At 43.4% G+C, this 922,746-nt stretch carries 815 protein-coding genes, 7 tRNA genes, 1 other RNA gene, 17 pseudogenes, 1 riboswitch and 1 other annotated feature (1 of these 842 only partly in view); of the genes and pseudogenes, 490 read left to right on the top strand and 350 right to left on the bottom strand.

The window, feature by feature from the left end:
• The 21 genes from flhF to SJY39_RS25825 form a co-directional block, all read left to right on the top strand.
• A protein-coding gene (gene flhF / locus SJY39_RS25925) for a flagellar biosynthesis protein FlhF (RefSeq protein WP_010439374.1) crosses the window boundary here: on the top strand, positions 1-307 show its end. 1,214 nt of this gene lie to the left of the window's left edge; 307 of the gene's 1,521 nt are visible here — the last part of the coding sequence; the start codon falls outside the window, past its left edge; it ends in the stop codon at positions 305-307.
• A gap of 13 nt (positions 308-320) precedes the next feature.
• The gene (locus tag SJY39_RS25920) at positions 321-1,208 is read left to right on the top strand and encodes a MinD/ParA family protein (protein WP_016767061.1); all 888 of its coding nucleotides are present in this window, start codon (positions 321-323) and stop codon (positions 1,206-1,208) included.
• Positions 1,201-1,935, top strand: coding sequence for an RNA polymerase sigma factor FliA (locus tag SJY39_RS25915; RefSeq protein WP_010439379.1), 735 nt, complete (start codon positions 1,201-1,203; stop codon positions 1,933-1,935). The genes SJY39_RS25920 and SJY39_RS25915 overlap by 8 nt, the downstream gene beginning before the upstream one ends.
• A 42-nt stretch (positions 1,936-1,977) precedes the next feature.
• Positions 1,978-2,346 (top strand): chemotaxis response regulator CheY, encoded by a 369-nt coding sequence (gene cheY / locus SJY39_RS25910; RefSeq protein ID WP_016767062.1) that lies wholly within the window; start codon positions 1,978-1,980, stop codon positions 2,344-2,346.
• Positions 2,347-2,452: 106 nt separating this feature from the next.
• Entirely contained in the window at positions 2,453-3,184 is a 732-nt protein-coding gene (locus SJY39_RS25905) for a protein phosphatase CheZ (protein ID WP_010439383.1), read from the top strand.
• Positions 3,185-3,193: 9 nt separating this feature from the next.
• Positions 3,194-5,371, top strand: coding sequence for a chemotaxis protein CheA (locus SJY39_RS25900; RefSeq protein ID WP_016784725.1), 2,178 nt, complete (start codon positions 3,194-3,196; stop codon positions 5,369-5,371).
• Positions 5,372-5,384: 13 nt separating this feature from the next.
• Positions 5,385-6,506: a chemotaxis response regulator protein-glutamate methylesterase gene (locus SJY39_RS25895; protein WP_016788647.1), complete on the top strand. Its 1,122-nt coding sequence runs from the start codon at positions 5,385-5,387 to the stop codon at positions 6,504-6,506.
• Between the two features lie 10 nt (positions 6,507-6,516).
• Positions 6,517-7,299 carry a ParA family protein gene (locus SJY39_RS25890; protein ID WP_010439391.1) on the top strand — a complete coding sequence of 261 codons (783 nt, stop codon included), beginning with the start codon at positions 6,517-6,519 and terminating at the stop codon, positions 7,297-7,299.
• Positions 7,286-8,428, top strand: a complete 1,143-nt coding sequence (locus SJY39_RS25885) for a chemotaxis protein CheW (protein ID WP_102265469.1) — start codon at positions 7,286-7,288, stop codon at positions 8,426-8,428. Before SJY39_RS25890 ends, SJY39_RS25885 begins: the two co-directional genes overlap by 14 nt.
• A 54-nt stretch (positions 8,429-8,482) precedes the next feature.
• On the top strand, positions 8,483-8,977 hold the full coding sequence (locus SJY39_RS25880) for a chemotaxis protein CheW (protein ID WP_009848530.1): 495 nt from the start codon (positions 8,483-8,485) through the stop codon (positions 8,975-8,977).
• Entirely contained in the window at positions 8,977-9,489 is a 513-nt protein-coding gene (locus SJY39_RS25875) for a DUF2802 domain-containing protein (RefSeq protein WP_010439397.1), read from the top strand. Before SJY39_RS25880 ends, SJY39_RS25875 begins: the two co-directional genes overlap by 1 nt.
• A gap of 278 nt (positions 9,490-9,767) precedes the next feature.
• The gene (gene ccmA, locus SJY39_RS25870; RefSeq protein WP_010439401.1) at positions 9,768-10,385 is read left to right on the top strand and encodes a cytochrome c biogenesis heme-transporting ATPase CcmA; all 618 of its coding nucleotides are present in this window, start codon (positions 9,768-9,770) and stop codon (positions 10,383-10,385) included.
• Between the two features lies 1 nt (position 10,386).
• The gene (ccmB, locus tag SJY39_RS25865) at positions 10,387-11,055 is read left to right on the top strand and encodes a heme exporter protein CcmB (RefSeq protein WP_004736228.1); all 669 of its coding nucleotides are present in this window, start codon (positions 10,387-10,389) and stop codon (positions 11,053-11,055) included.
• A gap of 146 nt (positions 11,056-11,201) precedes the next feature.
• Positions 11,202-11,942 (top strand): heme ABC transporter permease, encoded by a 741-nt coding sequence (locus tag SJY39_RS25860; protein WP_010439410.1) that lies wholly within the window; start codon positions 11,202-11,204, stop codon positions 11,940-11,942.
• Positions 11,943-11,956: 14 nt separating this feature from the next.
• Complete coding sequence (gene ccmD / locus SJY39_RS25855; protein ID WP_010439411.1) at positions 11,957-12,163, top strand: heme exporter protein CcmD; 207 nt, start codon at positions 11,957-11,959, stop codon at positions 12,161-12,163.
• Positions 12,160-12,642 (top strand): cytochrome c maturation protein CcmE, encoded by a 483-nt coding sequence (ccmE, locus tag SJY39_RS25850; RefSeq protein ID WP_009848524.1) that lies wholly within the window; start codon positions 12,160-12,162, stop codon positions 12,640-12,642. Before ccmD ends, ccmE begins: the two co-directional genes overlap by 4 nt.
• Complete coding sequence (locus SJY39_RS25845) at positions 12,639-14,609, top strand: heme lyase CcmF/NrfE family subunit (protein ID WP_016767066.1); 1,971 nt, start codon at positions 12,639-12,641, stop codon at positions 14,607-14,609. Before ccmE ends, SJY39_RS25845 begins: the two co-directional genes overlap by 4 nt.
• 5 nt (positions 14,610-14,614) lie before the next feature.
• Positions 14,615-15,166, top strand: a complete 552-nt coding sequence (locus SJY39_RS25840; protein WP_010439416.1) for a DsbE family thiol:disulfide interchange protein — start codon at positions 14,615-14,617, stop codon at positions 15,164-15,166.
• Positions 15,163-15,651: a cytochrome c-type biogenesis protein gene (locus SJY39_RS25835; RefSeq protein WP_010439418.1), complete on the top strand. Its 489-nt coding sequence runs from the start codon at positions 15,163-15,165 to the stop codon at positions 15,649-15,651. The genes SJY39_RS25840 and SJY39_RS25835 overlap by 4 nt, the downstream gene beginning before the upstream one ends.
• Positions 15,651-16,871, top strand: coding sequence for a c-type cytochrome biogenesis protein CcmI (gene ccmI, locus SJY39_RS25830; protein WP_010439419.1), 1,221 nt, complete (start codon positions 15,651-15,653; stop codon positions 16,869-16,871). The genes SJY39_RS25835 and ccmI overlap by 1 nt, the downstream gene beginning before the upstream one ends.
• Before the next feature lie 118 nt (positions 16,872-16,989).
• Complete coding sequence (locus SJY39_RS25825; RefSeq protein WP_010439421.1) at positions 16,990-17,775, top strand: VacJ family lipoprotein; 786 nt, start codon at positions 16,990-16,992, stop codon at positions 17,773-17,775.
• A 94-nt stretch (positions 17,776-17,869) separates the two neighbouring features.
• On the opposite strand, the gene SJY39_RS25820 is transcribed toward SJY39_RS25825, so the two are convergent.
• The 4 genes from SJY39_RS25820 to SJY39_RS25805 all read right to left on the bottom strand — a co-directional run bounded on the left by SJY39_RS25820 (position 17,870) and on the right by SJY39_RS25805 (position 22,280).
• Positions 17,870-19,192 carry an outer membrane protein transport protein gene (locus SJY39_RS25820; protein ID WP_016796968.1) on the bottom strand — a complete coding sequence of 441 codons (1,323 nt, stop codon included), beginning with the start codon at positions 19,190-19,192 and terminating at the stop codon, positions 17,870-17,872.
• Positions 19,193-19,488: 296 nt separating this feature from the next.
• Positions 19,489-20,712, bottom strand: a complete 1,224-nt coding sequence (locus tag SJY39_RS25815; protein WP_016796969.1) for an outer membrane protein transport protein — start codon at positions 20,710-20,712, stop codon at positions 19,489-19,491.
• Positions 20,713-21,010: 298 nt separating this feature from the next.
• Positions 21,011-21,739, bottom strand: coding sequence for a DUF3379 domain-containing protein (locus SJY39_RS25810; protein WP_010439428.1), 729 nt, complete (start codon positions 21,737-21,739; stop codon positions 21,011-21,013).
• Positions 21,732-22,280: a sigma-70 family RNA polymerase sigma factor gene (locus SJY39_RS25805; RefSeq protein WP_010439430.1), complete on the bottom strand. Its 549-nt coding sequence runs from the start codon at positions 22,278-22,280 to the stop codon at positions 21,732-21,734. Before SJY39_RS25805 ends, SJY39_RS25810 begins: the two co-directional genes overlap by 8 nt.
• 565 nt (positions 22,281-22,845) lie before the next feature.
• Between SJY39_RS25805 and fadI the strand changes: the two genes are divergently transcribed.
• Together fadI and fadJ are read left to right on the top strand one after the other, a co-directional pair.
• On the top strand, positions 22,846-24,153 hold the full coding sequence (fadI, locus tag SJY39_RS25800) for an acetyl-CoA C-acyltransferase FadI (RefSeq protein ID WP_010439432.1): 1,308 nt from the start codon (positions 22,846-22,848) through the stop codon (positions 24,151-24,153).
• Positions 24,153-26,381 carry a fatty acid oxidation complex subunit alpha FadJ gene (gene fadJ / locus SJY39_RS25795; protein WP_016792935.1) on the top strand — a complete coding sequence of 743 codons (2,229 nt, stop codon included), beginning with the start codon at positions 24,153-24,155 and terminating at the stop codon, positions 26,379-26,381. The genes fadI and fadJ overlap by 1 nt, the downstream gene beginning before the upstream one ends.
• 295 nt (positions 26,382-26,676) lie before the next feature.
• Here the strand turns inward: fadJ and SJY39_RS25790 are convergent, their stop codons facing one another.
• Complete coding sequence (locus SJY39_RS25790; protein ID WP_029189366.1) at positions 26,677-29,454, bottom strand: insulinase family protein; 2,778 nt, start codon at positions 29,452-29,454, stop codon at positions 26,677-26,679.
• A gap of 304 nt (positions 29,455-29,758) precedes the next feature.
• Here SJY39_RS25790 and sixA point away from each other — a divergent pair, with 304 nt between their 5' ends.
• Positions 29,759-30,223: a phosphohistidine phosphatase SixA gene (sixA, locus tag SJY39_RS25785; RefSeq protein WP_010439440.1), complete on the top strand. Its 465-nt coding sequence runs from the start codon at positions 29,759-29,761 to the stop codon at positions 30,221-30,223.
• Between the two features lie 148 nt (positions 30,224-30,371).
• Here the strand turns inward: sixA and smrB are convergent, their stop codons facing one another.
• Positions 30,372-30,902, bottom strand: a complete 531-nt coding sequence (smrB, locus tag SJY39_RS25780) for an endonuclease SmrB (RefSeq protein ID WP_010439442.1) — start codon at positions 30,900-30,902, stop codon at positions 30,372-30,374.
• A 62-nt stretch (positions 30,903-30,964) separates the two neighbouring features.
• Between smrB and prmB the strand changes: the two genes are divergently transcribed.
• From prmB to hflX, 10 genes are all read left to right on the top strand, one after another.
• Positions 30,965-31,897, top strand: coding sequence for a 50S ribosomal protein L3 N(5)-glutamine methyltransferase (prmB, locus tag SJY39_RS25775; protein WP_010439444.1), 933 nt, complete (start codon positions 30,965-30,967; stop codon positions 31,895-31,897).
• A gap of 223 nt (positions 31,898-32,120) precedes the next feature.
• Entirely contained in the window at positions 32,121-32,762 is a 642-nt protein-coding gene (locus SJY39_RS25770) for a LysE family translocator (protein WP_010439447.1), read from the top strand.
• Positions 32,763-33,241: 479 nt separating this feature from the next.
• Positions 33,242-34,699, top strand: a complete 1,458-nt coding sequence (locus SJY39_RS25765) for a protein adenylyltransferase SelO (RefSeq protein WP_010439449.1) — start codon at positions 33,242-33,244, stop codon at positions 34,697-34,699.
• Between the two features lie 159 nt (positions 34,700-34,858).
• Positions 34,859-35,587 carry a response regulator gene (locus SJY39_RS25760; RefSeq protein WP_102297401.1) on the top strand — a complete coding sequence of 243 codons (729 nt, stop codon included), beginning with the start codon at positions 34,859-34,861 and terminating at the stop codon, positions 35,585-35,587.
• Between the two features lie 73 nt (positions 35,588-35,660).
• Positions 35,661-37,106, top strand: a complete 1,446-nt coding sequence (locus SJY39_RS25755; protein ID WP_010439452.1) for an ATP-binding protein — start codon at positions 35,661-35,663, stop codon at positions 37,104-37,106.
• 110 nt (positions 37,107-37,216) lie between these two features.
• Positions 37,217-38,464, top strand: a complete 1,248-nt coding sequence (locus SJY39_RS25750; RefSeq protein WP_004736057.1) for an ABC transporter substrate-binding protein — start codon at positions 37,217-37,219, stop codon at positions 38,462-38,464.
• Positions 38,465-38,645: 181 nt separating this feature from the next.
• The gene (locus SJY39_RS25745; RefSeq protein WP_010439457.1) at positions 38,646-39,584 is read left to right on the top strand and encodes a carbohydrate ABC transporter permease; all 939 of its coding nucleotides are present in this window, start codon (positions 38,646-38,648) and stop codon (positions 39,582-39,584) included.
• A complete protein-coding gene (locus SJY39_RS25740) occupies positions 39,581-40,438 on the top strand; it encodes a carbohydrate ABC transporter permease (RefSeq protein ID WP_009848502.1) in 858 nt (285 codons plus the stop codon). The genes SJY39_RS25745 and SJY39_RS25740 overlap by 4 nt, the downstream gene beginning before the upstream one ends.
• Positions 40,439-40,444: 6 nt before the next feature.
• On the top strand, positions 40,445-41,557 hold the full coding sequence (locus SJY39_RS25735) for an ABC transporter ATP-binding protein (RefSeq protein ID WP_010439463.1): 1,113 nt from the start codon (positions 40,445-40,447) through the stop codon (positions 41,555-41,557).
• Between the two features lie 272 nt (positions 41,558-41,829).
• Entirely contained in the window at positions 41,830-43,197 is a 1,368-nt protein-coding gene (hflX, locus tag SJY39_RS25730; protein WP_010439465.1) for a GTPase HflX, read from the top strand.
• 97 nt (positions 43,198-43,294) lie between these two features.
• Here the strand turns inward: hflX and pfaD are convergent, their stop codons facing one another.
• From pfaD to SJY39_RS25705, 5 genes are read right to left on the bottom strand one after another with little or no spacing between them, the layout of a single operon-like run.
• Positions 43,295-44,932, bottom strand: a complete 1,638-nt coding sequence (pfaD, locus tag SJY39_RS25725; protein WP_016791986.1) for an eicosapentaenoate synthase subunit PfaD — start codon at positions 44,930-44,932, stop codon at positions 43,295-43,297.
• A 30-nt stretch (positions 44,933-44,962) separates the two neighbouring features.
• Positions 44,963-50,890, bottom strand: coding sequence for a beta-ketoacyl synthase N-terminal-like domain-containing protein (locus SJY39_RS25720; RefSeq protein WP_372263957.1), 5,928 nt, complete (start codon positions 50,888-50,890; stop codon positions 44,963-44,965).
• Positions 50,887-52,944 (bottom strand): PfaB family protein, encoded by a 2,058-nt coding sequence (locus SJY39_RS25715; RefSeq protein ID WP_372263959.1) that lies wholly within the window; start codon positions 52,942-52,944, stop codon positions 50,887-50,889. The genes SJY39_RS25720 and SJY39_RS25715 overlap by 4 nt, the downstream gene beginning before the upstream one ends.
• On the bottom strand, positions 52,944-60,746 hold the full coding sequence (locus SJY39_RS25710) for a phosphopantetheine-binding protein (RefSeq protein ID WP_372263962.1): 7,803 nt from the start codon (positions 60,744-60,746) through the stop codon (positions 52,944-52,946). Before SJY39_RS25710 ends, SJY39_RS25715 begins: the two co-directional genes overlap by 1 nt.
• Entirely contained in the window at positions 60,746-60,937 is a 192-nt protein-coding gene (locus SJY39_RS25705) for a hypothetical protein (protein WP_017098773.1), read from the bottom strand. The genes SJY39_RS25710 and SJY39_RS25705 overlap by 1 nt, the downstream gene beginning before the upstream one ends.
• A 529-nt stretch (positions 60,938-61,466) precedes the next feature.
• Between SJY39_RS25705 and SJY39_RS25700 the strand changes: the two genes are divergently transcribed.
• A complete protein-coding gene (locus SJY39_RS25700; RefSeq protein WP_016790898.1) occupies positions 61,467-62,300 on the top strand; it encodes a 4'-phosphopantetheinyl transferase superfamily protein in 834 nt (277 codons plus the stop codon).
• A gap of 20 nt (positions 62,301-62,320) precedes the next feature.
• Here the strand turns inward: SJY39_RS25700 and SJY39_RS25695 are convergent, their stop codons facing one another.
• The gene (locus SJY39_RS25695) at positions 62,321-62,728 is read right to left on the bottom strand and encodes a thioesterase family protein (RefSeq protein ID WP_016767075.1); all 408 of its coding nucleotides are present in this window, start codon (positions 62,726-62,728) and stop codon (positions 62,321-62,323) included.
• 356 nt (positions 62,729-63,084) lie between these two features.
• On the opposite strand from SJY39_RS25695, the gene SJY39_RS25690 reads away from it, so the two are divergent.
• The 3 genes from SJY39_RS25690 to SJY39_RS25680 all read left to right on the top strand — a co-directional run bounded on the left by SJY39_RS25690 (position 63,085) and on the right by SJY39_RS25680 (position 66,265).
• Complete coding sequence (locus tag SJY39_RS25690; protein WP_016788636.1) at positions 63,085-64,080, top strand: TRAP transporter substrate-binding protein; 996 nt, start codon at positions 63,085-63,087, stop codon at positions 64,078-64,080.
• Positions 64,081-64,145: 65 nt separating this feature from the next.
• Positions 64,146-64,901, top strand: a complete 756-nt coding sequence (locus SJY39_RS25685) for a TRAP transporter small permease (RefSeq protein ID WP_016789153.1) — start codon at positions 64,146-64,148, stop codon at positions 64,899-64,901.
• 2 nt (positions 64,902-64,903) lie between these two features.
• Positions 64,904-66,265, top strand: coding sequence for a TRAP transporter large permease (locus SJY39_RS25680; RefSeq protein WP_372263963.1), 1,362 nt, complete (start codon positions 64,904-64,906; stop codon positions 66,263-66,265).
• A gap of 33 nt (positions 66,266-66,298) precedes the next feature.
• Here the strand turns inward: SJY39_RS25680 and SJY39_RS25675 are convergent, their stop codons facing one another.
• The 3 genes from SJY39_RS25675 to SJY39_RS25665 all read right to left on the bottom strand — a co-directional run bounded on the left by SJY39_RS25675 (position 66,299) and on the right by SJY39_RS25665 (position 69,844).
• Positions 66,299-66,472: a hypothetical protein gene (locus SJY39_RS25675; RefSeq protein WP_016767079.1), complete on the bottom strand. Its 174-nt coding sequence runs from the start codon at positions 66,470-66,472 to the stop codon at positions 66,299-66,301.
• Between the two features lie 78 nt (positions 66,473-66,550).
• Entirely contained in the window at positions 66,551-67,900 is a 1,350-nt protein-coding gene (locus tag SJY39_RS25670) for a sigma-54 dependent transcriptional regulator (RefSeq protein ID WP_016784702.1), read from the bottom strand.
• A 111-nt stretch (positions 67,901-68,011) separates the two neighbouring features.
• The gene (locus SJY39_RS25665; RefSeq protein WP_016788634.1) at positions 68,012-69,844 is read right to left on the bottom strand and encodes an ATP-binding protein; all 1,833 of its coding nucleotides are present in this window, start codon (positions 69,842-69,844) and stop codon (positions 68,012-68,014) included.
• A 162-nt stretch (positions 69,845-70,006) separates the two neighbouring features.
• Here SJY39_RS25665 and SJY39_RS25660 point away from each other — a divergent pair.
• From SJY39_RS25660 to SJY39_RS25625, 8 genes and pseudogenes are all read left to right on the top strand, one after another.
• A pseudogene (locus tag SJY39_RS25660) lies at positions 70,007-70,189 on the top strand (hypothetical protein); the annotation flags it as partial.
• A 294-nt stretch (positions 70,190-70,483) separates the two neighbouring features.
• Positions 70,484-71,782 (top strand): trigger factor, encoded by a 1,299-nt coding sequence (tig, locus tag SJY39_RS25655; RefSeq protein ID WP_010439497.1) that lies wholly within the window; start codon positions 70,484-70,486, stop codon positions 71,780-71,782.
• Positions 71,783-71,887: 105 nt separating this feature from the next.
• Positions 71,888-72,514, top strand: a complete 627-nt coding sequence (gene clpP, locus SJY39_RS25650; RefSeq protein ID WP_004736080.1) for an ATP-dependent Clp endopeptidase proteolytic subunit ClpP — start codon at positions 71,888-71,890, stop codon at positions 72,512-72,514.
• An 81-nt stretch (positions 72,515-72,595) separates the two neighbouring features.
• The gene (gene clpX / locus SJY39_RS25645) at positions 72,596-73,876 is read left to right on the top strand and encodes an ATP-dependent protease ATP-binding subunit ClpX (protein WP_010439502.1); all 1,281 of its coding nucleotides are present in this window, start codon (positions 72,596-72,598) and stop codon (positions 73,874-73,876) included.
• 132 nt (positions 73,877-74,008) lie between these two features.
• Positions 74,009-76,360 carry an endopeptidase La gene (gene lon / locus SJY39_RS25640; protein ID WP_010439506.1) on the top strand — a complete coding sequence of 784 codons (2,352 nt, stop codon included), beginning with the start codon at positions 74,009-74,011 and terminating at the stop codon, positions 76,358-76,360.
• Between the two features lie 170 nt (positions 76,361-76,530).
• Positions 76,531-76,824, top strand: a complete 294-nt coding sequence (locus tag SJY39_RS25635) for an HU family DNA-binding protein (RefSeq protein WP_012604504.1) — start codon at positions 76,531-76,533, stop codon at positions 76,822-76,824.
• Between the two features lie 221 nt (positions 76,825-77,045).
• Entirely contained in the window at positions 77,046-78,911 is a 1,866-nt protein-coding gene (gene ppiD, locus SJY39_RS25630; protein WP_372036959.1) for a peptidylprolyl isomerase, read from the top strand.
• Positions 78,912-79,155: 244 nt separating this feature from the next.
• A complete protein-coding gene (locus SJY39_RS25625) occupies positions 79,156-79,455 on the top strand; it encodes a helix-hairpin-helix domain-containing protein (RefSeq protein WP_010439527.1) in 300 nt (99 codons plus the stop codon).
• A 19-nt stretch (positions 79,456-79,474) separates the two neighbouring features.
• Here SJY39_RS25625 and rrtA read toward each other — a convergent pair whose 3' ends face one another.
• Positions 79,475-80,011, bottom strand: a complete 537-nt coding sequence (gene rrtA / locus SJY39_RS25620; protein ID WP_016767082.1) for a rhombosortase — start codon at positions 80,009-80,011, stop codon at positions 79,475-79,477.
• Between the two features lie 9 nt (positions 80,012-80,020).
• Between rrtA and SJY39_RS25615 the strand changes: the two genes are divergently transcribed.
• Complete coding sequence (locus tag SJY39_RS25615; protein ID WP_010439531.1) at positions 80,021-80,620, top strand: tRNA-uridine aminocarboxypropyltransferase; 600 nt, start codon at positions 80,021-80,023, stop codon at positions 80,618-80,620.
• A gap of 31 nt (positions 80,621-80,651) precedes the next feature.
• Here SJY39_RS25615 and SJY39_RS25610 read toward each other — a convergent pair whose 3' ends face one another.
• The 3 genes from SJY39_RS25610 to SJY39_RS25600 form a co-directional block, all read right to left on the bottom strand.
• Positions 80,652-81,995 (bottom strand): anti-phage deoxyguanosine triphosphatase, encoded by a 1,344-nt coding sequence (locus tag SJY39_RS25610; protein ID WP_372263964.1) that lies wholly within the window; start codon positions 81,993-81,995, stop codon positions 80,652-80,654.
• Between the two features lie 54 nt (positions 81,996-82,049).
• On the bottom strand, positions 82,050-82,634 hold the full coding sequence (gene yfbR / locus SJY39_RS25605; protein WP_193846833.1) for a 5'-deoxynucleotidase: 585 nt from the start codon (positions 82,632-82,634) through the stop codon (positions 82,050-82,052).
• Positions 82,635-82,803: 169 nt separating this feature from the next.
• Complete coding sequence (locus SJY39_RS25600; protein ID WP_372036961.1) at positions 82,804-84,036, bottom strand: pyridoxal phosphate-dependent aminotransferase; 1,233 nt, start codon at positions 84,034-84,036, stop codon at positions 82,804-82,806.
• Positions 84,037-84,332: 296 nt separating this feature from the next.
• Here SJY39_RS25600 and SJY39_RS25595 point away from each other — a divergent pair, with 296 nt between their 5' ends.
• From SJY39_RS25595 to menE, 6 genes are all read left to right on the top strand, one after another.
• Positions 84,333-85,640: an isochorismate synthase MenF gene (locus tag SJY39_RS25595; RefSeq protein ID WP_016767086.1), complete on the top strand. Its 1,308-nt coding sequence runs from the start codon at positions 84,333-84,335 to the stop codon at positions 85,638-85,640.
• A complete protein-coding gene (gene menD, locus SJY39_RS25590) occupies positions 85,637-87,361 on the top strand; it encodes a 2-succinyl-5-enolpyruvyl-6-hydroxy-3-cyclohexene-1-carboxylic-acid synthase (RefSeq protein ID WP_016767087.1) in 1,725 nt (574 codons plus the stop codon). Before SJY39_RS25595 ends, menD begins: the two co-directional genes overlap by 4 nt.
• A gap of 9 nt (positions 87,362-87,370) precedes the next feature.
• Positions 87,371-88,171, top strand: coding sequence for a 2-succinyl-6-hydroxy-2,4-cyclohexadiene-1-carboxylate synthase (gene menH / locus SJY39_RS25585; protein WP_010439545.1), 801 nt, complete (start codon positions 87,371-87,373; stop codon positions 88,169-88,171).
• A gap of 102 nt (positions 88,172-88,273) precedes the next feature.
• Positions 88,274-89,140 carry a 1,4-dihydroxy-2-naphthoyl-CoA synthase gene (menB, locus tag SJY39_RS25580; RefSeq protein WP_010439547.1) on the top strand — a complete coding sequence of 289 codons (867 nt, stop codon included), beginning with the start codon at positions 88,274-88,276 and terminating at the stop codon, positions 89,138-89,140.
• A 72-nt stretch (positions 89,141-89,212) separates the two neighbouring features.
• The gene (gene menC / locus SJY39_RS25575) at positions 89,213-90,220 is read left to right on the top strand and encodes an o-succinylbenzoate synthase (RefSeq protein WP_016788631.1); all 1,008 of its coding nucleotides are present in this window, start codon (positions 89,213-89,215) and stop codon (positions 90,218-90,220) included.
• A gap of 89 nt (positions 90,221-90,309) precedes the next feature.
• On the top strand, positions 90,310-91,743 hold the full coding sequence (gene menE / locus SJY39_RS25570) for an o-succinylbenzoate--CoA ligase (RefSeq protein WP_016767090.1): 1,434 nt from the start codon (positions 90,310-90,312) through the stop codon (positions 91,741-91,743).
• A gap of 146 nt (positions 91,744-91,889) precedes the next feature.
• Here the strand turns inward: menE and nagE are convergent, their stop codons facing one another.
• Positions 91,890-93,335: an N-acetylglucosamine-specific PTS transporter subunit IIBC gene (nagE, locus tag SJY39_RS25565; RefSeq protein WP_016788994.1), complete on the bottom strand. Its 1,446-nt coding sequence runs from the start codon at positions 93,333-93,335 to the stop codon at positions 91,890-91,892.
• A gap of 193 nt (positions 93,336-93,528) precedes the next feature.
• Between nagE and SJY39_RS25560 the strand changes: the two genes are divergently transcribed.
• Both SJY39_RS25560 and SJY39_RS25555 read left to right on the top strand, forming a co-directional pair.
• On the top strand, positions 93,529-94,407 hold the full coding sequence (locus tag SJY39_RS25560) for a LysR substrate-binding domain-containing protein (protein WP_010439555.1): 879 nt from the start codon (positions 93,529-93,531) through the stop codon (positions 94,405-94,407).
• A gap of 106 nt (positions 94,408-94,513) precedes the next feature.
• Entirely contained in the window at positions 94,514-94,678 is a 165-nt protein-coding gene (locus SJY39_RS25555; protein ID WP_010439557.1) for a hypothetical protein, read from the top strand.
• A 214-nt stretch (positions 94,679-94,892) separates the two neighbouring features.
• Here the strand turns inward: SJY39_RS25555 and SJY39_RS25550 are convergent, their stop codons facing one another.
• From SJY39_RS25550 to SJY39_RS25540, 3 genes are all read right to left on the bottom strand, one after another.
• Complete coding sequence (locus tag SJY39_RS25550) at positions 94,893-95,813, bottom strand: YeiH family protein (protein WP_010439560.1); 921 nt, start codon at positions 95,811-95,813, stop codon at positions 94,893-94,895.
• Between the two features lie 259 nt (positions 95,814-96,072).
• Positions 96,073-97,947 carry an MFS transporter gene (locus tag SJY39_RS25545; RefSeq protein ID WP_065099487.1) on the bottom strand — a complete coding sequence of 625 codons (1,875 nt, stop codon included), beginning with the start codon at positions 97,945-97,947 and terminating at the stop codon, positions 96,073-96,075.
• A gap of 17 nt (positions 97,948-97,964) precedes the next feature.
• Complete coding sequence (locus SJY39_RS25540; RefSeq protein ID WP_010439565.1) at positions 97,965-98,555, bottom strand: TetR/AcrR family transcriptional regulator; 591 nt, start codon at positions 98,553-98,555, stop codon at positions 97,965-97,967.
• A gap of 196 nt (positions 98,556-98,751) precedes the next feature.
• Between SJY39_RS25540 and SJY39_RS25535 the strand changes: the two genes are divergently transcribed.
• Together SJY39_RS25535 and SJY39_RS25530 are read left to right on the top strand one after the other, a co-directional pair.
• The gene (locus SJY39_RS25535; protein WP_010439568.1) at positions 98,752-99,666 is read left to right on the top strand and encodes a Tim44 domain-containing protein; all 915 of its coding nucleotides are present in this window, start codon (positions 98,752-98,754) and stop codon (positions 99,664-99,666) included.
• Positions 99,667-100,004: 338 nt separating this feature from the next.
• Positions 100,005-100,145, top strand: coding sequence for a hypothetical protein (locus SJY39_RS25530; RefSeq protein ID WP_198591336.1), 141 nt, complete (start codon positions 100,005-100,007; stop codon positions 100,143-100,145).
• Positions 100,146-100,323: 178 nt separating this feature from the next.
• On the opposite strand, the gene SJY39_RS25525 is transcribed toward SJY39_RS25530, so the two are convergent.
• The 6 genes from SJY39_RS25525 to SJY39_RS25500 all read right to left on the bottom strand — a co-directional run bounded on the left by SJY39_RS25525 (position 100,324) and on the right by SJY39_RS25500 (position 101,343).
• Positions 100,324-100,408 (bottom strand) — tRNA-Tyr (locus tag SJY39_RS25525).
• A 102-nt stretch (positions 100,409-100,510) separates the two neighbouring features.
• Positions 100,511-100,595, bottom strand: a tRNA-Tyr gene (locus SJY39_RS25520).
• 102 nt (positions 100,596-100,697) lie between these two features.
• Positions 100,698-100,782, bottom strand: a tRNA-Tyr gene (locus SJY39_RS25515).
• 102 nt (positions 100,783-100,884) lie between these two features.
• Positions 100,885-100,969, bottom strand: a tRNA-Tyr gene (locus SJY39_RS25510).
• Between the two features lie 102 nt (positions 100,970-101,071).
• Positions 101,072-101,156: transfer RNA gene (locus SJY39_RS25505), tRNA-Tyr, on the bottom strand.
• A 102-nt stretch (positions 101,157-101,258) separates the two neighbouring features.
• A tRNA-Tyr gene (locus tag SJY39_RS25500) sits at positions 101,259-101,343 on the bottom strand.
• A gap of 389 nt (positions 101,344-101,732) precedes the next feature.
• On the opposite strand from SJY39_RS25500, the gene SJY39_RS25495 reads away from it, so the two are divergent.
• The 3 genes from SJY39_RS25495 (at position 101,733) to SJY39_RS25485 (ending at position 106,408) form a co-directional block, all read left to right on the top strand.
• Positions 101,733-102,830, top strand: coding sequence for an efflux RND transporter periplasmic adaptor subunit (locus SJY39_RS25495; protein WP_022570816.1), 1,098 nt, complete (start codon positions 101,733-101,735; stop codon positions 102,828-102,830).
• Complete coding sequence (gene vexH / locus SJY39_RS25490; RefSeq protein ID WP_010439574.1) at positions 102,830-105,943, top strand: vibriobactin export RND transporter permease subunit VexH; 3,114 nt, start codon at positions 102,830-102,832, stop codon at positions 105,941-105,943. Before SJY39_RS25495 ends, vexH begins: the two co-directional genes overlap by 1 nt.
• A 144-nt stretch (positions 105,944-106,087) precedes the next feature.
• Entirely contained in the window at positions 106,088-106,408 is a 321-nt protein-coding gene (locus SJY39_RS25485; protein WP_010439576.1) for a DUF1244 domain-containing protein, read from the top strand.
• Between the two features lie 422 nt (positions 106,409-106,830).
• On the opposite strand, the gene SJY39_RS25480 is transcribed toward SJY39_RS25485, so the two are convergent.
• A complete protein-coding gene (locus SJY39_RS25480; RefSeq protein WP_010439578.1) occupies positions 106,831-107,898 on the bottom strand; it encodes a PLP-dependent cysteine synthase family protein in 1,068 nt (355 codons plus the stop codon).
• 147 nt (positions 107,899-108,045) lie between these two features.
• Here SJY39_RS25480 and SJY39_RS25475 point away from each other — a divergent pair, with 147 nt between their 5' ends.
• Positions 108,046-108,501, top strand: a complete 456-nt coding sequence (locus SJY39_RS25475) for an Lrp/AsnC family transcriptional regulator (RefSeq protein WP_010439581.1) — start codon at positions 108,046-108,048, stop codon at positions 108,499-108,501.
• A 72-nt stretch (positions 108,502-108,573) separates the two neighbouring features.
• Complete coding sequence (locus tag SJY39_RS25470) at positions 108,574-109,239, top strand: hypothetical protein (protein ID WP_010439584.1); 666 nt, start codon at positions 108,574-108,576, stop codon at positions 109,237-109,239.
• 126 nt (positions 109,240-109,365) lie between these two features.
• On the opposite strand, the gene tesB is transcribed toward SJY39_RS25470, so the two are convergent.
• Positions 109,366-110,226 (bottom strand): acyl-CoA thioesterase II, encoded by an 861-nt coding sequence (tesB, locus tag SJY39_RS25465; RefSeq protein ID WP_010439587.1) that lies wholly within the window; start codon positions 110,224-110,226, stop codon positions 109,366-109,368.
• Between the two features lie 168 nt (positions 110,227-110,394).
• Between tesB and SJY39_RS25460 the strand changes: the two genes are divergently transcribed.
• Complete coding sequence (locus SJY39_RS25460) at positions 110,395-110,835, top strand: YbaY family lipoprotein (RefSeq protein ID WP_016768483.1); 441 nt, start codon at positions 110,395-110,397, stop codon at positions 110,833-110,835.
• Positions 110,836-110,854: 19 nt separating this feature from the next.
• Here the strand turns inward: SJY39_RS25460 and SJY39_RS25455 are convergent, their stop codons facing one another.
• Positions 110,855-111,157 (bottom strand): DNA base-flipping protein, encoded by a 303-nt coding sequence (locus SJY39_RS25455; protein WP_010439592.1) that lies wholly within the window; start codon positions 111,155-111,157, stop codon positions 110,855-110,857.
• Positions 111,158-111,208: 51 nt separating this feature from the next.
• Between SJY39_RS25455 and SJY39_RS25450 the strand changes: the two genes are divergently transcribed.
• The 5 genes from SJY39_RS25450 to SJY39_RS25430 all read left to right on the top strand — a co-directional run bounded on the left by SJY39_RS25450 (position 111,209) and on the right by SJY39_RS25430 (position 115,922).
• Positions 111,209-111,952: a hypothetical protein gene (locus SJY39_RS25450; RefSeq protein WP_016768484.1), complete on the top strand. Its 744-nt coding sequence runs from the start codon at positions 111,209-111,211 to the stop codon at positions 111,950-111,952.
• A gap of 197 nt (positions 111,953-112,149) precedes the next feature.
• An RNA gene (gene ffs, locus SJY39_RS25445) (signal recognition particle sRNA small type) lies at positions 112,150-112,246 on the top strand.
• 119 nt (positions 112,247-112,365) lie between these two features.
• Complete coding sequence (locus SJY39_RS25440) at positions 112,366-112,989, top strand: TnsA endonuclease N-terminal domain-containing protein (RefSeq protein ID WP_102402112.1); 624 nt, start codon at positions 112,366-112,368, stop codon at positions 112,987-112,989.
• Positions 112,990-112,992: 3 nt separating this feature from the next.
• Complete coding sequence (locus SJY39_RS25435; protein ID WP_102402113.1) at positions 112,993-114,855, top strand: Mu transposase C-terminal domain-containing protein; 1,863 nt, start codon at positions 112,993-112,995, stop codon at positions 114,853-114,855.
• Positions 114,855-115,922: a TniB family NTP-binding protein gene (locus SJY39_RS25430; protein WP_102402114.1), complete on the top strand. Its 1,068-nt coding sequence runs from the start codon at positions 114,855-114,857 to the stop codon at positions 115,920-115,922. The genes SJY39_RS25435 and SJY39_RS25430 overlap by 1 nt, the downstream gene beginning before the upstream one ends.
• A 14-nt stretch (positions 115,923-115,936) precedes the next feature.
• On the opposite strand, the gene SJY39_RS25425 is transcribed toward SJY39_RS25430, so the two are convergent.
• A complete protein-coding gene (locus SJY39_RS25425) occupies positions 115,937-116,239 on the bottom strand; it encodes a helix-turn-helix domain-containing protein (protein WP_046225064.1) in 303 nt (100 codons plus the stop codon).
• 101 nt (positions 116,240-116,340) lie between these two features.
• Here SJY39_RS25425 and SJY39_RS25420 point away from each other — a divergent pair, with 101 nt between their 5' ends.
• From SJY39_RS25420 to hsdR, 3 genes are all read left to right on the top strand, one after another.
• Positions 116,341-116,886, top strand: coding sequence for a hypothetical protein (locus SJY39_RS25420; RefSeq protein ID WP_102402115.1), 546 nt, complete (start codon positions 116,341-116,343; stop codon positions 116,884-116,886).
• Positions 116,880-118,262, top strand: coding sequence for a DEAD/DEAH box helicase (locus SJY39_RS25415; protein WP_102402116.1), 1,383 nt, complete (start codon positions 116,880-116,882; stop codon positions 118,260-118,262). The genes SJY39_RS25420 and SJY39_RS25415 overlap by 7 nt, the downstream gene beginning before the upstream one ends.
• 85 nt (positions 118,263-118,347) lie before the next feature.
• Positions 118,348-120,795: an EcoAI/FtnUII family type I restriction enzme subunit R gene (hsdR, locus tag SJY39_RS25410; RefSeq protein WP_390243045.1), complete on the top strand. Its 2,448-nt coding sequence runs from the start codon at positions 118,348-118,350 to the stop codon at positions 120,793-120,795.
• A 45-nt stretch (positions 120,796-120,840) separates the two neighbouring features.
• Here hsdR and SJY39_RS25405 read toward each other — a convergent pair whose 3' ends face one another.
• Positions 120,841-121,218, bottom strand: a complete 378-nt coding sequence (locus SJY39_RS25405) for an elongation factor Ts (protein ID WP_390243043.1) — start codon at positions 121,216-121,218, stop codon at positions 120,841-120,843.
• Positions 121,219-121,295: 77 nt separating this feature from the next.
• Here SJY39_RS25405 and SJY39_RS25400 point away from each other — a divergent pair, with 77 nt between their 5' ends.
• Positions 121,296-121,445 (top strand): hypothetical protein, encoded by a 150-nt coding sequence (locus SJY39_RS25400; protein ID WP_008220701.1) that lies wholly within the window; start codon positions 121,296-121,298, stop codon positions 121,443-121,445.
• A gap of 160 nt (positions 121,446-121,605) precedes the next feature.
• On the opposite strand, the gene SJY39_RS25395 is transcribed toward SJY39_RS25400, so the two are convergent.
• Complete coding sequence (locus SJY39_RS25395) at positions 121,606-122,004, bottom strand: hypothetical protein (protein WP_390243041.1); 399 nt, start codon at positions 122,002-122,004, stop codon at positions 121,606-121,608.
• A 154-nt stretch (positions 122,005-122,158) separates the two neighbouring features.
• On the opposite strand from SJY39_RS25395, the gene SJY39_RS25390 reads away from it, so the two are divergent.
• From SJY39_RS25390 to SJY39_RS25335, 12 genes are all read left to right on the top strand, one after another.
• Complete coding sequence (locus tag SJY39_RS25390; protein ID WP_390243039.1) at positions 122,159-123,652, top strand: N-6 DNA methylase; 1,494 nt, start codon at positions 122,159-122,161, stop codon at positions 123,650-123,652.
• Positions 123,652-125,406, top strand: coding sequence for a restriction endonuclease subunit S (locus SJY39_RS25385; protein WP_390243037.1), 1,755 nt, complete (start codon positions 123,652-123,654; stop codon positions 125,404-125,406). The genes SJY39_RS25390 and SJY39_RS25385 overlap by 1 nt, the downstream gene beginning before the upstream one ends.
• A 2-nt stretch (positions 125,407-125,408) precedes the next feature.
• Positions 125,409-127,151 (top strand): hypothetical protein, encoded by a 1,743-nt coding sequence (locus tag SJY39_RS25380; protein ID WP_390243035.1) that lies wholly within the window; start codon positions 125,409-125,411, stop codon positions 127,149-127,151.
• Positions 127,152-127,163: 12 nt separating this feature from the next.
• Positions 127,164-128,156 (top strand): hypothetical protein, encoded by a 993-nt coding sequence (locus tag SJY39_RS25375; protein ID WP_390243033.1) that lies wholly within the window; start codon positions 127,164-127,166, stop codon positions 128,154-128,156.
• Positions 128,157-128,166: 10 nt separating this feature from the next.
• Positions 128,167-128,784 carry a hypothetical protein gene (locus SJY39_RS25370; protein ID WP_390243031.1) on the top strand — a complete coding sequence of 206 codons (618 nt, stop codon included), beginning with the start codon at positions 128,167-128,169 and terminating at the stop codon, positions 128,782-128,784.
• 320 nt (positions 128,785-129,104) lie between these two features.
• On the top strand, positions 129,105-130,316 hold the full coding sequence (locus SJY39_RS25365; protein WP_390243029.1) for a TniQ family protein: 1,212 nt from the start codon (positions 129,105-129,107) through the stop codon (positions 130,314-130,316).
• A 2-nt stretch (positions 130,317-130,318) separates the two neighbouring features.
• A complete protein-coding gene (locus tag SJY39_RS25360; protein ID WP_390243027.1) occupies positions 130,319-132,406 on the top strand; it encodes a type I-F CRISPR-associated protein Csy2 in 2,088 nt (695 codons plus the stop codon).
• A 6-nt stretch (positions 132,407-132,412) separates the two neighbouring features.
• Entirely contained in the window at positions 132,413-133,462 is a 1,050-nt protein-coding gene (csy3, locus tag SJY39_RS25355; RefSeq protein ID WP_390243025.1) for a type I-F CRISPR-associated protein Csy3, read from the top strand.
• A gap of 9 nt (positions 133,463-133,471) precedes the next feature.
• Entirely contained in the window at positions 133,472-134,077 is a 606-nt protein-coding gene (cas6f, locus tag SJY39_RS25350; protein ID WP_390243024.1) for a type I-F CRISPR-associated endoribonuclease Cas6/Csy4, read from the top strand.
• A gap of 409 nt (positions 134,078-134,486) precedes the next feature.
• Complete coding sequence (locus SJY39_RS25345; RefSeq protein ID WP_102412652.1) at positions 134,487-134,795, top strand: hypothetical protein; 309 nt, start codon at positions 134,487-134,489, stop codon at positions 134,793-134,795.
• Between the two features lie 183 nt (positions 134,796-134,978).
• On the top strand, positions 134,979-135,377 hold the full coding sequence (locus SJY39_RS25340) for a hypothetical protein (protein ID WP_102412655.1): 399 nt from the start codon (positions 134,979-134,981) through the stop codon (positions 135,375-135,377).
• 325 nt (positions 135,378-135,702) lie between these two features.
• Positions 135,703-136,500 carry a hypothetical protein gene (locus SJY39_RS25335; RefSeq protein ID WP_102290437.1) on the top strand — a complete coding sequence of 266 codons (798 nt, stop codon included), beginning with the start codon at positions 135,703-135,705 and terminating at the stop codon, positions 136,498-136,500.
• 239 nt (positions 136,501-136,739) lie between these two features.
• Here SJY39_RS25335 and SJY39_RS25330 read toward each other — a convergent pair whose 3' ends face one another.
• Positions 136,740-137,066 carry a winged helix-turn-helix transcriptional regulator gene (locus SJY39_RS25330; RefSeq protein WP_390243021.1) on the bottom strand — a complete coding sequence of 109 codons (327 nt, stop codon included), beginning with the start codon at positions 137,064-137,066 and terminating at the stop codon, positions 136,740-136,742.
• A gap of 161 nt (positions 137,067-137,227) precedes the next feature.
• Between SJY39_RS25330 and SJY39_RS25325 the strand changes: the two genes are divergently transcribed.
• Positions 137,228-137,641: a DUF4440 domain-containing protein gene (locus tag SJY39_RS25325; protein WP_146493482.1), complete on the top strand. Its 414-nt coding sequence runs from the start codon at positions 137,228-137,230 to the stop codon at positions 137,639-137,641.
• Between the two features lie 51 nt (positions 137,642-137,692).
• A complete protein-coding gene (locus tag SJY39_RS25320; RefSeq protein WP_146493481.1) occupies positions 137,693-138,667 on the top strand; it encodes a zinc-binding alcohol dehydrogenase family protein in 975 nt (324 codons plus the stop codon).
• Between the two features lie 338 nt (positions 138,668-139,005).
• Here SJY39_RS25320 and SJY39_RS25315 read toward each other — a convergent pair whose 3' ends face one another.
• From SJY39_RS25315 to SJY39_RS25305, 3 genes are all read right to left on the bottom strand, one after another.
• On the bottom strand, positions 139,006-139,671 hold the full coding sequence (locus SJY39_RS25315; protein WP_017090294.1) for a GntR family transcriptional regulator: 666 nt from the start codon (positions 139,669-139,671) through the stop codon (positions 139,006-139,008).
• Between the two features lie 297 nt (positions 139,672-139,968).
• Entirely contained in the window at positions 139,969-141,483 is a 1,515-nt protein-coding gene (locus SJY39_RS25310; protein ID WP_065099938.1) for an aldehyde dehydrogenase (NADP(+)), read from the bottom strand.
• Between the two features lie 12 nt (positions 141,484-141,495).
• A complete protein-coding gene (locus SJY39_RS25305) occupies positions 141,496-142,497 on the bottom strand; it encodes a 4-hydroxyproline epimerase (protein WP_146492940.1) in 1,002 nt (333 codons plus the stop codon).
• 110 nt (positions 142,498-142,607) lie between these two features.
• Between SJY39_RS25305 and SJY39_RS25300 the strand changes: the two genes are divergently transcribed.
• From SJY39_RS25300 to SJY39_RS25265, 8 genes are all read left to right on the top strand, one after another.
• Positions 142,608-143,873: an NAD(P)/FAD-dependent oxidoreductase gene (locus SJY39_RS25300; protein WP_371967320.1), complete on the top strand. Its 1,266-nt coding sequence runs from the start codon at positions 142,608-142,610 to the stop codon at positions 143,871-143,873.
• A gap of 144 nt (positions 143,874-144,017) precedes the next feature.
• Positions 144,018-145,094 carry a polyamine ABC transporter substrate-binding protein gene (locus tag SJY39_RS25295; RefSeq protein ID WP_193846888.1) on the top strand — a complete coding sequence of 359 codons (1,077 nt, stop codon included), beginning with the start codon at positions 144,018-144,020 and terminating at the stop codon, positions 145,092-145,094.
• Positions 145,095-145,166: 72 nt separating this feature from the next.
• Positions 145,167-146,132, top strand: coding sequence for an ornithine cyclodeaminase family protein (locus SJY39_RS25290; protein WP_065099934.1), 966 nt, complete (start codon positions 145,167-145,169; stop codon positions 146,130-146,132).
• 78 nt (positions 146,133-146,210) lie between these two features.
• Positions 146,211-147,125, top strand: a complete 915-nt coding sequence (locus tag SJY39_RS25285) for a dihydrodipicolinate synthase family protein (protein WP_065099933.1) — start codon at positions 146,211-146,213, stop codon at positions 147,123-147,125.
• Between the two features lie 123 nt (positions 147,126-147,248).
• Positions 147,249-148,370: an ABC transporter ATP-binding protein gene (locus SJY39_RS25280; protein WP_065099932.1), complete on the top strand. Its 1,122-nt coding sequence runs from the start codon at positions 147,249-147,251 to the stop codon at positions 148,368-148,370.
• Complete coding sequence (locus SJY39_RS25275; RefSeq protein ID WP_390243017.1) at positions 148,367-149,647, top strand: ABC transporter permease; 1,281 nt, start codon at positions 148,367-148,369, stop codon at positions 149,645-149,647. Before SJY39_RS25280 ends, SJY39_RS25275 begins: the two co-directional genes overlap by 4 nt.
• 4 nt (positions 149,648-149,651) lie before the next feature.
• Positions 149,652-150,500, top strand: coding sequence for an ABC transporter permease (locus SJY39_RS25270; protein ID WP_016769023.1), 849 nt, complete (start codon positions 149,652-149,654; stop codon positions 150,498-150,500).
• 835 nt (positions 150,501-151,335) lie between these two features.
• Positions 151,336-151,683 carry a hypothetical protein gene (locus SJY39_RS25265; protein ID WP_146492932.1) on the top strand — a complete coding sequence of 116 codons (348 nt, stop codon included), beginning with the start codon at positions 151,336-151,338 and terminating at the stop codon, positions 151,681-151,683.
• Positions 151,684-151,945: 262 nt separating this feature from the next.
• Here the strand turns inward: SJY39_RS25265 and SJY39_RS25260 are convergent, their stop codons facing one another.
• The 3 genes and pseudogenes from SJY39_RS25260 to SJY39_RS25250 all read right to left on the bottom strand — a co-directional run bounded on the left by SJY39_RS25260 (position 151,946) and on the right by SJY39_RS25250 (position 155,027).
• Positions 151,946-152,998 (bottom strand): transposase, encoded by a 1,053-nt coding sequence (locus SJY39_RS25260; protein ID WP_390243014.1) that lies wholly within the window; start codon positions 152,996-152,998, stop codon positions 151,946-151,948.
• Positions 152,995-153,883: pseudogene (locus tag SJY39_RS25255) on the bottom strand (tyrosine-type recombinase/integrase). The gene SJY39_RS25260 and the pseudogene SJY39_RS25255 overlap by 4 nt, the downstream one beginning before the upstream one ends.
• 223 nt (positions 153,884-154,106) lie before the next feature.
• Positions 154,107-155,027, bottom strand: a complete 921-nt coding sequence (locus tag SJY39_RS25250; protein WP_390243012.1) for an IS5 family transposase — start codon at positions 155,025-155,027, stop codon at positions 154,107-154,109.
• Positions 155,028-155,519: 492 nt separating this feature from the next.
• Between SJY39_RS25250 and SJY39_RS25245 the strand changes: the two genes are divergently transcribed.
• The gene (locus SJY39_RS25245) at positions 155,520-156,284 is read left to right on the top strand and encodes a hypothetical protein (protein ID WP_390243010.1); all 765 of its coding nucleotides are present in this window, start codon (positions 155,520-155,522) and stop codon (positions 156,282-156,284) included.
• Positions 156,285-156,427: 143 nt separating this feature from the next.
• Here the strand turns inward: SJY39_RS25245 and SJY39_RS25240 are convergent, their stop codons facing one another.
• The 4 genes from SJY39_RS25240 to SJY39_RS25225 all read right to left on the bottom strand — a co-directional run bounded on the left by SJY39_RS25240 (position 156,428) and on the right by SJY39_RS25225 (position 159,767).
• Positions 156,428-157,138, bottom strand: a complete 711-nt coding sequence (locus SJY39_RS25240; protein ID WP_390243008.1) for an RES domain-containing protein — start codon at positions 157,136-157,138, stop codon at positions 156,428-156,430.
• Entirely contained in the window at positions 157,131-157,991 is an 861-nt protein-coding gene (locus SJY39_RS25235) for a hypothetical protein (RefSeq protein WP_016800229.1), read from the bottom strand. The genes SJY39_RS25240 and SJY39_RS25235 overlap by 8 nt, the downstream gene beginning before the upstream one ends.
• 498 nt (positions 157,992-158,489) lie before the next feature.
• Positions 158,490-159,251 (bottom strand): transporter substrate-binding domain-containing protein, encoded by a 762-nt coding sequence (locus SJY39_RS25230; protein WP_010439644.1) that lies wholly within the window; start codon positions 159,249-159,251, stop codon positions 158,490-158,492.
• A 171-nt stretch (positions 159,252-159,422) separates the two neighbouring features.
• The gene (locus SJY39_RS25225) at positions 159,423-159,767 is read right to left on the bottom strand and encodes a hypothetical protein (protein ID WP_010439646.1); all 345 of its coding nucleotides are present in this window, start codon (positions 159,765-159,767) and stop codon (positions 159,423-159,425) included.
• Positions 159,768-160,013: 246 nt separating this feature from the next.
• On the opposite strand from SJY39_RS25225, the gene SJY39_RS25220 reads away from it, so the two are divergent.
• From SJY39_RS25220 to SJY39_RS25200, 5 genes are all read left to right on the top strand, one after another.
• Positions 160,014-160,847 (top strand): AraC family transcriptional regulator, encoded by an 834-nt coding sequence (locus tag SJY39_RS25220; protein WP_010439648.1) that lies wholly within the window; start codon positions 160,014-160,016, stop codon positions 160,845-160,847.
• A 117-nt stretch (positions 160,848-160,964) separates the two neighbouring features.
• Positions 160,965-161,699, top strand: coding sequence for an AzlC family ABC transporter permease (locus SJY39_RS25215; RefSeq protein ID WP_016787962.1), 735 nt, complete (start codon positions 160,965-160,967; stop codon positions 161,697-161,699).
• A complete protein-coding gene (locus tag SJY39_RS25210; protein ID WP_010439654.1) occupies positions 161,696-162,025 on the top strand; it encodes an AzlD domain-containing protein in 330 nt (109 codons plus the stop codon). Before SJY39_RS25215 ends, SJY39_RS25210 begins: the two co-directional genes overlap by 4 nt.
• 286 nt (positions 162,026-162,311) lie before the next feature.
• Positions 162,312-162,803, top strand: coding sequence for a DUF2059 domain-containing protein (locus tag SJY39_RS25205; RefSeq protein ID WP_010439656.1), 492 nt, complete (start codon positions 162,312-162,314; stop codon positions 162,801-162,803).
• 194 nt (positions 162,804-162,997) lie between these two features.
• Positions 162,998-163,783, top strand: coding sequence for a ribonuclease H family protein (locus SJY39_RS25200; protein WP_010439658.1), 786 nt, complete (start codon positions 162,998-163,000; stop codon positions 163,781-163,783).
• Positions 163,784-163,962: 179 nt separating this feature from the next.
• On the opposite strand, the gene SJY39_RS25195 is transcribed toward SJY39_RS25200, so the two are convergent.
• On the bottom strand, positions 163,963-165,108 hold the full coding sequence (locus tag SJY39_RS25195; protein WP_010439660.1) for a glycosyltransferase: 1,146 nt from the start codon (positions 165,106-165,108) through the stop codon (positions 163,963-163,965).
• 293 nt (positions 165,109-165,401) lie between these two features.
• Between SJY39_RS25195 and SJY39_RS25190 the strand changes: the two genes are divergently transcribed.
• The 3 genes from SJY39_RS25190 (at position 165,402) to SJY39_RS25180 (ending at position 168,235) form a co-directional block, all read left to right on the top strand.
• The gene (locus SJY39_RS25190) at positions 165,402-166,328 is read left to right on the top strand and encodes a glycosyltransferase family 2 protein (RefSeq protein ID WP_010439661.1); all 927 of its coding nucleotides are present in this window, start codon (positions 165,402-165,404) and stop codon (positions 166,326-166,328) included.
• Between the two features lie 16 nt (positions 166,329-166,344).
• Entirely contained in the window at positions 166,345-167,781 is a 1,437-nt protein-coding gene (locus SJY39_RS25185; protein ID WP_372263966.1) for a lipopolysaccharide biosynthesis protein, read from the top strand.
• Between the two features lie 136 nt (positions 167,782-167,917).
• Positions 167,918-168,235, top strand: coding sequence for a hypothetical protein (locus tag SJY39_RS25180; protein ID WP_010439666.1), 318 nt, complete (start codon positions 167,918-167,920; stop codon positions 168,233-168,235).
• A 204-nt stretch (positions 168,236-168,439) separates the two neighbouring features.
• Here SJY39_RS25180 and SJY39_RS25175 read toward each other — a convergent pair whose 3' ends face one another.
• The 4 genes from SJY39_RS25175 to SJY39_RS25160 all read right to left on the bottom strand — a co-directional run bounded on the left by SJY39_RS25175 (position 168,440) and on the right by SJY39_RS25160 (position 171,463).
• Positions 168,440-168,907, bottom strand: a complete 468-nt coding sequence (locus tag SJY39_RS25175) for a DUF3429 domain-containing protein (RefSeq protein WP_029203076.1) — start codon at positions 168,905-168,907, stop codon at positions 168,440-168,442.
• Positions 168,904-169,449: a glutathione peroxidase gene (locus SJY39_RS25170; RefSeq protein ID WP_016791836.1), complete on the bottom strand. Its 546-nt coding sequence runs from the start codon at positions 169,447-169,449 to the stop codon at positions 168,904-168,906. The genes SJY39_RS25175 and SJY39_RS25170 overlap by 4 nt, the downstream gene beginning before the upstream one ends.
• A gap of 86 nt (positions 169,450-169,535) precedes the next feature.
• Positions 169,536-170,855: an AarF/ABC1/UbiB kinase family protein gene (locus tag SJY39_RS25165; protein WP_016784681.1), complete on the bottom strand. Its 1,320-nt coding sequence runs from the start codon at positions 170,853-170,855 to the stop codon at positions 169,536-169,538.
• Positions 170,856-171,076: 221 nt separating this feature from the next.
• A complete protein-coding gene (locus tag SJY39_RS25160) occupies positions 171,077-171,463 on the bottom strand; it encodes a thiol-disulfide oxidoreductase DCC family protein (RefSeq protein ID WP_010439678.1) in 387 nt (128 codons plus the stop codon).
• Between the two features lie 161 nt (positions 171,464-171,624).
• On the opposite strand from SJY39_RS25160, the gene SJY39_RS25155 reads away from it, so the two are divergent.
• The 4 genes from SJY39_RS25155 (at position 171,625) to SJY39_RS25140 (ending at position 173,960) form a co-directional block, all read left to right on the top strand.
• Positions 171,625-172,182 carry a DUF1439 domain-containing protein gene (locus tag SJY39_RS25155; protein WP_016784680.1) on the top strand — a complete coding sequence of 186 codons (558 nt, stop codon included), beginning with the start codon at positions 171,625-171,627 and terminating at the stop codon, positions 172,180-172,182.
• Between the two features lie 288 nt (positions 172,183-172,470).
• Positions 172,471-172,911, top strand: coding sequence for a redox-sensitive transcriptional activator SoxR (soxR, locus tag SJY39_RS25150; RefSeq protein WP_016784679.1), 441 nt, complete (start codon positions 172,471-172,473; stop codon positions 172,909-172,911).
• 141 nt (positions 172,912-173,052) lie between these two features.
• Positions 173,053-173,433 carry a VOC family protein gene (locus SJY39_RS25145; protein WP_010439683.1) on the top strand — a complete coding sequence of 127 codons (381 nt, stop codon included), beginning with the start codon at positions 173,053-173,055 and terminating at the stop codon, positions 173,431-173,433.
• A 122-nt stretch (positions 173,434-173,555) separates the two neighbouring features.
• Positions 173,556-173,960, top strand: coding sequence for a globin (locus tag SJY39_RS25140; RefSeq protein ID WP_010439685.1), 405 nt, complete (start codon positions 173,556-173,558; stop codon positions 173,958-173,960).
• A gap of 103 nt (positions 173,961-174,063) precedes the next feature.
• Here SJY39_RS25140 and SJY39_RS25135 read toward each other — a convergent pair.
• Both SJY39_RS25135 and SJY39_RS25130 read right to left on the bottom strand, forming a co-directional pair.
• Positions 174,064-174,273: pseudogene (locus tag SJY39_RS25135) on the bottom strand (hypothetical protein); the annotation flags it as partial.
• Positions 174,274-174,371: 98 nt separating this feature from the next.
• Positions 174,372-175,139: a hypothetical protein gene (locus SJY39_RS25130; protein ID WP_372263967.1), complete on the bottom strand. Its 768-nt coding sequence runs from the start codon at positions 175,137-175,139 to the stop codon at positions 174,372-174,374.
• A 140-nt stretch (positions 175,140-175,279) separates the two neighbouring features.
• Here SJY39_RS25130 and SJY39_RS25125 point away from each other — a divergent pair, with 140 nt between their 5' ends.
• Both SJY39_RS25125 and SJY39_RS25120 read left to right on the top strand, forming a co-directional pair.
• Positions 175,280-175,669: a DUF4345 domain-containing protein gene (locus tag SJY39_RS25125; RefSeq protein ID WP_010439689.1), complete on the top strand. Its 390-nt coding sequence runs from the start codon at positions 175,280-175,282 to the stop codon at positions 175,667-175,669.
• A 9-nt stretch (positions 175,670-175,678) separates the two neighbouring features.
• Positions 175,679-177,181, top strand: coding sequence for an arylsulfatase (locus SJY39_RS25120; protein WP_010439691.1), 1,503 nt, complete (start codon positions 175,679-175,681; stop codon positions 177,179-177,181).
• A gap of 161 nt (positions 177,182-177,342) precedes the next feature.
• Here the strand turns inward: SJY39_RS25120 and SJY39_RS25115 are convergent, their stop codons facing one another.
• The 4 genes from SJY39_RS25115 to SJY39_RS25100 form a co-directional block, all read right to left on the bottom strand.
• The gene (locus SJY39_RS25115) at positions 177,343-178,374 is read right to left on the bottom strand and encodes a LacI family DNA-binding transcriptional regulator (protein ID WP_010439694.1); all 1,032 of its coding nucleotides are present in this window, start codon (positions 178,372-178,374) and stop codon (positions 177,343-177,345) included.
• A 196-nt stretch (positions 178,375-178,570) separates the two neighbouring features.
• On the bottom strand, positions 178,571-179,647 hold the full coding sequence (locus tag SJY39_RS25110; RefSeq protein ID WP_016791832.1) for a porin: 1,077 nt from the start codon (positions 179,645-179,647) through the stop codon (positions 178,571-178,573).
• Between the two features lie 248 nt (positions 179,648-179,895).
• Entirely contained in the window at positions 179,896-180,912 is a 1,017-nt protein-coding gene (locus SJY39_RS25105) for a nuclear transport factor 2 family protein (protein WP_016788980.1), read from the bottom strand.
• A 143-nt stretch (positions 180,913-181,055) separates the two neighbouring features.
• Positions 181,056-182,351 carry an MFS transporter gene (locus SJY39_RS25100; RefSeq protein WP_016788979.1) on the bottom strand — a complete coding sequence of 432 codons (1,296 nt, stop codon included), beginning with the start codon at positions 182,349-182,351 and terminating at the stop codon, positions 181,056-181,058.
• Positions 182,352-182,699: 348 nt separating this feature from the next.
• Between SJY39_RS25100 and SJY39_RS25095 the strand changes: the two genes are divergently transcribed.
• The gene (locus SJY39_RS25095; RefSeq protein ID WP_016788978.1) at positions 182,700-184,241 is read left to right on the top strand and encodes a sodium/solute symporter; all 1,542 of its coding nucleotides are present in this window, start codon (positions 182,700-182,702) and stop codon (positions 184,239-184,241) included.
• Positions 184,242-184,267: 26 nt separating this feature from the next.
• Positions 184,268-185,638 carry an L-serine ammonia-lyase gene (locus SJY39_RS25090; RefSeq protein ID WP_016791830.1) on the top strand — a complete coding sequence of 457 codons (1,371 nt, stop codon included), beginning with the start codon at positions 184,268-184,270 and terminating at the stop codon, positions 185,636-185,638.
• 127 nt (positions 185,639-185,765) lie between these two features.
• Here SJY39_RS25090 and SJY39_RS25085 read toward each other — a convergent pair whose 3' ends face one another.
• Positions 185,766-186,251, bottom strand: a complete 486-nt coding sequence (locus SJY39_RS25085; protein WP_016768523.1) for an Lrp/AsnC family transcriptional regulator — start codon at positions 186,249-186,251, stop codon at positions 185,766-185,768.
• Positions 186,252-186,373: 122 nt separating this feature from the next.
• Here SJY39_RS25085 and SJY39_RS25080 point away from each other — a divergent pair, with 122 nt between their 5' ends.
• A complete protein-coding gene (locus tag SJY39_RS25080; protein ID WP_016791102.1) occupies positions 186,374-186,973 on the top strand; it encodes a LysE family translocator in 600 nt (199 codons plus the stop codon).
• 141 nt (positions 186,974-187,114) lie between these two features.
• On the opposite strand, the gene ahpF is transcribed toward SJY39_RS25080, so the two are convergent.
• The gene (gene ahpF / locus SJY39_RS25075) at positions 187,115-188,707 is read right to left on the bottom strand and encodes an alkyl hydroperoxide reductase subunit F (protein WP_016785695.1); all 1,593 of its coding nucleotides are present in this window, start codon (positions 188,705-188,707) and stop codon (positions 187,115-187,117) included.
• Between the two features lie 211 nt (positions 188,708-188,918).
• On the bottom strand, positions 188,919-189,476 hold the full coding sequence (gene ahpC, locus SJY39_RS25070) for an alkyl hydroperoxide reductase subunit C (protein ID WP_004736364.1): 558 nt from the start codon (positions 189,474-189,476) through the stop codon (positions 188,919-188,921).
• Positions 189,477-189,980: 504 nt separating this feature from the next.
• On the opposite strand from ahpC, the gene SJY39_RS25065 reads away from it, so the two are divergent.
• Together SJY39_RS25065 and SJY39_RS25060 are read left to right on the top strand one after the other, a co-directional pair.
• Positions 189,981-190,472: a VOC family protein gene (locus SJY39_RS25065; protein ID WP_010439712.1), complete on the top strand. Its 492-nt coding sequence runs from the start codon at positions 189,981-189,983 to the stop codon at positions 190,470-190,472.
• A gap of 304 nt (positions 190,473-190,776) precedes the next feature.
• Positions 190,777-192,153, top strand: a complete 1,377-nt coding sequence (locus SJY39_RS25060) for a uracil-xanthine permease family protein (RefSeq protein WP_016768525.1) — start codon at positions 190,777-190,779, stop codon at positions 192,151-192,153.
• Positions 192,154-192,432: 279 nt separating this feature from the next.
• Here the strand turns inward: SJY39_RS25060 and SJY39_RS25055 are convergent, their stop codons facing one another.
• On the bottom strand, positions 192,433-192,927 hold the full coding sequence (locus tag SJY39_RS25055; RefSeq protein WP_016768526.1) for a YcxB family protein: 495 nt from the start codon (positions 192,925-192,927) through the stop codon (positions 192,433-192,435).
• Between the two features lie 315 nt (positions 192,928-193,242).
• Between SJY39_RS25055 and SJY39_RS25050 the strand changes: the two genes are divergently transcribed.
• The 6 genes and pseudogenes from SJY39_RS25050 to SJY39_RS25025 all read left to right on the top strand — a co-directional run bounded on the left by SJY39_RS25050 (position 193,243) and on the right by SJY39_RS25025 (position 198,160).
• On the top strand, positions 193,243-193,920 hold the full coding sequence (locus SJY39_RS25050; protein ID WP_010439735.1) for a haloacid dehalogenase type II: 678 nt from the start codon (positions 193,243-193,245) through the stop codon (positions 193,918-193,920).
• A 171-nt stretch (positions 193,921-194,091) separates the two neighbouring features.
• Positions 194,092-194,368 (top strand): annotated as a pseudogene (locus SJY39_RS25045) (bifunctional metallophosphatase/5'-nucleotidase); the annotation flags it as partial.
• A gap of 250 nt (positions 194,369-194,618) precedes the next feature.
• Positions 194,619-195,071 (top strand): septal ring lytic transglycosylase RlpA family protein, encoded by a 453-nt coding sequence (locus SJY39_RS25040; RefSeq protein ID WP_010439737.1) that lies wholly within the window; start codon positions 194,619-194,621, stop codon positions 195,069-195,071.
• Positions 195,072-195,270: 199 nt separating this feature from the next.
• Positions 195,271-196,284 (top strand): manganese-dependent inorganic pyrophosphatase, encoded by a 1,014-nt coding sequence (locus tag SJY39_RS25035; RefSeq protein WP_016786075.1) that lies wholly within the window; start codon positions 195,271-195,273, stop codon positions 196,282-196,284.
• A 280-nt stretch (positions 196,285-196,564) separates the two neighbouring features.
• Positions 196,565-196,768, top strand: a complete 204-nt coding sequence (locus SJY39_RS25030) for a hypothetical protein (protein WP_004736343.1) — start codon at positions 196,565-196,567, stop codon at positions 196,766-196,768.
• Between the two features lie 471 nt (positions 196,769-197,239).
• Positions 197,240-198,160, top strand: coding sequence for an alpha/beta hydrolase (locus tag SJY39_RS25025; protein ID WP_102451449.1), 921 nt, complete (start codon positions 197,240-197,242; stop codon positions 198,158-198,160).
• A gap of 285 nt (positions 198,161-198,445) precedes the next feature.
• Here SJY39_RS25025 and SJY39_RS25020 read toward each other — a convergent pair whose 3' ends face one another.
• The 3 genes and pseudogenes from SJY39_RS25020 to SJY39_RS25010 all read right to left on the bottom strand — a co-directional run bounded on the left by SJY39_RS25020 (position 198,446) and on the right by SJY39_RS25010 (position 200,686).
• Entirely contained in the window at positions 198,446-198,748 is a 303-nt protein-coding gene (locus tag SJY39_RS25020) for a hypothetical protein (protein WP_390242995.1), read from the bottom strand.
• A 145-nt stretch (positions 198,749-198,893) separates the two neighbouring features.
• A pseudogene (locus SJY39_RS25015) lies at positions 198,894-199,497 on the bottom strand (tyrosine-type recombinase/integrase).
• A gap of 148 nt (positions 199,498-199,645) precedes the next feature.
• A complete protein-coding gene (locus tag SJY39_RS25010) occupies positions 199,646-200,686 on the bottom strand; it encodes an AraC family transcriptional regulator (RefSeq protein ID WP_016769325.1) in 1,041 nt (346 codons plus the stop codon).
• A 188-nt stretch (positions 200,687-200,874) separates the two neighbouring features.
• Here SJY39_RS25010 and SJY39_RS25005 point away from each other — a divergent pair, with 188 nt between their 5' ends.
• Complete coding sequence (locus SJY39_RS25005) at positions 200,875-201,210, top strand: DUF805 domain-containing protein (protein ID WP_029189200.1); 336 nt, start codon at positions 200,875-200,877, stop codon at positions 201,208-201,210.
• Complete coding sequence (locus SJY39_RS25000; protein ID WP_016769326.1) at positions 201,207-201,734, top strand: hypothetical protein; 528 nt, start codon at positions 201,207-201,209, stop codon at positions 201,732-201,734. The genes SJY39_RS25005 and SJY39_RS25000 overlap by 4 nt, the downstream gene beginning before the upstream one ends.
• Before the next feature lie 391 nt (positions 201,735-202,125).
• Here SJY39_RS25000 and SJY39_RS24995 read toward each other — a convergent pair.
• Positions 202,126-202,611 (bottom strand): annotated as a pseudogene (locus SJY39_RS24995) (TetR/AcrR family transcriptional regulator).
• Positions 202,612-203,042: 431 nt separating this feature from the next.
• Between SJY39_RS24995 and SJY39_RS24990 the strand changes: the two are divergent.
• On the top strand, positions 203,043-204,401 hold the full coding sequence (locus tag SJY39_RS24990; RefSeq protein WP_016786964.1) for a CAP domain-containing protein: 1,359 nt from the start codon (positions 203,043-203,045) through the stop codon (positions 204,399-204,401).
• Positions 204,402-204,594: 193 nt separating this feature from the next.
• Positions 204,595-205,083, top strand: coding sequence for a hypothetical protein (locus SJY39_RS24985; RefSeq protein ID WP_010439759.1), 489 nt, complete (start codon positions 204,595-204,597; stop codon positions 205,081-205,083).
• Between the two features lie 99 nt (positions 205,084-205,182).
• Here the strand turns inward: SJY39_RS24985 and SJY39_RS24980 are convergent, their stop codons facing one another.
• Together SJY39_RS24980 and SJY39_RS24975 are read right to left on the bottom strand one after the other, a co-directional pair.
• Positions 205,183-206,913 carry an amidohydrolase gene (locus tag SJY39_RS24980; RefSeq protein WP_016784667.1) on the bottom strand — a complete coding sequence of 577 codons (1,731 nt, stop codon included), beginning with the start codon at positions 206,911-206,913 and terminating at the stop codon, positions 205,183-205,185.
• Between the two features lie 126 nt (positions 206,914-207,039).
• Entirely contained in the window at positions 207,040-207,216 is a 177-nt protein-coding gene (locus SJY39_RS24975) for a hypothetical protein (protein WP_016768530.1), read from the bottom strand.
• Positions 207,217-207,268: 52 nt separating this feature from the next.
• Between SJY39_RS24975 and SJY39_RS24970 the strand changes: the two genes are divergently transcribed.
• The 3 genes from SJY39_RS24970 to SJY39_RS24960 all read left to right on the top strand — a co-directional run bounded on the left by SJY39_RS24970 (position 207,269) and on the right by SJY39_RS24960 (position 209,551).
• The gene (locus tag SJY39_RS24970) at positions 207,269-208,231 is read left to right on the top strand and encodes an AraC family transcriptional regulator (RefSeq protein WP_016768531.1); all 963 of its coding nucleotides are present in this window, start codon (positions 207,269-207,271) and stop codon (positions 208,229-208,231) included.
• Between the two features lie 149 nt (positions 208,232-208,380).
• Positions 208,381-208,899 (top strand): lipocalin family protein, encoded by a 519-nt coding sequence (locus SJY39_RS24965; protein WP_029189198.1) that lies wholly within the window; start codon positions 208,381-208,383, stop codon positions 208,897-208,899.
• 109 nt (positions 208,900-209,008) lie between these two features.
• Positions 209,009-209,551, top strand: a complete 543-nt coding sequence (locus SJY39_RS24960; protein ID WP_016768533.1) for a cytochrome b — start codon at positions 209,009-209,011, stop codon at positions 209,549-209,551.
• 128 nt (positions 209,552-209,679) lie between these two features.
• On the opposite strand, the gene SJY39_RS24955 is transcribed toward SJY39_RS24960, so the two are convergent.
• Both SJY39_RS24955 and SJY39_RS24950 read right to left on the bottom strand, forming a co-directional pair.
• A complete protein-coding gene (locus tag SJY39_RS24955; protein ID WP_016768534.1) occupies positions 209,680-210,054 on the bottom strand; it encodes a hypothetical protein in 375 nt (124 codons plus the stop codon).
• Positions 210,055-210,130: 76 nt separating this feature from the next.
• Positions 210,131-210,436, bottom strand: coding sequence for a monooxygenase (locus SJY39_RS24950; protein WP_016768535.1), 306 nt, complete (start codon positions 210,434-210,436; stop codon positions 210,131-210,133).
• A gap of 156 nt (positions 210,437-210,592) precedes the next feature.
• On the opposite strand from SJY39_RS24950, the gene SJY39_RS24945 reads away from it, so the two are divergent.
• Entirely contained in the window at positions 210,593-211,489 is an 897-nt protein-coding gene (locus SJY39_RS24945; protein WP_016768536.1) for a LysR family transcriptional regulator, read from the top strand.
• Positions 211,490-211,511: 22 nt separating this feature from the next.
• On the opposite strand, the gene SJY39_RS24940 is transcribed toward SJY39_RS24945, so the two are convergent.
• Positions 211,512-212,183 (bottom strand): TetR/AcrR family transcriptional regulator, encoded by a 672-nt coding sequence (locus tag SJY39_RS24940; RefSeq protein WP_016768537.1) that lies wholly within the window; start codon positions 212,181-212,183, stop codon positions 211,512-211,514.
• Positions 212,184-212,329: 146 nt separating this feature from the next.
• On the opposite strand from SJY39_RS24940, the gene SJY39_RS24935 reads away from it, so the two are divergent.
• The 7 genes from SJY39_RS24935 (at position 212,330) to cyoE (ending at position 222,068) form a co-directional block, all read left to right on the top strand.
• Complete coding sequence (locus tag SJY39_RS24935) at positions 212,330-213,445, top strand: efflux RND transporter periplasmic adaptor subunit (RefSeq protein ID WP_016768538.1); 1,116 nt, start codon at positions 212,330-212,332, stop codon at positions 213,443-213,445.
• An 8-nt stretch (positions 213,446-213,453) separates the two neighbouring features.
• On the top strand, positions 213,454-216,528 hold the full coding sequence (locus SJY39_RS24930) for an efflux RND transporter permease subunit (protein WP_016786965.1): 3,075 nt from the start codon (positions 213,454-213,456) through the stop codon (positions 216,526-216,528).
• Positions 216,529-217,294: 766 nt separating this feature from the next.
• Complete coding sequence (gene cyoA / locus SJY39_RS24925) at positions 217,295-218,191, top strand: ubiquinol oxidase subunit II (protein WP_081275277.1); 897 nt, start codon at positions 217,295-217,297, stop codon at positions 218,189-218,191.
• A 5-nt stretch (positions 218,192-218,196) separates the two neighbouring features.
• A complete protein-coding gene (gene cyoB, locus SJY39_RS24920) occupies positions 218,197-220,272 on the top strand; it encodes a cytochrome o ubiquinol oxidase subunit I (RefSeq protein WP_016768540.1) in 2,076 nt (691 codons plus the stop codon).
• Positions 220,244-220,879 carry a cytochrome o ubiquinol oxidase subunit III gene (gene cyoC / locus SJY39_RS24915; RefSeq protein WP_080967339.1) on the top strand — a complete coding sequence of 212 codons (636 nt, stop codon included), beginning with the start codon at positions 220,244-220,246 and terminating at the stop codon, positions 220,877-220,879. Before cyoB ends, cyoC begins: the two co-directional genes overlap by 29 nt.
• Positions 220,879-221,190 carry a cytochrome o ubiquinol oxidase subunit IV gene (cyoD, locus tag SJY39_RS24910; RefSeq protein WP_010439794.1) on the top strand — a complete coding sequence of 104 codons (312 nt, stop codon included), beginning with the start codon at positions 220,879-220,881 and terminating at the stop codon, positions 221,188-221,190. Before cyoC ends, cyoD begins: the two co-directional genes overlap by 1 nt.
• Before the next feature lie 8 nt (positions 221,191-221,198).
• A complete protein-coding gene (gene cyoE / locus SJY39_RS24905; RefSeq protein WP_372264013.1) occupies positions 221,199-222,068 on the top strand; it encodes a heme o synthase in 870 nt (289 codons plus the stop codon).
• A 135-nt stretch (positions 222,069-222,203) separates the two neighbouring features.
• Here the strand turns inward: cyoE and lepB are convergent, their stop codons facing one another.
• From lepB to SJY39_RS24875, 6 genes are all read right to left on the bottom strand, one after another.
• The gene (gene lepB, locus SJY39_RS24900; protein ID WP_010439815.1) at positions 222,204-222,851 is read right to left on the bottom strand and encodes a signal peptidase I; all 648 of its coding nucleotides are present in this window, start codon (positions 222,849-222,851) and stop codon (positions 222,204-222,206) included.
• A 604-nt stretch (positions 222,852-223,455) separates the two neighbouring features.
• A complete protein-coding gene (locus tag SJY39_RS24895) occupies positions 223,456-224,529 on the bottom strand; it encodes a helix-turn-helix transcriptional regulator (protein WP_372263968.1) in 1,074 nt (357 codons plus the stop codon).
• 363 nt (positions 224,530-224,892) lie between these two features.
• A complete protein-coding gene (locus SJY39_RS24890) occupies positions 224,893-225,381 on the bottom strand; it encodes a hypothetical protein (protein WP_010439824.1) in 489 nt (162 codons plus the stop codon).
• A 166-nt stretch (positions 225,382-225,547) separates the two neighbouring features.
• A complete protein-coding gene (locus tag SJY39_RS24885) occupies positions 225,548-227,524 on the bottom strand; it encodes an alkyl sulfatase dimerization domain-containing protein (RefSeq protein ID WP_010439827.1) in 1,977 nt (658 codons plus the stop codon).
• A gap of 304 nt (positions 227,525-227,828) precedes the next feature.
• Positions 227,829-228,818: an efflux RND transporter periplasmic adaptor subunit gene (locus SJY39_RS24880; protein ID WP_010439830.1), complete on the bottom strand. Its 990-nt coding sequence runs from the start codon at positions 228,816-228,818 to the stop codon at positions 227,829-227,831.
• On the bottom strand, positions 228,818-229,432 hold the full coding sequence (locus SJY39_RS24875) for a magnesium transporter (RefSeq protein WP_372263969.1): 615 nt from the start codon (positions 229,430-229,432) through the stop codon (positions 228,818-228,820). The genes SJY39_RS24880 and SJY39_RS24875 overlap by 1 nt, the downstream gene beginning before the upstream one ends.
• Positions 229,433-230,560: 1,128 nt before the next feature.
• Here SJY39_RS24875 and SJY39_RS24870 point away from each other — a divergent pair.
• The 4 genes from SJY39_RS24870 (at position 230,561) to SJY39_RS24855 (ending at position 234,210) form a co-directional block, all read left to right on the top strand.
• On the top strand, positions 230,561-231,496 hold the full coding sequence (locus tag SJY39_RS24870) for a LysR family transcriptional regulator (RefSeq protein ID WP_372263970.1): 936 nt from the start codon (positions 230,561-230,563) through the stop codon (positions 231,494-231,496).
• A 247-nt stretch (positions 231,497-231,743) separates the two neighbouring features.
• Positions 231,744-232,121, top strand: a complete 378-nt coding sequence (gene gloA, locus SJY39_RS24865; RefSeq protein WP_010439836.1) for a lactoylglutathione lyase — start codon at positions 231,744-231,746, stop codon at positions 232,119-232,121.
• Positions 232,122-232,135: 14 nt separating this feature from the next.
• Positions 232,136-233,233: an alkene reductase gene (locus SJY39_RS24860; protein ID WP_372263972.1), complete on the top strand. Its 1,098-nt coding sequence runs from the start codon at positions 232,136-232,138 to the stop codon at positions 233,231-233,233.
• 110 nt (positions 233,234-233,343) lie between these two features.
• The gene (locus tag SJY39_RS24855) at positions 233,344-234,210 is read left to right on the top strand and encodes a DMT family transporter (protein ID WP_016788961.1); all 867 of its coding nucleotides are present in this window, start codon (positions 233,344-233,346) and stop codon (positions 234,208-234,210) included.
• Between the two features lie 250 nt (positions 234,211-234,460).
• Here SJY39_RS24855 and SJY39_RS24850 read toward each other — a convergent pair whose 3' ends face one another.
• Together SJY39_RS24850 and SJY39_RS24845 are read right to left on the bottom strand one after the other, a co-directional pair.
• Positions 234,461-234,955, bottom strand: coding sequence for a peptidylprolyl isomerase (locus SJY39_RS24850; RefSeq protein ID WP_010439843.1), 495 nt, complete (start codon positions 234,953-234,955; stop codon positions 234,461-234,463).
• 123 nt (positions 234,956-235,078) lie between these two features.
• Positions 235,079-235,687 carry a TetR/AcrR family transcriptional regulator gene (locus SJY39_RS24845; protein ID WP_016768545.1) on the bottom strand — a complete coding sequence of 203 codons (609 nt, stop codon included), beginning with the start codon at positions 235,685-235,687 and terminating at the stop codon, positions 235,079-235,081.
• Between the two features lie 239 nt (positions 235,688-235,926).
• Between SJY39_RS24845 and SJY39_RS24840 the strand changes: the two genes are divergently transcribed.
• The gene (locus SJY39_RS24840) at positions 235,927-236,883 is read left to right on the top strand and encodes a glycosyl transferase family protein (RefSeq protein WP_022570806.1); all 957 of its coding nucleotides are present in this window, start codon (positions 235,927-235,929) and stop codon (positions 236,881-236,883) included.
• Between the two features lie 124 nt (positions 236,884-237,007).
• Here SJY39_RS24840 and SJY39_RS24835 read toward each other — a convergent pair whose 3' ends face one another.
• Complete coding sequence (locus SJY39_RS24835; RefSeq protein ID WP_016784654.1) at positions 237,008-237,304, bottom strand: hypothetical protein; 297 nt, start codon at positions 237,302-237,304, stop codon at positions 237,008-237,010.
• Between the two features lie 166 nt (positions 237,305-237,470).
• Positions 237,471-237,704 carry a hypothetical protein gene (locus tag SJY39_RS24830; protein ID WP_010439851.1) on the bottom strand — a complete coding sequence of 78 codons (234 nt, stop codon included), beginning with the start codon at positions 237,702-237,704 and terminating at the stop codon, positions 237,471-237,473.
• A 302-nt stretch (positions 237,705-238,006) separates the two neighbouring features.
• Between SJY39_RS24830 and SJY39_RS24825 the strand changes: the two genes are divergently transcribed.
• The 4 genes from SJY39_RS24825 (at position 238,007) to udp (ending at position 243,666) form a co-directional block, all read left to right on the top strand.
• Positions 238,007-238,423 (top strand): CBS domain-containing protein, encoded by a 417-nt coding sequence (locus tag SJY39_RS24825; RefSeq protein ID WP_010439854.1) that lies wholly within the window; start codon positions 238,007-238,009, stop codon positions 238,421-238,423.
• A 198-nt stretch (positions 238,424-238,621) separates the two neighbouring features.
• Positions 238,622-240,085 (top strand): MATE family efflux transporter, encoded by a 1,464-nt coding sequence (locus tag SJY39_RS24820; protein ID WP_010439856.1) that lies wholly within the window; start codon positions 238,622-238,624, stop codon positions 240,083-240,085.
• Between the two features lie 169 nt (positions 240,086-240,254).
• Positions 240,255-242,606, top strand: a complete 2,352-nt coding sequence (locus tag SJY39_RS24815; protein ID WP_372263973.1) for a zinc/cadmium/mercury/lead-transporting ATPase — start codon at positions 240,255-240,257, stop codon at positions 242,604-242,606.
• 301 nt (positions 242,607-242,907) lie between these two features.
• Positions 242,908-243,666, top strand: coding sequence for a uridine phosphorylase (gene udp / locus SJY39_RS24810; protein ID WP_004736272.1), 759 nt, complete (start codon positions 242,908-242,910; stop codon positions 243,664-243,666).
• A 239-nt stretch (positions 243,667-243,905) separates the two neighbouring features.
• Here udp and SJY39_RS24805 read toward each other — a convergent pair whose 3' ends face one another.
• Both SJY39_RS24805 and SJY39_RS24800 read right to left on the bottom strand, forming a co-directional pair.
• A complete protein-coding gene (locus SJY39_RS24805; RefSeq protein ID WP_010439869.1) occupies positions 243,906-245,072 on the bottom strand; it encodes a DUF1887 family protein in 1,167 nt (388 codons plus the stop codon).
• A 196-nt stretch (positions 245,073-245,268) separates the two neighbouring features.
• Complete coding sequence (locus tag SJY39_RS24800) at positions 245,269-247,260, bottom strand: methyl-accepting chemotaxis protein (protein ID WP_016784651.1); 1,992 nt, start codon at positions 247,258-247,260, stop codon at positions 245,269-245,271.
• Between the two features lie 276 nt (positions 247,261-247,536).
• Between SJY39_RS24800 and hinT the strand changes: the two genes are divergently transcribed.
• From hinT to SJY39_RS24765, 7 genes are all read left to right on the top strand, one after another.
• Entirely contained in the window at positions 247,537-247,887 is a 351-nt protein-coding gene (gene hinT, locus SJY39_RS24795) for a purine nucleoside phosphoramidase (RefSeq protein ID WP_010439874.1), read from the top strand.
• A 242-nt stretch (positions 247,888-248,129) separates the two neighbouring features.
• Complete coding sequence (locus SJY39_RS24790; RefSeq protein WP_022570804.1) at positions 248,130-249,521, top strand: COG3014 family protein; 1,392 nt, start codon at positions 248,130-248,132, stop codon at positions 249,519-249,521.
• Entirely contained in the window at positions 249,521-249,904 is a 384-nt protein-coding gene (locus SJY39_RS24785; RefSeq protein WP_010439879.1) for a YcfL family protein, read from the top strand. The genes SJY39_RS24790 and SJY39_RS24785 overlap by 1 nt, the downstream gene beginning before the upstream one ends.
• Positions 249,905-249,996: 92 nt before the next feature.
• The gene (lpoB, locus tag SJY39_RS24780) at positions 249,997-250,587 is read left to right on the top strand and encodes a penicillin-binding protein activator LpoB (RefSeq protein WP_010439883.1); all 591 of its coding nucleotides are present in this window, start codon (positions 249,997-249,999) and stop codon (positions 250,585-250,587) included.
• A gap of 170 nt (positions 250,588-250,757) precedes the next feature.
• Positions 250,758-251,612, top strand: a complete 855-nt coding sequence (locus SJY39_RS24775) for a phosphotransferase (RefSeq protein WP_010439886.1) — start codon at positions 250,758-250,760, stop codon at positions 251,610-251,612.
• A gap of 109 nt (positions 251,613-251,721) precedes the next feature.
• A complete protein-coding gene (gene ycfP, locus SJY39_RS24770) occupies positions 251,722-252,261 on the top strand; it encodes an alpha/beta hydrolase YcfP (RefSeq protein WP_010439888.1) in 540 nt (179 codons plus the stop codon).
• 484 nt (positions 252,262-252,745) lie between these two features.
• Positions 252,746-254,035 (top strand): NAD(P)/FAD-dependent oxidoreductase, encoded by a 1,290-nt coding sequence (locus SJY39_RS24765; protein ID WP_010439890.1) that lies wholly within the window; start codon positions 252,746-252,748, stop codon positions 254,033-254,035.
• A gap of 233 nt (positions 254,036-254,268) precedes the next feature.
• Here SJY39_RS24765 and SJY39_RS24760 read toward each other — a convergent pair whose 3' ends face one another.
• From SJY39_RS24760 to SJY39_RS24745, 4 genes are all read right to left on the bottom strand, one after another.
• Positions 254,269-254,814: a GNAT family N-acetyltransferase gene (locus SJY39_RS24760; RefSeq protein ID WP_016768550.1), complete on the bottom strand. Its 546-nt coding sequence runs from the start codon at positions 254,812-254,814 to the stop codon at positions 254,269-254,271.
• 186 nt (positions 254,815-255,000) lie between these two features.
• The gene (locus tag SJY39_RS24755) at positions 255,001-255,783 is read right to left on the bottom strand and encodes a peptidoglycan binding protein CsiV (RefSeq protein WP_016768551.1); all 783 of its coding nucleotides are present in this window, start codon (positions 255,781-255,783) and stop codon (positions 255,001-255,003) included.
• 63 nt (positions 255,784-255,846) lie between these two features.
• Entirely contained in the window at positions 255,847-259,308 is a 3,462-nt protein-coding gene (gene mfd / locus SJY39_RS24750; protein WP_010439896.1) for a transcription-repair coupling factor, read from the bottom strand.
• A 6-nt stretch (positions 259,309-259,314) separates the two neighbouring features.
• Positions 259,315-259,884, bottom strand: coding sequence for a hypothetical protein (locus tag SJY39_RS24745; protein ID WP_016786288.1), 570 nt, complete (start codon positions 259,882-259,884; stop codon positions 259,315-259,317).
• A 227-nt stretch (positions 259,885-260,111) separates the two neighbouring features.
• On the opposite strand from SJY39_RS24745, the gene lolC reads away from it, so the two are divergent.
• Genes lolC through lolE form a run of 3 tightly spaced genes read left to right on the top strand, consistent with a single transcriptional unit; the run spans position 260,112 to position 263,250 of the window.
• Entirely contained in the window at positions 260,112-261,320 is a 1,209-nt protein-coding gene (gene lolC, locus SJY39_RS24740; RefSeq protein ID WP_016793332.1) for a lipoprotein-releasing ABC transporter permease subunit LolC, read from the top strand.
• Positions 261,313-262,005 (top strand): lipoprotein-releasing ABC transporter ATP-binding protein LolD, encoded by a 693-nt coding sequence (gene lolD / locus SJY39_RS24735; RefSeq protein WP_010439900.1) that lies wholly within the window; start codon positions 261,313-261,315, stop codon positions 262,003-262,005. The genes lolC and lolD overlap by 8 nt, the downstream gene beginning before the upstream one ends.
• Complete coding sequence (gene lolE, locus SJY39_RS24730; protein WP_016793333.1) at positions 262,006-263,250, top strand: lipoprotein-releasing ABC transporter permease subunit LolE; 1,245 nt, start codon at positions 262,006-262,008, stop codon at positions 263,248-263,250.
• Positions 263,251-263,454: 204 nt separating this feature from the next.
• Here the strand turns inward: lolE and SJY39_RS24725 are convergent, their stop codons facing one another.
• Positions 263,455-263,967: a DUF2062 domain-containing protein gene (locus SJY39_RS24725; protein ID WP_016793334.1), complete on the bottom strand. Its 513-nt coding sequence runs from the start codon at positions 263,965-263,967 to the stop codon at positions 263,455-263,457.
• Positions 263,968-264,182: 215 nt separating this feature from the next.
• Here SJY39_RS24725 and SJY39_RS24720 point away from each other — a divergent pair, with 215 nt between their 5' ends.
• The 11 genes from SJY39_RS24720 to pyrF all read left to right on the top strand — a co-directional run bounded on the left by SJY39_RS24720 (position 264,183) and on the right by pyrF (position 275,583).
• Positions 264,183-266,336 carry a DNA internalization-related competence protein ComEC/Rec2 gene (locus SJY39_RS24720; RefSeq protein ID WP_016793335.1) on the top strand — a complete coding sequence of 718 codons (2,154 nt, stop codon included), beginning with the start codon at positions 264,183-264,185 and terminating at the stop codon, positions 266,334-266,336.
• A gap of 31 nt (positions 266,337-266,367) precedes the next feature.
• A complete protein-coding gene (gene msbA, locus SJY39_RS24715; protein ID WP_010439908.1) occupies positions 266,368-268,116 on the top strand; it encodes a lipid A ABC transporter ATP-binding protein/permease MsbA in 1,749 nt (582 codons plus the stop codon).
• A gap of 14 nt (positions 268,117-268,130) precedes the next feature.
• The gene (lpxK, locus tag SJY39_RS24710; protein ID WP_016793336.1) at positions 268,131-269,138 is read left to right on the top strand and encodes a tetraacyldisaccharide 4'-kinase; all 1,008 of its coding nucleotides are present in this window, start codon (positions 268,131-268,133) and stop codon (positions 269,136-269,138) included.
• Positions 269,119-269,298 carry a Trm112 family protein gene (locus SJY39_RS24705; RefSeq protein WP_004736429.1) on the top strand — a complete coding sequence of 60 codons (180 nt, stop codon included), beginning with the start codon at positions 269,119-269,121 and terminating at the stop codon, positions 269,296-269,298. Before lpxK ends, SJY39_RS24705 begins: the two co-directional genes overlap by 20 nt.
• Positions 269,298-270,044, top strand: a complete 747-nt coding sequence (gene kdsB, locus SJY39_RS24700; protein ID WP_010439916.1) for a 3-deoxy-manno-octulosonate cytidylyltransferase — start codon at positions 269,298-269,300, stop codon at positions 270,042-270,044. Before SJY39_RS24705 ends, kdsB begins: the two co-directional genes overlap by 1 nt.
• A gap of 259 nt (positions 270,045-270,303) precedes the next feature.
• The gene (gene cmk, locus SJY39_RS24695) at positions 270,304-270,984 is read left to right on the top strand and encodes a (d)CMP kinase (protein ID WP_010439919.1); all 681 of its coding nucleotides are present in this window, start codon (positions 270,304-270,306) and stop codon (positions 270,982-270,984) included.
• 106 nt (positions 270,985-271,090) lie between these two features.
• On the top strand, positions 271,091-272,761 hold the full coding sequence (gene rpsA, locus SJY39_RS24690) for a 30S ribosomal protein S1 (protein ID WP_010439921.1): 1,671 nt from the start codon (positions 271,091-271,093) through the stop codon (positions 272,759-272,761).
• A gap of 121 nt (positions 272,762-272,882) precedes the next feature.
• On the top strand, positions 272,883-273,167 hold the full coding sequence (ihfB, locus tag SJY39_RS24685; protein WP_010439923.1) for an integration host factor subunit beta: 285 nt from the start codon (positions 272,883-272,885) through the stop codon (positions 273,165-273,167).
• A gap of 129 nt (positions 273,168-273,296) precedes the next feature.
• Positions 273,297-273,569: a LapA family protein gene (locus SJY39_RS24680; protein ID WP_010439925.1), complete on the top strand. Its 273-nt coding sequence runs from the start codon at positions 273,297-273,299 to the stop codon at positions 273,567-273,569.
• 12 nt (positions 273,570-273,581) lie between these two features.
• The gene (lapB, locus tag SJY39_RS24675) at positions 273,582-274,757 is read left to right on the top strand and encodes a lipopolysaccharide assembly protein LapB (RefSeq protein ID WP_016769333.1); all 1,176 of its coding nucleotides are present in this window, start codon (positions 273,582-273,584) and stop codon (positions 274,755-274,757) included.
• Between the two features lie 130 nt (positions 274,758-274,887).
• Positions 274,888-275,583, top strand: a complete 696-nt coding sequence (gene pyrF / locus SJY39_RS24670) for an orotidine-5'-phosphate decarboxylase (RefSeq protein WP_010439929.1) — start codon at positions 274,888-274,890, stop codon at positions 275,581-275,583.
• Positions 275,584-275,687: 104 nt separating this feature from the next.
• On the opposite strand, the gene SJY39_RS24665 is transcribed toward pyrF, so the two are convergent.
• On the bottom strand, positions 275,688-276,482 hold the full coding sequence (locus SJY39_RS24665) for a tRNA-(ms[2]io[6]A)-hydroxylase (RefSeq protein ID WP_016788954.1): 795 nt from the start codon (positions 276,480-276,482) through the stop codon (positions 275,688-275,690).
• Between the two features lie 103 nt (positions 276,483-276,585).
• On the bottom strand, positions 276,586-277,350 hold the full coding sequence (locus SJY39_RS24660) for a hypothetical protein (RefSeq protein WP_010439937.1): 765 nt from the start codon (positions 277,348-277,350) through the stop codon (positions 276,586-276,588).
• A 322-nt stretch (positions 277,351-277,672) separates the two neighbouring features.
• On the opposite strand from SJY39_RS24660, the gene cysB reads away from it, so the two are divergent.
• Together cysB and SJY39_RS24650 are read left to right on the top strand one after the other, a co-directional pair.
• On the top strand, positions 277,673-278,647 hold the full coding sequence (cysB, locus tag SJY39_RS24655; protein WP_010439939.1) for an HTH-type transcriptional regulator CysB: 975 nt from the start codon (positions 277,673-277,675) through the stop codon (positions 278,645-278,647).
• A 214-nt stretch (positions 278,648-278,861) separates the two neighbouring features.
• Positions 278,862-280,064, top strand: coding sequence for a methyltransferase (locus tag SJY39_RS24650; RefSeq protein ID WP_016793337.1), 1,203 nt, complete (start codon positions 278,862-278,864; stop codon positions 280,062-280,064).
• Between the two features lie 171 nt (positions 280,065-280,235).
• Here the strand turns inward: SJY39_RS24650 and ald are convergent, their stop codons facing one another.
• Positions 280,236-281,360, bottom strand: a complete 1,125-nt coding sequence (gene ald / locus SJY39_RS24645; protein WP_010439944.1) for an alanine dehydrogenase — start codon at positions 281,358-281,360, stop codon at positions 280,236-280,238.
• A 156-nt stretch (positions 281,361-281,516) separates the two neighbouring features.
• On the opposite strand from ald, the gene lrp reads away from it, so the two are divergent.
• The 6 genes from lrp to SJY39_RS24615 all read left to right on the top strand — a co-directional run bounded on the left by lrp (position 281,517) and on the right by SJY39_RS24615 (position 289,612).
• On the top strand, positions 281,517-282,011 hold the full coding sequence (gene lrp / locus SJY39_RS24640) for a leucine-responsive transcriptional regulator Lrp (protein ID WP_004734558.1): 495 nt from the start codon (positions 281,517-281,519) through the stop codon (positions 282,009-282,011).
• A gap of 163 nt (positions 282,012-282,174) precedes the next feature.
• A complete protein-coding gene (locus SJY39_RS24635; RefSeq protein ID WP_016784639.1) occupies positions 282,175-285,300 on the top strand; it encodes a DNA translocase FtsK in 3,126 nt (1,041 codons plus the stop codon).
• A 368-nt stretch (positions 285,301-285,668) separates the two neighbouring features.
• Positions 285,669-286,265 carry an outer membrane lipoprotein chaperone LolA gene (gene lolA, locus SJY39_RS24630; protein WP_016768556.1) on the top strand — a complete coding sequence of 199 codons (597 nt, stop codon included), beginning with the start codon at positions 285,669-285,671 and terminating at the stop codon, positions 286,263-286,265.
• A gap of 63 nt (positions 286,266-286,328) precedes the next feature.
• Positions 286,329-287,684, top strand: a complete 1,356-nt coding sequence (locus tag SJY39_RS24625) for a replication-associated recombination protein A (protein WP_016793338.1) — start codon at positions 286,329-286,331, stop codon at positions 287,682-287,684.
• A gap of 142 nt (positions 287,685-287,826) precedes the next feature.
• Positions 287,827-289,134 carry a serine--tRNA ligase gene (gene serS / locus SJY39_RS24620; protein WP_010439959.1) on the top strand — a complete coding sequence of 436 codons (1,308 nt, stop codon included), beginning with the start codon at positions 287,827-287,829 and terminating at the stop codon, positions 289,132-289,134.
• 211 nt (positions 289,135-289,345) lie between these two features.
• The gene (locus SJY39_RS24615) at positions 289,346-289,612 is read left to right on the top strand and encodes a DksA/TraR family C4-type zinc finger protein (RefSeq protein ID WP_010439962.1); all 267 of its coding nucleotides are present in this window, start codon (positions 289,346-289,348) and stop codon (positions 289,610-289,612) included.
• A gap of 104 nt (positions 289,613-289,716) precedes the next feature.
• Here SJY39_RS24615 and bioA read toward each other — a convergent pair whose 3' ends face one another.
• Positions 289,717-290,994, bottom strand: coding sequence for an adenosylmethionine--8-amino-7-oxononanoate transaminase (gene bioA, locus SJY39_RS24610; RefSeq protein ID WP_010439964.1), 1,278 nt, complete (start codon positions 290,992-290,994; stop codon positions 289,717-289,719).
• 156 nt (positions 290,995-291,150) lie between these two features.
• On the opposite strand from bioA, the gene bioB reads away from it, so the two are divergent.
• From bioB to bioD, 4 genes are read left to right on the top strand one after another with little or no spacing between them, the layout of a single operon-like run.
• Positions 291,151-292,203, top strand: a complete 1,053-nt coding sequence (bioB, locus tag SJY39_RS24605) for a biotin synthase BioB (protein WP_010439965.1) — start codon at positions 291,151-291,153, stop codon at positions 292,201-292,203.
• Positions 292,190-293,389: an 8-amino-7-oxononanoate synthase gene (gene bioF, locus SJY39_RS24600; RefSeq protein WP_016784634.1), complete on the top strand. Its 1,200-nt coding sequence runs from the start codon at positions 292,190-292,192 to the stop codon at positions 293,387-293,389. Before bioB ends, bioF begins: the two co-directional genes overlap by 14 nt.
• Complete coding sequence (bioC, locus tag SJY39_RS24595; protein ID WP_010439970.1) at positions 293,390-294,193, top strand: malonyl-ACP O-methyltransferase BioC; 804 nt, start codon at positions 293,390-293,392, stop codon at positions 294,191-294,193.
• The gene (gene bioD / locus SJY39_RS24590) at positions 294,190-294,873 is read left to right on the top strand and encodes a dethiobiotin synthase (RefSeq protein WP_010439972.1); all 684 of its coding nucleotides are present in this window, start codon (positions 294,190-294,192) and stop codon (positions 294,871-294,873) included. The genes bioC and bioD overlap by 4 nt, the downstream gene beginning before the upstream one ends.
• A gap of 114 nt (positions 294,874-294,987) precedes the next feature.
• Here bioD and SJY39_RS24585 read toward each other — a convergent pair whose 3' ends face one another.
• Complete coding sequence (locus SJY39_RS24585) at positions 294,988-295,176, bottom strand: hypothetical protein (protein ID WP_133126295.1); 189 nt, start codon at positions 295,174-295,176, stop codon at positions 294,988-294,990.
• Positions 295,177-295,432: 256 nt separating this feature from the next.
• Here SJY39_RS24585 and htpX point away from each other — a divergent pair, with 256 nt between their 5' ends.
• Entirely contained in the window at positions 295,433-296,296 is an 864-nt protein-coding gene (htpX, locus tag SJY39_RS24580) for a protease HtpX (protein ID WP_029203061.1), read from the top strand.
• Positions 296,297-296,564: 268 nt separating this feature from the next.
• On the opposite strand, the gene purB is transcribed toward htpX, so the two are convergent.
• The 3 genes from purB to mnmA all read right to left on the bottom strand — a co-directional run bounded on the left by purB (position 296,565) and on the right by mnmA (position 299,875).
• Positions 296,565-297,935: an adenylosuccinate lyase gene (gene purB / locus SJY39_RS24575; RefSeq protein WP_016768562.1), complete on the bottom strand. Its 1,371-nt coding sequence runs from the start codon at positions 297,933-297,935 to the stop codon at positions 296,565-296,567.
• A 143-nt stretch (positions 297,936-298,078) separates the two neighbouring features.
• The gene (gene hflD, locus SJY39_RS24570) at positions 298,079-298,696 is read right to left on the bottom strand and encodes a high frequency lysogenization protein HflD (protein WP_010439981.1); all 618 of its coding nucleotides are present in this window, start codon (positions 298,694-298,696) and stop codon (positions 298,079-298,081) included.
• Between the two features lie 42 nt (positions 298,697-298,738).
• Positions 298,739-299,875, bottom strand: coding sequence for a tRNA 2-thiouridine(34) synthase MnmA (gene mnmA / locus SJY39_RS24565; RefSeq protein ID WP_010439984.1), 1,137 nt, complete (start codon positions 299,873-299,875; stop codon positions 298,739-298,741).
• Between the two features lie 204 nt (positions 299,876-300,079).
• On the opposite strand from mnmA, the gene SJY39_RS24560 reads away from it, so the two are divergent.
• Both SJY39_RS24560 and SJY39_RS24555 read left to right on the top strand, forming a co-directional pair.
• Entirely contained in the window at positions 300,080-300,349 is a 270-nt protein-coding gene (locus SJY39_RS24560; protein WP_010439986.1) for a hypothetical protein, read from the top strand.
• A gap of 102 nt (positions 300,350-300,451) precedes the next feature.
• Complete coding sequence (locus tag SJY39_RS24555) at positions 300,452-301,756, top strand: inosine/guanosine kinase (protein WP_010439988.1); 1,305 nt, start codon at positions 300,452-300,454, stop codon at positions 301,754-301,756.
• Positions 301,757-301,927: 171 nt separating this feature from the next.
• On the opposite strand, the gene SJY39_RS24550 is transcribed toward SJY39_RS24555, so the two are convergent.
• Positions 301,928-302,338, bottom strand: coding sequence for an H-NS family nucleoid-associated regulatory protein (locus SJY39_RS24550; RefSeq protein WP_010439989.1), 411 nt, complete (start codon positions 302,336-302,338; stop codon positions 301,928-301,930).
• Between the two features lie 364 nt (positions 302,339-302,702).
• Positions 302,703-302,880: riboswitch (Lysine riboswitch) on the top strand.
• 112 nt (positions 302,881-302,992) lie between these two features.
• Here SJY39_RS24550 and SJY39_RS24545 point away from each other — a divergent pair.
• From SJY39_RS24545 to hisIE, 9 genes are all read left to right on the top strand, one after another.
• On the top strand, positions 302,993-304,585 hold the full coding sequence (locus SJY39_RS24545; RefSeq protein WP_010439990.1) for a Na+/H+ antiporter NhaC family protein: 1,593 nt from the start codon (positions 302,993-302,995) through the stop codon (positions 304,583-304,585).
• Positions 304,586-304,773: 188 nt separating this feature from the next.
• Positions 304,774-304,909, top strand: a sequence feature (His leader region).
• 53 nt (positions 304,910-304,962) lie between these two features.
• Positions 304,963-305,859 (top strand): ATP phosphoribosyltransferase, encoded by an 897-nt coding sequence (gene hisG / locus SJY39_RS24540; protein ID WP_016768563.1) that lies wholly within the window; start codon positions 304,963-304,965, stop codon positions 305,857-305,859.
• Positions 305,859-307,160 (top strand): histidinol dehydrogenase, encoded by a 1,302-nt coding sequence (gene hisD, locus SJY39_RS24535; protein WP_016793112.1) that lies wholly within the window; start codon positions 305,859-305,861, stop codon positions 307,158-307,160. Before hisG ends, hisD begins: the two co-directional genes overlap by 1 nt.
• Positions 307,161-307,169: 9 nt before the next feature.
• Entirely contained in the window at positions 307,170-308,210 is a 1,041-nt protein-coding gene (hisC, locus tag SJY39_RS24530; protein WP_010439993.1) for a histidinol-phosphate transaminase, read from the top strand.
• A 127-nt stretch (positions 308,211-308,337) separates the two neighbouring features.
• Positions 308,338-309,426, top strand: coding sequence for a bifunctional histidinol-phosphatase/imidazoleglycerol-phosphate dehydratase HisB (gene hisB, locus SJY39_RS24525; RefSeq protein WP_016793113.1), 1,089 nt, complete (start codon positions 308,338-308,340; stop codon positions 309,424-309,426).
• Between the two features lie 24 nt (positions 309,427-309,450).
• Positions 309,451-310,065 carry an imidazole glycerol phosphate synthase subunit HisH gene (gene hisH, locus SJY39_RS24520; RefSeq protein ID WP_010440008.1) on the top strand — a complete coding sequence of 205 codons (615 nt, stop codon included), beginning with the start codon at positions 309,451-309,453 and terminating at the stop codon, positions 310,063-310,065.
• A gap of 43 nt (positions 310,066-310,108) precedes the next feature.
• Positions 310,109-310,846, top strand: a complete 738-nt coding sequence (gene hisA, locus SJY39_RS24515) for a 1-(5-phosphoribosyl)-5-[(5-phosphoribosylamino)methylideneamino]imidazole-4-carboxamide isomerase (protein WP_010440012.1) — start codon at positions 310,109-310,111, stop codon at positions 310,844-310,846.
• Positions 310,828-311,601 (top strand): imidazole glycerol phosphate synthase subunit HisF, encoded by a 774-nt coding sequence (gene hisF / locus SJY39_RS24510; protein ID WP_010440014.1) that lies wholly within the window; start codon positions 310,828-310,830, stop codon positions 311,599-311,601. Before hisA ends, hisF begins: the two co-directional genes overlap by 19 nt.
• Positions 311,598-312,248 (top strand): bifunctional phosphoribosyl-AMP cyclohydrolase/phosphoribosyl-ATP diphosphatase HisIE, encoded by a 651-nt coding sequence (gene hisIE / locus SJY39_RS24505; RefSeq protein ID WP_010440017.1) that lies wholly within the window; start codon positions 311,598-311,600, stop codon positions 312,246-312,248. The genes hisF and hisIE overlap by 4 nt, the downstream gene beginning before the upstream one ends.
• 183 nt (positions 312,249-312,431) lie before the next feature.
• On the opposite strand, the gene SJY39_RS24500 is transcribed toward hisIE, so the two are convergent.
• From SJY39_RS24500 to SJY39_RS24485, 4 genes are all read right to left on the bottom strand, one after another.
• The gene (locus SJY39_RS24500; protein WP_016768565.1) at positions 312,432-312,956 is read right to left on the bottom strand and encodes a YchJ family protein; all 525 of its coding nucleotides are present in this window, start codon (positions 312,954-312,956) and stop codon (positions 312,432-312,434) included.
• A 118-nt stretch (positions 312,957-313,074) separates the two neighbouring features.
• Entirely contained in the window at positions 313,075-314,292 is a 1,218-nt protein-coding gene (locus SJY39_RS24495) for an EAL and HDOD domain-containing protein (protein WP_010440023.1), read from the bottom strand.
• A 123-nt stretch (positions 314,293-314,415) separates the two neighbouring features.
• The gene (lpxH, locus tag SJY39_RS24490) at positions 314,416-315,150 is read right to left on the bottom strand and encodes a UDP-2,3-diacylglucosamine diphosphatase (RefSeq protein WP_010440026.1); all 735 of its coding nucleotides are present in this window, start codon (positions 315,148-315,150) and stop codon (positions 314,416-314,418) included.
• Between the two features lie 88 nt (positions 315,151-315,238).
• Positions 315,239-315,733 carry a peptidylprolyl isomerase gene (locus tag SJY39_RS24485; protein WP_010440028.1) on the bottom strand — a complete coding sequence of 165 codons (495 nt, stop codon included), beginning with the start codon at positions 315,731-315,733 and terminating at the stop codon, positions 315,239-315,241.
• 190 nt (positions 315,734-315,923) lie between these two features.
• On the opposite strand from SJY39_RS24485, the gene cysS reads away from it, so the two are divergent.
• Complete coding sequence (gene cysS / locus SJY39_RS24480; RefSeq protein ID WP_010440031.1) at positions 315,924-317,309, top strand: cysteine--tRNA ligase; 1,386 nt, start codon at positions 315,924-315,926, stop codon at positions 317,307-317,309.
• Positions 317,310-317,411: 102 nt separating this feature from the next.
• Positions 317,412-317,990 carry a thymidine kinase gene (locus SJY39_RS24475; protein ID WP_004734584.1) on the top strand — a complete coding sequence of 193 codons (579 nt, stop codon included), beginning with the start codon at positions 317,412-317,414 and terminating at the stop codon, positions 317,988-317,990.
• 135 nt (positions 317,991-318,125) lie between these two features.
• Here SJY39_RS24475 and SJY39_RS24470 read toward each other — a convergent pair whose 3' ends face one another.
• From SJY39_RS24470 to SJY39_RS24460, 3 genes are all read right to left on the bottom strand, one after another.
• Positions 318,126-318,716 (bottom strand): YdcF family protein, encoded by a 591-nt coding sequence (locus SJY39_RS24470; protein ID WP_016768566.1) that lies wholly within the window; start codon positions 318,714-318,716, stop codon positions 318,126-318,128.
• Between the two features lie 61 nt (positions 318,717-318,777).
• Positions 318,778-319,632: an NAD(P)H-binding protein gene (locus SJY39_RS24465; RefSeq protein ID WP_010440036.1), complete on the bottom strand. Its 855-nt coding sequence runs from the start codon at positions 319,630-319,632 to the stop codon at positions 318,778-318,780.
• Positions 319,633-319,746: 114 nt separating this feature from the next.
• Positions 319,747-319,977, bottom strand: coding sequence for a TIGR02647 family protein (locus SJY39_RS24460; protein ID WP_010440041.1), 231 nt, complete (start codon positions 319,975-319,977; stop codon positions 319,747-319,749).
• A 259-nt stretch (positions 319,978-320,236) separates the two neighbouring features.
• On the opposite strand from SJY39_RS24460, the gene SJY39_RS24455 reads away from it, so the two are divergent.
• Positions 320,237-321,541, top strand: coding sequence for a hypothetical protein (locus SJY39_RS24455; RefSeq protein WP_016793114.1), 1,305 nt, complete (start codon positions 320,237-320,239; stop codon positions 321,539-321,541).
• Between the two features lie 362 nt (positions 321,542-321,903).
• On the top strand, positions 321,904-322,746 hold the full coding sequence (gene focA / locus SJY39_RS24450; protein WP_010440048.1) for a formate transporter FocA: 843 nt from the start codon (positions 321,904-321,906) through the stop codon (positions 322,744-322,746).
• A 318-nt stretch (positions 322,747-323,064) separates the two neighbouring features.
• On the opposite strand, the gene SJY39_RS24445 is transcribed toward focA, so the two are convergent.
• A complete protein-coding gene (locus SJY39_RS24445; protein ID WP_010440050.1) occupies positions 323,065-323,859 on the bottom strand; it encodes an ABC transporter permease in 795 nt (264 codons plus the stop codon).
• 437 nt (positions 323,860-324,296) lie between these two features.
• Here SJY39_RS24445 and torE point away from each other — a divergent pair, with 437 nt between their 5' ends.
• Genes torE through torA form a run of 3 tightly spaced genes read left to right on the top strand, consistent with a single transcriptional unit; the run spans position 324,297 to position 328,198 of the window.
• Positions 324,297-324,479: a trimethylamine N-oxide reductase system protein TorE gene (torE, locus tag SJY39_RS24440; protein ID WP_010440051.1), complete on the top strand. Its 183-nt coding sequence runs from the start codon at positions 324,297-324,299 to the stop codon at positions 324,477-324,479.
• Positions 324,480-324,529: 50 nt separating this feature from the next.
• Positions 324,530-325,711, top strand: a complete 1,182-nt coding sequence (torC, locus tag SJY39_RS24435) for a pentaheme c-type cytochrome TorC (protein ID WP_010440053.1) — start codon at positions 324,530-324,532, stop codon at positions 325,709-325,711.
• A 24-nt stretch (positions 325,712-325,735) separates the two neighbouring features.
• Positions 325,736-328,198, top strand: coding sequence for a trimethylamine-N-oxide reductase TorA (torA, locus tag SJY39_RS24430; RefSeq protein ID WP_010440056.1), 2,463 nt, complete (start codon positions 325,736-325,738; stop codon positions 328,196-328,198).
• A 343-nt stretch (positions 328,199-328,541) separates the two neighbouring features.
• On the opposite strand, the gene SJY39_RS24425 is transcribed toward torA, so the two are convergent.
• On the bottom strand, positions 328,542-329,756 hold the full coding sequence (locus tag SJY39_RS24425) for a putative manganese transporter (protein WP_016793115.1): 1,215 nt from the start codon (positions 329,754-329,756) through the stop codon (positions 328,542-328,544).
• Positions 329,757-329,957: 201 nt separating this feature from the next.
• Between SJY39_RS24425 and SJY39_RS24420 the strand changes: the two genes are divergently transcribed.
• Together SJY39_RS24420 and SJY39_RS24415 are read left to right on the top strand one after the other, a co-directional pair.
• Positions 329,958-330,863 carry a manganese-dependent inorganic pyrophosphatase gene (locus SJY39_RS24420; RefSeq protein WP_010440060.1) on the top strand — a complete coding sequence of 302 codons (906 nt, stop codon included), beginning with the start codon at positions 329,958-329,960 and terminating at the stop codon, positions 330,861-330,863.
• Between the two features lie 150 nt (positions 330,864-331,013).
• A complete protein-coding gene (locus SJY39_RS24415) occupies positions 331,014-331,403 on the top strand; it encodes a DUF2750 domain-containing protein (RefSeq protein ID WP_010440063.1) in 390 nt (129 codons plus the stop codon).
• A 203-nt stretch (positions 331,404-331,606) separates the two neighbouring features.
• Here SJY39_RS24415 and SJY39_RS24410 read toward each other — a convergent pair whose 3' ends face one another.
• From SJY39_RS24410 to pspF, 7 genes are all read right to left on the bottom strand, one after another.
• Positions 331,607-332,386 (bottom strand): DUF2927 domain-containing protein, encoded by a 780-nt coding sequence (locus SJY39_RS24410; RefSeq protein ID WP_010440066.1) that lies wholly within the window; start codon positions 332,384-332,386, stop codon positions 331,607-331,609.
• Between the two features lie 35 nt (positions 332,387-332,421).
• Positions 332,422-333,204 (bottom strand): ATP-binding cassette domain-containing protein, encoded by a 783-nt coding sequence (locus SJY39_RS24405; RefSeq protein ID WP_010440070.1) that lies wholly within the window; start codon positions 333,202-333,204, stop codon positions 332,422-332,424.
• Positions 333,201-334,202: an oligopeptide/dipeptide ABC transporter ATP-binding protein gene (locus SJY39_RS24400; protein ID WP_010440073.1), complete on the bottom strand. Its 1,002-nt coding sequence runs from the start codon at positions 334,200-334,202 to the stop codon at positions 333,201-333,203. Before SJY39_RS24400 ends, SJY39_RS24405 begins: the two co-directional genes overlap by 4 nt.
• A complete protein-coding gene (locus SJY39_RS24395; RefSeq protein ID WP_010440075.1) occupies positions 334,202-335,089 on the bottom strand; it encodes an ABC transporter permease subunit in 888 nt (295 codons plus the stop codon). Before SJY39_RS24395 ends, SJY39_RS24400 begins: the two co-directional genes overlap by 1 nt.
• Complete coding sequence (locus SJY39_RS24390; protein WP_010440077.1) at positions 335,076-336,038, bottom strand: ABC transporter permease subunit; 963 nt, start codon at positions 336,036-336,038, stop codon at positions 335,076-335,078. Before SJY39_RS24390 ends, SJY39_RS24395 begins: the two co-directional genes overlap by 14 nt.
• On the bottom strand, positions 336,038-337,660 hold the full coding sequence (gene sapA, locus SJY39_RS24385) for an ABC transporter substrate-binding protein SapA (protein WP_016793116.1): 1,623 nt from the start codon (positions 337,658-337,660) through the stop codon (positions 336,038-336,040). Before sapA ends, SJY39_RS24390 begins: the two co-directional genes overlap by 1 nt.
• Positions 337,661-337,762: 102 nt before the next feature.
• Positions 337,763-338,785: a phage shock protein operon transcriptional activator gene (pspF, locus tag SJY39_RS24380; protein WP_010440089.1), complete on the bottom strand. Its 1,023-nt coding sequence runs from the start codon at positions 338,783-338,785 to the stop codon at positions 337,763-337,765.
• Positions 338,786-339,083: 298 nt separating this feature from the next.
• On the opposite strand from pspF, the gene pspA reads away from it, so the two are divergent.
• From pspA to SJY39_RS24345, 7 genes are all read left to right on the top strand, one after another.
• A complete protein-coding gene (gene pspA / locus SJY39_RS24375; RefSeq protein WP_010440091.1) occupies positions 339,084-339,755 on the top strand; it encodes a phage shock protein PspA in 672 nt (223 codons plus the stop codon).
• 15 nt (positions 339,756-339,770) lie between these two features.
• The gene (gene pspB, locus SJY39_RS24370) at positions 339,771-340,004 is read left to right on the top strand and encodes an envelope stress response membrane protein PspB (protein ID WP_004734605.1); all 234 of its coding nucleotides are present in this window, start codon (positions 339,771-339,773) and stop codon (positions 340,002-340,004) included.
• On the top strand, positions 339,997-340,383 hold the full coding sequence (gene pspC / locus SJY39_RS24365; protein WP_010440092.1) for an envelope stress response membrane protein PspC: 387 nt from the start codon (positions 339,997-339,999) through the stop codon (positions 340,381-340,383). The genes pspB and pspC overlap by 8 nt, the downstream gene beginning before the upstream one ends.
• A gap of 157 nt (positions 340,384-340,540) precedes the next feature.
• Entirely contained in the window at positions 340,541-341,575 is a 1,035-nt protein-coding gene (locus SJY39_RS24360; protein ID WP_016788785.1) for an efflux RND transporter periplasmic adaptor subunit, read from the top strand.
• A 1-nt stretch (position 341,576) separates the two neighbouring features.
• Entirely contained in the window at positions 341,577-342,662 is a 1,086-nt protein-coding gene (locus SJY39_RS24355; protein WP_016790798.1) for an efflux RND transporter periplasmic adaptor subunit, read from the top strand.
• On the top strand, positions 342,655-345,765 hold the full coding sequence (locus tag SJY39_RS24350) for an efflux RND transporter permease subunit (protein ID WP_010440101.1): 3,111 nt from the start codon (positions 342,655-342,657) through the stop codon (positions 345,763-345,765). The genes SJY39_RS24355 and SJY39_RS24350 overlap by 8 nt, the downstream gene beginning before the upstream one ends.
• Before the next feature lie 250 nt (positions 345,766-346,015).
• Positions 346,016-346,582, top strand: a complete 567-nt coding sequence (locus tag SJY39_RS24345; RefSeq protein ID WP_010440106.1) for a DNA-3-methyladenine glycosylase I — start codon at positions 346,016-346,018, stop codon at positions 346,580-346,582.
• 45 nt (positions 346,583-346,627) lie between these two features.
• Here SJY39_RS24345 and SJY39_RS24340 read toward each other — a convergent pair whose 3' ends face one another.
• From SJY39_RS24340 to cls, 3 genes are all read right to left on the bottom strand, one after another.
• Positions 346,628-346,834, bottom strand: coding sequence for a hypothetical protein (locus SJY39_RS24340; RefSeq protein WP_016784622.1), 207 nt, complete (start codon positions 346,832-346,834; stop codon positions 346,628-346,630).
• Between the two features lie 20 nt (positions 346,835-346,854).
• Positions 346,855-348,039, bottom strand: coding sequence for a cystathionine beta-lyase (locus SJY39_RS24335; protein WP_010440111.1), 1,185 nt, complete (start codon positions 348,037-348,039; stop codon positions 346,855-346,857).
• 188 nt (positions 348,040-348,227) lie between these two features.
• Complete coding sequence (gene cls, locus SJY39_RS24330) at positions 348,228-349,682, bottom strand: cardiolipin synthase (RefSeq protein WP_016768581.1); 1,455 nt, start codon at positions 349,680-349,682, stop codon at positions 348,228-348,230.
• A 366-nt stretch (positions 349,683-350,048) separates the two neighbouring features.
• Here cls and SJY39_RS24325 point away from each other — a divergent pair, with 366 nt between their 5' ends.
• The 4 genes from SJY39_RS24325 (at position 350,049) to SJY39_RS24310 (ending at position 355,091) form a co-directional block, all read left to right on the top strand.
• Positions 350,049-351,482 (top strand): sodium-dependent transporter, encoded by a 1,434-nt coding sequence (locus tag SJY39_RS24325; protein ID WP_050543975.1) that lies wholly within the window; start codon positions 350,049-350,051, stop codon positions 351,480-351,482.
• A gap of 166 nt (positions 351,483-351,648) precedes the next feature.
• Positions 351,649-353,265 (top strand): methyl-accepting chemotaxis protein, encoded by a 1,617-nt coding sequence (locus SJY39_RS24320; protein ID WP_016788787.1) that lies wholly within the window; start codon positions 351,649-351,651, stop codon positions 353,263-353,265.
• A 165-nt stretch (positions 353,266-353,430) separates the two neighbouring features.
• On the top strand, positions 353,431-354,129 hold the full coding sequence (locus SJY39_RS24315; protein ID WP_010440123.1) for a TIGR01621 family pseudouridine synthase: 699 nt from the start codon (positions 353,431-353,433) through the stop codon (positions 354,127-354,129).
• A gap of 8 nt (positions 354,130-354,137) precedes the next feature.
• Positions 354,138-355,091: a class I SAM-dependent methyltransferase gene (locus tag SJY39_RS24310; RefSeq protein ID WP_016793117.1), complete on the top strand. Its 954-nt coding sequence runs from the start codon at positions 354,138-354,140 to the stop codon at positions 355,089-355,091.
• A gap of 93 nt (positions 355,092-355,184) precedes the next feature.
• Here the strand turns inward: SJY39_RS24310 and SJY39_RS24305 are convergent, their stop codons facing one another.
• The 5 genes from SJY39_RS24305 to SJY39_RS24285 form a co-directional block, all read right to left on the bottom strand.
• Entirely contained in the window at positions 355,185-355,802 is a 618-nt protein-coding gene (locus SJY39_RS24305; protein WP_016793118.1) for a CDP-alcohol phosphatidyltransferase family protein, read from the bottom strand.
• Complete coding sequence (locus SJY39_RS24300) at positions 355,792-356,442, bottom strand: ATP-binding cassette domain-containing protein (protein WP_016786262.1); 651 nt, start codon at positions 356,440-356,442, stop codon at positions 355,792-355,794. Before SJY39_RS24300 ends, SJY39_RS24305 begins: the two co-directional genes overlap by 11 nt.
• Positions 356,408-358,108, bottom strand: coding sequence for an ABC transporter permease (locus SJY39_RS24295; RefSeq protein ID WP_016768589.1), 1,701 nt, complete (start codon positions 358,106-358,108; stop codon positions 356,408-356,410). Before SJY39_RS24295 ends, SJY39_RS24300 begins: the two co-directional genes overlap by 35 nt.
• Positions 358,109-358,113: 5 nt before the next feature.
• Positions 358,114-359,280, bottom strand: coding sequence for an ABC transporter substrate-binding protein (locus SJY39_RS24290; RefSeq protein ID WP_010440144.1), 1,167 nt, complete (start codon positions 359,278-359,280; stop codon positions 358,114-358,116).
• 315 nt (positions 359,281-359,595) lie between these two features.
• Positions 359,596-360,042, bottom strand: a complete 447-nt coding sequence (locus tag SJY39_RS24285) for an META domain-containing protein (protein WP_010440148.1) — start codon at positions 360,040-360,042, stop codon at positions 359,596-359,598.
• 197 nt (positions 360,043-360,239) lie between these two features.
• Between SJY39_RS24285 and SJY39_RS24280 the strand changes: the two genes are divergently transcribed.
• Complete coding sequence (locus SJY39_RS24280) at positions 360,240-360,545, top strand: DUF1289 domain-containing protein (protein WP_010440151.1); 306 nt, start codon at positions 360,240-360,242, stop codon at positions 360,543-360,545.
• A gap of 109 nt (positions 360,546-360,654) precedes the next feature.
• Positions 360,655-360,822, top strand: coding sequence for a hypothetical protein (locus SJY39_RS24275; RefSeq protein WP_010440154.1), 168 nt, complete (start codon positions 360,655-360,657; stop codon positions 360,820-360,822).
• An 82-nt stretch (positions 360,823-360,904) separates the two neighbouring features.
• Here the strand turns inward: SJY39_RS24275 and SJY39_RS24270 are convergent, their stop codons facing one another.
• The 3 genes from SJY39_RS24270 to SJY39_RS24260 form a co-directional block, all read right to left on the bottom strand.
• Complete coding sequence (locus tag SJY39_RS24270) at positions 360,905-361,207, bottom strand: thiamine-binding protein (protein WP_010440156.1); 303 nt, start codon at positions 361,205-361,207, stop codon at positions 360,905-360,907.
• A 172-nt stretch (positions 361,208-361,379) separates the two neighbouring features.
• Positions 361,380-361,601 (bottom strand): hypothetical protein, encoded by a 222-nt coding sequence (locus SJY39_RS24265; RefSeq protein ID WP_010440159.1) that lies wholly within the window; start codon positions 361,599-361,601, stop codon positions 361,380-361,382.
• Positions 361,602-361,883: 282 nt separating this feature from the next.
• A complete protein-coding gene (locus SJY39_RS24260; protein WP_016768594.1) occupies positions 361,884-363,122 on the bottom strand; it encodes a DEAD/DEAH box helicase in 1,239 nt (412 codons plus the stop codon).
• Positions 363,123-363,491: 369 nt separating this feature from the next.
• Here SJY39_RS24260 and SJY39_RS24255 point away from each other — a divergent pair, with 369 nt between their 5' ends.
• Positions 363,492-363,848 (top strand): hypothetical protein, encoded by a 357-nt coding sequence (locus SJY39_RS24255; RefSeq protein WP_010440166.1) that lies wholly within the window; start codon positions 363,492-363,494, stop codon positions 363,846-363,848.
• 180 nt (positions 363,849-364,028) lie between these two features.
• On the opposite strand, the gene SJY39_RS24250 is transcribed toward SJY39_RS24255, so the two are convergent.
• Both SJY39_RS24250 and SJY39_RS24245 read right to left on the bottom strand, forming a co-directional pair.
• Positions 364,029-365,153, bottom strand: coding sequence for a M14-type cytosolic carboxypeptidase (locus SJY39_RS24250; protein WP_010440171.1), 1,125 nt, complete (start codon positions 365,151-365,153; stop codon positions 364,029-364,031).
• Positions 365,154-365,290: 137 nt separating this feature from the next.
• A complete protein-coding gene (locus tag SJY39_RS24245; protein WP_010440385.1) occupies positions 365,291-365,566 on the bottom strand; it encodes a nitrogenase-stabilizing/protective protein NifW in 276 nt (91 codons plus the stop codon).
• Positions 365,567-365,735: 169 nt separating this feature from the next.
• On the opposite strand from SJY39_RS24245, the gene SJY39_RS24240 reads away from it, so the two are divergent.
• Positions 365,736-365,948 carry a TIGR02450 family Trp-rich protein gene (locus SJY39_RS24240; protein ID WP_010440387.1) on the top strand — a complete coding sequence of 71 codons (213 nt, stop codon included), beginning with the start codon at positions 365,736-365,738 and terminating at the stop codon, positions 365,946-365,948.
• An 81-nt stretch (positions 365,949-366,029) separates the two neighbouring features.
• Here SJY39_RS24240 and SJY39_RS24235 read toward each other — a convergent pair whose 3' ends face one another.
• Positions 366,030-366,773, bottom strand: coding sequence for an HAD-IIB family hydrolase (locus tag SJY39_RS24235; RefSeq protein WP_016793120.1), 744 nt, complete (start codon positions 366,771-366,773; stop codon positions 366,030-366,032).
• 660 nt (positions 366,774-367,433) lie between these two features.
• On the opposite strand from SJY39_RS24235, the gene proV reads away from it, so the two are divergent.
• The 3 genes from proV to proX are packed head-to-tail and all read left to right on the top strand — an operon-like array spanning position 367,434 to position 370,728.
• Positions 367,434-368,621, top strand: a complete 1,188-nt coding sequence (gene proV, locus SJY39_RS24230; RefSeq protein WP_010440391.1) for a glycine betaine/L-proline ABC transporter ATP-binding protein ProV — start codon at positions 367,434-367,436, stop codon at positions 368,619-368,621.
• A 3-nt stretch (positions 368,622-368,624) separates the two neighbouring features.
• Positions 368,625-369,728: a glycine betaine/L-proline ABC transporter permease ProW gene (gene proW, locus SJY39_RS24225; protein WP_010440393.1), complete on the top strand. Its 1,104-nt coding sequence runs from the start codon at positions 368,625-368,627 to the stop codon at positions 369,726-369,728.
• On the top strand, positions 369,721-370,728 hold the full coding sequence (gene proX, locus SJY39_RS24220) for a glycine betaine/L-proline ABC transporter substrate-binding protein ProX (protein ID WP_372275505.1): 1,008 nt from the start codon (positions 369,721-369,723) through the stop codon (positions 370,726-370,728). Before proW ends, proX begins: the two co-directional genes overlap by 8 nt.
• Positions 370,729-370,920: 192 nt before the next feature.
• On the opposite strand, the gene SJY39_RS24215 is transcribed toward proX, so the two are convergent.
• Complete coding sequence (locus SJY39_RS24215) at positions 370,921-371,295, bottom strand: nuclear transport factor 2 family protein (RefSeq protein ID WP_010440397.1); 375 nt, start codon at positions 371,293-371,295, stop codon at positions 370,921-370,923.
• A 140-nt stretch (positions 371,296-371,435) separates the two neighbouring features.
• On the opposite strand from SJY39_RS24215, the gene SJY39_RS24210 reads away from it, so the two are divergent.
• Positions 371,436-372,302 (top strand): LysR family transcriptional regulator, encoded by an 867-nt coding sequence (locus SJY39_RS24210; protein WP_016793121.1) that lies wholly within the window; start codon positions 371,436-371,438, stop codon positions 372,300-372,302.
• Positions 372,303-372,352: 50 nt separating this feature from the next.
• Here the strand turns inward: SJY39_RS24210 and SJY39_RS24205 are convergent, their stop codons facing one another.
• The 3 genes from SJY39_RS24205 to SJY39_RS24195 all read right to left on the bottom strand — a co-directional run bounded on the left by SJY39_RS24205 (position 372,353) and on the right by SJY39_RS24195 (position 374,184).
• On the bottom strand, positions 372,353-372,772 hold the full coding sequence (locus tag SJY39_RS24205; protein ID WP_016796603.1) for a BLUF domain-containing protein: 420 nt from the start codon (positions 372,770-372,772) through the stop codon (positions 372,353-372,355).
• Between the two features lie 207 nt (positions 372,773-372,979).
• Entirely contained in the window at positions 372,980-373,720 is a 741-nt protein-coding gene (locus SJY39_RS24200) for a hypothetical protein (RefSeq protein WP_010440403.1), read from the bottom strand.
• Positions 373,721-373,992: 272 nt separating this feature from the next.
• Entirely contained in the window at positions 373,993-374,184 is a 192-nt protein-coding gene (locus SJY39_RS24195) for a hypothetical protein (RefSeq protein WP_010440405.1), read from the bottom strand.
• A 479-nt stretch (positions 374,185-374,663) separates the two neighbouring features.
• On the opposite strand from SJY39_RS24195, the gene SJY39_RS24190 reads away from it, so the two are divergent.
• From SJY39_RS24190 to SJY39_RS24180, 3 genes are all read left to right on the top strand, one after another.
• Positions 374,664-375,092 carry a hypothetical protein gene (locus SJY39_RS24190; RefSeq protein ID WP_016768598.1) on the top strand — a complete coding sequence of 143 codons (429 nt, stop codon included), beginning with the start codon at positions 374,664-374,666 and terminating at the stop codon, positions 375,090-375,092.
• Between the two features lie 314 nt (positions 375,093-375,406).
• Complete coding sequence (locus SJY39_RS24185) at positions 375,407-375,928, top strand: GNAT family N-acetyltransferase (protein ID WP_016793124.1); 522 nt, start codon at positions 375,407-375,409, stop codon at positions 375,926-375,928.
• Between the two features lie 86 nt (positions 375,929-376,014).
• On the top strand, positions 376,015-376,266 hold the full coding sequence (locus SJY39_RS24180) for a TIGR03643 family protein (RefSeq protein ID WP_016786255.1): 252 nt from the start codon (positions 376,015-376,017) through the stop codon (positions 376,264-376,266).
• Positions 376,267-376,363: 97 nt separating this feature from the next.
• On the opposite strand, the gene SJY39_RS24175 is transcribed toward SJY39_RS24180, so the two are convergent.
• Both SJY39_RS24175 and SJY39_RS24170 read right to left on the bottom strand, forming a co-directional pair.
• On the bottom strand, positions 376,364-376,555 hold the full coding sequence (locus SJY39_RS24175) for a hypothetical protein (RefSeq protein WP_229632042.1): 192 nt from the start codon (positions 376,553-376,555) through the stop codon (positions 376,364-376,366).
• Positions 376,473-376,646 (bottom strand): hypothetical protein, encoded by a 174-nt coding sequence (locus SJY39_RS24170; protein ID WP_010440413.1) that lies wholly within the window; start codon positions 376,644-376,646, stop codon positions 376,473-376,475. The genes SJY39_RS24175 and SJY39_RS24170 overlap by 83 nt, the downstream gene beginning before the upstream one ends.
• A 387-nt stretch (positions 376,647-377,033) precedes the next feature.
• Here SJY39_RS24170 and SJY39_RS24165 point away from each other — a divergent pair, with 387 nt between their 5' ends.
• The 3 genes from SJY39_RS24165 (at position 377,034) to SJY39_RS24155 (ending at position 379,325) form a co-directional block, all read left to right on the top strand.
• The gene (locus SJY39_RS24165; protein ID WP_010440416.1) at positions 377,034-377,384 is read left to right on the top strand and encodes a hypothetical protein; all 351 of its coding nucleotides are present in this window, start codon (positions 377,034-377,036) and stop codon (positions 377,382-377,384) included.
• Positions 377,385-377,852: 468 nt separating this feature from the next.
• Entirely contained in the window at positions 377,853-378,062 is a 210-nt protein-coding gene (locus tag SJY39_RS24160) for a hypothetical protein (protein WP_010434910.1), read from the top strand.
• Positions 378,063-379,325: an integrase gene (locus tag SJY39_RS24155; RefSeq protein WP_016791377.1), complete on the top strand. Its 1,263-nt coding sequence runs from the start codon at positions 378,063-378,065 to the stop codon at positions 379,323-379,325.
• A gap of 96 nt (positions 379,326-379,421) precedes the next feature.
• On the opposite strand, the gene SJY39_RS24150 is transcribed toward SJY39_RS24155, so the two are convergent.
• Together SJY39_RS24150 and SJY39_RS24145 are read right to left on the bottom strand one after the other, a co-directional pair.
• Positions 379,422-380,381, bottom strand: a complete 960-nt coding sequence (locus SJY39_RS24150) for a nuclease-related domain-containing protein (protein WP_016768603.1) — start codon at positions 380,379-380,381, stop codon at positions 379,422-379,424.
• A 427-nt stretch (positions 380,382-380,808) separates the two neighbouring features.
• Positions 380,809-381,783, bottom strand: a complete 975-nt coding sequence (locus SJY39_RS24145) for an integron integrase (protein ID WP_016791378.1) — start codon at positions 381,781-381,783, stop codon at positions 380,809-380,811.
• A 233-nt stretch (positions 381,784-382,016) separates the two neighbouring features.
• Here SJY39_RS24145 and SJY39_RS24140 point away from each other — a divergent pair, with 233 nt between their 5' ends.
• From SJY39_RS24140 to SJY39_RS24130, 3 genes are all read left to right on the top strand, one after another.
• Positions 382,017-382,460, top strand: coding sequence for a hypothetical protein (locus SJY39_RS24140; RefSeq protein ID WP_053808682.1), 444 nt, complete (start codon positions 382,017-382,019; stop codon positions 382,458-382,460).
• Between the two features lie 170 nt (positions 382,461-382,630).
• Positions 382,631-383,737, top strand: coding sequence for a hypothetical protein (locus SJY39_RS24135; protein ID WP_016793510.1), 1,107 nt, complete (start codon positions 382,631-382,633; stop codon positions 383,735-383,737).
• A 164-nt stretch (positions 383,738-383,901) separates the two neighbouring features.
• Positions 383,902-384,459 carry a hypothetical protein gene (locus tag SJY39_RS24130; protein WP_016793511.1) on the top strand — a complete coding sequence of 186 codons (558 nt, stop codon included), beginning with the start codon at positions 383,902-383,904 and terminating at the stop codon, positions 384,457-384,459.
• Positions 384,460-384,602: 143 nt separating this feature from the next.
• Here SJY39_RS24130 and SJY39_RS24125 read toward each other — a convergent pair whose 3' ends face one another.
• Both SJY39_RS24125 and SJY39_RS24120 read right to left on the bottom strand, forming a co-directional pair.
• The gene (locus SJY39_RS24125; protein ID WP_010429015.1) at positions 384,603-384,884 is read right to left on the bottom strand and encodes a type II toxin-antitoxin system RelE/ParE family toxin; all 282 of its coding nucleotides are present in this window, start codon (positions 384,882-384,884) and stop codon (positions 384,603-384,605) included.
• Positions 384,874-385,122 carry a type II toxin-antitoxin system Phd/YefM family antitoxin gene (locus tag SJY39_RS24120; protein WP_004730320.1) on the bottom strand — a complete coding sequence of 83 codons (249 nt, stop codon included), beginning with the start codon at positions 385,120-385,122 and terminating at the stop codon, positions 384,874-384,876. Before SJY39_RS24120 ends, SJY39_RS24125 begins: the two co-directional genes overlap by 11 nt.
• A 699-nt stretch (positions 385,123-385,821) precedes the next feature.
• Between SJY39_RS24120 and SJY39_RS24115 the strand changes: the two genes are divergently transcribed.
• The 6 genes from SJY39_RS24115 (at position 385,822) to SJY39_RS24090 (ending at position 390,491) form a co-directional block, all read left to right on the top strand.
• Entirely contained in the window at positions 385,822-386,232 is a 411-nt protein-coding gene (locus tag SJY39_RS24115; RefSeq protein ID WP_016793125.1) for a hypothetical protein, read from the top strand.
• A 240-nt stretch (positions 386,233-386,472) separates the two neighbouring features.
• Positions 386,473-387,171 carry an HNH endonuclease gene (locus tag SJY39_RS24110; RefSeq protein WP_016796604.1) on the top strand — a complete coding sequence of 233 codons (699 nt, stop codon included), beginning with the start codon at positions 386,473-386,475 and terminating at the stop codon, positions 387,169-387,171.
• A gap of 1 nt (position 387,172) precedes the next feature.
• Positions 387,173-387,583: a hypothetical protein gene (locus SJY39_RS24105; protein ID WP_016793128.1), complete on the top strand. Its 411-nt coding sequence runs from the start codon at positions 387,173-387,175 to the stop codon at positions 387,581-387,583.
• On the top strand, positions 387,546-387,872 hold the full coding sequence (locus tag SJY39_RS24100) for a nucleotidyltransferase domain-containing protein (RefSeq protein WP_390242942.1): 327 nt from the start codon (positions 387,546-387,548) through the stop codon (positions 387,870-387,872). The genes SJY39_RS24105 and SJY39_RS24100 overlap by 38 nt, the downstream gene beginning before the upstream one ends.
• Positions 387,873-387,961: 89 nt before the next feature.
• Positions 387,962-389,142 (top strand): IS3 family transposase gene (locus SJY39_RS24095; protein WP_390242940.1). Its coding sequence is split into 2 segments (ribosomal slippage): positions 387,962-388,247 and positions 388,247-389,142, totalling 1,182 coding nucleotides; the frame shifts between segments, so codons are not numbered across the junction.
• Between the two features lie 575 nt (positions 389,143-389,717).
• Complete coding sequence (locus SJY39_RS24090; RefSeq protein WP_016793567.1) at positions 389,718-390,491, top strand: response regulator; 774 nt, start codon at positions 389,718-389,720, stop codon at positions 390,489-390,491.
• A gap of 140 nt (positions 390,492-390,631) precedes the next feature.
• On the opposite strand, the gene SJY39_RS24085 is transcribed toward SJY39_RS24090, so the two are convergent.
• Together SJY39_RS24085 and SJY39_RS24080 are read right to left on the bottom strand one after the other, a co-directional pair.
• Positions 390,632-391,129, bottom strand: coding sequence for a GNAT family N-acetyltransferase (locus SJY39_RS24085; RefSeq protein WP_016790029.1), 498 nt, complete (start codon positions 391,127-391,129; stop codon positions 390,632-390,634).
• Positions 391,126-391,398 carry a DUF1778 domain-containing protein gene (locus SJY39_RS24080; protein ID WP_016790030.1) on the bottom strand — a complete coding sequence of 91 codons (273 nt, stop codon included), beginning with the start codon at positions 391,396-391,398 and terminating at the stop codon, positions 391,126-391,128. Before SJY39_RS24080 ends, SJY39_RS24085 begins: the two co-directional genes overlap by 4 nt.
• Before the next feature lie 238 nt (positions 391,399-391,636).
• Between SJY39_RS24080 and SJY39_RS24075 the strand changes: the two genes are divergently transcribed.
• The 7 genes and pseudogenes from SJY39_RS24075 (at position 391,637) to SJY39_RS24045 (ending at position 397,373) form a co-directional block, all read left to right on the top strand.
• Entirely contained in the window at positions 391,637-392,089 is a 453-nt protein-coding gene (locus SJY39_RS24075; protein WP_241805171.1) for a hypothetical protein, read from the top strand.
• 171 nt (positions 392,090-392,260) lie between these two features.
• Positions 392,261-392,695: a hypothetical protein gene (locus tag SJY39_RS24070; protein ID WP_016793472.1), complete on the top strand. Its 435-nt coding sequence runs from the start codon at positions 392,261-392,263 to the stop codon at positions 392,693-392,695.
• A 168-nt stretch (positions 392,696-392,863) separates the two neighbouring features.
• Positions 392,864-393,748, top strand: a complete 885-nt coding sequence (locus SJY39_RS24065; protein ID WP_228006010.1) for a hypothetical protein — start codon at positions 392,864-392,866, stop codon at positions 393,746-393,748.
• Between the two features lie 135 nt (positions 393,749-393,883).
• Positions 393,884-394,309, top strand: a complete 426-nt coding sequence (locus tag SJY39_RS24060; RefSeq protein ID WP_016769268.1) for a hypothetical protein — start codon at positions 393,884-393,886, stop codon at positions 394,307-394,309.
• 793 nt (positions 394,310-395,102) lie between these two features.
• Positions 395,103-396,283 (top strand): annotated as a pseudogene (locus tag SJY39_RS24055) (IS3 family transposase).
• A gap of 155 nt (positions 396,284-396,438) precedes the next feature.
• Positions 396,439-396,981, top strand: coding sequence for a HEPN domain-containing protein (locus tag SJY39_RS24050; RefSeq protein ID WP_016788809.1), 543 nt, complete (start codon positions 396,439-396,441; stop codon positions 396,979-396,981).
• 65 nt (positions 396,982-397,046) lie between these two features.
• A complete protein-coding gene (locus tag SJY39_RS24045; RefSeq protein ID WP_016784583.1) occupies positions 397,047-397,373 on the top strand; it encodes a hypothetical protein in 327 nt (108 codons plus the stop codon).
• Between the two features lie 1,184 nt (positions 397,374-398,557).
• On the opposite strand, the gene rplY is transcribed toward SJY39_RS24045, so the two are convergent.
• Positions 398,558-398,836, bottom strand: coding sequence for a 50S ribosomal protein L25 (gene rplY, locus SJY39_RS24040; protein ID WP_010441516.1), 279 nt, complete (start codon positions 398,834-398,836; stop codon positions 398,558-398,560).
• A gap of 355 nt (positions 398,837-399,191) precedes the next feature.
• Here rplY and SJY39_RS24035 point away from each other — a divergent pair, with 355 nt between their 5' ends.
• The 3 genes from SJY39_RS24035 to SJY39_RS24025 all read left to right on the top strand — a co-directional run bounded on the left by SJY39_RS24035 (position 399,192) and on the right by SJY39_RS24025 (position 401,943).
• Positions 399,192-399,920 (top strand): glycosyltransferase, encoded by a 729-nt coding sequence (locus SJY39_RS24035; protein ID WP_010441514.1) that lies wholly within the window; start codon positions 399,192-399,194, stop codon positions 399,918-399,920.
• Positions 399,921-399,934: 14 nt separating this feature from the next.
• Complete coding sequence (locus SJY39_RS24030; RefSeq protein ID WP_016793751.1) at positions 399,935-401,242, top strand: LssY C-terminal domain-containing protein; 1,308 nt, start codon at positions 399,935-399,937, stop codon at positions 401,240-401,242.
• A 320-nt stretch (positions 401,243-401,562) separates the two neighbouring features.
• The gene (locus SJY39_RS24025) at positions 401,563-401,943 is read left to right on the top strand and encodes a VOC family protein (protein WP_010441510.1); all 381 of its coding nucleotides are present in this window, start codon (positions 401,563-401,565) and stop codon (positions 401,941-401,943) included.
• Between the two features lie 116 nt (positions 401,944-402,059).
• Here the strand turns inward: SJY39_RS24025 and SJY39_RS24020 are convergent, their stop codons facing one another.
• From SJY39_RS24020 to SJY39_RS24005, 4 genes are all read right to left on the bottom strand, one after another.
• The gene (locus SJY39_RS24020) at positions 402,060-403,409 is read right to left on the bottom strand and encodes an ATP-binding protein (protein ID WP_010441508.1); all 1,350 of its coding nucleotides are present in this window, start codon (positions 403,407-403,409) and stop codon (positions 402,060-402,062) included.
• Between the two features lie 118 nt (positions 403,410-403,527).
• Entirely contained in the window at positions 403,528-404,187 is a 660-nt protein-coding gene (locus SJY39_RS24015) for a response regulator transcription factor (RefSeq protein ID WP_010441506.1), read from the bottom strand.
• Between the two features lie 27 nt (positions 404,188-404,214).
• Entirely contained in the window at positions 404,215-404,613 is a 399-nt protein-coding gene (locus tag SJY39_RS24010; RefSeq protein ID WP_010441504.1) for a PepSY domain-containing protein, read from the bottom strand.
• A 104-nt stretch (positions 404,614-404,717) separates the two neighbouring features.
• Positions 404,718-406,460, bottom strand: a complete 1,743-nt coding sequence (locus tag SJY39_RS24005) for a DEAD/DEAH box helicase (RefSeq protein ID WP_016784579.1) — start codon at positions 406,458-406,460, stop codon at positions 404,718-404,720.
• A 97-nt stretch (positions 406,461-406,557) separates the two neighbouring features.
• Here SJY39_RS24005 and rsuA point away from each other — a divergent pair, with 97 nt between their 5' ends.
• The 3 genes from rsuA to SJY39_RS23990 all read left to right on the top strand — a co-directional run bounded on the left by rsuA (position 406,558) and on the right by SJY39_RS23990 (position 409,309).
• The gene (gene rsuA, locus SJY39_RS24000) at positions 406,558-407,253 is read left to right on the top strand and encodes a 16S rRNA pseudouridine(516) synthase RsuA (protein WP_010441500.1); all 696 of its coding nucleotides are present in this window, start codon (positions 406,558-406,560) and stop codon (positions 407,251-407,253) included.
• Between the two features lie 179 nt (positions 407,254-407,432).
• Positions 407,433-408,650, top strand: coding sequence for a Bcr/CflA family multidrug efflux MFS transporter (locus tag SJY39_RS23995; RefSeq protein ID WP_010441498.1), 1,218 nt, complete (start codon positions 407,433-407,435; stop codon positions 408,648-408,650).
• Complete coding sequence (locus SJY39_RS23990; RefSeq protein WP_016793752.1) at positions 408,650-409,309, top strand: DUF2913 family protein; 660 nt, start codon at positions 408,650-408,652, stop codon at positions 409,307-409,309. The genes SJY39_RS23995 and SJY39_RS23990 overlap by 1 nt, the downstream gene beginning before the upstream one ends.
• A 126-nt stretch (positions 409,310-409,435) precedes the next feature.
• Here SJY39_RS23990 and SJY39_RS23985 read toward each other — a convergent pair whose 3' ends face one another.
• On the bottom strand, positions 409,436-410,875 hold the full coding sequence (locus SJY39_RS23985) for a DUF2867 domain-containing protein (RefSeq protein ID WP_016793753.1): 1,440 nt from the start codon (positions 410,873-410,875) through the stop codon (positions 409,436-409,438).
• A 96-nt stretch (positions 410,876-410,971) separates the two neighbouring features.
• Between SJY39_RS23985 and SJY39_RS23980 the strand changes: the two genes are divergently transcribed.
• The 5 genes from SJY39_RS23980 (at position 410,972) to nhaA (ending at position 418,152) form a co-directional block, all read left to right on the top strand.
• Entirely contained in the window at positions 410,972-412,345 is a 1,374-nt protein-coding gene (locus SJY39_RS23980) for an MATE family efflux transporter (protein WP_016793754.1), read from the top strand.
• Between the two features lie 122 nt (positions 412,346-412,467).
• Complete coding sequence (locus SJY39_RS23975; RefSeq protein WP_010441489.1) at positions 412,468-413,139, top strand: ABC transporter ATP-binding protein; 672 nt, start codon at positions 412,468-412,470, stop codon at positions 413,137-413,139.
• On the top strand, positions 413,120-415,573 hold the full coding sequence (locus tag SJY39_RS23970; RefSeq protein WP_010441487.1) for an ABC transporter permease: 2,454 nt from the start codon (positions 413,120-413,122) through the stop codon (positions 415,571-415,573). The genes SJY39_RS23975 and SJY39_RS23970 overlap by 20 nt, the downstream gene beginning before the upstream one ends.
• Positions 415,563-416,711 (top strand): lipocalin-like domain-containing protein, encoded by a 1,149-nt coding sequence (locus SJY39_RS23965; protein WP_016784577.1) that lies wholly within the window; start codon positions 415,563-415,565, stop codon positions 416,709-416,711. Before SJY39_RS23970 ends, SJY39_RS23965 begins: the two co-directional genes overlap by 11 nt.
• A 274-nt stretch (positions 416,712-416,985) precedes the next feature.
• Complete coding sequence (nhaA, locus tag SJY39_RS23960; RefSeq protein WP_010441484.1) at positions 416,986-418,152, top strand: Na+/H+ antiporter NhaA; 1,167 nt, start codon at positions 416,986-416,988, stop codon at positions 418,150-418,152.
• Between the two features lie 275 nt (positions 418,153-418,427).
• On the opposite strand, the gene SJY39_RS23955 is transcribed toward nhaA, so the two are convergent.
• The gene (locus SJY39_RS23955; RefSeq protein WP_010441482.1) at positions 418,428-419,039 is read right to left on the bottom strand and encodes an OmpA family protein; all 612 of its coding nucleotides are present in this window, start codon (positions 419,037-419,039) and stop codon (positions 418,428-418,430) included.
• Entirely contained in the window at positions 419,039-420,346 is a 1,308-nt protein-coding gene (locus tag SJY39_RS23950; RefSeq protein WP_010441480.1) for a TolC family outer membrane protein, read from the bottom strand. The genes SJY39_RS23955 and SJY39_RS23950 overlap by 1 nt, the downstream gene beginning before the upstream one ends.
• Before the next feature lie 767 nt (positions 420,347-421,113).
• On the opposite strand from SJY39_RS23950, the gene SJY39_RS23945 reads away from it, so the two are divergent.
• The 3 genes from SJY39_RS23945 to fabV all read left to right on the top strand — a co-directional run bounded on the left by SJY39_RS23945 (position 421,114) and on the right by fabV (position 425,493).
• A complete protein-coding gene (locus SJY39_RS23945) occupies positions 421,114-421,743 on the top strand; it encodes a TetR/AcrR family transcriptional regulator (RefSeq protein WP_010441478.1) in 630 nt (209 codons plus the stop codon).
• Positions 421,744-421,798: 55 nt separating this feature from the next.
• The gene (locus tag SJY39_RS23940) at positions 421,799-424,081 is read left to right on the top strand and encodes an acyl-CoA dehydrogenase (protein WP_016793755.1); all 2,283 of its coding nucleotides are present in this window, start codon (positions 421,799-421,801) and stop codon (positions 424,079-424,081) included.
• 209 nt (positions 424,082-424,290) lie between these two features.
• On the top strand, positions 424,291-425,493 hold the full coding sequence (fabV, locus tag SJY39_RS23935) for an enoyl-ACP reductase FabV (RefSeq protein ID WP_010441474.1): 1,203 nt from the start codon (positions 424,291-424,293) through the stop codon (positions 425,491-425,493).
• A gap of 225 nt (positions 425,494-425,718) precedes the next feature.
• Here fabV and SJY39_RS23930 read toward each other — a convergent pair whose 3' ends face one another.
• Both SJY39_RS23930 and SJY39_RS23925 read right to left on the bottom strand, forming a co-directional pair.
• Positions 425,719-427,401 carry an aspartate:alanine antiporter gene (locus SJY39_RS23930; RefSeq protein WP_010441471.1) on the bottom strand — a complete coding sequence of 561 codons (1,683 nt, stop codon included), beginning with the start codon at positions 427,399-427,401 and terminating at the stop codon, positions 425,719-425,721.
• 249 nt (positions 427,402-427,650) lie between these two features.
• Positions 427,651-427,914 (bottom strand): GrxA family glutaredoxin, encoded by a 264-nt coding sequence (locus SJY39_RS23925; protein ID WP_009847069.1) that lies wholly within the window; start codon positions 427,912-427,914, stop codon positions 427,651-427,653.
• A gap of 469 nt (positions 427,915-428,383) precedes the next feature.
• On the opposite strand from SJY39_RS23925, the gene SJY39_RS23920 reads away from it, so the two are divergent.
• The gene (locus SJY39_RS23920) at positions 428,384-429,676 is read left to right on the top strand and encodes an iron-containing alcohol dehydrogenase (RefSeq protein ID WP_016793756.1); all 1,293 of its coding nucleotides are present in this window, start codon (positions 428,384-428,386) and stop codon (positions 429,674-429,676) included.
• A 131-nt stretch (positions 429,677-429,807) separates the two neighbouring features.
• Here SJY39_RS23920 and SJY39_RS23915 read toward each other — a convergent pair whose 3' ends face one another.
• The 5 genes from SJY39_RS23915 to SJY39_RS23895 all read right to left on the bottom strand — a co-directional run bounded on the left by SJY39_RS23915 (position 429,808) and on the right by SJY39_RS23895 (position 435,367).
• A complete protein-coding gene (locus tag SJY39_RS23915) occupies positions 429,808-430,662 on the bottom strand; it encodes a MurR/RpiR family transcriptional regulator (RefSeq protein WP_004734686.1) in 855 nt (284 codons plus the stop codon).
• Between the two features lie 359 nt (positions 430,663-431,021).
• The gene (panP, locus tag SJY39_RS23910) at positions 431,022-432,665 is read right to left on the bottom strand and encodes a pyridoxal-dependent aspartate 1-decarboxylase PanP (RefSeq protein ID WP_372275277.1); all 1,644 of its coding nucleotides are present in this window, start codon (positions 432,663-432,665) and stop codon (positions 431,022-431,024) included.
• Between the two features lie 119 nt (positions 432,666-432,784).
• Positions 432,785-433,312, bottom strand: coding sequence for a hypothetical protein (locus SJY39_RS23905; protein ID WP_010441462.1), 528 nt, complete (start codon positions 433,310-433,312; stop codon positions 432,785-432,787).
• Positions 433,313-433,486: 174 nt separating this feature from the next.
• On the bottom strand, positions 433,487-434,392 hold the full coding sequence (locus SJY39_RS23900) for a lysine exporter LysO family protein (protein WP_010441460.1): 906 nt from the start codon (positions 434,390-434,392) through the stop codon (positions 433,487-433,489).
• Positions 434,393-434,446: 54 nt separating this feature from the next.
• The gene (locus SJY39_RS23895) at positions 434,447-435,367 is read right to left on the bottom strand and encodes an HDOD domain-containing protein (protein ID WP_010441455.1); all 921 of its coding nucleotides are present in this window, start codon (positions 435,365-435,367) and stop codon (positions 434,447-434,449) included.
• 357 nt (positions 435,368-435,724) lie between these two features.
• Between SJY39_RS23895 and SJY39_RS23890 the strand changes: the two genes are divergently transcribed.
• Positions 435,725-436,306 (top strand): TfoX/Sxy family DNA transformation protein, encoded by a 582-nt coding sequence (locus tag SJY39_RS23890; RefSeq protein WP_010441453.1) that lies wholly within the window; start codon positions 435,725-435,727, stop codon positions 436,304-436,306.
• A gap of 132 nt (positions 436,307-436,438) precedes the next feature.
• Here SJY39_RS23890 and SJY39_RS23885 read toward each other — a convergent pair whose 3' ends face one another.
• From SJY39_RS23885 to SJY39_RS23875, 3 genes are all read right to left on the bottom strand, one after another.
• Positions 436,439-436,981 (bottom strand): hypothetical protein, encoded by a 543-nt coding sequence (locus SJY39_RS23885; protein WP_004734692.1) that lies wholly within the window; start codon positions 436,979-436,981, stop codon positions 436,439-436,441.
• A gap of 399 nt (positions 436,982-437,380) precedes the next feature.
• Entirely contained in the window at positions 437,381-437,878 is a 498-nt protein-coding gene (locus SJY39_RS23880; RefSeq protein ID WP_010441451.1) for a response regulator, read from the bottom strand.
• On the bottom strand, positions 437,871-439,814 hold the full coding sequence (locus SJY39_RS23875) for an ATP-binding protein (protein WP_029189644.1): 1,944 nt from the start codon (positions 439,812-439,814) through the stop codon (positions 437,871-437,873). The genes SJY39_RS23880 and SJY39_RS23875 overlap by 8 nt, the downstream gene beginning before the upstream one ends.
• 183 nt (positions 439,815-439,997) lie before the next feature.
• Between SJY39_RS23875 and SJY39_RS23870 the strand changes: the two genes are divergently transcribed.
• Both SJY39_RS23870 and serC read left to right on the top strand, forming a co-directional pair.
• Positions 439,998-441,260 (top strand): DUF945 family protein, encoded by a 1,263-nt coding sequence (locus SJY39_RS23870; RefSeq protein ID WP_010441447.1) that lies wholly within the window; start codon positions 439,998-440,000, stop codon positions 441,258-441,260.
• Between the two features lie 162 nt (positions 441,261-441,422).
• Positions 441,423-442,517, top strand: coding sequence for a 3-phosphoserine/phosphohydroxythreonine transaminase (serC, locus tag SJY39_RS23865; RefSeq protein WP_010441446.1), 1,095 nt, complete (start codon positions 441,423-441,425; stop codon positions 442,515-442,517).
• Between the two features lie 189 nt (positions 442,518-442,706).
• Here the strand turns inward: serC and SJY39_RS23860 are convergent, their stop codons facing one another.
• On the bottom strand, positions 442,707-443,522 hold the full coding sequence (locus tag SJY39_RS23860; RefSeq protein WP_016793757.1) for a helix-turn-helix transcriptional regulator: 816 nt from the start codon (positions 443,520-443,522) through the stop codon (positions 442,707-442,709).
• Between the two features lie 208 nt (positions 443,523-443,730).
• Here SJY39_RS23860 and SJY39_RS23855 point away from each other — a divergent pair, with 208 nt between their 5' ends.
• The 3 genes from SJY39_RS23855 (at position 443,731) to SJY39_RS23845 (ending at position 447,840) form a co-directional block, all read left to right on the top strand.
• Positions 443,731-444,426 carry an MOSC domain-containing protein gene (locus tag SJY39_RS23855; protein WP_010441442.1) on the top strand — a complete coding sequence of 232 codons (696 nt, stop codon included), beginning with the start codon at positions 443,731-443,733 and terminating at the stop codon, positions 444,424-444,426.
• Positions 444,427-444,655: 229 nt separating this feature from the next.
• On the top strand, positions 444,656-445,804 hold the full coding sequence (locus SJY39_RS23850; RefSeq protein ID WP_016793758.1) for an extracellular solute-binding protein: 1,149 nt from the start codon (positions 444,656-444,658) through the stop codon (positions 445,802-445,804).
• Positions 445,805-445,824: 20 nt separating this feature from the next.
• A complete protein-coding gene (locus tag SJY39_RS23845; RefSeq protein ID WP_016793759.1) occupies positions 445,825-447,840 on the top strand; it encodes a GGDEF domain-containing protein in 2,016 nt (671 codons plus the stop codon).
• A 94-nt stretch (positions 447,841-447,934) separates the two neighbouring features.
• Here SJY39_RS23845 and SJY39_RS23840 read toward each other — a convergent pair whose 3' ends face one another.
• Together SJY39_RS23840 and SJY39_RS23835 are read right to left on the bottom strand one after the other, a co-directional pair.
• A complete protein-coding gene (locus tag SJY39_RS23840; protein ID WP_010441437.1) occupies positions 447,935-448,651 on the bottom strand; it encodes a 3'-5' exonuclease in 717 nt (238 codons plus the stop codon).
• 5 nt (positions 448,652-448,656) lie between these two features.
• Positions 448,657-450,546 (bottom strand): DUF294 nucleotidyltransferase-like domain-containing protein, encoded by a 1,890-nt coding sequence (locus tag SJY39_RS23835; protein WP_010441436.1) that lies wholly within the window; start codon positions 450,544-450,546, stop codon positions 448,657-448,659.
• Between the two features lie 150 nt (positions 450,547-450,696).
• Here SJY39_RS23835 and SJY39_RS23830 point away from each other — a divergent pair, with 150 nt between their 5' ends.
• Positions 450,697-451,338, top strand: coding sequence for an outer membrane beta-barrel protein (locus SJY39_RS23830; protein WP_016767243.1), 642 nt, complete (start codon positions 450,697-450,699; stop codon positions 451,336-451,338).
• A 135-nt stretch (positions 451,339-451,473) separates the two neighbouring features.
• Here SJY39_RS23830 and SJY39_RS23825 read toward each other — a convergent pair whose 3' ends face one another.
• The 3 genes from SJY39_RS23825 to SJY39_RS23815 all read right to left on the bottom strand — a co-directional run bounded on the left by SJY39_RS23825 (position 451,474) and on the right by SJY39_RS23815 (position 455,004).
• On the bottom strand, positions 451,474-452,664 hold the full coding sequence (locus SJY39_RS23825; RefSeq protein ID WP_010441428.1) for an amino acid aminotransferase: 1,191 nt from the start codon (positions 452,662-452,664) through the stop codon (positions 451,474-451,476).
• Between the two features lie 202 nt (positions 452,665-452,866).
• Entirely contained in the window at positions 452,867-454,369 is a 1,503-nt protein-coding gene (locus SJY39_RS23820) for an HD-GYP domain-containing protein (protein WP_016793760.1), read from the bottom strand.
• Between the two features lie 335 nt (positions 454,370-454,704).
• On the bottom strand, positions 454,705-455,004 hold the full coding sequence (locus SJY39_RS23815; protein ID WP_016788028.1) for a hypothetical protein: 300 nt from the start codon (positions 455,002-455,004) through the stop codon (positions 454,705-454,707).
• 220 nt (positions 455,005-455,224) lie between these two features.
• Here SJY39_RS23815 and SJY39_RS23810 point away from each other — a divergent pair, with 220 nt between their 5' ends.
• On the top strand, positions 455,225-456,628 hold the full coding sequence (locus SJY39_RS23810) for a PLP-dependent aminotransferase family protein (RefSeq protein ID WP_010441418.1): 1,404 nt from the start codon (positions 455,225-455,227) through the stop codon (positions 456,626-456,628).
• A gap of 144 nt (positions 456,629-456,772) precedes the next feature.
• Complete coding sequence (locus tag SJY39_RS23805) at positions 456,773-456,979, top strand: hypothetical protein (RefSeq protein WP_016784568.1); 207 nt, start codon at positions 456,773-456,775, stop codon at positions 456,977-456,979.
• A gap of 147 nt (positions 456,980-457,126) precedes the next feature.
• Here the strand turns inward: SJY39_RS23805 and asnS are convergent, their stop codons facing one another.
• The gene (asnS, locus tag SJY39_RS23800) at positions 457,127-458,527 is read right to left on the bottom strand and encodes an asparagine--tRNA ligase (RefSeq protein WP_016793761.1); all 1,401 of its coding nucleotides are present in this window, start codon (positions 458,525-458,527) and stop codon (positions 457,127-457,129) included.
• A 718-nt stretch (positions 458,528-459,245) separates the two neighbouring features.
• Here asnS and SJY39_RS23795 point away from each other — a divergent pair.
• On the top strand, positions 459,246-460,736 hold the full coding sequence (locus tag SJY39_RS23795) for a SulP family inorganic anion transporter (RefSeq protein WP_372263982.1): 1,491 nt from the start codon (positions 459,246-459,248) through the stop codon (positions 460,734-460,736).
• Between the two features lie 167 nt (positions 460,737-460,903).
• On the opposite strand, the gene SJY39_RS23790 is transcribed toward SJY39_RS23795, so the two are convergent.
• Positions 460,904-462,538: a methyl-accepting chemotaxis protein gene (locus SJY39_RS23790; RefSeq protein ID WP_010441410.1), complete on the bottom strand. Its 1,635-nt coding sequence runs from the start codon at positions 462,536-462,538 to the stop codon at positions 460,904-460,906.
• Positions 462,539-462,890: 352 nt separating this feature from the next.
• Here SJY39_RS23790 and queD point away from each other — a divergent pair, with 352 nt between their 5' ends.
• The 3 genes from queD (at position 462,891) to SJY39_RS23775 (ending at position 465,140) form a co-directional block, all read left to right on the top strand.
• Complete coding sequence (gene queD, locus SJY39_RS23785; RefSeq protein WP_010441408.1) at positions 462,891-463,253, top strand: 6-carboxytetrahydropterin synthase QueD; 363 nt, start codon at positions 462,891-462,893, stop codon at positions 463,251-463,253.
• A 465-nt stretch (positions 463,254-463,718) separates the two neighbouring features.
• Entirely contained in the window at positions 463,719-463,916 is a 198-nt protein-coding gene (locus SJY39_RS23780) for a hypothetical protein (protein WP_022570769.1), read from the top strand.
• Between the two features lie 81 nt (positions 463,917-463,997).
• The gene (locus SJY39_RS23775; protein WP_016767250.1) at positions 463,998-465,140 is read left to right on the top strand and encodes an amino acid permease; all 1,143 of its coding nucleotides are present in this window, start codon (positions 463,998-464,000) and stop codon (positions 465,138-465,140) included.
• 209 nt (positions 465,141-465,349) lie between these two features.
• On the opposite strand, the gene SJY39_RS23770 is transcribed toward SJY39_RS23775, so the two are convergent.
• The 3 genes from SJY39_RS23770 to SJY39_RS23760 form a co-directional block, all read right to left on the bottom strand.
• Positions 465,350-466,711: an L-serine ammonia-lyase gene (locus SJY39_RS23770; RefSeq protein WP_010441404.1), complete on the bottom strand. Its 1,362-nt coding sequence runs from the start codon at positions 466,709-466,711 to the stop codon at positions 465,350-465,352.
• Between the two features lie 120 nt (positions 466,712-466,831).
• Positions 466,832-468,085, bottom strand: a complete 1,254-nt coding sequence (locus tag SJY39_RS23765; RefSeq protein WP_016798697.1) for an aromatic amino acid transport family protein — start codon at positions 468,083-468,085, stop codon at positions 466,832-466,834.
• 309 nt (positions 468,086-468,394) lie between these two features.
• Positions 468,395-468,994, bottom strand: coding sequence for a CoA pyrophosphatase (locus tag SJY39_RS23760; protein ID WP_016767251.1), 600 nt, complete (start codon positions 468,992-468,994; stop codon positions 468,395-468,397).
• Positions 468,995-469,363: 369 nt separating this feature from the next.
• On the opposite strand from SJY39_RS23760, the gene SJY39_RS23755 reads away from it, so the two are divergent.
• Together SJY39_RS23755 and SJY39_RS23750 are read left to right on the top strand one after the other, a co-directional pair.
• The gene (locus tag SJY39_RS23755) at positions 469,364-469,906 is read left to right on the top strand and encodes a heme NO-binding domain-containing protein (RefSeq protein ID WP_010441399.1); all 543 of its coding nucleotides are present in this window, start codon (positions 469,364-469,366) and stop codon (positions 469,904-469,906) included.
• A gap of 1 nt (position 469,907) precedes the next feature.
• The gene (locus SJY39_RS23750; RefSeq protein ID WP_010441398.1) at positions 469,908-471,626 is read left to right on the top strand and encodes an ATP-binding protein; all 1,719 of its coding nucleotides are present in this window, start codon (positions 469,908-469,910) and stop codon (positions 471,624-471,626) included.
• Between the two features lie 136 nt (positions 471,627-471,762).
• Here the strand turns inward: SJY39_RS23750 and pabB are convergent, their stop codons facing one another.
• The gene (pabB, locus tag SJY39_RS23745) at positions 471,763-473,160 is read right to left on the bottom strand and encodes an aminodeoxychorismate synthase component I (protein WP_102336939.1); all 1,398 of its coding nucleotides are present in this window, start codon (positions 473,158-473,160) and stop codon (positions 471,763-471,765) included.
• Positions 473,161-473,414: 254 nt separating this feature from the next.
• On the opposite strand from pabB, the gene SJY39_RS23740 reads away from it, so the two are divergent.
• The 8 genes from SJY39_RS23740 to SJY39_RS23705 all read left to right on the top strand — a co-directional run bounded on the left by SJY39_RS23740 (position 473,415) and on the right by SJY39_RS23705 (position 481,364).
• Entirely contained in the window at positions 473,415-474,932 is a 1,518-nt protein-coding gene (locus SJY39_RS23740) for a fumarate hydratase (RefSeq protein ID WP_372275280.1), read from the top strand.
• Positions 474,933-475,096: 164 nt separating this feature from the next.
• Entirely contained in the window at positions 475,097-475,282 is a 186-nt protein-coding gene (locus SJY39_RS23735; protein ID WP_010441392.1) for a hypothetical protein, read from the top strand.
• A gap of 207 nt (positions 475,283-475,489) precedes the next feature.
• Positions 475,490-476,863, top strand: coding sequence for a YcjX family protein (locus SJY39_RS23730; RefSeq protein WP_372014751.1), 1,374 nt, complete (start codon positions 475,490-475,492; stop codon positions 476,861-476,863).
• A 14-nt stretch (positions 476,864-476,877) separates the two neighbouring features.
• Positions 476,878-477,930 (top strand): YcjF family protein, encoded by a 1,053-nt coding sequence (locus SJY39_RS23725; RefSeq protein ID WP_050612740.1) that lies wholly within the window; start codon positions 476,878-476,880, stop codon positions 477,928-477,930.
• 123 nt (positions 477,931-478,053) lie between these two features.
• Entirely contained in the window at positions 478,054-479,598 is a 1,545-nt protein-coding gene (tyrR, locus tag SJY39_RS23720; RefSeq protein WP_010441386.1) for a transcriptional regulator TyrR, read from the top strand.
• A gap of 65 nt (positions 479,599-479,663) precedes the next feature.
• Positions 479,664-480,251, top strand: coding sequence for a ribosomal protein S5-alanine N-acetyltransferase (gene rimJ, locus SJY39_RS23715; protein ID WP_010441383.1), 588 nt, complete (start codon positions 479,664-479,666; stop codon positions 480,249-480,251).
• Positions 480,252-480,418: 167 nt separating this feature from the next.
• Complete coding sequence (locus SJY39_RS23710; RefSeq protein ID WP_010441382.1) at positions 480,419-480,892, top strand: DUF2947 domain-containing protein; 474 nt, start codon at positions 480,419-480,421, stop codon at positions 480,890-480,892.
• 256 nt (positions 480,893-481,148) lie between these two features.
• On the top strand, positions 481,149-481,364 hold the full coding sequence (locus SJY39_RS23705) for a hypothetical protein (RefSeq protein ID WP_010441378.1): 216 nt from the start codon (positions 481,149-481,151) through the stop codon (positions 481,362-481,364).
• A gap of 207 nt (positions 481,365-481,571) precedes the next feature.
• On the opposite strand, the gene SJY39_RS23700 is transcribed toward SJY39_RS23705, so the two are convergent.
• The 3 genes from SJY39_RS23700 to SJY39_RS23690 all read right to left on the bottom strand — a co-directional run bounded on the left by SJY39_RS23700 (position 481,572) and on the right by SJY39_RS23690 (position 487,278).
• On the bottom strand, positions 481,572-484,412 hold the full coding sequence (locus tag SJY39_RS23700; protein ID WP_102363154.1) for an Hsp70 family protein: 2,841 nt from the start codon (positions 484,410-484,412) through the stop codon (positions 481,572-481,574).
• Positions 484,413-484,681: 269 nt separating this feature from the next.
• Positions 484,682-486,646, bottom strand: a complete 1,965-nt coding sequence (locus tag SJY39_RS23695; RefSeq protein ID WP_016799385.1) for an Hsp70 family protein — start codon at positions 486,644-486,646, stop codon at positions 484,682-484,684.
• On the bottom strand, positions 486,646-487,278 hold the full coding sequence (locus SJY39_RS23690; RefSeq protein ID WP_010441373.1) for a DUF2760 domain-containing protein: 633 nt from the start codon (positions 487,276-487,278) through the stop codon (positions 486,646-486,648). Before SJY39_RS23690 ends, SJY39_RS23695 begins: the two co-directional genes overlap by 1 nt.
• A 350-nt stretch (positions 487,279-487,628) precedes the next feature.
• Between SJY39_RS23690 and SJY39_RS23685 the strand changes: the two genes are divergently transcribed.
• Entirely contained in the window at positions 487,629-489,167 is a 1,539-nt protein-coding gene (locus tag SJY39_RS23685; protein ID WP_010441371.1) for a sensor domain-containing diguanylate cyclase, read from the top strand.
• A gap of 87 nt (positions 489,168-489,254) precedes the next feature.
• Positions 489,255-489,785, top strand: coding sequence for a 3'-5' exonuclease (locus tag SJY39_RS23680; protein WP_016767256.1), 531 nt, complete (start codon positions 489,255-489,257; stop codon positions 489,783-489,785).
• 119 nt (positions 489,786-489,904) lie between these two features.
• Here the strand turns inward: SJY39_RS23680 and SJY39_RS23675 are convergent, their stop codons facing one another.
• Together SJY39_RS23675 and SJY39_RS23670 are read right to left on the bottom strand one after the other, a co-directional pair.
• Entirely contained in the window at positions 489,905-491,590 is a 1,686-nt protein-coding gene (locus SJY39_RS23675; RefSeq protein ID WP_016792374.1) for an LruC domain-containing protein, read from the bottom strand.
• An 11-nt stretch (positions 491,591-491,601) separates the two neighbouring features.
• Positions 491,602-492,123: a hypothetical protein gene (locus tag SJY39_RS23670; protein ID WP_016784558.1), complete on the bottom strand. Its 522-nt coding sequence runs from the start codon at positions 492,121-492,123 to the stop codon at positions 491,602-491,604.
• 835 nt (positions 492,124-492,958) lie between these two features.
• Between SJY39_RS23670 and SJY39_RS23665 the strand changes: the two genes are divergently transcribed.
• Positions 492,959-493,675, top strand: a complete 717-nt coding sequence (locus tag SJY39_RS23665) for a helix-turn-helix domain-containing protein (protein WP_241905142.1) — start codon at positions 492,959-492,961, stop codon at positions 493,673-493,675.
• Between the two features lie 5 nt (positions 493,676-493,680).
• Positions 493,681-494,117: pseudogene (locus SJY39_RS23660) on the top strand (hypothetical protein).
• 31 nt (positions 494,118-494,148) lie between these two features.
• Here the strand turns inward: SJY39_RS23660 and SJY39_RS23655 are convergent.
• From SJY39_RS23655 to SJY39_RS23645, 3 genes are all read right to left on the bottom strand, one after another.
• Entirely contained in the window at positions 494,149-494,598 is a 450-nt protein-coding gene (locus tag SJY39_RS23655; protein ID WP_010441358.1) for a TerB family tellurite resistance protein, read from the bottom strand.
• Between the two features lie 112 nt (positions 494,599-494,710).
• Positions 494,711-496,699, bottom strand: coding sequence for an alkaline phosphatase D family protein (locus tag SJY39_RS23650; protein WP_016792376.1), 1,989 nt, complete (start codon positions 496,697-496,699; stop codon positions 494,711-494,713).
• Between the two features lie 22 nt (positions 496,700-496,721).
• Positions 496,722-497,240: a hypothetical protein gene (locus SJY39_RS23645; RefSeq protein WP_016767263.1), complete on the bottom strand. Its 519-nt coding sequence runs from the start codon at positions 497,238-497,240 to the stop codon at positions 496,722-496,724.
• 135 nt (positions 497,241-497,375) lie between these two features.
• Here SJY39_RS23645 and SJY39_RS23640 point away from each other — a divergent pair, with 135 nt between their 5' ends.
• From SJY39_RS23640 to SJY39_RS23630, 3 genes are all read left to right on the top strand, one after another.
• Complete coding sequence (locus tag SJY39_RS23640; protein ID WP_010441351.1) at positions 497,376-498,692, top strand: MipA/OmpV family protein; 1,317 nt, start codon at positions 497,376-497,378, stop codon at positions 498,690-498,692.
• Between the two features lie 221 nt (positions 498,693-498,913).
• The gene (gene hrpA, locus SJY39_RS23635) at positions 498,914-502,957 is read left to right on the top strand and encodes an ATP-dependent RNA helicase HrpA (protein ID WP_016788761.1); all 4,044 of its coding nucleotides are present in this window, start codon (positions 498,914-498,916) and stop codon (positions 502,955-502,957) included.
• A gap of 143 nt (positions 502,958-503,100) precedes the next feature.
• Positions 503,101-503,595, top strand: a complete 495-nt coding sequence (locus SJY39_RS23630) for an outer membrane beta-barrel protein (protein WP_010441347.1) — start codon at positions 503,101-503,103, stop codon at positions 503,593-503,595.
• Positions 503,596-503,750: 155 nt separating this feature from the next.
• Here the strand turns inward: SJY39_RS23630 and SJY39_RS23625 are convergent, their stop codons facing one another.
• Together SJY39_RS23625 and SJY39_RS23620 are read right to left on the bottom strand one after the other, a co-directional pair.
• Positions 503,751-504,518: a hypothetical protein gene (locus SJY39_RS23625; RefSeq protein ID WP_016796395.1), complete on the bottom strand. Its 768-nt coding sequence runs from the start codon at positions 504,516-504,518 to the stop codon at positions 503,751-503,753.
• A complete protein-coding gene (locus SJY39_RS23620; RefSeq protein ID WP_390242907.1) occupies positions 504,439-505,281 on the bottom strand; it encodes a hypothetical protein in 843 nt (280 codons plus the stop codon). The genes SJY39_RS23625 and SJY39_RS23620 overlap by 80 nt, the downstream gene beginning before the upstream one ends.
• A gap of 495 nt (positions 505,282-505,776) precedes the next feature.
• Here SJY39_RS23620 and SJY39_RS23615 point away from each other — a divergent pair, with 495 nt between their 5' ends.
• The 7 genes from SJY39_RS23615 (at position 505,777) to pheT (ending at position 516,391) form a co-directional block, all read left to right on the top strand.
• Positions 505,777-506,562 (top strand): TetR/AcrR family transcriptional regulator, encoded by a 786-nt coding sequence (locus tag SJY39_RS23615; RefSeq protein ID WP_010441341.1) that lies wholly within the window; start codon positions 505,777-505,779, stop codon positions 506,560-506,562.
• A 182-nt stretch (positions 506,563-506,744) separates the two neighbouring features.
• A complete protein-coding gene (locus tag SJY39_RS23610; protein WP_371965533.1) occupies positions 506,745-509,198 on the top strand; it encodes an RND family transporter in 2,454 nt (817 codons plus the stop codon).
• Between the two features lie 65 nt (positions 509,199-509,263).
• Positions 509,264-510,049, top strand: coding sequence for an outer membrane lipoprotein-sorting protein (locus SJY39_RS23605; protein ID WP_371956733.1), 786 nt, complete (start codon positions 509,264-509,266; stop codon positions 510,047-510,049).
• A 9-nt stretch (positions 510,050-510,058) separates the two neighbouring features.
• Entirely contained in the window at positions 510,059-511,291 is a 1,233-nt protein-coding gene (locus SJY39_RS23600) for a hypothetical protein (RefSeq protein ID WP_016767269.1), read from the top strand.
• Between the two features lie 245 nt (positions 511,292-511,536).
• Entirely contained in the window at positions 511,537-512,646 is a 1,110-nt protein-coding gene (locus SJY39_RS23595) for a GGDEF domain-containing protein (RefSeq protein ID WP_010441333.1), read from the top strand.
• Positions 512,647-513,001: 355 nt separating this feature from the next.
• A complete protein-coding gene (pheS, locus tag SJY39_RS23590; protein ID WP_004734764.1) occupies positions 513,002-513,985 on the top strand; it encodes a phenylalanine--tRNA ligase subunit alpha in 984 nt (327 codons plus the stop codon).
• A gap of 18 nt (positions 513,986-514,003) precedes the next feature.
• Positions 514,004-516,391, top strand: coding sequence for a phenylalanine--tRNA ligase subunit beta (pheT, locus tag SJY39_RS23585; RefSeq protein ID WP_016786226.1), 2,388 nt, complete (start codon positions 514,004-514,006; stop codon positions 516,389-516,391).
• A gap of 105 nt (positions 516,392-516,496) precedes the next feature.
• On the opposite strand, the gene SJY39_RS23580 is transcribed toward pheT, so the two are convergent.
• Complete coding sequence (locus tag SJY39_RS23580; RefSeq protein WP_016786225.1) at positions 516,497-517,669, bottom strand: reverse transcriptase domain-containing protein; 1,173 nt, start codon at positions 517,667-517,669, stop codon at positions 516,497-516,499.
• A 136-nt stretch (positions 517,670-517,805) separates the two neighbouring features.
• Positions 517,806-520,040, bottom strand: coding sequence for a retron Eco8 family effector endonuclease (locus tag SJY39_RS23575; RefSeq protein WP_016786224.1), 2,235 nt, complete (start codon positions 520,038-520,040; stop codon positions 517,806-517,808).
• 310 nt (positions 520,041-520,350) lie between these two features.
• Here SJY39_RS23575 and SJY39_RS23570 point away from each other — a divergent pair.
• Positions 520,351-520,566 (top strand): annotated as a pseudogene (locus tag SJY39_RS23570) (alpha/beta fold hydrolase); the annotation flags it as partial.
• A gap of 586 nt (positions 520,567-521,152) precedes the next feature.
• The gene (locus SJY39_RS23565) at positions 521,153-522,079 is read left to right on the top strand and encodes a hypothetical protein (protein ID WP_016786222.1); all 927 of its coding nucleotides are present in this window, start codon (positions 521,153-521,155) and stop codon (positions 522,077-522,079) included.
• Positions 522,080-522,194: 115 nt separating this feature from the next.
• Here the strand turns inward: SJY39_RS23565 and SJY39_RS23560 are convergent, their stop codons facing one another.
• The 3 genes from SJY39_RS23560 to SJY39_RS23550 form a co-directional block, all read right to left on the bottom strand.
• Positions 522,195-522,827, bottom strand: coding sequence for a glutathione S-transferase family protein (locus tag SJY39_RS23560; protein ID WP_016786221.1), 633 nt, complete (start codon positions 522,825-522,827; stop codon positions 522,195-522,197).
• A 14-nt stretch (positions 522,828-522,841) separates the two neighbouring features.
• Positions 522,842-524,044, bottom strand: a complete 1,203-nt coding sequence (locus SJY39_RS23555; RefSeq protein ID WP_016786220.1) for a YbfB/YjiJ family MFS transporter — start codon at positions 524,042-524,044, stop codon at positions 522,842-522,844.
• A gap of 418 nt (positions 524,045-524,462) precedes the next feature.
• The gene (locus SJY39_RS23550; RefSeq protein WP_372275287.1) at positions 524,463-525,971 is read right to left on the bottom strand and encodes a DUF3360 domain-containing protein; all 1,509 of its coding nucleotides are present in this window, start codon (positions 525,969-525,971) and stop codon (positions 524,463-524,465) included.
• A 395-nt stretch (positions 525,972-526,366) separates the two neighbouring features.
• Here SJY39_RS23550 and SJY39_RS23545 point away from each other — a divergent pair, with 395 nt between their 5' ends.
• The 6 genes from SJY39_RS23545 to SJY39_RS23520 all read left to right on the top strand — a co-directional run bounded on the left by SJY39_RS23545 (position 526,367) and on the right by SJY39_RS23520 (position 530,278).
• Positions 526,367-527,353 carry a permease gene (locus SJY39_RS23545; protein WP_016786218.1) on the top strand — a complete coding sequence of 329 codons (987 nt, stop codon included), beginning with the start codon at positions 526,367-526,369 and terminating at the stop codon, positions 527,351-527,353.
• A gap of 33 nt (positions 527,354-527,386) precedes the next feature.
• Positions 527,387-527,635, top strand: a complete 249-nt coding sequence (locus tag SJY39_RS23540; RefSeq protein WP_010441308.1) for a thioredoxin family protein — start codon at positions 527,387-527,389, stop codon at positions 527,633-527,635.
• An 85-nt stretch (positions 527,636-527,720) separates the two neighbouring features.
• Positions 527,721-528,236, top strand: a complete 516-nt coding sequence (locus SJY39_RS23535; RefSeq protein WP_010441307.1) for a sigma-70 family RNA polymerase sigma factor — start codon at positions 527,721-527,723, stop codon at positions 528,234-528,236.
• A 350-nt stretch (positions 528,237-528,586) separates the two neighbouring features.
• Positions 528,587-528,925, top strand: coding sequence for a hypothetical protein (locus SJY39_RS23530; RefSeq protein ID WP_010441305.1), 339 nt, complete (start codon positions 528,587-528,589; stop codon positions 528,923-528,925).
• A gap of 83 nt (positions 528,926-529,008) precedes the next feature.
• Complete coding sequence (locus tag SJY39_RS23525; RefSeq protein ID WP_010441304.1) at positions 529,009-529,881, top strand: patatin-like phospholipase family protein; 873 nt, start codon at positions 529,009-529,011, stop codon at positions 529,879-529,881.
• A gap of 55 nt (positions 529,882-529,936) precedes the next feature.
• Positions 529,937-530,278 (top strand): hypothetical protein, encoded by a 342-nt coding sequence (locus tag SJY39_RS23520; protein WP_016767282.1) that lies wholly within the window; start codon positions 529,937-529,939, stop codon positions 530,276-530,278.
• Between the two features lie 338 nt (positions 530,279-530,616).
• On the opposite strand, the gene SJY39_RS23515 is transcribed toward SJY39_RS23520, so the two are convergent.
• The 3 genes from SJY39_RS23515 to SJY39_RS23505 all read right to left on the bottom strand — a co-directional run bounded on the left by SJY39_RS23515 (position 530,617) and on the right by SJY39_RS23505 (position 533,688).
• Complete coding sequence (locus SJY39_RS23515) at positions 530,617-531,420, bottom strand: MetQ/NlpA family ABC transporter substrate-binding protein (RefSeq protein ID WP_010441300.1); 804 nt, start codon at positions 531,418-531,420, stop codon at positions 530,617-530,619.
• A 331-nt stretch (positions 531,421-531,751) separates the two neighbouring features.
• Positions 531,752-532,867 carry a nickel/cobalt transporter gene (locus tag SJY39_RS23510; protein ID WP_016786217.1) on the bottom strand — a complete coding sequence of 372 codons (1,116 nt, stop codon included), beginning with the start codon at positions 532,865-532,867 and terminating at the stop codon, positions 531,752-531,754.
• A 98-nt stretch (positions 532,868-532,965) separates the two neighbouring features.
• A complete protein-coding gene (locus tag SJY39_RS23505) occupies positions 532,966-533,688 on the bottom strand; it encodes a DUF1007 family protein (RefSeq protein WP_016788752.1) in 723 nt (240 codons plus the stop codon).
• A 369-nt stretch (positions 533,689-534,057) separates the two neighbouring features.
• Here SJY39_RS23505 and SJY39_RS23500 point away from each other — a divergent pair, with 369 nt between their 5' ends.
• Together SJY39_RS23500 and nqrM are read left to right on the top strand one after the other, a co-directional pair.
• Positions 534,058-534,489 carry a NifB/NifX family molybdenum-iron cluster-binding protein gene (locus SJY39_RS23500; protein WP_010441294.1) on the top strand — a complete coding sequence of 144 codons (432 nt, stop codon included), beginning with the start codon at positions 534,058-534,060 and terminating at the stop codon, positions 534,487-534,489.
• Entirely contained in the window at positions 534,486-534,683 is a 198-nt protein-coding gene (gene nqrM / locus SJY39_RS23495; protein WP_016767286.1) for a (Na+)-NQR maturation NqrM, read from the top strand. The genes SJY39_RS23500 and nqrM overlap by 4 nt, the downstream gene beginning before the upstream one ends.
• 145 nt (positions 534,684-534,828) lie before the next feature.
• Here nqrM and SJY39_RS23490 read toward each other — a convergent pair whose 3' ends face one another.
• Positions 534,829-535,107 (bottom strand): DUF134 domain-containing protein, encoded by a 279-nt coding sequence (locus SJY39_RS23490; protein WP_010441291.1) that lies wholly within the window; start codon positions 535,105-535,107, stop codon positions 534,829-534,831.
• Positions 535,108-535,150: 43 nt separating this feature from the next.
• On the opposite strand from SJY39_RS23490, the gene SJY39_RS23485 reads away from it, so the two are divergent.
• Both SJY39_RS23485 and SJY39_RS23480 read left to right on the top strand, forming a co-directional pair.
• Positions 535,151-535,570: a PaaI family thioesterase gene (locus SJY39_RS23485; protein WP_010441290.1), complete on the top strand. Its 420-nt coding sequence runs from the start codon at positions 535,151-535,153 to the stop codon at positions 535,568-535,570.
• An 18-nt stretch (positions 535,571-535,588) separates the two neighbouring features.
• Positions 535,589-535,853, top strand: a pseudogene (locus SJY39_RS23480) (ABC transporter substrate-binding protein); the annotation flags it as partial.
• Between the two features lie 43 nt (positions 535,854-535,896).
• Here the strand turns inward: SJY39_RS23480 and SJY39_RS23475 are convergent.
• The 8 genes from SJY39_RS23475 to SJY39_RS23440 form a co-directional block, all read right to left on the bottom strand.
• Entirely contained in the window at positions 535,897-536,097 is a 201-nt protein-coding gene (locus SJY39_RS23475; protein WP_010441287.1) for a hypothetical protein, read from the bottom strand.
• A gap of 495 nt (positions 536,098-536,592) precedes the next feature.
• Positions 536,593-538,296, bottom strand: coding sequence for an FAD-dependent oxidoreductase (locus SJY39_RS23470; protein WP_016784533.1), 1,704 nt, complete (start codon positions 538,294-538,296; stop codon positions 536,593-536,595).
• 425 nt (positions 538,297-538,721) lie between these two features.
• Positions 538,722-539,624: a VirK/YbjX family protein gene (locus SJY39_RS23465; protein WP_133126687.1), complete on the bottom strand. Its 903-nt coding sequence runs from the start codon at positions 539,622-539,624 to the stop codon at positions 538,722-538,724.
• Positions 539,625-539,957: 333 nt separating this feature from the next.
• Positions 539,958-540,104, bottom strand: a complete 147-nt coding sequence (locus SJY39_RS23460; protein WP_016767291.1) for a hypothetical protein — start codon at positions 540,102-540,104, stop codon at positions 539,958-539,960.
• Between the two features lie 40 nt (positions 540,105-540,144).
• On the bottom strand, positions 540,145-540,420 hold the full coding sequence (locus tag SJY39_RS23455; protein ID WP_010441280.1) for an HU family DNA-binding protein: 276 nt from the start codon (positions 540,418-540,420) through the stop codon (positions 540,145-540,147).
• A gap of 382 nt (positions 540,421-540,802) precedes the next feature.
• The gene (locus tag SJY39_RS23450) at positions 540,803-541,498 is read right to left on the bottom strand and encodes a VC0807 family protein (RefSeq protein WP_016767293.1); all 696 of its coding nucleotides are present in this window, start codon (positions 541,496-541,498) and stop codon (positions 540,803-540,805) included.
• Positions 541,499-541,653: 155 nt separating this feature from the next.
• Entirely contained in the window at positions 541,654-542,898 is a 1,245-nt protein-coding gene (locus SJY39_RS23445) for an NADH:flavin oxidoreductase/NADH oxidase family protein (protein ID WP_016786213.1), read from the bottom strand.
• 217 nt (positions 542,899-543,115) lie between these two features.
• Positions 543,116-543,688 (bottom strand): YceI family protein, encoded by a 573-nt coding sequence (locus SJY39_RS23440; protein WP_010441268.1) that lies wholly within the window; start codon positions 543,686-543,688, stop codon positions 543,116-543,118.
• Between the two features lie 279 nt (positions 543,689-543,967).
• On the opposite strand from SJY39_RS23440, the gene SJY39_RS23435 reads away from it, so the two are divergent.
• From SJY39_RS23435 to SJY39_RS23425, 3 genes and pseudogenes are all read left to right on the top strand, one after another.
• A complete protein-coding gene (locus SJY39_RS23435) occupies positions 543,968-544,684 on the top strand; it encodes a DUF1826 domain-containing protein (RefSeq protein WP_102285880.1) in 717 nt (238 codons plus the stop codon).
• A 414-nt stretch (positions 544,685-545,098) separates the two neighbouring features.
• Positions 545,099-545,371 (top strand): annotated as a pseudogene (locus SJY39_RS23430) (cytochrome c); the annotation flags it as partial.
• 76 nt (positions 545,372-545,447) lie between these two features.
• Entirely contained in the window at positions 545,448-547,334 is a 1,887-nt protein-coding gene (locus SJY39_RS23425) for a methyl-accepting chemotaxis protein (protein WP_010441264.1), read from the top strand.
• Between the two features lie 104 nt (positions 547,335-547,438).
• Here SJY39_RS23425 and SJY39_RS23420 read toward each other — a convergent pair whose 3' ends face one another.
• Positions 547,439-547,840 carry an ACT domain-containing protein gene (locus SJY39_RS23420; RefSeq protein WP_010441262.1) on the bottom strand — a complete coding sequence of 134 codons (402 nt, stop codon included), beginning with the start codon at positions 547,838-547,840 and terminating at the stop codon, positions 547,439-547,441.
• A 131-nt stretch (positions 547,841-547,971) separates the two neighbouring features.
• The gene (locus tag SJY39_RS23415) at positions 547,972-548,865 is read right to left on the bottom strand and encodes a LysR family transcriptional regulator (protein WP_010441259.1); all 894 of its coding nucleotides are present in this window, start codon (positions 548,863-548,865) and stop codon (positions 547,972-547,974) included.
• 209 nt (positions 548,866-549,074) lie between these two features.
• On the opposite strand from SJY39_RS23415, the gene SJY39_RS23410 reads away from it, so the two are divergent.
• The 3 genes from SJY39_RS23410 (at position 549,075) to SJY39_RS23400 (ending at position 552,915) form a co-directional block, all read left to right on the top strand.
• Positions 549,075-549,977 (top strand): Vmh family MBL fold metallo-hydrolase, encoded by a 903-nt coding sequence (locus tag SJY39_RS23410; protein WP_016768008.1) that lies wholly within the window; start codon positions 549,075-549,077, stop codon positions 549,975-549,977.
• A 318-nt stretch (positions 549,978-550,295) separates the two neighbouring features.
• A complete protein-coding gene (locus SJY39_RS23405) occupies positions 550,296-550,511 on the top strand; it encodes a hypothetical protein (protein WP_016784527.1) in 216 nt (71 codons plus the stop codon).
• Positions 550,512-550,866: 355 nt separating this feature from the next.
• A complete protein-coding gene (locus SJY39_RS23400) occupies positions 550,867-552,915 on the top strand; it encodes a response regulator (protein ID WP_016768011.1) in 2,049 nt (682 codons plus the stop codon).
• A gap of 121 nt (positions 552,916-553,036) precedes the next feature.
• Here SJY39_RS23400 and cqsA read toward each other — a convergent pair whose 3' ends face one another.
• Both cqsA and SJY39_RS23390 read right to left on the bottom strand, forming a co-directional pair.
• Positions 553,037-554,218, bottom strand: a complete 1,182-nt coding sequence (cqsA, locus tag SJY39_RS23395; RefSeq protein WP_016768012.1) for an alpha-hydroxyketone-type quorum-sensing autoinducer synthase — start codon at positions 554,216-554,218, stop codon at positions 553,037-553,039.
• 208 nt (positions 554,219-554,426) lie between these two features.
• A complete protein-coding gene (locus tag SJY39_RS23390; protein WP_010441253.1) occupies positions 554,427-555,824 on the bottom strand; it encodes a PLP-dependent aminotransferase family protein in 1,398 nt (465 codons plus the stop codon).
• A 104-nt stretch (positions 555,825-555,928) separates the two neighbouring features.
• On the opposite strand from SJY39_RS23390, the gene SJY39_RS23385 reads away from it, so the two are divergent.
• A complete protein-coding gene (locus tag SJY39_RS23385) occupies positions 555,929-556,825 on the top strand; it encodes an EamA family transporter (protein ID WP_016768013.1) in 897 nt (298 codons plus the stop codon).
• Between the two features lie 247 nt (positions 556,826-557,072).
• Positions 557,073-558,005, top strand: a complete 933-nt coding sequence (locus SJY39_RS23380; protein ID WP_016768014.1) for an aspartoacylase — start codon at positions 557,073-557,075, stop codon at positions 558,003-558,005.
• Positions 558,006-558,133: 128 nt separating this feature from the next.
• On the opposite strand, the gene SJY39_RS23375 is transcribed toward SJY39_RS23380, so the two are convergent.
• The 4 genes from SJY39_RS23375 to SJY39_RS23360 form a co-directional block, all read right to left on the bottom strand.
• Positions 558,134-559,141 (bottom strand): GTP-binding protein, encoded by a 1,008-nt coding sequence (locus SJY39_RS23375; protein ID WP_102392903.1) that lies wholly within the window; start codon positions 559,139-559,141, stop codon positions 558,134-558,136.
• Positions 559,131-559,691 (bottom strand): carbonate dehydratase, encoded by a 561-nt coding sequence (locus SJY39_RS23370; RefSeq protein ID WP_010441247.1) that lies wholly within the window; start codon positions 559,689-559,691, stop codon positions 559,131-559,133. The genes SJY39_RS23375 and SJY39_RS23370 overlap by 11 nt, the downstream gene beginning before the upstream one ends.
• A gap of 142 nt (positions 559,692-559,833) precedes the next feature.
• A complete protein-coding gene (locus SJY39_RS23365; protein WP_372275290.1) occupies positions 559,834-561,204 on the bottom strand; it encodes a dihydroorotase in 1,371 nt (456 codons plus the stop codon).
• A gap of 60 nt (positions 561,205-561,264) precedes the next feature.
• Entirely contained in the window at positions 561,265-561,780 is a 516-nt protein-coding gene (locus SJY39_RS23360) for a Fur family transcriptional regulator (protein ID WP_016793551.1), read from the bottom strand.
• Between the two features lie 652 nt (positions 561,781-562,432).
• On the opposite strand from SJY39_RS23360, the gene ihfA reads away from it, so the two are divergent.
• On the top strand, positions 562,433-562,729 hold the full coding sequence (ihfA, locus tag SJY39_RS23355) for an integration host factor subunit alpha (RefSeq protein ID WP_004734853.1): 297 nt from the start codon (positions 562,433-562,435) through the stop codon (positions 562,727-562,729).
• A gap of 284 nt (positions 562,730-563,013) precedes the next feature.
• On the opposite strand, the gene SJY39_RS23350 is transcribed toward ihfA, so the two are convergent.
• Entirely contained in the window at positions 563,014-563,790 is a 777-nt protein-coding gene (locus SJY39_RS23350; protein ID WP_010441238.1) for a RelA/SpoT domain-containing protein, read from the bottom strand.
• Between the two features lie 324 nt (positions 563,791-564,114).
• Here SJY39_RS23350 and SJY39_RS23345 point away from each other — a divergent pair, with 324 nt between their 5' ends.
• A complete protein-coding gene (locus tag SJY39_RS23345; RefSeq protein WP_016768016.1) occupies positions 564,115-564,768 on the top strand; it encodes a thiopurine S-methyltransferase in 654 nt (217 codons plus the stop codon).
• Between the two features lie 130 nt (positions 564,769-564,898).
• Here SJY39_RS23345 and purT read toward each other — a convergent pair whose 3' ends face one another.
• From purT to sbcB, 5 genes are all read right to left on the bottom strand, one after another.
• Positions 564,899-566,074, bottom strand: coding sequence for a formate-dependent phosphoribosylglycinamide formyltransferase (gene purT, locus SJY39_RS23340; protein WP_010441234.1), 1,176 nt, complete (start codon positions 566,072-566,074; stop codon positions 564,899-564,901).
• Positions 566,075-566,240: 166 nt separating this feature from the next.
• On the bottom strand, positions 566,241-567,128 hold the full coding sequence (gene cdd, locus SJY39_RS23335) for a cytidine deaminase (RefSeq protein ID WP_010441232.1): 888 nt from the start codon (positions 567,126-567,128) through the stop codon (positions 566,241-566,243).
• Positions 567,129-567,498: 370 nt separating this feature from the next.
• Positions 567,499-568,176: an LrgB family protein gene (locus tag SJY39_RS23330; protein ID WP_010441230.1), complete on the bottom strand. Its 678-nt coding sequence runs from the start codon at positions 568,174-568,176 to the stop codon at positions 567,499-567,501.
• Between the two features lie 2 nt (positions 568,177-568,178).
• Positions 568,179-568,550, bottom strand: a complete 372-nt coding sequence (locus SJY39_RS23325) for a CidA/LrgA family protein (protein ID WP_010441228.1) — start codon at positions 568,548-568,550, stop codon at positions 568,179-568,181.
• 25 nt (positions 568,551-568,575) lie between these two features.
• On the bottom strand, positions 568,576-570,000 hold the full coding sequence (gene sbcB, locus SJY39_RS23320; RefSeq protein WP_010441226.1) for an exodeoxyribonuclease I: 1,425 nt from the start codon (positions 569,998-570,000) through the stop codon (positions 568,576-568,578).
• Between the two features lie 970 nt (positions 570,001-570,970).
• Here sbcB and SJY39_RS23315 point away from each other — a divergent pair.
• From SJY39_RS23315 to SJY39_RS23300, 4 genes are all read left to right on the top strand, one after another.
• On the top strand, positions 570,971-571,405 hold the full coding sequence (locus tag SJY39_RS23315) for a DUF4402 domain-containing protein (RefSeq protein WP_010441224.1): 435 nt from the start codon (positions 570,971-570,973) through the stop codon (positions 571,403-571,405).
• Between the two features lie 53 nt (positions 571,406-571,458).
• Entirely contained in the window at positions 571,459-571,896 is a 438-nt protein-coding gene (locus SJY39_RS23310; RefSeq protein WP_016786202.1) for a DUF4402 domain-containing protein, read from the top strand.
• Positions 571,893-572,603: a molecular chaperone gene (locus SJY39_RS23305; RefSeq protein ID WP_016788744.1), complete on the top strand. Its 711-nt coding sequence runs from the start codon at positions 571,893-571,895 to the stop codon at positions 572,601-572,603. Before SJY39_RS23310 ends, SJY39_RS23305 begins: the two co-directional genes overlap by 4 nt.
• A gap of 128 nt (positions 572,604-572,731) precedes the next feature.
• A complete protein-coding gene (locus tag SJY39_RS23300; protein ID WP_016800886.1) occupies positions 572,732-575,188 on the top strand; it encodes a carboxypeptidase-like regulatory domain-containing protein in 2,457 nt (818 codons plus the stop codon).
• A 15-nt stretch (positions 575,189-575,203) separates the two neighbouring features.
• Here the strand turns inward: SJY39_RS23300 and SJY39_RS23295 are convergent, their stop codons facing one another.
• Complete coding sequence (locus SJY39_RS23295; RefSeq protein ID WP_016784517.1) at positions 575,204-576,052, bottom strand: sterol desaturase family protein; 849 nt, start codon at positions 576,050-576,052, stop codon at positions 575,204-575,206.
• Positions 576,053-576,136: 84 nt separating this feature from the next.
• Positions 576,137-577,150 carry a DUF2804 domain-containing protein gene (locus SJY39_RS23290; RefSeq protein WP_065099414.1) on the bottom strand — a complete coding sequence of 338 codons (1,014 nt, stop codon included), beginning with the start codon at positions 577,148-577,150 and terminating at the stop codon, positions 576,137-576,139.
• A 169-nt stretch (positions 577,151-577,319) separates the two neighbouring features.
• On the opposite strand from SJY39_RS23290, the gene SJY39_RS23285 reads away from it, so the two are divergent.
• The gene (locus tag SJY39_RS23285; protein WP_016800884.1) at positions 577,320-578,354 is read left to right on the top strand and encodes an AraC family transcriptional regulator; all 1,035 of its coding nucleotides are present in this window, start codon (positions 577,320-577,322) and stop codon (positions 578,352-578,354) included.
• A gap of 4 nt (positions 578,355-578,358) precedes the next feature.
• Here the strand turns inward: SJY39_RS23285 and SJY39_RS23280 are convergent, their stop codons facing one another.
• Both SJY39_RS23280 and SJY39_RS23275 read right to left on the bottom strand, forming a co-directional pair.
• Positions 578,359-579,309, bottom strand: coding sequence for a hypothetical protein (locus tag SJY39_RS23280; protein WP_010441216.1), 951 nt, complete (start codon positions 579,307-579,309; stop codon positions 578,359-578,361).
• 39 nt (positions 579,310-579,348) lie between these two features.
• Positions 579,349-580,683 carry a sphingomyelin phosphodiesterase gene (locus SJY39_RS23275; RefSeq protein ID WP_372275292.1) on the bottom strand — a complete coding sequence of 445 codons (1,335 nt, stop codon included), beginning with the start codon at positions 580,681-580,683 and terminating at the stop codon, positions 579,349-579,351.
• Positions 580,684-581,083: 400 nt separating this feature from the next.
• Between SJY39_RS23275 and SJY39_RS23270 the strand changes: the two genes are divergently transcribed.
• Positions 581,084-581,605, top strand: coding sequence for a DUF2058 domain-containing protein (locus tag SJY39_RS23270; RefSeq protein WP_010441213.1), 522 nt, complete (start codon positions 581,084-581,086; stop codon positions 581,603-581,605).
• A 128-nt stretch (positions 581,606-581,733) separates the two neighbouring features.
• Here SJY39_RS23270 and SJY39_RS23265 read toward each other — a convergent pair whose 3' ends face one another.
• Both SJY39_RS23265 and SJY39_RS23260 read right to left on the bottom strand, forming a co-directional pair.
• Complete coding sequence (locus tag SJY39_RS23265) at positions 581,734-581,955, bottom strand: hypothetical protein (protein WP_010441212.1); 222 nt, start codon at positions 581,953-581,955, stop codon at positions 581,734-581,736.
• Positions 581,956-582,262: 307 nt separating this feature from the next.
• On the bottom strand, positions 582,263-583,147 hold the full coding sequence (locus SJY39_RS23260) for a LysR family transcriptional regulator (protein ID WP_016768025.1): 885 nt from the start codon (positions 583,145-583,147) through the stop codon (positions 582,263-582,265).
• A 142-nt stretch (positions 583,148-583,289) separates the two neighbouring features.
• On the opposite strand from SJY39_RS23260, the gene SJY39_RS23255 reads away from it, so the two are divergent.
• The gene (locus SJY39_RS23255; RefSeq protein WP_372275294.1) at positions 583,290-584,300 is read left to right on the top strand and encodes an aldo/keto reductase family oxidoreductase; all 1,011 of its coding nucleotides are present in this window, start codon (positions 583,290-583,292) and stop codon (positions 584,298-584,300) included.
• 9 nt (positions 584,301-584,309) lie between these two features.
• Positions 584,310-584,702 carry a heme-binding protein gene (locus SJY39_RS23250; protein ID WP_016768027.1) on the top strand — a complete coding sequence of 131 codons (393 nt, stop codon included), beginning with the start codon at positions 584,310-584,312 and terminating at the stop codon, positions 584,700-584,702.
• A 110-nt stretch (positions 584,703-584,812) separates the two neighbouring features.
• On the opposite strand, the gene SJY39_RS23245 is transcribed toward SJY39_RS23250, so the two are convergent.
• Positions 584,813-586,186, bottom strand: a complete 1,374-nt coding sequence (locus SJY39_RS23245) for an L-cystine transporter (protein ID WP_010441208.1) — start codon at positions 586,184-586,186, stop codon at positions 584,813-584,815.
• Between the two features lie 184 nt (positions 586,187-586,370).
• A complete protein-coding gene (locus SJY39_RS23240) occupies positions 586,371-587,066 on the bottom strand; it encodes an NAD-dependent epimerase/dehydratase family protein (protein WP_016768028.1) in 696 nt (231 codons plus the stop codon).
• A 660-nt stretch (positions 587,067-587,726) separates the two neighbouring features.
• Between SJY39_RS23240 and SJY39_RS23235 the strand changes: the two genes are divergently transcribed.
• The 18 genes from SJY39_RS23235 (at position 587,727) to SJY39_RS23150 (ending at position 605,935) form a co-directional block, all read left to right on the top strand.
• Positions 587,727-588,338, top strand: coding sequence for a flavin reductase family protein (locus SJY39_RS23235; RefSeq protein WP_010441206.1), 612 nt, complete (start codon positions 587,727-587,729; stop codon positions 588,336-588,338).
• 71 nt (positions 588,339-588,409) lie between these two features.
• A complete protein-coding gene (cobT, locus tag SJY39_RS23230; RefSeq protein ID WP_010441204.1) occupies positions 588,410-589,438 on the top strand; it encodes a nicotinate-nucleotide--dimethylbenzimidazole phosphoribosyltransferase in 1,029 nt (342 codons plus the stop codon).
• Complete coding sequence (locus SJY39_RS23225) at positions 589,438-590,244, top strand: adenosylcobinamide-GDP ribazoletransferase (RefSeq protein ID WP_016800880.1); 807 nt, start codon at positions 589,438-589,440, stop codon at positions 590,242-590,244. Before cobT ends, SJY39_RS23225 begins: the two co-directional genes overlap by 1 nt.
• Before the next feature lie 9 nt (positions 590,245-590,253).
• Positions 590,254-590,865 carry a bifunctional adenosylcobinamide kinase/adenosylcobinamide-phosphate guanylyltransferase gene (gene cobU, locus SJY39_RS23220; protein ID WP_010441201.1) on the top strand — a complete coding sequence of 204 codons (612 nt, stop codon included), beginning with the start codon at positions 590,254-590,256 and terminating at the stop codon, positions 590,863-590,865.
• Positions 590,866-590,874: 9 nt separating this feature from the next.
• Positions 590,875-591,492: a histidine phosphatase family protein gene (locus tag SJY39_RS23215; protein WP_010441200.1), complete on the top strand. Its 618-nt coding sequence runs from the start codon at positions 590,875-590,877 to the stop codon at positions 591,490-591,492.
• 98 nt (positions 591,493-591,590) lie between these two features.
• A complete protein-coding gene (locus tag SJY39_RS23210) occupies positions 591,591-593,387 on the top strand; it encodes a M3 family oligoendopeptidase (protein ID WP_372275296.1) in 1,797 nt (598 codons plus the stop codon).
• 271 nt (positions 593,388-593,658) lie between these two features.
• Positions 593,659-594,687 carry a succinylglutamate desuccinylase gene (locus tag SJY39_RS23205; protein WP_010441198.1) on the top strand — a complete coding sequence of 343 codons (1,029 nt, stop codon included), beginning with the start codon at positions 593,659-593,661 and terminating at the stop codon, positions 594,685-594,687.
• Between the two features lie 133 nt (positions 594,688-594,820).
• Entirely contained in the window at positions 594,821-595,816 is a 996-nt protein-coding gene (gene btuC / locus SJY39_RS23200; RefSeq protein ID WP_372275298.1) for a vitamin B12 ABC transporter permease BtuC, read from the top strand.
• The gene (btuD, locus tag SJY39_RS23195; protein ID WP_372275299.1) at positions 595,803-596,561 is read left to right on the top strand and encodes a vitamin B12 ABC transporter ATP-binding protein BtuD; all 759 of its coding nucleotides are present in this window, start codon (positions 595,803-595,805) and stop codon (positions 596,559-596,561) included. The genes btuC and btuD overlap by 14 nt, the downstream gene beginning before the upstream one ends.
• Before the next feature lie 322 nt (positions 596,562-596,883).
• Positions 596,884-597,171: a DUF2607 family protein gene (locus SJY39_RS23190; RefSeq protein WP_372275320.1), complete on the top strand. Its 288-nt coding sequence runs from the start codon at positions 596,884-596,886 to the stop codon at positions 597,169-597,171.
• A gap of 305 nt (positions 597,172-597,476) precedes the next feature.
• Complete coding sequence (nikA, locus tag SJY39_RS23185; RefSeq protein WP_260810844.1) at positions 597,477-599,063, top strand: nickel ABC transporter substrate-binding protein; 1,587 nt, start codon at positions 597,477-597,479, stop codon at positions 599,061-599,063.
• A gap of 110 nt (positions 599,064-599,173) precedes the next feature.
• On the top strand, positions 599,174-600,118 hold the full coding sequence (gene opp1B, locus SJY39_RS23180) for a nickel/cobalt ABC transporter permease (protein WP_176681369.1): 945 nt from the start codon (positions 599,174-599,176) through the stop codon (positions 600,116-600,118).
• Positions 600,115-600,939 (top strand): nickel/cobalt ABC transporter permease, encoded by an 825-nt coding sequence (gene opp1C, locus SJY39_RS23175; protein ID WP_372275300.1) that lies wholly within the window; start codon positions 600,115-600,117, stop codon positions 600,937-600,939. Before opp1B ends, opp1C begins: the two co-directional genes overlap by 4 nt.
• Positions 600,936-601,742 carry an ABC transporter ATP-binding protein gene (locus SJY39_RS23170; protein WP_372275301.1) on the top strand — a complete coding sequence of 269 codons (807 nt, stop codon included), beginning with the start codon at positions 600,936-600,938 and terminating at the stop codon, positions 601,740-601,742. Before opp1C ends, SJY39_RS23170 begins: the two co-directional genes overlap by 4 nt.
• Positions 601,742-602,524, top strand: a complete 783-nt coding sequence (locus SJY39_RS23165) for an ABC transporter ATP-binding protein (protein ID WP_017630514.1) — start codon at positions 601,742-601,744, stop codon at positions 602,522-602,524. Before SJY39_RS23170 ends, SJY39_RS23165 begins: the two co-directional genes overlap by 1 nt.
• 489 nt (positions 602,525-603,013) lie before the next feature.
• The gene (locus SJY39_RS23160; protein ID WP_372275322.1) at positions 603,014-604,450 is read left to right on the top strand and encodes a lytic polysaccharide monooxygenase; all 1,437 of its coding nucleotides are present in this window, start codon (positions 603,014-603,016) and stop codon (positions 604,448-604,450) included.
• A gap of 196 nt (positions 604,451-604,646) precedes the next feature.
• Complete coding sequence (locus tag SJY39_RS23155) at positions 604,647-605,198, top strand: MAPEG family protein (protein ID WP_010441193.1); 552 nt, start codon at positions 604,647-604,649, stop codon at positions 605,196-605,198.
• A gap of 248 nt (positions 605,199-605,446) precedes the next feature.
• A complete protein-coding gene (locus SJY39_RS23150) occupies positions 605,447-605,935 on the top strand; it encodes a GNAT family N-acetyltransferase (protein WP_010441191.1) in 489 nt (162 codons plus the stop codon).
• A gap of 124 nt (positions 605,936-606,059) precedes the next feature.
• On the opposite strand, the gene SJY39_RS23145 is transcribed toward SJY39_RS23150, so the two are convergent.
• On the bottom strand, positions 606,060-606,635 hold the full coding sequence (locus tag SJY39_RS23145; protein ID WP_010441189.1) for a nucleoside triphosphate pyrophosphohydrolase family protein: 576 nt from the start codon (positions 606,633-606,635) through the stop codon (positions 606,060-606,062).
• 212 nt (positions 606,636-606,847) lie between these two features.
• Between SJY39_RS23145 and SJY39_RS23140 the strand changes: the two genes are divergently transcribed.
• Entirely contained in the window at positions 606,848-607,918 is a 1,071-nt protein-coding gene (locus tag SJY39_RS23140; protein WP_010441188.1) for a diguanylate cyclase, read from the top strand.
• A gap of 49 nt (positions 607,919-607,967) precedes the next feature.
• On the opposite strand, the gene SJY39_RS23135 is transcribed toward SJY39_RS23140, so the two are convergent.
• Positions 607,968-608,534: a DUF1415 domain-containing protein gene (locus SJY39_RS23135; protein ID WP_102285891.1), complete on the bottom strand. Its 567-nt coding sequence runs from the start codon at positions 608,532-608,534 to the stop codon at positions 607,968-607,970.
• Between the two features lie 85 nt (positions 608,535-608,619).
• Positions 608,620-609,819, bottom strand: a complete 1,200-nt coding sequence (locus SJY39_RS23130) for an MFS transporter (protein WP_102285893.1) — start codon at positions 609,817-609,819, stop codon at positions 608,620-608,622.
• 110 nt (positions 609,820-609,929) lie between these two features.
• On the opposite strand from SJY39_RS23130, the gene SJY39_RS23125 reads away from it, so the two are divergent.
• A complete protein-coding gene (locus SJY39_RS23125; RefSeq protein ID WP_016788727.1) occupies positions 609,930-610,802 on the top strand; it encodes a LysR family transcriptional regulator in 873 nt (290 codons plus the stop codon).
• An 89-nt stretch (positions 610,803-610,891) separates the two neighbouring features.
• Here the strand turns inward: SJY39_RS23125 and SJY39_RS23120 are convergent, their stop codons facing one another.
• Positions 610,892-611,128: a glutaredoxin family protein gene (locus SJY39_RS23120; protein ID WP_004734934.1), complete on the bottom strand. Its 237-nt coding sequence runs from the start codon at positions 611,126-611,128 to the stop codon at positions 610,892-610,894.
• A 153-nt stretch (positions 611,129-611,281) separates the two neighbouring features.
• On the opposite strand from SJY39_RS23120, the gene SJY39_RS23115 reads away from it, so the two are divergent.
• Both SJY39_RS23115 and rlmF read left to right on the top strand, forming a co-directional pair.
• Positions 611,282-611,779, top strand: a complete 498-nt coding sequence (locus SJY39_RS23115; protein ID WP_016768041.1) for a YgjP-like metallopeptidase domain-containing protein — start codon at positions 611,282-611,284, stop codon at positions 611,777-611,779.
• Between the two features lie 4 nt (positions 611,780-611,783).
• A complete protein-coding gene (rlmF, locus tag SJY39_RS23110; protein ID WP_372275304.1) occupies positions 611,784-613,103 on the top strand; it encodes a 23S rRNA (adenine(1618)-N(6))-methyltransferase RlmF in 1,320 nt (439 codons plus the stop codon).
• Between the two features lie 88 nt (positions 613,104-613,191).
• On the opposite strand, the gene pilW is transcribed toward rlmF, so the two are convergent.
• On the bottom strand, positions 613,192-613,959 hold the full coding sequence (pilW, locus tag SJY39_RS23105; RefSeq protein ID WP_372275306.1) for a type IV pilus biogenesis/stability protein PilW: 768 nt from the start codon (positions 613,957-613,959) through the stop codon (positions 613,192-613,194).
• 169 nt (positions 613,960-614,128) lie between these two features.
• Complete coding sequence (gene metA, locus SJY39_RS23100; protein ID WP_016798585.1) at positions 614,129-615,070, bottom strand: homoserine O-succinyltransferase; 942 nt, start codon at positions 615,068-615,070, stop codon at positions 614,129-614,131.
• 275 nt (positions 615,071-615,345) lie between these two features.
• Here metA and SJY39_RS23095 point away from each other — a divergent pair, with 275 nt between their 5' ends.
• Together SJY39_RS23095 and SJY39_RS23090 are read left to right on the top strand one after the other, a co-directional pair.
• Positions 615,346-615,714 carry an ATP-binding protein gene (locus SJY39_RS23095; protein WP_016788723.1) on the top strand — a complete coding sequence of 123 codons (369 nt, stop codon included), beginning with the start codon at positions 615,346-615,348 and terminating at the stop codon, positions 615,712-615,714.
• A gap of 74 nt (positions 615,715-615,788) precedes the next feature.
• On the top strand, positions 615,789-616,211 hold the full coding sequence (locus SJY39_RS23090; protein WP_016788722.1) for a DUF3859 domain-containing protein: 423 nt from the start codon (positions 615,789-615,791) through the stop codon (positions 616,209-616,211).
• 111 nt (positions 616,212-616,322) lie between these two features.
• Here SJY39_RS23090 and SJY39_RS23085 read toward each other — a convergent pair whose 3' ends face one another.
• Complete coding sequence (locus SJY39_RS23085) at positions 616,323-617,429, bottom strand: M20/M25/M40 family metallo-hydrolase (RefSeq protein WP_372275309.1); 1,107 nt, start codon at positions 617,427-617,429, stop codon at positions 616,323-616,325.
• 258 nt (positions 617,430-617,687) lie between these two features.
• Between SJY39_RS23085 and SJY39_RS23080 the strand changes: the two genes are divergently transcribed.
• Both SJY39_RS23080 and SJY39_RS23075 read left to right on the top strand, forming a co-directional pair.
• Positions 617,688-618,296 (top strand): diguanylate cyclase, encoded by a 609-nt coding sequence (locus tag SJY39_RS23080; protein ID WP_010441168.1) that lies wholly within the window; start codon positions 617,688-617,690, stop codon positions 618,294-618,296.
• A 35-nt stretch (positions 618,297-618,331) separates the two neighbouring features.
• Positions 618,332-618,493: a GGDEF domain protein gene (locus tag SJY39_RS23075; RefSeq protein ID WP_022570743.1), complete on the top strand. Its 162-nt coding sequence runs from the start codon at positions 618,332-618,334 to the stop codon at positions 618,491-618,493.
• A 199-nt stretch (positions 618,494-618,692) separates the two neighbouring features.
• Here SJY39_RS23075 and SJY39_RS23070 read toward each other — a convergent pair whose 3' ends face one another.
• Complete coding sequence (locus tag SJY39_RS23070) at positions 618,693-618,878, bottom strand: hypothetical protein (protein ID WP_010441167.1); 186 nt, start codon at positions 618,876-618,878, stop codon at positions 618,693-618,695.
• A gap of 273 nt (positions 618,879-619,151) precedes the next feature.
• Between SJY39_RS23070 and SJY39_RS23065 the strand changes: the two genes are divergently transcribed.
• Both SJY39_RS23065 and SJY39_RS23060 read left to right on the top strand, forming a co-directional pair.
• Positions 619,152-619,820: a DUF2726 domain-containing protein gene (locus SJY39_RS23065; protein WP_010441166.1), complete on the top strand. Its 669-nt coding sequence runs from the start codon at positions 619,152-619,154 to the stop codon at positions 619,818-619,820.
• A 265-nt stretch (positions 619,821-620,085) separates the two neighbouring features.
• Positions 620,086-620,162, top strand: a tRNA-Val gene (locus SJY39_RS23060).
• 91 nt (positions 620,163-620,253) lie between these two features.
• Here SJY39_RS23060 and SJY39_RS23055 read toward each other — a convergent pair.
• A complete protein-coding gene (locus SJY39_RS23055; RefSeq protein ID WP_010441165.1) occupies positions 620,254-621,513 on the bottom strand; it encodes an adenylosuccinate synthase in 1,260 nt (419 codons plus the stop codon).
• Between the two features lie 183 nt (positions 621,514-621,696).
• Between SJY39_RS23055 and SJY39_RS23050 the strand changes: the two genes are divergently transcribed.
• The 4 genes from SJY39_RS23050 (at position 621,697) to SJY39_RS23035 (ending at position 626,545) form a co-directional block, all read left to right on the top strand.
• Positions 621,697-622,605, top strand: a complete 909-nt coding sequence (locus tag SJY39_RS23050; protein WP_010441164.1) for a LysR family transcriptional regulator — start codon at positions 621,697-621,699, stop codon at positions 622,603-622,605.
• 290 nt (positions 622,606-622,895) lie between these two features.
• Positions 622,896-623,882 (top strand): CDF family Co(II)/Ni(II) efflux transporter DmeF, encoded by a 987-nt coding sequence (gene dmeF, locus SJY39_RS23045; protein ID WP_016789535.1) that lies wholly within the window; start codon positions 622,896-622,898, stop codon positions 623,880-623,882.
• Entirely contained in the window at positions 623,860-624,276 is a 417-nt protein-coding gene (locus SJY39_RS23040) for a MarR family winged helix-turn-helix transcriptional regulator (protein ID WP_010441160.1), read from the top strand. The genes dmeF and SJY39_RS23040 overlap by 23 nt, the downstream gene beginning before the upstream one ends.
• A gap of 559 nt (positions 624,277-624,835) precedes the next feature.
• Positions 624,836-626,545 carry a methyl-accepting chemotaxis protein gene (locus tag SJY39_RS23035; RefSeq protein ID WP_016789536.1) on the top strand — a complete coding sequence of 570 codons (1,710 nt, stop codon included), beginning with the start codon at positions 624,836-624,838 and terminating at the stop codon, positions 626,543-626,545.
• 250 nt (positions 626,546-626,795) lie between these two features.
• Here the strand turns inward: SJY39_RS23035 and SJY39_RS23030 are convergent, their stop codons facing one another.
• From SJY39_RS23030 to SJY39_RS23015, 4 genes are all read right to left on the bottom strand, one after another.
• A complete protein-coding gene (locus SJY39_RS23030; protein ID WP_004733935.1) occupies positions 626,796-627,035 on the bottom strand; it encodes a PAS factor family protein in 240 nt (79 codons plus the stop codon).
• 164 nt (positions 627,036-627,199) lie between these two features.
• The gene (locus SJY39_RS23025) at positions 627,200-627,850 is read right to left on the bottom strand and encodes an HAD family phosphatase (RefSeq protein WP_016789537.1); all 651 of its coding nucleotides are present in this window, start codon (positions 627,848-627,850) and stop codon (positions 627,200-627,202) included.
• Between the two features lie 20 nt (positions 627,851-627,870).
• Positions 627,871-628,956, bottom strand: a complete 1,086-nt coding sequence (locus SJY39_RS23020) for a class I mannose-6-phosphate isomerase (protein ID WP_016789538.1) — start codon at positions 628,954-628,956, stop codon at positions 627,871-627,873.
• Positions 628,957-628,958: 2 nt separating this feature from the next.
• Positions 628,959-630,413 carry a mannitol dehydrogenase family protein gene (locus SJY39_RS23015; protein ID WP_016789539.1) on the bottom strand — a complete coding sequence of 485 codons (1,455 nt, stop codon included), beginning with the start codon at positions 630,411-630,413 and terminating at the stop codon, positions 628,959-628,961.
• A 222-nt stretch (positions 630,414-630,635) separates the two neighbouring features.
• On the opposite strand from SJY39_RS23015, the pseudogene SJY39_RS23010 reads away from it, so the two are divergent.
• From SJY39_RS23010 to SJY39_RS22995, 4 genes and pseudogenes are all read left to right on the top strand, one after another.
• Positions 630,636-632,407 (top strand): annotated as a pseudogene (locus SJY39_RS23010) (transporter).
• Positions 632,408-632,473: 66 nt separating this feature from the next.
• Positions 632,474-633,655: a mannonate dehydratase gene (gene uxuA / locus SJY39_RS23005; RefSeq protein ID WP_016789541.1), complete on the top strand. Its 1,182-nt coding sequence runs from the start codon at positions 632,474-632,476 to the stop codon at positions 633,653-633,655.
• Positions 633,656-633,797: 142 nt separating this feature from the next.
• Entirely contained in the window at positions 633,798-634,340 is a 543-nt protein-coding gene (locus SJY39_RS23000) for an acyltransferase (protein WP_016789542.1), read from the top strand.
• A gap of 11 nt (positions 634,341-634,351) precedes the next feature.
• Positions 634,352-636,631 (top strand): heparinase II/III family protein, encoded by a 2,280-nt coding sequence (locus SJY39_RS22995; RefSeq protein WP_016789543.1) that lies wholly within the window; start codon positions 634,352-634,354, stop codon positions 636,629-636,631.
• A 37-nt stretch (positions 636,632-636,668) separates the two neighbouring features.
• Here the strand turns inward: SJY39_RS22995 and SJY39_RS22990 are convergent, their stop codons facing one another.
• A complete protein-coding gene (locus tag SJY39_RS22990; protein ID WP_016793535.1) occupies positions 636,669-637,427 on the bottom strand; it encodes an FCD domain-containing protein in 759 nt (252 codons plus the stop codon).
• A 473-nt stretch (positions 637,428-637,900) separates the two neighbouring features.
• Here SJY39_RS22990 and SJY39_RS22985 point away from each other — a divergent pair, with 473 nt between their 5' ends.
• The gene (locus SJY39_RS22985) at positions 637,901-638,893 is read left to right on the top strand and encodes a hypothetical protein (RefSeq protein WP_010441154.1); all 993 of its coding nucleotides are present in this window, start codon (positions 637,901-637,903) and stop codon (positions 638,891-638,893) included.
• Between the two features lie 108 nt (positions 638,894-639,001).
• Here SJY39_RS22985 and SJY39_RS22980 read toward each other — a convergent pair whose 3' ends face one another.
• Positions 639,002-639,484: a hypothetical protein gene (locus SJY39_RS22980; RefSeq protein ID WP_010441152.1), complete on the bottom strand. Its 483-nt coding sequence runs from the start codon at positions 639,482-639,484 to the stop codon at positions 639,002-639,004.
• A 440-nt stretch (positions 639,485-639,924) separates the two neighbouring features.
• Between SJY39_RS22980 and SJY39_RS22975 the strand changes: the two genes are divergently transcribed.
• The 3 genes from SJY39_RS22975 (at position 639,925) to SJY39_RS22965 (ending at position 645,570) form a co-directional block, all read left to right on the top strand.
• Positions 639,925-642,117, top strand: a complete 2,193-nt coding sequence (locus SJY39_RS22975) for an immunoglobulin-like domain-containing protein (protein WP_016769225.1) — start codon at positions 639,925-639,927, stop codon at positions 642,115-642,117.
• 268 nt (positions 642,118-642,385) lie between these two features.
• Complete coding sequence (locus SJY39_RS22970) at positions 642,386-643,306, top strand: LysR family transcriptional regulator (RefSeq protein ID WP_372275311.1); 921 nt, start codon at positions 642,386-642,388, stop codon at positions 643,304-643,306.
• Positions 643,307-643,539: 233 nt separating this feature from the next.
• Positions 643,540-645,570 carry a TonB-dependent receptor domain-containing protein gene (locus tag SJY39_RS22965; RefSeq protein WP_016769227.1) on the top strand — a complete coding sequence of 677 codons (2,031 nt, stop codon included), beginning with the start codon at positions 643,540-643,542 and terminating at the stop codon, positions 645,568-645,570.
• Between the two features lie 169 nt (positions 645,571-645,739).
• On the opposite strand, the gene SJY39_RS22960 is transcribed toward SJY39_RS22965, so the two are convergent.
• Entirely contained in the window at positions 645,740-646,483 is a 744-nt protein-coding gene (locus SJY39_RS22960) for a class I SAM-dependent methyltransferase (protein WP_010441145.1), read from the bottom strand.
• A gap of 641 nt (positions 646,484-647,124) precedes the next feature.
• Here SJY39_RS22960 and SJY39_RS22955 point away from each other — a divergent pair.
• From SJY39_RS22955 to SJY39_RS22920, 8 genes are all read left to right on the top strand, one after another.
• Positions 647,125-647,583 (top strand): GNAT family N-acetyltransferase, encoded by a 459-nt coding sequence (locus SJY39_RS22955; RefSeq protein ID WP_010441144.1) that lies wholly within the window; start codon positions 647,125-647,127, stop codon positions 647,581-647,583.
• Between the two features lie 81 nt (positions 647,584-647,664).
• Entirely contained in the window at positions 647,665-648,261 is a 597-nt protein-coding gene (locus SJY39_RS22950; RefSeq protein WP_016793533.1) for a LysE/ArgO family amino acid transporter, read from the top strand.
• 402 nt (positions 648,262-648,663) lie between these two features.
• On the top strand, positions 648,664-649,233 hold the full coding sequence (locus tag SJY39_RS22945) for a porin family protein (RefSeq protein WP_010441142.1): 570 nt from the start codon (positions 648,664-648,666) through the stop codon (positions 649,231-649,233).
• 242 nt (positions 649,234-649,475) lie between these two features.
• Complete coding sequence (locus tag SJY39_RS22940; RefSeq protein ID WP_016769230.1) at positions 649,476-649,889, top strand: VOC family protein; 414 nt, start codon at positions 649,476-649,478, stop codon at positions 649,887-649,889.
• 218 nt (positions 649,890-650,107) lie between these two features.
• On the top strand, positions 650,108-651,361 hold the full coding sequence (sbcD, locus tag SJY39_RS22935; protein WP_016769231.1) for an exonuclease subunit SbcD: 1,254 nt from the start codon (positions 650,108-650,110) through the stop codon (positions 651,359-651,361).
• Positions 651,362-651,367: 6 nt separating this feature from the next.
• Positions 651,368-655,084, top strand: coding sequence for an AAA family ATPase (locus SJY39_RS22930; protein WP_372275313.1), 3,717 nt, complete (start codon positions 651,368-651,370; stop codon positions 655,082-655,084).
• 201 nt (positions 655,085-655,285) lie between these two features.
• Positions 655,286-655,420, top strand: coding sequence for a DUF2256 domain-containing protein (locus SJY39_RS22925; RefSeq protein ID WP_010441138.1), 135 nt, complete (start codon positions 655,286-655,288; stop codon positions 655,418-655,420).
• A 225-nt stretch (positions 655,421-655,645) separates the two neighbouring features.
• Positions 655,646-656,533, top strand: a complete 888-nt coding sequence (locus SJY39_RS22920; RefSeq protein ID WP_010441137.1) for a PA4780 family RIO1-like protein kinase — start codon at positions 655,646-655,648, stop codon at positions 656,531-656,533.
• A 295-nt stretch (positions 656,534-656,828) separates the two neighbouring features.
• Here the strand turns inward: SJY39_RS22920 and SJY39_RS22915 are convergent, their stop codons facing one another.
• The 4 genes from SJY39_RS22915 to SJY39_RS22900 all read right to left on the bottom strand — a co-directional run bounded on the left by SJY39_RS22915 (position 656,829) and on the right by SJY39_RS22900 (position 661,271).
• Positions 656,829-657,569, bottom strand: a complete 741-nt coding sequence (locus SJY39_RS22915; RefSeq protein WP_010441136.1) for an SDR family oxidoreductase — start codon at positions 657,567-657,569, stop codon at positions 656,829-656,831.
• Entirely contained in the window at positions 657,569-659,128 is a 1,560-nt protein-coding gene (locus tag SJY39_RS22910; RefSeq protein WP_016793532.1) for a cryptochrome/photolyase family protein, read from the bottom strand. The genes SJY39_RS22915 and SJY39_RS22910 overlap by 1 nt, the downstream gene beginning before the upstream one ends.
• Positions 659,125-660,594, bottom strand: a complete 1,470-nt coding sequence (locus tag SJY39_RS22905) for a DASH family cryptochrome (protein WP_016793531.1) — start codon at positions 660,592-660,594, stop codon at positions 659,125-659,127. Before SJY39_RS22905 ends, SJY39_RS22910 begins: the two co-directional genes overlap by 4 nt.
• 254 nt (positions 660,595-660,848) lie before the next feature.
• Positions 660,849-661,271 (bottom strand): universal stress protein, encoded by a 423-nt coding sequence (locus SJY39_RS22900; protein WP_010441133.1) that lies wholly within the window; start codon positions 661,269-661,271, stop codon positions 660,849-660,851.
• Between the two features lie 228 nt (positions 661,272-661,499).
• Between SJY39_RS22900 and SJY39_RS22895 the strand changes: the two genes are divergently transcribed.
• The 3 genes from SJY39_RS22895 (at position 661,500) to SJY39_RS22885 (ending at position 663,295) form a co-directional block, all read left to right on the top strand.
• Positions 661,500-662,627, top strand: coding sequence for a PcfJ domain-containing protein (locus SJY39_RS22895; RefSeq protein ID WP_010441132.1), 1,128 nt, complete (start codon positions 661,500-661,502; stop codon positions 662,625-662,627).
• A gap of 13 nt (positions 662,628-662,640) precedes the next feature.
• Positions 662,641-662,775, top strand: a complete 135-nt coding sequence (locus SJY39_RS22890; protein ID WP_016784477.1) for a hypothetical protein — start codon at positions 662,641-662,643, stop codon at positions 662,773-662,775.
• 67 nt (positions 662,776-662,842) lie between these two features.
• Positions 662,843-663,295 carry a GNAT family N-acetyltransferase gene (locus tag SJY39_RS22885; protein WP_010441129.1) on the top strand — a complete coding sequence of 151 codons (453 nt, stop codon included), beginning with the start codon at positions 662,843-662,845 and terminating at the stop codon, positions 663,293-663,295.
• Between the two features lie 19 nt (positions 663,296-663,314).
• Here SJY39_RS22885 and SJY39_RS22880 read toward each other — a convergent pair whose 3' ends face one another.
• Positions 663,315-664,115 carry a 4'-phosphopantetheinyl transferase gene (locus SJY39_RS22880; RefSeq protein ID WP_010441127.1) on the bottom strand — a complete coding sequence of 267 codons (801 nt, stop codon included), beginning with the start codon at positions 664,113-664,115 and terminating at the stop codon, positions 663,315-663,317.
• Positions 664,116-664,353: 238 nt separating this feature from the next.
• Between SJY39_RS22880 and SJY39_RS22875 the strand changes: the two genes are divergently transcribed.
• The 11 genes from SJY39_RS22875 to SJY39_RS22825 all read left to right on the top strand — a co-directional run bounded on the left by SJY39_RS22875 (position 664,354) and on the right by SJY39_RS22825 (position 692,068).
• Positions 664,354-665,133, top strand: a complete 780-nt coding sequence (locus tag SJY39_RS22875; RefSeq protein WP_010441125.1) for an ABC transporter ATP-binding protein — start codon at positions 664,354-664,356, stop codon at positions 665,131-665,133.
• Entirely contained in the window at positions 665,130-666,089 is a 960-nt protein-coding gene (locus tag SJY39_RS22870) for an ABC transporter substrate-binding protein (RefSeq protein ID WP_016769239.1), read from the top strand. The genes SJY39_RS22875 and SJY39_RS22870 overlap by 4 nt, the downstream gene beginning before the upstream one ends.
• Positions 666,086-668,062, top strand: a complete 1,977-nt coding sequence (fhuB, locus tag SJY39_RS22865) for a Fe(3+)-hydroxamate ABC transporter permease FhuB (protein WP_010441121.1) — start codon at positions 666,086-666,088, stop codon at positions 668,060-668,062. The genes SJY39_RS22870 and fhuB overlap by 4 nt, the downstream gene beginning before the upstream one ends.
• Before the next feature lie 132 nt (positions 668,063-668,194).
• Positions 668,195-669,850, top strand: coding sequence for a multidrug ABC transporter permease/ATP-binding protein (locus SJY39_RS22860; protein ID WP_016793530.1), 1,656 nt, complete (start codon positions 668,195-668,197; stop codon positions 669,848-669,850).
• A 59-nt stretch (positions 669,851-669,909) separates the two neighbouring features.
• Positions 669,910-670,122, top strand: coding sequence for an MbtH family NRPS accessory protein (locus SJY39_RS22855; RefSeq protein WP_010441117.1), 213 nt, complete (start codon positions 669,910-669,912; stop codon positions 670,120-670,122).
• 92 nt (positions 670,123-670,214) lie between these two features.
• On the top strand, positions 670,215-681,131 hold the full coding sequence (locus tag SJY39_RS22850) for an amino acid adenylation domain-containing protein (protein ID WP_372264002.1): 10,917 nt from the start codon (positions 670,215-670,217) through the stop codon (positions 681,129-681,131).
• Positions 681,128-686,743 (top strand): non-ribosomal peptide synthetase, encoded by a 5,616-nt coding sequence (locus SJY39_RS22845; protein ID WP_016793528.1) that lies wholly within the window; start codon positions 681,128-681,130, stop codon positions 686,741-686,743. The genes SJY39_RS22850 and SJY39_RS22845 overlap by 4 nt, the downstream gene beginning before the upstream one ends.
• Before the next feature lie 160 nt (positions 686,744-686,903).
• The gene (locus SJY39_RS22840; RefSeq protein ID WP_016793527.1) at positions 686,904-689,111 is read left to right on the top strand and encodes a TonB-dependent siderophore receptor; all 2,208 of its coding nucleotides are present in this window, start codon (positions 686,904-686,906) and stop codon (positions 689,109-689,111) included.
• Complete coding sequence (locus SJY39_RS22835) at positions 689,101-690,078, top strand: GNAT family N-acetyltransferase (protein ID WP_010441109.1); 978 nt, start codon at positions 689,101-689,103, stop codon at positions 690,076-690,078. The genes SJY39_RS22840 and SJY39_RS22835 overlap by 11 nt, the downstream gene beginning before the upstream one ends.
• Positions 690,079-690,156: 78 nt before the next feature.
• Positions 690,157-691,440, top strand: a complete 1,284-nt coding sequence (locus SJY39_RS22830; protein ID WP_016769245.1) for a lysine N(6)-hydroxylase/L-ornithine N(5)-oxygenase family protein — start codon at positions 690,157-690,159, stop codon at positions 691,438-691,440.
• A 373-nt stretch (positions 691,441-691,813) separates the two neighbouring features.
• Positions 691,814-692,068 (top strand): DUF3297 family protein, encoded by a 255-nt coding sequence (locus SJY39_RS22825; RefSeq protein WP_010441105.1) that lies wholly within the window; start codon positions 691,814-691,816, stop codon positions 692,066-692,068.
• Positions 692,069-692,201: 133 nt separating this feature from the next.
• On the opposite strand, the gene SJY39_RS22820 is transcribed toward SJY39_RS22825, so the two are convergent.
• Both SJY39_RS22820 and SJY39_RS22815 read right to left on the bottom strand, forming a co-directional pair.
• A complete protein-coding gene (locus SJY39_RS22820) occupies positions 692,202-692,702 on the bottom strand; it encodes a hypothetical protein (RefSeq protein WP_016784466.1) in 501 nt (166 codons plus the stop codon).
• A 200-nt stretch (positions 692,703-692,902) separates the two neighbouring features.
• Positions 692,903-693,619: a lipoprotein gene (locus SJY39_RS22815; protein WP_016769247.1), complete on the bottom strand. Its 717-nt coding sequence runs from the start codon at positions 693,617-693,619 to the stop codon at positions 692,903-692,905.
• 536 nt (positions 693,620-694,155) lie between these two features.
• Here SJY39_RS22815 and glpT point away from each other — a divergent pair.
• The 6 genes from glpT to SJY39_RS22785 all read left to right on the top strand — a co-directional run bounded on the left by glpT (position 694,156) and on the right by SJY39_RS22785 (position 699,134).
• Complete coding sequence (glpT, locus tag SJY39_RS22810) at positions 694,156-695,526, top strand: glycerol-3-phosphate transporter (protein ID WP_016769248.1); 1,371 nt, start codon at positions 694,156-694,158, stop codon at positions 695,524-695,526.
• Positions 695,527-695,610: 84 nt separating this feature from the next.
• Complete coding sequence (gene glpQ, locus SJY39_RS22805) at positions 695,611-696,666, top strand: glycerophosphodiester phosphodiesterase (RefSeq protein ID WP_390242860.1); 1,056 nt, start codon at positions 695,611-695,613, stop codon at positions 696,664-696,666.
• A gap of 213 nt (positions 696,667-696,879) precedes the next feature.
• On the top strand, positions 696,880-697,344 hold the full coding sequence (locus SJY39_RS22800; RefSeq protein ID WP_010441096.1) for an ASCH domain-containing protein: 465 nt from the start codon (positions 696,880-696,882) through the stop codon (positions 697,342-697,344).
• Between the two features lie 155 nt (positions 697,345-697,499).
• Positions 697,500-698,012 (top strand): HAD family hydrolase, encoded by a 513-nt coding sequence (locus SJY39_RS22795; RefSeq protein ID WP_016793525.1) that lies wholly within the window; start codon positions 697,500-697,502, stop codon positions 698,010-698,012.
• A 112-nt stretch (positions 698,013-698,124) separates the two neighbouring features.
• Complete coding sequence (locus SJY39_RS22790; RefSeq protein WP_010441092.1) at positions 698,125-698,505, top strand: STAS/SEC14 domain-containing protein; 381 nt, start codon at positions 698,125-698,127, stop codon at positions 698,503-698,505.
• A 227-nt stretch (positions 698,506-698,732) separates the two neighbouring features.
• Positions 698,733-699,134: an NUDIX domain-containing protein gene (locus SJY39_RS22785; protein ID WP_010441089.1), complete on the top strand. Its 402-nt coding sequence runs from the start codon at positions 698,733-698,735 to the stop codon at positions 699,132-699,134.
• Positions 699,135-699,206: 72 nt separating this feature from the next.
• Here the strand turns inward: SJY39_RS22785 and SJY39_RS22780 are convergent, their stop codons facing one another.
• Positions 699,207-699,608 (bottom strand): YkgJ family cysteine cluster protein, encoded by a 402-nt coding sequence (locus SJY39_RS22780; protein ID WP_032546017.1) that lies wholly within the window; start codon positions 699,606-699,608, stop codon positions 699,207-699,209.
• 209 nt (positions 699,609-699,817) lie between these two features.
• Between SJY39_RS22780 and SJY39_RS22775 the strand changes: the two genes are divergently transcribed.
• The 12 genes and pseudogenes from SJY39_RS22775 to SJY39_RS22720 all read left to right on the top strand — a co-directional run bounded on the left by SJY39_RS22775 (position 699,818) and on the right by SJY39_RS22720 (position 705,022).
• The gene (locus SJY39_RS22775) at positions 699,818-699,979 is read left to right on the top strand and encodes a hypothetical protein (protein WP_010441083.1); all 162 of its coding nucleotides are present in this window, start codon (positions 699,818-699,820) and stop codon (positions 699,977-699,979) included.
• Positions 699,979-700,677 carry a pseudouridine synthase gene (locus SJY39_RS22770; RefSeq protein ID WP_016784460.1) on the top strand — a complete coding sequence of 233 codons (699 nt, stop codon included), beginning with the start codon at positions 699,979-699,981 and terminating at the stop codon, positions 700,675-700,677. Before SJY39_RS22775 ends, SJY39_RS22770 begins: the two co-directional genes overlap by 1 nt.
• An 86-nt stretch (positions 700,678-700,763) precedes the next feature.
• Positions 700,764-701,063 carry a glyoxalase gene (locus SJY39_RS22765; RefSeq protein WP_016784459.1) on the top strand — a complete coding sequence of 100 codons (300 nt, stop codon included), beginning with the start codon at positions 700,764-700,766 and terminating at the stop codon, positions 701,061-701,063.
• A 37-nt stretch (positions 701,064-701,100) separates the two neighbouring features.
• Positions 701,101-701,223 (top strand): annotated as a pseudogene (locus tag SJY39_RS22760) (GNAT family N-acetyltransferase); the annotation flags it as partial.
• A 232-nt stretch (positions 701,224-701,455) separates the two neighbouring features.
• Positions 701,456-701,818 (top strand): DUF6404 family protein, encoded by a 363-nt coding sequence (locus tag SJY39_RS22755; RefSeq protein ID WP_016793523.1) that lies wholly within the window; start codon positions 701,456-701,458, stop codon positions 701,816-701,818.
• 82 nt (positions 701,819-701,900) lie between these two features.
• A complete protein-coding gene (locus tag SJY39_RS22750) occupies positions 701,901-702,212 on the top strand; it encodes a hypothetical protein (RefSeq protein WP_016793522.1) in 312 nt (103 codons plus the stop codon).
• A 232-nt stretch (positions 702,213-702,444) separates the two neighbouring features.
• A complete protein-coding gene (locus SJY39_RS22745; RefSeq protein ID WP_016793521.1) occupies positions 702,445-702,972 on the top strand; it encodes an adenylate kinase in 528 nt (175 codons plus the stop codon).
• Positions 702,969-703,130 carry a hypothetical protein gene (locus SJY39_RS22740; RefSeq protein WP_016769254.1) on the top strand — a complete coding sequence of 54 codons (162 nt, stop codon included), beginning with the start codon at positions 702,969-702,971 and terminating at the stop codon, positions 703,128-703,130. The genes SJY39_RS22745 and SJY39_RS22740 overlap by 4 nt, the downstream gene beginning before the upstream one ends.
• 141 nt (positions 703,131-703,271) lie before the next feature.
• A complete protein-coding gene (locus tag SJY39_RS22735; protein ID WP_016769255.1) occupies positions 703,272-703,514 on the top strand; it encodes a hypothetical protein in 243 nt (80 codons plus the stop codon).
• 186 nt (positions 703,515-703,700) lie between these two features.
• Positions 703,701-704,153: a DUF302 domain-containing protein gene (locus SJY39_RS22730; RefSeq protein WP_010441067.1), complete on the top strand. Its 453-nt coding sequence runs from the start codon at positions 703,701-703,703 to the stop codon at positions 704,151-704,153.
• Positions 704,154-704,304: 151 nt separating this feature from the next.
• Positions 704,305-704,712 (top strand): VOC family protein, encoded by a 408-nt coding sequence (locus tag SJY39_RS22725; protein WP_010441065.1) that lies wholly within the window; start codon positions 704,305-704,307, stop codon positions 704,710-704,712.
• 85 nt (positions 704,713-704,797) lie between these two features.
• Complete coding sequence (locus SJY39_RS22720) at positions 704,798-705,022, top strand: hypothetical protein (RefSeq protein WP_010441064.1); 225 nt, start codon at positions 704,798-704,800, stop codon at positions 705,020-705,022.
• 185 nt (positions 705,023-705,207) lie between these two features.
• On the opposite strand, the gene SJY39_RS22715 is transcribed toward SJY39_RS22720, so the two are convergent.
• The gene (locus SJY39_RS22715; protein WP_010441062.1) at positions 705,208-705,540 is read right to left on the bottom strand and encodes a PBPRA1643 family SWIM/SEC-C metal-binding motif protein; all 333 of its coding nucleotides are present in this window, start codon (positions 705,538-705,540) and stop codon (positions 705,208-705,210) included.
• 185 nt (positions 705,541-705,725) lie between these two features.
• Between SJY39_RS22715 and SJY39_RS22710 the strand changes: the two genes are divergently transcribed.
• From SJY39_RS22710 to SJY39_RS22685, 6 genes are all read left to right on the top strand, one after another.
• Positions 705,726-706,163, top strand: coding sequence for a nuclear transport factor 2 family protein (locus tag SJY39_RS22710; RefSeq protein ID WP_010441059.1), 438 nt, complete (start codon positions 705,726-705,728; stop codon positions 706,161-706,163).
• A 16-nt stretch (positions 706,164-706,179) separates the two neighbouring features.
• The gene (locus SJY39_RS22705) at positions 706,180-706,911 is read left to right on the top strand and encodes an SDR family oxidoreductase (protein WP_010441057.1); all 732 of its coding nucleotides are present in this window, start codon (positions 706,180-706,182) and stop codon (positions 706,909-706,911) included.
• A gap of 92 nt (positions 706,912-707,003) precedes the next feature.
• Positions 707,004-707,636, top strand: a complete 633-nt coding sequence (catB, locus tag SJY39_RS22700) for a type B chloramphenicol O-acetyltransferase (RefSeq protein WP_016793520.1) — start codon at positions 707,004-707,006, stop codon at positions 707,634-707,636.
• 170 nt (positions 707,637-707,806) lie between these two features.
• Positions 707,807-708,058, top strand: coding sequence for a Rho-binding antiterminator (locus SJY39_RS22695; RefSeq protein ID WP_016788695.1), 252 nt, complete (start codon positions 707,807-707,809; stop codon positions 708,056-708,058).
• A gap of 8 nt (positions 708,059-708,066) precedes the next feature.
• A complete protein-coding gene (locus tag SJY39_RS22690) occupies positions 708,067-708,300 on the top strand; it encodes a hypothetical protein (RefSeq protein ID WP_010441052.1) in 234 nt (77 codons plus the stop codon).
• Positions 708,301-708,348: 48 nt separating this feature from the next.
• Positions 708,349-708,798, top strand: coding sequence for a GyrI-like domain-containing protein (locus SJY39_RS22685; RefSeq protein WP_016793519.1), 450 nt, complete (start codon positions 708,349-708,351; stop codon positions 708,796-708,798).
• 200 nt (positions 708,799-708,998) lie between these two features.
• Here SJY39_RS22685 and SJY39_RS22680 read toward each other — a convergent pair whose 3' ends face one another.
• Positions 708,999-709,589: a glutathione S-transferase gene (locus tag SJY39_RS22680; protein WP_016793518.1), complete on the bottom strand. Its 591-nt coding sequence runs from the start codon at positions 709,587-709,589 to the stop codon at positions 708,999-709,001.
• A 173-nt stretch (positions 709,590-709,762) separates the two neighbouring features.
• Here SJY39_RS22680 and SJY39_RS22675 point away from each other — a divergent pair, with 173 nt between their 5' ends.
• The gene (locus SJY39_RS22675) at positions 709,763-712,018 is read left to right on the top strand and encodes a peptidase U32 family protein (protein WP_016793517.1); all 2,256 of its coding nucleotides are present in this window, start codon (positions 709,763-709,765) and stop codon (positions 712,016-712,018) included.
• Between the two features lie 140 nt (positions 712,019-712,158).
• On the opposite strand, the gene SJY39_RS22670 is transcribed toward SJY39_RS22675, so the two are convergent.
• Positions 712,159-712,623, bottom strand: coding sequence for a thioesterase family protein (locus SJY39_RS22670; protein WP_010441044.1), 465 nt, complete (start codon positions 712,621-712,623; stop codon positions 712,159-712,161).
• A 207-nt stretch (positions 712,624-712,830) separates the two neighbouring features.
• Complete coding sequence (locus SJY39_RS22665; protein ID WP_016793516.1) at positions 712,831-714,666, bottom strand: ABC transporter ATP-binding protein/permease; 1,836 nt, start codon at positions 714,664-714,666, stop codon at positions 712,831-712,833.
• Positions 714,667-715,243: 577 nt separating this feature from the next.
• Between SJY39_RS22665 and artP the strand changes: the two genes are divergently transcribed.
• From artP to SJY39_RS22595, 14 genes are all read left to right on the top strand, one after another.
• Positions 715,244-715,972 (top strand): arginine ABC transporter ATP-binding protein ArtP, encoded by a 729-nt coding sequence (gene artP / locus SJY39_RS22660; protein WP_032546016.1) that lies wholly within the window; start codon positions 715,244-715,246, stop codon positions 715,970-715,972.
• A gap of 106 nt (positions 715,973-716,078) precedes the next feature.
• A complete protein-coding gene (locus SJY39_RS22655; protein ID WP_016769264.1) occupies positions 716,079-716,810 on the top strand; it encodes a lysine/arginine/ornithine ABC transporter substrate-binding protein in 732 nt (243 codons plus the stop codon).
• Position 716,811: 1 nt separating this feature from the next.
• Positions 716,812-717,498 carry an arginine ABC transporter permease ArtQ gene (artQ, locus tag SJY39_RS22650; protein ID WP_010441036.1) on the top strand — a complete coding sequence of 229 codons (687 nt, stop codon included), beginning with the start codon at positions 716,812-716,814 and terminating at the stop codon, positions 717,496-717,498.
• On the top strand, positions 717,495-718,163 hold the full coding sequence (gene artM, locus SJY39_RS22645) for an arginine ABC transporter permease ArtM (protein WP_010441034.1): 669 nt from the start codon (positions 717,495-717,497) through the stop codon (positions 718,161-718,163). Before artQ ends, artM begins: the two co-directional genes overlap by 4 nt.
• A gap of 311 nt (positions 718,164-718,474) precedes the next feature.
• A complete protein-coding gene (locus SJY39_RS22640; protein WP_140372709.1) occupies positions 718,475-719,155 on the top strand; it encodes a DUF4145 domain-containing protein in 681 nt (226 codons plus the stop codon).
• Between the two features lie 86 nt (positions 719,156-719,241).
• Entirely contained in the window at positions 719,242-719,715 is a 474-nt protein-coding gene (locus tag SJY39_RS22635) for a hypothetical protein (protein ID WP_372275316.1), read from the top strand.
• 665 nt (positions 719,716-720,380) lie between these two features.
• On the top strand, positions 720,381-721,214 hold the full coding sequence (locus tag SJY39_RS22630) for an ATP-binding protein (protein WP_016793514.1): 834 nt from the start codon (positions 720,381-720,383) through the stop codon (positions 721,212-721,214).
• Positions 721,215-721,237: 23 nt separating this feature from the next.
• Positions 721,238-721,447: a hypothetical protein gene (locus SJY39_RS22625; RefSeq protein ID WP_016793513.1), complete on the top strand. Its 210-nt coding sequence runs from the start codon at positions 721,238-721,240 to the stop codon at positions 721,445-721,447.
• A gap of 10 nt (positions 721,448-721,457) precedes the next feature.
• Positions 721,458-721,673, top strand: coding sequence for a hypothetical protein (locus tag SJY39_RS22620; protein ID WP_012322918.1), 216 nt, complete (start codon positions 721,458-721,460; stop codon positions 721,671-721,673).
• A gap of 1 nt (position 721,674) precedes the next feature.
• On the top strand, positions 721,675-722,007 hold the full coding sequence (locus SJY39_RS22615) for a hypothetical protein (protein ID WP_016793512.1): 333 nt from the start codon (positions 721,675-721,677) through the stop codon (positions 722,005-722,007).
• A gap of 152 nt (positions 722,008-722,159) precedes the next feature.
• Positions 722,160-722,483 carry a hypothetical protein gene (locus SJY39_RS22610; RefSeq protein ID WP_016793509.1) on the top strand — a complete coding sequence of 108 codons (324 nt, stop codon included), beginning with the start codon at positions 722,160-722,162 and terminating at the stop codon, positions 722,481-722,483.
• An 80-nt stretch (positions 722,484-722,563) separates the two neighbouring features.
• On the top strand, positions 722,564-723,202 hold the full coding sequence (locus tag SJY39_RS22605; protein ID WP_235612528.1) for a hypothetical protein: 639 nt from the start codon (positions 722,564-722,566) through the stop codon (positions 723,200-723,202).
• A 76-nt stretch (positions 723,203-723,278) separates the two neighbouring features.
• Positions 723,279-724,459 (top strand): IS3 family transposase gene (locus SJY39_RS22600; protein WP_154723872.1). Its coding sequence is split into 2 segments (ribosomal slippage): positions 723,279-723,564 and positions 723,564-724,459, totalling 1,182 coding nucleotides; the frame shifts between segments, so codons are not numbered across the junction.
• Between the two features lie 137 nt (positions 724,460-724,596).
• On the top strand, positions 724,597-725,157 hold the full coding sequence (locus SJY39_RS22595; protein ID WP_016793277.1) for a hypothetical protein: 561 nt from the start codon (positions 724,597-724,599) through the stop codon (positions 725,155-725,157).
• A gap of 401 nt (positions 725,158-725,558) precedes the next feature.
• Here SJY39_RS22595 and SJY39_RS22590 read toward each other — a convergent pair.
• Positions 725,559-726,014, bottom strand: a pseudogene (locus SJY39_RS22590) (transposase); the annotation flags it as partial.
• Between the two features lie 283 nt (positions 726,015-726,297).
• Here SJY39_RS22590 and SJY39_RS22585 point away from each other — a divergent pair.
• The 13 genes and pseudogenes from SJY39_RS22585 to SJY39_RS22525 all read left to right on the top strand — a co-directional run bounded on the left by SJY39_RS22585 (position 726,298) and on the right by SJY39_RS22525 (position 732,448).
• Positions 726,298-726,707 (top strand): annotated as a pseudogene (locus SJY39_RS22585) (hypothetical protein).
• Between the two features lie 107 nt (positions 726,708-726,814).
• Positions 726,815-727,192, top strand: a complete 378-nt coding sequence (locus tag SJY39_RS22580) for a hypothetical protein (protein ID WP_016768474.1) — start codon at positions 726,815-726,817, stop codon at positions 727,190-727,192.
• Between the two features lie 147 nt (positions 727,193-727,339).
• Positions 727,340-727,849 (top strand): ClbS/DfsB family four-helix bundle protein, encoded by a 510-nt coding sequence (locus SJY39_RS22575; RefSeq protein WP_010441000.1) that lies wholly within the window; start codon positions 727,340-727,342, stop codon positions 727,847-727,849.
• A gap of 86 nt (positions 727,850-727,935) precedes the next feature.
• Positions 727,936-728,292 (top strand): hypothetical protein, encoded by a 357-nt coding sequence (locus SJY39_RS22570; RefSeq protein WP_016789330.1) that lies wholly within the window; start codon positions 727,936-727,938, stop codon positions 728,290-728,292.
• 44 nt (positions 728,293-728,336) lie between these two features.
• On the top strand, positions 728,337-728,867 hold the full coding sequence (locus tag SJY39_RS22565) for a GNAT family N-acetyltransferase (protein ID WP_016797689.1): 531 nt from the start codon (positions 728,337-728,339) through the stop codon (positions 728,865-728,867).
• 133 nt (positions 728,868-729,000) lie between these two features.
• On the top strand, positions 729,001-729,465 hold the full coding sequence (locus tag SJY39_RS22560) for a GNAT family N-acetyltransferase (protein ID WP_010440995.1): 465 nt from the start codon (positions 729,001-729,003) through the stop codon (positions 729,463-729,465).
• A gap of 141 nt (positions 729,466-729,606) precedes the next feature.
• Positions 729,607-730,044: a GNAT family N-acetyltransferase gene (locus tag SJY39_RS22555; protein WP_372275430.1), complete on the top strand. Its 438-nt coding sequence runs from the start codon at positions 729,607-729,609 to the stop codon at positions 730,042-730,044.
• 109 nt (positions 730,045-730,153) lie between these two features.
• Positions 730,154-730,351: a hypothetical protein gene (locus SJY39_RS22550; RefSeq protein WP_016768471.1), complete on the top strand. Its 198-nt coding sequence runs from the start codon at positions 730,154-730,156 to the stop codon at positions 730,349-730,351.
• 167 nt (positions 730,352-730,518) lie between these two features.
• Entirely contained in the window at positions 730,519-730,923 is a 405-nt protein-coding gene (locus SJY39_RS22545; protein ID WP_010440988.1) for a DUF1801 domain-containing protein, read from the top strand.
• A gap of 176 nt (positions 730,924-731,099) precedes the next feature.
• Complete coding sequence (locus SJY39_RS22540; protein ID WP_016768469.1) at positions 731,100-731,432, top strand: hypothetical protein; 333 nt, start codon at positions 731,100-731,102, stop codon at positions 731,430-731,432.
• A gap of 62 nt (positions 731,433-731,494) precedes the next feature.
• Positions 731,495-731,776 carry a hypothetical protein gene (locus SJY39_RS22535; RefSeq protein WP_010440984.1) on the top strand — a complete coding sequence of 94 codons (282 nt, stop codon included), beginning with the start codon at positions 731,495-731,497 and terminating at the stop codon, positions 731,774-731,776.
• 89 nt (positions 731,777-731,865) lie between these two features.
• The gene (locus SJY39_RS22530; protein ID WP_010440983.1) at positions 731,866-732,198 is read left to right on the top strand and encodes a YnfA family protein; all 333 of its coding nucleotides are present in this window, start codon (positions 731,866-731,868) and stop codon (positions 732,196-732,198) included.
• A gap of 34 nt (positions 732,199-732,232) precedes the next feature.
• The gene (locus tag SJY39_RS22525) at positions 732,233-732,448 is read left to right on the top strand and encodes a DUF6434 domain-containing protein (protein WP_010440981.1); all 216 of its coding nucleotides are present in this window, start codon (positions 732,233-732,235) and stop codon (positions 732,446-732,448) included.
• A 90-nt stretch (positions 732,449-732,538) separates the two neighbouring features.
• On the opposite strand, the pseudogene SJY39_RS22520 reads toward SJY39_RS22525, so the two are convergent.
• The 5 genes and pseudogenes from SJY39_RS22520 to SJY39_RS22500 all read right to left on the bottom strand — a co-directional run.
• Positions 732,539-732,782, bottom strand: a pseudogene (locus tag SJY39_RS22520) (hypothetical protein); the annotation flags it as partial.
• Positions 732,783-732,793: 11 nt separating this feature from the next.
• Entirely contained in the window at positions 732,794-733,126 is a 333-nt protein-coding gene (locus tag SJY39_RS22515; protein WP_010440976.1) for a DUF3316 domain-containing protein, read from the bottom strand.
• 578 nt (positions 733,127-733,704) lie between these two features.
• Positions 733,705-734,676 (bottom strand): porin, encoded by a 972-nt coding sequence (locus SJY39_RS22510; protein WP_016800167.1) that lies wholly within the window; start codon positions 734,674-734,676, stop codon positions 733,705-733,707.
• Between the two features lie 173 nt (positions 734,677-734,849).
• Positions 734,850-735,461 (bottom strand): hypothetical protein, encoded by a 612-nt coding sequence (locus tag SJY39_RS22505; RefSeq protein ID WP_010440973.1) that lies wholly within the window; start codon positions 735,459-735,461, stop codon positions 734,850-734,852.
• Between the two features lie 49 nt (positions 735,462-735,510).
• A complete protein-coding gene (locus SJY39_RS22500) occupies positions 735,511-736,431 on the bottom strand; it encodes a LysR family transcriptional regulator (RefSeq protein ID WP_016766855.1) in 921 nt (306 codons plus the stop codon).
• 404 nt (positions 736,432-736,835) lie between these two features.
• Here SJY39_RS22500 and SJY39_RS22495 point away from each other — a divergent pair, with 404 nt between their 5' ends.
• The 3 genes from SJY39_RS22495 (at position 736,836) to SJY39_RS22485 (ending at position 742,512) form a co-directional block, all read left to right on the top strand.
• Complete coding sequence (locus tag SJY39_RS22495; protein WP_010440967.1) at positions 736,836-738,014, top strand: efflux RND transporter periplasmic adaptor subunit; 1,179 nt, start codon at positions 736,836-736,838, stop codon at positions 738,012-738,014.
• Between the two features lie 12 nt (positions 738,015-738,026).
• Entirely contained in the window at positions 738,027-741,155 is a 3,129-nt protein-coding gene (locus tag SJY39_RS22490) for an efflux RND transporter permease subunit (protein ID WP_010440965.1), read from the top strand.
• A gap of 433 nt (positions 741,156-741,588) precedes the next feature.
• Entirely contained in the window at positions 741,589-742,512 is a 924-nt protein-coding gene (locus tag SJY39_RS22485; RefSeq protein WP_010440963.1) for a LysR family transcriptional regulator, read from the top strand.
• A 269-nt stretch (positions 742,513-742,781) separates the two neighbouring features.
• Here the strand turns inward: SJY39_RS22485 and SJY39_RS22480 are convergent, their stop codons facing one another.
• The 21 genes from SJY39_RS22480 to SJY39_RS22380 form a co-directional block, all read right to left on the bottom strand.
• Entirely contained in the window at positions 742,782-744,284 is a 1,503-nt protein-coding gene (locus SJY39_RS22480) for an efflux transporter outer membrane subunit (protein WP_010440961.1), read from the bottom strand.
• Positions 744,285-744,295: 11 nt separating this feature from the next.
• Positions 744,296-747,424, bottom strand: a complete 3,129-nt coding sequence (locus SJY39_RS22475) for an efflux RND transporter permease subunit (protein WP_372275465.1) — start codon at positions 747,422-747,424, stop codon at positions 744,296-744,298.
• Positions 747,425-747,434: 10 nt separating this feature from the next.
• Positions 747,435-748,547, bottom strand: coding sequence for an efflux RND transporter periplasmic adaptor subunit (locus SJY39_RS22470; protein WP_372275432.1), 1,113 nt, complete (start codon positions 748,545-748,547; stop codon positions 747,435-747,437).
• A 99-nt stretch (positions 748,548-748,646) separates the two neighbouring features.
• Positions 748,647-749,525 (bottom strand): LysR family transcriptional regulator, encoded by an 879-nt coding sequence (locus SJY39_RS22465; RefSeq protein WP_010440956.1) that lies wholly within the window; start codon positions 749,523-749,525, stop codon positions 748,647-748,649.
• Positions 749,526-749,677: 152 nt separating this feature from the next.
• Positions 749,678-750,337 (bottom strand): sugar transferase, encoded by a 660-nt coding sequence (locus SJY39_RS22460; RefSeq protein WP_065612507.1) that lies wholly within the window; start codon positions 750,335-750,337, stop codon positions 749,678-749,680.
• Between the two features lie 9 nt (positions 750,338-750,346).
• A complete protein-coding gene (locus SJY39_RS22455) occupies positions 750,347-751,534 on the bottom strand; it encodes a glycosyltransferase family 2 protein (protein ID WP_065612508.1) in 1,188 nt (395 codons plus the stop codon).
• Positions 751,531-752,631: a glycosyltransferase gene (locus SJY39_RS22450; protein ID WP_065612509.1), complete on the bottom strand. Its 1,101-nt coding sequence runs from the start codon at positions 752,629-752,631 to the stop codon at positions 751,531-751,533. The genes SJY39_RS22455 and SJY39_RS22450 overlap by 4 nt, the downstream gene beginning before the upstream one ends.
• Positions 752,632-752,960: 329 nt before the next feature.
• Positions 752,961-754,385, bottom strand: coding sequence for a chain-length determining protein (locus SJY39_RS22445; protein WP_065100388.1), 1,425 nt, complete (start codon positions 754,383-754,385; stop codon positions 752,961-752,963).
• Positions 754,382-755,500 carry a glycosyltransferase gene (locus SJY39_RS22440; RefSeq protein ID WP_065100827.1) on the bottom strand — a complete coding sequence of 373 codons (1,119 nt, stop codon included), beginning with the start codon at positions 755,498-755,500 and terminating at the stop codon, positions 754,382-754,384. Before SJY39_RS22440 ends, SJY39_RS22445 begins: the two co-directional genes overlap by 4 nt.
• Positions 755,493-756,278: a DapH/DapD/GlmU-related protein gene (locus tag SJY39_RS22435; RefSeq protein WP_065612510.1), complete on the bottom strand. Its 786-nt coding sequence runs from the start codon at positions 756,276-756,278 to the stop codon at positions 755,493-755,495. Before SJY39_RS22435 ends, SJY39_RS22440 begins: the two co-directional genes overlap by 8 nt.
• A gap of 93 nt (positions 756,279-756,371) precedes the next feature.
• Entirely contained in the window at positions 756,372-757,745 is a 1,374-nt protein-coding gene (locus tag SJY39_RS22430) for an O-antigen ligase family protein (protein WP_016789313.1), read from the bottom strand.
• A 311-nt stretch (positions 757,746-758,056) separates the two neighbouring features.
• A complete protein-coding gene (locus tag SJY39_RS22425) occupies positions 758,057-759,214 on the bottom strand; it encodes a glycosyltransferase family 4 protein (RefSeq protein ID WP_010440941.1) in 1,158 nt (385 codons plus the stop codon).
• Positions 759,195-760,724: a sigma-54 dependent transcriptional regulator gene (locus SJY39_RS22420; protein WP_016793297.1), complete on the bottom strand. Its 1,530-nt coding sequence runs from the start codon at positions 760,722-760,724 to the stop codon at positions 759,195-759,197. Before SJY39_RS22420 ends, SJY39_RS22425 begins: the two co-directional genes overlap by 20 nt.
• 211 nt (positions 760,725-760,935) lie before the next feature.
• Positions 760,936-761,358, bottom strand: a complete 423-nt coding sequence (locus SJY39_RS22415) for an Hpt domain-containing protein (protein ID WP_010440937.1) — start codon at positions 761,356-761,358, stop codon at positions 760,936-760,938.
• A gap of 397 nt (positions 761,359-761,755) precedes the next feature.
• Entirely contained in the window at positions 761,756-763,000 is a 1,245-nt protein-coding gene (locus SJY39_RS22410; protein ID WP_010440936.1) for a glycine betaine/L-proline ABC transporter ATP-binding protein, read from the bottom strand.
• Positions 762,993-763,892 carry a proline/glycine betaine ABC transporter permease gene (locus tag SJY39_RS22405; RefSeq protein ID WP_010440933.1) on the bottom strand — a complete coding sequence of 300 codons (900 nt, stop codon included), beginning with the start codon at positions 763,890-763,892 and terminating at the stop codon, positions 762,993-762,995. The genes SJY39_RS22410 and SJY39_RS22405 overlap by 8 nt, the downstream gene beginning before the upstream one ends.
• Before the next feature lie 259 nt (positions 763,893-764,151).
• Entirely contained in the window at positions 764,152-765,144 is a 993-nt protein-coding gene (locus SJY39_RS22400) for an ABC transporter substrate-binding protein (RefSeq protein ID WP_010440931.1), read from the bottom strand.
• Between the two features lie 612 nt (positions 765,145-765,756).
• Positions 765,757-766,446, bottom strand: a complete 690-nt coding sequence (locus tag SJY39_RS22395) for a tyrosine-protein kinase family protein (RefSeq protein ID WP_065612511.1) — start codon at positions 766,444-766,446, stop codon at positions 765,757-765,759.
• Positions 766,446-768,545, bottom strand: coding sequence for an SLBB domain-containing protein (locus SJY39_RS22390; protein WP_016795303.1), 2,100 nt, complete (start codon positions 768,543-768,545; stop codon positions 766,446-766,448). Before SJY39_RS22390 ends, SJY39_RS22395 begins: the two co-directional genes overlap by 1 nt.
• On the bottom strand, positions 768,542-769,375 hold the full coding sequence (locus tag SJY39_RS22385; RefSeq protein ID WP_016790727.1) for an OmpA family protein: 834 nt from the start codon (positions 769,373-769,375) through the stop codon (positions 768,542-768,544). The genes SJY39_RS22390 and SJY39_RS22385 overlap by 4 nt, the downstream gene beginning before the upstream one ends.
• Before the next feature lie 60 nt (positions 769,376-769,435).
• A complete protein-coding gene (locus SJY39_RS22380; RefSeq protein WP_010440922.1) occupies positions 769,436-769,765 on the bottom strand; it encodes an STAS domain-containing protein in 330 nt (109 codons plus the stop codon).
• 298 nt (positions 769,766-770,063) lie between these two features.
• On the opposite strand from SJY39_RS22380, the gene SJY39_RS22375 reads away from it, so the two are divergent.
• Positions 770,064-770,906, top strand: coding sequence for a DNA ligase (locus tag SJY39_RS22375; protein ID WP_016793298.1), 843 nt, complete (start codon positions 770,064-770,066; stop codon positions 770,904-770,906).
• Between the two features lie 141 nt (positions 770,907-771,047).
• On the opposite strand, the gene SJY39_RS22370 is transcribed toward SJY39_RS22375, so the two are convergent.
• The gene (locus SJY39_RS22370) at positions 771,048-772,418 is read right to left on the bottom strand and encodes an MATE family efflux transporter (protein WP_010440918.1); all 1,371 of its coding nucleotides are present in this window, start codon (positions 772,416-772,418) and stop codon (positions 771,048-771,050) included.
• Positions 772,419-772,580: 162 nt separating this feature from the next.
• Here SJY39_RS22370 and SJY39_RS22365 point away from each other — a divergent pair, with 162 nt between their 5' ends.
• Positions 772,581-773,189 (top strand): riboflavin synthase, encoded by a 609-nt coding sequence (locus SJY39_RS22365; RefSeq protein ID WP_016793299.1) that lies wholly within the window; start codon positions 772,581-772,583, stop codon positions 773,187-773,189.
• Positions 773,190-773,406: 217 nt separating this feature from the next.
• On the opposite strand, the gene SJY39_RS22360 is transcribed toward SJY39_RS22365, so the two are convergent.
• Entirely contained in the window at positions 773,407-773,610 is a 204-nt protein-coding gene (locus tag SJY39_RS22360) for a CPXCG motif-containing cysteine-rich protein (protein ID WP_004733789.1), read from the bottom strand.
• 93 nt (positions 773,611-773,703) lie between these two features.
• Positions 773,704-774,570: a fructosamine kinase family protein gene (locus tag SJY39_RS22355; protein WP_016768084.1), complete on the bottom strand. Its 867-nt coding sequence runs from the start codon at positions 774,568-774,570 to the stop codon at positions 773,704-773,706.
• Between the two features lie 546 nt (positions 774,571-775,116).
• Between SJY39_RS22355 and SJY39_RS22350 the strand changes: the two genes are divergently transcribed.
• Positions 775,117-775,461, top strand: coding sequence for a DUF3802 family protein (locus tag SJY39_RS22350; RefSeq protein ID WP_010440912.1), 345 nt, complete (start codon positions 775,117-775,119; stop codon positions 775,459-775,461).
• 154 nt (positions 775,462-775,615) lie between these two features.
• Here the strand turns inward: SJY39_RS22350 and SJY39_RS22345 are convergent, their stop codons facing one another.
• A complete protein-coding gene (locus SJY39_RS22345) occupies positions 775,616-776,101 on the bottom strand; it encodes a C40 family peptidase (protein ID WP_016768083.1) in 486 nt (161 codons plus the stop codon).
• Positions 776,102-776,205: 104 nt separating this feature from the next.
• On the opposite strand from SJY39_RS22345, the gene SJY39_RS22340 reads away from it, so the two are divergent.
• Positions 776,206-778,254 (top strand): methyl-accepting chemotaxis protein, encoded by a 2,049-nt coding sequence (locus SJY39_RS22340; RefSeq protein WP_016768082.1) that lies wholly within the window; start codon positions 776,206-776,208, stop codon positions 778,252-778,254.
• A gap of 156 nt (positions 778,255-778,410) precedes the next feature.
• Here SJY39_RS22340 and SJY39_RS22335 read toward each other — a convergent pair whose 3' ends face one another.
• The gene (locus SJY39_RS22335) at positions 778,411-779,220 is read right to left on the bottom strand and encodes a sterol desaturase family protein (protein ID WP_016784874.1); all 810 of its coding nucleotides are present in this window, start codon (positions 779,218-779,220) and stop codon (positions 778,411-778,413) included.
• Between the two features lie 74 nt (positions 779,221-779,294).
• On the opposite strand from SJY39_RS22335, the gene SJY39_RS22330 reads away from it, so the two are divergent.
• Positions 779,295-780,035 (top strand): tRNA-uridine aminocarboxypropyltransferase, encoded by a 741-nt coding sequence (locus SJY39_RS22330; protein ID WP_171342075.1) that lies wholly within the window; start codon positions 779,295-779,297, stop codon positions 780,033-780,035.
• Positions 780,036-780,198: 163 nt separating this feature from the next.
• The gene (gene nagK / locus SJY39_RS22325) at positions 780,199-781,107 is read left to right on the top strand and encodes an N-acetylglucosamine kinase (RefSeq protein WP_016768079.1); all 909 of its coding nucleotides are present in this window, start codon (positions 780,199-780,201) and stop codon (positions 781,105-781,107) included.
• A 157-nt stretch (positions 781,108-781,264) separates the two neighbouring features.
• On the opposite strand, the gene SJY39_RS22320 is transcribed toward nagK, so the two are convergent.
• The 6 genes from SJY39_RS22320 to SJY39_RS22295 all read right to left on the bottom strand — a co-directional run bounded on the left by SJY39_RS22320 (position 781,265) and on the right by SJY39_RS22295 (position 786,624).
• On the bottom strand, positions 781,265-781,531 hold the full coding sequence (locus SJY39_RS22320) for a DUF2960 family protein (RefSeq protein WP_004733780.1): 267 nt from the start codon (positions 781,529-781,531) through the stop codon (positions 781,265-781,267).
• 260 nt (positions 781,532-781,791) lie between these two features.
• Complete coding sequence (locus tag SJY39_RS22315; RefSeq protein WP_016792530.1) at positions 781,792-783,609, bottom strand: bifunctional molybdopterin-guanine dinucleotide biosynthesis adaptor protein MobB/molybdopterin molybdotransferase MoeA; 1,818 nt, start codon at positions 783,607-783,609, stop codon at positions 781,792-781,794.
• A complete protein-coding gene (gene mobA, locus SJY39_RS22310; RefSeq protein ID WP_010440899.1) occupies positions 783,609-784,193 on the bottom strand; it encodes a molybdenum cofactor guanylyltransferase MobA in 585 nt (194 codons plus the stop codon). Before mobA ends, SJY39_RS22315 begins: the two co-directional genes overlap by 1 nt.
• Complete coding sequence (locus tag SJY39_RS22305) at positions 784,171-784,890, bottom strand: energy-coupling factor ABC transporter ATP-binding protein (RefSeq protein ID WP_010440897.1); 720 nt, start codon at positions 784,888-784,890, stop codon at positions 784,171-784,173. The genes mobA and SJY39_RS22305 overlap by 23 nt, the downstream gene beginning before the upstream one ends.
• A 10-nt stretch (positions 784,891-784,900) precedes the next feature.
• A complete protein-coding gene (locus SJY39_RS22300; protein WP_016784878.1) occupies positions 784,901-785,599 on the bottom strand; it encodes an ABC transporter permease in 699 nt (232 codons plus the stop codon).
• A gap of 218 nt (positions 785,600-785,817) precedes the next feature.
• Positions 785,818-786,624, bottom strand: a complete 807-nt coding sequence (locus SJY39_RS22295; RefSeq protein WP_016768075.1) for a substrate-binding domain-containing protein — start codon at positions 786,622-786,624, stop codon at positions 785,818-785,820.
• Between the two features lie 302 nt (positions 786,625-786,926).
• Here SJY39_RS22295 and SJY39_RS22290 point away from each other — a divergent pair, with 302 nt between their 5' ends.
• The 3 genes from SJY39_RS22290 to SJY39_RS22280 all read left to right on the top strand — a co-directional run bounded on the left by SJY39_RS22290 (position 786,927) and on the right by SJY39_RS22280 (position 792,325).
• Positions 786,927-788,390 (top strand): sigma-54 dependent transcriptional regulator, encoded by a 1,464-nt coding sequence (locus tag SJY39_RS22290; protein ID WP_016788664.1) that lies wholly within the window; start codon positions 786,927-786,929, stop codon positions 788,388-788,390.
• A complete protein-coding gene (locus tag SJY39_RS22285; RefSeq protein WP_016784880.1) occupies positions 788,380-790,407 on the top strand; it encodes a cache domain-containing protein in 2,028 nt (675 codons plus the stop codon). The genes SJY39_RS22290 and SJY39_RS22285 overlap by 11 nt, the downstream gene beginning before the upstream one ends.
• 298 nt (positions 790,408-790,705) lie before the next feature.
• Positions 790,706-792,325, top strand: a complete 1,620-nt coding sequence (locus SJY39_RS22280) for a methyl-accepting chemotaxis protein (protein WP_016791633.1) — start codon at positions 790,706-790,708, stop codon at positions 792,323-792,325.
• Between the two features lie 137 nt (positions 792,326-792,462).
• On the opposite strand, the gene SJY39_RS22275 is transcribed toward SJY39_RS22280, so the two are convergent.
• Entirely contained in the window at positions 792,463-793,350 is an 888-nt protein-coding gene (locus SJY39_RS22275; protein ID WP_010440875.1) for a mechanosensitive ion channel family protein, read from the bottom strand.
• A gap of 1 nt (position 793,351) precedes the next feature.
• The gene (locus SJY39_RS22270; RefSeq protein WP_016793302.1) at positions 793,352-795,697 is read right to left on the bottom strand and encodes an ATP-binding protein; all 2,346 of its coding nucleotides are present in this window, start codon (positions 795,695-795,697) and stop codon (positions 793,352-793,354) included.
• A gap of 461 nt (positions 795,698-796,158) precedes the next feature.
• Here SJY39_RS22270 and SJY39_RS22265 point away from each other — a divergent pair, with 461 nt between their 5' ends.
• The gene (locus SJY39_RS22265) at positions 796,159-797,742 is read left to right on the top strand and encodes an ABC-F family ATPase (protein WP_010440871.1); all 1,584 of its coding nucleotides are present in this window, start codon (positions 796,159-796,161) and stop codon (positions 797,740-797,742) included.
• A gap of 175 nt (positions 797,743-797,917) precedes the next feature.
• Here SJY39_RS22265 and fdhD read toward each other — a convergent pair whose 3' ends face one another.
• The gene (gene fdhD, locus SJY39_RS22260) at positions 797,918-798,763 is read right to left on the bottom strand and encodes a formate dehydrogenase accessory sulfurtransferase FdhD (RefSeq protein ID WP_010440869.1); all 846 of its coding nucleotides are present in this window, start codon (positions 798,761-798,763) and stop codon (positions 797,918-797,920) included.
• A 353-nt stretch (positions 798,764-799,116) separates the two neighbouring features.
• On the opposite strand from fdhD, the gene SJY39_RS22255 reads away from it, so the two are divergent.
• The 11 genes from SJY39_RS22255 to cobB all read left to right on the top strand — a co-directional run bounded on the left by SJY39_RS22255 (position 799,117) and on the right by cobB (position 810,720).
• The gene (locus SJY39_RS22255) at positions 799,117-799,581 is read left to right on the top strand and encodes a DUF3305 domain-containing protein (RefSeq protein ID WP_010440867.1); all 465 of its coding nucleotides are present in this window, start codon (positions 799,117-799,119) and stop codon (positions 799,579-799,581) included.
• The gene (locus tag SJY39_RS22250) at positions 799,571-800,242 is read left to right on the top strand and encodes a DUF3306 domain-containing protein (RefSeq protein WP_016793303.1); all 672 of its coding nucleotides are present in this window, start codon (positions 799,571-799,573) and stop codon (positions 800,240-800,242) included. The genes SJY39_RS22255 and SJY39_RS22250 overlap by 11 nt, the downstream gene beginning before the upstream one ends.
• A 300-nt stretch (positions 800,243-800,542) precedes the next feature.
• Positions 800,543-802,204, top strand: coding sequence for a 4Fe-4S dicluster domain-containing protein (locus tag SJY39_RS22245; RefSeq protein WP_016793304.1), 1,662 nt, complete (start codon positions 800,543-800,545; stop codon positions 802,202-802,204).
• A 9-nt stretch (positions 802,205-802,213) separates the two neighbouring features.
• A complete protein-coding gene (locus SJY39_RS22240; protein WP_010440860.1) occupies positions 802,214-802,846 on the top strand; it encodes a molecular chaperone in 633 nt (210 codons plus the stop codon).
• A gap of 76 nt (positions 802,847-802,922) precedes the next feature.
• Positions 802,923-803,123, top strand: a complete 201-nt coding sequence (locus SJY39_RS22235) for a twin-arginine translocation signal domain-containing protein (protein ID WP_016768068.1) — start codon at positions 802,923-802,925, stop codon at positions 803,121-803,123.
• A 10-nt stretch (positions 803,124-803,133) separates the two neighbouring features.
• The gene (locus SJY39_RS22230; RefSeq protein WP_016793305.1) at positions 803,134-805,989 is read left to right on the top strand and encodes a formate dehydrogenase subunit alpha; all 2,856 of its coding nucleotides are present in this window, start codon (positions 803,134-803,136) and stop codon (positions 805,987-805,989) included.
• An 11-nt stretch (positions 805,990-806,000) separates the two neighbouring features.
• Positions 806,001-806,609: a formate dehydrogenase FDH3 subunit beta gene (gene fdh3B / locus SJY39_RS22225; protein ID WP_010440854.1), complete on the top strand. Its 609-nt coding sequence runs from the start codon at positions 806,001-806,003 to the stop codon at positions 806,607-806,609.
• Between the two features lie 13 nt (positions 806,610-806,622).
• Complete coding sequence (locus SJY39_RS22220; protein ID WP_016768065.1) at positions 806,623-807,696, top strand: formate dehydrogenase subunit gamma; 1,074 nt, start codon at positions 806,623-806,625, stop codon at positions 807,694-807,696.
• On the top strand, positions 807,680-808,096 hold the full coding sequence (locus SJY39_RS22215; RefSeq protein ID WP_010440849.1) for a hypothetical protein: 417 nt from the start codon (positions 807,680-807,682) through the stop codon (positions 808,094-808,096). Before SJY39_RS22220 ends, SJY39_RS22215 begins: the two co-directional genes overlap by 17 nt.
• A gap of 412 nt (positions 808,097-808,508) precedes the next feature.
• Positions 808,509-809,729 (top strand): ammonium transporter, encoded by a 1,221-nt coding sequence (locus SJY39_RS22210; protein ID WP_016791188.1) that lies wholly within the window; start codon positions 808,509-808,511, stop codon positions 809,727-809,729.
• Between the two features lie 256 nt (positions 809,730-809,985).
• Positions 809,986-810,720 carry a Sir2 family NAD+-dependent deacetylase gene (gene cobB / locus SJY39_RS22205; RefSeq protein WP_010440846.1) on the top strand — a complete coding sequence of 245 codons (735 nt, stop codon included), beginning with the start codon at positions 809,986-809,988 and terminating at the stop codon, positions 810,718-810,720.
• Positions 810,721-810,814: 94 nt separating this feature from the next.
• On the opposite strand, the gene SJY39_RS22200 is transcribed toward cobB, so the two are convergent.
• The 5 genes from SJY39_RS22200 to potA form a co-directional block, all read right to left on the bottom strand.
• Entirely contained in the window at positions 810,815-811,852 is a 1,038-nt protein-coding gene (locus SJY39_RS22200; protein ID WP_016784888.1) for an extracellular solute-binding protein, read from the bottom strand.
• Positions 811,853-812,071: 219 nt separating this feature from the next.
• A complete protein-coding gene (locus SJY39_RS22195) occupies positions 812,072-813,106 on the bottom strand; it encodes an extracellular solute-binding protein (RefSeq protein WP_016793306.1) in 1,035 nt (344 codons plus the stop codon).
• A 148-nt stretch (positions 813,107-813,254) separates the two neighbouring features.
• Entirely contained in the window at positions 813,255-814,025 is a 771-nt protein-coding gene (potC, locus tag SJY39_RS22190) for a spermidine/putrescine ABC transporter permease PotC (protein ID WP_010440840.1), read from the bottom strand.
• On the bottom strand, positions 814,025-814,882 hold the full coding sequence (gene potB, locus SJY39_RS22185) for a spermidine/putrescine ABC transporter permease PotB (protein ID WP_016767210.1): 858 nt from the start codon (positions 814,880-814,882) through the stop codon (positions 814,025-814,027). The genes potC and potB overlap by 1 nt, the downstream gene beginning before the upstream one ends.
• Positions 814,866-815,981: a spermidine/putrescine ABC transporter ATP-binding protein PotA gene (gene potA / locus SJY39_RS22180; RefSeq protein ID WP_010440836.1), complete on the bottom strand. Its 1,116-nt coding sequence runs from the start codon at positions 815,979-815,981 to the stop codon at positions 814,866-814,868. Before potA ends, potB begins: the two co-directional genes overlap by 17 nt.
• A gap of 330 nt (positions 815,982-816,311) precedes the next feature.
• Here potA and SJY39_RS22175 point away from each other — a divergent pair, with 330 nt between their 5' ends.
• The 4 genes from SJY39_RS22175 to ttcA all read left to right on the top strand — a co-directional run bounded on the left by SJY39_RS22175 (position 816,312) and on the right by ttcA (position 819,978).
• On the top strand, positions 816,312-817,151 hold the full coding sequence (locus tag SJY39_RS22175) for a hypothetical protein (RefSeq protein ID WP_010440834.1): 840 nt from the start codon (positions 816,312-816,314) through the stop codon (positions 817,149-817,151).
• Positions 817,144-817,992: a glucosaminidase domain-containing protein gene (locus tag SJY39_RS22170; RefSeq protein WP_016784889.1), complete on the top strand. Its 849-nt coding sequence runs from the start codon at positions 817,144-817,146 to the stop codon at positions 817,990-817,992. The genes SJY39_RS22175 and SJY39_RS22170 overlap by 8 nt, the downstream gene beginning before the upstream one ends.
• A gap of 121 nt (positions 817,993-818,113) precedes the next feature.
• Positions 818,114-818,764 carry a DUF2987 domain-containing protein gene (locus tag SJY39_RS22165; RefSeq protein WP_010440830.1) on the top strand — a complete coding sequence of 217 codons (651 nt, stop codon included), beginning with the start codon at positions 818,114-818,116 and terminating at the stop codon, positions 818,762-818,764.
• Between the two features lie 320 nt (positions 818,765-819,084).
• Positions 819,085-819,978, top strand: a complete 894-nt coding sequence (gene ttcA / locus SJY39_RS22160) for a tRNA 2-thiocytidine(32) synthetase TtcA (protein WP_010440828.1) — start codon at positions 819,085-819,087, stop codon at positions 819,976-819,978.
• 121 nt (positions 819,979-820,099) lie between these two features.
• On the opposite strand, the gene uspE is transcribed toward ttcA, so the two are convergent.
• The 10 genes from uspE to ccoN form a co-directional block, all read right to left on the bottom strand.
• Positions 820,100-821,050, bottom strand: coding sequence for a universal stress protein UspE (gene uspE, locus SJY39_RS22155; protein WP_010440827.1), 951 nt, complete (start codon positions 821,048-821,050; stop codon positions 820,100-820,102).
• A gap of 132 nt (positions 821,051-821,182) precedes the next feature.
• Positions 821,183-821,929, bottom strand: a complete 747-nt coding sequence (locus SJY39_RS22150; RefSeq protein ID WP_010440825.1) for an FNR family transcription factor — start codon at positions 821,927-821,929, stop codon at positions 821,183-821,185.
• Between the two features lie 86 nt (positions 821,930-822,015).
• Positions 822,016-822,690 carry a sulfite exporter TauE/SafE family protein gene (locus tag SJY39_RS22145; RefSeq protein ID WP_010440823.1) on the bottom strand — a complete coding sequence of 225 codons (675 nt, stop codon included), beginning with the start codon at positions 822,688-822,690 and terminating at the stop codon, positions 822,016-822,018.
• A complete protein-coding gene (ccoS, locus tag SJY39_RS22140; protein WP_010440820.1) occupies positions 822,680-822,952 on the bottom strand; it encodes a cbb3-type cytochrome oxidase assembly protein CcoS in 273 nt (90 codons plus the stop codon). Before ccoS ends, SJY39_RS22145 begins: the two co-directional genes overlap by 11 nt.
• Positions 822,952-825,324: a heavy metal translocating P-type ATPase metal-binding domain-containing protein gene (locus SJY39_RS22135; protein ID WP_016784891.1), complete on the bottom strand. Its 2,373-nt coding sequence runs from the start codon at positions 825,322-825,324 to the stop codon at positions 822,952-822,954. The genes ccoS and SJY39_RS22135 overlap by 1 nt, the downstream gene beginning before the upstream one ends.
• Positions 825,325-825,329: 5 nt before the next feature.
• Positions 825,330-825,809: a FixH family protein gene (locus SJY39_RS22130; protein WP_016767205.1), complete on the bottom strand. Its 480-nt coding sequence runs from the start codon at positions 825,807-825,809 to the stop codon at positions 825,330-825,332.
• Positions 825,810-825,894: 85 nt separating this feature from the next.
• Positions 825,895-826,869: a cytochrome-c oxidase, cbb3-type subunit III gene (ccoP, locus tag SJY39_RS22125; RefSeq protein ID WP_010440814.1), complete on the bottom strand. Its 975-nt coding sequence runs from the start codon at positions 826,867-826,869 to the stop codon at positions 825,895-825,897.
• On the bottom strand, positions 826,869-827,045 hold the full coding sequence (locus tag SJY39_RS22120; RefSeq protein ID WP_009846708.1) for a CcoQ/FixQ family Cbb3-type cytochrome c oxidase assembly chaperone: 177 nt from the start codon (positions 827,043-827,045) through the stop codon (positions 826,869-826,871). The genes ccoP and SJY39_RS22120 overlap by 1 nt, the downstream gene beginning before the upstream one ends.
• Positions 827,046-827,054: 9 nt before the next feature.
• Entirely contained in the window at positions 827,055-827,675 is a 621-nt protein-coding gene (gene ccoO, locus SJY39_RS22115; RefSeq protein ID WP_016767204.1) for a cytochrome-c oxidase, cbb3-type subunit II, read from the bottom strand.
• Positions 827,676-827,686: 11 nt separating this feature from the next.
• Positions 827,687-829,120, bottom strand: coding sequence for a cytochrome-c oxidase, cbb3-type subunit I (gene ccoN, locus SJY39_RS22110; protein WP_008221953.1), 1,434 nt, complete (start codon positions 829,118-829,120; stop codon positions 827,687-827,689).
• A 252-nt stretch (positions 829,121-829,372) separates the two neighbouring features.
• Between ccoN and SJY39_RS22105 the strand changes: the two genes are divergently transcribed.
• From SJY39_RS22105 to SJY39_RS22080, 6 genes are all read left to right on the top strand, one after another.
• Positions 829,373-829,738 carry a hypothetical protein gene (locus SJY39_RS22105; protein ID WP_016767203.1) on the top strand — a complete coding sequence of 122 codons (366 nt, stop codon included), beginning with the start codon at positions 829,373-829,375 and terminating at the stop codon, positions 829,736-829,738.
• A gap of 115 nt (positions 829,739-829,853) precedes the next feature.
• Positions 829,854-831,038 (top strand): FIST signal transduction protein, encoded by a 1,185-nt coding sequence (locus SJY39_RS22100; RefSeq protein WP_016767202.1) that lies wholly within the window; start codon positions 829,854-829,856, stop codon positions 831,036-831,038.
• A complete protein-coding gene (locus SJY39_RS22095) occupies positions 831,038-832,762 on the top strand; it encodes an ATP-binding protein (protein ID WP_010440805.1) in 1,725 nt (574 codons plus the stop codon). The genes SJY39_RS22100 and SJY39_RS22095 overlap by 1 nt, the downstream gene beginning before the upstream one ends.
• A 446-nt stretch (positions 832,763-833,208) precedes the next feature.
• Positions 833,209-833,631 carry a phage protein gene (locus tag SJY39_RS22090; RefSeq protein ID WP_016787066.1) on the top strand — a complete coding sequence of 141 codons (423 nt, stop codon included), beginning with the start codon at positions 833,209-833,211 and terminating at the stop codon, positions 833,629-833,631.
• A 26-nt stretch (positions 833,632-833,657) separates the two neighbouring features.
• Complete coding sequence (locus SJY39_RS22085) at positions 833,658-833,834, top strand: hypothetical protein (protein WP_016787067.1); 177 nt, start codon at positions 833,658-833,660, stop codon at positions 833,832-833,834.
• Positions 833,815-834,048: a type II toxin-antitoxin system ParD family antitoxin gene (locus SJY39_RS22080; protein ID WP_372275436.1), complete on the top strand. Its 234-nt coding sequence runs from the start codon at positions 833,815-833,817 to the stop codon at positions 834,046-834,048. Before SJY39_RS22085 ends, SJY39_RS22080 begins: the two co-directional genes overlap by 20 nt.
• Before the next feature lie 8 nt (positions 834,049-834,056).
• Here the strand turns inward: SJY39_RS22080 and SJY39_RS22075 are convergent, their stop codons facing one another.
• From SJY39_RS22075 to SJY39_RS21960, 24 genes are all read right to left on the bottom strand, one after another.
• Positions 834,057-835,109 (bottom strand): hypothetical protein, encoded by a 1,053-nt coding sequence (locus SJY39_RS22075; protein WP_372275438.1) that lies wholly within the window; start codon positions 835,107-835,109, stop codon positions 834,057-834,059.
• Positions 835,110-835,329: 220 nt separating this feature from the next.
• The gene (locus SJY39_RS22070) at positions 835,330-835,587 is read right to left on the bottom strand and encodes a hypothetical protein (RefSeq protein ID WP_372058664.1); all 258 of its coding nucleotides are present in this window, start codon (positions 835,585-835,587) and stop codon (positions 835,330-835,332) included.
• 53 nt (positions 835,588-835,640) lie between these two features.
• On the bottom strand, positions 835,641-835,943 hold the full coding sequence (locus tag SJY39_RS22065) for a type II toxin-antitoxin system RelE/ParE family toxin (protein WP_372275441.1): 303 nt from the start codon (positions 835,941-835,943) through the stop codon (positions 835,641-835,643).
• Positions 835,931-836,188, bottom strand: a complete 258-nt coding sequence (locus SJY39_RS22060) for a type II toxin-antitoxin system Phd/YefM family antitoxin (RefSeq protein WP_016787072.1) — start codon at positions 836,186-836,188, stop codon at positions 835,931-835,933. The genes SJY39_RS22065 and SJY39_RS22060 overlap by 13 nt, the downstream gene beginning before the upstream one ends.
• A 60-nt stretch (positions 836,189-836,248) precedes the next feature.
• On the bottom strand, positions 836,249-836,953 hold the full coding sequence (locus tag SJY39_RS22055) for a hypothetical protein (RefSeq protein ID WP_390242817.1): 705 nt from the start codon (positions 836,951-836,953) through the stop codon (positions 836,249-836,251).
• A gap of 108 nt (positions 836,954-837,061) precedes the next feature.
• The gene (locus SJY39_RS22050) at positions 837,062-838,027 is read right to left on the bottom strand and encodes a hypothetical protein (RefSeq protein ID WP_372275445.1); all 966 of its coding nucleotides are present in this window, start codon (positions 838,025-838,027) and stop codon (positions 837,062-837,064) included.
• A gap of 112 nt (positions 838,028-838,139) precedes the next feature.
• Complete coding sequence (locus SJY39_RS22045) at positions 838,140-839,033, bottom strand: hypothetical protein (protein WP_372275447.1); 894 nt, start codon at positions 839,031-839,033, stop codon at positions 838,140-838,142.
• Between the two features lie 303 nt (positions 839,034-839,336).
• The gene (locus SJY39_RS22040) at positions 839,337-839,534 is read right to left on the bottom strand and encodes a hypothetical protein (RefSeq protein WP_372275449.1); all 198 of its coding nucleotides are present in this window, start codon (positions 839,532-839,534) and stop codon (positions 839,337-839,339) included.
• The gene (locus SJY39_RS22035) at positions 839,531-839,941 is read right to left on the bottom strand and encodes a hypothetical protein (RefSeq protein ID WP_372275451.1); all 411 of its coding nucleotides are present in this window, start codon (positions 839,939-839,941) and stop codon (positions 839,531-839,533) included. The genes SJY39_RS22040 and SJY39_RS22035 overlap by 4 nt, the downstream gene beginning before the upstream one ends.
• On the bottom strand, positions 839,938-840,417 hold the full coding sequence (locus SJY39_RS22030) for a M15 family metallopeptidase (RefSeq protein ID WP_016787078.1): 480 nt from the start codon (positions 840,415-840,417) through the stop codon (positions 839,938-839,940). Before SJY39_RS22030 ends, SJY39_RS22035 begins: the two co-directional genes overlap by 4 nt.
• Positions 840,414-840,854: a hypothetical protein gene (locus tag SJY39_RS22025; protein ID WP_372275453.1), complete on the bottom strand. Its 441-nt coding sequence runs from the start codon at positions 840,852-840,854 to the stop codon at positions 840,414-840,416. Before SJY39_RS22025 ends, SJY39_RS22030 begins: the two co-directional genes overlap by 4 nt.
• Positions 840,851-841,633 carry a hypothetical protein gene (locus SJY39_RS22020; protein ID WP_390242814.1) on the bottom strand — a complete coding sequence of 261 codons (783 nt, stop codon included), beginning with the start codon at positions 841,631-841,633 and terminating at the stop codon, positions 840,851-840,853. The genes SJY39_RS22025 and SJY39_RS22020 overlap by 4 nt, the downstream gene beginning before the upstream one ends.
• Positions 841,634-841,746: 113 nt before the next feature.
• Entirely contained in the window at positions 841,747-842,691 is a 945-nt protein-coding gene (locus SJY39_RS22015) for a hypothetical protein (protein WP_390242812.1), read from the bottom strand.
• A complete protein-coding gene (locus SJY39_RS22010; protein WP_016787082.1) occupies positions 842,672-842,878 on the bottom strand; it encodes a hypothetical protein in 207 nt (68 codons plus the stop codon). Before SJY39_RS22010 ends, SJY39_RS22015 begins: the two co-directional genes overlap by 20 nt.
• Positions 842,878-843,015, bottom strand: coding sequence for a hypothetical protein (locus SJY39_RS22005; RefSeq protein WP_016787083.1), 138 nt, complete (start codon positions 843,013-843,015; stop codon positions 842,878-842,880). The genes SJY39_RS22010 and SJY39_RS22005 overlap by 1 nt, the downstream gene beginning before the upstream one ends.
• 10 nt (positions 843,016-843,025) lie before the next feature.
• The gene (locus SJY39_RS22000) at positions 843,026-843,295 is read right to left on the bottom strand and encodes a hypothetical protein (protein WP_016787084.1); all 270 of its coding nucleotides are present in this window, start codon (positions 843,293-843,295) and stop codon (positions 843,026-843,028) included.
• Between the two features lie 9 nt (positions 843,296-843,304).
• Positions 843,305-844,126, bottom strand: coding sequence for a major capsid protein P2 (locus tag SJY39_RS21995; protein WP_016787085.1), 822 nt, complete (start codon positions 844,124-844,126; stop codon positions 843,305-843,307).
• An 11-nt stretch (positions 844,127-844,137) separates the two neighbouring features.
• The gene (locus tag SJY39_RS21990) at positions 844,138-844,269 is read right to left on the bottom strand and encodes a hypothetical protein (protein ID WP_016787086.1); all 132 of its coding nucleotides are present in this window, start codon (positions 844,267-844,269) and stop codon (positions 844,138-844,140) included.
• A gap of 106 nt (positions 844,270-844,375) precedes the next feature.
• On the bottom strand, positions 844,376-845,077 hold the full coding sequence (locus tag SJY39_RS21985) for a hypothetical protein (protein WP_016787087.1): 702 nt from the start codon (positions 845,075-845,077) through the stop codon (positions 844,376-844,378).
• Complete coding sequence (locus SJY39_RS21980; protein WP_210442818.1) at positions 845,064-845,552, bottom strand: hypothetical protein; 489 nt, start codon at positions 845,550-845,552, stop codon at positions 845,064-845,066. Before SJY39_RS21980 ends, SJY39_RS21985 begins: the two co-directional genes overlap by 14 nt.
• Positions 845,542-846,012 carry a hypothetical protein gene (locus SJY39_RS21975; protein ID WP_372275458.1) on the bottom strand — a complete coding sequence of 157 codons (471 nt, stop codon included), beginning with the start codon at positions 846,010-846,012 and terminating at the stop codon, positions 845,542-845,544. The genes SJY39_RS21980 and SJY39_RS21975 overlap by 11 nt, the downstream gene beginning before the upstream one ends.
• Entirely contained in the window at positions 846,002-846,241 is a 240-nt protein-coding gene (locus SJY39_RS21970) for a hypothetical protein (protein WP_210452649.1), read from the bottom strand. Before SJY39_RS21970 ends, SJY39_RS21975 begins: the two co-directional genes overlap by 11 nt.
• Before the next feature lie 530 nt (positions 846,242-846,771).
• On the bottom strand, positions 846,772-847,368 hold the full coding sequence (locus SJY39_RS21965; protein ID WP_210452650.1) for a hypothetical protein: 597 nt from the start codon (positions 847,366-847,368) through the stop codon (positions 846,772-846,774).
• Positions 847,358-847,534 carry a hypothetical protein gene (locus tag SJY39_RS21960; RefSeq protein WP_192854337.1) on the bottom strand — a complete coding sequence of 59 codons (177 nt, stop codon included), beginning with the start codon at positions 847,532-847,534 and terminating at the stop codon, positions 847,358-847,360. The genes SJY39_RS21965 and SJY39_RS21960 overlap by 11 nt, the downstream gene beginning before the upstream one ends.
• A 131-nt stretch (positions 847,535-847,665) precedes the next feature.
• On the opposite strand from SJY39_RS21960, the gene SJY39_RS21955 reads away from it, so the two are divergent.
• The 4 genes and pseudogenes from SJY39_RS21955 (at position 847,666) to SJY39_RS21940 (ending at position 850,787) form a co-directional block, all read left to right on the top strand.
• The gene (locus tag SJY39_RS21955) at positions 847,666-847,947 is read left to right on the top strand and encodes a transcriptional regulator (protein WP_192854338.1); all 282 of its coding nucleotides are present in this window, start codon (positions 847,666-847,668) and stop codon (positions 847,945-847,947) included.
• 156 nt (positions 847,948-848,103) lie between these two features.
• Positions 848,104-849,015 (top strand): annotated as a pseudogene (locus tag SJY39_RS21950) (ISNCY family transposase); the annotation flags it as partial.
• Between the two features lie 225 nt (positions 849,016-849,240).
• On the top strand, positions 849,241-849,840 hold the full coding sequence (locus SJY39_RS21945) for a porin family protein (RefSeq protein ID WP_010440796.1): 600 nt from the start codon (positions 849,241-849,243) through the stop codon (positions 849,838-849,840).
• 332 nt (positions 849,841-850,172) lie between these two features.
• Complete coding sequence (locus tag SJY39_RS21940; protein WP_010440795.1) at positions 850,173-850,787, top strand: DUF2971 domain-containing protein; 615 nt, start codon at positions 850,173-850,175, stop codon at positions 850,785-850,787.
• A gap of 88 nt (positions 850,788-850,875) precedes the next feature.
• On the opposite strand, the gene SJY39_RS21935 is transcribed toward SJY39_RS21940, so the two are convergent.
• The 4 genes from SJY39_RS21935 to matP form a co-directional block, all read right to left on the bottom strand.
• Entirely contained in the window at positions 850,876-852,096 is a 1,221-nt protein-coding gene (locus SJY39_RS21935) for a hypothetical protein (RefSeq protein WP_016767715.1), read from the bottom strand.
• 142 nt (positions 852,097-852,238) lie between these two features.
• Positions 852,239-852,550 (bottom strand): hypothetical protein, encoded by a 312-nt coding sequence (locus tag SJY39_RS21930; protein WP_010440791.1) that lies wholly within the window; start codon positions 852,548-852,550, stop codon positions 852,239-852,241.
• Between the two features lie 104 nt (positions 852,551-852,654).
• Complete coding sequence (locus tag SJY39_RS21925) at positions 852,655-852,963, bottom strand: DUF3634 family protein (protein ID WP_010440789.1); 309 nt, start codon at positions 852,961-852,963, stop codon at positions 852,655-852,657.
• Positions 852,964-852,984: 21 nt separating this feature from the next.
• A complete protein-coding gene (gene matP, locus SJY39_RS21920) occupies positions 852,985-853,440 on the bottom strand; it encodes a macrodomain Ter protein MatP (RefSeq protein WP_010440786.1) in 456 nt (151 codons plus the stop codon).
• 189 nt (positions 853,441-853,629) lie between these two features.
• Between matP and SJY39_RS21915 the strand changes: the two genes are divergently transcribed.
• Together SJY39_RS21915 and fabA are read left to right on the top strand one after the other, a co-directional pair.
• Positions 853,630-855,282 (top strand): Lon protease family protein, encoded by a 1,653-nt coding sequence (locus SJY39_RS21915; protein WP_010440784.1) that lies wholly within the window; start codon positions 853,630-853,632, stop codon positions 855,280-855,282.
• Positions 855,283-855,352: 70 nt separating this feature from the next.
• Positions 855,353-855,868, top strand: coding sequence for a bifunctional 3-hydroxydecanoyl-ACP dehydratase/trans-2-decenoyl-ACP isomerase (gene fabA, locus SJY39_RS21910; RefSeq protein ID WP_010440782.1), 516 nt, complete (start codon positions 855,353-855,355; stop codon positions 855,866-855,868).
• Positions 855,869-856,116: 248 nt separating this feature from the next.
• Here the strand turns inward: fabA and rmf are convergent, their stop codons facing one another.
• From rmf to SJY39_RS21840, 14 genes are all read right to left on the bottom strand, one after another.
• Positions 856,117-856,290 carry a ribosome modulation factor gene (gene rmf / locus SJY39_RS21905; protein WP_016767713.1) on the bottom strand — a complete coding sequence of 58 codons (174 nt, stop codon included), beginning with the start codon at positions 856,288-856,290 and terminating at the stop codon, positions 856,117-856,119.
• Between the two features lie 160 nt (positions 856,291-856,450).
• On the bottom strand, positions 856,451-858,163 hold the full coding sequence (locus SJY39_RS21900) for a DUF3466 family protein (protein WP_016793367.1): 1,713 nt from the start codon (positions 858,161-858,163) through the stop codon (positions 856,451-856,453).
• Between the two features lie 9 nt (positions 858,164-858,172).
• On the bottom strand, positions 858,173-860,089 hold the full coding sequence (locus SJY39_RS21895; RefSeq protein WP_016767711.1) for an ABC transporter ATP-binding protein: 1,917 nt from the start codon (positions 860,087-860,089) through the stop codon (positions 858,173-858,175).
• Positions 860,067-860,327 (bottom strand): glutaredoxin family protein, encoded by a 261-nt coding sequence (locus SJY39_RS21890; protein ID WP_012603885.1) that lies wholly within the window; start codon positions 860,325-860,327, stop codon positions 860,067-860,069. The genes SJY39_RS21895 and SJY39_RS21890 overlap by 23 nt, the downstream gene beginning before the upstream one ends.
• A 26-nt stretch (positions 860,328-860,353) precedes the next feature.
• Positions 860,354-862,474 carry a bifunctional 23S rRNA (guanine(2069)-N(7))-methyltransferase RlmK/23S rRNA (guanine(2445)-N(2))-methyltransferase RlmL gene (gene rlmKL, locus SJY39_RS21885; RefSeq protein WP_010440775.1) on the bottom strand — a complete coding sequence of 707 codons (2,121 nt, stop codon included), beginning with the start codon at positions 862,472-862,474 and terminating at the stop codon, positions 860,354-860,356.
• Between the two features lie 507 nt (positions 862,475-862,981).
• On the bottom strand, positions 862,982-863,530 hold the full coding sequence (locus tag SJY39_RS21880) for a cell division protein ZapC (protein ID WP_016767709.1): 549 nt from the start codon (positions 863,528-863,530) through the stop codon (positions 862,982-862,984).
• Between the two features lie 204 nt (positions 863,531-863,734).
• Complete coding sequence (gene pyrD / locus SJY39_RS21875) at positions 863,735-864,745, bottom strand: quinone-dependent dihydroorotate dehydrogenase (protein ID WP_010440770.1); 1,011 nt, start codon at positions 864,743-864,745, stop codon at positions 863,735-863,737.
• A 307-nt stretch (positions 864,746-865,052) separates the two neighbouring features.
• Positions 865,053-869,894: an NAD-glutamate dehydrogenase gene (locus SJY39_RS21870; protein ID WP_016783652.1), complete on the bottom strand. Its 4,842-nt coding sequence runs from the start codon at positions 869,892-869,894 to the stop codon at positions 865,053-865,055.
• 228 nt (positions 869,895-870,122) lie between these two features.
• Positions 870,123-870,341, bottom strand: coding sequence for a DUF2835 domain-containing protein (locus SJY39_RS21865; protein WP_010440766.1), 219 nt, complete (start codon positions 870,339-870,341; stop codon positions 870,123-870,125).
• 243 nt (positions 870,342-870,584) lie between these two features.
• On the bottom strand, positions 870,585-873,191 hold the full coding sequence (gene pepN, locus SJY39_RS21860; protein WP_016792149.1) for an aminopeptidase N: 2,607 nt from the start codon (positions 873,189-873,191) through the stop codon (positions 870,585-870,587).
• Between the two features lie 217 nt (positions 873,192-873,408).
• On the bottom strand, positions 873,409-874,092 hold the full coding sequence (locus tag SJY39_RS21855) for a hypothetical protein (RefSeq protein ID WP_010440762.1): 684 nt from the start codon (positions 874,090-874,092) through the stop codon (positions 873,409-873,411).
• Positions 874,093-874,365: 273 nt separating this feature from the next.
• On the bottom strand, positions 874,366-876,360 hold the full coding sequence (prc, locus tag SJY39_RS21850; RefSeq protein WP_016767706.1) for a carboxy terminal-processing peptidase: 1,995 nt from the start codon (positions 876,358-876,360) through the stop codon (positions 874,366-874,368).
• A 17-nt stretch (positions 876,361-876,377) separates the two neighbouring features.
• Positions 876,378-877,001 (bottom strand): RNA chaperone ProQ, encoded by a 624-nt coding sequence (gene proQ, locus SJY39_RS21845; RefSeq protein WP_010440758.1) that lies wholly within the window; start codon positions 876,999-877,001, stop codon positions 876,378-876,380.
• A 97-nt stretch (positions 877,002-877,098) separates the two neighbouring features.
• Positions 877,099-877,590 (bottom strand): GAF domain-containing protein, encoded by a 492-nt coding sequence (locus tag SJY39_RS21840; RefSeq protein WP_010440756.1) that lies wholly within the window; start codon positions 877,588-877,590, stop codon positions 877,099-877,101.
• Between the two features lie 89 nt (positions 877,591-877,679).
• On the opposite strand from SJY39_RS21840, the gene SJY39_RS21835 reads away from it, so the two are divergent.
• The 4 genes from SJY39_RS21835 (at position 877,680) to rsmF (ending at position 885,079) form a co-directional block, all read left to right on the top strand.
• The gene (locus tag SJY39_RS21835; protein ID WP_010440754.1) at positions 877,680-879,476 is read left to right on the top strand and encodes an ABC transporter ATP-binding protein; all 1,797 of its coding nucleotides are present in this window, start codon (positions 877,680-877,682) and stop codon (positions 879,474-879,476) included.
• A 54-nt stretch (positions 879,477-879,530) separates the two neighbouring features.
• Positions 879,531-880,868: a paraquat-inducible protein A gene (locus tag SJY39_RS21830; RefSeq protein ID WP_029189206.1), complete on the top strand. Its 1,338-nt coding sequence runs from the start codon at positions 879,531-879,533 to the stop codon at positions 880,866-880,868.
• Positions 880,855-883,512, top strand: a complete 2,658-nt coding sequence (locus SJY39_RS21825) for an MlaD family protein (RefSeq protein WP_010440750.1) — start codon at positions 880,855-880,857, stop codon at positions 883,510-883,512. Before SJY39_RS21830 ends, SJY39_RS21825 begins: the two co-directional genes overlap by 14 nt.
• A gap of 145 nt (positions 883,513-883,657) precedes the next feature.
• Complete coding sequence (rsmF, locus tag SJY39_RS21820) at positions 883,658-885,079, top strand: 16S rRNA (cytosine(1407)-C(5))-methyltransferase RsmF (RefSeq protein WP_016783659.1); 1,422 nt, start codon at positions 883,658-883,660, stop codon at positions 885,077-885,079.
• A gap of 337 nt (positions 885,080-885,416) precedes the next feature.
• Here rsmF and SJY39_RS21815 read toward each other — a convergent pair whose 3' ends face one another.
• Positions 885,417-886,325, bottom strand: coding sequence for a S1 RNA-binding domain-containing protein (locus tag SJY39_RS21815; RefSeq protein WP_016767702.1), 909 nt, complete (start codon positions 886,323-886,325; stop codon positions 885,417-885,419).
• 28 nt (positions 886,326-886,353) lie between these two features.
• Between SJY39_RS21815 and SJY39_RS21810 the strand changes: the two genes are divergently transcribed.
• Positions 886,354-887,709, top strand: a complete 1,356-nt coding sequence (locus SJY39_RS21810) for a hypothetical protein (RefSeq protein WP_010440743.1) — start codon at positions 886,354-886,356, stop codon at positions 887,707-887,709.
• Between the two features lie 62 nt (positions 887,710-887,771).
• Here the strand turns inward: SJY39_RS21810 and SJY39_RS21805 are convergent, their stop codons facing one another.
• Entirely contained in the window at positions 887,772-888,257 is a 486-nt protein-coding gene (locus SJY39_RS21805; RefSeq protein ID WP_010440741.1) for a PaaI family thioesterase, read from the bottom strand.
• Positions 888,258-888,416: 159 nt separating this feature from the next.
• A complete protein-coding gene (locus SJY39_RS21800; protein ID WP_010440739.1) occupies positions 888,417-889,304 on the bottom strand; it encodes a putative PEP-binding protein in 888 nt (295 codons plus the stop codon).
• A 208-nt stretch (positions 889,305-889,512) separates the two neighbouring features.
• On the opposite strand from SJY39_RS21800, the gene SJY39_RS21795 reads away from it, so the two are divergent.
• Both SJY39_RS21795 and SJY39_RS21790 read left to right on the top strand, forming a co-directional pair.
• The gene (locus SJY39_RS21795; RefSeq protein ID WP_010440737.1) at positions 889,513-890,571 is read left to right on the top strand and encodes a 3-deoxy-7-phosphoheptulonate synthase; all 1,059 of its coding nucleotides are present in this window, start codon (positions 889,513-889,515) and stop codon (positions 890,569-890,571) included.
• 12 nt (positions 890,572-890,583) lie between these two features.
• On the top strand, positions 890,584-891,066 hold the full coding sequence (locus SJY39_RS21790) for a YajQ family cyclic di-GMP-binding protein (RefSeq protein ID WP_010440735.1): 483 nt from the start codon (positions 890,584-890,586) through the stop codon (positions 891,064-891,066).
• 199 nt (positions 891,067-891,265) lie between these two features.
• Here the strand turns inward: SJY39_RS21790 and SJY39_RS21785 are convergent, their stop codons facing one another.
• Positions 891,266-892,207 (bottom strand): bifunctional precorrin-2 dehydrogenase/sirohydrochlorin ferrochelatase, encoded by a 942-nt coding sequence (locus tag SJY39_RS21785; protein WP_010440733.1) that lies wholly within the window; start codon positions 892,205-892,207, stop codon positions 891,266-891,268.
• A gap of 481 nt (positions 892,208-892,688) precedes the next feature.
• Here SJY39_RS21785 and SJY39_RS21780 point away from each other — a divergent pair, with 481 nt between their 5' ends.
• The 6 genes from SJY39_RS21780 (at position 892,689) to SJY39_RS21755 (ending at position 898,313) form a co-directional block, all read left to right on the top strand.
• The gene (locus SJY39_RS21780; protein ID WP_010440731.1) at positions 892,689-893,717 is read left to right on the top strand and encodes an amino acid ABC transporter substrate-binding protein; all 1,029 of its coding nucleotides are present in this window, start codon (positions 892,689-892,691) and stop codon (positions 893,715-893,717) included.
• 71 nt (positions 893,718-893,788) lie between these two features.
• Complete coding sequence (locus tag SJY39_RS21775; RefSeq protein WP_010440729.1) at positions 893,789-894,994, top strand: amino acid ABC transporter permease; 1,206 nt, start codon at positions 893,789-893,791, stop codon at positions 894,992-894,994.
• Position 894,995: 1 nt separating this feature from the next.
• Complete coding sequence (locus SJY39_RS21770) at positions 894,996-896,093, top strand: amino acid ABC transporter permease (RefSeq protein WP_016793365.1); 1,098 nt, start codon at positions 894,996-894,998, stop codon at positions 896,091-896,093.
• A 22-nt stretch (positions 896,094-896,115) separates the two neighbouring features.
• Complete coding sequence (locus SJY39_RS21765) at positions 896,116-896,880, top strand: amino acid ABC transporter ATP-binding protein (RefSeq protein WP_010440725.1); 765 nt, start codon at positions 896,116-896,118, stop codon at positions 896,878-896,880.
• 280 nt (positions 896,881-897,160) lie between these two features.
• On the top strand, positions 897,161-897,826 hold the full coding sequence (locus tag SJY39_RS21760) for a Bax inhibitor-1/YccA family protein (RefSeq protein WP_016767698.1): 666 nt from the start codon (positions 897,161-897,163) through the stop codon (positions 897,824-897,826).
• A 157-nt stretch (positions 897,827-897,983) separates the two neighbouring features.
• On the top strand, positions 897,984-898,313 hold the full coding sequence (locus tag SJY39_RS21755) for a TusE/DsrC/DsvC family sulfur relay protein (RefSeq protein ID WP_004733621.1): 330 nt from the start codon (positions 897,984-897,986) through the stop codon (positions 898,311-898,313).
• A gap of 50 nt (positions 898,314-898,363) precedes the next feature.
• Here SJY39_RS21755 and yccX read toward each other — a convergent pair whose 3' ends face one another.
• Positions 898,364-898,651 (bottom strand): acylphosphatase, encoded by a 288-nt coding sequence (yccX, locus tag SJY39_RS21750; protein WP_010440721.1) that lies wholly within the window; start codon positions 898,649-898,651, stop codon positions 898,364-898,366.
• Positions 898,652-898,739: 88 nt separating this feature from the next.
• Between yccX and SJY39_RS21745 the strand changes: the two genes are divergently transcribed.
• Together SJY39_RS21745 and SJY39_RS21740 are read left to right on the top strand one after the other, a co-directional pair.
• Positions 898,740-900,143 carry a methyl-accepting chemotaxis protein gene (locus SJY39_RS21745; protein WP_016788269.1) on the top strand — a complete coding sequence of 468 codons (1,404 nt, stop codon included), beginning with the start codon at positions 898,740-898,742 and terminating at the stop codon, positions 900,141-900,143.
• Positions 900,144-900,272: 129 nt separating this feature from the next.
• The gene (locus tag SJY39_RS21740) at positions 900,273-901,466 is read left to right on the top strand and encodes a class I SAM-dependent methyltransferase (protein ID WP_010440717.1); all 1,194 of its coding nucleotides are present in this window, start codon (positions 900,273-900,275) and stop codon (positions 901,464-901,466) included.
• Between the two features lie 82 nt (positions 901,467-901,548).
• Here SJY39_RS21740 and SJY39_RS21735 read toward each other — a convergent pair whose 3' ends face one another.
• Positions 901,549-922,590: an immunoglobulin-like domain-containing protein gene (locus tag SJY39_RS21735; RefSeq protein WP_390242792.1), complete on the bottom strand. Its 21,042-nt coding sequence runs from the start codon at positions 922,588-922,590 to the stop codon at positions 901,549-901,551.
• A partial coding sequence (locus SJY39_RS21730) for an immunoglobulin-like domain-containing protein (RefSeq protein ID WP_390242790.1) occupies positions 922,560-922,746 on the bottom strand: 187 nt, incomplete at its 5' end. The genes SJY39_RS21735 and SJY39_RS21730, both read right to left, overlap by 31 nt.

Here is a 922,746-nt window from a genome sequence, read left to right as displayed (position 1 = left end):
TAGTTACCTTGTGTTACCCGCAACTGCGCAGCGCAAAGTGCTACAAGAAACCATTGAACACTTTAGAAGAATCCCGTTGTCGGGGTGCATCATGACTAAGCTGGATGAATCCCTAAGTCTAGGTGAATTCATCAGTGTAGTAATACAAAATGCATTACCAGTTGCTTACATAGCAAATGGTCAACGAGTTCCTGAAGATATCGTTATAGCTCAGCCAAAGTACATGATTGCTAAGGCGAATGAGTTATTAGAAAAATCTACAGAGAATGAACCTCATTACTGGAATAGCGATTCAGAAGGGCTCTAGGCGGCGGATAAATATGAATGAAAATATGATACATGATCAAGCTAGCGGCCTCCGTCGCTTAACCAAGCCTTCATTAACAAAAGTTATTGCGGTAACGGGTGGTAAAGGTGGTGTAGGTAAATCTAATGTGACGCTAGGTATGGCTATTTGTATGGCTCGCCAAGGCAAAAAAGTCATGGTTTTAGATGCCGACTTAGGGCTTGCCAACGTAGACATCATGCTAGGAATTCGTTCTAAACGAAACCTAGGGCATGTGCTGGCCGGTGAGTGTGAACTTAAAGATGCGATTGTTGAAGGACCGCATGGAATTAAAATCATTCCAGCGACATCTGGTACACAGAGCATGACTGAACTTTCACACGCTCAACATGCGGGGTTGATTCGAGCTTTTGGTTCGCTTGAAGACGAGATGGATATCTTGTTGGTTGATACAGCTGCTGGCATTTCGGATATGGTCATTAGCTTCTCAAGAGCGGCACAAGACGTGGTTGTAGTCGTTTGTGATGAACCGACCTCGATTACTGATGCATATGCCTTAATCAAGTTGTTGAGTAGAGAGCACCAAGTTCAACGATTCAAAGTTGTTGCAAATATGGTCAGAAGCTACCGCGAAGGTCGAGAATTATTTGCAAAGTTGACTTTGGTCACAGAGCGCTTCTTGAATGTGAGCCTCGAACTCGTAGCATGTATTCCTTTAGATGATAAAGTACGTCAATCAGTCAAGAGACAGAAAATCGTAGTGGATGCGTATCCTCGCTCTCCTGCTGCGTTAGCAATCAGCTCACTGGCAAATAAAGCATTGACCTGGCCAATACCAAAAACCCCAAGTGGGCATTTGGAATTTTTTGTTGAAAGACTGCTGAATCGTACTGAATTTGTAGAGGAACCATTTGGTGAATAAAGCGCTTACTTACGACCAGCATGCTAATCACAATAGCCAACAGGCTTTTTTTGAGAAGTACTCTGTGTTGGTTAAACGTATCGCTCATCACTTGTTGGGGCGATTACCGCCTAATGTATTGGTTGATGACTTGATTCAAGCTGGCATGATTGGCTTGATTGAGGCGCAACAAAACTATGATGGTACTAAAGGCGCAAGCTTTGAAACGTACGCAGGTATCCGAATTCGCGGGGCGATGTTAGATGACATTCGACGTGGAGATTGGGTGCCAAGATCGGTTCATAAAAACAATCGTGAAATCAGTAGTGCAATAGCCGAGTTAGAGGGAACGCTAAACCGTGATCCAAGTGATGCCGAAGTGGCAAAGCACATGGGACTCAGTTTAGACCAATATCATAGTGCTTTAACTGACATAAATTGCTCAAGACTGGTTGGGATCGAAGATTTAGGCGTCTCAGATGATGTAATATCTCCGAATGAAGATTCTCAAGACAATACGCCTTTTCAAGGGGTTGCTGATGAATCCTTCCGCCAAGCTTTGATCGATTCGATAAAACAACTTCCGGAAAGAGAAGGCCTAGTGCTTTCACTTTATTACGACGAAGAACTCAATTTAAAAGAGATTGGGGAAGTGTTAGGTGTCAGCGAATCTCGCGTCAGCCAAATACTAAGCCAATCTATGCAGCGTTTACGCACTAAGTTAAGTGCTTGGACACAGAACGACTAACAACACTGGTTTTATTCAGTGGAGGCTAATTTGAACAAAAACATGAAAATTCTCATTGTTGATGATTTTTCAACGATGCGCCGAATTGTTAAAAACCTACTTCGTGACCTAGGTTTCAACAACACTCAAGAAGCAGATGATGGCTTGACCGCGTTACCTATGCTGAAAAAAGGCGAATTTGATTTCGTGGTAACTGACTGGAACATGCCTGGCATGCAAGGTATTGACCTGCTTAAGCACATTCGCGCAGACGCAGAACTTAAGCACCTTCCAGTGCTTATGATCACCGCAGAAGCGAAACGCGAGCAGATCATTGAAGCAGCGCAAGCGGGTGTTAATGGTTACATTGTGAAGCCTTTCACTGCTGCAACGCTGAAAGAGAAACTAGATAAGATTTTTGATCGCTTATAAGCATCAATAAGTTTTAGGCACTTTTAGGTAAACACTGACTGAAAAGTCCTCTGTTTATCTCGATAGCCTAAGCGCACAAAGTATGCGGAGTAAGGCCGAACTCAGGATGATTTCATTAGAACAAGCAAAAAAATTAGTAGAGCTGCTTGAGAACAATGAGCAGCAAGGTGCTGATTCTCTTGTTAGAAGCATTTATGAAGATAATTTTAATCTTCAAGACAATCCAATGCTTCAAGAAATAGGCAGTCTGACTCGCGACCTCCATGATTCTTTGACTCAATTTAATTTCGATGAACGCATTAGCGTCATCGCAAATGATGAAATCCCTGACGCTAGGGATCGCCTTCAGTATGTCATTGATAAAACGGAAGTTGCGGCAAATAAGACGATGGACGCTGTCGATCGCTGTATGCCAATAGCAGACAACCTACACGAGTGTTTACTTCAAGTAAGGCCTCAATGGAATGAACTGATGCATGGCCGCATTGAGCTGGCACAATTTAAAGCTTTATGTCACCGCATTGATGGATTGCTTGTCCAGGTAGAAGGCGATAGTACTGAACTACGTGGACAATTGACTGAAATCTTGATGGCTCAGGATTTCCAAGATTTAACTGGGCAGATAATTAGCAAAGTTATTACCTTGGTGAATGAGGTTGAGGGACGTTTGGTCGAGATTCTCACAGTATTTGGTGCGAATCAGATAGAGCCAACTCCAGAGTCAGAGAAGAAAGCGTCCATTGCTCCCGAGGGTCCAATTATGAACCCAGAAGAGCGCGAAGACGCTGTTGCATCTCAAGATGAAGTCGACGATTTGTTATCCAGTCTTGGATTTTAAAGGTAACGTATGAGCTACGATTTAGACGAAGATATTCTTCAGGACTTTTTAGTCGAAGCAGGAGAGATCCTTGAACTTTTATCAGAACAACTGGTAGAGCTTGAGAATAACCCTGACGACAAAGACCTATTAAATGCTATTTTCCGTGGTTTCCATACAGTAAAAGGTGGTGCTGGTTTCCTAGCATTGACTGAGCTGGTGGATACTTGTCATGGTGCTGAGAATGTGTTCGACATTCTAAGAAACGGCCAACGCAGTGTAACCTCAGGTTTGATGGATACAATGCTACAGGCTTTAGATACAGTAAATGTACAGTTTCAAGCCGTGCAAGATCAGGAGCCTTTAGTGCCAGCTGATCAAGCGTTATTGGATGAGCTTCATCGTCTCTGTAAACCACAGTCCGCCGATGAAGTTACACCAGTAGAAGCTCCAGCTCCAGTTATCCCTGAACCTATAGCAGCGGCTCCAGAGCCTGTTGTTGAAAGCTCAAGCATCAGCGCATCTTCGGTCGATGATATCTCTGAAGATGAGTTTGAGCGCTTGCTTGATGAACTTCATGGGAAAGGTGGTTCGCCGACAGCAACTTCAGCACCAACACCGCCGCCAGCACCAGTCGCACCTCAGCCAGTTTCTGATAGTGGTGATATCACTGATGACGAATTTGAAAAGTTATTAGATGAATTGCATGGTGCGGGTAAGAGCCCGACAGCAGCAGGTTCAACACCGCCGCCACCGCCAGCACCTTCTCCAGAACCAGTATCGGCGATGTCTGAGGGCGATGATCTGATGACTGATGAAGAGTTCGAGAAGTTACTTGATCAGTTACATGGTTCAGGTAATGGTCCGACTCTTGAAGAACTGGACGCAGCAACGAAGCCAGCAGCAGTCAAGCCCGAGCCTATCGCACCAGCACCACAAGCGGCTCCTAAGCATCAGCCATCTGCACCCGTTGCTGTGAAAGCAGCACCTGCGAAAACTGAAGTTAAAGCGCCAGCGAAGAAACAACAAGCTGATGCTACAGTACGTGTAGACACATCAACACTTGATACCATCATGAACATGGTGGGTGAGCTGGTGTTGGTTCGTAACCGACTTGTTAGCCTTGGCTTAAATAGTAACGATGAAGAAATGGCGAAAGCTGTCTCTAACTTAGACGTTGTTACCGCAGACCTACAAGGTGCGGTAATGAAAACTCGTATGCAGCCGATCAAGAAAGTATTTGGTCGCTTCCCACGAGTTGTCCGTGACCTTGCTCGTAGCTTGAAGAAAGACATTGTTCTTGAAATGCGTGGCGAAGAAACGGATCTTGATAAGAACTTAGTGGAAGCACTTGCTGATCCCCTGATTCACTTAGTGAGAAACTCTGTCGACCACGGTATTGAGATGCCGGAAGATCGTGTTGCTGCAGGTAAATCACAAACGGGTAAAGTGATACTGTCTGCCTCTCAAGAAGGTGATCACATTGAACTGGCTATCGTTGATGACGGTGGCGGCATGGACCCAGATAAGCTTCGCGCTATCGCGGTTAAACGTGGTCTGATGGATGAAGATGCTGCATCTCGTTTATCAAACAAAGAGTGTTTCAACCTCATCTTTGCTCCAGGCTTCTCAAGCAAAGAGCAGATCTCTGATATCTCCGGTCGTGGTGTAGGTATGGACGTTGTGAAAACAGCGATCAACACACTGAACGGCTCCATTGATATCGACTCAGAGATGGGACAAGGCACTAAGATCACGATCAAGGTTCCACTGACGCTTGCGATTCTACCAACTTTGATGGTCGGTGTTGCGGGTCACCCATTTGCATTGCCGCTGGCTTCTGTAAATGAGATCTTCCACCTAGATTTAAGCCGTACAAACGTGGTTGATGGTCAACTGACTATCATCGTTCGTGATAAGTCTATTCCGTTGTTCTACTTGCAAAATTGGCTCGCACCTAAAGCAGGTATTGTTGAACTGCGTAAAGGACATGGCCATGTTGTTATTGTACAACTTGGTAGCCAACGTGTTGGTTTCGTTGTCGATACGCTTATCGGTCAAGAAGAAGTAGTGATCAAGCCACTTGATAAACTACTGCAAGGCACGCCAGGAATGGCAGGCGCGACAATTACAAGTGACGGACACATTGCATTGATTCTAGATGTGCCGGACTTGCTAAAGCAGTACGCAGCTGCGTCAAGAATTTAATTTAAGGATAAATATGGCGATTAAAGTATTAGTCGTTGATGATTCGAGTTTCTTTCGTCGTCGCGTTAGCGAGATCATCAACTCAGAGGCTCGCCTAGAAGTCATTGATGTAGCAGTAAACGGTAAAGAAGCGGTTGAGAAAGCGAAACAGCTAAGACCTGACGTAATCACGATGGACATCGAAATGCCTGTCATGGACGGCATAACTGCAGTTCGTGAAATCATGGCAGCGTCTCCAACGCCTATTTTGATGTTCTCTTCGTTGACGCATGATGGAGCGAGAGCAACGTTAGATGCGTTAGACGCAGGTGCTCTAGACTTCCTACCTAAGAAGTTTGAAGACATCGCACGTAACCGTGATGATGCTGTTGCATTACTTCAACAACGTGTGATTCAGATTGCAGCAAAACGTGCGTTTATGCGCCGTGCTCCTATTGCGCCACGAGCTACAACTACACCAGCAACAACTTCGACACCATTGCGCCAACCGATTTCAGCCGCAGCTTCGACAGTGAAACCAGTGGCTGTATCGACAGCGAAATTCAGAGCTTCTGGTAAAAAGTATCAATTGACGGCAATTGGTACGTCTACTGGTGGCCCTGTTGCACTACAGAAAATTTTGACGCGTATTCCAGCACACTATCCACACCCAATTGTGTTAGTTCAGCATATGCCAGCAACTTTTACCGCTGCATTTGCCAGCCGATTGAATACCTTGTGTAAGATTGAAGTTCGCGAAGCGCAAGACGGAGATGTGTTGAAACCTGGAGTGGCTTATCTTGCTCCTGGCGGCAAGCAGATGATGATTGATGGCCGCGCTGGGTCTGCACGCTTAAGAATTATTGATGGCGGCGACCGTATGAACTACAAACCATGTGTGGATGTTACTTTCGGTTCTGCTGCGAAGATCTACGGCGACAAAGTCTTGTCTATGATCCTGACCGGTATGGGCGCAGATGGTCGAGAAGGTTCGCGTATGTTGAAAACTGCGGGCTCGACAATTTGGGCACAAGACGAAGATAGCTGTGTTGTATATGGTATGCCTCAAGCTGTAGCAAAAGCTGGCATTTCTACTGAAGACCTCCCTCTAGACCGCATTGCGGAAAGGATCTTGGTTGAAGTTGGGTTAGCTTAGGTAAATCGAAATGATTGTTTGGAGTGTTGCAAACCAAAAAGGTGGTGTTGGCAAAACAACCACAACAGTGACCTTAGCAGGCTTACTTGCTTTAAAAGGGCACCGAGTATTGTTGGTTGATACTGACCCGCATGCATCACTAACCACGTATCTGGGTTACGACTCAGATAACGTGGAGTCGAGCTTGTTTGATCTATTTCAATTGCGAGAGTTTACGGCGCAGACAGTAAGACCTTTGATTTTGCAAACGGAAGTCGAAGGTATCGATATTATTCCTGCACATATGTCATTGGCGACACTCGATCGTGTTATGGGTAATCGCAGTGGTATGGGGCTTATCTTGAAGCGTGCTTTAGCTGCGCTAAAAGATGACTATGATTATGTGCTAATCGATTGTCCGCCAATTCTAGGTGTGATGATGGTTAACGCATTGGCTGGCAGCGATCGTATCTTAATCCCGGTACAGACTGAGTTCTTAGCAATGAAGGGCTTGGAGCGTATGATTCGAACTTTAGCTATCATGCAGAAGTCACGTAAAACACCGTTTAAGGTGACAATAGTCCCAACGATGTACGACAAGCGAACCAAAGCATCATTGCAAACATTAACTCAGCTTAAAGACGATTATCCAAATCAAGTTTGGACATCTGCTGTTCCTATTGATACTAAGTTTCGAGATGCGAGCTTAAAACGCTTGCCTGCATCTCATTTTGCATCGGGTAGCCGTGGTGTATTTGCTTATAAACAGCTGCTTATTTATCTCGAAAGGCTGGCGATAAATGAGCGCGAATAAAGAACTAACAGTAGAGCGTCCAAGCTTATCGAGTGAACAAGCATTGGATGATTACTTTACTGCGCTACTAGGCGATGAAAACTTTGAATCTGACGAGCTTTTTGTTGACGAGTGTGATGATGAGTCACAATCTGAAGAGCCAGAGCCAGAGCCAGAGCCAGAGCCAGAGCCAGAGCCAGAGCCAGAGCCAGAGCCAGAGCCAGAGCGTCAATTAGCGACTCATTACTCAAGCTATGCCGAAATACGTGCAGCTGAATTTGAGGTTCCTAATCTTGAGGATGTTCAGAAACTACTGAGCCGTCTAGAGGCGACTAACATTGTCGATGACCTCAATCTTGATGAGTTGATGGATCAGAATACACAGAAAATCGCTCAGCAAGCCGACATGCCAATGTTCGATGCCGCTGTAGAATCTGTTCAAGTATTTACTGAACCTGAAATTCAAGACTGGAACTTGCCAGAACCAGAGTTATCCATTGTTGCAGAACCTCAAATCGAATTGCAGCAAGCTGAAGATGAATTGCTAGAAACTGAACAAACAGAAGCGAAAATAGAATATTCCGAGATAGAGGTTGAAGCTCCTGAAGTCGAAGTTCAAGAACCTGATATTGAGACAGTTATTGAACCTGAAACTCAAGTTGGAGGAGCTGACCAGTTTACTTCTTGGGAAAGCACAGTTCGAACTGAAGATTTCCAAGTCTTGTATTTTGATGTAAACGGCGTGACCTTTGCGGTACCACTTGATGAGTTAGGTGGCATTCACCGCCTTGAAGAGTTAAGTCATATCATTGGTAAGCCAGCTTGGTATTTAGGTTTACAAACTAACCGCGATAGCCAACTAGATGTGGTCGATACCGCAAAATGGGTGATGTCCGAGAAACTATCGGGTGACGAATACAAAGAAAACTATCAATATATAGTCATGCTTGGAGAAAGCTTGTGGGGCCTCGCGGGCACCGAGCTAAAGGGCACAGAGTTACTTAATACAGATAAAGTACGTTGGCGAGAAATGGCAGGGAAACGTCCATGGCTCGCCGGTATGGTAAAAGAAAAAATGTGTGCTTTGATCCATGTTGAAGCATTAATCGCCATGCTAAACGCAGGGCTAGATGTAAAAGCATTAAGCTAATAAAACATATCAAGTTAATAATAGTGGTCGGTAACGACGGCAAGAGGATTATCTATGTCTCATATGAGTGAAGTTGAAGTAAGAAAAGATCAAACGAATGATGAAGTACTTCAATGGGTGACATTTCAGCTAGAAGAAGAAACTTACGGCATCAATGTAATGCAAGTACGTGAAGTACTGCGTTACAGCGAAATTGCTCCAGTACCGGGTGCTCCAGACTACGTTCTAGGTATTATCAACCTGCGTGGTAATGTTGTTACTGTTATCGACACTCGTTCTCGCTTTGGTTTGATGCAAGGTGAAATCACAGATAACACTCGTATCATCGTTATTGAGTCTGAACGCCAAGTTATCGGTATTCTCGTTGATAGCGTTGCTGAAGTGGTTTACTTACGTTCTTCTGAGATCGATACGACACCAAGTGTTGGTACTGATGAAAGCGCTAAGTTCATCCAAGGTGTTAGTAACCGTGATGGCAAGCTGCTTATCTTAGTAGATCTAAACAAACTACTAAGCGAAGACGAATGGGATGAGATGGCTCATCTGTAATGTTTGAAGCGCTTCCTATAAGCCCTGTTGCTCTGATAGCGGGAGTTGGGGTTTTTACGTTATTCATCGTAATTTTGATTAGCAAAGTAAAACGTGCGATTCAAAAACAGCTCGATCAATCACGTCTGCAAATTCGAAATTTGGATAAAGAGCTTCAAAAATCGAGTAAGCAATTACTTGAGGTTCGCTCTGTCGTGGTTGGGCTTGGTCAAAAAGTGACTGAGCAGCAAGATCTGATTAAGCACTTGAATGAACGTATTGTTGAGCTGGAACATGCTGATACCGATGGACGCTTGTACACTCGTGCAACGAAAATGGTTCAACTGGGCGCTGGAATTAACGAACTAATTGAAGAGTGTGAACTGCCGAAAGCGGAAGCTGAGCTCATGATGTCTTTGCAGAATAAGCTCGCAGGTAAAGAGAAAATTCCTTCGTTAAGAAGTAATCCTTCATCGCTAGATGGACAACCGGCCGCTTCTCGTGAACGAAGAGACCCACCTCGACGTCGTTAAATTGAGTGTTTATAGTGGCTCGAATGCCCGATATTTGTCACGCATTCCTCTTAAAAGAAGCTTCGGCTTCTTTTTTTGTATCTGCTTTTCTTATATAGAACGATGTTTATAAGTGCTTGTATATACGACAATATCTCGTTTGTTGATAAAAATGTGTAAATTGTGATGCGATGGTAACAGTTTCTTACGGAGTTTGTTCTCACGAAAACGCCTAGTCCTGTTTTGTCACCATGTTGGTGTGCTACTATAGCGCTCTCATTACTCGACTAAATTTACCTATGCTAGAAGTCTCAAATTTAACTGCTATTCGTGACGACAGGGTTCTGTTTGAATCGTTGTCTTTTCAATTGAAACCAGGTGAACTGGTTCAAGTTGAAGGTCGAAACGGTACCGGGAAAACGACACTCCTTAGGATTATTACTGGCTTAGGCGACCGAGATGAAGGCACTATTTCTTGGGATGGTGAATCCATTGAATCGAGTCGAGACACGTATCATCAAAATTTACTCTTTCTTGGGCATCAAACTGGCGTTAAACGCGAGTTAAGCGCTTATGAAAATCTAAGCTTTTATCAATCGATTCACAGCGGTGGAACGACGAAGGAAGAGCTTTACCACGCGTTAGCTCAAGTCGGCCTTGCTGGTCGAGAGGATGTGCCCGCAGGTCAACTTTCTGCGGGTCAACAGCGCCGTGTGGCACTGGCACGCCTTTGGTTGAGTAAGCAAATGTTGTGGATTTTAGACGAACCGCTGACTGCGATCGATAAGCAGGGCGTAAAAGTTCTGGAATCTCTATTTTCTCAGCATGCAGATAACGGTGGTATTGTGTTGTTAACTACCCACCAAGATATGTTTGCTGATAGCCCGAAACTAAGAAAAATAAAGTTGGGTGATTAATATGATCTCTTCAATGACCACTATTATTCGACGTGAACTGCTGATTGCGTTTCGACGTCAAGCGGATATTTTTAACCCTCTGTGGTTCTTCATTATTGTTATTACCCTTTTTCCTTTAAGTATTGGCCCTGAGCCAAACTTACTTGCGCGTATTGCCGCAGGTATTGTTTGGGTGGCTGCGCTGCTTTCTGCGTTGCTCTCTTTAGAACGCCTATTTCGCGACGATTTTCAAGATGGTGCCCTTGAGCAGATGATGCTGATGCCCATCCCGTTGCAGTTGGTAGTCTTGTCCAAGGTCATAGCACACTGGTTATTGACCGGGTTACCATTAATTTTGATCAGCCCCTTGTTGGCTGTATTGCTGTCTTTAGATTTCGATACTTGGTTATCGGTTGTGTTAACGTTATTGGTTGGTACACCAGCATTGAGCTTTATCGGTGCGATTGGTGTGGCTTTAACGGTAGGACTACAAAAAGGCGGTGTGCTTTTAAGTCTGCTTATTTTGCCGTTGTATATCCCAATTCTTATATTTGCAACATCAGCGATTGATGCGGCAGCACTGGGCGTTGCGTATAACGGTCAATTAGCGGTGCTTGGGGCGATGTTGATGGGTGCGATGACTTTGACTCCTTTTGCGATCAGTGCCGCACTTAGAGTGAGTGTGAACTGATAACGATGCCGTTATCGTATAGCTAATGTGAACCAAAAGTTACTATTGGACTCATAGAGTCAGCAAAACTGAAAGCAAGATAATAAATTATTATAATTATAGCTTTAATAGCTGTAAGCAATATGAAGTAAGAGTGAGATTACAACATGTGGAAATGGCTCCATCCCTACGCCAAAGCAGAAACCTCATATCAGCTTGCTGGTAAACTTCTGCCGTGGTTTTCGATCCTAGCGCTATTGTGTCTATCCGCTGGTACTGTATGGGGGCTAGCATTTGCGCCTTCAGATTACCAACAAGGCGATAGTTTCCGAATTATCTACATCCATGTTCCGTCTGCAATTTGGTCAATGGGCGTGTACATGTCTATGGCGATAGCTGCCTTCATCGGCTTGGTATGGCAGGTAAGGCTATCTGACATGGCCGCATTGGCGATGGCGCCGATTGGTGCTGTATTTACCTTCATTGCATTGTTAACGGGTGCGGTTTGGGGTAAACCAATGTGGGGCGCTTGGTGGGTTTGGGATGCTCGTTTGACCTCTGAGCTGATTCTTCTATTCCTATACTTGGGTGTGATTGCTCTACACCATGCTTTTGATGACCAAAAAACGGCGGCAAAAGCGGCAGGCATTTTGGCTATCGTGGGTGTCATCAACCTACCTATTATTCATTTTTCAGTAGAGTGGTGGAACACGCTTCACCAAGGTGCGACGATCACCAAGTTCGACAAACCTTCTATTTCTAGTGACATGCTATGGCCGCTTCTTCTCAACATCTTCGGCTTCGCTTTTTTCTTTGGTGCTGTGACGATGGTTCGTTTCAGAAACGAAATCCTAAGCAAAGAAAGTCACCGTCCATGGGTTCGCAAACTTGCGGCTGAAAAAGCGTAGTAGGGTAGGTAATTATGTATTTTGAATCTTTGAGTGATTTCTTTGCCATGGGTGGCTACGCCTCATATGTATGGAGTGCATTTGGAATCACTTTCCTCGCGATGATCGTCTTACTGGTGGTAAGCGTTCGTCGTGGTAAGCAATTACTTAATGAAGTACAAGCTAAGATTGATCGTCAAGCTCGTATCGATGCAGCAAAAAATATGGAGAACACTCTATGAACCCAAGACGTAAAAAGAGGCTAGGCATTATCTTAGCGATCTTTTTTGGTATCAGTGCGACTGTTGGATTGATGGTTTACGCACTTAACCAGAACATGGATCTGTTCTATACACCAACTGAGCTGGTTAACGGAAAAGATGGTAAAAAACCAGAAGTGGGTCAACGTCTACGCATTGGTGGAATGGTCGTAGTTGGCTCTGTAAGCCGTGACAATGAATCATTGCGTGTAAGCTTCGATTTGGCTGATGTCGGCCCTAAAGTAACAATATTATACGATGGCATCCTTCCTGACCTTTTCCGTGAAGGCCAAGGTATTGTTGCTCAAGGTGTCCTTAAAGACGCGACGACAATTGAAGCGTTCGAGGTATTGGCAAAGCATGATGAAGAGTACATGCCTTCTGAAGTTGCAGAAGCAATGAAGAAAACCCATGAGCCTTTGCAATACACGACTGAACAAAAAGAAGGAAATGCTCAATGATAGCCGAGATCGGCCATTTTGCGATGATCCTGTCCTTGGGACTTGCATTGCTGCTCAGCGTGCTCCCATTGTATGGAGCCGCTCGAAATAACACATTATTAATGAATAGCGCACGACCGTTGTCGTGGGGCATGTTCGGATTCTTAGCGATTTCGTTCTTTATCCTGTGTTACGCGTTTTACACCAATGATTTTACAATCCAATACGTAGCAAGTAACTCGAATAGCCAACTGCCTTGGTACTATCGTATTACTGCCGTTTGGGGCGCTCACGAAGGTTCGTTACTGCTTTGGGTTCTTATTCAAGCAGGTTGGACGGTAGCAGTAGCGACGTTTAGCCGTGGTATGCCTCAAGAGTCTGTGGCTCGCGTACTGGCTATCATGGGCTTGATAACGGTCGGCTTCTTGCTGTTCATTATCGTAACGTCTAACCCGTTCCTACGTACATTGCCTTTCTTTCCTGTCGACGGTCGTGATTTGAACCCGTTATTGCAAGATCCGGGTTTGATTATTCACCCGCCAATGCTTTATATGGGTTATGTAGGTTTCTCTGTAGCGTTCTCTTTTGCAATTGCTTCTCTAATGAGCGGTCGTTTAGATACGGCATGGGCTCGTTGGTCGCGCCCTTGGACAATTGCCGCATGGTTGTTCCTAACGGTAGGTATCGCACTAGGTTCATGGTGGGCTTACTACGAACTTGGCTGGGGTGGCTGGTGGTTCTGGGATCCAGTAGAAAACGCTTCATTTATGCCTTGGTTGGCTGGTACTGCATTGATGCATTCGCTAGCGGTAACAGAAAAGCGTGGCACATTTAAAGCTTGGACAGTGTTACTGGCTATCTCTGCATTCTCACTAAGCTTACTAGGTACATTCTTAGTTCGTTCGGGCATTTTGGTTTCTGTTCACGCATTCGCGTCAGATCCTGCTCGTGGTATGTTTATTTTAGGTTTCCTAGTCTTTGTTATCGGCGGTTCACTGCTGTTGTTTGCTGTTAAAGGCGCATCCGTTCGCGTTCGCGGTAACTTCGATCTGGTTTCTCGTGAAAACGCGCTACTTGGCAACAACATCTTATTGATTGCAGCGCTTGTCGTTGTGTTAGTCGGTACGCTACTACCATTAGTTCACAAACAGCTAGGCTTAGGCTCAGTATCTATCGGTGCTCCGTTCTTTGACATGTTGTTCTTCTGGTTAATGATTCCGTTCTCTTTCCTTTTAGGCATCGGCCCACTGATCCGCTGGAAACGAGACAACCTGTCAAAGCTCGTTAAACCTATGCTGGTTTCTGGTGTATTTTCACTTGGCTTGAGCGCACTAATAGTTGCTTTACTGGCTGACCGCTTCAGTGGTACTGCCTTTGCTGGTTGGGTAATGGCATTCTGGATTATCTTCATGCACGGTTTTGAGCTGTATGAACGTGCGACTCACCGTCACACATTCCTGAAAGGTCTAACTAAGCTACCTCGTAGCCACTGGGCAATGATGTGTGGTCACATTGGTTTAGCCGTGACAGTGATTGGTATCGCGATGGTGCAAAACTACAGCATCGAACGAGATGTACGTCTGGCGCCAGGTGAAAGCTACCAACTTGAAGAATACGACTTCCTATTCACAGGCGTTCGTGACAAAGATGGTCCTAACTACGATGGCTATATTGCTGATTTTGAAATTACCAAAGAAGGCAAGTACATCAACACGCTTCACGCTGAAAAACGTTTCTACACCACAGCTAAGTCTATGATGACAGAAGCAGCGATTGACCGTGGCGTAACACGTGACCTTTATATCGCAATGGGTGAGCGTTTAGACGATAACAAGTCGTGGGCTGTTCGTATTTACTACAAACCATTTGTACGTTGGATTTGGGCAGGTTCGCTGATCATGGCGATTGGTGGTGTGATCGCTATCAGTGACCGTCGTTACCGTTTCCGCAAGCCAACGAAAAAGTCGGCTCAAGAGCAGGAGGCTTAATTCGAATGAGCAAGAAGATTTTATTCATTCCCTTGATCGCGTTTATGGTTCTCGCTGGAATCTTTGCAACGCAATTAATGCGCAACCAGTCAGGCGATGACCCGACTAAGCTTGAATCAGTATTGATCGGTAAGCCTGTTCCTGAGTTTGGTTTAGAAGATTTGGAACAACCTGGTAAGTTTCATGATCAAGCGATTTTCAAAGGTGAGCCACTGCTTCTTAATGTGTGGGCCACTTGGTGCCCTACTTGTTATGCAGAGCACTCTTATCTGAACAAGCTGTCTGACCAAGGCGTTAAGATCATTGGTCTTAACTACAAGGATGATCGCAACAAAGCGGTAGGTTGGTTAAAAGAGTTAGGTAACCCTTACCTGATCAGTTTATTTGATGGCAATGGCATGCTAGGCCTCGATCTTGGTGTTTATGGCGCTCCTGAGACCTTCCTAATTGACGCTAACGGTGTTGTTCGTTACCGCCACGTTGGTGATGTTAATCCAACAAACTGGGCAGCGACACTCCAACCGATGTACCAAGAGTTATTGGAGGAGGCGAAATGATTAAACAGACACTTGTAGCGTTGTTCGCCACTTTTGCTATATCTGCGTCGGTAACAGCAGCTCCTATCGAATTTCATGAATTTGATACGGTTGACCAAGAACAACAGTTCAAAGAGTTGAGTAACACGCTTCGTTGTCCGAAATGTCAAAACAACACGATTGGTGATTCGAACGCAGAGCTTGCGGTCGATTTGCGTCAAAAAGTGTATGAGATGACGAAAGACGGCAAATCGAAGCAAGACATCATTGATTACATGATTGCGCGCTATGGTAATTTTGTGACTTACAACCCGCCATTGACGCTAGCAACATCGATTCTTTGGGTCGGCCCATTTTCGGTTGTTGTGTTTGGATTCGGTTTGATCATTTTACGAAGCAGAAAGTCAAAGTCGAAAGCAGTAGAGTCAGATAAAGACTGGGATGCAGACAAAGAAGCTCGCTTAAAAGCGTTACTCGACGAAGAGAACGACGGAGATAAGAAGTAATGACTCTATTTTGGATTTCTACAGTTGTCCTTTCATTAGCGGCGATTTTGCTTATTGTTCTGCCGTTCATTAATAAGAAGGCCAACAATGATGAAATGCTTCGCGATGAGTTGAATAAAGCGTTCTATAAAGATCGCTTAGTTGAACTAGAAGTAGAAGCAGAAGAAGGCCTTGTTGACAACCAGCAAGAGTTGATCGCAGATCTAAAGCAGTCTCTACTTGATGATGTTCCAACACAGAAAGATACGGCAAAAACACAAATCTCTACGGTTGGTGTGGTAGTACCCTCTGTGATTCTGGTTCTGGTTGTGACTTATGGCATGTACTTTCAGTTCGGTGCATTAGATAAGGTTCAACACTGGCAAGAAGTGAGCTCGAATCTTCCCGAGTTGTCTAAAAAGTTGATGTCATCGGAAGGTGGTGCGTTAACGGATGATGAGCTTGAAGATTTGACTTTAGCACTTCGTACTCGACTTCACTATCAACCAAAAGATTCAACGGGTTGGTTGTTGCTTGGTCGTATTGCGCTCGCAAACCGTGATGCTGAAACGGCAAAAGATTCTATGGAAAGAGCTTACAAACTTGAACCTAAGAATGAAGATGTTCAACTAGGTTTCGCACAGGCATTGATGCTTTCACCAGATGAAGCCGATCAAAACCAAGCTCGTCTGATTTTGAGCCGTTTGATTCAAAACGATTATGTAGACCTTCGAGTATTCTCTTTGCTAGCGTTCGATTCGTTTGAACGTCAAGATTATCCTGGTGCTGTTAAGTACTGGAGCATCATGCAGCAGATGATTGGTCCACAAGATAGCCGTTACGAAATGTTGTCACGCAGTATTGAAAGTGCTCAGAAGAAAATGGGCGACACCATGGGTGTTGACCAAGGTAAAAGTGTTGCAGTAACGCTTGAATTGGCCGCTGATGTGAACGCTGACCCTAAGTCTGTGTTGGTTGTTTCAGTACACAGAGCTGATGGCTCACCAATGCCTATCGCTGCGGCTCGTTACCCATTGGGTACTTTCCCTCGTACTGTTGTGCTCGATGACGGCAATAGCATGATGGAAGGTCTGAAGCTGTCTAGCCTTGAAACTCTGATGGTTCGAGCTAGGCTTGATACAGATGGCAACGTTTCAACTCGCGATGGTGATTGGTACGGTGAAAGTGAAGTGGTTGAACTGGGTGCTCCAGTGACTATCAACATCAATAAGCAATATTAATCATCAGTTTGCATAGGTGTTAGCTATTCCGATTTTGCGATAAACGGTATAGACTTACGCAAACAATTGAGGCCAGCGATTGCTGGCCTTTTTTATTATTCCTTATGGAAAAGGTGATATGTCTATCAGTGTTTTAAGACTCTCGAGTTTATTATTTATCGCAAGCTTAACGGTGGGTTGCTCTAGCGCGCCGGACGAAAGCGTTAACGATGATAACTTCGAAACCTCTGAATACGTCGAAGAGTCCCACCCGAACGATCCTTTTGAAGGCTTCAACAGAGCGATGTGGGATATCAACTACGAATATCTAGATCCTTATTTGGTTCGCCCTGTTTCTCTCGCTTATGTTGACTATACTCCTGTGCCAATACGTTCTGGCATTTCCAATTTTCTAGCCAACTTAGACGAGCCATCAAGTATGGTGAACAACCTCATTATGGGCAATGGTGAAAAAGCACTCGACCATTTTAATCGTTTTTGGATTAACTCAACGATTGGTTTGTTAGGCTTAATCGATATTGCCAGCGAAGCAGGGATCACCAAGTACGACGACAAATCATTTTCTGATGCGATTGGTCATTACGGGGTAGGTAATGGTCCGTATTTTATGGTGCCGGGTTATGGTCCACTAACGACGCGTGAAGTAACTGAAACCGTCGATGGTTTGTATGTCCCTCTATCGTTTTTGAACTTTTGGGCTAGCTTAGGTAAGTGGGCATTTGAAGGTATGGAGACTCGCGCTCAGTTAGTGTCACAAGAATCACTATTGGACGACTCGCCAGATCCATATGCTTTGACTCGTGAGGTCTACATTCAACGTCGTGACTTTAAAGCCGAAATTGAACCTGAAGAGTTTGATCTCGAAGAAGAAGACTTCATTGATGGTTATCTAGAAGATTACTAGAAATACGTTTTAGAAAATCGACAAAAGAAAGGCTCGATGTTAATACAACATCGAGCCTTTTTAATGCTTGTTACTTTAGATTAAGTAAAACAGATTAGAAGCGGTAGTTAGCTTGTACACCAACTAGCCAAACATTACCCGTTGTTGTACCAATAAATTGGCCGCCAACAGCTTCGGCTGCATCGTCAGATGCGTAACCGCGAGATTCTGTGATGGGAGCATCTTTAGCAATGATGTAAGTAAAGCCAGCATCCAATGAAAGCTGTTCAGACCATTGGTAACCAGCACCAACACTTAACCATGTGCGGTCAGTTTCTGGAATAGTGATAGTACGGTTTTTATCGCTAACTGCAGAAGTATCGTAAGCCACACCTGTACGTAGTGCCAGTTTAGGGGCAATTTGGTAAGTTGCGCCTACAGCAAAGCGATAGTTATCTTCCCAATTCTCAACCTTAACTGTATGGCTACCATATGTATCTAGCTCAGCTTGCAATTTTTCGAAAGAACTCCAGTCAGTCCAGTTAAAACTAGCATGGATTGCAAGTGCTTTAGTGAGTTGATGGAAACTTGCAAGCTCTGCTGTTGCAGGAAGTGCTAACATCATATGTCCATTGTCACGTTGACCAGGTGTCATGCCAAAGCCGATGCCTTCTGCGTGACCTTCTAACTTCAGCTCAACCTCAGACTTGTAGGCAAAACCGATACGGTGGTCTTCGTTGATCTGCCACGCTGTACCTACTTGCCAACCCCAAGCGGTGTCTTCACCTTCCATATATTTCAGTGTAGTGCCTTCTGGAGCTGAGATCGGCATTTGGTTTGAATCTAGACCAATTGCATTTTTCGCTGGTGCTGTTGCACCGAAGCTGCCTTCACCCATAACGTAACGGATACCGCCACCAATGCTTACTTGCTCAACAACTTGATAAGCGAAGTTTAAGTTAGCTTCTTTAGTGATTACGCTTGCTTCGTTACCGAAATGAGATGCGTTGAAGTCGTCACCTAAATTCGTTTCCATTCCGTAATTCGTGCCAAATGCAAAACCGATAGCAAACTTTTCGTTGTAACGGTGAGAAATGTAAAGATTCGGGATAATAGCGTCATCTGCGAAATCGTTTGAAGATGCTTGGCTTGTACCTAATGCTGGGTGAGCGTGGTTTACTTCACCTTTAACATCAATGTTAGGGTTAACGTAAATACCACCAACAGAAACTTGTGTACCTTCTAGGTAAGTCAGCATTGCAGGGTTACGCCATTGAGCATCTGCACCGTCTGCCATTGCAGCCTCACCAGCGTATGCACGGCCTAGGCCTGTTGCTGAGTATTCTGCTAGTTGAAAGCCTGCCGCGTGAGTAACGGTAGAAGTCGAAAGTAGTCCAACTGCCACTGCAGTAGATAGAAGGGTCTTATTCATTTTCATTATTATGTTCGCTGAATCATAAGTATTTAGTGGCGTGATTCTACTTTTAGAGTCATTACTTTAAAAATGAAATTCGAATAAAACAGTGTTTTAGGGATTAAATGAGTAAATGTGTTTAATTATTAGAGAAATAATCTAAATGTTTCGGCCGTGTTGCGAAATTTGAGCGTACACTTGTAGGCATATTTTGCCTTTGCAGCCTACAAGTGTAAGCTTAAATCGAAGTTAGTCAGTAGTTTAGACAACAAAAAAGGGTCGCGTAATGCGACCCTTTGAGATTATTAACTTCGATTATATTAGAAGCTACGGCTGTACTGCAGGCCCAGTAGGATTGCATCAGCGTGTGTAGTGCCGTTTAGTTGTCCGCCAATACCAGTTTCTTTAACATCAACATCATCACCTAGTAGGTATGTAAAGCCAAAGTCTACATTAGATGCTGTATTGATGTGGTAAGTGAAACCAGCTGAGAACCATTGACGGTCAGAATCTGGTACTGAGATAGATGTTACTGAGTCTTGTGCGCTCGTGTCATACATATAACCCGTACGTAGTGTCCAAGTGTCATTTAGGTAGTAAGTACCGCCGATAGCGTAGTGCCAACCGTCTTGCCATTGATAATTCTTGTCATATGAGCCTGGAATTGCACCTTGTGAAAGGTTCTTAAATTCGATTTGGTCGAAGTCACCCCAGCCGATCCATTGTACTGAGTAATGCACAGCAAATTTAGTGTCTTCAAGTTTGTGAAAACCTGAGAATTCAACCATATCTGGTAATGGTAGTGTAATCTCTTGACCTTTATCATCTTTAGCCGTCAACTCTGGACTGTAACGGTAAGCTAGACCAAAACGGTTATTTTCATCAAGTTCATAGACAGTGCCTAGGTTAAATCCAACAGCCCAACCATCAGCTTCATCTACGTCAATTAGAGGTGTGGCAACCTGTGAACCACTGAATGCCTCTCGCTTCATTGTACCCTGACCGTAAATAAGGTCTAAACCAGCACCAAAGCTCCACTGCTCGTTTAGGCGATATGAACCAGCAAGACCAAAGTTGATACTCATTACATCAGTCAAACCACCAAATTCAGATGCTTCATAGTTATCTGAGAATTCAGTTTTAGTACCGAAGTTTGAGTATGCATTCACACCCCAAGCAAATTTATCGTTTACAGGCACGATAAGGTGGATATTGGGTGCGATAGAGGTGTCACCTACATCATCTACGTCGGAAACACCACCAGGTGCTGAAGTGTAAGTTGTATCTTTAACTTCAATCATTGAAGTGATGCTTTCAAAACCAAGAGATAGCTCAGTTTTGTCAAACAGTGCCATTGCTGCAGGGTTACGTGCCATTACTGACGCGTTATCTGCGATTACTGCATCACCAGCGAATGCACGGCCGATGCCAGTTGCTGATTGTGCGTTAAGTTGGAAACCTGCTGCCATCGCTTGCGAAGACGCCAGTGTAATTGTTACTGCTAAAAGAGACTTTTTAAACAGACGCGTGTTGTTGGTAGTCATTCATTTATTCCTTTATATATCCGCCTCTACAGGGCGATTAATTTGAGCAATTGCTCAATGGTGGCTGATCCTATTCGCAAGTATACGATATACAAATCCGACCATTGAGAATTTTGAGTGGAAAATTATGGAAATGACGCCTATCTGGCACGAAAATGGTGAGAAATACTGTTTTTTAGAGTTTTAACTCTAGAGGTATTGGTGTGGTGAATAGTTTTGTGGTTTGTTTATAAATAAAGCCCAGCAATATCAAGAGTATAATTGCTGGGCCTTTTGGTAACGGGGCTTAAGAGGAGTGTTAGCCCATAGGTTTGATGATTTTTGTCAGCTTTTCGGCGATTTTAGAAACGTTCTCACCATCTTCACCTACGAGGATCAGGCTGCTGTTATCGATCGGTGTTACCGAACCAGACATGCCTTCTTCGTCAAAGTCGACAGATTTGTCTGTTGGAATTCCTGTTAAAAATAGCGTTACTTTGCCTTTTTCACCTTGGAAAACCATGTGCATTGCATTGGACTTCCCGAAACCACAGTGGTTCAGGTAGTAGACATGATAAGGGAATGCCTCATCAAACTGGTAAGCAAATGGATTCATTTTTGCGTTGATTTGTTGTGATGTCACTTGTTCGTCGATTGAACTCACAAAGCTTTTTTCATCAACAACATGTTTCATCGCAGTATCGACCAAACTTGCTTGAGCTGGAGCAACCAGTGCGTTTCCCCAATTAACCTGTCCAACCAATAAGCCCGCAACAAACGCCACTGAAGCGGCCATCGCCATTGCTCGACGAGCAAAAGTAGGTCTTACGACTTTACTCTCTTCGCTTGAGGTCTGATTGAATAGAATGCGATCGGCAAGATCATCTGGCACATCCACATTCATTGCTGAATGGATCTGCTTATCAAGCGATAGTACATCGTCTAAGAAATGACTATTGGCTTCGCTGTTTGCTACTGCATTGATAATATCTGGTGTTCGTTGTTTAGGTTCCGACAAAACACGACGACGAAATTCTAAATCATCCATTATGTTGCCCCCTCTCTGCCTCTTCTGTATCCAGCATCTCTTTCAACTGATTTCGAGCTCTGAATAAACGTGTCATTACTGTGTTTTTGTTGAGATTGAGAATATCGGCAATCTCTTCACCACTAAATCCACCAATGACTTGTAGAAAGAGTGGTTCACGGTAATCAACTTCAAGTTTCATGATCTGAGCTTGCAACCATTGGTGTTGGTGATGCGGGTCGTCACTGACACTAGCATCATTACCATGATCGTCGATATCAACCAGATCAAACTGTTTGCGTTCAAAGCGTCTCGCGTTTTCGCGTCTTAAGATGGTAATTAGCCAAGATTTAGCGGCTTTTTCATCTTGAAGGCTATCGAGTGACTTCCATGCACGAAGGCAAGTCTCTTGCACTAAGTCTTCGGCAACGGTTTTGTCTTTGCATAACCAATAGGCGTAGCGAAACAGGTCACGATGATAGGCACGCACGAGTGCTTCGTATTTTCTTTGTTTGTCCATATCAGAGTTGACCGGACGCTTGGCAGTTTTCTTTCCAAACATTTTTATTATCGACACACGAGCCTCCATAATTGCTCTGTGTATAGCTGTCTTCTATACGTTGTGCTTTGTTTTTATATTGTGTTTCGTTTTTAGAGCTACCGATTTACTGGAAATCGTAAAATCACAATGAAAATTGATCTACTTCAAAATCTAAGGCTTCGAACAAGCTATAGTACACCTTGTCGTCTAGTTAGTCATTCGTGGCTAGCATGTTGAGCAAGACGACACTTCCTTTTGAAGGCTGACTTTACTTTCTCCTAATCAGGAAACTGATTATTTCAATTGGCGTTAAGTTAATTGCTTTATATACATTCCGACCACACATCTTTGTGTGGTTTTTTTTTTGCCTCAAGAAAACAATCCCCAAACACTGTAGTAACAGTGCCCTTTAACAATAGTTTAGTCTCTTAGGACAACCTTTCACCCCAAAAGGTTCGCCTGAAGGTACAGTTAAATTTTCAAACAGTGAGATACTCGTATCACGTTTATTTAAACGCTTGTTTGATTTAATTAACAACTTCTTTACAATGCTTCAGGTCAGACCTCTTAACTTTAAGGAGAAACCATGGGCAAACAGGAAGTCAAAACCCGTTCTGGAGAACGTGTTGCCGTTGTCGCTGGATTACGAACCCCATTCGCTCGTCAGAGCACTGAATTTAGTCAAGTGCCTGCGGTCGACTTAGGAAAAATGGTCGTGAGTGAAATGCTTGCGAGAACAGATGTCGATCCTGCGCTAATTGAACAAGTTGTGTTTGGTCAAGTGGTACAGATGCCAGAAGCGCCAAATATTGCACGTGAAATTGTGCTTGGCACCGGCATGGATATTAATACCGATGCGTACAGTGTGACACGAGCTTGTGCAACTAGCTTTCAAGCGGCGGTTAACGTGACTGAGAGCATTATGGCGGGCACGATTGATGTCGGTATTGCCGGTGGTGCGGATTCCTCTTCTGTATTGCCTATCGGTGTTTCTAAGAAGTTGGCGGCAAATTTATTGGCGTTAAGCAAAACGAAAACTATGGGTCAAAAGCTGAAGATTCTTAAAACGCTTTCAGTGAAAGATCTAATGCCAGTCCCACCAGCTGTCGCTGAGTACTCAACAGGCCTTTCAATGGGTCAAACAGCAGAGCAGATGGCTAAAACCCATAGCATTACTCGTCAAGAGCAAGATGCACTCGCTCATCGATCTCATTCTTTGGCTTCTAAAGCCTGGAAAGAGGGGAAAATCAAAGATGAAGTGATGACTGCATTCCCAGCACCTTATAAAAAATACCTAGCTGAAGATAACAATATTCGCCACGACTCAACCGTTGAGGGTTACGCTAAATTACGCCCAGCATTTGATAGAAAGTACGGTAGTGTTACTGCAGCCAATGCTACACCGCTTACTGATGGTGGTGCAGCAGTGATGTTGATGCGAGAAGGCAAAGCAAAAGAACTAGGCTTAGAAGTGCTTGGTTATATCCGTGGTTATGCGTTTTCAGCGATTGGTGTTGAAACAGATATGTTGATGGGTCCAACTTACGCGACTTCTCAAGTGTTGAAGAACACAGGCCTCGAGCTTTCAGATTTGACGTTGATCGAGATGCACGAAGCATTTGCAGCCCAAGTTCTAGCTAACGTCAAAATGTTTGCAAGCGATGAATTTGCTCAGAAGAATTTAGATCGTGACAAAGCGATCGGTGAGATTGATATGGAGAAGTTCAACGTCCTGGGTAGCTCAATTGCTTATGGTCACCCGTTTGCAGCAACTGGCGCACGTATGATGACTCAAACATTACGTGAATTGAAACGTCGCGGTGGCGGCTTGGCACTGAATACAGCTTGTGCGGCTGGTGGTTTAGGTGCAGCAATGATCTTGGAGGTAGAATAATGTCTACGACTCTTGATGCAAAAAAAGAAAAAGAAGTAGTCACTCAACCAGACTCAGCGACTACCATTGAATCGAAAAATAGTGAACCAACCAATAAGAAAGCAGCGTTTTCTCTGAGTATCGATGATCAAGATATTGCATGGCTTGCGATCGATGTGCCAAACGAGAAAATGAACACACTGCAAGCCGCTTTTGCTGAAGAAATGAAAGCTATTTTTGAGCAGCTAAAAGAAAAGCAAAGTCGAGTTAAAGGCTTGATCGTACATTCATTGAAGCCAGATAACTTTATCGCTGGTGCTGATGTAAGAATGCTTGATGCGTGTAAAACGGCTGATGAAGCACAGTCTCTCGCTCGCCAAGGGCAGGAGATGTTCCAAACTCTGTCTGAACTGCCGTACCCAGTGGTTGCAGCGATACATGGCCCTTGTTTAGGCGGTGGTTTAGAGCTAGCTCTTTCCTGTGACTATCGCGTATGTACCGATTCAGACAAGACTCGTCTTGGTTTGCCAGAAGTCCAACTAGGTTTGTTGCCCGGCTCGGGCGGCACACAACGTCTTCCTCGCCTTATTGGTTTATTGCCATCTCTGGACTTAATCCTTACGGGTAAGCAGTTGCGTGCTAAGAAAGCAAAATCTTTAGGTGTAGTCGATGCTTGTGTTCCGGAAACTATCTTGCTCGAAGTGGCTAAAAGCTTTGTTGAAAAGAATGCTGGTAGCAAAAAAGGCAAACGCCTAGCGTCTCAAAATCAGGCTTCAACTAAAGAAAAGCTAATTTCACGTAATGGCCTTGGTCGTAAAGTGATTTTCGAACAAGCTTCTAAGAAAACTAATCAGAAAACACGCGGCAATTACCCAGCAGCAGATGCGATTCTTGATGTAATTCGTTATGGCCTCGAGAACGGCTTCGACAAAGGCCTTCAGTATGAAGCAAAGCGTTTCTCTGAGCTGGTGATGACTTCGGAATCCAAAGCCCTGCGTTCGATTTTCTTCGCAACCACTGAAATGAAAAAAGAGCACGGTGCAGACGCAGAGCCTAAAGCCGTTAAGCGTGTTGGGGTGTTGGGTGGTGGCCTAATGGGGGCTGGTATTAGCCATGTTAGTGTTGCTAAAGCTAAAGTGCCGGTTCGCATTAAAGACGTTTCCAACGAAGGCGTTCTGAACGCACTTAACTACAACTTTAAGTTGTTCGACAAGCAGCGTAAACGTCGCATTTTGAGTAAAGCTGAACTTGAAAGCAAAATGCTGCAGCTTTCTGGTGGCATCGATTTTACGAGCTTTAATCACACCGATGTCGTGATTGAAGCCGTATTTGAAGACCTTGATCTCAAGCAATCGATGATTGCCGACATTGAGGCGAATGCGAAACCTGAGACTATTTTTGCGACCAACACTTCTTCATTGCCAATCCACAAGATTGCAGAGAAGGCACAGCGACCAGAAAACGTTGTGGGCCTTCACTACTTCAGCCCAGCAGATAAAATGCCATTGGTTGAAGTTATTCCTCATGAAACAACGTCAGAAGAGACGATTTCGACAGTTGTGGCATTAGCGAAGAAGCAAGGCAAGACCCCGATTGTTGTTAAAGACACGGCTGGTTTTTATGTGAACCGTATTCTTGCTCCGTACATGAATGAAGCTGCGCACTTGTTACTGGCGAATGAGCCGATTGAAAAACTTGACAGCGTGTTACTGGATTTCGGTTTCCCGGTTGGCCCAATTACCTTGTTAGATGAGGTAGGTGTTGATATCGGAGCGAAGATTATTCCGATTTTAGTGAATGAACTCGGCGATCGTTTCCAAGGCCCTGATGTGTTCGATATTCTTTTAAATGACAACCGTAAAGGTCGTAAGAGTGGCAAAGGTTTCTACACTTACAAAGGTAAGAAGAAAGAAGTCGATAAGTCAGTTTACAAGCTGCTTAAGCTACAACCAGATCCTAAGTTGAGCGATAACGATATCGCAATGCGCTGTGTGCTTCCTATGCTAAACGAAGCGGTTCGCTGCCTGGATGATGGTATTATACGTAGTCCAAGAGACGGTGATATCGGTGCTATTTTCGGCATTGGTTTCCCGCCATTCTTAGGTGGGCCTTTCCGTTATATGGACCAAGTGGGCATTAAGTCACTGGTTGAGATGATGAACGATTTCGCTAAGAAGTACGGTGATCGTTTCGCACCATGTGATGGCCTACTGACACGTGCTGGTTTGGATGAGTCTTTTTATAAGTAACTCTCTAGTACGCTAATTATTGAGCCCGCATCAAGTTGATGCGGGCTTTTCTGTTTTATGGGTGAGCGAAAGGAATGAGATTCTCGATTCAATTGTTCCTCTTTCTCGGGAATAACGAGCGAGAGACAAAAAGTAAGTTATTGCGTTGATAAATGAGGGGGCAAACACATCTCAATCAAAACTATCGTCATCTCCTAAAGCGACGAAGGAGCGTAATAGGAGATCTGCTTTTATATTGCCCCAATAAAAAAGGTTGATGCATCCGCATCAACCTTCGGTTTTTTATCTAGAATTACTAGCCAAGTTCAGTATCTTTCGGACGTAACTGAAACTCATCAATAGAGCCTATTTCCACACCTGCGGACAGCTTTTCTTCTTCATGGTGTGCATTACCTTGCGCGTGCATAATCAGACGATTTGCCGTACGAGGTTTAAGTTGACTGACCACAAAACGCATCATGTCCGAGCGAGTCAGCTCTTTGAGCTCTTCTAGTACGCGATCCCTTTGGTTGAATTCCAAATCTTTATTGCCAATCGCAACCCATAAGCGCTGAGCTCTACCTCGTAAAGTCGTATCTGGCGTTGAAATCTGATTCCAAAGCCCGCGTTTGCTGCTGTGCCATTGATAGTCATTAAGTTCCAACAACACCATATAAAAGGCATTGAGGAATTCATCTATAGAAGCTAACAAGTCTGCTGGAGCTGCATTAGGCGACTGCACGTAAAGTACAATACCTGGGTGCCGGTTCAGCGGCATGTTGCCAGTGCCGACCATATAGCCTAGTTGCTGCTTGGTGCGAATCTCATGGAAGAACGTAGCTGACATCAAGTGGTTTGCCAACGAATACAGTGCAATGTTTTTAGGTGAGATATCCGGACATTGGTAGTAAACCACAATTGCCGAATCATCTTGATTACACACAACTTCACGTTGGAAACTGCCGTTTTCACCAAGCATTATTAATGGACGCAATGACTCTTCGTAAGCCTGATCTTGAACACGCAGTGCATCTTTAAGTGTTTCAGCCATCTTATAAGCATCAGCTTGTCGCCAATCGCCATACACAAACATTTCTACGTGCAGTTCTGCCAAGATAGCTTGAACAAAGGAAGAAAGCTCATCGACCTCTATCGTTTCCAAGGCTTCTATCAAAACGGAATAGGGTGGGTTGTTTGGCTGAAGTATTCCAGTCATCGCATTAAATAGCTGAGAAATAGGACGATCTTGCGATGCGTTGTTCCAGTTTCTGAGCAATTGATGCTTGATCGTTTCGAAGCGTGTTGGACTAAAGTTACGAGCTTGGAAATGTTCAAGGATCATATTGAGCAACTGTGGCTGCTTCTCGCTGAACCCAGAAAGAGTCAGAGTCACGCCGCCTTGATGGGTATACATGTTGTAACCCATACCAGCAATTTCAGCCTGATAGGTATCTTTTTCAAGTGAGTCCAAAAACATTTCTACGCATAGGCGAGTTTTTACGATGTTTCTCGGGCTAGCTACCGAATGAGGGCTGTCGATAGCAATATATACGACACCTTTAGGCACTCGAAACTGATGGTCTTGTAGGTGCCATAGTTTAAAGCCGTCAAGCTCTTCCAATAGTTGTGGGTGTTCAGCGTTGCCTTCGATCTCAGCCGGATCGAGGTCATAGCAAATAAATGGGTTTTTGCTGGGTAGCTCAAACTGCCAACCGGGATTTATGCACATAAAACACTGAGTTTGCTCTGTGCTGAAAGGCGTGACCGAGTAGGGCGTAAAGTACCACTTTGCTTCTCTATCGTATTCCAAACCTTGAGCAACGATGGTCGCACGCATGTTTTCGACAGATAGGTAAGAAAGCAAAGAACGTTGTAACTCTTCGTCAAAATGCGACATTTTATAATCGCCATACACCACGTCTTGCTCTTGGTAGTGCTGCATGTTGATCACGAGGTGACTGACAACATCGAGTGGCCGTGCTGGTTCTTGAAAGCGGAATGCAGATTCTAAAACCGCGCGCTTTTCTAAATAGCGCCACTCTTCAATGCCTTGTTGTTCGATCAGTTTGATGTATTGAAACACCGCTTGGATAATATGGTCTGTTTTGGTCAAACCTTCGATGGTCAATGAACAACTCACAGTGAAATCACGATAGTTACTGCCGCTTGCGCCGCCACCAGCTGAGAGTGAGGTTATCCAACCTTTCTCTTTTAACTGCATCATCAAGCTACCTTCCCCTTCATAACCTAAAAGGTGTGCAAAGAATGACAATGGCTTAATACCATAGTGCTCATCCATGCTTGGCATCGGGAAGGTTAAAATCAGTTTGCGAACTTCTTTTATTGGCTCAACGTGGACCTGTACGCCCGTGCTTAACTCGCCAATAATAGGCACTTCAACCTTTTTACCTTGTAGATTGTGATTGGTGATTGAGTTAAAACGATTCTCCACCCAACTTTGCATCTCATCTAATGATTGGTTGCCAGACAATGTCAGTGTCATTAAATCTGCAGAGTACTGTTGCTGGTGGAAAGCTAAGATCTCTTGTCGAATTGTTTCACCGTTTCTGTCACCTAACGTATCGATATTACCGACAGAAAACTTCGAGAATGGGTGATTGTGGTTCACTAATTCTTTGGTAACTTGGTACAAGCGTCGTGAGTCATCATTGAGTTTCATCTTGTACTCAGAATCCACCGCTTGGCGTTCTTTATCTAGTGCTTCTTCGTTAAAAAGTGGTGCTGTAAAAAATTGGCTGAATCGATCGAGTGCTGTTTCAAATGCATTCAATTCGACATCAAAAAAGAAGCAGGTATGTTCTGTTCCGGTCCAAGCGTTGTTACTACCGCCATGTTGGCTGATAAAACTTTGGAACTCTCCGACCTTTGGATACTTTTCAGTTCCCAAAAATAGCATATGCTCTAAGTAGTGAGCTAACCCCTCTCGGTCTGCAGGGTCATCAAAGTGCCCAACATTAACGGCGAGTGCGGCTGCAGCTTTTTGAGCGTTTTGATCTTGAACTAACATTACTCGCAATCCGTTATTTAGCGTTAGGTAACGGTATTGATGTTCATCATTAGGGCTTAAATGCACAGAAGCATCTCCAGAGAAGGTGGTTTTTAAATTATGTACGTGATGATTTGAGGTGCAAACCTTGCGTTCATATTTTGGGATATCAAGAGCTTTTTGGCGACTTCTAAATCACTTTTATCGATTTTTATCAGTGATTTATTTTCTTTTAATAAGATTGTTAAGAAAGTCGGACTCTTTAGCAAGTGACTTGATATAATTATTTATATAGACTGCGGATTCTCTGGATTGAGAGCCAAACGCTAAGTAGCGTATCGCTGATATGGGATATATCGACTTTCGAAATGTTACGTAGACAGGACTGAACATGAAAATATTCATAATGCGCCACGGTGAAGCAGAACATTTTGCTAACTCGGATGCAGAACGAGCGTTAACGAAGCGCGGCAAAATGGCGTCTCTTGCGGTGGCACAAGCTGCAAATGAGCAAGGGTTCAGCCAGTTCGATAAAGTGCTTGTGAGCCCATATCTAAGGGCACAAGAAACATGGTTAGAGATCTCTCAGGCGTTTTCTGGAAAAAAAGTAGAAACCTGTGATGATATTACCCCTTATGGTATGTCCGACGATGTGTTTGATTTGGCTTTAGCTATGGCTGAAGTAGAAAAACTAGAGACCATTTTATTTGTTTCTCATTTACCTCTAGTTGGCTACTTAACCGCAGAGTTCGCGACAGGCATGGCACCGCCCATGTTTCCGACTTCTGGTTTAGCTTGTATTGAATTTGACCTTGAGACACAAAAGGGCGAGTTGCTTTGGAACATTAATCCATAGGCTGACAAAGCTTGGTGAAATCCTAAAGACAACAATAAGCAAAGATAAATAGAAAGGGCACCTCAATCATATTGAGGTGCCCTTTGTTGTTTTGGCTTTGGGGGAAGGAGTTAATCGGTAACAAGTAAACCCGTCGAGTAAATGAGAGTTACTTCTCAGGAATTGAAAGCAAAACCAGTAGTGCGCCATTACCACCAAATTCTAAAGGTGCTTGGTGAAAAGCCATTACATCTGGGTGTTGTGCTAACCACAAAGGCACTTTTTGTTTAAGAATGTGCTTACCGATACCATGTTGCACGCAAGCACAAGCTACGCTCTCTTTAATACAGTGAGCAATCATAGCTCCTAGTTCGCGCTTTGCTTCTTGTTGTGTCATACCATGCATATCTAGGTACACGTCAGGCACGTAAACACCGCGACGCAGTCGCTTGACTTCGTATTTAGAGACATCATCACGCGCATAGCGTGTTGGCCCTTCCTCACTAAGGTGCGGAATGAACTCGTCAGAGAAATAAAACTCGCTATCGCTGGCTTGTCTTGCCGTTCGAGTAATTTCTTTTTGTTTGGCATTTCTTTTTGGCTGCTGGACTATGGTATCCTGTTGCAACTTTTTAACGCCCTTTACTGCATCGTTGAACAGGGCGAAATCGTCATCAAAGTCGGTGTCTTTTTTGCTCATCAGGTTATGAATTCTAATTAGAAACGTAATTAGCAGTATTGTAGCGCTTTTCGGAGACAATTTTGGATAAGATTTTTGTAGAAGAAGCGGTATCAGAACTACACACGCTTCAAGATGTGATTCGTTGGACTGTTAGCCGCTTTAACGCAGCGGGCCTATTTTATGGTCACGGCACTGATAACGCGTGGGATGAGGCGGTACAACTTATTTTACCTACTCTTTATCTACCGATTGATGTTCCCTCGCACGTTATGAACTCTCGTCTAACGAGCAGCGAGCGTTTACGCATCGTTGAACGTGTGATCAAGCGTATCAATGATCGTACACCAACGGCTTACCTAACCAATAAAGCTTGGTTCTGTGGCCTTGAGTTTTTTGTTGATGAGCGTGTTCTTGTGCCTCGCTCTCCAATTGGTGAATTGATCGAAGCTCAGTTCCAACCATGGTTAACTGAAGAACCAGTTCGTATCATGGATATGTGTACGGGTAGTGGTTGTATTGCTATCGCATGTGCTCACGCTTTCCCAGATGCTGAAGTTGACGCGATTGATATCTCGACGGATGCACTACAAGTTGCAGAGCAGAACGTTCAAGATCACGGCATGGAGCAACAAGTATTCCCAATCCGTTCAGATCTTTTCCGTGATTTGCCTAAAGAGAAATACAACCTGATCGTATCGAACCCACCTTACGTGGACGAAGAAGATATGAACAGCCTACCGGAAGAGTTTACTCATGAGCCGGAACTTGGCCTAGCAGCGGGTACTGATGGCCTTAAACTGGTTCGCCGTATTCTGTCTAACGCACCAGATTACCTAACTGATGATGGTATCTTGATCTGTGAAGTGGGTAACTCAATGGTTCACATGATGGACCAATACCCTGAGATTCCATTCACTTGGATTGAGTTCTCAAATGGTGGCCATGGCGTATTCATGATCACTCGCGAGCAGTTAGTGGCTTGTGCAGATGAGTTTTCAATCTACAAAGACTAAACCGTTTTAGTTAGATAGGGATATCAGTTAACAACTGAATAAACCCTCTCGGTATTAATTCAAACGCCATACAGCAATGTATGGCGTTTTTTATTGTCCACATTGAGGCTGTTTGCGCTTAGAGCGAAGATGTTACGCTCAGTATTTAGTTGCTTAATATGAATAATTATTACATATTGATGCTTAATATTTAGACGTTCTAGTGAGTTAAGGAGAATTCGCGATGAGTTTTGATACATGGATTTATTATTTACTAGCAGTGCTGATACTGACAGCTTCACCTGGGCCAAGTTCTTTATTGTGCATGACCAAGGGTGTGCAGTCTGGTTTTAAGTTATCAATATTTACTGCCTTGGGTAGCTTGACCGCGATTACCGGAATTCTTACGTTATCGTTTACCGGTTTGGGTGTGATTATCGCTTCGTCGGAACTGGTTTTTAACATTATCAAATGGACTGGTGCTGCCTATCTTATCTACCTTGGTTGGAAATCATTACGTTCTAGCCAGCAAGATTATGACAAATTATCGAATCAAAAAGCAGATTCTCAATCTGTTAAAGAGAGCGCTGCAAAGCATTATGTCAGTGGTTTTATTGTTGGTGCGAGTAACCCTAAAGCGATTTTGTTTTTTACCGCACTTTTCCCACAGTTTATTGATCCTTCAATAGCACTTCTTCCTCAGTTTGCTGTGTTCGCTTTGACCTTCGCTGTGATGGAGTTATCTTGGTTATTGGTTTACGCCTATCTAGGAGCTAAATCATCTAATTGGTTGTTCGCTAAAGGTAGAGCCAAGGTTTTTAATCGTGTGACTGGTGGTGTCTTTATTGGTGCTGGTGCACTGCTTTCGACGACAAGCCGAGCATAACTTTCTGTTTTATAATAGAGGTGAATGATTACGGAATATTCTTGATGCTGTAATAAAAGGTTAATATTAATGTGCTTGCTGATATCGGCATAAAGTCGATATATTGGTGTTACACCATCACGTTCTCAAGGAGATACATATGCAGCATCAAGAAATGATTCAACACAGTAACTTTGGCGTAATCAGTCGTACTTGGATTTTCTCTACTCTTTCTCTTCTGGGTATTCTCGCTCTAATGTAGCCTGCTTTTCGGCTCTATATTTTCAGTTTTTATTATGAATACACTTTTCAAAAAGTCTTCAAAGTCAGAACTCTTATTCTCGTAAATGTGGCTCTTCTCATCAGTCTAGCCACCTAATTTTTCTCTTCGCAAAGCAGTCAAGTCCTTTTCGCTCAACAAACTAGACACGTAAGCCAATCTGAAGTTGTTACTAAACTGTGATAATCTTAAGTTATCTTTTATCTACAGTGTGCCTCTCATGTCTGTCTGGGATTCTATTTCATTTAACAATCGATTTACTGCATTACCTCGACTGTTCTATACCCCAATTCAACCTACACCGCTCAGTAATGTTCAATGGCTCTCATGGAACCATAACCTTGCGAATGAACTCGGCTTTCCGTCATTTGAAGATGCTTCTGAGGAATTGCTTGAGACGTTATCGGGCAATGTTGAACCTGATCAATTCTCACCAGTAGCAATGAAATACGCTGGCCATCAGTTTGGCTCTTATAACCCTGATTTAGGTGATGGAAGAGGGTTGTTATTAGCTCAAGTTGTTGCTAAATGTGGTGAAACGTTCGACTTACACCTTAAAGGTGCAGGTAAAACGCCTTATTCTCGTATGGGTGACGGGCGCGCTGTTATTCGTTCAACTGTACGTGAGTACCTGTGTAGTGAAGCAATGGCAGGGCTTAATATCCCAACCACACGTGCATTAGCCATGATGACCAGTGACACGCCAGTTTACCGCGAGAAGCAAGAGTGGGGCGCATTGTTGGTGCGTGCTGCTGAATCACACATCCGTTTCGGTCACTTTGAACACCTTTTTTATACCAATCAATTGGCTGAGCATAAGTTGTTGGCCGATAAAGTGATTGAATGGCACTTCCCTGAGTGTTTGGATGCTGAGAAACCTTACGCTGCTATGTTTAACCTGATTGTTGACCGCACCGCAGAAATGGTGGCCTTGTGGCAAGCGAATGGTTTTGCTCATGGGGTGATGAACACCGATAACATGTCGATCATCGGGCAAACCTTCGATTACGGCCCGTTTGCATTTCTTGATGAATATGATCCTCGCTTGATCTGCAACCATTCCGATTATCAAGGTCGTTATGCTTTCAATCAGCAACCTCGAATTGGATTGTGGAACCTATCGGCACTGGCTCACTCACTTTCTCCGTTGGTGGATAAGGCCGACTTAGAGGCGGCGTTAGAGCAGTACGAACCACAAATGAACGGTTATTTCAGTCAGATGATGCGTCGTAAGTTAGGGCTGCTTTCGAAACAAGAGGGCGATAGTCGTTTGTTTGAATCTATGTTCGAGCTGATGTCGCAAAACAAAGTCGATTACCCAAGGTTCTTTAGGACACTGTCGAACCTAGATACATTGAAGCCTCAAGACGTGATTGATTTGGTTATCGATCGCGAGGCCGCGAAGCTATGGGTAGATAACTATTTACAGCGCTGCGAATTAGAAGAGAGTTCAGTGGTAAAGCGCTGCGAAAACATGCGACAGGTAAACCCGAAATACATTCTCAGAAACTATCTAGCTCAACTAGCTATCGATAAAGCTGAGCGCGGTGATAGTAGCGACATTGACGCTTTGATGGTGGTGCTTGCAAACCCTTATGCGGAACATCCGGACTATGAACATCTAGCGGCTCTACCTCCTGAGTGGGGCAAAGCCATGGAGATCAGCTGCTCGTCATAATCAACCAATAGCGGATTAAGCCGTTAAGATTCAGATAGAGGTCACTAAGTTGTGATCTTTATCTGTTTGTTCTTCTAACTTTACAAACATGTCAATAATCAAACAATCGGCCAGCCTATACACTATGTGAATAAGTTGTAAATTTAATAGGTTTGGGCGATGCCAACAAATACTCGAATTCTCGTGGTGGATGATGATCAAGAAATCCGCGAACTGCTGGAAGAGTACCTCACAAAATCTGGTTTCGATGTTTCTTCTGTGGGAGATGGTGTTGAACTAGAAGCTCATTTGCAAAAGCAAGGTTATCCAGATCTGATTCTGCTTGATGTGATGCTACCCGGTGATGATGGTTTTACCTTGTGCCAACGAGTCCGCAAACGATCCAATGTGCCAATCATCATGCTAACGGCGGTATCGGATGAAACCGACCAGATTATCGGTTTAGAAATTGGTGCCGATGACTACATCGCCAAACCGTTTAGCCCTCGTCAGTTAATGGCTCGTATTAAAGCGTTATTACGACGTGTTCAAGTGGTGGATGACAAGCCAAGCGATGCACTACCAAAGCAGATCATTTTTGGTGACTGGACTCTCGATACGCTCGCGCATCGAATCTCTCACAATGAAAACTCAGAAGAGATGGACTTGTCGGGCAGCGACTTTTCATTGTTAATGTTGTTTTTAACTCGTCCAAACGAAGTTCTAGATCGTGACACCATATCTTTTGCTACTAGAGGTCGTGAAGCGCTGCCTTTTGAACGTGGCATTGATGTACAGCTTAGTCGCCTGAGAAGTCGATTGGGCGATAGCGGAAAATATCCTCACTACATCAAAACCATGCGCGGTAACGGCTATATTCTCGCTGTGTCTGTTCAGTATGAACACTAAGCATGACTTACTGTTAATGAACTAATGCTAATAGAGTCATTTCCAATGAAGTATTCCGGATAAAGTATCTCGCATGAAGTGGTTGAGTAGATTAAAACCAAACTCCTTGGTCGCAAGAACATTGTTGCTGACCTTGTTAGCCGTTGTGATTGCTCAAGGTATCGCTACATCTATTTGGTATAGCGAATCCAAACACAAAGAACTGGAGGGGATTCGTTCTGCCTCGTCGAGCATGGCAAACATGTTTGCCTCAACGGTGACTTTCTTCCAATCTTTGCCCGTCAAGTATCGTCATATCGTATTAGATCAGATCCGCAATATGGGCGGTACGCGCTTCTTCGTTTCTTTCAATAAAGAGGCTTTGATTGTTGAGCCTATCCCTGACACCCGCTTAAAAACCGCATCGATAGAAGCGATAGAAAGTGTTTTAAGTAGCAAGCTCAATAAAGTCGAATCGGTAAGGGTCGACTTTTCGCGACCTGAGCATCTTCGTTTGCTTAAAAATGATATCTATTTAAGCGACCTCCCGCGATCGTGGGCACATCATACTCTAACGTTAGAACCTCTCAATCCTCCTATTCTGGTTGTCCAAATAGAATTAAAGAGCCATGAATGGGTCTATATTGCGGCGTTGTTGCCTGCGCCTTATGTAAAGCTCGACGATACAATTCTCGGTCGGGAACAGGTGATTTTCTTAGTATCTTCAACGCTCATTCTGCTTGTACTTACCTATTTTATGATTCGTCGCCAAGTGCGTCCTCTCAAAAAGTTAGCAAGAGCGGCTAATGAAATGAGTATGGATATTCAGCAGCCTCCGCTTAACGAAGAAGGGGCAACAGAACTGGTCACCGCGACCCGAGCTTTTAATCGCATGCAGCAACGGATTCGTCGCTATGTTGCCGACCGTGAACATCTTTTCTCTGCTATTTCTCATGACTTAAAGACACCTATCACCCGACTCAGGTTACGGGCAGAATTGTTGGAAAGTGAAGTAAAGAAAGACAAATTCAATAAAGATCTTGATGAGCTTGAGATGATGGTTAAAGGTGCTCTTCAGGCTGTGAGAGACACAGACCTTCATGAAAACAATGCCATTATCGATCTCAACGAGATGATGCTCTCTGTAATTGAACTGCACAACCAACATCAAACCTTAGTTGAGTTTGAGCCGTCCGTGGTTGAACCGTTAGTCGCCAAACCATTAGCCATAAAACGTGTGCTGACCAACCTCATAGATAATGCGGTGAAATATGGGAAATCAGCTGAGGTAGATATCGGTAGTGATTCTGTATGGGTGGTTGTGACGATTCAAGATCACGGTAAGGGTATCCCTGAAGACAAGTTAGAGTTGGTTTTCGAACCCTACTTTAGGCTCGCAACCGATGACCAAGGACACGGACTTGGCCTCGGGATCTGCCGAAATATTCTGCATGGACACGGCGGAGATCTCATTATTCGCAACTGCCCTCAAGGTGGTTTAGAAGCCAAAGTCTATATACCAAGAGGCTTAGAAGTATAATGTAACAATTGTGTTACATAAGTCTTACCTTTTGTTTCAATCCTAAAAATCAAAATAAGTAGACTCTTTATTGAACCGGACGTCGAGTCCGCTAAACATGGAAGATTATAATGAAAATCAATAAAACCCTACTTACTCTATCTCTTCTTGCTGCCTCAACATTTTCTCAAGCTGGTGAAGTGGAAGTGCTTCACTGGTGGACTGCCGGTGGCGAAGCGAAATCCGCTGCGGTACTGAAAGAGATGATTGAAGAACAAGGCCATACTTGGAAAGATTTTGCAGTGGCTGGTGGCGGCGGTGAAAGTGCGATGACCGTTTTAAAAACGCGAGCAGTATCAGGCAACCCACCATCTGCAGCGCAGATCAAAGGTCATGATATTCAGGAGTGGGGTGGTTTAGGTTTTCTAACGTCTCTCGATGCAACAGCGAAACAAGAACAGTGGGATGAACTACTACCAGAAGTAGTGACTAAAGTGATGAAGTGGGATGGTGAATATGTCGCGGTTCCTGTTAACGTTCACCGTGTTAACTGGCTTTGGGCTAACCCTGTTGTTTTAGAAAAGTCAGGCGTTACGGTTCCAACTACGTTAGATGAGTTCTTTGTTGCTGCAGACAAGATTAAAGCGGCTGGCTTTATTCCACTGGCTCATGGTGGCCAGCCTTGGCAAGACGCGACGGTATTCGAAGCAGTAGCACTTGATGTATTAGGCAGTGAAGATTACAACAAAGCGTTCGTTGATCTTGATATGGATGTGTTATCTGGCGACAAGATGGTGGAAGTCTTCACCAAGTTCAAAAAGATGCGTGACTACATCGACAGCAACTCTCCCGGTCGTGATTGGAACGTAGCAACGTCAATGGTTATCAATGGCGAAGCCGCGATGCAAATCATGGGTGATTGGGCGAAAGGTGAATTTACTGCGGCAGGTAAAGTGCCGGGTAAAGATTACATCTGTGCACCAGCTCCAGGTACTGACGGTCAATTTACCTTCAATATCGATAGCTTTGCGTTCTTTGAGTTAAGTGACAAAGAGAACCAAAAAGCGCAGCAAGACCTGGCAAAAACTATTCTTACCAAAGATTTCCAAGAAGTCTTTAACCTTAACAAAGGTTCTATCCCTGTACGTCTAGATATGGATATGTCTAAGTTTGACCAATGTGCGTTGGACTCAATGGCAACCTTCAAAGCAAGTGCTGAATCGGGCGATCTTGTTCCGAGTATGGCTCACGGCCTAGCGACAACAAGCTACGCTCAAGGCGCTATCTATGACGTAGTGACCAATTTCTTCAATGAGAAAGATGCCGATCCGAAACAAGCGGCAGCTAAGTTAGCAAAAGCAGTGAAAGCGGCTATCTAATCAAACTTGATAAGTGACACACAACGCACGTGAGTGTCGGGTTGTGTTGCTTTATCGAACCCCCAGGGTGGGTAGGCTCGTAGGGAGCCTATCTGCTCTTCACTCCCAATTCTAATATGCGTGATGCTGATGTGGTGCCGAAAGGTAAGCCATTGGCTCGATTGTGCAACAAGGATAAGTTATGGAGCATGTTTTGACTGAGTCGACTCCAAAACCCACAAGGAGCCAGCCGGCACCGAAACCGAGTTTTGCTGACAGGTTGCAACATTGGTTACCTAAAATTGTGCTGGCGCCAACTGCGTTAGTGACCGTGGTGTGTATCTACGGTTATATATTTTGGACGGCAGCTTTGTCGTTCACCAACTCTCGATTTCTGCCGAGCTTTAACTTCGTTGGTTTAACCCAATATGAAAAGCTGATGGATAACGATCGCTGGATCACCTCAATCACCAACCTCGGTGTGTTTGGTTTTCTATTCATGGCGATTGCTATCTTGTTAGGTGTTGGTTTGGCTGTGTTGCTTGACCAAAATATCCGCCAAGAAGGCGCGATTCGCACTATCTATCTCTACCCAATGGCGTTGTCATTCATTGTGACGGGTACGGCGTGGAAATGGATTCTTAACCCGGGTCTTGGCATTGAAAAGCTGATGCAAGACTGGGGCTTTACTGACTTCAAATTCGATTGGCTCGTCAATTCTGAAATGTCCGTTTACACCTTGGTTATCGCAGCACTTTGGCAGTCTTCTGGATTCGTGATGGCGATGTTCTTAGCAGGTCTGCGTGGCATCGATTCTTCAATCATCAAAGCGGCTCAAATCGATGGGGCAAGCTTACCCACTATCTATCTCAAAATCATTTTACCTTGCTTGCGCCCTGTGGTTTTCAGTGCGGTGATCATCACCTCACACATTGCAATTAAGAGCTTTGACCTTGTGACGGCAATGACGGCGGGTGGCCCGGGTTATTCATCGGATCTTCCAGCGCTATTTATGTACGCCCACTCCTTTACTCGCGGACAAATTGGCCTTGGTGCTGCCAGTGCCATGATGATGCTTGCTGGTATCTTAGCGATTCTCGTGCCTTATCTTTACTCTGAACTTAGGGAGAAAAAGTCATGATGAATAACATCAATTTTGCTCGAATCTTTATCTATTCAGCACTGCTTTTCTTCTGCTTGGTGTATTTAATGCCACTGTTTGTAATGGCGCTGACGTCATTCAAAACTCTGCCTGACATCAAGGCGGGTAACTTAATGAGCTTGCCGAAAGAGTGGGTTTTCGATGCTTGGTATAAAGCGTGGGATACCGCCTGTACGGGCGTGAAATGTGAAGGTATCAAAGGCTATTTCTGGAACTCGTTCCAAATGGTGATTCCTGCGGTTGCGATTTCAACATTGTTGGGTGCATTCAATGGTTATGTAGTGACGAAATGGCAATTCCGAGGCTCGAACCTGTTCTTCAGCTTGCTGTTGTTTGGTTGCTTCATTCCGTTCCAAGTGGTGCTACTGCCGATGGCAACCATGCTTGGCAAGATGGGCTTGGCTAACACGACCATTGGTCTGGTGATCGTGCACGTTATCTACGGCATGGCGTTTACGACCCTGTTTTTCCGTAACTTCTATATCTCGATTCCTGATGAATTGATCAAAGCGGCAAAACTGGATGGTGCAGGCTTCTTTACCATTTTCTTCAAGATCTTATTACCGATCTCAACGCCAATCATCATGGTGACGGTGATCTGGCAGTTCACCGCAATCTGGAATGATTTCTTGTTCGGGGTGGTGTATTCGGGCTCAGAAACTCAGCCGATCACCGTGGCATTAAACAACCTAGTCAACACCAGCACAGGCGTTAAAGAATATAACGTCGACATGGCTGCCGCGATCATCGCCGCACTGCCAACGCTGTTGGTGTACGTCTTCGCAGGAAAATATTTTGTTCGTGGCCTAACGGCAGGATCAGTAAAAGGATAATTACCCATGGCAACATTAGATTTAAAACAGATCCGTAAAACCTATCGCAACGCGGACAACGAAACGTTAAAGGGCATCGACATCAGTATCGATTCGGGGGAATTTTTGATACTTGTCGGCCCTTCGGGGTGTGGGAAATCCACTCTAATGAACACCATCGCTGGGCTCGAGAATATTAGCTCGGGTGAGATTGTAATTGATGGTGTAGACGTGGCGCAGGTAGAACCTAAAGATCGCGATATTGCGATGGTATTCCAGTCGTACGCGCTTTACCCAAACATGACGGTACGCGGCAATATCGCTTTCGGTTTGAAGATCCGTAAGATGCCACAGGACGAGATCGATGCAGAAGTAAACCGAGTGGCTGAAATGCTGCAAATCGAACAGTTGCTGGATCGTAAACCGTCGCAACTTTCTGGTGGTCAGCGTCAACGTGTCGCGATGGGGCGCGCCTTGGCTCGTCGTCCTAAGCTGTATCTGTTTGATGAGCCGCTTTCTAACTTGGATGCCAAGCTGCGTGTTGAAATGCGCCACCAGATCAAACGTTTGCACCAGAAGCTGAATACCACGATTGTTTATGTAACCCATGATCAGATCGAAGCTATGACTCTTGCAGATCGCATCGCAGTAATGAAAGACGGTGAACTGCAGCAACTCGGTACTCCACAAGAGATCTACACCAAGCCAAACAACATGTTCGTAGCGGGCTTTATGGGGTCACCATCAATGAACTTCATTAAGACCATGGTGGATTTGGATGAGGAACAGAATCCAATTATTAAGGTTGTGGGCACTGCCGAACAAGAACACCACATTCGATTGCCACAGAGTATGCGCGACCAAGATGGCAAGGAATTGGTGATAGGGCTACGTCCTGAGCACATTACCGAGCAAGAAAGTGATGATGTTTCTGCCTCCACAAAGCTAGACTTACAACTGGAGGTGCTGGAACCGACAGGGCCAGATACCATCGCAATGGTTAAAGTGAACGATCAAGAAGTCGCGTGTCGTTTGTCGCCAGAGTTTGAAGTATCGGTTGGTCAAATGGCACCGCTGCATTTTGACTTATCAAAGGCGGTATTCTTCGATGCTCAAACCGAAGCGAGAATCGACTTCTAGTTGCTGAGTTAGTTTAACAATCAAAGTTCATGTCTAAATCAAAGGCAGTATCACCAACTACTAATAAGTAATGTGATGCTGCCTTTTTCGTTGTCTATACTTGCTTTTTATCCCTTATAAAAACAGAGGGATAAACGATATATATGCTTCTACTGCAATAATATCTTGATTTAGTATCCCTTAGCTCTATAAAGCTGACGTAGAAACGCGTAGGATCACACTACTTTAGACCAAAAACTAGGTTGCACCTTGGTGCATAAACAGAAGAATACATGAAACTAACAGCAAAACCAGCGGCGAATAACGCTTTACTTATTTCTATTACGACACCGGATTTTAAAGGTGACGAAGCAAAAGAGTCTCTTGCCGAACTTGCTCGCTTAGTGACAACCCTAGGGTTTAAAGTCGTCGGTACACAATCGCAACACCACAGTTCATCTCAAAGACAGAATGTGTTGGGTGCAGGTAAGCTTGCCGAAATTGCACATCTAACTGGTTACCAAGGCTCTATTGAAGAAGCTGAAGATGAAGACTTTCTTGATGAGTCGGGTTTGTTTGATTCTGAAATCGATGAGTTAGATTTTGATGATCTTCCAACGGGCAACTTCCAATACGGTGCCGCTGATGTTGTGGTATTCGACTGTGATTTAAGTCCATCTCAAATGCGTACTGTTGAGGCGAGTTTGGGTGTGGAAGTATTTGACCGTACTGGTATCATCATCGAAATTTTCAGCCGTCACGCTCGTACTCGTACTGCTCGTCTGCAAGTTGATATCGCTCGTCTAAACTACTTAGTGCCGCGACTGCGTGAAACGGCTGAGGGTGATAAAGAGCGTCAAATGGGTCAGGGCGCCGGTGAAACTTCACTTGAGCTAGACCGTCGTAACGTACGTGACCAAATTGCTGCGCTTAAGCGTGAGCTAGTAAGCGTACAAGATGAAATGAAGACCCGACGCACAAGGCGTGCGGAGCTTTTCACTGTTGCTTTAGTTGGCTACACCAATGCCGGTAAATCTTCGATGATGCGTGCAATGACCGCAACCGAAGTGGTGGGTGAAGATAAACTGTTCGCAACACTAGATACTACGGTTCGTGCACTTCAACCAATTACTCAACCGCGTATCTTGGTTTCAGACACCGTTGGTTTCATCAAGAAATTGCCACACGATCTGGTTGCTTCATTCCACTCAACGCTAGCAGAAGCGCATGATGCTTCATTGCTGCTTTATGTGGTTGATGCTTCTGACGTTTCATTCCGTGCACAGCTTGATGTGGTACACGATGTATTAGCACAAGTGGGCGTTGAAGGCAGCGAAAAACTGTTAGTGCTGAATAAGTGCGATAGATTGACTGAAGAGCAGCAATTAGAGCTGATCGAAGAATTCCCAGATGCGATGCTAACGTCGACTCGTGATCCGCTAGATATCACTAAACTGCACAAGTACATCGTTGGTGTTGCAGAAGAGGGCATGATCGAAGAAGAGATCACGATTCCTTATTCTGGCCAAGGCATCATCGGTGAGATTCGCTCAAACATGAGTGTGGTTAAAGAAGAGTACGATTACGAGTGTATTAAGTTGACTGTTCGCTCTAGTGAAATTGACTTAGCTCGACTGAAAAAGCGTATGCAGAAATCTTAATCTCTTAGCTAGTTTAAGAAGAATAACCAAAAGAAAAGCGACCCGTTAAGGTCGCTTTTTTTATTCGTTGAGCTTAATTAACGCTGTATTGAAATGCCTAGGCCATTCTTTGCGTCGGCTTCCAGCGTGCTAGTTCCGGATCAAGCTTGATACCTTGCGAAGTCAGCAGGTTAACACGAGCCAAGTAGGCTGCGCCGTGCATTAGGTGTTTTGCTAGGTCGACTGCATTACGCTGCTGGTAATCATCTAGGTAGCTGTCTTTCGCCCATGCGTTGAATGCGCCAAGTGCAGGGCCAGCCCATACTTGGTAATCCATCTCACGACCTTGTTCGCCGGTGTTTGACCAACGGCTAGAAAGACCCAAGTACCAACGGAAGATCAACGCCATTTTACGCTTTGGGTTGCCTTCAGCGCGTTCTATCTGTTTAGGATCGCGCTCGTTAAAGTGCGCCACAGTCCCCGCCCAAATATCATCTAGTGTTGAACGGAATACTTGCTTCTCAAGTTTCAGGAGCTCTTCTACTGGAATCGCTTCAATTGAATCGTAGCGAGTGTAAAGTTCGTACAGTTTGTTTGCACGCATTGGGAACAAGGTACCACGCTTAACCACTTGCAGTTTCACGCCCATTTCGAACATGTCTGCTGCCGGAGCCATAGTCACGTCAGCCATTTCGGTTGTCGAAAGCAGCTTACGTGTGTGTTCGCTCGCGCCAGCCTCAACACACGCTTGGTTGATTGAACCGGTAACAATGTAAGCAGCACCCATGTTAAACGTCGCTAGAGCAGCGTCAGGCGTACCTACGCCACCACCACAACCGACACGTAGCGGAGTTTTGAATTGGTACTGTGCTTGGATTTGCTCTTTCAGTGCAAGAATCGTTGGCAGTAGAGTAACCAGTGGACGGTTATCGGTGTGACCACCAGAATCTGCTTCTGCGGTAATGTCATCAGCCATAGGAACCAGCTGCGCCAGTTCCATCTGTTCTGCTGTGATTCGACCTTCATCAACTAGAGCTTGCAGCATTTTAGCTGGAGCTGGTTGCATGAACTTACTCGCGACTTCAGTACGACTTACCTTAGCAATAACCTTGTTTCCAATCTGAATCTCACCTTGTGCATCACGGCTAAGGCCAGCTGCACGGTAGTGAACGATTTGCGGTGTTAGACCTAAGAAGGCAGAAGCCTCAACCGTTTTCACTTTGTGCTTCAAAAACAGCTCTACACTGCCGCGCTCTAGTGCGGGTTCGCTTGGGCTATGAATCAGGTTAAACGCATAAGGGCCGTTTGGCAGTGCTGCTTGGATACGGTTGATCGCTTGCTCAACGCGAGACGGGATTAAGCCCGCGGCGCCAAATGAACAAAGAATGCCAGCTTGACCAAGCGCAATCACCAACTCTTCAGATGAAATACCGTTTGCCATTGCACCTGCATAGTAAGCGTATTTCACGCCATGACAACGGCGAAAATCTTCGTCGCCTAGGCTTTGTGTACCAAGAGCAGGAGCAAAGGCGCTAACAGGTTGGCTGTTCGCTGAGCTTGCTGAATCGCCCGATGCAATCTCAGATTTTTGGCTTACGCCTAAACCTTTTTCTGGGTGGTTCACGACGTAACAAGCAAGGCTTAAGTCTTTCAATATTGTCGACATTGCTGCGTTATCAAAGCGAGTTGTGCTCTCTTCGATCTGCCAAGGCCACGGAGATAGCTTTTCGTTATTGATTGTAGTTTGAGTTGTCATACTAAATTCTTTCCTAGTTCTCTGTCAGGCTTATGCTTCTTCGATACAAATCGCGATGTCTTTCACTTCGTAAATACGCAAACCATCTTTGCTCAGGTTTGCGTCGCCAACGATGATGCGTTTGCCGTCTTCGTCTTTGATTGCAGTGATGTGTACATCCAGTGACATCTGTTTGTTCAGAGGGTTAATCTGACCACGGTATTTCCACTTCACTTCAGATTGGATTTGACCAAACTTAGGATTGCGGAAGCCAGCACCAAGATCTTTATTTAGAGCGTAGGTTTGCATCAGTTCGATGATCGCTTCGACACCTAGAGAACCTGGCATTACCGGATCTTGGTGGAAGTGGAACTGGAAGAACCAATCGCTTGGGTCAATCGTACGCTCAGCGTATAGGTAACCCAGACCGTCTTTACCACCATCGCTGGTGATCTGCACCGTATCGATAAAGTTCAAGCGACCGCCAGCCAATTTGTAGTGCTCTTGCACTTGGCCAGTAGCCGAAACGGGTGCATTGAAGTAACGCGTCGTTTTGTCTAACAGATTGATGTTTACATCCGGTGTACGGTTGTTATCAACGTGCCAAGGGTGGGTCACCTTACCGTTGTCCAAACCAAGTTGGTCTTTCAGTGCTGCACCTTTGAAGTAACCAAATACCGCTGTACCTTGGTAGAACGGCACGCCATCGGTGCTCAGTTCGAAGCTGAAGCTCTGTACGATGTTAGTGCCCATCATTACGGTTGAAAGCAGGCGAGAATCGTTGGTAATCGTTTTGCCGCGCAAGTCGACGTTACGCAGCATTTTGCCGCTGCCATCTAGGTTGCGGAAAAACAGTTCTTCACCTGGGAAGCCCAGTGTTGTGCCCATGTAACCAGAGATGAAGCCGTTTGGCTGCAGTGAAATTTCCATTAATACCGAGTAAGGCATCAAGGTCTGGTGGCTGTTTTCATCAAAGTACCATGCGTTTTCTGGCACTTCGTATTCTGCAATACACGATGAAGGCTTCTTGAAGTCGCCACGCTTACCGTCGATCTCAACGACACGAGTGGTTAGCTGTAGGTCGCCACACGGAGTACGTGGTGGAATCATGCCACGGTAGATAGAGAAATCAGGACCGAAACATTTTTCGATATCGCCAGTCGCGAATTCGAACATATGGTAAGGCGTGAACGGAACTGTATCGGGTGTGCGATTTGGGTAATCAGGAGTTACCGGAGCTTCAACGTGTTGAAGAGGAACCACGCCTTTGTTTGGCGCCGTTTCTAGGTCTTCAATTTGAGCCATCAATGGCGCATTTGCTGAAGCTTGTTGGTTCACTGCTGGCGTATGGCCCAAGTTTTCGATAACAGGGGTCGCGACAGCTGTTTCTAAAGAAGGCAGGTAACGAGTACATTCGTCGTCTTCTTTGATCATCACACCCAAGTTTTGGAAATCAACAATCACTTTGCCGTTGAGCAAAATATCGATGTTAGCTTTCGCGTATGGGCGAGGGCTTAGACCAATCTCAGTCACTTCCATGCGGTAAGTCAGTTCTGCCGATTGTGGTAGAACTTGACCACGGCAACGTACTTGTTGAGGGGCATTTTCAAGCGGTTGGAAACGGCCATTTTGAACAAGCGTGTGCATGCCAAGGTGCATCATGAAGAATTGCAGTAGTTGACCACAACCTTCTGCCATCAAAGATCCAGCCATTACTGAGTCATCTTTGAAGTGACAAGGGAAGTACCAGTGCTCAGGCTCTAGCTGTTTGTGACCTTCAATCAGACCAAGTCCCCATGTGCCACCTTGTGGTTCAACACGGCTAACCTTTTCGATCATCATGAACTTCTCTGAGCTGAAGCACAAAGAAGGCTGGTGGCTATTGGATTGGTGAGTTGGGCCAAAACACTCTGCGATGTTTGCAGTCAGTAGGTGGCGCAGCTCTTGGTGGTCAAACTGAGTTTTAGGGCAGTGCAGCATAGGGTCGAAGCGTTGCTTAGTTGCCAGCTTACGCGCCTTGATTTCATCTTCAGTGTGAATCACACCCTTGCCGTCTGCTAGCTCTTCATCAGTGAAGAAGCCCGCACAACCGTTGTCCATTTTCAGGATCATCTTGTCGCCAACGAAACACTCGTACGAGAAGAAGAACAGCAACGTATCGCCATTGCGAGCAAAGTTGTTGATTGAGATATCGTAACGCAGCGTATCGCCACCACGAGGCAAGTCGCCAAGGAAGGTCAGCGTACAATCAAGCAGGCGATAAACACGCTCGCCTTTGTTTTCAAAATCAATGCCTAAGTAGCTGATCAGCATTAGGTCACACTGACCAGATTCTACCGCAACAGCCCAAGGGATCTGGCCATCAACAAGATACGGCGCATCAACAGGAATGTCGTATTCGGTAGTCATTGTGCTTGGCTTGTACTCGTTGACGGTCGCGTTGAGCTTGGTTACACGAGATACCAATAGGTAGTCGGTAGTTGGCAAGCGAACGCGGCGCGAGTAGCTATCGATGATCGCGTAATCAGGGCCAAATACGTTGGCGATGTCGCCTTCAGCGTATTCAACCAGATCATCATAATCCCAGATACATGGCTTACGGATAGGTTTTACTGGTGTTGACTGAACCTGAGCTGGTTGAGCTTGAACAGGCTGAACTGATGTTTGTTGACCATTCGTTTGTTGAGAAATGGCATTGTTCTCTAAACCAGACGTAACGGCGTTTAGCTGTGCTTTTAATAGTGCATCAGCCATCTGCATGCCTTGGGCACGAGTGTGCAAGAATGCTTTGTGCACTTGCTGCGCTGCTTGCTGGTTTTGAGCAAAAGCTTGGTTGTGTGGTGTTACAGACGGCTGTGATGCTGCATCCGTATTAGCGTTGATGTTTGATACGCCATTTTTAGCGGATAGGACATGAGTCATATTGCTGTGGTTACCTGTTAGCTGACTGTGGCGAGTTGGCGCCAGAGTAGGGGATACTGATGTAGGAGTTTCGATTGCTGGCTCTACCGCGTTCTGCGCTAATGCTTTCTTCTCTAACTCTTTTTGCACAAGAGCTGCTTGAATGCTTGCTGTCGTTGGAACCGACGCCACAGTTGCTGCTTGTTTACCAGAAGCTTTCTGCTTAATTGCAGCCAAGTTAGTCACTGGAGTCTGGGCAATATGTTGATAGATATCGCGACCACCGAGAGTCACTTGCTTAACCAATTGACGTTTAGCATCACTCGCCAGTTCACTGCTTAAACGAACCGATAGTGATTGAGATTCAACACTCGACTGGCTTATTAGCAGCTGTGAACATTGTCCTTCGCTGATGTTGGCAACAATCGCGTTCTTAGAGCTGACATTTGGATTCAGAGACTCAAGGTTCAGGTTGAGCAGACCGTGTAGCAGGCTTGCCATGCCAGAAGCTGCGGAGCAGTGCCCAACACGTAGACTCGCTTGAGTCGTCCTTGTGCTCGCTAAACTTAGAGACGAAGACTGATATGACGAAGACTGATGTAATGAAGATTCAGGTGCATGGTTAAGCTCAAGCAGAGAAACATCGTTCGAGCTCATACCGACTTGAGTCAATAACTCATCAGCCACGGCGTTGTTATTCTCGCTTGAACCAAAGGCCAATGCGTTGATGCTGCCGTAAGCAGTGTCTTGGTTGCGCGCTACTCGGCTTTCTTCAACAAGAACAATTGCACCTGCGCCTTCGCCCACATTCCAACTACCGTCTTGCGGTTGTCCGAATTTTGGAGCAAGTGACACTGGGCTGACGCTGTTCTTCAGAATCACATGTTCTGCACTGCCACTAAGGTCAACGGCTGCAATCACGACTGCGTCCATTGATTCTTGCGACATTAGGTTTTGCGCGACATCGATACAACGAGCAACCGACTGTTCAGCGGCTGAAATCGTAAAGGCAGGGCCGTTAAAGTCCCACAGTGAAGAGATACGCGAAGCCATGATGTTACCAATGAAACTGGTGTATTGGTTCAGCTTGGCTGCGTCCATCACACTGTCCATCGCGATGGTTTCTAGCGATTGGTATTCATCTTGTGTTAGCTCAATCCCCATGTTGGTAAAGCTGTCAGCCAATTGGCTATGCAGGTTTACGCGTCCACGGAATTGGTGCATTTCAAGCTCTGTTTCCATCGCTACCAGTACTGCAACCTTTTGGCCTGCCACGAGCTTGGCGTCTTTGATGGCTTCGTCTGCAACTTTCATCAGTAGCAACTGCTGAGAGATCAAACGGTCATCTTCATTCGGCGGCACTTTGAAGCGTAGGAAATCGAGATCGAATTGATCGATGTACGCTCCGTTTGGAATACCATGTAAACCAAACTGATTCAGTAGTTCTAGATGTTGGTCTAAGCCTTTCCAGCGTTTCTTAGGCAAAGCAATGAAAGCATCGTTGTTGGTCTCAATCGCAGTGCTTAGCGTCTTGATACTTTGCAGAGAACCGAAGTGAGACGCGAGACCAGTAATGCTTAAATTAGACGGCTGTAGGCTTGGAGACGCTGACTCTAGAGTCTGGTTTACATGACTGGTGTCTGAATACGCTTCAAGCAGTAAGTGAGCATTACAACCACCGAAACCAAATACAGAAACACCCGCGCAGCGCTCTGAGTTGCCCGCTTTACTTGGCCAAGGTTGAACCTGCGTTGGCAGCGTCTGTGAACCAAATAAACCTTCTGGCGAAGACAGTGGCTTGTCCAAATTAATACTTGGCGGAAGTACACCTTCTTTCATCGCAAAGATCATCTTCATGATCCCTGGCATCCCTGCCGCAGTCAGCAAGTGACCGAGGTTAGACTTCGCAGAGCCAATCAATGGCGGGTTAGAACCATTCAATTTGTCAGCAAAGAAACGCTCCATTGAGGTTAACTCAACCTTGTCACCTAATGGTGTGCCGGTTGCGTGACACTCAATCACTTCGATGCTGTCTGGTGTTAGGTTTGATACCTCGTAAGCGCGTTCAAAGGCTTGTACTTGTCCTTTGCTATTTGGGCTTAATACGAACTGGCCTCGGCCATCGTTCGATAAACCAATACCGCTGACGACTGCGTAGATGTTGTCGCCATCACGCTCTGCATCAGCTAAGCGTTTTAGGACTAAAACACCCGCACCTTCGCCAGCAAACAAGCCTTTACTGTTGCTATCAAACGGAACCGAAACACCGTGGTCTGGGTAAGCGTGGAAGATGGAGAAACCCATGTTGATGAAGAATGGGTCAGCACCTGATACCGCGCCTGCCAACATCATGTCGGCTTTGCCTGTGTTCAAGTAATCACACGCTAACTTCAATGAATACACTGAGCTTGCACATGCCGCATCTAGGCTAAGTTGTACGTTGCCTAAACCTAGCGCATCAGCCACTAACTTAGAGGCGTTGTGTGCTGCCGCACCGTTGATCGGGTTGAGGTCTTGCGCGGTTTCATTGGTTGGTAGCAGTGAAAACTGGTCATTAGCCAATTTAGCTTGTAGTGCTTTCTCGACCACCGAGTGATACATCGGCAGAAACAAGTCGTTTGAACGTGTTGTTGGGAACGAAAGGGCACCCATGATCACGCCTGTGCGCTCTAAAACATCGGCATTTAAATCAATGCCAGCGTCGACTAACGCCTTACGACTGGTATCCAAAGCCCATAGGAAACTCTGGTCAACACCGTTGAACGATTCTGCTGTTAAGCGGTAGCCATTGCTATCGAAATTGAAGTTTTCGATGTAGCCGCCTTTGTCACAGTAAAAGCGGTCTGATTCACCTTGAACGCCCTGATAGCTTTCAGGTTTAGCACCTAACTTTTCAGCGCTTAATGTGGTGCGAGAATCTTTTTTATCTAACAAGTTTTGCCAAAAGTCTTTTGGCGTATCCGCTTCTGGGTATTGGTTAGCAATACCAACAATCGCGATCTTATTGCACTTCACTTGCTGCTTATTCTTAGCTTGAGCCTGAGCTTGATCTTGAGATGGCTTCGATTGAGAACTCATACTAGCTCTCCTTGATGATTCACTGCGCTGCCTTGAGATACACCACTTAATTGCTTAGCGGCGGTGACCTGTTGTTCTAGCCCTTGAATAATTGGCTCGACAGACAATGGAATTTGATGAGTAATGAGCTGACCAATGCACTTGATGAGCGTGACAATATCGTCACCACCTTTGGCATTGGAAGCGATTGTGCAGCATTGGTCGGCTACGTTGTCGCTACGATTGATCTTGTCGATCAATGTGCTAGTTTGACGATCGGCACCGACTTCTACAAACAGGCGAGCACCTTGTTGACGTGCACTCTGGATCAACGCGGTGAAATCCAGCGTTGAACAGAAAGTGTCGGCAATCGAAAGGGCGATGCTGTCGCTGTCGATATTGATTGGTGCGCCAGTCGGTAGACCTGCTGCGCTGATAAAGCGGATATGCTTTGGCAACTCGTCGAACAGTGGTTGCGTGTAAAACTCTTGCACTTGGCTATGCTGGCTCAACGCTGGCGTGGTGTGCATTGCAGTAACACGGTTAGCGGCAATGCCACGTTTACCCAGTTTCTTGAGCAATGCACGACATGAGCTTTCACAACCTGCTAGCACGCAAGTATCACCTTGGATGATAGCGAGATAAGCACGCGGAAACTCTGGTAACAGAGCCTCAATCGCTTGCGCATCACTGCGAACCACAAAGCTGTTCCATTGGATGCTTTCGTCGTCGTTCAGCTGCCAATCTTGACGCACTGCGGTGAGTTCACCAGAAATAGCCGTCGTGAAAATAGGGCTAGTTTGAGTCATCTCAATCAGCGCATGTGGGTTTTTCCAAACATTTAAGCTCGCCCACATGGAGGCTTCACCCTTGGAGTAACCCAAAGCGAAATCTGGCTGTACTTTGAATTCATCACATAGCAGTTGTTTTAACAGATAACTACTGCCGACACCGGCAATTGCCAGTTCACTGAGCGACATTTCTTGCGCGTCGTCAGCGTAGGTTTTTTCAGCCTGTAGCATCTCTTTCAAGTTACCTTCGCGTTCTAAGCGAGCAAATAACTGTGGGAAATGGTGGTGAAATTCGCGCAACATACCGGGATAAACCGTGCCAACACCAGGGTAAACAAATGTAACGCCACCTTTGCTTTGAGGCTTCGGTGAGAAACAACTGCCCGCTGGCGTTTTGTATTGGCTATTGTCAGCCATTACTTTTGGCAACGCATTTTCTAGCGCAGTGATCTCTTGTATTACAGCCTCAATTGAAGCCGCTTGAATCACGATGTTCGCACCAACGCCAGCATTGTGCTGAACGCTTTGGAAGTGGCTTAGGTTTGAATGCATCAAGTTGGCGATAGCAAGTTCGCTGTCCGCAGAATCGCTAATGCATTTAAGCTCTTCTCTTAACGAGGTTAACTTAGAAACCAATTCAGCTTGTTCGTTGCCTGAAACCACAAACATCAAACGCTCGCTAGATAGCAATGGTTTTGGTTCTTGCAAACCGGTCGCTTGAGTCAATATCAGGCTGGTGGATTTCTGGTTTTCTTCGCTGAAAGTTAACGCAGCAACACGTGCTTTGTTCGGCTCAGTGAACCAGTAATTGCTCGGTAATGAATAGCTCGGCAATGAACGGCTCGATATCGCATTAACCATATTCAACAACTCATCAAACTGCTGCGAAGCAGAAAGTGCAGAATATTGTTGTTGATGGCTTAAGTCTGAAGCGGGGCGGCGTGACATCTCTAGAGCAAGCTGAACGCTATCTCCATTATCTAGATCGAGAGCTTCGACAAAGCCCGCTAAATTCGCGTGTGGGTGAATCTTATTCTGAGCAGCGATCAGCGCACTCAACATCAACAATGATGGTGAGTGAGAATCCAAACAAAGCTTAACCATACTGCCTTGATTGACTGCCTCAATCGCTTGAGTAAGTGCTTGATTAAAATTGCCATCAACCACAACAGTTATTATGTCTGGGAACGAGGGGAATAAGTCGGCAGAAAGCTCAGCCGCATTTGCTGGCTGAGCTAAAAGAGCGATGCGTAATGGCATCGCTTTATTAGAAGGAACAGTCACTATGACAATTGCTCCTTTTCTGGGTTCTTAGTCGCTTCTTTCTTTGATACGGCTGAGCCAGATTTCGGCAAAAATGCGTCGTTTAAGCTCTTGCTGATGGTGACTTTTGCACCTTTCATTACCGCACTTAAACGACCATCTTGGTGGTAAAGCGAGATATCAGCTTGCAGAGAACGAGCCGTGCTTTTTATTACACTGAGCTCTAGCCAACCTTGGTCACCATTGTGCATCGGTGCGTAGCAAACAAACTCACCGATTGCAGACGGTAGGCTTGCCGCGCCGTATTTCAATCGAGCCCATACCAGCATTGCTTGTAACAGATAATCTTCAGCAAATGGTTGGCTATCGCCAAAGCCTTGCTTAGGAATAAATGATCCGCAGTCGCTGTTTTCAATGTGAGGCAACTGGCATTGAGCCAATAAGCCTAAGTCGTCAAAGCGTTCGACTGAGGTAATACCTTGCAATCTTGGTCCATGAAACAGAGTGCCGTCACTGTATAGAGCTTGTGCCGTTGTTACAGGTGCTGAAGTGTTGGCCTCAAAGCGTTTTACTGACGCTTGTTGAACATCTTCAGAGACTTGCACAGAGGCCACTTGCAACTGAGCTTGATACTGTGGTCGCCCTTGGCAACTGATCACCGCTTTTAGCTGATCTTTTGATTTAGCGTCAGAAGCAAGAACCAGTTTCAGCTCTTGCACTTCATCGGTATCAAAAATCACACCCTTAAGCAGTTTGTAGTTGTGAACGCTAACGTTCACCCCTAACAGTTGCTCTGCCACTTCACGCATCCATTGGATGGCACACACTGTCGGTAACACAGGGTTACCGGCAATGCAGTGATCTTGAATGAAAGGCAATACCTTTGGATCAAGATGACGTGTCACAGTGATGCTTGTATTCAGCGGACTCTTTGCAAGATGCACAGACTCCGCATTAAGCTTTTTTACAGCAGCTTCCTTGTTGTCAGAACCTTGCATGCTCGTACCAACCAGCAGTTGAATGCCAGTTTCGTTCAGTAGTTGAGAACTAAATAGCTCTGCACCCGCCTGAAGAGGAATCACGTAAACACCGCGCTCTGTGAACATACGTTTCAGTGCTGCGTTGACCATGCCACCGTCCCACGGTCCCCAGTTGAAGCTCATCACTTTCGCTTGAGGGTTACGAACAGATAGTTGTAGAGCCGCTTTGTTTAGGATCTCGTTAGACATCGAGTAATCACTTTGACCTGTGTTTCCGTAGAAACCCGCCGCCGAAGAGAACATCGCAATCAGTTTTAGCTTGCTGCTATCAAGACCACCAAGAACCGCTTCTAGTCCGCCCACTTTCGTGCCGTAAACCATGTTCAGTTCATCAAGTGTTTTGTCTTGAATGTGTTTGTCAGCCAGTACACCAGCGCCGTGGATAAGACCTGTGATGCCTTCGAAATTCGCCAGCGTTTTCGCTACTGACTCATGGTTCGATACATCTAGGCTTAGGTATTCAGCGCTCGCGCCAATCTCGTTGAAAGCGGCAAGTGCTGCGTTGATTTCAAGGCTGCTCAATACAGGTTTTAGCAAGGTATCAACTTTCTTAGGCGTTGGTTTGTCACCTGTTGCTTGTAGGTGAGCGATAGCCGCTGGTTTTAGCTCTTTCTCTTGCTTGCCCTGTGCCCACTGAGGTAGCTCAGCTGAAGTAATATGCTTACTACGACCTGCAAGAATGAAGTGAGACTTACATTGCTTAGCAAGCGTCAGTGCACATTCAAACGTCACGCCTTTAGCGCCACCCGTCACCAGAACTTTGTCGCTCTTGGTGAGCTGAGCGCCTGCGTTTTTGGTTTGTGCTGCACCTGGTGTTGCCGCAATCAATGTTGCACGACCAGATTCACCGTTTTCCGCATGGCTAAGGCCGATTTCAACCGTGTTGGTATCGATATCGAACAGTTCACCTGTGATAGCTTCAGCTAGGTGACGAGCATCAATAGAAGCGTCAGCATCCAATGCACGGCAGAACACGTTTGACCATTCATGGCTTAGTGTCTTAGTGAGACCAGACAATGCGGCTTGGTTAAGTTCTGCATTCGCTAGTTGCTTAGCATCCAGGTAACCAAAGCCACCATCGATACGGCTTAGTGTGAAGAACACGCTGCGACCAGAAATCGCATTCAGTTGGCCATTTAGGTGCTTGGCGAATAAGAACGCTGTCGTCAGTGAAGCTCTTGAGTCTACATTCAAGTTAACCGCTTGCTCGTTGCTTTGTTTTGCATCAACGATAGTTTGTAGGTGAATGAAGCCAGCAATCACTTTGTTCGACGTTTTAAGGTCTGCTTCGATGTCTTTAATAACCGCAGTCACACCAGCATCATCAACGCTGTTGAGTGTGTAGCTTGCGATTTCACTGTTTAAAGGTGACGCGGCAGAAAGAGCACTGCGCACTACAGCAACTTGAATGCCGTTAGCGGTCAACTTTTCTGCTAGAACACCAGCGTTGTGACCATCATCTGTGATCACGACACAAGCGTCTTTTGAGAAACAATCGACGAGTTTATCTGCCGCTGGTAGCTTTTTTAGCGCCACCTCATTGTGTGGAGGAAGTTCCGCTGTCGCTGTTTCTGCGATAGGCGTTACTGATTCAGCTTTTGGAGTCGCTACGGGTGCAGCAGCGGATAGCTTGCTTTGCATGTAAGTAACGATTTCACCAAGCGTACGACACTCAGCTAGGTCTTCAGGGTTTAGCTCTGGCAGCGTTGGTAGCTGGTCTTGAACTGTACCCAAGATCTCAACGCGTTTGATTGAGTCGATACCAAGGTCTGCTTCCATGTCCATCGCTAGGTCGAGCATTTCTGCTGGGTAGCCTGTTTTGTCGGCAACCACTTCCATCATTGTTGATTGAACGTGAGCAGGGTTTAGGTCGTTGCTCGCGCTTTCTGCAGCAGGAATTACTGTCGCTGCTTCCGAACTAGGAGCTAACTTGCTGTTCATGTAGTCAACGATTTCACCCAGAGTACGACACTCAGCCAAATCTTCAGGGTTCAGCTCTGGCAATGTTGGTAGCTGGTCTTGAACTGTTCCAAGGATCTCAACACGTTTGATTGAGTCGATGCCAAGGTCTGCTTCCATGTCCATTGCTAGGTCGAGCATTTCTGTTGGGTAGCCTGTTTTATCAGCCACTACGCTCAGCATTGTGCTTTGAACTTGTTGTGCGTTTAAACCGTTTGATACTGCTTGCGCTGGTGCAGATGCTTGAGCCGCTACTGGAGCAGAAGCTGGAAGCTTACTGTTCATGTAGGCTACGATTTCGCCTAGAGTGCGACACTCAGCGAGATCTTCAGGGTTCAGTTCTGGAAGAGTCGGTAACTCGTCTTGAACCGTACCAAGAATCTCAACACGCTTGATTGAGTCGATACCAAGGTCAGCTTCCATATCCATTGCTAGGTCTAGCATTTCAGTCGGGTAGCCCGTCTTCTCTGCCACTACTTCTAACATGGTTTTTTGAACGACAGCCGCATCTAGACCATTGCTAGCTGTTGCCGGAGCAACTACTGGTGCTTGTGAAGAGACTGGAGCAGAAGCCGGAAGCTTGCTGTTCATGTAAGCAACGATTTCGCCAAGAGTACGACACTCAGCTAAGTCTTCAGGGTTTAGCTCTGGAAGAGTAGGCAGTTCATCTTGAACCGTACCAAGAATCTCAACACGCTTGATTGAATCGATACCAAGGTCTGCTTCCATATCCATTTCTAGATCAAGCATTTCCGTTGGGTAACCTGTCTTCTCAGCAACCACTTCTAGCATGGTTTGTTGAACGATTTTTGCATCAAGACCGTTAGCGGCTTGAACAGGAGCGGCTGCGCTTGACTGTGCTGCAACAGGCGCTGATGTTGGCATCTTGCTGTTCATGTAAGTAACGATTTCGCCAAGAGTACGACACTCAGCTAAATCTTCAGGGTTCAGCTCAGGTAGGTTTGGCATTTCGTCTTGAACGGTACCAAGGATCTCTACGCGCTTGATTGAGTCGATACCAAGGTCTGCTTCCATGTCCATTTCTAGATCAAGCATCTCCGTTGGGTAACCCGTTTTCTCGGCGACCACTTCTAGCATCACTTTTTCAGCATCTGCTGATTGTACTGCTACTGGTGCAGCCACAGGAGCTGCCGCTTGAGCGGCTACTTGCGGTGCAGGAACGGCTTTCTGGACCGGAGCTTGCTGAGCTGTTGTATTTTGAACTGGTGCTGCTTGAACAGACTGAGCTTGTACAGGAGTCGCTTGTACTTGAACTACAGGCTGTTGAACGATAGCTGCTGAAGTAGTTGGAGTAGCTGGAGCTTGAATCGCTGGCTGAGCATTTACTGGCGCAACGAAGGTTGGTTGTGCCGTTTGCACTGAACCTTGCGTCAGCATATTAAGTGCAGAACTGTTGCTGTGCGCTTGCATCTCTAGGTAATGAGCGTGCGCTTTTAGCGTTTCAGCTTGGTGCTGGTGGAACATCTCCATAGAACGCTGTAGGTTCTCAGGAATTGCTACGCCTGCTGTTGCCATTTTCGCTTGCTCAGACATTAGGGTGTTGAACGTGTCACCGTATTGCTGAGGAATCGCCAAGAATTGCTGATGTACTTCTGCTGCTTGTTGTTGAGCATTGAAGAACGATTGCAGTGAAGATTCATCAACTGTTACTTGAGCTGCTGGCTGAATAGTCGCTGGTGCAGGTTGCGCCACTTGAGGCTTCTGAGCTGCTGTTACTACTTGTGCACTTGGTGCTGGAGCTGCTGACTGTTGTACATTTGAAGCTTGAGGAGCAGCCACAGGTACTTCAACGATTTCTGTTTTAATCACTTCTTTTTCCACGATTTTCTCGACTTCAACTTTCACTTCAACAATCTCAGTCTTTTCGGTGACGTTGCCCAAAGCCAATGATTGATCCATTTTCTTACGAGTAGCAGGGCTGATGTAGTTGGTTGCATTCAGCTTGATGTTCATTGGTGATGCCTTTGCAGGTTCAGCAATGTCAGCTTGGTAAGGGTCAATGTTGTCTAATGAAACACCTGCTACGCACAGTTGAACCGCAGCTAAGCGAAGCTGTTGGTCACTGTCGCCTTTAGGGTTTGGGTTGATGCTGATTGCGTAAAGCTCTTCGTTCTTATCAGCCAATGTTTTCTCAACCAGCTTTTGAAGAATGTTTTTCGGACCGAACTCAACGAATACGCGCGCGCCTGCTTCATACATCGCTTCAATTTGCTCGCTGAAACGAACCGATTGCAACATGTGCTGTTTGAATGCTTTCTTAATCGCTTTAGCGTCTTTGCTGTGCAGTTTGCCTGTTGCGTTTGAGTAAAGCGGCAGCGTTGGAGCGCTGAATGAAGCTTTATCAATTGCAGCAGCAAATGGTTTCTGAGCGTGAGCAACAAGCGGTGTGTGGAAAGCACCAGACACTGGCAGAGCAATCGCTTTGAAGCCTTGTTCAGTTAGCGCTTGTGCTGCTTGTTGAACCGTCGCAGTTGGACCTGCAATAACCAGTTGAGTCGGAGCGTTGTAGTTGGCAATACTCACGCCTTCAAATTGGCTGATGCAGCTTTCAACGGCTGGAAGCTTGTCTGCGTCTAAGATGACCGCAAACATAGTACCGCTGTCGCCTTGTTCAGTTGTCGCAGCCATTGCATCGCCACGAGCGAAAGCTAGCTGGTAGTAATCGTCTTGCGAGATAACACCCGATGCACATAATGCGCTTAGCTCACCAAAGCTATGACCTGCCACCATGTCGGCTTTGAAGCCAGCTTGAGTCATGATGTCGAACTGACCCATGGACACAGTACCAATCGCACTTTGCGCATTGGCCGTGTTGGTTAACACCGCTTCTTGAGCTTTGGTTGCTTCTGGTGTGAAGGTTGGAATTGGGAACAGAATTTGCGATAGAGCCGTTTTTTTGTGCTGACCAAATACTTGATCCGCTTGAGCAAGCTGTTGGCGCATCTCAGGGTAGTGACAAGCAAGCTCGCGACCCATGTTCAGGTATTGCGAACCTTGACCTGAAAATAACGCTGCCACTTTACCAGCACCGTTTTCAGCAATCAGTGCCGACTCACGGTAGCTAGTGCCGTTTGGCATTTGCCAATGTGCTTTGGTTTGGCTCTCAAGCATAGAAATCGCTTGAGTCAGTTGCGCTTGAAGGTCTGCTTGGTCAGTGACAACTAAACCAAGGCGAGCGTGCTTAGCGTCTACTTCGCGTAGAGCGTACTGCTCAGCAAGCGCTTCTAGCTTGAACGCGGCATCTGCAGCTTGAGTTGAAACCTGCTTGAGCTCATTGATCAGTGCTTGACGAGATTCCGCGCTGAATAGCAGAGTTTGCGGTACTTGGCGTTGACGGTATTTGTCACCGCGAGCGTGTTCTGGCGTGTACTCTTCCAACACCACATGGAAGTTCGTGCCACCAAATCCAAACGAGCTGATGCCTGCACGGCGTGGTGTGCCATCAACACGTTGCATCCAAGGACGCGTTTGTGTGTTTAGGTAGAACGGTGAGTTCTCGATATCCAACTTAGGATTCGGAGCCGATACGTTGATCGTTGGCGGCAGTACTTTGTGGTGCAGTGCTAATGCAGCTTTGATTAAACCTGCAGTACCCGCGGTTGATTTAGTGTGACCAATTTGAGATTTCACAGAGCCTAACGCAATGTGTTGCTTCTCTTCATTGTTCTCACTGAATACCGAGTTTAAGCCACCAAATTCAGCCACATCGCCTGCTGCTGTACCTGTGCCGTGCGCTTCTAAAAGACCAAGTGTGTGTGGTGCGAAACCAGCATCATCGTAAGCACGTTTCAGAGCTTTTGCTTGTCCTTCAGGGCGAGGCGCGTAAATACTTTTGAACTTGCCGTCTGAAGAAGAACCGACACCTTTGATTACGGAATAGATTCTGTCGCCATCGCGCTCTGCATCTTCAAGGCGCTTAAGAGCAACCATGCCAATACCTTCACCAATCATCATGCCTTTTGAGTCGATGTCGAAAGGTTGAATGGTTTCATTGGTGGTAAACGCAGGTGTTTTAGAGAAGCTCATGTACATGGTTGGCGAGTTATCAGTACACACACCACCTGTGATCATCATTTCACTGCGGCCTTCAACCAGCTCACTTAGAGCCATACGCATTGCGGCTAGAGAACCTGCACACGCAGCATCTACCACACAGTTGATGCCACCAAGGTCAAAGCGGTTAGCAATACGACCAGAAATTACGTTACCCAATGAGCCAGGGAATGAGTTCTCTTCCCAGTGGATATATTGGTCTTGGAACTTTTTGATCAGCATTTCGCTGTCTTCGTCGTTGATGCCACTGCTCTTGAAGACTTTTTTCAAAACAGGGTATTGAAGACGAGCATTCAGGCTTTGAGCGATCTTCTGACCACCACCAACACCCAGCGTAATACCGATCTTATCACGATCGTAGCCTTCAGGTAGCTTGGCATCTTCAAGTACTTCTTTTGCAACGATCAAAGAAAGTAGCTGCGAAGTGTCGGTCAGTTCTAGGATATTTGGCGGAAGGCCGAACTCCATTGGGTTGAAGTCTACTTCTGGGATGAAACCACCGCGCTTACAGTAAGACTTGTCTGGCGTAGTACGATCTGAATCGTAGTAATCTTCTGGACGCCAGTGCGTATCTGGTACTTCAGTAATCGCATCGATCTTTTCGCTGATAAGATCCCAAAATTTATTCAGGTAGCGAGAGTTTGCAAACATGCTCGCCATACCAACGATAGCGACAGGCATATCTTTAAGGCGTTTATTCAGTCGAGAATCGTCGACTGGTTCCGGTGTATTTGTCTCGGGTTGGCTCATTATGAGTCTCCACTAGAAATCACAGAAAGTGATGTCGTGTTTTGAGGCTGCGCTTTTAAAGCTATAGAAAGAAAATCTGAAACAGACTTAGGGAAGCGCAGCTGAAAATTCAGGTTGCTGAGTGGCGGCAACCAGATAGAAATTAGTTTTTCGAAGTGCGTTGACTTACGAGAGTAGGGGAGGTGTTTCATGTGCGAAGAGAGCATTCGAATGTGAGGGTCATGTCCATTAAAATCCTGTCCAAAGTACTGCTTTTGTGCAAAGCAGGTATCCGCAAAAAAAACGTGTGAATTTGTTTAATGGTTGAGCAGGCTACCCGAGGTGAGTAGTTGATACAATGCTCCCAGCGGCCACTATGATCTGTTCAGACCAGATGAATCGAATGTGTTTTTGATTTTTGTATTTTTATTGTATTTAACTTATTGATATTTAATGGGTATGAATTGTTTTTTAGTGTTTATACTCTATTTTTTGGCCTAGTGAGATCTATGTCAGGTTTTTGTAAGTAAGGTTTAATAGATGACTGTTTAACAAGGCTGAGTGTGATCTATGTTTTAATTTGTTATTATTTTAAAATCAAGTTCCAAGCTCTCATATGAAGGATGTTTCCTTCCCGATTTCTCTATGTTTATAGCAAATCATAGGTGAGTTAAATTTGTTCGTTTTGATGTTTTTTTGATAGCTTGATGAGAGTGATTTTAATAAATGAGTGCTAGAGATATGGGAATACCGATTGTGGATTTGTGGCTTTGCTCCCTGAGTGATTTACATGATGATATCGATAGCGTGTCGTACTTAAAACAGAGGCTCACGATGGATGAGATAGCCAAAGTTGATCGCTATCGAATGCCCTCATCTCAGGTTCAAGCTTTGTACGTTCGTAACTATCTAAGAAAGGTGTTGTCTTGCTATTCTGATTTGAGGCCAGAAGAGTGGCGGTTTGAATATGGCGAGAAAGGAAAGCCAAGTTTAGTCGCCGAACAGCAACTCAAGACGGGGTTAAATTTCAATATTAGTCATAGCAAAGAACATTTGTTGATTGCAGTTTGCCAGATAGAAGGGAAGCAAGTTCAATTGGGTGTTGATATTGAACACGCAAGAAGTTCGACCAATATCGACTCGATCATGAAGCACTACTTTTCAGATAAAGAATTGGCGGATTTACTTGAGCTCAGCAAAGAAGAACAGAGAGAGCGTTTTTTCGATCTGTGGGCGTTGAAAGAGTCGTACATCAAAGCTACGGGTCATGGGTTAGCCACATCGTTGCGAAGCTTTTCGTTCGAATTCTTCAATCTGACGGAGCAAACATTTCCAATTCACGCTTCGGATTTTCAACCAAACTTGCAAGATGAAATTAGATTGTATCGCGAAATTAGGCTACATAATGGAATCAGGTTGGATTTGGATTCTGCTGAACAAAGCGATGTTTCTACAAGTTGGCAATGTTGCCTAGGGCGATTAGATGACCAGTACCGTTTTGCCGTGACCCTTGGTGGAAATTTGCTACCCATGCAGATAGAGATGAGAACCTTTTCGTTGTCTCATCTCTTTTAAGTTAGTTTGGTGAGACGAAGTTAGCTCGTTTCGCCAAGCATCGCTTTTAATACTTCGGCAGGTACGGGCTGCAGTTGCTTGTCTTTATCTAGGCAAACCATTTCGATATCACCAATCACCGCAGGCTTAGTTGCATCTTTGCGCCACACTTCTTGTCGCCATAGCGTTTTGTATTTTCCATCGAGTTCAAAAGAGGTTCGGATGTCGCAGATCTCAGCGAACTCAACTCCATCTTGAAAAGTCATGTTGGCTTTATAGACCGCAAAACCTAATCCTTGCTCATTCCACAATTCTGCCAGTTTATCGCTACCCAAGACATGTTCGCGCGCACGCTCGAAGTATTTAAGAAAGTTCGGGTGATAAACCACACCTGAGTGATCGGTATCTTCATAGTAAATTTGTACTGGGTGATGGTAGATCTGACTCATTGGTATCAACTCTTGTTAAGTAGTGGAGTGGTAAATCTGGCTAAGTTGTGCAGCACTCTACAGGATAGGTTGAAATTACTTCAAGGCATCATCGGCAATGTGGCTCTTGGTCAGACCTCATTCGGCTGTATCCATTAGTGATACGTTGGTCAACTCCCACCCATTTACAAATATTCTATGTGTCATTTCCCACCCATTAAATTTTGCAAACAACTGGCGACTGATGTTGGCAACTATGATGAAGCCTTGTAGTTAAAGGGTTGTTAATGTTTTGTATCAACGTGGCGCGCTAATTGCCTTAGTGAAAGCACGCAGTTCCCATTGAAGGGCTGCTTTGTTTACTAAGGAGAATAATAATGTTTAAGCCTCTTACCCTACTGTCTGTATCTGCTCTGGCGCTCACCAGTTTTAATGCTGCTGCAAACTGTGACCCTGGTGAAATCGTGATTAAATTCAGTCATGTAACCAATACCGATAAGCACCCGAAAGGCATCGCCGCTTCTTTACTGGAAGAGCGAGTAAACACGGAAATGAATGGCAAAGCTTGTATGCAAGTTTTCCCTAACTCAACACTTTACGATGATAATAAGGTACTGGAAGCCCTGTTAAATGGTGATGTTCAAATGGCGGCGCCATCGCTGTCTAAATTTGAGAAGTTCACTAAGAAATACCGCATTTTTGACCTTCCTTTTTTATTTGAAGACGTAGAAGCCGTTGATCGTTTCCAAAACTCAGAATCTGGTGAAAAGCTGAAAAATGCAATGAAGCGTCGTGGCCTACAGGGTCTAGCGTTTTGGCACAATGGTATGAAACAGATGTCGGCGAACAAACCTCTTATTAGCCCTGAAGACGCGAAAGGTTTGAAATTCCGTGTTCAAGCATCAGACGTATTGGTGGCTCAGTTTGAACAACTAGGCGCTAATCCACAGAAGATGTCTTTTAAAGAAGTATACGGCGGCCTGCAAACTAAGGTTATCGATGGCCAAGAGAACACATGGTCAAACATCTACGGTAAGAAGTTCTTTGAAGTACAAGACGGCGTAACTGAAACCAATCACGGTATCTTGGATTACCTAGTTGTAACGTCAAACGACTTCTGGAAAGACCTACCTGAAGATGTACGTACACAGCTTGGTACTATCGTTCAAGAAGTATCTGAAACACGTAATGCAGAATCTTCAAAAGTTAACCTAGCGAACAAGAATAACATCATCGAAGCCGGTGGTGAGGTTCGTACACTTACGCCTGAACAGCGTGAAGCATGGGTAGCTGCACTTCAACCAGTATGGAAGAAGTTTGAAAAAGACATCGGTTCAGATCTTATCGATGCAGCGTTAGCTTCAAACCAATAACACCGCTAAGGGAGTGGCGTGCATTTCGCCACTCCTTATTAAAACAATTATAAGCGGAGTCAATTATGGAAAAGCCTCAAATGGAACAACCAAATTCTAGCGAATCAGCACTGGAAACCTCTCTTTTTTCCAAAGTCGGAAGAGTTACGGATGTGATTGAAGAGTCATTAATCGCATTTTTCCTTGGCGCAATGACGCTACTTACTTTTGCCAACGTGGTATTCAGATACGCATTCAATGGCAATATCTTGTGGGCACTAGAACTGACAGTGTTCATGTTCGCTTGGATGGTGTTAGTGGGCGCATCTTATGGCGTTAAAAAACACTTCCACATTGGCGTTGATGTCATCATTAACCTTGCCCCAGAAAAGCTACGTAAAATGTATGCGTTAATTGCCGTTACAAGCTGCCTGGCCTTTTCAATCCTACTTCTTATCGGTTCTTGGAATTATTGGTACCCGTTCGCGACCGATCGTGCATGGTATGAGACCGATGATATTCCAATGCCCGAGATGCTTCAGTTTCTTTCTGACTGGATGAATGAAGGTGAGCGATACGAGAAACTGCCACGTTTTATTCCTTACATGGCACTACCTATTGGTATGGCAATGCTGACGTTCCGATTCATCCAAATCGCTTATCAAGTGGCGACGGGCAAGCTTGACCGCATGATTGCAGGCCATGAAGCCGAAGAAGAGCTGGATGCATTGAAAGCTGATGTGTTGGCGGGTTCTGATGAAGACGCGACAGCGGTATTGGATTCGACTAAGCAAAACAAGGCGAATGAGTCGGGTACAAAATCTAACGGTAAGGAAGACTAATCATGGCAATGTTATTTCTATTTTTAATGGTAATTGCTTTCATGTTGGTCGGTGTACCAATTGCGATTTCCCTTGGTTTATCGAGCGTCATATTCTTGTTGATGCACTCTGATGCGTCACTAGCTTCGGTTGCACAAACGCTGTTTAATGCATTTGCAGGCCACTACACACTCTTAGCGATCCCTTTCTTTATCTTGGCCTCTAGTTTTATGTCTACTGGTGGTGTGGCGAAACGTATTATCCGTTTTGCTATCGCAATGGTCGGCTGGTTCCGCGGCGGTTTAGCGATGGCGTCGGTTGTGGCATGTATGATGTTCGCAGCGTTATCTGGATCGTCTCCAGCAACGGTAGTGGCAATCGGTAGTATTGTTATCGCTGGTATGATCAAAAACGGCTACACAAAAGAGTTCGCGGCAGGGGTTATCTGTAATGCGGGTACTTTGGGTATCTTGATTCCACCGTCAATCGTGATGGTAGTTTACGCTGCGGCGACGGATGTATCTGTAGGTCGTATGTTCCTCGGTGGCGTGATTCCTGGCCTGTTGGCAGGTGTGATGTTGATGATTGCTATCTACATTGCAGCACGTATTAAGAAGATTCCTGCACAGCCTTTTGTGGGCTGGGGTGAGATGTTCGCAGCAGCAAAAGACGCAAGTTGGGGTCTGCTACTGATTGTCATCATTTTGGGTGGTATCTACGGCGGTATCTTTACACCGACGGAAGCGGCGGCTGTTGCAGCGGTTTACGCGTTTTTCATTGCCAATTTTATCTACAAAGATATGGGGCCGTTTGCGGACAAGAAGAATACAAAACCTGCTTTGGTGAAAGTGTTCCAAACGTTTTTTCATAAAGACACCAAAGACACGCTCTATGATGCCGGCAAGTTGACCATCATGTTGCTGTTTATCATTGCCAATGCTCTGATTCTTAAGCATGTACTGACAGAAGAACGCATTCCTCAGATGATCACTGAGTCTATGCTTTCTGCAGGCTTAGGTCCGATCACCTTCTTGATTGTGGTGAACGTTCTACTCTTGATTGGTGGGCAGTTCATGGAGCCATCAGGCTTGCTGATCATCGTAGCACCTTTGGTATTCCCAATTGCAATTGCACTTGGCATCGACCCTATTCACCTAGGTATCATGATGGTGGTGAACATGGAGATAGGGATGATAACGCCGCCTGTGGGGCTTAATCTGTTTGTGACAGCAGGTGTCGCCAAGATGTCGATGATGAACGTGGTGAAAGCGGCATTGCCTTGGGTAGGCGTGATGTTCTTATTCCTGATTATCGTAACTTACGTACCTTGGGTATCAACATGGTTACCAAACACGTTGATGGGGCCAGAAATCATCACTAAGTAGGATGTTATGTCATTTTAAAAAGGTGAGGAGGTATTAAACCTCCTCATCAATATTCCTACCGAAGTTCAAGTAAGAGTCGCTCTGTTGATAGAGGGCTCTTTTTGCTTCTAGTTCCGGCGTGTTTAAGTCGACATGTTGATCGATATAATAAACACCGTCGATCTCCATTGTGTCGGTAATTGATGGAACTTTTGTTTTCTCACCCATAACCATTTTCCTATCAACTTTATTGCATAACATCCTGTTAGCGGTTTAAGTATAGGTGATCTTGCTCGCATATCTAATTTAGTTTTCGCTCTGTCGGTATGACTCTTTCGCAAGTTGATGTTTTTGCATCTTGTCATAGAGGGTTTTGCGCGGAAGTTGCAGCCTTTCCATGGTCTCTTTTATACTGCCGTTACACTCAATAAGTGCTTGCTTTAGAGTGCTTTTCTCAAAGTCAGAGACCAACTCAGCTAGCGATAAATGCTGGTTTGATTCAACGGTGTTGTCTGATAAATGAGAAAGCTTGCCTAAAAGTACAAAACGCTCGGCAGTATTACGTAATTCTCGTACATTTCCGGGCCAATCATGAGCTAAAAGTGCGTGCAGTTCTGTTTGTGGAAGTGCAGGGGCTGTTTTGCCATAACGAGCCGCCGCGACGAGCAAGAAATGGTGAAAGAGTGCAGGTATATCTTCTTGGCGACTTCTCAATGGCGGCAAGTCTAAAGTAACTACATTGAGCCGATAATAGAGATCTTGTCGGAAAGATCCTTCCTCAGAAGCTTTTTTTAGGTCGACTTTAGTTGCGGCAATCACGCGAATATCGAGCGGTACTAATCCGTTCGAGCCGACTCTTTCAATGACTCGCTCTTGTAATACGCGCAATAGTCGTATTTGCGCCTGCATTGGCATGGATTCTATTTCATCTAAGAATAGGGTGCCGCCTTGCGCGAACTCGAACTTACCTACACGTTTGTTTTCGGCTCCCGTAAAAGCACCTTTTTCATGACCATAGAGCTCACTTTCAATCAGGTTTTCAGGAACGGCGCCACAGTTGACCGCAACAAAGTTTTGCTCTCGGCGACTGCTTTGTTCATGCAGAGAACGAGCAACTAGCTCTTTGCCCGTCCCCGTTTCGCCAAACAATAAAATATCGGCGTTGGTATCGGCAACATGAGTGATGATAGAACGTAGCTCTGTCATAGATTGTGTGTCACCAATGATTCTCGGTCCTAGTGCCTTACTCGCCTTCAACGAGCGCTTCAGTTCTTGGTTTTCGAGAGTTAACTGGCGTTTTTCGATGGCGCGTTTGGTCGTCTCAATTAAGCGTTCATTCGCAAAGGGCTTTTCAATGAAATCATAGGCACCGTTATGGATAGCTTGAACGGCCATTGAGATATCACCATGACCAGTGATCATGATGACCGGGATTTCTTTGTCTTTATGCATGACCGTGCTGAGTAGGTCATGCCCAGAAATACCCGGCAAACAGATATCGGTAATGATCACGTGGGGAAGACCATTTTTCTGGATGGCGATCAGCGCAGATTCTGCATCGGGAAAGAATTCGGCGTCAATCTCGGCAAGTTCAAAGCTTTGCTCAATGGCCATTCTTAGATCGGATTCATCATCAATGAAATAGACGTGACACATAGTTTATTCCTTTACTCTTTTGTTCTAATTATCGTTGAGTTTGTTTGCTTGTTTGCTTGTTTGCTTGTTTGCTTGTTTGCTTGTGAAGTTAGCTAATTTAATGAGTTAGCCTTAATCTGCTTGCGCGCGTTCTGTTCGTGCACGGTGCTCATCAGGCACAATTGGGAGTTCAATACTAAAACGAGCGCCACCTTGTGGGCTGCTATCGGTCAACAGTTTTCCGTTAATTCCACCGATTATTTGTTGAGAAATCGATAGCCCGAGTCCAAGACCATTTTTTTTGGTGGTATGGAAGGGTTCAAAAAAACCTCCCGTCGAAGGTGATATAAAGCCGGGGCCATTATCATCAACGTGAATCAACAGAGTTTTTGATTGTTCATTATTTGATTCCCTAATCTCTAACAGGATAGCCAATTGTTTATCTTCTTGATTTTCCATAGCTTGAACTGCATTGGTCAGTAGGTTAATGATTACCTGTTCCAGTTGAATCGCATTGGCGAGCACGCAAGCATTGAAGGTTTCAGGGAGCTCATTTACTTTGACTCGCTCAGTTTTCAATTGCGGTTTCATCAGCTCTTTAGAGGAATGAAGAACAGGCAATATCTGCAATGTGTGTAGCTCTTCCGCCGTGGACTTTTTTGCGAAGGAGCGAAGCTGGTGGCTAATTTTCGCCATACGATCGGTGAGTGATGAAATTCGAGATAGGTTGTCATCAACACGCTCGGTCTTTTCTTTTGCAAGAAACAGTCGGCCGTTATCGGCATAACTGCGAATCGCAGCGAGTGGGTTATTCAGTTCGTGACTGATGCTCGCTGACATTTGACCCAATACCGCTAGTTTAGCGGCTTGGATAAGCTCATCTTGTGTTTGCCTGAGCACCCGTTCTGTTTCGATACGCTGTTTGATCTCGATATGGAGTTCAGAGGTTCTTTCGAGGACTTGAAACTCGAGTTTTTGTTTGGCTTCAGATTGTAGCCTATCGATTTGCGTACGCCTTTGTTGGCGGTGATGGTTGAGTTGCATCGTGAGATAGATAATGGCAAACACTAAACTCAGCACCACAAGGTAAGCGATGAGATCCCACCAAACTAAGTGTGTTGGAGAAAATACTCTGACAGTTAGTTTCGGGTCATCGAGGAAGCGTGATGAAGTAAAAAAACGTTCTTTTACGAGCTGGTGTGGTGATTGAATGCTGCTGGTGGCGCTTTCTAAGTCTCCTGAAAAGTGAAGGCTCTCGATCTTGGTATCAAGGTATTGTCTGCTTTCTTGAATGCGAGTTTTTTGCGCTTTATCTAAAGGTTGAAGGCTTTTGAACAACCATTCAGGCTTGCTCGACATAAAAACAATCTGGTCTTTATCGTCGGCAACAAAAAAACTCTGCTTTCCTTTCCAACTTGCTTCAATCAGTGATAAATCCATTTTTACGACAATCACGCCAATGATTTCGGCCGCGTAGGAGACAGGGTAAGAATAATAATAGCCTCGCTTTCCCGAGGTAGAACCTAAAGCAAAGTACTGGTTTTCATTGCCGAGAATTGCTTGTTGATAGTAGGGACGAAAAGCAAAGTTACGTCCAACGAAAGAGTGTTTCAGGTTCCAGTTACTAGCAGCTATGGTGGTACCGATACTGTCGAGTAGGTAAGTGTCGGACGCTTGAATTACTGTGTTTACGTGCTCTAGATAGCGATTAGTCAGCTCGATTTGCGCGGAATTACTTGGTGAGTGTAGGGCATCGACTAGTTCTTTATCTTTTGAGAGCAGTTCTGGGATATGGGCAAACTTATCCAATTGGCTAGAAATATGAACGGAAAATCGATCTAACTTAGACTGGTGATCATTTAACAAACTTTGATGGCTTGTGCTCCATACCCAGTGACCACCGAGAACCATCAGCAAGACATAGGTGATGAGCAGTAGTAAAGGGATTCTTAAAGCTCGAAACATGAACGCTCTCCGCTAAATTCTAGGTAAACAAATACACCTGTGTTTTCTCGTTTATGACAGCAACTAGCGGTAGTTTTTTCTTAAAATAGAGAGATAACAGATGGTGGTAGGTTAAGGCTTTGTAACGGAGATTGTTGAAAAAGTTATCGACTCTGAGGGGTAAAACAAGAGCAAGATCTCTTTTTAAGGTTTTTAGCAAAAAAAGGCCTCGATTCCCTTGAAAAAGTCGCTATTGTCCCCATTTCTGTTGTGCTAAGTGATGTTTTGATCGTTTTTTTATCATTTAGTTGGACGAATTTAGAGCATTCATCATCAAGCAGAGGCGAACGGCTCGACAGAGATTAAACAGATCGCTAGAATGTCGCGTCTAAAATTTCTGTCCTGAGGCTAATCGGAGATACCTTTCTTGTTTCTGAAAACAAGCTTTGTTGCGTTTTAGTCGGCGTGTGAAGAACGAAGATATCGCTGATTAGTCTGGTGTTTAGTTGAATAATCAATTCAAACATCAATGCTCGATTTTAAATTAGGTGTTCGGATAGAGCACTACACAAGGATGCAGCCAACAACGTCGGCTTTTGAATTAAAGCTAAGTTACGGCTCATATGCTCAGATTACTGAGCCAGTTTTGAGGTTTATATAATGCAAGTTACTGTTGAAACGCTAGAAGGCCTAGAGCGCCGTCTTAATATTACTGTTCCTGCTGCTAACATCGAAGATGCAGTTACAGCTGAACTACGCAACATCGCGAAAAATCGTCGTTTCGATGGTTTCCGTAAAGGCAAAGTGCCAATGAAGATGGTTGCTAAAATGTACGGCAAAGCAGTACGTCAAGACGTGATGGGCGAAGTAATGCAACGTCACTTCATCGAAGCGATCGTTAAAGAGAAAATCAACCCAGCTGGCGCACCTACTTTCGCACCAGTTGAAAACAACGAAGGCGCTGACCTAGTATTCAATGCAACTTTTGAAGTTTACCCAGAAGTTGAGCTGAAAGGTCTAGAAAACATCACTGTTGAGAAACCAGCAGTAGAAGTTAAAGAAGCTGACGTTGAAGAGATGATCGAAACTCTACGTAAGCAACAAGCAACTTGGACTGAAGTTGAAGCTGCTGCTGACGCTGGTTCTCGTGCAACTATCGATTTCGTTGGTTCTATCGACGGTGAAGAGTTCGAAGGCGGTAAAGCTGAGAACTTCCCACTAGAAATGGGTGCTGGTCGCATGATTCCTGGTTTTGAAGACGGTATCGTTGGTAAAACAGCAGGTATGGAATTCGAAATCGACGTAAACTTCCCAGAAGATTACCACGCTGAAAACCTAAAAGGTAAAGAAGCTAAGTTTTCTATCAAGCTGAACAAAGTTGAAGCTCGTGAACTTCCAGAGCTTAACGAAGAATTCGTTTCTAAGTTTGGTGCTGCTGACGGCATTGAAGGCCTTAAAGCTGAAGTTCGTAAGAACATGGAGCGCGAGCTTAAGCAAGCTGTTAAGAACCGCATCAAAGAGCAAGCTATCGACGGTCTAGTTAACGAAAACAACATCGACGTACCTTCTGCTCTAATCGATCAAGAGATCGGTGTTCTACGTCAACAAGCTGCTCAACGTTTCGGTGGTAACACTGAAGCTGCTGACCAACTTCCTCGTGAGTTGTTCGAAGAGCAAGCTAAACGTCGCGTAGTTGTAGGTCTTCTTCTTGGTGAAGTAATCAAGACTGAAGAGCTAAAAGCTGATGATGAGAAAGTTAAAGCTATCATCGAAGAGATGGCTACAGCATACGAAGATCCAACAGAAGTTATTGCTTACTACGAGCAAAACGAGCAAATGATGAACAACATGCGCAATGTTGCTTTAGAAGAGCAAGCTATTGATGCAATCATCGCTAAAGCTCAAGTTTCTGATAAAGAAGTTAGCTTCAACGAGCTAATGAATCAGCAACCTGCTTAATATAGTAATATCTGACGTAGAAGGTTGACGTACGGTCAACAATTCTGCTAACAATGGTCCGTATGATTTAATCATTCGGGCCATTTATTTTAGGGACATAAGAATATGAGCTACCAAGAAAAAAATACAATGCCATCGATTATGGACGCACTAGTTCCTATGGTGGTTGAACAGACTTCCCGTGGTGAACGTTCTTACGATATTTATTCTCGTCTATTAAAAGAACGTATCATTTTCTTAACCGGTCAAGTGGAAGACCACATGGCAAATCTTGTCGTGGCTCAACTGCTTTTCTTGGAATCAGAAAACCCAGACAAAGATATCTATCTTTACATCAACTCACCTGGCGGTAGCGTAACAGCGGGCATGTCGATCTACGACACAATGCAGTTCATCAAGCCAAACGTGAGCACAGTATGTATGGGTCAAGCTTGCTCTATGGGTGCGTTCTTACTAGCGGGTGGTACTCCAGGTAAGCGTCACGTGCTTCCAAACTCACGTGTAATGATTCACCAGCCACTTGGCGGCTTCCAAGGCCAAGCGTCTGATATTCAAATTCACGCGCAAGAGATCCTAACGATCAAACAAAAGCTAAACAAACTATTGGCAGAGCATACAGGCCAGCCTCTAGAAGTTGTTGAGCGTGATACAGATCGTGATAATTTCATGTCTGCTGATCAAGCAGTAGAATACGGTTTGGTGGATTCAGTTCTTAATCACCGCGGTCAATAATTGCAAGGCAATTGTTTAACGCAAAGTGATTCAAATTGTTATACACTCAAACATAGAGAGTAAAGGCTAAGAGGTTAGCGAATGACAGACAAAAGCAAAGAGGGTGGTAGCGGTAAACTGCTTTACTGCTCTTTCTGTGGCAAAAGCCAGCACGAAGTTCGCAAGTTAATCGCAGGTCCTTCTGTTTACATTTGTGATGAATGTGTCGATCTTTGTAACGACATTATTCGTGAAGAAATTAAAGATGTTCTTCCTAAGAAAGAATCGGAATCGCTGCCAACGCCGCGTGAGATTCGTGAGCATCTTGACGACTATGTAATCGGTCAAGAATACGCGAAAAAAGTGCTAGCAGTTGCGGTATATAACCACTACAAGCGTTTGCGTAATGGTGATACGACAGCTGAAGGCGTAGAGCTAGGTAAGAGTAACATTCTTCTTATCGGCCCTACTGGTAGTGGTAAAACACTCCTTGCTGAAACATTGGCTCGTTTCCTAGACGTTCCTTTCACAATGGCAGATGCAACGACACTAACCGAAGCAGGTTACGTGGGCGAAGATGTTGAAAACATCATCCAGAAGTTGCTTCAAAAATGTGATTATGACGTAGCGAAAGCGGAACGTGGCATTGTTTATATCGATGAAATCGACAAGATTTCTCGTAAAGCTGAAAACCCATCCATCACGCGTGACGTGTCTGGTGAAGGTGTACAGCAGGCTCTGCTAAAACTTGTTGAAGGCACCGTTGCTTCAGTTCCACCTCAAGGTGGTCGTAAGCATCCACAGCAAGAGTTCTTGCAAGTGGATACATCTAAGATCCTATTTATCTGTGGTGGTGCGTTTGCAGGCCTAGATAAGGTGATTGAGCAACGTGTAGAAACAGGTTCCGGTATCGGCTTTGGCGCAGAAGTGCGTTCTAAAGACGAAACCAAAACTATCGGTGAACTGTTCACTCAAGTAGAACCTGAAGATCTAGTGAAGTATGGTCTAATTCCAGAATTCATTGGTCGTCTACCTGTTACAACAACACTGACAGAGCTTGATGAAGAAGCGCTAATCCAAATCCTTTGTGAACCAAAGAATGCACTGACAAAACAGTACGCTGCATTATTTGAACTTGAGGATACAGAGTTAGAATTCCGCGAAGACGCACTACGTGCCATTGCTAAGAAAGCAATGAACCGTAAAACAGGTGCTCGTGGTCTACGCTCTATTTTGGAGGGTGTTCTACTGGAAACTATGTACGAACTGCCATCTTCAACTGATGTAAGCAAAGTTGTGATTGATGAGTCGGTAATTAATGGTGAGTCAGAACCACTGTTGATTTACAGTAACTCAGATAATCAAGCAGCTGCTGCAGAGTAGGTCTTTTTTGGACCACACGCTCAAATTGAAAAAGGAGGTAAGCAATTACCTCCTTTTTTTTATTCTTCCATTGAATCCAGTCGTTTAAGCCCCATATACTGCTTTATAAGTTAAAGCGGAAGAGAGAAATATATGAACTTGGAACGTTCCGAGCGTATCGAAATCCCCGTGCTACCTCTACGTGATGTAGTGGTTTACCCACACATGGTTATTCCATTGTTTGTTGGTCGTGAAAAATCGATTACTTGCCTTGAGTCGGCAATGGAAGCTAACAAACAAGTACTACTTGTAGCGCAGAAAGAAGCGGACACTGATGAGCCTTCAATCGACGACCTATTTAACGTAGGTACAGTCGCTACCATTCTTCAGTTACTAAAGCTCCCTGATGGTACGGTTAAAGTACTTGTCGAAGGTCAGCAGCGTGCAAAAATTCACCAATTCAAAGAAAGTGAATTTTTCTTAGCGGATGCCGAATACGTTGTTACTTCAGAACTTGACGAAAAAGAACAAGAAGTGGTTGTTCGTAGTGCGATCAATCAATTCGAAGGCTTTATTAAGCTAAACAAAAAGATTCCACCAGAGGTTCTAACGTCTCTGAACGGTATTGATGAGGCTGCTCGCCTTGCTGATACGATTGCTGCGCACATGCCACTTAAATTGGTAGACAAGCAGCACGTTCTAGAAATTTTAGATGTCACTGAACGTCTGGAATTCTTGATGGGCCAAATGGAGTCAGAAATTGACATCCTACAAGTTGAAAAACGCATTCGTGGCCGCGTTAAGAAACAAATGGAGAAATCTCAGCGCGAGTACTATCTGAATGAGCAAATGAAAGCGATTCAGAAAGAACTTGGCGAGATGGACGACGCACCGGATGAATTCGAGACTCTGAAGAAGAAAATCGAAGATTCTAAGATGCCTCAAGAAGCTCGTGAGAAAACAGAGCAAGAACTGCAAAAACTGAAAATGATGTCGCCAATGTCTGCTGAAGCAACAGTAGTACGTAGCTACATCGATTGGATGGTAGGCGTTCCTTGGGCTAAGCGTTCAAAAGTTAAAAAGAATTTAGCGAAAGCGGAAGAGATCTTAAATGAAGATCACTACGGCTTAGAGCGGGTTAAAGAACGTATTCTTGAATACTTGGCTGTACAAAACCGTATCAACAAACTGAAAGGTCCAATCCTTTGTCTTGTTGGTCCTCCTGGCGTTGGTAAAACCTCTCTAGGTCGTTCTATTGCTGCGGCAACGGGTCGTAAGTACACTCGTATGGCGCTAGGCGGCGTTCGTGATGAAGCTGAGATTCGTGGTCACCGTCGTACGTACATCGGTTCTCTTCCGGGTAAACTTATCCAGAAGATGTCTAAAGTTGGCGTTAAAAACCCACTGTTCCTATTAGATGAAATCGACAAGATGTCTTCTGATATGCGTGGCGACCCATCTTCAGCGCTTCTAGAAGTACTAGACCCTGAGCAAAACAACGCATTTAACGATCATTATCTAGAAGTAGATTACGATCTGTCAGATGTTATGTTTGTTGCGACGTCGAACTCGATGGACATTCCTGGCCCTCTTCTGGACCGTATGGAAGTGATTCGTTTGTCTGGTTATACAGAAGATGAAAAGCTGAATATTGCTAAGAGCCACCTATTGGACAAGCAAGTTCAACGCAACGGTCTTAAGCCTCATGAAATTGAGATTGAAGACTCTGCAATCATCGGCATTATTCGTTATTACACGCGTGAAGCAGGTGTACGTAGCCTAGAGCGTGAAATCTCTAAGATCTGTCGTAAAGCAGTTAAAAACATTTTGCTAGACAGCGACCTTAAGTCTGTAACGGTTAACATTGATAACCTGAAAGAGTACTTAGGCGTTCAACGTCATGACTTTGGTAAAGCGGATGAGAGCAATCGTATTGGTCAGGTAACTGGTCTAGCGTGGACTCAAGTGGGTGGTGACCTACTGACAATCGAAACTGAATCAATGCCAGGTAAAGGTAAGCTAACGCAAACCGGCTCATTGGGTGATGTGATGAAAGAGTCGATTCAGGCGGCAATGACCGTGGTTCGCTCTCGTGCTGAAAATCTAGGTATCAACACTGATTTTTACGAGAAGCGCGATATTCACGTTCACGTGCCTGAAGGTGCGACACCAAAAGATGGCCCAAGCGCGGGTATTGCAATGTGTACTGCACTTGTTTCTAGCTTAACGGGTAATCCTGTAAAAGCTGAGGTGGGTATGACTGGTGAAATTACCCTACGAGGTGAAGTTTTACCTATCGGCGGTTTGAAAGAAAAACTGCTTGCAGCTCACCGTGGTGGCATCAAAACAGTCTTGATTCCTAAAGACAATGAGCGTGATTTGGAAGAGATTCCAGACAACGTTATTGCTGACTTGAAGGTGATTCCAGTCCAATGGATTGATGAAGTTCTTAAGGTTGCGCTAGAACGAGATCCGTCAGGGGTCGAGTTTGACGTGAAAAAATAGTGATGCGTAGCAAAAATAAGTAAAGAATTACGCTGATAGGCTCGAAAAGGCTTGTCAGCGTTTTTTTTGGACGCTAAGTTATTCGCTAAAGCGGCAATCCCTTTTGCAATAAGGCTTGCGGCGAAATAAAAACCAAAATGGAACGTACAGTCATCGAGATTTAGTCACAGATGACACATAGGGGAAAAACAGTGAATAAAACACAACTAGTAGAATCAATCGCAGAAAACGCAGACATCTCTAAAGCTTCAGCTGGTCGCGCTCTAGACGCTTTCATCGAAGCAGTTGGCACAACGCTACAATCAGGTGACCAAGTTGCACTTGTTGGCTTTGGTACTTTCAGTGTTCGTACTCGTGCTGCTCGTACAGGTCGTAACCCAAAAACTGGTGAAGAGATCCAAATCGCAGAAGCTAAAGTACCTGGCTTCAAGGCGGGTAAAGCACTTAAAGACGCATGTAACTAATTTTTGTTTGCTGGAACCTCGAATGTGAAGAGGGGAAAGCATTAACATGCGTTTACTGTTTGAACAATGATGTTTCATTCTTAGGCAGTATGTGTGCAAAGCACATTGAACTTATTTAAATTATGCGCATCCTACTGATGCGCATTTCTTTTTCTGATAATATCGCGTGAATAGATTTTTATTTTGAAGCCAATGCTTCATATCCGGAGAGCACTTAAATTATGATGGATCGATTACGCGAAGGCGTGAATAGCATCGCGGTAAAAATTATCCTTGGGTTGATTATCCTGTCATTCGTATTCGCAGGTGTAGGCAGCTACATCACCGGTGGCGGTAACAACGCAGCAGCTAAAGTTGGCAACACAGAAATTGCTCGTGGCGAGTTTGAACAAGCTTACCAAAACGAACGTAATCGCATGCAATCTCAACTTGGCGATTACTTCGCTCAAATGCTTGCAGACCCTGCATACGTAGAGTCTTTCCGTAAATCAGTCCTTGATCGCATGATCAACGATGTTCTACTTGAGCAGCAAGCTGAGTCTTTAGGTCTACGAATCAGCGATTCTCAAATCCGTACCATGATTCTAGAAATGCCTCAGTTCCAAACGGCTGGCCAATTCGATCAAGAAGTTTACCAATCAGCACTACGTCGTGCAGGTTTCAGTGCAGAAAGCTTCGCTGAATACATGCGTCGTGACCTAATGCGTAATCAACTTGTTACTGCACTTCAAGGCAGTGAATTTGTTCTTCAAGGCGAAATCGATACTCAAAGCAAACTGATTGCTCAAACTCGTGATATTCGTACTGTGACGCTTTCTGTTGCTGATTTAGCGAAAGACATTGAGCTTACCGACGAGCAGATTGAACAGTACTACTCTGAAAACCCATTAGCTTACACTCGTCCAGAGCAAGCTAAGGTGTCTTACATCGAACTTTCAGCCGAAGCACTTAAGTCGCAGCTTAAAGTGAGTGATGAAGAAGCTCAGAAATACTATGAAGAGCATCTAGATAAGTACTCAACTTCAGAGCAGCGTAAAGTTAGTCACATCCTAGTTCAAGGCGACGATGAAGCGAAAGCGCAGTCCATCCTGGACGAACTCAACGCAGGCGCTGATTTCGCAACGTTAGCGGAAGAAAAATCTGATGACTTCGGCAGTGCTGAAGTTGGTGGTGACCTAGGTTGGATCGAACGTGATGTTATGGACCCAGCATTCGAAGAAGCCGCTTTTGCTCTTCAGAATATTGGTGATACAACGGGTTTAGTTAAATCTGATTTTGGCTACCACATCATCAAGCTAGACGAACTGAAAGCATCTCAAGCTCAGCTTTACTCTGAAGTAGCGGCAGAGATTAAGACAGAGCTTCTAGACCAGCACGCAGTAGACCAGTTCTACGAACAGCAAACTGAATTAGAGAAAGTAGCGTTTGAATTCCCTGACTCTCTAGATGACTCTGCAGAAGCAATTAACGCTAAGATCACAACGACTGATTTCATCTCTCAAGTAGATGCACCAGAAGTATTGATGACGCCTGCTGTTATGCAAGCTATCTTGAGCCCAGAAGTGAAAGAAGACGGCCTAAACTCTGAAGTTATCGAAGTGGCTCCTGAACACGTGATTGTTGTTCGTGTAGAAGAGACTCGTGACGAAACAGTTCTTCCTCTAGAACAAGTGAAGGATCAAGTTGTGGCTGCGCTGTCTGCTGTACAAGCCGAGCAGCAAGCGGTTGAGTTAGGTGTTTCTCTAGTGAACGAACTTAAGCAAGGCAATGAAGCAGTATTAGCGGATAACAACCTTGAGTTCACTGAACTTGAAACAATTGACCGTAACTCTCCATTGGCAGCTTCTGTATTCGCTCTAGCGAAGCCTGAAGGCGGTCAAGCGGTGTTTGGCCAATCTAAAGACCAAGACGGTAACATCGTTGTTGTAGAACTTTCTAAAGTAACGGCTGAAATCGACCCAGCTTACAGCACTCAAATTGGTGCTCAACTGGAACGAGTTGGCAACCAACAAGACCTGACCAACGTACTAAACGTACTTCGTGAAAACGCAGATGTTGAATACTACGTAGTAGGTCAAGGTCATTAAGGTTAGCTTAAACTGGCTAGCAAGATGACTTTGGTCTCTTACTACTGTCAGTCAAAACAAGGCTTTTGCTTTGCAAGTTAGGTTTATCCGATAAATCAGATTTGTGAGCTAACAAACAATCTGATGAAAACAAGATGTATAACAAAGCGGGTCACTTAGGTGACCCGCTTTATTTTTATCTGGTGATTGTGTTATCTGCCGCGGTAAATGCATAAGTTACCTTTTTTGAACAAAGGAACGGTTTATGCGAACAATATATTCAACATTACTTCTTTCATTTCTAATTACTCTGAGTGCTGGAGTGTTTGCTGATAGTCCGACTAAGGCAGAGTTGTACGACGGCATTGAAATCACCGTAAACATCAATAAAGCTACGGCTGAGGAATTATCAGCATTACTTGTTGGTGTGGGTGACAAAAAAGCCCAAGAGATTGTCGATTATCGGGATAAGCATGGTGCATTTACAAAACCCAGTGACTTGGTCAATGTGAAAGGTATTGGCGAGGCAACGGTTGAAAAGAATCGTGAGCGAATTCAACTTTAATTTGGCGGGTTATTGAGGGTTACTTTTTATTCGGTAGCCATAACGCCATAGCCATGAAGCCTCCAGCGATAGCACCTGCTAGGTGGGCTTCAATGGCTACTCGAGCATTAATCAGTTCGCCAGTCGTGCTCGAAGGGCCAATAAGCTGCTCCCAAGCGATCTTAGTTATTAATCCCAACACTAGGAGCCAGCTGGACCTCCTGCCGCTCAGCGCTTCATTGAGAGCGAATAAGCCAAATAACCCATGCAAAGTGCCAGATAGGCCAACATAGATCTGAATACTCGAAAACAACAAAGCGACCCCAGTCACTAAACTAATCACAAGCATAGCAAGAGCAAGCGGTTTTTTACTCGGTTGAAACAGATAGCTGATGATCCATAAGCCTGCTAGGTTCATCAGAAGGTGCGAGTAGTTGGTATGTGAAAAGTTTCCTGTTAGGATTCGCCACCATTGCCCCTCGGCAATCGCATTGCTATCCCAAACGACCCAAGCTTGTATTGGCTCAAATTGGAATAAGACGCATAAAAGTGAAGTGAAAATTAATACAGGGTACACATTAAATCCATGTCTCGTTATTGCCCCCAATGCAGCAAGGCTTTGAAAGCTTGTATTTGTCAGTGGGTTACACCACTCGAATCAAATGTTGAGCTTATCATTCTTCAACACCCATCAGAAGAGCATCGTCCGATGGGAACTGCGCGTATCCTCTCGTTATCTCTAAATAACAGTGTGACGTTTGTCGGTGAAGACTTTTCTAACAACGAGCAACTGAACATATTGCTGGCCGATGAACATTATCAGCACGTGATTTTATACCCGAGTGAACATTCTGTTCCTGTTAAGTCGGTAACTTATTCAAATAAAAAGCTACGTGTAATTTTATTGGATGGGACGTGGAAGAAGGCGTTCAAAATGTGGCAGGTATCGAGTAACTTGCATGCGTTAAAAACGGTTCACTTGCCGAAAGACCTCAAGGGTAACTATCGAATTCGCAAAGCACCCAGTGAAAACAGTCTATCCACAGTAGAAGCGGGTTATCATCTGTTGCGCTTGTTAGAAAATGACCGAGACTTTAGCCCTTTGTTAACGGCATTTGACCAAATGATTCAGTTTCAAATCAATCAAATGCCACCAGGTGTCTTCGAGAAAAACTATTTAGATTAAGCCGTTCCCCGATATTTAAGTGATTGAGCACTTAAAACTCTGTATGAGCTGAAAATAATTGCTGATGCATTTTCTGCGCAAGATCATCAGTCATTGACGAAATGTAATCGGCAATCACGCGCATCTTTCTTGAATCGTCTTGATGTTGTAGCCATTGCTTCTTGATTGGCAGTGGTAACAAACGTTCAGGGTCAGCACTGAATGCTTCAAACATATCCATGATGATCTGCTGGCCCTTGTATTCGATGACCTGAACCTGAGGCACTTGAATAACGAACTCGCTGACAAAGTGTTTCAGCTTATCGAGCGTGCCGTCCATGCTTGGTTCAAGCACTGCATTGTAAGCCAAAAGTACGTTCTCAAAGCTTTCATCAACGCGTTTAATCGAAATACTGGTCAACAGTGCGTTGACTATCCCACCAATCGCATCTTTTCTACGATACTGTTCGCCCGAGAATAGCATCTCTGTAATTGAATCTAAGTGCTTACAAATCCAAGGGTCAGCCATTTCTCTGAGCTGAGGGTATGCAGAATCGACCCATTGAGCTTTAGTCACTGAACCTAGCACAATCGCATCTTCCAAATCGTGTACGCCATATGCGATGTCGTCAGCTAACTCCATGATGGAACAGTCGAGCGACTTATATTTAGTCTTGTTGTGCTCAAGTGGCTCGGTGTGCGACTTTCTTTTTTGCTTTATAAGCTGTCGGTCGTTACTCGAAAGTGGCTCAAGTACCCAGTTGAATAACTCTTCATCGTGGTCATAAATACCTTTTGCTGGCATCCAATCTCGCGCTCGGAGCTGTCGTTGGTGTTTAACAGGTTGAGATTGAGTCTTGGCTTGAACTTCGCTAAGCAGTGAAGGGTATTTGATCAACCCCAGCAAAGTGCGTCGAGATAGGTTCATACCGTGATGTTCGGTATAAGGTTCTAACTGAGTGACAATGCGAAACGTTTGGGCATTACCCTCAAAACCACCGTGGTCGCGCATCATGTAGTTGAGTGCGACTTCACCGCCATGCCCATAAGGTGGGTGGCCAATATCGTGCGCCAAACACAGTGAGTCAATCAAACTGTCCGAGGGTAATAGAACTCGAAACTCTGGCTGCTTTTTCCTCAGTTGAGCGACGATACCTGTCCCAAGCTGAGCGGCCTCAAGAGAGTGAGTAAGGCGAGTGCGGTGGAAGTCGTTGACGGTGGTACCGTGTACCTGAGTTTTGGCTTGTAGGCGACGGAAAGCCGCAGAGTGAAGCACCCGCGCACGATCGCGTTGATACGGACTACGATGGTCATCACGTCTTATTTTATGTTCATCGTCGTTTCGATGTTGCCATTCTTGTTCGAGTTCAAATGGTGGTTCGAGTAGAGAAGTCAAAATAGCACCTATCAATTTGATTTGTTTAGCTAATTACACTCAAGTTATACCTAGCTAGCTGATTTCGTCCAGTGATAATTCAAAACTCGGTGCAAAGGTGGTGAGAAAGTAATCCATTTCTGGGCTTTTACGTTGTTCGAGAGTCTCTTCCAATCTACGTTTAGCTTGCTCGTATTCGTGGTTGCCCGCGCTGAGTTCTTCAAGGCATTTTAGATAAGCACAGATGGTGTCTGCTTGCTTGACGATGCTTTGTTCTTCTTTGCTTGCCGTTCCAGAGATTAAGAAAGGGGCGAAGTCATCTTGGAATTCTTCTGGCAACATCGAAAGCAGTCTTTGCTCTGCTGCTGCTTCTATCTTTTTGTACTCTTGGGCGATGTCCGGGTTGTAGTACTTAACCGGCGTGGGCAAATCACCAGTGAGCACTTCACTGGTATCGTGGTACATGCCAAGCAGTGTAATGTGCTCTGCGTTGAGTTGACCATCAAACTTTTTGTTTTTGATCAATGCTAAGGCGTGCGCGACGAACGCAACCTGTAGGCTATGCTCTGAAATGTTTTCGCTTGAGATTGAACGCATGAGAGGCCAACGCTGGATAAGCTTCATGCGTGCTAGATGGGCAAAGAAATGGCTTTGTTTCATAATCGTCCTTTCTAAACTGTGCTCCACTCGCAATAGTTTTCTCACAAATAGTGCGAGACAGCGGTTACAAAAAAGGCTCCTAAACAGGAGCCTCTTAAGCATAGAAGCGAATGAATACAAATTAAAGTCTTTTAAAACAGTAAATTGTAGTCATTTTTCTTTGGGTTCATTAATCACTAGTGATGTCATCTTGGCTGTAAGTCTGCAAGAAGCGCTCTAGACGACCAATCGCGGTTTCTAGATCTTCGATGTGCGGTAGAGTCACGATGCGGAAGTGATCCGGTTTCGGCCAGTTGAAGCCAGTACCTTGAACTAATAGCACCTTCTCTTGCTTAAGGAAATCGAGCACGAATTTCTGATCGTCTTTGATGTTGTACATGTTGGTGTCGATCTTAGGGAACAGGTACATCGCGCCTTTTGGTTTCACACAAGAAACGCCAGGGATTTTGTTGATCAGTTCCCATGCACGATCACGCTGTTCAAGCAATCGACCACCCGGAAGAATCAGTTCGTTGATGCTTTGATAGCCACCTAATGCGGTTTGTATTGCATGCTGCATTGGTACGTTGGCACACAAACGCATAGAGGCGAGCATCTCAAGCCCTTCAACGTAGCCTTTCGCGATGTGTTTTGGACCGGTTAAGAACATCCAACCACCACGGAAACCACATACGCGATAAGCTTTAGATAGGCCGTTGAAAGTGACCATTAATACATCTTCAGCAAGTGTAGCCACTGATGTGTGTACAGCACCGTCGTAAAGTACTTTGTCGTAGATTTCGTCGGCAAAAATAATCAAACCGTGTTCACGAGCAATCTCAACAACTTGTAATAAGAAATCACGACTGTATACCGCGCCCGTTGGGTTGTTCGGGTTGATAAGAACGATACCGCGAGTTTTTGGTGAGATCTTCGCACGCATATCATCTAGGTCTGGATACCAATCGGCATCTTCATCACATAGGTAATGAACCGGTGTACCACCAGAAAGCGCAACAGATGCTGTCCATAGTGGGTAGTCCGGAGCGGGAACTAAGATTTCATCACCATTATCAAGTAGCGCCTGCATAGACATAACGATAAGCTCTGACGCGCCGTTACCAATGTAAACGTCCTCTACATCGAGGTTACGCAGACCTTTTTTTTGATAATGCTGAACAACCGCTTTGCGGGCTGAATAGATGCCTTTTGAGTCGCAGTAACCCTGAGATGTCGGCAGGTTGCGGATAACGTCAACAAGGATTTCATCAGGGGCGTCAAAACCAAATGGGGCGGGGTTACCAATATTAAGCTTCAGTATTTTATGCCCTTCTTCTTCCATGCGCTTAGCATGTTTGAGTACAGGCCCCCTGATTTCGTAGCATACGCTGTTGAGTTTTGACGACATCCCGATATTTTGCATTGCCGATTTCCTGAAATTAATTTAAATACTTTATTAAAGTACCGCAAAATGGGGTTTGATAGAATAAAAATCTGATGAATGTCGCATTTCAGTGTCACGTTTGGTCTTTTTTTTGTCGCTATTATCTAAATTTTAATTAATCGCTTTTGTGGTTGTTCGCTAAGATGAATAAATACGCTGAATCGCTTAGAATCACAGGAATGTTCAAAAGATTTTATACATTCTTGATCTAAGTGGGTGCTGCCCATAAAGTATCAAACTAATATAATAATAATTTAGATGTGAACGAGGTCGATTTGTCACATTTCCAGCAAACTATCTCCGCTTTGATTGAGCGAGTACAAAATGCCCAAGCAAGCGAAGTTCGTTGTGTTGAAGTTCTAACGCAAAAACCATCGTTTGCATTCATTGAATGGCTTCATGCTCAACCGCTCTTTCCTAAGTTCTACTGGCAGTCGCGTGACACTCGTGAAGAGGTCGTCGCACTCGGTCAACTGCATACTTTTTCCGATCCCGCTCCGGCATACGCTATTCTTGGCGAAGACCAACGAATTTGGGGCGGACGTTCGTTTGATGGACATACCGCAAAGAACCGTCGTTGTATGGAATCGTTTTTCTTCCTTCCTCAGGTTGAATTGATCCGTTTTGACGATACATGGTCGTTAGCCGTTAATTTGTCTCCTGATCGTGTCGCTGCTATTAATGCTTTGAACAAGCTTTCGGTTGAAGCGGCGATATTGGCTCCTTTATCTGCGCATATCGAACAGATTCAACATGTTCCAGAAAGAGAACAGTGGGACAGCTTGGTCGATAAAGTCCTGAAGGGCATCAGCGATGAAGAGTACAAGAAAGTCGTTTTGGCTCGTAAAACCACGTTGCAGCTTGATGCGCCGATTTGTGCTGCGCAATTACTTAAAGCCAGTTATCTGCAGAATCATCACAGCTTTCACTTTATGTTGGTATTGGATTCGAAACACAGCTTTATCGGTTCGACGCCAGAGCGTTTATATAGCCGACATGGTACGGAGCTTGATACCGAAGCACTTGCTGGAACTATTGGTCGTGGGGAGAACGCAACCGAGGATATGGAGCTAGCCAATTGGCTTTCTCAAGACAGCAAAAACCTCAATGAAAACCAATATGTAGTCGACGATATCATTGAGCGTTTGACGCCTCATTCCCAAACGGTGCATGTTGAAAAAGATGCCCGTCTTGTGCGTCTGCGTAAGGTGCAGCATTTGAAGCGTAATATTCACGCTCAACTTAATAATGGTATCAACGGTGTGCAGTTGCTTGCTGCATTGCAGCCGACTGCGGCGGTTGCTGGTTTACCGCGTAAAGAGGCGATGGACTTCATTCTTGAACATGAACCATTTGCGAGGGGTTGGTATGCGGGTTCAGTTGGTTACATCAGCCATCGACGAGCAGAATTTTGTGTCGCGATTCGAAGTGCTTTGGTTGTAAACGATCAAGTACAACTGTTTGCGGGCGCGGGGATCGTGCCAGGATCGGTTGCCGAACATGAGTGGCAAGAGTTGAACAAGAAGATGTCGACTCTCCTGAGTTTGATTTCAGACCACCCACCCTTAGGTGTGGCGTCATGAATCACGACCAAGCCGTATTAAATAGAGTTTGGTGTAACACGCTACTTGAAGAGCTAGCACGCAACGGTGTTGAACATGTTTGTGTTGCGCCGGGCTCTCGCTCAACACCGTTAACTCTCGAAGCTGAAGCTAATCCTAAGTTAACCTTACACACGCATTTTGATGAACGTGGTCTTGGTTTTCTTGCGCTGGGCTTAGCAAAAGCCAGCGATAAGCCAGTTGCAGTGATTGTTACTTCTGGTACTGCTGTTGCAAACTTGCTGCCAGCGACGGCTGAATCTGGGCTGACACGAGAGAAGCTTATTTTGCTGACTTCTGATCGGCCAATTGATTTAGTCGATTGTGGTGCCAACCAAGCTATTCAACAACAGGGGATTTTTTCTTCCCATGTTGAAACGGCCTTAAATCTCCCAAGCCCAACGACACGAATTTCTTTGAATTGGCTTCTGACATCCGTTGATAAAGCACTCGCTAAACAACGCAGTGTCGGCGGAGCCATTCACATCAACTGCCCGTTTCCAGAGCCACTTTATTCAGCCAACAGTGCTGAGATATATGCTGACTACACAAAGAGTGTAGTGGGGTGGAACACTTCAACAAGCCCTTATTCTAATACTTGTCTGCCAAATCATTTTAATGTTCACCCAGTCGCGCCTGGCGATTATGTGACACGCAAAGGTGTCGTGATTATTGGCTCTATTGACAAAAAAGCGGCGAAGAAAGTACAGCAGTTCGCTTCTACTTTGGGATGGCCGGTATTCTGCGACCCTCAATCAGGTATCACAAGTGATTGGAAGCATTATGATCTGTGGATGCAGATTGACGTAGCGAAAGAACAACTTAACCAATGTGATTTCATCCTTCAGTTCGGTGAGCGCATTGTATCCAAGCGGCTCAACCAATGGCTTAAGTGGCAAGCTGTATTGTTCGATGCATCTCAATACATTGTTGTGTCACCAGATACACACCGTATCAATCAAGATCATCTGCCTCAAACTCACATTGGTGCAGATATAGAATCGTGGGTGTCCGAGCAGCATTTACCTACCTTGTTAGGTCAACATGCAGGTTGGGCGGCACCTTTGGTAGAAATCGCGAATACCGTTCAACAATTGGCGCTGGCACAGATATCTAACAACGACCAACTGACCGAGCTGAGCGTTGCCGTTGATTTGTCGACTAGACTTAAAGACAGAGAGTTGTTTGTGGGAAACAGCTTGATGGTAAGGCTGGTGGATATGCTGTCATCAATATCTGCGAATCAAGTTTACAGTAATCGTGGTGCATCGGGCATTGATGGCTTGGTGGCTACAGCTGCGGGTGTAGTGAAAGCCAACCAGAATCCCTTATTGATGTTGATTGGTGATACTTCTTTGTTGTATGACCTCAACTCACTGGCTCTGCTTACTCACAATGTAACGCCGATGGTTATTGTTGTGACCAATAATAACGGTGGCGCGATCTTTGACTTGTTGCCCGTTCCTGAGCAACAAAAACAATCTCTATATCAAATGCCTCATGGTTTCGGTTTTGAACATGCCGCTGCGCAATTCCAGCTCGGTTATGCTGCGCCTGAAACCTTGAATGGGTATCAAACAATCATCGAACAACATTTCGAACAAGGTCAAGGTACCTTGATCGTGGAAGTTAAGACGCCTCCCGAACAAGCGTCTACTTTACTGAAACAATTCAGTTCAATGCTCACCGAGGCACTAGCCTAAGGACTTTACATGCTTTACTCCAATTATTACCCAGCTTCAAAAGTATCTTCTGATAAACCTTTGCTTGTTTTTTTACATGGTTTACTCGGAAGCGGGGATGATTGGAGCGCATGTCATCCATTCCTAGAGGACTTTCCTCGTCTTTGCATAGATTTGCCCGGGCACGGACAAAGTCGCTTTATCGACCCGGTAGGCTTTGACCATTGCTGCAAGAAAATCGTTCAATGCATTACTTCTCAGCTTGCTCTTAACGATCTTCCTGCAGACTATCCTATCGTGGTTATTGGTTACTCGATGGGAGGTAGGCTCGCTATGTATGGGGTGACAAGCCCTTGCTTTGAAACACTTAACCTAGAAAAAGTTATCATCGAAGGTGGCAATTTTGGTTTGGAGTGTGATGAAGAAAGAGCGCAAAGGTTAGTACATGATACGCAATGGGCGGTTCGCTTTGCACAGCAGTCGATTGAAGATGTTTTAGACGATTGGTATCAACAAAGCGTCTTTTCTTCACTAAATCATGAGCAAAGACAAACTTTGGTCATAAAGCGTAGTGGTAACCTTGGAGTATCCGTAGCAAATATGTTGTTATCGACTTCATTAGCTAAGCAACCAGATTTACGTGCCACATTAAAATCTCATGAGCATCAATTGCATTATGTGTGTGGTGAAAAAGATCGTAAATTCATGGAGCTAGCTGATAATAGTGGCTTTGAATATAGTCAGGTTGATTACGCGGGTCATAATGTTCATTTTGAACAACCAGAGCTGTTTTCGAACCTGATTATTGAATGCATCGCCAGTCGTCGCTAATTTGACTGAGCAATTATCTCGTATAAAGCACTATCAAAAGCAAAGCAACACCGTCACGACTATTCGATAGTCGTGGTCTCTAATAGAACAATGGGAATCACCATGGCTAAAACAGTAGGCATCACAGAAGAAGAACTTTACGCAGCCGTTAACTGGCGCGATGAAAGCAGTCAATTTGAAGATATTCAGTACCACAAATCTGACGATGGTATTGCGAAAATCACGATTGCGCGTCCTCAAGTCCACAATGCGTTCCGTCCACAAACCGTAAAAGAGATGATCAATGCACTGGCTGATGCTCGCTATGACGAGAAGGTTGGCGTAATCATTTTGACAGGTCTTGGTGAGAAAGCGTTCTGTTCTGGTGGTGACCAAAGTATCCGTGGTGATTACGGCGGCTATCAAGATGATTCAGGTACTCACCACTTGAACGTATTGGATTTTCAACGCCAAATTCGTACTTGTCCAAAACCGGTTATCGCAGCGGTATCCGGCTGGGCAGTAGGTGGCGGTCACGTTCTTCACATGATGGCAGACCTTACCATTGCAGCTGAAAACGCACAGTTTGGTCAGACGGGTCCTAAAGTAGGCTCTTTCGACGGCGGTTGGGGTGCTTCTTACATGGCTCGTATCGTTGGCCAGAAGAAAGCGCGTGAAATTTGGTTTTTGTGTCGTTTCTACGATGCTCAAGAAGCATTGGACATGGGCCTAGTAAACACAGTTGTACCTGTTGCTGATCTAGAAAAAGAAACCGTTCGTTGGTGTCGTGAAGTACTTCAACACAGCCCAATGGCGCTGCGTTGTCTAAAAGCGGCACTCAATGCGGACTGTGATGGCCAAGCTGGGCTTCAAGAGCTAGCTGGTAACGCAACAATGATGTTTTACATGACAGAGGAAGGTCAAGAAGGCCGAAACGCATTCAACGAGAAACGTCGACCTGATTTCGACAAATTCCCGCGTAATCCATAGTCTTTTCCTCTTCAGAATGAGTCGCTAATAGCGGCTCGTTTTGTTTAATGCTCTCGTTTTTTAGGAAATCTAATGAACTCAGTGAATTCTCAGCGCCAAGCTAAACTCTATCGTTATCAATTGCCTATGGATAGCGGTGTGATACTTCGTGATAATAAGTTGAGCGAAAGAATGGGTTATATCATCCAACTTGAGTGCGATGGTAAATCGGGTTTTGGCGAAGTTGCTCCGTTACCGGGCTTTAGCCAAGAAGATGTCGAACAAGCTGGCATCCAGCTTCAACACGAATTAGAGCTTTGGAGCCACAATAATCCTCAAACGTCGTTTGAAGAGCTATATCCTTCTGTCGCGTTTGGCCTTTCAATGGCGATGATGGAGTTACGCGGTGATCTCAACGCTGAAGGTAATTATCAAGCTGCGCCTTTGTGCACAGGAGATCCGGATGAGCTGATTCCTGTTCTCAATGGGATGAAAGGCGAGAAGGTTGCCAAGGTAAAAGTGGGCCTTTATGAAGCCATTCGTGATGGCATGCTGGTGAGCTTATTCCTTGAATCAATTCCTGACTTAAGTTTGAGGCTAGATGCTAACCGTGCGTGGAAGCCAGAAAAAGCGAAGCAATTTATTAAGTACATTTCGCCGTCGTTGCGTCAACGCATTAGCTTTATTGAAGAGCCTTGCCTGAAACCTGAAGACAGCTTGGCATTTGCTATCGACCATGGTGTGGCAATTGCGTGGGATGAAACACTACAAGAAGCGGTAAGAAGCCCAGAGTTTGATCTAAGTGACCTAACTGGTGTTAAAGCTGTAGTGATCAAGCCAACTCTTATTGGTTCTGTAGAGCGTTGTGTAGCAATCATTGAGCGAGCACAGCAACTTGGGATTAAACCTATATTGAGTTCAAGTATAGAGTCTAGTCTAGGTCTGACGCAGATTGCTCGTTTGGCCCAGCAGTATCTACCAAACGAAGTACCGGGACTTGATACGATTGGCTTGTATCAGCAGCAACTAGAAGTCTCTTGGCCAGGTTGTGAGCTTCCAGTTTCAACTCTTGAGCAGCAGCAATTGATTTGGTCTTCTTAGACAAAGCTATTGTGCGGTACGTTTTACGAGCTAGTTGAATGGCGATTTAATTAGCTCGGTCGGTTCTTCATTTATTTTTCGGTTATTCTATGATGCGCCCACAATCTATTCATCACCCGTTCTGGGTACAGTGGGCGCAACAGAACCCACATCAAACAGCGTTAGTGACTCCTGACCGAAATTGCACTTGGCTGCAAGTATCAACGTTAGTGAGTGAGTACCAACAACAGTTGTCTCAACAAGGCCTATCTAAAGGTGATGTACTGACGATTGCCGGTAAGAACCAAGCTGAAGTGATTCCAGTGTATCTTGCGGCCTTAAATTTAGGTGTGGTTTGTGCGTTTACCATGCCTCAGCCGAAAGCTCGTTTAACGCAGAAGCTTGAATCCCTTTATGGCCAATCAGATAGGCGATACCTGTGGTTATTAGATAGCTGTGGGCTAGATCATTTTGATGCTGTTGAACTCAAGACTATATTGGTAACGTTGCCTTGCTTGAACGAAGTTAAGGTCGATGATGATGACAAACCAAAAACACCGGAAAACGTACACTTTAGTCCTCAATCTTTAGCGAGCATCGTATTCACTTCTGGCTCTACCGGAAACCCGAAGGCGGTGGCGCACACGTTGCAGCAACACTTATGTTCAGCTCAGGGGTTACTCGACGTTTTCCACTTTGAACAAGCTGATACATGGCTACTTAGCTTGCCGATGTACCACGTATCGGGATTAGCGATTGTCCATCGTTGGTTGGCGGCTGGTGGCTGCATCAAAATAGGGTCAGGTAAGCTTGAGTCAGACATCGAAGGTTGCAGTCATGCCTCATTAGTGGCTACTCAGCTACATCGATTACTGAAGAGTAAACAAGCACTTACTTTAACTCATGTGTTGTTAGGTGGGAGCCATATCCCAGAAGGGCTAGGGCTTGAAGCTCAACAAATGGGTATCGAAACTTGGCTTGGATATGGCATGACAGAAGCGGCTTCGACAGTGACCGCGAAACCCATCGATGGCACCAAAACGGCAGGCTTTGTTCTCGACCAACGCCAATTGAAGATTGAAGATCACCGTATCTATATTGGCGGTAATACACTTGCTTCTGGTTATTACTATCAAGGTGACTTAACGCCACTGGTGGATGACCAAGGTTGGTTCGACAGTAAAGATCTTGGTGAGTGGGTTGGCGAACAAGTGTCGATTATTGGCCGTGCAGATAATCAATTTATTTCTGGAGGTGAGAATATTCACTGTGAAGAAATTGAGCGAGCACTTAATCAATTATCTGCAATCAATCAGGCGTTTATCGTTCCAATTGAAGACGATGAATTCGGATTTCGACCTGTCGCTATTGTAGATTGTACGGATTTACCACCCAAAGAATGGTTTGCCGAGCAATTAAATGGCCGTCTTGAACGGTTCAAATTTCCTGTCGAGTACTACCATATGCCAGAGCAAGAACAGCAAGGTATTAAGGTTTCGCGCACAGGGTTGGCACAGTGGTTACAGCAGATACGTTCTAAATAGAACTGAGAACAATAAAATGAAGCGCAATACACGGTGACTAGTCGTAATTGCGCTTCAGGGGGTTGTGACGGTGGTGAAGCCGTCACAAATTCTTAGTATTTCATCTGGTCATTAAGGTTTTTTATCTTTCCATCTGGTTGCTTAACTTAAGCAAGAGCCTTCTTCATTTGTTCAGCGACCTTATCGACCTTACCTAGGCCAATGATAACTTGTAGGCCACCTTTACCAACAGGTACCACACCTGCCGCACCTAGTTTCTTCAGTTTGTCACTATCAGCTGCCCCTGAGTCTTTTACAGTTAAGCGTAGGCGAGTAATACAGTTATCTACTTCTAGAATGTTGTCTGCACCGCCGACGGCTTCAATGTAGCCATTGGTTAGGTTAGCCAGTGCTTCTGGAGTTTCTAGCTCTTTTTCTGCTTCCATCTCTTCACCACGTCCCGGGGTTCGCAGGTTGAATTTAATGATAGCGAAGCGGAAAATGCAGTAGTAAAGCGCGAAGAATACAACACCTTGAACTAAGAGCATGTACCAGTTAGTTGCTAGTGGGTTTTGGCTTGATAGTACTAGGTCAACGAAACCAGCAGAGAAGCCGAACCCTGCCATCCATTCCATACTTGCTGCAATGTAAAGCGATAGACCTGTCAATACTGCGTGCAATAGGAACAATACTGGTGCTAGGAACATGAAACTGAACTCTAGCGGCTCTGTGATACCGGTGAAGAATGAAGCCATGGCCGCTGCAAGCATGATTGCAAATACTTGGTTCTTGTTTTCCGCATCGGAGCAGTGGTACATCGCTAATGCCGCAGCGGGTAAGCCAAACATCATGATAGGGAAGAAGCCCGCTTGGTACATGCCTGTTTTACCCGGAATGCCCGTACCGTTAGCGATAGATTGTGCGCCGCCTAAGAAGGTTGGAATATCATTAATGCCTACAACGTCGAACCAGAACACAGGATAAAGAGCGTGGTGCATACCAACTGATAGGAACAGACGGTTAAAGAAGCCAAATAGACCAGCTCCCACAGCCCCCATACCTTCGAGTTTAATACCCAAAACGATTAAAGAGTCGTACACAGCTGGCCAGATGTATAACAGAGCAAAAGAGAGAGCCATACCTGCGATTGAAGTCAGGATAGGAACCAAACGTTTACCGCTGAAGAAGGCTAATGCTTGAGGAAGTTCTACGGTTGAATAACGATTATAGATTTCAGCAGAAATGATACCAACAACGATGCCCACGAATTGGTTGCTGATTTTGCCAAATGCCGCAGGCACTTCACTGAGTTCAACATTCATTAATTGAGCAACAGAGCCCGGAGCAAGAAGTGTGGTGACGACAAGGAACATCACAAAACCAGATAATGCGGCAGAGCCATTTTTATCTCGACTTAAGCCAAATGCGACACCTACCGCGAATAAAACCGCCATGTTGTCGATGATAGCACCGCCAGATTTGATCAAGAATGCGGCTAAAATACTTTCTGAACCCCATCCCACAGGATCCAACCAATAGCCGATCCCCATAAGGATTGCTGCAGCTGGCAGTGTGGCGACTGGAACCATTAATGCCTTACCTACTTTTTGCATATACCCGAGTATATTCATATGTACCCCTAAGTTTGTAATTAATTTTTTTAATGTTCCTGATCGTCAAAGCGTAGAACCAAATGTTGATCGAAGCAGGATTTTAAGCAACTGTGGGTATTAGAAACTTATTTCTTGATGCAAACAAACGAAACGGGTAGTAGTATGAATTAAAATTTTTAATGCATGAGTTCGTATGGCTAACCATCAATCTTTACTGAGAAACCTTCATACTTTTAATGTCGCTGCCGAGAACATGAGCTTCACACTGGCGGCGAAAAAATTACATCTCACGCAAGGTGCAGTAAGCCATCGGATTAAAGTATTAGAAGGAGAACTCGGTTTTAATTTGTTTGTGCGAGGAACTCGTAAGCTTGCGTTAACTGAAGAAGGTCAGCGTTTTAAACGAACCTTGTCGAAGTCGTTAAGTTCTATTTTTGGTGAGATTGAAGACATTACTAACACAGACTTGTACGGACAGATCAATATTGGTACGAGCCCTGCATTTGCTAACAGTTGGTTATTGCCAAGACTGGCTGATTTTAAACAGAGATACCCTAAGTTTAATCTCAACATTTTCTCGCAAGAGGAGCAGGATTTTCATCAAAACCACTTAGATGTTGCTATTTATTATGGTGCTGAAGACCTCAAAGATATGCACCGACAACGCTTGTTTGGTGAAAAGTACATACCGGTATGTACACCGAGTTATGCTGCTGAACACAATATCTTTGATGATGGAGTAGAGTCGTTACATAGGATTAATTTTATACATGCATTGGGGTCCGATGTTTGGCAACGATGGATTAAGCACAACGGTTTGGATGTTGATCTGTATGATCAGTTTTATTGCGTGAGTCATCGAGATATGGGTGTAAAGAGTGCACTGTACAATATTGGTGTTGCGATGGGACGCTATCACTTTGTTAAGCAATATATAGAGACGGGTGAACTGATCACGCCTTATCCGAGTATGGATACAGACAAAGGATATGATTTAATTTGTCCGTTAGGCACTGAAAAACGGCCTAAGGTCAGAACTTTTATTAAGTGGTTAGAGGGTCAATCGGACTAGTTTAGTTAATTTAGCAATTAGATAGTTCAAAACAGAATTTATTATCTTTATAACCATCCATCATAATAAGCCCTATAAAGAACGGATTATAGAATAAGGTCTTATTATGAAAATCGCCCTCATTGTTGCGGTCTTACTGCAGATAGGCCAAGCAGTAACATCGTCGGGATTGACTCGATCATTAGCTGAGCTTACCGCATTTGTATTGGTTGTAGTGCTTGTTTTGATGAAAAAAGAGAGCAAAAAGAGTGATAAGCCCCTGTTTGATTAGTGACTGCTTCGAGCACAGATACTTAAGTAACATTAGATCCTTAAGCAACAATGGATGCTTAATTAACAACAGGTGCCTAATTAACAAAAGATGTTTAAGCAACCATAGATACTTAGGAAATAAACGATAAAGGCAAAGCCCATTGGAGCTTTGCCTTTTTATTTTTCTCGTTAGCTTGTTGCAAGCTAACCAATAGATAGCGTTTCCCTTCGCATTAGACGAGTGTTAACCACGCTAATGACCCAGTAGAAATCATTACCCACATCGTAATACCAAACATTAACGGTTTTGGTCCTGCTGCTTTGAGCTTCTCAACTGAGATACCACAACCGATCAAGAACAGGCACACTACGAGTGCACGTTTAGATATATCAAAAATTCCCTGGTAGACCATCTCAAATTGCGGCAATAAGTCGCTAACGGCGATAGCGGCACAATAGAAGAAAATGAAATAAGGGACTGTAATTTTCTTTTGATCGTTCTTAAAAATCATTGCACTGATCAGCGCGATTGGGATGATCCAAAGTGCACGAGCTAGCTTGAGTGTTGTTGCTGTCGTGAGTGCCTCTTCGCCATACGCCGATGCTGCACCGACAACCGAAGAAGTATCATGAATTGCGATTGCCGCCCATGTACCGAAAGTTTGCTGGCTTAGCTCAAGAGCATGGCCAATCATAGGGAATAAGAACAGAGCGACTGAGTTCAATACGAACACAGTGGCTAATGCCAAGCCAATTTGCTCATCGTCTGCTTTGATTGCAGGAGCGACCGCTGCGATAGCGCTACCACCACAAATAGCGGTACCAGAAGAGATAAGGTAGCCCGTGGTGCGATCCAATCCCATACGTTTTGCTAAGAACCACCCAATGACCAACGTGCCAATGATCGTTGTGACAATCAAGCCAATGCCATCACCTGTTACCGCCAGTGCCTTTTCAAACTGGATGCCAAAACCTAAACCAACAATCGAGTAGGCCAATAGCTTCTTCGTTAACTTGCCGACTTCTAAGTGCTCAGGTACCAAGCCTAGACTCGCCAATAGGAAGCCAATAACAAGTGCAGTCGGTGAGCTTACCCAAGGGGTTAAGCAAAATAGAGCAGCAATATAAAATGGAACAGACTTTTTTAAATTCATTATATTTAGGTTGTCATTTATGGTTATGGCAGCGTATTGGAAGACTATACGCTTAACTCAATGGTAAGTAAGTCTAAATGAATTGAACAAACGTTAAGTAAAACTTAACGCTTGTTCATGGATATACTCTTCCATCGATATAGATGCGGCTGGATGTTACTCGGTTGAATGCGGCTTCATAAATGTTGTCTAGAGAACTCGTTATTTAACGATATTAACTATTTAATCATTCAACTAATCGCTGCTTAGTTTACTTAACTTAGCGGTTTGAGCCTCGAAGATCTGCAACAGCCTGGCGGAGTGTCTCGCAATTTGCATCTTTCGGTAGAATAGGTTCGCCAGCTTCTATCTCTAGCTTCGTCCAAAAACGGGTTGGTAAGCCTTTGCACGCTCTTCCTTTGAAACGGCTGAAGTAGCTGCCCCACAATCCTTTAAGTGCCATTGGAATGACAGGGACTGGAGAGCGTCTGATGATGAGTTCCATACCACGCATGAATTCGGCGACTTCTCCGTCTGAAGTAAGCTTTCCTTCTGGGAAAATACAGACGATATGCCCTTCACGCAGTACATCTTCAACATCTTTGAAGGCATTACGCATCGAACTACGATTTGTTGATGAGATAGGAATAACTCCAGCTCGTCTCAAGAAGCGTCGCAATGGTGGAAGCTTTGCATAGTCTTCTTCCATTACAAAACGGATAAGGCGAGGACAAACGGCACTCAATAATAATGCATCCATATAGCTCACATGGTTACATACGATGAGTGCTCCACCTTTCTCTGGTAGGTGATGTAGGTTCTTATGCTTTACACGGTACATGGTGTGAGTGACTACCCATGTGAAAAAACGGAACGCATAGATAGGTACTTGATAGAAAAGGTAAAACACAACTAACGTGTTAAACAGTGCGAGTAATACAAACAGTTGCGGAATCGAAAGTTCAAGAACAGTTAGGCAGATGATACCGAGAACGGCGCTTCCCACCATGAATAGTGAGTTGTAGATGTTGAGCCCTGCGATCACCTGTGCACGCTCGTTTGGTTTGGCACGCAACTGCATTAAGGAATAAAGCGGAACGATGAAGATACCACCTGATATGCCTAATAATAAGAGGTGAAAAAATAGTGGCCACAGCTCAGAATACGTCACGAATTGGTGGAAAGAGCTAAAATCAGGCAGTGATTCGGGAATCGATATTGCCATCAACAAGCCAAATATTGAGATACCAAGGCTGCCTATTGGCACGATACCGATTTCAATTCGATGATTAGATAGTTTATCGCAAGCCAAAGACCCTATCGCAATACCTACCGAAAACAGCGCCAGTAAAAACGCAACGGAGCTTTCTGTGCCATTTAAATGCAGCTTGGTGAAATTGGGGAACTGAGTTAGGTAAGCTGCACCAAGGAACCAAAACCAACTAATAGACATTAATGCTTGGAAAGTAGGGCGATCTTTTTTAGCAATAGCCAGTGTGGTGCGAGTTAGTTTCACTGGCTGCCATTTCACTTTTAGATCTGGAGCATTGCTTGGCGCTTCAGGAATAAAGCAGCTTGATACGTACCCAAGAACAGCAAACAAAACAATACACACAGCGGCAATAAGCTTTGAGCTCTCTTCTGACGCGATAACCCCCGCGCCTAGAGTGCCAATCAGGATCGCTAAGAATGTGCCTGTTTCGACTAACGCATTGCCGGTTACTATTTCTTTTGTCTCTAACTGTTGAGGAAGCAGGGCATATTTCACCGGGCCAAAGAAAGCACTTTGCGTTCCCATTAGAAACAGAAGCAAAAGCAGTATACCGTAGCTTTCGTAGATAAATCCGACCGCACCCAATGACATTATTAGTACTTCAAGGAGCTTAACTTTACGGATAAACCAAGATTTTTCGTATTTATCAGCCAGTACGCCAGCTAAAGCAGAAAATAAGAAGAAGGGCAGAATAAAAAGGCCAGCAGCTAAGTTAATGAATAAATTACTGGAAATAGGAAGAGTGTCTATGCTCGCAAAGGCAACAAACAACAACAGCACATTTTTGAATATGTTGTCATTAAAGGCTCCTAGAAACTGGGTGATAAAATAGGGTAGGAACCTTTTTTGCGTTAACAGCGAAGAGTGGCTGCTGTTGTTCATTGTCTTTCCTTGGATGATTACCAGTTGGTCAAGTAATTTGAGATTAGGTTATTAATCAACTCTTTACCATCAATAGGCTCTGACGCGAAAAACTTGTCATCAACGCTAAGTAGCGTAATTCCATGCACACCTGACCATAATACACGGCTCGCTTTAACCACTTCGCTTTCTGTGTGCTCTGGTGCGATCGCTATAAGTAATTGTTCTAACATGCCAGTCATTCGATCGATTCGGTTCGATTGCCACTCAGGAAGGTTTTCGCCATTCATGTTGTGTTCGAAGATAAGCTGCCAGCGGTGAGGGTGCTTTTGTGCGTAGTCGTGATAACAGTAAGCAAGGTTAAACAATGCTTGTTGAGGATTGCTCGATTGTTCTACGACAGATGCGGATTCGGCAGCGAGTTCGTCTAGGGTTTGCGCAACAACATGCAAGAGCAATAGGTTGTAGTTACCAAATACATTAACTAGGGTACTAGGAACGTAGCCAATCATATTGGCAATTTTACGTAGACTTAACTCGTGGTAGGAGTGCTCAGCTAAGAAGTCGGTCACTGTCTTTAAAGTTAATTGCACTAATTGTTCGCGAGTATGATCGTTTCTTCTTGCCATGAGTACTTTCTATAAATGAACATCGTTCAATATTTTAATGCTGCCCCCGATTGCCGTCAATCCCTTCGCTAATTAAGTAACCAATTAATAGCAGCAATATTATGATACATGTGTAAACGCCGTGAATATTTCATTGTTCTTTGTTAACGAGTATGATTAAGGTGTCGAAAGATAAAGAACCCTATAAAGGATAATAATGAAACGATTTTTCTCACTAGTCGCGATCCTGTTGGTAACAGTCGCGGTGACGCCAATCGCGGAAGCGAAAAAGTTTGGTGGTGGTAAGTCATTTGGCAAAAGCTTCAAAACGGCTCCAGCACCAAAACAACAAAACACTAACTCGATCCGACAAGATCAGACGGGTAAGAACACAGCAGCTAACTCTAGCAAGAAAGGCCTTATGGGCGGTCTACTAGGTGGTTTACTTGCCGGTGGTCTTTTAGCTGCATTCTTTGGCGGCGCATTTGAAGGTATCCAGTTTATGGATATTCTGATTATGGGTCTAATCGCTTTCCTAGCGTTTAAATTCCTGCGTGGAATGTTGGGGGCCAAGCAGGGCTCAATGAATCAGCAGAATGGACGTGGCCAACAGCCAGCATTCGGTGGTATGGGTCAGAACAAGTATGAGCAACCTAAGCAACAGCCAAATGTTCATAACTTCGAGCAAGCACAACCTCAATCTCAACCACAAGGTGCTGCTGGCGGCTTTGGCTTTGGTGCTCAAAGCGATGTTCCGCATAATTACCCACCGGGTTTTGATCAAGCGGCCTTCATCAATGGCTCTCGTGAGCACTACCGTACACTGCAAGGTGCATGGAACCACAACGAGCTTAACACGATTGAAGAGTACGTATCTCCAAGCTTATTTGAAGATCTGAAAGCTGAGCGTAACAAGCTAGAGGGTGATCAGCACACAGACGTAATGTACGTTGATGCTGAAATCGTTCGTGCTGACCATGACGGTAGCAAGGCTCAATTAAGCCTACAGTTTAGCGGTCGTTACCGTGATACAGCGGATGGCATCGAAGAAGATATCACTGATATCTGGCATTTAGAACGCGATCTAACTACTGACAATGCGCCTTGGCTAATTGTTGGTATTCAAGGTTAATCTCGATAGTTAACTAAAAATGAGTTAACTAGATATTACTTTGATTATTGAAAGCCCCTACGGAGAAATCTGTAGGGGCTTTTTTGCGCCTAATAATATGTATCTGTAAGTTGCGTCTGGGAAATTGGCTTTAAGCTTTTTTTGAGGGGGGAGAGTTTTAGATTCACGGAGCAATACCAATATGACGAAACATGCGGAACAGAGAAATAACATGAGTAGAGGAAGAGTGTCATCAAGACAAATATAAGAGATGTATCTTATTCAAATATTGGATTAACCTGAGACTAACTAACTAACTAACTAACTAACTAACTGATTTCATCTGGATGTAATGAGTAATGACAAAGTTCTTTAAATCCGTATTGGCGCCTGAGATCACGGTGCATCAGAAACAGGACATTGAGAGTAAATGCAAAGAGCAAGTTTCTACAAACTACTTAGGTTGCGCTGCTTATCTGGTTTGTGAGCGTCATGCTTAAGTATGGGAGCACTGATGTCCGAATGAGTCAGACTGATCAAGTTTTTTGTAGTAGTGGGTTAGTGTTTAGGAAGTTGAGGGCAATGTTTAGAAAGATGCGTTTAGAAAGATATAAAGCTCGGAAACGAAAAAAGCCAACTCAATGAGTTGGCTTTTCGATTTTCCAATTAAGGAGAGTATGGTGGAGGGAGACGGATTCGAACCATCGAAGGCAGTGCCGGCAGATTTACAGTCTGCTCCCTTTGGCCACTCGGGAACCCCTCCAGGGTGTGTCTTACTCTTCACAAAGTAAGCCTAAATTGATGTTTTCCCATAAGCCCATCAATCAGGTTGTTCTCTTAACTCTAGAAAGAGGTAAGAAGAATATGGTGGAGGGAGACGGATTCGAACCATCGAAGGCAGTGCCGGCAGATTTACAGTCTGCTCCCTTTGGCCACTCGGGAACCCCTCCAGGGTGTGTCTTACTCTTCACAAAGTAAGCCTAAATTGATGTTTTCCCATAAGCCCATCAACTAGGTTGCTCTCTTAACTCTCGAAAGAGGTAAGAAGAATATGGTGGAGGGAGACGGATTCGAACCATCGAAGGCAGTGCCGGCAGATTTACAGTCTGCTCCCTTTGGCCACTCGGGAACCCCTCCAGGGTGTGTCTTACTTTTCACAAAGTAAGCCTAAATTGATGTTTTCCCATAAGCCCATCAACTAGGTTGTTCTCTTAACTCTCGAAAGAGGTAAGAAGAATATGGTGGAGGGAGACGGATTCGAACCATCGAAGGCAGTGCCGGCAGATTTACAGTCTGCTCCCTTTGGCCACTCGGGAACCCCTCCAGGGTGTGTCTTACTCTTCACAAAGTAAGCCTAAATTGATGTTTTCCCATAAGCCCATCAATTAGGTTGTTCTCTTAACTCTCGAAAGAGGTAAGAAGAATATGGTGGAGGGAGACGGATTCGAACCATCGAAGGCAGTGCCGGCAGATTTACAGTCTGCTCCCTTTGGCCACTCGGGAACCCCTCCAGGGTATGTCTTACTCTTCACAAAGTAAGCCTAAATTGATGTTTTCCCATAAGCCCATCAACTAGGTTGTTCTCTTAACTCTTAAAAGAGGTAAGAAGAATATGGTGGAGGGAGACGGATTCGAACCATCGAAGGCAGTGCCGGCAGATTTACAGTCTGCTCCCTTTGGCCACTCGGGAACCCCTCCAGGGTGTTTTTTCCTAACTCGTAATGGATAGGCTAAAGAGATGTTTTTCCCAACGCATCTCTCAAGTGCGGAGCGCATCATAGCAAACACGTTAAACCTGTAAAGAGTTTTTCTTATGGTTTTGTGTTAAATGCTGCCTTTTTGGGCAAAGATGGCGAAAAGTACGCATATTGCTCGTGAAGTGAACATCTCTATTAAGGTTTGCGTAGTGATAGGTAACACCTTGAGGTAACTGGCTTTCTGTATTGTGTTTGGTTTGTGTAATTTGCGACGAAACGTAAATGGAATTTGACCTAGATTTACACTTCTTGACGTTACAGCATTCATCAGTTGATAGAATATCGTTAATTTCATTTATAGATCTTAAATCTTACTTGCAGACCATTATTATGAAGCATAAATCTGTTTTAACCCTGCTTAGCTTGTCTATTCTTATGGCGTCTCCAGCCGCACTCGCAAAACGCATGGGCCCAAGTACTGTTACTGTTGTTACTGAACAGGTTGATATTCACCAAGTTAGCCAATCTCTCTCGTTGGTCGGTAAGTTAGAAGCCGAACAATCTGTGATTATTACTTCTGAAGTGGCTGGCAGAGTTGATTCTATTAATTTCAAAGCTAATCAAGATGTCACCAAAGGGCAAATGTTGGTTCAGTTAGATGACGACAAAGCTAAAGCTGCGGTTTCAGAAGCGCAAGCATATCTAAAAGATGAAAAACGTAAGCTAGCGGAATTTGAACGCCTAGTGAAACGTAACGCGATCACACAAACCGAAATCGACGCTCAGAAAACCAATGTAGAAATTGCTAATGCTCGACTGGCTGCCGCAAATGCAAACCTAAAAGATCTTCACATTAGCGCACCTTTCTCTGGCACCGTTGGTTTCATCGACTTTAGCCGCGGAAAAATGGTCACTGCAGGCACTGAACTGGTGACATTAGATGACTTGTCTGTGATGCAGTTAGACCTTCAAATTCCTGAGCGTTATCTTTCTAAGCTATCTAAAGGCATGAAAGTAACGGCTCGCACCAGTGCGTGGGGCGATACTCAATTTACAGGTACTGTGGTCGGTATTGATTCTCGTATCAACGCTGAAACCTTGAACTTACGAGTTCGAATCCATTTCGATAACAACAATGATTATCTGAAGCCAGGCATGTTAGTGGCGGCTGATATGGATTTTCCACCAGTAGAAGCGCCGATTATTCCAGTTCAAGCATTGGAGTATTCGGGCACTAAACGTTTTGTTTACGTAATTGATGAAGATAACAAGGCAACTCGAACAGAAGTGTTCCTAGGTGCACGTATCGATAACGAAGTCGTGATTGAGAAAGGTATCGAGATTGGTCAGAAGATCGTGGTGCAAGGTATCGTGAACATGCGCGACGGTGTTTTGGTTCAAGAGCTAGCCGTTAATCGCCCCGCTAAACTTGAGGCCGATACAGCTAATCTTGATGAAAATGCAGCAACACAAGAAGGCGCTAACTAATGTTGTTATCTGATGTTTCTGTAAAGAGACCAGTAGCGGCTATCGTATTGAGCCTGCTTCTGGTTGTGTTTGGTATTGTCTCATTTAACAAGCTTGCCGTTCGTGAGATGCCAGATATTGAAAGTCCAGTGGTGTCGATCAGTACACGTTATGAGGGTGCGTCTGCCACCATCATTGAAAGCCAAATAACTTCCAATCTTGAAGATCAGTTATCCGGTATTAGTGGTATCGATGAGATCGAATCTACAACGCGTAACGGCATGTCGCGTATCACGATTACTTTTGAGCTTGGTTACGACCTCAATACGGGTGTGAGTGATGTGCGTGATGCGGTCGCTCGTGCTCAGCGATCATTGCCTGATGAAGCCGACGACCCGATTGTTTATAAGAACAACGGTAGTGGCGAAGCATCGGTTTATATCAACCTAAGTTCAACCGAGATGGACCGAACGCAGTTAACTGACTACACAGAACGTGTGTTGATTGACCGCTTTAGTTTGATCTCTGGTGTGAGTTCGGTGGATATCTCGGGTGGCTTGTACAAAGTAATGTACGTGAAGCTGAAACCTGCGCAGATGGCGGGTCGTGGCGTTACTACCTCGGACATCACTTCTGCTCTTAACAGTGAGAACATTGAAAGCCCAGGTGGTGAAGTACGTAACGATGCGATTGTAATGTCGGTGCGTACCGCTCGTTCTTACACTGAAGCGGAAGATTTCGAATACCTAGTCGTTAAACGTGCCTCTGATAATACACCTATCTATTTGAAAGACGTAGCGGATGTGTACATTGGCGCAGAAAACGAGAACTCGACCTTTAAAAGTGACGGCGTTGTTAACGTAAGTATGGGTATCGTGCCTCAGTCAGATGCGAACCCACTTGAGGTTGCTGACTTAGTCCATAAAGAAGTCGAAGCAATTCAAAAGTTCTTGCCAGATGGTACTCGTTTGGCTGTCGATTATGACTCAACAGTCTTCATCGACCGTTCGATATCAGAGGTTTACAGCACACTCTTTATTACGGGTGGCTTAGTTATCCTTGTGCTTTACATCTTTATTGGTCAAGCACGTGCAACACTTATTCCCGCGGTAACCGTGCCGGTATCTCTGATCTCGTCGTTTATTGCCGCGTACTACTTCGGTTTCTCTATCAACCTGATTACCCTGATGGCACTTATCCTGTCGATTGGTTTGGTGGTCGATGATGCGATCGTGGTGGTTGAGAACATTTTCCACCATATTGAACGTGGTGAATCGCCACTGCTTGCTGCGTATAAAGGTACTCGTGAAGTAGGCTTTGCGGTAATCGCAACAACGCTTGTATTGGTAATGGTATTCCTACCAATCTCGTTCATGGACGGCATGGTTGGTCTCTTGTTTACCGAGTTCTCTGTATTGCTCGCTATGTCGGTGATCTTCTCGTCGCTAGTCGCATTAACGTTAACGCCAGTGTTAGGCAGTAAAATCCTACAAGCGAACGTTAAACCAAACCGCTTTAACCTGTTTGTCGAGCGCGTATTTGGCAAACTTGAATCTGGATACCGCTCAGTATTGCGCCGTGCTTTAAACTGGCGTTGGGCTGCTCCAATCATCATTATCGCGTGTATGGGCGGTAGTTATGGTTTGATGCAACAAGTGCCGTCGCAACTGACTCCACAAGAAGACCGTGGTGTTATCTTTGCGTTTGTTCGTGGCGCTGATGCAACCAGCTATAATCGTATGTCTGCCAATATGGACATCGTTGAAGAGCGTCTAATGCCGTTGCTTGGTCAGGGCTTCTTGAAGTCATTCAGCATTCAATCACCAGCGTTTGGTGGTAATGCGGGCGACCAAACGGGCTTCGTTATCATGATCTTAGAAGATTGGGATGAACGTGAAGAGACGGCTCAGGAAGCGTTGAGCGAAGTCCGTAAATCGTTGAATGGTATTCCTGATGTGCGTGTATTCCCGTTCATGCCGGGCTTCAAAGGTGGTTCAAGTGAGCCTGTGCAGTTTGTACTGGGTGGCTCTGATTACTCTGAGCTTCAGAAATGGGGCGAACTGTTAAAGCAAGCGGCTGAAGATTCACCAATGATGGAAGGTGCGGACATCGATTACTCGGAGAAAACACCAGAGTTGTTGGTAACCGTAGATAAGCAACGAGCAGCCGAGTTGGGTGTCAGCGTATCAGATATCTCAGACACGCTAGAAATCATGCTTGGTGGGCGCAGCGAAACCACGTTTGTGGACCGTGGCGAAGAATACGATGTTTACCTTCGTGGTGATGAAAATAGCTTCAATAACGCTAACGACTTAAGTCAAATCTATATGCGTACTCAATCTGGTGAGTTAGTGACACTAGATACGCTGACGCATATTGAAGAAGTCGCTTCATCGATTCGTTTGTCGCACTACAACAAGCAGAAATCGGTGACCATTAAAGCGAACTTAATGGAAGGTTATACGTTGGGTGACGCACTCGACTTCCTTGATGAACAAGCGATTGAGCAACTACCGGGTGATATTTCTGTGAGCTACTCTGGAGAGTCAAAAGACTTCAAAGAGAACCAATCGAGTATTTTAGTGGTGTTTGCGTTAGCGATGCTAGTCGCGTACTTGGTATTGGCTGCGCAGTTTGAAAGCTTCATCAACCCGTTAGTGGTGATGTTCACGGTTCCTATGGGTATCTTCGGTGGCTTCTTAGGCCTCGTACTGATGAACCAAGGTCTTAACGTGTACAGCCAAATAGGTATGATCATGTTGATCGGTATGGTAACTAAAAACGGTATTCTGATCGTAGAGTTTGCTAACCAACTTCGTGACCGTGGCATTGAGTTTGAAAAGGCGATCATTGATGCTTCAGCACGACGTTTGCGTCCAATCTTAATGACGGCGTTTACGACGCTAGCCGGTGCAGTTCCATTGATTACCTCAACAGGCGCAGGCTATGAAAGCCGAGTGGCAGTGGGTACAGTTATCTTCTTCGGTATGGGCTTCGCGACGTTGGTTACTCTGTTCGTCATCCCTGCGATGTACCGATTGATTTCAGGCACAACACGTTCACCTGGTCATGTGGAAGCGGTTCTAAATAAAGAGCTGAGCCATGACAACGTGGGAAGAAGCAGTCACGGTTAATGAACACGCACGGCCAATGAACATGGAATAGTGTAACAATATAGAAAAGCCTGCGTTTGCTCCTAGCGAATGGCAGGCTTTTTTTGTATAACAACTACAGCTCAACGAATGAATACAAGAAAACAAATACTAAAGGAAAGTAAAGTGGCTGAATTTAAATACAAAGATCTTTCTCAAGAAGAACAAGATAAACTAGACGCAGCAACCTTTCGTCGCCTGTTAGCACATTTAGATAGCAATAAAGATGTGCAAAACATCGACCTAATGATCTTGGCGGGCTTCTGCCGCAACTGTTTCAGTAAATGGTACAAAGCCGAAGCTGAGCAACAAGGCCTAGATTTGGATATCGATGACGCTCGTGAGCGCGTTTATGGCATGACTTACGATGAGTGGAAACAAAACCATCAGCCAAAAGCGACACCTGAGCAACTAGCGGCGTTTGAAGCAAAGCAGAAGCCAGAATAATTTGTCGCATTAGCAGTAAAGACATAGGAATAAGCGACACTGACTGCAAACTATCTATAGCAAAAAGAGCCCATCATGGGCTCTTTTTTGTTTTGTATTTAGGGCGTGTTGATCTTTCGAGCTGATTTTTGCAGCGAGTTGCAGGGTATTTATACAAGGCAGAGGCTTTGATGTGTAGCTAGCCTACATGAGAAGCCGATAACGCAGTAGAAATGACCAGCAAACGCTGCCCGGAGGGTTCGAGCTGGGCGTCCCCGCAAAAAGCGTTTTACTCTTTGTTGAGGGAGATTTGCTTAGAATGACTAGGCGACTTCCCCCTCGCCGCGATTAAAACGCTTTTGACTAGGCGTCCCCATCCGAACAAAATTTAACCACGAAAGGTCAGCACGCCCTAGTCTTAGCTATGAATGCTAGTTTCGATCTTAAGCCAGCTCACCCGTTTGCGAGAAAGCTTCTAGCTTCGCCGCGTAAGGTTGTAGGTCACCGATATTCAGATTTACCCACTCGTCATTGAAGTAAGTGTCTAGGTAACGTTCACCGCTGTCACATAGCAAAGTCACGATAGAACCTTTCTCTCCACGCGCTTTCATCTCACTGGCTAGCTGAAGCACACCGTACATGTTAGTACCGGTTGATGCGCCAACTTTGCGGCCAAGAATATCAGACAACCAATGTGTCGTTGCGATGCTTGCTGCGTCTGGGATTTTACGCATTTCGTCAACCACACCAGGAATGAAGCTTGGTTCTGCACGTGGGCGACCAATACCTTCAATCTTGCTGAATGTATTGCCTTTCACGTTCGCATTGCCTGTTTGGAAGTATTCGAGGAATACTGAGTTCTCTGGGTCGACAACACAAAGCTTAGTTTCATGCTGTTGGTAGCGAATGAAACGGCCAATAGTCGCTGAAGTACCGCCAGTACCTGGGCTCATTACTACCCATGCTGGAACTGGGTGATCTTCCATCTGCATTTGATTGAAAATCGAGTTCGCGATGTTGTTGTTACCACGCCAGTCGGTTGCGCGCTCAGCGTAAGTAAATTGGTCCATGTAGTGACCATTCAACTCTTCTGCTAAACGGCGAGACTCATCGTAAATCTCATCTGAGCGATCAACAAGGTGCGCTTGGCCGCCGTAGAATTCAATCTGCTCAATCTTCTTCTTCGCTGTGCATTTTGGCATTACCGCAATAAACGGAAGACCAAGTAGGCGAGCAAAGTACGCTTCAGACACCGCCGTACTGCCCGATGAAGATTCAATGATCGTTGTTTCTGGGCCAACCCAACCGTTACAGATAGCGTATAAGAACAGAGAACGCGCTAAACGATGCTTCAAAGAGCCAGTAGGGTGTGTACTTTCATCTTTAAGATAAATATCAATGCCTTCTACGCTAGGTAAATCGAGCTTGATCAGGTGCGTATCCGCTGAGCGTTGGTAATCTGCTTCAATTTTACGAATCGCGTTGTTAATCCATTGATGGTCAGTACACATAGGCATTCTCTTGATACTAAGTAGGAATTATTTGTAATTGGTATGGTTATAATCTAGCGATATCTAAGGAGAAAAACTTTGCCATATTTCCTTTGTTTTGCTTAAATTGTAGAAAATTATTCTCTTTAAAAGTGGTTTGGTGAAATTGTGATAGATGCCGTAGATAAAAAGATATTAAGGCTGTTACAAGAGGACAGCACGCTGTCGTTGAATGACATATCTGAAGCGGTCAACTTGACGACCACGCCTTGTTGGAAAAGGCTTAAGCGACTTGAAGAGAACGGCATTATTGAGAAAAAAGTCGCGTTGTTGAATCCTGAAAAACTCGACCTTTCCTTTACCGCGTTCGTGTTGATTAAAACCAGCGATCACTCTCATGAGTGGTACGGTCGTTTTGTAAACACCGTGTCTGAATTTCCAGAGGTGATGGAGTTCTACCGTATGGCGGGCGAGTATGATTATATGATGAAGGTTCAAGTGAAAGACATGAAGTGCTTTGATGATTTCTACAAACGCTTAGTGAATAGCATTGATGGTATCTCTAACGTGACATCGACTTTTGCGATGGAACCATTGAAGTACACGACAGCATTGCCGCTTTAAGCAGTGTCTGATAAAACACTCACCATCGTCTCAGTTTAGATGTCGCCTCTGCGATAAAGAAAAGGACTATTCATGTTTGCAAAAGTATCTACTGCTATCCAGCTGGTATTGGCGGTCGCCATTTTTTATTTGGGTTACACCATCTACTCATTTACCAATAAAGTCGGTGAAATCGTTGATACTTACCCGCAGGTGATCGAAGACTTATCGGTACTGACCAAGGAACTCAAAGTTGAAGAGTGGTTGGCATTTGCTGAGCATGTTGATGAACTTGCTCCTCAAGTATTAGAGACGGTTGAAGATGTTAGAAAAACCATCGCTCAAGTCAATAACACAGTTTCATCGGTCGATAGAAAAATCCCCGCCATTCTAGATGAAGTTAAGAGTGTTCGAACAGAAGTCGAACAAGTTAGAACCGATGTGATTCCTCCAACATTGACGGAATTAAAGCGATATCGTGTCGATGTGATGCCACCAATGCTTGCTGAGAGTAAATCTTATCGAGAGCAAACCATTCCAGTGATTATTACTGAATCTGAAATGCTAAGAGCGGAAGTACCGGATATTTTGGTACAAGCGAATTTGTTGGCAGATAAGAGTAGAGAATTAGCTCAGGGCGCAGCAGAAGGAGCGGTGAAAGGAGTGGTGCTATCACCATTTAATTTACTGCGAGACGCGGGAGATGGCATTAAAACGCGCGTACAAAGTGAACTCGAGCCGATGCTTGAGGTTGAATAGAGTTTTATTGATTTTTATGTGACGAGTTTTCTTAAGCGTCATTAAAGAAAGAGGCTAGGTATTATAAACCTAGCCTCTTTTTGTTTGCTCGTACTTATTTGGGGCTTTTAAAACAGCGCTTGATCGCTATTTAGTAAAGCGCATCACACCTTCTTGTACTGCAGTCGCGACTAATTCACCTTTTTGGTTGTAAATTTCACCACGTACTAGGCCGCGAGTATTAGCCGCGGTCGGGCTTTCAATCGCATAAAGTAGCCATTCATCCATCTTAAACGGGCGATGGAACCAAATAGAGTGGTCAATCGTAGCGACCTGAAAGTTTGGCGTCATAATGGACACTTCATGAGGATGAAGCGCTGTCACTAAGAAGCCCCAATCGGATGCGTAGGCCAACAAATATTGGTGAATAAGCTGATTATCTGGCAACGCGCCATTTGCTCTTACCCACAGATATTGCTTCGCTTCGGCCTTTTTAGGGTTTAGCGGGTTAACAACCGTGACAGGGCGCATCTCAATCGGTTTTTCTCCACAGAAAGTCTTACGCAGTTTCTCAGGTAAGAATTCAGCAATGTGACTTGCCAGTTCAGTTTCTGATGCAAAGTTCTCCGGACCTGGAATATCAGGCATAGGATTTTGGTGCTCGAAGCCTGGAGCATCGCCATGATAAGAAGCCGTGAGATAGAAAATAGGGCGGCCATTTTGAATCGCTTTAACACGGCGTGTGCTAAAGCTGCGTCCATCTCTTAAGTTTTCAACATCATAAATAATGGGCTTTTCGGGATCACCTGGGTACAGAAAGTAACTATGGAACGAGTGAACACTTCGGTCATCTTGAACAGTATAGCGAGCAGCAGAAAGCGCTTGTCCCAATACTTGACCGCCATAAACCTGCGGAAGACCTAGGTTTTCACTTTGCCCTCGGAATAAACCTTCTTCCAGCTTTTCAAGCTGAAGTAAACTGAGTAATTCTTGTAAAGGTTGACTCATCGTCAGTATTCCTCTTCGTAAAATGGGTGTCAGATTAGTGTGCTAATGATTTAGCTTAGTCAAATATCTGTCAATAAATCATAGGGTTTCGAGACAGAATATGAAAGCTCTCTTATAATTAGGCCGTAGATTTGTCGATTCCGACAAACATGTTGAGAGAAATTGAATATGAAAAAGGCTCTAATTTTTATTACGTCTTTATTATCGTTTGGCCTACTTGTTGGTTGCCAAGCAACATCAGAAACGAGCGCTTCTCAAGAAGCCGTTGCAGAGAATACTCAAGTGATTTCAGGCACAGTAAGCTATCGCGAAAGAATTGCATTACCAGAGAATGCCGTGATTACCGTAACGCTAGAAGATATCTCACTTGCTGACGCATCATCAATCGTGATTGCGACTCAAGAGTTCACTGCTGATGGTAAACAAGTCCCTTTCGCATTCGAATTGAGCTACGACAACAACAAAATTCAAGCTAACCACCGTTACAACATGCGTGCAACGATTCATGTAGACGGTAAGTTACGCTTCACGACAGATACAGTTAAGTCTGTGATTACTGATGTAGAAAACACGCAACAAGCAGACCTGCGCTTGGTTGGTGTTCGTTAATTAGAAATGGATGGCAGCCCTAGGGCTGCCATTTGTATATTCTGAGTTTGATCTTTCCTGCATCACTCACTTCAATCCCTTCTTCGACCAGATGCTTCTTTTGGCGATCCAATGAATCCCCTTTCAAAGAGATCTCACCTTTACTGTTAATCACCCTATACCAAGGTAGTTTACTTCCTTCTGGTAAGTTACCTAACGCTTTACCTACATGGCGTGCATAGCCCGGAAAACCTGCAAAACGTGCTATATCTCCATAAGTTGTTACTTTTCCATATGGAATTTGGTGAATCACAGCAAAGATTTGGGCTAAAAATTGGTCCATACTAAAAGTTCCTAGTTCATTAATACCACGGATCGGTAGAAGGAGAGGGCTATGGTATTTTCAACATTTCAGTTCTTGATCACCACATTATTAGCGGTTGTTTGTGCGAGAGCAATCAGTTTAAGTGAAGGTGACATTCCAGTGCTTGCAATGGTCATTCCTGCATTGTGGATATTACCGCAGGGCGGCATTGCAGGATTAGCTTTGCTTGTTTCTATGACCACTTATGGTTTAACGCTTCCTTTACAGCCTATCACGCTATCGGTCAGTGCATGGGTTTTGTTCCCATTGCTGATGGTTGTCTTTTCAAAACGCAGCAGTTTATCCGTTGTCATTATTTCCGGACTGATCGTTACCACTTTACAGGTGGGAATCATGGTTACGCAATCGGCAGGTAAGCTTGATGGTGTTCCATGGGTTACCACACTACAAACATTGTCAATCATCGTTATTTGGTGGGCGGCAAATCACCTTAAGCCAGCCAGCCGACACAGCTGGTGGTCATTGGGTTTGATATTGCCATTATGGATAGCCGACTTGCCATATGCCGCTTTGGTTGCTTTGTGTGTAACGGGCATCATGGCGTCGATGGAAACGCTGACACGCTTGAAGACCTTCCGTTGGAACAAGCTATTATGTTGGACACTGCCTACGGTAGGCTTTGCTGCTCTGGTGATCACGCCAAGCATTGAAGTTCCAAATCCGGTATTTGTGGTTTGGTTGTGCTTGCTAGGCACAGCATGGATGACTGATTACATCATTCGTACCGAAGATAACGAAGACATCGATATCTAGCCTTAAAGATGCTCAAATCCTTCGAACGTAGGTAAATGGTGAATTTACCTACGATTTTCTAGTGGTTTGAATAAAGGATAAGCACTTAGACCGCAATTGTTCAAAAATAGGGTCGAAGAGCTTGCAATGGTTGCTGCGATGCTTAATAATCCAATCACTCTTTGAGGCAAGCCTCTTAGAAAAAGAATCTATGGAGGCTCTGGTCCTCCCGCAACACTAACTTGTGAACTCGGTCAGGCCTGGAAGGGAGCAGCCGCAGCAGGCGACGTGTGTGCCGGGATGTGGCTGGGGCTTCCACCCATATGAAGCCTGCAATATATGTTCGCATAAATTGCAGGCTTCTTTTCTTATTTGCACCCTAAGTCTTCATGGTCTATTTTTTGTTGTAGGTTTACAACAAAAGTGCTTTTGCTATGTACGACCAAACCAAAAAATCATCAGCTGTTCACAACATTTGTAAATTCATGAGTTTGAAAAATGACTCAGTTGTTCGAACAATGTCCATGCTTGAGTATGATTTTTGTTTTCATGCTGAATACAATCCTCAAATAGTTAGATATGAATCTCAGCCACATGGGTTTGAGTACTACTTCAATGGGCGCTACTGCCGCTACACACCAGACTTCCAGCTTTTCGATAGCATAGATACGCCTTCTCTGATTGAAGTAAAGCATTCAAGTCAGATCCATAAACCAGATTTTCGAGCAAGGTTTAAAGAAAAGCAGCTTGTCGCTCAAGCTGAGTATGGAAAAAAACTCATCTTAGTGACCGAGAAGCAGATTCGAACTGGTTTTCTACTGAGTAACCTTAAATTACTCCACGGCTATTCAGGGATTCGTACAATCACTGATATTCAAAAACATGTGCTTCAGTTTGTTCAAGCTAATAGAAGCGTGACCCTTCATCATCTTTCACACCAACTTAAAATCTCTCCAGATGAAACATTAACAGCCGCTTTGTGCTGGCTATCTTCAGGTGAAATACAAACAGATTTTAATCAGAAAAAATTTGATTTAGAAAATTCTGTTTGGTGCTAGCCAATGAGTGATGATCTCTTTGGTTTTAGTGATGAATTTAATAGCTTCGACAATGATGTAGCTGATGATAAAACGCTTTCGACAGAATTTTTAGCAGAAGACGAAAATCTTGAATTGGCATTTGGTGACTTGCCAAACAAAGAGACGGCATTGTTTCGTTTGGATCTAATTCGTTATTTGGAAAGGCGCGTAAAAGGAGGTTGGACGCCCAAAAACCTAGACAAGCTCTTGGAAGAGTATGCCCTATTGAAGAAAACTTCGGTCCCGTCATCCAGAACGATAGCTGATTGGAAAAAGCTCTATTACGAGTCAGGTAAAGATGTAGCGTCTCTTATTCCTGGGCATAGCAAAAAAGGAAACAGAAAACTAAAGAACGATTCATCTGATCTAGTTACAGAAGCGATTCAAACCAAGTTTCTGACCAAAGAGCGAGTATCGGTCAACACCGCCTATGAGTACTACAAATATCGAGTTATTGAAGAAAACCGACAACTAGACCAAGTTAAAATAGCGCCAATTTCCCAACGAACATTTTACAATCGTGTAAATGCACTACCTCCCTATGAAGTTGCTTTAGCTCGTTATGGAAAACGATATGCTGATAATAAGTTTAAGACTGTTGGGTCAATCATTCCGGCAACGCGGCCAATGGAATATGTAGAAATAGATCACACTACAGCTCCTGTGATTTTACTTGATGATGATTTGGAGCTTCCTCTTGGTAGACCACACTTAACAATACTTTATGATAGATACTCCACTTGCATCGTTGGTCTTTCTGTCAATTATAGAGACCCTAGTTACGAGACAGTACGAGCAGCTTTTCTTAATTCAGTTCTTAAGAAGGATTGGGTTAAAGAAAAGTACCCAAGCATTAAATCTGAATGGCCTTGCTACGGAAAAATTACAAATTTGATAGTGGATAACGGTGCGGAGTTTTGGAGTGATAGCCTAGAGTCAGCATTAAAGCCATTAGTAACAGATATTCAATATAATCAACGCGGTAAACCGTGGCGAAAAGCGGGTGTTGAAAAGTCTTTTGATACCTTCTACAAGAAACTATTTAGTCGCTTCCCAGGAAAAACCTTTACCAACCCTACTCAGCTAAAAGACTACAACCCGAAGCGAGACGCTGTCATTAATGTGTCTGATTTTCTCGAGCTGTTACATAAGTGGCTTATTGACGTTTATCATAAAAAAGCGGACACGAGGTACAAGAGAGTTCCTTACCAGAAATGGACAGAGTCGCAAGGAACGATAATCTTTTGTGAAGGCCCTGAAGCAGAGCAATTAAAGATTGAGCTTGGAGTTGTAAACCATCGGACTATAAGAAGAGGTGCTATTGAATTGCATTCTCTCAAATACCAATCTGATGAGTTGGAAGAGTACGGTAAGCAATATTCTAGTCGTGCAAGAAAAAGCGCTTATGTGAAAACCAAGACAGACCCAAACGATATCAGCTCGATTTACGTTTACCTTGAGGAAGAGAAGAAATACATCAAAGTCCCAGCAGTCGATCATATGGGCTATACAAAAGGCCGATCTTTATATGAACATCAACGAATTAACAGTTTAAGAAGGTTGAAAGTCCGTTTGGGAGAGCAAGACGAATCATTAGCTGATGCGTCATTATATTTGGACAGGGCTATGGATGAAGCAATAGAACGTATGAGTCGTTCTAAGTCCAAAAAATCGGCACTTCCTAAAACAACTCATGCTTCAAAAATAGCAAAGCAAAGAGGTGTTGGTAGTGAAGGACCTAGTACCATTGTCACTACGTCACCTAAACCTATCAGTGAAGTACCAAAAGAAGTAATAGATATTGGTACAGCTAGTGATGACCTCAGCGATATAGAGGGGTATTAGTGAACATACTTAGTGATCTTCAAATAGAGCAATATACATCTTTTAGAGAGTGTTTCTTAGAATACCCTCAGTTGACGGAAATTTATAACGTCTTTGATCGAATGGTATTGAACAGCTCTCTTGGAGGGGAACAAGAGTCATTATTGCTAACGGGAGATACAGGTGTTGGCAAGACGGCGATGATTGATAATTATGTTGCAAGGTTTGCAACTAAGGGGAGCCGCTGGGCTGAAATGCCAGTATTAAAAACTCGCATCCCAAGTAAAGTTCGTGAGCAAAATACGTTAGAAAGATTATTAATTGACTTAGATAGTCGAGCCTCTAGCCGCCGCAGGAGACCTTACAAAGAAGGAGCGTTAGAACAAGGAGTTATCAAAAGTTTAATTGAAAAAAAAGTGAAGCTTGTGATTGTTAATGAAGTTCAGGAACTGATGGAATTCAAAGATGCTAATGAACGACAAACAATAGCGAATACTTTTAAGATGATAAGTGAGGAAGCGCAAGTTTCATTTGTATTGGTAGGTATGCCTTATGCGACTATGCTCGCTGAAGAAGACCAATGGAATTCTCGTTTAGGCTGGAAGCGACACTTAAGTTATTTTCACCTTTCTAAGCTAAGCGAAGCCGATAACAAAAGTTATATTCCTGATGCAGAAGGGAAACGGCATTTTGCAAGCTTTGTTGCTGGACTTGCAGGCAGAATGGGGTTTGAAAAACGCCCTAACTTAACTGGGGATGAAATTCTATTACCTTTATTCTCAGTCTGCCGTGGAGAATGCCGTGTGCTGAAGCACTTTCTTGCAGATGCGTTACTCAACGCATTGCAATCTTCGAAGGATACGATTGATAAGCCATTATTATCGGCTTGTTTCGATACTAAATACCCATATGCGAAACAGAATCCTTTCGAGTGTAAGTTAACAGAACTCAAGCTAGTAGAACTGAAAACAGAAACTTCGTACAACAAAGGTGCTCAATTTAAAGAAGACCGATTAATAGGTCGGTCATTTACTGATTTATTACCAGTTCATATGTTGTTGAGTAAGACACCTTTAAAAGCTCAGTAATACGACGCACATTGTTATTTGCTCAGATTTTCCAGCAACACCGCCTTTTCTTCATCACTCATCTTATCAATGGCGCACGCTAACTCAGCGCTCAATTCGCTCCTACAGAAAAAGTAGTTTAGCGGCACATCTAACTCTTCAGCCATGCGCTCAAGCGTACCAATATCAGGTACATGTCTGCCTTTCTCGTAATGATTCATACGACCGCTAGCAGAACTCTGCTCCATACCAATTTTCACCCCTAAATCTTTTTGGGTGATCTTGGCTTTTTTACGCGCAGCTTTGAGCCTCGCAGGGATGGGGTTGTCTTTTTGCACTTACACATTTCTTTTCAACCTTTAGATAACTTAGATTGTCTAAGTTTTACTGATTTTTGTATACTTAGCAATCCTAAGTTTTTATTGCCTGTAAGAGTCACATGAAGAAAGTAACCAGAATTAACCCTCACATGTTTAACCTATTGATTGAAAAAGGGATGGATAACTTCTCCGTCACAGAAGCTAGGGATGCTTTGCTAAACAGTGCTTCAACCTTCCCGAGCAAGGTCGAGGCTCGAAAGTATGTTTATAAGCAACTTCTATCACTTGAGGAGAAAGGTTGGCTTTCTGTTATTGGGTCTCGCAGAGACAAGCGCTACCATCAAACTAACGAATTCAAAGCGCTCACAATTGAGCCTAGACTGGGTCGAAATAGGAAAGCTAAGGTCGATTCTGCGGATGTTCAAACTCCAGAGTGCTCTATAAATGCATTAGAGCAAGAGAAGAAACAGCATGAAGGCGAGTTGGCGATTACTTTGGGCGAGATTGAGGAATACCAATCGTTGTTAACGCGTTTTCCAAACAACAAGCAAGATATGCAGCCGCTATTTAATGCGGCAAGAGAACGCTCAGCCAAGCTATTAGGCAGAATTAATGCACTAACCAACTGGATGCAAGTCGCCCAAAGCAAGGCTCCTCAATGTTAAGAGCATGGCAAGCCGAGTGTGCAGATCAAGCTATCGAGAAATTCACTTTAAACAAGCATTCACACTTCTTCTGTCAAGCAACCCCTGGAGCGGGTAAAACCGTTATGGCCGCCGAGGTTGCGAGTCGGTTATTTGAAATAGGCATGATTGACTTAGTGCTGTGCTTCTCGCCCTCTCTGACTGTTGCTGAAGGGATGCAAAAGACCTTTTCATGTAAGCTCGAATGTTCCTTTAATGGAGGTTTGGGTTCTCTTGGGGGCTCTTACACCTACCAATCAATCCGTTTTTTGGATGAAAACTTTTGGTACACCGTCAGCAAATATCGAGTTTTAGTCGTATTTGATGAGATCCACCATTGTTCGTTTGATGATGAGGGGCGGTCAAACTCATGGGGGCTAGAAATTGTCTCGAAGATCCAAGGCTTTGCTTATTATACTCTGGCGCTGTCGGGGACTCCTTGGCGTTCTGATCGACTACCGATTGTCATGGCTGAGTATTCTGATCCTGATGGCAAGGTTGTTTGCGATTACCAATACGGCTTGCAACAGGCTGTTGAAGACGAAGTATGCCGCCGCCCGAAGATCGTTTTAATAGATAATGAACACCTGAGCGTTAAAGCTGGCAGTGACAATCAACACTTCGCCTCTATTCTTGATTGCCTTAAACAATCCGATGTCTCTTATCAAAGCGTCATCCATAACGAAGACGCTATGAATTACATATTGAATAGTGGTTGCCAAAAGCTAGCGCAGATAAGGCAAGAGTCCCCAAGTGCTGGAGGCTTGGTAGTCGCATCTTCTATTAAGCACGCCAAAGACATTCAAAAGCGACTTGTTGAGCAGTTTAATCAATCAGCATGCATAGTGACTTATCACCATCATAATCCGTTACACGAAATTGAGTCTTTTCGTCAGTCAACGGTTCAATGGATAGTCAGTGTTGGGATGATAAGTGAAGGAACGGATATTCCAAGGCTGCAGGTTTGTTGTCATATGAGCTCGGTAAAAACGGAACTTTACTTCAGGCAAGTGCTCGGGCGAATTTTGAGAATCAATGATTCCCCCAACCAAGAAGCGTGGTTGTATACTTTTGCCGAAGAAAGTTTGATTGGGTTTGCTGAAAGAATTGAGCAGGACATTCCAGAGTCGTGTCTATTTGTTAAATCGAATGAACAGACTGATGAATCAGATAAGGCGCAGAGTTTTACTCCTATAGATTTGTCGAACGATAAGATTATGGTATCTGAGGAGTCCTCAACTCAACTAAATTGGTCAAAAATCGATGGGGTTCAAAACGCTTTTTACTCTGATTTCGAGGGTTATGATGAGTTACGTTTAGGTGACTTTAAACAAAGAGTTATCGCAACATTCACTTAATCACACCGTGAATAATGCGCACTCGGATTTATATTGGCTTTACGATATACTGATTAGCTATTGAGTCTCTCTACGAGTAATCCAAATGGTCAGCAGCATTAATAAAGCTAAGTTATCTGAAACCGACATCATTACCAAATTCATACTTCCTGCGATTAAAGAGGCAGGGTGGGATGATATGACTCAGATTCGCCAAGAAGTGAAACTGCGCGATGGTAAAGTGATTGTTCGAGGCCAAGCTGCTGCTCGTCAGAAAGTAAAATCAGCTGACATCGTACTTTATCATAAGCCTAGTATGCCGCTTGCAGTGATTGAGGCAAAAGCCAATAAGCATGAAGTTGGCAAAGGCATGCAACAAGGCATGGTGTACGCAGGTCTGCTAGAGGTGCCATTCGTTTTTGCCTCGAATGGTGATGGTTTTATTTTCCGAGACTTAACCAACCCAACTCAACTTGAAACGGAAATTCGTTTAGAGGATTTCCCAACCCCTCAGCAGTTGTGGGAAAAGTATTGTGCTTGGAAAGGGTATAAAGAAGAACATCTGCCAATTATCACCCAAGATTACCATGATGATGGCAGCGGTAAATCACCGCGTTACTACCAGCTTCAAGCTATCAACAAAACAGTAGAGGCCGTTGCTGCTGGCCAAGATAGAGCCTTACTGGTCATGGCGACGGGTACTGGTAAAACCTACACCGCATTTCAAATTATCTGGCGACTTTGGAAAGCCAAAGCCAAGAAACGAATTCTGTTCCTAGCGGATAGAAACATTCTTGTCGATCAAACCAAAACGAATGATTTTCAGCCGTTTGGCACAGCAATGACAAAAATTACAGGTCGCAAAGTCGACCCTGCCTTTGAGGTTCATCTAGCGCTTTATCAAGCGCTTACGGGGCCAGAAGAAGAACAAAAAGCCTACAAGCAAGTCGACCCTAACTTCTTTGACTTAATCATCATTGACGAGTGCCACCGTGGTAGTGCTTCAGAAGACAGCGCTTGGCGTGAAATTCTTGAATACTTTAACAGTGCGACTCAAGTTGGTTTAACGGCAACACCAAAAGAGACCGATGAAGTTTCTAACATCGAGTACTTTGGCGACCCAATTTATACTTACTCTCTTAAAGAAGGTATTGAGGATGGCTTCTTAGCCCCTTATAAGGTCGTTCGTGTCGACATTGATGTAGATGTTCAAGGTTGGCGACCAACCAAAGGGCAAACTGACAAAAATGGCGAAGCTATTGAAGATCGAATCTACAACCAAAAAGATTTTGATCGCACTATGGTTATTGATGAGCGTACCGAGCTTGTCGCGCAAACCATTACCAACTATCTGAAACGTACCGACCCAATGGCCAAAACCATCGTGTTCTGTAACGACATCGACCATGCAGATCGCATGCGCCGTGCATTGGTAAACTTGAACCCTGAGCAAGTTAAGAAGAACGATAAATACGTAATGAAGATCACGGGTGATGATGACATTGGCAAAGATCAGCTAGATAATTTCATCAATCCTAAGAAAAAGTACCCTGTTATTGCCACGACTTCAGAGCTAATGACGACGGGAGTTGATGCAAAAACCTGTAAGCTAGTGGTGCTTGACCAAAGTATTCAGTCAATAACTAAGTTTAAGCAGATTATTGGTCGTGGTACTCGTATTGATGAGCGCTACGGTAAGCTTTGGTTTACTATTTTAGATTTCAAAAAAGCGACGGAGAATTTTGCTCGTCCAGATTTTGACGGAACACCAGAACGCGTGAAGGTCACTACGCCAGAGCAGTTCGAAGATGAAGAAGATTTAGATGACATCATCGACGGCGTTGATGATGTCGATGCTGATAACCCGTTCGGTGACGAAGACATTGATCCTGATTCAATTCAAGAGCCAGAGGCTACCTATGGCGAAGATTTTGGAAACTCTCCTGAAAATAAAGGCGGTGCAGACGACTGGGACGATGAGAATCGAGTTCGCAAATTCCATGTGAATGGAGTTCCAGTAAAAGCGCTCGCTGAACGTGTCCAATATTATGATTCAGACGGTAAGCTTGTTACCGAGTCATTTAAAGACTACACCCGTAAAACCATGGTGAAGCAGTTCTCCTCTTTAGATGAGTTCACCAAGCGTTGGAACGAATCTGACCGCAAGCAAGCTATTATCGATGAGCTAGCCGAAGCCGGTATTCTATGGGAAGCATTAGAAGACGAAGTGGGTAAAGACATGGACCCATTCGATATGATTTGCCATGTCGTTTACGACCAACCCGCTTTAACTCGTAAAGAACGTGCCGATAACGTGAAGAAGCGTAACTACTTCACTAAATATGGTGATACAGCGCAGCAGGTACTGAACAACCTCCTTGATAAGTATGCCGATGAAGGTGTGCAAGAGATCGAAAACATCCACGTTCTTAAAGTGAAACCTTTCGATGAAATGGGTAGACCGTTAGAAATCATTAAGAAAGGCTTTGGTGGCAAACCGCAATATTTAGAAGCGGTTAATGAACTGGAAGCTGCTATCTACCAATCTGCTTAACAATATTCACACCGTGTAGATACGAAAACCTTTAAGGCCGCTAATTTAGCGGCCTTTTTTGTCTTCATCGGAGAGATCCAGTTCAGATGAGAGTAGTGCAAGCTGATCGGCTAACATTCCGCTTATGCAGTTGTGAGCAATATATCTAGGTAAAATATTGCCTAAGTTGAGGGCTTGGTAGTCAGGGTGTTCAAACAGTACCTGTAAATACTTATTGAGGCGCTCTTCGGGCGTCGAATCACGCTTTAGCTGCTTTTTGATGTTTTGACCAAGCTTACGGATATTCTCTTTGTCTGTTTCTTTAAAATCGTCGTTATCATTGAGCTCTTCGTAGAGTACATCAGCAAACCGATGATGGCTCCAACCTAATGCGTCTAAAGTATTTTGAATCTGTTTTTGCTTTTGTTTTGTAGTTGTCCCCATAGTTCCCCAACCCCTTAGTTAATATTACCTGGTCTTAGCGAAGACACATTAATAACGATATTTTTAAGGATAAAATCATGACTAAATCAAAAGCACCAATGACACCAGAAGCCGCTGCTCGCATTCAAGGTAATGCCGCAAAACAAAACGGTGGGCAAGTTCCTAAAGGCGACTTTGCTGGCCGAGCTCAACGCGCAGCTGCTCACAACCAAAAACAAGGGAAATAGGAGTTCATCATGAATAAACCAGCTTCAAGTACACCTAAAGGTGGCGCTAAGCCGAATCCAAATTACCCAAGTACGACGGGCAAACCATCGGGCGGTGGTCGCGGAAACACACCTAAGCGCTAATAATTAAAGGAGGGGTAGCATAATGCTGCCTCTCCTTTTATGAGCATTTGTTGGCGTGTTGCTTGAATGTGCGAAGAAATATAGCTTGACCTGATTTGTAGTCTGAATATGCCACATCATTTTCTGTTTTTTCTAATGCGCATAAACAAGTTTCCCGTTTACTTTCATACCAACTTACCGACACCATGTTTTTGCTAGAATTCACGCAAGTATCGACAATCGCGTATTCCACTTCGAGAGGATACCTTTCTTTGTCTAACCCACTTTCAACAGCGTAACCCCCTAGGGCTCCAACCAGTAAAGCGGAGCTAGCAGAAACGAGCTTTCGTTTGCTGAACTTAAACCCTTTAAAACTCTTCTCACACTCTGAACATGATATGTTTTCTGCAAATTCAATCTCATTGTCCTTCTGGCAACGAGGGCATTCTATTTTCATTATTTAGCCAACTGTATTTATGATTATGATTTTATAAGTTCAGGCTATAGATTAATGAATCTTATATCTATGGTTTCATAGAACTAACTTCATTTTTTTGACCTAGTTCTGCTATAATTCGCCACAAATTTCAGTTGTTTAATAGTAGAAAAACATGTCTATCAGTTCAGTTATCAAATCCATTCAAGACATCATGCGTAAAGATGCGGGTGTCGACGGTGATGCACAGCGCCTTGGTCAAATGTCTTGGTTACTTTTTCTTAAAGTATTTGACGCTCAAGAAGAAGAGTTAGAGCTAGAACTGGACGACTACAAATCACCAATCCCAGAACAATATCTATGGCGTAATTGGGCGCAAGATGCCGAAGGCATTACCGGTGAAGCGCTGCTTGAGTTCGTAAACGACGACCTATTCTACAAACTGAAAAACTTAACTGCACCTGTTGATCTAAACCCCCGTGGCTTTGTTGTTAAAGAAGCATTTAGCGATGCGTTTAACTACATGAAAAACGGTACGTTACTGCGCCAAGTGATCAACAAGCTGAATGAAATTGATTTTACCGACTCTTCAGAGCGCCACCTATTTGGTGATATCTACGAGCAAATCTTAAAAGATCTACAAAGCGCAGGTAACGCGGGTGAGTTCTATACGCCTCGTGCCGTTACACGCTTCATCGTCAACCGATTAGATCCAAAGCTTGGCGAAGCGATTATGGACCCAGCAACGGGTACCGGCGGCTTTCTAGCGTGTTCGTTTGACCACGTAAAAGACAACTACGTGAAAACAGCAGCGGATCACCAAACACTGCAAAAGCAAATTCACGGTGTAGAGAAGAAGCAGCTTCCGCATCTATTGTGTATCACCAACATGATGCTGCACGGTATTGAAGTACCAGTACAAATTAAACACGGTAATACGCTTAACAAGCCGCTTTCAAGTTGGGATAGCAACATCAACGTAATTGCGACCAACCCGCCGTTTGGTGGTACCGAAGAAGACGGCATTGAGAAGAACTTCCCTGCAGAAATGCAGACGCGTGAAACTGCCGATCTGTTCTTACAGCTGATCATAGAAGTGTTAGACGAAGGCTCAGAAACGCAAAATGGCGGCCGCGCAGGGGTAGTACTGCCAGACGGCACATTGTTTGGTGAAGGTGTTAAAACCAAAATCAAAAAGATGCTAACCGAAGAGTGTAACCTGCACACCATCGTGCGTTTACCTAATGGGGTATTTAACCCATACACGGGTATCAAAACCAATATTCTGTTCTTCACCAAAGGCAAGCCAACCAAAGATGTATGGTTCTACGAGCACCCATACCCTGAGGGCGTGAAGAACTACAGCAAAACCAAGCCAATGAAGTTTGAAGAGTTCCAACAAGAGATCGATTGGTGGGGCAATGAAGACGATGGTTTTGCAAGCCGCGTAGAGAACAACCACGCTTGGAAAGTGCCAATCACCGATATCATTGAGCGTAACTTCAACCTAGATATTAAAAACCCGTATCAAGGTGAAGTGGTAAGTCACGATCCAAACGAGTTATTAGAGAGCTACCAACAGCAGCAGCAAGAGATCTCACAGCTTCGTAATCAACTTAAAGGCATTCTAGGTGAAGCCCTGAATTCGTCTGTGGGCGGTGCTGAATAATGAGTGTAGAACAGACCTCTATGAATCAGTTGATCACAGATAACATCGATGTTTGGTCTTCAACAGTGAAAACCAAATCCGCCTCTGGCCGTGGTAGCAGCAAAAAGCGCGAGCTTTATGGTGTAAAGAAACTGCGTGAGCTGATCTTGGAATTGGCAGTGCGCGGTAAGTTAGTGCCCCAAGACCCAATGGATGAACCTGCATCGGTACTGCTTGAGCGAATTGCGGAAGAAAAAGCGCTGTTGGTGAAAGAGAAGAAGATTAAGAAATCGAAGTCGCTATCGAAGATTGCCAATGAAGATGAACCTTTTGTTTTGCCTCAAGGGTGGGCTTGGTCAAGGTTAGGTAATGCGGGTATTGGTGCAACAGGTAAAACTCCAAGTACTAAACAGACTGAGTTTTTTGAAGGAAAGTTGCCTTTTGTTGGACCGGGACAGATTACGCAGAACGGTCAACTATTAGAAGCTGAAAAATTTTTGAGTTCCGAAGGTCTGCTACACAGTACTGAAGCTGTTCAAGGTGATATTTTGATGGTTTGTATTGGAGGCTCGATTGGTAAGGCTGCGCTAGCAACTCAGACTATTGGCTTTAACCAACAAATCAATGCTTTAAGACCTTTGATAATGGAATCTGATTACCTTTATGCGGCAGTATCAACAAATTCTTTTTATGAAGGTCTTTTAGATAAAGCTACGGGGTCAGCAACACCAATTATCAATAGAGGTAAATGGGAGGAACTGTTGGTGCCAATAGCCCCTCTTTCCGAGCAGCACCGAATCGTCGCCAAAGTCGATGAACTCATGACACTCTGCGACCAACTGGATCAACAAACTGAAGCCAGTATTACGGTACATCAGGTATTGGTGACAACGCTGTTAGACACGCTAACCAATTCTGCTGATGCCGACGAGCTAATGCAAAACTGGGCACGAATCAGCGAGCACTTCGATACCTTGTTCACCACCGAAGCGAGCATCGACCAGCTAAAACAAACCATCCTGCAACTGGCGGTAATGGGTAAGCTTGTACCACAAGACCCAAATGATGAACCTGCTGCAAAACTGCTTGAGCGTATTGCGGAAGAAAAAGCGCAGTTAATCAAAGACAAGAAAATCAAAAAGCAGAAAGCACTGCCGCCGATTGCTGATGACGAAAAGCCGTTTGAACTGCCGAATGGATGGGAGTGGTGTCGCCTTCCGGATCTTGGAGAGCTTGCACGAGGCAAGTCCAAGCATAGGCCTCGAAATGACCCAAAACTATACGAAGGTGGGAGCATTCCGCTAGTCCAAACAGGTGATGTAGCTCGTGCTAACGGAACGATACAAACATATACGGCAAAATATAATGAATTTGGTTTAGCTCAGAGCCAGCTTTGGCCTAAAGGGACTTTGTGTATCACTATTGCCGCGAATATTGCAGATACGGCTACGCTTGGGTTTGATGCTTGTTTCCCTGATAGTGTTGTAGGTTATACGCCCTATGATAAGGAAATCCCGACGGTTTATTTTGACTACTTCATAAAGACAGCTAAAGAAAACTTAGAGCGTTTTGCTCCTTCTACGGCACAGAAAAATATTAACTTAGAAATCTTGAGTAATGTTCTGGTTCCATGCCCTCCTAAGCTGCAGTTTTCTCGCATCATCGAAAAAGTGGACGTACTTTTGGGTATCTGTGATGATTTAAAAGCTCGGTTGAAAGAGTCTCAAGCCACTCAACTTCACCTCACTAACGCTATCGTTGAGCAGGCGGTGTAGATATGCAGCTCGCAACGTTATTAAGAAATATGTTTTTAGGTGATGACCATCCAGGTCGAGCAACAGATTTTGCTAGGGTAAAACAACGTTCGGAAGGGAGCTTTTTTACGTTAGATTTGGAAGATACCGACAATCAATTGTTACAGTATTTGTTATGGCCGATGAATACGTTTCATCTCATAGCTCGGATATTAGATACGCATGATATGTATCAGAAAATAGTATCCATTGAGAATGAAGTCGATTACTTAACGCAGCTAAAAACAAGCAACCATGCAAGAAACTGGTCTAGGGCATTACTTAGTGCTCAAACTCATAATGAAATTGAAGTCAGTCCGAGGTTCTATGGGCTTTTGCATGCTTTATTTAGTCGAAGTAAAGCAAATGTTCAGATTGGAGAATTACTAAAGAACCCTGAATATTTAAAGTTACTTTTTGAACTGTATGTCGCAAGTGATGAGTGTTCGTATCGAATACAAAATGAAATATATCAAGCCCCTAATGCTTTGATCAGTAAATACGCAGAGGCATTGATTGCGAGAAAAGAGCGCTCAATTATTTCTAGCTTATCTCAATGTGATAAAAGTAACGGTGTAATCCAGTTTAAAAGCCATACCCCCCAAGCCGGAATTTCGCTAAATAGCTTAAGCCATGATTTAGCATACATTAAACCAGGGGTTGAAGTTGCAGCACTAGTGGGAAATTCAACACAATCGAGTGAGTCTAATCAATACAATGTGTTAATTCTTCCTTGGCCATTAGAGGTTAAAGATGAGTTTTTCCAGCAGGACGATAAACCAACTTTACAAATGGATGAAGAGTTTGGCTTCTTCGCATACGTGAATCACCACGCAATAACATGTCAGATGGTTATATATGCAATAGAGTCTTGTGAGGAGCAGTCCCCCGATCTTGTTGTCATTCCTGAATGCGCCGTGAATTCCAATGATAAAAGTAATCTATTGGAAGATTTGAGAGCACACTTTTCAGCAAAGGGCACTACACCACCAGTTATCATATTTGGTATTTTTGGTGAAGGTGATTGTAGAGGAACTTATGGTGAGAATAGCTTGGACCTACTTTATGAGAACCGATTTGTTGACAGGTATGTTGGTGAAAACCAGAAGAAACACCACCGGTGGGCTCTTGATGAGACACAGTTAAACACCTACGGTTTAGGGCATGTACTTAGTACCGACAAAGTAAAGTGGTGGGAGAACTGCTCAACTGGGGAAAGAAAACTAATTTCTTACCGAGATGATTACATTCATATATGCCCGTTGATTTGTGAAGATTTGGCTAGGCAAGATCCTATTGCCCCAGTTTTACGATCTTTAGGTCCTGATCTTGTCGTTGCTCTTTTACTTGATGGTCCCCAAATGAAAGGACGTTGGCCTGGAAGATATTCAGCAGGTTTAGTTGATGAGCCAGGCTGTAGTGTTTTATCTATTTCTCCATATGGTATGACGCAAAGGTCAACTGATGGTGGCAAGCACTCTCCAAGTTCGATGGTGGCTCTTTGGAGTGACACAAGATCTCATAACGAGCTGGAGCTAGATCAAGGTACGATTGGGATTCTCCTTACACTGAAATTTGAAAAACAAAAGCAATGGTCTGCGGATGGTCGCGGTGAAAATAAAAGAAGATTGTTTTACTCAAATCACCAGTCTGTAGGAAACACTTTCGAGTTGAGTAACTTAGAACTACCAAAAGTTCAGGGCGAAAAACTTACAGAGAGTGCTTAATAGGATTTACTTATGAGCTTATATAACATTGCTAATAAAAATCTCACCGCTTTAAGAGCAACAACATTTGCAGCTGAAGGCTTGCAAGAGCGTCAAGATTTACAAGAAGCTCTCAAAGGTTGCATTGATGCCATTGCGCCCGATTGCTTGGTGATTTCTGAAGAGTTCTCCGACTGGGAAGACAGTCGCCGCCGTATTGATCTGTTAGCCATCGACAGAAACGCAAACTTGGTGGTCATTGAACTAAAGCGTGATGATGTAGGCGCTCATATGGAACTTCAAGCCCTTCGTTACGCAGCCATGATCTCTACCATGACGTTTGAAAAAGCGTGTGACTACTTCGAGCAATATATCGAGAAAGAAGGTCTCGATATCGTTGCAAGACAAGAAATTCTTGATTTTGTCGATTTAGATGAAGGCAGCCTTGACGACTTTGGTAACGATGTTCGAATTGTTCTAACATCCGCTGATTTCGGTAAAGAGCTGACTACCTCGGTACTATGGCTACGTGACAAAGGCATCGACATTAGCTGTGTTCGCTTAGCGCCGTATCGTTACAAAGACGATGTTCTAATTAACGCCGAGCAAATTATTCCCGTACCAGAAGTCGAAGAGTATCAGGTTAGGTTCAGAGAAAAGCGTTCTGAACAACGTAAGGCACAAGTAGGGACTAAAGACTATTCGAAGTTTGAGTACAGAGGTCAGTTATATAATAAAAGAAACTTAGCCTTAGTACTGATGACTGATTGGATTGAGCAAAAACAACCCGTGTCTCTAGAGGCTTTGCTAGCGGTATTTGATAATTCTATCCGCCGTCGCATTGCTAAACGAATTGATGAAATTCCTGAAAACCTTATGAAGCGATTCCATTCATCAGAGCAAGACCTTATTGAGCTACCCTCTGGTGAGTTAATTGCCATTTCTAACCAGTGGGGTGTAGGTAATATTTTTAATCTTATCGAAAGGGTTAAACAGGATGGTCTAGTGGTAATTCAAAGTAATTGAGATTGAATTAATGAGCGAATTGAATGGTTTATTAGAAGAGCTGAGCGACAAAAAAATTACCGTAAGTGTGAGAGGTTTACTCTACGATCAAGTTGAGCTTAAACCTAATGGTTGTTATGTCTTCACGCACTCTCAAACCTCAGATAAGTTTGAGGCGCAAATCGGATTTTTATTTAAGTTGTACAAAGACGGCAGATTGTATAACCCGAAAGTAAGCAAGTTAGCTACAGTCCATATCAAACAGGCCGTTGCTGAAAATCGAGATGCAGTTGTAAATAAAGATAAGAATCCCCGCAAGCCACTAGAACTTAATGCAGGGCCAATACTGACCAAATCTAGGCCAAAAGACGATGAAGCAAGAGAAATGGAAGAATTGATTGCAGAGATGCGTCCATTAAATTTTAGAACTAGTAAGCAGTTATCGAAGTACATAGTGGACAATAATTTAGGTAAAAAATACCCCAGTATTTCAGGGGTAGCACGTATGAAAAATGCTTCTGATGAGTGGGACTTCAAGGGAGGCTTCCCTCCTGAAATATACAAGAAAATTTGTATTAGGCTAGGACTTAGAAATCAAGGAACTAGCGCACGCTTAATTGGTTTCTCGTCTTATAAGTCGCTGACCTAAGGCTGTTTATGTTTAAAAGTGGCAGTACTACTACAACTCAGATTGGTTATATCAATCGCAATAACCAAAAGAATCACGGTACTAGAGGGATAGATGGTAATGATCATTGCCAAGTATCTTACAAACTCGAATGTCTTGAAGCTGGGTGCGGTGTTGTTTATGGAGCCAATGGGACAGATGTATTTCAAAGAAAGTGCCCTAAATGCCAAGGCGGTAAGCCTGGAATTGATTTCTAGTCACAATTTGACTCTACAGAATTTGAATTACTCGGATTAACGGTAATACTAAAACTTAGAAATTCTAAGTTTTAGTGGTGGCATGTGAAAAAGGACATTCAATTTTACCCTGACGAGTCGCTCGAAAGCTTCTTGTTGCGTTTATCGCAAGAGCAAGGTTACGAGCGATTTTCTCATTTCGCCGAAGATATCTGGTTCGACACCATGGATCAGCATGAGGCGATGGCTGGTGCTTTCCCCTTAGAGCTAAATCGAGTCAATATCTACCACGCTCAAACCACAAGCCAAATGCGAGTGCGGGTTCTTATCCACCTTGAGAACCAATTAAAGCTCAATAACTTTGGTGTACTGCGCCTCGCGTTATCACATTCAAAAGCTCAATTCTCTCCGCAATACAAGGCCGTACATAGATTTGGTTCTGACTACCCTTATTCTTTTCTTCGCAAACGCTTCACGCCTATTTGCCCTCTGTGTATTAACGAAGCACCCTACATTCGCCAGCAGTGGCAATTTATCTCTCACCAAGCTTGTGAACATCATGGCTGTAAACTGATTCATCACTGCCCTGAGTGTAAGTCGAGACTTGAATATCAAAGTACCGAGAGTATTAGCCAATGTAAATGTGGTTTTGAACTCCGAAACTCGCTAGTAGAAGATGCGTCAGAGGTTGAGGCATTAGTTGCTCAATGGTTGTCAGGGAATGATTCAAAACCCTTGGGATTACTAAAGGGAGAAATGACGTTATCTGAGCGCTATGGTTTTTTACTTTGGTATGTAAATCGTTATGGCGATATCGATAACATCAGTTTTGAGTCATTCATTGAATATTGTGGCACTTGGCCAACGTCATTGTGGCAAGACCTCGATGCTTTGAAAGAGAAGGCAGAACTTGTTCGAGTAAAAGATTGGAAGAAAATGTTTTTCAATGAAGCATTTGGCGCTCTGCTTAAAGATTGTCGCCACTTACCCAGTCGACAGTTGAGTCACAATATCGTACTTACTCAGGTGTTAGCTTACTTTACACAGCTGATGGCAACAGTACCTTCAAGTGTGAAAGGAAATATCAGTGATGTACTGCTCAGCCCTCTAGAAGCTTCTACATTGTTTTCTTGTACAACGGATGAAGTGTATCGGCTGTATGAGTTTGGTGAGATCAAAGCCGCTATCAGGCCGCGAATGCATACAAAGATAGCGAGTCATGAATCGGCGTTTACTTTAAGAAGTGTCATCGAAACAAAGTTGACGCGAATGAGCTCTGAAAGTGATGGTTTAAGCGTGTATCTACCTGAGTGGTAATTATGACGAAATTAAGTGACTTATTAACAATTGAAGACGAAGCGGTAAAGCAGTCTGCTTTAAAGAAGATGTTCATGCCCTATACGGAAGATGTCTGTGTTGAAGGGTGTGAAAAAGAAGCGTTAACGATTTTGCTCAATCTCAGTTCAAGCCATCAAGCGGATAGATGCTCGGATTGGTTGGATATTACCCGCGCTAAAAGGCATTTAAAAGCGGCTGAGAACCTAGACGTATCCCTTGACGAGATCAAATGGTTCCATACTCATAATCTCAAGTTTCCAGACTGCCGAGTTAAAGATCAGCGGATAGTTGCACAGCCTCTTGTGACAACCGAGGCATTTATTTCAAGCGCAGTATTAGAGCAACGCTTGGGGTGGGCGCATAACTCTGCGGTGTATCGTCACACATTGTGGTTATTGAATCCTTTCCGCTGGCAATCACAGTCCGTGAGTCTTCTTTCACTTGTTCAGCAAGAAACCTCTGTTTGGGTTGAGCTGCTAAAAGAATTTGGTTTAGGCATTAAGTCACTTGCTCGCTTAAAACATACAATTGAAGAACAACTTCCTGAAAATAGTTTTCCTGACAGTGTCAGCACTTACAGCAAGCAACTGCGGTTTCCATGGGGGGATGATTATGTTTCGGTGACCCCAGTGGTCAGTCATGCCATCCAAAGAGAGTTAGAAGTGAGATCGAGAAGTCGAGAAAGTAAGCTCAGCTTTGTGTCTTCATCGCTGCCAAACTCGGCAAGTATCGGGAACTTGTGTGGCAGTTTGGGTGGGCATATGAAAGTCCTTAACTACCCGCTAGACGTCAAACCAGCGCAGGGTGGGACGTTAACTGAAAGTCGCCAAAAGAGTGGCCACTACTTTGATGACTATCAGGTAACTAATGCTAAAATTTGTCAGGTGTTAAATCATCTAATTGGTTCAGAGCCATCAAAAACGCAGAAGCAAAGGGAGAGCGCTCGTAAGGTTAGAAGTAAGATATTGCGAAAGCAGATAGCCCTGTGGATACTGCAATTAATTGAGTTAAGAGATATCGTTGATGCTGACTCTAATCAACAGCAATTGGAACATGATGACACTTTAGCTCAAGCCTTTTTGGCGCTACCAGAATCGGATCTAGGCTCTTTAGCTAGTGAGTTTAACCGTCGCTTGCATCTCACGTTTCAGAATAATAGGTATGCCGCAAAGTTTGCCTATCATCCTAAGCTAATGCAGGTCGTCAAAGCCCAAATCGTATGGATACTTGAACAACTCAGTAAACCAAATGGCAATGAAGATAAGGTAACGGGTGAGCAGTATATCTATTTGTCATCAATGAGAGTGCAAGATGCGGTCGCAATGAGTAGCCCATATCTGTGTGGTGCTCCTTCTTTGGCGGCTATTTGGGGGTTCATGCACCATTACCAAAGAGAGTTTAATAAGCTAGTTAATTGTGATTCCCCGTTTGAGTTTTCGAGTTTCTCTTTTTATGTTCGAAGCGAAAATATTCAACCGACAGCGAAGCTTACCGAACCCAACTCAGTCGCCAAAGCGCGAACGGTTTCTAACGCGAAGCGACCAACTATTCGTAGTGAACGATTGGCAGACCTAGAAATAGACTTAGTTATTAGAGTCCATAGTGACAGCCGAATTTCAGATTTTAAGTCCGCGCTTAAAACAGCTCTTCCCGTAGTTTTTTCCGGAGGGGCATTATACCAACCACAGCTATCGACGCAGATTGAGTGGCTAAGGATATTTACCAGCAGGAGTGAGCTTTTCCATGTCATAAAAGGGTTACCAGCATACGGGCGATGGTTATATCCAAGTGAAAACCAGCCGAGTGATTTTGATGAGCTAGAGCGTTTTACTACTAAAGACGCTGATAATTTGCCAGTTTCTATTGGCTACCATTTGTTAGAACAACCAACTAAACGGAGCAACTCAATCACCAGTTGTCACGCTTATGCAGAGAATGCGATAGGGCTTGCTCAGCGAGTAAACCCGATAGAAGTACGTTTTAGTGGAAGAGATCACTTTTTAAAGCACGCCTTTTGGTCGATAGAATGCAGTAGCGAAACTATTCTTATAAAAAACTATAGGGATTAATCGTTTATGGAACTTTGCACTCAGCTGAACTATGTTCGATCACTCTCTGCTGGCAAAGCATATTTCTACTCTCTATCTAAAAGTGGTGAGATGTGTCCCCTTGAAATTGATAGAACTAGGTTGCGCGCACCAAAAGGTGGTTATGCAGAAGCCTATAAAGGGGGCAAGTTTGTAAAAAAGAATGTTGCTCCACAAGACTTAGCTTACTCCAATCCTCAGTTCATCGAAGAGTGTTACGTAAAGCCGGGTGTAGATGATATCTACTGTGCATTCTCCCTTCGAATTCGGGCAAATTCTCTAACCCCAGATATCTGTAGTGACGATGAAGTGCGCAGTAAACTTTCGTTACTGGCTAATACTTATAAAGAGCTCAATGGCTATCAGGAGCTCGCTCATCGATACGCGAAGAATATACTACTTGGCAGTTGGCTTTGGAGAAATAGAGAGTGTCGACAATTGTCGATAGAAGTGACCACCAGTGATTCGCAAACCTTGATTATAGAAAACGCAACAAGGCTTTTTTGGTATGGTCATTGGGATGAGGCTTCAGCAGAATGCCTAGAAAAGCTCACAGCCTATTTGATGCGAGCCCTTTCCGATCCGACCGAATATTTCTACATGGATGTCAAAGCTAAAATTGGAGTTGGTTGGGGAGATGAGGTTTACCCAAGCCAAGAGTTTTTAGATAGCCGAGAAGATGGTGTTCCGACTAAGCAGTTAGCTACCGTCGAACTATTGAACGGAAAGGAAACCGTTGCGTTTCATGGTCAAAAAGTTGGAGCCGCGTTGCAATCGATTGACGATTGGTGGCATGAAAACGCAGATAAACCCTTAAGAGTGAACGAATATGGGGCAGATCGAGAATACGTTATAGCAAGGCGACACACAGCACGTGGAAATGATTTCTATCAACTGCTCAGAAATACAGAGAACTGGATTGAAAGTATGACAGCTTCTCAAGTCATCCCAAATGATGTGCACTTCATCATGTCTGTCTTGATCAAAGGCGGCCTCTTCAATTGCTCAAGTTCAAAGTCTAAAACCAAGGCTAAGTAAGGGAGAGCTATGACTAAGCGTTACTATTTCTTAATACGTTACACGCCTGCACAAGCTGACTATGAGCTATTGGCAGGTCGGTGTATATCCCAAATGCACCTGTTTATGGTGAATAACCGACAAGCGATGAATAGGATTGGTGTGAGTTTCCCTGATTGGAATGAATCTACAGTTGGCCAAACTATTGCCTTTGTTGCCGAAGATAAGGAGATGATGGTTGGACTCTCTTTTCAGCCCTATTTTTCTTTGATGGTAAATGAAGGTTTGTTTGAGATCTCCAGTGTTTGTGAGGTGCCTGACATTGCGGTTGAGGTGAGGTTTACCCGTAATCAAACGATTGGGAAAAGTTTTCTGGGCTCCAAGAAACGTCGAATCAAACGTAGCATGGCGAGAGCCGAACTATCTGGTGTTGAACCATCGTTACCAGCCACTAATGAAGAGCGAATCATCGATAGTTTTCATCGAATCCCAATCTCCAGCGGTTCATCAGGGGAAAGTTATATTTTGTTTGTACAAAAGGAGTTTGTTGGTGAGTGCGTTGCAGCAAACTTTAACAGCTATGGTTTAGCCACCAATCAAGAAAGAAAAGGCACAGTACCGGAGCTACGTGTTTGATCCTTTTTCTATAGCTCTTTTTTAGAGACCAAAAAAACAATGAGTTACAGATGCAAGAAGAAAAAGGGTATTTTGATGAATTGTGACTTTAAGCATGCAGAATCAGATGGTTAGAGACTATATTCTACAGTGTCCTGCCGAATAGGCAGCTAAGAAAGGTGGCACAATGGAGTTCGAATCACAAACAATGTGTCCTGCCGAATAGGCAGCTAAGAATAGGCCAGGAAGAAAGCAACCTTCCTGCTGAACAAGCAGTTAATAATCAAAACCATCATGTTTAGGCTTGATGGTTTTTTATTTTTAAAGTTGGTGAGAGCTTTATCTTGTTATACTGAACTTTAAATTGCTTCACACATAGGCTTGATATTGATGGCTAAAGTCATTCTTTTAAAAGGAGTTTTTAGAGAACATGCAAGCAGAGCATAACTTATTTAAGGTTGTAGTGATTGACTATCATGCAACTGGTGAAGGCCGGCATGTCTTTATCAAAACAGGTACAGAGGAGTCAGTCAAAAAAGATGTAGGAGACTGGCTCTATGAAGGTGCTGATGCATATACGGTAAAGCAATGGCTAGAACTTGATAAAGATTCAAGCTGTGATCAGTATAAAGGCTCAAATATAGAAACGCTTAAAACCTTTGCTCCTGTATTGTGGGACGCGATGAAAAATGGTCTCCCAATGACTGTTGATGCAGAGTTTCACTGGAATGAGAGTTGAAGAATTTATAGCACAGAAAAGCCTGAGGCGAGTCTATTGGCCATTTAACCCGTGGCACACCTATTTAGTTAAATCGCTAACAAGGTTCTGCCCCAAGTTTGTTTCAGCGCATTCGTTCTAACGGCAGTCTAGCTGATTTTGCTATACTGCAACTAATCTAAATATCCTGTCAGGTTGTATGCGATGAGCAAGAAAAAGTTGACCGAAAAAGAGCTGCTAGAAGGGATGACTCCTTATAATACCCACTGTGATTTGCTTGCAAAGAGCGAAACAAAACCTGATTGGATATCCTTCGCCGACGGGGGAGAACGGGTTACAGATGATTTCATGGCTAACCGAAATGAGGTTTTCGATGAACCTAGTTCAGATTTTCTGAACCCTGATATTTTTCTTTCAAACCTCAAGTTAGCACTTGATAGCCTTCCAGGTGGTGATATTGAGTTTTGTGACTTGGGCAATGAAATTGGTCGAGTCATTGCTAATTTGAACTCACCAAATAAGGCACACTTACGTGAAGTAATTTATGGTGTTGAACATGGTTTTGACATGATTAGCAAAGAAAGAGGAACTTCGAATGAGTAAGCTTGATGAATGGGTCGACAACAATATGACATTAACCAGTATCATCATAATGATTGTGGGCTTAACACTCGGATACATCCTTTTCTAGTATCAATTACTAATATTTCGATGAAAACCTCAGTTATTTCAAATTCTGAAATAACTCCAATCTTCTAATTGTGCAACAGCCTGTTGCACAAATCAGTCAAAATCAAAAATGCCCCTTTCTGTGCTAGAGCTGATACTCGCAACATTTATATAAATTCCTCTTTGACTTAATTTATCTAATTTCCCTATTATGAAATGAAGTGTCTATATGTTTAGTAACAGTTCAAAGGAGGCATTGATGTTGATATACGAAGTAACCAAACCTGGTACTTGGATAGTTCACGAAGATCAAGATTGGGCATTTGAAGTTGAATCGCTCCTTAGGCACATAGAAGGTCAATTCTATGAAGCTAACTTAACGCTCAATATGTTCTTAGAATCGATTAGTTACCACCGTTCCCCACCTAGCCGTGACCAGTGGCAACGCGACTCTGAACGTAGGCGTGTAATTCAAACTGAAATCGAAAAGGGCTACCCTGACCCATACGCCCGTGAAGTCCATGATGAAATCTACATCAAGACTGAAATCCAGTTTAAACGTGAAAAGTGGCAAGCAGGTGAACTACCAAGAGAGTTTACACACAATCAGTCGTTCATCTATGCCAGAGCATTTCTATATGCCCTTGATTCATTTGATAAATTCATGAAAGTGCTCAAGAGCAAAGAAGGCACACCAGAGGTTGTCGCTGAGCTTCACAATGAAATAGGTGATAACTTCCCTGACCTACGTGGAGTACGCAATACAGCACAACACATGGAGGACAGAGCCAGAGGTCTTGGTGCTGGACATAGAGGTAAGCCGCCTCGACAATTAGACTTAAAACCTATAGACAATCAATTAGCTAAGGCTGATGGTGGTATTCTGTTATTGAACTGTCTCAATGGTACTAGGTATGGCTCTACCATGGCGGATGGCCACTATGGTGAAGTGGACGTATCGCCCGATTCAATGAATCACTTACACTCGATATTTGACCGATTACTCAATGCCTTTGAGTGGAAAGGCCCAAAGGCACATCTACCTAGTAGACCGTGAATGCTAGTTACTAGCTATTACCTCAAAGGCGAAAAAGCGCTCTTTTTGCACCAAAATTCAGTTTAAGTGCGCTTAACAAGCGTTTAAGGTTTCAAGATACTTATCTATATCGAGCGCGTTAGGCCTTAAACTCTAACGCGTATCTGCCCCAAAGTTTGTTTAGACCGAGGAACACACATTTCATCTAAGCCTCATTTGACTTACTTGTTCTAATCATTGTCCTGCATTGTATAGTGCGATCAACTATCCCAGTCGTCAGATTTGTTTACGATAATATCGACAATTTCTGCAAGTTCTTCTCCTTTTGGCGTCAACCCGTAATAAACTGTTACAGGAACCGTCTGTTCTTGTCTTCTCCAAACAAAACCTTCTCCTGTTAACAGCTTTAAACGCTCACTGAGGACTTTGCTAGACACCAAGGCTAGCTGCTTCTGTATTTGCCCAAACCGTATTTCTTTATGCTGACCGACTAACCAAACAATATGCGCAGTCCACTTTGTAGAGATCAACATTAAGTATCGATCCGCACTACAATAGCCCTCGGGGTGTTTACCTTGCTGGCTCATAGTCCACTCCTTTTATATGTTCATATTGCATTTTCTAAAATTGGCGCACCTTACTAAGTTACCTGTAGGTACCTAGTTACTTTTAGGTAGCTAATTTCATGTAGTAACCAACTCTAATACTATCACACTATCTTTACAGAACACTAAATGAAGGAAACATTATGAAAGCTGTATGGTTGATTGCTTTAAGCGCTTTTTCTTTTTTATCTTATGGATCGACAGATTACACAAAACCGCAAACACCTAGTGAATTACACCAATTATTTGCAAAGTATTTTTCAAATAAAGATACAACTGGGCTCGCGACATTATTCCATGAAGATGCCGTATTCGTCTTAGATGCTGAAGGTAATCTCGCTAGAGGCAAAGACGCTATCGTACAGACCTTGAAAGGCTATATGCAAGGTGACGTGGAAATGGTCACACATGGCGTGTCTATTCATATCAATGGCGACACTGCACTTATCCGTTCCGACTGGGAAATCCCTAGTGTACAAACAGGAATGGCTCTAGAAGTAATGAAATATTCTGATGGCGGTTGGCTTTATGTCATCGATAACCCCAATGGCTTCTAAACAATTAGCTACCCCGTCAACATACTAAAAATTATTTAGGAATACTAAAAAATGAGAGCTCTACAAGTAACTAAATTTGGCAGCCCAGAAGTGCTAACCGTAAACCAAGTTGAAAAACCGCAAATAAGCGAAAGTCAGCTACTAATTAAAGTCGCTTATAGTGGCATTAACTTAGCAGATACGTACCTTCGTAAAGGTGCCTTCCCAGGCATACCCACCCCTCCTTTTACTTTAGGGATGGAAGGGTCAGGCATTATTGAAGAGATGGGGGCTAAAGTCAGTGGTTATAAGAAAGGACAACTTGTAACATTTTCAGCCAGTCAATCCTACGCTGAGTACGTTGTTGTCGACACTACCAGCTCATTAGAATGGGAACTAGCTGTCCCTGTGTCACTTTCACCTCTAGTAGCAAGTAGTATCAGTATGTCGGCAAGAACTGCGATTCTCTTGACCCAACGTTTGAGCAGCTCTGCGCGAAAAGTTCTCGTTCATGCTGGAGCAGGAAGCGTGGGAAGCGTTCTAGTTCAACTTCTTAAAGCTCAAGACCATGAAGTTATTGCTTTAGTCGGCTCTGATAAAAAGAAAGAATATGTACACTCATTGGGAGCAGATCATGTTTTAAATTATAAACAGGAAGGTGTCCAAAATATTATAAAATGCGAATATCCAGATGGAATAGACGCTATTTTCAATGCTACTGGCGGTAATTCTATTGCAAGAGATATCGACCTTCTTGCAAGTAATGGACATTTAATTTGGTATGGCTTCGCTGAAAATAATCAAGCCCCCAATATAGAAACAGCACTACAAAATGCCTTTATGAAGTCGATTAAGCTTGAATTATTTAATGGAGGAACCCACAGTAAACAAGGCAATGTCTCGGCGATAAAATCAATCGAGAGCTTGCTTTTAGAGCGTAAGATTAAAATGCCAGCTCACAAGATCTATTCACTCGAAGAAGGCGTAAAAGCTCATCGAGATTTAGAAAGTGGTAATACGGTAGGAAAGTTAATTCTTCAACTTTAAGAAACTGTACTGAACTATGCATGACTTTAGTCGCTAAGGTAATTTGGTCAGCTACATATAGGCTGGCCACATGATAGCAATACGAGAAGTAATCAGAAAAGTTGGAGTCGGCTGTGGAACGGAACTCAGAAATGTCCAACTTCGAGCTAGTTGACACGGCTAGCTCAGTCATCATCGTTAGCATATGAGATGACTTAGATTTGCCCCATTGGATGAGGCGGTATTGCTAATATTTGTAGCTGTTAATTAGATCTATAGAAGTCAATTTTATCACCTGTGATAGTTGTTCAAATCAACAACTATCGATCGAGGTGCAGCTCAACATGGAGAACGTATCTCTATTGATGGCGTTCAACAAGCAGGTCTCGAATAGCAGCGCCAGCTTCTAGAATGTGTTTCTTGAGAACGTATTTCGCGCCTTCGATATCTCGATTTTTACACATCTCTAATAAGGCTACATGCTCCTTATCGGCTTTTTCTGTTCCTTCAGTGAACAGTAGTTGCATGCGAATATAACGGTCACATTTAGTATTGAGGTTGTAGATGACATCCATAGTTTCAGGCATATTTGCAGGTGAGTAGAGTGCTTTATGCAGTTCATAATTGTGGTTACTCCACTCTTCCACTTCGTCCCCTCGGCTGACCAAATCATCAAAGCGTTGGCGAATTTGGTTAGCGCGTTCTAAATCGTCATCAGTCATATTCTGGATGGCTCGCTCAAGAATATGGCATTCAACAACGGCACGTAACTCAAACAGTTCGTCGATCTTATCCGGTGATAATTCAGTCACCGTAGCTCCTTTATGCGCTTCGAAAACCACTAACCCTTGAGCTTCTAGTTGCATCAGAGCTTCGCGTACAGGAATACGGCTTACATTAAACTCATTTGCTAGGGCGTCTTGCCTTAGCGGTTGGCCAGTTTTAAGCTCACCTTTAAGAATTTTGGCTCGAATAGCCTCTTCAACCAGTTGGGTGCGAGTTTTAAATACAGTTTTTTGTGACATCCAAGTCTCCGACTAGACATATTCATTCGATATTGTATTTAATATACTATTTTACTGTTGGATTGCGACCTTCATGCTGTAGCTTGTCCATTTAATTGGGCGCTATGTCATATGATGATCTGACCTGCCTTTCATTTTTCAATTGCTGAAAAACTTCAATTTGTATTTTATACGCCTTTCTGTGCTTCTTAGTTTCGATCTTTATCGGTCTAGTACATAATGACTGTATTAAAATACTTAGCGCTTTGGATAAGGCCAGCCGTTAATTGGCTGGCTATATAGTTTAAAGTAATGAGTTTAACATCCATCAACCGACTGTCGGAGGTTGAGAGGGTTCTCGCGCTTTAGTGCATCAGGGAGAAGCTCGTCAGGTACGGCTTGGTAAGCAACCGGTCGCAACCAGCGTTTGATTGCTTCCGCTCCAACAGATGTACTGGCCGACATTGTTGAAGCTGGGTATGGGCCTCCATGAACCATGGCATAACTTACCTCGACACCGGTTGGCCAAGCATTGAATACCAATCTTCCTGCCACCTCTTCTAACTGTGGTATTAATTTGGCAGCAATAGAATAGTCTTCGGGTTGCGCCTGAATCGTTGCGGTTAAACTGCCAGCGAGTTCTTTGCTGAGAACTATCATTTCTTGGTCATCGTCACATACGACAATTATCGACTGTGGTCCAAAGATCTCTTCTTGCCATTGAGGATTGTCACGCCATTGTTTGGCTGTAGTTTCAAATACCATGGGTGCAACACTATGGCTTACGGAAGAGCGAGTTTGAATAAGTCCTGGTTGAGACGAACGCTCTAAACACTGTTGAATGTAGTTTTGTCTGATTCCCGTGGTGAGCATTATTTGTTCAGGTAAACATTGGATGCTTTGGCGAACATGAGTAAGGAATTGATCTGTCGCTGTTCCTTTAGTTATGAATACGACGGCAGGCTTGGTACAAAACTGGCCACAACCCATATTCATTGATGTTAGAAATTCATCAGCAAGTGACAACGCATGTTGCTGCATGCGGTGCGATAAGATGAATACAGGGTTAGACGCCCCAAGCTCACCGTAAAATGGGATAGGTTCTACTCTTTGGTTGGCGAGATCGAAAAGTGCGCGACCGCCATGAATTGATCCAGTAAAACCAACCGCTTTAACAAGTGGGTGGGTGACGACCGATTGACCTAACTTGTGGCTAGTGCCTTGCAATAAAGTAAATATTGCTTGTGGCATAGCGAGTTGTTCGAGAGCAGTAGCAATGCATTTCGCCACAATTGCACTGGTGCCGGGGTGAGCAGGATGACCTTTTACAATGACAGGACACCCGGCAGCGAGTGCTGAAGCGGTATCGCCACCAACAGTTGAAAAGGCTAATGGGAAGTTTGAGGCGCCAAAAACGGCGACTGGGCCTAAAGCGATATTGTGGCGGCGAATGTCAGGCTTTGGTAGTGGAGATCGCTCTGGATTTGCGGTGTCAAAAATAGCGTCTTGCCATAATCCGCCCTCTAGAACATTAGCAAATAAGTTTAATTGCCCAGTCGTCCGGCTTAACTCCCCGTTAAGCCTTGCCAGTGGGAGGGCTGATTCCAAGTGAGCTCGTTCCACTATGGATACTCTTTTCGCTTCGAGACACTCGGCAATAGTTCTTAGTAATTGTGCTCGATTTATTGGTGACGTGCGACGAAACTGCTGAGTGATTTCGTTTGCAGCCATAGCGGCGAGGTCAACATCTTGTTCATTGTGCTGTGGAAATAGACCTTCTATGGTCTGTTCGGTTGCTGGATTAATTGCAGCAAAGCTATCGGTCTGGTTCATGGAAATTCCTAGTTATTTGAGTTCAAATCCGTGGGCGTACGGGTCTTGGTCATCGACCCAGATAGTGTTGTGTCCGGTTACGTGAGCCCAACCTTCGACACTAGGTAAGATAGCCGCGTTACCGTTTATTTCTGTTGTGTCTTCAATGCGACCTGTAAATAAACTGCCGATGATGCTTTCATGGATAAAATCTTCTCCGATGTTGAGCTTTCCTTTGGCGTGCCATTGCGCCATTCTCGCGCTTGTTCCTGTACCACAAGGGGATCGGTCAAGTGCTTTTTCGCCATAGAAAACCGCATTTTTTGCGCTCGCTCCGGGTTGAGTTGGCTTACCTGTCCAAAGTACGTGTGATACGCCACAAACGGTTGGGTCATCAGGGTGTACACATTCGACCGCTGCAGAAACAGCCTCTCTTACTCTAGGGCTTAGCATTAATATTTCGTCTGAGCTGTAATGCTCCAAACCGAGATAGTTCGTTTGTGGATCGACAATTACGTAGTAATTACCTCCGTAAGCAACATCAACCGTTATGGTGCCAAGCCCTTCAATATCTACTGTAATGTCTTGATGAGCGAGGAAGGCGGCAACGTTAAATATCTTAACCGACGTGATTTTTTCACCTTCTCGCTGATAGTGAACCTCTATTTGTCCCGCCGGCACATCTAAGATCAGTTTCCCTTCTTGTTTCGGAGTGATGAGTTTGTGCTCTAGGGCGGATGTGACGGTACCTATGGTGCCGTGACCACACATTGGGAGGCAGCCACTGGTTTCGATAAATAGAATGGAAGCATCTGCATTGTCACTACATGGAGCCAGAACAACAGAACCAGACATCATTGCATGACCACGAGGCTCAAACATCAAGGCTTGACGAATCCAATCGAAGTGCTCTAGAAAGTACTGACGTTTCTCGCTCATAGTTTTACCTACAAGTGGGGGCACACCACCCGCAACCAGTCGAACGGGATTGCCACAGGTATGAGCATCAATACAAAAAAAAGTTCCTTGTCTCATTTCTCGCTCCTTGATAGTGAAATAAGTTGTAGTGCTGAATTTGAATGTTATCTTAATGTTAAGTATATTTTATACAATTTTATGTGGTAAACGTGATAGGGAGCAAAATAATGGTGTGCAAAATTTCATCACCCGACACGAGGGTAGCAGTGATTGGAGGTGGTGTGATCGGTTTGTGTATTGCGTTAAAGCTTCAGCTCGAAGGGAAAAAGGTGACAGTATTTGAACGGGCTGATGCGGGTGAAAAGTGTTCAAAAGGTAATGCGGGACATTTCGCAACTGAGCAAGTATTTCCTTTGGCGAGTCCGAGTTTACTAGCCCAGTTACCAAAAATGTTACTTTCAACAAAAAGCCCGGTATCGATCCGCTATCAAGATCTGCATTCCACCTTTATTTGGATGTTCCGTTTCTTGTCTAAAGCAAGAAAATCGCCAACTGAACATGCGACGAAAGCGCTGACAGAACTCAATTCTCACGCGATGAAAAGTTGGCAATCGCTATTGGAACAGGTTGGGTTGTCAGAGCTCATTATTCATAATGGTTCTCTGCTCAGTTTTGAAAGCGACACACTGTTTAAGCGTTATCAAACAACGTTAAAAGCACTAGAGCGTCAAGGGATACGTTATCAAATATGGCAGCGTGAAAAATTGCGTGATCAGGTGCCGAATCTTTCTAATAAGATAAAAGTAGGGATCTTCTTTCCTGACACTTCGCATAGTGTTAATCCTTATGAAATGTGCCTTGAGCTAAAGCGTAGCTTTCTCGATTTAGGTGGCGCATGGATAAATGAAGACGTGATGGATGCTTATTTTGAGTCTGGACATGGTGTGGTGATTACGCAAAAAAACACTTATTCGACGGATTTTTCTGTGGTGGCATGCGGGGCGGAATCAGTCCCATTGGTAAAAAAGATAACAGGAGTTTCAATCCCACTTCAGGCCGAACGTGGTTATCACCTTATGATGCCGAAGCTGAAAGGAATACTGCCATTTCCTGTTAGTTCGGCAGATAGAAAATTTATCATGACACCAATGGAACAAGGGCTACGTTTAGCGGGGACTGTCGAGTACGCCGCTCTAAATTCTCCTCCCAACTATAAGCGGGCAAACATGCTAAAAGGGCTAGCAAAAGATGTGTTAGCGCAAGATATGGATCTGACGGAGACGGGTAAGGCTTGGATGGGAAATAGGCCGTCACTTCCTGACTCTTTGCCGATTATTGATTGCGATAAGAGTGGTCGAATTTTGTTCTCTTTAGGACACCAGCATTTAGGGCTTACTCAGGCTGCGGTTACTTCTGTTCTAATAAGCCAACTTATTAATCAACAAAAAACCCTGGTTAATATTTCACCGTTTAAGCTAGATCGCTTTTGTTAAAAAATTTTAAAATTAAATATTGTATAAAATATACATGTGCATTATGTTAATTAAAAGTTAAATAAATAACGATGCCTAACAGCGGTATCCAGGCGTCTGAAAACTCGGGATATTCCCGATAAGACAAAAAAGGAGCACAACATCATGTCAAGAAAGACATCCACCTCACTTGCACTTTTGGTATCTGGAATGCTGTTAGGAACAACAGGTGCGGCATTTGCAGAACAACTCACCATCGTTTCTTGGGGCGGGGCATTTACTAAAAGCCAGGTAGAGGCCTACCACAAGCCATTTATTGAAGAAACAGGCGTTAAACTGATATCTGAGGATTTTAGTGGGGGCCTTGCGGAAATTAAAGCGCAAGTTGAAGCGAATAAAGTGCGTTGGGATTTAGTTTCTCTCGATAAACCAGACATCGTGCGGGGTTGTACTGAAGGGTTATTAGAAACGGTTGACCCCGCCATTCTACCTGCGGGGTCAGACGGTACGCCTGCAGATGAAGATTTTATTAGTGGAGCCATTCATGAGTGTGCGGTTAACACGATAGTGGTTTCTACCGTCCTTACTATTAACGAAGACGCCTTTAGTGGTAAGGCGACACCAAGCAAGCTGGTTGACTTGTTTGATCTCGCTAACTACCCCGGCCGCAGGGCACTACAAAAAATGCCTCAAGGCAACCTTGAGTGGGCACTGATAGCAGATGGTGTAGAACCACAAAATGTATATGAAACGCTTGAAACTTCGGAAGGACGTGCCAGAGCGTTTGCTAAGTTGGATACCATTAAATCAGATGTGATTTGGTGGACGACAGGTGCACAACCGCCACAAATGCTAGCAGACAAAGAGGTAGTAATGGCCTCAGCATTCAATGGTCGTATTCACAGCGCAACCACAGAAGAAGGTCAACCGTTCAAAATTATTTGGGATTATCAATTGGGGTATATGAATGGCTGGGCGATCCCTAAAGGCAGCCCAAATACGAAGCTTGCGCTTGAGTTTATTAAATTCTCTTCAGGTACAAAGCCATTAGCCGATCAAGCCAAATATGTCGCTTATGGTCCTACGCGTAAGTCTTCCTCTCAGTTGATTGACTCAGAAGTATTGGCCAGCTTGCCAACTGCGCCTGTTAACTTCACGAATGCATTTTTAATAAATGACGAGTGGTGGTCTGACTACGCCGACGAATTGAATGAAGAGTTCAATACGTGGTTGCTTAACTAGGCGTTATTGGTAGAGATCAATGAATACGTGGAGTGGGTTAGCGCGCACTCCACATCAAAAGCGGGAGGAAGAATGGTCTACTTAGAAGCTGAACAAGTTGTTGAAAGTTTATCGATGTCGGGTTTGATCCGCTCTATGCGTGAAACCTATCAAGAGCAAACGACGATTCCTCAGCGTAATGTCATGCCACTTGAAGAAGGGAAATATGATGCGTTTGCCCTACTGCCTGCATGGAACGATAGCTTAGTTACAGTGAAGGCATTTACTTATTTTCCAAACAATTCATTTGAAGGTAAAGATAGCCTTTCCTCTAAAATATTAGCATTCAACCGAACTGATGGTGAACCGCTGGCATTATTAGATGGAAAGGGACTGACTTATTGGCGGACAGCGGCGGCGTCGGCTCTTGCTGCGGATTACTTAGCTCGTGAAGATGCAGCAACCCTAATCATATGTGGTTCGGGCAATCTAGCACCTTATATTGCTTGGGCATATGCGGCGGTGCGACCTTTAAAAAAAGTATTGGTGTGGGGCAGAGATAAACAAAAGGCCGTTCAAGCGGTTGATAGAATTCAATCGGGCAATGAGTATCGGGCAATGCCTATTGGCACCCGTTATACGGTGAATGTCATTGATTCGGTTGATGCACATTTAGCTGAAGCAGATATGATTTCATGTGTGACAGGTTCAGCAGCCCCACTGTTTGACGGAAACGAACTCAAGCAGGGAACGCACGTCGACCTTATTGGTAATCATGACCAAGACAAGCGCGAATGTGACAGTGAAACCGTGGCTCGTGCGTCTGTTTATGTTGATAGTAGAATCAATGTATTAGCAGAGGCCGGAGATCTTTTAATTCCAATTGATGAAGGTATTTTCTCAGAGCGAGAAATCAAAGCGGAATTAGCGGACTTATGTTCTAGTCGCCAATCCGGCCGAATATCAGAGCAAGAAATTACATTGTATAAGTCAGTAGGCAGCGCACTGGCTGACCTCGCTGGAGTGAAATTCGTTCTTCAGCAGAAACACATCATTTAACGGGGGTTTTCCCTAACACTATGGAAACATTCAGCGTGTTTTCTTTAATTGCATAAAATATACAAATGGAAGGTAATAATGAAAGTAGATTGGAAAGGTGTCTACCCAGCGGTCAGCACTCAATTTCGTAAAGACCAAAGTATTGACTTGGATGCGACGCAAACCGTTATCGATAATCAGATTAAAGATGGCGTTAACGGCATTATTTGTCTTGGTACGGTCGGTGAGAATTGCGCGTTGTATCCAGAAGAGAAGCGCCAGGTGTTAACCGCAGCACAAGAAGTAGTCGCAGGTCGCGTCCCTCTTATTGCGGGTACCGCTGAAACGATCACTACGGCGGCTGTACAGTATATGCAAGATGCACTTAAGATCGGTATCGACGGCTGTATGGTTATGCCTGCTATGGTTTATCGCACCTCTGACAGTGAGACTGTGGATTACTACAAAACATTGGCGCAATCAACACCAGAGATGCCAATTATGATTTACAACAACCCAGTTTCATACGGCGTTGACGTTAATCTAGATCTCATGGCACAGCTTGCTGAGTGTGAGAGTATTGTCGCGGTTAAAGAGTCGACCACTGATACACGTCGTATTACGGAGCTCTACAACCGTTTCGATGACCGCTTTACTGTATTCAGTGGAGTTGATGATATTGCCTTAGAGTCACTGATGTTAGGTGCGACGGGGTGGATTTCTGGTTTAACTAATGCGTTTCCTGCTGAATCAGTGGCGATTTACAAACTAGCGAGTCAAGGTCGATATGCTGAAGCGTTAGACATTTACCGTTGGTTCCTGCCACTGCTTCGTCTAGATACTATTCCAACGTTAGTTCAGTGCATTAAATTAGCCGAGCAGGTGTGTGGTCGAGGCTCTGAACAAGTACGAGCCCCACGTCAGCTGCTTAAAGGAAATGAACGTGCAGAGGTTATTTCGCTTGTTGAACAGGCGATTGCTACTCGACCAGATTTGAGCAAGTACAACCTGTAAAGATACATATGTGTGGCGGGCACAGTGCGCCCGCCTTAATCCAGTTAAGTAAACGGCTTATTATGATGTTAAGTCTTTTACTTATCTGGATTAAACCTACGATTCGATAGAAAGGGACGATCAATGACATTGCAAAAGGAATACGTCAGCTTCCAACATGTGCAGAAGACTTATGATGGTGAAACGCTAGTAGTGAAGGACTTTAATCTTGCCATTGAGCCGGGAGAGTTTGTCACAATGCTTGGTCCATCTGGGTCGGGGAAAACCACTTGTTTAATGATGCTGGCAGGATTTGAGACCGCAACCGGGGGAGAAATCTACATTGATGGCACTCCTGTCAACAATTTAGCACCACACAAACGTGATATTGGCATGGTGTTTCAAAACTACGCCTTATTTCCGCATATGACGATTGCTGAAAATCTCGCCTTTCCTCTTAAAGTAAGAAAACTGCCGGAAGAGCAGGTCAAAAATAAAGTGGCTGATGCGTTGAATATGGTCGAACTCAACCATGTGGCGAATCGCTATCCTAAGCAGCTATCTGGCGGTCAACAGCAGCGTGTAGCATTGGCTCGCGCTTTAGTATTTGAACCTAAGCTGGTCTTAATGGACGAACCTCTAGGTGCATTGGATAAGCAGCTTCGTGAACAAATGCAAATGGAAATAAAACACCTGCATGAAAAGCTTGGGATTACCATTTTGTACGTCACCCATGATCAAGATGAAGCACTAACGATGTCAGATAGGATTGCCGTATTTAACAATGGAGCCGTTCAACAATTGGCCTCGCCGACAGAATTGTATGAGTCTCCGAGTAACGCCTTTGTCGCGCAGTTTATTGGCGAAAACAATCAAATTAAAGGTGTGGTTGAGCTGCTCGAAAATGAGAGTTGTACGGTACAAGTTGGAAGCAAAAGTGTCCTGGCCACACCTGTTGCGGTTAATCAGCGCAATCAAGCGACTTTGCTGTCTATCCGGCCTGAAAAGATTTCAATATCTCCAAAACGAGATCAATGTAACAACATCGTTACCGGTACCTTGAAAGAACTTATCTACCATGGTGATCACCATAGATTAGTTATTGATGTAGCTGAAATAGGCGAGTTAATCGTTAAAGTGACTAACTCACGTCGCCACGAAACCCGCTTTACTCCCGGGTCAGACTATACTGTCGGTTGGCATAGCGTAGATTGTCATGCTCTCGATTGTGATTCGATTACTCAACCACTAGGAGCGGTGGCATGAGTAGAGAATTAGATAGTTTGGAATCGGTAACGTCGTTAAAGCGCCAATTGACAAAGCCGCCAGTGACATTGAAAGCACAGTTGCAACGAGCTGAGCGTAAGAAGCAAACCCGTTCAGTATTGTTAATAATACCGCTCGTTGCATTTATCTGTGTGACCTTTGCCTTTCCATTGGTCGAAATGCTTTATCGTAGCGTGGATAACCAAAGCGTGCCGAAAGCGTTTCCTGAGACCGCTGATTATATAAAACAGTGGGATTATCAAGGTTTGCCACCGCTTGAGATTCAGCAGACATTTATGGCTGAGCTGAAACGGGCTCATCAAGACAAATCATTGCCAAAGTTAGCGAGTAGGTTAAATATTGAAGTATCGGGAATGCGTAGCTTATTGATGAAAACGGGCCGAAAACTCAATAAAGATAATGTATTCCCTACTTCTCTAGAAGAGATAAGAAAGCTCGATAAACGCTGGGCCAAGCCACAATATTGGTCAGCGATTAAGACGTTAAGCTCCTCTTATACACTAAGCTATTATCTGGCTGCATTAGATATGCGTTATGATGAGTTTGGCTCGATAACCATTCAGCCAGAAACGCGTCAGGTCTATGTTGATTTGTTTATCAAAACCTTCGGCATGTCGCTGGTGATTACTCTCATTTGCTTGGTGATGGCTTACCCAGTTTCTTACCTTTTGGCTAATTTGCCAGACAAAAAAGCGAATCTGCTACTCATCGTTGTACTTTTACCATTCTGGACTTCATTGCTGGTACGTACTACGTCTTGGATAGTGTTATTACAGAATCAAGGGGTGTTGAATGACCTGTTGATTTGGTCTGGTTTGAGCGATGAACGCTTAGCGATGATCCACAACACCTTTGGCACCATTGTCGCGATGGTGCACATTCTGCTGCCATTTATGATTTTACCTTTGTACAGCGTTATGAAAGGTATAAGCCCAAGCTACTTTCGAGCAGCACGCTCTCTAGGTGCAACTCCTGCTACCGCCTTTATTCGAGTCTACATGCCGCTTACCGTGCCCGGTGTTGGCGCAGGCGCATTATTGACTTTTATTCTTTCGATTGGCTTCTACATCACACCCGCCTTAGTGGGGGGAAGAAGTGGACAGATGATTTCCAACATGATTGCCTACCATATGCAAACGTCGCTTAACTGGGGGATGGCTGCGGCGCTTGGTGGCTTGTTACTCGGAGTAGTCACTCTGTTGTTTTACGTGTTTAACCGTATTGTCGGCATCAACAATATTAAGGTTGGAGGATAACGAAATGTCTTTACCGAGTTACTGCAATAAACGTGAGCATGTCGCGTATTATGGCTACATTGGATTTTGCACGTTAGTGTTTCTGTTTTTAATTGCACCCATTTTGATCATCGTTCCTCTTTCTTTTAATGCAACACCTTACTTCACTTTCACACAAGGAATGCTGAACCTTGACCCCGAGGCGTATTCAATGCGCTGGTATGTTGAGATGATAGAGAATCATCAATGGATGATGGCGCTTAAAAATAGTACCTTGATTGCGCTAAGTGCCACCGTAGTCGCGACAACGTTAGGAACGTTAGCCGCCATTGGTTTAGCGGCGAATAATGTGCCGTTTCGCAGTGCGATCATGGCCTTTTTGATTTCGCCGATGATTGTTCCAGTGATAATCTCTGCAGCTGCAATGTATTTCTTTTACACCCGATTGGATTTGTCTCAGACCTTTATAGGAATTGTGCTCGCGCATGCAGCATTGGGTACACCGTTTGTGGTCATCACCGTGACGGCGACGTTGAGTGGTTTCGACCACAGTTTGGTACGCGCGGCATATAGCCTTGGTGCCAATCCTATCTATACCTTCAGACGTGTAACGTTCCCACTTATCCGTCCTGGAATGATCTCTGGCGGATTGTTCGCGTTTGGAACGTCATTTGATGAGGTGGTGGTGGCGTTATTTATCACCGGAGTTGAGCAACGTACTGTTCCTCGTCAAATGTGGTCGGGTATCCGAGAACAGATTAGCCCCACAATTTTGGCCGTGGCAAGCTTACTTATCTTGATGTCGGTTGCGCTTTTACTGACTTTAGAGGTGTTACGCCGCCGCAATGCGAAAATCCGTGGCATCAGTGAATAGTTGATTCAATATAAGAACCTATGAATGTACAAATTGATGGGCAAGTTCTAGGATTCAATTGTCTACAATGCTGCCGTTGAAAGCTTTTTCGAGCATATCGAAATGTTCTACAACGTAAATCGAAAGCATGGTTCCAATAATCAACTGTCGTCTGTAGAGTATGAAGAGCAATATAAAAGAAGGCTCACTAGCGTCTGTGATGTGGTGGCTATTCAATTTGTATAAATGAATAGCCACCACTAAATCTCGAGTGTTGAACAAGCCGGAAGCTATTTTTTAAGTAAATTGTTTATGCTAGTTTGGCAAGCACCGATCTGCACCAGGTAAGCAGCACATTTTGCTAAGTGACTTAGACTCTACATACTTGTAGTTATTCATTACCTCCTAATTTAGTAGAGCCGCTAGCAAGGTTTTGTCCAAGAGTTTCTTAGGTTGAATTTCTACCCTTGGCACTTTCTAGCTTAAAGTGCCCCGAAATGAGCCAGATAGGGATTGAACTCAGGTTCAAACTCAGGAATTTGCGTTACTTTTCCTCATGCCTAAAGTTCTAACCTACTAGATACTGATCTTCAAACACAACTACGCACAAATACGTTGTTTAAGTGTTTCTAAGCTATTGAATAGTCGATACCTAAATGGAAGTTCTTCAGTGATAAAGTGCCTTGAATAGGAAGCAATGTGTGTTTGCACGGTTTGCACCTGAAAAATCGGAATTATACTGTTGCATATATGGTTGTTTTTCAGTTGGTTAAGTAAGTCGTTTGGGATATGCTGAAAGTATGAATTCGTGCCTGCACGATATTAAAATGTTATGTGATTTTAAGGTTAGTATATTATGAATAAAGTAGTCGGGATCTCTTTGGTTTCATTAGGGTTAATGTCATATTTAGCTTATAACTCATTTATCGCTAAACCTAAAGCTTTGGATAATTCATCTAAGAGTATGCTTGCACAAATTGGCATTAAAGAAAAATGGTTTGATGCCTTTAAGGTTATGGATGGTTCAATAGTATTATCCAGGGATATCGAGTCATCTTTTGAGGATGGAGATACTGTGCATACGGTTGGGAAAATTGAATATACAGTTGAAGATCAGCATTTTTGCAAGTATGTCGATTTTAAATTTAAACTAGGCTCATTAAACGATTATCAAATTAACAACGTATCGAATTGCCTAAATTAAAATCACATAACAAATAAGGATTAAGCGTTGCGTAGACAACGTTAAATCCCGAGTGTTGAACAAGCCCGAAGCCTCTTTATTAAGTAAATTGTACGATTGGATTTGAAGGGCACGCCGCCTTGATACTTTTCTCAAGGCGAGCGAGGTCAAGATAAGGTTGCGATAGCAATCTTATCAATCAGTTAGCTATTTTGTTGCTGTCTTTCGTCAATTCTCCTCTTATTTCACTTTTGCCATTATCCTTATTATTCATGCCTTTCGGCTACGTGGGTCGACTTACTCCGACACACGCCATCTCATGCTGGCAGCAGGGGCATACTCGTATTGCTTTAGTCCTTATTGGCACAGTTAACGGCGGCATGAGGTAGAGTAAATTCAACAGTAGCAACTGAATGCGAACCCGTAAGGCGTGTGCCTGACCACGTAGAAAACCGTAGTCTCGTACTCGTTGTAACCCTTTGGGCAGCACGTGCTGTAAAATGAGCAGCAAGAACTTGAGGGTGGGTAAGGTGCGCGTTCGCCATGCGTTTGTCTTGCTCTCTTTATAGCGGAAGGTGACCGTATCATTGGTGACTTTGATGATATCTTCATCAGGCAGTACACCGCGATAGAGATAGCGCGACAAATAGCTCAGAGCAGACTGGCCGTATCCTACTTGTCTGCAATCGACCACCCATTGCTTTGGTATGCCATTAGGCAGCCATAACATCGGATGTTGCTTGATGGTTTCTAGCATTCTTGCCCGCCATACTTGGGCTAAAGCAAACGCGTTAAAAAGATAATGCTTGTTGCCTTTGTGCCACTCTTGCCTTGACGCATTGTATTGGCCTGCTGCCACAATGATGTGTAGATGTGGGTGCAAGTTTCGTTGTCGACTATGAGTATGAAGCACGGCAGTGAACCCCATTTCACATTGCTGCTGCCTGTTGGCAAAATCCTTTAAAACCCTCGATGCCACCTTAAACATACCGTTATATATCGCTTTCGGTTGATGTCTCGTTAACACTCTTAATTGATACGGTAACGTAAACGTCACCATGAAGTAGTGAACAGGTAACTGCTTTTGCTTCTGACGCTGAAGCCAATCAATGGTGGTGCGTTGTTGGCATTGAGGGCAATGCCGATGACCACAAGAAAGGGGCAATCGGTCATCATGATGGCAATGGTGACAAAACCATTGTGACCGACCTTGTTGCTCGGTTTTACAGCGCAGCATTGCTCCAATAGCGCGATGCATATCGCCATTCATCTGCGCATTATGGTGACGTTTAAGTGCAGGGTGATGTTGGCGGATCAGTTCAATAAAAGTGCTCACTTTATGCTCCACTTTAAATCCAATGCATCGGTCAATTGGTTGATGGCAATTGCCGCATCATGCTGCTTTATCTGAGTCATTCGGGTGTAACGGGCGGTGGTATTCAGGCTTGCGTGACCCAACAGCGTTTGTAGTGAACGAAGGTCAAGTCCTTGCTCAAGTAAATGCGTTGCAAAGCAGTGTCTCAGTGAATGAGGGCTCGCGTGTTTTTGGATGCCACACTCTTTGAGCACAAGCTTCATGGTTTTTTGAATACCTCCTCTATCCATGGGCGCATTGCAACCTTGCCCAAGGCCAGGGAACAGTAATTGAGGGTGCTTATGAGTGAGCCAATGTGCGCGAAGGGCACTGAGCGTTCGCATCGGAAGCGGCACCATTCGGTCTTTCCCGCCTTTTCCTTCCCGTATATGGACGCGCATTGTTTGGCTGTCGATATCGTGAACCCTAAGATTGAGCCCTTCACCAAGGCGCAACCCCATACTATAAAGTGTTAAGAAGAAGACTTGGTAGCGCACTTGTCGCGTGTGAGTGATGAGCGAACTGACTTGCTGCGGTGTGAGTATGTCAGGCAGTCGTTTTGACTTGTGGCGGTTTGACGATATTGAGCCATTCCCACTGTTTTCCCAGCGTGTATCGGTAGAAAAATTGTAAGCCATTACGATCGAGTTTAATGGTGCTCCACGAGTGGGTTTGGATGAGAGAGGCGAAGAACTGTTTAAGGTCACTGGTGGTTAACGTATCAGGCACTCGATCAAAATGAGCGGTGATCCGACGAACAGCACGAGAATAGGCATCAATGGTCGCGGGTCGTTTACCTTGCAGCTTTAGATTGGTAAGGTGTTGTTCATAAAGGGTGTTGTAGCGTTTTAAGTCGGCGGGTTTCATGGGGTTACTCCTGTGAATGACCATCAGGGTTATGGTGTTACAAGAGTATGGCTTGCGCTCGTTTTACTCTGCCGCGTAGCGGCTTCGTTCAACAAATTGTTTAAGAGTTACGGCTAAGCTTTGGCATTTATGGTTTAGTGGTTACGGTGGCTTTGCTATGGTTTCGTGGGGCTTTGTTGCGTAATTAAGTTTAGAGATAGAGCCACCCCGTTTCGCGTATTTCTTAGTCAATACGACAAGTTTCAGGCATACCTAATCCAGTAAGCTTGTTCAACGCTTTTATCATCGCGTAAGTTTCACCCACCTGTGCATTGTAATTTCTTAAGCTCAGTTGCCCTCCTAGCAACTGTTTAACTCGATACATCGCTGTTTCTGAGAGTGAACGTTTGTGGTATCCATACCGCTCTTTCCAATACTTATTTGAGCCGTATAATTTCTGGCAACCCACGGCGAGATTTCGAGGGTGACCACGTTCCCAGAAGGCTGCCCCTTCTCTTGGGGGAATAAGCGCAATGGCTCCCTTAATCTTAGTAGCAGCGTGACACGCTCTCGTGTCGTAAGCGCCATCACCAGACACCTCAAGGATACTTCGGCGTGTTTGTTTCAGTAAGTTAGGGAGTACTTCTCCATCTGTAACCCTCGATAAACTTAGCTCGGCGGCAATGATCTCATGAGTGTTGGTATCGACGGCAATATGAAGCTTTCGCCAGACTCTACGCTTGCCATCCGTCCCATGTTTTTTGACTTTCCATTCACCTTCGCCATAAACCTTAAGGCCAGTAGCATCAATAGCTAGGTGCTGTATAGCTCCTCTCGTTTTAGTCTTAAATGAAACCTCAACTTGCTTGGCTCTACGACTGATGCAGGTGTAATGCGGACAACTTAACGGTACATTGGCTAACCTAAATATCGAGTCGATAAATCCTTGAAGCGCTCTCAATGGCATAGAAAAAACTCGTTTCACCATGAGTGCTGTCGTGATAGCTAAATCACTGAACCGACGCGGCCTCCCGCGCTTATTCTGTTTACTTTGCGCCCACCCGCTTATTGCTTCTTCATCAATCCAAAAGGTCAGAGAGCCACGGTTAATGAGTGATTGGTTGTATTGCTTCCAGTTGGTTGTTTTGTAACGAGGCTTAGGCATAGGGCTACGAGAGAGGGTGGAGGTAGCTGATCAGATCGTAGGTTCTTGATTTAGTTCCATTGAATTACGCAACAAAGCCAATCTGATGCTAGAAATAGAAAAAAATTTGAATATCAGCAAGCTTGGGAAGAATTAGTTATAACTTCCATAGATTTCGTCAGTAGTAACTCTTGGCTAGCTCCGGATGAGATTGGTAAGGGTTATACCCAAGAAGCCGTAAAAGTACATGATGAGGGTTTTGCCCCTCACAAGAGTGATTTTTATAAAATGCATGAAGATAACCTGACATCTGGCAAAAAAGCATTCCATAATTACCGTGGGAAGCTAAGCTGACAAGGCGATTAAACGCAACTAAAACAGTGGGTTAAGTTTCAATTCGCTCCACAGTATAACCCACATTTTTAGTCCGCTTAGCTTGGCGTTAGCCCTCGATGCGAGTTTTAGTACCTTATGGTACAATATTTTCTTTATTAATCAGTTTCATAATTAGCTATGTATATCGTACAAGTATTCAAAGATTTCATATCATCACCTCCTTTACAGAAGCTCTCTACTATTTCCGATATTGCAACGATCTTAGGGATCTCAATAGCAACTCTTGTTGCAGGTCCATTTCTAAGTGATGTCGCTGGTCTTGGCTTTGACCTTCCTGAATTTCTATGGGCTGTATTTTTCTATGCTCTGTTTGTTTCGGTGTTTCTTTCCGTATCTATATATCTTAGTGGTCATATAAAAAATTTTTGGGTTAAGAAAAGGCTCTTTTACATGTCAGTGCTAAGTTTCTTGTTACTGTTCTTTGTAAGCCTAATGTTTTCTACTGGTGGTAGCATGAAGGATTTTTTTGGTGGCGTTATCGACAATCGATATATGCTGCCAGCTTCTCCTCAAAAAGCGATCCAAAAGATTGAATTTAGTCAGGTGAAATCAGAAAAAAATAAAACAACAATCAAAGGCAAAGTAACATTAACAGATGGCGCAGATTTTAGTAAATATTTGATTGTTTCGTATGCTGCAGATAAATCTACAGGTGAATACTCGTACATGAGACATGGATCTTATAAGTATTCTGCAGACCTAAATGCGTCGGGTAATTTCACGTTTCTAAACTTGGATACCGAAGGTGTGCAGCAGATTTATCTTGTAGCGTATCGTAAGGCTGACTATGCTGGTCGTTTTCCATCTAAAGTGACCCAAGTCCCGTCAAATGAAATGGATCTAGTTGAAGCAAAAGTTTCGCTTGTGAAAATCGAAGGCTAACAAGTGTTTAAGGTTTCAAGGTACTTTTTTCTAATCTGAACGAAACGGTTTAGAGCAGTACACCTAAAACGTTTTTGTCCAAAAGCTTCTCTGGTTGAATTTTTACCCGTGGCACTTTTAACGCGAAAGTGCCACGCTAACATTTAAAGTAGCGATGCTAGATCTGAAGATATGGTTAAGTGGTCATTCTGTACAGCTTGGTGTAAATAAGGCTTCCATGTAGCGATATCCTCCAAAGCATCCACTTCTAAATGTATGTCTCCCTCCCGCTTTGGTCCAAAAATCACGTATACTGGGACAATATTTCCTTGTTGAACACTATCCCAAACTAAGCCATCTACATTGGGGTAGGTATTATGAATGTGCTTAGCTAGCGTTCTTGCTATATCCAAGCATTTCAGCTGAGATTTGTTAAACAAATCATCAAAACTAATATCCCAAAATGCTTCGGCCCCGCCTTTCAGATATGCAGCTCTACAATCAGCAAAGGTTAGCTCTTTTCTAAAAGAGATTGTAGCCACAGCGAGATTTTGAAACTCTTTGGATGATAACGTTACTACTGAATCTGTAGCAAGTGGTCGTAATACCGTTTCAAAATAGGCCGTTTCTCTAGTTGATGCTATATACAGAGCAGGGACTGCTTTGTCGTTAGAGCGGAATGGCGAAAAGCGACCAGCGGTGACCGTACCATCAGAGTAGATAGCCCTAATATCACTAGTGAACTTAACTTGTAGAAATGGATTCGGATCTATGGCTGTGTAAGCACGCTCACCATTGTCGTCATATACCTTATTTAATGCACGGTAAAAATGACGACCAGGTTCGATTTTCAGCAGTGGTGGCGCCTTACTCATAGTCTTGCTCTTCTGAAGCAAAGGTTAAGTCACGCAATGTGCTTTGAGACTTAAACAAACCTGCTAGGTATAGCAAATCTTCTTCAAGCTCGGGTCGGCTTATAGCTTGAGCAGGTGTGCACTCCAGATCATCATTGTGAGTTGTTAACCATTTATACACTCCCCAATCATTTAACCCATCAAATATGTGACACAACCTTTCGACTGGCTTGTACACACCAAGACGTTCAGTGTCGAACTGAAACGCTGGGATCTGGATATTACGAGAATTTCCAAAATAAAAGCCGAGTAGCTTCATTTCTTTTTTGAGTTTAGCAACCAATCTTGAAGGATTTGCAGCACTTACTTCTCCAAACAGTACTGATGCTTGCTTTGCTGTAATTAGCGGGAAGTTTTTTGCTCTAGCTTCAATCTCGTTCAAGTCTTTTGCTATTAAATATTGTGTATCATCTGCACTTGTATGTGGCTTAATGGCTTCCTTGAAGTCATCAAAACTTTTCTGAGCATCCTGTTGTAGTAGGCGATACATGTGCTTAACAGAACCATGAGCTATATGATGTTCCATCACACGCATGGCACCACTAACTAATTCTGCTTCCTCAAACCCAAGCTTTACACTTCGGTTAATCACATGAGCTGGAGCCGCAAAGACACGACCGTTTTTAGCGGTCAAATGCTTCCCATTTAATACGACAGTTATGCCCTTATCGAGTAAAGGCTTTGCTTCTCTCAAGCTATTAACGGTCACTGGCTCTTGAATACTGTCATGATCATCATTTTCGTATTCTTGTTCCTCTAACGCCGTTAACTGACATTGTAGAATGTACTGCTCTGCTTCCCTAGAAATTCGCATGGATACTGCCTCGTTAGGTATTATTGTACACCTTAGATCCATAGTAACAACTATGCAAATTATTATTGCCTTTTAGAGATGAGCTACCCCATCAATACTGGCCCCTAAGTTAAACAAATTGCCATACCTGTAGTTATTCATGAATCGCTAATGTAAGGTTTTTATAAACTCATTTATGTCCAAAAGTTTGTTACACACATGTCGATTATGTTGTGATCACCAAGCGATTCTGTCTGCTAGAGGATTAATTGGATCGTGGTAAATTTACTACGTTGAATCTTAGTCGTTGTTCAAATTTGCAGACTTTCGATGCAATGTTATGCGAACTTATATTGCAAATAGTATTGTAAGTCTTTGATGGTTCGTTCGAGTTATGCTGACTTATCTTGCAAGCATCACCATAAAAAAAGCCGCTCTTAATGAGCGGCTTTTTGCTATCTGTAGCTTTAAAAAAGTGAACAATACTTGTAAGTAGTGAAGTTCACTTTTTACTCTAGTCTATTCGTAAATGCTGTACGAAAAGTATTTGCTCGCAATTTTTTGGTGCTGACCATTGTCAATCAGCCTTTGTAGCCCGCTATCGATAAGATCTTTCAATTCGTTATCTTGTTTTCTAACAGCGACGCCAATACCTCGACCAAACCACTTCTCTTCTGTAAATTTAGGGCCGGTAAAATGGTAGTCCTTGCCTTGTTCCGTTTCAAGGAAGCCTGTGTTGAGTCCCATTGAGCCACCAAACACAGTATCAAGGCGACCGTTCAGTAAATCAGTAAAGGCTTCATCGAATGATCCATAACGTTTAATGTCTACATCTGGGTATATCTCAGAAAGATATTTATCACCAATCGTTGCCCGCTGAACCCCAATAGTCAGGTTATTCAGGCTGTCATCATCCATGTTGATCTCTCTGCCTTTTTTCATCACAAAGCGAGTAGGTACTTTGGCATATGGGATGGTGAAGTTAACTTTCTTTTCACGTTCTTCGGTGATTGTCATTGCTGCGATTATCGCATCATTCTTACGACTTAAGAGTGACGGGATAATACCGTCCCAATCTGTTTTTGAGATAATACATTTGACACCCAACTCAATACACAACGCGTTGGCTAAATCGACCTCGAACCCTTCAAGCTGACCATCTTGTGTTGTCCAACTAAATGGTGGGTAAGCCCCTTCAACAGTAAAACGAATCTGTTTCCAATCTTTTGCGTATGTGAACACAGAGAAAACACTGACGAATGCAACTAATATCCATTTCATTTTCATTTCCTTATAGTAGTAATGGATATCGATAGTTAACTACTTGTTAATATTTATCAATATAAATGTGGGTAAATTTGTAATAAGGCTCAAATATGCAGATGAGTTGGTATAAGTACAGTGTGTAACTTCGTTGAATCGCCTTCTAATATGCAACTGGTTTTATTTGTCCTAATTAGCTGGCAGCACAACAGCAGAAGCTTCTTCCTCTGAATCTTCTTTGTGTTCTATTTGCCCCGCAAACCAATCTACTGTCTTTGTGAAATACAGTTTGTTGGTTTCGGTATCGCACCAATTTTTTGACAACCCTCTTCGATTAAACTCGCTGCCAATTGCGGCGAGTGTTTGGTTACTTGAGCGCCCGTAATATAAAGTATCGCACAGTTGTAAGTTGGACATCGACTGTGGGTAGGTATTGACTGATGAAGTGTTCACATTCAGTATTTTTGACTGATTGTGCGTGCATCCTGTCAGGTTTAACAGAAATAAAATAATCAAGGTTGGTGTTGGTTTCATGGCTTTTTAAGAGAACTAACGGAGTTTGGTGTCGATTATGAGGATGGATGACGTTAAAAATTGTCAATTTTAATTCAATCCATGACGCAATGAGATCTTTGTACCAACTAAGTGGTAGGTTGTTGTGTTCTGTTGTTTCTTGACCTTCTTGTTAAACGACCAAATGCGCAATTTTGTACAAAAGTTGCGAGAGCCTATAGAGTAGACTGATAAGTCGCCCGATAATTAACAGGCTTGGGGATGGTTATGGATAACAAAAAGCGTTCTAAAGAGAAAGCCGAATACAAGATCACAGAAGAGCTCGGTGGCCTTGAAATCCTCAATGCAGAATATGAAAAGCAGAACTTCTCACGTCATAGCCATGAAGGTTACACACTCGGTGTGATTGAGCAGGGGGCTCAGCGCTTCTATCGAACCGGAGGGCATCATGTCGCGCCTCAAGATGCGATCATTCTGGTCAATGCTGATGAAGTTCATAGCGGTCATTCTGCTACCGAAGGTGGCTGGGCGTATCGTGCAATGTATCCACTGCCAGAACAACTTGCCAAAATCACGCAGGAACTCAATCTGCCGAATTATGGGGCTCCTTACTTTCCTAGAGCGGTGGTTGAAGACCCTGAACTCGCCAATCAACTCAGATTAGTTTTCAACACGATTGATGAATCAGATAATCGCCTGCTAAGAGAAACCTTGATGTACGGGATGTTGGTTAAACTGATTAGCCGACATGGGAAGTCGAGCCTTAAGCCTCTGTTAGATGGAAAAACTCAACGCCAACTTGTTCTAGTGAAAGAGTTTTTAGACGATTTTCCACAAGCAGATGTGTCATTGGAAGAATTGTCGAAGCTTGCGGCTTTAAGTCCATTTCACTTGGTGCGCTCCTTTCAAAAAGAATTTGGTCTTCCGCCACATGCATATCAAATTCAATCCCGACTCAGGCTTTCGCGTAAATTGTTAAAGCAAGGGCATTCGATCTCGGATACCGCGCAAGAGTGTGGTTTTCACGATCAAAGTCATTTTCATAGGCACTTTAAGAAAGCTAACGGTTACACTCCAGGTCAGTACATTAAGATGCGTTGATTTAATTTGATTGCTTTGACTTGGTACCTTAGCTTTTGTGACAAAGCAACTTTGTACAATCGAATAAGTGAGCGCTCTTTTACAGTGGAAAACCAATGTAACGAGAACTAAGAGAATATGGATAACAACACAATGGATAAACGTACGCAGTTATGGAAAGGCGTTATGGCAGCGATGCCGTTAAGTATTGCCGTCATACCGTGGGGCATATTAGCAGGCTCGTATGCGATAGATGCTGGACTGAATCAGCTTCAAGCTCAGGCTATGTCTGCCATTTTATTTGCGGGCTCAGCTCAGCTAGTGGCTGCGGGTATGTTTAAAGCGGGTATTGGTTTAGGGACTATGTTGTTAACTACGCTGTTTATTACGTCAAGACACTTTCTTTATAGTGTCTCTATGCGTGACAAAATTAGTCACCTTCCTGCACGTTGGCGTTTACTGCTTGGTTTTTGGCTCACTGATGAACTGTTCGCGATTTGCAGTGGGCAATCCCAACAAGAGTTTAATCGTTGGTATGCCGCGGGCGTGGGTGGCGGATTTTACCTCGTTTGGAATATTGCCAGCTTTGTCGGCATTGTCGCAGGTAGTCAAATTCCATCACTTAACGAAATTGGCCTCGATTTCGCGGTCGCCGCAACTTTCATTGCTTTGGTTTTTCCTTTGATTCGAACACTGCCAACGGTGGTGTGTGTTGTGGTGTCATTGGTGACCTCTGTGGCAATGGCGGTCAATCAGGTTGAAGGGGGGCTGATGATTGCTGCGATTTCAGGTATGTTGGCGGGCTTCATTAGTGAATCATTTGTTGAACGACACAATGGTCAGAAACAAGCGAATGAAGGAGAATCAGCGTGATTTGGTTATCGATATTGCTCATGACAGCGATTGTTTTTTTTAGTCGGTATGTGTTTCTAGAGCCTTCAATTCCTCTTCGGCTGAATAGTACGGCAAGGCGCCTACTGCGATATTCAAGCCCCGCTGTATTAACGGCTATTTGGGGGCCGATTGTATTCGCTCCTGAGCAATCATTCTGGCCAAGCCTCGAAAACCCATATTTAATCGGCGCTCTTGTGACTGGGTTACTGATATGGAAAACAGGAAATGTGCTGTTAACGATTGGAGTCAGTATGGCCGTGTTTTTGTTCTATAACTTAGTCGCAGTTGAGTTTCTTTTCCTTTAATTTCCTGCTTAAAAGACATGGTATGTCTAAAACACAGTGATCTTTTGAAACGAGCTGCTTTCAGTGATGTCCTTCGTATATTTTCGTAATGGTGCGGTTTAAGATTAGATGCATTTGATTACATATGCTTTTGTGTGGTTTAATCTGTTTTAATTATGAATTGCAAGTAAGTAAATTTATAGTTAATTCAAAAGGTTGATATGTAATTTGTGTTGAGCCACACAATCACTTAGTGATAAATCGAACGAATCTTTTCTCTAATATAAATCGCCCAAAGGACTTAATAATGCACAAACTTCTCGCCATTTTCTTTCTGCTAGTTCCGCTACAATTGTCAGCTGCACAGGACACGAAGCAAGCGTTAGTAAAAGAGCTTCTTCAGATCATGGATGTCGATTCCACGTTGGACGCGGTATTCCTTCAAATGGATAGCATGATGGCTGATATGTCTAAAGAACTCGAGGTTTCAGACTCAGAACGAGATATTTTTGATGAATACTATCACAGCATGAATGACTTGATGAAAGAAGAGATGAGTTGGAAAAAGCTAGAGCCAACAATTGTAACGATCTACAGTGAGCAGTTCACTGAAGCTGAGGTCGAGGCTATGATCGATTTCTACAAAACAGAACATGGTAAGAGTATTCTGAAAAAGATGCCAACTGTGACAACAGAGTCAATGATTATGACTCAGTCGGTAATGCAGCAAGTTATACCTAAGATTCAAACTTTAACTTCCAAATTAAAACAGGATCTTAAGGAACATAGAGGCTCCTAATTAGATGGATGCTTTCAGGTTGTGATTAAAATTAGCGCTCTATACTTGATTGACAACGCATCTATTCTCACAACACAGTGTGTCTTCTATGTAATGATTTATGTGTTGCGAACATAATCAGGCATAATAACATCCCCACAGCAGAATCATTTTGGTGTGGGGATCGTGTTTTAAGGTTCTGGTAAGGAGTTAGTTTGGCTAAGAAATATTATGTGGTTTGGAAAGGTCGTACACCGGGTATTTTTACCACTTGGAATGAATGTAAATCGCAAGTTGATGGTTTTGCCGGTGCGAGATACAAATCGTTTCCCACATTAGGTGAAGCTGAATCTGCTTTCGGTGGTAAAAAGTCGTCTGTGTCTGCTCCAACTTATAATTTTACATCCGTAAAACCAAGTGCTACAAGTAAGGCGAGCAAAGCTAAAACTCCGCCGCTTTCGGAGCAGCAAATCACTGATATGCCTTTTGACATCAAGATCTTTACTGATGGTGCTTGTGAGCCAAACCCTGGAGAGGCCGGTACAGGTTTAGCGGTTTATCTAAATAATGAGTTAACGGAATTGTGGTATGGCTTGTACCAAGCTACGGGCACCAACAATACCGCAGAGCTACAAGGTTTGAAGCAAGCATTTATACTCGCCAAAGAAAAACTGCAAGCTGGATTGTCTGTTGCGATTTATTGTGACTCAAAATACTCAATTGACTGCATTACCAAGTGGGCTTCAGGTTGGGAGAAAAAGGGCTGGACGAAGTCGGGTGGTGAGATTAAAAACCTCGATATCATCATGCCAGCCTATGCAATGTACCAAGAGATCGCTTCTCAAATCACTATCTATCATGTTAACGGTCACGTTGGTATTGAAGGTAATGAACTTGCAGACCGAATGTCTATCGTTGCGATTGCATCGAAAGAACAAGGCCTGAGTCAATATACAGAGACGGACGATCTTACTGAGATTTTAGCGTTGCGAGCGGGTTAAGAGCACACGACAAACTGTTTTAGTCAAAGGAATCATTATAGCCCAGCGTTATTGGGCTACTTCTATTCAGACTCATGGTGTATAGAACTAAAGCGTTACAGTGTGTATCAATGTGACGCTATGGTTTTTTGTTTAGCTTCTAATCCATTGCACACCTATTTGCGTGTTTATAGACAATCTTAAACTGGATTCTCTATCCAGTGAGACAGCTGCTGAGCTTGTTTAAGAGAGTTGAAGCGTTTCTCTACTCTTGTTCTTGCCATCATGCCCATCTCTATTTTGTCATTACTACTTAATTGCGCAAAACGCTCAATGCTTTCTCTTAACTCGTCGACGTTTTTTTCATTCACTAAAAAGCCAGTATCAGGTGTGACAATCTCCTTACAGCCCATAATGTTGGTTGTAATCACGGGGGTTCCGACAGCCATAGCTTCTTTTAGTACTAACGGCCCAGTATCAACACAACCTGTTTCTGAAAAACAGAAAGGAGCGACTAAACAATCGTAATGCGGAAGGTTTTCTTTTACCCATTCATGAGGCTTTGAGCCCAGAAAGGTGACATTTCGAGTTAACCCTTGTTGCTCTACTTGCATTTTTAACTGCGACTCTAAATCTCCAGTGCCAACGATATCGAGATGAATGTCGAGAGGCTCGGCTATCGGTGCTAAAGCGTCAATGAGAAAGTGGATACCTTTTTGTTCAACTAGTCTTCCCAGGAAAACAAAACGAAGCTGCTTGGTTTCAGTCTTTGGGTGTAACCGGAATTGCTTGGTATTTACACCGCAATGTAGGAGCTTTATGTTTCCTTTGGCCATGTGATTAAAGTCTGTGAGCATGTCTTTACAGACTGCGACCACAAAATCACTCGATGTAATTTTACGTTCAATATCGTAAGCGAATTCGTAAACATCATGACCATGGGCGACAAACGAACACGTTATATTGAGAAGCTTAGCGGCGACTATAGCGTGGGCGGTGGTGTGTTGGCAGAAATGAGCATGAACATGGTTGACGTCTTTTTCTGCAAGTTGTAAAGCCAGCTTAAACCCATAAGCAAAAAGTGACTTCTTCGGCATGCTAGTCTGCTTAGAGACAAACGAAAGTGCTTTGACAAAACCCACCCAATTGATGCTAGTTATCTTGCCCGCCCGAACATCCTTGCCAATTTTGACAATGTCATAGTCGAAAGCTTTTTTACTTTTTTCTACTTCGAATGCCATTACGCATACCTGATGCCCACACGCTTTCACGGAGTCGACCTCTGTTTGAATGAAGGTCTCACTGAGCACAGGATAGGTTGGCGCTATAAATGCTACTTTTTTCATTTTCTTCTCCTTGTGTATCGGCCACTACAATGGTTTAAGCAAAATACGAACCAAGATGAGAGGGTACTTAAGAGGTGCTTTTTAACGGTTTTTTGCTGTTATCGTCAGATCGCTTTTGATTTTCTCAAATTGGTAGTCAAATTGGATATTTGAATTTCTGTGTCGACAGTGCTTGTTCGTCACTTTGCGAACAGATACGTAGGGTGCTGATATAAGGCCAGTTTAATAGTGAGGAATACTCGGCACAGGATATGCAGACATGCTGTGTAAGATATAAATCTGAGATCGTCACTATGGCTAAAGTTAGTATTGTTATTCCTACTTATAATTGTTTGGGCTACCTGCCGAAGGCAATCGGCAGCGTACTCAAGCAGACTCATCAAGACCTTGAGCTGATCATTATTGACGATAACAGCAATGACGGGACGTCAACTTATCTTTCTTCGATACACGATGAGCGAATTATAAAGTTATCGACGTTGGGCGTAGGTGCTCCTCAAGCCAGAAACTTAGGGATCGAAAAAGCGTCCGGTGAATTCATCGCTTTTTTAGACGCTGACGACTTTTGGTTCCCTGAAAAAATTGAACGACAACTTGAATTCCATCAGCGGAACCCCGATCTGGCGATGAGTTTTACTAACTACGAGCATCTCACTGAAGACTACCAAGTGATTGTCGACTGCTTCAGTTATTGGTCGCAGTTTCAAGATCATGACGAGTTATTCTTTAATATTGAAAACCCACTAGAGTTTATTATTGAAAATAACGTGATTGGCACATCGACAGTGATGGTGAAAGCCGATGTCTTTTCGCAAACAGACACTTTTAACGCGGACATTACTTACGGAGAAGATTGGGAGCTATGGCTTCGCGTGAGTGAGAATCATCAGATTGGCGTATTGAATTCAGTGCAAGTTGGTTACTTGATGAGAGCGAATTCTGTTACTCAAACGGAAAGCTTCAAGCTGAGGAATTTGCAGTCTATAGAATCTATTCTTCAGCATTACCAAAATGACAGTGAACGTTGGAACCTACCTTCTTCTAGTTTCAAGATCGCAAAGGCGAGAATACTTGAAGGTTACGCTGACTATTACCGAAGCCTACAACACAACCGACAGGCGGCCGCTTACAGTTTTAGATCTTTGGTTTTGGCTCCTCAAAAACGAACGTTACTACACCTAATCAGAGACTGTAAAAGTTTCCTAACGCCAGCAGGGTAAAGGATAGGTGACCGCTATGGGTTCATTAAAACAGTCAGCCTATTACGCTATTGGTATTGTGATGATGAAAGGGATATCACTTGTGATGATTCCTTACATTACTCACAAAATGACACTAGCAGAATATGGTTCTTTAGAAGCGATTGTCTTGTTAGCAGACATTGGAACGATATTGTTTAGCTTTGGTATCGTTGAGGCAATGTATCGTTATGTGGGCGTGTCCGATGGCGATGAAAAGCGGGAACTCGTTTCTAACTGCTTTACGCTAAGTGTTTTGGTGTGCGTGCTAGGAGGGTTATTAATTGCGCTCAGCATGCCGCTATTGATTTTAATGTTACCCGTCGAATTTCAACCCTACCAAATTTTTATCCTACTCATTCCTACAATGCTTGATGGGGCAATCTCTATTCCTCTGACCTTAATGCGAATGAACGCGATGGCGAAACAATTTTGCCTGCTTAATGTATTGAAAGCCGGTGTTCAAGCCGTGATGACTTTTGCATTGCTTGAGGCCGGATATGGTATTGATGGTGTGTTGATTTCGTCAGCGGTATCGAGTTTGCTGCTAATGATCTGTTTAGTGCGCTATCAATGGCAAGAGATGGGAACATTTGGTTGTTTTAAATACTCAACCAAGATCCTGAAGTTTGGGTTACCCGCTTTGGTGGGAGGGGCATCAATGTATATGATCATGGGGTTAGATCGTTGGGTAATGGCAAGTTTCGTTGGAGTCGAAGAACTGGCGATTTATGCAGTCAGTGGTAAATTTGCGTTGATCCTTGGATTGTTATTGCAACCCTATGCACTGTGGTGGTTCCCAAACCGTGTCGCCATTCTTCAGCAATCAGGAGGTAGTAAGGATTGTGCAGACAAAGCCTTAGCTGGCGTCAATTTCGCCATCGTATTGGGTGCTTTGATGATTTTAACTGTTCCAGGCTTTATCGCTTTAATTCTGCCAAGCAGCTATCAATATTCGGGTACGATTGTTGTCGCATTGCTTGCCATTAGTGTTATCAAGAACGCAGGTGATTATTTGAATCTTGGTTGTTTCAGTGGGAAATCAAGTCAATCGCAAATGTGGATTCAAGGTGGATGTGCGATCTTGGCCGCTATTGGTTATGTCACCGTGACGCCCAGTTATGGCGTATGGGGGGTTATTGTTGTCCTCTGCGGAACTTACATATTGCGATTACTACTTTTATATTTCGTCAGCCAAACAATGGAACCGTTACCTTATCAGCACAGTAAATGGATAGTTGCGCTCAGTATTGCCGTAGTTGCGGTCGCTTGTGATCGATTGCTCGGGTTGGTGCTCGTTGATGTTCATGACTTTGTTTTAGGCTGCTTTGTGGCAGTGGTGACATTAGTGGCCTTCGTAAAATATTCGGTCATCATTATTCCGCCTGTGTTGCTTGATAAGTTCACGTTACGCAAGCACTCCCAGATAAGTTGAAATTACGGCATTTATCTTTAAGCTTTTTCCGGGGTAGACAATGAAAATCTAAGTTTATCAAAATAAAACACTGTTCATAATGTTTGTGATTAGATAGTATTTATAAGTTTGATGAATATTAACTATGGAATGAATTATGAATAAGTGGATTGTATTTTCAGCTATGTTTTCGACCTTATCACATGCTTCCTTAGAGCTTTCTAGTTCTGATTTATCGGCTGGAGATTTTGATATCCCCGAGGCTATCTCGTTAGAACAACAAAGCATCGTATGTGAAAGTGTTGTTTGTAATACGGTATCAGAACCTAAATCTGTCCCGGTTGTTGGTGAAGTGCCGGAGCGTGAGCCTAATCAAACGATAGAAACTTTCGCCAGTGCGATTTATATCGTTGGTGAGATTGGAGCCGCGGAAAACTTATCAACTCCAGAATATGAACAATTTTTCGAAAACTGATTCAAAGGTTTTGACAGAGGGGGGGACAGTTTTCAAGTGTCACTATAAAAGATTTCAAATGCTGTTATAAAAGGTAATCTTGCGTTAAACGATTCAATAACCTTGGTATATTGTAGCTAGGAAGCCCTCAATGGAAATATGGAAGTACTGCTATTCATCCCAGCCTGCTTTGCGCTCAATATGCCTAAACAGGTAAAAACTCACTCAAGTTAACAGCACGATACCATGCATCAACACAACGCTAGAAGTTAGTCGAGTTCTCATTTCAAAATACCCATCAGGCCCTTCGCTTTTATTCTGTTCCTTCATCGACCTCTCTGCTCGCCAAACCGCAATGTAACCGACCAAGAGAATAAGTGTGGTTATGAATTCCTTTTGCTCACCGAGTAGTACCGCTAGCCACGCTGCTAACACAATAACATTGCTTAGAATTAGAGCATTGTTACTTGATTGGATTTTGAAATTCTCTATGCCATTTCCCCATAAAATACCAGACAAGAAACTTAAGATAACCACGCTGTAAGTGATGAAGAGTGTTTCTCCGCTCAAGTTAAAAAACTGACTGTCGGTGAGCGATAACAATAGGCCGAATAAAAAGGGGACTAAACCCATATAGCCGAGCTTAGCCATGGTGTTACGTGTTTGAGTTGTTTCCATGTAATCTGACTTCATAGCTGCTGCTCGACAGCATTTTTGAGGGTACTACTGGTTGGCGACGTAGAACTCGGGAAGGTTGCTATCACTTTGCCTTCTTTGCTGACCAAGAACTTGTAGAAATTCCATTTCGGTTTGATACCAGCTTGTTGTTGGATTTCGGCAAAGACTGGATTTGCGTTCGGCCCAGAGAGTGAAGCACGCGCCATCATTGGAAACGTGACGCCGTAATCCAGATAACAGATTTTGGCAGACTTCTCCTCGCTTCCTCTGTCTTGACGAAAATCATTGCTTGGGAAACCAACAACCGTGAATCCTTGATCTTTATATGTTTGATGCAGTTGCTCAAGTTGCTCGAACTGTGGCGTGAAACCGCATTGACTTGCTGTATTCACGATCAATAAAGTTTTACCTTGAAACTCTTCACACAGCTCAATCTCTTCGTTTGAATTTAACAGCCTTTGTTTGCCGTTGAGTATCTCAGGACAGCTTGCTGAAAAAGCGAATGAACTTGTTAGGCTCGCGATTAGGGCGGTGGAGCACAGCAGCGAATGCTTCATTAGTCTGACTCATTTTAGTTGGCGTAACTGTTACTACTGTTCAACGACTTGAAATGATCACTTTAAAGACCAGAATGGCTTTAGTATCAGCTGTCGCTTAGCAAATAGGGTTCTACCAAGCGCCTGATGTTCACCTTGGCCCCAAGGCGAGATGCCAGCAGATACATGCCTCCAATCTTTCGGTGGAGGAATAGGGCATCGGCTGGTGGTGTGTGCCAATACTCTTGCTCCATGCTGAGTATGGTTCCTGCCTCACGAAGCCTTTGTGCTAAACCACTAGCTTTGAAGTCGTAATCTTCATCGACAAGCATGGGTTCACATGCCATTGTCACTAGGTTGAGAATCGCTTGGCGCTGGTCAGGGAGGATGGTCTCGCTAAAAAATCCAATTTGCTCTAACGCCTTGTTGAGTCCTTGTTCATTGTGATTAATCACAGAGGTAAAGGCTGAACGATAACCATCACTGAAGCGATCACTGTATTCACGGGTGGCACCAAAATCCAACAAGCCAATTTGACGTGTTTGTTCTACATACAAGTAATTAGCGAAATTGGGGTCGGTTTGCACCATCTTGAAGTCAAACAGCTCTTTGAACATTAACTCGATTAGGCTGTGCATCACGAAGTCACGGGTGCTTTGGTCGTAACCTTCTATTTGCTCTATCGAGACACCTTCAATGAAGTCCATGGCGAGGACGGAGTCTGAAGAGACTTGCGGGTGAATTTTAGGTACGACGAAGTGAGAGTGCTCTTTTAATGCATCATGGTAACGAATCGCGTAGTCAGCCTCGCGAGCATAGTCCGCTTCATCATGGAGCTGTTTCTTTGCCTCTTCTAGTAAGCTTTTGTAGTCGACCGACTTTGGTATCAACCCAACAATGTTGAGCAGTGTGCCTACGTTGTCTACATCGCTGTCGATACTTTTTCGAATGCCTGGATATTGGACTTTGATAGCAAGTTTGTCTCCTGCATCACTGTAAGCTTGGTGGACCTGGCCGATAGACGCACTAGCTAAAGGCTTAAAGTTGAAGGTAATAAATTCCACCTTCCAATTTATTCCAAGTGAATTTTCTAATACTTGGTTAAGCTGCTTAGCGGGTAATGGGTCGGCGTCTGAGCGCAAGCGAGCGAGTATATTGGCTAACTCCGGTTCTAGGATATCACCGGCATCCATCGACAGCATCTGACCTAGCTTCATTGCAGCGCCTCGCAAATGTGCCAACTGATCTGTAAGGCGAGCGATATTTTGAGGTGTTAATACCAAGTCTTTTGCTTTGGGTCTGTTTCCCTGCGCGAGCTGTTTCGTGCCTTCAGTTATGACACTTCCCGCTACTCGAGTTGCGAGAGACGCGAATTTACTGAATCTTGAAATACGATGGGTAGGTAGATTTCTTTCTTTTGCCGACATAAAAGTTCTCTCTGGGAATCAAGGTTCTCTACAAAGTTCTATAAATCATTACCCAACCGAATGTTTTGTTGTGGTAACTTATCTCGCGAAATAGTAAACAGAATTTAAAGGACAAAACATGAAATTTATTTGGTTAAAAGTCGCGGTTACCGTTTTAGTTTTTGCTGCGCTGTTTGGTGTGGTGTATTACAAAGTCGCGAGTGGTATGTCTTAACCAAGCACTATTTAGTGCAGCTGTTTCCATTGCAGCGTGACTTTCCTGTTAGCCAGAAAGAAACTTTGTATCTGTTCTTGGCAAATCGTAGATAACACCAGTCGGCCATTGGCTTGAATATGGCCCAGCGCAATGGGGCGTATAGCCAACCTTTTCCTACTAAGCGCCACGCTTGGTAGGTCACGTCTAAACCTAGCAAAAGTTTTCCATTCTCATCCAGTGCATGCAAAATGGTGTTGGCTGCGTCCGCATCAATCTGAGGGTAGTCTGAAAAGGCTTCACTGTAGATATCGATGGTTTGAATCTTATTTTCAGTGTCATGCTTGGCAAGTGCCGCCATCTCTTTTGCACACAATGGACATGTCCCATCATAAAATATCGTTAATGCCGTCATCATTTTCCTTACTATTCTATTCCTATTAATTTGTACGGTGTTATTTCTTCAGTGGATCATTTTGCGGAGTTAACCGACACTGTCATTGTGACAACTATTTTACGGTATTATTCCAAGATAAAATCCGTGCCTTGCAATGACATATTAAGAGTTTAACCGCAATGACAATAAAGTTAATCAACCGCTTCATTATCGCTTTTTCTGCCCTGATGCTAGGTGGTTGTGTGAGCTACAGTATTACTGAACAAGACATGACGAAATACCTACAAGATTCAGTGATGTTAGAACAAGAAGTTGGTGTTCAAAGTGTTATGTATGCGCAAGTGGCTGTTGATGATTTAGAAGTGAAAATTGGACGAACAGACAATCAACGAGTCTCGGTTATAGCTAATACTAATGCAAAAGTTGAGATATTTAATATGCCAAATATGGGATTGGATTTGGATATTGAGTTCAGTGCTATCCCTGAATATGACAAAGAAAGTGGTGAAGTGTATTTGAAATCGTTACGACTAGAGCGTTTTCAGGAAAAAGGACAACAACTCTCCCCTGAGGTTGAGAGGTTGCTTAAGCCTGCGGTATCCATGATTGGCTTTGCTTTGTCTCAGTCACCGGTTTATAAATTGGATAGCAACAAGGTGCAAGAGTCATTGATTAAGTCATCGGAGCCTAATCTAGTGATTAAAGATAACAAACTGGTTATTGAGTTGTTTGATTAGTTTTTTAAATTCTGAACGGCATTATGGTTATCTTTCAGGTAGCCATTTTTTATTAGCTTCAGTTAATTTGCACCTCACTACTTTATTGCCAATTACCTAGTTCCTAATTACTTCGCCGCGAGTCGGTTTATTAAAAATCATATCGTTATCATAAAAATAGTAATCGCTTAGCTCGTTGGTGTTGGTATTCAAAGTTCTGCTCTCTTTACTGGTGATGGAGGCAAGCTGTGGTTACTATTAAGTTAAAGTGAACTTTATCTATTTGTGAGCACCAAGGACAAGGTAATAATGAGGAACATCGTATATTTGACGATAGGACAGTTATCAGAGCGCAGTGGTGTTGCTCCTTCGGCACTCCGCTTTTATGAAACCAAAGGGTTGATTGCTTCGATTCGCACCAATGGCAACCAACGTCGTTACCAATCAGCTATGTTGCGACGAATTGCTTTGATACAAGTAGCGCAGTCGATAGGTTTTACGCTGGAAGAGATTACGGAAGAGTTATCTACCTTACCTATGAATCAGACCGCAACTAAGCGAGATTGGGAGCGAGTTGCGAAGAAGTGGCAAGGTCAGTTAGACAGCAAAATGTCGCAGATCCGTTCGTTACAAGAGAACCTGACAGGTTGTATTGGCTGTGGCTGCTTGAGTATGCAGAAGTGCCACTTGTTGAACCCTGAAGATATTTTGCATGATCAAGGGCAAGGTGCACAACGCATTGTTGATTAGTCTTTATTGCGTTAAATAGCTAGCCAAACTCTATGCTTTCATTCAATGAGTTAAGCAACAACTATGACTGAATAGCGTGCCTGGACAAACGCAAATTATAGGTCTAGCTTGGGAGGTTCTTTCAATCAAAAGAGGTGAGTTATGTTTAGTCATGTTTTTCTCGGAACCGAAAATATTGAACGCGCGAAGTCATTCTATGATCCAATTATGCAAGAGCTTGGTTACAGCGAAGGGACAATCGATCCCAAGGGGCGTTGTATATACGTTAGTAAAACGGGCGTACTAGGTTTAACTAAGCCGATTGACGGTCAGCCCGCGACTTATGGTAATGGGATGACCGTCGGGTTCTTGGCAAGCTCAACAGAAATAGTCGATGAATGGCATCGTCTTGGTGTTGAAAATGGTGGTACCAGTATTGAAAATGGTCCAGGTGCCAGAGGAACAGATGAACGTCGACTCTATATGGCCTATTTACGAGACCCTGATGGAAACAAGATTTGTGCAACTCACTTTATGCCATAGTTCATTTTATGCCATAGTGGCGTATAATTAGCTGATGTTGATAGTTTTGAGCCAATTTATCGCTGCTCTTAACCTCCCTCATGATTCTAAAGACTGGCTGATTATTGCAAAGGAATTGCTAGATGAAACCGAATGAACTGTTTTATGAAAGCTTTGAGCGTTGCCGGATTGATCAAGAATTCTTGGAAAGCTTTCTGGCAGACTTCTGCGAGCATAACCCAAGGTTTTCAGAACGTTTTGAAAAGATAGGGTTAGAGCAGCAAACTAAGATGCTTAAGGCCTCGATCATTCTTATTTATAATTCCTCTGGTCTGCCAAGTGTGCGGAACTCGGTCAAGAAACTGGGTAAAAGGCACAAAGATTTGGGGTTGGACATTTCAGAAATTGAATTAAACGAATGGTTTAATTCGCTGCTCAATACGGTTAAAAAGTACGATCCTCATTATGATGAGAACGTAGAACGAGCTTGGGCAGAAACGCTGGATGCTGGTCTAACGATCATGAAAAAAGAGTGTGTTGAAAAATAAAATAAACTTCGCATAACAACACGAGTTTTATCTTATTTTTAAAATGATGGCTTTTAATTCATTACCCTAAATGGTTTTTATTCAGGGTAATGAATATGTTGGCTTAAAAGGTAAAGCCAGTTTGAATACCTAAAGTTGTTTCCTTGGTATACCAATCATTTGAACCTCCGAGCTCATACCAATCAAACCCTAAACGAGTCAACAGCTTGGAGTTGCCAAACAATGGTTTTGATGACTTGTACTCTGCGCCGATACCGTAAGTTAAGCCAAAATTACCATGAGAACCTTTATGAATTTCATTTCCTTTGCTAGAGCTTCATTTAGATTGAATTAGAGAACAATTTAATAGAGATTAAATACTCTGGCTGACTAGTCATTCCGCTTGTGCTTAATGGTAAAACAACCAGTGGCTTAAAAGTGAGCAGCCCAACCAATCAAAAACCCTTGCGATGCGGTATCGTATTCAAAGGTTCCCTTGTTTTCGTAATCAACCCAAGTGGATTTATACGCCAGATTTAAATCCGACCAATCGTTAATTTGATAGCGAGCGCCGGTTAGTATGGAGCTAGTAAAATCGGTGTCAGCACCAAGGCCGATATCTAAACTGGTGTGAACTGTCCAATCTTTGTTGAGTTCTTTAGTCCAGCGAACGCCGACAAGGTAATCGATCCAATCTTCTTTTAAAGACCGAGAGTTGATTGTTGTACCATCGTTTTTATAAAGCCTTGAGTCAATATCATTGTCCCACCAACGTATACCGACCATATAATCAATCATGCCGATATCGTATTGAAAGCGTTTAAACCCTTTTGCTTCCAAAACACCCTGTCTTATATCGAGTTTACCATTAAGAATTCCTGTATTACCTATTATGGAGTCAGATTTGCCACTCAGTTTCATGTAGCTGTAGTCTAAATAGTAGCCCCATTGATTGTCGTAAATCCCCTCTAATCGCAGCATCGCACCCATATCCAGATGATCCATGATAAACGCTGGGTCAACATCAACACCTGTAGATATCTTGCCGATTGTACTATCACCACGGATATTCAAAGCGAGCGCATAAATTTCTATACTGTGCTGCCATTTTTTTGTGTCCGAGTGCGAGCTTGTTTCTTGTGCATTTATGGTTGAACTTGCAGCCAACACTGATGCGATGAGGTAATGCCATTTAGCCATGTTGATATCCCTATCCCAAGATTGAAGAGTACATACCATAAATGTATGTATTAATTATCCATTTTCCGTGTATGCAACTTGTACATTGCTGATTGTAGACTATGTTTTTAGAAAAGAGCCAAATTACAAAGAGGAAATAAATGAAGCAACAGAGTGTGTTTTTGTTGGTCGCCGTTCTGGGTTTAACGCCCATAGCTTTGTCTTATGGTTATGCACCAGTTATTTCTCTGGACTACCTTTTCGGGATAGATGCTCGTCCTGTTAACGTTACCCACATCTTTCGTGCGGTAACGGGTTTATATTTGGCACTTGCTCTGTTTTGGGTGAGTGGCGCATTGACTAAAAAGTATCGACTGCCAGCGCTTTATAGCTTGGTGGTCTTCATGTTGGGTTTGGCTGCAGGCCGAGTCGTCAGCTTAGTCTTAGATGGCATGCCTCACTGGCTGCTTTTTGTCTATCTAATCTTGGAGCTTGGCTTTGGTTTAGTCGGAATAAAAATGATTCAAAAAGAGCAATCTGAAACAATATAAGGATATTCTATGAAAGGGATTTTTCACCTTCTCACCTTAAGTGTGCTGAGTAGCTTTTCGCTATCGGCATGGTCTGCACAAGAACAACCTAATATATTTGTTATTTTTACTGATGATATTGGGATCTCAAACTTGAGTGCTTATCACAATGGCGTGATGAGTAGCCAAACACCAAACATTGATAGTATTGCTGAGAAGGGAATGCTTCTGACAGACTACTATGCGCAGCCATCTTGTACCGCTGGTCGTTCAGCTTTCTTAACCGGGCAATTACCAGTTAGAACCGGAATGCATACGGTTGGACTGCCGGGTGGCCCTGTGGGTTTAAGCGCAGATACACCAACACTTCCCGAGGTATTAAAAACCATGGGCTACGTGACTGGGCAATTTGGCAAAAATCATTTGGGTGACCGAGATGAGTATTTGCCAACGATGCATGGTTTTGATGAATATTGGGGTTGGTTATATCACTTGAATGCCATGGAATACACCGAAGATCCAGATTGGCCGAAAGATGGATCGTTAGATGCCTTTGCTCCTCGAAACGTGATTTACTCTAAATCTGATGGTAAAGGTGGCCAAAGCATTGAAGACGATGGTGCGCTGAATATCGAGCGTATGAGAACACTAGATGATGAAGTAAACAAACATGCGATTAACTTCATTGAACGAGCCGTAGAAGCGGATAAACCGTTCTTTACTTGGTACTGTCCATCTAGAGGGCATGTGTGGACGCACCTTTCTCCTGAATATGAGGCAATGCTTGGCCAAAATGGTTGGGGGCTTCAAGAAGTCGTGATGAAAGATCTGGATGATCATGTCGGTGAAATGTTGGCGAAAATAGATGAACTTGGCATCGCCGATAACACGATTATTATTTTCACGTCCGACAACGGCCCTGAAATTATGACGTGGCCAGATGGTGGTATGACACCATTCCACGGTGAGAAAGGGACAACATGGGAAGGGGGAGTTAGAGCTCCTGCACTGGTTAGCTGGCCGGGTAAAATCCCTGCGGGTAGTGTCGGTAATGGCATCTTCGATGGTATGGATTGGTTACCAACATTGGTTGCAGCCGCAGGTGGTCCAACAGATTTAAAAGAGAAAATGCTCAAGGGCCACGATGGCTTTAAAGCACACCTAGATGGTTACAATCAAGTCGATATGCTGACGGAAAAAGGCGAATCTAATCGTAACGAAATTTACTATTATGAACGAGATAAACTACAAGCTGTTCGCGTAGGCGATTGGAAGGCTCACTTCATTGTACAAAATCGCGGATGGGGTGGTCCGAAAGATGAATTGAATGCGCCGTTACTCTTCAATCTACGTCGTGACCCTTATGAAAGAGCGGCAGAAGAGTCAGGTATGTACTTGAAATGGATGGGCGAAAAAATGTGGGCATTTGGTCCTGCACAAGCTGCTATTCAACAACACTTAGCGACATTCCAAGAATGGCCTCCAATAACGCCTGAAACACCAGCAGAGAAAGTAGGTGGTGTGGGTAATTAGTTGGCAACTAATAAAAAACATCTAGAGACAAAATAAAAACTAGTAGAAAAAATCCCGTTAGACATCTTATATACTCTTGATATAAGGCGCCGAACGGGATTTTTGTATTTTGGTCGTTTAAAGGCGTATTTTAATCATTCAAAAAAGGCTGAAGAACAACACTATTTCGCTTTCAACGTGGTGTTTCTTTCAATGAACTTCACTGGCACCATCAACTTGACCAAGCTCGTGTCTTGCTCTTGAATCTGACTAACCACAATTTTCACAGACTCACGTGCAAGGCGTCTGAAATCTTGCTTAAAGGTAGTGAGTTGATAGTTCAACCACTGAGTTTGTGGAATATCATCAAAACCAATCACTTGAAGATCTTCAGGAATACGCAGATTGAACTCTAAGCGCGCCACATCCATGACGGCCATCGCTAGGTTATCTGTCGCGCAGAAAATAGCTTGAGGATGTGTGGGTTCAGAAAACAGAGTCCTAATGGTTTCTAGTGCATCAAGGTAGTCATAGTCGGCTTCAATAACTCGAGCTTGTTCACCGGTAAGTTCTTCAAATTCTGAGCAGAACCCTGCTTCACGTTCGCCGTTAGTGTAGGTTGGAACATTACCTGTCAGGTAAACCGCTGACTTTGTCCCTACGCTATGCAAATGCTGAGCGGCAACTTGGCCAGCGGCGTAGTTGTCGCTCACCACATGGCTACTCTTAGTCCCTTCAACAACACGTGCGAACTGAACGATAGGAATGTCGAATTCTTCACACTCTTCATAAAGCGACTTGTTAAAGGTCGCAGAAGCAGCAATCACGCCATCAACTCGGTATTGGAAGATATTGGGAATTGAGTGGTTATCGTTGCCATCAACTTGCCAAGGGATCAATACCGCAGAATATCCCTGTTTTTGTAGTTCAGTGGAGATAAGCTGCAGCGTTTTCATGTGAATAGGGTAGTCGGCATCAGGGAAAACTAAGCCAATCAATTTTGATTCATTTGTCGTAAGGCTACGGGCAAAAGCATTGGGACGATAATTCAACGATTTCGCGGCATCGAACACTTTCTGCTTGGTCTTTTCAGACACTGAACTTCCCGGTACAAATACGCGAGATACAGTTGATTGAGAAACGCCAGCAAGTCTAGCGACATCTTTAGATGTTACGGTTGTTTTGGACAGCGAAGAGTGTTTTGGAGAGTTCATAGACCATACTTTTGAACCAAATTGATTGTGCATAGAGTAACATAATTAGGTACGTACTCAAAAATACAATATGCCATGATAGGATGAAAATAAGGGGTAATAGAGAATGTTGGATATTATTCTGGGTACGACCCAAAAAGCTCTGCATTAATAGCAGAGCTTTGTTTAGCGAATTTATGACTCGACTAACTGGGCGTTAGAAGTAGTAACGGATACCCGCAGCGAATTGGTCATCGCTATTTTCATAATGGTTACCAACAGATTTGTCGTTGCCATTATCAAATTGGTATTCAGTCCATACTAAGAACTTGTTCTTCTTAAAGTGGTATTCAAGGCCAGGGATAATCAACTGACGATCGTAGCCATTAGCGTTGTCGTCTGTGTCCATTAAGTAGTTAACGTTAAAGGTTGGACGCAAACCATTTTCAAAGTGGTAGTAAGTGAAGAATTCAGCACCACGGTGGTCGTAAAATTCTGCTTTGCTGGTGGTTTCCCAATTTGAGCCTTGGCTGTAGGTGAAACCGACAAATAGGCCATCATTGGTGTAATTTACACCCAACAAACCGATGCGCTGCGTGTCGCCATCTTTGATGTTTTTCACGCCAGCATCAACATCATCAAACTCATTCTGGTGGTAAGCTAAACCAATTGTTAGGCCATCCATAACCGTGTACAGCGTTGATGCGCCCATACCGTTTTTCAGTGTTGCTGTTAAACCGTCAGCAAGGCCAACATCTTCACGGGTAGTTTGGTAAGTGAAGCCGTATTTCCAGCTGTCGTTAATGCTGTTGCGGTAAGTAATCGAATTCTCAGCTCGGCCTGTACCAGACGCAATACCCCAGTCAGATAAATTGTAGTAGCCTGAACCACGCGAACCAAATACACGACCCATATCGGTAAACCAAGCCACATCGTAGAAGGTAGACCACTGCTTAGTACCGGCAGCAATCTTGCCATATTTGTCGTGCTCTACGCCTGCGTATAGAAGTCGGTCGTAAATATTGTCGCCGTTAGCACCCGAGTTGTAACCCCATTCAGCATGGCCAAAGCCAGTCCAGCCGTTATCAAATCCCATTTGGCCTTTTAGGCCGAAACGAGAGCTACCGCTGTTCCACTCACCGTTGTGGTCGCCGCCTTTATCTTGGTAACGAACGTCGAAACGACCGTCTAAAGTAAGGCTATCGCCCGCGTCATTGGTGAAAGTGTGTGCAGCAAAAGCAGAACCCGAGGTAAGTGCTGTCAGGATCACTGCAGAAAGAATCGACTTTTTCATTGTAATTCTCTTTATTCAGGCCGTAGAAAGCCACCGTGCTTTCAAGCCCGTTATATTGGTAATGGTTTGGCAGGGTGTACCCCATCCATGAGGCACTAGTAGATTCAGTTATTAGTGGAGCAATAATGAATTGGTTGGAGCACCTACTAGGAGCGAGAAGGATCTCCCAGCAAGCGTGGAAACCTAAATCAGATGTCTATTTAGGTTGCCACTATTTCGTTTCAATCTTTTGGATTAAAGCGTTTCGATTACAGTGTTGGGTTCATGATGGTTGAAGTGCGTTCGAACACGTCTAGACCTTGCTGTTGTAGCCAGTAAGGAAGGTCGATAAGAACCCAGTTCTCAGATAGCTTGTCACCGTCACGGTAGTACACGTCAACCACTTGCATGTTTGCGCGTACTTCGCCGCCAGTCATACCTAGGAAGCCACCCGTTGGTGTGTTTGATAGGTTTGGCCAACCGAAGAAACAAGAGAAGTTACCTTCAGCGAAACGACAAACATGGCCGTTAAATTTCTTGTCTTTCAAGTTGTTACGGAAAGGAAGTTGGTGCTGTTGTTGGTAACGAGGAATCGTGTAAGACGCGCCGATACCACAAGGACCGTACCAAATCATGTCTTTTGACCAGCTCTTCGCGAGTACTTCTGGTGGGCAACCCATTGCGCCGCTGTCGTTAAGTGCAGAAAGGTCATCAACCATCTTGTTCACTAGAGCAAGTGTCGCAACGCCTTCTTCTGGAGCTGCATCTTCAAACAACAGACCATCGTGGTTACGTGGACCAGGGTATACGAAGTGCTTACCAGTTGATGGTGGAAGTGGGTAGCAACCCGCTTGATCCATCATGCCTAGTAGGTCTAGGAACAGGCCTGTCTTAGTGATTTTGCCATCAACAACACAGTTAAACTCTGCGTAGCGAACGTTCATGATCTTGCCAGTAGGGCGCATGCCTAGGTATTCAGCGTCGAACAGACCCATGAAGTGACCCATGCTCATTACCCAAATTTCATCTGGGTTAACTTCGTTGTTACCACCGATGAAGATATCTTGACGACGCTGCATGCGTGTCATTGATTTCATCATTGGTGCCCAGAATACGTCAGCCGCTGCTTGTGCGCCTTCTTGCTCACGGAATGGGTAAACACCACGCCACAAGTAATCTTCAGAAGTGTGTGCTTTTAAAACTTCAGCAACGTTTTCGTGGGTAGCGTTTTCCATTGCGTCAAAGTAGTCACGAACAATGCGTTTAGCTTCTTGATATTTAGACATAGTAAATTCTCTTTTGTGTTGTCGAGCCAACATTCGGAACAGGACTCGATTTGGATTTTGTTACCGGCTGACTTCTCAGCCGGATTGATGTTTATTTCGTGCCTTTAGAGGTTTCAACTTTTAGAGGTTTTAACTAAAGGGGATTAAGCTTTTGCTGTTTCCGCTTTTTTACTCTTGTCGAAAATGCCGCCTTTCAATGTTTCTGGTAGAGATAGCCACAGTAGACCAGCCAGAATCCATACGATTGGTGAACCCCACATTGCTGTCGCAAGGTCGCTGCGCTCTTGGATGAATACCAACACCATTGGTGCCCACATACCGATGATACGACCGCCGTGGAATAGTGCTGCACCGAAGCTACGTAGGTGAGCAGGGAACAACTCAGAGAAGTAACCACCCCATACCGCAGAAGCAGAGAGGCCGAAGTTGTAGATAAGGCCTAGGATAGCCAGCATGTTTAGGCTGCCGATCATCACGTCGCTTGGTGCCACGAAGAATACTGAAGCCATGACACCTGCAAGGATGAAACCAAACGCGTTCACTTTACGGCCGTATTTGTCGGCGATTGCACCCCATACCCAAGCACCGAATAGAGAACCGAATGCTGAGATAGAGAAGATGATACCGATAGTTGAACCGTCAAATTGGCGAACTTCTTTCAGGTACGTTGTCACGAAGCCTGAGAAGAATTGGTAGCCGTAGAAGTTAAGGCCAGCCAGTAATAGACAAGTGATGGTGAGTTTGCGGTAAGGCGCGCTTAGCATTTCACCCCAAGAACCTTTCTTTGCTGGTGCGTTAGATGCTTCAGCCGCGGCTTGATCTTCTTCCCCGTAGGCGACCACTTTTTTGTCGCTAGGCAGGATAAAGATCATCAGTGCAGCAGCGACTAGAGGAGGAATACCACCTACCCACATTAGGCTCTGCCAAGGTGCATCGATGCTAGAAATGAACGCTGCGTATGCACCCATTGCCATTAGGGCAACCGAGAACATAGAAGAAGCGAATGCGGTTAACTTACCGCGAACGCTTGGTGTGAAGAGACCGATCATCAGGCTTACCGCTACTGTGAAGTAACCACCCAAAGATATACCGATAATGAAACGCATCGCTGCCCACATTGCGTAGTCAGTAAACATCATATTGATGATGGTTGCGCCGCCGTTCAGTGCCGTGATGACAATAAGAGTTGATTTCTTACCAAAGTTTGATGCCACCCATGCACAGCTTAGAGCACCAATAAGTGCACCAACCGACTGCCATGTATAGAACTGAGCGGTATCCGCCAAGTTAATACCATCATACGCATCAACGATATATGGGCGTACGTAGTCAATAATTACAAAGTTATAACAATAGAAAAAGTAGCCAACTAGAATTGCAAGATAAGCAGCTACCCTTTGAATCATAGGAACTTCGCTCATGTGTTTTTTAGTAGTCATGACCGATAAACCTTTATTTTTTATAGGGTGTTTGTAGTTTTGATTTTTGTGTGGTGATTATCAATCTTCATCACACAGTCTTCATTTCGGGAGAGATGATAGAATTTTTGTGGTTATTAGATCCGTGATCAAAGTCAACTTTAAAATGAGTGCGTACCCATTTTGTGTGTTTTAGTGATCTTGATCTCATTAGATCGTATTTTTGCGCTTTTGAAAGCGTTTTGAGCGTTTAATCATCTATATTAGTGACAATACTCACACTTACTATGGGTTTTTGAGGGAAGTTATCCATTTTTGAGTAATATTAGCGGCGAATTGATTGCACAATATAATAAACGGAATCTAGAAATGGTTACGTACTCAAGTTTTTTGGTTATTGCTCTTTATGTGCTAACTACCCTATTTATCAGCTACTTAGTTAATAGACGCTATAGCGTTGGTGGCGACTTTTCGACTGGTGGTAAACAGTTTGGTTGGTTTACGGCAGGTGTGTCGATTCTTGCGACCTACATCAGTGCAATGACGTTCGTGGGCATGCCGGGTTGGGTTTACAGCTCGGGCATGGAAGCGATGAGTGTTCACCTGAACTACCCAGTTGTGATCTTTTTCACTGTGATTTTCTTTGTTCCGGTGTTTTACAAGCTCGGCTTAACTTCGATCTATGAATACTTGGAGCACCGCTTTGGCGTTGTTGCTCGCACGATCAATTCCATCGTGTTTATTGTGGTTCAGTGTATTTCGGCAGGAGTTATTTTGTATGCGGTTGCTCTGATCTTAGTGCAAGTGCTGCCGGTCAGTATCTCTGAGGCGATCATCTACATCAGCTTATTTACCGCGTTGTACACCTATGCGGGCGGTATCTCGACAGTAATATGGACGGATATGCTGCAGTCAGCAGTGTTGATTATCGGCAGCATTGCGATCTTTGTTTTATTGTTGATGAAAATTGATGCGGGCGAGGTGTTGTCTCCTGAACATCTGAATATCATCAACCTTGATTTTGACTTAGGCGTTGATACCACATTGTGGGCAGGCGTAGTGGCTGTGAGCTTCCTGCACTTGAGTGTGTATGGAACTAATCAATTGATTATTCAGCGAACATTAGCAACTAAGTGTGTTAAAACAGCGCAAAAGTCGATGTTGCTTTGTGGTTACGGCGCATTCTTTGTTTATCTGTTTTTTGCTGTGATGGGGGTGCTGTTAAGTGTCTTTTATCAGGACAGCAGTTTTGAAAACAGCAATGAAGTAATTCTCGATTTTGTGTTTAATCATACTAACCCGATCATTGTTGGTTTGGTGATCTCGGCTTTATCTGCAGCGGCAATGTCGACATTGGATTCCACTTATAACTCAATGGCGACTGTGGCAACGTTCGATTTCTACAAGCGCTTTTTCCGTAAGAAAGCCTCTGACGCGCACTATGAATCGGTTGCTAGAAAAATGAGCCTTGTTGCAGCGGCGTCGGTTGTTGTTCCTGCACTGCTTGCGGTTTCAAATGAATCCGTACTTAAAACCATTGCTAGCCTGACCTCCATTTTTGTTGGTATTCGCCTTGGTTCTTTCATTCTTGGTTTGTTCTTCAAACAAGCGAACGAGAAAGGGGTGATTGCGGGCAGTATTGGCAGTGTGGCCGTCGTATTCATCGCTAAATACAGTGGAATAGCTTGGCCTTGGTTTGCCTTGATTGGCACCGTGGTTTTCTTAGTGTTAGGCGTTGTCGTCAGTCGCTTCTGGGGAGAGGTAACCGAGCAACAGAATGAATTTATAGCCAAGCAAAAGCATTTGTTTGCAAAGCCTACCGCGAGTCATTACGGCTTGTTGGTGTTCGCTGTTGTGACGATTGCTGCTTGTACTGTTATCCCTGATTGGCTTTATGCCGCTCTTTCTTAATTGACCGATTTTTTACTGGTATATCTATGTTATCGATCTTTGATATCTACAAAATTGGTGTGGGGCCATCGAGCTCTCACACCAACGGCCCAATGATTGCGGGTTTCCATTTCACACAGTTAATCGCTGATAAAATCGCAGAAGTGACGCGTGTTCAGGTGGATTTATACGGTTCTTTGTCATTGACTGGCATAGGTCACCACACAGATAGAGCAACCATCTTGGGGTTGCTCGGTAATAAGCCAGACACCATCAAAATTACCAGTGCCAACCAAGCTATGCGTCATGCAGTGGATAATGGTGAGATGGATCTTGCGGGCACGAAGCGTATTGTCTTCAACTACCAAACCGACATGTTATTCCACGAAGACAACCTGCCTTTACATGAAAATGGCATGATGATTACTGCATTCGATCAGACTGGAAACGTAATCGTTGATGAAACTTATTATTCGATTGGCGGTGGTTTTATCGCAACTGCTGACGAACTGCAAAATGGCACTCAAATCCAAGCAGTAGAAGTCCCTTTTCCATTTAAAAATGCCGATGAAATGCTGCAACAAGCCGATAATAGTGGGATGAGCTTGGGTGGCATGATTCTAAGAAATGAAGCGCAGTTCGAAGGATCTGACATTATTTTAGAGAAAGCGGATCAAATCTGGCGAGTGATGAGTCGTTGCATGGAACGAGGCTTTGAAACTGAGGGCATTCTTGATGGTGGCTTGAACGTCACTCGTCGTGCTCCAAACTTGTTGAAGAAGCTTGAAGCGAATGCGGCGGTTGAAAACGATCCAATGGAAATCATGGATTGGATTAACTTGTTCGCCTTTGCGGTGAGTGAAGAAAATGCGGCTGGTGGCCAAGTGGTAACATCACCAACCAATGGGGCGGCGGGTGTTATTCCTGCCGTGTTGATGTATTACCATCGCTTTATTAAAGAGCTCGATACTAAGCAATTAAAAGACTTTTTAGCCGTATCGGGCGCGATTGGTATTCTATACAAAACCAACGCTTCCATTTCCGGCGCGGAAGTAGGGTGCCAAGGTGAAGTAGGCGTGTCGTCTTCTATGGCGGCTGCGGGATTAACGGCACTACGCGGTGGCAGTAACGAGCAGATCTGTATCGCGGCGGAAATCGCGATGGAACATTCGTTGGGTATGACCTGTGACCCGATTGGCGGCTTAGTTCAAGTGCCGTGTATCGAGCGAAATGCGATGGGCGCGATGAAAGCTATCAACGCATCACGCATGGCTTTGAAGCGTAATAGTAAATCTTTGATCTCGTTAGATAAGGTTATTGCGACCATGTATCAAACGGGCAAAGACATGAACAAGAAATACCGAGAAACCTCACTCGGTGGCCTTGCCCTAATTCACCTTGCAGCGCCATGTGAGTAGCTATCAAACAGATCAATTAGGCTCAATATCAAAGCCCAGCATCGTTAGATTTTAAGATTTTAAGGTGGCTGGGCTTTTAAGTATCATTTTTTGTTGCAAGACGACTGCTTATTAACTGAGAGCAAGATTATTCTCCAAGAGGGAGCTTATAGCTGTTTTTCAACTCTTTAACCGAGATATTCGATTGAATCGCACTCACACCTTTGACTCGCCTGATCGAGCTAATACGCTCAAAGTACTCTTCTAAATCTTTAGCCAATACTTGCACCATATAATCGGCACCGCCGGCAATACAATGGCACATAGGAATCCAATCGGTTACAGCAACAAACTCTTCGAACGGCTCGGTATTCTCAACTTCATGGTTGCCCAGTGTAACTAAGGTAAAGCCTGCTACATGCAAACCTAACTTCTTGCGATTGAGTTTGGCGGCATAACCATCGATATAGCCTGTCTCTTCCATGCGTTTCCAACGGCGCCAGCATGGGGTTTCGCTGAGGTTAACCTTCTCAGCGAGCTTACTGTTGCTCATGCGTCCGTCTTGTTGGATATGTTCTAAGATGGCGATATCAGTATCATCTAATACTTCTTTGGTGGATTCTTTCTGTTTCATGGCTTTTTTTGAAAAGTCTTGCTCAAATTTGCATTGATATTAGCCTATATAGCAATTTAATTTCTAGTTGAATCTGTAAACTCTCTCCGTATAAATACTTTACTTATTAGGAGTGAGAGGAAATGAGCTCTCAATTAATGCTGGCGTTCTTGCTATTTTCAACATCCATTGCAATTACACCTGGGGCAGGCAATATCGCATTACTTGGGATTTCAAGTCGTTATGGATTTGCTGCGACTTTACCTTTTATATCTGGAAACGCTGTTGGCATCATCATCGTACTGGCGGGTTCCAGTGTCGGTTTAGTGAGCCTATTCACCCTTTATCCAGAACTGTACAACATTTTGAAATACGCAGGCGCGGCTTATTTGCTATTCATGGCGTGGTCGATTGCGAACATGCAAATCGAAGAAAGTACTGTCGACAATCGCTCGGGCTTTATGTCTGGCGTATTGGTGCAGGTGTTAAACCCTAAAGGTTGGATAGCGTCATTAACCGTGTTTTCACAGTTCATCACTCCGAACGCAGACTACCTGATTCAAGTGGTGACGATTATTGCTGGTATGGTGATCACGGGCGTACCGTGCATGTTGGTGTGGGCGTATTGCGGCACCATGCTTAAAAAGTTACTGCAATCACCAAAACAGATGATGTTTGTGAACCGTTGCTTGGGCGGAAGCTTAGCGATGGTGGTTGCTTTTATGCTTTATCAACCAGCATAAAGCCTCTCTACAAATAAAAAAACCACTCCTAAATCCATAGGAGTGGTGTCTAAAAATCGACTAAGTGGTTAACAATAATTAGTAAGTTACTAATAACTAGCAAGTTAACAAGAACGTTTTAAGGAATGTTTGCTTAAAAGATTAAGCGGTTTCAGCTTCTTTAACCGGAGCTGAGTTACGGATTAGGTGGTCAAATGCACCTAAACTTGCTTTTGCACCTTCACCCATCGCAATGATGATTTGTTTGTAAGGCACTGTTGTTACATCACCCGCTGCGAATACACCTTTCATTGATGTTGCACCATGAGCGTTAATTTCAATTTCACCGCGTGGTGAAAGCTCAACTTTTGAACCCTTCAACCATTCACTGTTTGGCATCAGGCCGATTTGAACAAAGATACCTGCTAGTTCGATCTGTTTAAGTTCATCGGTGTTGCGGTCTTTGTATTCCAGACCCGTTACTCGATTACCATCACCAACCACTCGTGTTGTTTGAGCCATTTTGATGATTTCGATGTTCGGTGTCGTGTTCGCTTTGTCTATAAGCACTTGGTCAGCACGTAGTGTGTCTGCAAATTCAAGTACGGTTACGTGTTCAACGAGACCAGCCAAGTCAATCGCCGCTTCGATACCTGAGTTACCGCCACCAATAACCGCTGTTTTCTTACCTTTGAACAAAGGACCGTCACAGTGTGGGCAGTAAGCGACACCTTTATTGCGGTACTCTTGCTCACCCGGAACGTTCATTTCACGCCAGCGCGCACCAGTACTGGTGATCACCGTACGAGCTCGCAGTGTTGCACCGCTTTCTAACTCAATATGGATGTAACCGTCTTCTGTGTCTTCTGCTGCGATGATGTTCGCTGCACGCTGCTCAGTCATTACCTCAACACCGTACTCTTTTACGTGCTCTTCTAAGCTTGCGACTAACTTAGGACCGGTGGTTGCTTTTACTGAGATAAAGTTCTCAATCGCCATGGTATCCATCACTTGACCACCGAATCGGTCAGCAACAACACCAGTGCGAATGCCTTTACGTGCCGCATAAATTGCCGCTGAAGAACCCGCAGGGCCGCCGCCTACAACCAATACATCAAACGGTGCTTGTTGGTTTAGGTTTGCCGCTTTCTTTTCTGCTGCGCCTGAATCGACTTTGTTCAATATTTCAGCCAGTGACATACGGCCTTGACCAAATAGCTCACCGTTAATGAATACGCTCGGTACTGCCATGATGTCGCGAGACTTCACTTCGTCTTGAAATGCTGCGCCGTCGATCATGGTTGTCTTAATCAGAGGATTAATCGCCGACATCATGTTGAACGCTTGAACTACTTCTGGACAGTTTTGGCATGATAGCGAGATGAAAATCTCGACATTAAGCTCTTGATCTAATTCTTTTACTTGCTCGATTACGTCAGCTTCAAGCTTGATAGGGTGACCACCACTATGAAGCAGTGCCAGTACCAGTGAGGTGAACTCGTGACCCATCGGTAAACCTGCGAAGCCAATCGCTGTACCTTTCTCTTGGTTCACCACCTGCATGATAGGGCTGCGAGTGCTTGCGCTATCATTTCGAATTACTTCAATTTTGTCAGTGAGAGAGGCGATATCATTCGCTAGGTCTTGAAGTTTGTTTGCGGTATCGCTGTTATCAAGGCTCAGCACTAACTGAACATTGGTTTTTAGGTTTTCTAGGTATGCTTTTAGCTGCTGCTTCATTGCTTGATCTAACATAATCGTGCCTGCTCTTAATTCTGTGTCTTGGTATTGACCAATACCTTCTTGCTGAAAAAGGAAAATAAAAAAGGGGCGCAAGTCGGCAAATATTGTGGTGTTGATGGTTTGAAAGGGTGGCGCGCAACTGCCCTTTAGGAGGGAGGCCGAAGCGCGCCTGTAGAACCGTTTTATTTGTTCTTTTTAGCTATTCTTGTTAGCTAGGCTTAGATTAAATTTTACCTACTAGGTCTAGAGATGGCGCTAGAGTCTCTTCACCTTCTTTCCATTTAGCTGGGCAAACTTCACCTGGGTGAGCGGCTACGTATTGTGCTGCTTTAACCTTGCGTAGTAGGTCTTCAGCGTCACGACCGATACCTTCAGCGGTGATTTCCATTGCTTGGATAACGCCTTCAGGGTCGATTAGGAAAGTTGCACGGTCTGCAAGGCCTTGACCTTCACGCATTACGTTGAAGTTATTTGTGATGTTGCCCGTTTGGTCGCCTACCATGAAGTATTCGATAGTGCCGATTTTGTCAGAAGTATCGTGCCATGCTTTGTGAGAGAAGTGTGTGTCAGTTGATACTGAGAAAACTTCTACGCCACGAGATTGAAGCTCTGCGTATTTGTCTTGTAGGTCAACTAGCTCAGTTGGACATACAAACGTGAAATCTGCTGGGTAGAAGAAGAATACAGCCCACTTACCTTTAACGTCTTGCTCTGTGATTTCTACGAATTCGCCGTTTTTGAATGCTGTAGCGTTGAATGGTTTGATTTCTGTGTTGATCATGATTTGACTCTCTTTCTAATTTGTAGTGTTTAACGCTATCTCGCGTCGATGTAGATATATTGCATTCGCACCGAAAATTAGTGAAATCGGACATTTCTATAGATTCAATAGGCAAATCCTATCCTTGATAGAAGAAGGCTATCGATAAAAGTTATCAACAGAAGTTATCGACAAAGCTTATCAACAAAAGCCATCAAAGCGGGCACCGCTCTATTTGGGTAGCTACGCTTTTTAGGTTGTTCTCTACATAAGGCTTATCTCTATTAGCGTGAGCATCTATTTATAGTGTGAGCATCTATGTATAGCGTGAACATCTATGTAGATACTGCTTCTTTAAGTGTTCTGAGATCTCATGGTTATCTATAAATAACAAAAAATTATCATTAATATAAATTATGATAATTTCAGGTAATCTTATTATCTCCATATACTCTCTCCATCGAAACGAAACACCGAAGCTACTCTTCGGAAAGCACAGAATTAAAAACGAATTTGGAGCAAGTTATGAAAATGAATCACGTAGGCATCATGGTGGGCGACATGGATAAAGCAGTCGAGTTTTACACTAAGGCTCTGGGTCTAAGAATCGTAATGAACAACACTAAGGTTATGGAAGAGCGTGAATCAGCAATCGGACGTATGTGTATCGCAGTATTTGGCGAAGGCTTCAAAGGCTTCAACATTGCACACCTAGTAACATCTGATGGTATCGGTGTTGAGCTGTTCGAAATGAAAGATCGTCAAGAGCGTCACGAAGTAGACTTCTCTCGCCTAGGCATCTTCCACTTCTGTCTACAGCTTCCAAAAGAGCAGTTTCATTCAGCGATTAAGCGCGTTGAAGAGTTTGGCGGTAAGGTTCGTATGGACATCATGCGTTACCACCCAGAAGACGAACTAAAACAAGCGCAAATGGTTTACCTAGAAGACCCGTTTGGCAACCTATTCGAATTCTACTCGCACACATACGAAGACACGTACGCGACTGATTACGAGTAATCGCGTTACCTGCCTGTTATAAGGCAGAAAAACGAAACACCCCCTAAAGAGGATTGGTAGAGATACCAATCCTTTTTTTGTGTCTGCGATATTGAGTTAGAGGTGATGGATAAACCATATCAAAGGAGTGCTTCGTGGTCTCCGTTTGCACTAAAACAAGCCGACAGTGTTGCTCTATAGTGCAGCAATGGCTAGAGATGAAACTTAACCGATTGATAAATATAATGTTAAACCATTGGCATATATGTTGCTCTATTGTCTTTATGTAAATTGTATACAATAAAAAATACATTAAGGAAATCACATGGAACATAACAGTGAATTGATTTACGGATTGGATGACCGACCATCCGTCAAAGCAGCCAGTTACGCGGCGTTGCAACATGTTTTAGCAAGCTTTGTTGGAATTATCACACCCACACTCATTATTGGCGGCGTTTTAGGGTTAGGTGAACACATTCCTTATTTGATCAGCATGGCACTGATGGTGTCTGGTGTAGGTACATTCATACAAGCGAAAAAAATTGGCCCTGTTGGTGCTGGAATGATTTGTGTCCAAGGGACTAGCTTTGCATTCTTAGGGTCAGTTCTAGGGGCAGGCTTTCTAGTGAAAGCGAATGGAGGTGGTCCAGATGAAATGCTTGCAACTATCTTCGGAGTTTGTTTCTTTGGTGCGTTTGTCGAGATCCTACTATCGCGTTTTATCGAAAAACTGAAGGTGGTTATCACTCCTGTTGTCACCGGAATCGTTATCACGACGATTGGTATCTCTCTGATCAAGGTCGGTGTTACTGATATTGCTGGTGGTGTTGGTGCAGAAGATTTTGGGTCTGCAAGTAACCTGATGCTAGGTGCTATCGTTCTCGGAACCATAGTTGCACTTAACCTTAGTAACAGCACTATGGTAAGGTTGTCATCAATTTTAGTCGGGTTAGTTGTTGGTTGGTGCGTGGCTATTTTGATGGGTAAGGCTTCAATGGTAACCTTTGCTTCTCAACCTTTATTGAGTATCCCTGTCCCATTTAAATATGGTTTCGCTTTCGATTGGCAAGCATTTCTCCCGATTGCTTTTATCTACTTAATCACCGTTATTGAAACGACAGGTGACCTTACCGCCAATAGCATGTTCTCAGGACAGCCTGTTAAAGGGCCTAAATATATCAATCGACTAAAGGCAGGTGTGCTAGCTGATGGCGTGAATTCGCTTATCGCCGCTGTTTTCAATACTTTTCCGAATACGACTTTCAGCCAGAACAATGGTGTGATTCATTTTACGGGAATAGCGAGCCGATACATCGGCTACTTTATCGCGGCTATCCTTTTCCTATTAGGGCTTTTTCCTATCTTAGGTTCGGTATTAATGACAATTCCAAAGCCAGTATTAGGCGGAGCTACATTGGTGATGTTTGGTACGGTTGCCGCTGCTGGCATCAAAATTATTGCTAATGAGAAGCTGGATCGCCGAAGAATCATGACGATTGCTATCTCACTAGGTTTGGGGCTAGGGGTCATGCTTGTGCCGGACTTATTGAAAGAAGCTCCTAAGTTAGTGCAAAGCATATTTGGCTCGCCAGTGACCATGTCGGGTATTGCCGCACTTGTAATTACAGGGCTGATGTCTTTAGTGCCAGACACTAAAACAAAACCGCTTACGAATTCGGTACAAGCCAGTAAAGCGTAACTGTTTTGATGGGAATGGCTTTTATAATCTTAAACAGAGCCGAATACTGCTATACATGGCTCTGTTTAATTTTACTGGGGAAACCTTAGAAAAATGACAGGTTAATTCCAAAGGGCGTTACCTCACGTAAACGTCAGATTGGTCCTGCTGTCCAAAAGGCAATTGAGAGCTTTTGGAAAGTAAAAGCTGTTATCTAATAAATAGGTAACGAAAAGGATTGGTAGCAATACCAATCCTTTTTGTATTTTGAGTATGTTTAAATTTTTATGTGTATATACGTTAGTTCACTTTGGATGCTTCGTGTTGCTCTAGCATGAAGGTGATCACTTCATCATTTAAGCAAGACTTGCTCACATATTGGCGCTGTTTACCTATGTGAAGAATAAACCCTAAATCCGTTTGTTGAAGTTGGTCGATTTGACTCCAGGTAATGCTACGGGTGTTTTTAACGTTTTTATAACTCACACCTTTAGAATCAACCTGAAATACTACCCTGCTGCCAGAACCCGAGCTGATGGTTTGTCGCCATAACCACCAGGTTCGCTTGCAATAAACACTGAACGCTTCAATAACACTTAAAACAATAAAGAACCAACCAACATAACCGTTGGGCAATAGCTCAAATTCTAATAAAACCACACCGAAAATAAGAAAAAGTATGCTTTTCAAATAGGCTTTCGGAAATTTAGCAGGAAGGCTAGTTTGATCATAACACTCCGCAAAAAAGGGTTTATCGAGGGTGTATTCTGTAGTGAAATCGAAGTCTTTAGACATAGGTGGCTGCTTTCAGGTTTTCTGTGAATGAGTATTCTATGCTGCGAGCTCGCAACCCGAGTATTGTATAGCTTCTTTTGGCTTTTCTTTAGCTGTTTTGATTCTCTTTTGTAAACCAATGATACGACCGAGGCGGCTCTCGCCATCGCTAAATTGGTTGGTTTTTTGCTAACTTGGCTATCAAATTGTACTGTGAGATCTCTCAACTCAATACTCAGGTCAAAACATCGCCTGCTATTGTTTGTTTATTCGAGCGTTTAGTTATCTAAAGAACGGCTTGCATTAACCACTGAAAATAACGATGAGGAACACACTATGCCTACACAAACCATTCTGTTCGATATAAATGAAACGGTGCTTGATTTGCGCATACTTAAACCTAAGTTTCGTCAATATCTTGGAGATGAGAGTCATATGAGTACCTGGTTCTCGATGTTATTGCATTCATCCACCGTTTGCTTAGTTACTGACACCTCCAGTGATTTCAAAAGCCTTGCATTATCAGCCTTACAGTCGATCGTGGGTCGTTTAGGTAAAACAATCTCTGATGAGGGCTACCAAGATATTTTGAGCACATTTGCTTGCTTGCCTGCTCATGATGACATTAAGCCCGCGATGATTGAATTAAGACAAGCTGGCTATCAGTTGGTTGCGTTGTCCAACTCTTCATCGGAGCTTCTTAAATCTCAGTTGTCCTTTTCGGGTTTACTCGACTATTTCGATAATACAATTTCTGTCGAGCAAGCTAATACTTTTAAGCCCGCGAAATCAGCTTACCAATATGCGTTGCAACAACTACAAATAAAACCTGCTCAGGCTCGATTAGTTGCAACTCATGATTGGGATACGCATGGTGCGCTCAGTGCTGGTTTAAAAGCCGCTTATATTGATCGATCCGGCGCGCCATATAATCCACATTATTCGGTGCCAGATGTCTTGAGCGATAATATGGGTGATATCGTTAAGCAGATTATAAGTAAGGACGAACGTTAAGCTCTTTGTTCCAAATAAAGTAAGCTTTCGTTTCACTATATGACTCTGATTTTTAAGAAGAGGTGCAATTTAGCGCCTCCTTTTAACGGTAACGTTAATCGTCAAGTCACATAAATCGTGCATAAGGTTTTAGTTAAACTTCAAATTGACAACACCTATAAGGTAAATGCAATTCTACTTTCTCTTACCTTTCCTGCCTTTACCGCGATGGTGATATTCACGATACTTCTTCAGATATCCATGGTCATTTATGGCATGGGGTTACGCGTCAAATAAACTCAACACTCGTGGCAGATTAAGCCAAATAGCCACTAAAGTGGGGAATATCCGCACAGAGCAATCAAACATTATCCTCGTAGACGCTGGCGATACCATCCAAGGTAACTTCGTAGAAACATTCAACGATGATCTCGTCAATTCAATGATGCTTGGTTTTAATCACCTAAAAGATCAAATGTGCTGATTCTGATGAGGACATGGACGAACTGTATCATCGATATCATAAACAAATTCGAGAAATCATCCAATTTAAGACGTTGTTAAAATTGACGGTTTGACGATAAAACCTTTCACGAATATGACGGAATAAATCGTCGTACATGAAAATATTGGTAAGTCATACCGAATGGAAGCCTTGACTGATTAGCGACTATACTCAGACGTATACAGCTGAACCAAAAACAACGAAAACAGAGAACATGCAGAAATTAGCGCACCTAAATCACATGAAAAAATTACATATTATCTTTACCGCTTTTATTCTTATGATATTAGCCGGATGCACCTCAACATCGGCTGTCGGCAGTTCTAAAACAAAGGAATATGCCGAGTCACATGCTCTTGCTGGTAAAGCTTCTTGGTATGGCGATAAATTCCATGGAAGGCTCACAGCAAGTGGTGAGACATACAATATGAATGCGAATACTGCGGCTCATAAAACCTTACCTTTCGGGACTATTGTGAGAGTGACCAATACAGTCAATAATAAGTCTGTTGATGTGAAAATTAATGATCGAGGCCCTTATGTCAAAGGCCGGGTTATCGACCTTTCGCACAAGGCATTTGCAAGAATCGGCAATGTTAAGCAAGGAACCGTGCCTGTCAAAATCGAGATTGTTGATGATAGCAATACCTTTAGGTACAAACATTAATTGCCTCTTAGCCTGAACTGGTTTGTGAAACTCAAAGGATTGGTAGAGATACTGATCCTTTTTTTTGGGTAAACCTAATGAGAGGCGAATTACATTTCGTTACTTACTGAAGTAAATCTGAAACATCGCTGACACGGTTCTGAAATTTTTAATGGCTAGCTTATGGGGTTCTGAAACAAATCCAAATAAGGAAATACCCGTGAAGCTAACACCTGTCGTTACCGCCGTAATCATGTCTTTCAGTTCAGCAAGTTTTGCTTTTAGCTTGCAACAATCAGCCAATGAAAACAGTGAAGATCTCGTATGGACGGGGCACCTTAGCCCAGATAGCGACACGGTAATGTCTGCAATGCTCGCGGCTCATATCTATGGTGGTACAGCGACAGTGCCTGAGCCAATCAACCCTGAATCAACGTTTATCTTGAACTACTGTAATGCAGAATCACCACGAGTAGAGTCAGATTACTCTTCATACCGAGTAGGGCTGGTGGACTTTAACCAAGTGACTCAATTAGCGCCAACCATCGATCAATCATCTATTGTTGCTGTGGTCGATCACCATGCGATTGGTGGCTCACCGATTAATACGCCACAAATTGTCGAGATGGATATTCGAGGTTGGGGTTCGGCTGCCACTATTCTGGCTGACAACGCTGAAAAGCTTGATGTGACCTTGCCTAAACACCTTGCTTGTGTCGGCTTAGGCGCGATTCTTTCTGATACTGTGGTATTCCAATCATCAACCACCACTGAACACGATCGTGAATACGCAGAGAAACTGGCAAAAATTGCAGGTATTCCTGATGTCGAAGATTTCGGACAACAGATGTTGATTGCTAAATCGGATCTCAGCCATCTTACTTCTGAAACCATTCTGACGCTGGATTACAAAAACTTTAAATACGGTGGCAAACAGGTGGGAATCGGCGTTGCTGAAACACTAACCGCTCAACAACTGATTGACCGCAAAGACGAGCTTTTGGCGGCTATGAAGTCTTATAAAGAAGAGAACGGCTTAGACCACCTGTTCTTCTCAATCACAGACACCAAGAACAAAGAAGCTAACCTATTGTGGGTAGACGAAAGCGATTATCAAGTCATCAAATCGGCTTTCAACGCTGAACCAACAAGAGATATGTTAACTTTGGAAGGCGTCACTTCACGTAAGCGCCAGATTGGCCCTGCGGTTCAAAATGCAATTGAAAGCTTGTAGTTACAGATAGTTTGGAAAAGGGATTGGTAGAGATACCAATCCCTTTTTGTTTTGGGACTGAATTGGAGTTGGACAGAAATGAGTTTCGGAGAACCAAGTCTTAGCAAATCACGAATTAGCATAAGTATGGAAAGTCACTAAGATCACTGTCCAGTATTGATGGTGCACATCACTATCTTGCTTTTACACAAATCTGACATTGATGAATGCCATAAGCTATCGATATAAACATCGATATATTGTATTATTACATCCGTATTTATACTTATTAGGATTTTCTATGTTGATTCACGAATTTTCGAATAAGGACGTTACCGCTGAGCATGTAATTTTAGCTCAAGCAATACTAGCAGGGACTGCTCAAGGTGATAAAAGTAAAGCACAGCGCTTTATGATTTTTGTAAATGAGATTCCCGATGCGCCGACTGTGCAAAACCTGATTCCACGCTTTAGTCAATTTATGAAGCGCTTTAAAGCCAGTTGACATTCTGAATACGTTACACAGGGATGTGTAATTAAGATCATCAACTCCCCCCTAACCACTACCTACTTTTAAACTCTATCTGACCCTATGCTCGCTCTATATCTAGCCATTGTTGTCGGAGGACAATAGAGTTTGATCAGCTTTAAAAACGTTTCTGGACATTTCTGAGTCAGTGACTCTTCTAATTTAGCTACCCTTGAATAACTTTTGGTATCCCAAAACACAACGAATACTACTTTCAAGCAGTAGCCGATTTGCACGAAAATGGACAATTCCTATCATCTCACTGAAGATGTTTGCAGGGTTCTTTTTGCATAGTGACGCAATTATTAAGCATAATTTGATTAACCTGCCTCCCTCTGAGATAGCTAACGTGATAAGTCGTCTTTTTAAAATTGACAGTCGCACTATGGTGCTGTAATTATATACAGTATATCAATCTAATCATAATAAATAACAGGAGCCTCTTTAGTGGTAAATCTTAGTTTGGAGAAGGGTATTAAAGAGCTTGTCGAAGGTTTTATCAAGGCAGGATGTCCTTCCGTCAGGAATCAGTCTATTGCTGAGCGGCGACAAGGCTATTTGGACAGTGTCTCTCTTGCTGGGGAAAGCGAGTCTGTATATCAAGTAAGAGAGGTAGAGATTGACGGTGCAACGCTACGCATCTATAAACCGTCTGCTGAAGAAAAACTACCCGTGGTAATATATTTTCATGGTGGTTGTTTTGTTAGTGGCGGGTTCGATACCCATGATCAACAACTTAGAAAATTGGCTAATCTTTCTGGTGCAATTGTCATAGCAGTGAAGTACCGATTAGCTCCTGAGTATACTTATCCAGCAGCACACGATGATGCATATAACTCAACTTTGATTATACGTGACCACTGTACTGAGTGGGGTGGTGACCCAAATAATATAAGTCTTGTCGGAGATAGCGCAGGAGGTCACTTATGTCTCGTAACATCTTTACGATTGAAAGAAAATTCTGATTGGCAACCAGCAAAGCAAATTCTTATTTATCCTATGTTAGATGCGACCGCTTCTAGTCAAAGCTATGAGGATAATGGTAAGCACTACATCATTACCCAAGATACTTTGGTAACAGGGTATGATATGTACTTAAACGAAGTATCGCGAGAGCATCCTGAGGCAAGTCCTCTATATCGAGCTGATTTTGCGGGTCTTCCAGAAACTCATATCCTTACTGCGGAATTCGATCCTTTAGTTGATGAAGGTGAACTTCTATATCGCAAGTTGCTGGGTGCAGGAGTTGAAGCTCAGTGCAGAAGGTACTTAGGCGTAACTCACGGCTTTTTTCAGCTCTCAGGCATAAGCCATGCAGCTAAAGAGTCCATTAATCAAGTTGCTACTATTATCCAAACCAATAAATGAGCATTAGCATAGATATGCAGAGGTGAGATCGAGCGAGAGTTGTTACGAAGTGAACGCTTATGGGAGTTTCCGAGCATCACTGCTCAGCAGCCCGAGATTAGGAGATGCAAGGAAAACTCAGAACGAAATCTATCGTTTCAAAATCTCGCTACCTCACAAAGGGGCATTTTTGATTCAGAATAATTTGTGCAGCAGCCTGTTGCACAAATTGGGAAACAGGCTGTTTCACAAATAAATCTCATGGTGGTTTCATGCGTTCTAAACACGTCTTGGGGCATTTTTAATTTAGTCGATTAATTCTGTAACACAGAAATAATGGCTCACAGAATCTTCTATATCAACGTCAATTTCTGGAGAGTTTTCTCTTTGCTTAACTAGTTCTCGGTCTTGTTCATCTTCCTCAAATTCAATTAGGCAAGAGTCAAAAATATCACCTCGTTGAACTAGAAAATCGCTATCCGCTTTATCCACATCTTCCGAATAAGATCCCCAATCTTGTTCACTTGTAGTCGCGAGTTCATCAGAGTGTCCAGTATGACTTGTTAATCCTTCCAAAAGCTCTTTTTCTGACAACCGTTTTTTATTCATAGCTTACTTCTCGCTTCGACAATGACATTAGATAATTTATAGCATATCGAGTAGCTAGCCATAATGAAAGTTAACCCTGAAACAAGGTTTGGGGCATAACTTTGTCGATGACAATGTGAACCCTATTAAATAGGGTTCATTTCGACTAACAATCAGTGCCTTCTGAAAGTAGTAATGCATCTTCTAATTCAACACCAAGGTAGCGGATCGTGTTGTCTACCTTTGTATGTCCCAGTAAAAGCTGCACTGCTCGAATATTTTTAGTTTTTGCATAGACCAGTGTCGCTTTCGTTCGTCTCATCGAATGAGTGCCATACAGGTTCGGATCTAATCCAAGGTTTGACGCCCATTTCCTAACTAGAGAGCGATAGTACGAATAGCTTATAGCTTATAGCTTCATGCTCACGTCTTTGGCTTGGAAAAAGAAAATCTCGGCTGCTTAGTGAAGCAATCAAAATCCATTTCATTAGGCTTTGTTGAGTTCTTGACGTTATCTCAAATTGAACTTCAATGTCTGTTTTTCGTTGGATATGCTTAACGCGATTAAATATCCTATCTTGCGAAGATACATCGCAAATTCTTAGAGCGAGTAAGTCACTCGCTCTAAGCTTGCTATCAATTGCTAAGTTGAGCAACGTAAGTTGCATCAAATTATTTTCAATTTCTAATCTGGTTCTGATCCGCCAAATTTCCTCAAGCCGAAAAGGTTTTTTGACGCCACTACGCTTCGTTTTGTTGAAAACCACCATGATGACCTCGTTTTTGATTGGTCATCACGATTGTAGTTGGAAGGATTTTGGATAAAATTTTGTTAGAGTAATAGCTCTAACTCGACCTCAAAAGATTAGGAAATGTATGGCAAAGTAGCTATTAGATCTTCAATATTAATAGTGAATCTTACTTAGGGTGCTGAGCTTTACTTTTACGGTATTCACTTGGAGTCATACCCACGACTCTTGAAAACTCACGATTAAAGTTAGACTTGGTCTGAAAACCAGAATTCATGAATATTTGCGTAATAGTATCTTGTGACGTATCCAAGGAGTGCTTGGCATGTTCTATGCGATACCCATTTATGATCTTAGAAATATTCTTTTCGTGTACCTGATTAACTGCAATTGAAATTTTTTTTGCTGGTATGCCTAACTTTCGTGTCAGTTTTGAAAGGGTTAGCTCAGGGTCTAAGTAAAGTCTGTCTTGTCGGATTTTGGCGTCTAACAGAGAAGTGATCTCGTGAGCCCTCTCACTGGTCATTACCTGGGAACTGCTTGTCTCGTCATTGTGACTGATTTGTTTAGATTTTAACTCATCTGAAACAGGCGTATTAATACCCACGACAACTACAGCTATCGATAACACGGGTAGAAGAATCAAATGTGCCGCAGTAATGATGTACAGTGAAAATCCACCTTGATTAAAAGTAAAATCTAACGACATGAGCGTGTCTACACACGCTGAAAATATCAGCATCCATCCCGCAATATTCTCCGCTTTCTTTACTCCTTCCCAATTCCCTAACGAGACATTAATCAGTGCTGTTTCTCTTGACGAAAAGCGAATTAGTGCCACTCCATAGCAAGCGTAAATTAAAGTAAGTAGTACATCTAATGGAAGTGCCAACCAAGGTTGAGATACAGCGCTAATTACGACGAATAATGGCGCAACAAAATGCTTAATAGGCAAGGTGCCTAAATCACGATTGGCATGTGCAAACGCATACCACGCAGCAACAGGAATTATGGAGGCCAGAATAGGTTGCGCGATGCTGAAAATGCTAAATCCAAATGTCCAGCGTAAACCAACCATTGCGGTCGTCATGGCACATAATCCTAAAAACATGCTAGCGACTTTACCCTGCTGGGAAAGCTTGGCATAAAGTGATATCGCTAGTAATCCAAGTAACATGGAAACAACGAACGGGACGGGTATCGCAAGCATAGCAAGTCCTAGATGGATAAATGAGTTCTCACTTTCAGTGAATATCAAGGATAACTCTATGAAATACAATTGAAAACGCAATATAGACCAAAACAGGTTTAAGAACGACCTAAAACCTGTTTTGAGACGTACACACCACTTATTCCGAGGCAAAATATCACCATCAGTCAAATATTGAGGTGGCATTTATGAAATACTATTTTTTAGCTTGGAAGCGAAGTTTAGACTTTTCTGGTTGTTCGTCCCGCAAAGAATGTTGGATGTTTCTTTTAGTACACACATTAGTAGCGATGGGATGCATTGCGGCAGATATTGCTATGAATATGACAACATGGTTCGACACGATTTATAGCGTTGTAAGTTTCATCCCTATGCTTTCAGTAATTGTTCGTAGACTGCACGATATCAACAAATCTAGTTATTGGGTACTGGTCTTTTTCATACCGATAGTAGGACCGTTTTGGTTAATATATTTGTTAGCTCAATCGACCAATACTAACTTCGACGTGGAGGCTTCAGCATGAAAAAAGTAGCCATTCTACATTTGTTTTTATCGGTCTTTGTTTCAACATCTAGCTGGGCCGAAACTATATCTCCCACAGGTGGTTTTGGAACTCTGTCTGTCGACAACATGACTCAAGGACAACTCCTTTGGCTTAACGGTCGAATAGGAGATGCAATCTACTCATTTACTCTTCAAGATGGAAAGGAGTGCACTTTAAAGGTACCAGTTGCTGTCGGTCGTATCTCTGAGCCAGATTTTGGTATCAGTGAAACTGAAGGTCTAGCCATCGTCGTTATGAGCCAACGCCTCAATGACGCTCTTCTTCAAGGAAAGCGAATAAATAGTGAAGAATGGCGTTTCACCACTAAAGCGTATGATGAAAATATCGACGGGTTGATTATCAATGGAATTAGCTTTGAGGAGGGCTTCGTTTTAAACTCGAAGCGAAAATGGATTTCTTGGTTTCTAAGAGATGAGCAAAACGTTGTTTGTCATTCATCTAAATCGAGTGACTTAATAGGAGAGCCTTTCTCGAGTCAATGAAGGAAATGGGGTCATTGCCACACATTATTTTTTGTAAATCAAAACTAGCTAATTATCTGTGACGTGTTTGGAAGAGTGACAAACTTCGGGGCAATTCTGAGTTAGCCTTACCCCAAAAATCCTTTCCGAGTCTCCTCTTAATTAGCATCTTCGGTTCATTGTGGATCGTGGAAAGGGGAGGAATAGAATGCCGGTCGTTTCGTGCGCAATTATATCTTCAGCGCCAAAGAAGGTTCTTCCCCTCGGTCGTCAATCTAAAGGGGGTGATGAACTTAACTTGAGAGAGGAGCTAGAGGTTACCAGAACAGCCTGAACGTGCCTGATAGATACCTTTAGATAGAGAGTTACTTTAGATAGCCAACAACGTTCTATTGAGCTTTAAGCGAGGTACTTATAAATTCAGCAACAGTAAGTACTTAGCTATGAAGCCTTCTTTAATTTGTTCTAACGGGTAATCACAATCCGAGAACAAGTAACTGAGTGTGATACCATCGATATCGGCGATCAACATGTGGCTATCGACAATACTGTTGGCATTTGGAATGTCACATAGAATAACTTCAAAAGAATCCATCATCAGTTGGTAGCGTTAGTCCAACAGGTCTTTTAATATCAGTCTTAACGACAGTTGACATTTCACTTGGTAGTCAAGTTGATAAAACAGCTTTTGTTGCGGATCCGCCATAGACAAAAAGATGTGCTCGATAAGGTTAATTAACCTCTCTTTTGCTGATATTCCTTCACTCGATAAATCGGAGTTTTCGCCGACTTCGCTAATAATCTCTGCCATGCGAACAAACACTTTTCTTAGTAGGTCATCTTTGTTTTTGAAATGATGAAAAACTAAACCTTTCGATACTTTCGCAGTTTCACACACCTGTGCGATAGACGTTTTTTCAAAGCCTTGTGTCGCGAATAATTCAATCGCGGCTTGGATTGCTTGTTGCTTCTTGTCCATGGATATCACTCAATTATTTTACAGAGCGACTATCCAGTCTGTAATTTTATAGTGCGGATAATATACAACAATGAGGATCGCAAGATCTTTAAAGGTCGTTGAATTGGAGCGAGATGAATCTGATTTTAATGAGAAGAGGTGCACTAGCGTTGCTTGTTGGTCGTCACGCTAATCATTAAATTACATGAATTATACACAAAGCGTTTAGCCAAACCTCTACTTGACAATACCTACCAAACTGTAAACTCGATGTTAATATTTTTGGGCTCTGACATTGACCTGAAGTTTAAGCCAGATTCATAAGGCAACATTCTAATTCCAAAGATTCATGTATGGTTAAGGAATAACTTATGAGAAAGCAACATGTGTCAGCAGCAGTACTTATTGTAATTACTATGTCTGGGTGCGGAGGAGAAAGTTCACCTGGAGGTGACAGCACAACTTCTGATAGCGCTAATAACCCTAGTAACTCTAATACGCCAGGCAGCCTTGGGAACTCCGATAATTCATCAAACACTACCTCGCAGCAGCCCAACATTAAAGCGCTCGGTAGCAATATGCTCTTTGCAATTGAAGGCTTTGTCGATAGCTCGGATCCCATCAGAAACTACTCATCTATTACCGTTAAAAACGAACTTCCCGCGTTTAAAGGTTCAGATACCCAAAAGGTGGATGTGGTTATCTCTGCACCCACTATCATTATCGATAATGGAAGCAGTTTTGTTGACGACTGGCATTGTTATGAAGCGGTTGGGTTAAGCGCACAAAGACAAAGTAATAAATTGCTTGTGGATGGAACGCTTACAGAATACCGATACGATATGAATAGCAACTCTTGTTCTAGTGAGCACCTTGGAACGTATGTATTTAACAATGCTGTCATCGACAGTTCTTTGGAATTTGAAACTGTTGGTAGCGTCGTGAGTAAAGACGAGAGTGGTGTTGAAGCCGAATTACCGACTTACGAATTTATCGCTAAGGCATATGAACAGCAGTCCGAAGATCGGCTTGGTGATTCTTGGGCGTTATTACAACGTGACAAAATTAATGCAGCAGCCAAGGAAGCCGGGGCATCAATCTTTGAGTTAGATGCTTCATCAGGAAATATCAATTTGGATTTAGGTCAGCTTACTAGCGATACTCTGATAGATTTCGCATTGCTCGATAAAAATCAAATATTGAATGGCTCAGTGTGGGGCATGCCTGGCCAAGGTGTTGCCGATGAAAGATGGTGCCGAATTGTGAATATTCCAGATGATCTAAACCAAGACAGCATTAAGTATCAATCGGTTATTTCGACAAACTGTGCAAGATCGACACAGCGCTATTGTGATGCATTTGGTTCATCATTCGCGAGTGGAGATTACCCTCCAGTAGCCCCTGTCGCTTGGGACAACAACACCGCCAGTAATGCCCAGCTAAATTCAGACGAGCAGTATCAAAGAGACGCTCAAGGTCACTTTGTTGTGAACAGTTCAGGTCAGAATGCGTTTGTCCTTTCATCGAACTCGGTGGTCATCCCTATTTTTGGTTATACAAGCCCACGCACGGATGGCAAAGTTAACAATGCAGGTCTTAATAGTTGGGCAGGTCATCAAGGGCACTGTCAAAATATTATGAACAGCGCGCACACAAAGATGGGGATCGGCTCTAAAACCAGTAAGTCTGACTCGTCGAAGGTGTCTTATTGGACGCAAGATTTCAATTAAGTCGATCACTGCTTAAGTACGCTTAAACTCCATCGAGGTGTCATTGTCGTTTATACAACAGTGATACCATAAAGAGATTTATTTATGTTGTGAATGATTTTGAGTGGTGTCATGAAATGGTAAGTTTTGCTTCGATTCGAACGCTAAGATGTATTTCAAATCAAGGCTACTTAACAAATTAGAGAGAGACAGAATGACTAAATCAGATAAAGTTTACGGGTTCAACACACCACAACGTCTATTTGTAGGTTACACGTTAGCCGTGCTGGTGGACTTAGTAGTGCTTAACTTTTTCGATGAGTACTGGGACTTCGTCAACATTGAATCTTTCACTATTTCTTTGATAGCGGCGTTGTTACTGCAGTTATTGTTGAAGCTCTCTATTGGCTTAGAACACAAGGTAGCGGATTACTTCAAACAGAAATCTGGAACGGCACCTAAGGTGTATCGAGCGCTGTCGACATACATTATTCTTGTTGGCTCAAAATTCGTCATGCTAGAAGCGATAAACCTTATGTTCGGTGACAAGGTGAGCTTCACAGGCCCTTGGGGCGGTGTGGTAGCGTTCTTCGCTGTGGTATTTACGATTCTGGTTGCTGAAGTGATTGTATCAAAAATCTACTTTGCTCTGGATGAAAAGCAAGAATCAAATGAGAAAGCACTAAAAGAGCCCAACGCGTAACAGAACTAAAATACATATGTGAATAACAGACGAGCCAGCTGAATAAGCTGGCTCGTTTTCGTTTGTGTGGTGATAACCAATTCGACGTGTTTGTTGGTTCTATTTTTCGTAAACCACATCCCCTCGCAACACCGTCATCAGCACCTGAGTCTTGGCGATACCTCTTGCTGACAAGGTGGTGATATCTTTATCAAGAATGGCGAAGTCTGCAGACTTACCCACTTCAATAGAGCCAGTTACGTCTTCAATTCCAAGGCTCTTGGCTGCGTTGAGGGTGTAAGCGTCGATAGCGGTGTAGATATCGGTTAGGCCGGTTTTACCCATGATTAAGCTGTTCGCGATGCCGACCAAAGGGTTGATGTCGTGTACGTTCCAGTCACTACTTAAGGTGATATTGGCGTCGGTTTTGAGTATCGCGTCTAGGTTCATCATGGCTTTGGCTCGGCGAGCGCCTAGGAAAGCTTCCGCCCATTGGTGTTGATGCCTTGCTACGTAATCAGACCCGACTTGGAAATCTGCCGAGACATTGAGCTGCTTGAAGCGGGGAACATCTTCATCATTGATTAATTCAACGTGGGTTAACGTGTATGGCTTTTGTGAGCCTTGTTGACGCACGCTTTCGATTGCATCAAGGGATTCACGAACGGCGCCGTCACCAATCGCATGAATGTGCGCGCTAAAGCCGATTTTATCGAGTGCGCTGAGCCACTCTTTCATCTGTGTTGGTAGAATGTAGTTCAAGCCGTTCGGTGACTGTGGCAAGTAAGTATCCAAGTAGGGCGCGAGGGTTTTTGCTGTGCCATTAATGAAGATGCCATCGCTGTACATTTTTACCTGATCGACCAGTAGCAGACGGCTTTTATCATCGGAATACATCTTTTCGAATACTTCGAGCTGAGACGGGATCGCCATTGATGGGTAAACCCAAGGGCGCAAAGATACGCGAGCTGTTAAATCTTGGTTTTGCTCTGCTTCTAGCCAAACGTCATACCAACCGCGTTTCCAGTACATTCGCCCGTCACCAATGGTGGTAATGCCGTGCGCGGCCGCTTCTTCAAGACCGTACATTAAGCCTTGGTAGCTCTGTTCAAAGAGCTCGCTTTGACTGTTCCACGCCATCTCCATGATTTGGTTGCCAGCGTTATCTAATAAGATGCCGTTAAGCTTTCCGCTATCAGGATCTTTTAAATAGGCACCGCCTTGTGGGTCTGGAGATTGTTGGCTGATTCGTGCGATTTTCAGTGCTTTAGAGTTGACCCACATCGAATGCGAGGTTTGCTCCATGATGACCACGGGGCGGTTTGGGAAGACACTGTCAATGATCTCTAGTGGTGTGTATTCAGAATCGCTGTCGAGAGTCGATTCCAGAGAAAAACCGTAACCCATTAGCCAACCTCTGCTACCGGTATCAGCATTGATCTTACACGCTTCTAAGTAGGGGATTTGTTCTTCTAGTATGGCTTCAGAATCCAGTTCACAATTGCCACCCAGTTCAGAGGCGGCTTCGAAAACATGGTTATGATTATCAATGAAGCCCGGAAGAACAAAGGCATTTTCTAAGTCGATGACATCGGTATTCTGCCCTTGAAAAGCTTTCGCTTGCGAGTGCTCACCAATGAAGATGATCTTGCCGTTGTGGGTAACGATCGAGTCAGATTCACGATGCCCGTAGATATCGGCATTAATAAAGATTTGATCAGCAGTTTGGCTTTGGGCAGCTGTTTTCTGTTGCACAACGGTGTTGTCTTGTCCAAATACGGGTGAAACAGCGCCTAAACTAGTGAGTAAAGCGATCCATGCAGTGCGCGGTAAAGTGAGCTTGTTGTTCATTCTTATGTATTCCATGTTCCACTGTTTAATAAGTATAGAAAGCGAGTGGCCAGTGTGAAACTCTACATGAATGACAAATAAAAACTGCGTTTAATCAACAAGCTGTCGTTTGAATGAGCTTTTTAATTACGACTCTTGTCTTAGGCTTTTACGCAGATCTTTTTTGTATTCGTCATAAGAGGTATAGCCATAGAGTTTCCAAGTGTGATCACCCTTAATATTGTGGTTGTAGGTGATCTCTCCGATCCACTGCTGACGTGTGGCAAGAATCATAGCGCGGATTTTTAATAATAAAGTGTCCATAGTTGCTCTCCTGATTAAGTTCACCTGCAGTATATTTAACGGTGACCACCGGATGAGTATCGTTAGCGAAATGTTCAATACTTTTCAGTCAATGTGCTCATTTAAATGGTTTGATGCGTATACTTTCAATATTAAAAAGTCACTGAGCATCGTAATGAAGGGTTACTTGGAAAAAGTGCCACAACGAATTGGCACATCATGGCGCTATAAGAAAATTGTCGAGAACAGTAAAAGCTACGGTTGGCATAGACATGAAGAGTACGAGATAGCGATACATCGTCACTTTGCAGGGCACAGCTTTATTGGGCATCACCAAAGCGATGTGTTTCATAACCACATGATTTTGGTTGGCCCAGATTTACCTCATGCTATCTATTCAGAAGAGGGTGCAGACGACTCGCGAATATGCGAAACCCACGTGGTTTGGTTTCGCAAAGACTGGATAGAGCAATTAATCACGTGTTGCCGCGAGCTCGAACCGCTGCGTGCTTTGCTAGAGGATTCAAAGAAAGGGCTGCAGTTTTCGCCTGTTACCGCAGAAAAAGCGACGGAACTGTTGAATAAGGTGATGGACCAGTCGCCACATCAACAACTGCTGACCTTGTTCTCTCTGTTTGCGCTTTTGCTTGAGGATCAAGAAGTGGTGCAGTTGATAAACCCTGTCTTTAAATCGGATGATGAAGATGAAGTCAGCGATAAGTTGGACAAGGTTGAAGCCTTCTTGGTGAACAACTTTATTCGTGATATCTCAGTTAACGATTTAGCCAAGCATCTCTATATCAGTGAGAGTAGTGTTAGGCGGCTATTTCAAAAGCACTACAATGAGAGTTTTAGCCAACGGTTAAAGAAAATTAGGTTGAACGTAGCGTGTGATTTGTTGCTCAATACATCACTACCCATCAGCTTGATTCTAGAGAAGGTGGGTTACGACAACCAAGCTAACTTCAATCGCCAGTTTAAATCCTATAAGCAGGTAACACCGACTCAATATCGCGCGGCAATGAAGCATCACTGATTCATTCACCAACGAAACAATTCCCATAAGCTTCTGAATAATTTACTGTTATATGAACTATAAAAATGGATTTAACGTATTACTAAGGATGTAAGTTAAGGCTCTCACATGACTTACTCGAATTACTATTAAAACAAGTCGAGGTTAGGATGAAGAAAATATTATTGCTGCTGAGTGTCATTCTGTTGGGTGGATGCGTGGGCATGCCCGAAACAGTAAAGCCCGTTCAACAGTTTGAATTGGATAGATACTTAGGCAAATGGTACGAGGTGGCTCGTTTGGACCACTCGTTTGAGCGTGGTCTCAATAGCATCAGTGCCGAATACAGCTTACGTGATGACGGTGGTGTAAAGGTGATTAACCGCGGTTATTCGGATGAAGATGGCGAATGGAACGAGGCGGAAGGTAAGGCGTACTTTGTCGAAGGCAGCGATCAGGGTTATCTGAAAGTGTCGTTCTTTGGTCCATTCTATGGCGCTTATGTGGTGTTCGAGTTGGATAAAGAGAACTACCAATACGCGTTTGTTTCTGGCCCAGATACCGATTACCTATGGCTGCTTTCTCGAACTCCGGAAGTTTCATCTGAGGTTATGGAGAAGTTTAAATCGATGTCGAAAGAGCGTGGCTTCAACACCGATGAATTGATTTACGTTGAGCACTCAAAATAACGGTATATAGCAGTTTCTTGGTCTTTACGTAACTTTACGCAAAGACCATGTGAACTGTAATGATAATGAGTCAAAATAACACCTAGGTCAGAGACATAGAGTGGTCATTATGAATAAATCATTATCGAAACAGACAGTTATTTTCCATTGGCTTACCGGCATTTTGTTTATCGCTGTGTTTGTTATTGGGCTTCAATTCGAAGGCATGCCTCGAGGCCCCGAAAAAGGCGAGTTAATGGGGCTGCACAAATCGTTAGGTTTGATTGTTTTGGTTGTCGCACTTTCACGCTTTGTATGGCGTTTGAAAGAAGGGGCGATTGAGAGTGTTGCTGTATTAACAAGAGCCCAAGAGATTGCCGCGAAAGGCGTTCATCATTTCTTGTTATTAGTGACGTTAGCGATGCCAATCTCTGGTGCCGTGATGAGCGTTGCTGGTGGACGTGCATTAGAGCTATTCGGCATTGAGTTGATTGCTGCTGGTGAGAAAACGGAGTGGTTGCAGTCTGCGGCTTCTTTCGTTCACGTTAATGCGGTGAACTTGATTATGGTGGTGTTTGCTCTCCATGTTTTGGGTGCATTGAAACACCAACTAGTGGACAAAGATGGCACACTGAGCCGTATGCTTGGTCGTTCATCGTCTGTTAGTAAATAGCAAAATCAAATATCAAGATTATCTCTTATTTAGCGAATCTAACTTTGGTCTTGATAGAAAGGTGAATATAAAAACACTCGGCATATACCGAGTGTTTTTTTGTTTGTGCTACCTATAAATCATACGCACTAAGCTTGCTTGCGAACCTGCAACACGCTCAGTACTGATAGTGAAAGGAAGAACGCAGGATCGCTCCAACCAAAGCCAACAAAGATACCCGTGAAAGCGGCATACAAAGTGATAATGGCACCCAGCATATTGGTGACAACCAAGCCTTGGATGAGTTTCTTAGCACTAATTCCCGCTTCAATATCTCGCAGTAACCATGTTATCGCTGAAATACCACCAAGAAAGATACTGGTGTGTTGAGAGAGAAAGTAAGCGTACTTATCATTAATTTCCACGCCGTACATAGGCCACATGACCGTTGGTAGGAAAAACAACGCGAAGGCAAACCCTGCGTAAATGATGCCGTGTAGGCTTAAAAACGTTTTATTGTTCATTTGTTATCTCTCTATCTCGTGCCTGTCGCTAATTCTTTATTCATTCCAATCGCTTTGTTTTCATTCAGCGAATTAACTAGCCGTTGATTGGGCCTTTGTTAATGGTAGTTAAAGGCTGGTTCACGTCAAAAATCACGCCACGTACTTCGTCGACACCCATCTGTTTAAGGCGAGCGCTATGCATCGCTAGGTAAGTCTCTGCGCTGAGTTGGTCTTCAAAAAGGTAGACACCACCGCCCAGTTTTTCAGCTTCGTTTTCTGTCCAGATTTTCCAGATCATACCCGGTTCGTTGTTAATAGATTTTGCTAGGTCAACGAGCGCGTTCGACATATCTTCACCAAATGGGCCGCTAAATTCAAAATCGACTTGTAATAATTTCATGGTTATTTCTCCAAACAGTTACTTGGTATTGCGCTGAGACTCATGGTCATTTCGCAAAACGTAGGGGGCTTGATTGCCTGTTGGAATAGATATTACCTGTAAAAAACAGACAGAAAAGTTCATAATATAGTCATTAACTGTCAGGATTTTAGACCAATGAGATTGAAAACCACCCTCGACCAATGGCAAACCCTTTATGAGATTGACCGCGCAGGCAGTATTCAGGCTGCGGCACTGCAATTGAACAAGAGCCACACCACGCTGATCTATGCGCTGAGAAAGTTGGAGGATCAATTAGGCGTGACTTTAGTGCAGGTTGAAGGTCGTCGGGCAGTGCTGTCGGAAGACGGAAAGTCACTGCTGCGCCGGGCGAGTAGCATGCTGGAACAAGCCAGAGAGTTGGAGTTGATCAGTGAACAACTGGCGAAAGGTGTTGAGTCTGAAATTGTGGTTGCGGTTGATCACTTGTGTTGTCTTAAACGTCTTTATCAACCGATGGCTGCATTTTTGGCGGAGAACAACACCACATCAATACAAGTGATTGAAACATCATTGTCTAAGACGACGGAAATGGTGACTCAAGAACTGGCCGATGTGGCTATCATCAACCTGCCTATTACTAATTACTCAGCAGAAGCCTTTGGTTTTACGATGATGGAGCCTGTCGTTGCTTGCTCGCACCCGTTAGTTAAGGTGTCGTCTGTATCGCTTAATCAGTTATCGTCGCTACCACAAATTGTGGTGCGAGACTTAGGATCGGTTGAAAAGCTAACTGAGAAAAAGGATGTGGGTTGGTTGAAGTCGAGTCAGCGTATTACGGTCGATAATTTCGATCATGCGTTTGGCGCGGTAGAGCAGGGAGTCGGGTATTGTCGACTACCCAAGCACATTGTTGAAAGCCGAGGAAGTGACAAGCTCACGGTGCTGAATGTGGAAAATGGAAGTGGATACCAAGTCCCGCTTCATCTCACTTTGCCAAAAGGGGCAAAGACAGGCCCTGCTGCAAAACGGTTCTACGAATTACTGCTAGAGTCAGCGGCTCCTGCTAACTAACCCACATTCAGTTGGGCTCAAACTAGCGAGGTTGGTTGCCGTTCAAGAATAGCGCGACACACTCACGCGTGTAATTCAGTCTTTCATTATCAGACTCGCCGCTGTCGTGTCCGAAGAATGCCCAATAAGCCGACTTACCATGAAACATCAGCAACAATTGTCGTGCAGCAATGATCGGTGAACTTGATGTTGAAAGCGTTAAGTCACCCGAATCTATTTTCGACTGCAAATAATCAGCGAGTAACTTAGTGGTCTTCTGTGGTCCTGTTTCTAAATAAATAGAAGCGATTTCTGGATGTGTGTTGGATTGGCTAACTGCATTCTGAAAGGTTTGTCGAGACTGCTCATCAAGTAACAAATCTTGAAACTTCACACCAAACTTCACCAACTCTTCTTCCAAAGTGGCATTCATATCAAATGCTGCAGGGCTCAGTTCGCGCTCCGCACACTTGGTTTGCATGCAGGTTTCGAAAAGTTCGTCTTTGTTTTTAAAGTGAGAGTAGACCGTTTGCTTGGAAACGTTCGCTGCTTTGGCTATCTGATCCATATTGATCTTAAAGCCATGTTCAGAGAAAAGTTGGCTGGCTGCGGTTAAGATCTGCGATCTCTTCTGTTCACTCTTGATGATTTTAGTCACGTGCTGTTTCTCGTTGCTTGCTTGGTACTTGACGTTACTCAGTTCAATGCATTTCATTCTGCGCTAAGCATTATGCTTTTTGTGATGGTTTTATCAATCATTAACGATGAAACTTATTTTAACATAATCAAACTAGACAGTCTAGTTTGGTTTGGTTAGTCTAAAAAAAGAATAGGATTGAGTACCGCATAGGAACAGTGAGTATGTATAAATTGATGAAGGGAAGTGCGGTGGCGTTATCTCTATCGGCTTTTCTTGTTGGATGTGGCGAAAAGGAACAAGCTCAAGAGTCGGTTGATTCAACCACTGAAACGGCATCGAGCGTCCAAACCATTTTAACCGTGGAAACGATGGCCTTGGCGCTGTCTTCCTCTTATGCAGTACAACGCGAATATGTCGGTGTGGTTAAGGCGGGTCAACAGGCTAATTTAGGTTTCGAACTGGCGGGCAAAGTAAACGAGATTCTGGTGGATGTCGGTGACACAGTCACAACGGGTCAGCCGTTGATTCGATTGGATACCCAACTTTTGGAAACTGAATCTAGTCAGTTGAAAGCTCAAGCTGAAGAAGTCAAAGCTCAGTTGAGCCTTGTGGCAGCGAACCTTAAACGTCAGCGTTCATTGAAAGCTAAAGGCTTCAGTGCTGAGGCGGAAATTGACTCGCTGACTAGTGAGCAACGCGTATTGCAGGCTAACTTGCTGCGTATTGGTGCCTCCGTAAAAGGCAATCAATTGAAGCTAGTGAAATCGACAATTCTTGCGCCTTATTCGGGCACTATTGCAACGCGTTTTGTCTCTTTGGGAGATGTAGTGAATGTGGGTAATCCAACTCTGACTTTGCTTGCCTCTGAAGGGAAAGAAGCCTTCATCGGTATTCCTGCCCATCAAATGAAAAAGGTTACTTCACTTTCCGCACCAAGTATTCGTGTCGGGCGAGATGATTTCTCTGTGACTCTGCTGAACCCTGGTGCGATGGTCGACACTCGCTCTCGAAGTGTCGGCTTACGTTATCTGTTCCCTGAACAATCGTCGGTATTAGAAGGGCAACTTGCCTACCTTAAATTTGATGAACAGATTGATGACCAAGGTTACTGGGTGCCAATAACTGGTTTGATTGATGGATTACGCGGGGTGTGGAACATCTTTGTGATTGGTGAAGACAACAAGGTTGAACGTAGAAGTGTTCAGGTATTGTTTGCCAACAATCAACAAGCGTATGTGAGTGGGGCAATTGAAGACGGTGAGCAAGTTATTGCCAGTGGCTTACATCGTTTAGTTCCCGGACAAACCGTGAAGCCAGCAAGCGTTACTGCTGAATAGGAAATAGCATGAAAATCATAGAGACTATTTCCAACACTCGGCTGCTTATATTAATGACCGCACTGCTGATGGTGAGTGGTATTTCTGCGTTCATGACGTTGCCACGTGCAGAAGATCCGGTGATCATCAACCGTTACGCGAACATTACTACCAGTTTCCCCGGCGCCAGTGCCGAGCGTGTTGAAACCTTGGTAACAGAAGTTATCGAGAACAAGCTGCGTGAGCTGAGTGAAGTTAAACTCGTGAGCTCAACCTCAAGGCCGGGCGTGTCTATTGTCACCTTAGAATTGAATGACACCATCACCGAGCCTGAGCCGGTTTGGTCTCAAGCTCGCGACAAACTATCTGATATCGAATCCATCTTGCCTGCTGGCTCACATTCTCCCGATCTCGATAGCGACCATACTTATGCTTTCACGACCATTGCATCTCTAACTTGGTCTGGTGCCGGCGAGCCAGACCGATTAACGCTGGGTCGCTATGCCAAAGAACTCGCCAAGCGATTACGAACTTTATCGGGCACCGAATTTGTTGATGAATACGGGATGCCACAAGAAGAGATTCAAATCAGTTTACGTACCGCAGATGCAGCGGCGTTAGGGCGCTCAAGTGCCAATATTGCTGAGTCGCTAGAAGGGGCGGACGCCAAGAACTCCGCCGGTGAGTTAGTGAGTGATTATTCTCGCTTTGGCTTAGAAATTAAATCTGAACTCGATTCTATTGAACGCATTAAGCAAGTGCCAATAGCCACTGATAGCAATGGTCACATCATCCGTATGGAAGACATTGCTTCTGTGAAACGTGGTGAGAAAACCCCACAAGACCAGATTGCTATTATTGATGGTGAGCCGGGTGTGATTGTCGCGGCAAGAATGCATCCGGATCTGCGAGTCGACAACTGGACGTCGCGAGCTAATGCTCTGATTGGTAAATTTGAGCAAGAGTTACCAAGTAACGTTAAGGTGACAGTGCTGTTTAATCAGCAAGGTTATACCGAGACTCGCTTGGACGATTTGGGTAAAAGCCTGATGATCGGTTTTGGTCTGATTTTGATCGTGCTGTTTGTCACCTTGGGTGTTCGTGCTGCGATCTTAGTGGCGATTTCTTTGCCATTAACGTCACTGCTTACGCTGTCGATCATGAAAATGACCGGTGTGCCGATTAACCAAATGTCGGTGACGGGCTTAATTGTAGCGCTCGGGATCATGGTGGATAACGCGGTGGTAATGGTTGATACTATTCAAGCTTATCGCCTGAAAGGGCAACAGCGCGCTGAAGCGACCATGAATGCGTTGAAGCACTTGTGGGTGCCTTTGCTGGGCTCAACATTAACCACGGTATTGGCGTTTGCGCCGATCATTTTGATGCCGGGCGCATCGGGTGAGTTTGTGGGGGGAATTGCGATTACCGTTTCTTTCTCGTTGATCGGTTCTTACATCATCTCGCACACCTTGATTGCAGGCTTGGCGACTAAGCTACTGCCGAAACAGCTCAGTGATGTTGATAAGAAAGGTCAGCACCATTGGTACATGACAGGCTTGAAAATTCCGGCTTTGACGCGTTGGTTCTCGTCTTCTGTCCGTTTTGGTGTCACGCATCCAATTATCACGATTGCTTTGGTGTTGTTGGTTCCGTTTACTGGTTACTGGAGTATGTCTCAGCTGACTGAGCAATTCTTCCCGCCATCAGACCGAGACATGTTTGAGATTCAGGTTTATATGCCACCTCAAGCGAGCATTTATGCCACTAAAAATACTTCTGAAAAAATCGACGATATCATTCATCGCTATCCAGAAGTGGAGCGCATTGATTGGCTAGTGGGCGCTAACTTCCCATCTTTCTATTACAACCTGCAAGCAAGGCAAAATAATGCGCCGTACTTCTCGCAAGCAATGGTGAAAACAGAGAACTTTGAACAAGCAAATACGTTAATTCCAGAACTTCAAAAGGTGCTAGATAAAGAAGTACCACAGGCGCAGATCTTGGTGAGAAAGCTCAACCAAGGGCCTCCATTTACCGCGCCCGTTGAACTGCGTGTGTATGGTGAAAACCTTGATACGTTGAAAGCGATTGGTGAGGATGTGCGCTTGATTCTGGCAGGTGTTCCTCATGTGACTCACACAAGGGAAACATTGCAGCCGGGTACGCCTAAGGTGTGGTTGAAGGTCGATGAAGATACCGCAAAACTTAACGGTATTTCACTCAATCAGTTTGCTGGCATGCTTCAAACGACGCTTACAGGTCGTGAAAGTGGCTCTGTGATTGAGGGCAGTGAATCGGTGCCGATTCGTGTTCGTGTCGCGGATGACGCGCGTGAGGATCTTTCGCACCTGAGTAATATTCGTTTGCCGATCAGTTCAGATGTCTACTCAACCGGTATCAATGTGTCGACTCTGGCTGAGCTTGAACTGACGACCAGTCGTGGTGCGATTACCCGTAGAAATGGGCAACGTGTGAATACTATCGAGGGTTATATTGAAGCGGGTGTCTTACCTCAAACCGTACTTAATGAATTCCAAAAACGCTTAGCAGGCTACGAGATGCCATCGGGTTACACCATTGGTTTTGGTGGCGAATCAGCGGAGCGAGACAATTCAGTCAATAGCCTGATCTCGAATGTCGCCGTTGTGGTGGTATTGATGGTTTTGGTGGTGGTGATGTCGTTCAACTCGTTCCGAATGAGTAGTATCATCTTCATGGTAGCAGGATTGGCTGGTGGGCTAGGGCTGTTGTCGGTATGGATCTTCGGTTATCCGTTCGGCTTCACGGTGATCATCGCCATGCTCGGGATTGCGGGCTTAGCGATTAACGCCGCCATCGTGATTTTGACCGAATTGAAACTCGATAAGCAAGCCTCATCAGGCAATGTGGATGCGGTGGTAGAAGCTGTGATGTCGTGTACTCGTCATATCAGCTCGACCACGATTACAACCGTTGGTGGCTTTATGCCGTTGATTATTGCTGGTGGCGGTTTCTGGCCTCCATTTGCAGTCGCGATTGTCGGCGGTACAGTATTAACTACTCTTATCTCGTTCTACTTTGTGCCTGTGGTTTATCATTTGATGACTAAAAATCAGCGCTAAACCGTCATCGAACCAACAGCATAATCTCTCTCTTAAAGACGATTACTCCCCTCCCTTGAGGGGAGTAATACCCGCTTGAAACATCTCTTAATACCCAAAAATCGGCTTTTTATCTTCATCTTTGCCCGTTTTCTACTGCGTATAATTGACATGATTATCATAATAATCAACGTGTCATTCGAGTGGCTGATGGGTCGTTGTCTAGAGTGATATCTTTTGTAAATACCTTTGAAATCGTATGTGAATTCATAAATTTGACGATCATCACACTTTGCTTAATTCGCTCTTTCTAATGTAATCAATCATTATTGTTTCTACTGCGTGTTTACTTTTCTCTCTTCCGTTTCGCCTTAATCCTTTTCCGCACATGGCTCGACTCGTGTGGCACGCCTATATCGTGCGTCTGAATTGCATCAATTTCCCATATCTCACTTTCATAACTGGAAGGTTAGTTTCCAAGTTTGTTTGGTGAGCTTTCAATTTCAACTCCTCATAATGCGCCAAATGTAACAATGTATTTCAAAGTGTAACAATTAAGTCATATTTTTTGTGTGGTTTTAACCGTGCGGTAATGTTTCGGCTGCGAAGCACTGTCGTTTTAACTTGTCAGTTCAACTGTTCAACTGGCGACTGTTCAAGATAGTGGCTAATTCCGTTTCGCTTTGAGATGCGTCGTTTCACATGCTCAACACATAAATATTCTAATGACCATGACAACCAGTACTCGGGCGTTCGTTCTGAGGCTGGATAACCATCGAGAAAGTTAATGGAAGCTTCAAGATATAAACACATTTTATCGAGAGCAAATCTGTCGAGGATTGGTTTGGTGGGAACCGTCCTGATGCTCGAAGGATGTAACTCCGCATTGCTCGACCCAAAAGGTAGCGTTGGCGTTCAGGAAAAGGAGCTGATTATTACGGCTCTGTTACTGATGCTGATTGTCGTCATCCCCGTGATTCTGATGACCATCTACTTTGCCTATAGATACCGCGAAAGTAATACCACAGAAGAGTATGCACCTGACTGGGCGCACTCAACCAAGATCGAAGTGGTGGTATGGACGATTCCAATAATCATCATCGCGATTCTGGCCACCATCACTTGGCGAACAACACACGAACTAGAGCCCTCTAAGCCTCTGGAAAGTGATGTGCAACCAATGGTGATCGAAGTGGTCTCTCTGGACTGGAAGTGGCTGTTCATCTATCCGGAGCAAAATATTGCGACGGTTAACTATGTTGCGTTCCCGAAAGATGTACCGGTGACGTTTAAGCTGACTTCAGACAACATCATGAACGCGTTCTTTATCCCGCGTCTTGGTTCGCAGATTTATGCGATGCCGGGAATGGTGACCAAGCTGAACTTGATTGCTAATCATGAAGGTGACTTCAAAGGTTTTGCATCGAACTACAGTGGTAAAGGGTTCTCTCAAATGAAATTCACCGCATCAGCCATGCCTGATCAAGTGGCGTTTCTAAACTGGGTGGAAAAAGTGAAAGCTAGCCCGGACCGTATTGAAGACTGGGAGCAATTCCGTTCATTGGCTGCGCCAAGTGTCGCTGAACCTGTGACTCTGTTCTCCAGTATCCCACCATTTTTATTTACTGATGTTGTGACCCAGCACCCTGGTTCAATGAACTGTTTGCCGGAAACCCAAGGATAATCGTCATGTTTGGAAGATTAACTCTAGACTCAATTCCCTACCACGAACCCATTATTTTGGTCACGTTGACCATGATCGCTTTAGTGGGCAGTTTAGTGGTGTACGCGGTAACCAAAGCCGGTAAGTGGCAATACCTTTGGAATGAATGGTTTACTTCTGTAGACCACAAAAAATTGGGCTTCATGTACATTGCTGTGGCGATGGTGATGTTAGTTCGTGGCTTTGCCGATGCGGTCATGATGCGTAGCCAGCAATTGCTTTCTGCAGCCGGTGAAACGGGCTATTTGCCACCACATCACTACGACCAGATCTTCACGGCTCACGGCGTGATCATGATTTTCTTCGTCGCGATGCCTTTGGTTATCGGCCTGATGAACATCATTGTACCGCTACAAATTGGTGCTCGTGATGTTGCATTCCCTTATCTGAATAACCTGAGCTTCTGGCTGTTTGTCGTGGGTATTATCCTAACCAACATGTCGCTGGGCTTAGGTGAATTTGGCCGTACGGGTTGGTTGGCGTATCCACCGCTTTCCGGTATTGAGGCAAGCCCGGGTGTGGGTGTCGATTATTGGATATGGGCACTGCAAATATCCGGTGTAGGTACCACGTTAACGGGTGTGAACTTCTTTGCGACCATTTTGCGCATGCGCACTCCGTCTATGCCAATGATGAAGATGCCAGTATTCACGTGGGCATCTCTGTGTGCCAACATCCTGATCATCATCTCTTTCCCAATCCTAACGGTAACCATCGCGCTACTGACGTTGGATAGATACATCGGCACGCACTTCTTCACCAATGACCTTGGTGGCAACGTGATGATGTATGTGAACCTGATTTGGGCATGGGGACACCCTGAGGTGTACATCCTAATCTTGCCTATCTTTGGTGTATTCTCTGAAGTGACTGCAACTTTCTCACGTAAAAAATTGTTTGGTTATACCTCACTGGTATGGGCAACGGTGGCAATCACTATTTTAGCGTTTGTGGTTTGGCTGCATCACTTCTTCACTATGGGTTCTGGCGCCAATGTGAATGCCTTCTTCGGCATCGCGACCATGATTATCTCTATCCCAACCGGGGTTAAGATCTTCAACTGGCTATTCACCATGTACAAAGGTCGTATTCGCTTTACCACGCCAATGATGTGGACAGTGGGCTTCCTAATCACCTTCACCGTTGGTGGTATGACGGGCGTATTGATGGCAGTACCGGGCGCAGATTTCATTCTGCATAACTCAGTATTCCTGATTGCTCACTTCCACAACGTAATCATCGGTGGTGTTGTCTTCGGTTGTTTTGCTGCGATTGGTTACTGGTTCCCGAAAGCGACTGGTTTCACTCTGAACGAGCTTTGGGGCAAACGCGCATTCTACTGCTGGATCATTGGTTTCTTAATGGCGTTCTTGCCGCTTTACGCTCTGGGCTTTATGGGCATGACGCGTCGTTTGAGCCAAGACATCAACCCTGAGTTCTTCCCTTTACTGGCGGTTGCGGCTGCAGGTACAGGGGTGATTGCGATGGGTGTGGTGTGTCAGTTCGTTCAAATTTACGTGAGTGTTCGTGACCGCGACCAAAACCGAGATCTAACCGGCGACCCATGGGGTGGACGTACATTCGAATGGGCAACGTCTTCACCACCGCCGTTCTACAACTTTGCAAAACTGCCTAAGGGCGATGAGATCGATTCGTTCTGGTATCAAAAGCAAAGTGGTGAGTTTGACCCAACTCAGGAAGAAGAATACGAACGTATTCATATGCCGAAGAACACACCGACAGGTATCTATGTTTCTGCATGGGCGTTGGCATTTGGCTTCGCAATGATCTGGTACATCTGGTGGCTAGCGGCTGCAAGCTTAGTGGGCATCGTGGTGACGTGTATTCAACACAGCTACAACGACGATGTGGACTACTACGTGGAAGTTGAAGAGATCAAAGCGATTGAAGCGGCTCGACGTGCACAGCTTGAAGAAGCAAAGAAACAGTCAGTGAAAGGCGACCATTCTGGTCGTGGTAACAGTGCTGACAGTGATAACAACGACAATAAAGATGACTTGGAGACGACGTATGCAAGCTAATACTCCGTCACACACTTATGATCTTGCACACTCGCATGATCATCACCACGAAGCTGCGGGCAATAAGTTGTTTGGCTTCTGGGTTTACCTGATGAGTGACTGTGTCCTGTTTGCCACGCTTTTCGCGACTTATGCCGTGCTTGAGAGTGGATCAATCGCAGGGCCGACAGGCAAAGACATCTTTGAACTGCCGTTCGTGTTTGTCGAAACCATGATGCTGCTGTTCAGTAGTATCACCTTCGGTTTTGGCATGATTGCGATGAAGCGCAAAGATGTGACCGGATTGAAGCGATGGATAAAAGTCACTTTTGTATTGGGTTTAGCCTTTATCTGTATGGAAGTGTATGAATTTCATCACTTGATTGCAGAAGGCTATGGTCCTCAAGAGAGTGCGTTCCTTTCAGCATTCTTTACCTTGGTTGGCACACACGGTTTGCACGTAACGTTCGGTCTGATTTGGATGGCGGTGGCGTATCACCAGCTTTCAACCAAAGGTTTGAACGACAATATGTCGATGCGCTTCCAGTGCTTGAGCTTGTTTTGGCACTTCCTTGATATCGTTTGGATTTGTGTATTTACCATCGTGTACTTAATGGGGGTGATGTAATGGAACAGCATCTAGACAGTGGTGCAACGGATTATGTGAAAGGCTTTATTGCGTCACTGATTCTGACCATTATTCCGTTCTACATTGTGTGGTCGCATGCGCTTCCAAGCACTGAAACTTACGTGATCTTGTTCGGTTGTGCGCTGGTACAAATCTTTGTGCACTTTAAGTACTTCTTGCACATGGAGGCGAAATCTTCCGATGGGCGTTGGAACTTGGTATCACTGATGTTTACCGCCATTGTTGTATTGATTCTTATCGCTGGCTCGGTATGGATCATCTACAACATGAACGTCAACATGAAGTTGTAGGCCAAGGTATGCTGAAAAAATATTTGTCTATTACCAAACCGGGCATCATTTTCGGCAACCTGATTTCTGTTGCGGCGGGGTTCTTCCTCGCCGCAAAAACAGAACCAGCCAGTGCGATGTTGTTACTTACAACATTAGCGGGTGTAGGGCTTGTGATTGCATCAGGTTGTGTGGTGAACAACATCTTTGACCGAGACATCGACCAGAAGATGAAGCGCACACAAAATCGAGAATTGGTTCAGGGCAACATCAATACAGACGTCGCATTCATTTATGCGTTAGTCATGTTGTTGGTAGGCACGGCGCTGCTGTTTCAATTTGTTAATCCGATGTCTGCGGTTGTGGTGTTGCTTGGCTATGTGTTTTACGTCTTTTTCTACACCATGTGGTACAAGCGTAATTCGGTTTACGGCACCTTAGTGGGAAGCATCTCTGGCGCGGTTCCTCCATTGGTTGGTTACCTTGGCGTGACTAACTACCTGAGCTTAGAAGCCGTCCTATTGTTCATCATGTTCTGTTTATGGCAGATGCCACACTCGTATGCGATTGCGATGTTCAGCATTCAAGACTACCGCGATGCAGGCATTCCCGTTTTACCGGTCAAAGAGGGCGTTGATAAAGCGCATCAACACATGAAAGCGTATGTCGTGGCGTTTGGTGCGGTTGCTCTGGGGCTATTTTTGCTTGGAGAAGCGGGTTATGAATACCTAGCGGTATCGGCAGCGGTTTGCTTTATGTGGACCAAAGTGACGTTCCGTAAGGTTGATTGCCTTAACTACATCCAATGGTCAAAGACAGTGTTTAAAGTTTCTTTGCTGGTGGTCATGAGCATCAGTGGTGTGCTAGGACTGGAGTTGATTCCGTTGCACTTTCTGTAAGCCCATATAAATAATAAAGGTAACGTGGGATACCCCGCGTTACCTATTATTAATAGACAGCTACTATCGTTATTTATAATCTAAAAATTAGCTATTGAAGTTAGCCCGGTTAATTTACATCTGTCATCACAATGTTTAACAATTTCTGTTGAGGATGTTGTAATCAGATGAGCTTCTTAAATTACAATTTAACTTACGGCTACCGTTTGCTACGTTGAGTATCACTTTGTTATAGATACCGTTAACATTATTAATGTCTGCATATCCGAAACTATCAAAGGTTGAATCATAGGAGTGATCACGATTATCACCTAATACCATTATTTTACCTTCTGGAACGTGCCAAGTAAGATTACTTTTTAATAATTTTGATTTTTCTTTCGAATACCTTACATTATAATCGTGAAGACCAACTTTCTCGTTTATATATATGTAACCATCTTCTTCATTCGTTATTCCATGAGATGCCTTTATACCATTGATATAAAGTTTTCCCATATCTAACATAACAGTATCACCTGGTATACCAATCACTCTTTTTCTGAATGAGATGTTTTCAGAACGGTGTTTTGGATGGTGCAGGAACCGAATGACATCACCGTGTTCAGGATTGTATCTACCCAAACGAACACCATTGACCATAGTCCAGTACTTACCTTCAAAAGTAGGCGCCATACTTGCTCCAGTGTTGGCGTTGATTGAGTTAGAGAAGTAGTAACATAGTATGAAAATCCAGAATGTTAGCGAAGTTGATGCCGAGATTACCCATTTAATGATCTTCATGTTGAACCCTACGGCTGCAATACTTCTCGGCCAATAATGTTACGCTATAGTTTGCAAAAACAAATGAGCCATAAGTCAGCACCAATACAGCAATTATTTCAAGAACATCGTTGAATCCACCATTAAACAAGTTCTTACATAAGAAGTAGTAAAGGAAGACACTAAGACTAATGAAAGTAATTGTTGTCACCAATAGTGACCATTCTAATTTTGATAAGTTTTTGTTCATTACAATTAAACCATAAATAGAAATATGATGGGTAAAACAAGTAATCGGCTCATTAATTTAAATGGTCGATACCAATAAAATGGAAGACGATGTGTAATGCTAGTCGATTTATAGTTGAGACGATAAAGTTCATCAACAAAAATCTGTAATAATTTTTTAACCACGGATAAGCCTAATTTATTATTTTAGTGTGTTGATTGTGGCAGTAAAACCTGACGTTTTTTGTCCAAAATTGTAATTTAGTTAAAATATTTTTTAAAAATTAATCTTATTTGATATATTTATAATTCCTGATAAATATATCATGGTATGAATGTGTATTATATTTTCACTTGGAGGATCCAGGTTGAAATTAATATATGATGACTATGCTATCTAATGTGAATAGACTTTCATCGCTTGTTTAAGGTCTCGTATTACATTTTGACGTAGTTTTAATGGCTCTAAAATTTCCACACAATCTGCGTTGTGAATGAGCCAATGTTTAAAATCTAAGCTATCTCGAGCTCTTGCTCTGACAATGTAGTGGCTTTTCGATGTTTCTTCTATTTCCTGGCATTCACTCAGTTTAAATTCATTTACAAACTTGCTGTTACCTTCAGAATCTCTCGTCATTTTAAGTAATACTTCGCACGTTTCACCGCCGTTAACCCATTTACCCTTTGTCGTCGACAGGTAAGCGTGGAGGCAAAATTCAGACTTGTTACCCATTGAAAAACTTTGATTTGAGCGTATTTCAATGTTGTTTATCTTGTGCATCGTATAGGTACACATTTCTCCAGACATGGAGCTACCGTTAGAGCTTCTTTTGTAACGCTCTCGAGCGACAAGATAAAATACTTTTTGATAGACAAACGAAGCGTATGGATCAACCTCACAGCGATGATTGTTGTAATCAAATGAGAGTACTTGTCTATTTTCAAGTGCACTTTCTATGTCATAAAGCACGGATTGTTCAACTTGTGGCGCTACAAAGTCGTAGCAACTTACTTGAATTTTGAATGGCGCGCTATTTAGCGTTGTTTTTGCTCTTGAAATAAGCCTTAGGGCGTCGTTGAGTTTCGCTCCTGCTGACGGCAAAAGCCGTTCTCGCAATTGATTGCCAATACTACCTAACATTGAGATTGAATCACTCAATCCAGGGTTTACATCAAAATCAACGCCTTCTTTTACTTTATAACGAGCTTTCGATGCAGCCCCGTCACGTACTAATAACTCCGAATGCCCGGCCGGACCAGAACCTTGGGCTCCATGGTATTTATATACGGAGTCTAATATGCGCTCTGCCCACTTTTGTTGAGCCTCTTGTGAGGTGTCTCCACGGTAATAAAAAGGCTCTTTTCGAACATCATCAAGATACTCTTTAGGTGTGAGCCCTAGCTCCTTTGTTGAAAGTAAAGTGAGGCAGTGTAAATAGCAATAGAAGTCACCAAATGCTTTTGTAGACATGCTTTCTCTTATCTTTGATTCATGATGTGCCGTATTTAACCACAAATTTATTTTGGAGATTCGCAGGAAGTCACATTTTTTTTGTGGATATTGCTGTGACTGATTTTTTTTTCACCAATTACAGAGGGTATTTTGTAACTATTTGTTTTTGGGTTGAATTTTGAACAAAATTGCAAGGTGGGCTTTCAATACGGTGATGTTAATTCCAATAATGGTGGTTTTATATAATTGAGAGGGGATTTGTTTGTGGTTTCGAAGTGTTTTTGCTTAGTTAGCACAATGTTTTCTTGCTATCGGATCGTTATCGTTTGTGCTCAATGTTGAGGGGAGTGCCATTGAGCAAGTAAGGTTAGAATGAGTTGCTTACTCAGCAAAAATGTCATTAAACCAAGCTTCCAATTGCTCACGTTTATCTTGGGGGCCGTTGATGACGATTAAACGTTGCAAGCTTGCTTGATCCCAAGAAATGGTTCCTGTTGCTAGCGCATCGAACACGTCTAACTCTGTGATCAGAAGTAAATCTTCCTCGGTTGGTAATGTATCTCTTCCTGAAACTTTGACACCTTTAGCAAAGCTGATTTCGCTGTAGTGGCCTTTGATTGCTTCAAATAGATTGAAGTCAATTTTGTTTGTATGTGCTTTGCCAAGTGCTGCTTGTATCGCAAAAAGGCGGAAATGATCAGGCTTATTTAAATTGCCAAATTCGTCATCTTGTCTTGCATTGATTATGTTGCCAAAGACTTCGAGAGAGCCCGGTTCAGTGATCAAGCTAAGTCCAGTATCTTGATGCAGGCCGCAAGCAAAAACCAAAGATGAACTGAGTGAAAGTAGCAGAGCGAAACGTTTTAGCATCTAGAAACCTTGAGTCGAACGTATATATTTCACATCACGCCATCAGTAAAGTTGATGTGAGCGGAGGAGTTTGAATTATATAATAAGCAAAAGATAAAGGGACCGCGAAGGGTCCCTATATTTATCCGTTTGCTATCCTAGCGAGCCCTTAACTAACGTGTGCCAGTTAGCGAACGATAAGCATAATTTCTTCAGGAGACATCGATTTGTCGAAGTAACTCATGAAAAGACCGAAGCCCTTAATATCGCCATTCGAGAACTTAAACGCACCAGATTGCATGTTGGTACCAATCACTTGTTGAGCGTTTGGACCAGCCATCAAGATTTGGTTCAATACTTGACGAGAAGTGTTGATTTGAACATCAGCGCCTTCTAGTGCCGTTTCATGAAGCTGAGCAATACCGTTACGCACTTCGATAGTAAATGACTCGTTGGTATCAGAGAAGTTGTAAGTTAGCGCAGTGTTCACATCTAGCGTGTTCTCTGCGATTAACGTCGATGTCATCATATCGAAGATTTGTTTACTTGGTAGGGCAGTTAGAACGTCTACAGAAGCAAAACTGATCATGTTAGAGAAGTCACGAGTACCTTCTAGTTCAGCTGCAGCATTCAACGCCCAGTTACGCCAGTTGATGTTCACTTGATCGGCAGACCATGCTTTGTAAGCTTGTGCCTTTAGTAAGCGCGCTTCCATGTCATCTTTGTTTACCGTGATAGGGTAAGAAAGAATCTCCGCTGCAAAAGTGTAGTTCTCTGCTTTCATCGCTGCTTTTGCTGTGTCGATGATGTTATCACGGCCGCCCATGATTTCTACGAAAGCTTTAGCACGCTGCTCATAAGCCATTGGCTCTAGTTGCCACGGATCGGCTTCGAAGAAACCGTTGTAGCCTACGTAAATTTGGCGAACAGCGTGTGCAACAGTACCATAATGCTCACCCAACCAAGGGTGTTCAGCTAGGTGTTTAGGCAGTTTAACTACTTCAACTAGCTCGTCAGGTGTTAAGCCTTTGTTCATGTGGCGAATGGTTTGGTCATGCGTGTATTGAATCGCATCGCGATAAGCGGTTAGTACATCTGCTACTGCTTCTTTACCTTCAACAGGGCGACCATGAGAGTTGATCATGACCTCTGTATCGAATTGACGCATTACGTCGATGCCTTTGAACCACATGCTCGGATCGCGGAACTTAGTACCACGAATGGTGTGTAGGTTTGGGAAGTTTTCACCTTGTAAAACCTCTGCGGCGTGCAGAATTTTCTGTTCAGGCAGATAAACCACGACTTCATCTTTAGTTTCAGACGGTACGTTTACGATTTGCATACGTACGCCAGAGATAGTGATGTCTAGCGTACCATTAGCTTCAATAAGTGTGTTTGGTTCAATGAAAGAGATATCGCCTTGCATGAAACGCGGACCGAGGCCATCGTTTACAGTGCCGTGTTCACCTTCTTCAACGTGTTTTGCTCCGGTGTAAGAGGTGCGGTGGCCAAATAGCGTACCTAGGTTTGAAGACCAGTTTGCCACTGCTTCAGTTAGGCCCTCTTGAGCAATGATCTTAACTTCACCAGAAGCTACTTTCTCATCAGTTGTCCATGCTCGAACACCAGAGATGTGGTCAATGTGGTTATGAGAGTAAATAATTGCAGTGACTGGTTTATCGGTAATCTGGCGGAACTGCGCTTTTGCTGCTTCTGCCATTTGAACAGATTCGCCAGGATCGACAATGATGATACCGTCATCGCCTTCAATCATGACTGGAGTATCTAGGCCAAAACCGTAAGCTAAGTAAACATTGTCATCGACTTGTATAACCGCTTGGTCCATTTTACGACTGTGTTTTGTTAGCGTTGGGTGCACGTGTTCAGACTCTTCTGTGTACGCCAATGTTTCACCGGTTTTAGAAAGAACCTTAATACGATCGCCTTTACCCCAAAATAGGTTTGATTCATGTTCGAACAAAACATCGTTTTTGTAGCGTGCGTTTAGATCAATATTTTGGTATTGAGCCGCTGAACTTGTTTGCAGTTCTTGACCTACTTTTGACGTTGCTTCTACCACTGGGGTCGCTGACGTAAAACCAGACACCAATAAAGCGCTCGCAATAGCAACAGGAAGTGCCATTTTTTTGAATGTATTAGTCATGAAGTGACCTTATATTTGGATACAGGAATTGGATTTCTTGGTTTGAATGATAGAGGTGAGAGAGGGGGCTATCTACGAGGTAATGATATTTTAAATTATCGTTTTTACGATGATTGGTTCTTTGAATGATTACATAAACGATTTATTTTGATTTGAATCAATTAGGGCTATGGGTTCATCTCAGATACAAAAATGCCCCGAAAATCGGGGCATTGGGTATTCTATGAATGAAAAGAAATCACACCTGATTTTGAAGCTCATGCGAGCGTTCAGCAGGTGATGATACCATCCAGTGCCAGCGTGTTTACCAAGCGCCTAAGTAAGACTTGTATGATTGTAGGCGAACGGTTGCTGCGCCAATAACATCAATGAAGCCCCAGAAAGGATGTGGTTTTTCTGCTGAAATCCAAGCCGCGCCAGTTGAACCAATAGGGATGTTGTAACCTTCTGGTTCGATGATCTCAAGTACGATAGTACGACCTAAACCATTACCGTTTCTGACCACGTGTTGACCGACGCTTTGTGGCCCCTGAAGTGGAGAAATACTCGACTCTCCCGTACCTGCGTTGAAACTGTGTACTTTTGCTCTGAACACGTGCCCTGGGTATGCATCAACGAAGAACTCTGCAAAATCGCCTACTTGAACATATCCGTAAGTTTGGTCTGAAATACGCATCTCAAGGAACTTTTTGCTGGTGTTGTAAAGGTGCATGTTCCCCATTACAGACCCCTCAGCAATATTCACTATCGATACCTGACCGTCAAATTCAGCTCTAATCGTTTTCTTCTCTTGCGCCCAATTTACTTTTTGTAGATCGGCTTTTAACGACACAAGTTGAGCGTGCAGCACTCGAAGGTCTGAGTCGTACTTTTCTACGTCACGCAGATTGAAAATTTCAGGTGAAGTTTCAGCGCGCTCTAAGTCGCGAGTCATTTGCTTAATCTGTTCTTCTTTCTGAACAATTGAAGATTCGATCTTTGCTTTGTCTGCGGCAGAATCTATGTCGACAAGGGTGTAGATTATATCGCCTTCTTTAACCATTTGGTTGTGCTTAACAAGCACTTTGTCGATCTGCTGACCAAAGATAGGTGACATTACCGCGTGTGGTGCTTTCACAGTGGTTGAGTTTGTTAGATCAACAGGGGCCCACAAGCGAGAAATTACCGCTAACACTGCTAGAATTACCACGCCACCAATGGCAGCCCATGTATAGTTTTTGATGCTCTTTTTAAGTGCACCTGTCGCAAATAGTGACCATACGATTAGGATGTATGGGATCATCATCTCTTTCATTATGCGACCTCTTTTTCTGTAGGGGATGGTTTTGTTGGAGTCTTTTCATCGGCAGGCTTTTTTTCTGAAGATTGTTCTACTGGAGACTGTTTTGTTTGAGACGGTTTTTCGGATGATACGCGGACTACAGCAGTTTCTGTATTGGTAGTGTCTTGTTTAGGCTGTACGCCACGGCGAATAACATCACTCAGTGATTGACCAATATGCTTCCAGTTCGCCAACGCGATAACTAATGCAATAACCCAGAATGTTTTGCTAATGAATAGACCACAAAGTGACAGTGCAAACACGATTTGTACGTGAGCACTTTTGTGTTCTTTCGCTTTATGCACGCCCAATTCATGTATTTGCCACATGCCATAAATGACAGCTAAGACGACCGCTATCGTGACCGAGAATAGGTAGCCAGAGAAGTATTCTGTCTGGAAGAAGTTCATCATCATTTCGTTGGGATGATTATTGAATTGAGACATGTCGATGTCTTTAGAGTGGATTGTGCCTAACGGAGCAAGAGCCCATGCACCAGCTAACATCACTGCCATAAACAGGCAGAACTTAATCAAGACCAAAGCAATGGCCCAGACTTTCTGGAAAACGATTTTAATAAAATTCATATCTCAACCTACACAAATAAGGAGAGAGAATTTGTAGCCTAGAAGTCTAACTTTTGATGACATCTTGAAAAATAGGTGCTTATTATCTTGAATATGGGTGCGCATAATAAACAAGAGTATTAGATGGCCTTTAAAGTGAGACTATTTAGTCTAGACAACGGATTCTCGGTATCAAGAAGCGAATGCTTCCCTATAAATCAACACTTGTTGTCAGCCAGCAGACCGAAACTGAATGGCTAATGAGCAATTATCTTATTACGTGTAGTTCCTCAGCTATCGAGGGGGTCTTCCATGATCATTGACGCATTGCAGTTAGATATTTGTCAGCGTTCTGTTTTGGCTAAGAATTGATTTGTTGGCAGGATAATAGGAAGAGTTTTGAACAGTATCTACCCAGAATTACGATTTGATAATATCGTAATTACGATAAGTTACTTTAATTTTAAATCGGTTAGTTGATTTATTTGCTAGCGCTCAAATTCGGCTTGAAAACATCGTTGCTTAAGTTGGCTTGGATCAATGAAATGATTAATAAAAGCATCAATAAGTAATTGAGTGAAATTTATTTTTTTCATGATTATTTACAATAAGAGAGAAATGAAAATCAGTGACGAATGAGGCATCACTATGAGGTGTTAAAAATACATGCTTTCAATAATGAGTAAACGCGACTTTCAATCGTTGAATTCGAAGTATTGTAGCTAATAATAATCAAATGTATACCAAATCCAATCAGAACACAGTGTCACATTTAATGAGACAATATCATGTTTTTTTCAACGTATTGAAACTAGAATCTAAACCAATCAGTTGCCATTTGAGTTTAAGATACTTGGTGAACGGTAGATTAAGTAAAAGTTAGTGAGTTGGCTCTTGCGGTACTCACTTATAAATAAGTAAGCTCAGGAAGAAGGAGTGCTGCTGTCCTTATTGGGTTTGAAAGCATCACGCTGCTCGTCATCATCTCGCTAGGAATAGCAAGTTAATGTTTTTGCTGCTAAACCTATTGAGATACTTATTACGTGGGATGTTAGTGTCTCAATTTACCGCTCTAATGACGGATTCCTATTTCATTCTATCGTTTTTACGATAGCATGGTGTTTATGGTCGCCTAATGAGTAATTATATATGAGCAACGACATTCCAAACTTTAATTTACTTGCGGTGTTTTCTGCTGTAATGGAGCAAGGCAGTTTAAGTAAGGCCGCTGATCAACTCAGTACTAATCAGTCGACCATCAGTACCGCACTAATACGCCTAAAAAAAGAGATTGGCCAAGAGCTTTTTGTCCGTAAAGGACGAGGTGTGGTTCCTACATCGTATGCACAAAGCTTGTATGAACAGATCAAAACGCCAATTAATGAATTGAACGGTGTATTTCAATCTATGGCGAGCTTTGATGAGCAAGCCTCTGAACGTAAGTTTGTTATCTCTTCACCAGAGCATCTTCAATGGGTTTTACTCAATAGCTTTGCCGCGCTTCCTAACCAAAATTTGTCGCTTGAAGTGTTTGACCAACCAGACAATGATGATCGTATTTATGAAGATCTTCTGACTCAAGAATTCGATGCTATGATTGAAATTTTGGTTCCTGAGCATCCAAGTATAGCCAGTGAAGTCCTTTATCAAGGTGACTTTGCTATTGTGTGTCGTGAGGGTCACCCTCGAATTCAAGGTGAGATCAGCGAGGTTCAGTTTATGACTGAAAAGCATGCGGTACTAGACCGAACTCGCCGTAAAGTTCGTAGCTTGAGCCATTACACTTCTTTGGATTTATCTAAGCGCAAAATAGCGTTTCACGGACGATCACTGTTTAGTAATATCCTCTTATGTAGCCAGTCGGATTATATAACGGTTGTCCCACTTTCTATGGCTCTCCAGTTTCAAGAGAGGCTTGGTCTGCAGTTGTTTAAGCCTCCGTTTGTTTATGAGCAGATGTCTCATTACTTAATTTGGCTTAAGAAGCAGAATAACGATCCCGCACATAAATGGTTTAGAGAGCAAGTCATCCGCACATCTGATGCGATGTCGAAAACGCTTAAAGATAGACGCTTGAGGTTCTAAGTGCGTATCTGACAGAAGGTATCAATTCAAGGGGGAGCGCTAGCTTCCCCTTTTAATTTCATCGATCCACGCCTGTGTCACTTAATAACAAATAATTATCAAAATAAGAATATTTAATAATTTCACTGATTTTAAAGACCTCAGTAGTATGAATAACAACAGAGATAGGTAGCCTTTATGGCAAACCTAAACGAACATTTATTCGCTTCGTATTACGAGGCTTAGGTTCAAGTACGAAGGGCGAAATATGAAATTCCTACACACAATGATTCGAGTTGCTGATCTAGATAAGTCTATTGAGTTCTACACCAAAGTATTGGGGATGAAAGAACTAGAACGCCATGACAATACCGAATACCGTTACACATTGGTTTTTGTTGGCTATCAGCAAGGCGGTACGACTATCGAATTGACGCACAACTGGGATACTAATGAATATGAAATGGGTAACGCTTTTGGCCATTTAGCATTGGGTGTGGAAGATATTTACGCGGCATGCGACAAGATCAAATCGCTGGGTGGCAACGTGACTCGCGAAGCGGGCCCAGTGAAAGGCGGTTCAACGCGCATCGCTTTTATCACTGACCCAGATGGCTACCAAATCGAACTGATTCAACTAGGTTAATCGAGGAAATGACAATGACAAACGCACTATTTCAACCCATTCAACTGGGTAACATCGAACTAAAAAACCGTATTGTTATGCCTCCGATGACTCGTTCTCGTGCAACGCAACCTGGTAATTCAGCAAACGAAATGATGGCGGCTTACTATGCTCAACGCGCCTCTGCAGGTTTGATTGTGGCAGAAGGTACACAAATTTCACCTATGGGCCAAGGCTACGCTTGGACACCGGGTATCTACTCTGACGAGCAGATCGTTGGTTGGAAAAAAGTAACCGATGCAGTACATGAAAAAGGCGGTGTTATCTTCGCGCAGCTTTGGCATGTTGGCCGTGTTACGCACCCAGACAACATTGGCGGTGAGCAACCCATTTCATCTTCTGCACTAAAAGCAGAAAACGTAAAAGTTTTTATCGATAACGGTACAGATGAACCGGGCTTTGTTGATGTGGTTGAACCTCGTGAGATGACGAAAGAAGACATCAAAGAAGTGGTTGAACAGTATCGTCAAGCGGCTTTGAATGCGATTGAAGCAGGCTTTGATGGAATTGAACTTCACGCAGCGAATGGCTATCTGATCAACCAATTCATCGATTCTGAAGCAAATAACCGCACCGACGAATACGGTGGTTCAATTGAAAACCGTCTACGTTTCTTAGGTGAAGTGGTTGAAGCTATGGTTGAAGCGATTGGCGCTGATCGTGTCGGTGTTCGTCTTGCACCGTTCACGTCATTGAATGGTACGGTTGACGCGACGCCTGTTGAAACTTACACAGCTGCAGCAGCGCTACTTAATTTATACAAAATTGTGTACTTACACATTGCTGAAGTCGATTGGGACGATGCGCCTGAAACACCAAAAGCATTTAAGGCCACCGTTCGTGCAGCTTATGACGGTGTACTGATCTATGCTGGTAAGTACGACAGTGAGCGCGGAGCAAAAGCGGTCGCGGAAGGCGTAACCGATATGGTTGGTTTTGGTCGTCCATTTGTTGCTAACCCTGATTTACCCGCTCGTATTCAAAATGGTCATCCGCTTGCTCTGCACGATCCAAATACCTTGTTTGGCGGTGCTGAAAAAGGCTTAACCGATTACCCAGAATACGCAGGTTAAAAACAGCTGTCTGAAGCAGAGTATTGAGATAGTATCTTGATCCTGTTGAATGTTTATAAAAAGCAACCTTGCAGAGTCGGGTTGCTTTTTTGTTATTGGATCGAATAAAAATGATGAACGTAAAAGCGATGCGCGGCGAGCTTTACCTGTTATGTGCAACTTTACTAGCTGGAGTTGGGTGGATTGCATCTAAGCTGGTGGTATTGGAAATGCCTGGGCCTGTGTTCATTGGTGTGCGATTCTTTGTCGCAAGCTTGATTTTATTACCGTTCTGTATCCATCATATCCGTAAGCTTTCTTTTAAGCAGATTCTCTCTCTCTGTGGTGTTGGATTGTTATTGTCTGCTTCATTGCAAGTGTGGGTGTTTGCGGTGTCGGTGACTGAAAGTTTATCTGAAGGGGCGTTTATCATGAGTTTGGCCATGATCATTGCACCGTTTGTTTCTTGGATAATATTTCGTGTTAAGCCTAATCGCGCCTTCTGGATGTCATTCCCAATTGCAATTATTGGTATGTTATTACTGACTTTAACGAACGGTTGGCACGTTGAACAAAGCCAGATCTACTTCCTATTGGCTTCAATGTTACTCTCTTTCCATTTTGTGATGAATAAGCGTGTTATCACTAACATCAAGCCAATTGCTTCGATTTGCGTACAGCTTTTTGTGGTGGGTATCAGTGGAATGGCGTTTGCGTCGATGACGGCTCAGCCGGAGTTTGAAATAACCAAAACGCTCATCTTCTGGTTTATTGTCTCTGCGGTTGTCGCAACATCGATCCGTTACTTATTGCAAACGGTGGGTCAACATTCAGTGAATATGGAAGTGGCAGCGCTGATTATGATTCTTGAGCCAGTTTGGACGTTGTTGTTGAGTGTGAGTATGTTGGAAGAAACAGTGGAGATGCAAAAATTAGTCGGAGGGGCAGTGATCATTGCCTCGCTTTTCTGTTATATCAAATGGTCGAGAAGAAAATAAAAACCCTCGCAGCTGAAGCAAGGGCTTTGTTTCTGCTTTTTTCATCGTAACTAATATAGATGCAATTAGCATCAACAACGTTTTTCTATTTAGGTAAAATGTCCACTGACTACCATTTACTTGGAGTGGTATTCTAATAATAATTTGACAATTATATCTTGGTTGCCCATTTCAGTTTCTTCGCCAAACATCATGGTTACGTAAATTCGTTTGGACAAAAATTATTTTAGTCGCCAGCTGAGAGTGTGATTTAACCGTTTATAGTGACCTTGGTGATCACAATATCTTCGCAAGGTACATCTTCGTGTCCCCAGCGGGTGGTCGTTGGCGCTGCAGCAATTTTGTTTACGATATCCATACCTGCCGATACTTTACCAAACACCGCGTAGCCCCAACCAGCATTGGTTGTTGAGGTATGATCTAAGAAGTCATTGTCATCAAGGTTGATAAAGAATTGCGCTGTCGCTGAATGCGGTGCGTCAGTACGAGCCATTGCTACCGAACCAATCACATTTTTCAATCCGCGATTAGCTTCGTTGACAATCGGTGCTCGTGTTGGTTTTTCTGTCATGTCGAGCGTGTGTCCGCCACCTTGGATCATGAAACCGTCGATAACACGGTGAAATGTAGTGCCTTCATAAAAGCCATCCTGGCAATACTTAAGGAAGTTTTTCGACGTTACTGGCGCTTTTTCAAGGTTCAGTTCAATCTCGATATCGCCAAAGTTGGTGGTGAAAGTAATCATAGTGCTACCTAAAGTTGAAGTTTTACTGAGTCGTAATGACGAAAGTGGGTTGAAGTATAGGGAAAATAAAAATGGATACCAGTGATGGTTTCGTTGTGGTTGAATTCCAGATAATCGCCAAAATCACGCCTGATACTGTTTGAGGAACATCTCAACACTTGAATTAACAATTACTTGCTTTTGCTGCTCGTCTGGTGATGGTGCATGACCTATGATTTGTGGCCAAAAGGCAAACGACTTAAGCAGAGCAATGAACTGAGTGGATGCAAACAATGGATCTAATTCAATCAAACGACCGTCGGCCAAAGCCGCTTTTATCCAGAGCGTTAGGCCACTTTCCGCTTGCGAGTATTTTTCCATGGCTTGATGTGCAAGCTCTGCATTGTGAAAGTACTCAGAAAACAACACACGAGACAAGTCGATAAAGCCCTCTGACTCAAGGAGCTCAAGTTCTTGATTGGCGATAGCTTCTAGTTGATCGATTAGTGGTAGATTGGTCTGATATGGGAAATGGGTCGCCGAGAGTGTTTTAGCCCAAATGCTGTTGAGTATTTCGTCCAATAACATCTCTTTACTGGCAAAGTGATTGTAAACAGTGCGCTTAGACACTTCTGCACGGTTTGATATTTTGTCCATGCTTGTCGATTTATAGCCGTGCTCGGTAAATTCAGCGATAGCAGCAGCAACGATCGATTCACGTTTCTTTTGGCTCAGTGTTTTTTTTACAGTCATTCGGCACTACTCAATAGGTCACGTTTAGCTTTGTATTTATCAATTTTACACCAATAAGTTTACTTTTAAAATGCTGGTCAGTTGCCGGTTTGTTACTCCAGTAAGACATGGCTACCCCGGTTTGGATCAATTGCACTGTTGTTGATAGTGGTTGAATCGCTTTGCAATGAGCTATGGGTGTCATAGAATCGGAGACGTATTAAATTTTATTGATATCTACGGAAGAGAATTAATAGTCAATGAGTAGTATTTTAGAGTGTATTCGTACTGTTGGACGAGGGGAAAGAGGGCGCAAGCCTTTGTCGTTCGAACAAGCTTATCGCATCATGGATGAGTATTTAAGCGGTGAGGTCGGAGACGATCAAATGGCTATGCTACTGATGTTAATTCGTGTGCAGAATGAAACTAATGAAGAAATTGCAGGCTTTGTAAAAGCGTTTCAATCTCGAGTGCCGGATTTGGGCGCAGATATTGATTGGCCGTGTTATGCCGGAAAACGCAATGATACGGCGAGTGGTAAACCGTGGAACTTGCTTGCAGCAAAAATATTAGCAGACGACGGCTACAAAGTGTTGATGCATGGCTATATGGATAAGCCAAGTGGTCGCACGCACGCAGAGACTCATTTAGACCTTGTGGGTGTTCGCCGCGCTGTAGACCCTCAAGATGCGAAACAGATCCTTGAAGAAGACGGTATTGCCTATTTACCTTTGGCGAATTTTGCTCCAGAAGCTCAGACTATGATTGGCTGGAAGCATCGTTACGGTTTACGTACCCCGATTAATACTGTGGTTCGAGCATTAAACCCTGGTGGTGGACGCTTGGGCTTACGTGGTAGTTTCCACCCAGGTTTCCCACAATTGCATGCGGAAGTTGAGCATGTCATTGGTAACAAGTCCCACTCAGTGATTTCATTTAAAGGTATGAATGGTGAGTCGGAATACAACCCGAAAGTGAGCCAAACCGTGTGGATGAGTTCTCCTGAAAAAGTAGAGTCATTCTACTGGGAAGGAACCATGAACCCGGCACTTCCTCTTCCTAAGGAGTGTGTATTAGGCACGCCGGAAGATGAGATGGAGTTGATGGCGAATAGTGTCGTTGACAGCATGACGGCGATTTTATTTGCAGAAACGCACGACAAGGCTGAAGCTTATGCAAAGGCTCTGCGTTTATGGGAAGCGTATTGTGCTCGCTAGCCGATAGTGAAGAGCATGAAATGAGAGAAGGTCAGCGATTGCTGGCCTTTTTTCTCCCTGAACTTTATTAATGTTCGTTTCGACTGATGGTAAAATGATATAGATTGAGTAAATAATATAAAGGCTACTTCACTCGCATCAGTCGATGCATTTTATCTTCAAATTGGATCTCGATAATTTGTGAGACTTTCATTTTTTCGACACGTTCTAACATTGCCGCTGTATATGCTTTCTTCTTCATCCACTCTAACGGTTCTTTAAAACCATCTTCATTAATTACAAACGATTGATCGGTAATTGAGTCTTGAAAGATGTGCACAACCCAGATACGCGATTGGAAATCCAATAGCTCGCTAAAGTAGCTTTTTAGCTCAGATAAATGGCCAGATAGGTAGGTTTGAGGTGAACGTAGCGAAATCATAGTTGACCGTATTTAGGCAATAAAAGCGATATGAGGTTTGTTCATCTAGGTCTATCGCTTATTGGAGACAATAGGCAAGCATTATTAGTGCGATTACCTACTCGAAAGGCTGTCACAAAATACGGTATTTGTGTGTCGTTAACAATGTTTGCGAGTGATAAGTTAGCTATTTCATGAATAAGCCGAAATCGATCTCTTGTTCTCTATGATATTTAACAAGCTTGACTTTCAGGTTGTGCTTGGCAGCCAGATTAATCGCTAGAGTCGACATGCGTTTGATTTCGTTCACACAGCTTGATATCAGAGGTTTCTCTTCGTTATCAACAATGGCGACGAGAGTGTTCTCTGTCCCGTCACTACCTGAATAAATGTACGCGTACATGTTGTTGTCGTGTTGCATAAGTTACCTGAATCTGACTCTTCATTTTTTGTATGGTGAAGATTACAGGGTTTATTTGCCCAAGCTAGCGCGGCTAAGTAAGCCTAAGAAAGGAAAAGTAAGGCTTTGTAAGAGCTCTATTTTTTATTTTTTTGACGGTGGGAAAATGCTCACAAGCCTTTTGTGACCTTGTTTTTTCGTCTTAGTAGGTTTTACCTATCAATAAAATTGTTGAAATCCATTTAGTAAAATCAAGATTTTAGACAACAATTAACTTAACAAGATAGAAAAAGACATAACGAAAAGTATTTAGGGAGAGCACAATGCATTCAATAAAAGTGAAAGATTACATGACGCCACAGGTTGTGACATTCACTCCTGATATGCCGTTAAGTCTAGCGTTAGACAGAGTAATGCGTAGCCACCACATGGGCGGTCCAGTAATTGATGAGAATGAGCAAGTTATTGGCTTCCTTTCTGAACAAGATTTATTAGAGAAATTAGTTAAGGTGAGCTATTTCTGCCAAGACACACACATTGTCGGTGATTGTATGTACCAAGAGGTACTCTCGGTATCGCCAGACCTATCCATTATTGAATTGGCGGATATGATGCAAGTCGGGAAGCCAAAAGCTTACCCTGTACTCGATAACAAAAAGCTAGTAGGTATTATCACCAGAACCGATGTTTTAAGAGCAATTGGTAAGAACTTGGATGAATGCTTCAAACATCAGGTATAGTAGCGTGTTGAGAACGATTATTCTTCTTAATATCCTATAATTAGAAAAGGCGCTTTGGCGCCTTTTTCTTTGTCGAACGTTTTGCATGAAGCTTGTCTTTATAAGGTTTTAGTTTGTAGGAGCTCTCTTAGTCGATCGTTTAAAAGATCTAAAGTTTGTCGAGCTTTAGCTTGTGATATTTCAGTTTTTGGAGGTTTCATGTCAAATCAAACTGCAAAGTTTGTAGAAGGTTCAACGATGCGCCATATATTGGTGATGTCGGGAGCAGGCTCTGTAGGTTTGATGGCCTTATTTGTCGTCGATTTACTTGATATGTTGTTCATTAGTATGTTGGGACAAGTTGAACTAGCAGCTGCGGTGGGTTTTGCTGGGACATTGACGTTCTTTTCGACTTCTGTCTCGATAGGCACCTCCATTGCGATGGGCGCTCTGGTTTCAAAAGCAATTGGTTCCAAAGATAAGGAGCAAGCTCGAAACCTCAGTACCAGTATCATGTTAACCGCGTTTGTTATTAGCTCGACAATTACCGTGGTGATGTTTACTTATATTCCTGAATTACTGGCCGCGATTGGTGCGAAAGGGGTAGCGGCCGAACGTGCCCAAGCTTATCTACAAATTCTATTACCCAGTGGCCCATTTCTAGCGCTGGCAATGGCGGCAGGTGCAGGTTTAAGAGCAGCAGGTGATGCAAAGCGTTCAATGTGGGCAACGTTATCAGGCGGTATCGTTAATGCGATATTGGATCCACTCTTTATCTTTGGTTTTGGTTGGAACATTGAAGGGGCGGCTATCGCTTCTGTTTTTGCTCGCTTTTCGGTGTTGTTTTTCTCGCTTTATCCTTTAATACGTAGCCATCAACTTGTTGCTCCTCCTTCTTTGTTGCAATGGCGTATTAACCTTCGTCCTATTCTTGCTATTGCCATTCCCGCTATTATCACCAATACGGCAACGCCGATTGGCAATGCGATAGTGACCACAGGTATCGCCCAATATGGCGAGGATTTCGTTGCTGGCTTTGCTGTTATTGGTCGGTTGACGCCGGTGTGTTTCGCTGTGATCTTCGCGTTATCTGGTGCTGTGGGGCCAATCATTGGTCAGAACTTTGGCGCTGAGCGTATGGATAGAGTTAAAGAAACCTTGAACAATTCTCTGCTGGTTACCACGGCTTACACCATCGCAGTCTGTATTTTGCTGTATTTCTTACAAGATCTCGTGATTCAAGGCTTTAGCCTCCAAGGTGATGCTGCCATAATTGTTGCGGCTTTTTGTACTTATGTTGCTTTGACTTTTACTTTTAACGGTGCGTTATTTGTCGCAAATACGTCTTTTAATAACCTCGGGAAACCTTTGTATTCTACGGCTCTCAACCTGGGTAAAGCGACTTTGGGCACTTTGCCGTTCGTATACTTGGGTTCGCAGTGGTATGGCGCGTTGGGTGTGTTGTATGGACAAGCTTTAGGTAATGTCTTGTTTGGACTGTTGGGGATTTTGGTGCTTCGTTATCATATCGCTGAGTTGATGCAAGGCTCTGAAGTTGATCATGGCGAAGAAGACGTATCTATCGTGAGTTTGAATACGCAGCCTTTTTGTTCTCATGATGCCGTTCTGATTGATGATGTGTCTGCGAATAGAGAAGAGTGCGTAGAACTTAAGCAACGCTGATAATCCTGTCGTATTCGAATAAGGTTTTTCGAAAAAATTGAATTGCCTGATAACTTCTTCTTGACCTTGGAGTTAGCTCCAAGGTTTATAATTCTAAAGAACTTAAGGTTTTGTTACCGTCATTGGTTAGCTAAAACCTCAAGGCTTTTGAGTATTAAGGAGATAGATTATGTGCGCAAAACATGCAGCGTGCCGCTCAACAAAAGTGGACGTTCAATCGCAAGCGACTGGGGCGACCTGTTCTAGTCCGAAAATTACCAGCATTACAGCCGCAAGCTCTTCATCAACATGCTGTAGTTCTGCGACGGCTTCTGCCCTAGCAGATGGTTGTTGTGGTTCAGACAGTGGAGAAGAAGACCGGCTGCCCTTAACTGAACCTCTTAACGCCCAATTTTCAAAAAGTTGGCTAGTCTCGGGAATGGACTGTCCAGCTTGTGCTCGAAAAATAGAAAAAGCGGTCAGTAACATCAAAGGTGTTATTGAAGCTAAAGTGCTATTCGCTACCGAAAAACTGGTGGTTAAATTCGACGATGAAAGTCTTGCTGATACCATTGAAAAGGTCTCTATCAAAACGGGTTTCCCTCTTACGGAAGTCGGTTCTAAGAAAGAAAAACAACAACCTGAGACTTTTTGGCAAGCCCATATCCAACCTAATTTACAGATTATAGCGATTGCAGCTGCAATGTTGTTCGCTGCACTTCTGAAAAGTACTTCTCCTCAACTAAGTGAAGGTTTGTTTACCGTAACTTGCTTACTCGGGTTATATCCGGTGGCTAAAAAAGCCGTTCAATTGGCACGTTCCGGAACACCTTTTGCGATTGAGATCCTAATGAGTGTCGCAGCTCTGGGCGCTTTGTACCTTGGTGAAACCGCGGAAGCGGCGATGGTTCTCTTGTTGTTTTTGATTGGTGAGCGCTTGGAAGCTTTCGCTTCATCGCGAGCAAGAAGTGGTGTTCAAGCCCTTATGGCATTGGTGCCAGAGAATGCGACCAAGATTATTAACGGTGAACGTGTTGAAGTGGCGGTGAGCGATCTTGTTCCTGGTGATGTGATTGAAGTGGCGGCGGGCTCTCGTTTACCTGCTGATGGCAAACTGATTACCGACGCAGCAAGCTTTGATGAAAGTGCGTTAACCGGTGAGTCTGTTCCTGTTGAACATATCGAAGGTAACAGCATCATGGCGGGCGCCGTGGTTGTCGATAAAGTTGTGCGCATTACGATAACGTCTAAACAGGGCGAAAATGCGATTGACCGAATCCTCCATCTTATTGAAGAGGCGGAATCCCGTAAAGCACCTCTAGAACGCTTCCTCGATAAATTCAGCCGTTGGTACACACCGTTAATGATGTTGGTTGCATTGTTAGTGATTATTACGCCACCGTTGTTGTTTTCCCAACCTTGGGAAACATGGGTATATCGTGGTTTGGCCTTACTATTGATTGCGTGTCCTTGTGCTTTGGTTATCTCAACGCCAGCAGCGATTACCTCTGGTTTAGCAGCAGCAGCGAAGCGTGGTGCTTTAATCAAAGGTGGCGCTGCGCTAGAACAGCTTGGAAAAATCCAAACCATTGCATTCGACAAGACGGGTACTTTGACGGAAGGTAAGCCTCAGGTTACGGATATTCAGGCTCTATCAGGTTGGCAGCAAGATGCAATGCTACGTGTAGTTGGTGCTATTGAAGTTGGCTCTACGCATCCATTGGCGCAATCGCTAGTGGCGAAAGTAAAAGAACTGAATGTTGAGATCCCAGAATCGCATAATAAGAAAGCATTGATCGGCAGTGGCGTCGAAGGTGATGTCGATGGAATTAAGTATCAGGTTTTATCGCCTTCTAAGGTGACGTTTGATCTTGGTGCTGATGTTGTTTCTCAGATTGAAACATTAGAGGGCGAGGGTAAGACGGTTGTGGTTGCTCTAGAGCTTAAGCATCAAGCAGAATCAACAGGTCAAGTGGCGACAGTGATTGGATTGATAGCGTGGCAAGATACCTTACGTAGTGATGCTAAGCTGGCGATCGAACGACTTAACGACTTGGGTATTCAATCTATCATGCTTACTGGTGATAACCCGCGCAGTGCAGCAGCGATCAGCAGCAAGATTGGTATGCAATATAAGGCAAGTCTACTTCCAAGCGATAAAGTGACTTACGTTGAAGAGTTATCTCAACAGTCGCATGTCGCAATGGTTGGAGATGGTATCAATGATGCACCAGCGATGAAAACCGCTAACGTAGGTATTGCAATGGGTGGTGGTACGGATGTGGCGTTGGAAACGGCTGACTCTGCACTGACTCACAATCGCTTAACGGAACTCCCTGCGATGATTGAACTGTCGCAAGCGACCATGAATAATATCCGTCAAAACGTAGCACTTGCACTCGGTTTGAAAGGTGTTTTCTTGGTGACGAGTTTACTCGGTATTACCGGTTTGTGGGTTGCGGTGTTAGCCGATAGTGGTGCGACGGCACTGGTGACATTGAATGCTTTGCGTCTTCTTCGATTCAAATCTAAAGCAGATTAGGTTCAGCTCCCAGACATAGCTCGCTCTACAAATAACAAGCAGCTACTATAAAAAGCGTCTTTAGCGGTAATACGTTAAAGGCGCTTTTTGTCTCATTAGTATGCAACATAGGCGTATGGATTGCTTATTTTTGTGATGCCAATCGGTTTTTCGTGAAACTTGAAATCTTGTTGCGATCATTGGTGTGACCTATGTCACTTCATTTTGTTATAGGCTTGGTTAGAGTGTGTGTGTACCCCACGAATTTACTATGAGCTTAAATAAGGGTTAACAAAGCCCAATAAGCCAAAAGGAGCGAACTATGTCTCAAGCTGTTTTCCATTTAGGTGTTACTGAAGCAGATCTTAACGGTGCTACTCTTGCGATCATTCCTGGTGATCCTGCTCGTGTGCAAAAAATTGCCGAAGAGATGGAGAATCCTGTATTTCTTGCTAGTCACCGTGAATACACGCTTTACCGCGCAGAGCTAGACGGCAAGCCAGTTGTTGTATGTTCAACAGGTATCGGTGGTCCATCTACTTCTATCGCAGTTGAAGAGCTTGCTCAACTTGGTGTTCGCACTTTCCTTCGTGTTGGTACTACTGGTGCTATCCAGCCACATGTAAACGTGGGTGACATGATCGTTTCTACAGGTTCTGTTCGTTTAGACGGTGCTAGCCTGCACTTTGCGCCAATGGAGTTCCCAGCAGTTGCTGACTTCGAAGTTGCAACAGCAATGAAAGCGGCAGTTGATGAATCAGGTGCAACAGTTCACATGGGCGTAACGGCTTCAAGTGATACGTTCTACCCAGGTCAAGAGCGTTACGACACGTTCTCTGGTCGCGTTGTTAAGCGTTTCCAAGGCTCTATGCAAGAATGGCAAGACATGGGCGTTCTAAACTTCGAAATGGAATCTGCAACGCTTCTAACTATGTGTGCAAGTTCTGGTCTTAAAGCGGGTTGTGTTGCTGGTGTAATCATCAACCGTACTCAAAAAGAGACGCCTGATCACGAAACACTAAAAGTAACAGAAGCTCGTTCAATCAAAGTGGTTGTAGAAGCTGCTCGTAAAATGCTTTAAGTTGTAAAAATACTTTTAGTCTTAAAGTGCTTTAAGTCTGTTTCCAAGATTTAAAAATGGCCGCATCGAATGATGCGGCCATTTTTTATGAGGCAAAGAAATTAAAGGCATAGATAGTTGAAAGATGAAAATAGAGCAAAACAGACGAATAGCTGGAGAAAAAAAGGCGAGTGACTCAATAGTCATTCGCCTTTTTAGATTTACTTAAGAGCGTTCAGCTCTCAAGAGTCTATTTATTTTTAGCACTCTAAATCTTCATCACCACCGGCGGCGGTAAACCATGCCGCTAGGTGTGTTTTAAGATCTTTTAATTCGTCAGGGCCAATCAATGCAAGGCCAAGATCTTCTGCTCGTGTGATGTCGTTATGACGAAGAGGTCGGAAACTCACTAACATTGCACGTGCTTGTAGGCCACCCAGAAGGTCTCTAAGCGATTCCAGTTTGTACAAGGTATCATCGCCATCATCACGCATACCTTTGGTCTTACACTCGATGATGTGCAGCTTATTGTTCACTACAGAAGCAACATCAAGCTCGTTACGCACCTCGCGTTCACCTAATTGGCGGTATACCTGAACATTTAAAGAGCGATCTTGAATGGTTGGCATGTCATCTTGGATTTGCTTAACGGTACTGTGAACCAAAGTCTCTAGCCATTCGCCATTAGAGAAGCGTCGTGCATCTTCATTGGCGAACGTCAAAATACCATTATCATAAGTGGCAATTTTAGCTTCCACCAAATCACTTAACAGCATGTTTAGCTCGCGATAACCTTGTTGCTTCTCAGACAACCCCACATCAAGCCTCTGTTCTTTACGGCAAGTCGTTGCAAGGTAGTTCAATGTAGCGAGGCCAGGGCCGAGTTCTAGTGCATTACTTGCCCAGCGTTCGCCCAGTTCATAAAGCTTCTGATCAAGTTGAGGAGACAGCTGTACATCGCTGAATTCACCACGAGCACCGAACACCGTTAGGTAGTCGTCGATGGTAATACGGTCTTGTACTTGTGCGTCTTCTTTGCCATTCGGATAAAGCCAGCACAGCTTGTCACTGTTTGGTTCAACAACAAAGATTGGCCAGTGGTAAGTACGAAATACTTCGTAGACAGAAAGTAGGCGGTGACGAAGACCACAACTTGCGTTGAGTTTCACTTCTTCTCCACGAGCTTTGAGGTCTTCAGCAAGGTTTTGGATAGACTCTTTAATTGCGGATGTATTTACGAGGGTAGGAATTTCGAAAAACTCACTGGTAATGTCGCGTTTTTGTAAAACGCTTTCTAAACGTTTGTACATACTGACTTGATTCTTGTCTCCGATAAACACGATGTGAGTACTGATCGTTCGGTTATCAAGTAGTGGGGTGAGCAAGCGAATGGGGTCTTGATCGATAATGCCAACATGAACAGCCATATAAATTCCTTATTAGCGGCTCGCTCATAAAGGTGAAAGATAAACGGAAAACAGCAAGCCTTAATAATCATATAATGACAAAGCTCATAAAAAACAAGGGCAACCCTTGATAAAAGTTGCCCTTGTTCAATTAGTTATCACTATTGGGTTAGATATCCCAACATTTTAGGTTCATATCTATAGATTCTTTGGTTACCTATAGTTTGAACTGATGAACTAAATCGCCTTGCTGATTCGCAAGTACTGTTAGGTTTTGGCTGGCTTCTGCAATCGACGACATTGCTTGGTAACTTGCATCAGCGATATGGTTGATGTCTTCGATGTTACGTGCGATATCGCCAGATGTTTCACTTTGCTCAGCGGCTGCTTGAGATATGTGTGTACTCATGTGGCTAATCTCTAGAATCAATGCTTGGATCTCTTCCATCGCACTGTTGGCACTTGAAGCTTGTTCAACCGACATGTCCATATCACTCATGCAGCTTTCAATCACATTGCTTGCTGTTTTCGAGCTTGATTGCAGATTGCTGATCATCGTCTCGATTTCCGAGGTCGATTGTGTGGTCTTTTGCGCCAGCACTCGAACTTCATCGGCAACGACTGCAAAGCCTCGACCTTGTTCGCCGGCGCGTGCTGCTTCAATCGCTGCATTCAATGCAAGTAGATTGGTTTGTTCAGCAATGCCGCGGATGACATCAAGAATCGATCCAATTTGGCTACTCATTTGTTGAAGTTCGCCCACCGCGCTGACCGATTCAGTAAGACGTGATTCAAGTTGATTGATAGTGCTGATATTGGTGTTCATGATCTGGCGACCAGACTCAGAAGCCGATTCCACTTGTTGAACCATAGTCAATGAACTTTGCGCGCTGTTCGCTACCTCTTGTACCGAGTGAGACATTTCTGTCATTGCCGTCGCGACTGTCGCTGTTTGCTCGCGCTGGCTGTTCAATTGAGCCTGAGTCTCTGATGAGGTTTTTTGGTTCACGCTTGCCGTTTTAGTTAGGTCATCTGAAGCATCATTCAACTTAACTAAGATATTGTGAAGGTTGTCGGCTAGGGTGTTTATGTGGCCACTTACACGACTGAACTCGTTGTTATAACGGATATCGATGCGTTGCGTCATATCACCTTCAGTTAAGCCTTCAAGTGTTTTCAGAATGCGTGTTAATGGCTCTCTTACACTGTTGGCAATATGGTATCCAATCGCTGCAGCAAACAGCGTCACCACAACGCCGATTGCGATGGCATTGAACAAGCCCTTGTCGTAAATGCTGCTTGCGTCTGCCAATGAAGAGTTAAGTTGTTCTTCTGCGGTTACATTGAATGAATCAAGTACGGCCATGGCTTGGTCTACTTCAACGGCTAAGTTGGCAATGTTGACGTATAACGCTTGTTTCGCCTGTAAGTAGTTGTTGTGCTTGTCTAAGACACCGCCTTTTTGACCGACGTCTTTTGTGAATTTTTGAACTGACTCATCGAAGACATTTTTAAGTGCAGGTAATTGCGTTGATAGCCCGCGATAAGCGTAGTTAAGGTGAGTAACGGCCTTTTTGTTTTGGTTAACGGCTTTTTGCACAAATGCCACATCAGAACTAGCTAGCGCATCTGAAGTAATCACCTCAGCGTCTTGCAGTTTAATGAAGTAGCTTTTCGCCATTACTTTTACAGAAATGCTTTTTTGGTCAGCAACGTACTCTTTCATACCTACAGTCAATTCGGAGTGTAGACGTTGAAAATCACGTGATGCTTTTTGTACTTGTTCTTGTGCTTCGAACATTGCCACGTAGTTGTTCATCGCTTCATCGGCTTCGGCGAAGTAACGCTGTTCCATCGCTCTTAACTGGGCAATACGTTCAACAAGTGTAGTGTTGTTTTGACTCGCGGTTTCCAAGCTTCCAAGCACTTCAGAAAAAGAGTTTTGTGATGAGGCAAACTCTGTACGCATTGCAGACATACGCTCAGCGTTTTGTGTGGTTAGGAAGTCCTTGAATGACTTATCAGCAGAAAGTAGTTGAACACTTGTTTGATTTGAAAGCGCAACAAGTGGTAGTGAGGTTTCTGAGACACTCTCAAAATTGCTATGTATCTGATTCATGCTGTTCATCATGATGGTTATCGTGACTGCGAACATGATGATGATCAGTGCGAAACCAGCGTACATACGCTTGATCACAGATCCCTTCATGGCTTTCTCCCTAAATAAAATGCAGACCTAATGTCAGGTCAAAGTAAAACTAACAAAATTATCAGCATTCTATTGAGCTCGACTTACGCATTTTATGACGCACACGTCAAAAATAACCCTTACTTATAACCAACATGCCATTCTTGAGAGGTAAGGCTCGTTTTCTTTGATTTGAACGGTGTTTTTTATTATGCTTTAAAGAGGATTTATTGTGGTTTGTTGCGGCATAGCGCATACTCAAAACATTAAAAACTCAATGTTTTATCGGAGAAAAACATGGCTGAAGAAACCATCTTTAGTAAGATCATTAATAAAGAAATCCCTGCAGATCTACTATATCAAGACGACTTAGTAACGGCGTTTCGCGATATTAACCCTCGCGCACCAAGTCATATTCTAATTATCCCTAACAAGCTGATTCCGACAACGAATGATGTTGAAGTGGAAGATGAAGCCATGATGGGGCGCATGTTTACCGTGGCTCGTAAGTTAGCAAAAGAAGAAGGCATCGCAGAAGATGGCTATCGTCTTATCGTAAACTGTAACTCTCACGGTGGCCAAGAGGTATACCATATCCACATGCACTTGGTTGGTGGTCGCCCGCTTGGACCGCTATTGATTAGCTAGTTGAACAATTAGTTGGTTAAGTAATCAGTTGGTTTAGTGAACATGTCGCTGAATGCTTAGCCAGTTAAATGATTGGCTTGTTGGATAAATTGTAGGTTATATGCCAACTTTAAACTTCATCTGTTGTCTGAATAACGGCATCAATTAGGCGAGGCGACACTTTTCAACGTATTTATTTTGAGAGTATTGATTCGCCTTAATCGTATAGAAGTTGGCATTTTAAACATGCACGGAGACGTTAAGTGAAGCAACAGTTTAGATTCGCTTCCATTGCCCTGCTATCGGCGTTGACTGCGGGATGCGCGAGTATGTCGGCAGGAAGTCTGTTCAGCCATTATAGCGCTCAAAACAAAGAGATATACCAAGCAGTGAAGTCTGGAGATTATTCAGAGGCTCAACAAGAGTTACCAGATTACGCAGCAGGAGACATTCTTGATAATTTTGAAAGGGGTAGAATTAACCTGCTTGATCAAAAGTATCCGGAGAGTAAGTCTTCGTTTGAGTTGGCCGACCAGGCAGTAAGAGATCAACAAAGCAAAGCCGTGATCTCAATCTCAGACAGTGCGACCAGCGTTGGTGCATTGGCTGTGAATGACAATATTACCGAGTATGTCCCGCCAGATTATGAATTGGGTTTTCTTCATCTTTATCTCGGCTTAAATTACTTGAAGAAAAACGATTTAGAAGGTGCGGTGATAGAAATGCGTCGCGCCAACCAAGTACAAGAACAAGCAAAGAAACAACGTGAAGCTGAGTTAGAAAGAGCAGCGAGTGATGCCAAGTCTCAAGGTTTATCAGCCAATGTAGGCAGCATTCTTGCGAATTACCCTGATGCGGGTAAAAAGCTGCAATCGGTACAAAATGCCTATTTGATGTTTTTGTCTGGGCTGCTTTATGAAGCATCAAATGATTTAAACAGTGCCTACGTTGACTATCGACGTGCTCTGGCCGTGATGCCAGAAAACCAAGAAATTATCGATAGAACAATGTCGACAGCCGCTCGTTTAGGAATGCGACAAGATTTAGCAACGCTAGAAAAGCGCTATAAGCAATCGTCGAAGCTTGGTAACGGACAAGGGCGAGTGATTGTGCTTCAAGAGCAAAGCGCAGTGCAAGCGATGGATAGTTGGCGACTAGATTTACCTATTTATGACAGTCGTGATCAGGGAGCAATATACTCTTTGGCGCTGCCATACTATCCAAACCAAAACGTCGAACGTTTTTCTGCTTTAAGAATCAATGGGCAGCCTTTGTCTGAAAGCTTAATTACTGACGTGAACGCGATGGCTCAGAATGATTTGTCTGAACGAATGACGAGTATCGTTATTCGCCAAGCGCTGCGTGTTGTGGCAAAAGATCGCATCCGTAAAGAAACCACTCAAGGTAACGATGTAGGTAACATTCTGTTTAATGTGTGGAACACCTTTACTGAGCAACCAGACACGCGCAGTTGGCAATCATTACCTGCCGAGATTAAGAGCAGCACGTTTGTAGCAAATAGTGGTCAATATACGTTAGAAGCAGGCGCTAAAACGTATGATTTCGATATACGAGAAGGGCAGACCACCTTGGTTTGGATTTCTCGACAAGGGAACAACGCAACAATGTGGCATAAACAGCTAGGGAGGCTGTAATGAAAAAGTGGTTAGTGAGCTTCGCAGCGGTTATGGCTCTGGCTGGGTGTGCTGATAATACAGCTGGCGTAAGAGTTGATAGCCTGACTCAGAACGTTTTCTTTGGTGACAAGGTATTGGGTAGCCGTTTATTGGTTGAAGATATCCGTACTGATCAAATCGATGGTCATACTAGAGGAATTGTTCGTTTGAACAGTAACTATAAAGGCGATCAAAATATCCTTTATCGTTTCTACTGGTACGACGATGCTGGTCTTGAGGTCAATTTAAAACAAGGTCCTTGGAAGCAAGCAATTGTTCGTGGTTTTGAAAGTATTTCGTTGTCGGAAGTGTCGGTAAACCCGAGCGCAACTCAGTTCCGAGTTCAGTTCCGAGAGCAGTAACTCAGATTTAAGAAGCGGATCGATTGATTTGCCTATGTAAGTATTTAAGAGTGAGGGTGATGCCCCATTCAGTGATAAATTGAGGAAAGAAAATGAAAAAGAGTGTCATTGCGCTACTAGGTTTAGCGGTTATTTTAGGCGGTTGTTCGAACAAGGTAAGCTACGGTGATGCACAAGCTGTAGAAACCACGACAATCGATTTCGGTTCAACTGATCTTCAAACGATTGCTGGTGAGATGGTTGATAGCATGATGGCTTCAGGTTCAGTGTCTTACATTACTAGTGAGCAGCGTCCAATCGTGTTCGTAGAGCGTATTAAGAACAAAACAAGTGAGCACATCGATACTGAGTCAATCACTGACACTATCAGTACTAAGATGCTGAACTCTGGTAAGTTCCGTTTTGTTGATATGGACCGCGTAGAATCGGTTCGAGATCAACTGAACTTCCAAAACAATGATGAGCTTGTAAATCAAAGCTCAGCGATCCAGTTCGGTAAAATGGTAGGTGCTCAATACATGTTGTATGGCAATCTATCAAGTATCGTTAAGAAAGCGGGTAGCGATGAAGACGTATACTACAAAATGACAATGCGTCTAATGGATCTTGAGTCTGGCCTGATTGAATGGGCTGACGAGACTGAAATCCGTAAGCAACAATCTAAGAGCCTATTGGGTCTTTAATTTCGCTTACTCGCCAACCAAACGCAGCCAGTATTGATAGCGTCTAATCTTGGCTGCACCTAGCTTGGTCACATGCCAATTCAGTGTGTTATACGCTGTTAGTAAAAAGACACTGGCTTTTGGTTAGTGTCTTTTTTTATATGGAAATTAATACGTTATAGGGATGAGCAATGGCAATTTTTTCTTGGTCTGAAGCTAAACTTCTTGATACCAGTTTGAGTTCGCTTGATAGCCACTTCTCTGAACCTCCCATTAGAGCACAGACTTTGACTGGCGGTTTGACTAATCGTTGTTGGAAATTGGTTTCAGCAGGGGGTACTGAGTATGTATGGCGTCCAATCACACCGATCACCAAAGCGTTTTTCATTTCTCGTCATGAAGAGTATCAAGTGCTCTCAACTATTGAACGCCTTGGTATAGGGCCAAGCCCTATCGTCATTAATGAGAGTGGGTTATTGGTCGAGTGGATTGCTGGCGATACGCTCTACGAAGGTTTAGATCTTGATGAATTATTGAAAACGTTGCTCTCAGTACATTTAGTTAACACCAAGCGATTACCCCTCCAACCATTTAGTTTTACTTCGCGAGTCGATCATTATTGGCTCCAGCTAGATGCTATTCACAAGACTGACGTTTACACTCAAATTTATCAACAATGGCGTATTGCTCCGAGTATTCCACATGTCGACTTATCTTTGTGTCATTTTGATTTAGGTGGATACAACCTAGTGCGAAACAGTGATGGGATTAAGATCATTGATTGGGAATATGCCTCGTTAGCTGACCCAAGGCTTGATCTTACGTTAACCATTGCGGTTGCGGATGTCCCGGTGATTGAAGCCGTTAACAAGTACTGTCAACTAAGAGGGATCCATGATGTTCAACCATGGCTAGACGGTGTAGAAGCATGGTTACCAAGAAGTAGAATGATGGCGATGTTATGGTACTTACTGGCTCACCAACTGTGGGGCGATGAAAGTTACTTGCGCGAAGCAGAGGCACTCAGCTGCACTTTCTGTAGTTAGGATCACGTTTAGGAAGTGAAATATATAATTTCGAGGCTCTTCCCTTTAAAACCTTATTTTTCATGTTAGATTTATCTAAGCGTACCAGCATTCAACGGAGGAGGTACAAATGATTATTTACCTGCACGGCTTCGATTCTACAAGCCCTGGCAATCACGAAAAAATACTGCAGTTGCAATTCATTGATGATGACGTTCGTTTCATTAACTACAGTACTTTGCACCCCAAACACGATATGCAACATCTTCTCAAAGAAGTGCATAAAGTGATTGAACAATCAGATGATCCGCATCCTATTATCTGTGGCGTCGGTTTAGGTGGTTTTTGGTCTGAACGAATTGGTTTTTTGTGCGGCATTAAGCAGGTGGTGTTTAACCCTAACCTGCAACCTGAGAACAATATGGTTGGTCGAATTGACCGTCCAGAAGAGTATGAAGACATCGCAACTAAGTGCGTCGCGCAATATCGTATGAAAAATAAAGGGCGCTGTTTAGTGGTGCTATCTCGTGAAGATGAAATTCACGATAATACTAAAACCGAAGCGGCGCTCGAAGATTACTACGACATTATCTGGGATGAGAAAGAGAACCATAAGTTCAAAAAAATCTCTCAACACCTTCAAGCAATGAAAGCCTTCAAAAACGCCTAATTACTTCGTTTTATTTTATAAAAGCAGCACCCATGAGTGCTGCTTTTTTACATCTGAAACTGTTGGGGTGATATTGATAAATCTGTTGTATATGGTTTATCGACGAGTTTGCGCAATCGTTAACTAATTCGTGCCGAATCCTCATTAAGGATAAGGATTTTTGTTGCGGTCATCTTTTTGCTATATATAATGTTCTGAAGCAAAATATTTTGATAAATATCAAGAAAAATTGAGAGCGAGTGATAAAACTTGCCCATTATTTTTGTTCTACCTCTCAGGTAGTCACCTTTTATCCATGTAAACAGGACTTCAAACCTGAGTTTGTTGTTCGTATCCCTCTAACTACTCGTGAGTTGCTGTTATTCGTTTTCGCAATTATTAGATAAGCCATAGCCTTTGAGCGCAGGCGAGTAGATACATAGAATTTATCGGTTGGAGTAATCGAGCCGAACCCCATTTATTCATTTTGTAGAGGATTGTCATTGTGACAAAAATTATCGTAGTAGGCGGCGGTGCTGGTGGTTTAGAACTAGCAACCAAGCTAGGCCGCACTTTAGGTCGTAAAAAACGTGCCCAGATTACTCTGGTAGACCGTAAAGCGAGTCACCTATGGAAACCATTACTTCATGAAGTAGCAACGGGTTCATTGGATGAAGGTGTTGATGCATTGAGCTATCGTGCGCATGCAAAAAACCATTACTTCGATTTTCAAATGGGCAGCTTGAACAACATCGATCGTGAGCGCAAAGTGATTGCACTGAGCGAGCTAACAGATGATCACGGTGAACTGCTTATGCCAAGCCGCGAACTTGAATACGATATTCTAGTGATGGCTTTGGGTTCAACGTCAAACGATTTCAACACTCCTGGCGTTCGTGATAACTGTATTTTCCTTGATAGCCCAGAACAAGCGCACCGTTTCCGTACCGAAATGAATAACCAGTTTTTAAAGCTGCACGCTAAGAACGGTCAAGGCACGGTAGATATCGCGATTGTTGGTGCTGGTGCAACGGGTGTTGAGCTTTCTGCAGAGCTACATAATGCAGTGAAAGAACTTCGTACTTACGGCTTTGGTGACTTAGATTCAAGCAAGCTGAACGTAAACCTTGTTGAAGCGGGAGAGCGTATCCTTCCAGCTCTACCTCCTCGTATTTCGAGTGCAGCACACTCTGAGCTAACTAAGCTTGGTGTAAACGTGCGAACCAACACCATGGTGACGCAAGCGGATTCTGAAGGCTTAACTACCAAAGACGGCGATAAGATTCCGGCACAAATCATGGTATGGGCCGCAGGTATCAAAGCACCAGATTTCATGAAAGATATTGGCGGTCTTGAGACTAACCGAATTAATCAACTGGTTGTTAAAAACACGCTGCAAACCACGCTTGATGACAACATCTTTGCTATCGGCGATTTGGCGCAATGTACGCAGGCGGATGGTTCATTTGTTCCACCTCGTGCACAAGCCGCTCACCAAATGGCAAGCTGCGCATTCACTAACATCATTGCTAAGATGAATGGTCGTGACCTGAAAGATTACGTATACAAAGATAAAGGCTCATTGGTTTCATTAAGCCGTTTCTCAACAGTCGGTAGCCTGATGGGTAACCTTACTAAAGGCTCTATGATGGTTGAAGGCCGTATCGCTCGTATCGTCTACATCTCTTTGTACCGAATGCACCAAATGGCACTGCATGGACTAATAAAAACATCGCTAATGATGTTGGTTGGTCGTATTAACCGTGTGCTTCGTCCAAATCTGAAACTTCACTAATCAGGTAAGCTTGTTAAAGGCATTACGTTGATAATAAAAAAGAGCTCTTCGGAGCTCTTTTTTAATTGTGTGTACCGTCATATCTGAAAATTGAACGGCTTATCATCTTTTAAAGCAGTAAAGCAGTAAAGCAGTAAAGCAGTAAAGCAGTAAAGCAGTAAAGCAGTAAAGCAGTAAAGCAGTAAAGCAGTAAAGCAGTAAAGCAGTAAAGCAGTAAAGCAGTAAAGCCGCAGTTAAGCAGTTGGCGGTAATACTGAGTAAACCACACCATCTTTTGGTTTGCCGTTAAAGACAAATCGATTCTTGGCAATCGTTTCTCGCTCAGCACCGCATTTCTCGATCAGTTTTTGACTTGGTAGGTTTTCTGTATCACATACAATCTCTAATCGTGTTAATTTCAGTTGAGCAAAGCAAAACTCAAATAATGCCTGCATCGCTTCTTTGGCGAACCCTTTTCTTTGAAATTGATCGCCAACCCAGTAACCCAAACTCGCCATATTAAAGGTATGGTAGAGCTCGTTGATGGCCACCATACCGACCAGTTTTCCGCTGCTGCGTTCGAAAATACCAAAGCCAAACGCATCGGCTTTAACCCAGTTTAAACGAGTCGCCAAAATGAATTTTTCGGCTTCTACGATAGAAAACGTGTCATGACACCAATCAACCCAAGGAAACAAGCTTGGAGATGATTGAACCAATTGAGCAAACTCTGGAGCATCACAAGCTTCAATTATCTTGAGATTGAGACGTTGTGTGTTGATTTGAAAATCAGGGCTCATAAGAAGTACCAAATAAAGAGAGTACTTATAAAGTAAAGTACTTAACAAGACGCCCTCGCAATGGAGGGCGTCTTGAATTGTTATTTATGTATAGTTGGAGCGTTATTTGATAGCTATTTAGCTAGGCCCAAGAACTCAAGCTAAAGCGCTAAGAATCAAATAGCCCTCTAGGCAAAGCCAATTAGCTTACTGCGCTACGCGGCGAACTTGGATCACCATACCTAAAAGCGGATGGTCTAGGTAGTGAGTTTCTGTACTGCGCATACGACGTTTTTGGTCCATACGGTAGCTTTTGAGGAATTCTTCTACTTCAACGGTAGGTGAAACCTCCGTAAGGTTACCGACTTGAACATTGCTTTCTGCGCCGCTTACTGGTGAGTCTAGTTCGATTTGTTGTTCTTGTAGAGTCACTTCACGAACACTTGGTGCTTTTAAATCCAATGTCGTTTCAGCGTATAGGTAATGCTGAACGTAGATTTGTAGCTTGCCGTCTAATTCGTATAGTGGCTTATCAATAGTCTCTTCTTGGAAGCCATCAGCACCTGTCGTGGTAGCTGTGGTGGTTGTAACCGCACCTTTTTCAGAACCATCGACATTAAATTCTTTAGAAAAATCTTTACCTGCTTGAATGTGGAAAACAGGTGCAGAGCTCTTACCTTGGTCACCTTGACGCCAAGCCGTATGCATTAGAACTTCAAACCCCGCGTGTTTACGCAGTTTGTCTTTCTGAGGCGTTAGTTTATATTCCGAGTAAGGAAGCATTTGTACACCTTTCTTTGCTCGATACTGGGTGTCTTGAAATGAACCAACGCGCTCAAGTGAAATTTTAGGCTGTGTGTTTGGCCAAGATTCGTTCACTTTCTCTGCATCAACTGCGCGCTTAAAAATGATCACTTCTATATCAAATTGTCTCTGAGCCAAACTTGGCAATGAGACGAACAATAGTAGCAGTGGGATCAGTCTTTTCATTTTTACTCCGTCTTCCAACCGATCTGTCGGTTGGATAATTTATATGTGCAAGTGTATTGGGTCTTATGCTGATGGCAGTAAGTTCTGTCTGAATTCGCCCAATAGATCACTAACAAATTGAATTCGTTTCCGTCTGTCGACCAATGGTACCGTAAACTTGAACTTAGTTGGTCCTTCCATTGAAAACTTTTGCGGTTGAGATTGCAACAGTTTAACAAGGTAGGTTGGGTTTATGTCAGCGTCTGGGTAGAATTCTAAGAATCCACCCTTTTCGTGAGCCTCAATTTTCTTCACCTTGATAGACGCTGCGGATAATTTAAGCTCTGAAACCGATAACAAGTTCTTGGTTGCATCAGGTAGAAGACCGAAGCGATCAATTAACTCGACTTTCAACTCGGCTAACTCATCGGTATCACTTACGCTCGCGATACGTTTGTACGTAGACAAGCGGGTATTGATGTCCGGGATATAATCGTCTGGCAATAGTGCAGGTAGACGCATCTCAATTTCTGTTTGTTCACGCAATAAGTCATCAAGTGATGGTTCTCGACCCTCTTTCAATGCTTCAACGGCTTGTTCGAGCATTTCCATGTAAAGCGTAAAGCCGACCGACTGAATCTGACCGCTCTGTTCATCACCTAACAGCTCACCTGCACCACGAATCTCTAAGTCATGGGTTGCGAGGGTGAAGCCTGCGCCTAGGTCTTCTAAAGAAGCAATCGCATCTAATCGCTTGATTGCATCTTTCGTCATTGCTTTTGGATGTGGCGTTAGCAAGTAAGCATAAGCTTGATGGTGAGAACGACCCACACGTCCACGCAGTTGGTGCAATTGTGCTAATCCAAGATTATCGGCTCTGTCCATCAAAATGGTGTTTGCCGTAGGTACATCGATACCGGTTTCAATAATCGTGGTACAAACCAACAAGTTAAAGCGTTGATGGTAGAAGTCATTCATGATGCGCTCTAGCTCTCGCTCTCGCATCTGACCATGAGCAACAGTGACACGTGCTTCTGGGATCAGTTTTTGCAGTGACTCAGCCGTCTTTTCAATGGTGTCTACTTGATTGTGTAAGAAGTAAACTTGACCACCACGCATGATTTCACGCAGCACCGCTTCTCTGACGATGGCATCATCATTTTCGCGAACGAAGGTTTTTATCGCCAAGCGTCGAGCTGGTGGTGTTGCGATGATTGATAAGTCACGCATGCCGCTCATCGCCATGTTTAATGTACGAGGAATAGGTGTGGCGGTTAGCGTTAGGATATCGACATCCGCACGCATGGCTTTCACTTTCTCTTTCTGACGCACACCGAAGCGGTGTTCTTCATCGACGACTAACAAGCCAAGATCTTTAAACTTGAGGTCACTAGAAAGTAACTTGTGAGTACCCACTAAGATGTCGACTTTACCGTCGGCGACATCTTGCATGATCAATTTCTGTTCTTTAGCCGACTTAAATCGCGATAGCACTTCGACACGTATCGGTTGGTTCGCGAAACGGTCGCGGAAGTTTTCAAAGTGTTGCTGAGCAAGTAGCGTCGTTGGTACTAACACAGCCACTTGTTTGCTGTTGTCGGTACATACGAATGCCGCGCGCATCGCGACTTCGGTTTTACCAAAGCCAACGTCACCACACACTAAGCGATCCATTGCTTTTGCTTGGCACATGTCAGACATAACGGCATTGATCGCCATTGCTTGGTCATCGGTCTCTTCAAATGGGAAACCCGACTTGAAGGTCGCGTATTGGCCACGGTCGAGTACAAACTTGTAGCCAGGTTTTAGCTCGCGCTTGGCGTAAACATCAAGCAGTTCGGCTGCAACGTCACGGACTTTCTCTGCCGCTCGTTTACGAGCCTTCTGCCAGGCTTCACCACCGAGTTTATGTAGCGGTGCAGAATCTTCAGCGCCACCAGAGTAGCGGCCGATTAAGTTCAGAGAAGCAACAGGTACGTAGAGCTTGGCATCATTTTGATACTCAAGCGTTACGTATTCGGTTTTCATTCCACCGGCTTCTAATGTTTGCAGGCCAATATAGCGACCAATACCGTGGTCAATGTGAACAACGGGCTGACCCGGTTTAAGTTCGGCCAAATGACGGATGACGGTGTCGCTGTTAACGCTTTTTTTGTCTTTTTTGCGGCGCTGAACAACACGATCACCCAACAGGTCGCTTTCACAGATCAGGGCGATATTTTGCTCTTCGTGGATAAAGCCATGCTCAGCAGAACCGAGGATCAGGCTGAACTTGTCTTTGCCTTTAATTGCCGCGTCGAGGTTTTCAACTTCGCTTGGACGAATTTTGATGCCTCGAAGCAATTCACTTAGGGCTTCACGGCGGCCTTCAGACTCAACCGAAAAGACCACTTTGCCGTCGAAGGCTTCAGTGAACTTTCTTAGGTTTGCGAGTGGCTCTTTGTTCTGATGTTGAACACTGAGATCCGGTAGAGGCGCAATAGGTAAATTGACACGTCCGGCTTTCTCTTCAATCGTGTCTAAGCTCAGACTGACCTGTGGCTTCTGTTTGAAATGCGCGAATAGTTCGTCTTTTTTCAGCCAAAGTTGCTCAGGTGTCAGCAGTGGTCGTAATGGATCGACACCGCGCTGTTCGTATCGGTGAGCCACGTCGGTTAGGAAAGCATCAACTGCAGTTTCGACATCACCGAGAATTAAGATTTGCGCTTCGTCGGCAACATAGTCGAATAAGGTTTCGGTATGCTCGAAAAACAGGGGCTGCCAATATTCAATACCAGCAGGCCAAGTGCCTTTAGAAACTTGCATGTAGACAGATTCTGGTTCGCGGCGGGCATCGAACTGTTGACGCCAGCGAATGCGGAAATCTTCAATGGCACTTTCTGAGGTTGGGAACTCGTGAGCAGGCAGCAGTCGGATCTCGGAAATGTCTTCGATCGATCGTTGGTTCTCAGGATCGAAAGTACGAATTGTGTCGATTTCGTCATCGAAAAAGTCGATACGATAAGGATCTTTACTGCCCATCGGGAACAGGTCAAGAATCGAACCACGGCTTGCGTATTCACCAGGGCCAAATACCTGATCAACGTAGCGATAGCCCGACTTTTCAAGTTGAAGACGCAGTTTCTCTAACGAGTACAGATCGCCTGTTTTTACCATTAGAGTGTGTTGTAACAAAAAGTCACGCGGCGACTGACGCTGCAGTAGCGTGCTGATCGGAACGATCGTGATGCCATCTTTTAGTGTCGGTAGTGCATAAAGGCGCGCGATACGGTCAGAAATGATCTCTTGGTGTGGCGAGAAGCTGTCGTATGGTAGTGTTTCCCAATCAGGAAATAGAGCAACTTCTGCCGCTGTAAATTGTTCAATTTCAGATTGAAGTTTAAGCGCAATTTGTGGGTCCGGAACAGCCAATAAAGTATGGCTATTGTGTTGCTCTGCGAGTTTGGCAATGGCAAGAGCGAGAGACGAACCAACGAGGTTACCGATGTGCTTTTTGTCACCGGCTCCTTTGAGTGTAGGTAATGTAAAAATAGATTGTTTAGTCATGTTTATTTACTTGTTATCTCGTTCTAAAGAGCGTTGACGCAAGAGCTTTTGCTGTTGATGAAGCGCCGCTTTGATGAGCAGATCTTGGTCTGTATCGCGAAGGTGAGCATATTTAAATTTGATTTCGAAACCTGAATCTTTAGCTTCGCTAGCAAACACTTCCGCATAACAATAAATGGCAGCCGCTGGGTGTTCTAAAAAAAGCTTGGCTTTTACCAAACGACCCGGTTCTATGTCTGCTTTTGAAAAACAGGAAAACTGACTCGCACCGAATGAGTAGGTGTGAGTTCGAAACTTCTCATCATCTTGTTGCGATAACATGAAGCTCAACAAGAGGTTTAACTTAGAGTTTTGCGCGTCTAATAAGCTGGTGATATTCTTCAAGTCGCTATTTTTCAGTTCAGCACGAGCACTGTCGGCTAACAGGTCCAACTGGCTAAATTCACTTGCCACAACAAAGGGAGCAGGGATCTCGGATTCGAACTGAATTTGAGAGGGTAAAGTGAAGTTACTTTCCATTGGCTCTATATTAGCAGTAAGGCTGTGGTGAACGGTGAAAAACTCTTGTTCTGTCATGCGTTAGTTCCTTGAAGTGATCTATTGATTATCGCTATGTGGCCGCAGTAATCAAGGTCAGTTAATTGAAAGTCCTAAATAGTTGTTTGAAATTTGTCGATTTGACAAGGTTCTGTTTTTCAAGCCTAACTAATTGAGTTAATTCACTCTATATTTTCAATTACCCCCTACACAGTAACAGCAATACCCGTTACATTAACCCGCATCCCTTTTTGATGGTTCAAAGTATGTTTCATCCTATTTCAGTGTTTGTTGGCCTGCGTTATTTGAAAGGCCGTTCAGGTGATCGCTTTAGCCGTTTTGTTTCTTATATGTCGACAGCAGGTATCACCATTGGTGTGCTGTCTCTGATTACTGTTTTATCGGTAATGAATGGATTCGAAGCGCAGTTAAAAGACCGAATTCTTGGCGTTCTTCCTCAAGCTGTGGTTTATGAGCAAGGAGGGACGACCTCTTTTTCTGAACAAGCGCCAAGCTTTGCAGAGCAGATTTCTCTCAATGGTCATGTTGAGCCGATTGTACGCAGTGAGGCGGTAATTCAAAGTCCGGCTCAACTGTCTGCAGGCCTTTTGATTGGCATCGAACCTAATTCAGATGACCCTCTTCAGAACCACTTGATTGCGGGTAGATTGTCTTCACTGAAAGCGGGTCAGTATCAGTTGTTCCTTGGCCATACTTTGGCGAGAAACTTGAAAGTATCTATGGGTGACAAAGTTCGCCTAATGGTGACCAGTGCTAGCCAATATACGCCTCTAGGACGAATCCCAAGTCAAAGAAACTTCACAGTAGCGGGTATTTTCAATACGGGATCTGATATCGATGCTCAATTGATGGTGACAGATATCCAAGATGCCGGGCGTTTGATGCGTTACAAGTCTGACACGATTTCAGGTTGGCGACTGTTTTTTGATGACCCGTTTGAAGTAGCAAAATTATCAAACCAGCCTCTGCCTGAAGGTTGGGTATGGAGCGACTGGCGTGATCAACGCGGTGAACTATTCCAAGCCGTTCGCATGGAAAAAAACATGATGGGTTTGATGCTTGGGCTGATCATTGGTGTTGCTGCATTCAATATTATCTCCGCACTTATCATGGTGGTGATGGAGAAACAGTCTGAAGTGGCTATTCTTAAAACCCAAGGCATGACCGATGGTCAAGTGATGGGGATTTTCATGGTTCAAGGTGCCAGCAGTGGCGTTATTGGCGCGTTATCTGGTGGTGTATTAGGTATTATCTTAGCCATGAACCTAAATACTATTTTAGAAGCGATGGGCGTGGCTCTGTTCTCGTTTGGTGGGCAACTGCCAATCATGATCAACCCAGTTCAAATCGCCGTTGTTGTGGTGTTGGCTATTGCACTTAGCCTGATTGCCACTGTGTTCCCTTCTTATCGTGCATCATCTGTGAAACCTGCTGAGGCCCTTCGTTATGAGTAATTTTCTTCAATGTAATGATATCCGTAAAACGTACCGTGAAGGCTCGTTGGATACAGAGGTTCTTAAGGGAGTCAGCTTTGAAATCGAAAAAGGTGAATTGGTTGCTATCATTGGTACCTCTGGTTCCGGTAAAAGTACCTTACTGCATATCCTTGGTGCGTTAGATGATGCTTCGGCGGGCAGTGTGAGCTTTCTCGGGCAAGACTTAGCATCTTTGAGTTCGAATAAGCAGGCGAAGCTTCGCAACCAACATCTCGGCTTTGTTTATCAATTCCATCACCTTCTTTCGGACTTTTCAGCGTTGGAAAATGTGGCAATGCCTCTGCTTATTGGAGGCGAGAAACCAGCTAAAGCAAAAGAAGAAGCACAACGTTTACTAGATAAAGTGGGGCTAAGTCATCGTGTCGACCACCGACCTTCAGAGCTTTCTGGTGGTGAAAGACAACGAGTGGCGATTGCACGAGCTTTAGTTAACAAACCCGCGTTAGTGTTAGCGGATGAGCCGACAGGTAACCTCGACCACAACACCGCACTCTCTATCTATGACTTAATGCGCGAATTGAACCACGAATACGATACTGCTTTCTTGGTTGTAACGCATGATGGTGAGCTTGCGGGTAAGATGGACCGCCAACTGCACATGCAAGACGGTTTATTGGTTAACGTAGAAAAAGAGGAGAGCTAAGTGTTTTCTTCTTTATCTCTGTTGATAGGCGGCCGATTTAGTCGAGCAAAGCAACGAGACAAGATGGTCTCGTTCATCTCTTTGTCTTCGACGATCGGTATTGCTGTCGGCGTCGCGGTGATCATCATTGGTTTATCTGCGATGAATGGCTTTGAGCGTGAACTGCAGTCCCGAGTACTTTCTGTTATCCCGCATGGAGAATTTGAGGGAGTCAATGAACCTGTGACACGTTGGGAGCATGTGATCGAGCAAGCGACCCAACATGATGATGTGGTAGCGGCTGCGCCTTATGTGAAAATTACTGCGCTTGCCGAAAAAGGCAAAGAGCTCAAAGCAATTGAAGTTCGCGGTGTTGATCCACAACTTGAACAACAGGTATCAAGCCTATCGAGTTTTATCGATAAACAAGCTTGGAGCGAGTTTAAGGCAGGACAACAACAGATCATTCTGGGCTCTGGTGTAGCGAATGTGTTGGGTGCGAAAGTGGGTGATTACCTGACTTTGATGATTCCAACGGTAAACGGTTCTGTGAAGGTTCAGGCGCCAAAGCGTGTTCGCGTTAAAGTGGTAGGCTTGCTGACTCTAAATGGCCAAATAGACCACAGCTTGGCTCTAATCCCTATTGGCGATGCTCAAGTTTACGCTAACTTAGGGGAGGCAGTGACTGGGGTTTCTTTAAAAGTGATCGATGTTCTGAATGCAAACTCGATTGTGCGTGAAGTTGGCAATCAGCTTGACGTGTATGTGTATCTTCGCAGCTGGCAACAGAAGTTTGGTTTCTTATACCGCGATATTCAGTTGGTTCGCACCATCATGTATCTAGTAATGGTACTGGTTATCGGTGTGGCTTGTTTCAATATTGTCTCGACTCTAATGATGGCAGTAAAAGACAGAGCATCAGAAATTGCCATTTTAAGAACCATGGGCGCATCGGATGGACTTGTGAAACGCATTTTTGTTTGGCAGGGCGTGTTTTCGGGCGTATTAGGTAGCTTAATTGGCAGTGCGATAGGTGTCTTAGTCGCGCTTAATCTAACGACTATTATCAAAGGGCTTGAGAAGCTTATTGATCACCAATTTTTGTCCGGTGATATCTATTTTGTCGACTTCTTGCCTTCGCAGCTCGATCTGACAGATGTTGTTGTCGTTTCTGGTACTGCTATTGTTCTGAGCCTACTGGCTACGTGGTACCCAGCATCACGAGCGGCTAAGTTGAACCCAGCAGCGGTGCTTAGTTCAAAATAACATGTCTTATTAATAGCCTTGGTTCTTAATAAGGAATAAGCCGCACTTCGACAGATATAAAAAAGGATCCCTAGCGGGATCCTTTTTTATTGAATTCAAACTGTAATATTTACAACTCTGATTACATAGCAATCTTGTAGAGATCCGTGACTCATCTGATTTTTACTGTTGTCCGTTTAAAATAACGAGTAAATGAGTATAGGTTCAATACCTTGCTTGTCGCTTCTTCCAACTTCTTACTACTGAGTAACGCCATAACCCGCGAATACCAAAGTAGCCAATCATTGCAGAAACCACACCACAAATCAGACAACCCAGCAGGAACGGAGGTCCTATGGTGCTCATTTGCGCCAAGATGAAATCCCAAGATAGTTCGAAATGAAAGGCTTGAGGCGGCACATGCATCACAAACGCGCCTACTTTATAAGCAAAGTAGAACAGCACCGGCATAGTCACAGGATTACTGATCCAAACCAGTGCGACAGACAGTGGTAGGTTAACACCACATGCGACAGCAAGACCAGCAGACATAATCATTTGACTTGGAAGAGGGACAAACGCCATGAATAACCCAACAGCAAACGCACCAGCCGCAGAGCGACGATTAAGGCACCATAAGTTGGGGTTGTACAAAACATTGCCAAAAACTTTCAATGCTTTCTGACGCTTGATTAGCTCATGGTCAGGCATAAATCGTTTAATAAACTTTCTTGGCATAGGAGGAAGCTACTCTCTTGTTTAACTCTTGGTTCTTGATTTCATTCGCTGTGACAGTTGTGTCAGCTAGCTTTTGGCCTGTGATGCCACATTGGGTTTGGGCACCATTGATGCTGTTGTTACTTTTAGCATCAACAAAGTATAGCGTTTTCCGGAGAGCAAGAGGTTCAGTAACAGCCTTGATACTAGTTATCTGTCTAGGGAATGCGATTGAAATGCAGACAAGTCGATTATTTCAATCAGGGCAGAATACTACCATAAATGCGTCAGTTGTTAGCCTTTTTAGTGAAAATAGCCATGGTTTTGAAAGCGTAATAGTAGCTAGATCAATTGGCGGCGAAAAATTAATCTTCCCTCAATTGATAAAACTGAGATTATTTACTCCATTCAAGTTAACGCTTGGAGACCGTGTCTATTTATCGATGTCAATAAAGCCCGTATGGGGCAAACTCAATGAAGCGGGCTTTGATCTCGAAAAGCATCTGTTTAGTGCTGGAGTGGTGGCCAACGCAAGTTACCGAGCAGAGACTAAATATCGAATTCACTCAAGCACCAACTTACGTTCTCAGTGGTTTGAAAGCAGTTTAGAAAGATTGAGCCAACTAGCGAATGCCGACCTCATTATGGCGTTGAGTTTTGGTTATCGAGACCTTATTTCGCCCCAGCGATGGGATTTGCTTAAAAGCAGTGGATTGATTCACTTGGTGGCTATTTCTGGATTGCATATCAGTATAGCCTTCGGCATTGGTTATCAATTGGGGAAGTTAGTTAGATTATTATCACCTCAGCTTCTTTGGCTACCTACACTGTTCGGGTTAGGGTTGGCGTACTTTTACAGTTGGTTTGCTGGCTTTACATTACCGACGTTAAGGGCGCTTGTGATGTGTGTTATCGCAAGCTATTTCTTGTGGCGTGGTCAAAATATCAGCTTGGTCCGTTATGTGGCTTTAAGTCTGTGCGTGGTCTTATTGATTTGGCCATTCTCAGCATTGTCGAGTAGCTTTTGGTTGTCCTTTGGTGCCTTGGGCGCTGTTCTCTATATTGCTTCAAACAATGCCCCATCTTCTTTAGATGTCACGCTTACGAGCCGAGTATTACAACTCATCAAAATACAGCTAATGCTGACAATACTTATCGCTCCCTTTTCTATGTTGTTCTTTGAAGGGGTTAGCCTGATCTCGGTTTTCTATAACTTACTACTTCTGCCTTGGGTATCGTTGGTAACGATTCCATTATTGTTTTTGGCAATCTTTATCAGTTTCTTCTCTGAGTCGGTATTTGGTGCAAGTGGATCAGTGTTGTTAGCAAGCGAGTGGGAGTTGTTAGGCAAGGGCTTTGCTGGTCATTTGTGGGAGCTGGTTGATTTGTCGCTTGAGCCCCTTGTCTTTAGCCTGCCATTTTCGGAAAGGTTTTGGATTCAAGTTGATAATCACACCATTGAGCTATCTGTATTACTCATCTTGTTTTTCGGTTTTTGTAGCCGATACCTCCAACGAACGTTATCGATATTTGTCGTTATAGTCTTTGTATTGTGGTGGGAGTTTGGCAAGTTCAAGCATGACAAATTAAGAATTGATATTTTGGATGTTGGACATGGGCTGTCTTTGGTTTTGGAAAAGAACACTCAAGTTGTGGTCTATGACCTTGGTAACGCGTGGCCTAGGGGCTCAATTGTAGAGTCTTTACTGATCCCTACTTTAAATCAAAGGGGAATTCATGAATTGGACGGTGTTATTGTTAGCCATTTTGATTCCGACCATGCTGGTGGCTATCCGGCGTTACTTGAAAACTACACGCCAAAGTGGATAAGGGTCAGTCAGAGTTTCAATGAACAAACTCATCTTAATACTCAAGCCCAGCTTAATCTTCAAGCATGTATTCTCGGAGAAAGTTGGAACTGGCAAGGTGTCGATTTTAAGGTTTTATGGCCACCTCAAAGAGCGAAGAGGGCGTACAACCCACATTCGTGTGTCGTAAGGCTTTCTGCTCCCGATTCAGAGTTCTCAATGTTGCTCACTGGTGATATTGAATTGGTCAGTGAGTGGTTACTTTCTCGTGAAGGTGACCAACTTCGAAGTGATGTCATGTTGGTTCCACATCACGGTAGTGACTCATCGTCGATCAAGTCCTTTATTAAAGCCGTATCTCCTCAACTAGCGATAGCTTCTCTGGCCAAAGGTAATCAATGGGGAATGCCGAACGAATCAGTTGTCGGACGGTATAAAGAGGCGGGGAGTGTTTGGCTTGATACTGGAGAGAGTGGGCAAATAACCATCACTCTTAGTAAAGAAGGTTGGCAATATCATGCGATTAGAGAACAACAAGGCGGGCAGTGGTATAGGCAGATGCTTCGTAAGGGAGTAGAATAGATAGATTATTGTGAGAAAATTAAGCGATTCTATGTCAACACAAACAGATGAAACTACCTGGGTCACATTTAAAAGACTTTGGACTTATATTCGACTATATAAGGCAGGCCTAGGTGTTGCGGTTATTGCGCTTATTATAAATGCCGTCTCTGATACCTATATGATTTCCTTACTAAAGCCGTTACTTGATGAAGGCTTTGGTAATGCTGAATCTGACTTTTTACGCACGCTTCCAATTATCATCTTTGTCATGATGTTCGTTCGTGGCGTCAGTGGTTTTGTGTCAACCTATTGCTTGAGCTGGGTCTCTGGCAATGTGGTGATGGAAATTCGTCGAAAAATCTTTAGCCATTTCATGCATATGCCGGTTTCTTTCTTTGATAAAGAACAGACAGGCGCATTGTTATCTCGAATTACGTACGATTCAGAACAAGTGTCTGCTGCCACCAGTAAAGCGTTAGTCAGTATTGTTCGTGAAGGTGCAAGTATTATTGGCTTACTGACGCTGATGTTCTGGAATAGTTGGCAGTTGTCTTTGGTGTTATTCGCTGTAGCGCCTCTTGTCGCGTGGGCGATCAGTATCGTATCGAAGCGATTCAGAAAGATCTCCAAGAATATGCAAACCAGTATGGGTCATGTTGCTTCTTCAGCTGAACAAATGCTGAAAGGGCATAAAGTGGTTCTAACTTACGGTGGTCAAGACCTAGAAAAACATCGCTTTGATAAAGTTAGTAATCAAATGCGCCAACAAAGCATGAAACTAATCACTGCTCAAGCGGCTGCTAACCCAATCATTCAGATGATCGCGTCAGTGGCGATTGTTGTTGTTCTATTCCTTGCTAGTGTTGACTCTATTAAAGCTGAGCTTACCCCTGGTACGTTTACCGTTGTCTTCTCTGCAATGTTTGGTTTACTACGTCCGCTAAAAGCATTAACCAACGTAACGTCTGAATTCCAACGTGGTATGGCAGCAAGTACCACTCTATTTGGTTTGATGGATCTAGATACAGAGCAAAATAAAGGTACGTTGAAGCCTGAAACGGTAACGGGTGAAGTTGCGGTTAAAGATGTGACTTTTACCTATGACGGAGCAGAGAAACCAGCACTCGACAAGGTGAGTTTCAAAATTCCCAAAGGTAAAACGGTTGCACTTGTTGGGCGTTCAGGTTCGGGCAAGAGTACCATTGCCAACCTGTTTACTCGTTTTTATGACGTAGATTCAGGCTCTATCGAACTTGATGGACATGATATTCGTGATTACGAATTGAGGAATCTACGTGAGCACTTTGCCCTTGTTTCTCAGAATGTGCACTTGTTTAACGACTCGGTAGCGAACAACATCGCGTATGCAGCTGAAGAAAAATATTCTCGCGAACAGATTGAACACGCGGCTAAACTTGCTCATGCGAGTGAGTTTATTGAGGGCATGGAAAATGGCATTGATACGGTTGTAGGTGAGAATGGTGCGAGTCTTTCTGGTGGACAAAGACAGCGGATTGCGATTGCACGAGCTTTATTGAGAGATGCCCCTGTGTTGATTCTTGATGAAGCAACGTCTGCACTGGATACAGAATCAGAAAGAGCCATTCAATCTGCCCTAGAAGAGCTACAAAAAGACAAAACAGTACTGGTGATCGCTCACCGACTATCGACCATCGAGCAAGCTGATGAGATTTTAGTGGTTGATGACGGTCACATTGTCGAAAGAGGTGCACACGCTGAGCTAATTGCACATGATGGCGCTTATGCTCAACTGCACCGAATTCAGTTTAGCGGATAAGATTAGGTCTTGTTGTGATCGAAAAGATTTGGTTTAACAATCACCCGTTAAAATACGTTCTCTGGCCGTTATTATGGCCATTGAGTTTGCTGTTCAAAATGATCAGTAGCCGACGTCGTGACGCTTATCTATCGAGGAAAAAAGAGACCTACCGTCCACCATTGCCTGTGATTGTTGTTGGTAATATTACTGCTGGTGGCAATGGTAAAACACCGGTTGTGATTTGGTTGGTCGAGATGCTGCAGGCTAACGGCTTTAAACCCGGAGTCGTTTCCCGAGGCTATGGGGCAAAAGCACCAAGCTACCCGTTAGTGTTGGATGAGAGCACGCCGGCTGAACATTCTGGTGATGAACCTCGTTTAATCAGAAAGCGAACGGGTGCGCCTGTAGCGGTTGACCCTGTGCGTGCAAATGCGGTGAAAGCTTTATTGAATGAAGGTGTTAATGTCATTATCACTGATGATGGCCTTCAGCATTATGCACTTGAACGCGATATTGAGTTTGCGGTTATCGATGGTGCGAGACGCTTTGGTAGTGAATGCCTCATTCCTTTGGGTCCGTTAAGAGAGCCAGTATCTCGTTTAGATGACGTAGACTTTTTGGTTAACAATGGCGGTGAAGTGCAGGGACGGGAGTTCTCTATGTCTTTGCTACCAAGCCAAGCTGTTAACCTTAAGACGGGTCAGAAAGTACCAGTAGAAAAATTGCAAAAGCTGGTGGCTTTTGCTGGTATTGGTCATCCACCGCGCTTTTTTAAAACATTAGAAGATCTTGATGGTGATGTGGTTTTCACACAGGGTTTCGCCGACCATCAAGATTTCGATAAAGATGAACTTTATGCCTTAGCAAAGAAAGGTATGAATATGATTATGACAGAAAAAGACGCTGTAAAATGCGAAGAATATGCGCAAGAGAACTGGTGGTATCTTCCGGTATCTGCGCAGTTCGATGAAGATTCGCAACAGCAAATTTTAAAAAGAATAAAAGAGGTTATGGAATACTATGGATCACCGTCTGCTTGAGATCGTTGCTTGCCCTGTATGTAAAGGTAAACTAACTTTTGACAAGGATAAGCAAGAGCTTGTTTGTAAAATTGATCGCCTTGCTTACCCAATTAAAGAGGGTATTCCTGTTCTTTTAGAACCTGAAGCTCGCACCGTTTCAATGGATGAGGGTAAATAATGTCGTTTACGGTTGTCATTCCGGCAAGATATCAATCGAGCCGTTTGCCAGGAAAACCATTGGCTGATATTGGTGGAAAGCCGATGATACAATGGGTTTACGAGCAGTCAATGAAGGCGGGTGCTGATAACGTTATTATCGCTACCGATGACGCTCGAGTTGAGAAAGCGGTTAAAGCATTTGGTGCGACCGTTTGTATGACATCTCCGAATCACGAATCAGGTACAGAGCGTTTAGCTGAAGTGATTGAAGTGATGAACATTCCTGATGACCATATTATCGTGAATGTTCAGGGGGATGAGCCACTAATCCCACCTGCGATTATTAATCAGGTTGCGAATAACCTCGCGAACAGCACAGCACCAATGGCAACACTCGGTGTGGAAATTACTCATGCTGATGAAGTGTTTAATCCAAATGCTGTTAAAGTTGTGACCGACAAAGACGGTTACGCTCTGTATTTTAGCCGAGCAACCATCCCTTGGGATCGCGATGCTTACGCTAACAATGGCACCGCTGCGAAGTCTCCTTTACTACGACACATTGGTATCTATGCTTACCGAGCTGGGTTTATCAATACGTACATTAATTGGGAGCCTAGTACGCTAGAACGTATAGAGTGCTTGGAGCAATTGAGAGTGCTTTGGTACGGCGAGAAAATTCACGTAGACGTAGCAATGGAAGCTCCTGCAGCTGGCGTGGATACTCCAGAAGATTTGGAAGCGGTTCGTGCCATTATTGGTTAAGCTTCTTTGAGTCTCCATACAAGATCTCTAAGCCTCGTCAATGACGGGGCTTTTTTATATCAAGACAAAGCCGGTGCGAGTCTTATTGACCTAAGGTGATTGATATTGAGCCGGTTGCATTCGTTGATGCATCATCAAGTTTGAATTATCTGAGATTTACCTCGCTCGACTTTCAATTTTTCTCTATAATATGCCGCCTACAAAGTAGTGGCTAATTGCTAGTACATAATAAAACTTACGACAAAACGTGGAGTAAAAGATGCCTTCTCAAAGCCCAGTGATTACGGTTGATGGACCAAGTGGTGCAGGTAAAGGTACCCTGTGTATGTTACTAGCAGATAAGCTAGGCTTTCATCTTCTAGACTCAGGTGCTATCTATCGCGTATTGGCTTTAGCAGCAATTCACCATGGTGTGGATACTGAATCAGAAGATGTTTTGGTGCCGCTTGCGACCCATCTAGATGTTCAGTTTATTGCTGAAGGCGATTTGGTTAAGGTTATCCTTGAAGGTGAAGATGTGTCTGGTGAGCTTCGTAAGGAAGAGACTGGTATGGCGGCTTCAAAAGTGGCTGCCTTACCTCGCGTTCGTGAAGCACTGCTTCGTCGTCAACGCGCATTCAATGCTGCTCCAGGTTTAGTTGCTGATGGCCGTGATATGGGAACTGTTGTGTTTCCTGAAGCTGAAGCCAAAATATTTTTAGATGCAAGTGCTGAAGAGCGTGCGAGTCGCCGCCTTAAACAGTTGCAACAGAAGGGGTTAGATGTTAAATTTGACGACCTTTTGAGCGAGATCCAAGAGCGAGACGATAGAGATCGTAATCGCCCAGTGGCGCCACTTCGCCCTGCAGAGGATGCTCTAGTGCTTGATTCCACCTCAATGAATATTGAGCAGGTAGTAGAAAAAGCACTACACTATATTGAATCGAAACTGGCTGGGTAATTTCGCCGAGCTAGTACGAACGTTGGTCGCAAGGATGATGACCGGCGAATTTATCAACCCCATGCGGTAGGATACCCATGGACGTTTAATTATTGAAGATTAAATAATGACTGAATCTTTTGCTCAACTCTTTGAAGAGTTTCTATCTGAAACTGAATTCCAACAAGGCAGCATCGTTAAAGGTACTGTAGTAGCTATCGAGAACGGTTTCGTTCTTGTAGATGCTGGTCTTAAGTCTGAATCTGCTATCCCTGCTGAACAATTCAAGAACGCTGCTGGCGAACTTGAAGTTGAAGTTGGTGCTGAAGTAGACGTAGCTCTAGACGCTGTTGAAGATGGTTTCGGTGAGACTCAACTTTCTCGTGAGAAAGCTAAGCGCCACGAAGCTTGGATCGTACTTGAGAAAGCTTGTGAAGAAGCTGAAACTGTTGTTGGTATCATCAACGGTAAAGTTAAAGGCGGTTTCACTGTTGAACTTAACGGTATCCGTGCTTTCCTTCCAGGTTCTCTAGTAGACGTACGTCCTATCCGTGACACTGCTCACCTAGAAAACAAAGAGCTAGAGTTCAAAGTAATCAAGCTAGACCAGAAGCGTAACAACGTTGTTGTTTCTCGTCGTGCTGTTATCGAATCTGAAAACAGTGTTGAGCGTGACGAACTTCTTGAAACTCTACAAGAAGGTACTGAAGTTAAAGGTATCGTTAAGAACCTTACTGACTACGGTGCATTCGTTGACCTTGGCGGTGTTGACGGTCTTCTACATATCACAGATATGGCTTGGAAGCGCGTTAAGCACCCATCAGAGATCGTTAACGTTGGTGACGAAATCCTAGTTAAAGTTCTTAAGTTCGATCGTGAGCGCACTCGTGTTTCACTAGGTCTTAAGCAACTAGGCGAAGATCCATGGGTAGCAATCGCTAAGCGTTACCCAGAAGGTCACAAGCTTTCTGGTCGTGTTACAAACCTAACTGACTACGGCTGCTTCGTTGAAATCGAAGAAGGCGTTGAAGGTCTAGTACACGTTTCTGAAATGGATTGGACTAACAAGAACATCCACCCTTCTAAAGTTGTTAATGTTGGCGACGAAGTTGAGGTTATGGTTCTTGATATCGACGAAGAGCGTCGTCGTATCTCTCTAGGTCTGAAACAGTGTAAAGCTAACCCATGGCAGTCATTTGCAGAAATGCAAGCTAAGGGCGACAAAGTTACTGGTAAGATCAAGTCTATCACTGACTTTGGTATCTTCATCGGTCTAGAAGGCGGTATCGACGGTCTAGTACACCTATCTGACATTTCTTGGAACGCTGCAGGCGAAGAAGCTGTACGTGAATACAAGAAAGGCGACGAAATCTCTGCTGTTGTTCTAGCAGTAGATGCAGAGCGTGAGCGTATTTCTCTTGGCGTTAAGCAAATGGAAAACGACCCGTTCAACGCATACGTTGCTGACAACAAGAAAGGTGTTCTTGTAAACGGTACTGTTACTGCAGTTGACGCGAAAGGCGCTACTATCGAGCTAATCGAAGGCGTTGAAGGTTACATCCGCGCTTCTGAAGTTTCTCGCGACCGTATCGAAGATGCATCTCTAATCCTAAGCGTTGGCGACAGCGTTGAAGCGAAGTTCACTGGTGTAGACCGTAAGAACCGCGTAATCAACCTATCTATCAAAGCTAAAGATGAAGCTGATGAGCAAGAAGCAATGGCTTCACTGAACAAGTCTGAAGAAGGCGCGTTCGGTAACGCAATGGCAGACGCATTCAAAGCTGCTAAAGGCGAATAATAGCTTCTCATTAAGAGAATTATAGCTATCTAGCCAAGAAAGGAGCCGTAAGGCTCCTTTTTTTTTGCTTATTTTTCCGATAGGTCTATAATTTCTAAAAAGAAAACCAACGAGGGTAACTATGACTAAGTCTGAATTGATTGAAAGACTATGCGCTGAGCAAACGCATCTTTCTGCAAAAGAAATTGAAGACGCTGTAAAAGACATTTTAGAGCACATGGCTTCAACACTAGAAAGTGGTGATCGAATCGAAATTCGCGGCTTTGGCAGTTTTTCTCTGCATTACCGTGAACCTCGTGTTGGACGTAATCCTAAAACTGGTGACAAGGTTGAGTTGGAAGGTAAATACGTTCCTCACTTTAAACCAGGTAAAGAGCTACGTGAGCGAGTAAACTCAGGACTGTAGCCTACTTATCGGAATTAAGAAAAGCGGCATACTATAATGTATGCCGCTTTTTTATGACCATAATATGGTGGTCTGATTAGTAATTTTCCTGCATAATCGTACAGCTAACTAACCAATGAGTGATGAACTATGAAAATTATAAAAATAGTCGCCGTTATCGCACTTTTCCTAATTGCACTGGCTTTAGGCTCTCAAAACCAAACGACGGTGAACTTTAACTATCTGCTAGCGCAAGGTGACTTCCACCTATCAAGCTTACTAGGTGTGGTCTTCGTTTCAGGTTTTGGTCTTGCTTGGTTAGTCTTCGGCAATATGCATATGCGATCTCAACTGAAAATTCATCGTTTGAAGAAACAACTCAATAAGCAATCAAAGCAGGTAGCTGCTGATACCAAAGCTTAAAGGTCTTATTTGATGTTAGAGTTACTGTTCTTACTTTTACCTATTGCTGCCGCTTACGGTTGGTATATGGGTAATCGTAATGCTCAGCAAGAAAAACAGAAACAATCACACCAGATCTCCCGTCAATATGTGACGGGTTTGAACCTATTACTGTCGGATCAATCTGATAAAGCCGTTGACCACTTTATTGAACTACTTCAGGTAGATAATGAGACCATTGATACTCATTTGGCCTTGGGTAATCTGTTCCGTTCAAGAGGTGAAGTTGACCGCGCTATTCGTATCCACCAAAATCTTATCTCACGTTCGGGGCTTACTCTCGATCAGAAAAACCTCGCCTTACAACAGTTAGCTAAAGACTATATGGTCTCTGGCTTTCTTGATCGCGCCGAAAAAATCTTTGAACAACTTGTAGAAGAACCCGATCATAAAGAGGGTGCTTTACAGCAATTGGTTGCTATCTACCAACAAACTCGTGAGTGGAACAAGGCTATCCATTATGGAAATATTCTAGTTAAGCTCGGTAAGAAAAAGATGAAGATGCGTGCGACTGTTGCGCACTTCTGGTGTGAACTTGCGATGCAAGAACAAGCTGATGGCAATCGCTCTAAAGCGCTTCAGCATTTTAAAAAGGCGCTTTCCGAAGACCCCAAATGTGTCCGTGCTAGTATTGCTTTAGGCAAATTCCATTTAGCTAACGAAGACTACCAAAAGACAATAGACTGTCTGGAATCGGTACTCGAGCAAGATATCGATTTCATTAGTGAGGTGTTGCCAACCCTTGCTGAGTGTTACCACAAGCTTGGACAAGAAGCTCAACTGGTCGAATTCCTTAAAGCGTGTATCCAAAAGAAAGCCGGCGTATCTGCGGAATTGATGCTTGCTCAATTAGTTGCTCACCATGAAGATGTTGGCTCTGCTCAAGAGCTACTCACCAAGCAGCTTGTTAAAAACCCAACCATGAAAGGCTTCTATCGATTAATTGATTATCACCTAGCAGAAGCAGAAGAAGGTCGAGCGAAAGATAGCTTAACCACGCTTCAATCAATGGTTGGTGAGCAGCTTAAAGTTAAGCCTCATTACCGTTGCCGCCAATGTGGTTTCTCAACACACTCAATGTATTGGCACTGTCCTTCATGTAAAGGGTGGGGGACGATCAAGCCTATTCGTGGGCTTGATGGTGAATAGATTTGTGGTCATTTTAAGACCAAATTTTTAATTGCAGCTTTCGGGCTGCATTTTTATGACTGTTATTTATCACCCGCTATGTGTAGGTGAGTAAATATTTTGTAGAAAGTTAACTGCGTTAGGAGATGAAATGAACGACCAAAAAATCATTGTAGCCTTGGATTATGACAACCAAGCGGATGCGTTAGCCTTTGTTGATCGTATTGACCCAGCATCTTGCCGCTTAAAAGTCGGCAAAGAGATGTTTACCTTGTTTGGCCCTGAATTTGTTCGTGAATTGCATAAACGTGGTTTTTCAGTCTTCTTAGACCTAAAGTTCCACGATATCCCGAACACATGCTCAAAAGCCGTTCGTGCCGCCGCTGAATTAGGCGTATGGATGGTTAATGTACACGCCAGTGGCGGCGAACGTATGATGACCGCTTCGCGTGAGATCTTAGAACCATATGGTAAAGAACGTCCATTGCTAATCGGGGTGACGGTACTAACCAGCATGGAGCAATCTGATTTGGCGGGTATTGGTTTGGATCTTGAACCACAACAACAAGTTATGCGTTTGGCTTCTCTGACGAAAAACTCAGGTTTAGACGGTGTTGTATGTTCTGCACAAGAGGCTTCTTTGTTGAAAGGCACTCTTGGTCAGGAGTTCAAGTTAGTGACTCCAGGTATTCGTCCTGTAGGCGCTGATGTTGGCGACCAGAAGCGTATTATGACGCCTTCTAAAGCGATTGATTCAGGGTCTGACTATCTTGTTATCGGTCGTCCAATTACTCAAGCTCCAGACCCTGCAGCGGTTCTTGCTGAGATTAACGGTACTCTAGCTTAAGTTTCTCTTATAGTTAGCGATACGAATAAAGAAGGCCAGCAAATTGCTGGCCTTCTTGTTTGTTTTTGAGAAACAGAATTTGTTTGGGCTAGATTGGCTTACTTTTAAACCGGAGCGCCACTATGGAATTTGAAATCACTGTCTTCTGAAGTAATAAGGTCAGCTTCCACTTGAGCGAAGTGGGCAATACGCTCTGAAATATCTTTCCCTGCGATCTGTTCTGCTAGCTCAAGGTAGTCTTGGTAGTGGCGAGCTTCTGAACGAAGTAGAGACACATAAAATTTTTCCATGTCTTCTTCTAAGAAAGGAGCTAACTTAGCGAAGCGTTCACATGAACGAGCCTCAATAAACGCACCGATGATCAGCTTATCAACCAGAGCATCTGGCTCGTAAGTTTTAACTTGCTTGATCAAACCTTTCGCATAACGACCTGCTTCAATCGGTTGATAAGTAACGCCTTTCTTTTCCATCAATTCCATCACTTGATAGAAGTGATGCAGTTCTTCTTTAATCAACAGCACCATTTTGTCGATCAGGTCAGCACCGTAGTTACACCCTTCTTTCGCTGTGATTTGTTTGGATACGTTGCTCTTACCACGAAGTGACTCTAGGTCTCCAATACGGCGGTAAGCAAACTGCTCGTATGGCAAGATCCATTCATTCAGTTGCTTGGCACTCTCTTTATCAACCGCGTACTTGCGGATAAGGAACAGAGCGCTTTGAGCCGCTTTAAGCTCACAAAGCATGTGATCGCGTAGAATGATGTGCAGATTTTCTGGCTTTTTGGCTTCATCGATCCATGAATCTGGCGTTTCAGCTTTAAGAAAGGAGTTAATTGGAGCTAATAGTTCTTGATACATGGTAGGGGCAAGTTTGTTGATAATGCGAGATTTTATCACAGCTCACTAGAACTCCCTATACAGAGAAAGGAAATTCATTTGGTACAAAAAAGACCGCCTATTTAAGTAAATATGGCGGCCTTTTCTTGTTTGGGTTAGACGATTACCATTTCTTCTTCTGACCAAATAGAGCATCCATATCGTCGTCACGCTCTTTAGATTCCATTTGTTGTAAATCTTGTGCGTTTTTGTCTTGGCGTTTCTGGTCAAGATCGTTAAGCATCTGTTGAAGCTTTTCTTTTGCTTGATTCGAGTATGAATCGTTTTTCGTTGCTAGTGCATCAATGCCTTTTCGCAGTAACTGAATGGCCGTACCCGGCTGTCCGCGAGATATTGAGTCATTTGCACGCTTGATAACGTTCTCGATATTGATGCGGATCTGAATGGTTTCTAAGCGAGCGTTTTCTACGACATAAGCTTGCGTTTCAAAACGGCCTTTATTGTGTTCGTTGCGCACTGTATCACGTAGGCGTTTAACAAGCTTCAGCATCATTATCGCTTGCTTATCACTACTTGGTACTCGGAAAGCTGTGCTTTCGCCACCTTGGTAGTTTTCCTTAAGCTGAGTGATTTGTTGTTTTACGCTTTCGATTCGTTGAGCAAGTTGCTTATTTTTAGGGTCGAGTTGATACATGTTTTCTAATGCATCAAGAATTCGATTGTTTAAGCATACAAGAAGATCTTGGCTAAAAGGCATGTGATGAGCGTTGCCAATCAATTCTTCTGTTCCATCAATAATGGTTAGATAACGAGAAGCTTCCTGTTTCTTCGCTGTCTCTACCTTAACTTTGTATTGAAGCATGATGTTGTAGCCTAAAACCAACACCAAAAGAACGGCTACTAAGGTGATTATTAAACCAATATTCATATATTTGTGTCTGCTTGTTATTTTCTATAGCTAACTGGAGAGGATACACGATTCCATTGTGTATCGGCACTCGTAAATTGCAATTTCTGATTATCTCTTGTTGAGCGAAATCGGCAATCAAAACTTACCTACTAATGTATGAGAATGAGGAGTGGGTTGCAAAGCGTTAGTGATATTTATGTTTGTTAGTGTCTAAAAGCTCAATTTTTCTGTCATTTTTGTGCTTGAAGCGTTATAACTATTAATTATATTACACAAGACTATAACGCTCTCTTTGCAAATAAGTTAGCACAGAAATGAGTAAAGGATTACGAGGTTAGATATGAAGTTACAGCAACTGAAGTACATTGTTGAGGTTGTTAACCATAACCTAAATGTTTCTGCAACGGCAGAGAGTTTATACACATCTCAACCTGGTATCAGTAAGCAAGTTCGATTGCTAGAAGATGAACTAGGTATTCAGATTTTTGAGCGTAGCGGTAAGCATTTAACGCAGGTAACTCAAGCTGGCGAAGATATCATTCGCATCTCACAAGAGATCTTGGCTCGTGTTGAGAGTATTAAAGCAGTAGCGGGTGAGCATACTCATCCTGAGATGGGCACATTGAACATTTCGACTACGCATACTCAAGCTCGCTATGCACTCCCTGATGTGATCAAGGGCTTTACCGCGCGCTATCCAAAAGTGTCACTTCACATGCACCAAGGCACGCCTAGCCAAATGTCAGAAGCTGTCGCTAAGGGGACGGCGAATTTTGCTATCGCAACGGAGGCCCTTCACCTCTATCAAGATGCGATTATGCTGCCTTGTTATCACTGGAATCGTTCAATCGTCGTGACTAAAGACCATCCTCTGGCACAAAAGCGAAATATTACGATAGAAGATCTTGCGGCCTACTCTCTAGTGACTTACGTATTTGGTTTTACGGGGCGTTCTGAGTTAGATACCGCTTTCAATAAAGTCGGTTTAACACCTCGCGTTGTGTTTACAGCAACTGATGCCGACGTTATTAAAACTTATGTACGTATGGGGATCGGTGTCGGTGTCATTGCAAGTATGGCCATCGACCAAGAACAAGATACTGACCTGGTCGCTATTGATGCTAGTCATTTGTTTGGTGCAAGCACCACAAGCATTGGCTTTAGAAAAGGCACTTTTCTGCGTTCGTACATGTTTGATTTCATGGAGCGTTTCGCCCCGCATTTAACTCGACCTGTTGTTGAACAAGCTATCTCTTTAAAATCGAATGATGAGATCGAAGAGATGTTTAAGGATATCGATCTGCCGGTGAGATAGTGATTAGAACATTACAAGACTAGAAGCTCGGAAGCATTTCTAAATTTTAAATCGGTCTGTTATCAGGCCGATTTTTGTTTTAATTATGTGTCATCCCCAAACGTTCGCATCTCGATAACTTTTCTTTACACTGACTCTCTTTGCGCCGCATCTCATATAGTGCCTTTCTATTTCGGCCTCTACCCCCTACAATCCACCCATCATAGGGGGAAGCATGCATTCACGATTTAAAATACTCGACTCATTTTTGTTAGAGCACCAAATTTATTGGCGTTCAGAGCCCTTCCATCTATGTCGAACTCAGCAAACACCATGGCGCAATGTGAATCGTCCTCTTGTTGATTGGTTAGAAGGCTTGAGTATTCAGCGCATTCAAACGTTGAAAGAGCAGCCTCAGCTATTGGCCGATGAATTGATTTTTTTCCTCCCTCAATTATATGCCGTTAACCAAAATATCCAGTTTGGTAGAGCGACACTTGCCGGGTTAAAGCTTGCTCGCGGTACTGGAGATGGTATTCCTGGAAGAAAGTTGCAACAAATTGTTTCGATGGGAGAAGCTGTGCTTGAGAACCATTATGGAAAAGAGTGGTTGGAATGGTGTTCTGGTAAAGGTTTTCTTGGGCGAATCTTGTCTCAACAATCGAAACAAAAAGTCACCAGTTTTGAATGGCAACAATCTTTGTGTGAGACCGGGCAAGCTATTGCTGACGCTCAGCAACTAGATATGACCTTTGTTCAGGGGGATGCATTTACAGAAGACGCAGAAGAAGTGTTTAATATAGACCAACATGCTGTTGCACTTCACGCGTGTGGTGATCTCCACGTTGAGTTAGTCAAAAAATCTGTTTTTCATGGATTGCCAGCCGTGACTATTTCACCTTGCTGTTACCATCTGATTAGAGAAGATGTTTATCAAGCGATGTCTTGTGTTGCGAGAAGCTCTGCTTTGACCTTAAGCAAGAGCGATTTAAGAATCCCACTTCAAGAAACGGTGACGGGTGGTGAGAGAGTAAAGAGGCATCGTCAGCTGGAGATGAGCTATCGACTAGGTTTTTGCCAATTGCTTAAAGCTGAACTCGGTATCGACGAATACATCCCCATACCAAGTATCAAAAAATCAGAGTTATCTGAAGGCTTTGAGTCATTTTGTGGTTGGGCGTCTGAAGTGAAAGGCATGTCACTCGGTGCAGGTATCAACTTTGGTTTATATTTAGAGCAAGGTGAAGCGCTTTTTTGGGAAATGGAAAAGCTGAGTTTAGTTCAACAAGTTTTCAGACGACCATTAGAGATATGGTTGGCCTTAGATCGAGCCATCTATCTACAAGAACAAGGCTATGAAGCTTCGATTGAAGAGTTTTGTGAACGCAGTATTACACCAAGAAACCTATTGATTCATGGAGTTAAGCTCGATCGCTAACTGTATGCGGTACTGTTACGTGTTTTTACGATTGTAATTCATTAATGCAAATAAAATCATAAATAAAAAAGCCAGTGCGACATCATGTCGTACTGGCTTTTTGTTTAATGTGTATGAGTTAACTGAACGCTTCAACGAGAAGATTATTGCGTTCAGTTAGCCATTACATCATTAGTTAAACATTGCGATTGCTTCAGCTGGGTCTACGTACTCTAGGTCAAAGCTTTCTGCGACTTCTTTACAAGTTACTTTACCGTGGATTACGTTTAGACCTTCTAGGAAGCCTTCATCAGATAGAAGTGCTTCGCGGTAGCCTTTGTTCGCTAACTTAACAATGTAAGGAAGTGTTGCATTGTTTAGCGCGTAAGTAGAAGTACGAGCAACTGCACCTGGCATGTTAGCAACACAGTAGTGAACTACGTCATCAACAATGTAAGTCGGGTCTGCGTGAGTCGTCGCGTGTGAAGTTTCGAAACAACCGCCTTGGTCGATCGCAACGTCAACAACTGCAGAGCCAGGTTTCATTTTTGCGATGTGGTCTTTAGTTACCAATTTAGGTGCTGCTGCACCAGGAATTAGTACTGCACCAATCACTAGGTCTGCTGCTAGAACATGCTTCTCAATAGCGTCTTCTGTAGAATAAACCACTTTTGCACGACCTTGGAATTCTTCATCTAGGCGACGAAGCGTATCCACGTTGCGGTCAAGAATGGTTACATCAGCGCGAAGGCCAACAGCCATACGTGCAGCGTTAGCACCTACAACACCACCGCCAACAACAACAACTTTTGCTGGTTCTACACCAGGAACGCCGCCAAGAAGAAGACCACAACCACCGTTAGACTTCTCTAACGTTTGTGCACCAGCTTGAATAGACATGCGACCAGCGACTTCAGACATTGGTGCTAATAGTGGCAAGCGACCCATATTATCTGTTACAGTCTCGTAGGCTACACAGACAGCTTTGCTCTTGATAAGCTCTTCAGTTTGTGGAAAATCTGGTGCAAGGTGTAAATAAGTAAATAATATTTGCCCTTCGCGAAGCATAGCTCGCTCGACAGCTTGGGGTTCTTTAACCTTTACAATCATCTCTGCTTTCGCGAAAACGTCAGCAGCAGTAGGAAGAATGGATGCGCCTACAGCGATGTAATCATCGTCTGAAAAACCGATACCATTACCGGCATTGGTTTCTACAAAAACTTGGTGGCTGTGTGAGATTAGTTCTCTCACGCTAGCTGGGGTCATACCAACGCGGTATTCGTGGTTCTTGATTTCCTTCGGTACGCCAATGATCATCCTGACTCCTCAATATAATTTGGTTGTTTTATCTATGCGTAGGGTAATTCTGTCGAATTAATATCTAGTATAGATATGTTTAAATAAAATTTGATACTGAATATTAAAAAGTTGTAGTATATTTTTTTGCAAGGAAGTAATAAGGTGGAATAAAAAATGGCAGACAATTATAAGAAGCCGTCCAAGGAACTAGATCGTATTGACCGCAACATTCTTAATGAGTTGCAAAAAGACGGTCGTATCTCAAACGTTGAACTCTCAAAACGAGTAGGACTTTCTCCAACTCCATGTCTTGAACGTGTTCGTCGTTTAGAACGTCAAGGTTACATTACTGGGTATACAGCGTTGCTGAACCCACAGTACCTTGATGCTTCACTTTTAGTGTTTGTTGAAATTACGTTGAACCGTGGTGCTCCAGATGTGTTCGAACAATTCAACACCGCTGTTCAGAAACTAGATGACATCCAAGAGTGTCATTTAGTGTCGGGTGATTTTGACTATCTTCTAAAAACACGTGTATCGGATATGGGTGCTTACCGTAAGTTGCTCGGTGATACGTTACTGCGTCTACCAGGCGTAAACGACACTCGAACTTACGTTGTAATGGAAGAAGTGAAACAAACTAATCAACTTGTGATTAAAACTCGTTAATCACAATTGGTGAAATGAAAGAAAGCGGACATTTGTTCCGCTTTCTTGCTTTCTGGAATTGGGTTTTTCTGTTTGATATGGTTAAATCAACAGTAGTTTCATTGGAACGAGTGGCTCGAGCTGCTCGCGACATTTTCATCTCGTTCAATTATTAAGTTGGTTTATGTTCAAGCAGAGCAGTAATAAAGTAGAAACAATCATTAAAACGAGTGAAGAGCCTCAGTCTCCTCGTTTAAATGGTTCTCAACGTCTTAGAGAGTGCAGCCTGATTCTGGGCGTTCTCTTCTCTATTCTACTTGCCGTTGCGTTATTAACTTTCAGCCCAGCTGACCCATCATGGTCGCAAACTGCATGGGGTGGTGACATTCAAAATGCCGGTGGCTATGTAGGTGCATGGTTGGCTGATACACTTTTCTTTGTGTTTGGTTCTCTGGCTTACCCATTACCTATATTGGTGACGGTGACTGCGTGGGTACTGTTCCGTAAGCGCAATGAAGACGAACAGATTGATTTTATGCTGTGGGGTACTCGCTTACTTGGCCTTACGGTTCTTATTCTTACGAGTTGTGGCCTAGCGGATATCAACTTTGACGATATTTGGTACTTTTCGTCAGGTGGCGTAGTGGGTGACGTATTGTCGAGTCTTGCGCTTCCAACGTTAAACGTTCTTGGCAGTACATTGGTTCTGCTTTTCTTATGGGGAGCTGGCTTTACTCTGCTAACGGGGATTTCTTGGTTAAGCATTGTTGAATGGTTGGGTGAAGGTGCAATTAAATTCTTTACGTCTGCTGTAAACAAAGTTCGTGGACAAGATCAAGAGTTGCTCGAACCTGAACTGAAAGAATCTGCCGACCGAGAACGATTGGAAGATCGTCATAAGCAGCCAAATTATCGAGATTTACCCGCTATAGAAGACAATGCTGAAGAACAGAGTAAAGAAGCAGAACAAGACTCCCTTGATCCAACCATGAGCTTCTCTGCAACGGCTGAATCTTCAGGAGCGGCGAGCAATACCATTGATAATGCTGTGCCACAGAAGCGCCAGTACAATATTCACATGCCTTTAGAGGCAGTGAAGAAGCAAGACGATTCTACCCATGAGCAAGCATCCATTCAAAACGAAAGTGCTACAGCACAACCGATCTCTGTAGCTCCTGTTTACCAAGCGCCAGAGGAGACTTTAGAAGAAGGTGTTGAGCGTTCTAAGCAGTTGAATGCAACGATAGAGCAGCTAGAAAATGCGGCTATGTATGAAGATGACCTCGCAGAACAGGATCAGGTTGACGCGCATGAATCTCAGATCGCGTATCAGCAATACATGCAGGAAGAGCAACCAGCAGTTCATCCTACTGAAACGGTTGTTGACAGTGTAGAACCAGTAATGGATAGCTCACCAGAAGTAAATAACGAGTTCGATGCGGAAGATGTTCAACCAGAATCTCTATACGCTTCGCCAATGGGTGAAATAGAAGAAACACCACAAGAATTCTCAGCGCCTTTCGAGACAACGGAAGAGCAAAGCTTTGAACCTAATTCAGAGCTAGACGCTGAACCTATTGATAATGATGAAGGGCCACTTGCTCCGTCATCTTATGAACAAGAGCTGACGCAAACGACTGAGCAGAACCAAGCACCAGTTGTTGATCTTCCTTGGGAAGAGGTAACAGAAGAAGAACCTGTACATCAAGACCAAGATGTCGCGGCATTCCAAAACCTTGTTTCTGAAGCCCAAGCGAATATCGCGGCGACACAAAACCCGTTTTTAGTTCAACAAGATGTTAACTTGCCGAAACCTGCAGAGCCATTGCCGACGCTTGAATTACTGTTCCACCCTGAAAAGCGTGAAACCTTTATTGATCGTGATGCGCTAGAAGCCATTGCTCGTCTTGTTGAGTCTAAACTGGCCGATTACAAGATTAAAGCCGAAGTCGTTGATATTTTCCCTGGCCCAGTGATCACCCGATTTGAGCTCGACCTTGCCCCTGGTGTAAAAGTGAGCCGTATCTCTGGCCTATCTATGGACTTAGCGCGTTCATTGTCTGCTTTGGCAGTGCGTGTCGTAGAGGTAATCCCGGGTAAACCTTATGTTGGCTTAGAACTGCCAAACATGAGTCGTCAAACGGTATTCTTCTCTGATGTGGTTGCGAGCCCTCAGTTCCAAGAAGCAAAATCACCAACGACAGTCGTTCTAGGACAAGACATCGCAGGTGAAGCGGTTATTGCTGATCTGTCTAAGATGCCACATGTTCTGGTTGCAGGTACAACCGGCTCTGGTAAATCGGTAGGTGTGAACGTGATGATCTTGAGTATGCTATACAAAGCATCACCTGAAGATGTTCGTTTCATTATGATTGACCCGAAAATGCTTGAACTATCGGTTTACGAAGGTATCCCTCATCTGTTGTCTGAAGTGGTAACCGACATGAAAGATGCGTCTAATGCCCTTCGTTGGTGTGTAGGCGAAATGGAACGTCGTTATAAACTGATGTCAGCACTTGGTGTTCGTAACATTAAAGGCTACAACGACAAATTGAAGATGGCCGCGGAAGCGGGTCATCCAATCCATGACCCACTGTGGAAACCGGGTGACAGCATGGATCCTGAAGCGCCATTGCTAGAGAAGTTGCCTTACATTGTGGTTATCGTCGATGAATTTGCCGACCTAATTATGGTCGTTGGTAAGAAAGTTGAAGAACTTATTGCTCGTTTGGCGCAGAAGGCACGTGCGGCTGGCGTCCACTTGATCTTAGCGACTCAACGTCCATCAGTGGATGTTATTACCGGTCTTATCAAAGCTAACATCCCAACGCGTGTGGCCTTTACGGTATCAACCAAAACGGATTCAAGAACTATCCTTGATCAAGGTGGTGCCGAGTCACTATTGGGTATGGGTGATATGCTGTACTTGCCTCCGGGTTCTAGTCATACAACTCGTGTACACGGTGCCTTTGCATCTGATGATGATGTACATGCAGTCGTGAATAACTGGAAAGCACGCGGTAAGCCAAACTATATTGATGAGATCACTAACGGTGAACAGACGCCTGAAACTTTGCTGCCAGGTGAGAAAATGGAAGGCGATGAAGAAGTCGACCCTTTGTTTGACCAAGTTGTTGAACATGTGGTCCATTCGCGTCGTGGTTCAGTTTCTGGTGTCCAACGTCGATTTAAGATTGGCTACAACCGTGCAGCAAGAATTGTCGAGCAACTTGAAGCTCAAGGTATCGTCAGTGCTCCTGGACATAACGGTAACAGAGAAGTCTTGGCACCAGCTCCACCAAAAGATTAGTTCTACTAGGGCGTGTAGATCTTTCGAGCTGTTTTTTGCAGCGAGTTGCTGGGTATTTATACAAGGCAGAGGCTTTGATGTGTAGCTAGCCTACATGAGAAGGCGATAACGTAGTAGAAATGACCAGCAAACGCTGCCCGAAGGGTTCGAGCTGGGCGCCCCCGCAAAAAGCGTTTTACTCTTTGTTGAGGGAGATTTGCTTAGAATGACTAGGCTACTTCCCCCTCGCCGCGATTAAAACGCTTTTGACTAGGCGTCCCCATCCGAACAAAGTTCAACCACGAAAGGTCAACACGCCCTATGAACTTATACCCATTAAGTCGGTCAAATCGAAAATATGACCGACGTATGTTCTAACAGGATTATTGATGAAAAAAGTATTCGCACTTCTATTTATGAGTTTCTCAGTGTTGGCTTCTCCGAAAGAAGAGCTGAGTAGTCGCTTAGCATTGAACGCAGGTTTTAGCGCTGACTTTAAACAAGTCGTGACGAGCCCTGATGGTGATGTCGTTATGGAAGGTGAGGGCACGGTAGAGATTGCACGCCCAAGCTTATTCCGTTGGGAAACCACTTTCCCTGATGAAAACCTACTGGTATCTGACGGTCAAAGCTTGTGGTATTACAGCCCATTCATTGAGCAAGTGAGTATTTACTGGCAAGAACAAGCAACATCGCAAACACCTTTTGTGCTGCTGACACGTAACCAAGAAAACGATTGGGATAACTACAACGTAGCGCAGTCGGGTAATCAATTTACACTAACACCAACGGCAGTCGACTCGAATCAGGGTGACTTCCAGATTAATATCAACGAAAAAGGCATTGTTCAGGGCTTTAATGTGATTGAACAAGATGGTCAGAAAGGTGAGTTTACCTTTAGCAACGTCGACTTAGGTAAACCTGCAGCAGACCGCTTTACTTTTGTGGCGCCGGAAGGTGTCGAGGTCGACGACCAAAGAAACTGATCTAGACAGCAGATCGTTTGGTAGCGCGTCGATAGGCATTGGTGCCATCAATGAATCAAGAGATTGCAATTGAGTAATTACAGCTTAGATTTTGCAGGGGACGAAGATTTTCGTCCCCTTGCTGCTCGTATGAGGCCTGAAACTGTCGAACAGTACATAGGTCAGCAGCATATATTAGGTCCAGGTAAACCACTTCGCAGGGCATTGGAAGCGGGCCATATCCACTCGATGGTTTTGTGGGGGCCTCCTGGCACCGGTAAAACCACGTTAGCGGAAGTAGCAGCAAACTATGCTAACGCAGAGGTTGAACGCGTATCGGCAGTAACCTCGGGTGTAAAAGACATTCGTATCGCCATTGAAAAAGCGCGTGAGAACAAGCAAGCAGGACGCAGAACTATCCTGTTCGTGGACGAAGTCCATCGCTTTAATAAAAGCCAGCAAGATGCCTTTCTGCCGCATATTGAAGATGGCACTGTAACCTTTATTGGCGCGACGACTGAAAACCCATCTTTTGAATTGAACAACGCTTTGTTGTCGCGTGCGCGTGTTTACAAACTGACTTCTCTGAATACAGATGATATCTCCCTTGTCATTCGCCAAGCTATCGAAGATAAACAGCGTGGGTTAGGTGATATGTCGGCCAATTTTGCTGATAATGTATTAGATCGCCTTGCTGAACTGGTCAACGGTGATGCACGCATGTCGCTCAACTATCTTGAGCTTTTATATGACATGGCAGAAGACAACGATAAAGGCGAGAAAGCGATAACGTTGCAGTTGTTAGCTGAAGTGGCTGGCGAGAAGGTTGCTCGTTTCGATAACAAGGGTGATATTTGGTACGACTTGATCTCCGCTTTTCATAAATCGATTCGTGGTTCAAACCCTGACGCGGCTTTGTATTGGTCAGCAAGAATGATTGCAGCGGGTTGTGACCCTTTGTATATCGTAAGGCGTTTGCTGGCGATTGCTTCTGAAGATATTGGCAATGCTGATCCAAGAGCAATGCAGGTCGCAATGTCGGCTTGGGATTGTTTCACTCGCATTGGCCCAGCAGAAGGGGAACGTGCTATTGCGCAGGCGGTAGTTTATCTTGCGTGTGCACCAAAGAGTAACGCTGTTTACACTGCTTGGAAGCAAGCTCTAGCAGATGCTCACAACCTTCCTGAATATGAAGTCCCTCATCATTTGCGAAATGCACCTACAACTTTGATGAAGGACATGGGCTATGGGCAAGAATACCGTTATGCTCATGACGAACCAGGAGCCTACGCGGCTGGTGAAAAGTATCTGCCTCCTGAAATGGGAGAGAAGCAATACTATTTCCCAACAAAACGAGGCTTAGAGACAAAAATTGGCGAGAAGCTAGATTATCTGGCGGATTTGGACGCAAAAAGCCCACAAAAACGCTATGAAAAGTAGTCTTTTTTGGATATCGTTACCTAGTCATAAAAATTCAATTAAATCGTTATAAATTGGTTGAAATAGCACCAGTTTTAGGGGTTTAGCAGTGATTCAGTAGCAATCTACTGAATATTCAAATAACTAAAGCATAGGATTAGCAATGCTGGATTCTAAATTACTTCGAGCTGAGCTGGATGAAACAGCGGCAAAATTAGCACGTCGAGGCTTCACCCTTGATGTAGAGACAATTCGTGAACTTGAAGAAAAACGTAAGTCCCTTCAGATGAAAACTGAAGAGCTACAAGCGTTACGTAACTCTCGATCGAAGTCCATTGGTCAAGCGAAAGCAAAAGGCGACCATGAAGAAGCTGAGCGTATCCTTGCAGAAGTAGGCAACTTAGGCGCAGAACTAGACCAAGCTAAAGTAGCATTGGCTGATCTTCAATCTGAGCTAGAAACGATCACAATGTCTATTCCTAACCTACCTGATGCAGAAGTGCCAGATGGTAAAGATGAAGATGACAACGTAGAAGTTTCTCGTTGGGGTCAACCTAAGACTTACGACTTCGAAGTGAAAGATCATGTAGATCTTGGCGAAATGTCTGGCGGTCTTGATTTTGCTAGCGCAGTAAAAATCTCGGGTTCTCGTTTCATCGTGATGAAAGGAAAATTCGCACGCCTACACCGTGCTATTGCTCAGTTCATGCTTGATCTTCACACTGATGAGCACGGCTACACAGAAATGTACGTACCGTACCTAGTGAACCACGATAGCCTTTACGGTACTGGTCAGCTTCCTAAGTTCGGCGAAGACTTGTTTCACACAAGCCCGCTAACTGAGCAAGTAAGTGACGTGCCTCTTAAGACTCTATCGCTTATCCCAACTGCGGAAGTACCGGTAACGAATATGGTTCGTGACACGATTACTGATGAAGCTGAACTGCCACTTAAGATGACAGCTCACACACCATGTTTCCGTTCAGAAGCAGGTTCTTACGGTCGCGACACTCGTGGTCTTATCCGTATGCACCAATTCGACAAAGTTGAATTAGTACAAATCACTAAGCCAGAAGACTCAATGGCAGCGCTTGAAGAACTAACAGGTCACGCTGAGAAAGTACTTCAACTTCTAGAGCTTCCTTACCGTAAAGTGATTCTATGTACGGGTGACATGGGCTTCGGTTCTGCGAAAACTTACGACTTAGAAGTATGGGTTCCAGCACAAGAGACTTACCGTGAGATTTCTTCTTGTTCAAACATGTGGGATTTCCAAGCGCGTCGTATGCAAGCTCGTTTCCGTCGTAAAGGCGAGAAAAAACCTGAACTTGTACACACACTAAACGGTTCTGGTCTTGCTGTGGGTCGTACTATGGTTGCTATTCTTGAGAATAACCAAGAAGCAGATGGCCGTATTGCTATCCCAGCAGTACTTCAGCCATACATGGGCGGCGTAACGCACATTGGTTAATCAGTAAAACTGTTATACGAAAACCCAGTCAATCGGCTGGGTTTTTTATTATCTGTTACACCGGAAAGCAGTGAGTCGAGGGTCAATTTCATTACTCATTTGTAATAGCGTTTCTCTAATTTAGGTTATTATTACACCACTAAAAAATGGTTATAATGCGCTCTTACCGCGGTAGGTACAAATTTTCTCATGCAAATACAGAGGAGGACTTATGGCCGTAGGATTGGCAGGTGACGATAGCGTCAGTCAGCAAATTCAAAATACCATTGATGATGAGTTCTCTCGTGTAAGAGGGAACATTCAAAGTGGGGAAAGCTTGCATTATTGTGACGAGTGCGGTGATGAGATATCAGAAAAGAGACGGCTAGCAATTAAAGGCGTGCGTTTCTGTATTGGATGCCAGTCCATGTTTGAACACGTTGCGTATCGTCACTCATTGTTCAATCGCAGAGCAAGTAAAGACAGCCAACTTCGTTAGAAGGCGGTCGTTCTCTATTGTCGATAATAATGAACCGGCCTCTCCTTAACTTCAATATTGCAGATAGCAAATGAACCAGTAAGGAGAGGTAATAGCTTTGTCTTCTATTTAAAGCAGTGGCGATCTTTTAATGCGCAATTAATAGCGGAAACAAGTTTCTCGATGTGCTCAGGCTTGCTAATAAACGGAGGCATCATATAAATCAACTTACCAAATGGACGAATCCAAACCCCTTGTTCAACAAAGTGAGCTTGGATGGTTTCCATATCGACAGGAGTGTGGGTTTCAACGACGCCAATAGCGCCCAACCAACGAACATCTTTGACAAGATTATGCTCTCGCAAAGGCGGTAGCAACTCAGAGAAAAGTTGCTCAATTTGTTGAGTCTGATTTTGCCAATCGCCTTGCTCTATGATGGACAAGCTTGCCGCACCTACCGCGCAAGCTAATGGGTTACCCATAAATGTTGGACCGTGCATAAAACAACCCGCTTCACCGCCACATACTGTGTCAGCAACTTCTTTACTCGCAAGCGTTGCTGAAAGGGTCATGTAGCCACCAGTTAGCGCCTTACCTACACATAAGATATCCGGTTGAATATCGGCATGTTCGCAAGCAAAAAGTTTCCCTGTACGGCCAAACCCGGTCGCAATCTCATCCAAGATCAGCAAGACGTTGAATTCATCACACAGCAAGCGAACCTGTCTCAGAAATTCAGGATGGTAGATACGCATACCGCCAGCACCTTGGACGATTGGCTCTAAGATCACGGCAGCAACTTCTTGGTGGTGTGCGGCTAGCTTTTCTCGAAAGCTGTTTATGTCGCTCGCATTCCATTGATCCCAAAAACCTGTTTTCGGAGAGTCTGCAAAAATGTGTTCAGGCAAAAAACCTTTGTAAAGGCTATGCATTGAGTTATCTGGGTCAGTGACTGACATCGCTGCAAAGGTATCGCCATGGTAGCCATCTCTTAGCGTGAGAAACTTTGAACGAGGTTGCCCTTTAGCGTGCCAATACTGCAGTGCCATTTTTAGGCTAACTTCCACGGCTACCGAGCCAGAGTCGGCCAAAAATACATGTTCAAGATTATTTGGCGCGAGATTCAAAAGCTTTTTACATAGATCGATAGCGGGTTGGTGGGTGATACCACCGAACATAACGTGTGAAACTTTATCGATTTGGCTGTGAGCGGCCGCATTTAATGCTGGGTGGTTATAGCCATGGATGGTTGACCACCAAGATGACATGCCATCAATAATGCGTTTTCCACCTTCTAATTCTAGGTAAACACCGTCTGCATTGGTGACTGGATAGCAGGTCAGAGGTGTTAACGTTGATGTGTAGGGATGCCAGATATGCTGGCGATCAAAGGCGAGATCCATAGTAACTCCCATTCTTTTTGGTTAAAAAGTAACCATATGTAAACTTTTTATATTATCAATGTGTTGACAGTCTAAAGCTTGTCGGTAGACTATCCAAGCATAAATACAATCTCTATTGATAGAGATGTAATATCAAATAATAAAAAGGATCGACACGTGGAAGTTCGTCATGACTGGACAGTTGCTGAAGTAAGAGCACTGCTTGAAAAACCGTTTATGGATTTAATGTTTGAAGCTCAAGTGGTTCATAGACAGTACCAAGAGCACAACCACGTGCAGGTGAGTACGCTTCTATCGATTAAAACCGGTGCTTGTCCTGAAGACTGTAAATACTGCCCTCAAAGTGCTCACTACCGAACGGATGTCGACAAAGAACGCTTAATGGAAGTCGAGCGTGTTTTGGATGCGGCGCAAAAAGCCAAAAACGCGGGTTCGACTCGTTTCTGTATGGGCGCGGCATGGAAAAATCCGAAAGAACGCGATATGCCTCACCTAACTGACATGATCAAAGGTGTGAAAGGCATGGGCCTAGAAACCTGTATGACGCTAGGTATGCTAACGCCCGATCAAGCTGGCGAGTTAGCGGATGCAGGTCTGGATTACTACAACCACAACCTTGATACTTCTCCGGAGTTCTACGGCAGCATCATTACTACTCGTACTTACCAAGATCGTTTAGATACATTATCTCACGTGCGTGATGCCGGTATGAAGATCTGTTCTGGTGGTATTATTGGTATGGGTGAAAGCACCAATGATCGTGCGGGTCTACTTGTAGAACTGGCTAACCTTCCAGTACACCCTGAGAGTGTGCCAATCAACATGCTCGTAAAAGTGAAAGGCACACCGATGGAAAACGTTGATGATGTTGAGTCTTTTGACTTCATTAAGCTTATTGCGATTGCTCGCATCATGATGCCAATGTCTGCGGTTCGTCTATCTGCAGGTCGTGAGAACATGAATGAACAGATGCAAGCGATGTGTTTCATGGCGGGTGCAAATTCTATCTTCTACGGCTGTAAGTTACTTACTACGCCAAACCCAGACGAAGACACGGATATGCAGTTGTTTAAGAAGTTGGGTATCAATAGCCAACAGGTGGCTCAAAAGCCTGACGAAATTCAAGAAAATGAACTGTTAGATCAAGTGGTGGAGCGCGTTGCTGCTCGTCCAACGAAAGATGACATGTTCTACGATGCCACTGTTTAAATCTCGCATCAAAAGTGCCCTTGCTCATCGTCGCGAGCAAGGGCTAACTCGTCAACTTAAGGTACTCGAAAACAGCAATAGCCCTTTGCTTAATAGTGAAGGTTCTAACTTCATTAATTTTTCGAGTAATGACTATTTAGGCTTGGCAAACGATCCTGAACTGGTCGATGCATGGCAAACCGGACTTTCCCAATATGGTGCCGGCAGTGCGGCATCGCCATTGGTCACAGGTTTTAGTCCTGCTCATCTAAATTTAGAGGCTCAGCTGTGTGAATGGCTTGGATTTGAACGAGCCATACTCTTTAGTTCTGGTTTCAGCGCTAATCAAGCTTTGTTGTTTTCTCTGCTCGAAAAAGACGACTCTCTGTTGCAAGACAAACTTAACCACGCCTCTTTAATGGAAGCGGGGATGCTTTCACCTGCAACCATGAAACGCTTTAAGCACAACGACACGCAGCATCTAGAGTCTCTACTAAGCCAATCTCCACAATCCTTGGTCGTGACTGAGGGCGTTTTCAGCATGGATGGCGATCAAGCGCCTCTCAGCCAGATCTTTAACCTGACTCATCAATACGACAGTTGGTTGGTGGTTGATGATGCCCACGGTATCGGCGTATTAGGTGATAAAGGGGCTGGGAGTTGCAGTGCAGCACAAATCTCACCGGATATTTTGGTGGTGACCTTTGGCAAAGCATTTGGCCTTTCTGGTGCTGCGATTCTTTGTTCGTTAGAAGTGGGTGATTACTTAACTCAGTTTGCTCGTCATCATGTGTACTCGACGGCGATGCCACCTTCACAAGCAGTGGCTTTGTCTCATGCGTGTCAGATGATTCAGACGCAAGAGTGGCGTCGAGAGAAGCTCATGAAGCTAGGTGCGATCTATGCGGAGGAGATGAGTGGCGTGAAAGGTTTTATAGATACTCAGACTCCGATTAAGCCGTTTGTAATCGGTGAAGCACAGGCGGCACTGTCTGTTGCTGAAGAATTAAAGCGTAAACAAGTTTGGGTAACGGCGATAAGGCCGCCAACCGTTCCGAAAGGGACAGCTCGTTTGCGTATTACCTTAACGGCGAATCACAGTGAGGATCAGATTCATCAGTTAACCAGGTCGTTGCATCAGGCAATTGACCGAAGCAGTGAATCGGGCATCGATCCAAGCTTAGAATCAAATAAAGAGGCTCAGTAAATGTCACAAGAAGCAGTAGTGAATAATTACGTAGGCCAAGACAAAAGTGCGATTGCCAAAGCCTTCGGAAACGCAGCAACAACCTATGACAAACACGCTGAGTTTCAGCGAGATGTCGGCCACCGACTACTGGATAAGTTACCGAGTGATCTATCAGGGTTAAAGGTGCTCGATTTAGGTTGTGGGACTGGTTATTTCTCAGAGCAACTTGTAAAACGAGGGGCCGAAGTAGTATGCGCTGATCTTTCTGTTGGAATGTTGGAAACAGCAGAAAAACGTTGTGGCGCATCTGTCTCTTTATACCAACAAGCCGATGCCGAACAATTACCGTTTGAAGATGGGTGTTTTGACATCGTTTTCTCTAGCCTTGCGTTGCAATGGTGTGACGACTTGTCGTCGCCTTTGAAAGAGATGAAGCGTGTCACTGCGGCTGGTGGGTCTGTGATTTTCTCAACTTTGCTTTATGGGTCACTGTTTGAGTTAGAAAAATCATGGTCTAAAATTGACACACATCAACACGTTAACCATTTTATTACAATCAATCAGGTAAAAATTGCGTTAGCGCAATCTAGCTGTACGGCTCATCAACTAGACTTGCCCACCATCACCGTTTGGTACGACACTGCGTTTGAACTGATGCGCGACCTTAAAGGTATCGGCGCTAATCACGTAAGTGGTCGCTCACAAGGTTTAACAAGTCGCCGCATGTTGCAGCTCGTTGAACGGGAATATCGAGAGTTTAAAAACCATCAAGGTTTCTTGCCAGCAACATATCAAGTTTGTTTAGGGGTTATTCAATTATGATTGATGCATTATTCATTGCAGGTACGGATACCGAAGTTGGAAAGACTGTGGTTTCAAAAGCGATTCTTCAAGCTTTAGCCGCGCAAGATTTATCAACAATTGGCTATAAGCCAGTTGCTGCCGGAAGCGAGCAATACCCAGAAGGGTTGCGTAATAGTGATGCATTGCACCTTCAAGAAGCGGCAACGCAAGATATTGCTTACGAAGACGTGAATCCATATGCGTTATTGCTACCGTCATCGCCTCACATCGCGGCAAAGCATGACGGTGTAGTGATTGATACAGCGATATTATCAGCGAAGCTTGAAGCGCATAAGCAAAATTCTGATATCGTTCTAGTTGAAGGTGCTGGTGGTTGGCGTGTTCCGGTTTCAGACGACGAATATCTGTCTAGCTGGGTTAAAAAAGAACAGCTTCCAGTGGTTTTGACTGTAGGTATTAAACTGGGTTGTTTGAGCCATGCTCTATTAACGGCAGAAGCGATTCGTGCTGACGGCCTAAATCTAGTAGGTTGGGTAGCGAACCGTATTAATCCAGGCACTGAACATTATGCTGATATTATTGCGATGCTTGAGGATAAGCTAGGTGCACCGAAGTTAGGTGAAATTCCTTACGTACCAAAAGCGAAGTCAAAGAACATTGGTAAGTACATTAATGTTCAACCACTACTTGATCTTTAAATCTCAAGTTATACGTCAAACAAGAAAAGGGCTGCGATTGCAGCCCTTTTTCTCTGTTAAGCCTTTGACCATTGGTTTATAAACAATTGGTCTGTTACATAAGCAAGCTTAGGATCAATGTTCTTTTGTTAGTCCCATTAGCGCTTGCTGTGTTTCTGTGATTTCTGCCTGAGCCGTTTGCGGTGTTAGAATTCCAATCTGCTTTTTCGCTTCTTCTTCAGTAATCCCTAGGTGACAGCACAGTAAATCGATAGCCATTTGAGTGTTAGTACCTTCAACCATGATCGTTCCCTTTTTGTACATGGACTAGCCAATAAATCATCTGAAGTCACTGTAAACGGATTGTTATATCGACACCATACGACTTAGGTCTAATAGACCATAATTAACGCGGCTACAATCTCGTAATCAAATGTTGCAATTTAATGCTTAACCTTGTTTTCTTAATCTAAGACTATATGTATAAGTAAGTATAAGTCTTCAAGGCTGGAATCAATTGCTGTCTGCCTTGCCTATAACAATAAGTTTTATAAAAATAGCTTTCATGCGGAGATAAGTAATGAAGCGAGTAATGTTGTTCCTTGCAACCAACCTTGCGGTTGTATTGGTACTAAGTGTTGTTCTTAATATTGTATATGCAGTTACAGGTATGCAACCAGGAAGCCTTTCAGGCTTGTTGTTAATGGCTGCAGTATTTGGTTTTGGCGGTTCATTCATTTCATTAATGATGTCAAAGAAAATGGCACTACGCTCAGTAGGCGGCATGGTCATTGAAAGCCCACGTAACGAAACAGAACATTGGTTGATGGAGACGTTAAGCCGTCAATCTCAACAAGTTGGTATTGGTATGCCAACAGTGGCGATCTACGACTCGCCAGACATCAATGCATTCGCGACGGGTGCTAAGCGTGATGATTCATTGGTCGCAGTATCAACAGGTCTTCTACACAACATGACGCGTGATGAAGCTGAAGCAGTATTAGCGCATGAAGTTAGCCACATTGCGAACGGAGACATGGTGACCATGACGTTAATGCAGGGTGTTGTGAACACGTTCGTTATCTTCTTATCTCGTTTCATCGCTAACATTGTTGCGTCGAATGACAACGAAGAAGAGGGCGGCAGCAACATGATGGTGTACTTCGGTGTGTCTATGGTGTTGGAATTGGTATTTGGTTTCTTAGCAAGCTTCATTACGATGTGGTACAGCCGTCATCGTGAATTCCATGCCGATGCAGGTGCAGCGAACCTAGTGGGTAAAGAGAAGATGATTGCCGCTCTGGAGCGTCTAAAGGTGAGCCACGAACCACAACTAGAAGGTTCTATGATGGCGTTTGGTATCAACGGTAAGAAGTCTCTTACTGAGCTACTAATGAGCCATCCACCGTTAGATAAGCGTATTGCGTCTTTACGCAACATGTAAGCTCCAACACAAACTGCTGTCGTTAAGCGGCAATATGTATTCTAAAGGCTTCCTTCGGGAGGCCTTTTTTGGTCTTGGCGTTTAAGGATGTTTGTTTAATGCGGCTTGCTGTATTTGAATGGGGTGGGCTAGTTGGGGAAGTCAGGTTTGATTTACGGCTGTTCTTTTACTTAGGACGCGAGCGATAGTTCAAGGTTCTTTGTTATACGCAACAAAAAGGCTTCCACATGGGAAGCCTTAGTCTATTCTGTGATTCGAAATTCGAACCTTACAGCTTGTCAGTTAGCTCGATTGCTTGACCGATGTAGTTCGCTGGAGTCATCTCTTTTAGGCGAACTTTCTCGTCTTCAGGGATCTCTAGACCATCGATGAATGCACGCATGCCTTCGCCATCTACACGCTTACCACGAGTTAGCTCTTTTAGCTTCTCGTATGGCTTCTCGATGCCGTAACGACGCATTACTGTTTGTACTGGTTCAGCCAATACTTCCCAGTTCTTGTCTAGTTCAGCAAGTAGCGCAGCACGGTTAACTTCAAGCTTGCTAATACCTTTCAGAGTCGAAGTGTATGCAATGATTGCGTAGCCAACACCCACACCTAGGTTACGAAGAACCGTAGAGTCAGTAAGGTCACGCTGCCAGCGAGAAACTGGAAGTTTTTGTGCAAGGTGGCTGAATACTGCGTTAGCTAGACCAAGGTTGCCTTCAGAGTTTTCGAAGTCAATTGGGTTAACTTTATGCGGCATAGTAGAAGAGCCGATTTCGCCAGCAATAGTCTTCTGCTTGAAGTGACCAAGAGCAATGTAGCCCCAAACGTCACGGTCGAAGTCAAGAAGGATCGTGTTGAAACGAGCAATTGCATCGAATAGCTCAGCGATGTAATCGTGAGGTTCGATTTGAGTTGTATACGGGTTCCAAGTTACGCCAAGAGATTCAGTGATGAACTCTTCGCTGAACTTGTGCCATTCAACTTCTGGGTATGCAGAAAGGTGTGCGTTGTAGTTACCTACAGCGCCGTTGATTTTCGCTAGGATCTCAACGTTTTCGATTTGCTTGAATTGACGTTCCATACGGTACGCAACGTTAGCCATCTCTTTACCCATAGTAGAAGGAGAAGCTGGCTGACCATGTGTACGAGACAATAGAGGAATATCACGGTACTCGTTCGCAAGTGCTTTGATAGCATCAATTACGTTACGGATTTCTGGAAGAATCACAGTGTCACGAGCTTCTTTAAGCATAAGTGCGTGAGATGTGTTGTTGATGTCTTCAGAAGTACATGCAAAGTGAATGAATTCATTTACTGCGTGAAGTTCAGGAACGCCAGCTACTTTCTCTTTCAAGAAGTATTCAACCGCTTTAACGTCGTGGTTTGTCGTGCGTTCGATCTCTTTGATACGCAGAGCGTCTTCTTCACTGAAGTTAGCTGCTAGTTCATCAAGAAACTGGTTAGCTTCTGCACTGAACGCTGGTACTTCTGCGATTGCATCAGTTTGTGCAAGCTTTTGTAACCAACGAATTTCAACGATAGAGCGGTATTTTAGTAGGCCAAATTCACTAAAGATGCTGCGTAGTGCAATAGTCTTACTTCCGTAACGGCCGTCTACTGGTGAAACAGCAGTCAATGCTGACAGTTCCATGGTGTTCTCCTGAATTGAGTTTTCTAAATTTTGAGAGGTTTATACCAGTAACAATCTCAATTGTCACGCACATTGCGCAAACGTTTGCGTGAGAGTTGTGTTGATACAAAAAACAAGCTCGCGACGAGGCGCGAGCTAATAAATCACATTCGAGCTAATAAGATTTGAGCTTGCTCGATCATCTTCTTACGACCGAAGATTAGGTGGCGACGTTTACCGCCAACCTGGCGCCAAAGTACAGCGCTTCGAATCCCTGATAGAAGAAGCGCACGAACCTTATGTTGGCTCGACGTCTGTTGAAGTACTGATGGTGTCCCAGATACCTGAATGCGAGGGCCGATAGGACTCACAACATCTAGGTAGATGCTCGCTAAGTTACTGATCATTTGCTCGTCAAACAGATCAAAGTGTTCAGTTTGGCGTTCTGCCGTTTGTATACGGTCGCCAAGTTGAGACATCGAATCGTTACGAGAAGATAGTTTACGCTCAAGCGCCATCAAGCTGATGATGTAGCGCGTGATATCGCTACCAGCTGGAGTACTATCGATACCTTTTACTAAGCACTCAAGGCCAAGCTTTAGGTTCGCTTCACGTCCAAATACGCCCACAGTATTCACCGGATTGGTATTCAAAATAGCACTGAGTGAAGCTTCGAAGGCATCTTTATCACAATGGCCGTCTTTCGCTACTTGTTGAACCAAAGCCACAGCTTGGCAAATTCCGGCGAAAGCAATAGTACGGTCATAAAGTGTATTAGCCACGTAGTAACTCCTAGTTGTCTTCTATCGTTCGTTTGATAATAGTTAGATGCGCTTTTCGATGATACCACCACCAAGACAAACGTCGTCTAGATAGAATACTGCCGATTGACCAGGGGTCACAGCAATCTGTGGTTCATCAAAAATAACCTTAATGTTCTCGTCATCAATTGGGATGATTGTACAAGGAATATCGGTTTGACGGTAACGAGTTTTTACCGTGCATGTCATAACTTCAGTAATTGGTGTGCGATTTACCCAGTGAAGCTGAGAAGCAATCAAACCCTCTGATTTCAAAAGAGGGTGGTCTTTACCTTGTACTGCGATCAGCACATTACGCTTCAGATCTTTTTCACCAACAAACCATGGTTCTTCATTACCACCACCACCTTTGGTGCCACCAATATGCAGGCCTTTACGTTGACCTAATGTGTGGTACATCAAACCTTGGTGTTGACCAATTACTTGGCCTTCAGGTGTCTCGATGTTACCCGGCTGTGCTGGTAGGTACTTGCCTAAGAATTCAGTGAACTTACGTTCACCAATAAAGCAGATGCCCGTTGAGTCTTTTTTCTTTGCTGTAATCAAATCTTGTTCTTCAGCAATACGTCGCACTTCAGGTTTCTCTAATTCACCAACTGGGAATAGGCTGCGTGCCACTTGGTCTGAGCTTAATGTGTATAAGAAATAGCTTTGATCTTTGTTGCTGTCTAGGCCACGTAGCATTTCTGGTTTCACACCAGCGTCTAGCTCTTCTTGAGTAGGAAAAGTACGACGAACGTAGTGACCCATCGCAATGTAGTCTGCGTCTAATACTTCATCTGCAAACTCTAAGAATGCTTTGAATTTGATTTCTTTATTACAAAGAATGTCTGGGTTTGGCGTACGACCTGCTTTGTACTCAGCAAGGAAGTATTCGAATACATTGTCCCAGTACTCTGCGGCAAAGTTGATAGTGTGAAGGTGGATACCTAATTTGTCACATACCGCTTGAGCATCAGCAAGATCTTCAGCTGCCGTGCAGTATTCTTCGTTATCGTCTTCTTCCCAGTTTTTCATGAAAAGGCCTTCTACCTGATAGCCTTGTTGCTGAAGAAGATACGCCGATACTGACGAATCTACACCGCCGGACATACCGACAATTACTTTCTTTTCGCTGTTTCCAGAGCTGATATCTGACATGTCTAAACACCGTTACTATTACTTGGTCGCAGATTCTAACAGAAAGAGAAACGCCGTGACAGATCCGAGACCGGAATCACAGTTTCATTTGCACAAATAGTGCGCTGACTTTGTTAGAGAATCGCATGAGAGCGAGGTGAGTCGCTAGGATGTCAGAAGTATATGTGGCATAGTCGCTCGAAATCCAAGACCTGAGATAAAAAAATGTCTGAACAAAATGAATTTATGCAAGAAGAAGAGCTGATTGAGATCATCGAGAACCAGCTTGAGGATGGCGAACCAGTGAAAGTGAAAGAGACGTTGATGCGTTTAATGATGACTGGTACACCGCGTGAAGAAGCAATTGCGGCTATGGCATGTGCACTGGCTATTGAAGTATTTGATGTAATGAAAAATGGTGCAGAGTTCAATCAAAAACGTTATGCAGAGCATTTGGGTATGCTGCCTGATTTAAGCTTTATGGAAGGCGAATAAAAAAATAGTACAGCAAACGTTTGCTATAGTTTGAAAGATTGCCGCGTTAAATATTGCGCGGTAGAATCCGCCACCTATTTCCCCTTGACTTAGACTAGCCCTATGAAATTCCCTGGACAACGTAAATCAAAGCACTATTTTCCGGTTCACGCTCGTGACCCTTTAGTTAGCCAAGCTCAAACTAGTAAAAGAATGTCACGTACTCATATTATCGGCATTGACCAAACATTGGTGGATATCGAAGCGAAAGTGAGTTCTGAGCTAATCGAAAAATATGGCTTAAGTAAGGGACATTCGCTAGTCATCGGTGACGAAGCTGCAGAGTCTTTATATCAAGAATTAAAAGAGCAGTGCTTGATTACCAATGAATATGCTGGTGGTACGATCGGCAATACATTACACAACTATTCAGTGCTGGCAGATGACCGTTCAACGCTGCTAGGTGTAATGAGCCAAGATATTAAGATTGGTAGCTATGGTTATCGTTATTTATGTAATACATCAAGCAGAATGGATCTGAATCATTTACAAGGGGTAGATGGCGCAATTGGTCGCTGCTTTGCATTAATTACTGAAGATGGTGAACGTACTTTCGCAATTAGCGAAGGTCAAATGAACCAACTAAAACCTGAGAGTATTCCTGAAAAGATCTTCAAAAGTGCTTCTGCTTTGGTATTAACCGCTTATTTAGTTCGTTGTAAACCTGGCGACCCAATGCCTGATGCAACAATGAAAGCGATCGAGTACGCGAAGAAATATGATGTACCCGTTGTATTAACGTTGGGAACTAAATTCGTTATTCAAGATGATCCAGAGTTTTGGAAAGATTTCCTTGAGCAGCATGTAACAGTTGTTGCAATGAACGAAGACGAAGCGGAAGCGTTAACTGGTGAAAGTGATCCTCTTGCCGCTTCTGACAAAGCGCTAGAGTGGGTTGACTTAGTTCTATGTACTGCAGGCCCTGTTGGCCTATTTATGGCGGGTTACACAGAAGACGCCGCAAAGCGTGAAACGTCTTTACCTCTATTACCGGGTTCTATTGCGGAATTTAACCGTTACGAGTTTAGCCGTCCTGCTCATAAAAACTTATGTGACAACCCGACTAAGATCTATTCGCACATTGCACCTTATATGGGTGGCCCTGAAAAGATCAAGAATACCAATGGTGCAGGTGATGCTGCGTTATCGGCTTTATTGCATGATATGGCTGCGAATAAATACCACAAAGAAAACGTGCCTAACTCAAGTAAGCACCAACATTCATTTTTGACGTATTCGTCTTTCTCGCAAGTTTGTAAATATTCAAACCGAGCAAGTTATGAAGTGTTAGTTCAACACTCTCCACGTTTATCTCGTGGTCTTCCTGAAAGAGAAGACAGTTTAGAAGAAGCTTACTGGGAAAGATAAGGTGTCGTACTTATCAAATCCAGTAACGAATAACAAAATATAAAAAAGGCTCCGAAAGGAGCCTTTTTTGTTTCTGAATATATTCAAGCCGTAAATAATACTTTGGTCGACTTAAATATTAATTCTATTGCTTAGTGTGTTATTGATTATTCACTTAGCAAACACGATGCGTTAAAGAGCAAACTCTTCTAGAGATTTACCAGCATCTAGTTGTTCTTGGATAGCTGAAGGCGTACGGCCTTGACCTGTCCAAGTTTTCTCGTTGCCGTTTGCATCTACATATTTGTATTTAGCTGGGCGAGGAGCACGTTTAGCTTTTGTCGTTTTAGATTTTGCTTCGCCAGAAAGTGCAGCGATAAGATCAGCAACATCAATTCCGTCTTTTGCAATTTGTTCAGCGATAGCAGAAAGCTTAGCTTCTTGCTCTGCTTTAGCAGCACGTTCTTCAGCTTCAGATTCTTGACGCTCTTGTACAACAATAGTCAGCTTGTCTAGCGCTTCTTCAAGTTGCTCAAGAGTTAATTCACGTGAGAATGCACGAAGGCTGCGGATATTTAATAAAGTTTTTGTTAATTCAGACATGATATTTCCCATCAAGGTAAACTAAATAATCCTCCTAATAATAAACAGAGCCTAGGAATAAAACAAATAGTATTTCTTCTATTACATATTTAAATAAAGAATTGAGATGAATAGTTGAAAATGAAAAGGCGAACTCCTAGTGAATTTATAATAATTATTAAGAATATCTAAAAAACTGATATGTGACTGGTGGAGTAATTACCTTAAGTTGACTATTCTTCTATTGATTACTTCATTAACAAAAAACTATTTTTGTCGGAATGATATGTTGCAATGCTGCCCTTGATGAGTACAATTGCGGCTACCTGATGCGATGCTTTGGTTGATTTGTTGTTAAACTTTGGTTTCAACGGTTAATAATGTTATCGCACGTAGAGGTGCAATTATAAAAAGTAGTTTTCGTTGGGGTGATGCCAATGAACGGGAATGAAAGGTCTAATTGCCGAAGTAAATTGTATATCTAAGCAATTTGCTGGGGTTGTGCTCAATAGGTACAACACTGCCATAGTCTTAATTTTAAACTATGGAGCGCTACTGTAGGGTTGGGTGAAGTGTTCACTTCCCTTTCGCTTAGTTCAACATGAGCTTGATAAGCCGTATCAAGTTTGTCTGCAGTAGATCTCTAGCCAAATAAAAAACTGGTTTTTGAAGATCATGAATTTAATAGATTTTGCAACATCGCCTTTATCTTTGCTTCCTCCCCTTGTGGCCTTAACTCTCGCTATTGTTACCCGCCGTGTACTGGTTTCCTTGGGTGTCGGTATCGTTATGGGTGCGATTTTACTTGCTGATTACTCAGTAGGTAACGCAGCTAGCTACGTGTTTACTAAAGCTTCTGGTGTTTTCATCGAAGATGGTGGCATTAATACCTGGAACATGAGCATCGTCGCATTCCTAATTATTCTTGGAATGACAACCGCCTTATTAACATTATCTGGTGGTACTCGAGCATTCGCTGAGTGGGCCCAGTCTCGTGTTAAGAGCAAACGTGGTTCAAAACTACTTGCTGCTTTCTTGGGTGTGTTCATTTTTGTTGATGATTACTTCAACAGCTTAGCGGTAGGTGCTATCTCTCGTCCTGTTACAGACCGCTTTTACGTATCTCGCGCTAAGCTTGCTTATATTCTGGATTCTACTGCTGCTCCAATGTGTGTGATCATGCCGGCTTCTAGCTGGGGTGCTTACATCATTACTATTATTGGTGGCATCTTAGTAACACACGGTGTGACAGAGTACTCAGCATTGGGTGCTTACGTTCGTCTTATCCCGATGAACTTTTACGCTGTGTTCGCACTATTAATGGTATTTGCCGTTGCATGGTTCGGTCTAGATGTTGGTAAAATGCGTGAACATGAGATCGAAGCATCTCAAGGCCGTGGCTTTGAAGGTGACAACGATCAAAAGCAAGCTCACGACCTAAATGAAGAGCTAGACATTCAAGAGAGTGAAAACGGCTCTGTCTCTGATCTCGTTATGCCAATCGTATCGTTAATCGTAGCGACGGTAGCTGCAATGCTTTATACCGGTGGTCAAGCGCTTACCGCTGACGGTCAAGCATTCAACTTGCTTGGTGCGTTTGAAAATACAGATGTAGGCAAGTCTCTTGTTTACGGTGGTGTTGTTGGCCTGCTTGTTGCGCTAGCGACAGTGTTTAAGCAAAAGCTGCCAATGTCTGATATCGCAAGAACAATGTGGATCGGTGCTAGCTCTATGTTTGGCGCTATCCTGATTCTTGTGTTTGCATGGACTATCGGTTCTGTTATCGGTGACATGAAAACCGGTTCTTACCTTTCGTCTCTAGCAACAGGTAACATTGATTACCACTGGCTACCTGTTATTTTGTTCCTTCTTGCTGGCCTGATGGCATTCTCGACAGGCACATCATGGGGTACATTTGGTATCATGCTTCCTATCGCGGGTGACATGGCTGCAGCCTCTGACATCGCTCTGATTCTGCCTATGTTAAGTGCGGTTCTTGCGGGTTCTGTGTTTGGTGATCACTGTTCTCCAATCTCTGATACGACGATTCTCTCTTCTACCGGTGCTCGTTGTAACCACATTGACCACGTATCGACTCAGCTTCCTTATGCGCTGTCTGTGGCCTTCGTATCGTGTGTTGGTTTCATTACCTTAGGTATGACATCATCAACTGGCATCGCATTTGGTGCGGCGTCTCTAACGTTTGTTGCTGTATGCTTTGCATTGGCTTATTTCTCTCGCTGCAAAATGGCGACGTGCAACAGCTAATCATCATCTGATTGAATAATGAAAAGGGAGGCTGCGGCTTCCCTTTTTTGTACCTGTTAAATTAATTTGAGTTTTAGTGAAAAAAGTTCGAATAAATGGTTGAAAAAGGATGTCAGCTTAGTTAGTGTGGAGACAAGACAGCAAACAACCTAAGAGCTTATAAGTATGCGTAAATTAGTAATGAACATTCATCACCATCATCACCCTATCTAGTCTTTCGGGGAGATTTACGTATACCCGGGAGCAAGAATTCTCCCGGAGGTTAAGTCAAAGAATTTAGATTTAAACCCTCGGGACGACAAAGTCTTCCGAGGGTTTTTTAGTTTTAGCACTTTTAAATAATCAATAAATTCAAATATTTGCACAGGGATACAGCAATGCAGACACAACGCCTAAGAATCGCAATTCAAAAGAAAGGTCGCTTAAGTAAAGAGTGCCAAGACTTACTTAAAAAATGTGGTGTTAAATTTAACATCATGGGTGAGCGCCTAGTGGTTCATTCACTTAATATGCCAATCGACTTGTTACTGGTTCGTGATGATGACATCCCAGGTCTTATCATGGACGGTGTGGTTGACCTAGGTTTCATTGGTGAAAATGAGCTAGAAGAAGTTCGCCTAGACCGCGTTGCTCTAAAAGAGCCATCGCAATTTCGCACACTACGTCGTTTAGATTTCGGTGGTTGCCGCCTTTCTATCGCTATCAACAAAGATGAAGAATACAACGGCCCACAAGACCTAGCGGGTAAACGTATTGCAACAACCTACCCACAACTACTAAAAGCCTACATGGATGAGCAGGGTGTTGAATTCAGCACTTGTATGCTAACAGGCTCAGTTGAAGTAGCACCTCGAGCTGGACTAGCGGACGCTATCGCAGATTTGGTTTCTACAGGCGCTACGCTAGAAGCGAATGGCCTAAAAGAAGCAGAAGCTATTTTTCAATCTAAAGCAACGTTAATTCAACGCACCGGCGAATTTGATGCAGACAAAGAAGCATTAATTGAAAAACTACTGACTCGTATGCAAGGTGTTCAGCAAGCGAAAGAGTCGAAGTACATCATGCTTCACGCACCAACGTCTCAATTAGAGCAAATTAAAGCGCTATTGCCTGGAGCTGAAGATCCTACTGTTCTTCCTCTATCTACAGATAAAGACAAAGTTGCCGTTCACCTAGTAAGTACTGAGAACTTGTTCTGGGAAACTATGGAACAGCTGAAAGAGTTGGGTGCAAGCTCGATTCTAGTATTACCAATCGAAAAAATGATGGGGTAGTGACGATGAGAACCGTTGTTTGGCAATCTTTAAGTGAATCACAGCAAGACTCGGTATTAGAGCGTCCAGCTATTACTGAAGGTGCAAACATCACAGCGACTGTTTCTGATGTTATTGCAAAAGTACGAAATGAAGGCGACGCCGCACTCAAAGAACTGACTGAAAAGTTCGATCGTGTGACTCCTGAATCAATTCGAGTTACTTCGAATGAGATTGAAGAGGCGTGTGCTCGTCTAACACCAGAAATGAAGCAAGCGCTAGAGCAAGCTTATAGCAATATTGCCAAGTTTCATGAAGCTCAGAAGCCTCAGTCAATTAAGGTTGAAACTCAACCTGGCGTTTTGTGTGAGCAGGTAACGCGCGCGATTAATACGGTTGGTCTTTATATTCCTGGTGGCAGTGCGCCACTTCCGTCAACGGTTCTTATGTTAGGTGTACCCGCTCAGATTGCGGGTTGTCGTAAAGTTGTCTTGTGTTCGCCTCCACCAATTGCTGATGAAATCTTGTATGTCGCTAAGCTTTGTAAGATCGACGAGGTTTACAACGTTGGTGGTGGTCAAGCGGTTGCGGCAATGGCTTACGGTACCGAGAGTGTGGCTAAAGTCGATAAGATCTTCGGCCCGGGTAATGCCTATGTAACGGAAGCGAAACGCCAAGTCAGCAATGACTTCCGTGGTGCTGCAATTGACATGCCTGCTGGTCCATCAGAAGTGATGGTGATTGCAGATGAAACTGCAGATGCAGACTTCATCGCTGCGGATTTATTGAGCCAAGCGGAACACGGCCCTGATTCTCAGGTTGTCTTGGTTACGCCGTCTCCGGTTATTGCTGATCAAGTAACGGATGCGGTGCAGAAACAACTGAAAGAGTTGTCTCGCGCTAACATCGCTCAGCAAGCATTAGCATCTAGCTTGATTATCATCTCAGAATCAATCACTCAAGCTATCGCAATTTCGAACTTCTACGGTCCTGAGCACTTAATTGTTCAAACCAAGAATCCACGTGAGTTGTTGTCGTTGCTAGATAATGCAGGTTCAATATTCTTGGGTGACTGGTCTCCAGAGTCTGCAGGTGATTATGCATCAGGTACAAACCACGTATTGCCAACCTACGGTTACACCAAAACGTATTCGAGCCTAGGTTTAGCAGATTTCTCTAAACGTATGACAGTACAAGAACTAACAGCCGATGGCTTGAAAGGTCTAGCACCAACAGTGGTGACGATGGCTGAAGCCGAAGGTTTGGATGCTCACAAGCGTGCTGTGACTATCCGAGTTGAAAAGTTAAATAGAGCGAAGTAGGGGCGGAGCATGGAAAAGTTAGCAAGAAAACAAGTTCAGGCTCTAACACCTTACTTGTCTGCAAGACGCATTGGCGGTAGCGGAGATGTATGGTTGAACGCCAATGAATCTCCGTTTGATAACGAGTACAGCTTAAATCTGACTCGCCTTAACCGCTACAGTGAATGTCAGCCAAAAGAATTAATCGATGCTTACGCACAATATGCAGGTGTAACACCAGAGCAAACATTGACAACACGTGGGGCTGACGAAGGCATTGAGTTACTGATTCGCGCTTTCTGTGAGCCAAACGAAGATGCAATTCTTTACTGTCCACCCACTTACGGTATGTATGCGATCAGCGCCGAAACCATTGGTGTCGAACGTAAAGTGGTGCCTCTGACCTCTGAATGGCAATTAGATCTTCCCTCTATTGAAGCTCAACTAGACAACGTGAAAGTGATATTTGTTTGTAGCCCAAACAACCCAACGGGTAACTTAGTTGATCGTAAAGACATCATTAAATTGCTTGAAATGACGCAAGACAAAGCGATTGTGGTGATGGATGAAGCGTATATCGACTTCTGCCCTGAAGCGTCAACGGTCGATTTGCTTGCTCAATATCCGAATTTAGCGATTTTGCGTACTCTTTCCAAAGCTTTCGCATTAGCGGGACTACGCTGTGGCTTTACGCTAGCAAACAAAGAGCTTATCGATGTACTGTTGAAAGTGATTGCACCATACCCAGTGCCAATCCCTGTTGCTGACATTGCGGTTCAAGCCCTTTCAGAGCAAGGTTTAGCAAGAGCTAAGTTTCAAGTTCTCGATTTAAGTGCTAATCGCGCTTATTTACAAGCTGGCCTACTTGGTATACCTCAAGTAACGGTATTTGATGGTTGGGGTAACTATTTATTGGTTAAATTCCCTAACGGTGACGAATTGTTCAAAGCGGCATGGGACACTGGCATCATCTTGCGTAATTCGCCAATTGAAGATTGTGTTCGTATTAGTATTGGTAATCGAGAAGAGTGCGAAAAGACACTTGGATTCATTCGTAACTTTTTTCAGTAACGAAGGCTTACCAGTAATCACATTGGACAGTTGTGTTTAATCAACATAGCTGGCCAATGAATCAGACATTTGGGTTAGCGGTTGATTTTAGCTAGGCCACCAGATTTAAAATTAAAAGGAAGTTCAAGTGAGTAAACAACAGAAAATACTTTTTATAGACCGTGATGGCACCTTAATTGTTGAGCCGCCAGTCGATTTTCAAGTAGACCGTTTAGACAAATTAAAATTCGAACCGCTCGTGATTCCTAGCTTGTTAACATTGCAAGATGCGGGCTACCGTTTAGTGATGGTGACTAACCAAGATGGTTTAGGTACCGATAGCTACCCACAAGAAGATTTCGATGCACCACACAATATGATGATGGAGTTTTTCGAGTCTCAAGGCGTTAAGTTTGACGACGTGCTTATTTGTCCTCACTTTGACGAAGACAACTGCTCTTGCCGCAAGCCTAAGTTGGGTATGGTTAAAGAGTATCTACAGGGCGGTAAAGTCGACTTTCAACATTCTGTTGTGATTGGCGATCGAATGACTGATCTTCAACTTGCTGAGAACATGGCAATTCGCGGGATTCAATATGGCCCAGATGCGGAAACGGAAGGTACGCTTAACTGGCCACAGATTGTTAAAGATCTGACGGTTAATGCACGTGTTGCTGAAGTGGTTCGTACGACTAAAGAAACTGATATCAAGGTTGCAGTAAACCTTGATGAAACCGGTGGCAACAAGATCGATACGGGCATGGGTTTCTTCGATCACATGCTTGATCAAATCGCGACACACGGTGGTTTCCAGATGAATCTAACTGTGAAAGGCGATCTACACATTGATGATCACCACACAGTAGAAGATACGGCTTTAGCTCTAGGCCAAGCACTTAAAGATGCGCTAGGTGATAAACGTGGGATTGGCCGCTTTGGTTTCAGTCTACCAATGGATGAATGTTTGGCGCAGTGTGCACTAGACCTTTCTGGCCGCCCATACCTGAAATTTGATGCTAAGTTCAGCCGCGAACAAGTGGGTGATCTTTCGACTGAGATGGTGGTTCACTTCTTCCGTTCTCTAACCGATACGCTAGCTTGTACGCTACACCTTTCTTCTAATGGCAATAATGACCACCACATCATTGAAAGCCTATTTAAAGCGTTTGGTCGTACTCTTCGTCAAGCAATTAAAGTTGAAGGTAACGAGTTACCAAGCAGCAAAGGCGTACTGTAAGGCTAACGTTAGCAAGGAAAAACAATGAAAGATCAAAAAGTCGTTATTATTGATACTGGTTGTGCCAACGTTTCCTCAGTGAAGTTTGCGATTGAACGTCTGGGCTACGCAGTTGAAATTTCGAAAGAACCAAAAGTTGTTCTAGCTGCCGATAAGTTATTCCTACCCGGTGTAGGTACAGCAAGTGAGGCAATGAAGAATTTGCAAGAGCGTGACCTCGTTAGCCTTGTTAAGCAAGTCGAGAAGCCTCTGCTTGGTATCTGTTTAGGTATGCAACTGTTAGGTAAACTGTCTCAAGAGAAAGGCCAAAAAGCCGACGAGATAGTGGAATGCTTAGGTTTGTGTGATGGCGAAGTTCGCTTGCTTGAAACGGGGGATTTGCCACTACCACACATGGGTTGGAACACTGTAACCGCAACACCGAATCACCCGCTATTTAAAGACATTGAAGAAGGCGAGTATTTTTACTTCGTACATAGCTTTGCAATGCCAGTAGGTGACTACACAATCGCACAATGTGATTACGGCAATCCGTTTACCGCTGCCGTTCAAAGTGGCAACTATTATGGTGTTCAGTTCCACCCAGAGCGTTCGTCAAAAGCAGGCTCTAAATTGATTCAAAACTTCTTGGAACTGTAATAAGGATTAGGCATCGGCTAACGCTGCCCTATAAGGAATGTAAATGATTATTCCCGCATTAGATTTAATTGAAGGCCAAGTAGTTCGCTTATTCCAAGGCGATTACGGGCAAGTAACAGAATACAAAGTAGACCCAGCAGAGCAGTTTAATCTGTATCACCAAGCAGGCGCAGGTTGGCTTCACCTAGTAGACTTAACCGGCGCAAAAGATACAACAGCTCGCCAGCTAGACTTAATCGCCAAGCTACTTGCAAGCACACCAGCCAATATTCAAATTGGTGGTGGTGTTCGCAATGAACAAGATGTAATTGATTTGCTAGAAGCCGGCGCACAGCGCGTTGTGGTTGGCTCGACTGCTGTTAAACAACCTGAACTTGTGAAAGGTTGGATGGAAAAATACGGCGCTGAAAAAATCGTACTTGCTCTGGACATCAACATTGATGAAAACGGCACACGTAAAGTGGCGATTTCAGGTTGGCAAGAAGATTCAGGTGTGACCATCGAAGCGCTAATTGAAGATTACCTAACGGTTGGCCTCAAACACGTTCTCTGTACAGATATTTCACGTGATGGCACGCTAGAAGGATCAAACGTAGAGTTATACATTGACCTTTGTAAGCAGTACCCACAAGTACAATTTCAATCATCGGGTGGCATTGGCAGCCTAGCTGATATCGAAGCTCTGAAAGGCAGCGGCGTTGCGGGTGTGATTGTTGGTCGCGCACTGCTTGATGGCAAATTCACCGCAGAGGAGGCATTTGCATGCTGGCAAAGCGAATAATCCCTTGTTTGGATGTCCGTGATGGGCAAGTGGTTAAGGGCGTTCAATTCCGCAACCACGAAATTATTGGTGACATCGTTCCGCTAGCACAACGCTATGCAGAAGAGGGCGCTGATGAATTAGTGTTTTACGATATCACTGCATCAAGTGATGGACGTGTGGTCGATAAAAGCTGGGTGAAACGCGTAGCAGAAGTGATTGATATTCCTTTCTGTGTGGCTGGTGGTATCAAGTCAGCGGAAGATGCAGCACGCATTCTTGAGTTTGGTGCAGATAAAGTCTCAATTAACTCGCCTGCATTGGCTAACCCACAACTGATTACTGACCTTGCTGATAAGTTTGGCGTGCAGTGTATTGTTGTTGGTATCGATTCATACTTCGATAAAGATACCGGTAAATATCAGGTTTACCAGTTCACTGGCGATGAAGCGCGTACTAAAGCAACCAAGTGGGAAACCAAAGATTGGGTGAAGGAAGTACAAAAGCGTGGCGCAGGTGAGATTGTGTTAAACATGATGAACCAAGATGGTGTTCGTAATGGCTACGATATTGATCAGTTAAACATGGTACGCGAAGTGTGTAATGTACCTTTGATTGCGTCTGGTGGTGCAGGTGCGATGGAACACTTTGCTGAAGCCTACAAGAAGACAAACGTGGACGGGGCACTAGCGGCTTCGGTATTCCACAAACAAGTCATCAATATTGGTGAACTTAAACAGTATTTAAAACAACAAGATGTAGAGGTGCGACTATGAGTTTTGAAACCGCAAGCTTATCAAAAACAACAGTAGGCGCATTATCAGAGCGTATTAACTGGGAAAAAGTAGATGGTTTAGTTCCTGCCATTGTTCAAGATTACCAATCTAGCCAAGTGTTAATGATGGGATACATGAACCCTGCAGCACTTGAGAAAACCGGTGAAACTGGCAATGTTACGTTTTTCTCTCGTACTAAAGAGCGTCTTTGGACGAAAGGTGAAACGTCGGGCAACGTATTGCAACTGAAAAACATCGCTTTGGACTGCGATAACGATACTTTACTTGTTAAGGTAAATCCCATTGGCCCAACGTGCCACACAGGTACAACAACGTGTTGGGATGGAGACAAACAAGAAGAAACACAGATGGTGTGGCTTCATCAGCTTGAGCAGCTACTGGCTGCCCGCAAGGACGCAGACCCTGAGTCTTCTTATACTGCAAGTTTATATGCCCGTGGCACCAAGCGTATTTCGCAAAAAGTGGGCGAAGAAGGCGTTGAAGTCGCGCTTGCGGCGACGTCGGGCGATAAGGCGGAATTAGTGTGTGAATCAGCAGATTTGATTTACCACTTGATGGTTCTTTTACAAGACCAAGGCTTATCGATGAACGATGTGGTGAACAAATTAAAAGAGCGCCATAAGTAAGCTCTCTTTAGATTAATCGACTACGTAACAGATAAATAAAAGCCCCTTAAACAATTATGTTTACGGGGCTTTTTTAGCATTCAATTCTTGAGCATATCTCTTCGACTTTAGGCCTCGTCATTCCGAGGAGTCTAAGCGACATCAGGAAACTCTCCTCTTAATCTAACTTCCTAGACACATGAGCTAGCCGCAGCACTTTTTATACTTCTTACTGCTACCACAAATACACGGGTCATTGCGGCCGATCTTGAAGCTCTCTACAGTTTGGTTTAGGCGAGGATCTATCTCTGGTTGTGTTGCGTCTTCTTGTTCATTTTCTTGATTGGGGAAAGCGCCATCAATGTAGAACCAAATACCGTCTTCACGAACAAAGCGAGAACGTTCTTGCATACAGAACTGCTCAACCCCGTCGTTGAAGTAAGCTTTAAACTCAACAAAGCCTTCGTTCTCATGTGAACCTGCGGCAGTATCGATGACTTCTAAACCCGCCCAATCACTATCAATGGATTCAGCAATACCTTCTCTCTGCGCTTCTGCATTACAAGTCGGGTGGTAAGTAGCAACCACATAATCAACCAAACCAAGTACATGTGCAGAATAGCGTGAGCGCATCAATTGTTCAGGTGTTTCGACTGAATTGTGGTCAAGATGTGCGGGTTCACAGCACTGTTGGTAAGTATTTTTGCTACCACAAGGGCATAAAGACATAGTCAGTTCCTGTAAAAATGGCCTCGATTAAGAGGCCATAAATGAATGCATTGGAGTTTAGCAAGAAACGATCGCTCACCAAAGCTTAGTTTCTATTGCTGTTTTTGTAGGGAGTGTATTATTTCAATGAAGGTGATAACAGATCTTGAGCCCAAGTAGTGGCCTCATCATACGCTTGTCCGAGGTCTGCTTCGCTCAGTTTGAGCAGCTTACGAATGCGTGTCGCTTCATCCCAGCGAGCTTGCTCGTACGCAATGACCATCGCCATGATCGCACCAAGTACACCTTTACGCTGAATAAGAGCTTGTTTGATCTCTTCATCGATGGGTACTGAGTCCAATACTTGCTTTAAAGGCTGATCAAAGAGTGAATCGAGTAGCGAGAACATGCCGGTTAAAAAGGCTTGTCCAGGTTCAACTTTCACATTCATCTTTTCTACTAACAGTTCACATTGACGAGCGCGCAGTACCGCTAAACCATAAAGTGAATCCGGTTTATCTTCTTTCGCAGATGCGATTGCCACTAGTGAAACGAACTTACGCAGTTTCTGTTCCCCAAGGTAAATGAGTGCTTGGCGAAATGAACGGATAGTCGTCGCTGAACCGCCCGCAGAGTTTACGTAGGTGAGTAGCTTATAAGAGAGTGTTACATCCAATGTGATCAAACGTTCGACTTCACTGAAATCGATAGGATCGTGGGCTATTTCTTTTAGTAACTGAACGATAGTCAGAAAAGCAGGACTAAGTGCGCGAGTTTGGATCATTTCCGGTTTACTGAAGAAGTAACCCTGAAAATAAGAAAATCCGGCTTGTTTCGCTTCTTGATACTCATCGTAAGTTTCAACTTTTTCGGCAAGAAACTTGATATCCAATTCTCTCATAGAGTTCATGAACATTGATGCTTTTGTTATTGAGATCAAACGAATATCAAATTTAATGATAGATACGTAAGGCAAGAAACGTTTCCATGCTTTGCTTGGCACAAAGTCGTCCAACGCGATGGTATAACCCGCGTCGTAAATGGTTTTGATCGCTTCAAGCAATTCGTCCGTTGGTTCACAATCTTCAAGAACCTCAACAACGAGGCTTTCTTTCGGAAAGAGGGTAGGGACTAAGTTAATCAGACTTGCATAAGGAAAATTCACGAACCCCAACTTATCACCAAGCGTATTATAGTGAGTTGATAGGAAGTGATCGGAAAGCAAGCGGCTTGTAGCGAGTTCCGGTTCTACTTCAGGGAAAGTGTTCTTAGGACCGTCCCTGAATAGCAACTCGTAACCTATGGTTTTCTTGTCAGCATCGAGTATTGGCTGACGCGCTACATATGAATATTTCAACTTCGTACTGTGTTCGGTTTAGTTCTGATACAGAGATAATAGCTAATTGGAGAAAAATTACCATCTACAATCTTAGAAAGTCTGACCCATAATAATAATCAATGTGAAAGATGAGGAGTGACGTTAAAAGCGGTTGCTAAACTCACGATTCTGTAGTTCAAAACTTTGCGGAGTGAATACCAGAACTGAGCCCTGCGTGTACCAATCACCAAGTACGATACGAGTTTTAGTGCAACTATTGGTATTGAACCTATGAATGTCTGGGCGGTGCGTGTGACCGTGGATCATGAGATCTACATTATTTTGCGCCATCACATTTTCAACTTCTTGTTGTGTTACGTCCATGATGTCTAAAGACTTAGTCTGCTTGTCGTCCTTGATATCGGATTGAACCTTAGAAACAATTTTCTTTTTGATAAAGAATGGAATTCTATTGAATACCCATTGTAGCCAGGGCTGATGTACTTTTTCACGGAAGGCGAGATACTTTACATCTTCAGTGCACAAGGTATCACCGTGTAATACCACGGCTTTTTGTCCATAGATATCGATCGTTGAAACTTCATCTAGTAGTTGGACGCCCGTTTGTTTGGCAAACTTTTTACCAACTAAAAAGTCCCGGTTGCCCTGAGTGAAATAACAAGGCACGCCAGTGTTAACTAGATCAATAAATGCTTGGCGAATGGAAGTAGCGAAATCGCTCGTATCGTCGTCACCAATCCAGAACTCGAAAAGGTCACCAAGTACATACAGTGCATCCGCTTCTACGGCTTCGTTTTTCATGAAGGTTAAGAAACAATCTGTGATGTCTGGTCGCGACGGGGCTAAGTGCAGATCTGATATAAAATATGTTTTCATAGGTCTAAAAAAGGGAGCGATTCGCTCCCTGTATCCTGATTTATCGGTTCACCAATGGTAATGATTAATACTAATCGAAAGCGAGTAATTAAGCTTCGATTGTAGTACCAGTGATGATCACTTCTTCTAGAGGTACATCTTGGTGCATACCCATAGAACCAGTGCTAACACCTTTAATCTTGTTTACGATGTCCATACCTTCAACAACTTCTGCGAATACACAGTAACCCCAACCGTCTAGGCTTTCGCTACGGAAGTTTAGGAAAGAATTGTCGTTCACGTTGATGAAGAACTGAGAGCTCGCTGAATGTGGTTCCATAGTACGAGCCATTGCAAGTGTACCTACTTTGTTAGCTAGGCCGTTGTTTGCTTCGTTCTTGATTGTAGCGCGAGTCGTTTTTTCTTTAAGGCCAGAAGTCATGCCACCGCCTTGAATCATGAAACCATCGATAACACGGTGGAATAGTGTGTTGTCGTAGAAACCGTCACGGCAATACTGTAGAAAGTTTGCGCTTGTTTCTGGTGCTTTTTCTTCGTTAAGTTGAACTTTGATGTCACCAAAATTTGTGTGAAGGATGATCATGATTGTTACCTTACTGTCTTTTTAATATGAAGTTCGAATTCTAGCGCATGTTGGCGGACTTTCAAATCACCAAATCATTCACTTAACTCAGATGTTTGAGGTAATTCCTGCTTTGGGGGATTACCTATTAAGGTATGACTTGTTATACTGCGAGCTTATTTTTGATTAATCCATAAAATAGATAGAGATCATGCTGAAGATATATAACACGCTCACAAGACAGAAAGAGGAATTCAAACCAATTACAGCTGGCAAAGTCGGTATGTATGTCTGTGGGGTAACCATATACGATCTCTGTCATATTGGTCATGGCCGTACGTTCGTTTCTTTCGACGTAGTAACTCGTTACCTTCGTTACCTTGGTTACGATTTGAACTTCGTTCGTAACATTACTGATATCGATGACAAGATCATCAAACGCGCTAACGAAAACGGCGAGTCTTGTGATTCTTTAACTGAGCGCTTGATTGGTGAAATGCATGCAGATTTCGATGCATTGAATATGAAACGCCCAGATGTAGAGCCTCGTGCAACAGAATTCATCACTGAGATCATTGAGTTAGTAGAAAAGCTAATTCAACGCGGCTTTGCTTACGTAGCAAGCAATGGCGATGTGATGTTCGAAGTTAAGAAGTTCGATGAATACGGTAAGCTTTCAAAGCAAGACTTAGATCAGCTTCAAGCTGGTGCTCGTGTCGATGTTGACTCTGCAAAACGCAGCCCATTAGATTTTGTTCTTTGGAAAATGTCTAAGCCAGGTGAACCTACGTGGGAATCGCCATGGGGTCCAGGTCGTCCAGGTTGGCACATTGAATGTTCAGCAATGAACTCTTCTATTCTTGGTAATCACTTCGATATCCACGGCGGCGGTTCAGATCTACAATTCCCTCACCACGAAAACGAGATTGCACAATCTTGCTGCGCACATGGTACTCAGTATGTAAATACTTGGATGCACAGTGGTATGGTAATGGTAGACAAAGAAAAAATGTCTAAATCATTAGGCAACTTCTTCACGATTCGTGATGTGCTAGCTCATTACGATGCCGAAACGGTACGTTACTTTCTAATGTCTGGCCACTACCGTAGCCAACTAAACTACAGTGAAGATAACCTAAATCAAGCACGTGCTTCATTAGAACGCCTCTACACGTCACTTCGTGGCTTGGATCTAACAGCAGCTCCGGCTGGTGGTGAAGAATATGTAACTCGTTTCTCTACTGCGATGAACGATGATTTCAACACACCTGAAGCTTATTCAGTGCTGTTTGAAATGGCTCGTGATATTAACCGTATCAAGACAGAAAGTATTGAAAAAGCAAGCGCTCTCGGTGCATTGATGCGTGAACTTGCCGACATCATCGGTATTCTTCATCAAGACCCAGAAGCTTTCCTTAAAGGTGATGCTGCTGGTAATGACGACGAAGTAGCAGAAATTGAAGCATTGATTAAGCTACGTAATGATTCTCGTGCTTCAAAGGATTGGGCTAACGCTGACCTTGCACGTGACAAGTTGAACGAGTTGGGTATTGTTCTGGAAGATGGTCCAGAAGGCACGACTTGGCGTCGTAAGTAAACTTTATAAAAAAGGGCTGATTTTCAGCCCTTTTTTATAGCAAAAATTCTTTAATTTCACCTTTGCTTTTATCTTCAACTTTTAATTAACAGGAATATTTCTGTGGCTCAGATGTATTTTTATTACTCGGCAATGAATGCGGGTAAATCAACAACGCTTCTTCAATCTTCTTTTAACTATCAAGAGCGTGGTATGACGCCAGTGATCTTTACCGCAGCGTTAGACGACCGCTATGGTATTGGTAAAGTGAGCTCACGAATTGGTCTGCAATCTGAAGCTCAACTGTTTAAAAACGACACTAATATGTTTGACGCTATCCAAAAACTTAATGAAGAAGAAAAGCGTCATTGTGTTTTGATCGATGAGTGTCAGTTTTTATCGAAAGAGCAGGTTTACCAACTAACAGAAGTCGTAGATAAGCTGCACATTCCTGTACTTTGCTACGGTTTGCGCACTGACTTCTTGGGTGAGCTGTTTGAAGGTAGCCGTTACTTATTGTCTTGGGCCGATAAGTTAGTTGAGCTGAAAACGATTTGCCACTGTGGTCGTAAAGCGAATATGGTGATTCGTACTGATGAGCACGGTGTTGCGATTGCTGAAGGTGACCAAGTGGCCATCGGTGGTAATGACCAATATGTTTCTGCTTGCCGTCTGCACTACAAAGAAGCGTTAGGTAAATAAACGGCTCTTTGGTTGATTTTGCTTAGAGAACAAAGCAAAGATTAGCAATCTAAAGTAAAAAGCTAAGAATAATAAACGGTGGCCAAGTGCCACCGTTTTTGTTTCCTGAAACGTACTATTACGTTACCTAAAGCTTTATTCTAAACCCAGTTTCTTCAATACTTTGTAAGCATGGTCAACGTCATCAGGGATTGGCATTTCAATCTGAAACCCTTGAGCAGGGTACGTTTTGATTCTTTCAAAGTCGGCAACTAAAGCCCCTAGTACCATGTCCAGTGGCAACTCTTCGTTAAAGTAATCGACCCAACTTTGCCATTGCGAAGTCACTCTAATTTCCGCCGCCTGTTCTGGCCATTGTTTGCTGAATGTTGCGTAGGTACGTTTTTCCATAAAGGGCTTTTGTACCAAGGTCAGTCGCTTCGGTGATAGCCCACGTTTTGTAAGCAAGTCATAGGTAAAACGAACATTTTCGCCAGTATTAGTCGCGTGTTTTTCAATCAAAATGTCTGAATCAGGTACTCCACAATCTCTGGCAATAGCGGCAAATGTTTCAGCTTCTGAGCATTCAAAATTTCCCTCAGTAAAACGTCCCACTCCGCCTGAGAAAACGATGTAAGGCGCTACTTTTTGGTGATAGAGATCTGCCGCGTATTCAGCAACCCGAGTATCGTTGCTACATAACACAAAAATGCAGTCTGAAGTTTCTACGTTATGGTTCATCGACATAAAATTCCAAAGGATGTCTATGGAACGATGCAATTTAACCTTAGGGTTTATAATCGATAGTTCAGTCATGAAGTGCGTCCAGTGTGGAATTGAACTTAAACGAGTAGCCTAAGTCGAGAATCTTTTTCGAAGAGATCAGCTTGTCTGGTGTATCAACAATGGGCGGTAAAGGTTCACTACTGTTGGCGCTTTTCAATGCCGCGGCATAAAATTCCGCCTTACTGACCGTATTTGGCGTCGTCACGTTGACCACTTCGTTGTGCAGCTGACTAATAGCGAAGTCGACCGCGTTAATTGCGTCATCAAGGTGAAGCATGTTGGCGGGAGCCTGAGAGCTGACTTGTCTAAGTCTACTGGCAAATCTTGACGGATGACGATTCGGACCAATTAATCCACTAAAGCGAAGAATGGTATAATCGATACCTGAATCAATCACTGACTGCTCAGCTCGCAACATGACTCGTGCGTTATCAGAAAATGAAGGTGCATGGCCGTTATCTGAGTTTGATAGATTCAGTGACGCATCCGGTTCGTGCAGAACGCCGGGCTTAGTAGGGTAGACCGTTGTTGAACTGACCATGAGCAGTTTCTTTATGTTAGCTTTTTTGCAAGCCGTCGTTAACTGTTTCCAGTAAGTGGCATACTCTTGTCCTGCGCCTTTTCTAAAGCCTGGAGGGAAGCTGCCAATGACGATTTCAGTGTTGTTTTCCAGTAGGAGTGAGTAGAGTCGGCCAATAGAGCGTTCAGGTTGCGCGGCATCAAAACTGAACACTTCACAAGGAATGCATTCGTTGCCAATAGCATCAGCGCCTGACTGAGTGGTCTTCGTAACGACGACTCGGTGACCATGTTTGACGAGATGTTCAGATAAGGGGACACCAACCCAGCCTGCACCAACAATAAATATAGAAGCCATGTGTTCCTCACAACTGCAAATGACGAATTTACATTAAGCCTAACAAACCTTTGGCTAAAAATGAAAAAACTCCACGGCCGAAGCAAGTGGAGTTTTTTCTAGAACAATCGAGCTTTAGTTTAGTACGCGAATGAGCTTATCTGCGCGTTCTGCCATCTCGATACCTTCATCTGTTAGGTAACCGCCGTCTGGCTGAGTGCAAAGGTTTTTTTCGAATAGGCGCTTAACGGCGTCTTGAGTTTCTTGAGCAGCCTCTTGATGAACTTTAATTCCGGTAGCAGCGCTACTTACATCAAATTGAAGAAGGAGGTTTAAATCAGCAATATGTTCAGCGTTGTACTTCATAATTAACCTATATATTCATAACGTTCTCTACCTTCACCTTAGTGCGCATTGACAGCTCAGGCAATAGCAAATAAATAGAATTGATAAGTGATACCAAATTGAATGATTAATCATCGCATGAAGGACTTATTTTGGTTAAATTGGGTAATTTACACACGTTTACATCATGAGTGATGTCTATTGCTAAGTGGTTGTAATATATTGTGTGACTAGAAAGATATTGCATGCAGCTAATATTGTACAAAAAGGAAATGCATCAGTGAGAGTTAACAAAGTAGCATTGGTAATTAGTATGCTATTTGCTATCTCAGGTTGTCAAAGCACACCCTCAGAGCAGACAGACGCGAACCAAATCACAAATAATAATGAATCTACAACAGAGGTCCGTTCTTTTCAGTCTCTCCAAAGTGTTTACTCCCAATGGGAAATTAAACTTGAAGATCATGCTCAATTGTCTCTTTATGCTCCGGAGAATTACCATGAACTTCTAGATGCATGGGATGATGCTGAAAATATTTATGCAGATTTACTGAAAGATGAGAGTCGATTATCTAAAAGTTATTCGATTTTCTCGAGCCTAACTTATGCCGAAGCTTTTGATGAAAAAATTGCTCTGATCAAATCTAACTATGATTCGATTTTAGTTTTGAAGAAAAAAGCCGATCGAGTGCTAGCCGATTCGATAGTACAAATGGAATACCTTCAGTTTCTTGGTGCGGACACCATGTTTACATCGAGCTATAAGAAGTTGTATTCAGAGTACAGCGAGCTATTCGAATATGTATTGGTTGATGAGTTAGAAGATGCTCAGGAAGCACAGATCGAATTCCTCAATAGTGCTCGTCTGTTAGAAGTCAAAGTTGCTCATAAAAAATATATTGAGCCTTTGAAGAACGAATTAGAATTTTTGGAAGACGAAGATTTTGATGATGTGGTTCCCTTAACGTTTACAAAGGCCGCTTCTCAAATAGCATTAGCTGAAAGCCAAGTGAAAGCGAGCCCACGCGAAAAATCGATTATTGAAGATGCCGTTCAAGCTGCAGAGTTTGAATTGAACCATGTACGTAGTGTAGCGCACGAAGTAAAGCTACTTGCGAGCGTGAAAGGTGATCGATTTGAGCAAACGGTATTGAATGCAGAGAACCAATTGTTAAGTATTTCTCAGGTAATTAATGACAAGGACTATCGTGATGTTGTGTTGCGCCTCCAATCTCAAAAGATTGTTGCTAGCGTTAAGGCATTAAAAAGTTCGGATATGACATCTTTATTAAAGTCAGAGATTGAAGCTTTGACTGAACAATTAGTTAAGTTAGAAAGCGATAATCAAAAGCAAGCTCAGCAATTGTTTGAAGCGACTAAGCACAATGAGTTATTAGGTGAGCAGGTCACCAAGAGCGATGCACACATAAAGAGCTTAGAAGAGCTGGTGGATAGTTTGAAAGGATTAGATGGTAAAGTTGCTAACGGAAGCGATTCTGATCTTGTTCCTTCTAACGTTGAATCTAACCTTGAAGATGAGACTTTAACACAACCATCAGAAGAAGTGATTGAGCCAGCAGTTTAGCATAACTAATGTCTTTATTTGTGACTGACTTAAAAGCGCCTAAGGGCGCTTTTTTACGTTCTGTTGATCTATATCAAAATCTCTAAATAAAAGCCCGTTAAATACGGTTAGAGTGTACGTTATTCTTTTGGTTTTTTCGTAACCTGTTGATATTTATGGATGTGTTATTTTTATTGTTGATAACGATTCATTCATAATAGTTTTGATTTTACTACTAAAGTCGTATGAAATTTTAATATCATTCAGAATTTAGTGCTTTATGCATAGTTAAAGTGAATTTGTGAGAAAAATAGCTCTTGAATTAAGAAATGAAAGAGAGGATTATCGCGCTCCCCGACAACATGTTTCAAAATGTAAATCACATGAATCTAAACCAATTTGACTCATTATTACCGCCACAAATGGCTGAGCGCGCTGCAGATATTGGCGTAGGTAAAGCAACCAAAGATCCCATTAAATCTTTTCTTCTCGCTATTTCTGCGGGTATTCATATCGGTATTGCCTTTGTATTCTATACCATCGTAACGACGGGTGCGGGTGATTTACCATGGGGTATTACTCGCTTATTGGGTGGCCTTGCATTTAGCTTGGGCTTGATTCTAGTCGTCGTGACTGGTGGTGAGCTATTTACTAGCTCTGTTTTAACGTTAGTGGCAAGAGCGAGCGGAAAAATTAGCTGGCGTACCCTGATGAAGAACTGGGCTACGGTTTATATCGGTAACTTGATTGGCGCGTTGCTACTAGTAGCTTGTATGCTTCTGACCAAACAATACATGTTCGACAACGGACAAGTGGGCTTGAATGCCATGGCTATTTCACAACACAAGATGCACCATGATTTTATCCAAGCTATCGCGTTAGGCATCATGTGTAATGTTTTGGTTTGTATTGCGGTGTGGATGACATTCAGTGGCCGTACATTAACGGACAAAATCGCAGTAATGATTTTACCTGTCGCGATGTTCGTGTCGGCAGGCTTTGAGCACTGTATTGCGAACATGTTCCAAGTACCACTCGCTATCGGAATTAAAACCTTTGCTCCCGCTGAATTCTGGACAATGACGGGTGCTAACCCTGCCGACTATGTTGACCTAAACATGATGGATTTCTTAATGAACAACCTGTTACCTGTGACTTTAGGCAACATCATTGGCGGCGGTATCTTTGTGGGTATGTGGTATTGGCTAATTTACTTACGCGATTAATCCAGTTTACAAAATTAACTCGGGTTCAGTAAAAACGCTGAACTGACTTATGACATTTACAAGACGGTCTGCATTGCAGGCCGTTTTTTATTTGTGGAAAACTTACTTATTCATTTCTCTAATTATTGAAACGAACGCCCAACAACGCTGATTTTCATGTGTGTATATGTCTTTGAAAACCCCCAAGGATCAATGGCAATGATCTTTTGTTGAGTCAAAGTGACCAAAAAAGGATCGATGTTGATTTGGTTATCCACAATTTCTGTGGATAACCTGTCTCAAATTCGGTGAGTAACCAGAACTGAGGGGAGGAGGTAGCTAGTTTGTTGGTTGTATACGGGCGAGAACTCGACCTTCTTTTGTTAGAGAGGTCTTCAAAGCTAGGTGAAGTGAGAGTGCCAAAGAACAGCTCATCATCACGAAAATCGCCAACATGATCATAAGCTGATATTTGATAGCAATCATTGGTGAAGCACCACCTAGGATTTGTCCTGTCATCATTCCTGGAAGTGTCACTAAGCCTGTGGTTGCCATGGAAGCCATAATAGGAGACATCGCCTTCTGTATAGCATTACGTATAAAAGGCGCTGCAGCATAGGTTGGAGCAGCGCCTAAAGCGATTGCCGCTTCATATTCTGACTTCTGCGTCTCAAAAGCGCCAAACAAGTTCTGCAGTGCCACAATATTACTGCTCAAGCTATTACCCAATAACATTCCTGCGATAGGGATAAGGTATTGCGCGTTCAAAATCGGTGTCGGTTTAATAATAAAGAAGCAGATAAACATGACTACGGGCACACATGTAACAGAGAGGCTCACGGCAACTGGGGCCAAAAGTAGGTTTTTCGGTAGTTTAGACTTTTCAACAATCGAGCTTGCACCGACGATTATCATGGTGAACAGCCACAATACATTGATCCACAAACTGTTCAGAGTGAACAAATATTCTAGGTAGAGACCGACAAGAAACAGCTGCACAACCATGCGAACAATACCGATAAAAGCTTCTTTGCCAAGGCCCAGTTTTAGCCAGTAATTTATCCCTATGGGGAGTACTAGAAGTGTACTGAATAACAACAATTGCCACCAAGATATATCAATAACGTCTTGCATAGTGCTTCCTTTTAAGTGGATACACATCATATATGAAAGTGTTAAATGATGCATTTTAGCTTCATTCCAGCTTACTCAAAAAACACCCAATGATTTAACAAACAAAACACAAAACATTGGTGATTTTAGGCTTTTTTAGCTACTACTTAGTAGGTAAAAGGTTAAAATTGGTTGCTAAATAGTTGCGCAGATGTTTGTTTTTAACATTTGTGAAATATACTTAATTCTTCACATTTGTTAATAGTTTTTAATAACTTTGTTTAACTGAAAACAAGTTTGGATGAGCTCAAAAAAGTATTGATTAGCAAGAGTTATAACGGGGGATTTGATTGAACCTTACTTTGTGTATGGTCTAAAATTTGTTGTTAGATACTCAAGAACTTTAGCTCCTTAGAATGAGCTACTCAGAATTACTAAATACAAAATAGGCAAAATGTATGAGTGATGTTAAAAAAATTGAAACTGGCGAAAAACGCTCGTTGGAGTGGAAGTCATTCCTCTTCATTGCGGTTGTTCTCTTTCCAATATTAAGTGTGGCTTTTGTAGGCGGTTACGGCTTCATAGTTTGGGCACTGCAAGTATTTGTATTCGGACCTCCTGGTGCTCATGGCGGCATGTAATGCCCTCTAGTAACAACATTTTTTAAAATCAATATTTAAGAGAGCTAAACATGAAATCATTTTTAGTTAAATTATGGCGCACAATGACTCGCCCAGCAGTACACATCAGTCTTGGTGTACTAACTATGGGTGGCTTTATCGCCGGTGTTATTTTCTGGGGCGGTTTCAATACAGCGCTAGAACACACAAATACAGAAGAGTTCTGTGTAAGCTGTCACACTATGCGTGACAACGTGTACGTAGAGCTACAAGAAACGGTTCACTGGAAAAACACTTCAGGTGTACGTGCAACTTGTCCTGACTGTCACGTTCCACATGAATGGACAGCAAAAATTGCTCGTAAGATGCAAGCATCTAAAGAAGTATTCGCTCAAGTATTTGGTGACCTAGACACACCAGAGAAATTCGAAGCGCGTCGTATTGAACTGGCTAAACATGAATGGGATCGTTTCTCTTCGAACAAATCTCTAGAGTGTAAAAATTGTCACAACTACGATTCAATGGATTTCGACAACATGCGCCCAACAGCGCGCATTCAGATGAAAAACGCAGCAGAGCGCGACCAAAGCTGTGTTGACTGTCACAAAGGTATTGCTCACAACCTTCCATTAGATATGGCATCGGCAAGCGGTATTGTTGGTGAGCTAGAAAATGTTGCAAGCAGCACATCTTACGCATCGGGTAGCGACGTTATTTCTATTCGTCATCTTCCAATGTATACAGATGAGACTGCTGAAGTTGAAGCGGGTCTACTAAGCCCTGCAAGTAAAGTTGCTGTGATCGATGAAAAAGGCGACATGATCAAGATTCAAATTGACGGTTGGCGTAAAGCGAAAGGCTTCGGACGTGTAATCCAAGAAGACTTCGGTATGAATATCTCGACTGCAATCTTGACGAAAGAAGTCTCTCAAAGTGACGCAATCACTGTTGGTGAGAAAAAAGAAGATGAGCTTACTGGCCTTCCATGGGAAGAAGTTAACCTAGCACTTTGGATGAAGAAAGAGTCTATGGTTGATAACTTCGATCCAATCTGGAACGCAGCGGGTCAAGCGTACCAATCTAACTGTTCAACGTGTCACTCACAGCCAGATGAAGCTCACTTCAGCGCTAACGGTTGGGTCGGTATGCTAGATGGCATGATTGCATTCGTTAACTTCGATACAGATACAGAAGCACTTGTTCTTAAGTATCTACAGAAGCACTCATCAGATTTTTCTGAAGGCCATCACTAATAAGACGTCAATTGGAGTAACACAATGGCAATTACAAGAAGAAGTTTTCTGAAAGGTGTCGCTACAACAAGTGCGGCATCGGTTATCGGTCCAAGCTTATTGGCGTCGGCATCAGCGTCTGCTGCAGAAACAGACGGCGCGTGGAAAGTCTCTGGTTCTCACTGGGGTGCATTCCGAGCTCGTGTTTACGCGGGTAAAGTACAAGAAATTAAACCTCTAGAAATCGATCAGCACCCAACAGAGATGCTGAAAGGTATTAAAGGTATTATCTACAGCCCATCTCGTGTGCGTTACCCTATGGTTCGCCTAGATTGGTTGAAGAAGCACAAGTACAGCGCTGACACGCGTGGTAACAACCGTTTCATTCGTGTGACTTGGGATGAGGCACTAGATCTTGTTTACCGCGAACTAGAGCGCGTACAGAAAGATTACGGTCCATGGGCACTTCACACCGGTCAAACTGGTTGGAGACAAACAGGTCAGTTCCACAGCTGTACTAACCACATGCAACGTGCAATGGCACTTCACGGTTACTCTGTGAAGAAAATCGGTGACTACTCAACAGGTGCTGGTCAAACGATCATGCCTTATGTGTTAGGTTCGACCGAAGTTTATGCACAAGGCACATCTTGGGAACTTATCTTAGAAAACAGTGACAATATTGTTCTTTGGGGTAACGATCCAGTGAAAAACCTTCAAGTAGGTTGGACATGTGAGACTCACGAGTCGTTTGCATATCTAGAACAGCTGAAAGAGAAAGTTGCTAAGAAAGAGATCAACGTTGTTTCTGTTGACCCTGTTAAAAACAAAACAGGTCGTTACCTAGAAAACGAGCAAATGTACATCAACCCACAAACTGATGTGGCGTTCATGCTAGGTGTTGCTCACGTTCTTTATAACGAAGACTTGTACGACAAAGAGTTCATCGAGACTTATTGTTTAGGTTTTGAAGACTTCATCAAGTACGTTCAAGGTGAAACGAAAGATAAAGTTGAGAAGACTCCTGAATGGGCTTCAGCTATCTGTGGCGCAAGCGCGGATTCAATTCGTGACTTCGCTAAGATGCTGGTTAACGGTCGTACACAGATCCTTGTGGGTTGGAGTATCCAACGTCAACAACACGGTGAGCAGCCTTACTGGATGTGTGCAGTTATTGCAGCAATGGTTGGCCAAATTGGTCTTCCAGGCGGTGGTATCTCTTACGGTCACCATTACTCTGGTATCGGTGTATCTTCAACTGGTTTCGCTGCTCCGGGTTCTTTCCCGTTGAACATCGACCAAGGTCAATCGCCTAAACACACCAACACAGATTACAACGGTTACAGCCGTGTAATCCCTGTTGCTCGTTGGGTAGATAGCTTGCTAGAGCCTGGTAAGAAGATCAAAGCGAACGGTTCTACAGTAACACTACCTGACATCAAGATGATGGTATTCAGTGGTAACAACCCGTGGCACCACCACCAAGATCGCAACAAGATGCGTAAAGCATTCAAGAGCCTACAAACGGTAGTAGCTGTTGATTTCGCTTGGACTGCAACTTGTCGTCACTCTGATATCGTGCTTCCAGCATGTACTCAGTGGGAACGTAACGATATTGATGGTTACGGTGCGTACTCTGGCCGTGGTTTGATCGCAATGCACAAGCTAGTGGATCCTCTGTTCCAGTCTAAAACTGACTTCGAGATCATGTCTAGCCTTACTAAACGTTGGGGTCGTTACGACGATTACACGCGTGGCATGGACGAAATGCAGTGGGTTAAATCTCTGTACGACGAATGTCGTGCTGCTAACGAAGGTAGCTTTGAAATGCCTGAGTTTGCTGAGTTCTGGGAAAAAGGTTTCCTAGACTTCGGTAAAGGCAAGCCATGGACTCGTCACGCTTCATTCCGTGAAGATCCAGAGATCAATGCACTAGGTACTCCTTCTGGTTTCATCGAAATCACAAGCCGTACTGTTGGTAATATGGGTTACGAGCACTGTCAAGAACACCCAATGTGGTTCGAGAAATCTGAACGTTCACACGGTGGTCCAGGCTCTGACAAACACCCGTATTGGCTACAATCTTGTCACCCAGACAAGCGCCTTCACTCTCAAATGTGTGAATCTGAAGAGTGGCGTGCGACTTACGCGGTGCAAGGCCGTGAGCCAATCTACATCAATCCAGTCGATGCTAAGAAGAAAGGCATCAAAGATGGCGATGTAGTACGTGTATTCAATGACCGTGGTCAACTACTGGCAGGTGCTGTTCTAATGGATAGCTACGCTCCTGGTGTTGTTCGTATCGAAGAAGGTGCTTGGTATGGTCCGATCAACGAGAAAGTGGGCGCGCTAGATACTTACGGCGATCCAAACACACTAACTCAAGACATCGGTACGTCTGAACTTGCTCAAGCGACTTCAGCAAACACATGTTTGGTTAACTTCGAGAAGTTCCAAGGCAAACTGCCTCCAGTAACTTCATTCGGTGGTCCAATCGAAGTTTCTTAAGTTCTTGTTAAGTAGCCTAGCTTCTTAGTAGGGTAACTTAAGTACGAAAGCTTGAATTAAAGCCCCTGTAAGCATTCTTACAGGGGCTTTTTGTTTTTCTAGTGTACGTGTTGGGATTTCTAACTAAGCATTGTCACAGCGCCAATTTAGGGTGTTTTTGATACAGGCTTTAATGTGTGTTTGAGGTAGTTTGTAGAAGCAATGAAGCAGTAAGGGAATGTAAAAATAACCTGTTGTAAGAACTTAGACCGATGGAAAAAAGGTCAATACAAAGTACCGACCTAATAAAAACCTATTGGAGAAGCTTGAACCTGGGATATAAAGCGGAGCCCTAAATAGAAACTTAAGCTTCGAACATAAACCAATAACCGTATGCGCAAATCAAAGCAGGAACACTCGAATAGAAGGTCGCGACAAGCGCTGCTTTCGGTGCCATTGCAATCGCTGGGAATAGCGCATCACCATCATTCGAAATAGCGTTACCGACCTGAGCCGAGAGTGGCAGTGCGCCTGAGAGATAAAGGCTAGTCACCAATAGCTGAGGACCACAGCCAGGTAATAACCCCATCAACACACCCGCCAGGGGGATCATCATGCCCCAGCTTGAGAATAGCGTCGCAAAATCCACATTTGCTATCACAGAGCCAAATTCAAAGAAAAGAAAGGCCACCACAACCCACGCTGTTACGAAATTAGTATCTTGAGCCGTTTTTTGTAGTGGATGAGAGCCCACACACTTTTCGTCTTCACTCACGGCAGATTTGTAATCCTCAATTTCACGGGTCAGCCCCCACAGAAACATGGAGCTGATCAGCAAAATTGTTCCTGCCCACTCCATCGACATTTCAGGCAAAGCGAGTAACTCGTTAACATCGACTTGAAAAGAGCCGAGTAGGGCAACGGCAGCACCAGGAACAATCAGTACAGACCAAAGGTAACCTTGTAGGTTTATCGCTTTTTTAGAGACCGCTTTTTTGTCTTGAGATTGAGAAGCGCAGCTGTTAGTGACTTCACTTTTTTCTGCCGGTTTCGGGCGTAAGAAGTCGTCGGCGTGAAATAAGTTAATGATTCGGCCTGACGCAGTGCCCACAATCACGCCCATCGCCATCATGGCTAAACCTGTCTTAGGCTCGCTCGCTATGAGTAGGAACGCCGCGTCACCCATGGTCGAGACGAGCACCGCAACTACGGCACCAAATCCGAGTTTTCCTGAGATAAATTGTGTGGTCACCACTATCGCACCGCCACAGCCGGGTAGCGCCCCCATGAGAGCCGCGAATACCACTTGATTTGAGCGAGATTGATGAACGAGCTTGTTGAAGACGTTATCTTTGTTGATGTAGAGGCTTAACCAGTGGTAAATAGCCAAGGTTAACGCGACGTAACAAGACACGGCCCAGAAGGCATCTGACAAAGTGGTCACCGTCAATTCACGTGTGGCAGGGGCTGCCACTAAGGCTATAAGTGAGATAGGCAATAGCAGTCGCTTAAATGAGAGTGAAAACTGAGTTGTTTTCGAAGCACGATTGCTTGGCAAAAAAGAGATTAGTCGATCCATAGGTGTTACTCAAAATTGGTGGCTTAAGATAAATATATACGAATGATAATAATTATCAATTGCATTTGTTGTTTTTTTATCTATTGTTACTATTGGTTAAACCTACGAAACATGACCAATCTAAAAAAATGAGGTAAAGTATGGCAAATAAAGAGAGGCTCTAAAGGTAGAGTCATAATTGTTAGTGTAATAGGAAGAAACATGATTTTAGTTGTTGGTCACAAAAACCCTGATAGTGACAGTATTTGTAGTGCGTTAGTTGCAACTGAGCTTCTTAAAGCTCGTGGCGAGGAAGCGACACCAATTCGCCAAGGCGAGATCAACCGCGAAACTCAACACATTCTAGAAGTCGCTGGTGCTGAAAAGCCAGAGCTTCGTACTTCTGTTGCTGGTGAGAAAATCTGGCTAGTTGACTACTCAGATCTAGCACAAGCACCAGATGATGTTGCTGATGCAGAGATCGTAGGTATTGTCGATCACCACCGTCTAGGCGATGTGATGACAGTTAACCCAATGGAAGCTTGGATCTGGCCCGTTGGTTGTACAAACACTGTACTATTCAACATGTTCAAGATTGAAGGTCACGCTATCTCTCAACAAATCGCTAAACTAATGATGTCTGCAATTCTTTCAGACACTGTCGGTTTTGCTTCTCCAACATGTACTCAAAAAGACAAAGACGCCGTTGCTGAGCTTGCTGAAATCGCTGGCGTGACTGACGTTGATGCATTCATCAAAGCGCTTCTAATCGCTAAGACAAACATCGAAGGCCTATCTGCTGCACAGCTAGTAGAAAAAGACCTTAAAGGCTACCCATTCAACGGTCGTGATGTTGTTGTTGGTCAAGTTGAACTTGCGACTCTTGAGCAAGTAGACGGCATGATCGAAGCATTAGAAGCGGATCTTGAAGAGCGTTGTGAGAAAGACGGTCTAGCATTCGCTGCGGTAATGCTAACAGATATTACTACTGCACAAACTCGTCTACTTTACAAAGGTGAGTGGGCTGAGAAATTGGTTAAGCATGAGCAAAATGGTGTATTGATGATGGAAAATACATTAAGCCGTAAGAAGCAAGGTTGGCCTTGGCTTCAAGGCGAGCTAGCTTAATCAAGTCGCTTTAATAGTAAACGCCTGCTTATCTAGCAGGCGTTTTTCTTTGAAGTCGACTTTCTTCTTCAGAGGTATTAGTTGAAGTTAAGAACACTCGGCATAAAATAACTTTAAGAACAAAGTTACTGACTAAAGTAGGAAATTAAGATGACTACACAGCTAGACGATAAAAAAATCGCTGAAATCAACAAGTATACGGGTGAGCAACGCTTAAAATACTGTGTGAAAGAAATCGTAGCGAACCGTGAAGTATGGATCTTAACCGATGAGCACGGTTGTGTAATGTTGAACACAGAAGATGAAGATTGTGTTCCAGTATGGCCAAACCAAGAGTTCGCAGAATCGTGGGCAACGGGTGATTGGTCTGAGTGTAAAGCTGAGTCTATTTCGTTGAACAAGTGGCACAGCCGCTGGACGAACGGTCTTGAAGACGATGAACTTGCTGTTGTGGTATTCCCGAACGAGCAAGAAGAAGGTGTTATCTTGTTCCCGGATGAGTTCGACTTCGAGCTGAAGAAACAAGCGACTAAGCGATAATCCTCTCGTTAAACGGTAAGTTAGCGTTGCCTTCCTTTAGGCAGCGCTGTTGCTCTCTTTCTGATACTACGCTTCAACACTCAGCCACCAAATGAATACGTGTTAAAGTCGGTGCCTGCTTCTTTGCCCATCACCCATTTCTACGTCCAATGACCACCTTTTTATCCAGTAACTCCCTTTTCGTCTAGTAACGACCGCTTAAATTAGTATCCTATGAGCTGATATAAAGGAGCCTGTTGCGCGTTCTTTGACGCTTGTTGAAGTACGCTTGTTTTGCTGTACCTCTCGAGTATCTTTCGAACGATAGGTTTTACTTCAGATTTTGTCATTCCAGCTTTCAGCTCGGGTTCATACAGTAGTTGCAGTAGCACCACATCTAAAGGTGATAATAAGTCTTCTGGTGTATGGTCATTGAAAATAGAAGGGTATGCCTTATCTGAATCATTAGGCAGGCCGAGAACTTGTGTGATCTCTTCTACGATACATGCGACCAGCTTGCCTCGAGATCTGGCTTGATCCACGGGAATAATAACGCCTGCATAAACAATCTCTCCTTTTGAATTTGTACGATAGCCTGCGGTACAGATAGCGCTGCCCAAATGTTGAGTCGATTTAAGTTTGAGTATCGATTTGGCTTCGGAGACCCACTGGCTTTGTCTTGTGTATATCCACTTAACATTGGCATCGGACTCTTTAGTGACTATTTCAATGGGGTGCCGGGTAACCTGAGATAGGTGTTGAATATGGAGTTCTGCAAGCTCTTGATGCAACTCTTTGTCGCCAACTCGATGGTCGATCCAAATTTTGATCGGTTGGGTCCATTTAGCGAGTGGTTTGTTTCCTTCGGTATATTCGTGTTGAAGTGCAACATTATAAAACGCTGTTTCTACAAAGGTTTTATCTAGCCAGGTGAGCGATGTGCTTGCAACGTTAAAGGAAAACAGCCCGAGCAAGAGGGGAAGCATTGAAGCTATTCGTAACATACCTTTCCCCTTTGTAAAATATATCGCGATATGAATTAATGGCTCGGCGCTTTGGAAAAATGGCTCTCAACTAATCGTTGCGTGATTTGGTGAGTTGGATTGGTCAACACTTGATCCGTTTCTCCACTCTCAACCACATTACCTTCGTGCATGACAATGATCTTGTCGGTAATGTGTTTAACAATACCGAGGTGTTGAGATACATAAACGAACGATACTCCCATCTCTTCTTGTAGTTCTAAGAAAAGGTTGATGATTTGAGAGCGCATCGCCATATCCAAACCATTCAACGCTTCATCGGCAACAATGATTGATGGTTGAAGTATCAGCGCGCGAGCCAAACAAACCCTCTGTTTCTGGCCCGCAGCAAGCATCTGAGGATAGAAGTAGGCATGTTCTGGTAACAGGCCAACACGCAATAGTGTGTCTTTCACACGGCGCATTCGGGCTTCTGGTAGCATGTTGGTGTTTCGCTTCAATGGGCCTTCAAGAATACGACCAATCTGTATGCGAGGGTTAAGTGAAGTATTGGGATCCTGGAAGATCATGCGAATCAGCTTACAGCGAGTCGAATAATCTTTGTGTTCTAGCTTTTCACCATTCACACGAATCTCGCCCGCAGTGGGCTCAACCATACCGGCTAGCATTCTTGCTAATGTCGACTTTCCTGAACCATTCTGACCGATAAAGCCAATTGTTTGTCCGGCTTCAAGGGTAAAACTTACAGGCTTCACTGCTTGATGAATCTTTTTACGGAAAAGACCAGAGCGAGTCGTAAAGTCTTTAGATAGATCACTGACTTCTAATAATGCACTCATGATTTCTTTTTCTTCTCCATATTCAGAGGGAAGTGACAGTTAAACTTATGGTTTTTAATTCGCTTGGTATGCGGGATCTCTACACATTGCCTTTGTGCATATGGGCAACGAGGCCCCAATCGACAACCAATAGGTAGATGTTGTAATGGTGGAATCGATCCTGGCAATGACTGTAATTTTTCTTTGTGAGGGATCCAGTTATTGAAGTCTGGCATCGCTTTCAACAAAGCAACGGTATAAGGGTGTTTTGGTGCAGCCAACAATTTCTGCGTATCCGAAGATTCGACCGATTGACCACAGTACATAACGGTAATGCGAGTTGCCCACTGAGTTATGGTGGTTAAGTCATGGCCGATCAGTACGATAGTTGTGTTGTTAATCTGGTTCATGCGGCTCAATAGGCGCAATATTTGAGACTGAGTTATCGGATCCAAATCGTTAGTAGGCTCGTCAGCTATCAGCACTTTAGGTTTAGCTGCGATGGCCATTGCAATCATGATCTTTTGACACTCGCCATCGGTTAACTCGTAAGAGTAGCTATCCATCAAGCGAGAGTGATTTTTGATACCGACTTTGTGCAGCAGGGCGATTGCTTGTTTCTTACGCCATTTAAATCGTTGCCACCAGCGACCGTCGAATGCATGGGAAGGAATTGATTCAATGAGCTGGTGTCCCACTTTTTCCGATGGGTCAAGACAACTCGATGGTTCTTGGAATATCATCGCAATATCGCGTGCAATTACACGACGCCTTTCTTTAGGCGTTAGTTGAAGTAGGTCGATATTGCCTAAGCGCATTCGATCGGCTGATACTTTCCAGTTTTCCTTACAAACACCTACGATAGCTTTGGCGACCAAACTCTTACCTGAGCCTGATTCACCTACAAGGCCACGAATTTCCCCTTCATTTAGGGTAATACTCATCCGATCTACAGCTTTAACCAACCCTTGAGGAGTCTCAATTTCGATGGTTAGATGTCGAATATCAAGTAACGGCATTATTCGATTCCTGCATTTAGTGCTTGGCGAACACCTTCACCGACGAGGTTAATTACGATCACTGTAAACATAATGGCGAGGCCGGGTAGCGTCACTGTCCATGGTGCAAGATAAATCAGCTCTACAGAGTCACCTAAGATAGAACCCCACTCAGTGCTCGGCGCTTGAGCGCCAAGCCCTAAGAAACCTAAAGCGGTGATATCTAAAATGGCAACTGACAGTGCTAGCGTAATTTCAAGTGCGACGACGGTGAGAATGTTGGGAACAATCGAATTCCATAACAGATAGAAATCGTTTGCACCATCAAGGCGAGAAGCCAGAATATAGTCTTTCTCTACCTCAGCATGCACAGCAATGTAGACCGAGCGGATAAAGCGCGGTATAAGCGCCAAACATATCGCTAGTAAGATATTAAATTCACCGAAGCCTAAAAAAGCCACAAAAATAATCGCTAGCAGCAGAGACGGAATTGACATAACGGTATCGAGCAGGTGATTAAGTGTGCTTGATAGTAGCCCACGAGTCATACCTGCGAGCACGCCAATTAAACAACCAATCACAGCAGCAATGAATGTGATGACAACAGCAGCACCGAAGGTCAACTGAGAACCAATAATGAGGCGAGAAAGGATATCTCGGCCCAAGTCGTCGGTACCTAGGAAATATTCCACCGTGCCTGCTGGATCCCAAGATGGCGGGGTTAAAAGGTGACCTGTTTGTTCGTGGGAATCGTGCGGTGCCAACCAAGGCGAAGTGACCGTGATTAGGATGATAAAGACTAAGCACCACAACCCGAACATCGCGAGGTTATTACCACGAAAGCTGCGCCAGAAACGTTCGAACTGGGTTGGAACTTGCTCTTCTTGGTAGACGTTATTTGTTAGCATACCATTCCTTCCTTACCAGTGGGTTAACCATTGCGCCCAATAGATCGGACAGAATGTTTGCGGTCAAAACCAGTGTCGCTACTACAATTACGCCAGCTTGAATCGAAACGTAATCTTGATTCGAAAGAGCATCTAGCAACCAGCGGCCAATACCAGGCCAGTTAAAGATGGATTCGGTAATAATAGCGAGCGTTAACATACTGGATAGTTGAACGCCGACTTTCGGAATGATCGGTGGGATCGCATTTCTTAATACGTGTTGCATGACGATCTCTCTGGTAGACAGACCTTTAATACGTGCCGCGCGGATGTAGTTTTGCGTCATCACTTCAGCCACCGATGATCTCATCAGTCGGATAACTTGAGTTGTCGGGGCTAACGCTAAAACAAGACAAGGTAACGCCATATGCTCGATAACACTTTGTAGTGCATGTGCTCGGTATCGACCTTCTGCAAAAAAGGCATCGATCATGGCAAACCCAGTTACGTGTTCAATCTCGTAAAGCAGATCATAGCGACCGCCAACAGGGAACATTTCAAAGTGCAGTGAAAACACCATGATCATCAACAACGCGACCCAAAATATAGGAGCAGAGTAACCTGCCATTGAGGTAAACGAGATCGTGGTATCGACCAATTTACCTTGTCTCATACCGGCGATGGTGCCGAAAGGAATGCCAATAAATAGAGCCAGAACGAAAGCAAAGAAACACAGTTCTAACGTTGCTGGGAATACGATGGCAAGTTCATCGATGATAGGTGCACCGTGTTTACTTAGGCCAAAATTAAGGGTCGATAACTCTGTAATATAGCTAATCCAACCGGGCCAGAAATCTTGAATTGCCCAAGGAGAAGTTTGGTCTAGTCGAAGTAGCGAAAAGCCCACTAAAGTCAGGATCGCAAGCGTAATAACAAATAAATTTACACGTCTTAATGTATACCAAAACATCAGTTCACCTCTCTTCTGACTTGATCAAAAGGTTGAGCGTTGAACGGGCTCTGTTTGAAACCGGTCAGTGAACGGTCGTGGACGCGGAATTGCACGCCGTGTGCGAGAGGTATCACAGGAACTTCATCGTTCAATATGTTTTGGGCTTGTCGATACAGGTTCACACGGTGCCTTTGTTGATTTATTTCCAAGGCTAAGTCGAGAAGGAAATCAAAATCCGAATTACACCACATAGAGACGTTTAGCCCGGCACGTTCAGAGCTGCAAGAGAGTAAAGGACGCAAGAAATTATCAGGATCTCCGGTATTGCCTATCCAACCAGTAAGAAGCAGATCTGTTGAGGCAATCGATGATAGCTGTGTACGGTCGAATCGGTCGTCGGTATAGAGTTTCAGTTCAACACCGATATCGGCAAAGTTAGCTTGGATAAGCTCTGCCGTTTTTCTCGGGCTTGGGTTGTATGCTCTTGGTTCTAGCGGTACCCACATTGAAAGCTCTAAACCTGGTTCAACACCGGCTTCTTTAAGAAGCGCTAAGGCGTAGTTTCGGTCATAGCGAACCTGAACGCTGTCTTTCTGATGAGCCCAAGACGTTGGTGGCAATAAGGTGTAGGCCTTGGTACCTGTACCGTAGTACACAGAGTCGAGTATGTTCTGACGATTGATTGCTAAATTGAGTGCTTTACGGACTCGAGAGTCACGCAGTGCTGGGTGTTCAGTGTTAAGCGCAATGAAAGAGACATTGACAGCAGGGGTTGCTGAAATCTTTAATTCTTCACGGGCTTGAATGACTGGGATCTGGCTAGAAATTGGCGAGTTCAAGACATCACACTCATTGCGAAGCAGCTTGGCAAGCGTGCCTGTTCCACGTTGCGATGTGTCGAATACAACTTGGTCCATTTGAACGTCACCTTTCCAGTAACGCTTGTTCTTTTTCAAGCGCACTAGATCGTTGATCTGATATTCATCTAGGTAAAAAGGACCAGTACCAACAGGTTTAGAATCGATCTCATTTTTCTCGTCAGTCGCAATCAACTTGTTGGCGTATTCTTTGGAATGAATCACCGCGTAACTGGTGGCAATATTGTTGAGGAACGAGTTGTCTGGGTGGCTTAATCGGAATTTTACCGTTAGGTTATCAACTGCAGTGATATCGACAATTAAGTTTTGGAAATCGATGCCTGCAAACCATGGGTATAGGCCGCCACCCACATAATGGAATGGGTTCGAACTATCAATGATTCGTTCAAAACTAAAGACTACGTCTTCCGCGTTCATGCTGCGAGTTGGGGCAAACCAGTCTGTGGTTTGAAACGCAACATTGGGGCGAAGAGTGAAAGTGTACTCAGTACCTGACTTGTCGACAGACCAACTTGTTGCCAAGTTCTCTTTTGGTCGGTACGTCATAGGGTCAAGCGTTAGCAGTGTGTCGAAAATTTGAGGGCTCAGTGACTCAGAAGTAATGCCACTATCAACCAGTTGTGGGTTGAAGGTGCTAGGATTACCTTGGCCGCAATAGATGAAGCCTTTTTCACGGATTTGTTCGTGATCGACACTCTCACCACATCCAGCTAAAAAGCTCAGCGTACAGATGCTCAGTGATAGTCTTATTAGTGCTTTCATAAAAAGAAATACTTTTCGAAACGAGGCATTAGAGGAGCCTCAAGATCCGGACAATTTAACATTTTATTTATTCGGCTCCAAATAATAATCAAGTGTGGACAGCTATTTATCGTTAGCTTGTCCAACAATCGCGTACTTCCTCACCATTCCTCGTAATTGGTTGTAGGTTAACCCGAGTAATTCTGCTGCTTGCTTTTGGTTATACTTGCTTTGTTTTAAGGCTTGATTGAGCAGCTGGATGTCTTGTTGTTCTTGCCATGCTTTGTAGTCAAGCGGCAAAGAAAATGTCCCTTCAGATGAAGTATGGTTGGTGGATGGATCATTGCCAATTTCTAGTGTGGAATTTTGCTCAGTTTTCCATGCCGGCTCAAACGGGTTAAACACTAAAGTTTCAATAGGATATGGATTCTTACCGTGTTGATAGATAGCACGTTCAATAACGTTTTTGAGTTCTCTCACATTTCCTGGCCAAGAATAATCCAACAACGCATCAACGGCTGAAGGTGAGAAGCCGACAAACAATTCTAGTTCCAATTCTCGACACATCTTGATGGCGTAATACTCGGCGAGCAGTGTGATGTCTTCTTTGCGCTCACGAAGCGGCGGGATAGTAATCACGTCAAACGCCAGCCTGTCCAATAAGTCGGCTCTGAATTCTCCCTTCAATGCCATAGCGGGTAGGTCGGCATTGGTTGCGCAGACTAGCCTTACATTAGCACTTAGTGCTTTTTGCCCGCCCACACGCTCATACTGACCGTATTCAATTACACGCAATAGCTTCTCTTGAACAGCAAGGGGAGTTGTAGCGAGTTCATCTAGAAAAAGGGTTCCACTTTCAGCTCTTTCAAAACGACCTTGATGGCGTCCTTTTGAACCAGTAAAAGAACCAGATTCATGACCAAACAGTTCTGAATCAATCAATCCTTCACTGAGTGTTGAGCAGTTCAGTGAGATCAAGGGTTGATCCCAGCGTCTTGAAAGGTAATGCAGCCTTTGAGCGATTAGCTCTTTACCCGTACCACGCTCTCCTATGATCAGAATCGGCCTTTCAATGTGGGCTAACTGAGACACTTTATCCAAAACAGAGAGAAAGCTAGGTGATTCACCAATAAGATTCTGCTGCATAGCGGTTCCTTGTGTGGTTTGAGCGCTGGTTGATGCTATTAGAGGGCTCAATTTAAATAGCTTAAGCAAAAGAGTAGTGGCGAAAAATACCATTACTTGGCTAAATTCATCATAGCATGTATAAACTTAATCACCATTTTATCATAAGTTATTGATAATAAATGGCTTAAAAGTTGGCACGCTACTTGGATTACTCATAGTAGGTTTAACAATAAACGTAAATTTGTGAGCAGGTGGATTGAGAAGTCGAACAACGATTTAAAACACATTTGCCATCATTGTAATTAAGGAGTTCCTCATGGGTATTTTTTCTCGCTTTGCAGACATTGTAAATTCAAACATCAGTGCACTATTAGATAAGGCTGAAGATCCAGAAAAGATGATTCGTCTTATTATCCAAGAAATGGAAGACACCTTAGTTGAAGTTCGTACCAACTCAGCAAAAGCAATTGCTGACAAGAAAGAGCTAGCGCGTAAAGTAGAAGCTATCGAAACACAGATTCTAGATTGGCAAAATAAAGCGACACTTGCCCTGACCAAACAACGCGAAGATTTGGCGAGAGCGGCGCTAATCGAAAAGCAAAAACTGGAAGACATCATCAAAAGCCTTCACACCGAACAAACCTTGGTTCATGAAACCATCGAAAAATTGACGAGTGAAATTGGTAAACTTGAAACAAAGATCGCAGAAACTCGTGCAAAGCAGCAAGCACTTATGATTCGTAATAACGCTGCGAGTAATCGTCGTGATGTTCAAAAACACTTGCACTCAAGCAAAACCAACGAAGCAATGGCGAAGTTTGAGCAATTCTCGCGTAAAGTGGATGAATTAGAAGCTGAAGCAGACGTTTACGCTAAGACAGGCAATGCAAAATCTTTAGATCAAGAATTTGCCGAACTACAAGCTCAAGATGAAATTGAAAAAGAGCTGGCGAAACTGAAGCAGCAAGTTGAAAACCGCGATAAATAATTTTAGGAGTTGTCTATGTCAACATTTCTAATTGCAGGTCCACTGATTGTCTTTTTAATCTTCGTGGCACCGCTATGGTTATTTTTACATTACCGAAGCAAGAAGAAATCCAGCAATGGTCTTTCAGAGACGGATCTTCAACGTTTACACAAGCTTTCTGCTCAAGCTGAATCGATGCAAGACCGCGTGAAAACGCTAGAAAAAATACTGGATGCGGAGTCACCTAACTGGAGACGAAACTATGAGTAGAGAACTGTATCGCGATCCCATTAACGGTAAGCTTTCTGGAGTATGTGCCGGGTTAGCGAACTATTTTGGCCTGGAAGTTTGGTTGGTTCGTATCTTAGTTATCTCTGCGGCGCTACTTGGCGGAAGCTTTCTTGTCTTACTGGCGTATATTGCTTTGACATTTATGATTGAAAAACAACCACCTCAGTATGTCGATGAAATGAAAGCTAAACAAGAGCACACGCTGAAGCAAAAACCTTGGGAAAAAGGGCAAACGGCAGAGACTCTATTAGGCACTTTAGAAGATGATTTCCAGAAGTTAGAGACCAGTGTGCGTAATATGGAAGCCTATGTAACCTCAGACACTTTTAAAGTCGACCGCGCATTTAAGAACATGTAACGGTAAACCTAAAAAAGATTAGATAACGGTTTAGGAAAATTTATTCCAAGCCGTTATTTTTTTTAATAATTTTGTCTAAATAAATCTTACGATAACTGGTAAGTTACATGTGATTAATCTATGTTATAAAAATATTTATAGATATGGATGATCACCAATGTATAGAGCCTCCGTTGTCCTTTTGACAGCCTTAGCTGGGTTGTCTGGGTGTGGTAAGGAGCTTCCTCCGGTACCTGAGCCTGAATCTAGACCCGCCAAACTCTTCACTGTCTCCGTTGGCAGTAATGCCTTTGAACGTAGTTTCCCTGCCACCACTGAAGCCGGCGACAAAGCGGTACTTGCATTTCGTGTTCCTGGTTTATTGCAGAGCATTGACGTTACGTCTGGTCAGCAGGTTAACAAGGGTGATGAACTTGCAACGCTCAATCCTGATGAATATCAGTTGTTAGAAAAGCAAGCGAGAGCGAATTTTAAATTAGCCGATGTTCAATACCAACGTTCAATAAAGTTGCGTAAAGACCGAGTGGTATCAGAGCAAGATTTCGATCAGGCCAAAGCAAATCATAATTCGGCTAAAGCGGTTCTTAACCAAGCAAAAGCGAACCTTCGCTATACCACTTTGGTTGCGCCTTACGATGGAACGATTTCCATTATTCCCGCTGAAAACCATGAATACATCGCAGCCAAGCAAGGTGTGATGAATATTCAAACCAATCAAATTCTTAAAGTCGTATTCTTATTGCCCGACCAACTTATTACGCGCTTTTCTTCAGGGTTTGAGACAGATGCAACCATGGTTTTTGATGCGTTTCCTGAAAACTCTTACGTTTTAACCTTCCAAGAAGTGGATACTGAAGCCGACCCTACAACAGGCTCATACAAAGTCACTATGGTTATGGAAAGACCAACTGATGTCGGCATTTTACCGGGTATGTCTGGCACGGTAAATTTGGTTTCAGCACAGGCGGCTGCAACCAAAATTCCAACGTCAGCAATGATGACCGATGGGGATGATGTCTCAGTCTGGCGCGTAGATAGCGACGGTATTGTTGAAAACGTAGCCATTGTGATTGATGAAAAGCGTCATATCGTGTCTGGCCTAAACGATGGCGACCGAGTTGTGACTTCTGGTGTTAATGGTCTTGAAGCTGGCGTCAAAGTTCGTGAGTGGATCAAGGAAAGGGGGCTATAACATGAAAGTACTTAAGGTAGTTGCAGGAATGTCGTGTTTGGCCTTACTTACAGCTTGTGAAGATAAGCAAGTTGTGGAAGTCAATAACACTCCTTTGGTTAAAGCTATTGAGATCTCAGTCATCGATTTTAGCGATAAACTCTACTTCCCCGCAGTCGCAAACGCTGCGGAGAAAGCTCATCTCAGTTTTCGAGTTGCAGGTGAAATCAATAAGCTCGATGTGAAAGAGGGTGAGCGGGTTAAAGCTGGAGATATTATTGCTGAGTTGGATCCTACCGACTACCAATTGGAGGTGGATAACACTCAAGCACGATACACAGTAATCAATAGCCAGTACCGACGTTCAAGTCCACTTGTTAAAAAAGGCCTATTGGCTAAGTCTCAGTTTGATGAAATTGCCGCTCAACGACAAATTGCTTACGCCGAACTTGAATTAGCAAAACTGCGCTTGTCGTTCACTAAGCTTCGCGCCCCAGTTGATGGAATTATCTCTCGAGTCAGTGTCGACCAATATGAAAACATTCAGGTTGGCCAACAAATCGTAAATATTCACAGCATTGAAGATGTCGAGGTGGTGATCCAGCTGCCCGATCAAATCTATGTGAATCAACCCAATGAAACATTGCTCTCGAATGTTGAAGCCGTAGTGAGAGTTCCAAGCGGTAACGAATACACCGCAGGTATTAAAGAGTTCACAACCGAACCGGACCCAAGTACGGGTACCTTTACAGTGACACTTGCTTTACCTATGCCAGAAGATGACTTGATTCTTGATGGTATGGCTGTGGAAGTGACTTCAAACGGGCGAGATATCGGCTTGGAATTGAAAGCTGGAGTTTTGATTCCAATTGAAGCTGTGTTTAATGCCGATGGCGATGAGTTAACGCGTCAAAACTCTTATGTTTGGGTACTCAATGACGACAACACCGTCTCGAAGCAGCAAGTTGTGTTAGGAAAAGCAAACCAGAAAACGTTGCAGATAATGAAAGGATTGGAAGTGGGGCAGCATGTCGTTGTTGCAGGCGTATCGCGATTGCGAGATGGGATGACAGTGGAAGTATTGTCTCAGGAGACGAACAATGAGTGAAGTAAATAACAAGCCCCAAAATGACGATCAACAGGGTGATGATCAGATCACAGGTGTTGCTTCTTACTTTATACGTAACAAAGTCATTAGCTGGATGCTGTCTCTGATCTTTCTTATTGGTGGTGTCTCTGCATTTTTTGGGTTAGGGCGTTTAGAAGACCCTGCTTTTACCATCAAAGATGCAATGGTCGTGACCTCTTACCCAGGGGCTACGCCTCAGCAAGTGGAAGAAGAAGTTACCTACCCATTAGAGAAAGCCATTCAACAGCTTACCTATGTAGACGAAGTGAACTCTATCTCTAGCCGTGGCCTATCTCAGGTAACGGTAACTATGAAGAATAACTATGGTCCAGATGATCTTCCGCAAATCTGGGATGAGCTTCGCCGAAAAGTGAATGATCTCAAGGTTGAACTGCCACCCGGCGTTAATGATCCTCAAGTCATCGATGACTTCGGTGACGTTTACGGTATTTTGCTTGCAGTGACGGGTGATGGTTACAGCTACAAAGAACTGTTGGATTACATTGATTACCTAAGAAGAGAACTCGAGTTGGTCGATGGGGTCAGTAAAGTTTCTGTTTCTGGTCAACAGCAAGAACAAGTCTTCATTGAGATATCGATGAAGCGGATAAGCTCCTTGGGGCTGTCGCCAACAACCGTGTTTAATCTTTTATCGACTCAGAACATCGTTTCTAGTGCTGGTGCGGTAAGGATTGGCGACGAATACATACGGATCCACCCAACGGGTGAGTTCCAAAACGTAGAACAACTTGGCGATTTGATTCTTACCGAAGGTGGCGCTCAAGGGCTTATCTACCTAAAAGATGTTGCTGATGTAACGCGTGGCTATGTTGAAGTACCGAGTAACATTATTGGTTACAACGGAAAACTTGCGCTTAACCTGGGTGTCTCCTTTGCTCAGGGAGTGAACGTGGTTGCGGTGGGGGAGGCTTTTGATAGACGACTTGCAGAACTGAAATATCAACAACCTGTCGGTATTGATATCTCAGAGGTTTATAACCAGCCAAAAGAAGTCGATAAATCGGTAAGTGGATTTGTGGTCAGCCTCGGACAAGCGGTTGCCATCGTAATTATTGTGTTGTTGTTCTTCATGGGGCTTCGCTCTGGTTTGTTGATCGGTTTGATACTGTTGTTGACCGTTTTTGGCACTTTCATTTTTATGCAGTATTTCAAAATCGATTTACAACGTATCTCGCTAGGCGCTCTGGTTATCGCCTTGGGGATGCTGGTGGATAATGCCATTGTGGTGGTGGAAGGGATATTGATCGGCACGCAGAAGGGGCGAACCCGGATGCAGGCCGCCACCGATATCGTTACCCAAACTAAATGGCCGCTGCTGGGTGCAACTGTTATTGCGGTCACCGCTTTTGCACCGATAGGCTTGTCTGAAGACTCAACAGGTGAATACTGTGGCACCTTGTTCACGGTTCTACTTATCTCGTTAATGCTGAGTTGGTTTACTGCTATCTCAATTACGCCGTTCTTTGCTGATATTTTCTTTAAAGGTCAAAAAATTGACCCAGATAGCGAAGGTAAGGACCCATACAACGGGATGGTTTTTGTTATCTATAAAAACTTCCTTGAGTTCTGTATGAAGCGCGCGTGGCTTACCATGTTTGTTCTGATTATTGGTTTAGGCGCGAGTGTTTATGGTTTTGGTTTTGTGAAACAGGCCTTCTTCCCATCTTCAACTACGCCAATGTTCCAAGTGGATGTGTGGATGCCAGAAGGTACCGATATTCGAGCAACCAACACCAAGCTTAAAGTGCTTGAAGGTTGGTTAGCGGAGCAGGATGAAGTCGAACATATCACGACGACGGCGGGTAAAGGCTTACAACGTTTCATGCTGACTTACTCTCCAGAAAAAAGTTATAGCGCATACGGTGAGATAACCGTTCGTGTGAAGAGTTATGAAGTGCTTGAGGGACTAATGCTGCGTTTTCGAGAACACGTAAACAGTCAGTTCCCTGAAATAGACTACAAGCTGAAACAAATTGAATTAGGTCCAGGTGGCGGTGCAAAAATTGAAGCAAGAATTGTAGGTTCTGATCCAACGGTACTGCGTTCAATTGCTGCGCAAGTTATGGATATCATGCGTGCTGATGACGGTGCGTTTAATATTCGTCACGATTGGCGTGAAAGAACCAAGGTGTTAGAGCCTCAGTTCAATGAAAGCCAAGCTCGCCGTTATGGTATTACCAAATCTGACGTTGATGATTTCCTAGCAATGTCTTTCTCTGGTAAATCGATTGGTGTGTACCGCGATGGTACTACGTTGATGCCTATCGTCGCGCGTTTACCGGAAGATGAGCGTATCGATATTCGTAACATTGAAGGCATGAAGATTTGGAGCCCAGCATTAAGTGAATACATCCCACTGCAACAAGTCACGCTAGGCTACGAGTTGGAATGGGAAGACCCACTGATCATTCGTAAGAACCGTAAGCGTATGCTAACGGTGATGGCCGACAATGACCTGTTGGGTGAAGAAACCGCTTCAACCCTGCAGAAGCGCTTACAGCCGCAAATTGAAGCGATTGAGATGCCACCGGGTTACTCACTTGAGTGGGGTGGTGAATATGAGTCATCTGCTGATGCACAGGCGTCACTTTTCACAACCATGCCTTTGGGTTACTTGTTCATGTTCTTGATTACTGTGTTCTTGTTTAACTCTGTAAAAGAACCATTAATTGTTTGGTTGACGGTTCCATTAGCACTAATTGGGGTAACGACAGGCTTATTAGCCTTGAATACACCATTTGGCTTTATGGCATTGCTAGGCTTCTTGAGTTTATCCGGGATGCTACTTAAGAACGGTATCGTATTACTTGATCAAATTGAGATTGAAATGAAGTCAGGTAAAGATCCGTACATAGCGGTTGTTGACGCGGCATTAAGCCGTGTTCGTCCGGTATGCATGGCCGCGATTACGACCATTTTAGGTATGATCCCGTTACTGCCTGATATCTTTTTCAAGCCAATGGCAGTAACCATTATGTTTGGTTTAGGCTTTGCGACTGTACTGACGCTAATCGTAGTACCTGTGTTGTATCGTCTATTCCATAAGATTGAAGTGGCTTAACGCTAGGGCGTGTTGACCAGCAAACGCTGCCCGAAGGGTTCGAGCTGGGCGGCCCGCAAAAAGCGTTTTACTCTTTGTTGAGGGATAATTTGCTTAGGATGAATAGGCTACTTCCCCCTCGCCTCGATTAAAAAGCTTTTATTTCGAACAAAATTTAACTACAAAAGGTCAGCGCGCCCTATTTAACCTTTGAAATAATGCTCCCAATTGGGGCACTATTTTTATATACGAATACAAATGAGAACTTTAAATGGAAACAAACACATCAGATAGAACCTGCGCATGGGCGCTTAAACACGAACTTGAGAGGGAATATCACGATGCTGAGTGGGGTGTACCTGTTTATGATGACCAAGTTTTGTTTGAGTTCATTACTTTAGAGGGAGCTCAGGCTGGCCTTAGTTGGATCACGATACTTAAAAAGCGCGAGGGTTATCGTGCCGCTTTTGACAATTATGACCTTAATAAGTTAGCTGCGTTGAATGAAGACAATGTGCCGAATATTATCGAACACTTCGATGTGGTTAAGCATAAGGGCAAGATTGCTTCGGTATACAACAATGCTCGTGCAACCCTTGAGCTTCAGAAAGAGTTTGGATCCCTATCCAATGCTTTATGGCAGTTTGTCGATAATAAGGTGATTAAAAATCAATGGACCGAGATGTCTCAAGTTCCCGCCTCTACAGAGCAATCCAAAGCGATGAGTAAGTTTTTAAAGAAGAGAGGGTTTAAATTTGTTGGTGAGACAATCTGTTACGCGTTTATGCAAGCAACAGGTATGGTCAATGATCATTTAGTCGGTTGCCCACACAAATAAAGTGTTATTTATTTCAGCGGAACAATCACTTAGAAATTGAAAAGTTCATAGCCATTTTTTCATCGCTCTGAGATCTTTAAGTGGATGTGCTTTAAGGTTCAATATTGGCTTTGAAAGCTTCTGGATTATGAAGGCTTCTGGACTATGAGCGGTTTGTATTATGAGCTGAAGTATCTGAATATGAGTAGATACATTTGTTTTTGAGTTATGCTTTAAACAGAAAAAGGCAGGAATATCCTGCCTTTTTTGCATATTAGACCTATCGTCTCAGATTAAATCAGAGCGCTATAACGTTCTAATCCCGCCTCTAGATCAGCAATCAGGTCATCAACATCTTCTAACCCAATATGAACACGTATCAAGGTACCTTCGAAATTAGGATTGGCAACAGTTCTCAAGCTGTCAAAACTGCTTGGTTCGTTAGCTAGAATCAAACTTTCAAATCCACCCCAAGAGTAACCCATACTAAAATGTGTCATTCCATCAAGTAACGCTGTCGTCGCTTTGATATTAGAGTTGTTTAGTACAAAAGAGAACAAGCCATTACCGCCAGTAAAATCTCGTTTGAAGAATTCATGGCCTGGGCAAGACTCAAGAGCAGGATGACGAACATGGTTAACTTCAGGACGAGTCTCTAACCATTTTGCGACCTTCAAGCTGCTTTCTGCGTGTTGGCGTAGACGCACATCAAGAGTACGAATGCCGCGAAGCCCTAAATAAGCATCATCAGGTGAGACACATTGCCCCATCAAGTAACTTTGCTCTCTTAGTTGATCCCAGCATTTCTCATTGGCGACTGCCGTACCTAGCATCACATCAGAGTGACCCACGATGTATTTGGTCGCTGCTTGAATCGAGATATCAACACCAAAATCAAACGGTGAGAAGTTCACGCCAGCCGCCCAAGTATTGTCTAGCATAACGATGATGTCATGTTCATGAGCGATACGTGCTAGTGTTGGAATATCCTGCACTTCCATGGTGACAGAGCCTGGAGACTCAGTAAACAGCACCTTAGTGTTTGGCTTGATAAGGTCTTGGATACCTTCACCAATCGTTGGCTCGTAGTAAGTTGTCTCTACCCCCATCTTTTTCATGATGGTGTCACAGAAATCACGAGTAGGTTCGTAGCAGGTGTCAACCATTAAAATATGATCACCTGTTTCTACAAAAGAGAGAATGGCATTCGAAATTGCTGCTGTACCACACGGGTACAGTGCACAACCCGCACCCCCTTCAACTTCAACCATGGCATCTTGGAAAGCGAAATGAGTGGTGGTTCCACGACGTCCGTAAAAAAGCGTCTTGTTAGCGCGATTAATCGTAGCTTTGCGCTTTTCTTCTACTGAGTTGAAAACGACAGTGGAAGCGCGTTGTACTGGTGGATTAACGACACCATTAGTCCACTTCTTATCACGACCTGCAGTGATGAGCTTAGTGGTTTTGTTCTCGGACATGCTGTGAATTCCTTATCAATCGGTTATGTCCTATTTAAAACATGCGAGTAGCCATCAAAGCAAGAGGGGAGAGAGAGTTTTTAACGTTTTCTTTTGCTTTTTAACTTTTCCTCGATTTGTGATGAAAAGTTAAAAAGCGATCGCAAAGATACTATTCGTTGCCAATGGTGGTCGGCGAGCGAGGAGTATTAAAGCAACGGGTTGAATAAATAGAACAGTCTCTCAAAGAAACGGTTACGTAAATTTCTCTGTTCCCACTGCTCTAATTCCACGGGATGAGATGATTCAATATAGGATTGCTGTAAATCAAACAATTGCTTGGTGAAGTGTACGTCGTCAACGGCAAGGGTTACTTCAAAGTTGAGCCACAAACTACGCATGTCGATATTGACGGTTCCGATCAAGCAAAACTCTTCATCGATCACTACTGATTTGGTGTGAAGAAGGCCGCCATAAAACTCGTAAATTTTCACGCCAGCTTCAAGTAGTTCTGTATAAAAGGCGCGAGATGCCCATTTAACCATTAGTGAATCGTTATTGTGTGGAATGATCAGTTCTACAGTTACGCCGCGTTGAGCTGTCATCTTAAGTGTTTCGAGTAAGTCAGCACTTGGCACAAAATAAGGTGTAGTAATACGTACAGAATGATTCGCTTGATTGATGGCGATGGTCAGTACTTGTAAGATCAAATATTCAGGCATGCCAGGGCCAGACGGCACTACTTGAACCGGATGATGTGTCATGATTTCTTCAACTGGGCATTCAGGTATATCAGGGAGAATGCGTTCACCAGTCTCAACTTCCCAATCCCAGCCATGAATAGCGGATAACACATTAACGGTTGGCCCAGTCACTCTGACCATTACATCAATCCACTGACCAACGCCGGAACTTTGTTTGAAGTGAGCAGGATCGACCATGTTCATTGAACCCGTATAGGCGATAGTCTCGTCAATCACAATGATTTTGCGGTGTTGTCTTAAATCTAGGCGACGTAAAAAAATACGCCATGGGCTCACTTCTAGTGCTTGTACGACTTGAACGCCTGCGTCCTTCATCATTGACTGCCAGTGGCTTTTGAAAAAGCGAGGGCTACCGGCTGAGTCAAGTAGGACCTTAACATCTACACCACGTTTGGCTGCTCGAATAAGAGCTGAAGCTACGGAATCGGTCAGGCCACCAGGGTGCCAAATGTAGAAAACCATCTTGATGCTGGTCTGGGCGTTTTCTATATCTTCGATAATGGCGTGTAGGATCTCATTGGGTGAAGATTGCAGTGAAAGTGTGTTTCCACTAAGCGCAGGAATACCCATTCTGTTATTACAGAGTTCATCGATTTTGTGGATAGGGGATCCCACTTTGCCGGGAAGATGCAGTTGGCAATCATTTAATTGGCGGAACCAATCACCAAAGGGAGTAAACATACGATGTGCGCGCTCAGCCCTTTTTCGGCCTAGGTTTAGCTCACCAAAAAGGAAGTAACAAGCTACGCCAACAATCGGGATAATGTAGATAACCATTAGCCAAGCAAGAGAAACGCTGACAGAGCGTCGTTTTAGTACAACACGAAACGTCACACCGGCTACGAGAACCCAGTACAAAACAACAGAGGCCAAAGTTAAAAAATGATAAAGCTTATCCACATTGAATACTCGAAAAAAGAGACACTTAGATAGTAATGCTATTTAACGGATATGGGAATTTAAGGAATCAACTATTTACAAAATAGAGCAAAAGCTGTAAATAGGTTAAAGTTGTTAAGTTTTGGTTAACTTAAGAAGAAAACGATTGTTTTGTATGAAAAGTCGGCATTTAACCATAAAAATTTACATCTTTAACGAAATTTGTACGGTATGCACTTCCAATTTTATTCTTAAACTGGTTTACTTGCTAGACAACGAGCGTCAATCAAATCTTTTAGGTGTGTAAATTTATTTATACACCTTCCTTTTAAAGACGCCACCCAAAGCAAAACACAACATCACATAACACAAAAGTTTGGAGTACACGTGGCTACTAGTAATACAACCACAACACCCCGCGATACCTGGGGTTCGAAGTTAGGATTCGTAATGGCTGCAGCAGGTTCTGCTGTTGGCTTAGGTAACATTTGGAAATTCCCATACACAGCAGGTGAAAGTGGCGGTGGTGCATTCGTTGCCATTTACCTGTTTTTTGTAATTTTTATTGGTTTCAGTGTCATGCTGACTGAATTTGCGATTGGCCGTCATACGCAAAAATCAGCAGTAGGTGCATTTAAAACAACTGACCGTCGTTGGACGTTCGCTGGCGTTATCGGCGTATTCAGTGGTCTACTTATCATGGGTTTCTACCCAGTAGTAGGCGGTTGGTCAATCGCATACATCGGTAAAATTGCAGGTGGTCTTCTAGACGCACCAGAAGCAATTGGTGATAGCTTTGGTGGCTTTATCTCAAACCCAGTTCAACCACTAATGTGGATGGGCTTATACCTACTACTTAACGTTGTTATCGTTATGAAAGGTATCTCTGGTGGTATTGAGAAAGCAGGTAAGATCCTGATGCCGCTTCTTTTCATTATCCTTATTGTAGTATCAATCAAAGGCATTATGCTTCCGGGCGCGATGGCTGGTCTTGAGTTCCTATTCAGTCCTGACTTCTCTAAAGTAGACAGCAATGTAATCCTAGCCGCGCTAGGTCAAGCATTCTTCTCTCTAAGTCTTGGTATGGGTTGTATGATGACATACGGTTCTTACCTTAAGAAGAAAGAGAACCTAGTTCAGACAACAGCAATGGTAACCGCAATGGATACTGGTGTTGCTATTCTAGCTGGTGTTGCAATGTTCCCTGCAATGTTCGCATTCGGTATGGAACCTGCAGCGGGCCCTGGTTTAGTATTCGTTGTTGTTCCTCAGCTATTCGCTGAAATGGGCGGCGTAATCGGTCTTCTATTTGCTCTTATGTTCTTCGTTGGTTTGAGTGTTGCGGCACTAACATCTTCAGTATCTCTACTTGAAGTTGTGGTTTCTTACCTAATCGATGAGAAAGGCATGAAGCGTGTAACAGCGGTACTGTCTGCAAGTGTTGTAATGGCGATTCTATGTATCTTCGCTTCTCTATCACTTGGCGGCTTCGGTCCAACACTGTTTGATACTGGCGCGTTCGACATTTTCGACCTACTAACGGATAAGATTTTCCTAGCGGTTGGCGGTATGTTGGTATGTATCTTCGCTGGTTGGAGACTAAACCGTGCAGACCTAGAGAAAGAAATCACTAACGACGGTGAAGTCTCTTTCCCACTATTTGGTCTATGGTACACACTAGTTAAGTACATCATCCCTGTAGCTATCGCAATCGTTGCGTTCATGGGTATCTCTTCTGGCTTCGATAGCGGTAAAGGTGCAATCATGCTACTAGGTATTGGTATCATTGCTGGTTTTGCGCTGATTTCTAAGAAGTTCTAATCGCAAGATAAAGTAATTTGATAAACGGGAGCTCATTAGCTCCCGTTTTTTTATGTCTGGAACTTAATTATCTAAGAAAAATAATTATTAAAGGTATCCGTCTGATAGCCGATATAAATGGAACGAATAGCTGTTAGAGCTATATTTTGATTTAGGTAGGTGTTGTTTGAAATTGTCAGTGAGAAAGAAACTGTATGCCGGTTTTGGCTCTATATTGGCGGTGCTTGTCACGTTAGTCGGTATTGTATGGATGGAAGTGATTGGCGCTCATAAGAGCGCCGATGAGATTAGATTAGATGATGTACCGGGTACCGTTACCTACCTTGTTTTGATCGATGAAGCTGGAGATGTCTATCGAGATGCTCTGGGTGCAATCACTCTGGTCGATAATGCACTCAATGATTATCGAACCAACAAGAACGAATTTACTCAAGCAATCGAACAAGCAAAACGTTTGGAGAGTCGAGGATCTGAAGACCATCGCCGTATTCAGAGAATAGAAGAGCTGATGGGACGTTTTACTCATGAGTTTGAATCGAAACTCGTACCTAAGATCAATAATGAGGCTGCGCTGTTATCCAATATCCAACAGCTTAGAGCCTTGTATGAAAAGAACCTTATCCCCATTGAAAACTTACTTGATCAGGCATCGGCAAGTGAGCGTGCAGATACGGAACAATCACTGCTTACCTTGACGGATTCGTTTACCACTATTGAACAAACCATCATGTTACTGTCTGCCTTTGCGATGGTATTTGGTGGTGTGATTGCATTTGTATTGTCTAGTTCGATTACCAACCGCTTAACTCGCGTTGAACAAGTGGCACGACGCGTAGCAAATGGCGACCTTACTACTGGGGATATTGTTGATGAGTCAGGTGATGAGTTAGCCGACCTAGCTAAGTCAATTAATCAGATGCAGAAATCGCTGGTTGACCTTCTAGGTTCTATCTCTTCGGTGACTCACCAAGTCCAATCAGTGACAGGCGAGTTGTCGTCAATTAGCCAAGACATCGTTTCTGGCGCATCTGCTCAAGCGGACAAAGCAAACCTGATAGCGACAGCGGCTGAAGAACTAAGCTTAACTATTTCTGAGGTAGCACAGCAGGGCACTTCGACTTATGAAGAAGCACGTCGTTCAGAAACTTCGGCTGAAGATGGCCGTAATGTCATCGTCGAAATGGTTGCGAGTATCGAGCAAGTGTCGGCTCAAATGAGTGATATGTCGGTGCAAATGAATACGCTCGGTTCACATGGTGAGCAGATTGGTAGCGTTATTAAAGTGATTGAGGACATTGCTGGGCAAACCAACTTATTAGCTCTGAATGCTGCGATTGAGGCTGCGCGTGCTGGCGAGTTTGGGCGTGGGTTTGCTGTAGTTGCTGATGAAGTGAGAGCGTTGGCAGAGAGAACAACCAAAGCGACACAAGAAGTGTCGGGCATTATTCAATCAATTCAATCTGGTACGCAAGAAGCCGTTACTTACACGCAGGATAACTGTCGGTTAGTTGAGATTGGCGTAGAGAAAAGTTCAGGTGCGGTTTCAGCATTGGAAGCGATTGTTAGCGGCGCTGGTAACGTACAAAGCATGGTCAACTCTATTGCTACTGCAGCAGAAGAGCAGACAGCTGTAACCAAAGAAATTGCAGCGGACATTACGGCAATCAGTGATATATCTGAGCAATCCTTGCAGCTAGCGACGCGCAGTTCTGAAAACACTTCAGGCCTGAACGCTAAGGTTGCTGAGCTCGAAGCATTAGTCGGTAAGTTTAAACTGGCTTAGCGGTTAGTACGTGTTGGATAGAGATTAAAGATTCATCACCTAAACAGTCAGACGAAAAATGAGCCCAATTATTCAATGTTTATTGAGTCGATTGGGCTTTTTCCTAGCTGGAATCTGGGTTCAGACGCGGTATACTCCCCGTTCTACAATGGAGCTAGCCTTTACATGTTCGATATCCTTCTGAACCATCCTGATTTTTTACTTATTAACAAGCATCCTGGCGTCAGCGTTCATAAAGACGATGGCGATACCATGTTGCTTCAAGAAGTTGTTAAAGCGATTAATGAGCCTAAGTTATATCTTGTACATCGCCTTGATAAAATGACTTCAGGTATTCTACTGCTAGCAAAGAATGCTTCGGCAGCAAGCGAGCTTTCGCAGTTGTTCGCAAAGCGTGAGGTTGAGAAATATTACCTTGCGATTGGTTCTAAAAAGCCAAAGAAAAAGCAGGGTTTGATTTCAGGTGATATGGAACGTTCAAGACGTTCTAGTTGGAAGCTTCTGACATCCAAAGACAACCCAGCGATTACCCAGTTTTTATCGGCAACGGCAGAACCCGGCGAGCGTTTGCTATTATGTAAGCCCTATACAGGAAGGACGCATCAGATCCGTGTCGCGATGAAGTCGATCGGCTCCGCTATTGTTGGTGACCCTATTTATAATCCATCGAGTGAGGCTGACAGAGGCTATCTGCACGCTTTCGCGATTCGATTTACCTATCAATCCCAAGCCTATGAATATGTCTGTGACCCGAGGAACCTTGATTCCTTGGGTGAGAAGTGGCATCAAGAAACCGTGTCTAATGGTTTAGACAGTTGGCTTGAACCTTGGTCATTAACTTGGCCGAAGCTAAATACTAAGTGAGTGAAATAATGGAAGCATCAGCTTTACCTCTGTTTTTTAGTCATATTGAACAGCAACTTAATGAAGTGCCGAATGAGCTACGCCGTATTTTTCACGGTCGTGGTAAGTTTTGGCCGGGCCTAGAACAACTGACATGTGACTGGGTTGATGGGCAGTTATTGGTTAACGTATTCAAAGAGGTGGATGACGAATTCTTATCATCGCTTAAAGCTGGATTGGTTGATCTGACTAATAAAGACATCTGGCAAGCAAAACAGGGCACAAGTATTGTTCTGCAACACCGTTATGCCGATGGCGCGCCTTCAGAGGTTTTATGGGGCGAACTCAATGACTCACCCGTTGTGGTTGAGCACGGTCTTAAGTATCAATTAGACATTGGCCGTAATCAGAACTTCGGTCTGTTCCTAGACATGCGTAATGGTCGTCAGTGGGTACAAGATAATGCCAAGGATAAGAATGTTCTTAACCTGTTCGCATACACTTGTGGTTTCTCTGTCGCGGCTATCGCTGGTGGCGCTCGTCAATGCATGAACGTGGATATGTCTCGTGGCTCGTTGAATAAAGGTCGTGATAACCACCGTCTGAATGAGCACGATATGCGATCGGTTAACTTCCTTGGCTACGATATATTTAAGTCGTGGGGGAAAATCAAGAAGGGCGGCCCATATGAGCTAGTGATCATCGATCCGCCATCTTTCCAGAAAGGCAGTTTTGCTTTAACCAAAGATTACAAAAAGATCCTACGTCGTTTGCCTGAACTTCTAACGGAAGGTGGAGAAGTGATTGCTTGTGTTAACTCACCAGCAGTATCACCCAACTTCTTGATTGAAACGATGGTAGAAGAAGCGCCAAGCGTTGAGTTTATTGAACGTTTAGACAACCCGCCTGAGTTTGTCGATGTCGACCTTGATTCAAGCCTGAAGGTATTGAGGTTTAAAATCACGGCTTCAGCTGAAGCTTGATGTCATGATTTAGTGGGCATTATCCATACTAATATAGAAAACGCCGCTCACAATGAGCGGCGTTTTTATAGGTGCAAGAAACTAACTCATTTATTAACTAGCTTGGTTTTTTAGTGTGTGAAAACCAAAATAAATACGCATGAACGTCGTTAGCCAACACGCTGCGCCAAAAATATAGGCAATAACGGCAAAGTGCTGAGGAAAAATACAAAACACAATAAAACAAGCGATAGTTTCTGTGCCTTCGGTTAGCCCAGACATGTAGTACAGAGACTTATGTTTGTAGACTGGGTTCTCGATACCGCGTTTGCCTGCCATCACTGCAAACGCTAAGAAACTACTGCCTGTGCCGATAAATGAAAAGATCAAAAACGCGCCTGCAATGGCATTGTGTTCTGGGTTGGCAACAACAAAGCCAAAAGGGATGAGTGAATAGAATAAAAAGTCCAAGCTGATATCGAGAAAGCCACCAGCATCACTAATTCCTTGGATTCGAGCCAAAGCCCCATCCAGTCCGTCGCAAACTCTATTCAATACAATGAAGCCCAAAGCCCAATCGTATTGTTGTAATGCAAGCGCAGGAAAAGCTAAACAGCCAACCAAAAAGCCAAACAAGGTCGTTTGGTTTGCTGTGATGCCTACTTGATTCAATAGCTTAGCTGATTGGTTAAGTGGCCACTTGATGATCTTGATGGAATACTTATCTAGCATGATGACTCCTCCACGGCCAAGAAAGTACTTGGGCTCCTTTTGGTACATCGGTTTCGTCGTGCGTCACCATCAACGTTGGTATATTGGCTTTGCTGAGTTGCTCAAACACCCAATCGCGAAACTGTGCTCTCAACTCCTGATCTAGCTTACTGAACGGTTCGTCAAGCAGAGCTAGTTTTGGCTTAGCTAATAGCATACGAGCTAAGCTTACTCTTGCCCTTTGGCCCCCTGATATTTGGTCAGGGAACGATTCAGCTAAGTGTGTCAGTTCAATATCCTGGAGTGCTTTCATCGCTTGATTTTGACGAGCCGAGCCCCTAATTGAATTTGGAAGTGAGAATGCTAAGTTTTCCCATACCTTGAGGTGAGGGAACAATAAATCGTCTTGAAATAATATCCCAACCTTACGTTGATGTGAGGGGATGTTATCAAGGTGAATGTCGTTTAAAACAACACTCCCGGTATACGAAAACTCGCCATTGAGATGTCCAGCGATGGCATCTAATAAGGTCGATTTTCCACAGCCACTAGGCCCCATCAAAGCCAATACTTGGCCTGATTCTAGCGTTACGTTTAGCGCTGAAAATAGCGAATCGCCTCCTTTTTTATGGATGGCGAGGTCGTTGAGATACAGACTCATTGGTGAGAAAACCTTTAAAAGTAAGACGGCGATATCTAAGTTGAAGTCGACTGACAACTATCGCTAAAGAGAAAAAGAACAGAGGTAATAGAGCCTGCCAGATGGCATAAATAGCGGTTACCCTGCGGTCGAAGCCACTGGTAAGTGCGACAGCTTCTGTAGTAATGGTGCTAATTCTGCCAGCGCCCAACATTAATGTTGGTAAGTACTGAGCCAAACTCACACTGATTCCAACTGCCCATGCAAAAGCAATAGCAGGGAGCAGGATTGGTAGCTTGATTGAGCACCAACTCTGAAATGGTGATTTTCCTAGGCTGAGTGAGGCTTTTATCAAGCCATCATTGAAGCTTTTCCATGGGCCATCCAAAGATAAATAAACAAACGGGAAGGCAAAGAAAACATGAGCCCAAATCACCCACAGCTCGTAAGCACTACTGCCAATATAGAGTGTTGTCACCTGTAGTCCGAATAACACTGAAAGCTGAGGGATTAACATTGGGATCGCGATAATAAAACCTGGCACTTGCCATCTGTGCCTGATTCGATATTCATGAGCAACCAACGCTAGCAATAATGCAACTGACGCTGAAGCAAGAGCAATCCATAAGCTTTGTCCGACGGTACTTAAGATACCGTCCCACTCATACTCCCAAAATTTTAGGCTATATCGGCTTGGCAATAAGTCTGGAAAACGCCAGCGTTGAGCTATGCTCCATATAATCATTAACGGGATAATGAGTAACGATAATGCAGCAAGAATCGTGAAGACTGTTTTTCCTGGTAAGTTAATTCCTGTGCGACCAGAAAACTGCCAAAACTTGAACTGTTTTAGCAATGACCACTCAATCAGTCGTGCTGTGGCAATGATAAGTGACGCCAAAACAAACAAGACAATAGCACCAGCCGCAGCGCGTGGTAATAAGCTCAGATCTGGGTCGTTAAACCACTGCCATACTAATACTGCAAAAGTTGGGGGATTGGTTGGCCCGAGAATCAGTGCAATGTCGACAACCGATAAACTATAAGCGAGTACCGCCAGCATTGGGAAGCGAAGCTTGGTAAACCACTGTGGGAAAATAACCTTCCACCAAATTTGAGAACGACTGTAGCCCAATGAAGCACTGACTTTAGTAATGCGTTCAACATCGATCTGTTGAAGTATCGATAAGCTCATTAGCAATAAAAATGGAATTTCTTTTATTGCGAGCATAATGATCAGCCCGAATGCATAAGGGTCTTTGACCAATAATGCAAGCTCAGAACTGTTGCCAGCTTCTCCGACTAATTGATGTAAAGCTCTGGCGCCAAGGCCGGTAGGGCTAAACAAAAAAGCAAACCCGATTGCAAAAGCAACATGCGGAATAGCGAGCATTGGGGACAACGTTAGCTCAATTTTTTTCCAAAAAGGCTTTCCCCAGGTTGCTTGGATAATACAAAAAGTGAGAAAGCAGGCGATGTAACTGCTCGCAAAAGCAGAAGATAAACTCAGAGCAATAGAGTGCCAAACGCCTTCCCATTGAAAGACTTGTTCAAAACCGTTGAGCGAAGGTTCCACTAGACCCAAGGGCGGGATAAAGCTTAGTGATGAAGCAACCACTCCCGCAACCCCAGGGATCGTTGGGATTATGCACACTGCTATAACAACAAAATATAGGGCGTGTAGCATCAAATTTAGTTACCGTATCGCTTAAGCCACTCTTTCTCGAGTGCAGCTTGCCAACTAGGGTGAGGTTCATCAACCGATTTGAATTGCTGAGTATTTTTAGCGCTGCCAGTTAAGTATTTACTACTTAATACTGAAGGGTCACCCCAAATATTCAGGTCACCTTTACGTGATTGTGCTTCTGGGCTGAGTAAGAAGTTGATGGCTACTTGTGCACCTGCAGAAGAGTTGGCATTCCAAGGGATCGCTAAGAAGTGAATGTTTGAGAGTGCGCCACTCTCTAGCGCATAAGCTTTGGTGCTTTCTGCCAGTTTTCCGCTAGATTGCGCAGAGAACACAGCATTTGGATTGAACGTGATCGCAAGGTCGATCTGCCCGTCATCAAGCAGTTGAATGCTCTCTGATGTACCAGCCGGGAACTGTTTGCCACCACGCCAAGCGACTTTATGGAATTTATCTAAGTAAGCCCATAGTGGAGCGGTAACGGATTGAAAATCGTCTTCTGAAACCGGTTTAGATAGTGCTGGGTTATTGTTGGTCAACTCAATGAGTAGAGATTTGATAAAGCTAGTACCGTGAAACTCAGGTGGTCGAGGGTAACTTAGGCGATTAGGAAAAGCTTGAGCGTAACTCAACATTTCCGAAAATGACTGAGGAGGGTTGTGTAGCGTCTCTTGATCATGGATGAAAACCAGTTGCCCTACACCCCAAGGTGCTTCTAGACCTTCGGTTGGTTCAGAGAAGTCGACATCAATTGGTAGAGATTTATCAACGTACTGCCAGTTTGGAAGTGATTGAGTAAACGGCCCAAAGAGTAGACTATTGTCTTTCATTGAGCGGAAATTTTCACCGTTGATCCAAACAATATCAACACTGCCTTCACTGTTTTTTCCTGCTGCTTTTTCAGCAATCAAACGCGTGGTTGTTTCTGCGATATCGGTTACTTTTACGTGCTTTAAAGTGACACCATACTCATTTTGTAACTGCTTGCCTGCCCACTGTATGTAACGATTGATCTCTTGGCTACCGCCCCAAGCGTGAAAGTAAACAGTTTGTCCTTCTGCTTGCTGTTCAATTTGGTTCCAATTATCTGTTGATGTTACTTCATCAGCATAAATAGTTGCACTGTATGCAACAGTTGCCATGATTCCTAACGTACTTACTATCTTGTTCATAAACTTTTCCATTTGGTAGTGAACGGGCAAGAGCTTTGCTATTTCGAATTCCCTAACAGTTATTCTATCTGTTTCTGAAATAATTTCTAATTCAACAGTGAATTAGAGGCTTCTGCCATCCTAACAACAGACCGTTAAACCAGTGAATTAATTGCACCTAAATGAGAGATTTTTAATGTTTATTGGACGTGAGTACGAAAATTCGATGAGAAGTAAAGTTTTGGTGAAGAAAAGGGCGATTTTAAGCAATAAAAAAGGAGCCGATAAGGCTCCTTTGATCAATGTCTGGTATCGACAGTATATTGTTAATCGAGGCTAGTTTACCCAATCACGAATGGTGTACGTTAGCGTATGCACGTCGTTTTTCAATACTAGTGTGTCTTTTGTTAGGGTTACGTCACTCCACTCGCTAAGAGTCGCTGAAACCGACTGTTCGATTTCCATTGCAGAGCCGTGACACATCTTCATTGTCATGCCCATTTGCTTAATACGGAACTGGCCGTCTTTCAGCTCGCCTTGGCCAAAGAAGTTGTTACAGCCAGCGATGCCGTTCGCAGTCATCTTTTCACCGATTTCCAGGCGAGGAGTCGCTTGGTTTTCGCTTTTCTCAATGTCCTTGCCATCAATTTGAGCAAGTTCCCAGTTATGGTGCTGTAGATCGGTTGGTGTTACTTGCATCGCGTTATCACCTGTTGTTGTGCATGCTGCTAGCAACATAGGTAAAGCGGCTACTGCTAGTAATTTTTTTGAACTAAACTTCATATTAAAAGGCTCCAAAAGAAAAAACGAAGTTACTGAAAAAGGTGTAACTTGATGGGTTCAAAGTATAGTTTACAAAACACTATATGTGTCAGTATAAGGTCATAGTTTAGTATGAATTTTATGAGCGAGGCGACAAATTAATCGCTTACTTTTTAATTAGTAAGCTTAACTTTTATTGTTTCAGGAAGTGAGGAGACATGGTGGAGCAGTTAGAGTTTTTTCAAGTTCCAAGCCCTTGCGTTGGGGTGTGTTCAAGCGATGATAAAGGTTATTGCAATGGTTGCATGCGCAAAAGAGAGGAGCGCTTTAACTGGATGGCGATGACGCCGTCTGAGCAGTTGCACGTTATTAAGTTATGTCGTCAGCGTTATAGAAGAAAAATAATGAAGCAAAAGAACTTAATCGATAGCAAAACTAACCTAGTTGGTAATAAAAATAATACACAGGGTGAGCAAGTTAACGAAGAGGGAAGTACCACTCCTCAAAGAGAACTTTTCGGCTAATGTGGAACTATCAATATTTTATTTAACTCCAAAGCAACTATTACTTTACATAATGGTTGGCGTGTAATATTAAGGTAGGTACCTTTGTACCAGAAGGAGTGATGTCGGTATGAATAAAAAGCACGCAAAACTCAAAAAGAAACCAATCAAAGCATTGGATCGAAAACCTATTGGGGCGAAAGATGACCCTGAACAAAGCGCGCGTGATTGGCATTCAATGACCGAAGAAGAAAGAATGGAAATCCTTTCACATCTTTCAGACATGCCTTTTCAATAACATCACAGATTCTTCAGAACCTCTTCGACAGATTAAAATCGCCTAAAGGCTAAACATGGCTAAACATGGCTAATAGGTAAACTTATACAAACATGTGATTCGCTTTCTTTACACCACGATGATAAGTACAGAATGTATCATCGGCATCGGTGGTTTTACTGTGAATTTTGATGTTTGTGATGACTTCGACAGCACCGGCATCGTAACAAGCTTGTTCAGCCTTTTTAATTATATCGAGTAGTTGGTTGAGTTCACCTTTCATCGTGGTTTCCATCGCGCCGATTTGGAAAGGAACATCCGCTGCCTTAACCACTTCAAGTGCCTTATCAACCACTTCGAAATTGTTGCCTTCTTTAACGCGAGGAATCACTTGGAAGGCAACCATCACTTGTTTTTCTCTTTTTAACTCAGACACTTTCTGCTTACTCAATGAGGGGGAATTGTTGCAGATGATAGGTTAATGCGGAGATAAATTCTACAGCGACAAATCTAGTTCATTTGTTGGGTGCTCTTATTGATCAGCTAACCTAATAACATGGGTTTGCCTAATGACACTGCTATTTGCTACCCCAATGATCACTAACCCAACCACCAATATGCTCATCAAAATGACTGCCACTGAATCTGTGGTTACGTTCTACAGAAGTATCACACTCATCTTTGTTATCTATCAGGTTTTGTATGTAGTTTGCCATCGGGTCATTCGAACGTTGACGATCTCGGCGAGTAGCCACTTCCTTAATCAGTTGTAATCGGTATGTAGAGCTTGCACGTTTCATTTCGATGACCTCCCGGTTTTTAGACACTAGTAGAAAAATCTAGTTGCCAAATATAGGGGCGTCAACGTGATCAGAAAGTATTTTTTTTGAGCAACCAAGAATCAATACGTTGGCATCATAATTCACAAAAGTGTCACTTAAAATGGCGCGCAGAGGTGCATTATTCTTCAATAAAAATGCTTATCTCTTCCTAAAATATTTATTGCTCAAGCTCAACAGCGAACGTAAAAACGCCCAGAAAAATTTGGGCGCTTATGGGAGGATTCAATTTAGAACAAGGAACTATTTAGTGTGATTTGGCTTGCTCTTAAATTGCTTCACACTTTTTTTCTTTGCGGTTCTGCGGTTGGCCATTTTGTCTTTGGGCGGGCGCTTACGAGCGGTTGCTTCTGACGCTGGCTTGTCTGTGACAGGGAACCCTTCCAGTGATTGTAACGATAACGGTTTATTGGTCAGAGAACGAATCGCGTTTAAACATTCATTCTCACTGTGACTAACAAGAGATATTGCGACTCCAGCACTTCCTGCTCTTGCTGTTCGTCCAACACGATGTACATAAGTTGCCGAGTGTGCAGGTAAATCAAAGTTGATCACGACCGGCAGTTGCTCGATATGAATACCTCTAGCCATCACATCGGTCGCAATGAGAACTCGTGTTTCACCATTCTTGAAACTCTCTAGTGCTAAGGTACGTTCTTCTTGGTTCTTGTTTCCATGCAGTGCACAGACACTGATTTTTGCTTTGTTTAAACGTTTGGTTAGTGCGTCAGCGTTATCTTTTGCTCCGATAAACACCAAAACCTGTGACCAATCGTTCTGATTAAGTAGAGCAAGGAGCGCTTGAGCTTTACTGCCTTTGTTCACGAGATAGAGCGTTTCATCAATGGCAGAGACAACGCTATTCTCTTGGTGTGCCGCAATTTTTACTGGATGACTGAGAAGTGCTTCCGCTTGGCTAACCAGTTCTTGGGGAAGCGTAGCTGAAAACAGCGATGATTGACGTTTCACTGGAAGAGCATCAGTAATGCTTTGAATATCGGGCCAGAAACCCATATCGAGCAAACGGTCTGCTTCATCAAGCACCAAAGATACGCAGCGAGCTAACTCAAGCTCCCCAGTTTGGATCACAGCGAGTAAGCGGCCAGGCGTAGCAATAGCAAGTTGCGGTTTCTCTGATAACAGCTGTTGCTGATTATCTATGTTGACACCACCGCTTAATGTGATGGTTTTAATTGAGAGTTCTGTTGCAATGGGTTCAAGAGCTTCAGCCACTTGTGATGCGAGTTCACGAGTTGGAACTATGATGATGGCTTGCAGTTCATTCAAGTCGATATTGATGTTGTTCAATAAAGGTAAGCCGAACGCCAACGTTTTTCCACTGCCCGTCTGCGCGAGCGCAAGAACATCTTGGCCTGCGACAATCTTGGGTACGGTCGCTTGCTGTATCTCAGTCGGTGTATTGAATCGAGAAGGAATGGCTGCGACAGTTTTTGCGTTAAGGGTTAGTTTATCAAACGACATAAATGAACCAGGTATCAAAGTGGATGTGGAGTCTAACAGGGCTGTAAAAGTTAGAGAATGAGTTTTGCTATCTTCGTGACAAACTTTTCGAGTATAAGTGTGAAAAACGTTCAGGATATTTTATGAGTAATGATTTAGGTTTGGATTTTTGTTTAGATATGATGTTCCGCTCGTAGTATATGACCGACATCTCAGTTTTTGCAGAGTTTTAGGTAATACCAAGCTCCCAGCTCAAATTACTTAAAGTATTCGTTCATTAAGTCGATATAATTACTAGATATTAATGCAATGAATACATCAATTTTAAAGCGTTAACTGAAACTAATCGATAGCTTATTACTGATCAATCAAAAGAGACAGGAGTCACTGATGTGTGAAGAATCGTTCACCCAGAAACGCCAATATTATCGTTTAAAGTACCCTAAAAGGGCACGTCCGGTGATGCGAATTAAGGATGAGCTTTTTCATGTCAGTGAGGTTTCTGAAAAGGGTGTGCGTCTAATGATGCAAAACGTCATTCCTGTTTACCGCGGCTTTTCAATGGCGGGAACGTTAAGACTACACGACAACAATAGTGTTGATATTAGTGGGGCTGTGTTGCGACAAGAGGGCGATGAAGTGATTGTTCAATTGTCTCAAGGCCCAAGCTTCAAAGATATGGTGTCAGAACAAAGGCATATTCGGCAGAGATACCCGGTCTTCTTTGCTAACTTGAGAGTGGCCTAAGCTAATTAGTAGATTAGTAGATTAGTAGATTAGTAGATTAGACAAGTAGATAAGAAATCAAAAAGCCCGGCGCATCTGAATGCACCGGGCTTTGTCGTTTTTGTATAGCAATATCTTTACGCAGCACTTCTAACCAAAATCGCAAAAAATATGTCTTTGGTTAGGTTAGCGTGACGTCAATTAGAGTTTGCCTGCTGTCGCCCAAACTGCCGCTAGCATGTCGTGACCGAATGCAACGCTACGCTCTGGAGACCAACCGTAAAGTTCATCAGCGTGGCTGATGTGGTCTTTAAATGGCATCTCCACTGTATAAGCCAAACACTTGAACTGTTCGCTTATCCAGTTTGTGCCCACTGTCATATTCGCTTTTCCTGGTTCGTCTTTATCGTAACCAAATTCATCTTGGAATTCGGGAGTGATAGTCAGAAGGGCTTGCTTGAAGTGGTTCTCTAGTTTTTCAATGCGCTCACTGTATGACGGCGTACCTTCGCTACCCGCAACAAAGTTATATGGGATTGCTTCGTCGCCGTGAATGTCTAGACACATGTCAACGCCAGTTTCTAGCATACGCTCACGCACAAGGAAAACTTCAGGACTACGTTCTAGAGATGGCGATTGCCATTCACGGTTAAGGTTAACGCCAATCGCGTTGGTACGCAGGTGACCACGGATACTGCCATCTGGGTTCATGTTCGGTACAACGTGGAAAACAACGTTATCTAGAAGAGAACGACCTACTGTGTCTGTTTCATCAAGTAAACGTTGCAACAAGCCTTCGATCAGCCATTCAGCCATAGTCTCGCCCGGGTGTTGGCGACCAATAACCCAGATGTTTTTCTTCTCTTCACTTGGCTCACCAATGGTTAGCAAAGTGATGTCATTGTTGTCTAGCGTGTGACCCAGCGTTTCTAACTTACAAGCCGGGTGCGTTTGAGCACTGTGCAGGAGATCTTGGTGACGATCATATGAGTAAGGCGCGAAATAGGCGAAGTACATTGAATCGTGTTCAGGAATGATATCAAAGCTTAGTGTATCGCCATCGAACTGAGATGGAACACGGAACCACTCTTCACGATCATAAGATGCAACAACATCGTAATCTTTCCAGCCTTCAGGATAGGCTGATGTTGCCAATTGGCCGATTTCAAAGTGGTGAGCTTGTTGATCTTCACTTTCTAAACGGAAGTGAAACCATTGAGAGATTTCAGTCTGGTTGTCTGCTGGGATCGTCAGTTGAATGTTTTGTGGTGAATCTGCTGAAACGACGTGAATGTTGCCGCTTTCGAAATTGCTGAAAATTTTCATTGTAGTTTTTATCTCGTAGTTGAGTTGCCGTAAGACTAGCACACTTTTTTTCGAGCAAACCACTAGCGAGATCGCAATGAGATGTTATTTCAATTATCTATTTCTTATTATCTACCTTTGAGTTTTCTGACTTGAAACTAGCGACGTTGGCAAGTAGTACAACCACGACAGGCAGAACGTGTGTGGCGATCTAACTTACTACGTTGAACCTTACAGTAGGCGTTTTTCAATGCTCTTCGTCCAGAAAACCAATCGTCGGGCTTTGACAGAATCAGATAACCGTTAAAACGCTTCATCAGTTCTATTCTGTTTTGGTCGATGAACTTGCTATCAAACCCAATTTCAAAGTAATCAAGCGCTTGTTCGATAGAAGTGAAGCTCGTTATTTTTTGTTGGAACTCTGTTTGATTCATGGGTAGCTTATTTGTGACTCATCAATAACAGGTATTGTACTAAGCCTATGGTTTGATTTATTGACCTTAGTTATGAGCTCCCCAGTTTTAAGTGTCAACTTACAGATTAAAGTGATCCCTTTTGTTATTGCGTACTTATAGTTTGAAACATCACAGCGAGAGATAACCCATGAATCGAATTAATCCAAAGAAATTACTTCGCAGTAAATGGACTGCCGTTAGCCCAGTAAAAAAAGAAAAGCACTTTATGATCACAGAGGTTGAATTTGAAGAAGGGGAGGTAATTCGTTGCTTAATAGAGGCAGTGATGACCAAGCGAGAGGAAGCTATTAACTGGCGAGAGCTAACCGACAACCAACACTGGCTCCCTGGTTGGAAGTAGGAGTAAGAAAAGTAATCGAGAAGCCTTTTCCCTTGATTAAGAAACAGGTTCGTGGCTCACGAGCTAGTTCCTATCCACTATTTACAGATGTTTGTTTACAGATGCTCGTTTTTGCCAGTACTTCAGCCCCTCTAAAACGCCCGCGGCGTGTGTTGCTGTGCTGGTGTAAACATTTTCTCTGACGGACAGGTGAGCAACTTCCGGATAATGGTTCGCCACCAATATTGAGTTGACGCCTTCTATAGTAAGCATAGATGTGTCGTTCGCAGAGTCACCTGCAACGCACACTTCTTCAACACTCAAATCATGCTGTTTGAGCAGATGACGAATCGCCGTGGCTTTATTAACTCCTTTGGGCGTTATATCTAAGTACCAGTCGTGAGAGTAAGTGAGATGGACGTCTAGGCCGTGCGATTTCAAGCTCAATCCAATCAGCGTTTGTTGAGGTTCAGATAATTTCCCTTCAAAAGTAATTTTGTAATCGCCTTGATGGTTTTCCAAACGTTCACCCATGAAATTCAGTGATGCGAGCGCCAACTCTACTTTTGATTTGTTCCAAGAAGCTTCTAACTGGTTATGCCAAATATGATCAGGCAATTGGGAGTGGTTGTGATGAATTCTTGTACCAACATCGCTGATAATACTGTGAGGTTTTGGGTAGTTGTTTGAAGCTAATCCAACCCTGATGGAAGGTAAGGTTCTACCTGTCGCAATGATAAAGCGGATATCTGTTTGGTCAGTTAAGTAGTCAGATAACTGATTTACTCCATGAGATGAGCCTCCATCAAGTGTCCCATCAAAGTCACACACCAACATTTTTATCATCAGAATCCCTTTTTTTTTCTTTAATCGATAGGTAGAAAAGATCGACGCCTTGCATAAAGAATGGCTCAGCTGCTAGTACTCTACAAGTCGTCTTTTGGTCTAGATAATCGATATTTGATAGTTTGCAGCAAGTATCACAACTGGTGTTGTATTTTTAAAGGTTGAAGATATTTCGACCAACCTGGGTTCATCTTAATAGAATTGGCCTTATCGACTTTTTCCCTTTATGCCGTGATTTTGCCACTTTTCTGTTCGCTTGAACTTCCAGTTTTTAAGCACCCGAAAAACTTAACCAATAGTTTGTATTCGAATTATTTGTACACGAACTATTTATGCTTAATCTTGGTTCGTTCAGCCTATTCCTTGTACTAATGTAAAATAAATATTCAATAATCTGTCAGTAAGTAATACATAATTCCGTGCGCATTTGTGATTGCTTAATGTCTTTTATTATCAGTATTTTATTGAATTACTCTTTTTATTTTAACCTTGTTTTTTATATGTTATTTGGTAGTTTTAACTGGCCTTTACCGAATGCAACCCCTTGATTTACTCTGCTGGATTGCTTAGAGTGCTAATTGTTTTTTTGAATTTAGATGACCATTTTTAAGTTTAAATAACCATTTTTAAGTTTAAATAACTAACAAAGGATTAGATTTCATGGATCCCATACTGGAAGTTAAGGGACTGTACAAGGTGTTTGGTGAAGACACCGACCGTGCTTTTACGATGATCAGTGAAGGCGCAAACAAAGACAAAGTTTTCGAAGAAACAGGTCTAACGATCGGCGTTAACGATGTTTCTCTTAGTATCAAAGAAGGCGAGATTTTCGTAATAATGGGACTGTCAGGATCTGGCAAATCAACCCTAGTACGCCTTCTTAATCGCTTAATTGAACCCACCAAAGGTAATGTGCTTCTTCGAGGCAAAGATATTGCCCACATCTCAGAAGATGAACTCCGCGAAGTTCGCCGCAACAACATCTCTATGGTTTTCCAAAATTTCGCTTTGATGCCACACATGACGGTGATAGAAAACGCAGCATTTGGCCTTGAGCTTGCGGGTGTTGAGCTAAGTAAACGCAAACAATCTGCATTTGAAGCCTTGGAGCGAGTAGGTCTTGGGCCGTATTCGGAATCTTACCCAGATGAATTATCTGGTGGTATGAAGCAACGTGTTGGTTTGGCTCGTGCCCTAGCATGTGACCCAGATATCTTGTTAATGGATGAAGCATTTTCTGCACTCGACCCTTTGATTCGTACTGAAATGCAGGATGAATTGATTCGCCTTCAAAACGATGACAAACGTACGATTGTGTTCATTTCGCATGATTTGGATGAAGCAATGCGTATTGGTGACCGAATTGCGATTATGCAAAATGGTGAAGTGGTTCAAGTAGGCACCCCTGACGAAATTCTTAACAATCCGGCTAACGATTACGTTGAAGCCTTTTTCCGAGGCGTAAATGTAGCAAGTGTTCTTACTGTGAAAGATATCGCACGTAAGAAACCGGCTGCAGTATTTAAGAAATCGGAACACGATGGCCCAGCTTCTGCTCTGCAAATTCTGATGGATAATGACCGTGAATACGGCATCGTTATCGATAAAAGCAGCCTTTACTCAGGCATCGTTTCTGTCGATTCTCTTCGTCAAGCTCACAAAGAGAACAAATCTTTGGTTAGTGCGCAGCTCGATGATGGTTTAACGCTGAGCCCAGATTTACCTATCAATGATGTACTTGGCCTTGTTGGTGGTGTGCCTTATTCAGTCCCTGTTGTGGATGAACAAGGCAATTACTTCGGTGTGGTGACTAAATCACGACTGTTACAAACATTGGATAAGGGGTAGATCATGTCATCAGAACAAACGAATAATGACCCATGGTCACAATCTACTGTTTCAGAGCAATCGACCCAGCCATCAAGTGATCCTTGGGGTCAAGCAACTGACACCTCACCATCAGCGGATTGGTTAAGCAGTGAAACGGTAGAAACCATACCTTTTGACCCACTTAACCCATTTGCCGAAGCAGTATTGCCTGTCGATACTTGGGTTGAATCTGGTTTGAATTGGTTAGTTGAACACGGGCGTCCGTTATTTCAGGCAATACGAATTCCTATCGATTTCATTCTAAGTTCATTTGAAACGGCATTAGTTTCTACGCCAGCCCCGTTTATGCTTATCATTCTATTTTTGTTGGCATGGCAGTTTTCAAACTTGAAGTTGGGTCTTGCGACTGCAGTATCGCTTACTTTTATCGGTTTGATTGGTGCTTGGTCTGAAGCGATGACCACTCTTTCATTGGTTATGACATCGGTATTCTTCTGTTTATTGATAGGCTTACCAATGGGTATCTGGCTCGCCCGAAGTAATACTGCTGCTAAATTTGTGCGTCCAATTCTAGATGCTATGCAAACCACGCCAGCTTTCGTTTATTTGGTACCAATTGTTATGTTATTTGGTATTGGTAATGTGCCGGGCGTAGTGGTAACCATCATATTTGCACTACCACCAGTGGTACGTTTGACCATCTTGGGCATTCAGCAGGTACCTGAAGAGCTGATAGAAGCAGGTCACTCATTTGGTGCCAGCAAAAAGCAGATGTTATATCGAATTCAATTGCCATTGGCATTGCCAACTATCATGGCAGGCGTGAACCAAACGTTGATGCTGTCGCTATCTATGGTCGTTATCGCGTCAATGATCGCAGTCGGTGGTTTAGGCCAGATGGTATTGAGAGGTATCGGCCGTCTAGATATGGGACTTGCGGCTGTCGGCGGTCTGGGCATCGTTATTCTTGCTATCTTGCTTGATCGCATTACTCAAGTTTTAGGCGCTAACGCAGGCAACACAAAATTACGCTGGTACCAGATGGGACCTGTTTCTCTTGTACTTAACGCATTCAATCTCGGCAACAAATCAGAACTACAATTAAGGAAAAAAACCAATGAATAATTCATGGAAGAGTAAACTTGCTGTTAGCATCGTTTCTACATTAGCAGTATCAACTAACCTTTGGGCTGCAAGCTTACCGGGTGAAGGTGTATCTGTTCAGCCAGTTCAATCTTCTGTCGCTGAGGAAACATTTCAAACGTTGATCGTAAACCGTGCGTTAGAAGAACTTGGCTACGACGTAAAAGCGACACAAGAAGTGGACTACAACGTAGCTTACACTTCTATCGCAAAAGGTGATGCAACGTTCTTAACAGTAGGTTGGTTCCCACTTCATGCTGATAAATACAAAATGGCTGGTGGCGATGACAAATTCTATCGTGAAGGTCAGTATGTAAGTGGCGCGGCACAAGGTTACCTAATAGATAAAAAAACGGCAGAACAGTACAACATTACTAACATTGGCCAACTGACCGACCCGAAAATTGCAAAACTGTTTGATGCAAACGGTGATGGTAAAGCAGACTTAACGGGCTGTAACCCTGGCTGGGGTTGTGAGATGGTTATCGAACATCAACTTTCAGCATTCAAACTTGATGATACAGTTACGCATAACCAAGGTAACTATGCCGCCATTATTGCTGATACGATTTCGCGTTACCAAAAGGGTGAGTCGATTCTTTACTACACTTGGACTCCATACTGGGTGAGTGGCGTGTTGGTTCCAAATGATGATGTAGTGTGGCTAGAAGTACCATTCTCATCTCTTCCTGGCGATCGTGCTGATGTCGATACAACGTTGTCGAATGGTAAAAACTACGGTTTCCAAATGAACTCGATGCGCATTATCGCGAACAAAGAGTTTGCTAAGAATAACCCAGCGGCGGCGAAGCTTTTCGAAATCATCAAATTGAACATCAACGATGTAAGTGCTCAGAACATGATGATGAGCAAAGGCAAAAACAGCTCTGCTGATATTGAAGCGCATGTAAACGGTTGGATTAAAGCGAATCAAAGTACGTTTGATGCTTGGATTGCAGAATCGAAGAAAGCAGCACTTTAATAACACTTACTTGTATTCGTCCAGACAATATCTGGCCCTTTAATTTGATATTATGAGCGTGTTTAGCGCCAGTGTAGAGTCGCCGAATCACCATCAAATTAAGTAAAGCAATGGCAAGTGTTAATCACTAAAAAAAGCCAGTAGTCTTATTTGGACTGCTGGCTTTTTGCTTTCTGTTTTACTCTTGAGCTTCTAGCGTTCGCCTTGAACTTCAAAGTAGTCGCTTACTAGGCGAGCATGGCCATCGCCTTCCAAAGCCCAGTGCTCACGGTGCACGACACCGAATGCCTTGTTCATCGTCCAGCTTGCAGTCAGGATGTAACCACCTTCTGGGTGTTCTGCCCACGTCACGTCTGTGTAATCAACGTCTTTGAAGCCTTGGTCAATAATATTCTGCCAAAATGCTTGAATCGCTTCACGACCTTCAAAAACACCAAACGGACGCGCTTCCATCACACATACTTCAGTGTATTGAGCTGCACACTCTTTGGCATCTTGGCTGTTGAATGCTTTCTGCCATGCGTCAATGCCTTGCTTGCATGCTTCTAATATTTGGTTGTTTAACATTATTCTCTCCATAACAGTCTTCTTTCAAACACTGTGTTTTGATTTGGGTATCTTGATAAGTTGGATTCAGTTTAGTTCTATAAATTGAATGGAAAAACAGAGATAATAAAAAAGACTGTATGTAAAAAGAGAACAATTAAATGAATAAGCTAAAGCAGATGTCTATTTTCGCTCATATTGTAGAGCAGGGTTCAGTATCAGCGGCGGCTGAAAAGCTTGAACTATCTAAGTCTGTCGTCAGCCAGCACCTTAAAATACTGGAACAAGAGTTAGGCGCCTCACTTCTTAAACGAACAACGCGGAGACAGATCCTGACCAGTATGGGGGAGCGTTTTTATCTAAGCTGTAAAGACATCAACGTGATCGCTGACTCTGCTTGGGATATGGCGAAAGCAGAATTAGAAGAGCCACAAGGTCGGATTAGAATCACGGCGCCGAATGCGCTGATGGACTTGCTCGTCGCGCCTGTTATTGCAGAGCTAATGAAGCAATACCCGAAATTAGAACCAGAACTGATTGGTGATGACCAGCACTTGGACTTCATGGAGCACGATATTGATCTCGCGGTACGAGTGGGAAGCTCACGTGACAGTAACCTAAAGCAGAAGCGTTTGGGTGAGTTCAAAGACGTGTTATGTGGCGTCGAAAGTATGCGAGATAGTGAACTTACTTCTATTCCATACATTGCAAACTCGTGGCAGGGAAAGCAGGTGACTCATTCTTTCACTTCTAACAGTGAGCAAGACTTTGTTTACCAACAACGAGCCAGTTGCACCACTAACTCATTCCACAGCTGTCTTGCCTTAATCAAATCAGGCGTTGGTATTGGTGTAATACCAGATTTCTACCTTCATCAGCTATCCGATGAGGTGGTCGATGTCATACCGAACTTTCAATTGCCAACTAACACGGTCTATGCGTTAACCCCATTCGCTGCAAACACACCGATCGCCATTAAACTATGTGTTCAAGCATTGGAAGATAGACTCAAAAATGACTTCATTTAATTGGTGTGAGGTTTTCATCTTAATAACCGTCTACTCGATGTTAAGGGAGATTACTCAGATGGCAGGTTCTGCTTCAGCTCTAATAACATTTGATACGCGCTTTCCCCAGACATTTCATATGGGTTAAATTGGTTAGAGGCCGAAAATTGTAAGCTCAACAATTCAGTCAAGCTAGATTGGGGAATATCACCCATTGACCAATCACCAAACTGTCGGCTATCAATTTCTTTGTAATAGAGAATTGTCACGTTGTTGTGGCGATGGTCATTGAGAATATGGTTGTAGGTATGATTGACCGCATCTCTCGACCCCTCTATACACTGAAGAAAATACTTTTGATTATGACTAAGTAGCCCAGTTAAATGGCTTTGTTTATTGTGGTCACGGGAAATATCCAAAATATCATCTAAAGCTTTGGCGTCGCAACTTTCGCAAAGCGTACTGACATAAATCAACCGAGTTAGGAACATAAACACCACTTCAATTTTTGTTTAAAGGTTACCTACAAATATAAGCCAAGTTGATGGAATTGCGAATTCAGCGACAAAACAGGGTGTTCTAATGATTGATTAGTCAGTAATTATCAGAATCTAATTGGCTTGTTAGTGCGGAATTTTATGAACAAGGAGTATCATAACAATACTCCTTGTTCACTTTTCATGATATTTAGACTGACGTTAGTAGTGACCAGGGAATGTCGGACTAAATACAGGGTAGAGTGCTCTCAGCTCATCTTGGCTAAGGTAGCCACGTTGAGTCTTGATGACTTCTCCATTTTCTCGGTATACAGCCATAGCACTTGAGTAGGTGCCGGTTTCTAACCAAGAGGTCTTGAATTCGGCACAATAAGCGTCGATACAATTTCGTGGGTTTTGAGTGGCCCAACTGCCAAATCCAGTCTTCCAACCCAATAGTGTAGAGCCTTCACTTACGATTTTATCGTCATCTATGTAATGAAAACTTGATGAAGAGTGTTCAATTTCGATTTCGGTATTTCCAATTAAATCACTGTAAAATACGTAAGTAGGCCATAAGTCAGCGGTGTTATGAGAAAGAATGAAGGTCACTTTAGCTGAGCCTTCTAATAATTGTGTTTCACGCTCTATAGTAAATATGATTCTTTCTTGTATGTCCGCAAGGTTGCAGCTCCAAAGTTGACACGCATTGTACATCTCGTCGTAACTTGTTCCCCAGCGTTGGGCTGCTTCAACTATTAACGCGTCTTTAGATGGATTTAAGTCTGTATCTTCATCAGGATTGGTTTGATCGCCCGCAGAGCCATCGCCGCCTTCTGGTGGTAAGATCGGTTTTTCAGGGTTATGAGGTGCTGAACCATCAACTGAATTAGAATCATTTGAGCTGTTACATCCGGTCAGTAACGCCGCTATTAAGGAGGCAAATAAAGCTGTTCTTTTCATTTTGAAACTACTCTCTACTTTAGAAAAAAGTATCCTAACTATGTGACAAGCATTATCTTTCAATGATGGCTTATCGATAACTTTCCATTGATAGAGGTATAGTATTTGCGATGTTTACAACTGGCTAACTAGTGGTTTGAATATGAATAATAAGTAGCGCTTATCACGAGAAGGCGGAAGCAGGTGAAGTGCAGAGTCATGCTTTTATCTCTAATCAATAAACGGTGAGCTATATTATCTAAGCCCACCATCTAAGTAATTGAATCTAATATTTAGTTATTCACTACTGAGATTGACTCAACATTTGAAGATAGGTCGAAGCGAACATTGACAAGTACATCTTCACGTTTAAAAGTCACATCATCAAAATCTGTTGTCGCAATTTTAAATCCATTTCTTGCGAATAAGCTCGTCACAATTGTGCGTTGTTTTTGTTCCATTGCGTTTGTCAGTAGCTTGTCCATTATTATTTCCCTTGAGTAACCGTATGCATAAAGCAAAGGTACAGCTTCCAACGTATGAGATCAATTGCTTAATAGACAGTCATGGTTAATGTGTTGTTTAGTATTATTCAGGTATGTTTTATTGTGATGGAACGGGGTGTTTTTTTACGTTTACTTATTGAATTTCAAGAATTTTGTGATGTGGCTTCAAGCGGCTTTGTGCGTTTTAGCAACCAGTATAATTATGAGTGAAACATATGCTTACAAAGTTGTAGGTTTTGCAGGCTAATATCATATGTGCATTAATCTGATACTCAGCGGTAGTTCGGGTGAAGCATTACATGGGAGTCACTAATGCTCAGGCCCCTTCTAATTATGATAAATGTTATTAACCATATAAGCTTGATTTTAATATTGGCTTGATTTATAAATTCACCGTTCATTAATAACTTCATGATTATATTAGCTTTTACTAACCTTTAATAACATGGAGAAAAGCGATGAATAAGAACCATAAGCGCAATAGGTTGGCGAATATAATGCGATTTCGTAAGTCTTATAAGGAGACTGATTTTCTTGTAAATGACAGTGAATTACGAGTTAAGAAGGACGTTTATAGCTTACGGAAAATTAAACAGTTAGAAGTTCGTCAGTTAGGCCTTAAAGAAAACGCAATCAATATCGTTTCATTGGCTTTGGTGCTTTCCGCTGCTACTTGGGCATTTGTACCTCAGTTTGGTTTGCCTATGCTTGCACTGACTTTTATTTTGGCCTTTATCTCATGGCGAAGATATGAGTTGCGTGTAGAGTTTAAAGGGTCAGATGAAACGGGCGATCATTGGGTGTCTGTCGCTCGTGGTTGTACTCGCGAAGAATTCAAAGTCTTGAAAAACGTTGAGTTGGAGTTACGTGACCAGGTTTATTCGTAAACTAGTTTTCGTAATGTAGATAGCATCACTCTAACTACGCTTGTGAAAACAAAGCTCGTCATTATTTGACGAGCTTTTTGTTTTCTGAATAGCATGAATAAAGTATTCCATTATTTAACAACGATTGTTATTCGTATAATTCTTTAGTTGTGGCATTTATGATTTGGTTTTGTTCTTAGATGTAGTGATTGTTAAAACGTCAAAGGGACTATATTCAATTTCTAGGCTGGGATTTGAACTGTACGGTTTACATTGGCTCCTAATGATAGTTATCGTTGAGATTGATAACCCTTTTAATCAGGTTTGGAAAGTATATGAAAGTCACTATTAGGCCCGCCATGCCAAGTGAATTGGCCGCTATTTATGCTTTGGTCACCTCAAACGATGAGTGGACGAAGTTTAACGGCCCTTATTTCCCGTATTCCCACCCATCATTTGAACAGTTTGAAAGTTGTTCGTTCCGACGGTTACTCAATGGAGCTGATTTACAGTTGGTGGTTGTAGACGGTGTGCCTGTAGGAACCGTCAATTGTTATTGGGAGTGTGAAGAGACCCATTGGCTTGAAGCTGGCGTTGTTATTTATGATTATAAATATTGGGGTAAGGGCATTGCAGCGTTAGCACTTCCTTTTTGGGTCTCTTATTTATTCGAAAATAAGCAGATAGAGCGTGTGGGTTTAACTACTTGGTCGGGTAATCCGCGGATGATGTCACTGGCGTTGAAGTTGGGTTTTCAACAGGAAGCGAGACTAAGAAAAGTACGCTTTTATAAAGGCGAGTATTATGATTCAGTTAAGTATGGCCTGTTGCGTTGTGAGTGGTTGGAACGCCATTAACGACTTGTAAATATAACGGATAACTCTTTGATCTAAAAATCGAGAACGAGCGTATTTTTGTCTAGTTTAACTAGGATGAGTGTGCAATGAAGTTATCGAGAGAAAGTGAATCAAGAATTATAGAGATGGCGTGGGAAGACAGAACGCCATTTGAGGCCATTGAGTTACAATTTGGTTTGAATGAATCTGAAGTGATTCGCTTTATGCGTGCCAAATTAAAGCTGGGGAGTTTCAAGTTGTGGCGGTCGCGTGTTTCCGGGCGATCAACAAAGCATTTAAAGCTTCGTAGGTCGGATGTTTCGAGAGGTTATTGCCCGACCCAGTATAAGCAGCGTTAGAGTGTTCATACCTTAGCGCTGTGTTATCGCGCTTGAATTTGTACAGCTTAGTGGATGATGAATTCATCCACACTAATCTATCAAACTGAATTAAAGGTCAGTTGGCTTTGCGCTTAACCATTTTGTTCACAGCTTTCAAAGAAGACTTAACCATCACTGTGTGCGATTTTATTTCCTTAATACTTTTAACAAATATCGAAGATAAGTTAAGAAGACAAATGACGAACAGCACGAACGTCGTTTTCAATCCGAATGACATCACCTTGAGGTCCGTACCCGTTAGGGTAATCTTTCGCGTTGCCTGTTTTCGGTTCTGCCCGTTGAGCGCCCGCGCCATGTACATCAAGTAGAGTGCACGTTTTTGATTTTGGTCTCTTCATATAACCTAAGCATTCGTCGAAGCAGAAGTAGGCAGCTTGTGATTGTGATTTTGGACCAACGCGGAGGTGAGTCGTGTTACTCCAAAATGCAGGGTAGTTAAGCTTTCCTTGTTCGTCTTGAATTGAGGATATCGAAAATACAGGGTCAATCGCTGCAGAGTTTGTTGCTTGAGGCGAACGGTATTTCCACGAACTAGACGAGCAGTGAACTTGTTTGGTGCGTGGATGGACAAGTGGATATCCTTACACATTAGGTTCACTTCGAACTGTCGTTAACTATCTATTACCACAGTATTTATATGCTTGAAATATTAGACTATTGTTAAGTTACAGTGATACTTAGTTGAGGGTTCGGAAATGACAAGGTTTGTATTGGTAATATTGTTTATGCTTATTTCTACTGGTTGCGGAACCAGTGACAGTGCTTTAATGAAGAGTGGCCATAACGAATCTTACATACAAGGTTTCCATGACGGTAGACACAGCGGAATGCAAGAAACTGGTAATGACTTCGAAGACTATATAAAAGATGAAAAGCGTTTCAATTCAGATACCGACTACAAACAAGGCTGGCTTGCGGGCGAGTCTGAGGGTAAAAAACTGCAAGATGAAGCAACTTCGATTGGTAAAGGTTTAGCAGGTAGTTATCCACAAAAGACTAAATCGACGAGCTCTGATGATGTAGCAAAAGAAGCATTGAAAGGTATCGATACATCAGGGTTGGAGAACTTGGAATAGGGGGCAAAACACGTAAGTCTTCAATCCTTCTTACTATAAATATCCCGACAGAAAGGTAGGTACAAAGAGGCAGTAATTGTTTCAGTATATTGCGCGAGATTTACGACGTTTTTGAGGGCTCAAAAACGGTGAAACCCCGATGTTGGTAGTAATCTTAGCTGTATGATATTGATTTATATGAATTTCATGTATTTAGAGCTGGTGGTTAAGCTCTAATTGGCCTAAAAAACGGTTAAAAAGGCCAATGAAATAGTCAAATAAAATCAATAGATTAGCAACTTGGTACTACTGTATTAGTCCACCCTAAAGTGGGCTTGAAATCGATTCGTTGAATCGTTTTACGCTTCGGGAATTCTTTTTGTTAATTGCTGCGCAAATAGAATGTCACTGAAAAAATCGTGCATAGTTTTTCTACCAGTAGATGAAAAATCCTAATTTTCATGTAGTGAGAAAGGTAAGGAGAACGATATGGCGACGCGTAAAATCAGACCTAGACAATTTATTGATGAGTTTTACCCTGATTCAGGGATATGCAATACCACCATCATAAACTGGATTAAACATGGCAAGCTTGAGGGCACGAGAACGCCAACGGGCCGATATTTAGTCTGTGTTGACGACGAGATAGGGAACCCTGCAGACAGGGTGAGTGAACTTCTAAGATTCTTGGAGTCATAAATGGTTGGTAGAGCTAGAAGCAAAGAAACGGCTCATTACCCTCCATTCTTGGTGAAAATGAGCCATAGGGGTCAATCTCGGTTTCGGTTTACGACCGTAGATGGTGTGAAGAAGCTATTTCCTATCGGGACTGTAGAGCAAGAAGCGATACAAGCTGCGCATGTTTATAACTTGCAGTATCGTCCTGAGCTAGGAAGCGCATTTTCCCTTTCTGAGATGACCCCATTTCGCAAAGCTGTCTCCAAAGGCCGCAAGGATAAATTCAATCGGCCTTTAAAAGAGTGGCTTCCATTAGTGTTGTCTCGTGTGAAGAAAGAAGAACGGCTTTCCAAAGACGTTTATCGAAATTTGGAAAGGGACTGTTACCGCCTTGATGAGTTCATGGGGCGGTTGCCAACCAAATCGATCAAGTTACAGCACATCAATGAGTTCCTTTCTAAATACTATTCAGAGTTAAGTAATCGTCAGCTCAACAATAAGATCAGTAACCTTAAAAAGGTATTTTCCTACCTTGCTGATGAGAGTGCTATTGAGAGTAATTTTGTACTCAATAAAAAACAGCGTCGATTGACCAGAGAAGATTACACAAAAGCTCGCCACGACCTAGATATCGAAAATTACCAAAAGGTCTACGATGCAGCGCCACTGTTTCTTAAGGTTGCAATGAGCTTAACTCTTGAGACAACTCATGCTGTGAGGGAGATCTATAGGCTTCGTTATCGGATATACAAACCACGGGAAGGTGTTTGTGGGATTCTTTGGAACCCTGATAAAGAGGTGGAGTATGTTGATGGGCATGCTGTGTATGGAATGCTTTATGTTCACCGAGAGAAGGTGAAAAAGTCCGATGCTTCCACTGTGGCCATTCCTGTCACCCAGACGATTAAAGACATTGTCGACCTTTCTAAAACATCGAGATTGATTTGTCCTTATATCGTTCACCGTAAACCTAAACAGCAGCAACGTGGTATTTCAAAAGAGACCGACCATCTTTACCAAGTCCACCACCACAATATAAGTAAAGAGTTCAGTAAGGTTCGAGACTCTTTAGGGCTTTATAGTCACCTAAAGAAATCGTTAAGGCCGACCTATCATGAAATTAGAGGGCTGGCTGCTCGAATGATTGAACAGCAAGGGCAGAGTGCTACCGAGCGAATGGCGCATGCGAACGCTAAAACAACAAAAATCTATACAGGTACAAGTGACATTATTTGGCACCAAGTACCACCTGTTGAGGTGATGCCGAAAAGTGGCCTGAAGTGATTTGTGTTAGTTGTTTAGTTTTGGAGGAATTCGGAATCCGAATTTGAATTCGCATCGCTTTAAATTGCGTTGTAATTCGGATTCCGAATTATTAGATTAAGGAAATACGACTTGAGTCCCTTCACCACAAGAGCATGCAATGGAGTATGTGTTCTTTTTCTTACTGACTTTAGCTGAATTAGATTGGCAAGAATGGCAACTAATACGCATTGCAGTATTTACCTTACATTGTGGGCAGTAGACGTAATACCCATACTTTCCATACCTCGGCTCGGTCTGCGGGCTTTGACACTTCTTACAATTAAAACCATGCCTTATTTGTGGAGCGTTGGCCTCTTCAATTATTTCTTGAGCTGGAACCAAGTCTACCTTTTCAGTTTTGCTCAATTCTGCGATATGTACTTTGGGAGCTGGAGAGGACGTAGGCACATGTTGTTCGTTTAGAAAGTGAACTAGGCGGTACAGTTCATCACGATTAAACGTAGGATTCGGATTTAGTATTGAACCTACGCGGTGCTTTTTGATGAGACTCTTAGCGCAGCTACCAATAGATTCGGCTTTAATGAGCTTCTTCGATATATCTTTAGGGATAGAAGTTCGATCGATTAGAGCGTCATTGGATGCGGCACAGAGTTGATCCCAACAGCGACCACCAAAGTACCCTTGTAAAAATGCAATCCGGTCTAGTAACGACTTAGCGTTGTCATTTAAAAGTGCTTTCAATAGTTTGGTTTGTAACTTAGCTTGTTCGATAGGCGAGGGCATTCCTGTCCACTTCCCTCGTACGGTTCGACTCCATTCGAGTTGATTGTTGACCTTAACCTCACCACGAATCGATTTCGACTCAATAATGATAAATCCTTTGTTATAAAGGACTAAGTGATCGATCTGAGCAGTTTCATTTTTAAACTGTATGCGTAGGTCATTAATAATGAAAACGTCATTTGCATCTCCAAACTCTCTGCGTAAGTAAAACGCGACATCTTGCTCTACTTTTGCGCCAGCTTTCTGTTGAAGACTGTTGTCGATTTTTGAATCTCTATCCTTAGTAATCATTCATTATTCCTGCTTTTTTATAAAAGCAGTTTACCATGCAGTCTTGTTCATATTGATAGTGTGTATGTTTTTGAGACATATGTTCTTTTTCGAACACTGTTATTGATGAAAATTGTGAAATATCTCTTTTCGAAAGCTCGAAGTAGAGAGTAGGAAACCTGCAACTCGCTGTTTAATAATGTGTTTGTTATGCATCCTGTTATTGTGCGTGTTAGGGCGTTGTGAGCGCCATGAAAGTTGTAAATAGGCAATGGTGGCGTAACAATAAGAGGTGATACGCAGCCATTGCTGCAGAGAAAAACACACACATAAATTGTTATTGAGCTTTTGGAGTGACTAGAGGCCTCAGCCCTAAGAGCAGGTGATAGTGCCCTGTTTCGTGATTATGAAGTCATTTCAGAATTCGGAATCCGAATTTCATTTATCGTTATTTTACGAATATTCTTGATAATGGGCTAACAACACCATTGGCGCCTCTATCAATGATGTGAGTATAGATTTGCGTTGTCTTCAAATCGGTGTGCCCAAGTTGTTCTTGAACGGTTCTGATATCAGCTCCGCTTTGAAGAAGGTGCGTAGCGAATGAGTGCCTTAAAGTATGACATGAGATATTTTTCTCAATGTTGGCTTTTTGGCCTGCTACCTTAATGTGTTTTTGAAGCGCTGTTGGGTGAATATGGTGTCTACGTAGCTCGCCCGTTTGTAAATCTGGCGACAAACGACTAGAGGGAAAGAGGAATTGCCAATTTAGACTCCTTTCTGCGCTCGGGTATTTTCTAGCAAGAGCTTCAGGTATGTATACACCAGAGAAAACTGTGTCATTCATGTCTTGATGATAGTAACTCGCGGATCTCTGTTGCTGTTGTTTGATAGCGGGGAAAAGCTCTGGTGCTATTGTCACTATGCGGTTTTTACCTCCTTTCCCTTGCCATACACGTACAGATTTATATGCATAATCGATATCTTGTATACGTAAGCGTAGACACTCCATTAAACGCAACCCTGATCCATACATTAATTGATAAGGTAATTTGTAGTTAGGTGAACAGTGATTGAATAGCCTTCCAATCTCTTCTGGAGTCATGACTGTTGGCAATTTTCTTGATTTATCTGAGCGCCGAAACTGCATATCAAGTTCTATGGGTTCTTGAATAATTTCTTTGTATAAAAAGACCAATGCATTGAGAGCCAGACTTTGCGTTTTCCTCGCTGATTTTTTGTTAACAACCAGGTGCGTTAGGAAATCTTCTACATGCCTGGAAGTTAAGCCCTTTGGGTGCTTTTTATCATGATAAAGAATGTATTGGTGAATCCAATAAATGTACGCCTCCGTTGTACGAAGTGCATAGTGCCGTCCAAGCATATATTCTTGTATATACGATAGAAATGGTGATTTTTTCATTAAACTGTAACTGGTTATCCATACATGAGTTGAAGTTTGGCACATCAATTCATGCTATATAGAAAAATTCTGTATTTTGGGATGTAGGCAGAGAGCTGTAGTGCTTAAGTTACTGTTAGTTTTCATAAAAACGGGGTATCGTTTACGTCATTGAGATACTAGACAGAATAATTCTGTATTTAAGTGCAGAACTTTTCTGTCTAATATAGCTGTTAGGCATTTATGAGGAAAATATGGAATTTGATTACATCGATGGGCAGAAAGTCCCTCAAACATATATTGATGAAGATTTTGAGCTTGTTGGCACACATGATGGAACTGTCCATGTAATTTCAGGAGTATTCAAACTGCTGGGTACTCTTCGCGGGACATTAGACATTAAAACTGAGAAAACGCTTGAAATACTAGGAAATCAACAGGGTACAGTTTCCTTGTCAAATGATTCCAACGTGATTGTCAAAGGAACTATTTCAGGGACAGTAAGCATTCCCTATGGTGCAGTTATGACTATCGAGCCTTCAGGAAAACTACAAGGTACATTAGTAAATGATGGAACGGTTATTCTAAAAGGAGTATTTGGTGGACAACAGTCGGGCGCTGGCGATTTGATAATTGAAGATCAAGGTTACATTAAACAACCAGTAGTCAAAGATGGAATGACTTTCTACCAGTGGTAGCACATGCCTAACAAACTGTTTAAGAGTGATTCGCAACGCGTGGCATTTTTACTATGCGTTGCGTTTAGTGTTTAAGGTGGTATGCGGTAGCTTCGGTATTGCGTTGCTCACACCTTAACAGGGCGTTAGGCAGTCGCCGTACCATAAGTTTTATTAATAAAGGAGAGTTTATGCCAGCGGTTAGTCATTCTGTTGTTCATCTAACAATGAGGTTCCAAAAAACAGAACTATCAATTGGGACCGGTGTTTTATATAAGAGTGGTGAGGAATACTACATAGTGACAGCTTGGCACAATCTTAGTGGTAGACACTCCGAGACTCTAGCCCCTCTGTCTAAAAACTTAGCAATTCCCGACAATGTTGTCGTAAGACTATCGATTAATATGGCTGGAGTTGGTTCACTTCGTCAGTCATTAACGATTCCGTTAACAGACGATGAAAAATCGCTGTACTATATTCACCCTAAAAACTGGCCTCGTGTTGATGTGGCAGTTATTCCATTCGATCCAAGTGCAACTTATAGATCGGAAGGTTATCTATCTACAGGTGAAACTCTTGATATGGAATTTTCTCCTATTATGCAAGTTCATGGAACTGGTATGTCTGAAGTGTGTCCCATTCAGAATTATTTAGTACCAAGTAGTGATGTTATCAATAAATGGTTCGATTCAGTAGAAGTTACGGAAGAAGTCTTTATTCCAGGTTACCCTCATAATATCCAAGACTATTATTCACAACCTGTATGGAAACGCGCGACTATAGCTACATCTGTTCAAGATGGTTGGAATCGAGAGCCTAAGTTTTTAATTGATAGTGCATCTAAAAGTGGTATGTCTGGTTCACCAGTTTTATATTATTGCCCGAATGGAACAGTAAAAATAAAAGGCACTCAGTATCAGTTCAATCATGATATTGCTATTCTTGCAGGAATATATGTTGGACGCCTTGGCATTAAAGGCGATCAAGATCCTCAAATCGGAACTGTTTGGCATAAATCTGTTATTGATGAGATTATCGAGTCCAAATTGTATGAAAAATTACCATTTGAAATAGAGCTAACCCATAGTGAGCTTATTGAAAAAATGCAAAGCATATTGGCGCGCAGTTCTAAGTCGGGCTTAGATAATATTAAAAATGAAGAAATGCCATCTAGGTATTATGTGCGAAATGAACTGTTAGAAAAAATTAGTGGTAGAGCTTCTCTTGAAAATGCTTTGGAAGCTGTATTAGATGCAGCTGAAAACTATAAAGGTGAGTTGGTACCAGATAAAGAATAAATTGCCTAACAAAGCGTTTAAGACAGATTCCCAACGCATGGCATTTTTAATTCCATCGTTGGGTTTTGCGTTTACGGTGGTATGGTTAGGTTTTGTGGTGGCGTTGCTCACTACTTAACGTGGCGTTAGGCATTTACATACAGCTTTAGCTAATAGGAGACAATATGGGCGACTGGGATCATTTACATGATATGTATAACGAAGGTTATAGTGCTGATCAAATAGCAGAAGCAGCAGCCTGCGGATATAACCCTTATGAGTTTGACCCAGATGATTTTGGGTATTCTTCCGATGAGTGGGAAGTAGTAGATAGTAATTTCAGTTCGGATATGCCTGAAATTAATCCTGAATTGGAGTCTATTTTTGAAGGGTTGGTTGATAGTGCTGAAGCTTTTTACAAGCTTACAAATCGTTATTTACAGATTTGGGGTGAGTTGGGTGAGTTATATGCTGAAATCGCGTATGGTATCAAGCGGCATAAACCACACACTAAAGGTTCTGACGGAAAGCTAGGAAATGACTTCATCGAGATAAAAACTATATCTCCAGAGAAGAGCAAAGATGAAGTTAGGGTTAAACGCGCAGGGAATTTCAACAAGCTTTTAATAGTAAAAATATCGGAAGACTTTACGTTTGAAGCGAAACTGATCGCTCGAAAGGACCTACCAAAAGGTGACGGCAAGCATGCGAAAGCTTCTTGGGATTGTAAGCAACAAAAATAAAAATGCCTAACAAACTGTTCAAGAGTGATTCGCAACGCGTGGCATTTTTACTATGCGTTGTGTTCAGTGGTTAAGGTGGCATGCGGAAGCATCGGTATTGCGTTGCTCACACCTTAACAGGGCGTTATACCGCAATCAATCATCTACCTTTTCATAGCTTTACGGTAAACATCGCTACGTTCGCGTTTTCCGACTGCTAAGACGGTTACAATGATGACATCGTCTTCAACTTTGTAGACGAGACGGTAGCCCGATTGGCGCAGCTTAATCTTATACATGTTGTCAGCTCCAGAGAGTTTTGAAGCCGGAACATGCGGGTTATCTAAGCGCTCGATTAGCTTTTTCTTAAATTGTTGTTGAAGCGTTGAGCCAAGCTTTTTCCACTCTTTGAGTGCGCTCTTTTTAAAGTCGAGTTTATAGGTCATCAATATTTACCGAAATGCTCTCTTCAGATTCACGCTCTTTCGCAATAGTAAGTAGTTCAAGATCTTCGAGTCTGTCCATCATCATTTCGTACGCTTCGGCTGGTACGCAATAAAATGCTGGCTCATTTCGGTTCAGTACAGCAACAGGTTCACCGTAAGCACTAGTTGCAACTTTCATAGGGTTAGCTTTCAACTCAGTAATGCTTGCAGCAACATCGGCTAAAATTCTAGTGGTCATTTAATAGGTCTCTTAAGTGGTCTTTTTTTTGGTCATTTTAGCCTCAACCAAGCGGTATAACAAGTTGCTTAAGAGTGATTCGCAACGCGTGGCATTTTTACTATGCGTTGGTTTATGTGTTTAAGGTATTATGCGGAGGCCAAGGTATTGCTTTGCTCACACCTTAGCAAGGCGTTATGTGTTGCGCTATCGCAGGAGAGGGTTTTGTTCACCAGATCCGATTTATCTCGGTTTTTTAGCTGGATCTTGAATGTGTTGTTAAATTAGAAGAGTAGGCCGTTGTTTTCATTTAGCCGTTGCTTTGAATGATTTTTTGTATTTCATCGATGGGAAAAATCGCGGTGTTTTACAAATGAAATTGGCTTATGTTTTCAATTCATCAGCTAGTTTCTAACATGTAATCTGTATTCAAAAGAGCTTTTGTTAAATCTTCGTCATGCGTTATTTTATTTGGTTTTTTGTTCTCTTCTGAGTGCTTTTTCTACGGAGTTCAAAGTTGGTAGATAAGTGGTTTTAAATCACGCTGGTTTGCTTTATATTTCCATTATTAAAGTATGTGGTTAACCAATTTGGCACAACCACATAACAAGGCACTTAAACGGAACTAAAACAGTGGGTTAGTTTCGCTTCGCTACACATTTTAACCCACAATTTTAGTCCGCTTAGTGCAGCGTTATACATTATGGAGATTTTTGATTCGTGGAAACCTTTGGTAGTACATATGCGAAAGCAGTAGATGACTTATCTACGAAGATTTTTATACCTGCCATTATTTGCTCGTTAATTGCAGAATTTGGAGAATATTTCGTCCAAAATCTAGGGTTGGTTTGGGGCTACATAGCAGCATTTTTTCTAGGTATTATCATAGGTGTTGTGGTTGTACTTTTTATTGTTATTGCGGAGCGATTGTTGGGCTATAATGCTCAAATAAAGCCATATTTAGGTACTTTTCTTATGCCTTTAGGGTTAATAGGTCTATTTCCAGCTTACTTCTCTGGGATAACTCCTCCATATACGCAAGTCACCGCAGTTGCTCTTTTAGCTTGGTCATTTGTACTGATAAAACCACTAGACTTCTTTAGATACCATTTAGATATGCGGTCGAAATAATGTATAACAAAGCGTTTAAGACAGATTCGCAACGCTCGGCATTTTTAGTTTGAATCAAGTATAGTGTTTACGGTGGCATGGTTAGGTTTCGTGGTTGTGTTGCTCACTACTTAACGCGGCGTTATGTTTATCAGTTTACGTCACAGCAAGTGACTAATTTTTCGAGGAATAGACGTAAATCAAATGTCATTCTGTTAGTCCATGGTAGTGTACGATAGTCTGTCTTAGTTTGGGGTATTCATGTCAATAACAAGTAAATCCATTAAAATTTTATGGTCTAATGCAGCTGGTCGATGTTCATTTAGAGGGTGCACAGAGAGGCTGTCAGTAGAGGAAGCTGAGGGCGTTACGCCTTATACCCTCGGTGAAATGGCTCATATTAAAGGTAACAAATTGGGTTCCAACCGATACGATGCTGATCAACCAGCCTTGGAAAGGGATGGTTATGAAAACCTAATTTTGCTTTGTCCTACCCACCATACATTAATTGATAAAGCAGAAAACGAAGCTGAATACTCTGTTGAGTTGCTTCATGAAATGAAGCAAGAACATGAAGAGTTTGTTTCGAATCGTCTACAGATCACTGAACTGGAGAGCCTTGAACAGCTAAAAGACAAAATTGCTCCATATATGGCTGAGAACCACCAAGTTTGGGAGCAATATGGTCCAATGTCCGAGAGTGCAAGAAAAAATCCAAATAGTGACCAAGTGTATGCTTTATGGACTTCTGAACGTCTTTCTACGATTGTTCCTAACAATAGAGAGATAAAGGAGTTACTCGTTAAATATCGAGCATTATTCTCTCGTAAAGAGCAGAGAGTTGTAAGTAAGTTTATACAGCATGTAGAAAGTTATGAGCAATGGGTACACGATAAAATTCCTTATAATGCAGTTCAGCGATTTCCGATTGATTTTGAAGATTTAATATTAGGAGAATAATATGCCAGCACGTAACGAAAACTTTCCTTGGATGAGTTATTACAGGAACTACAACTTTTTTGAGCAACGTATGAATGAACACAGTAAAGTTCGCTCTTGTCAGAAGCTAGATGCTGGTCTGTATAGTATTGAGTTAAATACGGGCAAAAAACTGAACGTCTTTATTTGTGAGTGTTATTCGTTTGGTACAGCGGAATATGTAGAGTCATGTGAAAACTATGGGGCTCTTGATGCAGTAATTATTAGTTCGAATTGGTGTGGTTATTCCCTAGAACTAAAACGTGACTGTATGACTGATCAAGTTGGTATTTTCGATATTGGTGGCTTTATGGCTGCAATAAATCAACGTGAGCATTGGGCTTATCTGACTGCCTATGAAAAAGATAAGTTTAAAGAATATGGTTGGTCTTGATCGTTTAGCGAATGTCTATGGCTTCGGCTCCTATTTTAAAGGTGCTTCAAACTTCAACGATGTTGATATTTTAATAGTACACAATTCGACTAGCTTTGAATCGTGCAAAGTAGCTATATCATTGAAGAAAAAATTGTTAGCAAGAATTGATAGAGTGTCAGTTACTATGCTTTCAAAGTCTGAGGAATCAGAAGTTAATTTTATTGAAAAAGCATCGGCTAAACATTTGTCACTATACAATGGCAAAAACTTAGGTGAAATTATTTCTGCGATAGAAAATAATTCTTGAGTGTGCAAATAAACATAACAAAGCATTTAAGAGTGATTCTGTAGTTGACCCGATCTAATGGACACCTTCAATTGTAATTGGAGGTGATTATGCCAGCTTATAAATCAGGTAAAAAAACTCAACAATATCTTACGGAATTTAAGGTAACTGCTGTCCGACTTTCGCTTCGAGAAGGAGCTACAGTTAAAAGCGTGGCGCTATCATTAGATATCCACCCTTATATGCTTTCTAAATGGCGAAAGGACTATAGAGAAGGGGTTATTATGGAAGATAAACGTAAGAAAAGGACTCAGATCCCGAGCCAGAAAACTGAGTCTAGTCGGATTGCAGAGCTCGAACGTCAGAACGAACAACTTAAGCTCGAGAATGACTTGCTAAAAAAGTGGCAACGATTCGTTGCCCAAGAAAATCGACAAAATTCCGATTCATAGCCCATTACAAAACGCGTTATTCCATTGTATTGATGTGCCGTTTTCTATCTGTTTCTAAGTCGGGTTACTACGCATGGCTTGATAGAGAGCCAAGCCGCTACGATCAAGAAGAGCAGGCTTTGAAGAAGCGTATAATTAAAGTGTTTACCCAGAGTCGAGAGACCTACGGTAGCCCACGAGTTCATGCAGAACTGAGGCGCCAAGGAGTTTTGGTTAGCCGCAAGCGTGTGGCTCGGATCATGAGAGAGCAAGGGCTAAGAGCACGAAGTTATCGCATTTACATGAAAATGGCCAAGCTACATCGGTTCTATCAATCGATTAAGAATATTAAAAAAGACACACCAAAACCAACGGCAGTTAATCAACAGTGGTCTGGAGACCTAACGTATATCAGGCAAGGCAAACGTTGGATGTATCTAGCGGTCGTTATTGATCTTTACTCGCGTAAAGTCGTCGGTTGGTCGCTTGGTAGTAAGAAGAGTACACAACTAACGATGAGTTCGCTGAGAATGGCCATTAGAAATCGAAAGCCACAAGAGCGCCTGTTATTTCATACTGACAGAGGCTCTGAATATCGAGCCCATGAAGTTCAAGCTTTACTATCAAAAAATGGAATTATCCCAAGCATGAATCGCCCAGGTCATTGTACTGATAATGCAGAGGTGGAGTCGTTCTTCCATACGCTCAAAGGCGACATAATTAGGAAAAATAGCTTTAAAAGTGAGAAGCAGCTTAGAGATAAACTTGTCGGTTATATCCAGCATTTTTATAACCGTTATAGACTGCACTCAAGTCTTGGATATCGAAGCCCGCATGAATATGAAGTCATGACGGGTTAAAGAAGATAGGGTGTCCATTTTATCGGGTGAAGATCATTCGCAACGCTTGGTGTTTTCGCTTCGCTCAAGTATAACCAAGCGTCGCTCACACGTTAATGCGGCGTTATGAAGCTACTGTTGAACGTGGTTTTTAAAGGTGGGTTTGTTCATCAAAAGCTGTCAATTCACAGTTTAAACTCGGCTAGATATCTTGCTTAAAATATGTATTTTCTTTGCTGGTTGCCTATTTGAAATCATCAAAAGATGTAATATGCCAAGTGACATTGTGCCTCTCAAAAACTTCGAGTAATGGCAATTACCTTCCCCGTAAGTTCATCGTTCGGCTCTTCTTGGGGCCCTCACTTTTCGTATGTTCCGAAGGTGATTTTCCGGTAATATTGGAGGGTCGGCAGCCGGCTCTGTGTCTTGAGTTTTTGGTAGGTGTTTTGGTGCGGTGGCAATGTTTGAGCCTTTCATAACAAATTGCTCAAGTAGATGCTAATACGTGTGGCATTTTTGGTTTGAAGTAATGTAGGCTTGGTGAGTTAGGCGTCAGCACTACTTAGCAAGGCGTTAAGTGCCTAAATGGAGATTTGATGAGTATTAAAGAATTTGCTAATTCAGCTACGGGTTTTACGAAAAGCCCTTTAGGCATTATCGCTTTATTTATTGTGCTAGTTTATGGTTTCGCTTCCCTTGTCGTTGCTTTCGGGCAAGCAAACTTACAAGGTCATATCGCTCCATTAGTTTATTTTATGGTGCTGTTTCCTGTATTGGTGTTTTTTGGATTTCTTTGGCTGGTAGCAAAGCATCATAAGAAGTTGTATGGGCCTTCAGATTTTAAAAATGAAGACAATTTTTTGAAAACACAATTGTCGTCAGCTGTATCATTAGCAGCTGCGATTTCTAAGCAGCCTGGTAGTGGTGGGGACCTTAATCAAACTCAACTTGATGAAATAGTTGAACTTGTGTCAAAAACAAGTCAAAAACCATCGAATGAAAAATGGAAGAATCGAATTCTTTGGGTTGACGACCGTCCAGAAAATAATGTTCATGAACGCCAAGCATTTGAAGAGCAAGGACTTCACTTTAAATTAGCTCTCTCAACCGAAGAGGCGATTGAAACACTTAAAACTGACAAGTTTGCAGCAATAATTTCTGATATGGGGCGCAAAGAAGGCGATCAAGAAGGTTATGTTCTTTTAGATAAGTTACGTGATTTAGGAAATAAAACCCCGTTTGTTATTTATGCCGGCTCAAATTTACCCGAACATAAGAAAATGGCACGTGAAAGGGGTGCTATTGGCAGCACAAATAGAGCTCAAGAACTTTTTCAGCTAGTAATGAATGTAGTTCACAACGGCACTTAACAAACGCTTCAAGACGGATTCGCAACGCGTGGCACTTTTATCATGCGTTGATTTTAGTGATTTAGGTGGAATGCGGAAACATCGTATTGCGTTGCTCACCACTTAAGCGTGCGTTAGTTTGCTAGGAGGCAAGCAGTCAACTAGCCTAAATTCGCCCTTATATCAGAAATGGTAATAAAGAGTTTATTTTCTGCATCTTGAAACGCTTGGAAGCCATATCTCTCGTAGAAGTTTTTTGCTCCGTCTTTGGCGTCAACAATAACTACAGGGAATGCGACGCTATCACTGGCTGCTAGTAGCTTTCTAAGTGCATCAATAAGGAGCCACTCGCCAAAGCCTTTACCTTTGTAGCGTTCATCGACTGCTAAACGGGCAATTAGACCACCAGAAGTCGATGATTGGTGTTTTTTCTGTAGCTTGTCGGGTAAAGCCTTCAAGTCGATAGGTGTCATTGTTAGTGTATAAAAACCAATGACATGTGAGCTATCGTTATCATCTTCTAAAACGAATGTTCTGGTGTTGTCTTTCTTTGCTTGCTGACTCGCCATTACTTTCAGGTAGTTATTAAGAGCTTCAATACCACAGTTGAACCGATTTCTGTCATGTTTTGCTTTTTCTAGAAGTACCGTGTTCATCATTGAGTTTTGCTTTCGTAACGCTCAGAAGCAGTTTTCAATTTTGAGTTGATTGTTGCAGGACGGTCTAAAGCATCCATAAGTAACATAGCATCAGCTTGGCTAAGCTTAAGGGCTTGTTCACGTTCAATAACTTGCTTGGCTTTTTCGATAGCAGCACTTAGAACAAATGAGTTAATACTAGACATGCCTGCAATTGCCGCAGCTTTTGTCAGTAAGTATTGTGTATCGACATCAACTCTAGCAGTGATGCGGGGCAAAGTAGTAGCCATAATGTAATTTCCTTTTGTGTCAAAATGTCACATGAGTATTATGGTCTTAAAGTGAGCATTAAGCAATCATTGTGTCACTTTGGCACGCAAAACTAACAAACAATTTAAGAGTGACTCCTAACGCTTGGCGAGTTTAATCCGGTTTGAAATTTGTGTTTACGGTGCAATGGTTTAGGTTGGGTGTTATAGCGTTGTCGCACATTAATTGGGCGTTATAAAACAGGTGGAGTTTTTCATTGTGCAACATCATAAATTTCTTATTGCAAAAGAGCATCTTCAGTGTGCGATAGATCTATTTTTGAGTGGAAAATATAGCTCAGCTTTAACGCTTGCAGGAGCATCAGAAGAAATTTTTGCTGGATTTATTAGAAAGCATACGCAGAAAGATCCGGCTTTGAGACAAGTTACTCGCTTGACTAATCGCAAAGTTTTTCCTAATTACAATGAAAAGGATGTCATTAATGTTCTAAATAAAACAAAAAATGCAGTTAAGCATCCTGATGCTAAGGGTGTATTTGAACCGGTAGTAAACGGTCATATTAAAGAAGAGGCTTTGGTACTTATAATGAGGGCTCTATGCAATTACTGCTCATTTTCTGAATGTTTCTCTGATGATTTCCAAAATATTGATAAGTACCTTCAAATATTGGACAGTAATCCTCATATGCATATGAAAGTAAATGTTTTATAACAAACGCTTCAAGACGGATTCGCAACGCGTGGCATTTTCACTATGTCTTGTGTTTAGTGTTTAAGGTGGTATGCGGCGGCTTTGGTATTGCGTTGCTCACCACTTAAGCGGGCGTTAAATGTATGTGTCATGTCTCATGATGTTTGCTTCAATTTATAATGGAAAGACTAGATGAACTTATTTACTTTTCTGATAGATGCTATTTTAGTGGCTATGACTTATTTCAAAACAGAGAGCATTACGTCAACAGTAGTTGCAGTGGCTATAGCTTTAGTTGGTTACATCCTTGCTCAAGATAGTTCCAAGCCTTTTAGACATGCTGCAGGTGTATTTTCAATCGCATTGATCGCTAGCTTTATATTCTTCTTTGGTGCTGTTGTTAAGTGTATAGTACAATCTTTATCTAATACTGTTTTAGTAGGCATGAAAAATGATATTCAAAAACTTGGTGAGGATTTAACAATAGGAAGTACGCCTCCTTTTAATATAACTGGTGATGGGCCAACGGATTTGACCATTTTTATTTTTGGTTTTGCAGCGTTACAAATTTTATTGCCACTACTCTATTGGATGTTTAGACGTATATTTTCATTTATATTAAATTAGAACTCATACTTATCTACTTTTCAGCGGGTTTTAATCCAGTTAGCAAGGAGCATACATTTAACAAGGCGTTTAAACGGAACTAAAACAGTGGGTTACGTTTCGCTTCGCTACACATTATAACCAACTATTTTAGTCCGCTTAACGCGGCGTTAGTTCTCAGGGGGAAAGTTGGAAAATCAGCGTACAATTATTGTGAATTTATTTAGCATCATAAAAGAGCATTCACGTACCTTAGGAGTCGTTGGTGCAATATTTGGTGCAATTCTGGTTATTTACTATTGTGCTAGCATCAACCACTATCCGTCAGGACTCACAATTGCAGATGCTCTGTTTTTTATATGGGCAATTGTAGTCTTTGGGTTTTATTACTCGGTAGCTGTGTTTGGTTTCTTTATAGCTAGTGTTTTTTGGGTGTCGTTACTAGCTAAACCAATTAACTACATTTTAAAACTAAGTACATATAAAGGTGATATTGTACTTCCGCTACCAAAAAGTGACTGGTTTACAATTGTCGTCGGAGGGTTGTTTGCAAACGGTATAATTTTCAGTGCTGCATACATAAATCAACATCCCATGATTGTAATTATTGGAACTATAGTATTGGTTGCTTTGGGCTATGTGTTGGTTTCTGTGGTATCGAGTAAGTCTAATCAAACAGAGCAAATCTTAGATTCGACAGGGAGTCCGATTGTTAGCAATCGCGTAAGTAAAGATCTAGTAATAATGTGTCTCTATGCGTTTGTGTATATTACGCCACTAGTTGTGGGACAAATTGGGGGAGGTGTAACTCGTACAACATTTGAAAAAATGGGCGTACGTCAAATCGGAGTGGACCTTCTAATTGACCAAGCACGATATAAAAATGTACTACCTTGGTTAAAAACTAAAGAAGGCGCAGCTGACTTAAACTGTATACAAGGCTGTTGGTTAAAACAAGTTGATGTGCTTTTTACTAATGTTGGTGCTAATACAAAGCTGAAGCTTCACAATAGCAGTACCTATATATCTATACCAACAAAAGCAATTTTGATGACAGTGAGCACAGAGAACTAACAAACAATTTAAGAATGATTCAGCACACTTGGCATTTTTGGTTTGGATTTAGTTCAGTGTTTACGGTGGTCAAATGAAGTACCGTGGACGCGTGCTTCACACCTTAATTGGGCGTTATGTGTTTTTAGGATAAAAATGGAAATTTTCGAAATTCAACTAAGAAACTCAATCGGTCCAGTCAAGCTCGGTATGACAGAAACTGAAGTGATCAATGTTATCGGAGCTCCAAATTGCATCTATGGTCATCGCCATCATTTTTTAGACGGTCTCATGGTAGATTTTGATAATGAAGGAAGAGTTGAGTTCATTGAAGCCGCTGTGTCTGAGTTGTTTTCAACGACCTTGCTTGGCTTTGACGTACATAGGGCATTAGCGACTAATGTGCTCGAACGAATTCAGCTAGAAGGTAACTATGATCATTCTGATCCAGAGTTAGGCTATAGCTACGTATTTAAAGAGCTTCAGTTATCTTTCTGGCGTCCAACTCTTCCTGACTTAGAAGAAGGTGAAGGGTTGTACTTTCAATCGGTTGCAATTGCTTCCGAGGGGTACTTTGAGTAAACACATAACAAACTGTTTAAGAGTGATTCGCAACGCGTGGCATTTTTACTATGCGTTGGTTTTAGTGTTTAAGGTGGTATGCGGCGGCCTTTGTATTGCGTTGCTCACACCTTAACAGGGCGTTATACAACCGAGGCAAGCAGTGTGGCTGATAAATATAGCCAAGTAATTCCGCACAACAATCCCGCGACATAAAGCCTCATTGGAAAGTATGAGTTTCTTATATTTTTTTTAATGATGTTTGGAATATCTTTACTTAGATAAACTATCAGGGTTGGTGCTCCGGATAGTAGAAACAACAAAACTGCTCGAATAATTAGGTGTTCTGAAGAAAAAAAGTGATAACCCGAATTTAGTATGTATTTAGTTAACCATGTCCCTAGCAACGAACCAAAAGCAATAGTAGTAAAGGCTAGGTAGCTCATTAAGGAGCAAATCTTTGAGACAATGACTTGCTTATCTAGCAGCATAAACCTCCATACGATTGCTAGACAAGTTACTTGTAGGTACAGGATTACAGACAATACGGTTTCGGTCTTATCTGAGAATGAAGCATCAATAAGTTGTTGGACTGGAAATATGAGTGTTGTGCTAAAAGCTATAACCATTAACACAATGAATTTAATCATAGGTTTCTTGAATTTTTCCATGGATGGGGGCTTAAAACTGTTGACCTATCACATATATGAGGCTGAGACTTAAAAAATCAACCACTTGCATAACAAACAATTTAAGAGTGATTCTGTAGTTGACCCGATCTAATGGACACCTTCAATTGTAATTGGAGGTGATTATGCCAGCTTATAAATCAGGTAAAAAAACTCAACAATATCTTACGGAATTTAAGGTAACTGCTGTCCGACTTTCGCTTCGAGAAGGAGCTACAGTTAAAAGCGTGGCGCTATCATTAGATATCCACCCTTATATGCTTTCTAAATGGCGAAAGGACTATAGATAAGGGGTTATTATGGAAGATAAACGTAAGAAAAGGACTCAGATCCCGAGCCAGAAAACTGAGTCTAGTCGGATTGCAGAGCTCGAACGTCAGAACGAACAACTTAAGCTCGAGAATGACTTGCTAAAAAAGTGGCAACGATTCGTTGCCCAAGAAAATCGACAAAATTCCGATTCATAGCCCATTACAAAACGCGTTATTCCATTGTATTGATGTGCCGTTTTCTATCTGTTTCTAAGTCGGGTTACTACGCATGGCTTGATAGAGAACCAAGCCGCTACGATCAAGAAGAGCAGGCTTTGAAGAAGCGTATAATTAAAGTGTTTACCCAGAGTCGAGAGACCTACGGTAGCCCACGAGTTCATGCAGAACTGAGGCGGCAAGGAGTTTTGGTTAGCCGCAAGCGTGTGGCTCGGATCATGAGAGAGCAAGGGCTAAGAGCACGAAGTTATCGCATTTACATGAAAATGGCCAAGCTACATCGGTTCTATCAATCGATTAAGAATATTAAAAAAGACACACCAAAACCAACGGCAGTTAATCAACAGTGGTCTGGAGATCTAACGTATATCAGGCAAGGCAAACGTTGGATGTATCTAGCGGTCGTTATTGATCTTTACTCGCGTAAAGTCGTCGGTTGGTCGCTTGGTAGTAAGAAGAGTACACAACTAACGATGAGTTCGCTGAGAATGGCCATTAGAAATCGAAAGCCACAAGAGCGCCTGTTATTTCATACTGACAGAGGCTCTGAATATCGAGCCCATGAAGTTCAAGCTTTACTATCAAAAAATGGAATTGTCCCAAGCATGAATCGCCCAGGTCATTGTACTGATAATGCAGAGGTGGAGTCGTTCTTCCATACGCTCAAAGGCGACATAATTAGGAAAAATAGCTTTAAAAGTGAGAAGCAGCTTAGAGATAAACTTGTCGGTTATATCCAGCATTTTTATAACCGTTATAGACTGCACTCAAGTCTTGGATATCGAAGCCCGCATGAATATGAAGTCATGACGGGTTAAAGAAGATAGGGTGTCCATTTTATCGGGTGAAGATCATTCCTAACGCTTAGCAATTTTGGTGTAAAATTGGATTTTAGTGATTACTGTGGTTTTATCGAGTTACGTGGTAGCGTTACTCACACCCTAATTGGGCGTTATATGAATAAGGAGGATATATGTATATGTCTCAAGCAAGAAAGGAATTTGAGTTAGCACTTTCAGATTCAGAAGAGTTAATAGCCTGTTATGACTCGATGAATCACTGTGATAGTGGTATGCGTCCACCAGAGGTGCTAAAACGAGCAACTTTGATCATGACTTTGACTGCTTGGGAGACGTATGTTGAAGATATAGCTTCCGAATTAATTAATGCTAAATATGGAATGGTTATGGGTTCTCAGGTTGGCAGCATAATAACAGGGCGATTGCATGATCATCTTAAAGTTTTCAATAATCCAGACTCTAAGAAAACTAAGGATCTATTCCAAGAGTTTTTCGGTATAGACGTTACTGAAAGTTGGGTTTGGGGTAACTTTCACACAGCAAAAGATTCAAGAACTGCGTTAAACTCTTGGCTTAGAAAGCGTGGTGAAGCGGTCCATAGAGCACAAATTGATAAACAGTCTTCTCATATAGTGAAGCGTGAGGAGCTAGACAAGTGCATACGTTTTTTTCGAGAGTTAGTTGAAGTAACCGATAGGAAACTATTGGCGATATAATTCATATAACAAACGACTATGGCGCCATGTTCTACCCTAAGAAGTAACACTTTATGGAGGTCGGTATGAATATCAAAGAGTCTGATTGGAAAATCTTTTGCGAGATAAAGAGTGAAGCTGCGCAACGGTTTTGTACTCGACAGCTAGATGAAGCAATCAAAACGATTACTGATGAATCAGAACCTGTAGGGGAAAGGTTCAACTTTATGTGTCAGCATTCCAAAGAATCTCAAAAGCAAATGAAGTTGATTTTCGACGGCCACTCTCGAAGCCGTGCATTTATTCAGCTCATGCAAATGTGTGCGGAAGGCTTGGTTGCACCAGAAAAATTCGAACGCCTTTCAGACGAACTCAAAAAAGACATTACGAGTATTCTAGAAAGAAGAGCCTAAGGAAAGTTGGCTAATCAGGCCGCTTCTTTTTCATAGCTGCAACCATCTCAATATTATTCCTTTTTATTCGCGAATTCGGATATCCGCTACAATTTTGCTTCGGCAACCTCACTTTTACGAGTTTATTATACGAGTTGTAGTGAAAATCGTAGAGTTACTCGTTTTTTTCTCCTTCAAAACGCCGTTGATTTTTAAGAATTAGCACTAGAATCTGGATTGAGATTTCTTCCAAAAAAGTGTCAACATTACTTGGTTAATAAAATCTCTCGTTAGCCCTTTAAATCCGTGCGCTCTAGGTGAACTGAAAGTGTCACCTAGAGTGCATGAGGGTGGGGGTTGCGGGAGTTTATGCTTGTGATGCGACCAGAGCCCCACCATCACAAATCCTTGGCCCCAAATTATTCAATATTTTTGGTTTGCATAGACGTTCTATTAATTATTCGGATTCCGAATCCGTGATTTTTGGTCAGGGAAGCTGGGTGTTATGTTCTGAAAAGTGAGTGTGCGGATCAGTGAATGCCTATAGGCCTTTAAAGTTCTTAATACTGGATGAGTAGGTTTATTTGCTAATAGTTAGTTCAGGCGTGTTATGTCATTGAATGAGAATTGAAGGGTTAGTTTGGAAGATGGTGTTAAGAATGAACGAAAGGCCAGAAGTGTTTTCTTGATCGCCTTTCACTGTTGTTGGATTAGCCTGGAGTGTATTACGTAGTGGTAGCGCCTAGTCCAATACACAAGAATGTAAATAAGTGGCTCTTAGCTGATGTCAGTTGCGCCAAAGGAGTGGTTCTTATTCATGATGACTATATTCGTTTAGAAGTGCGTACAAAGCCGTACAAGTAATATTTTAGATGTTAGTCGGTTTTGTTTTTTTGTTTGAGTAGTGTATTGAACCTAGCGAAAAAGCGGTCTAGTCTTAATGTTAGAAAAACTACTGTATAAGTCCACCTTTCGTCCACCCTTAATCCACCCAAGCAAAACTGGGATAAAGTGGGGAAGAGGAAAGTTGATTATTTTCAGTATATTGCGCGAGATTTACGACGTTTTTGAGGGCTCAAAAACGGTGAAACCCCGATGTTGGTAGCATCGGGGTTTCGAATTTCTAGATTTCTCGACTGGTAAGATCGATTATCTTTTCTATGCAGAAGGCTTGGATTAATCCAATCTTATTCCTTGGTAGGGAATTAGATACGGATGAAGTCCATGTGCTCAACTTTAGGCTTGAACGCGTGACGTTGAACGTCTTGCGGCTTAACCTTAACTTCTGCGCCGTCAATCAGTAGAGTGATTGCTTCGTAGAATTCAGGCTTATCCATTTGGTTGATCACGTCAGCGTGAACAAGTTCGATAGCTACAGCTGCTGCTTCGCCACCGTAGATTACAGCTGGGAATTTACCAGCGTGACGTAGGCGGCGGCTCGCACCTTTACCTAGTTCAGTACGTACTACTGCTTCAAATTTCATAGTTTTACTCTCAAATTAGTAAAAATTAACTTCACACCTCAATGCGACCTTGAGTATGTGGTAATGCTTATGCATAAACGAGTTCATGCTTAAGCGAGCGCGGATACTAACATTACATTCAAACCGGAGCAAGTCAGAAGCCTATCACAAAGGGAAATTCCTTCGATATTCAGCTCGTTTGACGATAAAACGTTCATTGGTCTTCATTTCTGCCTTTCTCGCCCTTTGTATCACAGACCTTATCTATTTATATCATCAGCTAATGAACGGAAAATGAATGTTCAACTAAGGATTGGTTAAGACTCTGTTAGTTAATCTTAGTGTTAATTAAACAGCAGAATAAATAGGTGAACATATGGAACCGGTTAGCATTATCGTTATCACTTTAAACGAAGAAAAACGCATTGGACGCTTGATGGAAAAGTTGAGCGTCCAAACCCATCAGGAGTTTGAAGTTATCGTTGTCGATTCAAACAGCGAAGACAACACAAGAGAAGTGGCGCAGGCCTATGAAAGTGCATTGCCAAACTTAACGGTTCACCACATGGAAACACGTGGTGTGAGTTTGGGCAGAAACACGGGAGCTTCTTTGGCTCAGTACAACAGAATCCTCTTTTTAGACGCTGATGTAAGCTTACCTCGAAACTTTCTTGCCAAAGCGCTTTATGAATTGGACGAGAAGAAACTTGAAGTCGCAGGCGTGTACATGAGCTCTAAGGGGTTGCCGCTTGTTCACAAGTTTGGTTATGGGGTGTTTAACGCCGGGCTATTTGCCACTCAGTTCTTTTTTCCAACAGCGATTGGTGCGTGTATTTTCTCGACTAAGCGAGTACACGATGAAATCGGCGGGTTCGATGAAGAAATTGTATTGTGCGAAGACTGTGATTACGTAAAACGTGCGAGCAAGACATGGCGATTTAGATTCCTGAATATGACTTTTGGCTTTGACCCTCGTCGGTTAGACCAAGACGGTGTTGTTAAAACGGGATCAACTTACCTTAAAGCCAATGTAAGACGTTTCTTTAAGGGTGAAATGCGTAACAACGAGATGAACTACAAGTTTGGTCATTATAAAGAACAGTAAGCGCTGAGGTTGTTATGTTTGATGGACTAGGGCTGTTTTTGGGTGCATTAGGTGACGCACTCATAGGCCCGAACCTATTTGTACCGGGAGAGCCCTTTTTTATCGCTGCGGGCTTTCAACTGTATTCAGGTGCATGGATGGCGTTGGTGCTAGTGATGTTGGGTGGCTTCATCGGAGACCAGTTGAGCTATTTTATTGGATCAAAATGGGGTGCAACCGCACAAAAGAAACTTATAAAATTCCGCCCTAAAACCAAAAGGCTTATGGCTCGATGCCGTTACCTAATCGCAAAGAAGGGCAATTACATTATTGTGGCTGCTCGCCTTCTTGGACCTATTGCTTGGGTCGTACCTTTTATTGCGGGCTCTCATCGCGTTAAGTGGAGTAGCTTTACGCTGCTTTCATCGATTGGGTTGTTGCTTGGTGGTGGACAATTTATTGCATGGGGCATGTTATTGGCACATGGAGTTGAACAGTTTCCATTATTGAATACTGTTAAGGTTTTTCTTACTGAACATCAAAGCTTAATGATTGGCTTGGTCGTCGTTATTGCCTTTGTCACAATCGGATATAAGTTCAAGTGGCGCAGACTGACGCTGAAGACCAGTACACTTTTGGTCGTTTGGTTATGCTACGTAAATTACGCGCACTTCTTCTGGAAGGCCGATGATTTTCAAACTCAACAAGCGCCAGAAGAAACGGCCTCTATTGACTTAGAGCAAGTGATTTATAAAGCATTTCCTGGCTTGTCTCCCGTTTACGATGCACAAGCGATCAATGTTGTGTATGTCGGGGAGTCTCCCCGTGAATTGATGAATCAACTTGGTTGGATAGAGAACCAAACCTTTTCTCGACATGAGATTGAATGGTCACATTATTTAGCCTTGTTAAAAGCGAATACTCCTCCGGTTTCTGACTTGTATTGGCGAAATCAGCCTCAAGATATGGCATTTCAATTGCCTGGAAACCTAATGAAAAGAAGCCACATACGTTGGTGGAACGCAGGGCTAGACAGTAATAGCAATCAACTTAAGTGGTTAGGGGCAATCAGCTACGATGATGGGCTTAAAGTGACGCCGTACTCAGGTATTGTCACCATACTTCATAAAATTGACCCGAATGTGGATGAAGAACGCGATAGGTTTGCCAAACAGATCAAATCGACTTATCCAAATATTGGTTTGGTGCACTTGCCACTCGCTAACGCAGAAGCTTTGAATGATAATCACGATTATTATACTGATGGCAAAATTCTGATGATTGGAGCAACGACGTACGGCGTTAAATCGCCAGCTTTAAATGTGGCAGTGAACGATATATAGGAGAGTGGTACAAAGCTTGTTAAAGGAAACCTGTTGCTTTGGTTTTTGGCTCATTATCCATCGTTCTAGTGATATGCACCCATATAGTAGTTACCTAACTGCTTATCTTTCTCTCGCTTCTTTCTGGTCTACCCATCCTAGAACAGCCAATAATATGAGCCTTGTTTAATTCTTAAATCGAACAGGGCCTTGCCTTTTCTTCAGCGCTTATTTTAAGTTAAGTAACTTAACCCTCTTATAAGCTACTTCTCAGCGATAATCTGTTTTCTTTGTCTATGCTAATTAAGGGCGAGTAAGCGGCGAAAGCCAAGGACAACGTTATGCAAATGAATCCGATTGGTTGGTTTGAAATTTATGTCGATGATATGGCGAGAGCGAAGGCTTTTTACGAAGCTGTGTTTAAAGTGAGGCTAGAGAAGTTAGATAACGAAACTGAAATCGACATTGAAATGTGGGTATTTCCTTGTGAGATGGACAGTTACGGTGCAACAGGGGCGCTGTGTTCTATGTCTGGTGTCAAAGCTGGTGGTAACAGCACGATGGTTTATTTCTCTTGTGAAGACTGTGAGACCGAAGCGAGCTTAGCAGCAGCGAATGGTGGTGCCTTACAAGTGCCCAAAATGGCCATTGGTCAACATGGTTTCATTAGTGTTGTCAGTGATACTGAGGGCAATACGATAGGGTTGCATTCTATGAGTTAAAGTGAGCTCTAATTAAGTAAGAAAAAAGAGCAGGAGTTTGCAAATGATAGGCAAACGCCTGCTTTTCGCGCCCAGAAGCTTTATTGTTTTTAAGAAGCCTAAGAAGCCTAAGAAGCCTAAGAAGCTTGAGAGGCCTTTAGAATGAGAGAGGCTTTTAACCCCCCCATAGAGCTCTTGCTTAGAGTTAAACTGCCTCGATAGCTGTGGGCCATTTCGTTCACTATATTGAGCCCCAAACCTGTACCTGGCGTTGTTTCGTCAAGTCGAACGCCTCGCTTGGTGACTTGCGCGAGTTTCTCTTCAGGAATGCCTTTTCCGTCATCTTCAATGACCAATTCAATATTACCGTCTGCAAGCGCGTTGGCGTGAACTCGAATAATACTGCTCGCCCATTTATAGCTATTTTCAAGCAGGTTGCCGACCATTTCATCTAGGTCAGTTTTTTCTACGGCGACTTCAAGTTCAGAATCCAGCTCATTGATCATGGTGACGTCGTTAGCGGCATAGACTTTATCAAAAGCCATCGCGATAGCTTCGACACGTTCACAAGGTGATGACTTCACGGAAAGGATATTCATTGCACCCGCCATGCGTGCGCGGCCAAGGTGATAGTCAATTTGGCTTTGAATTTGATAAATGGGTTGCTGTAAGAGTTTCTTCTCGTTATCGGGAAGCATTTCTATCTCATTTTTCAAAACCGATAACGGTGTTTTTAACGCGTGAGAAAGGTTACCTGCGTGGTTTCGAGCTCGCTCCAATAGCTCTTGGTAATGGAAGAGTAGGGCATTAAGGTCAGAGACTAGCGGAGACACTTCTTTCGGGTAGTTATCACTTAACCCTTGTTGTTCGCCTTTTCTTAGCATCACCAGTTCGCGCTGCATTTTACTTAGTGGCAGTAGTGACCAACTGACTTGAATGCCGATGAGCAGTAGCACCCCTACAAACAACAACATCAAAATAAGCCAAACCTGGCGTGTTAACTGATTGAGTGTTGACTCTAGTGGGTCTTCATCGAGGCCAATAGTAATGGTGACAGGCTCACTCAGTTCAGGTAAGTAAATGTCTTGCTCGATGTAAATCAACTTATCGTCTTGAGGTCCCTTAACGGAGGTGTGAATGGGTGAACGCTTGATGGTAAGATCTTTATCCCATAGAGAACGAGAACGAATGATCTGATCTTGAGTGGATGCACGCCAATAGATCCCGCTGTACGGTTGGTTGAATCTTGGATCGGAAAGACGTTCGGCCATGATAAGGTTGCCGCTGTTACTTGTTTCGATGTTTGCAGTTAACTCGTCCATAGTAAGACTCAATTGCTGCTTTACGTCATCGACCAAGTAATCATTAACCAATTTTGGTATACCGATACCAGCAGCAAGTATCATTGCACCCAACCAAAAAGCCGCAGCGAGAAGCAAGCGGCTTTTTAGACTGATGTTTTTAAGCGTTCTTTTTTTTAGATTCATGCATTTCTAGCCTGCCTTTGCTCGTTGCGATTTATCAGTATTACGGTGATCAGAACAGGCTATCCACTTATTTGATGTGTATTTGATTAATGATGGCGCTTGTTAATTGACGATCGCGCTATTCAGCATTCAGTTGGTAGCCGAGGCCACGAACGGTTTTTATGATCTTTGGTGCGATTTTCTTACGAATACGCCCGATAAACACTTCCACGGTGTTTGAATCGCGGTCAAAATCTTGTTTGTAAATGTGTTCAACCAATTCCGTACGTGAAATAACCTTGTTTTGGTTATGCATGAAATACGCGACTACTTTGTATTCGAGTGCGGTTAAGCTGACAGCTTGACCTTGCCACAAAACTTTTGAACTGCGCGTGTCTAAGCTGAGATCGCCAATCTGTAGCACTGGAGCGGCACTGCCAGATGCTCGGCGTAACTGAGCGCGGATTCGAGCAATCAGCTCTACCATTTCAAATGGCTTGGTTAGATAATCGTCAGCGCCAGCATTCAAGCCTTCTACTCGTTGAGTTAATGTGTCTCTAGCACTTAAAATAACTACGGGTGTATTGATGTTTTCGTCTCGAATGCCTTTCAATACGGTTAAGCCATCTAATTTTGGTAAGCCTAAGTCGAGAACAATCACGTCCCACTCTTCAGATGTTGCCCGATACAGTGCGTCAATACCATCTTGAGAAAGCTCGGGTACCCAGTCGGCTCCCTCAAGTGTTTCAATAATTTGTTGGCCTAAACGAGGTTCGTCTTCAACGACTAAAATTTTCATGTTTACTCTTCTAATTTTTATGAACTACTAATTAGCGCTTTTTATAGCGTCTTTAAAGTTTCGGCCTTTTATCATTAACATTTCTAGCGTTTCAGCGTTGTATTCGACTTTGATAATGTTGTTTTGATGATTAATTTTGAGTTCGTAAACCCAAACGTCGTCATCTTCTTCAAGCTCTACTTTAATGATTCGACCATGCAGATCGTTTTCCACTGCCGCGTACATTTCTGAGAAAGGGCGGATATAGCCTTCTTGTACTGCGTCGTAGACTTCGTCTTGATCTTCTTCAAATTCGATACGAGTTCCTGCTTTGTGGACATCTTGTACGAGGTCATGACCGTTATGATCAGAGTCGGCCCAGACACTGGCAGAAACCAATAAGCCGAAGCTTATAGAAAACAAAGAAATCATAGCTTTACTAAACATAGCGAATCCTAGAGAAGGTTGATAGCGTTCAGTATAAAAAAGTAATTCTGAACAGAAAGTGAACCTGATTAATTATGAGCTTTAGGTTCTCAAAAAATGAGGTATTAGCGCTGTTGAAGCTCGTCTTCGAATATCTTGTCTCTCATTTTCCAAAAGCGTCCCACTTTACGTGCAATCACAAATTGAGGCGGGCGAAATCGATGTTGGTGAGCAACAACTTTGGTTGGTGACGCTTCCTCAAACGGTCTGTGTCTGTCGGCAAGGTGAGGGCGAACAAACTGATCCTTAAAATTCTGCTTCTGTTTCTTGGTGGTTAATGACCAAAACTCATGCACTTGTGCTTGGTTTTCTCCACGGTAAGTGACCTTAAGCTGCGACTTGCCTTTTTCGTCCTTGAGAACGTTAAGGTCCATTTCTAAACACTCAAACACCAACGCATCTTTGAGGTTTAACGCTTCTTTAAGTTTTTTATCTGGGTCAACTAAGGTGGCATCGCATTCGTGGCAAATACGTGCGGCAATGTCGTTGTCCGCGCCGCATTCACCGCAATATTTAGCTCTAAAGCGATAGTTACAGTGCTCGCGTTCCCCTGTGTCTTCATCGGTAAAGTAGCCTTGGCATTTTCGCCCAAAGTGTTCGAGTAAGAAGCCGTTGCTGTCTAGCTTGCCCCAGAAGTTATTATTGAAGCCGCAAGCAGGGCAGGGAATGGTGATGATCTCACTGTCTGAATCCGGCTTAGGATCGCCGACTTCAGGTTGGTAGAGGTCGTAACTGTTGCCTGCATAATCTAATACCAAACACTCTTTTTTGCCTGGAGACAAACGTAATCCACGACCAACAATTTGTTGATATAAACTGATGGACTCTGTCGGTCGTAAAATTGCGATTAAATCCACATGTGGCGCGTCAAAACCTGTGGTTAATACCGATACGTTAACTAAGAATTTGATTTTACGTTCTTTGAAATCGTTGATGATTTGGTCGCGCTCTAGCGTAGGTGTGTCACCAATCACGATGGATGATTCACCTTCAGGGAGTAAGCTCAGGATCTCTTGTGCGTGTCTAACGGTTGCAGCGAATACCATGATGCCGAGTTTGTCTTTGGCCAGCTCAATGATTTGGTCGACAATTTGTGGCGTGGCGCGTTTCGATTGTTCGATCACCATATCGAGCTCAGCTTCTTTATAGCGACCAGTGCTTGCTGGTTTTAACTGAGAGAAGTCATAACTCAAAACCGGAGCATCAATCATGCGTGCTGGCGTAAGAAAGCCTTCGTCTAATAAGTAGCGGATCGGCAGTTCGAAAATACAGTCTCTGAAAAATCTCGGTTCTTCAGAACGCACTTGGCCACGTGTGTGGTATTGATAAAGCCAACCCATACCAAGACGATATGGGGTTGCAGTCAGCCCAAGCACTTTGATACCTGGATTGTTCTCGCGCAAGTGAGTGATCACTTTCTGGTAGCTACTGGTCTTTTCATCCGGTACACGGTGGCATTCATCGATAACCAATAATGAAAACTGATTAGAAAATGAATCGAGATTGCGAACCACGGATTGAACCGACGCGAATACCACTTGCTGGTCGGTTTCTTTACGGCCTAAACCGGCAGAAAAAATCGAACCTTTTAACCCATAACCTTCATATTTTTCATGGTTTTGCTCTACTAACTCTTTAACGTGAGCAAGCACCAAAACGCGGCCTTTGGCAAGCCTTGCTAGCTCTGCAATGACTAGGCTTTTTCCTGCACCCGTTGGCAGCACCAAAACTGCTGGAGTTTGGTGTTTTCTGAAGTAATGTATCACTGATTTTACGGAGTCAGCTTGGTATGGGCGGAGTGTATACATATCGAGTCTTGTATGGTGAAAAACAAATAGTGTGAAATAGCTCAACTAATTGAGCAAAGGTGACTATAATACCCGACTTAGATTAGTTGAGGTATTCATGCGTTTAGATAAATTTCTGTGCGATGCGTTAGGCGTCACTCGAAGAGAAGCAACACACTTATTAAAATCAAAAGCAGTGACTGTTAATGATGTCATTCAAAAAAGCGGCTCACTTAAGGTAACTGAAGAGTGCGTTGTGGAATGGCAAGGCAATGAACTTCACGTTCACGGCCCACGTTACATCATGCTTTATAAGCCAGAAGGCTTTGTTTGTTCGCATGAAGATGGCGCAAATCGTATTGCGTTTGAATTGCTTGATGAAATCAAAATGGACAAGCTGCACTTTGCAGGTCGTCTCGATGTTGATACCACTGGTCTTGTATTGATTACTGACGATGGTAAGTGGTCTCACCGCATCACGTCGCCAAAGCACAAGTGCGAAAAAACATACCGTGTATGGCTTGTTGAACCTGTTGAAGCGGACTACGTTGAAAAATTCAAAGAAGGCATTCAGCTTAAGAGCGAAGATGGCCTAACACTTCCTGCACACCTTGATGTACGTGCTGAGCGTGAAGTGCTTTTAACGATTCACGAAGGCAAATACCATCAAGTAAAACGCATGTTTGCGGCGCTTGGTAACAAGGTTGAAGCATTGCATCGCGAGCGTATCGGTGAAATCGAGATGGACGAATCTCTGGAGTTGGGTGAATACCGTTATCTAACACAAGAAGAAGTCGACTCTATCTGGAAGTAGTTTTTTCTATTGTAAAATGTGGCCGACCAAGGATAGCGTCGGCTGATTATTGTGACTGGTACTAGGACAGTTTCAGCCATTATTACTATTTGCGTATTTATATATCGCTATGTGTATATTCGCGTATCACTGTGTGCATGTTCATGCTCACATAAAACCTAGTACTTAGTCGGAGAGTTATGCAAACGTCTACCCAACAGACCCCAAAATCACAACCACAAACTCCTCAGTTAGGTTGGATGCTATTTTTGGTTCTGGGGGCGATTGGTGCACTGACACCACTCGCCATCGATATGTACCTGCCCGCAATGCCAACGATCGCCAAAGATCTCGGCGTAACAGCGGGTGAAGTACAAATCACACTCACAGCGTACACCGCAGGTTTTGCGTTAGGTCAGTTGTTACATGGCCCGTTAGCCGACAGTTATGGTCGCAAGCCTGTTTTACTGATTGGTGTCTTCTTCTTTGCAATTGCGTCTGTTGTGAGTGCTACTACTCATGGCATTGAAGCGCTAACGTTAGTTCGTACTGCTCAAGGTTTCGCAGGGGCAGCGGCAGCGGTCATTATCCAGGCCGTTGTGCGTGATATGTTCGACCGTGAAGATTTTGCAAGAACCATGTCGTTCGTTACCTTGGTGATGACGGTTGCGCCACTTATCGCACCTATGATTGGTGGTTACTTGGCATTGTGGTTTGGCTGGCGTTCAATCTTTTGGGTCTTGGCCATTTTTGCGGTGATTGTGATTCTCGCGGTAATAATCAAAATCCCTGAGACACTGCCTGTTGAAAATCGCCAGCCACTGCGCTTTAAAACGACGATTCGTAATTACGCTCGTTTATGTAAAAACCCTACGGCTATGGGCCTGATTTTCTCTGGTGCATTCTCTTTTTCTGGGATGTTTGCATTCTTAACCGCAGGCTCTTTTGTTTATATCGACATTTATGGCGTACGTCCTGATTTGTTTGGTTACTTATTTGGCTTGAACATTGTTGCGATGATTCTTATGACGACAATCAATGGTCGAATCGTTAAGAAGGTCGGTTCTCATACCATGCTGAGAGCAGCGCTGGTCATTCAATTACTGGCTGGTGTGGGTTTACTGGCTGGTTGGGCATTGGATCTCGGGCTTTGGGGTATTGTACCGTTTGTGATGCTGTTTATCGGCACTATTTCTACGATTGGCAGTAACTCTATGGGTCTACTGCTAAGTGGTTACCCTAATATGGCAGGCACGGCTTCATCGCTTGCGGGAACATTGAGATTTGGTACTGGTTCTGTCGTTGGAGCGATCGTTGCGATGCTACCAAGTGACAGTGCTGGGTCTATGGCTATGGTAATGGCTGCGTGTGCAGTAATGTCAGCATTACTATATTGGACATTAGGAAAGAAGGCATAATGTCAAAATACTATATTGAAATTCAGAAGTTAGTGAATGATGCGCTAGGCGAGCTATATGCTTTACATAAATCTGGCAAGGCCATTGACGCACCTATCGCGAACAACCTTTACCTTGTTCGTTGGGTAACAAAGGCGATTAAATCTCAAGCTTATGATCGCGTGATTGTGCCTGACTTGGTTCGCTGGCAGAAACAGGGTCGCTCAAAAGGCAACAACTCTGATTTAACTTTTACCTTCAAACGTATTTCTGCGTTTTACGGACGTTTTTTCCCTGAAGGCGAAGAGCCTAAAGCGCTAAAAGACAGTGATGTTGAAGCATTTATGGACAAAATGTATGAGATGGGTTGGAGCGTATCGAGTGAAGATGAACTGACCACTGGCGGTAAGATTCAATTCTTCACCGATGGCGAACATTCTTTTGCCTTGTGTGGTAAACAGTGTGACGACTCTTTCAACGGTGAGTTGATGGTTAAGCCGATGAACTGGTTTGTGCGTGGTAATCACGCAGAGTTTATTCAAGCAGCGATGGAAGCAGGCTTTATGCTTCACAAAGTTACAGACTATAAGTCAGCGGTGAAGTACCACGGTGAATACATCGTGTACCCTGCCAACCAAGGTAATCAGTTAGCGGAAATTCCAATCAGTGTTATTGGTTAACTAAGTGACTCTCGATATTTATCAAAAGACCGCCGAATTGGCGGTCTTTTTTTTAATGATAGCAACGGGCTACATCATTCGTTTTTACTGTCTTAGCATCTCTTTACTCTAATACTTCATGTGCTGTTATGGTTTTTTATCAGCTTTTTTAGCCTGCTTTTCTATCGCCTTTACCATGCCTTTAAAGATAAACAGGTGGGCTGGCATCATCGCAAACCAATACAGTAATCCTAGAAAGCCCTTTGGATGCCACCAAGCTGAGATATTCAGTTCACGAGCTTCTCCGTGGTCAGATACGGTAATTTCCAGCCGACCTAAACCAGGGCCTTTCATTCCGAAAAGCAGAGATAAGAACTGATTCTCTTCGCAACGGATCACTTTCCACGAGTCGATTTTGTCACCCACTTTTAAGTTTGGGCCTTCAGGCATTTGTCGAACCGGTATACCGCCACCAAACAGAACATCTAGCCATTCTCGTGTGCGCCATAAAGCGTTAGCAAAGAAGTAACCTTGCTTGGGGCTTCCTATCTGCTGTGCGACATTCCACAGTGATTCCAGTGACGCGGTTGAAGTGATGCTTGCACCGGTTTTCTTGGGGTAGTAGCCATATCCAGCTTGCCATCGTTTGAACGCGGTTTTATCAAAGCCCCAGACATTACTTTTAACGAAATTTCCTTCAGCGTGAATGGCTTGCTCAACCATGCTCTCGAACGATATAAGCTTTTGAGGGTACTTTTCTCTAATGGTGGTCGAACTGGCAATGAAGTCATGCTTTAAGCCTGCGAGAAGCGCTCTGCCGATGTTAGAAGGGACGGAGGTGACTACCCCTAACCAATAGGAAGCGATTTGAGGCGTTAGTAATGACGTTGCCCAAAGCCTGAGTGGGCGATCGGCTGTTTTGGCTATATGAGCAAACTGGTTTCGGTAAGAGACAATATCAGGTCCGCCAACCTCAAACGTTTGGCTTTCATTGGGTGTGTCCTGTGCGAGTTTCAGCAAGTAATGGTTAAGGTTCTGCAAGGCGATAGGGTTGGCTTTGGAGTCCACCCATATTGGCGCAATCATTATGGGTAGGTTGTAAACGAAATCTCGCATGATCTCGAATGCTGCGGAGCCTGGACCGATAATAACACCGGCTTGGAGTTCGGTTACTGGAACGGGGCCTTTTCGAAGTAGCTGTCCGGTTTTTTTTCTAGCTTGAAGGTGTTCTGAATCGCCCGTTTGAGGCTGAAGAGAACTGAGATAGATAATGTGTTGATTCTTCGGTCCAAGTGCCGAAACAAAGTTACGCGCCAAGTTGAGCTCGTAATCAATGAAATCATGGCCTTCTGCCATGCCATGAACTAGAAAGAAGATAAGATCAAAATCGGGTACCAATGCTTGTGTCGCCGCTTGATCTGCGAGATCAAGGTATTCCAGTGACAAGTTGTCGTGAGGTTCTGTTCGTGCCTTTAAATAGTCGATATGCCTTGCTGCTGCAGTAACTTGATAGCCTTGTTCAAGCAGGAGGGGGAGGAGCTGTGAACCAACATATCCAGAAGCGCCTAAAACCAGTACTTTCTTCATTGTTACTCCATTTATATCTGTGGTTAAAAACCGAACATTGATATAATAGCGTGATATTTATCTTTATTCATCAATACGTTCCGTTTAGGTATCTCTATGTTGCTCTCTTCCATTCTTCATCACACTCGCGGTGATTTTGTTCGTAGGCTTATTGCGATTGCTTTGCCTATCACTTTGCAGAGCATTATGTTTTCAAGCCGAGGCTTAGTGGATGTGTTGATGTTGGGTCAGCTTGGAGAAGCAGACATTGCGGCGGTTGGAGTAGCAAGCCGTGCGATGTTTGTGACGACCATTATGTTAGTTGGTGTTACCACGGGTGGCGCGTTGTTGACGGCACAATACTGGGGAGCGGGGGACAAACAAGGTGTGAGAGAAAGTACCGCTCTGACCTGGTTGGTTTCGACGTTGTTTGCCTTACTGACTATTGTTTTCTTTGTCTCTTTCCCAGCGCAAATCATGGGTGTGACGACAGACTCTCAAGAAGTCATTAACTTGGGTATTGAATACATCGTTATCACTTCATTTAGCATGTTGGCGGTATCCTGTGTGAGCAGTATGGCTGTTGGCTTGAGAGCGATGCATAAACCAGGGCTCAGTACTTTCTTTAGTGGTATTGGCATCCTTTCTAATGTGTTCTTAAACTGGGTACTGATCTTTGGTAATTGGGGCTTTCCTACTCTTGGAATAAAAGGCGCAGCGATTGCGACGGTAATGAGTGGGGCTATTGAAGTAGCGACCTTGTTTGGTTACCTCTATTTCTCTAAACATTTATTAGCCTTTAAATTCTGTGATATCAAAGCGGCAGCGACCGTTGAAAAAGTGATTCGCTTTTTGAAGTTATCGTTGCCGACGACGTTTAATTTCTTAGCTTGGGCTGGTGGTCTTTTTTCTTATCACGCAATCATGGGGCAATCAGGTGTACAAGGTTTGGCGGCACTGTCAGTAATGACGCCGGTTGAGTCTATCTCGTTGAGTCTATTGATTGGCATGTCGAATGCAGCTTCTGTTTTGGTCGGGAATCAACTTGGCGCAAAGAATAATGAAGCGGTTTACTATCAAGCTCTCGGCCTAACCATTTTGTGTTTCTTGACCAGTATTGTTGTGGCGGTCTTCCTTTATTTTGTGCAAGTACCAATACTTAATGCGTTCAGCGCGTTGACTGAAGAAACCAGAGCGCTCTCAGAGAAGTTTATTCTCATTTTAAGTGTCGGAATTGTTATCCGTTCTATCCCAATGACAGTGATTGTAGGTGTATTGAGAGCGGGTGGTGATGTTAAGTTCTGCCTCTATCAAGACTTAATTGCTCAGTGGGTGATTGGCATTCCATTGGCCGCGATCGCTGCTATTTATTTCAAGTTCCCGCCTGAATGGGTGTATTTACTGTTTCTTACCGAAGAAGTCATAAAGTGGGGCGGTTCGCTCTATCGAATGAAAACAAGAAAATGGATTAAGAACTTAATAGGAAGTTGAAGTGAGGCGCATCAATCTAATGACTTTCTCGTTGGCGTGTGATCTATCTTTCAAAATACTTCCTCCTAACAGGGAATTAGTGTAGATTCTCCTTCCAAATTCTAACTAATGTGAGCTGTTTAATGTTAAAGCTGTCAGACCTATGTAAAGGCTATGTCGACGGGGGGGAGTTCCACCCTGTTTTGCAAGGTGCTGAGTTAACATTAAACCAAGGCGATCAACTCGCATTAATGGGAGAAAGCGGTTCAGGGAAAAGTACATTATTGAATCTTATCGCGGGTTTAGACCTAGCAGACTCAGGTGAAATTGCTTTTCCTCATTTCAACATGCACGCCTCCACTGAACGTGATCGTACTGCTTATCGCCGAAATAATATTGGCCATATCTTCCAGCAATTCAACTTACTGCCAACGCTTAATATTGCCGATAACATTCGCTTTTGCCGTCAATTAAAGGGTTTACCAGAAGATAAAGGACTCTGGAGACAAATTCTTTCTGCTTTAGACCTTATGCCTTTACTGGGGCGTTATCCTGAAGAGGCGTCTGGTGGCCAACAACAACGTGCGGCAATTGCTCGTGCTTTGTATATGGAACCTAAAATTTTGTTGGCCGATGAACCAACAGGAAGCTTAGATGAACGTAATGCGGAAGCGGTAATGCGTTTGCTTACTTCTTTGGCTCGTCAGTTAGAGTGTACCTTATTATTGGTGACGCACAGTGAAAAAGTAGCGCTCCATATGGATGGTCGTATCCGTCTACAAGGAGGGCAACTGCATGTCATGGCCCGTAGTTAAGGCACTACTCGGTCACTATCGACGTTACCCACTTCAGATTATTTTGGTATGGCTTGGTTTAACCCTTGGCGTATCACTTTTGGTTGGTGTTACTGCCATCAACCAACACGCCAAGCAAAGCTATGCGCATGGCGAGAAACTTTTTTCGAATCCTCTTCCTTATCGTATTCGACCAAAACACAACGCTAATAAAATCCCGCAAGGTTTTTATATCCAACTTCGCCGTGAAGGCTTTCAACAGTGCTCTCCTTTTGACCACCATCGTATCACTGATGAAAACGGCGCGAACTTCATGCTAATTGGCTTAGACCCTGTGTCTATGCTTCAGCTACAGCCGGGTGTTGCATTAAAAGATCTCACTACCTTAAATCTAATGAAACCGCCATACCCGATCCTAGTCAGTGATGATCTCGCTGAACACATGGAATGGAAACACGGCGACTACATCCATCTGATGGATGGATCTGAGTTAGGGCCAGTGGCTGTCGATCAAGACAATATTATTAATGGTACTCGCCTGATTGCGGATATCTCATTGCTCAGAATGCTAAAACGCAGTGCAGGGCTTTCGGTGATTGCGTGTTCAGATATGCCAACTGAAAAGTTTGAGCGTCTTAAGAACATGCTACCAAATGGATTAACGATTACTCGTAGTTCAAAGGCGGAGCTGGAATCTCTTACCAGTGCCTTCCACTTGAACTTAACCGCCATGGGTATGTTGTCGTTTGTGGTGGGCTTGTTTATTTTCTATCAAGCGATGTCGTTGTCTTTCATTCAGCGCCAACCACTCGTCGGAATCTTGAGACAAACAGGTGTGTCTGGTTGGCAACTTGCGAAAGCGCTTTGTTTAGAGCTATTGATCTTAGTTTTACTCAGCTGGATATGCGGCAATATTTTTGGCTTGATGCTCGCGAATCAACTGTTACCTGCAGTTTCTTCAAGCTTGGGCGATCTTTATGATGCTAATGTGGGCTTAACGCTGAGCTGGAGTTGGCGTTGGAGTGGTTACAGCTTATTAATGGCATTACTTGGGGCATTCTTAGCGTGCGCTTGGCCGTTGGTACGTTTGCTTAAATCTCAGCCTATTCGTTTGACCTCTCGACTGTCATTAATGCGCTTCGCTGGCACCGAGTTTACTTGGCAAGCCTTAATGGGTTGTGGGTTCTGTGTCGCTGCGGTTGCTGTGTATCAAGCGCCCCAAACCCAAGAAACGGGTTTTGCAATTATTGCCCTGATGCTGGTGAGTGTCGCGTTGTTTACGCCATTCTTGATGTGGAAGCTGTTCAATAGTTTGTCTTACTCTTTGCGTTGGGTTCGTGCTCGTTGGTTCTTTGCTGATGCAGCCTCGAGTATGAGCTATCGTGGTGTGGCGACAATGGCCTTTATGTTGGCGTTAACAGCTAATATTGGCGTTGAAACCATGGTGGGCAGTTTCAGAGATACTACGGATAAATGGCTAACGCAGCGTTTGGCCGCTGATCTCTATATATACCCAACTAACAATGCCGCTGCTCGCATGAGCAACTGGTTGTCAGATCAACCTGAAGTGGATTCTGTGTGGTGGCGTTGGGAAAAAGACGTCGCTTCACCTGTAGGCAGTATTCAAGTTGTTAGTACTGGCCCATCAGAAGGTGAACTAGAAGCACTAACGATTAAGTTAGGTATTCCGAATTATTGGTATCACTTGCATCATTCTAAAGGCGTATTGATCAGTGAATCTATGTCTTTGAAACTGGGTATTCGTCCTGGTGACTACATTGATCTTTATGACAGCCTAGGCTCTGGTTGGCAGGTTGTGGGTGTGTATTACGATTATGGTAATCCTTACCATCAAGTAATGATGTCCCATCGAAACTGGCTGTATGGTTTTGCTGGCAGGGGTAATGTGGGGCTTGGCGTCATTTTAAAAGACGACGTGAATGCAATAGGCTTACGTAGCCGACTAGAGAATGTATTCAGGCTGGGGTCGGAACGTATTTTCGATAATAACAATATCCATAGCCAAGCGATGCGTGTGTTTGATAGAACTTTCGCTATTGCCGACACTCTAGGCAACATCACTTTAGTGATTGCGGTTTTCGGTATCTTCTTTGCGACTGTTGCGGGCGAGGTATCGCGTCAAAGGCATATTTCATTACAGCGTTGTTTGGGAGTTTCGGCTAAAGAGCTGATCCTAACTGGTAGTTTACAGTTGTTTGTATTTGGACTTATTTCCTCACTAATCGCCATTCCGCTTGGCTTAGCGTTAGCGAGCTTGATCGTGGATATCGTGATTAAGCAATCTTTTGGTTGGTCACTCGAGTTACAAGTGATTCCATGGGATTATTTAGTGACATTTGCATGGGCCATGGCAGCATTAATGCTTGCTGGTGCTTTACCAGTGATGAGAATGATTCGGAACACACCGATGAAATCATTAAGGGATGCGCTTTAATATGCTTCAACGCGATAATTCAATTAAATTCAGGCACCGATTGATCTCTTCTGTTTTGTTGATCTGCTTCTTTGGTGCGCTTTTAAGTATCTGGGCTTACTACTCCTATTTCGTTGACGTCGGTGAAAAGGGCGTCAATGAAGTTAACTCGGTGCTGGTCAGTGAGCATTTCAATGTATTTGAACCAGTGTTACCCGATAGAACGGTTTCTCTGCCGCGAGATTTCCAATTTCATCCAGAGTTTCAACACGAATGGTGGCATTATTTTGCGTCCCTAAAAGGGAAAGATGGTAAAAAGTACTCGGTTCAATGGAGTTTCTTTCGTATCGCAACAGATGAACGCGAAACTCCGGGGTGGCAAAGCCCGCAAATCTATATTTCAAATGTGGTGATCTCTTCTGAGATGAAAGTTTGGAAAGAGCAACGTTTAGCTCGTGGTGGCATTGGTCAAGCGGGAATGACAAATCGACCGTTTAGAATTTGGATTGATAATTGGAACTGGCGAGCATTGGGTAATACGCCGTTTCCTGGCCGTCTTCAAGTCAAAACCGATACATTTGGTCTCGAGTTGGACACTGTGGCTAAAGGGCCGTACGTGCTTAACGGGGACAATGGTTATCAGAAAAAACACGATCTACTACCTGTCGCTTCTTACAACTTTAGCGCACCCTTTTTATCATTGAGTGGAGTGTTGAACCTTGATGGTGTTACCAAAGAAGTTGAAGGTACGGCGTGGGTGCATAAAGAGTGGGGCAGTGGCTTACTTGGAGTGGGTCAACAAGGTTGGGATTGGTTTGTGTTTAATCTTGATGATGGCACCGCGTTAAGTATCAATCGCTATCGTCACAACCAACAATTGCCTTATGTTTTTGGTACATTGGCAACTCGCTCAGGTAAGGTTTATCACTTAACAGACTCTGATATCTCTATCAAGCCTCTGCAGAACACAACGTTATTGAATGGCAGAAGAATGCCCCTTCAATGGATAATCAACGTGCCACAGCACAATATCAATCTCACAACGCGCATTAAACGCAGAGATATGTGGCTTCCATTTGTCATACCATATTGGGAAGGGCCAATAATGGCCAGCGGAAGCCATGAAGCGACGGGCTTTATGCAGTTAACCGGCTACTGAAAAACACCTAAGGCTATCATTTGATAGCCTTTTTTATGCTTGAGGTTTCTAAAAAGCTTAAACTAAATGTGCATACAGACTCGGCTATCTCATCTATACTTAATTTATGTGACATAATAACATTATGGAATATACGACGTATTGTTTAGTATTTGTAGGAAAAACCGAAGTTAAACATCCGAAGAAGTGATTATCTATCGAGAAAGCTTGGATATAAACTCATGGCTATTCTTTGTTATTCGTTTATTTAAATAATAAATATAAGGGCGAAATCATGACCGACGTCATCCGTGACTTCTTTAAAATGGAATCTGCTGGCGGCATCATACTAGTCATCGCTGCGGCGATCGCAATGTTTGTAGCAAACTCACCACTGAACGAAATGTACCAAGGCGTATTACATAGTTACGTTTTGGGTATGTCTGTGTCTCACTGGATTAACGATGGCTTAATGGCAGTGTTCTTCCTTCTAATCGGCTTAGAGGTTAAGCGTGAGCTTTTAGAAGGTGCATTAAAATCTAAAGAGACAGCAATCTTCCCAGCTATCGCAGCCGTTGGCGGTATGCTAGCTCCGGCACTTATTTACGTGCTATTTAACTCAAGTAACCCAGAAGCGCTTCAAGGTTGGGCTATCCCAGCGGCAACTGATATCGCATTCGCATTAGGTATCATGGCGCTTCTTGGTAACCGTGTACCGGTTAGCTTGAAGGTGTTCCTATTGGCTTTAGCAATTATCGATGACCTTGGCGTTGTTGTTATCATTGCACTGTTCTACTCAGGCGACCTATCAACGCTTGCGCTAACGGTTGGTTTCATCGCAACTGGTGTGCTGTTCATGCTAAACAACAAGCATGTAACTAAGCTGAGTGTGTATCTCATTGTTGGTGCAATTCTGTGGTTTGCAGTATTGAAGTCTGGTGTTCATGCAACGCTGGCTGGTGTAGTGATTGGTTTTGCTATCCCACTGAAAGGCAATAAAGGTGAACATTCTCCGCTGAAGCATCTAGAACATGCTCTGCACCCATACGTCGCTTTTGCAATCTTGCCAGTCTTTGCTTTTGCAAACGCAGGTATTTCATTGGAAGGTATCTCAATCTCAAGCCTAACAGGTATGCTACCGCTTGGTATCGCTATGGGTCTATTGATTGGTAAGCCTCTTGGTATCTTTGCATTCAGCTGGGGTGCGGTGAAATTGGGTGTTGCTAAGCTCCCTGAAGGTGTGAACTTTATGAACATCTTCGCAGTATCTGTCCTGTGTGGTATTGGTTTTACAATGTCTATCTTTATCTCTTCGTTAGCGTTTGGCCCAACGAATGTAGAGTTTGACACACTAGCTCGACTAGGCATCCTGATGGGGTCTACAACAGCTGCAATTCTAGGTTACTTCCTGCTAAGCGTTTCTTTACCGAAAACAGCAAAGCAACAAGAAGTAAAACTATAATCAGCGGTAGGCTCGTTTAACGGCGAGCCTATTCACTGATTAACAAGCTAACTTCTGAGTAGCAAGACGAGTCACAGAATCATCCTCCCCGATTCATGTGATAGCAAAGAACAAAAAAGCCGTGATGGGGTTTCCTATCACGGCTTTATTGATCCTAACTGCTAGTATTTTTAGTTTGGTTAGTTATTGATACTCTAAAACTCCTAGATTCAACTCATTATTTTGATCGGCATGAATTGCGGATCGTTTTGGATGACCAGAGTGACAGTGTCATGTTATTTTTCTAGCGTGGTAAATATGGTCCACTCCTCGACGATCTGCTCATTCAGCCCGACAACCGTTGCTGTTACTCGACGGTTCAGTGCATGAGAAGTAGCATCGTTGCCATCGCTCTCTAAGCGGTTTTCACCGTAACCGACAACTCTTACTCGGCTCGGGTCTATACCATTCGACAATAATTCATCTTCAACGTGGTGAGCGCGCTTCTTTGATAACTCTAAGTTGTATTCACTCGCGCCGACTTTACTGGCGTAACCTTGAATTTCTATCGATGCACTTTGGTAGGTTTCTAAGAACTCAGCCATGGTAGTGATTTGATCTGAGAAGATAGGGTTAACTTCATAGGAGTCATTGGCGAAAAGGATGTTCAGCTGTCTGATTTCTTCTGAGCGTATAGTCTCGCCACAACCTTCATTATCAACTAATGACGCTCTAGGTGTACTTGGGCAGGTATCTCGTGCATTGACCACCCCATCATTATCATCGTCTTGCAGGTCTGAAATTTGCTCCGCTTCTGGCGTTTCTATGTAGGGCTCTTCATTTTGGCTAGAGCATGCACATAGCGTTATCGTTAATGCGGAAAGCAATAAATAAGGTATTTTCATCATTAATACTCCACGGCCGTTGTCCACTCGTCTGGAATGTCGACCAGTAGAGCGTTCAATAGAGAGCCTGTCGCGTTCATTACACGGTATTTAGCGTACTGTTCAGAGTAATGCGCATCTAAGTAATCTTTACGGGCTTCAAACAATTCGTTTTCGGTGTTAAGCAGGTCAAGGAGCGTACGTTTGCCGATTCGATATTGTTTCTCATAAGCGATAACGGTTTCTGACGCCGAATCCACGTGATCAGACAAGAAGTTCTTTTGTTGCAACGTCAGATCCAATGCACTCCAAGATAGGCGAAGGCCTTCTTCCACTTGTCGATAAGCACGATCTCTTAGATCCTTCGCTTTATTAAGTTGGTAAGCTGCAGCTTCTGAATTAGCACTATCGGTACCACCGTTGTAGAGGTTGTATCGCATTCTTAACATTGCCAACGTCTCTTGGCTCGAACCTTCATCGCCTCCCGCATCATCGCGCCATGATTGAGATGCCTCGATAGAGAAAGTCGGGTAGTTAACCCCTTTTGATTGTTTGTACTGGAAGTGCGCCGAATCGACATCTGCAGTTGCGACTTTGATTACCGGGTGTTGGTCCAGAGCATTAACAAGGGCGTCTGATAATGACAGAGGAATCATAGAAATATCGGCTCTTGGGTAGACCAAGCCAAGCGGTTCTTGACCCACTATTCTTCTAAATTGAGTGTGGGTATCAATTAGGTTGTTCTGTGCGGCTAATAAATTGCCGTGCGCTTTTGCAATCCTAGCTTCTACTTGAGATACATCTGCGGTTGAGCCTATGCCTGAGGCTGCTCGTTTTTTGATGTCTTTATAGATTTTCTTGTGGATAGCAAGGTTACTTTCCGAAAGGGCTAAAACTTCAGTTGCTTTGACTGCATCCAGGTAGATCTGTGTGACCTCTAGCGCTTTGTCTTCGGCATCCGCGAGTAATTGTAAGCGAACCGATTCCGCTTCTGCGGCAGTACGGTCAATATCATTGAGAGTCGACGAACCATCCCACAACAACTGAGTGAGGGATATGGTGGCTTCCTTTCGTGTGAGATCGGTATCAGGACCGTTGTTTGGCGCAGGGTTTATGCCTTCATAGCCAATACCAGCATCAAGATCGATACTCGGCCTATAAGCACCACCTGCGGCATCGTTTCGTTTTTGTACACTCACAAACTCATTAAAAATACTTTTTATCTCAGGATTGGTAGCCAAAGTAATGGCAACAGCCTGTTCTAAAGTCTGAGCAGAGAGTGGGGTTGCAATAGCTAAGCAACAGATGATGGGTAATTTAAACAGTCTCAAAGTAGGTCTCCTTCTACTTTTAAAAGCTCCCGCCGCCTCCCAACTAGCGTTTAACTACTTAATTGAGAAGGGTATTAAACGAAGCTTAGGACATCTGCTAGAAATTGCTAAGTTTGTTGGCTTTATTTCGAATGTAAGTCTCTACCGCTATTGATTAATTTACCAGTTGTGACAGGTGGCAAGTTTCGAGTAAATGTGTTGAAAATAAATGCAAGGCTAGAATTCGGCTTGGGCAGAGATTGGTAAACGTTGGTTAGGAGGTTGTTTGAAATACGTATCTCAGTGATAGCAATGTGCCAAGCGTGGTAGTTCGATTTTTAGTAAAAAATGACAATATATAAAGAATCGATCGCGCTGTTTAGTTTGTAGTTGTAGTTGTAGCTGTAGCTGTGAAGAAGGGTAAGTAAGGTTTCACCCTAAACAACAAACAAAAAAAAGCCCAAACCAACACGGTTTGGGCGGATACAAGTATAGGAGTTAATAAGGAAAATGCAGTAATTAAGAAAGCAGTGAGAAGAACAAGTTTGACGGCCTGTTAAACTTCTAAATACTCTGTTTTCTACTTAATTTATGACCCTCCATTTCTATTTCAGTTCCAAGAAAATTCATTAATTTTTCCTTTTTTTGTAAACACACATCGATTCAATTGGTTAGTGTCGACTTTTTCCAACTGGTACGACCAATTTGTGAAAATGTGATGTTGCTTGCTTGTTAAATAAATGTACTAAGAGTATATTTCAAACAGTTGTTTAATACGAGTGATTGAAATGGCACCAAGAAGTACAACCAAAGACAAAATCTTAGATGTGGCTGAAGGCTTATTCGCTGAGCACGGTTTTAATGACACCTCTTTACGTACCATTACGGGTAAAGCCAATGTCAATTTAGCTTCAGTGAATTACCACTTTGGCGATAAGAAAACTCTGGTTCGTGCGGTACTCAATCGGTACTTAGAGGCATTCATGCCAGCTCTACAAGATGCGCTAGTGAACTTAAACTTGAACGAAACGTATTCTATGAGTGACGTGTTTGAGTCTTTAAGACAGCCATTAAGAGCACTCAACGATGTTAGACCAAACGGTACGAGTCGCTTCATGTTGCTTATCGGTAGAGGCTATACGGATGTGCAAGGGCACCTGCGTTGGTTTATTACTACTCGTTATAGCGAAGTACTTTCTTTGTTTACGACATCAGTAATGAAGGCGAATCCGAACCTTACTCAAGAACAGTTATTTTGGCGATTGCACTTCACCCTAGGGACTTGTGTGTTCACCATGGCATCTAGCCAAGCCCTCATAGAAATTGCAGAGAATGACTATGACAGAAAGATAGATGCGAAATCAGTGGTCGATATTCTCATTCCATATTTAGCCGCTGGTATGTCAGCAAAAGAATAAAACAATAAAAAGTAAAATATTCACAAACAATATAGTGAACAAAAGGATCTGAACTATGAGCTCTCTAAGACAAAAATGGGTAAGTGACCCAGCTTTTAAACTCTTTAAAAAAGTACTACCACCACTATCTAGCACCGAGAAAGAAGCGATGGAAGCGGGTAGTGTTTGGTGGGACGGAGAGCTGTTTTCTGGTAAACCAGATTTCACTAAGCTGCATCAATATCCAAAACCTCAGCTAACAGCAGAAGAGCAATCGTTCATGGACAATGAACTTGAGACCCTGCTCGCTATGCTTGATGACCACCAAATTGTAAAAGAAGACCGAGACCTTCCCGAGGAAGTGTGGAACTTCTTACGCAAAGAGCGTTTCTTCTCGTTAATTATTGCGAAAGGGTACGGCGGTCGTGAATTTTCAGCGCACGCAAACTCTACTATCGTAACTAAGATTGCGACTCGCAGTATCAGTACTGCGGTTTCGGTAATGGTTCCAAACTCTCTTGGGCCTGGTGAGCTACTGTCTCACTACGGTACTCAAGAGCAAAAAGATTACTGGCTTCCACGTCTAGCTGACGGTACAGATATACCATGTTTCGCATTAACAGGCCCTGAAGCGGGTTCTGATGCAGGCGGTATCCCTGATGTAGGCACTGTGTGTATGGGTATGCACGAAGGCAAAGAGACACTTGGCATCAAGCTTAACTGGAACAAGCGTTACATTACGCTAGCACCAGTGGCTACGGTACTTGGCCTGGCTTTCAAACTGCACGATCCAGAAAAGCTACTGGGTGACAAAGAAGACATCGGTATCACTTGTGCGCTTATCCCAGCAGACCACGAAGGTGTTGTGATCGGTGAGCGTCATGATCCACTTGGTCTTGCGTTTATGAATGGTCCAACACGCGGTCACGATGTATTTATTCCTATGGAATGGCTAATCGGTGGCGCAGATTACGCAGGTAAAGGTTGGCGTATGCTGGTGGAATGTTTGTCTGCAGGTCGTGGTATCTCATTACCCGCACTTGGCACGGCGATGGGCCACCTAACAGCGAAAACGACCGGCGCGTACGCTTATGTTCGTAAGCAGTTCGGTATGTCGATTGGTAAGTTTGAAGGTGTTGCAGAGAGCCTAGGCCGTATTGGTGGCTTAACGTATCTATTAGAAGCGACTCGTACACTGACAACCACTTCACTTGATATGAAAGAGAAGCCGGGTATCGTAACGGCTATCGCCAAATATCACATGACAGAAATGGCACGTACTATTTTGAATGACTCAATGGATATCCATTCAGGTCGTGCAATTCAAGATGGCCCAATGAACTACTTGGCTGCGCCTTACCTAGGTATTCCAGTTGCAATCACAGTAGAAGGTGCGAACATTCTAACTCGTAACCTGATGATCTTCGGTCAAGGTGCGACACGTTGTCACCCATACGTATTGAGCGAAATGGAAGCGGCAGCGAACCCAGATGAGAAGCAAGGTGCAAAAGACTTTGATAGCTTGTTGTTCAAGCATATCTCACACGCAACTAAAAACACGTTCGGTGCTTTTGGTGCAGCACTAACTGGCTCTAAATTTATTAAAGCCGACATGAGTGGTCCAACGAAACCTTACTACCAAGATCTAACTCGTTTGAGCCGTGCGCTTGCAGTCAGTGCGGATTTCGCAATGCTGACGCTAGGTGGTGAGCTGAAACGTAAAGAACTTATCTCTGCACGTTTGGGCGATGGCCTAAGTTACCTATACATGGCTTCGGCTGCGCTTAAGAAGTACGAGGATGAAGGTCGTCAACAAGCTGATCTAGACTACGTACACTACGCAGTTCAACACTGTTTCCACAATGCGGCTAAGTCACTACAAGAAGCGTACCGTAACTTCCCTAACAAGATGGTTGGGAAAGTGCTGAAAGGTTTAGTTTTCCCTGTAGGTAACCACTTCGAAAAACCAAGTGACAATCTAACGGTTCAATTAGCTGAAAGCTTGATGACTCCGGGAGCGCACCGTGAACGTCTGACTCATCTTTGCTACATCGGCAAGGAAGAGGATGACAGTATTGGTCTTATGGAGAACGCTTTTAACGCGATGTACAGCATCAAGCCTCTGGAACGTAAGATCTTCAAAGCAGTGAAAGAAGGCAAAGTGGCTCGTAAAGGCTTGCTGGCCGACAAACTGGCTCAAGCACTTGCTGCCGATGTTCTAACGCAAGAAGAAGTCGACCAAATTGTCGCTGCTGATAAACTGCGTTACACCGCGATTCAAGTTGACCACTTCAGTCATGACTTTAGTGAAACTTTGACGCGAAAAGAGTTAAAACCTAAGCTAAATAGCGTTGCTTAGATAAAGAAACGATAAAAGGCACCTAATAAGGTGCCTTTTTTGTTTTTGTCGCAGAAGTCGCAATAGATGCGTTAACAAATGGTGACTTAGTCAGCAAATATCAGTTGAGTGCTCCAACCACTTGCATTTTCACCACATTTTTACAGAAATTAGATGCCATTTGCGTACGAAACTTTTATCCTTAACCTGATTTTTTAAGGAAGTTGAATATGATCATCAAACCTCGAATTCGCGGATTCATCTGTACTACAACACATCCAGTCGGTTGTGAAGCTAATGTAAAAGAACAAATTGCTTACACAAAAGCTCAAGGTCCAATCGCAAACGCACCTAAACGTGTATTAGTTGTTGGCTCTTCAAGTGGCTACGGCTTGTCTTCACGTATTGCGGCTGCATTTGGTGGCGGCGCTTCAACTATCGGTGTTTTCTTCGAGAAAGCCGGTACTGAGAAAAAGCCGGGCACAGCTGGTTATTACAACTCAGCAGCGTTCGACAAGCTTGCTAAAGAAGAAGGCCTGTATTCAAAGAGCCTTAATGGTGATGCTTTCTCTAACGAAGCGAAACAGAAAACAATTGACCTGATCAAAGAAGATCTAGGCCAAATCGATATGGTTGTGTACTCACTGGCGTCTCCAGTGCGTAAAATGCCAGAGACTGGTGAAGTGATTCGTTCAGCTCTAAAACCTATCGGTGAAACATACACATCCACGGCTGTTGATACGAACAAAGACCTGATCATTGAAGCAAGCGTAGAGCCTGCTACTGAAGAAGAGATTAAAGACACTGTTACTGTAATGGGCGGTGAAGATTGGGAACTTTGGATCAACGCGCTTTCAGAAGCTGGTGTTCTAGCTGACGGTTGTAAGACAGTTGCTTACAGCTACATCGGTACTGAACTAACGTGGCCAATCTACTGGGATGGCGCGTTAGGTAAAGCGAAGATGGATCTAGACCGTGCAGCATCAGTGCTAAACGAGAAGCTAGGCCAAACTGGCGGTACAGCAAACGTTGCTGTCCTTAAGTCTGTTGTGACTCAAGCAAGCTCGGCTATTCCTGTTATGCCTCTTTACATCGCTATGGTGTTCAAGAAGATGCGTGAAGAAGGTATCCACGAAGGTTGTATGGAACAGATCTTCCGCATGTTCAGCCAACGTCTATACAAAGAAGACGGTAGCGCTGCAGAAGTTGATGAAGTGAACCGTCTACGCCTAGACGACCTAGAACTTCGTGACGACATCCAAGAACATTGCCGTAACCTATGGCCTCAAATCACAACTGAAAACCTAAAAGAACTGACAGACTACGTCGAGTACAAAGAAGAGTTCTTGAAGTTATTCGGTTTTGGTGTTGAAGGTGTGGATTACGAAGCTGACGTTGATACAGCGGTTGAATTTGATGTAGCTGACATCTAATTCGAACAATCGAATAAAACGAAATAGGCGCTCATTGAGCGCCTATTTTTTTATCTGTAGTTTGAGAAAAATGACGAGCTGATTTGATATGCGCAGAGAGCTAAAAGACAGATGAGAAAGATAGGGAAAAGAGAAGAATATAACGAGTAATAAAAATGCACTAATCCAAAGGTGAATTAGTGCATTAAAAATATCTAACCTAAAGCGCTCTTAACACCTAAGAGATTAGCTAATAATGATGATGAAGGTACCCGCTAAGGTCATCAATATATTGGCTATCGCATAGGTACCTGCATAACCCAGAGCCGGAATGGTTGAGCGAGCGTGGTCGTTTACGATATCCATCGCAGGCGCGCAGGTTCGAGCGCCAATGATGGCTCCAAATAATAAAGCTCGGTTCATCTTCAGCACATAAGCGCCGACCAAGTAGGCGAAGAATACTGGTAGAACACTCACCACCAGAGCAATACCAATGACCTGTGGTCCAACTTGGGTTAAGTGCTCGAATATCTTGCCACCGGCGCTTAAACCTATACCGACCATAAAGAACATCAAACCGAGGTCTTTGACCATGTTTAACGCACCCTGAGGTACGTAACCAAAGGTAGGGTGGTTTGCTCTTAAGAAGCCAAGCATGATCCCCGACAATAGCAGGCCGACTGCATTGCCTAAGCCAAACGAAACCTGACCGAATGTCATGGTGATCAAACCAAACAAAATGCCCAGAATGAAGAAGCTACAGAAAGCCATCAAGTCTGCCATTTGGCTGTGGATCGAGATGAAACCAATTTTCTCAGCTAAGCCGTGAACACGACTCTTTTCACCACTCACTTGCAGCACGTCGCCTTTGGAAAGCACGATGTTTAAGTCCATCGGCATTTCAATTTGTGCTCGAACTACGCGGTTAAGGAAACAGCCATACTCAGACAGATTGAGATCTGAAAGACGTTTACCTGCGATATTGTCACTTTTAACGACGATCTCTTCTTCTACGATTCGTAGATCGAGAAGGTTACGGTCGAAAACTTCTTTACCATTACGGAAGCTTGGGTCGAGACGAGCGTGGCTATCAGGGAAGCCTACCAATGCAATCTCATCGCCTTCTTGCAAAATTGCGTCACCATCAGGGTGGGCGAGAATACCGTTACGGCGAATACGTTCAATGTAACAACCCGTTTGACGATAGATACCTAGTTCACGCAGGTTCTTACCGTCTGTCCAAGATATAAGCTCTGGTCCCACGCGGTAAGCACGAATTATTGGAAGATAAACCTTACGTTGGCCAGATGCCCCTAGACCGCGTTCTTGAGCGATTTGCTCTGCTGAGTCATGCAGGTTTACTTTTTGAAGTTTTGGAATGAGGCGAGCGAACATAATCATACTGATTAAGCCGACTAAGTAAGCCATCGCATAACCCACAGAAAGGTTTTCGATGATCAAACCTAAATCCATGTTTCTTGGTAATTCTGCAATCCCAGAATTGAGAGCATCTTGAGCACCAACTAATATCGGCGTTGCCGTTAGGGCTCCCGCCATCATGCCTGCTGATAAGCCAAAGTCTAAACCAAGGTAGTGGCTGCTGAAATACGTTAAAGCAATTGCGGTAGAGAGTACGACAAGGCTAAGAATAAGGTAATGCTTACCGTCTCTGAAGAAGATACCGAAGAAATTAGGCCCAGCTTCGATACCAACACAGTAAATGAAGAGCATAAAGCCAATAGTGAGCGCATCTGCATTAAACGAAAAACCCAGATGTCCCATGATAAGGGAAGTAATCAGAACACCGATTGAGTTGCCGAGTTGGAGGCTACCGAAACGAATTTTACCAATGGCTAAACCAATCGATAAAACAACAAAGATGAGAAGGATAGGGTTTTGTTCTAGCAGAAAAACAACGTCGATATTCACAGCGGTCGCTCAATAATTGGCGTGAAACACAGGGTAAGTTTGAGAGGTGAATTGTATCTAAATATAAATAAATTATAAGCGATATTTTGCTATTTTACTTGATTTTGACCTGATTCTTATTCGGTACGAAAACTTGTTATGAAAAAAACCCGCTACAGGGAGCGGGCTTTATATAAATCTGACAGTCTAACGGTAAACTGGTTAGCTGCTTAAGGCTTTAACCTCGATGCTCGTAAGAGACAATTTAGCTTAGTCAAAAAGGCCTAAGTTTTCTTTTGCGTATGCTTCAAATTCTGTGCAACCGCCAATGTGGTCTTGGTCGATGAAAATTTGTGGCACTGTATCTACCGGCTTACCTACTGTTTTTTCCAGGTCAGCTTTGCTGATGCCTTCAGCGTGAATATCAACATAACGGTAGTTGAAATCATCACGCTTCGCTTTAAGAGTTTCAGCATGCTCTTTTGCACGAACACAGAATGGGCAAGCTGGGCGACCAAAAATAACTACAAACATTTCATTTCTCCTAAATACGGGATGAGGCTCGTTAACCTAAATATGTCAACTATTCTTAAACTGAATACGACTCAAAAATTCTTGAAACCAACTATGCCCTAATGCCTTAGGGAAATAAAGATGGAATTGCCTCTTAATACAATAGGTTTTGCCTATCAGAGCAAATAATGTTCATAAAAAAGAACATGGCAGTTCTCTTGTGAATGTTGACGATGAGTACCCTTATTATAAGAATGTGAATTACCCCTAAAAATAGGACTTTAATCTGTCTTTAATACGACAAGTTGCACCTCGTCAAAAAAATCAGCTGCAGAACGAGGCATCTTAGAAACAGATATAGAACCACACTCTGTATTCTTCGCTGATGTTACTACGTCAATATCGTGGTTATGTTTGAAACACAAACGTCATATTCCAAATACCAAGAGTTCGCAGTTTTGTTTAGTCATACATAGGCGCAGGAGGCACCATGTTTCAGTTTATGACATCTACAAAGATCATCTTTGGTGATGGGGCATTAAAGGCTTCATTGTCTCTCTTTAATCAATATGGCTACAGTGTTCTATTGGTTACTGGTAATACGTTAGAACGAACTTCAATCGTCACCGATTACTTTGATGCGCAAAGCATACGTTATCAACACATTGCGGTCTCAGGTGAACCCAACATAAAAATGGTAGAAGAAGCCGCCATTTCTGCTCGTCGATTTAAACCTGACATGGTAGTGGCCATGGGTGGAGGCAGTGCGATTGATATGGGGAAAGCTTTAGCGGCGATTCTACCTAATCAAGGTAATTTATACGACTATGTAGAAGTGGTTGGTCGTAATGTTCCTTTGAAAACCAAACCTATTCCGTTTATCGCTATCCCTACAACGGCGAGTACGGGGGCAGAAGTAACTAAGAATGCGGTGCTCAAATCAGGCCAAGATCAAGTCAAGGTTAGCCTTAGAAGCCCAGACATGCTGGCGAACGTTGCGATTGTTGACCCTACTTTAACTCATGGCACTAATCTGTATCTATCGGGGCGTGGTGCGATGGATGCATTTACTCATTTAATGGAAGCCTATGTGTGTGGTGACCCTAACCCGCTGACCGATATGATTTGCGAGGAAGGGCTGCGTAAATTGAGTTCATCTGTGGTTCGGGCATGTATTGATGATGAGCCACAAGCACGTTGTGATCTAGCGTTTGCCTCTATGCTTGGTGGAATGGCAATCACTAATGCTAAGCTTGGTGCTGCTCATGGTTTAGCGTCTGCGCTAGGTGGTAAAATTTCTGCGCCACACAGTATTATTACGGCTCGGTTAGCGCCATATGTAATGTTAGAAAACATTGCCGTAGCAAGAGAACAGAAACGAGACGACATCTTAGTACGTTATAAACGAATTGCTCAAATAGTGACGTATAATATAGAGGCTAAAGAGGAAGAGGCCGTTTCTTGGTTATCTGGAACATTAAATACTCTCCAGTTACCAAGTCTACTCGAATTTGGTGTGTGTGCCGCTCAGTTTGATGAAGTGTCAGCCGATGCATTAAAATCGGTCGCAATTAAAGGCAATCCGCTACCGCTGAATCGAGAAAGGTTAGTACATATTTTACAGCAAGTTTGTGAGGAGTGCTGTTGTGATCAGAGCTCTGATAAGAACGCTTTATTGAATCAAAAAGATCGGTCTCAAGAGGTTGAGTCGAGTTTTACATATATTAATTCTTATGCGTCTGAAAACGGAGTGGTTGAAAAAGGCAATAGTTGGACTATTTAACCGTATTTGTTTTGGTAAAGAGAACATTAAAAAAATTCTTTCGGAAAGACAAATAAAAACGGAGCACTAGGCTCCGTTTTTTAATTCGACTTGTTCTCAAGTCATGTGCTTTCTGTTCATGTCTTAGCAGGTTAGAACTGAGAGTACTTCTCGTAACGTGAATCACGAAGTGACTCTTTAACGCGTTTTAGGTTCTCTCTGAAACCAGAGCCACGACGAAGCGTAAAGCCTGTTGCTAGCACATCGATAACCGTCATTTGAACGACACGGCTTGCCATTGGCATGTAAACGTCTGTGTCTTCCGGTACATCCAATGAGATAGACAATGAACTCGCTTTATCTAGTGGAGAGTCTTTTGCTGTGATAGCAATAACTGTCGCACCGTTTTCACGCGCTAAGTTCGCGATCTCAACTTGGCTTTTAGTTCGGCCTGTATGAGAGATAAGAACAATAACGTCGTTATCACTGCAGTTAATGCAGCTCATTCGTTGCATCACGATGTCTTCGAAACATGTGATCGGAATATTAAAACGGATGAACTTGTTTTGAGCATCTTTGGCTACAGCAGAAGAGGCACCCAGTCCGAAGAACGAAATGCGTTTTGCTTGAGTCAGCAAGTCAACCGCACGGTTTACCTGCATCGCGTCGAGACTGTTTTTAGCAACGTCTAAACAAGCCATAGTCGATTCGAAAATCTTGTGTGTATAAGCATCTGGGCCATCATCTTCTTCAACGTTACGGTTCACGTAAGGTGTACCGTTCGCCAAGCTTTGAGCTAGGTGAAGTTTAAAGTCAGGGAAGCCTTTTGTGTCTAAACGACGACAGAAGCGGTTAACTGTTGGCTCACTCACGTCAGCCATTTTAGCTAAGGTAGCAATGCTAGAATGAATTGCAGTTTGAGGGGAAGCCATAATTACTTCGGCTACCTTACGCTCAGACTTGCTGAAATTTTCCAGGTTTTTTTGTATTTTTTCTAATGTATTCATAGTGTTCACAAGGGTATAGAGAACAACTTGCTAGTTAATATCTTTTTACCAGGGGGTATGGCTGAAACAAATATCAGTAAAACATGACTCAAAATATTTTTTTGCATGTAAATACCGCTGCTTCAAATAGATATCAAGCTAACTAGCACCATATAGTCAGTATAAACCCAACATACTATTTACTAATACAAAAACACGGCATGAATGCTTAAGAATATGACAAACCTCAACAAAATTTTAGAAAACTACAGAACTGGAAGAGATTTTGAGTAAAAAGAGTGCAAATTGAGTACGAACTGACAGCTTAGTTACATCAAAAAGAAAGAAATTTTCAATTTGATGCAACTAAAATTGAATGGCTATGTGTTGATTTGCGTAACCAACTTGGTGATTTTACCCATCAAGTTAGGGGCTAGTGTCGATATTTCGCGCTGTTCTTCAAGTACCGAAGAAAGAATGTCGTTGCCTGTTAGTGGGTTCGCTAACACAACACGGAAAACGATGATTGGTTGATGCGCCCAAACTTCAGGGTTCAAACGAGTTCTTGAAACAAAAGATCGACCTGTTTCACGTTGTTTTTTCTGAATGAACTTAGTGAGCTCGTTCAGCAACTCATTCAGTTCAATACGTTCTTTTGCATCGGCTTTAAGTAGGGCGGCTTTAACTGATTCAGGCACATAGCGGTAAGTCAGTAGGCAAAGTTCAGGCTCTGATACCAATTCAAAATCGTTTTGTTGCTTGATCAAGTCGGCAAAGTAGCGCGCTTTGTTAATACTCTGGTCGATCAGTAGCTCATAACCTGGACGACTGATGATGTGCATCGAAGCATAAACCAGCATGGCCATGCCTGAGCGAGAGCCTTCTAACGTATGGCTGCCGAGATCTTTAGATCCTTTACGCAAAATATATTGAGCATGATGTTCAATAGCAGTCATTGCGTCTGGTTTTTTAAACAGAACCATACCCGCACCCATAGGGATATAAAGCTGTTTATGTGCATCAATCGTAACTGAATCCGCCAGCTCAATGCCATCAAGCAGGTGGCGATAATTATTCGACATTAAAGTCGCGCCGCCCCAAGCAGCATCCACATGGAAGTGGCAATCAGATTCAGCACATACCTCGGCAATGTCTCTTAACGGATCGATATTACCGGTTTCTGTTGTACCCGCTACGCCAATAACAGCGAAAGGTTTTATCTTGTTCTGCTTGAGTTGTTCTATTTTCAGTCTTAGATCGTCTGTGCAAATTCGGTTGTTGTTGTCGGTTTTAACAGACACTAGGCCTTCTTGACCGATACCGAGTACATCAGCGGCTTTTTTAAGAGAGTAGTGACCACGTTCAGAGACTAAGATGGCAAGGCCTTCATAGCCGTAGTGCTTCATGGCTTTGAATAAGCCTTCTTTCTCGACACCTTTGAACGAACCTTGTGCTTTCAGTGCATTGTTACGTGCAACCCAAAGCGCAGTAATGTTCGCGATGGTACCTCCAGAACAAAACGCACCTAGAGAGTGGTTTGCGCTGTGCATCCAACGAGAGTAAAACTGATCACTATCTTGATAAATCAAGCGATGTAGCATGCCCAGAACTTGACGTTCTAGGGGAGTAAAAGCTTTTGAGGTCTCGATTTTTACTAGATTCTGATTGAGGGCAATCATTATCTTAGAAAGCGGCATCAAGAAATACGGCAGGGCAGACGTCATGTGGCCAATAAAACTTGGCGACGACGTATGTACCGAATGAGACACGAGAGAATCGAGTAGATGCTCAGTATGTTCAGAAACAAATTCAGGCTGCTCAGGGATATGAGCATTTGAAAAATCTTTCTCAATTTCACGCAGCGGCTTTTCTTCAGCCACAATGTGTTCACGTAAGAATTGATTCAGGTTTCGTGAAAGTTTGTCTTCAATTTGAGTGAGTGTTGAATCTGGGCCTTCAGGTACCGTGAAGATACGTAAAAGACTGTCGAAGCTAACATCTGCTGTTTTTTGTTCCGTAACCATAGCAAGCGAGTTATTTTTTTTTATATTGACGCGAGCGGGACAATCTAAACGAAAACGGGAACAATGTCCCGTCTTAATTATGAAATCCAACTTCTCAAAAAAGCATATTAAATGAGGGGTTATTTACATTTAATCGCTTCAAGTTTAGCAATTGACTGGTTGTAGCGCTGCAGTGCTGTGTCGATCTGCTTAGGGTGACTAAGCAATTCTGCAAACGCTGAACGTAGTTCGTAGTTTTGAGCGTGAGGCGTTGATTGGCGGTCATCGAACGTTGTTTTTGCGATTTGGCCAAGCTCATCATTACGCGTTGAAAGTGTCTTAATGTCGTGTTGTTCTAATTGCAACCAACCTTCAACTGGCTGCTCAGTAGCGACTTTACTTGAGTCGTTAACTAGGTAGTAATTGACCGCGGCACGATTAAGTTCAAAGTGGTGTTTACGACCTTCTAGGAACCACTCACTGACTTCTGTTAACTCTGGGTACTGTTCAGACGTTAAAGCAGCAAGGTCGGCATACCAATTCAAAGAAGCGTCGATGTACGCATCATATTTTGTTGCTTGGCACTGATTTGTTTCAGACATAGAATCTGCTGCAAAAGAGAAAGTAGAAGTTGAAGCTAGCAGTAATGCGACGCAAAGGCGTTTCATAGTGGTTCCTTTTGTAAGTTTATTCTTTTTATAACTTTGTCGTTACAGAGTACCGTGATCATTATTTGTTGAGCAATGACACTTCGTGTCTTTTTATTTCGGTAACTGTATCGGTATCTTGGGCATTTCAATTCGAGATGCATTCTAATCTAAAACAATTACTATTCCTGCGATCTAGTTAGCAAGAGATACAAAGAACAACATCAAAATCGGGACAAGCAAGCTTAAAATAAAGCCACTGACAATCGCGATAGGAACGCATCGAACGCCTCCTGTGGTTTGAATCACAGGTAAGGTGAAGTCCATCGCCGTTGCCCCCGCATAACCAATCGAGGTGCATGGATAGCTACGAATCAGAACTGGAATCAATACCAAGGCAACCAGTTCTCTTAGCAGCTCAAGCATGAAGGACGCCCCCCCATAGACTGGACCAAAGGCGTCACCCATCAAAATACCGGCCAATGAGTACCAACCAAAACCTGAAGACATCGCCAAAGCTTTGAACAGAGGTATATCAAGAAGATAAGCCGCGATAACGCCACCTACCAATGAGGTGATGACGATTGTTACCGCGATAACCATGCCGTGCTTGTTGAGCAAGATTTGCCGAAGCGTTAGTCCGCTATTACGAAGTTGGATGCCGATGAAGAACAGAAGTACAAACAAAATCCATTCACTGGCGGTATCGACCCAATCCAGGCCGATAGGCAACACCAAGCCAGCGATAAGGCCAGAGCCCACCACTAAGATTAGCTTGGCCGATTCCATCGCCATAGAGGACAGAGGGAGCTTCTTTTTGCTGCTGTCAGTTTGAAGTGGCAGTAATTTATCAATAGCAGGCAGTGCCATTAGGTTACAAGCACCCAAGCAAACAAAGAAAGTGACAGTATATAGAAGGATTGTCTGCAGGTTGCTACCTAGATTATCAAGCGCGGCTAAGCTTAGGCCCATAAGCGCCAAGATCACGTAAATTAAACGCGAGGTAGAGCGGTTGATAAACTCTAGCGTTTGAATATTTGAAATAGAAAAAAGATACCCCACGACGAGTGGTGCAAATATAAAGATCATCCCTGTAAACATGCTTTCCCCATTGCATTTACTTCATATTACATATACTTAGCTTTTAACGGTTGCCTAGAAGCCGCTAGTGTTTATAACGTCGTTTAGCTTTGCATTAAAATCATGTTTACTCAAGTTGCTTAATTTATAAAGCACCTCTGCACCAGTCACATTCAGTTCAACTTCGTGCTCGTCGATGTTCTCGTCCTTGTTTCTGAACATCAATAGGTGGTTAGCAATTCTAGCGATATCCAGGTAAGACACTTCACGCTCTTCTTGTATATTGATGGTGTTGCTACACACATCAATAAAGTCGCTATCGAAACCCCAACGTCGTAAAACTAGCTTACTTGTCGCCGAACACTGACCTTGGAAGATTTGCAGGGCGATATCGTGGTTGAGGTAGTTACCGTTTTCGAGATAGAGGTGATATTCGCTGACTAAACAGAACAAACCTATGTCTGCTAATAACCCAACAAGCAATGATTTTTCATGTTCAAGATAGCGATATTCAATAGGGGAAAGCTCTTTGAATCCATTGGTCACGAGAACCATGGTCGCGCCAAGCTCTTTGGACACAGAAGCACTCTGGACCAAAAGTTGGTTACATTCGTTGCTAAGGTTTACTGAATGCTTGAGTTGCTCAATTGCTTGAGCTGTAACAATGTCGCGTACTCTCAATATACCGAGGCGAGAAACCGCTGTCACAATATCGACGCAAGTAATGTTGCGTCTGTTAAAGACGACAGAGTTAGCAACGCGAATCACAACGGCCGTGAGGCCAGGGTCCTCAAGTAAGCACTCGGCAACTTCGGCAATCCCGGTTGAATCGAGGGTACAAAGTTTCTGAATTTTGAGTACAACGTTAGGTATAGGAGGAAGTGTTATTTTTCCCGCTGAGATAGAATGACCAACTAATTGGGCAAACTCTGATTCTAGGCCCTTTAATAGAAGAGCTTTATTTTGTGGTAGCCAGAAAAACGATAAATGATTCATATAAAAAACAACAGCAGGTATGTCGTACTATTTTACAAGCCACGATGCTGAGAGGCAATACTGATCGGGCCACATAAGCTCCGAAAGTTTGAACCGATGTATCACCAAATGTCAGTATTCTACTCAAATTTGATAGTTTACTGTGAAGTCAATCATGAAATACTGGAATAGACAATTAATTGATGTGAACTAAGTCCAGACTTATTTTTCTTTTCGAAGTATCATTTATTTTAAAGGTGAGAGACGAAACATAATATTCATCTAAACAATAAAAAATAGATTAAAAATTTTTCGCATAAAAAGCTGCTTGTCTGGTGATCAACCTAATCGGGGTAATTTGATTAAGGATCAACGGATATGACCGAGACAGCATTTATTAATTACATGAATCAATTTGGTAAGCATCAAAAACGTTCTATGTTCGGAGGTATGGGCCTCTTTCAAAATGACGCCATGTTCGCTTTGTTGAGCGAAGGTTGTTTATTTATTAGAGGTGGAAAGTCATTAGATAAAAAACTGACAGATCTTGATTGTGAAAAGTATCGTCATGTAAAAAAACAGACGACAGCAACCGTAAACTATTACGATATTACTGACTTGTTTACATGTGAACACCCTGATTTGGATAGCATTATTCGTACTTCAATCGATAATTCAATTCAGCAACGTAGCTTCAAAAAATCATCAGCTAGCCGTCGATTAAGAGATCTTCCGAACATGCAACTTACACTAGAGCGCATGGTTAAGAAGGCGGGTGTGGATGATGTTTCAATGTTTATGCAGCTAGGCGCACCTGAAGTGTTTAATAAGGTTCGCAAAGCGTACGGCAATGATGTTGACCTAAAACTACTTTGGAAATTTGCGGGTGCAATTGATGGTATCCATTGGAAACTGTTACAAGAACCACGCAAGCAGCAATTATTAAAGAGCTGCCACTAAAGAAGTTGTTCCTATATGCTTAAGATTATTGTTAATAAATAAAAACCGAGGAATATCCTCGGTTTTTTTGTTTCTGTCTTAGCCTTGATTATTGGAAAGCTAAGTGCCCATTGAGAGCAATCTTTTCAAGTATTAGTACTTGAAACGAGCTGTGAACATTAGCTGATCACCGTAGAAGTCGTTGATACGAGCTTCTGCACCTAGAGAAAATAGCTCTGTAGAGTGGAAACGTGCGTAAACAGAACCAGTCCAATCATCATTGTCATCGATTGAAACGTAACCACCTTTACCACCCACTTCTAGTTGTGGACCAAGCCATTGGCGAACACCAACGTTTATTTCCATACCTATATCCGTCGAACTAGAGTTCTCAGGTTGAACGATGCGCGCTAGCATTTCACCTGTTAGATCTGCCCAGTTGTTTAATGGTGCGTGGAAACCAAGACCTACAGCTGAATCGTAATCGCCTTCAAATTCTGAATCGATACGTGCGATAGCGTGAGCATTCGGGTGAATTGACTTACTGAACGCGCCACCAAACGTTACTGGGCTAGCACCGATACGTGCTTCAAAGTAATCGTAGTTAAAGTTGCTCATTACTTGTGGTTGTTCATCAACAGCTAGTGCTTGGCTAGATGCCAGTAGCATAGCGGTAGTAAGTAGAATTTTGCGCATAACGACAGTAAACCTTTATTTGTGTTAATTCCTTTGGTTTGAGATAAATCAGGCAAACCATAAACATTGAGACAGTTTAATCTAACTCACGGAAAAGTAATCCATAAAAATGCCATTCATTTGTCAATTAACTAAAAAATGACCAAATCAAGGGTTACTCTGCAACTGAGATCTCATGTTTTAGATACAATTCATCAAAATGTAAGCGTTAATAAATAAAATCTCAGTGCTATGCTGTGCAAGCTAAAATGCGACTCGCCGAGATTAAATCTCTATTTGACCTAATTTAATCTTTGTTCGCTCAGCTTGAACGGCTATTCCTTGCTTTAATAGCTATCAGAAAAGTTTAGTCTGACCACTTGCTTCTAATCGTCATTACCACCCGTATGGGGCTGGGAGCTATTCGCCAAAACTTGTTCGTTTGTCTGCCATGGCGGTCAGTATGCGCTCGGTATCCAAAATGGAAGTCCAGTTTAGCAATTGCTTGTCGTTAGCAATGACATAGTCAGTCAACTGTTGAGTAATTGTGTCTCGGAGTTGATCACCCTGCCAAGGTTTAGATATATAGAAATCGAGTGCAGCGTTATTAATTGCCGTCACGGTATCTTCTAACCCTGCTTGCCCTGTGAGTAGCAGTTTACGTGTCGGTTTAGTGAAGTCGTGTTGGTTGAGTTCAATAAGGAAATCGATCCCTGTTTTGTCCGGCATGATGTGGTCACATAAAATTAAAGCGAGCTTAATGCCATCTTGGCCCATCTCTTTGATTACTTGTTTGGCTTCATCGACCGATTCTGCACCTTCAACGATAAAGTTTTCTTCAAATACCGCCAAGTCTTGAAGCACACTGTTGAGAACTTCCGGTTCATCATCGACACATAAAATTAGGTACTTATTCATGAGGTGCTCCTTCTTGTTTGAATGGAAGCCAAACCTGCATGTCAGTATGGCTTCCTGCCTCAGACTCCACCAAAATAAATCCTTGATGAGTCGAAACAATTTGTTGAGAGATGGATAATCCAATTCCTAAACCAAAGTTGCCTTCTTTTTTGGTCGTAAAATTTGGGTCGAAAATCGTATTGATATGTTCTTTGTCGATACCGTGGCCAGTGTCGGATATTTGCACAACCAAAAAAGAGTCATCCCCTTTTTTTTGCTGAGACGTTGTGATCGAGACTTTTCCTCTTTCTGAAAGTGCGTCGAGCGCGTTGGAGATAAGGTTCGTCCACACCTGTTGCAGTGCGAGTGACTGACACAATAAAGGGGGGAGGTCGGTATCGTAGTGTTTTTCTAGCTCGTGAAATTTAAGCCTGTTTTCAAAAATAACTAGCGTATCTTCTAGCCCTTCGTGAATGTCCGCGTAGTGGCGAACCTCTTCATCTTCTCGGGCGTAGCTTTTTAGGCTTTTGACCATGTCGGCAATGCGTTTGCTGCACACTTGAATTGAGCGAATCGAGTTTCCAACATAGTGATAATGCTCTAAATCATTGAGCAGCTCTTTACCTGCGACAGGGGAGTCTTTCAAGGTCTCTAGAACCGTAGAATCTTGGCATAGGTTAAGCCTGACTGCTTTTTTGGCTAGCGCCCGATCATCGATCGTTGAGGTCAAATGTTTTACTAGCTGTCTTTCTTGAGCCGTCGATAGTGGCTTGGCCAGCTTCGAATGCGCTAATACTTCGGTCCCTTTGTTTGACTCTGGGAGAGACGAGTTTTCGAGTATCTGATCGAGATGTTCAGATAAGGTTTCAATACTTCTCAATATTGCTGCGATAGGGTTGTTTAACTCATGAGCGACGCCCGCGACGAGTTGACCCAACATCGCCATCTTCTCTTTTTCTATTAGCTGTTGATGCGCGGATTCCAAAGATTCGAGCGTTTGTTGGAGCTTAATCTTATTGGTGATGCTTCTTTGCAAGCGTCGGTTAAAGTGACGAAGCAATAAATTAGTAAACAGCGGTAACAGAGTGCTGTTTGAGTGCATAACCTGAGCGAAACTGTCTTTATCAAGCTTAATCACTCGTGTTTGAGTCAGAGTTATCGCGGTAGAAAACGAAGGCTCACCAGTCACGAAGGACATCCCACCGACAATGTTCCCTTTGGAGTGACGTACTACTTCTCGCTGTTGCCCTAATTCATCTTTCTTGTAGAGTGCAGCTTCACCCTCAATGAGCAACCACAGAAAGCGATTGTCTTCGCCCTCAACCGTCAGTAAATGCTCTGGTGAATAATCACGAATTGCTTTGGTTTTATCGTCTTTAGAGAAGACATCTTGCAGGGCACTAACTACGCGCTCAGCTAGAGCATTATCAGAAAGCTGGTGGTAGTCGTGAATGAACCCCGATTGGAAAGAGTGAATCTTTTGTTCAATGTGCGCTCTGAGTAAGCGCTGTTGATCCAATGCATCACTGTAAGAGAGCAGGTTTTCTGAGTCGTATTGGATAACAAAAGAAGTCAGCTCTTTTTGCGCTGATTTGAATAGAACCTGATCTTGAACTGGTTTGGTTAGACAGTGATTGAGTCGACCTTCATTCACAGCGGTTAGAATGGATTGAATGTCTGACGAGGCGCTGACTAATATCGTTCTTGCGGTATTACTATGAGGCAGCTGTTCAAGTTCAATAAGAAATTGCACGCCATTAAATTCAGAATGATGATGAGTGATCACCAAGGCAACGGTTTGGTTGTGATCATGGATATCTTCTAATGCGTGATGTGCGTCTTCTATGTTCTCGGCAGTATAAATATCGAATACAGAAGCCAACGGAGCCAGCTCCAAATGTATTCTTTCAATGCTAACCGGATTATTGTCCAAACAGATAACAGCGTATTGATTCACAGCTCAACCTTAATAGTAGCGACGCTTCTAGCCTAGCAAGAACCGACGAATAAGGATGAGAGCTAACCGTTAATTTATTGAGGCAATCGAAGTATCGAGCAATAGACTGATTTAACTCAATGTTTCTTGTTTGCTACTGATGGGTTAGACTAAAAAAAACAGACACGTGTAGAAAGAGAACTCATGGAACAGTTAAGAAAAATTGGCGCAATCGGCGGAGCAATCTCATTGGCACTTTGTTGGCCACTAGCGGTTGGGCAAATTGGACAAAACGCGATTACTGATGGCGTTGCAAAGCTTAACAATTCAAGCATTCAAGCTGAGATCGTGGAATACGATAGAGGTTATTTATCTTCTAATGTTAAAACACGTTTAACGGTGACGGATGAAAATCTCAAAGAGCAACTCGCGCTTGATGGGATTCCGAGTGAGTTTGTTATCAACAGCGCGGTTAGCCATGGTCTAGTCAGCCTAGGTGCGCTGTCGACATTTGAAAATGCAGATATTCTTCCTCTGACTCTTACTACCAGCACCGAGTTAAACGGCAACACTGATTTTAATTTCGAGTTGAGTCAGTTTAATTATCAAGGTTCTGATGATAATGGTACCTCAGTCTCTATCACGAAATCGAACCTGTCTGGCCATGCCACTGTATTAGGGCAAGTCGATTACAAGCTTACGGTTCCTTCTGTGCAAATTGATTTTGAAACCGGTGAAGAAGTGACACTGTCGAACCTGACGGGTGTTGGTTCTGGCCAGCAAGCAAAAGGCTATTGGTTAGGCTCACAGAATTTTACTATCGATAGCTTCCTAGTTTCGGATTCGGCTATGCAGCCATTCATGACTATCGAAAATTCAAAGTACGATTTTGAATCTCACCTTGATGAAGCGACTAAACGTCTGCGCAGTAATCTCAAGTTGGATATCGCCAATATCGAGACCAACGAAGGTCAAGTGAATAACTTAAACGTCGATTTCGAAATGGCGAAACTGGACAGTGAATCGTTTGAGAAGATCTTTGAAATATACCAATCAAATCCGGTTCTGACTCAAGATGATGTTGCAGAGATCATTCCATTCATCGATATCCTGTTTGCTAAAGGGTTTGACCTTTCAATGAATAATATGTCTCTACAGCTAGGTCAGGGTGAATTTGACTCTAAATGGTTGCTGAGCGTACCCGAAGGAACTGAAAACATCAGTAGTAATCCTTCTATGATTGTTCCTGCATTAACGGGTAATATTCACTCGAGTTTCTCAAATGGACTTGTCGAGGAGTACCCATTCATCCGTGAAGGTATAGATGAATTGATCGTAATGGAGATGATCAAGCAAACAGAAAGTGGTTATGAAATCAGCGCTGACATAGCAAACGGAAATCTAGTGTTTGAAAATGGACAAGAAATTCCATTAATTGCGCTACTTATGCCGGTTTTTGTTCAATAAAAAGAACAGGCCTGAATACTGGTAGGGTGTTTTAACGAGTTAAGTTAAACATTTTGTACGGTACGAAACAAAAGAGGTCTTAAGACTTCTTTTGTGGTTTTTATGTTGGGGAAAACATGGTATTACTTGCTTAGTTATTATTTAGCAGGAGCAATTACCCCCATGGAACTTACATTAGATAACGTCTTTAACTTTAGTGCTGGTCCAGCGGCACTGCCTAAACCAGTAATGAAACAAGCACAAGCTGATTTCATTGATTGGAATGGTTTGGGTACTTCCGTTATGGAAATCAGCCATCGAAGCAAAGAGTTTATTAAAGTTGCCGACGAATCTGAGCAAGACCTACGTGATCTTTTGAATATCCCAGACAACTACAAAGTTCTTTTTTGTCAGGGGGGCGCTCGTGCTCAATTCGCTGCTGTGCCTCTAAACCTTCTGGGTGACGCAAAGACTGCGACTTATATTGATGCGGGTTACTGGGCAGAAAGCGCAGTGACAGAAGCAAGTAAGTACTGTGAAATCGATGTATTCAACGCGAAAACATCAATTGATGGTAAAGCGGCGGTTGTACCAGCTAAAGATTGGAAAATCGATCCGAAAGCAGCTTACGTGCACTTCTGCCCAAATGAAACTATAGATGGCATTGAGATCAGCGAGCTACCGCAAACTGATAAACCAATCGTTGCCGACATGTCATCAAATATATTGTCTCGTCAAATCGATGTTTCTCAGTACGGCGTTATCTACGCGGGCGCTCAAAAGAATATTGGTCCTGCGGGTATCTGCATTGCTATCGTTCGTGATGATCTACTCGATCTTGCAAACGATGTGCTACCGAGTATTCTTAACTACAAAGTGCTTGCTGAAAAAGACTCAATGTTTAACACGCCACCAACGTATGCTTGGTACTTATCGGGCCTTGTATTTAAATGGCTGAAAGCTGAAGGTGGTGTTGAAGCAATGGAGCGCGTCAATCAAGAAAAAGCGGCGCTACTTTACAACGCGATTGATGATTCTGCTTTCTACAGAAACGATGTTCACACAGCAAACCGCTCAAGAATGAATGTGCCATTTCAATTGGCGAAACCAGAACTGGATAGCAAGTTCCTTGAGCTAGCTGACGCTGCAGGCCTTAAATCACTTAAAGGTCACCGCGCTGTTGGCGGTATGAGAGCTTCGTTATACAACGCAATGACACTAGAAGGTGTTCAAGCATTGGTGAGCTTTATGAAAGAGTTTGAAGAAAAATACGCTTAGTAAGCGAACTTCAATATTCACAATTCGAAAGAGGAGCTTGATGCTCCTCTTTTTTTATTTCTTTGAAGCGGTAAGCCTGCCTTCTTAGCTTCTAACTAGGCTCTTGTACGACAAGTTATTACAAAGTAGAAAGTAACACTTCACTTGTTTTATTAAGCCCCATCACTGCTCGTATCTCACCATTAGCACTTACACTCTCCGTTGACCATTAACACGAAACTGCTGTGGGGTAACATCAAAATAGGCCTTGAAAGCTTTGATGTATGAAGAGTCGTTCTGATAACCCACTTTGTCGGCAATATTTTGAATTGAGAGTTCTTCATCCAATAAAGACAGCGAGTAAATCAGTCGTATTTGCTGTCGCCATAATTGAAACGACGTATTGAATTCTTTTGAGAATAACCGCGATAACGTGCGCTCTGATGCGCCTACTTTCTTCCCCCATTCACTGAGCGACCAATCTAATGCTGGAATATCTGTAAGCGCTTCAAATATTAGTTTTAAGCGTCTGTCTTCGGGTAATAATAGTTGAAAGGTCTGTACATTACCTTTCATGATTTGGTCATGTAAAACCGCGAGCAAACGTGATACTTCCTCATCACTTTTGTGTCCTTCACACTGCCTTCGGAGCTCTTGTAACAGTTCATTTAAGAACGGCGTGAGCGTAATGGTTCGCACTTGAGGATCATAGGTCGTGCCAAAATCAGGATTGATATAAATGCCGACAAACGTCGTATGACTAAGTGCGATAGATTCATGTGGGATACTGGCAGGAACAAACAAGGCTGAGGTGTGTGGCACAAGGTGTTGGTAGTGATCAGTTTTGGTTTGCAACAGCCCTTTGATGGGAAAGATAACTTGATGCCATGTGTGCTGATGCATTTTGTCAATATACCCTTTGGGCATGTCGATGGTCTTCACCAATGCAGGTGAATGGAAACTGGTAGCCATCATTTCATTTGAAGTCATGACATCGGATTGAGAATCAATTTGGCGGGTTAGCATTGTTAACTGTCCTTACATCTCTATCCTGACACAGGTTCGCTAGGCTATCATGTTGGGAAACGTGAATGAAGCCGCGAAAGAAAATGTATGCGATATCAAGTTGGAATATCCAAAGAAAACGGCATGTTTAAGCAAGCGGCAACGTTAATCAAACGATAGATCAAGCGATAAAGTTCAGCAGACAAGTTACGGTTAAAAGGGCAGGGATATGAAAAAGTTAGGCGTAGTGAATAGTGTATTAACAGGCAAGACTGTGGACTTTGCACACGGATCAAAAAGTGCCATTAACAAACAAGTTGTACCTAGTCGTCAACATGCCACAGAGCTTGGTTTTACAAATGACGAGCAAGGCGATCCTCGTTTCCATGGTGGTATTCAAAAAGCCCTTCATATTTATCCAAGTGAACACTACCCAGCTTGGCAACGCGAGCTAGGCGACAAATCGATTTTCCAAGCTGCAGGCGCATTTGGCGAGAACCTCAGCTCAAGTGGTATAACTGAAGCGTCAATTTGTTTGAAAGATAAGATTCGCATTGGTTCAACAGTGTTGGAAGTCTCACAGGGACGTATGCCTTGTTGGAAGTTGAACGTAAGATTCGAGCAAAATGATATGGCAAGAAGACTGCAAGATACTCTTCGTACTGGTTGGTACTTTCGAGTATTGGAACACGGGAATATTGGAGCTGGTGACGAGATTATTTTGTGCGAAAGACCTTATCCTGACTGGTCTCTAGCTCGAATCATGGGAGCGGTCTTCACTGGTTGTCTCGATAAACGAGAGTTAAGCCAATTAGCTGATTTGCCGTTAGTTGAATCCTGGGGAAAGCTTGTTGAACGACGTTTGGAAACGGGTGAGGTTGAAGATTGGGAAATGCGATTAGTTGGGCCAACATTGGTCAACTAATTCAATAGCACCAAATGAGATGAATGCCGCTTTTGCGGTATTTTTTTTTGCCTAGGCAATACTTAAGGGTATGATATGTTGTCACGTTGTCCTATTTCTTCATGGTTTTTTGCTATATAACGTATCGCCAAAAAATAACAACTAGCAAGTGATCGCGTAGTGATGAGGTTGGTTTGTGTTCGAATAATTAAGTTTGACCCTGATGTTTTTTTACCTATTGGAGTGATGTGTGAGACTACTGAGTATCTTGCCGGCGTTTTTTCCGATGTTTACTTGTGCCTCTACACTCGAAATATGGGCGGGTATCAACTATGAAACCGCCGACTATGTCAAAGAACATATTGAGTCGATGACCGAGCATTACGTTGAAATTCGCCCATTCAACGTCAACAGTATTCGTTCAGAGCTTCTTGTTGCAGATCCTAGGGATAATATCTTCCCAGATGCTATTTGGGTGCCTTCCGATTTCCTAGGGTTAAGTGAATATATCGATCTTGCTACCCTCCCTGAAAATTGGGTTAATACCTCACGCTATGAGAAGAAAGCGCTTGATGCAGTGGTTATCGACGGTGAGCTTAAAGCGCTGCCTGTTGGTATTGGTAATCAGATAGTGTTGTATTCAAATAAACCACAATCTCAAGTCATTACTTGGGAGTCGTTAATCCAACGTTCTGCAGATACGAAGCAGGTAAGCCTTCTTTTCCCTAATCCAAATATGTACTTCTATTTGGCATTTTATCAGCTATTTTCAAAAAATTTGCTTTCAGCGCAGAATGTCAATGGCAAAGGTTTGGTCTCGGTTTTTGAGTTTATCGAGATGCTTGAAAAGACAAATACTATTGAACGATCTTGTGATGAAGTATGCGCTAGGCAGCAATTCATTAATGGTGAAGTTGAGTTTCTAATTGATGGAGATTGGGCGTTTAGTGAACTTGATTCGGCTTTTGGTGAGGCTTTACACGTGAATTCATTGCCGACGTATCAAGGAAGATCTATGTCCTCTTTTAGTGGCGCGAAAGTGTTCGCTATCACCAAAAAAGGTATGGAAAATCCAGAGAAAAGAGAGGCATTGAAGGAGGTGGTTGAATACTTACAATCGAATCGCTTCACCTACTTAGCTCACTCAAATGCAATGATCTCTCCATTTTACGAAGTGAATCAACGTCGAGTAAAAGAGGGGAATCACACCTTTTCCAATATGTACGATGAGTTTCAGTCGTCGCAAATGATGTCGAGTGATTACCGAATGGCGATTGTATGGGAAGCGTCTGCAAGGGCATATGAGCGATTCAAGTCAGGTATGCCAAAGGCAGAGTTGCATAAGTTCTATGATGAATTCGTGCTCTATTACTCGGCGACGATGAGGTCCGGCAATTGAAACTTTCTCTAAAGTACACCATGGGGTTAGTACTACTTGCTTGTTCATTGCTTCCTGTTTATGTCGCTGGACAGCTTATATTGAATCAACAAAGCCAAAGCTCTCTAGAGCAAAAAGAAATCAAGTTGGCCAATTCGACTATCGGTATTGAGCAAACGGTATTTGACAAAGTTAATCTCATCGCAAGCCTTACACAATGGTATTCGCAGGATCGCTCTTTGATTAAGGCGGGAGGGAATATCTTTTTCTCGAGCGTAGTCTGGGACAAGATGGATAGTTTTAATTCGTTGGCTGATAGCGTGTCAGCCACGTACATACTGGATCGTTACTGGAAACCTATTTATGACAGCAAGGGCAGTTTGTATCACTTTGAGAAAAGTCAGTTACTCGAAGATTTGAAGCAGCCGCTTTTAACCTATAAGCAAGGAAAGCTGTTTCACACTGAATTTACTGAACCTGAGTTAGTGGATGATGCCAGTGCAGGCATTGCGTTTGTTGCTCCCATTTTGCCTTATCGGCTTATTGAAGGTTCTAGTTATACACCGCAAGGTTATTTGGTTGTACTGATGGGTTACGACCGGTTGGAGTCCAAAGTCACCCCCTTCCTATATGAGAATGAGTCGGTCGAGTTTAATCACGTTCCTCACTCTGGTTTAGAACGCACTAGCGTCGAACGCACTAATGCAGAGAACACTGCGTCTGAAACGAAGCTCGTTTCAATAGGCAACGACTTGTTTTCAGCACCTTTAAGGCTCTCGATAAAACATAATGTTTCTGACAGTGCTCGATTGTTAGAAATGCAACAATCAGAGGCGGTGTTTGTCAAAATTCTATTCGCAACATTAGCCATTGCTATTGTGTGTGCTCTGCTTTTAAGTCGTTTGTTCTCACAACAGTTGAACTTGCTAACAGAGTCGGTTGGGTCATATTCGAGTAATAAGTTGCCTAATCATAAACTAGAAGAGCATCGTTTTACGGAGTTCTTCACTCTCAGCAGTTTATTAGGAAAAATGTGGGCTCGAATACAGCATCAACTCAGTGAATTAACGGTACGAAATGAGCAGTTAATTTCTGCTAACTATCAGATTGCCGAGAGTAATAACAAGCTAGAAAATTTCAATATACAGTTAGAGAAAACGGTAGAAGAGAAAACCAGCAGCCTAGCGTATTCATTAGCCCGTGAAGAATCACATAAGCATCGAATTCTCAAGATTGTTCAGTTTGCTTCGATGAGAAAAAGTGTTGAATATCGCCTAATTCCAGAGCTGGTTAATGTACAACTTGTATCGATATTGCCTAACTGTTGTATGCAGTTCAGTTTTAGTGATAAGCCCGAGAGCAGCAAAGCGCTATTGGATTCTAAAGCGCTGTTGGGTTCTAAAGTGCTCTTGGATTCTAAAGTATTGGTGGATTCTAAAGGCGCCACTATTGGCTACTTTGTTTCTAAAGAGTTTGATCGTCTGAGCGAAGAAGACGTATTAATTTTCGATTTGTACCAAAAACAGTTAGCCAGTTGGATAGAGCTAGAAAACATCACTCGAGTTAACATGCAGACAGGCTGCTATAACCGAAAAGCGTTTAACGAAGATTTTGAGTTTAGTAAGCGGTGTGTCGTCAACAACCGAGATACACTGTCTTTATTTATTATTGATATCAACGGATTGAAAAATACGAATGACGTCTACGGGCATAAGGTCGGAGATCAGTTGATACAGTGTAGTGTGGAAGTTATTCGTAAGCGACTGGATAGTATGAGTAATTTGTACCGTTTAGGAGGAGACGAGTTTGGGATCCTCACTTTAAGCGGTCACGGTCAAGATCTTCAAAGTGCAGGTTCATTGGTGCAGTGTCTGTATGCGGACCAAGAAGGACAAGTTATTGAAGCTAAAGCTGGTATCTCTATTCCGGTTCGATTTTCTATCGGGTCTTCGTGCAGCGAATCTACCGATCTCGATAATCTGTTCGCTGTCGCCGATGAGGATATGTATAAACAGAAACGCCATTATTATCAGTCTTTGCTTTCGACAGACAAATAACAATGAATAGAGAAAGAGGAGCATGATGCACCTCTTTTTTCATATATCTAACTCTATATTGCTCTTCTGCCACCGATTCGCCATGTAGCAGCCACTACAGCCAGAAATCCTTTAAAGGCATGTCATCGCTGTAGTGATGAGCAATCTGCGCTTGGAGTAGCTCTGCGGTTGCAATGGCATCCACTAGTGCGTGGTGTGGCGTGTAGTCCGGTAAGTGGTATCGACGACGACTTTGCCCAAGTCTTACTGATGCCGGCTTCTTGCCTTTGAGTTTATTCCACAAGCCACCGGCCAATTTATGCTGAATTTGAGATTCTATTTCTAGTGTATCTAATACTGGAAACTCAATGCCTTCGCCTAGCCTTACTTTTAACGCGTTGTCCAAGAAATCACGCTCAATTCGACGGTAATGAACAACTGGAATGTGGCCTGCCATTGCCCCCAAAATATCTTCAAGCACTTCATTTAAATCTGGAGCATCAATAATGTCATTGTGAGTAATGCCATGGATGACGACTGATTCTTCTTCTAGTTTTTGTTTAGGCCTAAGTGTCCAGTGTCTTGCCTGTCGTAGATAAATACGATTGAGCGTAAACGGGACTAACCCAATGGTAATGATGCCATCTTTAACAGGGTTTAAGCCTGTGGTTTCAAAGTCCACTGCTAAAAAGGTCACTTCAGAAAGTGGTGTATCTGGAGCCGGAAGTGGCTCACTATAAAATTTCTGCAAACGCTCATCTTTTGAACGCTCTAGCTTTTGCGCAAACTTAAAAGGCCAGTCCACCGCAGGAGTTCTAAATAATTTACTCATAGTCCCTACTTAAACTTATTGCTAGCTTGATAACGGAACTTAAGGAAGTTTTGCGCGTTGCTAAGAATTTGGAATGCGTCCTTCAAGTTACGACGTTCAAAATCTGAAAGGTTTTCGGGTTCAATGTTGTTATCAGGCTCGATGTTATTGTCAACATCGTGTGCTTGATGACGAATACGAACTAGAGAGATAAACTCCATGGCGTCTTTCAAGTCTTGTGCTCTACCTTTTGGCAAAATACCGGCGTCGATAATGTCATCCAAACGTTCAAATGAGTTCTTTGAACGAGAAGCCACCGCTAAAGAGTGAACACGAATTAAGTCTGCGAGTGGCGCGGTGCCACGACGTTTAAGGTTGATCGAGTTGTTGTGACGGCCATCTTTCTCCATTACGAAATCTTTGAAGAAACCCAGAGGCGGTGTGCGGTTGAGCGCGTTACGAGCAAGACACGCTAAGAAGCGATTATTCTTACGTGCACGTCTTACGATGAAGCTGTTCAATTGCTCAGCCCATTTTAAGCGGCCATACACGCCATCTAAATCAAAGAAGATGGAAGCATTTAGTAGTGCTTTCGGGTTCGGATCATCAATCCAATCGGCAAAGCACTCTTCCCATTGGCGACGTGTCATGCGCCAAGTAGGATTTGTCGCCATGATGTCGCCAGTACAGTAAACGTAACCACATTGATCTAAACCGTCACAGATAAAAGTGGAAAGCTCTTCAAAGTATTTACCATGCTTTTTCTCGTCGTACGTATCGTCAAGAATGATGGCATTATCTTGGTCTGTGACTAGCAGCTGTTCGTCACGGCCCATAGAGCCGAGTGCAAGGAAACAATAAGGAATGGGCGCTTTACCCAGTTTCTCTTCACCTAACTCGATAATACGTTGTTTAAAGCTACGGCCAATTACTGACATAGCGGTACCAACCATATGTGCGTTGGCGTCTTCGTTGACTAGACGAACAAAGCTGTCTTTTACTTGTTCTGAGAGCACTTTGAGATCTTCAATACTCTGCTGTTGGAAGATACTGCTTACCAATAATAGGGAGTTTTGAGATTCGTAACGCACGATATCAGTTGCTTCGATTATACCGATTGGCTTCTTGTCTTTTAGTACTGGTAGGTGATGCACGTTGTAGCGAAGCATAGTCATCATTGCTTCGTATACATAGGCGTTATGGTCTAGCGAGATAACCTCGGCTGTCATTACGCTTGATACTTCATCGGATGGGTCGAGGCCTTCTGCGAGAACGCGTGTACACAAGTCTCGGTCCGTGATAATGCCGATAACAGGCGTTGAGTCGTCTTCATCGTCTTCAACAATATCTGGGTCAATAATGAGCAGTGAAGAGACGTTGTCTTCGGCCATCATGGTGGCAGCTTGCTGAATCGTGCGCGTTTTTTCGATCATCGGTGCTTCACTGGTGAGCAGTGTTTTCACCTTAGAGGTCGTTAAATCATTAGCGTCGTTGCTGTCTGAATTAGCTTGACGAAGGCGGGCGTTGTCTTCGACTTCAACGAAGTCGGCAAAAGAGTCATAGTTGTCATAGAGTTCTTGGAAGATTGGCTCAGGAATGCAATAGAGTAGGGTATCTTCGGTCGCTTTCACTGGAAAACGAACCTTGTTGTTGGTCAGCAAGCCCATTTGGCCGAACAAGTGCCCTTCATCAAGGCGGTTATAGAGTTCGCCTTTACGACGATAAACTTCTACTTCACCGCTTCGAACGATATAGAGATCATGAATTTGGTCACCAAAGTGAATGATAGGTGTATCTTGGCGGTAATAAGAAATTTCTACGCTACTGGTCACTTTCATCAAGGCCTCCTCAGGGAGTTCTGTGAAAGGTGGGTATTGTGCCAGAAAGTTCTGAATCTCTAATAACTCAGCATCCATAATGATCATCCATTAGTTTGTATGATTTCATGGTACAACATTTGATAATAATTTGCCGTGACAAATCAATCTGTGAGCTAAAACCTTTTTAAAGTCTTATGGATAGACTAATCTTTCAGTTAATGGAGTGATTGCTTAAGGATAATAGGAATGTCGAAGTGGAAGCTTAGTTTGGTATCTGCAGTTTTTATGTTTTCTCCAAATTTGTGGGCAGAAACTCATAGTGTGGATATTCTTGATTATGACCATATATACGCCACCGCGCATTCGGGCAGTTTAAATGAAGATGCCGGCAGTAATAACAATGCTTCGTCATATGGGTTGGGTGTGAGTTACGCCATGACTGACGACTGGTTGTTGCTAGGTGACTACAGTGCACGTTTCATCCACCCGGATGAAACGACAACTCGAATTGATACGCTTATGCCGGGTGTTGGTTATCGATATAGTATTAAAAAAGATTTAGATGTGGTGGCTTACTACCTGCTTGGTATTACTAAGGGTAAGGTTGAAGATAATGATACCAACCGAACTGAATCTTCGGACACTGAGTTCATCCAAGGGATAAAAGCCGAACTTAACTATGGATTTGCGAAACGTTGGATTGCAAACGGCAGTGTGCAAGTGAATCGCAGTGACCTGTTTGATGAAGAAATTTACCACGTGGGTTTACGTTATCTAGTGACCAATAAGTTTGCGATTGGTGGCTCTTATCAACACCGAGACGGTGAAGGTAAGATTCGCAGTGAACGCACCAATGAGCTTGGAGTGGAGTTTGTTCTAGAGTATTAGTCAACGATATGAAGACTAAGTGTTTGATACACAAAGTAAGTGATTCATACATCAAAACTCAGACGTAAAAAAGCCAGCGTAACTGCTGGCTTTTTGATATCTATACGTCTTCAAGTACAGGTTTATGCTTTACGATTAAAGAACCGCAGCGATACCTTTACACAGAGGACCCATGTTTGACTTAGTCATACCAGCAACACTAATACGGCCAGAGCCAACAATGTAGATAGCGAATTCGTCTTTCAGGCGAGTTACTTGCTCTTTGCTTAGGCCAGAGAACGAGAACATGCCGTTTTGGCGTTCGATGAATGTGAAGTCTGCATCAACACCTTCAGATTTCAGTGTTGTTACGAACAGCTCACGCATCTCTTGGATACGATCACGCATTTCTGCTACTTCCGCTTCCCATTCAGCACGTAGATCAGCATCACCAAGGATGTGAGTTACTACAGCACTACCGTGCGCTGGTGGGTTAGAGTAGATAGAGCGAATGATGCTCTTAACTTGAGAGAACGCTGTCGTTGCTACGTCTGCAGATTCAGCAACAAGAGTGAATGCACCTACGCGTTCGTTGTACAAGCCGAAGTTCTTAGAGAATGAGCTAGCAACAAGGATCTCCTTGTTGTATTGAGCAAAAATACGTAAGCCAGCCGCATCTTCTTCAACGCCTTTTGCAAAACCTTGGTAAGCAAAATCGAATAGAGGAAGCAGTTTCTTCTCTGCAACTAGTTTAGCCAGTACTTCCCACTCTTCAGTTGTTGGGTCGATACCTGTTGGGTTATGACAGCAGCCGTGAAGAAGAACGATATCGCCAGCAGAAGCTTTCTCTAGGTCAGCAACCATGCCTGCGAAATCTTTGTCTTTTGTTTCAGCGTTGTAGTAGCTGTATTGAGCGGTTTCGATACCTGCCGCAGCGAAAACGCCGTTGTGGTTAGCCCAAGTTGGGTTACTGATCCAGATTTTCACGTCGCCCAGTTGGCGCTTGATGAATTCACCTGCTACGCGAAGTGCACCCGTACCACCTGGAGCTTGTGCTGTTTTAGCACGCTGAGACGTTACGATTTCTGCATCTGAACCGAAAAGAAGTTTCTGAACGGCTAGACCGTATTCAGCCGTGCCTTCAATTGTTAGGTAAGATTTGGTTTTTTCGTTTTCAAGAAGTGCAGCTTCTGCTTTCTTTACTGTTTTAAGTACAGGCGTTTGACCATCTTCATTTTTGTAGATGCCAACACCAAGGTTGATTTTCTCTGCGCGAGAGTCTTTTTTAAACTCTTCAGTAAGGCCGAGGATAGGGTCGGCGGGAGCAGCTAACACTTTTTCAAACATAATCTTCATCCATGTCAATTGAGAGGGGATAGTATCTACTGGTAGTTATACCTGTATGGAATTTTTAAGACAATACGAAGTGAACAGAAAGACCAAAAAAAATCCATTTCAATCAGATTTATTGACTAAAGAGGGTATTTGATAACAAAACACCCTACGGGTTAACCTATAGGGTGTAAGAAGTTAGTGATTTTTGAATAGATTATGCTGGTTGAGCAATGAAGCTCTCGCGTTCAAGTTCACTTGGGATGTTTTTGCCATCTTTATAGGTCGCTGCAATCTCGACAAACCGCTGTTCAACAGTAAGAAATGCTTGAACAACTTGCGGATCAAAATGCGTCCCATTGCCCTCCAAGATAATCTGTTTAGCTTGCTCGTGAGTAAAGGCTGGCTTGTACACGCGCTTCGATATGAGCGCATCATAAACATCTGCTAATGCCATTAATCGGCCAGATAACGGGATTTCTTCACCGGACAACTGATTTGGATAGCCGCTGCCATTCCATTTCTCATGATGCGTCAGTGATATCTCTTTCGCGACTTTTAAGAATGAGCAGCTTCCCAACTGCTTTTCTGCAATAGACAGGGCTTCAGCACCAATTGCAGGGTGACCTTTCATTATTTCAAATTCTTCATCGGTTAATTTACCGGGTTTTAGTAAAACCTTGTCAGGAATACCTACCTTGCCGACGTCATGTAGGGGAGCCGATTTATAAAGTAATTCGATATAATTCGGAGTTAACAAATTAGCGTGTGTTTCCGACCTGCTAAGCTCTTGTGCCAGTACCTTTACGTACTCTTGAGTTCTCAGAATGTGAGCACCCGTTTCATTATCTCGAGACTCTGCAAGCGCCGACAAGCTAACAATCGCAACATCACGTGTGGTTTTTACTTCGTTCTGCGCGGTTTCAAGGCTATCTAGCATGATGTTAGTCATGGATGCCATAGAACCTAGCTCGTTGTAGCCGAAAATCGGTAGACGAATGCCTGGTTCACCTTGGGTAACTTTATTCAAGGCGCACTCTTGGCTAAGGAGAATACGTTTAATCAACTTGTTCCAAAGTGTCATTATGGTTATCGCGTATCCACCAAGTACTAGCGCTAAATAGATGAACTCTTTAATCACGCTGACTTTGCCGGTGCCATCCAACAAGCGTTCAGGGTTGTTCTCCAGCCAAAAAATATCTTTAACAGCCACCATCGTCAGCATAGTGGTCAGTGTGATTAGAAGTACGATGACTAAACCGATCATCTGATTCACTAATGAACTTCGCTCTCCTACTAGTTGGAAGTCAAATTGCCCAGATTTTTCCATCTTGTCTATCTGATTCAATTTGGCTTTCAGTTGCAGAATGCTTCCCGTAAAAAAGCCGAACAACGTCATTCCGAAGACCACTTTTAAATTACTATCGATAGTGAAGTCGTAACTCAAGTTGTAATAAAGAGCGAAAGGGACGCTTGCTACAAAAAACAACAGGGAATCGAGTTGTGCAAACCGACCTTGTTTAACCAAAGTGTGGTGTGCAAACAGGAAATGGCGCACAAGCCAAACCAAGGCCAAAACGATGCTCACTTGAGTGAATATTTCTAGGGTCGTTAAGGTGTCGAGCATAGGGCATACTCGACTGCAATAGGTGCCAAAAAGTACGCCAGCGATAACGTACAGTTGAGTTGTTAGCGACTGATTATAGTTTGATGTATCCATCGATAAGCCTTTATTCGTTTTCGTTTCTGATCTACATAATGCTTATTAGATTCACGAGTTTTAAGCACGCATACTTGCTGTGAAATACGCATTGCCTGTATTGAAATATAAATAACTTGAATGACTTGCGTAAATAAGACCGGAAATTCTATCGATAGCTTTCGTTGATTGATACAAGAAATTGATGTGTGTAAGTGATTTGTTAACTAAGTGGGGATTATTACAGCATTACTATGAGTATACGTTAATAGCCTCGATAGAGAGTCGAGGCTATTCTGTGGTCGATCTTGGCTTGCTCTTGAAGAACAGCGAAAGCCGTTACGTTTAATTGTGTATTATTTTTTTAGATTGATTTCAGCTTCAATAGAACTGGTTTCAATATCAGGATGAGACGCCAGTTTGTCAGTTGCCCACTGGTTTAAGTGCTTAAGAATTGCAGACACCGCGTGTTTCTCTGTCGGCGCTTGATCTTGCTCTACGTCGATCTTCTGCTTTGGATGCGAACCTGTTGCATCTTCAGCGATATGAAGCCAGTCTGGGTGCCAGTAATATGGCTGGCCACTCGGTGTCGTCCAACTATGAACACCGTTTGACTCTCCTTTATAACTTAATTGGTCTGCTTTTATTTTTGTCATTGTTATCTCGCATGTTTTTTGGGTTACATCAAATTATTGAGGCTTAGAGCGAACTTGGCTCTCGCCCTGATTACAAACTTAGCAAAGCTTACAAAGTTATCTGTGAACCAATTCACACAATTATAGAAATCAGGGGTAATCATATGGATAGCAGCAATAGTTGTTAACGTTAGTGATAAAATCTCCGGCTTATTAGAATTTATCTAGGTAGTACAGTTAGATGGCGCGTTATGAAGAGCTTGCAAAGGACATTCGAACTCAGATTGCTAACAACACTTGGCGGTCCGGGGAGAAGATCCCTTCTGTGCGCATGAGTTGTCGAAATTACAACGTCAGTAATAGTACTGTTCTACAAGCCTATCAATTGTTAGAAAGTGAAGGTTGGATTATCGCCAAGCCTCAATCTGGCTATTTTGTCGCGCCCAGAATGGATGATATGGATTACCTATTAACGCCAGAGCGTGAGAAGAAAGCGATCAATGACCGCTTGTTTGATTTCTTAAAATCGAGTTCCGCAGAAGGTGTAATACCTTTTGGCTCAGCCTTCCCAGATCCTGACCTTTTTCCTTTGCCTACCTTGACCCGAAACCTCGCGAGTGCAGGAAGAAAGATGACGGGAGCGAGTGTCATTAATAATTTACCGCCGGGCAGTGAGTCACTCAGAAGGCAAATTGCCCAACGTTATTTGCAGCAGGGTATTACGGTGAATCATCAAGACATCGTGATTACTTCAGGTGCGATGGAAGCGCTCAACTTGAGCCTACAAACGGTCACCAATTCAGGTGACAACGTTGTGATTGAATCTCCAGCTTTCTATGGCGCTTTACAGGCCGTAGAGAGGTTGGGGCTCAATCCGATTGAAGTGGATGTTTGTCCAATCAATGGATTGAATATTGATCAGTTTGAAAGCGCACTACAAAACCAAGATGTAAAAGCGTGTTGGCTGATGACGACTTTTCAAAACCCGACAGGGACAAGTTTGTCTGAAGAGGCAAAGCGCCGTGTGGTTGAGATTGCAGAACAACACGAAACCTACATTATTGAAGATGACGTATATGGTGACCTCTACTTCGAGGGTCATAAACCCAAACCACTAAAAGCCTTCGATAAGACTGATTCTGTTCTGCTTTGTGGTTCGTACTCAAAAAGTCTGTGTCCGGGTTATCGGGTCGGCTGGGTTGTGAACACGCGTTTCAATGATGCCATTCAAAAGCTTCAGCTTCTTTCTACACTGTCGAGTAGCGCGCCTGTTCAGCTCGGAGTCGCACACTTTCTGACGCATGAAAGCTACGATAACCACCTTCGTAAACTGCGCAAAAACCTGTTGCTAAGAAAAGAGAGTTTTATCAACGTGATCAGGCAATACTTTCCACATTCTATCCAAATTGAAGAGCCCACTGGCGGTTATTTTGTCTGGATTCGTTTTGTTGAGAAATTCGACAGCCAACAATTTCATCAACTGGCTATTGAGCAAGGTATTAGCGTCGCATCTGGCGATTTGTTTAGCGAACAGGGCAGAGTAGACAACGCGATTCGGTTGAACTTTTCGTATGAACTGACTAAAGAGAAAGAGCAAGCTCTGAAGTTACTTGGGCAATTGGCGCATCAATTAACGAATTCATAGTCTGGCAGCTTGCTCAAAAGGTTAAGTTACTCATAAAACAGCGAGTGATTTCAACTGTACGGGCTGATTACGCTGTAACTGTACGCCTTGTTGATCAAAGAGTTGTGATTCAATAACGGTAGACCAAATTTTGGAGATACCGTTATGTTGAAAGTGACTATGGGAAACGAAGTTAAGCTTATTATTGTCGCGATTGTGTGCGCACTTCTGCTTATCATCGGCCATGTTTTATTGGCCAAAGCATTCGCAGATATGGCTTGGGCTGAATATACAACTGCAGCAATCCCATTCGTTATGATGGCAATCTGTGGCTTTGCCATTAAATACGCGAAAGACCAAGATGTCGATTAGCTTTTGAATGATTAGTTTCTGCTGGTGGTATGCCGAAGCATCAGTCGTTTCTTTTATTCCGAATATAAAAAACCTCCGCAAATTACGGAGGTTTTTATTTGTTCTTAACTTTTAGATTCTAGTAAGAGCTAAGCTCTCAATATCGAATTAGAAGTTTGCAGAGCGTGGTGTACGTGGGAATGGAATCACGTCACGAACGTTGCCCATACCTGTTACGTAAGAAACTAGACGCTCGAAACCAAGACCGAAACCAGCGTGTGGCACTGTGCCGTATTTACGTAGGTCGCGGTACCAGCTCATGTGCTCAGGGTCGATACCCATAGCAATCATACGCTCGTCTAGAATGTCTAGACGCTCTTCACGTTGTGCACCACCGATGATTTCACCGATGCCTGGTGCAAGTACGTCCATTGCCGCAACTGTTTTGCCGTCGTCGTTTAAGCGCATGTAGAAAGCTTTGATGTCTTTCGGGTAGTTCTTAACGATAACAGGTGCTTTGAAGTGCTCTTCAGCTAGGTAACGCTCATGCTCAGAAGACATGTCGATGCCCCACTCAACGTCGAATTCAAATTTCTTACCAGAATCTAGTAGGATTTGGATTGCGTCAGTGTAGTCAACTTGTGCGAAATCAGCGTCTACGAATTGCTCTAGACGAGTGATTGCTTGCTTGTCGATGCGAGAAGCGAAGAACTCAAGGTCGTCACGGCGCTCTTCAAGAACAGCTGCGAAAACGTACTTAAGCATGTCTTCAGCCAGTTTTGCTACATCGTCAAGGTCTGCAAACGCAACTTCAGGCTCAACCATCCAGAACTCAGCTAGGTGGCGGCTTGTGTTTGAGTTTTCAGCACGGAACGTAGGACCGAACGTGTAAACTTTGCTTAATGCACAAGCGTAAGCTTCAGCATTAAGTTGGCCAGATACTGTTAGGAAAGTTTCTTTACCGAAGAAATCTTCGTTGAAGTCAACTTTGCCATCGTCAGTGCGAGGTAGGTTTTCCATGTCTAGCGTAGATACGCGGAACATTTCACCAGCGCCTTCTGCATCAGATGCAGTGATAAGCGGAGCTGAAGTCCAGAAGAAACCTTGATCGTGGTAGAAACGGTGAATCGCTTGCGATAGACAGTTACGTACACGTGCTACTGCGCCAATCACGTTTGTACGTGGGCGTAGGTGAGCAACTTCACGAAGGTATTCGATAGAGTGACGTGTCTTAGCCATTGGGTAAGTGTCAGCGTCTTCAACCCAGCCTACAACTTTAACGTCAGTTGCTGCTAGTTCGAAGTCTTGACCTTTCGCAGGAGACTCAACAATCTTACCAGTTACTTCAACAGAGCAGCCAGTTGTTAGCTTTAATACTTCGTTTTCGTAATTATTAAGATTATTAGGAACCACGGCCTGAATCGGGTCGAAACAAGAGCCGTCATAAATGGCAAGGAAAGAGATTCCAGCTTTGGAATCACGACGTGAACGGATCCAGCCGCGAACAGTTACTTCACTGTCTACCGCTAGCTTGCCGCCAAGTACGTCTGTTACAGGCGCGTAAGTCATGTTGATTTCATTCTCCATTGAGGGACAAATTCAACTCAAAGTTACTAGCGTTACTGCAAATATATAGATATTCGCACAATAATTAGCCGAAACATCGAGTTGTATAAACTTTTTAAATCGATTGAACATATTACCTGTCATACGGACAGCTTCAACCTTTATTCTTGCTCGACGAAAGAAATATTGTGTCTGCAGACAAGAAAAACCACTAAGGGTTGTTTTTTTGTTCGATTTCATGCGGTGCAATTGCCGTTGGACGTTTATAAACGTTATGTCGGAGTTAGCTTATTAAACTAGGTTAGTAACGGTTTTAGTAAATAGCAGTAACCGTTTTAATGAATAGCCGTAACCGTTGACGAGGTGGTATAGGTTTGGAATCTTTGTTTGCAATAATGAATGTGTGATTGCATCAAGACTCACTTTATATTGGCGCGGCTCAAGCTAGCTCAAGACTTACTAATTAGGTTAATGCTTACTATTTAGATGAATGCTTGGTATATCGCTCAGTACTTATTATCCAGCGGTTTGGGCATACTGAATCAATAGCAAATAAATCACAAACAAGAGGAGTTTAATATTCACGTGTTAATTACGCCGCCTTAACCCCTGCATTCTCTCTACACCCGCATTTTTCGAGCGCTCGCTCATTCAAGAAAAACAGTCGATCAAATTATGTCTCAACAAGGCAGGACTGGCTGTACAAGTAAAAGAGAATTACATGCTTAATTATTTAAAAAAACACTGGTTATCAAACGTTAAAGGAGATTCATTATCTGGGATTGTGGTTGCACTTGCATTGATCCCTGAAGCTATCGCATTTTCAATTATTGCAGGCGTTGACCCTAAAGTAGGACTCTATGCCTCGTTCTGTATTTGTGTCGTCACTGCTTTGGTTGGCAGTCGTCCGGGAATGATTTCCGGTGCAACAGGTGCAATGGCGCTATTAATGGTCACCTTAGTTAAAGACCACGGGCTAGAATATCTACTCGCCGCTTCGTTTCTTGCTGGCGTCATTCAAATCGCGGCTGGATATCTCAAGCTAGGAAACCTGATGAACTTTGTTTCAAAATCAGTCATAACGGGTTTTGTTAACGCACTCGCGATTCTTATCTTCATGGCGCAACTCCCTGAACTCATCAATGTGCCATCAAGCGTTTACCTGTTAGTCGCTCTTGGTTTAGCCATTATTTATCTGCTTCCTTATTTCCCTAAATTAGGCAGTGCGATACCGTCTCCATTGATTGCCATCGTAGTACTTACTATCGTCAGTCTGCTCTTTGGTTTGGATGTAAGAACAATTGGCGATATGGGTAAGCTTCCTGATTCACTGCCTGTGTTCTTAATTCCTAATATTCCATTCACGTTTGATACGCTGGCGACCATACTTCCTTATTCTATTGCTCTATCTCTAGTTGGCTTGTTGGAATCCTTGATGACAGCAACCATAGTCGATGATCTGACCGATACTGAAAGTAATAAAAACAATGAATGTAAAGGGCAGGGCGTTGCGAACATCGTGGCTTCCCTTTTTGGTGGAATGGCGGGCTGCGCAATGATCGGTCAGTCGATCATTAACATCAAATCAGGTGGCTTAACCCGATTATCCAGTATGATCGCTGGGGTGGTTTTACTGCTAATGGTGGTGTTTGTTTCTGATTGGTTGAAGCTGATACCGATGGCGGCGTTAGTGTCTGTGATGATCATGGTTTCTATCGGCACATTCTCATGGCGTTCTGTTGTTGAGCTTAAAGACCATACACTGCCAACTAATGTAACCATGTTGGCAACCGTGGCGGTGGTGGTGTTTACTCATAACTTAGCGATAGGTGTGGCGGTTGGCGTGGTGCTGTCGGCTCTGTTTTATGCACATGCCAGCAAATCTATGGTGTTTATATCCGATGAAGTAGTGACTAACGAACTGCACACCATTCACCGAGTAAAAGGCCATGTCTTCTTTGCTTCGTCAGATGCGTTTGTCGATCTATTTGATTATGACAACGCGACCTCTTTAGTGACCATCGATATATCGGATGCGTCATTCTTAGATAATACCTCTGTTGAGGCGCTTGATAAGGTGGTGTTCAAGTTCCGTAAAAAGGGCGCTTACGTTGAAGTCTCTGGAATGGATACTGTGAGTGCGAATCTTATTTTCAAACATGCGATGTACCATAAGCATAAAGACCTAACTGCGGTTTCTATTACACACTAAATGATTGTTTAATTGGGAATTCGAGTCCTAAATAAAGAAAGCTAATAACTTAAAGCGCTCAAAATTGAGCGCTTTTTTTGTTGAAAAGGAAAGAAAAGCAACTTCAAAAACAGCGCCACACTGCGGCGTTATGGCGTTATGGCGTTATGGCGTTATGGCGTTAGGCGTTATGACCTTTTCTTATCTCTGGCGTTTGCGCTCGACAAAGTGAATTGATTTATCAGTGATTCAAGGTGGTCAGACAGCTCTTCAAGGTCATTACTGATCCCGCGGGTTTCACCAGCAGATTGTGACGTATTATCGGCATGTGAAGTGATGGTCTCGACCTTCTGCTGAACGTCTTTGGTCGCCAGTGTGGTGGATTGCGTTTGCTGCTGGATATTTTGTGCATGGGCCAGCACTTGTTTCATCTCTTCCACGACACTGTTCATTTCATGCGATAGTGCATCGATATCTGTTGAGCTTTGATGTGCTTGCTCGCAAACTCGGTCGGCCGAAGTTAAAGATTCTTCGCTACCTTGTTGGAACTGATGGATAATCGATTCAATACTGCCTGTCGCTTCAGCCGTTCGTGAGGCAAGATTACGAACCTCATCAGCAACTACCGCAAAGCCACGACCTTGTTCACCTGCGCGAGCGGCTTCAATTGCTGCATTCAAGGCAAGAAGGTTAGTTTGATCGGCAATGCCTCGAATAACACTCAATATTGAAGAAACCTCTCCAGTTTGCTCATTGAGTGTCAGTATTTTGTGTTTCACCTCTTCAATGCTGGTGACTAGGTTCTTTATTTCACCACTTGCGTCATGTGCCTGGTTGGCACTTTTGCACGCTACATCAGCTGTGTGGTTGATGAGTTCGGAGGCCGTTAACGTCGCTTGTTCTACGTTGATCTGCTGAGCTTGTATCCCTTCAACATTGTTTTGTACTTCAGCCGTTTCATTCTGCTGATCACTGGCTGCTTGTTCGGTAATGTGCGCAACGCTGGTCAGTTGATTGGCAGACGCATTCAACTTATGTGAGGTGTTTTGTACCTTTTCCAAACTGTCGGAAACGGTGCCCATGAACGAGTTAATAGAGTTAGCCAGTGTTCCAATCTCATCTTTACTTTGTTCGGGCAGCCGAGTGGATAGGTTTTTATCGCTGCTGACTTGGGTCATAAAGCGAGATGTCTGTTGAAGAGGGCGAACGATGATTTTACGAATCAGCCCCATGGTTAACACGAAACCAGCAAAAGAGATCACCGCCATAATACCGATCGCGGTCATCGTTTGAGTATTGATCAGCGAGTTGACATGGCTAAGGTTATATTCAAGTCGAATCGCCCCTAAAACTTCCCCCTCCGGTGCCATGTGACAAGTGATGCAGTTTGTACCGCGATAGTTTTCACTCGATTTCATTGGTAGGGCGATAACAAGGCCTTTTCCCCAATCAGAAGAAAATGGTTCGATAACGGTTTCGCCAGCCAATGCGCGCTTGTCGATATCATCAACGGGTATTTGGTTTTCATTGCCGGGACCGTATAGTTTACTCACTGCGTCTGCACGCAAGACTCGAACATTTTCAATACCGTCTTGAGCTAGCGCTTTTTGACGGAGTGTCTCTTTTTGCGCCATGGTACCAGTGAGCATCATCATATTGAGGCTATCGAAATAGTTACTCGCTTTGTCGTGTAGTTGTTCACTGAGTACCGAGTTAACCAACTCTTTTTGTTGCGAATATTGAAAATACGTCGATATGGCAAGCAGGAAGGTAAACACGACGGCCAAAGCCACCAGGATTTTGAAAGTGATTGTTGAGCGCATAGGGAATAGTTTTTATTATTTATAATGACGCGCATACTTTACGTGTCAGAGACCCTACTACCTATGGGGTATAACAAATAGTGTGACCATTCTCCGCTTATGATGATGTTTCTGTGATGTAACAAGTTTGTGTTGTTTTTTTGGCGCGTAAGTGTCAGTAATTTATCATTAAATAGCGATAAGTATGACCTTGTTTCCGTGTTCTCGAACTTTAAATGTTAAATCTATTAATAGATGCGATTGATGGTGTTTGGTTTTATAAATCAGTTTGAGGGCTTACTATTGATAGAACTTGTGAAGTGGCAGGGTTTTACGTAAAATTGCGTGTCATTTTTTTAGCCTGAGAAACACAATGAGATCTGAGTTATACAAAGAGTTTATGTTTGAAGCAGCCCACCATCTTCCACACGTGCCGGAAGGGCATAAGTGCGGTCGTTTGCATGGCCACTCTTTTCTTGTTCGTTTGTACGTAGAAGGCGAAGTTGATCCGCATACTGGTTGGGTAATCGACTTTTCTGAAATCAAAGCCGTATTCAAACCAATCTACGACCGTCTCGACCACTATTACTTGAACGATATTGAAGGTTTAGAGAACCCAACGAGTGAAGTATTAGCTAAATGGATCTGGAACGAGCTAAAACCAAACTTGCCGCTTCTAAGCAAAGTTGAGATTAAAGAAACATGTACTGCAGGTTGTATCTACCGCGGTGAATAAGTTTTCAATACTGTAATTTTGAGACTGCACTTAGAAAACTGTATTTTCAAAGCAATTAACTTCAATACGATAGTATTCAATATCGCATTTAAGGTTATAGTTTTCAAAGTTTCAAAGTTTCAAAGTTTCAAAGTTTCAAAGTTTCAAAGTTACGAAAGGCGCTCACAAGAGCGCCTTTTTTGTGCTTGTTATCTGGTTTGGTTACTCTGCGCACAAGCTCTGATTTTATTGGGTTTGATGTATTTATGGAGCGGCTTTTTATCAATAATGATTATTGTTTTACAAAGTTAAGTGGTTAATTTGTATTCAAATGGCCATTTTGTTTAATTTAATAGCAAAAATTGTGGCTATAGCGTTGTGTTTCGAGGCTCATTCTATAAGATGAAAAGACCTCTATGAGAGAGGTAAGGCAGCAACGGATACGCTGCTTCAAATACTATGGAATGTGACTTATTGGACACATACATGAAATTCAAGATTACATCGCCGATTATTGAACCTACGGAAGGTTCACCACATCAGCTAACGCTCACTCACGCTTCTCGTTTTACCTCTTTTAAAACAAGCTCCCCTTTGAACGCCCTGTTCGACAATGTCTCTGCACGCTTCTCTACCGCTTATCGCTCCTATTGTTATTCGTTTTATAACTTTATTTCTATCTGAACACCTTTGTCATCTGCTCGATGTACGAAGACTTACACCTATAAAAACTAAACAAATAAGTTAAAGACAATGAATATTAAAATGATAGGGAGCTCCCTAATTATCGCTGGTACCGCTCTCGGTGCTGGTATGCTTGCGATCCCAATGGTATTAGCTCAATTTGGATTGCTTTACGGCACACTGCTGATGGTTCTGATCTGTTTCGGCACCACTTACGCAGCATTATTACTTCTAGAAGCGACCATCAAAGCGGGTGGCGGTTTAGGATTAAATTCTATTGCCCGAAAAACCTTGGGTAGACAAGGCCAGCTACTCACTAACGGCTTGCTATACGCGTTATTGATTTGCCTATTGATGGCTTATATTTTGGGCGCAGGTGACTTGCTGAGTAAGTTACTGTCTAACTTTGGCATAGAGATCACCGCGACCACGAGCCAAATCGTGTTCACGCTTATTGCCGGAGCCGTCGTCGCAAGTGGTACTGGCGTAATTGATAAGCTCAACCGTGCACTGTTCTTCGTGATGTTAGCGAGCTTGTTTGCAACCATGACTTTTTTGGCGCCGAGTATGACTCAAGAAAACCTGATGCAGGTGACAAGTCATGACCACGTTGATCTCATTAAAACCAGTGCAATTCTGTTTACCAGTTTTGGTTTTATGGTTGTGATTCCAACTTTGGTTTCTTACAACCATGAAGCGACAGACAAACAGCTGCGTAACATGGTGATCGTCGGTTCTCTGATCCCATTAGTGTGTTACTTATGTTGGTTGTTTGCGGTAGTGGGTAACTTGAGCGAAGAGCAATTCAGAAGCTTCAAAAACGTATCAGACTTGATGGCGGCGTTTGAGGCTCAGTCTCCTTGGGTGGGTAATATACTTTCTACCTTTACAGGTTTGGCGTTGTTAACCTCTTTCTTTGGTGTGGCGATGGCGTTGTTCAACCAGAACAAAGATATGTTCAATCAAAATACGGCGGTAACTTATTGCATTAGCTTCATATTACCGTTGGTGGGCTCATTACTTGCTGCAGATAAGTTCCTACAAGTATTGAACTACGCAGGCATCATTTTGGTATTCTTGGCGGTGTTTGTTCCTTTAGTAATGGTTCACAAGCAGCGTTTCATGAAAGTTGCTGACGATAGGTACCGCGCCGAAGGTGGCAACGTAATGATGCTGTTTTCACTGTTGTTTGGTTGCTTCTTGCTTGTTTCACAAGTGATTTAACAAAACAATTTGGTGGGTTGAATAAATCAGTCACCAAGCTTCCTTCAGATACAGAAGCTTCAGAAACAAAAAAAGGAACGCATCGGCGTTCCTTTTCATTATCTGCTCGTTATCAAGCAAACTGAGTTAAGCGTTGGTTTTTTAACTGATGCTGGCCAATAAATTAATACGGACTAGCAAGCCAATGCTAACTAACAAACGAATGTTAATTAACAAACAACCTTAACAGCCAAACCACCTTGAGACGTCTCACGGTATTTAGCGTTCATGTCTTTGCCTGTTTCTAGCATCGTTTCGATAACTTTATCTAGAGAAACAGTGGGAGCAGAAGAACGACGCAGTGCCATACGAGTCGAGTTGATTGCTTTCACTGCAGCAATACCGTTACGCTCGATACATGGTACTTGTACTTGGCCAGCAACTGGGTCACACGTTAGACCTAGGTTGTGCTCCATACCGATTTCTGCAGCCATACATACTTGCTCTGGGCTACCACCCATAAGTTCAGCAAGACCAGCCGCCGCCATAGAACATGCCACGCCAACTTCACCCTGACAGCCAACTTCAGCGCCAGAGATAGAAGCGTTACGTTTGTAAAGACCACCGATCGCGCCAGAAGCTGCGAAGTAACGGATGTAGTCTTTCTCTGTAACCGTTTGGATGAACTTATCGTAGTAAGCTAATACAGCAGGGATGATGCCACATGCGCCGTTTGTTGGTGCCGTTACTACACGGCCGCCAGCTGCGTTTTCTTCGTTTACGGCGAAAGCAAACATGTTTACCCAGTCAACAACCGTCATTGGGTCATTGGTTGTTTTTTCTGAAGTCATTAGCTGTTGGCGAAGTGCTGCTGCACGACGAGGCACACGCAGTGGACCAGGTAGGATACCTTCAGTATTCATACCGCGGTCCATACACTCACGCATCGTTTTCCAGATGTTAGCGAAGTAAGTGCGAGACTCTTCGTCTGAGTGGAAAGCCGCTTGGTTTTTCATAACCAATGTACTGATAGAAAGACCGCTTTCTTTACACTGATTAACCAGCTCTTCAGCTGTTGTGAATTCGTAAGGTGCTTTGATTGGGTTTTCTTCTTCTTTGCCGAAGTTCTCTTCGTCAACGATGAAACCGCCACCAATGGAGTAGTATGTTTTTGAGTATGCTACTTCGTCATCAACCCAAGCATGAATGCTCATGCCATTCTCGTGCAGAGAAAGGTTGCTAGTGTGGAAGTTCATTCCACCATCGCGTGGGAATGAAACAGTATGACAGTGCATACCAACAGGTAGACGTTCAGTTTCTTCTACGCGAGCAATGAAGCCAGCAATAGAGTCGATATCAACACGCTCAGGAGTATTGCCAGCAAGACCCATGATGATTGCGATATCTGTGTGGTGACCTTTCCCTGTCAGTGATAGTGATCCATATACGTCCACGGTGATTTTAGTGATGTCGCGCAATTTTCCCATTGAACGTAGGTCATCAATAAATTCTTTACCCGCTTTCATTGGTCCAACTGTGTGTGAGCTCGATGGACCAACACCGATTTTATAGATATCAAATACACTAATCATAGCGATTACCTCAAAAAGAGAGCCTCCCACGTCGAGTAGGGAGGCTCATTTATTATCATTATATTTTTTGTCTAATCTCGCGATATAAGATGGATGTCATCTTATAAAAAGTAGCGGAGATTAAAGAGCGCCGTAGATTACAGAACTAATAGCCGCTAGACCACATAAAGCTGTAAAGATTTGCACAGGTGCTGAAGTTTTGTACTTAGCCATTGCTGGTACTTTTTGCATCGCGAATACAGGCATTAGGAACAGGATAGCTGCAATCATTGGAGCACCCATTGTTTCAATCATACCTAGGATGCTTGGGTTAACTACCGCAACAATCCAAGTTGTAACAACGATGAATGCTAGAGATGCTTTCTCAATCGTGCTGATTGAAGAACCAGAGCGAGACTTGACTAGGCCAACAAGACCTTCGTGAGCACCTAGGAAGTGACCGAAGTAGCTAGAAGTAATCGCTGCAAACGCTACAAGAGGACCCATGTAAGAGATAAGTGGAGACTCGTGAACATTAGCTAGGTAAGAAAGAACAGAGATGTTTTGTGCTTGTGCTGTTGCTAGTTGCTCTGGAGATAGAGAAAGCACTACAGAGAATACGAAGAACATTACAAAACCCATCAGCATCATTGCTGCGCCGCCAGTGATCGCGTCAGTTTTCTTAACTGCGTCTTCACCGTATACACGACGTTGCTCTTTAGAGAACTGTGAAATGATTGGGCTGTGGTTGAAAGAGAACACGATGATTGGAATCGCAAGCCAGATAATAGAAGGCATTGCTGACCATTCTGGGCTTGTTTCCATCATTGAAGTGTTCCAATCAGGAACTAGGTAGAAAGATAACGCTAGTAAGATGAATACTAGTGGGTAAACCATCGCTGAAGTTGCTTTAAGCATCAACTCTTTACCGAATACAACACCCGCTGTCATAGCAAGGATAAGTGCACCAGAAAGAAGAGGACGTGGAATGGATTCCATACCCATTTGGTTTACTAAGAAAGAGTCAACCGTGTTTGTGATACCAACACCGTAGATTAGAACGATCGGGTAGATAGCGAAGAAGTAAGCAAAAGTAATAATGTTTGCGCCAGTCTTACCGAAATGTTCTTCAACTGTGTCTGTAATATCGGCTTCAGGGTTTTTAGCAGACAGTACGAAACGAGCTAGAGATTTGTGTGCGAACCAAGTCATTGGTGCCGCGATTAGAGCTAGGATAACTAATGGCCAAAAACCACCCGCACCAGCTTTGATTGGAAGAAATAGTACGCCAGCACCAACTGCTGTACCAAATAGTGATAAACACCAGGTAAAATCTTTGTAGTTAAACTTGCTTGAATCTTTAACGGCATTTGCCGAAGAAGTTGTTGTGTTCATGTTAAATTACTCATTTTTTGGGAACAGGAAATAAGTCGGCGCCAATTCTGCAGAATTTTCTTCTGCAAAAAATAGATCTAAATCATGTAATGAAACGGCGTGGCACATGATATGCGAAAAACGGATTTTTGATCGCGAAAATGGCGTGCTACAGGTGATTTATATTTGGCTTGGGTATTAGTTTTTCTTATGAATTGGCGGGGCTTGTATAGTTTTATACCAGGGAATCGTTTGCGTAAAATTGCATTAATAAATCTGTTCCATGGAAAGACAGGATTTTGTTAACAGAGATTAAACAAAACGTAGTTGCTATGTAATTTGTTGCACTACATGTCGCTGCAATGATTGGATGATTTGAGCCGTAACGCCCCAAATTAGGTGCTCTTCGAAGGGCATGGCAAAAACACGATGCTTAATTTTCTTAAAATTCACCGTGTGACTGTGCAACTTGGCTTGGTCTAAAACATAGGTGGCTGGAACCTCAAAAATTGAGGCAACTTCGTTCTCATCGATGATGGCTTCATAGTCAGGATCGACCATGGCAACAATCGGTGTCACAGAAAATTTACTAATGGTGCTCAATGCTGGTAATTGCCCAACAATTTTAACTTGATCTGATCGAATTCCGACCTCTTCGTGGAGCTCTCTCAGTGCCGTAAACTGCATGGATGGGTCGGAAAGTTCGTGCTTCCCTCCAGGAAAACTGACTTGGCCAGGATGGTGCTTAAGGTGAGCTGCTCTTTTAGTAAAAATGACATGTAAACCATCCTCTCTTTCAACTAAACCTACCACTACTGCTGCTTTACGAAGTTGATCCTCTGTTATGTGAGAAACACGCTCAACAGACTCTGGGTGATAGCCAACGGTTGGGTTAAGTTGGAATTGCTGAAGGAAGTTATCTTTATTCATATCATGCCAATATATTGATTGTTATGCTTTTAAGTATAGTCACAACACCGAGTCGAAAGCCAATCTCGCTTTTCTGTTTGCTGAACGATTTGTTTGGTACCAGTTTTAACGTTGTACTAATGTCTTCATTGTCTATTTTTATTGGCACTCTTAAATCGCAAATAGCAGGTTGATATGTGATACGTCCACCCAATCAGGAGGGGTGTATCTAAAATTCAGTGGCTTTTGCTATATTCAATAGGATCATATGAGCCGGTAAGCGTTACTCATGTCATAAAATTGAGTGGTGGATGGTTATTTTGTCCTTAAGAATTTGATAACCCTCACTTAGTGGCTCATTCTAAAAAGAAATAGAATAAAAGGTATGAGATGAAAGGAATCATATTCACCGAATTTTTAGAGCTTGTTGAAGAAAAGTTTGGTTTAGAACTTTTGGAAGAAGTTTTAGAGATGTCAGAAGACGAGGGGATCTATACATCGGTCGGAAGTTACGACCACAAAGATCTCGTGAAACTCATCATTAACCTGAGTAAGAAAACCGATATCGATGCAGGAAGTTTGCAACGCGTATTTGGGCAATCTGTATTTAAAAACCTGTTAGCCTCTTTGCCGAACAAAGCCAGCCTTGCACATAGCAATACCACTTTTCAATTTATTCAACACGTAGAGCGCTATATTCATGTAGAAGTGAAGAAGCTCTATCCCGACGCTGAACCACCAGAATTCAGTTTTATTACTACGACCGAAGCACAACTTATTTTTGACTACAAAAGCGCAAGGTGTATGTCTCATGTTTGTTTGGGACTAATTGAAGGATGCGCTGAATATCACGGGGAGTCTATCTTGGTAGAAATGACACCTCAGAATGATGACCAAAGCGTGGTTAGGTTTAATTTGAAAGTCGAAAAGTAATATGGATCTGGCATCAGCCTTAGAGAAGAAGCTTAAACGTCAAGTCGCGGCACGGAAAGCGGCTGAAGCATTGTTGGAACAAAAGAGTCTTGAATTGTTTGAGGCAAACCAACAGCTTGAGCTTGCTTTGCGTCAGTTAGAAAAACGTTCGAACGCGAATATTCGCCGCATTGAGTTTCAAGAGCAAATCGACAATTTGTTGATCGATTTTGGGCGCGCGTTTCTTAGGAATGATCTCGATGACATCATGTTGTCTGAATTAACGACAAACGTGACGAACAGTTATTTAATTGAAGCCAGTCGTCTGATACTGCCACCTAAACTCATACCTCAACTTCTCACATATGATTACGGCGACGAAACGGTCGGTGGGTTAGATCAAGAGATTCAGGAACCTCAATGGCAAGGTAACTTGTTGACGGTGCCTCTTGAAGTGGAGAAGGTGATCGTTGGTGCACTGATCGTTAAGGTTAGGTTGCTCGATCAAGACTATGAGTTTATTGAGAGTCAACTTTTGTTAGTAACGGATTTGATATGCAGTGCGCTAACTCATCAGCTCGCGATTAACCGAAATATTGAATCACGCAAACGAGCAGAAGAGTCCGAAAGAGCAACTCGTGATTTCGTTGCAATGATTAACCACGAATTAAGAACCCCACTCAACGGCTTGTTAGGTAGTGCTGAATTGATCAGCGACACCGACTTGACCTTTTCTCAGCGTGAAATAGTCAACAACCTAAGTCAATCTGGTGAGTTCCTAAGAACCATCATTAATGACCTACTTGATTACAGTAAGATTAATGCGGGTATGTTGGAGCTGATTCCCAAGACATTTGCACTGGATGATTTGAGAAACACGATTCAAAGCATCTTCACCAATCGTGCGATTGAGAAGCAGCTTGAATTTAATATCAGCGTGTCCTCAAATGTACCTACTCATTTTAATGGGGATTTAGAACGCATCACTCAGCTATTTGTAAACCTAATCGGTAATGCGATTAAATTCACAGAAGAGGGACATGTGAATGTTGGTATCGAATGGAACAACAGCCAATTCGTTTTTTCTGTAGAAGATACCGGGGTTGGGATTGCCGAATCTGCACACAAAACTTTGTTTGAACCTTTTACTCAAGCTGATAATTCGAGTAGCCGAAACTATGAGGGTACCGGACTTGGCTTAGCGATTTGCCGTAAGTTGGTCGCTTTGATGAATGGTCATATTAGTGTGTCTAGTGTGGTTGAAGTCGGAACAACTTTTACTATTTCTATACCTTTAAAAGTTATCGATATATCGCGTGAAGATGAACGAGTGGCCAAAAATGTCGAATCAAACGTTGAGCTGTCTTTATTGAAAGTTCTGGTAGTTGATGATATCAAAATGAACCAAATCATCATCCAACAAATGCTACGTAAGCATGAGATTGAACCTGTTATCGCTAGTAATGGTGTAGAAGGGTTCGAGCTAGCCTCAAATAATGATTACGACATTGTTTTTATGGATTGCAGAATGCCGGTTATGGATGGCTTTGAAGCGACAGAAAAGCTCAGAGAGAAAGGTTACGCCAAATCTATAGTGGCACTGACTGCCGGCACAACATTAGAAGAGCGTGAACGTTGTATTCAGTGTGGAATGGATGACATCCTTAGTAAACCTTATACCGCGAACGACCTCACAGAGATGCTCAAGAAGTGGGGTGTTTCTGCTGTGAAGGTAGCGTAAGTCACGTTAATAGTGAGTGGTCAATTATCTACTCAGACTCAGACTCAAATACTAAAAAACCGAAGTGATCTTATGATCCTTCGGTTTTTTTATATCGAGCTTTTGCCTATGACTAAATAGCCTTCAGTGTCGTTACCTAACACTCTTCAAGCACAGGAAGGATGCGACTCAGCTTATCTAATGTTTCTTGATATTCAGAGGCGCAATCACTATCGAATACCACACCACCACCAGCCCAAGCATAAAGCGTGTTGTTCTCGGCAACTAACGTACGAATGGTAATGCTGGTGTCCATTCTGCCATTTCTACTGATGTAGCCGATACTGCCGCAATACGCTGAGCGTCGATGCGGTTCCAACTCTTCAATGATCTGCATAGCGCGCACTTTTGGAGCGCCAGTAATTGAACCTCCAGGGAAGCAAGCTCTCAGTAAGTCGGTTGCTGAGTATTTAGAATCTAGGTCGGCTCTGATTGTACTAACTAAGTGATGCACAGCAGGGAAGCTTTCGATATCAAACAGTTTAGGGACATGCACCGTACCAGGTTTTGCCACACGGCCAATATCATTACGTAACAGGTCAACGATCATCAGGTTTTCGGCCTGATCTTTTTCTGCACTCAACAAATCTTGAGCATGGGCATCATCAACTTTACGATCCTCAGAACGAGGGCGCGTACCTTTAATTGGCTTAGTTTCGATGATGTTGTCTTTAAGCTCTAAGAAACGCTCCGGAGAAACACTAATGATTGCGCACTCTGCCAATCGGATAAAACCAGAAAAGGGCGCCGAGTTGTACTGTTCAAGTTTCTCATAAGCGAGCCATTCACTACCTTGGTATTGAGCATTGAAGCGCTGAGCTAAGTTAATTTGATAACAGTCACCCGATAACAAATACTCTTGCACGCTATTAAACTTATTGGCGTAGCTCTCTTCGCTCATATTGGATTGCCACGGTGTGGTTAATCCAAAGCGCACATGTGTTCGGTTTGGCCTAGAGGCCTGTTGTATCAGCCAATCATGATGTTCATCGATATTGCAGCCGACAATACACGCTGTTTTTAATTGATGGTCAACGATCACTGCCCATTCATATAAACCAACCGCCATGTCGGGCGCAGAAATATCATGCTTAGCAAGAGAGGGAAGAGCTTCTACTCGTCGCCCTAAATCGTAACTGAAGTAGCCTAAAGCGCCGCCAACGAATGGCAAATCAGCATGCTCTTTGGTCGCCGGTAATAACTGCTGTTGATATTGGTCGAGTAGTTCGAAAGGATCCGACTTTGAAACGAAATGCTTTTTGCTAACAAGAGTTTCTTCATTAACATTAACGGTCGTTTCTGCACCGATAGTCTCGAAGGTGGCGATGGGTTGAGCAACTAAAATATCGTATCGACTATCAACATGGCTTTCTGAAGCGGAGCGTAATAGCATTGCCCACGGTAGGTTTTCAATATGAGAAAACAGCTGTTTAGCTAAAGTTGATTGATATTCAAGCGGCTTGATTTGGATAGAGCGAAATTCGTTGTTATTCATTTGTTTAATTTGTGACAAAGAGTTCGATCACTGCATGGCGTGTGAGAGGAAGCAAGAGTATCATAAATTGAAAATAAAATGGGTTCTTGATTAGAACGGTGCAAACCACATGGTTTAGTTTAAAGCTATGCAAGCGATTGCTACAGCAACTAAATACAGCTCAACATAATAAAAAGCTAAGCCAACTAATTCGGTTAGACAAAAACAGTTAAACCAAGATCCCACATGGAACCAGAACAATAAAGAGGCATGCAATGACGGTTATTCGTAAGCAAGATGTGATCAGCAGTGTCGCTGACGCACTTCAGTACATTTCTTATTATCACCCTTTAGACTTTGTCCAAGCCCTAGAAAAAGCGTACGAGAAAGAAGAAAGCCAAGCAGCAAAAGATGCTATCGCTCAGATTCTTATTAACTCGCGTATGTCTGCGGAAGGTCATCGTCCAATTTGTCAGGATACGGGTATTGTTACTTGTTTCGTGAACATCGGTATGGATGTTAGGTGGGAAACGGATCAAACAGTACAACAGATGGTTGATGAAGGCGTTCGTCAAGCTTACAACAATCCAGATAACCCATTGCGTGCATCTGTCCTAATGGACCCTGCAGGTAAGCGTATTAATACCAAAGACAACACACCAGCAGTTGTTCACATTAATATGGTTCCAGGCAACAAAGTTGAAATTCAAATCGCGGCAAAAGGCGGCGGTTCTGAGAACAAAACCAAGATGGTAATGCTTAACCCTTCTGATGATATTGCAGAGTGGGTAGAGAAGACGCTACCAACAATGGGCGCGGGCTGGTGTCCACCGGGCATGCTTGGTATAGGCATTGGCGGTACGGCTGAGAAAGCCGCGGTACTCGCTAAAGAATCTCTGATGGAACACATCGATATTCAAGACCTTATCGACAAAGGTCCAGAGAACGCAGAAGAAGAGCTTCGTTTAGACATCTTCAACCGTGTAAACAAGCTTGGTATTGGTGCACAAGGCCTTGGCGGTCTAACGACTGTGGTTGACGTTAAAATCAAAACAGCGCCAACGCATGCAGCTTCAAAGCCTGTTTGCTTGATCCCGAATTGTGCGGCAACGCGTCACGTTCACTTTACGCTAGACGGCAGCGGCCCTGCAGAACTAACACCACCTAAGTTAGAAGAGTGGCCAGACATTACTTGGGAAGCAGGCGTAAATACACGCCGTGTTAACCTTGATGAAATTACCAAAGAAGACGTTCAAGAGTGGAAGACTGGCGAAACGGTTCTTCTATCAGGCAAGATCTTAACCGGTCGTGATGCCGCTCATAAGCGTATTCAAGGTATGCTTGAAAGTGGTGAAGGTTTACCAGAAGGCGTCGACCTGAAAGGCAAGTTCATATACTACGTTGGCCCTGTCGATGCTGTGGGTGACGAAGCGGTAGGTCCTGCGGGCCCAACAACGTCTACTCGCATGGATAAGTTCACCGACATGATGCTAGAAGAAACCGGTATTATGGGCATGATTGGTAAAGCCGAGCGTGGCCCTGCAACGGTTGAGTCAATCAAACAGCATAAATCGGTTTACCTAATGGCCGTTGGTGGTGCAGCTTATTTAGTCGCGAAGGCAATTAAAAAAGCACGCGTGGTTGCGTTTGAAGATCTCGGTATGGAAGCGATTTACGAGTTTGAAGTTGAGGACATGCCGGTAACGGTAGCGGTTGACTCTAACGGCGTAAACGCACACCAGATCGGCCCTGACACGTGGAAAGTGAAAATTGCAGAAGCCGAAAAAGCGTAATTAACGAACGCTAGAAAGGCGCAATTAACCTTGACCTGAGTGTTTGAATTGCAATTTTTGACAGAAACTTAAGAATAAAAGTGCAGCATTGTCTGCACTTTTGTCTTATTATCAATGATATAGTTATAAACACATCGTTTGATATAAGAACATAGGAGAGAGGAATGCCTCGTTTTATTCAGATCCTACAGATTATCTTGGCAGTGGTGATTGGTAGTTTCATTGGTTACGATTTGATCTTGCACGGAATCAGCATCTTTAACGAAAAGTACGTAACTATCACATGTGTATTATGGTTGATTTCTGAGATCACACTGTTCGTTATCTACAAGCTGATAGAAGACGATTAGTCTGACATTAACTGAAAATTTTAAAGCCCCTGATTATGAATGTAGTCAGGGGCTTTTATTCATCTAGCATTAAGAATGTGTATTGCATACTCACTACTATTAGCAAAAGAACAAGCATAAGCATACAAACTAACCCAACTGGGAAAGAGCACAGGCTAACGTTTCTATTACTATATCAGTTAGCTTAACTATTACGGAGTCGTTCAAATGAAACACCTAACTCAAGAAATGAGTGACTTTATAAGCAGAGGAACGGATTCTCATATTCGAGTAGCGGTCACGGGGCTTTCTCGTGCGGGTAAGACAGCATTCATTACTTCGCTGGTTAATCAGCTTCTTCATACGTCTACCCACAAAAATCTGCCTCTACTTGCCTCGGCGAGAGATGGAAGAATCATTGGTGCTAAACGTATTCCACAACATAACATGATGATCCCGCGTTTTTCTTACGATGAAGCGATGGAGTCACTCAATGCGGAGCCACCAGAATGGCCCGTGCCAACGCGTGATGTCAGTGAGATTCGCTTAGCCATCAAATATAAACCAACTAAAGGCGCGAAGAAGCTGCTGAGTAAAAACAGCACCCTTTATCTCGATATTGTCGACTACCCAGGCGAGTGGCTACTTGATTTGCCGTTACTGGATATGGACTTTGATACGTGGAGCCAATCTCAATTTGCCGCGTTGAAGGACGATAGAGAAACCTACTCGCAACAGTGGAACGCAATGCGTGGTGATATCGATTTGCTAGCAGAAGCGGATGAAAAAAAACTGGTCGCGATTGCCGATAGCTACACCCAGTACCTGCATACTTGTAAAAGTAACGGACTGCATTGGGTGCAACCGGGTCGATTCGTATTACCGGGTGAGCTTGAAGGTGCGCCTGTGCTGCAATTTTTCCCGTGCATCGCACCTGAGGGCAAGTTCTCAAAAACAAGTAACTATGCGGTTTTAAAAGCACGTTATGAAGAGTATCAGCAAAAGGTCGTAAAGGCGTTCTATAAGAATCACTTCGCGACGTTCGATAGACAAATCGTGCTGGTGGACTGCTTACAGCCGCTCAATGCGGGCTACGACTCTTTCATGGATATGCGTGGTGCATTAGAGCAGCTATTAAAGAGCTTTAAGTACGGCCGAAGCAATATCTTAAGACGCCTGTTTGCGCCGAAGATCGACAAGATCTTGTTTGCAGCCACCAAAGCTGACCATGTGACACCGGATCAACATCCGAACTTGGTGTCGCTGTTACAACAGATGGTACACCCAGCGTGGCAACAGGCGGCGTTTGAACATATCGACATGAGTTGCATGAGCATCGCGTCTATTCAAGCGACCAGTGCGGGTTATATTTCGTCAGGTTCAGACAATGTTCCTGCGTTGCAAGGGGTCACTTTAGATAACGTGTCTCAAACCATGTATCCTGGCGAGGTGCCGCGTAAGCTGCCGAACAAACAATATTGGGAAACCAATCAGTTTGATTTCACGAGCTTTAGGCCAATGGAACAACATTCCGATGAGCCTTGTCAGCACTTACGAGTCGATAAGGTTTTAGAGTATCTCATTGGCGATAAGTTGAAGTAATTGAGGCAATCAAAATGAGTGAATTAAAAACGAAACAAGTCTTTGATGAATCGTTGAAGACCTCGTTCGATGAGCAAGATAAGAATGAAGTTAGCCCAGATTTAGGTGCTCAACAAATGTTCACCGAACAAGAAAAATTTGTACCTGTCGCACCACAAGTAGAAATTGACCTAGATGGAGAAGCTGAGCAACAACTGGAGCAAGTGATACGCCCGAGTAAAAAGAAAAAGTGGTTTACTTCTGGCTTGTTGGTCGCTTTCTCTGGCTTAGTGGGCTGGCAAGCGGTCGATTCTGTGATCACCGCGATTCAAACCGCTGACTGGTTAGCATTAGGTTGGGCCGGTTTTATTGCTGCAATCGCGTCATTAGGCCTTGGTGCAATAGGTAAAGAGCTATGGAAGCTACGTTCACTGAAAGACCATTTCAGTGTGCAAGAGCAGAGCGAAGAGCTACTCCAAAGTCAAAGCGTTGGTAAGGGAAAAGCGTTTTGTGAACACATCGCTAAACAAGGGGGCATTGTTGCCGAGTCTCCTTCATACGATAAGTGGCGGAACAGTATCAACCCGGCACATAGCGATGCCGAAGTGCTGGATATGTACGATGCGTTGGTCGTTAGCCATCAGGATAAAGTCGCCACTCAGATCGTGACTAAGTTTTCTACTGAATCTGCAGCTTTGGTTGCAGTGAGCCCATTGGCTGCTGCAGACATGTTGTTGGTGGCGTGGCGTAATTTCACCATGATAGACAAGCTAGCCGATGTGTATGGTATTGAACTTGGCTACTGGTCGCGCATTAAGCTGTTTAAATTAGTGTTAATCAACATGGCAGCGGCAGGGGCAAGTGAATTGGCGATTGATGCGAGCATGGACCTCGTATCGATGGACTTAGCAGGCAAAATTTCTGCAAGAGCAGGGCAGGGGCTCGGTGTTGGTATTTTAACCGCTCGACTGGGCTTAAAAGCCATGACTTTGCTTCGTCCTATGCCTTGGCATAAAGAGCGAAAAGTAAAATTATCGGACCTTCGTAAAGCCGTCCTTTCTGAAATAAAGCGTATTACTCTCAAATAAAGTATTTGAGGCTCAATAGTTTGAGAAGAAGGGTAAACATATGTTTACTCTTCTTCTTGACTGAACTCAGACCTTAATCCACACTACTGTCAACTTATCCTGACACCTATAATAGGACTATTTGTGCGTCTTGAAGTATTGTGTGAAGACAGACTCGGCTTAACGCGTGAGTTGCTCGATATCTTGGCCTCAAAAAGCATTGATTTAAGAGGAATCGAAATTGATGTAAAAGGCATTATTTATCTAAATTGCCCTGATATTAATTTTGATGCTTTTAGTGAACTTATGGCTGAAATTCGCCGAATTTCAGGTGTGAAGGATGTACGTAAAATCCAATTTATGCCGAGCGAAAGGCATAACACCGAGCTGATTGCACTGCTTGCAAACCTACCAGATCCAGTGATTGCGATTGACCTTAAAGGTTCAGTCGACATGGCAAACCACGCAGCACTCAACCTTTTTGGTAAGCAAGAAAGTGAAGTTATTGGCGAGCCGTTATCAACGTTTGTTCCTAGCTTCAATTTTGCTCGTTGGATCGACGGTGATGTAACACGTCATCGTGAAGTCGTAGTACTAGACGGTTTGGATTTTTCTATCGAGATACTGCCTATTTATCTTGGGGGTGACGTGAACGAAGCGGTACTGGCTAGCGCCGTAATGACGATTCGTTCTTGCAACCAAGAGATGAACTCGACAGATGCGATCCCAGAACAGAACAACCTGGGCTTTGAACATTTTGTCGGTGTCTCTAATCGTCACAAAGCCTTGATCAGTCAAGCTAAGAAGTTGGCGATGTTGGATCAACCTCTTCTGATTGAAGGTGATACGGGGACAGGTAAAGAGATGCTTGCAAAAGCATGCCATAACCGCTCAAACCGATCGTCTTTCCCATTCTTGATTTTAAGCTGTGCATCAATGCCTGATGACGTGGCAGAAACGGAACTGTTTGGTCATGCTCCGGGTTCATTCAACCATGAACAAGGACATAAAGGCATTTTCGAACAAGCAAATGGCGGTACTGTATTTTTAGATGAAATTGGCGAAATGAGCCCGCATCTACAAATCAAACTTTTACGCTTCCTACAGGATGGTTCATTCCGTCGTGTTGGTGAAGAAGAAGAGATGCACGCTGATGTTCGTATTATTGCATCAACGCGCCACCGTCTTTCTGAATTAGCTGACTCAGGCTCGTTTCGTGAAGACCTGTTCTACCGCTTGAATGTACTGACGCTATCAATTCCAGCCTTACGTGAGCGCTCTAACGACGTAGCACCGTTATTGGAGTTGTTTGTTGCTAAGTACGCACAGCAGTTAGGTATGCTAAAGCCAAAGTTAACTCCAGAATTGATCGACCAATTGGGCAACTATCAATGGCCGGGCAACATTCGTCAATTGGACAACATGGTTTTGCGTGCACTCACTGAATTAGATTCTGACACGTTAACGGTTGAGCAATTCCATCTGCCTCAACTTGAAACCATGACCGCTGGAATGGCGAATTTGAGCTTGGATGGTTCTCTGGACGAGATCATGAAAGATTATGAATCTCAGATCCTTGAAAAGCTCTATCAGTCTTTCCCATCGAGCCGTAAGTTAGCAAAACGTTTGAACGTCTCTCATACCTCAATTGCGAACAAGCTTCGTGACTATGGGATCAGAAAAAACTGATTGAACCTGCTTAGCCATCGTACTGAGCAAAAAAACAAGACAAGTTGACGGATTAAGAAAAACGAATGGAAGATTTAAGTACACCAGCCCGCGTTTATAAGCACGATGGAAACCTTATTCTACGTACAGCGCAAGTTGACGACGCGAGTATGATCAGTGAGTACTTTCAGATTAATAGAAAGCACCTCAAGCCATGGGAACCGATTCGCGAAGATGCGTTCTTCGAAAGAGAAGGTTGGGCTCAGCGACTGATCAAGTTAAATGAGCTTCATAAAATGGGGCTTGGCTACTACTGTTTATTGATCAATGCAGACTCAAACGAGATGCTAGGGACAATATCTTTCAGCAACTTGTCACGGTTCCCGTTCTACGCTTGTAATGTGGGCTACTCATTGGCTGAAAGTGCACAAGGCCACGGTTACATGCGGAGAGGCTTGAGCATGGCAAAAGACTACATGTTTGATGTGCAGAACATGCACCGCTTAATGGCGGGCTATATGCCTCACAATGAACGCAGTGCGAGTGTATTGGAGCATCTTGGTTTTGTTCGCGAAGGTTTTGCCAAAGATTACCTACAGATTAACGGTAAATGGGAAGATCATATACTAACGGCATTAGTTAACCCAAACTGGGAAGATAAGCGCGTTCTTTAAACGCCAATAATACTTAGACCTAGTGATTTTTAACGCTAATAGCGTCGCATACATAAAAGAATTTTAGAGGCAGCAATCATTTAAGCGACCATGAAGTCGCCGCTGCATCAAAAAGTACATATAGGCATGGTTATCCACTTGCCTTAGAAGATATTTGAGGAATTTTGATGTCATATACAACTTTGGACGAATACCAAAGAAAATGGATTTTCACTCATCAGTCAATGCCGCTGCCAGCGGAAGACTTGGAAAAGATCAAGCCAATGACTCAGGCAAGAGCGTCTCAGTTCTGGAAAGAGAACGTAAGCCCTCAAAGCCCAGATGCAGAAAGACTGAGTTCACAAGACTGGCCAAGCAAATCGTCGAACTGGAACGAAGAGATCAGCTGGATGGCGAATTGGGAAGCCGACGAACCAGAAATGCCTGAAGAAATCTTAAACTTCATTGATTGGCAAGATGACGTAACTGTTTATTTTTGTTACGAAAAATACAACGTCCTTGAAACTAAATGGTCAGTATTTAAGAAACATTGGAAGAACTTTTTGTTCTACGATGATGGACCAATTTTGCTAGGTCGTCGTCGTTCGGAAGCGCTTTGGTTTGCAACAAACGGCACGGTGAAAATCGGTAACCGCGCTTAAACTCAACGTGGCTTAATTAAGCTTGTGTTGTATGGGCTATAGATAAAAAGCGAGCACTTAGCTCGCTTTTTTTGTGCGCGATGATCTTTAATGATCGTTGAGGGTTTACGACTATTTGAGCCCTGCTTTTGATGTGTATTTCTGTTTGTGTCGATCGGGTGATTTACGAAATTGAGACCGCTATCCCATTGGCTCACTTGAAGTTTTAAGAGGTTTGGCTATATTTATATTACTGCCTTAGTGGAGGTGAAGTATTATGATTTGGGATACTCTCGAACGTGTAAATAAACTTCGCAAGGAAGCAATGGAGGATCCAGAATTTTTGGATTCGGCAAAAATGCATGAGCAATGGCTTTTAAGCGAAACTCATAACCAATCAACTAAAGGAACCAAGGATAAGAAACCGAAAAAACTATCAGATATTTATGAAAACACGGATTTTCCGATTAACCCAACAGGAACGAAACATTAACAATGATGAACTGCAACACGGCTAAGGCCTTTAAACAGCGAGCCTCTAATCAATTAGATATTGGCCAGCGAAACACTAGCCAACCAGACACTTGCAAACAGGCCTTTAGCCACCTATAAAAAAGCCACTTTCAACGAATCGAAAGTGGCTTTTTCTTTTCTAACTTGTGACTAAAGCTAATCGCTATAAAACTAACAGCTTTTAAAACTAGCTATTGATCAGGCTTAATCCGCTTGGTAATGCATCGCCAAATACGCGCTTAGACTCACTTTCAGAAAGTTCTGTCACTTCATTCACCAGTGTTAACCATGAATCAGGGACCTTGCTTTGTTTAAGCTTCTCAATCACTTGATTGCGATAGTCATCAGAGATATCAAACTGACGGTCACCGGTTTTACGACAAATCATCACAGCAGCGAAGGCTATCATTTGTTCTTTGTGCCAGTTCTGCTCAAGCAGTTTCGGTAGCCACTGTTCAGCTTGTTCTCTTGGAATCACACTATGTTGGCTGCCATACAAAGGCGTTCTTGATGCTAATCGACCTAGCGCCCACCAGTGAGCTTGTTCAAATTGGTTATGGTTAATCGCTTTGCTCAAGAACCAGCTTGCCAGCAGCACTTTGTCTTCCACTTCCAGTTGCTCAAGTGATGCCGCTAAACGAACCATGGCTTCATAACCATTGTCTTGCGCATCTTTAGCTGTTTTAGGGTTCTTCATTGCGCCTGGGTGAAGGTACTTCGCAATATCAGCCAAGATAGTTTCTTGCTGTTCTTGATTCAGGCCTCCGGCAACACGACGCCAGAATACCCACCAATCTGTCCAACCTTGATGGTTCTGGAATTGGATGTTTTGTTGGTAAAGTCCCCAAATTTGTTCAATACGCCATGAGTCAGTTGGGTCACCAAAGCCAGGTCGCATAGAGTAACCCGCCAGACGAAGCCAGTTTTTCTCATGCGCTTCAGAGCGACGACGGCGTTTACGACCTAAAGAGAACGAATCAAACAGGTGACGGAGAGTAGTAAAGTCCCACTCTTCGCGCTTACCGAGTCGCTTTTCAAGATCTTTAGCAAGTGTTTTGATCTCTTTAGATTCAGCACTCTTCTTGTTACCGCTGTATAGGCGAGAAATTAGCTCCTTACATTCGTCCAGTCTTGGATGAAGTTTAGAGTTATCGGATTCATCGCCTTGCTTGTTTCTTACTTCAAACTCGAGCAACCAACGCTTAGAGTCATCTTCTGTACTCACACACTCCATTTTTAGTGTGCCGACTTCGGTTAACTGACAAGCGAGCAGTACTTCAACACGCTCTTTTTGGTTGGCTTGAAGTTCTGCAGTACCTGAGCCTTCCAACGTAGAAATATACGGTGGGAGAGGCGAGAACAAGTCGGCATCCACATTGACCATCACACCATTTTGAATAGCAGTGTCGTGAGCTATTTGGTCGTGTGTTGAAGTCAGTAGATTAAATCGTACTGGCTCACCTAACGTCAACGAAAAACGACGACTGTTTAAGCGTATCTCTTGGCCTTCCTCAGTACCTTTGGCAAGCAAACAAAGTGCTTTACCCATCTTGTTCTTCTCTTGTAGATGCAAGAAGTAAGAACGCGCAGCACCGCCACCGATTTTCAGTTGTGCACCACGGCGGGCTTTACCAAAGGCGACCGCGCCAAGGGCAACAGACCAATCAGGGTGAGGGTTATCAAGCACTGTGATTGGAGAACCGTTCCAATTGCCTAGTAGCTGAGTAATACGCTCAGTCACAAGTTCACTGTTGAACACACCACCATTGAGTAGTACACCTACAGGAATTGCAGGTTTGGTGTCATCGAACTCAACAGAGCCTGAGTTTTCCAATGCGGCTTTAGACACTTGTTGGTGTGTCGTTAGGAATTCTGCAACGTGCTTACTCACCGCAGGGTCAGCCACGTAAGGCAGACCGAATTCAACCACGGCGCTGCGGCGTTTGTCTGGTGTTTCAGTAAACTCAGAAAGCGGGAAGAAACCTTCCAAAGCGATTTGATGAACTTCTTGCTTAGTTAAGCCAATGCTCTTGGTACCACCTAGTAGCTTCGAACCACTACCGAGCATGGTGATCTTCACGTCTTCTGGCGCATTGGCAGAAAGCAGGCTCTCTTTTGCAGCGCGAGTTTGTTGAATCAATTTGGTTAGACTAGACGCGTTGAGTTTTTTGTTTTGATTGAAGCGTTGCTCAGCAAGGTGAGCAAGCGCTAAATCGAGGTTATCACCACCAAGCATCAAGTGTTCACCAACACCGATACGATCAAGTGCTAACTCGTTAATTCCATCGTTGTTCGAATCGAACTTAGCCTCGATTAAGCTCAAGTCGGTAGTACCACCGCCGACATCACACACTAAGATCAATGGGATCTGTTGAAGCTCTTCCGCAGCCGTTTGTTGATGACGAGCATACCAGTCATAACAAACAGCTTGAGGCTCTTCGAGTAATAAAATCTTACCTAAGCCAGCAAGTTCTGCGGCTTCAAGTGTCAGCTTACGTGCTGTCTCATCGAATGATGCAGGAACCGTTACAACAACATCTTGGTCTTCAAGTTTGTTGCTTGGATTACGGTAGTTCCACGCTTGGCGGATGTGATTCAGGTAGCTCGCACTTGCGACAACAGGAGATACCTTATCGACATCAGCTGCGCCAGCCCAAGGAAGGATATCTGAACTACGATCGACGGCTTGGTGTGACAGCCAGCTTTTAGCACTGGATACTTGACGGCCTTCGACTTTAGCACCCAATTCACGTGCCCATTCACCGACGATAACGTTTTTAATATCGCCTTCAACTAAGTTCGGTGCCCAAGGCATGGTGAGGTCGAAAGGGGAGATCTGACCTTGTGCTGGGTGGTAACGAAATGATGGAAGTAGGGGTTTTCGAACCACTTCACCAGGGCCGATGAGTTGGTCAATATCGAAAAGAGAAACGGGAGCGTGTTGTAGGTCGTCGTTGATTTCACAGTAAGCAACAACGGTATTGGTTGTGCCTAAGTCAATGCCGACTAAAAAACGAGGAGATGCCATACAAAACCTTATTCTGCCAAAGTGATGACCAGTTTATTGATAGTTTTGGTCTTATTGTTGCTATTCGTGAACGTCATTCCCGAGAAGAAGGTACGACTGAGTCGGGAATATCATCACACTGTGTTTAAGACCGAAAAATTAGAACCTATAAGTTAAAACAGAGCGGTTAAAAAACACAGGGGTTAAAACAGATTCCCTAGTTTGTTCGTACTTGCGGTAGGGAATCGCATTGATAAAGTAACGGCACCCGTTAAGGTGCCGTTGATTCGTTATGCTTGGTCGTTTGAGTCGTTATTCGCGTCTTCACGAACATCAAACTCAACGTGCCATTTCTGACCGTTATCAGCAGCAATTGCTTCTAGGTAAAGCGTGCCGAGTTCAGTAACACGAGAGGCTAGGGTTACCGGAACCACTTCACCCTCACGGCGACCTTCAGATACTGGCAGTGTCACTTGAATCTCTGGAAGTTCATCAAGGTCTTCTGGTGCCCAATGATCAAGGTGCGTACCCGCTACGTCTTCACGACGAGTGGTTGAACCGAAGAATTGGAAGTGAACTGGCTGGCCAATCACCAAACCAAACTCTTGGCTAGGCACTTGAACGCTTGAACCTTCTTCCATACCAAATGGCGCAACACACAGTGCTTCCATTGGCGGAGCCATACCTGGGATAGCTGGCATCGCGCTTTCAATTCCTACGTAGTAAGAAGAAGCGATACCACCACGGATACGAACGCCTTGGCCGCGACGCACTGCTCCGTAGTAAGAAGCGCCACTTGCAACCGCTAGGTCTAGATCCAAACCTGAAAGCTGTTTAGCAAATTCTGCATCAGCATTGATCAACCATTCGTTGATCGTATCTGAAAGACGATCAGCAAGTAGGTTAGATTTTAGAACACCACCATTGAACAGTACCGCTGTTGGTTTGATGAAATCTGCCGCTGGCGCTTCAGCACCTGGCATACCGGGCATGTTTGCAAACGGGTTGAAATCTTGCTGAGCCGTTTCGCTGTTTCCAGAAAGCGCATTGGCTTGCTTAGAAAGAAATGCAGCTATATGACGAGTGATACCCGCATCTTGAGCGTAAGGCAGACCCATTTGAGTCAGTGCGCCACGCGTCTTTTGAACTGGGTGCTCATTCACGGCTACTTTCGGGAAGAAGCCATCAACCAATGTTTGTTGTACTTCTTGCTGAGTCAATTCTGTTTTTAGTGTTGCGCCAAGTAGTTTAGAGCCACGGCTAGGTACAACGATAGGCACAGATTGCAGTTCAGCATCGTTAAGCAGTGCTTCTTTTGCATCACGACATGCGTGAGTCATTGCTTGAACCTGCCAAGGAGCCAACTCTTTGCCTTCTTGAGCCAGTTTCATTTTCAGACGGTAAGCCAGTGCTAGGTCCATGTTGTCGCCGCCAAGTAGGATATGTTCACCTACTGCGATACGGTTCAGGCTTAGGTTGCCGTCATCTTGTGTTACTTCAACTAGCGAAAGGTCGGTTGTACCACCACCGATATCGACAACAAGAACGATGTCACCAACGTTCACTTCATCACGCCATGTGTCGTTGCTGTTATCAATCCAGCTGTAAAGAGCCGCTTGTGGCTCTTCAAGAAGCGTTAGGTGAGTGAAACCCACATTACGTGCAGCTTCTGCTGTTAGGTCACGAGCCGCAGGATCAAACGAAGCAGGAACCGTGATCGTTACATCTTGGTCTGCCAGTTTGTGTTCTGGGTTAGCGTGGTTCCAAGCGTCTTTAAGGTGCTCAAGGTACAATTCAGTGGTCTTAAGCGGAGATACTTTTTCAACTTCTTCAGGGCTGCCTGCAGGAAGGAACGCATCACGACGGTTCACACCACCGTGGCATAGCCAAGATTTTGCGCTTGCGACCAAACGGATAGGGGTTTTAGAACCTAGGTTACGAGCAATAGCACCAACCAGTGCTTTAGGCTCAGAAGACCAAGGTAGAACGCGAGAGCCCGCATTCATTTCATGTTCGTGCGGTTGGTATAGGAATGAGCCTAGTTGGCTGCGAGTTTCTACTGTACCAGGAGCCGTGAGTTGAGGGATTGGCATCACCTCAACGCGAGCGTCTTCATTCGTTGTGTCGATGAACGACAAAACGCAGTGTGTAGTACCTAAATCGATACCAACACTGAACTTAGGCGCCTGATGTTGCTCTTGAGAAGATGGCTCTTGTGAATGCTCTTGCGATGAAGAATGGTTTTGGTGTTCCATTATAGCTCCACCTCTGCCGGTGCAATGACAGATGCATCGTAATTTTCAGCAAGCTTAGGCAGGTTCATGTCAGTTGCTTTCCAACCTTTGTGAACTAGCGTGCCGTTGAATGGTGCATTACCCGTTACGTTGCCTGTTAGGCGGATTTCTTGCGGGTTGAAGCCTTCTACTACCGTGATACGCGTTTCTTCATCTTCCGTACGGATGTGAGAGAGGGTTACGTAATCAGCAAGTACTTTTTGACCGCCAGTGTGGATTACACGTGCAGCTGCGCCAACTTCTTCGTCAGAGAACGAAGTGAGATCTTCTTTTAGGAAGTCAATTAAACGTGCTTCTTGCTGCATGATAGACAATAGCTGCATTGCTGAATCGGTCGGTGCTGTTGCTAGTTTTGATTCAACTTCAACGACTCTTTCAATCACTTTTTCAACTTCAACAACTTTCTCTACTTCGACAATTTTTTCTACTGGTTTTTCAACTTCAACGATCTTTTCTACTGGTTTTTCTACGACTTTCTCAACCACTTTGGATTTACGAGAAACGGCAATAAGCAGCAGTAAAACGCTTGATGCAGTGAGGCCTGCGTGAAGCATATCAAACGTTTGTGGAATTAGGTTCAAATCAACGATCATAGTGATTTTCTCTTTAAATTGATTTAACGGTATATTCATTGGTTAAGTTGAACATACGGGTTGGAAAGAAAACTCTGTCGCACTCAGGCAAAACGGTATCTTTCAAGCTATAAATATGGATGGATACTAGCATATTCAAGGCTTAAGGGCTGTATTTAATGTTTTTATTCAAGTGGGTTTTTAGTGTGTTAGCGTGAAAATTAGTCGAGATTTGTTTGAATAATAGCCTTTGATGTAAGGGGAAGGTAAACATTGCCCATTTTGTGTCAGATTTAGGACTAAACATGAATGGAGCAGGGTTCCTTAACGTTATATACTTATGACTTTATATAATCCGACATGAGATATGTATGCCGCATACAATCGACCCGTTGACAGGGTTGAAGAGAAGAACCTTGCCAGTAGTTGCTTTTTTGGTCACCTTTCTGATTACGGTGTTATGCTTTGTGTTGGTGGCTCTTAACCAAAATCGTGCCTTGAACATGAATTTGGAGAGCTTTGCTAAAAACCAAACTCTAAGCCTAAAAGCGTTTATTGATAACGATGTTGCTTACATTGGTTCTGGTGCTAATTTTTTCTACGCAAATGATCCTGAAAACTGGGATAAGTTTGATCGTTTTGCGCAACAAACGATTAATGTTTCAAAAAGTCTAATTGGCTTGCAATGGATGCAAAAAGTGACAGCCGATGAGATTGAAGAACACACTGCTCGGATGGAAGAAAAGTACCCATCATATAAGTTATTCACTATTCCAAAACATGAATCAAAAGCTTTTGGTTACATCTTAGATGGTGAGCCAGCCTTTGTTGCGACTGATATCTACCCAAATACCGAACCTAATAACAGAGTTCTTGGTTTCTACTCTTCTCGTGAACGATTTAAGCGTGTTTTAGACAATATTAAACATACACGCCAAGCGAATATTTCAGACAAAGTTCGTTTAATACAAGATGGTTTAGACCCACAAACACCGAAAAGTGGCATGTTGGTGTATCACCCTGTATTTGAGGGTGAAAGTGACAATTTGCTCGGTGTTGTGATTGGTGTGGTTCGTACGACTTATTATTTTGAGAACTTACTGGCATCCACTGCGGGTGATATGAATGTATATGTGCGAGTGACCGATACCGGTTTTGAAGCAGAAGATTCTCCCATTTTGTTTGAAACTGAAGGTTTTGAAGGCGTAACTGGGCACCTTATTACCAAAACCATTAGCCTAACCAACCGGGATTGGAAAATTGATTACAAGATAGGTTCATGCATCTCATTTTCCGGCTACTTGGTACTCGCCGGCATTGCTTTAGTTGGGACCACTATCTCTTTACTGCTGGCCTACATAGTTAATCTACAAATTCGTGAGAAACAACGTTTGTACCAAATGCTATATGAGAGGACGGAAGAGCTGCGCTTTTTAGCCAATCATGACAGCTTAACCGAGGTCTACAACCGACGAGCGTTTAATAAGAAATTAGACAAAGCGATCGACAGCGATAAACCATTTAGCCTTATTGGTTTTGATATCGATAAGTTCAAAAACATCAACGATCAATTTGGTCATCCAGCGGGTGATGCATTGCTGATTCACGTCGTCAAACTGATCTCTGTTAATTTGAAAGATGGTGATGACCTGTTCCGTTTAGGAGGTGATGAATTTTGCATCATTTCGAGTATCTCAGATCACGAAGCGTTGGAGCGTTATTTAGAATGTATCCTAAATACTGTTAGCCGCTCTCATTGTGAGCACAAAGGTCGCCAATTGAGTTGTACGCTTAGTATTGGCGCTTCTATTCGTAGCAATGAAAATACCGAAGAAATTCAGCAGCGAACCGACAGCATCTTGTATCAAAGTAAACTAAACGGTCGAAATCGAGTCACAATTGCAGGCTAAATGAGCACTTGATGTAACAAGGGTCGAGTTCCTGACTGTGCTCATGTACAATTTCACGAAATTTTTGACGAGAGAATTAGGCGACGTATGAATCACAATCGAGTGGTGTGTTTCGATTTGGAAATGTGCTGTTGGAGCGAAAATGGTGTAGGAACAACAGGGGAGATCATTGAAGTGGGTCTTGCTGAGATTGATCTAGCATCTGGCACTATCGTGAAGCGAGCGCAATACTACGTTAAGCCAGAGAAAGACGAAGTCTCTCTGTTCTGCGCCGAGTTAACGGGCATTACACCTCGTAAAATCGAAAAACAGGGGCGCCCATTAGAGTCTGTTATCAAGTCGATGATTAAGAACTTCGGTGGCCCAAAGAAAATCTATGCAGCGTGGGGACGAGATGATCTGATCTTACATAAAGAGTGTAAAGAGAAAGGCATCGAACCTCCGTTTAGCGAGTTTATAAATATCGCAACACTTTATCGAATTCAGAATCGTTTGAAAGAAAAACGCATTGGTCACCGCGCGGCTCAAGAAGCGAAAAATATTGAGTGGGAAGGCCGTCAGCACTCTGGGTATGTCGATGCGTATAACCTCGCGAAGTTGGCGTTAACGATGCTCTAGATAGCAGCAGTGAACACCCGAACATAGAAAAGCCATCTACTTGTAGATGGCTTTTTGGTTTAATTTTTATCGGTATTTCTAAAGATTAACTCATTTTTTAATGACCAAGCTCGAGTTACTTACCATACCTTCGACCCTGTCGGTGATGTGAACCAGTCCGTTTGAAGTGTACCGCCAGACTCTGCCCACGTGGTTAGATGTTCATATGCTTCACAAGTATCAATACGTTCGTATGGGTGAGACCATTGGCCTGGGATATCCAGAGCCCATGGGTGGCCAGTCGTGTTTTGATAGTATTCACCTTCACTTGTTACTGTATCATCATCACCAGCACCGAATATTGCGGTATCTGCTACATCTGTATTTGGATAGTTCATCAAGTGAATCTCTCTACCTCTCGCGTTGCCTTTGTATATGAACGGGTTAAAATCCGTATTGCTTAGCGCAGGAATTGAACCATCAATCACCAGCGAGACACTGTAATCGATTAAGCTTCGTGCATCACCCGACTCTGTGTTGTAAAAGCTATAAGTGCTTGTACTTGGCAGCATCGCCGCGACACTATCAATCACAACAAATACCAACTCGCCTGAGTGACCGGCCTCTGGTGTTAACGCTACGGTAGAGCCGTTGTATGTTTTGGTCAGTGAAGTGACATCCGTGTCTTCAAGCCCTGCTAACGAAATAGCGAAACCATTGTCTTCAGCCGCTCCACGAGCAATAGCTTGGCCGTAGTAATCAAAACGAGTTATTTGGTTATTCGCGTTTGTATAAACACCTAATGCGTAGTGGCTAACAAAGTCATTCAGATCGTAGTCACCCTCATTTGGCCATAAATCTTCGTAGGCTAATGTGTACCATCCACTGGTTGGTGTTCGGCTATAGAAAGCGATTGTCGGATCGTTTGGTGCGTAGTCGTTTGCATCTGATACACCATCACCGTCACTATCCCCAATTGAAGGCCATGCAATCTCAGCGATTTCACTGATCAGTCCATTCTGGTCAATAGCGATGACCTGAACCTTCCAAAGTTCTCCAACTTCAGTTTCACTGGCCGGCAATGTGGCATTACTGTTGTCATTTTTTCCGACAAACTCATCATCCACATAGAACCCTTGACCTACATCGACAAACCAACGGTAGCTATAAGTTACAGAATCACCGTCTGGGTCTTCCGGTGTTGGACCGGTTACTGTCACAACCAAGTCGTCATTATCACCGAGTCCAGTGCTGCGACTTAGAGTTGGTGTAGAAGGAGGGGTATTAGCAATGGTGACATAAGTAACACTGATAAGGCTGTAATCCAGCGTGGTTAGCCAACCGTCGTTATTCACATCAATATCTAGGTCTACATTCACAAGACTGTCGTCAAGTGAAGCGATAGGGAGGTCAAAAACGGTTGTCGACCAGTTATTGTTGGTACCTTGTAAGAACCCGGGAGTAAGTAAAGAACCGTCAACAGCGATACTGTCGTATTCTCCGTTTTCTCCGTGGTGTGCTTCTGAATCAACATCATAAGCGTAAATAGTGAGTGTCGCTGCGGTAATCTGTGCGCCATCAGGGACCGTTAAATTATGTTGCCAAGAGTAGTCTTCGTTTGCTCGGCTGTAGATGTCGAAACCATAACCAGAAGGCGCGATGTAATGTGGTGAGGTACTACTTGCATCGATCTTTTGAGTCACTGTTATTGAGCCATCACCGTTAGTGGTTGTTGTGTTTTCTGTTGCAGCTGCAAACGTCTGTTGCGAGAAAGAACACATAGCGACTGAACCCATCACCATTAGAGATTTTTTAATATTTTTCATGGCAGCTATCCTTAGTCAGAATCCAGAACAATGTCGCAAGAAACTAGCAAATCAGTAGTGACGTTATCTAGGTCAACGGTACTTCTACACTCTTGACCACGCACCTGAGCAACGATTTCCAATCCTTCCCAGTTGGTTGGAATGCTAAAGTCACTCACTAATTCACCATCGCGGTTCGACATACCAGAGTAAAAGGCTTGAGAATCTGTTTGGTCTGAGGTCACGCTGTATAGTTTGATGATGTGGGAACCGCGAATTGGAGCCGGCTCACCGTCTTTGTATGAAAAACTACTGACGACAATGACGCTCATTGTTCGCGAAGCCGTTCCACGCCACTCAAAACTGTCCGGTACAGCAATATCAACAAAAGTCGTATTGGCAGCTGTTGCGGCAGGACTCGCAGCGCTGTCAGTTGAGCCGCTTGCACCACCTCCGCCACCAGAACTGCCGGACCCGCCACCACCACCGCCGCAGGCGATGAGAGACATTGATGTGACCGATGTTAAGAGGAGTGTTTTTAATTTCATCATCATAATCTTCCGTAATTAATTGAGGCCGTGTAAAACTTAAAGAGCAATGACTGTGCCAGTTTTTATGTTGTTGATAAAAAAGGAAAAATTTGATTTTTTGATGTGGTTTGAAATTAATTGTATATCAGCATCTCAATTAGAGAATCAATCTGACGATAACGAATAAATGACGGCCTGATAATGAGATTTGATAGGGAATTGGATTCAGTTTTCACGAATGCTGAGTGAGGAAAGTTGAATCTGTAATAAGAGACATTTGACTGGTATTTCTCTTGTTCAATAGGTGGTGGGTATCGGTTTTTACATCAACACAAACAGAATGAAAAGAATGTTAATTCTTAATAAATGTCAGAAGCGCTTTAATTAATATTAAATCGCAGGTTTCGACCTTGATTGGGCAGAGCTAGATGGTAGCGTTAGTTCACCCAAAACAAATAGCACAAGAGAAGCCAAACCAAAAAGCGATGATCAGGCCTGTCTATTCCATGGCAAGTTTAGAGTTAAACCTTGGCTATGTTTAAAGGTGAGTGAGTTTACGTGACTGACTCACCTTGTCGTTATTTCATCTTGTTACTCGTCGAACTTATATTTGACTGAATTATTGGTTAAACTTCGCGCCACTCTTTTCTATGTATAGCTTGGCATTAGAATAACCAAGCAAACACCTTTTTGATGACCTTTTTATTTATGAACTCCTCGCTGAAATGAACGCCAATAGCCCTGAAAAATCACCTTAGACGCTTCGGGTATCGAGCTGATTAATAACACACTCATTGATTCTGAATCAGGTAATCAGGCCACCTTATCTCCCTCAGAAAGCTTGATCCTTGAACATTTAGTGAAGAACAGCCCAAAAGCCGTTGGTCGTAACTTTTTACTTGAACACGGCTGGCCGGGACGGGTGGTGACGGGCAGTTCACTGAATGTTGCGGTCAAGAACATTCGTACAGCATTAAATTCGCTTGAGTGTGATTGCAAAATTTTAACGGTTCAAAAGGAAGGGTATAGCTTCAATGGCCCGAGACAGGTTGGTAGTTATTTATCGATGCCAACGCCTACGACTGACATACATGTTGAATCGGCAATTGTTGAATCGACATTTTCAGAGAATGCCGCCACCACAGATGACTTAACATTTGTAGCAAAGCTCACGCCTTCTGGCATGAACAGACAAGGTGGAAAATCAAAGCAACAGTACCCACAATCTCATCAGTCTATAGTGAAGCACTTTATCACTCGTCATCAATCTCGTATCGCTGGAATCGTAGTCAGCTTGTGTCTCGTCATGTTGTTTTATCAGTTTGCGTTTTTTATGGATAAGAGTCGTTATCGTGGCATGGATGTTTATCACGATAATTTGAACTTTGATCAATCGCTGTTAACTGAGTTGAACACTGTCTCAAAACTCGGTGTTGATTTACTTTACCTACATCGTATCGGAGTTGGGTGCCAGAATATTCAAGCCGTTGCGCTGATAAATGGGCGCTGGAGAGAGATGAGTCATCAGTTTAAATCTCTCTCTTGTGATGGCGATAATGACGATGAGCGAGGCTAACCGATATGAATCGTAAGTTTTGGATGCCTATCTTGCTCACGCTTTTTGTGATTATAAATGTAGGCTTAATCTCTGGGCTCGCAACTAAAAGTACCTATAAATTTTCCGCAGAGTATCCAATGGTAGGCTGGGAAAAAATCTCACTTCGATTGGAAAGTGGTCGGGTAAAAATGCAGTACATTGGTTACGACATCGATGGAAATGTTGCTCAAACCAAGCAAATGTTTGGAGTGTTCTTTCGCTGGGGGAATCACTACTACTTTTATCAATTGGACCAAGACCAAGCCCAAGATAAACAGACTTTCAATATCAAACACTTATACATCCAACAAACGCAAGGCAAGCGTAGTGTATTGGTGTCAAATCAGCGTGGCCTTTATGTGACAAAAAAGGCACGCCGTTAGAGCTGAAAGGCATAATGTATGGTGATCGCTTACTCTAGTTGAGAGTATCAACGAGTAGAAAGCCTTTGGTTAGCTTTTACCCAAGACGTTCAGCTTGGTCTTAATAAAGTCACTGTGGTCAACGTAAAGCAGTTCTGCGGTTTTGCGGATCACTGAATCTTCAAGTGGATCAATCTCTCCATCAGCATGTGCCACTTCCCACATTGCCTTTATTAGATCTATGCGGACTGGTTGAGACAGCTCTCGCAGTTGAGAAGTAAAGTCGTAAAGAGAGACAGATTGTTCAACTTGAGGTTCAGCTTGCGCCAATAAGGCTTTGGATTCGTCTTCAGTTATGTTCAGCAGGCGTTGAAGCAAGTGAAGTTTAGCTTCTTGTTCGGATTCGTTAATCGCGTGGTCTGCACCGGCGACTTCACATAACAAGCTGGCGATAGCTAAGTTAGGAGAGGCGGTTGGCGTTTTACCTAAATCAGAGCCTTCAACTAATTGTTTAAATAACGAGGTAAGTGAGTTAAACATAAGATCATTCCAGTTATGATGAATATTATTACTATTGGGCCTACAGAGTGTGATCGCAAGCGTCTTTACTCAAAACTGACATTACGGATGAGCGAGCAATAAAGAACACTTGTTAATCAGGCTCAGGGAATCGTGTGACTTTCCCATCACCACTTAGTGTCGTTATTGCTTGCGGTTTGCCTTCGCTATCTAACTTTAATTCACCAATCGCACTTCGGTTTGAAAGTCGATAGAAAGTCTGATTATCAGGGCTACGTTTTTCAATCTTTAAGCGTTTTCGCTTGGTGAAATAGTTCAGAATTGAGCGTGGGCTATACAGCAATCGGTCCCATACATCACAGAATTTAAGCAATGAAGTAGGGAACTGGTTTTTAATACCACTGCAAGTAATCTGATAGATATTCGGGCTGTTACGGCGGTATCTAAGTTTAATGTCGTAAGCAAAAGAGTAGTGAACATCACCAGAAAGCACGACGAAGTTGGTTGGTGTTTTGGTGTGGGTAAAGATACTGATGAGTGTGTTAGCACTGCCCGGATGTGCCATCCAGTTTTCCGCATCAATCACCAATGGTTTACCGATTGTGGTCGCCATTTTTTGCAGTGTTTCAATAAACTTCACGCCAAACATCGGCGCAGCAGAAACAATCACCACCTTATCTTGATGGAGCAGCTGGTGCTGAAACTCAATTAAGGCTTCCCAGTCCATCAAACCAGAAGGTTTATTCATGCGAGATTCTGATCGCCAGCGACGTGTTCGAGTATCCAACACAATGACTTTTGGAGACGTATCTATCGTGTAATGCCACTCTTCAAAGCGACCGAGCATCTCAATGAAGGCCTGGTGTTTGTTTGGTTCTATGTTGCCAACAGAGTGTTCAGTATTGTTGCCGCCAGTTTCATTCTGCGCTTGATTTTCAGCATGCCATTGAAAACCAAAGAGCTGTTTTGCTTGCTTGATGAACTCTTTGTTAAAGCTCTCCGGTTTGTTACCCCAACCCTGACACATCCAGTAGGCGGCAAGGCCGTTACCAATCACTTGAGTAGCAAACTGATTTTGATCGACAGCATGTTCCCAACCCACAGTCAGGTTCCAATCATCGGTGACATCGTGATCGTCGAAGATCATGTACGTTGGAATATGAGCGAACAGACGCTGCACTTTCGGTAGACCTGCTATGAAGTCATCAATGATAATGCTCTCGTCACGCCATTGTTGTTGCTCTGCCGGTGATAATTGACGTCCAGCTTCTGTGAAATCATTTTCGATCAATTGCTCTCGGTTGATGCATTGCCACAATGTCGGAGACCAAACCAGCAAATACATCGCGATGAATTCTGACAAGGTGACCAAGTGATTCTCACAATCGGTCGAGCTGAAAATAGGGATTCCGCGCTTAGGAAATAGCTTATCAAGCAACGAAGCAGAGGTGTTGTGGTGTGGCAGTAAATGATGACGTCGATACAGCTGATATTCACTCTTAAACAAGGCTTCACTACTGTCGATTGTGCTTACCTGTGAATCCGTCGGCAAGCTCTCGCCCACAAGACCAAGCAGTTGAATCACTTGTTGAATAGCATCAAGCGTTGGACCTGCTACATGATCGGCGTAGATCTGGTCGCCGCTCATCATTAGCATATCTGGCCGTTCAAGTACCGTTTGCTTTCCGACCTTGTTATCTGCAGCAACTAGGCTGTCTTTGCTCGGGTGATGAGGATTACGACAAGAGCCATGCAGGATATAATCAGCAGTCGTTGAGATCTTAAATTCAACGCGAGACTTGTCGCTATAAACAAGGTGAGGAGCCCATGTGGCCAGTGACCCTAGTTCGGTGTGAATGTCATATTCAAGGGGCGTATTGGTAGGGAACTCACCCTTTAATTGAATCAGGGTTACCCAAGCATGTGTCCCCACTTGAATTGACCCTTGTTCGTCAAGTGGCGACGAATAAAAAGGCGAATCTTGCTCTGCGTTGAATAGTTCAGTTGAGCCTGTAGGTTGTGAACTCGTCACCATCCACAGTACCACCTCGTTGGCGGTGGTTTTTCTTAAAATTGGGCCTGCAAGTAAGAAGGGAAGAGATGATGTCGTCAAACGTTTCAATGCGGTTCCTAAATCGGTAGCGTTAGTCTTTGAGTTGTCTCGTTTCAAGATCAGAGGTTTCGAACTCTGGTGTGTCAGGCTCGTTAATTTCGAGAGCAGAGATGTCCTGCTCTATCGCTTCAGATTGATTTGCTTCGAGTTCCGTTGTTTCAGCTTCTGTCGTTGCCTGATCTGGGATTTCAGACTCCGTTGCCTCAAGCTCTGTCATTTCAAGTATTTCGATAACTTCTGAACTAGAAAGTTCATGGCCCATTAGAAATATTGCCAATAGGGCATCGGCTTTTGTTTTGGTATCGGACGGATCGTCCAGTACTTGTTCGAGTTTTTCTCGAATCATAGCGATTTCGTGTTCGACGAAACCACGGCCTTCATCGTCCCCTTGGTTTTCTTCAGGGGCATTATCAAACTCAAGAAACAGCATGTCGCTATCGAGTCTGGTGTTAACCAAACGCTCAGGCAACCACTCTTCGCCCATGACAATATCTGGATCGGAATCTTGGGGTAAGTGGTCTATAATGTTTTGTAATTCTGAGACTTTCACAATACTTTCATTTAACCGAGAATATTCTTCATTGTAACGGTCAAAGTCGATCAAACCTAAAACTAGTTGGCTGGCATGGCCAATAAATGTCTATTCAGTAACACAAAAATTATTACAAAGAGTAATTACACAAGAATGAAGCACAAATTTTCACCGAAGCTCATTTCGTATGGAGCGGTTTTATTGAGTAACGCTTTTCTAGGTAATAGCGTAGCCTGGGCAGCCGAAGAGCAAGAATGGGGCATTGCTGCAATGTTCCGCAGTGCGAGTATTCCCTACGATACATCAGGTGGGGATCAAACCGTCGGTTCTTTTGTTCCGATGCTATTTTTTAAGAATGACTATGTATTTATCGACGGTACTGAAATGGGGGCTTACCTCTACCAGACTGACGACGAAAAATGGTCTCTTAATGCGATATCGCGTATGCGTTTTATTGATATCCCTGCTTCAGAACAAAATGCCATTGAGGGTGATACTGCCGATTTTGGTGCGCAAGTCAGTTATCAGTGGGATGAGCAGTGGAAGCTTGAAACCGAGCTAATGAGTGACAGTGAATACAATTTTCACGGAAATCTACGCGCCAAAGCAAAGTATGAAACGGGCGATTGGGAGTTTACTCCGAGTGCGACACTTCGTTATAAAAGTGCCGATTTCAATAGTGCTTACTATTCAGCCGAAGGCGAGTCGATTGGCGCAGGTATCGATCTTAATGTGGGTGTTGAAGCACGTTACCACGTGGTTTCCAACTTATACCTACTTGGTTCAACTAGTGTCACTCGATTAGACGACAACGCTTATGATTCATCAGTAGTTGAAGATCGTTATCAAGGTGAACTTTATCTTGGTTTTGGCTTCTTCAATGACAAAGAGAAAGCGCCGAAACCGAAATTGAGTAACGCGCCGTATTTACGTGTCGCGCACGGTTGGGCAACGCCATCGAATATTGGCGAGATTATGAAGTTCAATACTGAGAAAGACGAATACAATAACCAACTGACCTCGTTTTTCTACGGCCACCCGCTAACAGACGAAATCTTTGGTCTCCCGCTGGATATCTACCTAACACCGGGTATCGCGCATCACTGGAATTCAGATGTTCAATCGAGTAGCACCGAGTACATTATTGCGATCAAAGCGTATTACACCTTTGATTGGCCGACACAGTGGCGATTTGGTGTGGCTGAAGGTATGTCGTACATCGACTCGATCACCTACATCGAAGGCTCTGAGATGGATCGTAAAGGTTACACCGCAAGCCACTTGTTGAATTACCTAGACTTCTCATTTGATGTCAATGTGGGTGATTTGATCGGCAAGAACGACTTAAACAATTTATGGTTCGGTTATTCGTTGCATCATCGTTCTGCGATCTTTGAAAACGCCTCTCAGTTTGGACGTATCAAAGGCGGTAGTAACTACAACACGGTTTACTTCCAATACGAATTTTAAGCGCGGTTTCAGCCGTGTTTTAACGATGGTTTATGTTGTCATTTTTAACCATCGTTTGGATAAATATGATGTGTATCCGAGTTAGCTTTCATAGCCTTCGTTAGTGTTGGCTTGAACAATCAGCCTGATAGCAAAAGGTTTTCCCTTTTATGTCAGGCTTTTTTGTTGAAGAGTTGTGGTACAATCGCGCGAGTTTAATAAGTACAAGAATAGGACACGCTTTGACTTCGTCTCCGGAAAAAGCAGACAACAACAAGAATGCAGTGCAATCTCAAGCGACAAACAAAAAGTCGACATCGACTCAACCTGCATCGAACTCGTCTGCCAAACAATCAGTAAAACCTGCTAAAACTTCTCAGAATAGCCCAGCTTCTCTTCGTAAAGCGCTCAACGAATGTATGATGCGCGATCGCTTCCGTTTGAGTAAGCGAATTGCTGGTGCAAGCAGAATCAAAAATGAACAATCTAAAAATGCTGTCTTTGATGAGATTGCATTGGACATTGCCAAGTCGATGATGACGGCAACCCAGCGTGCTGCGCAAAAGCCAACGATTGAATACCCAGAAATTCTACCCGTCAGCCAGAAGCGCGAAGACATCGCGAAAGCCATCGCTGAAAACCAAGTGGTTATCGTGGCGGGTGAAACAGGTTCAGGTAAAACCACGCAGTTACCAAAAATCTGTTCTGAGCTTGGTCGTGGCCGCTTTGGTTTAATTGGTCACACTCAGCCTCGTCGTCTTGCGGCCCGTTCGGTTGCGAACCGTATTGCCGAAGAGATGGAAACGCAACTGGGTGAGTTTGTTGGTTATAAGGTTCGTTTTAACGACCAAATCTCTGAAAACACACAAATCAAATTGATGACCGACGGTATTCTACTGGCGGAAATCCAACACGACCGTTTCTTAAATCAGTACGACACCATCATCATCGATGAAGCGCACGAACGTAGCCTTAACATAGATTTCATCATGGGTTACCTGAAAGAGTTGCTGCCAAAGCGTCCAGATCTGAAAGTGATCATCACATCGGCAACCATCGATCCAGAGCGTTTCTCTAAACACTTCAATAATGCGCCTATCATCGAGGTATCAGGTCGTACTTATCCTGTAGATACGCGTTACCGCCCATTAGGTGGTGATGAAAGTGATTCCGATCGCGACCAAATTGAAGGCATCTTTGAAGCTGTTGATGAACTGTGTGATGAAGGGCAAGGCGATATCTTGATCTTCATGAACGGCGAGCGAGAAATTCGAGATACCGCAGATGCATTAAGTAAACGTAACCTGCGTGATACTGAAATAGTTCCGCTTTACGCACGTCTATCGGCGGGCGAGCAGAACCGTATCTTTCAGTCTCATACTGGCCGACGTATCGTTCTGGCAACCAACGTGGCAGAGACTTCGTTAACCGTTCCTGGTATTAAGTATGTCATCGACCCGGGTACGGCGCGTATTAGCCGTTACAGTTACCGTACTAAAGTACAGCGCCTGCCGATTGAGCCAGTGTCTCAAGCAAGCGCAAACCAGCGTAAAGGTCGTTGTGGACGTGTTGCTGAAGGTATCTGTATTCGTCTTTACTCTGAGGAAGATTTCGAATCACGCCCAGAGTTTACCGACCCAGAGATTCTCCGCACTAACTTAGCCTCCGTTATCCTTCAGATGACAGCTCTTGGCCTAGGCGACATTCAAGCGTTCCCATTTGTTGAAGCGCCAGATAAGCGCAACATTCAAGATGGTGTAAGGCTACTTGAAGAGCTAGGTGCGATAGCGACAGCCGAACCCGCTGCGAACAAAAATAAGAATCAAGGCGACGACAAGAAGAAGCTAACCGCTATTGGTCGTAAATTGGCTAAGTTGCCGATTGATCCGCGTTTGGCTCGTATGGTAATTGAAGCGCCACGCAACCGATGCTTGCACGAAGTCATGGTGATTGCGTCTGCGTTGTCGATTCAAGATCCGCGTGAGCGTCCGTCAGATAAGCAGCAATCGTCTGACGATAAACACAAGCGCTTCTTCGATAAAGAGTCGGACTTCATCACGTTTGTGAACCTGTGGGATTACATCAAGCAGCAGCAAAAAGCGCTGTCGAGTAATCAGTTCCGCAAACAGTGTAAGCAAGATTACCTGAACTATTTACGTATTCGTGAATGGCAAGATGTGTACTTCCAAATTCACCAAGCAATGCGTGAATTGGATACCAAGCTGAATACTGAGCCGGGTAGCTACGATGGTATTCATATGTCTCTGCTGTCAGGTCTGCTTTCGCACATCGGTATGAAAGACCAAGAGAAGAATGAATATCAAGGTGCTCGTAACGCACGCTTCCATATCTTCCCTGCGTCTGGCTTATTCAAGAAGCAGCCTAAGTGGATCATGTCTGCTGAGCTGGTGGAAACCTCAAAACTATGGGGTCGTGTTATCGCGAAGATTCAACCGGAATGGATTGAACCGCTAGCGAAACACCTGATCAAACGTAGTTACAGCGAACCACATTGGTCGAAGAAGCAAGCGGCAGTAATGGCACACGAAAAAGTGATGCTTTACGGAATCCCAATCATTCCAAAACGCTTAGTTAACTACGGTGCGATTGATGCCACTGTCAGCCGTGAATTGTTTGTACGCAGTGCATTGGTTGAAGGTGAGTGGGAAACCAAACATACGTTCTTCAAACAGAACCGCAAGCTCCTGCAAGAAGTGGAAGAGCTTGAGCATAAATCGCGTCGTCGCGACATCTTGATCGATGATGATGAACTGTTCGACTTCTATGATCAACGTGTTGGCGAAGAGGCAGTGTCAGGCCGTCATTTTGATACGTGGTGGAAGAAGACCAGTCAGAAAACTCCTGAGCTGCTTAACTTTGAAAAGTCGATGCTGTTCCGAGGCGATGCTAGCCACGTTACTGATTTGGATTATCCGAACTTCTGGCACCAAAACGGTATTAAGTTGAAACTGAGCTACCAATTTGAACCAGGTGACGACAACGATGGTGTAACGGTACACATTCCGCTGCCTATCTTGAACCAAATTGACCAAAACGGTTTTGATTGGCAGATCCCAGGCCTGCGTCAGGAACTGGTGATTAGCCTAATTAAGTCACTACCAAAAACGCTACGCCGTAACTTTGTGCCTGCGCCAAACTATGCCGATGCTTTCTTGGCACGTGTAACCCCATTAGAAGCACCGTTGTTGGATTCTCTTGAGAAAGAGCTACGCCGCATGACAGGTGTCGAAGTGGTACGTGACGACTGGAAGTTAGACCAGATCCCTGAGCACTTAAAGGTAACATTCCGCGCTGTAGATCATCGCAAGCGTAAGCTGAAAGAACAGAAAGACCTGCATGAGCTAAAAGAAAGTCTGAAAGACAAGGTTCAAGAAACGCTTTCTAAGGTTGCTGACGACGATATTGAACAACAGAACCTGCATACCTGGAGCTTTGGTGAGTTACCAAAAGTCTACCAGCAGAAGCGTGGCGGCTACGATGTTAAAGCCTTCCCAGCGCTGGTGGATTCTAAAGACAGCGTAGAGATCAAACTGTTCGAAACCGAACAAGAGCAGATCTCGGCAATGAAATCGGGTCAGCGTCGTTTAATCCTGTTGAACGTGCCATCGCCGATCAAATACCTGCACTCTAACTTGCCGAACAAATCTAAGTTAGGCTTATACTTCAACCCATACGGACAAGTACTCGATCTTATCGATGACTGTATCGCTTGTGGTATTGATAAGCTAATTGAAGAGAAGGGCGGTTTGGTTTGGGAACCAGAGCAGTTTGAAGCACTGAAAGAACACGTACGTGCAGAGTTAGGCGATACGGTTGTTGAGATTGCTCAACAGGTAGAAACTATTCTAACTACGGCGTTCAGTATCAGTAAGAAGCTGAAGGGCCGCGTAGATCTTTCGATGGCATTTGCACTTTCAGACATCAAAGCTCAGGTAGAAGGTTTGATTTTTAAGGGGTTTGCCACAGAATGCGGGTGGAAACGCTTGCCGGATATTCTACGCTATATGAAAGCTATTGAGCGTCGAATGGAAAAACTGCCGATTGACCCTAACAAAGATCGCCTACATATGATCAAAGTTGAGTCGGTAATGAATGATTACAAAGAACTGCTGAATAAAATTCCAAAAGGGATCGCGGTTCCAGAAAACGTAAAAGAGGTGCGTTGGATGATTGAAGAGCTTCGTGTAAGCTTCTTCGCACAGCAGCTCGGTACGCCTTACCCAGTATCAGATAAGCGTGTTAAAAACGCGATTGATGCTTGCTAAAGGAATAAAGCTAGACGCAATAGCAAGGTTTGGGTATAAATCTTGCTTATTACATTACTAATTGAATAGTTATTACATACAGGGCGACTTGGTGGCAATTTATTACCACTCAAGGCCTGCCACTAGGACGAAAAAGGTCGAATATGAAAAAAACGTTATTGGCATTAGCACTACTAGGTGCATCTTCAACAGCAATGGCTGATTCTTGGTTGTACGGTGGTGTAATGGGTGGTCAAAACTCATTAGGCAATAAAGAAGAGACAGCGATGGGTATCCACGTAGGTACTGGTATTCTTCCATTAATCGGCGTTGAAGCGGGTTACTGGGATCTTGGTTCTTTCGGCAGCGTTAATTACGGCAACCGCGATCTTAAGAATTTAGACGCAAGCACTGCTTACTTAGCGATTAAACCAAGCATCGATTTTGGTCCTCTTCACGTATACGCGAAGGGTGGTCTTCACTCTTACGAGCTTAAAGCTGATGGCTTCAAGCAAGACGATGTTGATATCATGTACGGTGTAGGCGCTGAATACTTCATCTTTGGTCCACTATCTGTAGGCGCTAGCTACCAAAACTTCAAAATGAAAGATGACGACTCTGGCGTATTCACGCTAAACGCAACTATCCACCTACTGTAATTACTTGCAGTCAGTGACGGACGTACCGTTGGTCACGGATATTTGTAGAGTTCGTAAGAATTCGTAAAAAATGCCAGCTTGATAGCTGGCATTTTTGTATCTGTTAACCGTGTAATCGCTACTCTGTTTTCTTATAACAGATAGCAAGCGGATGGTTATTTTTTACTGTTCAGAATACGCTGAATTCTTGGGTTAATCGCTTTACCGTGTTTACTTTCGTACTCTTCACGTTTTAAATCGTTCAGGTTCTTTACAGAGTTAGCGGCAAGAAGGAATTCTGGTAACTCAGTTTCAAGCATGCCTTTCTCATCTAAACGTTTCGCTTCCAAGTAATACTTCTTGAACAGGCCATCGAGTTTGTTTTCAGCCGTACGCTTTAAATCGTACAGTTTATTCTGGATTAACCATTGCTCAATCTTATTATCTGCAGAGCGTGACAACACTCGAATACGGCTATCCAACAACTCTTCTTCAGTCAAAGAATCTTTCAGGATCCAAAGCTCACCCATTTGCGGCGGCCAACTGTTGCCAAGTTGAATACGTTCATGACAGTGCATTAGCACGCGGTTAAGGCCGTCTGAATCGACTGAGTTAGCAAATTCAATAAACTTACCGCTCGGCTCGCTCCCGTATTGATATTCCCATTGTGTTTCGTACACGCTTAAGAAAGAACCAAACACATGGATACACCAATCAGTCAGCTCTAACTCTGCCGGATCTTGATCGACAACAGGTACTTTTTGAGACGAGCCTGCGTCGGTAGCGTTAGGTGTCGCTACATTAACTTCAGTGCTTTTTGCTTCAATTATTTCAGGTCGTGCAGGAACGTCAGATACAACAGGCTCAGAAGGTTGGCTTTTTGCCTTTTTGAATGAGCTGCTGCCTGAAGCGTTCAGATGGGCTAAGCTTTTGTCTATACCCATTTCCTTGAGCTTGTCCTGCATTTCCTGAATATTGAGCGGTCTTCTGCTGTTGTTGTCTTTCATTTTGCTTCTCGTTAACTAGCCAGTACTGCAGCTTGGATTCAATCCGAGATAGTGGCATTAATTCATTAGCTTTGGCTTTATACCAAAGGACAAATTTCTTCCATACTAAACTATGGTCACCGGCCAAGCCGGAGAATTTAAACGCACGTTCTGCCCATGATGGGATCTCTTCTTCGTTGAGATCATGAGTAGAAACGGTGTTGCTGTTCATTGAGCCTCGGCCTTGTGGGCGAGGAGTATATTGCGTGTTTTGCATTGGTGCCGGAGCAGGCTGAAACTTGGGTGCAGGTGCAGGTGCAGGTGCAGGTGCAGGTGCAGGTGCAGGTGCAGGTGCAGGTGCAGTAGAGTAAACCGGAATACTATTGACCGGTTGAGTTTCAACTTGAACCGCAGCTTGCTCTTGCTCAATGAGCATTTTGAACACGTGTATCTCTTTCTTGTCTCGATAATCTACTTTTACTTTATCGAGGAAACCTTGGTCGACTAGACACTTAAGGCAATCGGCTAAACCGAACGTCGAGAGAGCACAAAGTTGACTTGCTGATTGTAGGCACACATTGGTGAAACCGAACTCATCAGCACCATCTGCAAGCATCAATAAAACCAGTTTTTCTGCTGGGCTAGAAGTATTCACTTGCCAAGCTAAATAAGAATATTTGGCGCTCAATATCGTGTTCTCAAAAAGGTAAGTCGTTGTCACTATTGTAAGTCACCCCTTACCGAATTTATAGCAACTTAACAGAAAACGACATTAGTAAGCCAAATATTGACCATAAGGAGAGGTCTGCCCCAAAAAGTAAGCCTACACTCATTCATTCTCGTGGGTTATACCTGGATTCACTAAGCAAATATCGATAACGATTTAAAGTGCTAGCACTCTTTTTCGGCTAAGAATGGCCAATTTACTTTGGTATTCGGTTCGTCAAAAACAGCTCGTTTTTATTGATATTCATTGACCGTTCTCTCACTTACTCGCCCGTTTACTTACCCGTCCATACATAAAGTGTATTTAATTTATAAAACACCTTGATATGATCAATATTTGCGCTATTATGACGATAAGTCAGAAATGACGAAGCGTCACAAAATGGTTAAGTACATGAATTTGCTATTCGTGTTAATATATTAAACAGGAGTGTTTTAAATACTGACTCAGCTTAGGTGATAGCTAAGCGAAAATACGGACTGAGAAATTATGTTTGGCTTTGGTTGTAAAGGCGATAAGCAAAGTATCTTTGGTTGTAAAGGCGGCTTGTCTAAAAAGCAGCAGTCTATTGCAGACCGAGAAGTAGAATTGATGTTGTTAGCGAAAGATCTGGTTCGAGAGCAAGGGTTCGGAAACCTCACGATGGATAAGCTAACGGCAGCGAGCTCTTATTCGAAAGGTACGATATATAATCACTTTTGTAGCAAAGAAGACGTGGTTTTAGCGTTGTGTATTCATTCTTTAAAGGCCGAGGCACTGATGTTTACTCGTTCTGGAGAGTTTGAAGGTAACACACGCGAAAAGATCGTCGCACTGCACGTTGCTTATCGAATCTATGCGCGCATGGAGCCGGTACTGTCAACTTGTGCGATCATGGCAAAAAGCCCGTGGGTACTAGAGAAAGCGTCTAGTGCACGTGTAACCGAGATGAACGAACTCGAAGAATTGGTGATTGAACAAGCCGATTCAATGGTTAACCAAGCAGTAGAAGTGGGTGACCTAAAGTTCTCTTCTGGTGTGGGTTCAGATGCCATCGTGTTTGCAAACTGGTCAATCGCATTTGGTTCAAATGCCTTGTCACAGAACGCATCAAACAGTCATTGTATTAAGCGGTTACAAGACCCGTATTCAGTATTACATAACGCGAATATGCTGCTCGATGGCCTGAACTGGCAGCCCCTTTCTACCGATTGGGACTACCGTAAAACCTGGCGTCGTGTAGAACAAGAACTGTTCAGTGAAGAGATCGCTTACTTAGAATCAGTAGGTCGATAGCTTCTATTAAGCCCACTTCTGTGGGTTTATTAATAACCATTTATGACGATTCGTCACAAACTTAAGTTTAGCCTAATGTGGTTTAGGTTTTCTTGAGTGTATGACCAAGAATTGTGTCTTTTGTCAGCTTCGCTGGCTTTTTATGACATAACTATGACGAATCGTCACAAATGGAGACTGTGATGGAACATGACAGCCAAAAGCCCGCTTTCGATCACCAAAATCGAGATAACCGTAATATCGATAGCGTAAACGGGGATCTCAATAACCGTTGGCACTCAATACCGACCAAGCGTTCGTTTATCGTTCTGCTGGTGGTTTTTTCAATCATCATGCTCTCTGCATTAGGGGCGAAGAACCTCTACTTTAGAGGGGATTACAACATCTTCTTCGAAGGCAACAACAAACAGTTGATGGCGTTCGATGAAATCCAAACTACCTTTGCGAAAACCGACAATCTCGCGATTGTTGTCGCACCTGATGGCGGCAACGTCTTCACCCCAGAAACCCTGACCTTAATTCAAAATCTCACCGTTGATGCGTGGCAGATCCCGTACTCAAGCCGTGTCGATTCTTTGGCCAATTATCAGCACACCGAAGCTGTTGAAGACGACTTATTGGTGGAAGATCTGCTGTATGAAGAATACGAACATACGCCCGAGCGAATCGCCAAAGTGAAACAGATCGCGCTAAACGAACCTCTGCTTAAGAATGCGTTGGTGTCGGCTTCTGGTGATGTGACCATTGTTAACGTGACCGTGCAATTACCTGAAGTAGATAAAACCGCGGAAGTGCAAGAAGTCATAGCAGCAATCAACACTATGATCGCCAAGTATCAAGCGGACTATCCTAACGTCGAATTCCACAAAGCAGGCATCATTGCTATGAACAACGCGTTTATGATGTCGGCTCAAGAAGACAGCTCAACGCTTGTGCCGTTAATGCTGCTGGTAGTATTGGTGTTCCTGACCTTTATGTTGCGCTCGTTCTTTAGCGTGGTGGCTACCTTAGTTGTGATTATCTCTTCTATTGTCGCGACCATGGGGTTGTCTGGCTGGGCTGGGATGTTCCTCAGCACCGCAACGGTTAACGTGCCAACCTTGGTATTAACCCTTGCTGTCGCCGATTGTGTTCACGTGATTGTGACCATGAGACAAGCCATGCAACGCGGGATGGAAAAAGCACAAGCCATTCAATACAGCATCAAGTTGAATGCGATGCCGATCTTAATTACTTCTGTCACCACAGCGATTGGTTTCTTGATGATGAACATGTCGGACTCCCCCGTATTGCGAGACTTCGGTAACTTGTCGGCATTGGGCGTGATCATCGCGTGTTTCCTCTCTGTGACTATGCTTCCCGCGCTGCTAAAACTATTGCCAGTTAAAACTCTACCAGCCAATGAAGCAGCGGAAAGCAAAGTCACTTTCATGGATAAACTGGGCGACTTTGTGGTGACCAACCGCAAGGCACTGCTGCCGATTTCTACCTTAGTGATTGTTGGCGCTGCCGCGTTAATTCCATTGAACAAAGTGAATGATGAATCGGTGAAGTATTTCGATACCTCAAGCGAATTCAGACAAGCAGCCGACTTCATGGAACAGACTGTAAGCGGTATGACGACCATCAGTATTGCGGTCAAAACTAACGAGTCTCAAGCGATTGCTGACCCCTTGTTCTTACAAGCGATTGGTGATTTTACCGATTGGCTACGTGTTCAACCAGAAACCGACCATGTTGCTACGCTTTCTGATGTTTACATGCGTCTGAATAAGAACATGCATGGTGATGATGACCGTTATTACCAACTGCCACTTAACCGAGAGTTAGCCGCGCAATATCTACTGCTTTACGAGATGTCTCTACCTTATGGTTTGGATTTGAATAACCAGATCAACGTCGATAAATCATCGATCAAAATGGTACTGACGGTTGATAACCTCGGCAGTGTGGAATTGGTTGAACTCGAAGAGCGTATCTACTTATGGTTTGCCGCCAATGCACCTCAGTATGAAGTGGTCGCGTCGAGCCCATCATTGATGTTTGCTCACATTGGTGAAACCAACATGGCGAGCATGCTATCGACTCTGCCAATCACCTTAGTGCTTATCTCAGGTTTGATGATCTTCGCATTGCGATCGGTTCGCTTAGGCATGATAAGCCTAGTGCCCAACATTGCGCCTGCGATTATTGGCTTTGGTTTATGGGCGCTTATCTCTGGTGAGATCAACCTTGGATTGTCGGTCGTGGTCACCCTTACTTTGGGTATCGTCGTCGATGATGCGGTTCACTTCTTGAGTAAATACCAACGCGCAAGAATGGAAGGGCAATCAGCGGAGGAAGCGGTTCGTTACGCCTTCCACACCGTAGGTCGCGCTTTGTGGATCACCACTGTTGTGCTAGTGGCCGGTTTCTCTGTATTGGCAATGTCGAGCTTCAGACTCAATTCCGATATGGGCTTACTCAGTGCGATTGTGATTTTCATTGCGTTGGTGGTCGACTTCATTTTGCTACCAAGCCTGCTGATGATCTTCGACAAACAGACTCATTACTCAGACCAACCCCAATACGAATCAAAACCGTCTGTTAAAGCTCAACCTAATACGACGGCTGAACTGTCGACTTCAACCAAATAAGAAAACGTCAGCCTACTGCGGTGGGCTGACTTAAGGATTAATTTATGAAAATTATTAAACACTTTATGACAAAGAAAACACTCATAACGTCATTGATAACCATTGGCGCCTTCTCGGCTTTCCCTGCGTTAGCTGATCCTGAAAAAGGCCTAGAGATCGCCGAGCAACGTAAAGCCGTTGATATGGGGTGGGGCGATTCTGTTGCGACCATGGAAATGCTACTTCGCAATAAACAAGGTGAAAGCAGCTCTCGTCTAATGCGATTGAAGTCGCTAGAGGTTGACGACGATGGCGATAAAGGACTGACCATATTTGATGAGCCCCGCGACGTAAAAGGCACGGCTTTTTTAAACCATTCACACATCACCAAATCGGATGACCAATGGTTGTATCTGCCGGCATTGAAACGTGTAAAGCGTATCTCTTCTCGCAACAAGTCTGGCCCGTTTATGGGCAGTGAATTTGCTTACGAAGACCTAAGTTCGTTTGAGTTAGAAAAGTACACCTTCAACTACATCGAAGACGCCAATATTGAAGGTGTTGATACCTTTGTTTTAGAGCAAGTTCCGACCGACAAAAACTCTGGTTACACCATGCAAAAAGTATGGCTAGACCAGCAATATTACCGCCCAGTTCAAGTGGAGTTTTACGACCGTAAAGGCGCATTGCTGAAAACTCTATCGTTCCAAGACTACAAACAATACCTAAACCAGTACTGGCGCGCGCACACCATGTCGATGCAAAACCACCAAACAGGTAAGAGTACTGTATTAACCACGACAGATTTAGCGTTCCAGACCGGTCTTAAGGATAAGGACTTTCAGAAAAATACACTTAAACGTGCAAAGTAAGGCAAGAATATGAAAAGGATTCTGTTAACAGGAACGCAGTTATCTTTAACCTTGGCAGCGACAGTTGGGCTTATGCAGGTGTCGTTGCCATGTGTAGCGGCAGGCTTTAGCTCTGAGTTCGTAGAGCAAGTCACCCCAGAACTCGCAGGGCAAGTTAACCTTGAACACAGGCAGTTCTTTAGCGACGGTTTACAGGGGCAGAACAAAGGACAAAGCTCACTGGTGTTACAACCCGAGTTTTACTGGGAGCAACAAGAAGGCAATGGCAGTTTTACCTTCACGCCATTTTATCGCTTAGACAGCGAAGACGATGAGCGAACCCATGGTGACGTTCGTGAAGCTTTGTACCTTACCTACTGGGATGACTACGAACTGCGCGCAGGTGTTGGCAAAGTGTTCTGGGGTGTGACCGAATCAGCACACTTAGTGGACGTGGTAAACCAAACCGATGCGATTGAGTCCGTCGATGGCGAATCGAAACTGGGTCAGCCAATGGTTCACTTCACGTCGATTAAAGACTGGGGAACCATCGATGCCATGTTACTGCCGTATTTTCGAGAGCGTACCTTTGCAGGGGAAGACGGTCGCTTAAGAACGCCCGTACCCGTTTCAGACGATGCGCTGTATGAATCATCAAGAGAAGAAAAGCACGTTGATGTGGCACTGCGCTATAGCCAAATGTATGGTGATTGGGATGTCGGGTTAAGCTACTTAGGCGGTACCAATCGTGACCCTTATTATCGTGTTGAAGGTAATAATCTTAAGCCCTATTACGCGCAAATGCAGCATTTCGGCCTTGATGTTCAGGGGATTATGGGTGATTGGTTATGGAAGCTTGAAAGCATTTATCGCGACAGTTATGACAACCATACAGGCGTAGCAACAGGCTTTGAGTATACATGGGTTGGGGCGCTAGAGTCGTATTGGGATATCGGTTTTATTGCTGAATACTTGTACGACAGTCGAGGCAACAATGCGCAGAGTGTCGGTCAAAACGACGTGTTCCTTGGGGCACGTTTCGCCTTAAATGATGAAGACGGGACCGAGGTGTTAACGGGCATCACTCAGGATCTAGATAACAGTGATGTTTACAGTGCAAAGCTCGAAGCCTCAAGTCGTATCAACAACAACCTCAAGTGGCGGTTGAACGCGTGGTTGTTTGAGAATGAAACCCCAGAAGACTTATTGTTCTTCGCTCGCAAAGATGATTTTGTTGAGATGGCGTTGGAATATTACTTTTAGTATTTTCAATAAGTTAAGTTAATGTTGGTTTATTGGGGTGTTCTTGTTGAATTGAACGCCCCAAACCCAGTGTTAATTTATATTTGTAGAGATCGAAGTCGTCTTTTTATAAAAGGAGTGAGCAATCAGGTAGGCCTACAGGTAGTATGGTTATATTTTACATGTATATATAACCTCTACATATGCACGCTTTTGACTACTGGTAACTGCCGGTAAACAAGTGTGATTTGGGCGTTAAGGGATTTATGAATTCATTTACTTGGAATAGATACTTCGAAACAGGCATTGGTGTCGTAGATGAACAACATCAATACCTCGTCGGTTTTATCAACCACTATGGCAATTTGCTGTCTGAAAACACTATCTCAATCGAAGATATTAGCATCGCTTTACTCGATCTTACGAGCTATGCCGAGTTTCACTTTAAAGAAGAAGAATCTTTGATGAGAGCTCGTAATTTATATCGCTCTCACATCGAAGAACACATCAAAGTGCATCGTGTTTTTATGCAAGATATCTACAGCATGCAAGCTTTCATTTTAGAAGAAGATCAGGCGTCTGCACGGCAGCTACTCGATTTCTTAATTCATTGGCTTGCGTATCATATCCTCGGTATTGACCAAAACATGGCTCGACAAGTGGCCGCAATAGAGGAAGGAGCGACCCCTAAACAAGCGTTTGAAGCCGAAGGAAAACAGAACGATTCTTCAACCATTCCTCTATTAGCTGCTCTTAAAGGCCTATTTGAGCAAGTATCCGAACGTAATAAAGAGTTGTTACGGTTCAACCAGCTACTCGAAGACAAAGTCGAGGAAAGAACCGCAGAGCTAAAACGAGCGAACAAGAAGCTCGAAGAACTCTCCTTAACTGACTCGCTCACTAATTTGCCTAACCGCCGCTGTGCTTTTAAACAGTTAGCGGTGCATTGGCAAGAGTCCAAAGAACTTGGTATGCCTTTGGTGTGCATTATGATTGATGCCGACCACTTCAAGCGCATTAATGACACTTGCGGACACGATGCAGGTGATTTGGTGTTACAGACCCTCGCACACGAACTGAAAAATACATTTCGCAATGATGATATCGTGTGTCGATTAGGGGGCGATGAGTTCTTAGTGATCTGCCCCGATACCGATCTTAAAGGGGGTATGCATATTGCAGAAACCACTCGACAGAAAGTGTCTGAATTACAGGTCGACACCGGCGAGCAAGCTTGGCTTGGCAGCATTAGTGTCGGTGTGGCTGAAATGACCCAAGAATTCGAAACAATGAATGAATTGATTAAAGTAGCTGATGAGTCCGTTTATTTAGCGAAAAAAGCGGGCAAAAACCGCGTTTGTTCGATTCAGATTTAGAACGGGTTTATTTCAAGTTGAGAGCATAGTTCGCGTTAAATTTAAAATATAGCTCACGTCAGTTTTAGCGCTCAGGTTACTTTAGTTTTAGTTCTCAGGTCACCTTAGTTTTAGTTCTCATAAGACTTTAAATCGAGCGCTTCGCTCAGTTCCAAATTAAGGAGTGGTACCAGTAATTGTTCCACTTCTTCCCATTCCTCATTAATATCCTGTTAAATTTGCCGTGTTTTTAGTCAATAACTTGTTCTTTTAGCGATTCAATTTGGCATTGGTTGCGTGTTTGATTAGTATGTGTAGCTATCTAAAAAAACTAATCATCCGATACGGACACTACCAACTGGTAGATGAGGAAATGATGCAACATCTAGAAGAGATCATTGCTAATGCAACGACTGCTATTGATACAGCAGATTCGTTAGTCGCACTTGATGAAGTGCGAGTTCAGTATTTAGGTAAGAAGGGTGAATTAACTCTTCAACTACAAAGCCTAGGTAAACTTCCACCTGAAGAGCGTCGCACTGCTGGTCAAGAGATCAACAAAGCGAAAGGTGCTGTTCAACAAGCGATCGCAGCTCGCAAAGATGCACTTCAACGTGCAGAGCTTGAAGCGAAACTAGCTGAAGAAACTATCGATGTGAGCCTACCAGGTCGTCGCATTGAGAACGGTGGTCTTCACCCAGTGACTCGCACTGTTGAGCGTATCGAACAGTTCTTTGGTGAGCTTGGCTTTAGCACTGAGTCTGGCCCTGAGATCGAAGATGCATTCCACAACTTTGATGCACTAAACATCGCAGACGATCACCCAGCTCGTACTGATCACGATACTTTCTTCTTCAACCCTGATCTAATGCTACGTACGCACACTTCTGGTGTTCAAATCCGTACGATGGAAAACGGCAAACCGCCATTCCGCTTCATTGCTCCGGGTCGTGTTTACCGTAACGACTACGATCAAACTCACACGCCAATGTTCCACCAAGTGGAAGGTATGTTAGTTGATGAGAACGTAAACTTCGCACAACTTAAAGGCATTCTTAACGATTTCCTTTGTAACTTCTTTGAAGAAGAAGTTGAAGTGCGTTTCCGTCCTTCATTCTTCCCGTTCACAGAGCCTTCAGCTGAAGTGGACGTGAAACGTAAAGATGGCAAATGGCTAGAAGTTCTAGGCTGTGGCATGGTTCACCCTAACGTACTTCGCTCTGTTGGCATCGACCCTGAGAAATACTCTGGTTTTGCATTCGGTATGGGTGTAGAGCGTCTAACGATGCTTCGTTACGGCGTAAATGACCTTCGTGCGTTCTTCGAGAACGACCTTCGTTTCCTTAAACAATTCAAGTAATCCGGGGCAGTCAAAACTATGAAATTCAGTGAATCTTGGCTACGCGAGTGGGTTAAACCTGCAATTAACAGCGAAGAGCTAGCTCACCAAATCACTATGGCTGGTTTGGAAGTTGACGATGTAGAACCTGTTGCTGGTGAATTCACCGGCGTTAAAGTAGGTAAAGTGGTTGAGTGCGGTCAGCACCCAGACGCAGACAAACTACAAGTTACAAAAATTGATATCGGCGAAGAAGAGCTGCTAGATATCGTTTGTGGTGCATCTAACTGTCGTCTTGGCCTAACGGTAGCAGTAGCAACAGTTGGCGCAGTACTTCCTGGTGACTTCAAAATCAAGAAAGCAAAACTACGTGGCGTTCCATCGAACGGCATGCTTTGTTCTTTCTCTGAGCTAGGTATCGACGTAGAGTCAGACGGCATCCTTGAGCTGCCTGAAGGCACAACGCTAGGTATGGACGTACGTGAGCTTCTAGAGCTTAACGACGTAACTATCGACGTAGACCTAACAGCAAACCGCGCAGACTGCTTCAGCATCCGTGGCCTTGCTCGTGAAGTTGGCGTACTAAACCGCGCAGACGTTACAGAGCCAACAGTTGAAACTGTTGTAACAAGCATTGAAGACACAGTATCTGTTGAAATCAAAGCAGCTGATGCTTGTCCACGTTACCTTGGCCGTGTGGTTAAGAACGTAAACGTGAAAGCGGACACTCCAATCTGGATGCAAGAAAAACTGCGCCGTTGTGGTATCCGTTCAATCGACCCAGTTGTAGACATCACAAACTACGTGATGCTAGAGCAAGGCCAACCAATGCACGCATTTGATCTCGCTAAGATCGAAGGCGGTATCGTGGTTCGTCTAGCAGAGCAGGGCGAAAAGCTAACACTTCTAGATGGCAACGAAGCTGAACTAAACAGCAACACGCTTGTTATCGCTGACCACAACAAAGCACTAGCAATCGCTGGTATCTTTGGCGGTCAAGATTCAGGTGTGACTACTGAAACAACAGACGTACTTCTTGAAGCGGCATTCTTCGCACCGGATCACATCCGTGGTCGCGCACGTGCTTACGGCCTTCACACAGATTCTTCTCTACGTTTCGAACGTGGTGTTGATTCAACACTTCAAGCAGCAGCAATGGAGCGTGCAACACAGCTTCTAGTTGAAATCTGTGGTGGTGAAGTTGCGCCAGTAAACGGTAGCGAATCTGAAGCTGATCTTCCTAAAGCAAACGTAGTTGCTCTACGTCGCGCTAAGCTAGACAGCCTATTAGGTCACGAAATCCCATCTACAGACGTAGTGGAAATTCTTACTCGCCTAGGTTGTAACGTTGAAACGACTGATGCTGGTTGGACGGCAACGTCTCCATCTTGGCGTTTTGATATCGCAATCGAGCAAGACCTAATTGAAGAAGTAGGTCGTATCTACGGTTACGATAACATTCCAAACCAAGCGCCTAAAGCGGCACTTAAAATGAATGACCACAAAGAAGCTAACCAACCGCTTAAGCGCGTTCGTGACCTTCTTGTAGACCGTGGCTACCACGAAGCAATCACATACAGCTTCGTAGAACCAGAACAGCAAAAACTTGTTGTACCTGGTGTTGAGCCGCTAATCCTGCCATTCCCAATCTCTGCGGACATGTCAGCAATGCGTCTTGGCCTAATCCAAGGTCTTCTAAACACAGTTGTTCACAACCAGAAGCGTCAACAGTCTCGCGTTCGTCTATTCGAATCAGGCCTACGTTTCATCCCTGAAGCTACTGCTGAAAACGGCATGCGCCAAGAAATGATGCTTGCGGGCGTTATCTCTGGTACTCGTGGCGAAGAGCACTGGGACATTGCAACTAACACTGTAGATTTCTTCGATCTTAAAGGTGACCTAGAAGCCGTTCTTGAGCTTTCTGCAAACGAAATCGCATACAGCTTCAAAGCAGCTAAGCACCCAGCACTTCACCCAGGTCAAACTGCGGCTATCGTAGTAGACGGCAAAGAAGTGGGTATCATTGGTACTGTTCACCCAGAACTAGAGCGTAAGTTTGGTCTTAACGGCCGCACTATCGTATTCGAAATCGAATGGGCAGCTATCAACACTCGTGTGCTTCCAGAAGCAGTAGCCGTATCTAAGTTCCCTGCAAACCGTCGTGATATCGCAGTAGTTGTTGACGAAGCAGTCGCTTCTGGCGACATCGTAGAAGCGTGTATCGCAGCTGGTGGCGAATTCCTAACAGGCGCTAAACTGTTCGACGTATACGTTGGTCAAGGCGTTGAAGAAGGTAAGAAGAGCCTAGCTATCGCACTTAGCCTACAGTCTGTAGAGCGCACACTTGAAGATGCAGACATCGCTGGTTCAGTAGATGCTATCGTAGCTTCAATCTCAGAGAAATTCGGCGCAGCACTTCGCGACTAATCTTTTCTGATAGATAGAAAAATCAAAGGCCTCGCAATTGCGAGGCCTTTTTTGAAAGTAATATGTCAACCGAAAATAAATTTGCCCAATCAAAGCTGTGGTGGGCTATTTCAACCTTTTTGATATTAATTTGTTTAGGTCTTTAACTAAATTAGCATATTTTTCTCTGCTATCCCTACTTAGACAATTCTTTTCTTTATCGTATTTTATTATAGATATAATATAAGAGTTGTACCCTACCAATTTATTATTTATTTGATTTTTACAAAATTCAGAAATGAAATTTTCAGAGCCTTTCTTATATTTGGGAATAGGGTTTTCCTTTTTAAAACACTTATTGAATGCAATTACATCATCAGTTTTATTATTTAATTCATGAATAAGCTTACTTATTATTTTTGTCTTAAGGTTAGATATTCTAATTTCACCTTTAATATCAGGGAAGTTACTTCCTGTAATTGTGTATCCATTTAAAGAAATTGTGTGAACAGACTTCTTTGTCTTTTTCTTGTTTATTTTAAATCCATCTAATTTAACTAAGTAAGATATTTCGTCAAAAAAACGTTTTGAGTGAACAAATGGGTTTTTATAAGTTGTTTCTTTTTTCTTGTTTTTATCTATTAATGGAAAGATAGATGGCGGAATAATCTGGCCTCTTGAAGAAAATAGCATATCATCTGCATAACGAGTATAAGTTATGGAATTCTCATCACAGAGTTTTTCTATTAGTAAGTCTGTTTTACGAAAAATTATATTAGAAATAGATGGAGATAAAGGAAATCCCATAGGAAGGATAAGTTCTCCTTTGAAAGTGTTATTTTTACTCTTATTATCAATTTTATACATAATTAGATTGAAAATAGCTTCAGAATGGGTTTGTTCACAATTTTCTGATATTTTCTTATCTGAAAAGTATTCGAGAAAATTTTCACTTACAATATTACTTCGAATTGAGTGGAAGAAGCTCTTTAGATCTAATCTTAGGAAGAAATAATTATGTCTATGAGGCTCGATAAAGTCATAATAAGACTTACCTTCTAAATAAGCTGTCGCAGATTGGTTTACAGGGATTTTTGAAATATACTGGCTAAATATAACTTTTGAAAGATGAGAGTGAGTTTTATTTATCGCTGTGTTAGTTGAATAGGCGAATTTTTTCCCTATTTTAAACTCTCTAACATGCGAGGAGGTTAAAGGGATAACACCTTTATCCTCCTCGTAATTTGGATACTCTTTTAACAAGTCTAAAATGACAGGAGATAAAGAATACTTTTTCATAACAATCTCTTCTTACGATACAAAGAACGTCTTTTCACGTTTACGTGCCTTAAAAGTACCACTAGTGATACGGATGCACAGAACAAGCACATATTAGGCTAGGGAGCTCCAGGCTCCATCTCGCAAGCGAGATCCATTATTCTATCGAAGATGAAATCTCTTCTATTGTACTATATAACTCAGGGAATGTACCCTTAAATTTTTGCACTAATTCATCTTCATTCTTAGCGCTCTTTCTTAGTTCATTAATAGAGAAATCTAGAAAACTAGAAACCCAACCGCCAGTTTTTGAACTTCCATAAGGTAGTTTATCAACAAGCCTATCTTTAACAATTGAAACCAAATCCCGAATGGTCTGGTGGATTAATTTAGTATAGTTATTATTATCTCTACTACAGAGCGTGTCAGATTTTCCTTCAAAAGCAATTCTTAAAACGATCACTCTATCGTTTAGAGAAACATTACATTTCTGAAATTCTTTTAGAATTTCTTTTAGATATAAACGCTTAACTAATTCAACGAACTTCAAGTTTTCTACCGATATGTCACTCTCACATGGATAATCTTTAAATATCGCGTTAAAGCATCTAACTACATCAAAACCATTGGGGTATCTTTTCCTGTGAATTCCTATAACAATATCTGGGTCACCTTTTGGGCCAACTTTTACATGTTTGTAGAATTCAAAAGATAGCCATCTTATAAATAACCTTATGCTGTTATTGTTTATTAAATAACCTTCAATCGTATTTGGCGCGATTTTTGTTCTTTCTGAGGTAGTAATTACCCTGTTTATTTTACTAATAATTGAATCTATGTTTACTTTCTTAAAAGACGTACTGTGTTCGTTTAGTTCGTTAGGAACTTTACTTATCTTTAATATGTTAGACAATTTTTTATGATCGTCATATTTTTTCGACCCCCAGAAACTCTTTTTATATTCACTTGTTATTAAAGGAATGTTCACTTCTTTTGATAAAAAGCTAATTGCTCCGTTGTCAGGGTTTACGTCGATCATCTTATCTGCATCATAAAGAACAAGGTAAGGTATGAGTACGTTGGAGTTAGAAGGTTTTGTTGCTTTCAACATCACTTCATTAGTCTTATATATGTCGATTTTGCTTAAAAAAGGAAAAATTCGTTTTAAGCTAAGATTACCAAAAAGTTCTAGCTCAGTTTCACCTTCAACGAATAAAATAAAGTTACTAAAGAACAATCGAGCTTCAGTATCACCAAATACATTAATAAAACGGTCATCATCAAAGTATGATTTCATAATTGAACATGACGTCATCGAATTTTTACAAGATGTGAAGTGGAACACTTTATGTTCATTAGTTTTGTTAAATTGCTTTATTATTATTTTTAGTATGCTTGGGGAGTGAGTGCTGAAAATAATTGTTGGGTATGGAGTTTTATACTTACCTCTTTCCCATTGAGGGGAGACACTTTTTAAGTTTCGATATAGCTGATGTAAATTATCGATTAGCTCTTCATTCCTCATAGGATGTAAACCTATTTCTGGCTCATCTACAAATATAGTAGGAGTGATGAATTCTCGTCTTGTAAGCGTTATAATTAAGCTGAAAAATATTTCTAGAAATTTATGTGAATTAGTACCATCGGATTGAGTATCTAAATCTAGTCCATTAATATTAAATGTATGACCTTCAAGTCCGACTTTTATATAATTTAGTAAATGGTCTTGGTAATCATATGCTGTAGCCTTTGTGATAGAGCCAATAGTGTTTACGTAGTCTTTATATGAATTACTTTTTTTAGAAATATTTGAGTCAATAAAATCGACAACCTCTTCTCGGGGTAGACTTTTTGTGTTTAAAAACTTTAGCTTTGTAACTATGTTCCATAGATATTTCCAATTGTATAAATCCAGTCTTCGTGTATCAATTGAAAAGAAAGGATAAATTCTATAAATAATCTCCCTAATGCTTTTGTCTGAATCAGACCAAGATATCGAATTATTTTTGTGAACTTTTAGACTTAAAGAAAATGAATTTTTCTTCTTTCCTTTTTTATATAAGTATTCCCATTGATCTAATTCACTCTTAAACATTGTTTTATATATGTGACGTTGATAGGAACTTCTATCTCTGTTAGTTCTAATAATGTCTTCTAATCTACTAGTGTCAAATGTGATAGTGATTTCACCGTGATTTGAATAATTATCAAATAAACTCAAGTTTTTTGGAGACTCATCATTTAAAGACTTATAATAAAAATCTATTATTTTTAATAGGTTAGACTTTCCAACATTATTCTTTCCAATAACACAGTTGATATCTGATAAATCGTTCATTGAAAAGTTACTGAAAGATAGCAGATTCTTTACCTTTATGGATTTTATACCCATCACTATGACCTACTGAATATCAAAATAAAATAGTTTTCTCTAATACCTTTTAAAGTACAGTTTTTTTGTTTTTTTGCAATATTTTTTCTTTAGTTTCAGTAGTTTATTTGGTTTGATTCTAAACATGAGGTGTTGCTACTTTTTAGAGTTGTTATCTGAATTTATACCTCTATTTATTAGGCTTGTAACGGGATCCAAGCTATCACTATTGAGGTTTACTTGACCCGACTACAACTTCACACTTTATAGTGCCTATATTGATTGAGAGGGGCGCTTTCTGTGATCCCTCTAAAGTAAGTAGAGAGACACTATGAAACGTTTAACTCTAAACATCACATTCTTGGTATTCATGGCACTTGGTAGCATGAATGCCATGGCTCACGATTCAACGGTTAAGGACGGTATCGCGATATCTCACGATGGTGGGCAAATTGCGTATGGCAACAGTGGGAGTGGGGAGACGGCGTTGATCTTCATTCACGGCTGGAGTTTAGACAGCAGGCTATGGCAAAACCAAGTGAGTGAGGGCTTTTAACGTGCAGTACAGCTCCTGAAACAATTTGGGCAGATGCTCGTGAGAATATGCTGCAAATCCCCTCCTAACCTCCCCTTGGTTTACATCTCCAATCTCTTGTTGGTAATGGGAAAGGGGAGGAACTGAATACCGATCGTTATACATGCTGGGATACATTCAGCGACAAAGAATGTTCTCCCCCTCGGACGTTAATCTAAAGAGATCGGTGAACTTCATTTGAGGGGGAGCTAGAGGGGGAGATTTTTGATGCTAGAACCGTTCAACACAACGTTGATGAAAGCGGTTAAGTCAGTGAAGTAGGACGGTTGTAAGCTTTGATTGAAAAACGAAGGCCTCGCGATTGCGGGGCTTTTTGTTAGTTGGAGATTTTGTTAGCTACATTCATTTCAATTTGCGACTGATGATCGCATCGTTCACTCGTTTATGGTCCTTAAACGACGGCCTCATAGTTATATAAATGCTCTATCAACCACTCCTAGATACGTAATTAGCACCACTGTTATTAGTAAGGGCTGACCGAATCTAGTGGTGCTTTCTGCTGATAATCACTTTAACTATGTGTTTAGGACGTCCTGCTATGGCTAAGAAAATAATATTCATTCATGGTCGCGCTCAAAAGCCCGATAAAGATTCCCTTCAATCACTCTGGTACGAGGCTATAGAACATGGCTTGCAGCGAGATTGTGGAGACTCAAGTTCATTACAAGCTTTTAAAGATGTCGATAAACGGTTTGTCTATTACGGTGAACTATCAAACACATTGTTAGAGAAACCAACGGAAGATCCTGCAAGTCGACAGCAAGCGCTGTCTGAACTCAAAAAATACAAGACAAGCCAGTTCAATAAAACAACGTATAACAAGGTATCCAAAATTGGTTTTCTAAAAGAGGCGTTAGCAGATACTTTTTCATCGCTATTTGGAAAGCTGGGTGTGGCTGAGACACTCATAACGAAGGTCGCGCCGGACATGGCGCATTATTGGTATGAAGATACCTATTTTGGCAGCGATGTCAGGCATAGGCTAATGGTTGTACTGAAGGAAGCGCTTGATAATCAAGATGATGTGATGATTGTATCGCACAGCCTTGGATCGATGATCAGTTATGACGTGTTATGGAAATTGTCTCATTACGGAGAGTATAGACACGACTATGGTGCGGACAAGAAGGTAAACTTATTGCTGACGCTCGGGTCACCGTTAGGCGATGAAAACGTAAAAGATAGGCTAAAAGGGAGCCGCTTGAAAGATGAGAAGAAGTACCCTTTAAACATTCAGCAATGGATAAACATATCGGCAGAAGATGATTTTATCTCTCATGACAGCAAAATCAAAAATGACTTTAAAGATATGCTCAAACTGGATCTGATACCCGGTGGAATGAAAGATATCCACCCAGTCTATAACCTCAATATCCGCAACGGAAAAAGCAATCCGCACGCTTCCATCGGTTATCTCATTAATCCTAAATTCATTAAAGTATTGGATGAATGGCTCTCTAGTTAATTTGGTTTTACCATCGTAAATTGCTAGCTACTCGTTCGTTGGAACTTAGATAAAACAAGGCTTCGCGTGTGCGAGGCCTTTTTAGACTCGTTCAACACAACACTATTCAAAGTGATCAAGAATTTTTGTATTCGCAATAGTTAAGCTTTTTTGAAAGCGACTCTAGGCTAAGTTTTGCCAATGTGTCTTTAAACGGCGAATTATGTAAAGCAGTAGTGAGGATGTCGTGCTCCTCTGCTGAAAGCAAACTCGCGTGCCTGAATAGAACGTAATCTAATGCTATGTGCAGGTACAATGTTGAGAAGTCAGCGTGAAGCAAATCATGATTGTTATTCAACTGCCTGATAATCGCTTTAACGCTTCTTTGAATTCCTTCCTTTCCTCTAATCGTTAGCACGTTTTGCTCAGCTTCGAAGCGGCTCAGTGCTGCGCAGCGAAATGCCACTTCCATCAGCGTTTTGCTCACTCCCAATAACGACATGCGTTGAGTGTCGCTAGCCTTGGTCGCTGTTAGTTTTTCTGTTGGGTATGCTTGCATGAGGAACTCACAGATCGTTAAACTCTCGGTCAGTGCAACCCCATCACTGGTTTCTAGAACCGGAATGGTACTAAATGGATTAACTGCGACCAATGTGCAGGGTGTTTGCCACGGGTCGACCCATTCAAGAACCATTGGAGCATCACACAAATAGGCCGTTGCCAGTACTGCTCTGGAGAATGGAGATGTGTCGTTTAAATACAGTTTCATGAGCGATTCCTTTGCTAAGAATTTATTTGAGCAGTGTTTAAAGTCTGTTGTTTGGTTGATGTAAACGTAATGCAGAGTACCGACAAAATGAGTGCACTCGCGCTGATCATAAATAAGAGGTTATAACTGGTGAGTTGCGGGGCGTAATGAGCCATAACAAAGCCGACTATTCCTTGCGATATCGCAAAAGCCATTGTCATTGCTCCCCAAGATTTCGTATGGAGCTGAGTCCCGACGATTTCTAAGGTGTAGGTTGATACCAGTGTTACGGTGCCAGGCGTAAACATACCGACCAACAAAGATGAAGCAAAAAGTGCTGCTTCACTGGTGCTTAATAGTGGAAGAGCAACCCCAGCAGCTTTACAAATAAACGCCGCTAATAGTGCTTTTTTAAGTCCAAATTTATCCCCTAATATACCAGTTACTATTGGCCCAATCGCTGCTCCTATTCCAAACACAGCCCAATAAAAACCACCGCTCGCAAAACTCATTTTTAGCTCTCGAACAATATAGTCGACCCAAAAAAGAGTATGAGGTAAATAACCAATGGCGCTAAAGGTGTAGGCTAAAAGTACGCAGCTAATACTAATGCGCTTATTCTTAGATAAGGCATCAAACGTCGATGGGCTTTTATCACAATGGTTTGGTTTAGCTTCAAGAGCCCATGTTTTCCACGTCAGGACAGTTGCGAGAAAAGCGATCGCTCCCATACCTAACCATGCACTTTCAACACTTTGGTAGATAAGCAAAGGTATGATTGTTCCTGAAATCATGGCGCCGAGGCCAATGCCTGAAAATACGACGCCACTGATTCTTGCTTTCATCTCTTGAGGGTGAAGGCTGGTGATCACGGGTGGTGCGAGTACCATGAGTACGGCACCTGATATACCCGCAATGGTTCTAAGCGTTAAAAACCATTCAAAGGGCGCAGATTTTAAGGCACAACCAAGATAGCTAAAGCTACTTAACAACAAAGAGGCACGTATGAGTGTGCCTGTTGAATAATATCTTTGTAAAAAGCTCGATGCAGGAGCTCCGAATATATAGCCAATCAGTGTTGCTGCGCCGAGTATGGAGGCATCTTCGCTTGAGAACCACCCACTTTGAATGAGCACAGGCATTAATGCTATGTAGGCAAAGCGACCAATCCCGTTCCCAACTAATGTTGCTGCGAGCCCAGCGAAGGTGTTGCGGTTTAAGAGTTTTACGTGCTGCATATCTCGTACTGTTGGTTTGCATATGTAACATTACGCTAACATTTAAACTTGAACTATCTAAGCTGAGTTTTTGCTCTAATGTTTAAGGTTTGATGACAACTTACATTTTTTGTAAGTGTCAGATTGGTCATTTACATCTCTAATCTCTAGCTAGTATAGGTAAAAGCTAATGGGAGAGGGGGAGTAACTGAATATCGATCGTTACAACTATAGCCATATGTTCAATAGCAAAGAATGATCTCTCCCTCGAACGTTAATCTAAAGAGAGCGTTTAAGTTCATTTGAGAGGCTTTGATGCTAGATCCGTTCAATATAACGTTGATGAAAGCGTTTAAGTTGTAATCGTTGATAGATAAAACAAGGCCTCGCGATTGCGAGGCCTTTTTGTGGTCCGACTGAAACTCAATATTAATCGAGCCTAGCGAAAGCTCGGGATAATCGCTGGAATCCCCGGTAGAAGGCCAACCAACGCCATCACACCACTTAGCACAATGAACATAGTGCCAGGCAACACCCAACGGCTCATTTTACTAAGCTCACTACTACGTTCTTTACAACCGACTAAGCCTAAGTTATCCAACAGCATGGTGAGAGCCCAACCAAATGCAGGGTTAACCAGTGCTGAAGAGAACACGACAATCGCGGCCGATTGGGTGGTTTTCCCTTCACGCGTCATTTCCATTCCAGCTTCTAGCAATGGCACAAATACCCCAACAATGAGCGCGACACAAAGCACAGGTTGCCAGATAGCTAAATCCATTGGGTAACCCCAAACAGCGGCGATGATACAGAACAGAGCTGTGAGCAAAGCGCCAGCAGGAATAGGGCGTTTAGCAATCGCCGCCGGTACGATGTAAGTACCCCATGAAGACGTAAAGTTAGTGCCGCCAAGTAGAGAGCCGAACGTTTGACGAATTGAAGCCGTGGTCATGGTGTCGTCGATGTTCATGTGTACTTTTTCGGTACGTTCTGGGTAGCTGATCTTTTGAAATACTTGATGGCCTAAGAAATCTGGTGACCACATCGCTACGGCTAGAATCGCAAACGGCAATACCACCATGAAATGTTCAATCGTTGGTAGGCCTAGCATCCAACCTGTGTTTTCTCCCCACCAATACATAGGGTTCATGTTGGGTAAACCTGGCTCGGTTTGAAAAGAGAACGGCGCGCCCATGGCAAATGCTAACGTACCACCCAGTAAGCAGCTAAGAGGGACGGCTAACCAGCGCTTACGGAAATGTTCCAATAGCGCGTACAAAATGATGGTGCAGAAGATCACGACAAAAGCAATATGACTCATGCCGATCCCTTCAGCCCAAGCGAACAGCTTTTTAACTTGGGAAGCGGTTCCAACAAAGCCAAGGTAGAGTAATAAGCCGCCACACACGCCTTTACTGGTGAGGTTGGCCAGCATACTGCCACCTTTACTGATGGCCAAGAGTAAGCCAAAAGCACCTATCAGCAAGCCAAAGGCCATTGGGTGTCCGCCAGCTGCAACAACAATCGGAATTAAAGGAATGAGTGGACCATGCGTACCAGCAAGGTTAGCCGTTGGTAGTAAGAAGCCAGAGAAAAGGATGATGAAAACTGAGGCGATGAGTAGTTCATAACGAACGTTTTCTAAAATAAAGCCTTCATTTAGCCCTAAAGCTCCGGCAAAGGTGGCTGCAATCGCTCCCACCATAACAACCTTACCAATCGTGGCGGCCATCGCTGGGATAGTATCTTCTATCTCGAATCGATAATCTTTAAACGGTAAATTTGGACGCCAACGCTTAGGCGACATGATTTGTAATTCATGTTCTAAATATTGTTCGCGGGAATCAAATTCTGATCTTGGTTTGTGTTGTTGTTCATAAGTGAGTTCATCCTCATTGGCTTGAGGCTTATCTGCTTGTATATGTACGGACTCTAAAGTACTGCTCATGTTGATTCCTTTCGTTCACACTCTAAGGCGTGTTATTCCAACAAACGTTATTGACTCACGCAGAAGCGTAAACAATGTGTCAACTTATTATTAAAAATTCATTAACATTTAGTTGTTAGTACCTTATACCAAACCAAAAAAAACAAATAGTCTCAGTTAGTTAGACATTAGTCGTAGAGTTTGATGGCAAATATGGGAGACGGTAAAGAGGGTGAGTTCGCTTGTTTATAGGCCATTAATTACAGGAACAATAAAGTCACTTTCAACAACGAACGGCCGAGTGGACCTGTTCTGCAATTGAGCCTAAAAATCAAAACCCAAAAATAATTTAGAAAAGTGTGCATCCTTTCGCGAGCTCAAACGTGTTAGAGGTAAATCGTTTAGAGGGTGCCACTATGTTGGACGTTTTTACTTACTTTGCCGACTGGCTGACGTATTCCATTTTTAACTTGGAAGCCAGTACTTCAATGGCAACAGGCGTTCATTTCTTTATTGAAGACACCAGTAAGATCTTAGTCTTATTGGTCGTGTTGATTTACGTTATCTCCGCACTGAGAGCCAGTTTGAGTGTGGACAAAGTTCGCCAATATCTACAAGGCAAGCGCCGCGGTGTGGGCTACTTCCTTGGTTCGCTATTTGGTGCGATTACACCGTTTTGCTCGTGCAGTTCTATTCCTCTGTTCATGGGCTTTGTCTCTGCACGTATTCCCATTGGTGTGACCATCGCATTTCTGATTACATCGCCTCTGATCAATGAGGTGGTGATCATCATGCTTGGCAGTGTCCTTGGGCTGAAATTCACCATCATGTACGTTGTGATTGGTATGTCGCTTGGCATTTTTGCAGGCTTTGTCTTAGATGCTTTTAAAGCCCACCGTTGGTTACAACCTTTCCTTGCCGAAGCGTATCAAAAAGCCAATGAGTTAGATGAACAGCCTCAAACGGCGATTGAATCAACCCCAATGACGTTTAAACAGCGCCATGAATTTGCTGTGAACGAGACCAGTACCATCTTCAAACGCATTTGGATTTGGGTCTTTGTTGGTGTGGGTATTGGTGCGTTTATTCATGGTTTTGTTCCGGCGGATTGGTTCGAGCAAAACCTCGCACACGGCCAGTGGTGGACGGTTCCCCTCGCGACACTTAGTGCGATTCCTATTTACACCAACGCAACGGGCATAGTTCCAATCATGGCGTCTTTGATAGACAAAGGTATGCCACTAGGAACCACGCTGGCGTTTTGTATGGGAGCGGTCGCAGTGAGCTTGCCAGAGTTCATGATGCTCAAACAAGTGATGCAATACCGATTGCTTGGTGTAATCGCGGGTTACTTGTTGGTGGCGATTTCCATCACCGGTTGGTTGTTTAATTTCTTCTATTAATCACAGCAGAGCAAATGCTCACAGGAGTCTGATATGAAAAGCATTCAAGTTTATGGTTCAGGTTGTAAGAACTGCGTCGTTACCGCAGAACGGTTTGCCGAGGTCGCACAAGAGTTAGGGCAGCAAATCAATATTGAAAAAGTCACCAGTTTGGAAGCCATTATGAAAGCTGGCATTATGAGCACACCGGGTATCGCGATTAATGGTGAGTTAAAACACACGGGGTCGGTGCCATCTGTTGATCTGGTTCGCGATTTACTCAAGGAAAATGTTGTAGCGTAAAAGTAAGGAAAGAGCGTCGCGCATGCAGAGTTTTTTTGAATGAGCATGCGCGACGGATTATCGAGGTTCAAGAATGAAATGTTTGATGAATGCGTGGAATCATGCGGAACCTAGCCTTTATGGTTGGCTACTAAAACAGACCCAAAATCCGCACGAAGCGGAAGACATCATGCAAGAAGTGTTTCTGAAGGCCATGGGAAATAGCGAGCGTTTCTGTACATTGCAGGACGGTAAATCATGGCTGTTTAAGATGACCAGAAACCACCTTGTTGATCAGCTGAGACGGAAAATATATTCGGTAGACATCGAAGAATTTGTGATGCCAACGGATATTTCCCCTGCGATGGTTCAGCTTCAACGCTGCCTTCCCCAGGTATTGGTCAAACTCACCGAGCAAGATCGTGATGTGATAGAACAATGTGACCTCAATGGTATGACACAAAAAGACTACGCAGAGAAACACCAGCTCAGCCTACCAGCCGTTAAGGCTCGTTTACGTCGTGCCCGTATAGAACTCAAAACCATTTTGGTGAGTGAATGTAAGGTGACTCAAGACCAAACGGGCGTTTGTTGCTTTAGGTCATTTCAAGCAGAGCCTTAAGTCTTTTCAAGTAGAGCGTTAAGTCCTTTCAAGCTGAACCTTAAATCCTTCTGGAAGTAATGTTTCCGCTTTAAACTAATTTATAGGCCATTACTTTAAGGAGCAATAAACGAAGGTTTAACAAGAAAACGTTCGGCTCTAAAGGCCCTGATAAAATTCATCGACTCAAGATTTCTTGTGTTCTTGGGGTAATTTGATAATGGATATCTGTTCCAGTTTTATTCTGAATATATTGGGCGACAAACAGGGAAAGGCCTTGTCGTTAGCAACCAAATCTCTACCACGTTCTGCGCCTGATAGTGATAGAATCCCCGCATTAGAATTATCGAGAATCTAGGTATTTATAAACAATGTTTATCCATCACGTTAATGGCATCGACTGGCTGGTGATTACAGCTTTTGAAGAACTGAAAACGATGTTTATCGAAGATGCTGGCCCAATCCCGGCTTACTTCTCTACCGCCAGTGAATTGAGCCTGATTGATCAAGCCAAGCGCAGCTATGGATTTTTGCCGACACTCCGCGGTGTAATCACCGATACCGGCACGTATCAAAGTAAAGATCTTGAAGAAGATTTGAACCCACAGCTTGCCTGTATCGTTGAAGGGCGTGGTCGGGTGTTTATCTATCACGGCGACTATGTGGCTTTTGTCGATGACGAGCAAACCTTTATCACTCGCATGGACTGAAAAGATTAACTCATTCGAGGCTAGCGAATCGGAAAATCAACGAGTGAACCAGTCTTGAATAAAAATATTAAAGGATTAGTACGATGGCAAAAACGATCTCATTGGTACTTGGCAGTGGTGGCGCAAGAGGCTTGGTTCACGTTGGCATCATCCGCTGGCTAATTGAGCACGGCTTTCAGATAAAATCCATCTCTGGCTGTTCAATTGGTGCACTTATCGGTGGTGTCTACGCGGCGGGTAAGTTGGATGAATTTGAAGAGTGGGTCACCAGTATCGACCAATCGGATATGGCTATGATGTTGGACTTTTCATGGCAATCAAGTGGTATCTTCAAAGGGGACAAGATCATCGACACACTGCGTAGGCTGATCGGCGAGATTTCAATTGAAGATCTGCCTATCCCTTATACCGCAGTTGCTGCCAACGTCGCTGATGAAAAAGAGGTTTGGTTGCAATCGGGTTCTTTGTTTGATGCTATTCGTGCTTCTATCTCTTTGCCATTGTTCTTCACGCCTCACGTCATCAATGGTGAAGTGCTGATCGATGGAGGAGTGCTCAATCCCGTACCGATTGCGCCTACCTTTAGTGATAAGACAGACTTTACTCTGGCTGTGAACTTAGGTGGTGAACCTGAGATGCTTCAACAGGAAGTGATACCGGTTTCTCTACCAACAAAACAGAGTAACCTACATGAGAAGGTTACTCTTTTTATCGATAATCTAGGTAGCAGTGTAAAAAGTAAAATGAGCTTCAATTTTGCTGCCTACGACATTGCCAACCAAGCGTTTGATGCGATGCAATCGACCATTGCTCGTCAAAAATTGGCCGCTTATCCCGCAGATATTACGCTTGAGATCCCACGTAATGCCTGTGGCACCTTAGAGTTTGATCGCTCACAAGAGATGATAGATAGAGGCTACCATTTGGCACAGGCTAATCTGGGTAACCGACTTTAATGGGCTGGTCGTTAATTTTTATGGTTAGGCAACAGGCTAACTAAGAGGGGGATTTATGCAAACTGAACTCCACGAGCTTATGTCAACAAAAGATGTCATCGTTCTCACAAGCTTAGAAGTGCCAGCCGTATCTTGGCTGATCGATGGCTATCAAGAGAACGCTGATACCCAAATTATCGAGAACGCACACCAATTAGACACCGAAGCGATTGTGTCGCAATGTCGAAGCGGCCTTAGTGACGGTAAAAAGGTCATACTTACCGCGCAGTTTCGCAGCCAGCTACCTATTATCAATATCGCTTCACTGTGTAATGAGAAGCGCAAATTATTGATCAATATTGAGTTGTCCGGTTGGAATGAAGAAAAACGCCTTCCCCATTCTTATAGCAGTTTCTAGTTTGTAGCCGTTTTTAGTTAACTAGCAGTGTCTCTTTAATCAGAGCCGTTCAATACAACACTGATGCAAGTGGTTAAGCCAGTTAAGTAGGGTGTATTTTCGTTTGATAGATAAAACTAAGGCCTCGCATGTGCGAGGCCTTTTTATTTCAGATCTTGCAAAAACCGATCTCTAACAAATTATTGGGAACGAACTAGGTTAGCAAGCCATAACGAGTTTAGGATTACGAATTAAAGTATTCAATAGCTTAGTTTCGTAATAACAGCCGATAAACTTAAGATCAGGACGTTGCTTAATTGCTTCACATACAACGCCAAATCTAAGGTTATTCTTTTAGCTTAATTTGCCGCTTCTATGGTGCCTTTGAAGGTGCTGTTCAAAAAGTCATTGATCTCTTGAGAGTGATAAATCGAAATGATCTTTTTATAGACTTCATTATTTTTGTCTTCTTCTCGCGCCGCAACAACCATCACAGCTAAAGGTGCGTCTTTCTTCTCTAAGTAGATACCTTGTTTCTTAGGATCTAACCCTGCAGACATCACGTAGTTCATAGTAATAGCTGCAGCGTCTACATCGTCAAGAGAGCGGGGCAACTGTGCGGCATCAACTTCGACAAATCGAATATTCTTTGGATTGGAGACAATATCGGTTAGAGATGCATTGAATCCAACGTTTTCTCTCAGTGAAATAAGCCCTGCATCTTCTAATAGTAATAGTCCGCGTCCGCCATTGGTTGGATCGTTTGGAATCGCAATTCTTGCGTTGTCAGGAATAGAGTCAAGTGAAGTGTACTTGTTAGAGTAAACGCCCATACGCATCAAAATTGAACGTCCGATAGAAACCAACTTACTATCATGATTGTCGTTAAAGTTGTCGAGAAATGGCTGATGTTGGTAGCTATTAAGTTGGATACTTCCGTCATCCAGTGCTGCGTTAGGGGTGATGTAGTCTGAGAATTCAACTAATTCGATGTTAATCCCTTGCTTCGCTGCTTCAATAGCGACGGCCTGTACAACTTGTGCGTGTGGACCTACTGTTGCACCAATCTTGATGACTGCCTCGTCTTTTTTTCCACATCCTGTCACACCTAATGTGAATGCCAATGCCAACAGGGATGCGGTGATTTTTTTGTAGCTTTTCATGATAACTCCATTTAATTAACCAAAAGACATATGGGTGCCTAGACGTCTATATTATCTATTAATGCGATTGGGTCAATAGGTTTGTTAAAGGAGAAGTTAAATTGATGTTATTACTAGGTGGGGTATATAACTCCAAAGTATTGGATCTGCTTTCGCAAGCGATTATCTGATTACACTAAATCACAGTGACGAAAACTCGACGAGCTTTATCGTTAAGAGAAAAGATTTCTTTAACCGTTAATGATAGATAAAAATAAGGCCTCACGTTTGCGAGGCCTTGTCGTATGAGGATTGTAGAATTCACTGGATATTAATTAAACGCTTCCACTAATTACATGGTGAAGACTGGCGACATGCCGCTGTCTTGTCCGTTCATTAATAGTAGTCCAATCACAATAAGTAATAGACCGCCAAATAGCTGCAAATAATGACCAGCGACTTTTAATGAGGCACTGCTATTCTTGTTACCTGCGGCTAAGTAGCGTTTCACCAAATGTTTGCCTGTTAGCGTCATCATTGCAATTAGTGAGGTTGTTAATGCCGTACCAACCGCCATTGCCAACGCACTAAGAACACCCATCCAATACAAGCCGACCATGTTAGCGAAAAGCAGAACCATAATAGCTCCAGTACACGGCCTTACCCCTATGGTGACAATGATTCCTGCATATTCACGGAGCGTTGAAGCTTTATTTATCGCGTCTGCATCGGCGACGTGCTGGTGGCCGCATCCGCAGTCGGCATGAGAGTGATCTGTGTGCGAGTGTTCTGCTGATTGTATTGTACGAATGGGGTTCAACATCGCGGAACCATCAGATACTGATGAGCGACGCGCCATTGGTGATTGGGTCGAGATCGGTGAACGAGCGGCTATAAGAGAAGGCATATCTGTTGCGAATGCGGTGATGGTCTTCACTTTCAACTTTGGTTTGCGCACCGTTGAGTAGATGTTTTTCAGAGCTTTCCAGCAGATCAATGTACCCACCACGGCCACTAAGGCAAAGCTCAATGAAACAAATAGGTTGGCTTTGTCGTTCACTACTCGCATTGAAGCATTAAAGCCCCACAACAAAACGCTGACTAATAAGACAGCGACCAGTGCTTGTAACAAAGCGGAGACCACCGTAAGAATCAAGCTGGCTTTTGCTTTGGTTGGGTGAGTGGCTAAGTATGTTGAAACGATGACTTTGCCATGGCCAGGCCCCAAAGAGTGCAGCATTCCATAGATAAAGCTGAATCCAATCAGGTAACAGCCTGCTCCCCAAGGGTTTGACTTGGCTTGGTAGAGTAGGTCTGCAAGTTCTGAATTGACCTCTCTTTGCCATTGGATACTGGTGATAACGAGTGATGGCCACATCGACCATAGTTGATACGCGCCAACAGCAACAAATAATAATGCACCGATACCAATGAGGGCATGGTTGGCTTTGAATTGATTTTTCTTCATATAACAAGAACCTGAATTAGAGATTACTATTTTCGTTAATTTGGCAGGTTTAACTCGTTTGAGTTAAGACGTTTAATAGCTCAAACGAGTCGCTGCGGTTAGGAAGTGGGAAGCGCAGCACAATGAAGCTTGACCGATTGAGTAAACAGTTGGCCGAGCGTGTTATCTGGATCCGCATCGGTTGGCAAAGACATCGCATAGCTCATTTGTTCTGGAGTCGGGTTAGGCTCAACGAGTTCTAACTGACATTGTCTCGCGAGTTCTGGTGATAAGGTCACATCCCCCTTAGATAACCACGACATATCGACAAAGTAGCTAGGGTCAAAGATCAATACACGAAGTGTGTCTCTTGTCACCGGTTTTGGTTTGGCAAGCGGTAGGTCAAAAGTGAGCACCATTTTGGCTTTGTCACGTTCAAATTTGGCATGCTCTGCTACTTGATATTTGATTGGCTCTTCATTGTCATAGAAGTAGGTGAAGTAGTGCTCGTACATCATGTTTTCGATAACGGATGCTGCCAGGTTTTTGAACGTCTCTTCTTCTTTGTCTGGAGATACGTCTTCACCATCTAACATATACATCGACGTCATAGCATCAAACGACCATTCCATCGACAGGCCAGTTATTAGGCCATTCTCACCTTCGATGTGGGTCTTCATTTCAACCCATGAGTGAGGGTGGGCATATAGGTTTGGAGCAAAAGATAGCAATGCAATGCCAAGAGGTAAGCATTTTAGAAAATGAAAACACATCGAAAAGCGGCTTACACAGCCCAAAGAGAGGCGATCGAATACATTGATTAGAGTAGAGAACAGTTTCATGAAGACAGACGGTTATTTGTTGTGATGTTATAATATAACAATTTAAGCATTTATTCACTTTGAAAGAGGATAAGATGCACATTAAAAACAACACCTGTGACAACAATGGTTTATCTCAAAGGTAGAGCCATAGACCTTAGAGCGTTGGCGGGTAACGTCTTTCTCATAAACCTTTCTGTTTCTATGAATCTTTTCGTCTCAATAAACTTTTCTTTTCCAAGCTACCTTGTAGCTCCGTCTACTCTATAGTTTTTGCTGAAAGTGCTATTTCTCTATTCTGTAAATCTAATTTTTCACACTATTGTTATTGGCATATGCCAATAACAAGGAATATACTGAATGCCTGATCACCAATAACAGGGAGTTACCATGTTATACGCAGTACCTTGTCTTAATCTCCATGTCGGCAATCATTTTGCTCGTTCACCACAGATAGCGATTGTGGATGACCAACGACAAATAAAGCAGGTTGTTTCTTTGGTTGAATCCGACTCATCTTGTAATAAAAAGAAGCAATGGATTTCAGTGATCCACTCTTACGGCGTGCAAGCAGTTGTTGTCCGTCACATAGGAAAAAGGATGCTGGCGCACTTGTTTAAAAACGATATTAAAGTGTTAGCCTCGACAGGAAAGGTTGAAATCGAAGCATTAGATTTTGATCACCTACAAGAAGTGACCGATTTAGATTACGGTCGAGAGCCTCGCAATCATGGGTGTGGTAAGAAAGAGCGTAGGAGAGACGGTGCAATTTTCATGTCACGACCCCATAAATTGGGGGCTATTCGAGGGTTCCGTAAATGACATTCCTACTAACATTACTGGGCTTTGTCGGAATCGTGGCGTTGATGGCGATCGGTGTGATTTTTTCACGCCAGCCAATCAAAGGCAGCTGCGGGGGGCTAGCGCAGATCGATATTGAGCGTGAATGCAATTGCAAAGAGGTGTGTGAGGAACATAGCCGTAAGCTGTATCAGATCTCAGAACCCTCAAGTTAGAGAGCTCAAACAAGCCGCCATATAGCTAAGTCAATAGATAAACAGATAAACAGATAAACAGCTAAATCAGATAGTTGGATCGCTCAGTGACGAGTTCGGTATCCAGCAGTGAGAGTGGGATCTAGAGTTAAGGCTAGGGTGTCAGTTAAGAGTTTTGAATGACTAACGCGTGGCCGTTGACGATGCATTTAGCAACCTTGGCTCGTGCACGTTTAATGATGTTACCGAACGTTTGGCGAGACACCTGCATCTGCTCGGCGGCTTCAAGCTGGCTTAGGCCTTCTTGATCAGCCAAGCGTAGCGCTTCCAACTCTTCTAATAGCAGCTCTTCTTGATGAAGCTCGTCCATAGGGACGCCATTAGGCTTAAAACAAGAGTAAGCCGCACGAGTACATAACTGTCGATGTTTTTTTGGTCGAGCCATATCAATCTCTAGAAATCTAAGGGTAAAAGGAATAAGGATAAGTATGAAAGTTTTCATTCCTCACAACCATCGCCGCTGCCAAGTATGCAGCCAAGGCTTCTTTTCAGATAGCCCGATTTGCTTTGAAGTTGCTAGCAATAACGAGAACTTAGCTAAGCATGAAGCCTTAGCCAAGATTGTACCAACAGATAAAGCTGAGGGCTATGATGGCATTATGCAGGGCGGCATTGTTACCGCGTTACACGATGCCACCATGTTGCACTGCTTGTTCCAAAATAATATCACCGCTATGACGGTCAGCTTGACGTCTCGTTTCCATCATCCAATTTTGATTGGCCAAGAGTTAGAGATCCGCGCTCAATGGGTAAAAAGTAAACGCAATATTTACTTTTTAGAGAGTCAGATTACTCAAGGTGGCAAGTTATGTTCATCGGCAAAAAGTCAGTTCATGTCGTCACTTTAATCATCGAACCTAAGTTCTAATGATCTTGTAAACGTAGAAGTAGGGGAAAAAGTCGCAACAACTTCTTCTTTGATGCTCACCGGCTTTGAAATCCGACACAAGAGTTATGTAGATATGCCAAGGTTGTTAGCGGCTTTAGAGGACGGCGAGGTTGAAGCCATCGTCGCTGATGATGTAGTGCTCAAATATATGATTGATCACGGCAGAACCAATGGGCGATTTGAAAATTCGTGAGTCGCGAAAGTGGCGTAAAATATTGGTCGACTATTTTGCGGATCAGTAATCGAAACCTGCTAAGTACTACAAAGCTTTCTAAGTTTTTATTTCTACAGTTCTGAGCCAGAAGCTTTGTTCTTTTTAAAGTATTTAAATGCAGTCCAGACGGCATAAGCCGCAACACCAACAATCAATGCTGAACGAATAAGGATAGGTGCATCATGTTCTAATTGACTAACATGCGGCACAATACTCGCAAACAATCGACTGGTAAAAAACAGCCCCATTACTAACATAACAATTTTATTCATGTGACCTGCCGTTCAATTAGATGCGTTATACAAAACAAAGGATGACTTAATCACACTCTCGCGAGGTTAAAACTTGTTCTGTTCGAAATTAAAGAATGCGCTTCTCAAACCCGCTCGTCAACGCGATATCAGCCAAAAACCAGTAAGCTAAAGTTTCGTTTTTGGAAGTGACTCTTTTCATTAATGAAGAGATAGTTGGGGATTGAGTGTGCGAGAAACCGTTGAACTTATTACGATGAATTTCGAATTTTCCATTTATTATTATGATTTGGGCTTGCAAGGGTTAGAGATTGTCGATCAGCAAGCACTGCAATCTTTTATTGACTCCTACGAATAATAATAGAGCTTGGCACTTACTCAAATGCCAAGCTCTGTTTTCAATGTCTACTATAAACTACTCACATCTATTTATGGTCGACTTACTCTTAGCAATTAGCAATTAGCAATTAGCCGGTAAGTGTCCGCGAACCATTACCGGCGACTAAGTATTAGTCCTTAAGCTTTTGCATACATGAGTGTTCTATAACCACCGATTAAGTTACGTGCTTTAAAGCCGTTGTTGACGAGTTGGCGATAAGCTACGTTACCACGTAACCCTACTTGGCAGTAGATTACAATCTCTTTGTCTATTGGAAGCTCACTCATTCGATGACGCAGTTGGTCGACTGGAATGTTGATTGCTCCCTCAATAAAGCCACCATTTTCTAGTTCGCCAGGGTTACGAACATCGAGTAGGAGTTGGTTGTCGCTTAATGTTTCAATCTCATCGAAATGAATAGGTGTCGCGTCACCTTTAATAATATTGTTGGCAACAAATGCGGCTTGGTTAATCACGTCCTTAGCACTCCCGTAAGGTGGTGCATAGGTTAATTCTAGGTGTTGAAGTTGATCAACGGTCATACCTGCACGTTGAGCTACTGCCATAACATCAATGCGCTTATCAACGCCATCTTTACCGACGGCTTGCGCACCCAGTATTTTCCCTGTCTTAGGATCGAATAACATCTTGAACGAGACAACTTGTGCGCCGGGGTAGTAGCTCGCATGGCTTGCTGTATGGACGTATACTTTTTCGTAACTGATTCCTGATTGTTTTAGTTGCTTCTCATTTTTACCTGTTGAAGCGACTGCAAGGTCAAAAATCTTACAAATTGCGGTCCCCTGAGTGCCTTGATAAGCTTCTTGGCGCCCAAGCATGTTGTCTGCCGCCATTCGACCTTGACGGTTGGCAGGGCCTGCTAATGGGACGAGCGTTTGCTCTCCTGTTACAAAGTCTTTGTCTTCTATTGCATCGCCGACCGAGTAAATTGAAGGATCGCTCGTTTGCATAAATTCGTTAGTGTAAATACCACCAAAAGCGCCTAGTTGAAGGCCTGCTTCTTGCGCCAATTTCGTTTCTGGACGTACACCAATAGCCATGATCAAAATATCGGTTGTGAGAGTTTCACCGTTATTAAGTGTTAATTCTAATTCTCCCTCTAGGTGTTGGTGCTTCTCGCTCTCGCCTGAATCAAAGCTTGCGATGTGTTCGTTAGGTATATATTTCACAGATTCAAGTGCGACGCCGAGTTTTAGGTCGATGCCTTTTTCACGAATCTCCGCATGGGCAAAGCCGGCCATTTCTCGGTCTACTGGTGTCATTACTTGATCGGCCATCTCAATCAATGAAGTTTTGATCCCAAGCTGATGAAACGCTTCCATCATTTCCAAGCCGATAAAGCCACCGCCAACAACTGTCGCGTGCTCAGGCTTATTCATTTGGATTGTCTCGATGATGCGGTCCATGTCTGGAATATTGCGTAGCGAATGGGTGAGGGGGTTATCGATTCCTGAGATGGGAGGAACGACGGCACTGGCTCCTGGGCTGAGTAATAAGAAGTCGTAACTCTCGCTGTAGTGGCTACCATCAACTAGATTTTTGACTGTAACGGTTTTATTGGTGCGATCAATTGAGGTAACTTCGTTCATCACTCGTGCGTCAACGTTGAAGCGAGCTAAGAAGCTTTCAGGTGTTTGTAACAGAAGTTTGCTTCTATCCTCGATATCGCCACCTATGTGGTATGGCAATCCACAGTTGGCAAAAGAGACGAATGGTCCTCGCTCAAACATTATGATTTCGGCTTCTTCACTAAGGCGACGAGCGCGTGCAGCAGCTGAAGCACCGCCAGCTACGCCTCCGATGATTACAATTTTAGTCATACGTTTACCTATTACTGTCTCTAAGTTTAACTATACAAACTGCCGAGCATAGAGCTTGTATCTTCCTAATGATCAGGACTGGCTAATCGCCGGCGATTGAGTAGTTTTCGAAATACCTAGATACTATAAAGGTGTAAATTAGCATTGTCTAATGTTTGCTTTGATTTATTAGCTCTTACTAATGTAAAAGACTGTAAACCCTATAACGGTGATTACTTTGGCGCGCTTTAAATTCGGATTATTTGAAGATGCATTGCCGACTAAGACGACTCTATTCTATTGAAAGACGCCTTAGTCGGTGAGGGGAGAGGTTTAGTTTGAAGCTGTCACCTCGGGTTTGAGCGTTTGGTCTAAGAGCAGTGATTAGACTAAAGCACGCTAATGAAGGTAATACGCGTTAGCTAGTTGAGTACGGGTTAGCCAAATTAACTCGCATGAGCATAATTAACAGGACCATGGGTGTGCTGACTCATTACATTTTTCAGATCTTGCTCATATTGATCCAACCACGCGTAACGTTCACGATACAGTTTTCGTTTTTGGCGCTTGAGAGCCTCAAGATCTTTCCTGGTAGGTTGTAGTGGTAGAGCGTAGAAACATTTGTCGTGTTGTTGTCCGTCGTGTTCTTCCCATAAGCAATTGTACTTCAGGCTGATTGTTTTACCCTTCTTGCCGTATCGTAATGAGTTAGAAACATGCCCAGATTCGTTGACGGCGTAAATGTGGTCAATCTCCAAACTGGTGGCCAATAATCGAAGAGTTTCAACCATGAATGATTTCGGTCTCAAACCATAGAATGCTTTTGTGAACGAGCGGCTAAATCCGTTGTCGTTTGCTCCCCCTTGTATTCCGCCAATGTAGATATCATTATTAAATACGGTGAATGATATGGTGTACATTTTGTTGAAGATTGAGTCGGTTAGGGAAAGGGTCAGTTCACCTTCTTTTCTAGCATTTCTCTCAAAACTTAGGTTTAGAAAATAAGCTTTTTCATCAATTTTCAGCTCTAAAAGATTAAGTCTCTCGTTATATATTTGATGGCGAGCTGTTGAGGTGAACTTATCTTCAAACCAGTCATAATGCTTTGATAGTATGTCAATTTTTTCTTTCTTACTAAAATCGGTACATAAGTAAGGTGTGACAAATTTAGATAGGAAGTTCGGCTGTTTTTTAAATAAAAGCTTTCTCTCGATAGAGCTGAAATTGTCATTCATTTTTCTTGTGTCTGAGTAAAAAAATAACGCTCGAACTGCAAACTTCACTATCGCTTTGTATTTGCCTTTATTTTTATGGACACTAGCGTCAATTCCCATACGAACTACATTCATAATCACCTCAGTAAAGAAGCGTTGCCCGAACACGCTAGCGTTCCGAACTGCTTCTTTTATTCTCATAAACATTAATGCCGATGATGATAATGAAAAGTGAAAGTTGGGTACGTATGGGTATGTATGACAATGTAATCGAGTCTGTTACTTAGTGTTCAAATCGTGCGCGATTACTTGTTATCAATGACCGGGTTTAATTAAGTGAGAACTTTCAAGCTTATGACTGCACTATTACTAGTGGCTTGAGGGAGGGATTATTTAGGATTCAGCCTGGCTAGGTTTTTAAAAAAGAATGCCACTGCAGAGCTGCAGTGGCATTAGAAGGATAACAAACTATAACTCTAACAGTTTGGCCAATTCGCGCTCTTCGAGAAGCTCTTCAATACGTTGACGAGTCTTAGGCGTTTCGGCTTGTGTTTTGGTTGACTTGCCTGCTTTTTTACTGCGGCTAGCTTGAACTTTTACTTTAGTTATAGACATCGTAATCTTCCTTGGATTCTGCTTTGAGTTATTATTTACCCTAAGCGTTACATGACTCTTTTAGTGCTTTACCTGCTTTAAATGCAGGCGTTTTTGATGCTGAAATTTGAATCTCTTCGCCCGTTCGTGGGTTACGACCAGTACGAGCAGCACGAGAATTAACTTTGAAACTACCAAAACCTAGGATGGCAACATCATCACCCTTAGCCAATGTATTAGAAATACCTTCAACAAGTGCGTTTAACGCTGAACCTGCTTGTTCCTTCGAGATATCTGCTGAAGTGGCAATGTGATCAACTAACTGAGATTTGTTCATATTCTATATTCCTTATTGAGTACGAGTGGCGCTTATTTTTAAGGCCGAGCTTGTTCCATCTTAGCAATAAGGACTGAAATAGTGTTAACGTCTGGGTAGGGTTTTGTAAAGTAATCAACAAGATTGAGCGTTAACTCGCCTTTTATTATAACTGAATGTAATTCTTTAGCTATTGGTAATTTAAATACTGGTTATTAAACTGATATGAAAAAGGCGAGCATCTATCTTCTATTGGGTTAAGAGAGTCAATAATAAGTCAGCACTTTGTTTATAAATGAGTAGGGTTATTAGTTAATTGATTAATTAGTTAGTTAAACGAGGCGCAGAAATAAAAAAGCCCAGCGAGAGTGCTGAGCTTTGATTTTGAGCTTGCAATACAGAACTATTTAGTAATAAAGATTTGTTCTGTTTCTAGTGACGTCATAGCGCGAACTTGACGCCAAATATAGTAGAAAATACCTAACATCATCAGCATGCTTGGGATTGCAATGGCTGGGTAGCTGTAAAGTGTCAGCTTGCCAAGCTCTTCATTAAAAGCGGCTGTGCCCGCTGGGCTTGTCACAATCCACGTCGCTAAGAAGTAGTTCATCGCAGAAGAGAAAGCGAAAGTACTCGCGAACATGTAATTTGACGTCATTAAACAGCGGTCGAACTTTGCTTGGTGGCCAAACTGTTTTAAACGTTCTTCAATGAGAGAGATGTTTAGCAGTGCTGGCGTGAAGATGACTTTTTGGATGAACGGATAGCGAGTAAAAGTAGAACCAAGAACCGCTAAACCAATTATGCCTGGGATTAACGCTTCTTTTAATGCTAACCAACGCGTGTCCAATTCGAAGAAACCAATGCCACCTGTTAATAACACACTCACAAAACCAAGTGCCGCAATGAAATTAAACTTCTTGTTGCGGATTAGTTCCATACCACCGTAAGCGATAGGGAAAGCCAGTGCCACAAGCAGTGCTAAACCTGTTCCTAGGTGCTCCTCTCCACTGAATTTCATCAAGATGAATGATGGAAGAAAGACGTTAAAAACGATTTCGAAAAGAGGGCTAGATTTTTTGTTTTCTGTGTTACTCATAATTTCTAAATACATTATGTTATGGATTTATTCTCAGGGATTGTTGTTTACCTCGCCCAAGATGTAAAGCCCTAAGGTATCATGCTGTGTAACGACATGTGACATTTAGCACGTCATTTACTGTTTAAGTCATTGAATTTAAGGTAAGAAACTCGTTAGGCTCTGCGTTTCTTAAAGGCGTGCCAGCCAGCACTGAGAATCGTTTTTATGACTACACTAAGCGCACTTAACTGAGGATCTGCATTTTTTCCTGCGGCAATACGCCACATTTGATGTTCGTACCAAACCAGTCCAACCATCGCCATTTTATCTAGTGTTGGCTTGCCTGTCGTTGGCACAGTTAACGGCATGCCGTGGTTTGGATCTTTTATCAATCGATTGGGGAAGTCTGGGTCAACCGCCATGGTTCGTGCAATTCCAATAAAGTCAGTCGCAAAGGTTTGTAACGCGTCGTTCATTGCTGATGCTGTTCGAAAGCCACCAGTGACCACCAAAGGTGTATCTACAAGCTTTCTCACCTTCATCATGTAATCCATAAAGTAGGCCTCGCGCTTCAATGTACTTGCCTTTAAAGGTGGGGTTTTATTTTTAGAACCCATCATCGAAGGGCTTTCATATGTGCCACCGGATATTTCAATTAAGTCGATACCGTCGCTACTGAGCGTTTGTACAACTTTCATCGACTCTTCTTCAGTGAAGCCACCTTTCATGAAATCAGCACTGTTGAGCTTAATCCCCACAGGAAAGTCATTACCTACTTCTTTACGGATCGCACGGTAGACTTCGAGCACGAATCTGAGTCGGTTCCCTAATGAACCACCCCATTTATCGTCGCGCTGATTGTGTCTTGAGGATAAGAATTGACTCACAAGGTAACCATGAGCACCATGAATTTGCACGCCAGTAAATCCTGCCTGTTTTGCCAATTTTGCGCTTAAGGCAAACTTATTAATTACTTCATGTATTTCTGAGTCTGTTAGTGCTCGTGGGGTGTTAAAGCCTTTCTCTAATCCGCGCTCTAAAGAGATAGCTGAAGGGGCGACAGGCTGATCACAAAGGAATTTAGGGATCTGTTTACCAGGATGGTTTAGCTGCATCCATATCTGAGAGTCGTTTTGCTTTCCGGCACTAGCCCAATCACGAAAGATGGTGAGGTCACTTTGCTCGTCCAAGACGACGTTGCTAGGTTCACCAAGTGCATTTCTATCAACCATCACGTTACCTGTCATGGATAAACCTATGCCACCTTCAGCCCAACGCTGATAAAGGGTTGTTAAACCAGTCTTAGGGTTATGCTGTTTGTCGCCAAGTTGTTCACTCATCGCTGATTTGAAGAGTCGATTTTTGATGATTTGGCCGTTGGAAAGGGTGAACGGTTTACTGAGGTTGATCGAATTCATACGCTATTGGTTACTTCTTTTAAATGATGGTTTTAGTATGTCTTATTTTGTCGACTGTTCCGAGTAATTCGACTCATGTTTGGTTTATATGTGTTCAGTTTTGAATTTTATAGACATTGAGAATAACTGAATGTTTCCCCTTCAAATGCCAATCACAAAAATAAGTGAGTGTGACTGGCTGAAGGGGAGCTAAGGGGAGCTAAGGGGGGGTAAAAAACTATTTCTCGAAGATAAGATTGAAACTTAATGGGATCTTGTCTGAAAGGGCTAATCCGCCAACCGTCGCTGAAAGCTTGTTTAGGTTATCTGTCGATATTCCAAAATCAGCGCCGTTTACAATGATGGTAGAAGCAGAATTGACCATAACAAAACCGTCCGTCGGAATTACAACAACAGGGAAATCAATTTTCTTTGTCATACCATGTAAAGTGACTTCGGCTGAGATGGTCGTGTTTTGCGGATCGCTAGAAAGTATTGATGGGTCAATTTTCCCGGCTATCTTCACCTCAGGGAAAGTCATGGATTCAAAGTAGAGTTCATTGAGTCGCTGGTCACGAATCGCTATGCCAGTGCTTAGGCTCTTTAGGTCCAACATTATAGAAAACTGGCCATCTTTTGTGAGCCCTCCTGATGACGCTTTGATCGACGCGGGCTCAACAACAAACTGCTTTTTAATGGTTGCGAAGGTGATATTTGATAATTCTGAATCTAACGTGTAGCCGCTTTCCGCGAAAGATTGAGCGGAGATAACGGCATAAAAGAGACCGAGCGTAGAGATTAGTTTTTTCATAGTTGGGTCACCAAGTTGCTGAATTTACCAGTCTAACGTTATAAACCAGTTTGCTTTTTGAATATCTTTTTGAAAAGAAAGATAAATAAAAGCTTAGACCAGCGTGCAACAAATTACCCTAGGTAAGTGAGTACATCGCCATATTATTGGAACCATGATCTGCTAGTTGTTCGTATACCATTTGTTATGTTATAACATATCTATAATTTCACTCTTACATTTAGATATTAATGATAAAAGTAAGAGTGAGGCGAAAAGAATGCGCAAGGAGATTACGTAATGAATGCCGTTTTAACGAAGCCTTTGGCAAGCAATAGCAATCAGCCACCCAACATTAGTTCAGCCGTAAGTATCAAAGATCAAGCGAGTCACAATGCGGGTTCTAGTGCTTCTGAGCAGCCAACTGTATTAGCCGACATCTATCAAAGTGATATCAATATCGCGATTTGGCAGCGTAACTTTGATCAAGAACTAACGGGTGAAATCAGTGAATTTATCGCTTTGAACCCAAACTTCAGTAAATCTATTAACCTGTCACCAGAGAATGCTTATGAGAAGCTAGAGTTTGCGACAGATGGAACGGCTTCAAAGGCTCTGTTAGGTAATATGGTGGAGCTGGTGGATATGTTTTGTTGTTTGTTCGAGCTTGAAGAAGTAGGGTTACGTTTAGCGGTTTTGAATCAAGCGATGTGTCCACGCTTCCATTTTGACCAAGTGCCTTGTCGCCTAGTAACTACCTATCACGGCACTGCAACTCAATGGCTGCCGAACTATGCGGTAGATCGCTCAAAGCTAGGTCGTGGAAGCAACGGACAACCTGATTCAGCTTCAGGGCTGTACAGTCACGAGTCTGATATTCAGGAACTCTCAAGTGGCGATGTTGCTCTGTTAAAGGGTGAGCGCTGGGGTGGAAACGAAAACGCTGGCCTTGTCCATCGGTCACCAGTCACTGCTCCAGACGAGACGCGGCTATTGTTGACTTTGGATTTTGGTTAGTCACACTACATTCGCGAGACTATTTTCAGTAAACGACTCATCTCTTGTTGTTCCCGGGTTCTAATACACTTAGGTATTGTTGATGGATTTGAGCAGGGAACGGTAATAGACCTTCTTGGATCGCACGCCCATTGTCGGTTAGATCAGTATTCAAAGAGCGATGGTTAATCCATGTTTCTTGAGTTCTGTGTTAAATGCCCTTGCTGCATCATTCGCAATTACATGGCTTAACCAACGAGTGGTTTGCTGTTTATTAAGCGCTTCATTTATTGGTTCGTTCTTCTGCTCTAGATTGAACACCGCCAATACGCTTTTACACAGGTTGAAACCTTAGTTAAGAAAGCCAATGACACTTTGGATGGTAACGATACAAATTAGCAGACGCTGGAATAAACCAGTTTAAAGCTAACAACACATAGCCAAGCGTTATTGACGTTGTTTCCGTTGGGCAGTCAAGAGGGGAGTAAAGCAAAAGAGAGTGTTTGGAACCAACCGGAGAAATTCAATCGACTACTTGGGCAAATGGATCAGGGTTTTCAGAAACTCTACCGAGGCAGTCAAAGTCGTGATGTATCGTTAGCGGGATCAGGGCTGGAAGCAGCGCAAGCCACTTGCAAAGGCTGTCATCGTTCACACATATCAATAATACAACCTGTCGTCGGTTTCATTATTTATTTTAAAGCGTAAAATATATTCAGCTTGCAACCGTTTTGGCAACCAATTTGTTCGCCACGTTTTTTTACTTCCACATTATAGGTTTCCTATGTTCAAGAAACTCTCGCTTAAGAATAAGTTAGCGATCTCAGCTAGCATGGCCATCATCCTGGGGGGGATTTTGGTCGAAGCTCTATCTTTTCGTGCTTCATTACAACGACTTGATGTTGAAGTTGCACAACGTTTAGAAGGCACGTCGGCATCTTACAATCAATATGTTTCGGATTGGATCTTATCTAAAGAGCGCGCGCTGACTTCTCTTTCGAAAGAATCAAAACAAGAAAGTTTGGTAACTCACCTTAAACAAGTTCGTGATTCCGCATCTTTTGATAATGTGTTCTTGGCCTTTCCGGATGGCTCACAAAAGAACGCGAACGGAGTGGTACTGCCACCGGGTAATGATGACCCTCGCCAATGGGGTTGGTACACAAACGCGGTAGCGAACCCAAGTAAAGTCTTCATGGACAATCCAACGGTGGCCGCTGCGACGGGCGCTAATGTTGTTTCACTAGGAACCGCAATGCAATTGCATGGTCAACAAGTGGTGTTAGGTGCAGATGTTGAGATTACCGACATTCTTAACAGCCTTGAAAAAGTGATTCTTCCTGGTGAAGGGTATATGTTTATCGCGACCAACAAGGGCACGGTCTACACTCACCCAGACACTAAGTTACTGAACAAAGATATTAGCTCGCTAGGATTGGACTTTTCGGATGTACAAAAAGCACTAGCGAGTAGAAAAGATATAAGTATTGAGTTGAATGGCACTGATTACGTGCTTTATGCAAGCGCGATTGAGGGAACCAACCTGATTACGGTTAGCGTGGTGAACCATAATTCGTTGGTAGCGCCACTGTTTGATGCAGTGATGGGGCAAGTTTTGGTGACGTTACTGGTTGTTATTGTATGTACTGTGTTGTTTAACCTGTTGTGTACGATTCTATTCCGTCCACTTAACCATGTTTCGAAAGCCTTGGCACAAATTGCCAATGGTAGTGGTGATTTAACTCAGCGTATTCATGTTGAAAACCAAGACGAAGTCGGCGAGTTAGCCAATAACTTCAATACGTTTGTTGGTAGTTTACAGCAGTTGATTGGTCATATTCGTGGTCAATCAGAACAACTCAACAGCCAATCAGAGCAAAGTACTCAGCGTGCGAACCGTTCGGTGAACGAGCTCAATCACCAACAACAAGAAATCACGATGGTCGCGACAGCTGTGACAGAAATGGCTAGTGCAACGCAAGAGATTGCCTCACACGCAGAACAAACCGCAAAAGCAGCGCAAGACTCAGCGACGAGCACCAACAGTGGTCACGCTCTGGTAGTCGACACCAAAGGTTCGATCAATAACTTAGCTAATGAGGTGAACGAAGCGGGTAATGTAATCAGTGAACTGAACAAACATGCTCAAGAGATCTCGACGGTATTGGCAACGATCCAAGGCATTGCCGAACAAACCAACTTACTTGCTTTGAATGCTGCGATTGAAGCGGCTCGCGCTGGTGAACAAGGGCGTGGTTTTGCGGTCGTAGCTGATGAAGTGCGGGTGCTTTCGCAGCGTACTCATTCTTCGACTGAAGAGATTAAATCGACGATTGATATTCTGCAGAAAACTACAGGCCAAGCCGTTGAACTAATGGAGAGTAGTTCTAAGCTCGCATTGCATTCAGTAGAAGATGCCGATAGAGCTTCGCATGCCCTGGAAGAGATCAACACGGCTGTAGCTTTGATAAGCGATATGGCGACGCAAATTGCAACCGCAGCGGAAGAACAAACACACGTGACGGGTGAGATTACTCAAAACATAACGACCATCAAGGATGTGACTGACCACTTGGTTGTGGGTGCACAAGACAGTTTGGCTGAGTCTAACGAACTTAAGAACCAAGCTGCTGGCCTAAGTGACAAAGTAGCAACGTTTAAGCTTGCTTAATCGCTTTGTTCGCTGATGCCTGATCGGTGAACGAGTGGTTAGCAACGCGCCAAAGCGACGTATATTACGTCGCTTTTTTTGTATCTTAATTGTTTGCTCAAGCTTTATTCTGCTTCTGAAAACTCTCTAAGTGCGCTCATTGCCGCATCCGCTTTGTCTTTTTGAACGAAGATATGGTCGTGATAGTAACCCGCAATAACGTTGGCACTAATGCCATATGAACCAAGCTTGGTAGCAAAAGCAGCCGTTAAGCCAACTGCTTCAAGGCTAGAGTGTACGGATAAAGTAATAAGGCTAAACACGCCTTCAAAATTGAGTTGAGCTTGAGTCGCAGCGTCTTCAGTTAATACCAACGTTAAGCCTTCTTTTTCGCGAAAAGTTGAGATCGGGTTTAACTCAACATAGTCAGCTAACACTCCGTCAACAGTACAAAAAACATAGCTACCTTCAATGAGCTCTGGTGACATCGATTTCAGCAGAATATCTAAATCGGTAATGGCGGTCATAATCTCTTTCCTTATGGGTATAGATGAACTTTGATGTGCTTTGAATCATGTCACCACGATAGGATTTAGCTGGTTATAAGTAAAATTAATAATTCTAATTAGTCATCAGTTATATTAATAACGTAGGCAGCCTACCAGCTTTTAGATTGTTCCATTTCACTGGATAAGTGATCGATAAAAGCTCTTAACAATGGCGTTACTTGTTTACGTGTTCCATAAATAGCATGCACACCAAGTATTTTTGGTTTCCACTCTGGCAATAGCTGTACTAATTGGCCTTGACGCACTAAGGCCTCGACAGAAGGGAAGGGTAACATGCTGATTCCATTTCCCTTTAGTGTGGCCGACAGTAATACTTCAGATGTGTTGGCACTGATATTCCCTTTGATTGGTACTGATTCAGAACCGTTAGGACCATGGAACGTCCAAGCTGTTCGACCAAAGTAACTGAACGATAGACAATTGTGATGAGCTAAATCTTGTGCGTTTGCTGGTGTTCCCTTTTTTTGCAAATACTGCGGCGAGGCACATATCACGGAGCGACATTCACCTAGCTGTTTAGCGACAATATTGGGTGTCAGTTCGTTAGTGATTCGAATGGCCAAATCGATACGTGACTCAACGAGATTAACGGTTTGGTCGGTAGAAATAACATCGATAGAAACCTCTGGCCATTTGGTAATAAAGCGGTTGATTGCATCCATCAAGAAACTATCGACAATGGAGTAGCTCGCGGTGATTCGAAGTTGCCCTTTCAAGTCTTCTCGATTTTGGTTTCTGATTCCCGCTAATGATGCCTCAAGGGCCAGTAGCTCTCTGGCGACTTCTAGTGTCTCTTTTCCGGCGCTGGTTAAACTCAGTCTACGAGTCGTTCGATGAAGCAAGCGTGTGTCCATCCAGCTTTCCAGTTCTCCCAAATAGCGCGTAACCTTGGTCCGAGAAAGATCAAGGTGCTCTGCCGCTGCACTCAAACTGCCACGTTCGACTATGGTGACAAAGACATTCATTGCTTCAAGTTTATCCATTGTTGTTCCGCCTAAAGAATCTAATTGGTCTGATTACTTGTTTATAAACCAGTATCTCTGAAATCAATGTCTCTGAAAACTACGATATGTTCGAAAAGTGCAACAGTGAAAGTCAATATGATGTCTATTTAATCTAAATTCAATCAAATAAGATGTTCACATACTCAATGAGCTGATCGATATTCAGTTTTAAATTACGGAATAAAACTATGACAAAGTTATCTAAGATCCTTTTATCAAAAACCGCGCTGTTAAGAACGATGAGTCTAGGAACCATACTGGCGGCATCAAGTGCAGTGTCTGCGGGGGATTTAACGATCACTCACTATAATCCCGGTGAAAATGCGATATTTCCAGCAAGTTCAGTCTTAGTCTCAGGTGAAAAGGAAGTGATTCTGTTCGATGCTCAGTTTAGTGTCGCAGATGGAGAAAAGTTGGTTGAACAAATTAAAGCTACTGGTAAAGAGCTATCAATGATTTACATCAGCAGTGGCGATCCGGATTTTTACTTTGGTTTGGAACCGTTAGTTTCGGCATTTCCTCACGTAGATGTTGTCGCTAGCGAAGCGGTAGTTGCACACATTAAGCGCACTAAAGACGCGAAGTTGGCATATTGGGGCCCAATCTTGGATGACAGTGCGCCATCTAAAGTGATTGTTCCGACGGTATTGAACGACACAACACTCAGCCTAGAAGGCGAAACTATCGAAGTAAAAGAAATCAACACACACCAAGCTTACTTGTGGGTGCCATCAGAACAAACGGTGTTTGGTGGCGTGTCGGTATACAGTGGAGTGCATGTATGGATGGCTGATACTGCATCGAAAGAGATTCGTAGCCAGTGGTCACAATCTTTAGAACGCATGAAGGCACTTGAGCCTGAAGTTGTTATTCCAGGCCACTACTTAGGTGAAATGCCAACGGGCACTAACGGTGTTCAATTTACGGTGGATTATGTGGCAGACATTGAAAAGGCACTGGTAAGCACAAGTAATCCAACGTCTATTGATATCAGTGATCACATGAAGAAAGCATACCCACAATTTAAGGCAACAGAAGGCGACCTAGAACTGGGTGCCAAGGTGCTAAGTGGTGAGATGGAGTGGCACTAAGTTCTTTATCTCGGTTGTATCTCAGAAAAGCTTGAAGATTGTGTGCTAGATTTAAGTTGATACACAACTGGAGATATCGATGATCTGGCTTTCAGTGAAGGTACTACAGATTGGACTTGTCTACGGATACAGGAAGTATCAAAAAACCAAAAGTGCTCCTACTTAGGAGCGCTTTTTTTTTGCACTGCGTTGGTTCAATAAAGGTATGCCGATAGTCAATCTCTTATTGAGGTGAGGCATGTGTATAACTCAGCGATAGCAATTGGCTAGCCATTTGATAGTCGCGTACCGTCAAAACGCATCAGTAACTTCTCTCACATGAGCTTGTTGTACCGTGAAGACAACTTCTATTATGGCGCTAATGGTCAATTCCAGATGCGTCGTAACAGCACTGCTCCTCTTGACTATAAAGCTTGTTTGAATAGTGATGAACCGTTGGGGATAAAAGGAGCTAGGGAGGGTCCAGCAAGGCTTGCCTATAACCCATATTTTGACGAAATGTTGGATTACGCCAAACCTATTACTGCTCTATAAAGTCGATATTCGAAGGACACTAAAATGTGTCAAAGATCGTACCTTGCCTTGTTGCAGTTGCTACTATTTGTTGTGGGCCCAGCAATAGTAGATTGGCAGGATACGGATTCACTCATAAAGTTGGTTGATATATTAGATAGGGAATATGGTATTGTATCGGCTAGAGGGTCTTATTGCTTTTATGAGAACTTACACTGACCACAAATCTACCCTTAAAAAGCAAAACACTGATATATATTTGATTGAAACCACACTGAGTGGAAGAGATATATAATATAATCCGCGCACAAATATAAAAACAAAATTGAATCATAAAATAATCAAACGTTAGGGCTTAGGAAGAAAAGTATTTTATATGAATGCGATTCGTAAAGTTTACCAGTACGCAGAACCAAACCTCACCTTGGTGGGTTGGATGGGCCTTATCGGCTTTCCGGCTTATTATGTTGTTTGGGAGTTTTTGTTCCCTCAGCCATATGAAAACCTGACCGTACGTTTGTTATGCTCGGTACTGTTCTTTGGGATCATTTATCGTAATCGAGTCCCGTTTGAATGGCGAAAATATCTTCCGGCTTATTATCAAGTTGCCATTACACTCTGCTTGCCGTGTTTCTTTTTCTTCATGTTGTTAATGAACAATTGGTCCAATGTTTGGGTAATGTCGTTCATGTCTGCCATCTTCCTGCATATCTTGCTGGTTCATGTAACAAAAGTGATGTTCGCACAGACTTTTGCTGGAATAGCCATCGCCACATTGGGCGCATGGGTCGCTCAAGGTTTCTATCTCGAACTCTCAATGGATTGGACGCATGTGCCTATCTTTTTGTTCATCTATTTGTTCGGTAACTTATTCTACTTCCGAAACCAGGTAGAGCACGAAGCCAAGGTGTCGTTGGCGAAGTCTTTTGGTGCGGGTATTGCGCATGAAATGCGAAACCCTTTAAGTGGTTTATTGACGTCTATAGATGTAATGCAATCGATATTACCGAATCCAAAAGCTGGTCATCACAAAGGACAATATGAGCTGAGCGATCAAGAAGTAAGGCAGCTTCGCGAGGTGGGTGACGAGGCAATGGAGATCATTCATTCTGGCAACGAAACCATTGATCTGTTACTGACTTCCATCGATGAAAACCGTGTCTCTCGTTCTACCTTCAAGAAGCATTCAGCTAAAACGGTCGTCGAGGATGCGATAGAGAGTTTCAACTACAAGCGTGCATTAGACAGACAAGCAATATCTTTGGATGTGAAGGGTGAGTTTAGTTTCTTAGGCAGCGACACGTTACTGAAGTATGTGATGTATAACTTGTTCAAGAACGCGTTCCATCATCGTAGTCCTGAAGATTTTCATATTCATGTCACTATGCAAAGCGATGAGATGGTCAACCAAATCGTGGTGACAGATAACGGTTCAGGTATTCCAAGTGATGAGATTCGCCGTATCTTTCAAGATTTTTATACAACGGGTAAATCGGGTAACTATGGATTGGGCTTACCCTTCTGCCAAAAGGTAATGAGCTCGTTTGGTGGCGAAATTAAGTGTCAGTCTGAAGTCGATGAATGGACCCAGTTTACGATGATTTTCCCGGCGTTGACTTCAAATACAGTGAAAGATATTAAGAGTGAACTGGCTAAGTTAAAAAATGTGTTGTTTGTGAGTGAGCAAAATATATTGGTCACGAAAGCTAAGGAATTAGCTGGCACGATGGGGTTTGAGCTGACGATTCTAGACATAGCATCAACGCTCAATAAAAAAGAGTATCAATTTGAGTTCGATTTGATTTTTGTCGATATGGAGAGTTTAGATTTAAGAGCCAGTTGTCTTGATAAAATTGAGTCGTTGCTTTCATTCACAGAGTCTCGAATCGTCTACTTGTTTGAGAATCACCCAATTAAACGGGTTCGTAATGTCTCTTTTGAACCTGTATGGGTTGAAACGCAAGTTTGGCTTTTGAATACGCAGCCGACAATGGACCGCTTGTTGTTTGATTCGAACTATGTGATACCAGCTGCGTCTGCGGCGCCATTAGATACCGCGAACAAACGCACCATTATGGTGGTCGATGACAATGAATCTTTACGCCGCTTTACTGCGATGCTTTTGGAAAAACAGGGCTTTGATGTGATCCAGAAAGAGGATGGCCAGCAGGCACTAGATGCGTTGGATACCGACGATATCGATTTGATCCTGATGGATATTGAAATGCCAATTATGGATGGTGTTGAAGCTTCTCGCCGTATTAGAAATGCTAACAAAGCGTACTCATCGGTGCCTATTATTGCACATACTGGAGACAGTTCTCCCGTCACCTTAGAGAAGATGGATTCTTCCGGTATGTCTGATTTCATTGTTAAGCCAGCAGACAAGAACCGACTGTTTGACAAAATCGCGCTGTGGATTTAGCTTTTAATCGTTTAAAACAGATAAGACGACAAGAAAGAGCTCAGCGATATGCTGGGCTCTTTTTGTATTGGACATGATAGCTTCCATTCCGTCCTGCCGTTTTATTGATTAGCGTGGCTGTTTATACGAACTCTAAGTCAGGGTGATTAAAAGCCTCTTGGCATGCTGTGAGAACATGGTCGATGTCCCGCGGCGTCATGTCTGCGTTAATCGAAAAGCGGATGATGTTTTTGTTTCTGCCTGTTGCTGGCCGACAAAATACCGCACCAAACACGTCACGCTCTTCTAAGAAGTCACGTACACGCTCAGTGTTGCTTTCACTGCCACATTCTAATGCCACAATCTGAGATTCACTGCGAATGTTAAAACCGATTCGCTTTAGCCCTGTAGTCAGTGCTTTAGCGCGTTTGAACAAGGTGTCTCGCTTATCATCAGAGGCTTTAATAACCTCTAAAGTCTTTTCTAAGCGGATAACTTCTTGTGGTAGTACGGTCGAGCTAAAAATAGCAGGGTAAGCGACAAAGGGTAATGTCTCCGATAATCGCTTAGGGCCGAGTATAGCGCCAGCGCGATAGGCAAAGGTTTTGGCCAAGCTGACGGTAATGAAATCCACTTTGTTAGTCAGCCCTAATGCCTGAACCAAACCAGCACCATTTGAACCATGAGTGCCTAGTGAATGGGATTCATCGACGACCAAGGCACAGTCAAACTCTTGCGCCATTTCGTAGATGTCGCGGAGTGGGGCTACCGTACCTATGGTGCTGTAAACCGAGTCGACTACAATCACACCCGAACCATAACGCTGAATCTGTTTACGAAGGTGATTCATGTTGTTGTGCATAAATGGGTGGCCAGTTGCACCAGCGGCACGAATACCCTCCCATAGGGACATGTGTGCAAAAAAATCGATATACACAGGCATATTAGGAGGGCAGATCGTTTGCAATAAGCCAATGTTAGCCGACCAACCTGATTGAGAGAGCAAGCAGCTTTCCATTCCCATAAAGTTAGCCAGATCGGTTTCAAATGCAGGTTTCGACTGTTCATCTTGTAAGAAGATGGCAGACATCACCACATTGTCATCGTGTTGTGAAATTGCGTCCCGATGTGCTTTCTGGATTTGTTCATTGTGCGACAAAGATAGGTAATCGTTGCTTTGCATTACCACTGCGTCATGGCTGGGGTGACTCCCCAATACCAAATGTTTTTGGCTTTCGTTTTGTGTAATGAGATCTTGAATATAGAAGTTCAAGCGTTCTTCAATAAAGGAAGGTAGTGGTTTGTTTTTAGATTTATCACTCATAATAAGTTCTCTTCGAATACAAAAAAACGCCAGCGCTGACGGGAGGTATATTGAAGAAAATAAATGAGCTGTCATTAGTCAAGTTGCATAATTTGGCGCACCCTTGCAAACTCGACATTTAAGGGTTTTAAGGCGTGTGTTTCTCCTTACTGTTCGGAATTCTAACTTGGTTTTTTATGCAGACTAATCACTATTTTTCCGTTAAAAGTCATACGGGCTTGGCATTTGAACATTGGTGGATAAGTTGAATCAAATCATCCAATTGCTGCTTTGTTTGCCCTTCAATGGAGTAACCCATATTGATCCGTAGGCAGTTGCTATACAGATCTAGAGTGCTGAATAGTTGCCCAAGTCGGATATCTATCTGTTGCTGAACGATACCTTCTGAAAAAGTGTGTTGATCAAGGCTTGGGATTTGTAACCACAACACCATTCCACCTTGAGGATTACTTATTTTCACGCCTTTAGGAAGGTGTTGGCTTAAATAGCTCAGGTATTGCTGCCTTAATAAAAGGAGCTGAGTACGTCTTCTTCTAACATGTTTCGCGTATTGGCCTGATTCAATAAAGTCAGCAACAGCAAGTTGCGTGGGCAGAGCAACACCATAACTCGCTGCAGAGAACTGAGCCTTGTATTCCTCGATGTATCTGCCGGGTAGACACCACCCTAACCGATAGCTTGGCGAAAGGCTCTTAGACACTGAACCACACCATAATACATAACCACCTTTGTCATAATATTTTGCAGGTAGCGGGGTATGCGAGGAATAGGAAAGCTCTAGATAGACATCATCTTCAATGATCGGGGTTTGATATTGGTTAGCTAACTCAGCGAGTTTTTGTTTTTGGTTTGCTGACATATTGATCCCTTGAGGATTCATATGTGACGTACAGAATATCGCAGCATCAACCTGTTTGTTTTTAAGATGGGTTTCCAGTTGTTGTAGGTCGACACCGTCATCTAAAGACGGGATCTCTATGATCTTGCGCGACATTCTTCCCAATAATTCTAGTATCCCATTGAAGCAAGGCGAGCTTATCGCAATCGTGTCGCCTTGTTTGGTACACGATTCCAGAGCCGCTTTAATGGCCGACATACAACCAGCGGTTACCACCATATCCTCGGACGCAAAGTGTAGGTCGAGTTTGGCGAAGTGGGTAGAAAGCGCCTGTCGTAACATCGGCTCACCCTGTGTATCAGGATAATGATTGAGCCTACCACCCATCCGTTTGATTGAGCGACGAAAGCTGCGCTCCAACTCAATGGTTGTTTGCTCATCGTTGGTGGTACTGGATACACCCAAAGGGCCATTAGTGGTGTTATGTGTCGAAGAGGTTTGCTTAACGATGGACACCTTGCTTTCAAACTGTGCCCATTCAGGGGTTGAATGAGAAGGTTTATGTGGTGAAACAAAATACCCAGCTTGAGGTCGTGAGTGGATCCAACCTTGAGATTCTAGCTCTTGGTAACAGCTCACCACCGTCGACATACTGATCGCTTGTTGTTTCGCCAACTGACGAAGCGAAGGCATACGCCCACCTTCGGGTCTTTTCCCTGCTTCAATCTCATCAATAAACTGATTAGCAAGCTTTCTGTAGATACTCATCGGCACGACCTATCACTAACTGTACTGGTTTTTATTGTAAAAATTGTATCTGTACTGGTTTTGTTGTTCAAGGGATACTCTTCCAAAATAAAAGAGGGGTGAGTATGAAAAGAAATGATTTGTTGTTAGCTGTGTTTGTCATGGCAATTTGGGGGTTCAACTTCTCAATGATCAAAATGGGTGTTACGAATGTCCACCCCCTATTAGCAACGGCGGCCCGCTTCGCTTTGGCAGTGATTCCGGTGATCTTTTTCGTGGCGAGACCTAATGTCGCTTGGCGCTATCTAGTGAGTTACGGCTTTGTGTTCGGTGTTGGCATCTGGGGTATGGCTTCGTGGTCTATTACAGCGGGCTTGTCTTCGGGGCTGTCATCAGTGTTGCTTTCAACTAATGTATTAATTGGTATGGCGGTGGGTGTATGGGTTTTCAAAGAGAGTGCGTCAGTACGTAAGCTAATGGGAGCAGTGTTAGCGATGTGCGCACTAGCGGTATTGGTATCTGCTGCTACGGGTAATGTGACCCTGAATGGTGTTATCTTGATTATGATTGCGGCGTGCAGTTGGACTTTAATGGGTGTAATTGTAAAGGCATCGAAAACGACTCAAGCTTTTGCGTTTAACGTGTGGGGCATGTTGTTTGCGCCCATTCCATTGGTGTTGTTTGCTGTGATGTTGCATGGTGAGCAGATTATTTGGCAGGGAATAGAGTTGTGGGATTGGAGCACCACCGTCGCGGTTGTTTTCCAAGCGTACCCAACCACCTTGTTTGGTTATTGGGTCTGGAACAAGATGTTGATTCAGTATCCACTTAGTACGACAGCGCCGTTAACCTTACTTGTGCCAATCTTTGCGCTAATCAGTGGCTACTTTATGTATGACGAAGTGTTATCTGCGGCTCAAGTTGTTGCGTCTGCGCTGTTTCTTGTGGGGATTGGCTTGATAGTAAGACCAGAAAAAACCAATAGCTCTACGGTGACAGATAAACTCGCGAAACAGTCGTAAACGATAAAGCCTTGATGTAACACGTATTAAGCTCGGTGCAGCGTTGTAAATCAAATAGAACGCTGCAAACCAAGTTACAACGTTGAGTTTAAAATTTAAGGCCTCGTAAATACGAGGTCTTGTTCATCTCCATTTGTCAATTCTGCTTTGGGGTGTCAGCCGAGAACCATCTGTTTTGGAATGTTTGTTCTGGAATAACTACAGAAAATATTTCGGAGTTGTCTGGAGAACTGTATCAGTAATTGTTATGTTATATCGTATCATTTTAACGTGTGGTTTTATCACTCAATATTTGGACATCAATTACATGGATAGCATTAACCAACTCTTACTGGTTGCCGGAACTCACGGTAACGAACTTTCAGGTATCTACCTGAATAAGCTGATTAAAGATCGTTTGTATTCGGCGGATCGTTCGACGTTTTCTACTACTTCTGTCATCGCTAATCCAAAGGCAGTAGAGCAGAATGTGCGATATATTGAAACGGATCTAAATCGTCTATTTTCAAGTGTAAATGAAGACCTTTCTTCAGATTCCGCTGAGCATGCGGTCGCGCAATGGTTTGTTGATCAACATGTGGGAAGTGAGCAACAGTTAATTGTTGATCTACACAATACAACCAGCAATATGGGCGCGACATTGATTTTGCTATCGAATGATTCTTTCTATCAAAAAATGGGTTCATACGTGAAGCAGCGTATGCCTGATGCCAACATTTTGTTTGAAGATAGGAAACCGTGGGATGAACAGCCATACCTTTGCACAGCAGGGAAGTATGGCGTGATGATCGAAGTCGGGGCTCAAGCACATGGTTCGCTCAGGTTCGAAACGCTTACACTGATGAAGCAGATGTTGACTGCTGTATTGGATTACGTAGAGAAGCAAAACCTTAAACAGATTAAAGAATTGAAAGATTACAGTGCGTTTTTCTATGTTGAAGAGGTGAATGTACCACTTGATAAAGATGGTATGAGAATCGCTACGGTGCACCCAAAAATATGTGGCCGAGACTTCGAGGTAGTCAAGCAAGGTGAACCGTTGTTAGCGACATTCTTTGGCTATGATGTTTCTTGGGAGCGTGAGCAAGACATATACCCACACTTCATTAACGAGAGCGCTTATGCTAAAGCGAACGTTGCAATGGCATTGGCAGAGAAACGGTTAGTTTCGGTCAGTTAGTGCGTTGATAAGTTAATCGATTAAATCGTTAATCTAATAACCAGTTAACTGTTAGCAAAACTCATGAGTGCCGCGATTCGCTACACTCATGAGTACTTTGGATTATCAGTGTTTTGCTGCGCGCTTAATCAGTTAACCAAGCACGTGAGTAATTGGCTTTCTAAGTCATTGTCTATGTTATGTCCGATCACTTCAATTCTGGTTTCAAGACAATCATCCAGCTCCGACTCCGTCAAACCATCTTCTGTTAAGTTGTAACCGAAGATACCACTTTGTGTAATGAACACCGCTTTCATTCGTTCCGCTTTCAAGCCCACTAAAAAATTTCGTAAGCGCTGGTGGTCGAACTGTTTTTCGGGTGAAAATCGCCAACCCACACTTTCAAATCCTTCACCTTGGTTAGTTGCTCTTATCATGCCACTTTTTGGCATCGGCAACTCAGAGGCGAGCGGCTTATCGTTTTGGTGATGATGATGGTGTTCATCTGCTTGATGACGATAAAAGCTGGTGTTTCCATCAAATTCAGCTTGAGGAATATTGCCGTGGTGAGCGAAAACTAGTTTTGTCTCGGGGTGACAAAATTGAGCGACGTACTCCGCCAGTTTTTCAGCGTCACCATTTTGGTAGAGATCGACTTTGTTCCCTACGATGGTATCAGCAATGGCGATTTGTTGATTGAAGGTATCGTGATCAGAGTAGCGGGTATCTGAAAGTTTACGTGCATCGACCAAAGTAATGTTCTTCTGTAGCGATAACACTTGTCGGTAATGCTCTGAAGATAAGACCTGCAACACTTCTTTAGGGTGACCAAGCCCCGTTGGCTCAATCAATAAGCGATCCGGTTTCGCTTCTGACAATAACTGATTAAGTGCTATCTGCATAGGCAAGCCAGCCGCGCAACACATACAACCACCGGGCACTTCTCGAATGAAAATTTGTTGTTGTTTGCTTTGGTTGCCTTGAAACAAGCTACCATCGACGCCAATTTCCCCAAACTCATTCACCAAGACCGCCCAGCGCTCATTTGTTGGTTTGTGTTTCATTAAGTTGAGGATTGCCGAGGTTTTACCTACGCCAAGGAACCCGGTAATGATGTTGGTTGGAACCCCTAATACAGGTGAATGATCAGAGCTCATTAGCCATTCTCCTATAACCTTGAACCAAAGTATGGTTGGCAGAAACCACTGATTCTGAAAATGCTGAATATTCAGGTGGCACCTTTGAGATGTTATTCAAATCAAACCCTGAGCCAATATTGGTCATCGGTGGTACATGGAAGTTTTCAGGCAAATCATGCCCGTCTACCACGCAGTTATGGCGAATCACACAGCCTTTGCCTATAAAGGCATTAAACACTACCGAGTTAAAGCCAATAAATACGTCATCACTGACTTCACAAGGACCGTGAATGATAGAACGATGAGCGATCGATGATCGTTCTCCAATCGTTACCGCCGCACCAGCTTTAGAGTGAATAACCACACCATCTTGAATGTTGGTATCGCGCTTAATTACTATGGGCTCCATGTCATCTTGTTCATTAACTTCATCAGCTCGGATCACGGCGTAAGGGCCAATGAACACATTATCTTCGATGATCACCTTGCCACAGATGATGGCGGTTGGGTCAATGAAGGCCGTCTCCGACACCTCTGGCATATGACCGCTAGGGTTTCTTCTTAACATATTGAATTCTTTTGTTGAGTGCTTAATTTATTGATTGTTTGCGTACTAATTGCTTGCGTACTAACTGTTTTAGATGCTAATTGCTTTATATATGAATTATTTCCGTATAACGACTTTGAATAGATAGATAAGTCCGGTTGAACTAGCGTTCGAATGACAGTCTCATTGCTGGCATTTCGTTATCGCTTTGCCTTTGAGGAACATGTGTATTTTTGTTCTTACACGCATCTGGATTGGTATAAACCATGCTCCCATTCACCCAGGTATGTTTTATTTGAGCGGAGAATTCGTGTCCTGAGAATGGTGACCATCCGCATTGATACAAACTGTTTTCGTTGCTGACCAAAGTTGGAGCTTGAGGATCAACCAAGACTAGGTCGGCATAATAGCCTTCGCGAATAAAGCCGCGTTTTTGTATCGCATAACGAATAGACGGGTTATGTGCGGTTTTCTCGACAACTTGAGTGACGGTCATTGTTCCCAATCGTACATGCTCAAACAGGCTCAGCAGGGCGTGTTGTACCAAAGGTAAGCCAGCAGGTGCGTGCTCATAAGGAGCTTGTTTTTCACCCCATGTATGTGGAGCGTGATCAGTGGCGATGATGTCGATTTGGCCGGTGCTTAATGCCGCTAACAGCGCGTCGCGATCACTTGGGTATTTAATGGCGGGATTACATTTGATTTGGTTTCCTAGGACGGCATAGTCATTGTTCGTAAACCAAAGGTGGTGCACACAGGCCTCTGCGGTAATACGTTTACCTTGAATTGCACCTTCACTAAACAGAGCCAGTTCTTTGGCTGTGGTGATGTGTAATACATGCAGTTGGCTATTGTGTTTCTTTGCCAGTTCTATGGCATAAGACGAGGAGGCGTAACACGCTTTGTCGTCTCGAAGAATAGGGTGGTCTTGGATGGTGAAATCGGCTTTTTTTTGTCGTAATTGTTCTTGGTTTTGAGCGATGATTGGCCCGCTCTCACAATGGGTGACGATGAGCACCGGAGAATCTCGGAATATATCATCCAGAGCTTGAGGATCTTCAACGAGCAGGTCGCCTGTTGAAGCGCCCATAAACACCTTCACGCCACAATGTCGTGCAGGGTCAAGTTGCTTGATTTGTTCTAGGTTGTCTTCAGTCGCACCAAGATAAAACGAGTAATTCGCAAGTGAGTTTTGTGATGCGATTTCAAACTTTCTTTCTAAGGCTTCGATGGTTGTGGTGGCCGGATTTACGTTCGGCATCTCCATATAGCTCGTAATACCGCCAGCAACCGCAGCGCGTGATTCTGTGGCGATGGAGCCTTTATGAGTAAGCCCTGGCTCGCGAAAGTGAACTTGGTCATCAATCATGCCTGGTATCAGGTAACAACCTTGAGCATCAATGACTTCATCGTTTGGTTTTGGGGGAATGTTCTTGGCGATCCGTTCAATTCGTTTGCCGACGATTAATAAGTCCGTCTTGGTGGTGATGCCTTCATTAACCACTCGGGCATTTTTGATGAGCATTGCAGACATAACGTTTCAATTTCTCCTTATAGTTCGGTCTATGCAGTAGATACGTATGAGAGATAAGGGTTACCTTTTATTGGTATTGGTATTGGTATTGGTATTGGTATTGGTATTGGTATTGGGTTCCTCTGTATCTGCACATTCATCGCACACGCAATTGATCTCTAATTGAGGCGTGACCACGGTAAAACCTTCCTGTTTTGCGTGGGATTGAAGATCTTGAATAATCGTAGGGTTGATTGTCTGCTCACTGATCTTGTCGCACTTAGAGCAAATCAAAAATTGAGGGATACCATGTTCATGTTCACAAAGAATATGGTCACAAAGTATGTACTTATTCGATACTTGCAGTTTGTGCGCTAAATGTTGCTGTTCAAGAAAATCCAATACTCTATAAACCGACATTGCTTGAACATGCTGGTCAAAGTGTACTTTACAATAATCGACGAGCTCATACGCAGACAGCGCTTTGTCTGCATGAACCAGCGCCCGCAATATCAATAGTCTCTTTGCCGTAAATTGTTGGCCATTGGTTTTACAGCTTTGTTTTACGTGCTCAATGATCGCTTCAATGTCTCTCATTCAATCTACATAATTAGTGATGGTATTGATATGTTATAACATATCAAGTTGAGGTGTGAAACGTACTTTTTACTTTGTTGTTACCTAGAATCAAGATTTAGAGGTGTTTGAGAGAAGTTCTGAATGGGGTAGGTAATATGTGCGGTAGCATGGCTCAATGCCTGGCATGAGCTGAAAGCATAGCTTAAAAAGTCGCAGTTCTGCGATGCATACCAATAGCGACTATTGACCCAATCGAATTAAATTCTGAAATGATACAAATCTCATATTTAATATCGGTTGTTAAGTAACCTCTGTTGAGTTCGATATCAAATCAAGTGGCTGATTTTATTGGGTATAGGAGAAAAGTCTCAGAAATTAACATTTAGAAAACTAAAGTTTTAAATTCTTATTATTGTCTTATTGTTAGTTTATAACTCTATTTCATGGCGGGTAAGTAGATGTTTTTTAGCTATATATGTGAGTTTTTAAGAGAGTTATCTTTCTGATTTGAAAGAATAATTCAATAGTTGAGATAAAAAAGTTGGCGAAAATCAGAAGCTTGGCATACACTTTCCTTGTAAATGACCTTATCTCATTGATTGAATAGGGTAAATGCTTTGGCGCTACTGGCGATAGTAGCAATGTTTAACATAGCTTTGAGGAAAGTTTTATGGCACTCACGAAGGCCGATTTGGCTGAGAACCTGTTTGAAACACTCGGATACAGCAAGCGGGATGCCAAGGAAACGGTTGAAGTGTTTTTCGAAGAAGTTCGTAAAGCACTCGAAAATGGCGAACAGGTAAAACTGTCTGGTTTTGGTAACTTTGATCTTCGCGAGAAAAACGAACGACCAGGTCGTAACCCAAAAACTGGTGAAGACATTCCAATTTCTGCTCGACGTGTTGTTACTTTTAGACCGGGACAAAAACTAAAGGCCCGAGTCGAGAATATTAAAATCGAGAAGTAGCCAAGCAATAGACCACGCACAGCGTGGTCTTTTTGTATGTGACGTCTAATTTTAAACTGCGTTAAAACTATTCCCTTTATTCTTATCTCTATCTCTATCTCTATCTCTATCTCTATCTCGTCTAGCTTTCTAGACTTTCTAGAGCTATAAGCCGATAGATTCACTTTGAGCTTTTCGGCTAGCTACGCTGCCTAACTGATCTCCAAAATGTAATATAGCCAAAAAGAAAGGGCTGCAAATTAATGCAGCCCTTTAAGTTGATATTCGGTGGCGTTCTAAACGGTTTACGCGGCTTTAATATGAGTCGTAATATACGGCTGCCATGCTTGCTGGTAAAGCTCTAGAGATTGGCGTCTAAGGCTATTAATTTGCGCCGCCTCGATATCGTTGATTGGACGTTTTTCTGCAATGGCATGACGCTCAATACCTTGAATGATTTCATACAGTTCGTGTTCAGGACCGCTTTTCACATCTGCAATTGCTTTAAGGTGAAGTTGAACTTCAGCAATGATGTTGGTCTTTGGCAGACGAACCAATAGGTTAAGGTCACGGTAGCCAGAATCAGCAGGAGATTTGAATTTGTTTTTCAATTTGACAACATCTGCTTCACGGCTCAGCGCTTCGTAGACTTCAACCAAGCTCTCTACATCGTTTGCGATGATAGTGGCACGAGCTAAGTCGGTAATTCTTGTGACGTCGCCATCCAGTTCCAATTCGATTTTCTCTTCCGCACGAGCTTGAGATTTAACGCCAGAAAATAGCGCCTCAGAATTCGTTAGTAGGGCAGTACTTTTACAAATAGTTTCTAGCTCGGCTTGGCCTTGGTGTGCTTTGCTGTACAGAATGTCGAAGTCGGTGTAGGGCTGAGTCGGACGCGAGTCGAATGCTTTGATACCGTATAGGCCGCTTAGGCTGTGACGGAATACGTTTGACGATACTTGATTTTGCGCAGGTGTGCGCGTTTGATCGGTTGAACTTGTTGAAACAGGTGCTGCTGCGAATGCAGGCGCTCGGCTCAATACTAAAAGCATTAGGGCCGTCGTACGGAGAAATACACTCATTCAAACTCCAAAATACAAGGTTACAAAAACGGGTAGTCAAAAGGGGTAACCAGTAACGCATAAGAGTAAAAATAGCTTAACTAAACTCACTATATATTAAATGGGGCTAGCTAAGGCAGAAACCAACTCTAACGTTTAATATTGCTTTAAAATGTGAACATATAGACAAATAATTCAAGCATTTGTTCCTCGGTTTTAAGAATTTTGAACTCAGCCAGTGTTTAACTTTTAGTGAGACCAACGATGAACTTTAAACCAAGGTAAGGTTGCTCTTACCTCTCTATACTGTACCCTTGCATTATGACTGTTTAACATGAACGAAAGATGAATAATCCTGAATTTTGGCACAATAAATGGGCAGCCAACCAAATAGGCTTCCACCTTGAAGATGTAAACCCACTTCTGATTGAATTTTGGGAAAAGACGGAACCTAGCTACGAGAAGAGTGTGTTCGTGCCTCTATGTGGTAAGAGTGAAGATCTGATTTGGTTAGCGACGAAGCATGAAGATGTTCAAGGTGTCGAATTAAGCCAGATTGCGGTTCGCGCATTTTTTGCAGAGCATCTTTACACGCCGACTGTGACTCAAATTAGTGGTCAGCATGAGCTTTATCAATTCGATGAACTTAATATTTATACGGGTGATTATTTCTCAGCACCGATTCAGCCTGTAGACATTATCTATGATCGTGCCTCTTTGGTAGCTTTACCTGCTGACATGCGTGTGCAGTATGTAGAGTGCTTGAAGCAACGGTTAAAGCCGGGCGGCAAGATCTTACTTGTGACATTAGATTACGCTCAGAACGAGATGGCAGGACCTCCGTTTAGCGTACCTAAGTTAGAGATCGAACAGTTGTTCTCAGGTTATAAGATCACACTGTTGAATCAAGATATCGCAGACGATGAACATCCTAAGGTTGCCAAGAAAGGCTTATCTCGATTTAGTGAAGAAGTGTATTTGATTGAGTCTGAATCTTAAACTCAACTAGCTCTCAAGTGAAAAAACTATTTCAATATAAAAAATGATACCAACAAAAAGACGGGCTTAGTAGCCCGTCTTTTTTATTGTTCAGATTTGAAGTTGTGATTGTTGAGAATTAAATAGCTGTCTAGTAAATCACTTTTACTTTTGAAGCACTCTCAATAGCATCTTCAATCGCTGTTTCAGTGCTCTTACGACGAGTCAACGCCACACCTAGACGACGGCGACCATCGATGTCAGGCTTACCAAACAAACGAACTTGCGTTTGTGGTGCGTCTAGCGCCTCTGTAAGACCTTCGAAACGAATGTTGTTTGAAGTGCCTTGGCCTAAGATAACGGCAGATGCACACGGACCATATTGAGTAATTGACTTAATCGGCATGCCAGTAAATGCGCGAACGTGTAGCGCGAATTCAGAGGAATCTTGAGACATTAAAGTCACTAAGCCAGTATCGTGTGGGCGAGGGGATACTTCGTTGAAGATAACATGGTCGCCTTTAACGAACAGTTCCACACCAAAGATACCGTGACCGCCCAGTGCGTTAACGACTTGCTCTGCAGTGTATTGCGCCGCTTTTAGTGCGTTGTCTGACATTAATTGCGGTTGCCATGATTCACGGTAATCACCGTCTTCTTGGCGGTGACCGATAGGCGCGCAGAAATGAACACCATCAACAGCACGAACAGTCAGCAGCGTGATTTCGTAATCAAAATCGATAAAGCCTTCAACGATCACACGACCAGCGCCAGTGCGACCACCTTCTTGTGCGTAATCCCAAGACTTTTGAATATCGTCTTGTGTTTTAATAACGCTTTGGCCTTTGCCTGATGAACTCATAACAGGCTTAACCACACAAGGCATACCTACGAATTCTACCGCTGCTGAGAAATCTTCAAATGTGTCCGCGAAGCGATATGGAGATGTGCTCAGTTTTAACTCTTCAGCCGCTAGACGACGGATACCTTCTCGGTTCATCGTCAACTTAGTCGCGTTCGCTGTGGGAACGACATTTAGGCCTTGCGCTTCCATCTCTACCAGCTTGCTGGTGGCAATAGCTTCGATTTCTGGAACCACATAATCTGGTTTTTCTAGTTCAATGACAGCTTGCAGTGCATCGCTGTCCAACATGTCTAATACATGGCTACGATGTGCAACTTGCATAGCCGGTGCATCAGCGTAACGGTCACATGCAATAACTTCCAAACCTAAACGTTGGCACTCGATAGCAACTTCTTTACCCAGTTCACCTGAACCTAATAGAAGTACACGAGTAGCATTTTCACGAGTAGCGGTACCAAACATAGAAATTCCTTCCGATCTTTTGAACGATTGATTTAAACGGGGTGATCATACTTATTTAAAGGATAAAAGCAAACGTTTGCGCGGGTTGTCGCATGAATTTGAAGTATAAAAAAAGCAGCTCTATAAAATAGGGCTGCTTATTTAAAATATTGTTAACCAGATGTACTTAGATTGCTAAGTAAGTAACTGGAATGTCAGGGTTAATCGCCTCTAACGTAGACTGAGTATCGGCTAGGTGACTGATGCTACCATCGGCAATTTCAACTAAGGCAGCGTTTTCGATCTGCTCGAAATCGAAGCCAGCCAGTTTAAGTTGAACAAGCGCGACTTGTAATGGCGGTAGGCTAGGGTTGAATGCCGCGTTTTCTGCGTATGCACCTGTAAAGATTTCACCTGTTGTCAGTTGTAGCGAGACGCCACTTAGGTTCTTTGTGTAGGGAGCATGGCTACGGTTTAATGCTGTTAGTGCGCTTACCACAACAGGGCTCGTTTCTTCTGACGTGTACTGGTGATCCAGCTTAGTCATTAGGCCAGTTGTGATGCCCAAATCAGCAGGGCCGAAAGAGTCAGGTAGGTATTCTTGCAGTGACATTTCATCACGCTGTGGTAATTGAACTTTAAGTTCTTTTGCCGTTGTCAGTTCGTTCATGAATTGGCGACAGTGACCACAAGGGCTGAAGTTGATCGTGATATCAGAAAGGCCTTCTTCACCCTTCATCCAAGCGTGGCTGATGGCTGATTGTTCAGCATGAACTGTTTGACCAAGTTGTGCACCTGCAATTTCCAAGTTTGCACCGAAGTACAGGCGACCAGATAGGCCACGCACGATGGCACCAACATAGAAGTCAGAAAGTGGCGCATAAGAGTATGCTGCTGCGATTGGCAGTAAAGCTAGGCGAGCTTCTTTATCAGAAAGGCCGCTTGCATCCAGTAAGCTTTGAAACTGCTCTTTAGAGATAGTGGCGTCAAAGTTGTCTGCTAATACGATGTCACTCAAAAGCGCTTTTATTGATGTTGGAGCACTTTCCAGCGCCAGGGTAATACGACTGTTCATGTTGAATCCTTAATTGACCTTAGGCTTTAATTTTATGCAATACTCAGGATTTTTCTGTGATAGTGATCACCATTGCGCTGTTGTTGTTACATTGGATTGCATAATTAGAGTGAGGTCACAGATGAAATCGATTGCAAGGACAAAAACTACCCTTGATCTCTCATTTGTTGTCTGAAATCGGGGTATGTTTAGCTAAAAATTGCTGAACAAATGAGAACAAAAAGCCCAAACAGACACTGAAATGCTCAGAGTTTCGCTTGGGCTTATTGGATGTTTTTAAAGCTTAAGTCCCAATCTATGAATCTATTAGCTTGAGCTGTAGCCATTAACTGAAGTTGTAGATCATTAACGTTAGCTTTTAGTTACTAGCTTAAGCATAGATCCAAACCACGATAGAAAATATGGTCGGTGCAATAATCGAGGTAATGACGCCACAAAGTACTAAAGCTAGTGAACTGAATGCAGCATCTTGTGGATTCTTTTCAGCGCAAGTTGCCGTTCCCAACGCATGCGATACTGTGCCCATGGTTAAACCTCGTGCGATAGGGCTCTTGATACCGATCAAATTGTAGATAGGGTAAGCAAAGATTGCCCCGAACAAACCGACAATCAATACCAGAATTGCTGCAATTGCAGCTTCGCCGCCTAAATGGCTTGAGACCTCCATTGCGATCGGTGTGGTGACCGACTTACCCAACAAACTCGCGATCAAACTTAAATCCGCTTTAAAAGCCACGGCGATCAATGCGGTAGTGGTCATCGACATTACACTGCCTAGCGTGCAAGCAAATGTGATGATACGCCAGTTGGATCTGATTTGAGGTAACTGTTCATATAGAGGAAAAGCCAGCGCCACTACCGCAGGTTGGAGCATATAGGTAATCCAAGTATTGTCTGCGTAATAGGTTTCAAAAGGTACTTTGAAAAACAACAGAATTGGAATGATGATACCAATACTGATGAGTAGAGGATTACAAAATGGCGAATTAACTTTTTGGCTTACCCAACGAGCAAACAAGAAAACCACAATGGTCAGTAGAATCCACATGATTATTTACCTCTCGAAAGCAAGCGGTCTAAGAACCATGATAAGGAAACTAACACGATTAAGGTTCCGCCAACGGCGCTTGCCATAATTGGTAAAGCATTGGCGATAAGCATGTCAAAATGATCCATGAGCCCGACACTAATAGGGACAAACAATAAGATCATCAAACGGATAATCAAGCTTGCACCAGGCTGAACCCAATGCTCAGGGACAATACCAATCACCATAGCGGTAAACAGAATCAACATGCCAAAAATACTGCCAGGAATTGAGGTGTCTAATAAATGCTGTAACGCGTTACCTGCTGTGAGTGCACCTATGATTAAGGTGAAGGAGATTAAGCAGTACACGAGTTTGATCAATCTTTCTTTCAAAGTGTCACATCTCTTGATAATGGAATTAGCTCGCTAGCTTTTCTACGTATTGATAAACCGCTTTCAAGATAGCCATTTTCTTCTCGTCACTTTCATGCTCGTGTGCGAGGTTTTCTAGGTTCAGCATGTACTCTTCTAAGCGACTTTCGTAAAACTCTCGACAGTGGTTAGCCCATTTCAGTTGTTCCGCTTCGTCTAACGTCCACGGGAAATGACGAGCACGGTAACGGAACAACAAAGGTTTAATACGTTCGTCACCAAAAGTGATGTCTAAAGCAGCCAAATTATTTGGGTCAGTTTGACGAATGATGTCCATTGCGGTTTTGTCGCCTGGCGAGAAGAAGCCGTCATACAGATGAGTGTCTACGTCATCACTTTTCTCGTATTCGCGTTCTTGTGAATACAAACCGATCAGTTTTTCGCGGATCTCTGGGTGTTCGCGTAATAGCGCTAAGTTCTTTAAGCACTGTTGGCGATCGATACCTATCGTTTCCGCATTTTCAGCCGTCAGAGTTTTGGCGGGTGCGAGAATAGGGCACTTGTTCAGTTGAACCAATTTGATGGGTACGGGTAACTCGTCTTCACCAAGTTCACTGCGTTTAGTGTAGAGCCTTTCACGGAGGGCGTCGGAATCAAGCTCCAGCAGCGGGCTAGGATCTTTGGCTAAGTCGACTACGATAACCGCATTTTGGTTGGTTGGGTGCCAAGCCATCGGCACAATCCAACTCGTGTAATTACAATCACGACCAAACATGCCTGAAACGTGCATTAAAGGCGTCATGTTTACAATGTCAACTAACTCATTCAATTTGCGTTTGTGACGCATGCTGTAAAGGTAATCAAACATTTTAGGCTGTGCAGCCTTCAACTTCTTTGCTAATTCAATGGTAGCAATAACATCGGCCATCGCATCGTGCGCGTTTTCGTGTTCAATGCCATTTGCCACTGACAAATGTTCCAGTTTGAAGCTTGGGTAACCTTCTTCATTCTCTGGCCAAACAATACCTTCAGGGCGAAGTGCATGTACCGCGCGCATCACGTCGAGTAGATCCCAACGAGAGTTGCCGTTCTGCCAGCTCCATGCATATGGATCGATGAAATTACGGTAACAGGTATAGCGTGTTACTTCGTCGTCGAATCGAATGCTGTTGTAGCCAAGGCTAGTTGTGTTCGGCTTAGCAAGCTCTGCGTGGATCTTCGCGATAAATTCAGGTTCAGGTAAGCCTTGAGACATCGCTTTTTGAGGTGTAATGCGAGTAATGAGTGCAGCTTCCGGCGCTGGTAAGTAATCAGCAGGAGGTTGGCAATAGATGACCAATGGCTCTCCGATAACGTTGAAATCTTGGTCGGTACGAACACCGGCGAACTGACTCGGGCGATCTTTCGCTGGGCTGACGCCCCACGTTTCGTAATCGAAAAAGAAATAGGTTGGCTGATTATCTGAACTCATTGAATTTCCTGAACAGTAAGCGAAGACCGTCTACTGTGGCTGAAGGTTAGTTTTGTTCAGTATCTGACAGGATGCGGTACGCGTGCAACCCAGATCACAAATAAATTACAGTAAAACGTTGCATTCGTATTCGATCACGTCGCTGTACTGAGTTTTGAGTTCAATTTTGGTCATTTATTAACACGTAAATCCGCTCGCTGTTGACCTGATGCTAGCTACTTATCTATTACGAACAGTGTGCTTAAGTTGAAAACCAAGCATTAGGAATCTGGAGAAAGTGTTGAAAGTAGGGGAACCCAATTTGCTTTGGATCTTGCTTACAGCGAACAAAACTTATAATTAATGCTGCTATTGCGTTAATCCGCAGCTCAAGCTTGTGATATTGGCAGGAAATGGCACCAACAAACAATGATCTTAGTTCAACTAGAAAGTAGGCATTGACGTCTATTAGTTTGTCTCTTCGAATGACTCCATCTGGATACTCAAATTTATAACCAATATTTTCACTGCCAGTCTTTTATATAACGATATATTTCAATTTTATTACAAGTATAGGTTTAATGTGCACTTGTTTCATTGTTGAGACTTTATTGCAGAACGGTGATCTATAAAATTAATTAGGACAGTCAATTAGTTTTATTAGTATTAATTAATTTTTTGTTACTGAAAATTCCTAGTGATTTATAAGGTATCAAATTAACTTTTATAAAATTAATAGTCTGTAGAGGTTAGGGAGTTAAATGTAAAACGAGTTTTATATATGATTAACACAAATACTCTAATATCAGTAATTTCACTAATGTTATTTATATCAATTTGCGTGATCTTATTCTCACTGTTCCTCATTTGTTTATAAATAAGTGTCAATGTTTACGCTTTCTAAATAGGATTAGATGTTACTTAATTGTTAACTTTATTAATGGTTAAGTGACTCTGAAAATAAGTCAATTTTATATAAAGGATTAAAAAAATGAACAAAGTTTTTAAGGTTGTTGCTGTATCTGCACTTTCTATCTCTTCTGCGAACGTTTTCGCGGTAAGTGACACTTTTGATGCAACACTCGAAGTAAAACAAGCAATTACAATGATAAAAACAAGTGATCTTGATTTTGGTGTCATCACTTCAGATAACACAACGGATGTTGTTATTGCTCAAGCAGATGCAGGGGCGGCAGCGTTTACTCTTTCTGGAGAGTCTGGTGATGCAGTGACCGTTAGTATTTCTGATACAAACTTGGCTAACGGTGCAAATACAATCGCAGCTGAATTTGACTTTAATAATGCAATCACTCTAACCGGTGGTTCTGCGGATCTTAAAATTGGCGGTACAGCTCGTACTTCAAGTGCGACATTAGTTGCTGGTACTTATACTGCAAACGTTGCAGTTGATGTAACTTACCAGTAATTATATAAAACAAGTCTAATACTTACGGCTGTTACTTATCAGCCGTTTTTACTATGAACTTTTTTTTAAAATACGTTGCCTGTATTGGCCTAATTATTTATTCAAGTCCATTTCATGCTTTAGAAATTATTCCTGAAAATATGGAAGTGAAATTTCCGGGTATGTATATCTCTGGATCAGGACAAAATGCAGATGCAAATCCAGCCAATGGTCAGGTCTATGTGGTGCGTTTTTACGCTGAAGGAGAACCAGGCAAGAAAATTGTGGTATCTCTCCCGTCTAAACAATACCTCAATCACTCACGTAAATCTAAACGTCTCCGTATTCGAAAGTTTTATTTTGGTTGTGGTTTATCAAAACGAGGTAGAGCAAAAATCCAAAGTAACGGAAGAAGCAAATTACTGTGTATTGGTGCAAAAGTGAAAATTGGCGCTAATCATCCTGCTGGCATTTACACCAGTACTATCCCTTTTGAGGTTAATTATAAATGAAGTTGTTCATCTCATGTGTCCTCGGCTTACTCTTCTCGTCTCAAGCTCATGCCCAACTCCTTATCGCGCCAACTCGTTTTGTTTTAGATGCTGATACATCTGTGACGGAAAAAATCGTGGTTGAAAACAATTCTGATCAACCCATTCGTCTTGAGATTAAACCGATCTATCGTCCAATTAAGGCCACTGGCTTGGTACGAACCGATGCAAACGTGACGGAGTCTGAAAATATCGCCAATTGGATCAAGGTGTCACCACCTATTATTCGAGAGCTAAAACCTAATCAAAGACGTACAGTTCGTCTGCGTATGAACGCGCTTCCTGATGATATGCCTGACGGCGAGTACCGTGCTTACTTGTGGTTTTCTCCTATCGCAAAGGCGAAAGAGTTATCTGAATTGGATTTGTCGGCTAAGGGCCAATCCAATAATGGGTCAGCATTCCAGCTTAACTTTCACATAAACAGCTACGTGCCTGTTTATGTGCAGAAAGGTAAGCAGATACAAGACGTAAAGTTTACTTGTGAAAACCAGAGCCTTACCATTCGCAACGATGGTAACTTTCAGTTCAATGCTAAGTTGAATGTCGATGATCACAGCGAAAAATTGGTGTTGCTGCGTAATGCTGAGCTAACGAAATCTTTCCCTATAGGATCCAAGGTGTCTTTGCTTCAAGACGATCAGTCGCTGCACGAATGCATTTTGTAATGTTTGCATTCTTGGTGCCGCGTATGCTGTTAACGTCTGTGTTTGTGACATTTGTGTTTTTGGCATTTGTGCGGTTGATATCGTTCCAACCAGATCCTGTGTCGTAATAGCGAATCGTGTAAAACAGAATGTTCAAACACATGGTCTGGCAAGTTCTCTTGTCGCTCTCTTTATTCTTGTCTTTGTTACCTTTAGGTGCACAGTCATCACCTAGTGATGATGCAAGCGAACTTTACCCCGCGCACATTGAAGTTCGAGTCGGGAGAGTGGGTGACAGTTTTTATCGCGTAATGATGGATGACTACGAAGAGCCGTTTATCTCGATCTCCAATGCGGCCTTTTATTTGTTAGAAATGAATGGCCAGTGTGATGAAAGCGGGTACTGTGAAATCTACTTACCGCAAGATGTAGGAAGAGAATCACCGCCTTATATCGTGGATACCCAACAAGCCATCTGTTATCGAGATGACAATAATATCCAGACGATCAAATACGAAGTGATTGACTCGAAAACCTATATACATTGGTACAGTTTACAAGCCTGTATCCCTGCTAAAATCCGTTGGGACATTGATGATTATCGCCTTACTGTTACTCCTGAATTCAGTTCACTGACTGAGCTCGAAGCTGTCATCTCTAAGATAAAGAGCGAGTCTCGACAAAAAGCAGAAGCCTTAAAACAGGTTGGTAATATCCCTGCTATTGAACCACTGGCTAGTGTGGGGTTAGCGGCTCGATTTGCTACCTCTGTTTATCAGGACAGTGAGACAGGCACCGACGTTTACGCTATCTCTGACACTCTATTAACGACTGAACATTCCTTGTCGCGGTTATCAATCGATACTCGCGAAGATAACCCTGTCGTTTATTACAATATCGCGGTAGAAGCGCATGACGGCGAAGGGTCATTAGAAGTAGGGCATGTGCTGTTAGATGGCAGTGTTTTTACCGTTAATCAAACCCTAGAAGATGGTCTTTACTACACCAATAGAAAGCGTCAGTTGGAGTTTGGTAACCTGCAATTAGAGCGTACGACTGAACCGAATATCAGTATCGATGTACTGGTAAACGGAATTTATCAAAACACCTATCGCTCTGATGAATTTGGACGTTTTGTTGTCGAAGAAGACAATATTTCCCCTGGCGACACTATTAAGTTCCGCTATTACTTGTCCAAAGGTGTGTGGAGAGAAGAAGAGATTACGGTCGCGGGTTTAGAAGATGCATTCTTGCCTAGTAATGAGTGGGGCGTTGAAGTGGTTGGTAACGAAGGGGCCGACCGAGCGGGTGCAGTGTCACTGGAATATGGTTTGGCTGATTACTTCACGGTGGGCAGTGCTTTTATTAGGCAAGATGGAAAAGATCTTATCGGCTTGCAGGGGCGATACTTACCAACACATTGGTTTGCGGGCCATATTGGTTGGCTGCCGGACTTTAATCGTTTTCCAATGGAGTTTGATGTTTTGCTGGGCAGCGACCAGTCTGCCTCTATTGAACTCAATAAAACTGACGAGTTGGACTTGGAGTCGATGGAATACGATGTGTTCAAATATAATCTGTCTCTTGCCAACATTACGGCATTTCTAACAGTGAGAAACGACGAAGATGAATTGAGTGTTGAGCCGAAACTGAATTCCAAGGTCTCGCGCAATCTGTTTCTGTCATATTCAGGTGATTATCGCTACACCAAGGCTTCTCATCAAGATGACTATTTACACACCATTGGTTTGGCCAAAAGTGGTTTTTCAGACACGTCGTGGAATGTGTCAGGAACGGTCAATGGGTCTGGTCACCATGAACGCACGGAACTCTCTCTAAGGAATGCCTGCAAAGAATGTGTATTGGATCCGCTTAATGTTTTCCAAGAACTCACCACTAACGTATCAGCCCGGTATCAAAAGCAGGATATCTCGTTTACGGCTTCGGTAGAAGCACGTGTGAATCCTTATTTCGTGTTCAAGTTAGAAGGAAATGAAGACAGATACGGCGTAGAAATGACCACTGAATTTGGCGCGAAAACCTATTTTGATGAGAACATCGGAGAGTTTGTTGAGTGGAATAAGTACAATCATTCAAAGCTAACTGGGATTGTTTACGATCACCACAAACAGCCCATACAAGGGGTAAGCCTACAAATCTTGGATCAACGAGCAGTCAGTGACGCAAAAGGCCGATTTGAATTCACCAGCGTCCCAGCCAGAGATAGTCTACCTATCTACATAGATGAGGGAGCGCTTGACTTGAACCTAACGCCAATACAAAACCCTGTAATTGTGAATACCAAACAGGTAGGCCTGACTCATGCACACATTGAAATGGTGGTATCATTTGGTGTCGATGGCACAGTAGAAGGCGACATAGAAAACAATGCTTATCTGCACTTTAAACACATTCAGAAAGGCACTGAGTATTCGAGCGAAATTGAGAGTGATGGCTTTTACATGGTAGAGGGGCTCATCGCGGGCAAATACATTGTGACTTTAGAAATGGGAGACAAGCGATACGTGCAAGGCGCCGACTTGAACGGAGATTTCTGGGTAAGTGACCTCACATTCAACCTAATTGATTTTCATAAGGTGTACTAAATCCGATCGCTTTGATTAGTCTGAAGGAGGTGAGAGTATCAATTGGATTTTTTGTTTCATGGTCAACTTTCGGCTCCTCAAATCTTTGAATATAACCTTCCATTCTTGAAAGGTAACCACTATCGGGTTAAAACTGTTTACTGGTTTAGTGACGCCGTAACGTACAGTTTCAACTTCAGGTTCGAACGTACTAAACAACTTATCCCAAATGATCAAAACGCCAGCGTAGTTCTTATCGATGTATTGCGGGTTTTTGCCGTGATGTACTCGATGATGCGAAGGGGTGTTAAAGATGTATTCAAGTGGCCCCAAGCTTCGTATCCATTGTGTATGGACGAAGAACTGCAAACCTAAATTCAGAAGCACCACAAAGATCACCCATCTAGGGTCGAAACCTATGATGACGAGCGGTACCCAAAATAGCCACATGCCTGCGAATGGGTACATCAAACTCTGACGAAAAGCTGTGCTAAAGTTCATTTTTTCTGAACTGTGGTGTGCGACGTGCGCGGCCCACATCCAGCGAATACGATGACTTGATCTATGGAACCAGTAATAGAAAAAATCTTGTAACACCATCAATACAACAAAACTCAGCACGCCCATCTCAATGTCCATTAAGCGCCAGCCGAATAGCCAAAGATACAGCTGAACCACGAATAAACCAGTTAATAAGTCGGAGAGTTGATGCATGCCTGCTAACACGAAATTACACATCACTTCTGGCAGTTTGTATTGAGAATTGCTCGGTAATCGGCCTTGTTTCTGACCAATGAAATATTCGGCCAACATACAGATTACGAACAAGGGCGCTAATACTAACAGCAGCCATTCTGGGTGATTGATCAATGAGTCGATGTCCATTCGCTAATCCTTGTGGCGCGATAGTTGTGTAATGTCTGACTGAGTTGATGAATTGGTTTAGCGTATTATTTTTTAGGTAGAGGCTTACCAGCGAGCAAAGTGATCTTCCGTTAGGCCAAGAACGCCATCGAGTTGATGAGTTATGCCGTCGTTGTCTTGAATTGAGCCAGAAAAGTGACCAATGAACTGACGAAAGTTACTCTTTAACAGCCATAAATTGAGCTTTTCGCTGCGGTTATTTAAGGGCGTAAAGATCAGGTTTATACGTCCATCTTGTGATGTTATCTGCCAAGGAAAGTTTGTATCTTGGCGACTAAACGTAAACTGTACCGGGTTAAGTAAGTGTCTGGTTCCATTTACCCACAATACGTTTTCGCAGCCTCCAGTTTCATTGACGCCCGCTGCGAGGTTCAGGCCAATATCAGTGCCATTGGATTGAGTGTTGATGCTTGCCCAGCGCCAACTGGTTTCACGCCTCATGTAGCCTGCTGAAAAGTCATACCCAGCAAGAGCTTGCGTGAGGTTTAATGATGTGCCCTTGATTTGGATGTCGCCGATTATTCGCACAGCATTGTGCTTTTGGGTGTAAGTCCAACCTGAATAACCCGTTGGGCTGCACATCGCCATAGGTAAGCTGTCGATTTTAGGGTCTAAAGTGACATCGGCCTTGATGAGTTTGGTATTCAAGCGAACTCGCCATTGTTTGCCTTTGATATCGAAAGCAATGCTTTGGCCGGCAATGCTTGTCTTTCCTTCAAATGGTGAAGGCGTTACTTGTTTATCAAACCCCAGCGGTCGTAACCATGAACACTCTTCTAGTTTGTTACTCTCGATATCGTACAGGTAACAAAATGCCGAGCCTAAGTAGCGAATATCTGCGATAGCGACACCAATAATGTGTGTGTCGGTGACGATACTGACAAACTGGAATTGCTTGTAGTGGAAGTGCTTCTGCCAAGGAGCTGCTTTTGAATCCATCGAGTTTCGGTAGTCAAAGTTCTCGATGTTCAGGTGCTTTGGGATGCCATCGAAATGCCCAATGAACGGCTGACCATTAGAATCAATCAAACTGTGTGGGGCTGGATTTGTTTTTATCATTGCGATGATTCACATTATTTTAACAATTAAAGCCATTGTGCGATGAGTAGCGTAGAATTGGGAGGTCATATTCGGACAAGAGCACGTTACCAATCACGATTTTGTCAGCAGTGTTGTTGAAGCTGAGTAGTCATGCTTATGGGAATGGGTTAGATATAAGGAGAGACGATTGGAGATTATCGCGGAGTATAAGCCAACCGGACATCGGCATCAGTTGGGCACATTAGATATCGCGCTACTGTTGAATACCTTAGAGCAACGAGGTATCGATATTGAAAAGCTACTCATGGATGTGGGTTTGGAAGCCATGGATTGGCGAGACCCGAATGGAAAGCTGACTTACGCTGATAAACTTGCGTTGTTTAGCGCGGCTAATCAGAGTTTTCCTGACGATGGTCTAGGTCTTTGGTTGGGAGAGCATGCAAGTCTAAGTCACTTTGGTGTGTTGGGTTATGCGCTATCAACCAGTCAAAATGTCGGGGAGGCCATCAAGTCGGGCTTCAAGTATTTGCGCCTGAATGGGCCTATCTTCTCGGTTAAATTGTTTCTAGATTCCGAGCAAGCGGTGATTCAGATTGAGAACACCTTGGAAGTGGGTGATCTCCTTCCTTTCTGTAGTGAGTACTTCTTAAGTTCAATCGTCTCTTTGTTCAAAGAACTGACTGGTCATGAGTTGGATATTCATACTTTGGCTTTGCCTTACGCTCGTCCCAATTACACCAAGCTTTATGACAACCGCTTCCAGTGCCCGGTGATTTTTGAGCAAGACTATTGTGAACTGCGTTTTGATGTCTCGGTTTTATCACAAACCTTATTGACTCATGATGCTGCGACACTGAAGCGCTATCTCGCGTCTTGCCAGTCGATAGTGGAAACGCTGGACTCTGAGCATCTGCTGACTAACCAGATCAAAACGATTTTTTATCAAACTGCAGGCAGTTTCCCGAATATTGAACAACTCGCTGACGAATTTGGGTGTAGCTCTCGCACGCTCAGGCGAGAGCTAGTGACCCATGATTCCAGTTATCAAATATTGCTTACCGAAGTTCGAGTGGAACTCGCTAAAGAACTATTGCTCGGTACAACCATGAGCATTGATGACATCGGTGAAAGGCTCGGTTATAGCGACCCTGCAAACTTCAGAAGGGCGTTTAAAGGTTGGCTCAATAAAACACCTGCGCAGTTTCGTGACGGTTTAAGTTAAAGCGTTACTTGCTAAAAAATTGCTCCCTGAAATCGGATACTTGCTGCTGATAGTAACTGTCCCAATCTTGTTGAGTCCAAGTGGCATAACTTGAGGAACGCTGAGAGTCTAAGGTCGCTTTGAGCTGATCCAGTTGCTCGTGGTAAGTCATCACTGTTTGTTGCTGTTTCGCGATTTGGTGTTCTCTTGCGGTAATGTTGCTGGCTTGCATTTCATCTAAGTAGGTCTCTTGAAGGTCGGCTTTGAGTGAAACTATTTCAGCAGGGCTATAGCTGCTGGGTATCAAAGAGACTGCCAGTTCATATTTTTGAAGCGCTGTCTCGGCGTTTAATGTGCCCGTATTGTTTTGCCATTCACTAAGTAAATATTGATAGTTGGCCAAAAACTGGCTCGCTTCGTTTTCTTTAAGGGTGTTTGCGTCGAGCGTAAAATCTAGATGTGCAAACTGGTCTGCGAATAGCTGGTGGGCCAACTCTCCCCATACTTGCTGTGCAGATTGTTTGAATAGGGCAACACGCTCTTCAAGAGTTTCTATGGATTCGAGCGGAATCGTACTTTCCCTTACTTGCCAATCAGCAGAGAGCTTCGGGTAATCACTCAATAGTTCAAACCATTCTATCGGTAATTCAGATTTCAACTGCGCGAGTTGTTCAGTGCAATTGCCCACTTGTTGGCAAAGCGTCCAAAACTCATCGAGCTCATCAAGCAGCACCTTACCTTCAAGTTCAATTAGGTCTTCTGCATACGCTTTTCCGTGAAGGTTTTCAGCTTGGACTTGTTTTCCTTGCGAAACGGTATTGTCTGAAAAGCTTGCTGTCTTTGATGGGGGACTATTGTCATCAGTCGTTTTAGAAACGTGCTTTTTTGCTTCTGTGTGTTGGACAGAAGATTGCGATGCTTCAATCGATTTTGATGACCATGAATAGCCAACAATGCTCGTCACAGCGACGAGCATTAGGGTTAATATAACTCGATGCATTATCCGTTTACCGCGCTACTTGATGACAGCACTGACAGGGAAGTGGTCTGAAAGGTTGTAGTGCTTCCATAATTCACTGCTTGTAGAGCGAGGAACATCAACGCGGTTATTGTTGTGAGCTTTTTGCGCGTACTCCGAACTCACCACCACGTAATCCAAGTATTCAACATTTTCCCCGCCAGACATAGGTTCGCCAGCAAAGTTATTGATGCGAGGATCAAAGGTTGAAGCGGTATAACCTGAATACTCCGGCTCAGCGGCTTGTAGGTTAGCGAACATCTGCTGGTAGTCGCCTGGGAACTTCAGCTTGTTCACGTTGAAGTCACCACTGTAAATAACCGTTTCTGAAGTTGGTATTTCCAGTGATTGAGCAAGCTGACGCATTTGTTTAAATTGGCGCTGTCGGTAGTCACGAGCCGTGTCCGTATCGAATGATGCCGTGTGAGTGCCAAACACGTGGTAAGCCTGACCATTTTTGATGACTTCAGCGTAATTCACGCCTTTGTCAGCGAAGCAATCTGTGCCTGTACAATCAGGGAACACGTATTGCGCTTCATTGACGATAGGGTAACGGCTCACAATGATCACGCCACCGTCATAGATGTTAATCCCATCTTTATCGAGCATTTTGGTTTGGTACGGGTACTCTTTTGCAAGTTCACGCAAGAATTCATCTCTGCCGTTAGCAAACACCTCTTGTAGCGCCAATACGTCGTAGCCTTTTACATATTGAGGGAGAAGATCGTAGCGGTCACCAATATGCGAAGCGATGGCAGGCAGCGCCCAGATGTTATAGGTCATGACTTTGAGTGCCTTGGCATCCGGATCTGGTTGCTCATCTACTTTGGGTGGGGTGATGGTGTAATAAATATCATCGTAGCGCGCCGTAGAATCGGCTTTAAGTGCAAGCTCTGCATTGACCCCGAATGCATCGGTTGTGCTGCGATGAATATTACGATCGTCATGCAGCGTTAGGTTGACGTCTGCGGCACTTAAACCATGTTGCAGTGTCGAGTTGTACCAATGACCTTTCATGGTTTGGTTGAGCGTGACACTTTCTCCCACAGCGTTCGATACTACAGTGTCAAACTCGTAGGTCTTCCCAGATTTCACACCAGTCCAGCGATTGAAACTGATCAGCTTCTTCGTCTCCCAAGGGCCAATCTGTTCAACATGCTGTTGCCACTCATCACCGAATTGAAGCTGGTCGGTACCTGTGTGATTGGTTTGAATCGTCATTGCTTGGCTAGTGTTATTGGTCAGGTACACATCGGTATCTGCAATAGCCGAGGTTGAAATGAATGAAGCAGATGCAAGTATTGCACTAAGGCAAGCCCATTGAGTTTTCATTTTTACGTTATCCTTACTGATTGGTTCAAAGAATAACGTAGTAAAGAGTTGTGACATTGGAGTTATAACTCTATGGGAATTACCCAAATATTAGATATATGCCATGGTTTTATAAATTATATTACTCATTGAAAATTAACATATTGCTTTGCCTGAATGATAAGTGATACGCGCGCACGCTAAAAAATAAAGGAAGGATTGGGTATGAGGGTAAGTCACTAGTGGGTGTTTTTGTGGAAATCATAGGTCGGTAAATAACCAGAAATGGATGCTGTGAATCACGATAAGGAATAACGCTAACCGCCTTGCTCTACCAGCAAAAATTTTGCCATTGTTCAGTAAACAGATTCCTCAAAAACAGGTATGATAGTGTCGTTTTTAATCCTGAACTGGGAAAGTCATGGCAAAGTTAACACTCCAAGAGCAAATGCTTAAAGCTGGCTTGGTAAATGAGAAAAAATTAAAGAAGGCGAAAAAAGGCTCTAAAAAGTCTCGCGTTCAGTCTCGTGAAGCAAAAGCGGCAGCAGAAGAAACTAAACTGGCGCAGCAAGCGAAAGACAAAGAGCTAAACCAACAGTTGAAAGAACAGCAGTTGAGCAAAGAAATTAAAGCTCAAGTGAAGCAACTGATTGAGATGAACAAGATCGAACAGAAGAACGGTGAGATCAAATACAACTTCACCGACGGTACGCTAGTTAAATATCTTTACGTAGAAGAGCTGACTCAAAAGCAACTAAGTAAAGGCATTCTAAGTATTGCTCGTCAAGGCGAGAGCTATGTTGTTATTCCAACAGCAGTAGCGAACAAGATTGCTATGCGCGACGAAGAATCTATCGTTGATACGCAGGCAGGTAGCACAGATGAAGTAGACGAAGACGACCCGTACAAAGACTTCGTGATCCCAGATGATCTAATGTGGTAATCCGTTTTACCTAGCTCCATTTTAATGGCTAGCTAAGTTTACAGGATCTAAGAATGCAGCGAACAATCACTCGATTGTCGCTGCATTTTTTTTGGCGCGAAATGACTTAAGCAAATGTGGACTAACACTTAATGCTCTGACATGCCGTAAACAAGGCTATCATTGGTACTTGCATGATCGATGAAGTCGGTATTAGCGCGCTGTTCGTGTTGGTCATAGCCATCGAAGTAACAGTCGCCAATTTCATTGCGCGGGCAAACGTGAATGTGGTCTTTAATGACCAGTTCGGTAGAACAGCATGGGCAGTGCTTTACATGTCCAGTGAGTACCGTAGATCGATTTGGTTTCATACATCCTCCTGATAGGCACTGTAATATGATTGCCTATTTGCACCCTAAGTTACGCAAATTAGTGTGTCGTTATGATTTCATTTTTAAGTCAATAAAAAACGATTCGTAGAGTGAATGTTTAGGTATTAATGTAAATGTAAGAGCAAGAAAAAATAAAAGAACTAGGACGAGTAGGCTTGAAAGTAGATCGGCCATATAGTCGACTTTCACTGGTATCACATTTAGCCGAAGAGGTTGAAGTAGAGCTCGCTACGACGAATATGTTGGCCAGATGAAACCAACAAGCCCTAGTGAGCTGTGCATCATTTTATCGACTTAAGCTTTCAAAGTAATTCTGAACAAATTTAACGAACACTTGGTGTTTCTTTGCCGGATAAATAACTTGCGGATAGAACAGGTAAATACTATTGCCTTGTGGCAGACATTCATTAGGCAGCACGCGCTCTAACTCTCCAAGCTCAACCTCTTTCGCAACGTAGTAACTCGCAATACGAATAATACCGCTTCCTACCATGGCTTGTTGCTTAAGTAAGTGATTGTCATTACTTGAAAGCCAACCGGACACATCAATATTTGCTGATTTTAAAGGCCACTCGGTTTGGTGCAGCGTTGCTAAGCATTGATGATCACTTAAGTCACTTACATTGGTTGGACGACCAAATTGATCAAGATAACCGGGCGTAGCGACTAAATCATGCTGATAGCTAATCAAATGTTTTGCCACCATGTTGTCTGGTGGGGTATTGGTGGCACGAAACGCGATATCGATATCATCTTGGTTGAGATTAAAGTTGGTGTAGCTGCTATTTATCTCAAAACGGATCTCTGGATATTGCTGCCTAAACTGTTGGCAGATATCGAATAGATATACCTCAGTAAACATCTTTGGCGCGGTGAGACGCAATAGACCTTTTACGATGTCATGCTGCTCTGAAACGCTACGTTCAAGCTGCAACACTTGAGAACGAATCGTTAAGCCTTGTTGTAACGCGCGTACGCCTTCTTGGGTTAAACGAACACTGCGCGTGGTTCTGACCAAAAGAGGGCACTGTAAATCATTCTCTAAACGTTTGATCTGCTCAGAAAGGTAGCTCTTAGAGATACCGAGCTTTTCGGCTGCTTTGGTAAAGTTAAGTTGCTGAGCAAGTTCTACAAATAGGATCAGTCGTTCTATTCTCTTGTGCTCGTTCATGTGTGTATGCCTTCAAAACTGGTTAGTTCCATTGTTCGCCATATAAAACAATCATTTCGTAGATAGCATATTCTGTTTTCTAAAAAGAACAATATGATAGAGGCATATTTATTGGCATCAAATCTTCAAAGCGAGATCAGGTATGACGAACAGCATTGAATCTACAAACAAAACGAATGATAAAAAGAGCATTCCGTTATCAAACTATCTACCGAATGTCGGGCAGGTTGCCTACGGCTGCATGGGATTAGGTGGTGGCTGGAATAATAATCCAGTAACGGCGGCTGATGCAGCGCAAACACGCAGCGTAATCGACACAGCATTAGAGTCAGGAATCAATCTGTTCGACCATGCAGACATTTATACCTTCAGCAAAGCAGAGCAAGCTTTTGGTCAAGCACTGCAACAAGCCCCTGAATTACGTGATCAGATATTCATTCAATCTAAATGTGGTATTCGTTTTGAAGGCGAGGGCAATGTTGGTCGCTATGATTTCTCGGCAGATTGGGTAAGCCAATCGGTAGACGGTATTCTCAACCGATTGAATACAGAAAAGCTCGACGTGTTGCCTTTGCATCGCCCTGATCCGCTCATGGAACTCGATGAGTTGGCAAGAATGCTTGAGAACCTGAAAGCTCAGGGAAAGGTCGATTTCTTCGGTGTCTCTAACATGAACAGCCACCAAATTCAGTACCTGCAATCTGCGCTTGGGCAACCCATTGTCGCAAACCAAATTGAGATGAGTTTAGCTAAATTGGATTGGTTGAATGATGGTGTGATGATCAACTCGCAAGGTCACCATCAATCTGATTTTGCTGCAGGTACACTTGAGCATTGCCAAATGAAGGGGATTCAATTACAAGCGTGGGGCTGCTTGGCGCAAGGTCGATTTGCTGAGCAAGGTTTGTATTCAGAACATGACAACGTGAAAAAGACCGCGCATTACGTAGCTCAGTTAGCGAACCAATATGGCGTAGAAAGTGAAGCGATTGTGTTGGCATTTTTGCTTCGTCATCCCTCAAGTATTCAGCCTGTTATTGGCACGACTAATTTAGAGCGAATCAAAGCTTCGGCAGTAGCGACTCAGATAAATCTGTCTCGTGAAGAGTGGTACAACTTATACGTGTATTCGCGTGGTCAAGCACTGCCTTAAGGAATGAGTATGTTGAATCAAAAGCTCGTAAAGCAATTGATGTCTAGCGCTCTCAACATTGCAGAGCATAATCAACAAGCAATCGCGGTGAGCGTGTGTGATACGCATGGTGAGTTACTGGCGTTTATTCGCACGGATAATGTGAGTGTACAAGCCGGATTGTTAGCACAGAACAAAGCTTACACGTCTGCAAGAGACAGGCAGCCAAGCGGTAACTTAGGCGCTTGGGCGAGAGAAACTGGTAAAGACTTAAGTTACTGGACCGACCCAAAGATCACTGGCTTTAAAGGTGGTGTTCCCATTGAGATAAAGGGGCAGGTGATTGGCGCTATTGGTATCAGTGGATTGAGTGAAGATGACGATGAAGCACTGGCTGAGAAAGTGATTCAGTTGTTGCTTTAAGTTCGGCCGTTTACAAAGTGACTCTGATAAAAGACAGATAATAAAAAACCGATGCGTGGGCATCGGTTTTTTGTTTAACGAGACTCAAGTTAATGAATCAATCGAACCTATTAAGCGTTCGCTTGTTCCAGATCTTGTTGCTTGTCCTTCTTACCTAATAGGCGGCTGGTGATTGTACCGGCTGTCATTGCACCAGATACGTTAAGCGCTGTACGTGCCATATCGATAAGTGGCTCGATAGAGATAAGCAGTGCCGCGATAGTTACAGGAAGGCCCATCGCTGGTAGTACGATAAGCGCCGCGAACGTTGCACCGCCACCCACACCCGCGATACCGAATGAGCTCACCGTAATAATCGCAATCAGAGACAGAATGAAGTTGATGTCCATTGGGTCGATGCCGACTGTTGGCGCAACCATTACTGCTAGCATTGCAGGGTAAATACCCGCACAACCATTCTGTCCAATCGTCGCGCCGAACGTTGCAGACAGGTTAGCAATCGCTGGTGGCACATTTAGCTTAGTGATTTGAGCATCAACGTTAAGTGGAATCGTTGCAGCAGAACTACGTGATGTGAAAGCGAACGTTAGTACTGGCCAGATTTTTTGGAAGTACTCCTTCGGGTTTACGCCAACAAAAGAAACCAACACACCGTGGACAACAAACATCAGGATGATTGCGACGTAAGAAGCAACGATGAAGCCCAGTAAGCTTAGGATGTCAGAAGCGCTTGATGTTGCTACAACTTTCGCCATTAACGCAGCGATGCCGTATGGCGTGAGTGCCATAATCATCTTAACTAAGCGCATAACGATAGATTGCGCAGCGTCAACGAAAGTACGGATCGGTGATTCTAGCTCTTCTTTCTCAGCCATTACTTTACGAGCAGCAATACCTGTTAGAACGCCGAAGATAACAACCGCAATGATAGACGTAGAGCGAGCGCCCGTTAGATCTGCAAACGGGTTAGTCGGAATGAAACTAACCAGCATTTGTGGAATAGTTAGGTCTGAAACACTTCCCATGCGGCTTTCTAGTGTTGCAATACGAGCTGTCTCACGAGCACCTTCTGTTAAGCCTTCAGCCGAAAGGCCGAATGCTTGAGCGACCGCAATACCCACAATCGCAGAAATCGCTGTTGTTGCTAACAATACAGAGATCGTGATACCAGATATCTTGCCTAGCGAACCGCCTTTTTCAAGTTTCACGACTGCCGCAATCATTGAAACCAATACCAATGGCATGATCACCATTTTCAGTAGGCCAACGTAACCGCGACCAACAATGTTTACCCAGTCTAAAGTTTCTTTGATTACCGGATTACCTTCGCCAAATAGAAGCTGAAGGCCAAGACCAAAAGCACTACCGAAGACTAAACCGAATAGAACTAAACGCGATAACGTGTTTTCTTTTCTTTGTTGTCCGTAGAGAAAAAAGAGGATACCCGTGAATACCGCTAATGCAGCGATAGCTGAAAATGACATTTGCTTTCCTTATGAATAGCTCTAAATCGATTAGGCACCTGGATGTATAGGTGCAAGTACTGCCGCTAAAATAACGTTCTGTTATAAAACGTAAAATAAGGAAAAGTAATTTAATAGAACAATTAGTAATATCCACCTAATAAGATGAGTGGATATTCAACATTGTGGTGAATAGGTGAGCTTTTTAGCGATATTTTGCCAATAAATTGAGCATGTTACTTGACGAGTAAATTTCTACATTTTGGAAGTTATTTTCGAATAATCTGAACAACATGGCTTGAGCAACATCTTTCGATTGAATAGGGCGCAGGTTTTTGAACTTACCAAACATAAAGGGAGAGAGGAGAGGGAAAACACGTTGCAGAAGCTTTTCGTCAGCTCTGGGTTCATCTCTTTCACCAACAAGTGGCCCTGGACGAGCAATAAATAGTTGTTTAAAACCAATTCGTTTTAAGTTCTGTTCCATTTGCCCTTTGCAACGAAGGTAGTGTGAATAGGAATCAATTGAAGCGCCGTAGCTGGAGACTACTGCGACTCTTTGAACGCCGAGAAATTTCATCGATTGAGCAACCTGGCTGACTAATTCAACATCTACTTTACGTAGCGCTTCTTTTGACCCGGCCTTTTTCTTGGTGGTGCCTAAACAGATAACGCCAAGTGTTGGAGTTGTTTTTGCGTCATCCCAGCTCGTTATCTGCAAGTCACTGTGAATAAGAGTACGGAGTTTTTTGGAACTGAACTGCGAATCTAATGCTCTTCGGGATAAGGCATAGATTTTTTCGACCGCGGGCTCGTCGATAAGTAACGTCATGACATGATGTCCAATTAGCCCAGTTGCTCCAGCCACTACGACCGATGTTTTGTCTCCAGAAATACTCATAGCTATCCTTAACGCTTTGCAAGTGCTTGTTTAATATAAACAGTGTTTGAATTTTAAGCGAACAAAACTTACACAAAACAATGATGGCGGCAAAGTAATCCAGTGATGGTGAAGGGTGACAGGTGTTGGTCACTGGATGTTTGGACATAAAGCACCAAACAGCGAAAAGCCCGCTGGGCAACGGGCTTTTCACTTTCTAGGTGAAGGCTAGTGGGAGTTTCTTCACCTTTTTACTGTTTTTCTTCTTTGATTTAATTGGTTTTTTTTTGCTTTGGTTTACGAACATTACACCTCCTAAATCTTTATCTCTTTCTTTGTGTCTGTTGTTTAGCAGTCGATTTTTGTTTCTTAGTGAGGGCAATCACTTTTGATACTTGTTACCTTATTGCTTAACTTACTTTGTTGTTAACTTACCAACGGAGAGAGGTTAATAAGTTACTTTATTTAAAGCATAATCGGTGCCAAAACGTAAGTTATTGATTTTTCTTTTAAGTGGTTGCTTAGTGTTACTTTTATGTCTTTTTGATTCTCAATTTGAGAAATAATGAGGTGTATTTGTTCAAATAAAGAACACTCTCTGCATTTTCTGCCAGATAGCCATAGATACGACTCTTTTTAACACGTAAACTGATTTGAATTTCACATAGACAAGGACGTGCTATGAACCTCAAGCTTGATACTCTTGCTCCCACTCAGATTTATCACCTGATGACACAAACCGTTGTTCCTCGCCCTATTGCGTGGGCATTGACGGAATCTTCAGAACAAGAGTTCAACTTAGCGCCTTTCTCTTATTTCACTCCAGTATCGAGTAACCCGCCTTTATTAATGCTGTCCGTTGGTAAGAAGCCAAGTGGTGAGATTAAGGATACGACTCGCAATTCGCTCGAAACAGGTAAGCTTGTCATTCATATAGCATCAGCAAGCTCTGCAGAAGCAATAACAGCAACAGCGGCCACACTTGATCATGGTGAATCAGAAGTGACTGCGAATAATATCGAGTTGGTTGAATTTGATGGCTTTTCTTTACCGAGAGTAAAAGAGTGCGCGGTCGCTTTTGGCTGCACCTTGTACGAAGTAAAAGAAGTTGGAGAGGTGCCACAAAGCCTTATCTTTGCTCAAGTTGAGGCCGTGTATATATCGGAGGATGTCATCGACAAAGACAGTGAGCGTCTTAAGATCGATGCGTTAGCACTGGATCCTTTATCTCGATTGGGCGGGGGTGAATACGCCACGCTTTCCAATGTGTTCTCTGTCGCTCGCCCTAAATAGTTTACCCATTTAGCTCAAGCAGAATAAGCGCTCTCAAACTCGTTTTCTTAAATTTAAGTACTCCTCAATTTATGTTAGATACCAAACACTCGCACTACATCCAACATCGCATTGACCAAAAAACCAAGCCACTCGGTGCGCTTGGCCTACTAGAAAAGGTTGCACATCAACTGGCATTGATTCAGAGCCAAGGCAAAGAAGCTGCGGTTGAACACATCGAATTGAACAAGCCAAGTATCATCATATTTGCTGGCGACCATGGCATTGCTGACGAAGGCGTGAGTATTGGCCCAAGTGCTGTCACACAACAGATGGTGTTGAATTTCTTAAACGGCGGCGCAGCGATTAATTGCTTTTGCGCGGTGAACAACATCGATATTACGGTGGTGGATACTGGGATTTTGTTACCAGTCGAATCCGATAGCGACATGTTAATTTCACAGCGCTTGGGTACGGGAACCAATAACTTTGCCAACGAAGCGGCAATGAGTTTAGAAACGATGGAACGTGGGATTGAATTGGGTGCAGAGCTTGCTTCTAGAACCATTTCGAATGGCACTAATATCATCATGTTTGGTGAAATGGGCATTGGCAATACCAGCAGTGCGTCAGCGATTTTGAGTGCATTAGCTAATCGCCCCACGCAGGAGTGCGTTGGTTTAGGTACAGGGATTAGCTGTGAACAACTGGAACACAAGAAAGTGGTTGTGAAACAAGGTGTTGCTCGTTGCAAAGGTTTAGATCCTAAAGAAGTACTTGCTCAAGTAGGCGGCTTTGAGATAGTTCAAATGGTCGGTGCTTTCCTTGGTGCGTACCAAAACAAAACCCCTGTGTTGGTCGATGGCTTTATCGTATCAGTCGCTGCGTATGTCGCGACCCTAATTGACCCGAATTGTCGTGATTACATGATCTTTGCGCATCGCTCTGAAGAATCGGGGCACAAAATTTTGTTAGAGCTGCTAGACGCTGAGCCACTGCTCGATCTTGGATTGAGATTGGGCGAGGGCACAGGCGCTGCACTGGCTATGCCAATTATTCGTGCGGCAGCTGAGTTCTATAACAACATGGCGAGCTTCGAAAGTGCTGGAGTCACGGTTTAATGAGTGATGCACCAGAAAGATCATTAAAAGATCGAGCTACTTATCAGTGGGAGCTTTTTACATTGGCGATGGGCTTCTTTTCTCGTTTGCCAATGCCGAAGAATACTCCCTATTCATCAGAGCGAATGAATCGTTCTGGACGCTACTTTTCAACGGTTGGTTTGTTACTTGGTGTTCTGTGTGGCGGTGTATTCTTGTTACTCGATACGGTACTGCCGAGTGTAGTGGCCATCTTTTTGATGATGAGTTTTAGCTTGATGCTCACTGGCGCTTTCCATGAGGACGGCTTGACCGACATGGCGGATGGCATTGGTGGTGGCATGACTTTAGAACGCCGCTTGACCATCATGAAAGATAGCCGCATCGGTACATACGGCGCGTCTGCGCTGATCATGGCTCTGCTTGGCAAGTGGGTTCTGCTCAATGAACTCGTCAGCATGACTGGATTGTTTTTGGTCATTGTGACGAGCTACACCTTTAGCCGTGCGATTGCTGCATCGCTGATTTACGACATGCCTTATGTTAGCGATTTGGATACCAGTAAAAGCAAGCCATTGGCCAACAAGCAAACTAAGGGCGAGCTCGTTTTTCTCTTGCTTGTAGGCGTATTACCTAGCCTGTGGTTTGGTCTTGAATTCGCTTTGATTTTATCTGTCGTTGCCTATCTGTTCAGAACAGGTTTCAAAAAGTGGTTGATGGCTCGAATTGGTGGCTTCACTGGAGATTGCTTGGGTGCAGCTCAACAGTTGATGGAGTTACTGATTTACCTTGTGTTCACTGCTGCTTTTTACAATGGTTTTCTTTAATGGCTTCTTATGACAAACACGAATCAAGCTAGTCAAATTAATCAAGCAAGTCAGAGAAGCAGCCTCCTGGTATTGGGGGGAGCTCGTTCTGGCAAGTCGAGTTTTGCAGAGCAACAAGCATTATGTGCGTTGGAAGCATGTTCAAATGGACGCCTACATTATATTGCGACAGCCACTTATTTAGACGATGAAATGCGAGAACGAATCGCGCACCATCAACAACGTCGTGATGAGCTGTGGGCTGAGCATGAAGTACCCGTTGAGCTAGCCGAAAAACTGCAGTCTTTTGACCAAGATGATGTGGTGTTGATTGATTGCCTAACATTGTGGTTGAACAACGTCATATTTGAATTGGGTGATGACGCAACTAATGAACAGGTTGAAGCTGTGGTTGAAGTATTGGTCAAAAGCGTAGAGCAAAGCCCGGCGCAAATTATCATGGTTTCAAACGAAGTGGGGCTTGGTGTCGTGCCGTTGGGCAAAGTGTCGCGTTTATTTGTGGACAACGCAGGGCGCATGAATCAATCACTGGCTCGTGTTGTTGAGCGAGTTACATTGATTGCAGCAGGGTTGCCGTTGAACTTAAAACCGTCAATCCACTCTATACATTCCGAAGGTTAGGTCGAGTTCATGGAAAACGGAGCCATCAAAAATATCTATTTGCTCAGACACGGCAAGGTCGAAGGCAAAGCCGCGCTCAATGGTTTCTCTGACGTGTTGGTTCAGACTGAAATACAACAACGTATTTGTGAGTCGCTGATTGAGCAAAACCTCTTTCTGGATTGCGTTGTCACTTCGCCATTGAGACGATGCAGCGACTTAGCCAACTTATATGCGAAACGTATGGCTTTGCCTCTGTCGATTGAGCCTGAATTTCAGGAAATGAACTTTGGTGAAGTCGATGGTGTTGCGTTCGATGAGCTTGATGATAAATGGGCAAAGTTAGAAACTTTCTGGGAAGATCCCGCAAACCATCAGCTGTCTGGCGCTGAAAGTTTACAGAACTTCCATGACAGGGTTACCCAAGGTTGGTCGCAACTTCTGACCAATGAAAGTGACAATCTATTACTCGTTACCCATGGTGGTGTGATCCGAATGATCTTGGCACATTGTCTCGATATTGATTGGAAAAACCCGAGTTTGTATTCGAAGCTATCGATTGAGAATGCCTCGATAACCCATATTCAAATCACTCAGTTTGCACAGAGCTTTGTCAGCGTAAAGTCGATAGGGCTACCAGTTCTCTGAGTGTTCAGAAACATAGTTTAATAATTAACAATTTATTAAAAATATTAGAAGTATAAAGCGATGCTTACAATCGCTATTTACGTGAAAGGAATTTTGTCATGACAACACCTAGTTGGGATCTAAGCATCGCTTATCGCGATCTGGATGATGCGAAGATAGAACAAGATATTGAACTCATTCAGCAGTGTATTGAACTTTTGTATGTGCATGTTGAAAAGCGCCACATCATTCTAGCGATGCAAAACGCGATTCAAACTTCAGAAGCGGCAGGTACGTTACTTAGCACCATCAACACGTTTGCTAACTGTCACGCATCGGTAGACGCAACACATACTGAAGCGAAAGCATTGCTTGGTCGTGTCGCGAAACTGAACTCTGAGATGTCTCAAGCGTTCAGCCCTTATGAAGATACGTTAATTCATGCTGAGCCGGAATTTATCAATGCCGTTTTAGAGCATGATAGTGCTGATGTAGCAGGGCAAGGGTTTGCGATTGAAAGCTCTCGTAAACTTGCAAGTAGTAGACTGAGTGTAGCTGAAGAGCAGTTGCTAGCCGCAATGAAAGTCGATGGCCGCGATGCATGGGGGCGTTTATACGATAACCTGACGGGTTCTTTAAAACTGTCACTAAAGCTGGACGGCGAAGATGAAACTCTAGGTTTTTCACAAGCGGCGAGTTTGTTGTATGGCAGCGAGTTCGACAAACAAGAAACGGCATGGCGTGCTGTTAAAGGCGCAATGAAAACGCATCAAGAGTCATTTGCTTCGATTCTAAATGCATTGGCAGGTTGGCGACTGACGGAAAACAAAAAGCGTTCGAAAATTAGCGATGTGCATTTCCTTGATCCAAGCCTGCATGGAAGCCGCATTGTACCAGAAACGCTAGATACCATGATGTCGGTGGCAAAAGCCAATCGAGCTGTTGGTCAGAAAGCAGGTTTGTTGATGGCAAGAGTTCACGGCTTGGATGAAATGAAACCTTGGAACCATTTAGCCGCGATGCCACCACTGGGTGACAATGAATCTAAAGTTTACCCATTTGATGAAGCGATCGAAGTGATCAAAACGGCTTTCTCTGAAGTCAATCCAGAGATGTCTGATTTTGTCGCATTAATGGTTGAGAACGGTTGGATTGATGCCGCGCCTGCTGCGAACAAACGCCTAGGTGCGTACTGTACTAAGTTTGCAGCCACTCGCACGCCATTAGTTTTCATGACTTGGAGTGGTAGTCGCTCAGATTTAATGACACTAGCTCATGAATTGGGCCACGCTTTCCATAACTGGGTAATGAAAGACATGCCATTGTGTCAAACTCGTTACCCAATGACACTTGCTGAAACCGCTTCGATCTTTGCTGAGAATATTGTTCGTGACCACTTGTTGAAGCAAGCACAAACACGAAATGAAAAATTGGAAATGCTGTGGGAAGAGCTCTCTTCTTCTTTGGCATTAATGGTGAACATTCCCGTTCGCTTCGAATTTGAAAAAGCCTTCTACGAGCAGCGTGAAAAAGGCGAACTGACGGCTCAGCAGCTTTGCGACCTAATGGAAAACACTTGGAAAGATTGGTACGGAGATGCAATGACAGAAGCCGACCCTTACTTCTGGGCGAGCAAGCTGCACTTCAGCATCTCTCAAGTGAGCTTCTACAACTACCCATACCTGTTCGGTTACTTATTCAGTAAAGGCGTTTATGCACAACGTGATTCTAAGGGCGAACAATTCTACGGTGATTATGTCTCATTGCTTCGTGATACTGGCAGCATGATGGCAGAAGAAGTGGTAAAAAAACACCTTGGCATGGATCTGACTGAAGCCGATTTTTGGCAACAAAGCATCGATATGGTCAAAGTTCAAATTGATGAATTTGAAAGATTACTGAATCAGAAAGATTAATTGATCTCAATCTGTTCATCGCGGGTAAGAGCTGTGTTAGCTTACGTGGCTCTTATCTTGCTGAAATGACTAAACTTAAAATGATCATCTAGAACAGAATTAAAAAATCATTATTTGGAACAGACGTCGGTTTGTTGATAAGCAAGAAATCTAAAATATATGGGCAGTATTTGTGAGTGATAACGGAGTTTCTGTTGATAAGTGCGATCCTAGCAACACAATTTCTATGTACAATTTATTAACATACGGCCGTGCAATTAAGGAGTAGCGCATGACGAAGACCCTCTTTCGCCAATCATTTCTTTTTGACAGCCTAGATCTTGAGCAAGAAGTGGTTGCAGGACAGACCGTACTGAGTAACGGTGTTCAAATTAAGCTTCATCAACGCGGTGTATTGGAAGTGATTCCCGCAGAGTACAATTCTGAAACCAAAAACATCATCTTTTCAACAGGTGTTCATGGTGACGAAACCTCTCCAATGGAGCTTATCGATAAGCTCATTGAGGATATAGAAACAGGCTTTCAGGAAGTGAACGCGAGATGCTTGTTTATCATCGCTCACCCTGAAGCAACCAACGCGCATACCCGTTTTCTTGATGTGAATATGAATCGTCTGTTTGATGAAAAACAGCACGAGAGCAATCGAGAAGTGGATATTGCGAAGAACTTAAAGTTCTTAGTGACTGAGTTTTATAAACAAACGGAACCTGCCACTCGCTGGCACCTCGATCTGCATTGTGCGATCCGCTTGTCTAAGCATTATTCGTTCGCCGTGAGCCCTAAGGTTCGACACGAAGTTCGCAATAAAGAGCTGTTTGATTTCATTAATAGTGCGCACGTTGAAGCGGTGTTGTTGTCGAACGCACCAACCAGTACATTTAGCTGGTACAGTGCCGAAAACTTCGCTGCTCAAGCGTTAACAATGGAGCTAGGGCAGGTCGCGCGAATTGGTGAGAACCAGCTTGATAAGCTCACTGCTTTTGACTTGGCGATGCGTAACCTGATTGCTGAAATAGAACCCGAGCATTTGCCAAAGAAAACCATTACCTATCGTGTAAGCCGAACGATTGTTCGTTTGCACGATGACTTTGATTTCATGTTCTCTGATGACGTTGAGAATTTTACCGCGTTCAAGCACGGTGAAGTGTTCGGTCATGATGGTGATAAACCATTAATGGCGAAGAATGAAAACGAAGCTGTGGTGTTCCCAAATCGAAACGTGGCCATTGGTCAGCGAGCGGCCTTAATGGTGTGCGAAGTTGAAACGCGGTTCGACCACGGTCAGCTTGTGTACGATTAATATCCAGTCGGATTTAAGCGACTAAAACAACCACTCAACTGGTTGAAATATCAAGGTTCACATTACGGTGTGAGCCTTGAGTTTATTTAGGGATACAGGTAAGGTTACGCGAACAATTTCAAAGTAGCTTGATATGGATTTCCAACAACTTCTTCACCAAAAACAGCACAAATGGACCCGAGCCATTTATCTGATGACAGCACTGCTTGTCGCGCTGAGTGCAATTTACCTAATGGTTGGCGATCTCTTTATTTCCCCTCTGGGCACCTTGTCCGCGTTAGAACAAAAACTACTGATTGATTTACGCTTACCTCGATTATTGGCTGCGATTGCTATCGGGGCTGGTTTAGCTGTGTCTGGCGCAAGTTTGCAAGTTTTACTCGGTAATGTATTAGCCGAACCCGGTGTGCTCGGTATTTCAGGTGGCGCGAGTTTAGCAATGGTGGTCGTGTTGTTCTTCTTGCCGTTTGCTCCGACTCCAGAACTCTTCATGATCGCCGCTGTTTTAGGTTCGCTCTGTTTCACCGTGATTCTGGTGAGCATGGTCAAAACGATGCGACTGACCACGGCCAAATTATTGCTGGTGGGTGTCGCGTTAGGCATTCTTTCAGGTGCGATGGTGACATGGGCGTTCTATTTTAGTGATGACCTCAGCCTTCGTCTATTAATGTACTGGTTGATGGGCAGTTTAGGTGGCGTGACTTGGTATCAACACTCGCTAACGTTAGTGATGATTCCCGTGATTATTTGGTTGTGCTTGCAAGGTAGTAAGCTCGATAAGCTAATGATAGGGGAGACTCACGCTGCGCAGCTAGGCGTGAATGTACCTAAGTTACGTTGGCGCTTAATCTTCGCTGTGTCTATTTTGGTCGGCTGTGCAGTAGCATTAGGCGGCGTGATCAGCTTTGTTGGTTTGGTTGTGCCACACTTACTCCGTTTAGCGATTGGTACTGATAACAAATACTTGCTTCCTTTGTCCGCGGTTGCTGGCGCTGCGTTGTTGGTGTTTGCTGATATTTGTGCGCGTACATTACTCGATTCTGCAGAATTACCTTTGGGTGTGATGACCACCAGTATCGGCGCGCCTATCTTCATTTGGATGTTAATTAAAAATCATGATTCAAATTAAGAGCCTGAGCGTCGGCGCTCGTTTATTACCACTATCATTTGAGCTCAAGCAAGGGCAGGTGACTCACGTTATAGGTCCCAATGGCAGTGGTAAAAGTACCTTACTCGAAGCGATATCGGGTATTGGTGATGGTTACAAAGGCGATATCAAGCTCGATGAGCAAGACTTATCTGTGTTGTCTTTACAAGACTTATCATTACACCGTGCTTATCTTTGTCAAAGCGCAAGGCCAGCCTTCAACTTAGAAGTGTTCCAATATCTCGCGCTCTCATTACCGAGTTCATCACACGGACTTGATACTGAAATCAACGCAGCTTTGGAAGAAATTAGTCAGATGTTGGACATCACAGACAAACTTCATCGTTCAATTCAGACACTGTCTGGTGGTGAATGGCAACGCGTTCGCTTGGCGGGCATGTGTCTGCAAATCTGGCCGACGCTTAATCCTTACGCAAAGCTGCTGATCCTCGATGAACCCGCAGCTCCGTTGGATATTGCTCAAGAAGCGTTGCTGTATAAGCTTATCGAACGAGTGGCTGAGAAGGGCATTGCGGTTATTATGGCTAACCACGACCTGAACCGAACCTTAAGACATGCAGACCAAGTGTTGTTGCTCGACAAAGGCGTACTTCAAGCATCAGGTAGTGCAGAACAAGTTCTTACGCCTGAACAGCTAGAGTCCGTGTTCAATACGCAAGTGAAAAGCATCTCTGTTGACAATCAAACCTATCTAGTCTTCGAGTAACGTCGCTTTTCATAACGTAGCTTCTAATAACGTTACTTTTAATGACACAATGGACACTTTTTAAGAGAAGAACCTTCAAATTGGTACTGCGTGTTTGAAGGTTTTTAGTCATCCCCTGTTGTATTCGCTCGAATACTCTTCTAACCAGTATTACTGATTTATAAATAAATAGAAGCAGTTACGCTGATTTTGGTTTGTCATCGTTCTCCTTTATATAATGATGAGAATGATTTTGATTAGTGATATTACTTTGATCTAGATACAAAAATGGCATGTTTATCAGTGGTAGTCTCCTTAGCATTACCTTGATAGGGCCAACACTCTGAACTTTTTCTCTCGCACTGCGAAACGCACATTGTTGATTTTGTCGTTATTCATGCTTCCTTTGAGCTTGAACATATCGTCGATCGTGCACCAGTTAGAAATGGGAGAAGAGATACATGCGCAGCATCATTGTGGTATTTATGACGCGGTACAAAGTGCCGTTCATAGCAGTAGTTTCCCCATCACAACTAAGACTCAAGCGCCGACTTATCAAAAGTTGACGCGCTTTTCAGTATCACTTCCCATATTCGAACTACCTCGTACTCGTTCGCCTCCATACGTTTAGCCTCAAAAGTATCGTTATCTATTCGTCCATCATCGTCGCATCTATTCGTCCTCAAGACGTCTATGTGTTCTGCGCCTATGCGTGGCTTTTGTTGGCAACATGATTAGGGGACATACGCCGTCTTGTTGTCGCTGCATTGAATAGAACAAACGAAATCATCACCAAATTTTCTAACGACATCATTCTTATTGTTGAAACAAACAATAAGAAAAATGAATGTGTCACTAACTCTTGATGATATTTATCGTTATAGTACTATCAAATTAGTTAATCATAATAATTATCATTACCATTAAGGTTTGTTTATGCCGTTTAAAAAACTTATCGCTACTTTAGCTGTTGCTGCTTCTGCTGTTATACCTGTTCAAAATGCGTTTGCTGAGGAGAGTACTCTTACTTTTGCAAACTATCGTGATATCCGTGACCTAAACCCACACCTTTACGGTGGTGAGATCTTTGCACAAAATCTTATCTTTGAAGGACTAGTACACCTTGGCGAAAATGGTGTACTTGAACCTTGGTTGGCGAAAAGCTGGAGCACTTCAGAGGATGGTAAAACCTATACATTTAAACTACGTGATGATGTCACGTTTTCTGATGGCAAGCCGTTTGACGCCAATGTTGTGAAAGCGAACTTCGATGCGCTGTTGGATAACGCTAATCGCCATACATGGCTTGAGTCTATCCGCCTGATGGTGGAAATTGAGAAGACAGGCAAAGAGAGTGTCAGAGTGGTAGATAGCCACACAATTGAGGTTGAGTTTGCTGAATCATACTACCCATTCCTTGTTGAGCTTGGTGTAACTCGTCCGTTTCGTTTCCTTTCTCCAGAATGTTTTAAAGACGGAACCACCAAGAATGGCGCTAGCTGTTATGTAGGCACTGGTAGCTATGTGTTGACAGAAAACGTGGTTGACCAACGCGCAACGTTCGAGCGAAACGAAAACTACTGGGGTGAACAACCACAAGCCGATAAGATCGTGGCAAAGGTAATTCCAGACAATCAATCGCGTCTGCTTTCACTACGCAGTGGCGAAATCGATATGGTTTACGGCCTACAACTTGTTAGCGCGCAGTCATACAAACAGTTTGAGAAAGATCCGCGTTTTGGCACAGAGCTTTCTGAGCCAGTATCGACACGTATGTTGATTTTGAACTCGACTAGCGAAAACCTAAGTGATACTCGAGTTCGTCAGGCACTGAGCCACCTTACCAACAAATCAATCATCGCAGAACGCATTATGTTGGGCTTAGAAAAGCCAGCGGACACTTTGCTTGCGAAGAATGTCCCTTACGCTGATATCGAACTGACGCCATACCAATATGACGTTGCTCAAGCTGAAAAACTGTTGGATGAAGCCGGCTGGAAGAAAGACGGCAAGACTCGTAAGTTGGACGGAAAACCATTTGAAATCACGCTTTCTTACGATAGTGACAAAGTCGTAGAGCGTACTATCGCACAGTACTTACAAAGTGAATGGTCGAAGGTTGGCCTGAAGATGAACATCGTTGGTGAAGAAGAACAAGCTCACCGCGATCGCCTGAAACAAGGTGAGTTTGATTTGTCGTTCAATATTTCTTGGGGTACGCCTTACGACCCTCAATCGTTCCTTGGTGGTATGCGTAAACCGGTATATGGCGATTACGCTGCACAACAAGGTATTCCACAAAAAGCTGAGATTGATAACCACATCTTAGAAGCGTTGGAAGCTATTGATGAAACCAAGCGTCAAGAGCATTACACGTACGTACTGAAAACACTGCACGAACAAGCGATCTACATTCCGATCAGCTACGAGCAAAACCGTGCGGTATTCAACAAGCGTGTAGAAGGTGTTGGTTTTAACCCATCTCAATTTGAAATCCCGCTGCAACGTATGTCAGTAAAGTAAGTAATAGATACTCTTTGTCTGTTCCCTTTACCACTGATTAGCTTATTGACTGACGCTCTTTTGGGGGTGTCAGTCTTTTTGCTTACTGTTTATATTAAGAAAGTAACCGAATGGCTAAATACATCCTAAAGCGATTACTGAGTGCGAGTGTGACACTGTTTTTTGTCTCTTTTATCGCGTTTGCCTTAGTTAATATTATTCCAGCAGACCCTGCTGAAGTGGCACTGCGTGTCAATGACACCACGCCAAGTCCAGAAGCCATTGAAGAAATTCGCTTAGAGCTTGGGTTAGACCGTCCGTTTTTAGTCCGTTATACCGATTGGCTAGTATCGTCAGTGCAAGGCGACTTTGGTATCTCGTACACCAATACCAATCGACTGGTTTCTGAAGAGCTTGCACGAAGCTTCCCATACACGCTGAAACTTGCAGGGTTATCGCTCATCTTATTGGTGTGTGTCAGTATCCCTATGGGTGTGCTCAGCGCCGTGTATAAAGATCATTGGTTTGATCGCATCGTCCGAGTATTTATTTTTGCTAGTACCGCAATGCCCAACTTCTGGTTGGCTTTTATTCTAATTTGGGTGTTTTCAATCAATCTATATTGGTTACCAAGCAGCGGTGCGACCACTTTCAGCCATTTCATCTTGCCGTCTGTGACTCTCTGTATGGCTTACGTGGCTACGTATATTCGCTTGATCCGTAACTCTATGTTGGATTCAATGAATCACAACTATGTGAATTACGCGCGCGCTCGTGGTATTTCAGAGCACAGTGTCGTTTGGAAGCATCTTCTTAAAAACTCGCTACAAACCTCAATGACAGCACTAGGCATAGGCATCGTTCGTTTGATTGCGGGTACTGTCGTTATCGAAAGCATATTCGCGATACCTGGCTTAGGACGACTCGCTTTGGCTGCGATTTTCAATCGTGATTACCCAATTATCCAAGCTTATATCTTGGTGATGGGTAGCTTGTTTGTTGTGTCTAATTTACTGATTGATATTTTACATACGGTGGTCGATCCCCGTCTCAAGTCAGGAGCGAAGAACTCATGATAAGACGTCTACTTTCCAATCAGACCGTTGTTGTTTGCCTGTTTATCTTAACGGCTATCTGCTTAATGGGGGCTTTTGCGCCTTACCTTGCGCTGCACGATCCTAACTTGGCGGATGTGATTAACTCTATGATGCCTATGTCGATGGAGTACCCACTAGGCACTGACCATTTGGGTCGATGCATCTATTCTCGTTTGTTGTTTGGTATTCGTACCACGCTGTATTACTCGCTATTAACCATGGTTATTACGGCAGTAGTCGGCGGCTTCATTGGTGTGGTTTCTGGTTACATGCGAGGCAAGGTCGATTCATTGATCATGCGTGGCTGCGAAGTCATGTTGTCATTCCCGTATGAAATTATTGTTTTGAGTATTGTGGGCATCATGGGACCGGGTATTTTTAACATCATTATTGCGAACTTTATTGCGAAAATTGCATGGTATGTGCGTATTGTTCGAAGCTCAGTGATTTCGTTTAATCACCAAAACTACATCCTGTACTCACGTACGGTTAAGACACCTCAAAGTTTTATCTTTCGTAAGCACTTAGCACCGAACATCGCTGCTGAGGTCATCATTCTTGCGACTCTAGATCTAGGCTGGATTATATTGAGCATCTCAACACTGTCTTTCCTTGGTTTAGGTGTACAACCTCCAACGGCAGAGTGGGGCGCAATGTTGAGTGATGCCAAAGAAGTTCTCTTCTCTAATCCTGAACAGATGGTCATCCCCGGGATCGCAATCATGGTTGTGGTGGCGTGTTGTAACTTACTTGGTGACTCTTTACGTGATGCATTAGACCCAAGAACGGAGCAAAGATGATGTTAGAAGTTAAAAATCTTAGCGTCGCGCTACATAAACCGACACACAGAGAGTTGGTCTCTGATGTGAGCTTTACACTCAAAGAAGATCAATGTTTGGGTATTTTGGGTGAATCAGGTAGCGGCAAAAGCCTGACCTGCAATGCGATTAACGGCTTGTTGAACGACTCTTTCTCTATTTCGGGTGATGCGCTGTTTGAAGGCAAGAATCTATTTGATATGCCTCAGAAGCAGCGTCGTCAATTAAGGGGTGAGCAGATCTCGATGATCATGCAAAGCCCAATGACGGCGTTCAATCCACTGTTCACGATTGGCAATCAAGCTGTCGAAACCATAAAGCAACACCAGTCAATGAGTACTAAAGAGGCTATTGATCTGTTCTGCGATGTGCTGACTCGTGTCAACCTGAAATCAGTCCGCGATTTAATTAAGAAGTACCCGCATGAACTTAGCGGGGGCATGCTGCAACGAATTATGGTGGCATTGGCATTGGTGCTGAAACCCAAGCTGATTATTGCCGATGAGCCCACAACGGCGATTGATTATATCTCGCAACGAGAAGTGGTTAAGGAGCTACAGTTTGTACGAGAGCAGTTTGGTACCAGTCTAATTTTCGTTAGCCACGACCTGAGTTTGGTTTCTCATATTGCAGATAACGTTATGGTTATGAATCAAGGCAAAGTGGTTGAGTACGGCGCTACTCGCAAGGTGTTCACTCAACCAGAAAGCAAACACACGCGTTACTTAGTGGATACTCGTATGGCATTAGTAAATCGATTTAAATCTGTCATGGAGAGCTGCTAATGTTGATTGAAGTAAAGAACGTCACCAAGGCATTCAAAAACGACGATAGTTGGTTTTTTCCTAGCTACCAAAATGTACTCAATGGTGTGTCTATCACGGTTAATGAAGGTGAGTGTGTCGGCGTGGTCGGCGAATCGGGCAGTGGCAAAAGTACACTAGGGAAAGTCATACTTGGTCTAGAAGCGGCCGACAGTGGCGAGGTGGTACTTGGCAACGCTATTTCGAACCTACCTATGCACCAAGTAATGAGTGTGGTATTTCAAGATTACAACACCTCGGTGAACCCGCGATTGACGATTCGAGAGATCATCAACGAGCCTTTGATTAACGAAAAGGTGGGTAAGGCAGAACGAGAATCCCACTTGGTTCTGCTACTTGAAGAAGTGGGCTTAGATGCAGACATGCTTGACCGATATCCACATCAACTCAGCGGTGGACAATTACAGCGTGTGTGTATCGCAAGAGCGGTAGCGCCCAACCCTAAGTTTATCTTGCTTGATGAAGCGGTGAGCTCTTTAGATGTATCTGTTCAGGTACAAGTTCTCGACCTCTTGCAAAAACTCAAACAAGAGCGCCAGATTTCGTATTTGTTTATCACACACGATATTGCTGTCGCGAGTTTTCTTTGTGATCGTTTAATGTTTTTTAAAGATGGCCAAATCGTCGAGCAAGTCGATGATATGCGAAATCTGAAACACGTAAGTGACCCTTACACCAAGAGCTTGTTAGAAGCGGCTAGTTATCTAGAAATACCGTTTGAAACTGAGTTTGGCCAACAATGACACTGATTCATAAAGATTCTTTAAAATAGCGTTCCCATTTATTGTTTCTACCGTAACTCAACCTTTATTGGGTGCTGTGGATACCGCCGTTATTGATTCCTTTCCTTCAGTTTAACTAACGTTCATTTCGACAAGACGTGTAGTGCATATCCCTAAAGCGGCTTAATCATTAAGTCGCTTTTTTATGCATCTCGGATGGTTTTTTCCTCTATCAAGACGGAATACTGAGATCCAATAATTCGAAGCAACATCATCTATCTACAATGCATTTGTTTGAGTTGTGTGATGCTGATTCCTATCAATATAAAACCCGCTGTTATTGATAAAATTGACGTATATATTTTTCGTTGTTCTTCAAATAAAAACTATAAACCCTCGAACTGCAATATCGATTGGTAAGTGACCAATTGACGTTGTGCTCAGGGTAAAATAATAGAGAGTGGGAAAGTGACAACAATAAATAATAATATATTAAAAGTAGCAGTAGGTATGGCTATGCTATCGAGTGTGCCGTCAGTGGCAAACGCTCATGGCTGGTCTGAATTTCCAAGCGCACGTCAGAACACGTGTTACGAGCAAGGCGGGGTTTGGTCAGGTACACCACCCAATGCTGCATGTGCTCAAGCAAAAGATATTTCGGGTTCATACCCGTTCGTTCAACGTAACGAGTACGCGAAAAATATCCAAGATTTCAACAACATCAATGCTGTAAAAGCGGCGATTCCTGACGGCACTTTATGTTACGCCAATGATTCGCAAAAACGCGGCATGGGTGCACCTCATACAGGCTGGACTCGCACTGAGCTTAATACTGGTACATTTGAATATGTATTCAATGCGACTGCGCCACACAATCCGTCATTTTGGGAGTTCTACCTAACGAAACCAAACGCAGATCTAAGCAAAGGCCTAGCGTGGGGTGACTTAGATCTTATCCAAGAAGTGGGGAATGTTCCTGTAAGCGGTGGCAAATATCGTATCAACGTAACGATTCCTTCGGACCGCACTGGCGACGCAATCTTGTATGTGCGCTGGCAACGTGATGATTCGGCGGGCGAAGGTTTCTACAACTGTTCAGACATCACTATCGCGGGTGGCACAACCCCTCCGCCAGAGCCGGGTCCTGAACCTGATCTGGTACGTGGCGACCTATTCATTTCAGAAATTTTTGGTACCCCACAAGTTGGCGACACCGTTAAGTACGACATCATCAACAAGTATGGTGAAGTAGCGCGTAGCTTCGACATCGCTATCGACGCTTCAAACGTTAACGATTGGGCTCGCTTGTTGGCTTCAGAAATTAACGGCTGGCATGAAGAGTTTAAAGATGGTGCGATTTTCATTGGTGATTGGCATGCTGAAATGCAGCACTACATGTACTTTCAAAACGATCCTTCACGTAACTTCTTCAACTCAAAAGATAGCCGTGCGTCAGGGAAACTAACATTGATTGATGGTGGTGACGGTGGTGTTGAGCCATTGAAAGGCGACATCTACGAGCTAGTGAAGAGTGATAATGTAGTGAATGCTGGCGACAAAGTTGTGATTGCAACAAGCGAAGCGGCAAATCTAATTCAGACACAAGGCTCTTCAGTAAGCATTCAAAATAACGGCACGGCTTCTATCGTAGTTGATACCACTGGCATCACTGCAAACGAAACTCTATCGTTTATGGCTAGCTCGATTGAAAGCGAGAGTGTTGAAACCTTCACTTTTGAAGTAATTGCTGATGACGGTGGCGTAACACCAGACCCAGATCCAACGCCTGACCCAGGCACATGGGATTCATCAGCGACTTACCTAGGCGGTGAAGTAGTGACTTACTCGAACCAGTCATGGAAAGCGCAGTGGTGGGTTCAGGGTGGTACAAACCCTCAAGCAACATACGAAAGCGACAAATGGGGCGTTTGGCGTCCAGCTAACTAGTCTTAGCTATCGTTAGTTAATTAGCTTTAAAGTAATAATCAAGACACCACACTTTTTTACGAGTGTGGTGTCTTTTTTTATTGGAAAGGCTTAATAAACGAAATAGGTTTGATTTCTGTTGGTTTTATCCTTCCATATAGTAAAAGAGCGTCACAAACATCAACTGGTCGATAAGTAATAATTGTAAATCTGTTCAATGGGTGGCGAGGGTTTTATGGAACTAACCAGTAAGCAAGTTGGAGTCTTTAAAGGAATGGCGTTGGCTATGTTAACCGCCATTGTTGCAATCTGGGCAGCCATCGTTTTAGACCCCTTTAATTACGCCCAAGCCAGTATGCTAGAAGATAGGGTGACAGTTTTAGGGCTTTCTCTGATACTGCCGACCTTGATGTTAATCGTCTCTATTGGGTGCTTAGCCAAGTATCGGTTCTTCAGCCCAGAAGATATCGATGGCAGTGGGTTAACGTCTGGAACAAAGCGAGCCATCATTTTGCAAAGCATGCTTCAAAATACCTTAGAGCAAGTAGTTATTGCAGTCGGTGTGTATACGGCGTGGTGTTTGTTGATGCCCTCCGCTTGGTTATCGGCGGGACTCGTGTGTTCAGTGTTGTTTTTTATGGGGCGAATCTTCTTTTTCAAAGGCTACAGTCATGGAGCACCGGCAAGGGCTTTTGGTTTTGCATTAACCTTCTATTCAACGGTCGTGCTGTGCTTAGTATTGGTGGTCACTCAAGTCGCATCCCTTTAAAATCAGTGGCTTGCTTTATTATCCTTCCTAAATTGCGTAAGGTTTAGTTCTTTATTCGTAGAACAAAATGGTAAAATTCGAATCGATTGAACTTCATTCTTTTCAGAACACCAGTATCTCAACTCTATATCAGATTTAATCAAAACAATCTTTCCTAACCTATTGTTAAATATTTACTATTTGATAATGTGTCTAGGTGCACATTAAGGATGTGTTTCATATTTAGCGAGACAATAGTAGGAGTTGCGATGAGTATTATCGTGAGACGGTCTGAGCCGTCAGATGCAAAGGGAATCAAAGAAGTTTACGAATGCACTAATGCTTATACCGGTACGTTGCAACTCCCAAACCCATCTCTGGAAAGCTGGCAGAAGCGAATCTCCAATATGCCTGATAATGTCTACTCTTACGTCGCATTACTGGAAGGCGAGATTGTTGGAAATTTGGGCATGGAAGTATGTGTAAATCCGAGAAGGCGACATGTCGCTTCATTTGGCATGGGTGTTAAAGACTATGTGTTAGGCAGAGGCGTTGGTAGTCAACTGCTCGCAACAGCAATCGATCTGTGTGATAACTGGATTAACATCAAGCGAATGGAATTAACGGTCTATACCGACAATGAGAGAGCGATTAATCTCTACAAGAAATTCGGCTTTGTTATTGAAGGGGAATCGGCAGGGTTTGCCTTTAGAAACGGCGAATATGTAGCGGTTTATCATATGGCGCGACTGGTATAACATTCGGCTACAACTCAAACAGCTAAAATTAACTGACAGATAATAAAACGCCACGTTATTTAAACGTGGCGTTTGTTGTTTAGCTAACCAAAAAGTGAATAATTTATAAATCTAAAAGATTCGCTTAAGCCGTTAGTGGTTCAAGATTTGCCGGTCGGTAGTGTACTGATTTAAGTACTTTACCTTGGCGAATCGTCTTACCTTCAGATATAAAATCTTCTGCACATTTAGCGATGATGTATTCGCCTTTTTGAACCGCCATCAGTTTGATGTTTTGTTCAGCATAGAAAGCTTCTGTTTCTGCGTATTCTGTTTCGTTACGACATACTTTGCTCATGTTGCTTGAATGTACTTCGTCCCAGCAAGGTAAAAAGTCGATCGAACGGTTATTACAAACATTCAATAGCAAGTCGATCAAATAGCTGATCGCTAGGTTATCTTCAACCTTAGCTTGACCAAGGTGAACTAAACGCCCCATCAAAACATAAACGCTGTCTACGATAGCGTCAGCTTGCTCAATTTTAGAGTCAGCTTCAGCTAGTTCTGTTAGTTCTTCTATCGCTAGAGATGTATGTAGCGTATCGCCTTTTTCGTCCATTGTTTCAGGATCAGCAACCGGCAGATCAAAAGTGCTGCGGAACTCTTCAATATCGCGGTAAAGGTGATCGTAGATTTCTTGGTTTAGTTGAGAAAGGTTCATTTTCCTATCCATTTTGTTTCGTTAATGAATTATTTTACCAAAGCTAGGAATAGGGTGCTAACGCAAAGTAGAAGAAGTCGACCTATATTCGTTTGACCAATGAGGTATTTTGCATAAAAACCAATTGATTATTATGTTTTTTTACCTTTTACTCTCCTTTATATACCAAATGTTAATGTTGTCATTAAATTCGACAGCAATGAGATCCAGTTATGTATAAAGCTAGTGAAAGCGAAATTGTTATACGACGCTTATATCAAATTACTAATGAGTACCGAAAAGGTTTTGATACCCAGATCGCTCAGCTGCTTATGATGGGACTCGAACGCTTTGATCTAGATATTGGTATTCTGTCAAAAGTAGAAGGCAATCACTACCGAGTTGAACACTGCATTGCCCCTGACGGCGTGGAACTGCAAAGTGGTGATACTTTTGATTATCGGTCGACCTACTGCGAAATTACGTGTAAATCTATCGGCCCTATCGGTATAGAACATTGTGGTAAACATGATAAGTATGCGACTCATCCTGCTTATCAGTCTTTTGGATTAGAATCCTATATAGGCATTCCTATTTTCGTTAACGAAGAGCTTTACGGCACCCTAAACTTTTCAAGTCCTAGACCTTACTACAGAGAATTCAAAGAGTTCGATATAGACGTAATGAGATTAATGGCTTCATGGATAGAAGTGGAGCTAGTGAGAAGGAAACAGGAACGCAAACTGCAAGAGTTGAACGAAAAGCTAGAATACCAAGCTTTTTATGATCCCCTGACTCGTTTACCCAATAGACGTTGCTTATTCCGGACTCTTAATATTGAAGTAGAAAAACTGAAAGGCTCTACTGGAAGTGGAACGCTTGCGGTAGTGGACATCGATTTATTTAAGCAAGTCAATGATACTTATGGCCACCAAATGGGTGATAACGTGTTGAAAAAAGTCGCTGATATACTGCGCAATAACGTTAAAGCTGGGGAGTTCGCCGCTCGCTTTGGAGGCGAAGAGTTTGTTATTTGGTATCCTCATGCTACCCCTGCTCATGTGGAAGATAAGATCAGGATTTTGCTTGAGAAGGTGAAGGCGATTACGCTCGATAGAAAGCCGGTCACCATCTCCGTAGGTGCGTGTCATTTTGAAATGAGTGCGGGCGAGAGCAAATCTGAAAGAATGTCGGCATTGGATTCTTTGATCAAAGTGGCTGACGATTGTTTGTACATGGCAAAAGAAAATGGACGAGATCAGTTTGTTGCTCGTCCATTTTATCAAGAGCGCTTAGGTTCGTAAGTTAAAGTTTGGCGATTTATTACGGTATACTGCCTTTAAGCCTTAGAGATTAACTGAACAGATATGGGAACAGCTTACGACGTTCTTCCTGCGTTAAAGATTCAACTCTCGCGATGTTGGTATCAGGGATCGCTTCAGGGTTAGGGTAGTGCTTCAGCACTTTTTCCATGCTTGCTTCGCGAATTAAGTGGTAAACCGGATAAGGAGAACGATTCGTTAGGTTCTCATCGTCTTCTGGGTCTGCGCCACCAAAACAGTAGTCTGGATGGAAGGTGGCCACTTGATAAGTACCTCCCCAATCTTCTTGTTTGATCAGGGCTTCAATCCAATCAATGAACATGTTGTAGTCGAAAAAATCTTGTAGCATGTTAGGAACAACCACCAAAGTCGTCTCTAACTCGGCAACCGGTGTGTTATCTAACTCAACAAAATGCGTCATGATGTCTTCTAGTAACACTTCTTCGGTTTCTGCTTCGCTCACAAAGATCTTTATTTGCTTATTCCGTTGTGGCTTAGCTGCGAATGGACACAGGTTTAGGCCAATAACGACATCGTCTAACCACTGTTTTACTTGGTCGTGGATGGTTTGAAGATCAGTGCTTTGAGTGTTCGACATAACAGGTTCCGAAATGAAATTTTGCGTAGGATATCAGAACGGACGTTAATCAAAAGCAATAATTGAGTTACAAACTCAGTCATACCTATGCTTGTGCGAGTTTGGAAGCCGATACTTGTAACTGTTTCAACTGATAGACCCATGCAAAAATCGCAACATAGAAGATAGAGCCGCCCGCAATTACGCCATTCCAACCGAATAGTTGCCAACAATACAAGAGTAAGAAACCACCTAGGCTCCCGCCTATGTAATAGTGGACTAAGTAAAGTGCGGTTGCTGTGGCCTTAGCGCTCGGCGCTTTTTGACTTACCCAAGAGTAGGCAAGGGTATGGGCGAAGAACGCGCCGCCGCTAATCAATAACAAACCAGCTAACATGAATGGGACTTTATCGACCGCAGAAATGAGCATTCCGATTAAGCTAATGCACACGCCCATCAAGATACCGTTTAGCGGATCAAAGCGAAGCGTCCATCTGTTGGAGAGCTTAGAACTGACCGTTCCGGCCAAGTAACATAGGAATATCAGCGATGCTAAACCCACAGGTACTGAGTGAGGATCAGAGACCAACCTAAAGCCCATAACCGAATACAGGTTAACGAACAGGGCGAAGTTAGCGCCACCAATCAACATCGCGAGCCTTAAAGTACGGTTTTTTAAATGCATAACTACCGAGCGGTTATGGTGAAAGAACAGCCCTTTCTGCGGTTTGAAGTTTTGTTGGTCAGGCAGGCTATACGCAATATAGAGTGCACCAAGCAAAGAGCCGACAACGAAAAGCAAAACCGTTGAGTGCCAGTCAAAATAATCCGTAATCAAGCCTCCCAATACACGTCCGAAAATCCCCCCCAGTGAGTTCGCTGCAATATAACCACCAATTGCCACCGCAAATGCCTTAGGAGATAGCTCTTCAACCATATAAGCAACAGCTACTCCAGCAAACGCAGCGACAGCAATGCCCATAAACGCCCTTGCAATTACAAGTTGCAACAGAGTTGTTGTGAATACCATGGTTAGCCCAATTAGAGGAATCGCAAATAGACTGAACAAGATGATAGGTTTTCGGCCAAAGGTTTCAGAAGCGATTGCCCAAGGCACCAAGCTGATGGAAAGTCCAAGTGTTGTCGCGGCAAACAGCCAGTTGATCTGAGTTTCCGATACTTGGAAGTGCTCCGCCATGTGCGGCAAGATTGGCTGGAAGAGGTAAAGGTTACAGAAAATGATAAACGAGCCAATTGCCAATGATTGGGTGATGCGTTTGTATTGAGGACTGCCTTTATCAAACATTTACGTTGAGCCTGCGCGAGTTAGTAAGCTATTTGTGAACAAGTTATCAGCACAAGCGTGATTAAAGAAATATATTAAAAATATCACCTTTATATATTTAATATATCGCCATGCTTGAATCAAAACCACTTCGTCATTTCTTAGCTGTTGCGCAGTTTGGTAACTTCACTCAAGCCGCCAAAGCGCTGCATATCGCACAGCCTGCATTGAGTATCTCCATTAAAAAACTAGAACAGACACTCGAGTTAATTCTGTTTCGTCGCGGAGATAAATCCGTCACCTTAACGGAAGAGGGAAAGGTGTTGTTTGAACATGCGAAGCGGATATCCCAGCAGTTCGATGATGCTCAACTTGCGATGAATGAGCTAAAGGGACTAGAAAAAGGCGAGGTTCGATTAGGCGCTCCGAGTATGATGGGGAGCTACTTTTTCCCGCAAGTCGTGATGGCATTTAAGAGCCAATACCCAAATCTAAAGTTGACGTTGATTGATGCTGGCACCGCATCGATTCGTGAAATGCTGTTAAACGGCGAACTCGATATTGGTGTAATTAATCATGAGAACGTCCCTGATGATTTGGAAACGGATCATCTGTTAAGTTCTGAGATGGTCGCCGTTGTCGGTAAGGAGCATCCGCTAGCACAACAGCTTTCGATGACCTTTGAAGAGTTCTTTGCTCAAGAGCTAATCATGTTCAAATCAGGCTATTTCCATCGTGACTTTATTGATGCGACCTGCAAGAAATACAACCTCGATATGACTATCGCGTTCGAGACCAACTTGCTTCCTATGATTCTTTCTATCGTTAAACAAGAGTTTGCGATCACCGCACTTTTGAGCTTAGTGACGGAATACGAGAAAGATGTGGTAGGTGTGCCATTTAAAGACCCTGTAAAACTGAATCTGTCTTTGGCCTGGAGAAAGGAAGGGTATTTGTCGAAAGCCGACAGAACCTTTATTGATTTCGTTAAGCGGTATGTGTGATTTAGTAAGATTTAAATAAACAAAGCCCGAACATCCTCGATTGGCTATTCGGGCTTTGTTGTATAGAAGTATGACTGGCTCAAAACACGTTAGGTGTTCTTTGAGTTATACATCTTATCGAAGTTTTTCTGATTCCAGCCGACCATCACTTGGTCACCGATTTTCAGCACAGGGATAGAGCGAGCACCCATTGCCTGTAACTCTTTACGACCACGCTGCATTTTTGCATTCGTTAGACGATATTCAATTTTCTTGGAGTCCAAATAGCGTTGCGCATCTTTACAGTGCGGGCATTTGTCTGCGACGTACAATACAACACGTTTCATTTTTACAATCTCTTTTTGAGTCTAGCTCTTGGTGAATCTCACTAAAGTGTAACGAATCCTAGGTGATTAGAAAAGTGTGATCAGTTACACTATGCGGCTCAATTTTCAAGACCACAACGTATTGTCGTGGTGTAACTTGTACGGTCTTTCAGCATGCATCCTTCTTTACGCTATATTCAAGGCTATCCTAAGCACATTATTGATCCTGTGACTCAACTTGTTGAGTCGGGTAAATTGGTGACGTGGTTTGAAGCTCGCTACCCAAAGAATCATGGAATAAAAAGCGAGAAAGCCCTGTTTGACTATGCGATTGAGATAAAAAATCGCTATATGAAAAAAACACCGCCGATTAGCAAAGTGGTTTACGACGGTAAGATCCACCTAATCAATAATGCACTAGGTCTTCACACTTACGTTGCTAAGAATCACGGTGGAAAGATCAAATCGAAGAACGAGATTCGTATCGCCAGTGTTTTTAAAAATGCACCAGAACCTTTGCTGAGAATGCTTGTGGTACACGAACTGGCGCATATCAAAGAGAAAGAGCACGACAAAGCCTTTTACCAACTATGCTGTCACATGGAACCGGAATATCATCAACTTGAGTTGGATGCCCGTTTATTCATGATGTATTTAGATTTAAAGAAGTAGCCCAATGAGCCAATCACAAAATAGAACTACGCTAAGCCTGTCGAAAAACAGCACTTCATCAGTAAAAACAAAAGACAATCAAAATAAAGAAGATAGCGACAAGCGTATTTCTACAAAGAACACATCTGATAAAAGTCGCAAGAACAGCGTATCTAAAGGCGCTGGTAATAACAAAGCAAAGCGACCTTTTGCTAAAGATAACAAAGGGAAGCAGGGTGCGAATAAAGGTTCATTGAATAAGGGTTCTTTCAATAAAACGGCTTTTAACAAAAACGCAGCGCAGAAAAGACGTTCCGCTGAAAAACCTCAAGGCGGATTGCACCCAAGAAATCAACATACAGGCCGATACGATTTTGACCTGTTGGTCGCAGCACTGCCTGAATTGAAAGAACACCTGATTAAGAATCCAGTAGGGGAAGATACGGTTAACTTTTCTGATCCTCTGGCGGTCAAGCTTTTGAACAAAGCCTTACTTGCCCATCATTACGGTGTGAAGCATTGGGATATTCCTGCGGGTTACTTGTGCCCGCCAATTCCTGGCCGTGCTGATTACATCCACAGAGTGGCAGATCTCCTGAATAGCGATGGCCAAGGTGAACCTTATAACCATGCTTCTGTTAAAGCGTTGGATATTGGTGTTGGCGCGAACTGTATTTACCCAATCATTGGCGCGACAGAGTATAAGTGGCGCTGTACGGGGACGGATGTAGATCCTGTCTCAGTAAAAACAGCAAACTTCATTGCGGAGAGTAACCCTAATCTAAAAGGTAAGATTCGCGCTCGCCTACAAGCCGACTCTGAATCTATCTTTAAGGGCGTGATTAAAGATAATGAACGTTACGATGTCACAATTTGTAACCCTCCATTCCATAGCTCTCTAGAAGAAGCGGAAAAGGGTTCACAACGTAAGCTGGATAACCTAGCGGCAAACCGTGCTAAGAAAGCCGGTCAGTCGTTCAAGCCAGAGACGAACAAAAAGTCAGTTAAGTTAGATAAATCAACTAAGCAAGAGAAACCAACTAAGCAAGAGAAACCAACCTTAAACTTTGGTGGCCAAAAGTCTGAACTTTGGTGTCCGGGTGGTGAAGCCGCTTTCATTATGAAGATGGCGAGAGAGAGTCAACTTTTTGCTACTCAAGTCTTGTGGTTTACGACATTGATTTCTAAGAAAGACAACGTCGATATGGTTCGCTCTGAGCTAGGTAAGCTACGCGCTAAACAAGTGAAAGTGGTCGAGATGTCGCAAGGCCAGAAGGTGAGTCGCTTTATCGCATGGACCTTTATGGACGATGAGCAAAGACAAGAGTGGATTGCGCTTAAATAGCGGCTGCACTTAGTTAAGACATTAAGCTGAAATATGGACGGGCTTGTTGTTAACGCAACAAGCCCGTTTTTTGTGTTTTGCATAATCGTTAAGCAGAAAGCAATTCATCTAACTTACTCTGATACTTCTGCTCTAGAGCACTATTACCCGCTTTATTTTCGAGATCGACCAAGATTTTAAGCGATGGAATTTGATAGCCATAACGCTGGTGGAATTTGAATAAACGAAGCCGAGCGTCATTGTAATCGGCGTCACTCACTTCGATTTTTGATAACTGTAGTATCGATTTTACGCGGTTTGGGTCATGGTCAATCGCTCTGCTGAAGTAGTATTTTGCTTGGTCGGTATTACCAGCCTTAAATGCACAAAACGCCGCGTTTTCATAACTTGCTGAGACGAGATAGTAGTAGGGTTGGTCGATGGCGCGATTGAAGTACTTATCGGCTTGTTCGTATTCACCCTGTTTACACAAAAATGTACCGTAGTTGTTCAATACATTGCCGTTTCTAGAATCTAAACTCAATGCCTTTCGATAAGTAGATCTTGCTTCGTCTACTTCGCCCACTCGTTCGTAGTAATGCGCCATTGAAAGCCGAGCACGGTAGTAACTAGGTGCGTGTCTAATTGCGAGCTCAAGATTTTCACGCGCTCTGACCATATTGCCTTGTCCCATGTAGCCTAAGCCTAATTCGATTCGAGATTCAGACATCGCGATAGGATCACTTTCAATCTTTGGTGGACCTTCAGTGACAGAGACGCAACCGACTAATGAAAGCGAGGCGAGTAGTACCATACTTAGTAACGAAAGGGGGCGGGATAACGAAAAGGGTTTAGATAATAACGGCTTGGCAGGCATGTGAAGCTCCTTATGAACACCAACCCATCATATGAAATCAAACCCATTGAAGTGGTAAATCTATTATGGAATGCGACTCACACACCATAAAAAAACCGCGTTCAATTCGTCATTTTATCAATAACCTATTGAACACGGTTTTATGTGTTTGTGAATCGGAAGTAAGAATCTAATCGTCTTTGGTAAAATTGTCTTCGCTGAAATGATCCAGATCGTAAGGCGTTTGTTGGTAAACGCAGTAGTTTAGCCAGTTAGAGAACAACAAGTGTCCGTGACTACGCCAGCTTGCAACGGGCTTGTTGTCTGGGTTGTTGTTCGGGTAGTAGTTGATTGGAATCACAGGCTCCATGCCTTCACCCAGATCACGAATGTATTCATTGTGAAGTGTATGGGAGTCGTACTCAGGGTGACCCGTTACAAACACGTTTCGCTTATCTTTGGTCGCCGCTAGGTATACGCCCGCAACATCAGACGTCGCAAGAACATCTAGATCTGTATGCTCCGCTAAGTACTCCTGAGAGAAGTCAGCATAGCGAGAGTGCGGTGCCAAGAATGTATCGTCGAAGCCACGTAAAATAGGGTGGTATGGGTTATGTATCTCGTGGTTATAAACACCAGACAACTTCTCTTTTCGAGTGCGTTTTGGTAAATCATACAGTAATTTCAAACCAGCCTGAGCTGCCCAACACACGTATAGCGTTGAAGTAACGTGCTTGTTTGCCCATTCCATGATGGTTTTCAGATGGTCCCAATAGATTACATCTTCAAATTGAACCAAGCCAAGCGGTGCACCAGTAATGATCAATCCATCAAAGTTTCTGCTTTTGACCATTTCAAATTGGCGGTAGAAGTTATCAAGGTGTTCAGTCGGTGTGTTTTTACTTGGTCGGTCATCAATGCGCAGCAGCTCTACATCCACTTGCAATGGGCTGTTTGATAGTAGGCGTAAAAATTGAGTTTCAGTTTCAATCTTCTTCGGCATTAGATTGAGGATCAAGACTCGAAGTGGACGAATTTCCTGTGTCGATGCTCTTGATAACGGCATAACGAAGATGTTTTCTTCACGAAGAACATCGGATGCTGGCAATTGGTCTGGAATGCGAATAGGCAAAGCTTTCTCCCTAAGCTGGATATGTAGACGTCTATACATCTAAATCTATAGTAGTTTGATACGCTTGTCGACATGCAAAATGGATAGATGTAAATAATTTGTGTTTTCTATCAGAAGCAATACAAGGGCTTCGAGGGGAGTCTCATTGTATTCAGTGATTATCGGAGTCGTGTGTGAGGACTTGGTTTTCGTATACTGAGCAAAGGCAGTTATCAGAGAAACTCGTTACTATTTACGATAAACTCATGTTTTCGAATTAGCCTGTAAAGTGACAGATGAAGTTAATACTCATTCGAGGGTTGCCCGGTTCTGGCAAATCAACAAAAGCAAAAACCTACGATGCATTGCATGTTGAAGCCGATATGTATTATGTGAATGAGCAAGGTGAGTACCATTTTGACCCTAGGCAGCTGCAACAAGCTCATGAGTGGTGTCAAAATACGGCTGAAAACGGCTTAAAGCAAGGGCTTGATGTGGTTGTTTCGAATACCTTTATTAAACACTGGGAAATGAAGGCCTACCGCCAACTTGCACGTAAATATAAAGCCGATTTGATCATTGAGGTTTGCCGAGAGCAATATGGCAGTATTCACGACATTGAACCGTCGGTGATTAAACGTATGGCGAAAGACTGGCAAGAATAGCCTCGTGCTTATCCAGCTTGGCTGAATGGCAAATAGAATTAAATTAATAGAACAACTCCAAGGTAACGATTGAAATGGCAAAGCGCTCTGTTGTGGTCGACATGACTTCTTATGGCATCTATTCCACGTGGGATTCCAAATCTAAAGATCTTCCAAAAATCCAAGAGTTCACTACCACCGTTGATGCTGAAATCGACGTAGAATTTGGCTATATCTTGAATATCAAAAAAGCCAAAGGTGAGAAGATCCGTTATTGCATTTATCACCCAGACATCACTACAGACAAAGGTGAAGTGCTCGAACCGTTCGACGGCGAAGAGTATGTCGGTAACAATGATTGGGATTTCTACTTAGGTGACACTATCTGGGCGCCTGTCTCGAACAAGCTAGGCAAATGGCGCATGACGGTCGAGCTAAAAGGTAACATCATCGCCGACAAGACATTCGACCTAGTAGCAAAAGACGAAAGCCAGTTTTGGAAGCGTAGAGGTTTTTAGGCTCGAACTTCTGGGTAAAATCAGACAATAAAAAGCCGAGTCACACGTTATGTGGGGACTCGGCTTTTTGATATGAGCTAAATGGTATTTCCACCTAGCTTAGAAGTAAGACTATTGAGTCACGTAAGCGACAACAAACTCAGTGATTGCGACCATGTCTTTCACTGCAATGTATTCTTCAGTGGTGTGAACTTTCGCCATACCAGTAGAAAGGTTAACCGTTGTTAGGCCTTTCGCGTTGAAGTTGTTTGCATCGCTACCACCACCAGTGCGTTTAGTGTTCGCAGTTACGCCAAGCTTCTCAAACGCTGATTTGATAGAAAGAATATGCGGGTGATCGTCTGCAATCACGAATGCATCGTAAGCACGAGTAGATTCGATTTCTACTTCAGCGCCGAACTGCTTCGCACTCTCTTGGAATGTAGAGATCATGTGCTCAACTTGAGCTGTTAGCTTTTCGCCGCTTAGAGAACGAGCTTCAGCCACGACTTTAAGCTCTGGCATTACGATGTTAGTCGCTTGACCGCCTTCAACAATACCAACATTTGCTGTTGTTTCTTCATCGATACGAAGCAGGTTCATCTTAGTGATTGCGTCTGCAGCCACTTGAATTGCGCTGATGCCTTCTTCTGGCGCTAAACCAGCGTGAGCAGGGCGACCTTTGATCTTAGCAACAATTTTCTGCTGACCCGGAGCTGCGTTTACGATGGTGCCAATTGGGCCGCCTGTATCAAGTACGATAGCGCGCTCAGATTGAATGTAAGACATATCGAAATTCAAAGAGCCGAACAAGCCGCCTTCTTCGAAGACAGTGAACGCAATCTCGATAGTTTTGTGCTCTTTGCCTTCAGCTTTGATGCAACGAACCGCTTCCATGATAGCTGCGATACCAGACTTGTCGTCGCCACCTAGAATTGTGTTACCTTTTGAACGGATGATACCGTCTTCGATGATTGGCTCAATGCCGATACCTGGTGTTACTGTGTCCATGTGGCAACTGAATACTGTGCTGCCTGGAAGAGTGCCATCTAGACGAGCGTAGATGTTGAAACCGTTAGACACTTCTTCAGGGACAGCCAGTTTGTGAACTTCAAAGCCTAGTTCACCAAGTTGTTCAGCCAACGCTTTAGCAATCGCTTTTTCATTACGAGATTCACTATCAATTTTCACTAGATCGCAGAAATGTTCTACAAGACGTTGTTCATTAATTTGGGTCATTGTTAATTCTCATTATGCTTCCGCTTGTTCTAAAAAATCCGCGGAGGTAGGAACAGGAAAATCACTATAACGCCAATGAGGTAGATGATTGCCTGAGTTAAATCAAGAAAGTCGCCTGATTATTCTAATTAGTGAGAAATACACGTCGTCATTCTGCTAAATAGCGATATTTTAATCTGCATAGCGATCGGTATAATAAGTTTCTAATATAAGTAAACAGCAGTGATATGATCATTCAATTTGTAACGGTCTTAATACATGATATTGAGTGATCTTGAACGAGCATTTGCATTTTTTGAAGTGGTTGGGAGCAGAAGTTGGAAAGTGCTAAGATTAAAAACACTGGCTGAATATTACGAATCCCAGGGTGACCTTGATACTGCCCCGAAATACTACAAACAATATTATCATGGCAACAAAGCGCTGCTGTTTGATAAAAGGCAGAGCGACATTTTCTTATTAGAACAAGATTATGCAACCGCGACACTCGCCAAAGAAAATGAGCTACTCAATACTGAAAAAGACCTCAACGAATTATTACTTCAAAAGGAACAACTTAGAAACAGAATCGTGGTCGCATTAATTATAATGGTCAGCATTAGTGCTATATTGCTGGCGATTAGGCTTCGCAGTATTCTAAGCAAAAATAAGGCTCTTATCACTCAATCGACAACGTGTGAGTTAATGGGGTTATACAACCGACGTTATCTAGAGCAATTATTGACTCAACCAATGCCATTTAATACTTCGCAGTTTGGAATCTGTATAGTCATTCTAGATCTCGACCACTTTAAGCGTGTTAATGACACCTTTGGACATGATGTTGGTGATGAGGTATTAGTGGAAGTTGCAAGGAGTGTAAAGTAACACTTATACCCAAATGACGTAGTGGCTCGCTGGGGGTGGAAGAATTTGTTCTGTTGTTGTCTGGTTCCATTGATAGGCACTCCGGCTCTCTAAACCTCACTACATCGATAGGGGCATCGATTGGTATTTCTCAAAACCAACTCAACCAAGATACTTACAAAAAGTACCTTAAAGCCGCGGATGATGCATTATATTAAGCGAAAGAGTCGGGTAGGAATCAAGTCATCATCGCTGAAAGTTAATTGCTGATTAGAAAACATAAAGCCATTCTGATCTTCGTGAGACAAGAATGGCTTTTGGAATACTTTCAGAACGCTAATATCAAAGTTTGAGTTAAATATGGGTTTTACTTAGCGATATCTTGAATTTGTCTATATCAGTCTTGTTCAATTCGGCTTATTTGGCGATACCTTGCAGCATTTCGACCAGCTCACCTTCTGTAGTCGGTTCTTTAGACAGTTCAATGACTGCTGAAGAACCGCCTTTTAACATATAAGCTTGCGTTCCGCAGTGATCATAGTGGAACCATTTACCACTTACACACACGTCGGTATAACATCTTGGGTCTTGTTTAAGTTCCATATCAATTTCCTTATTAACATTTGCCTAACGTTTTTCAGGCTAATTGATCACAAACTGGCACTAATTGATCTATATCAATTTTGAGGCTAAATAATAACCGAATACTCAAATAAGAGAGCTGTGTCGGTTATCTAAAATCTCAAATCAAGCAGTTAGCGAACAACTCTAAGAGAAAGGTCGTGATTCGAGTTAACAACTAATTCTCTTTTTCTTGCCACATGATGCTTTTCTACTTACGCTACAATCACTTTAATCTCCCTACTTGCGTGGAACATGACTAATATTTTTATCGTTGTAGTGGTGCTTGTCGTCTTCTTTTACTTCATTCAGAAGTACGTATTTAAACATGACGACACAAAAGACCACGCTTATCAAAAAAAAGGGGCATTGCTCAACGTACAGCAAGCCACTTTTTATACGGCCTTGATCTCAGCAGTGGGTAATCATGGCGTGGTGTTTGCAAAAGTGAACATGGCGAACGTGCTTGCTCCTGCAAAAAGTAATACTAAGAAAAACTGGTTTATTGCCAATAACAAGATATCTCGTAGCTATTTTGATTTTGTAGTGTGTGACCCAAGAACATTAGAGCCACGTGTCATCATTGAACTCGATAATGGGAAAGAGTTGAACAAAGGCAAAGTTGACCGAGAAAAGCTGCTCATTCACGTTTGCAAGTCAGCAGGCCTGCCGTTGATCGGTGCATCGGTGAAACACAGTTATCAAGTGAGTCGCTTAAAGAGATTGTTGGCGGCACATATCGATCTTATCGAACCATCAAAGGAAGTTCGCTTCTGTAAAAAGTGTGGTAGCCCGATGATCATAAAATTGGCTAGCCAAGGCGACTATAAAGGACGACGCTTTTTTACTTGCAGTCGCCAGCCTAACTGTACTTATACTGAGAACTACAACGTGGTATTCGATAGCGAAGAAGAGTCAAACTAATATCTCAAGCTAAAAGTTCCGTTGGAGGTTTAAAAGACACAAAGCATGTCTATGTAGCTAGCCAGTAAAGTTGACTTGAAATGTGATCTATCTCAACCCGTTGATCTGCTTTGTGTTTAAAATTTATTCTGATTGTTGTTTTTAAAAGCAAACGAACAGTTTTGTGCAAATTTATCCTTGCACGCTACCCATTCACTCGTTATTATCCATCTCGTTCTGAAGCGTTAGCCACTTAGTAAAGCGGTTAGTTAAGTTTCACAGCATTGCCCGCTTAGCTCAGTTGGTTAGAGTACTTGCATGACATGCAAGGTGTCACTGGTTCGAGTCCAGTAGCGGGCACCACATTATACGAAAGAGCCCACCTAGTGTGGGCTTTTTTGTGTCTGTCGTATTTAGCTAGAACTAGCCGTCATAGCTAAATACCTAGAGGGCTTTAGCCTCGAATGATCATTTGCTCGCGCTCAGGACCTACCGATACCATCACGATTGGTACGCCCATCAACTCTTCGATGCGAGTTACGTAATCTTGTGCCGCTTGAGGAAGGCTTTCAAACGTGCGGCAGCCAGTGATGTCTTCATCCCAGCCTGCCATGTCTTCATACACGGGCTTTAGCTCAGCTGTCTGTGGCCAAATTGGATTCTCAGTGTGCTCACCTGAGTAAGCAGTACAGATCTTAAGTTCGGATAAACCAGATAGGCAATCAATCTTAGTTAGTGCGATTTCAGTCGCGGCTTGTAGGTCAACACCGTTGCGAGTAGCTACTGCATCAAAGTACCCCATATCACGTGGGCGACCCGTAGTTGCACCATATTCGTTGGAGCTTTCGCGGAAGCTGTCTTGCTCTTCCATTGCAGTTACTAGCGTACCAGTACCAACAGACGAGCTGAACGATTTAGCAACAGCAATAACACGCTCAGGGCGAAGGGCAGGTAAGCCACTACCGATACCCGCGTAAGCTGCGGTTACATTAGAAGACGTCGTCCAAGGGTATTCACCGTAGACAAGGTCACGGCCTGCACCAAGTTGAGCTTCAAAAAGTAGGTTTGCGTCTTGTGATTGCAGTGCTTTAAGAGGCTCAGTCACGTTGCAGATGAATGGGCGCCAAGCCTTAGTCACTTCAAGTAGCCATTCTGTCATTTCAGAAGCTGTCTGAGTGAAATCACATTGAGGGTATAGCGCTTTAAGTTGAGGCATCTTCCAATCAAGCAGGAATTGAATGCGTTGCTCTAAAATCTCAGGTTGATTCAACCAGCCCACAAGAATGCCTTTTTTCATTACACGATCGCCGTACGCTGGTGCAATACCTTGACGTGTTGAACCGTAAGCGCCGTCGCCCAAACGCTCTTCTTCAAGCGTATCTTCAAGGGCGTGTAAAGGGAGACACAGTGTCGCACGATCTGAGATCGCCATTTTAACTTTGATGCCAGCCTCTTGAACTTCTGCAATCTCTTGAGTTAGCGCAGCAGGGCTGATCACCATGCCTGGGCCAAGAACCGCTGTACAATCAGGATTAAAAATACCACTTGGTAGTTGGTGCAGTTTAAATGTACCGAAGTCATTTACTACGGTATGGCCTGCATTGTTTCCGCCTTGAAAACGAATGCTAGCAGAAGCTTGGTCTGCTAAAAAATCGACGATGCGGCCTTTGCCTTCATCACCCCAGTTTGCGCCCACAACAACGATAGATGGCATAATTTTTCTCCTAACTGATTGAGAAATCATGTTAGGCCCACAAGGTGGATAAGAGAAATTAATTATCTTTATTATCTTGATAAGGATTTCATATACTTCTAAAGTCTTAAACCATAAGCGAGATTCCCTATTGGGTTCGTCTCTCATTTTAGATAATGATGCAAGGAACACAGGAGAGATTTGATGCTCGATATTAATTTGTTAAAGACGTTTGTAACGCTTGCGGAGTACAAGCATTTTGGGAAAGCAGCCAATGCACTACACATGACACAACCCAATGTGAGTTTGCACCTAAAACAACTAGAACAACAAACACGCATAAAGTTGATAGACAGAAGCCCATTTCAATTGACTCAAGCGGGTGAACGGCTATTGGAAACGAGCCAAAGAACGTTACTCGAACTACAGATTTGCCAGGCAGATCTCAATGCTATTAACGATCTCAAAATTGGCACTTTGACTATTGCTGTCAGCGACATCATTTCTCGATTCTTGTTGATTCGTCCTTTCCAGAAGTTCAAAGCGCAGTATCCGGGTATAGACCTAACATTGTTGAATACCACATCATCTCAAGCATCGAGCCTAATCAAAAACGCTCAAGCGGATCTTGGATTTGTTATCGCTAAAGAACAACACAATGAGTCGTTATATTTCACTAAGCTGCAGGATCTTTCTTGGTGTGCGCTAGGCGATGGGTTTGATATTCAAGGGGCTGAAAGAAATATAGAGAATGAGGTTAAAGGCGCAGAAGAAGATTCTGAGCTCACCTTAATTCTACTTGGCCACGATACGAGAACGCGTGATTTCATTGATGAAGGTTTACCAAACCTGAATCTACCAAATTACAGGGTGATGGAAGTAGGGAGTGTCGATGCTCAAATCGATTGGGCGGAAGCGGGGTTTGGTGTGGCGATTGTTCCAGAATTCGCGGTATCCACCAAGCAGCATCTGCATTCGAAAGTGACACCATTAACGAACTTTTCTAGTACGAGCCTTGGCTATATTGTTCGCCAGAACCAAGTATTGTCGAAAGCGACCAAGCAATTGTTAGGTTGGGTGAATGATGAGATTAGTCTGCTGCAAAACAAATAAGCGCCATCATTGACTTTGACTTACCTAAGCCTGCCTAGTATGGGCTTTTTTGTGCTTAACAAGCGCAGTTCTTTTGCAACCAATGGGCTATAGGGCTAATTGGAGCGCACATCAATTATTACTTTCGCAAACCAGAGCTTTGAAATTCGTCGTTGACAAAGTTTGACAATCAAACTAAATTTCAATCAATTGATTTGATAATCAAATTACTTGTGAGTCAAAGGGAATTTGTCAGCACCATGCCCTAATGACAGATAGCCCTAACCACAATACCAACTAAGGACGCTATTTTGAGTTTTCCAACACGTCACCAACACAACTTTTCTTCACATAACAGCCAAGGTGAGAAACGCACATTCTATGTCTTGTTATTGACCGTCGTTACTATGATTGTCGAAATTATTGCGGGTACCATTTACGGCTCTATGGCATTACTCGCCGATGGTTGGCACATGGGGACGCATGCTGCAGCGTTTGGCATCACCTTATTTGCATACCGTTATGCGAAGAAACATGCCGAGAGCGAACGTTTCTCTTTTGGTACAGGTAAAGTTAGCGTGTTAGGGGGCTACACCAGTGCGATTGCATTGGGGATAGTGGCACTATTGATGCTGGTGGAATCGGTGCATCGTTTGTTTAACCCACAAGCAATTCAGTTCAATGAAGCGATCATCGTTGCCTGTATTGGCTTAACCGTGAATGTGGTGAGTATGTTTTTACTCGGCGATCACCATCATGACCACGGACACGAGCATGGCCACAATCATAGTAAGAATCATGATCATTCACATAGCCATGATCACGACAGCGACCATAGTCATAAGCATGGTGAGCACCATCATGACCATAACCTACGCGCAGCCTACATGCATGTGTTGGCGGATACTCTGACGTCTCTGCTTGCGATTGTTGCACTGTTATTTGGTAAGTTCTACGGTTGGAACTGGTTGGATGCCGCAATGGGTATGATTGGCGCACTAGTAATTGCAAAGTGGACGATGAACCTGATGAAGCAGACCAGTCCAATCCTACTGGATGAGAATATTGGTGACGACTACCGTCAAAGCATCACCGAAGCTTTGGCTTCTTACGCCATTGTAACAGATTTTCACATGTGGAAGGTGAGCGGGCATCACTACTCAGCGGCGATTACTCTTGAATCAAACAGTGATAAAACCATCTCTGAATATAAACAAATGCTCGCCAAGTTTGATAAGATTAACCATCTTACTCTTGAAGTGCACTCAAACGGCCATGCGAAATATAGAACAGCTTAATCAAATACTAACCGAGTTCTACGATAAAATGTCTTCGTGGGAGCAATCTGTTGTCAAAGAAACGGGTTACTCCTTAGCGCAAGTTCATACCATCGAAGTGCTTGGTATGCATGGCGCGTTGAGAATGAAAGAACTCGCAGAAAAGCTCGGCATCACTACAGGCACACTCACTGTTCAAATCGAAAAGCTAGTGAAAGCCGAATTGATAGAGCGCCATGAACACCCAACCGACCGACGTGCGATAGTCGTAGCGTTGACCGATGAAGGGCAGAAGATCCACCTTCATCACAATCAGCTTCACTTGAATTTGGTCAATGAACTCACACAAGAATTCGAAGAAGACGAAAAAGTCGTATTGCTGAAATGTCTGACAAAAATGGTAAAAGCATTTTAGTTCGAGTGAGTATAAAGCTGAGAACGAATAGCGACAACTAACCGCTAGCAAGAACATAGATAAGTGGATCGTACCCGAGTAGGGGCGGTCCATTTTTTATGAATCGAAGAAATTGAGCATAATTTTGGTTCCTCTGATGAGCCCAAATAATGTCATTATAGCAACCGAGGTCAATGCAGTATGAAAGTTATTTGATTCAAAGCCTTACGTAGCCTGCTGTTTAAGCCTTGTTCGACCCGTCAAATAGCTGCCTCCCAAATCTATAATTCAACTAATGTACATGTTAGAAATTTGTGTTATTGATAATTCTAACTTTAGGTGCGCTCTCATTGGTAGCTCAAATCCAATTGAGAACAGTACGAGTTAATCACTATATAAATAACCTAGGTTATGCAAACGACTAGAGCTAGATAGATAACTGAAGCTAGATAAACATAAAAATAAGATAACAAAAGTTACACAAAAACTTAGATACCTATTATTAGATTAGTAAAGACGAGTCACATACATGAACATAAAGAACAAGCTCTATTCATTGGGAATATTTTCCATTTTCGGCATGATTGCATTGCTGTTTACCACTTCACAATTTGCAGATACCACGGCTCAAATGAGCCAAGCTAAACAAATCACCAAGGAACTTGAAGTACGATTGCTTAACCTTCGCCGCAACGAAAAAGATTTTTTGTTACGTAGCGATTTAAAATATCTCGATAACTTCGATGTTAACTACAACCAATTTTTAGAATCTGAATCTCAGCTCAATACGGTACTTAGCGATTTGGGTTTGGCCAACAGAGCACGGTTACGTGATGACATTGAAGCCTACCAGGTAAGCTTCGTTGAATTGGCGAAAGCTTATGAAGTCTACGGATTAGCACGAGATAAAGGCTTACTCGGTCGATTTCATGAAGAACTAGACAGCATCGGTGCAACAGTCAAAGCAGAGCAACAAGTCGAACTGTACTTGTTTAATGATCTGATTGAAAAGGGCATATTCGATCCAAGTGGTCTTTCAGTTAGTTCAAGCAAGTTGTTAGATACCGCTAAACAAGTGGTCGCACAGAAGCAAGTCATTGGCTTGAAGCACAACGAAGGTCTGTTAGGACAAGCACGCTCCGGTTCTCATGCTATAGAAACTCAGTTTAAAGAGTTCTCAGCGGTGTTAGAGCAACAAACGCAACAAGAGATGGACAAGCTATCGCTGATTAACAATATCCTTTGCGTCACATTGCTTGTGTCGATCATTCTGTTCAGCTGGTTAATTGTCCGCTCTATCATCGGTAAAATTGAATCTCTACTTTCGGTGATTCGTAACATTGTCGATTCTAACGATGTGTCCATTCGTTCACACATTGATGGCAAAGATGAACTCAGCACGCTAGGCCAATATTTCAACCAATTGCTTGATCAGTTGGAAGGCTTAATCGCGGCGTCTCAATCTAAGTCACTGCAACTGACGCAAAGCACGTCGAACATGCATGATGAGCTTGAATCGGTCATCAAACAGTTTGAAGTGCAAGCTGACCATACTTCAACCATGACCACTTCAGTGCAAGAAATGGTGCTCACCATCGGTGAAATCTCAGAAAGTACATCTGTGGCTGCGGAGGGTGTCCAGCAAGCCAAAGTGAATGCTGATAAAGGTCGTGAAGTGGTTGTAGACACTATAAACAATATTACCCAGCTGTCTGAACGTCTTTCAAGCAGCCAAGACTCGATCAGTTCATTGAACCATCATGTTGATCAAATTGGCGACGCGGTCAATATCATTCAAGGGATTGCAGAGCAAACCAATCTGCTAGCATTGAATGCAGCCATTGAAGCCGCGCGAGCAGGTGAACAAGGCCGTGGCTTCGCTGTGGTTGCGGATGAAGTACGAGCGCTGGCGAGTAGAACGCACCAGTCAACCACTGAAATCACCAGTGTAGTCACCGCAATCCAAAGTCAAATGAACGCTTCGATGACCGAGATTGGCGAATGTAATCAACAAGGGCAACTAACACTCAAAGATTCAGAAGAACTGGATGCAAGTTTGCAGCTTATCTTGAGCGACATGGAAAGTATTCAAGGCAACTCTGAACGTATTGCATCTGCGATTGAAGAGCAGGGCGCAGTGATGGCGCAAGTGAGTGATTCAATCACGGAGCTTAACACCATTTCGAACGACAACAACGCATCGGCTCAACACTGCTTAATGGAGGTAGATAAAGTGGCAGAACAAGCTCATGATATGGATAGAGCGGTAGCGCAGTTTAAAACGTCATAGTGGGTTTGATTTCATTCGGTAGGTAAGAAAAAATCGCCGCGAGGTATTAATCAGACTTAGTAATCTGAGGGCGCAGTTAATCTGCGCTTTTTTGTGTCTGAAATAATTAGATAATTACAAACAAATTAAAGCGAAAAATGAATGGAAAGGGAAGAACGTTGTTAGATAAGAAAAAAACGACCCTATAGGGGGGGAGGAGCAGGGTCGTTTAATCGTAGTAATTGATTGATTGAAGCGGGAAGTCGTGGGGTTACTTATTTCGACCTTCTAGCACGTCTAGTGCTAGTTCAACCGCCTTATCAATGTTGTCGCATCCCGCTAATTTACCTGAGCTAATTGGCCCCAGTACGTTAGCGTATAGCGAGAGCTGCTTGTTAAATGGCAGGCTCAACTGCTCATATAAACGCTGGCGAATCTCGGCGTGCTGCTCAGGAGCGTGAGCAGCAAGGCTTTTCAAAGTGTCATAAACAAGAGTGGTTGTAGTGTTCATTCGTCTCTATATCGTCAAGTGGGAGGCGCTTATTTTATAATCTTTTGACCCTAGCTTGCTGTGATATATGTCATACAATAGTGCAAATAATCTTACTTGAAAATTCTTCTGTTTTTTGACAAAGAGCTAGTTTTACTCGGTTTGATAGCCTTTACGTTTCGTCATTACCTTAAGTTGCAAACACCGAAATTATCTATGATCCTAGAAGCGCCTAAAAAATCGTTGTTCTGGTTGAATGCATGTCGAATTGCAATGACTTCGCAACCACTAGCTAAGCCAGCTTGAAGTCCGGGCGTTGAATCTTCAAAGATAACGGTTTTATTGGCAGATACATCTAGTCTAGATAGAGCCAGTAAATATGACTCTGGATCTGGTTTGTGCATTGCAACATGTTCTTTCGTTATGACTAAATCAAATAAGTGAGCCAGATCAAAGGCTTTCAAAATTTGGTCTGTCATCCACGACTGTGCAGAGGTTACAACAGCGCATTGCTTACCCGAATACTGGATCTGTTTTAGAAGCTTCTCCACCCCTTCATTTAGTGTGAGATCTTTTAAAATAATTAACCTGTAGTGCTCTTTAAATTTCGCATTAAACTCCTCCAAATTAGGGGCAATACCACAGTTTTCGAAGAAGTACTGCACCACTCTTTCCCACTTCATTCCCATAACATTTTGATAAATACGGTAGTCAACGATGGAACCATAATCTTCACAGGCGCGCGCTAAAGCCATACCTTTTAATGGCTCAGAGTTAACTAATGTTCCATCCATGTCGAAAATAAAAGCATCATGATAAAGGTCTATTGGTTCCATTCTAATTCGTTAACTCGCAGTTAATTGGTTAAAGGTGGGTAGCACTCAATGATCTCTACGCCATTTTCAGTATCGATAGTAATATTATTAACCCCTGCAGGGCAGAAGAACTTGTCGTACTTATGTAGTGTTAAAACCTCATCGTCTAAGGTAATTGTGCAGTTGCCCTCTGTTACAATACCCACATAAAACTCACTTTCAAATTTGGTGATGTTGGTGATAACTTTTGTACGACAAACCCGATATCTGTCGGTTGTTTTGTCATCAATGAGAGACTCTTTTACCGATCCGTCAGCATAAGCTGTTAATAGATGAGGTGTCTTCTTGTTCTGAGTTGCCACAGCTTCAACCGACTTCTCTGAATAGTCAAAAACATCAAGGCAAAAGTCCAAATCTCGCTTCATGTAGCGAGCTTCTTCAGGAAGTGTATAACCGGCTCGTTCAAACTCAAATCGAACAGCCCAGTCCGATGGTTCCATTATCTCAATCATTAGAATGCCTTCGCCAATCGCGTGAGGCATTCCTCCTGGAATAAAGTAACACTCACCAGGAGAGACTTTGATTTTTTCGAAGCAAGTTTTCAGTCGGTTAATATCTTGTTCAACAATGATCTCTTTCAACGTTTCTTTCGTCGGAGGCGTCTGAAATCCGAGATAAATATAAGGATCATCAATCTCTTCACGAACTTGTAAAATATAGTAGGCTTCAGCCTTGCCTGAATTTGAATCTAGGTGCTTTTGGGCAAACTCTCTGGTTGGGTGTGCTTGGAAATGTAAGCGAATTGAAGAGTCTAGAAACTTAATCAAAACCATAGGGTTAGGACCGAATCTACTGAAGTGCTCTTTACCTAAAAAATACTCAGGATCTAGATCTAATAATTCGGCGAAATCGAGTGAGTGATTGCCGATAATCGCAGTTGATTGACCTTCACTGATTGTTTCTCGACCTGGGTTAACGGCTTTAGTGACCGATGCAATCCAGTCTTCAGGAAAATAAGAGTCGACCGGAACGCTTTCGTTATTAATTTGGTCTAAAACCTTACCACCACTGTAAGAGCGCCAAACGCGGTTCTGACCAAATCGAATCAACTTATTTTTGTATTCCATGCCTAGCCCTTTAAGTTCAGTGTTTTTGTTAAGTTATGTAAAGTTTGCATTGCACCAACCTCTTGAATACATTCAAAAAGGTCGACTATCTTATTTACGAATTCGGCATCTGCAAGAAGGCTAGATTCAAAAATACCATCAATGCTTAATAAAGAAATGACAGCTTCACGAGGCGTTTTACTTTCTTGTTTGATTTGCTTGAACACGCCAGCCATTGGATCATGAACTTCGATAGCATCGCCGTTGTCATCCATGCCAATCACATAAGCCATCCACCCTGCAATGCCCAACTCTAACCAAGTTGTTTGAACAGCATTTTCTCGGTTATATTTGAGAGATTCACAAAATCGTGGTGGTAATTTCTGACTTCCGTCCATTGCTATCTGAGAGGTAAGGTGTTTTAAATTTGGGTTAGAGAAACGTTCAATCAGCGAATCTGCGTAAGCTGCAATGTCAGTTTCCTTCGGTAACGACAATGAAGGCGTTTGCTCATTCATCATGAAGTCTAGGATCACCTTCTTAAAATATGGGTCTGAAATCGCTTCTGACACATACTTATAACCACTCAAGTATCCCAAGTACGCAAGAAGTGAGTGACTACCATTTAGCATGCGTAACTTCATCTCCTCAAAAGGTATGACATCATCGACGAATTGCGCGCCCACTTCATCCCAATTTGGTCGACCAATTACAAAATTATCTTCTATTACCCATTGTCGAAAAGGTTCACAAGCGATGGAACATGGATCCGAGTAGCCGATAGCTGTTTCTATATAAGATAAGCTTTCTTTACTCGCCGCTGGAACAATACGGTCAACCATGGTGTTTGGGAATGTGACATTAGCCTCTATCCAAGAATACAGCTCCAAGTCGACCAATTTTGCAAAACTAAGAATAGCCGACTTCGCTACTTCTCCATTGTTTTGAATATTGTCGCAAGACAATACGGTGAACGCGTTAATATTCCTTTCTTTTCTGAGTCTTAAACCTTCAACGATATAACCGATGGCGGATACTGGACGAGAAGGTGAGTCGAGATCGAGCTGGATAAGACGGTTGTTAACATCAAGAGAACCAGTACTTGGTTCAATACAATAGCCTTTTTCTGTGATAGTCATTGAGACTATACGAACGTTTGGATTCGCAATTTTTTCGATGATAGTCGACTGACCGTCCAGATCTGGATGTAAGGATTGAGTGATTGCTTTTGATATTTTTATTTGTTCACTTGTCGCACCTCTCTCCAAAACAGCGTAGCAATGACCTTGCTCTCTTAACTGCTGAATAAGCGATTGTGAACCAAATAAGTTAATGGAACAGATCGTCCAGTTAGACTTTTTATTGTCTAACAATTCACTTGTATATAAAGCTTGATGAGCTCGATGAAAAGCCCCTAAACCAATATGAATGATTTCTTGATCTTTCTTTATGTATTGATTATTAACGTTTTTATTCATTTTATTGAACTCTTACCCTAATTTTGAAATTAGACGGCTATAAAAATTACCACTAGAGGGTAGCATTTATTTGTATGATTTAAATGGCATATCATCAGAGGTTTGTTTTTTTGTGAGAAGCGTCAACCAATTGGTAGACCAATTTTGACAACCAATATCTAGGGGCGATATAAAAGAAAGCGAAAGGTGTTTAGTTTTTGAATATCACGGTTAGGGCTCATTATGAATATCGATATACTTATAGTTATAGGCTACTTCGTTTTCCTCCTCGGAGTAGGTTGGATGTTTCGATCAGCAACGTCATCGACAAGTGATTACTTTAGGGGGGAGGCAAAATGTTGTGGTGGATGGTTGGGTCCACAGCATTTCTTCAAGCACTGAGTGCTATGACGTTTACTGGCGTAATGGGAAAAGCTCTTGATGTTGGCTTATCCATCTCTGTTATCTTTTTTGCGAATGCTCTCGGTTACTTTTGTAACTACTTATTCTTTGCTGCAAGAGCTCGACAAATGCGAGTTATCAGCCCAATCCAAGGCATTCGCAAACGTTTTGGTCCTGTCAGTGAGCAAGTTGTAACGTGGGCGACAGTACCGTCGAGTGTACTTCAGGCTGCGCTATGGCTGAATGCATTAGCGATCTTTGCAAGTGCGGTATTTAATATCCCAATTGAAACAACGATAGTTGCTGCAGGTATGGTTGTACTTCTTATGTCTTTGGTCGGCGGAAGTTGGGCTGTAGTTGCGTCAGACTTTATACAGATGATCATCATTACTGTTGTTACCTTCATAGCGACAATCGTAGCGATATACAAATCTGGTGGTGTAACACCAATCCTAGAAGCGGGTTTGCCTGATCAAGGGTTTGTTGGAGAAGGGTATAGCTATACCTATTTATTTGTTGGCTGGTTTATCTGTATTTTCATCAAACAGTTCTTCAGTACAAACAATATGATTGATTCTTACCGCTATATTGCAGCAAAAGATACTAATAATGCACGTAAAGCTGCAATCCTAGCGTGTTGTCTAATGGCGTTTGGACCTTTCATTTGGTTCCTTCCTGCTTGGTATGTAAGCGGAAACTACCCAGATATGTCTACATGGGGCCTCGATGTCCTAGGCAAAGATATTTCTAATGCCACTTATTTTGTCTTCGTTCGTAACGAGATGCCCGTTGGAATGGTTGGCTTGATGATGTCAGCTATGTTTGCTGCAACCATGTCGTCAATGGACTCTGCATTAAATAGAAATGCCGGCATATTCATTAAAAACGTTTATGAACCTTACATGGCAAAAGACAAATCAGATAAATCGATCTTGTTTGCAAGTAAAGTTTCTACCGTGGTATTCGGCTTGTTGATTATTGTTTGTGGCTTGTTCATGAGCAAACTGCAAGATTTTGGTCTATTTGATGCACTTATGATGGTGAGTACGCTTGTCGCGTTCCCTGTGCTTATTCCTTCACTGCTTTGTTTCTTTATCAAGAAGACTCCAGATTGGTCATGTTGGGCAACCATTGCCGTAGGCGCTTGTGTTTCAGCCGTTATTGCTTCAACAAATGCACCAATGATCGAAAGCCTGTTTAATTTATCTGAACCATTGTCTAGTCGTGAATTCGCTGAAATGAAATCGATAACCATGGGCGTAACAGGGCACATTATTATCACAGGTGGTTTCTTCTTGCTGACTCAACTTTTCTATAAAGAGCCAACAGGTAAGCGTGCTGAAGAAATCGCAGAGTTCTTTAGTAATGCAGAAACTCCAGTAATTGTCGAAGATTCGCCTCAAAGCTTCGAAGCTGATAGACAACAGTACATCTTACTTGGTCGAGTGTTATTGGCGACAAGTGCCGCGCTTCTTCTATTAACGCTGATACCAAACCCTATGTGGGGAAGAATGTTATTTGTATTAATGGCAGCGATTGTCGGGTTTATATCTTGGCTATTACTACGAGCTGGTAAGTTAAATGATGTAAAACTAAAAGCTTACACTGTCTAATTAAATAAAATATCAGATGAAGCCTTAATAAGGCTTCATCAAAAAATTAATAATAGGTAATAACTTATGAAGCAAACTTGGCGATGGTATGGTCCAAATGATATTGTAACGCTTAATGATATTCGTCAGGCTGGGGCAACAGGAATCGTAACGGCATTACATCATATTAAGAATGGTGAAATATGGTCTAAAGAAGAAATACTAAAACGTAAAAAGTTAATAGAAGAAAATTCACTTACATGGGAAGTTGTCGAAAGTATCCCTGTTCATGAAGAGATCAAGACTCAAACTGGAAATTTCATTCAATGGATAGAGCACTATAAGCAATCTATTATCAATTTATCTGAATGCGGAGTTGATACAGTTTGCTATAACTTTATGCCAGTTCTTGATTGGACGAGAACAGATTTAGAGTATGTACTCCCAGATGGTTCAAAAGCATTAAGGTTTGACCATATTGACTTTGCTGTTTTTGAACTATGCATACTAGAACGAGAAGGCGCACATGAAGAGTATTCAAAAGAAGACATTGCACTTGCTCGAACTCGTTTTTCTAACATGTCTGATGACAAAATTGCACAGCTAACATCGAATATCATTGCTGGTCTACCCGGTGCGGAAGAAGGGTATACTCTTCAGAAGTTTAGAGAGCAATTGGATCAATACCAACACATTGATGGCAATAAATTACGTGAACATTTAGTCTACTTCCTAAACGAAATTACCCCAGTGTGTGAAGAGTACGGCGTGAAGTTGGCCATTCACCCTGATGATCCACCACGGCCAATTCTTGGTTTACCGCGAGTGGTATCTACGATTGAAGATATCGAATTCTTGGCGCATCGTGTACCGAGTAAAATGAACGGTATTACTATGTGTACCGGGTCTTATGGTGTGCGAGACGATAACGATCTTGTGAAGATGATTGAAACTTTTGGTGATCGAATTTATTTCACGCATCTGCGTTCAACAAAGCGCGAAGAAGAACCCGGCAACTTCCATGAAGCAGCTCATCTCAATGGTGATGTTGATATGTATGAAGTGATATTTGCACTTCTTAAAGAAGAAAATCGTCGTACTAATAATGGACAAAGTGATTTAATTCCAATGCGGCCTGATCATGGTCACCAAATTATTGACGACTTAAATAAAAAAACAAACCCAGGGTATTCTTGCATAGGCCGTTTAAAAGGCTTAGCTGAGATTCGTGGTGTCGAGTATGCATTGACTCGGTCTCATTTTAATTAATGTGTTTTCAATTCGATATTGGGTTTTTAAATTAAGCTAACCCAGGGATATTATCGGCTTAGCTTATTTAGTGTCAGTGAAAATATTGATAATCAATAAGGGAAGTCGTTACTGTTACTTCCCTTTATTTATAGGTGATGATATGTCGGTTCAACAAAAATTTGGCGGTGAACTTTCGGATGAGGAATTTAGAAAATTCACCCTATATGCAACACAAAGTAATAATAAACATGATGACGAGTCGAGAGCTCAAATCTTAGGCTTCACCAACAATAATGTTCGAGTTGCTCCAGGAGCTATCGTTCGCATTGGTGAAAACCAAATCGGAACACGAAGTTATATAGGCCTATACAGCTACATTAATGGTGATGTGGAGGTTGGTGAAGACGTTTTGTTAGGGCCACATGTTTCTGTCGTTGCGTCTAATCATTTATTTGACCCGACTTCAGAGTGCTTTAGTGGTCGTAGTGATTTGGAAAGCGGAAAGGTCACAATCGCAAAGGGTGTTTGGTTGACATCTGGTGTTGTTGTCACTCCAGGAGTGAGCATCGGTAAATGTTCATTGATTTGTGCTAATTCGGTAGTGACATCCGATGTGCCCCCATATTCGATTTTTGCAGGGACCCCAGCGAAGCAAATTGGTCATATTGATGCAGAGACAGGGCAATATCATTGGTCGAAATAGAGGAGTAACACATGCTACAACTAGAAAGAACGCATGATTTCCAAATTTTTTTGTCGCCTTGTAACGAAATTTCCTCAGTCAATCCCCCAAGTTTCAATTGGCCTCAAGGAGAGTATGGTTCTGCATATAACATCGAACTTGAAGACAAAGACGGTGAGCAAAAATGGGATTGGAAATCGGTGCAGTCTCCTTTACAACCGACATTTCAGTTACCTCAAGGTAGCTATCGCTGGAGAGTGACTTGCCTCAATACTCTAGCAAAATCTGATTGGATTGTTTTTGAAATCACGACGGAGTCAGAAAACTACTTGGCACCGGACGCTATGTCACTATTCTCACTGTGTGCTAATAAAGACCAGTTTATGATGTATCTCGATGAAGATATTGACGCAGTCAGCAATACTTCATTAAGTGCAAGAGACAAGTTACGCAATAGTGTTGAACTAACTGATATAGATGACATTTTATATTCTAATCATTATCGCCGTGGTAATGAAGAAGGGAAGCGTACAGCTATCGCTAACGTAAGACGTTGGATTGATCGCGATCTTATCGCACTAACATTACTATATAAGGTGTGGGGTGATGAGGTGGCAGGACATAAGGCATGCCAAATTTTATTGCGCTTATCCGAGTGGAGCCCTGAAGGCCCGGCGTCACTGTTAAGGCCTTGCACGTGGGGAGATGAAATTGGCCTGTCAATGACGCGAAATTTGTATCTTGCCTATCATTGGTTGTCTCCATTGCTGACGACCGACGAGTGTTCATTCGTCAGGCCGCTCTTAATTCGATATGCCTATCAAATGGAAGAGCGCTTAGAGCAAGATAAGTTTAAACAGTACCCGGGACATTCACATACATCGCGTTTACCTGCTTACTTAGGCGTTGCTGCCCTTGTGTTACACAAAGAGTTTGAAATTAAAACTTGTGAACGTTGGCTTAATTACGCCTTAATGATTTACCGAGGTGTGTTGCCTTTCTATGGCGGAAAAGATGGCAGTTGGGTTGAGGGGCCTTTTTATTCTTCTTCCTATACCAAGTGGCACCATCCGTTTTTCTTGTCGGTTGAGCGTTTAAGTGGCTTTTCTTTCTATAATCACCCGTTTTATAAGAATTACGTTAAGTTTGCTTTGGACTTTGTGGCGAATAACGATCGAATTCATCCCTTTGGTGATGGATTCTGGTGTAAGAGAGAAGGTAAAGAGTGGCCTGGTTTCTTTGCGCAAAATCCACTCAGAATATATGCACCACGGTATGGTTGTACGAAGTCGATATTAGAGTCCAAGAAGTTAGAGTCCAATATTGAGACTTACAAGCTCCATTTATTAGATATAGTACCGACGTATCCGCAGTTACAATTTGAAAAATCGGATCAACATTCAACCGTTTCTAATACGTTAATGACTTCAAATGAGGCGTTTGTTTCTGACGAGACTGCTCTGTGTGTGAGCCCTGCGTCGAACAACATTTACTATTCATACGCAGGGTTAGGTAAAACTGCCCATAGTAAAATGTCGGTGTACTACCGAGCAAGTAAGTTTGGTAATAGTTCTCATCGCCATGCTGATCAAGGGAATGTTGCACTAGTCGATGATGGCGTTAATGTTCTTACTCCGAGTGGCAGTTATGGCTATAGGTTTGGTAGCAAACATCATAGTTTATGGACTCGAACTACGCAGGCGCATAATTTACCCTTATTTGGTGGTGTCAATTTAGACGATAGCGTTACCAACGCGACTGAAGGTCAGAAGATAGATTGCACAACAGCTCAAGCAACAGTAATCACTCGAATTGATAGCAATGAGTTTCAATGTGTCGTTCTAGATCTCGCGAATGCTTATGAGAGTTGTGAGTCGTTTGTGCGAACAATAATACAAGTTGCAGATAACGGGGTCGTTATTGTCGACAACATTAGGCTATCTGAACCCAAATCGATGCAATGGCGAGCCCATACCCCGCTCGAAGTTGTTATTAAGGGGGGGAGTGTTGATTTGCACCATGAACAAGAAACTTATTATCTTGGAATGATGAGTGATCCTTCTTGTGTAGTTAAGTTAACAAGTGAAATTGATGACGGTGATGGTTTCAAAGGGAATGTTGAATCTGACGCTCAGAAAGATATTAAACATCTAGAATGGTTCATAGAAGAACAGCAGCAACATCAAGTGGTTATGAGTTGCTTAAAACAACCAATAGATTACGTGTTAACTGACGAAAGTACTTTGATACTTGCCCATGCGGGCCAGTCTTTTAAGCTCAATGTAGAAACTGGTGAGGAGATCACTCCGTAAAAATCAGGTGACATAAGTATTTTATGTCACCTATTTTCTAAAGATTGTCTTTTGATGTCGCGATAGCGGGAATGGAGTTAAACAGATAACCATCAAAATTAGGGTCAGTAAAATCAGAAAGCTCTAAAAGCCTAATCTTCACATGTTCTAGATGTTGCCACATCGCTTGCTTAGCTTCGAGTGGGTTCTTACGTCTCATTGCGAGTAGGATAGCAGCATGATCATCTAACCACTCTTTTCTATAGTCTTGGATATCAATATGAGTATGTAGTTTCTGCCACATAGGACTAGATTCTCGACGCGCCCAAGAGTCTTTTAAAATATCGACTAATACTGAGTTTTGTGTGGCTTCTGCAATACATAGATGGAACATTCTGTCGCCCATTGGGTTCTGAACATTGTTCTCAATCTCACGTCTTTCTATTTCTAGTGCATCACGCATCTTTTCAATATCAGTTGGTGTTGCTTGCGTAGCGGCAAATTCAGCGATACTGCCTTCTAACAATTGTCTTGCTTGCAGCATTTCAAAAGGGCCTACGTCTTCACTAGCCTCCACTGTAGAACTGGTGGGCAAATTAACGATATAAACTCCAGAGCCCTTTTTTACTTCAACAAGGCCTTCGAGTTCTAGCATGATGATTGCTTCTCTAACCACAGCTCTGCTCACGGATAGACGCTCAGCAATATCTCGCTCGGGCGGTAAACGACTTCCAATCGGGTAAAGACCATCAGATAGTTCTTTTCTCAAGATAAGACCGAGGGTTTGATAAGGGCGTTTGGGTTCGAAGTTGATCATGGAGATGCAGGTTACCTTTGGATCTGTGGTGTAAATGAAAGTTCTGAATTAATCAGAAACCCATTGTAAACGCATATAAATATCAATTCGAGTAAAAACCTAACTAATACATCGATGATTGTATCAAAGGGTAACTATTTGCGAACCTTGGTTTTTATGTGTTTGAACAAAGGTTTATGGAATGAATAGATGAACCTTTGGTGTTCTCAGGTTATAGGTAGCTTTACTTGCGCCTAATTTCGTATTGGAACATCCAACTATCGCTGTCCACGCTCAATCAGGTTGCTTCAGTAATGTTATATCACCTAACAACATGATATTGATAAGAAACGAACTCGTTTGTTAGGCTACTTTAATACTTCATGGGTTTGTATGTATCGACCGTGATTGGTATAAGCAATGAACTAAGCTTAGCTGAATTAGCAAACTCAGAACGCAATGCAGCCAGTGTCTATTTAAATGAGAGGAACAAAATGCACTACGACGTATTTAATGGAGACGCAGACGGCATCATCGCGTTGTTACAACTTCGCCTAAGTCAGCCTAAAGAGAGTGTACTCGTTACTGGTGTGAAGCGCGATATCAAGTTGGTATCTCAAGTCGTTAATCAGATGATGGGGCAAGGTAAACAAGGTGATAGTTCATCTGTTACGGTCTTAGATGTATCTATGGAGAAAAATCTATCCGCACTCCATTCACTACTAGACGCAAGTATCGACGTTTTCTATTGCGATCACCATCGTACGGGAGAAGTGCCGAAATCTAGATATCTTGAAACTTTGATTGATACTGCACCTGAATGCTGCACTAGTTTGTTGATAAATCGAAAGTTAAAGGGTGAGCATGTGGCATGGGCAATTGCTGCCGCCTTTGGTGATAACCTAAAAGCTGTCGCTGTTCAGTTAGCTGTTGAGAATGGATTGGATCAAGCTGAAATTGATTTCTTAGAGGAGTTAGGGACTTTAGTTAACTACAACGGATATGGCAGTTCGTTGAGTGATTTACATTTCACGCCAATTGAACTTTACCAAGCTCTTTACCAGTACCCCAACCCATTTGATCTTCTAGCAGATCAAGATTCTGTGTTTTACCAATTACGCAATGCTTATAAAAATGACCACCAAAAACTCATGAGCATTACACCTGTCCATGAGAGTGAATTTGCTCGAGTGTTTGAGCTACCCGGTGAGACTTGGGCGCGTCGCATTAGTGGTGTCTTTGGCAATGAAATCGTGAATCAAGATCCAAGTCGAGCACAAGCCGTTTTAACGAAGAATCAAGACGATAAATCTTACACCGTAAGCTTACGTGCTCCATTATCAAATCGAACAGGTGCAGATGAAATTTGCGCGAGCTTTGATACGGGGGGTGGTAGAAAAGCAGCTGCGGGAATAAATCAACTGCCAGAAACGGATAAGCAACGTTTTATCAACACTCTAACCAGTTACTATTCAAATAAACCCTAGTGGTGAAATAAATTAGGGCTTTATAACGCCCAGTTTATTTCCATTTCATACCGAAGGGGTAAAACTTTTAACGCGTGCTGTGTGACGAATGGAACTTTAATTGAGCTTCTATGTTGGCATATGAGAACGATCTATATTTAACAGCTCGGTTACGGTAAGGCCGAACAGTAATTGGATAATTTCGAGTGGGTCTTCGGTCGGGAGCCTGTCTGAGATATATTTTGCTAGGCCAAGTACCCCTAATCGACCTGAACCTTCAGAACCTTTTTTGTGAGCCTGCATTACAAACATGCGCATGATCATTTTAAATTGAGTAACTTTCATGGCTTTCTTCCAAGACTCAAGAAGGAGGGGCTTTGACGTGAAATCAAGGTGCTGCAAAATTATAGGGAATACCTTTCCTTTGATTGCAACTTCGAAATCGGCATTACTTGGGTAGTAGCCTTGCAAGGTACTTTTTCTAAGGCCGGTTTCTTTGCTTAGTCGATCATAAGTGACGTGATCCCAACCCTCGTTGAGGAAAATATCGAGAATAAGAGCGTTGTAAGAAGCGAAATTGTCCTCGCGTTGGTTTTTGGTGATTCGTCCCATACATATCTCCAGAAATTTGAGACGAAAGGTTAACACAACAGTTATTAAAACTGATGGATAGGTATGATGGTTAACTAATGTTTGACAGAGACTTGTCATTGGCCATTTGGAAGCCTTAACAACGGCATGTTTAAAAGTCTATATGCAACTTTGAATTGACCCATGATTCTAACTTTGTAATAATTATCGATGTGAATTAAGTCCATTTAACCATTTCTTCTATCAATATTAAATGCATGAAATTCAGCATTTTAGCGTTATATTTTCAATGAAAAGTCAAAATCAAATTGATTTTGTTATTCAATCTGTGACTTAAAATCACAAGTTAAATCAAAGCCTCAATTTTTATAAAAATTCCATTACTGATCCATAAATATTCATGACTAAAATGAATTGGTTTGGTTGTGATTGGCACAACTGTTGGTTAGGAAGTGGGATAAATGTTGAAACGTAAAGCTCTGCAATTAGCAGTATCGGTCGGCATGGCCGCAATGTCTGGCGCTGTTTATGCGAATGGATCGGACATGACAAATCCAGATTCGGGCGTTGTGGTTGGTTACTGGCACAATTGGTGTGATGGTGCGGGTTACCAAGGTGGTAATGCGCCTTGCGTAACATTGGATGAAGTGAACCCAATGTACAACATTGTGAATGTGTCATTCATGAAAGTGTACGATGTGGCTGATGGTCGAATTCCTACTTTCAAACTGGACCCAATTATTGGGGTTTCAGAACAACAATTTATCGATCAAATTTCTGAACTTAACAAACAAGGCCGCTCTGTACTGTTAGCTCTGGGTGGTGCGGATGCACACATAGAATTAAAAACAGGTGATGAAAGAGCGTTTGCTGACGAGATTATTCGTCTAACTGAACACTACGGTTTTGATGGCCTAGACATCGACTTAGAACAAGCGGCAGTGACGGCAGCCAACAACCAAACCGTGATTCCAGACGCGCTTAAGCTTGTGAAAGACCACTACCGCACTGAAGATAAAAACTTCCTAATTACGATGGCTCCAGAGTTTCCCTATTTAACGTCAGGTGGCAAATATGTCCCTTACATCGATAATCTAGAAGGTTACTACGATTGGATTAACCCGCAGTTTTACAATCAAGGTGGCGATGGTATCTGGGTTGAAGGTGTAGGTTGGATTGCTCAGAACAACGATGCGTTAAAAGAAGAGTTTATCTACTACATATCTGACTCTCTTATCAACGGAACACGCGGTTTCGACAAGATTCCACACGACAAACTTGTGTTTGGTATTCCTTCAAGCATTGACGCAGCAGCGACGGGTTTTGTAAAAGACCCTCAAGATTTATACGCCGCGTTCGAAACCTTAACAGCTCAAGGTCAACCTTTGCGAGGCGTGATGACCTGGTCTATCAACTGGGACATGGGCACCAACAAGAACGGTCACGAGTACAGCGAACAGTTTATTAAAGATTATGGCCCGTTTGTTCATGGTCAAGTGACGCCACCACCCGTTGAAGGCGAACCAGTACTGAAAGGTATCGAGAATGCACGAGTTCTGCACGGTGTTGTCTTTGAACCAATGGAAGGTGTGACTGCAACAGATAAAGAAGACGGTGATCTAACGCCATCAATCGACGTAGAGGGCTATGTTGAAACAGCAGTTATTGGCACTTATGTTCTGACTTACCGTGTAAAAGACAGCGACAATAACGAAACGGCTAATGCAAGAATGGTTGAAGTGTACAGCCAAAAGCCTACGTTTGGCGGCGTATCTGATACCACGGTCATGCTAGGCGCATCGTTTGATGCTATGGCAGGAGTGACGGCGAATGATGCTGAAGATGGCGATCTAACAAGTACCATCTCACATTCTGGCAGTGTCGATGTGAATGAAATAGGCAGCTACTCGCTTGTATATAGTGTGACAGACAGTGCTCACCAAACCGTCACTGCTGAACGTAAAGTGTCTGTGACTGATGGGTCTAACTGTGCTACGGCATGGGATACTGACACCGTTTATGTTGAAGGTGACCAAGTTTCGCATGACGGCTCAACGTGGGCTGCGGGTTGGTATACTCGTGGCGAAGAGCCAGGGACGACAGGTGAGTGGGGCGTTTGGAAAAAGGTTTCAGAAAGTTCATGTGGTGGTGAAAATCCAGATCCAGGCGGTGACTTAGAACTTCAAGTAGCGGGCCTACAATCTGAATACGCACCGGAGAACGGCCATGTACATTTAGAGGTGACACTGACTTCAAGCGAAGCACTTGATGTTACAACAATGGTGATAAATAGCGCAGGTACTGTTGTTGAACAGGAGAAAGTGAACTTGGTTGATAGCCGTACTATTACAATGGATCTCTATGATGTAGCCGAGGGACAATACTCATTTGAAGCGGTTGGTAAGGCAGCCGACGGTGAAATAGTGATGGTAAACAATTTATTCTCTGTAAAGGCAAACGGCGGCACAACACCACCTCCAGGCAATTATCCTCCATATGTTGCGGGTACAAGTTACGCAGCGGGTGACATTGTAATGGGTAGCGACAATGCCTTATACGAATGTAAGCCTTGGCCATACACTGCATGGTGTGCAAGCCCAGCTTACGCCCCTGCAGTCAGCCAATACTGGCAAGATGCTTGGACAAAGCTGTAAGCTCGTTAGAAGTTAGTGATAAGATAACAAACAACGATAGAAGAGAGGCATTTTGCCTCTCTTTTTTTATCTGTAGTTCTTAATACAGTTGGTAGATGTGGAAGACCGAAAGTTAATGAGACTAGACATTGCTAAAGTCGTTTTTAAGCTCAAATCAAGTAAATCATGTTTGCTTTAGATCAAAATAAGAGTGATTATCAATTGTATTATTTATTGAGAAAATGCACTATGCGTACACTGAATTTTATGTGATCTAATTATTTAAAAAATGAATATTGCACAAGTCGACCTCAATTTATTAGTCATCCTCAAACACCTGTTAGAAGAGAAGCATGTTTCTAACACGGCATTAGCTCTTGATATGAGCCAACCAACAGTGAGTCGTTCACTGCAAAAACTGCGAACGGTATTTAACGATGACTTGTTGGTGAGAGCGGCATATGGCTATGAATTGACGCCAAAAGCAGAAGCGATTAAGCAAGATTTGAATTCGGTACTGACTCGGTTAGAAAAGTTGGTGCATGGCGATGTGTTCGAACCTCACAACAGTGACACAACGGTTCGATTTTTCGGCCTTGTTCCTCAAGTGTCACACTTGCTTCCTAAAGTGGTCGCGGAGATACGTAAGCAAGCACCGAACATGATTGTCGATATTGATTCTATTCCTAAAAGACACTTCGACCCTTTGTTGTCTGGGGATGCACACTTTGTATTGTCGACTCATGAACCATTGAGTTCAGAACAGAACCTGTATCGAATGTTCGTGATCAGTCGCGATTACCGCTTATTGATGAATAAAGACCATCCCTTGGCTGATAAAGAAATTACGGTCGATGATTTGCTCAACAGTCATCTTGGTCAAATTTCTTTGCAAGGAGACAAGAAGCTCTCAATTGAGAGTCGATTTAAAGATCTCGGTTTGGTTGATAAGCAACGTCAGCTCTCGATTCCCATCCAGTTGTCGAATTTTAACGTAGCGCCTGACATGGCGGAAGCGACCGACATCATCTTCCACTTGCCTACGCCTTTTGCACTGCAAGCTGCAAAGCAGAGGAACCTCATTTGTAAACGCGTTCCTAAAGCACTTCGCCACCCATCTGAAGATGTGTATTTATACTGGCATAAACGTTTTCACAACGACCCAATGTGTCGCTGGGTAAGGGACCTCTTTAAAGAGGTTTATGCTTAGCGAGCGGCTTTCAGCGCAAGTTATTAACCTTACTATGGCTTTAAATCTGATATTAATAGGTATGTAAAATGTGAGCTTGGTTATTGAAAGATATTGAATATGCTTATTTTTATGTATGTGAATATTGAATAGCGAAAATCAATTTTTGGTATGAAACTTTCATTGATAACAATGGTAAGTGAATGTCTAATGCAAACCATTATCATTACCAATCACATATAAGAATGCATATCATGTCTGAGAGATCTCTTTTAACTCGCACACCTTTATCGATCGCAATTGCTGTTCTTTGTTCGTCACTTTCGGCTAACGTGTTAGCGGAAACAAAAGTGACTGACACGGATGAACAGATGGTTGTTACGGCGACTCGTACTGAAATGGCTTTGAAAAAAGCACCAGCCTCAATGTCGGTTATCACTGCCCAAGACATAGAAGACAGCCCTGGTATTACTTTGGCTGACATCGTTGCTGAGTCAACCAGTGTGGAGTCTGATTTTGACAGCACTCGTGCTGGTCGTCAGATGATCTCGATTCGTGGTATGGATTCTGATTATACGCTTATCATGGTTAATGGCCGTCGTCTAAGTTCAGCAAGCGCGATTATCCGCGGTAACGATTTTGACTTATCTACTATTCCAGCTGACTCAATTGAACGTGTTGAGATTATTCGTGGCCCAATGTCGGCGCTTTACGGCTCTGATGGTATGGGCGGTACAATCAACATCATTACTAAAGCACCAGAAAATGACTGGAGCTCTACAGTAAGCATGGATAACTCATCCCCTATGGATGGCAACGGGGGACAAGAATACTCAGTTGGCTTAACTACTTCAGGTGCGCTGATTGAAGATGAGTTATTTGCTCGAGTGTCTGTTAACCAAACGAGCCGTAATGCATGGCAACCATACTCAGGTACGCATAATTCAGGTTACGATCGTGAAGATGTAACAGCATTAGAAGGCCGAGATACGCTGAGCATGTTAGCAAGCCTGACATGGCATGCAACAGACAACCAAACTCTCGATTTCGACTTTGGTTACAGTGATGACGAGCGTGAATCTGCCGCTGAAAGTTCTAGCTCAGTGATTGAGTCCAATACTCACGTGGTTCGTCATAGCCAAGCTATTACACACAGCGGTTACTGGAGTTGGGGCGATACTCAAGTACGTTATTCTCGCGAGAACGTAACGGATAACGATGCAGCCGATTTAGGAAACAACTTCAGCAGCGATATCGAAGAACTGACTCAAATTGTTGAAGCGTCTGCAACGACTTATCTTGGCGATAGTCACACATTAACGTTTGGTATGGATTACCAACTGAGTGAGTTGACCAATAAAGAAAACCTAGTGAGCGGCACGTCCGAAGCGTATCAAGGTGCATTATTTATTCAAGACCAATGGCTAATGACCGAGCAACTGACAGCAACGATCGGTGGTCGCTTAGATAAACATGAACTTTACGGCGAAGAGTTTAGCCCGCGTGTGTACCTTGTTCACCAAACTACCAATGACTTAATCATTAAGGGTGGTGTCGGTAAAGCGTTTAAAGCACCATCATTGACTCAAAACCAACCTGATTATCAAGTATCAAGTTGCAAGGGAGGCTGTGCTCTGGTTGGTAATGAAGATCTAAAACCTGAGACAAGTTTGAACTACGAGTTGGCAGCCGTGTACACGCAACCACGTTGGAATGTAGAAGCTGCGTTATTCCGTAACGAAATCAATGATCTGATCGACAGAACAGAAGGTTATTGCCCACAAGGTGGTGATTGGAACGAAAGCGCTCGTCAGTGTGAAAATCCTGATGGTTCATCAACGGGTGAACTCGGCGCAAAAACATACGAGAACGTAGCCGAAGCGATCATTCAAGGTGTTGAAATTGCGGGTCAGTACCAAATTTCAGACGAGTGGGGCGTATCGGGTAACTACACATATCTAGATACGGAAGATAAATCTACGGGTGATGAACTTCTTGAGCGTTACAAGCATTCAGGTTTAGTTAAATTGAGCTGGAATCCTACGTATGACCTCAACACATTCGTGAGTGCGCGTTACCGTGGCGAGCGCCAAATCGAAGCCGATCTAATTCAAGATGCTTACACGACGTTAAATATTGGTACCGTTTATAATGTGAACGATTCAGTACGTCTGCGTGCGGGTATCTCGAATTTAACTGACGAATCAGTATCAAACGAACTAGAATACTTAGGTTATGTTGAACAGCCACGTACTTACTATGTTGGTATGACCGCTGATTTCTAATCCGTCTGTTTGTAACTCGATAAATAGAGCCTGATAAAATAACGAACCCACACGACTTAACATCGTGTGGGTTCTTTAGATCTAATGCTCATACATTACTTAGTTAAATAATGTCGGTAATGTAAGCTAATAAGCTAATAAGCTAATAAGCTATATAGCTAGGAATCCATTAGGCTTTGACACAAGTTATCAGCGCGTTGCCTGAAATTAGATCCCAAGGCAAAAGTTTGTCGTAATCGTGTTCGAAAGTATGAACCTCAAAATAGGGCTTCAATATTTCGAACAGCGCTTTGAAGTTGAACGCCACCATTGGGTGTTCATCATTCCATATTTGCGTTTCACCTGCGGTCGTTTTTTCAATGCTGAGTTTCAGCGCTTGCTTATCACCTTCGCCAGAGTAATACCAACCTGAACGGAACGTAAAATCGTCTTGCGCTTGGTTTGTGGTATGTCGAACAAACAGATCGTTGCTGATCTTATCTTTATCTACCACGTTAAAGCAGAATACACCGCCAGGTTTAAGCGCTTTATGAACGCTTGTAATGCACGCTTTCAAATTCTCGATGCCATCGTTGTAATGGATGGAGTATAAGAAACAAGTGATCAGATCTAGTGGCTCAGATACTTCAAAATTACTCATATTCTGCACTGAAAAGCTGGCTTCTGGGCAGCGAGCTTGAGCGATGTCTAACATTGGTTTGTTCAGATCAAGCCCACTACTTTGGTAGCCATAGTTAATGAAGTGACGAACGTGTGGGCCGGTGCCACAACCAAGGTCTAAGTGAGTTTTTCCATCATTTCCGAAAATTTGATGTAGCCTACGAACACAGTTACTTTGCGCTTGGTAGTCAATATCGACACACATTAAATCATAATAACCCGATAGGTCGGTGTAGAGTGCGTTGGCGGACATAGTGGCCTACAGCATTTGCTGAAATAATTGGGGTGGCGCATAGTAAACTAGAACCTAAAAATAACAAGCAAATCTTCGATAAATTCATGTGTATTCAGTACTGTTCTTGATGACTAGCCAAGCACTTAATGACCATGCCACCAACAGTGTGAGCATCGGTATCGTTAGTCAACTTAAAAATCGTCAATATCTAACATTTACTAGTTGGGATGTCAGTGTACAACTTTCCTTTTGTCAGCTTACCCTGATAGCGTCTAGATAACGCTTTTTACTCGGTCTTGGTAACCGAAGATATGAGCGTTCTGATTGTCGACATCGATTCTTCGGTGATTTTGAAGTGTCATACGCCCTTGTGAAGAATCGAAATTCCGACAAGGTATTACGGCGGTTAAATCTAGTTAGATACCCATATCGACCTGACTGCTTATTTTTCATTGAAAACAGGTGCTTTAAGCAAAAGCTAATGTCGTGCTCGTGCTCGTGCTAAGACTTGTCTTGTTGTCATGTATGTGTCAAAAAGGGTACACGAGAAATACAGCGACACTCCATCGTTACAGTGTGTTATTCGCTAGGTATTAGGATAGAGTAATTTTACGGTATCGAAAGTTGATTAATAATTTATTAAGGAAAATGAATCAGTTATGGAAATAAAAATTGACGACTTGTCGGGTGGAGAAGTGATTGCATTGCTTGAAGAGCATTTGGCGGATATGTATGCGACATCTCCACCAGAAAGTGTACACGCACTGGATATTAAGGGTTTAAAGTCGCCAGATGTTACCTTTTTCAGTGCTTGGAAAGAGAACCAGTTACTTGGTTGTGTGGCAATCAAAGAACTTGATACCCAACACGCCGAACTTAAATCGATGAGAACGAGTCAGTTTGCAAGGAAATCCGGTGTCGCAAGCAAACTATTGCAACACGTTTTGGAAACCGCAACGGCCCGCCAGTATCAACGTATTAGCCTAGAAACCGGTTCAGAAGTGTACTTTCAACCTGCTCGTAGTTTGTATGAGAAGTTTGGCTTTGATTACTGCCAACCCTTTTCGGATTATTCGCTTGATCCTCACAGCCAATTTATGACTATTGAGCTCAATTAATGCCAACTGATCTTTCAAGACAACAATTAGTGCTAAAACCGTTGTTACTTTCAACTCATTCAAACTTAAAGATTTAGTTTAATGTCGACTTACTTTGCTGGTTTCACTCTCGGGCTTTCGTTGATCCTCGCGATCGGCTCTCAAAATGCTTTTGTTCTTAGACAAGGTCTGAAGAATCAACATGTGTTTGCCATTTGTTTGGTCTGCGCTATTTCAGATGCCCTTTTGATTAGCTTCGGTGTGACAGGCTTCGGCGCGATTGTGAAGCAGTTTCCACAAATCGAGCAATTTGCTCGTTACGGTGGGGCAGTATTTTTAGGCGTGTATGCGTTCTTGAGTTTACGTTCGTCTTTCACCGAGACTCATGCGCTTGAGGGAGTTGGAGATACCAAGGAATCACTAATAAAGGCGATGGCGATGTGTTTAGCGTTTACATGGCTGAACCCGCACGTTTATTTGGATACTGTAGTCTTGCTAGGGTCGATCTCTACGCAATATCAACCTAACCACATGCTATTTGGTGCGGGCGCGATCACCGGATCATTTGTGTTCTTTTTCTCTCTTGGCTATGGCGCTCGCTTTTTAGCTTCGCTGTTTAAGAATCCAAGAGCGTGGAAAGTGTTGGAGTTTGTGATTGGTATGATCATGGCGTCGATTGCGGTTTCTTTAGTTATTTAGTTCTTGCGTATCGAACTGTGAGGCCGTTTAGTTTACGGCCTTCTAATTTTTGTTGTCTAACTTTCTGTTCCACATGACATTTCATGCCTGTTTAACTTATTTCTAATTTGTTTATTTTTGCCTTTTTCGAGTGTTATTTGAACAGTGACGCTCTGAATATTAACCATGGTGAGGGCAAAGTCTCACTTTTGAGACTGATAAAATATGGCTACAGGTTCGCTTGATAGCACTAAAATGTTGTGCTAGTTTCCCATTCGCTTTCTAAATGAACGCTGTTTTATTATACATGGGAGGCTTTGTTTTTCATTTTTTTAAACAGTAGCGCAACAGTTGGATTGGTGTCGGAATACATCCAAAGACAGTGACAGCGCTATTGTAGGACAGACTAAAAAGGGTATTTACATGCTTAAATCAACATTTCTATTAGGCCTAGTTGGCTTGGTTTCACTTCCTACTTATGCTGCTGGTATCGAAGGCGGTCCATACATTGGTGCAGGCCTTGGTGTCTACCAAGATTCAGACACTGACGGGGCTGGTAGTTTAGATGCTGAAAGCATGGGTTATAACCTTTACGGCGGTTACCAATTTAACCGTATTGTAGGTATCGAACTTGGTTACACGGATTACGCTGACTACGAAAAATTTGGTACTAAAGTGTTGTCGCCGACCTCTTTTTCTGTTGCTGCAAATGTAGGTTACACATTTGATAACTCAATCCGACCTTTCGTGTTGGCTGGCCTGAGCTATGTTGACCTAAACGCTCATGGTTCGAGCTACATTGATGACGATTCTGGTGCTGGTTTTCACTTCGGTGTTGGTGTTGAATATACCCCGGTTGAGAACCTTACACTGCGTCTAATTTCACAGGCAGATGCCGTAAACATCGAACTCTTTAATAACAATGGCAATAGAATCGCGAGCAGAGATGTGGCGTTCAGCAGCGTTACTTTAGGTGCTTCGTACAACTTCTAACAGCTTCATATTTTGGGTCATAAAATAGCTTAAATTTTAGTCGTCAGTTGATTCAATCATCAGATAATTTAATGATTAGTTAAGTGAATTGAATGAGTGACTAACTAATTGGTTTACAAAGTGACCCGTTAGTTTTGAGCCCACGTTATCAAGCGATACCGTGGGCTTTTTTGTAGCTCAGTAGATTCGTAAAGAAGGTATAATGTGTAGAATCTTATCTTTGACAAAACCGAGAATGCTAGATGTCTGAACTAATCCAACAACAAATTGGAAATATCGCACTAGTCGTCGAAAACTATGACGATGCAATCGAATTTTATACTAAGAAACTTCAGTTTACTTTGGTTGAAGACACTGATTTAGGTGGTGGTAAGCGTTGGGTTCAGGTGTCGCCACCCAACTCGAACGGTACTAACTTGCTAATAGCTCAGGCGAGCAATGAGGAACAGAAAAAAGCGATCGGCAACCAAACTGGCGGCCGTGTATTCTTGTTTTTGCAGACCAATGATTTTTGGCGTGATTATGAGCTAATGAAAGCGAAAGGTGTTGTGTTTAATGAAGAGCCACGAGAAGAAGCGTACGGAACGGTCGTGGTTTTCCAAGATCTGTATGGTACTAAGTGGGACTTGCTACAGTTGAATCGTCCCAACCATTAAGTTCTAAGTTAACTCGATTTACACATCAAAACCGCTCTAACTTTGAGCGGTTTTTTCATATGAAAAGTATCGATTGATGGTACGTTGAAAACAAAGCCTATAAAGCCTGAATTTTATTGTTTTTCACAAGCTTATAAAAGGAAAATAATGCTAACCCATTTGGTAGTTGATCGGTATTTTGATAAATTAAAGCTATTATAGACATCCAGTGAGCCGCAATGAAAATTCTTCACACGTCAGATTGGCATCTTGGCCAAAACTTCTACAATAAAAGCCGCAAAAACGAACATGAACGGTTTTTACAATGGTTGCTAGAGCAAGTTACTGATCACGATATCGACGCAATTATCGTGGCTGGTGACATCTTCGATACCAGCACACCGCCAAGTTATGCCCGTGAGATGTACAACAAGTTTGTTGTCGACTCGAATAAAATTGGTTGCCAGTTAGTGCTATTGGGCGGTAACCATGATTCTGTGTCGGTACTTAAAGAAACACAGCAATTGTTGAAGTATATGGGCGCGGACGTGATTCCAAATACCAATGAAGATCATGCGACTCAGGTTGTCGAGCTGAAAGGTAAGGGCGGCGAGGTTGAAGCGCTAGTTTGTGCGATCCCTTTCATCCGCCCTCGTGATGTTTTAACCAGCCAAGCAGGCGTGTCGGGTGTTGAGCGTCAGAAACAGTTGGGCGACGCGATTAAGCAGCATTATAAAGATGTCTACGATGCAGCAGTCGAAAAACGCGATACTTTTGCTAACCGCGACACAATGCCGATCATTGCGACAGGGCACTTAACCGCAATGGGTGTGAAGCAATCTGACTCGGTGCGTGATATATACGTTGGTAATTTGGATGGTTTTGCTGCCGACGGTTTTCCAAATGCCGATTACATCGCGCTTGGACATATTCACCGACCTCAAGTTGTTGCTAAGCGAGAACACATTCGTTACTGCGGCTCGCCAATCCCGCTCAGTTTTGATGAATTGAAATCTCAAAAGCAAGTGTGTGTGGTTGAGTTTGTTGAAGGCGAACGCACCATTTCTCAATTGTCTGTCCCGACATTCCAACTGTTGGCCGAAATCAAAGGTGATTTGAGCGAGATTGAATCTCAACTGAATCAATATATTGGTTTGGAAGAAGGCCAAAGCGTGTGGTTGTCTATTGAAGTTCGAGCACAAGACTATCTATCGGATTTACAAGAACGCATGCGTGCCTTAACCGAAGACTTAAACGTTGAAGTACTTCAGTTAAGAAGAGCAAGAGAGCGCCGAAACCAATCGTTAGAGCAAGAATCAGCAGAGACATTAGCGGAACTCACGCCAATAGATGTGTTTGAGAAACGTATCGCACTCGAGGAGTTTGAAAGCGATACAGAGAAAGCGCGCTTAGAAAGAATGACGGTGAAGTTCAAGCAAGTAATTGTCGAAGTGTCTCATGGAACTGATGATTTAAACGGTACAGAAGAGTAATCAAGAATGAAAATCTTAAGCTTAGAATTTGAAAACTTAAACTCTTTGAAAGGGCGTTGGAAGCTCGATTTCACACAGTCGCCTTTTGCCGAAAACGGCTTGTTTGCGATCACCGGCCCTACCGGGGCCGGTAAGACGACGATTCTTGATGCGATTTGTTTGGCATTGTTTCATCGTACACCACGGTTAAGAAGTATCGCCAAAGGCACTAATGAGCTGATGACGCGCGGCACTGGCGAATGTTTTGCTGAGATTGAATTTGAAGTAAAAGGAAAAACTTACCGTTCGAACTTTCATCATAAAAGAGCTCGTGGTAAGCACGATGGCGCGCTGCAAACGCCAACTTGTGAGTTTGCAGATGCAGACAGCGATGTGGTTTTAGAAACGCAGCTGACTAAGAAAATTAAGATGGTTGAAACCGTAACGGGTTTGGACTTTTCTCGCTTCACTAAATCGATCATGCTTTCACAAGGTGAGTTTGCAGCGTTCCTAAATGCCAATGCAAATGATCGAGCAGAACTCCTTGAAGAGCTGACTGGTACAGAAGTCTACAGCCTGATTTCAGAGCGTATTTATGATCACTTCAAATCGAGCGAAGAGTCACTTAATCACCTTAAAGCGAAAGCAGAAGGCGTGAGTTTACTGTCTGAAGAGCAAATCCAAGAACTGACTGGCGAGCGAGAGGCTCTCGAAGCTGAACAGAAGCGTTTAGCCGATCAGCTGAAAGAGTGGCAAGCACATCTCAGTTGGTGGAAAGAAGTGACCAAAGCTGAGCAAACTATCACGACCAGTGAGCACGATCTTAAAACGGCTCAAGATGAACTAGATCGCAACCAAACATCATTAGTTCGTTTAGCAAACAGTGAACCTGCTGAAAAACTGCGTCCAATGCACAAAGATCTAAAGCGTTGCGAGCAAGAGGTCAACACTACTCAAGCTAACTTAGGCAACAGTACCAAGTTACTTGCTGTCCGTGATGCAGAAAAACAAGACGCACAGACTAAACTGACTCAAAGCAGTGTGATTGTCGAACAAGTCAAAGCCGAGCAGCAAGATCAGGAGAAGATCATTGAGCAAGTTCGCCCACTCGATAACCAAATTGCAGTGCTCAGAGATAAACAGACAGCGGCCGTTAACGCAGCGAACACGCTAAACGACCAACAAATGCAACAGCGTAATCAACAGCTCGTTTTAGTGCAAAAAACTGATGAGCTGAAACAACAAGAGCAACTCAGCACTGATTACCTAAATACTCATCAAGCTGACCAACATCTAGAAAAATACTTAGGTCAGTGGCAAGCCAAAGTAGAGCAAGTTCGCACCCTTGAGCGTCAGCATTCAGAGCAGTTGAACTTAGCGAAGCAAGCCTTGTCTGCGGTTGATGCTCAGCAATCAGTGATCAAGTCAGCTCAAGAAGAAAAAGCATCGCAAGACAAAGCATTAGCTGAACTGGTTGTAAAGGAAAGCAATGCAGAGCAACAATGGGAAGCATTGCAAGGCAACACCAGTGAACAAGTGTTGAATGCACAAAAAAATCTGTTGGAGTTTTGGAATCGCAATACGCACTCATTGCTTGAGGTTAATCGTGGCTTCTTAAATGCCCAGCAACAGCTGCACGCTAAAACTCAGGGACATCAAACTAACACTCAGTTGGTCGACAAGCTTTCGAAAGAGCGTGCAGTGCTGGTGGAGCGATACAAAGAAAAAGAGACTTCACTTGAGCGATTAACGCGCTTGATTGATCAAGAAGGCGAACTGGCAAAATATCGTGCAGCATTAGAATCTGGATCTGTATGCCCGCTGTGTGGTTCAACAGACCATTATATTGAGCAGTCACAAGATATTGCCAACTTAGTTGCTCAACAAGAACGTGAAAAGCATGAGCTAGCGGTTATTAAAAAGGACGGCCAAGAGCACCGTCAACAGTTAGATTCTCTAGCACCAATGATTACGGGGCTTAACGATGACATTCAACGTGCGCAAGAGGATATTCAGCAAGCTCAACTTAACTGGCAAGGCATTGTTGGTAAGCTTCAGCAGAGCTTATCGGATTTCGTTGGCACGGCTCCAGAATTAGCATTGTTAACGGTAAGCGATTTAGGCAATGAAGCTTCAGTTGCGACTTTCGCTCAGCAGTGTGAACTTCTACTAAGTCAGATCTCGCGGCAACTCAAAGCGCTAGGTGATGCTAAAGCTCACTATGCCGAAGCTGAGAAACAACGCTTATCTGTAAGTGTTATGGCTGACAAGGCGCAATCTAACCTTGAGTTGGCCGAGCAACGCTTAGCTGACTTGAATAAGCAAAACCACAGCACAATTAAACAAGTGGCTCAGATCGCTCAAACGAAAGAGCAGCAATGGAACTCTTTGAAAGAGAGTATTGTTCAAACTTCTATTGAAGCACCTGAACTTGAGCATATTGATGATTGGTTTACTGCAAAATCGCAAGCATCAAACACATGGCAGCAAACTAAACAGCAACAGGCCGATATTGAGAAGCAGCTACTCACTCAAAATGCTGAATTGAAAACGCTAGATGACAAGTTGAGCAGCCTTGAGAAAGAGCTTGCGACATTGACGCAAGAGAGTGAGTCTTTAGTGTCAGAGCTCACTCGTGTAACTGCTGAAAGGACAGAGTTATTTGGTGATAAAGACATTCAAACCACCAGCAATGCGATGAAGCAAAAAGTCACTGAAGCGGTGAGTACATTTGATGCCGCTCAGTTGGTGCTTAACCGTTGCGAACTTGAACATCGAACCGAACAAACCAAACACACAAGCTTCTCTGAAGAGTTGATGAGCAAGCAATCAGCTCATACGCAAGCGCAGCGTGCTTGGTTAGAAGCAATGAAAGCTAGCCCATTTGAAAGTGAGGCTGATTTTGAAGCTGCGTTGCTAGACGAAGAGGTTAGAACTCAACTTCAAAGCTTGAAGAAGACACTTGAAGAAGCAATCGTAAGCGCACAGGCGAGATTGAACAGTGCTAAAGCGAATAGAGTTGAACTGCAAGCTCACGAGAAAGCCGAAACATGGAGCGCCTTACCGCAAAATGAAGTAGAGCTAGCGATGGCTCAATGTCAAAATGAACAGCAACAACATGCTACTCAAATAGGTGCAATTTCTGCGAATCTAGAGACCGACCGTCAGAATCGCAGCAACCAACAAGACTTGTTCAAACAGATAGAAGAACAGCAATTGGAGTTTGATGACATATCACGTTTGAATTCTTTGATTGGCTCAAGAAATGGTGACAAGTTCCGTAAGTTCGCTCAGGGCTTAACACTTGAGAACTTGGTGTACTTAGCCAATAAACAGCTACAACGTTTGCATGGGCGCTATGAATTGAAACGTAAGACTGATGATGCTTTAGAGTTGCAAGTGCTAGATACTTGGCAGGGCGATGTGATGCGAGATACCAAAACGCTCTCGGGTGGTGAAAGCTTCTTGGTGAGTTTGGCACTAGCGTTAGCGCTATCTGATCTTGTAAGCCACAAAACCAGTATTGATTCGTTGTTCCTCGATGAGGGTTTCGGAACGCTAGACAGTGATACCTTGGATATAGCGCTTAACGCATTAGATAACTTGAACGCTTCAGGCAAGATGATTGGTGTGATAAGCCACGTAGAAGCATTGAAAGAGCGCGTGCCTGTGCAGCTCAAGGTGACCAAACACTCAGGCCTTGGCTTCAGTGAAATGGAAGAACAATACAAGGTTGTTGTTTAGTTAAACTTTTCTCTGTGTGTACAAATACATGCAGGCATAGATAAAGATAAAACAGCTCATCGGCTCTGTCGCTCTCCCTTCTGGAGGTTGACGGCGTTGGGCTGTTATCTTTCACCGCCGTCATTCATCGAAGCGAGGGGCGAGCGTAATGGGGAATCTCTAGTAAACGAAGAAAGTTCATTCAGCGATAAGGAAGCATCAATGCACAAGAAACCATATCTACCCACGAAGATATGTCCGGTTTGCCAAAAACCATTTGCATGGCGCAAGAAGTGGGAGCGTTGCTGGGAAAATGTCATCTATTGTTCAGAACGCTGTCGTCGCAACAAATCCTAATTTAGATCGATATGATCCAACCAGTGACACTTAAAGTGTTAGACTTAAAAGCCTACCGATCTACAAACACAGCCATTACTCCAATCAAGTGACATCAACACCAAATCGCTGTTTAAAAAAACAATCACCCCAATTCTTAATGGTTTTAAGAACCAATTGATAATCACTTCTTCATTTCTTAAGTTAATATTTCTATCTGTAAGATAACTGCTGTATAAAGGCGGCATGAAGATACCAAAAAGAATACAGCCTTTAGTTGACGATGGTTTAGTCGACGAGGTAACAAGCCAACTGATGAGTGGCAAAGAAGCGTCAGTGTATATAGTACGCTGCGGCGATACGATCCGTTGTGCCAAGGTTTATAAAGAAATAAGCCAACGTAGCTTCAAGAAAGCGACAGCATATCGAGAAGGGCGCAAAGTCCGTAATAGCCGTCGAGCTAGAGCCATGGAAAAGGGCTCGGGTTTCGGTCGTGAGCAACAAGAAAAAGTATGGCAAAGCGCTGAAGTTGATGCTTTATATAAATTGGCAGAGGCAGGCGTTCGTGTACCCATTCCTTATGGCTGTTTCGACGGCGTGCTTCTTATGGAGCTAGTCACTGATGATGACGGTTATGTCGCGCCAAGACTAAACGATGTCGTGATGCCAGCTGAACAAGCGATTGAAGATCACCAAGTCATGATGACCTACGTGGTCAAAATGCTGTGTGTTGGTTTGATTCATGGCGACTTGTCTGAGTTCAACGTGCTTGTGGATGAATATGGTCCAGTGATCATTGATTTACCACAAGCGGTTGATGCATCTGCCAATAATAATGCAGAGTGGATGTTGACTCGCGACGTAAATAATATTCGTGATTATTACGCTCAGTTTGCACCAGAGTTATCAACGACAGAGTATGCTAAGGAAATATGGGCTCTGTACGAGAAGGGCGACCTTAAGCCAGATACTAAGCTAACCGGTGAGTTTACAGAAACCGATGAATTAGCGGATATCGAAGCTATCATGCAAGAGATAGATGCGGCAAGAGTTGAAGAACAACACCGTCGTGAACGTGTTAAAGAAGAAAAAGAAGGTGTCGACGACAGCAAATTTAATTGGTCTGAGTCTTAGTAAAGACCAATTAAATCAAAGCTGAACCTAAGCTATGCCTCTTTTGATAAGACAACGTTAACTGTAACGAACTGCTTCTTCCAGACGACTAAACCCAATAGAGCCAAAACTCTGTTGGGTTTTCTGTTTTTATACCAATCACAGTAAGTGATTTAACAACGATAGCTTAGAAACGGTAGAGAACGAAGCCGTGTTTTTCGATAAGTAATGATTCTAGAATCAAAAGTTCAGACGAGGTTATCGGATTTTTTAACGATCTATGGTCAGAATTATTTACCACGATCGGTAGTCCTTATCACCAAGTCAATTGCTCACCATCATACGCGTAAAAGTTGCCACTGTTTTCCGGTATTGCACTGCTGATTATGTCGACCAGTTGGTGGGCGACGTAGCTCGATTCAAACAGCTTTCCTTCAGGCACATTCGCTTGAAATGGCTTTGACAACGCGGTATCGGTTGTACCTGGATGCAGTACTAACACGGTTCCTTTCTTAACCGTTCGTTGCCATTCAATCGACATGGTTTTGATAAACATGTTTAACGCTGCTTTTGATGAGCGATAGCTGTACCAACCGCCTAATCTGTTATCTGAAATACTGCCTACCTTAGCTGAGACGACCGCGAATTTTGGATTGTCACTGAATCTTAGAACAGGTGTGAAATGTTTAGCCAACAGTAAGCTTGGTAGTGTATTAACAGAGATGTTTTTCAGAAAAAATTCAGGGTCGATAGACGATAAGTTCTTTTCCGGCCCAAGGTTTGGCGTGTGAAGCATCCCTACGCAGTTGATTAACCAATCAAGTTTATTGAACCTCGCGCTTAGTTGTGCGACTTCTGTTTCGTTGGTTGCATCGAGTTGATGCCAGTGAAGTCGCGTGTCTTCAAGAGTGGGGCATTGCGAGTGGTAAGTTGCATCAACCTGAACATCGAGAAAATCAAAATGAGACAGCTCAGACAGTAGGTGTTGAACAACTGCGAAACCAATTCCGCCGCTGCCACCAATGACTAATATTTGTAATCTGAGTTGTTCCACCATTATAAGTTCTCCAAGTTAGTCAGTCGTTGTTCTGCAGTATCGAGAATTGCTTGTTGGTCTTGCTGATCCATATTGTCCCAAGATCGATATAACATGCCCATGCGCGGGTTACGGTTTAACGCATCGCGATGTTGATTCATGAAGCGCCAGTACAAGCTATTAAATGGGCAAGAGGATTCACCGCTGCGCTCTTTTATCTGATAGTGGCATCCTTTACAGTAATCACTCATACGGTTGATGTACGAACCGCTGGCAGAGTATGGTTTGGTTCCTACGATGCCGCCATCCGCAAACAGTGCCATACCTCGCGTATTTGGCATTTCGACCCATTCAATCGCATCTACGTAAATGCCAAGATACCAACTGTCGACTTGGTCAGGTGCTATGCCAGTTATCAAGCAGAAGTTGCCAGTGATCATCAGCCTCTGAATGTGATGTGCATAAGCAAACTCAAGGGATTGACCAATCGCGTGCTTCATGCAATTCATTTTGGTTTGACCATCCCAAAAGTAATGAGGTAATTGTCGGTCGGCTGAATAATAGTTTTTATTGGCATAAGCGGGCATGTTGGCCCAATACACGCCTCGAATGTACTCACGCCAACCAAGTATTTGGCGTACGAAACCTTCGACCTGAGCGATATCAATGCTTGGTTTATCTTGAGCCTTTGACGCTTCAAAAGCCGAGAGTGCCGCATCAATGACTTCGCGAGGGCTAAGCAACTTGCTGTTCAAAGAAAAAGAGAGACGACAATGATACAAGCTCCACTTTGAATCGTGTTCTGTAGTCATTGCATCTTGAAATTGACCAAACAGTGGCAAGCAAACTTGGCAAAAATGAGCGAGTAGAGACAAGCTTTGAGCTCGGTTTACTGGCCATAAGAGTTGCTCACCAACTTCGCCAATGGTTTGTACATGATGACGCTCGATGCGCTTCAAAAGGTCCGAGATATCGTTAGAGAACATCAAAGGCTTCGGTAAGTTGGCGATGTCTTGCTTCTTAAGCTTTTTACGATTGTTGGCATCGTAGTTCCACTTCCCACCAACCGGTTTGTCATCCTCCAACAAAATGTCGAAACGTTTTCTCATCCGACGATAGAAGTGTTCCATCATAATGTGTTTGTCTTTCGGAAACTGCGTTTCAATTTCCTCAAACGGAAATAAGAAGTGCTCAGTATCACAACATCCTTTGGTAACATTGGTTAGTTTGAGTTTTGCCATTTGCTGAAGTAAGCGATATTCATCCGGTCTTTGGTATTCAAATTTTTCGGCGTCGAACTCGCTTACATAATGTTGAAGCAGGGCATCCAGGTTTTCGAATTGCGCTGTGTCATCCAATGTTAAATGCAGTACCTGATGACCTTGTTGAGTGAGTTCGTTGGCGAAATAGGACATGGCAGAGAAAAATGCAGCGACTTTCTGAATGTGAGACGCGACATAATCCGTTTCTTGTTTGAGCTCAGCGATCATATAAATCACACTATCGTCGACTTGCTGAAACCAAGAGTGTTCAATGTTGAGTTGATCACCAAAAATAAGGCGTACAGTTTTGAATTTCATAGCTTGTCCTGCTTAGAGGCGGAGGTTGTATGTTGGCCCGTCTCTTTCCATTGATTAATAAAGACGTGGTCTGGATCGTACATCTCTGTCTGTTTTGCTAGATCAAAGTGGCGTGATTTAGGCTGTGATTGGTTTATACTTTGATCCTTGTGGATTGATTGGTTGTTATGGATTGATCGGTTGTTATGGCTTGATTGAGTGTTGTGGACTGGTTGATTAAGATCCCCAGCGATATACGCCCAATTTCCCCAGTTCGATGCCACGTCATAGTCAACGAGTTGGCTTTCGAAATAAGCGGCGCCGTTTCGCCAATCCACTCCTAATTCATAGATCAAACAACTTGCGGCCAATTGTCGGCCACGATTAGACACGTACCCCGTAGTATTAAGTTGGCGCATGCAGGCGTCGACAATCGGATAGCCCGTATTGCCGCATTTCCAATTAGCGAAGTTTTGTTGAGTCGTGTTGGTTGCCAGGACCGAATCGATGCTTGGGTTGTCTGTGCCGTTTTGAAACAGGGATGACCCTAAAGATAAGCACTTCCAATAAAAATACTCACGCCAAAGTAGCTCAAAGAAAATCCAATAGGTTGAATCGTTTGAGCCATGTTTCGCTTCAAATTGGACAAGGTTGCGGTAAATCGTCTTTGGTGAGACACAGCCGAGCGCTAACCATGGTGAGAACTTGGTCGAATTTTCTTTGCCATCGAACGCGTTTCTGGTCTGTTTATATTGGTGAGCATAGGGATGTGAAAAATAGTCGTGCAAATGCGCTAGGCCGGCTTGCTCTCCGCCAATGAAGCTGCTGTTGTGTAAACCGTTTACGTTTGTGTTGCTGATGTTTAGGCAGTGTTCATCGAACTTTGAATTAGAGGCCTGTTTCGAGTGACAGTGTGACAAAGCTTTAGGCATTGGTGGTAGTGTGGTGATGCTTAGGCTTTGTGTATCAATAGGTAAGTGCTCGACTAATTTTCTAAACTTGGTGAACGAGCGAGGTAACTTAGATAACTCAAAGGGAAGCCGCTCCAGCTCTAACAGAGTTGAATGATGCTGCTGCATTAAAATTAATTTTGGAAAGTTAAACTGTATCGATTGCACAAGATGTCGCTCGTCAAAGCCACAATGATGACTCACAAACAAGTGTGTGGCTCGCTGTGATTTGATAATTTCACTCAGTGCGAAGTCTCTACTCATTTCCTCATCAGTTAATGTTGAAGATCGCAGAACGATGAGCTCTTGCCCTAGGTTAGCTAGGCGGCTTTCTAAATCAGTAATAGACTGAGAAATGAATTTTGCTCGCTCTGCCCCATATTGTTGCTCTTTCGCAAACTTGCGAGAGAATACGGACAAATTCGGCTCGATCACTACACATATCAGTTCATCAACGAGCCGAGACGCTTTACCAAGCAACTCGTTATCGTCGGCTCTTAAATCGTTGGTGAAAAGATAGAGGCCAATCTTCTTCATTGTTTACACTCTGTTTTGTTAATTATTAGACGCTTACGAGTTGATCGGGCGCTAAGATCACAAATGAATGCTGGACGTCGATGATAGTAGTGGGCGATTTAAAGTGGACACGAGAACGAGGTTAAAGAGTACATAACCGAAAGAAGATAGAAGCGAAAGAGCGCACAAGCCAACCAATAACACGGAGAGAGGTTGGCTAATCGTGTTTGGCTTCGACGTCCTTTCTCTTAGACATCGTATATTTTAAAATCAGCCTACTCCATTGGGACGACTAAGATATCGACTGGAGAGGTGTCGATAATTTGTTTCGAATGGGAGATGATCTTATGCCAAAAATCATGGTGGTGACCACATAGCAACAGGTCGACTTTGTTTGCCTCGATGGTATTTTTGAGCTTGTTGTTCAAATCACCAGTACCCACAAAGATATGGTTGATTGGATGTTTGGCGTAAGTCTCGAACTCTTTCAATTTTGCTAAGGTATCTTCATTGAAAGGTAGATCACTGCTATTTCCCTGAATATCAACGAGTTCTGGATAAATTTCTCCGTGTGTACCATCGATATAAACAAACGAAATACTAGCCTCTAGTTTGTTCGCAAAGAAGGTCGCTCTATCAATGAGAATTTTAGTGTCTTCAGACAGTTCAAGTGCGACCAGAATATGTCGGTATTCCATAATTAAAGCCTCTTATTGTGATTTCTTTTACAAGCATAGTTTTTGTTGGCGTAAATTATATCGAAGAGGTCCCATATTGCGCAAAAACGTCATTCAAAGATCTTCTAAGCATTGTGATATTTATATCGCTTTGATTGATAAGAAATTTACAAAAGGTTGTTATAGTGAAGCGCGCTCGATGTTCTACGCGATTCAACAAACTAATGCGCTAATAACTAAGAGGCACTAATGACAGCATTACTTACCATTCCTACTCGAACATTAGGCTTTGATTATGACATTGAAATCAGTGACTGGTCTCAAAAGCTGGCCGGCTTTCATGTGTTTGAAGGTGGTAGGCGGCCACTTGATGGTGGCATTGGTTTAAGCTTAAATCTTGTCGAGCAATTTGATGTTGACGGTCGTTGGTTAAACTCATTGCCGGTTCGCTATCGTGAGATCACAGACGATTTCCCAGAGTACCAATATCAAATGCTGTGGTTGGCTGCGAATACCTATGAGGCTGGGCAATTATTGGAGTTGCGTCCGGTCATCTTGGCGTTGATTTGCATGAAATACAGCGTTGATAACCAAAAGGCGTTGGCGCTTAGCCGTTTAGGGCAAAAGAAGATCCTTGAGAAATTGGGCTTAGATAGCAGTAAGGCCACCCTCAAATTCATCGATAAATTAGAGCTTCACTACAATGTGGGTGATGAGCTTGACCATATAATGCGTATTCTTGAACCTCTGCAAAGACGCGTATTGAAGTTTAAGCATTATTCCAAAGTAGGCTACACAGCGTTGCGTTTGGATCAGGTTCATCCGTTTTTAACTGGCAGCCGATTAGGTATTGCTATGGTTAAAGAAGGCAGACTTAATGCACCATCGAAAATGGCGATGTTCCAAGATGCGATATTGCTAGGGCAAGATTTGGAGATAGGAGATCCGCTTCGTGCCATTACCAGTCAGAACTCTTTTGCGATGTTTGAACAACTTCACGACCGTTGGACGGAACAGCGTCAATTACGTCGCTTAGAAGGTAACCGACCAATGGATAAAGACATTCCTTATCCCGTTCCTTTGCTAGGGAACGACAATATTCATCCCCTCACTGATTATTACGATTTGGAACGCGAAGGCATTGAGCAGAAGCACTGTATTGGTGTCTATCACAACCGAATCATGAGCGATCGTTATGTGGTATTCCGCATGCTTAAACCCCAAAGACTAACTATAGGTTTGCGCCGTGTTCCGAGCAAAGCATTTCCGTTTGAAATTGACCAAATCTGCGGAAAAAGAAATGTACAACCATCGAAATCCGCACGGCAAGTGATTCACGACTGGTTAGAAGAAAGTAAACACAAGTACATGAAGTAAAGGGACCGCTTATATGTATCAACAAGGCGATCTATGCCCACATTGTGGTTTGATTATTGTGATGCCTACGGATCTACAAGGCGAATGCCTAGGGTGTGGGGAAGAGATAAATCAAGACCCAGCAGACGAATACGACGAAGAAGAGTAGCTTTACCTACACTTAGATTAAACAAGGCTAGGATGGCCAAATTACTCCCTTTCAAAGGACGGAAAAAATGCAGAAAGTAATATTTAGAAATTGTGATGAAAGCTCACCTTATTGGAGTGTGTTAGAAGGCTTATTTCAAAGTGAATGGTCTGATTTTAATTTTAAAGACACCTATAAAGAAAACATACAACTCCCTCCTGTTATAACAGCACTTAGCGATAATGTGGTCATTGGTGGCTTGGCGTACTCCCACTTTCAGGAACCTCATCAAGTGAATGATGTGGTTTGGATTAATGCGGTTTATGTTGATGAGAAATGGCGTGGTCAAGGTATTGCCAGTGAATTGATTAAGCGAGCACTCGCACAAATGCCAGACTATTATCAATCTCAACCCGAGACTGACTCAACTTCTAAGTTGTACGCCTACACTAATACTGCACCGTTATATCTTTCACTCGACTGGTCAATTGTTGATATAGAATCGGACCCCGCGCACCATGTAGTAAGCGTCTTATTTTAGAATCTTTATAGCACAGCAGCTACTTGTCATGTGAGTAGTAACAAAAGGTTAAAAAGGCTTTGTGCGATTCTAAGTACCAGTATTCGCAGCTTATTTCCTTCAATGCGCTATTTCTCAGATTAACGCTTTCACTTATCCCAAACTCCATTGCATTTTGGGTTATTTGCTTCAATTTCGCATCTTTAAAATTCAAATCTCGCGTAGAGAACTTAACGAGTGCTTTGTATATCGACTCTTTAGCTGAAAAGAGCAGTGTGATGGCTTGCGCTTTGGTTAACCTTGCACTCATTGCTAAATCGACTTCTTGTCCCTCTACAATCATGCTTCCAATTTCGTTGCAAACACCACTCGAAATGATCTTTTGCACATCGATACCAAGATTCTCTCGATCTGAATGATAGGAGGGGGTAACTGCAACGCATGCCAAGCTTTCGCAGTGCGAAATGGATCCAATAGTGCCAACAGGGAATTGAGGGCTACGGTCGATGTTCGGCTCAAGAGTGCAATGTTCGAAGCCTAATTCCTCTAGCTTGCTCGCCACTAAATAGCGACCAACAAAATACTCAGCTTTTCTCTTGTTAATGGAGCGGATGATAGCTTCAGGGCAATAAATATTGGTTTGTTCAAACATACTGTCGCAAAAGCGCGTGTAGTCGAACTGTGTTAGCTGGATGTCGACACCGTCGCTTCGCGCCGTTGTATTGTTCACCCCGGTGTTGGCGTATCCAAAAGGCCATAGCGCTGTTTCAGTATCAAGGGCTAGTTCATTGCTCATAAAGCCAAAATTTCCAGGAAGCGGACGAAAGGGGTTGTTCATCATTGAGTTTACCATTTTGCAACAAGGTGAATAATTGACTCTAAGCTTTATATTCTAAAGTTAAGCTTCTAACCCTTTAAATTATAGGGGAAAAGCTAGTATGGCATATAGTTTAATCTAAATGAAAATCGTTTGCATTTGAATTTTTGCAAGTGTATAAAAGCGTGTCTGTTAATGATTTTATGAATATGTTCATATTTCATTAATTTTTTAGTGAATGGTGTGTTTTAAGGTTGAAGATATGATCGAAGCAAGAGGGCTCGGTTTTAGCGTCGGGGATAAACAGCTACTCAAGGCGTTCAATGTATCGTTTGAGCAAGGAAAAATTTACGCTTTGGTTGGGCACAATGGTTCGGGGAAATCGACGTTATTGAAGTTGTTGGCAAAGCAACAGAACGCCACATCTGGCGACATCATTCTAAAAGACAAATCGATCGCTAAGTGGTCGGATAAAGATTTCGCCAAGCAGATCGCATACTTACCACAACATTTACCAGCCACTGACAGCTTGTCTGGACAAGACTTAGTCAGCTTTGGTCGTTATCCATGGCATGGCTTATTAGGGCGCCTTTCGAGTAAAGACAAACAGTACGTTCAAGAGGCGATGCAACTAACTGATACGGCTAAGTACGCCGATCGTTTGGTTGACACTTTATCTGGTGGTGAACGCCAGCGTGTTTGGCTAGCTATGTTGTTAGCACAGCGAACCAAGTATCTATTACTTGATGAGCCATTGTCTGCACTCGATATCGGCCACCAGATTGAGATGCTGACCTTGATTAAACGCCTGAGTAGCACTTTGAATATTGGCGTGATCATCGTAATACACGACATCAACATGGCAGCACGTTTCTGCGACCATATCATTGCCTTACATAGTGGGGAGTTACTGATTGAAGGTGAGGTTGACGAGGTATTTAGAGAGCCGGTATTACAAGATATCTACGGCGTTCCGATGCACATTACCCAGCATGCAGCAGGCTACCCTGTCGCGATGCCAGGTGATTTGGAGCCAGCATGATGTGTCCGTTTAGCTCTCGTACATTCAACAATCACTGCTTATTAAGTTACGTCGGTCTGCGGAGATCAAGCCGCATTAAGACGGTGACACTTTTATCTATCTTGATGACGTTATCTCCCTTTTCAATGGCCGAGCAAGAATCGCTTAATGCCAATAATCACCATGCACCGCGGATGGTTTCGATTGATTGGACCCATACTGAAACGCTATTAGCGCTTGGTGTTACGCCTGTTGCTGTCGCGCAAATTCCAGACTATAACTCTTGGGTTAAATCGCCAGAAATCCCTCATGCTGTTGCTGATGTTGGGCTAAGAACCCAACCAAATCTTGAGCGTATTCATGAGCTCAAGCCAGACAAAATATTACTCTCTCCGATGTTTTCAACATTGGAGCCCCAACTAAGCAAAATCGCACCTGTTACCACTATTGGTTTGTACCGAAGTGGAGATGTGGATTGGTCAGCGCTAGAGCGAGTGACTCGTCTATTGGCCCAGGTCACTGAGGTCAGTCAACAAGCTGAGATCCTAATCGAAAAAGCCAATCGCGAAATGGACCGCTTGGCTTCCTCATTGCCACAAGACGTACCTGCGTTATTAATGGTTCAGTTCATGGATACCAACCACGTTCGCGTTTTTGGTGACAACAGTTTGTATAAAGCGTCGATAAATAAGATTGGCCTTCAAGCGGCTTGGAAAGGGCAGACTAATGGGTGGGGCTATAGCTTAGTCGGTGTCGATCAACTGATTGGTGTTGAAGGGCAGATTGTAATTATTTCTCCTATGCCAGCGGGCACAAAAGCGCACCTTAAAAAGAATCAGTTTTGGCAATATATAGTGAAAGAGTCGGGTTATCCGGCACTGCAGATTCCTGCGGTATGGAGCTTTGGGTCTATCCCTTCAGCCACTCGCTTTGCAAGGTTCATTGTTTCTGAGCTGAATGACGGGAAGGTGTTATGAGAGTTCTCTCGTTCGGAGTCTTGACTCTGTTGATGGTTTCTACATTGATGCTCATTGGGTTGCATTTATCCGTACCTCAGTTCGGGTTAGATCGAATATCGAGTCTGTGGGTGGCCGATTTTGCTTCACCTGAGTCGGTTAAGCTGCATTTGGCTTGGTGGCCTAGGTTATTTACCACTTTATTGTCAGGAGCAGCTCTGGCAGTTGCTGGTGTGTTGATGCAACAAGTGCTCAGAAACCCATTAGCTTCGCCATCGACCTTAGGTGTTGCAAGCGGTTCAAGCTTTGCGTTGATGCTCGCAACACTTTATGCCCCTTGGCTTTTAGAGTGGTCATACTCCTTCGTGGCACTTATCGGTGGCGTTGCGACCATTGGCTTGGTGTTTGCGCTATCGTGGCGACGTGCCTTGTCTCCAACTGTGGTGATTGTTTCTGGTTTAGTTGTCAATCTCTATTTTGGCGCAGTAAGCACAGTCCTTCTGATGATCAACCAGGACAAACTCAATGGTTTGATGATCTGGGGCGCAGGTTCCTTGGTCCAAACTGGGTGGGAGGATGTTCAATATCTTGCACCGCGTTTGGTTATCGCAACACTTATAGCGTTTCTGTTCGTAAAGCCTTTAAGTTTGCTCCAGTTATCAGAGCAGGGTGCTAAAAGCTTAGGTGTGTCACTGGCGAAGTTGAGAGTCGTCTGCTTAGGGCTGGCAGTATTGCTGACTGCTTGGGTTGTGAGCGCAGTTGGTGTGATTGGTTTTGTTGGCTTGGCGGCTCCGGCTTTGACACGTTTAATGGGCATTCACCGCTTAGTACCTAAGTTGCTGGTGTCGATGATGTTAGGCGGTTTACTATTGAGCCTAACCGATCTCCTGATTCAACAACTGCCAGGCATTATGTCGATGTTTATTCCGACAGGGGCAGCGACAGCGGCTTTGGGCGCGCCGCTTCTGTTGTGGTTACTGCCGAAACTGTCGATGAAAAGCCAGTCACAAACACAAACAGTATTGACGCGTCATAATGAAATTGCTTCTCGCCTGAATAAAAGCTCTGTGTTGTTGGCGACAGTGTTGATTGTTCTTTCGCTCATCGTGTTCAGTCTGTTTTCAGTCCAGAGTGAAGGTTGGCGTTGGTTGTTTCAAACGCGCGATTGGGCATTGCTTGAGTGGCGTTTACCTCGATTAATGGCGGCTGCACTAGCTGGAGGAATGTTAGCGGTCGCAGGAACTATTGTTCAGCGTTTGAGTGGCAACCCAATGGCGAGCCCAGAAGTGATTGGTATAAGCTCTGGTACAGCTCTTGGTTTGATCATTGCCATTTTTTCCGGTCTAGGAAGTAGCGTTGTTGGTCTTTACACCGGTGGTTTTATTGGTGCGGCCTGTACGTTAGGCATCATAGTTGTACTCAATCAAAAGTCGGGCTTTCAACCTGAAAGAGTGTTGCTTACCGGCGTCGCGATAACGGCTCTGATGAATGCAGTACAAAGCTTCGTGTTGGCAGGGGGCGATCCGAGAAGCTATCAAGTGTTGGCGTGGTTAGCTGGCTCTACTTATTACGTGACTGAAGTAACGTTAATGCCATTGCTTTTGTCTTCGGTTGTATTTATTTCGCTCGGTTTTGTGTGCGCTCGTTGGTTAGATGTTTTACCACTAGGGCAGGCTAGTGCGCAGTCACTTGGCGTGAACGTGTCTCGATCTCGAATCCTATTGTTGGTGCTGGTGGCATGTTTAACCGTGAGTGCGACATTGGTGGTTGGCCCGTTGAGCTTCGTTGGTTTAATGGCACCGCACATGGCGAGATTGTTTGGTTATAGCCGTGCTAAAGAGCACCTCATTTGTTCATCGTTGATCGGTATGGCACTGATGTTGTTTTCTGATTGGCTCGGTAGACAATGGCTTTATCCGCAAGAAATCCCAGCAGGGCTGGTGGCTTCTATCATCGGTGGCATGTACCTGATGTGGGGCTTAAGAAGGCTTTAGCAGCGCCATTAGAGCCGTGTCGCAATAGGCTCTATGGTTCAGTGTTTGCATGATTCAACGTAAACGAGGTTATCTTTCAATGTTGTTGATAATGATAATCACAATAATAATTAATTAACTGGTGTGTATGAAATGGGATTGATCCTACTGCTAGCGGAAAAACAGAAAAAATCACTGTGTCTGGTGATCTTGTTGAGTATCGCGAGTGCATTTCTGAGTGTGGGCGTTATCGCGTTTATCCAACACAAACTACTGGAAAACAGTGGTGTGCTTTCTGATACTTTGATTCAGTTTTCGTTGTTGCTGATTGGCCTTTTAGTTACGGCGACCATCGCACAAGTGGCACTCCATAAGCTTGGACACCAATTCGTGTACAACAAGCGGTGTGAGTTGGTTTCTCAACTGTTAAATACCGATATTGAGCAAGTGGAGAAGGTAGGGAGTGCCGGCGTCCTAGCTTCGCTTAACACCGATATTCGAAATATCACGATCGCATTTGTCCATTTGCCTGAATTGATTTATGGCTTGGTGCTTACCTTTGTTGCTCTAGCTTATTTAGCTTTCTTATCTATGCCCTTGTTTGGTATCAGCGTTTTAATGCTCTCTTTAACCGGTGTCATAGGTTACATGCTCGTTACGCGTATCACCAAACACGTTAAACAGGTCCGTGAGTACGACGATAACTTGTATCACGACTATCAGTCTTTGATTGATGGTCGAAAAGAGCTGTCGTTGAACCCGTTCAGAGCCAAACGTTATTTCGACGAAACCTTTTCGATTAATGCTGAAGGCTATCGAAAGGAAGTGACGCAGGCCGATATCTTAAATGGTTTTGCGGCAAACATGGCGAACACGGTAGTGCTAGCTTTGATTGGCTTAAATTTTTACCTCGCAATTGGGCTAGGTTGGGCGACAGTCGAAGTCGCGTCGACCTTCGCTTTAGTCGTGCTGTTTATGAGAACTCCATTAATGTCGGCGGTCGGTTCAATTCCAACGCTAATCACCGCAAATATTTCAATGCGAAAGCTGTCGTCTTTGGATTTGAGTCCTAATCGAACGCTCAATCCTAAATCTGCACAAACGAAAGTCTTTAAGTCGTTGTCGTTGGTCGAAGCGAGCTATCGATACCGTTCAGATTCAGATGGTGACTCATTCGGAGTCGGTCCAATTAACTTCAAAATCGAACGTGGCGAACACATCTTCGTTATTGGTGGCAATGGTAGTGGTAAATCAACTTTTGCTCGCTTGCTGACCGGTCTTTACCGACCCCATGCCGGGCAAGTGTATGTTGATGGCAATGAGGTAACACAGCAGCATTGGCAGGATTACAGACAGCAATTCTCTGCTGTGTTCAGTGATTTTCATCTGTTTCATCAAATTGTCGATGGAGAAGGTCAAGACATTGATAGCAAGGACATAGACGAGTGGATGGTTAGGTTAGAAATGGCTCATAAAGTCGACCACAAGCAGGGCACCTTGAGTGATGTTCGTTACTCACAAGGGCAACGAAAGCGCCTAGCACTCATGATGTCTGTTCTAGAGAAACGCGGCTGTATTTTGCTTGATGAGTGGGCCGCTGATCAGGACCCACGTTTTAGAAAGCTCTTTTACCGCAAGTTGCTGCCTCTATTAAAAGAACGTGGCGTAACGGTTATCGCCATTACTCATGATGATGCTTATTTTGATGTCGCAGACCGTATTTTCAAAATGGATAGCGGCAATCTTATTGAGTTGAGTAAAGGGAATTTGGCTCAAGCACACCAAGCACTAGAAAGTGTTGTGGCTTGAGTATTTAAGAACCGGTTTAGGTTCAGAAAACACAATAAATAAAGTTAGTTGAGGAAAACATGAGTATTGATAGCCCAAATACAGAATTCACCGTTGTTATTAACGCGCAAGAACAATACAGCATTTGGCCAACGTACCACTTAGTACCAAATGGTTGGACTGAAGTAGGCGTAAAGGGCAATAAAGAACACTGCCTTGAACATATCCGCGAAGTCTGGACCGATATGCGTCCGAAAAGTCTGCGTGACGCGATAGATGCTCTAGAAAACTAAACCCGTTTAACCTTTAGTCAGTACCTGTACTTTTCGCCTGTAGCGGGCGAATTGTGGATTTCTGCAACCAAATTTCATGTTTAGGTAATAAAATGTCAGTGGATGATGAACAAATTTTGGACTCCGTAAGCCCTTGGAGCCCGCTCTCATACTCTCAACAACGTTTGTGGTTATTTCAACAATTGCAACCAATGAGTTTGGCTTACAACCTGGGGGGCTTACTTTGGTTTGAAGGTGAAGAGGTTACCCTCGATAAGCTTCAGCACTCACTTAACGAAATGGTATCGGCGTTTCCTTCGTTACGCAGCCAGTTTGCAGAAGTTGAAGGTAAGGCCGTTCAGCGTGTCCTGCCGCTTCGTCGTATTGAATTTGATACAGTCGATCTGCGCAATGACACCAACTCGATTAAGATCATCAATCAAGATGCTCGTAGACGTTGGCAGCAGCCTTTCAATTTAATGGAAGGTCAGTTAGCACGATGCTGTATTTATCAAGTCACTGAGCATCGTTTTGGAGTGCTACTTTCGACTCACCATATTGTGACTGATGCTTGGTCATTCCAGCTCACGATTAAGATGCTAGTTAACTCAGTGGCAGGCAAAGCGTATCAAACTAGAGAGGTTCAAAGTTACCTCGATTATGCCACAGAGCAAGCCAGTGAAGAAAAGTCAGAACGCTATTCAAAACAGAAGTCATTCTGGCAACAGCTTCAGTTCCTTAATGAAGAATCTGTTTCGATATCAAACCTAAACGCGCAATCGCAAGATACCTATGGGGCTAGACATGAGCTTGTTGAATTACCAAGTGACATAGACGAATCAATAAAGCAGTTAGGTAAAGAATTAGGTGTAACCAAGTTTGATATCATTGCGTCTGCGATGATGCTCACGTTGCGCCAGTACTCGTCTAATGTGCATCCATCGATTTGTGTCCCTGCGTTAAACCGTAATGCAAAAAACCGTAGAACTGTCGGGTTTTATGTGAATAGTACGGTGATGGGTTATCGAATTGATGCAGAAATGACGCTGTCTCAGTTAGTCAGCCAAACACGTGACTCAATGAAAGCATCTCTCGCGTTTGAAAGTACACCGTTAGAAGCGCTCGTCGGCGATTTACCGTTACCCACAACGGCTCTGAATTTTAGAAACCACGGTGACAAACTATCAATTAACACCAATGGAGTGTCTGCACAATTTGAAGAGTTTCCAGTATTGGAAACCCCGTTTGAGTTAGTGTTGGATGTGATCAACAAGAGCAGTGCGCCACTTAGGTTTGTTTACGGGAAAGAGAAGTTCACTCGCCCTTTTATTACTAAATTTATCGAGAGCTTTAAGGTGAATCTTGAGGCTATCGTGCAGTCACCATATACAGCTGTGGCGTCAGTGAATGCGATTTCTAGCAAGGATATGCGTTTAATCGACCAGTATGGTTCGGGCGAGCATGAATGGCATTACCGACCGTTTACAGATTTGGTTACTGAACAGGCGAAGAGTAGTCCAGACAGCATCGCGTTGAAACACCAAGACGAATCGATGAGCTATTTAGAGTTGGAAACTCGCTCTAATCAGTTGGCTCACTCCATTTTGTCTAAGCGCGTAACGTCACAATCACCTATTGGTGTGATGATGGAACGTGGTGTCGACATGATCGTGTCGATGATTGCCGTGCTCAAATCAGGTTCGCCATTCTTACCACTAGACCCTGATTATCCAACAGAAAGATTGAGCTTCATGCTTGAAGATAGTGGGGCTGAACTGTTATTAACGCATCCTAAATCTCAAGACCGATGTTCTGACATTCTTGAATCTAGTGACGGTGTCACTCCGTTCTGTGTTGAGAGGGCAGCGCTTGCAGACTTTCCATCTGATAACTCTTTTACACAACCGTTGGCTGAAGAACTGGCCTACATAATCTATACCTCTGGTTCAACGGGAAAACCCAAAGGGGTCACCATTTCGCATGAAGGTTTGAGTATGCATGTTCAAACCATTGGCCAGCGATATGGAATGACGGCACAAGATATTGAATTACATTTCGCTTCAATCAGCTTTGATGGTGCCGTTGAGCGCTGGACTGTTCCATTGGCATTCGGTTCACGCTTAGTTATTCGCGACCAAGAGTTGTGGACCGCAGAACAGACATGCGAAGCGTTACAGAAAGAAAAAATCACCATTGCTTGTTTTCCACCTAGCTACATTGGCCCATTGCTTGATTGGGTCGAACAAACCAAACCATCACTCTCTCTACGTTCTATCACCTTAGGCGGTGAAGCCTTTACTCGCGAGACTTTTGACCGTATTCAGGCAGTGTTGGCCCCCCCTAGAATCATTAATGGTTACGGGCCAACAGAAACGGTGATTACACCGATGATCTGGGAAGCGTATACCAATGACACTATGAATAGTGCTTATGCACCAATTGGAACTCGAGTTGGTGATAGGAAATTGTACGTATTGGATTCTGAGTTAAGTCCAGTACCTCTGGGTAGCAGCGGTGAGTTATATATAGGTTCTGAAGTCGGTTTAGCGCAAGGCTATTTGAGACAACCTAATCTAACCGCAGAGCGTTTTCTGCCTGATCCATTCATAGCTAACGGCGAAAGAATGTACCGAACGGGTGACTTAGTTCGGTGGCGTGATGATGGCGTTATGGAGTATCTAGGTCGTGTCGATCAACAGGTTAAGATCCGTGGTTTCCGCGTTGAGCTAGGAGAAATTGAATCTCAGTTACAAACCCTGTCCGGCGCTGAATTCTGTTCTGTGGTCGCTCACGAATCGCAAACAGGTAAAAAACTTGTTGGTTATGTGCAGTTAAGGGACACATCATCACTCGATAATAAAAATATTCAAGAAACGCGTTGGCTAGATGAGTTAGCAAAGGCGCTTCCAGATTACATGGTACCTGTTTGCATTATTGTGCAAGATGAAATGCCACTGACGCCAGCCGGGAAAGTAGATAGAAAGCAGTTGCTTGCCCCTGACTGGTCAGAAAATCTGAGTAACCAAGGAACGCTTGAAACCAAACGTCAGCAAATACTTGCCACGGTATGGTGTGAATTGTTGAAGTTAGAGGGCGTTGGGGCTGATAGTCACTTTTTCGCTCTAGGTGGCGATTCGATTATGGCTCTTCAACTTGTAGGGAAGCTTCGCCAACAAGGTTTCATGCTATCGCCTAAACAAGTTTTCGATTTTCCAAAGCTTCAATACATGGCGGAGCTCTTAGAAGAGAGTCAACGGGTTCTAGCCGATCAAAGTAAGCTACAAGGTCGTGTTGCATTGTTACCTATCCAGCAACGGTTTATTGAACAATTTGAGTTGAGTCGATGTAATCAATATATTCAGTTTACATGGCGTCACGCTCTTAATATTGAGCGTTTAAGTCATGCGTTAAACCAACTTGCTGATCATCATGATGCGCTTAGACTTAATTTCTCAAACTCGTTGAGCCATAACGCTTCGTTTGGAGTGACTGCTGAGTATCAAGAAGAGGCTCGGTTTGCGATTCACCCATTCGATGACGAAATAAACATCGAGCAGGTGCAATCAAGCATCGACCTTGAAAAGGCTATTACCGGCGCGGTTGGTATACGCAATTTGAAAGGCTCAACAGAAGGCAGTGAAGTTCTTATAGCGATTCATCACTTGGTGGTTGATGCGTTGTCATGGCCAATGATTATTGAAGACCTTAGTAAGCTTTATGAAGCGTTACCAGAAAACGATGAAGCTACCAATACGCTTTCACCAAAGACCCACAATCAAGGGAATTGGGTAAATAACTTAAATACTCTGCTAATAACCGAGCAACGACAAGCTTATTGGCTCGATCAAATGCAAGCACCTATCTATTCTACAGAGCGTGCTCTGCCAATCTCGACACAGTGGTTGACGCCACTGTCTAAAATAGAGTCGTTGACCAAAGCTGGGCAGAGCTTTGCCCGACTCACACAAGAACAAGTGGTCTTTATTGTCTGTGCGTTAACAGTCAGCACGCAGAACCAAGGTCAGGCGCTAACCATTCATCGTGAGTCTCATGGTCGTTTTACTGACAATATAGGCTTAGATCTAAGTCGTACCATCGGTTGGTACACCTCTCTTTATCCACAAGCTATACCAGAACTCGGAACGTTAATGGAGTGGGTCAAGTCTCTAAAAGATAGCTTCGATAGCGACCACGTAGGCGGTATCACTTTCCACGCGGGAGTGGCGCAAAACTTATGGCCACATGTTGGCAATATGGATGTATTGTTCAACTACCTTGGCAATGCTACACAGCAAATAAATGGAAAAGTCGATATAACGGGCTCGGGGCTATGGCGAGATAAATCCAACGTTGCAGACGCTGCTGTTGTTATCAATACTTCCGTTGTTAATGATCATTTGCAGTGGGATGTCGAGTTCGACAGTGGTTGCTTCAATGAAACTGGAATTGAGGTGTTACACGCGGCACTTAACGACTCTATTGAACGTTTACACGATCTGTTTATTGAAGTGGATCCTATCTTAACGAAAACCGATGCGCCTTTGGTGGAGTTGACCCAATCTCAGTTGAATCAATTGTGTCAAGGGATAAAGCAACCAGAGTCGCTACCAAATACGATCCTACCATTATCTACCTTGCAGCAGGGGCTGTATTTCCACGCAAAACTCTCAGATAGTGACAGTACCTATGTAAACCAAATTACGTTGCCGTTAAATCACGTTGAACTGCCGAGAATGATTGAAGCTTGGCAAGGTGTAATGCAACGACATCAAATGTTGCGTTCGACATTGTTCTCGTTGGATGGCAACGCGTATTTAGCTGAATGGCAACAACTGGATCTGAGTTACGCTGTGTTAGATGTGCGTCTACGCAGCCAATTCGATATGGCTGAATATAAACAACAAATCATTGAACAAGGCTTCCAGCTTGAGCAGCGTTTAGAACGCTCGCAGGTCAACCCCTTATGGCGTGTTGACTTCGTGCAAACGGAAGATCATCAAATTCAATGCGTATTTACGATTCATCATATCTTAATGGATGGATGGAGCACTGGGGTGCTGCTCAGTGACCTGTTTGCTATTTATCAAAGACGCACGATTACACCGGTTAAAGGTCAGTTTTCAGATTACCTCGCTTGGGCGCGTCAACAAGACCACCAGCAGTCGAACGCATACTGGCAACGTTACTTGCAAAATATGGAATCTCCAACGCGTTTGGTGGAGTCTTTCGGCAGTTCGGATTCTCTGGAGTCTAAATATAATCGATTCAATGATGATTACTCACAAGAGACTGTCGGTGAATGGTTGCCAAAACTCAGCGCAGCGGGTGTGACGTTGAATACCTTGACGCAAGCGGCGTGGTTGCTGACATTACACCGATTCACGGGGCAACAGACACCTGTGTTTGGTAATACCGTAGCGGGGCGACCAACGGATCTAGCCCACAGTGATTCTATGGTTGGCCTATTTATTAATACGCTGCCAATCGCACACCAAGTCGACCTTTCCAAATCAGTTTCGCAATGGTTGTTGGATATTCAAAACTCATCAAGTGAACAGCGTGAGTTCAGCTATTCATCTCTGTCTGATATCCAAGCGCAAACAGGTTGGACTGGCGATAACTTATTTGACACCTTGGTCGTATTTGAAAATTACCCACTGGACGAGGCGCTTCTTAAAAGTAATCGCGAAGGGGAACTGAGCATCGGGGAACCTGAAAGCTACGAGTTTACCCACTACCCACTGACGTTGGCGATTCTGCCGAGCGAATCACTTCGTATCGTTTTTGCCTACGATGAAAGCAAATTCTCTCAACAGCAAATTGAAACGCTGTGTGCTACAAATCGACATTACTTAAATAAGTTGGTTGAGCACCTATCGAAAGAGTTAGGTTCTATCCCTGTGTTAGCGAAAGGTCAGCTTAATGAATTGGCGAAGTTCGACCGTGTACCAGAACCTTGGACGTTTGAACCTTTTACCGATTTAGTTTCTAAGCAGATGTTATTGCGTCCTGATAACGTGGCATTGGTTTCTAATGTTGAGCATGAACTTGGTGCTCATAAAGCGTCGCTAACGTTTAAGCAGTTGGTTGAACAAAGTGATGCCGTCGCTGCTCGATTGATTAGCGAAGGTATAACACGTGACGATATCGTCGGCGTGTTATTTGAACGTGATTGCAACATGTTGGTTACGATGATGGGGGTAATGAAAGCAGGAGGGGCATTCTTACCTTTGGATCCAGCTTATCCGCAAGAGCGTCTTGAGTTCATGGTTAAAGATAGTCGAGCACGGATACTGGTGCACGATGCACTTAGCGGGGTCCTAGCAAATGAGATTTGTAATCAAGCCAAGGCTGTAAGCTTCAACGCGTTGGATCTCAACGCCAAGTTAATCGATAAGCCTGCGATTTTATCTGATCAGCTGGCGTATATGATTTACACATCTGGTTCTACAGGTAAGCCCAAAGGCGTGTGTGTATCACAGCAAGGTTTGAGCATGCATGTTCAGACTATTGGTCAACGTTACGGAATGACGCCTGACGACGTCGAGCTTCATTTTGCTTCGATCAGCTTTGATGGTGCGATAGAGCGCTGGACTGTGCCGTTGGCATTTGGTTCTCGCCTCGTGATTCGAGACCAATCGCTATGGAGTGCTCAACAAACGTGTGATGTATTGGCACGGGAGCGAGTGACCATCGCATGTTTCCCTCCGAGTTACGTGCTCCCATTGCTAGAGTGGATTGAAGGAACTCAACCAGAGTTATCGGTTCGTTCATGGACATTAGGAGGTGAAGCCTTTACTCGAGATACTTATTTCAAACTGCAACAAGTATTGAAACCGCAAAGAATAATCAATGGTTACGGCCCGACCGAAACCGTTGTAACGCCAATGATTTGGGAAGCGTATCTCGATACCGGCTTAGACAGTGCGTATGCCCCGATAGGTAAAGCTGTCGGCTGTAGAACCTTGTATGTATTGGATAGCGCGCTGAATAGGTTACCAGCAGGCGTTGCGGGTGAACTCTATGTTGGCGAAGAGGTAGGGTTAGCGAGAGGTTACTTTGAGCGACCTGACCTAACTTCAGAGCGTTTCTTACCAGATCCATTCGCGAGTAACGGGGAGCGAATGTATCGAACTGGCGATGTTGTGAAATGGCGCTCAGATGGTGTGATGGAGTACCTCGGGCGTAGTGATGAACAAGTTAAGATTCGTGGCTTCCGTGTAGAGCTTGGTGAAATTGAATCTAGACTTCAGAAGTTAACTGACTCAGAACTGTGTGCGGTTGTCGCTTGTGATAGCCCGAGTGGCAAACAGCTTGTCGCGTATCTACAGAGTGATAGTTCACTATCAATGTCAGATATGCGAAGTGATCTAGCAAAAGATCTTCCAGAATACATGGTCCCAAGCCAATTCATAAAGTTAGATAAAATACCACTTACGCCTGCGAGTAAAGTTGATAAGAAACGTTTACCCGCTCCGGATTGGTTAGCAACTAATAAAAGTGACTACATCGAACCAGTTGGCAAGATAGAGCAAGCGTTAGCTAAGCAATGGTGTGCGCTGTTTGAAAAAGACCAAATAGGCAGAGAGGACGATTTCTTTGCTTTAGGTGGTCAATCACTATTAGCGACTCAGTTAGTTGGCAGATTAAAGCAGCAAGACTGCATCAGGTTATCGCTACAAGCGGTGTTCGATACGCCTGTACTTAAAGATCTTGCGTCTCAATGTATCTCTGAACTTTCTTCGTCGTCGGCTCATGGAACGCAAGACCTCGCTGTTTTCGCTCGAGCTCCTCGATTACCGAATATGCCTACGTCAGCGGTACAGCAGCGGCTATGGTTTGTTCAACAACTACTACCAACCAGTGCTGCTTATCACATGCCACTGGGCTTGAAGTTTACTGGGCGTGTTAACGTTGCGGTACTTAAACAAGCTATTAATACCTTGGTTTCTCGCCACGAAATATTGAGAACCAATTTTGCGCAGGTCGACGGAGAATTGATGCAACAGGTGCGTCCTGAGCGTTACATTGAACTTGGCATCCATGAAGCTGCTGTTAATGAACAAGATCGCTTGTCTCATTACAAAGATTTAATAGCCAAACCGTTCAACTTCGCTGATGGGGCGCTTATTCGATTTGATTGGATGCCGCAAACTTCTGACCTCGATGAGTTTTGTAAGCTAGGCGAGCAAGACGAGAAGGCTGAATTGCTTATTGTAGTGCACCATATTATCTCTGATGGTATCTCTATGCAGTTGCTCCTAAAGGAGTTGTCGGGCTGTTATCAATCGCTAGTTGATCCAACTTATAAAGGAAGCGAAACGCCAAGCGAGCTCCAATATATCGATTACGCACAGTGGCAAAAACAGTGGCTTGAATCAGAAGATGCAAGTAGGCAAAAAGGCTGGTGGTTAGATGCGTTGAAATACGATATTGAACCATTAGTGCTACACAGCAATGTACCAAGAGAGCAAACCGAAACGAGCGGCAACCGTCTTCATTTTGAACTGTCTCGCGAGCAGATTGCGAGTATCAGCCAACTGGCAAAATCGCACAGCACTACGCCATTCAATGTGATGCTGACATTGTGGCATTTGTTGATGCACAAGTATTCTGGCCAAGAGCAAATACGCGTCGGTGTGCCAGTCGCAGGGCGGACTCAACCAGAAGCACAAGTGATGCAGGGTTGTTTTATCAATAGCTTGGTGATCCCCGCACAATTTAGCGAATCACAAACGTTTTCTGATTTGCTAATGCAAGTGAAGTCCTTCAGCGAAAAAGCATTGGAAAGACAAGACTTCCCATTTGAAATGTTGGTCGAGTCATTGGGTATTAAAGGTAATTTACAGTATCACCCCGTGTTCCAAACCAGTTTCAACTTCCAACGTTTTGATGAGAACGCGATTTTCGATTGGAATGATATTGATGTCGAGCCCTTTGACCCCGGCGTAGTGAATGCTCAGCTCGAAATTGGGCTGGATATTCAGCAAATGTCGGAACATAAATGGCTTGGATTCATAAGCTATGCCTCACCTATATTTACCACAGACTTTGCTCAGGCACTTCTTGATCATTGGCAACTTCTTCTCGAGAAGGTTTCGCGAGATAATCGTTGCTCAATCAACCAGCTTCACTTAACAGACAACACCGCGAAGCAACAATGCATTGCGTTTAACAACACTGAACTTGAGTGGGGCAGTTTAGTGACGCCGTCACAAAGAATTCAACAACAAGCTCAGACTGCACCTGACTCGATAGCGCTATCAATGCAAGATCAGGCCCTGACTTATCAAGAGTTTGACCTGCGTGTAAATCAAATGGCGAATTGGCTACGTGGAAAAGGAGTGAACTCTGAAACACGTGTCGGTTTAGGTCTTGAACGTTCATTCGATTTAGTGATTGGATTGCATGCTATCACTCGTGCTGGTGGCGCATACGTGCCATTAGATCCGAGTTATCCAGAGGATCGACTGCAGTATATTTTGCGATCAGCTAATATCGACTTGTTATTGACTGACTCCAATTCAATGCACTTGTGGCCAGAGACTGAGGGTTGTGAGTATATTGATTTGACTAAGCTTGATGTGTCCAACCAACCATTCCAAGCACCTCACGTCGATTGGCAGCCTGATCAGGCGTTGTATGTGATATTTACTTCTGGATCTACAGGTTTGCCGAAAGGCGTGGTGAATACTCAAGTTGCGTTGCAAAACCGTTTGAATTGGATGCAACAAGAATATGCGCTGAACGAGTCCGATTGTGTACTCCAGAAAACGCCTTTTAGTTTTGATGTCTCGGTATGGGAGTTCTTCTGGCCATTAATGACAGGAGCTCGCCTTGCTATTGCTCCTCCTGAAGCACACCGCCAGCCTCGTCTACTTTCTGAGGTTCTCCAAAAAGAGAAAGTGACAACCATTCACTTTGTTCCTTCGATGCTGAATGCCTTTTCAATAGAAACGACGATATCTGAATGTACTTCGCTAAGACGCATTATCTGTAGTGGTGAGGCGCTTCCTGCGGATCTTGTAGAACAAGTACTGAGTCATGCGCCTGTTGAGCTACATAACCTTTACGGGCCAACAGAGGCTGCGATCGACGTAACGTACTGGCCTTGTGAATTACCTGTATCGAAGCGAATCCCTATCGGCTATGCAATCAGCAATACGCAACTACATGTTCTGGATGATAACTGGAACCCAGTGCCTGTTGGTGTGCCTGGCGAGTTGTATTTAGCTGGTGTCGGTTTAGCGCGTGAGTATTTGTCACGACCTGACCTGACTGCAGACCGTTTCGTGCCTAACCCGTTCGGAGGTCCGGGCTCTCGCATGTATCGGACGGGCGACCAAGTCGTTCAATATGCAGACGGACGTTTAGAGTATCTCGGTCGCTTGGATAACCAAGTGAAAATCCGTGGCTTGAGGATTGAGCTAGAAGAAATTGAGAATGTGATTAACCAACTCGATTGGGTTGAAGAGTCGGCGGTTGTTGCGTTTAAACATCAAACGGGTGACCAACTCATTGGTTATGTCGTCGACCCTATGTGGAATGAGCTCAAGCAAGACAACGAACTCAAGTTAGAAATAGTAAAACAACATCTGTCGGAACAACTGCCCGATTATATGGTGCCAACTATATTGCTAGGTTTGAGTGAAATGCCGCTTTCTCCAAACGGTAAACGAGACAGAAAGGCACTGCCTGCGCCTGAGTGGCAATCAATTGAGTATCGCGCTCCGGAAACGGAGTTGGAACGTTGGTTCGCTGCAAATTGGGCCGAAGTTTTAGAAATATCCCAAGTAGGCTTGGACGACAACTTCTTTGCCTTAGGTGGCCACTCTTTATTGGCGACTCGCGTAGTCGCAAAAGCGCACCAAGAGTTGGGGCTAGAAGTGGCTCTAAAAGATTTTTTCGAAGCCAAGAGCCTACAAGCTTTATCAGACAGCTTACAAGCTCAATATCAAACACAAAACCAACATGAACAAGACGAATTCGATGCCATGGCAGCATTGATGGACGAATTGGAGCTGCTATGAGTGATTTAAACGAGTTAAACCAACCAACATCTGCAGTCCAAGCAGAGGCGACTGCGAAATCGAATGTTGTTAGCAAGAAGAACGATACCGAGAAACAAAGTGCGAACAGTGCAGGAAAAATTGATAAGCATGCGTTAGCAAAACGGTTTCTTCAATTAGGTAAGCCGGAGCAGGTCAAGTTCATCGAGCTACTGAGTAATAAAGGGTTAGACTTTGAAAAGCTACCGATTGTGTCCGTCGGCGCTGAACAGAAAGTGGGGCTCTCTCCAGCGCAGCAGCGACTGTGGGATATTTATTGTTTAGATAAAGGAAACAGTGCCTACCATATGTCAGGTACGTTCGATGTTAAAGGCAAGTTAGACACAACACAGCTAGGTAACCTAGTAAATAAAGTCTTGGATCGGCATGAGGTATTAAGAACGCGTTTTGTTCATGAGTCCGACAGTGCCGTAGTTCAGTTTGTCGACCGATCGGCAGTCATGTTTCCGGTGATTGTAGATGCTCAAGGTTGGAGTCAACAGCAAATTCAAGATACACAGCGAGATTTTATAGGAAACGCATTTGATCTCGAAACTGAACTGCCGATTCGGATGCTATGCTTGAAGCTCAACAATGGTTCATGGAAGTTGCAGCTCGTAATGCATCATATCGTATCAGATGGATGGTCGATTGGCGTGTTCGTGAGTGAGCTTGTTTCACTCTATCAGCAAGGTGATTTGCCGAAATTACCGATTCAGTATCGTGATTACTCCCAGTGGCAAACGGCTTTGCTTGACGCTGGTAAAGGTGCTCACCACATTGATTATTGGAAGCGAGAACTAAAAGATTCTAACTCGGAGCTATTATTCCCTTGGTGTTGCGAAATCGCACCAAATCAAAGGCGTGCTGCCGATTCGATCAGCTATGAGCTGAGTAAAACTCAATCTAACAAGATCAACCAAGTGGCTCGCCAATTATCGGTAACGAATTCGAGTTTGTGGTTAGGCGTTTGGCAAGCGGCTTTAGCCACGGTGACACATCGCTCTGACATATCAGTCGGCGTCCCTATGGCAAATAGAACCCGACACGAAGTGTCGAACCTGATTGGCTTCTTTGTTAATACCATGGTGATTCAACAAACTATTTCACCTAAATGTTCGATCGCGAAAGCAATTGCAGGTGCTCATGACAAAGTACTCGAAGCACAAGAACATCAACTGCTGCCATTTGATCAGCTTGTCACGGCATTGTCCGATGAGCATAAGTTGATAGAAAGAAAGGCTGGGCAGACGCCGTTGTTTCAAGTGTTGTTTAATCATCAAAGCACTTTGTCTGGGGATATCCACTTAGATAACGAACTGATTTTGTCTGCTCAAGACCAAAAGGGAGAGTTCGCACTATTCGACGTTGCATTAGATGTACGTGAAAGCCAGAGCAAAACACGTGTCGTATTAACTTATTCGAAAGACCGAATAGACGAAGACAAGATGGCCGAATTGAATGCAGTTCTTGAAAACCTAATACGAGACTTAGACGTTAATTTAGGTTGTAGCCTGGCTCAGATGAAGCATTTATCACCGCATGATGAAGCTGTCCTTAGAAATCTATCGCAACCAGAAGGCAATTGGCATTTTCAGTCAATTATCGAGTTACTGGAAAATCAAGCACGAGTAAGGCCCGATGCGATTGCCTTAAAGCATCAAGATCAACAGCTTACTTTTGCAGGGTTAGCGCATTCATCATCCGATCTTGCATCCAAACTCAAAGCTCAAGGTGTAAGACGTGACCAAGCGGTTGGTGTGCTCTTTGAGAGAGGGGTACAGATGATCGTTGCAATGGTAGCGGTCATGAAAGCGGGTGGGGCGTTCTTGCCGTTAGATCCTGATTATCCAACCGAGCGCTTGGCTTACATGATACAGGACTCTCAAGCTCGCTTTGTGGTTACACAGCATAGGTTGGGATCTCGTTGGCATAGCATTCAATCAACATTTAAGGCTTCATTATCACAACCGAATCCTCTGTTTTATGGGGTAGGGGAGAGTGTTGATGAGTGTGAGCTACGATCTTCAAACGGAGAGTTGTTGCTTGTGAGATCAAAAAAGCAACAACGTGAAGAGGAACAAACAACAGCAGCAAAACTTCATCCTGAACAATTGGCCTATATTATCTATACATCGGGTTCGACAGGGAAACCAAAAGGAGTCGCGGTTAATCATGTTGGATTATCGATGCATGTTCAAACCATTGGTCATCAGTATGGCATGACGCCAGAGGACATAGAGCTGCATTTCGCATCGATTAGCTTTGATGGCGCCGTTGAACGTTGGGCGGTACCTTTGGCATTTGGCAGTAAGTTGGTTATTCGAGATCAGGAATTATGGAGCGCTGAACAAACTTGCGATGTGCTCAGCAAAGAAAAAGTCACGATTGCGTGCTTCCCGCCGAGCTATGTTGGCCCATTATTGGATTGGATTGATTATCAAAAGCCTCCCCTCAGTGTCAGATCTTGGACACTAGGAGGTGAAGCATTTACCGCAGAAACCTATCAGCGTTTGCAAAAGGTTGTTAACCCGCCACGCATAATTAATGGTTATGGACCGACAGAAACCGTTGTTACCCCAATGATTTGGCGAGCATATCCACAAGATAAATTAACCAGTGCGTACGCTCCGATTGGGCAACCTGTCGGTGAGCGTCGCTTGTACGTCTTAGATGCTCAATTGAATAAAGTCGCGTTTGGCAAAGTCGGCGAATTGTACATTGGCGCCGAGGTCGGGTTGGCTAGAGGCTATCTCGATCAACCAGACCTAACGTCCGAACGTTTTCTACCAGACCCGTTTCGCGAACATGTAGGTGAGCGAATGTATCGTACAGGGGACTTGGTGCGGTGGAACGATGATGGAGTGATGGAATACATAGGTCGGGTAGATCAGCAGATCAAGATTCGAGGCTTTCGTGTCGAGTTGGGAGAAATAGAAAGTCGACTTCAATCTATATCAAAAGTTGAACACTGTGTCGTCGCACTTCAAGAGGTTGGGGCACAGAAGCAATTGTTTGGTTACCTCCAAAGCAGTGAGCCTGAACGATTCGATCTTGATGACATTTTCGACCAATTATCCACAGTGCTGCCAGATTACATGGTACCAAGCCAATTATTAGTATTGGAAAAGCTTCCGCTCACGCCTGCAGGAAAAGTTGATAGAGCGTCTCTCCCTTTTCTTGGAAGTAAATTCGAATCTGAAGCAACGTTTGTTACACCTGAAACGGAACAAGAAGCCTTGTTGGTGGACACATGGCAGCAACTTCTTGGTGCTGAGCAGGTGAGTTGCTCCGATAACTTTTTCGCATTGGGCGGTGATTCCATCCTTTGTTTGCAAATGGTCAGCAAAGTCCGTGTTACGGGTTACAACTTAACACCACAACAAGTGTTTGAAGCCAAGACATTACGTGATTTGGCGAGTGTGCTTAGCATTCATAAAACAGCCAAAGAGCGTGAGCTTAGTGATTTACCTTTTGAATTAATGCCGATACAGGCGCATTTCTTTGCCCAAGAGTTTCCAGAGCCAAATCATTGGAACCAACATATTTGCGTTGAGCTTAAACAAGATATGGAAATTGGTTACTTAGAGTCGGCTATTCAAGCCTTGGTGAAACAGCATCCAAGCCTCAGGCTGTCATTCAGCCAGGAATCAGGTAAATGGAAGCAGCAATTTCAACTTTACCAAAAACGTCAATATCTTTGGGTCAGTAACGTCGATTCTGAACAGGCTTTTTCAGCGTTCACGCAAGAAATCCAACAAAGCATGGATATTAGTTCTGGACGCTTGATTCAAGCGGGCATTGCCAAATTTTCCGACGCGCCTAACCGCTTGATGATCGCAATCCACCACCTGGCTGTAGATGGTGTGTCTTGGAGAATTCTATTAGATGATCTATGGAAAGCTTATCAGCAGTTAGTCGCGGGCCAAGATATAGATTTGATGCCGAACTCAAGTTCGTTAGATGAAGCGGTCAATGCTGTTGAGAGGTGGTCATCGAGCGAAAAAGGTAAATTGATGCGGGAGGCTTGGCATTTTTTGTCGGAAATAACCGACGACTTGGGGAGTACTGAACTAGGCCTCAAGTTGCCTCTTTACCGAGATAAGCAAAGTCAAAAAACCGAGTTATCTAATGATCTCACTCAAGCATTATTGCGAATCTCAGGCTCGGAGTTGGGTGCTAATATCCAAAGCGCTTTGATAACTGCGCTTGTATCAGCCTTAGCAAGTGAAGAGCATCCGAATGTACCTATCTATCTTGAGGGGCATGGACGCGAACCATCTGTTTTTGCAAATACCGACCTATCGCGAATGGTTGGGTGGACGACTAGCTTGTATCCAATTATTGGGCAATATCATCCAGACATTATTAGTATGGTTGATAAAACACATGATGCTCTCGAACGTATTAAGGAAGATGGTGGTATTGGTTACGGACTGAGGTACCTAGAACAACGAGAACAAGGAACACTGGAGGAGCAAAGCATGGTCGCTACCTTTAACTATCTTGGTCAGTATTCTAGTCACGGATTCGCGCAGTGGTGTTCACCGATAGAAGAAGGTAGCTCACCTCAATCCGAATTAAACCAGATGTTGACCCCACTTGTTGTCAACGCCCAAATTGTATCAGGCAAGTTGAGCCTTGCGTGGGAGTATGCGACTACGCATTACTCGCACCAAAAGATAGAAGAAATCGCTACACGATATGTAGAGTGTTTAACTGAGTTTGTGTCTGTGATGCGAATCGTTAAAGAGAAACCAACGGTCAAGCCGGACAAACGACTTATCGAAAAACTTAACACTACATCTAATGAGCATGAGCCCGTTTTTTGTATTCATCCGGTTACTGGGCGTGTTACTGGTTATCAACGCTTGGCGCAATCATTGGAAGGGAAGCGATCAGTTTATGGGATAAAGTCGAAGAGCTTTGTTTTAGATAATGCTTTTGATACCTCACTAACCGATATGGCAGACACCTATTTTCAAACAATCAAGCAGTTACAACCACGTGGTCCATATCGCTTAGTTGGTTGGTCACTCGGTGGTGCACTTACTCAAGAAATCGCGAGTCGCCTCGAGAAAAATGGAGACGAAATTAGGTTTGCCGGCTTGCTAGATTGTTATGTCCCAGGTACAGAAATAGCGAGTGATCAGTGGGATTCCCCATCATCAAAAGCGAAATTATTAGAGCATATTTCCTTGTTGCTAGGGACGGTTACCGTACAGCAAGGGGCACGATGTATAGACTTACTCGATTCAGTATCTCCACCAATGTGGCCAGAGGTATTTAATACATGGCTAGCGGAAAATCACTTTGATCCACATATGGCAGATAACGCGAAACAAATGCTCTACAGCTGGTCTGTAGAACAACATATGCGTTCTTTATGCCGTGGATATCAATTACCAAGCATAAAAACCAAGTTGCATTGTTGGTGGGCAGGGCAACCAAATGGTCGCTCCGACCTGTTATCCAAAGGGTTGAATAAGCTCAACGCGCAGAGATATTCCGTCACTGTGGACACGGATCATTTAGGTATTGTTCAGAACAACACAGTAATCAAAGACTTATACAGACATTTGTATTGTGAATAATTTTATAAATATCCATTACTAAGATGTTTTATTTTGAAAATTACGTGGTACACTTCTCGTTATTATTAATCGCAATGATAACTATTATCGTTATTGTTTGTGTTTTTATTACAATTGGTTCATAGCCGTATTGAAGGAGAAATATATGAATCGGCACTTTATGCGCACCCCAACAGCACTTGCGGTCGCTTTAGTTATATCGTCAGGAATGGTTCAGGCCAACGAAGATGAAACCGTTGTTGTTCTTGGGCAGCAGCTTGAAGACAGCTCAGTAGGTCCAGATTTTAGCTACGTAGGATTAAGTAGTCGCACGGCAACAAAAACCGACGTTGCGATAGGTGAAACACCTCGTGCTATTTCCATTGTGACGCGTGAGCAAATGGACGACAGAGCGTCGATCAGTATTGCCGATGCATTGCAATACACACCGAGTATCCAAGCAAATTACTTCGGTGAAGATAACAAGCAAGATTGGTTTGTGATTCGTGGCTTTAAGCAAGCAAACAGCGGCTTGTATCAAGACGGAACGCGTTTGTACTCATCTGGCTTTTACAGCTGGCAAATCGACCCATTTGGGTTGGAGCGAGTAGAAATTTTACGTGGTCCTGGTTCTGCATTGTACGGCCAAACTCCTCCAGGTGGCGTCATAAATGTCGTGAGCAAGCGCCCTCAATTTGACGGTGGTTCTGGTCAGTTTGCTATTGAATACGGCACTGACGATCGTAAGCAAATTAGCTTAGATGTGAACTCTGAAGTTAACGAAAAAATGGCATTCCGCCTACAAGCGCTTGGTCGCAAAAATGGCAGCCGTGTTGATGGAGTAGAAGCTGAACGTATTTTCATCGCCCCTTCTCTGGCTTATAAATTCACAGACGACACCAAATTAACATTGTTAACCAGTTACCAAAAAGATGATTCCGACCCGTATCTGCAATTTTTGCCAATGGAAGGAACGTTAACATCGAATCCAAACGGGAAAATCAGTGATAGCACTGCGGTAGGCAATACCGATTGGGAAACGTTCGAGCGTGAACAACTGTCAGTAGGCTATGAATTTGAACATCATTTCAATGACAGTACTTACTTCATGCAGAATACGCGTTACAGTAAGATGGACATTAACCTCCGTCAAATGTATTCGCTTGGCTATGCGACAGATTATGGTTTAGGTGTTTATGACCCAACAAACAGCAAGGTTCTACGCGGGGCTTCCACAGAGGAAGGCACGTCTGACGCGTTTAATATAGACAACCGCGTTGTACACACCTTTAAAACTGGCGTTGTAGAACATACTTTGCTAGCTGGTATCGATTATCAAAGTATCGATATTGACAGTAAAGATTATGCTTCAGACCCATTTGTTGCCGATGGTAATAGCTCGATTATTGTTCCAGCTGGAGGGACTTTCGTTTCGATCGCAAACCCATTGTTTGATGTTTTCAACCCGTCCTATAGTAACAATGTCACTTTGCTGGATTCTAACTTTAGTGTTGTTGATGAATCTGACCGCCAAACCACTAAAACTAAAAACAATCAACTAGGCCTGTATTTACAAGACCAAATGATGATTGAGGACAAGTGGGCAGTGCAAATAGGTGTTCGTTACGACGATTCCCAAAATAAGACACATAACACGACAACGGGCGCAAAAACTAAGGTCGACAACGAAGAGTGGACAACTAACTTCGGTGTTGCTTATTTGATGGATAGCGGCTTTACACCTTATGCGAGCTACGCTCAGTCGTTTGACCCAATAATTCAACTTGACGCCAATGGTGACCCTGCGAAGCCAGAACGTGGCGAACAGTACGAACTTGGCTTGAAATACCAACCGCGTAGCTTTGACGGTTACTTCAACATTGCTGCGTTTGAAGTATCGAAAGAAAACTTAGCGCGTCAGGTCGCTGGCCAACTAACGCAAATTGGTGAGGTTCGTAACCGTGGTTTAGAGCTAGAAGCTGTTGCAAACGTGACTGAAGCATTAACCTTGATTGGTAACGTTTCATTCATTGATTCTGAAATAACAGCAGATTCGACAAGCAGTAATGTAGGCAACACGCCATCACAAATTGCTGACCAACTCGCTTCAGCTTGGGCAAATTACCGCTTCCTAAATGGTCCATTAGATGGCTTAACGATTGGTGCGGGTGCTCGTTACGTTGGTGATTCATATGCCGATAATACCGAAACAAACGTTGTTCCTTCATATACATTGTTTGACGCTACGTTAAGCTACCGTATTGAAGATTATAAGTTCCAAGTTGCAGCGAAAAACCTAGCAGATAAAGAGTACGTTGCTACATGTGATTACTACTGTTTCTACGGTGACCGTCGTAACGTGATTGCGAGCGTAACCTATGACTGGTAGCCACCAGCCTGCGAACACTCTGCCCGATGGGCAGAGTGTTTCTTTAACTGAAGGGCTAGATAGATATAGTGTTGAAGTGAGTAGCGGTTCTCTCGAAGTAGTACGAGAAACGGATCATTTTTGGCGACTTACAGAGATGACGGCTACCGAACAAGAAGCTCTCTCAGCGTTTGCGCTTTTGTTTTCCGCTAACTCAGATATTCGAACTATTGAACTCGGACAATTTAAAAGCGAAGTGTTGGATTCTTTGTCCTTTGAAACTGCCGAAGGCTTAAAAGTGCTATGGCGTGAAGCCGTTATGCAAACTCCGGAGTTATGGCTTAAGAATCGAAATCACGCCCTTTACCCACATAAGCAAGTTCTTGACGCTGCAGGGTATCATCCGGCAAGGCCAAAGCCTTTGTATGGGGAGCTATATCGTCGCTACATTCCAGAGCTAAACGCTGTACTTACATTAGAAGGGTTAGACGTTGATAAACATCTAACGTTGTTCAATAAATGGCAGAACACAAAGCGTGTTGCCAATTTCTGGGAACAGACTGGTTCGTTAGAAGAGCACAAGTTTTATTTAGAAGAATCCTGCAAAAACCATAAAAATCAACTGCTAATTGTATGTTTAGACAACCAGCCTTTTGCTTATATCGAAGTGTATTGGACAAAAGAAGATCGTATCGCGCCTTACTATGCAGCTGGCGACTACGATCGTGGGATACATATGTTGGTAGGCGAAGAGTCTCACCGCGGAGCACATAAAGTTGCTGCTTGGTTGCCTTCTGTTTGTCACTTCATCTATCTATCGGATCCTCGCACAGAAAAGATTGTTAGCGAGCCAAGAGCCGATAACAACAAAATGATTGGGTATCTACAAAAATACGGCTTTGCCAAAGTTAAAGAATTTGAATTTCCGCATAAGCGTGCGGCTTTAATGTGTCAGTTAAAAGACAGCTTTTTCAGTAACGAGTTCTAATCGAGAGCAGTTTGTACTGAAACAAGGAGTCGGAATAGGGCGCTTGTTTGCGCCTGCAAAATTTTCATGAGGTTATACATGACGAAACAAATTAAGGAATATGATGTTCTCGGAGTGGGCTTTGGTCCTGCTAATTTATCGATAGCTATTGCTTTGGAAGAGCAAGCTAAAGATAAAGGCTTAAGTTATTGCTTCTTGGAGCAAAAGCCTCATTTTGAATGGCACGGTGGTATGTTGTTAGATGGAACAAGAATGCAAATATCTTGTTTGAAAGATCTGGTGACATTACGAAATCCAACCAGTCCTTATTCATTCGTTAATTATTTGCACACCAAAGATAGGCTTAATGCGTTTATCAACTTAGGTAGTATGAACCCTTCTCGTGTTGAGTTTAACGACTATCTGACTTGGGTTGCTAATCAATTTTCAGAACGTGTAAATTACGGCCAGCGAGTCATTGATATTGAAGCGATTGATGAAAATGGTCAAAGCTCAAAAGTAAAAGTTACCTCTACCGATATACACGGCAACCAGACGGTTCGAATCGCTAAGAACCTTATTGTCGGTATGGGCGGGATGCCGAAACTTCCAAAACTGTTTGAAGGCCATGATAACGAACAAATCATCCACTCCTCGAAGTACAAAGCGTGGCGTGAAACCTTTAAGCCAAACTCAGAGCCAAAAATCGCGATCGTGGGTGCTGGGCAAAGTGCTGCTGAAATATTCGTTGATCTCACCAATCGTTATGCTGATGGTGAAGTTCACATGGTTAACCGCCGCTTTGCATTGCACCCGGCTGATGACAGTCCGTTTGTAAACGAGGTGTTTGATCCTGAGTTTACCGATCACATGTATGAAAGCACGCAAGAGCAGCGTGACCACATCCTTTCTCGATTTAGCGCGACTAACTATTCAGTTGTGGATACAGAAGAACTTAACGCCATTTACGAGCTGCTTTATTTGCAAAAAGTAACGGGTGAGGGTAACCATCAACATTTACGTTGTCATGACATCCAAGAAGTTGCTATGAAAGATGACAAAGTAGCGTTGCGTCTGAATGACACGATAAACAAAACACAGTTATGGAAGGAATACGATGCGATCATTCTTGCTACGGGCTATCGTTACGATGAGTTCAACCAAATGCTCAGCTCGATTGAACCCTTGATTGATAGTAAATCGGTAGCGCGTTCATACCAATTAGACATGAAGCCAAGTTGTGAAGTTAAGATCTTCCTGCAGGGGTGTTGTGAATCTTCTCATGGCCTGAGTGATACGCTTCTTTCTGTGTTGGCTGTTCGTTCTCAAGAGATCGTAGATGCGCTTCTCGAAAACTCACAGAACGAGCTAGAAAAAGCTTAGATTCTGTATGTGAACAATGTTGTGGTATTTGTTCGCAGCATATTTGTTTATCACGTGTTTCGAAGCACATATAGCCAAAACGCAAACGCCAATATTATATTGGCGTTTTTGTTCTTAAATATTAATTCAATCCATAGAGTCGCCAGTTGTGTGCTATCCCATTTATCGGCCTAGCTGCCTAGGTTAGAGAATTATGGCTTGCCGCAAATTTGTTAATGTATCGATGAAATTTGTGTTGATATCGCCTTTAAATCAAACAACTAGCTGTTGATTAAAACGATCACTACGATTTATTGCAGCAGTTGTTGAGCACAAAGCCTATATTGACTAGAATGACGCACTTTTTTTATTTACGTACATACAGGTAATGAACATGAGCGATACTAATTCAAGACCAGCTTTACCAGATCATCTTGCAGGTAACCCACGCAGCCCACACCACGTTGCTGAGTGTTTCGAATACCCAATCGGCATTCGTCTAAATGGTAAAGAGCGTACTGATGTTGAAGAATACTGCATCAGCGAAGGTTGGGTTAAGATCCCTTCACCTAAAGCGCTAGATCGCTTTGGTCAACCAATGCTTATTACTCTAAAAGGCACTGTAGAAGCTTTTTACATCGAAGAATAATTGTTGGAGTAACTCGCTAATCCTTGGTGTCACTTGCCAATACTGAGTTACCAAGCGTTATTACTAGAAAAGGCCTAGAAAAATCTAGGCCTTTTTTGTTTTTCTGTGTTTACCATTATTCCAAAACCTTCGCTTACCATGCGATACCTGCACCAATTGAAAACTCCAAGTCTTCACCTTCTGCTTTGTCGAAACCGGCCGTTACCACAAAACCACTGTCCATAATGTAGGTTGCATCTAAGCCGCCAACTTGTTTGGTTGAACTGTCTGAGAACTTGTTCCTATCAAATGTGACATCAGTATGGGTGCGTTTAATGCCATAGCCCGGTGTTATGTAAAGGTTTTCGGTTATACCAATAGGGACGTGAAACTGGTATTCATTGTCGCGTTGTTTGTATTCATAAGAAGAGGTGTCATCATTGTATGCAGAGCGTGTAAATTCAAAGCCATACCCCAGAGAACCAACACCACGGTATTTGATGTAAGAAGCAGACCAATCACGCCAACCACGTTCAGCAGATAGACCAAATGTAATCGCGGTTTCATCTTGATTTTGCTCATAAGCGTGAACATTGGTAATAGATAACAACAATAAAGCGGTTAGAGCCAATAGAGGAAGGTTTTTGATGGTCATTTGATCACTCGCTTATGTTTACAGAATATTGGCGATCTCGGTATAAACCTAGACAACCATTAAATTGGTCACGTAATTCGAATCATCCTTGAAAGATTGAAGTATTTTACTGAAAGAGCTACGTAGAAATATTGGTAGGAAAAGAAGGGCACTCAAACGTACTGTTTGAATGCCCGGCAGTTCTGTTTTATTAAGAATGATTACTTCAGCGTACGAAGCTTATTTGCCTGTATCTTTGCTCGAACTTTGGTAACGGCTGCTTGCGAAGGTAAGTTATCTTTTACCTTGCTCTTTATCTCTGCTACTGGGATGAAGTTCCATTGGCCGTTGTGATACTTCACCACAAATGTTTCTCTGCTCATCTCCTCACGGAATACCCAAACACCGTCATCGAGACGTTTAAAGTCACCAACTACATTTCCGCTCGTATCTCGCACTGTCCAGAAGGTGTAATCATTGTCGGCATAAGTGATTGAATCTTTTCTGCCTGAGATCATCTTGTCTCCAGAGCTAATCGTGACATAGTTATCACGAATGATGATTTCACCAACACGCTTGTCATCCACATAGATGCTATAGAGGGTTTCTTCTTCACTAGAGCGCTCTTTTACTGCCCCGATGTGCGCTTCATCAGTATCCGTATTAAAAAATGGAATATCACCCAACTCAGGGATATGTACGAAACCCAAATCAGCTTGTGCAATTTTGTCTTTTAGACCGGGTGCATCTACACCATATTCAGGGTCTACGTTCTCATAACCGCCATCGTTATCGGTATCATCTTGCCCGAAACCGGGATCGATATTTTCAAAACCGTAGTCACCATCAAATTCAGGTTGTGTCGGTTCAGATGTACCACCTGATGAACAGCCAGCTAAAACAGTAGCAAGTACAAGAGCGATAAGTGATTTGTTCATGATATTTCCTATCGTTTAATTAATTAGTAAGAAGCTGATGACTGCACACCATACCCAAAATATTGGGCGAACAAATAAAGTTGTTTTGGGCATTGCTGCATCACTTGAGGTTGTACGATACGTAATCACCAGCGTTCAATAAATAAACGGAAGCATAGGTTTGACATCACGATTGGTTATGTATTTAAGATTCAAAAGAAAGCCATAGAATATAAGTGCGATTGTAGGTTGGTGGGATGGTGGAGTTTCTACACCTTGATTTGTTTTTAATGAATAACTTGTTCGATATTTGCTCATTCGAACAAAATGTACCCACTTAATGTTTCCTGAAGTTAGATATACAAAAACGAAAATATGAAGCGCAGTCTAATTAAATGAAACTAATATGCTGTATTTAAAGTTATTTATTGTTAATAGATAGCTATATCACAGAAAATAATCCTGAAGCACATACAATTCCCCTGATTTCGAATGAGCGTTTAATTTTTTCGTTCGAGCATTTTAAATTTCTATCGCCCAATAATTATGAGGTTCCTATGTTTGGAATATTCAAACCTATGGCGCATATCGATCGTTTATCGTCAGATAAGATTGATAGCACCTACACACGTTTACGATGGCAGCTTTTTCTCGGCATCTTTGTTGGTTATGCAGGGTACTACTTAGTACGCAAAAACTTCAGTTTGGCGATGCCATACCTTATTGAACAAGGGTATAGCCGAGGCGAACTAGGGGTTGCTTTAGCCGCAGTATCCATCGCTTACGGTTTATCTAAGTTTTTAATGGGGAGCGTGTCGGACCGTTCTAACCCTCGTTATTTCCTCAGTGGCGGCTTGTTGATGTCGGCATTGGTGATGTTCTGCTTTGGTTTTATGCCATGGGCGACAGGTAGTATTACTGCGATGTTTATCCTGTTGTTTCTAAATGGTTGGTTTCAAGGTATGGGTTGGCCGGCCTGTGGGCGAACCATGGTTCACTGGTGGTCACGAAAAGAACGCGGCGAGATAGTCTCCGTATGGAACGTGGCACACAATGTCGGTGGCGGCTTGATCGGCCCAATGTTCCTATTGGGGCTTTGGGCTTTTAATGACGACTGGCGAACCGCTTTTTATGTTCCTGCATTTTTTGCCACTCTCGTTGCTATTTTTGTTTGGTTCACTGTAAGAGATACACCTCAGTCTTGTGGCTTACCACCAATTGAAGAACACAAAGACGATTACCCAGACGACTACGATAAATCCCATGAGAAAGAAATGACGGCGAAAGAGATTTTCTTTAAGTACGTTTTCTCTAACAAGTTGTTGTGGTCAATCGCGATTGCTAATGCGTTTGTTTACCTTATTCGTTATGGTGTACTTGATTGGGCTCCGGTCTACTTGAAAGAAGCAAAAGACTTCTCAGTAGATAAATCTTCTTGGGCTTACTTCTTGTATGAGTGGGCGGGTATACCTGGCACGCTACTGTGTGGTTGGATTTCAGATAAATTGTTTAAAGGCCGACGCGCACCTGCAGGTATCTTGTTCATGGTTTTGGTTACTATCGCTGTATTAGTTTATTGGCTAAACCCAGCAGGTAACCCAACAATTGACATGTTGGCGCTGATTGCAATTGGTTTCCTTATCTATGGTCCGGTAATGCTCATCGGCTTATACGCACTAGAGCTTGCTCCTAAAAAAGCTGCAGGTACAGCGGCAGGCTTAACAGGTCTGTTTGGTTACTTAGGTGGTGCGGTTGCTGCAAACGCAGTGCTTGGGTTTATGGTTGACCATTACGGTTGGGATGGTGGTTTCATTATTTTGGTGGGTGCTTGTATTGCATCATTAATTTGTTTGCTTTATGCCTTCATGGGTGAGCGAGCACATCATAAACAAAAAAATCTTGAAAAAGAGAAAGAAGCGTTAGCTTAACGGCTCTTTAACCTAATAAAACAACGTCAATAAATCAAAGAGGCAGGATATTCCTGCCTCTTTTCTATCAAAGGAATGGAAATAATGAAAACAACGTCAATGTGTATGACTCTTTTGGCATTGAGCTTATCAGCAAACGCATTTGCTGAACCTTTAGTGATTGCGCATCGCGGTGCATCAGGTTATTTACCTGAACATACGTTGCCTGCCAAAGCACTTGCCTATGCAATGAAACCTGACTATATCGAACAAGACGTGGTGATGACCAAAGACGATCAATTGGTGGTGTTACATGATCACTATTTAGATAGAGTCACCGATGTTGCTGACCGCTTTCCAACACGAGCACGCGCTGATGGCCGCTACTATGCCATTGATTTTACGCTTGCCGAGATCAAATCATTAAAAGTGACTGAAGGCTTTAACCTCGATGAACAAGGCAACAGAGTGGCAGGGTACCCAACACGTTTCCCTATGTGGCAGTCTGATTTCCGGGTCGCTACTTTTGCAGAAGAAATCGAATTGATCCAAGGCTTAAACAAGACGCTCGGTTATGACGTAGGCATTTATCCTGAAATCAAAGCACCTTGGTTCCATCGTCACGAAGGCAAAGATATTTCTAAAGCAGTGCTTGCGACTTTACATCAATATGGTTACCTATCGAAAGTCGACAAAGTGTATTTACAGTGTTTTGATGCCAATGAACTTCAGCGTATCAATGATGAACTTATGCCGGCCATGGAAATGGATCTCAAGCTCGTTCAGTTGATAGCTTATACCGATTGGAACGAAACCATGACTTATAAAGGTGAGAAAGCGACGCCGTACAGCTACGACTGGATGTTTGAGAAAGGCGGCATGGCAAAAGTCGCTAGCTATGCTGACGGCATTGGTCCTTGGAAACCTATGTTGGTAGACGATGCATCGACCAAAGATAACATCATTATTAAACCATTGATGAAGTCAGCAAAAGACGCGGGCTTAGACGTTCACCCGTATACGTTCCGTGCCGATCCAGGAAGAATCCCAGCCTATGCTGATAACTTTGATGGTATGTTGGATGTCTTTTACAACCAAGTTAAAGTCGATGGCGTGTTTACCGACTTCCCAGACAAAGCGGTAGAGTTCCTTAACCGTTAATTCCCTTCCAGTTACGAAGCACTAATAACGAGATACGAAGAGCTAAAAGTAAAACTTAAAAATGCTTTTAGTTCTTCCTTGTGAGCCTCGTTCTCACTGTAATTACCATTTTGAAATTCCTAGGTTTACACCAATCTCTCCCCTTGATAGCTTACCAACATTACAGTCTGTTATTTCTCACTGACTGAACCTTATATTCAAACTGGAAAAATCATGGAAGAAAGAAGCAAAGATTATCTCGATAGTTACCTCAATACATTGCCAACCGAAGTGGCTTCTCAATATACGTCTTTTAGTTCCGACTATTACTGCGCTGATGAATACAACGCCAATCTCTGCGCTCAGTTGATTCTCAAAGGCGAAAAACAAGCGTCTTGCAGCCTTGAATATTGGTACAGCCATGAAGGGGAAGCGATGCCTGTCGTAGGGCATTTGCAAGTCGTCACTGATTGGGATGGCAAGCCAGTTTGTATTGTAGAGATTACTTCAGTCTCACAGTGCAAATACAACGAAGTCACTGCTGAATTTGCTGCCGCGGAAGGTGAGGGTGATAAAACACTAGAATGGTGGAGAGAAGCGCACTGGAACTTCTTCTCGCGTGAATGTGAAGAGCTCAAAATATCGCCAGCTGAAGACATGTTACTCGTATTAGAGCGCTTCAAAGTGGTTTATCAATAAAGGGTATTTTGTTGATTCACAATACGTGAAATTTTGTGTTTAGGAGATCGTGCTCAATAAATAGCAACAAGGTTGACCACAATGAGCCTAACTGTTCGAGAAGTTCTTATAAGCTCGCTTGAGGGCTAGATAATTCATCGCATGCAGGAGGCAAGATGAACAATATTACAAAGCAAATCGATCTAACAAAAATCGTGTTATTCGACTGGGGCAATACGCTGATGGTCGATTTCCCAGATGCACAAGGGAAGATGTGTGACTGGGAGAGAGTTAAAGTGGTCGAGTGTGCTCGGGAAATACTTTGTGAACTATCTAAAACCCACCAGCTTTATGTTGCGACTAACGCATTAGACTCAAGCGAGCAAGACATCATCAAAGCTTTTGAACGAGTAGGGCTCACTCGGTATTTATCGGGTTATTTTTGCAAAGCTACCCTTGGCTTATCTAAATACGACTCGGATTTTTATCCCGCCATCATTTCTAAGCTTGGTGTTGAGCCTCAAGATATCACCATGGTAGGTGATACATTAGAGAAAGACATTTACCCAGCACTTGAAGCGGGTTTGCAAGCGGTGTGGTTGAACACTAGTCGAGTTGATTTTAAGTCAGAGCCCCCCCGTATCGTGCAAATTAAAAACCTAAGCGAACTGTTGGAGAAGCGCGATTAACTCTCTGAAATTCAGCCTAGATAAAGCACTTGTCTGTTTTGACGTCAATCTCCCATCTCTTTGTTGTTTAATCCTTTAAGCTAACTCTAGTTTCCACTATGAGGGCTAGATTATGAGTATCGAACGTCACGGAATATCGGTTGGAATTGAACGTGTTAACGGTGAAACCATTGTTGTGTTTAAAGCGAAAGGAAAACTCACACACAATGATTACCAAGCAATGATACCAATTCTAAATACAACATTAGAAGAACTCGATTCATCTGAACTTAAGATGCTGGTCGATATATCATCTTTAACAGGTTGGGAGTTGCGGGCTGCTTGGGACGATTTCAAATTGGGATTAGAGCTCAATTCGAAGATAGACAAAATTGCTATTTACGGCGATAAAAGTTGGCAAGAAATGGCATCAAAAGTCGGCAGTTGGTTTGTGTCGGGTGAGATTAAGTCATTTGAAGATCACGACTCTGCACTTAAGTGGCTAGTCGATTGATCCTATTCGCAGACAGTTATAGATCAATCTGTAAACAACACTAATGACAGTTGACGCTCATTGTCTCGAAAGCTGTCATTTTTCATTTTGGCTATGATAATTCCTATTCGACTCCATAGAGTATATTCATTCCAGCGTGTAACATACCCAGGCTTTGTTTGGTCGAGAGTAATCGTGTGACCAGATTCAGTAAAACGATAACTAAAACAAAAATAAGGTCTAACGACATGCATAAGGTAATTGATAAGCTGGCTTGGATATTCATCAAAGACGGCAAGTTGTTGATGGTGAGATCAAAAGGCAAAGAACTATTCTATCTACCGGGTGGTAAGCGTGAAGCTGGCGAAAGTGATGAGCAAGCACTAGTTCGCGAAATCAAAGAAGAGATCTCTGTCGATTTAGTGTCAGACTCCATTAAATACGTTGAGACCTTTACAGGCCAAGCTGATGGCAAAGCGGAAGGCGTATCGGTGCAATTGACTTGTTATCTTGCTGATTATACTGGCGAACTGTCTCCAGATGCTGAAATCGAAGAGCTTAAGTTTGTTGATGGTAACGACAGAGCGGTATGCTCATTGGCAGCACTGGTTGCGCTTGATTGGTTAGAAGCTAACCAGTATTTGGCTTAAGGTTTTAGCATCTATCAGCTGTATTAGTGCATATTAGCTAATGTTGCAGACTGATCTTTAAAAGATCATCACTTAAGAATAGCTTGAAGGGCGGCTGTCTTTCATCAATAGATCGAGTTTCCTTTGAGCTTTCTTCGTGTCTTGTAAATCCACTACCTCAATCATTTCACACTCATCTCGCACCATCTCATTAATCAGGCTTGGATAATGTCTGCAATCTTCTGGTCGGTCTAAATAGATGCTACAGGTGTACTTGGCTTGAGCCTTGGTATCTTTCGTCGGAACCAGTTCCAGAAAAGGGCAACGGTTTAAACGTTCACCAGATTCAGGGTCGAACCAGATCTCGCTTCCACGAACATATTCAAAGATGTCTGGATTGAACAACTCCCACAAATCAATCTCTTCTTGCGTTGCGGCAAGGTCGCCATCTCCGTATTTGATACAGCATTTCCCGCATTGATTACAATTTTTCATTAGTGACTTCATTGGTTGGTGAGCTTTTGTCATTTTACCACTGATAGGCGTGGCACGTTGCCTTAGTTGTTCATGCTTATACCGTTGAGGGGCGCGAACTTGGAATAGCGACACTTAAAATTAATTTATCTATGCACGACCACTCCAATCAAAGCTGTAAACAGTGATACAATTTGTGCCTCTCACGTTATTCAAGCAAAGGCATCAAAATGAGAACGGTATACACCACCGAAGGCAACATCAACGCAAAGAAACAAAAAGACGCTTACCCAAAGCTCGCTTTATGTGACAAGTGCATAGGTGATTATGTGGTTATCGAGCAAGGTGAACGAACTTATAAGCCTTGTGCTAAATGTGGTGCCGACGATTAATGCGCCTTGATAAATACCTATGTAAAAGCACTGACCTAACCAAGCCTGAAGCGATTGAACGCATCCGTAATAGCGAGGTGAATGTAAACAGTGAGACTGTCACCGATGAATCGACTCAGGTTCACGAAAGCAACACCATCTTGTTAAACAGCACGCCGCTTCATTTACGTGAATTTCGTTACCTCTTAATGCACAAGCCTGCGGGTACTATTTGCTCCAATATCGACGAAGTCTATCCCTCGCTGTTCAACTACATCGAGATAGGCAAAGTATCAGAATTGCACATAGCAGGGCGCTTAGATGCTGACACCACAGGCTTAGTTTTGATTACCGATGATGGGCGATGGTCATTCAATATTACGCTGCCAACCAAGTCATGTAAGAAGGTATACCGCGTGACATTGTCACGAGATATCAAAGATGATGTCGCTGATAAGTTCAAAGCGGGCATTCAATTGCAAGGCGAACAAAAACCGACGCGTCCGGCAGAGCTTGAAGTGATTACCAGTAAAGAAGTGCTGTTGACTATTACAGAAGGTAAGTTTCATCAAGTAAAACGAATGTTTGCTGCGGTAGGGAATCGAGTTGTTGGTCTTCACCGTGAACAGATTGGTGATGTTCGTTTAGATGTTGAAGTAGGTCAGTGGCGTTATCTAACCAAAGCCGAAGTCGACTCATTTCAGCAGGGCTCGGAATAAATGTTTTAATCTCTTAAAGCGAGTTAGCATCAGAATATCAATACTATAAGGATGTAGGATGTAGGATGTAGGATGTAGGATGTAGGATGGAAAACCTCAAAGTCTCAGAAATTAAGTCTTTCGTACCCGCGAAAGACTTCAATTTATCTAAGCGTTTTTACCAGTCAATCGGCTTTGAAGTTATGTCTGAATTTCACGATATTTCCTATCTACGACATGGCAGTTGTGCCTTCCTTCTGCAAAACTTTTATGAACCTGCGCATTGTCACAATTACATGATGCACTTGCTGGTTGAAGACGTAAAAAGTTGGTCTCAACACATCCAAAACTCTAATGTAATGTCGGAATTTGAAGTTACCGTTTCCGAGGTTGTTGAGCAGCCTTGAGGAATGCTTGAGTTTTGTATCATTGACCCAAGTAGTGTCCCATTTATTTGTTTATAACGACAGTATCAACGCTCAACAGTTTTACGAAAAGCTGGGCTGGTTTCCGCGTGACGAAGTTCGAATGTATTCATTTAATAGTTCTAGTAACAGCAACGTTTAACATTATGAATATATTTAACTGATTCAATATGCGTGGCATTTTTGGCCCAATTCAGTGTTCGTTCATGGCCTAATGAGTTAGGCTAGGTCACAACGTTACCCATATATTACACGGGTGAATTAGGGACTTTCAGTTAAGGAGATCAAATGTACCAGGGAAGTTGTTTGTGCGGTTCAATACCGTTGTCATTAAAAGGCGTCCTGGTTTATTGGTTTCAAGGTAAGGATTATTTATGCAGAAAATGGAGTTTGTAAGAGTCCTACTGGTAGAAAAGGGCGTGAAACCTCAATTAACGAATCCATACTTTTACCTATGGTGGAAGTTACTTCGTATTGAAGCGAAGCCTCGGGTATTTGAAAGCCCGTTTAAGTTGTTTTTTCTTCAAGCTATATTTGGCTCTGTTTTTTGGGGTGGATTTATGTGGTTGTTATTTTGGCAGTTTGAAGGTTTCACAACATTCCAAGTGTATTGCTCTTTGTTCTTCGGTTTATTTACCGGGTTATGCTCTGCTCTTGAGGTTGCTAGAGCACGACGGAAGTTTGGGCTCAGCACACTAGAACGGTTGCTTGAACAGAATAAACTCACAGAGAACTAACAATACACTGAGGTATAAAATTTTGAAGAAGTTAATAGCGTTTATTGCCTGTTCCAATCTTGTCACGTTTGGATCGATTTATGTGCTTGAGTGGCAGTTTGGTTATCTCTCTATTCACTTTTTAAGTGACTACGCATTTTATACGATGCTGGTTCTCCTTGGGTTAGGAACGTTGTTTTCATTTACTGGACATACCGTTGGATATAGTGATCCAAGCAATGTGGCAGGAGTGACTGCGAGTAGTCTGATCGATAATGATTCAGCCAAAACGACGGTAGTGAATAAGTTGGAAAACACGAACTTAGGAAGCCGTTTCTTGATCGCCAGCTTAGTACCTCTGGTTTTTTGTGTGTTTGCTAACTTTATTGTTCCGCTGCCTATTAACGGGAGTTGAGCTAATAATATCGCTAGGCTCATTCTGTATTTTTTAAATGAATCCAATTGACATGTTACTTCCAATATATGAAAGTGGCTGTATGAAAACTAGTCTAAAGCACGTTAATTACCGAATTATCATCATTCCATAGAATGGTGGGATTCGATACGCTCTAGACTAATCAACCCACCCGTAAAGGTGGGTTTTGTGTATCTATCTTTCGGGGAAATAGACTCTTGGAGAAGTTTACATGAAAAAAGTAGCCGTTTTTGGTAAGCCAGGCAGTGGAAAATCGACAGTAAGCAAAGTACTTGCTTCTGTTACCAATTTGCCACTTCATCAATTAGATTCCTTGGTATACAAACCAAGTGGTGAATTAGTCGATAAAGAAGTATTTAAAGACATTCACGATAAGATAATCAATTCAGAAACTTGGATCATGGATGGGTTAGGGCCGATCAGTTTGTTCTATCAACGTTTAGAAGAAGCCGACACGCTTGTGTATATCGACCTTCCGTATTCAGTCAGTTATTGGTTCGTCGCCAAGCGTTTGCTAAAAGGGTTATTCGTCAAACCAGAAGGTTGGCCTGATGGAAGCTCTATTTTTAAAGGCACATTACAAAGCTACAAAATACTAAAATTGTGTCCAAAATTTTGGAACGATGACTTTATGTTAAAGGTACTTGGAAAGTCGCCTGAGAAAGAAGTTCATGTAATCAAAACTGTTGCGGAGTTAAATGATTTTGTATTGAAGTGCATGATTAAGGAACATCGATGAGAGTGCCGTTTCAAGTATCTAATGAACCTCGGCCATCGAATGAGCATACAGAACTTCGTTGGTTCTGCTACCAAGAGGCTTGCCGGCTCTTAGAGTATGATTCTAATCGCATCGCCTTATGGGAAGCTTATGAAAGGATTAAAAACGAGGTCAGCTAAGTAATTATCGGTTTTGAGTCCGAATCAGCACATTTTTGCTATGCATCACTATTCGTTCTTAATTATTTATAAGATGTTAGGGGTAGGATTCATAAGTTGATAATATAAAATCTACACTATATTGTTGATTGACTTATATAAATGCTTGATAACAAATACATTAAACACCCGTACAACTGCGAGAAGTGCAACGCTTTGACGCCTCACCTCCCAATAACCAAACCTGACGATTCTGCATCAGAAATGAAGCAATTTAAGTTTGGTATGTTGATCGAGTTCTTGATGACGACACTGTTTAAATCAGACTCTCATTCTAGCAGTTTCTTTGTTGAAGAAGAGCAACAATACGAATGTGAAAAATGCAACACAACATCGTGGCATTAATGTGTCGATGAGGCTTGTGGTTTTTATGATTGAAGGGTTTAGACGGGGCTGAGTGATGAACAAGAAAGGTGAGCCTCTGGGCAAATTGAGTATTGAAACGTGTCTATACTGGTATTGGTTGTGCTACTTACCTTAAAGTGGCGTTAGAAATGATGTGTTTAACTAGGCTAACTCTCAGAGGTAACAATGAAAAAATTACTATCACTAGGCGCCGTTTTACTTGCGGCATCATTTTCAGTCGCCGCTTCTGACGGTTTGATTAAGTACCAAAGTAATTACTCGGTAAAAGAAACCGCTGACCGTTTTGAAAGTATCGCTAAAAGCAAAGGCTTAACGTTGTTCGCAAGAATCGACCATCAGAAAAACGCGAGCAGTGTTGATCTTGAATTGAGACCAACCGAAGTTATTATTTTTGGAAACCCTAAGGTTGGTACGCCATTGATGCAGTGCCAGCAAGATGTGGCGATTGATTTACCACAGAAAGTGCTTGTAACCGAAGATTCGAATAAGAAAGTCTGGTTGTCTTACAACGATCCTAATTACTTGATGGAACGTCATGCTATTAACGGCTGTGATGAGGTGATTAAGAAAATATCAGGTGTGCTGAGTAAATTATCGGAAGCGACAATCGCTAAGTAATGATGATTTCGAGCCTGAAACCTTGTTTAACGCCATTCAGTTAAACTGCTTAGACAAGAAGTGAACGATGAAGCCCACCCAATATGGTGGGTTTCTTATAGAGTGTAGGTTTTACTTTGCACGTCATCAGGAATAACGAAATAGGGACATCATGACATTACGAGTAGTACCTGAACTTTATTGTTTAGATATAGAGGTGAGTAAGTCATTCTTTGTGGAAGTGTTGGGTTTTTCGGTTAAATACGAACGTCCAGAAGAAGCCTTTGCTTATCTGACTCTGGATGGTGTCGATGTCATGCTCGAAGGGCTTAATGGCGATAGTCGTAAGTGGATTACAGATAAGCTAGAAGTACCGTTTGGGCGAGGGGTAAACTTTCAATGGGATGTGTCGGACATCGATACCTTGTATCAACAAGTTAGTGACCAGTCTAAAGCGTCTATTTACTTAACATTAGAGTCTAAATCGTACTCATGCGATGACCGTGTCGTGATTCAAAAGCAATTCATTGTTCAAACGCCAGATGGCTACTTATTTCGATTTTGTCAGGACCGCCATTGAATTGATGCCTTTGGCATAGATCTTCGGCCAACATTCACAATGCGATTAAAACAACATAAGTAAACGATTAAAGGAATACTCCGACATGTACGGGAGTGAAGAAACCAGAGCATTTTGCTGTAATTGCAAAGTACTGACTCGTCATAAATACACCATGTTTAGTAACCAAGTTCAAAAAGCACCTCAAGAAGCAAAGAAACCTGGATTGCTTGGACTGATTTTATCGTCGTTAGCCTCAAGTAGTGGAACTGGTGACTACAAATGCACAAAGTGTGGTACTAATTTACGTACTCCCGATAACCTTGATTAACGTCTTTTGATGGCTAGTTTCTTGGTTACTCAGTTTAGAGTTCTAGACAAATGTTGTGCCAAAGTCGAACAATAAACAAAGTGTTTATTATAAAAAGGACATAAAAAAACAGGCAGATCTTGTGATCTACCCGTCTTATAATCGCTAATCTCAATCACAGTCTTGGTTATTGAAATTCAGAACGCTTAAGCGCAGCACTTCTTGTATTTCTTGCCGCTACCACATGAACATGGATCGTTACGATTAGGTGTTTTTTCAAACGTCATCGTTTTTGGCTTGTTTAATAGCGTATCTAGTTCAAGCGTGTTTTCTTCTTTGTTTGCATCTACTGTAATGTTTACAAAGATAGCGCTGTTTGCTGCTAGAGCTTCAACTTCTGCTTTACGAGCTTCAGTTTGAACCATTACTGCGATTGGTGACTCTTCAGTACCCGCTTTAACATCGCGGTTTACGTTGTAGCCAGCAAGAACGTGATTTTGTCTTGTCTCGATACGGCCTTTGAAAAATAGTTTCGACATTGGGTACTCATTACAAATTGGGATGACGCTATTCCAACGGGAGAGCGTTATAGAGCGGGGGATTATACTGATATATTGAAATTGATAAAGCAGTGATGTGAATGTTCTTTTAGCGGTCAGAGCGGAAGTGCGTGTAATCATCATATTGAGATACTTCGCTACATTGAGCTAATTAAGGAAGAGCAATGAAACCAAAACAAGTGGTACTTGGTTTTTGGGACGCAATGAGGACCAATGATTTTGCAAAGGCGAGTGAATGGTTGGCAGACGATTTTCAAGGACATTGGCCTCAGTCGTCTGAGTTGACGACTGGTCGAAGCAACTTTACAGCAATCAATTCTGAATACCCAGCTAACGGAGTTTGGGAGTTCGAGCTCAACTCGATTGTCTGTGAAGGTGATACGGTGGTGACGGATGTCTCGGTCACTGACAGCGTATTGAAAGATCGCGTGATTACTTTTCACACGGTTGTCGATGGCTTGATTCAAAAGCAAACGGAGTTTTGGCCAGATCCATTTGAAGCGCCAGCGTGGCGATCACAGTGGGTTCAGATTGTGACGAACAATCAGGCTATATCGAACAATCAGCTTGCATCGAATAATAAAGTTGCGTCGAATAAGTAAGCATTAGGAGATTTCATTGAACAAGGTAGTAATAGTAACGGGCGGGAGCCGAGGCATTGGCGCAGCGACGTCGAAACTGTTGGCCAATAAAGGCTATGCGGTATGTGTTAACTTTATTCACAACGAAACAAGAGCCGAAGATCTGGTTAATGAAATTCGTGAACAGGGTGGAACTGCTATCAGCGTACGTGCGGATGTGTCTGTTGAATCAGACGTCAAATCCTTGTTTGAGATCGCTCGTAATAAACTAGGCCCTGTAACTCATTTGGTTAATAACGCCGGGATTTTATTTACCCAATCAGCATTGGTTGATATCGAATTAGACCGCTTTGAAAAGGTCATGAAATCGAATGTATCGAGCTGCTTTTTATGTAGTAAAGCCTTTATCAAACAAGCTGGAGACGCAGGTTCGATTGTGAATGTATCCTCTGCAGCATCTCGAACCGGTGCACCATTTGAATATGTCGATTATGCTGCTTCGAAAGGTGCGATGGATTCATTGACCAAAGGTCTGTCGCTTGAGCTAGCGTCCCGTAATATCCGAGTTAATGGTGTAAGGCCAGGGTGTATTTATACCGAAATGCATGCAGACGGTGGAGAACCTGATCGCGTTGACCGATTAGCGGCACAATTGCCATTACAACGTGGTGGTACGCCAGAAGAAGTTGCGAACTCAATAGCGTGGTTATTATCAGACGAAGCTTCCTATGTGACAGGTTCGTTTATAGATATTGCAGGTGGGCGATAGAGGCCAGCGTCCATAACATTCAGAGAACTCAGTTAACCATCAATAGGCCATTAAAAGTACCAAACTAAAAGAATGAAACTAAGAGTACAAACATGAAAAACTATTTTGAAAGTCCGTTTGTTGGTAAATCACTGAAAGAGCAAGTGACCAACCCGAATATCATCGTCGGTGAGCACAGTTATTATTCAGGCTATTACCATAATCACAGTTTTGATGACTGTGCACGTTACTTGTTGCCTGATAGAACTGATATCGACAAGCTAATTATTGGTCGTTACTGTTCAATTGGCTCTGGTGCTGTATTTATGATGGCGGGCAACCAAGGCCACCAAAATCAATGGGTGAGTACCTTCCCATTCTTCTATCAAGACGATGAAAAGTTCGAACGTGCGGTTGATGGTTTTGAACGTTCTGGCGACACCGTGATAGGTAATGACGTTTGGATTGGCACAGAAGCTATGATCATGAGTGGCATTAAAGTCGGTGACGGTGCCATTATCGCAAGTAGAGCTGTTGTTACGAAAGACGTCGCACCTTATTCCATTGTCGGTTCAAACCCAGCACGTCATATTCGCTATCGTTTCAATGAGACTGAAATGGCTCAGTTGTTAGAAATGAAATGGTGGGAATGGAGCGAAGAACAAATCAAAGGCGCAATGTCGCTAATGTGTTCTTCAGAAATTGGTGGTTTGTACCATTATTGGAAAGGATTCTTGAAGCCTTAAATTGTCGTTCACAGATGAAATGTGAATGGTGAGAACGAGATTAAATTTAACAAATTACTCAATAATCTGATGATGGCAATGCGATTGTGATACGAGTAACTTATTGATTGTAAAGATATTGAATAGTATGGCATGTCGCATTAGCGTGGTGGATGAATTGGAAGGGTATTATGATTAGTTGCAACGATTACGATTATATTGAGATTGTGTGTATGCACCGATACCCAATCAAATTAACGCTGAAATCTGGCGAGCAGATTGAATGTGTCGGATTAGATACTCAACGCAATGATAGCCGTGAAGAGTGCATTAAGGTCAGTATTCAAGGTGTAGAACAACTTGTCATACTCACAGACCTTTCCACACTAGAAGTTTGTGTCGACAACCCTCATTTTCAGCAGATTTCATTCAAAACGTCATAGGCTTTCAAATGAATAACACCATAGAACAATGCTATTGCACCGCATGCCGAGAAGATACACAGCACGTTGTGGTGTTGGTCAGAAAGACGAGTGCGTTTGCAGAGAAACCTAACCAAAAGCGAAGCGAGTTTTGGGCAGGCATGATAAAAGGTTGGTTTCTTGGTCCATTTATCGCATCTATGGACGAATTTTCTCGTCATATAGTGTGTGAGAAGTGTGGTCATAAAGAGATTGAAGATTAGGTATCGATTCAATATGCTCAAACCATCGTTGGCTTAGGAATAAAACGAATGAAAGTAGAAACGATTGAAGCCGTAAAGGCGTATGGGTTTTCAGTAAGAACCACTAATCAGGATGAGGTTGACCCAACTAAAGCGAAGATAGGTCAATTGTGGCAGGGCTTTTTTGATCAGGCTTTTCCCAAACTGACGCCGGATTCAAAAGTGTACGGTGTCTACACTAATTACGAGTCTGATTTTACGGGTGAGTTTGATGTTATCGCGTGTGCTAATGCGTTAACGGATCAAGACTTAAATAATCTTATTGAAACCAAGATTGAAGCAGGCAAATATCTGATGTTTTCTGCTGAAGGTGAACTTCCTCAAGCGGTCATCGATCTATGGGGAGAAGTGTGGACGTATTTCAACTCACCTGATTGTTCACACGTTCGAACTTACACGACAGATTTTGAATTCTACAAAGGCGAAACTGAAGTCGAGATTTCGATAGCGATTCAGTGATCAGTTTAAAATAAACAACAGGCTTAACTTAGGTTGTGTTACTAGTTAGGAGATGGTGGTAGCCGGTCAAGAGACTACGGCCATCCGTTAAGCCTTTGAATATATTTTAATTACAAAGAAGATACAGTGTCACGTAATTATCTTAATACTTACGCTTATCTAACCCTGAATTCCCCTAGAGTACCTCAAATACCCTTAAGTCACCCAAAAACACAATCTTGCTTGGTTTCATTCCACAAAGGGTATTGCTTCATGACTTGGGTGTAGAGCTTACTTTCCAAGTGCGCTCTTAACCAACGTCCTACGTTTTTGTATTCAGATTGTACAAACCACTTCTTTTCGACCCGCACAAACTGGCTGACAAAAGGCATTACCGCAAAATCGGCCAAGCTTGGGGTTACTCCAAAAAAGTAGGTCTGATCGGTGAGTAGCACTTCTAATTGATTAATGAACGCTTCGCAGGCTTGTCGACGTTGTTCAACATCGATGTTTCGATAACGAACCGACGCGCGATACTTTTCTAAGTGGCCAATAAAATCTTCATCGTTGGTTTTGATGAGCTGGTGGACTTGTTCGCTCAGTGTTGGATTACTTGAACGAAGAAGATCTTGAGGATCGTTTTGTTGAAGAGCCCAGTTCATGACATCTATGCTTTGTTCAATGATGTGTCCATTTGGCAACACCAAGACCGGAACGGTACCTTTTGGCGAACTGGTTAATAGTTCGCTAGGCTTGTCTTTGGTAATGATTTCCCTGAGTAACACTTTTTGCTGTGATAGTGCGATGCCCATTCGTCCGCGCATTGCGTAAGGGCAGCGACGTAAAGAATAAAGGATAGGTAAATCGGATTCGTTTGGCATTATTGAGGTCATTTAGTTTGAAAAGTGTTGTTAGGTGGTAAAGAGATCGTGATGTAGGTAGAATACGCGGCTTAAAAATTATAAGTAAGTGAGCGACTTCAAAAATGAGCAGAAAGATTGAGTTATTAGCCCCAGGTGGCGATGTAGAGGCGATTAAAGCAGCTATCGTGGCCGGTGCCAATGCAGTTTATTGCGGTTTAGACACCTTCAACGCTCGTAACAGAGCCTCTAACCTGTCGTTAGATGAGTTGAATGGTGTGATTCGCCTTGCTCATGAATATGGCTGTGAAGTGTTTCTGACTCTTAACGTTGTGCTGCTGGAACATGAAATTAAGAGCATCACTAAACTGCTAAATCAATTAGTGAACACCAAACTAGACGGCATCATCGTTCAAGATCTTGGTTTGTTCGATTTGGTGAAAAAGCATTTCCCATCATTAGATGTTCACGCGTCGACTCAGTTAACAACGCACAACGAAGGCCAGATTAAGTTCTTGTCTAAAATTGGCGCAACACGCGTTAACTTGTCTCGAGAGTTGAACCTACCTGAAATCAAGATGCTGACAGAAGTAGCACACGATCACGATGTACTAACCGAAGTGTTCGTACACGGTGCTTTGTGTATCGCATTCTCTGGTCAATGTTACTCAAGCTCTGTAAGTGTGGGTAACTCAGGTAACCGTGGCCGTTGTAGCCAAGCGTGTCGTGATGAATACGAAATCACCAATGCGGGCAACAAGTTCCCACTTAACTTGAAAGATAACTCCGCTTACTACGACCTACCTGAACTGGTTGACGCAAAAGTTGACTCGTTGAAAGTAGAAGGCCGTATTAAAGGCGCACACTACGTATACACAGTAGTAGATACGTGGCGCAAACAGATTGATAGCTTTGTAGAAAGTGGTTTGTTGATCGAAGATGATTCGAACCTGCACAAAGTATTCAACCGTGATTTCACCAACTCTTTCCTTAAGGGGAACCTAACGAAAGACATGTTCATCGATAACCCGCGTGACAACAGCATGAACTACGCCGTTGATAAAGCGACGAAAGAGAACAATGAAATCTCTGTTGTGCAAATTCAAGAAGTGACCAGCGATCTTTACGAAGCTAAGAATGCGCTAGGCAGCGAAATGCGCGACAAGATCGAGTTCCTTGATATTCGTAAAACACCCGTGTCATTGTCGTTTAGCGCGAAGCTTGGTCAACCATTCACGGTGACAGTGAACACATCAAAAGAGAACTTTACGGTTCAATCTAAATCGTTATTGATAGCGGCAAGTGAGAAGGCGATCGATCAAGAGCTACTTGAGAAGCGTTTTAAAACTGTGAAGAGTGCGGTTCATACACTAGAAAGCTACAACTTCGATAACCTTGATGCTGGCCTGATTGTTCCTTTGAAAGAAGTGTCCAATCTTAAAGATGAAATCGACTTCATTCTGAACGGTTCTGTAGAAGTAATTAAGCACGTTGAAGTGCCAGCACTGCCTCAGCACCCTAAAGTGAATGAGAAGCCGACTATGTCGATGCTTATCGCGGATGTGGAAGACTTGCACCTATGTGATGTGACTGACGCAGATGTTTACTTCAAACTGCCGGAAAGCTTCAAGAAGCGTTGCAACAAGTACATCGATATCTTGGCCGAAAACCCACGTTTGATCCCTTGGTTCCCTGCAGTATTGATCGGTAAAGACTACGACGAAGCTGTTCGTATTCTTGAAGAGATCAAGCCAGCTCGCATCGTGACCAACAACACGGGTATTGCTTACAAAGCTTACGAGATGGGTATTGAGTGGGTTGCCGGCCCGTTCATGAACACAACCAACTCTCACGCACTGGTTACTCTGAAAGAAGAGCTTAACTGTGCAGGCGCATTCATTTCGAACGAGATCAACAAAGGTCAGATTCGTCATATTCGCCGCCCAGAGAACTTCAAACTGTTCTACAGCATCTACCACCCAATCTTGATGATGACTAGCCGTCAGTGTTTCTTCCAAAGAACCGTCGGTTGTAACAAGCCAAGCATCGAAGCGGGTTGCATGTTGAAATGTGAGAAAGCGACCACGATTACTAACGTTAAAGGCATCTCTTTCGCGGTTGATAAGCAGAAGGGTGGCTACCCAAGCATTTACAACCACGAGCAGTTCTTAAACCATGACGCTGTAACGGATTTCTCGGGCCTGTTCGACGAGTTCTTCATCGACCTAACCAACATCGGTGCAGGTTCGAAAGAAGTACAAGACAAAGTAGAGCTGATTAAACACTTCCAAGGTTTGATTGATGGCGTTGATGGTTCACAACAGAACCTAGAGCAGCTAGTCGAAATTCGTACTAACGCTCAATACATTCAAGGTCTATAGCGTGCAAGGTTTATAGGATTATTAAAGGTCTATAAGCTCCAACGTTTATAGCTAAAAGCTTATAAGTCCAGAAGACCAAACAAAAAGCCACTCAATCGAGTGGCTTTTTTGTATCTGAGTATTCTTAATCGGCGAATGCGTTATTCCGTCACCGCTTCCTGTTTAAAGCATGGACTCTTTAATGTGTTCATCTTCTCGATTTCATTGGTTAAGCGCAACGAGAGCAGAGCTTTTTGGTTTGAAGCAAAATCAAACATCACGATGGTCGCAGTACCAACTGTCGTCAGTTTCTGTTGAGCCTTACTGACAATCGCGTATTCCATGGTGAATCGGTCGTCTTGAATGTCTGTAACACGAGAACCAATCATCAGCGTGTCTGGATAAGTGACCGGGCGGAAATATTTACAATAAGTGTCGCCAAGAACAGGGCCAACTTTGGTAATCGCCATCTCTTCCATCAGCTCGACATGCTTGAAAAAGTCTAAGCGAGCGGTTTCGAAATAGCGAAAGTATACGGCGTTATTAACGTGATTGAGTGCGTCCATTTCTCCCCAAGCGACAGGGATTTCTGTTACTACCGGGTAGTCAGATAATAGTGCTTCCATGCGAACTCTCTTATTGTTATTTACTTAACCTTCATCGGGATAAGTTGTTATTGGAATAAAAACCCTACCGTTAAATTAACAAAACTGCAACACGTGTGATTTAAGTTTTTGAAGCTTGAAACCACATAATGTCAGGGACTTAGTCTTCCATGACTTAATGACTAGCCCCTAGTTTACTTAATGATTTAAGCGTCTTTGATCTATAACTTATCGACTAAGGTGTTTGAATTGCAGCTCAACCAAGCGTTGGTACAATTCGCAGCTATTGATGAGCGACTGGTGGTCGCCGATGTCTACTAGCTGTCCTTTATCGAGTACTGCAATTTGGTCGGCGTGTTTAATTGTTGATAAACGGTGCGCGATAATGATGGTCGTTCTGCCACGCATTAATTCTTCCAAAGCTTGTTGAACATGATGTTCACTTTCGCTGTCTAGCGCACTGGTTGCTTCATCCAATAATAGAATATTCGGATCTTTTAAGATGGCTCGTGCGATGGCAATACGCTGACGTTGACCGCCAGACAATCTCACGCCACGTTCACCAAGAAAGCTGTGATAGCCTTCAGGTAAGTTCTGAATGAACTCGTGCGCATGCGCTTTTTTCGCCGCCTCGATAACTTGCTCGTCCGTTGCTTCTGGGTTTCCGTATCGGATGTTATGGAACACATCGTTACTGAACAGGGCGGGTTGCTGAGGAACTAACGCCATCTGCTTTCTTAATTCGTTCGGATCAAACTGATTCAGTTCAATACCGCCTAACGTCACTTTACCTACTTGTGGGTCGTAGAAACGTTGCAACAGTTCGAATAGGGTGGTTTTACCTGCGCCAGACGGGCCAACCAATGCCAATACTCTGCCTTCATGGGCAGTAAGCGTGAGGTTGCTTGTTGCGGGCTGGTCCGGCCTTGATGGGTAACAGAAGGTCACATCATCAAAAGCGACTTCTGGTGTCACGTTATCCAGTGACGTTGGGTTTTCTACAGGCGCAACAATGTGGCTTTCAACTTGTAGAATCTCGATCAAACGCTCTGTTGCGCCTGCCGCACGTTGCAATTCACCCATCACTTCAGAAATCGTACCTAGCGATGAAGCAACCATGATCGCATAGAAGACAAATGCAGCCAGATCACCCGCCGACATAGTGCCGTTGATAACGTCACTGCCGCCAACCCAAAGCATGCCTGCAATCGCACTGAACACGATAACAATCACACCAGAGATAAGAATCGCACGCTGCTTTACGCGTTGGCGACCAATTTCGTAAGCCTTTTCTACTTCAATTGCGAATGATGCTTTCTCCTGTGCTTCTCGGCTGTAGCTTTGCACTGTTTTGATGTGTTCAATCGCTTCGCCAGCATAAGAGCCTACATCAGACATCGAATCCTGGCTTTGGCGAGAGAGAGCTCTCACACGTCGTCCGTATACCAAAATCGGGATCAAGATAAACGGAACAGAGGCCAACACGATCAGCGTTAGCTTAATGTTGGTCGCAAACAACATGATGATTGCGCCAATACACATTAGCGCGCTTCGCATCGCCATAGAAAATGACGAACCAATGATGCTTTGAAGCAGAGTTGTGTCGGTTGTGATACGCGACATGATGTCGCCACTGCCATTGGTTTCGAAGTAACTCGGGTGCAGCGTCACAACGTGGTTGAAAACCGATAGGCGAATATCCGCACTCACACGCTCCCCAACAGAAGAGACCAAATAAAAGCGGAAAAAGGTACCAATCGAGATTAATACCACGACCACCATGATGAATTGAATCGCACTGCCTAAATCTTCTAATGAACGTTGGCTAAACCCCTGATCGATAAGCAGACGAATACCGTGGCCAACAGACAGCGTTAAGCTTGCCGTAAAGATCAACGCGAGCAGAGCGGTGATCACTCTCCCTTTATAGGGTTGAATGAACTTACTTAGCTCAAACAAAATGCTGAGGCTTTTCTTCTCAGGTTTGGGTTCTGGTGCTTGTTGAGTCGATCGCTGAGTCTGTTGTTGGTTTGAGTCGAACGTAGAAGAGACATCGTTTTGCATATGACGGCCTTAGTGTGTTGTCGCTTTAAGAATGATGACTTGTCGCTGGTGCTTATCTGTTGCTAACAAATACTCGTTATTCGTTAGTACTTGTTCTGGGCAAATATCTTTTGTAGATAACGATTCGTTGTTGGTAAGTACGAGCCATTAAAGCATTTATTGCCGCGTGACGCTCCCTAGGAAACTCAATTTCCAATATTTCATATACGTGAAGTGAATAGGAGCGAGGAAACTAAAAGAAAAATTAAGCATTACCTAGTACTTAGGTTAGGCATCCCAACTGGTTATTTATCCCTGATTTTTATGCAGGCAAATTGACGCGAATACAAGAGTGTATTCATAGAGTTGATACTGAACTGTGATTTATAGAACATGAGTAAAACGTTTGCTATTTGTCCCGTTCTTCACCTTAATCAACGAGTTGCGATTTATAGATGTATGACCAGTCATTGAGACTGTTTTTTGCGCAATATTTGTTACATAAATTCAACAAAGTAGTTTTTTATACATTTATCTTGCATAAAACTTCAGTTTGAATAGAATAACCAACAAATGACAATTAATGCAGTATTGTGGCATGAGTATTCAAGTAAAGAGCATCAACAAATCATACGGTGATACCCAAGTTCTTCACGACATCAGTTTTAACTGTGGAAGCGGCGAAACCTTGGTACTGCTTGGCCCAAGTGGTGCAGGCAAGAGTTCACTACTGCGTGTTTTGAACCTACTGGAAATCGCGGACAACGGCGAATTAGACATTGCGAACGAGCAATTCGATTTTGCAGGTCAGATCCAAGAAAAACAGGGTCTAAAATTACGTCGTAAAGTCGGCATGGTGTTCCAGCAATACAACTTATGGCCACACATGACGGTAATGGAGAACTTAATTGAAGCCCCGACCAAGGTTGCAGGCTTAGACAAACAAGAAGCCATTAAACAAGCGAAAACGGTATTAACCACGTTACAGCTTGCAGACAAAGCAGACGCTTGGCCACTTCAACTCTCTGGCGGCCAACAACAGCGTGTCGCGATTGCACGTGCATTGATGATGAAGCCAGACGTGCTGCTGTTTGATGAACCAACGGCAGCGCTTGATCCTGAGATTACTAACCAAGTCGTGAGCATTATTAAAGAATTGAGTGGAACGGGCATTACCCAAGTGGTCGTGACGCATGAAGTCGATTTCGCGAAGAAGATTGCTAGCCACGTTCTGTACCTAGAGAAAGGGTACATCGTCGAACACGGCACCAGCGATTCATTCGTTAATCCGCAGACACCTGAGTTTGCCGAGTATTTAACTCATTAGATTCAGCTAAAACAAGATGATTTCGTTCAAAAATAACATTTAGAAAAAACAATCAAATTATAAGAATGGCCACAGGCCACTATCTAACAGTATTCGGAGTAACAAAATGAAAAAGATTCTACTAGCTTCACTTATCGGCCTTGCTTCTTTCAACGCAGCGGCGCAAGAAGAAATCAAATTCGCAATGGAAGCAACTTACGCACCATTCGAGTACATGGATGAGAACAACCAAATTCAAGGTTTTGACGTAGACCTAGCAAACGCACTTTGTGAAGAATTGAAAGCAACCTGTACTTTCCACAACCAAGCATTCGATAGCTTGATCCCGGCTCTTAAGTTCAAACGTTACGATGCAGCTATCTCAGCAATGGACATCACTGAAGCGCGTCTTCAACAAGTGAACTTCTCTGATGCGTACTACGACAACTCTGCAGCGTTCATCTCTATCGAAGGCAAAGTAGCAGACCAAGCGGCATTAGAAGGTAAGCGTGTTGGTGTTCAAAACGGTTCTACTCACCAGAGCTTCCTACTTGAGCAAATGACGGGTGTAACAGCGGTACCTTACTCAAGCTACCAAGATGCATTCATTGACATGAAAAACGGTCGTATCGATTCTGTATTCGGTGACACAGCCGTTGTAGCAGAATGGTTCAAGAAGCAAGACAACCTAACGTACGTTGGCGACCAAGTAACAAACCAAGAGTACTTCGGTAACGGCTTTGGTATCGCAGTAAACAAGAGCAATCAAGAACTTGTAGACCAGCTGAACACAGCACTTGCAGCCGTGAAAGCGAACGGCGAATACGACAAGATTTTCAACAAGTACTTCGGTAAGTAATATGCAGTTAACGGGTTACTCTTTAGGGCTCGTCGAAGCAAGCTGGATGACAGTTCAGCTTGCGTTCGTAAGTCTATTGGTCGGATTAGTTTTAGCGGTACTGTTTGCTGGCGGTGAAATGTCTCGTCGTATTGCAATCAAATGGCCGACAACCGCGTTCGTGACTATCGTACGTGGTCTACCAGAAATTTTGGTGGTTCTGTTTATCTACTTTGGCTCAACACAAGTGCTTTTTATGATCACTGGTGACTTTGTTGAAGTTAGCCCGTTCTTATCTGGAGTTGTTGCACTGTCACTTATCTTCGCTTCTTACGCTTCACAAACCATTCGTGGTGCATTGAAAGCAGTAAGTAAAGGGCAGAGAGAAGCGGCGAGTGCATTGGGTATTCCTCAATCTCGCGCCTTCTTCAGAGTTGTATTGCCACAAGCAGTAAGACACGCACTACCAGGTTTAACGAACCAATGGTTGGTTCTATTAAAAGACACCGCATTGGTTTCACTGATTGGCGTAACCGATCTATTGAAACAAGCACAATTAACATCTGCAGCAACGCACGAAGCATTCACTTGGTACGCGACAGCAGCAGCAATCTACTTGGTCATCACTTTAATCACACAAAGATTAGTAAAAGTGATTGATGGTAAGTTCTCTATTCAAGGTTTGGGTAGCAAAGGGGCAATGGCATGAATCAACAATACCTCTCTCAAATGCTTGAAGGCTTGGCGACCAGTCTTCAACTGACAGGTGCTTCATTGCTTGTTGGTTGTATTTTGTCATTGCTGATGACAGTAACGTTAATCTTAAGAATACCTGCGATTCACTGGTTAACTCGTGGCATCATTACGCTGTTCACCGGCACACCATTATTGGTTCAAATCTTCTTGGTGTATTACGGTCCGGGTCAATTCGATTGGATTCGTGAAAGCTTCCTGTGGACATGGTTAAGCCAACCTTGGTTCTGCGCGATGTTAGCATTAGCTTTGAACACCGCAGCGTACAGCACGCTACTATTCAGAGGCGCATTCAACGCGATTCCTGCTGGGCAATGGGAAGCATGTCGTGCGCTAGGTATGGACAAAATCGCAACGCTTAAAGTGTTACTGCCATACGCACTGCGCCGCGCGGTTCCTGCTTATTCAAACGAAGTGATTTTAGTCTTCAAAGGCACCTCACTGGCAAGCACCATCACCATCATGGATTTGATGGGCTACGCTCAGCGTATCAACGGCCAAACCTACGACACGCTCACCGTGTTCGGTATTGCTGGCGCATTCTACTTAGCCGTGAACGGTGTATTAACGCTGATCTTTCGCCAAGTAGAGAAGAAAGCCCTCGCATTCGAAGCCGCGTAAGCTAGCTGCTCACAACCTTAACTAACGCTAAAAGCCTGCCATTTATATTCACATAGATGGCAGGTTTTTTTTGTTTGGGGCATGTAAGATAACTGTGATTATATACAGGTTTCTGTAAGTTTTACGAAATTCATACTATATAGAAATATTCTGCATTTTATCATTCAATGAGTTTATCTATGTTTTAAGTCACTGAAATGCGGTGATTAATCATGGTAGAGTTCTGACCATATGAAACTAGATAGAATGATTCTGTATTTAAGTGCAGAATTTTTCTGTCTAATATAGCTGTTATGTTCTTTGGAGGAAAAATGATAAATATCGGTAGAAGTGGTATTCAGGTAGATCAAGAGCCAAACAGTTGCCCTGTTTGCAATCATTTAGTCTCTCCAAATAGGACGGACATGTTTAAAGAAATATATACTGACAATCCACATTTGAGTCGATACTTATCAGGGCTTTACGAGTGCCCATCAACAAAGTGTGGACATTTGTTTCTTGCTCACTTTGAACGAAAATCGGAACATGAAGGATATACAAACGGTTATTTTACGTATACTCACGCAACCCCTAATCATTTCAAACCGATAGCGTTTGATGAAAGAATTAGTGCTTTATCTCCAAGCTTTGTAGAAATCTTCAATCAGTCAGCAAATGCAGAGGAAAGTGGTTTAAATGAAGTGTGTGGCATGGGTTATCGAAAAGCCCTTGAATTCCTAATCAAAGATTATTGTGTGTCTTCACAACCTGATGACTCTGAAAAAATCAGGAGCATGATGCTGATGCAATGTATTAATAAATATATCACCGATACTAACATCAAAGAATGTGCTACTCGAGCAGTATGGTTGGGTAATGATGAGACTCATTATCAACGAAAGTGGCAAGACAAGGACATTGGTGATCTTAAATTATTGATTAACTTAGTCGTTCATTGGGTTGTTAGTAGCCTCATGACCCAAGAATATATGCAGTCTATGCAACGAACATAACAAACAATTTAAGAGTGATTCAGCACGCGTGGCATTTTTGGTATGCGGTGATTTCGGTGTTGAAGTGCTATGCGGCGGCTTGGTCAATGCGTGCTTCACACCTTAATTGGGCGTTAATCGGCAAGGATAGTGAAGTGGGATCTGCACATAAATTTATTATTTTCTTTTTTCTGATGTTGGTATCTGTCTTTAGCCACTCTGCGACTAAAGAAGAGGTTATGAAGTTAGGCTTTAGAGAGCAAACAAAGCCAATGATATTATCAAGCTCAGAGGTGGTACAAGTTGAAGGGTTAGCTAAAATTTGGGCGACAGAGACTAAGGCATGGATATTAATCCTTAATTATCGTACTGATACTTTAGAGTCAGCTGAGTTGCGAAGAAAAGCAGACCTTATTTGGGAGCAGTTTAAGCCTATTGTTGAAAAAATGGGGGTGAAATATGCGGGTATTCACGCTAAGAAATTTCCCATTTCAAATCCAACCAATAAAACTGATTTTGTTGGACACAACTTTGTATTAAAGCAGATTACGGATGGTGAGTGGGTGTTTTTAGATGATTAGAAAGTGCCGGTTAACAAGTGCTTTAAGTGGATTCGCAACACATGGCATTTTCATTGTGCGTTAGTTTTAGTGTTTAAGGTGGTATACGGTAGCTTCAGTGTTGTGTTGCTCACCACTTAAGCAAGCGTTATGTGTTGCGCTATCGCAGGAGAGAGTTTTGTTTAGCAGATCCGATTTATCTCGATTTTCTAGCTGGATTCTGAATGTGTTGTTAAATTAGAAAAGTGGCCGTTATTTTCATTTAGCCGTTACTTTGAATTATTTGTTGTATTTCATCGATGGGAAAATCGCGGTGTTTTACAAATGAGGTTAGCTTATTTTTTTCAATTCGTCAGCTAGTTTCTAAGACGTGTAAATATGTATCCAAAGAGCTTTTGTTAAACCTTCGTCATGCGTTATTTTATTTGGTTTTTTGTTCTCTTCTGAGTGCTTTTTCTACTGAGTTCAAAGTTAACGGATAAGTGGTGTTAAATCACGTTGGTTTGCTTTATATTTCCATTTATTAAAACGTGTGTTTAACCAATTTGGCGCAACCACATAACAAGGCACTTAAACGGAACTAAAACAGTGGGTTAGTTTCGCTTCGCTGCACATTATAACCCACTATTTTAGTCCGCTTAGTGCGGCGTTAGGCAAACAGGAATGATTTACATAGGCGTTAGATAATGGATTTTTATTCAGAAAGTAATATTAATAGGTATGAGGTATCTAAACTTTATGGTTTAGCTTCAGAGTACAATAAAATTTCAAATTTTTGTAAACTAGTTTGGTCAAATTCATGGAGTGAAAAAAAAGATCTATATAAATTTGCCCCTTCAATCATGCTTTACGGCTCTCCTGGTACAGGGAAAACAACATTATTAAAAAATGTTGCTTATTCATTGAAAGACGACAATTTAAAGTATGTGACATTAAGTTTAGAGCTGATGCTTGATAAAGACTTAGGTATGTCCTCTAAACGGTTAAGGGATTTCTTTGAACATATAAAGAGTCTTGCGTTGCAAGACTATAAAGTATTTGTCCATTTTGATGACGTCGATTCAGTATTGTGTTCAAGATATATATCTAATGAGTCATCTGGAGTTAAAAGGTTTGTTAATACTTTCATTAAAGAAATTGATTACCTTCTTGACGTTGAGTGTGATTACCTCCCAATTATTTCAATCACCACAAATATGTTTTCAATGATTGACACAGCAGTGAAAAGAAGGTTTTCTTTAAAATTTGAAATTGAAAATAGAGTAAGTGTAGAGGAATTCAGAAATTGGATTTATCCGATGTGTGATGATCTGAAAATAAAAAATGAACTAAATTATGAATTGCTTTACAAACTGATGAACGAAAAAGAATTAACAAACTTTGATGTTTATCTCATTTTGCAGGAATTGTTCCTTGAACAATTAACAGGGATCAAGGTGACAGGGCTAAATCTTGTGCAAAAATTTGAAGAGGCTAAATCTTCAAAATCCGACTTTGAAAGACAGAGAAAACAATCCTAAATTTGAGTAAGTGAGAGTTAAGCATGACTAAAAAAATGAGTGCAGCTCGTAAAGCTGCTGAATCTACTATAAAGCACGAAGATCTCGTTGATGCTATTGAGAATTTTGGCAAAAAGCATGGCCTTGATATAGAAGCAACAGAGGGAAATGACCCAAGAGGAGATGTTCGAGTAAGCCGAAAAGATTATGCCAAGCTCGAATCATTAATGGACGAAAAGTTAAACAAAAAATAGTGAGCCTCTCATGTCAAATGAACAAGATGATTATATTGAAGTAAAAGTACACCGAGATGGTGTAACAACAACGACAGCAAAGAAAGCGGTCAAACAAAAAGTTAAAATGGTTGTTTCTGGTCATGATATCCAGCCAGGAGCAAAGAAAATTCTAAGAGAAAATGGGATTAAATTTTACGAAAATGTTGATGCTTCAGATTTTGATACAGACTCGGAGGTAGAATAATATGGAACTTGATTTTTATAAAGGTTTTGAATACGTAGATTCTGTTTCAGTTGGCAAAGAGTTATGGGGGGATATTCTTAAAATAGAATGTCTTGATGAAGTAAGTTCAGATGAGTCTATTATTCCTGATGGTTTCGATGGTGAAGGTGAAAAAATAGAAAGAATATCTTTGCTAGAAATTAGGAAATCCATGCTTGAATCGCTATCTAGATTATTATTAAAGAACTCAAGATTAGAACGTGATGAAAACACAATAATGGCATTATCAAAAATAATAGAAATAATGAAATTCATTAATAGTGATGATATCTCGCATTTTAAGCTAGATGTATAAAATTTGCCTAACAAAGCATTTAAGAGTGATTCCCAACGCATGGCATTTTTCATTCCATCGTTGGGTTTTGTGTTTACGGTGGTCTGGCTAGGTTTCGTGGTAGCGTTGCTCACACCTTAATGCGGCGTTAGCTTATTTATTATGGAGGTCAAATGACTTGGGTAGTTGGTGGAAATTGCTTTAATGGCTTCGTATGTGTAGCTGATATACAGGTAACCTTGGAATATAAAAATAAGCCAAGGAAATATTATAACTGCGTACAAAAAATACATAAAGTTTACGATAACTTGTGTGTGGCATTTAGTGGAGATATTAGGTCTGGCTTAATAATAATAGAAGACTTGCAGAAAAATCTTCATAACTCGATAAAAGAAAACGAATACTTCGACTTAGATGGTCAGTCGAAAGAATTGATTGAATATTTGAAAACGGTATATAAAAAATTAATGGAACAAAAGAACCATATTTGGAGCTAATGTTTCTATGGAATGCTCAGGAGGGTGATGAACTACATTACAGATCATATCTAATGACTTTTCGTAGCCCTAGCTTTAACATGAGCTCAACAAAGGTTTTGGATACAAAAGACACTGGTTTTGGGAAATATGATAATAGGTATAAATCTATTTCAAATTTGCTTTCTGGAAAAGAAAATGACCTACCAGAGTTTAGTAAGCTTAAGGGCGAGATTGAGGACATACCAACTGTGTGGACAGTTGAAAAATTTAAGAATTTTGTCTTTGCGGAAGCTTCCCAGATCGATTTTCCTGGAGTTAGTAAATCTCTAATATGTTTTGAATCCGTGATTGAGCATAAAGATATATTCCCAGATTGGGTTAATGATATGCTAAAGGCTGTTTTTGAACATTTGGGGGTTAATTACAGTACAAAGAATACCGCTAATCATTCAGTAAACATAGTCGAAATGGATATAGGTGAAATTGATCGTGTGATTAAGTATCTATCAAAAAACGACCCTGAAAAGTTAGATGTGTTGAAGTGTATGCTTGCTTTAGCTGTACAAGAGTATGACCCCTCTTGCCTTCATAAACTACCTAAAGTTACTAACAGCTATCATGCTGATGAAAATGAAATTATTCATAGTCCCCAACTGTTTACCAAATGGAAAGATCTTCGTGAGTTTTTGAAACTGAATGGGGAAGTCGTAAATGCTTGTTCAGCTATATCAGCATAAGCTAACAAGGCATTTAAGAGTGATTCTGTAGTTGACCCGATCTAATGGACACCTTCAATTGTAATTGGAGGTGATTATGCCAGCTTATAAATCAGGTAAAAAAACTCAACAATATCTTACGGAATTTAAGGTAACTGCTGTCCGACTTTCGCTTCGAGAAGGAGCTACAGTTAAAAGCGTGGCGCTATCATTAGATATCCACCCTTATATGCTTTCTAAATGGCGAAAGGACTATAGAGAAGGGGTTATTATGGAAGATAAACGTAAGAAAAGGACTCAGATCCCGAGCCAGAAAACTGAGTCTAGTCGGATTGCAGAGCTCGAACGTCAGAACGAACAACTTAAGCTCGAGAATGACTTGCTAAAAAAGTGGCAACGATTCGTTGCCCAAGAAAATCGACAAAATTCCGATTCATAGCCCATTACAAAACACGTTATTCCATTGTATTGATGTGCCGTTTTCTATCTGTTTCTAAGTCGGGTTACTACGCATGGCTTGATAGAGAACCAAGCCGCTACGATCAAGAAGAGCAGGCTTTGAAGAAGCGTATAATTAAAGTGTTTACCCAGAGTCGAGAGACTTACGGCAGCCCACGAGTTCATGCAGAACTGAGGCGCCAAGGAGTTTTGGTTAGCCGCAAGCGTGTGGCTCGGATCATGAGAGAGCAAGGGCTAAGAGCACGAAGTTATCGCATTTACATGAAAATGGCCAAGCTACATCGGTTCTATCAATCGATTAAGAATATTAAAAAAGACACACCAAAACCAACGGCAGTTAATCAACAGTGGTCTGGAGATCTAACGTATATCAGGCAAGGCAAACGTTGGATGTATCTAGCGGTCGTTATTGATCTTTACTCACGTAAAGTCGTCGGTTGGTCGCTTGGTAGTAAGAAGAGTACACAACTAACGATGAGTTCGCTGAGAATGGGCATTAGAAATCGAAAGCCACAAGAGCGCCTGTTGTTTCATACTGACAGAGGCTCTGAATATCGAGCCCATGAAGTTCAAGCTTTACTATCAAAAAATGGAATTGTCCCAAGCATGAATCGCCCAGGTCATTGTACTGATAATGCAGAGGTGGAGTCGTTCTTCCATACGCTCAAAGGCGACATGATTAGGAAAAATAGCTTTAAAAGTGAGAAGCAGCTTAGAGATAAACTTGTCGGTTATATCCAGCATTTTTATAACCGTTATAGACTGCACTCAAGTCTTGGATATCGAAGCCCGCATGAATATGAAGTCATGACGGGTTAAAGAAGATAGGGTGTCCATTTTATCGGGTGAAGATCATTCCCAACGCTTGGTATTTTCGCTTCGCTCAAGTTTAGCCAAGCGTCGATCACACCTTAAGCGGGCGTTAGGTCTAAGGAGTTGTTATCAACAGATTACTAGTGTTGGCGGGAGTGTTAGTCGCATTTATCGCACATGGCACCCCAGTAAGTTCAGAATATTGCTCTGAGACAGTTATTCAATCAAATAGATTGGAAGCAGGTCAGATGGTTAGAGTTCAACAAGGAAAGCTAAGGGTCAATGTCTACAGACGGAGTGAGATAGAAATTGCTAAGGCAAAGAAACATGTTGGTGGCAGTTTCGATGAACGATACCCCTCTTGGTGGCCTAAAGATAAATACCCACTTAACTATTTTTCCGTAGCAGAGCGTTCAGTTGTTCCAGAGTATTTTGTTTTTTGGGACCGCAGCCCTATTAACGGTGCGATAATAACTCTGATTAATCCAGAATGGTACGATGAATCAGAAGACCTGAGTTATCTAGGCGATAAGTGGCAATCTGGCCTTATCGATTACGAAAATCAAGTGTACTACGACACGACAGGTAGACCCGTTAAATGGGGAGCTAAATCAAAAGGTTTGGAGTTGTCAAAACTGCCATTGCTTATTCCTAACCACGAATATGACAAAAAAACAGGAAACATACGACTCCTTTGCCAATAAACCTAATAAGCATTTAAGCAGACTGTCAACGCTTGGCATTTTTAACTCGGTTTAGCTTCAGTGATTCAGGTGGTAAGTTTGAGTGTATTGGTAGCGTTGTCAGCTACTTAATTGGGCTCGATGGACTCCCTCTTTTGTCAACAATAGCGCCCGCTGACAACCGTGGATCGGACAGCAGCTCTACATTCGGTGTTTAATCGGAACCGTTCGGTCACTTTGATGATATTCGTTGATGCCTGCCTCATTCGTCAAACAGTATTTATTATTTCCCAATTAAACAGGTTTAGGTTTCTCGGTCTAGGCGACCCCGTCTGGTCGTATTGTCATCATTTGATATTGCTTTGACTCGGTGAGTGTTAACCGTTTACATAGTTATTCTTGTACTCTTTTCCTGTTGTTAATCATGCCCATATTATACGAGCATTCTTTGCTGCTAGGGCGACAGCTGCTCGTTTATAGCCTCGTCGTTCAACGAGTTGATTTAACCAAATACTGTTGCGATCGGTTTTCTCTTTACATCGTGCAATAACAGTTCTTACGCCATGAATAAGTAGAGTGCGAATGTGTTTTTCGCCTCTTTTGCTAATGCGACCAAGATGGACATGACCACCTGTTGAGTATTGTCTTGGAACCAACTCTATCCAAGCGGCAAATTGGCGGCTAGAGCCAAATTGTTTGGCGTCATTTACGGTCTCGACACTGGCACTGTGTTCATCGACTCCTGGAATATCCATATCTATCAGGGCTTTGGCTGAAGCCATCTCAGGGACTAAACCAGAGACTCTGCGATCATAGTGCAGTATTTCTAGGTTAAGGTATTAAATCTTGTTCGATAGATCTTGAAGCAGTTCTCTCGCTCAAAGGTGTGCACCAGAGCAAGTCTCGATGCAAATGAGGCAGAGCGGTAACTTAGCGAATGTGTCTAAGATTTTGTTTTTTTTAACAGTTTTGCGTAGGATGCACTTGCCATATGCATCAACGATGTTAATACTAAACGCATTCTTGTCGAGGTCACGTCAATAGTTTGAATGGTGGGTATAGTAACTTCTAGTTCTTAAGCGTGTACTAAATAAGTATGCCACACAGAGTGTCAGGTAGAAGGAGTCTATATCATTCGTTATATTTTTTATCGAGAATTATATGAAAAAATTATTGTTATCAACTATTGCTTTAATAATGGTCGCTGGTTGCCAGTCTACACCGGTTCAGAATGAAGAAACGACAATAGCTGATGTATTGAAAGCTTCAGTTAACGCAATTAACAAAATTGCACCACAAATGGTTGATAGTGAGACCCGAATTGATAGTTCGTATGCAGTTGAAAATAAGTGGTGTATAAATACACCTTGATAAATTACAGCGTGGATGATTTCGATACTGAAAAAGTCCAAGAAATAATTACTAAGCAAGTAACCGGTTTTGTTTGTACTTCGCCAGGGATGGAATATTTTGTAGATAATGCTATCGATATTTCTTACCATTACTACGATAAAGATAGTAAATACATCACGGAAGCTAATGTAAAAACGGCTGACTGTTCAAAAATCTAACAAGTCACTCAAAAACGGAAAGATTACTGTTAGCTCTCGCTTGTGCTCGCACATTTTAGCCAACCGTATTTTTTCGCCTAGCTTAGCGCTATAAATGAGGCGGTGTAATGGTTATTAAAGCGGTTAAAGCACAGTATCGATTACCGATGAAATATCAAAAAATCACGTCTTATGTTGGCTTTTTTGGTGTAATTTTGGGCATCTTCTTCTGTATTAAATCAAGCATGCTGTTAACAGGTTGGTTTGGCGTTGATCTTAATTTACCGTTAAGCCAATTAGATGGTTCAGAGTATGGTGTTTATCAATTTCTAGGTTCACAGATCTTAGTGCTAGTATTGTCGGTGTATGCCGGTGTTGTATGTGTCGCGAGTGTTTTTTCTTTAGTAATGTGCCTTTTAGGCAAGTTTAGTTTACGTGAAGCAATTAGTTATACGTTGTTCTCTAAATTTCCTAAGGCATGGATGAATCCATACTCAAATTTATAACAAACCATTTAAGTAGATTCTCAACGCTTGGCATTTAAGGTTTAAATCAGCTTTAGGGATTACGGCACAATTAAGCACCACATAAGTGTGGCAGATCCCCCCCTGTAGGGCGAATCCATGTCATTCGTTATGTTAATGGAGGTTAAAATGTCTTCTGTACCAAGAAATAAGGATGAATTGGAGCTAGCTATAAACTCGATATTTCCGAAACTCATGGCTGATTATCGTTCAACTCCAGAAAGGAAAGTTCGTACATTTGGAGTAGAGGGGAACGTCAAAGGTACAACCATTAGCGTTAGTGATACGGTGGCTTACTTGATTGGTTGGGGTAAGCTCGTTCTTAAATGGCATCACCAAAGATCTCAGCATCAACAGGTAGATTTCCCGGAAACTGGTTACAAATGGAACCAATTAGGCCCACTCGCCGAAAGCTTCCACGAGGAGTATCGTGATTGGAAATACGATGATTTACTCATTGAACTTGAGTCGACGGTTAACGAGATACTTTTACTCATTTCAAGCTTAAGTGACCATGATTTGTATGGTGTTGCGTGGTATGAACAATGGACTTTGGGGCGCATGATTCAGTTTAATACGTCATCACCTATGAAAAACATACGTACTAAAGTTCGGCGTTTCAACCGAGAATTCACATAACAAGTAGTAAAGCAGAACGTCAATGCTTGGTATTTTACGATACGTTGGGTTTTGTGTTTACAATGGTAGGTTTAGGAGTATTGAAAATGTTTTTTTCTAGTTCATATCAACCCTTAGTTAATGGCACTCATTTGTGTGAAGAGTTGGCTAGGTTTTTATCCAAAAACAAAAGTAACTTTGAACAGAAACTAGTTCCAGATCTGTCTCACATAGATCATATGGCTCACAATGTTAATGGTATTGAAGTTGTAAAGATTTCTTACGTGAGTTCCAATCAATATCAACTCGACTATTCATACGATTGGGAAGTCTATCGTGGTTGCTCTGACATGAATGACGCTGGTATCGAGCATGGAAGGGTACTGTTTGTCCTCAATGATAACGGTTCCATTGAAATTGATTTCCCTGAATATGAAGAGCGTGATACATGTGATGAATTTTAGTACTGACAAACGGTTTATAAGCACTTGTTAACATCGGAGTTTAGATGGAAAGTGAAAGATTAAAATTGGAACCTCCTTCCTTAAATTATATCGATGCTATGTATGGAGTCATTGAGGAATGTAAGCAAGATCTCTCCCAGTTTTTGCCTTGGGTTTCAGGCTTATTATCTAAACAAACTTTAGAAGATAACACTAAAGAAGCAATGGTGAATTTTGCCAGTTGTACTGGTGAATTTTGGTTTAATATCATTGAAAAGAAAACAGGGTTATTTATCGGCGTTGTAGGTTTTATTGTCAGAGATAAATCCGTACCATATTTTGAAATTGGCTATTGGTTACAAACTTCAAAAACTGGTTTTGGCTACATAACTGAAGCTGTTGGTTTGGTTGAACAATACGCTTTTCATGACTTATTAGCACTACGATTAGAAATTAGAATGGCAGCGTCAAACCTTAAGAGCCAGGCTGTTGCAAAGCGTTGTGGTTATGAGGCTGAAGCAACACTAATTAACTCTAGGCGACTGCCGTCAGGTGAGATCGATAGTACGATGATTTATGCTAAAACACGATGCTAACAAGCCATTTGATCAATCCAAGCAGACAGCCAACACGTGGTATTTTAAATTCCAAATTTGTTCAGAACTCACATTGAATTTCAAAACAATGCGTTATATCGTTTTCTAAGTTCATCGTTTTAAAGGATTAGACATGATTAAGCTCAGACCAATGACCTCAAGTGAATATCCAGCTTATTGTGATTATTTTATTGATGATTACAGTCGTGAAATTGTTGAAAACTATGGTCATTCATTGGATAGGGCGATTGAATTGGCTAATCAGGATCTTCTTCGTAGTTTTCCAAATGGTTTAGAAACTAACGATCATGCGTTGTTGTGCGTTGAATCGGGTTCAGAATTGGTTGGTTATTTGTGGCATTCAATTAATGCAGCTGACAAATCCACGTTTATTTATGACTTCTTTATTTTTCCAAACTTCCGTAATAATGGTTACGGAAAATTGGCAATCTCTGTTCTTGAATCGCAATTGAAATCGGTTGGTATTGAACAGATAAAGCTGAGAGTCGCTTACCAAAATCAGAGAGCGTTAAAGCTGTATCAAGAAATTGGCTTTGCTATTTCTGGCTACAATATGTCAAAGAAAATAGTCACTTAACATTCTCGAGATTGCACACCCACCCAATTTGCGACCTTCGCCACTCTAGGCTACTTTTGGTTTACCGCGTTGAGTGGTAAGTTTGGACTTAATCGCATAGCAGAGAACGTGTTATGCAGGTATTAGGCTTACGGAGTAGGAATGGATATTTCCCTCAGACAGGCAAGTGAAAAAGATATTCCTTTTTTACTTTCACTGCGCGATAAAACGATGAACCAATATTTGGAAGATGTTGGTATATCAACAACTAACGAAGAGCATGAAAAGCGAATACGCTATGAATTTGCGCATGCGAAAATCGTTGAGTTGGACAATGAACCCATTGGATTATTCAAGGCTACCTACAATACAGATCTTAACGACTGGCATTTGGTGCAAATTCAAATTGATCCCGAATACCAAGGTTTAAAGATTGGTAGGACGTTGATTAATGGATTGATCGAGAAAGCTGCAATAACGAGCTCTAAAATAGGTTTAAGTGTCATTAAAACCAATCCAGCTCAACAGTTGTATTTGCAGATGGGTTTTGTGATTGTGAAAAAAGCGGATGATGAGTACTTGATGGAGCTGCAAGCGTAACAAACACTTAAGTAGAACTGTCTCTTGAATAAGCATAGAGTCATTGACGCACCAGGTCTAAGTACAACAGTTGAACGATGGTCACGACAAAGAAACTAAGGGAATCAACATGAAACAACGAATATTCAGAAATATGCAGTTAGCTGTAAGTATTGGATCTGGTTTTGCGATCTATCAGTACTTTTTTATGACAGACGGTGCGTTTGATTTTTATGGGCCAATTGTGGTGTCTGCTTTTACGTTTGTAGTTAGCAGTATTGGTACCGTTTTAAAAGAAATAATCATGCGCAAAAAGGAGACTGCGTGAGAATAGTGGAAGCAAGTCGGTCTGATCTAGAGTATTTCTTCGAATATATAGGAGCGCTGCTTCTTGAAAATATGGTTGGGTTCAACAGGAAACTTAGCAAGCTATATAGCCAAGCATCGTTTGAGTTAGCAACGCCTTTATATCGCAACAAGTGAATCGGAGGTTCAATGGACAAAGCAATCAAAACACATTTCGACGAGTATCCTGATGATGTTCGGGGCCGGCTTGAAGAGTTACGTTCATTAATCTTTGAGCTTTCCTCTGATTTGGGTTTAGGTGACGTCGAAGAGTCTCTGAAATGGGGTGAGCCGAGTTACAGCGTTAAGACAGGCAGCCCAATTCGAATCGACTGGAAATTGAAATCGCCAAACAACTATTTCTTGTTTTTTAACTGTCAAACAAAGCTAGTCGACACATTCAGAGAGTTACATGATGGTACGTTGGCATTTCAAGGTAATCGGTCAATCATCTTGAACCTAACTGAACCACTTCCAAAGGCGCCTATTAAGCAGTGCTTAGAGCTCGCCTTAACTTATCAGCAACGCAAACATCTACCGCTTCTTGGCGCGTAATTCTCACGCGCTGTCATGTGCTTAACTGAATGTGATTCGAATTTGAAAAGTACGCTTGCAACTGATTTACAAGGCTTGGCACTTCTCGTTTAATGCTAGGTTAGTGTTTAACGTCTTATGGTTTAGGTTAGTGGCGTTGCTCGGACCGTAAAGTGGTATATGAACAAGGACAGTTTATGAGTCAACAAGAAATCTTTATAGGGTTTATTGCTTATGGGCTTATCAGTAGCGTTATTGGATTTTTTACATTTTTTGTCATCAAAAACGCTAAGTTCAAACAAGCGTTGTGGACTTTCCAGAATGTTACTTTTGGTATTTTCTTAATTGGATATATCTATTTATCGGGTGGTGGAGGAGCAAAATTGTTGGTCTGGGTTCCATTGGTCACTTTAGTTTCCATTTACAATGTCCACTCTGTAAAATTTTGTAGTTCATGTGGAAAAACTAACACAAGAAAAAGCGGATTCTCGGCCATAAAATCATGTGGCGATTGTGGTAATACTTTATAGTGAAGCATCGACATAACAAGACGTTAGTGTCATCTTGAGTTTCAGCTTAAAAAGGAAGTGGTATGAATTTAGATAAAGCGAAGAAACGGATTGCTAAACAGGTTAAGAAAGGCGACAACGGCTACCCTAAAATTACGTTAGCGTACTTTGGCCCAACAAAAGAGGTTGCAACTCAAGTAGCCGTCCAATTTGTAATGGGCGAGGGAGACAGTGTTCAAGAAGAGCGTTTTTCTTGTGAAACTGAAATTAGAGATAATGAGCTCATTCAAACAACCTTACTCAAGGTAATCGAACGCGCTAATGTTAACTCAGTGATTGAAGTTGAAGGCGTAACTGTTCTCTAGCTTTCAATATCTAGTTTTTATTTTGAGTCTCGATCCTAAGGTGGCTCTATATTTCTGCTAGCTTGATTGGTTAGCCTATAAGGTATTTTGTGATTGAATTTAAAACAGTAGGTCTTTTTGTATTAACTGCGATAGCGGAAATCGTCGGCTGTTATTTACCTTACCTTTGGCTTAGGCAAGATAAGAGTATTCTGATTTTAATTCCGGCTGCAATTAGTCTTGCTGCGTTTGCTTGGTTACTCACTCTACATCCGACAGCGACAGGTCGGGTTTATGCGGCATATGGCGGTGTGTATATCTCGGTTGCATTGATATGGCTGTGGTTGGTTGATGGCGAAAAACCGACAACGTGGGATATGGTAGGTGGCTCAATCGCTCTACTTGGTATGGCGATTATCATGTTTGGTCCTCGAAACGCGTGATTCATGTATTGAGCGAATAGAAGAGGTTAAAGCCATGGAAAAGGTTGATTGGCATAAGAATAAAATTGACGACAGTACCGTTATTACAGATAGCTACAAAACGACTCAGAATGTTCGCCGATATTTCAAATCCCAATTTGGTGAGCAGTTTAAATTCAATCGTGATTTTATGCTTTGGATGAAAAGTGCGACTGGGTTGACAATGGGTGATGCCTTGAAAGAATGGGCTAAGCGACATCCAGACAGTTGAGTTTTATATAATGACAAAAATACCGCTGATCGAGTCAGCGGTATTTTTTATTGAGAGCATTGGTTTGAAGAGTCGCGTATAGCTTCTCGAGTTTGCAGAAGCTAATTCGACACTTTGTATTTCACTAGCAACTTGCCAATCTCCACCTAACGCTTTATATACCGCAATCGTGGTGTTGATTATTTGAAGCTTTTCGGCCACTTGGCGATCTCGTATCACTTTTGTTGCTTTGTGCGTCGAACAAAGGCAAATAATCGACTAGGCCCGCTTTATATAATGACTTCGCTTTGCTTACGGCGTTATCCACGGCGTCTGTTGCTTCATCTATGCGTTTGGGTTTCTAGATTAGTCACGGTCAAACGCAGTGAATGCGTAGTCTTGCTGTAGGTTTGCTTGATATTTACCACTTTCTATTTGTTCAACTGATACATTTGATTCACCTAGGTGTACGTTACGTACAAAGTGATGTTGATTCGTTGGTAACGTTGCTTTTAGCTCTTGATTGCTCATTGTATTTAGTGAAGAAGCAAACTCTTCAGCAGCGTTTTGTGCCTGTTTCTGAGTGGCAAAAACACCCACATTTAGATCGGCTTCACGATCAATTTGAACCCAAGAAGATGAAGCGAAAGAAGCTGAAGTAAATGCAATAGTTGCTGCAAGAGTAATAATGCGTTTCATAATGTAATCCTCAAATAATTTTATTTTCTTGAGGCGCTTTGCCTCGGTACAACGCTATTATTATGCAGAATTGAAGTGTGATAAATATCACATTCTTCTTTTCACTGATGTTAAAAATGCACGAATAAAGGCTTGGTTTTCCATTTTTGACCCAGGTGTGGTGACATTTTTAACGTTGGAGGTGTTTTTATACAGTTTGTGAAGCTTATAGAAACTATTAAATGAAGAGATCATCTAGTGACAATGCAGCTAAAGGTATAGCTACGTAATAATTTTATATTTTCGATTTTTTCTTTGAGAGGTTTATGTTTTTATTGAAAGTGAAAGTGAAAGTGAAAGTGAAAGTGAAAGTGGCGGGTGTTTGATAGGTAAAAAAAGCAGCAATAAATTGCTGCTAGAATATTTCGTAGTTAATAAGTAACTTTCAAAGGCAGTGGGGAAAGTCAACGAGGTAAATAATATTTTAAATATAGTGATTTGTCTCGATAATAAATAACCATACATTGTGGTAATACTTGCATCAAGCTATCTTTAGATATAAAAAAGCCCACTATAAGTGGGCTTTTTCTTGATTAATATTAGAACGAGTAGCGAAGTGCTAACGCTAAAATATCATCTTCACCGTCTACGTCGGTGATCTTGTATTCAGCAAGTGTTTTGAAGTTAGGAGTTAGGTTGTATTCACCACCTAGTGAGTAGTAATCAACTGTATCTACACCGTCTTTCTCTAGGTTGTTATAACCGATTAGAGCGTTAAGCTCTTTAGTTACCTGGTAAGTAACGACTGCTTCAATACCTTCGTAGTCAATATCGTTATCCGTACCATCTTTTTCCCAGTTCTCGCCATCGCTGAACACTACTGCAGCGTACAGATCTTCGTAGGTGTATGAAACTGCTGCCGTTAGAAGTTCAGAATCTGCGCCAGCAGCTGCACCTTCACCTTCACCTTCGTTGTAACCTAGTGCTACTTTCATGCCAAACGGCAGTGCATAGTCTGCTGCAATGCCGTATGAAGAGGCATCTGTTGAAACTTGGTCATTCTCGCCTTGGTAGCTTACGTGTACATTAAGAGCATCGTAAGAACCCGTTGCTTTGAATACAGAATCTGAACGGCCAGTACCAAATAGATCAGCACTTACACCTGCAGCTTCGTTACCAAACTCTGGGAAGATATCTGTGTAATCAGACACTAGTGTTACTGCACCAAATTGGCGACCGTAGCTAACCGTCCAAAGCTCAGAACCCACACCTACGTAACCTTTACGTACGTCAAATTCGTCTTCGTTTTCGTTGCCGCTATTAGATTTAAATTGCAGCTCGTACAAACCGAATGCATATAAATCATCATTAATTTGAGATTTTCCGTCTAGGCCAACACGGATGTAGCTTTGGTCTCCGTCGATATTTTTATCACTAGAAAAATAGTAAGCACCTTGAGCTCTACCGTGAATATTCAGTTCAGTTTCTGAATCAGAGTAAACTTGTGCTGCATTAACTGCAGAGCCAAAGATTGCGGCACCAATTGCCAGCGAAATGATTTTCTTGTCCATATTTTAATTACCACTACATTGTGTTTTAAGTCGAAGTAATTATCTATACACATGGATTATTTAAAAGTGAGTAATTATCAATTAACTATGGTAAATAATAAGCACAAGTATTTGGTATAAAATATTCTATCTTATTGTTTTTCGATCTTTTATCAAAAATGATAGGAACTTGGTTATCTTTTTTCTCTTATTAATATAATTCCAGAGAGAAGGAAAGAGTAACCGAAGAATTCTAGTCCTTCTTCAACTAGTGTTTTTATATCTCTATTGTAGCCATCACCTAAAAAATCCATCCAGAAGCCTTTGTAGCCGGCAATGCGAGAAAATATAAAGAACATAAAGAAACCGATGACCCAGATAAGAAAACTATCTGTAGTGAAAAATCGGTTTGCTCCAGCAATGATGCTTTTTTGATTGGAAAGCAGTTTATAGAAGATTATTGCTGATATGACACTAGCGGGGACCTTCCAAAAGCCATGAAAAAAGAACAACTCAAACACTTGGTCAAGTTCTCTCGAAACGAGCAGTAACATGATCAGAGAATGAATTTTTAATATCGATGAAAAGGCATGACTCTCTCGCGCTTTGAAGTAGCTGATTAGTGCAGTGCCTAGAAGGATAACAACCTGGCTGATCTCAAGTACAGAGCTCTCTTTGGTATGAGAGTCAAAGTGAATACTAATGTAAGCAACGACTAATGTGAGTACGAAGCTATGTAAAATAATGAACGTATCAAAAATGCGGTTGCCGCGTCGTTCGTCATAAATTGGGCTGATATATTGCATTATATGAATCCAGAAAGTGGTAAAACGATAGAGTAAAACGGGAGCCTTGTTACAAGTAGGTTTCCCAAATCGGCGTTGTACCAATTTCATTCTGTATTGAGTCGATAAACAGCTTGGCGAGAGGTTGTTGATTACGGTGTGAGTACATAGCAAATATATCGCTGTGAGTTGATAGTTGGTATTCAGGTAGAAGTTGTACAAGTCCTTGTTTTTCTAGTTCTTCCTGTAGCATGAATTGCCCAATAACAGCATAGCCAAGGCCGTCTTTCACTGCGTCCATGATGAGATCAGTTTCGTTTACCTTGTACTTGGCATTCATATTGAAGGTTTTGATTTCACCAGCTTGTTCGTCATCGACAATTCTAATCTTGTCCGATATGAAAGATTCACTTGAGTAAACCACCGCTGGTAGCTCTATCAACTTTTCCAGTGTTTGCGGATTACCGTGTCTTGCTAAGAAACCTTCTGAAGCAATGATGGCTAATTTATTGGTCGCAAGTTTGCGCACAATCATGTTCGACTCGCGAATTGGGCCGATGCGAAATACAACGTCGTAACCTTCACTGATCACGTCAACTTTATGATCAGAGAGTAAAACTTCTACCGTAATGTAGGGGTACTTGTGCATGAAGCTTTTGACGGCTTTTTTAAGGTATGTACGACCAAAGAACGACGAACTCGAGATCTTTAAATGACCCCGCGGCTCAGCGTGAAAAGTGTCTGCAAGCTTTTTGGTCTCAGTCAGCAGCTCACGTATTTTCTTCGCCTGTTGGACCATCTCTTCGCCAGCATTGGTGAGTGATAGCGATCGGGTCGAGCGGTTGAGCAGTCTTAGCCCTAGGCTGTCTTCTAATTTTTTTATCTGTTTAGACAGTGCGGAACGGTCAATGTGGTTCCTATCGGCCGCCTTTGCAAAGGTGCCGTATTCAGATACGTCGAGCAGTAGTTCCAGTTGAGTAGCTAAGTCCATACTCAAACTCCTAGTAATATTTTTGCAATTAGATGTGATGAAGTGCGCATTCTACAAAACCTATTCGCAAAAATTATGGTTTTATTTGCACTTTACTAGTGTGTTTTGTGCACCAATATCGAGATACTTCGATAACTCTTCCGTTAGGCCATGAAAGTGTACAAAGAGTATGCAAATGTCCTCTAGTTAGACGTAATGGTTATTTTGTAGATGAAAATACAATAACGGTAATAGCTTGCTGGTAAAGAGGCTGAAAAGTGCGTTGAACCCGTGATAACACGGGTTCAACGATCAAGTCGGGTTTTCAATCGTGCAAATTAGGCATTACTAAATGTTTGAATTGGGGGCTTTTCTGCATCACCGCACCTTCTTAGAATAGCCGCCGCAAATAGGTGAGGTTATTTATGTATAAAAAAATGATTGCTGCTAGCGTGTTGTTAGCAGTGCTTAATGGGTGCAGTGGCGAAGAGGCAAAGGCCTTAGCACCATCGAAGGTTCTTCCTGAACTCGATATTGCACAAGTGGCGCAAGAGCCAGTACAACAGTGGTTTACTTACACCACACGCATAGAAGCGCCTAAAGAAGTGTCTTTAATGCCCCGAGTGTCGGGAATGATCGAGACGATTGAGTTTCAGGATGGACAACGAGTGGAAAAAGGCGATCTGTTAGTGACACTAGATGCTCGTCCATTTGCTGCTCGTGTTGAACAGCTTAAGGCTCAGAAGTCGAGTGCACTAGCCGCACTTTCTCAAGCCAAGAGTGAACTTAAGCGTGCGGACGAGTTGATCAAACGCAAAGCTATATCTGCAGAGCAGGCTGAAACGCGTTCTACAGCGGTGAAGCAACGTGCGGCGGAGCTGTCAGCGATTGTGGCTCAATTGAAATTAGCTCAACTAGACTTGGATTTTACACGTATCTATGCGCCAATCAGTGGCACAATTTCTCATGCTTTTATCACTGAAGGTAACAACGTTAATCCCAACCAGAGTGTGCTTACAGACATCGTCTCTAATGGAAAGGTATATGCGTACTTTAATGTGGATGAACGTACTTGGAACCGATACTTTTCTAGAACGACTGTAGAGTCTGAATTACCAGCTCGTCTTACTCTGTCTGGGCTATCTGATACATCGGTCACGGGGAGAGTTGACTTCGTTGATAACGCCATTGACATTAATACGGGTACGTTGACTGTGCGCGCCGTTTTCGATTCAAACAAACATCCTTTGTTGGTAGGTTCGTTTGGCCGTGTGCAAATCACAACCAGTGATGAGCAAGATGTTTTATTGGTTCCAGAGCGAGCAATAGGTACAGACCTAGAAAACCGTTTTGTTTTAACGATGAATGAAGCAAATGTCTTAGAATACCGACCTATAGAGCTGGGCGAGCGCTACGGTAAGTATCGAGCTGTTATTAGTGGCCTAGAGAGCAGTGATTACATTGCGGTAAATGGTCCAGCAAAGGTTGGGCCAAATACTGAGATTATTCCACGTCCTGTGGATCTTGATCTTTCAAGTACGCGATTGACATTGGCGAAGCTAGAAACGCAAGAGCAAAGTGTCTCTTCGATGCAAGGTCAATAGGAGTAGAGAATTATGAAATTTGCGCACTTCTTTATTCAGAGACCCATTTTCGCATCTATGCTTTCACTACTCATTCTTATTGCCGGTGGTATTTCTCTGTTTCAATTGCCGGTCAGTGAGTATCCTGAAGTAGTTCCTCCAACCGTAGTGGTGACAGCCAATTATCCAGGTGCCAACCCGAAAGTGATTGCTGAAACGGTTGCTACACCATTAGAGCAGGAGATCACCGGCACCGAGAATATGCTGTACATGTTTTCTCAAGCGACGAGTGACGGTCGTATGACACTAACGGTTACTTTTGCTCTAGGGACTGATCTGGATAAGGCTCAAGTACAGGTACAAAACCGTGTGAATAGTGCGCTTCCGCGTCTACCGCAAGCGGTTCAACGCCTAGGTGTTATCGCAGAGAAAGCGTCACCCGACTTAACGATGGTGGTTCATATCTACTCGCCAGATGAGAGTCGAGAAATCAGTTACCTGTCTAACTACACAAATCTCTACATCAAGGATGAAGTCGCAAGATTAGGTGGTGTGGGTGACGTGCGGCTATTCGGCGGCGGTGAATACTCGATGCGCCTCTGGCTTAACCCAGATGAACTCGCTTCTCGTAACCTAACCGCGATGGATGTGGTTAATGCTGTACGTGCCCAAAACCAGCAAGTTGCAGCAGGCTCGTTGGGTGCGCAACCTGCGAGTATCGATAACCAATTTCAGATTCTGTTAAATGTAAAAGGCCGTTTGGCAGACCTTGATGAATTTCGAGATATCGTAGTCAAAGTTGGCAAAAACGGTGGAATAACACGTCTTCGCGATGTCGCTGAGGTCGAGTTAGGTCAGAATACCTATGCGTTGAGAGCAATGCTGAATGGCAAACCTGCAGTGGCGATGCCGATTTTCCAGCGACCGGGTTCTAATGCAATTCAATTGTCTGATGATGTACGTTCTGTTATGGCGAATTTATCTGAGAAGTTTCCACAAGGTGTCTCTTATGAGATCGCGTATGACCCTACCGTCTTCGTACGAGAGTCTATTGATGCAGTCATTCACACGTTGTTGGAAGCGATCATTCTCGTTGTGATTGTGGTGATATTGTTTCTGCAAACATGGCGAGCATCAATCATACCGATTATTGCAGTCCCAGTGTCTTTGGTCGGGACATTTGCAGTCATGCAGTGGTTAGGCGTGTCTATTAATACCTTGTCTCTTTTTGGTTTAGTGCTCGCAATAGGCATTGTTGTCGATGATGCGATTGTGGTGGTTGAGAATGTTGAGCGGAATATTCATAACGGTCTCTCTCCATTGGATGCGACAAAACAGGCAATGTCGGAAGTTACAGGGCCAATCATCGCGATCGCTTTGGTCTTGTGTGCGGTATTTGTACCAACGACCTTTATTACTGGTTTATCTGGCCAGTTCTACAAACAGTTCGCATTGACGATTACGATCTCGACCATCATCTCTGCGTTCAACTCTTTGACGCTGTCGCCTGCGCTTTCTGCTCTTCTGCTTAAAGAGAAGGACGCCAAGCCAGATTGGTTGACACGTGTATTGGATACCATCTTTGGGCGTTTTTTATTTGCACCGTTCAATAGACTGTTTGATGCAAGCTCAAATCAATACCAAAGCTTGGTTAAAAAGCTCATTCGAATGAGTGCGATTGTTGTCGTGATCTACTTTGGTTTACTCGGTAGCACAGCGACCTTGTTTAACGCAGTGCCAGGAGGCTTCATCCCGCAGCAAGATAAACAATACTTGGTTGCAATAGCTCAATTACCTGATGCAGCGAGCTTAGACAGAACCGATGCAGTAATCCGTGAAATGGAGCAAATGGCGCTCGAAATTCCGGGGGTGGCGCAGACAATCTCTTTCCCTGGGCTTTCAGTGAATGGTTTCACTAACAGCCCAAATAGCGGCATTGTTTTTGTTAGTTTGGAGTCTTTTGATAAGCGTACGACGCCGGATCTCTATGCTAATGCTATTGTGGCTGAGCTCAATAAGCGTTTTTCTGCTATTGATGAAGCGTTTGTTGGGATTTTCCCACCCCCTCCAATTCAAGGCCTGGGCTCTACAGGTGGATTTAAATTGCAGATTGAAGACCGTTCGAATAAAGGATTCGAAGAGCTATTTAATCAGTTAAACCAAGTGATTCTGGAAGCGCGCTCTCGCCCTGAGCTCATAGGTTTGTATTCGACCTTTAGGGTTCAAGTTCCGCAAATGGAGATCAACATTGACCGCGAGCAGGCTATGTTGCAAGGCATTCCGCTTGAGCAAGTGTTTGATGCATTACAGGTTTACCTTGGCTCTTTATATGTCAATGATTTCAATTTGTTTGGTCGCACTTATCAAGTGAACGCACAAGCGGACGCGAATTTTAGGGTCGATCCGAAACAGATTTTGAAATATGAAGTGAGAAACGCTCGCGGTGACATGGTGCCTTTAGGAGCTGTGCTGGAAGTCGTTCCATCAATTGGTCCAGACCGAGTGATGCACTATAACGGATACCCAAGTGCAGAGCTTAACGGTAGCCCAGCATTTGGTTACAGCTCTGACCAGGCTCAAAGTGCTATTGAAGAGGTACTGGCGCAAACCCTATCTGAAGGTATGGCTTATGAATGGACGGAGGTGACATACCAACAGATCATTGCGGGTAATACCATGGTCTATATCTTCCCATTGGTCGTGCTACTGGTGTTTATGGTTCTGGCGTCTCAGTATGAGAGTTTAACTTTGCCATTCTCTATTATTTTGATTGTGCCTATGACCATCTTATCGGCGTTGGCTGGGGTTTGGTATGTTGGGGGAGATAACAACATTTTCACTCAAATCGCCTTGATTGTGTTGGTAGCCTTGGCAAGTAAGAACGCGATCTTAATGGTTGAGTTTGCAAAAGAGCTAAAAGATCAGGGACAAAGCCCACTAGATGCTATTGTGGAGGCGTGTCGGTTGCGTTTACGTCCAATCTTAATGACTTCCATTGCTTTCACTGCGGGTGTTATTCCGTTAATGCTTGCCACAGGTGCTGGTGCAGAAATGCGTCAAGCGATGGGAACCGCGGTTTTCTATGGCATGCTTGGCGTAACCGTATTTGGGTTATTGTTAACGCCAGTCTTTTATATGTTGGTGAATAGAAAGCGGAATTGAATCTAATTCTAATTGAAGATTAGGCCTAAATTGAAAAGCCCTCTAACGTTTGTCGTAAGGGGCTTTGTTTTTGATATCTGTTGTCTGTCGAATAAAGGGGTTACCTTTCTCGGGAAAGCATACCATTAATAGTTTTCTGCGTTAGCTCACTGACTTGATTGATGTTTTTCTGTTTATATCTTTCTAATTTTGCTTGTTGGTGATCTTTTTAGTTGTCTTGTGTGGGGTTAGCAGACTGTATTGCTTTTTCCTTGCGTATGAACTCATTTTGTTGTGGTACATGAAAAACGACCGATCGCCTCATGGCTTGGGCTTGAAGATTAACTACATAGTACTTATTACTGTATTAGGCGCTGCCTAATAATTTTATAAATTTAAGTGACACTTCATGTGCAGTAATATCTTGTACAAAGTGTCAAAGTTGGACGAAACAATGGACTTAGCAACACGATTAGAACTGCTTCTTGAAGTTTCCAAAGCAGGATCTTTTGCCAAAGCTGCAGATAGGCTGAACGTTGATCGCTCTGTTTTATCAAAGCAGGTAAAACAACTAGAGGAGCACTTGGGCGTAAGGTTGATCAATCGCACAACCCGCTCACTTTCGTTTACTCATGTAGGAAAACAGATCGTAGAGCAAGCAGTGAAGGTGAGTGAGTTGCTTGAAGATACGGAAAATATAGCCGCGTGTTTCTATAAAGAACCTATCGGCAATCTCCGTATATCGAGCACGACTCTGTTCGGTCGTCGGTTTCTGCAAAAAGCAGTTGAGGAGTTTCTAACTCGTTACCCAAGAGCGTCGATTGAATTGATACTAGATGATAGCCGTGTTGATTTGGTGGGCGAGGGGTTTGATATTGTCTTTCGTATTGGCCCAATGAGAGATTCGTCGATGATTGCCAAGAAGCTTGCCGACAACAAAACGGTCATAGTTGCCTCAGAAGCATTTATTGATAAGCACGGTATGCCACGTAGCCCAGAAGAGCTGACGATGTTACCAAGCATTATCTACTCACATGCAGGTTTTGTTGCGGACAAAGTTCAGTTCTATCTAGAGAGTAACACTGGGGAGCTTGAAACTTACGCCCTAAAAGGCAACTACCGAGTGAACGAGCCTGAGTTAATTGTCGAAAGTATAAAAGCCTCGCTCGGTTTTGGTCAGATAGGCCAATTTATGCTGAATGAAGGTTTGGCTGAGCAAGGTTTGGTGCAATTGTTGCCAGAGCGCGAAATTCCGTCTTTTGGTGATATCTATGCTATGTACACTCATCGAAAGCAGTCGCCGCTGGTGTTGGCCTTTATTGAAATCGTTCAAGAGATCATTGGTACACCACCAAGCTGGGAGAAGCACTTCGCTTAAAGAGAAAGATATATCAATCAGCTACTTGGTAGGCCTAGTTATTAATTATGCATTCAGTACAGCATGGTTTTTTTGTACGGATTGGTGTTGCCTGAGGTTACAGGCCCGTTGACATCCGGAATTACGGATAGTTTTCAGAGATTGAAACCTGCATCTTCATGTTGAGCAGGTAAAGATAGTTGAGTTTTATATAATGACAAAAATACCGCTGATCGAGTCAGCGGTATTTTTATTGAGATCATTGGTTTGAAGGGGTGTGTATAGATTTCCTAGTTTGCAGAAGCTAATTCGACACTTTGTGTTTCACTAGCAACTTTCCAATCTCCACCTAACGCTTTATATACCGCAATCGTGGTGTTGGCCGTTTGAAGCTTGGCGGCTACTTGACGATCTTGCATCGCTTTTTGTTGTCTTTGTGCGTCGAGTACCGACAAGTAATCAACTAGACCCGCTTTGTATAATGACTTCGCTTTGCTTACGGCGTTGTCCACGGCGGCTGTTGCTTCATCTATCCGCTTTTGGTTTTCTTGGCTTCTGCCATAAGCGAACAATGTTGAGTCTACTTCTGCAAACGCGCTGTCTACCGAGTGTTGGTAGTTAAGCGCAGCAGAACGGAATCTAGCTTCGTTCATTTCCACCATGGCTTCACCCCTGCCACCATCGAATACATTCCAACTGATGCCTGCAGATGCAGCCCAACCGAACGAGTCGCTACTGAACAGATCATCAAAGCTACCTGCGGTGATACCTGGTGTGCCCGTTAGGAAGAACTTCGGATAGCGATTAGCAATGCTGGCGCCGAGTTCTTCGTTAATCGCCGCCATTTCACGTTCTGCGATTCGGATGTCTGGGCGTTGTTCCAACAAGTCAGAAGGTAACCCCGTAGGGATAATGTCTGTCATTCTTGGCAAGGTAAATTCGACAGCTAAACGCTGATTCACGCTTATGAGTGATTGACCTAACAATACTGCCATACGCTGCTTGTGAACTTGCTCTGCTATCTCCAGTTGCGGCACGATAGACTCTGTTCCGGCAAGCATTGCTTTGGCTTGAGCAAGGTCTAGTTCAGAACCATAACCACTTCTTACAACCTTGGTGACCAGTTCCAGTGTTTGCTTTTGATCTTGAATGTTCTCAAGGGCAATCGCTTTACGTTCTTGAGCGCCACGGTATTGCAGGTAGTTGTGAATCACATCTGCGGTGATCAGTGTGTTCAAACCTGATTGGAATATTTCAGCTTGTTCAATACGAATCGTTGCGGCGTTGGATTGCTTGTCAATTCGACCAAACAAGTCCATTTCCCATGCGATGCTCGCACCTAAGAAACTACCATCGTGTTGCGCTTCCAATAACGACATGCCTGTTGCAGATTCAACTGCGTCTGACGCCCCAAAGACTGGGCCGAGTAGGGAGTCGTTCTCACTCAGTTGATAGTTGTAGTAACCGCCGCCAACGTTCACTGTGGGTACTTTGAACGATTCAACGACACTCTTGTACGAGTTAGCGATCTTGATGCGTTCTGCCGCCAATTTAAGAGGGATGTTTTGGTTTTGAACGTCGGTCACTAATTGGTTTAGCGTAGGATCATTAAATTGCGTCCACCAGTGACGGTGTTGTTGGTTTGTCTCGCTGTGGTTCTCGCTATTCTGGCTGTAGAGAAAAGTTTCAGCCATTGTTGTTTGTGGTTCTTCGTAATCAGGTCCAACCGCACAACCTGTAAGCAGTAGTGCTAGGGCAATAGGAGCCACTTTAAACCGAGGTAATAGATACATGTTTATGCTCCTTATTTGTTAATGTTTGGTTGGTTATCATTTGGAGTTCCACTGACTGTACAATTGGGTGTTGCTTCAAGGGTGACAATTGCATCTTGAATGGCTTCGTTGACCGTAGTCGCACTCTCTTCTGAACGATAGAAGAGCTTATATAACGCAGGCATTACGAATAGTGACAATACGGTTGCAGCGGCAAGACCACCGATAATGGTTGCGGCCATTTGATCGAATAGCAGGTCGGTTAACAGTGGAATCATGCCAAGAGCAGTGGTTAACGCCCCCATTGAAATTGCCATGGTTCGGTTTACGGTAGCTTCTTTAATCGCGTCTGATAATGAACGACCATTGGTACGCTCAAGCTCAATTTGATCCATCAACACGATGCCGTTTTTGATGATCATCCCCGTGAGTGTTACTGCACCAATCAATGCCATAAATCCGAACGGTTTATCTAACAGCAATAAGCTGAACGTTGCGCCAGTTGCAGCTAATGGCAAGGTAGTGAATATGATAACGGGCTGTTTGAAACCATTGAACATCGCGACCAAGATAATCACCATCAACAAGATTGCTTTTGGAAGTTGCTTGAGAATATCGCTTACGGCTTTGTGTTCGTCATAATATTCGCCACCCCATTCAAGGCTGTAACCATGAGGTAGGTGAATCGCTTCGATTTGATCTTTGATGGAGTTTCTGACTGCCGCTGGCGTGGTGTAACGACCCACACCTGCTTGTGCTGTGATAGTTTTCACACGGTCACGACGCCAAATCATAGTTTCTTCACTGGTGAGTTCGAACCCATCAATAACTTGACCTAGAGGCACGCTGTGCACACCAAGTAGTGAACGCACAGGCAGTGTTTCTAGTGATTCAATTGAGCTTTCAGTTCCACGTAGTTGGATCGTCACCAACTCATCGTTTAGGTTCATGCGGCCAAGAGGCATGCCTTCAGACGCACGCTTCATTGCAAAGGCGATATCTGCTCTATTAATACCCGCTAGGCGGATTTTGTCTTGGTTGATGATAGGTTCAAGCACTTTACTTTTCTGGCGCCAGTCATCACGAACGTACTTGGTATCGGGGTGCTCCGCTAGAATCGCTTGAGCTTGTTCAGATAGGTTGTGTAGAACGTTAACATCAGGGCCTGAGAAACGAGCTTCAACGCTGAATTTATCTGAGGTTGCGAGTTTTAAGCTTCTAAAGCGTGGGTCGGCGTTTGGAAACTCCTCAGTTAACCATTTGTCACCACGAGCAATTAATGGACTCAATGAAGGGAAGTCAGTCGCGTTGATTAAAATTTGGCCGTACGCAGGGTCAAACGGTTCTGGTTCAATGGTTACGGAGAAACGTGGGGCACCGGCACCGACATAGGTTGAAATGCTGGTCACTTCCGGTTGTTCTAATAACCAAGCTTCGATACGCTTCATGTCTTCCGATGTTTGCTCCACCTTTGCGCCATTCGGTAGCCAATAATCCAAAAACAGGATAGGTCGGTCGGCTTGTGGAATAAAGTTAACAGCAATACTTGGAATTGCGAGCGCCGTTACTAATATCAATGGAACCAGAGCGCTCAATGCTTTTAGCGGGTTATCTACGGTCCAATTAACACTCTTACGGTATAAGCTGATTTTAGTATTTTCTTTTTGCTTCGTTGGCTTGATGAAGATCCAACACATCAGTGCAGTGAAGGTCATCGCGACAAACCAAGATAACAACAGAGATGAAGCGATGATTAGGAATACTGAGCTAGAAAACTCGGCGGCATCTGTTTTTGAGAAGATAACTGGGCTTGCACCCATGATAGCGATGACGGTTGCACCAAACAGCGGTGTAGCCGTTTCTTTTACTGAATCTATTGCCGCTTTAGTACGGTCAATCCCTTTGTTGATTTTAACAATCATCATATCGGTTATAACAATCGCGTTATCGACCAACATACCTAACGCCAAGATGAACGTGCCTAACGAAACCCTATGCAAATCAATAGAAGTTAAGTTCATGTAGATTAAGGTCAGTAGGATAGTCAGGATCAAGCTAGTACCAACGATCGTGGCACTCTTTAGTCCCATGAAAACGGCAAGTACGATAAATACAATCGCGACACTTTCAACTAAGTTGTTGGCGAAATTATCAATCGATTTTTGCACTTCATCTGGTTGATTGGCAACGGTTGCGATATCAACACCGAGTGGAAGAGTCGCTTGGAAATCATTCACGATACGGTTGATGTCATCGCCTAACGAAACAACGTTAACGCCAGTAACAGGGCTCATCGCTAAGGTCACCGCGGGTGAGCCGTTATAGCGATTTTCAGTCATCATTGGTTCTTGGTAACCCATGGTGACTTCAGCAATATCACCCAGGCGAATTAGGCCTGTGCCAAATTCACTTACACCGCCTTTAAGCATTAAGTTTTTGATGTCTTCCAGAGACGAAAACTCACTGGATTGTTGAACCCGGATTCTTTCGCTACCCGCGGAAAACTTACCCGCTTCAAATGTTGTGTTTTGCGTGTTCAGTTGACTCCAAACTTGTGCCATCGATAGACCGTATTGAGCCAGCCGTTCGTCTGGGATATCAATATGCACGACGCGAGGTTGAACGCCGTGTAGCTCGACTTTTTTAATGCCATCAACGGTTTTGATGCGTCGTTGTAATTCTTCTGCGTAACGGCGCAATTCGACAGGTGATGCATCTTCACTGTGTATTGAGAAAAGCATGCCATACACTTCAGAGAATTCGTCTTGTACAACGCTGATTTGGGCGGTACTGGGCAGAAGTATCTTCATATCAGACACTTTACGACGCAATAGATCCCACTCTTGTGGTAATTGGTCTGATTGTAGTGACTCCCTCAAGTCTACAAATACCATCGACATACCAGGGCGAGACAGCGAACGAAGTCGGTTTAATGTCGCCATTTCTTGAAGCTTAGTTTCGACGGTGTCAGTGACTTGTTGTTCAACTTCTTCAGCTGAAGCGCCAGGGTATAGAGTGACGACCACAGCGGTTTTGATGGTGAAGCTTGGATCTTCAAGCTTGCCTAAATCGAAATAAGAGAATAGGCCTGCGATCACACTCAATGCAGTGAAAAACAGGATGAAGGTGCGTTGTTTGATCGCAAAATCAGCTAGATTCATCATGGTCTACCTACAGGCTCTTGACTTGGATATTTGAGAAATGCTGACCTTCGATCACGTACTGAGAGCCGCTAACGATCACGTAGTCGCCATCTTTCAATGTCGATTCAACACATGCTGAGTCTTTGTTAAGCGATACAACGTTAACCATTACACCTTGTGCTTGTTCGTTTTCGATCGTGAACACTTGCTCGATACCCGATTGATTCACGATGGCTGAATAAGGTAGACAGAAGTTGTTAGAGATTTCACCTAGCTGAGTCGACAAGGTTACTGCTTTGCCCGGTAAGAGTTGTCCAGATACTTGTTCATCAGTGAGTAACGCTAAACGGTAAGTCACTGAGTAGGTTTGCTTGATTGGATGTGGCTGAGTCGAGATCTCACTGGCGTAAGCCGTTAGTTGATGTTTTGACCCATACCAACTGATTTGCGATTGTTGATCTGAGCTGAATTTATGAATGAGATTTTCAGGGACATCAATTTTAACTTCAAGTTGGTCCGGGTTGTGAATCGTAAACACAGAGATGCCCGGTAGAACTTGCTCGTACTGATCGAAGTTGGAAGAAGCAACGATTCCATCGAAAGGCGCGAGCAGTTGAGTATAACGAATGGTGTCTTTGGCACGGCGAATGTTTTGCTCAACGACTTTAACGGCTGCTTCGCTACGCTCGTAACCACTAATTGCTCTGTCTAGGTTAACGTTAGCAATGGCGTTGTCATCAATCGCTTGTTTTACGCGTGCGAGTTCTGCCTTGGCAAGTTTGTGTGCTGATTTCGCCTCTAATGCGCGAGCTTGTAACTCCTCTAACGCAACTTGGTAGTTGTGCGGGTCAAGTTCTGCTAAAGGTTGACCTTTAACTACGGTATCACCGGTCGACACTAGGATCTTTTGGATGGTGCCGGGAACACGAAATGCCACGCCTGCGGTTTCAGAAGATTGCAGTTTACCTGTAAACGATTTGTGAGTTTGATTTGCTAGTGGTTCTAGCTGAACGACTTGAATCGGGCGATCTTGTTTTTTCTTCTGACCCATGCCAGATGGTGTGGTTACAACGGATTGGTTACAACCGATAAGAGACAGAAGAGTCGCTGCAAGTAGGGAATAGCGATAGATTGGCATCATGAATTGCTCCTAAATATTGATAGAGCAATTGTATCTAGATGTAAGTCAGAGATAATCAGTGTTAACGGTATAACACTGTCATGCTAATCATGACAATAACTAAAGATTTGGCAGTTCTTGTAACAAGAAATCAATCAATAATTGGCTAGCATGACTCAATGCCTTGCGTTGTGGATACAACAACCAAGCCTCATCTTTTCGCATAGTATCGGTCGGGAAAAGGTTAATCAGTGAACCGTCTTTGAGCTCTTGCCTCACCATGAGTTCTGGTAATAGAGCGATACCTCGATGACGTGTTGATGCGCCTTTTACGAAACCGATACTGTCGCTGACGATAGAAGGTTCGACCTTAACTACTTGGCCTGATATCTCCCATTCTTTGTCTATATCGCCGCTTGGCCAGCGAAAACAAACACACGGAAAACGAGAGAGTTCTTCAATCGTTGAGGGTTTGCCATATTTCTCAATGTATTCTGGACTAGCAACAAAAATACGTTGTAAATCCATCACCTTACGCGCCACCACGTTGGAGTCACTTAAGCGGCCACCATGCATGGCGAGATCTAGTCCTTGGCGGTACATGTCAAGAAAGCCGTTACTGATACTTCTTATATCGAGTTCAACCTCAGGGTATAAATCTTGGAATTTAAAGAGCGTAGATTGAACGATATCGCCTGTCTCTGGAAGCAAACCAATTTTCACACGACCGTGTGGAACTTCTAAAAGGTTAGATGCCATGTGGTTGGCTTTTTCAAGTGCACTTAATGCTTTCAGTAACTCGTTATAATAAAGCTCACCTGACTTAGTGACCGATAAACTTCGAGTGGTACGAAAGAACAATTGGATATTGAGTGTTTTCTCTAAATCGTTGATCCGTCGACTGACATTCGCACGTGGTAGATCTAATGCGTTAGCTGCAGCGGTAAAGCTACCAAGTTCAACAACGGTCGTGAATAGTTTAAGGTCTTCGATTTTCATAATGATGGACGTGTTCGAATGCTGACTTGGGATAATTGGTTGGTATCGTATATCAAATGGTATATAAAATCGAAAAAACCGATGAGTAATTATGTACTCATCGGTTTTAGTTAAATTAGAATCGAGCAATGGTAAGCAACAAAATCCAAAGTTTAGCGACCGCGTCCGTCCAACATAACAACAATTGTTTTAGTAATGATGCTTAGATCTGCTGCAATCCAAGATTTAACAGAGCATAGACTCAGAGCGTAACTGTGATCAAAACCGACTTTACGACGAACATCATCTATGCACGTGTCATAACCTTGATTAACTTGAGCTAACCCCGTGATACCAGGCATTACGCCGTATGTGCGGTCAGCGAAGTATGGAATTTCATTTTCCAATTTGTTGTAAAAGGTTGGACGCTCAGGGCGAGGGCCGATCAGCGACATCTCACCTTTTAATACATTAAATAGTTGTGGAAGTTCATCAAGACGCGTCTTTCTCAGAAACCGCCCAACAGGGGTGATGCGAGGATCGTTCTGAGTCGCCCAAACCGCACCAGAACGTGTTTCTGCATCTTCGTACATGCTGCGAAACTTCATGATTTCAAATATTTCCATCTTCTCAGGTGTTGATTTACCAACGCGCAATTGACGATAGAAGATCGGCCCGCGTGAGGTTAGCACAATAGCCAGTGCTATAAATGGGAACACCGGAGATAAGATAACTAACGCGAATAAAGAGCTTACAAAATCAAAAGTACGTTTCGCGCGAGCAATTTTATTTTGGTATAAGTTTTGGTTAGATAGTTGGTCAATGTTCATCATGGTTAGTCCTTAACGATTAGCTCGAGTCCAAGGGGCGTTTTCGAGTCCTAGTAGGTAACGTATGCCACCAATGAAGTTGGCATAATGACCAACGATTAAATATGAAATTAAAGAAATCGGTTTATTAGTGAGATTCTTAGGCATGATGCAACCCAGTACGCCGATGCTATAAACAGCAATTTGCGCCCAAAGCATGACTTCGAATACTAAATAATCTCTAAGAAGAACTGAGCACACTAAGCAAACAATCATTAAATAGGGTGTTAACAGTCTTAATCCTTTTCCGGAGAAGAACGCAAACGCGATACCTTTAAATTTGGGGTTGAATAGGCCAACTAATCGAATTGCTTGCTGCATATTGCCTGCAGAAATCCTTAATCGACGTTTAAAGTCAGTTCTCAAGTTGGATGCTTCAAGCTCTAATGCCACCATCTGTGCTTCGTAGACCGCGATGAAGCCTTGTTTTACGATTTGCATAGGTAAAATGAAGTCATCATTGATGGTATTTAGAGGCAGTGGCTCAAACAAACTCGTTCTAAATAAATAGAAAGCACCGTGAGAACCTAAACTAGAGCCCATCGACGCTTCGCACTCTTTAACAACGGTTTGATACTTCCAGTAAGTGTTTTCACCTTCGTTTCCAGTAGGGCATAGTTGATAAGTCGCATTAACAACACCAACCTTGTCACTTTCAAAATGCGCACTTGCGATTAACAGTGCATCCAATGATATCAACGCTGAAACGTCACTCAATGCTATGATGTCACTTGTTATGCTCGTCACTTCTTCGTTGATAACAGAAACTTTTCCTCTGTTTTGTACATGGTCATGTATTTCAAAGTAAATATCGCTGCACATCGCTTCTTGAATGGTCATCTGCGCGATTTCGACCGTGTTGTCAGTACATCCGTCGCAGGCAATAATCACTTGCAATTTCTTTTTAGGGTAATCAAGAGCGGATAGGTTACGAATCTTATCTGCTATCCATTGTTCTTCATTAAATGCAGGCACAAGGATAGTGATAGTTGGAAGTGTGCAGTCTTGCTCTACATCTTTATAGCAACGAGAGTTTTCGCTTACAGTACGAGCTGGATGGTGTCGTGCATACCAACGTAACAGTATTGGATATGCTGCGTGGTGATAAACAATCAAAGCGCTAGAAAACAAAAATAAGCCAGCGAGTATCCAATCGTTCATGCGAAAGCTCCTTCAGAAATGTCGTTGTAAGAGGCGACCATTTTTACAATGTCGAAATGTTCAAGTACGTAACTCCGTGGGGATAAAAAGCATTCATTTTGGTTTTCTAACAATGCGTTGGCGAGCCCAGTAATGCTGCCACTTTTAACAAGTGTGCCACTCACTGGGCATAAAGTTTCATCAACTGCTCCAACGTTCATTGCGACCGTCGGGATGTTGCAGGCTTGAGCTTCAAGCGTTGAAAGCGGTAAACCTTCATATCGGGATGGAAGGCAGAATACGTTTAATGCACCATAGAAGGTTGCCATGTCTTCAACTAAACCAAGAAATATTACGCGCTCATTTAATTGCAGTTTGTTGGTTAATGCTGCCAATTGTTCACGCTTAGAACCGACTCCAGCAAATGCCACTATGGTATTGGCTGGTAGTAGGGCAAGCGCTTTGATGAGTTGGTCTTGGCCCTTAACTTGTTCTAGTCGACCTGCGCAACCAATAATATGTTTGTCGAGTGGCAGATTGAGTTTCGCTCTGGCCTCTGTTATTGGCTGCGGTCTAAATTTGTCACAATCGACGCCATTTTTAATAGTAATGATGTTTTTGTAAGAGAAGGCGCGGCAAAGTTGTTTGTAAACACGAGTAGCATCAGCAACGAGAGTGGGCTGAGCGGCTTTCAATGCAAGAGCTTGCAGGCGACGACGTTTAGTGTTGTTTAGGTGCCATGCGTCGTGCTCGGTGTGAATTCGTGTTGGCACTCCCGTTATGCGTGCAGCATAGCCGGCGTACAGCAATGGGCCAATGTGATGAGTGTGAACCACGTCTGGGCGGATAGCTTTGAACGCTTTAATTAGCTTGAGAATGACATTGAATTGAACGCCTGGCTCTTTGTCTAGAAATACGATTTGGTTGTGGTAAGACTCTAGTTTCGGCCAATTATCGATAGATTCTTGCTTTGTTCCCTCTAAGCTTACAATCAGCACCTGGTCATACGGTTTAGCAAAGCGAAGCAAATCTAAGGTAAGTGTCTCTAGACCTCCGGGTGCAAGGTGCTGAACAACATGTATTACCTTCTTTCCATGTTTAGCGAGTTGGTTTCCCATAATTTTCTCCCTGCAATAAAATGGTCTAAGTTTGTTCGATGTTATTTTCTCATTAGACAATTGCACGAGTTATGCCAACTTATTAATTGTTATTTATCATGGCCTTATGTTTTTTCTTATGTTGTTGCTTTGTCATTCTCAATATAGGAATCAAAACACAATGATGGAATGAGTGAGTGAAAGCGAAGGTAAAGTACATGCTTAAACTGGCAGATGCTCAAAGATCAGGAATAAATAATAGTCGAAGAGTGAATACGTTTAGAAAGAGAAACACCAGCACTGAGCTGGTGTCTTGGTTCAAATTTAAATCGGCGTAGCTGGTTTTTGAACTAGCTCATTCTCGGAATAACAGTGATCACTGGCACACCTAAAATGTCTTCGATTTCTTCCTTACGTTTAATGGAAGAGTCGAACAATTCGAATAACACTGCCAAACCTATACCTAAACCAATTCCAGCTACTAGTCCTGCTAGGACAAACACGAAGGTTGGCATGTTTGACTTTACGCTCGGAGTGAACGGTAAATCGATGATTTTAACTCGTTTGTTCTGTTCGAATACACCTAACGACCCGGTTAGCTGAGCCATTTCATAACGTTCCGTCAACTCATCGTACAGTTGACGTTTGATATTCACATCACGTTGAAGTCGATACATCTCTTTGGCGTTTTCACCGAAATTGTTAGCCTTGTTTTCTAACTCAAAGATCATTGTTTTCAGGCTCTTGGTCTCTTCGGTTAATGATTCAAATTGAGCTCGAACTAATTGCAAGCTGTGTAATTGGGTCACAAGAAGTGGTTGAGTATCTGATAACTTGTTCAATGTGGTGCTACTGGCAATGTCCCATAACTGATCACTGTTCATACTCGGTTGTTTTAGATCGAGTAGCATTTTTCTTTCGTTCTCAAGGCGCTCTAATTCACGAACTTTTGCTTGCACGGCACTGTGTCTGTCGGTGTATTTGGCTTGTAGCAAAGTGAGTTCACTACGAATATCAATAATCTGATCTTCTAAGCGCCCAATCACGGGGTTGGTTTTTGATAATTGTTGATCAATCGAACCTAAACTTTTTTTAACACCAGATAATTCCGCTTCTTTTTCTGCAAGTGTTTGTTTGAGTGAAGCTAAACGATTCAAGCTCTGACTTTGCACTTCTGGTGTTGAGTGTACGTTTTCATTCACATAGAGCGCTAATGCTTCTTCTGCATCAGCGAGTTCGGCACTGCGTTCATCAATATGAATTTTCAAAAAGTCACTAGAATCTTGAATGGATGAACGTTCCGGGGCTAACAACTGCTCAATAAAGTGTTCGCTGACAGACTGAAGGGTCGCTTCCATACCAATCGATGTGTTTGAGCTTAGGCTGATTTTGAGAAAATCTTTGCCTAGCTGAGTCACGGATAAACGTTTAGACAAATCAGATATAATTTCCTCACGGTCCAAACTCGACATCTTTGGAGTAATCAGTTCAAGCTCTTCTGCTACCGAATAGAGGACATGACGGCTATGAAGCAGTGTTCTAAGTGCACTGATGCGATCTTTAAGCATAGTTGAAACGGCAATGTCCTCTAAAAAAGGGTTCATCTTCGCAGTTTCTTGAATCAACATACTGGTATGAGCATCATATTTTGTCGGTGCTAGCTTACTCACGCCGAAACCAACGAAAGGAAGGATAAGAATCGGTACCATAATTACGTAACGCTGACGCCACGCCGCGTTCAAAAGAACTAATAGTCGCAATTTAAGATTATTCATAATAGCTCCAACATCCAATGTACGAAGTTACCACGGTTCTGCCAGCTGTCTTTTTCAACGATTGATATCGGTGAATTTGAAAGTTGGCGAGCTCTATCGAGTGCCTTTATCATTTGTTGTGCGTTGTTAACGGTTGTAACGTGTTCTTGATAAGGCAAGAGAGCAGGGAATGGCGTTGTAACAATAGGCGTTCCTGCTGCTAGGTATTCCATGAGTTTTAATGGACTACATGCGCGAATTTGTTCGTTATCAACGAAAGGCAGCAGACTCACATTCCAGTGCTGGGAATAACTTGGTAACGTATGATGTGGTCGTGGTCCAAGGTAATGCACGTTATTAAGTGTCGGCAGCGCTAAGTTATCTAATTCGTTTGGGCCAATAAAGACGAAATCCCATTCCGGCATTGCGCTAGCAACATGTCCAATCATTTCATAATCTAACCACTTAGATAAGCTGCCATAAAAGCCCGCGATTGGTCGATGATTACTCGGCAAATCGTCCGCTCTAACGGTTGGTGTTGAGAAGAGACCAACATCGACTCCGTGTGGCAATAGTTGAGATTTATCTTCAGGAAATTTAGTCATGAGCTTCTTGCTTGCTGCAAAGATTAGATCTGACTTTTCGATGAGTTCAGATTCATGCTCAGTAATGGTTTGATGGTCAACACCGGCTAAGGCGCTGAAATCGTCTCCACAATAATAAACCACTGCAGATTCGCCAAGGTGACCACACAGGTCAACAGCCGTGGGAAGTGATGTCCAAAGAATTGGAGCGTAAAGGTTGAGCTCTGCAATAATCGGCTTAAGTTGTTTCAACATCATTCGTTGCGCCAGCTTTCTTGATAATTTAGACGCTGGTGCCGGTATCGTCTTTAAATTGACGACTGTAATGTTGCTTTGCCCATTTGAGTCGAGCATATTCTGTGTTACTGCGTTTGTCTTACCCAATAGTTTGTTGAACGCACGAGAGACATCTTTTACTGAAAGTTTAGGCTGTCTCAAACCAATTGAATTTACCCAAAGCACTTTGTGTGTTTTAGCAAGATGACGAACAAGATGTTGAGTCGACGACGGAAGACCGCCAAAGTCTTCACCGAATACGATTAAATCACGCATGATCACCTCCACGAGTTTCAAATGAATCAAATGCATCAGATTTCGTCACTTCTTCGGACTTAATTTGACCAACGACTCGAGCAGGATTACCTGCGGCGATTGAAAACGAAGGGATGTTTTTCGTAACCACACTACCAGTTGCAACAACAGCGCCTTCGCCAATGGTCACGCCACCTTTTATAGTGACGTTAGTACCTAACCACACGTCTTGCTCAAGAACAATGTCGCCGATTTGTTGAGGGTCGTCACCTTCACCTGCAGCTCGACGTTTTGCATCAAGCGGGTGGCCAGAGTACCCAAACAAGAATGCACCGCCAGCGATGCGAACATTGTCTGAAATGATGACTTTACCTCCCACGGCAATTGTTGACTGCCAACCAATATCGACATTATTACCAATGGAAAGAAGAGGGTGCTCTAAGCCCTCTAATGGCTGAGTACAGCCTGAAAATGTACTGTGGCCAGAGATACGACAGTTATCGCCAATTGAAATCTGTAGTGGACCGCTCACAAATGGCAAGCCACCGTATAGATACAAATGCTTTCCACATTGAGCGATTCTGCCTTTGAATGTGGGCGTCCAGTAGAAGAATCGGGTAAAGCCAGAAACCATATTTGCAACCAACTTGTGTGCTTGGTATAGGCAGCGATTAAGTATTTGTGGGGTAGGTAGCTCGGCGCTTCTTAGGTCTTTCAAAATGAAAAATACATTTCTAATTCGAGAATTAGGATGAAATTTAAGCCAATGTTTGAATTGATGTATGGATGCTGACGTCATAATGAAGTTCCTTCTATGTTGTTATATAGATGTACTTTCACATTACGTGCCACTAAATTTATTTTTTTATTTCAGTAAGTTAGAGTTTTTCTTTTAGGTTTTCTCATTTTGACAAGCAGTATGAGACACGTTTGATACGCAAACTGTGAGTGCAGCTAGAATGTAAATTGGCCAGTTGAAGCCTTGTGTGAGGAAGGTGCCAGATACTATGGTACCGACTAAACCGGCATACACGGCATAAGCGACGGCATTAAGTTCGGGTGCGACAGACGTACCGGCTTGAGATAACCGTGCTAGCGTGGCTCTTGAGGTTCTGATTAACGAGATAATCAAAGTGACAAAAATGACTAAGCCAATAAAGCCTGTTTCTGCCAGAACGCCAAACCATGTGCTGTGAACTGCGTGATTCAAGCCGTCCCAATAGGAGCTATAGAAGAAGTAGTTTGAGTAGAAGTTATTTAAACCAACACCTGTCAATGGATTTTCTACGGCCATTTTAAAGGCCGCCTCCCAAGCGTAAATTCTCCCCATGGCAGATTCATCAATACCTTGTTCCGCTGCCCCTCCAGATGATCTATCGCCTATACCTGCGACAAAATAGAGTACTATCGCGCCGACCGCCCCCAATGATATTAATAGCACTTTTGAACGAATGAGTTTCAGAGCAAAGATACCAACAACCGCAATCGAGCCAAGTAATCCACCTCGGCTTTGAGTAGCGATAATCGCAACTAACAATAAGACACAAACTAATGCACTAATTATCCGCTTGAAATTGGAAATACCGGGTGTAATGGTTTGGCTAATGGCGAATGCGAGCGGGAAAAGCAACACCAAGGCGAGATCGTTCGGGTCACCGAGCATCGAGCCTAAATCTCGTCCAATAGTCACCCTAGAACCTTCGACAATACCAATACCGTTTACTGAATTATAAACAGCGATGATACTCACCAAAGCCCCTGCATAGATAATAGTCATCGCTGTCTTTGCGAGGTTTTCCGTCGTATTAACCAACCAAGTAATGGCGAGCGTCATGACGATGATCTTCCAATAAATGCTTTTAAATTCTGCAAATGCGATTGAACGGCTAGATGCGAACACAAGGCCAACAATGGTCAGCAACCAAAAGATGGCCAGCCAGCTCAGTGAATGGTGCCAGAATATCTTAAGCTCTCTACTGATTAACGAATGCCATAGCAGTGCCGATAATGCTCCCAAAGATAACAGTAGAGGTATCTTTAATGGGTAAAGTTGAGGTAGTGCCTCATGAATTCTGAAGAATGAAAATACGACGAACAAAAGCACAAACCAAAACGCTTTATTGATAACGAATAAAGCGCCCAGCGGTATAAAGGCAAGCACGATAACCACCGCAGGATGAGGAACTAAATACCAAGCAGCACCAATTATTAGACTCATGGTTGAAAGCCCAATAATGAGTGGTGTTCTGTTGGCTTGGTAGTTCATCGCATCTCCTTGCGGCTTGCACATCAACGGATTCAGGTAGTCGAACTTTCTGAAAACTATCATGATTAAAATTTACGAAATATCGGCTTCTAAACTCAATAGAAAAATTTTGCGCGTATTAATAGATAGCAAGGTGAGTGCCACATGTGAATTGTAATTAAATCATTGAATTTAATGATTATTTACCTGGCAGGTTTCGATGGGTTTTGAGGTTATTTCAAATTGAGAATCAGATTGAATAGAAGCGTTACAGAGATCGAATTGGTTAACTAGACAGAATCTATCGACGAAAAGCGTTGATTCGATGACAATTAGCAATCATAGCAATCCAATATTTGGGGAATAACCGCTTGTGGAGAGTACCTTTCGACGATCGTGTTTCTTGCTTTATGACTCATCGCTGTTTTTCCTTTAAGTGAAAGTCGCAACCAATTTTCTAAGCAAGTGTTGAGTTCAGTTTCATTTTTGGCAATGTAACCACTGGTTTGATGTTCAATCAATTGTGGCAAATTACCTACCGCAGCCGCGATTACTGGAATACCACGTACCATTGCTTCGAGTGCCGCCATCGGTAATCCTTCATATCGAGAAGGTATCACCAACACATCGATGATTTGCCAAGCATAATCCATACATGATTGGTGTCCATGGAATGTAAGATTGGTAGGCGGGTTGTTCTCTAATATTTGTCTTTCTGGACCATCTCCGAAAATATGAAATCGATGACTTGGGTGTGAGTTGGCCAGCGTCACGAACCTATCGGCTGCTTTTTCGTGACTCAAACGCCCAACAAAACCTATATCATAGATAGTTGTCGTATCTTCTTTAACATCTTTAACGAAACCAGAAGCAAAAAGGGACGATGGGCTTTCTGGAATTGAAATGAAATTATTGAGCAGTGTCGTTTGAGAGGGGATCTTATCCTTTATTTTGTCGCTCACTACTAAAGAGTGATTTGAGATAAAACCACTGTATCGATCTAAAAAATCGTACAACCACACTTTTCCTGTTGGCGTTTCACCGGCATGGTAAGTGGATACCTGATACAACTTGTTGGGCTTGACCAAGGATAACTTTGTCACCTTACTCATGATACTCGCTTTATAGCCGTGAGCATGAATGAGACATGGTCTATGTTGGTCAACTGCTTGTCTGATCTGCGACAACACATTCGAACCATTCGGTGCAAGATCGCAAAGGTTACAAAAGGGGATTTGTAATTGAGTTAAGCGTTGAATGATTGGAGGTTCTTGGGTGAACTTGGTGAGAAGGACGACTCTTACTTGTTTTTGGTGCTCAATTAAACCGAGGGCTAATTCAATAACATGAGTTTCGATTCCTCCAAAGGTTTGGCTGTCGATCAACAACCAAATCTCGTTTGACTTAATTTTATTTGGATCAAGAGCCAATTGTTCTTGATCCGATGTAAGGTGTGTTAGGACCGTATGACTAGGCTTGATTGTACTCATCTTCCGATTCCCAAGCCTGTTTCTTACGATAAACAGTAGAAGGGCTTAGCTCTAGCAATACTGCTGCATTTAGTACATTACCATCACAATGATTAATCGCGTGTTGAATGGCTTCGCGTTCAATTTGCCACATCGGACGAATTGCACCGTCGGTGGTCATTAATGGCGGTGTCATTGGTGCCTGTTGCGCTGGTATTTGATGATGTTGAGTTGCAGAGTTGAGTTCGAGTTCCTCTGGTGTCAAGGGTGGTAACTTGGTTTCAGGGGGCGCTGAATGTTGGGGGACTGCTACTGGCGACATATTTCGTATCGGATTGACACTTTTGGACGTTCTGATGTCCGTTTTATTAATTGGTGGCGGCACCATATCTTTAGTCACACTGGTTTCATTGTTCAACACCACGATATTTCTAATGACATTCTGCAATTGACGAACATTGCCTGGCCAAGGATAACGCTTCAACAACGCTTGCGTCTCTTTATCTATCGATCTGAATTTTTTCTTATCTTGCTTGGCATATAGCTTTAAGAAGTGGTTCGCCAAGGTGACAATGTCACTCCCGCGTTCTCTTAGTGGTGGCATCTCGATAGGCACAACGTGCACACGGTAGTATAGATCTTCACGGAACCGGCCTTCTTCCACTTCAACCAGTGGATCGCGGTTGGTTGCGCAGATGATTCGAACGTCGACTTTAATCTCGCGGTTACCACCGAGTGGTGTGAAAGTACCTGTTTGTAAGAACCTGAGGAGCTTTTTCTGCATCTCCAGTTCCATTTCACAAAGCTCATCGAGAAATAAGGTGCCGCCATGAGCTTGCATGGCTGAACCTTTTCGATCGGTTGTCGCACCAGTAAAAGCACCTTTGATATGACCGAAGATTTCACTTTCCATTAGGTCTCTAGGTATAGCGCCACAGTTAATCGCAACGAACGGTTTATCGCTACGTTGACTTTCTTGGTGTATCGCTTCCGCACAGACTTCTTTACCTGTACCACTCTCACCATTGATAAAAACACTGGCTGTAGTTGGCGCAACTGAGTCAATGATTTTGTAAACGGCTTGCATCGGTAGGCAAGAGCCTATGAAATTATGGAATCGGTCACGATCGAATTTGGTTTGAATATCGTCGACCAAGTTTTCGAGCTTCGCTCTGCGCAAGTGAAGATTAACCGATGTTTTTAAGCGATCTGCTTGAATGGGTTTTTCCAAGAAATCTTCTGCACCTCGTTGAATGAGGTCAACGGCGATATTCACAGAGCCGTGTGCTGTTGCAATGATAACCGCAGTCGGAACCTCGTTCTCACTGATCCAATCTAAGACCTCTTCGCCTGGCATATCCGGTAGTTTTAAATCGAGGATGACGAGCTGTGGTGCATGTCTCTTTATAAATGTTTTTGCTTCAGCGCCAGTTTCGACATGAAATATGTCGTATGGCTCATCTTTAACGTACTGTTTATAAAGTACGGCAAGGGAGGTGGAGTCTTCAACCAACAATACTTTAGGGCGCATTGTATAATTCCTTTTGAAACTTTATCCTAACCAATCAATAACATAGTGATATGTGACCATCAATACGAAACTAGTGTAATTGTTACCTACCGCATGCAATATTCTAATAAACAATTGGCTTTAGCGATCGCTGACACTGACTATGCTTAAGCTTGTCTTTACAAGAGTGATGTTATAGCGGCAACTAGCCAACATTGATATTCAAATAGGTTTAACCAAAGCCTTGGTCTTTTCTTTTTAGTAGGGCTTTAATCGAACGTTCTGCAAGCTCTAACAGTTCATCAACTCTAAGAAATACTTCATCATGCTTTTGTTCTAAACATTGTTTTTCTAACGTTCGAGCGAGCACAGACAGAGGGCGGTTACCTAACGCGAGTGCAGTGCTGCCGACGGTATGAACTTCAAACTCTAGAGCTTGAATATCGTTATTTTTGGCTGCTTGTCTTACTGCGGCCAAACGGATTTGTGATTCTTCTACGTAATGATCGATTAAAATTGGAATAATCTCTGCACTCGTATCACGAATCATTTGTTCTAAGATACTTTCATCTACAAGCTCTGTATCGGCCAGTTGTGCATTCGCTTGTTCATTCAAACCAGCAGATGTTTCTGAAGCTAAAGTCGAATTATTCACACTAAATCCTTTCATTGTGTGTTGAGGAAATACGTTAGCTTGAGGCTAATATCCATGAGTATTATTAAGTTTTAGTCATTTTCTAGAATAATTTCAACTGCTTGGCTTAAAAACTATGGCATGAATCAGTTAATATGGAAGTGTGTATCTAGTAAAGTTATAGAAGTAATACTCTGATTTTTCTAATATTTACTCAAGAAATATGAACTTAGGTGATTAGTAAACGAATTTGCATTAGATTGAGTCAGAATGACAAGCAAAGAGACGCACGCTGAAAGCTAAGAAAAGAAAAAGGCCACTGCATTTATTCATACAGTGGCCTAGGCTATTGCAGTTAGTTAAGTGCCAACTAACGATAAACTCCGAAGCTTAAAAGCTTAAGAGCGAACAAATTAAGCTAAGAAGCCTTATCAATATCAATCTTTGGTTTCGGCTTTGGGGCTGGCTCTACTTCTTCCTCGCTATTCTCAGTGAATATTTCAGCAACAGCACTTCGTTCTAGTTCGCCTTTAAGATTACCATCTTCATCAACAACAGGTAGGGAGTAATCACATGACATTGTATCAGGCAATATTTCTTCGATAACAGCATCAGGAAGTACCGCTGGTACTTCCTCATATATCTCTTCACTGAAGTCGTGTACTGACACATCTTCCACGGCGTCTTGCAGGCTTTCTTGAGTGACTAAGCCTTGATAGCCCTCATCTGTTACGTGGTAAGCGTAATCGTTTTTCAGCATCTTCATTTGAGCAAGCGCACCTTCAATCGTTTCTGAAGTGATGCGGTAAAGAGGAGGCTGCATCACCGTCTCAACCGTTAATGCACGCGCGCGGTTCACGTCTTTTACAAATGCTTCAACATAATCATCCGCAGGGTTAAGCAGAATTTCGTGAGGCGTACCTTGTTGGACCAACTCACCATCTTTCAAAATTGCAATTCGGTCACCTAAACGTAGTGCCTCGTCGAGATCGTGGGTGATGAAGATAATCGTTTTATGAAGTTTCTCTTGTAGCTCGATCAGTTGATCTTGCATTTCGCTTCGAATCAACGGATCGAGCGCCGAGAAGGCTTCATCCATCAGTAGAATTTCAGCGTCAGTACATAAAGCACGCGATAAGCCGACACGTTGTTGTTGACCGCCAGAGAGTTGAGCAGGGTATTGTTGCTCATAACCCTTAAGCCCAACGGTTTCAAGCCACTCAGTCGCCTTTGCTAGCCGCTGCTGTTTCTTGATCCCTTGAACTTCGAGACCGTACGCAACGTTTTCAATGACCGTTCGATGGGGCATTAAACCAAAACGTTGAAAAACCATCGACATTTTATGGCGTCGAAACTCTTCTAGTTCTTTGGTATTAAGGTTCATGACATCAATACCTTCGACGGTGATCTTACCTTGAGTCGGGTCAATTAGGCGGTTGAAGTGACGAATTAGTGTCGATTTACCAGAACCAGAAAGCCCCATGATAACGAATATCTCGCCACGGTTAATTTCTAGGTTAATCTCTTTTAAACCAACAGTGTGACCAGTGTCTGCCAATATGGCATCTTTGTGCTCGCCGTTGGTAACTCGGTTCATCACTGACATTGGTTTTGGTCCAAACACTTTGTATAGACCACTAATTTCAATCAATGGTTTAGTCATGTTTGAATCCTCCTAGGTGTGCGTTGGTTCTACGTGCATAAGCTTGTGAAGCTCGGTCAAATAAGATAGCCAAAGCCACAATCGCGAAACCATTCATTAGGCCTAAAGTGAAATATTGGTTAGTGATTGATTTAAGAACCGGTTGCCCTAAGCCTTTAACGCCAATCATTGAGGCGATAACAACCATAGACAGTGCCATCATGATGGTTTGGTTGATACCGGCCATAATCGTTGGCATCGCAAGCGGTAACTGAACACCCCACAAACGTTGTTTCTTACTTGCCCCGAATGCTGTCGCGGCTTCTAACACTTCTTTATCTACTAAGCGTATACCAAGGTTAGTAAGACGAATTACTGGTGGGATAGCGTAAATCACAACGGCGATTAAACCTGGGATTTTACCAATACCCAAAAGCATCACTACTGGGATTAGGTAAACGAACGCAGGCATGGTCTGCATGATGTCGAGGAGTGGTGTCACGATTGATTGCACGCGATTAGAACGAGCCATCGCGATACCAATTGGGATCCCTAGGAAAATGGAGACTAAAGTACATACTGTTATAATACTGAGTGTCCGCATCGTATCTTCCCACATACCAAAGTAACCGATGAGAAGCAGGGAGCAGACACAACCCAAAGCCAATTTCCAAGAACGACTCGCGGCGTAAACTAGAGCGGTACAAACGCCAAGTACGATAAGCCAAGGGGTCGAAATAAGGAGTTTTTCAAACCAAACAAGGAAGGAAAGAAGGGGATCAAATAGTGATTCGATCATTTCTCCGTATTCACGGGAAAATTCACGGTATGCGCCATCTAGCGCCTTTTTTATTGCTCGCAAATCAGAGCGTTCCATCTCAGGAAAGCTTGATAACCAATTGCTGTCAGCCATTTTTATATCCTTATAGTCCGGAGCCACTTGTTCGCTAAGCTAACCCCATTTTTATAAGTTAGGGGTAATTAAAGTAGTGTTAGCGAACAAGGCTCCGAATCATGAATAACATCAAGTATAGCGACGTTATTTCCATTTTATTGAGCGTAATGATTGTTGAACTGCAGTTATCGTTGACTCCTAGCTATCAGTGAATCTAGCGATGTTCAAAAATAACGGCGATCAAACTTAGTAAGTTTGGCTATTGCCAAACGTAGTATTACAGCTCAGCTTCAACTTTCTTAGCCACTTCTTCCGAAACCCATGGGTGCCACACTTCTGGGAACTCGCTCAAGAAATGGATACTCGCTTCTTCACCATCTGCTTGGTTATCTTCCATCCAAGCAAGAAGTGAGTTCATTTTGTCGTTAGTGAAACCACGCTTAGTAAAGTAGTCGTACGCTTCGGGTGCGCGTGACGCAAAACTTTCTGTCGTAATAGTATGGACTGGCGAAGGCGGGTACATGGTAGCTTTCGGTGAGTCACAGTCTTCTTTAGTTGTACAGTTAAGGAACTCTTGTTCGTCAACGCCACTTCCAAAGTCAACTTTCACCATGTCGTATTTACCAAGAACGGCAGTCGGTGCCCAGTAATAACCAAACCAAGCTTCTTCGCGTTCGTAAGCTTTTGCGATCGACCCAGATAAACCGGCACTCGATCCTGGGTCAACAATAGTGAAGCCGCTATCTTCTAACTTAAGCGCTTCAAACAAGTTTCCGGCACTAATTTGGCAGTTCCAACCAGCTGGACAGCTGTAGAATGCAGATGTATCTGGGTCCTCAGGGTGTTTAAACATGCTTGCGTTTTTACGTACACCTTCGATGGTCGCCATCTCCGGGTACTGTTTAACTAAGTAAGCTGGAACCCAAAAGCCTTCTTCACCACCGTTTACTAGTGCTTTTCCTGCATAGCGGAGGCGTTTCTCGTTCACACCTTTATCAAGTGCGTCTTTAAGGCTGTTACTCCAAAGTTCTGGTGCGACATCGGGTTGGCCTTTTTCAATCATAGAAGTGCCAGTTGGCATGGTGTCACCAGGGATAAGTTCAGCGTCACAACCATAACCATGTTCTAAGATGAATTGGTCGATATTGGCGATCAGTGTTGCAGAGTTCCAGTTCATATCTGCGATTGTTACGCTGCCACATTCTCCAGCGTTAGCATTACCGCTGGCTGCTGCTACTAACAAAAATACGGAGCTTAACTTGTATTTCATATTGAGTTTCCTTTCTCTTTAATAATACAACCAAGCTAATCAAGGTCACTTGACTAACTAAATTGCTCGATGGTGATCCTTTCCGTGTATTGAACCATTTGAGCAGAAGGAGGGATGGGATAAAACAGAGTAGATAAGCGCGCAAAGCAGATAAGTGTGATTCGCTTGATTCATCCACTGTGTTTCACAGCCATCGGATAACTTTGTCAAACTATTACAAATTCGTCAAAAACCACCTCTATTTATAATCTTAGGGAATAATCGTACAAATTCCATCTTTGATGCGATCTACGTGGCACTTTAACAGTCTGGGTCACATTCCAGCGAAATTAGGCACAGAGGTGTTGATTTTAGAGTGGATTTGAAGGTGCTAAGACCATGATTGGCGAGTGTGAAATGCGTTGAATGTGCTTTAAAATCTGATTTTAACAGTTAATTTCGGCAAAAATTATCAATTTTGATTTGAGTGAAAAGTAAAGGGAAACGACTAAACAGGTCTCTGTCACTTTAGAATGGCAGCGAGTAAATGCTATTTAAATCTTATTATCTGACGAGCTCAAAGTATTTGATACAAATGGTGCCGAAACCTAATTCTGTTGAAGAATTAGGCCATCACATTGGTAAATTCAAGAATTCATTGCGATGAAGTCTATTCGCCAAGTTGTCGCGAACTTTTTGAGGGATAAACTTCATCCGATTCACCTGTCTAACAAGCTCTTGAGCAAAACTAGGGTGTTGTTTCATGTTCATCACACAACCCATCATAGAAATACTCTTCGCTTCGAGTAATTTCTTCGCTTGAGCAAGGTGATGGATTGATGTTTCTCCGTAAGCAACAACCAGCAGCGCACCATCACAAGCACTCGCAACCGATTGAGCTGGAATATTGCCTTTATTAATATTGAGCAAAGGTGAGGTGTCAACGATCACACGGTCATACTTTTCTAACCATTGAGTCACTGCTTTTTGAAGCGTTGCTGGGTCTTTATATGCCAATTGAGTCGATACCACGTCCGGAGCTGGGACGCCTATGAACATGCGCTGTGATTCGATGTGTTCAATAAGTTGCCCCGACTGATCTTCTTCAAGCACGTTCACATTCTTAAAAGCGGGATTAAACAAGTTAAGATCAACATATAGAGTCGAATGACCCGCCAATAAGAAACGCTCTGCAAGTGAAGTAGCAACGGATGTTACGCCGTCACCAGAGTGGCAAGCAGTGACACAAATTGAACGTTGATCGTTAAGTTCTGAAGCTAGGTACAATTGTTCAACTTCGGCATGTGTTGCTGAAATAGTCATTATAACGCTCCTATTAGGACGATAGTGGTCGTGATGCGTAAGATGTCGTCTAAACCTACACGAGCTTTTTCAATAAAGCTTTCACGGCGGTCAGGGATGTAAATCGTGTCTCCTGCGCGCAGCACCGGTAGGTTGTAAATATTGGCAGTTTTACTAAATTCAACAAGGTCAAAGGTGCGAGCTTGCCCTTGGCAGCAAGACATGTTCACAATGGTAATTTTTTCTACGTAAGCACTGTCTGTAGGGCCTGCGGCTTCGGCCAAGATATCAAGAATGGTCATGTTGTCATTAAACACATATCGACCAGGGTTGTTAATGGCACCAAGGACACGAACCGTCTCTTCTTTTGGTGTATCTAACCAGTTTTTGCCTTTTTCTGGGATGTAGATTGTATCCCCAGTAGTTACGTTTGGCAGTAACGATTCATCACCTGTTTCAAAATACAGCGACAGGTTTAGTTTACTGACCTTAGAATAAGTTTTATCGCGGTGTGTAACACGAACATTATGTATGTCAGCGTCCTTAGTTGGACCATCAGCTGCTGACAAGATATCTAAGAAGTGCATGTCTTTTGTAAAGCGGTAACGACCTGGCGCATTCACCTGCCCAAAAATGTAGATTGAAGCGTCTGAGCTTTGACGTACCCATTGTGATTTATTGTCGGATGGGTCTTGTGGTAAGTCGTGCACTCTTACGATAGAACCTGCTCGTATATAAGGCATTTGATCACGCGGTGCGCCATTTTTAATGAACTCATCAAGATTAAACACAACTAACTTTCTACCTGTCACAACTTCAATCTTTGAGGTGTCTGCACGTAGTGTTGGACCGCCAACATGTGCTAACAAGCCCATGAAGTTCATTTCATCTGACCATTCGATACGGCCAGGTCGGTTCACTTCACCAATCACGTTAACGGCTCTGTCTGGTGTGATTTTTAACCATGATTTTTCGTTCATGTCTGTTTTCTCAGGAACAAAAATCGCATCACCCGCTTGAATTGAAGGGGGAGCTGAATTTGCAAGACCTTCTGTATAAGCGGCCAGATCGAACTTAAGTACGCGACCGTTGGATTTGATCACACGGATTTGTCTCGATTCAGCAAAGCGAGTCGGGCCTCCTGCGTTAGCCAATATGTCCATAAAGGTCGCGCCTTTTTTTCCTTCAAAAGCACCAGGCGCAGCAACTTCACCCATGACATAAACCGTGTTCGCACCAGATTTAATCTCTTCTTCCTGTTTAGGGACAAAAACCGTTGAACCCGGACGGAGAATTGGAAGCATGCTTTCATCGCCGGAATCTAGATAGCGCTTTAAGTTGAACAGAGTCGGTGTGTTGTTCGAGATAACACGGATTTGCTCGACACTTGCGTAACGCGTTACGCCACCAGATCGCATCAATACGTCGACTAAGTCTGAGTTTTCTTTATAGGTAAAAGAGCCTGGAGCATTTACTTCACCAAAAACCTTGATAGAGTTACGAGAATCAGCGCTATCACCTGAGTTAGCAAGCTTCGCGGCATCAAACTCTTGTTCAATGTTGCCCACTAAAGGAGACGCTGGAACAAACAACGAATCGAGCGATTGAAGGGTTGGAAGAGTTGATTCGTCCCCTGAATCTAAGAAACGTTTGTAGTTAAATTCTGTGTTATCGGAGCCACGCTTTAGGATGAGTTTGTCTAATTGTGCACCGGGACGTAAACCACCCGCAGCATACAATGCCATCTGAATGCTAGAACCCAGTGACAATGTGTACTCACCAGGTTGCTCAACGTAACCTTGGACAGAGATAATAATTTGCTGTTCTTTCACATAAACGGAAGCGTTTGATAGATCTTTGTAAGCGGTTGCCAGTGCCTCTAACACTACTTTATTTAATTGGTCATTATCGTAACCCGCAACAAACACAGTGCCGACTTCAGGAAGGGTAATTCGGCCGCGCTTGTCGACTTGGAAGCCTGTGTTCAAAGTGCTTTCACCGGGTACATTAACTTGAATAAGATCGCCCACTTGTACTGCACCTGTAAACTCATCTTCAGCAGTGGTCAGTGTCGAAAAACAAAGCGAGATGCTGAAAATCAGCGTCATTATAATTTTCATAGCGCACCTCCCATTTTCTCAGCATTTTCAGGCGAAATAATTTCAATACTTACTCGGCGATTGGTCAGGTGTGTCCCGTCTGTTTCACCTTCGAAAAGTGGTACGGTTTCACCAACAGAAACAGCTTTAATTCTAAGAGCATCTAACCCAAATATAGTTAGGTAACGTTCTACTTGTTTAGCACGTCCAAGTGCCAGTTTGTCGTTGTATTCTTCAGGACCTGAAGCATCGGCATGACCAGTGACAACTAAGTCCAGCGATTTGTGTTCTTTCAATAGGTTGGTCGCTTCAGCAAGTCGTCCCATGTATTTTGGGTTAACTTCAGTTGAGTTTTCAGCGAATTGGTTGTCGACGTTGAGTAAATCGTACAGTTGCTGAATGACAGAAAGTTGCATACGGAATTGGTTTTCGTTTTTAGGTGGCTCGCAACGCGCTTGAGAAGTCACGTAATCAAGTTGAACTTCCAGTTCATTCAAGCGCTTTCTTTGGATAACCAAATCGTTAGCTGCATCTAACAGCAATCCGCCTTGCAGTTCACGAGCGATACGGTTTTGTTTTTCGATAGCTTGAACGACAGCCGCAGGGAAGCACCAACGTGCCCCTTCTTGTATTAGGGCATCTAGATGGAGTTTTGCTAGTTGCCAATCGAAACGCAGGCCGTGTTCTGGGCCTAGAGGTTCGTCTGGCATAACAGGCGAGAAATCTGAATTTTGATAGTTTGTGGAATCGTAACTTTCAGCTAATCCGCCGGTACCATGTTCTGGGTAGCTTGTGCAACCCAGAAGTAGAGCAGACAGAGAAAGGGCTATGTAGTTTTTCAGTATTTTCATGCCAACGTCCTTGTTTTTCTTTTTATTATTATTTTTTGTTACTTCTAGCTTAGTGGATCTTCATGAATTAGTAGGATTTTTTGAGTTAACTGGGATCGCGTGACCGATGCGTAATAAATTCATGATTTCAAGTGGTTGGCCTGATACATTTTCTAAGCGCATGTTCCTTTCTCGCTCAGTAAGACGTTTGAACATGTATACAATAGCCCCCACGCCTGATGAATCAAGAAACTGAACTTGGCTGAAATCAACTTCGATTTCTTGGTGACCATCGTTTGAAATAACATCATCAATATCGGTTTGAGCATCTCGGCTACCCGCTGCGTCTAGGTTACCAAAAATTGAAAGAGTCAATGTGGTTGTGTTTAAGTCAATCTTACGTAATTCCATAGCGTTATCTCCTTGAATGTATGAGTTAACAAGAGCACGTAATATGCCAACTTTTATATTGTTTATTTTCAATAGCTTAAATTGGTGTTTGAATTGGTTATCATATTGAGAAAGTTAAATTCTCATTCTGAGAACTAAAAATGAGTGGCTTTTTGAGAGCTATAACCAATTAGTTTTGCGAATGAAACGCTAGTCCGAATAAGGTTGATGGTTGAGTCGCATCTTTAATTAAATACCACATACTGAAACTAAGGACCATTTAGGATATAGCGTACTTGGGATAAAAAGAGAGCAAACAATGAGATTAACGAAATTGGCGATTGCGACCCTTTGGGCTTGTTCATTCACATCTCATTCTTCTTACTTACCACCAGAACACTTGGTTTTAGCCAACAACTACCAGCAAGGCATCGATGTTTCTCAATACTGGACCAGTGAAAAGCTAGATGGTATTCGAGCCTTGTGGGATGGCGAACATCTTTATACTCGCAATGGCAACCGAATTTATGCACCTAATTGGTTTATAGAAAAACTGCCAAAAGTTCAGTTAGAAGGAGAGTTGTGGGCTGGAAGAGGTAATTTTCATATCGTTCAACAAACTGTTTTGGATCATATACCCAGTGATACCGCATGGAGAAAGATTGATCTTATGTTGTTTGATATGCCTGGCGCAGCAGGTGATTATCAGAAACGCTATTACAATATTATTCATTGGGTCAGTGTGATTAATGAGTCCCACGTTGGTTATGTCGAGCATTATCCAATTCATAACGAAGAGACCTTGTTTCACCAATTAGACAATGTGGATGAACGTAATGGTGAAGGTTTGATGCTGCGTAAAATCACCAGTCGCTATCAAGCAGGTCGAAGTAATGATTTGTTGAAATTGAAAAGGCACCACGATGCCGAAGCAACGGTGATTGGCTATAAAGGTGGGACGGGTAAATACAAAGGAATGATGGGTTCGATACTGGTTCATACCGAAGGGGGTGTTGAGTTTTACATAGGAAGCGGGTTTAGCGATAAATTGAGATTGGCGCCGCCAGAGATTGGTAGTCGAATTACCTTTCGATACAACGGATTCACTCAAAATGGCAAGCCCAAATTTGCGCGTTTTGTCAGAGAGAAAAGTGAATATTAAGACATACTCGATATAGTGACCCGACAAATGCTATATCGACTTAGAAATAAATGCCTGTCTACGCTTACCTTATAAAAAGAGCCCTGAAAATCAGAGCTCTTTTTATAAGGTATCGATTCTTGCTGTTTGTTGAGAGCTAAATTAACGAGAACTAAACTCGAGCTGCACGTCATCATCCTGTTTATGCATCCAATGAAGACGCATGCCTAGCATAATAGCGGCTGATGTTAGACCGATAATGAAACCAATCCAAAAGCCGTGAGCGCCCATAGGCTCAACAATCCAATCTGTCATACCTAAAATGTAACCGATCGGTAGGCCAAGTAACCAGTATGCGACGAAAGTAATGTTAAAAATCGATCGCATGTCTTTGTATCCACGAAGAGCGCCCGCAGCTATCACTTGAATTGCATCAGTACATTGATAAACCGCAGCGAAAATAAGCAGCTGCATTGCAATGGTGATTACTGCTGTGTTTTCTGTGTAAAGCAATGATACTTGCTCTCTGAACAACACTGTCAGGGCCGCTGTCATCAATGCAGTCACCAAACCAACGATTATGCCAACATGTGTAGCAATCTTTGCGCCTTCGGTATTGTTTTCACCTAACTTATGACCAACACGAATACTGACAGCTGCGCCTATACTCATTGGAATCATGAATATCAAAGACGAGAAGTTGATCGCAACTTGGTGCGCAGCAACAATCAATGAGCCTAATGGAGCGACCAGAAGCGCAACAACAGCAAACAAGGTCACTTCAAAGAACAGAGCAGCAGCAACAGGAAAGCCGAGTTTGAACAGTCGAATTTGTGCCTTTAACTCTGGTTTATGGAATTGACCAAAGATGTTGATCTTCGCTAGTCGTTTTGAAGTCAGCACATACGCAAACAACAGAGCAAACATTATCCAGTATACGATAGCGGTTGCGACGCCACAGCCAACACCACCAAGAGCCGGTGCGCCAAGCTTACCGTATACAAACATCCAGTTGAGCGGGATATTCAATAACAAACCGATAAAACCAATGACCATCGCGGGTTTCGTCAAAGACATGCCGTCAGTAAAACTTCTCAAAGTTTGAAAAAGTAAGAAGGCTGGTACCGCAAACATGACTGCATACATGTAGCCAATGGTTTTTTTCGCCATTAAGACTTCTATATCCATCAGCTCAAGTATTGCTTGAGTTTGGAACAGTACACCGATGATTGGTAATGAGATAATTAACGCAAGCACTATGCCTTGTTGAATTTCGTATGGAATCTTTGCTTGTCTACCAGAACCGTTAAGTTGAGCAACAACAGGGACCAATGCCATCAGCAAGCCGACACCGAACAAAATCGAAGGCAACCAAATACTCGCAGCAATAGATACTGCGGCCATATCAATCGCACTTACGCCACCTGCCATCACAGTATCGACAAAACCCATTCCGGTTTGTGCCACAGATGCGATCAACACTGGGGTCGCAAGTTTGATTAGATTCAAGGCTTCTTCTTTGTAACGATGCACAAATTACTCCAGATTAGAGATTAAATTAGATTGAAAATGTGGGAATGGACACTCTGAAGAAATCAAAGACGCTGATCATTAAGCTTCCACTGGACGAATCATAAAGAAATGTCACAATAACTGCTATGAAAAACTGTTACTAAAATGCTAAATAGGAATCTTATGTTTACAGGTATCGTTCAAGGTATGGCAACACTGGTTGCGATAAACAAAAAAGAGTCGTTTCAAACCCATACCATTGAGTTGACAGACAAAATGGTAGAGGGCTTAGCGATTGGTGCTTCAGTAGCTCATAATGGCTGTTGTTTAACGGTAACTGAAATTTCAGGAAACCGTGTTGCGTTTGATTTAATGCAAGCAACGTTAAGATTAACTAATCTCGGTCAGTTGAATATTGGGGACGAAGTAAACGTAGAGCGTGCAGCTAAGTTCGGTGATGAAATTGGTGGCCACAGCATGTCCGGACACATTACGCTAATGGCAAAACTGGTTGAAGTCATCAAAACGGAAAACAACCGTACACTATGGTTTGAAATGCCAGAAGCGTCGATGAAGTACGTGCTAAGTAAAGGCTACATTGGTGTTGATGGATGTTCACTGACTATTGGTGAAGTCGAAGACAACCGTTTCTCTGTGCATCTCATTCCAGAAACATTGAATCGAACTTTGTTTGGAGGACGTGAAGTCGGAGATGAGGTCAATATTGAATTCGACCCTCAAACACAAGCTATCGTCGATACCGTTGAACGTATTATGGCGAACAAAAAGTAGCCTGAACCGTTAGCTTTAGGCTGGCTTGCACGTTTAACTATGATGGTTAAACGAATAAAAGTTGAAGCTGGCGGCTGAATAACTAGTGAAAATCACAAGCTGTATCATTCGATGGCTTAAACAATAAAAAGAGCACTTGATGTGCTCTTTTTAGCTTTGTTGTTGCTAGTATGACTTTAGGCATGTGGCAACAGTCATACTTGTTAGCAAACCTTTTTTAGAAAACCTGTTCGTCATCGGCATCAATCGATAGGTTTATCCTATCTCTAACTTCGTCGACCTGCATGTCCAAGTGAATGGCGTTGCAGCAAGCGGGGCAGTCATCGTAAAAATCCTGACTGCCATTGGAGGCGTCGAGCGTTATGCTGATTGCATGCCCGCAATGAGGGCAGGACACGTGTTTTTCTGTGTATTTATGCATGGCAAGTTCTCCTCACTGTAACTGATACTAACCTAAGTCGCTTATATCGATCGTGATAGCTTGAATCGTTTTGGTCAACCACCGTGATTGGTACTAAACGGCTTGAATCTTCTGAATACATGCTTCGGTTTGCGCTAAATATTCGCCGCCAAATTGATTGCAGTGATTGAGAAGATGGTACAAGTTATAAATGTCTTTTCGATCAGTATAGCCAACGTCCAAAGGCATGACGCTTTGATAGCCTTCATAAAACTCTTGAGGGAACCCATGAAACAATTCTGTTAATGCAATATCACATTCATGGTCACCCCAATAACATGCAGGGTCGTAACAGATAGGGCCAAACGCTGAATTAGCCACGTTACCATTCCAAAGATCGCCATGAAGTAGTGAAGGGGGTGGGTTACGGCTCGCTAGTCGCATATTCACCACGTCGACTATATCGTCAATGTCGCCAAATTCGATGCCTTTTTCTTTCAACAGCTGAAGTTGGAAACCAATACGTTGTTCAGAGAAAAAACGTCCCCATTTTTTATGCCACGGATTAGGTTGAAGAGTAATGCCTATGTAATTGTCTTGATCGCAACCGAACTCTTTTTGCTCTCCCCATTGATGAAGTCGGGCAAGCTGTACACCAAAATCAAAGCTGTTATTGCCAGTTTCAAGCGGCTTAGTTGGCAAGTAATTCAGGATAATGAACGAGCACTCCTTAGTCTTACCAATAAGCACAAGCTCAGGTACATAAACGGTGGAGGTATCTCTTAATAAGCGCAGGTTCTCAGCTTCTATTTCAAATTTAGGTAGAAACTCTCGTTGATTTACCTTAACAAAATAACGCTCATTGCCGTCGCTAATCATATAGCAATCGTTAATGTCACCACCAGAAACCTTAGTACGTTCAGTGATCTGAAAGTTGAATAAAAGTGTATCTGAAAGCTGTTGAGAAATGGCCTGCCACATAGGAAATCCTCAAAGAACGGTTGGTTAGAAATACGGTTTGTTGATTAACAATAGTTTAGGATAAAACTGAGCGATTTATAGACGCACTAGTCAATGTTCTTAATTCTAAGCCTTCTTATGATGAATGAATTGGCTAATCTGTGAACTCAAGCTAATTCAATACCATTGATAACTCGATAAAAAATGACAAATGGTAGCCATATGCACTTTGGAATAAACCTCACAGTTGACGTTCAATGTTAGGCTACTAACTAGAAAAGTGCGCATGGGTTGTTATTGTTTACGCTTAAATTTTAGTAGGTACTCATGCTAGGGTAAGTCATGGATAGCAAAACTTATGTTCTTGCGTATTTAAAAATGTTGAAAGCTATTGCTAAGTCGAACTTTCTGGCTTTATTTGTATATTGATTCAATTTTGAGCTTAAATGCTAACAGGGATCATTTAAATACGACTTTTGATAATAAAATGATGACAAATGACTTCATTTACATAGTATTAGCTTAATACGTATTAATCTGCTCTAGAGCTTAAAACGGAGATTTATTGTGGTTGTAGAAACCGATGGCTATTTGGCTTTAATCGAGCACTTATCGTTCAATTTGGATGTATTTACCAACAGTAATGGTGATACAGGAAATGAAAGTGTAGAAGACATTGTTACTGACATGATTTCAACCAACATCATGGCTATCTTTGAACAAAATCCTGAACTGCACTCTAGCGTGCGCTTTCAATTGTTGAAAGAAGCAGATGCCGTAGTCGCTGATTTAGGTGAAGTGCTTGCGGGCGTTTGGGCAAAGAAAGCAACTAACGAGCAGATTGTGTTCCTAGACGAATACATCGCCTTAGTTAAAAACTTATTTGATACTGCTGTCGCTAAATACGATTAACCGTCCGAGCTTATTTCTTTAAGCATTAGAAGTTTTAAGCACCAGTATTTTGAACGACTCTATTTGAAGCACTAATATTTTAAGCGTTAGTGCTTCTTACGTACATCTATTCACCGGGTCGTAAGCGTTATCAAAGAGGCGAAAGACTGACGCGTTATATGCGCCTAAAGTGCCAAAACTTCGAAGCCCAATAAGGGTTATCCAACCTTGAGATAATCACACCTTTAGATGTCGACGCATGTAAGAACTGTTTGTTTCCCAGATAAACACCTACATGTCGTACTTTTGGTGAGGTTTTGAAAAATACTAAGTCACCACTTATTGCTTGCTCATACGCAATTTCTACACCTTGTTTACTCTGATCTTTGGTCGTGCGCGGCAAAGCCTGTTGCGTTGCATTCTGAACAGCGATTTGAACGAAAGCCGAACAATCTATTCCTCGAAATGAAGTGCCGCCAAAATGATAAGGGACACCTTTCCATTGCTCGTACACGCTCAAATACGCATTTGCGGTAGCTTGCTCTGATTTCGATAAGGGTTTTGACGGTACTTTATTGTAACTAAAAGGCGGTGGCGTAGAGCTACAAGCAGTCAATGTTACTAAAGTTATTGTAACTGCAAGCATTTTTCTGATTTTCATATGTAACTCTTCTGACAAAAAACTGAAATAAAAACGTCATCAACGACTTCTAGTATACGGAACAACTTAAGGATATCTCTTTTCGTAGTCAAACTGGATTTCACATGCCCGACACAAATTTATCAATAAAACCTTCACGTTATACATTCTCGCTCATTCAAACCGTCACTGCTGTATTTATTTCGATTCTTTTGCTCGTCACCTTTTTATCGATGGTCAGTATTCGAGGTGTAGAGCGGGTTGGAGGGCATTTTGATACGTTGTCTGAACAAGCATTGCCCCTAGCACTAAACAACGCTCAGTTGACGCAGAGCGTATTAGAACAAGTAAAACTCCTTACCTACAGCACGCAATCAACCGATTTAGACACACTCAACACAACACGATCAGCAATTGAGCAATTAGCTGCAGAGAGCAATCAAACGCTAGACGAACTTCTTTTTATTTCTCAATCCTTCCCCGATGCGATTTCTCTAGAGCAAAAGCAAAGCCTGATTGATGATATGGCTCAGCTACAACATATGACCAACAGCGTGTTATTGGCTCAGATTGATATTCAAGGTAAACAAAACCTCATTGATAGCCAAATAGGAGGGTTTCGCTACGGTGTTAGTTCTATTGGGCCTGAAATGAATCGTATTAGCTCTTTTTTAGTTCAGAATAACCCCGAAGCACATGATGCCGCTAACCGATTCACGGCAAGTGCTTCGGCAATGGCGAACACATTCTTAATGCTGTTGATGCAATCTGACTTAGACAAAGCGGAAGATGAATTTCGAGAGTTAAGAAATCGCATTGCAGGAATAAACTTAGCGTACGACGATTTTTCAGAATGGCATCCAGATATTGTTGAGTTTGCCAGCCTGACTGCACCTTATGACATGGTGAAAGAAGGATTCACAGAAGAAGGGGTGATCAAACAGATCCTCTGGAAATTAGAGTTAGCTGAAAAACAAAAACAGAATTTAGCTGAAGTCATTACCTTAGCGAACAAGGTTATCGGCACACTGAATCAATTATCATCGACGGCTTCACACTTGATTGATGCAAGTGAGTTGGTTGTAAACCAAACCATCACTAACATTGACAGGGTGTTATTCACTAGCGGTTTAGTGATCGCTGTGATCATTATTATTTCGTGGCTTGTGCTACGTCATTGGGTCAACAAAGGCTTAAAAAACATTACCCAGCAGCTGAATTTACTCGCCGAACATGACTTTTCTAAACAAAGCGAATTAGTAGGGCCATTAGAGCTGCAGGTTATCGCATCACAGTTAAATACCGTCGTAGATTCCACCGCCGACTCAGTTCGCTTGGTGACTCGAAACTGTGAAACACTTTATCAAACAGCAGAAGTTAGTCACGATGCTGCAGAGCAGACGAATTCAAGCTTAAACGAGCAGAATGAATCTCTGCAAAACATGATCACAACGATTACTCAACTTGAAGCTTCTATAGGCGAAATTGCACGTATCTCGAATGCATCGAACGATGACGCTCAATTAGCGGAAGATGAATCGGTCACCGGAAGTCAGGTGGTTGGCTTGAATCAACAGCGTCTTCAGGCATTAGAGCACTCGTTAAGCTTGAACGAAGAATCGATGGCAGATCTAGACGGGCGAGTAAAACAAATTCGTGAAATGGTTGATATGATCAGTGGCATTGCTGAAAACACCAACCTATTAGCCCTTAATGCTGCGATTGAAGCTGCACGTGCCGGAGAACAGGGCCGTGGCTTTGCAGTGGTTGCAGATGAAGTAAGAAAACTGGCGAGCGGTACATCCCAGCAAACCACCAATATTCGCAGCATGATGAATGAGCTGGTGGCTGCAGCTGATCGATCTCGTATGTCAGTCAGCGAGTCTCGAAGCGAAATGGCTAATGCATTGAAAACCAGTGGTGATGTAAAACAAGCTTTTGAGAAAATCGACGTAGCAGTCAGCCAGATAAAAGGTAGAGTTGAGCAAATCATGGTCGCAACCGAACAGCAAGCTCGCGCTACTGTTGATGTAACCCATTCCATTACACGCGTGTCAGAGCAGGGCGAAAACACTAAGCTACAGCTAGAGTCTATGATTGAAAGCTCAGAGCAAGTTGCTGACATTGCAGGGCATCAACAAGCGATGCTTCATAAGTACGTATTAAGTAGATAACCAGTTAGAAAAGATTTCTCTGAATAACAAGCCAGCGTCTCGATACCAAGAGCAAGGCGCTTAAACTCATTATTAGCGCGGAATGACTAATAAATGGTTTGAGCGCCTGCTTTTTTTGGGCCTTATATTGAAAGATGGCATGTAGAAAACAAACCGCTACTTTGATTTTCTTGAATGTGGGTAATGGACAAATGGTTGACGCAGCATGAAATCCAATCTCTGTTCTTTGCCATCTTGTATCTCAGGCACGCCAATGTGGACGTGATCGTGTCCAAGCATAGGCTGGGCACGATAAGTCTTAAACCAGATATCCCAAACCGATAAAAAGAAGCCAAAATTAGAATGGGTTTCTTTCACAATGACCGAGTGATGAACACGATGCATGTCTGGTGTCACAATCACTTTTCTCAATCGCTTATCAATCCAAAGTGGTAGACGTGCATTACTGTGGTTAAACATCGCGCTCGCGTTAAGCACAATTTCAAATATCACCACGGCAATCACTGGAACCCCAAGGGTGATCACTAAACTCACTTTGATAAGCATAGAAAGCATCATCTCAATTGGATGAAATCGTGTACCTGTTGTGACATCAATATCTAGGTCGGCATGATGCACTCGATGTAATCTCCAAAGCCAAGACACACGATGAAACACCAAGTGTTGCAGGTAAATGGCGCAATCCAACAGCAATACACAGATCAGTACAACGAGTTCTTTAGGAAGTGACAGGGTATTAAATAAACCCCATTGATTGTCTTGTGCAATGACAGCCGCTTGGAATGCAGCAATAGGAATAAGTGTGGCTAGCAGAAAACTGTTGAGTGCAACCAACGCAAAGTTGTTCCCCCAACGGAACCACTTATTTTGAGTTAGCGTTTTGCGTGGAAAACGGTACTCCCAAATCGCACATAATCCAAAAACGACAATAAAACAAACAAGGCGAAGCAGTGATGGGTCTTGCATGGGAATTCCTTCTATCATTCTACGGTCACTGTAAGTACAATCGTGCAACTTTTCTAGATCTATCGTTATTATCCATGAGAATCCACGCTTTTCACCGTTTATATCAACACCGCTTGTCTATTGCTACTAAGCCGTTTAACGCGCGCGGGTGCAAAGTCGTGCGATGCGAATACTGCAAAATAAAACAAGACAGCTGCATCTGCGAGCATCAACCGAATATAGATACGAATGTCGCTACGATGTTGATCTTGTCAGACAACGAAATCTTGAAGCCAAGCAATACAGGCCGATTGATTGTTGATACGGTCAAAGACAGCTATGCCTACCTTTGGCACCGTACTGAGCCGAATCAAGAGATGCTTGATGTTCTAAAGGATGATAAATATCAACCCGTTGTTGTATTCCCTGAAGGCTACACCGATGACAAAACGCGAGTGGTTCAAGATTTACCACAAATGCGCGATCCTAATAAAACACTTCTTCTTATCTTCATCGATGGTAGTTGGCGTGAAGCGAGACGCATCTTCCGCCGTTCAGAGTATCTGCAAGATTTACCTGTGTTGTCGATTGAGCCTGAATCGGTTTCTCAATACATGATGAGAAAGTCAGATAACGAACAACACCTCTCAACGGCAGAAGTCGCCAGCTTAGTTTTAAAGCAAGCTGGAGAAGAAGAGGGCGCGAAGACTTTACAACTTTGGTTTGAAGTATTTCGTGAAAGCTACATGTTAAGTAAGACGCGTTATAAGTCAGATCCGACTAAACCTAGCTTGAATGCTTTCATAGAACACAGCAAAAATGAGAAGTCACTCTAACCTTTAACCGCTATGTGCTGACTTGTTGTTCAAACAGACTCGAACACAAGATAAGTTTGTTATCTATCACGGTTTGTAGGGGGAGTGTTATGGATAATGCTCCTTAGTTGTTTATTTACAAAATTTTATTTGCCCGAATTTAGGGAAGAATTGGAGAGATTTCATGTATTACGGCTTCGATGTTGGCGGCACAAAAATTGAGTTTGGTGCATTCAACGAGAAACTTGAGCGAGTGGCAACAGAGCGTGTACCGACGCCAACTGATAACTATCAATTATTACTTGATACGATTGCTGGTTTAGTAAAAAAGTACGATAACGAACTGTCTTGCGAAGGCAAAATTGGCCTTGGCCTTCCTGGCATGGAAAACGCAGACGATGGCACTATGCTTGTTGTTAACGTACCTGCATCAACAGGTAAGCCGCTACGTACAGATCTAGAAGCGCTTATCGGTCGTAGTGTGAAAATCGAAAATGATGCGAACTGTTTTGCGCTTTCAGAAGCATGGGATGACGAACTTAAAGATGAACCTTCAGTTGCCGGCCTGATTCTTGGTACTGGTTTCGGTGGCGGTTTAGTCTTCGACGGTAAGGTATTCTCCGGTCGTAACCACGTGGCAGGTGAGCTAGGCCATATGCGCTTACCTCTTGATGCTTGGCTTCACCTTGGCGATAACGCACCGTTACTTGGTTGTGGTTGCGGAAAAAAGGGCTGTTTAGACAGTTACTTGTCAGGTCGTGGCTTTGAGCTGATTTATGATCACTATTTTGGTGAGAAGAAAAAAGCAGTTGAAATCATTCAAGCTTACAACGAAGGTGAAGCAAAAGCTGTTGAGCACGTAGATCGTTTCATGGAGTTATTAGCTATCTGTTTTGCAAACCTATTCACAGCGCTTGACCCGCATGTTGTTGCGCTTGGTGGTGGCTTGTCTAACTTTGAGCTTATCTACGAAGAGATGCCAAAACGTATACCTAAATACTTGTTGTCTGTGGCGAAATGTCCGAAAATCATCAAAGCAAAACACGGTGATTCAGGTGGCGTTCGTGGTGCTGCATTCCTTAACATTAAGTAATCTCAACTTAACGTTAAGCGAGTAAAAACTATAAATAAAAATGCCGTAATCTCGAAAGAGGTTGCGGCATTTTTTATGATTTAGTGTTTTTGTTGCTAGAAGCTAGAAGCTAGAAGCTAGAAGCTAGAAGCAGCAAAGAAACAAGCTCCAAGAGGACTTACTTCTTCTTTTTGCCAACACCAAGGTTATCTTTTTGCTTCAACGTAAGCTTGGTAAAGCCAAGCTTACGGAAATAGTTATCTTGGTAGTTACGAACAGCTTTAGTATCAGAAATAAACTCAAGCTGTTGCTCAGTTTTTAGATACTCAGTGATGTCGATACCTTCAGCTGCCGCTACAGCTTCTTGAATCGTGCGGTGTTCTTGTTTAGAAAACAGTAACTCTTTGTCTTCGTCTTTATAAGTGTACAGAATGGTACGAGCCATGATGCTCTCCAATAGAATTATTACTTTGCGCGCACTCTACATAAAAACCGTACGTGGCTCAAGGCAATGGTAAGAAATCTTAAGATTATCGCTGTTATCGCTTATCGCGATCGTAAGCTTTTTGTCTGTCAGGAAACGAACAGGTTGTCTTTCACGAAACGAATAAACAGAAAGCCTCTTAGTATCGAATGATCAATATAGGGGCTTCGTCTATCTTTTAGTAAAGTCTGCTAATTCAAATTTAAGCTAATGAGCTTAAATTAAACACGACCCTGCAGTGGAATAATCGTGACTGTCTCACCAACTTTCACTGTATCAACCGCTGGCGAGATTTCGATTAAGCAGTTCGCTTCGCTCATAGAGCGCAGAATGCCTGAACCTTGTTTGCCAGTAGTTTTCACTTCAAGCACACCAAATTCACTCATCGAGAACACACCACGGCTGAACTCAGTACGACCTTGGCGTGAACGTAATTGCTCAGTCGCTACCGCGTTCGCTTTCACTGGTGTCCAGTTGGTTTGTCCTTGCAGTTTACGGATTGCAGGTTCAACGAAATTAATAAACGACACCATTACCGCGACAGGGTTGCCCGGTAAACCGAAGAATGGTTTGTTTTCAATCTTACCGTAAGCAAGAGGGCGACCTGGACGCATATTGATACGCCAGAAGTTAATTTCACCTAGTTTGTCTAGCGCGAGTTTAATGTAGTCGGCATCACCAACTGAAACACCCCCAGACGTTAGTACCATATCAGTTTCCAACGACGCAGCATGAAGCACATCCATCATCTTTTGTTCGTCATCTTCGATGATGCCGTAATCGACAATGTCACAGCCAAGCTTTTGAAGCATGCCGATAATAGTAAAACGGTTTGAATCGTAGATAGAGTTTGGTTTTTGCTCGCTACCGGGCGCTTGAACTTCATCACCCGTCGAGAACACGCCCACTTTTACTTTACATAGAACAGGACATGTACCAAAACCTAACGACGCCATCATGCCCATTTCTGGTGCTTCGATACGTGTGCCACGTGTAAAGACGGGTTGGCCGATTTCTAAATCTTCACCCGCCATACGGACATTTTGTCCAACCGAGATTTTAGCACCAGGGAAGCTAACTTTGTTGTCATCTTGAACGGCTTGCTCACGCATAACAACCACATCAACGCCTTCTGGCATTGGTGCGCCCGTCATGATCTTAACAGCTTCACCCTGTTTAACGGTTTTGTCGTAGCTATGGCCAGCCATAACTTCAGCAACCAGTTGGTAGCTATCCAATTCTAAGTCTTCACTGCGAATCGCGTAGCCGTCCATTGCAGAGTTGATGTTTTGAGGCACATTGATTGGTGAAATAACATCTTCAGCCAATACGCGGCCGTAGCCTTGTAGTAATTCAACACTCTCTGTGAGTTCGAGCGCGTCAATACTATCGACGATCTTTTGTTGGCCTTGCGTAACGCTTAGGCCAGCAGGAGAGAATGAGTCACAGCACACAACAGGTGTATCGTCTTTTGAAGATGAACACGACGCTGTTTTGCTTGTTGTCGATGAAGAATCAAATGACTGAGCATATTCGATGATGAAATCACGAATCGCGTCTAAGTCGCTGATCGCCATTTGTGGCAGTTCGGATTCCACTTGTCTGTCTGCAGCAATGGCAATAATGTTGTCATCATTCGGATATAACCATGGTTTACCTACTTCATCTCGGTGCAATTCAATTTTAGGAAAAGCGATGTTCTTACAGCCTTCAACCAAAATCAGATCAAGTGTGTTGGTATCAAAGCGAGTCAGCAGGTAATCAAAGTCAGCTTCGGCTTCTGGCGTTTCTGTCATCATCACGTGACGGTTACGCGAAGCGATCAGCATTTGATTGGCTCCAGCCTTACGTAAGCGGTAACTGTCTTTACCCGGCTTATCGACATCAAAATCGTGGTGAGCATGTTTTAACACACCAACTTTTAAACCCGATTCAGTCAATAACGGAAGCAGAGCTTCAAGTACCGTTGTTTTTCCTGTACCGCTATAAGCAGCAAAGCCCAATAAAGGAAGGTTAGGGCGTTGTGTTGAATCTTTCATTATTGAAGCGTTCCGAATTGGGTGAGTTCTTCTGGCGTGTTCAGATTAACAAAGCAGTTAGGTGAATCGCTAAAATCGACATATTCCGTGACACACTCTTTGTATAGCAAGATGATCTTACGATCACCACGTTCCAAAAACGCTTCTAGCTTTGGCAGAACACGTTTGTGGAATAGAGTGAATACAGGTTGTTTAAATTCGCCATCATGCGCGACAAGAATGTCACTGTCTTCTTTAACTGCAGAACAAAAACGCTCAACAAGGTCGTCACTGATTTGTGGGCTGTCACAAGGGACAAAGCCGACCCAATCTGTGGTCGCGTTTTGAAGGCCAGCATGAATGCCACCTAAAGGTCCTGGATAGTCAGGAAATGAATCGGAAACAACCGGAGCAAATGCCTGGTAACTGTCTAGGTTGCGATTGGCATTGATAGTAATGCTGACATCTTGCTGTGACAGTTTGTTAATTACGTATTGAATAAGCGGAGACCCGTTGAGCTCAACGAGTCCTTTATCTTTCCCGCCCATACGACTGGCCTGTCCGCCAGCCAAAATAACCCAACTAGTTTGCGTGGGAAGCAGCATAAATATTCTCTTGTGCTCTGTTTTTTTGAATAATTTGCAGAAGCGGTGATTCAGTCAAAGTGTTGTCTTTAATCCACCATTGCTTCTTACATAAATCGGTTAACGCGTTGGTTTGATGGCTAGTAATGACCAAACTTGCGCCTCTCTGAAGAAGATCTTCAGCCATAATCACCAATCTTTCAATAGATTCTTTATCTAAAGAGGCACTTGGTTCATCCATAAGCAAGATTGAGGGCTTTAGAATCCAAGCGCGCGCCATGGCAACGCGTTGACGTTCACCACCAGACAGCACAGAGATGTGCTCGTCTGCTAAGGTTTCCAAACCTACCATTCTCAGCGCGTTAATTATTTGAGCTCGCTTATCTTTTTGGCTCTCTTTATTAAAGCGAATACCATAAGCGACATTTTGGTACACCGAACCATCAAAAAGATAAGGGGTTTGGTGTAAATAGATGATGTCCTTGAACTTCAGTCTCGGGAATAAAATCTGCTGCCAACTTTGGGTAGGAGATTGAATGCGTCCAGAGCTAGGTTGGATAAGTCCTGACAAGATTTTAAGTAGGGTCGTTTTACCAACGCCATTATCACCTTTAAGATAAATGGCATCATTAGGGCCAATCGACAATTCGGGAATATGGAACAAAACACGCTCTTTGTAGCGCATTGAGATTTGCTGCGTTGTTATTTTTATACTCATGACAGCGTTCCTAAGTTCTTAAATAGCCTTTTCCTCTCACACTAGAGAGAAAAAAGTTAAGGGCTAATGCCAGTGCAAGTAAAACCATACCCAGCGCGACACCTTGTGCGAAAGCGCCTTTATGACTCTCCATGGCAATAGCCGTTGGGATATTTCTTGTCATCCCCATAATGTTGCCACCAACCATCATCGAACAGCCCACTTCAGTGACGATGCGAGAAAATGCAGCGATGGTGGCAGCCATTAAAGGAAAGCGAGTTTCCCAAATTAAAGTACATGCCACTCGAGTGGTTGATACTCCCAGGGTACGTGCAGTTTCAACCGCGCGACGGTCACTGGCTTGCAGCGCACCATGCATCATTGCGACAAGGATCGGGAAACAGATCAGCATCTGACCTAAGATCATCGCCTGTTGCGTGAATAGCAGTTGCCAATCGCCCAAAGGGCCAGAGCGCGATAGCATCATGTACATCAGCAAGCCGATTACGACAGTCGGAATAGCTTGTAAGGTGTTAATCACGGAAAGCAGCGCCCACTTCCCGGGAAACTCTGTGTACGCTAATAAAAAAGCCATGATGATTGCAGGTACGATCACCAGTGAAATGGCGGACAAAGACACGCTGAAAGATACCGCGACGATTTTCCACAATTCGTAGTCAAAGCTCACTAGTAAATTTAATGCATCAAGCGTTGTTTGCCATAAGGTCATGATGTATCTCGTTTCGATCGACAATAAGTCTTAGTAGGTATGACTGATTTAATCATAGCTGACTGAATTTGCTTGAGGCTTAATTGGTCAGCTATCGTATCTTAAAGTGGTCTTTTGCAAGAGTCGTTGTTAACAAAAGCTAACAGCTTTTACCAAGTAACTTTCATGAACATTATTTCTTCATTAATGTCACTTGGTAAAGGATAGTGCTTTGTTGACTACTCTGCGCTAGCAACAAACAACTGCTTACCGTGAAGCTTAAAGTCGTTGATTAGCTTTTGACCTTTCGGGTTCACCAACCAATCACTGAATACTTTCGCTGCTTGGTAGTTGATGCTTGGGTAACGTTCTGGGTTCACCAAAATAACTTGGTAAGGGTTGAAAAGGTTTTTGTCGCCTTGGAACAACACTTTAAGATCAAGTTTGTTTTGGTAAGCCAACCAAGTTCCGCGGTCTGTCATGGTATAACCTTGCATCTCTGATGCCATGTTTAGGGTAGGCCCCATACCTTGACCAACGCTGCGATAACCACCGAAGTTGGGTTCCATTTTAGTTTGAGCCCAAATACCCATCTCTTTTTTGTGAGTACCTGAATCGTCGCCACGAGAAACAAAAGTAACGTTGTTTTCTGCAATGGCTTTGAATACTTCAGCGACGTTTTCTTGAGACGCAACCTTAGCAGGATCCGTTTGAGGGCCAACGATAACAAAATCGTTGTACATCAGCTTGCGAGGTAGAACACCGTAGCCTTTTTCAACGAAGTTCGCTTCGGCCTTAGGAGCGTGCGTCATCACAAGATCAACATCACCATTTTCGCCCATGCGAAGTGATTTGCCTGTACCTGCAGCGAGTACGTCGACTTTGATACCAGAATCCTTTTCAAATTCAGGTAATAAGTAATCGAGCAAACCAGAATGATAAGTACTTGTCGTGGTTGCAAGTTTGATATGAGTGGTGTCTTCTGCGCTGCTAGCCGTGTAACTGACGATAGATAGAGCTGCAAGGGTTAAGGGAATTGCTTTCATTATTATTATGTCCATTCTGTTATAAATGAATGACATGCCTTCAGTATAAAGGGCTCAAAGAAGGTCATGTACATAAGATGCTAATTGTTGTAATTAGAAATCATCACCTTACAAGCAAGCTTGATGCCAATAAATCATGCATCAGATCTCATTAAATTACTGTTATTTCGGACTAAGTTGCGCCATTTGACGCGAAAAATTGAACCAAAACATGAGCTAGGACAAAATGTCGCATATTGCCCCTGTAGCACAAAAGGTTAATTGGTACACTCTGTCCCAACTTTCACTGTGGGCTTATCAATATGTCTTTACCTAGTTCAACTGCATCTAATCTCAACCCAAACACATTGACTCAATATCAAGCATTTTCTGTCTTGGTGGTCGACGATGAAATTGGCATGCAGGCCATTTTGAAAAAAGCACTAGGTAAGTTCTTTGGTAAGGTCTCAAGTGCGGGTTCTGTAGAAGAGGCTGAGATCCTCCGTTGCAATGAGCATTTTGATCTGATCGTTCTCGATATTAATCTTCCAGGTCGTTCTGGTATTGAGTGGGAAGAAGCCTTTAATGATGCAGATAAGCGTGCAGATGTCATTTTCATGACTGGTTACGCCGATCTAGAGATGACCATATCAGCGCTTAAGCTTGGCGCTTCTGATTTCATTCTAAAGCCGTTCAATTTGGAGCAGATGATACAAGCCGTACTTCGCTGCATGGATAAGCGCTTAGACCAACGAATGCAATATGCGCTAAAGCGAGATGTTAGCCGTCATATTAAAACCGAATTGATCGGTAATTCAGACAAAACCAAACAGCTTAAACAACTTATTAGTCAGTTTGCGCCATCAAGAGCCTCAGTGCTTATCGAAGGTGAATCCGGAACCGGTAAGGAACTGGTCGCGCGTGGTGTACATGAAGCCAGCAAACGTACGGGGCCATTTGTACCGATTAACTGCGGCGCGATTGCACCAGAGCTTTTAGAAAGTGAGTTGTTTGGTCATACATCAGGTGCATTTACTGGCGCGAAAAAAAATAGAGAGGGTCTCTTTAGAGTCGCAAGTGGTGGCACACTGTTCCTTGACGAAATAGGTGAGATGCCATTACCAATGCAAGCAGCTTTATTACGAGTTTTAGAGCAACGTACGATTCGTCCTGTCGGCAGCGAGAAAGAGATCGCCGTCGACGTTCGAGTTGTCGCTGCGACCAACCGAAACTTACAGGATGAGGTCGACAAAGGACATTTTCGCCGTGATCTCTTCTATCGACTCAATGTACTTAAGATAGATGTTGTTCCTCTTAGAGAACGTCCATCTGATTTGATTGAGCTTGTTCCGTACTTTACACGTTTATTATCAAGTGAACTTGGTATGCCTGTCCCTAATTGGGCGCATGAAGATATCTTGGCAATGAACGAGTACGAATGGCCGGGGAATATCCGTGAGCTTAAAAACTTAGTCGAACGATGCATTCTATTAGACAAGCCACCAGCTCACTATTGGCGTGAGATTAACGGTGATCCAGCACCAACGAGTATATCAGTGACGGTGTCACATGGGTCTGAAGTGCCTAACTTGGAAAACTATGACGCGGCAGAAGGGTATCCAAACAGTTGGACACTCAAAGAAGTGGAAAAAGCACATATTGAGCAACTAGTGAGTTTTCACGATGGCAACAAATCTGCTGCAGCGAGAGATCTCGGTGTTGCACGAAAAACGTTAGAACGTAAGTACAAAGATTGGAACACAGAAGGTTCTGAATATGCCGATTAGACGTCTTTGGTGGTCTAAGTGGACGTTCCGTTTCAAAACAATGGTACGTTATCGCTTATTGTTCCTGACATCCGCTCCGATTATCTTAACGCTCTGCGCATTGGTTGCCATTACCTTGTATTGGTCGGTTCATTATACGTGGCAGGGCGCGTTAATTGATGTCGATGAGCGTTTGGATGTCGCAGACAACAGTATTCATTTGATTCAAAGCCAACAAGCTTATAATGTTCAAGCGTTTGCTGAATCTTACAATTTCCGAGTAAAGCTCACCAGTAATGGTTCGAAAGAAGACTTCACTCGCTGGGTGTCAGAGAACAAGAAACGCTATAAGCTCGATTTTCTACGCTGGCGCAGTGTTGAGCAAATGGACAAAAAGCTTGAATACCTTGATCTTACGCACAAAGAGTCCTTTTTTAATGTGCTTACTCAAGATGAACTGAATGAACTCGATCGCAATCTAGCGAAACAAGCCGAAGTACCAATGCTCAACGGGCACGATGTCGAAACTCGAGGTTTGGTCAGTCGCACTGTTGTGTCAATTAGAGACAAACATGACCATGTAATTGGTTTTCTTGATGGCGGTATTTTACTCAATAATAGTACCCAATTAGTTGATCAGATCAGCAATCTGATATACCCACAACGCGATGGTTTTAATCGACGTATTGGTACCGTTACTGTATTTCTAGATGATCTTCGCGTTAGCACGAACGTTCCGCTAAGTAGCGAGGACAGTGCAGGACGCGCTATTGGTACTCGCGTCTCCAACGAAGTTCACACAAAAGTGCTCAATGAAGGCAAAGAGTGGCTTGACCGTGCATATGTTTACGATGCGTGGTACATCACCGCTTACCAGCCGATCCATGACCAATTCGACAACGTCATTGGCATGCTTTACACCGGTTATCTAATTTGGCCTCTCATACAAACTTATTTAACTAATCTTGGTGAAATAAGCATTACCATTGTATTGCTATTGCTAGCTTCGGGTTTGATCGTCCATCGTGGCGCGCGTGATCTTTTCAACCCAATTGAACGCATTCATAAAGTCGTCAAGCTTGTCCAAATGGGGCAAGACAAGCGAATTGGTACGCTAGGATTGGATGATCAACACGAACTGACACTGCTCGCTAAACAGTTTGACAAGATGTTGGATCTTCTACACGAGCGTAATCAAGAGATTCAACAAGCGGCGTCAGAATTGGAATGCAAAGTTCATTCTCGTACCGCGAGTTTGAAAGAGAAAACTGAAGAGCTTGAGCTTCACATTCAACTACTCAACCAAGCGAGAGATAAGCTGGTGGTCAATGAAAAGTTGGCAGCACTAGGCGAGTTAACCGCAGGAATTGCGCACGAGATTAATAACCCAACAGCCGTGATTTTAGGCAACGTAGAGTTGATGAAGTTTGAACTAGGAGATGACATTGGTCGAGTCAACGAAGAAGTCCAAGCTATCATGGAACAAATCGATCGAATTCGAAACATCACACGAAGCCTGCTTCAATATAGCCGACATGGCGGTGTTCAAGACGAAGTCACATGGCAACATATCAACCCGATAGTAGATGAGAGCATCACATTAGTGAAAACGGGCGCTAAGAAGAAAGGTATTGTTTATGTCTCTAACCTTAGTGCAAAAACATCTGTTGAAGTTAATCGAAATCAACTGCTACAGATCCTCGTGAACTTACAAATGAACGCGATTCATGCCATGGATGGGCAAGGTACATTGACGATTTCAAGTGAAGATTGGGTTGAAAATGGTGTGTCTCATGGCGCTATCGTTCATGTTAAAGATGAAGGCTGTGGTATTAAAGAAGAACAACTAAAACGTATTTTCTCGCCTTTTTATACCACCAAACGCGACGGTACAGGCTTAGGCTTATCTGTCTCTCAAAGTATCTTGAGTCAGACTGGTGGTGAAATCCGAGTTGAATCTGAGGTAGGCAAGGGAAGTTGCTTTAGTATCTACCTTCAACAAAAAGCAAAACCGCAATTGCTGGTGTCCAACCTCTAAACTAAATACCTGATCGAACCGTTACTTACGCTTAGATTCGATCCTCCGTTAGAGGTTACCTAATTAGACCTCTAACGTTCCTGGGCTTCTCTCTTTTTTCTGCCCAGGCACGCAAATCACGTCCTACTAATCTATCACAAGCTAAATCTCAACCTCTGCCTGTTTGACGAGTGCCTCTTTTTGATTATGTAACACAGTGTATATTCTTCAGTCTTGATGCATATCATCTGAACTGTATGAAATTTTGATACCTTGGTCGAAAATTCATAATCAAAACAAATAATAAAGTCAGTCAGCTATGAAATTAAGTAACCTTTCTATCAAATCAAAACTCGTATCCATTGTCATCTTATCGGTTGTTCTCTTGGTAATGACGTCTACTTTTAATCTAATACAGCAGCGCGCGAGCTCCATGGAGGAACGGCAAGATAAGCTAAGTGCTCAAGTTGAAACTGCAGTCAGTTTGGCGAGCTACTATTACAGCCAACGTAACGTGCTTGGCGAAGCAGTCGCAAAAGAACAGGCTCTACGCGCAATCGAGACACTTCGCTATGACAGCACCAACTATTTCTGGATCTTAAATCAGCAGCTCAACATTATTAGCCACCCATTAAAGCCCGAACTGAACGATACGAATGCGGGCAACTTAAAAGATGGTGCGGGTAAACATCACTGGCGCGAAATGGTCACCATTTCTCGTTCTCCTGCGGAAAAAGGCTTTCTCGATTATCAATGGATGAGCCCTCAAGGTGAACTCAAAGACAAGATTTCATATGTACAATTATTTCCTGAATGGAACTGGGTGGTTGGCTCTGGAATATTAGTCGCAGACATACAAGAGGCATTTTACGCATTAGCAATCAAAGAAGGGCTGGTTGCCGTGGTGTTCTCAGTCCTTTTGTTTGCGATGGGTTATGCGATTTCCAATAATATTCTTGTACCACTCGACAAGCTTATCGGTAACACTCATAAAATTGCCGATGGCGATCTTCGTGTCCGCATGAACATGATGCGAAAAGATGAACTCGGCGATATGAGCCATCAGATCGATACCATGTTAGATAAACTTCAAAGTACGTTGCGAACCGCGAATGAGTCTGCCGACTTATCCAGCAATATGGCGAGCCACATAGCTCAAGCGAGTGAAGAAGCCGCAACCAGTGTTAACTCTCAACATGCACAACTTGAGTTATTGTCTACCGCGATGACAGAAATGAGTGCGACCATTTCTGATGTTGCCGTAAATGCCGAAAACACAGCAGAGAGCACCAATAAAGTGGTGGATCATGCGAATCAAAACGACCAAAACATGCAGGTGACCTCCAAAACGATATCTCAAGTTTCAGAAAACATTTCGACAGCTAATGACCTTGTGAGAGACTTACAATCCGGTGTGACTGAGATAAGCCAAGTGGTGAGTGTGATACGTGATGTATCCGAACAAACCAACTTATTAGCGCTAAATGCTGCGATTGAAGCGGCACGTGCTGGTGAGCAAGGAAGAGGGTTTGCAGTGGTTGCAGATGAAGTTCGTAACCTTGCGAGTCGTACTCAAAATTCAACCAACGAAGTCCAACACACAATAGAGAAACTCACTCAGCAAGCAGAACGAACCTACAAAGCGATGCAAAGCAGTAATGAGAAGGTCGATCATAGTGTCGTCGCTTCCAATGACACGCGCCAACAACTTGATGTGATTGTTACTGAATTACATAACGCGAACGACATGGTGGCACAGATTGCTGCAGCCTCGGAGCAGCAGAGTGCGGTAGCAACAGAAATGAGTGAAAGTGTCACTGGCATTCATTTAGCCGCGAATGAAGTTCTACAAGCATCACAATCACTGGCAGAAGACAGTCAGAAAATGGCTAACACCACAGAGTACCTAACAGAACAGTTGAAGTACTTTAAGGTATAAACCCAACAACTCTTAGTCTTTCCGCACATAGAAACCTCATAAAAAAACACCTCCGCACTTGAGATAAGTTAGGAGGTGTTTTTGTTTATCGATAACGAGAAGGTTAATTCACTCTCCAAGCGTTAAACCGACTTCGATTAATGCGCAGCCACTGAAATTTTCGGAGGGTTGATATTGTGCTTTCTGAACTCCTTCATTACACGCAAAGTAATGTCGGTTTCAAATAACTTCTCATATGCGGTGTCCACTACGTAAGCTTTACAAGTTAGTTGTATCGCTAAGTAGTTATCCGTAATCGTCTGTTTTACTAAAACCGTGACCGGCTTGGGTAAATGAATATAGCGACTTGAAGAAGCCGCTTCTTGGATTAAGTCACGGGCTAGAGTGATGTCTTCATTCATTCCGACGTAAAACGGAATCACCACCTGCATATCCAACGCACCATAGTTACCACTGGTAGTGACTTCATTTAAGAACTTGTTGTTTGGAATTGTGATGATGTCATCATTCAAAGTTCTCATGCGCACAGAACGCAAACCAATCGTAATTATGTCGCCGTAATTACCTTCAAACGTGACGCGATCACCAACTTGAAAGGGTCTATCGATCATCACCGTGATACCCGCGATAAATGATGCTGCCAAGTCTTTAAGCGCAAAGCCTACTGAAACAGCAAGAGTACCCCCAATCAAAGCCAGTATTTGGTCGTTAATTCTAAAACTCATCATGAACACGATAAGACCCGTGCTTACGTAGATAAAGAACTGAGTAAACGACTGCAGTTTTTGTAGCAACATTCTATATTGCACAAACTGGCTACCAAAGCTGGTCACCAACGAATTGATGAACTTAAGCAACAGCCACATTGCTGCAATAACGATCATGGAGAAGAACACACCGCTCCATCGTACCAAGCTTGCAATCTTAGAGATGTTCTCTACGTTGGCTAACTCTTCCGTTGCATAGGTCGGAAAACTCACGGTAGTCGCTAAGCCAACAAGTAATAGGACAAATAACTTCTTCATTTCACTTCACCAATAAATGTTGACGGTCGAGAACGTTAGTAATGTGACGGAACCAGTGATCCGATATCTTAGCCTTGTCTTCATTCCAGCCAATGTAACCGCGACTTTCGAAATAACGCAGAATCCCGGTAATCTCAGCAATACTCAACTGAGTACATTCAGACAGCACTTCTGGCGACGCGATTTCCAACTGCACGATAGAACGAAGCACAGCCAGCATAGGTTTAGGCATGTTTTCTAGCTCTTGAGCTTCTGGTACGTGGAACAAGCGTACCACGGCTTGATCTGTCTCTTTATTTCGATTCAGAGATAAACGGAAGAAGCGCAGGGCAACGGTAGGGTTACCATCGGAGTAATGCCATAGAATTCGATAAAACCCTTTACGAGCGCGTTCCTCTTCTGTCATGTCATCTTGATCCCACTGCTTAGGAACCACCAAGCCATCAAATGACAACGGCTTTTCTAACTCGTTGTTGATGCGACTCGTTAAAAGCTCACTCACTTGTTTTTCTGTCCAACGAGGAAGGAAGCAAACCAGGTCAAACAACAAGCGCTCACCACGAGCTCGATCAACAAAGCGCCAGCTTGATTTGGCAATCGACATGACTACACGGTGATTTTTTTTAGAACGACGAAGCAAGTTTGTTAGGCGGATAAGATCAGATAATCCGCCCACCATAGGCTTGACTAAGCGCTGTGCATTATCAATCGCAATAAGATAAGTGGTTTCGCTTTTACGTAGATGCGCCAAAATCTGAATCTCGGTGGCTTCCTCATCCAAACCAATACTCACTGCTAGATGGGCTAGGAACTCTTGGTACCCCGCATATGGGCAGCTTACGTAGACTGGCTCGGCATTTGACACCTTGTGCAGCAGGGTATAAAGCAGAGTCGTTGAGCCAACACCACGCTCGCCAGACACGATACAAATTGCAGGGCTATCTGACATGAGGTAGCGAGAAAGCTGTTTCACCTCGTCGCCGGCATAATCAATAAGCGTGCTGTCTATTGAACCCGGTAAAATGTATTCAAAGGTTTGGTCGCCTTTTATCCTCACTAAATTCTGTTGGTTCTTATCAAGGTCAGACTGTTTCGCCACTTCAATTCGAAACAAATAAGCTAAGGCTTGACTAAACAGAGTGTAGTTAGAAAGTAGAGCCATGATTCGATGCTGAAAGTTATAAACACTCAACCAAGCGATCCCCAGCGCTGTTGCAACAATATTAAGGAGAAAAGTGTCCTTACGGTTTACCGCCCAATTGACCCATACTGGTCGATCGGAGATGTGTTGTAATGTATCGAATACTTTTGCTCGCCATAATCGAAGAACTGAGATAGTAACCAACACAAACCAGAAAAACAGAACGCTGTATATCCAACTGTAGATCGTGCCTTTGCCCAGGGTTATGCTCGATATTTGCAGAATCACACCCGCAATAATGAAGCTCCACACATAACGGCGAATTGTTGATAGACGCAGAGCAATCACTTCTTGATTCGATGTGCGGCCTAAACGGTAAGCAAATTCGAGGATAAAGCTAATCGCAATCGAGCCTCCAAGAATCCACCATGTGAAGATCTCAAGGAAAATCAGGTGTTGCAGGCTAGAGATGCTAGAAAGTACTCTCAATGAAAGTGTGATGGCAATTAGCCAAGCAATCGCTCGATCAGCGCGGCTGATATACCAAATCACGCGAACTAGGAAAGGAGGGTTCGTTTTCGCTTCAAGAAAGTTAATTCGAAACAACTCAATCAAGCGAGTGCTGTTGGCAAGCCACCACACTAAACCGGAGTAGATGAACAACACTTTTAACGACGCGCCAATCACAGGTACGGGCGAAATAAAGATATCGTTAACTAACGCCTTGAAGCTACGGATCTGAAAATAGACCAGATATTCAACGTTGAGCTTAGTCAGATCCCACTCTTGTTTAAACTGAGTTACCCCATAAGGGCCAAAACCTGTCAGGCGTTCTTTGTTTGCAGTGGTCGTCTGTTCAAGCAGGTGCTGCTTACTGACGTTCAAACTATTCAATGTCACGTAGCTTGACTCAACCGCAAACCACAGATCGACATTGTTGTTTTCTTTGTAGGCTAACAACTGCTGGTCAAATGTCGTGATTTGCTGATTTTGAACTCGAAGCACTTCAGCCAATAGAGTGTTGACTTTGCGTTTATCCAATTCATCCATAAACAAAGGATCGGGTAGGGCATTTATACGGTTGTCCAGAGCTTTGACTGCGTTCGATACCTGAGGTTGTGATTGTAAGTCATATTCCAAGTTGGCATGACTGGGCCAAGAGAGCATGGCTAATAAAAGCAATAAGAAGCGCGATAGTGAACGCATAAAAATCTCTTAGAATTATGAGGTTAGGATTACTATAGTTAGTTAATCTTGCTTTGTGAAATCTAACCACTTTTCGGGGGAGAGTACTTTATTCCTGTTTCTTTCATCATTGTCATGAAATTGTCAGGGGTTGGGCTAGTATTTGAGCAGTTAGCTATGTCGCTGGTTGCTAGTCTGAAAGCAGGTTCAACTGTAACAATGCGCCATGCGATATATTCAATTATCAGCATTACATCAGTCGTAATATAAAACCCAATAACGACTGGTGTTCGCTACTTTGTTTCTCTTGAAGAAAGACGTTTTTTCTCTGCAAAATAGAAAATCAAAAGTGTGAGTCAGCTCAAACTATGATTTGGCAAGGTTATCACTCACTTAATGGTCAGTAATTGCAATCAATACTTGCAGTTAAAGCCCTGAACAAGTAACGTTGCGGCGTTTTTCACATTAAAAAGGTAACGGCATTGATCTCCACAGCAAATATCACCCAACAATTCGGCGCTAAGCCACTTTTCGAAAATATTTCAGTTAAGTTCGGCGAAGGCAACCGCTACGGTCTAATCGGCGCGAATGGCTGTGGTAAATCGACATTCATGAAGATCCTATCAGGTGAACTTGAGCCGACTGCCGGTAACGTAAGCTACGATCCAAATGAGCGCGTTGCAAAGCTAAACCAAGACCAATTCGCTTACGAAGAATTCACGGTAATCGACACGGTTATCATGGGTCACAAAGAGCTTTGGGCTATTAAACAAGAGCGTGACCGCATTTACTCTTTGCCAGAAATGAGCGAAGAAGACGGCATGAAAGTGGCTGACCTTGAAGTTCAGTTCGCTGAAATGGACGGCTACATGGCAGAAGCGAAAGCGGGTGAGCTTCTTCTTGCGGTAGGTATTGAAGAATCAATGCACTTTGGCCTGATGAGCGAAGTAGCACCGGGTTGGAAACTTCGTGTTCTATTGTCTCAAGTACTGTTTGCAGACCCGCATATCATGCTTCTTGACGAACCAACGAACAACTTGGACATGGACACGATCAAGTGGTTGGAAGATACGCTAAACCAACGTAACTGCACAATGATCATCATTTCGCACGACCGTCACTTCCTAAACTCTGTTTGTACACACATGGCTGACCTTGATTACGGCGAACTTCGTCTATTCCCAGGTAACTACGATGAGTACATGACGGCTGCGACTCAAGCTCGTGAGCGTCTACTGTCTGACAATGCTAAGAAGAAAGCACAAATCGCTGAACTTCAAACGTTCGTTTCTCGTTTCTCTGCTAACGCATCTAAAGCGAAACAAGCGACGTCTCGTGCTAAACAAATCGATAAAATTCAACTAGACGAAGTTAAAGCGTCTAGCCGTCAAAACCCATTCATCCGTTTCGAACAGTCAAAAGAGCTATTCCGTAACGCGCTTGTGGTTGAAAACCTATCCCAAGGTTTTGAAGAAGACCTATACAGCAAGTTCGATGCAATCTTCGAAGTTGGTGAGCGTGTTGCTATCATCGGTGAAAACGGTGTAGGTAAAACAACACTACTTAACACACTAGCTGGCGCTCTTGAGCCTCGCACTGGTGAGTACAAGTGGTCTGAAAACTCAAACATCGGTTACTACGCTCAAGATCATGCTCATGATTTCGAAGAAGACATGAACCTGTTTGATTGGATGAGTCAATGGCGCCAAGAAGGTGAAGACGAGCAGGTTGTTCGTGGTTTCCTAGGTCGTATGTTGTTTGGTCAAGATGACATTAAGAAATCTGTAAAGGTTATTTCTGGTGGTGAGCAAGGTCGTATGCTTCTTGGTAAGATTATGATGCATAAGCCAAACATCCTACTAATGGATGAACCAACAAACCACATGGATATGGAGTCTATCGAAGCGCTTAACTTGGCTCTTGAGAACTACAAAGGCACATTGTTCTTCGTATCTCACGACCGTGTATTTGTAGACTCGCTAGCGACCCGTGTTCTTGAAATCAAGGATGGCAAGATCAACGACTTCCGCGGTACATACGCTGAATTCTTGAAAGCTCGTGGCTAAGCATTAAGCTGACCTTAGTTTCCTACTCAGCAGGTGGGAAACTTGAAGCTTTAACTAAGAAAACGCCGTCATACTGAAAAGCATGACGGCGTTTTTGTATCTATATATTGTGAGCCACTAACTCTTCACATCAGAATTTCACATTAAAAGCAGTTAGTGAATCACCAAGTCAAACTCACGCTTTTTGTCCGGGTGCTGATTGTTCACCTTTCACATCAAAATCGATCTTGTCTGCACCGGTGAACACTTGGAAACGTAAACCTTTAGCACGAGCAATCGTTGTGATACCGAACTTCTGAGCCAAGTCTAAGCCCATTTGCGTTACGCCAGAGCGTGAGAGCAGAACAGGGATACCCATCTGCGCAACCTTAATCACCATCTCAGACGTTAAACGCCCTGTGGTATAGAAGATCTTATCTTCACCTGACTCTTTGTTAAGCCACATCTCACCAGCCAATGTATCAACGGCATTGTGTCGGCCAACATCTTCAACAAACGATAGAACCTTGTCGTCTTTGCAAACCGCACAACCGTGCACCGCGCCGGCTTTCTTGTAGGTATCATTATAATGAGTCAATGCTTCAAGCGCTGTGTAGATTTCAGATTGCTTGATCTTGTTTTGAGGCACTTGGTAATCTTCCAACTGCTTCATCACGTTGCCATACATGGTGCCCTGACCGCAGCCAGAGGTCACTGTTTTCTTCTTAAGCGCTTGCTCAAGTTGGCTCGTATCTTCTTTGGTAATAACTGCAGCAGAGCTGGTTTCCCAATCGATGATGATAGATTCAACCGCTTCGGGATCGGAAAGGAAGCTCTGGTTTTTCAAATAACCTAATACTAATGACTCAGGACGAGAGCCGAGTGTCATCAGGGTTACGATCTCTTTCCAGTTCAACATCACGGTAAGAGGGCGTTCGCAAGCGATCTGTTTAGTTAGTTTCTCACCATATTCGTCGAACACTTCAACTTCGATTGTCTGAAGTGGGTTTTCGCTGGTTTTTATTATGTTTGGTTTTACCACAATCACTTCCTACTTAATGAGATAGGTTTGTAACAAGGAGGTCTAGCACCGCTCTGTTAATTGATTCTTTAGTTCAGACTTAAAGCAAATCTCATTCCAAAATAACGGGGATTGATGGAAACATGAAGCATTAGATGAAAATAGCGCAAAATATGAGAGTTCATCGTGTGGAGTTGTATGAAACAACCGCTATCAACTAACGTTATAGTGACAACTTGATGGCGGACGCTATAGATACGCTCTCGCAATTAATCCATATTGGCGTGTTTATTGCTTTATGGGGTGTATATGATTGCGCACAGTACAAAATGTCCAAAGTGCATTCAGACCAAAGAAAATCAATTGGGTGAAGTATGTCTGAGACAAAAGAATTCAAAGAACAATATGAAAAAACTGAAGCAGCTTGGCCAATCGGTGTCCAAAGAATAGAGAAAGAGATCAAAACAGGTATCTGGGTAACCACGCAATGGGAATTGACGGGATTTGAACTGTCACCAGAATACGATACCCAAGACGTTTGTTTGCTTCAATTACATAAAGACGAGCGTACAGACTACCGTTTCAACCTAAGTTCTCAGCAACCTAAGCTATTCTTAGTGATGGATAACGTCGATTCTGGTGTTAAGCCTGTGATTCAGTTACTTACGGCATCACAAACCGTTGCAGGGCAATACATGGACGGTGACAACCAAGTACTTTCATACGACATTCCGTTGCCTGTACAAGCTTGGATGGAAGCGTTCATCGGTCGTCATGGCGAGTTATTAGAAGCAAGACGTAAAAAACGCAAAGGCGCGGGTCGATCAAATGGCAACTAACTTTTTTAGTCGTTGGTCTCAACGAAAGCTTGATGAATCTACTGACGAGTCTCAGGAAACAGAACAAACGCTTGAGATAACTGAATCTTCTTCTGAGATTTCGTCAGGTCAGTCAAATGCATCCTCTGAGATCGAACAAGTCGATACTGAAGCTTCTACTGAAACGACGTTGTCATCAGCAGGCGCTGAAGAGGCGACTGATGTTCAAGGTTTAGCGCCAGAAGAAGACGTTTCTGTTGCTCAATTATTGGTTTCAGAAGCATCAGAAAGCGTAAAAAAAGCGGCGTTGCGTAAATTATTCCTCTCAGAAGAGTTCAACGTTCGTGATGGTTTAGATGATTACGACGATGATTACAGTAATTTGAAGTCTCTTTCTGAAGGGGTTGCGGAAACCTTGCGTGATTGGGTTAAAGATAAAACAGAAGAAGAAACTACGCTAGAAGAAGAGAGAGTCATTGATAATAAAGATGAGGGTGACGTTTTAGAAGGTACTGAAAGCGATCTTGAGGTCTCTGACAATGAACTTGAAACGTCAGAAAGTGCCGAAATAGCCGAAGAAGAAAAAGAACTGTATAAAAACACAGTTCCCGATATTGGCGCTGCAATATCAGACGAAGCTGACCTGAAAAAAATGGGACAAAATATACCACACAAAGAATAGGTACATTTTGACTAAACACTCAATGAACCGCTTGCGACAAAATGTCCCAAGCGGTTTTTTTATTCTTAATTCAAATGATAATTACGCAAGAATTCACTCTAACCTATTGAAATAAAATGGATATTAAATTGGCATGGCATTTGCTAAATAACGTTTATTATCAACTTTTTTGTAGATAGCCTGAGTAAGATTGACTTGTTGAGCAATCTCAAACGGTTAAGCGATTACTCAGCAAGTTCTCGAACGCTAACTACAATGAAGATTGAACAGATTATCCATGTCCAAAGATGGAACTGAGCAATGCTTAAACAATTATTAGAACAAGCAACTTCAAATAACGCTAAAGCAAGACTGTATGCATTTGAAAATACAGTTGAATTAACAAACCTAATTCCACCGACAGTAAGTTATGAGAGCGGGGGAAACACACTCATCATTGGTCCAACAAAGATCATTGAGAGTGCGGCTGCGCAATTACCTCAGCTGACGAGTCTAACTTTACTTTCTACAGATGGAGAAAAGGGAACTAACCCAGAGCTGTACTTCGCAAATTCGGTTCAAGTATCCGGTTTCCTTGGCACGTTTGAAGTTCTGATTGAAAGCAAAGGTACATCAAGTAACTTGGCAAAAGTGGCTATTAATCACGATTGTTTCGATGTGGTGTTAGACCTTTGCCTGAATAGTTGCATGACTGAAGAAGTACCTGTTCCTGGTTATTACCCAGTAGGGCGCGGTTATCCAAAACTGGCTGAAGCGTTAGAAGAGATTCCAACGCTAATGGGCACGTTCGATAAGCCTAAGTTCTTCCGTTTAGACACAGACCTATGTGCGCACAGTTCACGTGGCGTTAAAGGCTGTGAACGTTGTGTTGACGCTTGTCCTGCTGGCGCTCTTTCAAGTGAAGGTTCAGATAAGACAGGTCACAAGATTGAGATTAACCCCTATCTATGTCAAGGCGTGGGTACTTGTGCAACGAGCTGTCCTACAGAAGCGATTACCTATGCGCTTCCAAACCCTGACGATACTCAAAAGTTCATTGAGCGTACGCTAGCGAATTACGAGCAAGCGGGCGGTCTGGATCCTATCGTGCTTATCTGTAGCTCTCGTCATGAAACCTACAATTTGATGGCGTTAAAGGCCCTGCCAGATAACGTGATTCCGATTGTGGTGGAAGAACTTCCATCTATTGGTATTGATACGTGGTTTGCAGCGCTAGTGAATGGTGCAACTCAGGTTCTGTTTGCAGCTTCTCGTTTTATGCCAGAAACCATCATTCGTGTTCTTAATAACGAAGTCGGGATCGCTCAAGAGCTTCTTGACCAAATCGGTATTCCAAAAGAAACCATTGATATCCTTTATCTAGAATCGCTTCGCGAAGGTCCTCCGACATTGTGTGTGGATTCGTTTGACCTTGCACTTGGCGATCTTCAAGGCAATAAGCGTCAACGTTTGTTCACAGCACTTGATGCGATGTCTTCATCTCGTATTCCAGTTGAGAACATTGTTGAGCTTCCTTCGAATGCACCATACGGCACGGTTTCATGTGAAAGCAAAGATTGTACTTTGTGTATGAGTTGTGTGGCGGTGTGTCCAACACGTGCTCTGCATACCGACGGTGCGTCTCCATCGCTTAAGTTTGTAGAACAAGACTGTATTCAATGTGGTCTGTGTGAAAAGGCATGTCCTGAGAACGTACTTACTCTGACTCCTCGTATGAATTGGGTGAAAGAAGAACGTCAGAAGGCGGTTGTAATTCATGAAGAGAAAGCAGCGGAATGTTTACGTTGTCATAAGCCATTCGCACCACAGTCTATGATTGACATGCTACAGAACAAGTTACGCGGTCACTCTCATTTCTCAGATGAGACAGCAATTAATCGTATTGCGATGTGTGAAGACTGCCGTGTGGTAGACATGTTCGATTCAATGGCTCAAGACCCATTGAAACAATTGAAATACTAGGAGTTCGCCTTGGATACTCATTTAGATCAAGAACAGACACTAAGAACTGAAATCTATCTGGTTCTTTCTGCATTGTTTCGTAGCGCACCTTCTGAAGAGGTGATCGACTTTCTCAAGACGCTAGACATTGAAGCATCAGAAAGCGCGATGCAGAAGGCTTGGATTGCGATTCAACAAGCAGCAACCGAATCAAACCGCGAAGCATTAGAAGACGAATATCAAGACTTGTTCATTGGCATTGGTCGTGGGGAGATTGTTCCATTTGGGTCTTGGCATAGAACAGGATCGATGATGGAGAAACCATTAGCTGAGATCCGTCACGATCTTGAATTGCTTGGCATTGAGCGTGATGAGCAGGTTAAAGAGCCTGAAGATCATATCGCGGCTCTTTGTGAAGTAATGGCGATGCTAACCGATGAAGAAGACGCGTTACAACAAGCCGTTTTCAATAAACATATCGGTCCTTGGTTTAACTCATTTACACGTCAGCTTGAAGCAGCAGAGAGTGCCAACTTCTACAAATCTGCAGCTCAGCTATGTGAAGCATTCTTAACGTTGGAGCAGGTTCGTTTCAGCGTGAATACAAAAAGCAGTAAACACAAATTAAAGATTGATGTGAAAAACGTCACTGATTACGAGTAATCGAGCAGTACGCGATTATATCGATAGAGGGGCATGAAGCCTCCAAAAAGATCTACCGCAAGGTAAGGAAGCAATGATGAAAGATAATAAAGAAATAGATACAAGCCGTAGAGACTTACTCAAAGGTTTAACGACTGCAGCCGTTGCTGGTGCCGTTGTCGCTGGTACAACCAAAGTGGCAACCGCTTCAGAAACGGTTGAAATACCTGAAAAAGACGTGAAGAAGACGGGCTATCGTGAAACGCAACATATTCGCGATTACTACGACACACTTTAGGAGATAACGGATGAAACTTGTCAAACGCTCCGATAGTGTGAGCAAAGAAACGAATCAGCTAGGTGTGTCTCGTCGCGCCTTCATGAAAAACACTTCACTTGCTGCTGGTGGCGCGGTTGTAGGCGCAAGTCTATTCGCACCGGGCATGATGAAGAAAGCACAGGCTAAATCAGTCGACCCAGAAGCGAAAACAGAAGTAAAACGTACTATCTGTTCTCACTGCTCCGTAGGTTGTGGTATCTACGCTGAAGTTCAAAATGGTGTATGGACGGGTCAAGAGCCTGCTTTCGATCACCCATTTAACGCTGGTGGACACTGTGCGAAAGGTGCAGCACTACGTGAGCACGGCCACGGTGAACGTCGTCTTAAGTACCCAATGAAATTGGAAGGCGGTAAGTGGAAGAAGCTTTCCTGGGAACAAGCGATTGAAGAAATCGGCAACAAGGCTCTAGAACTGCGTAAGGAATCTGGCCCTGATTCGGTTTACTTCCTCGGCAGTGCAAAACACAGTAACGAGCAAGCTTACGCATTCCGTAAGATGGCGTCTTTGTGGGGAACAAACAACGTTGACCACCAAGCTCGTATTTGTCACTCAACCACAGTAGCCGGTGTTGCGAACACTTGGGGTTACGGTGCGATGACAAACTCGTTCAATGACATGCACAACTGTAAATCAATGCTATTCATTGGCTCGAACCCTGCAGAAGCTCACCCAGTAGCGATGCAACATATCCTAATCGCGAAAGAGAAGAACAACTGTAAAATCGTAGTTGCGGATCCTCGTCGTACGCGTACTGCTGCGAAATCTGATCATTACGTATCATTGCGCCCTGGTTCAGATGTTGCCTTCATTTGGGGCATCTTATGGCATGTATTTGGAAACCAATGGGAAGACAAAGAGTTCATTCGCCAACGTGTATTCGGCATGGAAGAAATCCGTGAAGAAGTGGCGAAGTGGAACCCAGCAGAAGTTGAGCGTGTGACAGGCGTAAGCGAAGAAGACGTTTACCAAACTGCGAAACTACTTTCTGAAAACCGCCCGGGTTGTATTGTTTGGTGTATGGGTGGTACTCAACATACTACTGGTAACAACAACACACGTGCTTACTGTGTCCTTGAGCTTGCGCTAGGTAACATCGGTAAATCAGGCGGCGGTGCAAACATTTTCCGTGGACACGATAACGTACAAGGCGCAACTGACCTTGGCGTACTGTCTGACACACTTCCAGGCTACTACGGCTTGTCTGAAGGTTCTTGGCGTCACTGGTCTAAAGTCTGGGAAGTTGACTTTGACTGGATCAAAGGACGCTTTGACGACAACGCATACGGCGGTCAAAAACCAATGAACAGTGCAGGTATTCCTGTATCTCGTTGGGTTGATGGTGTGCTTGAAGACAAAGACAAGATTCGCCAACGCGAAAACATCCGCGCCATGTTCTACTGGGGTCACGCAGTGAACTCTCAGACTCGTGGTCCAGAGATGAAGAAGGCGATGCAGAAGCTGGATATGATGGTTATTGTTGACCCATACCCAACAGTCGCGGCAGTAATGAACGATCGCTCCGACGGCGTTTACTTGCTTCCAGCAACCACTCAATTTGAAACCTACGGCAGTGTAACGGCGTCAAACCGTTCTCTACAGTGGCGTGACAAGGTTGTTGATCCTCTGTTCGAATCTAAACCTGACCACGAAATTATGTACCTTCTTTCTAAGAAGCTTGGTTTCTCTGATCAGTTGTTCAAAAACATCCGTGTTGAGAACAACCAACCACTGATTGAAGACATCACTCGTGAATTCAACAAGGGTATGTGGACAATCGGCTACACAGGTCAAAGCCCAGAACGTTTGAAAGAGCACCAACAAAACTGGCACACGTTCCACAAAACCACGCTTGCTGCAGAAGGTGGCCCAGCGAATGGCGAGACTTACGGTCTTCCTTGGCCATGTTGGGGCAACCCAGAGATGAAACACCCCGGCACACATATCCTTTACGATACGTCTAAGCCTGTTGCAGAGGGCGGCGGTAACTTCCGTACTCGTTTCGGTGTGGAGTTTGAAGGTCAAAGCCTACTGGCTGAAGACAGCTACTCAAAAGGCAGCGAAATCAAAGATGGTTACCCAGAGTTCAGCGACAAGTTGATCAAACAACTTGGTTGGTGGGACGACCTAACAGCAGAAGAGAAAGCGTCTGCTGAAGGTAAAAACTGGAAAACTGACCTTTCTGGCGGTATTCAACGTGTGGCTATCAAGCACGGTTGTATTCCTTTTGGTAACGCGAAAGCACGTGCGATTGTTTGGACATTCCCAGACCGAGTACCACTGCATCGTGAGCCACTTTACACACCACGTCGTGATCTTGTTGCTGATTACCCAACTTGGGATGACAAAGAAGCGATTTTCCGTGTTCCTACGTTGTACAAGTCAATTCAAGACCAAGACAAGTCTGGTGAATACCCAATCATTCTGACTTCTGGTCGTCTGGTTGAGTACGAAGGTGGTGGTGAAGAAACACGTTCTAACCCTTGGCTAGCAGAACTTCAACAAGAGATGTTTGTTGAAGTGAACCCGAAAGACGCAAACGACATTGGCTTCAAAGATGGCGATGATGTTTGGGTTGAAGGTGCTGAGAAAGGCCGTATCAAGGTCAAAGCGATGGTTACTCGTCGTGTTAAACCGGGTTTAGCGTTCTTACCGTTCCACTTCGGTGGTAAGTTCGAAGGCGAAGACTTGCGTTCTAAGTACCCAGAAGGCACTGATCCTTACGTTATTGGTGAATCAGCCAATACCGCAACCACATATGGTTACGACCCTGTCACGTTGATGCAGGAAACGAAAGTAACCCTTTGTAATATTCGTAAAGCGTAAGGAGTCTTAAAATGGCTAGAATGAAATTTCTTTGTGACACCAAACGTTGTATCGAATGTAACGGTTGTGTCACTGCATGTAAGAATGAAAATGATGATGCTCTGGAATGGGGTATTCAACGTCGCCGCGTTGTAACACTGAACGATGGCGAACCGGGTGAAAACTCTATCTCAGTAGCATGTATGCACTGTACTGATGCCCCTTGTATGGCAGTGTGCCCAGCAGACTGTTTTGAACATACAGAAGACGGCATCGTACTTCACAATAAAGATCTGTGTATCGGTTGTGGTTACTGTTTGTTTGCTTGTCCGTTTGGCGCACCTCAATTCCCTAAACAGGAAGCATTTGGTGAGCGCGGTAAGATGGACAAATGCACCTTCTGTGCTGGCGGCCCTGAAACAGAGCCAGGTTCTGTAGAAGAGCGTCAGAAGTACGGTGCGAACCGTATTGCTGAAGGCAAGCTGCCAATGTGTGCTTCGCTTTGTTCAACAAAAGCGCTGCTTGCCGGTGATGCTGAGCAAGTCTCTGATATCTTCCGTCAGCGTGTTGTTGAGCGTGGTGCGAAAGGTGCTGGTTGGACAGACGGCAACGACCTTTCTTACGATGCGATGAAGAGCTAGTTAGGAGAGACATATGCTTACAATGTTTAAGCGTCTCTTCCTTGTTGTGCTGCCGATGTTGGCAGCACTAACAATGCTGTCTCCTTTGAGTCATGCATCTGAGACGAACTCATCACAAACTCAATCGAGCTCTGCTGAAAGAGAAATCACACAACTTGCTGGCGCTGATTTTTGGCGACAAGTAAGAAACGGTGAGGAAGGTTACACCACCTCTCAATCTGCTGAGCACGGTGTGTTGATCAGTACTCCAGGTCAAACGTGGTACATATTGAAAGAGAAGTGGATGTCACCAGCCGGTGCTGTCGCTATCTTTGGTAGTATTGCTTTCGTTACTTTAATGTATGTTGTGATTGGCCCATTAATGCTAAGTGCGCCAAGAACGGGTCGTAAGATCAAACGTTGGTCTCGACTGGATCGTGCGTTGCACTGGAGCATGGCGTTTACTTTCTTAACGCTCGCGTTCAGTGGTTTGATGTTGGTTTACGGCAAGCACTTTTTGAAACCCTACATTCCAACTGACCTTTGGGGCTTTATCGTTCTATTGGCGAAGCAATACCACAACTACATCGGCCCGATTTTCTATGTGCTGTTGATGGCTGTTCTTATCAAGTGGTGGCGCAAGTCGATATTTAAGATGGTGGATGTCCAGTGGTTCATCAAACTGGGTGGTATGGTCGGGAAACATAAAGGTTCTCATCCATCGGCAGAATTCTCGAACGCGGGTGAAAAAGCGCTGTTTTGGCTGTTAATTGTGATGGGCAGTGTGGCGGCAATCAGTGGTTTGGTGTTGGATTTCCCAATATTCGGTCAAACACGCCGCCATATGGAACTTTCAAACCTTGTTCATATGATCGCCGCTCTTATCCTTATTTGTGGCTTTGTGTTCCACATTTATATCGGTTTGTTCGGTATGGAAGGCGCATTAGAAGGTATGGTAACAGGCGAAGTTGATGAAACCTGGGCTAAAGAGCACCATGACCTTTGGTACAAAGAAGTGATGGAACAAGAGAAAAACGGCGTTGAACAAAGCGCTAACGTAGCAACAGAGAAAACGGAAGGGGTGAATAAGAATGAACAAACCTCATAAGGGTATTTGGGTTGCTTACATCCTAAGCTGCTTTACACCATTTACTTGTCTTCTCTCTGGTGTGATTGCCATTATCTACGCGGGCTATCGTTTAGATAAAGGCGAAGACGGCGAAGTCGTGGATACCCATTACTACGGCTTGATTCGCTCGTTCTTCTTGAACCTGACGTTTTTTGTTGTGCTTATCGTCACGGTAGCGACCTCTAACGGCGTATTGATCGGTGTGAACGATTACTGGTATCAAAACCATATTATCGATGACATCGCTTACTACATTCCATATGTAGGCATGTTATTTGGTGGTGTGGCGATTGTGGTTTGGTTTATTCGTATGTATCAAGGCATGCAGCGTTTAAGTCAAAACCTACCGCAAAACCCGACAACAGGTCCAAACCTTTAAGCGTTTATATGTAAGTCGTTTGGGTTACCAAACTCGATAATAACTCCTTTGTCGATGAGTTAACTCTAATCAGCGAAAGACATTAAAAGCCCAGTGATTCATTTCTCTGGGCTTTTTGTCGTTTGGTCGCTAGGTAACTGATCTAATGCCCTACAATGGCCGCATCAATATAGTGCAAATCCCTCAATTGGTGCAATCAGTTATCAAATATTTTCTCTCTCTGAGAACCAATAAAGTGCACTTTAGAAATTAACCACAAAAAATCAATAACTTAAAATCAAACTCTGTTGCACGTTTTTTGAGTAACCAAGTTGGAACGCATCTTGCGTTTACTGTTGAGTCTTTAATTAATTGCAGCATCAATTCGCACGAATCTAGTGCAATTGAGACAAAGCTAAGGGAGAAAGCTTTAATGAGTCAAACGGTTACCCAAGTTAATAGCGCAGTAGAAAGCTTGACGCAGAGTTCAGACACTCTATTTCTATTATTAGGCGCGATCATGGTCTTCTTAATGCACGCAGGCTTTGCATTTTTGGAAGTTGGTACAGTAAGAAAGAAAAACCAAGTTAATGCATTAGTTAAAATCCTCTCTGATTTTGGCGTCTCTGCTATAGCTTATTTCTTTATCGGTTATTGGGTCGCTTACGGCGCGCATTTCTTTGCTGACGCAGAGACGTTATCGCAAGGCAATGGGTATGAGTTGGTTAAGTTCTTTTTCTTAATGACGTTTGCAGCCGCCATTCCTGCCATTGTTTCTGGTGGTATTGCAGAGCGTGCTCGTTTCTATCCAATCCTTATCGCAACTTTGTTTACCGTTGGTTTCGTTTACCCATTCTTCGAAGGCATCATCTGGAACGGCAATTTTGGTTTCCAAGCTTGGCTAGAAAATCAGTTTGGTCATGGATTCCATGACTTCGCAGGCTCTGTTGTGGTTCACGGTGTTGGCGGTTGGATTGCATTGGTCGCAGTTTACTTCCTTGGCATGCGCAGAGGTCGAATCCGTGCAGGTAAGCACACCAACTTCGCGCCATCGAACATTCCATTCTTAGCGTTAGGTTCTTGGATTTTATGCGTAGGTTGGTTTGGCTTTAACGTGATGTCTGCTCAAGCTATTAATGGGATCAGTGGCCTAGTAGCGATGAACTCATTAATGGCAATGGTTGGCGGTATTCTTGCGGCTCTAGTCGCAGGTAAAAATGACCCAGGCTTCATCCATAATGGACCTTTGGCTGGCTTAGTCGCTATTTGTGCCGGTTCTGACTTAATGCACCCACTTGGCGCTTTAGTGACTGGCGGCGTGGCAGGCGCGCTGTTTGTTTACTTATTTACTTACATGCAAAACAAAACTCAGATTGATGATGTACTGGGTGTTTGGCCTCTACACGGCGTATGTGGCGCTTGGGGTGGCATTGCGGCAGGTATCTTCGGTCAGCAAGCATTCTGGGGGCTAGGGGGTGTGAGTTTCGCGTCTCAGGTTGTTGGTACATTAGCGGGTATCGCTGTTGCTCTGATTGGCGCTTTGATTGTTTATGGCGTACTTAGCAAAGTGACAGGTCTACGCTTGAGTGAAGAAGATGAATTCAACGGTGCTGACCTTTCAATTCATAAGATCTCATCGATCAACGAAGACTAACGTTGGTCACTTCGAAGATTCATAGACTCTTCGAATCAATATCAGTGAAAAAACTAAGCGGCTTCGGTCGCTTTTTTTGTGTCTGGTGAAAACAACTAAGAGTTTTAATAACAGAGCCAAATGATAGACAAGCGAGTTCTGTCACAAATAACTAATGAATTCAGTTGGCTAAGACTATGGTCTAATCCCTAAAACTATTGTTGGAATTTGAACAGTGCTAAGCTGTTACAAAGTGACATATTGAAAAGGACGTTATATGCATTTCCCATATCGAAATATCGTAATTCTTACTGGCGCCGGCATCTCTGCGGAATCAGGAATACAAACATTCCGAGCACAAGACGGATTATGGGAAAACCATAAAATCGAAGACGTTGCGACACCTGAAGGGTTCGAGAAAGATCCGGATTTGGTACAAGCGTTCTATAACAAGCGTCGTCACGGCCTGCAAAGCGAAAACATCCAACCAAATTCGGCCCATAAGGCGCTAGGCGAGCTTGAAGACAAACTTGATGGAAAAGTAACAATCATCACACAGAATATCGACAATCTGCACGAGAGAGGCGGTAGCAACAACATTATTCACATGCACGGTGAACTGCTTAAAGCGCGCTGCAGTGAGTCGAATCAGGTTATCGACCATAAAGACAACATCGAGACAGGCGAGCTTTGTCACTGCTGTCAGATTCCCGCACAGATGCGTCCACATATTGTTTGGTTTGGTGAAATGCCATTAAGAATGGGGGATATCTACTCGGCATTAGAAGAAGCAGACCTTTTTATCTCGATTGGTACATCTGGCGTCGTCTACCCAGCGGCAGGATTTGTACATGATGCGAAAATGCATGGTGCACATACAATAGAAATCAACCTTGAACCAAGTGCAGTAGAGAGTGAGTTTGAAGAGAAGCGTTACGGTAAGGCAAGCATTGAAGTGCCTAAACTGGTGGGTGAGTTATTATGTACAGAGAAGGGCTCTTTAACGGCCTAGGCCTTGTCTTTAATAAAGCACATCAGTTTCTTAATCTGAAAAAATAAAGCGGCTTACGCCGCTTTATTTACTTAACTGATTACCTAACAAAAACTTAGTTATTCACTTTAAGTTTTTGGAAATACTCGTCGTAGATAACGCTCGCTTCACCAACTTCATCTTGCCATACACCGTTATCCATTACTGACTGTGGTGGAAAAACGTTCTTATCTTCAGAAAATTCTTTCGGAAGAAGAGGGTAAGCTGTTTTAACTGGCGTTGGGTAGCCGATCTCTAGAGCAATCTTCGCTGCATTCTCAGGGCGAAGAAGAAAGTCGATCATCTTATGTGCCGATTCGATGTTCTTAGCGCCTGACGGAATCGCCAGGCTGTCCATCCAGAAGATAGCGCCTTTTTCTGGCCAGATAATGTCAATCGTTGCGCCTTCTTGGCGTGCCATGTAAGCAGAGCCATTCCAAAGCATACCAAGAGACACTTCACCAGCTAGGTAAGGGTTCGCTGGGAAATCTGAGTTAAATACCAATACGTTTGGCATTAGCTTACGAAGTTCTTCGTAGGCTTCTTTGATTTCTTCAGGGTTAGTCGTGTTTGGAGAGTAGCCCAGTTTAGATAGAGCGATATGGAAAACCTCACGAGAGTCATCCATCATCATCAATTGACCTTCCCACTGCGTATCCCACAGATCGCCCCAGTTTTTAACTGAAGACTTGTCTAGCATATCTGAGTTGATACCAATACCCGTTGCGCCCCAGATGTATGGGATCGAGTAGTTGTTGTTTGGGTCAAATGGCTTATCTAAGTAATTTGGATCCAAATCAGCAAAGTGGCTTAGCTTAGTTTTATCAAGCTCTTGAAGCATGCCTTCTTTACGCATCTTAGAAACGAAGTAAGTAGAAGGAACCACTAAGTCGTAACCCGTACCTTGAGTTTTTAACTTAGCGTACATGCTTTCGTTAGACTCATAAGTTGAGTAATAGACTTTGATGCCAGTCTCTTCTGTGAAGTCTTCTAAAACTTCATTTGGAATATATTCAGACCAGTTGTAAAAATACAGTTCTTGGTCAGCTGCGAAAGAGGGTGTAGAAAGTAAAGTAGCAGCACACAATGCGCCGGTATACAGTGTTTTTTTCATTACTGTTCCGTTCATTTGTTTGATTTGGAGCTGGGTAGTGAACCCAAAGTAAAAGGATTTCTAAAAATCGCGCTATATTATAGCAGTGATATAACAAAATAGGCAGCCTAAGCTGCCTGTTCATTGTTATTCTTCTTTTTAACTTATTGATTATCTAGGTTGGGTTGTTATGTAAACCAGTGGCTTACAACCAATTGGATAACGGCCAAACGAGTTAATTTACTGACCGGCTTTAAGCTTCATGAAGTAATCTTCGTACTTCACAGTCTTGTCGCCAACCGCAGCTTGCCATTCAACGCGGTCAAGGTCTTCTTGCGATGGGAACAGAGCCGGGCTGTCTTTGAACTTCTCATTAGACGCTTTAACGGCTGTTAGGTAGCCTGTATCACGAGAGATTTGCTCAGCAATTTCAGGGCGAAGTAGGAAGTCAATCATCTTATGAGCTGCTTCTACGTTTACCGCGCCAGAACTGATGGCAAAGTTATCAACCCAACCGATGCCACCTTCTTTAGGGAAAACCAATTGAATTGGTAGACCTTCGTTTTGCGCAGCAGCAGCAGAACCGTTCCACAGCATACCAAGACCCACTTCACCAGACATGTAAGGCGAGCCTGGGTTGTCTGAGTTAAATACTAGAACGTTTGGCATTAGCTTTTTTAGCTCAGCGTAGGCTTCGTCGATCTCTTTCTCGTTTTTTGTGTTACCAGAGTAACCTAACTTACGTAGCGCAATGTGGAACACTTCACGAGTGTCGTCCATCATCATCAGTTGACCTTCAAGCTCAGGCTTCCATAAATCAGCCCAGCTTTGGAAATCTTCTGGATCGTACATATCAGTGTTAACAGCTAGGCCCGTAATAGCGACAACATGTGGAATAGAGTAGTCGTTGTTCGGGTCATATGGCTTATCTAAGTAATTTGTATCTAGGTTCGCAAAATTGTTTAGCTTGGTTTTGTCGATCTTTTGAAGCATGCCTTCGTCGCGCATTTTAGACACGAAGTAAGTTGAAGGAACCACAAGGTCGTAACCTTTATTGTGCGTTTTCAATTTTGCGTACAAAGTTTCATTCGATTCGTAAGTCGAGTAAATCACTTTGATGCCCGTTTCATCAGTGAACTGTTCTAAGATCTCACTGTTGATGTAAGGTCCCCAGTTCATGAATACCAACTCTTTGTTATCTTTTGCAAACGATGGTGCAGATAACATTGAAAGCGCACATGCACTACCAGCTAATAGAGTAGCCCATTTTTTCATTGACGTTAGCTCCAAACTAAACGTTGCCCGAAGGCAGTAGATAGAAAAACAGAATGGCAATTTACCATTCTGTTTATGAATAACACTTTTGTTAAACTTCAAGTATCTTAACTTCTTATCAAGTCAGCCTTTGTATAGAGTAGGAGACTTACTTGATTTTCTCTCTTGCTAACAACTGGGAAATAATCACCAGTACTAACGACACCACTAACATCACTGTTGCTAGGGCGTTGACCTCAGGAGAGATACCCACTTTAACCATTGAGTAAATCTTCAGTGGTAATATTTCATAGGTTGGGCCAGTTACGAAAGAGCTTATGATCACATCGTCCAAAGACAGAGTGAAGCTCAATAACCAACCCGCAGCAACCGCTGGCTTAGCAAGTGGAAGGATGATCTGTTTTAGAATCGTCCACTCGCTTGCCCCTAAGTCTTTTGCGGCTTCTAGCATCTTCACATCAAAGCCATTCAAGCGACTGTAGACCGTTACAACAACAAACGGCAGACAGAAAGTAATATGTGCTGCAAGCAAGGTAAAGAACCCAAGTTGTACACCCATTACCAAGAATAGCGCAAGAAGCGAAATCGCCATTACGATATCTGGTGACATCATCACGATGAACAACATGCCATTGACGATGCCTTTACCTTTAAACTGGTAACGGAATAGGGCAACCGCAGTTAGGCTCCCTACAATTGTGGCAGCTGTTGCTGAGAATACCGCTACGTTGATCGAGTGCCATGCTGCCTGCATTAGGCTGTCGTTGTTAATAAGCGCGTCATACCATTTAGTCGTGAAACCACCCCATTTCATACCAAACTTATTGGCATTAAACGAGTTAGCAATCAATACGACAATAGGTAGGTATAGAAAGGCGTATACCAGCGCCATAAAGCTGAACTTAACTGTGCGACCCATTAGTCTAGCTCCACTTTCTTGTTCAATAGCTTACCTGCTCGGTAGTAGGCATACAGCATCACAGCCATTGCCATGGTCAGTGCGATACTCGTCGCTGCGCCAAACGGCCAGTCTCGAGCGTTGAGCACCTGGCTCTTAATCACATTACCAATCAATAGGTTTTTAGCTCCGCCTAATAGGTCAGAGATGTAGAACATGCCTAACGCAGGAAGAAGTACTAATAAACAACCACCGATGATGCCTGGCATTGTCAAAGGAAGTACCACTTTCAATAGCGTTTGCAGTTTGTTCGCGCCTAAATCTTTCGCGGCTTCTAAATACGTATCATCCAGTTTTTCAATCGCTGAATACAACGGCAGAATCATAAACGGAAGTAGGATATACACCAAACCGATCATTACTGCGGTTTCTGAGTACATGATACGTAGCGGCTTATCGATAATGTCTAACGCTAACAAGCCTTTGTTTAAGACACCTTGCGTACCCAGTACAATCTTCAATCCGTATGTACGAATCAAAGAGTTAGTCCAGAATGGCACTATCACTAGGAACAACATGATCGGACGCCACTTCACAGGCATTTTTGCCACGATGTAAGCGAACGGGTAACCAACAATTAAACAAAGTAGGGTTGCGACAATTGCCATATAGAAAGAGTGCATTAACACTTTAAAATACAGCGGGTCAGCCAAACGCAAGTAGTTATCGAGAGTGAAAGTCATCTCGATCAAGTTTGCTTCATCACGAGTTAAAAAGCTCGTCCCGATGATCATGATGTTTGGAATCATCACGAACAAAACCAGCCACCCTGTAATTAAAGCAACAATCGCGCTTTGTAAATTAAACTTCTTGCTCATCTTCTAGTACCACTTCCCAGCTCTCAACCCAAGTTACTGCAACTTTTTGGCCCAGTGAGTGATCAACATCAGGGTCATCTTCGTTGAAGAATTCGCTAACCATGACACGCATACCAGATTCAAGTTCTACCACTGAATCTAGTGTCATTCCTTTATAGGTTCGCTCGACAATGTGGCCAACAATACCGCGTTGCTCCGACTCTTTGATTTCTTCGATACGAAGATCTTCAGGGCGAAGCAATACTTGCAGTTTTTGGCCCGGTGTTACGTCTTTATCGTGATAGATAATGGATTCTTCACCTTCGATTGTCGCAACAATGCGTTTTTCATCTTGACGAGATTTCGCTGTCGCTTCGAATACGTTAATTTCACCAATGAAACGAGCAACAAATAAGTTCTTAGGCTCTTCGTAAATTTCTCTTGGTGTTCCATCTTGTTCAATCACACCATCACGCATAACTATAATACGGTCTGACATGGACAACGCTTCTTCTTGGTCATGTGTTACAAAAATAAACGTGATACCAAGTTGGCGTTGCAGTTGCTTAAGTTCGATCTGCATTTGTTTACGAAGTTTGTAATCAAGAGCAGAAAGAGATTCGTCCAGTAAAAGAACTTTAGGCTTATTAACGACAGCACGAGCGATTGCGATACGTTGCTGTTGACCACCAGATAACTGGTGTGGCTTTCGTTGTGCCATTTGTTCTAAGCGCACCATTTTCAAAGCGTCCATTACGCGAGGTTCAATCTCGGTACTTGGAACTTTCTGCATGCGTAAGCCAAACGCCACATTGTCGAAAACGGTCATATGTGGGAATAGGGCATAGCTTTGGAATACAGTGTTAACATGCCTTTGTTCAGCAGGAACTTGTGTTACATTCTGATCAGCTAATAGTATTTGACCACTATCTGCCGTTTCAAAACCCGCAATCATTCTTAGTACGGTTGTTTTACCACAACCTGATGGGCCTAAGATCGTGAGAAACTCACCATGATTTACATTTAGATCAAGATTGCCGATGACTTCTTTGCCATCGAAACTTTTACTAATGCCAGTAAGCTGTACGACTGGCTTTCCTACTGATTTTTTAGCGTTCAACGTCTGTTTTTCTCCACCTTGGTTCTTTTTGAGACCTGTTGCTATACACTTTTAAGGCGCGCATCATAATCACCAAAAACGTGAATTCAAAGCCTTTTTTGTTATTAGAAGACAAAAAATTTCGCAGGTAAAAGTAAACATCCTTTACCATACTGTAATTTACAAGGTTTACATCCCAATAAGTGTCTAATTATTAACCATTAAGGCATAAAAGCAAGGCTTGTTACAGATTCATATTTTAGTTTGTATTCGACATATGAGTATAATGAAGCCAATTTTTTATCAATAAGTTAGGTAGCTTCGATAAAGTAAGCACACCTAGGTATCATTATGAACAACGACATCGAAAAAGATTTTAATTTAGGCGGTAATATCAACCGTGCTCTTTCAGGGGATTATGAGCTTAAAGCAACAGCTGTATTCCAAGAAGCTTGGAAGCATACCGTTAGTCACTTTCTTTCGTTTTCTCCTGCGATTGTTGCTCTTATGTTCGTGCAACTGGCTATTTTCTATATAGCATTGAAATTACAACTGGGTGATCCTGCCATCATCCTAGATGCCGTTATCGACCCAGAAGCGTTTACACCACAGATTGTTGAATCTATTTTCATTGCTAACTTTAGCTATGAAGTAGTGAGTGCACCTATTTACGCAGGCATCAGCCTAATGGCAATGAGCCATGCGGCAGGCTTGCGAACCAAAACGCGTCATATTGGTAAAGGTTTGCAATTTACTGTGCCTGTCATCTTAGTGACCTTGTTCAGCCTAATGTTGCAAGGTATCGCAGGTATGCTATTACCGTTTCTTTCTATCTACTTCTCATTAGCTTTCAGCCATTCAATTCTGTTGATTTGTGATAAGAAAGTGCCTCCTATGCAATCTTTATTGCTTTCTCTACGAGCAGTAAATAAGAAAATCTTCACCGTTGCGTCTATTTATTTAATGGTGATGTTGATGTTTATTGTTGCAGCGATGATGTACGGCATTGGTTTGATCTTCGTACTTCCATTCTTTTTCCACGTGAAAGGTATTCTTTATCGTGAAATGTTTGGCATCAAGTTGAAGCTTATTGCGTCAGATCGTCCAAGTAACGATGACGACAGTAACAATGATGGCAACAACAGTAACAGCGACGATAACAACAAAAATCCACAGGTGTTCGATGCGTAATAATGCTCAAGCAGGCGTTGGAAAATCTCTGGCGTTGAAAGTAACCGCACTGGCGATCGTTGGTTCTATCTCATTAGTTGGCCCATACATTTACCAAGAAGAAGAGCGTCGACGCACAACAGAGCAAAGTTCTAATTCAATCAATCAATTTGGTGACTTGTCGGTTTCTTCAAGCGCACCTGATTTTGCTGCTATCGAAGATGTAAACGAGAAAAAAGACACTTTCTTTTCGTTCTTACGTCCAAGCATCAATATTGAAAATAAACGTATTACGAAAGAGCGTGTATTTTTGACCAAGATTTCAGAGTCAGGTTTGAGCAATATTGACGCTGAAGGTACGTCGTATGCAAAAAGGCTAGGGAAATTGTACAGTTTACCAGTGCCATCTTCAGGTTTAGATCAATCTTGGCTAACTGAAATGCTGAACCGCGTAAACGTACTGCCAGAAGCGCTTGTGCTCACACAGGCTGCTAATGAATCGGCTTGGGGAACATCGCGTTTTGCCACCAAAGCAAACAACTATTTCGGACACTGGTGTTATACCAAGGGTTGTGGCCTTGTTCCGCTACAACGTAACGAAGGTAGCTCGCATGAAGTCGCCACATTCTCTTCAAGCCAAGAATCCGTGCACCGTTACTTCATGAACCTTAATCGCAATCGTGCTTACGCAGCTCTAAGAGCGATTCGTGCAAAACTTGCTGCGCAAGGTGATGATATTTTAACAACCGAGACAGCGACAGAGCTCACCAATGGCTTGTTAAAATATTCTGAGCGAGGTTCAGACTATGTGACTGATTTACAAGCTATGATCCGTCATAACGCGGTATACTGGAAAAAGTAACTCGATTTGATATCAGTTGGTTGCCTTTCATAGTAGGTTATGACCAATCGGCATTACATAAAGAGCAGCTCATGGCTGCTCTTTCTATTTATAAACGCTCAACTTCAACAAGATTATAATAATGAAAAAGACAGCACTCGCTTTATTAGCCTCATTAAGCCTTGGGGTCTCTTTACCCGCTGCAGCGCAAGAGTACATGTTCACGTATTCTAAGCTCTACACACAACTTAAGAACAATACCAAAGAAGGGCACGATGACGTCAAAGTTGCGGTCTTCTTTGTTGATCAACAAGCTCAAACAATCTGCCACATCAGCAAAGCGTGGATGGAAAAAGAAGAGCACTACGAAGAGCTAAAAGTGTCTCCAACACATGAACTACTTTTACCTGTAGATCAAAACCTTCGTTCAGCAAACCCGCTTATCTTTGTTCAAACTCAAGAGCAAGAGTGTGCGTATTCTTTGGTTGTAATGACTCAAGAACCTTTGGCTGGAACAGTTGAGGTTGCACTACTGGAAAGCCTGTTACCACAGATGCAAGCGATGTTAGAAGACGTCAGCGGCATGTTCTCTAGTTGGTTCACGCCAGATGTTGAAGGGTTAACCTTGGAATTTGATAACAAGCTTGAAGGCAACATCGCGCTGTCTAACGGTAAGCAAATCCCAATCACACAAGGGCGTGCTAAATTCACTTTAGAAGAGCTGAACGGTAGTGACAGCATCACGTTGCCAGAGCCAACGGTTCGCGTATTGCCGTACATTCCCGCGCAATAATTTTAAACGGAATCTTTGTTAATGGGGTAAGCGTTAGCAGAATCCTTCCCCTAAGCTTTCATGACATACCCTTAAGCAGCCCCGTCGAATTAGAGCAGGCTGCTTTTCTTTATCAGCAATACAAACCTAAATCTGGCCTAGACGCGTTTCTCTAGCCGTTTAGGGAGCTTATCGAATAATAAAAGCAGAAACTTTCTATTACTCAGCTTGTTTATCCTACCGTTACTATTTCAACATGAAATAAAAATCCGTATAATCCACGCCCTAAAACAGTCCCACTAGCAATCTACAGTCGGTAATACGACGGTGTGAGAGTCGCAATGAACCAAAACGATAATAGAAAAGAAACACTTGAATTCAACAAACTTCAGAAACGTCTGAGAAGAAATGTTGGAAATGCCATCATCGACTACAACATGATCGAAGAGAATGACGTAGTAATGGCATGTATTAGTGGTGGTAAAGATTCATTTGCGATGCTAGACATTTTGCTACGTTTACGTGAAGCAGCACCGATCAAATTTGATGTTGTGGCAGTAAACCTAGATCAAAAACAACCTGGGTTCCCTGAACACATTCTTCCTGAGTATTTTGAAACGCTGAACATTCCTTACTACATCGTAGATAAAGATACGTATTCAGTGGTTAAAGAGAAAGTGCCAGAAGGCAAAACAACGTGTGGCCTATGTTCTCGTCTTCGTCGTGGTACTTTGTACTCGTTCGCAGAAAAGATTGGCGCAACTAAGATCGCACTAGGTCACCACCTGGACGACATCGTTGAGACCATGTTCCTGAATATGTTCCACGGTGCACGCTTAAAGGCTATGCCACCAAAGCTTCGTTCAGATGATGGACGTAACGTTGTTATTCGTCCACTGACTTACTGCCGTGAAACGGACCTAATCCAATACGCTGAGCACAAAGAGTTTCCGATTATTCCTTGTAACCTGTGTGGCTCTCAAGAGAACCTACAGCGTCAGAACATTAAAGCAATGCTAATTGATTGGGATACTAAAACGCCAGGTCGTGTTGAGAAGATCTTCAAGTCAATTCAAAACGTAAGCCCAAGCCAACTAGCTGACCGCGAGTTGTTTGACTTCGTGAATCTTCCACTAGACCGTAGTGAAGACCGTAAAGCGTACGAATTCGAAGAAGCTGAAATTTCATCTTCAAACATTGATGAGTCTATGTTCATCGACGTAACGAATGTTTAGCCATTTGAGTCGATAAAGACGATGTTAACCATTCTGTATTTGGAATGGCACAGCTCTAGATAAACAAAAACGCCTCAAGCAATGCTTGAGGCGTTTTTTATAAGTTAAATTTGCCGCTGACTTAACCTTTCGAAAGGTTAGGGTCTAGTGGGCTCACGTAACCTGACGGTTTAAGAGCCAACACGTCACAGTTAATCTTGTCGATAACATGTTCCGCGGTGTTACCGATAAACACAGCAGACAAGCCAGTACGGCCAGTTGTACCAAGAATAACCATCGCAGCGCTGTTTTCAGACGCAACACGTGGGATAACATCTTCAGGCAAGCCTTGCTCAACCACGGTTTGCTCTTCACACATACCGTGTTTCTGGCGTAGTGCTTTCATCGCGGTTAAGTGATGGCCACGAACTGCATCAGTATAAGAGGTTGGGTCAAACTCGGGCAATTCGATTGTGATATTCGCTGGTGTGACCGGGTAGGCGTTAACCAAGAACGGTTCAGCATCCAAACGACCAGTGATCTCAAGTAATCGGTCGACCATTGTATCATTAAGCTCTAAGTGAGCTTCAGTTTCAGAACCTACGTGAACGGAAGCAAAAATCTTCGCATGCTCTGGCCAGAACTCATTCTTAACCAGTAGCACTGGGCTAGGGCATTTTCGCAATAGATGCCAATCCGTTGGAGTGAAGATCACGGATTCTAAGGTATCGTGCTTACGCGTGCCTTTGATCAAAATATCGTGCTCACCACTGTAGATTTCTGCAATGATGGCCTCATAAGGGCGATTATGCCAGACCACTTGAACGTTGAATTCGATAGCATCATCAAGGTAAGGTTCTGCGACTTTATTCATCCAGATCTCACGCTGATGAATGACACCTTTGCGCATTGCGTCTCTTTCGTCGACAGAAAGCATCGATGTCATCTCATATGAGAAATCATAGATAGACAAAAAGAAAGTGATACGACTCGTTGAAGTGCTTTTCTTGGCGAGTTGGATAGCACGAACCAGAGCAGGTTGCTCATCGTGATTAATGTCTGCGACAACTAGAATTTTGTTATAGATACTCATAACTAAGCCTACTTTTTAGACCGAACATATAAATAATGTAGCGTAGTTATGGGGAGATTAAGAGAAATATAAGAGGTTTTAAGAGAGAAACATGATGTAGCTCATTATTGAACTACATCATTGATATCTAGACTATTCTTTTGAAACGCCAGCAAGTTCCATCAGCGCATCGTGATCTTCGATAGTGATGTATTTGCCTTTAACGCTCAAGATGTCTGCTTTTTGGAAACGACCTAAAAGACGGCTAATTGTCTCGACAGTTAGACCTAAGTAGTTACCAATGTCGCCACGAGTCATCGTTAAGCGGAACTCTCTAGGGCTGAAACCACGTTGAGAGAAGCGTGTAGAAAGGTTGTAAAGGAATGCTGCAAGACGTTCTTCCGCGTTCTTCTTAGAAAGAAGCAGAATCATTTCTTGGTCACCTTTAATTTCATTACTCATCAAGCGCATAATTTGCTGACGCAATTTAGGCATTTTCCCTGACAAGTCATCAAGAATCTCATATGGAATTTCACATACCATAGAAGTTTCTAGTGCTTGAGCGAAACTAGGGTGTACATCACCCGTAATCGCGTCAAAGCCAACAAGATCGCCCGCTAGGTGGAATGCAGTAATCTGCTCATCACCTTGTTCGGTAATCGTGTAGCTCTTGATCGTTCCAGAGCGAATAGCGTATAGAGATTTAAGCTCGTCGCCGGCTTTAAATAGCTCTTGGCCTTTTTGAATAGGTTTCTTTCTCTCAATGATCTGATCAAGTTGATCGAGTTCAGATTCATTCAAAGTAAATGGGATACAGAGCTGGCTAATACTACAATCCTGGCAGTGGATTGCACAGCCACCAGACTGAACTCGTTTCGTCACAGGCTTTTCAGAAATCATAACAATCTTTCACTATTTGATATACGTCAATATTTTAGCATTCCTTCACCCGGTTGGGTAGTAAAAAAACTGGATTAAAGGAAGCTCTATACGGTATAAATAATGAGCTGTAGCGCCATATATCCGCTATAGATGCCATAAATGAGGATTAAAATTGCGCCTAGTTGGCGAAATAAGTCAGCTTGTTGCAGTTTCTTGAGAAAACTAGCGCCCATTCCCACCGTTAACATGGCAGGAAGAGTGCCTAAGCCAAATGCGAGCATAATTCCCGCTCCGTTATACCAACTTCCTGATACCGCAGCCCACGTAAGCATTGAGTAAACAAGGCCACATGGTAACCAACCCCAAATGAAGCCAAACGGCAACGCATGACTAGGGTGTTTTAGCGGCAAAAATGATTTCCCAAGAGGAGATATATAGCGCCATAGTTTTTGCCCAACTTTTTCAAAGAACAGCAAACCAAACCACCACTTACCAATATATAGTCCCAAGATGATCATGAACACCGCAGCAAACAGGCGAAGCCAAGCTAACAAGGTATTGAAATCGCTCAACTGTCCAATAGAAGAAATGGCACCACCAATCAGACCGCCAATAACGGCATAACTTGATAAACGGCCGAGGTTGTAAAGTAGGGGAATGAAAGGAGAAGGTTTAGCGTTGCCAATCGATAGAAGCGAAGCAATACCACCACACATTCCCATGCAATGGCCTGCACCGATCAACCCAACAAGAAAGGCTCCGATCCAATCAGGCGTCATCATTCTTTTTTTCTAAGTCTGTTTGGATTTCTAAGTCAACGTGATTTTCCTCAGAGGTAAGAGTAATCACTTCGGCTTTTCTTTTCACAACAGGTTTGCTGTCGGAGTTATTGTGAGCATGGCTGTCTTCATCAAAAAGAATATTGTGGCCTTGGCGTTCAAGGTCTTCAAACTGCTCACTTTTAACGGCCCATAGAAAGATTCCGACAGCGATACAAACAAGCACGATCGCGATTGGAATGAGGATATATAAACTTTCCATTATTTACCTTGCTCTTTTAAAAGCCTTAACGAGTTAGACACAACAATAATAGAGCTAGCAGACATGCCAACAACGGCAATGTATGGAGCAACCAAACCTGCGACAGCCAGTGGAAGGATAAGTAAGTTGTATCCCAATGACCACGCTAAGTTTTCACGGATTATCTTACGCGTTTTTAGTGCCAATGTACGCGACTTAAGTAATCTATCGAGTTTATCACCTAAGAGCACCATGTCAGCCGAGGCTTTCGCTACATCCGTACCGCCACCCATCGCAACGGATAGGTGGGCGCCAGCAAGGATAGGCGCATCATTAATGCCATCGCCAACCATCATTGTGATGTCGCTTGCGTCTCTAGAGTTGAGGTAAGCAAGCTTATCTTCTGGTTTCGCGTTAGCAACAATATCGGCAATACCAATTTCTTCCGCAACAGGTTTCGCGTTAATCAAAGAATCCCCAGTAAGCAACGTAGTTTTGATACCTGCTTCTTTGAACTTTTTTATAAACTCAATACTTTCTTTACGAATTGGGTCTTCATAAGTAAACGTTGCGATATGACGACCTGTCATCGACAAATAAATACCATTGCTTTTAGATGGTTGAGATTCACCTAGAATAAACTCGCTACTGCCAATCGCAACTTTTTGTCCGTTCCATTCACCAGTGATGCCTGAGCCAATCACGTTGTTAACAGATTCAACTTCAACATCATCTGCAATGAAGGCTTTGAACGCTTTGGCAATAGGGTGGTTAGCGTGTTGTTCGAGACTAGCTGCTATTTGTAAACAAGTGTCTTTATCGAGATTTGCAAAAGTTTCAACTTGGCTGATACGAATATCACCTTCAGTTAAGGTTCCCGTCTTATCAATGATCAAGTGATTCACTTTGCAAAGCGTTTCAAATACGTGGCCTTTGCGCAGCAAAATACCGAAGTTACCCATGCGGGAAGTTGAACACGTAATCGCTGTAGGTGTCGCAAGAGAGAGAGCACAAGGGCACGTCGCTACTAAAACTGAAAGCATGATCCAGAAAGCATCTTCTGGACGTGTTTGGTGCCAGTAAAACCAGGTACCGAATGAGATAATTAAAATTACCGCCACAAAGTATCTAGCCACTACATCGGCAATTTCAGCAATTCTAGGTTTAGAAAGTTGAGCTTCATCTTGAAGGCGAACTATATTGGAAATCACTGAGTCCGCTTTTGACGTCATCACTTCCAATTCAAACGATTCATCGCCATTCAATGTACCAGCGAAGACCGTATCACCCTCATTCTTAAACACATGGATAGATTCGCCTGTCAGCATGGATTCATCGATATGAATTCTGCCAGACAATACTTTGCCATCTGCGGGAATATGTTCACCCGGTAGAACGCGAATTTGATCGCCAACCTTCAAAGTTTTAACCGGAACTTGTTCACCGTCTAGCGTTGTCGCCATAGCAGGAACTAGCTTTAGTAGGTTTCCGCTCGCAGCCGCAGCTTTTCGGCGTGCTCGCATTTCAAGGAAACGGCCAAGCAATAAAAAGAAGGTGAACATCGAAATCGATTCGAAGAATACTTCACCTTGCTCGGTTACCGTTGCCACTAAACTCGCGATGTAGGCAAATAGCAAAGCGATCGACACCGGAACATCCATACCCAGTGTTCGGCCTTTAATACTGCGCCAAGCATTGACATAGAAAGGTAACGCAGAATAGAGCAGTACAGGCGTTGCAAAGATCAAACTAACCCAGCGGAAGTAACTTTTGAATTCAGGTTCCAAGCTACCAAACACTTCAAGATAAAGTGCCACAGCCAGCATCATGACTTGCATGGTCGCCAAACCAGCAACACCAAGACGATAGAGATAGTTTTTCATCGAGCGATGATAGGCGGCTTCTTGTTGATCGGCTTCAAAAGGTGCAGCTTTGTAACCTAGTGTATGTATTGCCGATAACAACTCGCTAAGTTTCACTTGCGTATTATCCCAGCTAAGCAAAGCACGATTAGTGGTTGTATTTACACGAATACTGCCAACACCATGTTTTGAGGATACTTGCTTCTCAATCAGCCATGCACAGGCAGCACAAGACACACCATCAAGTGACAGCGTCACTTCTGAGGTGTTTTCTGAGTTACGAACGAACTCTAATTGAACATCTTCATTATCATAATGACTGAGTGCTAGAAGTTGCTCTGGCACGAGATCAGCTTTCTCAGCTGGAGCGGTGCGGTATTGATAATAAGAAACCAAACCGCTATCAACGATGGTCTGAGCTACGGTCTCGCAGCCCGGACAACACATCTTACGAGCCGATCCTAGAATCTCAACTTCAAAATCCGTTTCCGCTGGTACATCTTCACCGCAGTGATAACAGGATTCACACATAAGATTTAATTCGTTAGTTGAGTAGGTGTATCAATAGGAAAGTTCATGCGGCCTTGCACCAACCATTCAGAGTCATGCGGAGATAGTTCAATAAACCATGGACCTTGCATTTCGTGGTCTAGAGTCAGCGTATAGTTACCCTTCGCATCAGCAGTAAGAAGCTGCGTGAAATCGCGGTCAGGCAATGTTCTGTGCACGAACATAGCGTTAATAGCAGGGAAGTGGTCAAGCTTACCTTTGTCGAGAGTAATGACAACTGAGTTACCTTTCTCGTTAACGGTAGCTGATAGGCCGAGTTCCTTTGCAACATTTACTTTTGAAATATCGACGTTAATGCCTTTTCCTTTTTTATAGTAATCCTCAGTCACTAAATCGACAGAGTTTTGTGTGAACACAATCACCGTCATAATCGTCCAAATCACAACTGTCGCCGGCAACGCGATTAAGAACCACGGCCAAAACTGTTTATACCAAGGCTTTACCATAAAAAATATCTCAAAAAAGAATAAAAAGAAGGGGTTATAAAATAAAGGAAAGACAGCCCCTTAGAAAGAGGCTGTTATTGAAATGTTACTTATTATCCGAGTTGCTTAAGCTCCAAACGTACGATGCAACAAGCTGAACTTTGTCTTCGCCTAGAATATCTTTCCAAGCGGGCATTACGCCAGAACGTCCGTTCATTACTGTTTCAGTTACATCAGCACGAGAATCGCCGAACAACCAATCGCGGTCTGTTAGGTCAGGTGCACCTACTGCAGGGTTACCCTTACCATCAGTACCGTGACATGCAGCACACACGACGAAACGTGCTTTACCTGCTTCAGCTTCACGTACATTAACACTACGACCAGAAAGGCTAAGAGTATAGCTAACTACTTCTTTAACACCTTGCTCGCCTAGAGCGTCTTTCCACGCTGGCATTTGACCAACACGACCGTGCATGATCGTCGTAACGATAGCTTGTGGTTCACCACCATATAGCCATGCGTCATCAGTTAGGTTAGGAAAACCTTTCTGACCACGAGCATCAGAGCCGTGACACTGAGAACAGTTTTGCAAGAATAAACGTTGGCCTACTTTGATTGCGTCAGAGTCTGATGCAATGTCAGGGACAGAACGTAAACCATTTTCGTCGTGAGCTAGCTTTTTGAACGCTTCACCAAAGTAGGTGTTAGCATCATCAAGCTCTTTCGCGTACTCATCTAATTGTTTGTTTGCTTGAGCCGCAGCGATTGAAGAGCGAGACTCTTCGATACTGCGAACTTCTTGGTTTGAACTTGTCCAACCTAGTAGGCCTTTAAAGTTGCCAAGGCCAGGGTATAGAGCAAGGTAAACCGCTGCAAACACAATTGTACTGATGAAAAGGTATGTCCACCATTTTGGTAGTGGGTTATTAAGCTCGCGAATACCATCGTATTCGTGGCCCATATCATGACCTTCTTCTACGCCTGTTCTATCTTTAAAACACCAACGAAGTAAGACCGCACAACCAATTAGGGTACCAATCGTAATCGCACTAACCCAGATACTCCAGAATGTACTCATTACTTTGTCACTCCTTGATTTTTAGAACTTGTTGCCGGCTCGTCGTCTGCGAACACAAGGTTCGCGTCTTCGTCGAAACGTGATTTACGATTCTTGCCATATGCCCACCAAACGATGCCAATGAAACAAGCAAAAACAGTAACAGTCCAAACACTTTGAAATGTAATAATATCCATAATTATTCCTTATTTCATTGCGTGGCCAAGCGATTGAAGGTAAGCGATGATTGCATCCATCTCTGTTTTTCCTTCAACATCTTGTTTAGCGTTAGCAATTTGTTCGTCTGTGTAAGGAACACCAAATTGATTACGGAAGAGTTCAAGCTTCTGTTTAGTCAATTTGCCATCAAGTACGTTCTCAGCAAGCCATGGGAAACCAGGCATGTTTGATTCAGGAACAAGTTCTCGAGGGTCTAGAAGGTGAACACGGTGCCACTCATCAGAGTAACGATCACCAACACGCGCCAGATCAGGACCTGTACGCTTAGAACCCCATAAGAATGGGTGTTCCCAAACGCTTTCGCCAGCTACAGAGTAGTGACCATAACGTTCAGTTTCAGAGCGGAAAGGGCGAATCATTTGACTGTGACATACGTTACAACCTTCGCGGATATAGATATCACGACCTTCCATTTCCAGAGCAGAGTAAACGCGTAGGTTTTCTACAGGTTCTGTTGTCTGCTTTTGGAAAATAAGAGGGGTGATTTCTACTAAAGCACCAAAGCTGATAGCAATAACGATCAAGATCGCTAGTAAGCCAACGTTTTTCTCGACCAACTCATGGCGATTATTTGAATTTGAGCTCATTCTAAATCTCCTTAAGCCGGTTGAGGGATAGCTTTAAGGCTATCTTTAGGTGCTGAAACAGTTTTGTACGTGTTGTATGCCAATAAGAACATACCAGATAGGAAGATGAAACCACCTAAGAAACGTACAAAGTAGAACGGGTAAGAGGCTTCTACAGACTCTACAAAGCTGTAAGTCAATGTACCGTCAGAGTTAACTGCACGCCACATCAGACCTTGCATCACACCAGAAATCCACATTGCAACAATGTAGAAAACCGTACCAATCGTTGCTAACCAGAAGTGAACATTAATTAGAGATACAGAGTACATACGCTCTTGACCAAATAGTTTAGGAACTAAGTGGTAAACCGAACCGATAGAAACCATAGCAACCCAACCTAACGCACCAGAGTGAACGTGACCGATAGTCCAGTCCGTGTAGTGAGATAGTGCGTTAACCGTTTTAATTGCCATCATAGGGCCTTCGAAAGTCGACATGCCGTAGAATGATAGAGAAACGATTAGGAAACGTAGGATCGGATCGTAACGTAGCTTATGCCACGCACCAGATAGAGTCATGATACCGTTGATCATGCCACCCCAAGATGGAGCAAACAGTACCAAAGACATAACCATACCTAGAGATTGAGTCCAGTCTGGAAGTGCAGTGTAGTGTAGGTGGTGAGGACCAGCCCAGATATACAATGACACAAGAGCCCAGAAGTGAACAATCGACAAACGGTAAGAGTAAACAGGGCGACCAGCTTGTTTAGGGACGAAGTAATACATCATACCTAGGAAACCAGCTGTCAATAGGAAGCCTACCGCATTGTGTCCGTACCACCATTGCACCATTGCATCGATCGCACCGGAGTAAATCGAGTACGATTTAAACGCAGATACAGGAACAGCCAGGCTGTTAACGATGTGCAACACGGCAACCGTGATGATGAAGGCTCCGAAGAACCAGTTAGCTACATAAATGTGCGATGTCTTACGCTTAATCATGGTTCCGAAGAACACGACCGCATAAGCTACCCACACAAGAGTAATAGCAATATCGATTGGCCATTCAAGTTCTGCGTATTCTTTACCAGAGGTTAAACCTAACGGTAAAGTAATTGCAGCGGACAGGATAATCGCTTGCCAACCCCAAAAGGTAAAGGCTACGAGAGGACCACCAAAGAGACGCGTCTGACAGGTACGTTGTACAACATAATATGATGTTGCAAACAGCGCACTTGTACCGAACGCAAAAATAACCGCATTAGTATGCAGGGGACGTAAACGACTGTACGTCAGCCACGGCGTATCAAAGTTTAGCTGTGGCCAAACTAATTGAGCGGCAATCAAAACACCAACGCCCATACCGACAATACCCCACAAAATTGTAACGAGGGTAAATTGACGGACGACCGTATAGTTGTAGTTTTGTTCAAGCTGCTTTTCTTGGCTCATTTGCATGCTTCCAATTTCTTATTTACTACACTTTACTTCCAACACGACTCACGTCGTAATGCCACCCAAATTAGAAAAGGAAATTCAGCCTATTCAGGGCTTTATTTCCACTTGCTGATTTTAAAAAAAAGTGGCATTTTCAACGCGACACTATACTTGAATTAACAAATCAATGACAGAGTAGTAACCTTACGCTTGGTCTGGAATTGGATTTTTATTTAAAAACTTTGAACTTTGTAACAAGGAGTAAAGATTATAATGGCGGCACAAAAGCTAACAAAGGGCAGGCTTGTTCAAATTATCGTCATGTTGGTTATTTTAATAGCTGCATTTACTTGGAGAACAGTAACATACAACAACGACAAGACGGTGAACTGTATAATTTCAAAACCTTGTGAATTTGGTATTGATAAACATAATGTTTTGATTTCGGGTGATAGCCTAGGGTATTCAATTGAAACATCTGAAACTGGCAAATTTATCATTAGTAATAATGGAAGCGAAATTTTAGAAGAAAAAAGCCCAACAAATTGGCTTTTACAAACTAGTGCTAAGACCTCCTCAATAACAGTTACATTTCCACAACAGGTAAGTACGTTTTCTGTAAACCTTTCAAAAGAGTAATAAGGCCAAAACTGAGTTACTCCTCGGTTCTTTTGATAGAAATATGTACCAAATCAGTGAAACACAATGCATTTAAGTGTTATAAAGAGTGCATTAATAAAGTTTCCAGAAATCTATGAAATTTCTATCAAAAGTCTCTTATGCCTTAAGTGAAAACATCGCGATAGATGAGTTGCTCAGCGGGGTCGAAAACGCCGAGGAAATTGCTTGTCTTATTTGCTACTGCACAGAAGAGTACTCGACGCTCGCTGTACAGCGCTATTTAGTAGATGCTCTTCCAAACAGTCCGATACACGGATGTACCACCTGCCACGGTATCATGACCGAAACTGGGTTCCATTCTGGACCTGTGATTGGTGTACTTATCATCTATGACTCAGGGATCAACGCTTATGGTACTGGTATTGAGCACTTTGGTGAAACCATAGAGCACAGTACCTTCAACGCCATCGATAAAGCACTACAGAACGCCAATCGAGAAGGTGAAATACCCGACCTCATCTTGCTTCACTCGACGCCTGGCAATGAAGAAAAAGTGATGACAGCGATCGATAAGAAATTCGGTACTGAGGTGCCTATTATTGGTGGAAGCGCTGCCGACAACCAGGTTTCTGGAAATTGGAGCATATTTACTGAAGAATCGATCTCTATCAATGGCGTGTCACTAACCGTCATTTTTGCCTCTCAGTCTATCTACTCATCCTTCAGTGCTGGTCATACTCCCACTGGTTATTCAGGTATAGTGACCAAAGTAAGAAACAGAATTTTGCTGGAAATAGACCACCGGCCGGCCACAACCGTTTACAACGAATGGACAAACTTCCATTTAGGCGGTAGCGATGATGGATATATTTTCGAAAAATCCTCTGTCTATCCACTGGGCAGAAAAGTCGGTTCTTCATACGATTATCCATATTTCAAATTATCACATTCAATTAGAGAAACAGAATGCAATGGAATCGAGCTGTTCACTGACATCAATAAGGGCGATACTATTTATTTGATGCAAGGTTCTAAGCAACAGTTAATCAGCCGAGCTGCAAACATAATCCATTCTTCTTACTATAATGATATGGATCTCGAGGAAAAATTAGGCGCTATCAACATATTTTGTGCAGGACCTATGCTACATCTGAAACAAGACATGGACGAGGTTTGCGATCAAATAAATCAAGCACTTAATGGGCTGCCATACATCTGCCCATTTACTTTTGGCGAGCAAGGAAGACTCTCTGGTGGCGAAAATGCACACGGAAATTTAATGGTGTCATCTGCAACTTTCTATAGGTTAAAAAAGTAATGAGTTCTGAAGGTCAAGAAGCACTGCAAGAAGCTCGTATTGAACTGCAAAAGCTAAAATCCCGTGAGCGTAAACTGGCTGAAGAGAATAGAGTGATCTTGTCTACTATCTCTGCGATCAGCAAGGCAAGTAACATATCAGAGATATTCTCAAGCTTGGAATATGTACTCAAAAAATACATTAAGTTTGATGACTTTATTGTGGTATCAAGGGTAGGGAAGGAAGGTGATTTCAAAACCCTGCTGACCAATAACAAAGTCTTCGAACAGATGTTGTGGACTGATTGTGGCAAGCTATCGCGTGTCATCAACGGAGAATGTGCCATCCTTTTTGAACCCAAATCATTGGGTGAATTCAACTCTTTGCATCCCATCGTTCTCGACCAAATTAATTCAGTTCTCATTACAGGTATTGATAGTGGGCTGACACAATCTGTTATTATTTTCGTCCATTCCAACACCAAGCACTTTAGTATTGAGACCAAAGCAACCCTAAACCGTTTTCGACCACTGATAGAGCGTGCTGTTTTCGATATTGAGAACAAAGAAAAGCTTGAAGCCACTGTTCGAGAACGTACTGCAGAGCTTGTTACAGCAAGAAAAGACGCGGAACGAGCGAACAAGGCAAAGTCTGAATTCTTAGCTATGATGAGCCATGAACTGAGAACGCCTTTAAACGCTATTATAGGATTGATTGACGCATTAAAATCCACACAGTTAAATGAAGAACAACAATCTATACTGCTTAATATGAGCACATCATCTGAGCTTCTATTAGCGATCATTAGTGACGTATTGGACTTTTCCAAAATAGAATCGGGATGTTTCTCACTTGCACCTCAATGGACCAATGTTAGAGACACTGTAACTTTTGTTTTATCTGAACAAATAAAAGCAGCAGACGAAAAAGGGCTTCAACTCACCGTGACCAGCGATATCCCTGAAGGTGAACTTCATTATATTGACCCGAGCCGCTTGGCACAGATTCTCTTTAACCTAATTGGCAATGCGATTAAGTTCACTAACCGCGGACATGTTCATGTTTCTATTGAATACCGACAGAGTTCATTCTACATAACAGTTGAAGACACCGGGATTGGTATCAGTTCACAGAAACTTTCTTCATTATTTAGTCCGTTCATTCAGGCCGATAGCACAATAACTCGTAGATTTGGCGGCACCGGTTTGGGTTTGGCCATCACGAAACGACTTGTTGAACTCATGCGTGGGCGTATATCTGTAGAAAGTGAACCGGACAAAGGCTCGAAATTTGAAGTACAGTTGCCGGTACTTACCAGAGTAATTAACGATCTCGTAAACGACGAACAGAATGAATGTGCACAAGAACTAAGAAGCCGTTATTCAGTATTAGTTGTCGAAGACAACCCAACGAATCAGATGGTAATCAAACTGATCCTAACGCGACAAGGTCACGAAGTATTTATTGCAAGCAACGGTGAGGAAGCGATTGGCTTTGTTGAAAGAGGCAATGATTCGATAGACATTATTTTAATGGATGTTTCTATGCCAGTAATGGATGGCTTGACCACAACCAAATGTATGAGAGACGCAAACATTCAAACGCCAATCGTCGCGCTAACAGCACACACATCAATAGAAGATAAATATTCCTGCTTAGATGCTGGTATGAATGATTTCGTTACCAAACCAGTGAGAACCAAAGAAATCACCGAGGCAATTGATAGACTGATGCTTGAGATCTAATAAACGTATTCTTAATCGAAGATTAGGAAATATGTTTATTAGGTATTTTATGGTAAATAGCCTCACTGTTAAATAGACTCCTAATTTGAAGCCTAATGGAATGATGGGGCGTTATAGAAAGAGACTAATACTATGCTTGTTAAACTCAATTTAACATAATATACATAATACGCACTAATATAGTGATAAATTATAATCTTTTCAAGTTCTTATCTGTGGTCGATTTTTGCTTATCTGAGCGCCTAACGGCCTTGTTTTCCTTAATCTTTACCCTGAAATTATCCTATTAATTACTTTTTTGGTCGCTTGGCTTCGCTATAGTGTTCCAAACGCAATATTTAATTTTCAAGAAACCGCTGCGTTTTGATAGTCATTAGCTATCAAAATGCCAAAGTAAAATAGGAATAAACTATCATTAACCACTAATATTTTATGAGGTCGATCACATGAGAACCCCGCCATTTGCTGAGTTGGTGAACCAACATTTTGATTCTTTGAAAGACGCTGCGGCGTTTTTTCATGTGACGGTGCCAACCATGCGGCGTTGGTTGTCGGGTCAATGCTCGATCAACCCGATCGCCGAGAAACTCATGAATGTGCATGCTCGGGGTTATTTGCCCTTAGATCACCGTTGGGACGGATTTAAAATCAACGTCGACCGTGCCACCTTGATCACGCCAGAAAGACGCGAATTCAATCCCAAAGAATTGCTCAGTTTTGCCTACTGGCGTGATGAGCATCGTCAATTGGTTGAGCGCCACGGCAAGATTGATTCACCGAAATATTACCCACCCAAGGAGCATCCATTGCCGTTTCGTGGCGGTCGTCGAATGCCCGCCAAACCTTGGGTGCCCAGTAAATTCAAATAAAAGAAGTAAGATAAAAAGGATTAGCGATGAAAGTAAGTGTCTATATCGATCAAGTGCTGTTCAACCAAGCGCTCAGAGCCGCCAAAGACTCTGGACTGACGCCGTCCCAAACCATCGCCCATTGGGCGGCAATGGGTCAATTTATGGAAACCAAATCCCTTGGCTCATTGAGACTGATACAAAGTGGTCAGAAAAAGAAGTGACTCGCCTGCCCGCTTTTATCAATTTGGCGCTGACGCCCCCCCAAAAGGAGGCTCGGCTCAGCGCCTTGTTTACTTAAAAGAGAATAAAATTAAGGTGTTACGACAACGACTTACGGAAGGTGAAGACAGTGGGATCGCGGATTATAACCTTGACGCCTTGATGAAAGCGTTGGATCTCGAGAGGGACAAGAACCCTCCCGATGAGCCGGCTTGACTCCGTCGTTAGGGATGACTCGCTTTGGCGGACACACAACTGGCTGCCAAACTTACTGTTCGACTTTTTGGGGAAACGAATCCTGTGTTCTTTAATGCAACACTAAAAAATTCAAAAGGCAGTGCCGTTTGTTGCCCTGGCATGGATTGACTTGCGGTCCAATAATCGACTTGATTAAATACGCCATAATTGTCATAGAAGTTTCCTGAGCCCTGATAAAGCGCCGATAATTCTAGGCCTATGGCACGGCGCCAATCCTTTCTTTCCAAGAACTGAATCTCAGCAAGGTGTTGGCAATAGCGGTCATATTGACCTTGGGTGCCGTCTAAAGTGGCGTCCTGACCATCTTGACGAAACAATCCAAAAATCGCACTGGCCGTCGCGTTGAGACCGACCCCAACAACACTGGAGGCGTACGTTTTGCCCGCGTTATCAACGGTGTCCTCTTGACGGTAATTCAACGCGTTTAAAAAAGAAAGGCTTGGGGTACCGGTGAAGAGTTTGTTCTTAGCCTCAGCATATCTCCCTTTGACCACTTTTAAACAGGTTTCACCCGAGTTATTTTTATCGGTATTATTCACCTGACCACACGAAGTTAACAGCGGTAAGATCTTCAACTTTAGGGGTGCACTCTGCACGCCTCTAAAGTGTGCGTATACCGTGACGGGTCCTTCCTTTCGAGCAATGCCGATCCGCTCACCGTATGGAATGCTCAAGATATCCGGATCCATGGATTCAAGTCTGAGTCCCGGCAGCGTTGAAATGTTCACGCGTGATGACGAAGCGTGCGCTGCGATGTCTTGTGGGCCATCAAACAAGGCTTCGGTTTCTGCAAACACCTCGAACGTGATGATACTCTTCACGGGGAACGTGCGACTGTCCGCCGTAACGATCACCTCACTGATTTGGAATGATTGCGTTTCAACCTCTATGCTCTCGCTGTTTTCAATTTCAATATCTTCAACCTTTTCGAACAGGTTTTTATCTTTGCAACCGACCAATAACACACCGACGATCAACATTGTGCTTTTCAATACTTTAATAGAACTGGGGTGTTTCATTCGTAATTTCCTCATGGCGTTATATGAACGACGAGGAATATATACATTATGATCGTTGCGCGTTTTTGCTCTGTCCGCTTCTTTGAAATTAATAATTATAAATTAGAATGCGAAACCACTCAGAGGGGCGTAATTTGGCTTGAAATTGGAAAGTTAATTTTAATATTCAATCATTTAGACAGGTGTACCCGAAAGAATAACACACTCAAGAGAAACCCATTTAGTCTTCTACTCTCAACACGACCTCGCCCTGCTCTAGCAGCTCAACAATCGCTTGTTGGTACGCTTCTTCGACGATGGTTTGTTCCCAAACGCGCTCATAATTAGGTAAGACTTGCGGTCTGGAGATGGTCGATACACCGAAGCTTAAGGCGCCCTCGATACGGTGTCGCTTGATGGTGATCAGTTTGGCCTCAGTCCATGAAGGCACTGGTTTGGTGAGACGTTTAGATTGAAGTGTTTTTTTCTTTTTCGCCATGTTGAACCCTCCTCTATGTAGACCATCAGCCTATCAGAGGTGGCAAAAATGCTTTACTGTTTGCTCAGTAAAAATCGACGTAAATCTCGCTCCGCGCGCATCACAAACAAGATGTACACTTTGTCACCTTCTTGCTTGTAGAAAACTCGACATGGATTCACCACGACTTCGCGATAATTGAGGTGCTCAAGCTCGGGAGGCAGACGCCCAGACTCGGGAAAGTCGCTGAGGCGTTCAACTTTGTCGAAAATGTTTCGAACCAGCTGTTTGGCCGCGACTAAGTTTTCAAGGGCAATGTATTCCGCGATATCGTTAAGGTCCGATAACGTGGGCTCACTCCAAATCACTTCAGCCATTTTGACATCTTGTCTTTGGCTTCGTCATGACTCAGCGCCTTGCCTTCAGAAATGGCGCGCTCACCGCGTGCGATCCCTTCCAGGATAGCCAAACGGTTTTGCATAAACTGATAGTCGTCGACATCAACCAAATACGCAGAAGGTTTGCCATGCTCGGTGATCAACACGGGCTCTTTGGTGTCGTGCAGGTCGGCAAGGATTTTGGTCGCTTGACGCTTAAGAGAAGTTACGAGCTCGACTTTCATGTAAATGACTCCAATAAAAGATTAAAGTGATACTATTGTATCACTCTCGGTCTTACAAGTTTAGCGCAGAAAAATACCGCGTATAACATCATACTCAATCATTTTGCTTATATTCTTCCAGAATGTTAGCTCAACTCTTTTAACGTGATCGCTTTCATAGTTCAGTAAAAGTTCATCCGCGTACTTAATGCTTTGTGTATCTGTGATCCTATGGTAAGCCACTCTCATAAACAATCCAGCGAAAGCGACTAATATTAAATACCAAGCCAAATTAGGAAGACCAATCGTTAATTCAAAGAGTTCTGTCGTCGTGATTAGTGAGATAAGCGCCACACATAAAAAAGCTGCGGGTAAGGCTGACACCATATACAAGGTGAAATTTTTCAGTGGTCTATAAAAGTACTCTCGAAATCGCTTTGTTTCATCAACGTATTGCTCTTTGAAGCGAAACTTCCCTTCATCACAAACCAAGTACTCACAGCCATCTTTATACAATTCGACCGTGCTAGTTGGCTTTTGACTTGATAACAAAACACAGATTTCATCATAATTAGCTTCATACTTTAAAAGTAACCGAAACTGTTGTTCGACGACCAACTTTGTTGCAATGTTAACTTCCTTATCAAAACTATGGAACAACAATTCTAAGTTCTTCACCTTGAACTGCTTGTGAGACGAAACAAGCTCATGAAAGAATTTCAAGAACGGTAACAGACCCACTAAAACAGCTATCGCAGCTCCAGTTGAAAACCAATCATTGTTCAATAAATCCATGTATTATCCTTAAATACTAGTCGCGTAAAATCTTTAGCAACGCTCCCCCTCGCTAAACAATTAACTAAATGTAACGTAAGAATCACTTTTAGCCTTTTGTTAGAACAGTTGTTGCTGAGGACTTTCTTTTTTCTCTTGAACTTCTTGTTCACTAATTTCAATTACCTTAATTTCAAATAATTTGCTTTCAATTGCCGGTCTAAAGCTCTCTCGTAAACGTTCAACGAAGTTTCGTCGTTCTTCTTTTTCATCGAAATCTGTGCTGGTTACTAATAGTAATAGTTTTGCATCTACTTTCTTGGCTTGTCGATATAAGTTTACCTTGTTAAGCATTATGTATAGGCGATCCATATACATAATCGTGAGCATGTTTTTTTGCCTTACCTCAACAAACACCTCTGTTTCTGATGATTGGATATAACCATCAAAAACGGTTCTTCTATCCATTATTGGGTCAACTGCATGAAACGCACTTGTGAATTCAACTCGCTTAACAAAACGAGTATCCGATATAGGCAAGCCTTCAACATATTTTTTTAGTGTTAGTTCTTCAGCAACTTTCTTTTGAAAACGAATATCTTTGCGCATTCTACGGTCTGTCGCTTCAGAGTCGGTATCATCAACAAGATTCTGGTTACTTTGTGAGTCATCAACATCGTTTTCCTCTTCAATGTCTTCTTCGTCTTCATCTGCCTTAATAACGCCAAGTAACTTTGACCATGCTTCCGGTGGAGCATTAAAGGTATTATTAACTTGAGACTGTTGAATATTAGAAACTATTTTAAAAAGCTCACTTTTTAGCTCTTTATTCTCATTTGTGAGTTGAGTTTTTTTCTCTTTTTCATCATCTACTTTTCGTGACAAACTTAAGATCTTACCAAGACTCAGGTTATTAAATGACTCTGATAGAGTGAGTATTACAATAATTAGAACGATCGTAATTATACCAGTCGAAATCTGATACTTAGGGGTTGCTAATATAAAACTAGCAATGGTAATCCCCATAAGTACGATACTTAGAGCAATGATTAAGGTTCTAACAAAGTAATTCGGTTTTTGTTCCACGTAATTTCCTCTAAATACGTCCACCCCGCCTAAAGGGGTATATATGTATAGCCACATATGAGGGAGTCGTAAATGGCACGCGTTTACGAAGCTCTCATGTATAAATTAACTTTTATGCATCTATCTCAATTTGAGCGGCTCGTGGTATATGACGGCGTACGGTTTTCACTTCATATTTTGAGTTTGTATAAATACCTGTATCTTCATCTCTAACTTGTGAAATAGTTAAAATCGCATCTAATGAGTCACCAGGAGCTACGGTAATTTTGTGAGCAAAGAAATCATCATAGAACTGATGATCTGATACTGGCGCTGATATCTTAATACCCCTCCAGATAAATTCCCATTTCCTTTTAGAACGTTCAAGAATTGCCCTTTTGATCTGAAGTTCAGCGACTTCATTGATTTCTCTCTGAGGTTCTTCAATTTCTATTGGTGTTGTTAGCAAAGCGAATTGACTACGAGGAATTTCAATATCAGGTGAGCGATCATCAATATTACGAGTAAAACCAAAACTAACTATATGCTTGTCTTTATCAACAGCCTGTATTGATTTAGAAATACTTTTTCTGAACTTTTCGGATTTTTCTACTTCTTTTTGAGCGTCATATACTGTTTTAGGGACAATTATTGTCTTATCACCTTGTACGATAATTACTTGAGTGTCATCAACAGTCACTCTAACGTCTGAGTCTGGTGCTAAAGTATGCTGGTAGATAAATGATGTAACAATGCCTATAGCAACTGCTTCAACGCGGTTAACAGTGAAAATATTTTTTAACTCACCGTAAACGGTTTTGACTTTAGCTCTAAAGCTCCCCTCACCAAAAGCCTCTACGAGTATCTCAACCTCGTAGCCGGGATTGATAATCGCATTAGCTTCCTTGATTGCATCACTCAATGAAACTAAAGAAGTAGCAAGAGTGTAAGCATTGATTTTCTTGCGCTCACCACCAAAATGAAGAACTATTTCTTCACCATATTCTGCAATATTTACAACTTCCACTACAGTTCCTTATTCATTAAACGGCTCTTAGACAGAAAATTCGGGATTTAGGGAAGGGATTTTTTGTCTAGTTTGATTTATAGAAATGGATTATAACTATCAATTCCTTTTATAACAGTGATTTAAATCATTAGCTGTGAAACTGCGTGCCTAAAATTCAAAGGTTGAGGTAAAAATACAGAAAAAGACTACTTTCCTAGGAAAATAGTCTTTTCGATTAATGTAAATTATCGGCGTTTTTTGTAACGTTTTCGTGTGGTATTCGCCCTAACTACACGCCCGTTCTTGAGCGTATATCCTTTCTTAAGTTGGCCGTTTGGTCGGCGACCTTTGCACTTGTGTCCTTTCATTCGGTATCTCCAGTTTTCGTATCCGTTGCTCTTGGTCTTGCTGAACTCGCTTTATCCAGTTGATGTCCGTTTTCAAAGCCGTAATCGTGCCAAGGCTTGAGACTCCGCCCGTCAGAAGTGCAATCAATAATGTGCTTAGAAGCTTCATCATTTGCCCTTTAATCGCGAGACGTAAAACTCGAGGAGATAACGCACCATGGCGCGCATGCCTAGCGTATCGATGACGACAGCACCCACCACAAACCAATAAGGGTTGGGGATACGCTGCAGTGCGTTGAAACCTTGCTCAACATAGGGCGCGTAATTGGGGATGAATGATAGGATAAGCGGCACAAACACCACTAAGAGAATGAACTCGTCTTTGAGTCCCCGCTCTCGAATGCTGACTTCATCGAGACTACTGGCCTGCTCTTCACCATTCTGCAGTCGACGCACCCTCGCCCGATGCTTCTCGCTCTCGAGTTCATCTTTGCGCTTAAGTGCTTCGGCTCGGTTTTGGCTGTGCTGCTTGTACGCAGCCACGCCACCGGTCACGAGATTCAGGATCGCGCCCATCATGTGTACACCCGACGACTTAATTCGATGTGCGGACCGTCTTTGAGGCTTTTCCAATCGCCCCCCCAAACAATCGCGACATTCAGCTCTCGAGCGGCTTGTTTAAACGCTCGACTGATAGCGTCGTAATACTTAAAGTCCCACGTCACCTTGTTGTTTTCGTCGTAGGCCACAAAATCAATCGCATGGCCAGATTGGTGGCGACTGAGACGTTTAGCTCCATCGAGCTGGCTCAGCCCCTCTTGGTAGAGCTGATATTGGCGTTTTGCGGTACGCAGGCCTTCCGTAATGCCAAAGTCATACGGAGACAGTTCGAGTGCTCGGCGTACGACCTTTTTCAAGTCGCCATGCACGCCCAACATGCGGGTTTCACTACGGGCAGACAGCACAAAGTCGCTAAGCGTCTCATCGATGGTTCGCTTATTCATAATGTACACTCCGGCCAGTAAGCCACTGGCGAGTAATATTAGCCATCTCATTCGCCCTCCGATTTCACAAGGAGTCTCGAATGCAGCGTAACGTTAGCATCAACGTGGAAGACGGTGATCTCAAGCTTGGTCGCGGCTTTTGGCTTGATAAGAGATATTGGATAGCCATAACGTTGATTCGCAGCAAAATACAGAAAGAGCAAACGCCCCGATACGTAGGTGTTGTTCGCATTCAAAAACTTGATTTGGACGACGCCTTCCTCTGCTGGAAGCGAAAACGAGTTTCGGCGCTGGTTGTGTGGCGTTGCTTGCTCAAGTTTATGGCGGTTAATACTCAAATCGAGCAATTCAAGGTGGTTAGAAAGCGGAAACGTCGCCTCTCGATTTGAGTGGACAATGAATTTCATCTGATTGTCGTGTTTCGCTTCCACGTTCAACAAACCATCATTAGCGCTGGCAAGCTCAGGATTGGTTAATGACAACATCATAGCGCTTCTCCTACTTTAAGGCGGTCGCTCGCGGTGCCTTTCAAGCTCACGGCTTGATTGGTATTGAGCATTAAATGTCCGCCCGGACGTAACTCCAAGAAACCTTGCACGATGACCGTGCCTTCATTAGTGGGCAGAGCTTGTAAGATGAGCGCCTTTCTCGCGCTTTTCTCTCGAATGCGTTGATAGCCTCCCGTCATTAACAAGGTGCCATTGCCAATTCTGGCGAACGTCACGCGCTCTGGATCCGACGTCACTTTCAATTCGGTGTTGGTGATGGTCGCTTGCACGTCCAGTGACGCGTTCCCAACCTCGACATTCACCGGTTGTTGGATCCGCTCAATGGTTAACGGCTGTGTGATTTGGTCGACCGTCACCGGCTCGGCCACTCGATTAATATTAACCGGCGTTTGAACCTCACTAATCGTGGTAGGTGTTTGTATTTCTGATATTTTAACTGGCGTGACAATGTCACTAACCTTAATGGGCTCTCGCACTTTTTGAACCGATACTGGCGTTTGAATCTGCGCCACACTCACTGGCGCTTGCACTTCACTCACCTGCACGGGATCCTGCACTTTTCTCACGTTCACCGGCTTTTCAATTTCACTGACCAACAGCGCGTTATTCACGCTGATTTTCTGCGCCTTGGTCATTATCAGTAAATCCGACACTTGGTATTCAAACGTCACATCGACAGACTGATGATTGTTCAGCTCGAGCTTGTCAAAGGCGGACACATCAACAGTGTCACCACCAAAGATCTCAACGGGACGCATGCTATCGCCCTGCAGCAGTAACGAGTGCGTGGTATCACGCAAGATGAGATACTTGCCAGATTGACCGGCGTTAAACGTCAGCGTGTGATTGGGCTCGAGTGTGTGGGTCTGTTTCATGATGCGCGCCTTGTCATGACCACCCCAATGGTGACCATCGTGCCGATGATCCCAAGGATGAGAGATAATTTTTTCAACGTAGAGTTGTCGGATTCATTCGTGCCCGTTTGCTCTCGCGCTTTCGCGTTGTTGGCTAAGGCAATCGCCGCTTTGGTGGTTTCGGTTTGTTGACCGGCCATCGATTTGATCGAATCAATGGCGTATTGACTGACTTCGGATTGCTCTTCTAGGGCTGACGTCCCAAAGCCAAAGGCTTCATCGACGGTGTTATCGACCACACGCAACGAGTTATCGACTATGTTCAATGAATCTCCGACCACCGATTCATTGACTCTTAACGCTTGGGTACCAAAATCAAACGCTTCTTCGGCGGTACGTCCCGCAATGGCCATCGCGCCATGATCGGTCATGGTCAAATTGATGTCCGAGTCACTGACGCCCGACAGCATCACGCCGGTATTGTCACCACCGACCGCCGCACTGCTGCTGGTGTTTGTGGTCGTCGTGGTGTTACTTTGACGACTTTTCGAAGAACTTCTTCCACCCATATCCGCTAACCTTATTTGTAAAACCCGTTCATCGCCGTGGCGTTCAATTTCCTGAACCGGTAACTTCAATCGTCTTGCAATGAATCGCTTGGCACCCTCACGATAAAAATGCGCTCGCACCGAATCAAAGCCATGCTGTTTCGCATGCTCGACGGCGGCCAATGTTCCGGTGGCCATGTCGCCCGCTAACCCCACCACAACCAACTCTTTGGTGTTGTTTTTCAGCCTTTCCCCACGCAACAACATGACAGTGTCACTTATTTGATACGTTGCCTCTAAGCCTTTTGCCACTTGGGTTTGTGCGTGTTGGTAATAGTCTCTCAGTGCCGGTTTTAGCCGTTGATGGACGTGCGCCCACTTTGCTGGCTGTAAGCTATCGTTTGGACAACGCATACAAGGCAAACAGCGCCATCAAGACAATGAACCACCACGGCATACCGCGTTGCTCACCGAGGCTGATGTGCCCGCCTTCAAACCCACTGTTATTCGTGGTATTGCCGGAGGTGCCGGACGTTGCAGGTCCTGCTGCGCCACCTTGAAGGCCACCGCCACCGGTTAATGATGTCAATGATCCGAGCATCAGCGCCCTCCTTTGAGCCACATCAGTGACGCGACAAACAGCACCACAAGCAACACTTTATTGAGTCCTTTGCCAGCGCTCAGCCCAAACAGGCTGCCGACCCCAAATCCACCCAATCCCCAAAACAGTAACGGCATCACCGTCTCCTTATCGTCGAAACGCCAGCGCGCCCAATATCAAGACCAGCAGCACACCAACCCCACCCCCGACGTACAACATCGTGTTGTCTTTCTGAGGTTGAGCTTGCGGTGTGGTCACCGTATTCCCCTTGTTATCCACTTGAGGATGATTGGGTTGCTGCGTCTTATCAGGGTTCGTGGATTGGTCATTAGTGGGAAACAGCCAGTCGGCGTTTTCCCCGACCGAATCCAATGCGCCCGCGCCAAATTCCAACAGATCATCAAAAAAGCTTTTCATTGGCGCTCCTTAGGCCGCGCCACTCTGCAACATTTCCGGTCGCGTGACTTTCACCGACTCCACCAAGATCGGGATTGAGCCTGGGACATCGGTGGTGGTCACGGAGAATTTCAAGTTGGAGCTGTGCTGCGTCGGAAACAGTTCATCAATGGAGAACCCACGAACGATCGGGTCAAAATGGAAATACCCGTCTTGTGGCGTGCGCTCATTGCGTTTCGCGTTGGCTTCTGAAATGAAGGTGTTGGCTTCGTACTCTTTGACAAAGTCGCGCTCAATTTCCAATTTGCTGATCTTGTCGTGCATGAAATGCATGCGACGAATGCTGATGAGCGGACTCGCCACCAAGTTGGTGAACTCGTTCTCGCCTTGCGCATTGGCCGGCATGGTTTCGCGTTTGATCATCGGCACCAAGACACGCATTGCTTGAGAGTTACTCACCCACGCATGCACTTGGATAGACAGTGGCGTCGCGTTGGCCGCCTTGCCTTTGAATTGGATATCGAGGTGGATATTGTCGCCCAGCTCAGTGACCAAACCGGTGTAACGCACCCCATTTTTGGTGCGTGCCACGATGTCACTGAACGGGATCACAAAATGCCCCGCGGTGGTGTCTCGTTGCTTGTAACGCTCGAGCATCAATAACTCTTCACCGGTTAAGACGTAGATCTCTTCGGCGTTCAGCGTAATGGCAATGCGCTGCATGTCAGCAGCGCTGGCGTTGGTTTCCAGTACCAACTCGTGGTACGTCGGGCCATTAGGGATAGGCAATGTGCCTTTTTGTCCCCACGACGCGCCAACCATCGAATTCAGTTTGATTGGTTTTACTGACATCGTATTCCCCTCTAAAACCAGCCCGAGCGACCCAACAACTTATCGAGGCCACCGACTTTATTATTCACGGCAAAGACGATCGCACCCGTCGTTACCGCGGCAATTCCGGCGACAATCGCCACATTTTTCACGTTCAATCTCATGGGAGTTCCTTTAGAGTGATTGATGCTGATAACGTGGTGTATAGAGAGGAAAATGACCAGAGCCTTGAACCTGTTAGGTTAAGAGTTAAACCTATTAGGTTACCCGTCATCGCTTGGGGTAGATTTTTCCTTGTTCCCACTTGCCTAAACCCGGTGATTTGAGTATGTAATCGGCAAACTTTTTACGCCCTAGATGCTCCCTATCGACGCAGCTTTGCAGTCCCAAAATGGCTTCGATGGGAATATCAAAATAGTCCGCGATATACTTAGCATTACGCCGTGAGCTGACCGCGCCCACGTACACATATTTGGATTCATCGAGCACCGTTTTAGGCACTTCTTGCCCACGCTGAAACGTCGCGTGCATCACCAAGCCAAAGCCGCGGCCACCCGTCCAGAGTTCGCCGGCTAATCCATCGAGCTTTGATGGTGTATTGGTGAACTTGGCCAGCTCTTCAATCACACAGTGGAGCTTTTTCGGATGATGGCCATCACCCAATGACCACACCATGTTGGCAAACAACTCAAGGTTCTCTCGGGTGCGCTCTTGCTCGACCAGAGCCAACCGAAACGCGGCCTTTTTCTTCCTCGCAAACCACGCCTTATGGTAAAACTCATCAAAGCTGTGGCACGCTTGTACGCGCACGCCTTTGAGCGGCGCCTCAATGTGCTCACTGTACGGATCGAACATCACCACTTGAGACGAACGCTCAATGAAATTGAGCTGACGAATGGCGGTGGTTTTGCAGCTGCCCGTGGTGCCCATGTAACAAACGTGCTCCGCATTGTGGGCGTTATTCTTGTTCACTGGATTCGGGAGCTTCACTGTCCACCTCCTGCGGTGTCTCGGGCTCTTTCGTCTCTTGAGCTTGTTTGAGTTGGCGCACTTGTTTGGCGCAGCCGCCAATCAAGGTCATCGAGGCCATGGCAAACACAAACTCGCCTTGGTATTGGCCGAACCATTTCAAACCGGCGGGTCCGTACTTCTGCAGCATCGGCGATGCAGCGTCTAACCACTGGTTACCGGCTCGGGTGTCGATTTCAAACGGCACATCAAACACGGTGCCGACGGTCATCTCCACCACACCTAAACCGTAAGAGAGCATCATGCGCGCGTCTTCTTCCCCGAAACCCAAGGTTTCCGGCGCCGCTTCTTGGTTTTCGCCGGTGTCGGCTTCGTCTTGCTCTCGAGCTTCACGTAAGGTTTCTACCGCTTCAACGGCTTGTTGATCACGTTCATCCAGTTCGTTCTCTACGGGCGTGAATGGGGCTTCATTGCTCATGAGTGACTCCTTTCTTGGTCTTCGTTAAGCCAAACCACAACAAGGCGCAGGTGCTTAACAGCAACAACAATGACCAACCTAATCGCGTATTAACCGACTCGGGTTGGTTATCGTTGGGTTTGTCGGCGTTGCTTGAGCCCTTATCGAGCTTGGTGTCGTTCGGTTTTTGGGGCTTATTTGGGTCAGGCTTTTTATCAGCACTGGTTTTATAACCAGTAGTGGCTTTATCTGGACTCGATACCATGTGGTTGTGTAACCAATCTTGAAACGGTTTCCCCGCGCTTTGGTTGGTTTTGCAACTGGGGCAAATGGTATAGAGCTGACCGAGACGGCGCTTATTCTTAGGCGGCTCACCGCCCTCGATGAGCTTATGCTCGCCCACGGCGTGCACCGTGCAGATCTCATCACAGCCATGCGTTGGGCAGGCAATGTAACCTTTAATGGGATTCTTACTGGCCATGCTTCGCCTCCAGTTCGCACAAGCGAAGATGGAAATTGTTCATGAGGGATTTCAGCAAGTGGATAGTCGTCGCCACCTGTTGGCTGGCTTCTTCGGCCGCTTGGATCGCGACCAGGGGTTTCTTGAGGGTGGGCACTGTGCTCCAGTCCGGAGCCGCTTGGGTCAGCGTTTGTTCAACGAGCTCCAGCTCGCTGACCAATTGTTGGTAGCTCTGTTGATGCATTGTCATTGTGTTGTCCTCTGTCTCACGACGTTGGTGTGTCCCTGTCTCTCGACGTTAACCAATAGATTATAACAATTAAAACATGAAACTTAATAGGTTTAAGAAATCAAACTGTGTACTTCGATTTCGCCTTTGCTTTTCTAATAGACCGTCGCGCAGCGACTCCATGACCGTTGCAGCACACGCGCATACCGTGCTTATCGCCATGCTATCGAACGTCTCGCGTCATAAGGCTCCAGCTCGCTGGCGAGCTCGATGAGCCGCTTCCTTTATCAAGTTATCCCCGTTTTTCACGGGGTAACAGTAACTGTCCCTTACATCTATCTTTAGATAGATCATTAGTCTTTAGACTATGCGTTGTGATCTCAAAGACTGAGCTCATGGAGTAGTTAATGCGCTAAAACACCGGTTAGCGAGCGGGTTATCCACAACGGCATAACCACCGCTTTCAATCGATGAAATTTGAGAGGAATAAAGACGAAAAACCCCGAGCAATCGGGGTTCAGACGGATCGAGGCACAGTTTGAGCTTTGATCTTAAGGCACAGTACTGTCATGACGTTGAGTACTACGACGTGCAAACTTACGCAGTAACGTGATCGGTGTGAGGAGGTAACGGATGTGTACACCGGTTGAGGCGGCCATTTTCTTGAGGTTCTTAGTCGCGGCTTGTTTGGCGTTCGCGTAGGCCACGTTTAAGCCGAGATCACGGAAATACTTGTCGGTGATGCGCTTGATGGACGCCAATCCATACCAGTCGCCGTTGATGTTCTCTCGAGGTTGCTTGGAGGTGATCCACCCTCGGTCTTTCGCGTAACTCACGCACTGTTTAACGCGCCATTCCGGTAAACCAGTGCCTTTGGCTACATTCGCCCAAGTTCTAAGCAAGAAACCTTTAGCGGTCACCACTCCGACTTTACAAGTCCGGAACTCAAGCTCACTCACCAAGTAGTCCATCACTCGGCCAATATCGGTTAAGTATTGACGCTGTGTCGATTTACCCGAATGAGACAGCAGATAGTCATATTGTGAGGGGTTCTCGAGTAACTTTCTCCAGCGATCACGATTAAGTGCAGCCAAAGGGCGTGCACTTCTTTTATAACGGACGTTTGATAATGGAGCCCTAGCACTCATGATTGTTTTTTTTCTCTTTCAGAGTTCGTTTTACTTTGGCGGGCTTAGCCATCAATTTGCGAAGTGACACGATCACTAGTCGTAAGCTATTCGAATACTCACCAGACTTTGCTTCTTTCTCTGCCTCATCAAGTATTCCACCAATTGACGATGTTGAATTCTTCATATGACCTCAACAAACCCGCTACACCACGATAGAGGTCAACTTAATACAATTTTTTTCGTAGTTGCAAATTTGGGAACCGATGATTTTTTATAGAAACCGCCCTAGTATGAACTCAGTTAGGAGGCTGCAGGATGGAAGATTTCACTTACACAAATGCAATATTGAATCGTGTCAAAGCTAAGTACGCTCTGACTAGCGAGTACCAACTTGCGAAAAAACTATCGATTTCTTGTGGAAGTTTGTGTTCGATGAGAAAAGGGAAACGTATGTTAGACTGGTCTACAGCCTTCCTATGCGCTGATCTTTTGGAAGAATCGGATCAAAATGTTGTCCTTGGCCTTTTAATAGACAAGAGTAAAAAACCAAGAATTATCAATGCATTAAGAGAATCTTGGCCTGAGACGAAAGACTAGATTTTGATTTACCCGCATATACATAATACGCAGTTAGGCTGTAAGCGCAAAGTTGTAATGTCACTATTTTCCAAAGTTAAAATGTCCCTTTAGCTCATCACCACTGGCTTAATTGATATTGGTAAACGCTATGGACATAACAACATGCTGCTGACTATGAGTGATTCAGAGATCAATCGTTTTAAAGTAATTGAAGATGTGTGTCAGCGACGGATACGTCGGGCTGATGCTGCCGAGATCCTCAGCTTGAATGTCCTTCACATCCAACGCCTGATGAACCGACTTCGTAAATACGGTGCGAGCGGATTGGCTCATCGCGCTCGCGGTAAGCCTAGCAATCATCGTTATTCAAGTGGTTATCGAAACTCGGTGCTAAGCCTTGTCCGTGAAAACTACAGCGACTTCTCACCAACACTCGCTCAAGAAAAGTTATCTGAGCTGCACAACTTGCCCATATCAAACGAAACTTTACGTCAATGGATGATCGCCGACGGACTGTGGCTTCCACATTCACAACGCAAACCTCGGGTCTATCAGCCTCGTTACCGTCGTGATTGCTTGGGTGAACTTATCCAAATTGGCGGATCCCATCATGACTGGTTTGAAGGCCGCTGTGACAAATGCTGCCTATTGGTGTTCATTGATGATGCGACTGGCCGTCTGATGAACCTAAGATTCAGCAAGACAGAATCCGCGTTTGACTACATGATGACCACGCATGAATACCTTAATGAGCACGGTAAACCCATCGCATTTTACAGTGACAAGCACTCTATTTTTCGAGTGAACCAGGAGAAACACAAACAAGTTGGCCAAACTCAATACGGCCGTGTGTTGAAAAAACTGGCCATAGAACTCATCTGTGCCAAGAGCTCTCAAGCTAAAGGCCGCGTTGAGCGAGCCAACCTCACGCTGCAAGACCGACTGGTTAAAGAGATGCGCTTACAAAGTATCGACACCATCGAACAAGCCAACGCCTGGCTTCCCTACTTCATCGACGATTTTATCCATCGCTTTGCTAAGCCCGCTCAATACCTGAAAAACATGCATCGTCAGGTTCGAGAGTCAAAGTAAGGACTCGACGATATTTGCTAAATGACCATCCGACAATAAGTTACATCGTAACATAATTAAATTGTCTGATCTCACCCGTTAAAAAACTACGGTATTGATGTTTTTATTAATGATAAGCATTAAAAATCAGATAGTTAACGGGCATTCTCATTGATTTAAAAAGCTTGTATTTGATAACATATTCCCCAGATAAATAACTCATTATATTAAAGGCTTAATATGAAAATCCGCATGGTCGCTCTATCCTTCTTCACCGCTTTTGGTATCAGCTCTCAGGCTCTTGCTAATGACAATGAAAAACCTTCTAAAGATCTTGGTAGCTTTTATACTGGAGTTGATATCGGTTTTTATAATGAAACTGAATTAGAATATCGCGGGAGTGCAATTGAAGATTCATCTGACCTATCCGACCTTAGTTATAATTTAGTTGGAGGTTATGAATTCAATACCCACGATGTTGTAAAACTAGGAGTAGAAGCTGAATACCGAAAAATAGGTAAAGTGAACTTTAGTGATGTAATGGATATTGAAGGACAAGCTTTCTTCTTAAACGTAAAACCAAAATTCATTGTTAAAGGTGATGTATTAGATTTATACGTATCCCTTCTAGCTGGTATAGGCTCTATGGACATGGAAGCGCGTGCCTTTGGAACCTCCGACTCTAAATCAGAAGTTGGTTACCAAGTTGGTGGTGAGTTTGGCGCCATAGTTACAGACAATATTGACATTCATGTTGGCTATCGCTTTGCACAGGTCGAAATTGAATCTATAGATGTCTCACCTCAAACTGCTTACCTTGGCGCAAGGTACCACTTTTAAACCACCTTCAATATGAAGAACTATACAAATTAAGCCGAACTCATTTAGTTCGGCTTTGAGTTAATCGTTAAATTGAGTTTATCCATGCTTTTTAACCCTACCTGTGCACTCTATTCCGTTACGTTGTATCTTTCTCCACAATACATCAACGCTAACGATAAACATTGCAAAACAAACTACTAACAACAGAAGCTATTTTGTGTTTAAACTTTGATCTATCAATCAGTTATAAGAACAAACAAGGCACTTAAGCAATCAAATGCAATGCATTCGCACTTACATTGTAATTTAAAATGTTAACATCAGGCAATTTTGTAAAATAGGTGTTTGATATGTTACCCAAGCTTTATAAGTTCAGATCCCTTAATGATAGAAATATACAATCGATATCTGAATGCTCGCTGTGGTTTGATTACGCGAAAACCTTTAATAACCCTTTTGAATCTAACCATGCGTTCAACGAAAACCTTCAAAACGATTTCAAAGTCATGTGCTTTTCTCAGTCCAGTGACCACCCTATATTGTGGTCACAATATGGCGATAATTTTAAAGGTATGTGTATCGAATATGATCTTAATTTTTATCGTGGCAGAGCTAAACTCAACTGCTTTGAAGTCCAGTATGAAGATGACCCAACCATTTTTAATTCGTCTCCTATCATCGACTTCAAGACTCATTTGAAAACAGCTAAACTGGGAGCCGAACTGTTTAAGATTAAGCATGCAAATTGGCGTTACGAACAAGAATATCGATGGGTACTGCCTAATGAAGAGATTGTCGGGCATAAATTGTATCTGAATAGAGAATGCTTGAGATCTGTGATTCTTTCGGAACACGCTCCTGTTGATAGGAAACTGAAAGTTCTGATGACATGCCAAAGCCTCGGCATTCCAGTCAAGCATGCTATTGCTCAGCAGAATTCATTTACTTTCCAAGCAATGAACTAAGCTCTACTATCACGGAATATGGCATTATAAAAAGTTACACCGCAACAATAATCGCCACATAAATTGTGGCTCTTTTGGTTTTCTACACCTACATATGAGTCGTTAACTTGCCTGGAACTTTGCTTTGTACCTGGCTAATCGTCGCCGCTGCCATTTGCACTGTAGAGAACCAATACGGGCGATGTTTAGCGTTGAACAAATCACTATTATCTAACGCCTCATATATAGAAAACTTCCTTCCTTGAGCCAGTGCTGCGCCATAAACCGTTCGTTCAAGAGCAGGAATATCATTAACTTCCTCAAGAAGCGCACGCTTTATAAATTGGTTACTTGGGCTCCAGTCAATGAAATCAACAAGATTTTTAAGTAATTTGAGTTCCAATTGCTCTACCATAGCCTCAAGAAACTGTGTGTTTGGTAGTACTTCAGTGCAAGCGTAATATTCATCATGCTTGTCACTTGCATCTCGGTAACCCAACATAGTTTTCACTAGTGCATCTTCAAACGTTGAAGAAAAGTGGTTACAAATTAAGAACAAAGGCAGCACTCTCAACACACCAAGAAGGATACCAACATTAGGCTCTTTTACTGAGGTTTCTTGAAGTCGAAGTCGCGTCACGTTTGACGTTACTACTAGATGTTGCCAGACCTTAGGGACGATATGTTTAATATTGCCATCATTCCACTTGATAAGCTGCTGGCTCATCAGTAAAGGAAACAATAAACGGCAATTTTCAATTCCTATCTGTCGTGCTGCAACTTTGGGGTCAAGAATGACCTTTGCTTTCTTACCGTACTTGTCTGTGAATTCACGGTTAGAAACAAACTCTATTAAGCTTGAGCTCAATGACCTACTTTTGGCCGATATCTCATGGAGCTTAGAAAAATTTAAGGATGGCGAATAAGCAGTACTAGCGAATTGATTGTAATCTGGTAGATCAGAAAACAAAGAACTTATTAAGGTGCTTTGAAGCTTTTCCAGCATCAGAGCTGAGGCGACATTGCTCACATCATCGATAACGTATCGCAATGTTTGTTGCTTCGCGACGACTTTCTCTCGATGTGCATTAACTCTGTCCTGCTCACAACGCAGCAAAACACGTTGATTGTGAGATATTCGGTCACACTCATCGAATATGACGCTATCACAGTATCGATTTTCTAAACTCAGTAATGTGTCTACTGTGGCTTGCTCAAGCTTATACTCTGGAGAGATTAACCATCGATTAAAGCGAGCCTCAATATTAATTGAGACCTTTCTAGAAATCTCAATGACTTCCGGAGTGTAATTTTTATTTGCTAACAACAACCGTGACTTTCCTTTGCCCTAAGTGTTTTTCGTCTGCATATTCTGCCTTTATAATAAAACTAATATTAATGGAAATCAGAGATTGGTTCACGAAATTGTTTCAATTAAATTAAGATTATCTAGTTATAGTGCGTTATAGCTATCATTCTGTGATATGTAACCGGATAAACTTCTCAGGAAAGCTGTATTTGTACTTTTTCTTTTTTGGTAAATGCTTTTTGGCCTGTTTACAGATTTGAGGATCGCCCGATGTTCTTACTCTTTTGATTCTTGTATAGCCTTTGAAATGCTTCATCTCAATCATCAGGTCGCAATAGCCCACTACGTCAACATTGCTCTTGCTGACTCCTTTGATGACAGTCGCTTTAATCTTCTTTGCTACTGGATTAGTCAATGCATCATCACTGAGTACGTGTAAGGATAAGAAATAAAAAAAGAATATTAGGTATTTCATACTGGTCTCAATTATTAAGTTGGAGAACAGTATGCAAGTAATTGAGATAAATTGAGGACTAACTAAGTATGGCTATTCACCAACCGAGGCTTAATTTTCGACAATTACGCTTTCTTTGAACCTCTAGACTTGAAGCCGTTGTGCGGAAACACGTTACGAATACGTTGTTGAACATTTTTAGGTACCTCTTTAGTGAACTTAAGATTATAGCCAGAGCGTTTTGCGTACACTTTTAGTTCACCTTTAAAGGCGTTGTTATTACCAATTTCTTGAAGGTTATGCTTAAAACTCGGAGGAAGATGACCTTTAACCTGTTCAATAACGCCGTCGTTGAATTTGATTTTCAATACGGGTCTATCTATTGCCACTAACCAAAAAACCAAGACTGCACCGATTAAGATTACATACATCATAATGTCACCACTTATTGATGATTACTTGTCGTCAGAAAGAAGTTTACTCAAGTCTTCTTTAAGGCTTGTTACTGTCTTACTAGCCTGCTCACTACGAGAGGCTTCGCTCACAAGGTATTCAATGGCATCCGATAACGTGCAGCCCAATTCGTTCGCGCGTTGAGATAACTTTTCCCAGACGCGGTAATCAAGGTCGATTGATTTCTTTTTTGTGTGAACTTGTTCAGCATTGAAATGGCGTTTTCGCTTCGCTCTGATCGCTTGTTTAAGCTTGTTATCGAGCTCAGGAGACATGTTGTTAGAGATCCATTCGAGAACGCCTGTAGGTTGGTGTTCAAGCTTCAATAAGGCTTGTACAGCAACGTCAGCTTCGCTTGAATCAATATGGCAAGTGATCGATTCGCCTTCTTTCCATTTCTTGACCAAATAGTTCCATTTCCAACCACATTCCAAGTTTTCAAGTTGCTGATATTTCATGTCTAATCTCGAGTGTAAAACCTAGTGACAGCGTAACCCAAAGCGGGCTAATTAACAATTATTGTCTTGAAAGAATAGACCAAGATCATACTTATATTAGCTTAGTGATTAGTAACTACAACATAGAGCTACAAGCGAGATTGGTTTTTCTATATACTCCGTACCTTATTACCATAATCAGAAACCTAAATGACTCAAGTAGATTGGCGACATGTAACGCCTCAGTATGACGAATATAGTGCTCAATTAGAGCAATTCCCTGACATCTCGCCTTTCCCATTTTCAGACATTCAACATCGATTTAACGATGCGCTAACCCGCTTTGTCCGCTTGTCCAACCTTTCGCGTGTTTTACTTGTAAACGCCCAGGACAACTCAATCTATCGTCAAATGATTGTTGAATCTTTAGTCACTGCATTAGATGATCACACTCTGCCGGTTATAAAAACCGAATCTTTAAATGCTGTTTCTTTGTTTGATCAAGTTCAATCAAAAGACGGTAAAGTCATCGTGACAAAACCCGGCTTACTCGCAAGAGCAAACAACGGCTATTTGATCGTTTCAGCTAACTTGATCTTAGCGAATCCTGGAAGCTGGTTGTTGCTAAAATCAGCCCTGCTTGGTGAAGCTGTAGAGCCGGTCAGTAGTAATCCTGAACACTTAAATCAATCACCTACTTTACCCCTTGCCTACAACATTAAACTCATTGTTGTTGGAGACAGAGCTCAATTAGGTGACCTTGATTATCTCGACAGTGATATTCAAACAGGGTTTTGCCTGTTCAGTGAAATTGAGCAAGACATCAAGCTTTCACAAGACACTTTGACGCAATATCTTGGATATCTAAAGTGGCTTCAGCAACGCTATGAATTACCTAACATCACACAGCAAGCGTTGACGGGGATTCTTACCGCCGGAGCAAGAGAAACTGAAGATCAAAGTTATATCCCGCTGTGCCCAATTTGGCACAATGCGCTATTGAACGAAGCACTCGTGGAAGCGAGCAACGGTGAGATTGATATTCACCATATCCAACAAGCATTACAACACAAATATAACCGAGAGTCGTATCTACCTGAACGCGCTCTTGATGATATTCGAGATGGACAGGTCATTATCGAAACTGAAGGTGAACAAGTTGGTCAAGTAAATGGATTAACTGTTATCGATGTGCCTGGACACCCTGTCTCTTATGGGGAACCCGCTCGTATTTCTTGTGTTATTCACTTCGGTGATGGCGACATTGCTGACGTTGAACGTAAAGCTGAGCTTGGTGGGAACCTGCACGCTAAAGGGATGATGATCATGCAAGCTTTTGTTAGCAGTGCACTAAACCTTGAAGATCCCCTGCCGTACGCAGCTTCTGTGGTGTTTGAACAGTCGTATTGTGAAGTTGATGGCGATAGCGCTTCTCTTGCTGAACTGTGCTCTCTAGTGAGTGCGCTTTCTGAGTACCCTATCAATCAGCATATTGCGGTAACAGGGGCTGTCGATCAGTTTGGTCGTGTACAAGCGGTTGGTGGGTTAAACGAGAAAATCGAAGGATTCTATCATGTGTGTAAGCACAATGGCTTAACCGGCGAGCAAGGCGTGATCCTTCCAAAATCTAACTTAAGGCATCTGGCTCTTAAACCTGACCTTATTGAAAGCATCAAAAATGAAGAATTCCATATTTGGTCTGTTTCTAATGTAGATGAAGCGATTCCTCTGATTATGAACAAACCATTTAGAGACGATGAACAAGAAAGCGTTCTGAGTAAAATCGCGGAACGTATTGAAAACTTTGAAAGACATGAGCACCCTATTGGAATTGTTGGACGCATCAAAAACTGGTTTGTCTAGTACTGATCGGACTTGTTTAGCGTACACCTGTTCACTAATATGCACCTATCAAAAATCGGAGTAATTGATAATGCAAAACAAACGTGATTCTTACACTCGCGAAGATCTTCTAGCATCAAGCCAAGGCGAACTATGGCCAGAAGGTCCTCAACTACCAGCACCGAACATGTTGATGATGGATCGCATCACTAAAATGTCTGAAACTGAAGGTGATTTCGGTAAAGGTTTGATTCTTGCTGAACTGGATATTACTCCTGACCTATGGTTCTTCGACTGTCACTTCCCTGGTGATCCAGTAATGCCTGGTTGTCTAGGCCTTGACGCAATGTGGCAGCTTGTTGGCTTCTACCTTGGTTGGGTTGGCGGCAAAGGTAAAGGCCGAGCTTTAGGTGTAGGCGAAGTGAAATTCACAGGTCAAATTCTACCTACAGCGAAAAAAGTAACTTACGAGATCCACATGAAGCGTGTTGTTAACCGTCGCCTAGTTATGGGCCTTGCTGATGGTCGCGTACTTGTTGATGGTAAAGAGATCTATGTTGCTAAAGACTTGAAAGTTGGCCTTTTCCAAGATACGTCAGCGTTCTAATCGGCTTGATGTATTTTAATAAAGCAGCCAAAGGCTGCTTTATTTTTGCTCCAATAAAATCAGTTATAGTGCATCAGGATACCTAGACCTAAATATGAAATAAGTTAAATCCACCAGCAAAACGCACTTGTGATAGCGAAACTATAATACTTTATAGCTCTGGGGAGCTTAGCACTCGTCTGAAACTAACAAGGCTCCAATGTTTCAATCAACAATGGAGCCTTGACCTTGAATTCTTTGCGCCCTATCTATTTATAGAGTCCTGCATTTTTATCATCTTTGGCATCACGCCAACCACCTAACCAATAAGACCGAGAATCCATTTGGCTGTATGGGCAAGCTTCTTGCGACCTACCATTTAAACCAGCTTTGTAGCCTTGAGATTGTGCTCGTTCTAGTCGATCACGCTTTTGTCTCTTCATAGTGCAGTCCTCATACGGGTGTTGATTTACTAACATACAATGATTACAACTTAGCGGAGTTTTTGTGACTCCAACTTTAAGAATCGAACAATTTTTTACTTTTCTCAAGGCGAAAAAAAGCCCGAATTCAGAAATGTGAACTCGGGCTCAAGAGATAAAATTATTTAAATTTTCTACGGAACCCTAATAGACCAAGAACAGTCAAAGTTAACCAACCTAGACTACCGCCTTGACGATCAACTTTTTCTGTATCAGCGCTGCGAGTTTGGATATCGGCTTTACCTTTACCAGCGATAGGAATCAACTTAACAGCAACAACCTCTTCAACTGCATTAGTTGCTGCACCGCCACAATACGAGTTATGTGACGTTGTATCGTATGGTTGTGTTGTTCCACCAACGGTACACTTGATAGCTGTAGCTGAGATCACACCTGCATCATTGATATCGGAAGCATCAATAATTCTGAACTTGTTGTTATCTCCAGACGCGTTGCCGTCATTTGTTAGATCATCTAACCACCAAGCTTGGCCATTAAAGATGTCTACACGACGCTCATCTTTCGAGGAGTCGACATTGTATGGGTAGATAAAGCCTCTATGTCTACGCTCACTACCATCAACCTCACGAGTGGTTTCTGCATCTATTTGACCGACAAACTCATTGAAGTTGTTAACGGCTTTAGCTTCACCACTTGAGCCACCAAAGAAGATACCACCAGACAGGTATGTTGCCGTCGGAGTCACTGCAGATGCATCCGTAACAACGAAAATCTTGTTACCTGCACTACCGCTCTCTGGTACAAAACCATTACGCTTAGAATAACCCACAGCAAACAAGTTATCGTTGATGTCAGTAGCAACGGAGTTACTGTATCTTGCATCATCGTTAGATGAACCAGACTTAACCTCTGCACCGCTAATAACTTTCGTTGACCAAGAGCCTGAAATGTCTAATGAATCACTAACAAAAACACTTGCGTTCATGTCTTGAAGGTCGCCATTCCCATCTACAGTGTTGTAACCGACACCATAAAAGATCGAACTCGACTCAACAATTGAACGCATACTGCCTTGAGCAAAATAATCGCCTTGTTGGGCATTACCACTTCTGACCCAATCAATTTCTTTTGTTGTTGTGCCACCCCAAATTGCCGCTTTAGAAGCAAACGCCTTATCTGGTTCAGAAGTGTCAGTCGGATCAAACTCTTCAGAGATACTACCTACATTGTAAACGGTACCGTTGCTTGCCGTTATCGCTTTCCAAGCACGAGTTTCTGAAGCTCCAGTTGGCGCCGCTGTCGTCGTAAACAATGCATTATTGCGAATATCATCTTTGGATTTGATCCCCACAGGTTGGGCATTCTCATCTAAAGAATTGATTACCGTATTGCGAGTTTCAAAAGTATCCCCACCTTCAACAAACGCTTTCGCATTTACGTAAGTAAGGTCATTTCTTTCCTTACTCCAAGTGTCATTCCAACGGTTTTCAGCCCAACTTTCACATGTAGAATATCTCAGCTCTCGATAACAATAGTTTTCGAAATCATCACGCTCTTGAATGTACTGAAATGGTGCATCCATTGCGAATGGTACTTCTTCACGATAACTTACCGCTTCAAGCGTATCGCGAGTCTCACCAGCAAGTTTAAATGCACTATCGGTACAGTTAGTCGCAGCTGAATCGAAGCAACCTAACGCAAGCTCATTCGTCCCGTCTGTCGCAACACCAGGTTGAATCGCCACACCATAGATTTCAGAGGCACCTGTAATTGAAGGAGTGACTTCAACGACCTTGTAAAGCGCAGCATTGGCATTAGTTGCAGCTAAAACTAATGCTGCAACTGTAGTTAATTTAAATTTAGTACAAGTCATTATTACTTCTTAACTTTCCTGTTGTAGTGCCTCGAGCTCTTCCCAGCGCTCAAAAGCAACTTCAAGCTCCTGCTCTGCTGCAGATAGCTTATCTAAAACTGGTTGTGTCTGCTCTACAGATTTTGAAAAGAAGCTGGGATCGTTGACTTCTTCCTGAAGAGTTTCAATTTGAGTTTCCAATTCTTCTAAACGCATTGGTAGCGCTTCTAGTTCTCGTTGTAGCTTATACGATAACTTCTTAGGTTTAGCCTTAACTGGCGCAGTTTTGGGAGTTTCCTCAACTACTTTCTCGGGCTTTGATGGCTTTTCAACCTGTCGGTACTCTAATGCCTGCTTTCTTTGCTGCTGAGCATCATGGTAACCACCAACAAATTCTTCAATAACGCCATTACCTTCAAAGATCCAACTTGTCATCACCGTATTATCAACAAACTGACGATCGTGGCTCACTAAAAGAAGAGTACCCTGATAGTTGGCAAGCAAATCTTCTAAAAGTTCCAAAGTTTCTATATCTAGATCGTTGGTCGGCTCATCGAGAATCAATAAGTTGTTCGACTTAAGGAAGATACGAGCTAATAACAGACGGTTTTTCTCACCACCAGATAGTGCCTTTACAGGAGTACGAGCACGTTTAGGAGAGAATAAGAAATCTTGCAGGTAACTCAGCGCATGGCGCTCACGGCCGCCTACTGTCACTTCTTGCTTACCATCCGCTAGATTATCAATTACAGACTTCTCAGGGTCTAGGATTTCACGATATTGGTCGAAGTAAGCCACTTCCAGCTTAGTACCACAATGCAGGCGACCTGAATCTGGCTTAAGTTGATCAAGAAGCAGTTTAAGCACCGTACTCTTACCACAGCCATTAGGACCGATCAGAGCAATACGATCACCACGCATGATGTTGAAGCTAAAGTCTTTAACAATCTCTTTGCCTTCAAAACCAAAGTTAAGATTTTCTGCTTCGAATACAATCTTGCCTGAGCGTTGACCATCATCAATCTGGATAACCGCTTTACCCTGCACTTCACGACGATTGATACGTTCTTCACGCAGCTTCTTGAGAGCACGCACACGGCCTTCGTTACGAGTTCGACGAGCTTTGATACCCTGACGAATCCAAACTTCTTCTTGAGCAAGCTTTTTATCAAATTCAGCGTTCTGCATTTCCTCAACACGCAACGCTTCTTCTTTCTCTAATAGGTAGTTTTCGTAATCCCCCGGGAAAGAGCTCAGTTTACCGCGATCAAGATCAACGATACGTGTTGCCATCGATTTAATGAACGCACGGTCATGCGAGATAAAGATGATTGAACCACGGAAGTCTTTCAGGAAGCCTTCTAACCATTCAATAGTTGCAACATCCAAGTGGTTAGTCGGTTCGTCTAGAAGTAGAACGTCTGGATCACACACTAATGCACGCGCAAGCGCAGCTTTACGTTGCCAACCACCAGACAAATCGGTCAGTTTGGTTTCAGCAGTCAGCTTAAGCGCCGCCATTACGTTACTTACACGATCTTCGAAACGCCATGCGTTTGCGTGATCTAACTGCTCTTGAACACGAGTAAGACGGTTTAGGTTCTTTTCACTTGGGTCAGTACCAATGAGATCCAAAAGATCATGATAGATCTTCAGTTGCTCGCCAATTTCAGCTAAGCCACCAGCAACGTAGTCATAGACGGTACCTTGCTCATTACGCGGGGGATCTTGCTCTAAGCGAGATACAACTACATCTTGTGTGATTTGCATCTTACCGTCGTCCATGATGATATTCCCTGACAGGATCTTCATCAACGTAGACTTACCCGCGCCATTGCGCCCTACTAAACACACACGTTCATTTTCTTGCAGTGCAAAGTCCGCACGATCTAATAACGGGTGATCGCCAAACGCTAATTGCCCGTTATGAATTGTAAGTAATGCCATTCTTTTTTAACCAATCATTAAGTTCTAACAAGCCAAATGGCCAGTTAAGCTCTGAGCTTTGAGAGAAGTCAGAGCTTTCAAATTTGAGCACCGGAATAGTGACCCCGTAACGGGAAAAGAGCTCATCATCAAATGCAATGTCGACAACGTTGACGTGATGGCTAATGTTTAACTGTTCCGTGAGTTTGAATGCCATCTCACATAGATGGCACCCTTCTGTACTGTAGAGAGTCAGCACTCTATATCCTTATACAATCTCTTTGATTATTTGTGTGTAATCAACCAGCAGTTATGAATATGCTTATTACGAGAGAAATCTAATGGAAGCGTCTTAGCTGAGATATTCTGAGCTTTAAGACCTAACGCTTCTAGACCTTCTAGATCCATCTTAAAGTGACGCTTGTTGTTGGAAAACACAATCGTACCTTCTTCACGAAGAAGACGCTTAAGGTTTTCCATCAACTGAATGTGATCACGTTGAACATCGAAAGATTGATCCATACGCTTAGAGTTTGAGAACGTAGGTGGATCAATAAAAATCAGATCGTAAGAACCCTGCTCTTTAACCAACCATTGTAAGCAGTCAGCTTGCACAAACTGATGTTGACGACCAACACGACCATTAAGCTCCATGTTCTGCTTTGCCCACTCAAGGTAGGTATTCGACATGTCAACCGTTGTTGTAGAGCGTGCGCCACCTACTGCAGCATGAACAGATGCACTGCCAGTGTAAGCAAACAGGTTTAGGAAATCTTTACCTGCAGCCATCTCACCGATACGACGACGAGTGATCTTATGGTCTAAGAACAAGCCTGTATCTAAGTAATCATGAAGATTAACAATGAGTTTAACGCCGTACTCGTTCACTTCTAGGTTAGATGAATCTTGAGCCATTTTTTGATATTGAGAACGGCCTTTCTGCTTCTGACGAACCTTAAGAACCACGTTGTTTGCTTCAACGCCCGTTACTTGAATAGAAGCACGGATAATGTCGGTTAGACGGCGCTTTGCTTTATCTTCTGGTACATCTTTAGGCGCTGCGTATTCTTGAATCACAAGGTGGCCTGGGTATACATCAATCGCTACATTGTATTCTGGTAAGTCAGCATCATAGATACGGTAGCAATCTAATTGCTCTTTCTTAGCCCACTTGCCAATTTTACCGATGTTCTTTTTAAGACGGTTTGCGAAATCAGGCGCAATCAGCTGTTCTTGCTCGCCCGTTGGACGTTCTGACATCGGACGATCTGAAATTGAATAGTTTTTTTGGTGACACGGTAACGCACCGTTGTTCAATTTGAACTGTTTTTCTGCACGCATGCGTAAACAGCTAAGTAGTTCGTCTGAACTAGAAAAGATAGACGCGTTACAACCACCAAATTCAGCTTTAAGCTGCGCGCCGAATGCTGTGTAAAGAGCAATAAGACCCGGCTCGGTACCAAGACGTTCACCGTAAGGCGGGTTAGAAACAATCACACCATCAGTAAACTCTGTAGGACGCTTAAGCTTTGCAGCATCGCCTACTTCGAATTCAATCAACTCTTCAACACCGGCACGACGAGCATTGTCACGCGCAGTTTTGATCATACGTTCATCATTGTCGTAGCCATAGAACTTACATTCCACTTTCTTAACACCACGACGACCTTGAACGTTCGCTTCAGCTTTCACTTCAGCCCATAGCTCTGGTTCGAAATCTTCTAGTGATTCAAAACACCACTTCTGACGTTTAACACCTGGAGCCATGTTTGCAGCCATCATCGCCGCTTCAATCACTAACGTACCTGAACCACACATTGGATCTAGGAAAGGCTTAGTTGCGTCCCAACCACTACGAAGAAGAATCGCGGCAGCAAGAGTTTCACGTAGTGGTGCTCGACCTGATTCAGGACGGTAACCACGTTGGTGAAGACCGCTACCTACCATATCAACACCAAGAATCGCTTTATCACGGTGTAAACGAACGTGGATACGAATGTCTGGGTTCTCTTTGCTAATAGAAGGACGAGGTAAAGACTTCTTCTCAAAGCAATCAACAACGGCATCTTTTACTTTCATCGCACCGTATTGGCTATTACGGATTTCGTTGTTCGTACCATTGAAGTCAACAACAAAACGCTTAGAGCTATGGAATTGATTTACCCAGTTAACCGCTGTGGTTGATAGGTACAAATCCATGTCGTCCATACAAGTGAATTCAGAAAGGACACGTACAAATCGAGAAGCCAAACGGCTCCACAAACAACAACGATAAATTTGCTCATTGGTGGCTTTGAATTTAACACCTGCTTGAACAGGTTTTGCGTTTGTAATCCCTAGTTGGGTTAGTTCTTCAACTAATAAATTCTCAAGGCCATTTGAGGTAACCGCTAGATATTGATTCATAGTGTTCTTTTATTGATAAAAATGAGTTCGATTATACCTGAATTTATTACCAGAGCATCACACTAAACTCGTCTTTTCATTGAATCTTTCGACTAACTGGCTAGCAAGTGCACAGTGTCGAAGCGATCGCTTACCCACATTCCCTTAGGACATAAGACTTACTAAACCAACATGATTTGTGACCTAACATCGCCCAAAGTGGTGATTTGAATTTATATTCACATCAAAATTGGTATATACCAGGTTAAATTTATGAGTGAAAGTTAGCTACAAATGACAATAAACAAGGAATAAATTCGAGTTATTTACACTTTTGGTGATAAAAACAGGCAGGAATTAAGGCGAAAAAATAGTCGAGTGTTCACTATTTAAATGGATAACAGGTGATGTATTTATCAGAATGAGGTTTTTTAGGCACAAAAAAATCGGCTATTAAGCCGATTCTGAGGAAGGTTTTGTGAATTGTGCGCTGTAATATGTGCTAGAAATAATGCTCTAGATTGGAGCTTAACCGACCATCGCTATGTGGCCGTGATGAAGAATAGCGTTCGCGTTTACCATTCTGTCATGCATCACCTTAATAGAGTCACCAAATCGAAGTCCTTTTGAAGGGGTAAGTAAGAACTCTTCTAGGTCTACAAAAGCACATAGGCTCGCACACTCTCCCACTTCTAGTACGATGAAGTAACCTAAGCTATGCTCGTTACTCATTTGTACTATGTCCCCTTCTTGAGGGTGTTCATGGCCTGTACCTTGTGAGTCGAAAAACCAACTCTTAGGCTGCACAGGCTTGTGGAAGCGCTTTGCTGCCACACAATAAAGTGCAAGTTCAGCTTGACGAGGCTCAGACAGTTCTAAGCCAGAAATTTGTTCTTTGAAGGTTTGGTATGAGGATGCGTCATCAACGGTGAATTCATTATCTCTAAACGCGCAGTCCACCAGCTTATTGCGGACCAGATTCGTTTTGAAAATCATATCCTCTCCGAGGCTTAGCATTAATGAACATTGCTGCTCATCGTAATACCAATTCCATGTATCGCTAGGTTTAAGCATCATTTCGTCTCACACTGTTGAACCATTCCATTAGGTAAAACGCAAAATTACCTTCAATTACAGTAATTTTACTGAGCAATAGGCAAAAAAAAAGAGGAAATGAATTCCTCTTTCTTATCGCTTTTCTCTACAACTCATTGAGTTACAGTGTCTCTTTTAGTAAGACGATACCGGATTATAGCCTTTGACTACGATCGATTTTACGAACTATAGATTTTTGACAATATCGCCTACAAGACCTGGGCCTTTATAGATAAAGCCAGAATAAACTTGGACAAGTTTAGCACCTGCCATCATTTTCTCTTTTGCTGCGACATAAGAGTCAATGCCACCTACCCCAATGATCGGCAGTTTGTCACCAAGTTCTTCGTGAAGTTTACGAACCACTTCTGTACTACGAGATTGAACTGGACGCCCACTAAGGCCACCCGCTTCATCGCAATGCTTCATGCCTTCAACAATTGAACGATCCAACGTCGTGTTGGTTGCGATCACACCATCAATCTCATTTTTGACCAATGATTCACAAATTTGTTTAATCTCGTCGTCGCTTAGATCCGGAGCAATCTTAAGAGCAAGAGGAACATACTTGCCATGCTTCTCCTCCAGTTCAGATTGTTTCGCTTTAAGTTCAGACAACAGATCGTCTAGAGCTTCACCGTATTGCAGAGAACGAAGTCCAGGAGTATTTGGTGAAGAGATATTCACAGCAATGTAACCCGCGTATTGATATACCTTCTCCATACAAATCAGGTAATCTTCTGCGCCCTTTTCAATTGGTGTGTCTTTGTTCTTGCCGATATTGATACCTAAGATGCCGTCGTAGTTTGACTTCTTAACGTTCTCAATCAGATTGTCGACGCCTAGGTTATTGAAGCCCATGCGGTTGATGATACCTTCAGCCTCAACAAGACGGAATAAACGAGGTTTGTCGTTACCCGCTTGTGGACGAGGAGTAACAGTCCCGACTTCAACGAAACCAAAACCCATTGCGCCAAATGCATCAATACATTCGCCGTTTTTATCTAGGCCAGCAGCAAGGCCAACTGGGTTTTTAAAAGTAAGACCCATGCATTCTACAGGTCGGTGAGGTAACTGTTGGCGATACAAAAGATCAATAGGTGTGCCTGTGAAGCGTTTGAAATTTTGAATTGCAAGATCATGTGCCTTTTCGGCATCAAGTTGGAAAAAGCCAGTTCTGGCTAGACGGTAAAGCATTGTGCCTCCGATAGAAAAAAGCCCCGTGTAAACGGGGCGATATTATTTACTTATTTACTCAACTATTCAATCTATTACTGTCTGTAGGGGTAAGATAATCGAGTTTGTTAGCGAATGAGGTTCTTTATTAAGCAAACGATACCGTTTCTATAAACACTCGCTGAGTTTGAGTATCATTCACCCTACTACTTCACTTTGTTCCCTTTAACCTAAGCATAATCACTCAATCAAATGAGTAGTTCGACTTTTCCAAACAAAAAAGGCAGACCTTATGGCCTGCCTTTGTATTATCGTCTTTATCTAATCGCTAATCTTTAGACATGCAATTAAGATTTAACAGCATCAATTCACGCAATGCCACTGAGAACTTAGCAAACTCGTGAACCGAACCTACTTTGAATTCGTTCAAGATACTTTCCCAGCGATGTAGAGAAACAGAGTTATTTTCCATCCAATCATCAAGCGCTTTAATCACATCGATGTCCGAAGCACAACCACAGTTGAGTACTTGGCCAGTTAACTGACGTTGTTGCCAATCCAGATCTTCTCTGAATGCTGCACGCGCCAGTGCTTGCCAGTTGTTGTCTACAGCTTGGCCATTGATTTGCTTCAAGAACCAGTGCAATGACAAACGGTCGCCAAGGTTGAAGTAAAGCTTAGACGCTTGTTGTACTGTTTTACCGGTTTCACGAGCTACTGTGGATATATCCAGCGCTGAGTATAAGCTAGACAAACGTGCGACTGAATTAGCCAGTTCTGCATTCACGCCCTGGTCAATCCACACTTGAGCCATTGCTTGATGCTCTTCTACTTCTGAAGCCACAAGATTTTCATCCAGATTCTCAGTTATCGTAACTACATCACCTTGGTATAACTCAATCAATGCATTCACCGATTGCTTACCTGTACGATTTCTTAGCAACCAACGAGCGAGTCGACGAAGAGTACGGCGTACATGGTAAAGCAACTCGTATTGAGCTTCAGAGCTTGAGATGTTATCGAGTTCACGAATACTCTTAAGCACCTGACCTAAACCGTAGATTTCGCGAGATGCTGCGTAAGCATTAGCGATATCTACAATATTTGCGCCCGTCTCTTCTTGCAAGCGAGTCACAAAATTGCATCCCATTTCGTTAACCATTTGGTTAGCGAGTGCAGTCGCAATGATTTCTGCACGCAATGGATGGTTATCCATATGCTGAGAGTAGTTACGACGTAACGCAGTTGGAAAGTATTGCATCAACTGTCGAGCATGGAACTCATCATTCGCAATATCATCACTCACAAGATCTTCTTTAAGTACCATTTTACCGTAAGCAACAAGTACAGAAAGCTCTGGTCTTGTTAGGCCTTGACCCTGCTTTTCGCGCTCAAGCAATGTTTCGTCATCTGGGATATATTCCAAACCACGATCCAAGTACCCTGCTTTTTCCATTGTGTGAATAAAGCGGATTTGCTCTTTGACTAAGCCAACACCTTGGTGCTCAGTAACCGAAATAGATTCGGCTTGGCAGTATGCGTCGTCTAGTACGATTTCGCCTACTTCGTCTTCCATAGACTCAAGAACTTGGTTACGTTGTTTGACGGTTAGATCACCATTAGACACCAAACCATTCAAGAAGATCTTAATGTTAACTTCGTTATCCGAGCAGTCTACACCACCAACGTTATCAACGAAGTCAGTATTAACTCGACCGCCCGTTAGAGCATATTCAATACGACCCAATTGAGTCATACCCAAGTTCCCACCTTCGCCAACAACCTTGGCCTTTAGGTCGCGACCATCGATACGTAGAACGTCATTTGCACGGTCACCTACATCAGTATGAGTCTCGCTTGAAGACTTAACATAAGTACCAATACCACCGTTCCAAAGTAGATCAACGTTCATAGACAGGATCGCTTTGATCAAGTCATTTGGTGCCATTGATGCTTTCTTCGTGCCCAGCATTTTCTGTATTTCAGGTGTCAGAGAGATAGACTTCGCTCGGCGAGAGAAGATGCCACCACCTTGAGAAATCAGGTCTTTATTATAATCTTCCCAGCTTGAGCGAGGTAGATTAAATAGACGATCACGCTCTACCCAGCTTGACGCTGATTCTGGGTTAGGATCAATGAAGATGTGCATGTGGTTAAACGCAGCTTGTAAACGGATGTGCTTAGATAACAGCATGCCGTTACCAAACACGTCACCAGCCATATCACCAACACCTATCGCAGTGAAGTCTGTGGTTTGACAGTTAATACCCATCTCACGGAAGTGACGCTTAACCGATTCCCAACCACCTTTTGCTGTAATCCCCATGGCTTTATGGTCATAACCATTAGAACCACCCGATGCAAACGCGTCTCCTAGCCAGAAGTTGTACTCTGCAGCAACTGAGTTAGCCAGATCTGAGAATGTCGCGGTACCTTTATCCGCAGCAACAACTAAATATGGGTCGTCTTCATCATGACGAACGACGCTCTTAGGTGGGATAACCTCACCCTCGATGATGTTGTCTGATACGTCGAGTAATGCACGGATGAAGCGCTTATAACAACGTTGACCTTCAGCGAAGATTTCATCACGGCCAGACATCATATGCTGACGCTTACAAACGAAACCACCTTTTGCACCAACGGGCACAATCACCGTATTCTTAACTTGCTGTGCTTTAACTAGGCCTAGAATCTCCGTACGGAAATCCTCTTGACGGTCTGACCAACGTAAACCACCACGCGCAACTTTGCCGCCACGTAGATGCACACCTTCAATGTCCGGTGCGTAAACGAAAATCTCAAATACAGGAACCGGTGCCGGGATATCTGGAATCTCACTTGGTCTCATTTTCAGAGCCAACCAAGGCTTAGATTGCTTATTTTCATCTACTTGGTAGTAGTTAGTACGCAGCGTGGCAGTGATCATTTCCATGTAGCGACGAATGATACGATCATCATCCAAGCTTTCTACGTGATCCAACTGCTCAGTGATCTTCTTGATAAGATCTTGTTGGCCCTTCGCGCTACCCTTGAGTTTAGGATCAAAACGCTTGCCAAATAAGCTGACTAGACCTTTTGCTAAATCTGGGTAATGAGACAGTGTGTCTTCAATATATTGTTGACTGAATGGGAAGCCAACTTGGCGCATGTAGCGTGCATAAGCACGTAAAATTGAAATTTCACGACCAGAAAGACCCGCGCCTAGCACCAAGCGGTTGAAACCATCGCTGTCTAACTCGCCCGCCCAAATTGCCGCAAACGCTTGTTGGAAAAGATCACGAGCTTCACGAAGATCAATTGTCTTGTCACTCTTATGCAGCATTGAGAAATCCAAGATCCAATATGTCACACCATTGGTTTTACGGACTTCATATGGAGATTCACCGATAACGCGCAGGCCAAAATTTTCAAGCATTGGCATTACATCTGAAAGGTGGATTGGCTCATCACTGTGATAGAACAACTTCAAACGAACGGCTTTTGAATCCGCCGCTTCTTCCTGAGGACGGTAGAAAAGCATACCCAGTTTGTTGTCTACACTTAACGCTTCTAAACGTTCGATGTCAGCAACAGCTGAGCCTGGCATCATGTCCTCTTTGTACGAACGTGGGAATGCACGCATATACTCTTTCGACAATGGAAGGCCTTTGCTTTCACCAAAGTTTGCAATGATTGATTCAGAGAGACGGTCATCCCATGTAGACGATACTTCCATTAAATTTTGCTCAATTGTTTTCACGTCCACATCCATGTTGTTGTTATCAACACGAACAATATAATGCGTTCTCGCCAGTGGGCTTTCAGAGAAGTATGTTGTGAATTCCACTTCCTGCTCACAACCAAAGTACTGCTTCAAGATGCGTTGTGTTTGACGGCGAAGCTCAGTGTTGTAACGATCTTTTGTTACGTAAACCATACAACTAAAGAAACGGCCAAACGGGTCTTTGCGAACAAACAAGCGCAGAAGATCACGATCTTGCATTTGTACGACACCAGTGCCCACTTCGAGTAGCTCTTCTTCTCGAGCTTGAAGCAATTCATCTCGTGGGTAGTTTTCAAGAATATTGTGCAGTGCTTTGTAAGAATATGAACCCTCACGGTAACCACTCGCGTCTAAGATACGCTCTACTTTTTCACGAACTAGAGGAATACTTTCAACGGTTTGGTTATAAACGGCTGAAGTGTAAAGGCCTGTAAAGCGGTGCTCGCCAATGACCTTACCGTTCTTGTCGAATTTCTTAATGCCAATGTAGTCATTGTAAGCTGGGCGATGAATGCGAGAAGCCGTGTTACCTTTAGTTACGATAAGTACATAAGGTTTTTTCGCTTCTAGACGTGCCGAGTCAGAAAATTCAGACAGCTTAACATTGCGAACGCGATCTGAATTTGCGAACAAACCAAGGCCTTGCTCTTTAGTCGGTTGCAATTCAGTGTCGCCATTCACAGAAACAAGGTCATATTCCTTGTAGCCCATAAACGTAAAGTTGTGCTCACCTAACCAACGAAGAAATGCCAATGTTTCATCAAAGCGCTGGCTGTCGACAGGAATGGTATCTTTCTGCTCTTCAACTTGGTTAGTAACTTCTCCAAGTCTTTCTACCATTTTCAGCCAATCGTTAACAACAAGCCCAGTGTCGGTAAAAATATCCAGCAGTTCCGTTTTGAGCGCTGTCATTTCAGCTTTGCTGCTAAGACGGTCAACTTCGATATGGAAAAGCGATTGGAATGCACCTTCGTTATTGCTAACGCCGACAACACTGCCCTTATCAGAGCGAGATATTTGAGTTGGGTTGTGAAGCATAAGGTGAGAAGAAAGATCGAGACGGGTTAATGCCATTTTTACTGAATCAACCAGGAATGGGCTGTCTGGTACTACAATCTCTACGATTGTGTGAGTAGACTGCCAACCTTGACGACTTACTGTTGGGTTAAATACTCGAACAGAGATTTCGTCGGCTTTTTTTTCATTGATGTGATGCCATAAGCTAACTACAGCACCATATAAATCGGATTCGTTTCTCTGAGTCAAGTCGTCGTGAGAAACATTACTAAACAAGTGTTGAGCAAGTTGAGTTACGAGAGGTCGATGAGCAAGGTCAAGTTTGTCTTGAATCAGTTTGTAAACTTTTTCAAGTAAAACTGGAACCACAGTTTCACGTGCGGTCATAGTCACACTCCACAATTAGAATTATATTTTATTATTAGGGGGATCACTTAATCTGGTGTTTGAAACTCGCTGTTGAGCGCTTTTCTACTAACGAGTTAAGTAAAGGTAATGCATTCATTTATTGTAAAAGCATTATTGAAAAATAGTTAATTGTTTTGGAGGTGGTAGGAGGTGAAATGTTTGATTATGTGATTAAGATTCCTTTTAACTCACTAGGCATGCCAAGCTTTACAGAGCTTCTAACTTAATAAACTTATTTTTTTGGTCAGTTGTCAGTCTAAACCGCCCTCTAACACCTATTTGTGTAAGAAATGGTCTGAATCGAGTTGCAGGTAACTGTAGACGTAAACCTGTCGTTGTTATCACTTGAACTTTGCTTGCCGCCCCAGAATAACTCACCAAGAATTGCTGATACGAAATGTTAAGTTGGAAAATATAGTGATTCATACGATACCTGTATAAATATACAGTGCCGGTGTTTTTTGGCACAAATGGGTTAAAATTAGCAAAGTGTTAGCGCTTATAGCTATGTTCGCACATGCCTATGTTCGTATACGTCTATGGTCCATATACTATGTTTAAGATTTAAAACGACATTTAGGCCTCTAACAAACTGAGTAACATTGAAAGCAAAAAATCAGTGACAGATTCCTCTGTCACTGATTTAGTTTACCTGTTTTATCGCTTAACTTAAGCCTCTAGTGCTTTATTCACTTTTTCAAACAGATCTTTAGCTAAGTTATCCATGTTCTTGAGCGTCTCAAGTTCTTTTATGATCAAAGCTTGACGCTCATCGTCGTATTTACGGAACTTAAGCAGTGGGTCTATTAAACGCGACGCCACTTGCGGGTTGCTGCTGTTAAGCTCGCGTAAGATTTCACCAGCAAACGCATAACCTTGACCTGACTTGTCATGGAATTGAACCGGGTTCATATTTAGGAATGAGCCAACCAAATTACGGGTACGGTTCGGGTTCTTCAAACTGAACGCTTGGTGCGACATCGACGCTTTGATCACGTCAAGCGCGCTTGCACTTGGGTTTGTACCTTGCAAGGCAAACCATTTGTCCATAACAAGGCCATCGTGTTTCCACTTGTCACTGTAATCTGCCATCAAGGTTTCACGACATGCTAGCTGTGCACTGTTGGCCGCCCCCATTGCAGCCATAGTATCTGTCATGTTGTTTGCCTGTTGATACATAGTCACAACCAAATCATTACCCTGTTCAGTATGAGCTAAGTAACTTAGGCAAACTTTACGCAGAGTACGCTTACCAATCGAATCATGATCAATTGTGTATTCAGTTAATGCATGACTGTGATAAACCGCAGACAGTTCATCTTCCAACTCTTTCGCTAATGTCACTTTCATCGCATTTAATACCGACGCAACTGCATCGATATCGACGCGATCATACCAACCAGAAACTTCGTTGTGACTTGGCAATGAAAGCATCTCTGCAATAAATGCAGGCTCCAATGAGTCACTAAGCAATACTCCACGGAACGCATCTACAACAGAAATTGAAAGTTCAAACTCTTCACCTTGTTGAACTCTTTCAACGTTACTGCGGATGTACTTAGCCAGTAGCATTTGACCCGCATCCCAACGAGAAAACTCGTTGCGAGCATTAACCATCAAGAAGATCAGCTCTTCATCTGAGTAATCGTACTCAAGTTTCACTGGTGCAGAGAATTCACGAAGTAATGATGGGATCGGTTGCTCAGAAACGTTTTCAAACACGAAAGTCTGTTCCGCCTCTTTCACATCTAGCACATTGTGAACTGACTTTCCGTTACGTTGTAACTCAATCACATTACCCGTAGCTGTGTACAGTTCTATATCAAAAGGAATATGTAGAGCTTGCTTTTCCGTTTGCTCATGAGTTGGAGCCGTTACTTGTCGAGTTGTTAACGTGTACTGTTTCTTCTCTGCATCGTAATGGCTTTCAACCGAAAGTGTCGGCGTACCTGATTGGCTATACCATAAACGGAACTGAGACAGATCAACACCCGATGCATCTTCCATTGCCGCTACGAAGTCTTCACACGTTGCTGCCGTGCCATCGTGACGTTCAAAGTACAACTTCATGCCTTTTTGGAAACCTTCCTCACCCAACAATGTGTGGATCATTCGGATCACTTCACTGCCCTTTTCGTATACCGTTAATGTGTAGAAGTTATTCATTTCTATCACTTTTTCTGGGCGAATTGGGTGAGACATTGGACTCGCATCTTCAGCGAATTGTGGCCCGCGGATAATACGAACATTGTTGATACGATTTACTGCGCGAGAGCCAAGATCAGAAGAGAACTCCTGGTCACGAAACACCGTTAAACCTTCTTTCAAGCTTAACTGGAACCAATCACGACAAGTAACTCGGTTACCCGTCCAGTTATGGAAGTATTCATGACCGATTACTGCTTCAATACCAAGGTAGTCTGTATCTGTTGCTGTTTGGTCATTAGCTAAAACGAACTTAGAGTTGAATACGTTCAAGCCTTTGTTTTCCATCGCACCCATATTGAAGAAATCAACGGCTACGATCATGTAGATGTCTAAGTCATACTCAAGATTGAAACGCTCTTCGTCCCACTTCATGGAGTTAATCAAAGAAACCATCGCGTGGTTTGCGCGGTCTAGATTGCCTTTGTCGACAAAGATTTCTAAATCAACATTACGACCAGATTTTGTGGTGTATGCGTCACGAAGTACATCGAAGTCACCCGCAACTAAAGCAAACAAGTACGCTGGTTTTGGATGTGGGTCTTGCCATTTCACCCAGTGACGACCATTTTCAGCTTCGCCTTGATCTACTCGGTTACCGTTACTGAGTAAGAATGGATTCTCTGCTTTGTCCGCAATGACAGTTGTCGTGAACTTAGCCAGAACATCTGGGCGATCCATGTAGTAAGTAATACGACGGAAACCTTCAGCTTCACATTGAGTGCAGAAAGCACCACCCGATTTGTATAGGCCTTCAAGCGCACTGTTCCCCTCAGGGTTCACCTCAGTCACGATGGTCAACGTAAAGTCTTTCGGTAAAGCGTTCAGAATAAGCTGAGTTTCAGATAGCTCGTACTGAGTCCACTCGTTACCTTCAACTACAACAGAAACCAGCTTCAAGCCTTCACCATCAAGTACTAAGGTCGAGCTATCTCTCTCTTGCTTAACACTAGACACCGCCGTAATGATGGATGCTGAATCGTACAAATCGAAAGTAAGGTCGATTTGAGAAATAGTGTGAGATGGTGATTGATAATCTTTACGATACTTGGCTTGAGGTGTATGTGCCATGACGGGTTCCTTTTGATCGTTATACGTAATTTTTCTTAACTGTATATATCTAAAGGTTGAGCGCCAAGAACACAAGAGGAAAGTTAAAAAAAGAAGGCATTGTTGGAAAATGCCTCCATGTTTTGCTATTTTTTCAATCAAATCAGAAAGGAACGCCTAAGAAATGACCTGCACACCATATTATCAACGAACGGCGTTTTACAAATAAACCGAATACTTATCGAATACGATTGAGCACCGCAAACATATCTCCCTCTTCACCTTGAAGGGTCAACACATCGCTATTTAGTGTGTAACGCGTACCGTGTTCACCATTTTCATATAAGAGCACCAACTGATCACCCTCTGTGTAATAAACACCACGACGAACCACTTCACTGCCCACTTCATCGGATACTCGGAACATAAATACAAAGTCAGGTTGAAGTACTAAATCCATTTTTTGAATGTTACTTGCCCGCAAGTCACTACCTGAAAGTTCGGCACTTGACCAAATCCCAGCCAAGGCGTTTGGCAACGCTTTGGTAAACATAACACCATTAAGGTTCAGCATATTGTGATTACTGCTATAGGCGTAAACCTGAGGTTCTGAAGTATTCAAACCAAGGATGAGCGTATCTTCATTGGCGTTATACAAACCTTCCCAATGGTCAACGCTGTAGTCTTTCTTCTGAATATCAATGGTGAACGAGTAATTAGAATCAAGGGTCAATTTGATCGCCCTGAAATTTTCAGTGCCTTGATCTGGTTCCGGATTCATTAAATACCAATCACCAAGCAATAAAGGAAGATCAAAATGGGATAGATTACTGTCGCTTTTTGATTGTTGCGTGCTTGAAGCAACCTCGCTCCCAAAAGCAACAAAACTTACACAAGATAAAAATAGTAGAATCCATTTCATAAACGTCCCCTCGTTTTCTTTAAGCTTAGGCACGTAATGAATAGAAAGCGAAAAAATACGATCCAAGTCACTAAATTTTAAATGCGAAGTAACTTAAATGTCATTATTAAACGCAAAATAGAGCTAGATACCCTGAATATTGGATGTGTTTTGCGTCGATCCCGACCGATACGGTCAAATATTTCTGTCAAATATTAGGTATAAAAAAAGCGAGCCTAAGCTCGCTTTTTAAATTATGTATCTTTAAACAATCACCTTTGATAGGTAACTGCTCTACTTTTTGATCATATCCAGCATGATAGCAACAGACTCATCAAGGTAAGCATCGGGAGCTTCGTAGTCTTTAGGAATATCATCCAACGTTTTAAAAGCTTCTTGCTTAGCAGCCTTTTGACGTTGATTAATACGTTCTAAGCGGAGTACATCTGCTTCATCGCTTTCTTGCTGACGAATCTTTTCATTAAGAGAAAGGTCGTTATCATCTTTATCTGCTTTATACTTTTCAATATCTTGTGCAATAAAGCCAAACTCCATGTCAGTCGCGATACGAGCTTGGTGTTGAGCGGTTAAAGCTGCAACTTTTTCATCGTTACGCTGTAACACTGAGTAATTCGCTTTATCGATACTATCCCAAGGCAGAGCGTTATCTTCAACACTTTCCCCAGTATCTGCCGGGTCAATTGGCGTTGGGTAAGCAATATCAGGCACTACACCTTTGTTTTGCGTACTGCCACCATTGATTCGGTAGAATTTCTGGATTGTGTATTGAACGTAACCCAACTCTTTATCGAACAAATCATAAATATGATTCAAAGAGCGATGCTGTTGCACCGTACCTTTACCGAAAGAGTTTTCACCCAAAATGATTGCACGACCGTAATCTTGCATCGCGGCTGCAAAGATTTCAGATGCTGAAGCACTATAGCGATTCACCAATACCGTCAACGGACCTTGGTAACTGATTTGACCATCAGTATCGCTGTTCACTTTGACACGACCGTAGCTATCACGAACCTGGACAACGGGGCCCTCTTTGATAAACAACCCAGAAAGTTCGGTTGCTTCAGTGAGTGCACCACCACCATTATTTCGAAGATCGACAATGATACCATCGACACCTTGCTCTTTAAGTTCGGTGATCAGTTTATCGGTATCTTTAGATAGACCAACATAGAAACTTGGTACTTCGAGTACACCAATCTTCTTGCCATCTTTCTCGATGACTTCTGATTTAACAGCTCGGTCTTCTAAACGAATCTTATCGCGTACAATTGTGACAACGTGACTTTTTGCATCTTTACCATCAGGCAAAATCTGTAGCTTAACTTTGGTCCCTTTCGGGCCTTTAATCAATTGCACTACATCGTCTAAACGCCAGCCGATAACATCTACTATCTCTTCGCCATCTTGACCAACACCAACAATACGATCGCCATCACTTAGTTGTTTGCTATTTGACGCTGGGCCACCAGCAACTAATGAGCGAATAATGGTGTAATCATCTGTCATCTGAAGCACAGCGCCAATACCTTCTAAAGATAGGTTCATCTCAGATTGGAATTGCTCTGCATTTCTTGGAGAAAGGTAACTGGTGTGCGGATCAACTTCACGCGCGAATGCGTTCATGTAGATTTGAAAAGCATCTTCATTGTGCGATTGCGTAATACGCTTCATCGCATTGTTGTAACGCTTTTCCAAAACTTCTTGAATCTCTGGCCACTCTTTACCAGTGAGTTTTAGATTCAACGCATCGTATTTAACGCGTTTTCTCCAAAGCTCATTCACTTCAGCGATATCTTTTGGCCATTCAGCTTCACTACGATTGAGTTCAATACTTTCATCGGTATCAAACTTAATCTCTGTATCAAGCAAAGACAATGCATATTGAAAACGTTCAAAACGCTTCTGCATAGACAAATTATAAACATCAAATGCAATCTGGTTATTGCCTGCTTTCAACTGATCATCAATTTGTATGGATGAAGCAGCGAAAGAGTCAATATCAGCTTGAGTGAAGATATTACGATTATAATCCAGCATCTCTAAGTAACGATTAAAGATAGCTTGAGAGAAATCATCGTTGAGATTGAAGTGTTTATAGTGAGAACGAGTAAATCGAGAAGTAACACGTTTACTAGCAGTTTCGTGTTGGACCTCAGGAGCGAGTAGAGGTAAATCGTCCTGATCTAATTTGGCTTCGAGAGCCTGAGCTGAAGCTGCTAGCCAAAAGCTAGCAGCAATCAGTGTCAATTTTGAACGGCATTTCATGCGTAGGAGTATCTCCTTTAAGCGCGCAAGTGCTCCGCTTTAACAACCATTTGTAGGCCGTTTGCTAACTGAACACGCACATCTTCCTTATTGATTTCAACAATGGTCGCAGCCATGTTTCCTTTACCCATGTTCACATTTACTTCGTTGCCAGCGACAAATTCGTCAGCGTTCAAAGCGCGTGTTTCAACAGGCTTTTCTACTTTTGGAGCTTTAGGCGCTTGACGACGAGGCTGTTGAGCTTTCTTCGCCTTAGGTTTCGCTTTGCCTTCTTCACGAGCTTTCTGTGCTTGTTCTTTACGACGAGCTTGCACTTTAGCTTTGCTTTCTGCAAGTGTAGCTTTAGCGTGCTCTACATGCTCTTCTTCTAATGTGCCACACGCGTTGCCGTCTAGGTCAACACGATCTGCGCCAGCTTTTACGCCGTGCAGGTAACGCCATGATGATGTGTACTGTCTTAACGCTGCACGAAGCTGAGTCTTACTGACTTTTTCGTCTTCATTTAGACGTTCAGCAAGATCTTGAAAAATACCAATTTTAAGTGGTTTTGCTTCACCTTCTAGAGTAAAGCATTTAGGGAAACATTCAGCAATATATGCGATAACTTCTTTGCTGTTTTTTAACTTTTCAGTGTTTTCCATGTGGGTTCCTGGTTTTTGCGGTTTTCCGCGAGCATTAAGAAAATATTTTTACATATTATAGAGAGATGCTTGGGAAAAACCACAGTAAGAGAATAATTTATGCCTTGTTCGCGTGCGAATTAAGCAGCTTTTCCACTTCTGCCATGAAAAATGTCAATCCGTCTTCGTCTATTTGCGAAAAACGACCAACATTTGGGCTATCTATATCAAGAACGCCCGCTACTTTTCCGTCAATTGAGAACGGAATAACGATTTCTGAGTTACTCGCAGCATCACAAGCGATGTGACCTTCAAACTCATGAACATCATGAATGCGTTGAACTGTATTCGTCGCAACCGCAGTTCCACACACACCACGCCCTACAGGAATTCGCACACAAGCAGGTTGACCTTGAAAAGGACCAAGTACTAGTTCGTCTTTTTCCTTAGCTTGGTCTTGCTTTATTAAATAGAAACCCGCCCAGTTCAATTCATCCAATTCCATAAACAACAGTGAACTTATATTAGCTAGATTAGCAGTTAGATCGGTTTCTGATTCAATTAATGCAACAGCTTGTTTGGTTAAGCGTTGGTAATGTTCTATTTTCATATTAGCTTCCAATTAAATTGAGACTTCCATTATCAAGAGAACGCAGTAAAATGCGGCCATCAAACTAAATAGGACTTATTCTCATTACAATGAACAATTCAGAAGACACTATTAGCCGTTCTTGGTTAATAACTCAAGTAAAAAAACACAAGTCCAAATTACTGTTTGCTAACATTATTGCCATTTTTGCAACTCTCATTAGTGTCCCTATCCCGTTGCTGATGCCACTAATGGTTGATGAAGTTTTACTTGATAAGCCGGCCTCTGGCTTAGAAATGATGAATCACCTGCTTCCATCATCGTTACAAACACCCACAGGTTACATTGCGCTAACTTTGCTGTTAGTCATCCTCATGCGAACGACCAGTCAAGCATTGAATATTCTGCAGGGACGTCAGTTTACGCTTGTATCCAAAACAATCACCTACCAAATGCGTAGTAAGATGATAGATAAGCTTGGGCGAATCAGTATTCGACAATACGAGACCAAAGGCAGCGGAGGTATTAATGCTCACCTAATTACAGACATAGAGACCATTGATAAGTTCATTGGTTCTACCCTATCTAAATTTATCATCAGCTTTTTAACTGTGCTCGGAACGGCGATCGTTCTACTGTGGTTAGAATGGCGACTAGGTCTCTTTATCTTACTGGTCAATCCTGTTGTTATTTATTTTTCTCGTAAACTAGGCAGCAAGGTAAAACACCTTAAGAAGTATGAAAATCAGTCTTTCGAACATTTTCAAAACCGCTTAGTAGAAACCTTAGATGGCATTTATCAGCTACGAGCAGCCAATAAAGAACGAATTTTCCTAGATGAACTTAAGGTCCAAGCGAACCAAGTAAGAATCGATGCCGACAAGTACGCATGGCAATCTGAAGCTGCAGGTCGTGTTTCATTTTTGCTGTTTTTACTAGGCTTCGAGCTTTTCCGTGCGGTTGCGATGCTAATGGTATTGTTTAGTGACTTAACCATTGGTCAAATATTCGCGGTATTTGGTTACTTATGGTTCATGTTAGGTCCCGTCCAAGAATTGCTGGGAATTCAATTCTCTTGGTATAGCGCCAAAGCCGCATTGCAACGTATCAACGACTTACTTCAATTAGAAGAAGAAAAACGACCGATAAGTAAGATCAATCCGTTCAATGAAGATAAAGAAGTGACAGTAGACATAGACAACGTTACATTTTCTTACACATCAGAAAACACTGTTTTAAATAAACTATCGCTGCATATTCCAGCAGGTAAAAAAGTCGCTTTAGTCGGCGCTAGTGGTGGTGGAAAATCAACACTAATCCAACTGCTCATTGGGGTTTATCAGGCAGATTCAGGTTGTATACGCTTTAACGGTGAAACCACCGATGACATTAGCTTTGACGTAATTCGAAGTCAAATTGCCGTTGTTTTACAACAACCTATACTCTTTAACGATACATTGAGGCATAATCTGACCCTTGGAGCCGAATACGATGAAATGTCGTTATGGCGATCTCTAGAAGTTGCTCAAATGCAAGACGTGATCAAGCAACTGAGTAATGGTCTTGATACTCAAATAGGCCGAAATGGCGTTCGCTTATCTGGCGGTCAAAGACAACGCCTAGCCATTGCCCGCATGGTGTTGAGTAATCCGAAGTTTGTTATTCTTGATGAAGCAACATCGGCATTAGATACTGCAACAGAGGCGGCACTACACAAAGCATTAAGCGAATTTTTGAAAGATCGCACAACTTTGATTGTGGCTCATCGATTATCAGCGGTGAAACAGGCCGATCTAATCTATGTTTTAGAAGACGGGCAAGTGACACAAACGGGAACACATGGTGAATTGGTTGAACAGCAAGGACTATATCAAACACTCTATGGCAGTGTGCAATCGCACGCCTGATGTATGTTGTTCCGAGCGTTTAAGTGAAATAAAAAGCCTGGCTTACGTTTCAACTTGGGAGGTCGCGTGACCTCCCCATCATTAACTACCCCTTTATCAACTCAACACCAGTTGTCAACTAAATCTCCGTTAACAGCTGAATCTTCGTTAACAACCGAGCACCAGTGCGACAGCAGCTCCGTACGTCTTTGTCAGGGTTGCGAACTCCCGGTTGATAAAATGGACATCCCACACGGCAAATCCGCGTACTGCCCTAGATGTGGCACCCAACTTTATCGAGGTGGTACACCGAGTCTTTCCGGAAATCTAGCAATCGCCATCACTTGTCTGTTGCTGTTTATCCCTTCTCACTTTTTTGAATTCATTAGTATCCGTCTGATTGGGGTGATGATTCCAGCTACATTGCCATCCGGTGTATTTACGTTAATGGGAGAAGGCTTCCCACTACTTGGTTTACTAATATTATTCTGTAGCTCAATAGCACCGTTACTGGTGTGCAGTTCTGTACTCATCACCCATGTATCACTACGTTTTAAGATTTTTGTGCCATTTCGCTATTCGCTAGCGATTATCCAAACCCTTAAACACTGGATGATGTTAGACGTATTCTTGGTAAGCGTCGCGATTTCCTGTTTCAAACTACAAGATTACTCTGACATTTTTGTCGGCCCAGGATTGATAGGTTTAATTCTATTGCAGTTGTGTAGCGTGTTACTGGTAAGTCGTATTAGTGTGAGACGTTATTGGGAAGCATGGGCCAAAGAGTCAGACTACGCGTTCGCCGAGAGTAAGAACGTTCATTGTCATAACTGCCACCTATCTCAACCTGATGGACATGCTTGTGTGCGTTGTCATCATGAGTTGTATCACCGTAAGCCCTACTCTGTACAAAAGACGTGGGCGTTGTTGTTTGCAGCGACCGTCGCCATCATACCGGCAAACGTCATTCCAATATCGATCCTGATTACCAACGGACAAAGACTGGAAGATACGATTCTATCAGGCGTTGCTTCACTAATTAATAGCGATATGTATGGCATTGCAGTGATCATTTTTGTTGCCAGTATTGTCGTGCCTGTGGCAAAAATTCTTGGCCTTGCTTACATCCTAATTTGTATTCAAACGAAGCGCGCGGTCTACCACAGACAACGTATGACCATCTACTTTATTGTTAAATGGGTGGGGAAATGGTCCGTAATGGATCTGTTCGTTATTTCGATCATGATGACCTTGGTCGACCGTGGGCAAATTTTAAATTTTACACCAGGTTATGGTGCTGTGGCTTTTGGCGTCGTGGTTGTTCTCACGATGTTGGCAGCTGAAAGCTTAGATCCTAGGCTAATTTGGGATAACTACACCTCTAAAGATGAGTCAGTGAATGAACAACAATAACCAATCACAAACGTCATATTCACCAGAAGTCAGGAAAAACAAGGGCATCTCGCCTTTGTGGATTCTTCCTATTTTGACTGTCGTGCTCGCCGGTTGGCTGGTAATGAAGTCAATACACGATGCTGGTCAACGTGTGCAAATCTACTTCTCAGACGCTGCGGGGTTAGTCGCAGGACGCACAACCATTCGATACCAAGGCTTAGAGGTCGGTATGGTTCGTGACATCACATTATCTAAAGACCTATCTAATATTTACGTTGATGCTGATATCTACCCTGAAGCTAAAAAGTTACTGTCGAAAGGCACGCGCTTTTGGTTAGTGAAACCAACGGCGAGCTTATCCGGTATCTCTGGGTTAGATGCGCTGGTGTCCGGTAACTATATTGCGATTCACCCAAGTGAAACCAAAGAAGAACCTGAAACCGTATTTCATGCATTGGAGTCATCCCCTTCCGATCTCTTGGCGTCTGAGGGGCTTAACATCTCTCTTACAACTAAAGATCTCGGCGGCGTGTCTATTGGTTCTCAAATAGTCTATCGCAAGATTCCAATTGGTGAAGTCTACAATTACCAGCTCAACGACAACGCGAAATCAGTGACAATTCAAGCTGCAATTAAAGATGAATATAGCCACATAATCACTGATCAAAGCCGTTTCTGGAATGTAAGTGGCTTGGGGGCGAGTATTGGTTTCTCTGGCGTTGATGTTCGCTTAGAAAGCTTAAGTGCTCTATTAGGAGGCTCAATTGCGGTTGATTCACCTGGAGAAGGTCAACCGGTCGAGATGAACACCAAATTCAAGCTCTACCCTGATTTGAAAACTGCGGGTCGTGGTATTTCGATCCAAATCGCCGTTCCGGACGACAACAAGATCAGTGCGACTGGCGCTCCAATCATGTATAGAGGCATTGAAATTGGACAAATCACCAACTTATCTTTGAGCGAAGGTCGCGAACACGTGATTGCTTCTGCTGCTATCCAACCTGCATTCAGTGACTTTTTAAACAGCGGCAGTAAATTCGTTCTAGAAGAAGCGGAACTGTCGCTAACAGGGATGAAAAACATCGCGAATTTGGTAACCGGCAATTTCCTTACCTTGGTACCCGGTGAAGGTGACAAGGCTCGCAAGTTTACTGCTATTCGTAAGAATGAGTTCAGTCAGGAACAGGAGAAGTCGGTCTCGATTCGTCTAACGTCGAACAATTCATTTGGTTTAGATGTTGGAACCCAGTTGTTATACAAGGGAATCGCTGTGGGCTCTATCATTAACGTAGGGTTAGTAGAAGGTGTCGGTACTGGAAGCGACAAGCACGAAGTGTTCATGGATGCTTTAATCGACAACGAATACTCTCACTTGATTAAAAGCCACAATCGATTCTTTGTTACAGGCAGCGCGACTGCAGAACTAACAGAGTCTGGATTAAGTGTAACAGTACCACCTGCTAAACAATTACTGTCAGGCTCCATCAGCTTTGTGAGCGAAGGTAAAAACCAATCTCGCACCCATTATCAACTATTTCAAAGTAAATCATTGGCAGAGATAGCAAAGTTCAATCAGACTGGTTCAAAAACATTGTCATTGTTTGCTAGTGAGTTACCTTCAATTTCCAAAGGAAGCCCACTGCTCTATCGTAATCTTCAAGTCGGCAGTATCTCAGATTTCCAACTCGCTGATGGCGGCGTAAGAATTAAAGTTACGATTGAAAACCGCTATACGCACCTAATCAACAAGCATACTGTTTTCTGGAACCGATCTGGTGTAGAAGTAGATGCGTCTTTGGCTGGGATCAGTATTAAAGCTGCACCGGTAAAAACACTGATTCAAGGTGGTATCGCCTTTGATTCGTTACCTGGAATCGACAACAAACTAGGCGACGTATGGAAATTATACAACGATTCGAAGTCAGCTCGTAAATTTGGTCGTGCCATTACGATTACTTCTGCAGGCGATCAAGAAGTCAGCAAAGGTACTACCATCAAATATCAAGGTGTCACAGTTGGTGAAGTGACCTTAGTTATTCCTAACTTTAACAAAGGTGGCATTGAGATTACGGCTCGCATTTTACCCGAGTATGTCGACAAAATTGCGGTCGCTAACAGTCATTTCTGGCTCGCAGAACCAGAGATTGGGTTGAATGGTATTAAGAACGTTTCCGCATTAATATCCAAATATATCAACGTCGAACCGGGCCAAGGTGAAAGAAAAACGAAGTTCAAACTGAGCAAAGGGCCTGTCCAGCCAGAAGGAAAGATATTCCAACTGCAAAGTGAAACACGAGGGTCTGTATCGGAAGGAACGCCTATCTTATTTCGTGAGTTAGAAATAGGTACCGTTATAGATGTCCAGCTCGGCGAATTTGCAGACCGCATTATCTCAACGATTCAAATTAAGCCTGAATTCGCATACTTGATCCGTGCAAACAGTGTATTTTGGAACGTTTCTGGTGTAGATGTTTCTATTGGCCTCACAGGTGCAAACATCAAAGCTGGGACCGTTGATAGCCTAATCAGAGGTGGGATAACTTTCTCAACGCCACCAACGAATGAACTACAACCTTTGGCAAGTGAAGACCAGTCTTTCTACTTATATCCGCAAGCGGAAGATGAATGGAAATCATGGAGAACGGCTATACCAAAGCCATAAGCCGAACCTCTGTTACGGTACATATAAATTTAACTAAAAGTGCAGCCATTGAGCTGCATTTTTATTGTTTGAAACAAATATGGTTTAGGACAATCTCATTTTGCTTTAAACTGCCCGCATTAACGCTATAAATCGAGATACCCTTTTGCACGCTAACGTATATATCCCAGAAGAATTCCTAACTCACATTAAAGGCATTATGCCAAGCCACTTAGACATGGCTTCTTTTATCGCATCTTGTCAAAAGCCACTTCGTAAAAGTATTCGAGTAAACACACTAAAAATCAGTGTCGAAGACTTTCTCGTACGTGCGAAAGATAAAGGTTGGGAACTGGAACCTGTGCCGTGGTGTGAAACGGGATTTTGGATCACCGCTAATGAAAGCGAGGCGCCTTTAGGCAATACAGCTGAACACATGTCTGGCTTATTTTATATCCAAGAAGCCAGCTCTATGATGCCACCTTCTGCATTGTTTCAAGGCGAAGAAGACTATCAAGCCGTGTTAGATACAGCAGCTGCACCCGGCTCTAAAACAACGCAAATCGCGGCGCTAATGAATAATCGCGGCGTACTGGTTGCCAATGAGTACGCTGCAAGCCGAGTGAAAGTACTTCACGCTAACATCGAGCGTTGTGGCGTTCGCAATACAGCGCTGAGCAATTTTGATGGACGTGTATTCGGCGGCTGGTTACCAGAACAGTTTGATGCCGTATTACTAGACGCCCCCTGCTCTGGTGAAGGTACGATTCGTAAAGACGCGGATGCCATGAAAAACTGGACGTATCAATCAGTGGTCGATATTGCTAATACCCAGAAAGACCTGATTGAAAGTGCGTTCCACGCGCTAAAGCCTAACGGCGTATTAGTTTACTCGACTTGCACATTAAGCACAGAAGAAAACCAACAAGTATGTCATCACCTAAAAGAGACTTTTGGTGACGCAGTAGAATTTGAATCTCTTGAATCACTATTCGACAACGCAAAAGCAACCACGACGGAAGAAGGCTTTCTTCATATATTCCCACAGGTGTATGACTCTGAAGGTTTCTTTGTCGCACGCATCCGTAAACTGGCATCTGTTACTCCACCAGAAGTTAAAAAACGCCTGGGTAAATTCCCATTTGAAAAAGCGTCAAAGAAAGTTCAACAAGAAGTCGCTGAACAACTGATGAACACGCTTGATATAGAATTACCAACTGATACTCAAGTATGGATTCGCGATAAAGACGTTTGGTTGTTCCCTGAAGCATTAGAGCCAATGATTGGTGAGTTCCGCTTCTCTCGTATGGGCATCAAGATCGCTGAAACTCATAAAAAAGGCTACCGATGGCAACACCAGGTGGCGACAACACTGGCTACAGGCAACGAAACTAATATTGTAGAGCTATGTATTGAAGACGCTCGAGAATGGTTTATGGGGCGCGATGTACGTCCTGAAGGCCTATCGGGCAAAGGAGAAGTATTGGTGAAGTATAACGGCGCAATCATAGGCCTTGGAAAGTGGGTAGGTAACCGAGTTAAAAATGGCTTACCAAGAGAGCTGGTACGCGATAAAAATCTTTTCTAATCCTACAATTAAAGGCACCGCCGTCTTTTATGCGCAAAAAACAAAAAGCCCAAACAACGTGAGTTGTTTGGGCTTTTTCTATTTCACTTGAGAAACTATTAACTGTTTTATAGCAACAGTGCGATTAGCGCAAATTAAAACATTGTCAAATCAACGTTTAATTACATAACCATCAATTCAAGTCACTATTTGTGTGATGAAAAATCGCATAATGGAGAATTTAAACTAGACTTTGCTCGATTAGACACAGAACTACAACGATTAGCGTAGGCTCTTCGGAGCCCTTTCCCCTAAGCCCAAACAGGAAGGTTTGGGCTTTTTTTACCTATAGTTTCGCTTATTCAGCTAAACGGATGCCTTCTTTATCGATAGCAATCTTGCCTGACTTGTACAAACCGCCGATCGTCTTTTTGAATGTGCCTTTACTGGTTCTGAATGCAGAGAAAATCGCTTCAGGTGAAGACTTGTCATTCAAAGGCAAGAAGCCACCTTTCTTCTCAAGCAAATCCAAAATCTTAGTGCTTAGATCATCCATCTTGGCCACACCGATTTTTTGAAGAGACAGATCGATTTTTCCGTCTTCTTCACGAACGTTCTTGATGTAGCCTTTCAACGTTTTACCAATGAACAACTTACCGATGATATCTGATGGGAAGATCATGCCCCAGTGTTCACCGTTCACGATCGCTTTGTAACCAAGTTGGCTGCGCTCAGCGATGATAAGATCTACTTGCTCATTTTGCTTATAAGTCGCAGGCGTGTTGTCTAACCACTTGTTAAACTTCGTTGTACCAACAATGCGGCTAGATGCTTTATCAATATACACATATACTAAGATTGATTGACCTTCGTTTAAACGTCCGCGCTGCTCGCTGAAAGGAACCAGTAGATCTTTCCCTTTCACGCCCCAGCTCATAAATGCACCGGTACTGTTTACACCTTCAACCGTCATTAGGCCAAACTGCCCTACTTGAGCTATGGGTTTTTCAGTGGTTGCTGCGATCTGGTTGTCAGAATCAATGTATAAGAAAACATCTAACTTTTGACCAATTTCAACACCTTCAGGAGTAAACCGTTTCGGAAGCAACACAGTTCCATAGTCGCTAGCGTCAAGGAATACACCGAAGTCTGCTTGTTTTACTACTTCTAAATTGTTTATTTGACCAATATTAATCATCAAGATTGTCTCTACTTTAAATTTGGCGGTGATTATACGTGATCTCTGATATGCTTTCGCTAGTTTCATTCATATTTTTACATTCTAGGAGACATCGTTGATCACCGTTGATAAACAAGATGCGATAACACTTAAAATTAACCATGCGATGGCAAAAACAAAAAAGCTCGACATGGACGTTTATCTATTCATTCCCGGTGAACTCGGGCTGACGCCTGAAGTGCTTTCTGAAAGTGCATTTTTTTATAGCTCGATTACACAAAACCGTGCCTACTATAGTGATAAAACACTGTTACCACTCGTACACAGTCGTTTGGCAAAACGTGGACGCTTATCAACGACTCAATATCGTGTGAGTTTGAGTTTGTTCGCATATCAATACGTTATTGCTTTAGATAAAGCCGTGAGCAGCTTAAACAAGACAGATAGTGACGACGTAACGGCTGATGAGGTCGACGAAGTCATTGAGCTTGCGTTAGATATCTTGAAAAAGCTCCGCCGAAGCATTCCTTATGAAGAAAACCTCAAACGCTACTACGCAAACATTGATAACTACCTTTCTTGGTACACAGAGCAAAAGTTCTTGTCACTGGTCTCACATATGCCACGTGGCAGTGAATATTCAACCATCAAAGAACGCCTTTTAATACTATGCGAAAAAGAGACGGCTCACCGGAAGCTCAATCGCTACAACTCCACGAGAGTTCGAGAAGACGTCACTCGTTTGAGCAACAAGATGCGTTTATTGCGCCGCTTGATTGAACACCCTATCGTGCTCAAAGAAAAGACCACCTCGATGGGAAAAAACGTAAAGCGTGCAGTTAAAGGTATCGCTACCGGTTTGGTGATGGTGGTCGTGACAACAACCGTTATATTAGCTCGTGATTTCTTGGGCGAGATTACCGCTTCTTTTATCGTTTCGATGTCATTTATCTATGCGTTGCGCGAGATCTTCAAAGATGACTTAAGAGATATCCTTTGGCGCTGGCTTCGTAAGGGCAAGCCAAAATGGAAACGTCGCTACTTTGATCCGACGACCAACAAATCAGTTGGCCACAAATTAGAATGGCTGGACTACGCGAGCTTTTCTAAGCTAGCTGATCGTATTCAGTCGATCCGTAAGAAGCGCGTGGTACAGCGTGAAGAACAAATTCTGCACTATCGTTCACATACAGAAATGTCTACCTCAACCTTCATGAGTGGTTACGAAGAGACTCGTGAAACGCTTTCTATCAGCTTGAGAGCTCTAACCCGTCTAATGGATAAAGGGTCGAACAAGGTTTATCGCTTGAACGAGGGGCAAGTGAGTCGTGAATCAGTAGAAAAGCGCCATCTACTCAACTTGATCATCAAAGAGAACAATCACGACAACGAACCAACATATTACCGTTGGAAAATCGTTATGAACCGTTCAAAAATTGTTGATATTGAAGAGATTAGCCAAGAATCGTAGAACGCCGCAGTATGTGGTAATCACATACTGCGATTTTGGTTTGTTATTGTTCGATATGAAATTTAACGCTTTGAAGGAACTTTTTTAATAGACAGTGTCAATTGAAACTCCGCCATGGGTTCATCACCATGTAAAGAAGGACAAGTCGCGATGATCGTTACGGTTTGATTAACACGTTCGCCAGTCGACATTGTTTCAGCCAGCATAGTATTGATGAGTTCACCGTCATTACATGTAAAATGCACATCAGCTTCAGGACGCTTTAAGAAGTTTCCCGTCACCTCTTTAAATGCTAACGATATTTTTTCCCCTTGCTGTTGGGATTTACTCATCGCAAGAAAGCCCCCGGCAACATCTGCGCCCACAGCTAATACACCAAAATACATACTATTTAAGTGATTCTTCGTTCGTCTTTTTAGGGGGATCTTAAGCTCGACATGCTTGTCATCAAGGGCGAGTAACTTCGGCCTGCATAACCAAATTAATGGCACTTTGAACATACCAAACATAGTTAAGTAGAGATTTGCTTTTTGTAGAGGGGTTAGCATCCGAGTCACCTAGCATAATTAGTCCTCTGACCAGTTAATAGACTCAAGATCAAAATGTCAAAAAAATGTTACAAAAAAGAGATATCATCGGCAATGATATCTCTTTCATTCTTAAAGCATTAGTGTTTCAAATCAAACTTATAAACGTTGCGAATTGAATTACGCGGTAATCACCGTTTCAACGCCTTCAAGATCTGCGATATAGCCTTGTAAACGAGGGTAATCAACCAAACCTTGAGTCACCAGCAATACAGGTTTCTTCGCGTGCAACGTTGCTTTAACGATCATATCCAATAGGGTAATAACGGCCTCATTTTGAGGGTCAAAAGCATGTTGTTGAGCTTCATTTTGTTTATCTACACCTAATGTAAAAGATGCCAAGCTATCAACATTAACCACTACACCATCAAAATAATGCAGTAATCGTTCACTCAACAATACCGCTGATGGTACATCGCAAGAGAACAGAACTTTCAAACCGTTGAGGCCACGTGGTAAGCCTTGCTCGGCAAGCAAATCGATAATCTTCGCGGCATCACTCAATGCGCGAACGTAAGGAACAACCACTTCAACGTTGATACCCTGCTCTCGCAATGTTTTGATCACCTGACACTCTAGCGCGAATGCCTTGCTGTATTCCTGTGTCGCGTAGCGAGCCACACCACGAACCCCAAGCGCTGGGTTAACTTCTTCTACTTCACAATGACCACCTAGCAATGAACGGAAGCCATAACTATCTGCGCTGCTCAAAGCAATCCGAACTTTAGTGTGACTAGGTTGAATTGCCGCTTGAATTGCCACGACAAGTGTAGATACAAAATGTTCATCGACAGTCTTATCACCAAGAATGGCATTTAACGAGGTTTTCTCTATATCAGAAAGAGTCTCTATATGACTTTCAATACTTGGGTGATAGAAAACACGGTCCATAACCAATTCAGATAATGAAACGTAGAGATGGTTGGAATTATTATTATCGTTATAAGAAGGCAGCACATCACCTAAGACAAGTTCTGGGTGCAAAGTGCTTTGATTTTCTTGAGTCATTGCTGCTCCAGCATTTTTATATTGTGTTCAAACGAAAATACCGATAGCTGCCTGTTAATACAAGTGAAAATCCCCTATTTGCCGCCGCGCTGCTGATAAAAATAAGAATATTAGCAATAACAGAGATAACTTTGACTTAAGAGAGTTTATTCCTCTGTTCAATTCCGTTATCTTAACCACTTCGCAATAGAATAAAAAAAGCTATCACATGCCATTAAAAACTGATGAGTTGAGAACCCAAGCTCTGGGTCCTATGCCAACTCCTGCCGAATTAGGCAATGCACACCCTATTACTGACGACGTTGCTGAGCGCATTAAAAATTCTCGCCGCCAAATCGAAGATATCCTAACGGGTCGTGATAACCGCTTGTTAGTTATCGTTGGCCCTTGCTCTGTACATGACACAGATGCAGCTCTTGATTACGCAGAGCGTCTAAGCCAAATTCAAGAACAGTATAAAGATGAACTGTTCGTCGTAATGAGAACCTACTTTGAGAAACCTCGTACTGTTGTAGGATGGAAAGGTTTGATCACCGATCCTAACCTTGACGGCTCGTATGCTCTTGAAACGGGCTTAAACAAGGCTCGTAAGCTTTTGCTAGACATCAATAAACTTGGCCTTGCTACTGCAACTGAGTTCCTTGATATGATCACTGGCCAATACATTGCAGACCTGATCACTTGGGGCGCGATTGGCGCTCGTACAACAGAATCTCAAATTCACCGTGAAATGGCTTCTGCACTGTCTTGCCCTGTTGGTTTCAAGAACGCAACTAATGGCAACATCAAGATTGCTATTGATGCTATTCGCGCTGCGCATGCTTCACACTACTTCTATTCTCCAGATAAGAATGGCCGCATGACAGTTTACCGTACTTCTGGTAACCCATACGGTCACGTAATTCTACGTGGTGGTGACAAAGGCCCGAACTTCGATGCTGAATCTGTCGATAACGCATGTAAGCAATTAGCTGAATTCGAACTTCCTCAACGCTTGGTTGTAGACTTTAGCCATGCTAACTGTCAGAAACAACACCGTAAGCAGTTAGACGTTGCACAAGATATTTGTGAACAGATAAAATCTAACAAGAATCAAATTGCAGGCATCATGGCGGAAAGCTTCATTGTTGAAGGCAACCAGCCAATGACAGACATCAATAACCTAGAATACGGCAAATCTATTACCGACCCATGCCTTAGCTGGGAAGATACTGCAACAATGCTCGACATGCTTGCAACGGCAATTAAAGATAGAAATTTAGCTTAAGGACACAACACAATGCCATCATTTGACATTATCTCTGAAGTAGAATCAGTAGAACTACGCAACGCTGTAGACAACGCTAACCGTGAACTATCGACTCGTTTCGATTTCCGTGGCGTAGAGGCTAGCTTTGATTACAAAGATGAATCAGTAAAACTGAGCGCTCAAGACGATTTTCAGCTAAAGCAGATGCGCGATATTCTTCGTAGCAACCTGACAAAGCGTAATGTTGATCCTAACGCGATGGAAGCAAAAGCCGCTGATCAAACAGGTCGAACTTGGCACCAAACGGTTATTTTTAAGCAAGGTATCGAAACGGATGTCGCTAAAAAAATCGTCAAGCTAATCAAAGACAATAAAGTGAAAGTTCAAGCCGCTATCCAAGGCGACAAAGTTCGAGTAACGGGCAAGAAGCGCGATGATCTGCAAGCGGTTATGGCCTTAGTTCGTAGTGCTGAGCTTGGTCAACCTTTCCAATTTGATAACTTCCGCGATTAATTATACTGACAATAAAGCGACGGCTTTAATCACCGATCGCGAATAGGCAGCACCGCAGAAGGTGATTTCGATACATAAACAATTATCGAAGATGCAATTGGAAAAAAGCCACTTCTTTTAGGGAAGTGGCTTTTTATTTGTCGGAGCATTTTTCCAGAACATCGACAGTCTATTTAGATTTTTCCGAAAAGCTCTTTCCTCAATCTAATACTCTCGCAGAAGACAGTTTCAGATCTTTACCTGCCAGTAAATTAAACTCTACGCTTGCTGGTGGAATGAAGACACACACTCTTAAGTTTTCCGCTCTTGCTTGCTCTAACTTGGTAGAAAGCTCACCACTGTTAGCATAGCTCTCCCTTTCCGCGTCTCGACGACACAAATCGACGAACTCGAATGGACAATCATTCGGAGCAAGAACAAGCTCCGCTTCTTGCATCAAACGTAAAGCTTTCATTGGTAACAGCTCAATATCTTGCTCGAACTCAATCCAAGTGACCTGTCCTTCATTGTCAATGCCTTCAGTCAACGCTTGTTGGTAATACGCTTCTAATTGCTCTCTGTCTGCCACCTGCTCTATAAAACTTGATGACAGAAACCGTTCCCAAAACTTACGACGCTCGTCGACAGTTGGGAATGACTCTTTGATCGAATTGCGTTTTGATGCACCAAAATCTGCGATCAACCCTATGTTTTGCGGAAGTATCGTTTCGAGTTTTTCTCTAATATTTCTCACTAAAACAGGTGATGCACCGCCGCTAGAGATCGCAATTTGGATTCTTCCGCGATTTATCATCGAAGGAGTAATGAAGTCACAATAAGGCAAATCATCGACCACATTGACTAAAATACCCAGTTTTTTCGCATCATTATGTACTTGATGGTTAAGACTTGGATTGTCTGTAGTCGCCCAAACTTGTAGATAATCTTTTGAGATAATTTGTGACGAGTAAAAGTTTTGTACCCAATGAAGTTTACTCTCGTCAACTAGCTGCTTTAAGTAAGGTGCAACCTTGGGAGACACCAAAGTCACATTAGCCCCTGCTCTTAATAAGCTATCTACTTTTCGGCAAGCAACCTCACCCCCACCAACCACTAGAATTGGCTTATTCTCTACATCCAAAAACATTGGGAAATAACGCATGTTCTTCCTTGAGACTACTTCAATAACTATTCAACCATGCTACCAAATTTGGAGCACATTAATAACTATCCAAGTGTAATAAAAATATTTATTCACCAAATTTCAACATTTCTTAAGTTTAATGTTTCATCATTGTGATGTTGATTCAGAATATTTATCTAGTCGATTATCAATATAAAAATCTAAATCTTGTTGCACCAACAGTGTGAACCGTTGCACTATTTACATTCACTTAACATTTGGTCATTCTAATTGTGTTCGGATTTGTGATTTCATTCAAAATTCTTTTTAAATTATACATTTGTGAAAGTACGGATCCTTTCCTAACCTTATAAACAGTTGCTTAAATCGCACACAGTTTCATTTGCAAAATGCAACAGGTTTGATTTGAGTAACAAGGTCATAGAAAACGCAACACATATAGAAAAACTCAAACGAGCACGAGTATCAGGTGTCACCTGGTTAACAAGGAAGGATACAAATGACAAATAAACTAACACTTCTTGCTTCAGTAGTAGCTGCATCAACTGCGATGATGGCAACATCAGCATCAGCGGCAGAAAGCACTCTGGACAAAGTCACATCTCAAGGCTTTCTAACTTGTGGTGTAAGTACAGGTCTTCCAGGGTTCTCTAACCCTAACTCAAAAGGTGAATGGGAAGGAATCGATGTTGAGTATTGTCAAGCGCTTGCAGCGGCTGTACTCGGTGACAAGACTAAAGTTAAGTATGTACCTCTAACAGCTAAAGAACGTTTTACTGCGCTTCAATCTGGCGAAATCGACGTACTATCTCGTAACACAACATGGACATTACATCGTGACACGGCTCTTGGTCTGAACTTCGTTGGCGTTAACTACTACGATGGTCAAGGCTTCATGGTTAAGAAAGATCTTGGTCTTACAAGTGCTCAAGAACTTGATGGCGCTTCAGTATGTGTTCAATCAGGTACAACGACTGAGCTTAACCTAGCCGATTACTTCCGTAACAGCGGCATGTCTTACAAGCCAGTGGTATTTGATACAGCAGCGCAGACATCTAAAGGTTTCGACGCGGGTCGTTGTGACGTTCTTACTACAGACCAATCTGGCTTGTATGCACTTCGCTTAAACCTAGCTGATCCTAAATCTGCACAAGTACTTCCTGAAATCATCTCTAAAGAGCCTCTAGGCCCTGTGGTTCGCCAAGATGATGACAAATGGTTTAACGTTGCTAAATGGACACTTTCAGCAATGATTAATGCGGAAGAGTACGGTATCTCTTCTAAAAACGCTGACGAAATGCTGAAGTCGAAAGATCCAAACATCAAACGTATTCTTGGTGTAGACGGTCCTAAAGGTAAAGGCCTTGGTATTCGTGATGATTGGGGTTACCAAGTAATTAAACAAGTTGGTAACTACGGTGAGAGTTTTGAACGTACTGTTGGTACAGGTTCTCCACTTCAAATTTCTCGTGGTGTAAATGCATTATGGAATGCGGGCGGCTTTATGTACGCTCCACCAATCCGTTAATAAATTTTCAAGCATCAACTAGGGCGGAGTTTTCCGCCCTATTTATTAAATGGATTTGAGGTTATAGTAGTATGAAACCTAATGAAACTATTTCTCCAGCTCAGACAAAGCCACAGCCCAAAAGTGCCAACCTGTTATACAACCCCACTTTTCGCTCAGTCATTTTTCAAATTATCGCTGTCGGAGCTCTTTGTGCCTTCTTTTACACGATTGTAAACAACGCACTCACTAACTTAGATTCCCGTGGTATTGCCACTGGTTTTGATTTTCTCTCCCAAGAAGCTGGTTTTGGTATTGGCTTAACACTCATCGAATACGACGAAACATTCTCATACGGTCGTACTTTCTTTATCGGTCTTCTCAATACCGCTTTAGTTTCAGTACTAGGCATCATGTTAGCCACAGTACTAGGCTTTAGTATGGGTATCGCTAGACTCTCTTCGAATTGGTTAGTTAGCCGATTTGCAGCTATCTACATTGAGATATTCCGAAATATCCCTCTTCTTCTACAAATCTTTTTCTGGTATTTCGCCGTTCTTCAAGCATTACCTTCCGCTCGTCAAAGTATGAGCCTCGGTGAAGCCATTTTCTTGAACGTGCGTGGTTTGTATTTTCCTGCGCCAGTATTAGAACAAGGCAGTAGCATTGTCATCGCTTCATTAATTGCCGGTGTTATCGCTACTTTTATCATCAATATTTGGGCTAAAAACAAACAGAAGTTAACTGGCCAACAAACACCTATGTTGCGTATTGCGGCAGCGTTAATTATTGGTTTACCACTGGTTACTTACTTCATTATGGGTATGCCTATCTCGGCAGATTACCCAGTATTGAAAGGGTTTAACTTCAAAGGTGGTATTAGCATTATCCCAGAGCTTGCTGCATTAATGCTTGCTTTAAGTATCTATACAGCGGCATTCATCGCGGAGATCGTGCGTTCAGGTATTAACGCGGTGAACCATGGGCAAACAGAGGCTGCAATGTCTCTAGGCATCCCTCGTTCAAGAACACTTAAGCTGGTAATTATTCCACAAGCCTTAAGAATCATTATCCCACCTCTAACCAGTCAATATTTGAACCTAACTAAAAACTCATCACTTGCGATGGCCATTGGTTACCCTGATCTTGTGTCCGTTTTTGCAGGAACAACGTTGAATCAAACTGGACAAGCTATTGAAGTAATTGCGATGACAATGGGCGTCTACTTAACCCTGAGCCTATTAACATCCGCTCTAATGAACATATACAACCGCAAAGTAGCGTTGGTGGAGAGATAAGATGAGTACACATCAATTTCAACCGGACCTTCCGCCTCCAGCGAACACCGTTGGACCTGTCGGTTGGTTACGAAAAAATCTATTTAATGGTCCAGTAAACAGCGTTGTTACTGTGGTTCTAGCCTACTTCGCTTTTACCCTTTTATGGTCTGTAGCAGACTGGGCATTCCTAAGTGCAGATTGGATAGGAACAACACGAGATGCCTGTACTAGTGACGGCGCTTGTTGGGTTTTCATTAGCGTTCGTTGGGATCAGTTCATGTATGGCTTCTACCCTGAAGCCGAGCTGTGGCGACCTCGCCTTTTCTACGCAACGTTAGCTTTTTTTGTCGCGATATTAGCTTACGAGAAAACACCTAAGCGTACGTGGATTTGGTTATTTTTTGTAAACATCTACCCTTTCTTGATTGCTGGTCTTCTTTACGGCGGTATCTTCGGATTGGAAGTGGTTGATACACACAAATGGGGCGGATTACTGGTTACACTGATCATTGCTCTTGTCGGTATTGTTGTATCGCTGCCTATTGGTGTCGCGTTGGCTCTGGGTCGTCGTTCAGAGATGCCAATCATCCGCAGTATGTGTACCGTTTACATTGAGATCTGGCGTGGCGTTCCGCTTATTACGGTTCTGTTCATGGCATCAGTAATGCTTCCACTCTTCTTATCTGAGGGAACAGAAACCGACAAACTGATCAGAGCACTTGTAGGTGTGGTGTTATTCAGTGCCGCTTATATGGCAGAAGTAATTCGAGGTGGTTTACAAGCAATACCAAAAGGCCAATACGAAGCCGCGGATGCACTGGGATTAAGCTACTGGAAAAAGACCGGGCTTATCATTCTACCTCAAGCCTTAAAAATCACGATTCCTTCAATTGTGAACACCTTCATTGGTTTATTCAAAGATACCAGTCTTGTATTGATTATCGGTATGTTTGATGTTTTGGGAATTGGCCAAGCCGCGAATACCGACCCTGAATGGCTAGGGTATTCAACAGAAAGCTATGTATTTGTCGCGTTAGTGTTCTGGGTATTTTGTTTTGGCATGTCGAGATATTCGATATGGCTAGAAAACAAACTTCACACCGGTCACAAACGATAATTAACAAGATCAAGGACGTATTATGACGCAGCAAACAGAAAACAACTCTCAAGGTCTTATGATTGAGTTGAAAGACATGAACAAGTGGTACGGTGAGTTTCACGTACTAAAGAACATTAACCTTGAAGTTAAAAAAGGTGAGAAAATCGTTATCTGTGGCCCTTCTGGCTCAGGTAAATCAACGATGATTCGTTGTATCAACCGATTGGAAGAGCACCAAAAAGGCGATATCTTCGTTTCAGGTAATGAGCTGACTGAAGACTTAAAAAACATTGAAGCCGTGCGCAGAGATGTCGGCATGTGTTTCCAACACTTCAACCTATTCCCTCACCTAACGGTTTTGGAAAATTGCACGCTCGCTCCTATTTGGGTGAAAAAGATGCCTAAGGAAGAAGCTGAAGCGATTGCAATGAAATACCTAGAGCGCGTAAAAATCCCTGAGCAAGCAGACAAATTCCCAGGTCAGCTTTCAGGTGGTCAGCAGCAACGTGTGGCGATCGCTCGTTCTCTATGTATGAATCCTCAAGTTATGCTTTTTGATGAACCAACGTCGGCACTCGATCCAGAAATGGTTCGCGAAGTGCTAGATGTAATGGTCGAGCTAGCTGAAGAAGGCATGACCATGCTATGTGTAACGCACGAGATGGGTTTTGCTAAAGAAGTCGCCGATAGAGTAATCTTCATGGATGCAGGTGAGATTATTGAAGAAAACAATCCTGTCGATTTCTTTGAAAACCCACAATCAGATAGAACACAAAACTTCTTGAGCCAAATTCTGCACCATTAATGTGCTATGATGCATAAACTAAAGAGGCGGCTTCGGTCGCCTCTTTGTGATTCAAGGTCAAGACAAAGAACGGCATTCAATATCATTGAAAATTAGAATATCGATCTAATGCAACGTTTTATTCCCCATTAAGAAATAATTTGTTACATCTTCAGAAACACTTAACCTACTATTTTGATTATTATTTTAGGTATACAAGATGAATGAAAGACTTGATTTTTCGAACTTTCACCCCCATAAATGTACTAATAACTATTGAAGTCACCTTACGAGGAAGATTATGAACAGCCCTATGTTTTCACGCACAGCATCTCAAGAAAGTGCTCTGCAAACCAATAAAGTATTGCGTAATACTTACGCACTACTGTCTATGACACTACTTTGGTCTGCTGTTGTAGCAGGCGTATCTATGGCGATGAACCTTCCTCGTCCTGGTCTTATTATCATGCTAGTTGGTTTCTACGGCCTACTTTTCTTGACTGAAAAGAACCGTGACAACAGCATGGGTCTAGTCTTCACATTCCTGTTTACAGGTTTCTTAGGCTATACCATCGGTCCAATCTTAAACATGTATGTTGGTGCAGGTATGGGTGATGTCATCCTTACGGCACTAGGTGGTACGGCATTGGCATTCATGGGAGCGTCAGCTTACGCTCTTACAACAAAGCGCGACCTTTCATTCCTTAACGGTATGTTAATGGCCGGTTTCGTTGTACTGCTAGTCGGTATGGTTGCAAACATCTTCCTACAAATGCCTCTACTATCTTTGGCAATGAGCGGTATGTTCATCCTATTCTCTACTGGTGTTATCTTGCTAACAACGCAAAGCATCATACGTGGTGGCGAAACGAACTACATCTCAGCAACGATCAGCTTGTATGTTTCTATCTACAACATCTTCATCAGCCTATTAAGCATCTTAGGCATTATGAACAGCAACGACTAATTACCTAGCGTTGAAAACTTAAGCCCAAGAGACTATCTCTTGGGCTTTTTTATACCTGTAAGTACAATATTTTTCTAGATGACTACAATATCTATTGAGTAAGGTAAACTGGGTCATGTACCCTATTCTTATAGTATAATTTGATTCTGGACTAAACATGTTTGAATATAACGGTAAGCAAATCGAAACCGACGCTCAAGGCTACCTATTGGACTACACACAATGGGAAGAAGGCATGATCGAAATTCTTGCTCAAGATGAAGCTATTGAACTGACTGATGCACATTTGGAAGTCGTACATTTTGTAAGAAGCTTTTACGAAGAATTCAAGACTTCTCCAGCCGTTCGTATGCTTGTGAAGGCGATGGAAAAAGCTCACGGCCCAGAGAAAGGTAACAGCAAATACCTTTTCAAGTTATTCAAGAAAGGTCCTGCGAAGCAAGCAACCAAACTTGCCGGTTTACCTAAACCAGCAAAGTGCCTGTAAAAGACTAGCTGTTTAAGGTAACCCTCAATATCAATACTGTAGTGCGTTAACTACAGTATTTTGAATTCGCCAACACGTACCACTCTAAGATCTGCTTCTGTAACATCATATTTGACAACATGGTCGACTGTCGCACTAGCAGGTCCTATTTGTAACCAAGCGTACAACTTATTAATCTGCTCCATCTCTCCGACAGCTAACACTTCAACTCGCCCATCATTCAAATTCATGGCGTATCCTGAAATATCCAAAGCTTGTGCTTGTCTACTGGTGTGATAGCGAAAACCAACACATTGAACGACGCCCGACACGACAAATATACATTGTGAATTTTTCATAACGTTGCCTCATAAATTATATGAATGATATAGTTGCTATTCTATTCATTCACCGCTTATTGGTGGACTTACTTCGAGTATAACGATTATGAAAGAAATCCCATTTCGTTGGATTGACAAATATCTCATTCACCTAAAAATCCAAGAAAAGTTCTATCTACTCTTCTTATTGCCTCTTCTCGCCCTAGTGATATTAACTCTCGTTTTAGATAGCGCAGCGGACTCTTTACTTGCCCACCTTTATCAAGAAGAAATGCTCTTGATGAAAGGCCTTATCGAAGCAGGCCAACTCACTAAAGATCAAGTCGCTCAGCTTGTTAGTCATTCTGAAAGCATTTCTCTAGGCTATGGTACGGGATCCGTTTCAGTGATGAACGGCGCGTTCAGTTTAGTCGCAAACCATGATCAAAACCTATGGTCGGCTTTATCTACAAAGCAAGTTTCTATCATTGCGGTTACTCTGACCTTAATTGCGCTTGGCGTTTATTACATCATGACTTTCATTGGCGGAGCGATGTTCTCCATGAACAAAGCATTGAACACTCTCGCCAATGGTGATTTAACTTGCCGTATGAACTACTTCTTAGTTCGTGATGAGTTCAGCGAAATTGCGATCACTATTGATAAGGTTGCCGAACGTGAGCAAAATATGGTTCTATCAATCCAAGAGTCTGTCGCACTCATGCAACAGATCAGTTCGGATTTGAATCAGTCAACACAACAAAGCTCAGATATTTCAGGTAATCAACAAGAACACCTGAATAGTTTGGCAAGTGCGACGGAACAAATGGCGGCGACAATTCGTGAAGTCGCTACCCTTGCTCATGAGTCTAGCTCACAAACGATGGACGCTCGCGGCGTGGCCCAGAGCGGTCAAGTAAAAGTTTCAAACACATTGGAGTCTATCTCTAACCTATCTCAAGAGATCCAATCCGCTTCACAAGCAGTAGAAGAGCTTGATGCCAACGCGGCGCAGATCGATGAGGTGGTCGCAACCATCAATGGCATTTCAGAGCAGACCAATCTACTCGCATTGAACGCGGCTATCGAAGCCGCTCGTGCCGGCGAGCAAGGTCGTGGATTCGCTGTTGTTGCCGATGAAGTTCGTGCCCTTGCAGGTCGTACTCAACAAGCAACTGTTGAAATCCAAAGCATGATTGAATCATTACAACGTAACAGCCAATCACTAACCAAACTGATGGAAATAACGGTAAACAACGCTAATGAAGGCCAGACACTGATGTCAGAAGTGAATGTCGAGATCGGCTCTTTAGCAGAAAAGAATCAATCTATCTCAGACAGTAGTACTCAGATTGCTACAGCCGCGGAAGAGCAAGGTGTTGTTGCAGATAACATAGCTCAAAGTGTTGAGGAGATTCGTCATCAGTCAGATAGCATCTGTGAAATGATCAGTAAGAGCAATTCCAATGTTGACCAACTTCGTAAACAAAGTGATACGATGGAAGGTTTGCTGACAGGTCTCAAAGCTTAATACTTATATCTAGCCAGTATGTGCTGATTAATCATTACTAGGGCTGCTTGTGCAGCCCTTTCTTATTTGCTTTTCAACTGTACTTCCTCGACAATACCCCTCCTTCAAATTCAACAAACAGAGTAAATTATGACTCCTTCAATTCATCTAGCTAAAGGCCGTGACAAATCACTACGCCGTAAACACCCATGGGTATTTTCACGCGGTATCGATAAAGTCGAAGGCGAGCCAAAATCAGGTGAAACTGTAGACGTATACACTCAAAATGGTCAGTGGCTTGCAAAAGCGGCTTACTCACCGGAATCTCAAATTCGAGCTCGTGTTTGGACATTTGAAAAAGAAGAAATCAATAAAGCATTCTTCGTAAAACGAATTCAAGACGCGCAATCTTTGCGTGAAGATATCATTGAACGTGATGGTCTAACTGGCTACCGCCTTACTGCAGCAGAGTCTGATGGCCTTCCCGGTATCACAATCGACAAATATCAAGATTTCCTTGTATGCCAATTACTTAGCGCCGGAGCTGAGTTTAATAAGAACATACTTGTTGAAGCTTTAATTGAATGTTTCCCTGACTGCAATATTTATGAGCGTTCTGACGTAGCAGTCCGTAAAAAAGAAGGCTTAGAACAAGTTGTTGGCGTACTTCACGGTGAAGAACCACCTAAATCAGTGGTCATTGAAGAAAACGGTGTGAAAATCAGCGTAAACATTATCGAAGGCCATAAAACGGGCTTCTATATGGACCAACGTGATAGCCGTAAAGAATCGATGAAATACGTTAAAGGCAAAGATGTCCTTAACTGTTTCTCGTACACAGGTGGTTTTGGTCTGTATGCCCTTAAAGGTGATGCTAAGCGTGTAATCAATGCAGACGTTTCTCAATTAGCTCTTGATACAGCTAAGTTCAACGCTGAGCTGAATGAGTTCGACATCTCGAAAAAGCGTGCAGTATTCCTAAACGCAGACGTATTCAAACTACTTCGCGAATACCGAGACCAAGGCACGAAGTTCGACGTAGTGATCATGGATCCACCAAAATTCGTTTCAAGTAAGAACAACCTGACATCTGGCGCGAACGGCTATAAAGACGTTAACATGCTTGCGATGCAAATACTGAAACCAGGTGGCACTCTACTCACCTATTCTTGTTCAGGCTTAATGGGCGCTGACTTATTCCAAAAAATCATTGCTGATGCGGCACTAGACGCAGGCAGAACCGTAAAATTTGTCGAGCGCTTCGAGCAAGCAGCCGATCATTTAACAGATACAGCTTATCCAGAAGGTTTCTACCTAAAAGGTTTTGCTTGTAAGGTGCTTTAATCTTAGTGCTTTAGAATCTAGCTTTTATAGCAAACAAGATCTATTAAAAAAGGGCCTTTCGGCCCTTTTTGTTATTCATGAATTAAGAGTTTGGTAGGTTAGTCATTAGTGAATTTACTAAATTCGTCAATTCATCACCGGAATAAACACCAGAAGAATCGACGTCAAAACCACTAAGATTACTTGCTTGGCCCTGCAACACTATAGTTTGAGAACCTTGATCATTAGTAATGGTTAACTCTAGGTCTTGGTTGTTATCGCTAATCTTAGCTGACAAATGTTCAAGAACATCATCCATTGTATTTTCATCATGAAGGAGTTCAGATAAATCAATACGGTCACTGCCCACTTCAAAGTCAGTAATAACGTCTCGATAGTCGTCAAGCGGTTCATCTACCCACTTGAATATATCATCACCGTCGCCGCCAGTTAGGATATCGTTGCCTAAGCCACCAATTAATAGATCATCTCCCTCTCCACCATCAAGAAGGTCATTACCTTTATCTGCAACCAATACATCATCACCATCAAAACCCTGAAGTGCACTAGCATAATTTTGGGCTACTGCTATTGCGCCACCGTTATTATCTGACTCATAAGTACCAACAATCACTGACCCATCATTCAAAATTACTTCAAAAGATGCACCTATAAAGCTACTGCCTTGATCTACACCAAAATTGTCAGTATCGAATGTGAACCAAAACTCATCATCGCTGGTAAAATCACCATCAACAAAATTAGCAATCAGTACTGAAGAATCCGAGTCCATTGCATCCCAAATATTATCAGTTTGCTCGATGCCTTTTGACTCTGTTTGGTACAAAGGGTTTCGGCTATCACTGATATCCCAATAAGCATTATTATCGATACTACTCAAGTCAATACTAATTTGCATTACTGACAAACCAGCAGCCAAGCTAGACAATACGAATCCGTATTGATTAGGGTTATTGTAAGTATTACCGGAACGAACGGTAGCAGTAATTGTTGCCAATTCTCCTATACTATTAGTAGGATTACCTATAATAATATCATCAGCTTGTGTTCCTGATAAAATAGAACTGTCAATAAAATTCACTTCAACATTGGCGCTATCTGAAACGCCATTTCCATCAATCACATAACTGAACTCATCACCACTTTCAGCGTTTTCTAAAATAACAGCTTCCCCATCTAGAGTAACTGTAGCCTCAGAGCTTTCGACACTAGAAACAATGGTATCTGAAGTTATTGCGTCTGAGTGCGTAAGATAATCAGTATCAATAGACAATGAAGAGTCACTGTTCAAATTAGTAATAATATTATTTACGTTTGCATCGACGGTCGCGTAGTAATCGATATTAAGCGTTAATTTTAGAGAGTCCTGATCTCCATCCCCATCTTCAACCTGCACTTGAATAACTTCACTCTCGTTTAATACATTTCTGTCGACGACGATACTGTAATAATATTCACCGGAGTCGAAATTAATCCTAAACTCCCCGCCTAACGCGGTTGAAACTGTAATTTCAGGTGAACTCACATCATACTCATAAGTGATACCGTCGATGACAATCGATGTTATTGATACACCGTCAGCTCCTTCTAAAATACCGCCTTCGGTGTCAAACAACTTAACGTCACCACTAATACTGTTGTTATCAAAATACTCTAAAACTGTATTGGTCAAATCATCAGCATCATCAACCACAACAGCATAATTGCTATCATCATCGTCAGGATCAGGAGAATGTGCGATAGGCGTTAGCTCATCTAGTGGTGCGTTGCCGATACCTATAGCAAAAGAAATATCATAGTTTGATGAATCTAAGTAGCTATTCCAACTGTTTTGAAGAGTTGAACCCACGCTAAACCCATTATTAGGCTCACCATCTGAAATAAAGTACACAAAACTCTGGTCAGAAGTTGGCAAATCACCACTGTCCATAACTTTTTCTAGTGCATCGCTATATCGTGTTCCACCGTTAGCTTGCAAGGATTCAAGGTACGTAACCACCTGAGCGACATCGTCTGATAGCCAACCAGAATTGACTATATTATTACCTGAGAAAGTAACTATTTGAACATTGACATCACCGGTATCATCAACTTCGCCAACGAGAGCCGTCAAGGCTTCAATTGCCGTTTCTAGATAGCTTTTCCCATTACCAGCTGAGTCGTCCATACTACCTGACAAGTCGAGAGCAAAAGTCAAATTTGTTGTTATAGGGTCTGATGTGGTCGTTAAGTTGCGTTCAACATCACTGACAATAGGCACATCATCAACGATATTAATATTAAGCTGCGCACTGTCCGTAACACCAACGCTATTTGATATCTCGTAATTAAAACTATCTACAACATCATCACCAATTGATGTATTCATTAATTCATATTCAAAGTCCCCTGAACGGAAGCCATTAGAATCATCAGTATATACAGTCAACGTACCGTAAGATGTAGTAACAACCACGATTCCATTTACTGGTGCCTGACCGTTAACTGCGCTAATTAACGTAGAACTACTAACGCCACTATCATTGTCGAGGATATTGCCGGTCACAATACTTGCGTCACTATTAGCATCAGTACCCGATTCAAGACCAGCTTCATATACCTCTTCGCTATTATCTTTAGCTACTGGTAATGAGTCTTGTGTAACTGTCAATTGAGCTGAAGACTCACTACCATCAGCATCAGTCAACTCGTATTGGAACGTATCTTGATTAGCCGAGCCTACGCTGTATTGAACCTCAACACTCTCTACCATAAAGTTATTGGTAGTACCGGTATAAAGCACCACAGTTTCAAAACCACTATCAGAAACAATAGTTAAGTCGTTACTACTTATAGTACCACTGTCAACTAGAGAGCCCTGATTGTCGTATGCCTTCCAGAACACTTCTTCACTGTCAGCAACGCCATTCAAAGTAAAGTTAGCGACAGAAACCTCGCCGCTAAACTTAGTAACCAATGCCTCGTCATAACGTATTTGATCGCCGTTTCCTTCGGAGTTGGCGTAGTAGATACCAACCTTACTGTTGATCTCGACTACACTGGCAGAGTTACTGTTTAGGTTAGTAACATCAACTTGTTGATAATCGTTATAAGCATACAGCTCAATACCATTATTATTAAGCATGTCGTTTGTTGAAAACGACTTCACTTGACCTTCAGCTTGAGTTGATTGGTAGCTATAGCTGCCGTCTTGATTAAACGTAGCAATAGCCGTACCTGTGTCAATGACGATCTCACCGTTATTGTTCCATTCATTGTATTTCTGGCCATCGAAAGTAATACTGGTTACTTTCGTAATATCACTACCTAAGTCATCCTTACCTGAACCGTCGTTTTCACCAGAGATCAAGTTACCGAAGCCGAGACCGCCAAAGCCAACACTATCAAAGTCGTCAACTGCAGTCGGTCCACTATCCGTGACCGCGATTTCGATCTCAGTCCAATTGGAGTTTCCTTTACCATCAGTAACTAAATAATAAATGGAATCAGTTATTGCTACGCCTTGAGTATGATCCTGGCCTTGAGGAGCTTGATAACTAAATGAACCATCATCATTTATAGTTACCGTCCCACCTAAACTTGTAGAGAACGTCGAACCTGGAGAGGATACATCAACCTCATTTGTACCAGACGAGTCACTTGCTAGCGAAAGAACAGCCAAATTCGTGTCATCGTTATCAACATCGTTAACTAACAACTGATCAGGAGTAAAGGTGACTGTGCTACCTTCTTCGAGAGTTGCGGTATCTGGATTTCCGCTAGGAGCGTCATTACTACCAATAATATTAATAGTTGCTGTCGCCGTATCTGTTGCGCCATGTTCATCTGTAATTGTATATGTGAAGCTCTCAGTCGTTAGTTCCCCAGCTTGCAAGTAATCATAGACGTCGTTGGTGTCATAGTCGTAAGTCCCATCGGCATAAATAGTAAGCAATGCGCCACTTGGAAGAGTAACAACTGAACCATTAGTAATCGTCTGGCCATTTACAGCGGTCAATGAAAAGGTATCACTTTGGTCATCGATATCGTTTGCAAGAAGCCCTGCATTAGCGTCGGTCACAGATACGCCGTCGTCTTCATCAGCAATGATGGCACCATCACCTAGATCTATTCCGGTAACGCTAATTGAAGATAAGACATAATCAGAAGAATCCCCAACTCGTACACCATTCGAATCTGCTTCGAAGACTAACGTATCAAATACAATATCACCGGTGTCGATGCTAAAGTCGCCCGTAGAAGCGCCAGAATCCGTTTTGAATACTCCTGAAGCGACAAGCTCTCCATTATAATATGCAGACCAAGCACCTTGTTCTCCTTCATTTTCACTACCAAAAAGTCGTGAAACGCTAAAATCGACATTATTAGCTAACTCACTAAATTCAAATTTAATTTTTTCAGAGGTGTCAGATCCAGGATCATATTCAATCTGATCAGCAATTTGTCCGCTATCCCTAATAGAGCCTGCGACACCAATTCCAAAGCCACTTAATTCAGATATAGTCCCTGATGTCTCATTACCATCGGAGTCATAAGTGATGGCTTCAATCGAGAACAGAGGTTGGCCATCACTTCCAGTTGGAATTGTAATACCATCAGTGAAATCGGCAGAAGCAGTGTATTCCTGGCCTAACGAACCATCATCTATAGCGTCAACAGAGTTATAAGTTGGTGTATCGCTATCAACCGCCTTCGCATTGTCGCTATCGGTCGCCGTTAGGCTCACCGCTGGCAGTGTCTCGCCTGCATTTACCGCGTCAACACCCGCTTGCGTCAGTACCACATCGGTGCCGCTGATCGCGTAGTAACCATCGGTGTTTGTGCCCGGGGTGAAGGCAACACTTGGTGTGCCGTCTTCTTCATCCGACGCCGTGAACGTCGCCACCACGGTATCTACCGCCGCGTCGTTTTCATTGAACTCAAGCTCTGCCACCACATCGATGGTTGGGCCGTCGTTAACTGGCGTCACCACTGGGGTATCGCTGTCTGTGCCTGTCAGGCTGCTGTCATTGGTCTGAGTCACCGTCAGATCGATGGTATCTAAGTCTTCACCCGCATTGATGGCGTCTACACCATCTTGCGTCAGTTTCACCTGACCCGTTGTCGTATCTAACGTGTAGTGGTCGTTGACATTGCTACCTGGCGTGAAGGTAACTGTTACCTCATCGCCTTCTTCGTCAGACATCACGTAAGTGCCCGCTACATCACCCACTGATGCGCCAGCGTCTTCCGTAAAATCGTTCGCTGTCACGGTGATTTCCGGCGCGTCATCCATGTGAACTTGTACAGAATCGGTGACGTCTAACGATTCGAAATTACCTCCGATAGTTGAAGATACAGTTAGCGTTTCATCTTCCAAAACAGTAAAACTTGTTGAAGTCACCTCTGCATCCGGTACGTAATCGGTGCCAAACGTGATAGTTGCGCCATTGGACAGCGTCACTACAAGCTCGGTCTCTGGCGTGTGGTCTAGCGTCGCGGTAATTGTGGCATCACTACTCCCTTCACTTACATATATGTCATGCAAGCTCACTGTGGTCACGTCTGAGTCATCATTGATGGTCGTCGTTGCTGCTGTTGGGTCTTTCACCAAGCTCTCGAAGTTGCCGCCCGTTGCATCAGTGATAGTCGCGGAAGCCGTATCGCCGCCTACGTATACATCATCACTTGCTGGAACCGTCGTGGTTCCTGAAGTCGCGCCATCAGCGATAGTGATCGTTGCACCATTGCTTAGCGTGACCGTCACCGCGCCATCCGCAGGATTCGTCAGTGTCGCCGTGTAGGTGATGTTCTCGCCTTCGGTGACTGACGCATCCGCTGACAAGCTCACTGTGGTCACGTCTGAGTCATCATTGATGGTCGTCGTTGCTGCTGTTGGGTCTTTCACCAAGCTCTCGAAGTTGCCGCCCGTTGCATCAGTGATAGTCGCGGAAGCCGTATCGCCGCCTACGTATACATCATCACTTGCTGGAACCGTCGTGGTTCCTGAAGTCGCGCCATCAGCGATAGTGATCGTTGCACCATTGCTTAGCGTGACCGTCACCGCGCCATCCGCAGGATTCGTCAGTGTCGCCGTGTAGGTGATGTTCTCGCCTTCGGTGACTGACGCATCCGCTGACAAGCTCACTGTGGTCACGTCTGAGTCATCATTGATGGTCGTCGTTGCTGCTGTTGGGTCTTTCACCAAGCTCTCGAAGTTGCCGCCCGTTGCATCAGTGATAGTCGCGGAAGCCGTATCGCCGCCTACGTATACATCATCACTTGCTGGAACCGTCGTGGTTCCTGAAGTCGCGCCATCAGCGATAGTGATCGTTGCACCATTGCTTAGCGTGACCGTCACCGCGCCATCCGCAGGATTCGTCAGTGTCGCCGTGTAGGTGATGTTCTCGCCTTCGGTGACTGACGCATCCGCTGACAAGCTCACTGTGGTCACGTCTGAGTCATCATTGATGGTCGTCGTTGCTGCTGTTGGGTCTTTCACCAAGCTCTCGAAGTTGCCGCCCGTTGCATCAGTGATAGTCGCGGAAGCCGTATCGCCGCCTACGTATACATCATCACTTGCTGGAACCGTCGTGGTTCCTGAAGTCGCGCCATCAGCGATAGTGATCGTTGCACCATTGCTTAGCGTGACCGTCACCGCGCCATCCGCAGGATTCGTCAGTGTCGCCGTGTAGGTGATGTTCTCGCCTTCGGTGACTGACGCATCCGCTGACAAGCTCACTGTGGTCACGTCTGAGTCATCATTGATGGTCGTCGTTGCTGCTGTTGGGTCTTTCACCAAGCTCTCGAAGTTGCCGCCCGTTGCATCAGTGATAGTCGCGGAAGCCGTATCGCCGCCTACGTATACATCATCACTTGCTGGAACCGTCGTGGTTCCTGAAGTCGCGCCATCAGCGATAGTGATCGTTGCACCATTGCTTAGCGTGACCGTCACCGCGCCATCCGCAGGATTCGTCAGTGTCGCCGTGTAGGTGATGTTCTCGCCTTCGGTGACTGACGCATCCGCTGACAAGCTCACTGTGGTCACGTCTGAGTCATCATTGATGGTCGTCGTTGCTGCTGTTGGGTCTTTCACCAAGCTCTCGAAGTTGCCGCCCGTTGCATCAGTGATAGTCGCGGAAGCCGTATCGCCGCCTACGTATACATCATCACTTGCTGGAACCGTCGTGGTTCCTGAAGTCGCGCCATCAGCGATAGTGATCGTTGCACCATTGCTTAGCGTGACCGTCACCGCGCCATCCGCAGGATTCGTCAGTGTCGCCGTGTAGGTGATGTTCTCGCCTTCGGTGACTGACGCATCCGCTGACAAGCTCACTGTGGTCACGTCTGAGTCATCATTGATGGTCGTCGTTGCTGCTGTTGGGTCTTTCACCAAGCTCTCGAAGTTGCCGCCCGTTGCATCAGTGATAGTCGCGGAAGCCGTATCGCCGCCTACGTATACATCATCACTTGCTGGAACCGTCGTGGTTCCTGAAGTCGCGCCATCAGCGATAGTGATCGTTGCACCATTGCTTAGCGTGACCGTCACCGCGCCATCCGCAGGATTCGTCAGTGTCGCCGTGTAGGTGATGTTCTCGCCTTCGGTGACTGACGCATCCGCTGACAAGCTCACTGTGGTCACGTCTGAGTCATCATTGATGGTCGTCGTTGCTGCTGTTGGGTCTTTCACCAAGCTCTCGAAGTTGCCGCCCGTTGCATCAGTGATAGTCGCGGAAGCCGTATCGCCGCCTACGTATACATCATCACTTGCTGGAACCGTCGTGGTTCCTGAAGTCGCGCCATCAGCGATAGTGATCGTTGCACCATTGCTTAGCGTGACCGTCACCGCGCCATCCGCAGGATTCGTCAGTGTCGCCGTGTAGGTGATGTTCTCGCCTTCGGTGACTGACGCATCCGCTGACAAGCTCACTGTGGTCACGTCTGAGTCATCATTGATGGTCGTCGTTGCTGCTGTTGGGTCTTTCACCAAGCTCTCGAAGTTGCCGCCCGTTGCATCAGTGATAGTCGCGGAAGCCGTATCGCCGCCTACGTATACATCATCACTTGCTGGAACCGTCGTGGTTCCTGAAGTCGCGCCATCAGCGATAGTGATCGTTGCACCATTGCTTAGCGTGACCGTCACCGCGCCATCCGCAGGATTCGTCAGTGTCGCCGTGTAGGTGATGTTCTCGCCTTCGGTGACTGACGCATCCGCTGACAAGCTCACTGTGGTCACGTCTGAGTCATCATTGATGGTCGTCGTTGCTGCTGTTGGGTCTTTCACCAAGCTCTCGAAGTTGCCGCCCGTTGCATCAGTGATAGTCGCGGAAGCCGTATCGCCGCCTACGTATACATCATCACTTGCTGGAACCGTCGTGGTTCCTGAAGTCGCGCCATCAGCGATAGTGATCGTTGCACCATTGCTTAGCGTGACCGTCACCGCGCCATCCGCAGGATTCGTCAGTGTCGCCGTGTAGGTGATGTTCTCGCCTTCGGTGACTGACGCATCCGCTGACAAGCTCACTGTGGTCACGTCTGAGTCATCATTGATGGTCGTCGTTGCTGCTGTTGGGTCTTTCACCAAGCTCTCGAAGTTGCCGCCCGTTGCATCAGTGATAGTCGCGGAAGCCGTATCGCCGCCTACGTATACATCATCACTTGCTGGAACCGTCGTGGTTCCTGAAGTCGCGCCATCAGCGATAGTGATCGTTGCACCATTGCTTAGCGTGACCGTCACCGCGCCATCCGCAGGATTCGTCAGTGTCGCCGTGTAGGTGATGTTCTCGCCTTCGGTGACTGACGCATCCGCTGACAAGCTCACTGTGGTCACGTCTGAGTCATCATTGATGGTCGTCGTTGCTGCTGTTGGGTCTTTCACCAAGCTCTCGAAGTTGCCGCCCGTTGCATCAGTGATAGTCGCGGAAGCCGTATCGCCGCCTACGTATACATCATCACTTGCTGGAACCGTCGTGGTTCCTGAAGTCGCGCCATCAGCGATAGTGATCGTTGCACCATTGCTTAGCGTGACCGTCACCGCGCCATCCGCAGGATTCGTCAGTGTCGCCGTGTAGGTGATGTTCTCGCCTTCGGTGACTGACGCATCCGCTGACAAGCTCACTGTGGTCACGTCTGAGTCATCATTGATGGTCGTCGTTGCTGCTGTTGGGTCTTTCACCAAGCTCTCGAAGTTGCCGCCCGTTGCATCAGTGATAGTCGCGGAAGCCGTATCGCCGCCTACGTATACATCATCACTTGCTGGAACCGTCGTGGTTCCTGAAGTCGCGCCATCAGCGATAGTGATCGTTGCACCATTGCTTAGCGTGACCGTCACCGCGCCATCCGCAGGATTCGTCAGTGTCGCCGTGTAGGTGATGTTCTCGCCTTCGGTGACTGACGCATCCGCTGACAAGCTCACTGTGGTCACGTCTGAGTCATCATTGATGGTCGTCGTTGCTGCTGTTGGGTCTTTCACCAAGCTCTCGAAGTTGCCGCCCGTTGCATCAGTGATAGTCGCGGAAGCCGTATCGCCGCCTACGTATACATCATCACTTGCTGGAACCGTCGTGGTTCCTGAAGTCGCGCCATCAGCGATAGTGATCGTTGCACCATTGCTTAGCGTGACCGTCACCGCGCCATCCGCAGGATTCGTCAGTGTCGCCGTGTAGGTGATGTTCTCGCCTTCGGTGACTGACGCATCCGCTGACAAGCTCACTGTGGTCACGTCTGAGTCATCATTGATGGTCGTCGTTGCTGCTGTTGGGTCTTTCACCAAGCTCTCGAAGTTGCCGCCCGTTGCATCAGTGATAGTCGCGGAAGCCGTATCGCCGCCTACGTATACATCATCACTTGCTGGAACCGTCGTGGTTCCTGAAGTCGCGCCATCAGCGATAGTGATCGTTGCACCATTGCTTAGCGTGACCGTCACCGCGCCATCCGCAGGATTCGTCAGTGTCGCCGTGTAGGTGATGTTCTCGCCTTCGGTGACTGACGCATCCGCTGACAAGCTCACTGTGGTCACGTCTGAGTCATCATTGATGGTCGTCGTTGCTGCTGTTGGGTCTTTCACCAAGCTCTCGAAGTTGCCGCCCGTTGCATCAGTGATAGTCGCGGAAGCCGTATCGCCGCCTACGTATACATCATCACTTGCTGGAACCGTCGTGGTTCCTGAAGTCGCGCCATCAGCGATAGTGATCGTTGCACCATTGCTTAGCGTGACCGTCACCGCGCCATCCGCAGGATTCGTCAGTGTCGCCGTGTAGGTGATGTTCTCGCCTTCGGTGACTGACGCATCCGCTGACAAGCTCACTGTGGTCACGTCTGAGTCATCATTGATGGTCGTCGTTGCTGCTGTTGGGTCTTTCACCAAGCTCTCGAAGTTGCCGCCCGTTGCATCAGTGATAGTCGCGGAAGCCGTATCGCCGCCTACGTATACATCATCACTTGCTGGAACCGTCGTGGTTCCTGAAGTCGCGCCATCAGCGATAGTGATCGTTGCACCATTGCTTAGCGTGACCGTCACCGCGCCATCCGCAGGATTCGTCAGTGTCGCCGTGTAGGTGATGTTCTCGCCTTCGGTGACTGACGCATCCGCTGACAAGCTCACTGTGGTCACGTCTGAGTCATCATTGATGGTCGTCGTTGCTGCTGTTGGGTCTTTCACCAAGCTCTCGAAGTTGCCGCCCGTTGCATCAGTGATAGTCGCGGAAGCCGTATCGCCGCCTACGTATACATCATCACTTGCTGGAACCGTCGTGGTTCCTGAAGTCGCGCCATCAGCGATAGTGATCGTTGCACCATTGCTTAGCGTGACCGTCACCGCGCCATCCGCAGGATTCGTCAGTGTCGCCGTGTAGGTGATGTTCTCGCCTTCGGTGACTGACGCATCCGCTGACAAGCTCACTGTGGTCACGTCTGAGTCATCATTGATGGTCGTCGTTGCTGCTGTTGGGTCTTTCACCAAGCTCTCGAAGTTGCCGCCCGTTGCATCAGTGATAGTCGCGGAAGCCGTATCGCCGCCTACGTATACATCATCACTTGCTGGAACCGTCGTGGTTCCTGAAGTCGCGCCATCAGCGATAGTGATCGTTGCACCATTGCTTAGCGTGACCGTCACCGCGCCATCCGCAGGATTCGTCAGTGTCGCCGTGTAGGTGATGTTCTCGCCTTCGGTGACTGACGCATCCGCTGACAAGCTCACTGTGGTCACGTCTGAGTCATCATTGATGGTCGTCGTTGCTGCTGTTGGGTCTTTCACCAAGCTCTCGAAGTTGCCGCCCGTTGCATCAGTGATAGTCGCGGAAGCCGTATCGCCGCCTACGTATACATCATCACTTGCTGGAACCGTCGTGGTTCCTGAAGTCGCGCCATCAGCGATAGTGATCGTTGCACCATTGCTTAGCGTGACCGTCACCGCGCCATCCGCAGGATTCGTCAGTGTCGCCGTGTAGGTGATGTTCTCGCCTTCGGTGACTGACGCATCCGCTGACAAGCTCACTGTGGTCACGTCTGAGTCATCATTGATGGTCGTCGTTGCTGCTGTTGGGTCTTTCACCAAGCTCTCGAAGTTGCCGCCCGTTGCATCAGTGATAGTCGCGGAAGCCGTATCGCCGCCTACGTATACATCATCACTTGCTGGAACCGTCGTGGTTCCTGAAGTCGCGCCATCAGCGATAGTGATCGTTGCACCATTGCTTAGCGTGACCGTCACCGCGCCATCCGCAGGATTCGTCAGTGTCGCCGTGTAGGTGATGTTCTCGCCTTCGGTGACTGACGCATCCGCTGACAAGCTCACTGTGGTCACGTCTGAGTCATCATTGATGGTCGTCGTTGCTGCTGTTGGGTCTTTCACCAAGCTCTCGAAGTTGCCGCCCGTTGCATCAGTGATAGTCGCGGAAGCCGTATCGCCGCCTACGTATACATCATCACTTGCTGGAACCGTCGTGGTTCCTGAAGTCGCGCCATCAGCGATAGTGATCGTTGCACCATTGCTTAGCGTGACCGTCACCGCGCCATCCGCAGGATTCGTCAGTGTCGCCGTGTAGGTGATGTTCTCGCCTTCGGTGACTGACGCATCCGCTGACAAGCTCACTGTGGTCACGTCTGAGTCATCATTGATGGTCGTCGTTGCTGCTGTTGGGTCTTTCACCAAGCTCTCGAAGTTGCCGCCCGTTGCATCAGTGATAGTCGCGGAAGCCGTATCGCCGCCTACGTATACATCATCACTTGCTGGAACCGTCGTGGTTCCTGAAGTCGCGCCATCAGCGATAGTGATCGTTGCACCATTGCTTAGCGTGACCGTCACCGCGCCATCCGCAGGATTCGTCAGTGTCGCCGTGTAGGTGATGTTCTCGCCTTCGGTGACTGACGCATCCGCTGACAAGCTCACTGTGGTCACGTCTGAGTCATCATTGATGGTCGTCGTTGCTGCTGTTGGGTCTTTCACCAAGCTCTCGAAGTTGCCGCCCGTTGCATCAGTGATAGTCGCGGAAGCCGTATCGCCGCCTACGTATACATCATCACTTGCTGGAACCGTCGTGGTTCCTGAAGTCGCGCCATCAGCGATAGTGATCGTTGCACCATTGCTTAGCGTGACCGTCACCGCGCCATCCGCAGGATTCGTCAGTGTCGCCGTGTAGGTGATGTTCTCGCCTTCGGTGACTGACGCATCCGCTGACAAGCTCACTGTGGTCACGTCTGAGTCATCATTGATGGTCGTCGTTGCTGCTGTTGGGTCTTTCACCAAGCTCTCGAAGTTGCCGCCCGTTGCATCAGTGATAGTCGCGGAAGCCGTATCGCCGCCTACGTATACATCATCACTTGCTGGAACCGTCGTGGTTCCTGAAGTCGCGCCATCAGCGATAGTGATCGTTGCACCATTGCTTAGCGTGACCGTCACCGCGCCATCCGCAGGATTCGTCAGTGTCGCCGTGTAGGTGATGTTCTCGCCTTCGGTGACTGACGCATCCGCTGACAAGCTCACTGTGGTCACGTCTGAGTCATCATTGATGGTCGTCGTTGCTGCTGTTGGGTCTTTCACCAAGCTCTCGAAGTTGCCGCCCGTTGCATCAGTGATAGTCGCGGAAGCCGTATCGCCGCCTACGTATACATCATCACTTGCTGGAACCGTCGTGGTTCCTGAAGTCGCGCCATCAGCGATAGTGATCGTTGCACCATTGCTTAGCGTGACCGTCACCGCGCCATCCGCAGGATTCGTCAGTGTCGCCGTGTAGGTGATGTTCTCGCCTTCGGTGACTGACGCATCCGCTGACAAGCTCACTGTGGTCACGTCTGAGTCATCATTGATGGTCGTCGTTGCTGCTGTTGGGTCTTTCACCAAGCTCTCGAAGTTGCCGCCCGTTGCATCAGTGATAGTCGCGGAAGCCGTATCGCCGCCTACGTATACATCATCACTTGCTGGAACCGTCGTGGTTCCTGAAGTCGCGCCATCAGCGATAGTGATCGTTGCACCATTGCTTAGCGTGACCGTCACCGCGCCATCCGCAGGATTCGTCAGTGTCGCCGTGTAGGTGATGTTCTCGCCTTCGGTGACTGACGCATCCGCTGACAAGCTCACTGTGGTCACGTCTGAGTCATCATTGATGGTCGTCGTTGCTGCTGTTGGGTCTTTCACCAAGCTCTCGAAGTTGCCGCCCGTTGCATCAGTGATAGTCGCGGAAGCCGTATCGCCGCCTACGTATACATCATCACTTGCTGGAACCGTCGTGGTTCCTGAAGTCGCGCCATCAGCGATAGTGATCGTTGCACCATTGCTTAGCGTGACCGTCACCGCGCCATCCGCAGGATTCGTCAGTGTCGCCGTGTAGGTGATGTTCTCGCCTTCGGTGACTGACGCATCCGCTGACAAGCTCACTGTGGTCACGTCTGAGTCATCATTGATGGTCGTCGTTGCTGCTGTTGGGTCTTTCACCAAGCTCTCGAAGTTGCCGCCCGTTGCATCAGTGATAGTCGCGGAAGCCGTATCGCCGCCTACGTATACATCATCACTTGCTGGAACCGTCGTGGTTCCTGAAGTCGCGCCATCAGCGATAGTGATCGTTGCACCATTGCTTAGCGTGACCGTCACCGCGCCATCCGCAGGATTCGTCAGTGTCGCCGTGTAGGTGATGTTCTCGCCTTCGGTGACTGACGCATCCGCTGACAAGCTCACTGTGGTCACGTCTGAGTCATCATTGATGGTCGTCGTTGCTGCTGTTGGGTCTTTCACCAAGCTCTCGAAGTTGCCGCCCGTTGCATCAGTGATAGTCGCGGAAGCCGTATCGCCGCCTACGTATACATCATCACTTGCTGGAACCGTCGTGGTTCCTGAAGTCGCGCCATCAGCGATAGTGATCGTTGCACCATTGCTTAGCGTGACCGTCACCGCGCCATCCGCAGGATTCGTCAGTGTCGCCGTGTAGGTGATGTTCTCGCCTTCGGTGACTGACGCATCCGCTGACAAGCTCACTGTGGTCACGTCTGAGTCATCATTGATGGTCGTCGTTGCTGCTGTTGGGTCTTTCACCAAGCTCTCGAAGTTGCCGCCCGTTGCATCAGTGATAGTCGCGGAAGCCGTATCGCCGCCTACGTATACATCATCACTTGCTGGAACCGTCGTGGTTCCTGAAGTCGCGCCATCAGCGATAGTGATCGTTGCACCATTGCTTAGCGTGACCGTCACCGCGCCATCCGCAGGATTCGTCAGTGTCGCCGTGTAGGTGATGTTCTCGCCTTCGGTGACTGACGCATCCGCTGACAAGCTCACTGTGGTCACGTCTGAGTCATCATTGATGGTCGTCGTTGCTGCTGTTGGGTCTTTCACCAAGCTCTCGAAGTTGCCGCCCGTTGCATCAGTGATAGTCGCGGAAGCCGTATCGCCGCCTACGTATACATCATCACTTGCTGGAACCGTCGTGGTTCCTGAAGTCGCGCCATCAGCGATAGTGATCGTTGCACCATTGCTTAGCGTGACCGTCACCGCGCCATCCGCAGGATTCGTCAGTGTCGCCGTGTAGGTGATGTTCTCGCCTTCGGTGACTGACGCATCCGCTGACAAGCTCACTGTGGTCACGTCTGAGTCATCATTGATGGTCGTCGTTGCTGCTGTTGGGTCTTTCACCAAGCTCTCGAAGTTGCCGCCCGTTGCATCAGTGATAGTCGCGGAAGCCGTATCGCCGCCTACGTATACATCATCACTTGCTGGAACCGTCGTGGTTCCTGAAGTCGCGCCATCAGCGATAGTGATCGTTGCACCATTGCTTAGCGTGACCGTCACCGCGCCATCCGCAGGATTCGTCAGTGTCGCCGTGTAGGTGATGTTCTCGCCTTCGGTGACTGACGCATCCGCTGACAAGCTCACTGTGGTCACGTCTGAGTCATCATTGATGGTCGTCGTTGCTGCTGTTGGGTCTTTCACCAAGCTCTCGAAGTTGCCGCCCGTTGCATCAGTGATAGTCGCGGAAGCCGTATCGCCGCCTACGTATACATCATCACTTGCTGGAACCGTCGTGGTTCCTGAAGTCGCGCCATCAGCGATAGTGATCGTTGCACCATTGCTTAGCGTGACCGTCACCGCGCCATCCGCAGGATTCGTCAGTGTCGCCGTGTAGGTGATGTTCTCGCCTTCGGTGACTGACGCATCCGCTGACAAGCTCACTGTGGTCACGTCTGAGTCATCATTGATGGTCGTCGTTGCTGCTGTTGGGTCTTTCACCAAGCTCTCGAAGTTGCCGCCCGTTGCATCAGTGATAGTCGCGGAAGCCGTATCGCCGCCTACGTATACATCATCACTTGCTGGAACCGTCGTGGTTCCTGAAGTCGCGCCATCAGCGATAGTGATCGTTGCACCATTGCTTAGCGTGACCGTCACCGCGCCATCCGCAGGATTCGTCAGTGTCGCCGTGTAGGTGATGTTCTCGCCTTCGGTGACTGACGCATCCGCTGACAAGCTCACTGTGGTCACGTCTGAGTCATCATTGATGGTCGTCGTTGCTGCTGTTGGGTCTTTCACCAAGCTCTCGAAGTTGCCGCCCGTTGCATCAGTGATAGTCGCGGAAGCCGTATCGCCGCCTACGTATACATCATCACTTGCTGGAACCGTCGTGGTTCCTGAAGTCGCGCCATCAGCGATAGTGATCGTTGCACCATTGCTTAGCGTGACCGTCACCGCGCCATCCGCAGGATTCGTCAGTGTCGCCGTGTAGGTGATGTTCTCGCCTTCGGTGACTGACGCATCCGCTGACAAGCTCACTGTGGTCACGTCTGAGTCATCATTGATGGTCGTCGTTGCTGCTGTTGGGTCTTTCACCAAGCTCTCGAAGTTGCCGCCCGTTGCATCAGTGATAGTCGCGGAAGCCGTATCGCCGCCTACGTATACATCATCACTTGCTGGAACCGTCGTGGTTCCTGAAGTCGCGCCATCAGCGATAGTGATCGTTGCACCATTGCTTAGCGTGACCGTCACCGCGCCATCCGCAGGATTCGTCAGTGTCGCCGTGTAGGTGATGTTCTCGCCTTCGGTGACTGACGCATCCGCTGACAAGCTCACTGTGGTCACGTCTGAGTCATCATTGATGGTCGTCGTTGCTGCTGTTGGGTCTTTCACCAAGCTCTCGAAGTTGCCGCCCGTTGCATCAGTGATAGTCGCGGAAGCCGTATCGCCGCCTACGTATACATCATCACTTGCTGGAACCGTCGTGGTTCCTGAAGTCGCGCCATCAGCGATAGTGATCGTTGCACCATTGCTTAGCGTGACCGTCACCGCGCCATCCGCAGGATTCGTCAGTGTCGCCGTGTAGGTGATGTTCTCGCCTTCGGTGACTGACGCATCCGCTGACAAGCTCACTGTGGTCACGTCTGAGTCATCATTGATGGTCGTCGTTGCTGCTGTTGGGTCTTTCACCAAGCTCTCGAAGTTGCCGCCCGTTGCATCAGTGATAGTCGCGGAAGCCGTATCGCCGCCTACGTATACATCATCACTTGCTGGAACCGTCGTGGTTCCTGAAGTCGCGCCATCAGCGATAGTGATCGTTGCACCATTGCTTAGCGTGACCGTCACCGCGCCATCCGCAGGATTCGTCAGTGTCGCCGTGTAGGTGATGTTCTCGCCTTCGGTGACTGACGCATCCGCTGACAAGCTCACTGTGGTCACGTCTGAGTCATCATTGATGGTCGTCGTTGCTGCTGTTGGGTCTTTCACCAAGCTCTCGAAGTTGCCGCCCGTTGCATCAGTGATAGTCGCGGAAGCCGTATCGCCGCCTACGTATACATCATCACTTGCTGGAACCGTCGTGGTTCCTGAAGTCGCGCCATCAGCGATAGTGATCGTTGCACCATTGCTTAGCGTGACCGTCACCGCGCCATCCGCAGGATTCGTCAGTGTCGCCGTGTAGGTGATGTTCTCGCCTTCGGTGACTGACGCATCCGCTGACAAGCTCACTGTGGTCACGTCTGAGTCATCATTGATGGTCGTCGTTGCTGCTGTTGGGTCTTTCACCAAGCTCTCGAAGTTGCCGCCCGTTGCATCAGTGATAGTCGCGGAAGCCGTATCGCCGCCTACGTATACATCATCACTTGCTGGAACCGTCGTGGTTCCTGAAGTCGCGCCATCAGCGATAGTGATCGTTGCACCATTGCTTAGCGTGACCGTCACCGCGCCATCCGCAGGATTCGTCAGTGTCGCCGTGTAGGTGATGTTCTCGCCTTCGGTGACTGACGCATCCGCTGACAAGCTCACTGTGGTCACGTCTGAGTCATCATTGATGGTCGTCGTTGCTGCTGTTGGGTCTTTCACCAAGCTCTCGAAGTTGCCGCCCGTTGCATCAGTGATAGTCGCGGAAGCCGTATCGCCGCCTACGTATACATCATCACTTGCTGGAACCGTCGTGGTTCCTGAAGTCGCGCCATCAGCGATAGTGATCGTTGCACCATTGCTTAGCGTGACCGTCACCGCGCCATCCGCAGGATTCGTCAGTGTCGCCGTGTAGGTGATGTTCTCGCCTTCGGTGACTGACGCATCCGCTGACAAGCTCACTGTGGTCACGTCTGAGTCATCATTGATGGTCGTCGTTGCTGCTGTTGGGTCTTTCACCAAGCTCTCGAAGTTGCCGCCCGTTGCATCAGTGATAGTCGCGGAAGCCGTATCGCCGCCTACGTATACATCATCACTTGCTGGAACCGTCGTGGTTCCTGAAGTCGCGCCATCAGCGATAGTGATCGTTGCACCATTGCTTAGCGTGACCGTCACCGCGCCATCCGCAGGATTCGTCAGTGTCGCCGTGTAGGTGATGTTCTCGCCTTCGGTGACTGACGCATCCGCTGACAAGCTCACTGTGGTCACGTCTGAGTCATCATTGATGGTCGTCGTTGCTGCTGTTGGGTCTTTCACCAAGCTCTCGAAGTTGCCGCCCGTTGCATCAGTGATAGTCGCGGAAGCCGTATCGCCGCCTACGTATACATCATCACTTGCTGGAACCGTCGTGGTTCCTGAAGTCGCGCCATCAGCGATAGTGATCGTTGCACCATTGCTTAGCGTGACCGTCACCGCGCCATCCGCAGGATTCGTCAGTGTCGCCGTGTAGGTGATGTTCTCGCCTTCGGTGACTGACGCATCCGCTGACAAGCTCACTGTGGTCACGTCTGAGTCATCATTGATGGTCGTCGTTGCTGCTGTTGGGTCTTTCACCAAGCTCTCGAAGTTGCCGCCCGTTGCATCAGTGATAGTCGCGGAAGCCGTATCGCCGCCTACGTATACATCATCACTTGCTGGAACCGTCGTGGTTCCTGAAGTCGCGCCATCAGCGATAGTGATCGTTGCACCATTGCTTAGCGTGACCGTCACCGCGCCATCCGCAGGATTCGTCAGTGTCGCCGTGTAGGTGATGTTCTCGCCTTCGGTGACTGACGCATCCGCTGACAAGCTCACTGTGGTCACGTCTGAGTCATCATTGATGGTCGTCGTTGCTGCTGTTGGGTCTTTCACCAAGCTCTCGAAGTTGCCGCCCGTTGCATCAGTGATAGTCGCGGAAGCCGTATCGCCGCCTACGTATACATCATCACTTGCTGGAACCGTCGTGGTTCCTGAAGTCGCGCCATCAGCGATAGTGATCGTTGCACCATTGCTTAGCGTGACCGTCACCGCGCCATCCGCAGGATTCGTCAGTGTCGCCGTGTAGGTGATGTTCTCGCCTTCGGTGACTGACGCATCCGCTGACAAGCTCACTGTGGTCACGTCTGAGTCATCATTGATGGTCGTCGTTGCTGCTGTTGGGTCTTTCACCAAGCTCTCGAAGTTGCCGCCCGTTGCATCAGTGATAGTCGCGGAAGCCGTATCGCCGCCTACGTATACATCATCACTTGCTGGAACCGTCGTGGTTCCTGAAGTCGCGCCATCAGCGATAGTGATCGTTGCACCATTGCTTAGCGTGACCGTCACCGCGCCATCCGCAGGATTCGTCAGTGTCGCCGTGTAGGTGATGTTCTCGCCTTCGGTGACTGACGCATCCGCTGACAAGCTCACTGTGGTCACGTCTGAGTCATCATTGATGGTCGTCGTTGCTGCTGTTGGGTCTTTCACCAAGCTCTCGAAGTTGCCGCCCGTTGCATCAGTGATAGTCGCGGAAGCCGTATCGCCGCCTACGTATACATCATCACTTGCTGGAACCGTCGTGGTTCCTGAAGTCGCGCCATCAGCGATAGTGATCGTTGCACCATTGCTTAGCGTGACCGTCACCGCGCCATCCGCAGGATTCGTCAGTGTCGCCGTGTAGGTGATGTTCTCGCCTTCGGTGACTGACGCATCCGCTGACAAGCTCACTGTGGTCACGTCTGAGTCATCATTGATGGTCGTCGTTGCTGCTGTTGGGTCTTTCACCAAGCTCTCGAAGTTGCCGCCCGTTGCATCAGTGATAGTCGCGGAAGCCGTATCGCCGCCTACGTATACATCATCACTTGCTGGAACCGTCGTGGTTCCTGAAGTCGCGCCATCAGCGATAGTGATCGTTGCACCATTGCTTAGCGTGACCGTCACCGCGCCATCCGCAGGATTCGTCAGTGTCGCCGTGTAGGTGATGTTCTCGCCTTCGGTGACTGACGCATCCGCTGACAAGCTCACTGTGGTCACGTCTGAGTCATCATTGATGGTCGTCGTTGCTGCTGTTGGGTCTTTCACCAAGCTCTCGAAGTTGCCGCCCGTTGCATCAGTGATAGTCGCGGAAGCCGTATCGCCGCCTACGTATACATCATCACTTGCTGGAACCGTCGTGGTTCCTGAAGTCGCGCCATCAGCGATAGTGATCGTTGCACCATTGCTTAGCGTGACCGTCACCGCGCCATCCGCAGGATTCGTCAGTGTCGCCGTGTAGGTGATGTTCTCGCCTTCGGTGACTGACGCATCCGCTGACAAGCTCACTGTGGTCACGTCTGAGTCATCATTGATGGTCGTCGTTGCTGCTGTTGGGTCTTTCACCAAGCTCTCGAAGTTGCCGCCCGTTGCATCAGTGATAGTCGCGGAAGCCGTATCGCCGCCTACGTATACATCATCACTTGCTGGAACCGTCGTGGTTCCTGAAGTCGCGCCATCAGCGATAGTGATCGTTGCACCATTGCTTAGCGTGACCGTCACCGCGCCATCCGCAGGATTCGTCAGTGTCGCCGTGTAGGTGATGTTCTCGCCTTCGGTGACTGACGCATCCGCTGACAAGCTCACTGTGGTCACGTCTGAGTCATCATTGATGGTCGTCGTTGCTGCTGTTGGGTCTTTCACCAAGCTCTCGAAGTTGCCGCCCGTTGCATCAGTGATAGTCGCGGAAGCCGTATCGCCGCCTACGTATACATCATCACTTGCTGGAACCGTCGTGGTTCCTGAAGTCGCGCCATCAGCGATAGTGATCGTTGCACCATTGCTTAGCGTGACCGTCACCGCGCCATCCGCAGGATTCGTCAGTGTCGCCGTGTAGGTGATGTTCTCGCCTTCGGTGACTGACGCATCCGCTGACAAGCTCACTGTGGTCACGTCTGAGTCATCATTGATGGTCGTCGTTGCTGCTGTTGGGTCTTTCACCAAGCTCTCGAAGTTGCCGCCCGTTGCATCAGTGATAGTCGCGGAAGCCGTATCGCCGCCTACGTATACATCATCACTTGCTGGCAACACGTCGTGGTTCCTGAAGTCGCGCCATCAGCGATAGTGATCGTTGCACCATTGCTTAGCGTGACCGTCACCGCGCCATCCGCAGGATTCGTCAGTGTCGCCGTGTAGGTGATGTTCTCGCCTTCGGTGACTGACGCATCCGCTGACAAGCTCACTGTG

The organism is Vibrio sp. R78045 (assembly GCF_042466085.1).
In the GTDB taxonomy this organism is placed as follows: Bacteria; Pseudomonadota; Gammaproteobacteria; order Enterobacterales; family Vibrionaceae; genus Vibrio; species Vibrio cyclitrophicus.
This window is presented reverse-complemented; position numbering and strand designations above follow the sequence as displayed.

Bases quoted from the DNA above. Each gene is read 5' to 3' on its own strand.
- hisG (WP_016768563.1), top strand. From the start codon at position 304,963: ATGCAGACACAACGCCTAAGAATCGCAATTCAAAAGAAAGGTCGCTTA.
- SJY39_RS22515 (WP_010440976.1), bottom strand. From the start codon at position 733,126: ATGAAACGCATTATTACTCTTGCAGCAACTATTGCATTTACTTCAGCT.
- SJY39_RS24855 (WP_016788961.1), top strand. From the start codon at position 233,344: ATGATGAACGTAAAAGCGATGCGCGGCGAGCTTTACCTGTTATGTGCA.
- SJY39_RS25460 (WP_016768483.1), top strand. From the start codon at position 110,395: ATGAAAAAGGCTCTAATTTTTATTACGTCTTTATTATCGTTTGGCCTA.
- SJY39_RS24265 (WP_010440159.1), bottom strand. From the start codon at position 361,601: ATGAAACGTGCAAGCTCTACATACCGATTACAACTGATTAAGGAAGTG.
- SJY39_RS25700 (WP_016790898.1), top strand. From the start codon at position 61,467: ATGGGAATACCGATTGTGGATTTGTGGCTTTGCTCCCTGAGTGATTTA.
- SJY39_RS23890 (WP_010441453.1), top strand. From the start codon at position 435,725: ATGACCGAGACAGCATTTATTAATTACATGAATCAATTTGGTAAGCAT.
- SJY39_RS25050 (WP_010439735.1), top strand. From the start codon at position 193,243: ATGCCTACACAAACCATTCTGTTCGATATAAATGAAACGGTGCTTGAT.
- SJY39_RS23990 (WP_016793752.1), top strand. From the start codon at position 408,650: ATGTCAAAATACTATATTGAAATTCAGAAGTTAGTGAATGATGCGCTA.
- SJY39_RS22775 (WP_010441083.1), top strand. From the start codon at position 699,818: ATGAGAACGGTATACACCACCGAAGGCAACATCAACGCAAAGAAACAA.
- SJY39_RS24585 (WP_133126295.1), bottom strand. From the start codon at position 295,176: ATGTACAAAAAGGGAACGATCATGGTTGAAGGTACTAACACTCAAATG.
- SJY39_RS25235 (WP_016800229.1), bottom strand. From the start codon at position 157,991: ATGCGAATTTCTAGGGAAGCAGAGCAGTACATTCTACAATGTCAGTTA.
- SJY39_RS23080 (WP_010441168.1), top strand. From the start codon at position 617,688: ATGATATTGAGTGATCTTGAACGAGCATTTGCATTTTTTGAAGTGGTT.
- yccX (WP_010440721.1), bottom strand. From the start codon at position 898,651: ATGAAAAATTCACAATGTATATTTGTCGTGTCGGGCGTCGTTCAATGT.
- SJY39_RS21945 (WP_010440796.1), top strand. From the start codon at position 849,241: ATGAAAATCCGCATGGTCGCTCTATCCTTCTTCACCGCTTTTGGTATC.
- SJY39_RS22100 (WP_016767202.1), top strand. From the start codon at position 829,854: ATGAAATTTCTATCAAAAGTCTCTTATGCCTTAAGTGAAAACATCGCG.
- SJY39_RS24615 (WP_010439962.1), top strand. From the start codon at position 289,346: ATGGCCGTAGGATTGGCAGGTGACGATAGCGTCAGTCAGCAAATTCAA.
- artM (WP_010441034.1), top strand. From the start codon at position 717,495: ATGAATCAACAATACCTCTCTCAAATGCTTGAAGGCTTGGCGACCAGT.
- SJY39_RS21755 (WP_004733621.1), top strand. From the start codon at position 897,984: ATGTTTGAATATAACGGTAAGCAAATCGAAACCGACGCTCAAGGCTAC.
- SJY39_RS23615 (WP_010441341.1), top strand. From the start codon at position 505,777: ATGTTTGGCTTTGGTTGTAAAGGCGATAAGCAAAGTATCTTTGGTTGT.
- SJY39_RS21965 (WP_210452650.1), bottom strand. From the start codon at position 847,368: ATGAGTGCTAGGGCTCCATTATCAAACGTCCGTTATAAAAGAAGTGCA.
- SJY39_RS21740 (WP_010440717.1), top strand. From the start codon at position 900,273: ATGACTCCTTCAATTCATCTAGCTAAAGGCCGTGACAAATCACTACGC.
- SJY39_RS22630 (WP_016793514.1), top strand. From the start codon at position 720,381: ATGGATTTTTATTCAGAAAGTAATATTAATAGGTATGAGGTATCTAAA.
- SJY39_RS25740 (WP_009848502.1), top strand. From the start codon at position 39,581: ATGATGAATAACATCAATTTTGCTCGAATCTTTATCTATTCAGCACTG.
- SJY39_RS22285 (WP_016784880.1), top strand. From the start codon at position 788,380: ATGCCGATTAGACGTCTTTGGTGGTCTAAGTGGACGTTCCGTTTCAAA.
- cheY (WP_016767062.1), top strand. From the start codon at position 1,978: ATGAAAATTCTCATTGTTGATGATTTTTCAACGATGCGCCGAATTGTT.
- SJY39_RS25760 (WP_102297401.1), top strand. From the start codon at position 34,859: ATGCCAACAAATACTCGAATTCTCGTGGTGGATGATGATCAAGAAATC.
- SJY39_RS22545 (WP_010440988.1), top strand. From the start codon at position 730,519: ATGGACAAAGCAATCAAAACACATTTCGACGAGTATCCTGATGATGTT.
- glpQ (WP_390242860.1), top strand. From the start codon at position 695,611: ATGAAAACAACGTCAATGTGTATGACTCTTTTGGCATTGAGCTTATCA.
- SJY39_RS23240 (WP_016768028.1), bottom strand. From the start codon at position 587,066: ATGAGTATTTCTGGAGACAAAACATCGGTCGTAGTGGCTGGAGCAACT.
- SJY39_RS22580 (WP_016768474.1), top strand. From the start codon at position 726,815: ATGGTTATTAAAGCGGTTAAAGCACAGTATCGATTACCGATGAAATAT.
- mobA (WP_010440899.1), bottom strand. From the start codon at position 784,193: ATGCTGCTTCCCACGCAAACTAGTTGGGTTATTTTGGCTGGCGGACAG.
- SJY39_RS22280 (WP_016791633.1), top strand. From the start codon at position 790,706: ATGAAATTAAGTAACCTTTCTATCAAATCAAAACTCGTATCCATTGTC.
- SJY39_RS23205 (WP_010441198.1), top strand. From the start codon at position 593,659: ATGACGAAGACCCTCTTTCGCCAATCATTTCTTTTTGACAGCCTAGAT.
- SJY39_RS25195 (WP_010439660.1), bottom strand. From the start codon at position 165,108: ATGAAAAAAGTAGCATTTATAGCGCCAACCTATCCTGTGCTCAGTGAG.
- mfd (WP_010439896.1), bottom strand. From the start codon at position 259,308: ATGACTAAACAATCTATTTTTACATTACCTACACTCAAAGGAGCCGGT.
- SJY39_RS25745 (WP_010439457.1), top strand. From the start codon at position 38,646: ATGGAGCATGTTTTGACTGAGTCGACTCCAAAACCCACAAGGAGCCAG.
- SJY39_RS22725 (WP_010441065.1), top strand. From the start codon at position 704,305: ATGACATTACGAGTAGTACCTGAACTTTATTGTTTAGATATAGAGGTG.
- SJY39_RS25535 (WP_010439568.1), top strand. From the start codon at position 98,752: ATGAAACGATTTTTCTCACTAGTCGCGATCCTGTTGGTAACAGTCGCG.
- SJY39_RS23900 (WP_010441460.1), bottom strand. From the start codon at position 434,392: ATGTTTACAGGGATGATCTTTATATTTGCACCACTCGTCGTGGGGTAT.
- SJY39_RS22885 (WP_010441129.1), top strand. From the start codon at position 662,843: ATGCAGAAAGTAATATTTAGAAATTGTGATGAAAGCTCACCTTATTGG.
- SJY39_RS24165 (WP_010440416.1), top strand. From the start codon at position 377,034: ATGCTTATTTCTACTGGTTGCGGAACCAGTGACAGTGCTTTAATGAAG.
- SJY39_RS23700 (WP_102363154.1), bottom strand. From the start codon at position 484,412: ATGGCATCTCCTCGTTTTTTAGTCGGCATTGACTTAGGCACAACCAAT.
- SJY39_RS21925 (WP_010440789.1), bottom strand. From the start codon at position 852,963: ATGATGTATGTAATCTTAATCGGTGCAGTCTTGGTTTTTTGGTTAGTG.
- pabB (WP_102336939.1), bottom strand. From the start codon at position 473,160: ATGAATAACAACGAATTTCGCTCTATCCAAATCAAGCCGCTTGAATAT.
- SJY39_RS24445 (WP_010440050.1), bottom strand. From the start codon at position 323,859: ATGCAAGACGTTATTGATATATCTTGGTGGCAATTGTTGTTATTCAGT.
- SJY39_RS23845 (WP_016793759.1), top strand. From the start codon at position 445,825: ATGGGGTTAGTACTACTTGCTTGTTCATTGCTTCCTGTTTATGTCGCT.
- SJY39_RS21765 (WP_010440725.1), top strand. From the start codon at position 896,116: ATGACGCAGCAAACAGAAAACAACTCTCAAGGTCTTATGATTGAGTTG.
- SJY39_RS23265 (WP_010441212.1), bottom strand. From the start codon at position 581,955: ATGAAACCAAATCGATCTACGGTACTCACTGGACATGTAAAGCACTGC.
- cobT (WP_010441204.1), top strand. From the start codon at position 588,410: ATGTTAGATACCAAACACTCGCACTACATCCAACATCGCATTGACCAA.
- SJY39_RS24970 (WP_016768531.1), top strand. From the start codon at position 207,269: ATGAGTATCGTTAGCGAAATGTTCAATACTTTTCAGTCAATGTGCTCA.
- SJY39_RS24825 (WP_010439854.1), top strand. From the start codon at position 238,007: ATGCATTCAATAAAAGTGAAAGATTACATGACGCCACAGGTTGTGACA.
- SJY39_RS23895 (WP_010441455.1), bottom strand. From the start codon at position 435,367: ATGAATCATTTATCGTTTTTCTGGCTACCACAAAATAAAGCTCTTCTA.
- SJY39_RS25665 (WP_016788634.1), bottom strand. From the start codon at position 69,844: ATGTTTCGAGCTTTAAGAATCCCTTTACTACTGCTCATCACCTATGTC.
- sbcD (WP_016769231.1), top strand. From the start codon at position 650,108: ATGAAAATTCTTCACACGTCAGATTGGCATCTTGGCCAAAACTTCTAC.
- SJY39_RS22170 (WP_016784889.1), top strand. From the start codon at position 817,144: ATGCGTAATAATGCTCAAGCAGGCGTTGGAAAATCTCTGGCGTTGAAA.
- SJY39_RS22620 (WP_012322918.1), top strand. From the start codon at position 721,458: ATGTCAAATGAACAAGATGATTATATTGAAGTAAAAGTACACCGAGAT.
- matP (WP_010440786.1), bottom strand. From the start codon at position 853,440: ATGAAATATCAGCAACTTGAAAACTTGGAATGTGGTTGGAAATGGAAC.
- SJY39_RS21800 (WP_010440739.1), bottom strand. From the start codon at position 889,304: ATGACTCAAGAAAATCAAAGCACTTTGCACCCAGAACTTGTCTTAGGT.
- SJY39_RS24050 (WP_016788809.1), top strand. From the start codon at position 396,439: ATGTATATGTCTCAAGCAAGAAAGGAATTTGAGTTAGCACTTTCAGAT.
- SJY39_RS22940 (WP_016769230.1), top strand. From the start codon at position 649,476: ATGTCTGAACTAATCCAACAACAAATTGGAAATATCGCACTAGTCGTC.
- SJY39_RS23545 (WP_016786218.1), top strand. From the start codon at position 526,367: ATGTTGGACGTTTTTACTTACTTTGCCGACTGGCTGACGTATTCCATT.
- pfaD (WP_016791986.1), bottom strand. From the start codon at position 44,932: ATGACAACTCAAACTACAATCAATAACGAAAAGCTATCTCCGTGGCCT.
- SJY39_RS24120 (WP_004730320.1), bottom strand. From the start codon at position 385,122: ATGACCACTAGAATTTTAGCCGATGTTGCTGCAAGCATTACTGAGTTG.
- SJY39_RS23440 (WP_010441268.1), bottom strand. From the start codon at position 543,688: ATGAAAAAACTAATCTCTACGCTCGGTCTCTTTTATGCCGTTATCTCC.
- SJY39_RS22420 (WP_016793297.1), bottom strand. From the start codon at position 760,724: ATGCGCCCTAAAGTATTGTTGGTTGAAGACTCCACCTCCCTTGCCGTA.
- clpX (WP_010439502.1), top strand. From the start codon at position 72,596: ATGACAGACAAAAGCAAAGAGGGTGGTAGCGGTAAACTGCTTTACTGC.
- SJY39_RS22610 (WP_016793509.1), top strand. From the start codon at position 722,160: ATGACTTGGGTAGTTGGTGGAAATTGCTTTAATGGCTTCGTATGTGTA.
- SJY39_RS23375 (WP_102392903.1), bottom strand. From the start codon at position 559,141: ATGAGCTCTGATCATTCACCTGTATTAGGGGTTCCAACCAACATCATT.
- SJY39_RS24250 (WP_010440171.1), bottom strand. From the start codon at position 365,153: ATGAAAATTTTCAGCAATTTCGAAAGCGGCAACATTCACGTCGTTTCA.
- SJY39_RS25550 (WP_010439560.1), bottom strand. From the start codon at position 95,813: ATGAATTTAAAAAAGTCTGTTCCATTTTATATTGCTGCTCTATTTTGC.
- SJY39_RS23625 (WP_016796395.1), bottom strand. From the start codon at position 504,518: ATGGGTATAGACAAAAGCTTAGCCCATCTGAACGCTTCAGGCAGCAGC.
- SJY39_RS22070 (WP_372058664.1), bottom strand. From the start codon at position 835,587: ATGGCGAAAAAGAAAAAAACACTTCAATCTAAACGTCTCACCAAACCA.
- nagE (WP_016788994.1), bottom strand. From the start codon at position 93,335: ATGCAAAAAGTAGGTAAGGCATTAATGGTTCCAGTCGCCACACTGCCA.
- SJY39_RS24405 (WP_010440070.1), bottom strand. From the start codon at position 333,204: ATGAGTGCATTATTAGAAGTCAGTGATCTATCTAAAGACTTTACGACT.
- SJY39_RS23995 (WP_010441498.1), top strand. From the start codon at position 407,433: ATGCAAACGTCTACCCAACAGACCCCAAAATCACAACCACAAACTCCT.
- SJY39_RS24760 (WP_016768550.1), bottom strand. From the start codon at position 254,814: ATGAGCCCTGATTTTCAAATCAACACACAACGTCTCAATCTCAAGATA.
- SJY39_RS25530 (WP_198591336.1), top strand. From the start codon at position 100,005: ATGACAAAGTTCTTTAAATCCGTATTGGCGCCTGAGATCACGGTGCAT.
- sbcB (WP_010441226.1), bottom strand. From the start codon at position 570,000: ATGAGTTCAGATAATCAGCCAACCTATTTCTTTTTCGATTACGAAACG.
- SJY39_RS23020 (WP_016789538.1), bottom strand. From the start codon at position 628,956: ATGGAATACAAAAATAAGTTGATTCGATTTGGTCAGAACCGCGTTTGG.
- rsuA (WP_010441500.1), top strand. From the start codon at position 406,558: ATGCGTTTAGATAAATTTCTGTGCGATGCGTTAGGCGTCACTCGAAGA.
- SJY39_RS22980 (WP_010441152.1), bottom strand. From the start codon at position 639,484: ATGGGACGAATCACCAAAAACCAACGCGAGGACAATTTCGCTTCTTAC.
- SJY39_RS23945 (WP_010441478.1), top strand. From the start codon at position 421,114: ATGGCACCAAGAAGTACAACCAAAGACAAAATCTTAGATGTGGCTGAA.
- SJY39_RS23115 (WP_016768041.1), top strand. From the start codon at position 611,282: ATGCATCCTTCTTTACGCTATATTCAAGGCTATCCTAAGCACATTATT.
- SJY39_RS23050 (WP_010441164.1), top strand. From the start codon at position 621,697: ATGCTCGATATTAATTTGTTAAAGACGTTTGTAACGCTTGCGGAGTAC.
- SJY39_RS24935 (WP_016768538.1), top strand. From the start codon at position 212,330: ATGTATAAATTGATGAAGGGAAGTGCGGTGGCGTTATCTCTATCGGCT.
- SJY39_RS23145 (WP_010441189.1), bottom strand. From the start codon at position 606,635: ATGAACCTTTCTCAACTAAACCAAGAAATCTACGATCACCTTTACCGC.
- SJY39_RS23670 (WP_016784558.1), bottom strand. From the start codon at position 492,123: ATGATGATGAAATTAAAAACACTCCTCTTAACATCGGTCACATCAATG.
- SJY39_RS23760 (WP_016767251.1), bottom strand. From the start codon at position 468,994: ATGAATAAAGATAACTTCCTTCAGCAATTCCAACTTAACCCAACCGTT.
- SJY39_RS22245 (WP_016793304.1), top strand. From the start codon at position 800,543: ATGCTTAAACAATTATTAGAACAAGCAACTTCAAATAACGCTAAAGCA.
- SJY39_RS23510 (WP_016786217.1), bottom strand. From the start codon at position 532,867: ATGAAGAAAAATCAATTCAAAGCCAACCATGCCCTCATTGGTATCGGT.
- SJY39_RS24025 (WP_010441510.1), top strand. From the start codon at position 401,563: ATGCAAATGAATCCGATTGGTTGGTTTGAAATTTATGTCGATGATATG.
- hisF (WP_010440014.1), top strand. From the start codon at position 310,828: ATGCTGGCAAAGCGAATAATCCCTTGTTTGGATGTCCGTGATGGGCAA.
- SJY39_RS24400 (WP_010440073.1), bottom strand. From the start codon at position 334,202: ATGCCGTTACTTGATATTCGACATCTAACCATCGAAATTGAGACTCCT.
- SJY39_RS22330 (WP_171342075.1), top strand. From the start codon at position 779,295: ATGAGAATCCACGCTTTTCACCGTTTATATCAACACCGCTTGTCTATT.
- SJY39_RS25340 (WP_102412655.1), top strand. From the start codon at position 134,979: ATGAGCAAGAAAAAGTTGACCGAAAAAGAGCTGCTAGAAGGGATGACT.
- clpP (WP_004736080.1), top strand. From the start codon at position 71,888: ATGAGCTACCAAGAAAAAAATACAATGCCATCGATTATGGACGCACTA.
- SJY39_RS25240 (WP_390243008.1), bottom strand. From the start codon at position 157,138: ATGAGTAAGGCGCCACCACTGCTGAAAATCGAACCTGGTCGTCATTTT.
- ccoO (WP_016767204.1), bottom strand. From the start codon at position 827,675: ATGAGCTCAAATTCAAATAATCGCCATGAGTTGGTCGAGAAAAACGTT.
- SJY39_RS25265 (WP_146492932.1), top strand. From the start codon at position 151,336: ATGAATAAAGTAGTCGGGATCTCTTTGGTTTCATTAGGGTTAATGTCA.
- smrB (WP_010439442.1), bottom strand. From the start codon at position 30,902: ATGAGCAAAAAAGACACCGACTTTGATGACGATTTCGCCCTGTTCAAC.
- lolC (WP_016793332.1), top strand. From the start codon at position 260,112: ATGTTTCATCCTATTTCAGTGTTTGTTGGCCTGCGTTATTTGAAAGGC.
- pspF (WP_010440089.1), bottom strand. From the start codon at position 338,785: ATGCAGCAGAATCTTATTGGTGAATCACCTAGCTTTCTCTCTGTTTTG.
- hisA (WP_010440012.1), top strand. From the start codon at position 310,109: ATGATTATTCCCGCATTAGATTTAATTGAAGGCCAAGTAGTTCGCTTA.
- SJY39_RS23090 (WP_016788722.1), top strand. From the start codon at position 615,789: ATGGCAAAGCGCTCTGTTGTGGTCGACATGACTTCTTATGGCATCTAT.
- SJY39_RS24930 (WP_016786965.1), top strand. From the start codon at position 213,454: ATGAAAATCATAGAGACTATTTCCAACACTCGGCTGCTTATATTAATG.
- SJY39_RS24140 (WP_053808682.1), top strand. From the start codon at position 382,017: ATGGAATTTGATTACATCGATGGGCAGAAAGTCCCTCAAACATATATT.
- SJY39_RS22745 (WP_016793521.1), top strand. From the start codon at position 702,445: ATGAAAAAAGTAGCCGTTTTTGGTAAGCCAGGCAGTGGAAAATCGACA.
- SJY39_RS25875 (WP_010439397.1), top strand. From the start codon at position 8,977: ATGTTTGAAGCGCTTCCTATAAGCCCTGTTGCTCTGATAGCGGGAGTT.
- SJY39_RS22230 (WP_016793305.1), top strand. From the start codon at position 803,134: ATGAAACTTGTCAAACGCTCCGATAGTGTGAGCAAAGAAACGAATCAG.
- SJY39_RS25360 (WP_390243027.1), top strand. From the start codon at position 130,319: ATGACGAAATTAAGTGACTTATTAACAATTGAAGACGAAGCGGTAAAG.
- SJY39_RS24335 (WP_010440111.1), bottom strand. From the start codon at position 348,039: ATGTCCGAGAACAAAACCACTAAGCTCATCACTGCAGGTCGTGATAAG.
- SJY39_RS23170 (WP_372275301.1), top strand. From the start codon at position 600,936: ATGATGTTAGAAGTTAAAAATCTTAGCGTCGCGCTACATAAACCGACA.
- SJY39_RS22875 (WP_010441125.1), top strand. From the start codon at position 664,354: ATGATCGAAGCAAGAGGGCTCGGTTTTAGCGTCGGGGATAAACAGCTA.
- SJY39_RS23345 (WP_016768016.1), top strand. From the start codon at position 564,115: ATGAATAATCCTGAATTTTGGCACAATAAATGGGCAGCCAACCAAATA.
- SJY39_RS22665 (WP_016793516.1), bottom strand. From the start codon at position 714,666: ATGCAAAACGATGTCTCTTCTACGTTCGACTCAAACCAACAACAGACT.
- SJY39_RS24680 (WP_010439925.1), top strand. From the start codon at position 273,297: ATGAAAATTATAAAAATAGTCGCCGTTATCGCACTTTTCCTAATTGCA.
- SJY39_RS22300 (WP_016784878.1), bottom strand. From the start codon at position 785,599: ATGACCTTATGGCAAACAACGCTTGATGCATTAAATTTACTAGTGAGC.
- SJY39_RS22455 (WP_065612508.1), bottom strand. From the start codon at position 751,534: ATGAACGATTGGATACTCGCTGGCTTATTTTTGTTTTCTAGCGCTTTG.
- SJY39_RS25480 (WP_010439578.1), bottom strand. From the start codon at position 107,898: ATGTGTACTGACCATCAATGGATTAACAACGCGATTCGTAAAATTGAA.
- SJY39_RS24345 (WP_010440106.1), top strand. From the start codon at position 346,016: ATGGAAACAAACACATCAGATAGAACCTGCGCATGGGCGCTTAAACAC.
- SJY39_RS23535 (WP_010441307.1), top strand. From the start codon at position 527,721: ATGAATGCGTGGAATCATGCGGAACCTAGCCTTTATGGTTGGCTACTA.
- menB (WP_010439547.1), top strand. From the start codon at position 88,274: ATGGCTAAAACAGTAGGCATCACAGAAGAAGAACTTTACGCAGCCGTT.
- SJY39_RS21790 (WP_010440735.1), top strand. From the start codon at position 890,584: ATGCCATCATTTGACATTATCTCTGAAGTAGAATCAGTAGAACTACGC.
- SJY39_RS21990 (WP_016787086.1), bottom strand. From the start codon at position 844,269: ATGAGATTGAACGTGAAAAATGTGGCGATTGTCGCCGGAATTGCCGCG.
- SJY39_RS25225 (WP_010439646.1), bottom strand. From the start codon at position 159,767: ATGAAACCAACACCAACCTTGATTATTTTATTTCTGTTAAACCTGACA.
- SJY39_RS23820 (WP_016793760.1), bottom strand. From the start codon at position 454,369: ATGGATACATCAAACTATAATCAGTCGCTAACAACTCAACTGTACGTT.
- SJY39_RS24650 (WP_016793337.1), top strand. From the start codon at position 278,862: ATGCATTCACGATTTAAAATACTCGACTCATTTTTGTTAGAGCACCAA.
- SJY39_RS24465 (WP_010440036.1), bottom strand. From the start codon at position 319,632: ATGGCTTCTATATTTATTGTTGGTGCAGGCTGGGTTGGTGTCCCCTTA.
- SJY39_RS22675 (WP_016793517.1), top strand. From the start codon at position 709,763: ATGAGCAGAAAGATTGAGTTATTAGCCCCAGGTGGCGATGTAGAGGCG.
- SJY39_RS23470 (WP_016784533.1), bottom strand. From the start codon at position 538,296: ATGACTAAAATTGTAATCATCGGAGGCGTAGCTGGCGGTGCTTCAGCT.
- rimJ (WP_010441383.1), top strand. From the start codon at position 479,664: ATGGAAGATTTAAGTACACCAGCCCGCGTTTATAAGCACGATGGAAAC.
- SJY39_RS25805 (WP_010439430.1), bottom strand. From the start codon at position 22,280: ATGTTTGGAAAGAAAACTGCCAAGCGTCCGGTCAACTCTGATATGGAC.
- SJY39_RS23365 (WP_372275290.1), bottom strand. From the start codon at position 561,204: ATGTCTGCAATGCTCATCAAAAATGCCCGAGTGGTTAATGAAGGCATC.
- artQ (WP_010441036.1), top strand. From the start codon at position 716,812: ATGCAGTTAACGGGTTACTCTTTAGGGCTCGTCGAAGCAAGCTGGATG.
- fhuB (WP_010441121.1), top strand. From the start codon at position 666,086: ATGAGAGTTCTCTCGTTCGGAGTCTTGACTCTGTTGATGGTTTCTACA.
- SJY39_RS21955 (WP_192854338.1), top strand. From the start codon at position 847,666: ATGGAAGATTTCACTTACACAAATGCAATATTGAATCGTGTCAAAGCT.
- SJY39_RS24940 (WP_016768537.1), bottom strand. From the start codon at position 212,183: ATGAAATGCATTGAACTGAGTAACGTCAAGTACCAAGCAAGCAACGAG.
- SJY39_RS25245 (WP_390243010.1), top strand. From the start codon at position 155,520: ATGTATATCGTACAAGTATTCAAAGATTTCATATCATCACCTCCTTTA.
- SJY39_RS25100 (WP_016788979.1), bottom strand. From the start codon at position 182,351: ATGACTACTAAAAAACACATGAGCGAAGTTCCTATGATTCAAAGGGTA.
- SJY39_RS23120 (WP_004734934.1), bottom strand. From the start codon at position 611,128: ATGAAACGTGTTGTATTGTACGTCGCAGACAAATGCCCGCACTGTAAA.
- SJY39_RS22950 (WP_016793533.1), top strand. From the start codon at position 647,665: ATGTCGACTTACTTTGCTGGTTTCACTCTCGGGCTTTCGTTGATCCTC.
- hsdR (WP_390243045.1), top strand. From the start codon at position 118,348: ATGGTCAGCAGCATTAATAAAGCTAAGTTATCTGAAACCGACATCATT.
- rplY (WP_010441516.1), bottom strand. From the start codon at position 398,836: ATGAAATTTGAAGCAGTAGTACGTACTGAACTAGGTAAAGGTGCGAGC.
- msbA (WP_010439908.1), top strand. From the start codon at position 266,368: ATGTCAACACAAACAGATGAAACTACCTGGGTCACATTTAAAAGACTT.
- SJY39_RS23575 (WP_016786224.1), bottom strand. From the start codon at position 520,040: ATGGGTATAAAATCCATAAAGGTAAAGAATCTGCTATCTTTCAGTAAC.
- SJY39_RS22360 (WP_004733789.1), bottom strand. From the start codon at position 773,610: ATGCATAAATACACAGAAAAACACGTGTCCTGCCCTCATTGCGGGCAT.
- ihfB (WP_010439923.1), top strand. From the start codon at position 272,883: ATGACTAAGTCTGAATTGATTGAAAGACTATGCGCTGAGCAAACGCAT.
- SJY39_RS23975 (WP_010441489.1), top strand. From the start codon at position 412,468: ATGTTAAAGCTGTCAGACCTATGTAAAGGCTATGTCGACGGGGGGGAG.
- SJY39_RS24310 (WP_016793117.1), top strand. From the start codon at position 354,138: ATGGAAGCATCAGCTTTACCTCTGTTTTTTAGTCATATTGAACAGCAA.
- hisC (WP_010439993.1), top strand. From the start codon at position 307,170: ATGGAAAAGTTAGCAAGAAAACAAGTTCAGGCTCTAACACCTTACTTG.
- SJY39_RS25420 (WP_102402115.1), top strand. From the start codon at position 116,341: ATGAAGAAAGTAACCAGAATTAACCCTCACATGTTTAACCTATTGATT.
- SJY39_RS23835 (WP_010441436.1), bottom strand. From the start codon at position 450,546: ATGGATGCTGAGTTATTAGAGATTCAGAACTTTCTGGCACAATACCCA.
- SJY39_RS24840 (WP_022570806.1), top strand. From the start codon at position 235,927: ATGAGTAGTATTTTAGAGTGTATTCGTACTGTTGGACGAGGGGAAAGA.
- SJY39_RS22470 (WP_372275432.1), bottom strand. From the start codon at position 748,547: ATGATGCCAATCTATCGCTATTCCCTACTTGCAGCGACTCTTCTGTCT.
- queD (WP_010441408.1), top strand. From the start codon at position 462,891: ATGAGATCTGAGTTATACAAAGAGTTTATGTTTGAAGCAGCCCACCAT.
- SJY39_RS23445 (WP_016786213.1), bottom strand. From the start codon at position 542,898: ATGAATTCGATCAACCTCAGTAAACCGTTCACCCTTTCCAACGGCCAA.
- SJY39_RS21775 (WP_010440729.1), top strand. From the start codon at position 893,789: ATGAAACCTAATGAAACTATTTCTCCAGCTCAGACAAAGCCACAGCCC.
- SJY39_RS23250 (WP_016768027.1), top strand. From the start codon at position 584,310: ATGTTGAATCAAAAGCTCGTAAAGCAATTGATGTCTAGCGCTCTCAAC.
- SJY39_RS23530 (WP_010441305.1), top strand. From the start codon at position 528,587: ATGTTTATCCATCACGTTAATGGCATCGACTGGCTGGTGATTACAGCT.
- SJY39_RS25735 (WP_010439463.1), top strand. From the start codon at position 40,445: ATGGCAACATTAGATTTAAAACAGATCCGTAAAACCTATCGCAACGCG.
- SJY39_RS21785 (WP_010440733.1), bottom strand. From the start codon at position 892,207: ATGCGTTATTTCCCAATGTTTTTGGATGTAGAGAATAAGCCAATTCTA.
- SJY39_RS23420 (WP_010441262.1), bottom strand. From the start codon at position 547,840: ATGACCGCCATTACCGATTTAGATATTCTGCTGAAATCGATGTCACCA.
- SJY39_RS21970 (WP_210452649.1), bottom strand. From the start codon at position 846,241: ATGACAATGCATCAACAGAGCTACCAACAATTGGTCAGCGAGCTGGAG.
- SJY39_RS22715 (WP_010441062.1), bottom strand. From the start codon at position 705,540: ATGTCGAAACTATTTTTCAAAGGCCGTATCGAGACAAGACAAAATCAC.
- opp1B (WP_176681369.1), top strand. From the start codon at position 599,174: ATGGCTAAATACATCCTAAAGCGATTACTGAGTGCGAGTGTGACACTG.
- SJY39_RS23520 (WP_016767282.1), top strand. From the start codon at position 529,937: ATGCAAACTGAACTCCACGAGCTTATGTCAACAAAAGATGTCATCGTT.
- SJY39_RS22215 (WP_010440849.1), top strand. From the start codon at position 807,680: ATGAACAAACCTCATAAGGGTATTTGGGTTGCTTACATCCTAAGCTGC.
- SJY39_RS24425 (WP_016793115.1), bottom strand. From the start codon at position 329,756: ATGGATCGACTAATCTCTTTTTTGCCAAGCAATCGTGCTTCGAAAACA.
- SJY39_RS24415 (WP_010440063.1), top strand. From the start codon at position 331,014: ATGACTACACAGCTAGACGATAAAAAAATCGCTGAAATCAACAAGTAT.
- SJY39_RS24800 (WP_016784651.1), bottom strand. From the start codon at position 247,260: ATGAAGGGATCTGTGATCAAGCGTATGTACGCTGGTTTCGCACTGATC.
- SJY39_RS22410 (WP_010440936.1), bottom strand. From the start codon at position 763,000: ATGACTAAACCATTGATTGAAATTAGTGGTCTATACAAAGTGTTTGGA.
- SJY39_RS22720 (WP_010441064.1), top strand. From the start codon at position 704,798: ATGTACGGGAGTGAAGAAACCAGAGCATTTTGCTGTAATTGCAAAGTA.
- SJY39_RS23040 (WP_010441160.1), top strand. From the start codon at position 623,860: ATGCGAAATATAGAACAGCTTAATCAAATACTAACCGAGTTCTACGAT.
- SJY39_RS25390 (WP_390243039.1), top strand. From the start codon at position 122,159: ATGTCTATCAGTTCAGTTATCAAATCCATTCAAGACATCATGCGTAAA.
- SJY39_RS24725 (WP_016793334.1), bottom strand. From the start codon at position 263,967: ATGCCAAGAAAGTTTATTAAACGATTTATGCCTGACCATGAGCTAATC.
- pspB (WP_004734605.1), top strand. From the start codon at position 339,771: ATGTCAACATTTCTAATTGCAGGTCCACTGATTGTCTTTTTAATCTTC.
- artP (WP_032546016.1), top strand. From the start codon at position 715,244: ATGAGTATTCAAGTAAAGAGCATCAACAAATCATACGGTGATACCCAA.
- SJY39_RS22495 (WP_010440967.1), top strand. From the start codon at position 736,836: ATGTATAAAAAAATGATTGCTGCTAGCGTGTTGTTAGCAGTGCTTAAT.
- SJY39_RS23450 (WP_016767293.1), bottom strand. From the start codon at position 541,498: ATGAGTAACACAGAAAACAAAAAATCTAGCCCTCTTTTCGAAATCGTT.
- SJY39_RS22375 (WP_016793298.1), top strand. From the start codon at position 770,064: ATGAGATTAACGAAATTGGCGATTGCGACCCTTTGGGCTTGTTCATTC.
- SJY39_RS23870 (WP_010441447.1), top strand. From the start codon at position 439,998: ATGGAACAGTTAAGAAAAATTGGCGCAATCGGCGGAGCAATCTCATTG.
- SJY39_RS25005 (WP_029189200.1), top strand. From the start codon at position 200,875: ATGAAATACTATTTTTTAGCTTGGAAGCGAAGTTTAGACTTTTCTGGT.
- SJY39_RS22290 (WP_016788664.1), top strand. From the start codon at position 786,927: ATGTCTTTACCTAGTTCAACTGCATCTAATCTCAACCCAAACACATTG.
- SJY39_RS22450 (WP_065612509.1), bottom strand. From the start codon at position 752,631: ATGGGAAACCAACTCGCTAAACATGGAAAGAAGGTAATACATGTTGTT.
- SJY39_RS22025 (WP_372275453.1), bottom strand. From the start codon at position 840,854: ATGATGTTGTCATTAACCAATCCTGAGCTTGCCAGCGCTAATGATGGT.
- SJY39_RS23400 (WP_016768011.1), top strand. From the start codon at position 550,867: ATGAATGCGATTCGTAAAGTTTACCAGTACGCAGAACCAAACCTCACC.
- SJY39_RS22000 (WP_016787084.1), bottom strand. From the start codon at position 843,295: ATGAAAAGCTTTTTTGATGATCTGTTGGAATTTGGCGCGGGCGCATTG.
- fabA (WP_010440782.1), top strand. From the start codon at position 855,353: ATGCAAAACAAACGTGATTCTTACACTCGCGAAGATCTTCTAGCATCA.
- ccmE (WP_009848524.1), top strand. From the start codon at position 12,160: ATGAACCCAAGACGTAAAAAGAGGCTAGGCATTATCTTAGCGATCTTT.
- fadI (WP_010439432.1), top strand. From the start codon at position 22,846: ATGGGCAAACAGGAAGTCAAAACCCGTTCTGGAGAACGTGTTGCCGTT.
- SJY39_RS23540 (WP_010441308.1), top strand. From the start codon at position 527,387: ATGAAAAGCATTCAAGTTTATGGTTCAGGTTGTAAGAACTGCGTCGTT.
- SJY39_RS22105 (WP_016767203.1), top strand. From the start codon at position 829,373: ATGGCGGCACAAAAGCTAACAAAGGGCAGGCTTGTTCAAATTATCGTC.
- fdh3B (WP_010440854.1), top strand. From the start codon at position 806,001: ATGGCTAGAATGAAATTTCTTTGTGACACCAAACGTTGTATCGAATGT.
- kdsB (WP_010439916.1), top strand. From the start codon at position 269,298: ATGTCGTTTACGGTTGTCATTCCGGCAAGATATCAATCGAGCCGTTTG.
- SJY39_RS23280 (WP_010441216.1), bottom strand. From the start codon at position 579,309: ATGCTCGTCGCTGTGACGAGCATTGTTGGCTATTCATGGTCATCAAAA.
- SJY39_RS25885 (WP_102265469.1), top strand. From the start codon at position 7,286: ATGAGCGCGAATAAAGAACTAACAGTAGAGCGTCCAAGCTTATCGAGT.
- SJY39_RS25060 (WP_016768525.1), top strand. From the start codon at position 190,777: ATGGAACATAACAGTGAATTGATTTACGGATTGGATGACCGACCATCC.
- SJY39_RS25095 (WP_016788978.1), top strand. From the start codon at position 182,700: ATGGTTACGTACTCAAGTTTTTTGGTTATTGCTCTTTATGTGCTAACT.
- SJY39_RS25695 (WP_016767075.1), bottom strand. From the start codon at position 62,728: ATGAGTCAGATCTACCATCACCCAGTACAAATTTACTATGAAGATACC.
- SJY39_RS24210 (WP_016793121.1), top strand. From the start codon at position 371,436: ATGAATAAGCTAAAGCAGATGTCTATTTTCGCTCATATTGTAGAGCAG.
- SJY39_RS23270 (WP_010441213.1), top strand. From the start codon at position 581,084: ATGGCAAAGTTAACACTCCAAGAGCAAATGCTTAAAGCTGGCTTGGTA.
- SJY39_RS24270 (WP_010440156.1), bottom strand. From the start codon at position 361,207: ATGGTTGCCTTCCAAGTGATTCCTCGCGTTAAAGAAGGCAACAATTTC.
- SJY39_RS22710 (WP_010441059.1), top strand. From the start codon at position 705,726: ATGAAACCAAAACAAGTGGTACTTGGTTTTTGGGACGCAATGAGGACC.
- SJY39_RS24360 (WP_016788785.1), top strand. From the start codon at position 340,541: ATGTATAGAGCCTCCGTTGTCCTTTTGACAGCCTTAGCTGGGTTGTCT.
- SJY39_RS23485 (WP_010441290.1), top strand. From the start codon at position 535,151: ATGAAAGTTTTCATTCCTCACAACCATCGCCGCTGCCAAGTATGCAGC.
- SJY39_RS25405 (WP_390243043.1), bottom strand. From the start codon at position 121,218: ATGGGGACAACTACAAAACAAAAGCAAAAACAGATTCAAAATACTTTA.
- SJY39_RS22295 (WP_016768075.1), bottom strand. From the start codon at position 786,624: ATGAAAGCAATTCCCTTAACCCTTGCAGCTCTATCTATCGTCAGTTAC.
- SJY39_RS23255 (WP_372275294.1), top strand. From the start codon at position 583,290: ATGACGAACAGCATTGAATCTACAAACAAAACGAATGATAAAAAGAGC.
- SJY39_RS24815 (WP_372263973.1), top strand. From the start codon at position 240,255: ATGTGCGCAAAACATGCAGCGTGCCGCTCAACAAAAGTGGACGTTCAA.
- SJY39_RS24470 (WP_016768566.1), bottom strand. From the start codon at position 318,716: ATGTCGATGAACCATAACGTAGAAACTTCAGACTGCATTTTTGTGTTA.
- SJY39_RS22465 (WP_010440956.1), bottom strand. From the start codon at position 749,525: ATGAAAATCGAAGACCTTAAACTATTCACGACCGTTGTTGAACTTGGT.
- SJY39_RS24315 (WP_010440123.1), top strand. From the start codon at position 353,431: ATGTTCGATATCCTTCTGAACCATCCTGATTTTTTACTTATTAACAAG.
- SJY39_RS25905 (WP_010439383.1), top strand. From the start codon at position 2,453: ATGATTTCATTAGAACAAGCAAAAAAATTAGTAGAGCTGCTTGAGAAC.
- SJY39_RS25685 (WP_016789153.1), top strand. From the start codon at position 64,146: ATGGAAAAGCCTCAAATGGAACAACCAAATTCTAGCGAATCAGCACTG.
- SJY39_RS23525 (WP_010441304.1), top strand. From the start codon at position 529,009: ATGGCAAAAACGATCTCATTGGTACTTGGCAGTGGTGGCGCAAGAGGC.
- SJY39_RS25440 (WP_102402112.1), top strand. From the start codon at position 112,366: ATGTACGACCAAACCAAAAAATCATCAGCTGTTCACAACATTTGTAAA.
- SJY39_RS25815 (WP_016796969.1), bottom strand. From the start codon at position 20,712: ATGACTACCAACAACACGCGTCTGTTTAAAAAGTCTCTTTTAGCAGTA.
- SJY39_RS24775 (WP_010439886.1), top strand. From the start codon at position 250,758: ATGGCAATTTTTTCTTGGTCTGAAGCTAAACTTCTTGATACCAGTTTG.
- SJY39_RS23925 (WP_009847069.1), bottom strand. From the start codon at position 427,914: ATGTTTGTAGTTATTTTTGGTCGCCCAGCTTGCCCATTCTGTGTTCGT.
- ycfP (WP_010439888.1), top strand. From the start codon at position 251,722: ATGATTATTTACCTGCACGGCTTCGATTCTACAAGCCCTGGCAATCAC.
- SJY39_RS23165 (WP_017630514.1), top strand. From the start codon at position 601,742: ATGTTGATTGAAGTAAAGAACGTCACCAAGGCATTCAAAAACGACGAT.
- asnS (WP_016793761.1), bottom strand. From the start codon at position 458,527: ATGACTTACGCGCCTGTAACAGACGTACTTGGCGGCAAGCTAGCGGTA.
- SJY39_RS23065 (WP_010441166.1), top strand. From the start codon at position 619,152: ATGACTAATATTTTTATCGTTGTAGTGGTGCTTGTCGTCTTCTTTTAC.
- SJY39_RS23980 (WP_016793754.1), top strand. From the start codon at position 410,972: ATGTTGCTCTCTTCCATTCTTCATCACACTCGCGGTGATTTTGTTCGT.
- SJY39_RS22780 (WP_032546017.1), bottom strand. From the start codon at position 699,608: ATGAAAAATTGTAATCAATGCGGGAAATGCTGTATCAAATACGGAGAT.
- catB (WP_016793520.1), top strand. From the start codon at position 707,004: ATGAAAAACTATTTTGAAAGTCCGTTTGTTGGTAAATCACTGAAAGAG.
- nqrM (WP_016767286.1), top strand. From the start codon at position 534,486: ATGACATTCCTACTAACATTACTGGGCTTTGTCGGAATCGTGGCGTTG.
- SJY39_RS22880 (WP_010441127.1), bottom strand. From the start codon at position 664,115: ATGATGAACAACCCCTTTCGTCCGCTTCCTGGAAATTTTGGCTTTATG.
- SJY39_RS22015 (WP_390242812.1), bottom strand. From the start codon at position 842,691: ATGCGTTGTCCAAACGATAGCTTACAGCCAGCAAAGTGGGCGCACGTC.
- SJY39_RS22640 (WP_140372709.1), top strand. From the start codon at position 718,475: ATGATAAATATCGGTAGAAGTGGTATTCAGGTAGATCAAGAGCCAAAC.
- SJY39_RS25120 (WP_010439691.1), top strand. From the start codon at position 175,679: ATGAAAGGGATTTTTCACCTTCTCACCTTAAGTGTGCTGAGTAGCTTT.
- SJY39_RS22890 (WP_016784477.1), top strand. From the start codon at position 662,641: ATGTATCAACAAGGCGATCTATGCCCACATTGTGGTTTGATTATTGTG.
- SJY39_RS23310 (WP_016786202.1), top strand. From the start codon at position 571,459: ATGAACTTTTTTTTAAAATACGTTGCCTGTATTGGCCTAATTATTTAT.
- SJY39_RS24135 (WP_016793510.1), top strand. From the start codon at position 382,631: ATGCCAGCGGTTAGTCATTCTGTTGTTCATCTAACAATGAGGTTCCAA.
- SJY39_RS23985 (WP_016793753.1), bottom strand. From the start codon at position 410,875: ATGAAGAAAGTACTGGTTTTAGGCGCTTCTGGATATGTTGGTTCACAG.
- SJY39_RS25325 (WP_146493482.1), top strand. From the start codon at position 137,228: ATGAAAGCTGTATGGTTGATTGCTTTAAGCGCTTTTTCTTTTTTATCT.
- SJY39_RS24205 (WP_016796603.1), bottom strand. From the start codon at position 372,772: ATGTTCCTAACTCGGTTGATTTATGTCAGTACGCTTTGCGAAAGTTGC.
- SJY39_RS25600 (WP_372036961.1), bottom strand. From the start codon at position 84,036: ATGCAAAATATCGGGATGTCGTCAAAACTCAACAGCGTATGCTACGAA.
- SJY39_RS25190 (WP_010439661.1), top strand. From the start codon at position 165,402: ATGGCTAAAGTTAGTATTGTTATTCCTACTTATAATTGTTTGGGCTAC.
- SJY39_RS24305 (WP_016793118.1), bottom strand. From the start codon at position 355,802: ATGCTAGATAAGTATTCCATCAAGATCATCAAGTGGCCACTTAACCAA.
- SJY39_RS22195 (WP_016793306.1), bottom strand. From the start codon at position 813,106: ATGAAAAAATGGGCTACTCTATTAGCTGGTAGTGCATGTGCGCTTTCA.
- SJY39_RS23640 (WP_010441351.1), top strand. From the start codon at position 497,376: ATGAAGCACAAATTTTCACCGAAGCTCATTTCGTATGGAGCGGTTTTA.
- SJY39_RS21880 (WP_016767709.1), bottom strand. From the start codon at position 863,530: ATGATGCTTAAACCTAGCGATACATGGAATTGGTATTACGATGAGCAG.
- SJY39_RS23025 (WP_016789537.1), bottom strand. From the start codon at position 627,850: ATGGAACCAATAGACCTTTATCATGATGCTTTTATTTTCGACATGGAT.
- cqsA (WP_016768012.1), bottom strand. From the start codon at position 554,218: ATGAGTGATAAATCTAAAAACAAACCACTACCTTCCTTTATTGAAGAA.
- torA (WP_010440056.1), top strand. From the start codon at position 325,736: ATGGCAATTACAAGAAGAAGTTTTCTGAAAGGTGTCGCTACAACAAGT.
- SJY39_RS22570 (WP_016789330.1), top strand. From the start codon at position 727,936: ATGTTTTTTTCTAGTTCATATCAACCCTTAGTTAATGGCACTCATTTG.
- SJY39_RS23130 (WP_102285893.1), bottom strand. From the start codon at position 609,819: ATGTTTGATAAAGGCAGTCCTCAATACAAACGCATCACCCAATCATTG.
- SJY39_RS24125 (WP_010429015.1), bottom strand. From the start codon at position 384,884: ATGACCTATAAACTCGACTTTAAAAAGAGCGCACTCAAAGAGTGGAAA.
- SJY39_RS25125 (WP_010439689.1), top strand. From the start codon at position 175,280: ATGAAGCAACAGAGTGTGTTTTTGTTGGTCGCCGTTCTGGGTTTAACG.
- SJY39_RS24395 (WP_010440075.1), bottom strand. From the start codon at position 335,089: ATGCTAACAAATAACGTCTACCAAGAAGAGCAAGTTCCAACCCAGTTC.
- SJY39_RS24015 (WP_010441506.1), bottom strand. From the start codon at position 404,187: ATGAAAATTTTAGTCGTTGAAGACGAACCTCGTTTAGGCCAACAAATT.
- SJY39_RS24980 (WP_016784667.1), bottom strand. From the start codon at position 206,913: ATGAACAACAAGCTCACTTTACCGCGCACTGCATGGATCGCTTTACTC.
- SJY39_RS25030 (WP_004736343.1), top strand. From the start codon at position 196,565: ATGTTGATTCACGAATTTTCGAATAAGGACGTTACCGCTGAGCATGTA.
- SJY39_RS25680 (WP_372263963.1), top strand. From the start codon at position 64,904: ATGGCAATGTTATTTCTATTTTTAATGGTAATTGCTTTCATGTTGGTC.
- nhaA (WP_010441484.1), top strand. From the start codon at position 416,986: ATGACCGACGTCATCCGTGACTTCTTTAAAATGGAATCTGCTGGCGGC.
- SJY39_RS23725 (WP_050612740.1), top strand. From the start codon at position 476,878: ATGAGTGAATTAAAAACGAAACAAGTCTTTGATGAATCGTTGAAGACC.
- ccoN (WP_008221953.1), bottom strand. From the start codon at position 829,120: ATGCAAATGAGCCAAGAAAAGCAGCTTGAACAAAACTACAACTATACG.
- cyoE (WP_372264013.1), top strand. From the start codon at position 221,199: ATGCTGAAAAAATATTTGTCTATTACCAAACCGGGCATCATTTTCGGC.
- torE (WP_010440051.1), top strand. From the start codon at position 324,297: ATGAGTGATGTTAAAAAAATTGAAACTGGCGAAAAACGCTCGTTGGAG.
- SJY39_RS22060 (WP_016787072.1), bottom strand. From the start codon at position 836,188: ATGAAAGTCGAGCTCGTAACTTCTCTTAAGCGTCAAGCGACCAAAATC.
- SJY39_RS24560 (WP_010439986.1), top strand. From the start codon at position 300,080: ATGTCTGAACAAAATGAATTTATGCAAGAAGAAGAGCTGATTGAGATC.
- SJY39_RS24185 (WP_016793124.1), top strand. From the start codon at position 375,407: ATGAAAGTCACTATTAGGCCCGCCATGCCAAGTGAATTGGCCGCTATT.
- SJY39_RS25920 (WP_016767061.1), top strand. From the start codon at position 321: ATGAATGAAAATATGATACATGATCAAGCTAGCGGCCTCCGTCGCTTA.
- SJY39_RS23380 (WP_016768014.1), top strand. From the start codon at position 557,073: ATGTTATATCGTATCATTTTAACGTGTGGTTTTATCACTCAATATTTG.
- SJY39_RS24085 (WP_016790029.1), bottom strand. From the start codon at position 391,129: ATGATGAACACGGTACTTCTAGAAAAAGCAAAACATGACAGAAATCGG.
- SJY39_RS25175 (WP_029203076.1), bottom strand. From the start codon at position 168,907: ATGAAGTCAGATTACATGGAAACAACTCAAACACGTAACACCATGGCT.
- SJY39_RS23730 (WP_372014751.1), top strand. From the start codon at position 475,490: ATGAAACACCTAACTCAAGAAATGAGTGACTTTATAAGCAGAGGAACG.
- SJY39_RS25320 (WP_146493481.1), top strand. From the start codon at position 137,693: ATGAGAGCTCTACAAGTAACTAAATTTGGCAGCCCAGAAGTGCTAACC.
- SJY39_RS22560 (WP_010440995.1), top strand. From the start codon at position 729,001: ATGATTAAGCTCAGACCAATGACCTCAAGTGAATATCCAGCTTATTGT.
- SJY39_RS25065 (WP_010439712.1), top strand. From the start codon at position 189,981: ATGAAAATGAATCACGTAGGCATCATGGTGGGCGACATGGATAAAGCA.
- SJY39_RS22005 (WP_016787083.1), bottom strand. From the start codon at position 843,015: ATGCCGTTACTGTTTTGGGGATTGGGTGGATTTGGGGTCGGCAGCCTG.
- SJY39_RS25895 (WP_016788647.1), top strand. From the start codon at position 5,385: ATGGCGATTAAAGTATTAGTCGTTGATGATTCGAGTTTCTTTCGTCGT.
- SJY39_RS22065 (WP_372275441.1), bottom strand. From the start codon at position 835,943: ATGGCTGAAGTGATTTGGAGTGAGCCCACGTTATCGGACCTTAACGAT.
- SJY39_RS24830 (WP_010439851.1), bottom strand. From the start codon at position 237,704: ATGCAACACGACAACAACATGTACGCGTACATTTATTCAGGTAGTGAC.
- SJY39_RS25835 (WP_010439418.1), top strand. From the start codon at position 15,163: ATGATTAAACAGACACTTGTAGCGTTGTTCGCCACTTTTGCTATATCT.
- SJY39_RS24060 (WP_016769268.1), top strand. From the start codon at position 393,884: ATGGAAATTTTCGAAATTCAACTAAGAAACTCAATCGGTCCAGTCAAG.
- proQ (WP_010440758.1), bottom strand. From the start codon at position 877,001: ATGGAAAACACTGAAAAGTTAAAAAACAGCAAAGAAGTTATCGCATAT.
- SJY39_RS25335 (WP_102290437.1), top strand. From the start codon at position 135,703: ATGTTGATATACGAAGTAACCAAACCTGGTACTTGGATAGTTCACGAA.
- purT (WP_010441234.1), bottom strand. From the start codon at position 566,074: ATGTTTGGTACCGCTACTCGTGAAAATGCTACTCGTGTACTTCTATTA.
- SJY39_RS23555 (WP_016786220.1), bottom strand. From the start codon at position 524,044: ATGCAGCACGTAAAACTCTTAAACCGCAACACCTTCGCTGGGCTCGCA.
- SJY39_RS22405 (WP_010440933.1), bottom strand. From the start codon at position 763,892: ATGGCTGACAGCAATTGGTTATCAAGCTTTCCTGAGATGGAACGCTCT.
- SJY39_RS25890 (WP_010439391.1), top strand. From the start codon at position 6,517: ATGATTGTTTGGAGTGTTGCAAACCAAAAAGGTGGTGTTGGCAAAACA.
- SJY39_RS22765 (WP_016784459.1), top strand. From the start codon at position 700,764: ATGGAAAACCTCAAAGTCTCAGAAATTAAGTCTTTCGTACCCGCGAAA.
- SJY39_RS24635 (WP_016784639.1), top strand. From the start codon at position 282,175: ATGTTCAAGCAGAGCAGTAATAAAGTAGAAACAATCATTAAAACGAGT.
- SJY39_RS23695 (WP_016799385.1), bottom strand. From the start codon at position 486,646: ATGGAACACCAAAACCATTCTTCATCGCAAGAGCATTCACAAGAGCCA.
- SJY39_RS22960 (WP_010441145.1), bottom strand. From the start codon at position 646,483: ATGTCCGCCAACGCACTCTACACCGACCTATCGGGTTATTATGATTTA.
- menE (WP_016767090.1), top strand. From the start codon at position 90,310: ATGATGCGCCCACAATCTATTCATCACCCGTTCTGGGTACAGTGGGCG.
- SJY39_RS22850 (WP_372264002.1), top strand. From the start codon at position 670,215: ATGTCAGTGGATGATGAACAAATTTTGGACTCCGTAAGCCCTTGGAGC.
- focA (WP_010440048.1), top strand. From the start codon at position 321,904: ATGAATCTAAACCAATTTGACTCATTATTACCGCCACAAATGGCTGAG.
- SJY39_RS25020 (WP_390242995.1), bottom strand. From the start codon at position 198,748: ATGAATAAAAAACGGTTGTCAGAAAAAGAGCTTTTGGAAGGATTAACA.
- SJY39_RS22145 (WP_010440823.1), bottom strand. From the start codon at position 822,690: ATGACGCCTGATTGGATCGGAGCCTTTCTTGTTGGGTTGATCGGTGCA.
- lrp (WP_004734558.1), top strand. From the start codon at position 281,517: ATGGCAGACAATTATAAGAAGCCGTCCAAGGAACTAGATCGTATTGAC.
- SJY39_RS21960 (WP_192854337.1), bottom strand. From the start codon at position 847,534: ATGAAGAATTCAACATCGTCAATTGGTGGAATACTTGATGAGGCAGAG.
- SJY39_RS22855 (WP_010441117.1), top strand. From the start codon at position 669,910: ATGAGTATTGATAGCCCAAATACAGAATTCACCGTTGTTATTAACGCG.
- lon (WP_010439506.1), top strand. From the start codon at position 74,009: ATGAACTTGGAACGTTCCGAGCGTATCGAAATCCCCGTGCTACCTCTA.
- SJY39_RS24390 (WP_010440077.1), bottom strand. From the start codon at position 336,038: ATGTTTTGGTATACATTAAGACGTGTAAATTTATTTGTTATTACGCTT.
- SJY39_RS23740 (WP_372275280.1), top strand. From the start codon at position 473,415: ATGACGGTTATTCGTAAGCAAGATGTGATCAGCAGTGTCGCTGACGCA.
- SJY39_RS23035 (WP_016789536.1), top strand. From the start codon at position 624,836: ATGATTGCATTGCTGTTTACCACTTCACAATTTGCAGATACCACGGCT.
- SJY39_RS23135 (WP_102285891.1), bottom strand. From the start codon at position 608,534: ATGTCGAACACTCAAAGCACTGATCTTCAAACCATCCACGACCAAGTA.
- SJY39_RS25435 (WP_102402113.1), top strand. From the start codon at position 112,993: ATGAGTGATGATCTCTTTGGTTTTAGTGATGAATTTAATAGCTTCGAC.
- SJY39_RS23275 (WP_372275292.1), bottom strand. From the start codon at position 580,683: ATGAAAACTCAATGGGCTTGCCTTAGTGCAATACTTGCATCTGCTTCA.
- SJY39_RS22390 (WP_016795303.1), bottom strand. From the start codon at position 768,545: ATGAAAATTATAATGACGCTGATTTTCAGCATCTCGCTTTGTTTTTCG.
- SJY39_RS22035 (WP_372275451.1), bottom strand. From the start codon at position 839,941: ATGATGGGCGCGATCCTGAATCTCGTGACCGGTGGCGTGGCTGCGTAC.
- SJY39_RS21870 (WP_016783652.1), bottom strand. From the start codon at position 869,894: ATGACCGCACGTGAAACTGTGGTTCCAGTTTTACTTGAAAAAGTTTAC.
- SJY39_RS22500 (WP_016766855.1), bottom strand. From the start codon at position 736,431: ATGGACTTAGCTACTCAACTGGAACTACTGCTCGACGTATCTGAATAC.
- SJY39_RS24170 (WP_010440413.1), bottom strand. From the start codon at position 376,646: ATGAAGAGACCAAAATCAAAAACGTGCACTCTACTTGATGTACATGGC.
- SJY39_RS24850 (WP_010439843.1), bottom strand. From the start codon at position 234,955: ATGATTACTTTCACCACCAACTTTGGCGATATCGAGATTGAACTGAAC.
- SJY39_RS25470 (WP_010439584.1), top strand. From the start codon at position 108,574: ATGTTTGCAAAAGTATCTACTGCTATCCAGCTGGTATTGGCGGTCGCC.
- SJY39_RS23245 (WP_010441208.1), bottom strand. From the start codon at position 586,186: ATGTCATTTTCAGCTATCGCTGCATTAGCGGTATTCACGGGTATCCTC.
- SJY39_RS23435 (WP_102285880.1), top strand. From the start codon at position 543,968: ATGAATGCCGTTTTAACGAAGCCTTTGGCAAGCAATAGCAATCAGCCA.
- SJY39_RS23680 (WP_016767256.1), top strand. From the start codon at position 489,255: ATGAATCACAATCGAGTGGTGTGTTTCGATTTGGAAATGTGCTGTTGG.
- SJY39_RS22910 (WP_016793532.1), bottom strand. From the start codon at position 659,128: ATGAAATTCAAAACTGTACGCCTTATTTTTGGTGATCAACTCAACATT.
- SJY39_RS22965 (WP_016769227.1), top strand. From the start codon at position 643,540: ATGTCTGAGAGATCTCTTTTAACTCGCACACCTTTATCGATCGCAATT.
- SJY39_RS24745 (WP_016786288.1), bottom strand. From the start codon at position 259,884: ATGACAGAACAAGAGTTTTTCACCGTTCACCACAGCCTTACTGCTAAT.
- SJY39_RS24045 (WP_016784583.1), top strand. From the start codon at position 397,047: ATGAATATCAAAGAGTCTGATTGGAAAATCTTTTGCGAGATAAAGAGT.
- SJY39_RS24020 (WP_010441508.1), bottom strand. From the start codon at position 403,409: ATGAATCTAAAAAAAAGAACGCTTAAAAACATCAGTCTAAAAAGCCGC.
- SJY39_RS24240 (WP_010440387.1), top strand. From the start codon at position 365,736: ATGAATCGAATTAATCCAAAGAAATTACTTCGCAGTAAATGGACTGCC.
- SJY39_RS22625 (WP_016793513.1), top strand. From the start codon at position 721,238: ATGACTAAAAAAATGAGTGCAGCTCGTAAAGCTGCTGAATCTACTATA.
- SJY39_RS23560 (WP_016786221.1), bottom strand. From the start codon at position 522,827: ATGAAACTGTATTTAAACGACACATCTCCATTCTCCAGAGCAGTACTG.
- SJY39_RS25145 (WP_010439683.1), top strand. From the start codon at position 173,053: ATGTTTAGTCATGTTTTTCTCGGAACCGAAAATATTGAACGCGCGAAG.
- SJY39_RS24820 (WP_010439856.1), top strand. From the start codon at position 238,622: ATGTCAAATCAAACTGCAAAGTTTGTAGAAGGTTCAACGATGCGCCAT.
- SJY39_RS24545 (WP_010439990.1), top strand. From the start codon at position 302,993: ATGAATTTAATAGATTTTGCAACATCGCCTTTATCTTTGCTTCCTCCC.
- SJY39_RS25375 (WP_390243033.1), top strand. From the start codon at position 127,164: ATGAGCTTATATAACATTGCTAATAAAAATCTCACCGCTTTAAGAGCA.
- SJY39_RS21745 (WP_016788269.1), top strand. From the start codon at position 898,740: ATGAAAGAAATCCCATTTCGTTGGATTGACAAATATCTCATTCACCTA.
- pheT (WP_016786226.1), top strand. From the start codon at position 514,004: ATGAAATTCAGTGAATCTTGGCTACGCGAGTGGGTTAAACCTGCAATT.
- SJY39_RS22680 (WP_016793518.1), bottom strand. From the start codon at position 709,589: ATGGGCATCGCACTATCACAGCAAAAAGTGTTACTCAGGGAAATCATT.
- SJY39_RS23385 (WP_016768013.1), top strand. From the start codon at position 555,929: ATGAAAAGAAATGATTTGTTGTTAGCTGTGTTTGTCATGGCAATTTGG.
- SJY39_RS23770 (WP_010441404.1), bottom strand. From the start codon at position 466,711: ATGATTAGTGTATTTGATATCTATAAAATCGGTGTTGGTCCATCGAGC.
- SJY39_RS21855 (WP_010440762.1), bottom strand. From the start codon at position 874,092: ATGAAATGGATTCTACTATTTTTATCTTGTGTAAGTTTTGTTGCTTTT.
- SJY39_RS22020 (WP_390242814.1), bottom strand. From the start codon at position 841,633: ATGCGTCCCGTTGAGATCTTTGGTGGTGACACTGTTGATGTGTCCGCC.
- SJY39_RS21915 (WP_010440784.1), top strand. From the start codon at position 853,630: ATGACTCAAGTAGATTGGCGACATGTAACGCCTCAGTATGACGAATAT.
- SJY39_RS24190 (WP_016768598.1), top strand. From the start codon at position 374,664: ATGAATAAGAACCATAAGCGCAATAGGTTGGCGAATATAATGCGATTT.
- lepB (WP_010439815.1), bottom strand. From the start codon at position 222,851: ATGAAGATCATTAAATGGGTAATCTCGGCATCAACTTCGCTAACATTC.
- SJY39_RS22575 (WP_010441000.1), top strand. From the start codon at position 727,340: ATGTCTTCTGTACCAAGAAATAAGGATGAATTGGAGCTAGCTATAAAC.
- SJY39_RS23775 (WP_016767250.1), top strand. From the start codon at position 463,998: ATGATAGGGAGCTCCCTAATTATCGCTGGTACCGCTCTCGGTGCTGGT.
- cyoB (WP_016768540.1), top strand. From the start codon at position 218,197: ATGTTTGGAAGATTAACTCTAGACTCAATTCCCTACCACGAACCCATT.
- SJY39_RS25220 (WP_010439648.1), top strand. From the start codon at position 160,014: ATGGATAACAAAAAGCGTTCTAAAGAGAAAGCCGAATACAAGATCACA.
- SJY39_RS25880 (WP_009848530.1), top strand. From the start codon at position 8,483: ATGTCTCATATGAGTGAAGTTGAAGTAAGAAAAGATCAAACGAATGAT.
- SJY39_RS25140 (WP_010439685.1), top strand. From the start codon at position 173,556: ATGAAACCGAATGAACTGTTTTATGAAAGCTTTGAGCGTTGCCGGATT.
- SJY39_RS23415 (WP_010441259.1), bottom strand. From the start codon at position 548,865: ATGGATAAACTTGAAGCAATGAATGTCTTTGTCACCATAGTCGAACGT.
- SJY39_RS22430 (WP_016789313.1), bottom strand. From the start codon at position 757,745: ATGAACTACCAAGCCAACAGAACACCACTCATTATTGGGCTTTCAACC.
- SJY39_RS22270 (WP_016793302.1), bottom strand. From the start codon at position 795,697: ATGCGTTCACTATCGCGCTTCTTATTGCTTTTATTAGCCATGCTCTCT.
- bioF (WP_016784634.1), top strand. From the start codon at position 292,190: ATGCCACTGTTTAAATCTCGCATCAAAAGTGCCCTTGCTCATCGTCGC.
- SJY39_RS24340 (WP_016784622.1), bottom strand. From the start codon at position 346,834: ATGCAAAAAAGGCAGGATATTCCTGCCTTTTTCTGTTTAAAGCATAAC.
- SJY39_RS23655 (WP_010441358.1), bottom strand. From the start codon at position 494,598: ATGTTTAACTCACTTACCTCGTTATTTAAACAATTAGTTGAAGGCTCT.
- SJY39_RS24875 (WP_372263969.1), bottom strand. From the start codon at position 229,432: ATGAATTTTATTAAAATCGTTTTCCAGAAAGTCTGGGCCATTGCTTTG.
- SJY39_RS23840 (WP_010441437.1), bottom strand. From the start codon at position 448,651: ATGAGTAAATTATTTAGAACTCCTGCGGTGGACTGGCCTTTTAAGTTT.
- SJY39_RS22540 (WP_016768469.1), top strand. From the start codon at position 731,100: ATGAGTCAACAAGAAATCTTTATAGGGTTTATTGCTTATGGGCTTATC.
- SJY39_RS23210 (WP_372275296.1), top strand. From the start codon at position 591,591: ATGACAACACCTAGTTGGGATCTAAGCATCGCTTATCGCGATCTGGAT.
- SJY39_RS22030 (WP_016787078.1), bottom strand. From the start codon at position 840,417: ATGAGATGGCTAATATTACTCGCCAGTGGCTTACTGGCCGGAGTGTAC.
- SJY39_RS25270 (WP_016769023.1), top strand. From the start codon at position 149,652: ATGTCTTTACCGAGTTACTGCAATAAACGTGAGCATGTCGCGTATTAT.
- SJY39_RS24255 (WP_010440166.1), top strand. From the start codon at position 363,492: ATGTGTGAAGAATCGTTCACCCAGAAACGCCAATATTATCGTTTAAAG.
- SJY39_RS24880 (WP_010439830.1), bottom strand. From the start codon at position 228,818: ATGAAAGAGATGATGATCCCATACATCCTAATCGTATGGTCACTATTT.
- bioC (WP_010439970.1), top strand. From the start codon at position 293,390: ATGTCACAAGAAGCAGTAGTGAATAATTACGTAGGCCAAGACAAAAGT.
- SJY39_RS23300 (WP_016800886.1), top strand. From the start codon at position 572,732: ATGTTCAAACACATGGTCTGGCAAGTTCTCTTGTCGCTCTCTTTATTC.
- SJY39_RS23790 (WP_010441410.1), bottom strand. From the start codon at position 462,538: ATGCGCTCAACAATCACTTTCAAAATCCTGGTGGCTTTGGCCGTCGTG.
- SJY39_RS25215 (WP_016787962.1), top strand. From the start codon at position 160,965: ATGGATAACAACACAATGGATAAACGTACGCAGTTATGGAAAGGCGTT.
- SJY39_RS23410 (WP_016768008.1), top strand. From the start codon at position 549,075: ATGACAAAGTTATCTAAGATCCTTTTATCAAAAACCGCGCTGTTAAGA.
- SJY39_RS22795 (WP_016793525.1), top strand. From the start codon at position 697,500: ATGAACAATATTACAAAGCAAATCGATCTAACAAAAATCGTGTTATTC.
- ccoP (WP_010440814.1), bottom strand. From the start codon at position 826,869: ATGAGTACATTCTGGAGTATCTGGGTTAGTGCGATTACGATTGGTACC.
- SJY39_RS23350 (WP_010441238.1), bottom strand. From the start codon at position 563,790: ATGAGTGTATTTCTCCGTACGACGGCCCTAATGCTTTTAGTATTGAGC.
- SJY39_RS24985 (WP_010439759.1), top strand. From the start codon at position 204,595: ATGACTAAATCAGATAAAGTTTACGGGTTCAACACACCACAACGTCTA.
- SJY39_RS22445 (WP_065100388.1), bottom strand. From the start codon at position 754,385: ATGAATAATCTTAAATTGCGACTATTAGTTCTTTTGAACGCGGCGTGG.
- SJY39_RS25115 (WP_010439694.1), bottom strand. From the start codon at position 178,374: ATGAACTCTCCAAAACACTCTTCGCTGTCCAAAACAACCGTAACATCT.
- SJY39_RS23000 (WP_016789542.1), top strand. From the start codon at position 633,798: ATGTCGGTTCAACAAAAATTTGGCGGTGAACTTTCGGATGAGGAATTT.
- SJY39_RS22845 (WP_016793528.1), top strand. From the start codon at position 681,128: ATGAGTGATTTAAACGAGTTAAACCAACCAACATCTGCAGTCCAAGCA.
- SJY39_RS22820 (WP_016784466.1), bottom strand. From the start codon at position 692,702: ATGACCATCAAAAACCTTCCTCTATTGGCTCTAACCGCTTTATTGTTG.
- SJY39_RS23490 (WP_010441291.1), bottom strand. From the start codon at position 535,107: ATGGCTCGACCAAAAAAACATCGACAGTTATGTACTCGTGCGGCTTAC.
- SJY39_RS23825 (WP_010441428.1), bottom strand. From the start codon at position 452,664: ATGTTTGAAAAAGTGTTAGCTGCTCCCGCCGACCCTATCCTCGGCCTT.
- SJY39_RS22655 (WP_016769264.1), top strand. From the start codon at position 716,079: ATGAAAAAGATTCTACTAGCTTCACTTATCGGCCTTGCTTCTTTCAAC.
- SJY39_RS22925 (WP_010441138.1), top strand. From the start codon at position 655,286: ATGCACAAGAAACCATATCTACCCACGAAGATATGTCCGGTTTGCCAA.
- SJY39_RS22990 (WP_016793535.1), bottom strand. From the start codon at position 637,427: ATGATCAACTTCGAACCCAAACGCCCTTATCAAACCCTCGGTCTTATC.
- SJY39_RS24275 (WP_010440154.1), top strand. From the start codon at position 360,655: ATGAATAAAAAGCACGCAAAACTCAAAAAGAAACCAATCAAAGCATTG.
- SJY39_RS24550 (WP_010439989.1), bottom strand. From the start codon at position 302,338: ATGTCTGAATTAACAAAAACTTTATTAAATATCCGCAGCCTTCGTGCA.
- ahpF (WP_016785695.1), bottom strand. From the start codon at position 188,707: ATGTTAGATCAAGCAATGAAGCAGCAGCTAAAAGCATACCTAGAAAAC.
- SJY39_RS22380 (WP_010440922.1), bottom strand. From the start codon at position 769,765: ATGGAATTACGTAAGATTGACTTAAACACAACCACATTGACTCTTTCA.
- SJY39_RS22825 (WP_010441105.1), top strand. From the start codon at position 691,814: ATGAGCGATACTAATTCAAGACCAGCTTTACCAGATCATCTTGCAGGT.
- cyoA (WP_081275277.1), top strand. From the start codon at position 217,295: ATGGAAGCTTCAAGATATAAACACATTTTATCGAGAGCAAATCTGTCG.
- sapA (WP_016793116.1), bottom strand. From the start codon at position 337,660: ATGAAAGCACTAATAAGACTATCACTGAGCATCTGTACGCTGAGCTTT.
- SJY39_RS25010 (WP_016769325.1), bottom strand. From the start codon at position 200,686: ATGCTTGCGATACCCGTCCCGTTCGTTGTTTCCATGTTACTTGGATTA.
- SJY39_RS22345 (WP_016768083.1), bottom strand. From the start codon at position 776,101: ATGAAAATCAGAAAAATGCTTGCAGTTACAATAACTTTAGTAACATTG.
- SJY39_RS24080 (WP_016790030.1), bottom strand. From the start codon at position 391,398: ATGGCTACTACTTTGCCCCGCATCACTGCTAGAGTTGATGTCGATACA.
- SJY39_RS22565 (WP_016797689.1), top strand. From the start codon at position 728,337: ATGGAAAGTGAAAGATTAAAATTGGAACCTCCTTCCTTAAATTATATC.
- SJY39_RS22250 (WP_016793303.1), top strand. From the start codon at position 799,571: ATGGCAACTAACTTTTTTAGTCGTTGGTCTCAACGAAAGCTTGATGAA.
- SJY39_RS25370 (WP_390243031.1), top strand. From the start codon at position 128,167: ATGAGCGAATTGAATGGTTTATTAGAAGAGCTGAGCGACAAAAAAATT.
- SJY39_RS23735 (WP_010441392.1), top strand. From the start codon at position 475,097: ATGCCTCGTTTTATTCAGATCCTACAGATTATCTTGGCAGTGGTGATT.
- SJY39_RS23765 (WP_016798697.1), bottom strand. From the start codon at position 468,085: ATGAACACAACAACTTCTTCGGCAAATGCCGTTAAAGATTCAAGCAAG.
- SJY39_RS24130 (WP_016793511.1), top strand. From the start codon at position 383,902: ATGGGCGACTGGGATCATTTACATGATATGTATAACGAAGGTTATAGT.
- SJY39_RS24090 (WP_016793567.1), top strand. From the start codon at position 389,718: ATGAGTATTAAAGAATTTGCTAATTCAGCTACGGGTTTTACGAAAAGC.
- SJY39_RS25180 (WP_010439666.1), top strand. From the start codon at position 167,918: ATGAATAAGTGGATTGTATTTTCAGCTATGTTTTCGACCTTATCACAT.
- SJY39_RS22075 (WP_372275438.1), bottom strand. From the start codon at position 835,109: ATGAAACACCCCAGTTCTATTAAAGTATTGAAAAGCACAATGTTGATC.
- SJY39_RS23500 (WP_010441294.1), top strand. From the start codon at position 534,058: ATGTTATACGCAGTACCTTGTCTTAATCTCCATGTCGGCAATCATTTT.
- tesB (WP_010439587.1), bottom strand. From the start codon at position 110,226: ATGAGTCAACCTTTACAAGAATTACTCAGTTTACTTCAGCTTGAAAAG.
- pyrF (WP_010439929.1), top strand. From the start codon at position 274,888: ATGAACGACCAAAAAATCATTGTAGCCTTGGATTATGACAACCAAGCG.
- SJY39_RS24950 (WP_016768535.1), bottom strand. From the start codon at position 210,436: ATGAAATTATTACAAGTCGATTTTGAATTTAGCGGCCCATTTGGTGAA.
- SJY39_RS25675 (WP_016767079.1), bottom strand. From the start codon at position 66,472: ATGGGTGAGAAAACAAAAGTTCCATCAATTACCGACACAATGGAGATC.
- ihfA (WP_004734853.1), top strand. From the start codon at position 562,433: ATGGCACTCACGAAGGCCGATTTGGCTGAGAACCTGTTTGAAACACTC.
- SJY39_RS22730 (WP_010441067.1), top strand. From the start codon at position 703,701: ATGAAAAAATTACTATCACTAGGCGCCGTTTTACTTGCGGCATCATTT.
- ccoS (WP_010440820.1), bottom strand. From the start codon at position 822,952: ATGGAAAGTTTATATATCCTCATTCCAATCGCGATCGTGCTTGTTTGT.
- SJY39_RS22510 (WP_016800167.1), bottom strand. From the start codon at position 734,676: ATGGACAAGAAAATCATTTCGCTGGCAATTGGTGCCGCAATCTTTGGC.
- SJY39_RS25280 (WP_065099932.1), top strand. From the start codon at position 147,249: ATGACATTGCAAAAGGAATACGTCAGCTTCCAACATGTGCAGAAGACT.
- SJY39_RS25710 (WP_372263962.1), bottom strand. From the start codon at position 60,746: ATGAGCCAACCCGAGACAAATACACCGGAACCAGTCGACGATTCTCGA.
- SJY39_RS24860 (WP_372263972.1), top strand. From the start codon at position 232,136: ATGACAAACGCACTATTTCAACCCATTCAACTGGGTAACATCGAACTA.
- SJY39_RS22435 (WP_065612510.1), bottom strand. From the start codon at position 756,278: ATGACGTCAGCATCCATACATCAATTCAAACATTGGCTTAAATTTCAT.
- SJY39_RS23595 (WP_010441333.1), top strand. From the start codon at position 511,537: ATGAATTCATTTACTTGGAATAGATACTTCGAAACAGGCATTGGTGTC.
- SJY39_RS22135 (WP_016784891.1), bottom strand. From the start codon at position 825,324: ATGTGTGAATCCTGTTATCACTGCGGTGAAGATGTACCAGCGGAAACG.
- ccmB (WP_004736228.1), top strand. From the start codon at position 10,387: ATGATCTCTTCAATGACCACTATTATTCGACGTGAACTGCTGATTGCG.
- SJY39_RS25330 (WP_390243021.1), bottom strand. From the start codon at position 137,066: ATGAGCCAGCAAGGTAAACACCCCGAGGGCTATTGTAGTGCGGATCGA.
- SJY39_RS22425 (WP_010440941.1), bottom strand. From the start codon at position 759,214: ATGAGTACAATCAAGCCTAGTCATACGGTCCTAACACACCTTACATCG.
- SJY39_RS25345 (WP_102412652.1), top strand. From the start codon at position 134,487: ATGCAAGCAGAGCATAACTTATTTAAGGTTGTAGTGATTGACTATCAT.
- SJY39_RS22440 (WP_065100827.1), bottom strand. From the start codon at position 755,500: ATGCGTGATTTAATCGTATTCGGTGAAGACTTTGGCGGTCTTCCGTCG.
- SJY39_RS22150 (WP_010440825.1), bottom strand. From the start codon at position 821,929: ATGATTTCTGAAAAGCCTGTGACGAAACGAGTTCAGTCTGGTGGCTGT.
- SJY39_RS22315 (WP_016792530.1), bottom strand. From the start codon at position 783,609: ATGAAAGATTCAACACAACGCCCTAACCTTCCTTTATTGGGCTTTGCT.
- SJY39_RS25625 (WP_010439527.1), top strand. From the start codon at position 79,156: ATGCGAACAATATATTCAACATTACTTCTTTCATTTCTAATTACTCTG.
- SJY39_RS22690 (WP_010441052.1), top strand. From the start codon at position 708,067: ATGAATAACACCATAGAACAATGCTATTGCACCGCATGCCGAGAAGAT.
- SJY39_RS23690 (WP_010441373.1), bottom strand. From the start codon at position 487,278: ATGATCGTTGATTTGAACCTAATTCCACAAACGTTTGATATGCTTCAC.
- lpxH (WP_010440026.1), bottom strand. From the start codon at position 315,150: ATGAAAACATATTTTATATCAGATCTGCACTTAGCCCCGTCGCGACCA.
- SJY39_RS22815 (WP_016769247.1), bottom strand. From the start codon at position 693,619: ATGAACAAATCACTTATCGCTCTTGTACTTGCTACTGTTTTAGCTGGC.
- SJY39_RS24070 (WP_016793472.1), top strand. From the start codon at position 392,261: ATGAACTTATTTACTTTTCTGATAGATGCTATTTTAGTGGCTATGACT.
- SJY39_RS24410 (WP_010440066.1), bottom strand. From the start codon at position 332,386: ATGTTACGAATAGCTTCAATGCTTCCCCTCTTGCTCGGGCTGTTTTCC.
- SJY39_RS24660 (WP_010439937.1), bottom strand. From the start codon at position 277,350: ATGAATATTGGTTTAATAATCACCTTAGTAGCCGTTCTTTTGGTGTTG.
- SJY39_RS24955 (WP_016768534.1), bottom strand. From the start codon at position 210,054: ATGAACAATAAAACGTTTTTAAGCCTACACGGCATCATTTACGCAGGG.
- uspE (WP_010440827.1), bottom strand. From the start codon at position 821,050: ATGAGTATCTATAACAAAATTCTAGTTGTCGCAGACATTAATCACGAT.
- SJY39_RS23710 (WP_010441382.1), top strand. From the start codon at position 480,419: ATGTCATATACAACTTTGGACGAATACCAAAGAAAATGGATTTTCACT.
- SJY39_RS24990 (WP_016786964.1), top strand. From the start codon at position 203,043: ATGAGAAAGCAACATGTGTCAGCAGCAGTACTTATTGTAATTACTATG.
- SJY39_RS24965 (WP_029189198.1), top strand. From the start codon at position 208,381: ATGAAGAAAATATTATTGCTGCTGAGTGTCATTCTGTTGGGTGGATGC.
- SJY39_RS24885 (WP_010439827.1), bottom strand. From the start codon at position 227,524: ATGACTAATACATTCAAAAAAATGGCACTTCCTGTTGCTATTGCGAGC.
- yfbR (WP_193846833.1), bottom strand. From the start codon at position 82,634: ATGAAACAAAGCCATTTCTTTGCCCATCTAGCACGCATGAAGCTTATC.
- SJY39_RS24460 (WP_010440041.1), bottom strand. From the start codon at position 319,977: ATGAAGTACAACGCTGAACATATTGCTGATTTAAACCTCCTTCTTCAA.
- SJY39_RS22320 (WP_004733780.1), bottom strand. From the start codon at position 781,531: ATGGCTCGTACCATTCTGTACACTTATAAAGACGAAGACAAAGAGTTA.
- SJY39_RS25080 (WP_016791102.1), top strand. From the start codon at position 186,374: ATGAGCTCTCAATTAATGCTGGCGTTCTTGCTATTTTCAACATCCATT.
- rlmF (WP_372275304.1), top strand. From the start codon at position 611,784: ATGAGCCAATCACAAAATAGAACTACGCTAAGCCTGTCGAAAAACAGC.
- SJY39_RS22635 (WP_372275316.1), top strand. From the start codon at position 719,242: ATGCGTGCTTCACACCTTAATTGGGCGTTAATCGGCAAGGATAGTGAA.
- SJY39_RS23425 (WP_010441264.1), top strand. From the start codon at position 545,448: ATGTTCAAGAAACTCTCGCTTAAGAATAAGTTAGCGATCTCAGCTAGC.
- ccmA (WP_010439401.1), top strand. From the start codon at position 9,768: ATGCTAGAAGTCTCAAATTTAACTGCTATTCGTGACGACAGGGTTCTG.
- SJY39_RS24215 (WP_010440397.1), bottom strand. From the start codon at position 371,295: ATGTTAAACAACCAAATATTAGAAGCATGCAAGCAAGGCATTGACGCA.
- SJY39_RS24295 (WP_016768589.1), bottom strand. From the start codon at position 358,108: ATGCTACACGCCCTATATTTTGTTGTTATAGCAGTGTGCATAATCCCA.
- SJY39_RS22010 (WP_016787082.1), bottom strand. From the start codon at position 842,878: ATGCTCGGATCATTGACATCATTAACCGGTGGCGGTGGCCTTCAAGGT.
- ccmI (WP_010439419.1), top strand. From the start codon at position 15,651: ATGACTCTATTTTGGATTTCTACAGTTGTCCTTTCATTAGCGGCGATT.
- SJY39_RS25290 (WP_065099934.1), top strand. From the start codon at position 145,167: ATGGTCTACTTAGAAGCTGAACAAGTTGTTGAAAGTTTATCGATGTCG.
- vexH (WP_010439574.1), top strand. From the start codon at position 102,830: ATGTTGTTATCTGATGTTTCTGTAAAGAGACCAGTAGCGGCTATCGTA.
- SJY39_RS22175 (WP_010440834.1), top strand. From the start codon at position 816,312: ATGAACAACGACATCGAAAAAGATTTTAATTTAGGCGGTAATATCAAC.
- SJY39_RS22400 (WP_010440931.1), bottom strand. From the start codon at position 765,144: ATGAAATACAAGTTAAGCTCCGTATTTTTGTTAGTAGCAGCAGCCAGC.
- hflX (WP_010439465.1), top strand. From the start codon at position 41,830: ATGAAACTAACAGCAAAACCAGCGGCGAATAACGCTTTACTTATTTCT.
- SJY39_RS23330 (WP_010441230.1), bottom strand. From the start codon at position 568,176: ATGTGGATTCTACTGACCATTGTGGTTTTCTTGTTTGCTCGTTGGGTA.
- SJY39_RS23805 (WP_016784568.1), top strand. From the start codon at position 456,773: ATGTTGAAAGTGACTATGGGAAACGAAGTTAAGCTTATTATTGTCGCG.
- SJY39_RS24805 (WP_010439869.1), bottom strand. From the start codon at position 245,072: ATGGCTGTTCATGTTGGCATTATCGATCAAGACCCCATTCGCTTGCTC.
- fadJ (WP_016792935.1), top strand. From the start codon at position 24,153: ATGTCTACGACTCTTGATGCAAAAAAAGAAAAAGAAGTAGTCACTCAA.
- SJY39_RS25380 (WP_390243035.1), top strand. From the start codon at position 125,409: ATGCAGCTCGCAACGTTATTAAGAAATATGTTTTTAGGTGATGACCAT.
- SJY39_RS22555 (WP_372275430.1), top strand. From the start codon at position 729,607: ATGGATATTTCCCTCAGACAGGCAAGTGAAAAAGATATTCCTTTTTTA.
- proV (WP_010440391.1), top strand. From the start codon at position 367,434: ATGGATCCCATACTGGAAGTTAAGGGACTGTACAAGGTGTTTGGTGAA.
- SJY39_RS25860 (WP_010439410.1), top strand. From the start codon at position 11,202: ATGTGGAAATGGCTCCATCCCTACGCCAAAGCAGAAACCTCATATCAG.
- SJY39_RS25560 (WP_010439555.1), top strand. From the start codon at position 93,529: ATGGCTAACCATCAATCTTTACTGAGAAACCTTCATACTTTTAATGTC.
- SJY39_RS24890 (WP_010439824.1), bottom strand. From the start codon at position 225,381: ATGCTAAAACGTTTCGCTCTGCTACTTTCACTCAGTTCATCTTTGGTT.
- ttcA (WP_010440828.1), top strand. From the start codon at position 819,085: ATGAACCAAAACGATAATAGAAAAGAAACACTTGAATTCAACAAACTT.
- fabV (WP_010441474.1), top strand. From the start codon at position 424,291: ATGATCATCAAACCTCGAATTCGCGGATTCATCTGTACTACAACACAT.
- SJY39_RS25170 (WP_016791836.1), bottom strand. From the start codon at position 169,449: ATGAAGCATTCGCTGCTGTGCTCCACCGCCCTAATCGCGAGCCTAACA.
- nagK (WP_016768079.1), top strand. From the start codon at position 780,199: ATGTATTACGGCTTCGATGTTGGCGGCACAAAAATTGAGTTTGGTGCA.
- SJY39_RS23125 (WP_016788727.1), top strand. From the start codon at position 609,930: ATGCTTGAATCAAAACCACTTCGTCATTTCTTAGCTGTTGCGCAGTTT.
- SJY39_RS25765 (WP_010439449.1), top strand. From the start codon at position 33,242: ATGTCTGTCTGGGATTCTATTTCATTTAACAATCGATTTACTGCATTA.
- SJY39_RS22895 (WP_010441132.1), top strand. From the start codon at position 661,500: ATGACAGCATTACTTACCATTCCTACTCGAACATTAGGCTTTGATTAT.
- SJY39_RS21930 (WP_010440791.1), bottom strand. From the start codon at position 852,550: ATGAAATACCTAATATTCTTTTTTTATTTCTTATCCTTACACGTACTC.
- SJY39_RS23685 (WP_010441371.1), top strand. From the start codon at position 487,629: ATGCCGCATACAATCGACCCGTTGACAGGGTTGAAGAGAAGAACCTTG.
- SJY39_RS24285 (WP_010440148.1), bottom strand. From the start codon at position 360,042: ATGAAGTTTAGTTCAAAAAAATTACTAGCAGTAGCCGCTTTACCTATG.
- htpX (WP_029203061.1), top strand. From the start codon at position 295,433: ATGAAGCGAGTAATGTTGTTCCTTGCAACCAACCTTGCGGTTGTATTG.
- SJY39_RS23605 (WP_371956733.1), top strand. From the start codon at position 509,264: ATGACAAAGAAAACACTCATAACGTCATTGATAACCATTGGCGCCTTC.
- SJY39_RS24945 (WP_016768536.1), top strand. From the start codon at position 210,593: ATGAGATTGAAAACCACCCTCGACCAATGGCAAACCCTTTATGAGATT.
- ahpC (WP_004736364.1), bottom strand. From the start codon at position 189,476: ATGATCAACACAGAAATCAAACCATTCAACGCTACAGCATTCAAAAAC.
- SJY39_RS22485 (WP_010440963.1), top strand. From the start codon at position 741,589: ATGGACTTAGCAACACGATTAGAACTGCTTCTTGAAGTTTCCAAAGCA.
- SJY39_RS24785 (WP_010439879.1), top strand. From the start codon at position 249,521: ATGAAAAAGTGGTTAGTGAGCTTCGCAGCGGTTATGGCTCTGGCTGGG.
- panP (WP_372275277.1), bottom strand. From the start codon at position 432,665: ATGGTTACGGAACAAAAAACAGCAGATGTTAGCTTCGACAGTCTTTTA.
- cyoD (WP_010439794.1), top strand. From the start codon at position 220,879: ATGGAACAGCATCTAGACAGTGGTGCAACGGATTATGTGAAAGGCTTT.
- SJY39_RS22920 (WP_010441137.1), top strand. From the start codon at position 655,646: ATGAAGATACCAAAAAGAATACAGCCTTTAGTTGACGATGGTTTAGTC.
- SJY39_RS25415 (WP_102402116.1), top strand. From the start codon at position 116,880: ATGTTAAGAGCATGGCAAGCCGAGTGTGCAGATCAAGCTATCGAGAAA.
- SJY39_RS24110 (WP_016796604.1), top strand. From the start codon at position 386,473: ATGTCAATAACAAGTAAATCCATTAAAATTTTATGGTCTAATGCAGCT.
- SJY39_RS23755 (WP_010441399.1), top strand. From the start codon at position 469,364: ATGAAAGGAATCATATTCACCGAATTTTTAGAGCTTGTTGAAGAAAAG.
- SJY39_RS23305 (WP_016788744.1), top strand. From the start codon at position 571,893: ATGAAGTTGTTCATCTCATGTGTCCTCGGCTTACTCTTCTCGTCTCAA.
- SJY39_RS25160 (WP_010439678.1), bottom strand. From the start codon at position 171,463: ATGACGGCATTAACGATATTTTATGATGGGACATGTCCATTGTGTGCA.
- SJY39_RS25110 (WP_016791832.1), bottom strand. From the start codon at position 179,647: ATGAAAAAGTCGATTCTTTCTGCAGTGATCCTGACAGCACTTACCTCG.
- SJY39_RS23860 (WP_016793757.1), bottom strand. From the start codon at position 443,522: ATGCTAACCCGCCAAATTGATTCTCAATCCGATGTCATGACTTCAAAT.
- SJY39_RS23630 (WP_010441347.1), top strand. From the start codon at position 503,101: ATGAAAAAAACGTTATTGGCATTAGCACTACTAGGTGCATCTTCAACA.
- bioA (WP_010439964.1), bottom strand. From the start codon at position 290,994: ATGGATCTCGCCTTTGATCGCCAGCATATCTGGCATCCCTACACATCA.
- SJY39_RS22860 (WP_016793530.1), top strand. From the start codon at position 668,195: ATGGGATTGATCCTACTGCTAGCGGAAAAACAGAAAAAATCACTGTGT.
- SJY39_RS24155 (WP_016791377.1), top strand. From the start codon at position 378,063: ATGGTTGGTAGAGCTAGAAGCAAAGAAACGGCTCATTACCCTCCATTC.
- hisIE (WP_010440017.1), top strand. From the start codon at position 311,598: ATGAGTTTTGAAACCGCAAGCTTATCAAAAACAACAGTAGGCGCATTA.
- proW (WP_010440393.1), top strand. From the start codon at position 368,625: ATGTCATCAGAACAAACGAATAATGACCCATGGTCACAATCTACTGTT.
- SJY39_RS23150 (WP_010441191.1), top strand. From the start codon at position 605,447: ATGAGTATTATCGTGAGACGGTCTGAGCCGTCAGATGCAAAGGGAATC.
- SJY39_RS24500 (WP_016768565.1), bottom strand. From the start codon at position 312,956: ATGTCTTTATGCCCTTGTGGTAGCAAAAATACTTACCAACAGTGCTGT.
- SJY39_RS22985 (WP_010441154.1), top strand. From the start codon at position 637,901: ATGCACTACGACGTATTTAATGGAGACGCAGACGGCATCATCGCGTTG.
- cysB (WP_010439939.1), top strand. From the start codon at position 277,673: ATGAAGTTACAGCAACTGAAGTACATTGTTGAGGTTGTTAACCATAAC.
- SJY39_RS25635 (WP_012604504.1), top strand. From the start codon at position 76,531: ATGACACATAGGGGAAAAACAGTGAATAAAACACAACTAGTAGAATCA.
- SJY39_RS23360 (WP_016793551.1), bottom strand. From the start codon at position 561,780: ATGAGAGACATTGAAGCGATCATTGAGCACGTAAAACAAAGCTGTAAA.
- SJY39_RS21940 (WP_010440795.1), top strand. From the start codon at position 850,173: ATGTTACCCAAGCTTTATAAGTTCAGATCCCTTAATGATAGAAATATA.
- SJY39_RS22305 (WP_010440897.1), bottom strand. From the start codon at position 784,890: ATGAGTATAAAAATAACAACGCAGCAAATCTCAATGCGCTACAAAGAG.
- SJY39_RS21895 (WP_016767711.1), bottom strand. From the start codon at position 860,089: ATGGCATTACTTACAATTCATAACGGGCAATTAGCGTTTGGCGATCAC.
- SJY39_RS23095 (WP_016788723.1), top strand. From the start codon at position 615,346: ATGAAGTTAATACTCATTCGAGGGTTGCCCGGTTCTGGCAAATCAACA.
- SJY39_RS22255 (WP_010440867.1), top strand. From the start codon at position 799,117: ATGTCTGAGACAAAAGAATTCAAAGAACAATATGAAAAAACTGAAGCA.
- SJY39_RS23405 (WP_016784527.1), top strand. From the start codon at position 550,296: ATGAGCTTGTTGTACCGTGAAGACAACTTCTATTATGGCGCTAATGGT.
- lpoB (WP_010439883.1), top strand. From the start codon at position 249,997: ATGAAAAAGAGTGTCATTGCGCTACTAGGTTTAGCGGTTATTTTAGGC.
- SJY39_RS25300 (WP_371967320.1), top strand. From the start codon at position 142,608: ATGGTGTGCAAAATTTCATCACCCGACACGAGGGTAGCAGTGATTGGA.
- pheS (WP_004734764.1), top strand. From the start codon at position 513,002: ATGCAACATCTAGAAGAGATCATTGCTAATGCAACGACTGCTATTGAT.
- SJY39_RS22480 (WP_010440961.1), bottom strand. From the start codon at position 744,284: ATGTATCTATTACCTCGGTTTAAAGTGGCTCCTATTGCCCTAGCACTA.
- SJY39_RS23815 (WP_016788028.1), bottom strand. From the start codon at position 455,004: ATGACAAAAATAAAAGCAGACCAATTAAGTTATAAAGGAGAGTCAAAC.
- SJY39_RS22490 (WP_010440965.1), top strand. From the start codon at position 738,027: ATGAAATTTGCGCACTTCTTTATTCAGAGACCCATTTTCGCATCTATG.
- SJY39_RS25770 (WP_010439447.1), top strand. From the start codon at position 32,121: ATGAGTTTTGATACATGGATTTATTATTTACTAGCAGTGCTGATACTG.
- tig (WP_010439497.1), top strand. From the start codon at position 70,484: ATGCAAGTTACTGTTGAAACGCTAGAAGGCCTAGAGCGCCGTCTTAAT.
- serC (WP_010441446.1), top strand. From the start codon at position 441,423: ATGGAACTTACATTAGATAACGTCTTTAACTTTAGTGCTGGTCCAGCG.
- menD (WP_016767087.1), top strand. From the start codon at position 85,637: ATGAATCACGACCAAGCCGTATTAAATAGAGTTTGGTGTAACACGCTA.
- SJY39_RS25705 (WP_017098773.1), bottom strand. From the start codon at position 60,937: ATGAAACACCTCCCCTACTCTCGTAAGTCAACGCACTTCGAAAAACTA.
- menH (WP_010439545.1), top strand. From the start codon at position 87,371: ATGCTTTACTCCAATTATTACCCAGCTTCAAAAGTATCTTCTGATAAA.
- SJY39_RS23160 (WP_372275322.1), top strand. From the start codon at position 603,014: ATGGCTATGCTATCGAGTGTGCCGTCAGTGGCAAACGCTCATGGCTGG.
- SJY39_RS23795 (WP_372263982.1), top strand. From the start codon at position 459,246: ATGCTTAATTATTTAAAAAAACACTGGTTATCAAACGTTAAAGGAGAT.
- SJY39_RS24300 (WP_016786262.1), bottom strand. From the start codon at position 356,442: ATGAGTCTGTATCTCAACGACCTCGCCATCCATAAAAAAGGAGGCGAT.
- SJY39_RS25185 (WP_372263966.1), top strand. From the start codon at position 166,345: ATGGGTTCATTAAAACAGTCAGCCTATTACGCTATTGGTATTGTGATG.
- SJY39_RS25155 (WP_016784680.1), top strand. From the start codon at position 171,625: ATGACAATAAAGTTAATCAACCGCTTCATTATCGCTTTTTCTGCCCTG.
- SJY39_RS24010 (WP_010441504.1), bottom strand. From the start codon at position 404,613: ATGTTTAGTAAAGCTATGATTTCTTTGTTTTCTATAAGCTTCGGCTTA.
- SJY39_RS22395 (WP_065612511.1), bottom strand. From the start codon at position 766,446: ATGACTATTTCAGCAACACATGCCGAAGTTGAACAATTGTACCTAGCT.
- SJY39_RS23505 (WP_016788752.1), bottom strand. From the start codon at position 533,688: ATGAAACTGTTCTCTACTCTAATCAATGTATTCGATCGCCTCTCTTTG.
- SJY39_RS24035 (WP_010441514.1), top strand. From the start codon at position 399,192: ATGGAACCGGTTAGCATTATCGTTATCACTTTAAACGAAGAAAAACGC.
- SJY39_RS22970 (WP_372275311.1), top strand. From the start codon at position 642,386: ATGAATATTGCACAAGTCGACCTCAATTTATTAGTCATCCTCAAACAC.
- SJY39_RS25615 (WP_010439531.1), top strand. From the start codon at position 80,021: ATGTCTCGTTATTGCCCCCAATGCAGCAAGGCTTTGAAAGCTTGTATT.
- SJY39_RS24895 (WP_372263968.1), bottom strand. From the start codon at position 224,529: ATGTCTACAAAAGCATTTGGTGACTTCTATTGCTATTTACACTGCCTC.
- SJY39_RS22800 (WP_010441096.1), top strand. From the start codon at position 696,880: ATGGAAGAAAGAAGCAAAGATTATCTCGATAGTTACCTCAATACATTG.
- SJY39_RS25845 (WP_016767066.1), top strand. From the start codon at position 12,639: ATGATAGCCGAGATCGGCCATTTTGCGATGATCCTGTCCTTGGGACTT.
- SJY39_RS24975 (WP_016768530.1), bottom strand. From the start codon at position 207,216: ATGGACACTTTATTATTAAAAATCCGCGCTATGATTCTTGCCACACGT.
- SJY39_RS24245 (WP_010440385.1), bottom strand. From the start codon at position 365,566: ATGAATCAAACAGAGTTCCAACAAAAAATAACGAGCTTCACTTCTATC.
- SJY39_RS23515 (WP_010441300.1), bottom strand. From the start codon at position 531,420: ATGAAAAGCTACAAAAAAATCACCGCATCCCTGTTGGCATTGGCATTC.
- SJY39_RS24485 (WP_010440028.1), bottom strand. From the start codon at position 315,733: ATGATCATCCTTCACACAAATTTTGGTGACATCAAAGTTCAACTTAAC.
- SJY39_RS23390 (WP_010441253.1), bottom strand. From the start codon at position 555,824: ATGAGTATCTACAGAAAGCTTGCTAATCAGTTTATTGATGAGATTGAA.
- SJY39_RS24100 (WP_390242942.1), top strand. From the start codon at position 387,546: ATGAAAAAGATAAGTTTAAAGAATATGGTTGGTCTTGATCGTTTAGCG.
- SJY39_RS25755 (WP_010439452.1), top strand. From the start codon at position 35,661: ATGAAGTGGTTGAGTAGATTAAAACCAAACTCCTTGGTCGCAAGAACA.
- SJY39_RS22460 (WP_065612507.1), bottom strand. From the start codon at position 750,337: ATGATGAACATTGACCAACTATCTAACCAAAACTTATACCAAAATAAA.
- SJY39_RS23565 (WP_016786222.1), top strand. From the start codon at position 521,153: ATGGCTAAGAAAATAATATTCATTCATGGTCGCGCTCAAAAGCCCGAT.
- SJY39_RS23055 (WP_010441165.1), bottom strand. From the start codon at position 621,513: ATGCCATCTATCGTTGTTGTGGGCGCAAACTGGGGTGATGAAGGCAAA.
- ppiD (WP_372036959.1), top strand. From the start codon at position 77,046: ATGATGGATCGATTACGCGAAGGCGTGAATAGCATCGCGGTAAAAATT.
- SJY39_RS25750 (WP_004736057.1), top strand. From the start codon at position 37,217: ATGAAAATCAATAAAACCCTACTTACTCTATCTCTTCTTGCTGCCTCA.
- SJY39_RS22900 (WP_010441133.1), bottom strand. From the start codon at position 661,271: ATGGAATACCGACATATTCTGGTCGCACTTGAACTGTCTGAAGACACT.
- SJY39_RS24960 (WP_016768533.1), top strand. From the start codon at position 209,009: ATGAATAAATCATTATCGAAACAGACAGTTATTTTCCATTGGCTTACC.
- SJY39_RS22090 (WP_016787066.1), top strand. From the start codon at position 833,209: ATGAGAACCCCGCCATTTGCTGAGTTGGTGAACCAACATTTTGATTCT.
- SJY39_RS23295 (WP_016784517.1), bottom strand. From the start codon at position 576,052: ATGGACATCGACTCATTGATCAATCACCCAGAATGGCTGCTGTTAGTA.
- SJY39_RS22870 (WP_016769239.1), top strand. From the start codon at position 665,130: ATGATGTGTCCGTTTAGCTCTCGTACATTCAACAATCACTGCTTATTA.
- SJY39_RS25495 (WP_022570816.1), top strand. From the start codon at position 101,733: ATGAAGCATAAATCTGTTTTAACCCTGCTTAGCTTGTCTATTCTTATG.
- SJY39_RS25810 (WP_010439428.1), bottom strand. From the start codon at position 21,739: ATGGATGATTTAGAATTTCGTCGTCGTGTTTTGTCGGAACCTAAACAA.
- SJY39_RS22505 (WP_010440973.1), bottom strand. From the start codon at position 735,461: ATGCAATATATCAGCCCAATTTATGACGAACGACGCGGCAACCGCATT.
- SJY39_RS25555 (WP_010439557.1), top strand. From the start codon at position 94,514: ATGAAAATCGCCCTCATTGTTGCGGTCTTACTGCAGATAGGCCAAGCA.
- SJY39_RS23455 (WP_010441280.1), bottom strand. From the start codon at position 540,420: ATGAACAAATCTCAGTTAGTTGATCACATTGCCACTTCAGCAGATATC.
- SJY39_RS22945 (WP_010441142.1), top strand. From the start codon at position 648,664: ATGCTTAAATCAACATTTCTATTAGGCCTAGTTGGCTTGGTTTCACTT.
- SJY39_RS22365 (WP_016793299.1), top strand. From the start codon at position 772,581: ATGTTTACAGGTATCGTTCAAGGTATGGCAACACTGGTTGCGATAAAC.
- SJY39_RS21825 (WP_010440750.1), top strand. From the start codon at position 880,855: ATGAACAACAATAACCAATCACAAACGTCATATTCACCAGAAGTCAGG.
- SJY39_RS24845 (WP_016768545.1), bottom strand. From the start codon at position 235,687: ATGACTGTAAAAAAAACACTGAGCCAAAAGAAACGTGAATCGATCGTT.
- SJY39_RS21865 (WP_010440766.1), bottom strand. From the start codon at position 870,341: ATGAATCACTATATTTTCCAACTTAACATTTCGTATCAGCAATTCTTG.
- SJY39_RS22770 (WP_016784460.1), top strand. From the start codon at position 699,979: ATGCGCCTTGATAAATACCTATGTAAAAGCACTGACCTAACCAAGCCT.
- SJY39_RS23155 (WP_010441193.1), top strand. From the start codon at position 604,647: ATGGGTGGCGAGGGTTTTATGGAACTAACCAGTAAGCAAGTTGGAGTC.
- SJY39_RS22975 (WP_016769225.1), top strand. From the start codon at position 639,925: ATGTTGAAACGTAAAGCTCTGCAATTAGCAGTATCGGTCGGCATGGCC.
- SJY39_RS25450 (WP_016768484.1), top strand. From the start codon at position 111,209: ATGGTATTTTCAACATTTCAGTTCTTGATCACCACATTATTAGCGGTT.
- sixA (WP_010439440.1), top strand. From the start codon at position 29,759: ATGAAAATATTCATAATGCGCCACGGTGAAGCAGAACATTTTGCTAAC.
- SJY39_RS22930 (WP_372275313.1), top strand. From the start codon at position 651,368: ATGAAAATCTTAAGCTTAGAATTTGAAAACTTAAACTCTTTGAAAGGG.
- ccmD (WP_010439411.1), top strand. From the start codon at position 11,957: ATGTATTTTGAATCTTTGAGTGATTTCTTTGCCATGGGTGGCTACGCC.
- SJY39_RS22605 (WP_235612528.1), top strand. From the start codon at position 722,564: ATGAGCTCAACAAAGGTTTTGGATACAAAAGACACTGGTTTTGGGAAA.
- SJY39_RS24030 (WP_016793751.1), top strand. From the start codon at position 399,935: ATGTTTGATGGACTAGGGCTGTTTTTGGGTGCATTAGGTGACGCACTC.
- cdd (WP_010441232.1), bottom strand. From the start codon at position 567,128: ATGAACAGTCGTATTACCCTGGCGCTGGAAAGTGCTCCAACATCAATA.
- SJY39_RS25165 (WP_016784681.1), bottom strand. From the start codon at position 170,855: ATGTCGGCAAAAGAAAGAAATCTACCTACCCATCGTATTTCAAGATTC.
- rpsA (WP_010439921.1), top strand. From the start codon at position 271,091: ATGACTGAATCTTTTGCTCAACTCTTTGAAGAGTTTCTATCTGAAACT.
- pyrD (WP_010440770.1), bottom strand. From the start codon at position 864,745: ATGCTTTACCGTCTAGCCAGAACTGGCTTTTTCCAACTTGATGCCGAA.
- SJY39_RS25250 (WP_390243012.1), bottom strand. From the start codon at position 155,027: ATGCCTAAGCCTCGTTACAAAACAACCAACTGGAAGCAATACAACCAA.
- SJY39_RS23880 (WP_010441451.1), bottom strand. From the start codon at position 437,878: ATGAATAAGTACCTAATTTTATGTGTCGATGATGAACCGGAAGTTCTC.
- SJY39_RS22120 (WP_009846708.1), bottom strand. From the start codon at position 827,045: ATGGATATTATTACATTTCAAAGTGTTTGGACTGTTACTGTTTTTGCT.
- SJY39_RS24355 (WP_016790798.1), top strand. From the start codon at position 341,577: ATGAAAGTACTTAAGGTAGTTGCAGGAATGTCGTGTTTGGCCTTACTT.
- soxR (WP_016784679.1), top strand. From the start codon at position 172,471: ATGAGGAACATCGTATATTTGACGATAGGACAGTTATCAGAGCGCAGT.
- SJY39_RS22995 (WP_016789543.1), top strand. From the start codon at position 634,352: ATGCTACAACTAGAAAGAACGCATGATTTCCAAATTTTTTTGTCGCCT.
- SJY39_RS25720 (WP_372263957.1), bottom strand. From the start codon at position 50,890: ATGAGTTCTCAATCGAAGCCATCTCAAGATCAAGCTCAGGCTCAAGCT.
- SJY39_RS24260 (WP_016768594.1), bottom strand. From the start codon at position 363,122: ATGTCGTTTGATAAACTAACCCTTAACGCAAAAACTGTCGCAGCCATT.
- pspA (WP_010440091.1), top strand. From the start codon at position 339,084: ATGGGTATTTTTTCTCGCTTTGCAGACATTGTAAATTCAAACATCAGT.
- SJY39_RS22275 (WP_010440875.1), bottom strand. From the start codon at position 793,350: ATGAAGAAGTTATTTGTCCTATTACTTGTTGGCTTAGCGACTACCGTG.
- menC (WP_016788631.1), top strand. From the start codon at position 89,213: ATGAACTCAGTGAATTCTCAGCGCCAAGCTAAACTCTATCGTTATCAA.
- mnmA (WP_010439984.1), bottom strand. From the start codon at position 299,875: ATGTCAGATATCAGCTCTGGAAACAGCGAAAAGAAAGTAATTGTCGGT.
- cysS (WP_010440031.1), top strand. From the start codon at position 315,924: ATGCTGAAGATATATAACACGCTCACAAGACAGAAAGAGGAATTCAAA.
- lolA (WP_016768556.1), top strand. From the start codon at position 285,669: ATGAAAAAAGTATTCGCACTTCTATTTATGAGTTTCTCAGTGTTGGCT.
- SJY39_RS22790 (WP_010441092.1), top strand. From the start codon at position 698,125: ATGAGTATCGAACGTCACGGAATATCGGTTGGAATTGAACGTGTTAAC.
- SJY39_RS25840 (WP_010439416.1), top strand. From the start codon at position 14,615: ATGAGCAAGAAGATTTTATTCATTCCCTTGATCGCGTTTATGGTTCTC.
- SJY39_RS24555 (WP_010439988.1), top strand. From the start codon at position 300,452: ATGAAATTCCCTGGACAACGTAAATCAAAGCACTATTTTCCGGTTCAC.
- SJY39_RS22165 (WP_010440830.1), top strand. From the start codon at position 818,114: ATGAAAAAGACAGCACTCGCTTTATTAGCCTCATTAAGCCTTGGGGTC.
- pilW (WP_372275306.1), bottom strand. From the start codon at position 613,959: ATGCCTGCCAAGCCGTTATTATCTAAACCCTTTTCGTTATCCCGCCCC.
- SJY39_RS25540 (WP_010439565.1), bottom strand. From the start codon at position 98,555: ATGGCAAGAAGAAACGATCATACTCGCGAACAATTAGTGCAATTAACT.
- SJY39_RS23315 (WP_010441224.1), top strand. From the start codon at position 570,971: ATGAACAAAGTTTTTAAGGTTGTTGCTGTATCTGCACTTTCTATCTCT.
- potC (WP_010440840.1), bottom strand. From the start codon at position 814,025: ATGGGTCGCACAGTTAAGTTCAGCTTTATGGCGCTGGTATACGCCTTT.
- SJY39_RS25385 (WP_390243037.1), top strand. From the start codon at position 123,652: ATGAGTGTAGAACAGACCTCTATGAATCAGTTGATCACAGATAACATC.
- SJY39_RS25090 (WP_016791830.1), top strand. From the start codon at position 184,268: ATGTTATCGATCTTTGATATCTACAAAATTGGTGTGGGGCCATCGAGC.
- SJY39_RS24835 (WP_016784654.1), bottom strand. From the start codon at position 237,304: ATGATTTCGCTACGTTCACCTCAAACCTACCTATCTGGCCATTTATCT.
- SJY39_RS22830 (WP_016769245.1), top strand. From the start codon at position 690,157: ATGACGAAACAAATTAAGGAATATGATGTTCTCGGAGTGGGCTTTGGT.
- cas6f (WP_390243024.1), top strand. From the start codon at position 133,472: ATGACTAAGCGTTACTATTTCTTAATACGTTACACGCCTGCACAAGCT.
- SJY39_RS21805 (WP_010440741.1), bottom strand. From the start codon at position 888,257: ATGCTAACCCCTCTACAAAAAGCAAATCTCTACTTAACTATGTTTGGT.
- SJY39_RS24160 (WP_010434910.1), top strand. From the start codon at position 377,853: ATGGCGACGCGTAAAATCAGACCTAGACAATTTATTGATGAGTTTTAC.
- SJY39_RS23915 (WP_004734686.1), bottom strand. From the start codon at position 430,662: ATGAATACATTAGAAAAAATACAAAAAAACCTGGAAAATTTCAGCAAG.
- SJY39_RS21780 (WP_010440731.1), top strand. From the start codon at position 892,689: ATGACAAATAAACTAACACTTCTTGCTTCAGTAGTAGCTGCATCAACT.
- SJY39_RS23260 (WP_016768025.1), bottom strand. From the start codon at position 583,147: ATGAACGAGCACAAGAGAATAGAACGACTGATCCTATTTGTAGAACTT.
- SJY39_RS24145 (WP_016791378.1), bottom strand. From the start codon at position 381,783: ATGAAAAAATCACCATTTCTATCGTATATACAAGAATATATGCTTGGA.
- SJY39_RS22550 (WP_016768471.1), top strand. From the start codon at position 730,154: ATGAAACAACGAATATTCAGAAATATGCAGTTAGCTGTAAGTATTGGA.
- SJY39_RS22335 (WP_016784874.1), bottom strand. From the start codon at position 779,220: ATGCAAGACCCATCACTGCTTCGCCTTGTTTGTTTTATTGTCGTTTTT.
- SJY39_RS23705 (WP_010441378.1), top strand. From the start codon at position 481,149: ATGATTTGGGATACTCTCGAACGTGTAAATAAACTTCGCAAGGAAGCA.
- ald (WP_010439944.1), bottom strand. From the start codon at position 281,360: ATGATCATTGGCGTACCGAAGGAAATCAAGAACCACGAATACCGCGTT.
- udp (WP_004736272.1), top strand. From the start codon at position 242,908: ATGTCTCAAGCTGTTTTCCATTTAGGTGTTACTGAAGCAGATCTTAAC.
- SJY39_RS22535 (WP_010440984.1), top strand. From the start codon at position 731,495: ATGAATTTAGATAAAGCGAAGAAACGGATTGCTAAACAGGTTAAGAAA.
- SJY39_RS25305 (WP_146492940.1), bottom strand. From the start codon at position 142,497: ATGAGACAAGGAACTTTTTTTTGTATTGATGCTCATACCTGTGGCAAT.
- SJY39_RS22220 (WP_016768065.1), top strand. From the start codon at position 806,623: ATGCTTACAATGTTTAAGCGTCTCTTCCTTGTTGTGCTGCCGATGTTG.
- SJY39_RS23970 (WP_010441487.1), top strand. From the start codon at position 413,120: ATGTCATGGCCCGTAGTTAAGGCACTACTCGGTCACTATCGACGTTAC.
- SJY39_RS22040 (WP_372275449.1), bottom strand. From the start codon at position 839,534: ATGATGAAGCTTCTAAGCACATTATTGATTGCACTTCTGACGGGCGGA.
- SJY39_RS21795 (WP_010440737.1), top strand. From the start codon at position 889,513: ATGCCATTAAAAACTGATGAGTTGAGAACCCAAGCTCTGGGTCCTATG.
- SJY39_RS25085 (WP_016768523.1), bottom strand. From the start codon at position 186,251: ATGAAACAGAAAGAATCCACCAAAGAAGTATTAGATGATACTGATATC.
- SJY39_RS22095 (WP_010440805.1), top strand. From the start codon at position 831,038: ATGAGTTCTGAAGGTCAAGAAGCACTGCAAGAAGCTCGTATTGAACTG.
- SJY39_RS25055 (WP_016768526.1), bottom strand. From the start codon at position 192,927: ATGTCTAAAGACTTCGATTTCACTACAGAATACACCCTCGATAAACCC.
- SJY39_RS23460 (WP_016767291.1), bottom strand. From the start codon at position 540,104: ATGTCTATAACTAAAGTAAAAGTTCAAGCTAGCCGCAGTAAAAAAGCA.
- hisH (WP_010440008.1), top strand. From the start codon at position 309,451: ATGAAAGATCAAAAAGTCGTTATTATTGATACTGGTTGTGCCAACGTT.
- btuC (WP_372275298.1), top strand. From the start codon at position 594,821: ATGGATTTCCAACAACTTCTTCACCAAAAACAGCACAAATGGACCCGA.
- gloA (WP_010439836.1), top strand. From the start codon at position 231,744: ATGAAATTCCTACACACAATGATTCGAGTTGCTGATCTAGATAAGTCT.
- SJY39_RS25205 (WP_010439656.1), top strand. From the start codon at position 162,312: ATGCACAAACTTCTCGCCATTTTCTTTCTGCTAGTTCCGCTACAATTG.
- SJY39_RS23600 (WP_016767269.1), top strand. From the start codon at position 510,059: ATGAAAAGGATTCTGTTAACAGGAACGCAGTTATCTTTAACCTTGGCA.
- SJY39_RS25690 (WP_016788636.1), top strand. From the start codon at position 63,085: ATGTTTAAGCCTCTTACCCTACTGTCTGTATCTGCTCTGGCGCTCACC.
- SJY39_RS21995 (WP_016787085.1), bottom strand. From the start codon at position 844,126: ATGTCAGTAAAACCAATCAAACTGAATTCGATGGTTGGCGCGTCGTGG.
- SJY39_RS25820 (WP_016796968.1), bottom strand. From the start codon at position 19,192: ATGAAAATGAATAAGACCCTTCTATCTACTGCAGTGGCAGTTGGACTA.
- SJY39_RS22355 (WP_016768084.1), bottom strand. From the start codon at position 774,570: ATGTGGCAGGCCATTTCTCAACAGCTTTCAGATACACTTTTATTCAAC.
- SJY39_RS21760 (WP_016767698.1), top strand. From the start codon at position 897,161: ATGAACAGCCCTATGTTTTCACGCACAGCATCTCAAGAAAGTGCTCTG.
- SJY39_RS23030 (WP_004733935.1), bottom strand. From the start codon at position 627,035: ATGAACACTACAACCACTCTTGTTTATGACACTTTGAAAAGCCTTGCT.
- SJY39_RS21815 (WP_016767702.1), bottom strand. From the start codon at position 886,325: ATGAAACTAGCGAAAGCATATCAGAGATCACGTATAATCACCGCCAAA.
- potB (WP_016767210.1), bottom strand. From the start codon at position 814,882: ATGAGCAAGAAGTTTAATTTACAAAGCGCGATTGTTGCTTTAATTACA.
- SJY39_RS23475 (WP_010441287.1), bottom strand. From the start codon at position 536,097: ATGAATAAAATTGTTATGTTAGTAATGGGGCTGTTTTTTACCAGTCGA.
- SJY39_RS24200 (WP_010440403.1), bottom strand. From the start codon at position 373,720: ATGAAAAGAACAGCTTTATTTGCCTCCTTAATAGCGGCGTTACTGACC.
- SJY39_RS23225 (WP_016800880.1), top strand. From the start codon at position 589,438: ATGAGTGATGCACCAGAAAGATCATTAAAAGATCGAGCTACTTATCAG.
- SJY39_RS22755 (WP_016793523.1), top strand. From the start codon at position 701,456: ATGCAGAAAATGGAGTTTGTAAGAGTCCTACTGGTAGAAAAGGGCGTG.
- SJY39_RS24720 (WP_016793335.1), top strand. From the start codon at position 264,183: ATGCAGACAAGTCGATTATTTCAATCAGGGCAGAATACTACCATAAAT.
- lolD (WP_010439900.1), top strand. From the start codon at position 261,313: ATGAGTAATTTTCTTCAATGTAATGATATCCGTAAAACGTACCGTGAA.
- SJY39_RS23955 (WP_010441482.1), bottom strand. From the start codon at position 419,039: ATGATGAAAATACCTTATTTATTGCTTTCCGCATTAACGATAACGCTA.
- SJY39_RS22835 (WP_010441109.1), top strand. From the start codon at position 689,101: ATGACTGGTAGCCACCAGCCTGCGAACACTCTGCCCGATGGGCAGAGT.
- pspC (WP_010440092.1), top strand. From the start codon at position 339,997: ATGAGTAGAGAACTGTATCGCGATCCCATTAACGGTAAGCTTTCTGGA.
- SJY39_RS25315 (WP_017090294.1), bottom strand. From the start codon at position 139,671: ATGTCACAAAAAACTGTATTTAAAACTCGCACCCAACTGGTTGAAGAG.
- csy3 (WP_390243025.1), top strand. From the start codon at position 132,413: ATGGAACTTTGCACTCAGCTGAACTATGTTCGATCACTCTCTGCTGGC.
- SJY39_RS22525 (WP_010440981.1), top strand. From the start codon at position 732,233: ATGGAAAAGGTTGATTGGCATAAGAATAAAATTGACGACAGTACCGTT.
- SJY39_RS23235 (WP_010441206.1), top strand. From the start codon at position 587,727: ATGAACCTCAAGCTTGATACTCTTGCTCCCACTCAGATTTATCACCTG.
- SJY39_RS23085 (WP_372275309.1), bottom strand. From the start codon at position 617,429: ATGACCCAAATTAATGAACAACGTCTTGTAGAACATTTCTGCGATCTA.
- SJY39_RS23550 (WP_372275287.1), bottom strand. From the start codon at position 525,971: ATGAGCAGTACTTTAGAGTCCGTACATATACAAGCAGATAAGCCTCAA.
- SJY39_RS24755 (WP_016768551.1), bottom strand. From the start codon at position 255,783: ATGAAAAGACTGATCCCACTGCTACTATTGTTCGTCTCATTGCCAAGT.
- SJY39_RS24195 (WP_010440405.1), bottom strand. From the start codon at position 374,184: ATGGACAAGCTACTGACAAACGCAATGGAACAAAAACAACGCACAATT.
- SJY39_RS24420 (WP_010440060.1), top strand. From the start codon at position 329,958: ATGATTTTAGTTGTTGGTCACAAAAACCCTGATAGTGACAGTATTTGT.
- SJY39_RS24290 (WP_010440144.1), bottom strand. From the start codon at position 359,280: ATGAACAAGATAGTAAGTACGTTAGGAATCATGGCAACTGTTGCATAC.
- SJY39_RS22915 (WP_010441136.1), bottom strand. From the start codon at position 657,569: ATGGTGGAACAACTCAGATTACAAATATTAGTCATTGGTGGCAGCGGC.
- rlmKL (WP_010440775.1), bottom strand. From the start codon at position 862,474: ATGAATCAATATCTAGCGGTTACCTCAAATGGCCTTGAGAATTTATTA.
- SJY39_RS22235 (WP_016768068.1), top strand. From the start codon at position 802,923: ATGAAAGATAATAAAGAAATAGATACAAGCCGTAGAGACTTACTCAAA.
- lapB (WP_016769333.1), top strand. From the start codon at position 273,582: ATGTTAGAGTTACTGTTCTTACTTTTACCTATTGCTGCCGCTTACGGT.
- SJY39_RS25275 (WP_390243017.1), top strand. From the start codon at position 148,367: ATGAGTAGAGAATTAGATAGTTTGGAATCGGTAACGTCGTTAAAGCGC.
- SJY39_RS25230 (WP_010439644.1), bottom strand. From the start codon at position 159,251: ATGAAATGGATATTAGTTGCATTCGTCAGTGTTTTCTCTGTGTTCACA.
- SJY39_RS25670 (WP_016784702.1), bottom strand. From the start codon at position 67,900: ATGTGTCACGTCTATTTCATTGATGATGAATCCGATCTAAGAATGGCC.
- SJY39_RS22340 (WP_016768082.1), top strand. From the start codon at position 776,206: ATGCCCGACACAAATTTATCAATAAAACCTTCACGTTATACATTCTCG.
- SJY39_RS23885 (WP_004734692.1), bottom strand. From the start codon at position 436,981: ATGCGCAAAATTCTACTTACTACCGCTATGCTACTGGCATCTAGCCAA.
- SJY39_RS23750 (WP_010441398.1), top strand. From the start codon at position 469,908: ATGGATCTGGCATCAGCCTTAGAGAAGAAGCTTAAACGTCAAGTCGCG.
- purB (WP_016768562.1), bottom strand. From the start codon at position 297,935: ATGGAACTGTCAGCATTGACTGCTGTTTCACCAGTAGACGGCCGTTAC.
- SJY39_RS22695 (WP_016788695.1), top strand. From the start codon at position 707,807: ATGATTAGTTGCAACGATTACGATTATATTGAGATTGTGTGTATGCAC.
- SJY39_RS21975 (WP_372275458.1), bottom strand. From the start codon at position 846,012: ATGGCCAGTAAGAATCCCATTAAAGGTTACATTGCCTGCCCAACGCAT.
- cobB (WP_010440846.1), top strand. From the start codon at position 809,986: ATGCATTTCCCATATCGAAATATCGTAATTCTTACTGGCGCCGGCATC.
- SJY39_RS25000 (WP_016769326.1), top strand. From the start codon at position 201,207: ATGAAAAAAGTAGCCATTCTACATTTGTTTTTATCGGTCTTTGTTTCA.
- SJY39_RS23465 (WP_133126687.1), bottom strand. From the start codon at position 539,624: ATGAATGTAGTTCGTATGGGAATTGACGCTAGTGTCCATAAAAATAAA.
- SJY39_RS25825 (WP_010439421.1), top strand. From the start codon at position 16,990: ATGTCTATCAGTGTTTTAAGACTCTCGAGTTTATTATTTATCGCAAGC.
- SJY39_RS22785 (WP_010441089.1), top strand. From the start codon at position 698,733: ATGCATAAGGTAATTGATAAGCTGGCTTGGATATTCATCAAAGACGGC.
- SJY39_RS23290 (WP_065099414.1), bottom strand. From the start codon at position 577,150: ATGATAAAAACAAATCCAGCCCCACACAGTTTGATTGATTCTAATGGT.
- SJY39_RS22130 (WP_016767205.1), bottom strand. From the start codon at position 825,809: ATGGTAAAGCCTTGGTATAAACAGTTTTGGCCGTGGTTCTTAATCGCG.
- prc (WP_016767706.1), bottom strand. From the start codon at position 876,360: ATGAAATGCCGTTCAAAATTGACACTGATTGCTGCTAGCTTTTGGCTA.
- SJY39_RS22210 (WP_016791188.1), top strand. From the start codon at position 808,509: ATGAGTCAAACGGTTACCCAAGTTAATAGCGCAGTAGAAAGCTTGACG.
- SJY39_RS24150 (WP_016768603.1), bottom strand. From the start codon at position 380,381: ATGATTACTAAGGATAGAGATTCAAAAATCGACAACAGTCTTCAACAG.
- SJY39_RS23940 (WP_016793755.1), top strand. From the start codon at position 421,799: ATGAGCTCTCTAAGACAAAAATGGGTAAGTGACCCAGCTTTTAAACTC.
- SJY39_RS23610 (WP_371965533.1), top strand. From the start codon at position 506,745: ATGGAACATGACAGCCAAAAGCCCGCTTTCGATCACCAAAATCGAGAT.
- nikA (WP_260810844.1), top strand. From the start codon at position 597,477: ATGCCGTTTAAAAAACTTATCGCTACTTTAGCTGTTGCTGCTTCTGCT.
- rmf (WP_016767713.1), bottom strand. From the start codon at position 856,290: ATGAAGAGACAAAAGCGTGATCGACTAGAACGAGCACAATCTCAAGGC.
- SJY39_RS23215 (WP_010441200.1), top strand. From the start codon at position 590,875: ATGGAAAACGGAGCCATCAAAAATATCTATTTGCTCAGACACGGCAAG.
- SJY39_RS24235 (WP_016793120.1), bottom strand. From the start codon at position 366,773: ATGATAAAAATGTTGGTGTGTGACTTTGATGGGACACTTGATGGAGGC.
- SJY39_RS22735 (WP_016769255.1), top strand. From the start codon at position 703,272: ATGCTTGATAACAAATACATTAAACACCCGTACAACTGCGAGAAGTGC.
- pepN (WP_016792149.1), bottom strand. From the start codon at position 873,191: ATGGCACATACACCTCAAGCCAAGTATCGTAAAGATTATCAATCACCA.
- SJY39_RS24005 (WP_016784579.1), bottom strand. From the start codon at position 406,460: ATGTATACACTCCGCCCATACCAAGCTGACTCCGTAAAATCAGTGATA.
- SJY39_RS25455 (WP_010439592.1), bottom strand. From the start codon at position 111,157: ATGGACCAATTTTTAGCCCAAATCTTTGCTGTGATTCACCAAATTCCA.
- SJY39_RS21840 (WP_010440756.1), bottom strand. From the start codon at position 877,590: ATGAAAATAGAACATTACCAACGCTTAACCAAACAAGCTGTTGCATTA.
- SJY39_RS22615 (WP_016793512.1), top strand. From the start codon at position 721,675: ATGGAACTTGATTTTTATAAAGGTTTTGAATACGTAGATTCTGTTTCA.
- SJY39_RS21980 (WP_210442818.1), bottom strand. From the start codon at position 845,552: ATGAGCAATGAAGCCCCATTCACGCCCGTAGAGAACGAACTGGATGAA.
- SJY39_RS23830 (WP_016767243.1), top strand. From the start codon at position 450,697: ATGTCGAAGTGGAAGCTTAGTTTGGTATCTGCAGTTTTTATGTTTTCT.
- SJY39_RS24705 (WP_004736429.1), top strand. From the start codon at position 269,119: ATGGATCACCGTCTGCTTGAGATCGTTGCTTGCCCTGTATGTAAAGGT.
- SJY39_RS25310 (WP_065099938.1), bottom strand. From the start codon at position 141,483: ATGAACCAGACCGATAGCTTTGCTGCAATTAATCCAGCAACCGAACAG.
- SJY39_RS22200 (WP_016784888.1), bottom strand. From the start codon at position 811,852: ATGAAAAAAACACTGTATACCGGCGCATTGTGTGCTGCTACTTTACTT.
- SJY39_RS21835 (WP_010440754.1), top strand. From the start codon at position 877,680: ATGAACAATTCAGAAGACACTATTAGCCGTTCTTGGTTAATAACTCAA.
- SJY39_RS23140 (WP_010441188.1), top strand. From the start codon at position 606,848: ATGTATAAAGCTAGTGAAAGCGAAATTGTTATACGACGCTTATATCAA.
- SJY39_RS23070 (WP_010441167.1), bottom strand. From the start codon at position 618,878: ATGGAACTTAAACAAGACCCAAGATGTTATACCGACGTGTGTGTAAGT.
- SJY39_RS23780 (WP_022570769.1), top strand. From the start codon at position 463,719: ATGAAATTCAAGATTACATCGCCGATTATTGAACCTACGGAAGGTTCA.
- SJY39_RS22685 (WP_016793519.1), top strand. From the start codon at position 708,349: ATGAAAGTAGAAACGATTGAAGCCGTAAAGGCGTATGGGTTTTCAGTA.
- uxuA (WP_016789541.1), top strand. From the start codon at position 632,474: ATGAAGCAAACTTGGCGATGGTATGGTCCAAATGATATTGTAACGCTT.
- bioD (WP_010439972.1), top strand. From the start codon at position 294,190: ATGATTGATGCATTATTCATTGCAGGTACGGATACCGAAGTTGGAAAG.
- SJY39_RS22840 (WP_016793527.1), top strand. From the start codon at position 686,904: ATGCGCACCCCAACAGCACTTGCGGTCGCTTTAGTTATATCGTCAGGA.
- SJY39_RS23965 (WP_016784577.1), top strand. From the start codon at position 415,563: ATGCGCTTTAATATGCTTCAACGCGATAATTCAATTAAATTCAGGCAC.
- proX (WP_372275505.1), top strand. From the start codon at position 369,721: ATGAATAATTCATGGAAGAGTAAACTTGCTGTTAGCATCGTTTCTACA.
- SJY39_RS21900 (WP_016793367.1), bottom strand. From the start codon at position 858,163: ATGACTTGTACTAAATTTAAATTAACTACAGTTGCAGCATTAGTTTTA.
- hinT (WP_010439874.1), top strand. From the start codon at position 247,537: ATGGCTGAAGAAACCATCTTTAGTAAGATCATTAATAAAGAAATCCCT.
- SJY39_RS25040 (WP_010439737.1), top strand. From the start codon at position 194,619: ATGCAGAAATTAGCGCACCTAAATCACATGAAAAAATTACATATTATC.
- opp1C (WP_372275300.1), top strand. From the start codon at position 600,115: ATGATAAGACGTCTACTTTCCAATCAGACCGTTGTTGTTTGCCTGTTT.
- SJY39_RS25545 (WP_065099487.1), bottom strand. From the start codon at position 97,947: ATGAACAACAGCAGCCACTCTTCGCTGTTAACGCAAAAAAGGTTCCTA.
- SJY39_RS23675 (WP_016792374.1), bottom strand. From the start codon at position 491,590: ATGAAAAATATTAAAAAATCTCTAATGGTGATGGGTTCAGTCGCTATG.
- glpT (WP_016769248.1), top strand. From the start codon at position 694,156: ATGTTTGGAATATTCAAACCTATGGCGCATATCGATCGTTTATCGTCA.
- SJY39_RS22670 (WP_010441044.1), bottom strand. From the start codon at position 712,623: ATGGAAGCACTATTATCTGACTACCCGGTAGTAACAGAAATCCCTGTC.
- SJY39_RS24180 (WP_016786255.1), top strand. From the start codon at position 376,015: ATGAAGTTATCGAGAGAAAGTGAATCAAGAATTATAGAGATGGCGTGG.
- SJY39_RS25285 (WP_065099933.1), top strand. From the start codon at position 146,211: ATGAAAGTAGATTGGAAAGGTGTCTACCCAGCGGTCAGCACTCAATTT.
- btuD (WP_372275299.1), top strand. From the start codon at position 595,803: ATGATTCAAATTAAGAGCCTGAGCGTCGGCGCTCGTTTATTACCACTA.
- SJY39_RS25900 (WP_016784725.1), top strand. From the start codon at position 3,194: ATGAGCTACGATTTAGACGAAGATATTCTTCAGGACTTTTTAGTCGAA.
- torC (WP_010440053.1), top strand. From the start codon at position 324,530: ATGAAATCATTTTTAGTTAAATTATGGCGCACAATGACTCGCCCAGCA.
- SJY39_RS25400 (WP_008220701.1), top strand. From the start codon at position 121,296: ATGACTAAATCAAAAGCACCAATGACACCAGAAGCCGCTGCTCGCATT.
- SJY39_RS22385 (WP_016790727.1), bottom strand. From the start codon at position 769,375: ATGAAAATACTGAAAAACTACATAGCCCTTTCTCTGTCTGCTCTACTT.
- SJY39_RS25295 (WP_193846888.1), top strand. From the start codon at position 144,018: ATGTCAAGAAAGACATCCACCTCACTTGCACTTTTGGTATCTGGAATG.
- cobU (WP_010441201.1), top strand. From the start codon at position 590,254: ATGACAAACACGAATCAAGCTAGTCAAATTAATCAAGCAAGTCAGAGA.
- SJY39_RS24105 (WP_016793128.1), top strand. From the start codon at position 387,173: ATGCCAGCACGTAACGAAAACTTTCCTTGGATGAGTTATTACAGGAAC.
- SJY39_RS25130 (WP_372263967.1), bottom strand. From the start codon at position 175,139: ATGGCTAAATGGCATTACCTCATCGCATCAGTGTTGGCTGCAAGTTCA.
- SJY39_RS25105 (WP_016788980.1), bottom strand. From the start codon at position 180,912: ATGTCTAAATATCAAGAAGCTAAACGCATTGTTCGTGACTACTTTGAC.
- SJY39_RS25395 (WP_390243041.1), bottom strand. From the start codon at position 122,004: ATGAAAATAGAATGCCCTCGTTGCCAGAAGGACAATGAGATTGAATTT.
- SJY39_RS23015 (WP_016789539.1), bottom strand. From the start codon at position 630,413: ATGAATAAAAACGTTAATAATCAATACATAAAGAAAGATCAAGAAATC.
- SJY39_RS23370 (WP_010441247.1), bottom strand. From the start codon at position 559,691: ATGTTAAGAAGAAACCCTAGCGGTCATATGCCAGAGGTGTCGGAGACG.
- SJY39_RS22905 (WP_016793531.1), bottom strand. From the start codon at position 660,594: ATGAAGAAGATTGGCCTCTATCTTTTCACCAACGATTTAAGAGCCGAC.
- SJY39_RS22955 (WP_010441144.1), top strand. From the start codon at position 647,125: ATGGAAATAAAAATTGACGACTTGTCGGGTGGAGAAGTGATTGCATTG.
- SJY39_RS21770 (WP_016793365.1), top strand. From the start codon at position 894,996: ATGAGTACACATCAATTTCAACCGGACCTTCCGCCTCCAGCGAACACC.
- SJY39_RS23580 (WP_016786225.1), bottom strand. From the start codon at position 517,669: ATGAAAAAGTATTCTTTATCTCCTGTCATTTTAGACTTGTTAAAAGAG.
- SJY39_RS24870 (WP_372263970.1), top strand. From the start codon at position 230,561: ATGAGCAACGACATTCCAAACTTTAATTTACTTGCGGTGTTTTCTGCT.
- SJY39_RS23855 (WP_010441442.1), top strand. From the start codon at position 443,731: ATGAAAAAGTTAGGCGTAGTGAATAGTGTATTAACAGGCAAGACTGTG.
- cmk (WP_010439919.1), top strand. From the start codon at position 270,304: ATGCCTTCTCAAAGCCCAGTGATTACGGTTGATGGACCAAGTGGTGCA.
- SJY39_RS23920 (WP_016793756.1), top strand. From the start codon at position 428,384: ATGTTTCAGTTTATGACATCTACAAAGATCATCTTTGGTGATGGGGCA.
- SJY39_RS22475 (WP_372275465.1), bottom strand. From the start codon at position 747,424: ATGAATCTAGCTGATTTTGCGATCAAACAACGCACCTTCATCCTGTTT.
- SJY39_RS24280 (WP_010440151.1), top strand. From the start codon at position 360,240: ATGGTGGAGCAGTTAGAGTTTTTTCAAGTTCCAAGCCCTTGCGTTGGG.
- cyoC (WP_080967339.1), top strand. From the start codon at position 220,244: ATGACTTGGAGACGACGTATGCAAGCTAATACTCCGTCACACACTTAT.
- SJY39_RS22740 (WP_016769254.1), top strand. From the start codon at position 702,969: ATGAGAGTGCCGTTTCAAGTATCTAATGAACCTCGGCCATCGAATGAG.
- serS (WP_010439959.1), top strand. From the start codon at position 287,827: ATGCTGGATTCTAAATTACTTCGAGCTGAGCTGGATGAAACAGCGGCA.
- SJY39_RS23810 (WP_010441418.1), top strand. From the start codon at position 455,225: ATGGCGCGTTATGAAGAGCTTGCAAAGGACATTCGAACTCAGATTGCT.
- SJY39_RS22085 (WP_016787067.1), top strand. From the start codon at position 833,658: ATGAAAGTAAGTGTCTATATCGATCAAGTGCTGTTCAACCAAGCGCTC.
- SJY39_RS23905 (WP_010441462.1), bottom strand. From the start codon at position 433,312: ATGAAACGCCTTTGCGTCGCATTACTGCTAGCTTCAACTTCTACTTTC.
- SJY39_RS24350 (WP_010440101.1), top strand. From the start codon at position 342,655: ATGAGTGAAGTAAATAACAAGCCCCAAAATGACGATCAACAGGGTGAT.